This window comes from Enterobacter sp. JBIWA005, assembly GCF_019968805.1.
In the GTDB taxonomy this organism is placed as follows: domain Bacteria; phylum Pseudomonadota; class Gammaproteobacteria; order Enterobacterales; family Enterobacteriaceae; genus Enterobacter; species Enterobacter vonholyi.
In genome coordinates this window covers 57,672-980,417 of sequence record NZ_CP074159.1, presented here as the reverse complement: position 1 = coordinate 980,417, position 922,746 = coordinate 57,672, and the positions used below count along the sequence as shown (strand labels likewise).

The window sequence follows — 922,746 nt, the reverse complement described above, 5'->3', positions numbered from 1 at the left end:
CCTTGTCGGCAGCCTGCGTAAGCTGGTTGATCAGAGACACACACTTTTCGCGCTGATGACGAGGGGTTTCAAATACCCCGTTCTGCATATCGACAACCATAACCACACGCTTCTCAGACATACCGTTCTCCGTAAGATTGAGTGACACTGGTGCTTATCATAAGCCCGATGTCACAAAATGGGAGATGGCTCGTAAGTAAATTGTTCATATTTACCCATGGTTACGTTTTTCTCGCTATCGTTATGCAATTCGGGGCATTGCGCGGTACCGTTTAGTAGTATAAATACCCATTACTTTCCTATTTCACTTCATGGATGCTTTTCGTTGAAACGTTGTCTGCTCTCTTTTGCCGCGCTGTGTGCGGTGAGCTTTTCTACCGCCCAGGCAGCCCAACCGCTGACGGCACCCGTTTTAGCTTCTGATATTGCCGATCGCTACGCGAACCTTATCTATTACGGCAGCGGCGCAACCGGGATGGCGATGGTCGTCATTGACGGCAACCAGCGCGTGTTCCGCAGCTTTGGTGAAACGCGCCCAGGAAATAATGTTCACCCGCAGCTGGATTCCGTTATCCGCATCGCGTCCTTAACCAAGCTGATGACCAGCGAAATGCTGGTGAAACTGCTCGACCAGGGCGTGGTGAAGCTCGACGACCCGCTCAGCAAATACGCGCCTCCAGGCGCCCGGGTTCCAACCTATCAGGGTACGCCGATTCGGCTTGTGAACCTTGCCACCCACACCAGCGCCCTGCCGCGTGAGCAGCCAGGCGGAGCGGCGCATCGTGACGTGTTTGTCTGGCCAACGCGCGACCAGCGCTGGAGCTATCTGAGTACCGCCACGCTGAAGGCGGCACCGGGCTCGCAGGCCTCTTATTCAAACCTGGCGTTCGACCTGCTGGCAGATGCCCTCTCAACGGCGGCTGGCAAACCCTACACGCAGCTGTTTGAAGAGCAGATCACCCGTCCGCTCGGCATGAAAGACACCACGTTTACCCCGTCCCCGGACCAGTGCCGTCGCCTGATGGTGGCGGAGAAAGGCGCAAGCCCCTGTAATAACACGCTCGCGGCCGTGGGCAGCGGCGGGGTCTATTCCACGCCTGGCGACATGATGCGCTGGATGCAGCAGTTCCTTTCCTCGGATTTCTACGCTCGCAGCAGCCAGGCCGATCGTATGCAAACCCTGATTTATCAGCGTACTCAGCTGCACCGCGTCATCGGGATGGACGTGCCGGGTAAAGCCGATGCGCTCGGCATGGGCTGGGTCTATATGGCACCGAAAAATGGCCGTCCGGGTATTATTCAGAAAACGGGCGGCGGCGGTGGATTCATCACCTATATGGCCATGATCCCGCAGTCAAACGTGGGCGCATTTGTGGTGGTCACCCGCTCTCCGCATACGCGTTTCGTCAATATGAGTGACGGGATTAATAACCTGGTGGCTGAGCTGAGTGCCAATAAAGCCCAGGTGCTTACCGCGTCCAACTGATATTAATATTCCGTGGGCAAGCGGTTGATGTTAAACCGTTTGCTCCGAACGACACCGTTCCTGCAGTCTTGCATGATCTATCGGTAAACCGCCCACTTTAATAAACACCTAACAACGCTTTCGGGTACACTAGCCTTCTTTGTTCCACAAACATCAGGCATACCATGACCGATTTAATTGCACGCCCCCGCCGCCTGCGCAAGTCACCTGCACTGCGCGCTATGTTTGAAGAGACAACCCTGACCTTAAACGATCTGGTGTTGCCGATTTTTGTCGAAGAAGAGATCGATGACTACAAAGCCATCGAAGCCATGCCGGGCGTAATGCGCATTCCGGAGAAGTATCTGGCGCGTGAGATTGAACGCATCGCCAACGCGGGTATCCGCTCGGTGATGACCTTCGGCATCTCCCACCATACCGACGCCACCGGCAGCGACGCGTGGAAAGAAGATGGTCTCGTCGCCCGCATGTCCCGCATCTGCAAAGAGACCGTGCCGGAAATGGTGGTGATGTCCGACACCTGCTTCTGCGAATATACCTCTCACGGCCATTGCGGTGTGCTGTGCGATCACGGCGTGGATAACGATGCCACCCTGCTGAACCTTGGCAAACAGGCTGTGGTCGCTGCCGCAGCAGGTGCGGATTTCATCGCGCCATCTGCCGCAATGGACGGACAGGTTCAGGCGATTCGTCAGGCGCTGGACGCGGCCGGTTTCACCGACACCGCCATCATGTCTTACTCCACCAAATTCGCCTCCTCCTTCTACGGCCCGTTCCGCGAAGCGGCGGGAACGGCGCTGAAAGGCGATCGTAAAACCTATCAGATGAACCCGCTGAACCGTCGGGAAGCGATTCGTGAATCCCTGCTCGATGAAGCCCAGGGCGCAGACTGCCTGATGGTGAAACCGGCTGGCGCGTATCTCGATATCCTGCGCGACATCCGCGAGCGCACCGAGCTGCCGCTGGGCGCTTATCAGGTGAGCGGCGAGTACGCGATGATCAAATTCGCCGCCCTGGCGGGTGCCATTGATGAAGAAAAAGTGATCCTGGAAAGCCTCGGCGCGATCAAACGCGCGGGCGCGGATCTGATCTTCAGCTACTTCGCGCTGGATCTGGCCGAGAAAAAAATTCTGCGTTAATCCTTTTTAGCGCCGGGTGGCGGCTTCGCCTGGCCCGGCCTGTTCTCTGCTCAAATCTTCACCCAACTGCAATACAACCGACATCTGCGCCTTCTACTGTCTTCGCAAGACGGCAGGAGGAGTGACCATGTTTAGCCTCGATAGCGTTCTCGACGATCTTTGGCCTCAGGCGAGGCCCGCACCCTGGCAAAAAAGTCTATTAAAAAGACTGTTCTACGAAGACGAATTTCAGCAATTTGCCGCAGCACACCGCCACCTGAAAGGACTGGATATGGTGGAGCAAGTTCTGGAGCACCTTGATATTCTCTGCACCGTTTCCGCCCGCGATCTTGAACAAATCCCCGAACATGGCCCGCTGGTCATTATTGCCAACCACCCGACGGGTACACTGGACGGCCTGGCGCTGATGTACGCCGTCTCCCGCGTGCGGCGCGATGTTAAAGTCGTGACCAACCGGATGCTGACCCACCTTGAGCCCCTCAGCTCGCTGTTTATTCCGGTGGACAATATGGGCGGCAGGACGGCGAAATCGTCCCTGGTGCAGATGGAACAGCATCTGCAAAACGCGGGCGTGCTGATCTTCTTCCCGGCCGGAGAAGTTTCCCGCCCTACGCGCAAGGGCATTCGCGATAAGAAATGGCACTCCGGCTTTATCAAACTCGCCAGCAAGCTGCGCGCCCCGCTGCTGCCGGTGCATATTCAGGCGCATAACAGCCTGCTCTTCTATGCCAGCACGCTGGTCTCCCCGACGCTGTCGATGCTGCTGCTGATGCAGCAGATGTTCCGCCGCCGCCACAGCCAGCTGCCGATTAAGATCGGCCAGCAGATCGCCTGGCATCACTGGCACAGCGCCACCCTTTCGTCGCGTGAGATGGCCGAGCAGTGCCGTCAGCACGTGATGCGTCTTGGCAAGGGAGTGCCCGGCGTCTTTAAAACCCAGTGCGCGATTGCCCGTCCGGAAGACCGGGCCACACTGAAACGCGCGCTGGCGAAGGCCGAGAGTCTGGGAAAAACCAGCGACGGTAAAACCATCTATCTTTGGCAGCGAAACGGCCAGGAAGACGCCCCGCTGCTGCGCGAGCTGGGCCGCCTGCGCGAGATTGCCTTTCGCGCGGTGGAGGAAGGGAGCGGCAAACGTCGGGACACCGACAGCTACGACGATGATTATCTGCACCTAATCCTATGGGATGAGGAGGATCTGGAGATCGTCGGGGCGTATCGCTTTATGCCGACGGCCATGCAGATCGAAAAGCGCGGCGTTGAGGGGTTGTACAGCTATAGCCTGTTTCACTACGACGACAAAATGCAGGACGTACTGGAACACGGTATTGAGCTGGGGCGCAGCTTTATCCAGCCGCGCTACTGGGGACGCCGCGGCCTGGACTATTTATGGTCCGGCATTGGGGCCTATCTGGCGCGTTATCCGCACTACCGCTACCTGTTTGGCCCGGTCTCCATTTCCGGCGGCTTACCGCCTGCCGCGCGGGATCTGCTGGTGGCATTTTATCGCCTGTGGTTCCCGGCGACGCATCCGCTCACCGCCTCACGTCAACCGTATCCCGCATCGCTGCCGGACGTGCTCGCGCAGTTTGGCGGCGTGGATTACGTGGACGATCTAACAAAGCTGAAATCCCTGCTCGGTAATCTTGGGTGCGGTATTCCGCCGCTCTACAAGCAATATTCCGAGCTGTGCGAGCCCGGCGGCGTGCAGTTTATTGATTTTGGCAGCGACCCGGCGTTCAACAACTGTATTGACGGGCTGGTGCTGGTGGATTTGTGTTATCTGAAGGCGAACCGCTATCAGCGGTATATTGAGGCGCATTTACAGCCCTCTCCCTAAAAGGGAGAGGGTTAGGGTAAGGGGATCAAGGCGCACGATAAAACGGCTTATCGCCCAAAATCGTCGCCCGCTGCATAATCCGGCGTTGCGGAAGATAGTCCGCATTGGCGTAGTGCTGCGTCACGCGGTTATCCCAGATCGCCAGGTCATTCTCCTGCCAGCGCCAGCGTACCTGGAACTCCGGTTTGGTGATATGCGCGAACAGGAAACCTAACAGCGCCTCGCTCTCTTTCTCGGACACATCCACAATGCGCGTCGTGAATCCTTCGTTCACAAACAGCGCCTGCTTGCCCGTGACCGGATGGGTCCGCACCACCGGGTGCAGCAGCGGAGGATGTTTCGCAACCGCCTCCTGCCAGCGCTGATGTTCCTCTTCACTCTTGCGATACTTGTATTCCTGGAATGATTTTTTGAAGTCGTGCTCCGCCCGCAGCCCGCTCAGCAGCGTCCGGAACGGCACTGACAGCGCCTCATACGCCGCAATCCCGCTGGCCCACAGCGTATCGCCTCCCGTATCCGGCAGCAGCTTCGCCGCCAGAATCGCCCCCGCAGGCGGCGTCTCGATAAAGGTTACGTCGGTATGCCAGTTGTCGTTGTCCGGCGGATTATCGTTGTGGGTGTCGAGGACGATAATCTCCTCCACCCCTTCCGCATGCGGATAGACGGGGTGAATATGCAGATCGCCAAAGCGCAGGGCCAGCGCGCGCTGCTGCTGCGGAGTGATCGCCTGCTCGCGCAGGAATACTACCTGATGACGCAGCAACGCGTGGTATAGCTGCTCGAACTGGTTATCACTCAGCGGACGGGTCACATCCAGGCCTGATACCTGTGCGCCAATGTACGGCCCCAGCGGGGTAATGGTCAGACGTTCACTCATTGTATTTCTCCATGCCAGGGCGTCAGGCGACGCTGTAACGCGCGCAGCCCCAGTTCTAATCCGAAGGCGATCGCGGCGATCACCGCGATCCCAGCCAGCACCACGTCAGTCGCCAGGAACTCCCCCGCCGACTGCACCATAAAGCCAAGGCCGCGCGTGGCCGCAATAAGCTCTGCGGCCACCAGCGTGGACCAGCCCACGCCAAGGCCGATGCGCAGCCCGGTTAAAATCTCCGGCAGTGCGCCCGGTAAAATCACGAACAGCAGCACCTGCATGCGGCTGGCTCCCAGCGACTGCGCCGCGCGGATCCGCACCTGCTGGGCGCTCTTTACGCCCGCCAGCGCCGACATGGCAACCGGGGCGAAAATCGCCAGATAAATTAGCAGGATTTTTGACGTTTCACCGATGCCGAACCAGATCACCATCAGCGGCAGATAGGCAAGCGGCGGGACCGGGCGGTAAAGCTCAATCAGCGGGTCGAGGATGCCTCGCACCGTCGGGCTCAGCCCCATCGCAATCCCCACGGGAATGCCGATAATCACCGCCGCCAGCAGCGCCACCAGAATGCGCGCCAGGCTGGCACCTAAGTGCTGCCAGAGCGTGGCATCCATAAAGCCCTGCGGCCCGGCGATGGTAATGAGTTTGGCCAGCACCTGTCCCGGCGGCGGCAGAAACAGCGGGCTGACCCACTGCAGGGCAGCAACTGCCCACCACACCGCCAGCAGCACCAGCAGCGTACCGACGCTCAACGTGATTTGACGTGAGAAAGGCCAGCGCAGCGCCAGACGCGTGCGGCGCGTTTTTTCACTGAAGACGATGCTCATGAGAAAGCCTCCCGCTGTTCAAACACGCGGCTTAAAACGTACTCACGCTGTTCGATAAACAGCGGATCGGATTTGATGCTGCGCACGGGTTCCCCGGCGACGTAGCGGCGGGCGAAATCCAGCGGCAAACGCTCCAGCACGCGGCCCGGCCCCGGCGAGAGCAGCACCAGCTCCGTCGCCATAAACACCGCCTCTTCGATATCGTGGGTAATCAACAGCACCTGCTTGCCCGTCTCATGCCACAGGCGCAGCAGCAGGGTTTGCATCTGCTCGCGGGTGAAGGCATCGAGCGCTCCGAACGGCTCGTCCAGCAGCAACAGCTGCGGATTCGCTGCCAGCGCGCGGGCAATACCGACGCGCTGCCGCTGGCCGCCGGAAAGCTGCCAGATGAAGCGTTTTTCCGCCCCTTCCAGCCCCACTTTTTTCAGCATCGCCCGCGCCGTTTCCAGCCGCTGTTCACGATTGATGCCCGCAAGCTGTAGCCCAAACGCCACGTTTTCCTGCACGTTGCGCCACGGGAGCAGACCTTCATTCTGGAAGACCACGCCGCGCTCGGCGCCGGGGCCTTCCACCTTTTTGCCTTCCAGCTGAATGGTGCCATGCTGATAAGGGACAAACCCGGCGATCAGATTGAGCAGCGTGGTTTTTCCGCACCCGGACGGACCCAGCACCACCAGCAGTTCACCGCTGTCCAGCGTCAGGTTGATATCCTCCAGCGCGGGTTTACCACCGTAATCAGCAGACAGATTTGTAATATTCAGCATGGCGGACTCCTTATTTCACAAAACGATCGGTTACGTACTGGCTGTAATCCGTCGCCACCGCGGGCACTTTGCCCTGCTCTTTCAGGAAGGTGGCAGTATCTACAATCGCTTTGTTTACCGGCCCGGTCAGCTGCTGCACCTGCTGCGCGAGGGTCAGATAGGTATTGCCCTTCACCAGCCCCGGCACGTCCGCTTCCGGCACGCCGCTCAGGCGGGAGAGTTTTTCCAGGTTTGCGGGCTGCTTCAGCCATTCATCCGGGTTACTGATATACGGCTGCTGGGCGTCAATCGCGCTTTTCGCGAAGGCTTTCACCACCTCAGGATGTTTCTCGGCGAAGTCTTTACGTACGACCCACACGTCGAGCGTTGGCGCCCCCCACTGGCCCACTTTCTCGGAGTCGGTCAGCACGGTGCCGTCTTTTTCCAGCTCGTTCACTGCTGGTGCCCACACATAGGCCCCGTCAATGTCGCCACGCTGCCAGGCCGCGATAATCGCCGGTGGCTGGAGGTTGATAATTTGTACCTGCCCCGGCTTGATGCCCCAGTGTTTCAGCGCCGCCAGCAGGCTGTAGTGGGTGGTGGAGATAAACGGCACGGCGATGCGTTTGCCGATCAGGTCTTCCGGTTTGGTGATGTTTTTCTTCACCACCAGCGCTTCAGAGTTACCGAGCTGCGAGGCGAGCAGGAACACCTCAATCGGCACCTGCTGGCTGGCCGCAACCGCCAGCGGGCTGGAACCGATATTGCCGATCTGCACGTCGCCGGAGGCTAGCGCACGCACCACGGACGCGCCGCTGTCAAACTTGCGCCAGTCGACTTTCGCGCCGCTCTCTTTGGCAAAGGTGTTGTCCGCCTGCGCGACTTTCGCCGGTTCCGCAGAAGTTTGATACGCGACGGTGACGTCCACCGCCTGCGCCTGAAATGCCCACAGCGCCAGTGCGCCGAGTAGTGTGATTCGCGATGAAATTGCCATAGTGCCTGCTCCCCTTGTTGTTATGAGGGCAGTATTTCCAACGCGGGAATTTTGATAAAGGAATAAAAATGAATCGCTCATAACGATTCGTTTTTAGATAAAAAGCGGGAAAGGATAGTTGGTTTTGTGCGGTTCGTTTTTTCCCCTCTCCCCGTGGGAGAGGGTCAGGGTGAGAGCATCAGCGCTGCGCGTTCAGCTCAGCAATATCCTTCGGCGTGGTGCGACAGCATCCGCCAATCAGCTTCGCGCCGGCTTCCAGCCACTGCGGCAGATACCCCGCCAGCGTCTCGCACGCTTCACCGTGGTGGTGCCAGGTTTTGGTCACTGCGTCATAATGCTCGCCCGAGTTCGGGTAGACCACCAGCGGCAGCGGCGTCAGGCTTTGCAGATGCTTCAGCGCGGCCGTGGTGTTTTCCAGGGCGATACAGTTAATGCCCAGTGCGACAATGTGCGGCGAGTTTGCCAGCACGCTGACCACGTCACGCAGCGGCGTGCCGTCGCTCAGGTGCTCGCTGTCCCGCAGGGTAAAGGAGAACCACGCCCGGGCGCGGGGATACTCGGCCAGAAGCGCCGCCAGCGCCTTAGTCTCGGCAAACGAGGGCAGCGTTTCGCAGGCCAGCAGGTCAGCGCCCGCGTCCAGCAGCGCTTCCACGCGCGGCCGGTGGAAGTCGGTAAATGCTTCCGCACTGCGCACGTAGTCGCCGCGATACTCTGAGCCATCCGCCAGATACGCGCCATACGGCCCAACGGATCCCGCCACCAGCAGCGTGCCCGCATGCGGATTTTCAGCCAGATACGCTTCACGCGCCTTACGCGCCAGCTCCACGCTTCTGCCAATAAGCGCCCGGGACTGCGCCTCGTCGAGGCCGCGTGCCGCAAAGCCCGCAGGCGTGGCCTGATAGCTGGCGGTGATCGCCACCTGCGCGCCCGCGCGGTAGTAATCCAGATGCACTTCGCGGATAAGCTCCGGGTTTTCCATCAGCACTTTGGCAGACCAGAGGCTGTCTGCCAGGTTACAGCCGCGCGCTTCCAGCTCCGTCGCCATCGCGCCATCCAGCACCACAAACGGCTGTTTTTCAAGGATGGCGGTAAGCGGATTATTCTGCGACATGTTCAGGCTCCTGCGATGTCATATTTCGGGTCAGGTAGTAGGCACCATAACACAGGGCGACAAACGGGATCCCGCAATAAAGGGCAATGCGCTGGCTTGGGTCAAACCACAGGCCGACACAGGCCACCACGCAGAGGATAAACCCGAGCACCGGCACAAGCGGATACCACGGCGCGCGGTACTGCAGCGCAGAGAGCGGCTGCCCGGACTGCAGATGGCGACGACGGAAAACGAAGTGCGACGCGCAGATGCTGATCCACACCGCCACCACCGCAAAGCCCGAAATTGCCGAGAGCGCCACGAACACCGTGTCCGGCGCCACCACGCTTGAGAACAGCGCCAGCACACCGCCGAGCATAGAAACCGAGAGCGCCGTCAGCGGCACGCCGTTTTTGTTCACCCGGGCAAAGCAGCGCGGCAGCGTTTTCTCATTAGAGAGCGACCATAGCATGCGCCCGGAGGCATACAGCCCGGAGTTCGCCGCCGAAAGGATCGCCGTAAGGATCACGAAGTTAAAAATATCCGCCGCGTAAGGAATACCGACCTTTTCAAACACCAGCACGAACGGGCTCTTTTCCACACCCGCCTGCTGCATCGGGATCAGCGCCGCCAGCACAAACACGGTACCGATAAAGAAGATAATGAGGCGCGCAATGGTAGTGCGGATCGCGACCGGAATCACCTTGTGCGGATTTTCAGTTTCCCCCGCCGCAATCCCGATGAGCTCGGTCCCGGAGAAGGCAAAGTTCACCGCCACCATGGTCATCAGGATCGGCAGGCCGCCGTGCGGGAACCAGCCTTCGGCGGTAATGTTGCTTAAGCCCGGCGCGGGTGAACCATCCTGCATCGGGATAAAGCCAAAGACCGCCGCGCCACCCAGAATAATAAAGGCGATGATGGTGATGACTTTCACCAGCGAGAACCAGAATTCGCCTTCAGCAAAGAAGCGCGTCGAGATGACGTTCAGGCCAAAAATCACCACGCAGAAGACCACGCACCACGCCCAGACGGGCACATGCGGGAACCAGTACTGCATACAGAAACCCGCGGCGGTGAAGCTCGAGCCGAGCGCTACCGTCCAGGTGAGCCAGTAGAGCCATGCCACGGTGTAGCCCGTCGCCGGGCCAAGATAGCGAGCGGCATAGACGTGGAACGCGCCGGTTTCCGGCATCGCCACGGAAAGTTCGCCCAGACACTGCATCACCAGCCAGACCACCAGCGCGCCTATCAGGTACGCCAGCAGCGTGCCCGCTGCCCCGGTCGTGGAAATGATGTAGCCGGTATTAAAGAATAACCCTGTCCCAATCACGCCACCCAGCGAGAGCATAATCAGGTGGCGTGTTTTCATGGTGCGCTTAAGCTGCCCATTTTCTTGTTGTGTTTGCATATTACCTTCTATACGTATGGACATCTAAACATCCAAAGAAGGTGTGTTATACCGCGATTGTTAATAAAAAGCTAGATGACCAGACGCAAACGGGCGCGCCGCGCGCTGAGTCTGGGGTGGGTTGTGAGGATCACATAGAGAATCGGACGCCAGGCCATAAGCACCTCCGCAAGCAGATACTTACAGCATGGTGCGGGAAAAGGCGAACTTCGGTCAGTCGAAAGTGGTATCCGTGAAGAGCGGAGTCATACCGCAACACTGCCCGGCGCAAGGGTTGGTAATTCTCACAATCAGTTCTATAGTCGACACTGCTTATTCGTTACCAGGAATCACTATGCGCTTTAATGGACTGACTAAAGGTTTCTTTATTTTCATTCTCGCCCTCGTCACCTGGGCCTTCTTCGACGTGCTGTCGCCCTACTTCTCCGCCATTCTGTGGGCCGCCATTCTGACCGTTATTTTTAACCCGGTAAAAAACAGGCTGCGCGCCGCGCTTGGGGATCGCAACGGGCTGGCCTCGCTGTTGACCATTGGCATTATCTGCCTGATCGTCTTTATTCCGCTGATGGTGATCCTCTCTTCGCTCGCCATTGAGCTGAACGTGGTTTACACGAAGCTCCAGGAGAACAACACCCAGTTCCCGGAAGTGGTGGCGAGCATCTTCAACCACCTGCCTGACTGGGCCAGCGGCTTCCTCGCGGATCACAATCTGACCAACGCGGCGCAGATCCAGAAAAAACTCTCCGATGTCGCCCTACAGGGCGGACAGTATCTCGCCGGCAGCGCGTTCCTGATCGGCAAAGGCACGTTTGGCTTTGCGATTAGCTTCGGCATTATGCTTTATCTGCTGTTCTTCCTGCTGAAAGACGGCCCGTATCTGGTGCGCCAGATCCTCGACTCTCTGCCGCTGTCTGATTTCGCCAAGCAGCACCTGTTCGCCAAATTCGTCGGCGTGTCGCGGGCCACGGTAAAAGGTACGGCGGCGGTGGCGGTTGTTCAGGGCATCCTCGGCGGGATTGCGTTTGCTATTGCCGGTATTGACGGCAGCGTGCTCTGGGGCGCTCTGATGGCCTTCCTTTCCCTGGTGCCCGCCATCGGCTCGGCGATTGTCTGGGTGCCCGCCGCAATCTTCCTGTTTGCCACGCACCAGATCTGGCAGGGGCTGTTTATTGTCGGCTTCTTCGTGATCGTCGTCGGGCTGGTGGACAATATCCTGCGCCCGCTGCTGGTCGGAAAAGACACCAAAATGCCGGACTACCTGATTCTGATCTCCACCCTCGGCGGCATGGAGCTGTACGGCATTAACGGCTTTGTGATTGGGCCGCTCATTGCCGCGCTGTTTATCGCCTGCTGGAACCTCTTCTCAGGGCGCGATCACGAAGGTAACGCCGAAGAGCTGGACCCCGACTTCATCGAAGAAGGAAAAAATCCTCCAGATTTGTAAGGACGTGACGATAAAGACCACACCAGGCGGCACTGAGCCGCCTTTTTTTTCGCCTTAAATCAGACGTTTTCTATAATTTGAAGAACGCCATCCTACTCATGTCGTAAAAGGATCATCTGGTGCGAATCGCGACGATAACAAACTGGGCCTATGGGGCCACGGTCTGCCTGACCATCGCCTCCGGCATCATCATGCTGATGGCGTCCAATGCGGATAACCTCGAGCGCCAGGCCGTTGAACAACGGCAGAAATTTGATCAGCTGACGGAAGATATCGAAACCGATATCTGGGCGCAGTCTGATTTAGCACGGCTGTACGTCATCAAAAAAGATCCTCAGGCTCTCAAGGAATATAACCAGGCAGAAAACAGCCTGAAGCGCATCGAGCTTCGGCTGGAAAAGCTGCAGGATAATGGCGCATCGGATGAAGAACTGGCCCTGCTGCATGAAGGAATAAAGATCGTCGATGAGCTGCAGGACGAACAGCAAACCGCCCTCGCCAGCCTTGAACGCGGAGAAGACGCCCAGGCCGTAGCCTTGCTCTATGGTCAGCCCTATGAGCAGGAGCTTGAGCGCGCGCAGAATCAGCTCGATCACTTCCGCCAGATACTCGATAAGCGCGTCATAGCCGCCGTTCAGGAGGCGACAAAAAAATCGAAAGCGCTGCGTACCGCCTCTGAGCTGACGGTCGGCCTGACCGCCCTGCTGTTCCTGTTTGTGCTCGGCTTTATATTAAAACGCCGCGTGCTACGCCCCGTGGTCCGCCTGAGCGACGTGGTGCACCGTCTGGCATCCCAGGATTACGCGGTTGAAACGCCCAATTTCAACCAGATCGATGAGATAGGCGATATGGCCCAGGCCATCAGCATCTTTCGTGAAAACGGCCTGGCGCGGCAGCGTCTGGAAAAAGAGCGCGATGCCGACTGGGCCATCCGCGAGCTGCTGGCGCGCATGACCCAGCGGCTGCAGGGGTGTGAGAACTTTAACGATGTGATTAACGTGGCGGAGCTGTTTGCTCCCAATATCGCGCCGGAGATCGCGGGCCGACTCTACGTCCTTGATCGCGAACCGTGGCAGATGCGCTGCGTCGCGCAATGGCTCTCGCCGGTTGGTGAAGAGACGACGTTCCATCCGGACGAGTGCTGGGCCGTGCGTCGCGGGCAGAGTCACCCGCCGGTGAACGGCGAGCCGGATATCGCCTGCTACCATCTTCCGCCATCCCAGGCGGAAAGCGCCCTTTGCGTGCCGCTTATCGCTCAGGGCGAGGCCATTGGCCTGCTCTCCTTCCAGAATATCACAGCGGACAATGCCCCTTCCCGTGCGTATCTGGAACTGATGGCCGAGGCGCTCGGGCTGGCGCTGGCCAACCAGCGTCTGCGCGACGCGTTGCTGGAAAAAGCGTTGTTTGACCCGCTCACCGGCCTGCGTAACCGTCATCATCTGGAAGATACCCTGCAAACCCAAACGGCGCAGGCGATACGCACTGGCGTACCGTTAAGCTGCATGATGATTGATATCGACCACTTCAAGAGCATTAACGATCGGTTCGGCCATGAAGCGGGCGATCTGGTGATCAAAAGCGTGGCGTCAATTGTTCAGCGGGCCGCACATGACAACGGACTGGCATTCCGCTACGGGGGCGAGGAGTTTCTGGTGCTGCTTTCCGGTGCCGATGAAGCAGAAGCGTACGCCTGCGCGCAGAAGATTTACACCGGCGTGCATGAGCTGTCGATTCGCTACGGGCTGACCGAGATTGGGCCGGTGGACGTGTCGATTGGCATTGCCAGCTACCCACAACATGCCCAGACCGACAACCTGCTGCGCGCCGCGGATGTGGCCTTGTACCGAGCAAAAGAGCTGGGCCGCGCGCGGATTGTGAGTTTTGGGATGCTGGAGGCGGGCTGACGCTGATTCTCGCGCCCTGACTTTCCCCGATTCAGGCGCGCGTGATAGCCCAAAGCACCACAATCCCCAGGGCATTGCTCCGCTTTTCCACATACAGGGTGGTATCGGAATAAACGTTACCTTGCGGGTTACAGATGCGAATCTCCTTCTTTAATTCCGGCTCGTAGACTTCCGCACCCGAGCAGCTGTGGCGGGTACTGGATTCATACCGGTAAGGTTTGCTCCAGCCCGAATAGTTCCCCTCCAGCAGCCAGGCCGTTGTAAAGACCACGAACATGGCAACCGGTAGGCTGCAAATAAAGAAGCCGAGGTAGATTTTTACCGCGTCAGCAAGGCGCTTACCTTTCAGTCTCCCCTTTCTGATGAAATAGACCATCGGCACCAGCGCCAGCAGCAACGCCCCACAGGCAAGGTACTGCTCCCCGCGGATCGAAAGGTATGTCACGCGGTAAATGTTGACTGACCACACCACAAAACCCGATATCAGTGCTATCCCGCCTGCGATGAGTGGGATCCAAAAGGAAAAAAGCGCTTTTTTCATGGTGGACTCGTCCTTGTCATTCTTGTCGGGTCAGATGGTCAATCATTGCCCGGGTCGCTGCTGACTGACGTCGGTGCGGGGCAAACAGCACGGAGAAAGGTCGCGATCGTCCCCGAAGGTGCGGCAGCACCTCAACTAATTGGCCGCCCTGTATTCTGTCGCGAACGATAAATTCATAGCTCTGGCAGATCCCAATCCCCTGCTCCGCCAGCGAAACCACGCCGAGTACATCGTCTGATATTTCGATAGTTGAACCCGGCATCCAGTCAATATCGCGCCCTTCGTCATGAAATACCCAGGGGGCGATACGCCCGGTGCGCGGCATGATAAACGGCAGGCACTGATGGCGCTGCAGCGCTTCCAGCGTCTGAGGCTTTCCTCTCCGATGCAGGTAGCCCGGGGAGGCGACCAGGAGCAATGCCGCGTCTTCCAGCTTACGCGCCACCAGCCCGCTGTCAGGCAACTGCCCCAGACGGATCGCCAGATCGAACCCCTCTGCGATCAGGTCAACGTTGCGATTGGTAATGTTCAGCTCCACCTGAACGCGCGGATATTGTTGGGTAAAGCGAGCCAGCAGCGGCGGCAGGCGGTAGTGGGCATAGGTGGTCGGGACACTCATTCTCACGCGACCGGTCAGATCGCCCTCCTGACCCCGGCCAACGCGTTCGGCGTCATCAAGCAGAGAGAACGCAGAACGCGCCTGCTCAAGATAGACGCGTCCGGCTTCAGTCAGCCCCACCCGGCGGGTCGTGCGCTGTAACAGCTGCCGTCCAAGACGCGCTTCCAGGCGAGTGACCGCGCGGCTCAGTACCGAAGGGGTGGTTGAAAGGGCAACCGCTGCGCCCGTAAATGAGCCGTGTTCAACCACAGCAATGAACACTTCAACGTCGCCTAGGTAATCGAATTTCCGGCCCATTTTGCTCTCTCAGGAACAAATGTTTTTCAATTTGGCTAATTTATCTCCCGTTGGGCGATGAGTAAAGTGTCCAGCATTCATCACCTGAACGCGCTACTGGAGCCTGTCAATGTTCAACCGCCCCCTTATTCTGCCCGCCATCGCAATGGCGGCGCTGTTCTCTTTCCCGAGTGTTGTCAACGCGGCGAACCACGCGCCTCTGGAGCGCTGGCGAAGCTATGCCGGTGTGAGCTGGGATACCGCTCAAGACGGAAAGATACCGGCGGCGTTCTCCGGTTCGGTCAATGCTCCTATTGCGGGTATCCACTTTGATGCAAAGGACCGGGCCTTTGTCAGCACGCCCCGGCTGGTTTCCGCCGCAGCACCCGCCACGTTAAGCATTCTGGATACAACGGTACAGTCCGGCCCTGCCCGCCTGACGGCGTTTCCCTCCCGCGAGGGGAATGCGGTGAACACCGATCCCTCTCAGAGCCTGCGTAACGTGCTCGGTTTTTATATTGACCGTAAAAACGGCTGGCTTTGGGCGCTGGACATGGGGTTTGTTGCAGGGGAAACAGAATCCCCCGTGGGGGCGCAGAAACTACTCGTACTGGATCTCCACTCTGGCCGTACCATCAAACGTATCGCCCTGGACGGCGTAGCGGACCGCAAGGCAAGTTTCCTTAATGATGTGGTTGTCGATGAGAACCGCCGTGTCGCCTATATCTCCGACAGCGGCTCGCGGAGTGCTCCTGAAAACCAGGTGGGACTAATTATCGTTGATTTCGCCGCCGGTATGGCTCGACGCGTGCTCGATCGTCATCCTGCGCTGCAGATTGAGCCAGGCGTTAACGTCGTCTCGCACGGGGCCGAAGTCTGGCCAGGTAAACCATTACTGATTGGAATTAATGGCATCGCACTTTCTCCCGATGCGGGCACGCTGTACTGGACGGTGACAACCGGCACGCGCGCCTATGCGGTACCGACCGCGATACTGAGGCAGCCCGCGTCAACCGATGCGCAAATTGCCGGGCAGATCCGCAATCTGGGGAGCGTGGGGGGCAACACCGACGGAATGGTGACAGATGTTAAAGGTAACCTCTACATTACCGATGTCACACGCAATGGCATCGTCAGATACGATCCTGAGAGCCTTTCCATGTCTCTGATTGCGGCAAGCCAAGACGTCCACTGGCCAGACACGCCAGCAATCCGTCCGAACGGGGATCTGGTATTTACCTCGAGTCGCCTCAATGACCACTTCGCGGGAGCCGTTAAATCTGGAGAGGAACGCTATGACTTATGGCGCTTGCCTCTCAGTGCTTTACAAAAATAAGAGCAAGTAAACCAGGAGCCCAGCATAAATGGGCTCATAATTTCAGATGATTTTATTTCCTTAAAAGCTGCACGTGATGTCTTTCCCCCGCTCAGAAGGAAGTGGTTAAGATTACGTTCCAGGGAATTGTAGTGAGGCGCGTTTTACTTCGCGCTTCACCGAAGTAACGCACGTTTGCACAAAGTAGGCTGGGCCTCCGCTACTCAAAGGATAATAAAATGAAAACCCAGCAGGTCGATTTTGCTTCTTTATATTTTGGTACACCGGTCGCCATTATCTCCAGCCAAAATCCTGACGGTTCAACAAACCTGAGCCCGATCTCGTCGTGGTGGATCCTTGACCGGAATATCGTGTTCGGGCTTGGCACCTCCGGAAAGTGTTATGAAAATATCACGAGTAACCAAGATATTGTTCTGAACATTCCGGACAGCAGGCTCTGGCCGAATATTGAAGCTATCGCAGATAAAACGGGGAAAGCATCGCCACCGGAATGGAAGAAAAAGATGGGATATGTTTTTGAACAGGACAAGTTTAGCTGCGGAAATTTCCACAAAGAAAAGGCGGTAACGATTAACTCGTTGAGAATTAGGGAGTGTCCTGTACAAATAGAGGCTAAAGTTTGTGGAAGATCGCCGCTGACCGGTTCGCAGGGGAGCCTGGTGTCCGTTGATGCCATGATAACCTGCGTCCACATATCTGAAGCATTATTAATTCGTACTCAGAGAGGTGTAAAATTTAATGTGGTGAAATGGAACCCCCTCTATTACATATTTCGCCACTATTTCACGCTGGGTAACCGACTCGGTCAAAATTTCCGACACGATGAGTAATCCGGTCTTATGACAGCGGAAAGATTTAAACTTTTCGTGATATTCTTTCTTTACGCCCCTTAGTTCCTATACTCGAGCCATATTCGCCACTGTATTACCACATGTCACGCGCATTACGTTGTGCATGACAGGTGATGGTATTTTGTTCTGGAAAAACGTCTATGTCGAAACTGGATTTGAGGTCCAAAAAAACCTGGGGTGCGCTGGCAGCTATCGCCGTTGTCGCCGGTACGCTGGCTTCTGCTTTTGCATGGACGGCGGGCTGGCTTGGGTCACGCACGGTCAGCCAGGCACTGGTGGGTGAAACACCGAAACCCTTCCCGCCAGGTTTTCGTCGCGCGCATGGAAAAGGCATCTGCTTTGCTGGTACCTTTACGCCAAACGGCTCGGCTGATTCCCTTTCAACCTCCCGCCTCTTCTCGCAGCAGGAAGTGCCCGTGGTGGGCCGATTCTCTATTGGTACTGGCGATCCCCATGCCCCGGATAGTACGACCAAAACCCTGAGCATGGCGCTGCTGCTGAAGACAGATGACAAGCAACAATGGCGAATGGCGATGAACAACGAGCCTTTCTTCGCCACGCACAGCCCGGAAGGTTTTCTGGCCTTGCGAAAAGCCACTGCTGTTGATGCAGCCACCGGAAAACCGGCCCCGCAGCGTCTCAAAGACTTTTTAAAAGCGTACCCTGAGGCGGAGAAATATCTTAAATGGGCGGCACAAAAACCCGCGCCCGGCAGCTTCGCGGGCGCGACGTTTTACAGCATTAACGCCTTTTACCTTGTGAACGCGCAGGGGGATCGCCAGGCCGTTCGCTGGATGATGCGTCCGCACGAGCCTTTCCTGTCGATAAGCGATGAGCAACGACAGAAAGCCGATGACAACTTCCTGTTTGAAAACCTGCGTCAGCGCCTGGCGCAAAAGCCACTCTACTGGGATTACGTTTTGCAGCTCGCACAGCCGGGCGATCCGGTAAATGATCCTTCCCAGCCATGGCCGGACGATCGCAAAAAGATGGTGGCCGGCACGCTGGAAGTGACGCGCGTCGAAGCACAATCCACAGGCGCGTGCCGCGACGTTAACTTTGATCCTTCTGTCGTTCCAGCAGGCGTTGCGGTGTCTGACGATCCCATCTTAAACGCCCGCTCTGCTGCCTACTCCCACTCTTTCAGCCGCCGCGAGCGGGAAATCGGCTACGGCAAGGCCACCGAAGCCGTGCAAAAGCAGGAGGTAAAATGAGCTCGAATAAAGATATGCGAGAGCACGCGCCGCAGCATTTCAATATCCTGGCGCGAAGCCTGCACTGGCTAATGGCGGTGATGATCCTGGCGATGCTGTTCATCGGTGTCGCGATGATGACGTCGTTGCATCACCGGATTTGGTTAATCGACCTGCACCGGCCGCTGGGTGTCGCCATTTTACTGCTGGCACTGGTGCGTCTGGTCAACCGGCTTCTTAGCCGGACGCCTCCACTTCCTGCCGATTTGCCCGTCTGGCAGGTGCTTGCAGCAAAGGCATCACACTGGATGCTGTATGGGCTAATGCTGGCAATGCCGCTGCTGGGTTGGGCGCAACTGTCGGCAGCCGGCCTGCCGATTGTCATGTTTGATGGCGTCAACCTGCCGGCGATTGTCCCGACCAGTCCAGCACTGTATGCCTGGTGTCACGACGCCCATAGCCTTCTGGCAAAGTTGCTTTTTGCTGTGGTGCTGGTCCATCTCTCTGCGGCACTCGTTCATGCATGGATCTACCGGGACGCAGTGTTTTCCAGCATGGCGAAAGGGGGTAAGTCGGCGGCGGCCACCGAGGATGGCCTCAAGTAAGCAAAGCGGAATGGGACACGCACAATCAGAATGTTCGTGTCCTCGCTTATCAACGTCATCCTGAAACTACGGTCACAACCGGGGCGCGTATTTAGTCTCCAGATTCGCGTCCCAAAAAGCCACGGACATCCAAAAATTGTCGTGGAAGTTAATATCAATCAATTAAAGCGATTGTTTTTTAAACAGAAGAGCATTTATGCCCGCAATTTTAGCTTTTATCAAAAAGTTAAGCGTCGCTCGACTATCAAACACCCTGCCACCTGCAACACCTAACTCATTGATTAAAATGAGTTTATATCAATAAAAACGATAAAACCCCTTACTTCCCAACAAAATATATCAACTCGTGTGATATCTAAATTATAATTCTTATACTTACGTTAAAAAGGTGGAGGTCAAAATGCGATTAACCCTACTGCTGTTATGCTGTCTTGTACAAAGTGTAACCTGGGCTGGCGACCTGCCAAAACCAGTTGGTAAACCCATTTTAACGATTTACGGTAATATAGAAAATACCAACGAAAATGGAAAAGCAGTGTTTGATCTCGCCAGCCTTGAAAAACTCGGAGTAGTGAGTTTCGAGACGACCTCCCCCTGGTATAACGGTCGTACGAAGTTTGAGGGTGTCCCAATGAGCAAGCTCATGGATTATGTGGGTGCAAAAGGTACAAACGTTAATGTTATTGCGCTCAATGATTACTCAACCGTCATCCCTCTCAGCGACTTTAAAAAATACAACGCCATACTTGCCTTAAAGGTCAATGGCGAATATATGCGCATCCGCGATAAAGGCCCATCGTTCATTGTATACCCCTATGACAGTCTTCCTGAGTTGAATAATCAGATTTATTACTCACGATCAGCATGGCAGGTTAGCAAAATGAAGATTGAGTAGTCGTTCAGGAGAACATAATGAACAGGATACTGGTTGGTATCATTTTTTCTCTTTTTATCACGACAGGATATATTGCATTCCTTGTTTACGATCGACAGCAGGAATTGCAAAAACTGACTCAATACACTGAGTCCTGGTCCGTGGCACAACTGGTATCAGAGTATTACCGTTTTGAATCATGGCTTGGTCTATACGCAACCGATACCGATGACGTTACGATAGACCAGGTCCGCATGCGCCTCGAAATTATGCTTAGCCAGGCCGATTTAATGAAGGGGGGAGATTTAGGTCGCTACATTGACAGCGATAAAACGCATCAGGAGCTGGCTTTACGCTTAGAAAAAATACTGACCTATCTCGATAGTCATCTTGAAAAAATGAGCCATCCGGAGTTAAAGGCATACCTGACAAATATGCATGAGCTCGATGCACCGCTCAGCCAGCTGTCTGCAACGGCATTAACAAAAGATATTAACACGGTTAATGAATCCAACAACAAAATACAAATACTGTATTATATTTATTCCGCACTCTCTTTGCTCTTGGTGATTTTAAGCTTTATTCTTGGCTTCCTAATGATCTACCAGAATAAAAACATTCTGAAAGCACACATGCAGGTCAAAAGCCTGGCTGATGAACTTCAAATATCAAAAGAAAAACTGCAAATTCAGAACGCGAAGCTGGAGTATGATGTTTATCATGACTCCCTCACCGGCATGAAAAACCGCCTTTTCTTCTGGGACGATCTCAACAAAATTAATCTTCAGGCAGATAAAAATCACGTCCCCGTCACGGTGATGTTATTTGATTTAGACCGCTTCAAAGAGGTCAACGATACCTATGGCCACGATACGGGAGATTTGCTGTTGAATCAGGTATCCCGACGGCTGACCTCGATGAGCAGCGCAACGGATACGTTTTACCGTTTAGGCGGAGACGAGTTTGCCCTTCTGTCGAGTGGACTCACCGAAACTGCCGCCGTTTCACGCGCCAAAGAAATCAGCGAGCATATTAGCCAGCCCTACACGATAAATAACCAGCTGATAAAAATCGCCACCTGCGTGGGTATCGTTTTATCTGATAATGAACGACGCTCTGATTATCTTTATAAATTTGCCGATCTGGCGCTATACGAAGCCAAAAAAGAGGGTTCACAGCAGATAAAAGTTTTCCGTCAATGGATGCTGCAAAAGTTGCAGGAAAGCAGAACTCTTGAACATGATATGGCACTGGCGATCGATAACCGTGAATTCGTTGTTTATTATCAGCCTATTGTCGATTCATTCAGCAATGAGATTTACGGCTATGAAGCGCTGATTCGCTGGATACACCCGGTGAAGGGGATGCTTGCACCAGATTATTTTATTTCCGTCGCTGAAAAAACGGGGATGATCAATCAGATCGGCAAAACCGTGCTTGAGCTTGCCTGCCGGGAAGCAGTTTCCTGGGCCGTTCCGGCAAGGATCTCTGTAAACGTTTCGCCTATTCAGTTAGGTAATAAATCTTTTACAACGATGGTGCAGTCCATCCTGAAAGAGACTGGGTTACCGGCTAGCCGACTTGAGTTAGAGGTAACGGAGTCTTCACTCTTCAGTGACAGCAACATGCCGATCACTATTCTCAAAAAGCTCAGAGCGCTGGGTGTAAAAATTTCTATCGATGATTTCGGAACGGGTTATTCGTCACTCTCACGACTGAGCGAACTCAATTTTGATAAAATCAAAATCGACAAATCCTTTGTGAGTCCGATATCCACGCAGGATGATGCCCTTAATATCGTTAAGTTAATTACCGGCATGGCGAAAAGCCTCAACATGCGGGTCATTGCAGAAGGTGTTGAAACCGAAGCGCAGCTTGAACGTCTTCAGGCGCTTGGCTGCGATCTCGTGCAGGGATACCTGTTCGGAAAACCCCAGGCTGAGATTGACAGGAAGATTAGATACGGTTGAAATGGTTGTCCGGTTGTTTATGGCCCAAAATCATTTAGACGATTGATAATCAAAGGTTAAGCAATGAAAAAAACAGCCCCGGCCTATACGCCTGTTGATTTATCTCGTTGGCCAAGGAAGGAGCATTTTGAAGTCTTCCAGTCATTTGCTGAATGCACAATTAACCAAACCGTTCTGATCGACATTACCGCGCTGAGAAAACACATCAAAGAGGTTGGCTGGAAGTTTTACCCGACGATTATTTTTCTCCTGTCTAAAATTATGAACAGGCATCCTGAGTTCCGCATGGCTATGAAGGACAATGAGCTTGTCATATGGAATGAAGTTCATCCCAGCTACACCATTTTCCACCCTGAAACGGAGACGTTTTCGTCATTGTGGAGCCACTATGACGGCAATATTCATCACTTCCAGAACACGTATACTGAAGATACGGCCCGCTATGGAAATATCCTTTCGTACTGGCCTAAGGAAGAATCCCGGGAAAATGTCTTTTTCGTCTCGTCTATTCCGTGGGTAACGTTTACCAACTTTAATATGAACATTGCGCACATGAAGAACTTCTTTTCGCCTATGTTCACGTTTGGAAAATACTACGAACAGGATGGAAAAGTGTTGTTGCCTATGGCAGTGCAGGTCCATCATTCGGTGTGCGATGGTTTCCATGTGGCAAGGATGTTTAATGAGTTGCAAGAGATGTGTGATGGTTTGTCGGAGCTGTCAGAGGAACCTGGCGCATGATGCGTAAGAAGTGTTGATGGTTTCCATCTGGCAGGAGTGGGTGTGAGAAGCCTACCGGCCTTTCATTATTTTATGCGCTTCCCATGTGAGGCCACACCGTATCCAGCAGAGGACCATAGAAATCTGCGTTCCTGCACGTTATGGAGACGGCACACTGCGCCACTATCGATGAGAATGTCTGCCGGGAACGCTGCCCAAAGGGCAGGTTCTTTTCGGGGGCATCGATGCTGACGAGACGAACACACATGAGCCTGTTTTAAGGTTCTGCGCTTCCCCTGTCAGGCTGGAGGCGTACCCAATAATTTACTGGCGGCGCTGGAAACTAACGCTATGGTAAATCACCTGCCTTTAACAAAACGATTGCATGGTCAAGCTGCTTGTAGAGTTTGTGTCTCAAATCGTCTAACTCGTCATTTTCCCGAATTAGAGGTATTCCATTTTTATGAAGAACAATATCGTTAAATGATCCCATCCCGCCGTAGAGTTTTTTCAACGAGTAAATGGATGACTCACAATCAACATCGAGCTCGATGGCTAGTTTTTCGAATGTTTTTGCCCATGAATCCTCATCATTTGAGGAGAGGATTTTGATGATATCAGTTACCGTTTTCTTTATTTCATTTTTCATTTCAAACCACCACTTCCAAGTATCTTAACGCCAGGTATTTTCCACGGGGTAGGTATCACAACTTGCTTAGAGCCACCGGAAAAAAGGTCTTTTTGATAGCCAACTTCTCCAACATATGAATCGCCACGGATAATCTAGACACTTCTGAGCCGTTGATAATATAGGTTTTCATATTCAGCCGGTGGCATCTGCTCGCTCGAACCATGCCGACGCTTACTGTTATAAAACATTTCGATATAATCAAAAATATCGCTTCTGGCTTCGTCTCTCGTTCCGTAGATCCTTTTCTTAATCCGTTCGCGTTTCAGTAGCTGGAAAAAGCTTTCCGCAACCGCGTTGTCGTGGCAGTTACCGCGACGACTCATGCTGCCTTCCAGACCGTGTGATTTCAGGAACGACTGCCACTCATGGCTCGTGTACTGACTACCCTGATCAGAGTGAACCAGTACCTGCTTTTGAGGATTACGCCTCCACACCGCCATAAGTAATGCGTTCAGGACAATCTCTTTTGTCATGCGGGGTTGCATTGACCAGCCGATAACTTTTCGGGAGAACAGGTCAACCACCACGGCCAGATACAGCCAGCCTTCGTGGGTTCGGATGTAGGTTATGTCCGTCACCCAACGCTCATCCGTTGAGTCCGGATTGAACTGCCGCTGGAGCCTGTTGGGTGTCACGATACTGGCTTCGCCTTTACGTGCTCGTGGGCTACGGTACCCAACCTGAGCTTTTATTCCGGCACGCTTCATCAGCCGCCAGACCCGGTTCACTCCGCACTGCTGTCCGGTATCACGCAGATCGAGATGGATCTTGCGATAACCATAGACGCAGCCAGACTCAAGCCAGAACTGTTTGATTTGCCCGGTCAGCATCTGATCTGTCTGGTGACGCTGCGAATGTGGCTGCTGAAGTCAGAAATAAAATCCACTCGGATGGACATCCAGAACCCGACAGAGCAAACGAACAGGCCAGCAACGGCTGTTGTCGCGGATAAAGGCGTACCTCAGTCGGACAGCTTTGCGAAGTACGCCGCGGCTTTTTTTAATATGTCCCGTTCGTCCGTAACCCGCTTCAACTCTTTCTGAAGACGGCGGATCTCGGCCTGAGCATCTGACTGTTCATTATGAGTGGAAGAATCCGGGCCGTACTTCTTTATCCAGGCGTAAAGACTGTGAGTGGTGATATCGAGACGTGTTGCAACACTGGAAACAGAATGACCACGATCAACAACCTGTTTGACTGCTTCAATTTTAAACTCTTCAGGATAACGCTTACCGCTCATGGGCACCTCTCTTTAAGTCATCTTAAATGACTCTGAGGTGTCTGTTAAACCCGTGGCGATTCAGCCTTGAGGGGCTCAACTTGTTATCAATGAGTTATATTGATAAGCTCGTTTCTAGCACAAAGCGGACATTCATTACCTTTCAGCACTGGGTTTCTGTTTAACCCAGTCTTCCAGAACCAGGCCCGGCACCCGCTTAAACTCCCGCACATCGTTCGTCAGCAGAACGGTACCAGGTGCAAGCGTGCCCGGCGATCGCCTTGTCGTTTGGGACTATCGGCGTTCCGGCGAGGCACAGGGGCACCTTAATTTAAGACGCATTCAGTAATATATTCACTGCCCGCGAAAAAGGACGAAGTTTATGACCATTAGCCTGACGGCAGGGACAGCAGCTGTCATAGCAGTATCATTTGATTCGTGTTTGCCGCCCGGGCTGACAGACCGCTCAGTTTATTCTGCCTCAGTCCTGTGCTGATGTACCGCCCCTCTTGATTACGACTGGGAATTGCAGGACAGTAACCTTGTATCAACACATCACGGGCGGATTAATCATGTGGGATGAAAAATATATTTGTCATAAGTGTGTGGAGGACAAGTATGTCAGCCAGCAAATAAAGCAAAACGGTAATAACGAACAGAGGTGTTCTTACTGCAAACTGAAGCGTAAAAATATCCATCTGGCAGATATTGTCACGCGGATGAATGATGTTTTTGAATATTATTATGATGCTTATGTAGATATCTATGACTCAGGCCGCGGAAATCCTGCACAGGATGTCATCTGCGAAGAACTGGGGGTGGAATTTGAAGTGGCTGAAGATATTTATTCCGGTCTTTGCAATGAATACAACCCTTATAATGATTATGACGCTGAGCAATATAATGATGATTTGGTATACCGTTCAAGGAACTACTCTTCCGGTGAGCTGGATTATACCTGGGGAACAGTCACCAAATCACTTCTGAAGGAAACGCGATATTTCAACCGTGAAGTTAACGCGTTTCTGGATTCGCTTTTCAGTGATATCGATAAGCTGAAAACCAGGAACCGTGATTCACCGGTAAAAACGCTGTCTGAAGATGTGCATCTTCATCGCGCCAGGGTCTTTGAGGATCCGGAAGAAGTGAAGCAGGCCCTGACGCAGCCCGAGAAAAACTTCGGGCCTCCCCCGTCATTACTGGCACGTTCGGGCCGCATGAATGCACAGGGGATCTCCGTGTTTTACGGTGCCACCTCAGTGGATGTGGCCATTGCTGAAGTAAGGCCCCCCGTCGGCAGCATTGTGGTGACTGTGCCCTTTGTCCCGCTGCGAGAGCTCAAGGTGCTGGACATCTCTGCCCTTGACTCGCTCAGTTTCGGCTCCGGCAGTAAGTTTGATCCCCTGACACGCAAAACCCGCGAGCGTGCAGTGTTCTTCAGGACGCTTTCCCGCAAACTGACGCTCCCCGCGTTTGGAAAAAGACAGGACAGTGATTACCTGATCACTCAGGTGGTTGCCGATTATCTCAGTGACCGGAATAAATTTAAGCTTGATGGTGTCAGTTTTAAATCTACACAGGACTACGCTGACGGCATGGTTGCCAAAATAGGGTATAATGTCGTTCTGTTTAATAATTCATCCGGCGTCATGCATGCCAATGATAACAACCGGCGTTATCAGGTTGAGCTGTTTGAAAACGTCGAAGATGACATATATCTTTTCAGGCCGAATATTCAGCTGATCGCTGAGGAAACCAAAAAATCACGCTATCTGGGTTTATTCGTGTCCGCCAATGAAAAAAAAGACACACTGATGATGAAAACCGACGGTATGACGTACCATAACATTACCGGCGTAAAATTCAGAACCAGTAAGACTGCGATCCGGCAGGGGGAAACTATAATAAAACCTGCCCCTGACGAGCCCTTTGATAACCTTACAGACTTTTAAAAAAAAAGCTCCCGGAGGGAGCTTTGTAGCAGGACGATCGGCAGTGACGCGGTTACAGGCAGCTTTCGATGCTGCTGATCAGTTCTGATACCACCTTTCTGAGCGGAACCGGATTTTCTTCCTCCGGGCGACGCAAAGTCCGTATGCTGAGCTGAAAGCATTACGTGACCGAATCCTTTCATTCCTCTTTTTCTGTTCCCGCGCCCTGAAGAATTTTACGGAGAAGGCTGTCCATCTTCTCGCAGACAGCCTCAGCAAGCATTTCACGGGTGACGACATCCGTCCCGGCTTCTTTCTGCGGCCAGAAATGAATCCGGGTTTCTCCCTGGATGAAAAGCAGGCCGCAGATACCCATTGCCCCGCCAGCGGCCGCAGCAGCAAACGCGGACGTAGGGTTCACGGGGGCAGAGTCTGCCGGCGCCGGAATAAAGGTGTTATAGCCACTGTTGATGTCCACACCTAGCGTCCAGCCAGCCAGCTGGGGACAGGGGATCGCCGCTTTCAGACGTGGCGTCAGCAGACGCAGCAGATCCGGGCGTATCATCACAATCGCATCAGTATGTCCCGGGAAAGTGGCCGCAGCTGTGATAACAGAGCAGTATTCGCCCTCTGCACGCTGCTCTTCCTCTACCACCGGTATCTGCCGTTGAAGTAATCCTGCTTTCTGACACAGAGTGATGACCAGCTCATCCAGCGCAGCAAGGGCGGTGTTCAGGGAACGGATACTTTCACCGGAAGGCTGCAGGGCAGTGCGTCTTCCCCCGCCCAGCGTGATATCACATTCTGCGACCAGCGCCTGAGCCTGAGCCAGGGGCAACAGCAACCGTTCTACGCTGAAGGGGAGTGCCGGCGCGCTGTGCAGCCAGCAGAGGCCATCGGCTAGCGCCAGACGGGCGCGAGTTAACAGCTGATAAAAGGCGGTTATTTCCTCCACACCTCTCTGGCGTTCAGCATGAGCGCGGATAAGTAGCAGTGCATCGCGAATGTTCATGAGATCGGAGCAGCACTTTACAACAACATCGCCGGCCGTGTGCGGCCGGGGAGCAGGTAAAAAGGGTGACTGCTCATGCTGATCAATATAACGGTAGAGATCCGTCATATTCTGGGTGACCGTTATATTCCTGCGCTGAAGTACTACATCGACCCGGGCTTTCAGATCATCATCGATGCGGGCATTGACCATAGCCATACGGAAACTCCTCTACTGACTGGTAATGTAAAGCCTCATGGCTTTACTAAGGTATGTAAATCTTATTTGCTTTACATAACCATGTAAAGCTTTATTGCTTTACTTTTAATGTAAAGATTACCGTCTTACATTTGTGCAAAATATGCACCAATAAGAATAATTATTGCCATATTGTCAATTATGTTCTTTCTGTTTCCGGAGATCCGAAAAAAGGTAAAGTCGAAACAGACGAAGCTAATGCTCATTACCACTCATTACCACCGGTGGTGTCATCCCGTTATAATATGAAAAAACAGGAGGCAGGCGTAAAAATGAAAATGCAGGATCTGAGGCTTTTAACCTCATTTTTGAAAGCGATCCGGGCTGGATACTCGATTTTTCCAACCTTACGCTAACGGTTTTTTTTGATGAAGAGCTAAACATCGATATTGATGATGAACGTTATCAGGAAGAAGGAACCTCAAAAGCCAGGCGGATAAGATGTTTGCTGAAACAGATGGATCGAGAGACCGCCCTGCGCGTTCTTAATACTCTGTGGCGGGATTTGAGAGCCAACCGTACGAAAACATACGTTAAGCGAAAAATAAACGTCTGAAAAATCGATTAGTAGACAACACTGTCCGTTAAATGACGTTTTTCGATTAAAAAGACTCCATTTAAAATGGCATTTTTCTATGTCCATTATGTTTTGATATATAAGACAGTTACTTCACTAGCGTACGTTTTCGTTCCATTGGACTTCAGCCCCCGTAAAGAACGCGCCATTCTGGCTAAATACATTCAGTTCAACCAACCTCATGCTATGTTCTGGCTGGGATTTGATGTTGATCGCGCCGGAGCTGCTATCGACTGGAGCGACCGCAATGCACCTGCGCCCACGCTAACCATCACAAACCTCAGATACGGACACGCGCATCTGTTAAATGCGCTGAAAACCTCGATACGTACCGCTCCAGACGTAAAGATTAAGCCACTGCGCTACGCCGCAGCCGTGGAGAGCGCGGTACGTAAGAAATTGGACGCTGATGCGGGGTATTCGGGGCTCATCTGCAAAAATCCTAACAATAGCCACTGGAGAATTGCCGTGTGGCAGCCTGAACTTTATACACTGGAATGGTTGGCTGATTTTCTCAACTTAGATTATGGGAATAATAAATAGGTAGTTGAGAACTATGGTTTGGGCCGCAACTGCACTTTGTTCGAAAAAACAAGAAAGTGGACTTATCGCGCTATCAGGCAGGGTTGGCCTGAATATGAACAATGGTTGCAAGCTTGCTATGAACGTGCTTGCGCCTACAATTTGCAATTCAACACGCCCTTAGACGAAAATGAAGTTATGGGTATTTCTAAAAGAATTTCTAAATGGACAAATAAAAGATTCTCTGAAAAAAGTTTCAATGATTACGTTAAGGCAACTCATTCCTCTAAAGTTCAGGTTGCTAGGGGAGTGTTGGTGGCAAAGCTAGTCGTGGTGGTGGGCGTCCGACACAAGACAATAGTGAGAATCAAAGTAAGCCATGGGCCAAATTAAGTATTAGTAGATCAACATATTACTCGAGGAAGAAAAAGAATTAATCCTTTTTTTCCTCTTGGTTATTCAAACCTTGCTTACCAAATAAATATCCAAGTGCGAGAGTTAATATTGGTGTGAAAACGCCCCATATATCTTTAATCGAATCTAAAAGTGTTTTAATTTCATAGCCATATATAGACATGACTACTAGTGCAGAACATATGCACGAAAAAACAACGAAAGTTGCTGAAACTATATACCATATAATGTTGGTTTGAGCATGTCTCCCTGTTCCAACATTGTCAGCCATCTTACCTTTTTCGTGTTTTTCTTCTTTCCTGTCAACGTTTATGCTTGGAATGCTATTGCGAAGCTTATTGTTGTCAGATGGCAAGTCTGGATTGCTGATGCTATTACTGATTTCAACTGTTTTATCGCTCACGACATAGCCTTACTTAAAATAACAATTTTTAATAATTTCCCATTGCCAGATATGGTGTCTACAGCAAAGTTAATGAATACTTTTTCTTTAAAATCCTCATTATCAATCTTCCCTGTTCGTGTAAAAATATGAAGTGGGTAATTCGTAACACCAAACGAAGAGCTTGCGTTGCTATATATGATATTGAATGCCATCGATTCGCCATCAACTGTTTTCTCATTGTCAATAGATACCCGACCTCCGTTGCCATCATCAATGTTTTTAAAGTTAAATATAATTTTATATTTAATATTAAAAATGAGTTCGACGTTGTTTTCGCCATCGTCGTTTTTATGCAAAAAAATATCATTTGAGTATAGGACACTCATTCCGTCTAACTTTGTTTCTGTTATTTTGGCTTTTGGTAATCCCATGATTTGTTTTTTCTCCATTAACTGTCGCTTCAGTATTTAGTGTGATGTTGTTAATAAGTATGCACTCTGAACTACTAACTTCTTTTTCTGTTTTTCTGTTGTCGAAATTTATTGCTTTCTGATGTTCTTCATATCTGTTTGCATTATGACACAAAAAGCCTATTAAGGCAGTAATCCAAAAAACCAAAAGCCCATGACTAAAAATTATTCTGCAAAATGTATTACCAATCTTATGAAGGGTAAACCAACCTACACTCCGACGGAGCAATTCGTATTCAACGCTGACACCTTCACCATCCTTGTCGCTACCGCTCACTTTTATTCTCCTGCCTTGGACTAAAACAAGCCTACATCAGATAAAAGCCATTATGCACGTACTTTGCTTCTTTCTCTACCTCTCACATGCTACGCTTTACATGTTCCTGAAATTGATGGAGGTCAGCCAGTACCTGTCTGAAGTCGGATGACCCTGCGTTAGCAACGCTCAGACCACAGAAATATGACATCCTCCACACAGGAAATTTTCGCTGCCGTCGTCTGATACTGGCGCTTTTTGATAGCTTCAATGACCTGTGTTGTTGCCATGGCCAGCTGTTCGTAGCTGAGTGAAAACGTCACTTCGTTATCCATCCTGCACGCTCCGTTTGATGATGCCGTGTTATATGTAAAATCATACTGTGGATGATTTACATTAAGCTTATTAATCATCATATTAGATATGATTTTATTCATGTCACTTGATAATCATTTCCATTGCGGGTTTCCCGCCGCGCAGATCCGAAAAGATGCAAAGTCGGAAATAACATGCTCGGTTACCAGCGAGAGAACTGGAGTGCAGGACGACCATTAACAGCATGAGTTCTGGCTTTCCTTAGATTTGGTTATAAAAGGCTGGATGCGCATCGCTGTTAGTTCCGAAAACGGGATCTCTGCTTTTCCCTCTTTCAAATGTGGAAATTATTTACCTCAAACCATAACGGTGTTTATAATCAGCAGTCGTCACCTCGGGTGTTCCCCTCTGCGCTTTTTACCGCCTGTAAATGGTTACAGGGACTTCTGGCAGTAGCCGGACTGTAAAAGGAAACCCGCCATGAAACCGAAAATTGTATCCGTTGTACGGTATACTCGTTTTCGTTTCGGGCGCGTAGAGCATGTGCGTAATCACATGCGCTCGCTCCCGACGCGTTAAGTGAAAGGTACCCGCAGGTGACGATACTCTCTGTTTACGCCTCTGTTTCCGGCTGTTCTTCGGATTCCCCCATCATGGCAAGATAGTGTTCAAGGTCATCAGTGTGAATAAACACTTTTCTGAACATGTGCAGATAGCGATCCTTATCGATGACGCCGGTGGAGAAAAGATTTCTGCCGTCCGAATGCGAGTGACGGTTGATGGCCCGGTAAAATGAATCATATTCTCCGGCATCGCTGTGTTCCGTAGCCAGAGACTCCAGGGCCTCTTTAAGCTTTTCATTCTTACAGGCAAAGCTGAAATAATACTCAAGAATATTCCTCATCGTATTGAACAGCACAACGGGCTGTGTTTTTTCATCCCTGACATCTTTAAGGGTCTGCCATAGCGCCTGATATTCATTGAGCATTTCGTGCATGGAAAGCGTTTCACAGGAGCTGTAATCCGACTTGATAATGCGAAACAGCGACCAGTTTGCTGGTGCTTTCCTGCCATCCTGCAGACGGCCGCTGTTTAGCAACATCTCCTGGAAGAAAAACATATTGTGCGTCAGTATCACCACATGTCTCGCTGCAGCGGCCTTAATTATCTTCCGCTTAATGAGCGCTGCGACTTCATAGATATAGTTATGTGACAGGCTGGAAATCGGGTCATCAATCACAATAAGTTTATTTTCCGGATGGATGGTTTCTGGTGTAAGACTGCCCGAACACGATTCAATGAAATAGAGGAAAGCAACCATTGTTTTCTCACCCTCACTGAGGGATTTGAAAACTTCTGCCTTTTCTGGCTCGCTGCCCCGGCGCAGACGGTACAGTTTCATCTCAGCATCATGGCAGATTATTTCAAAGCCGGTGATCCCCAGCAGCCTGAGATTCGCATTGATACTGTTAATAGTTGGCTGGATGTCGGAGAGCTGTCCGGTCAGTCTGTTCGTCTCTTCATCCAGTATTTTCTTACCAGCAGCCAGGGCGCCAGCTTCACGCAATCTGGTGTCGATTTCGTTCTGCAATTCGCCAAGCTGTCTGTCACGCCCGACAAAGAACTCCTCACAAATTCCCCGGAGGTGTGCCATGACATCCACATACAGGTTCTGTTTTTCCTGACTGAAGTTTTCAGCAAGACGGTTGTTTTCCCGTACCCAGGTATTGAAAACGTCCACTTCCTTCCGGAGCTGCACCAGGGGAGCCTGAGCGTTCTCAGGTTGTATCTGCAGAGAAGGCTCTTTAATTTTAGTGAGGAGTTGTTGTAACAGGATCTGGAACCCTTTATTTACCGCTTTCACCAGGGTTAAAATCTGACTCTCCTCATCAACGAAAGTATGGGTCGCAACACGGCGTTCAAATTCGGCCAGGGCATCACAGTCCTGAGCCAGTCGTTCTGCGGCCTGGCTCAGTGCCCCAAGAGACGTCTGGTATGACTTATCAAACATCTGAATGAGTTCGCGCGAAAAGGCCGTGACATCCAGGGACTGCTGGCAGAACGGGCAGATATCGTCGTGTATATACTGCTGTCCCTGGCGCAACCAGTCCGCATTACCTATCTTCTGAATGAGGGCAGAGAATTGCGTGCTGCTTGCAGGCATCACGGGTTCCTGCATCAGTGTTAAGGTGTCTTCAGTTAAAACAGTTGTCGGGGGAATATGAATTTCGGCGACAAGCGTTCCTTCGCTCTGACTTAACATCCGCCATTTTTCCGCCAGCGCCTCAGTCGTGGTGCAAATATCTGACAGTGGTGTTGCCACCATACGTTCGTAAAACGATCGTTTAATTTTAGCGCCATCAAGAAAATCGCTGAGGATTTTCCTGTCATTAACGGTCCTGTTGAAAATATCTCTGGCACAGCGGTCAACGACCGTATCCTTCATCCCTTCTTTCTCGGCGATCTCCTCATTCAGCTTATCTGTCCGGGCACTCAGTTTTGCGCTTTCTTTATTATTACTGTTTATCTTGTCCTGGCTTTCCTGATTAGACTCGCTGAGGGTGAAGATCCCGGGCTGATAGTCCGAACGGGCGAATTTGCTGTCAATGTATTCCTGATTAAAGACCTGAAAGTGGCTGATGTGCGGACTCTCAAATGCACAGTGCCGGTATTTATCCGCCTGCCGGTCATAAAAATAGCCTGATACAGTGGATTTCCCCGAGCCGTTCTGGCCATAGATGAGTGTCACCTTACTGCTGAGATCAAAGCAGATATCCCGGTCAGGCGCGTAGCTTCTTACGCCCCGGATCCTGAGTTGAGCCATGTTCTCTCCTTATCCCTGTATTTGCCCAGTCTTTCCATCGTAGCCCATTTTGCATTCGGGTTATGCCATTCTGATCAGATTTATCTGAAGTACTCCTACGTGCCAAACCTGACATGCCAGGATGGGATAGCCCACGGAATTTGTTTCGGTGTATTAATGCAGAACTGGCAACAAAAATAATGTTTTTAAGCGCTTGGGTTATTAATACCTTAATATCAATAATCTCATCAAATTATTGCTTTATATACATTAGTATCTTTCCTTCTCCATGAAGATCCGAAAACACTGAGTTCCGGATCTGCTGATCGTCAGCACCCGCCCGGCGCCCATGAAACACAACATGCGCCACGCTGTCAGCTGATTATTCTCACATATGTTGTGTTTCAGGCTCTGGTCCTTATCCCGCGCCCTGCGGCCGATAAAGGCGCTTTGCTTATCTCTCCGCCGTGGTACACTTCCGGAAAGTTGAAATAAGCAAGAAAGTCGGTTCTAAACGAAACGGCCATCCGGTAATTTAACCGTGTGGCTATATGGCTGCTTATTATCAGCTTGCAAATGATGCCGAAAAGGAAACTCTGCGGCGTGGCCGCTAGGTGCGTGAAAAGATAATGGTTTTGTACTGTGATTATTTTTCGCCCACAGGACTAACCCTACAGATGATAAATCCTAGAAGAAGATTGGTATTAGCCAATTGAAAGGTTTCAGTGTACTTCTGAAAGAAACTTTGGCGATTGAACTGAGTGGCGCATACAAAATGATTCGTTCTAATTATGACAGAATCAGCTGGTCGCCCTCAAAAAAATGGAAAAGCCGCACTTTTTTTGCTGATGCTTCAGCAAGGAAAAAAATTTTAAAAACCATAAGTAGCGGGATTTTCCATCAGCAACAAAAAAAATAGAATTTTTGATCTGGAGCGCTTCCCTGAGTAAGCGCTCTACGGATAATTTTTCCCTTGTTCATAAAAGAACAATCCCCTCATTAATAAATATTATTAAGAGGCATGTATTAGTTTCGATTTTTCGAATTGGCTTATATAATCCGCATACCACTGCATCATATCTCTTCTACCTTCAAGATACTTAGCATGGTTATACGTCCCGCGAATAGAATTCTTATCAACGTGAGCAAGCTGGGTTTCAATCCATGTCGTATTGAATCCTTCCTCATGCAAAATCGTACTCATCGTGTGGCGAAAACCATGTCCCGTTACCTTCCTCGTGTATCCAATCCGCTTGAACACCTGATTAATACTCGCTTCACTCATCGTCTTGCGGGGATCATTTCGCCCTGGGAATACCAGTAGATATTGCCCAGTCATCACTTTGAGCTGCTGTACGATCTCCATCGCTTGGGTAGAGAGGGGGACAAGATGAGGCCGTTTCATCTTCATTCGCTCGGCAGGAATCTCCCACACCGCTTTCTCAAGATCAAACTCATTCCAGAAAGCACCTCGAAGCTCACCGGTACGAACTCCCGTAAGGATCAGCAAACGTGCGGCAAGCACAACCAGCGGGCTTCCGGTATAGCAGGATAGGGCTTTAAAGAAGTCTGGTAACTCCTCAACGGTAAGGAAGGGGTAATGCTTCGATTCATGCCCTGACATCGCGCTGGTTAGATCTGCTGCCGGATTGTATTCCGCACGGCCGGTAACGATGGCGTAACGAAAAACTTCGCTGCAGCGCTGGCGAACCTTCTTAGCCTTCTCTGTCGCGCCACGGCTTTCCATTCGACGCAGTACATTAAGCAGAACCAGCGGTTTGATTTCATTCACCGGTTGTTGGCCGATATAGGGAAAAATATCTTTATTAAAGGCTTCGATAATGTCCGAGGCATAACCTTCTGACCATCGGCTCACCTTCGTTCCATGCCATTCAAGTGCCACAGCCTGAAACGTATTATTGAGCTGCACATTTCGAACCAGCTTTTCTTCTTTCTTGGCAAACGATGGATCGATACCCTCGGCCAGTTTTTTCTTGGCTTCATCACGTAGCGCCCTCGCTTGTGCGAGAGACACTGCTGGATAAACACCAAAAGCCATACGCTTCTCTTTTCCATTGAAGCGATATTTCATTCGCCAGTATCGAGAACCAGAGGGCACAACCTCAAGATACAAACCAGCACCATCTGCCAGCTTGTAGGCTTTCTCTCTGGGTTTAGCAGCGTCTACCTGTCGTGCATTTAGCTTCATTGGGGGCATCTCCCTGGACCGAACATAGAATGCCCCCACTTATGCCCCCAACTGCAACTTGATTTCGGTTGAGTCCAGTTGATAACAGGAGATAAGATACGAGCCAGAAACCGCAGTATACGGGCTTTTAGTTGATTTCGGTAGACTTGGGAAGAGTTTGAAATGGTGCCGATAATAGGAGTAAAACACAGCAAATAACACCATGTATTTACTGTGTTTTATTTTATTATAATGACAACATACCCGAATTGATACCCGTTTTGATTTTGCTCCCGATTGAGGAACAAAATAAGCTATTTCCGTTCCCTTTCTATCTGCCGTATGCCAGCAAAATTATTGTTGCCCTTCTCAATGACAGCCAGCAGTGGCTTGATCCAGAGAACGGCCTGACAGTACGTCATTGAGCTGGCGGCAACGGCACTATCATTGGTTGCGTCAGGTCTGCTGGGATCGGTGTGCATTGCGCTGGCACGTAAACGGTACGTGTATTCGAGCAGCCCACGAGCGATATCAAGAGGAACAGGCAAATCACAGGTTTTTTCACGGCGGAGGATCTCCCGGTATTCGATTACAGTTTCTTCGGTGCTGGTATCAATAAGTGAGTTCAGCCTGTTAGTGTGTTCAGCAACCTGATTGAATCGGTTGAAGTTAAAAGCCTGGGTGGAAATGACCTGGCCCTGCAAAGCATTGTCACTTCGCAGAACGCTGTTATCAGCCTGGATAGTTTTGACATCGGCACAACTTTTAACAAGAGCGACAGAGAGCCCAGCGATTATCACAACGCCAATTACAGTAGGGTTAATTGTCACTGGTCTATCCCCCAGCACGCTAACGCGCTTTCCTGATCCCGACGCTCGACCTGACCATAGCAGCCATTCTTCTGCCCTTTGGTCAATCTGCAGTCGCGGCCACCGTCTTTAATCCACCAACGAATCGCATCGCACGCACCTTTTCGGTCACCAGCGTTAAGTCGCTTATAGAACGTTGAAGGTAAGCATTTCCCCGGGCCGATGTTGTAAGGGCAGAACGATGCGATCCCTGCCTTTTGCGGCTCGGTCAGTGGCACTTTTATATTGCGGTCAACCCATGCCAGAGCCTTATCCCGTTCAATGGCGTTTACCTGGTCGCATTTCGCCTTCGTCAGCTTCATGCCCTGCACCACCGGTTTGCCGTCGACCATCGTGGCGCCACGGCAAATAGTCCAGATGCCACCGCCGTCTTTATACGCAGTAAGGCTGTTTCCCTCTTTCTCGTTCAGGAACTGATCGAGAATGACTGATGCGGGGGCGCCAGCGAGTACAAGCCCTAAAACAGCGGCACTTAATTTTGTCCTGCTATTCACGATTGGATCTCCGTATCCGCCAAGACACGCTGTACCCTGGCGACAACCTCGTCTGCCTGATCGATATTATGGGTATCCGAGCGGCTGAGAAACTCAATGACTGCACGCGTGCGTTGACGGTCTAACGCAAGGCGCTCTGCCGAAGCATGGCGATCTGCTTTAATCTTCGCCCGGCGATCAAGCCAGCCCAAAAGGGATAGCAGGAAGCCGAGAACGGCCAGAACGAGATAGGTCAGGTCTAACGTAGTAATTCCCAGGTACGCAGCAATTGTCGTGATACCGTTGCCGAACCATGACAACCAGTTGTTTTGTAGGTTCATCCTCATGCCTTACCCCCGTGGGGTCCACTGTAGGTAGTGGTGAGGGTAAGGCTGGTTTTTGGTCGGAATCCCGACTATTGAAGATAGAAGGGTAGATATCAGTCTCAGGATGTTTGGTACTGCTTGGCGGGCAAAGGATGCTTATGAGACGTAAGTCTTTTCTCCATTAGATGCCAGCTTGCGTATGCCAATGCTAAAACTGTAATTACGGTTGAGATGAACCCTATATAGAAGTTTTGGTACACCCCAAACTGATACATAAACTGAATGACTGGATAATGGAAGATATATACACCGTAGGACAAATCACCAATCTTGTCATGAATTGCTATAGGCTTTGTCTTGAATGCAATTATATAAACAAATGCAGCAACAACAAAAGGATAGATAATCTTACCTAAGATATGACTGTCGCAGAAGTATAGCGCTACCAAAAGCAATGGCAGATATTTAACATTTAAGAATGATGGTGTGAAAAAGTTCAAAGCCGCACCGGCCATGAAGAATATCATAAGGGATGGCAGTTGATTTTTTAAAGACTCGCTCAATCCGTACTTATCAACGATGATCTCGATGGAGATTGCTGATATCAGGGACAGCAATGCAATAGCTGCAACCGTTATTCTTCTTCCAAATGATTTGGCAAATATTCCGTAAATTATTGGGACCGAGATATAAAACATAACCTCAATCTTTATCGTCCATAAAGAACCATTAACAGCGCTATTCTTAAGATTGTCAGCGAAAAGTCCCGGAAGGTCTGGTTGTATGAAGTTAAGGAATGCGAGGTTTGCCACAAGATATTTTGCCGCTCCATTCTGGAGATACGCCATTGCTCCATTGGAATACATAAGCATTCCAATGAAAAAGCAAGAAGTTACGCACACAAAATATAAAGGATATATTCTCAGAAAACGAGACTTGGTATAATCATAAATATTATTATTTTTGAGGTAGCTTTTACTTATTAAATAACCACTTATTACGAAGAAGCATTTAACAGCAAGATCTCCTGGCGCGAGCTTAAGAAACTCATTGCCAGTTAGCCCACCAATATGGAAAAACATAACAGTCAAAGCAAGCGCAAGCCTAAGTATATCGAAGTTATTTTTACGCACGTAATTGGCCCCAAAGATAGTGTTTGCACAGACTCTACATCCAAACAAAATCACAAACAACACTTTGGGACCATTCTCTATTGCTTATGGCTTCCTTACGTTATACAGGCCTCGCGTCGACACATAGCATGTTGCCAGTGGAGACGATGCCGCTGCAGTGGTGGCACTTACTGCACCAAACAAAATGCTCACAGTTCTGTTTGTGTTTAGCGTCAACCTGACATTGTACATACCTGTTTGCACGCCTGTTGCTACAGTCAGCGTAGCGCCTCCATTCATCCCAAGCGTTATCGTTCCAGCGCCATTATTCAATGTTAGCCAGGCCGTGGTTGTGTTAAGCGTTTCAGTAAGAACAAAAAGGTTTTCGTTAACACCGGCGCCAGCATTGACATAACAGCTGAATGTTATTTCATCGCCAACCATTATAGGCCTGCTTTGGGTGTTTCCGGATCCATCAACATACCCAGAACTTACATCCCGCCGGCTAAACAGAATAATACCTGAGAATGACGAGCTGATGCCTCCTGATGCTGAGTGGTTAAGAATATTTATCAGCTGAAGGCCAGGGAGTAGCTTACAAATTGGAGGGACATAAAATGCGTTCTCGTCGGTGCCGCCAGTCCTTAGCTGGTCTAAAGTGCCGCTAAGTCTTAGATCAGAGAGAGAATCATTGTACCCAATAATCGTTTTCCCACCACCGCCCCACTGAAAACCGCCAATTCCGATAACTGTATCATCAGTTGGGTTGTCAAGGATAAACGGGTAATAGATTCCTGTTTGCGATGCCACTGCATCCCATGACAGCTGCTTAGTGAACAAGCTGTCAGCGTTTCTGAAATTCCTGCCAGACGTAATATTATCACGATATGTGACGTTACTCAGACCGCTGATGTCCCCAGGCTTCTTAAGGATTCGTGCAGATATCAGTGGAATTGCTAGGTTTCTTCCACACATTGCGTATACGTCAGTGCCTGGGTGGACACCATCAGGGACGATGTCATAACCTCTCACATACCGGGTTGTTTTAAAGGTGTAATAGTGGTTATCAACTAAATCAACCCCCATTACTTTAGCCACCGATCGCATTGCATCAACAAATGCAGGAAGTCGCTTTGCCATCGCCTCGGTAATGCCATCAAGAACAATGGTTATATTTGGCGTGACCAACACGGGTGTTTTGCCGTACTTTCTAACGATATTAACGAAAGTAATCAGGTCGTCTTTATACTGGTCTACCGTTCTCAGGAATGAATTGCAGTCATTCTGCGCGTGATTGCAGTATATTAAGCTTGCTGTAGTTGCCTGCATCTTTGCTTCGAACGTACTGCCACTACCATCTGTACCGGCTAACATTGAGAAAAGCGCAGTTCCACGTATTGCTTTGTTTGTGACTCTGACCTTTCCGGTGCCTAACAACAGGTCCATTGTCCGCTGAAACACTGCCGGTGGGTTTACGGGGTTCTGCACAGTAGAGTTAAGTGATGTACTTCCCCACATGGTGCTGTCGCCGTAGCACTCAATTGAAACAGTTCCACCATCAGCAAGGGAATTTTTATAAAAAGAAGCGTCATTATATGTTACGTAATTTATTACATCGATATCGCTATCTAATTTACCAATTTCCTGCTTAGCGGCATCAATTTCTTGTTGGACAGTCTTACCCGATGTCGTACCGACAAGACCCGCGCCTGTTGGTTTTGCCAGCTCGATCAAAACGTCAGATGCTGAGCCAGACTCAGGTAAAACCACTATCGGGTTACCCGCATCATTGAAAGCAAGTATTTTATTAGCACGCTGAGCGAGAGGTGGAACCAAAGAAATTGAGCTTTCAGGTACACGTAAAACACGACCCAGCGCAATGTTATCGACATAGTTCCTGGTCGCTGCATCCTGCAGATTTACCGGATCTCCAATATTCGCAATCCGGTACCCCTCGGCATCGAATGGGCCACCAAATAACGGGCGGCGAAGAGCGAGCCCAAGATAAATAAAGGAGCGCTGAATTGCCATCCAGAGACGGTCGAAATCTTTGTTCAACGTGCCGGCCAGCAGGTCACCGTTGTCCTGATAATCAGTAAGCCGGTATGTCGGTACCACGCGCTCCAGCATTACAACAGAACCGTTGGCGGGTGGTGTGATAAAAATGACATCTCCACCGCCAACATTACCTGCGCCAGAAACACTATAGCCGCTGGTAACCATTGTCCCGTTTATGGATACCTGTATATCGTTGACGTTGATAATATAAAATTCGAAAGGAAATACAGTCGTCAGACCGTTTGCGTTATAGATGATATATGGCGTTTGGTTGGGTACCGACATGATTTGAACCTCTGGCGGGTTAATAATAGACGTCGACCAGATGATCTCCGTCACTTAACTGCCAATCTTCGCGCGCATGCCCGGTCGGAATCCCGACCACTTTCCCGATACGTACCGGGGTCTGACTTATGGCTCCCGCGCCGGAATCGATAAAGTCGTCCGGCTGGTTGGTCACCACCGGATTAAAGTCACGCATCTGGTCGTATACCGGACCGTCGAGCACATCGGTATGAGCCCACAGGAATCGTGAAGAAAGCGGCGCTTCGAACGCATCGAGGATGCGTTTTTGTTTATTGGCAACACTGAATTCCTCACGAACCCCGCATCCAGTCCCCTTTAGCGCCTGACGCAATAACTTACCTGCGAAGCTGCCGGGGCCGTTTACCTCAACGCATACAACCGGGATCTGGTATTTAAGAACCAGTTCTTTGATCTGCGCCACCTGCCCGCCAGTAATTTTGTCGTTATCGTCGAATTCCGCCAACTCTCCCGTAAGCTCCTGGCAGACATGCCAGTACAGGTGGCCGCGTGCGTCGGTAAGTACCAGAGAAAACGCCGAGGCGTCGGCCTTAACTTTACCGGTTGCCACATCCCACCAGGCGACCGCACCAACGATTTGCACGTTACCCAGCCACAGCGAAGCTGTACGGTTCGCATAGCGAATTTGAGGATGAATGTTGTATTCCCGGATGCGGTCAGGGTCGAGGCGAACGTCTCCGACAGGTTTACTGTGCAGCTGATACTGGCTATCCCACTCGTTAATCGTGCGGGTTTCTTTGCGGCGGTTCTCCATTTCTTCACGGGTGAACCGTTCAGGCCAGGCGCAATCTGCATAAAAATCGATAACCGTGTCCGGTGCGGCCGCAAACTCAACGCCGTCGGCGGTCAGCTTATAATCCACGTTTTCGACCAACAGCCGCGCCGCCTTGTGGATGCCAGCAAAAACATAATCCGGGCGAAAAGGCACGGCGTAGCACAGCTGCGAGGCCTCTTTCGCTTCAATACGCTTTTCTTTATCAAACAGCCGGATGGTAAGACAGTCAGCGCCCATAGACTCCACCTCATCATAAAGGCTGTCGTGCGTGTGTGGTGTGCCGATGTAGAGCTTACGGCCGCCGGGGATCAGGATGTGGGTTTGCTCTCCCAGGCGATAGCGCAGCTTTTCGCGCGCCTCCGGCGTCTGGATATTACGTGGTACCTCCACGTCGTCGTTCTGGCATTCGTTAGCTCGGGCGGAGGTAACGTTAGAAAGAATGCCTTTTGCGTACATGCTGCCGTTACGTAAATCCAGCGCGCCATTGACCCACCACTGCTCTACCGTGCCCTGCCCGTCCGGTAACATGCCTTTGGTCAAAGGATGGTTGCGCAGAACGTTCTGCGTATCTCGGCTGGTTTTGTACGCGGTACCGTCGGATTCAGACTGGTGCAAAATACGGTACTGACGATCGCAGTAGTATCGCCAGGCGTTATAGACCGCAAGGATGGTTGATTTACCGAAACCACGGAAACAGCGAAGCACCGCGAGGTTGCCGCGATGCTCCAGCCAGTGGCAGGCTTGGTAGTGGCAGTCCGGAACGTCCCAGTTCATTCGCTCCGCCCACATTAGAAAGAAGGCGAGGAACGAAATCATTTTTTCCCTTTCTGCAGACGCTCAATAATTGCGGCCGCTTCACGCTCAGCCTTCGATACCTGCTGACCCAGCGCAAAAGCTTCATCATCCTGCCCGGGGTTATCAGAAGGCGTACCGCCGCGCGTCTGCATACCGATAAGAGAATGCACTTTAATCAGCAGCGTCAGCGATGCCGCTGCGTTTTTCTTGTCCCAGTAGCGGTCGCCGCGTTCGTCTTTGGTCAGCTCGCTCGGTCTCTTCCCCGCCCCCGGCCAGTTATCCGGATCGGCTTCTTCGAGCACCGCGTCGGTGAGTTTATCGCTAAGCGCACTAAGGCGTGTTTTGTAATCCTGATGCATAAAAAAGCCCCGTTGTTATCCCAGAGCTATGGTGTATTCTTTTCAAGGTCGGAATCCTGACTTTAACAAGGAGAAAATTAATGAAAAAAGCAATACTTTATGGGGTCCTGATGCTCACTGGATGTGCAACATTCGGGCAAATGGATGAAGGCTTAAATGCTCTTAAAGGAAAAGACAAAAGCGTTGCTTTCGAGGCTCTCGGCTACCCGACACAAGAACAACAGTTTGACGACACCAAAGTTTATACATGGGCTAATAAAACCAATGGGGTAGCGATGTATTCCACACCGCAAACCACATTCGGCACTGTTGGAAATACTTCTTTTTATGGCACAACAACAGAAACGGGATACGTCCCTGTTGAGTATGCGTGCAAAATCCAGATAGCGACAGATATGAAAGGCACCATCAAGAACTACAATTACGATGGTAATATGGGTGGCTGTGAAGGTTATATCAGACGTTTAAACAATTATTTTAAAAAGTAAAGGTAAGGCTATATTACACGTAGCCTTACCCTTGCCATTAACGCATGCCGGGGTCGACCTGATTTATCAGTGGAGCGATCCAGAACAGATTGTTACCCGGCAGCAGCGTACGCACGTTATGCAGTACCCGATCGCCAGCATCACCGTTGAGCACGCCAGCGGTCACATCGGTAACGGTATCGAGCAGGCCGAACGTTGGCCCAAGCGCAGAGCCGATAAAACCACGGCTGGCATAACGTGACTGCGTTCCGGTACCGAGCAGTGCACCCAGTCCCACCATACCGCCGGAGGCTTTTTCTGCCATGTTGTTATATTCCATCAGCGGGCCGAGAATACCGGAACGGTCGATACCCTCAATGGCCAGTTTCTGAGGCGACCAGTCAACCTCTTTACCATTTGCAGACTGTTTCAGCGCGTATGTCAGTGCGCCGAGACCAATCTGGAAAGCGGTACCGTAATAAAACTGACCCGTTCCCTCCTGTAGGCCGCCCAGTGTAGCGCGGTTGTAGGATGCGGTAGCGAAAGATTTAAACTGGAAGATGGTCTTACCCAGTGGCGTACTGGCCCATAATGGCGTATCGCCGATCCCCGGCGTGATAACGGTGTTATTAACGTCCTTGAGTACAGCAGACTGAAATACCCCCGCCACGTGCTGATCGTCCCATTTTTCAAAATTACCGATATGCCAGCCATCGATAACCTCACCGTGCTTTTCGAATTCGCTGCGGATACGCGCGGCCATATTGTCGTTAATGCCGAGTTTGGCAAGGCGGCGGCCAGCGAACGCGCCGGACAGAATTCCGTCGGAGGTGATCATGCCGTTTACCGATTTGTTCATATCGTCGAAGTGGCCCATCAGCGTGAGCTTGCCGAACGCATCAGTGACGCGCTCCATTCCCGCCTCTACCGCTGTAGTGCGGGCGGAACTGTCTACCAGGTCACCCATCGTACGCGCACGGGTATGCAGGATAGTTTCCAGCCCGACGGCCATTTTTAACTGTTCGGCCCGGCTGGCCTTGAATGCCGGCGACCGGGTTATCAGCGCAGAGTAGCCGCGCATGGTATTGCCAAACCCGTTAACCATCACACCGCGGGCGAGATCAGGAATAGCGGAAACGGTCATACCACCCAGCTTGGTGACAAAGTTAGCGCTGCGAAGGAACGCGCCAGCACGTACGAAAAATGATGATGGATCGTCCGGCATGCCGTAGGTACCCGCCAGACGGTCGCGCAGCGCAGTGATATCACGAATATCGTTATCGCGGGCTTTCGCCAGCTTCGCCTGGTCTTTGGGGTTCTGGCGCATCAGCGCATCGTATTCATCCTGAATATCCTTGAGCTGCTTTTCCAGCGATTTGTTACCGAATGCGCGCGTCAGCTCAACCTCTGCTGACGCCTCGCGGATATGACGCTGCAGTACATAATTGGCGTCGCTCTCCAGATAATCTTTCATCAGGCGATCGGGAACGCTGAGCGTACGCGACCGGGTGCTGCCTGCCGCTTTCACCATAAAGACGTTCGCAAAATCCTGAGGAATTTTTGCGCCGACGATTTTGTTGATCGTGGCATCAGCAGTAATTTCCGCCTCTTCGCGGGACATGGTTTTTTCGCCGCGCGACCACCAGTCGACCAGCATCTCGCGGAATTTATCACGCTCGTTGACGATCTTGCCGACTTTGTACACGCGGGGGAAATAGCTTTCCTGGCCGATGGCTTTCAGTTCCTCGTCGGGCGGCAGCAGGCCAAGCTTTTGCTGCGCCACTTTCACCCGGTTAACCACGGTGCGCATTGCCTGCGCCGCTTCCTGCACAACCGGATTAGCATGCACATCGCCACTGCGCATGGCGTTACCGACTTCCTCTCGGAACTGGGAAAAACTCAGGTCACCGCCAGCGGCTTTATACTGGCTGTAGGCCTGCTTGTTCGTCACCACGACGGCGGCCTCTTCACGACGCCACCCGCGAACGCGGGTTTCTGCCGCGACAGGTGTCTCAATACCCCGGGCGTTACCCTACAGTGTGTAGTTATTTTCTGCCAGCTCCAGCGCCGTACGGCGGGAGGTTTTGGACGGTGACTCCATAAGACGGGTGAACGGCGTCAGATAACTGCCCGCCTTGCGTGCCAGTTTACCAACCGGACCGCCAGCTGCAGGAGTGAGATCCTCGAGCGTTGCCTCACTGATTCTCGCCGCGCCGACGCTGCCCCCTTCGGGGAGCGAGGCAGCAGCTGTGTCCGTCGCTGACGTGATGCTCATATTATCGAGCGCGTCAGCCACTTCGCGCGTGGCCGCAGTGCGAACAGATGGCGATAACGCAGCCCCGGCAGCAGCGAATACGCCGCTCATCAACGCACCCGCTGCGACGTGGGAAGCGCTTTCCCCCCATGTGCGGGTGATCTGCTGGTTATTTAGTGCAACCTCGCTCGCTGCTGTTGCAGCTGCACCGATTGCAGCCTGCGACGCGATACGGGCAACCGCGCCGCCCTGCGCACCGGGGATAAACATGGAAGCTACGGTGACAGGGTCTACCACTCCGGCTGCAATGCTGGCGAGGACACCTTCGCCGCCAGCCTCGGAAAGTACCCTGCGGTCCTCGTTTTCGTCGTCAATCTGTTGTTTCAGCCAGGCGGTCTCCTCCGGCGATCGGGAATCAGCAAACGCCGAGCCCCACTGTTCGTACCCGTGCAGCTCGGTTTTATCCGCATAAGGGTTATAACCCTCTACCGGCTCAAACTGTTTGGCCGGGCGGAACATTTCGCCAAGCAGGTTATTTTGGCGAAATGCTGCCCCCCAGACAGAGGGCTCATCCTGTTGAGGCTCAGGGTTGGTACCTTCGGGTAAAGGCACATCAAATCCTGTAGGTGCCGCCAGGACATTACCCGTCGGAGTGAATCCGTTATTCAGTTCTTCAGGAGTGGCGTATACCGGCATTATTCAGTGCTCCACGAAAAGTAATTTTTAACCCTGTCCATACGCTCGTTGTGCAGGCGCTTATATTGTTCGTCGAGCGCGCGGTGCTTATCTTTGAATCCGCGAATATCCTGACCGCGTTGCAGCTCATTGCGATCATGCTCTTCACGCTCTTCCTGCATTTTTTTGTATGGCGCCCACTCTTCTAAGGACGGCTTCCAGCGCATCGGCCTGCCAAATTTGTCGTAGAACGGCTGCACCGCTTCAATACCGTCCTTGTCTTTTGTCCGCACCATGATGGCGTAATCGCCATTGCGGGCCGTCAGCACATCAGGGGTAATCTCCAGTTCGCCGCCAATTCGTGACTCTGGCGTTTTGCTGGTAACCGGCACTGCGCTACCGGAAGTGATACCCAACTGGGCCGGACTGGTAATGATGTCGCCCTTGCGTTCGCCGTACATCAGGCTTTCTTTTTCTTCTTTCCACTGCGCCGCATGCCAGCCTGACGGACCGTAGTTATAAAGTGCCTCAGGCGCGTATTTCATGAACTTAGCGCCGCCGTTTACCTCGCTTATGCTCCATGTACGGGCGATCTGCTGGTTTGTCATTTTCTTCGCTGCATCTGCATTACCGCCGGTTGTGCGGTAGTTGATGTCATACAGAGACTGGTAATCGTTGCGGAACCGCGCAGCCTCGGGTGTCTGATCGTCTGCAGAGGGATCGAACCGGAACCATTGCGACATACTGCTCACCGCAGAATCCATCGCCTTACCGCGGTCTTTTTTATACTCCTTGGTGCTCTGGGTCGACGCCAGCTGCGCCTTGAGCGCATCGGTCTGGTTGTAGGTCAGATTCTGCGCCTGTTCAATAGCGGTTTCGGATGCCATGCCAGAATCGGTAAGCTGCTTAACAGTAAGATAAAATCCCTGCATATCCTTTGGCATGTCGCCAACGGACGCGGGATCTGTGTCATAGAGACGATTAAATAACTCGGCCCCCTGACGGACCGCCTCAGGACTGCGCGCGCGGGAAATCGCCGATAACTGGGTGGTTACCTGCGAAGGGATGATCCCGGTCTGGGCCACCTGCTGTACGATCCCGTCGTGGGTAGTGGCGTCGTTAATACGGAAATTTTGCGCCGTCGGCGTCGCGTCGGCGGCTTTTTGCATGGATTTATTGGTAGGGTCAAGTTTCTCGCCCATAGACAACGCTTCGTTAAAACGACGGATATCACGCTGCGCCTGTATCACCTCATTACTTTTTAGCACCAGCGAGCCGAGTTTGCCGTAAGCATCAAGTTTCAGCGCATAATCCGGATCGTTTGCCTCGGGCTTTAACTTCGCAATTTCAGCCTGCTGCTGTTCTGGGGAAACGTACTGTATCGCCTGGAAGGTTTTGGCGTTGTTGATCGCGATGTCGAGTTGCTTAACAGCCTTTGCCCCCTGCTCACCATACGCAAACATGATAGAGGCTTTATCGGGCATCGCATCAGGCACTTCGCCGTTATACAGCTGCACCATCGTATTATTCAGGATGGGGTCTATTTGCTCGCGCAGAGCCGTACGTTGCTCACGGATTTTTGACTCAGCAATGTTATCGATTTTGTTAACAGAAACAGGATCGAGGCCTGTTTTGTTTTTACGGTATCGGGCCAGCCATCCGCGAGTTTCAGAGGGAAGCTTCCTGATAAAATCAGACTCGGAAATTTCACCCTTGCGCGGGTCGCCCACTTTGTCGATCAGTTTGTCAACGTTACCCATGCCCCAGTTATAAGCGGCACCAGCCAGAGTCTCAGAACCATATTTGCCGTAAAGCTGGTTTGCGTAATCGCTCGCCAGTAGGGCATTTTGCTCTTCGTCTGCCGGGTTATATTCTACACCGCGCTTCGCCGCCAGCTCTTTACCCGTGTCCGGCATAAGCTGGTATTTCCCCTGTGCACCTGCGGGAGAAGTAATAATACTGCCGTCAGCATTGAAATGCTTACCGCCAGATTCAACAATCCCGATGGCGCGCATATCTAGCGCACCGGCATCTTTCACGGGAAAATCGCCATTTAACCAGCCCTGAGGATTGGTTACCGCATAGTTTTGGGCTCGCTGGTCCATAGCCCGCAAATTGGCCTCAGAAACCGCCTGATCGATTTGCTCCTGTGACCATCCCTGTGCCTGGCCATACAATGAAATTGAGTGCTGCCGTGCACCACGAATTAACGCAGCAGCCTGCGGATCGTCAAATGCCCCCGCTTCCTGCTCAACGGATGATTTAACCGTTGCGTCAAGCTGCTGGCGCTGGGCCTGTTCTGTCTGGCTGCGCTCAAAGCTGTTGTAGGTGCTGGCGCGACGAATCTGTCCGGCTTTCCACTGGGCGTCAAAATACTGCAGCTGGCTTTGCGGTACGCGCTTTCTGGCTTCTTCATAGTCTGAGGAATCCAGCTTATCCATATCGAGTCCTACCCCGGAGGACTTGAACCCCTGCCGGGTGACTAACGCGCCCGTCTCTGGGTTTTCCCATCGGTCGCTGGATTTCGCATCAAGATCGGTGAGTATTGCCTGTGTGGCCGCCACATCTGCTTTATCTTGCGTACGCTGGAAATCCTCTGCAGTCTGCCCCAGCACGGCCCCCAGACCAGCAACAGCATTACCGATCTGGCCGACATTACTGACACCGATGCGAGTCTGGTTAGCCTGTGGCGTAACGTTGCCAAAATTACCCGTTGGAATTCTCACGGTTATTTACTCCCTGCTTTTTTCCAGCCGTTATACGCCGTACCACCAGCGCTCAGTAGAGAACTGCCTGCGCTGATGTAGCCCGATGTTGAAGCATTACGGCCGCTAATGCGGTCTGCGGACGCCTGCGCATTCAGCCTGGCGCCCTGGTTAGTACCATTCAAAATGGTCTGGTAAGCATCCTGCTCGGCATCACCGACGATCTCAGACTGAATACGCAGCGCCGTACCTTCCCCCGTGTCCACCCCAGACCCTGCAAGAGAAGCGCGCGCTGCGGCGGCCTGTGCCCGCCCCGCTTTACGGATGCGATCGGCCTCTACCCGCGCTGCTGCCTGCGCAGCTTCGGCGTCGGCTTCCGCCTGTGCGGCCTGATAGTTGGACATTTTCTTCTGTTGCTGTCCGCTATAAACCGCTCCGCCGGCAGCAAGAACAGATGCGCCGATAGCCGCAATTTCCACGCCAGTACACATTTTTAAACCTCCATTGAATACAGCAAGCCAGAGCGTTTCAGGCCAAGACGGGAATACATTTCTCCGGTACGTTCTTCATGTACGCCCGTAGTGATACCCATATTTATGAGCGCTGCGCCGTGTTCTTTCGCCCAGTTGATAAATGCTTTAGCGAGACGCGGGCCAGCAGTGCCGCCGCGATGCTCTGGGGCGACAAAGAGCCCATACTCAAAGGCCATTAACTGGCGGCTGAACCACTGCTCAGCAATCCCGCCAGCCATCCAGCCGATGACAACACCGTCTTTTTCGGCAACCAACACGCACCCTGCGGGTGACGCGATAATGCTGCGTGCCAGGTCTGCACACTTTTCCTCATCAAAGGGGGAATTCTGCGAATAGCGGGATTCGATATACATCCGCGCACCCAGTTCAATCAGCGCCGGAATATCCCCGGCCGTTGCGTTACGTACCATGTCAGCCCCCGTTACTGGTGAACGTGAAAATGATTGCGAGAAGATGGAATGGCAGCGGCTGGCGCTGCTGAATTGTCAAGGTGTCTTCCCCGCGCTCCCAGCCGAGTTTTCCCCAGAAATGATCGCCGGTGAAAAGTGGCGCGGGCTGGTTGAGGATTTTCGGCCCGAACCGACGGAACGGAATAACCTGGCCGTTGCACTCTGCACCTGTAGTATCGAGAAAACGCATCGTCACTTCGCTGGTGCGCTTCTTCGCGTTCTGCGTGGTACCCTCCGTCGTCTGAACCTCAGGGGAAAGCGTTTCGATCGTGCTTTCGAAGTGCAGGCCGATTTCTACGTTTTTAGCCTTGCGCGAGAGGGTGATTTGGCCTGAGGAAACTGTGTACTGAGGCATAACAGCACCGTCGGCAACTACGTCAACCGTCTGGCCCTCAAGGTGGGAAAGGCCGGTCCATATATCGGAACCTGCGCTACTTGTCCCGGTAACAGCTGCATCGGTATAAAGCTTGCTGTCGAACACCTCAACATAACGAACAACCTGACCGTTTATCTCGCGGCGAATGATCGCATAAACCACATCGTCGGAATCGGACGGGATGGTAGCCACTGACTCAAATGCGCCGTCGGTGACCTGTCTGGACCAGGCAATAACATCCTGACCACGGTCAATAGCCATCGTAACTGCAACGCCATCAGCCCGAACCATCCAGATAAACGCGTCTGGTTGTTGCTGATAGGCCATATCCAGCACACCACCCGCGGTGATGTGTTCGGCCAGCACCGTCATATCGTTTGCTGAATATGAAACAAAGCTGTCGGGGTCGTACGCTACTGCGTAGAGTTTGCGGCCAGCGCGCTGCACAAACATGATTTCGGTACCAACGCGCACCGGGCGGATCCCGTTGCAGCCGTACGGGCTCGGATTTTTTACCGAGATATTGGTCGGTGTAATAGCTGCATCGTTGCCGGAGGTGATCGTAAACTCGCCGCCGTAGGTCAGTGCAATCAGGGTATTCATCTGTGCCAGATGCACAATCGGGTTGAGCTGGTCAGAAGAAAGCGTGAAGCTGATCGCGTCATCATCTTCGGTACCAATCTCAAAGGACAGATAAACGCCTGTTTCGCTCCACCAGATTGTTTGCGGATATTTTGGCGAACCAGCCAGTACAAGGCGCTGCTGGTAAAGTGTCACCGCACCGGGGTACCCAAATTCATTGGTCCAGACCGTGTCCTCACGCGTCCATGATCCCGGTGATGCAGCCTGCGTTGCCGTTAAGTCACTGCGGATGGTACCGACGGCAATCTGCGCGCTGGTGATGCTTTTAATCAGAACCAGACCACCATTAAGACGAACGTAAGAGCCAACGTCCTGAGCGACCCAGCCTGCACCAGTAAAAGGCGGTGTAGCGCTGCTCCCCGGGTCAGCATCGCTCAGGGTCAACGTAATGTCAGAGCCTACGAATTCTTTGACGGATGGCTTACACCATTTCTGCGGTGTATCGCGCACCTCGTCAAACGGCTCTACGATGAACGGTGCAGGTTCGAGCACCCAGTCTTTTTGACCACGGCGCTGCAGGCGGTGAGGTTTCACGGACTGATGCACCAGGAACATAGTGTCAGCACCCTGCACATAATTCACAGCAGACAACATATCGGCGGTGTATGGGCTGGCGATTTCATAAGGCGTATTGTCGCCGTTAACCAGCTGCTTACCGTTCTGATAGATACGCATGTAGCCGTCGCCAAATTCAAGCATGTAGGCCTGGGAACGGTTGAACACGTAGGGAATAAGGCGGGATTTTTTATTTCCAAATTTTGTGGCTGCCGCAAAACGGGTGCCAGGTCTGCGGACAACACCACCCTGCACGACCACCACCGCGTTTTCGATAACCTTCGCGCCATTGGCGTAGCGGGCAATGTCAACGCGCCCCATCAGGCGAGGGGAAACTTCGCCAGCTGTAAAATTGGTTTTTATAAGGTTCGCGCGCATGTCAGAACCTCGACTCATAAGTTGGGTAACCGCCCAGCTCTTCCGGCGGGTCTTCCTGCCCATCGACGGCTTTTGCCTGTTTAAGAAGGAATGCAGCCTCCTGTGCCAGACTATCGCGCAGGCTGGCTGACCCGGTCACCGCGTATGCCAGTTTGGACTGCATCATCATTTCAGCAACATCCACCAATGCGGCATCCCATGTAGACTCATCCTCGTTACGGTAGATATAACGCAGACGAATCGCATCGACGTTAGCCAGCAGCCGGCCCCCCTCAATACGGTAATCAGCATCATCCCGTGGCTCTCCCACGGAGAGGACGCGAATCAGATCACCCGGCAGCGAAAACTGATAACCGTACCCGAAGACAGGCGCGGCACTGACAGGCGAGAGCACAACGCGTTTTATCGCACAGTTCCACGGGTGAGCACGCAGTAATTTATTGCGGACAGTAGGGTAAAGGTTGGCGCAAAGACGGGCATGATCCGTGTCTTCGTCGAAATCATTTATCGGGTGTGCACCCAGCGCCAGAAGTGCGTTTGAGCAGATAGAAACACTCGAAGTCATGGCAGAACCTCAGATGAAAAAAGGCCGGGGGTGTACCCCGGCAAAAACACCAGCGGCATTAAGCAACAAAATCGATGGCGACGACTTTTTTCTCGTCAGCACGGCCAGCACCGTAAGACGCATCAACAGAGATCTGAATGGTGTTATTTTTATCGCGACGCGGACCAATATCGACGTTGTACTCAGCGCCGGTACCGAAATGCACAGCAGATTTACACCATGCAACGGCGGTTTTTGTGGTCACGGCCGGAGAGCCTGCGGTCACAGAATCCAGTTTTTCGTAAGCCAGCCACTTAAAGCCGAGCCAATTGCCGGACACAGCACCTTCCTGCAGCATTTTCACCGCCATGAAGTCGGCAGAAGTCAGCGTGGTATCGCTGAGGATTTGCGTCAGCATGTCGGCGTTGTAGGTGATATACAGCTCTTCACCGTTCTGTTCGTCGCATTCGTTACGGCGGAACATCGCTTTCGCCGCGATCAGCTTGGCTTTGGTCATGCCCGTGCCGCCAGCTACGATTTTCTGCGATGCTGGCAGTGCCACAGGGGTGTACGCACCAGTGCTGGACGTTTTACGCAGCACCGAACCAAGCAGAGCGCGATAGACTATATCGTCTTTTTTGCGGTTGGAGGCCGCCAGGGTCAGCTGCAGATATGGCCCCTGAGGGTCGGCCAGCAGTTTACGCAGGTCACGTTTTTCAACGGGTACGAATACACCGTAGTCCGCCATCAACGCATTACGGGTGCCAGCTTCTGGCAGGTCCCATACGGTGTCACCGAAACGCGTGGTGATCTGCGTCATTTCGATGGTGCCCATATCGTTGATGGTGAACGCCTCGCCGGTGATCATCCCCCGGTCGTTTACCGCAGCCTGCAGGCGGGAATCCTTCTGCTGCGCGGCGATTTCGAAAGAATCATGAAACTGAGTAATAAACGCAGCGGTGATCATGTTCTTATTGGCATCAAATGGCATAACAATCACTTCAGAAAATATCGCCTGCTGGGTTGTCGGTTGCCCGGCCCGATTAACACAATGCGCGTGGCGCTTACGCACTGCGGGAAAATTCAGTTATCCGGCGTCCCCGCCGGGCTGGTTGTGGGGAGATTGTTAGCGAGGTGTGCGGTCGGAATCCCGACCAAATGAAAAAGCCAGCCTGACCCGCTGGCTTTTGGTGTTGGCTCTGTGACATGTCACGCTACAGTTTGATCGCCGTAACGTTTCTGGTAATACGCTTTGACCTTCGCAGAAACGCGTTCGTGGTCTGGGTTTTTGGGGTCCATGTACGCCGGGGATTTCATCAGGTCGCGAATGGTCTGCTGCTCTTCGAGGTTCACATCGCCGCCCGCTGGCGCATCTTCCTGCATTTCAGCACCGACTTTAGCCAGCATGCGGATAACCATCGGGTTATTGCCGATCTCGTCAATGCGGCCTTTGTCGGCGTCGTCAACCAGCGAATTAAACGCACGGAAAGCCAGACCGATATTTTGCTTGAACTCTGCGTCAGTCTTCCACACTTCACGCAGCTGCGTGGTTGCAGATTCTGCATCCAGAGCCGCGGCACCGCCCACCAGCTCGGGAGCGCGCTGCGCGTATTCGCCCAGGATAAAACTCATCTGATCGTTGGTGATGCCTTTGGCGTGGGCTGTTTTCATGAAGCCCTGCATGCGCGGATCGGCTTTGAATTCTTCCCAGTTGAACCCCTCAACCTCTACCTTAGGTGCATACTCATCTGCCGTTTTCGGCGGTGCGTCGCCGCTCCCCATGCGTTTTTCAAGGTGAGTGTAATTTTCCGCCAGTTTGCGGGCAGAGCTTTCAATACTGAGCTTTCCGTCTTCGCCCATAACGCGGAATTTCTCAGGTAGCCAGTCATTAGCACCCGGCTCGCCCGCGCCGGTGCTGAGCAGAGAATTACCAGAAGGTTCACCAGCACCCGGATTATTGCCGCCATCTTCACCACCTCCGTTACCACCGCCAGGCTGTTCTGCGCCAGGCTCAGCATTCATGAATAAGTGTTTAAGCTTCCACATCGTCTTCTACTCCATCGGCCTTGTTGATTTCGCGCAGGATGTAATCCAGTACGGATCGCTGCCCTGCCCTGTAACACGTTTCGCGGTCGCCCTCGGTACCGCCGGGGACGTACGCCGCACGCCCGAAGCGGCGCGTTAATTCTTCCAGCACCTGAGAGCCACCAGGCATTTCTTCGAAAATGCGCTTAAAGTCCTGAGGTGTGGCCTGTTTTATTCTCATTGGTTACCTGCCAGTCGTTGCCCGATTGCCGCGCCAGCGGTCTGCCCTGCGGCTCCTGCCGCCTCAGTGCCAGCCTGCATCATGAGCTGCTGCTGAGCCGCCTGCTGCTGTGCTTTCTGGCGCTGGTTGCGGAGGTCCGCCACAGCATCGGATGATCGAATAACTTTGGCCGGGACGCCGAGCGCATCAGCCACTACGCGCGTGGCCTCGTCGGTGTCAATCAGATCAACAACGTCCTGGCTGATACCAGCGAGATTCGCAACGTTAGCGCCGAGGCGCTCGATTGCCGTTACGTCTTCCAGCTTCTGGGCGCGTGCCAGAGGCGAGATGTAACGCACGTTGAAATTGGCGTTCTGCAGGCTCTCCGGCGGCGGGGAGAAGATGCCAGCGCGGAAAGCGATGCCAAAGCAGCGCACCACCAGCAACTGGAGATATTCAGCCTGGAACCGTCCATAGACCGGGCCGAGCAGCTGGCGAATCAGCGCGACGCGCACGTGCACCTCGGTGGCGGTCATGGCCGGGCCGTCCTGAGGCTGCAGCTGGTCGGCCATCATGATTTTGCGGATTGATGCCTGCAGGCGATCTTCTGCGGTGAACGCTACCTGGAAATCTGCACCTGTCAGCAACGGTTTCATGCTGTCGGTACTGTTCGCCACGATGATGCGACGCGGGCCTACCTTGACCGTACGCGGGTTGAGTACACCGTCGTCCTCGGCAATCCACATGCCGGAGATAGCCAGATCCTGCGCGGCTTTCTCCATGCGTTTGGTTTCGTTCAGCTCTTTGCAGTCCGGCAGCGCGTCGTACACCGGGCCGATGCCGTAGGAGCCGCCGGGGATTTTCATCCAGCGCGGCACGCAGCACGGGAATTCGTGATAACCAGATTCACGCACAATCTGCTTGTTGCTCACGTCGACGTTGTACGACGCAAAGCGCATGTTCTTCGCCAGGCGGGCATCGACCATGTAGGTTTCGCGCGGGAAAATGCAGTGCAGGAAATCGAATTTATCGTCGGGCTTTTTCTTCGCCGCGTCGCGGATCTTTTCGCTGACCTTGTCCGCGCCGAATTCTTTGATGGCCTGCTCAGCGGTAAGCTGGTAGCGGCGGTAGATCGTGTCCACGATGCCATCCTTGCGGGTGGACGTGACATAACACTGTGCCAGCGGCCATTGCTGGAAGGTGTAGCCACCCTCTTCGCGGTCCTCGTCGATGTACAGGACGAACCAGCCAGCGCATACCACGTCGAGATTGGCCTCGTAGCCCTCGGCGTCGAAGTTGGCGGCGTGGATATTTTCCCATACCAGCGTGGCGCACTCGGACAGCCAGGCTTTGGCATCGTCCGGCAGCGATTCGCTGTCTAGATTCAGCCACTGCGCGTTTGCCGGGGTCATGCCGGACATGAGCGCAGAGGCCAGCATGCGTGCGCTGTCGGTGGCGGTGCCATCCAGTAGCTTCGCCACCTTGTGTTTTGCGCTCTGAGCGTCGAGCACTTCGTCAGAGAATCCCGCGCCGCGCAGCGGATAGGTGTAGTCATAGCACTCGCGCCAGACGCTTTCATGCTGCTGACGGTTGGCTTTCAGCGTGTCGGAACGCTTAATCAGCTTAACGGCGAGTTCATCCATCAGTTACGCCCCCAGAGTGTTTTTCTGTTGCGCTGCCTGCGCGCCAGATGACAGCAGAGAGCTGCCAGAATCAGCTGCACCCTCTGCGCCACTGGCGAGAAGGGACGAGCCTTTCTTGCGCTTCTTGCGCGCTGCAGCATCTGCGTTTGCCGCTTTTGCCGCTGCGTCGGCAGCTGCATCCGCTTCGGCCTGCGGGTCGGTCTGTACGACCTTTGGTGCTCCACCTCCACACATAACGCTTCCCCTTTTAGCCCGGAACGTGCCAGCCGTGCTCAGTCAGAACGGGCTTACCCGTCACAGGCTGAGGTTTACCCTCGTCGTTCGTCACGTAGCCCAGTGGCGCGGCTGGCTCCGCCGTGGTGGCTTTTTTGACGAGCTGGAGGAATTCAAGATTGTCGGTCAGCTGCTGGTCAGCCAGGTCGGTGAAGGCCAGCTCTTCAAAGCGGGCGATGATGGCTGCGCCCTGCTCGTTGATGGTACCCAGCAGAGTATTGCGCTCAGCAAGTGCGGTATCGTCCAGCAGGCTGGCAACGCGCTGCTGGATAACCTCCTGCTCTGCGCGCTGGCCGTCAGCGTTAAGGGTCAGGATCCCAGTCGCGGTAAGGCGGTTCTCTGCGTCTGTCTGCTGCTCTGCGCCCGTTTCAGGTTCCTGCCCCGGTACTTCGATAGGTTTCTTTGGTCGGCCCATTGTGGTGGCTCCTGTGATGATTGAGCCGTAAGTGTGAAATGGGGTCGCGGTCGGGATCCCGACCAAATGGAAGATTTGTTAAAAACAGGGCCGATTTAACATAATGGACGTTGCGCGCACCAGCAAAAGTGGACTCATTACGTTAAATGCGTGAAGGGTTTATTTGTTGCGGTTTACTTGCTGGAAGTGGTGAAAATGGACTGCATAAATCGTGCATAAAACAGGGCGGTTTTTGCATAGCGTTTTTTATCGGTGAACGCCCTGTTTTTGCAAGTTTTCATGGTGCCAGACGCTTCGATCGCCAGGCGTAAACAAAACGCCGTGATGTGACCTGCGCTGGCAGTTCGGAGCGTGGGCGCTGTGTCACGTAGCACCAGAAATCTATCAGCGCTTCGCCCGTATGGTGGTTCGGTGCTGCGCCCTGCTTCCAGCCGATGATAGCAGACTTCGACACGTCGAGCTCTCTGGCAATCTCCTGCAGGGGAATACCGCTGCGCGTGATGTCGTTAATCACCCGGAACCAGTCTGTTTTGAACGTTGCAACAACTGGCATGGGTCACCTCGCAAAACGCGCGCACGCGCGAGCATAGAGAGCGATTTTATTGAGCTTCTGGCGCTCGTTAATCGCCGTGGTGGGATCAAATCGTGTTTGCATATCGCTACCCGCAAAAAATTACATGTTCGACGTGTTACCACCTGTTACCACTGTTACCGCCTTTCTATAACCTTTTCCCAAATCGACTTATATATATATATGGGGTTTCTAGTAAATAGGTGGTAACAGTGGTAACAGTGGTAACATTCATTAAATTTCAATTAGTTAAATTGTTACCGCCTCAACTTTAAGGTGGTAACAGGTGGTTACGCCCGCTGCCAAATCTTCATTAATTTGCCTTCAACGCGTCGAGTAACTCGCGAATAACCGCAATTTTGCAAAACATTGCTAATTCGCATTTCTTCACGTTTTCCGATGTGGCTGGGGTTTAAGCCAATCGCATCGCGCAGAACGTCGCTAGCGCGTAAAAATTCGCAATTTCGAGGAATGTCGTTAGTCATCAGGTCGGGCGTGTCGAGCCATTTCTCGACCGTTTCGAGCCACGCGTCCTTAATGGTGTACTGCTCATGGACACTCGCACCGAGCCGCTCAGCATCGCGGAACTGGATGCCGCCAAGGCGCTTAAACGTCTCGCGGGCCTCAGCCCACAGCAAAAGGAGGTCGGTTTTTATCGCTTTCACGTCGACTTTCGACACCTCAACGGGCAACCACCGGCGGTTACCGGTCTTGTCAGCGAGGAATTCGTCCTCGTTGGTGGTACCGACGAACACCAGGCGACGCGGGAACTGCGTGGCGAACTCCCGGTATTTAGGGATCCAGTTCTCATGCGTGCGCGTCACGAATGCCTTGATGCTTTCCAGCTCTTTGGTATTGAGTCCGCGCAGCTCGCCAATCTCCGCCACCAGGCGCCCGCGCATCTTGCGTGCGAGGTCGTCGTCTTTCTCAGCGAATGAGATCTCAGTGAAGAATGCCGGGTCGGGGCTAAGCGCCTCCACGCCGGAGGATTTACCGCAGCCCTGGGGACCGACAAGGATCGGCACCATATCGGCTTTGACGCCGGGTTCCAGCACCCTGCCCGCCAGCGCCGTCCACATGTACATGGACACCGCGCGAGTGTATGGCGTGTCGGCGGTACCGAAGTGCGTATGGTAGAAAGTTTCGATACGCGGCACGCCGTCCCACTCCAGCCCGTTCAGCCAGGTAGTCGCCGAGTCGAAAGGCTGTTCGTCAGCGGCCAGCAGGACAACGTCGCGTATCAGCTCACGCCCAACAGGCTTAAAGCCTCGCTTTTCCATCGTGATGCGCAGGCGCGCATAGTCCGCATCGGTGAATGCCTGCCACTGGCCGGAGCCCGCCTGGGCGAACATGATTTCGTCGCGGAACTGGTCGAAGCGAATATCGATGTCCACAAAGTCAGGACGCACAACGGCTTTGGCCGCGTTGCTGATGGTGGCCTCGATGCGACCCCATTTGTCGCGCTCGAACGCAGGCAGCGGTAATGGCTCGGCCACTTCGGTGCTGGTCAGGTCTTCGAAATCGTCGTTGCGGATCCCGATGGCGTTAAGGAAATCGCCGTCGTCACGGTGAGCGCAACTGGCATGCAGGCACTTAAAATGGCCCTGCTCAAAGCCCGCGGTACCGCCCGGGAAGTAAACCGTACTGGTCGGGTCGCCGCCGGTGCTGTGGCCATCCTCGAACGGGCAGCGGATATATCGCTCGCCGTTCGCGCCGTCCAGCAGCGTCCAGCCATAGGCATCGAGGTATTCGGCTGTATCGTCCGTGGCACCGGGCGTGAACGTTGAGCGGTCGCGCATCTTCGTGCTGCCCGCTTCGGTGGTGACCGACACAGGCAGCTGTTCAGCAAGGCGCTGCCAGAGGGTTTCGAGCTGGTCAGCAGTAATGGCTGGCGGCTCGTCCGGCAGACCGCCGTCCCACTCAATACGCGCGCCGCTGCTGTGCGTACCACAGGCAACGAATTGTTGGCCGTTGGCCAGCAGCTCGATAATCCCCATATCGCCCGCCAGACGGTGGATACGCTTACGGAAATCGCCGTCAACGGCCAGCAGGTACAGGCATTTGTTGCTGTTGGCGCGCCAGCGACGCGGCGGCAGCTCGCCCAGCAGTTGCACCAGCGTTTTGCGAATATCGGCCTGGATATCTTCGTCTTCGCTGTCACAGTCCAGCGCCAGCCAGCCATGACCTGTACGCACGCAGATACCGTAATCCGGTTCGTTCGACCAGCGGGCAAAATCGTGCTCGGTTACGACGTGCTCTGTCCACTGAGCAATGCCGGTGACCAGACGGTCACGGTTATAGCGGCTCGGCGTTTTGCCCAGCGCTTTCAGTTTACTGTCGGGGGAAATGGCCGCGCCCGGTTTGCACACGACCGGCAGCAGCTGGTCAGTACGCCCCAGCACCAGATCGAAGTGGAACCATTCGTCAGGCGTCGCCCCCCAGATCTTTTTCTCTGGCATGGGTTACGCCTTTTGTCTGGCTTGAGTTTTTTTATTAGCGCTCAGTAACTTTTCAAGCTGCAGAGCTCTCAACTCTGGGATTTCGTCACCCCACTGAGATACTGCACCTTTAGAAACCTTCAATAATCGGGCGAGTTTCGCTTTGCTGCCCGCTAGCTCAATGGCTCTGGTCTTTTTCATATCCGTTTTCCTGGGCATGTATAGATTTACTGAGGTTAAGAAAACTAAACATATAAGTCAAGAAAACGATACCCTAACTAGGTTAAGCTAACTAAACCATATGAGGGGTAACACCATGATTAACGAACGTATTCGCGAAGCACGCCGCAATGTAAAAATGACTCAAGACGCGCTCGCTAAACGAATTAAGGTCACAAAAGCTACTATTTCCCAGTGGGAATCAGGCTCTACAGCGCCTAATGGTAAAAACCTGGTCAACCTGGCTGATGCTTTGGGTACATCCCCAGAGTGGCTACTCACTGGCAAACCTTCTGACGATAAAAAGATCACATCAAACGCTAGAGCAGAGGGTGTTTTTTCAACATGGGACTCAACCACGCCATTAGAGGATGATGAAGTGGAAATACCTTTCTACCACGAGATTGAACTATCCGCAGGGGATGGCACTTACGTAGAACTGGATCGCTCTGGATGTAAATTGCGATTTGCAAAATCCACTCTACGTAAAGCTGGTGTGGACGCAGGCTGTGCCGCTTGCGTTAGCGTACACGGTAATAGCATGGAGCCGGTTTTACCTGACGGGGCGGTAGTCGGTGTCGATACATCAAAGACCGGGATAAAAGATGGTCAGATGTATGCGATAGACCAAGATGGACTGTTACGTGTAAAGCTATTGTACCGCCTACCAAACGGTATCAGAGTTCGCTCGTTTAACCGGGATGAATACGCAGATGAAGATTATTTTTACCATGAGGCAAATAAGATAAACATCATAGGCCAAGTATTCTGGTATTCCGTTCTCCTGTAAAACAGCTTTCCCCTCTTCTGCGGCCCGCTTAATAGCGGGCTTTTCTTTACCAATTTGCAAAAAAGTACACTTTTCTTAACTCCAACTCTTGACTTTAAAGGTTTAGAGGTCTTAACTATGCATCAAAGGTTAAGATATCTATACAGAAATCTTAACGAGCTCTTTAACAAACAGAACCGCGTGACAGGTAAGCCGCTGTGCTCCTGGCAAAACGAAATGGCACCCGATGGGATCGAGGTAAGCGCCGAGTCCGTATGCGTACGGTAAGCGTAGAGGACCACACCGCGACGAGCTGATAAGTCACGCAAGTTGAAACGACCCGAAGATGGGGCGTGCAGTGAATTTATAAAGCGTCTGTCAGGCGCTTCATTAAGTCCATTGCATTGCTGTGTGTAGTCTTTGCCCCTCACAAGAGGGGCTCTTTTTTGGAGCACTACCGATGAAACCTGAACACCTCCACCGGCTGACGGGGCGCGACGTGCTCCGCTGGCGCCGCAAACATTTCGACATTATTACCGGTCTGGCCCTCGCTACTGCGTTCGGCCTGGCTATTACCTTCATTCTCCTTGTAGCGAGGAACGCAGTATGAGCTTAGAAACAAATCTGGAACTTAATAACCAGCTGGTAACCCGTAACAACGAATTGCTGGAACGTCTTATCACCGCGCTGGCCTCTGGCGTACCTCTCCGCGCGGACACCGTGGCAGAGGTGCAGGAATACCGCGAAACGGTACCGGAAACCAAAGCGGAAAATACCGTTATCCGCAAAGTTACGCTGGACGATCTGGAGTTCAGCGACATTATCGCCCTGGCTGCATTTTACCCGGACGCGCAGGAGCTCAGCGAAACGATGGTTCAGCGCGTGGTTGATTATCGCGACGCCGAAGGCGAGAAGCGCGTTGTGCAGATCGACGCGCTGGACAGCGCCCTGCAGGCTGTTAAACGCGCCGGCCATCTTAACAAGCCAGCATTACTTGACCTGTCACGTAACATCCTGCGCTTCTGGGATGATTTACCGACCATCGCGGCACGCCGTGAGTTTGCCGAGCGTTTACTGGACGCGCCAGCAGATGGGCGACATGAAGTTAAGCCAAAAACCAGCGGTAAGGATGAAGAACGCACGGGGCCGTTCTACTGCAAGAACGTTGATGGCTCCGCCGCCAGCGAGCTTCATACCCTACGAAAGCTGAACGAACTGCTTAAAAAGGGCCATATCGAGATCACTAAAGTTGAGTACCTCCAGCTGCAGGAAGATTTCGCGCGTAAAAACGCGGCAAAAGGTGGTACCGAAGCGGGTGGTGATGCCGGGGATAATGCTGGCGCACAGACCGATTTTGCGGCGCTGCGTAAACAGGCAGAAGGAATGATCCTCCAGCTGGCGAAAGGTGGTTACCGTGCCGAAGCGGTGGCGATTCTGGAAAAACAGGGTGCCAAAAAACTTGGCGAAGTTGCTGACGAGAACCTCGCAGATGTGATCGCTCAGGCTGAAAAAGCGCTGGAGGGTTAATCATGCCAGACGTTCATGCACGACTTTCCCCGTCTTCAGCGCATCGGTGGATGCGCTGCCCCGGTAGTCTGGCGCTGGAGGCCACTCAGCCAGACAAAGAAACGTCCTTCGCTTTAGAAGGTACTGCAGCGCATGCACTTGCCGAAAAGGTGCTGCGCAACCGCCAGAGTCACCCGGAGCACTATGCAGGTTGCAACGTCGCGATGTTCCTCGGCTCCTATCCTCTTGCTGAGCACCCGGATGATACTTCCGGCCCACAGGTAGATGAGGAAATGGTCGAAGCCGTTGGCCGTTACGTCGACACCGTCTGGGCGCTGTCGCAGGGCAATGAGCTGCTGGTCGAGCAGCGTGTCGACTTCTCCCATATCGTGGGCGTAGACGAGTCATTCGGCACCGCCGACGGTGTCATCATCGCGGGCAACGAGCTGCAGATCCACGACCTGAAATACGGTAAGGGTGTGCGCGTCGATGCTGAGCAGAACGAGCAGCTGCAGCTGTATGCCCTGGGCGCGCTCGAGCAGTTCAGCATGCTGTATGACTTCGAGACGGTGCGCCTGTTCATCCACCAGCCGCGGCTTAACCACGTTTCAGAGTGGGCTCTGACGGTGGAAGAGCTCCAGGCGTTCGGCGAGCGAGCGCAGGAGGCGGCGGCCAGTGTGATCGTGATGTTCAACATCGCCGATTGCGAAGGCGTCGAAACCCTGCCGCTGGAAAACTTCACACCCGGTGAGAAACAATGCCGGTTCTGCAAAGCCAGCGCTATCTGTACCGCGCGGCAGCAGTTGCACTTCGACACTATCGCTGGCGATTTCGTCGACCTGACGCAACCTACTGGCGAGCAGTTGGCGGAAGCAGTTAAGCATGTGCCACTGCTCACCGCCGAACAACTGGCGGAGGCATACAGCCAGGCCGATTTTATCGAATCGTGGCTAAAAGCTGTGCGCGACCGGGTGAACAGTGAGCTGAACGCCGGGCATCCGGTACCGGGCTTTAAGCTGGTTACTGGCAAACAGGGTAACCGCGCCTGGAGCGATGAAGAAGCCGCCCGCGCGCTGCTGAAAGACCAGTTCCGATATAAAACTGAGGAGGTTTTCGACCTTAAGCTGATTAGCCCGACCAAAGCAGAGAAGCTTATCAAAAAGGCCAGCCCTCGCCGCTGGACGAAAGTCGAAGCGCTGATCACCCGCGCTGACGGTAAGCCTACCGTCGCCCCCGAATCCGACCCGCGCCCAGCGCTCAATATCAACCCTGTTAACGATTTCGACGACGTGTCCGACGACGCGCTCGCCGCAGACCTCATCTGATTAAGGAACGACTCCATGAAAATTAAACTGAACAACGTCCGTCTGGCTTTCCCTGCTTTGTTCGAAGCAAAAACCGTGAACGGCGAAGGCGACCCGCGCTTCTCTGCTGTTTTCCTGATGGATCCGAAACATCCGCAGCTGGACGAAGTCCGCAAAGCGCTGAAGCAGGTAGCGAAGGAAAAATGGGGTGAGAAGTGGGAAACCATTTACAGCCAGCTGGAGAAAAAGCTCAACCTATGCCTGCATGATGGTGACGAGAAAGCCGAATACGAAGGCTTCCCGGGCAACTTCTTCCTGAACGCTGCCAACAAAGCACGCCCGGCAGTTATCGATCGCGACCGTTCCCCGCTAATCCAGGCTGATGGCCGTCCTTACGCCGGTTGCTACGTCAATGCCGTAATCGACATCTGGGCGCAGGACAACAACTTCGGCAAACGCGTTAACGCATCGCTGGGTGGCGTCCAGTTCCTGCGCGACGGTGACGCGTTCGCTGGCGGCGGTGTGGCCGCGCCGGATGACTTCGACGATATCAGCGAAGGTGCAGACGCCTCCGATCTGGTTTAACGCTCACTCACCCGGCCAAGCGCCGGGTGTTTCACTGGATACCCCCAATGAACAGGATCTACTGGCGGCTGGTCATCACGCTGACCATAGCAGCTCTCGTTTATGGCTTTCTTGTACCCGCGCTGATTTCAATGAAAGACACCACCGCGGTACTCGCGGGTGTTTTTGTCGCGCTGACAACCCCACCCTGCCTGGTAGCTATCTTCAAAGGCATTTTTACTATCAAGGACAAAAAATGAAGAAAATTATTTTTGCCGCCTTACTCGCACTTACCGCGGTTGGCCTCACTGGTTGCGATCGCGTCGAACCGGGTAACGTAGGCATTAAAGTCAATAAGCTCGGTGATGATAAAGGCGTTGGTGAGGTGGTCGGAGTGGGCCGTTACTGGACCGGCTGGAACACCTCCATCTACATTTTCCCGACGTTTAAACAGATGAAAACTTATGACGACGCTTTTAACTTCCAGATGAGTGATGGCACAACAATTGGCTATCACATCGGCGTTGCGTACAAGGTGGACCCGACAAAAGTAACTTCTGTATTCCAGACTTACCGAAAAGGTGTGGATGACATCACTGATACCGATCTACGACAGAAGATTGCCGATGCGCTGAACCGACTCGCCAGCAAGATGAGCACGGATAAATTTATTGATGGTGGAAAATCGGAGCTACTGGATGCAGCGCTACGCGACATACAGGGGGAAATGGGGCCGATTGGCATTCAGGTAATCAGCCTTTCTTATGTAGGAAAACCAGAGTATCCGGATACGGTCGTCGCCTCCATTAACGCAAAAGTCACCGCCAACCAAAAAACGTTGCAACGCCAGCAAGAGGTTCAGCAGCGTGAGGCGGAAGCCAATATGCTCCGCGCAGAAGCTGATGGCCAGGCAGATGCAAAATTAAAACTTGCGAATGCAGAGGCGAAATCCATCGCTATTCGCGGACAGGCACTACGTGAAAACCCCGAAGTACTGCAACTCGAAGCTATCAACAAATGGAACGGCACTCTGCCACAGTACATGACAAACGGTGCAGCAACGCCGTTTGTCTCAGTGAAATAACCCCTCCCCACCCGGCCAAGCGCCGGGTGTTTTGCAAAGAGCGTCCCTTTTCGCAAAGCACCCGCGAGGATTGAGTATGGAAAAATTATGGATTGACCTCGAAACCTTCAGCGAGGTGCCTATTAACAACGGCACCCATGCCTATGCTGAAAAGGTTGAGGTAATGCTGATGGCCTGGGCCATTGACGATGGTCCTGTCAGCGTATGGGATTTAACGACGGGCATTGTAATGCCACCAATGTTGTATCAGGCTCTGGCCGATCCGTCGATTGAGGTGTGGGCGCACAACTCACATTTCGACCGTACGGTTATGCGGCATGACCATCCGGAGCTGGTCCCTGATGTAACACGCTGGCGCGACACGATGGTGCAGGCGCTGGCGCACGGCCTCCCCGGCGCGCTGGGTGCGCTCTGCGAGGTTCTGGGCGTCCCGCAGGACAAGGCGAAGGACAAAGAAGGTAAAGCGCTTATCCAGCTGTTCTGTAAGCCACGCCCAAAGAACAGCAAACTACGCCGGGCCACCAGCAAAACCCACCCGGAAGAATGGCGACGCTTTGTCGCTTACGCTGGTCTTGATATCGAGGCCATGCGCGAAGTGCATAAGCGCCTGCCGAAGTGGAATTATAAGGGTACAGAGCTGGCGCTCTGGCATCGCGACCAGCAGATCAACGACCGAGGCGTCTGCATGGATGTGCAGCTGGCGCAGGCGGCGATCGAGGCGGTTGACCTCGAGCAAAAACGCCTGGCGAAACGCACGCAGGTGATGACCGACGGCGAAGTGCAGGCTGCCACGCAGCGCGATGCGCTGATTAAACACATTGTTGAATCGTACGGTGTGGAGCTGCCGGACATGCAGCGCAGTACGCTGGAACGCCGTATGGCGGATCCTGATCTGCCGTCTGCGGTGAAAGAGTTGCTGGCTATCCGCCTGCAGGCCAGCACCACCAGCACCAGTAAGTACAAATCGCTGATGAAGGGCGTGAGCAGTGACGGTCGCCTGCGCGGCACGCTGCAGTTCTGTGGCGCATCGCGAACCGGGCGCTGGGCCGGGCGATTGTTCCAGCCCCAGAACCTGCCCCGCCCTTCACTTGAGCAGGACCAGATAGACGAGGGCATCGAGGCGCTGAAAGCCGGATGCGCCGATCTGCTGTTCGATAACATCATGGAGCTAACCAGCTCAGCGCTGCGCGGCTGCATCATGGCACCGGAAGGCAAAAAGCTGGTGGTTAGCGACCTGTCGAATATCGAGGGGCGAAAAATGGCCTGGCTTGCCGGCGAGCAGTGGAAACTGGACGCGTTCCGGGAGTACGACGAGGGAACCGGGCCGGACCTGTATAAACTGGCCTACGCCCGCGCCTTCAATATCTCGCCGGACGATGTTGATAAATACCAGCGTCAGATTGGCAAGGTGATGGAACTGGGCCTCGGCTTCGGCGGTGGCGTTGCGGCGTTTCTTACCTTCGCCCTGGTCTACGGCCTCGACCTCGACGAGCTGGCGAACGCTGCACTGCCGAACATTCCCCGAGATGTCATCCGCGAGGCGAAAAGCTGGTATGACGAATCCGTTAAACGTAAGGCGACCTTTGGCCTGTCCGAGCGTGTATTCATCGCGTGTGACTCGCTTAAGCGGCTATGGCGCAGAGCTCACCCGGCAACATGCGATTTCTGGTACGAGCTCGAGCGCACCGTCCGCTCCGCAATAGCCACACCGCAAAAAACGCTGTACTGCGGTTATCTGAAAGTCCGCCGCGATGGCGCATGGCTGCGCATACAGCTTCCGTCCGGGCGCGCACTCTGTTACCCCTCCCCATCTATCGAGAAGGGAAACATCACTTATCAGGGCGTTAACTCCTACTCGCGCAAATGGCAGCGGCTCAAAACCTACGGCGGAAAGCTGGTGGAAAACGTCACTCAGGCGGCCGCCCGTGACGTTCTGGCCGGAAACATGCCGCTGATCGAGGATGCCGGTTACAGCATTGTGCTGACGGTACACGATGAGGTAATCACCGAGGCGCCGGACACAGAAGATTTTAACGATACGGCGCTTTCCGCGCTGCTCTCCACTAACCCCGAATGGGCGCCCGATATCCCGCTGAACGCTGGCGGTTTTGAGGCGTACCACTACCGTAAGGACTAATATGAAATCACTTAAAATCCCGAGATAGCATTTGCGAAGCAGCTGAAGCCGTATAAACTCCAGCATGTTTTATTTCAGCTGCTATTTTGTAACCATCATCCCTAAATTGCGCTAGCATTGAGCTTAAAGAACCAAGTTTTTTAGTATTTAGTACCATCCTGACAACTGTTCCTTCATGATAATGGCCTAACGCGATGTGCTTCTTTCCTTGCTCATCCAGATGTATAGCATGGTCACCGCTACAAATAAGAAAACTACCGCCAAGCTTACATATACGACTGATCATGTAAAGTCCAAACCCTGAATTATGCCAAGGGTTTCTAGTATTAATCCTTGCACCTTTGAAGTTTTTACTAGAAATAGACGGCATTAACGCTAGCTGAATGGCTTCAGAATCATTTTCAGCATCTATATAGGGATTTTTAGATAGGGAGTTTCTCAACCCCATACCATTATCGGAAATTGTTATTTCGACACTACCATAAGAAGGCCAATACTGGGCACAATATTCAATCATCTTTGAATCACTATGCTCCACAACATTGCGCATTACTTCTCTAATGGAATATGTCAAAGCGTCAATAAGATCGCCTTCTTCTTGGCGAGCAAGTATCCTTGCTAGTCTGCCAGAACGCTCCTCAACAACCTCTTGTACTTCAGTGTATTTATCATTAGCTTCATCAATAACGGTTTGAACACGAAGAATGGTGAAGGGGACAAAATTATTATTTCCTTCTGTACATCCTGGTTCACGACCGTGCTTTAATCCGAAAGCCCTAAAAAAAGCCATATTTGCAGCATAATCTTTATTTTCATGTCCACTACAGAAAATTTTAAAACCATCGATATTTTTTTTCTGTTTTCTATAAAAGTCTCTAATATGCTTGGCCACATAAACCATTGCAAAGGGTTCAACCCTCCCCATATTTGAAAAATCTATTGTTATATCTTGCTGCTTTGAATGCTTTTCAATTTCATTACAGAATTCAAATATTTTTTCTGGAGCACATGAAGATGGAAATAGAATACGAGACATATGATTTCCTCAGGGCAATTTTTTAAATGCTACTTAATAAGTGTTAGTAAGGCAAGTTTATGAACTATGAACGTGAAAATATCATCGAAAAACACCTCATCACCGAAGTGAAAAAGGCTGGCGGGGTCGCCTTTAAGTTCGTGTCGCCAGGTCGCCGCTCGGTACCGGATCGCATTGTCCTGCTACCCGGCGGCCGCCTCGTCTTTGTCGAATGCAAAGCGCCAGGCAAACCACCACGCGCCGACCAGCTGCGCGAGCACAAACGGCTCCGCGCGCTGGGCTTTACCGTGGTGGTACTGGATAGCAAAAATCTGGAGGGGATTATTTAGATCCATTCACTCCGGGCATGGTAGCGGCCAGAAGGCAACTGCTTATACACAACTGAGCCCCCCATAGCGTACGTATATGCATGCAACTTTGTCCAAAAATCTCCATGAACAAGTATTTGAGCTAAAAATTTAGGATCAGCAACCATAGATGTCGCAGGAAGTTCAAAGCCCGTAGAAAGTATGTTTACCAGTGAAGGAAACTTTTCAAAATCCGTGCTATTGCCGCCAACTTCTAAAGCATCCAGTTCAAATTCAAGTACCCCGCCGATTTTGTAGTAATCCTGAACTGTTAATCCATTTGTTAACAGAGTAGCCATTAAACAATCCTCCTGAAATTTATAGGGTTACATTATGCCCAAAATATTTACACCTCGCCCCTACCAAGATCTCATCATCAACCATGAAATCGACATTCCGCGCTGCAACGTATGGGCCGGCATGGGCATGGGTAAAACCGTGGCGACGCTCACCACGATGGAAGATCTCTTCATGGCAGGCGCAGAGACTCAGCCCGCGCTGGTGCTGGCACCGCTGCGCGTGGCTGCCAGCACTTGGCCGGATGAAGCGGTGAAATGGGGGCACCTGCGCAATATCGAGGTGCAGCCGATTGTCGGTAACGCCAAAGCGCGCGCTGCGGCACTGGCGAACAGCAACGCCAGCGTGTTTACCATCAACTACGACAACCTGGTCTGGCTGGTGGAAGAGCTGGGCGGTCGCTGGCCGTACGGTACCGTCATTCCCGATGAAAGCACCCGGCTGAAATCCTTCCGGCTGCGCGGCGGCGGTAAGCGCGCGGCGTCGCTGGGTAAAGTGGCGCATAAGCATGTGCGGCGCTGGATGAATCTCACCGGTACGCCAGCGCCGAACGGCCTGGTTGATTTGTGGGGACAGGCGTGGTTTGTGGATCAGGGGCAGCGCCTCGGGCGAACTTACGGCGCGTTTACTTCCCGCTGGTTCAACTCAATACAGTTTCCGGGACAGAGCTGGACGAAGCTGGAGCCGTTCGCCCATTCTCAGGACGAAATACAGCGCGCACTGGCCGACGTGACTATCTCACTGGACGCCGCCGACTGGTTCGATATCAAAGAACCTGTCCACAACGTGATCCGCGTGGAAATGCCTCCGAAAGCCCGCCAGCAGTATCGCGAGATGGAAAAGGAAATGTTCCTCGAGCTGAACGGCGAAGGCATCGAAGCGCCGAACGCGGCGGCAAAGACGGTGAAGTGTCTGCAAATTGCCAGCGGTGCGGTGTACACCGACGACGCCGGAAGCTGGTCAGAACTGCACGACGCGAAGCTGCAGGCGCTGGACAGTATTCTCACCGAAGCAGCTGGCGCTCCGGTACTTGTGGCCTACCACTGGAAACACGACCTCGAGCGTTTGCTTAAAGCATTCCCTCGCGGTCGCCACCTCGACCAAGATCCGCTGACGCTGCGGGACTGGAACGCCGGAAAAATACCTGTCCTGTTCGCGCACCCGGCCAGCGCAGGCCACGGCCTGAACATGCAGGACGGCGGCAACATACTGGTGTTTTTCTCGCACTGGTGGGATCTGGAACAGTACCAGCAAATTATCGAACGCATCGGGCCCACCCGGCAGATTCAGGCCGGACACAACCGCCCGGTGTTCATTCACCACATTATCGCCGCCGACACTATGGACGAAATGGTCATGGAACGGCGCAACTCAAAACGAACAGTGCAGGACATCCTGCTTGATGCCATGAAAAAGAGAGGTATAGCATGACACCGGTTATCTCTGACACTGACCTGATAAACATCAAAGAAGTTGAGCGCTCTGTTGGTTTGAAAAAATCCAGCATTTACGAGCGCATCAGTAATAACGAGTTTCCGAAGCCTAAGAAGCTCGGGAGCCGAACCTCCCGCTGGGTACGCGGCGAGGTCGAAGAGTGGAAAAAACAGTTTCTTTAAATCAAACGCAGTTGGTCAATATAATCCGCATACCACTGCATCATTTCCCGACGCCCTTCCATATACAGGGCATGGTTATAAACCCCGCGTATATTGTTCTTGTCCACGTGAGCGATCTGGAGTTCAACCCAGTCAGAGTTGAATCCTTTATCGTTCAGGATGGTGCTGAATGTATGCCGGAAGCCATGCCCTACTACCCTCCCCTTATATCCCAGCGTGTGGATCATCCGGTTTATAGTGTTCTCACTCATGACCTTTGACGGGTCATTCCTGCCGGGGAACATATTCACGTATCGACCTGTCAGACCGTGCAACTCCTTCAGCAAGACAACAAGCTGATCGGAAAGCGGCACCAGGTGCGGGCGGTCCATCTTCATAAATTCGGCGGGTATCTCCCAAAGCCGATTATCGAAATCTATCCATTCCCATTTTGAATGCCGCAGTTCGTAAGTACGCAGCCCTGCCAGCATCATGATCTGCAAACCCAGCCGGGGAAGCGGGCTCCCCTTGTAACTTTCAAGCGCCGCGAGAAAATCGGGCAACTCTTCAGCCGTCAGGAACGGGAAGGACTCTCCTTTATGCCCGGTCATTGCGCTGTTCAGTTCGCTGACGGGGTTATATTTCGCGCGCCCTGTCGCAACGGCATAGCTGAATACTTCACCGCACCATCGGCGCGTTTTGGCTGCTTTCTCGGTTGCGCCGCGATTCTCAATTTTGCGCAGTGCGGTCAACATCTGGACAGGTTCGATCTCAGCAACCGGCAGCTTACCGACTGCAGGGAAAATATCTTTGTTGAACGCTTCGAGAATGTCAGAGGCATAACCTGGTGACCAGCGCGGTTTCTTGAATTCGTGCCATTCTGCGGCAATCTCTTTAAACGTGATCGTCTTCGCTGCGGCAGCTGCAACGTGGCTTTTGACTTTGACCGGGTCAATACCCGCCGCAACGTTACGCCTGGCCTCGTCGCGTTTTTCGCGTGCGGCCGCCAGCGAAACAGCCGGGTACACACCGAGCGCCAGCATCTTTTCTTTTCCAGCGAAGGTATAGCGGTATCGCCAGTATTTCGCCCCGCTGGTTTTCACCAGCAGAATAAGCCCGTTGCCGTCTGGTAGCTTATAGTCTTTCTCGGCAGGCTTTGCCGTCTCGACCTGTCGCGCGTTTAGTTTCATAGGTACCCGCCTCAAACTCAGATACCCGATTATGTACCCGTTTTAAATTTGGATTGCAACGGTAAAAGGTGGATAACGGCGGACAAACAAAACAGCCAACACCGCAAAAAACAAGGAAAAATGGACGATTGAGGATGGTACTGGATGAAATGATGGTGCCGATAATAGGAGTCGAACCTACGACCTTCGCATTACGAATGCGCTGCTCTACCAACTGAGCTATATCGGCCCTGAGAGGCCGGTTACGAGTGTAACCACGGGGCAAAAGGTTAGTTCTAACCGAGTGATGCGTCAATGCCCTTTTGAATCAAACGGCTACTTTTGCATCACCCGTGATTATTTACGCACGAATCGTATCGTCACCGAAGCCGATCCACTTATACGTGGTCAGCGCTTCGAGGCCCATCGGACCGCGCGCGTGCAGTTTCTGCGTGCTGACCGCTACCTCAGCGCCGAGGCCGAACTGACCGCCGTCGGTGAAGCGGGTGGAGGCATTCACATACACCGCAGAGGAATCCACTTCGTTCACGAAGCGATCGGCATTGCGCAGCGTACGCGTCAGGATGGCGTCAGAATGCTGCGTGCCATGCTCACGAATGTGCGCAATGGCGTCGTCGAGATCTCTCACGATTTTCACGTTCAGATCCAGTGACAGGAACTCGTCGTCGTACTGCTCCGCGTTGACGGGAACGACGTTAGCCGGGCCATCCTGAAGCAGCGCGAGCGCATTGGCGTCAGCATGCAGCGTCACGCCGCTCTCGGCCATCTGTTTGCTCAGGGCCGGCAGGAAGGCGTTTGCAATGTCCTGATGCACCAGCAGCGTTTCCACGGTGTTACAGGTGCTCGGACGCTGGGTCTTCGCGTTAACGATAATCTTCAGCGCCGGTGCAATCTCAGCGCTGTCGTCTACCACGATGTGACACACGCCGATACCGCCGGTGATCACCGGAATCGTCGACTGCTCGCGGCACAGCTTGTGCAGGCCCGCGCCACCGCGTGGGATCAGCATGTCGATGTATTTGTCCATGCGAAGCATTTCGTTGACCAGCGCGCGGTCCGGGCTCTCAATTGCCTGCACGGCACCCGCCGGTAAGCCACACTCTTCCAGCGCCTGCTGAATGACTTTCACCGTCGCGGCGTTGGTGCGCCAGGTCTCTTTCCCACCGCGCAGAATGGCGGCGTTGCCGGTTTTCAGGCACAGGGAGGCGACATCCACCGTCACGTTTGGTCTGGCTTCATAAATAACGCCGATAACGCCGAGCGGCACGCGACGGCGCTCCAGGCGTAAACCGCTGTCCAGCAGCCCACCGTCAATCACCTGCCCTACCGGGTCGGCCAGATTGCATACCTGACGAACATCGTCGGCGATGCCTTTCAGGCGGGCCGGGGTCAACGCCAGACGGTCGAGCATCGCTTCGCTCAGACCGTTGCGGCGCGCTTCCAGTAAATCCTGCTCGTTGGCGAGCAAAATCTCCTGAGACTGTGATTCGAGATAATCAGCGATTTTTTCCAGCACGCGGTTTTTCTCGCGGCTGGAAAGGAGCGCCAGTGTATAAGAGGCGGCCTTCGCGGCGGCGCCCATTTGTTCCAGCATGTTCTGGCTCCTTAACGAATAATCATGTCATCGCGATGCACGGCAACCGGGCCATATTCATAGCCCAGAATGGCGTCGATCTGCTGCGAATGGTGACCCGCGATGCGGCGCAGGGCATCGCTGTTATAGCGGCTTACGCCGTGGGCGATGTCGCGGCCTTCGAGGTTACGAATACGGATCACTTCACCACGGGAGAAGTTGCCTGTCACGCTTTTAATTCCTTTAGGAAGTAATGAACTTCCTCGTTCCAGAATCGCGGCGGTTGCCCCTTCATCAACGACGAGTTCGCCCGCAGGCGGCGCGCCAAATATCCAGCGTTTACGGTTTTCCAGCGGGGATTCCTGAGCGTGGAAGCGGGTGCCGACGGAGATGCCTTCCATCACGTCGCCAATCACGCCAGGGCGGCTGCCCGCGGCAATGATGGTGTCGATACCGGCGCGGCACGCCACGTCAGCGGCCTGCAGCTTGGTCCCCATACCGCCCGTTCCGAGGCCTGAAACGCTGTCACCGGCGATAGCGCGCAGCGCATCGTCGATGCCGTGAACGTCGGTAATCAGCTCGGCTTCCGGGTTAGCGCGCGGATCGGCGGTGAACAGCCCCTGCTGATCGGTCAGCAACAGTAATTTATCGGCTCCGGCCAGAATGGCGGCCAGAGCCGAAAGGTTATCGTTATCACCCACTTTGATTTCAGCGGTAGCAACGGCATCGTTCTCGTTAATGACCGGAACAATATTGTTGTCCAGCAGCGCGCGCAGGGTATCGCGGGCGTTCAGGAAGCGCTCTCTGTCTTCCATATCCGCACGCGTCAGCAGCATCTGCCCGACGTGAATGCCATAGATAGAGAACAGCTGTTCCCAGAGTTGAATGAGTCGGCTTTGTCCCACGGCGGCCAGGAGCTGTTTGGAGGCGATCGTCGCGGGGAGTTCGGGGTAACCCAGGTGCTCACGCCCGGCGGCAATCGCCCCGGAGGTCACAATCACAATACGATGCCCTGCGGCATGTAACTGAGCGCACTGACGTACAAGCTCAACAATGTGGGCGCGATTTAGGCGGCGCGATCCGCCTGTTAAAACACTGGTACCGAGTTTTACCACCAGCGTCTGGCTGTCACTCATGATTCTCTGCCGTTCAACGATAAGGGAAAGTAATGTCAAACGAACGTTTTAACAGGAGTCAGCCCCGTTGCCAACTGCCTTAGCACATCGCGAAACACTTTGTTGCGCGGGATCAGGAAGCGTAGCGGGAGAATTTGACAGTTTTATTACCGAAATAATAAATCACAGTTTTTTAAAATTATTCTTAGTTTGTCATAAAAGTTTCATTCCAGAACGATAAAACCCTTCCTGTTTTTTCACGGGACTTAAGCATGAGCTTATCGTCCAGCGAATTTTTTAGCGCGTTTATAAGACAGGATCGAAAATGAAAAAGAGCACTCTGGCATTAATGGTTATGGGCGTAGTGGCTTCTGCATCCGTTCACGCAGCTGAAGTTTATAATAAAAATGGTAATAAGCTGGACGTGTACGGCAAAGTGAAAGCCATGCACTACATCAGCGATGATGCTACCAAAGATGGCGATCAGACTTACGTTCGTTTCGGTTTTAAAGGCGAAACGCAGATTAACGATCAGCTGACGGGCTATGGCCGTTGGGAATCTGAATTTTCAGGTAACAAAGCCGAGAGCGACTCTACTCAGAAAACGCGTCTGGCGTTCGCGGGCCTGAAGCTGAAAAACTTTGGTTCACTGGATTACGGTCGTAACCTGGGTGCCCTGTATGACGTCGAAGCATGGACCGATATGTTCCCTGAGTTCGGCGGCGACTCTTCCGCGCAGACCGATAACTTCATGACCAAGCGTGCGACCGGTCTTGCCACTTACCGCAATACCGACTTCTTCGGCGCGGTTGACGGCCTGGACATGACCCTGCAGTACCAGGGCAAAAACGAAAACCGTGACGCCAAGAAACAGAACGGTGACGGTTTTGGTACCTCTCTGACCTATGACTTCGGCGGCAGCGATTTCGCCGTCAGCGGCGCCTACACCAACTCTGACCGCACCAACGCTCAGAACCTGCTGGCGCGTGGCCAGGGCCAGAAAGCAGAAGCCTGGGCAACCGGTCTGAAATATGATGCGAACGATATTTATCTGGCTGCAATGTATTCTGAAACGCGCAATATGACGCCAATTTCCGGTGGGTTTGCAAATAAAGCGCAGAACTTTGAAGTGGTCGCACAATATCAGTTCGACTTCGGTCTGCGCCCGTCCCTGGGTTATGTCCAGTCTAAAGGCAAAGATATCGAAGGTATTGGCGACGAAGATCTGGTCAAATATATTGACGTTGGCGCGACCTATTACTTCAACAAAAATATGTCCGCCTTTGTTGATTATAAAATCAACCAGATTGACGACAAAAATAAACTGGGCGTGAGCAGCGATGACATCGTTGCACTGGGTATGACCTACCAGTTCTAAGATTATCCGAATAAGAAAATCCCGGCAGTTGAGCCGGGATTTTTTTTGCCCGGTGGCGCTGCGCTTACCGGGCCTACGGGATAGTGCATTTTGTAGGCCGGGTAAGGCGAAGCCGCCACCCGGCGCTGTGACGCTATCAGGCAGTCAGCTTCACCGCTTCGCTGGAAAAGTCATCTGCGGGTTCGAACTTGAGATCCAGAGTCGCCAGCAGTGCGCTCGCTTTGTCGTGAAACTCTTTCAGGGTGTATTCCAGGCGGTCAATGACTTCCTGATCTTTAATGGTGGTCGCCTGCCAGTTGCCGTCTTTATTAAACAGGCCAAACTGGTAGCTATACGTAAAACGTTTTTCCTCTGCTTCCATTTCCATCCACCAGCCCCAGAATTCACGTTTTTCGGGTGCAGGCTTCACGTTGACGCATACAGCCAGGCAGTCGAAAAAAAAGCGATTCTCTTCACACTGCTCTTCTCGAATATACGGGCCAAGAGCCATGAACTTCTTAATCAATCTACTTTTCGGGTGTCCACTCGGTAACGTCATTGCGATCTCCTTTTGTGAAGCCACTGTTTTACCAAACCAGCGAAATTTAGCAATCTATTAACACAATCTCTGAGCGATCCAGCGCGTAATCTCTTTCAGTGCTTTGTCGAAATTCTGATAGACCGGGCTGAACGGCACCTCAAGCAATTTGCCATCCGCAGATGACGAAGTGATTAAGCGCGACTCTTCTTCCGGACTAAATGGATCGTTTTTCCAGAACCCCGACAGCATCGGCGTCGGGCAGCGACGTCCCAGCAAGCCTTGCGTTTTTAAAGAGTAGCGATTGAGCTCAACGCGCAGCGCTTCGTCTGATGCATCATGCATGCCAAGACGGCTGGCCAGCACATCAAGGTACATTTCAGGTACGTTGCCCTGACGGGCAGGATCGCTGAGCAGGGCGTGTACGACCGGGCCGAGGCAGGCGACGGCTTTAAGGCGAGAAGATTCAAGATACGCCAGACGCACCGCGACGTTCGCGCCGAAACGGAAGCCGAATGCCGCCACGCGGGTGTGGTCAACCCAAGGAATGTTTTCCAGTGCTTTTAGCGCATGCTGGTGCAGCAGGCTGGAATCCTGAGTCAGTTTCCATTTGGAGGAGAAGCCGATTGAGGGCATATCCAGCGTCAGCATCGCGATCCCTTTTGGTGCGAAGTAGCGCTCATACAGGCTGTAATAATCGATTTGCAGCGAATCCAGCCCGCCGCACATGAGGACGGTCGGGAACGGGCCTTCACCTTCAGGCATATGCAGGAACCCGGTAATGGATGACCCACCCGGAATGGTAAACTCGAGTTCGCGCATCTGGCCCGGCAGGCGTTGAGCCGCCTCTTCGTAGGCGCGATTCGCCAGCGCCTGTGCCTGCTCAGCAAGCTCATCACCTTTCAGATGTGGATAAGCGGCAATGGCGTAGAGATTGGACGCATGCAGCCAGTGCTTGCCGCTGCGCGTGGCATCCTCTTCCTGGCTGGCTTTTTGCTGCCAGACCATCGCCTGTTTAGACCACTCATAGATCCAGTTTCCGCCACGGTAGCCCACCACGGTATCATAGAGTTCGCTGTCGGTACGCTCGGCTTCACTCATCACGATACGTGCCTGCACATCGAGGATTTCACGGGGGTCGATACCGCGCCAGATCCACATCAGGCGGTTAATCATGCGATACCAGTGAGGCACGTTTTTACCGTCTAACGCGGACTGGACGGCAGGCTGGGTACCCGGATTAAAGCGACGCACCAGCGTCGACGTTTCAGGGTGTTTGAAACGGGGCTTGAAGAGTGTCTCGGTGAGATTCGCCTGCGTCATTGCGTTGCCTCCATGAATACGTCATATGAAGACTATTGTAACGCGTGGCAGGCCAAAAAGAACAACGCCCGACATAGCCGGGCGTGTAAAGTTACGTACTGGTATTAACGGCCTGAAATAGGCGGTACAAAGACCACGCCCATATCCCATGGCTGTTCAATCCAGGTATCCTGCGGGATATCAATCACGTAATCGTCAACCAGCGGGCGGCCAGCCGGTTTAGCGAAGATAGTGACGAAGTGCGCTTTAGGATACATTTCGCGGATAGCGACCGCAGTACCGCCGGTATCCACCAGGTCATCAATAACGATGAAGCCTTCACCGTCACCTTCCGCACGTTTCAGCACGGTCAGCTCACGCTGATTGTCATGGTCATAGCTGGAGATGCAAACGGTATCGACATGACGAATACCCAGCTCACGTGCCAGCAGCGCCCCCGGTACCAGACCGCCACGGCTGACGGCAATAATGCCTTTCCACTGTTCGGAAGGCATCAGACGCGCAGCCAGTTTGCGTGCGTGAATCTGCAACATGTCCCAGGTGACGACGTATTTTTCGCTCATGTGAAGTGTCCCAGCCTGTTTTTATACGGCTTAAAAAGTGTTCGAGGGGGAAATAGGTTGCGCGAGATTATAGAGATCTGACGCACTAAAAACCAGTGTTTAGCGCCCTCTGCCTGAGTTTTTACATGCTTTATGCTACCAGCCAGCAGAGAAAGTGGTATTCTCAGTTTCATCTCGCAAGCCTGACTTGTGGTAACTATTAACCTGCTAACCCTGTGACCTGCAACCCTGTTTGCAGCGCCTCGACAAGGAGACTTATCGTGTCTGAACTGTCTCAACTATCTCCGCAGCCGCTGTGGGATATTTTTGCCAAAATCTGCTCTATTCCACACCCTTCCTACCATGAAGAACAGCTTGCCGAACATATTATGGGCTGGGCGAAGGAAAAAGGTCTGCATGCTGAACGCGACCAGGTTGGCAATATTCTGATCCGCAAACCTGCAACCGCAGGCATGGAAAACCGCAAACCGGTTGTGCTGCAGGCGCACCTGGACATGGTGCCACAGAAGAACAACGACACCGTTCACGACTTCACCAAAGACCCGATTCAACCGTACATCGACGGCGACTGGGTGAAAGCACGCGGCACCACGCTGGGCGCGGATAACGGCATCGGTATGGCCTCTGCGCTGGCGGTGCTGGCCGACGACAGCGTTGAGCACGGTCCACTGGAAGTGCTGCTGACCATGACCGAAGAAGCGGGCATGGACGGCGCGTTCGGTCTGCAGGCGAACTGGCTGCAGGCGGACATCCTGATCAACACCGACTCAGAAGAAGAAGGCGAGATCTACATGGGCTGCGCGGGCGGGATTGATTTCATCTCTACCCTGCCGCTGTCGCGCGAAGCGATTCCTGCGGGCTTCCAGACCTTCAAGCTGACGCTGAAAGGTCTGAAAGGCGGCCACTCCGGCGGCGATATTCACCTGGGTCTGGGTAACGCCAACAAGCTGCTGGCACGCTTCCTGGCAGGCCATGCGGCCGAGCTGGACCTGCGTCTGGTAGACTTCAACGGCGGTACCCTGCGTAACGCGATCCCACGCGAAGCGTTCGCCACCGTAGCAGTTCCAGCAGCAAAAGCGGACGAGCTGAAAAAACTCTCCACCGTATACCTGGAAATCCTGAAAAACGAACTGTCGGCGAAAGAGAAAAACCTGACCGTAGTGCTGGAATCTGTTTCTACAGATAAAGCCGCGCTGACCGTACAGTCTCGTGACACCTTCGTTCAGCTGCTGAACGCAACGCCAAACGGTGTGATCCGCAACTCTGACGTGGCGAAAGGCGTCGTGGAAACCTCACTGAACGTGGGCGTGGTGACCATGAGCGACGACAGCGCGGAAATCATCTGCCTGATCCGTTCACTGATCGACAGCGGTAAAGAGTACGTGGTGAGCATGCTGGAATCTCTGGGCACGCTGGCGGGCGCGAAAACGTCTGCAAAAGGCAGCTACCCGGGCTGGCAGCCGGATGCAAGCTCTCCGGTGATGGCGCTGGTGCGTGAAACTTACCAGCGTCTGTTCAACAGCACCCCGAACATTCAGGTGATCCACGCCGGTCTGGAATGTGGTCTGTTCAAGAAACCGTATCCGGATATGGATATGGTGTCCATCGGGCCAACCATTACCGGTCCACACTCGCCGGATGAGCAGGTTCATATCGAAAGCGTCGGTCACTACTGGACGCTGCTGACTGAACTGCTGAAAGCGATCCCTGCGAAATAACATCTTCATCCCAACCCTCTTCCTGTGGAAGAGGGTGAAAAATCCAGGCCCGGTAAGCGTAGCGCCACCGGGCTTTTTTACAATCCCAGAACCAGCTGTCGCTCTAGCTGCGGATCCAGCAGCGTGACGTGCAATCCCACCAGCCTTACCCCTCGACCGCCCCGGCGCTCTTCCCATGCCTTTTTTGCCGTCGCGATAAGATCGTCTTTATTCAGTCGCGGCCAGACGTGTTCCTGCGTGGTCTGCTGGAAGTCGTTGAATTTTAATTTGATACCCTGACGGGCAATCAGCAGGTCCGGCTTCACCTTGATTAAACGCCGTTCCAGCTCCGGATAAAGCTGTTCCGTGATGATCGTTTCGCATTCGGACCAGTCATGTATATCTTCAATGAGGGTGCGCTCAACGCCGACGGATTTACGGAGCCGCTCGCTGTTCACATCGCGATCGTCAATTCCCTGGCTACGCTCCCACAGCACGCGGCCAAACTTCCCGAAACGCTTGAGCAGCATGGCGAGATCGCTTTGCTGCACGTCTTCACAGGTCCGTAGCCCCATGCTTTCCAGCTTTGCGGCAGAAACTTTTCCTACCCCGGGGATTTTGCCGAGCGGCAGCGTTTTTAAAAATGCAGGCACCTCTTCCGGTGTGATGACGTACTGACCGTTGGGCTTATTTAAATCGGAGGCGATTTTGGCAAGGAATTTAACGGGCGCGACGCCCGCCGACGCCGTCAAATTCAGCTCGTTGAAAATCGTCTGGCGGATCTCCTTCGCCATCAGCGTGGCGGAGCCGTGGCAGTGAACGCTGTCGGTCACGTCCAGATAGGCTTCGTCGAGCGACAGCGGCTCTATGAGAGAGGTATAGCGGGAGAAGATTTCCCGGATGTGAAGGGAAGCCTCTTTATAGGCTTCAAACCGGCCGGGCAAAAGCGTGAGATGAGGACAAAGCTTTAAGGCCATCGCCGTCGGCATGGCGCTGCGCACGCCAAATTTGCGCGCAGGATAGTTGGCGGTGCTGATGACGCCACGCTGAACGCGGCTGCCGCCAATGGCGATGGGAATATCCCGCAGCGCCGGGTTGTCTCGCATCTCCACTGCGGCAAAAAAGCAGTCCATATCAACATGGATTATTTTGCGCATAGTATGCCCTCACTTATCACTGGATAAGTATACAGTAAACAAATGAGGGTTGAGAAGCGTGCGTGGAAATTGTCGGGTGACGGCTTCGCCTTACCCGACAGACAAGACTAAATAATGCGCTGCTGTTCGCGGGCCATCCTTTTCTTCCGCGCATCGCACGGTTCCGGGCAGTCGCAAACCTTTTCCATCCCAATAGAGGAGATACCGCCGCAGCTGCCCTGAATGCTTTTCCGCTTAACGATCCAGCCTAACGACATGCCGAAGATGACAAGCACAAAAACCACAAAGGTTGCCAGAAACGTCAGCATCATCAACCTCCAAAGTCGTCGAGCAAGATGCTCTCATCTTCGACACCGAGATCTTTCAGCATCTTAATCACGGCGGCGTTCATCATCGGCGGACCACACATATAGAACTCGCAGTCCTCGGGTGCCGGGTGCTGTTTGAGGTAGTTTTCATACAGCACGTTGTGGATGAACCCCGTATAGCCCGTCCAGTTATCTTCCGGCTGCGGATCGGAAAGCGCAACGTGGAAGGTAAAGTTCGGGTTTTCACGCGCCAGCTGTTCAAACTCGTCGTCGTAGAACATCTCGCGCAGCGAGCGCGCCCCGTACCAGAAGCTGATTTTACGCTTGCTGCCGAGCCGCTTGAGCTGGTCAAAAATGTGCGAGCGCATCGGGGCCATACCGGCACCGCCTCCGATAAAGACCATTTCCGCGTCGGTATCTTTCGCGAAAAACTCCCCGAACGGACCGGAGATAGTCACCTTATCTCCCGGCTTCAGGGACCAGATGTATGACGACATCACGCCCGGCGGTGCATCCGGCACATTCGGTGGCGGCGTGGCGATACGCACGTTGAGCATGATGATGCCTTTCTCTTCCGGGTAGTTAGCCATCGAGTAGGCGCGCAGCGTCGGCTCTTTTACCTCCGATACAAAACGGAAGAGATTGAATTTGTCCCAGTCGGCGCGGTACTCATCCGGCACGTCGAAGTCCGCATACGCCACGGTATGTTCAGGACACTCAATCTGAATGTATCCTCCGGCGCGAAACGGAACATCTTCCCCTTCCGGTACCCGCAGCTTCAGCTCTTTAATAAAGGTGGCTTTGTTATCATTAGAGATAACCTCGCACTCCCATTTTTTGACGCCGAAGATCTCTTCCGGCAGCTCAATCTTCATGTTCTGACGCACCGCGACCTGGCAGGCCAGACGGCAGCCCTCTTTTGCCTCACGCTTTGTGATATGCGCCAGCTCTGTTGGCAGAATATCGCCACCGCCCTCTTTTACCGTCACGCGGCACTGCCCGCAGGAGCCGCCACCGCCGCAAGCTGACGAGACAAAGATCCCATTGCCCGAGAGCGTATTGAGCAGTTTGTCACCCGCTGGCGTGCGGATCTGATTCTGCGGCTCGTCGTTAATATCAATCACCACGTCACCGGAATTCACCAGCTTCGCGCGCGCCGCCAGAATTAACCCTGACAGCACCAGTACGATCAGCGTGAACATCACCACGCCAAGGATAATTTCCATCTGTTAGCCCTTATAGCTGCACACCGGAGAAGGACATAAAGCCCAGCGCCATCAGCCCGGTGGTGATAAAGGTGATCCCTAAGCCACGCAGACCCGCAGGCACGTTGGCATATTTCATTTTCTCGCGGATCCCCGCCATGGTGACAATCGCCAGCATCCAGCCGATGCCGGAACCAAAACCGTACACCACGGATTCACTGAAGTTGTAATCACGCTGAACCATAAACGAGACGCCACCAAAGATGGCGCAGTTCACCGCGATCAGCGGGAGGAAGATCCCCAGCGCGTTGTACAGCGACGGGAAGTACTTATCGAGGATCATCTCGAGGATTTGCACCAGCGCCGCGATCACCCCGATAAAGGTGATGAAATTCAGGAAGCTGAGATCAACCCCCTCCACCAGTGCGCCGTCACGCAGCACAAAGTTGTAGACCAGATTGTTAATCGGAACCGAAAGCCCCAACACAACGGTGACCGCCACGCCCAGCCCAAATGCCGTGGAGACCTTTTTAGACACGGCAAGGAACGTACACATGCCCAGGAAAAACGCGAGCGCCATGTTTTCAACAAACACCGCCCGCACAAACAAACTCAGGTAATGAGCCATCGTCGGTTACTCCTTTTCCTGCTGTTCTGGTCTCAACGTACGAATCAGCCAGATCAACAAACCGATAATGAAAAATGCGCTAGGGGCCAGCAGGAACAGGCCGTTTGGCAGATACCAGCCGCCGTTCTGCACCGTGTCCAGCACCGTGATGCCAAACAGCTTGCCGCTGCCAATCAGCTCGCGCAGAAACCCAACCGTAAGCAGGATCACGCCGTAGCCGAGGCCGTTGCCGATGCCGTCCATAAAGCTCGCCAGCGGCGGCATTTTCATGGCGTAGGCTTCCGCACGCCCCATGACGATACAGTTAGTGATAATCAGCCCGACAAACACCGAGAGCTGTTTGGAGGTTTCATAGGCAAAGGCGCGCAGCAGCTGATCGACCACGATCACCAGCGAGGCGATGATCGCCATCTGGACGATGATCCTCACGCTGTTGGGGATGTGGTGGCGGATCATCGAGATAAACATGCTGGAGAACGCCGTGACCAGCGTAACCGCCAGCGTCATCACTACCGCCGTTTCCAGTTTGGTCGTCACCGCCAGGGCTGAACAGACGCCCAGCACCTGCAGCGTGATCGGGTTATTGGCGAGCAGTGGGCCAATGAGTACTTTTTTGACTTCTTTCAGTTCACCGGTATCAGCCATTGTTCAGCGCTCCTTCACGTACGTTTTTCAGGAAAGGACCAAAGCCCAGCTCGCCCATCCAGAAATCAAAACTGTGCTGCACGCCTTTTGATGTGAGCGTGGCGCCGGAAAGCCCGTCAACGGCGTAGTCGTCACCGGGACGAGCCGCCCCTTTCATCACCTTCAGCGCAGGCAGGCCGTTATCGTCGAGCACTTTCTTGCCGACAAACTGTGCCCGCCAGTTAGGGTTCTCAACTTCACCACCCAGCCCCGGGGTTTCGCCCTGGTCGTAATACGTAATGCCTTTGACCGTGCGGCCATCGGTATCAAGAGCGACAAAGGCATACATCATTGACCACAGACCATTACCGTAAATAGGAAGTACCACTTCCTGAATGCGTTTTTGGGGATCGCGAACCAGATAAACTTCGGCAAGGTTGCTGCGACGCTTAATCCCCGCGGGATCTTGGGATGCCTCCAGCGTCAGGCTCATCTGCGGATCTTTGAGCGCCAGCGCCTGGTTGAATTTTGCCGGGTCTTTATCGAGCAGTTCACCCGTTTTTAAATCCACCAGACGCGCCGAAATACGTTCAGCAAAGACGGCAGAAACGTCGTCTGCGCTCATTCCTTCCTGCATCAGCCCGGCGACGGCCAGAATGTTGCGCTGTTTATCCAGCGCACGTTGCTCCTGCTGCAGGGGTTTTAACCCTACGGCAGAGCCGGCTACGACAATGGAGCAGACCAGGCAGAGCACCAGTACCACCAGCAGCGTTTTGCTGATGCTGTCGTTATTTTTTACTTCAGCCACGCGCCTTCCTCCGCTTGATGTTGGCCCGCACCACCAGGTAATCGAAGAGTGGCGCAAACAGATTGGCAAACAGAATGGCCAACATCATCCCTTCCGGGTACGCCGGGTTGACCACGCGGATCAGGACACACATTGCGCCAATGAGCACGCCATAGCTCCATTTACCTTTGTCAGTGAAGGAGGCAGACACGGGGTCGGTTGCCATGAACATCATGCCGAACGCGAAGCCACCCAGCACCAGATGCCAGTACCACGGCATGGAGAACATCGGATTGGTGGTCGAACCGATAACGTTGAACAGGGTGGCGGTCAGCACCATGCCGATCATCACGCCCGCAACAATTCGCCAGGAGGCCACGCGGCCAAAAAGAATGATCGCGCCGCCGAGCAAAATCATCAGCGTAGAGACTTCTCCGATGGAGCCCGGAATGTTGCCAATAAAGGCATCAAACCAGGTCACGGGCTGACCCGTCGCGTTGTTCACCAGAGTTTCGCCGCCGTGTGCGGCCCACTGTGAAAGCGGCGTCGCGCCGGAAAAGCCGTCTGCCGCCGTCCAGACCAGATCGCCTGAGATTTGCGCCGGATAGGCAAAGAAGAGGAACGCACGTCCCGCCAGCGCCGGGTTGAGGAAGTTCCGCCCGGTGCCGCCGAAAATTTCTTTAGCAATGACCACGCCGAAACTGATGCCCAGCGCCGCCTGCCAGAGCGGTAAGGTTGGCGGGACAATCAGGGCAAACAGAATAGAGGTCACGAAGAAGCCTTCGTTGATCTCATGTTTACGGATGATGGCGAACAGCACTTCCCAGAAGCCACCCACGATAAATACCGTGATATAAATCGGCAGGAAGAACACCGCGCCCAGCGTCATCATGCTCAGCCAGCCCGCGTCTGCAGCAAAGCTTACCCCTAGCGACTGCGCCAGGCGGTAGTGCCAGTCAGACTGGATCACCTGCGCCAGCTGCTGGGCATCGTACATGTGGTGCAGCGCCGGAATGGTCTGCAAGCCAACGTTGTACATGCCCCAGAACATCGCCGGGAAGACCGCAAACCATACCAGGATCATCATGCGCTTAAGGTCGATGGCATCGCGAACGTGCGCCGCCCCTTTCGTCACCAGCCCCGGCGTGTAGAAAATAGTCGTCGTGGCTTCATACAACGGGTAGTACTTTTTGAGCTTCCCTTCGGTAAAGTGCGGCTCAATTTTTTCAAAGAGGTGTTTTAAGCCCATCGGTTATCCTTCCTGCTCAATGCGGGTTAACACCTCGCGCAATACCGGTCCATATTCGTATTTGCCTGGACAGACATAGGTACAGAGCGCCAGATCTTCCTCGTCCAGTTCCAGACAGCCCAGCGCCTGCGCGCTATCGGTATCCCCAGCGAGCAGATCGCGCAGCAGCATGGTAGGCAGAATATCCAGCGGCATGACGCGCTCGTAGTTGCCAATCGGGACCATGGCGCGCTCGCCGCCGTGCGTGCTGGTCGAGAAGCTAAACAGCTTATTACGCAAGAAGTGGCCCAGCGTAGTCCGGGTGACGGAGTATTTTTCCGCACCGGGCAGCACCCAGCCGAACAGCTCTTTTTCGCGCCCTTCCTGCACAATGCTGACCTGCAGATGGAAACGTCCCAGATACGCGTGCGTATTGACAGCATGGCGTCCGCTGAGGACCGAACCGGAAATCAGGCGGTTTTCACCCTCTTTCATTTCTCCCACCAGCAGTTCATTTATGTCTGCCCCCAGCAACGTCTTCACCAGGCGCGGGTTTGCAGCCTGCGGTCCACCGATGGCGATTATCCGTTCAGCGCAGAGTTCACCAGTGGTGAAAAGCTTACCGATGGCGATGACGTCCTGATAATTAAGGTGCCAGACCTGTTTCGTCAGGCTTACTGGCTCAAGGAAATGGATGTGCGTCCCGACCAGCCCCGCCGGATGCGGGCCAGCAAACTCATTAAACGTGACCTGCCCTTGCGGATGCCCACCAAGCTTGCCGCCGCCGGCCTGGCAAACGTGGACTTTCCCCGAAGTCAGGCGGGTTAAAACGGTCAGTCCGGCATCAAAGGCTTTGCGCTGCGCCAGAATAACCGGCTGCGGATCCACGCTGAGCGGGTTGGTGTCGATTGCCGTGACGAAAATCGCGGCCGGTTCCGTGCCCGGAACAGGGGATTTGCTGAAGGGACGCGTACGAAGCGCGGTCCATAAACCGGACGCCAGAAGCTGAGCCTGAACGGCGTCACGGTTCAGCGCAGCGAGTTCTGCGGCGTCATAATGGGGAAACTCACGCTTTTCATCGCCTTCAATGCGGATAACTACCGACTGCAGAACGCGCCGTTCGCCACGGTTGATGGCCACAACGGTGCCGCTCGCGGGAGTCGTGAACATCACGCCGGGATTTTTTTTGTCCTCGAAGAGCGCCTGTCCTTTGATCACGCGATCGCCCTCCTGTACCAGCATTGAAGGGCGCATTCCCAGATAGTCGTCGCCCAAAATGGCGACATGACGGACGCTTGCGCCTGTCGAAACGTGCTGCGCGGGCACGCCTGCAATCGGCAGATCAAGTCCTTTTTTTATTTTAAACATGTGGTTAGCAGGTTTCCATGAACAACAATCCAGTGGGCGCAAAGTGTAACATTTTCCCCTTTCCGCGGGCAGGGTATCCGCCATTGCGCGCGCCAAATTGCGAGCTAATGCGCAAAGTTTCTGGAACCATCGCAATTTTGATGGTTTATTAAGTAAAACTAATTTGTAAACTCACCGCCCGGCTCTTGCGAAAATCTATAGCGGTGCTAATGTGAGCGCTCCTAACAGAATAATCTGATTTCGGGTCTCTTTTGCCGTCCTGGCAAGTTGGTCATGGTTTTATCAAGGAACTAGTAGTATGCGTAAAATCGCATTGTTCATTGCGATGCTTCTGATTCCGTGCATGTCGTTTGCCGGACTGCTCAGCAGTAATAGCTCAACGACGCCGGTCAGCAAGGAATATAAACAGCAGTTAATGGGATCGCCGGTTTATATTCAAATCTTCAAGGAAGAGCGCACTCTCGATCTGTTTGTGAAGATGGGCGAGACATATCAGCTGCTTGATAGTTACAAAATTTGTAACTACTCCGGCGGACTGGGGCCAAAACAGCGTCAGGGCGATTTCAAAAGTCCGGAAGGGTTCTACAACGTTCAGCGCAGCCAGCTCAAGCCTGACAGCCGCTTCTATAAAGCCATTAACATCGGCTTCCCGAATGCCTATGACCGTGCACACGGTTATGAAGGTAAATATCTGATGATCCACGGTGCCTGCGTGTCTATCGGCTGTTATGCGATGACCGACTCCGGCATTGATGAGATTTTCCAGTTCGTGACGGGCGCGCTGGTCTTTGGGCAGCCTAACGTTCAGGTCAGCATCTATCCGTTCCGCATGACGGACGCCAACATGGCGCGTCACAAATATTCTTACTACGCGGATTTCTGGAAACAGCTGAAGCCAGGGTACGACTATTTTGAGCAGACCCACAAGCCGCCGGTGGTCTCTATCGTAGATGGCCGTTACGTGGTCAGCAAACCGCTGAGCCACGAAGTCGTCCATCCACAGCTGGCGTCAAATTACACGGTCCCCGAGACAAAATAGCACCCACTCGCCTGGCATAATCTTTTGCCAGGTTTCGTTGCCCGTCAGCGGCTGCGTTGCGATAACAGTGACCACATCGTTCGGTGTGGTCTCCTTCTGAAAATCTATCTCCACATCCTGATCGAGAAGCGTCGCAACGCCAAACGGCGCACGGCGGGTGATCCAGAACAGATTCGTCGAGCAGAACGCCATCACATAGCGCCCGTCAGAGAGCAGCATGTTGAACACGCCTTTTTCACGCAGTTCAGTTGCCAGCGTCGCGATGTATTTGAACACGGCGGCCATGTTGCCGGGCGTGCGGGGATAGCGCTCCGTCAGCTTGTGCAGCAGCCAGCAGAAGGCTTTTTCGCTGTCCGTCTCGCCGACCGGGCGGAAATTGCCCGTCTCCAACGACTTATAGCCCGTGAGTTGCCCGTTGTGCGCATAGGTCCAGTTACGGCCCCACAGCTCGCGTGTAAACGGATGGGTATTTTCCAGCGCCACTTCGCCGCGGTTAGCCTGACGGATGTGGGCGATCACCGAGCGGGACTTGATGGGGTAGTCCTGCACCAGTTTGGCAATCGGTGAATTAAAGCTGGGCTGTGGATCTTTGAACGTGCGACACCCTTTTCCTTCGTAGAAGGTGATGCCCCAGCCGTCTTTATGCGGCCCGGTTCCTCCACCGCGCTGCACCAGCCCGGTGAAACTAAAGCAGATATCGGTTGGCACATTCGCGCTCATCCCGAGCAGTTCGCACATACATCACCTCCACAACAGCGGGGGCAAGAATGCCCCCAGCGAAGTCTTACTTAGCCATCTCTTTTTCGATCAGCTGGATCAGGATGTGGATCACTTTGATGTGAATTTCCTGAATGCGGTCAGCATAACCGAAGTGCGGAACGCGAATTTCGACATCCGCCGTACCGTCCATCTTACCGCCATCTTTACCTGTCAGGGTGATGACTTTCATCCCTTTTTCACGCGCGGCGGCGATCGCTTTGATCACGTTGCCGGAGTTACCGGAGGTCGAAATCCCCAGCAGCACGTCGCCTTCACGGCCTACCGCTTCGACATAGCGGGAGAAGATGTGATCGTAACCGAAGTCGTTGCCCACGCAGGAGATATGGCTCACGTCGGAAATCGCAATCGCCGGGTAGCCTGGACGGTTTTCGCGATAGCGTCCGGTCAGCTCTTCTGCGAAGTGCATCGCGTCACAGTGAGAGCCGCCGTTACCGCAGGAGAGCACTTTGCCACCCGCTTTGAAGCTGTCGGCCAGCAGGACCGCTGCGCGCTGAATAGCGTGAATATTGGCATCATCTTTCAGAAAGTTAGCCAGCGTTTCCGCCGCTTCGTTCAGTTCGTTACGAATAAGATCCTGGTACATGAGGATAATCCTTCAGTATTGATGAAATAACACAGTGGAGTGTACCGGATAGCGGGAAAAGCGAGAAGCTAAAGCCATGCGATTCGTCCGGCGTTTTGATTTTTTGTGCCGGCTAAAACACGAACAATGTGAACCAGGTTGTAATTATTTTGTAAACACATTGCTAAAGGAATTCACATCAACTACAACCATATCATCACAAGTGGTCAGACCTCCTACAAGCAAGGGAGCTTTTCTTTATGATGATTTTGAGCATTCTCGCAACCGTTGTTCTGCTCGGTGTGTTGTTCTATCACCGTGTGAGTTTATTCCTGAGCAGCCTGATTCTTCTGGCCTGGACTGCTGCGCTTGGCGTCTCAGGCCTCTGGAATATCTGGCTTTTAGTCCCTCTTGCCATCATTCTTCTGCCGTTTAACTTTGCCCCGATGCGTAAATCAATGATCTCTGCGCCGGTGTTCAAAGGCTTCCGCAAAGTGATGCCGCCAATGTCGCGTACCGAGAAAGAAGCGATTGACGCAGGCACCACCTGGTGGGAAGGCGATCTGTTCCAGGGCAACCCGGACTGGAAAAAGCTGCATAACTATCCGCAGCCGCGCCTGACCGCTGAAGAACAGGCCTTTATTGACGGCCCGGTGGAAGAAGCGTGCCGTATGGCGAACGACTTTGCCATCACCCATGAAATGGCCGACCTGCCGCCGGAACTGTGGGCGTACCTGAAAGAGCATCGCTTCTTCGCGATGATCATCAAGAAAGAGTACGGCGGCCTGGAGTTCTCCGCCTACGCTCAGGCCCGCGTCCTGCAAAAGCTGGCGGGCGTCTCCGGGATCCTGGCGATTACCGTTGGCGTGCCTAACTCCTTAGGCCCGGGCGAACTGCTGCAGCATTACGGTACTGAAGAGCAGAAAGATCACTACCTGCCGCGTCTGGCACGCGGTCAGGAAATCCCTTGCTTCGCGCTGACCAGCCCGGAAGCGGGCTCCGATGCGGGCGCGATCCCGGATACCGGCGTGGTCTGCATGGGCGAGTGGCAGGGCGAGCAGGTACTCGGCATGCGCCTGACCTGGAACAAACGTTATATCACCCTGGCGCCTATCGCCACCGTGCTGGGTCTGGCCTTTAAGCTCTCTGATCCGGAAAGACTGCTGGGCGGCGAAGAAGATCTGGGCATTACCTGTGCGCTGATCCCAACCTCTACCCCAGGCGTTGAAATTGGTCGTCGTCACTTCCCGCTGAACGTACCGTTCCAGAACGGTCCGACACGCGGCCAGGATATCTTTGTACCGATTGACTACATCATCGGTGGTCCGAAAATGGCCGGTCAGGGCTGGCGTATGCTGGTAGAATGTCTGTCTGTGGGTCGCGGCATTACCCTGCCGTCGAACTCAACCGGCGGTCTGAAGTCTGTGGCGATGGGGATTGGTGCCTACGCCCACATCCGCCGTCAGTTCAAAATTTCCATCGGCAAGATGGAAGGTATCGAAGAGCCGCTGGCGCGTATCGCGGGCAACGCCTACGTGATGGACGCCGCCGCCACGCTGATTACCTACGGCATTATGCTGGGCGAGAAACCGGCCGTGCTGTCCGCCATTGTGAAGTACCACTGTACCCACCGCGCGCAGCAGTCAATTATTGACGCGATGGATATCGCGGGCGGTAAAGGCATTATGCTCGGCGAAGGCAACTTCCTGGCGCGCGGCTATCAGGGCGCACCGATTGCCATCACCGTGGAAGGGGCAAACATCCTGACCCGCAGCATGATGATCTTCGGTCAGGGCGCAATTCGCTGCCATCCGTACGTGCTGGAAGAGATGGCCGCTGCGCAGAACAACGACGTGGATGCCTTCGATAAGCTGCTGTTCAAACATATCGGTCACGTGGGCAGCAACAAGGCACGTAGCTTCTGGCTGGGCCTGACGCGCGGTCTTACCAGCGCCACGCCAACCGGCGATGCAACCAAACGTTATTACCAGCATCTGAACCGTCTGAGCGCCAACCTGGCCCTGCTGTCTGACGTCTCCATGGCGGTGCTGGGCGGCAGCCTGAAGCGTCGCGAGCGTATCTCTGCCCGTCTGGGCGATGTGTTGAGCCAGATCTTCCTGGCCTCGGCGGTCCTGAAGCGCTACGACGATGAAGGCCGTCAGGAAGCGGATCTGCCGCTGGTACACTGGGGCGTTCAGGATGCGATGTATCAGGCTGAACAGGCGATTGACGATCTGCTGGCAAACTTCCCGAACCGCTTCGTGGCGGGTGCCCTGCGCGCGGTGATCTTCCCGACCGGTCGTCACCATCTGGCGCCGTCCGACAAGCTGGACCACAAGGTTGCGAAGATCCTACAGGTTCCGAGCGCAACCCGCTCCCGCATCGGTCGCGGTCAGTATCTGGCACCGACGCAGCATAACCCGGTGGGTCTGCTGGAAGAGGCGCTGCTGGACGTGATGGCTGCCGACCCGATTCATCAGAAGATCTGTAAACAGTTGGGCAAAAACCTGCCGTTTACTCGTCTGGACGAACTGGCAAAACAGGCACTCGCAGGCGGTATTATCAATAAAGATGAAGCCGCTCTGCTGGTGAAAGCCGAAGAGAGCCGTCTGCGCAGCATTAACGTGGATGATTTCGAACCGGACGAACTGGCGACGCAGCCGGTAAAGCTGCCGGAGAAGCACCGCAAACCTGAAGCGGCATAACGCGTTTCGCTTATACAAACCCCGCCTCGCGCGGGGTTTTTTATTGCCACATTTTCTCGTTATGTCGTGCTACAGTGTCAAAAAGTGGTCGTTTGAGGAGTCTGAATTGTGCCTGGTCTGAAGATTTCTATTTTGCAGCAACCTTTAGTGTGGATGGATGGCCCCGCCAACCTGCGCCACTTTGATCGTCAACTGGAAGGCATTACCGGGCGTGATGTGATTGTCCTGCCGGAAATGTTCACCACCGGCTTCGCCATGGAAGCGGCAAAACAGTCAATGCCTCAGGATGAGGTGGTCGCCTGGATGCATGCCAAAGCGCAGCAGACCAACGCGCTGATTGCCGGAAGCGCCGCTCTGCAGACCGAACGCGGGCCGGTGAACCGCTTCCTGCTGGTGGAGCCGGAAGGGAAAGTGCATTTCTACGATAAACGCCACCTGTTCCGCATGGCGGATGAGCATCATCACTATGAAGCCGGTAACGAGCGCGTGGTGTTTGAATGGCGCGGCTGGCGTATTTTGCCGCTGGTCTGCTACGACCTGCGTTTCCCGGTGTGGTCGCGTAACCGCAACGATTACGACCTGGCGCTGTATGTTGCCAACTGGCCTGCACCGCGCTCCCTGCACTGGCAGTCGCTTCTGGTGGCGCGCGCGATTGAGAACCAGGCGTACGTGGTGGGCTGCAACCGCGTGGGGACGGACGGCAACGGGCATCACTATCGCGGCGACAGCCGGGTGGTGAACCCGCAGGGCGAGATCATCGCCACCGCCGAGCCGCACCAGGCAACGCGCATTGATGCCGAACTGTCGTTGACGGCGCTGAAGGAGTATCGGGAGAAGTTCCCGGCGTGGCAGGATGCGGATCCGTTTAGCATTGAGTGAAATTATCCCCTCACCCCGCCCCTCTCCCAAAGGGAGAGGTAGGATAAAATATTAACTCACCAGCGCCTGCCCGTCCTTGCGGCTTTCCGTCGCGGCCACGTAGTGTCCTTCCGGCAGGCGGTAAATTACCTGCGCGCCACCGAAGTTGTAATCCTGAAGCGGATCTTCCACCACGATCTGATGTCCGCGCTCGCGCAGGGCGGCAATCGTATTGCGATCGAACGTCGATTCAACGATCACCTCCCTGCCCTGCACCACGCGCCAGCGCGGGGCGTCGATTGCCGCCTGCGGGTTTTGCCCGTGCAGCATAATGCGCAGCGCCATCTGCATGTGCCCCTGCGCCTGCATCGGGCCGCCCATCACGCCGAAGGACATCAGCGGCTGGCCGTTGCCGTCCATCGCAAAGCCCGGAATGATGGTGTGGAACGGGCGCTTGCTGCCCGCCAGCGCGTTCGGGTGACTGGGATCAAGCGAAAAACCACAGCCCCGGTTTTGCAGGCTGATGCCGGTGTCAGGCACCACGATGCCTGCTCCAAAGCCCATATAGTTGGACTGAATAAACGAGACCATCATTCCGCTGGCGTCCGCGCTGCTGATGTAGACCGTGCCGCTCTGGGTCGGGGAACCGTAGACAAAATCGGACGCCTTGTCATGATCGATAAGCGCCGCGCGTGACTTCAGATAATGGTCGCTCAGCAGCTCTTTCGCCGCGAACGCCATATGGTCTTCATCCGCCACGTAGCGGTCGAGATCCGCCAGCGCCAGCTTCATCGCCTCAATGGACAGGTGCAGGGACTGCACGGAATCCGGATGATGCTTCTCAATGCCGCACTGCTCAAGAATGCCGAGCGCAATCAGCGTGGCGATCCCCTGGCCGTTTGGCGGCAGCTCCTGCACCGAACCGCCCGCGAAGTCGCGCGACAGCAGCTCTACCCAGTCCACGCGATGGCTCGCCAGATCCTCGGCCGTCAGGTGCGCGCCATGTTCTTTGGCGAAGGCAGCAATTTTCTGCGCCAGCTCGCCGCGGTAAAATGCTTCGCCGTTGGTGCGGGCGATCAGCTCCAGCGAGTTCGCCTGCGCCGGGTTACGGAAGATTTCCCCCACGCGCGGGGCGCGGCCTTCCGGCGCGAAGCAGGCGCTGAAGCCCGGCTGATCTTTCAGCTTGCTATAGCCGCGCTGCCAGAGATGGCCAATCAGCGGGGAAACCGGGAAACCGTTGCGCGCGTAGTCAATGGCGGGCTGCGCCAGCGTGGTCAGCGGCAGCGTGCCGAAGCGTTCCGCCAGCGCGACCCAGCCGGATACCGCCCCCGGCACGGTCACCGCGTCCCAGCCGATTTCCGGCACCGCGGTTTTACCGGCAAACAGATCCGCATGCCAGCTCGCAGGCGAACGACCGGACGCGTTCAGGCCGTGCAGCTTTTCGCCGTCCCAGACGATGGCAAAGGCGTCGCTGCCGATCCCGTTACCAGTCGGCTCTACCACAGTCAGCGCCATCGCGGTGGCAATGGCCGCATCAACGGCGTTGCCGCCCAGCTGCAGCATCTTCATCCCCGCCTGCGCCGCCAGGGGTTGCGACGTGGCAACAGCATTATGGCCCATCATCGGCGGGCGGCGTGAAGCGTAACCGGACGTAAAATCAAGCGCTTTGGTCATCATGACTCCTTAGTCGTGGCGCGGATCGAGCGCATCGCGCAGCCCGTCGCCAAGTAAATTAAAGCCCTGCACGGCAAGGAAAATCGCCACGCCGGGGAAAACGGACATCCACGGCGCCTGCTCAAGGAAACCTTTCGCGGTATTGAGCATGGACCCCCAGGACGGATTGGGTGGCTGCTGCCCCAGCCCTAAAAACGACAGGCTGGCTTCGGCGATAATCGCTGAGGCAATCGCCAGCGTGGCCTGCACCAGGATCGGCGACATCACGTTGGGCAGGACGTATTTGATGATGATCCAGCGATCCGGCAGGCCAATCGCCCGCGCGCCGTCGATATACTCTTCGTTGCGAATAGCGATCACCTGACCGCGCGTAAGGCGGGCGAAGATCGGCATCGCCGAAAGACCGATGGCGATCATGGCGTTCGTCAGGCTCGGGCCCAAAAACGCCCCCAGCGCGATCGCCATGATCAGGAACGGACACGCCAGCAGCGCCTCGATAAACCGCGAGATCACGCCGTCCCACATCTTCTGGAAGTAGCCCGCCACCAACCCCAGCGGCACGCCGATAACCACCGCGATAACGACCGACATACAGCCCGCCATCAGCGAGGTGCGAGCCCCCCAGATAATGCGGGATAGAATGTCGCGCCCCAGCTCGTCGGTGCCGAACCAGTACATCGCCGACGGCGCTTTGCGCACCGCCAGGAAGTTAGCTTTAACCGGATCGAACGGGGCGATCCACGGCGCCAGCAGCGCCACCAGCACAAAGAAACCCACCACCACCGCACCGATCACCGCGCTTTTATTGCCGAGGAATTTCTTCAGCACCCGGTTTTGCGCCCGCGGCAGCGCGGGCACAACGGTTTGCGTCGTCAGTTCCGCCATGGTTACCCTCGCATTTTCGGATTGATAAGGACGTAGAGCACGTCCGCCAGCAGGTTGAGCATCAGGAAGCCGATTGCCACAATCAGCACCACGCCCTGCACCACCGCGTAGTCACGGTTGAAAACCGAGTCAACGATCATCTTGCCGAAGCCCGGAATGGTGAAAACCTGCTCGGTCAGCACCGCGCCGCCCAGCAGCTCGCCGAACAGCAGCGTGGTGAGGGTGATTACCGGCACCAGCGCGTTGCGAAAGGCGTGCTTCAGGATCACCGCTTTCGGCAGTAGCCCTTTCGCCCGCGCGGTGCGGATATAGTCCGCCTTCAGCACGGCAATCATCGAGGCGCGGGTGTGGCGCATCAGCGTTGCCGCGAGACCCGTTCCGAGCACGGATGCGGGGAGCAGCAGCGTGCGCAGGTTCTGGAGCGGATCTTCACTGAACGGCACATAGCCGGACGCGGGGAGCCACTGCAGGTTTACCGAAAAGACCAGAATCAGCAGGATCCCCAGCCAGAAGTGCGGGATCGAGATCCCCGAGATCGCCACGAAGTTCGCCCCGTGATCGACCCAGCTGTTTTTGTTCACCGCCGCGAGGATCCCCATGCTGATGCCAAACACCAGCGCAATAATCATCGCCAGCAGCGACAGCTCCAGCGTAACCGGCAGCTTGCTGGCGATAAGCTCGGTCACCGGCTCGTGCGTGCGCAAGGAAACGCCCAGATCGCCCTGCAGCGCCCGCGTCAGCCAGTGGAAATACTGAACCGGGATCGGCGCATCCAGGTTCAGCTCCGCGCGCAGCTGGGCGATCACCGCCGGATCGCGTTCCTCACCGGCCATTGCAATCAGCGGGTCGCCGGGCAGCAGCTTTTGCAGCCCGAACACCATCATGCTCACCAGCAATAGCGTCGGGACGGCCAGCAGCAGACGTTTGCAAATCAGTTCCAGCATGGGTTCTCCTCAGGACCTTTATTTCGCCAGCGTCAAACCCGCCAGACGCACGATGCCGTCCGGGTATGGCTTAAAGCCCTGCACACTTTTGTTCAGGCCAAAAATACGCGGCTCGAAATAGAGATAGGCAATCGGCATATCCGTTTGCAGCTGCTTCACCACCTTGTCGTACAGCGGCTGGCGCGCGGCCTGGTCGGTGCTCTGGCGCGCCTGGATCAGCCACTCATCGACCTGCGCGTTGCTGTAGCGACCGTCGTTAAGCGTGCCTTTGCTGTTGATAAAGCCGTAGATGCTGCCGTCCGGATCCGGGCGTCCCGACCAGCCGGAGAAGCTCAGCTGATAATCCCCGCTCTGCTGGCGGTCCAGCAGCGTGGCGAATTCGGTCATCTGCAGGTTCAGGTTAAAGCCCGCCTCGGCGACCATCGCCTGCAACACCTGCCCCACCTGCTGCGAGGTTGGGTTGTTCGGCACCAGCAGGTTGACGGTCAGCGGCGCGGTGACGCCTGCCGCTTTGAGCAGGGCTTTGGCCTTGTCGACGTCACGCGGCGGGACCGGCAGGTTGACGTGATACGGACTCACCGGTGAAAACGCCTGGTTGGCTGGCGTATACAGCCCTTCAAAGACCACCTGGTTTAACGCATCACGGTCGATGGCCTGAGAAAACGCCTCGCGCACGCGGGCGTCCTTGAACGGATCGTTGGCCGGCACCTTGCCGTTGTTGATGTTGAAGGTAATGCCCTGATAGCCCAGGCCAGTTACCTTCGCCAGCGCCAGCTTGCTGTCGGCTTCGACGGTTTTCACGTCGCTGGCGGCGATGCCTTCGGTCAGATCGAGATCCCCCGCGCGCAGGTTCGCCAGACGCACGGAGGCATCAGGGATCGGCAGATAGATAATTTTGTCGAAGTGGTAGGCGTCTTTGTTCCAGTAGTTGTCGAAGCGGCTCAAAACGATGCGGTCCTGGGACACGCGGCTGTCGAATTTATACGGGCCAGAACAGACAGGATGGGCGGCAAAGTCAGGCTTTTTCGCCGCCTCAGGGGCCATCATCGCGCCCGCGCGGTCGGTGAGCTGCATCAGCAGCGCGGCATCAGGCGTTTTCAGGTGCAGCGCAATCTGCATCGGGCCGGTGACCTCTAACGATTCAACGGAGGAGATCTCGCTTTTACGCAGAGAGCCTTTTAAGGTCAGGGCGCGGTCGAGGTTGTATTTTGCCGCGGCAGCATCGAATTTCTCACCGTCGTGGAAGGTGACGCCTTCGCGCAGATTGAGCGTCAGGGTTTTACCATCGTCACTCCACGCCCAGTCTTTGGCCAGGCCGGGGACGACCTTCAGGTTTTCATCCACGTCCACCAGCCTGTCGCACAGGGAGGCAAAGACGAAGCGGCCATAGTAGGTACGCGCCAGATGCGGGTCGAGCATGTCCGGGTCTGCCCCGAGGCCAATACGAAGCACGCTTTCAGAATGGGCGGGCAGCGCCGCGCCAAGCAACATAACGCTTCCCAGTACGGTCAAAAGAGAATTACGGATTGTCATTATCATGAGTTCCTTGAAGGAAGGGACGAGTGGGTAACCGCGTGTTCAAACAGCGCGCGGCGGCGCAGAAAAGCGGCGGATGGCGGTGCGATCTGAATAACGCTGCGATCGCGGTTGATCTCCTGCCAGCGATGGCAGGCAACCTGACGTCCACCGTCGAGCACCTGATTGATCGGCTCAACCTGGCGGCATTCGTCGGTGACGTACGGGCAGCGGGTGTGGAAACGACAGCCGGACGGCGGGCTGGCCGGGTTGGGCAGATCCCCCTGCAGCAGCGGTGCGTCGCGTTCAGTGCCCGGCTGCATCTGCGGCGCCGAGGCGATCAGCGCCTGAGTATAGGGGTGCAGCGGCGCGTCAAAAATCTCGTCAACGGTGGCAAGCTCGACGATTTGCCCGAGATACATGACTGCCACGCGATCGCTCATGTGGCGGATCACCGCCAGACCGTGGGCGACAATCACCATCGTCAGCCCCAGCTGGTTCTTCAGGCTCTCCAGCAGGTTAACCACCTGCGCCTGGACGGAGACGTCCAGCGCGGAAACCGGCTCATCCCCCAGCAGCAGCTTCGGTCCCGAGGCCAGCGCGCGCGCAATGCCGATACGCTGGCGTTGCCCGCCGGAAAACTCGTGCGGATAGCGCCCGGCCCAGGCGGCAGGCAAGCCTACGGTCTTAAGCAGTTCGGCGACGCGGTACTGACGGTCCGCTTTCTTCATATTCTGGTGCAGCCACAGCGGCTCACCGACGATCTGCTCCACCGTCATGCGTGGGTTCAGGGACGCGAAGGGATCCTGAAAGATGATCTGCAGCTCGCGGCGGAGCTGATTGAGGCGCGCGCCCGAGGCGTGGGTGATCTCTTCCCCCTGATAAAACACGCGCCCTTCGCTGGCGGCCAGCAGGCGCAGCAGCAGACGGCCAAGCGTGGATTTTCCGGAGCCGGACTCGCCGACAATCGCCAGCGTTTCGCCCGGCATGACGGCAAGCGACACGCGATCGACCGCCGTGACAAACCGTGCCGGATTAAAGAGCTTTTTGGGGCCAGGGAAAAGCTTGCTGAGGTCACGGGCTTCAAGTATGGGCGTGGTCATGCGGTCTCTCCCAGGGCAATGTGATGTTCGAGCGGCACGCGGAAGCAGGCGACCCGATGGCCCGCGCCGAGCGTGGTGAGCTGCGGTTTTTCATCATGGCAGCGCGACTGCGCAAACGGACAGCGCGTCGCAAAACGGCAGCCTTGCGGCATGGATTCCGGGAGCGGGACCGCGCCGGGAATGGTGGAGAGCTGGCCCTTGCGTGCGCCAAGGGAGGGAATCGAGCCCATCAGGCCGATGGTGTACGGATGCTGCGGATCGGCAAATATCGCCTCCACGCTCCCCTGCTCCACTACCTGTCCGGCATACATCACCGCTACCTGCTGGGCGACTTCTGCCACCACGCCCAAATCGTGGGTGATCATCAGTACCGCCGTGCCGGTTTCCTCTTTTAAGGTGTTGAGCAAGGCGAGGATTTGCGCCTGGATGGTGACGTCGAGCGCAGTGGTCGGTTCGTCGGCAATCAGCAGTTTGGGGTGGTTAATCAGCGCCATTGCAATCATCACCCGCTGGCGCATGCCGCCGGAAAGCTGGTGAGGATAAGCCTTGAGACGCATCTCTGCCGCCGGGATCTGCACTTTCTCGAGGATCTGCAGCGCGACCTTCATCGCCTCTGCGCGCGAGACGTTCTGGTGTCGCATAACCGCTTCGCTCAGCTGATCCCCCAGCGTAAATGTCGGATTGAGCGAGGTCATCGGCTCCTGAAAAACCATCGCCAGCTCGCTGCCGCGCAGGTCGGCATATTCCCGCGGCGAGAGCTTGCGCAGATCGTGGCGGCGAAACAGCATCTCCCCGCTGACGATCCGTGCGCTGGCAGGCAATAACCCCATCAGCGCCAGTGAGGTGATACTTTTCCCGCAGCCGGATTCTCCCACCAGCGCCAGCGTTTCGCCCGCCCTGACGGTCAGCGAGATACCGTCAAGCACGCTAACCGGCGAGCCAGCAAACGTAACGTTGAGGTTTTGCACTCGCAATACGGGCGTTGCGTCCTTAAAGGGGATTGTCGTCATGGCGTGAAGTCGTCCTCAAGGTGGATCGCCTGAATCAGGGCGGTTTGCAGGTTGAGCAGGTGTTCGCGCATGGCGGCCGCGGCTTCATTAGGCTGGCGATGGATAATCGCAGACATGATCTTATGGTGGTGGTCGTTATAGCTGTCGACACGTTCGGGCGTGCGGGCTAATTCACGCAGATGCTGCCAGCCCGGTTCGCGCCGAACGGCATCAATGGCATCAAACAGGCCGAGCATCAGACGGTTGCCCGCAGCCTCGGCAATCGCCCGGTGAAAAGCGCTGTCCCAGAGTTCGTTGAGATCGCGGTCGTCCGGGCTGACCTTGTCGATGCGTTCCAGCATGCGCTGCATGAGCGCGAGGTTTTCCCTGGTGGCACGCAGTGCCGCAAGCCGGGCTAAGCCGGGTTCGAGCTGTAGACGAGCTTCCATCACTTCCAGAAGGTTGGTCTGCTGCACCAGTCCCTGAAGGGCCAGCGGTTCAACAGGTGCCGCCGGGCCAATAAAGGTCCCTTTGCCCTGCTTACGCCAGATGCGCCCCTCTTCTTCCAGCACATCCAGCGCACGACGCACTTCACGTCGTCCTACGCCGAGTGTGTCCGACAGCTCACGTTCCGTGGGCAGCGGTATGCCTGGTGTTGACTCGTGCTGGTTGATAAGCCCGCGCAACTGCTCAAGCGCGGTGCTGGAATTGGCCAGAAACCGTGACGGTTTTTCCATATTGGTTCGCTCGCTTTCATCATGATTTTATTTTTATTAACGATAAGTTATTGATATGGAATGACGCTTATCGTGCTAATGATTAAGCAATAAACAAACCAATACTGAATTGGTTCGGTCTTTTTTTGGGGCGCGGGAGATAACCAAATGATTCTGCGTGAATTATTTTTACAGAAAGACACATTCTGAATGAGGTCTGAAGAGAGGCATGGTGGCAAAATGCACAACAACAGTGCGAATAATGCACTACATTCGTGCAATTGTTAATTAATTGCACTATAGATATTAACTTATTGTTAACAGCGAGAGAGATGATAAGATTACAGAACGCTGAAACGACGAAGGCCTGAATCATTTCTGATTCAGGCCTTCTGAATATTGGCGGAACGGACGGGACTCGAACCCGCGACCCCCTGCGTGACAGGCAGGTATTCTAACCGACTGAACTACCGCTCCACTGTTCCCGTTTGGGGAACGAGGCGCATATTACGGTGCGCCTCCGATCTCGTCAACGCTTTTTCTCACGTTTTGAATCGTTTGCTGCAAAAATCGCCCAACCGATGATTTTACAGGCATTCCGGCGCTTTTTCAGGCACGCCACAGACAGCTGCCGCCCTTCTTCTGCACCAGATCAAGACGGGATTCGTGGTTAAGCAGCTCTTCATCACTGGCTAAAACAACCCGCAACCGACTGGCCTGACGAACAACACGCTGAATGCCCGCTTCACCCTGCGTCTGCTGCGACTCATTTTCCATACTGAACTTCATTGACGTCTGCCCGCCTGTCATCGTCAGATAGACATCGGCCAGGATCTGGGCATCGAGCAACGCCCCGTGGAGCGTTCGCTTGGTATTGTCTATCTCGTAGCGCGAGCAGAGTGCATCCAGGCTGTTACGCTTGCCGGGGAACATCTTCCTTGCCAGCGCCAGACTGTCTGTTACCTTACAGAAGGTGTTCGTCTTCGGGATATCACGATTAAGCTTGCTGAATTCATAGTCCATAAAGCCGATATCGAACGAGGCGTTATGGATGACAAGCTCAGCGCCCCTGATGTATTCCAGGAACTCATCAGCGACATCAGCAAACGTCGGCTTATCCAGCAAGAACTCATCGGCAATCCCGTGAACGCCGAACGCTTCGGGGTCCACCAGCCGATCGGGCTTGAGGTAAACGTGGAAGTTGTTCCCCGTTAGACGACGGTTCACCACTTCAACGGCGCCGATCTCGATGATCTTATGCCCTTCGTAGTGCGCGCCGATCTGGTTCATACCGGTGGTTTCGGTATCGAGGACGATCTGGCGAGTAATTGCAGTGCTCATAGCGGTCATTTATGTCAGACTTATCGTTTAACTGAACGTTTCGAATACAGGAAGTCTACCAGAGATGCGTAAACAGGTAGAAATTTTCACCGATGGATCTTGTCTCGGTAACCCAGGGCCCGGCGGCTACGGCGCGATTATGCGCTATCGCCAGCACGAAAAAACCTTTAGTGAAGGCTATTTTCTGACCACCAACAACCGGATGGAGTTGATGGCGGCCATCGTGGCGCTGGAGGCATTAAAAGAACATTGTGACGTGGTGTTAAGTACCGACAGTCAGTACGTGCGTCAGGGGATCACCCAGTGGATCCATAACTGGAAAAAACGCGGCTGGAAAACCGCCGATAAGAAACCGGTCAAGAACGTCGATCTCTGGAAACGTCTTGATGCTGCGCTGGGTCAGCACCAGATTAAATGGGAGTGGGTTAAAGGCCACGCAGGCCACCCGGAAAACGAACGCTGCGACGAACTGGCGCGTGCTGCGGCATCCAATCCTGCACATGAAGATGCAGGCTATCAGCCCGAATCCTGATCACGGCTTTTTGTATTGCCGCGTGGCGCCGACGGTCTGGCGGATGGGCGTTTTCGATTTGCTCTGCTTCATGGGGTTAAGCGTAAGGGGAATGGTTCGCTTACGCGCGACGATAAACTGCAAACAGCCCAGGGCGGGGAGATGGGTGCTCAGCACCACGCCACCCTGCCGCGCCCAGGGCAGCACCTGAAAACCACCGTAGCAGAGCACTTCAAAGTTCAGCAGTGACAGCCAGTCGAGCTGGCGCATCATGGTGAACATCCGGCTGTTGTAAGGTGGATTCCTGCGTAGCACCGGCACCAGCTTACGCAGACCCATCAGGCTTAACGGATTGAATCCGCTAAGTACCAGCCAGCCGTCATCAATAAGCACGCGATCGGCTTCACGAAGCAGACGATGCGGATCGCTGCACCAGGGCAGCGTGTGAGCGAGTAAACACGCATCAACGGATTTTTCCGCAAACGGCAGATGCAACGGATCTGCTTTTACCTGAACCGGCGATCCGCCGAGAGAGACGTTGACCTGATGCGAGATAGCGCAGCTTTCGGTATTGATTTCCGCGCTGAGATTGCCAATCTTAAGCAGGTGAAAGCCATACATTTTCGCGAGCCAGGGCTTCAGCTGTTGTTCTAACGCTTCGCGATAATATTCACCCCAGGGCAATTCCGCCCAACGTTCCGGTGCTGCGACAGTCTGAGGTATCCTTGCCGGTTTCATCAAAACACCCGCCACGCTATAAGAGGTAATGTATGAATCTTATCAGTATTCCAGCGTTTCAGGACAATTACATCTGGGTTTTGGTTGACGACGATCGTCGATGCGTCATTGTGGATCCCGGAGAATCGGCCCCTGTTCTGCGCGCAATAAAAGAGAACGACTGGCAGCCAGAAGCCATTCTGTTGACGCATCATCATAACGATCACACTGGCGGCGTGCCTGAACTGCGCGCTCATTTTCCGCATCTTGTGGTTTACGGACCGGCAGAAGCACAAGATAAGGGAATCACGCATGTAGTCGAAGAAGGCGAAAATATCCTCATACGTGAGTGGGAGTTTTCCGTATTTGCTACCCCGGGTCACACTTTGGGACATCTGTGTTTCTACAGTAAGCCTTATCTTTTTTGCGGCGATACCCTGTTCTCCGGAGGCTGCGGAAGACTGTTTGAAGGCACGCCAGCGCAAATGTACCAGTCTTTACAGAAGATTAACGCATTGCCCGATGACACCGTTATTTGTTGCGCTCATGAGTATACATTAGGAAATATGAAGTTTGCCGTCAGCCTGTTGCCTGAGGATCGGGCGATTCAGGATTATTATCACAAAGTGAAGGAGTTACGTGCAAAAAACCAAAAAACACTCCCCGTAATTCTGAAAAACGAGCGCCAAATTAATTTATTTTTACGAACAGATGATACTGATTTAATTAATAAAATTAACCAAGAAACAAATTTGCAACAACCAGAACAGCGATTTGCATGGTTAAGGTCAAAGAAAGATAACTTCAGATAATTGCGGGTTGCCTTTTCAAAATTTCGCCGTTATCATCGCTCGTCTTTTAAGCAACTATTGACACACACATGAAGGCAAAAGCGATATTACTCGCCTCTGTCCTGCTTGTAGGTTGCCAGTCACAGAATGGCAGCAACGTACAACAGCACGCACAGAGCCTTTCTGCAGCTGGTCAAGGGGAAGCAGGGAAGTTTGCAAGTTCGGCGCGCTGGATGGACGATGGAACATCTTTCGCGCAGGATCAAGACTTGTGGACCTCTATTGGCGACGAGCTAAAGATGGGAATTCCGGAAAATACCCGGATTCGCGAACAGAAACAGAAGTATTTAAGAAATAAGAGCTATCTCCACGATGTAACGTTACGGGCAGAGCCGTATATGTACTGGATAGCCGGGCAAGTTAAGAAACGTAACATGCCTATGGAGCTGGTACTCCTACCCATAGTGGAGAGCGCTTTTGACCCACACGCGACGTCTGGCGCCAATGCCGCAGGCATTTGGCAGATCATTCCGAGCACAGGGCGAAACTATGGTCTGAAACAGACCCGCAACTATGATGCGCGTCGCGATGTTGTCGCTTCAACGACAGCCGCTCTCGACATGATGCAACGTCTGAACAAGATGTTTGACGGCGACTGGCTGTTAACGGTCGCAGCGTATAATAGTGGCGAAGGTCGTGTACTGAAGGCAATGAAAGCGAATAAAGCACGGGGTAAATCCACCGATTTTTGGTCGCTCTCACTGCCACAGGAAACAAAAATTTACGTACCGAAAATGCTGGCATTGAGCGATATTCTCAAGAACAGCAAGCGTTATGGTGTACAACTGCCAACACCAGACGAAAGTCGTGCACTGGCGCGTGTTCGCCTCAGCAATCCAGTTGATATTAAACAGGTTGCTGATATGACGGGTATGTCGGTAAGTAAATTGAAAACCTTTAATGCTGGCGTTAAAGGCTCAACCCTGGGGGCAAGTGGCCCGCAGTATGTAATGGTTCCGCAGAAACATGCTGACCAGTTACGTGAGTCTTTAGCTTCTGGTGAAATCGCCGCCGTTCAGTCAACGCTGATCGCGGATGCTTCATCAGTCAACACCCGTAGCTATAAGGTTCGTTCAGGTGATACGCTTTCGGGCATTGCGTCACGTCTTGGCGTGAATGCGAAAGATCTGCAGCAGTGGAATAATCTGCGCAGCTCCGGCCTGAAAGTGGGTCAGACTCTGACGGTAGGTGCAGGTAGCAGCGCGCAGCGTCTCGCCAGCAACAGCGATAGTATTACCTATCGCGTGCGCAAGGGCGATTCACTGTCCAGTATCGCAAAACGACACGGCGTAAACATCAAGGATGTGATGCGTTGGAACAATGATACTGACAATCTGAAACCTGGCGACCAACTGACGCTGTTTGTGAAGAACAGCGCTACGCCAGACTCCTGATAGCACGATCGAAAGATAAAAAGGCACCGATTCCCCTCGGTGCCTTTTTTGTTTATCCCGCTTTTTGCGCTTCACCCATGATGGTATCGCTGGTGAATGAACCATCGTTCTGCAGTTCAAAGTACGCCTTTACCTCCGCGGATGCACTCTCCTGATACAGCCTGATCGCCTGGCTTAATGCTTCCGGAGTGCGCATACGAGCGATCCAGGAACTGAACTCCAGCGGTAAGCGATCGGTAATCAACGCGCGCGCGATCAGCCCCGCTTCAGTTATAAGCGACAACCACTCTCCGCTGGAGTAATTTTGCACGTGCGAAGTATCGCGCAGCGCTTCTACCGTTTGCAGCCAGATATTGCGCACCGGATGTCCAGGTGACATCACATCCATAATGATGAATGTTCCGCCCGGCTTCAGAACGCGTTTGACCTCGCGTAATGCCTGGCCGACATCATGCCAGTGGTGCGCGGAATAACGGCTGATAACCACCTCAAACGACGCATCATCAAACGGTAAGGATTCGGCATAGCCCTGGCGCGTATTGATGTTGTTCAGCCCCTTCGCTTTCGCCGCCTCGGCAACAACGTCCAGCATCTGGCTGGATAAGTCATACGCGGTAACGTGCGCCACCTGCTGCGCAGCCGTAAAGCTGGCATGCCCAGCCCCGCAGCCTAAATCCAGAACGTGCGCCTGCGGGAACGCAGACAGACGTTCACCGAGACGCACCAGATCGCGACCTGAAGCGTGCACGGCGCTGCTCAGATAGGCATTTGCCTGAGAACCAAACTGTTTTTCTACGTTGTCATGATGGGAGTGTGTTGTTGTCATCGTACTGTCCTTTGTGAGTGAAAAATAAAGGGCAGCACCCGCGCAGGCCTGCCCCACGGCAGACCTGACACACCATTATTTATCAGGTTTGCCGGGACTGAATTCGACTAGTAGAGGATTATGATCCGAGGCGCGAGTCACCAGAACAGAGGCATCGTGCACGCTCAAACCACGATAGAAGACAAAATCGAGAGGACGACCAAAGGCTTTTTTGCGCTGGTCATCGCTAAAACGAACTTCACGCAACGACATTTCGCGCGCAAAGCGATAGAGCGCATTCATGCGCGGACGGCTCCAGGCATTGAAATCACCGGCCATAATGATGGGCCCGCTGTGATGGGCAATCTGATCGCCGATCGGAAGTAACTGCTTACTGTAGACATCCACGCCCAGGCTGAAATTTACCGCATGGATATTCACAACCATCAGCATTCGGGTATCCGGCAGCGGATAGACCGTCACCAGCGCCGATTTCGCCAGACGCAGGATAGGCTCGCGTTCCCGCAGAGGACAGCAATAGACCGGATGTGCTGCTGAAAGCGTCATCACACCTGAGGGATGTTGCGGCAGGACAAACGCAGGCACCTGGTCGGCGGCAAGATAGTTCGTGGTGGCAAACCGTACCAGCTCCGGGGTGGTTTGCGCCTCCTGGAGCAGAACCAGGTGGGCATCTTTTCCAAAATTCTTGAGTACCGATAACCATTCGGCACGCTGCTGCTTAAAAATATTCCACACCAGTACGCGGATTTTCTCATCGCTACTTAACGGTGTACCGGCGGGTAATACCTGGCTTATGCTCGCAAATGACCCCGGAGGCAAGATCCTCTCCGCGGGCATTCCGGCAACATAACGCATGGCATAGGTATTTTTTCGCACTTTTGGAAACAGCCTCTGTAACATGAACCAGCCCGGAAAACGGACTGGTTCTAATGTTATAGGGACTTTAGGTCATACTTTCAACGCAATTTCTGAGAAACCGCTTTCCAGTTTTGTAAGCAAGCGCTTACTTATATTAACCCAGCGCGACGCGAGCAGGTTTATCAAGGCGCCCACTCAGGCCAATCAGCAGGAAGGCCACCAGAACAATCACCGCTCCAATCCACGGGGTCTGGGTTAATCCGAAGTGTTCGACGGTTTGCCCACCAACGATGGAGCCCAGCGCGATACCAATATTAAAAGCGGCAATATTCAGGCCGGAAGCCACATCCACTGCATTAGGCGTATAAAGCTCGGCTTTCTGTACAACGTAGACCTGAAGCCCGGGCACGTTGCCAAAGGCGAAGATCCCCATGACCAGAACCGTGACCAGCGCGGCGTAGTGTATCGAAGCGGTGAACTGGAAAATTATCAACAGAACAACCAGCGCGGCGAAGATAAATTTCAGCGCAGGTACCGCGCCATGCTTATCCGCAAGCTTGCCGCCCCAGATATTGCCAATGGCAACGGAAATACCGTATCCCAGCAAAATCCAGCTTACGGCATTGGGGGAGAAGCCAGCCAGATCCTGCATCATCGGCGCCAGGAAGGTGAAAGCGGTGAATACGCCGCCATAACCCAATGCAGTTACCGCGTAGATGATCAGCAAACGCGGATGCGTAAGCACCTTCAGCTGATCGCGCAGGCTGGCGCTCGCCCGGCCTGGAATATTCGACGGCACCAGCAGCAGGCTGGCCACCAGGGCGATGACCCCCAGTAAGGAGACGGCCAGAAACGTTTCACGCCAGCCGAAGTGTTGTCCGATGAACGTTCCCAGCGGTACGCCCGTAACGAGTGCAACGGTCAGTCCACCAAACATGATCGCAATGGCAAAGGCCGCTTTCTCTTTGGGTACCAGGCTGGTTGCAATAGTGGAACCAATCGAGAAGAACACCCCGTGCGCAAGGCCGGTCAACAGACGGGCAATCACCAGCGTGGTGTAGTCCGGTGCCTGCCAGGCCAGAATGTTGCCGGCGGTGAACAGCACCATCAGCGCGACTAACAGCTGCTTACGCGGAAAACGCCCGGTCAGTGCCGTCAGCACTGGTGCTCCGACGGCGACGCCCAGAGCGTAGATAGACACCAACAGCCCGGCAGAGGGTAACGAGATCGCAAGCTGGTTAGCAATAGTGGGAACCAGTCCCACGATAACAAATTCGGTCGTGCCAATTGCAAAGGCACTGATCGTCAGGGCAAGTAGCGCCAGTGGCATAAAATACTCCGTATCATCAGGATTAAGATGACAGGCAGTATGCGCCAGTGCTTAAATAACAATAATGGTCAAAATCTCAATAGAATTTTGCAGGTGGTGCAACAATGAAAGCTACATCGGAAGAGCTGACAATCTTTGTCGCCGTCGTTGAAAGCGGCAGCTTTAGCCGCGCGGCCGAACAGCTGGGACAGGCTAACTCAGCCATCAGCCGTTCGGTAAAAAAACTGGAGATGAAGCTTGGAGTGAGTTTGCTCAACCGAACGACGCGACAGCTGAGCCTGACGGAAGAAGGAGAGCGTTATTTTCGCCGCGTGCAGTCGGTACTGCAGGAGATGGCCGCAGCGGAGACCGAGATAATGGAGACCCGCAGCACGCCGCGCGGATTGCTGCGCATTGATGCAGCCACGCCGGTAGTGCTTCACTTTCTGATGCCGCTGATCAAACCTTTCCGCGAACGCTATCCGGAGATGACGCTTTCTCTCGTCTCCTCAGAGACGTTTATTAACCTCATCGAGCGTAAAGTGGATGTGGCTATTCGGGCGGGAACGCTGACCGATTCAAGCTTGCGTGCCCGCCCTCTGTTTGCCAGCTACCGTAAAATTATCGCGTCGCCACAGTATATTGCTGAACATGGTAAACCGGAGACGGTTGAAGAACTGAAGCAGCATCTGTGCCTGGGCTTTACGGAGCCGGTATCGCTGAACACCTGGCCTGTCGCCTGTCATGATGGTCAACTTCATGAAATTACGAGCGGATTGTCATCTAACAGCGGGGAAACGCTGAAGCAGCTGTGCCTTGAAGGCAATGGTATCGCCTGCTTGTCAGACTATATGATTGATAAGGAGATTGCCCGAGGTGAGCTGGTGGAATTGATGGCCGATAAACGCCTGCCGGTCGAAATGCCTTTTAGCGCGGTGTATTACAGTGACAGAGCGGTGAGTACGCGCATTCGTGCCTTTATTGATTTTCTGAGTGAACATATAAAAACAGCTCCCGGAGGAGCTGTGTGAGGGTTCAGGTTACAGAGGGCGGGTCAAACTTAATCCCAGTCAGGAGCTAAACCTTCCGGGCTGACCAGACGATCGTTGCACTCCAGCGCGGCAATCGCTTTTTTATCGTCAGCATCCAGATGAAGATCCATTGCTAACAGGTTGCTGGCCAGGTTTTCACGCTTAGTTGATGATGGGATCACGGCATAACCTTCACCCATTGCCCATGCCAGAATGACCTGCGCGGCAGTCGCGTTATGTTTCTCAGCGATACGCGTAATCACTTCATCTTTCAGCGCCTTACCGTAGGCCAGCGTCATGTATGAGGTGATATGGATCCCGTGCTGTTTTGCCCAGTCCACGACTTTACGATTTTGCAGGTACGGAGACAGCTCAATCTGGTTGGTCGCAATATTTTCAGCGCCAACAGCAGCAATAGCTTTTTCCATCAGCGGGATCGTGAAGTTGGAGATCCCAATTTCGCGGGTTAATCCCTGCTTTTTCGCTTCCAGCAGCGCCTGCATGAAATCTTCCACGGAGACGGCATCGTTCGGCGATGGCCAGTGGATCAGCGTCAAATCCACGTAGTCAGTACGCAGTTTTTTCAGGCTCTCTTTCAGGCTTGGGATCAGCGTGTCTTTGCTGAGATTCTCAATCCAGATTTTCGTGGTAATGAACAGCTCATTACGCGGTACACCACTCTCTTCGAGAGCTTGTCCAACGGCAGCTTCGTTTTCATAGATCTGTGCCGTATCAATTGCGCGATAGCCAAGTTCAAGAGCGGTTTTAACTGATGCGATAACTACGTCGTCTTTCAGGCGGAAGGTGCCCAGACCAAATGCAGGGAGAGTCATACTATTCCTCAATGGTTATGTTCGTAAACTGAGGACGATTATCGCTGGCGGTTTTATGGAGAAAAAGATCGTAAAACGCAGAGGATTTTTGCTGATTTCGCAATAATTAAATATCAGATAAGAAAAAAGCCCTGAGCGTTAGCTCAGGGCTTTTAATAAGTGGCGGAACGGACGGGACTCGAACCCGCGACCCCCTGCGTGACAGGCAGGTATTCTAACCGACTGAACTACCGCTCCACCGAAGACTGCTGTAATCACCGGATTTATGCACCGGCTTACTACTTAATTTGATGCCTGGCAGTTCCCTACTCTCACATGGGGAGACCCCACACTACCATCGGCGCTACGGCGTTTCACTTCTGAGTTCGGCATGGGGTCAGGTGGGACCACCGCGCTAAAGCCGCCAGGCAAATTCTGTTAAATCTGTATCAAAGCTGAAAATATCGTGTCTCTTCGCCAAAACACCTTCGGCGTTGTAAGGTTAAGCCTCACGGTTCATTAGTATCGGTTAGCTCAACGCATCGCTGCGCTTACACACCCGACCTATCAACGTCGTCGTCTTCAACGTTCCTTCAGGACCCTTAAAGGGTCAGGGAGAACTCATCTCGGGGCAAGTTTCGTGCTTAGATGCTTTCAGCACTTATCTTTTCCGCATTTAGCTACCGGGCAGTGCCATTGGCATGACAACCCGAACACCAGTGATGCGTCCACTCCGGTCCTCTCGTACTAGGAGCAGCCCCCCTCAATTCTCCAGCGCCCACGGCAGATAGGGACCGAACTGTCTCACGACGTTCTAAACCCAGCTCGCGTACCACTTTAAATGGCGAACAGCCATACCCTTGGGACCTACTTCAGCCCCAGGATGTGATGAGCCGACATCGAGGTGCCAAACACCGCCGTCGATATGAACTCTTGGGCGGTATCAGCCTGTTATCCCCGGAGTACCTTTTATCCGTTGAGCGATGGCCCTTCCATTCAGAACCACCGGATCACTATGACCTGCTTTCGCACCTGCTCGAGCCGTCACTCTCGCAGTCAAGCTAGCTTATGCCATTGCACTAACCTCCTGATGTCCGACCAGGATTAGCTAACCTTCGTGCTCCTCCGTTACTCTTTGGGAGGAGACCGCCCCAGTCAAACTACCCACCAGACACTGTCCGCAACCCGGATCACGGGTCTACGTTAGAACACCAGCCATTAAAGGGTGGTATTTCAAGGACGGCTCCACGCAGACTGGCGTCCACGCTTCAAAGCCTCCCACCTATCCTACACATCAAGGACCAGTGTTCAGTGTCAAGCTATAGTAAAGGTTCACGGGGTCTTTCCGTCTTGCCGCGGGTACACTGCATCTTCACAGCGAGTTCAATTTCACTGAGTCTCGGGTGGAGACAGCCTGGCCATCATTACGCCATTCGTGCAGGTCGGAACTTACCCGACAAGGAATTTCGCTACCTTAGGACCGTTATAGTTACGGCCGCCGTTTACCGGGGCTTCGATCAAGAGCTTCGCGTTACCGCTAACCCCATCAATTAACCTTCCGGCACCGGGCAGGCGTCACACCGTATACGTCCACTTTCGTGTTTGCACAGTGCTGTGTTTTTAATAAACAGTTGCAGCCAGCTGGTATCTTCGACTGATTTCAGCTCCACCCGCAGGGGCTTCACCTACATATCAGCGTGCCTTCTCCCGAAGTTACGGCACCATTTTGCCTAGTTCCTTCACCCGAGTTCTCTCAAGCGCCTTGGTATTCTCTACCTGACCACCTGTGTCGGTTTGGGGTACGATTTGATGTTACCTGATGCTTAGAGGCTTTTCCTGGAAGCAGGGCATTTGTTACTTCAGCACCGTAGTGCCTCGTCATCACACCTCAGCGTTAAAAAACGACCGGATTTACCTAATCGTTCCGCCTACATGCTTAAACCGGGACAACCGTCGCCCGGCTAACATAGCCTTCTCCGTCCCCCCTTCGCAGTAACACCAAGTACAGGAATATTAACCTGTTTCCCATCGACTACGCCTTTCGGCCTCGCCTTAGGGGTCGACTCACCCTGCCCCGATTAACGTTGGACAGGAACCCTTGGTCTTCCGGCGAGCGGGCTTTTCACCCGCTTTATCGTTACTTATGTCAGCATTCGCACTTCTGATACCTCCAGCATGCCTCACAGCACACCTTCAACGGCTTACAGAACGCTCCCCTACCCAACAACGCATAAGCGTCGCTGCCGCAGCTTCGGTGCATGGTTTAGCCCCGTTACATCTTCCGCGCAGGCCGACTCGACCAGTGAGCTATTACGCTTTCTTTAAATGATGGCTGCTTCTAAGCCAACATCCTGGCTGTCTGTGCCTTCCCACATCGTTTCCCACTTAACCATGACTTTGGGACCTTAGCTGGCGGTCTGGGTTGTTTCCCTCTTCACGACGGACGTTAGCACCCGCCGTGTGTCTCCCGTGATAACATTCTTCGGTATTCGTAGTTTGCATCGGGTTGGTAAGCCGGGATGGCCCCCTAGCCGAAACAGTGCTCTACCCCCGAAGATGAGTTCACGAGGCGCTACCTAAATAGCTTTCGGGGAGAACCAGCTATCTCCCGGTTTGATTGGCCTTTCACCCCCAGCCACAAGTCATCCGCTAATTTTTCAACATTAGTCGGTTCGGTCCTCCAGTTAGTGTTACCCAACCTTCAACCTGCCCATGGCTAGATCACCGGGTTTCGGGTCTATACCCTGCAACTTAACGCCCAGTTAAGACTCGGTTTCCCTTCGGCTCCCCTATACGGTTAACCTTGCTACAGAATATAAGTCGCTGACCCATTATACAAAAGGTACGCAGTCACACCACGAAGGTGCTCCCACTGCTTGTACGTACACGGTTTCAGGTTCTTTTTCACTCCCCTCGCCGGGGTTCTTTTCGCCTTTCCCTCACGGTACTGGTTCACTATCGGTCAGTCAGGAGTATTTAGCCTTGGAGGATGGTCCCCCCATATTCAGACAGGATACCACGTGTCCCGCCCTACTCTTCGAGTTCACAGCCTGTGTGCTTTCGTGTACGGGACTGTCACCCTGTACCGTGCGACTTTCCAGACGCTTCCACTAACACACAAGCTGATTCAGACTCTGGGCTGCTCCCCGTTCGCTCGCCGCTACTGGGGGAATCTCGGTTGATTTCTTTTCCTCGGGGTACTTAGATGTTTCAGTTCCCCCGGTTCGCCTCGTTAACCTATGTATTCAGTTAACGATAGTGCAACGAATTGCACTGGGTTTCCCCATTCGGACATCGCCGGGTCAAAGGTTCATATCACCTCGCCGGCGCTTTTCGCAGATTAGCACGTCCTTCATCGCCTCTGACTGCCAGGGCATCCACCGTGTACGCTTAGTCGCTTAACCTCACAACCCGAAGATGTTTCACTTCTGATTGCGAAAATTTGAGAGACTCGAACACACCATTAAGATGTGTCGTTTCAATTTTCAGCTTGATCCAGATTTTTAAAGAGCAAAACTTCGCAGTGCACCTTTTCAGGTTCACTCTGAAGTTTTCTTGTGTTTGCAGTAAAAGATGGTGGAGCTATGCGGGATCGAACCGCAGACCTCCTGCGTGCAAAGCAGGCGCTCTCCCAGCTGAGCTATAGCCCCATCGTTTTGCAATCTCTGTACCGCTCATCCTTTAAAAGGAGTTTGGTAGGCCTGAGTGGACTTGAACCACCGACCTCACCCTTATCAGGGGTGCGCTCTAACCACCTGAGCTACAAGCCTGCAGAGATTTTTACTGCTGTTTTTCATCAGACAATCTGTGTGAGCACTGCAAAGGCAGGTTCTTTAAGGTAAGGAGGTGATCCAACCGCAGGTTCCCCTACGGTTACCTTGTTACGACTTCACCCCAGTCATGAATCACAAAGTGGTAAGCGCCCTCCCGAAGGTTAAGCTACCTACTTCTTTTGCAACCCACTCCCATGGTGTGACGGGCGGTGTGTACAAGGCCCGGGAACGTATTCACCGTAGCATTCTGATCTACGATTACTAGCGATTCCGACTTCATGGAGTCGAGTTGCAGACTCCAATCCGGACTACGACGCACTTTATGAGGTCCGCTTGCTCTCGCGAGGTCGCTTCTCTTTGTATGCGCCATTGTAGCACGTGTGTAGCCCTACTCGTAAGGGCCATGATGACTTGACGTCATCCCCACCTTCCTCCAGTTTATCACTGGCAGTCTCCTTTGAGTTCCCGGCCTAACCGCTGGCAACAAAGGATAAGGGTTGCGCTCGTTGCGGGACTTAACCCAACATTTCACAACACGAGCTGACGACAGCCATGCAGCACCTGTCTCAGAGTTCCCGAAGGCACCAATCCATCTCTGGAAAGTTCTCTGGATGTCAAGAGTAGGTAAGGTTCTTCGCGTTGCATCGAATTAAACCACATGCTCCACCGCTTGTGCGGGCCCCCGTCAATTCATTTGAGTTTTAACCTTGCGGCCGTACTCCCCAGGCGGTCGACTTAACGCGTTAGCTCCGGAAGCCACGCCTCAAGGGCACAACCTCCAAGTCGACATCGTTTACGGCGTGGACTACCAGGGTATCTAATCCTGTTTGCTCCCCACGCTTTCGCACCTGAGCGTCAGTCTTTGTCCAGGGGGCCGCCTTCGCCACCGGTATTCCTCCAGATCTCTACGCATTTCACCGCTACACCTGGAATTCTACCCCCCTCTACAAGACTCTAGCCTGCCAGTTTCGAATGCAGTTCCCAGGTTGAGCCCGGGGATTTCACATCCGACTTGACAGACCGCCTGCGTGCGCTTTACGCCCAGTAATTCCGATTAACGCTTGCACCCTCCGTATTACCGCGGCTGCTGGCACGGAGTTAGCCGGTGCTTCTTCTGCGGGTAACGTCAATCGCTGTGGTTATTAACCACAACGCCTTCCTCCCCGCTGAAAGTACTTTACAACCCGAAGGCCTTCTTCATACACGCGGCATGGCTGCATCAGGCTTGCGCCCATTGTGCAATATTCCCCACTGCTGCCTCCCGTAGGAGTCTGGACCGTGTCTCAGTTCCAGTGTGGCTGGTCATCCTCTCAGACCAGCTAGGGATCGTCGCCTAGGTGAGCCGTTACCCCACCTACTAGCTAATCCCATCTGGGCACATCTGATGGCAAGAGGCCCGAAGGTCCCCCTCTTTGGTCTTGCGACGTTATGCGGTATTAGCTACCGTTTCCAGTAGTTATCCCCCTCCATCAGGCAGTTTCCCAGACATTACTCACCCGTCCGCCGCTCGTCACCCAGGAGCAAGCTCCCTGTGCTACCGCTCGACTTGCATGTGTTAGGCCTGCCGCCAGCGTTCAATCTGAGCCATGATCAAACTCTTCAATTTAAGTTTGATGCTCGTGAATTAAACTTCGTAATGAATTACGTATGTTCACTCAGAGACTTGGTATTCATTTTTCGTCTTGCGACGTTAAGAATCCATGTCACTTTGAGTGCCCACACAGATTGTCTGATAAATTGTTAAAGAGCAGTGCAACGCGGCTTTCGCTCATCGTTGCGAGGTGGCGTATATTACGCTTTCCTCTTTCAGAGTCAACCCGTTATTTCAGAATTTTTTCTCTTCAACCGACCGGGCTGTTTGTGAAGTGATTCACATCCGCCGTGTCGATGGAGGCGCATTATAGGGGGCCGCCGAGGAATGACAAGCGGAAAAATGCATTTTTATTTCAACCGCTCACCTTTTCACCAAAAAGGCTATTTTTGGTGCTTTTTAATCTCTTTTGGCAGATCGGCCAGACTATTAATTACCCAATCCGCAGCATTCTCAGCTTCTGGCGTCACTGGCTTGCCGGTGCGTACTAATATTTTGGTCCCTACACCCGCTGCTGTGGCTGCCTGCATATCTTCCAGTTTATCGCCCACCATATAAGAAGCCGCCATATCAATGTGCAGGAACTCCTGCGCAGAGATGAACATCCCCGGATGCGGCTTACGGCAATCACAGGTCTGACGATACTCTTCTACGGTTCCTTGTGGGTGGTGCGGACAATAATAGATGCCATCGAGATCCACACCGCGGTCGGCCAGCGACCAGTCCATCCATTCCGTCAGCGTTTCGAACTGCGCTTCGGTGAATTTACCCCGTGCAATACCGGACTGGTTCGTCACGACCACCAGCGCATACCCCATCTCTTTCAGCTGGCGCATGGCATCTATTGCGCCCTCGATAAACTCGAACTCATCAATCTCATGGACATAACCGTGATCCACATTAATAGTTCCATCACGATCGAGAAAAATTGCGGGTACTGATTTTGCCACCGGTTTGCTCCTGAAAAAGGCATGTTCAACTAGTATCTCATGAATCGCAGCGCAATAAAGTGCTCATCGTGCATAGTTGGATTGATTTAGACGTCTGGATGCCTTAACATCCGTTTTGTTTACGGTCATCACCCGTATCTGGCAGAAGAAAATGCCACGGCTAACTTACATACGATAAAAATAATCTAATGATTAAACTTTCCAATATCACCAAAGTGTTCCAGCAGGGGAACCGAACCATTCAGGCGCTGAACAATGTCAGCCTGCATGTTCCTGCTGGTCAAATTTATGGCGTCATTGGCGCATCGGGTGCAGGAAAAAGCACGCTGATCCGTTGTGTTAACCTGCTTGAGCGTCCAACCCAGGGCAGCGTAGAAGTTGGCGGTCAGGAACTCACCGCCCTTTCAGAGAAAGAACTCACCAAAGCGCGTCGTCAGATTGGCATGATTTTCCAGCACTTTAACCTGCTGGCTTCCCGCACCGTGTTCGGCAACGTTGCCTTACCGCTTGAGCTGGATAACACGTCAAAAGAAGAAGTGAAGCGTCGCGTCACCGAACTGCTCGACCTCGTGGGTCTGGGCGATAAACATGATAGCTACCCGGCAAATCTGTCCGGCGGGCAAAAACAACGTGTGGCCATCGCCCGCGCGCTGGCCAGCAATCCTAAGGTACTGCTGTGCGATGAGGCCACCAGCGCACTGGATCCCGCAACCACGCGTTCTATTCTGGAACTGCTGAAGGACATTAATCGTCGTCTGGGCCTGACGATCCTCCTTATTACGCACGAGATGGATGTGGTGAAACGCATCTGCGACTGCGTGGCGGTCATTAGCAACGGTGAACTGATCGAGCAGGACACGGTAAGTGAAGTGTTCTCGCATCCGAAAACCCCGCTGGCGCAGCAGTTCATCCAGTCCACCCTGCATCTGGATATCCCGGAAGACTATCTGGAGCGTTTGAAGACTGAACCCGCTGCTGACAGCGTCCCGATGCTGCGCATGGAGTTCACCGGTCAGTCCGTTGATGCTCCCCTGCTTTCCGAAACCGCGCGTCGCTTTAACGTGAACAACAACATCATCAGCGCGCAGATGGATTACGCCGGTGGCGTGAAGTTCGGCATCATGCTGACAGAAATGCACGGCACACAAGAAGAAACCCAGGCAGCCATTGCCTGGCTGCAAGAACATCACGTAAAAGTAGAGGTACTGGGTTATGTCTGAGCCGATGATGTGGCTGCTGGTTCGCGGCGTTTGGGAAACGCTGGCAATGACCTTTGTCTCTGGCTTCTTTGGTTTTGTGATTGGCCTGCCGGTCGGCGTGTTGCTGTACGTGACGCGTCCGGGTCAAATCATTGAGAACGCGAAGCTGTACCGTACGCTCTCTGCGCTGGTGAACATCTTCCGTTCTATCCCGTTCATTATTTTACTGGTGTGGATGATTCCGTTTACCCGAGTGATCGTCGGAACGTCTATCGGTCTGCAGGCGGCGATCGTTCCGCTGACCGTTGGCGCTGCGCCGTTTATCGCCCGTATGGTGGAGAACGCCTTGCTGGAGATCCCAACCGGTTTGATCGAAGCTTCCCGTGCGATGGGTGCCACGCCGATGCAGATCGTCCGCAAGGTTCTGCTGCCTGAGGCGCTGCCAGGGCTGGTGAATGCGGCAACTATAACGCTTATCACCCTGGTCGGTTATTCCGCGATGGGCGGTGCCGTTGGTGCCGGCGGTTTAGGTCAGATTGGTTACCAGTACGGCTATATTGGATATAACGCGACCGTGATGAATACCGTTCTGGTATTGCTGGTTATTTTGGTTTACTTAATCCAGTTCTCTGGCGATCGCATCGTCCGGGCTGTTACGCATAAATAACGTTACACACAACACAAACTCTACGAGTTAAGGATAAAACATGGCGTTTAAATTAAAGACCTTCGCAGCAGTAGGCGCGCTGATCGGCTCTCTGGCACTGGTGGGTTGCGGTCAAGACGAAAAGGATCCAAACCACATTAAAGTGGGCGTTATCGTAGGTGCAGAACAGCAGGTTGCGGAAGTTGCTCAGAAAGTGGCAAAAGAGAAGTATGGCCTGGACGTGGAGCTGGTGACCTTCAACGATTACGTTCTGCCGAACGAAGCGCTGAGCAAAGGCGATATCGACGCGAATGCCTTCCAGCATAAGCCATACCTGGATCAGCAGATTAAAGATCGCGGCTATAAACTGGTGGGCGTGGGTAACACCTTCGTTTATCCGATTGCCGGTTACTCTAAGAAAATTAAATCACTGGACGAACTGCAGCCAGGCTCTCAGGTTGCCGTGCCTAACGACCCGACTAACCTTGGTCGTTCCCTGCTGCTGCTGCAGAAAGTGGGCCTGATCAAACTGAAAGACGGTGTTGGCCTACTGCCAACCGTTCTGGACGTCACCGAGAACCCGAAAAATCTGAAAATTGTTGAACTGGAAGCACCGCAGCTGCCACGTTCCCTGGACGATGCACAGATTGCCCTGGCCGTTATCAACACCACTTACGCCAGCCAGATTGGCCTGACGCCAGCTAAAGACGGTATCTTTGTTGAAGATAAAGACTCCCCGTACGTTAACCTGATCGTGACTCGCGAAGACAACAAGGACGCGGAAAACGTGAAGAAATTCGTTCAGGCCTATCAGTCAGATGAAGTTTACCAGGAAGCCAACAAAGTGTTTAACGGCGGCGCTGTTAAAGGCTGGTAATCTCACCTCAGTGTAATATCATCAGGACGGGCTTATGCCCGTCTTGTCATTTGTGCAGTCAACTGATTCAATATCTGACGTTTTGATTATCCATTGAGGAAATATTATGCGTGCTTTACCGATCTGTCTTTTAGCACTCATGCTGAGCGGCTGTTCTATGCTAAGCAGATCTCCCGTTGAACCTGTTCAAAGCACGGCAACCCCGCCAAAGACCGAGCCTGCGAAACCGAAAGTGGTTCGCCCTGCGCCGGTTCGTATTATCACGAAAGCGGACGAACTCGTCGGTAAACCGTTCCGTGAACTGGGCGAAGTGAGCGGCGAATCCTGTCAGGCGACCAATCAGGACTCACCACCAAATATTCCGACAGCGCGTAAACGCATGCAGATTAATGCCGCAAAAATGAAAGCTAACGCGGTTCTGCTGCACAGCTGTGAAGTCACCAGCGGCACGCCGGGCTGCTACCGTCAGGCGGTTTGCATCGGTTCTGCGCTGAACATCACGGCGAAATGAGTGCATTTCAGTTCGAGCAGATAGGCGTTATCCACTCTCCTTATAAAGAGAAGTTCGCCGTCCCTCGCCAGCCCGGTCTGGTCACCAGCGGAAGCGGTGAGCTTCACCTGATTGCGCCTTACAATCAGGCCGATGCGGTACGCGGGCTCGAGGCTTTCAGCCATTTATGGGTGGTGTTCGTGTTTCACCAGACGATGGAAGGCGGCTGGCGACCTACCGTGCGTCCTCCTCGTCTTGGCGGTAATGCGAGAATGGGCGTGTTTGCAACGCGCTCGACCTTCCGTCCAAACCCGGTTGGCATGTCGCTGGTTGAACTGAAAGGCATACGCTGCCAGAAAGATCGGGTGATACTGGAGTTAGGTAGCCTGGACCTGGTCGACGGCACGCCGGTTATCGACATCAAGCCCTATTTGCCCTTCGCCGAAGCGCTCCCGAACGCGCGTGCAAGTTATGCTCAGGACGCACCACAGGCGGACATGCCGGTGTATTTTACGCCTGAGATAACCGCACAGCTCGGTCAGCTGGAGAAACGCTATCCTCGCTTACGGGATTTCATCACCGAAGTTCTGGCACAGGACCCGCGCCCGGCCTACCGTAAAGAAGAGGAAGCAGGAAAAACGTACGCCGTCTGGCTGATGGATTTTAACGTTCGCTGGCGCGTCACCGGGGCAGGTTTTGAAGTGTTTGCCCTTGAACCCAGGTAATTTTGTTCTCCTCTCTTTTGGCATCTTTACCACACTGGTAAACTAAACCACTTTTTTTGTGTCAGGCTGGTGTTTCAGCCTGTTCCAATCGTCGAAATGGAACCGTAACAACATGCGTACTAGCCAATATCTGCTCTCCACTCTGAAGGAGACGCCTGCCGACGCCGAAGTGATCAGCCATCAGCTGATGCTGCGCGCCGGGATGATCCGCAAGCTGGCCTCCGGGTTATATACCTGGCTGCCGACCGGCGTGCGCGTCCTGAAAAAAGTCGAAAACATCGTGCGTGAAGAGATGAACAACGCCGGTGCTATCGAGGTGTCCATGCCTGTGGTTCAGCCCGCTGACCTGTGGCAGGAGAGTGGCCGTTGGGAACAATATGGTCCTGAACTGCTGCGCTTCGTCGATCGCGGCGAGCGTCCGTTCGTTCTCGGCCCAACGCATGAAGAAGTTATTACCGACCTGATTCGTAATGAGCTGAGCTCTTACAAACAGCTGCCGCTGAACTTCTTCCAGATCCAGACCAAGTTCCGTGACGAAGTTCGCCCGCGTTTCGGCGTCATGCGCTCTCGCGAATTCCTGATGAAAGATGCCTACTCTTTCCATACCTCTCAGGAATCACTGCAAGAGACTTACGACGCAATGTACGCGGCATACAGCAAAATCTTCTCCCGCATGGGTCTGGATTTCCGTGCTGTGCAGGCTGATACCGGCTCCATCGGCGGTAGCGCATCCCATGAGTTCCAGGTACTGGCGCAGAGCGGTGAAGACGATGTGATCTTCTCTGACTCTTCAGACTACGCGGCGAACATCGAATTTGCAGAAGCGCTGGCACCAAAAGAACCGCGTGCTGCGGCAACGCAAGAGATGACGCTGGTTGATACGCCAAACGCGAAAACCATCGCTGAGCTGGTTGAGCAGTTCAATCTGCCGATCGAAAAAACCGTGAAAACGCTGCTGGTGAAATCCACCGAAGGCAGCGCTTACCCGCTGGTTGCCCTGCTGGTGCGTGGCGATCATGAGCTGAACGAAGTGAAAGCCGAGAAGCTGCCGCAGGTAGCCAGCCCGCTGACGTTCGCCACGGAAGCGGAAATCCGCGCCGTGGTCAATGCGGGTCCAGGTTCACTGGGTCCAGTCAATCTGCCGGTGCCTGTTGTTATTGACCGCACGGTAGCCGCGATGAGCGACTTCTCCGCTGGTGCGAACATCGACGGTAAACACTACTTCGGCATCAACTGGGATCGCGACGTGGCGACGCCGGAAGTGGCTGACATCCGTAACGTGGTCGCAGGCGATCCAAGCCCGGACGGTCAGGGTACCCTGATGATTAAGCGCGGCATCGAGGTCGGTCACATCTTCCAGCTGGGCGATAAATACTCTCGTGCGCTGAACGCCGCCGTTCAGGGCGAAGATGGCCGTAACCAGATCCTGACCATGGGTTGCTACGGTATCGGGGTGACGCGCGTGGTGGCTGCGGCGATTGAGCAGAACTACGACGAGCGCGGCATCGTCTGGTCGGACAATATCGCGCCGTTCCAGGTCGCCATTCTGCCAATGAACATGCACAAGTCTTACCGCGTGCAGGAGCTGGCCGAGAAGCTGTATGCCGAGCTGCGCGCTCAGGGCATCGAAGTGCTGATGGATGACCGTAAAGAGCGTCCGGGCGTGATGTTCGCCGATATGGAACTGATCGGCATCCCACATACCGTCGTTATCGGCGACCGTAACCTCGACAGCGATGAGATTGAATACAAATACCGTCGCAGCGGCGAAAAACAGATGATCAAGACCGGCGACATCCTTGATTACCTGGTGAAAGCCATTAAAGGCTAAACAAAAAACCCCGCTCAGGCGGGGTTTTTTAATGGTGCTACGTCAGCTTATTTACTGTTACAGTCTTTGCCCGCAATAAATTTCGCGCCTTTATCCGCCACCAGCGTTTTCACCATCTCTCCGCTATCCGGGTTTGCTTCAAGCGTAAAGTGACCGTCAACCGTCAGCAATACCGGCTTGCTGTCATTACCGCGTGCCACGGCGTAATCACGTTCAAGCTGCGCATTGTTTGCCACGCTAACCTTCCTGCCGGTTGCGCAGTCGGTAAAGATCGCCGCATCCGCCATATAGAAGTACATCCCCCGCATTGCCATAGGCGTGGCAGGCAGAGCCGCTTTTACCGGCGCAAGCGTGTAGTTGAACTGGGATTCAATCGGGTTGCCTTCGCGGTCAAGCATCTCCATCCCCTCGCCTTTGGCTCGGAAAAAGGTTTTCTCACCGGAGGTATCCGTCAGAACCAGCTTCTCAGCCGTACGCGCCCATGTTCCGTAAGTTGCAAATGACGAGGGTTCTTTAGCGCCCTGATAGCGCTGGTTCATTACCCAGGTGCCGTCTTTTTGCAGGAACAGAGACGTTTCAATGCCTTCGCAGTCTGCGCAAGGCAATACGCCGCGCCAGCTCTGCTGCATTGGTTTTAACTCTTCCGTTTGCGTGGGTTGTAACATCTGCGTTTCGGAGCGGTTGTTACACCCGAAAAGCGCAAACAGCGTGCTCACTGCCATCGCTGACCATAATGCTTTTTTCACAATGAATTCCTTATGAAAATTGTGTTCCCTTTCGTCACTCTGTTGGGCGACGAACTTTACCGCGTAGTGCTTTCACTGTGGATTTTTGGGCCTTCGAGGACAGCCGACGCTCTTTCGATGCGCGGGTTGGCCGCGTTGCCCGGCGGCTTTTTTGTACTGCCGTTAATTCTTTGATGACCGCCACCAGCCTGGCTATCGCCGCTTCCCGGTTGAGCTCCTGGCTGCGGTACTCCTGGGCTTTGATCACAATCACACCATCGCTGGTGATCAGGTGATGGCTGGCAGCAAGCAGGCTTTCTTTATAATACTCTGGCAGGCTCGAGGCCCGAATGTCAAAACGCAAATGGATAGCCGTCGACGCCTTGTTGACGTGCTGCCCACCGGCCCCCTGAGCACGGATGGCGGTAATCTCCAGCTCGTTGTCAGGAATGCTGACGTTACGGGACAAGACGATCATGACGCGGGCTGCCACGCCGTCAAATGAATTTCCAGATTATTCTGAGAATCAGAGAGCCAGATGGCGCCATCCTGAATCGTCGCCTGCAACACCATGGTCCGGCTGGCAAACTCGCTCAGCTGAGCCAGCTGCTCATCATCCAGATACCAAACCGTGAGATTTTTAAACTGTCCGCACTTGCTCTTGTTTTGCTGCCACCAAATCTCCGCAGCACGCTGATTATACGCGAATAAGGCCACTTCAGCGGACTGGGTGCAGGCCTTCTTAATTCTGCGCTCGTCAGGCAGGCCGAGTTCGATCCACAAGTCGATACCCAGATGATCGTTGCGCAGCCAGGCTTCAGGCTCGTCTTCTGCGCTTAACCCACGGGTAAACTGCAGACGCTCGTCGGCGTACTTAATCCACGCCAGCAGGCGCAGCATCATGCGCTCCTGGGTTTCGGAGGGATGGCGTGCCAGCGTAAGCGACGCGTCGAGGAACTGGTTGCGACCAAGATCGGCCACATTGACCACTGCTTTATAAATTGTCGCTTTCAGCGCCATGAGAGAACTCCATTCGAATCAGGCACTCATTGTAGCGAAAACCGCGGCAAAAGGCTGTTATGGGATGATAAATACACCGCTATCAAGGCGCTGATATTGCTTAAATGAGTATGGTATAGTCACCTTGCTAAACCGAGTTTATCTTCGTAGGCTTAATGATATCTCACAGTAAGTCAGTGCGCTGGCGGGAGGGGATGTGAATAATTATTGTGAGTTAATTCGCAAACGGTATGCGGAAATCGCCAGCGGAGATCTGGGGTATGTCCCGGACGCGTTGGGCTGTGTATTGAAAGTGCTTAATGAAGTGGCCTCTGATGAGAGCCTTTCAGAGTCAGTCAGGGAAAAAGCAGCATATGCTGCGGCGAATTTACTGGTGAGCGATTATGTCGATGAATGATACTTATCAACCCATCAATTGTGATGACTATGACAACCTCGAACTCGCCTGCCAGCATCATTTATTACTGACGCTGGAGCTAAAAGATGGCGAAGTGTTGAAGGCAAAAGCCAGCGATCTGGTTTCACGCAAGAATGTGGAATACCTGATAGTGGAAGATGCCGGTGCGACGCGTGAGCTGCGTCTGGACAAAATAGCCAGCTTCAGCCACCCGCAAATCGGCACCGTCGTGGTGAGCGAATCCTGATGACACTAACGGGCAGCCTGGCTGCCCGTTACGCTTTCTGCCACTCAAAACGGACACCCTCTTCTGTCCAACCCTCTTCCGTAATGAAAACCCCTGCCGCAGCAATCAACGTTTCACCATAGAACAGCAGCGGCGTGGTGTCGCGCAGCCACGGCGGCACGTTGCACTCCTGCCAGATTTTCTTCAGCTTGCGTCCCCCGTTGCGCCCGACAATATGCAGCACGCCGCCAGCCTTGAAGCGCACGGTGACCGGTTCACCGGGCTTCGGCAGCCGCACATGACCAGACGACAGGAGAGAAACGCGTCCTGCCTCACCGGGCAATACCAGCGGTGCGTCAGGAGAAAGCCAGTCGAGCACTACATCAGTCAGCGAGGGCATGGACTTTATCCACCAGAGTTCCCCTTTATAGCGTCTAACGTCAAAACCATTCAGGTGGACGCACGGGGAAGCATCATCCCGCGCCATGGCAACTTCGTCCCAGATACGGCTCAGCATCGCCCGCGATGGCATTGCCGCATGATGAGAGGCCAGCCAGCGGCGTAACAGCGCGGCGCGACGTACCGGGCTCATCGCTTGCATCGGGGCGATCGCCAGCCCTCCGTCGGCAGAAATCAGCCCAGCCAGCTCGCCGCTCAACAGCTCGTCCAGCAACGACTCCTGTTCGGCGCACAGCATGGCGCTTCTTGCCGTCGCGTCGGCGAAATGCGGCCAGCGCTCGCTTAAAAGCGGAAGGACGCGCAGACGAAGGAAGTTGCGGTCATAGCCGTCATCCCGGTTGCTCTCATCTTCAATCCAGTTCAGCTGATATTCTCGCGCCCAGGCTTCAAGCGAGGCGCGCGTCTCGCCAAGCAGCGGACGCAGTAACGTTGTGCCGGCAAATTCAGAACGCGCCGGCATGGCAGAAAGCCCCGCCGGCCCGCTGCCCCGCTTAAGCGCCAGCAGAAAGGTTTCACACTGATCGTCCAGGTGCTGGGCCGTGACCAGCGCTTCTCCAGCACGTAATGCCCCGGCAAACGCGGCATAGCGGGCTTTACGCGCCTGCGCCTCGATGCCCAGCCCTTCCTCTACCAGCGTGATGCGCTCGACGAGGAGCGGGATCGCCCATGCCGCACACAAGGCTTCGCAGTGCGCCACCCACTCCTCTGCGTGAGGACTTAATCCGTGATGAATATGCATCGCCCGGAGCTGGACGTCAGGTTCCCGATCGCGCCAGCGCTTAAGGCGATGGAGCAGAACGGTGGAATCCAGGCCACCGCTAAACCCCACCAGCAGCTGGCGGTACGGTGAAACGGCTTGTGCGATAGCGGGTAAGGTCATAGGGAATTACACATAAAAAATGCCCGAGCTGAGCGGGCATTATCACACAGGACGAACATTACTGCTGATAAAGCTCCAGCGGCAGGCCGTCCGGGTCGTTGAAAAAGGTAAAGCGCTTGTCGGTGAACGGATCGACGCGAATCGCTTCGCACGTCACGCCGTGTGCTTCCAGATGCTTAACTGCGCTATCCAGGTCATCGACGCTGAAGGCGAGATGGCGCAGGCCGCAGGCTTCCGGGCGGGACGGACGAGCAGGAGGAAAAGGAAAAGAGAACAGTTCAATCACATACTGCCCGTTTAACGCCAGGTCACCCTTCCAGGAGTCGCGCTCCTCGCGGTAGGCCTCACTCATAAGCGTGAAGCCAAGGATGTCGCAGTAGAAGGCCTTACTTTTCGCGTAATCGGTCGCAATGATCGCAATATGATGAACAGCTTTTAAACCCAGCATAGCTTCTCCTTTTTATGATCCCTGAACGTTACAACCGAAAACCCGCACCATGCAAGCGGTCACCCTTATTTTAGGACTCGCACCCAGTAAACGCCGTTTTCGTCGCGCTTCGCACCGTGGATATCCGTCTCAAAACCGGGATAGTGACGCCCTACCGAACAAAGCATCAGCAGGAAATCGAGCACGGCCCGACTCTCTTCGGTAATCATCTCTCCCGGCATCAGGAGCGGTACGCCCGGTGGGTAGGGCAGGATCATGTTCGCCGATACGCGCCCGACCAGGTTTTCCAGCTCAACGGTTTCGACCTCCCCTTTCACCTGGCGCTGCCATGCCTTGTGCGGGGTAAACTTCATCTCCGGTAAGACATCGAACGCCTGAAGCATCAGACGCGGCAGATCGTGCTGACGGATCAGCCTGTGGATCCCCTGGGCCAGATCCTGAATGCGCATATTACGGTAGAAGTCAGGATCCTCCGCATAGAGATCCGGCAGCATGTTCTTCACCCGCAGGTTGAGATCGTAGGCTCGCTTAAACTCCATCAGCCCGCGCAGCAATCCCATCGCCCGGGTTTTGTCGATCCCGATGCTGAACAGGAACAGCAGGTTATAGGGACCGGTTTTCTCCACCACCACGCCACGTTCATCAAGGAATTTCGCGACCAGCGCGGCCGGAATACCTTCATCGCTCATCCTGCCCTGCTCGTCCATGCCCGGCGTCAGGATCGTCACTTTTACCGGGTCGAGGAACATATGGTCGCTATCGGCATCCCGGAAGCCATGCCAGTCTTCGCCGGGCGAGACGGGCCAGCATTCTGCCTCATCAATCTCTTCCGGCTGCCAGATATCAAAGAACCAGCCGTCGGCTTCATCTTTCAGCCGCTGCACCTCTTTACGGAAATGCAGCGCGCGCTCCACCGAACGGTTGATGAGACGTTTACCCGGGTTGCCGCGCAGCATCGCCGCGGCCGTTTCGATAGACGCCACCAGCGGATAGCTCGGCGAGGTGGTGGTATGCATCATAAAGGCTTCGTTAAAGGTCTCTTCGTCGTACTCGCCTTTAATGTGAATAAGCGAAGCCTGGGAAAACGCGGCCAGCATTTTGTGCGTCGACTGCGTTTCGAAGAATACTTTGCCCGGCACGCGCTCGCCGCTCATGCCGCTTTTACCCGCGTAAATCGGGTGGAAATTGGTGTACGGTACCCACGCGGAATCGAAGTGGATCGACGGCACATCCAGCGTCTTTTTGATCCAGTTCGTGTTGTACAGCAGACCGTCGTAGGTCGAGTTGGTGATGACCGCATGGACAGGCCAGCCTGCGCCGGGCACTGCCGCGACCTTGCTTTCAATGACTTCATGCGTGAACTCCCGTCGCGGAATGCCGCCAAGAATACCGAGCGCGTTACGCGTGGGCGACAGCCAGAGCGGTACAACGTCGCTCATCATCAGCAGGTGCGCCAGCGACTTATGGCAGTTACGGTCAATCAGCAGGGTACTCCCCGCAGGCGCGGCATACATTCCGACGATTTTGTTCGAGGTTGAGGTGCCGTTGGTCACCATATAGCTCTGCTCGGCCCCAAAGGTGCGGGCGATATACTCTTCGGCTTCCAGATGAGGGCCGGTGTGATCCAGCAGAGAGCCTAATTCGGTGACCGAAATTGACACGTCCGCTTTCAGCGTGTTGCCACCAAAGAAATCATAGAACAGGCAGCCCACCGGGCTTTTTTGGTAGGCCGTCCCCGCCATATGGCCTGGCGTACAGAAGGTATATTTCCCCTCCTTCACGTAGGTGAAGAGCGCGCGGGTAAACGGCGGAGTGATGTTATCAAGATATTCATTCGTGTATTGCTGAATTCGGGTCGCAATATCATCCGCCACGCCGAGGGAATATTCAAAAAACCACAGCGCCATACGCATATCATTGGCGCTGACGTCCATGGTTGAGTGAGTATTAATAAATGCGTACAGCGGGAGGTATTCGTTCAGCTTGTTGATGTCGCTGCACAGTTCGAGATCATATTCGTCCCAGTCGAAGATCACGCCGCAGATACGCGGGTTGTGCTCGATGAACTTCAGCAGGTCGGCGCTGTTGTGCGGCCAGATTAGCTGATACCCGCGCGACTGCAGGGCTTGCTCCAGCTCCTTAATCGGCTCATCTTTATAAAAGACGCCGTGTGGCCCCATAATGGCAATGATATTCATGGGCTTCCTCCCTTAAAAACATTAGCTAAGCATAGCCCGGCTAAACCGCAGGTATAAAAAAAGCCGCAACAGTGTGCGGCTTTTCAGATAATTGTGAAGCTTACGCGTAACCGTAGGTCATCAGACGCTGGTAACGGCGGTTGAGCAGATCTTCTGTACTCAGCACGTCCAGGTCCGCCAGGTCTGCCAGCAGTTGCGCTTTCAGAGACGCTGCCATCACTTCCGGCTTACGATGTGCGCCACCCAGCGGTTCCGGGATGATGGAATCGATCAGCTTCAGCTCTTTCAGGCGTGGCGCAATGATGCCCATTGCTTCTGCAGCCAGCGGCGCTTTGTCGGCGCTTTTCCACAGAATGGATGCACAGCCTTCCGGGGAGATAACGGAATAGGTACTATACTGCAGCATATTCACTTTATCGCCCACGCCAATTGCCAGCGCACCGCCGGAGCCACCTTCACCGATAACTGTACAGATGACCGGCACCTTCAGACGAGACATCTCGCGCAGGTTGCGCGCGATGGCTTCAGACTGACCGCGCTCTTCCGCGCCCACGCCAGGGTATGCACCCGGTGTGTCGATGAAGGTGATGATTGGCATGTTGAAACGCTCAGCCATCTCCATGAGACGCAGGGCTTTACGGTAGCCTTCTGGTGCTGGCATACCGAAGTTACGACGGATTTTCTCTTTGGTTTCACGACCCTTCTGATGACCAATGATCATCACCGGGCGTCCGTCCAGACGCGCGATACCGCCAACGATAGCTTTGTCGTCAGCGTATGCGCGATCGCCTGCCAGTTCGTCAAATTCGTCAAACGCCAGGCGGACATAATCCAGGGTGTACGGACGCTGTGGATGGCGAGCCAGCTGGGCCACCTGCCATGCGCCAAGATCGGCAAAGATTTTGCGCGTCAGCTCTACGCTTTTCTCGCGCAGACGATGCACTTCTTCGTCGATGTTAATATCCAGTTTTTCATCCTGACGGCTTACCGCTGTCAGAGAATCGATTTTCGCTTCCAGCTCAGCAATCGGCTGTTCGAAATCAAGGAAATTCAGACTCATAGTATTCCTGTATTAGTCAAACTCCAGTTCCACCTGCTCCGAACCAATGAGGCCACGGAGATCGTTCAGTAAACGATCGCTCGGAGAGACACGCCACGTTGCACCAAAGCGCAACCGCGCACGTGCATCCGCCCTCTGATAGTAGAGATGTACTGGAATTGTCCCCGAGCGGTGGGGTTCCAGAGACTGACGGAGTCGGTTTAAAAGCTGGTCATCAATTTGCCTGTCCGTCAGCGAGATAGCAAGCCCGCGAGCATATTTTTCCCGGGCTTCGTCAATGTCCATCACTTCGCGGGCGGTCATTTTAAGCCCCCCACTGAAGTCATCAAAGCTGACCTGTCCGCTGACGATAAGTATGCGGTCTTTTTCCAGCAATTGCTGGTATTTATCCAACGCGTCGGTGAACAGCATCACCTCCAGACGCCCGGAACGGTCATCCAACGTACAGATGCCGATACGATTGCCGCGCTTGGTGACCATAACCCTTGCAGCAATCACGAGCCCCGCAGCCGTAGTGATTTTACCACGTTCTGTCGGATGCATGTCTTTAAGCCTGTGGCCGCCGACATAGCGCTCAATTTCTTTAATGTACTGGTTGATCGGGTGTCCCGTCAGGTACAAGCCTAACGTTTCACGCTCCCCATCCAGTACCACCTGTTCTGGCCACGGCTGGCAGTTGGAATAGGATTGCTCGATCTGCTCTGGCTCTTCCGCCAGCACACCGAACATATCTGCCTGACCAATGGCTTCCGCTTTTGCGTGCTGATCCGCCGCTTTCAGGGCGTCGCCGAGGGAATTCATCAGCGCGGCGCGGTGCGGCCCCAGCCTGTCAAACGCGCCGGACATGATCAGTTTTTCCAGCACGCGACGGTTCAGTTTTTTGGTATCGGTACGGGCGCAAAGATCGAACAGTTCGCGGAAATACCCGCCGTTGTTGCGCGCTTCGATGATCGCCTCGATCGGACCTTCGCCTACGCCTTTGATCGCGCCGATCCCGTAAACGATCTCTCCGTCATCGTTGACGTGGAAGTGGTAGAGCCCTGAGTTAATATCCGGCGGCAGGATCTTGAGTCCCATGCGCCAGCACTCGTCCACCAGGCCAACCACCTTCTCGGTGTTATCCATATCCGCGGTCATTACCGCCGCCATAAATTCAGCAGGATAGTGCGCCTTCAGCCACAGCGTTTGATACGACACCAAAGCATAGGCGGCGGAGTGAGATTTGTTAAATCCGTACCCGGCGAATTTCTCCACCAGGTCGAAGATTTTCATCGCCAGCTCGCCGTCAACGCCGTTTTTCTTCGCCCCGTCTTCAAAAATGGAGCGCTGCTTGGCCATCTCTTCCGGCTTTTTCTTACCCATCGCACGACGCAGCATGTCCGCGCCGCCGAGCGTATAGCCGGAAAGCACCTGGGCAATCTGCATGACCTGTTCCTGATACAGGATTATGCCGTATGTTGGTTCCAGTACCGGCTTCAGGCTTTCGTGCTGCCACTGAACGTCCGGGTAAGAAATCTCTTCGCGACCGTGCTTACGGTCGATAAAGTTATCTACCATCCCTGATTGCAGTGGGCCCGGACGGAACAGGGCTACCAGTGCGATCATATCTTCGAAGCAGTCAGGCTGCAGACGTTTAATCAGATCTTTCATGCCGCGGGATTCAAGCTGGAAGACGGCTGTCGTCTCCGAGCGCTGCAGCATGTCGAAACTTTTCTTGTCATCCAGCGGGATGGCGGCAATGTCTATCGGCTCAAGACCCTGCTTTTCCCGGCGCGGGTTGATCATCTTCAGTGCCCAGTCGATGATCGTCAGCGTACGCAGGCCGAGGAAGTCAAACTTCACCAGCCCGGCGTATTCCACGTCGTTCTTGTCAAACTGAGTAACCGGATGCTCACCGGCTTCATCGCAGTAGAGCGGCGCGAAGTCGGTAATTTTGGTCGGCGCAATAACCACGCCCCCCGCATGCTTACCGGCGTTACGCGTGACGCCTTCAAGCTTGCGCGCCATGTCGATCAGCGCTTTGACCTCTTCGTCCGCCTCGTAGATTTCCGGCAGCTGCGGCTCGGCTTCAAACGCTTTTGCCAGCGTCATGCCCGGATCGGGCGGCACCAGCTTAGAAATGCGATCGACAAACCCGTACGGGTGACCCAGCACGCGGCCCACGTCGCGGATAACCGCTTTCGCCGCCATCGTACCGAAGGTAATGATCTGCGATACCGCGTCACGGCCGTACATATCGGCCACGTGCTCAATCACCTGGTCGCGTTTCTCCATGCAGAAGTCGACGTCGAAGTCGGGCATCGAAACACGTTCCGGGTTGAGGAAACGTTCGAACAGCAGGTCGAATTCCAGCGGATCGAGGTCGGTAATTTTCAGCGCATACGCCACCAGCGAGCCCGCACCGGAGCCACGGCCCGGACCTACCGGCACGCCGTTATCTTTCGACCACTGGATAAACTCCATAACGATCAGGAAGTAGCCCGGGAAGCCCATCTGGTTGATCACCTGGAGTTCAATGTCCAGGCGTTCGTCATACTCAGGACGACGCTTTTTACGCTCTTCTTCATCCGGGAACAGGAATTCCAGACGCTCTTCCAGACCTTCTTTTGATTTCGCGACCAGGAAATCTTCCGTGGTCATGTCACCCGTCGGGAACTGCGGCAGGAAGTATTCGCCGAGGCGGACGGTAACGTTGCAGCGCTTGGCGATCTCTACGCTGTTTTCCAGCGCTTCGGGAATATCGGAGAAGAGTTCACACATCTCCTCCTCGCTGCGCATGTACTGTTGAGCGGAGTAATTACGCGGCCGCTTCGGATCGTCGAGCGTAAAGCCATCGTGGATCGCCACGCGAATTTCGTGCGCGTCAAAATCTCCCGGTTCGAGAAAGCGTACATCGTTTGTCGCGACGACGGGCAGACCGCGTTCTTCCGCAAGTGCGACCGCCGCATGAAGATAGCTCTCTTCGTCCTGGCGACCGGTGCGGATCAACTCCAGATAATAACGATCCGGGAAATACTCTTCGTAGAACGAGACGCATTGATCCACCAGCGCGCTGTTACCGCGCAGCAGTGATTTGCCGACGTCACCCATACGGCCACCGGAGATCAGCAGCAGCCCTTCGTTGAGCTCGGCCAGCCAGTCGCGGTCGATCCACGGGCCCAGCGCACCATATCCGCGCTGATAGGCTTTTGAGATAAGCAGCGTGAGGTTTTGGTAACCCGTGTTGTTCATCGCCAGCACGGAGATTTGCGTCAGTTCATCCCCGATGAGGTCGCTCTGCACGTGGAAATCCGCGCCGACGATGGGCTTTATCCCCGCGCCGTGCGCTGTTCCGTAGAACTTCACCAGGCCACACAGGTTGGTAAAATCGGTGATCGCCAGCGCAGGCATGCCAAGGGAGGCCGCCTTTTTTACCAGCGGCCCGGTCTTCGCCAGCCCATCGATCATGGAGTAGTCGCTATGCACCCGCAGGTGTACGAAACGTGGTTCAGCCATCTTCAGATTCCGCGTTACTTAATTGCTTGCGTATTGATTCAGGACACCCGTCCCAGCGCGCGTTTCACCGGGCCGAAACTGCGCCGGTGGTGTTCGGTTGCGCCATGTTCAGCCAGCCTCTCCAGGTGGAAAGGTGTGGGATACCCCTTGTGCTGGGCGAAACCGTACTGAGGGTAAGTGAGGTCCAGCGCGGCCATTTCAGCGTCGCGCGTCACTTTGGCAATAATAGAAGCTGCGCTAATTTCTGCGACCCGGCTATCGCCTTTGACTACCGCCATTGAAGGCATGGGCAATGCCGGACAGCGGTTGCCGTCAATCAGGACATATTCCGGGGAAATTTTCAGGCCCGCTACCGCACGCTGCATCGCCAGCATCGTGGCGTGCAAAATATTCAGTTCATCTATTTCATGCGGTTCAGCGCGCCCCAGGCTCCAGGCCAGCGCCTTCTCCTGAATCTCACTAAACAGCGCCAGCCGGCGCTTTTCAGACAATTTTTTAGAGTCGTTCAGCCCGACGATCGGCCGAGCCGGATCGAGGATCACCGCAGCGGTCACCACTGCCCCGACTAACGGACCACGACCCACTTCGTCCACGCCCGCCACAAGGTGGGTGTGAGGATAAACAAATTCCATCATTTCGCTAGCTCCAGCACCGCATCGGCCGCTTGCTCATCAGCATTACAGCGGATCAGTTGATGCAGTTCGCGGAAGGTATCGTGCATCTGGTGGCTGGTCTTGCCGTTGGCGAGCAGCGGCAGCAGCGCATCGGCAAGCGCCTGCGGCTGGCACTCATCCTGCAGCAGTTCTTTCACCAGCTCGCGCCCGGCAAGCAGGTTCGGCAGGGAGACATAATCCGTTTTCACCAGACGTTTTGCCAGCCAGAAAGTGAACGGCTTCATGCGATAACCGACCACCATCGGACATTTCGCCAGCATGCATTCCAGCGCCGCCGTGCCGGAGGCCAGCAGTGCGGCATCGCTCGCATACATCGCTTCCCGCCCTTTGCCGTCCAGAAGACGGACGTGGAGATCCGGGGCGACGTCAGCTTTGATGCGCTCAAACTGCTCGCGGCGTTTGGCATTCACCAGCGGCACGACAACTTCGAGATCGGGGTACGTCTGGCGAAGAATTTGCGCTGTCTTGAGGAAATCGGCGCTCAGCATCTCAACCTCTGCGCCACGGCTGCCCGGCAGCAAGGCCAGACAGTGCACATCATGGGGAATGCCCAGCACGTCGCGCGCCGCGTTTTTATCCGGATCCAAGGGCATCGCATCCGCCATGGTATGACCGATAAAACGGCACGGAACATTAAATCTGTCGTAAAACGCTTTTTCGAAAGGCAGAAAAGCCAGCACCAGGTTGGTGGACCGTCCGATTTTGAAAACGCGTTTCTGTCGCCACGCCCAGACGGACGGACTGACGTAGTGAATCGTTTTGATACCCTGCTTTTTCAGATTCCCTTCGAGGGTAATGTTGAAATCAGGTGCATCGATACCGACAAACACATCGGGTTTGAGTTCGGTAAAACGACGGGTGAGATCGGCGCGGATGTGCAGCAAACGGCGTAGCCGCCCCAGCACCTCAACGATGCCCATCACGGCGAGCTCTTCCATTTCATACCAGGCTTCACAGCCTTCGGCCTGCATTAGCGGGCCAGCAACGCCGATAAAGCGAGCATTGGGTACACGCGCCTTAAGCGCGCGGATGAGACCTGCACCAAGAATATCGCCGGAGGTTTCTCCGGCGACCAGGGCTATCGTAAGCGGACGACTGTCGACCATTAACGAATCAGACCCCTAGTAGAACGGTCAAAGAATTCCATGAACGCGTTCACTTCCGGGTGCTTATTCGCCAGCTCGGCAATTTCCGGCTTCGCCTCTTCCAGCGTTTTACCGCTACGGTACAGCAGTTTGTACGCGTTGCGGATGGCAGTAATCGCTTCGCGACTAAAACCACGACGCTTGAGGCCTTCGATGTTCACGCCAAACGGCGTGGCATGGTTGCCCTGCGCAATCACATACGGTGGGACGTCCTGCGCCACACCGGAGCATCCGCCAACCATCACGTGCGCACCAATGATGCAGAACTGATGGACTGCGGTCATGCCGCCAATAATTGCGAAGTCATCAACCGATACGTGTCCTGCCAGCGTTGCGTTGTTGGCAAGAATACAGCGGTCACCTACGGTACAGTCGTGCGCGATATGCGCATTAACCATAAACAGGTTATCGCTGCCCACCTTCGTCAACCCACCACCCTGTACTGTTCCACGATGAATGGTGACGCTTTCGCGAATACGGTTACGATCGCCAATTTCCAGACGGGTCGACTCACCAGCATATTTCAGATCCTGGTTAACTTCGCCGATGGAAGCGAACTGATAGATCTCGTTATTGCAGCCAATGGTCGTGTGACCGTTCACGACAACGTGAGATTTCAGTACTGTACCCTCACCAATTTCGACATGGGGTCCAACAATACAAAACGGGCCAATATGGACGTTAGCGCCAATGATGGCACCGGTTTCCACAATAGCGGTAGGATGAATAAAGGCGGATTTATCAATCACGTATCAGGACTCCCGGCTACGAGCACACATCATCGTCGCTTCGCAAACAACTTTGCCGTCAACCAGCGCTACGCCTTTGAAGCGAGTCAGGCCACGACGCGTTTTTTCAAAAGTGACTTCCATGATCATCTGATCACCAGGCACGACAGGGCGCTTAAAGCGCGCTTCATCAATACCCGCGAAGTAATACAGCTCACCTGGCTCCAGTTTACCGACGCTTTTAAACGCCAGAATACCGGTAGCCTGAGCCATCGCTTCCAGAATCAACACACCCGGGAAGATAGGCTTACCAGGGAAGTGCCCCTGGAAGAACGGCTCGTTCACGGAAACATTTTTCACTGCGCGCAGAAAACGACCTTCTTCAAAATCCAGCACACGGTCTACCAGCAGAAACGGGTAGCGGTGCGGCAGAAGTTCTAAAATCTCTTCAATATGCAGAGTATGAGTGTCAGTAGTCAAAATACTCTTCCTGTCAAAATGTACTGATAACAATAATAACACGGCCTGCCGGTTTATTAGAAAGCCGACAGGCCGGGAAAAATAGCGTTAAACGGATGACGCTTAATCTTGTTGATCGATCTTACGCTCAAGAGACTTGAGGCGCTTGTTCATATCATCAATGTTCATCACCAGAGCTGCTGTTTTACGCCATACCTTGTTGGGCTGAAGCGGAATGCCGGAGGAATAGACGCCAGGTTCAGTGATAGGACGCATTACCATGCCCATTCCCGTCACGGTGACCTTGTCGCATATTTCCATATGGCCATTAATCACGCTCGCGCCGCCAATCATGCAATAACGGCCAATTTTCAGGCTGCCTGCCATGATGACGCCACCCGCAACCGCGGTATTGTCGCCAATCACAACGTTATGCGCAATCTGGCACTGGTTATCGATGATAACACCATTGCCAATGATCGTGTCGTCAAGCGCGCCACGGTCAATGGTGGTACAGGCGCCGATCTCTACGCGATCGCCAATAATAACGCGACCAAGCTGCGGGATCTTAACCCAGTTACCGCGATCGTTAGCGTAACCAAAGCCATCGGAACCAATCACGGTGCTGGACTGGACGAGGCAATTTTCGCCAATTTCAACGTCATGATAAACGGACACGTTGGCCCATAAACGGGTCCCGGCGCCGATTTTCGTATTTTTCCCAACGAAGCAACCTGGGCCAATGACGACGTTATCGCCCAGCACAACGCCGGATTCGATAACCGCATTCGCGCCAACGGCGACGTTGTTACCCAGCCTGGCCGTCGCATCAATCGCTGCACTGGCAGCAATGTTCTGGGCCGGCTGCGGCGTGGTATCGAGAATTTGAGCCATGCGAGCATACGTCAGGTAGGGGTTTTTCACTACCAGCGCACTTACAGTGGCAAATGGAAGATCGTCCTGCGTCAGTACAACAGCTGACGCCTGGCATTGAGCCAGTTGCTCACGGTACTTAGGGCTTACCATGAAGGTAATCGTGCCAGCTTTAGCAGATTGCATGGACGCAACAGCGGTGATGACGATATCGCCATCACCGTGTAATTCTGCATCCAACTGCTGAGCTAAATCAGCCAGTCGAATTGAAGGCATTACTTATTTAACCTGTTTCAGAACATCAGCAGTGATGTCTTTAACATCTTTGCTGTTGAAAGCAACGGCGTTCGCATCAACAACCAGATCGATGCTCTGATCGGCAGCCACTGCTTTAACAGCGCTCTGAATGCGAGTCACCAGCTTGCCGCGTTCTTCGTTAGAACGACGCTGACGATCCTGCTCGAAAGCCTGCGCTTTCTGGGAGAACGTCTGGCGCTGAGCCATTACGTCTTTTTCCAGCTTGCTGCGGTCGCTTGCCTTCATGGTAGAACCATCACGCTGCAGACGCTGCATTTTGGACTGAAGATCGTTTTCCATACCCTGCAGTTCGCTTGCACGGCCTTTGAATTCGTTTTCCAGAGTCGCAGAAACACCTGTTTTCTGTGCAACCTGCTGGAACAAATTACCCATGTTGACGATTGCAATTTTGTCTGCTGCCTGAGCAGAAGTTGCCATCGCTAAACCGAGACCTGCAGCTAATAACCACTTTTTCACAATTAACTCCTTACCATCCCATTGGCACCAGAAGGTACCGTTCTTTGCGTGGCAAGGCGACCGTGTTACCGATCGCCAGTTGTCAGCGCTACACTGCCAACGCATTCCTTTGCAGCGGATTATTACCAGGTTTTACCAATGTTAAACTGGAATTGCTCCGCTTTGTCTCCATCGTATTTCTTAAACGGCTGGGCGTAAGAGAAGACCAACGGCCCCAGCGGTGACATCCATTGTAATGCGATACCGGCAGACATGCGAATATTGCTCGGATCGCTGTAGTCTGGAACGCCCTCTGCGCGCATCTGGGCAGTATTCTGCCAGTTGGTATCCCACACGGTACCTGCATCCCAGAAGAAGGACGTACGGACCGAGTTCGCGTATTTATCACTAATAAACGGCGTTGGCGTGATGAACTCCAGGCTGGCAACAGCCATGGCGTTACCGCCCACCGCGTCATCAGAGCTACAGACTTCGGAAGAGGAAGACTTATTACAGTTATCTTTGTCGTTCCCGCCGTAGTAAACCGCTTTCGGACCAATGTTGTTGGACTGGAAACCACGAACGGTGCTGGAGCCACCCGCATAGAAGTTTTCATAGAACGGCAGTTCTTTGCCACCCAGACCATCGCCATAGCCCCAACGGGTACGACCCAGAACCACCCACTTATGATCGTCATCGATCGGGAAGTAGGATGCGGTATCAAGCGTGACCTTATAGAACTCGTTATCGGAACCCGGAACTGTAACTTTACCGTTCAGGTTGACGCGAGAACCTTCCGTTGGGAAGTAGCCGCGGTCGAGACGGTTATAGGTCCAACCGTAGTTAAAGGTGAAGTCATCCGCCGCGAAGCCATTGTCATGACCAGTTTTGCTGGTTGACTGGCCGATAGAGTCCAGATAACGCCACATCGCCACCTGAGGTTGCATGTTGGACAGGTCGTTATGCACGTAACCTAAGCCCGCACGCAGGGTGTTGTATTCGTTAACCGGGAAGCCAAGCGTACCGTCTACACCGTAACTCTTGTTGGTGTAAGAAGACAGATCCGCGTCGTCTGCTTTAAAGTCGTTATAGAAAATACGACCGCCCAGGCTCACACCGTCAACGGTGAAGTATGGGTTAGTTACAGAGAACTCGGAGTAGGTCTGGTAGTCGTTTTTGGTGCCGTTAATACCGACAGAGTAACCTGTACCCAGCCAGTTATCCTGCTGCACGCCGACCTGGAAGCTGACGCCGCTTTCAGTACCGTAGCCCACACCGAAGTTGAAGCTACCGGTGTTGCGCTCTTTCACTTTATAAACGACATCAACCTGATCCGGGCTGCCCGGTACGCGCTGGGTATCGGTATCCACCGTTTCAAAATAACCCAGACGGTTCAGACGCTCTTTACCCTGATCAACGAGGTCGCTACCCAACCATGCGCCTTCCATCTGACGCATTTCGCGACGCAGAACGGAATCTTTGGAGGTGTCGTTACCGACGAAGCGGATCTTACGCACGTAGAAACGGTTGCCCGCATCAACATTCACATGCAGCTTAACGGTTTTATCCGCGTCATTGATTTCAGGCTGAGTCTGTACGCGCGGATAGGCATAACCATAGCGGCCGAGCAGCTTCTTAATGCTGTCTTCCATTTTGGTTACTTTGGAACCGCTATACAGGTCGCCTGGCTGAATTTTGGTCAGCGATTCGATTTCGGCAGAATGCCCCGCCAGATTACCACTCACTTCAACACCAGAAAGCTTGTACTGCTCGCCTTCAGTGATGTTAACCGTGATGTAGATACCTTTCTTGTCCGGAGTCAGACTGACCTGAGTCGAGTCGATGTTGAAACGCGCATAGCCACGATCGAGATAGTAGCTGCGCAGGGTTTCAAGGTCGCCCGCCAGTTTCTGTTTCTGGTATTTGCGATCGCCTACCACGTTCCACCATGGCACTTCATCGCGCAGCTGGAAGGTGGAGATCAGTTCGTCGGTGCTGAACGCATGGTTGCCGACAATGTTGATCTGCTGGATCTTCGCAGAAACACCTTCCTGGAAGACCAGCTTCAGGTCAACACGGTTACGTGGCAGCGGAGTAACAACCGCTTTCACGCTGGCGCTGTATTTACCGACGCTGTAGTAGAAGTCTTCCAGACCTTTTTCAATGTCTGAAAGGGTTGTGCGGTCCAGAGATTCACCCACACGAACACCCGATGCTTCAAGGTTTTGCTTGAGCATGTCATCTTTCACCGACTTGTTACCGGAGAAAGTGATACTGGCGATCGTTGGACGTTCTTTTACCTGTACCAGCAGCGTATCACCATCGCGCAGGACGCGAACGTCCTCAAAGTTGCCGGTGGCAAACAGAGCACGGATGGTGTTACTGATATCATCATCATTAACCGTATCGCCGGGGCGTACAGGCATACTGAGGAGGGCCGCACCAACGGCGACACGCTGGAGGCCTTCGAAATGAATGTCTTTCACTACGAACCCGTCAGCACCGTATACGGTGGCGCTGCTAAACAGCAGCGACGCTATGAGCAACTTTTTCATCGCCATCGTTATTATGCGTTCTTCCTAACACTCTCTTACAACCGAGAGAAATCATTGAAAAGTGCAAGCCCCATTAACAGCACCAGCAGAATCGAGCCAATGCGATAACTAAAGTCTTGAACTCGCTCGGATACCGGTCCGCCTTTTAGCTTTTCAATCGCTAAAAACAGCAGATGACCCCCGTCTAAAACGGGAAGCGGGAACAGGTTGATTATCCCAAGGTTCACGCTAATGAGCGCGAGGAACATGAGATAGTAAATCACCCCGAACTCCGCTGACATCCCAGCCCCCTGAGCAATCGAAATTGGCCCACTGAGGTTGTTCAGTTTCACATCACCGGTTATCAATTTCCCCAACATGTTGACCGTCAGCTTCATCAGTTGCCATGTTTTATCCGTGGCTTCAAGGATGGCGCTGAACGGCCCATACTGGCGTATTGTCTTGTACTCATCTGGCAGCGGGATCACTTTTGGCACAACGCCTGCAAACCCTTCTGCCTTTTTGCCGACCGACTTCGTATCCGGAATCAGCGTCAGCGAAAGCGGACTACCCTGCCTTTCAACTTCCAGCGCGAGAGACGTTCCCGGATTATCGCGCACCAGAGTAACAAAGGTCATCCACTCTGTTAATGGTTGACCATCGACTTTAACGATCCTGTCGCCCGCTTGCAAACCCGCTTTGCTCGCTGCCGAATTTGCCTGTACTTCGGCTAATACCGGCTCGATCTGCGGGCCGCGCGGACGAATGCCCAGCGCAGCGACGGGATCCTCTTTGTCTGGCTCGAAACGCCAGTGGCGTAAATCAAGTACTTTGTCCTGACGCGTATCAGAACCAAACGGCGATACGCTGATGGTGGTCTGCGGATCGCCAATTTTGGCTACCAGCTGCAGTCGCACGGCATCCCAATCAGGGGTTTCGATGCCATCAATCGCTTTAAGTTCCATCCCGGATGTAATTTGCGCACTCGCCGCAATGGAGTTGGGGGCAATTTCACCCACCACAGGACGTACGCCAGGAACGCCGATGATAAACACCAGCCAGTACGCAAAAATCGCAAAGATAAAGTTGGCTACCGGTCCGGCAGCAATGATGGCAGCGCGTTGTCCAACGGTTTTATTGTTGAATGCGCTGTGTCGCAGCTCGGGAGCGACAGGCTCGACGCGTTCGTCGAGCATTTTGACGTAGCCGCCCAGCGGAATAAGGGCGATGACAAACTCTGTGCCATGACGGTCTGTGCGCGTCCAGAGTGATTTACCAAAACCGATGGAAAACCGCTCTACGCGCACGCCACAGCGGCGAGCAACCCAGAAATGGCCAAATTCATGCACGGTAATCAGTACACCCAGTGCAACAATGAACGCCGCCAGATTCCAGAGAATGCTCAGCATAAAACCTTCCGTTAAATCGTCCCGAATACCAGTAAAAGCAAACACGCAAACACTGGAACAGCCGCTGTCAGGCTATCAATGCGATCCAGTATACCGCCATGCCCTGGAATCAGGTGTCCGCTATCCTTAATCCCTGCTTCGCGCTTAAACATACTTTCGGTCAAATCACCGAGCACGGAGGCAAGGGCAGCAAAAATCGAGCACACCAGCAGTATTGACGGTGCCACTTCAAGATTCGCCCAGACGCCGTAGCCCCAAGAGATGATCGCTGCCGTAAACAGGCCGCCGATGAATCCTTGCCAGGTTTTGCCCGGAGAAACCTTCGGTGCCAGCTTATGTTTACCAAACAGTTTACCAAACATATAGGCCCCGGAGTCAGCACCCCAGACCAGAATCATTACATAAAGCAGCCAGATCGCACCGCTATAGTGGTTTTCGTCGTAGTGCCAGGCTCGCAGCGCAACCATACCCCAGAAAAAAGGAATAATTGTGAGCAAACCAAAAATCAGTCGCAGCACTTTTGAATTACGCCATAATGCCGCAGAACCTGGATAAAAAAGAACCAGCAACAGCGCGGCAACCCACCAGGCCAACGATATCCACAAGGAACCGGCAACCAGTGGCTGATGAATATCATGGTGATATTCAGGCAACGTAAACAGCATTATGGCCAGGATAAAACCACAAAGTACCGCAAGCCATACTCGCTGAGTGCGCGAGGTAAAGCCGCTAAACTGTCCCCATTCCCACGCAGCGAGCATACACACCACCAGCGTGACAATAGCGAATCCCACCGGGGGCAGTAAAAACAGCGCCGCAATGACAATGGGTATTAATACAAAAGCGGAAATCAGGCGATACTTCAGCAAAAGCTACCCCCATCAGGCTTTGTCGCCACCAGGCTCGGTGCCGCCGAAACGACGCTCTCGATTGGCAAAGGCATGCAGCGCACCTTCAAAGTCTTGTTCATCAAAATCGGGCCAAAGAACATCCGTAAAGTAAAGTTCGGCATAGGCAATTTGCCATATCAAAAAGTTACTTATGCGATGTTCCCCCCCTGTCCTAATTACCAAATCCACGGGAGCCTGTTCATTCATGCAGATTTGCTTGCTCAGCGCCTCTTCATCAATTTGGTCGGGTCTCAACAGCCCTTCCTGAACCTGTTCGGCTAGATGCCGAACGCCCTGGATAATATCCCAGCGTCCGCCGTAATTCGCCGCAATATTCAGCGTAAGACCGGTATTATTTTCCGTCAGCGCTTCTGCTTTACGAATCCGTTCCTGCAAACGTGAGTTAAAACGACTGGTATCGCCAATGATACGCAGGCGGACGTTGTGGCGGTGCAGGCTTTTTACTTCGCTGTCTAGCGCCCACACAAACAATTCCATCAACGCAGTCACTTCCTGCAGAGGCCGATTCCAGTTTTCACTGCTAAAAGCATAGAGCGTTAACGCATCAATGCCGTTGTTGGCGGCAAAAGAAACGGCGCGGCGAACGGATTTCGCCCCCGCTTTATGCCCAAAGGCTCGTATCTTCCCTTGTCTTTTCGCCCAGCGGCCATTGCCATCCATAATGATTGCTACATGACGGCAGCCATGAGCTGGCAAATTTTCGCTTATTGGTTGATTCGCAGACAACATAACGCGTTTTTTGTCCCTGAAAAGGATTTAACGGTACTCAGGAATACTGAAGCCTATACATAAAAAAGCCGTGTCAAACCACGGCTCACCTGACCACATTAAGTCAAATACCTGCGATCAGGTGGCGCAGACTATATCACTGAAGCCCAACGCTAACAAATAGCACGACGACTAGTGCTTGCTTTATCACCAGCTTGCGAGACGTGTCACCTGTTGGCGCGCAATATTACGCGCAGCTGCATCCACCGCCAGCACCTCTTCCACGCTTTGTGGTTCGCGCAAATCCATCATCTCCAGTACCGATAAATTTAACGACGCGATATCGGTAAAACGAATTTGCTGATTCAGAAATGCCTCAACGGTAATTTCATTGGCTGCATTAAGTGCCGTTGTCGCCGCCTGCCCCTGGTCAAAGGCAGTCATCGCAAGCTTCAGACAAGGATAGCGATCGTAATCTGGTTCACTGAACGTCAGGGAACTTAGCTTGCAGAAATCAAGCGGCTTCACGCCGGATTTCACTCGATTTGGCCACGCCATTGAATGGGCAATCGGCGTACGCATGTCCGGCTCGCCCAGCTGCGCCAGCACGCTGCCATCCTGATAACGCACCATCGAATGAATGACCGATTGTGGGTGAATCAGTACTTCCATCTGTTTCGCTGACGCATTAAACAACCAGCGCGCTTCAATGTATTCCAGACCTTTGTTCATCATGGTGGCAGAGTCAACGGAGATTTTACGCCCCATCGACCAGTTCGGATGACGGCACGCCTGATCCGGCGTCATGGCGCGCAGTTCAGACAGTGGCGTTTCACGGAACGGGCCACCAGACCCGGTAAGCAGAATCGACACGACGCCATTCTGCTCCAGGTCAGCGTACCCCAGGTTCTGTTGAAAAGGTTGCGGTAAACTCTGAAAAATCGCGTTGTGCTCGCTGTCGACCGGTAGAAGACGCGCGCCGCGCTGCTTCACCGCGTCCATAAACAGGCGTCCGCAGGTGACTAGCGACTCTTTATTGGCCAGCAGAACGTCCTTACCGGCATCAATCGCGGCAAGCGTCGGCAATAATCCTGCCGCCCCGACAATGGCCGCCATCACCTGATCCACCTCATCCAGCGCCGCCATCTCGCAGGCCGCCTGTTGGCCACTCAGCACCTCGGTTCGGCTGCCCTGTGCAATCAGCCGTGCTCTGAGCAGACGCGCGCTCTCTTCGTCATCCATCACCGCATAGCGGGGCGTAAACTCCAGGCACTGCTCAACCATTCGCTGCACATTCTTACCGGCCACCAGCGCTGTCACGGTGTAAAGTTCAGGATTATGGCGAACAACGTCGAGAGTGCTGCAACCGATGGAACCAGTTGAGCCGAGGAGTGTTAAATGCTTCATGGGATGCCCGAAAAGTTAGACCAGATAAAAGCAAAACGCCGCCAGCAAGACCCGAAGTCCCTCTGAACGGCGTTTATCAGTGTACGACAGAAATCAGAACTGCATCAGTTCCGCTTCTTTATCTGCCAGCGCCGCATCAATTTTCTTGATGGCAGCGTCGGTCATTTTCTGAATGTCGTCCTGAGAACGACGATCGTCATCTTCACTGATCTCTTTTTCTTTCAGCAGCGCTTTTACTTTATCGTTCGCGTCGCGACGGACGTTACGCACGGATACACGCCCCTGCTCAGCTTCGCCACGAACCACTTTGATCAGATCTTTACGACGCTCTTCGGTCAGCGGTGGCAGTGGAACGCGGATGTCAGCACCCGCAGAGCTTGGGTTCAGACCAAGGTCAGACGCCATGATCGCTTTCTCAACCGCCGGGCCCATAGAACGATCGAACACGTTGATTTTCAGCGTACGGGTATCTTCTACCGTTACGCTCGCCAGCTGACGCAGAGGAGTTGGCGTACCGTAGTACTCAACAATGATGCCATCCAGCAGGCTTGGAGAAGCACGGCCAGTACGGATTTTGCTGATTTGGGTTTTGAACGCTTCTACGCATTTTTCCATGCGTACTTCAGCATCTTTTCTGATGTCGTTAATCACGTTACGAATCCTTGAAAACTTGTCTCAGGCAGACTATCCGCCAGCACAGCGCTACAGGTGTGCTAAGTATAGTCGCGTTTAATTCATGACAACGCCAAAGGCGTGCCCGGGTAAGATACCACTACAAAATAAAGCGGAATCTTACCTGTATTTATCGTCGACGGAAATTATTCCGTGATCAAAGTGCCTTCTTTTTCGCCCATGACCACGCGACGCAGTGCGCCTGGTTTGTTCATGTTGAAGACACGGATCGGCAGTTTGTGGTCGCGAGCCAGCGTGAAGGCGGCAAGATCCATCACTTTCAGCTCTTTATCCAGCACTTCGCTGTAGCTCAGCTGATCGTACATGGTGGCAGAAGGATCTTTTGCCGGGTCGGCAGTAAACACGCCGTCAACTTTGGTCGCTTTCAGTACCACATCGGCTTCGATCTCGATACCGCGCAGGCAGGCAGCGGAATCGGTCGTAAAGAACGGGTTACCCGTACCGGCGGAGAGGATCACCACGCGGTTGTTGCGCAGCAGGCTGATGGCTTCTGCCCAGCTGTAATTATCGCATACGCCATTCAGTGGAATAGCGGACATCAGGCGGGCGTTCACATAGGCGCGATGGAGCGCATCACGCATCGCCAGGCCATTCATCACGGTTGCCAGCATACCCATGTGGTCGCCCACAACGCGGTTCATCCCCGCTTTCGCCAGACCAGCACCACGGAAAAGGTTGCCACCGCCAATGACCACGCCAACCTGGATACCCAGTTCGACCAGTTCTTTGATTTCCTGTGCCATGCGATCAAGGATGCTTGCGTCAATACCGAAGCCTTCCGATCCCTGCAGCGCTTCGCCACTCAGCTTAAGCAGAATGCGTTTGTACACGGGTTTTGCATTGGTAGCCATGTTTCTTTCCTGAGACTGTCAACGATTAAGATGGGGGTTAATTCTGGCGACATGATATGCCGCAAATCAGTACAGCGATACTGGAGCCTGTCTGATTTCCTGTGACGGGTGACAAAAAGAAGCCGCCCTCAGGCGGCTCCTTTTCAATCATTAAGACTGCTTGGACATTGCAGCAACTTCTGCTGCGAAGTCAGTCTCAACTTTCTCGATGCCTTCGCCCACTTCGAAGCGGATGAAGCCAGTTACGTCAGCGTTGTGCTCTTTCAGCAGCTGAGCAACAGACTTGCTTGGGTCCATTACGAATGGCTGGCCAGTCAGAGAAACTTCGCCGGTGAATTTCTTCATGCGGCCTTCAACCATTTTCTCTGCGATTTCTTTTGGTTTACCAGACTGCATCGCGATGTCCAGCTGAACCTGGTACTCTTTCTCAACCACTTCAGCAGACACGTCTTCTGGCTTAACGAATTCTGGCTTGCTTGCAGCGATGTGCATTGCCAGCTGTTTAACCAGCTCTTCGTCAGCGCCTTTAGCCGCAACCAGAACACCGATACGTGCACCGTGCTGGTAAGAGCCCAGAACGTCACCTTCCAGAGAAGATACGCGACGGATGTTGATGTTCTCACCGATTTTAGCAACCAGCGCAACACGTTCTTCTTCGAACTGTGCTTTCAGAACTTCAACGTCAGTGATTTTACCAGCAACAGCTGCGTCCAGAACTTTGTTAGCAAATGCCTGGAAACCGCCATCTTTAGCAACGAAGTCAGTCTGGCAGTTAACTTCCAGAATGATGCCGTAGTTGCCGTCGATCTTAGTGATGATCACGCCGTCAGCAGCAACGTTGCCTGCTTTTTTAGCTGCTTTGATCGCACCGGATTTACGCATGTTTTCGATTGCCAGCTCGATGTCGCCGTTCGCTTCAGTCAGCGCTTTTTTGCAATCCATCATGCCTGCGCCAGTACGCTCGCGCAGCTCTTTTACCAGGGATGCGGTAATTTCAGCCATTCTTAAATCCTCGGGAGATGTGAACTGCCCGGCCGGGGGCCAAACAGTGTAAATTGAAAAAAGGGGCCGGTAATGGGCCCCTATTCATACACGGTACTAATAAGGGGTAAAACCTTATTATTCAGCTTCTACGAAGCTTTCTTCCGCCTGAGAAGCCAGATCCTGGGAACGGCCTTCACGAACGGTAGCAGCTACAGCGCTCAGGTACAGGCTAACAGCACGGATTGCGTCGTCGTTACCCGGGATAACGAAGTCAACACCGTCCGGATCGGAGTTGGTATCAACGATAGCGAATACCGGGATACCCAGGTTGTTAGCTTCTTTGATAGCGATGTGCTCGTGGTCTGCATCGATTACGAACAGCGCGTCTGGCAGGCCGCCCATATCTTTGATACCGCCCAGGCTGTTTTCCAGCTTGTCCAGTTCACGAGTGCGCATCAGCGCTTCTTTCTTAGTCAGCTTGTCGAAAGTACCGTCCTGAGACTGGGTTTCCAGATCTTTCAGGCGCTTGATGGACTGACGAACAGTTTTCCAGTTGGTCAGCATGCCGCCCAACCAGCGATGGTTCACGAAGAACTGGTCGCAGCTGTTAGCAGCATCTTTCACAGCTTCGCTTGCAGCGCGCTTAGTACCAACGAACAGAATCTTACCTTTACGGGAAGAGATCTTGTTCAGCTCAGCCAGGGCTTCGTTGAACATTGGTACAGTTTTCTCAAGGTTGATGATGTGAACTTTGTTACGTGCGCCGAAGATGAAAGGCTTCATTTTCGGGTTCCAGTAACGGGTCTGGTGACCAAAGTGAACACCAGCCTTGAGCATGTCGCGCATGGAAACAGTTGCCATGTTTAAAACCTCTATATTGAAAGTTGGGGTTATGCCTCCACGTATCCCATATTACCGACCCCAAAGGGCACCCCGGAATATGTGCCGATACGTGTGTGTTGTTACACAAAGTGAGATTTGTCGCTTCCGTCCAGCCTGTGTATCTGAGATGGATCGGAAGTCCGGCGCGCTTTATACCACAAAACACGACCAGAAACCAACAGTTGTTGGCGGAGTGTGCTGTTAATGATTCTCAATTTGGCACGGAGCGTGCCTGACTGATACCATTGACGACACTTAGACTAGTATTGTCGAAAAAATCGACACCGATGGACAGATTACATGGCTATCTCTATTAAGACACCTGAAGAAATTGAAAAGATGCGCGTCGCCGGTCGTCTGGCCGCGGAAGTGCTGGAAATGATCGAGCCGTTCGTGAAGCCGGGCGTCAGCACCGGTGAACTGGACCGTATCTGTAACGACTATATCGTGAACGAGCAGCACGCGGTTTCCGCCTGCCTCGGCTACCACGGTTTCCCGAAATCCGTCTGCATCTCTATTAATGAAGTGGTGTGTCACGGTATTCCGGACGATGAAAAACTGCTGAAAGACGGCGACATCGTTAACATCGACGTGACCGTCATTAAAGACGAGTACCACGGTGACACCTCAAAAATGTTCATCGTTGGCAAGCCGACTATTCTTGGCGAGCGTCTGTGCAAAGTGACGCAAGAGAGCCTCTATCTGGCGCTGAAAATGGTTAAACCGGGTATTCGCCTGCGTACCATCGGTGCGGCAATCCAGAAGTTTGTGGAAGCAGAAGGTTTCTCCGTGGTTCGCGAGTACTGCGGTCACGGCATTGGTCGCGTCTTCCATGAAGAGCCGCAGGTTCTGCACTATGATGCAGACGACGGCGGCGTGGTGCTGCAAAAAGGCATGACCTTTACCATTGAGCCGATGGTCAACGCGGGTGATTACCGCATCCGTACCATGAAAGACGGCTGGACGGTGAAAACCAAAGACAGAAGCTTGTCTGCACAGTACGAGCATACTATTGTGGTAACAGACAACGGCTGCGAAATTATGACGTTGCGCAAGGATGACACCATCCCGGCGATACTGACGCACGACGAATGATAAAAAAGCCGGCAAATGCCGGCTTTTTTAATGGCTATAGCTTTTTCTTATGGGTGGCGCACGATGAGTAATCTTTTACCCGAACAGTATGCTAACACAGCACTTCCCACCCTCCCCGACCAGCCCGATAACCCGGGCGTCTGGCCGTCGCACGAGCTGACCTGCGCGCATATTAAAGCCCATATGGATGTTTTCCATCGCTGGCTGGGCAGCGCGTTCGACGCAGGCGTGTCGGCCGAGCAGCTCATTGAAGCGCGCACCGAATTTATCGACCAGCTGCTGCAGCGCCTGTGGATCGATTACGGGTTTGGGCAAATCAGTGATGTTGCGCTGGTTGCCGTCGGGGGCTATGGCCGCGGTGAGCTGCATCCGCTTTCCGATATCGATCTGCTGATCTTAAGCCGCAAAAAGCTGCCGGACGAACAGGCGCAAAAAATTGGCGAACTGCTGACGCTGCTCTGGGACGTGAAGCTGGAAGTGGGCCACAGCGTGCGCACCCTGGAAGAGTGTCTGCTGGAAGGGTTATCGGACCTGACCGTCGCCACCAACCTGATTGAAACCCGCCTGCTGATTGGTGATGTCGCCCTGTTCCTGGAGCTGCAAAAACACATCTTCAGCGACGGCTTCTGGCCGTCAGAAAAGTTCTTCGCCGCGAAGGTCGAGGAGCAAAACCAGCGCCACCAGCGCTATCACGGCACCAGCTATAATCTTGAACCGGATATAAAAAGCAGCCCCGGCGGCCTGCGCGACATCCACACTTTACAGTGGGTCGCCCGCCGCCATTTTGGCGCCACCTCGATGGATGAGATGGTCGGCTTCGGCTTCTTAACCGAGGCCGAGCGTAACGAGCTAAACGAGTGTCTGCACCTGCTCTGGCGCATCCGCTTTGCCCTGCATCTGGAAGTTACGCGCTACGATAACCGTCTGCTGTTTGACCGCCAGCTCAGCGTGGCTCAGCGCCTGAATTACCAGGGCGAAGGTAACGAGCCGGTTGAGCACATGATGAAGGATTTCTTCCGCGTCACCCGTCGGGTGACCGAGCTAAACCAGATGCTGTTGCAGCTGTTCGACGAGGCCATTTTGGCCCTGACGGCCGACGAAAAGCCGCGCCCGATTGATGACGAATTCCAGCTGCGCGGCACGCTTATCGATCTGCGCGACGAAACGCTGTTCATTCGCGAGCCGGAAGCGATTCTGCGGATGTTCTATACCATGGTGCGCAACAGCACCATCACAGGCATCTACTCTACCACCCTGCGCCATCTGCGCCATGCGCGTCGTCATCTGACGCAGCCGCTGTGCTTTATCCCGGAAGCGCGTTCGCTGTTCCTGAGCATGCTCCGCCACCCGGGTGCCGTCAGTCGTGGGCTGCTGCCGATGCACCGTCACAGCGTGCTGTGGGCCTATATGCCGCAGTGGTCGCACATCGTCGGGCAGATGCAGTTCGATCTGTTCCACGCCTACACGGTGGATGAACACACGATCCGCGTGATGCTCAAGCTGGAGAGCTTTGCGAAAGAAGAGACGCGCTCCCGCCACCCGCTGTGCGTGGAGCTGTGGCCGCGCCTGACCCATCCGGAACTGATCCTGATTGCCGCCCTGTTCCACGATATCGCCAAAGGTCGCGGCGGTGACCATTCGGTGCTGGGCGCGCAGGACGTACTGAAATTTGCCGAACTGCACGGCCTGAACTCGCGTGAAACGCAGCTGGTGGCCTGGCTGGTTCGCCATCACCTGCTGATGTCGGTCACCGCCCAGCGTCGGGACATTCAGGACCCAGAAGTCATTAAGCAGTTCGCCGAAGAGGTTCAGACTGAAAACCGTCTGCGCTATCTGGTCTGCCTGACGGTGGCCGATATCTGCGCCACCAACGAGACCCTGTGGAACAGCTGGAAGCAGAGCCTGCTGCGCGAGCTGTACTTCGCCACAGAAAAACAGCTGCGCCGCGGGATGCAAAACACCCCGGATATGCGCGAACGCGTACGCCATCATCAGCTGCAGGCGCTGGCGCTGCTGCGGATGGATAACATTGATGAAGAGGCGCTGCATCAGATTTGGGCCCGCTGTCGCGCCAACTATTTTGTCCGCCACAGCCCAAACCAGCTGGCGTGGCACGCGCGGCATCTGCTAAAGCACGATCTGTCCCAGCCGATGATCCTGCTGAGCCCGCAGGCCACCCGCGGCGGGACGGAGATTTTCATCTGGAGCCCGGACCGCCCTTATCTGTTTGCTGCGGTCTGCGCCGAGCTGGACAGGCGTAATCTGAGCGTTCACGACGCGCAGATCTTCACCACCCGCGACGGTATGGCGATGGACACCTTTATCGTGCTTGAGCCGGACGGCAGCCCGCTCTCGGCGGACAGGCATGAAGGGATACGTTTTGGTCTGGAGCAGGCGATTACCCAGCGCAGCTGGCAGCCTCCGCAGCCGCGTCGCCAGCCTGCGAAATTGCGCCACTTTACCGTCGATACCGAGGTCAATTTCCTGCCGACCCACACCGACCGAAAATCGTTCCTGGAGCTGATCGCGCTCGACCAGCCAGGGCTGCTTGCCCGCGTCGGCCAGGTTTTTGCCGATCTGGGAATTTCGCTTCATGGGGCCCGAATTACAACCATTGGCGAGCGAGTAGAAGATTTATTTATAATCGCCACCGCCGACCGGCGTGCCCTTAATAATGACCTGCAGCTTGAAGTGCAACAACGGTTGACAGCAGCCCTCAATCCAAACGATAAAGGGTGATATGTTTTTTAGTGAAATGGAAAGAGTAAACAATGCAGCAGTTACAGAACGTTATTGAGTCCGCTTTTGAGCGTCGCGCCGAGATTACCCCGGCAAATGTGGATACCGTGACCCGTGAAGCGGTAAACCAGGTGATTTCCCTTCTGGATTCCGGCGCGCTGCGCGTGGCAGAAAAAATCGACGGTCAGTGGGTCACTCATCAATGGCTGAAGAAAGCCGTGCTGCTCTCTTTCCGCATCAACGATAACCAGGTTATCGACGGAGCAGAAAGCCGCTACTTCGATAAAGTGCCAATGAAATTCGCTGACTACGACGAAGCGCGTTTCCAGAAAGAAGGTTTCCGCGTGGTACCGCCTGCGGCTGTGCGTCAGGGCGCCTTCATCGCACGCAATACCGTGCTGATGCCATCCTACGTGAACATCGGTGCCTACGTTGACGAAGGCACGATGGTTGACACCTGGGCGACCGTCGGTTCCTGCGCGCAGATCGGTAAAAACGTTCACCTGTCCGGCGGCGTGGGCATCGGTGGTGTTCTGGAGCCACTGCAGGCTAACCCGACCATCATCGAAGACAACTGCTTCATCGGCGCGCGCTCTGAAGTGGTAGAAGGCGTGATCGTTGAAGAAGGCTCCGTGATCTCCATGGGCGTTTACATCGGTCAGAGCACCCGTATTTATGACCGTGAAACCGGCGAAGTTCACTACGGTCGCGTTCCGGCGGGCTCCGTAGTGGTTTCCGGTAACCTGCCGTCAAAAGATGGCAAATACAGCCTCTACTGTGCGGTTATCGTGAAGAAAGTGGATGCGAAAACGCGCGGTAAAGTGGGCATCAATGAATTGCTGCGCACCATCGATTAATCGGGTATAACAAAAAGCGGGGGCAACCCCGCTTTTTTTATATCTGAGGGTGGCGAAAATAGATTTTTTCGTTAATTATTCAAAGGTTATGTTGAGATCAAGGGTACCGCTATGTACGATAATCTGAAAAGTCTGGGCATTACCAATCCTGATGAAATTGATCGTTACAGCCTCCGCCAGGAAGCCAACAACGATATTTTGAAAATCTATTTTCACAAGGACAAAGGAGAGTTTTTCGCCAAAAGCGTGAAGTTTAAATACCCACGCCAGCGTAAAACCGTTGTTGCTGACGGCGTAGGTCAGGGATACAAAGAAGTACAGGAAATCAGCCCTAACCTGCGCTATGTGATCGATGAACTCGATCAGATCTGCCAGCGCGACCGCACCGAAGTCGATCTCAAGCGTAAGATCCTTGACGATCTGCGTCATCTTGAAAGCGTTGTGACTAACAAGATCAGCGAGATTGAAGCGGATCTTGAGAAATTAACCCGGAAATAAAAGCAAAACGGCAATCCTTGATTGCCGTTTTTAGTGTTTGCGCCCTCTCCCCGTGGGAGAGGGATGGGGTGAGGCCACCAGACCGCACTCAGTCATCTCTGCTCGTCCAGCTGCAGCGCCACATACAGCAGCAGCCTGTCGTCGAAATTCCCCAGGTCCAGCCCCGTCAGCTCCGAAATCCGGTTTAACCGATACTCCAGGGTATTGCGGTGAATAAACAGCGCCTTCGAGGTCGCCAGCGGCTGCACGTTATGGCGGAACCATGCCTGCAACGTCCGGCGCAGCAGGCCGTTGTTATCCATGGCTTTCAGACGCGCTAATGGCCGCGCCAGCTCATTGGCCTGCCAGCCCCCGCGCAGGCTGTCGAGCAGCACCGGCAGCATCAGATCCTGATAGAAATAACTGCGGCTCTCCGGCATCCGCTGCTTGCCCACCATCATGGTGGTTCGCGCGGTACGCCAGGAGCGGGCGATACTGCCCGGCCCGGTAAAGTAGTTGCCCAGCGCAACGCGAAAACGCAGCTGACCATTCTCCTTCATCCGGGAGATCAGCAGCTCCACGCGACGACGATGATCGTCCGCATCCCAGCGGCCAAACGCATTGAGCGCCGGTTTGAGCACCACCATTTCCGTCAGAGAAACGATCGCCACCAGGTTATCGCGTTCCGGCGTTGCCAGCGCATTTTGCAGCTGCTGCAGCTCGGCCATCGCGCTATCTACGCCCAGCTGGCCGCTATCGACCTCAATGACCGCCACCACGCGCGGCTGGTTCAGATCGATCCCCAGACGCTGGGCCCATTCACTCAGTGCAGGCGTATGCTCTTCCGCCTGAATAAGGTTCATCACCAGCTCTTCGCGCAGGCGGCTGTCCTGAGCGAGCAGGTGCATCAGGCGCGACTGCTCGAGCATCATCTCCGCCGTCATGCAGACCAGCTCACCGTATTTTCGCAGCGACTCGGGCTCGCCGGTGAGGCCGATGACCCCCACAATCTCACCTTCAAGGCGCAGCGGTAAATTGATGCCCTGACGGACGCCGTGCAGGTGTTTCGCTACCGCATCGTCGATATCCACTACCCGCCCCTGAGAAAGCACGAGCAGCGCACCTTCGTGCAATTCCCCAATACGCTCGCGATCGCCGCTGCCGATAATGCGCCCGCGAGCATCCATCACGTTGATATTGGTATCGATGATGCGCATGGTGCGCGCCACGATATCCTGCGCCATTTTGGTATCAAGATGCCAGCCAGCCATAGAACCCTCCCGTGAGCAGAGCTCAAGCATAGGGAAGTTCAGCGACGGCTGCATTGTGCGAATGCACAAAGAGAGAGGGAGAAGTATGGAGTTGTGGTTACAGTCACAGAAACGAGAAAGCCCCTGCGAACAGGGGCTTCAGAGGATTACTGCATCAGCAGATAAAGAGAGGTATCGCCACGCTGGATATTCAGCGCCAGCACGGAAGGCTTGCTGTCGAGAATTTTGCGCAGTTCAGCGATGTTTTTAACCGGCTGCTGGTTAGCGCCCATGATCACATCGCCTTTTTTCAGGCCGATACGGGCTGCCGGTGAATTCGCTTTCACGTTATTCACCACCACGCCTTTGTCTGCGCCTTTATTGCTCATCTCGGCACCTTCAATCCCGCTGAAGATGGTGCTGGAATCCACCTGATTCTGGCTGCTCTGCTGCAGCTCCAGGCTCACGTTAACCGGCTTACCGTCGCGCAGCAGGCCGAGGGTGATTTTACTGCCAACCGGCATGGAGCCCACTTCGGCACGCAGGGCGGCAAAGCTGCTGATCGGTTTACCGTTCAGGGAGGTGATCACATCCCCCGCTTTAATGCCCGCTTTCGCCGCGGAGGAGTTCGGCATCACCTGGCTGACGAATGCCCCGCGCTGGGCGTCAACTTTCATCGCCTTCGCCAGTTCGGAGTTCAGTTCCGTACCCAGGATACCCAGCTCGCCGCGTTTCACCTGGCCATACTGCACCATCTGCGCGGTCAGGTTTTTCACCATGTTACTTGGGATAGCAAAGCCAATCCCGATGTTGCCGCCGTCCGGTGCCAGGATAGCGGTGTTGATACCGATCAGCTCACCGTTGAGGTTCACCAGCGCACCGCCGGAGTTACCGCGGTTAATCGCCGCATCCGTCTGGATGAAGTTTTCATAGTTTTCGGCATTGAGGCCGCTACGGCCCAGTGCAGAGACGATACCGGATGTCACGGTTTCACCCAGACCAAACGGGTTACCGATCGCCACGGTGTAGTCACCCACGCGCAGCGCGTCGGAGTCGGCAATTTTAATCGCCGTCAGGTTTTTCGGATCCTGGATCTGGATCAGCGCGATGTCGGAGCGCGGGTCTTTACCCACCACTTTGGCATCGAACTTGCGGCCATCGCTCAGCTGAACCTTAATGCTGTTAGCGTTATCGACAACGTGGTTGTTGGTAACGACGTAACCTTTCGCCGCATCAATAATTACCCCCGAGCCAAGCGCCATGAACTTCTGCTGCTGGCCGCCGCCCTGGCTGTCATCCCCGGCACCTCCGCCCTGACAGAACGGAGAGCTCTGGAATGGCGAACCGTCCTGGCAGAACGGCGAGTTGTCGCCGAAGAACTGCTGGAAGTTACGCGGCATACGCGGCGTATTGACGGTCGTACTGCCCTCAACGTTAATACTCACCACCGATGGCATCACTTTTTCGAGCATCGGTGCCAGGCTTGGCATCTGCTGCGCGGTTGCTGCCGACGACGCGGTCTCGGCTGCAGTAGCAGTCAGAGGAGACAGCGCTAAACCTAAACTCAGAGCCAGTGCACTCATTGCTAATGTGGTTTTTTTCATGTTTCTCAATCTCGATTTACAGGTAACGCAAAATTGCTGTGTAACTCAGATTCGTTTTATACCGCTTAGTTCCGGCGATAAGTTTATGGAAAAGGTAAAAATTTATTGGCCGTCTTTACAAAACTCCGGGATTATTCCACCGCCATCAGCTTGCGGTATTCATCCCAGGCATACAAATCCGTCATTCCGCTGATATAGTCCTGGATAAGACGGCAGCGATAATAATATTCCATCACTGGCCATTCGGGAGAGTTGCGTTCCACCTTGCCAATCGCTTCGACATACGCCAGACGATGCCGGGTAGAGAGTTTTTGATAAAGCCGCGATTCGATGGGTATTCTGCGCACGCGCTCGTGTTCCACCAGCTCGCTGAATTCGTCGACCGAAAGCTGGAGCAATGGGGAATAAATTTCCAGCAACCCACTGATTACCCGATAGCCCTGCAGCTCTAGCTGCTCGACATCCGGATGGCTGAATACATGCCGCATCGCAACATGTTTATAAAGCTCAAGGAGCTGGCTGAAACTGCTGTCATCTTCCAGCAGCGCGTGGTTGAATTCCCCGCTGAAAATGAGCGGCAAATTATCAATAAAGCGCGACGCCGCGTATGGCACCAGTTTATTTAATGTATTGACCCGCAAATACATAAAGAACTGGTCTTCCGTACTGCGGCTTAATGTATTTGACCGCGATTTTTCCCAGGCATTTTCTACAACCTGCGCAAACAGCGAGCCTTTTTCGTGAGTACCCCAGGCCGCATAAAGATGCTGATAAAGCTCCTCGACGCTGAAAATTCTTTTCTCAACGGCATCTTCCAGATCGGCCACGCAATAGGAGATATCATCGGCGGCTTCCATAATCCAGGTCAATGGAAAACGACCGTTTGGCGTCAATGAAAGTTCTTTACGCAGCCGCTCAATATAGGCCTCTTCGGAAAGGTAATAGCCCGGTTTTTTCATTAGATAACTGTGGGACGCGGGAGGATCCCCCATCCACCACGCGGGGCGCGTATATTTTAGAATGCAGCCGACCTGTGCCCAGGTCAGGTTCATGCGCATCAGGGAGTGGACCAGACGGATCCCCTGCGCGTTGCCTTCAAAATGACAGAGATCCTGACGTACCTTGCGGCGCAGATCGTTCAGCCCCTCTTCGCCTTCACGCAGGCGTAAATCGCGTACGATGCAGCGATCGTCGCTCAGCGGCTGGCTCACCGCATCCGAAGGGTAAAGCCGTTGTTTAAACCAGTCATTGATTGCCGCCTCACCAAAGTGACCGAAAGGCGGGTTGCCGATGTCATGCATCAGGCAGGCCATCTCAACGATGCTCTCAAAAGGCCCCGTCAGCTCGTCCAGACCATAGGTTTCCAGTAAACGCTGCTCTTTAAGACGGCTCAAAACCTCCTTCGCAATGTAGCGCCCGACCTGCTGCACCTCCATGGAGTGGGTTAAACGCGTGCGCACCGCGGCGTTACGTTCCAGCGGAAAGACCTGGGTCTTTTGCTGCAGACGGCGGATGGCGGGCGAGTTAACGATCCGCCCGCGATCGCTTTCAAAGATACGCAGGATCTCATGTTCGCTCTTGTCGCCCTGCGGCGAACGGAAACGTCGGTGCCAGTTAATTTTGGTGCGAAAATCGATTGGTGACATGTGCTCCCCCGCATGAGAATGCGTTTCCCCTTAACCGCATGATAGACTATGCATCTTAACAAGGCACATCGCGAGTAAATCTATGAAAATCGGCATTATTGGTGCAATGGAAGAAGAAGTTACGCTCCTGCGTGACAAAATTGAGAACCGTCAGACCCTCTCTCTGGGTGGTTGTGAGATCTATACCGGTCAGCTAAACGGTGTTGACGTGGCTCTGCTGAAATCAGGCATCGGTAAAGTCGCTGCGGCGCTGGGTGCCACCCTGCTGCTTGAGCGCTGCAAGCCGGACGTAATCATTAATACCGGCTCTGCGGGCGGCCTGGCGCCGACGCTGAAGGTGGGTGATATCGTTGTTTCCGACGAAGCGCGCTATCACGATGCGGACGTCACCGCGTTCGGTTACGAGTACGGCCAGCTTCCTGGCTGCCCGGCAGGATTTAAGGCTGACGACAAACTGATTGCGGCGGCAGAGACCTGCATTACAGAGCTCAACCTCAACGCGGTACGCGGTCTGATTGTCAGCGGTGATGCGTTCATCAATGGTTCCGTGGGTCTGGCGAAAATCCGTCATAACTTCCCTCAGGCGGTAGCCGTTGAGATGGAAGCGACCGCGATTGCTCACGTTTGCCATAACTTCAGCGTACCGTTTGTGGTGGTTCGCGCCATCTCTGACGTGGCAGACCAGCAGTCCCACATCAGCTTCGACGAGTTCCTGACCGTTGCGGCAAAACAGTCCACCGTGATGGTGGAACGCCTGGTGCAGAATCTGGCACGTGGCTAAACATACCCTCAGGGCGCTTGCCGCCCTGCTTCTTTTCGCACCGCTGTGGCTCTATGCGCTACCGCGCGTAATTACCCTCTCTCCCGCGAATACGGAACTGGCATTTGCCGCCGGGATCACCCCCGTTGGCGTGAGCAGCTTTTCGGATTACCCACCGCAGGCCGCGGGTATTGAACAAGTAGCAACCTGGCAGGGGATGAACCTTGAGCGCATCGTGGCGCTTAAACCGGATCTCGTGCTGGCCTGGCGTGGCGGCAACGCCGAGCGGCAGGTCAACCAGCTCACTTCCCTCGGCATAAAAGTGATGTGGATAGATGCCGTCAGCATTGAGCAGGTCGCTCAGGCGCTCCGCGCCCTGGCACCCTATAGCCCTACGCCCAAAAAAGCAGAGGCCGCGGCAAAACAGATGCTGAGCGACTATGCGGCGCTGAAATCCCGATACGATACCCCTGTTAAAAAGCGCATCTTCCTTCAGTTTGGCAGCCAGCCGCTGTTTACCACCGGGAAAGGGTCGATTCAGAACCAGGTGCTGGAAGTCTGTGGCGGTGAAAACATCTTTGCAGCCAGCCGGGTGCCGTGGCCTCAGGTAAGCCGTGAGCAGGTTCTGGCGCGCCAGCCACAGGCCATCGTCGTGGTCGGAAATGCGAGCGAAATTCCCAAAATTGAGCAATTCTGGCAAAGACAGCTAAAAATACCGGTGATCCCCCTCAACAGCGACTGGTTTGAACGCGCCAGCCCGCGTATTATCCTCGCCGCAAAACAGCTCTGTGCCGCGCTGGCAGAGAGCCACTAACATAAGACCCTTTTCGAGGATTTAACGATGCTCGTTTATTGGCTGGATATTCTTGGCACAGCCGTTTTTGCTATCTCCGGCGTCCTGCTCGCCGGAAAACTACGCATGGATCCGTTTGGCGTGCTGGTGCTGGGCGTCGTGACCGCCGTCGGCGGCGGGACTATCCGCGATATGGCGCTGGCGAATGGGCCGGTGTTCTGGGTGAAAGATCCGACCGATCTGGTGGTCGCAATGGTCACCTGCCTGTTCACCATTGTGCTGGTTCGCCAGCCCCGCCGATTACCAAAATGGATATTGCCGGTACTGGATGCCGTCGGTCTGGCCGTGTTTGTCGGTATTGGCGTCAATAAGGCGTTTAATGCGGGCACCGGTCCGATGGTGGCAATCTGCATGGGCGTATTAACCGGCGTGGGCGGCGGCATCATTCGCGACATTCTGGCGCGTGAAGTGCCGATGATCCTGCGTACTGAAATTTACGCGACGGCCTGTATTGCGGGCGGCATTGTCCACGCGACCGCGTACTACACCTTTGCAATTCCGCTGGAAAACGCCGCAATGCTGGGGATGGTCGTGACGCTGGTGATACGTTTAGCGGCGATACGCTGGCACCTGAAGCTGCCGACGTTTGCGCTGGATGATAATGCAAGATAAAAGCAAAACGGTAACCGTCAGGTTACCGTTTTTAGTATTTCTCCCTCTCCCTGTGAGAGAGGGCCGGAGTGAGGGCATCAGCCCGCACTCTCTTAGATACTGAACGAAGATCCACACCCACAGGTGCTTGTCGCATTCGGGTTAGTGACCACAAAGCGCGAACCTTCCAGACCCTCGGTGTAATCCACCGAACCGCCCACCAGATATTGCAGGCTCATCGGGTCAACCACCAGCGCGACGCCCTGTTTCTCGATAGTCATATCGCCATCGTTAACCTGGTCGTCAAAGGTAAAACCATACTGGAAGCCGCTGCAGCCACCACCGGTAATATAAACACGCAGTTTCAGATCCGGATTGTCTTCGTCGGCAATCAGGGTTTTCACTTTATTGGCTGCTGCTTCGGTAAATTCCAGCGGCACAGCTACGTCATCACTCATCTTATGCTCCCATGAATACTGCTATTGGGTAAAATTCACCCAATTCTTTTCGTCATTATCTAATACCCTGGTAATTCATTCAAGTATTCTGCGCGGCGGCCCGCTCCGCCTCTTGTTTCGCCAGGGTACGCGCAAGGATGGTGGAGTATAACGGTTTTCCACCCAGGAACTGGGCTAATAGTGTCGCGCCGAGACAGGTAATGATCATTGGCAAAATGAGCTGGTAATTGTCCGTCATCTCCAGTACCAGCACGATCCCGGTCAACGGCGCACGAAGGGACGCGGCCAGCAGCGCCCCCATTCCGGCGATGGCAAACGTCCCGGCGTCAAGATGATAGGCGGGAAACCCCGCTTCAGCCGCCATACCAAACGCGGTCCCGAGCAGCGTACCCAGCGCCAGCATCGGGGCGAAAATCCCGCCGGGCGCGCCGGAGGAGAAGCACAGCACCGTCGTGATGACTCTTGAAATAAACATAAACAGCAGCAGGCCCACGCTGAAATTCCCCGCAGCCGCAATGGGAATCAGCCCGAACCCGCCGCCCGCGGCATTCGGCTCGATGAACCCAAGCACGCCGCACATGCCGCCCAGCAGCCCCCCCATCAGCACCCATTTCGTCGTGTTGCCGCCGTGAATGAGCTGGAACATATCCTGAGCGCGCAGGATAAAGGTGTTAAACAGCGGACCCACCACGCCAAAAATCATGCCGAGGATCAGATAAAGCCACAGGGTGTTGACCGGCGCGTTGGTCAGTTTACCCACCTCAATAACCGCGCCCTCGCCATTAAAAATGCGAAACACGATGCTCGACATAATGACGCCGGTAAACACCGCTTTAATCGAGATCAGGTTGTAGCGAAACTGCGCGCGCATCTCTTCGATGATGAACAAAATGCCCGCCAGCGGCGCGTTAAACGCCGCCGACAGCCCCGCCGCCGCGCCGGTCGCCAGCAGCGTATGGCGCGCTTCGGCGCTGCGCATCCGAAAGAGATCGCCCACCATGCGGCCGAGGTTCCCGCCCAGCTGAACCGTGGGTCCTTCCCGTCCGAGTACCATTCCCGCGCCCAGAGTTCCCATGCCGCCGATGAATTTAACCGGAATCACCCGCCACCAGCGCACCGGACGCAGCTCCTCCAGCGCGCCTTCAATTTCCGGGATGCCCGATCCCCCCGCTTCCGGCGCGAATTTACGCACCAGAAAATACCCCACCATGGCAAACAGCGCAGACAGCCCGAATGCCCACACCCAGACCAGCCATTCGCTATTGGCGAAACCGGCCACGGTGCCCACTCGCCAGTTGAGCACGGCATTAACCGCTTTTTCAAACGCCACGCCCACCAGCCCGGCGAGTGTTCCCACCACGGCAGCAGCCAGAAGGATCGCCAGCGGCGTTTTATCGCGGTTAAGCAGCCGCCGAATGCTGATTCGGTGCTGAGCGCGCGTAAACTGTTGTTCTTCAAAAGACGGAGAATCTGATTTCATGTCCTGCTCTTATTCGTCATACAAAAAGCCGCGAGGATTTTACCAGAGACCGCCCTACCGTCTCCTGAAAATTACTTAACAAATCTTAAAGCATTACCCGGCTAAAAATTTCATAACCATCCCCGAATCACTTAGAATAGTGGGCTTAACCATTTTATACGAACCAGGAACGACGCCATGAGCAAGTCTGAAAACCTCTACAGTGCAGCCCGCGAGCTTATTCCGGGTGGCGTGAACTCACCTGTGCGCGCCTTCACCGGCGTGGGCGGTACGCCGCTGTTTATCGAACGTGCTGACGGCGCGTATCTGTATGATGTCGATGGCAAAGCCTATATCGATTACGTCGGCTCCTGGGGCCCGATGGTGCTGGGTCACAACCACCCGGCAATTCGTAACGCGGTAATTGAAGCCGCCCAGCGCGGCCTGAGCTTCGGCGCGCCAACCGAAATGGAAGTGAAAATGGCGGAGCTGGTGACTGAACTGGTGCCTACCATGGACATGGTGCGTATGGTGAACTCCGGTACCGAAGCCACCATGAGCGCCATCCGCCTGGCGCGCGGTTTTACCGGCCGCGATAAAATCATCAAGTTTGAAGGCTGTTACCACGGTCATGCGGACTGCCTGCTGGTGAAAGCGGGTTCCGGCGCGCTGACGCTCGGCCAGCCGAACTCCCCGGGCGTACCGGCTGACTTCGCGAAGCATACCCTGACCTGCACCTACAACGATCTGGACACCGTTCGCGCGGCGTTCGAGCAGTATCCGCAGGAGATCGCCTGCATCATCGTTGAGCCAGTTGCGGGCAACATGAACTGCATCCCACCGCAGCCTGACTTCCTCCCGGGCCTGCGTGCCCTGTGCGATGAGTTCGGCGCGCTGCTAATCATCGATGAAGTCATGACCGGCTTCCGCGTGGCGCTGGCGGGTGCCCAGTCTTACTACGACGTCGAGCCGGACCTGACCTGCCTCGGCAAAATCATCGGCGGCGGCATGCCGGTCGGCGCATTCGGTGGGCGTAAGGACGTGATGGAAGCTCTGGCGCCAACCGGCCCGGTTTACCAGGCGGGCACGCTCTCCGGTAACCCAATCGCCATGGCGGCGGGCTTTGCCTGCCTGACCGAAGTGGCTCAGCCAGGCATTCACGAAACCCTGACCGACCGTACCACGCAGCTGGCAAACGGCCTGCTGGAAGCGGCAGAAGAGGCCGGAATTCCGCTGGTGGTTAACCACGTAGGCGGGATGTTCGGGATTTTCTTCACCGACGCGAAAACCGTGACCTGCTATCAGGACGTGGTGAAGTGCGACGTTGAGCGCTTCAAGCGCTTCTTCCACCTGATGCTGGAAGAAGGCGTGTATCTGGCACCGTCAGCGTTCGAAGCGGGCTTTATGTCCGTGGCGCACAGCGAAGATGATATCAATAACACCATTGACGCGGCGCGCAAGGTGTTTGCGAAGCTGTAAGATGTGCGGCTTGATGCCCTCACCCCCCCTCTCCCACAGGGAGAGGGAGCAAACACTAAAACGGCAATCTAAGGATTGCCGTTTGCTTTTATTACCGACTCTGCTTTCTCAACAGATAAATAAAGTACGGCGCACCGATAAAGGTCGACAGCAGACCCGCCGGGATCTGATATGGGAACAGCACCATTCTTCCGCCCCAGTCCGCAAACACCAGCATCACCCCGCCCGTCAGGGCCGACATAACAATATGCGGCATCGTCCGGCGGAATCCCATCATTCTGGCAATGTGCGGCGCCATTAACCCGACAAAGCTCAGCGGTCCAATCGTCAGGGTTGCCGTCGCCGTCAGGCACGCCGCCAGCAGCAGCAAGGCCACACGCGCTGGCGTCAGCGCCATTCCCACCGCACGCGCGCTTTCGCCGCCGAGCGGCAGAATAGTCAGCCAGCGTCGGCACAGCGGCACCATCGCCAGCAGCACGACCATCACCATCCCGGACCAGATCACCTGGCTGCCGGTGGCGCCATACGTTGAGCCGGAAATCCAGGTCAGAATCTTCGCCATACGCGGATCGCCGCTCGCCTGCAGCATCATCAGCAGCATCGTGAACGCGGTGCTGAGCGCCATTCCCGCCAGCAGCATGCGGTGCGGTGAAAACCCGCCGCGACCGGCGGCAATCAGGATAATCAGCAGCGTAACTGCCGCACCGAGACTGCCGGCAGGCATCAGCCAGCCAAACGCATTGCCCGGCACAAAGAACAGCATCAGCACCACGCCAAAGGCGGCGCCAGAGCTGATCCCAAGCACTTCCGGGCTCGCCATCGGGTTGCCGGTAAGACGCTGAATAATGCATCCTGCCACCGCCAGCATCACGCCTGCGATCAGCGCAGCGAGGATACGCGGCCAGCGCCACTGCAGCAGGTCGTTGAGTAAATCGCCCGTTGCCCAGTGCCAGCCCGAGGCATCGCGTCCGAATGAAAGCGCCGCGAACGAGGCGACAATCAGCACCGCCAGACCGGCAAGGCTAAACCACAGCACCGACTGACGTTCAGCGTAGACTTTATCGCCCGCGTCCATCGCCGGTGCGCTCATGCTGCGCAGGCGCGGGAGCAGCCACAGCAGCAGCGGCGCCCCGATAAGCGCGGTCACAGAGCCAGTAGACACTTCCCTCCATACCTGCGCCAGCCAGAGAATGAGCTGATCGGAAAGCCAGAGTATCAGCGCCCCAATGAGCGGCGCCAGCATCAGACGCGCCAGCAGGCGACGCGCGCCGAGCATTTTCGCCAGCAGCGGCGCAAACAGGCCGATAAACCCGATAATGCCGACCGCGTTCACCAGCAGGGCGCTCAATACGATCGCCAGCGTCAGCGCCGCCAGACGAGCCAGCGACAGGGCCAGACCGAGATTGCGCGCCACGCCATCGTCCAGCCCCATGAGCGTCAGAGGGCGCAGGAGCAGCAGCGTCAGCACGACACCGCCAGCCAGCTGCGGCCACAGGCGCAGCACAATGCTCCAGTCGGTCTGGGTGAGCGTGCCGGTACTCCACAGGAACATGCTTTGCAGCCGATCGTGATGGAACAACACCAGCAGCTGGTTAATCGCCCCACAGTACAGGCTCACCACCAGCCCGGCCAGGATAAGCGTCACGGGAGAAAGGCGTTTGCCCCAGGCCACGCCAAAGACCAGCGCGCCCACCACGCACGCACCCGCGAGTGCCGCAAACTGCGAGGTTAACGCTCCCGGCAGCGTCCACAGGGTGGTGATGGTGATCCCAAGCTGTGCGCCGGTCGCAACGCCGAGCGTGGTTGGCTCTGCCAGCGGGTTACGTAAAACCTGCTGGAACAGCACGCCCACCAGCCCTAAACCGGCACCGACTAACAGGGAGATTGCCAGACGCGGCAGCAGGCTGTAGTGGAACAGCATCTGCTGAATATTGTCGATATCCGGCGAGGCCAGAGCGGCCCCCCACTGCGCGCGTGGTAACGCTGTAGAGAGGTTGAACCCGGTTGATACCAGCGCAACCAGAAAAAGCAGGGATAACAGCAGCGCCGGGAAGCGGGCGATACGCGTACTCATGCTTTACCTCCCAGCGCGTTATCCAGCACGCGGGCAAAATGCATGGCCGACAGCGTCGCGCCGTAGAACCAGACCGCCGGAGCGCGCTGGAAGCGCTTCTCGCGCACAAACGGCATCGCCTGCCAGAGCGGAGTCGCCATCAGGGTTTGCATGTCGCGTTCGTTGCCGTGGTCGAAACACAGCACGTCCACGTCGCGAAACGCCGCCAGACGGTCGATACCCACGGCGGTACTGCCCCAGAACGTCATCTCCCCTTCCCAGGCATTACGAATGCCGAAGCTGTCCAGCACCTCCTGGAACAGACAGTTTTTACCGAAGACCAGCATATGGCGGGCATCCAGCAGCGTCACCATCAGCAGCGGACGATCGCCCCGGTGAGCAAAGCGCGGCTTCAGGGAGTCGATCAGGGCATCAAATTCGTCGAGGTGTTTTTTGGCCTCCGCCTCGCGGTTGAGGAAATGCGCCATCTCGTTAATCGAATTTTTCGCTACGGCCAGCGGTTTTTTACCGTCGCTGAAAGCGAATCCGCGCCCGGGCGCAATGCGCGCCATGACCTCCTCTGAGGGACCGTAGCCCGCAGACCAGAACAGGAACGAGGGTTTCATCTGGGTGAGCAGTTCGAGATTTGGCTCAGTTCGCAGGCCGACGTCGATCACCGAGTCCGGCAGCTTCGGCTCGTTCACCCAGAGGTTATAGTTGGGAATGTCCGCGACGCCGTAGGGCGTGACGCCGAGCGCCATCATCAGTTCGACCGGCAGCCATTCCAGGGCCACAATACGGTGCGGATCGACGGTGGCAGCACGCGCCGTATTCATTTTTAACAGCAGCGGTGAAAGGGCCATCGCCGTCAGCAGGCGACGGCGGCTAATGCGTGTGTTATTCAGCATCAGTAGACAAAGCTCACCGGTGCAGCCCCGGCCGGGTGAGGCAGAATACCCATCGGAATAGCGTAAATATGTTCCAGCGTTTCGCTGCGCATCAGATCGGATGGTGTACCCTGCGCAATCATTTCGCCACCGCGCAGCGCGACAAGGTAGTCACAGTAGCGCGCCGCCATGTTGATATCGTGCAGGACCGCAATGACCGTCAGACCACGCTCCTGGCTTAAGCGGTGCACCAGCGCCAGCACGTCGACCTGATGTGCGATATCCAGCGCCGAGGTTGGCTCATCCAGCAGCAGGCAGCGGCTGTCCTGCGCCACCAGCATCGCAATCCACGCGCGCTGACGTTCGCCGCCGGACAGGCTATCCACCAGACGGTGCGCCAGTGGTTTCAGCCCGACCAGCGCAATCGCCTCTTCCACTTTCTCTCTGTCAGCAACGCCAAAGCGCCCAAGCGCCCCGTGCCAGGGATAACGCCCAATTGCCACCAGCTCACGCACCGTCATCCCTTCCGCCTGCGGCAGCTGCTGCGGCAGATAGGCCACTTTGCGGGCAAACGCTTTGCTGCTCCAGCTCTCCAGCGGCTGGTCATCCAGCAGAATATCGCCTTCAGAAGGCGGCTGATGGCGCCCCAGCATCTTGAGCAGCGTAGATTTACCGGAACCGTTATGACCAATCAGGCCAGTGACTTTACCTGCGGGAAACGTCAAAGAGAGCGGATGCAGCAAGGTGCGCCCGGGTACGCGAAAGGAGAGATGGTTAAGCGTAAAGGTGGTGTCGGGTTGCGTTTGATTATCCTGCATATCAGCCAACTTAAATAAAAAGGGCACGGCGAACCGTGCCCGAAGAGAGATTAGAAGCGGAAGGTCGCGGTGGCAACAACCTGACGTTCAGCACCCCAGAAGCAGCCGTAAGTATTAAAGCAGCTGGCAACGTACTCACGATCGAACAGGTTGTTCACGTGTAGCGCGACGTTTGAGCCAGCCATGCCAACGCGTGCCAGATCGTATCTGACCAGCGCATCGACAACGGTGTAGCTGCCTACTTTGAAGGAGTTCGCCGGATCGCCATAGCTTGAACCCGTGTAACGGACGCCGGTACCCAGCGTCAGGCCAGACAGCGCACCGTCAAACAGCGTGTAATCACCCCACAGCGATGCCATGTGTTTTGGAACCTGAGCAGGCGTGTTGCCTTTATAAGTGGTGTCTGTGGTGTATTCGGCATCGGTATAGGTATAAGAACCTACCAGGTTAACGCTCGCAGACAGGGCCGCTTTCGCTTCCACCTCTACGCCACGCGCGCGGATTTCACCGCCCTGTACCGAGAAGAAGGAGCCCGCCGGGTCCGCCATCAGGTTGTTGGTTTTGGTCAACTGGTACAACGCACCGGTGACGACGATCGGACGATCGTTCGGCACGTATTTCACGCCCGCTTCGTACTGTTTGCCTTTAGACGGTGCAAAGACGTTACCGTTCGCTCCGGTCTGAGAAGCCGGTTCAAACGACTCGCTATAGCTAAAGTACGGGGTTACACCGTTATCAAACAGGTAGTTAACGCCACCGCGCCAGGTGAACTGGGTATCATCACGTTTGGAGGTGGTGTTCGTCACGCGGTTGTAGGATTCCTGATCGGCCCAGTCATAACGACCGCCCAGGGTTACCAGGACTTTGTCCCACTCAATTTGATCCTGAGCGTAAACGCCGGTCTGTTTTTGCTTGTTCAACACCTGATAGGCACCTGACGGTCCAGGATGTGAACCGAAATCGAAATCGCTACGATCGAGGTTATAGATATCAGATGGCGCAACGGAACCGGCATAGCCGAACCACGAGTCGATGTCATTACGCATGCGCATGAAATCCACCCCAGTCAGCAGAGTATGATCGAGTGAACCTGTCGCGAACTTGCTCTGCAACTGCGTATCAACAGTGAAGTTTTCCAGCTTCTCATTATCGATCACATACTGGCGAGTCAGCGTATGACCCCACTGCGACTGAGGAACGCTCGCGCAAGGGCTGGATGCCGGATTACTCGAGTAGAGCGGATCGGAACACATGCCGTAGCCGTAGACGCTGTTTTGGGAAGTTTTATTCTGCGCATAGCGCAGGTTCTGACGCACGGTAAAGGTATCGTTGAACTCGTGGTCGAAGCTGTATCCCACCATTTTCTGGTTACGGGAATAGGTATTGTTCTTCGCGCCTTCGTTGAAGTTCGTCGGCAGACGATCGCCGTTCGGCAGCGGATCAACCGTTCCCTCTTTTGGCAGCCAGCCGTAGTAGCCCGTTTCAGGCTCGTTCTGGAAATAGGAGAGGAACGTGAAGGTGGTTTTATCATCCGGACGCCAGGAGAACGATGGCGCGATGGCGTAACGCTGCTCGCCCTTACCTTCCTGCTGGGAATTATTAGAACGCGCAACGCCCGTTAAACGGTAAGAGTAAACGCCGTCATCGTCGATTGCATCGCTAAAGTCGAACCCGGTCTGGAACAGGCTGTCCGTGCCGACTTTGAACTGGATCTCTTTCAGGGACTCGGTTGTTGGGCGCTTACTGACCATGTTCAGCAACCCGCCAGGGCTGCTTTTGCCGTACAGAACGGAAACCGGACCGCGCATGATCTCGGCGCGCTCCAGCATATACGGATCAATCACCGCGTCGTTATAGAAGTTCCCCTGCATTTTCATGCCGTCGAGGTAGTTATTCTGCGTCTGACCATCGGCTGCGAAGCCGCGAATAATCAGATAGTCATAGGTGTTAGACGCACCGCGCGTGCCTACCGCAACGCCCGGCGTATAGCTCAGGGCTTCTTTCACCGAGCGCGGCTGATGCAGCGCCATCTCTTCGGCAGTGACGACAGAAATAGACTGCGGAACCTTTTGAATAGGGGTATCCGTTTTGGTTCCGGTCGCGGATTGCCTTGCGGCGATGGTAGCAGCAGGACCCCAGGCACTTTCCTGTGCCGCAGGAGCTGCTGTTACCGTAATGGTTTCTTCTTTTTTCGGGGTTTCGGCAGCATGTGCATAAGTTGACATGCCGGCAACCGCTGTGGCGACGACGACCGCGAGTTTACGCAGCGACGTGTTCATTGGCTGAGCAGTATTGGAAAGCGCCATGTTGAATCTCTGATGTGAAAGTGAATGATAACGTAAACGAGAATTATTATTATGAGCGCCAGAATAATATGCGAAACGCTGGTTGCATAGCAAGCAGTAAGCGGCCCTATGAGAATTAAGGGTTTAAGAAATCATCAAGAGAAAACGAAGGGTTAATCAGAGTTAAAACGAGGGTTAACGAAATGAGGTCTACGGGTAAAAAAAGCCCCCTTCCGGGGAAGAGGGCTTTACAAGGTTAGTTACCGCCGAACATGTCTTTAATCCAGCCCGCAACACCGTCGCTGTCTTTCTTCTCATTCTGCTGCTGCGGCTGTTGCTGCTGCGGCTGCTGTGGCTGAGAAGACTGGTCGAACGGGTTACCGGTCGGCTGTTCAGGCTGGCTCTGCTGGCACAGGGAATCCGGGTTGGTTGTCCAGACCGGGAGCGTACGCATCCCGCCGCCGCAGACGAAGTTACCGGAGCTGTCCACGCCCATATCGACGATATCTTCCGGCGCGACAAGGTTCAGCGGCACCGGAGACTGATTTGCCAGATAGCGCTGGTAAATCGACATCGCCCCGCTCGCCCCGTACAGCTTGGTCGGCTGGTTGTTATCGCGGCCTACCCAGGTGATCACCACTTCACGGCCATCAATCCCGGCAAACCAGGTATCGACGTTATTGTTGGTGGTCCCGGTCTTACCTGCCAGATGCAGGCCCGGATACTTCGCACCCAGCTGACGCCCGGTACCGCGCTGCACTACCTGCTGCATCGTCCACAGCGTCATATAGGCGGCCTGAGCAGGAACTGCACGCTCCGCCTGAGGGAAGCTCTGATACAGTACGGAGCCATCTTCGGCAATCACCGAACGCAGGGCAGACAGCGGCGCGCGGTTACCCCCGCTGGCAATGGTCTGGAACGCCTGCGCCACTTCGATCGGCGTCAGGTTAAGCGCGCCCAGGATCATCGCCGGTACCGGGTGCAGCTGATCTTTCGCCACGCCAAGTTTTTGCCAGGTATCGACAATCGCTGGCAGTCCCAGCGACATGCCCAGGTTCACCGTTGGCACGTTCATGGAACGGGTCAACGCATCCACCAGCATGACCTGCCCGCTGAACTGTTTATCATCGTTCTGCGGTGACCAGACCTGGCCGTTGGGCTGGCGCAGGGAGATCGGCGCATCCGCAATCCAGGTATTCAGGCGATACTGATTTGGCTGACTCAGGGCAGTGAGATAGGTTGCTGGTTTTGCCAGAGAACCGATTGAGCGACGCGCCTGCATGGCGCGGTTATAGCCAGCAAACTGCGGCTCGGCACCGCCCACCATCGCGCGAACTTCGCCAGTGTTACGGTCAACCACCACCATCGCGGTTTCCAGATCGGAGAGCTTACGCTGTTTCTTCAGCGCCGGAATGCCTTCTACCGCTGCTTTTTCTGCCGCATCCTGCGCCACGGAGTCAAAGGTGGTGAAGATCTTCACGCCGGAGAGATCTTTGACCTTATCGCCAAGCTTGCTTTGCAGCTCCTGACGCACCAGCTGCATAAACGCAGGCTGAGGCGAGATCACCCCACCGCGCGGCTGAACCCCGAGTGGACGCGCGCTCAGCATGTCGTACAGCTCCTGGTCGATCACCTGCTGTTGTTGCAGCAGACGCAGCACCAGGTTACGACGCTCCAGCGCAAGTTTCGGGTTACGCCACGGGTTATAAATGGACGCCCCTTTCACCATGCCCACCAGCAGCGCCTGCTGGTCCAGGCTCAGCTCTTCCACCGGGCGACCAAAGTAGTACAGGCTCGCCAGCGGGAAGCCGCGGATTTCGTTATCGCCGCTCTGACCGAGGTAGACCTCGTTCATGTACAGCTCAAGGATACGATCCTTGCTGTAGCGCGCATCCATCAGCACGGCCATGTAGGCTTCGTTCGCTTTGCGCCAGTAAGAGCGTTCGCTGGAGAGGAACAGGTTCTTCACCAGCTGCTGGGTCAGCGTACTCGCCCCCTGCACGGTCCGACCGGCAGTCAGGTTAGCCAGCACCGCACGACCAATCGAGTAGAGGCTGATGCCATCGTGCTCGTAGAAGTGACGGTCTTCGGTTGCCAGCAGGGTATCGACCAGCAGATCCGGGAAGCCATTACGCGCCACGAACAGACGCTGCTCGCCGTTTGCTGACGAAAGCATGGTGATCAGACGCGGATCGAGACGGAAGAAACCGAACTGACGGTTGTTATCCATGTTCTCGATGGTATCCAGACGATCGCCGTCAAAGGTCAGACGCGCGCGCACCTGACCCTCTTTGCTGTCCGGGAAATCAAACGGACGACGGATCATCTCGATGCTGTTCGCCTGCACGGTAAATTCGCCAGGGCGCGTCATTTTTGACACCTGACGATACTGGGTGGCTTCCAGCAGTTTAACCATCTCGTTCTTAGTGATGGACATATCTGGCTCAAGGTTCACCATACGGCCATACACTGCCGCAGGTAGCTGCCAGACTTTACCGTCGATACGGCTGCGGATCTTCTGATCGAGATACACGCCGTAAATCGCCATCAGCACGACAAAAACAATAAACAGCTTCAGCAGCAGCCAGAACCAGCCGCGCTTGCCCCGAGGCTTACGCCCTTTGCCTTTTCCATTACGCGGCATCGGTTCTTCATCCTCATAATCGTCTTCATAGTCATCGTCATAGTCCTCATCTCTGAGGCGACGACGGCTTACCTTTTCTTTCGCCGGACGCGCTGGTTTTCCCTTACGTCCTATTGGCTCGCGGTCATTCCCCGCCATGCTTTTTCTCCGCAACTTTCAGGCGCAAAGGCCAGATTTTCTTTTCTTTCACAGGCCTGTGAAAGAAGAAATCTCTCAAAATGTGTTTTCTCCCTCTCCCCGCAGGAGAGGGGCGGGGTGAGGGCATCAGGCCGCACTCCCCTTTCACGAATATTTCTTTGTTCGCCGCGTCGGCGCCGTATTCGCCGGATCGTCCGGCCAGACATGTTTGGGGTATCGCCCCTTCATCTCTTTCTGCACTTCACGGTAGCTTCCCGCCCAGAACGCCCCCAAATCTCGGGTGATTTGCAATGGACGATGCGCAGGGGACAGCAGCTCAAGCACTAACGGCATGCGCCCTTCCGCAATGGACGGCGTGGTGGCTTCACCAAACATTTCCTGCATCCGAACCGCCAGCGCCGGCGGATTATCCTCATGATAACGGATGGCAATCCGGCTTCCGGTCGGCACAGTGTAATGCCCTGGCAGTTCACTATCCAGACGTTGACGTAATGACCAGTCCAGTAAATTCTGTAACGCGGTCTTAACATCAAGCGCCTTAAGGGCTCGCAGGGAGTGCACGCCGCTCATTTGCGGCAGTAGCCAGCGCTCAAGCGTAGCGAGCAGCGTCTCGTCATCCACCGCAGGCCAACTATATTCCGGTAGCCACTTCGCGGCGCAGTGCAGACGAATGCGGTACTGATCCGCTTCCGGCGTCCAGTTCAGGGCACTCAACCCTTTTTCCCGAATGCCATTCAGCATCGCCTGATGCAGCTCTTCTTCCGACGGCTTCGCCAGCGGCTTCGTTCCTAAAGTCAATTTCCCAATCTGGCTGCGACGAAACGCCTTCAGCGTGCCCTGGGCGTCATCCCATTCCACGGTATCAGATTGCTGAAGCAGCTGCGGACAGGTACGCGTCAGGGCGTCAATATCTACGGCTATCGCCTGCAGGATACGCGCATCCGGAGAATGGCTGCCCTGCAGCAGGAGCGGCGCAATCAGCCACTCATGACGCGTCAGGGCGTCATCGCTGTCCAGCATCGCACCCATGCCGTTTGCCAGCTGGTAGCGACCGTCCAGCCCGCGCCGACGCGCAATCCTGTCAGGGAAGCCCTGGGCCAGCAGGAAGGCAATCTTATCGCTGTCAGGCGCTCCTCCCCGGCTATTCAGGCGTTTGCACAACTGCTGCGCCCGCTGCTGCCAGTTTCCCTGATTGCGCGAAAAAGCCTGCCCCAGATCGCTGTTGCCTCCACGCGGCGGCTCCTCAAGAATAGCCGCCAGTTTTGCCGCCGTGGCAATTTCATCTTCCCCTTGCGCAGCCACCAGCATCGCGGCCAGACGCGGATCGTTGCCCAGCGCTGCCATTTTCTGGCCGCGCGCCGTCAGACGCTCGCCTTCCAGCGCGCCAAGCTGGGTCAGCAACGTGCGCGCAGCGGTGAGGTTTACGACAGGGGGAGGATTGAGCCAGGTGAGCTGCTCAGGGTTCGGGCAGCCCCACTGGAGTAGATCCATCACCAGACCAGACAAATCACTTTGTAAAATTTCTGGCGTGCTTTGCTGTGCAGCACGTTCAGCCTGTTCCGCGCTGGTCAAATGCAGGCAGATACCCGGCTCAAGACGCCCCGCTCGGCCAGCGCGCTGCACCATCGACGCCTGGCTGATGCGCTGCGTCAGGAGTTTAGTCAGCCCGGTACGCGGGTCAAAGCTTGCTACCCGCTCCTGCGCGCTATCCACCACCAGGCGAATACCTTCAATGGTCAAACTGGTTTCAGCAATGTTGGTTGCCAGCACCACCTTGCGCTGCCCAACCGGAGCAGGAAGGATAGCTTTACGCTGATCCTGCAGCGACAGCGCGCCGTAAAGCGGGCAAAGCAGCACATCGCCGCCTACGCGGGTAGATAGGTGCTCCTGCACGCGCTGGATCTCACCGACACCCGGCAAAAACAGAAGCAGCGAGCCGGGTTCCTGACGCAGCAGTTCTGCGGTTGCGATGGCGACCGCTTCGTCAAAACGCTGGTGGGTCGGAAGCGGTTGATAGCGGCGTTCAACTGGATACGCCCGCCCTTCAGAGCTGATAACAGGCGCATCGGGTAGCGCCTGCCGTAGCCGCTCATTGTCCAGCGTGGCCGACATTATCAAAAGCCGGAGATCGTCGCGCAGCCCCTGCTGAACGTCCAGCAACAGCGAGAGGGCCAGATCCGCCTGCAGGCTGCGCTCGTGGAATTCATCCAGGATCACCAGCCCAACGCCGTTCAGCTCCGGATCGTTTTGCAGCATACGGGTAAGAATGCCCTCGGTGACCACTTCAAGACGCGTGGTCGGGCCAACGCAGGTCTCGGCACGCATCCTGTAACCTACCGTTTCGCCCGGTTTTTCATTCAGCAGCTCCGCCAGACGCTGCGCCACGTTGCGCGCGGCCAGCCTGCGCGGCTCCAGCAGGATAATTTTCCCGCTGATGTTCCCGTCTTTCAGAATCTGCAGCGGAAGCCAGGTGGACTTACCCGCCCCCGTCGGGGCACTGAGCAAAACCTGCGGGGAGTGGCGTAAGGCAGCGAGAAGGTCAGGAAGAACGACGGCGACCGGCAATGAGGACACTAACAGCTCCAGAGGGTTAACATTAGTCGGCGTACATTGTAGCATCGGCGCATATCATTACCGAGTCCTCCGTATGCCTGAGTCGAAACGGCTGTTTTTTGCCATTGAATTGCCCACCACGATACAGCGTCAAATTGTTCGCTGGCGTGCCGACAACTTCGCGCCGGAAGCAGGCCGTCCTGTTGCGGCGGCTAACCTGCACCTGACGCTGGCCTTTTTGGGCGACGTCAGCGCCGAAAAACAGCGGGCATTAGCCGCAATGGCCGGGCGTATTGCCCAGCCGGAATTTACGCTGCAACTTGACGACGCGGGTCAGTGGCTACGTTCGCGCGTGGTCTGGCTGGGAACGCGCCAGCCGCCGCGCGGATTATTGCAGCTGGCGAACATGCTGCGCGCGCAGGCGGCGCGCAGCGGCTGTTATCAGAGCCCACAGCCGTTTCATCCGCATATCACGCTGCTGCGCGATGCCGGTCAGGCCGTTGCCATCCCGCCGCCGGGTTTTCACTGGGCGTTTCCGGTCAACACATTCGCGCTTTATGAATCCGTCTTTGCACAGGGACGCACCCGCTATACGCCACTACAGCGCTGGACGCTGGGCAACACCGAAAGGAATTCTGATGAAGTTTAGTCCTCCTCTGCAGCACGCCACGTTAATCCAACGCTACAAACGCTTCCTCGCCGACGTGATTACCCCCGAAGGGGTTCAGCTCACCCTGCACTGCCCCAATACCGGTGCCATGACGGGATGTGCGACGCCGGGTGACAGGGTCTGGTATTCCACATCAGAAAATAGTAAACGGAAATATGCCCATACCTGGGAAATGACCGAAACCCAAAACGGGGCATTTATTTGCGTTAATACCCAGCGCGCCAATCAGCTGGTTAAGGAAGCGCTGACCCTTGGCACAATTCCCGAACTGGTGGGATATGGCACGCATAAAAGTGAAGTGAAATATGGCGATGAGGGCAGCAGAATTGACTTCATGTTACAGGCGGAAGACAGGCCGGAGTGCTATATTGAAGTGAAATCAGTGACGTTAGCGGAACAGGAAAATGGCTACTTCCCGGATGCGGTAACGCTACGTGGCCAGAAGCATCTGCGAGAGCTAATGAGTGTTGCGGCGGCGGGCAAACGCGCCGTATTGCTGTTTGCGGTGTTGCATTCAGCCATTGAACGTTTCTCCCCTGCCCGCCATATTGACCCTAAATACGCGCAATTGTTGAATGAGGCACAAAAGCAGGGGGTAGAGGTTTTCGCTTATAAAGCGGAACTTTCTGCCGATAATATGACTCTGAGATCCTCTCTTCCCATTGTCTTATAAGGGATTAGACGATTGACGAATAAGTGTTCTGGCCGCGTGCGCAAATACGCTTTTCCTCACAGGCTTGTCAAGTGTTACGTTTAGATAATTGCCATACGGAAAAGCATCTGCTATTTATAGCGACCTGATTTTTCCCCCAACACGGGGATCGATAGTGCGTGTTAAGGAGAAGCAACATGCAAGAAGGGCAAAACCGTAAAACATCGTCCCTGAGTATTCTCGCCATCGCTGGGGTGGAGCCGTATCAAGAGAAGCCGGGCGAAGAGTATATGAACGAAGCCCAGCTGTCGCACTTCAAGCGTATTCTTGAAGCATGGCGTAATCAACTCAGGGATGAAGTCGATCGCACCGTTACTCATATGCAGGATGAAGCTGCCAACTTCCCGGATCCGGTAGACCGTGCCGCTCAGGAAGAAGAGTTCAGCCTCGAACTGCGTAACCGTGACCGCGAACGCAAACTGATCAAAAAGATCGAGAAAACGCTGAAAAAAGTCGAAGACGAAGATTTTGGCTACTGCGAATCCTGCGGTGTTGAAATCGGTATTCGTCGCCTGGAAGCGCGTCCAACCGCCGATTTGTGCATCGACTGTAAAACGCTGGCCGAAATCCGCGAAAAACAGATGGCCGGTTAACACCAGCGCTGTTTACACACTCCAAAGGCGGGAGTCTCTCCCGCCTTGTTACTGTTGATATGTCTGAATCACACTATATTGGGCGCTTCGCGCCATCTCCTTCCGGTGAATTACACTTCGGCTCATTAATTGCCGCGCTCGGCAGCTACCTGCAGGCTCGCGCCCGCCTGGGAAAATGGCTTGTCCGCATTGAAGATATTGACCCTCCACGTGAAGTTCCCGGTGCAGCAGAGACCATTCTGCGTCAGCTGGAACATTACGGTCTTCACTGGGATGACGAGGTTCTCTGGCAGTCAAAACGTCACGATGCTTATCGGGAACGTCTGGCCTGGCTTCGAGATCGGGGGCTTTCCTATAACTGCACCTGCACCCGCGCCCGTATCCAGAGCGTAGGAGGGGTCTATGATGGCCACTGTCGTACGCTCAATCTCCCCCCGGAAAATGCCGCCGTGCGCATCAAGCAGCGCTCCCCGGTGACGCGCTTTAACGATCTCCTCTCCGGTGAGATTCATGCCGATGAACGTCTGGCGCGTGAGGATTTTATTATTCACCGTCGTGACGGCCTTTTCGCCTACAACCTGGCCGTGGTCGTCGACGATCGTTTTCAGGGCGTGACGGAGATTGTGCGCGGGGCGGATCTGGTCGAGCCCACCGTGCGACAAATTTCGCTTTATCACCAGTTTGGCTGGACGGCGCCGGATTACATTCATCTGCCGCTGGCGGTTAATGCGCAGGGCTTAAAATTGTCAAAGCAGAACCACGCCCCGGCCCTGCCAGAGGGCGATCCGCGCCCTGTTTTGATCGACGCGCTGCGGTTTCTCAACCAGAATGTAACCAACGAATGGCAGGATCTGCGTATTGACGAACTGCTGAAAATGGCCGTTGCCAACTGGACGCTCGCGGCAGTGCCAAAAATCCAGCATTCTCAAATGCGTTGCGCTGAGCTATGATTAGCCGCTTTTTTCATAACAAAACACACTACGAGGTGTACCATTTTTACCCGAGTCGCTAATTTTTGCCGTAAAGTGCTAAGCCGCGAAGAGAGCATGGCGAACGATGCTATTGCACAGCCACACATGTCGGTTATTCCGCGTGAGCAGCACACAATTTCCCGCAAAGATATCAGTGAAAATGCCCTCAAGGTGCTCTATCGTCTGAATAAAGCGGGCTACGAGGCCTATCTCGTAGGCGGTGGAGTGCGTGATTTACTGCTGGGCAAAAAACCGAAAGATTTCGACGTGACGACAAGCGCCACGCCTGAGCAGGTGCGCAAACTATTCCGTAACTGCCGTCTCGTTGGCCGCCGTTTCCGTCTGGCTCACGTGATGTTTGGCCCGGAAATTATCGAAGTGGCAACCTTCCGCGGCCACCACGAAGCCGGCGCGTCCGATCGCACCACGTCACAGCGCGGCCAGAACGGTATGCTACTGCGTGACAATATCTTCGGCTCTATCGAAGAAGATGCCCAGCGTCGCGACTTCACCATCAACAGCCTTTATTACAGCGTGGCGGATTTCACCGTGCGCGATTACGTCGGCGGCATGCAGGACCTGAAAGAAGGTCTGATCCGTCTGATCGGCACGCCGGAAACGCGCTATCGTGAAGATCCCGTGCGTATGCTGCGCGCCGTGCGTTTCGCCGCCAAGCTGAACATGCGCATCAGTCCGGAAACGGCAGAGCCTATTCCGCGTCTGGCGACGTTGATTAACGACGTGCCCCCTGCCCGCCTGTTCGAAGAGGCCCTGAAGCTGCTGCAGGCCGGCCACGGCTTTGAAACCTACAATCTGCTGCGCGAATACAACCTGTTCCAGCCGCTGTTCCCGACCATTACCCGCTACTTCACCGAAAACGGTGATAGCCCAATGGAGCGGATGATTGCGCAGGTGCTGAAAAATACCGATACCCGCATTCGCAACGACATGCGCGTGAACCCGGCGTTCCTGTTTGCCGCGATGTTCTGGTATCCGCTACTGGAAACGGCCCAGCGCATTACCCAGGAGAGCGGGCTCGCCTATTACGATGCTTTCGCGCTGGCCGCCAACGACGTGCTGGACGAAGGCTGCCGCACGCTCGCCATTCCGAAACGTATTACCACTCTGGTGCGCGATATCTGGCAGCTTCAGCTGCGCATGTCCCGTCGTCAGGGCAAACGCGCCTGGAAGCTGATGGAGCATCCTAAATTCCGCGCAGCCTTCGATCTCCTGTCGCTGCGCGCGGAAATTGAACGCAACCAGGAGCTGCAGCGTCTGGCACAGTGGTGGGCAGAATTCCAGGTTTCCGCCCCGCCAGAACAAAAAGATATGCTCACCGGGCTGGATGAAGAGCCGGAACCGCGTCGCCGTCATCGTCGTCCGCGCAAACGCGCGCCGCGTCGTGAAGGGACAGCATGACCCTCGCCTGTATCGCCATCGGCAGTAATTTAGCCTCTCCGCTGGAGCAGGTGAATGCTGCCGTAAAGGCGTTGGGTGAGATCCCGCAAAGCAAGATTGTGGCTGTCTCCTCGTTCTACCGTACTCCGCCGCTGGGTCCGCAGGATCAGCCTGATTATCTGAACGCCGCCGTGATCCTTGAGACTGAACTGGGCCCAGAAGAGCTGCTGGACAATACCCAGCGCATCGAACTGCAGCAGGGCCGCGTTCGCAAAGCCGAGCGCTGGGGACCGCGCACGCTGGACCTCGACATTATGCTGTTTGGTCACGAGACCATTAACACTGAACGTCTCACCGTTCCGCATTACGACATGAAAAATCGCGGGTTTATGCTCTGGCCGCTGTTTGAAGTCGCCCCCGATCTTATCTTCCCGGATGGCACCCCACTCAAGTCCATTCTGAACAGCCTCAACGCGGAAAGACCCGCTCGCTGGTGATCGGGTTCCCTTGCTGATTAGCCTCAAAATAATTGTGGCTAATCGGTTACCTAAAATCATTGTTCCCTCGAATGTTACTGTTAGAATGCGCAAAGATTCGCTTTGGGCTATCAGGAAACAGTATGAAACCAACCACCATCTCCTTACTGCAGAAATGCAAACAGGAAAAAAAACGCTTCGCCACCATCACCGCGTATGACTACAGCTTCGCCAAACTGTTTGCCGAAGAGGGGATCAACGTCATGCTGGTCGGAGATTCGTTAGGGATGACGGTACAAGGACATGATTCCACCCTGCCGGTGACGGTTGAGGATATCGCTTACCATACCCGCGCCGTGCGCCGTGGCGCCCCAGCCTGCCTGCTGCTTTCCGATCTGCCGTTTATGGCCTACGCCACGCCGGAGCAGGCATTTGAAAACGCGGCAGCGGTGATGCGTGCGGGCGCTAATATGGTCAAAGTTGAAGGCGGCGCATGGCTGGTGGATACGGTGAAGATGCTTACCGAGCGTGCCGTGCCGGTGTGCGGCCATTTGGGTTTGACGCCGCAATCCGTCAACATCTTTGGTGGATATAAAGTGCAGGGCCGTGGTGATGCAGCCCAGACGCTGCTGGATGATGCCCTGGCGCTGGAAGCCGCAGGTGCCCAACTGCTGGTGCTGGAGTGCGTGCCGGTTGAGCTGGCGAAGCGCATTACTGAAGCTCTGTCGATTCCGGTGATTGGTATTGGTGCGGGCAACGTGACTGACGGTCAGATTCTGGTGATGCACGACGCCTTTGGCATCACTGGCGGACATATTCCAAAATTTGCCAAAAATTTCCTCACCGAAGCGGGCGACATGCGCGCTGCGGTCAGGCAGTATATTGCCGACGTTGAATCCGGTGTTTACCCGGGTGAAGAACACAGTTTCCATTAAGGAGTCTCGTTGTGCTAATCATTGAAACCCTGCCGCTGCTTCGCCAGCATATCCGTCGTGCGCGTCAGGAAGGTAAACGTATCGCACTGGTCCCGACCATGGGCAACCTGCATGACGGTCATATGAAGCTGGTTGACGAAGCAAGAGCCCGTGCAGATATCGTGGTGGTCAGTATCTTCGTTAACCCAATGCAGTTTGACCGCGCCGACGATCTGGCACGCTATCCGCGTACCCTGCAGGAAGATTGCGAGAAGCTAAAAAAACGCCATGCGGATATCGTCTTCTCACCTGCACCGGCGGATGTTTACCCGCAGGGTACTGAAGAGGCAACCTACGTTGACGTCCCGGGCATTTCCACAATGCTCGAAGGCGCGAGCCGCCCGGGTCATTTCCGCGGCGTTTCCACTATCGTCAGCAAGCTGTTCAACCTTGTGCAGCCGGACGTTGCCTGCTTCGGTGAGAAAGATTTCCAACAGCTGGCGCTGATCCGCAAGATGGTTGCGGATATGGGTTACGATATCGAGATTGTCGGCGTACCGATTGTACGCGCCAAAGACGGTCTGGCGCTCAGCTCGCGAAATGGCTACCTGACCGCCGACCAGCGTAAAATCGCGCCTGGCTTAAGCAAGGTCATGAATACCATGGCAGAACAGCTTCTGGCGAAAGAGTTAACTGCCGAAGAGATTATTGCTCTGGCTGAACAGGCGCTGAACGATAAAGGCTTCCGCGCTGATGATATTCAAATTCGCGATGCCGACACGCTTCTGGAGCTTACACAGACCAGCAAACGTGCAGTCATTCTGGTGGCGGCATGGCTTGGTCAGGCCCGCCTAATCGACAACAAAGTGGTTGAACTGGCGTAGGTTTCTCTACCCGGAAGATGAAAGGTAAACATAATGATTCGCAAAATGCTGCAAGGTAAGCTTCACCGTGTGAAAGTCACCCAGGCCGACCTGCACTATGAAGGCTCCTGCGCCATCGACCAGGATTTCCTTGATGCCGCGGGCATCCTTGAAAACGAAGCGATTGATATCTGGAACGTTAACAACGGCAAACGTTTCTCAACCTATGCCATCGCCGCCGAGCGCGGGTCTAAAATCATCTCCGTTAACGGCGCGGCAGCGCACTGCGCGGACGTGGGCGATATTGTGATTATCGCCAGCTTCGTGATGATGTCTGATGAAGAGGCACGCCGCTGGCAGCCGAAAGTCGCCTATTTTGAAGGCGACAACGACATGAAACGTACCGCGAAGGCGATTCCGGTTCAGGTTGCTTAAGCATTATCCCTGCGGCTGATTGCTGATCAGCCGCGACATTGTTTCCAGCGAATCCGTTCTTAAGATGTACAGGCGTTTCAGTAAGAACGGATTATCCCCCGGCTTCACCTTCCCTTTCACCGTCGTCACTGCCAGATGGAAACCGGCATCATTTGCCGCCTTTATCGCTTTATTGTCGTAGCCGCCAAACGGATAGGAAAGATAGAGCACGCGCGGGTTAAACTGCGCCAGCGCGCGACGCGAGCGTTCAAAATCAAACAAAATCACGTGATAGCTGCGGCTCAGTAAAATCGGGTGCTTATACCCATCCACGCGGTGCAGGAAGTGGGTATGAGACTGAATATCAAACACATCCTGAATGCCCTTAATCTCCTGCACGCTCATAAACTGCAGCGATTTAGGATCCCATTTCTGCGGGTGGCCTTTAATGCGGGAAGAGATAATAAATGCGGTAGCGTTGAAGCCGTACTCTTTCAGCACAGGATAGGCATAGCGGCTGACAGATTTCAGGCCGTCGTCAAAGGTTATTACCACCGATTTTGCAGGCAGGTTCATTTTGTTACGCACGTACCCTTCCAACTGGTACATCGTCAGGGTGGTATAGCCTTGATCGCGTAACCAGGCCATCTGGTTGTTAAACGCACGTACGCTGGTGGTCGTGGACGTATGTCGAAAGCGCGTGTTTTCTTCATCACGCAAAATATGATGGTAGGTCAGAACCGGAAGTCCATTATCTTCCTGCGCATCCAGGCTGCTGATCCACGCCAGACGATTGCCGATGCGGATCTGAAACCAGGTCTGATTCAGGCGGTCTTTCAGTTTGTTTAATATGGGATAGCGAAGATTGGCGCTTAATGTGCCGAACGGCGCGCTACCGCTCGACGGCGCGTTATACACCGGCGTGTCTTTCCAGGTAATGAGATTCTGATTGCTCAGGGGTTTATTGAGATCCCCGAGGCTGTCCTCGACGCGCTGTTTCCCCTGAACCGGCTCCAGGTGCCCTTTATCGATAAAACCCGTGCCAAAACCGAAGCGAAATTCATAGTAGTCCGCCGCCGCGGGCACAACGGCGAGGATCTGCCCGGCGCGCACGTTACCGACGTTGATCACGCTGTTTCCCACCTGCGCCCAGATCGCCGCGTCTTCGGTGGTTTGCATGTACTGGGCAGGCAGCGTTTGCTGACTGAGTAAACTGGCTGAGCTGACGCCGGAAATGAGCATCAATAGCAGGAAAAGAATGCGCGGTAGCATGGTGTCTTAATCGGTGCGGAAAACTGCCGCTATTGTAACAAATGAGACATCAATACCAACGTTTAATTCTTATACAAATCGTGGAGCAGGACGAAAGGAGGATTTTTTTGCTGCTGATGCCACAAGCTGCTGACGCCCGGAACGCCCTGTGCCACGATAGCCTGGCGAAACTCAGCGCTGCTTAAGGATCCACGCTGCGGATACATTAACGCCAGCAGGGAGAGGTTAATACCCGAGATCACTTCACAGCACGCGTGCTTATGGCTGAGCAAAGCGGCTGCGCGGTAAGGCGCCGCGCCCGATTTATCGGTAAGGAAAATCACCCCATCACCGGTGTCCGTTTCATGCAGGGCATCGCACATCATGCGGCTAAGCATGTTGGTGCTCAATCCGCGCCAGTAGTTTACCGCCCGGCATTGCACCAGCGGGCCAAATCTGGCTTCGAGCTTATCCAGCATTTCCTGCGCCTGTTCATCGTGGCAGGTGATAACCCATCCCAGCATAACTCTCTCCTTAGCAGGCAAGTAGTTTAGCGAAGTGAAGGTTAGCTTTCGGTGATAACTGTCAAAGAAAGTGCCCGGCAAACTAAACGTCGCCGGGCAAAAGATTAGCTGCGCAGACCGCGTCCGCGCTGGATCAGATACCAGCAGAGCAGGTAAAAGGCGATGATAAACACCACCAGCACCGCAACCGTGGTAAACAGCGGCACATCGGTAATGCCGAGGAAGCCAAAGCGAAAACCGCTGATCATGTAGACAATCGGGTTCAGGTGCGACAGCGCCTGCCAGAACGGTGGCAGCAGCGTCAGGGAGTAGAACACCCCGCCGAGATAGGTCAGCGGCGTCAGCACGAAGGTCGGAATCAGGCTGATATCGTCAAACGTCTTAGCGAACACAGCGTTCAGTAATCCGGCCAGCGAGAAGAGGATTGCCGTCAGGAGCAGCGTCAGCGCGACGAACAGCCACGAGTGGACCTGGAACGGCACGAAGAACAGTGAAATCGCCGTGACCAGGATCCCCACGCACAGCCCGCGCGCTACGCCGCCGCCAACATAGCCCGCGATAATGACGTGCGTCGGCACAGGCGCAACCAGCAGCTCTTCAATATTGCGCTGGAACTTAGCGCTGAAGAATGACGACGCTACGTTGGCGTAGGCGTTAGTAATCACCGCCATCATGATCAGACCCGGCACGATAAACTGCATATAGGTAAAGCCGTGCATTTCACCAATCCGGGAACCAATCAGGTTACCGAAGATGATGAAATAGAGCGTCATCGTGATGACCGGTGGCACCAGGGTTTGCACCCAGATACGCATAAAGCGGTTAATCTCTTTCGCCCAGATACTTTTCAGCGCGACCCAGTAAAGATGCGTCATGCCTTGTCTCCTTGTTTGTCCTGTACCAGAGAGACAAACAGCTCTTCCAGTCGGTTCGCTTTGTTACGCATACTTAAGACCTGAATCCCCTGCGCGCTCAGCTGCGAGAACACGCTGTTAATCCCCTGCTCGCGCAGCACTTCCACTTCCAGCGTCGAGGTATCCACCAGACGATACTGATACCCTTCAAGCTTCGGCAGCGGGCTTTTAGCCGCCAGATCGAGAATGAAGGTTTCTGATTTCAGCTTGGAGAGCAGATTCTTCATCGAGGTGTTCTCCACCAGCTCACCGTGCTGGATGATGCCGATGTTGCGGCAGAGCATTTCAGCCTCTTCAAGGTAGTGGGTGGTCAGAATAATGGTGGTGCCTTTGTCGTTGAGATCCTTCAGGAAGCCCCACATGGAGCGTCGCAGCTCGATGTCTACGCCCGCCGTTGGCTCATCAAGAATCAGCAGTTTTGGCTCGTGCATAAGCGCACGGGCAATCATCAGCCGGCGCTTCATCCCGCCGGATAACATCCGTGCGCGTTCGTTACGCTTTTCCCACAGGTCGAGCTGCTTGAGGTATTTTTCGCTCCGTTCAAGGGCTTCTTTACGCTCGACGCCGTAATAACCCGCCTGGTTAACGACGATCTGCTGCACCGTCTCGAACGGGTTGAAGTTGAACTCCTGCGGTACCAGACCCAGTTGGCGCTTGGCGTTCACCACATCTTTTTGCAGGTCGTAACCAAAGACGCTCACCCGGCCGGACGTTTTGTTGACCAGCGAGCTGATAATCCCAATGGTGGTCGATTTCCCCGCGCCGTTCGGCCCCAGAAGCGCGTAAAAATCACCGGCCTCTACTTTAAGATCTATTCCGCGTAGCGCCTGAACGCCGCCCGGATAGGTTTTTTTAAGCTGTTCAAGCTCCAGTGCAATTGCCATGAAATTAACTTACCTTCAGTTCTGACACACGTTGTGTGGTTTCATTAAAAGTCGGGTTACCCTATAGTAGCGCAACGCAATTACTCGGTTACAGGTCGCTAACCTCCATGAACAACATAGATACACTCATCAGCAACAATGCACTATGGTCAAAAATGCTGGTGGAGGAAGACCCCGGATTTTTTGGAAAACTCGCGCAGGCGCAAAACCCACGCTTTCTCTGGATTGGATGCTCCGACAGCCGCGTACCGGCGGAGCGCCTGACAGGCCTTGAGTCCGGCGAACTGTTCGTTCACCGCAACGTTGCCAATCTGGTGATTCACACCGATCTCAACTGTCTTTCTGTTGTTCAGTATGCCGTTGACGTTCTGCAAGTCGAGCACATCATCATTTGCGGCCATTACGGCTGCGGCGGCGTGCAGGCGGCGGTTGAAAACACGGAACTGGGGCTCATTGATAACTGGCTACTGCACATCCGCGATATCTGGTTCAAACATAGCTCACTGCTGGGTGAAATGCCGCAGGAGCGTCGCATGGATACCCTTTGCGAACTCAACGTGATGGAGCAGGTGTATAACCTGGGCCACTCAACGATCATGCAATCAGCGTGGAAACGCGGGCAGAAGGTCTCTATCCACGGCTGGGCGTACGGAATTCACGATGGTCTGCTGCGCAATCTGGAAGTGACTGCCACCAACCGCGAAACGCTGGAGCAGCGTTACCGTTCTGGGATTGCCAACCTTCAGCTTAAGCATGTGAATCATAAATAAAGCCGGGGATGTTCTCCCTCTCCCTGCGGGAGAGGGCCGGGGTGAGGGCATCAGCCCGCAATTACTCGTCCAGCAATACCACTTTCCCAACATACGGCAGATGGCGATAACGCTGCGCGTAGTCAATGCCGTAACCGACGACGAATTCGTCAGGAATTGAGAAACCCACGAACTCTACCGGCACCTGCACTTCACGGCGGTCAGGCTTATCCAGCAGGGTGCAAATCGCCAGCGATTTTGGCTCACGCAGGCTCAGGATCTCGCGCACTTTTGACAGCGTGTTGCCGGAGTCGATAATGTCTTCAACGATCAACACATCTTTGCCACGAATATCTTCATCCAGGTCTTTCAGGATTTTCACATCACGGGTGGTGGACATGCCGCTGCCGTAGCTGGAGGCGGTCATAAAATCGACTTCGTGGGGCACATGCACTTCACGGCACAGGTCTGCCATGAACATGAAAGAGCCACGCAACAGACCGACCAGCACCATTTCGCTGCCGCTGTCCTTGTAATGTTCGGTGATTTGACGACCCAGTTCGGCGATACGCGCTTTGATCTCGGCTTCCGGGATCATCACTTCAACAGTATGTTTCATATTACTAACCAAATGATTTTAATGAAAATCTCTCAATACGGATGAGTTAATATCCAGCACTGATACGCAAGCCCCTCATTATATCAGCAAATGGATAAGCCTGGCGTATGAGTTATAAAAAGCAAATATTGTGATTCCGATCACACTTGTTAATACCTATAATTAGTTGCTAGCAAATTATTAACAAAAACTGACGAGTACACTTTCTATGGCTGAAACAAACTCTAAACAGCCGCGTCTACTGGTGACATTAACAGCAGCGTTCGCAGCCTTCTGCGCGCTGTATCTGTTAATCGGTGGCGTCTGGCTGGTCGCTTTAGGCGGCTCCTGGTACTACCCGATTGCGGGCCTGGTGATGGTTGCCGTAACCGTCCTGCTGTTGCGTAGAAAACAATCCGCACTGTGGCTGTATGCCGCATTCCTTCTTGCCACCATGATCTGGGGCGTCTGGGAAGTCGGCTTTGACTTCTGGGCGCTGACGCCGCGCAGCGATATTCTGGTCTTCTTCGGTATATGGCTGATCCTGCCGTTTGTCTGGCGTCGCCTGATCGTGCCGTCCAGCGGTGCCGTTGCGGCGCTGGTAGTAGCCCTGCTGATCAGCGGCGGTATCCTGACCTGGGCCGGCTTTAACGACCCGCAAGAGATCAACGGTACGCTGAACGCAGAATCGACGCCTGCGGCGGCGATCTCTCAGGTCGCTGACGGCGACTGGCCTGCCTATGGTCGTAACCAGGAAGGCCAGCGTTACTCCCCGCTGAAGCAGATCAACGCGGACAACGTTAAAAACCTGAAAGAAGCCTGGGTATTCCGTACCGGCGACCTGAAGATGCCGAACGATCCGGGTGAACTGACCAACGAAGTGACGCCAATTAAAGTCGGCGATATGCTTTATCTGTGTACGGCGCACCAGCGTCTGTTCGCGCTCGACGCGGCCACCGGTAAAGAGAAATGGCACTTCGATCCGCAGCTGAACTCCAACCCGTCCTTCCAGCACGTGACCTGCCGTGGCGTCTCTTACCACGAAGCGCGCCCGGATAATGCGAGCCCGGAAGTCATTGCCGACTGTCCTCGCCGCATCATGCTGCCGGTCAACGATGGTCGCCTGTTCGCCATCAATGCCGAAACGGGCAAGCTGTGCGAAACCTTTGCCAACAAAGGTATCCTGAATCTGCAGACCAACATGCCTGACACCACGCCGGGTCTGTATGAGCCAACCTCACCGCCAATCATCACCGATAAAACCATCGTGATTGCCGGTTCGGTAACGGATAACTTCTCCACGCGTGAAACCTCCGGCGTTATCCGTGGTTTCGACGTGAATACCGGTAAACTGCTGTGGGCCTTCGACCCGGGCGCGAAAGATCCGAACGCGATCCCGTCGGACGAACACACCTTTACCTTTAACTCGCCAAACTCCTGGGCACCAGCGGCGTATGACGCGAAGCTGGACCTGGTCTACCTGCCAATGGGCGTTACTACGCCAGATATCTGGGGCGGTAACCGCACGCCGGAGCAGGAACGTTATGCCAGCGCTATCGTGGCGTTGAACGCGACCACCGGTAAGCTGGCCTGGAGCTATCAGACCGTACACCACGATCTGTGGGATATGGATATGCCGTCCCAGCCAACGCTGGCGGACATTACCGTTAACGGCAAAACCGTGCCGGTGATTTACGCCCCGGCCAAAACCGGCAACATCTTCGTGCTGGATCGCAGCAACGGCAAGCTGGTTGTGCCTGCCCCGGAAAAACCGGTACCGCAGGGTGCGGCGAAAGGCGACTACGTCAGCAAAACCCAGCCGTTCTCCGATCTGAGCTTCCGTCCGAAGAAAGACCTCAGCGGGGCAGACATGTGGGGCGCCACGATGTTTGACCAGCTGGTGTGCCGCGTGATGTTCCATCAGCTGCGCTATGAAGGCATCTTCACGCCGCCTTCTGAGCAGGGCACGCTGGTCTTCCCGGGTAACCTGGGGATGTTCGAGTGGGGCGGGATCTCCGTTGATCCTAACCGTCAGGTGGCAATTGCCAACCCGATGGCGCTGCCGTTCGTTTCCCGTCTGATCCCACGCGGTCCGGGCAACCCAATGGAACAGCCGAAAGACGCGAAAGGCAGCGGTACCGAAGCCGGCATTCAGCCGCAGTACGGCGTACCGTTCGGCGTAACGCTGAACCCGTTCCTGTCTCCGTTTGGTCTGCCGTGTAAACAGCCTGCCTGGGGTTACATCTCCGGTCTGGATCTGAAAACTAACCAGATCGTGTGGAAAAAACGTATTGGTACGCCACAGGACAGCATGCCGTTCCCGATGCCGGTTCCGGTGCCGTTCAATATGGGTATGCCAATGCTGGGTGGCCCAATTTCCACCGCCGGTAACGTGCTGTTCATCGCGGCAACCGCAGATAACTACCTGCGCGCGTACAACATGACCAACGGTGAGAAACTGTGGCAAGGCCGTCTGCCAGCGGGTGGACAAGCCACGCCGATGACCTATGAAGTGAATGGCAAGCAGTACGTTGTCATCTCTGCGGGCGGTCACGGTTCGTTTGGCACGAAGATGGGCGACTATATTGTCGCGTATGCGCTGCCTGACGAAAACAAGTAACTGAAAAGCCCGGTGGCGCTTACGCTTACCGGGCCTATGGATACGCTATGTAGGCCGGGTAAGGCGAAGCCGCCACCCGGCTTTTTTTATACGGTAAAGCCCAGCATCATCCCCGTATCTTCATGTTCCAGCAGATGGCAGTGCGCCATGTAGGCAAACTCCCTCGGCGCGTCGTGGTCAAACTTCACCAGCACCTCGCTGACGCCGCCCTCCACCTTCACCGTATCCTTCCAGCCCGCGCGATGCGCGTCCGGCGCTTTACCGTTCTCAGAGAGAATGCGGAACTGGGTGCCGTGGATATGGAACGGATGCAGCATCATGTCCCCTTCGCCTGAAATCACCCAGCGCTCAAACTGGCCCTTTGTCGCAGCAAACATCGGCGTATTCATATCGAACGCCTTGCCGTTGATCATATTGGCGTTGTGGAAATCAAAGCCATGGTCGCCGTGATTCATGTTCCCCATGCCGCCCATTTTTCCATGGTCCATATTCATATGGCCCATCATCTGCCCGTGATGCATTCCCGCCATCGCCTTATCGCCATATTTCGCCATCAGCGCCTGCATGCCCATCATATCGAGCATCGGGTTCATAGAGAGCTGCAGCTTGCGTTGCGTAAGCCCATCAAGCGACGGAAGTGCTGGCATAGTGGTTAACGTATCAGGGAGCGTGCCGGAAGCGGTCACCGGTAAAGGCTGGATACGCAGCACCGGGTGCGGCTTGTCAAACGGCGCGACCGCCATCCCCATCTGGCTAACCGGCAGCGTCACGAGGTCAAACGCCTTGCCGTCGCTGATGTCCACCAGCACCTCAAAGCGTTCGCCCATCAGCATCGGCAGCTCACTCAATTTCACCGGCTCCGGTAGCAGGCCGCCGTCACTGGCGACCACGTACAGCGGACGCTTATCGCTGGTGGCGAAGTTGAGGGAACGCGCGTTACAGCCGTTAAGCAGACGCAGGCGCAGCCAGCCCTTCGGCGCGGCGTGCTGAGGATAAATGGCGCCGTTGGTCAGCAGCGTGTCGCCAAACCAGCCTACCGCCGCGCTCATCACGTCCAGCTGGTAGTCAATTTGCCCGTCAGCGGTGAATTTCTTGTCCTGCACAATCACCGGCACATCGTCGATGCCCCACTGCTTCGGCAAGCGCAGCAGGCGGCTTTCGTCGTCTTCAATCAGCACCAGCCCCGCCAGCCCCATCGCCACCTGATGGCCCGTTTTACCATGCTGATGCGGATGGAACCAGCAGGTCGCCGCGCGCTGGTCGGGCGTAAAGGTGACGCTGCGCGAACCGCCCGCTTTGATGATGCCCTGCGGCCCGCCGTCCACCTCTCCCGGCACTTCCAGCCCGTGCCAGTGCAGCGTCGTCTCTTCAGCGAGCGTGTTGTGGATATCCACCGTCACCGCTTTCCCTTTACGCAGCTGAAGCGCCGGACCGAGCAAATTACCGTTATAGCCCCACGTCGTAGCGTTGTGCTCGCCGAACGTCGTGTTACCGGCCTGAACCACAAGCTGGATACGGCTTCGCGCATCAGCGGTCACTAAATCAGGAATGGGTAAGGCTGGCCTGTCGGCCGCGAAAACCGCGCGGCTCCAGAGAGGTAATGCGCTGGCAGCCCCCAGCACAGCGGAATATTTTAAAAAATCACGACGTTGCATGTTCATTTCCTTATTTCCAGCAGGCGATCTTTTGAGCATAAACCCTCCCCTTACCGGAAGGTCAAGTAAAGCGGCAATAATAAAGATCGTCGCACTGGCATCAAGTATGCTAACGTTAATTTTCCGTGAAGAAGTGGTAGAAGCAATGAAGACGTTTTTCAGGACAATTTTGTTCGGTAGCCTGATGGCAATGTGTGCGAACAGCTATGCGCTAAGTGAAAATGAAGCGGAAGATATGGCCGATTTAACGGCGGTTTTTGTATTCCTGAAAAATGATTGTGGCTACCAGAATTTACCCAACGGGCAGATTCGCCGCGCGCTGGTCTTTTTTGCCCAGCAGAACCAGTGGGATCTCAGCAACTACGACAGCTTCGACATGAAGGCGCTCGGCGAAGACAGCTACCGTGACTTAAGCGGTATTGGCATTCCCACTGCTAAAAAATGCAAAGCGCTGGCTCGCGACTCACTCAGCCTGCTCGCCTACGTTAAATAACCTTCCCGACGCCTCCTGTTGAACCTCTGGCCGTGCAACCACGGTTAGAGTTAGCTATCATGTTTCGCTCATTTTTTGCGAGCGTAACGGATGTTTACACAGGAGGAGTTCGCTATGGCCGACCACACGTTGTGGCATGAAACATTGCATGACCAGTTTGGTCAGTACTTTGCCGTTGATAACGTGCTCTATCATGAGAAAACCGATCACCAGGATCTGATCATCTTCGAAAATGCTGCCTTTGGCCGCGTGATGGCGCTGGACGGCGTGGTGCAAACCACCGAGCGCGACGAGTTTATTTATCATGAAATGATGACCCACGTCCCGCTCCTGGCGCACGGTCACGCGAAGCATGTTCTGATTATCGGCGGCGGCGACGGCGCAATGCTGCGTGAAGTGTCCCGCCATCGTTCCATTGAAACCATCACCATGGTGGAAATCGATGCGGGCGTCGTCTCTTTCTGCCGCCAGTACCTGCCCAACCACAATGCCGGCAGCTATGACGATCCCCGCTTTAGCCTGGTGATTGACGACGGCGTTAACTTTGTTAACCAGACCTCGCAGACCTTTGACGTGATTATCTCCGACTGCACCGACCCTATTGGCCCAGGCGCGTCGCTGTTCACTTCCTCGTTCTACGAAGGCTGCAAGCGCTGCCTGAACCCGGGCGGGATCTTCGTCGCACAAAACGGCGTCTGCTTCCTGCAGCAGGATGAAGCGCTGGACAGCCATCGCAAGCTCAGCACCTATTTCGAGGATGTCAGCTTCTATCAGGCGGCCATTCCGACGTACTACGGCGGGATCATGACCTTTGCCTGGGCAACGGATAACGACGTATTACGCCATCTCTCCACCGAAATTATTCAGGCCCGCTTCCATCAGGCAGGTCTTCAGTGCCGATACTACAATCCGGCTATTCATACCGCAGCGTTTGCTCTGCCGCAGTACCTGCAAGACGCATTATCCACTAAGGGGGTGAGCTAATTGAAAAAGCTTAAACTGCATGGCTTTAACAATCTGACCAAAAGCCTGAGTTTTTGTATTTACGATATCTGCTATGCCAAAACAGCGGAAGAACGCGATGGTTACATCGCCTATATCGACGAACTCTACAACGCCAACCGTCTGACCGAGATCCTGTCAGAAACCTGTTCCATTATCGGCGCAAATATCCTGAATATCGCCCGACAGGATTATGAACCCCAGGGCGCGAGCGTGACCATTCTGGTCAGCGAAGAGCCGGTTGACCCGAAGCTTATCGACAAAACGGAACATCCGGGCCCGCTGCCGGAAGTGGTTGTTGCCCACCTGGATAAAAGCCATATCTGCGTCCATACCTACCCGGAGAGTCACCCGGAAGGTGGGCTGTGTACGTTCCGCGCCGATATTGAAGTGTCGACCTGCGGCGTGATTTCCCCGCTGAACGCGCTGAACTATCTCATCCACCAGCTGGAATCGGATATCGTCACGATTGATTATCGCGTGCGCGGTTTTACTCGTGACGTCAACGGCATGAAGCACTTCATCGACCACGAGATCAACTCCATACAGAACTTTATGTCCGAGGACATGAAATCGCTGTACGACATGATGGACGTCAACGTGTATCAGGAAAACATCTTCCATACCAAAATGTTACTTAAGGAGTTCGACCTTAAGCACTATATGTTCCACACGAAGCCGGAAGATTTGAGCGAAGAAGAGCGTAAGGCGATTACTGACCTGCTCTGGAAAGAGATGCGCGAGATTTACTATGGCCGCAATATTCCGGCCGTGTAAGAACAAGCCGGAGCAGGGATGCTCCGGGCTGTTATTTCTGTTTCATGAAATCACGGTATGCGTTCACCACCTGAAGGAAGTCTTCTACGCCACACATCGACAGGCTCTCTTCGTCATAGTAGCTCATCCCCACTTCCATCTCGTCACCTGAAAACTCGAGCTGGTTGGCACGCACCATGACCTCTTCACCATCCATCCACAGCGTATATTCATGCCCGGCGCGCTGCCAGGATCGTTCACTGCCTTTTACCGTATTTGCCGCCTGTTCAACCTCATCAAGAAGTGCGAGGTTTTCTTTCACCTCTTCGTTAAACCAGTGTCCAACGGCTTCGTGGCCCATCGACATACGCACTTTCACCACTCCGGTGATGTCGCGCAGAAATTCGTAATCCATAGTGTTTTCCTCTGCAAAGCCATTAAGGTAATTATCGCAGCAGCGAGGAAGAAAAAAAGCGTGAGAGGTGGGAGGAATGAAAATAAAAAGGTGAGAGCAAGACCCTGCGGCCTGATGCCCTCACCCCGTCCCTCTCCCACAGGAGAGGGTGCAAACACTAAAAACCGTCTCGTGGAGACGGTTTTGCTGTTTATACTGCCGTCTGGAAGATAACCCCGTCAGCCTTCTCGGTGTACTGAGAGAGCTGGTCGAAGTTCAGATAGCGGTAGGTATCAACCGCAGTCTTATCCACCTGAGCCACGAAGGTCTGGTACTCTTCCGGCGTTGGCAGTTTGCCAATCAGCGCCGCAACCGCCGCCAGCTCAGCAGAAGCCAGGAATACGTTCGCACCGGTACCTAAACGGTTCGGGAAGTTACGGGTCGAGGTGGAGACCACCGTCGCGCCGTCGGCTACGCGCGCCTGGTTACCCATACACAGGGAACAGCCAGGAATTTCGATACGTGCACCGCTCTTACCAAACACGCTGTAGTATCCCTCTTCGGTCAGCTGAGCCGCGTCCATACGGGTCGGCGGCGCCACCCACAGACGGGTTGGCAGCTGTCCTTTGTGGGTATCCAGCAGCTTACCGGCTGCGCGGAAGTGACCGATGTTGGTCATGCAGGATCCGATGAATACTTCGTCGATCTTCTCGCCCTGAACTTCAGACAGCGGACGCGCGTCGTCCGGATCGTTCGGTGCACACAGGATTGGCTCTTTGATATCCGCCAGATCGATGTCGATCACCGCCGCGTACTCTGCGTCGGCATCGGCTTCCAGCAGTTGCGGATCGGCCAGCCATTTTTCCATGCCCTGGATACGACGCTCTAGCGTACGACGGTCGCCGTAGCCTTCTGCAATCATCCACTTCAGCAGCACGATGTTAGAGTTCAGGTACTCAATGATCGGCTCTTTGTTCAGCTTGATGGTACAGCCCGCGGCTGAACGCTCGGCGGAGGCATCGGTCAGCTCGAACGCCTGCTCTACTTTCAGATCCGGCAGACCTTCAATTTCCAGGATACGGCCAGAGAAGATGTTTTTCTTCCCTTTCTTCTCAACGGTCAGCAGACCCTGTTTAATCGCATACAGCGGGATCGCGTGAACCAGGTCGCGCAGGGTGATACCCGGCTGCATTTTACCTTTGAAGCGCACCAGCACTGATTCCGGCATATCCAGCGGCATTACGCCGGTCGCCGCAGCAAACGCCACCAGACCGGAACCCGCCGGGAAGGAGATACCGATTGGGAAACGGGTATGGGAGTCACCGCCGGTACCCACGGTATCCGGCAGCAGCATACGGTTCAGCCAGGAGTGGATTACGCCGTCACCAGGACGCAGGGAAACACCGCCGCGGTTCATGATGAAGTCTGGCAGCGTGTGGTGCGTGGTCACGTCAACCGGCTTCGGATACGCCGCAGTGTGGCAGAAGGACTGCATCACCAGATCGGAAGAGAAGCCCAGGCACGCCAGGTCTTTCAGTTCGTCGCGGGTCATTGGGCCAGTGGTGTCCTGAGAACCTACGGAGGTCATCTTCGGCTCGCAGTATGCGCCAGGACGAACGCCGGCGACGCCGCAGGCGCGACCGACCATTTTCTGTGCCAGAGAGTAACCGCGATTGCTTTCCGCCACGTCTTTCGCGTGACGGAATACATCACTGTGCGGCAGACCCAGCGCTTCACGCGCTTTGGTGGTCAGGCCACGGCCGATGATCAGCGGAATACGACCACCAGCACGCACTTCGTCGATCAGCACGTCGGTTTTCAGCTCAAAGCTTGCCAGCAGTTCGTTGGTTTCGTGGTTACGCACTTCACCTTTGTACGGGTAAACGTCAATCACGTCGCCCATGTTCAGGTTAGAGACGTCCACTTCGATCGGCAGTGCGCCCGCATCTTCCATGGTGTTGAAGAAGATTGGCGCAATTTTACCGCCGAGGCACAGACCGCCGCCGCGCTTGTTTGGCACGTGCGGAATATCGTCGCCCATGAACCACAGCACGGAGTTGGTCGCGGACTTACGGGAAGAACCGGTACCCACAACGTCACCCACGTAGGCCAGCGGGAACCCTTTTTTCTGCAGGGCTTCGATCTGTTTGATCGGGCCAACGCTGCCCGGCTGATCCGGCTCAATGCCTTCACGGGCGTTTTTCAGCATCGCCAGGGCGTGCAGAGGGATATCCGGGCGAGACCACGCGTCCGGTGCCGGAGAGAGGTCATCGGTGTTGGTTTCACCGGTTACTTTGAAGACGGTAACGGTGATTTTTTCAGCCAGCGCTGGACGGTTCAGGAACCATTCGGCATCAGCCCAGGACTGCATCACCTGTTTCGCATAGACGTTGCCAGCTTTGGCTTTTTCTTCCACATCGTAGAAGTTATCGAACATCAGCAGCGTAGAAGAGAGCGCTTTAGCGGCAATCGGTGCCAGCTTGTCGTTATCCAGCGCGTCAATCAGCGGATGAATGTTGTAACCACCCTGCATGGTGCCGAGCAGTTCAATGGCTTTTTCAGGAGTAACCAGTGGGGAGGTGGCTTCGCCTTTGGCGATAGCAGCAAGGAATCCGGCTTTTACGTAGGCAGCTTCATCTACGCCAGGCGGTACGCGGTTGATCAACAGATCTAACAGGAATTCTTCTTCGCCCTTAGGCGGGTTCTTCAGCAGCTCGACGAGCGCGGCCATTTGGGTTGCATCTAAAGGTTTGGGTACAATTCCCTCGGCGGCACGTTCTGCTACGTGCTTACGGTATTCTTCTAGCACGACGGTTCTCCTCGCTCTCATTGTCATATGCGGCGGGCGTTCTCTTCACGCTCCTGTGAGACAGCAGTTTGTAGGGTAAATGCCCGATACCGCGTCGGGCAGCATAGCAGGATTTCTGCACAGTGTTAATCCGTTTACAAAAAAGCAACATTAAATAATTTGCTGAATCGTTAAGCATGGTGTAGCGGGGATTTAGGCAATCATTTGCGGTTTCTTCTGCACCGTGACGCTTCAGGTTTTCCTTCATCAGATATAATTGTGTAATAAATACTCACACTCTTTATCCGGACGTACCGGACGCTTCCCAATAAAAGTCAAAACGGTAAAAGGCGGGTGAATAATACTCACGCCAACCGTAACGCCTCACGGCACAGCGCTTGTCTCGTTGGAGTCATTTATGAAGTTGCCCTTTAAGCCACATCTGCTCGTCCTTCTGTGCAGTGCCGGGCTGTTTGCCGCCTCGGGCGTCATGTTTGTCAAAAGCCGCGCAACGGAACCCGCTGCGACAGCCCCCGTCGCACAACAGCCGGCTGCATCGGACGCGCCTGCCGCAGCGCAGCCCGCCCCTGCTGTCGCGCCAACCTACACAGCCGCACAAATCGATCAGTGGGTTGCCCCCATTGCGCTCTACCCTGACGCCCTGCTGTCGCAAATTTTGATGGCGTCGACCTATCCGGCCAACGTGATTCAGGCGGCGCAGTGGTCAAAAGACAACCCTAAAATAGAAGGGGACGCCGCGATTCAGGCCGTTGCCAGCCAGCCCTGGGATCCCAGCGTAAAATCGCTGGTCGCGTTTCCTCAGCTCATGTCCCTGATGGGTGAAAACCCGCCGTGGGTACAAAATCTGGGCGATGCGTTTCTCGCGCAGCCTAAAGACGTAATGGATTCCGTTCAGCGCCTGCGCGCGCTGGCACAGAAGACCGGTGCTTTACAATCCACGCCTCAGCAGACGGTCACCACCGTGACAAAGCCATCACCAGCGAAAACCAGTGCCACCGAGGCAACAACAACCACGTCTGCGCCCGCCCCTACGGTTATCAAAATTGAATCTGCGGATCCGCAGGTCGTTTACGTCCCCACCTATAACCCCAATACGGTTTACGGTACCTGGCCAAATACCGCCTATCCGCCCACCTATCTCCCGCCCACGCCCGGAGAGCAGTTTGGCAACAGCTTCGTTAACGGCTTAGGTTTCAGCCTGGGCGTTGCCACAACCTATGCCATTTTCAGCAATATCGACTGGGATGACGACGATGACTGGGACCACCATCATGACGGTGACTGGGATAATCACGGCGGCTATAACCGCAACGGTGATAACAACATCAATATCAACGTTGAGAACTTCAATAAAATCAGCGGACAGCGTCTGACGGACGCCAACCGTACCTGGCAGCACAACCCGGCCTATCGGGAAGGCGTGCCCTATCCGACTAACCAGCTCAACAGTCGCTTCCACTCCACCAGCACGGCGACAGGGCTCAGTTCAACGCAGCAAAAACCGGTTAACCGGGACAGCCAGCGTCAGGCGGCCCTGAGCCAGATGGAGAAATCCACGGGTAAAACCTTCCCCCAAACGGCGCGCACCGGCACGAAAGATGTTCAGCGTCAGGCCTCAAGTGAACAGCTGAAGCAGATTTCCCAACGCAATAACTACCGTGGCTACGACACCAAACCGCAGACGACGAGGCGGAGCACCACGCAGCAGCGAGAAAATCGCCAGACCACCGCGCAGAGACAAGAGAAACGGGTGGTTTCGCAGCCCGCGCAGCAACGCACTCTGCAGCAGCGAAACAGCCAGCCCCGGGCCAATGCGCTGAGCGGCAACGACAGCCGCTCCGCGAACTGGCAGGCGCAGCAGCAGCGTGGTGCGCAAAGCAGGCAGCTTGCCGCTCGCCAGCAGCAGCGTCAGGCGTCTGGTGGACGCGCTGAACGCCGTGAAATTCGACATCGCTAAGGGAACCGACATGAAAAGTAAACTACTCAGCGGAATGGTGTTGTTCATGCTTTCGGCCCCTGTGATGGCGCAGCAGTCCTTCAGCACGCCCGATCGGGCGACCGATGCGCTGGCCAACGCCATCAGTGAGCAAAATGAGAGCGCGATGAGCAATCTGCTTGGAGAGAACTGGCGCGATTTTCTGCCCCCTGAAGGCGTTGATCCTGATGCCGTCGATCGCTTCCTGCGCGACTGGAAAGTCCGTCATAAGACCGTTATCGAAGGGGATACGGCGCATCTGGTTGTCGGAGAGAGCGGCTGGCAGCTTCCCATCCCGGTGATCAAAACCACTGCAGGCTGGCAGTTCGATATTAAAGAAGGGGCTGAAGAAATCCTGACCCGCGAAATTGGGCGTAACGAACTCGCCGCCATTGAAGCCTTACATGCCTATGTTGATGCGCAGCAAAGCTACTTTGCGATGAACCAGAAATACGCGCAGAAGATTGTCAGCTCGAAGGGGAAAAAAGACGGTTTGTACTGGCCCGCCTCCCCCGGCGAAGCGCCCAGTCCGCTCGGACCGGCATTTAGCCCAAAAGAGCCAGGTACCGGCTATCACGGCTATCGCTTCCGCATCCTGCCGGATAATAACGGTTTCGCGATGGTGGCCTGGCCGGTCAGCTACGGCCAGACGGGCGTCATGAGCTTTTTGATAAACCAGGACGACAAGGTGTACCAGTCCGATCTCGGCAGCAATTCAGAGCAGAAAGCCCGTGCGCTAGCCGCCTATAGTCCTGATAAAACCTGGCAGCCTGTAGCCCCCTGAACGCAGCGCATAAAAAAAGCGGCCATTGGCCGCTTTTTTCATCTGAAGAAACTTATTTCTTCTTCGCTTTCGCGTTTGGCAGGTCGGTGATGCTGCCTTCAAACACTTCTGCCGCCAGGCCCACGGACTCGTGCAGAGTCGGGTGAGCGTGGATGGTCAGCGCGATGTCTTCAGCGTCACAGCCCATTTCGATAGCCAGACCGATTTCACCCAGCAGCTCGCCGCCGTTGGTACCGACAATCGCACCACCGATCACACGGTGAGTCTCTTTGTCGAAGATCAGTTTGGTCATACCGTCTGCGCAGTCGGATGCGATAGCACGGCCAGAAGCAGCCCACGGGAAGGTGGCGGTTTCGTAGCTGATGCCTTTCTCTTTCGCTTCTTTCTCAGTCAGACCAACCCATGCCACTTCTGGCTCGGTGTACGCGATAGATGGGATCACTTTCGGATCGAAGTAGTGCTTCATGCCGGCGATAACTTCAGCGGCAACGTGACCTTCGTGAACACCTTTGTGCGCCAGCATTGGCTGACCGACGATATCGCCGATAGCAAAGATGTGCGGCACGTTAGTGCGCAGCTGCTTGTCAACGCGGATGAAGCCACGGTCGTCCACTTCCACGCCAGCTTTGCCCGCATCGAGGTTTTTACCGTTCGGTACACGACCGATAGCCACCAGCACGGCGTCGTAACGCTGTGGTTCGGATGGGGCTTTTTTGCCTTCCATGGAAACGTAAATACCGTCTTCTTTCGCTTCAACGGCAGTCACTTTGGTTTCCAGCATCAGGTTGAATTTCTTGCTGATGCGTTTGGTGAAGACTTTAACGATGTCTTTGTCGGCAGCCGGGATAACCTGGTCGAACATTTCAACCACGTCGATCTCTGAACCCAGCGCATGGTACACGGTACCCATTTCCAGACCGATGATACCGCCGCCCATAACCAGCAGACGCTTAGGAACGGTTTTCAGCTCCAGCGCATCGGTGGAATCCCACACGCGTGGATCTTCATGTGGGATGAATGGCAGTTCGATTGGGCGAGAGCCTGCCGCGATGATCGCGTTGTCGAAGTTGATCACGGTTTTGCCGTTTTCGCCTTCCACTTCCAGGGTGTTCGCACCGGTGAATTTACCCAGACCGTTTACCACTTTCACTTTACGGCCTTTGGCCATACCCGCCAGACCGCCGGTCAGTTGAGTGATAACTTTCTCTTTCCAGGTACGAATTTTGTCGATATCGGTTTTCGGCTCGCCGAAGACGATACCGTGTTCAGCCAGCGCTTTGGCTTCTTCGATAACTTTCGCTACGTGCAGCAGCGCTTTAGAAGGGATACAGCCGACGTTCAGACAAACACCGCCGAGGGTGCTGTAACGCTCTACGATGACGGTTTCCAGACCTAAATCCGCTGCGCGGAATGCTGCGGAGTAACCTGCCGGGCCTGCCCCAAGTACTACGACCTGAGTTTTGATTTCTGTGCTCATCATGACCTCTTAATTTATACCCGTCGTCCACCGGGTCGTTCTATCCGCCCGCAGTTTACAAAATTGTTAACAATTTTGAAACAACAAACGGCTCACGAATTGTCGCTTTCGCCAATAACCTCACAAACGCCATGAGATTATCAGAAAAAAGCCGGCCGACTGGCCGGCTTTTCGATTACATAACCAGGCGGCGAATGTCGCTCAGCATGTTGTTGATGATGGTGATGAAGCGCGCACCATCAGCACCGTCGATCACGCGGTGGTCGAAGGACAGAGAGATTGGCATCATCAGACGCGGTACGAACTCTTTGCCATTCCACACCGGCTCCATCGCGGACTTAGACACACCGAGGATAGCCACTTCCGGCGCGTTCACAATCGGCGCGAAGTGGGTGGTACCCAGGCCGCCGATGCTGGAGATAGTGAAGCAGCCGCCCTGCATTTCGCCGGCAGTCAGCTTACCGTCACGCGCTTTCTTGGAGATCACGGTCAGTTCACGGGACAGCTCAGTGATGCTCTTCTTGTTCACGTCTTTGAAGACCGGAACAACCAGACCATTTGGCGTATCAACCGCAACACCGATATTGATGTATTTCTTCAGCGTCAGCTTCTGGCCGTCTTCGGACAGAGAGCTGTTGAAGCGTGGCATTTGTTCCAGAGCCGCAGCAACCGCTTTCATGATGAAGACCACTGGGGTGAATTTCACGTCCAGTTTACGCTTCTCAGCTTCAGCGTTCTGCTGTTTACGGAACGCTTCCAGATCGGTGATATCGGTTTTGTCGAAGTGCGTAACGTGCGGGATCATCACCCAGTTACGGCTCAGGTTCGCACCAGAGATTTTCTGGATACGGCCCAGCTCCACTTCTTCGATTTCGCCGAACTTGCTGAAGTCCACTTTCGGCCATGGCAGCATGCCCGGGATACCGCCGCCAGCGGCTGCAGCTGGTGCAGCTTCGGCGCGTTTCACCGCGTCTTTCACGTAGGTCTGAACGTCTTCGCGCAGGATACGACCCTTACGGCCGGTCCCTTTCACTTTCGCCAGGTTAACACCGAATTCGCGCGCCAGGCGACGAATCAGCGGCGTCGCGTGGACGTAAGCGTCGTTTTCAGCGAACTCTGATTTTTCTGCTTTTGCAGCAGGGGCAGCGGCTGGTTTAGCAGCCTGAGCCGGTGCAGCAGCCGGTGCTGGAGCAGCCGCGGCAGCCGGAGCTGCGGCAGGCGCAGCGCCTTCCACTTCGAAGACCATGATCAGAGAGCCGGTAGACACTTTGTCGCCGGTGCTGATTTTGATCTCTTTAACGGTACCCGCGAATGGCGCAGGGACTTCCATAGAAGCCTTGTCGCCTTCAACGGTGATCAGTGACTGTTCAGCGGCAACTTTGTCGCCCACTTTCACCATCACTTCGGTGACTTCAACTTCGTCACCGCCGATGTCCGGTACGTTAACGTCTTTCGCGCCGCCAGCAGCGGCTGGTGCTGCGGCAGGAGCCGGAGCAGCGGCCTGTGCAGGCGCGGCAGCAGGGGCAGCACCCGCCACTTCGAAGATCATGATCAGGGAGCCGGTAGACACTTTGTCGCCGGTGTTGATCTTGATCTCTTTAACGGTACCCGCGAACGGAGCCGGCACTTCCATAGAGGCTTTGTCGCCTTCTACAGTGATCAGTGACTGCTCGGCAGCAACGGTATCGCCCACTTTCACCAGGATCTCAGTGACTTCAACTTCGTCACCACCGATATCCGGCACGTTCACTTCTTTTGCAGCTGCGGCAGCTGCTGGAGCAGCGGCGGCCGGAGCGGCTTTCTTCTCTTCCTGCGCAGGTGCAGCAGCTGCTGCACCGTCGGCGGAATCGAAAATCATGATCAGTTTGCCAGTCTCGGTTTTATCGCCAACAGAGACTTTGATCTCTTTAACGATGCCAGCCTGAGGAGACGGGACTTCCATAGAGGCTTTGTCGCCTTCTACGGTGATCAGCGACTGTTCAGCTTCAACTTTGTCGCCTACTTTGACCAGGATCTCGGTGATTTCAACTTCATCAGCCCCGATGTCCGGTACATTGATTTCGATAGCCATTATTCTTTTACCTCTTACGCCAGACGCGGGTTAACTTTTTCTGCATCGATGTTGAATTTGGTGATTGCGTCTGCAACCACTTTCTTATCGATTTCGCCACGTTTAGCCAGTTCGCCCAGTGCTGCTACAACCACGTAAGAAGCATCAACTTCGAAGTGGTGACGCAGGTTTTCGCGGCTGTCAGAACGACCGAAGCCGTCAGTACCCAGTACGCGATAATCATCAGCTGGAACGTAAGTACGAACCTGCTCAGCGAACAGTTTCATATAGTCAGTAGACGCCACCGCTGGCGCGTCGTTCATCACCTGAGCGATGTAAGGAACGCGTGGGGTTTCCATTGGGTGCAGCATGTTCCAGCGCTCACAATCCTGGCCATCACGCGCCAGTTCAGTGAAGGAGGTAACAGAGTACACATCGGAACCGACACCGTAGTCTTTCGCCAGGATCTGCGCTGCTTCACGAACGTGACGCAGGATAGAACCGGAGCCCAGCAGCTGAACTTTACCTTTGCTACCTTCGATGGTTTCGAGTTTGTAGATACCTTTACGGATACCTTCCTCGGCGCCTGCTGGCATTGCCGGCATGTGGTAGTTTTCGTTCAGGGTGGTGATGTAGTAGTAAATGTTCTCCTGCGCTTCACCGTACATGCGCTGCAGACCGTCATGCATGATGACAGCCACTTCGTACGCGTAAGACGGGTCGTAAGAGATACAGTTAGGGATAGTCAGAGACTGAATGTGGCTGTGACCATCTTCGTGCTGCAGACCTTCACCGTTCAGGGTCGTACGACCGGAAGTACCACCGATCAGGAAGCCGCGAGCCTGCTGGTCGCCTGCCTGCCAGCACAGGTCACCGATACGCTGGAACCCGAACATGGAGTAGTAAATGTAGAACGGGATCATCGGCAGGTTGTTGGTGCTGTAAGAGGTCGCAGCAGCCAGCCAGGATGCGCCTGCGCCCAGCTCGTTGATACCTTCCTGCAGGATCTGACCTTTCTCGTCTTCTTTGTAGTATGCAACCTGCTCACGGTCCTGCGGGGTGTACTGCTGGCCGTTCGGGCTGTAGATACCGATCTGACGGAACAGACCTTCCATACCGAAAGTACGCGCTTCGTCGGCGATGATTGGCACCAGGCGATCTTTGATCGACTTGTTCTTCAGCATCACGTTCAGGGCACGAACGAAAGCGATAGTGGTAGAGATCTCTTTGTTCTGCTCTTCCAGCAGCTGAGAGAAGTCTTCCAGCGCTGGCAGTTCCAGTTTCTCGGTGAAGTTTGGCTGACGAGCTGGCAGGTAGCCTTTCAGCGCCTGACGACGTTCGTGCAGGTACTTGTGCTCTTCAGAACCTTCCGGGAAGGTGATGTAAGACAGGTTTTCTACCTGCTCATCGGTGACTGGAACGTTGAAACGGTCGCGGATATAACGCACGCCGTCCATGTTCATTTTCTTAACCTGGTGAGCGATGTTTTTACCTTCTGCGGTATCACCCATGCCGTAACCTTTGATGGTGTGGGCCAGGATTACAGTCGCTTTACCTTTGGTTTCACGCGCTTTTTTCAGTGCAGCGTAGATTTTCTTCGGATCGTGACCACCGCGGTTCAGGGCCCAGATCTGCTCATCAGTCCAGTCTGCAACCAGGGCTGCGGTTTCTGGATATTTGCCGAAGAAGTGCTCACGCACGTAGGCACCGTCTTTGGATTTGAAGGTCTGGTAGTCACCGTCAACGGTTTCGTTCATCAGCTGGATCAGTTTACCGCTGGTGTCTTTACGCAGCAGTTCGTCCCAACGGGAACCCCACATCACTTTGATCACGTTCCAGCCAGCACCTGCGAAGATGCCTTCCAGTTCGTTGATGATCTTGCCGTTACCGGTTACCGGACCATCCAGACGCTGCAGGTTACAGTTGATGATGAAGCACAGGTTGTCCAGCTTTTCACGGGTTGCGATGGTGATCGCACCTTTGGATTCTGGCTCATCCATTTCGCCGTCGCCCAGGAAGGCGTATACGGTCTGCTCAGAGGTGTCTTTCAGACCACGGTGTTCCAGATACTTCAGGAATTTCGCCTGGTAGATCGCACCGATTGGGCCCAGACCCATAGATACGGTTGGGAACTGCCAGAATTCAGGCATCAGTTTAGGGTGCGGGTAAGAAGACAGACCTTTACCGTGAACTTCCTGACGGAAGTTGTTCATCTGCTCTTCAGTCAGACGACCTTCCAGGAATGCACGTGCATAGATGCCCGGAGAGATGTGGCCCTGGAAGTACACCAGATCGCCGCCGTCTTTCTCGTTCGCTGCACGGAAGAAGTGGTTGAAGCACACTTCGTAAACGGTCGCAGAAGACTGGAAGGACGCCATGTGGCCACCCAGTTCCAGGTCTTTCTTGGATGCGCGCAGAACGGTCATAATGGCGTTCCAGCGAATTGCAGAACGGATACGACGTTCCAGATCCAGATTGCCCGGGTATTCCGGTTCGTCTTCGACGGCAATCGTGTTTACGTAGTTGCTAGCCCCTGCACCTGAAGCAACCTTCACACCGCCTTTGCGGGCTTCAGAAAGCAGCTGATCAATCAGATACTGAGCGCGCTCAACACCTTCTTCACGGATGACCGATTCGATCGCCTGTAGCCAGTCGCGAGTTTCGATCGGATCCACGTCATTTTGGAGACGTTCTGACATGGGGGTATTCCTTATCTATCTAATACGTTGATTTGTCTGGAACCTGTCCCATTGTGCTCTTGGGCAAGAACACAATAAGACAGGTTCTGCGTTTAGTTGCCGCGCTCTAAAAGTACCTGGCGCTTAATCCTTTCGTTGCTGTATGCGGCGTAATGAACGTTCGCGACGCGATTGTTCACGGCTGCGGTCCAGCAAGATTTCCTCAATGAAAGCCAGATGGCGGTGCGACGCTTCGCGCGCCTGCTCCGGTTCCCCGGCCATTATCGCCTCGAATACTCGGGTGCGATGGTTGCTTACCAGTGGGAGCATGTCCCGACGGGCATACAACAATTCAAAATTTTGACGAACGTTCTGGGCCAGCATCGGCTCCATGCAGCGTAGCAGATGGAGGAGCACCACGTTGTGGGCCGCTTCGGTGACGGCGATTTGATACTGGACGACGGCGCTGGACTCGGCGTCTAAATCGCCGGACTGCTGTGCCCGTTCAATGGCCTGATGCAGTTCGCGGATACGCACGCGATCTTCATCAGTGCTGCGAAGGGCGGCGTAATAGGCCGCAATACCTTCCAGCGCGTGACGGGTCTCAAGCAGGTCAAACTGGGATTCTGGGTGGTCAGAGAGAAGTTCTACCAGCGGATCGCTGAAGCTCTGCCACAGGCTGTTTTGCACAAAGGTTCCGCCGCCCTGACGACGAAGCAGCAAGCCCTTTGCTTCGAGACGTTGAATCGCCTCACGCAGAGAAGGACGTGAAACGTCGAACTGTTTTGCCAGCTCGCGTTCTGGCGGAAGTTTCTCACCCGGGCGCAGAGTCCCTTCGAGGATTAAAAACTCCAGCTGCTGCTCAATCACATCAGATAGTTTTGGTTGGCGAATTTTGCTGTAGGCCATATTCCCTGTCTTACGCCTTTTTGCCCGGAGTCAATTGGTCTTACCAATTTCTATTTCGTATCGCTAAAGTAACAAAGTATTCACCTTCTGTCCATATTGGTTTTGATTGAAATCAGTAAACCCTGCACATTTTAACAACCTTACAGAAATAACGTTTCAGAAATGTAACTTTGCACAAATGAGTTGATTACTCCCAAAGAGGGAGTTTTAACCATAATGAAACGAGGGTTTTTGCAATCTGAAGCGATTCAACAAGGCAAATAATGAAAATTCGCCCACTTACGGCGCATTTCTATTCTATAGGTTGGGAGAGGAACAACGAGCGGGCCGATTTACAAATGCTTTCTTTTTATTCAAGTCGTCATCACCCCTTCATAAAGCAGGTGCATTCGCAGGCACTTACCACTATTCTGGCGCTTACGGAAGTCATCTCCGCTTTTTTCGGTCTCGTTAACCGTAAAGAAATAAATACAGAATATGGATTTTCATAATTACACACGCTCAGCGTGAACATAACAACCACACACGAGGTTTCAAATGGAAGCTCAACAGCACGGCGATCAGCTAAAGCGCGGGCTTAAAAACCGCCATATTCAGCTCATCGCACTGGGCGGTGCGATTGGTACCGGCCTGTTTCTGGGCAGCGCATCCGTTATCCAGTCTGCCGGTCCGGGCATTATTTTGGGTTACGCGATTGCGGGTTTCATTGCTTTTCTGATCATGCGCCAGCTGGGCGAAATGGTAGTGGAAGAGCCGGTCGCCGGCTCCTTCAGCCACTTTGCCTATAAATACTGGGGCAGCTTTGCCGGTTTCGCCTCGGGCTGGAACTACTGGGTGCTGTACGTTCTGGTTGCCATGGCCGAACTGACCGCCGTTGGGAAATACATTCAGTTCTGGTATCCCGAAATCCCAACCTGGGCTTCTGCTGCGGCCTTCTTCGTCATTATCAACGCCATTAACCTGACCAACGTTAAAGTGTTCGGGGAGATGGAGTTCTGGTTTGCCATCATCAAGGTCATTGCCGTGGTGGCGATGATTATCTTCGGCGGCTGGCTGCTGTTCAGCGGCAACGGCGGCCCTCAGGCCACGGTGCGCAACCTCTGGGAACAGGGTGGATTCCTGCCTCACGGCATGACCGGCCTGGTGATGATGATGGCGATCATTATGTTCTCCTTTGGCGGCCTGGAACTGGTGGGCATCACCGCTGCTGAAGCCGACAACCCTGAGCAGAGCATCCCGAAAGCCACTAACCAGGTTATCTACCGCATTCTGATCTTCTATGTGGGCTCATTGGCCGTGCTGCTCTCCCTGCTGCCGTGGACGCGCGTCACCGCCGACACTAGCCCGTTTGTGCTGATCTTCCACGAGCTGGGCGACACCTTTGTCGCCAACGCCCTGAACATCGTTGTACTCACCGCCGCGCTCTCCGTATACAACAGCTGCGTATACTGCAACAGCCGCATGCTGTTCGGCCTGGCCCAGCAGGGTAACGCGCCAAAAGCGCTGCTCAACGTCGATAAGCGCGGCGTGCCGGTAAACACGATTCTTGTTTCGGCGGTCGTAACCGCGCTGTGCGTGCTCATTAACTACATGGCACCGGAATCGGCGTTTGGCCTGCTGATGGCGCTGGTGGTCTCTGCCCTGGTCATCAACTGGGCGATGATCAGCCTGGCGCACATGAAGTTCCGCCGCGCAAAACAGCAGCAGGGCGTCACCACGCGCTTCCCTGCCCTGCTCTATCCGCTGGGTAACTGGATCTGCCTGCTGTTTATGGCAGCCGTGCTGGTGATTATGCTGATCACCCCGGGTATGGCGATTTCCGTCTACCTGATCCCGGTCTGGATTGCGATCCTTGGCGTGGGCTATCTCTTCAGTCAGAAAAGCCGTAATGCCATGAAGGCACACTAAGCCTCTCTTCGCGGCACCTGCTTTTGCGGGTGCCGCGCGTTGTTACCTCTCTCACACTTTCACGTCCACAGCGCATTTATCCATATCACCGCCCTGATACTGCAACGCATATATTCCTTTGCCAGCAAATAATTCTCTCCATACCGTAAACCGGAGAGCTGTCGATGGATAACAACAAACTGTCAGTAAAAGAAAAGATCGGCTATGGGATGGGCGACGCGGGATGCAACATCATCTTCGGCGCCATCATGCTGTTTGTTAACTATTTTTATACGGATATTTTTGGCCTCGCCCCTGCGCTGGTCGGCGTGCTTCTGCTTTCCGTGCGCGTGATTGACGCCGTAACGGACCCGATCATGGGCGCGATTGCTGACCGTACCCGCAGCAAATATGGCCGGTTTCGTCCATGGTTGCTGTGGATCGCCTTCCCCTACGCGCTGTTCAGCATCCTGATGTTCACCACGCCTGAGTGGAGCTATAACAGCAAAGTTATCTATGCGTTTGTCACCTATTTCCTGCTGTCGCTTACCTACACCGCCATCAATATCCCCTATTGCTCGCTGGGCGGGGTGATCACCAACGATCCAAAAGAACGTGTGGCCTGCCAGTCGTATCGCTTTGTGCTTGTCGGCATCGCCACGCTGCTGCTCTCATTAACGCTGCTACCGATGGCCGACTGGTTTGGCGGGAACAACAAAGCCAAAGGCTACCAGATGGCGATGACCGTTCTGGCGCTGATTGGCACATGCATGTTCCTGTTCTGCTTCGCCACCGTGCGCGAGCGCGTGCGTCCGGCGGTGCAGACCAATGACCAGCTGAAAAATGACCTGAAAGACGTGTGGAAGAATGACCAGTGGGTGCGCATTCTGCTGCTGACGCTCTGCAACGTCTGCCCGGGCTTTATCCGCATGGCGGCCACCATGTATTACGTTACCTGGGTGATGGGTCAGAGCACTCATTTCGCCACGCTGTTTATCAGCCTGGGCGTCGTCGGCATGATGCTCGGCAGCGTGCTGGCAAAAGTGCTGACCGACCGCTGGTGCAAACTAAAGGTCTTCTTCTGGACCAATATCGTGCTGGCGATTTTCTCCTGCGCCTTTTATTTCTTCGACCCGAAAGCCACCGTCACCATCGTGGTGCTCTACTTCCTGCTGAACATCCTGCACCAGATCCCGTCTCCGCTGCACTGGTCGCTGATGGCCGACGTGGACGACTACGGCGAGTGGAAGACCGGTAAGCGCATCACCGGGATCAGCTTCTCCGGCAACATCTTCTTCCTGAAGCTGGGGCTGGCGATTGCCGGGGCGATGGTCGGCTTCCTGCTCTCCTGGTACGGTTATGATGCGGGAGCAAAAGCGCAGAGCGCGGACGCCATTAACGGGATCGTGCTGCTCTTTACCGTCATTCCCGGCATTGGATACTTAATTACCGCGGGTGTAGTACGACTGCTGAAGGTGGATCGTGAAACCATGAAGCAGATCCAGTCCGATCTGGAAAAACGCCGCAACAACTATCAAGAGCTGAACGATTATCAGGAACTGAAAGCTGCTGAGACTAAATAAGGAAAGCCGAATGCAAACCTGGCCAAACCCGTTTATCGAACAACGCGCCGATCCGTACATTTTACATCACGAGGGGCAGTACTATTTTATCGCCTCCGTGCCGGAGTACGACAGGCTGGCGATCCGCCGCGCAGCGTCGCTGGAAGGCTTACGTCATGCCGAAGAAGTGGTGGTCTGGCGTAAACCCGAGACCGGACCAATGAGCCAGCTGATTTGGGCGCCGGAACTGCACCACATTGACGGGAAGTGGTACATCTATTTTGCTGCGGCGCACACCCAGGCGCTCGACGCGCTCGGGATGTTCCAGCACCGCATGTTTGCTATTGAATGTGCCGACAGCGATCCGCTTACCGGCACGTGGGTGGAAAAAGGGCAGATCAAAACGCCTTTCGATACCTTCGCCCTGGACGCCACCACCTTTTTGCATCAGGGGAAACGCTGGTATCTGTGGGCGCAAAAAGCGCCGGATATCACCGGGAACTCCAACCTTTATCTGTGTGAAATGGCGAACCCGTGGACGCTGAAAGGCGAGCCGGTGATGCTCAGCAAGCCGGAATACGACTGGGAGTGTCGCGGGTTTTGGGTCAACGAAGGCCCGGCGGTACTGGTTCACGGCGATAAGCTGTTTATCAGCTATTCCGCCAGCGCTACCGACGAGAACTACTGCATGGGGCTGCTGTGGATAGACCTGAACGCGGATCCGCAAAACCCATTGAACTGGCAAAAATCTCCGCATCCCGTATTCGTTACCAGCTACGAAAATCGCCAGTACGGCCCGGGCCATAACAGCTTTACGCAAACGCCGGAAGGGGACGATGTGCTGGTGTATCACGCGCGGAATTACACCGAAATTGAGGGCGATCCGCTGTACGATCCGAATCGCCATACCCGCCTGAAGCTTGTCCGCTGGAATGAAAACGGGATGCCTGATTTCGGCATCCCGCCCGCGGATACGCTTTAAACTTTGCGGCGCGCTGGATTACACCAGCGTGCCGTAGATAGTCAGCAGCGCCACGATAACCACCACCACAAACGACGTCTTCTTCGCCATGGAGACAGCGGCTTTCGGCGTTTCAATCTTGTCGGTATGCGGCTCACGTGCCAGCGAGAACTGCGCAAGACGCGTTAGCACCTGATACTGCGACGTATGGCGATCGGCAAGAGAAGCGAACCATGCGGGCAACGCTTTTTCACCGTGGCCAATTAACGCGTAAACCACGCCCACCAGACGCACCGGGAGCCAGTCTAGCACGTGCAGGATGGCATCGATGCCGGACAGCAGGCGTTCATGCGGCGTCAGATAGCGGGCAAGCCAGGTCTGCCAGGCGCGCAGGAACGCATACCCCATCAGCAGTACCGGCCCCCACGGGCCGCCCACTACGAACCAGAACAGCGGCGCCAGGTAGTAACGGAAGTTAATCCACAGCAGCGCGTTTTGCAGCTCGCGCAGAAACTCGCGCTCGTCGCAGTCAGGCGGCACGCCGTGGATCATGGTCAGCTCGCTCGCCATGGCACTGCGCGCATGGGCATCGTCACGGGAGGCGGCTTTCAGGTAGGCGTGATAGTGCAAACGCACCTTGCCCGCACCAATGCACAGCACGCCGAGCAGGATCCACACCACCAGCAGCGGCACGTTGAAAAAGAGTCCATACAGCGAGCGCAGCAGCAGGAACGTAATCACCATCACACCCGCCATCATCAGCAGCGTACGCAGCATGGAAAAGTGCTTGATACGGCGGAATAACACGTCCAGCCGGTGATCCAGATGCCAGTGCTCACCGAGCTTGAACAGGCGTTCAGCGATGATGACCAGCAGCATGGTAAACAACGTCATGGTATCTCCTTATTCTGACGACGCGGTAAGCATGGCGCGAAAGCGGGGCCAGTCGAATGCCGGGCCGGGATCGGTTTTTCTCGCCGGGGCAATATCGCTGTGTCCCGTAATATTGTCGGCAATGGTCGGGTAGAGTCCGATAAGCGTGCGGGTCACAGCCGCTAGCTGTTGATACTGTGAATCGGTGTAGGGCGTGGTATCCGTGCCTTCCAGTTCGATCCCGATAGAAAAATCATTGCACCGCTCGCGCCCGTGATACACCGACACCCCGGCATGCCAGGCGCGCTTATCAAAAGGAACATACTGAACCACTTCACCATCGCGACGAATCAGGCAGTGAGCCGATACGCGCAGATGTGCAATTTCAGCAAAGAAGGGATGAGCATCGGGATCAATCGTTCCCGTGAATAACGCATCAATCCACGGGCCGCCAAATTCACCCGGCGGGAGACTAATATTATGAACCACCAGCAGTGTGGGCTTTTCATCCTCCGGGCGGCAATCGTGGTGCGGCGAAGGTACACGCCGCGCATCCACCAGCCATCCGTTTTCTAACAACATGCTGGAACTCCTTCTGTATGGTGCAATGACTCGGTTCAGAGTAGCATGTTTCAATATTATGATTCGTTACCAATTTGGAGTTTTATCATGCCGCCTCGCCGCTACAACCCCGACCACCGACGTGAAGCGCTTCTGGAACGTATTAATATGGATATTCCGGCAAGCGTCTCCCATGCTTTGAAAGAAGATCTGGGCGGTGATGTTAATGCCGAAAAGGATATTACCGCACAATTGTTGCCGAAAGAGACGCGCTCCCACGCGGTCATTATCACCCGCGAAGAGGGTGTTTTTTGCGGCAAGCGCTGGGTTGAAGAGGTCTTTACTCAACTGGCGGGTGATGATGTGCAGATTATCTGGCACGTTGAAGACGGCGATGCAGTTACGGCCAACCAGCCGCTGTTTGAACTGGACGGTCCTTCCCGCGTCTTGCTGACTGGCGAACGTACCGCGCTCAACTTTGTACAAACGCTCTCTGGTGTCGCCAGTGAAGTACGTCGCTACGTTGACCTGCTGGCAGGCACCCGCACCCAGCTGCTGGATACCCGCAAAACGCTGCCGGGCCTGCGCACGGCGCTGAAGTATGCGGTGCTCTGCGGCGGTGGCGCAAACCATCGTCTGGGCCTGTCCGACGCCTTCCTGATTAAAGAAAACCATATTATTGCCTCTGGCTCCGTGCGTCAGGCGGTGGAGAAGGCCTTCTGGCTGCACCCTGATGTGCCGGTTGAAGTGGAAGTGGAAAACCTGGACGAGCTGGAGCAGGCGATTAAGGCCGGGGCCGATATCATCATGCTCGATAACTTCGAAACCGAGCAGATGCGCGAGGCGGTAAAATTGACTAACGGCCGGGCCCAGCTTGAAGTGTCCGGGAACGTCACCTTCGAAACGATCCGTGAATTCGCCGAAACCGGCGTGGATTACATCTCCGTCGGCGCGCTGACCAAACACGTTCGCGCCCTCGACCTCTCAATGCGCTTCAAATAATGCATTCTCCCCTCTCCGTGCGGAGAGGGGAATTTCAGCCCCGCTCGCATATCCGCTGTTCTTCCCTGCAACGCGGCATAAATTCTCTGAATGTGCTTTCCCGTTCACTTTTTTGCCCCTCGTATCTGCCCTTTCGCGCTGACAGAGTAGCGCCACTAAACGTAAGGAGCAGATATGAACAGACAACACGGATTCACTCTCATTGAGCTGATGGTGGTCATCGGCATTATCGCGATTCTGAGCGCCATCGGCGTACCAGCCTATCAGAACTACCTGCGCAAAGCGGCGCTGACCGATATGCTGCAAACCTTCGTTCCTTACCGCACGGCCATTGAGCTTTGCGCACTGGATCACGGAGGCGTGGAGAGCTGCGATGCCGGCAGTAACGGTATTCCTTCCCCCACCACGACACGCTACGTTTCAGGAATGAGCGTGGCAAAAGGGACCGTGACCTTAACAGGACAGGAGAGTCTCAACGGGCTGACGGTAACCATGACGCCACGGTGGAACGACGGCAACGGTATGACGGGCTGGACGCGCGACTGTAAGATCGGTGCTGATAGCGCCCTGAAACAGGCCTGCGAAGACGTTTTCCGCTTCGACAACAACTGAGGAGCGGATAATGAATACCGAGCAACTCGTGGCGCTTTGTCTGCGCCACCGCGCGCTGCTGCTCACCAGCGACAGTGACATGGTCAGCATTGCCGTCGTGGGAAGCCCCGCGGCTGAACTCATGGAGGCGCTGCGCTTCGCGACCCAGAAACGAATTGATATTGAGTGCTGGAGCGCTGAGCGCATGGAAAAACACCGGCAGCTAACGTCCCAATCGCATCTGCCCGGCATTTCGCAAACATACTCAACAGTAGATGTCCTCAACCACACGCTGCTGCAGGCAATCAACCGGCGCGCCTCTGATATTCATATCGAACCGATGGAGCACGCGTGCCAGATTCGTTTACGTATCGACGGCGTACTTTGCCCTCAGCCTCCCCTTGCCGCTGAACTGGCAAGCCTGTTCAGCGCACGTTTAAAGGTGCTGGGTAACCTGGATATTGCAGAACGTCGTTTGCCCCAGGACGGTCAATTTACGATTGAGCTGGCAAACGAGCCGGTCTCATTTCGGATCGCGACGCTTCCCTGCAGCGGTGGTGAGAAAATTGTGCTGCGTCTCTTGCATCAGGTTCAGCAGGCCCTTGAGCCTGAAGCGCTTGGTATGAGTGCTGAACAACTGGCCCGTTTCAACGAGGTGCTCCACCAGCCGCAGGGGCTGATTCTGGTCACCGGCCCTACCGGCAGCGGCAAAACCGTGACCCTGTACAGCGCGCTGCAGGCGCGTAACACCCCTGACGTCAACATATGCAGCGTGGAGGATCCCATTGAGATCCCCCTTACGGGTTTAAACCAGACGCAGATTAATCCCCGGTCGGGTTTAACATTCCAGAGCGTGTTGAGGGCGCTGCTACGTCAGGATCCCGACATCATTATGGTCGGCGAAATCCGTGACGGTGAAACGGCAGCAATTGCCATTAATGCCGCCCAGACCGGTCATCTGGTACTGTCAACGCTTCACACCAACTCGACGACAGAAACCCTGATTCGCCTTGAGCAGATGGGCGTCGCGCGCTGGATGATATCTTCCGCGCTGTCGATGGTGATTGCCCAGCGACTGGTCAGGCGCCTGTGCCCACATTGTCGTCGGGAAGCCAGCGAGCATGCTGAATTACCGCGCGCCGTATGGCCCAGACCGCTTCCACGCTGGCAGCCCACCGGCTGCGAACGGTGTTATCACGGTTTTTATGGTCGCGTGGCCATTTTTGAAGTCCTGACGATCGACAATGCCCTGCGGCAGGCCATTGCCAGTGGAGCGGGAACAGAAGTGATAGAAGCGAGCGCCCGGCAGGCGGGAATGATTTCTCTTTACGAGCACGGTTGCATGGCCGTTGAACAAGGGTTGACCACGGTCGAAGAACTGGTGCGCGTGCTGGGAATGCCGGATGGCGGCTAATCAACTCTGGCGCTGGCGAGCGCTCACCAAAGAAGGAGAACCCCGAAGCGGGACACTCTGGGCCACAGACCGCAATGCCGCCTTCACCAGGCTAATGCGGAGCGATCTCCATCCTTTGACGCTGACCCGATGCACTCAGCGACACCGCTGGCGGCCACATCACTGCTACGAGATGTTTCGCCAGCTTGCAACGCTTTTGCAGGCCGGGCTGACGTTGTCCCACAGCCTGCAGATGCTGGCAGAGCAACATCCGTTAAAACCGTGGCAGGCACTGCTGCAAAGTATTGCCGATGAGCTCAGTGAGGGAGCCCCCTTTTCTGAGTCGCTAAAAAAGTGGCCAGCCGTTTTTAGCCCACTGCATGTCTCGATGGTGAAAACCGGTGAGCTCACAGGGAAACTGGAGGAGTGTTGTCGCCAGCTCGCGCAGCAGCAAAAAGCGCAGCAGGAGCTCAGAGCAAAGGTAAAAAAAGCCCTGCGCTATCCGGCGATTGTCCTGACGCTGGCCGTGCTCGTGGTGCTGGCGATGGTCATCCTGGTCTTGCCGGAGTTTGCCGCGATCTATAAAACGTTTAACGCTCCGCTTCCGCTGCTGACTCAGATGGTCATGGGGATGGCCGCCTTTATCCAGTCCTATGCCCTCGCGTTGTTCGCCGCGTTATTAGCGCCCTTAGCCGCTGCCTGGGCTCTGCGGCAGAACCCTCGGTGGCAGCGCATGCTGATGTATACGCCCGTGATGGGCGCGCTGGCAAAAGGACAAAAACTGGGGCACATCTTTACCGTGCTGTCACTCACGCAGCAGTCCGGAATCCCCTTTCTACAGGGCCTGGAGAGTGCAGAGGAGACCGTTGAAAGTCGGTACTGGCAGGGAATACTCCGTGGCGTTCGGGAGGACATTGAAAAAGGTCTCCCCGTCTGGTCATCCTTTAATAAAGCGGACATCTTTACCCCGCTGTGTATTCAGCTTTTACGAACCGCCGAAATGTCAGGTGCGCTGGATATCATGCTGGCAAACCTCGCCCGGCATCACACGGAACAGACCTTTCAACGAGCAGATAATCTGGCGGCACTTCTCGAGCCAGTGCTTCTGATTGTGACAGGGGTCATCATCGGCACGCTGGTGGTGGCAATGTACCTGCCAATTTTCCATCTGGGGGATGCGTTGAGTGCGGGATAGTACAGTAGGGCTGGCGCACGGGCATGCGCCAGCGAAAGCCATTACAGGCTATTGAATACGCGGTTTTCTTGTTCCTGAACGCGAATAAACGTCGTACGCTTTGTCAGCTCTTTCAGACGGGATGCCCCAACGTAGGTGCAGGCAGAGCGCAGGCCGCCGAGGATATCGCGTGCAGTGTTTTCAACCGGGCCGCGCAAAGGCAGCTTCACGGTTTTGCCTTCTGCCGCACGGTATTTTGCCACGCCACCGACGTGACGGGTCATCGCAGACTCAGAGCTCATGCCGTAGAACAGCATGAATTTCTCGCCGTTCTCTTCAACTACGGTACCACCGCTCTCTTCGTGACCTGCCAGCATACCGCCGAGCATCACGAAGTCCGCGCCGCCGCCGAAAGCCTTTGCGACATCACCCGGCATGGTGCAACCGCCGTCGCTGATGATCTGTCCGCCCAGCCCGTGCGCCGCATCGGCACATTCAATGACGGCGGAGAGCTGCGGATAACCGACGCCGGTTTTGACGCGTGTCGTGCATACAGAGCCCGGACCAATGCCCACTTTCACGATATCGGCACCGGAGAGGATCAGCTCTTCACACATTTCACCGGTCACCACGTTGCCCGCGATGATGGTTTTCGTCGGCCAGGCCTCACGCGCCTTGCTGACGAACTGCACGAAGTGCTCGGAGTAACCGTTCGCCACGTCAATACAAACGAAGTTGAGCGCCGGGTTAGCGTTCAGGATCTGTTTGGTCTTCTCGAAATCCGCATCGGAGGTGCCGGTAGAAACCATCACATGCTTCACTACGTCAGCAGATGTGGACGCGACAAACGCATTCCACTCTTCAGGGCTGTAATGTTTGTGCACGGCGGTGAGAATATCAAACTGTGCCAGGGCGGTTGCCATCTCAAAGGTACCCACAGTATCCATATTGGCAGCAATGATCGGCACGCCAGACCAGGTCTGACCGGAATGCTTAAAGGTGAATTGACGTTCGAGTTCAACGTCTGAGCGACTTTTCAGTGTAGAGCGTTTAGGGCGGATAAGAACGTCTTTGAAACCTAACTTCAGATCTTCTTCGATACGCATGTGCGGATTCCTGGGGTTAGAGGCAAATATGTTAAAAGCACAACTCCAGTGACGCTATCATACGCACTAATACCTGCTCCGCAAGACTGCGAAATTCTCTTTTTTTACGCTACAATCCTATAAATTTACCTGGTCAAAAGCCGGTAAACAGGGCTAAACAGTTGCTGGCGCACCTGAGAGTTTTAATCCACTGATTTTAATAATGAATAATTCCCAGGATTTGATTTAATGGGGTATATCGTCGCATTAACCGGCGGCATCGGTAGTGGCAAAAGTACCGTTGCGGACGCGTTTTCTCGTTTGGGTATCACGATTATTGATGCCGATATCATTGCCCGCCAGGTGGTAGAGCCCAATACACCCGCGCTAAAGGCCATAGCAGAACATTTTGGTCAGGCAATCATCAATGCCGACGGCACACTGAATCGCCGTCAGCTTCGCGAATGGATTTTTTCTGATTCTGCGGAAAAAGCCTGGCTTAATGCCCTGCTCCACCCCATCATCCACCAGGAAACTCAGCGTCAGATAGCCGCAGCCCGCTCGCCCTATGTCCTGTGGGTGGTCCCGCTGCTGGTGGAAAATCAGCTGCATCAGAAAGCCGATCGGGTGCTGGTGATTGATGTTGAACCCGAAACGCAAATCCAGAGAACCATGACGCGCGATCGCGTTTCGCGGGAGCATGCTGAACAAATTCTTGCCGCTCAGGCTACGCGCGCTCAGCGTCTTGCCGTGGCGGATGATGTTATTGATAATAACGGCGCACCAGATGCCATTGCATCGGATGTTGCCCGTCTGCACGCGCAGTATCTGACGTTCGCCGCGCAGGCCGTTGCACAGGAAAAACCATAATGTCGACACACATCCTTTTTGAGCATCCGCTCAACGAAAAAATGCGCACCTGGCTGCGTATCGAATTTCTTATTCAACAACTTTCACAACATCTGCCGGTTAACGATCATGCCACCGCATTGCACTTCTTCCGCAACGTAGGCGATCTGCTGGATGTGATTGAACGCGGTGATGTCCGCACAGAATTACTCAAAGAGCTGGAGCGCCAGCAGCGTAAATTGCAGGCATGGACAGAAGTCCCCGGCGTAGATCAGAGCCGTATCGACGCGCTCCGCCAGCAGTTGAAAAGCAGTAGCGCCGTCCTGATGGCCGCGCCACGCGTCGGGCAGTTTTTGCGCGAAGACCGCCTGATTGGTCTGGTGCGCCAGCGCCTGAGCATCCCTGGCGGCTGCTGTAGCTTCGACCTGCCGACGCTGCATATGTGGCTACATATGCCACAGGCTCAGCGTGACGCGCAGGTGAACAGCTGGCTGGCAAGCCTGGAGCCTATGCACCAGACGCTGTCGCTGATCCTCGACCTGATACGTAACTCTGCGCCGTTCCGCAAGCAAACCAGCCTGAATGGTTTCTACCAGGATAACGGTGATGATGCCGATCTTCTGCGCCTGAATTTATCGCTTGGCGAACAGCTTTACCCGCAGATTTCCGGGCATAAGAGCCGTTTTGCGATTCGCTTTATGCCGCTGGACAGTGAAAATGGCACCGTGCCGGAACGTCTCGATTTTGAACTGGCCTGTTGTTAAGGAGTGCCGATGTCTGATGTCACCACCGTAAGCTGCCCGACCTGCGGCAAAACCGTTGTATGGGGCGAAGTGAGTCCGTTCCGCCCATTCTGCAGCAAGCGCTGCCAGCTCATTGATCTGGGCGAATGGGCGGCGGAAGAGAAACGCATTCCAAGTGAAGGCGGTCTCTCGGACAGCGACGACTGGAGCGAAACCCAGCAGTAATCAGTAACGCCTGCTGGCCTTCGCTTAGCAGGCCTACGATTGTGCGGCTAACCGGAGGATCACAGGCTCATTGGCTGGCGGGAATTTTTCGGCATCACTTGCCTGAAGTTCCACCCAGTTACCCGGCTGTCCCTCTTTTCCCCAGGGTTCACCCTCCCAGTTTTCCACCAGCCAAAACCACAGCGTGATGTGCCTGTCCGGAAACTGGTATTCAAGCTTATCAAACAGCGTTGCGCCATGCGGGGTGATCCCCACCTCTTCCTGAAGCTCGCGAACCAGCGCCTCTTCCGGCGTTTCACCTGACTCGATTTTACCGCCCGGAAACTCCCACTTGTTTGCCATGTGGGCGTCGGCAGCGCGCTGGGTGATGAAGATTTGGTTTTGCGGGTTGCGGATAATCCCGACGGCAATTTGCAGTATTTTCATAGTGTCGCTTCCATAAAAAAGGCGCAGAAATCTGCGCCTTTTTGTTTTTTTATGAACTTAGCTCAGACGGCCGTGGCACGCCTTGTACTTTTTACCGGAACCACACGGGCACGGATCGTTACGACCCACTTTACGATCGCCGGTCTGCGCGGCGATCGCCGCTGCAGCTTCGCTGTCGTCGGTTTGGTGGCTCAGCTGTTGCATTTGTGCCAGACGCTCGGCTTCTTCACGACGCTGCTGCTCCATCGCTTCTACCTCTTCCGGCATGCGCACCTGAACCTTGCTCAGGGTGCTAATCACTTCATACTTCAGTGACTCCAGCATAGACGCAAACATGGAGAAGGATTCACGCTTGTATTCCTGCTTCGGATCTTTCTGCGCATAGCCACGCAGGTGGATACCCTGACGCAGGTAGTCCATCGCCGCCAGGTGCTCTTTCCACAGGGAGTCCAGAGTCTGCAGCATCACGCCTTTTTCAAAGTGACGCATCATCTCAGCGCCAACAACCTCTTCCTTACGCTTGTATACGTCCAGCGCGGTTTCAAAGATACGTTCACGCAAGGTCTCTTCGTGCAGCTCAGGCTCTTTATCCAGCCACTCTTTGATTGGCAGATCGAGGTCAAAGTCGTTTTTCAGGCGTTCCTGCAGGCCTTCGATATCCCACATTTCTTCCAGAGACTGCGGTGGAATATGCGCGTCGATGGTGGCTTTAAACACATCTTCACGAATGCTATTGATGGTTTCGCTCACGTCGGAGACGTCCAGCAGTTCGTTACGCTGGGTGTAGATCGCACGACGCTGATCGTTAGCCACGTCATCATATTCCAGCAGTTGCTTACGAATATCAAAGTTGCGGCTTTCCACTTTACGCTGTGCGTTCGCGATCGCTTTGGTCACCCACGGGTGCTCAATGGCTTCGCCAGGTTTCATCCCCAGCTTACGCATCATGCCGGATACGCGGTCGGAAGCAAAAATACGCATCAGCGCATCTTCCATAGACAGGTAGAAGCGGGATGAACCGGCATCACCCTGACGACCCGCACGACCACGCAGCTGGTTATCAATACGACGCGATTCGTGACGCTCCGTACCGATGATGTGCAGACCGCCGGAAGCCAGAACGGCGTCATGACGAACCTGCCAGTCGGCTTTGATCTGCGCAATCTGTTCTGGCGTTGGGTTTTCCAGCTCAGCCACTTCAGCCTGCCAGCTACCGCCCAGCATAATATCGGTACCACGACCCGCCATGTTGGTGGCGATGGTGACGGCAGCCGGATAACCCGCCTGCGCAACAATGTCTGCCTCTTTAGCGTGGAACTTGGCGTTCAGAACGTTGTGCTTGATGCCTGCTTTGGTCAGCTCGTTGGAAACCACTTCGGATTTCTCGATGGAGATGGTCCCCACCAGAACCGGCTGGCCTTTTGCGGTACGTTCGCGAATGTCTTCAATGATTGCCTGGATTTTTTCCGCTTCGGTCATGTACACCAGATCCGGCATATCCTTACGGATCATCGGACGGTTGGTTGGAACAACCACGGTATCCAGCTTGTAGATGGAGCTGAATTCAAACGCTTCGGTATCGGCGGTACCGGTCATCCCTGCCAGCTTCTCATACAGACGGAAGTAGTTCTGGAAGGTGATAGACGCCAGCGTCTGGTTTTCGTTTTGAATATCCACGCCTTCTTTGGCTTCTACAGCCTGGTGCAGACCGTCAGACCAGCGACGCCCCTGCATGGTACGGCCGGTGTGTTCATCGACGATGATCACTTCACCGTCTTTCACGATGTAGTCGACGTCGCGGGTGAACAACGCGTGGGCACGCAGCGCAGCGGTCACGTGGTGCATCAACATAATGTTGCTTGGGGAGTACAGGGACTCACCCTCTTCCATGATGCCTTCAGCGACCAGCAGCTCTTCAATTTTCACCAGACCGCGTTCGGTCAGGTTAACCTGGCGCGCTTTTTCATCAACGGAGAAGTGGCCTTCACCCTGGAAGGTGTCGGAGTCCTCTTTCTCCTGACGCAGCAGGTGTGGAATGATTTTGTCGACTTTACGGTACATCTCGGAGCTGTCTTCAGCCGGGCCGGAGATGATAAGCGGAGTACGCGCTTCATCGATCAGGATGGAGTCCACCTCATCCACCAGCGCGTAGTGCAGCTTACGCTGGACGCGCTCTTCAGGGCTGAACGCCATGTTGTCACGCAGGTAGTCGAAGCCGTATTCGTTGTTGGTACCGTAGGTAATATCCGCGTTATACGCTTCACGCTTGGCTGGCGCAGGCAGGCCGGACATGTTGATGCCGACAGTCATACCGAGGAATTCGAAAAGTGGACGGTTGTTTTCGGCGTCACGCTGCGCCAGATAGTCGTTGACGGTAACGACGTGAACGCCTTTACCGGTCAGCGCGTTCAGGTAAGCCGGCAGCGTTGCGGTCAGGGTTTTACCTTCACCGGTACGCATTTCCGCGATGCAGCGCTCGTTGAGCACCATACCACCCAGCAGCTGAACGTCGAAGTGACGCATGCCGAACACGCGCTTACTCGCTTCGCGCACGACAGCAAACGCTTCCGGGATCAGGCTTTCTAAGGTTTCACCTTTTTCCAGACGCGCACGAAATTCCGCTGTTTTCGCTTTAAGCTCGTCATCAGAGAGCTTCTCCATCGCCGGTTCCATACCGTTGATGACGGCAACTGCTTTGCGCATACGGCGCAGGGTACGATCGTTACGACTACCAAAAACTTTAGTTAACAATTTGATTAGCATAATAAATTCTCAAACGCCCCATTGTGGGCAGATAAATTAAGGTATTGAAAAAGTTAATTTAGCTGAGGCGTTGCGGCCCGGCGCGAATGCCGTGAGCCTGGCTAATCCAGGTTGAAACAGAGAATGAAACAGGTGAAACAAACTCACGTTGCGTCGACTGACGAACTATGACCGGCGGCTGGCTGTCCTGCGTGAGAAGCGCGTTGAGCGTGTCCAGCAGGGCAAGATGCTGAGCCTGCACCGGCAGCGCCTCTTGCGCAACAGGCATGGCCTGCGGTGCCATCGCAAACGACAGATGGCGGATAACCGTGCGGATAGCGTGCTGGTGCCAGTAATCGACGGTGAAGTTTGGACGGCGGCTGGCTTCAAGCCACGCAAGATTAGTGAAGTTAACCCGCGTGTTGAAATCGTGTTTAGTCGTGGAGGTTTTTGCGGGCGTCGCCGCTTCGGCACTGTTGCTGAGCGCAGGCAAGCCAAAGCTCGCCGCGACCATCCCTAATAAGAGATGCGGCCAGAAGTAACGTCTGCCAAATTGTCGCCAGCGCGTCAGTATTCCGCTCACCTGCTCCACCCAATAAGCCAGCCTTGCAGAGGCTGAGTTCAGTTATTCTTTTAGCGCCCAGATAGTATCACTAAAGCCAATGCACATCAGCAGGAATGAGGTGCCGCCGCGGGGAAAAACGGTCAAGAATGCAGCTAACGCACACATTTTCTGCGAAAGACAAACAAGAGATAACGCTGGGGCAAACTAAGAAGGGTAAAAATAAAAACGACTGGTCTTCCTGGTCGGAGAGAGTACCAGGTTAACCAGTCGATTTTTTTACGAAACGGCGTGAACCGTTACGCCAGAACCATGCTCGGTGCTTTGAAAGCCAGCGGCAGCTCAGCTTCGTCTTCGAAGGTCACATATTCCCAGGCTTCCTGTTTTGCCAGGACGGCCTGCAACAGTTTGTTGTTCAGCGCATGACCGGATTTGAACGCGGTAAATGCACCAATGATGTTGTGACCACACATGAACAGGTCGCCGATAGCATCCAGCATTTTGTGACGAACGAATTCATCTTCGAAACGCAGGCCGTCTTCGTTCAGTACGCGATAATCGTCAACAACGATGGCACAATCGAAGCTGCCGCCCAGGCACAGGCCGCGGGACTGCAGATATTCGATATCACGCATGAAGCCAAACGTACGGGCTCGGCTTATCTGGCGCATAAACGCATCGGCAGAGAAGTTCATCGCATAGCGTTGGGTGCTGGAGTCAATCGCCGGATGGTTAAAGTCGATGGTAAAGTCCAACGAGAAACCATTGTACGGTTTGAATTCAGCCCATTTGTCGCCATCTTCGACGCGAACGGTCTCTTTGATGCGAACAAATTTCTTCGCGCAGTTCAGTTCTTCGATGCCAGCATCCAGCAACAGATAGACGAACGGTGCAGCACTGCCATCCATAATCGGGATTTCTGGCGCATCGACTTCAACAATAATGTTGTCGATACCCAGTCCCGCCAGGGCGGCGTTCAGGTGCTCAACGGTAGAAATCCGCACGTCATGCTCGTTAACCAGACAAGTACAGAGCATAGTATCACGCACAGATTTGGCATCGGCCGGAAAATCTACCGGTGGATTCAAGTCGGTGCGACGATAGATGACCCCGGTATTGGCCGGCGCAGGGCGTAACGTCAGCGTGACTTTCTTGCCGGTATGTAAACCGACACCCGTCGCCTGAACGATACGTTTAAGTGTCCTTTGTTTGATCATCGTATAATCTCGCCAAATTAACTATCCAACCGAGAGTGTATATCACTAACGGTGGGCCAGTTTAGCACAAAGAGCGCAAATCCCCAAATTCCAGCCAATTCTTAGTCAGCTTGCTTACGCAGGAACGCCGGGATATCCAGATAATCTGGCTCTTTCGCCGTTTGCGGCGTTGGGTCGTTCACCACTTTCGCGGCCGGTTTCTGCTCCTGAGTCAGAGGAGACATACCGTGCTGCTGGTAACGATCCATTACCGGTTGCTGAGTCTGCTTGTTAGTCACTAAGGTGATCTCAGGACGTTTGTCCATGCCGATACCGGTAGCAACAACGGTAACACGCAGCTCGTCGTTCATTTCAGGGTCAAGAGAAGTACCGATTACCACGGTAGCGTTGTCAGAGGCGAACGCACGGATAGTGTTACCCACGGTTTCGAACTCATCCAGACGCAGGTCAAAGCCAGCGGTAATGTTGACCAGCACACCGCGCGCACCAGACAGATCGATATCTTCCAGCAGTGGAGAAGAAATGGCCATTTCAGCTGCTTCTTCTGCACGATCTTCACCGCTCGCCACGCCAGAGCCCATCATCGCGTAGCCCATTTCGGACATCACGGTGCGAACGTCTGCAAAGTCAACGTTCATCAGGCCAGGACGGGTAATCAGTTCAGCGATACCCTGGACCGCGCCTTTCAGCACGTCGTTTGCTGCACCGAATGCGTCAAGCAGGGAGATACCGCGCCCCAGAACCTTCAACAGCTTGTCGTTAGGGATGGTGATCAGCGAGTCCACATGCTTGGACAGCTCGGTGATACCCTGCTCCGCGAACGCCATACGCTTCTTGCCTTCAAAGTTGAAAGGCTTGGTCACGACAGCAACGGTCAGGATACCTAAATCTTTAGCTACTTCAGCCACAACAGGTGCTGCGCCGGTACCCGTACCGCCACCCATACCTGCTGCGATGAAGACCATGTCCGCACCTTCCAGTGCAGCGCGCAGCGCTTCACGATCTTCTTCAGCCGCATTGCGACCAACTTCCGGGTTAGCCCCTGCTCCCAGCCCTTTGGTGATACCACCGCCGATCTGGATAGTCTGGCCTACAGCCGTCTTACGCAGTGCCTGCGCATCGGTGTTAACTGCGAAGAATTCAACACCTTCAATGCGTTCACGCACCATATGCTCTACGGCGTTACCGCCGCCGCCACCGACGCCGATGACTTTAATCACCGCGTCGTTGGTCAGTTCCATAGGTTCAAACATAATTTCTCTCTCCGTTGTGCCTGTCGCCCGAGACCGCTAATTCTCTCCGGTCTCTTAAAAAAATTAAAACTCTTTTCGCAACCAGTTGTTCAGTCGTTTGACCCACGACCCCACTGAGACGCGTTTTTCCACTTCTGCTTCACCACTGAGATGAGATTCCTTCCCGTAGTGAAGCAGGCCCACAGCCGTTGAATAATACGGCTCCTGAGCATAATCCGTTAAACCGGTGATATTCAGCGGCGCACCAATACGCACCTGCGTATGGAACACGCGCTGAGCACAGGCCGCAAGACCTTCAATTTGCGCTGCACCGCCGGTTAATACAATCCCCGCCGCAAGATGATGCTTAACACCCTGCTGACGAAGCTGTTCCTGTAACTGTAAAATCTCTTCGTTGACCAGGTTGAGCAGCTCGGTATAGCGCGGCTCAATCACCTCTGCCAACGTCTGGCGCTGCAGGCTACGCGGTGGACGACCACCGACGCTCGGCACTTCAACGCTCTCATCTTTGCCAACGATAGACCCCAGCGCACAGCCGTGGCGCACTTTAATTGCTTCTGCATCGCTCGGCGGCGTACCAAAAGCGTAAGCAATATCGCTGGTCACAACGTTCCCGGCATAAGGGATCACTTTAGTGTGGCGCAACGCACCGCCGGTATAGACGGCGATATCCATTGTACCACCACCAATATCGACCACACAGACACCCAGTTCACGTTCATCTTCGGTCAGCACGGAATAACTTGCCGCCAGACCCGCGAAAATAAGTTGGTCAACTTTCAGGCCACAACGTTCAACGGCTTTTACAATGTTCTTCGCCATATCGTTGTGACATGTGATCAGGTGCACTTTTGCCTGCATACGTACGCCAGAAAGACCGACCGGGTTCTTGATCCCTTCCTGGTAGTCAATCGCATATTCCTGCGGAATGACATGCAGCACGCGATGTTCGTCGCGGACACGCACGGATTTCGCCGTGTGCACTACGTTTTCAACGTCTTCCTGCGTCACTTCTTCTTCGGAAATCGGCACCATACCAATTTCGTTCTGGCAGCTAATGTGCTTACCAGAAAGGGCCAGATAGACAGACGAAATCTGGCAATCTGCCATCAGTTCAGCCTGATCGATGGCGCGCTGAACGCATTTCACCACCGATTCAAGATCGTTTACCCCACCTTTATCCATACCACGGGACGGGCAACTGCCTACGCCAATGATATTGACCATACCGTCGGGCAGAACTTCCCCTACTAAAGCGGCAACCTTCGCGGTGCCAATCTCCAGTCCAACTACCAGTTTTCTGTCCGTCGCCTTGATCATTGTTGTTCTGCCTGTACCTGTGCCTGATTCTGTTGCTGATTAGGTTCCTCGACCGGAGCCGGTACCCAACCGACTGCTGCGCCTGAGTCATAGCGCAAATCAACGTAGCTTATCCGTTTGCCGTCAGTCTGTGCCTGCTGCTGTAAAACCGGGTAAAGTTCGACAAAACGCGCCAGACGCTTCATGGTGTCCCCGCGTCCCAGGTTGAGCTTAATGCCGTTCGTTAACGTCAGCTGCCAGGAACGGCGCGCCGTCATGGCAGCATCTTTTAACGTAAACCTGTCCTTCGCCAGCACCTGACCCATTTCGCGAAAACCCTGTAACACTTCGTTTTCGCTGCCTTCAGGGCCATACAACATCGGTAAATTTTGCTTGTTGACACGATCGGCCGGGACGCTGAAGGAATTTCCGTCTGCGTCAACCATGTGCTGATCATTCCAACGCGCAATCGGCACATATTCAACCAGATGAATCTTCAATTCATCAGGCCATTGCTTTCTTACGCTCGCCTGTTTTATCCATGGCAGACGTTCTATCTGACTCTGAATAATATTGACGTCCTGCGTCATAAAGGTGCCAGGCGAACCCAGCGCCAGTATTGACTGGCGAATATCGTCGTTACGCGTGTAGTGACGCTCACCGGTGACCACCAGCTTAGAGAGCGGCAACCGCTGCGCATCTTCCATCCAGCCCAGGACCATCCAGCCGCTGATAAACACGGTGCACAGCACCCCGAGCAGGAAAATGATGCCTGCAAGACGCGTTCCATTGCTGCGGCGTGAAGAGGTGTATTCGTCCTCGTCATCGCGGTTGCGCGTGTTCAATGCAGCCTGAGACATATCAGCCCGCCTGGTCCAGAATGCGTACGACTAACTGCGAGAAACTCATCCCCGCCTGACGCGCGGCCATCGGCACAAGGCTGTGGCTCGTCATACCCGGAGAGGTGTTGGCTTCCAGCAGATAAAATTGTCCATCTTTGTCCTGCATCACATCGATGCGTCCCCAGCCCTGGCAACCCAGAACATGCCAGGCTTTAAGCACCAGGGACTGTAAATCGGCTTCACGCTCAGCTTCAAGACCACTTGGGCAGAAATATTGCGTCTCATCAGAGAGATACTTCGCCTCATAATCATAGAAGACTCCAGCGGGTTGGATACGGATTGACGGTAAAATTTCTTCGCCAAGCATCGCGACGGTAAATTCCGGCCCGCTGAGCCATTTCTCTACCAAAACTTCATCATCATGTTGAAATGCCAGTGCAAAAGCGGACGCTAAATCGTCAGCTTTGTCGACTTTGGACATTCCCACGCTGGAGCCTTCCCGGCTGGGCTTTACAATAACCGGTAAGCCCAGTTCAGCAATGCGTGCATTAACGCTATCCGGCAGGCCCAATTCAAATTCGCGACGCGTCAGTGCCACCCATGGCGCAACAGGTAAACCTGCGCCCTGCCACAGCAGCTTGCTGCGCAGTTTATCCATTGAGATAGCGGAAGCCATCACGCCGCTGCCGGTGTACGGCAGGCCGAGCAGATCCAGAAGCCCCTGCAGGGTTCCGTCTTCACCACCACGGCCATGCAAAGCGATAAAGACTTTATCGAAGCCCATGGCTTTTAATTGCGTCACGTCAACCTCTTTTGGATCGACCAGGTGCGCATTGACGCCACCCTCCCGCAGGCCCGCCAGCACAGCCGCGCCGGAATTCAGGGAAACCTCGCGTTCAGCAGAGGTGCCGCCAGACAGGACAGCAATCTTATCAGCCATGATGCTCATCCTCCTGGGTTTGCGGCTTCAGTTTGATTTCAGCTAAGGTACGGGCGATTTTGCCGATATTTCCCGCGCCCTGAATCAGAATCAAATCGTTACCCGTCAGGACCGGTGCCAGAATTTCCGCTACCTGTGCAGGGTCAGAAACCAGAATAGGGTCAACCTTACCGCGTCCACGGATTGTACGGCACAGGGAGCGGCTGTCGGCCCCTGGAATCGGCGTCTCGCCTGCGGCGTATACGTCCAGCATTAACAGGGTGTCTACCTGTGACAGGACGCTGGCGAAATCGTCATACAGATCGCGCGTACGCGTGAAGCGGTGCGGCTGGAAGATCATAACCAGATTTTTGTCAGGCCAGCCCGCGCGTGCGGCTTTAATGGTGGCGTCCACTTCGGTCGGATGGTGGCCGTAGTCGTCCACCAGCATCGCAGTGCCGGCTTTACCGTTTACGGCGTCCAGCGGGAATTCACCGAGGAAGTCGAAGCGACGACCGGTGCCCTGGAAGCTTTCCAGCGCGCGCAGAATCGCATCATCATCAATGCCTTCTTCCGTCGCGACGGCCACTGCCGCTGCGGCATTGAGGGCATTATGGCGACCTGGTGCATTCAGCGTGACGTGCAGCAGTTCTTTGTCCTGACGCGCCAGCGTGAAGTGTCCCTGCGCACCAATCTGTTTGTACTCCTCCACGCGAACGTCAGCGTCTTCGCTGAAGCCGTAGGTGGTGATTTGACGACCCACGCGCGGCAGCAGCTCGCGGATCACCGGATCGTCTACGCACATTACCGCACGTCCATAGAACGGCAGGTTGTGCAGGAAGTTGATGAAGGTCTGCTTTAAGTTCTCGAAGTCGCCCTGGTAGGTATCCATATGGTCAGCTTCGATGTTAGTGACAATCGCCACCATCGGCTGCAGGTGCAGGAACGACGCGTCGCTCTCATCCGCTTCAGCTATCAGATAACGACTGTGGCCCAGACGTGCATGCACGCCCGCGGCTTTTACCAGACCGCCGTTGACGAACGTCGGATCGAGCCCCGCTTCCGCATAAATACTGGAAACCATCGCCGTGGTCGTGGTTTTACCGTGGGTCCCGGCAATGGCGATGCCGTGACGAAAACGCATCAGTTCCGCCAGCATTTCTGCACGGCGGATCACCGGAATGCGCGCTTCGTGCGCAGCAACGATTTCAGGGTTGTCAGAGGAGATGGCGCTTGAGACCACCACCACGCTCGCATCGCGCACGTTTTCCGGACGATGGTTGAAATAGATAGTCGCCCCAAGCGACGCCAGCTGCTGCGTAACAGGGTTTGGCGCCAGGTCAGACCCGCTGATCTGATAGCCTTCGTTAGCTAACACTTCGGCAATACCGCCCATGCCAGCACCACCGATGCCAACAAAGTGAATGTGCCGGACGCGACGCATCTCGGGCACGATTGAACGCAGTTTTGCCAGTTGTTGTGTATTCATTCTCTAAACGCCATCGACTACTTAAAATTCGTGCAGCGCAACACGCGCTGCGAGGGTTAAGCCTGGGCTGCCAGGCTCACTTCTTTTGCCACCCGTTCCGTCGCATCAGGGATAGCGGCCGCGCGCGCGCGTTGTGCCATCTCCAGCAGTGCGTCTCTGTCCCAGCCCGCCAGGGTGGTGGCGACCGCGTCGGCGGTAAATTGTGGCTGCTCAAATATCTTCGCCGCACCGGCTTTCTCAAGCGGCAGCGCATTCCAGTACTGCTGTCTGTCTTTGTGCTGGAACGGCACAAACAGGGCCGGCAGACCGGCGGCGGCGATCTCGCTCACCGTCAGCGCGCCTGAACGACAGACCACGACATCGGCCCAGGCATACGCTGCCGCCATGTCGTCGATAAACTCAGTGACTTTATGCTGCGGCTGACCTTCGTCTGCATAAGCTTGCTCAACGGTCTGCTGAGCGCCTTTCCCGCTCTGGTGCCAGATGGTCACGGTATCGCCCAGCTTTGCGGCAACTTGCGGCATCGTCTGGTTTAAAATGCGTGCGCCCTGAGAGCCCCCGACGACTAGCACACGAACCGGCCCTTCACGGCCCGTCAGGCGAGCATCCGGCAGCGGTAGCGCCAGCACGTCGACACGCACCGGATTACCCACCACGTCCGCTTTCGGGAACGCGCCGGGAAACGCCTGCATAACTTTGGTAGCGATTTTCGCCAGCCACTTGTTGGTCAGACCGGCAATACCGTTCTGCTCATGCAGCACGACGGGAATACCTAACGACCACGCCGCCAGCCCGCCAGGGCCCGAGACATACCCGCCCATGCCCAGCACCACATCAGGCTTAAAGCGCTTCATGATGGTGCGCGCCTGACGCCAGGCGTTAAAAATACGCACCGGAGCCAGCAGCATTGCCTTGAGGCCTTTGCCCCGAAGGCCGGAAATACGAATAAAGTCGATCTCGATACCGTGCTTCGGTACCAGATCGGCTTCCATGCGGTCTGCGGTTCCCAGCCAGCGTACCTGCCAGCCCTGTTCCATTAAATGGTGCGCAACCGCCAGTCCCGGGAACACGTGTCCACCGGTACCGCCTGCCATCACCATTAACCGCTTCGGTTGATTCATCGTGAACCTCGTGTAAACGCCTGGGCTTTTTCCAGACGCGTTTCATAATCTATGCGCAACAACAGCATGATGGCCGTCGACATAATCAACAGACTGGAACCACCATAACTGATCAACGGCAACGTCAGACCTTTGGTCGGCAGCATACCCGCTGCGGCCCCGACGTTAACCAATGCCTGGAAGCTAAACCAGATACCAATTGAGCAGGCCAGGAAGCCTGAGAAGCGGTGATCGATCTCCAGCGCTTTCCGGCCGATGGACATGGCGCGGAAAGCGACGAAGAATACCATTAATAGCGCTAATACCACACCGATATAACCCAGTTCTTCCGCAATAATGGAGAAGATGAAGTCAGTATGCGCTTCCGGTAAATACTCGAGTTTCTGTACCGAGTTCCCCAGCCCCTGTCCCCAGACTTCACCGCGACCAAAGGCCATCAGCGACTGCGTCAGCTGATAACCGCTGCCGAACGGATCTTCCCACGGGTTCCAGAACGAGGTCACACGGCGAATACGGTAAGGCTCGGCGAGGATCAGCAGCACAACCGCCGAAATCCCCATCCCGATAATAGCGATGAACTGCCACAGCTTCGCGCCCGCCAGGAACAGCATGGCCAGGGTGGTAACGAACAGCACGACAACGGTACCGAGGTCAGGCTGCGCCAGCAGTAATACCGCCAGCACCAGAATCACGCCCATCGGTTTTAAGAAGCCGCGCAGGTTGTTACGCACCTCATCTACCTTACGCACCAGGTAGTTAGCCAGGTAGCAGAACAGGGAGAGCTTGGTAAATTCCGCAGGCTGAATACGCAGCGGGCCGAAGGCGATCCAGCGGGATGCCCCGTTAACGGAGCTGCCCACCACCAGTACGATCAGCAGCATAATAATCGACGCGATCAGCATCGCCGTACTGTGCCGCTGCCAGAACTCCATCGGCAGACGCAAGGTCACCAGCGCCAGACAGAACGCCAGGATAATGTAAAGACCATCACGCTTGGCAAACAGGAAAGGATCGTTCGCCAGACGCTGCCCGACAGGCATTGATGCCGACGTCACCATAATAAAGCCTACCGCCGCCAGCCCCATCGTGAGCCAGAACAGCGTGCGGTCGTACATGATCAGGCTGTCGTTATCTTTTTGACGAGAGCCCATTACCCAGCCTTTGAGCGCCGCAAACAGCCATGCCAGGATCCCAAATCCTGGCATGCGCGGCATTTTCAGGCGAGGGAGAGATAAACGCATCAGCCTAACTCCTTCGCCAGGCGGGTAAAGACATCACCACGCTGTTCGAAATTCTTGAATTGATCGAGGCTGGCACAGGCCGGAGAGAGCAGCACCATATCGCCTGGCTTCACGCGAGGGGCAATCAACCGCATCGCCTGTTCCATGGTTTCGGTTTGCTCGGCAACTTCAGGGCGCAGTTCAGCCAGTTCGCTGCCGTCACGGCCAAAGCAGTAAAGACGAATGTTATCGCCGGAGAGATAGGGCTTCAGCGAGGAAAAATCAGCTGATTTACCGTCGCCGCCCAGCAGTAAATGCAGGGTGCCGTCAACGTGCAGCCCGTTCAGCGCGGCCTCCGTGCTACCCACGTTGGTGGCTTTGGAGTCGTTAATCCAGCGCACGCCGTTGTGCTCCAGCGCCAGCTGGAAACGGTGTGCCAGACCAGAAAAGGTGGTTAACGCTTTCAGGCTGGAGGAGCGCGGCAGCCCTACAGCATCAGCAAGCGCCAGCGCCGCCAGGGCATTGGTGTAGTTGTGCTGACCTGTGAGCTTCATCTCTTTCACGTTCAGCACTTTCTCACCCTTCACGCGCAGCCAGGTTTCGCCCAGTTGGCGGTTCAGGTGGTAGTCCCCCATCGTAATACCAAAGCTAATACAGCGATCGTCTGCGCCACGCACCGGCATCGTCAGAGCGTCATCGGCATTAACAACGCAGACTTTTGCATTTTCATAAACGCGCAGCTTAGCGGCACGGTATTGCTGCAGGCCAAATGGATACCTGTCCATATGATCTTCAGTTACGTTGAGGATCGTCGCAGCCGCAGCATGCAGGCTGGAAGTCGTTTCCAGCTGGAAGCTGGAGAGTTCCAGCACGAACAGCTCGCAGCCTTTGTCCAGCAGCATCAGAGCAGGTAAACCAATGTTACCGCCAACGCCGACGTTCATGCCTGCCGCTTTCGCCATTTCACCCACTAGAGTGGTGACGGTGCTTTTACCGTTAGAACCGGTAATAGCGATAACGGGCGCCTGCACTTCACGGCAGAACAGCTCGATATCGCCGACAATTTCCACACCCGCATCCGCGGCAGCGCTCAGCGAAGGGTGCGCCAGCGCCATACCCGGGCTGGCGACAATCAAATCGGCTGCCAGCAGCCAGTCATCATTCAGACCACCAAGGTGGCGTTCAACCTGTTCCGGCAGTTTGTCCAGACCCGGTGGAGAGACACGCGTATCCATCACGCGCGGCGTCACGCCGCGCGCGAGGAAAAAGTCCACGCAGGAGAGCCCCGTGAGGCCCAACCCGATGATAACGACTTTTTTGCCCTGGTAATCTGCCATGATTAACGTACCTTCAGCGTTGCCAGGCCAATCAGCACCAGCATCAGCGAAATAATCCAGAAGCGCACAATCACGCGCGGCTCCGGCCAGCCTTTCAGTTCATAGTGGTGGTGAATCGGCGCCATACGGAAGATGCGCTGACCGCGCAGCTTGAAGGAACCTACCTGCAAAATCACCGACAGGGTTTCAACCACAAACACGCCGCCCATAATCACCAGCAGGAACTCCTGACGCAGCAGCACGGCGATAATGCCGAGCGCACCGCCCAAAGCCAGAGAACCGACGTCACCCATAAAGACCTGCGCCGGATAGGTGTTGAACCACAGGAAGCCCAGCCCCGCCCCGACAATTGCCGTACAGACGATCACCAACTCACCCGCATGGCGCAGATAAGGGATGTGCAGGTAGCTCGCAAAGTTCATGTTACCGGTCGCCCACGCCACCAGCGCAAAACCGGCGGCCACAAAGACGGTTGGCATAATGGCCAGGCCATCCAGACCGTCCGTCAGGTTAACGGCGTTGCCCGTGCCGACAATCACAAAGTAGGCCAGCAGGATGTAGAACAGCCCCAGCTGTGGCATCACGTCCTTAAAGAACGGCACGACCAGCTCGGTGGCCGGTGTGTCTTTGCCTGCCAGATACAGAGCGAAGGCTACACCAAGCGCGATCACCGACATCCAGAAATATTTCCAGCGCGCGATCAGGCCCTTAGTATCTTTACGAACGACTTTGCGGTAATCATCAACAAAACCGATGATCCCATAACCCACCAGTACCGTCAGAACGCACCAGACGTACGGGTTGGAGGGATACGCCCACAGCAGCACGGAAACGACGATGGCGGTCAGGATCATGATCCCGCCCATGGTCGGGGTACCGCGTTTGCTGAAGTGCGACTCCGGACCGTCGTTACGCACAACCTGGCCGAAAGAGAGTTTTTGCAGACGGGCAATCATGCGCGGGCCCATCCACAACGAGATGAACAGCGCAGTCAGCAGGCTGACGATGGCGCGAAACGTCAGATACGAAAAGACGTTAAAGCCTGAATAATATTTGACCAAATGTTCGGCCAGCCAAACTAACATGTCCCGTTCTCCTGTAATGCGTGCACAACCTGTTCCATGGCGGCACTACGTGAACCTTTCACTAACACTGTCACAATTTGTTTTTCTGTAATTAATGCCTTAAGGCGCTCAATCAACGCGGTTTTATCGGCAAAATGCTCGCCAACGCCGCTGGCCTGGCTAATCGCCTGGCTTAGTTTTCCTGCGCTCAGGACACAGTCCAGCCCCGCAGCTTTCGCCGCTTCGCCAACCTGGGTATGACAGGCTTCGCTTTCGTCGCCCAGCTCTGCCATGTCGCCAACCACCATGATGCGGTAGCCCGGCATTTCGGATAACACCTGCACCGCCGCAGTCATTGAACCAACGTTCGCGTTGTAGGAGTCATCCAGCAGCAGTTTGTTTTCCGAAAGCTGAATCGGGAACAGACGACCCGGCACGGCTTTCAGGTTCGCCAGCCCGGCTTTGATCGCCTCATGTGAAGCGCCCACCGCCGTTGACAGCGCCGCCGCCGCAAGGGCATTAGCGATGTTATGGCGACCCGGCAGCGGCAGCAGAACCTCTACGCCTCCCGTTGGGGTCGTGAGGGTGAACTCGGTGCCGTGGGACGTCACATGGATATTAGTCGCCGTAAAATCACTGTTGGCCGCATTTGGCGAGAAGCGCCAGGTTTTACGCGAGCCAATGATGCTCTGCCAGTTCAGCCAGTCGTTGTTATCGGCGTTCAGAATAGCGATACCGTTATCCGGCAGGCCGGTATAAATCTCACCTTTCGCTTTCGCCACGCCTTCCAGCGAGCCAAAGCCTTCCAGGTGCGCAGCCGCGAGGTTATTCACCAGCGCAGCTTCCGGGCGAGTCAGGCTCACGGTCCAGGCGATTTCGCCCTGGTGGTTTGCTCCTAACTCGATCACCGCATAGTCATGTTCTTTGGTCAGGCGAAGCAATGTCATCGGCACGCCGATGTCATTATTGAGGTTGCCCGCGGTATAAAGCGTATTGCCGCACTGGCCAAGGATCGCCGCCGTCATCTCTTTCACCGACGTTTTGCCGGATGACCCGGTCAGCGCGACGACGCGAGCAGGCACTTGCTGACGCACCCAGGCGGCCAGCTCACCGAACGCGAGGCGCGTATCTTTCACCACAATTTGCGGCAGATCGATATCGAGCTTGCGGCTGACCAGCAGCGCACCGGCGCCGTTCTCTTTGGCCTGTTCAGCAAAATCATGCGCGTCAAAACGTTCGCCTTTCAGCGCCACAAACAGACACCCCGCGGTGATTTTGCGGGTGTCCGTCGTTACGGCATCAATGGTCAGGTCTTGCCCGTGCAGGTCGCCCTTCAGGATTGCAGCGGCCTGACGTAACGTGATGCTAATCATGCCACGACTCCCAGCAGACGAGCTGCCGTTACGCGGTCCGAGTAGTCCAGACGGCGATTGCCAACGATCTGATAATCTTCATGCCCTTTGCCCGCTAAGAGGACAACATCATTCTCCTGCGCCTGCATAATGGTATTGGTCACGGCTTCCACACGGCCTTCCACCACGCGAGCACGGCCCGCGTCCAGCATGCCCGCCAGAATGTCATTGATGATGGCGCGCGGCTCTTCCGTACGCGGGTTGTCATCGGTTACTACCGGAATATCTGCGAACTGCTCGGCAATAGCCCCCATCAGCGGGCGTTTGCCTTTATCGCGATCGCCGCCGCAGCCAAACACGCACCAGAGTTTTCCGGCGCAGTGCAGGCGCGCCGCTTCCAGCGCTTTTTCCAGCGCATCCGGCGTGTGGGCATAATCAACCACAACGGTCGGTTTGCCCGGCGCGTTGAACACTTCCATACGGCCACAAACCGGCTGCAGACGCGCTGAGGTTTTCAGCAGTTCAGCCATCGGATAACCCAGCGCCAGCAGCGTCACCAGCGCCAGCAGCAGGTTGCTGACGTTGAACGCGCCCATCAGGCGGCTTTCAATTTCGCCTTCACCCCAGGAAGAGGCAAAGCGGATTGTCGCCCCACTGTCGTGGTAATTCACCTCAACCGCCTTCAGCCAGCGTCCGTGGCAGTTCGGATTGATATGGTCTTCCATCGACACCGCAACCGCATCCGGCAGCTTCGCCAGCCAGCGGCGGCCCACTTCGTCGTCGGCGTTGATGATGGCTTGTCCGTAATGGTGAGTGGAGAACAGCAGCCATTTCGCGGCTTCGTAATGCTCCATATCACCATGATAATCAAGATGATCGCGGCTCAGGTTAGTAAACACTGAAGCGGCAAATTTCAGCGCCGCAACCCGATGCTGTACCAGACCGTGCGAAGAGACTTCCATTGCAGCAAAGGTTGCCCCCTGCCCAGCCAGACCTGCAAGCACATGCTGTACGTCTACCGCCGAGCCGGTGGTGTTTTCCGTCGGGCTCACTTTGCCCAGCAGGCCGTTACCTACGGTACCCATCACTGCACCGGTTTCACCCAACAGCTGGGCCCACTGCGCCATCAGCTGCGTGGTGGTGGTTTTACCGTTCGTGCCCGTCACGCCGACCAGACGCAGCTGGTCGGAAGGTTCGTGATAAAAACGTCCCGCCAGCGCGGAGAGACGCTCGTTTAACTGGCTGAGATAGATAACCGGCACCCCGTGCATTTCACGGATCTCACCGTCGGTTGCCTCATCTTTGGCCTCAGCAATAATGGCAGCCACACCTTGCGCAATCGCCTGCGGGATATAACGACGCCCGTCCGCCTGATGACCGACCACCGCCACAAAAAGATCGCCAGAAGCAGCCACGCGGCTGTCCAGTACCATCTCTCGCAGTGCTCGCTCCGGTGCATTTGGCACCCACGGAGCGAGAAGGTCGCGCAAATTACGATCTGCCACCTGTACCCTCGCCTTGATTAATTACAAATTCACTTTTTTCGCCCGTCGCCAGCGCATCCGGTTCAATGTTCATGGTGCGTAACACGCCGCCCATGATAGCCCCGAACACAGGCGCGGAGACGGCGCCGCCGTAGTATTTACCCGCCTGTGGATCGTTTATTACGACCACCAGCGCAAAACGCGGATTGCTTGCAGGCGCAACGCCTGCGGTATAGGCAATATATTTGTTGATGTAGCGGCCGTCTGGCCCCACCTTTTTCGCTGTACCGGTCTTGATGGCAATGCGATAACCTTTGATCGCCGCCTTCACGCCGCCGCCGCCAGGCAGCGCCACGCTTTCCATCATGTGCACCACGGTACGAACGACAGATTCCGGGAAGATACGCTCGCCCGGAACCGGTGGATCAACTTTAGTAATCGACAGCGGACGATAGACGCCATAGCTGCCAATCGTTGCATAGACTCGCGCTAGCTGTAACGGAGTTACCATTAGCCCGTAGCCGAAAGAGAAGGTGGCCCTCTCTATGTCAGACCACCGTTGTTTTTGAGGATATAAGCCACTGCGTTCTCCGACCAACCCCAAATTGGTCGCCTTTCCAAGTCCAAAACGTGAGTAAGTCTCTACTAACGCTGAGGACGGCATCGCTAACGCCAGCTTTGAAACGCCGACGTTACTCGACTTCTGTAATACCCCGGTCAGGGTCAATTCGCTGTAGCGCGCCACGTCTTTGATTTCGTGACCGTTAATTCGGTATGGAATGGTATTCAGTACGGTGTTTTCGTTGACGATACCGCGCTGAAGTGCAGTCATGACCACCATCGGCTTAACCGTCGAACCCGGTTCGAACACGTCGGTGATGGTACGGTTACGCATAACATCCTTCTGCGTGCCGGTAAGATTATTAGGGTTGTAGGACGGGCTATTGGCCATCGCCAGCACTTCACCCGTGCTGACATCAACTAACACAGCACTGCCCGATTCCGCTTTGTTGAAGGCCACGGCATTGTTCAGTTCGCGGTAAACCAGCGCCTGTAATCGCTCATCAATACTCAGCGCAAGGTTGTGTGCGGCCTGGCTGTCCGTTGAGGAAATATCCTCGATCACGCGACCATAGCGGTCTTTACGCACAATGCGCTCGCCGGGCTGGCCGGTAAGCCATTTATCAAAGCTTTTTTCAACGCCTTCAATCCCCTGGCTATCGACGTTAGTAAAGCCAATGAGGTGAGCAGTCACTTCGCCGGATGGATAGTAACGACGGGATTCTTCACGCAGATGGATCCCCGGCAGCTTCAATTTTTTGATGTAGTCCGCCATGTCAGGGTTCACCTGACGTGCCAGATAGATAAAGCGCCCTCTCGGGTTCGTATTCACGCGTGAAGCTAACTGGTCCAACGGCATCTTCAGCGCATCCGCAAGGGCCTTCCAGCGGTTATCAAGCGTGATACCGCCAGCATCATGCAGTTCTTTAGGATCGGCCCAAATCGCCTTCACCGGCACGCTCACCGCTAGCGGACGACCCGAGCGATCGGTAATCATCCCACGGGATGTCGACACTTCCTGAACGCGCAGGGAACGCATGTCACCCTGGCGTACCAGCATGTCAGGAGCGATGATTTGTAGCCAGGCCACGCGTCCAAGCAGAAAACCCAGAGCGAGTAAAATGCAGCCGCAAAGCAACGCAAAACGCCAACTGATAAAGTTGGCCTGTTCTTCCTGACGTTTTGGTTTTAGCGTTTTTGCCGCTGCTTTCATGCGTCGCGTTTTCCCTTATTTTTGTACTACGATATTTTCCTGCGAAGGATCAACATGCTGCAATTGCAGCTTTTCCGTTGCGATCCGTTCAACCCGGCTGTGATCGCCGAGCGCGTTTTCTTCAAGGATCAGATTTCGCCATTCAATATCCAGCGCATCGCGTTCCAGTACCATCTGCTCGCGTTGCGCAGTCAATAAACGTGTATGGTGGGCGGTGGTCACCACCGTAACTGCCGTGACAATGATGCAAATGAACAGACAGAGTGGCAGTTTCCCAAACCGCAAAAGATCGTCGCCGATCACGCCAGGCAAGGCATGGCGCTCGTTGCTTCCTAACGAATCCTTAACTTTGCTTAGGGTCTCTGTCACTCTGCCGATCATGCGTTCGTCCTCTCTGCAACACGCAGCACTGAACTACGGGCGCGTGGATTCTCTGCCACTTCTTCTTCGCCCGGCATCAACTTGCCTAATGCTCGCAACTGACGGCCACCCAGCTTCCTGAGTTGTTCTTCCGTCATCGGCAGCCCCGCTGGCACCTGTGGACCGCGGCTTTGTTCACGCATAAAGCGTTTCACAATACGGTCTTCCAGCGAATGGAAGCTGATGATGGATAACCGCCCCCCCGGGGCCAGCACGTCGAGCGAGCTTTTTAGCGCCAGCTCTATTTCCTCCAGTTCACTGTTTACCCAGATGCGAACCGCCTGGAAGGTACGGGTCGCGGGATGTTTGTGCTTATCCTTCACCGGTGTCGCCGCCGCGATCACTTCGGCCAACTCTTTGGTGCGGGTCATTGGCTCAATGCGATTACGCTCAACGATGGCGCGCGCGATTCGTTTGCCAAAGCGCTCTTCGCCAAACGTTTTGATGACCCATGCAATATCGGCTTCGTCAGCGGTCTGTAACCACTCAGCGGCAGACTGACCGCGCGTTGGATCCATCCGCATATCCAGCGGACCATCACGCATAAAGGAGAAACCACGTTCGGCATCATCAAGTTGGGGTGAAGAGACGCCAAGATCGAGAAGAATCCCGTCGATCTTACCCGTCAGGCCGCGCTCAGCAACATAATCTGCAAGCGCAGAAAAAGGTCCATGCACGATGGAAAAGCGTGGGTCATTGATGGTCTGAGCAACCGCAATTGCCTGCGGATCGCGATCGATTGCCAGCAGGCGGCCTTCCTCTCCGAGCTGGGAGAGAATCAAACGCGAGTGACCACCGCGACCAAACGTGCCATCAATGTAGATGCCATCCGGACGAATATTCAGACCGTTTACGGCCTCGTCCAGTAACACCGTTTTGTGTTTATAATTTTCCATCATATTTATAGAGACAAGTCCTGCAGCCGTTCCGATAATGTCGCGGAATCAGACTGCTCAGCGTCGATATCTTCCTTGACCTGTTGATACCAGGTCGTTTCATCCCACAGTTCAAATTTGTTGAACTGCCCGACCAGCATCACTTCTTTGGTCAGACCGGCATGTTGCCGTAACACAGGGGCAATCAGTAACCGCCCTGCGTTATCCATCTGACATTCACTGGCATGTCCCAATAACAGCCGCTGCACGCGGCGTTCCTGCGGGTTCATGCTCGACAGTCGCGACAGCTTTTGCTCAATAATTTCCCATTCAGGCAAGGGGTAAAGCAGCAGGCAGGGGGAGTTAATGTCAATGGTGCAAACCATTTGACCCGCAGCGTTCTCGATCAGCTGGTCGCGATATCGGGTTGGTACCGATAAACGCCCTTTGCTGTCGAGATTGACTAACGTTGCTCCACGGAACATGCCAGTCTCACCCCTCCTCACCACTTTAACCCACAAATTCCCACCTAAAGGAGTTTACGGAGCGAGGGAAAAGCTTGTCAAGCCAGGACTCTCCCTGTAAGGACTCGAACGCCCTCTATTTACAGAGATAAACAGTCCTGGTTAATAACTGCACAACTGGCGAGGCAAAATTAACGTTATGAATATTTGTAAGAAAAAAACCGAATATGCACACTAGCGTTAAAGCTCACTCAATATCATCGCAGATAAATATAAAGTGTCAGTTTGCGACGCGGGCAGCATTTTATGACAGATTCTCAGGGGATAACAGCGCCAGATTCACTCTGGCACCGGGTAAGCGCGGCAGTTGCCACGTAAGCAGCTACAGGAGGAGGAAAAACGTCTGAATATTCATCGGCCGAATAGGGTTTGTAACAAAATAATACAAAGATAGCTGTTTAAAATCGCTGAGATGTTCTTTAAAGGACAATTTAAAAGCCAAAATGAATTAAGAAAAATTGGCGATTATCATCTCACAAGAATTATCCTAATTTCTCTCCGGGAATTATCCGGACGATTTATCGCAGCAAAATGGGGCAGACTTTCCCGCCCCGGTCATTTCATTTTTGGCGGCTTAAAATTCCGCGATGATAGAGATTACGTTTGATACGCGTCAGGCCCGGCTTCGGTTTGCGCGGCTCATCCAGGCTTGCCAGCACAATCTCCAGCACGCGTTCAGCCACATCACGGTGACGCTGTGCTACCGCCAGCACCGGACACTGAAGGAAGTCGAGCAGCTCGTTATCCCCAAAAGTGGCAATCGCCAGGTCAGAGGGAAGTTTACCTTCACGGCGTAAGGTTACATCCATGACACCCTGCAACAGCGCAAACGACGTGGTGAATAGCGCCTGCGGCATCGGGTGTGTCTCTAGCCATTTTTCGAACAGCTGCGCTGCGGCTTCACGTTCGTAACTGTTGGCATAGAGATAGTTAACCTCGCGCTGATCGTCTTTCCACGCGGTTCTGAACCCCTGCTCACGCAGGAAGCTAACGGAAAGCTCGGGCAGCGCGCCAAGATACAGCACAGTTTCTGCGGGGAAAGTTCGCAGCTCTGCGGCCAGCATTTCTGCATCATCCTGATCCGCACCCACGACGCTGGTGAAATGCTCGCGATCGAGCGCGCGATCCAGCGCAACGATTGGGAACGGGTCGTTCGCCCAGCGCTGGTAGAACGGATGTTCTGGCGGTAGGGAGGTCGAAACAATAATGGCATCCACCTGGCGCTGGAGAAGATGTTCAATGCAGCGCATCTCGTTGTCGGGCTGATCTTCAGAGCAGGCAATCAGCAGTTGATAGCCGCGCTGGCGCGCCTGACGTTCGAGATAGTTGGCGATACGGGTATAGCTGGTATTTTCCAGGTCAGGGATCACCAGACCAATAGAGCGGGTACGCCCGGCACGCAGACCGGCTGCGACAGCATTCGGATGGTAGTTATGCTCACGAACCACCGCCATAACTTTTTCAACGGTCTTGTCGCTGACACGGTACTGCTTTGCTTTACCGTTAATCACATAGCTGGCCGTTGTTCGTGACACGCCGGCTAGCCGGGCGATTTCATCCAGTTTCACAATTGCCCCTTAAAAAAAGAAAAGAATCCATGGCCCTGTCAAGGTTATGGTTAAATCTTTTAACATCTAAACGCAGAAAAGCCTTCGCGGCAACCGCTTTTATCTGCGTTGTCGGCTGATTACGCAAAAAAAAGCCCGGCTTTGGTGACCGGGCAGAAAGAGGCGAACCTTTTTGATAACTAACGCATGATTTTCTCGCCGCGTGACAGACCCACTACACCCGATCTCGCGACCTCGACAATTTTTGCAACATCCCGCACGGACGCGAGAAAAGCATCCAGCTTGTCGCTTGTCCCGACCAGCTGAACCGTATAAAGAGAAGGCGTGACGTCGATAATTTGTCCGCGGAAAATATCCGCATTGCGTTTAACTTCTTCACGCCCGTAGCCGCTGGCCTGGATTTTCACCAGCATGACCTCACGTTCAACGTAGGCCCCCTGCCCCAGCTCGCTCACGCGCAGCACATCAACCAGCTTATGCAGCTGTTTTTCAATTTGCTCAAGCACTTTCTCATCGCCAACGGTTTGAATCGTCATGCGCGACAGCGTTGGGTCTTCCGTCGGGGCAACGGTCAGGCTTTCAATGTTATAGCCGCGCTGGGCAAAAAGGCCAATGACGCGCGACAGTGCGCCAGACTCATTTTCCAGTAAAACCGATAATATCCGGCGCATATCAGGTTCTCTCCGTTTTGCTTAACCACATTTCATCCATACCACCTCCACGAATATGCATCGGATAAACGTGCTCGGTCCCATCAACAATCACATCCATAAAGACGAGGCGGTTGTTTTTAACGTGCTCAAGCGCTTGCGCGAGCTTTGTTTCCAGCTCTGCCGGATCGGTCACCCGCATGCCAACATGGCCGTAAGCTTCAGCAAGGCGAACAAAATCCGGCAGCGATTTCATGTAGGATTGAGAGTGACGGCCAGAGTAGATCATATCCTGCCACTGCTTCACCATACCGAGATAACCGTTATTCAGGTTCAGCACCAGTACCGGCAATTCATATTGCAGCGCAGTAGACAGCTCCTGAATGTTCATCTGAATACTGCCGTCCCCCGTTACGCAGACGACGGTTTCATTCGGCAACGCCAGCTTCACGCCCAACGCGGCAGGCAGACCAAAGCCCATTGTTCCTAAACCACCGGAGTTGATCCAGTGTCGCGGCTTATCAAACGGGTAATACAGGGCGGCAAACATCTGATGCTGCCCCACATCTGAGGTTACGTACGCCTCACCTTTCGTCAGTCGCCACACCGCTTCAATGACCGCCTGCGGCTTAATATTTTCACTTTGTGTGTCATATTTCAGGCACTGACGCGCGCGCCACTGTTCAATCTGCTGCCACCAGTCGCGGATCTCATCCAGCGGCTGGGTTGCACTCTCATGGGCCAGCAGATCCAGCATTTGCTCCAGAACCTGCCGGGCATCACCGACGATAGGAACATCAGCCGATACCGTTTTTGAAATTGACGTTGGATCGATATCAATATGCAGTACGGTGGCGTTAGGGCAGTACTTCGCCAGGTTATTGGTGGTGCGATCGTCAAACCGCACGCCGACGGCAAAAATCACATCGGAATGGTGCATCGTCATGTTGGCTTCATAGGTACCGTGCATGCCCAGCATACCCAGCGCCTGACGATGGGTTGCGGGGAACGCCCCCAGCCCCATCAGCGACGATGCAACGGGAAGGTTGAGTTTTTCAATCAGTTCACGAAGCTGGACTTCACAGGCAGCGTTGATCGCCCCGCCACCGACATAGACCACCGGTTTTTTGGCTGCCAGAAGCGTTTGCAACGCTCGCTTGATCTGACCTTTGTGCCCCTGCGTTGTGGGGTTATAAGAGCGCATGCTGACAGCTTCCGGCCAGACATAAGGCAGCTTGTTTGCCGGGTTGAGGATATCTTTAGGCAGATCGACCACCACTGGTCCCGGGCGTCCGCTCGCCGCCAGCCAGAAAGCTTTCTTCAGTACGCCAGGAATGTCTTCCGTTTGCTTGACCAGGAAGCTGTGCTTCACAACGGGACGCGAAATCCCGACCATGTCGCACTCCTGAAACGCATCGTAACCGATCAGTGAGGTTGCTACCTGCCCGGAGAGGATCACCAGCGGGATAGAGTCCATATACGCTGTCGCAATGCCGGTAATGGCGTTTGTCGCGCCGGGGCCGGAAGTGACTAACACCACGCCCACTTCACCCGTCGCCCGCGCCAGACCGTCAGCCATGTGTACCGCCGCCTGCTCGTGACGTACCAGAACATGGTCAATGCCCCCTACCGTGTGCAGCGCATCATAAATATCGAGAACTGCACCACCAGGGTAGCCGAACACTTGCTTTACGCCCTGATCGATCAGTGACCGAACGACCATTTCCGCGCCAGACAACATCTCCATGGTTTGCCTCCAGGCATATTGTTATAGACGGAATGCCGAATTCATTTCCGCACCGTCTTACGATTGGGAGAAACCAATCTTATATTTTGCAGAGTGTTCTTTACCTTAACCGCTCGTTATGAGGCAGGCAATTAGCAAACCCGGAGAGATAAACGGTGCGTAAAGCAGAAAAAGCAGCTGTTAGCAGAGGATATGGTTAAATACTCTGGGAATAGAGGATGGGGTGATAAATCATCACTGAAAAGCGCGGCAATGCAGGAAATCATCTATTTTTGCGAGCCGGAGAGCAGCTCCAAAAAAAGAACAACAGAACAAAATATCAATTATCTAAAAAAAACCAGGATAAATCACACAATCCGATGCGATTTATCCTGATGCGTTTTACCGGCGGCAGATGCCCACCAGCAACTCTTCCATCCACTGATGTCCTTTATCTCGCCCCGCCGCTTCATGCCAGGAAAGATAACAGGTACGGCTATTTAGCTTGAGTGGCAGAGGCAAAATTTGCAGATTTAAAGGGTCAGAAAACTCTTCTGCCAGCCAGCGCGGCGCAATCGCCACCAGCTGGGTCTGGGACACCACGTTTAATACGCTGACCATAGCCATGCCCTGATAAGCCACGCTCGCCTGTTTATCCGCAGTGTCATACCACGGCAGGCTAAAAGAAGCATATCTGTCGAGTGCAACAACGGCATGCTGCTCGTTATAAACATCGTTTTCTCGCATCGGAGAATTCAGACGTGGGTGTTTTTTGCTGGCGACCAGAACCATTTCATCTTTAAACAGCGGCACACAGGAAAATTCCGGGCGACGGAACTCTTCATACCCCAGAACAAATTCGATCTCCTGATAGCGTAACTGATGTTCCGTGTTTTGATTCAAGGATGATTTAAAAACAAGATTGATATTTGGTGCGATTTCTTCAACTTTATTATAAATAATTGACGTTAAATAATTATCTAATGGGCTACAGACACAAAGATGGAATACGCGCTCGCTGCTTAAGGGTTCAAACCCCGATCCCGGCAGCTCATTTTGGACCAGTTGCAACGCCTGACGAATGGAGCCGAATAGCTGGAATGCGCGCGCCGTAGGCTGGATCCCCCTCCCGTAGCGGACAAATAATTCGTCGTTAAACATGAGCTTAAGCCTGGCAACGGCATTACTCACAGCAGGTTGTGACATCCCCAACGATTGGGCTGCACGGGTGATATTCTGTTCCTGCATGACCGCATCAAAAACCGTCAGAAGATTAAGATCCACCGTGCGTAACTGCGGTTTAATCCCATCAGCAACTTGAGGTTTTTTAATATTATTTTCTGCCACTTCTGACTCCACTGTCACGCTACACTCCTTTGCCAACGCACGATAATAACCTTAAAGGTGCATTATCATGCAAATACGATCAGCGAAAGAGAATTATTTAAAATTCAGAATATATAAAGACTTTATATTAACAAACATTAATCAGCGAAAATGATATGTTTGACTTCAGGAACTGAATGAAACCATAAACCAAACAAATATACAATTGCCGACAGGTTAATGATGACTTAAGTATGATTAAACTATTATTGCTATCACCCTACAGTTAGTTAACAATCTGTTATCTCAGCTCGTTTTTCAGTGTTCTGGAATAGATCCACTTCATTTATAACTTTATGATATTAAAAATCTTTAAGCTCTAAGCATCCTCTTCAACACATTTCACTCATTTTTAAAAAAATTAATTTATTTGTTTCTGCAACTCTTTTCTTAAGTCCAAAATTAGACAATTAGTCGGTTCGAAAAAGCTAAAACCAGCACAATTAGCTAAAGTGAATAGCCTATTGATTCAGTCTGTCGGGCCCGTTTTCATCATCAGGGGTTGACATGAACAGCCGTATCCAGTACCACTAAAAGTATATTGAATTTAACGGAGCACGATTCATGACACGCACCATTCGTTTCACCGGTCTACTACTACTAAACGCATCCACTGTGCGCGGTAGACTGGCGGGCGAAATTCAGCGTTGAATCGTCACCAGTAAGACTAAAAACCCGCGCCACTGCGCGGGTTTTTTTATGCTCGTAGCAAGGCGCCCTAAGACTGACAAGGACCTAACCCATGAGCCAGCAAGTCATTATTTTCGATACTACTTTACGTGACGGTGAACAGGCATTACAGGCAAGCCTGAGTGTTAAAGAGAAACTGCAGATCGCGCTGGCTCTCGAACGTATGGGTGTCGACGTGATGGAGGTCGGTTTCCCTGTCTCGTCTCCCGGTGATTTCGAATCCGTCCAGACTATCGCCCGCACCATTAAAAACAGCCGCGTGTGTGCCCTGGCGCGCTGCGTAGAGAAAGATATCGACGTTGCCGCTGAGTCATTGAAGGTGGCTGAAGCGTTCCGTATTCACACCTTCATTGCGACCTCTCCTATGCACATCGCAACCAAGCTGCGCAGCACGCTGGATGAGGTGATTGAGCGTGCGGTCTATATGGTTAAGCGCGCACGCAACTATACCGATGACGTTGAATTCTCCTGTGAAGATGCGGGTCGTACGCCAATCGAAGACCTGGCGCGCGTCGTCGAAGCCGCGATCAACGCGGGCGCGAAAACCATCAACATTCCGGACACCGTCGGCTACACCATGCCGTTTGAGTTCTCCAACATCATCACCGGCCTGTATGACCGCGTACCAAATATTGATAAGGCAATTATCTCCGTCCACACCCACGATGATTTGGGTCTGGCCGTGGGCAATGCCATCGCCGCCGTCCACGCCGGGGCACGTCAGGTTGAAGGCGCGATGAACGGCATCGGCGAACGTGCGGGCAACTGTTCTCTGGAAGAAGTGATCATGGCGATCAAAGTGCGCAAAGACATCATGGACGTGCACACCCGCATCAATCACAACGAAATCTGGCGCACCAGCCAGACCGTCAGCCAGATTTGCAACATGCCCATTCCGGCTAACAAAGCGATTGTCGGCACTGGCGCCTTCGCACACTCTTCCGGTATTCACCAGGATGGCGTGCTGAAGAACCGTGAAAACTACGAAATCATGACCCCGGAATCCATCGGTCTGAACCAGGTCCAGTTGAACCTGACCTCCCGTTCCGGCCGTGCGGCGGTTAAGCACCGTATGGAAGAGATGGGTTATAAGGACAGCGATTACAACATGGATCAGCTGTATGACGCGTTCCTGAAGCTGGCCGACAAAAAAGGCCAGGTCTTCGACTACGACCTGGAAGCACTGGCCTTTATCAACAAACAGCAGGAAGAGCCGGAGCACTTCCGTCTGGATTACTTTAACGTGCAGTCCGGCTCCAGCGACATCGCTACCGCCTCGGTCAAGCTGGCCTGCGGAGATGAAATTAAAGCAGAGGCAGCTAACGGTAACGGCCCTGTCGATGCGATTTACCAGGCGATTAATCGCGTCACCGAGTACGACGTTGAGCTGGTCAAATATGACCTGACGGCCAAGGGCCACGGCAAAGATGCGCTGGGTCAGGTAGATATCGTGGTTAATTACAACGGCCGCCGCTTCCATGGCGTGGGCCTGGCGACAGATATCGTTGAATCCTCCGCGAAGGCGATGGTGCATGTTCTGAACAACATCTGGCGCGCCGCCGAAGTCGAAAAAGAGTTGCAACGCAAAGCTCAGAATAAAGAGAACAACAAGGAAACCGTGTAATGTCGAAGAATTACCATATTGCTGTGTTGCCGGGTGACGGTATTGGCCCGGAAGTGATGGCACAGGCGCTGAAAGTACTGGAAGCCGTTCGCGCGCGTTTTGCGATGAAAATCACCACCAGCCACTACGATGTGGGCGGTATTGCGATTGATAACCACGGTACGCCACTGCCAAAAGCGACCGTGGAAGGCTGTGAAAATGCCGATGCCGTGCTGTTTGGTTCCGTCGGTGGTCCAAAATGGGAACACCTGCCGCCAGCAGAGCAGCCAGAGCGCGGCGCGCTGCTGCCGCTGCGTAAACACTTCAAGCTGTTCAGCAACCTGCGTCCGGCGAAGCTGTATCAGGGTCTGGAAGAGTTCTGCCCGCTGCGCGCGGATATCGCCGCCAACGGATTCGACATTCTGTGCGTGCGTGAACTGACCGGCGGAATCTATTTCGGTCAGCCAAAAGGACGCGAAGGCAGCGGACAACACGAAAAAGCGTTCGACACCGAGGTGTATCACCGTTTCGAAATTGAACGTATCGCCCATATCGCCTTTGAGTCTGCGCGTAAACGTCGCCATAAAGTGACCTCCATTGACAAAGCGAACGTGCTGCAATCTTCCATTCTGTGGCGCGAGATCGTCAGTGAAGTCGCTAAGCAGTACCCGGACGTCACGCTGTCGCACATGTACATCGATAACGCGACCATGCAGCTGATTAAGGATCCGTCCCAGTTTGACGTGCTGCTGTGCTCCAACCTGTTCGGCGATATTCTCTCTGACGAGTGCGCAATGATCACCGGCTCCATGGGGATGCTGCCATCCGCAAGCCTGAATGAAGAAGGCTTTGGTCTGTATGAACCGGCAGGCGGTTCTGCACCGGATATCGCGGGTAAAAACATCGCTAACCCGATTGCGCAGATCCTCTCCCTGGCCCTGCTGCTGCGCTACAGCCTGGATGCAGACGATGCAGCAACCGCAATTGAACACGCCATTAACCGGGCGTTAGAAGAAGGCGTCCGTACCGGCGATTTAGCACGCGGCACGGCGGCAGTCAGTACCGATGAAATGGGCGACATCATTGCCCGCTATGTCGCTGAAGGGGTGTAATCATGGCTAAAACGTTATATGAAAAGTTGTTTGATGCGCACGTTGTTTACGAGGCACCAAACGAAACCCCGCTGCTGTACATTGACCGTCATCTGGTACACGAAGTGACCTCTCCTCAGGCATTTGACGGCCTGCGCGCGCACAAGCGTCCGGTACGTCAGCCGGGTAAAACCTTCGCGACGATGGATCACAACGTTTCCACCCAGACCAAAGACATTAATGCCTCGGGTGAGATGGCGCGTATCCAGATGCAGGAGCTGATTAAGAACTGTAAAGAATTTGGCGTTGAGCTGTACGACCTGAACCATCCTTATCAGGGCATCGTCCACGTGATGGGGCCTGAGCAAGGGATCACCCTGCCGGGCATGACCATCGTCTGCGGTGACTCCCATACCGCGACACACGGCGCGTTTGGCGCTCTGGCGTTCGGGATTGGCACTTCTGAGGTTGAACACGTTCTGGCGACGCAGACCCTGAAGCAGGGCCGCGCCAAAACGATGAAGATTGAAGTGAAGGGCAAAGCGGCTCCTGGCATTACCGCGAAAGATATCGTGCTGGCGATTATCGGTAAAACCGGCAGCGCAGGCGGTACAGGCCACGTCGTTGAGTTCTGCGGAGACGCTATCCAGGCGCTGAGCATGGAGGGCCGCATGACCCTGTGCAACATGGCCATTGAGATGGGCGCCAAAGCCGGTCTGGTCGCGCCAGATGAAACGACCTTCAACTATGTGAAGGGCCGTCTGCACGCGCCGAAAGGTCAGGATTTTGACGACGCGGTAGCATACTGGAAAACCCTGAAAACCGACGATGGGGCGACGTTTGATACCGTTGTCACGCTGCAGGCAGAAGAGATTGCGCCGCAGGTGACCTGGGGGACCAACCCGGGTCAGGTGATTTCCGTCAACGACTCCATTCCAGATCCTGCTTCCTTTGCCGATCCGGTCGAGCGCGCCAGTGCGGAAAAAGCGCTGGCCTATATGGGGCTGAAGCCCGGCGTGCCGTTGACCGACGTGACCATTGATAAAGTCTTTATCGGTTCTTGCACTAACTCCCGTATCGAAGATTTGCGCGCGGCGGCAGAGATTGCCAAAGGCCGTAAAGTCGCGCCGGGCGTGCAGGCGCTGGTGGTTCCAGGCTCTGGTCCGGTGAAAGCCCAGGCGGAAGCCGAAGGTCTGGATAAGATCTTTATCGAAGCGGGCTTCGAGTGGCGCCTGCCTGGCTGCTCCATGTGTCTGGCCATGAATAACGATCGTCTGAACCCGGGTGAGCGCTGCGCCTCCACCAGCAACCGTAACTTTGAAGGCCGTCAGGGCCGCGGTGGGCGTACCCATCTGGTCAGCCCGGCAATGGCCGCCGCTGCGGCAGTCACCGGCCATTTCGCCGATATTCGCAGCCTGAAATAAGGAGACAATCATGGCAGAGAAATTTACCCAACATACGGGCCGGGTTGTCCCGCTGGACGCCGCTAACGTCGATACTGACGCTATTATTCCCAAACAGTTTCTGCAGAAGGTGACGCGTACCGGCTTTGGCGCGCACCTGTTCAACGACTGGCGTTTCCTGGACGACAAAGGCGAAGTGCCTAATCCGGAATTCGTTCTGAACTTCCCGGAGTACAAAGGCGCATCCATTTTACTGGCCCGAGAAAACTTTGGCTGCGGCTCATCCCGCGAACACGCTCCGTGGGCGCTCACCGATTACGGCTTCAAAGTGGTCATCGCCCCAAGCTTCGCGGATATTTTTTACGGTAACAGCTTCAACAACCAGCTGCTGCCGGTGACGTTGAGTGATGAACAGGTCGATGAGTTGTTCGCGCTGGTTAAGGCGAATCCGGGTATTTCGTTTGAAGTGGATCTGGAAGCGGAAGTGGTGAAAGCCGGGGATAAAACCTACAGCTTCAGCATTGATGCGTTCCGCCGTCACTGCATGCTGAACGGTCTGGACAGCATAGGTTTAACTCTCCAGCACGAAGCGGCGATTGCCACTTACGAAAACAAACAACCTGCATTTATGAAGTAATCCTCCGGCCTGCAGTGCACTCTGCAGGCCGAGTTTTATCCCAATACCCGCCCTCCTTGTGTAAATATTCCCAAACCCAGCCAATAATGACGTTATATTTAACGTCAATTTAATGTTCCCTGCGCAGAATAATCGCTCAATCAGTTGGTAGCGGAAATTATCATGAAAAAGAAAAATGGCAATGAGTCTCATATCCGTTCTCGGGAAATACACAAATGCACATTAGTAAGCGTGATAATAAATATTTTACTCACCTGCTTTCAGATAGTTGCAGGAATATTCTCCGGTTCACAGGGATTAATTGCTGATGGGATTCATTCTCTTTCCGATTTATCTTCTGACTTTGTCGTTCTGATTGCGAATAAAAAGAGTCAGAAAGCCTCTGATATCGATCATCATTACGGTCATCTGCGTTTCGAAAACGGTGCAAAGCTTATTATTGGCGCTATTCTGCTGCTCGTGGGGGTCGGGATGCTCTGGTCCGCTGGCAATAAACTGCTTAATCCCGAGACGCATCAGATAGTAAAAGGGGCCGCTTTGTGGGTGGCGATACTGGCGCTGGTGGTGAAGGAGAGTCTGTTCAGATACATGTTTGCCACGGGAAAACGTATTCAGTCCTCGCTGCTGATAGCCAATGCCTGGCATGCCCGTTCTGACGCAGCGTCGTCAGTGGTTGTCGCCATCGGTATTGCCGGGAATTTAGTGGGTTTTCACGCAATGGACCTGATTGCGGCCCTGATTGTCGGAGTGTTCATCGTCCATATGGGTTACAAATTCTCTGCCGATGCCCTGCACGACCTGATGGACCGTTCGCTTGAACCCGGGCTGGAGCACGATATCAAAACGTGTCTTCTCTCAACCGAAGGCGTCACCGGACTCCATGATTTAAAAACCCGCAAGATGGGCGATTTAGCCCTTGTCGATGTCCATCTGGAAGTGAACGGCAAATTAAGCGTAAAAGAAGGGCATCAGATTGCCGTCAATGCCAGAAACAACGTGATGCAAAAATTCAATGTGCTGAACGTGATGACGCATATTGATCCTGCCCACTAATCGGAACGCATAAATACAGTGTGACGCTACTCATCGTTAAGGTTTCGTTAATTAATCTGCGTCACACTGCATCGCATCAGCTCTCTCATTATTGAGGTAAAAAGCGATGAACCCAACGCTACGTAATACGCTTCCCCATAAAGAAACGCCTTTTCTTCGCGTACTGCACATTCTTGTAGCCATACTGGTGCTGGCCCAAATTATCAATTCTAATTTCACCGAAAGCGAGGCCCTCCACGAATCCGGACTGAACGGAATTGTCACCTGGATCCATGTTATCTCAGGGTTTGGTTTAATTTTTTGTGGTATTGCCATGATGGCATGGATGTTAACCCAGCGCGGATTTAAGTATTACTACGCCTGGCTGGCGCTGGATTTTCGTGGAATCGTTGAAGATATTCGCACCCTCGCGCAGCGTCAATTACCTGACGCGCATGCTGGCGGTATGGCGGCAACGGTGCAAGGTCTGGGTGTGCTGGCGCTGCTGGGCGTTGCACTCTGCGGCGCGGCCTGGTTCGTGCTGAACGCCACGCTTGGGCCGGTTTCGTCCGTCACGGAATCCGTCTTAGATTTGCATAAATTCCTGACAGTTTTTATTGAGACATATTTCTGGGCACACGGTTTCATGGGCCTCGTTCATATGTACCTGACGCTACGCGCGCAGCGTAAATATCAGTATTCCGAATAAAACGGTTCGCAGAGCCCGGTGCTCCCGGGCTCCGTTTCACTCATCCGATCACACGTCTTTTACGCGGCAGGTCAGCAGGAGCGTCACGACGGATAGCGCCGCAATCATCCAGTAGACCGACGCATGGCCATAGCTTTGCGCCAGCGCCCCCTGAATCACGCCCGCCAGGATCACGCCGGTTGAAATACTGTTGGTAAAAAGCGTCGTTGCCGAGCCTGCACGGCCGGGCATCAGATCCTGGAACCAGAGCATGCCGATCCCGGCAACAATTCCAATAAACACGGCGTTAAACAGCTGCAGCGCCAGCAACGCTTCACGCGAATGGAAAAGGATCAACCCCGCGTAGAACAGTACCCCGGCCGCCACGGCGACGATCATCATCCGACGCTTTCCAAAGCGCTTAACGTAATAGCCCGCCAGAATCATCGCCGGAATTTCCAGCCCGGCGGCGGTTCCCATTAAGATCCCTGCGAGCTTGTCCGGTAAGCCCAGATCGCTGCTGATCCACAGCGGCATATCAATAATGTACATGGTGTTGCAGGTCCACATCAGCGTCGAGGCAATAAACAACATGCGGACGTTCTTGTCCTGCCAGCCGCTCACCTGGGTAACAGGTTTATCCGTCGCCTGTTCGACGCGGGCCACGGACGGCAGTGCGAAGGCTATCAGCACCAGGCTGATGACAAAAATCCCTGCCGCAATGGAGAACATGGTGGTAAAGCCATAGTTCAACGCCAGCATAAAGGCCAGCGGCGGACCAATGACCCACGCCAGCGAGAGCTGGGCACGCATCACCGAGCTGAACATCACCACTTCCCGCGCGGAGTTATCCGCATATTCACGGGCCAGGGCAAACAGCTGCGGCATAGCGGTGTTCGCCAGCGACGCCAGCAGCACGCCGCAGGTAATGAGCGTCAGATAATGACGATTGAAGGCAAAGAGCAGCGCGTTACCCACGGCCATGGCGCAGCAAAAGAGGATCAGCTTGCGGCGATCGCCCTGGCTGTCCGATCGTTTCGCCAGCGCGAGGCTGACCAGGATCCCGGCAATGGCATTGACGGTATAAAACAGGCCGACCCAAAACGGCTGAGCCCCCACCTCGCGGCTGAGAAACAGGCTCAGCGTCGGCGCCTGAAGCGCCCCCGCCACGCCCATCATAAAGGCCACCAGCATAAAAGCGGCATACACGCCGTTCAGGCGTCGCCCCATCGTCATCAACCACAGCATGCGCAAGTCCTTGTTAAAGCGAATCGAAATTGGGTGAATAGTAAACGAAAAAAGCCAGCAAAAACATTTTGCTGGCGGGTGATAAGCACCAATACTCAGTCACACATGATCGAGGCGAGTTAGCGGGAAGAGGTCGGTGTCGTAACGTCCCACTGCATCAATTCTTCTAACGTTTTCAGCCGTTGCTCTGCACACCGGCGGGCCAGCCAGGACGATCCTTTTGTCGCTGAAAAGTACTGCTGATAAAACTGACGTGCGGTAGACCTCTTCATAATTTACCTCCTCGCTTCATCGAGGAGAATTATTGGCCTAATATAGGGATAAATAAATTGCTGGTTTTTTGTCAGGAGTTCCCCTTTTATGCCTTCCGGTCGTCTGCAACAACAGTTTATCCGCCTCTGGCAGTGCTGCGAGGGACAATCGCAGGAGACCACGCTCAACGAGCTGGCGGACCTGCTTAGCTGTTCCCGCCGTCATATGCGCACGCTACTCAACACCATGCAGCAGCAGGGGTGGTTAAGCTGGGAAGCGGAAGCGGGACGCGGCAAACGTTCGCGGCTGACCTTCCTGTATACCGGACTGGCGTTGCAGCAGCAGCGCGCAGAAGATCTGCTCGAACAGGACCGCATCGATCAGCTGGTCCAGCTGGTGGGCGACAAGGCCGCCGTGCGCCAGATGCTGGTCTCCCATCTCGGACGCAGCTTTCGTCAGGGCCGACACATTCTTCGGGTGCTCTACTACCGTCCGATGAAAAATCTGTTGCCCGGCACGGCGTTACGCCGCTCGGAAACCCACATGGCCCGACAAATCTTCAGCGGCCTGACGCGCATAAATGAGGAAAACGGGGAACTGGAGGCGGATATTGCGCACCACTGGCAGCAGCTTTCCCCGCGCCACTGGCGCTTCTTCTTACGCCCCGGCATCCACTTTCACCACGGTCGCGAGCTGGAGATGCACGACGTCATCGCCTCTCTGGAACGCGCCCGCAGGCTGCCGCTCTACTCGCATATTTCGCGCATCCACTCCCCCACGGCCTGGACGCTGGACATTGAGCTGTCGCAGCAGGACAAGTGGCTTCCCTGGCTGCTGGGCTATGTACCGTCGATGATTTTGCCCGGCGAGTGGGAATCATTGAACAATTTTGCCAGCCTGCCGATTGGCACCGGGCCCTACTCCGTGTCCCGCAATAACAGCAACCAGCTGAAAATCCGTGCGTTCGATGACTACTTTGGCTATCGGGCGCTGATCGACGAAGTGAACGTGTGGGTATTGCCTGATCTCAATGAAGACCTGAGCTGCGGTCTGACGCTTGAAGGCCCCACCACCGGAGAAAAGGCCGTGGAGAGCCGCCTGGAGGAAGGATGCTACTATCTCCTGTTTGACCGCCGTACCCACCGCGGGGCAAACCAGGGCGTCCGCAAGTGGATCAGCCACGTGCTGTCCCCTTCCAATCTGATCTACCATGCGGAAGAGCAGTACCAGACATACTGGTTTCCGGCCTACGGCCTGCTTCCGCGCTGGCACCACGCCCGGCCGTCGCACTGCGACAAACCCGCAGGGCTGGAGTCCATCACCCTGACCTACTACCGCGAGCACGTGGAGCATCGTTTTATCGCGAGGATCATGACCCGCCTGCTGGCAGCCGAGGGGGTCAAGTTAGAGGTAAGAGAAGTGGACTATGACGAATGGCATCAGGGAGAGATCGCCAGCGATATCTGGCTCAACAGCGCTAATTTTACCCTGCCGCTCGATTTTTCATTATTTTCACATCTGTATGAAGTACCGCTGATCCAGCACTGCATCGATCGGGACTGGCAGCAGGACGCCGCCCTGTGGCGATCGGGCGAGATGAACCTTGCCGTTTGGTGCCAGCAGCTGCTGGCCGAGCAGGCGATCGTCCCGCTGATCCACCACTGGCTGATGATTCAGGGCCAGCGCAGCATGCGCGGCCTGCGGATGAACACTCTGGGCTGGTTTGATTTTAAATCCGCCTGGTTTGCGCCCCCGGAGCCATAACGCTTTCGTAATATTCACCAAATCATTACAATAGCGCCGTTCTCAACGGGGTGCTGCATCACAGATGTGCGCTGAGATAATACCCGTCGAACCTGATCCGGATAACGCCGGCGAAGGGATTTGAGGCTGTCGCTCAAAATCCTTTGCCACTCAACCCTGAGGTGCAAAGTGTTAAAAAAAGTTCTCCCCCTGCTGGCGCTGTTCGCGCTGCCTGCTTTTGCCAAGCCCGTCCTGACGGTCTACACCTACGACTCCTTCTCTGCCGACTGGGGTCCTGGCCCGGTTGTCAAAAAAGCCTTTGAAGCGGACTGCAACTGCGAGCTAAAGTTCGTGGCGCTTGAAGATGGCGTGTCGCTGCTCAACCGTCTGCGCATGGAAGGTAAAAACAGTAAAGCCGACGTGGTGCTCGGGCTGGATAACAACCTGCTGGAAGCCGCCTCGCAAACCAAACTGTTTGCCAAAAGCGGCGTCGCGGCAGATGCCGTTAACGTGCCGGGCGGCTGGAAGAACGACACCTTTGTGCCGTTCGACTATGGCTACTTTGCTTTTGTTTACGACAAAAATAAGCTGAAAAACCCGCCGAAGAGCCTGAAAGAGCTGGTCGAAAGCGATCAGAAGTGGCGCGTAATTTACGAAGATCCGCGGACCAGCACGCCGGGCCTGGGCCTGCTGCTATGGATGCAAAAGGTCTACGGGGATAAAGCACCGGAAGCATGGCAGAAGCTGGCCGCTAAAACCGTCACCGTGACCAAAGGCTGGAGCGAAGCCTACGGCCTGTTCCTCAAAGGCGAAAGCGACCTGGTGCTGAGCTACACCACCTCCCCGGCCTACCACATTATCGCCGAGAAGAAAGACAACTATGCAGCCGCAGATTTTGCAGAAGGGCACTATCTGCAGGTGGAAGTGGCCGCGCGTACCGCTGCCAGCAAACAGCCGGAGCTGGCCGAGAAGTTCCTGAAGTTTATGGTTTCACCGGCGTTCCAGAACGCCATTCCAGCGGGCAACTGGATGTATCCGGTTACTAACGTTGCGCTGCCTGCAGGTTTCGAGCAGTTGACCAAACCGAAAACCTCGCTGGAGTTTACGCCTCAGCAGGTCGCCGCGCAGCGTGCCGCATGGGTAAGCGAATGGCAACGCGCCGTCAGCCGTTGATTCCCGGCTGGTTACTTCCCGGGCTGCTCGCCGCCGCCGTGATGGTAGCGGTCAGCCTGGGGGCTTTTCTTGCATTGTGGTTTAACGCGCCAGGGAGCGACCTGCTCGCCCTCTGGCACGACAGCTACCTCTGGCACGTTATCCGGTTCTCCTTCTGGCAGGCGTCTCTTTCTGCCCTGCTGTCGGTGATCCCGGCTATTTTTCTGGCACGCGCTCTGTATCGACGGCGATTTCCCGGCAGGCAGGCCCTGCTGCGCCTGTGCGCCATGACGCTGATCCTGCCCGTGCTGGTGGCGGTATTTGGTATTCTAAGCGTTTACGGTCGCCAGGGCTGGCTGTCTTCACTGTTCGGTCAGCTTGGCCTGGAATGGTCATTCTCGCCTTACGGACTGCAGGGCATTCTGCTGGCGCACGTATTTTTCAATATGCCGATGGCAACGCGCCTCTTTTTGCAGGCGCTGGAAAATATTCCCGGCGAACAGCGTCAGATTGCCGCCCAGCTCGGCATGCGCGGCGTGTCGTTCTTCCGCTTTGTCGAATGGCCGTGGCTTCGCCGCCAGCTCCCGCCCGTGGCGGCGTTAATCTTTATGCTCTGCTTTGCCAGCTTTGCCACCGTGCTGTCACTCGGCGGCGGGCCGCAGGCCACCACCATTGAGCTGGCGATTTACCAGGCGCTGAGTTACGACTACGATCCCGGTCGCGCCGCGCTGCTGGCGATGGTGCAGATGGCGTGCTGTCTTGCGCTGGTGCTGTTGAGCCAGCGGCTGAGTAAAGCCATTCCCGCTGGCAGTCATCAAATAACCGGCTGGCGCGATCCGCAGGACAGCCTGCACAGCCGCGTCAGTGATTTTATCCTGATCGCGCTGGCGCTTCTGCTACTGCTGCCGCCGCTGATGGCCGTTATTGTTGACGGATTGAACCTCAATCTCGGGTCCGTCCTGCAACAGCCCGTTCTCTGGCAAGCCACCTGGACCTCGCTGCGTATCGCCCTCGCTGCCGGATTACTGTGCGTCCTCCTGACCATGATGCTGCTGTGGAGCAGCCGTGAGCTCTACGCCCGCCAGGCGCAAAAAGCCGGACAAATGCTGGAGCTGACGGGCATGCTGATCCTGGCGATGCCGGGCATCGTGCTGGCAACGGGCTTCTTTTTACTGTTTAACAGCACCTTCGGCCTGCCGGAAAGGGCAGATGGCATTGTGATTTTCACCAACGCCTTAATGGCCATCCCCTACGCGCTCAAGGTGCTGGAAAACCCGATGCGCGACGTCAACAGCCGCTACGGTTTGCTGTGCCAGTCGCTGGGGATGCAGGGCTGGCAGCGGCTGAAGGTAGTCGAACTGCGCGCGCTAAAACGCCCGCTGGCGCAGGCGCTGGCGTTTGCCTGCGTGCTCTCTATTGGAGACTTTGGCGTCGTGGCGCTGTTCGGCAATGACGATTTCCGCACGCTTCCGTACTGGCTTTATCAGCAAATCGGCTCTTACCGCAGTCAGGATGGCGCGGTTACCGCGCTGTTACTGCTGCTGCTGTGCTTTGCCTTATTTACCGTTATCGAAAAACTCCCGGGGCGTGATGTTAAAACTGACTGATGTAACCTGGCTCTATCAGCATCTGCCGATGCGCTTCACACTCTCCGTTCAGCAGGGCGAGCGGATTGCGGTGCTTGGCCCAAGCGGTGCCGGGAAAAGCACCTTGCTCAATTTGATCGCCGGCTTTCTGCAACCTGCCAGCGGGTCGATAGCCATCGATAATCGTGATTTCACCAACGCCCCTCCGGCTAAACGTCCTGTGTCGATGCTGTTTCAGGAAAACAACCTGTTTACCCATCTGACGGTGCGGCAAAACATCGCGCTGGGAATGCATCCGGGGCTCAGGCTGAACGATGCCCAACGCGAAAAACTTGAAGTGATTGCCGCACAGATGGGGATCGCTGAATTCATCGACAGGCTGCCGGGCGAGCTCTCCGGCGGCCAGCGTCAGCGCGTGGCGCTGGCGCGTTGTCTGGTGCGCGAGCAGCCGCTTCTGCTGCTGGATGAGCCCTTCTCGGCGCTCGATCCCGCGCTGCGTCAGGAGATGCTCGCCCTGGTGCAGGAGGTCTGCCAGCGTCAGCAGCTGACGATGCTGATGGTTTCGCACAGTATTGAGGATGCAGCACGGATTGCGCCGCGATCGGTGGTGGTTGCCGAAGGGCGAATTGCGTGGGATGGGAAGACGGAAGAGCTGCTGAGTGGTAAAGCGGGGGCGTCTTCACTGTTGGGCATTCGTGCCGTCTGATGCCCTCACCCTGACCCTTTCCCACAGGGAGAGGGAATAAACATTAACGGCTCACCACCTTCAGCAGAATTTCGCCGTACACCGGCATCAGCGGGTGACGAATCAGCGCGACCAGGGCTACCGCAGCCACACCCAGCGTCAGCGGAGCCAGCCAGAGCAGGCGAGTACGCGGGAGGTAGCGCGTCAGGCGATCGACACTGGCTTTAGCGCTGCGCCACAGTCGCCAGCAGAGCCAGACCGCCAGCCACAGCAGCAGCGCCGTGCCCAGCAGCAGCCACTTAAACTCACCGCTTTGCATCCCGTCCGGAATATCAATGGCAGCACCCGCGAGGATCCCCGGCAGGAAGTAGAACGGCGGCCAGAAGACGCAGCCGATAATGTTCGGCACCACGAATTTCGCGACGGGCAGATCCAGCATCCCGGCCACCATTGGCACCAGCGGACGCGTTGGCCCGACAAAGCGCCCGACGAGGATGGTAAACATGCTGTGCTGATGCAGCGCATGCTCGGTTTTATCCAGCAAGGCTTTGTTCTTTTTCATGAACGACCAGCGGTGCAGCGGCTTCTTAAAGCGCCAGCCCAGCCAGAAGGAGATCCAGTCGCCGAGCAGGCAGCCGATAATCCCGGCGAGCCACGCCTGCCAGAAATTAACCTCGCCGCTGCCAATCAGCGCACCAAGCCCTGCCATCATTACGGTGCCGGGCAGGATTAACCCGACGAGCGCCAGCGACTCCAGAAACGCCACCAGCGCCACGGCGATGAGCGAGTACATAACGGACTGGGTAATAAAGTGTTCCAGCAATGCCTGCATAACTATTCCGGTCAGAAAACGAATCAGCGATTCTGCTTAGCGCCCCGCACCGCGTCAAGGCAACAATTGTCTGAATAGTTTACAGGTTGCTTTCCGCATTCACCTGTTTGTTTATCTTTTTTTACCGATTATTCACATCCCGCGCGGAATTCACTCGGACTGGCACCGGTACATTTTTTAAATACGCGGGAGAAATAGAGCTGATCCTCAAAGCCTACGTTGCGTCCCACGGTGGCGATGGGCATCCGGGTGGTGCTGAGCAACAGTTTCGCCTGGCTGATGCGCTGATCTTCACGCCAGCTCAATACGCTGACGCCCAGCTGCTGGCGGAACAGATGCGACAGCCGCGACGGCGACAGGCAGACGTGCTGAGCAACGCTGGCGATATCAAACTGGCTATCGGCCAGGTGGTCGCTGATGTACTGGCAGGCGTCGCGCACGCGGTTATCCAGCGGCGGGTTAAGCGACTCGTTAATCGCCTCCATCCGTCGCAGCAGCAGCTGTTCAAGGAGGTTTATCGCCAGCAGTTCGGCATAGCGACCACCGGCCTGCCCCGCCTCGATAATCTGGGCAAAAAGCTCGCGAAACTGCGCAAGATGAACCTCGTCCGGGCGATAAAAACCGGTGTGCGCAAAAATTGCTGGCCAGGAAAGCCACTCCTGCCAGTAGGCGCGCGGACGGAAGTAAACCCACTGGTGATACCACTCTTTGGCCTCAGGATGACGGCCATAGTGGTGGATCTCACCCGGCGGGAACAGCAGGATATCCCCTGGGCGGCAGACAAACTGCTGGTCACCGTTCTTGATGATTCCTTCCCCTCGCACGGTGAGGTTGAGGATATACCCTTTCATCCCAAGCGGTCGGTCGACGTAAAAATCGAGATATCCCTCAGCCTCGATAGGGGTCAGTCCCGCCACAAGGTGCGCGTTAAACGAGTATCCCGGCAGCAGGGGATCGTTTTGCGTTTCGGCCATAGATTCAGTTCTCCCAAGGGTCCTGAAGGAAACCAATTGTCCATATCACTAAAAGCAGCTTAAAAATGGCCCGCGTAAAGATCTAAAAAGCATCACGCCGCTTTTACGTCCGCCATGTTTCAGCCTTTCCCCCTGATTTCTTCGCCAGAGCAAGCAGATAACCAGTAACAAAAGTGTCTATAAGTGCGGCAGAAATGTCCACATTGAATATTTGCACGGCGTCACACTTTCCGTTGTAACAGCAATTTAGTCCATAAGATTAGCGGATCCTGCCTGACGACTTTTTCCCCCAGTCTCTAATGTTCTTCCATACCTGTTTTTTCGATGGAGCAACACCATGGCAATTGCGATTGGCCTCGATTTTGGCAGCGATTCGGTTCGCGCGCTGGCAGTGGACTGTACGTCCGGCCAGGAGATAGCAACCAGCGTTGAGTGGTACCCGCGCTGGCAAGAGGGGCGCTACTGTGATGCGCCGAACAACCAGTTCCGCCACCACCCGCGTGACTATATCGAGTCGATGGAAGCGGCGATCAAAACCGTCCTGGCCGAACTGACTGACGCCCAGCGAGCTGAGATTGTGGGGATTGGCGTCGACAGCACCGGCTCCACGCCAGCCCCTGTGGATGCCGAAGGACGCGTGCTGGCGCTGCGCCCGGAGTTTGCCGACAACCCGAACGCCATGTTCGTGCTGTGGAAAGACCACACCGCCGTGGAAGAGGCCGAAGCCATTACGCGCTTATGCCATCAGCCCGGCAAAACAGACTACTCGCGCTACATCGGCGGGATTTACTCCAGCGAATGGTTCTGGGCCAAGATCCTCCACGTCACCCGTGCCGACGACTCCGTTGCGCAGGCTGCCGCGTCATGGGTTGAACTGTGCGACTGGGTGCCTGCCCTGCTCTCCGGCACCACCCGCCCGCAGGATATCCGCCGCGGTCGCTGCAGCGCCGGGCATAAATCCCTGTGGCATGAAAGCTGGGGCGGCCTGCCGCCTGCCGCGTTCTTTGATGAACTCGACCCGATTATCAACAAGAGGCTGACATACCCGCTGTTTACCGACACCTTCACCGCCGATGTTCCCGTCGGCACCCTCTGCGAAGAGTGGGCGACGCGCCTCGGTCTGCCGCAGAACGTGGCGATCTCCGGCGGCGCCTTTGACTGCCATATGGGCGCCGTGGGCGCGGGCGCACAGCCAAACACGCTGGTCAAAGTCATCGGGACTTCCACCTGCGACATCCTGACGGCGGATAAAGCCACCGTCGGCGACCGCGCGGTGAAAGGCATCTGCGGACAGGTTGACGGCAGCGTGGTGCCGGACTTCATCGGCCTGGAAGCCGGTCAGTCCGCGTTTGGCGATATCTACGCCTGGTTTGGCCGCGTGCTGGGCTGGCCGTTGGACCAGCTGGCGGCGGCGCATCCTGAACTGAAAACACGGATAGCCGAGAGCAAAAAGCAGCTCCTGCCGCAGCTCACCGAAGCCTGGGCAAAAAATCCTTCTCTCGATCACCTCCCGGTGGTGCTGGACTGGTTTAACGGCCGTCGTACGCCGTTCGCCAACCAGCGTCTGAAAGGGGTGATTACCGATCTCAACCTGGCGACCGACGCGCCTGCGCTGTTCGGCGGCCTGATTGCCGCAACGGCCTTCGGCGCCCGCGCGATTATGGAGTGCTTCACCGGGCAGGGTATCGGCGTGAATAACGTGATGGCGCTGGGTGGTATTGCCCGTAAAAACTCGGTGATCATGCAGGCCTGCTGCGACGTGCTGAACCGTCCGCTGCAGATTGTGGCCTCCGATCAGTGCTGCGCGCTGGGCGCGGCGATTTTCGCCGCCGTGGCCGCAGGCGTCCATGCGGATATCCCGACCGCTCAGCAGCATATGGCGAGCGCCGTCGAAAATACGCTCCAGCCGCGTGCCGAGCAGGCACAACGCTTTGAACAGCTTTATCAGCGCTACCAGCAATGGGCAAAAAGCGCCGAACTTCACTATCTCCCTGTCGCCGCCCCGGCCAAAAGCACCGCGGACACTACGGCAACCCTGACCCATTAAGGACACGATGATGACCATTTTTAATAACTATGAAGTGTGGTTTGTGATTGGCAGCCAGCATCTGTACGGACCGGAAGCGCTGCAGCAGGTGACAAAACACGCGGAGCACGTCGTTAACGCGCTGAATGCGGAAGCCAAGCTGCCGTGCAAACTGGTGCTGAAACCGCTGGGCACAACGCCGGACGAAATCACTCACATCTGCCGCGACGCCAACTACGACGATAAATGCGCCGGTCTGGTGGTGTGGCTGCACACCTTCTCCCCCGCAAAAATGTGGATCAACGGCCTGTCTATCCTCAACAAACCGCTGCTGCAGTTCCACACCCAGTTCAACGCCTCCCTGCCGTGGGACAGCATCGACATGGACTTTATGAACCTGAACCAGACCGCGCACGGCGGCCGCGAGTTTGGCTTCATCGGCGCGCGTATGCGTCAGCAGCATGCGGTCGTGACTGGCCACTGGCAGGATGGCAAAGCGCAACAACGTATCGGCTCCTGGATGCGCCAGGCAGTCTCTAAGCAGGATACCCGCCACCTGAAAGTGGTGCGTTTCGGCGACAACATGCGTGAAGTGGCGGTCACCGACGGCGACAAAGTGGCCGCGCAGATCAAGTTCGGCTTCTCCGTGAATACCTGGGCCGTGGGCGACCTGGTGCAGGTGGTGAATGAAATCAGCGATGGCGACGTGAGCGCGCTGGTGGACGAATACGAAAGCAGCTACCGCCTGACGCCTGCGGCACAAATCAACGGCGACAAGCGCCAGAACGTGCTGGACGCGGCGCGCATCGAGCTGGGCATGAAGCGCTTCCTGGAACAGGGCGGCTTCCACGCCTTTACCACCACCTTTGAAGACCTCCACGGCCTGAAACAGCTTCCGGGCCTGGCGGTACAACGTCTGATGCAGCAGGGCTACGGCTTTGCGGGCGAGGGCGACTGGAAAACTGCCGCTCTGCTTCGCATCATGAAGGTGATGTCGACCGGTCTGCAGGGCGGCACCTCCTTTATGGAGGACTACACCTACCACTTCGAAAACGGCAACGACCTGGTGCTCGGCTCGCACATGCTGGAAGTCTGCCCTTCCATCGCGGTAGAGGAAAAACCAATCCTGGACGTGCAGTACCTCGGTATTGGCGGTAAAGCCGATCCGGCGCGTCTGATCTTCAACACCCGCACGGGCCCGGCCATCAACGCCAGCCTGATCGATCTCGGCGATCGTTTCCGCCTGCTGGTGAACTGCGTCGATGCGGTTGAAACCCCACATTCTCTACCGAAACTGCCGGTCGCCAACGCCCTGTGGAAAGCACAGCCGGATCTGCCGACCGCGTCAGAAGCCTGGATCCTCGCAGGTGGCGCGCACCACACCGTCTTCAGCCACGCGCTGGATCTGAACGACATGCGTCAGTTTGCCGAGCTGCACGATATCGAACTGACCGTCATTGATAATGATACCCGCCTGCCCGCCTTCAAGGACGCGCTGCGCTGGAACGAAGTCTATTACGGTTCAAAACGCTAAAGCACGTAATGCCCGGTGGCGCTGCGCTCGCCGGGCAGGGAGACAACCATGTTAGAAGATCTCAAACGTCAGGTACTTGAAGCCAACCTGGCGCTGCCAAAGCATAACCTGGTGACACTCACCTGGGGCAACGTCAGCGCCGTTGACCGGGAAAAAGGGGTATTCGTGATCAAGCCTTCGGGCGTGGATTACACGGTGATGACCGCAGAGGATATGGTCGTGGTCAGCATCGAAACAGGTGAAGTGGTGGAAGGAAACAAAAAACCGTCCTCCGATACGCCGACCCACCGCCTGCTGTACCGCTCATTCCCGCCCATCGGCGGTATCGTGCATACCCATTCGCGCCACGCCACCATCTGGGCGCAGGCGGGTCAGCCCATCCCGGCGACCGGCACCACCCACGCGGATTACTTTTACGGCACCATTCCCTGCACGCGTCTGATGACCGATGCAGAAATCAACGGCGAGTATGAGTGGGAAACCGGCAACGTGATCGTTGAAACCTTCGAAAAACGGGGAATCGACGCGGCGCAAATGCCCGGCGTGCTGGTGCACTCCCACGGCCCGTTTGCCTGGGGGAAAAACGCAGAAGACGCGGTGCATAACGCCATCGTGCTTGAAGAGATCGCCTATATGGGGATCTTCTGTCGACAGCTGGCGCCGCAGCTGCCGGATATGCAGCAAACCCTGCTGGATAAGCATTACCTGCGCAAGCACGGCGCGAAGGCCTACTACGGGCAGTAAACTGTATATAAACCCAGCATTAAAATCTTAACCAGGCTATAATCAGGCCTGGTTTTGTTTTCTGGGATAACGGCGTGGCGCAGGTGCAAGAAGGCTTTTTACTGACCCGACACTGGCGGGATACCCCTCAGGGCACTGAGGTCGCGTTCTGGCTGGCGACGGAAAACGGTCCGCTGCACGTTACGCTCCCCCCGCAGGAATCCGTGGCTTTTATTCCGGAAGCGCACGTCGAAAAAGTGAAAGAGCTGCTGCGCGGCGAAAACGGCTGGCGTATCACTCCGCTTGAGCTGAAAGATTTCCACCGTCAGCCGGTTTATGGCCTCTACTGTCGCGCCCATCGTCAGCTGATGCGCTATGAAAAACTGCTGCGCGAAGCAGACGTGACGCTCTACGAAGCGGATATCCGCCCACCGGAACGCTTTCTGATGGAGCGGTTTATTACCGCGCCCGTCTGGGTGGACGGCATCGCGCATAACGGCAGCCTCGTTAACGCGCGGCTGAAGCCGAACCCGCACTACCGCCCGCCGCTGAAGTGGGTATCACTGGATATCGAAACCACCCGCCACGGCGAACTGTACTGCATTGGTCTGGAAGGCTGCGGCGATCGGGTTGTCTATATGCTCGGGCCGCCGAATGGTAATGCCTCCGCGCTGGATTTCCGGCTTGAGTACGTCAACAGCCGCCCGCAGCTGCTGGAGAAGCTTAACCAGTGGTTTGCCGACTACGATCCCGACGTCCTGATCGGCTGGAACGTGGTGCAGTTCGATCTGCGCGTGCTGCAAAAGCACGCCGAGCGTTACCGCATTCCGCTGATGCTCGGGCGCGGCAACAGCGAGCTGGAATGGCGCGAGCACGGTTTTAAGAACGGCGTCTTCTTCGCACAGGCGAACGGTCGCCTGATTATCGACGGCATTGAGGCGCTGAAATCCGCCTTCTGGAACTTCTCTTCATTCTCCCTCGAAGCGGTGGCGCAGGAGCTGCTTGGCGAAGGTAAATCCATCGACAACCCCTGGGACAGAATGGACGAGATTGACCGGCGCTTTAACGAAGACAAGCCCGCGCTCGCCACCTATAACCTGAAAGACTGCGAGCTGGTCACGCAGATATTCCACAAAACCGAGATTATGCCGTTCCTGCTGGAGCGCGCGACGGTGAACGGCCTTGCGGTCGACAGGCATGGTGGATCGGTTGCCGCCTTTAGCCACCTCTATTTTCCCCGAATGCACCGGGCAGGATACGTCGCTCCCAACCTTGGGGACGTGCCGCCGCAGGCCAGCCCCGGCGGATATGTCATGGACTCCCGACCAGGATTGTATGACTCCGTTCTGGTGCTGGACTACAAAAGCCTCTACCCGTCGATAATTCGCACCTTCCTGATCGACCCCGTCGGGCTGGTGGAAGGCCTGGCCCAGCCGGATGATGAACACAGCACCGAAGGCTTCCTCGGCGCACGCTTCTCGCGGGAAAAGCACTGTCTGCCTGAGATAGTGGGAAACATCTGGCACGGCCGAGATGAGGCCAAGCGCCACGGCAACAAGCCGCTATCGCAGGCGCTGAAAATCATCATGAACGCCTTTTACGGCGTGCTGGGCACCAGCGCCTGCCGCTTCTTTGACCCGCGTCTGGCGTCGTCGATCACCATGCGCGGACACGAGATCATGCGCCAGACCAAAGCGCTGATTGAGTCCCGGGGCTATGACGTCATCTACGGCGACACGGACTCCACCTTTGTATGGCTTAAGGGTGCGCATTCCGAAGACGATGCCGCGCAAATCTGCAAAGCGCTGGTTACCTTCGTGAACGACTGGTGGCAGGAACATCTGCAGAAAGCGCGCTTAACCAGCGCGCTGGAGCTTGAATTTGAAACCCATTTTGCCCGCTTTTTAATGCCCACCATTCGCGGTACCGATCAGGGCAGCAAGAAGCGCTACGCCGGGCTAATTCAGGAAGGCGACGCGCAGCGGATGGTCTTTAAAGGGCTGGAGACGGTACGTACCGACTGGACGCCGCTGGCGCAGCAGTTCCAGCAGACGCTTTATCTGCGGGTGTTCCGCAATGAGCCGTATCAGGACTACGTGCGCGAGACGATAGCCAGCCTGATGGCGGGCGAACTTGACGCGCAGCTGGTGTACCGCAAGCGCCTGCGCCGTCCGCTGGCGGAGTACCAGCGTAACGTTCCTCCGCACGTCCGCGCCGCGCGTCTGGCAGATGAAGAAAACGTCCGCCGCGGCCGCGCGCCGCAGTATCAGAACCGGGGGACCATCAAATACGTCTGGACGATTAACGGCCCGGAACCGGTGGATTATCAGCACTCGCCTCTGGATTATGAACACTATCTGACGCGTCAGCTTCAGCCGGTTGCCGACGGAATTTTGCCCTTCATCGACGATGATTTTGCTACACTGGTTACAGGGCAACTTGGCCTATTTTGACGCGTGACGAAATGGCTGCCATCCAGTACCATAGCGCCCTTTCCATTCCCGGACCCATTTTTCGATGACCGTTTTTTCTGACGGTAGTCGAACTATTGCCTGCAATTAAAGATTAGAGCCGAACAACTATGCCTTTTACACTTGGTCAACGCTGGATCAGCGATACAGAAAGCGAACTTGGATTAGGAACCGTCGTAGCAATCGATACGCGTATGGTTACCCTCCTCTTCCCTGCCACCGGTGAAAACCGTCTGTACGCTCGCAATGACTCCCCTGTAACCCGCGTGATGTTTAATCCGGGTGACACCGTGACCAGCCATGACGGCTGGCAGCTCAAGATTGAAGACGTAAAAGAAGAGAATGGACTGCTCGCCTACATCGGGACTCGCCTGGACACCGACGAGTCAAATGTCATCCTGCGTGAAGTGTTGCTCGACAGCAAGCTGGTGTTCAGCAAGCCGCAGGACCGCCTGTTTGCCGGGCAAATCGACCGTATGGATCGCTTCTCCCTGCGCTATCGCGCGCGTAAGTTCCAGAGTGAACAGTACCGCATGCCGTGGAGCGGCCTGCGCGGCCAGCGCACCAGCCTGATCCCCCACCAGCTGAACATCGCCCATGACGTGGGCCGTCGCCACGCGCCGCGCGTGCTGCTGGCAGATGAGGTGGGCCTGGGTAAAACCATTGAAGCGGGCATGATCCTGCATCAACAGCTGCTTTCCGGCGCTGCCGAACGCGTGCTGATTGTGGTGCCAGAAACCCTGCAGCACCAGTGGCTGGTTGAAATGCTGCGCCGCTTTAACCTGCGTTTCTCCCTGTTCGACGACGAACGCTATGCCGAAGCGCAGCATGATGCGGACAACCCTTTTGAAACCGAACAGCTGGTGATCTGTTCCCTGGACTTCGTGCGCCGCAGCAAGCAGCGTCTAGAGCACCTGTGCGATGCCGAGTGGGATTTGATGGTGGTCGACGAAGCGCACCACCTGGTCTGGAGTGAAGACGCGCCGAGCCGCGAATATATGGCTATCGAGCAGCTTGCCGAGCGCGTGCCTGGCGTCCTGCTGCTGACCGCAACGCCGGAACAGCTGGGTCTGGAAAGCCACTTCGCCCGTCTGCGCCTGCTCGATCCAAACCGTTTCCACGACTTCGGGCAGTTTGTGGAAGAACAGAATAACTACCGTCCGGTTGCGGATGCCGTCGCGCTGCTGCTGGCGGGCAAGCGTCTTTCTGATGATGAACTCAACACCCTGAGCGATCTGATTGGCGAGCAGGATATCGAGCCGCTGCTGCAGGCCGCTAACAGCGACAGCGAGAACGCGGAATCCGCGCGTAAAGAACTTATCGACATGCTGATGGATCGCCACGGCACCAGTCGCGTGCTGTTCCGTAACACCCGTAACGGCGTCAAAGGCTTCCCGAAACGCGAGCTGCACACCATCAAGCTGCCGCTGCCGACGCAATATCAGACGGCCATTAAAGTTTCCGGCATTATGGGCGCGCGCAAAACGCAGGAAGAGCGCGCTCGCGACATGCTCTACCCGGAACAAATCTACCAGGAATTTGAAGGCGATACCGGCACCTGGTGGAACTTCGATCCGCGCGTAGAGTGGCTGATGGGCTACCTGACCGCGCACCGTTCCCAGAAGGTGCTGGTGATCTGCGCCAAGGCGGCCACCGCGCTGCAGCTGGAGCAGGTCCTGCGCGAGCGCGAAGGCATTCGCGCCGCCGTGTTCCACGAAGGCATGTCCATCGTTGAACGCGACCGCGCCGCGGCGTGGTTTGCCGAAGAGGACAGCGGCGCTCAGGTTATGCTGTGCTCTGAAATCGGTTCTGAAGGCCGTAACTTCCAGTTCGCCAGCAACCTGGTGATGTTCGATCTGCCGTTCAACCCCGATCTGCTGGAGCAGCGTATCGGCCGTCTGGACCGTATCGGTCAGGCCCATGATATTCAGATCCACGTGCCATATCTGGAAAAAACGGCCCAGTCCGTGCTGGTGCGCTGGTTCCACGAAGGTCTGGACGCGTTTGAACATACCTGCCCGACGGGCCGCACCATTTACGATCAGGTGCATGGCGATCTGATCGGCTACCTGGCCGCGCCGGAAAACACCGACGGCTTTGACGATCTGATTAAGTCCTGTCGTGAGAAGCACGACGCGCTAAAAGCGCAGCTGGAACAGGGCCGCGACCGCCTGCTTGAGATCCACTCCAACGGCGGTGAAAAAGCGCAGGCGCTTGCCGAAAGTATTGAAGAACAAGATGATGACACCAGTCTGATCAGCTTCTCCATGAACCTGTTCGACATCGTCGGCATCAACCAGGACGACCGCGGCGAGAACCTGATTGTCCTGACCCCGTCCGATCACATGCTGGTTCCGGATTTCCCGGGCCTGCCGGAAGATGGCTGTACCATCACCTTCGAGCGTGATGTGGCGCTGTCCCGCGAAGACGCCCAGTTTATCACCTGGGAGCACCCGCTGATCCGCAACGGTCTGGACCTGATCCTCTCCGGCGATACCGGCAGCAGCACCATCTCCCTGTTGAAGAACAAGGCGCTGCCGGTGGGTACCCTGCTGCTGGAGCTGATCTACGTTGTGGAAGCGCAGGCGCCGAAACAGCTGCAGCTCAACCGCTTCCTGCCGCCAACGCCTGTCCGCCTGCTGCTGGACAAAAACGGTACGAACCTGGCGGGACAGGTTGAATTCGAGAGCTTCAACCGACAGCTGAGCGCGGTGAACCGCCATACCGGCAGCAAGCTGGTTAACGCGGTCCAGCAGGACGTGCACGCTATTCTGCAACAGGGCGAAACCCAGATCGAGAAAGCGGCCAGAGCGCTGATTGATGCCGCGCGCGCGGAAGCCGACGAGAAACTGTCTGCTGAGCTGTCGCGTCTGGAAGCGTTGAAGGCCGTGAACCCTAACATCCGTGACGACGAACTGGCAGCGATTGAAAGCAACCGTCAGCAGGTGCTGGAAAGCCTCAATCAGGCTAGCTGGCGCCTGGATGCCCTGCGTCTTATCGTTGTGACGCATCAGTAACCGGAGCGCAAGATGGTGATGGAGCCGTACAATCCGCCGCAGGATCCCTGGCTGGTCATTCTGTATCAGGATGAACACATTATGGTGGTCAACAAGCCCAGCGGGCTGTTGTCCGTGCCGGGTCGTCTGGACGAGCACAAAGACAGCGTGATGACGCGCATTCAGCGCGATTATCCTCAGGCGGAGTCTGTCCATCGCCTGGACATGGCGACCAGCGGCGTGATTGTGGTGGCGCTGAACAAAGCGGCGGAACGCGAGCTGAAGCGCCAGTTCCGCGAGCGCGAGCCGAAGAAGCAGTATGTCGCCCGCATCTGGGGTCACCCGGCGCAGGCCGAAGGGCTGGTGGATTTACCGCTGATCTGCGACTGGCCGAACCGGCCAAAGCAGAAGGTGTGTTATGAAACCGACAAGGCCGCGCAGACCGAGTATGAAGTGCTTGAGTACGCGCCGGATAATACCGCGCGCGTCCTGCTAAAGCCGATTACCGGACGCTCGCATCAGCTGCGCGTGCATATGCTTGCGCTGGGTCATCCGATTCTGGGCGACAGGTTTTACGCGCCGCCTGAAGCGCTGGCCTTAGCGCCACGTCTGCAGCTGCACGCGCAGACGCTCACCATCACCCATCCGGCCTTCGGTAACGCGATGACGTTTAAAGCCCCGGTGGACTTCTAAAAAAAAACCCGACATCGTCGGGCTTTTTCTATTTGAAACCTTTCTTCTCTTTAATCAGTTCGTACGCTTTCTGAATTTCCTGCGCTTTTTGCTTCGCCATCTCCATCATTTCTGGCGGTAAGCCTTTCGCGACCAGTTTATCCGGATGATGTTCGCTCATGAGCTTACGATAGGCACGTTTAATTGTGGTCTGATCGTCAGAGGGCTTAACGCCAAGCACATTGCAGGCATCTTCCAGCGTCGGACCACGCTGCGCCTGCTGCCAGGCACCGCCGGACGACTGCTGGTGATAGCCACCGCCAAACTGTGCCCCGCCCTGCATCATGCGCAGGAACTGGTCGAACTGCATACGGGAGATGCCCAGCTCTTCCGCAATGACGTACAGCACGTCACGTTCATTAGGGTGTAGTGAACCGTCCGCGAAGGCCGCCTGGATTTGAATTTCCAGAAACATCCGAATTAAATCAAAACGTCCAAAACAGATGCTGCGGAACTGACGCATTTTTTCGCGAAGCGGATAGTTATCGGATTTCCCGATGCGAAACGCATTTTGCGCTTCCAGACGGGAGTCGCCGTGCAGGTTCATGCGATCCATAAAAACGCTGGCAATCTGAATATCGGCTTCTGTGACACGCCCTTTGGATTTGGTTAAGTGCCCCATGACCTCAAAGGTGGTGGAGAAAAAGAGTGACTGACGCTCGCGCTGATTGGCAAACCAGGCCATTTTGCGGCTGCGCGCCTTATCAAACATATGGCCAATAATAAGCCCCAGCACAATTCCCCAGAACCCGGCACCCATGATGATGGCGAACGCAACGCCGATTATTTTACCCCAATACTGCATATACTCCCCGGATAGTCATATTCCTTGCCGACGCAACGTCATCATCACTGTGTTCAAGTCACGGTCAATTGAAGGACATCGCCTATAATTTGCTTTATCATACTCGTCATTCGATAGCGAGCCTAACACTCTGGCACGCAAACGGGCAGGATTAACGCTGGTACTGCGCAGATGAGTAAGATAGTCTCTGAGCGTTTATAAGCCGTAGCCACTGATGACGGAACAATAAAATACAACGTATGAAAAAACGTATCCCCACCCTCCTGGCCACAATGATTGGCTCCGCCCTGTACAGTCAACAGGGTCTGGCGGCCGATCTTGCCTCGCAGTGTATGCTTGGCGTCCCAAGTTATAATCGCCCACTGGTGAGTGGCGATACAAATAGCTTGCCGGTAACTATTACTGCCGACAGTTCAAAAGGGACTTACCCTGACAATGCCACGTTTACGGGCAATGTCGATATTAACCAGGGCAATAGCCGCCTGCAGGCAGATGAAGTGCAGCTGCACCAGAAACAACCGGAAGGTGCGGCCGAGCCGGTACGAACGGTGGATGCGCTGGGTAATGTGCACTATGACGACAATCAGGTCATCCTGAAAGGTCCGAAAGCCTGGTCAAACCTGAATACGAAAGATACTAACGTCTGGAAAGGTGATTACCAGATGGTGGGTCGCCAGGGGCGCGGTGACGCAGACCTGATGAAACAGCGCGGTGAAAACCGCTATACGATCCTGGAAAACGGTACGTTCACGTCATGTCTGCCGGGTTCAAATACCTGGAGCGTGGTCGGGAGCGAGGTTATCCATGACCGCGAAGAACAGGTCGCAGAGATCTGGAACGCCCGCTTCAAGCTGGGTCCGGTGCCCATATTCTATAGCCCTTATCTGCAGCTTCCCGTGGGTGACAAACGTCGCTCCGGTTTCCTGATCCCGAATGCCAAATACAGCACGTCGAACTACTTTGAGTTCTACCTGCCGTATTACTGGAACATCGCGCCAAACATGGATGCGACGATCACGCCGCACTATATCCACAAGCGCGGTAACATCATGTGGGAGAACGAGTTCCGCTATCTGACCCAGGCTGGTGCGGGTCTGATGGAGCTGGATTATCTGCCGTCGGATAAAGTTTTCCAGGACGAGCATCCAACCGAAGGCGATAAGCACCGCTGGATGTATTTCTGGCAGCATTCCGGGGTGATGGACAAGGTCTGGCGTTTCAACGTCAACTACACCAAAGTCAGTGACCCGAACTACTTCAATGATTTCTCATCCAAATACGGTTCGAGTACTGATGGCTATGCCACACAGATTTTCAGCGTTGGCTACGCGGTTCAGAACTTCGATGCGACGGTAACCAACAAACAGTTCCAGGTATTCTCCAGCCAGACGGCAAGTACCTATGGCGCCGAGCCTCAGCTGGACGTTAACTGGTACCAGAATGACGTGGGTCCGTTCGACACTCGTATTTATGGCCAGGCCGTGCATTTTGTGAACACCAATTCCAATATGCCGGAAGCCACCCGTGTTCACCTGGAGCCCGTTATCAACTTGCCATGGTCGAATGACTGGGCAAGCCTGAATACGGAAGCCAAGCTGATGGCGACCCATTATCAGCAAAAAAATATTGATGATTACAATACCAGCAACAACGCCCATCTTGAGGAATCCGTAAACCGTACGCTTCCGCAGTTCAAAATGGACGGTAAGCTGATCTTCGAACGCAATATGGCACTTCTGGCGGATGGCTATACCCAGACGCTGGAGCCACGTATGCAGTACCTGTACGTGCCTTATCGCGACCAGAGCAACATCAATAACTACGACTCCTCTTTACTGCAATCTGACTATAGCGGCCTGTTCCGCGATCGTACCTACGGCGGCCTTGACCGCATCGCCTCAGCGAACCAGTTAACGACCGGGGTCACATCGCGCGTTTATGATGACGCTGCCGTTGAACGTTTTAACGTTTCTGTTGGTCAAATCTACTATTTCACCGAGTCTCGCACGGGCGATGACAATATCAAGTGGGAGAAAGATAACAAGACAGGTTCGCTGATTTGGGCTGGTGACACCTACTGGCGTATGACCGATCGTTGGGGTCTGCGCGGCGGCGTCCAATATGACACCCGTCTCGACAATATCGCCAACAGTACGGCGGCGATTGAGTATCGCCGGGATGAAGATCGTATGGTGCAGTTGACCTATCGTTATGCCAGCCCGCGTTATGCCAGCCCGGAATATATTCAGGCGACGCTACCGAACTATGGTACTGCCGAGCAGTATAAAGACGGTATTTCGCAGGTGGGTGGCGCAGCGAGTTGGCCAATCGCCGACCGCTGGTCAATCGTAGGCGCTTACTACTTCGATACTAACGCCAATAAAGCTGCTGACCAGATGGTTGGTCTGCAATATAACTCCTGCTGTTACGCGCTGCGTCTCGGCTACGAACGTAAGCTTAACGGCTGGAACAGTGAAAACAATCAGAGCAAATACGATAACGTGATTGGCTTTAACTTCGAGTTACGCGGCCTGAGTTCCAACTACGGTCTGGGTACGCAGAAAATGCTGCGCTCGAATATTCTGCCGTACAGTAGCGCCTTGTAATGTGCTTGATTTGCAACGTAATCCGCTTTGCGGTTAATTGAAATGGAAAAAGTATGAAGAACTGGAAAACGCTGCTGCTCGGTGTCGCTATGGTTGCGAATACCAGCTTCGCCGCCCCCCAGGTTGTTGATAAAGTCGCTGCTGTGGTTAACAACGGCGTTGTGCTTGAAAGTGACGTTGACGGTCTGATGAAATCGGTGAAGCTCAATTCGGGTGAAGCCGGTCAACAGCTTCCGGATGACGCCACGCTGCGCCACCAGATCCTGGAGCGTCTGATCATGGATCAGATCGTTCTGCAGATGGGGCAGAAAATGGGTGTGAAGATCACTGACGAGCAGCTCGATCAGGCGATCGCTAACATCGCGAAGCAGAACAATATGTCTTTAGACCAGATGCGCAGCCGTCTGGCCTATGACGGCATCAGCTACGCCACCTACCGTAATCAGATCCGTAAAGAGATGCTGATTTCGGAAGTGCGTAACAACGAAGTGCGTCGCCGCGTGACTATCCTGCCTCAGGAAGTGGACGCGCTGGCAAAACAGGTGGGTAACCAGAACGATGCGAGCACAGAGCTGAACCTGAGCCACATCCTGATCCCACTGCCAGAGAACCCAACTTCCGATCAGGCTGCGGAAGCTGAAAGCCAGGCGCGTTCTATTGTCGAACAGGCGCGTAACGGCGGAGACTTTGGCAAGCTGGCTATCACCTACTCCGCTGACCAACAGGCGCTGAAAGGCGGCCAGATGGGCTGGGGACGTATTCAGGAGCTGCCATCCATCTTTGCTCAGGCGCTGAGCACGGCGAAGAAAGGGGATATCGTGGGTCCAATCCGTTCAGGCGTGGGCTTCCACATTCTGAAGGTGAACGATCTGCGTGGCCAGAGCCAAAATATCTCCGTCACCGAAGTTCACGCTCGCCATATTCTTCTGAAACCGTCACCGATCATGACTGACGATCAGGCGCGTGCGAAGCTGGAACAGATTGCAGCAGACATTAAGAGCGGTAAAACCTCTTTTGCGAAGGCAGCAAAAGAGTTCTCGCAGGATCCAGGCTCTGCTAACCAGGGCGGCGATCTGGGCTGGGCGGCTGCGGATATTTACGATCCAGCCTTCCGCGATGCGTTGATGAAGCTGAACAAAGGCCAGATCAGCGCGCCGGTCCACTCTTCGTTTGGCTGGCATCTGATCGAGCTGATGGACACCCGTAACGTTGATAAAACGGATGCGGCACAGAAAGACAGAGCCTACCGTATGCTGTTTAACCGTAAGTTCTCTGAAGAAGCAGCCACCTGGATGCAGGAACAACGCGCCAGCGCATACGTGAAAATTCTGAGCAACTAATGAAACAGCATCGTGTTGTGATCACGCCCGGCGAACCCGCCGGGATTGGGCCTGACCTCGTTGTCCAGCTCGCCCAGCGCAGCTGGCCTGTAGAACTTGTTGTCTGCGCCGATGCAACACTGTTACAAGACCGGGCAACGCTGCTCGGTCTGCCTTTAACGCTTATCCCTTACGTTGAAGGCCAACAGCCTGCACCGCAGCAAGCCGGTACACTCACCCTTCTTTCTGTTCCGCTTCGTACACCGGTTATTCCGGGACAACTCAGCACGGAAAACGGCCACTATGTCGTGGAAACCCTGGCGCGCGCCTGCGACGGTTGCCTGAAGGGCGAATTTGCCGCCCTGATTACCGGTCCCGTCCATAAAGGCGTCATCAACGAAGCGGGTATACCGTTTACCGGGCATACGGAGTTCTTCGAAGAGCGCTCACGTAGCCCGAAAGTGGTGATGATGCTGGCGACGGAGGAAATGCGCGTTGCGCTGGTGACCACCCATCTGCCGATCAAAGCCATTCCGGATGCGATCACCCCTGAACTCCTGCGCGAGATCATCGGGATTTTGCACCACGATCTGCAGACAAAGTTTGGGATACCGCAGCCGCATGTGCTGGTCTGTGGCCTGAATCCGCACGCCGGCGAAGGCGGGCACATGGGCACCGAAGAGATCGACACCATTATTCCGGTGCTCAACGAAATGCGGGCGAAGGGGATGAACCTCAGCGGGCCGCTGCCTGCAGATACTCTTTTCCAGCCGAAATACCTGGATAATGCCGACGCCGTGCTCGCGATGTACCACGATCAGGGCCTGCCCGTGCTAAAATACCAGGGCTTTGGCCGTGGGGTGAATATCACCCTCGGTTTACCCTTTATTCGAACGTCCGTTGACCACGGTACTGCGCTGGATCTGGCAGGCCAGGGAAAAGCGGATGTCGGCAGTTTTATTACGGCGCTTAATCTCGCCATCAAAATGATTGTTAATACTCAATGACTAATCGAGTCCATCAGGGCCACTTAGCCCGTAAACGTTTCGGGCAAAACTTCCTTAACGATCAGTTCGTGATCGAAAGCATTGTCTCGGCTATTAATCCGCAAAAAGGTCAGGCGATGGTCGAAATCGGCCCGGGTCTTGCCGCGCTGACCGAGCCGGTAGGCGAACGCCTTGACGAGCTGACCGTCATCGAACTGGACCGCGATCTGGCCGCTCGCCTGCAAACGCACCCGTTCCTCGGGCCGAAGCTGACCATCTATCAGCAGGACGCCATGACCATGAACTTTGGCGAACTGTCGGAAAAAATGGGCCAGCCGCTGCGCGTCTTCGGCAACCTGCCGTACAACATCTCCACGCCGCTCATGTTCCACCTCTTTAGCTATACTGATGCCATTGCCGACATGCACTTCATGTTGCAAAAAGAGGTTGTTAACCGTCTGGTTGCAGGCCCGAACAGTAAAGCGTATGGTCGTTTAAGCGTGATGGCACAATATTACTGCAACGTGATCCCGGTACTCGAAGTACCGCCGTCAGCGTTCACACCACCACCGAAAGTGGATTCAGCGGTTGTGCGCCTTGTACCGCACAAAACGAAACCGTATCCGGTTAAAGATCTGCGTGTACTGAGCCGCATTACCACTGAAGCCTTTAACCAGCGTCGTAAAACGATCCGTAACAGCCTCAGCAATTCCTTTACCGTTGAGGTGTTAGCCGAACTGGGAATCGACCCGGCAATGCGTGCGGAGAACATTTCCGTAGAGCAATACTGCAAGCTGGCTAATTACATCAGCGATAATGCGCCGCCGAAGGAGAGTTAAGCCATGATTGATTCGCCCCGCGTATGTGTCCATGTACAAAGCGTCTATGTTGAATCACAGTCATCGCCGGACGAAGAACGTTTTGTCTTTGCTTACACCGTGACCATTCGCAATCTGGGGCGGACGCCCGTGCAGCTGCGCGGACGCTACTGGCTTATCACCAACGGCAATGGCCGCGAAATCGAAGTTCAGGGTGAAGGTGTGGTCGGTGAACAGCCCCACATCGCCCCTGGCGAAGAGTACCAGTACACCAGCGGCGCGGTGATTGAAACGCCGATGGGTACGATGCAGGGCCATTATGAAATGGTCGATGTCGATGGCAATGATTTCCGCGTTGCCATTCCCGTGTTCCGTCTCGCCGTAACCACACTTATTCATTAATCTAATGTCTACATATCTGATTGGCGACGTTCACGGTTGCTACGATGAACTGATCGCATTATTAAAACAGGTCGACTTTACGCCAGGACAGGACACGCTCTGGCTGACGGGCGATTTAGTCGCGCGTGGCCCCGGCTCTCTTGAAGTATTACGTTTTGTCAAATCGCTGGGCGACAGCGTCCGCATGGTGCTGGGCAATCACGATCTTCACCTGCTGGCGGTATTCGCCGGGATCAGCCGCAACAAACCTAAAGATCGCCTCACTCCGCTGCTGGATGCCCCGGACGCGGACGATCTGATTAACTGGCTTCGCCGTCAGCCGCTGCTGCAGGTCGACGAGGAGAAAAAGCTGGTCATGGCGCATGCCGGGATCACCCCGCAATGGGATCTTGAGACGGCGAAGACCTGCGCGCGCGACGTTGAGGCGGTGCTGGCGAGCGACTCGTATCCTTTCTTCCTCGATGCCATGTACGGCGATATGCCGAACCACTGGAGCGAGGATCTCAGCGGTTTGGCCCGTCTACGCTTTATCACCAACGCCTTTACCCGCATGCGCTTCTGCTTCCCGAACGGACAGCTGGACATGTACTCCAAAGAGACGCCGGAAAGTGCGCCCGCTCCGCTGAAACCGTGGTTTGCCATTCCGGGGCCGGTGACAAGCGAGTACAGCGTGGTATTTGGTCACTGGGCGGCACTGGAAGGAAAAGGAACGCCGGAAGGGATTTACGGTCTGGATACCGGATGCTGCTGGGGCGGAGAGTTAACCTGCTTGCGCTGGGAAGATAAAGCTTACTTTGTGCAGCCGTCCAACCGACAGCTGGACTTAGGAGAAGGCGAGGCCGTCGCCTCCTGATACGCTATTCCCTCTCCCGGCCGGGAGAGGGAAAATCACTTAACGACGTTCCAGAATCTCGAAGCAGTAGCTATGGGAGTTCTGTGCATCGGCGTCGTGGAATTCACTGAATACCGATTCCCACTCGTCCGGATCGTAGTCCGGGAAATGAGTATCCCCTTCCACTTCTGCATCAATGTGGGTCAGATACAGCTTCTGCGCTTTTGGCAGGAACTGCTCGTACACGCGCCCACCGCCGATCACCATGATCTCTTCGGCATTGCCGCATGCAGCAATCGCCTCGTCGACTGATTTAACCCATTCGACGCGATCGTCAGTGCCCGGCTGGCTGCTGATAACGATATTCTTACGGCCCGGCAATGGACGACCAATCGACTCCCAGGTCAGGCGGCCCATCACTACCGGCTTGTTTAACGTAGTACGTTTAAACCATGCGAGATCGGCAGGCAGGTTCCACGGCATGGCATTTTCCATACCGATAACGCGGTCCACCGCCAGCGCTGCAATCAGACTGATCATTGAAAATTTCCCGGATGCAAAAAATTGCCGCCACTATACGGAAAGCTTAATCTTTCGTCGACTGGCGGCAGAGTAAAGATAAAGAAATTTTTTAATATTGCTGGCAACTCCACTTCACGCGGAAGGTTTACTCTCCGGTTCGTCAGACGGATCGCCGGTATGCTTGCCCTCTTCCGTGCCCTGCCAGCCGTGACGCTGGATCAGCGACAGGTGATTACGGTCCTCGTTAATGATTTCCGTCAGCATGGCGCTGGTGCGTTTAAACACCGCCGCGCGCTCGGTGGCCGTACTCCCGGCCATCGCCGCCATCTCTTCGACCATCTCGGTGTTAAAGCGGCGGAACAGGTCCGCCCGCTCGCGCGCTTCATACGCGCCGAGCCCCAGATTTTCCAGCGCCATACGGCCAGATTTCAGCGCGCCTTCGAAGGTTTCACGCTCAGGGGCTTCTACGCCCGCTTGCCTGAGACGGATATAATGATCCACATCGCGGGCACGGGAAATAATGGTCAGATCCGGGAAATGTTCTTTCGCCATTTCCACCATCTGCATGCTGGTCTCCGGATCGTCAATCGCGTTAATCAATACCTCCGCTTTGGCCGCACCGGCGGATTCCAATAGATCGACGCGGGTCGCATCGCCGTAAAATACCTTCATATCAAATTTACGCAGAGTATCGACATGGTCGGGGTCGTGATCGAGGATAACCATCTTCACCCCGCTGGACAGCAGCAGACGGCCAACGATCTGCCCGTAGCGGCCAAATCCGGCAATGATGACGCGCGGCTGTTCTTCGTCAATTTCATCGGCTTCGCGCTCCTGCTCGCTACCCGATTTTTCCAGACGCGTCAGCACCACCAGCAGAACGGGCGTTGCGGCCATCGACAGCGCGACTGCCAGCGTCAGCGCTTTCGCCCACTCGGGATCGAGCACGTTTGCCATCTGCGCGGCGCCAAAGACCACGAACGCAAATTCACTCCCCTGCCCCAGCAGCACTGCAAACCAGCTGCGCTGCTTATTTGGAACCTTCAGCGGACGCGCAATCAGCCACAGCATTACCATTTTAATGATCAGGAAGCCGACGAGCAGGATGACGATCCGCAGCGGGTGCGTCACCAGCGTGCCGAAGTCGACGGACATCCCGACGCCGATGAAAAACAGCCCCAGCAGCAAGCCTTTAAACGGCTCGATATCGCTTTCCAGCGCGTGACGGTATTCCGAGCTCGCAAGCAGGACGCCTGCGAGGAACGCCCCCATCGCCATCGACAGCCCGGCTTCTTCCAGCAGCAGACCAAAGCCAAACACCAGGAATAGCGCCACGGCGCTGAACACTTCGCGCAGGCCTGAACGGGCAACAAACCGCAGCAGCGGGCGGGTCACGTAACGGCCAAGCAGCACTACCAGCGCCAGCGCGCCCGCCACCTTCAGTGCCGACAGCGCGAAGGCGCCCAGCGTGGTAGAGGAACCGCTGGCTGCCAGCAGCGGGATCATCGCCACCAGCGGAATAGCGGCAATATCCTGGAACAGCAGCACCGAGAACGCGCTTCGTCCCATCTGGGATACCGTCAGATTTCGCTCGTTCATCGCCTGCATGGCAATAGCCGTTGAGGAGAGCGCCAGCGTCATGCCGATGAGCTCTGCCACTTTCCAGTCCATGCCCAGCAGGATGCAGAACCCACCCAGCAGCAGGCCGCAGGCCACCATCTGCAGTGCCCCTCCGCCAAATACCGAGGCGCGAAGCTTCCACAACCTCTGGGGATCGAGCTCCAGGCCAATCACAAACAGCATCAGCACAACGCCGATTTCAGCAAAATGGAGAATCGCCTCGGCATCCGTGACCAGACGAAAGCCCCACGGCCCAATGACGCAGCCCGCAATCAGATAGCCGAGAACAGAGCCCAGCCCCAGGCGTACCGCCACGGGCACAATCAGCGCCGCCGCGCCGAGGTAAATCAGCGCCTGTATCAGCGTATGGCTATCCATGGTGCGTCTCCTGCCACTCAAGTAAGCGTTGTTTATAATGGCGAGCCTGCGCCTGCAGCGTTTCATCGTCGCAAACAAACGTGCAGTGCATCGCAAAAGGCGGGAGCCAGTTCAAACCGCAATAGAGCGCTGTCGCCTGCAGCGGCTGCGCCAGGACGTCAAAACCCGGGAAGGAACCGATATCAAAATGGCTTTCCCCACCGCCGGTGGTGACCGCCCACATCAGGCTTTTCCCTTTTAGCGCATGGCCGTTGTGTCCATACGCCCAGCCGTGGGAGAAGACTTTATCAATCCACAGTTTCAGCAGCGGGGGCGTGCTGTACCACTGCATGGGGTGCTGCCAGATAATCAGATCGGCACGGGAGAGCGCCTCCTGTTCGGCGGCGATATCGATATTAAAATCGGGATAGAGTTGATAGAGGGAACGTATCTCTACGTTATCAAGCGTCCTTACCTGCTCAAGCATCCGCTTATTCGCATGCGAGTGCTGCGGATAAGGATGGGCATAAATTATCAGAATCATTGATTAGCCTGTTGTTACTACTTTCTTTTAACAAAAGAGTGTAGTCAGTAATTCAACAGGCTAATAGTGAATATTATTGACGGGCTTACGTCAGAATTCTGAATTAGTTATCCAGCTCGCCCATGGATTTCACCTGGTCACGGTTAATCTGCTCGGTTTGACCGGTTTCGGCATTTTTGTACGACACCAGACCGGTATCGTCATCCACCTGCGGTTTGCCGTCGGTGACAATGGTTTTGCCATCGGTGGTTTTTACGGCCTGATTAGACGAACAGCCCGCAACGGTAAACATTGCCGTAGCAGCCAGAACGGAAGCGATCAGTAATTTATTTTGCATGGTGTTTTCCCCTGCTCTCAGTTGAATTTCGTTATCGACCTAACCATTTTAGGCTAACTGACTGAAACCGGATGAAAAACCAGAAGGTTCTGAAGATGGGGAGAATGCCCGGCAACCGAACGGCACCGGGCATTTTTACTTACTTGCTAATCTGCGCGTGCATTTCCTGCACTGAAATCACCTTCTCGGTGGCATCCGCGTTCAGCGCCATAGCCGTTGCGAAACCGCCGTTCAGGGTGGTGTCGTAGTGCACCTTGTACTGCAGCGCGCTGCGGCGAATCAGCTTGGAGTCTTCAATCGCCTGGCGGCCTGCGGTGGTGTTGATGATGTAGGTGTATTCGCCATTCTTGATACGGTCCTGAATGTGCGGACGACCTTCATGCACCTTGTTCACCAGACGCGGGTTAATACCGGCTTCACCCAGCACAATCGCCGTACCGTGGGTTGCGTCCAGCTCGAAGCCCTGTTTCAGCAGCTTGGCGGCCAGGTCAACCACGCGCTCTTTGTCGCCTTCGCGAACGGAGAGCAGCGCACGGCCTGATTTTCTCATGGTGGAGCTACTGCCCAGCTGCGCCTTCGCGAACGCTTCGGCGAAGGTGCGGCCCACGCCCATCACTTCCCCGGTAGAGCGCATTTCTGGCCCTAACAGCGGGTCAACCCCCGGGAATTTGTTGAACGGCAGCACGACTTCTTTCACCGAGTAGTACGGTGGAATGATCTCTTTGGTCACACCCTGCTGCGCCAGCGTCTGGCCCGCCATCACGCGCGCCGCCACTTTCGCCAGCGGTACGCCGGTGGCTTTCGAGACGAACGGTACGGTACGTGCCGCACGCGGGTTGACTTCAATCAGGTAGACTTCGTTGTCTTTCACCGCGAACTGGACGTTCATCAGGCCGCGAACCTGCAGCTCGAAGGCCAGCTTCTGCACCTGCTGGCGCATCACGTCCTGAATCTCCTGGCTCAGGGTGTACGCTGGCAGAGAACAGGCGGAGTCGCCGGAGTGCACGCCTGCCTGCTCGATATGCTCCATGATGCCGCCAATCAGCACCATTTCGCCATCGCAGATGGCGTCAACGTCCACTTCTACCGCATCGTCGAGGAAGCGGTCAAGCAGCACTGGCGCATCGTTGGAAACGCTCACTGCGGTCTGGAAGTAGCGACGCAGGTCGGCTTCGTCATAAACGATTTCCATCGCGCGGCCGCCCAGCACGTAGGAAGGACGCACCACCAGCGGGTAGCCAATCTCTTTCGCCTTCTCAACGGCCTGTTCGATAGCGGTCACGGTGGCGTTCACCGGCTGTTTCAGCTTCAGACGGTCAACCGCCTGCTGGAAACGCTCGCGGTCTTCCGCGCGGTCAATCGCATCCGGGCTGGTGCCGATAACCGGTACGCCCGCCGCTTCCAGCGCGCGCGCCAGCTTCAGCGGGGTCTGGCCGCCGTACTGCACGATAACGCCTTTTGGCTTCTCGATGCGCACGATTTCCAGCACGTCTTCCAGGGTAACCGGCTCGAAGTAGAGGCGGTCGGAGGTATCGTAGTCGGTAGAAACCGTTTCAGGGTTACAGTTGACCATGATGGTCTCGTAACCGTCTTCGCGCAGCGCCAGCGAGGCGTGTACGCAGCAGTAGTCGAACTCGATGCCCTGGCCGATACGGTTTGGACCGCCGCCCAGCACCATAATCTTGTCGCGGTCGACTGACGGGTTCGCTTCGCACTCGTCTTCATAGGTGGAGTACATGTACGCGGTGTCGGTCGAGAATTCAGCCGCACAGGTGTCCACGCGCTTGTAGACCGGGTGCAGATTGTACTGGTCGCGCAGCTTGCGGATTTCTGCTTCACGCACGCCCGCCAGCTTAGCCAGACGCGCGTCGGCGAAGCCTTTACGCTTCAGCACGCGCAGGAAGTCAGCGTCAAGGCCGGTGATGCCCAGCTCGGCAACCTGTTCTTCCAGACGGACCAGCTCTTCAATCTGCACCAGGAACCAGCGGTCGATGTTGGTCAGGTTGAACACGCCGTCCACGGACAGGCCCGCACGGAAGGCATCGGCGATGTACCAGATACGCTCTGCGCCCGCGTCTTTCAGCTCGCGGCGAATTTTAGTCAGCGCTTCCGGGTCGTCCAGACTCACTTTCGGGTCAAAGCCGGTCGCGCCCACTTCCAGGCCGCGCAGCGCTTTCTGCAGGGATTCCTGCTGGGTGCGGCCAATCGCCATCACTTCACCGACAGATTTCATCTGGGTGGTCAGACGGTCGTTCGCGCCCGCGAATTTCTCGAAGTTGAAGCGAGGAATTTTGGTCACAACGTAGTCGATGGACGGCTCGAAGGACGCAGGCGTGCGGCCACCGGTGATGTCGTTCATCAGCTCGTCGAGGGTGTAACCCACCGCCAGTTTCGCCGCCACTTTCGCAATCGGGAAGCCGGTCGCTTTAGAGGCCAGCGCTGAGGAACGGGACACGCGCGGGTTCATTTCGATAACAATCAGGCGGCCTGTTTTCGGGTTAACCGAGAACTGCACGTTAGAACCGCCGGTTTCCACGCCGATTTCACGCAGTACCGCCATCGAGGCGTTACGCATGATTTGATACTCTTTGTCGGTCAGGGTCTGGGCTGGCGCAACGGTGATGGAGTCACCGGTGTGGATACCCATCGCATCGAAGTTTTCGATGGAGCAGACGATGATGCAGTTGTCGTTTTTATCACGCACCACTTCCATCTCGTACTCTTTCCAGCCAATCAGCGACTCGTCAATCAGCAGCTCTTTGGTTGGGGAGAGATCAAGACCGCGCTCACAAATCTCTTCGAACTCTTCACGGTTGTAGGCGATACCGCCGCCGGTGCCGCCCATGGTGAACGATGGACGGATGATGCACGGATAACCCACTTCAGCGGCAACGGCCAGCGCTTCTTCCATGTTATGTGCGATACCGGAACGCGCGGTGTCGAGGCCGATTTTCTTCATTGCCACGTCGAAGCGGCGACGGTCTTCTGCTTTATCAATGGCGTCGGCGGTCGCACCGATCATGGTCACGCCGAACTCTTCCAGCACGCCCTGACGCTCCAGCTCCAGCGCACAGTTCAGCGCCGTCTGGCCGCCCATGGTTGGCAGCACCGCGTCCGGACGCTCTTTCTCGATGATTTTACGCACCACTTCCCAGTGAATCGGCTCGATGTAGGTTGCATCTGCCATTTCCGGGTCGGTCATGATGGTTGCCGGGTTGGAGTTCACCAGGATAACGCGGTAACCCTCTTCGCGCAGGGCTTTACACGCCTGAGCGCCGGAGTAGTCGAATTCGCAGGCCTGGCCGATCACGATCGGGCCAGCGCCAAGGATCAGGATGCTTTTTATGTCTGTACGTTTTGGCATTGTCTTCTCGGCTCCTGATTATTTAGCTGTCTTACGGTATTGCTCGATAAGTTCGATGAAGTGATCGAACAGCGGCGCGGCGTCGTGTGGGCCCGGGCTGGCTTCAGGGTGGCCCTGGAAGCTGAATGCTGGCTTATCAGTACGGTGGATACCCTGCAGGGTGCCATCGAACAGCGACTTATGGGTCACGCGCAGGTTAGCCGGCATTGAGGCTTCGTCGACGGCAAAACCGTGGTTCTGCGCGGTGATCATCACCGTGTTGTTATCGATGTCTTTCACCGGGTGGTTACCACCGTGGTGGCCGAACTTCATCTTAACGGTGTTCGCACCGCTCGCCAGCGCCAGCAGCTGATGGCCGAGGCAGATGCCGAATACCGGGATGTCGGTTTCCAGGAAGGACTTGATGGCGGCGATGGCGTAATCGCACGGCGCCGGGTCGCCAGGACCGTTGGACAGGAAAATACCGTCCGGATTCATCTTCAGCACGTCTTCGGCAGACGTTTGTGCCGGAACCACCGTCAGGCGGCAGCCGCGGTCAACCAGCATGCGCAGGATGTTGCGCTTGGCGCCGAAATCGTAGGCCACCACGTGGAACGGCAGCTCGCTCTCTTTTTTCGCTTCCGGCAGGTCGCCTTCCAGCGTCCAGCTACCCTGAGTCCAGCTGTAGGCTTCAGCAGTAGTCACTTCTTTCGCCAGGTCCATGCCGTTCAGGCCAGGGAAGGCTTTCGCTTTTTCCAGCGCCAGCGCCGCATCGAGGTTATCACCCGCGATGATGCAGCCGTTCTGTGCACCCTTCTCGCGCAGCAGACGCGTTAGCTTACGGGTATCGATATCGGCAATCGCCACGATGTTATGGCGCTTCAGGTAAGAAGAAAGATCTTCGGTATTGCGGAAGTTGCTGGCTATCAGCGGCAGGTCGCGGATGACCAGGCCTTGCGCATGTACCTGAGAGGATTCTTCGTCAGCCGCATTGGTGCCGACATTGCCGATATGAGGATAAGTAAGAGTAACGATTTGGCGAGAATAGGAAGGATCAGTGAGGATTTCTTGATAACCGGTCATTGAAGTATTGAAAACGACTTCCCCAACCGCCGAACCCGTTGCCCCTATGGCCCGACCGATAAACTGGGTTCCGTCTTCCAGAACCAATAGCGCTGACTTAATCAAAACACCCTCCAGAGAATATTCACTCACTTTATTTGCATATTAATTCATAACCGTGTCATGAATCAATGCAAATGTGTTGCCAGCGGATTTTTGGCAAACGGCGGCATTCTGGAGATTTGGTGGGTAAAAGTCAACTTAAAACGGATATTTTGTTTAGTGTTTTGCAGACCTGGTGAGAGTAATGCGGCTTAAGCGACAAAAAGATCAGGTAAATCACCGCAGAAAACGCTTGCGCGCCTTGTTTAATAAAAAATGTCTTGTTGGAGCATGAAAAAGTGGACCGTATGGTCAAAATTTACATTTCAGTAACGTTAAAACGGTACAAGATATAGTTATTTGGAGACTTCATTAAAAATAATGAATGAAAAAGATAAAATAAAAGGGCAATAAAATATTGCCCTATGCAATCAAACAATTACGACTGCAATAACCACATCACGATGGGTAATAATGCTTACAAATTGTTGAGATCGAGCACATCTCGCATATCAAAAAGACCGCTTTTCTTGCTTTTAAGCCACAAAGCGGAACGTACGGCGCCGTTGGCGAACGTCATTCGGCTTGAGGCTTTATGCGTAATTTCGACACGTTCGCCAATATCGGCGAACAACGCCGTATGTTCGCCGACGATGTCACCCGCTCGCACGGTTGCGAAACCAATGGTGCCAGGTACGCGTTCGCCGGTGTAACCTTCGCGGGTATAGACCGCGCAGTCTTTTAAATCTTTATCAAGTGCATGAGCAATCGCTTCGCCCATCGCCAGCGCCGTGCCAGATGGCGCATCAACCTTGTAACGGTGGTGAGCTTCTACAATCTCGATATCGGTATAATTGCCCATCACCTTCGCGGCCTTCTCCAGCAGCTTCAGCATGACGTTAACGCCCACGCTGAAGTTTGCCGCGAAGACAATCGCAATCTCTTTTGATGCATCCTGGATAGCCTGCTTGCCCGCATCGTCAAAACCGGTGGTGCCGATCACCATCCCCTTGCCGTGCTGACGACAAAACGCCAGATGCGTGAGCGTCCCTTCCGGGCGGGTAAAATCGATGAATACATCGAAGTCCTCTTTTACCGCTTCCAGACTGCTTTGCACGGTAACGCCCGTGTGGCCAGCGCCCGCCAGCTCACCGGCATCGGTCCCCAGAAGCGAAGAACCTTCTCGCTCCAGTGCCGCGCCAAGCGCTACGCCATCCATCTGAAGTGCCGCCTGAATAAGCTGACGGCCCATACGTCCACCCGCGCCCGCAATGGCGACACGGATCTGTGCATCATGCATAGTTATTCTCTTACGTTAAAATGATGTAAACCGTTTTCAGATTAACCAGCCTTGAGAAGCACTGCCAACTGAAAACACCGATAATTAGAATTTAACGTGAAACCGACTTAAATATCAGTAAAAGACATGATTTTGTCGTCACGATAAAGTAACGGGTAAAAAAAAGGCCAGCACAGGAGGTGCTGGCCTTTCATCAGAAAAAGGACTATTCAACTTCGCGGGCGTCGATGCGCAGTTCTTTCGGGACTTCGAAAACGATGTTCTCTTCACGACCTTCCAGCGGCACCGCTTCGCCACCGCCTAGCTCCTGCAGACGGGAAATGACGTTCTGAACCAGAATATCTGGCGCAGACGCCCCGGCCGTCACGCCGACACAGGCCGCGTCTTTAACCCACGCTTCCTGAATATCCGACGCGTCATCAATCAGGAAAGCCATTTTCCCCATGCGTTGCGCCAGTTCGGCCAGACGGTTGGAGTTAGATGAGTTTTTGGAGCCGACCACGAGCACCACATCCGCCTTTTCAGCCAGCGCGCGCACCGCTTCCTGACGGTTAGTGGTTGCGTAGCAGATATCATCCTTACGCGGGCCGACGATTTTCGGGAAGCGCTGACGCAGGGCGTCAATCACGTCTGAGGTATCGTCTACGGAGAGCGTCGTCTGGGTCATAAACGACAGACGCGCTTCGTTTTTCACGTTCAGCGTAAGGACATCTTCAGGCGACTCAACCAGATACATCCCCCCTTCCGGGTTGCTGTACTGGCCCATGGTGCCTTCGACTTCCGGATGACCGGCATGGCCAATCAAAATCGACTCTTCACCACGACGGCTGGCGCGCGCCACTTCCATATGCACTTTTGTCACCAGCGGACAGGTAGCATCGAATACGGTCAGATCGCGGCTTTTTGCTTCGTTACGGACCGCCTGCGAGACACCGTGCGCGGAGAAGATCAGAATCGCACCGTCCGGTACTTCGCTGATCTGCTCAATAAAAATTGCGCCGCGCTCGCGCAGGCTGTCGACAACATAGCGGTTATGCACCACTTCGTGACGCACATAAATCGGCGCGCCGTAAATCTCCAGCGCGTTTTCAACAATGCTGATAGCGCGGTCTACACCGGCGCAGAAGCCGCGCGGGTTAGCCAACAGGATCTGCATTTCAGGCCTCCAGCGCAGGATCGATTTCCAGCACTTCAACATCAAAATGAACGGTACGCCCGGCAAGCGGATGGTTGAAGTCAACGGTAATAGAGTCGCCGTTGATTTCGCGGATCACGCCAGGCATTTCGCTGCCGTCCATAGCGGTAAAAAGCATAATCGCGCCGATTTCCGGTTCACCTGCGTCCATAAACTCGCGGCGCGAGAAATACTGGATCAGATCCGGGCTCGGCACGCCAAACGCGGCATCCGGCTCCAGCGAAAAGGCCTTTTTCTCACCCTCTTTCAGACCGAGAAGCTGCTGCTCAAGACCTTCAGACAGGGAGGTATCACCAAGACGAAACAGGGCCGGTTTGCCGTTGTTGCGGGTGGATTCGGCCGTAGAGCCGTCATCCAGCTTCAGCGTGAAGTGAACGAGAACCGCGCTGTTGCTCTGTACGGATTTAGACATGCAAATTGCTCGCTTGTTTTGCCCGGTGGCATTACACCACCGGGCGAGTGTGTTACGCCTGCTCTTTCGCAGCCGGTTTAGGCAAGAAGCCTTCCAGCACGATTAACGCCGCACCGATACAAATTGCCGTATCGGCCAGGTTAAAGGTCGCGAAATGCCAGTCGCCGACGTAGAAGTCAATCATATCGACCACAAAGCCGTGCCACAGGCGGTCAAACAGGTTGCCCAGCGCGCCGCCAATGATCAGCGCGTAGGCGATGTTATTCAGCTTTTGCGTGGCCTTCGAGCGGTACATCAGCACCGCCAGGATCACGCAGATACCGAGAGCGATACCTGCAAAGAACCAGCGCTGCCAGCCACCGCTGTCGGCAAGGAAACTAAACGCTGCGCCGTAGTTACGCGCGTAGTGCAGGTTAAGCGACGGGAACAGCGGGACCGTCTCCCCCAGAGCAAAATTCTGGAGGATCAGGAATTTGCTGCCCAGATCGATAATCAGCACCACCACAACCAGCCACAGCCAGCGCAGTCCTGTTGAACAGAGAGTTTTACTCATCAGGCAAACTTACGTTTTTCGCCGTCACCGGCGACGTTGCTTACACAGCGTCCGCAGATGTCTGCGTGTTCCGCCACCTGACCGACATCGGTGGTGTAATGCCAGCAACGCGGGCATTTCTCACCGTCGGCTTTGCTCAGCGCGACTTTCAGTCCTTTGAGCAGTTCGCTCTGCTGAGCATCAGCAGAAGCCTCGGCATAATCCGCAACTTTCGCACCGGAGGTCAACAGGACAAATCGTAATTCATCGCCCAGCGCGATCAGCTTCGCCGCCAGCTCCGGTTCGGCGTACAGCGTGACTGCCGCTTCCAGAGAGCCGCCGACTTTCTTGTCTGCGCGCGCCTGCTCGATAACCTTGTTCACTTCGCCACGCACTTTCAGCAGCTCGTCCCAGAAGGCATCGTTCATCGCTTCGGTGCTGGAGAGATCGAACAGACCTTCGTACCACTCACCCGTGAAGACATACTTCTCACGGTCACCCGGCAGATAGCCCCAGATTTCATCCGCGGTGAAGGACATGATCGGCGCCATCCAGCGTACCAGCGCTTCTGCGATGTGGAACAGCGCGGTCTGGCAGCTACGACGCGCCACGCTGTCCGCTTTCGCGGTGTACTGGCGGTCTTTGATGATGTCGAGGTAGAACGAGCCCATCTCGATGGAGCAGAAGCGCATCAGGCGCTGCACCACTTCGTGGAAGTCGTAAGACTCATAGGCTTTCAGGATATCGTCCTGCGCCGCTTTCGCGCAGCCTACCGCCCAGCGGTCCAGCACCACCATCTCTTCCGGTTTCACCATGTCTTTTGCCGGATCGAACCCGTTCAGGTTCGCCAGCAGGAAGCGCGCGGTGTTACGGATACGACGATAGCTGTCGGCAGCACGCTTCAGGATCTCGTCAGACACCGCCATTTCGCCGGTGTAGTCGGTCGAAGCCACCCACAGACGCAGGATGTCTGCGCCCAGCTTGTTCATCACATCCTGCGGAGAAACGGTGTTACCGATGGACTTGGACATCTTACGGCCCTGTCCATCCACGGTGAAGCCGTGAGTCAGTACCTGACGGTAAGGTGCTTTACCCTTCATGGCGGTGGAGATCATCAGAGATGACATGAACCAGCCGCGGTGTTGGTCCGACCCTTCCAGATACATATCGGCAGCGTGACCAGCGAATTCCGGACGCACGTCAACCACGGAGGAGTGGGTAGACCCGGAGTCGAACCACACGTCCAGGGTATCCGGCACTTTCTCGTAGTTATCTGCATCAGCGCCCAGGATGTCGCGGGCGTCGAGATCCCACCACGCCTGAATGCCGTCAACTTCGACGCGCTTCGCCACTTCTTCCATCAGTTCCAGGGTGTTCGGGTGCAGTTCCTGCGTCTCTTTGTGCACGAACAGAGACATCGGTACACCCCAGGTACGCTGACGGGAGATACACCAGTCAGGACGGTTAGCTACCATGGATTCGATACGCGCCTGGCCCCAGTCAGGGATCCACTGCACGCCTTTGATCTCTTTCAGAGACTGCTCGCGCAGGCCTTTCTGATCCATGCTGACGAACCACTGCGGGGTCGCACGGAAGATGATCGGGGTCTTGTGACGCCAGCAGCACGGATAGCTGTGCTGCATTTTCTCAACGTGCAGCAGCGCGCCGCTGGTGCGCAGCATGTCAACGATAATGTCGTTCGCTTTGAAGACGTTGATACCATCCAGCGCCGGGTAGGTGCCAGGCAGATAAGAACCGTCCGGGCCGACCGGGTTAGCGATTTCCAGACCGTACTTCAGGCTGATGTTGTAGTCGTCAGGACCGTGGCCACCGGCGGTATGCACCGCACCGGTACCCGCTTCCAGCGTCACGTGATCGCCCAGGATCGCCGGAACGTCGAAGTCCAGGAACGGGTGCTTGAAGCGCATCAGTTCCAGGGCGTCGCCTTTCACGGTGCTCAGCACGGTGTAGTCACTGATATGCGCGCGCTTCAGCACGCTCTCAACCAGATCTTTCGCCAGGATAACCGCCTGACCGTCAATCTGCACCAGCGCGTATTCGAACTCACCGGACAGGGAGATCGCACGGTTGGCAGGTAGAGTCCACGGGGTGGTGGTCCAGATCACCAGAGAGATCGGGCCGTTTACCGAGGAGACGCCAAATTTAGCCTTCACCGCATCCTGATCGACGGCATGGAACGCCACGTCGATAGATGGGGAAGTTTTGTCGTAATACTCCACTTCCGCTTCTGCCAGCGCAGAGCGGCAGTCCACGCACCAGTGCACCGGCTTAGCGCCTTTGTGCAGGTGACCGTTACCGATGATTTTGCCCAGCGCACGGATGATGTTGGCTTCAGTTTTGAAATCCATGGTCAGGTACGGGTGCGACCAGTCGCCCAGCACGCCCAGACGGATGAAGTCAGCGCGCTGACCGTCGACCTGCGTGGCTGCATATTCGCGGCACTTCGCACGGAACTCGGCGGCGGTGAACTTCTCACCCGGCTTGCCGAACTCTTGCTCCACTTTCAGCTCGATTGGCAGACCGTGGCAGTCCCAGCCTGGAACGTAAGGCGAGTCATAGCCCGTGAGCCCTTTGGACTTCACGATAATGTCTTTCAGAATCTTGTTAACCGAGTGACCAATATGAATGCTGCCATTCGCATATGGAGGGCCATCATGCAGAATGAAGGTTTTTTTGCCTTTTTTGGCTGCACGAATGATGCCGTACAGGTCATCATCGGTCCAACGCGCCAGCATTCCCGGTTCGCGCTTGGCGAGATCGCCGCGCATCGGGAACCCTGTTTCCGGCAAATTCAGGGTTGATTTATAGTCACTCATCAGATTCTCGGTTCCGTATTTATCACGTAGGCAGTTAAGCCGGGTTCAAAGCCCAAAAAACTCGCGGGCCGTCAATTCATCTCGCGCAATTTGCGCTTTTAGTTCATCCAGCGAACCAAATCGCTGCTCGTTGCGTATTTTTTTACGCAGTATCACATCTATATGGCGACCATACAGGTCCATTACAACGTCCAGCAGGTGCACTTCTAGCTGTTGACGCACACCCGCGACGGTCGGACGCGTGCCAATGTTGGCGACGCCGTAGAACGGCTTATCGCCCAGTCCTGCCACTTCCACCGCATAAACCCCTTTAACCGGGGAAACCTGACGACGCAGCGGTATATTCGCCGTCGGGAAGCCTATCGTGCGGCCCAGCGCATCGCCATGGACCACGCGGCCAGAGATAGTAAACGGATGCCCCAGCAGGGTTTCAGCCGTATCCAGTTCATCATCGGCCAATGCCCGGCGAACCGCCGTGCTGCTGACGCGCACGCCGCCTTCGCAGAAGGTCATCGCGCTGGTGACGTCAAATCCGTACTCCAGACCAGCCTTCTGTAATAGCAAGAAATCGCCCTGACGACCAGCGCCAAAGCGGAAATCATCGCCCACGGCGAGAAACTGCACGCCAAGGCGCTTAACCAGCAGGTCGCTGACGAAATTTTGTGCTGTCAGCGCGGCAAAGCGGCGATCGAAACGTACACACAATACATAGTCCACGCCGGACTCTGCCAGATAGCGCAACTTCTCACGCAGGCGAGTGAGGCGGGCGGGAGATTTATCGCCCGCGAACAGCTCCAGCGGCTGCGGCTCGAAAATCATCACTACAACAGGCAGGCCGCGGGCCTCCCCTTCTTTACGCAATCCCTGCAACAGCGCCTGATGACCACGATGCACGCCGTCGAAATTACCAATAGTCAGCACGCACCCGTGCGGTGCGCTGCTGAGATTATGTATGCCGCGTATCAGCTTCATGTCTGGCTCAAAACAGTGAAAATCGCCAAAGTATACCTTGTACAGCGGTTAAGGTTAACCGGCGATTGTTCGCGCAAAACAGAAAGCCGTAATGATTTCATCAGGCTGACCTTTCGCAGCGAAAAAATCTGCTCGTGAACTGCGATTTTTATGCCGAAAGGCTGTATTCAGGGAAGACAAGCTGGTAGAATCCTGCGCCATCACTACGTAACGTAGCGTCGCTAATTAACGGCGCTTATTTGCACAAATCCATTGACAAAAGAAGGCAAAGAGGGCATATTCCTCGGCCTTTGAATTGTCCACATAGAACATATTTGGGAGTTGGACTTGGCTAATATCAAATCAGCTAAGAAACGTGCCGTTCAGTCTGAAAAGGCTCGTAAGCACAACGCAAGCCGTCGCTCTATGATGCGTACTTTCATCAAGAAAGTATACGCAGCAATCGAAGCAGGCGACAAAGCTGCAGCGCAGAACGCATTTAACGAAATGCAACCAATCGTGGATCGTCAGGCTGCTAAAGGTCTGATCCACAAAAACAAAGCAGCGCGTCATAAAGCAAACCTGACTGCGCAGATCAACAAACTGGCTTAATCGCTACTTGTTGTTGCTTGTTTAAAGAACCCGCTTAACGCGGGTTTTTTTATGCCTTCAGATTGCCGGTGGCGTAAACAGCGCCGAGTAGTCACGGTTACAGATTCGCTGCACCGCCGGGTGCTGAATCATCCTTTCGGCAAATATGGCGTGATACTCCTCCATCACGTTATCCACTCTGCCTATCTCCGTAATCTTATCGTCCGAATAGAGATCGTGCGCGTACAGCGTCGGCGCAACGAAGATGGCGTTATGGGCTTCGCCAAAGGCTTTCATCAGCGCCGCATCGTCAAACTCTCCGAGGATTTCTACCTTTAGCCCCTGCGAGTTAAACCAGTTCAGCAGCTTGCGTCCGAGCATGGAACGCCTTCCCGGCACCAGCAGGCGGCGCTCTTCAAGGCACGCGGGGAACGGTTTTTCCGGCGGCGGATTAATGCACCAGAAGCTCACGCCGCATTCGCCAATTTTTACTGAGAACAGCCCTTCCTGCTGGGTGGAATCAATCGGACAATCCGAGATAATCATATCCAGCTTGTGCTGGCTCAGCTGTTCGAGCAGCATCTCGTGGGTGGATTCAAAGCAGCGCAGATGGATTTGCTCATCTTCCACCACCGCCGCATCCAGCACGCCGCTCACCAGCCGTTTGGACAGCGCATCCGCCACGCCCACGTCAAAGAGCAGGTTCGACTCTTTGCGGTAGTTGACAATATCCAGCATCTCCTGGCTCAGGGTGAACATCTTGTCCGCGTAGCGAAACACCAGCTCGCCCAGTTCGCTGGGTTCAATCCCACGCCCTTTACGCTTGAACAGCTTGCCCTGCAAACGCTCTTCCAGCGCCTTGATTTGCCCGGTGATGGTTTGCGGCGTCAGATAGAGCGCCTCTGCCGCTCCTACCACCGAGCCCTGCTTATAGACGTGCCAGAAGTAGTACAGATGGTTGTAATTTAAATGAGACATCGCGTCTTCTCTCCCTGAGTGTAGATCGGGAGAAGGATCGCCTCCTCCCGGTGTTCCGTTATGCCCGGACGGCCTGTCCGGACAATTTTATCTTCAGCAAGGTATAACCGATTACCGCAGCCAGTAATGACCCGATGAGGATGCCGAGTTTAGCCCAGACGATAAGCTCAGGCGCATGCGCACCAAACGCAAGGGTCGAGATAAAGATCGACATCGTAAACCCGATTCCACACAGCACGCCGACGGCCATAATTTGACCAAAGGATGTGCCGTGCGGCAATGACGCCAGCTTCAGCTTCGTCGCCAGCCAGCAGAAGAGGCTAATGCCCAGCGGCTTACCGATAAACAGCCCGGCAATGATGCCCAGCGGCAGTACGGACGTCAGCCCGTCCAGCGTCACGCCGCCCAGCGAAACCCCCGCGTTGGCAAACGCAAACAGCGGCAGGATCATAAAGGCGACCCACGGATGCAGCACATGCTCCAGCTGTTTGGCAGGCGACTTGCCGTCCTGCGGCTTGAGCGGCACGAGGAAGCCGACGATCACACCTGCCAGCGTAGCGTGCACGCCCGATTTCAGCACCGCCGTCCACAGCACCATCCCCACCAGGATATAGATTCCAATACGGCGCACATTAAAGATGTTCAGCAGCGCCAGCACCGCAATTGCCCCAGCGGCCACGCTCAGGGACAGGATCGACAGATCGCTGGTGTAGAACAGCGCGATAATCACAATGGCGCCCAGGTCATCAATGATCGCCAGCGCCATCAGGAAGATTTTCAGGGCCACCGGCACGCGGCTTCCCAGCAATGCCAGCACCCCGAGGGCAAAGGCGATATCCGTCGCAGCCGGGATCGCCCAGCCGTGACGTGCAATCGGATCCTGCCAGGTGAATGCCAGGAAGAGCAGCGCTGGCACCACCATCCCACCGAGCGCGGCAATCACCGGAAACGCCGCGCGCTGGCGGCTGGCAAGCGAGCCCAGTACCAGCTCACGCTTGACCTCAAGCCCCACCAGCAGGAAGAACACCGCCATTAGCGCATCGTTGATCCACAGCAGCATGTTCTTGTTAATTTCCAGCGCCCCGACCTTCAGCTCAACGGGCGTTTCCAGAAATGCATGGTAGAGATCCTGCGTGATGCCAAGGTTAGCCAGCACCATCGCGGCCGCTGCGGCAATAATCAGGATCACGCCACCGGACGCCTCACTGCTAAAGAAACGGTGTAGTAATTTCATTTAAGTTCTCTCTTTTACAACAATACCTCGATAAAACCATAATACCAAGCCAAATAGCTCGGCAAAAACAGATTAATATTGAGTATAGATTCAGTTTAACCGAGCAATACCTACAAAAAGAAAAAGCCCGGAATCGCTTCCGGGCTTTTGCGGATGAAAACCAGCTGATCGATTAGCGGGTCAAATCATCGAAGAATTTTTTGACGCCATCGAAGAAGCTTTTGGAGCGCGGGCTGTTTTTCTCACCCGTCGGGCCACCGAAGCTCTCCTGCAACTCTTTCAGCAGCTGTTTCTGCTTGTCGTTCAGGCCAACCGGCGTTTCCACGACGACGCGGCAAAGCAGGTCGCCCTGCGCACCACCACGAACGGATTTAACGCCTTTCCCGCGCATGCGGAACAGCTTACCGGTCTGGGTCTCGCCCGGGATCTTCAGATTGACGCGACCATCCAGCGTCGGTACTTCGATTTCACCGCCCAGTGCCGCCATCGCAAAGTTGATCGGCACTTCGCAGTACAGGTTGTTCCCTTCACGCTCAAAGATAGCGTGCTGTTTCACCTGCACCTGGACGTACAGATCGCCTGCCGGTGCGCCGTGCTCGCCTGCTTCGCCCTCACCTGCCAGACGGATGCGGTCGCCCGTATCCACGCCGGCCGGGATCTTAACGGACAGGGTCTTGGTTTTCTCAACGCGACCGTGGCCGTGGCATTTGGTGCACGGATCTTTGATCAGCGTACCGCGACCGTGACAGTGCGGACAGGCCTGCTGCACCGCAAAGAAGCCCTGACGCATCTGTACCTGACCCGAACCGTGACAGGTTGGACAGGTTTGTGGCTGCGTACCCGCTTTCGCACCGCTGCCGTGGCAAACGTCACACTCTTCCAGCGTTGGAATACGGATCTCTTTGGTTACGCCGCGAACGGCCTCTTCCAGCGTCAGCTCCATGTTGTAGCGCAGGTCCGCGCCGCGCGCCGCGCGCTGACGACCGCGGCCGCCGCCAAAGATATCGCCGAACACATCGCCAAAGATATCGCTGAAGTCAGCGCCGCCGCCAAAGCCGCCACCGCCGAATCCACCGCCGCCCATGCCGCCCTGTTCAAAGGCTGCGTGACCGTACTGGTCATAGGCCGCACGTTTTTGTGCATCGGTCAGGACTTCGTAGGCTTCTTTGATCTCTTTAAATTTGGCTTCAGCCTCTTTGTCACCCTGGTTACGGTCCGGGTGGAATTTCATGGCCAGGCGCTTATACGCCTTTTTGATTTCACGCTCTTCCGCAGTTTTCGGAACGCCTAAAATCTCGTAATAGTCTTGCTTTGCCATTGGTTTTTTTAAGCCCCTTAACATGCGAGCACGGGCGTGGAGAGTTCTCCTACGCCCGTGCCGATTAATTACCCTGCATCAGGGCGATTATTTTTTATCTTTAACTTCTTCGAACTCAGCGTCGACAACATCGTCGTCTTTCGCGTTGTTCGCCGAAGCGTCAGCGCCCGCCTGCTGTTGAGCGTGCTGCTGCTGAGCGATTTCCATCAGCTTCTGAGAAGCCTGTGCCAGTTCCTGCATCTTCGCTTCAATGTCCGCTTTATCTTCACCTTTCAGTGAGGATTCCAGCGCACTCAGTGCAGCTTCGATAGCAGTCTTGTCTTCCGCTGGCAGTTTATCGCCTGCTTCTTCAACCTGCTTACGGGTGCTGTGCAGCAGATGGTCACCCTGGTTACGGGTCTGAACCAGCTCTTCGAACTTACGGTCGGATTCCGCGTTAGCTTCGGCATCGCGAACCATTTTTTCGATTTCAGCTTCGTTCAGGCCAGAAGATGCCTTGATGGTGATCTTCTGCTCTTTACCGCTGTTTTTGTCTTTCGCAGACACGTGCAGGATACCGTCAGCATCGATGTCGAAGGTGACTTCGATCTGCGGCATGCCGCGCGGTGCCGGGTTAATACCGTCCAGGTTGAACTGACCCAGAGATTTGTTATCCGCCGCACGCTTACGCTCACCCTGCAGCACATGGATGGTTACCGCAGACTGGTTGTCTTCAGCGGTAGAGAACACCTGGCTGTGCTTGGTTGGGATGGTGGTGTTTTTGTTGATGAGCGCAGTCATCACACCGCCCATGGTTTCGATACCCAGAGACAGCGGGGTAACGTCCAGCAGCAGTACGTCTTTAACTTCACCGGTCAGTACGCCACCCTGAACCGCAGCACCGATAGCCACTGCTTCGTCCGGGTTAACGTCTTTACGTGGCTCTTTACCAAAGAACTCAGCCACTTTCTTCTGCACCATTGGCATACGGGTCTGGCCACCAACGAGGATAACGTCGTTGATATCAGACACGGACAGGCCAGCGTCCTGCAGAGCAACTTTCAGCGGCTCGATAGAACGGTTCACCAGGTCTTCTACCAGGCTTTCCAGTTTCGCACGGGTCACTTTGATATTCATGTGTTTAGGACCGGTCGCGTCTGCAGTGATGTACGGCAGGTTAACGTCGGTCTGCTGAGCAGAAGAAAGCTCGATCTTCGCTTTCTCGGCGGCTTCTTTCAGGCGCTGCATAGCCAGCGGGTCGTTACGCAGGTCAATGCCCTGATCTTTCTTGAACTCGTCAACGAGGTAGTTGATCAGACGGGTATCGAAGTCTTCACCACCCAGGTGGGTATCACCGTTGGTTGCCAGAACTTCGAAGGTTTTTTCGCCGTCAACTTCGTCGATTTCGATAATAGAGATATCGAAGGTACCACCACCCAGGTCGTAAACCGCGATAGTACGGTTGCCGACTTCTTTATCCAGACCGTAAGCCAGTGCAGCCGCGGTTGGTTCGTTGATGATACGTTTTACTTCCAGACCTGCGATACGGCCAGCATCTTTGGTTGCCTGACGCTGAGCATCGTTGAAGTAGGCAGGTACGGTGATAACAGCTTCAGTTACCGGCTCACCCAGGTAATCTTCAGCGGTTTTCTTCATTTTTTTCAGCACTTCAGCAGAAATCTGCGGTGGTGCAGTTTTGGTGCCTTTCACATCAAGCCATGCATCGCCGTTATCTGCCGCGATGATTTTGTAAGGCATGATGGAAACGTCACGCTGAACTTCTTCGTCCTGGAAGCGGCGACCGATCAGGCGTTTAATCGCAAACAGGGTGTTTTGCGGGTTTGTCACTGCCTGACGTTTAGCCGGCTGACCAACCAGAGTTTCACCATCCTGGGTATAAGCAATGATAGAAGGCGTGGTGCGATCGCCCTCGGCGTTCTCCAGCACGCGTGCAGTAGTGCCATCCATAATCGCTACACAAGAGTTGGTAGTACCCAGGTCGATACCAATAATTTTACCCATCTAAACGTCTCCACTAAAAATTCAGTCAACATGTGGTTGTGTACCTGTAATAAGGGCAGAACGTGCTTTTTCAACTGCCCAGATTTGATTTTTTTCAGGTCCACACACTGCGGTTGACTACAAGATGGGGTCGCGACGGCATCCATCAAGGGGCAAGCATAAAAAAAATTTTAATTTCACCCTGATGAGATCATAGACGCCATTGATTGCGCCCATTATGATGCCGCGCCCAGTCAGGGAGAACTGACGCGGGTTTAACCATTTCACCATATTAATGATGATTTTTTTGAGGACTTATGGGCAACACTAAGTTGGCTAATCCGGCTCCGCTGGGCCTGATGGGTTTTGGCATGACCACTATTCTGCTGAACCTGCACAATATCGGGATGTTCCCGATGGATGGCATCATCCTGGCGATGGGCATTTTTTACGGCGGTATCGCACAAATCTTCGCGGGCCTGCTGGAATATAAGAAAGGCAATACCTTCGGCTTAACCGCATTCACCTCTTACGGTTCTTTCTGGCTGACCCTGGTTGCCATTCTGCTGCTGCCTAAAATGGGCATGGCAGACGCCGCAAACGCCCACTTCCTGGGCGTTTACCTGGGTCTGTGGGGCGTTTTCACCCTGTTTATGTTCTTCGGTACCCTGAAAGGTAACCGCATGCTGCAGTTCGTTTTCCTGAGCCTGACCGTCCTGTTCGCCCTGCTGGCGATCGGTCACCTGGTGGATAACGAAGGCATCGTTCATGTTGCAGGCTGGATTGGTCTGGTTTGCGGCGCAAGCGCTATCTACCTTGCAATGGGTGAAGTGCTGAACGAGCAGTTTGACCGCACCGTTTTACCGATTGGTGAAAAACACTGATCCTTCTGTCGTGTCCGCCTCGCGGGCACGACATCCCCGCTTCTGCCCCAGCCAAATCCCTAATCCCAGCCCCATCACCGACAGCGACAGCACGTACCAGGCCGGAGCCATGGGAGACACGCCCATCAACACCGTCACCGCAATCGGCGTCAGCCCACCGAAAATGGCATACGACACGTTGTAGGAAAAAGAAATCCCGGTGAAGCGTACCTCTGGCGGGAACGCGCGCACCATCACGTACGGTACAGCCCCGACAACGCCTACGAACAGGCCTACCACGCCGTACAGCAGGAACAGCTGTTCAGGATGGCTGCCAGCCAGATGGTAAAACGCCCAGCTTGATGCGGCCAGTAACAGGCTCCCGACAACAAAGGTAACGCTGGCACCGAAACGATCCGCCGCCAGCCCGGCGGCAAGACAGCCAAAGCAGAGCATGATTGTCGCGATACTGTTCGCCTGTAACGTCACGGCAGGAGCGAAACCATACTGCTTTTGCAGCCACACCGGGGACATCAATATCACCACCACGATGCCCGCCGAGAGCAGCCAGGTAAGCAGCATCGACACCACTACCGCTTTTTTATGGCGTACCACGACCGCCTTCACCGGCAGCTCCTGCGCCAGCGCCTTGCGCTGCTGCATTTCGAGGAAAATCGGGGTCTCCTGCAGCCAGCGACGCAGGTACATCGCGACCAGGCCAAACGCTCCGCCCAGCAGGAATGGAATACGCCAGCCCCAGTCGTGCACGGCCTGCTGCGTCATACTGGTATTGACAATCGTTGCGACGACGGACCCGAGCAAAATCCCTACCGTTAAGCCCGCGGTTAAGGTTCCGCAGGCGATACCAATGCGGCGCGCCGGAACATGTTCCGCGACAAACACCCACGCGCCCGGCACTTCACCGCCAATCGCCGCGCCCTGAAGAACGCGCATCAGCAACAGCAGCAACGGCGCAAGGATACCCATCGAGGCATAGGTGGGCAGCAGACCAATGGCCAGCGTCGGCACGGCCATCAGCAGGATGCTAAGGGTAAACATCTTCTTACGCCCGACCAGATCGCCAAAGTGGGCCATGATGATGCCGCCCAGCGGACGCGCCAGATACCCGGCGGCAAAAATGCCGAAGGTTTGCACCTGACGCAGCCATTCCGGAATATCCGCCGGGAAGAAGAGCTCTCCCACCACGGCGGCGAAGAAGACGAAGATAATGAAGTCGTAAAACTCCAGCGCGCCGCCTAAGGCCGCAAGCGTGAGGGTTTTGTAATCCTGTCGATTCAGAGGTCGGGTGTTATGTGACATAGCGAACCATTATGCTTGTATTGTGGATTTATTTTTACAGTAATCGTAAAGAAAAAATTACTATACCGTAAAACCTTGCCCACGCTATCGCCGCTTCAGCTTATGTCACATATTGATTAATTTCAGGAGATTGTTTCGCGACGCGCGTTTTTAGGACGAAAAGCTGCTACCACTTTCTCATCGGTTTCGACATACGGGCCGTCAAGAAGCTGTATACAATACGGTACACTTGCAAAGATACCGTGAACGATGACGCTGCCGTCTTCCGCTTTAAGCCCTTCCAGGGTCTCTTTGATCGACTTCGGCTGACCCGGCAGGTTCAGAATCAACGCCTGCTTGCGGATCACCCCCACCTGGCGGGAAAGAATGGCCGTCGGAACAAAGTGTAGACCGATCTGGCGCATCTGTTCACCGAAGCCCGGCATTTCGCGATCGGCGATAGCCAGCGTCGCGTCCGGCGTCACGTCACGGCGCGCGGGGCCGGTTCCGCCCGTCGTCAGAACAAGATGGCAGCTCATCTCATCCACCAGCTCGCAGAGCGTCTGCTCGATGATCGGCTGTTCGTCAGGAATCAGGCGGGTTTGAATCTCAAAGGGGGTGGTCAGCGCGCTGCTCAACCATTCTTCCAGAGCGGGGATGCCTTTATCCTGGTAAACACCGCTGGAGGCGCGGTCAGAAATCGACACTAAGCCGATGCGTAAGGTATTCATATCCATTCCATTCAAAGAGTACTGATGAAAGGGAATGATACACGCAGAGAGGAGATTCAGACAGGGGACGAAAGAAGTCGCGTGACCGGGAGCCCGGTCACGCAGAATGATTACAGCAGGTCGCCGATCATTTTTTCCAGTTTGCCCTGGTCAACAGCAAACTTACGGATACCGTCCGCCAGCTTGTCTACCGCCATTGGATCCTGGTTGTGCTGCCACAGGAACTCGGATTCAGTGATGCGCTCTGGACGTGCTTTCACTTCACCGGTGTAAGACAGTTTACGCTCAATGGTACCTTCGCTTTCTGCCAGCTCTTTCAGCAGTGCAGGAGCGATGGTCAGGCGGTCACAGCCAGCCAGCTCGATGATTTCACCGACGTTACGGAAGCTTGCGCCCATAACCACAGTCTCATAACCGTGCTGTTTGTAGTATTCGTAGATTTCAGTAACAGAAACCACGCCTGGATCCTCAGCCGGTGCGTACTCTTTCTTATCAGTGTTGGCTTTGTACCAGTCCAGAATACGGCCCACGAACGGAGAAATCAGGTATACGCCCGCTTCTGCACAAGCACGCGCCTGCGCGAAGGAGAACAGCAGGGTCAGGTTACAGTTGATGCCGTCTTTTTCCAGCTGCTCTGCCGCGCGGATACCCTGCCAGGTAGAAGCCAGTTTGATCAGGATACGGTCGTTGCTGATGCCCGCATCGTTGTACATTTTGATCAGACGTTTCGCTTTCGCGATAGACGCTTCGGTGTCGTAGGAGAGACGCGCATCCACTTCGGTAGAGATACGGCCAGGAACCAGTTTCAGGATTTCCAGACCGATGTTCACTGCCAGTTTGTCGGTGGCATCCACAACCTGCTGCGCGCGGTCGTTGCTCTGTGCTTTCGCCCAGGTCACTGCGTCGTCAATCAGTTTGCGATACTCAGGGATCTGTGCGGCGTTAAGGATCAGAGAAGGGTTAGTTGTGGCATCCTGCGGCTGGTACAGCTTCATTGCCGCGATATCTCCGGTGTCAGCTACGACAGTGGTGAACTGACGAAGGGAGGTCAATTTATCCGTCATGATAGTGTTTCTCTTTTAACGTGCCCTGGATAATTCACGCTACCGACAGCATGCCTGCAGCGGAAAAATGACAGGTTTACTTGTTAGGGGGATGTAACCGGTCTGCCCTGATGATAACACGACGGAGGGGTAGCGCAACCGCAGACAGTGCGCTTAGGTAGAGTATGGTAAACTCGGAATATTAACAGGCTGCTAAGCAACAGCATGCCCAATCAGTGGTAGCGCTTACATATTCACTTTGGCATCAACAAGAGGGACGTTAATGCCTGATTTCTTTTTCTTTATTAACGAAGTCCTGTGGGGTTCGATAATGATTTACCTGCTTCTGGGAGCAGGTATTTGGTTTACGCTACGCAGTGGGTTCATCCAGTTTCGTTATATTCGCAAGTTTGGCAGAAGTCTGAAAAACAGCGTCACGCCTCAGCCAGGCGGATTAACGTCGTTTCAGGCACTCTGTACCAGCCTAGCGGCACGCCTCGGCAGCGGGAATATGGCGGGCGTTGCGCTGGCCATCAGCGCCGGTGGGCCAGGCGCTATCTTCTGGATGTGGGTGACGGCGCTTCTCGGGATGGCCACCTCCTTTGCCGAAAGTTCGCTCGCCCAGCTATATAAAGAGAAAGATAAAAACGGCCAGTTTCGCGGTGGTCCAGCCTGGTACATGGCGCGTGGCTTAGGGATGCGCTGGATGGGTGTCCTGTTCTCGCTTTTTTTACTGCTCGCGTACGGCCTTATTTTTAATACCGTCCAGGCTAACTCGGTCGCCAACGCCCTGCGCTATGCCTTCTCCTGCCCCGAGTGGCTCGCGGGTCTCGCTTTAGCCATCGTCGTTCTGCTTACCATCTCGGTCGGTCTCAAGGGCATCGCCCGTCTGATGCAGTGGCTGGTGCCCATTATGGCGCTGCTCTGGGTTGCCGCGAGCCTGTTCGTTGCCGCCCTGCATCTCGACCAGGTGCCGGGCGTGATTGCGACCATCGTCAAAAGCGCCTTTGGCTGGCGCGAAGTGGCCTCCGGGGCGCTGGGCTATACCTTCAGCCAGGCGCTGATGGCGGGTTTTCAGCGGGGCATGTTCTCCAATGAAGCCGGTATGGGGTCAACCCCCAACGCGGCAGCCGCCGCCTCTTCCTGGCCGCCGCACCCGGCCGCGCAAGGCATTGTGCAGATGATTGGCGTCTTTACCGATACCATTATGATCTGTTCCGCCAGCGCCATGATTTTGCTGCTGGCAGGCCCCGTACCGCACGCGTCGGGCACCGTCGGAATACAGCTTCTCCAGCAGGCGCTGGTGAACCTGACCGGCGGCTGGGGTGCAGGGTTTGTCTCGCTAATCCTGGTTTTGTTTGCCTTCAGCTCGATAGTGGTGAATTACCTTTACGCCGAAAATAACCTTATTTTCCTGAAGCTCGACTCCCGCGCCGCAATCGGAACCCTGCGTCTGGGGGTCATCCTGATGGTGATCGCTGGCTCCCTGCTCAGTATGCCGCTGGTCTGGCAGCTGGCCGATATCATTATGGCGCTGATGGCGATCACTAACCTCACGGCGATCCTGCTGCTCTCGCCCGTTGTGACCCTGATTGCCAGAGACTATCTGCGCCAGCGCAAACTCGGCGTTCCGCCGGTATTTGATCCCGCCCGCTATCCCGATATTAAGGCGCAGCTTGCCCCCGGCACGTGGGATGATTTGCCGCGGCAATAACAGCTATCGATCAATTCAGGGCGATTTTTTGCTAAAGTCGCTCTAAATTTCCTGCAAGGACTGGATATGCTGATTCTGATTTCACCTGCAAAGACGCTCGACTACCAGAGCCCGCTCGCTACAGAGCGCTATACTCAGCCTGAACTGCTGGACTACTCGCAACAGCTGATCCGCGAAGCGCGTAAGCTCTCTGCGCCGCAGATCGCCTCGCTGATGAGCATTAGCGACAAGCTGGCCGATCTTAACGCGACCCGCTTTCACGAGTGGCACCCGGATTTCACCCCGGCTAACGCTCGCCAGGCGATTCTGGCATTTAAAGGCGATGTCTATACTGGCCTGCAGGCGGAAGATTTTAGCGAAGCCGATTTCGATTTTGCCCAGCAGCATCTGCGCATGCTGTCGGGTCTGTACGGCGTATTGAGACCGCTGGACCTCATGCAGCCGTATCGTCTGGAGATGGGGATTCGTCTGGAGAATGCCAAAGGCAAAGACCTGTACCATTTCTGGGGTGATATCATCACCGATAAGCTGAATGCGGCGCTGCGCGCGCAGGGCGATAACGTGGTGATTAACCTGGCATCCGATGAATACTATAAGTCGGTGAAGCCGAAAAAGCTGGATGCCAACATCATCAAGCCAGTATTCCTCGACGAGAAGAACGGCAAGTTCAAAGTGATCAGCTTCTACGCCAAGAAAGCGCGCGGTCTGATGAGCCGCTACATTATCCAGAACCGCCTGACGAAGCCGGAGCAGCTAACCGCCTTCAACAGCGAAGGCTATTTCTTTGACGAAGAAGCGTCAGGGAAAGGCGAGCTGGTGTTTAAGCGCCACGAGCAGTAAAAACAACCCCCGCCGGCTGGCGGGGTTTTGCATTAGTGGTGTTTCCAGTCCGGGCCCGGACGATGATCGTCATGGCGACGGTCGTCATGATGGTGGTCACGCTCGCGATGCTCATCATGTGGACGCCAGTGGTTATCGCGCCAGTCATAATGCGCCTTCCACCACTCGTGGTCGCGCCAGCGGCCACCGTCCCAGTAGTGCCCGTTATTATCCCGATCGCCAATCTGCAGTTTGACCGCAGGTACGAGGGTGATTTCGGATGCCTGTACCGCCATGGGAGCGACCAGCATCAGTGAAAGCGCAATCAGCACAGGTTTCAGTGTAGACATCGGTGACTCCTTATTATCTTTGCCCAACGTGGGCCGATGTAAGGAGATTACGCGAGGGAAACGGGGGATGTTATTCTCTGCAATCCTAATCGCTAAGTGACCGCATTTATTGGGAATTTCTGCTTTTTCCCTGCTATTTTCCTCCTTAATTTCTCCATAAAAAAAGCCGGGTAGTGGCTACACCTTACCCGGCCTACGTTCTGAGCTGTTGTAGGTCGGGTAAGGCGAAGCCGCACCCGACAAAAATTATGCTCGGGACATCATCAGCTTACGCAGCGCGGCAAAGTCTGCCGGCAGTTCATGGGACAGCAGCGGCAGGTCGGCACGCTCGGCCAGCTCTTTCGGCAGCGGCAGCGTTTCGCCCAGGATTGCCTCCACGCTCTCTTTGAACTTCGCCGGATGCGCGGTGCCCAGGAACAGGCCATATTCACCCGGGTTAAGCTGGTCGCGCAGCGCGCGGTAGGCAATCGCCGCGTGCGGTTCAGAGGTATACCCGACCGCCTTCAGCTCGCGCATGGTGGATTTGGTAGTTTCATCCGTCACCGCGGCATAGCCCAGGTCGCCCAGACGCCAGATCTTACGGCGGAACAGCTCTTCCACGCGCGGCCAGTTGTTCGGCTGAGACACATCCATCGCATTGGAGAGGGTCGCCTGCGTGGCGTTCGGCGCCCACTTCCCGTCTTTCAGGAAGCGCGGCACGGTGTCGTTGGCGTTGGTCGCGGCGATAAAGCGTTTCACCGGCAGACCCAGGGATTTTGCCAGCAGGCCCGCCGTCAGGTCACCGAAGTTACCGCTCGGCACGGAGATCACCAGCTGGTTGCGCGCTTCCTGCGGCAGCTGCGCCACCGCTTCGAAGTAGTAGCAGATCTGCGCCAGCAGACGGCTGATGTTGATGGAGTTCGCAGAGTTAAGACCCAGAGCTACCTTCAGCTCTTCGTCGTCGAAGGCCTGCTTGACCAGCGCCTGGCAGGCATCGAAATCACCGTCAATTGCCACGGTTTCAATGTTGCCGCCGAGGGTGCAGAACAGTTTCTCCTGCAGCGGGCTGATTTTGCCTTTCGGATAGAGGATCACCACGCGGACGTTTTTCAGGCCGTAAAACGCGTGTGCCACCGCCGCGCCGGTATCGCCGGAGGTTGCGGTCAGGATGGTCACCGGTTTGTCACCGCTGATGTGCGTCAGCATCTGCGCCATAAAGCGGCCGCCGAAGTCTTTAAACGCCAGGGTTGGGCCGTGGAACAGCTCCAGACAGCCCACGTCAGGCTCAACCTGCTGAACCGGCGCCGGGAACGCGAATGCCGCACGCACGCGCTCTTCCAGCAGCTCCTGCGGAATTTCATCGCCGATAAACGCGGACAGAATTTTGGTGCTGCGGGTGACAAAATCCTGCTTCAGCAGGTCATCAATCTCGGTCAGCTGGAATTCCGGCAGGTCATGCGGGAAAAACAGCCCCTGATTTTTGCCCAGTCCCTGAGTCACCGCCTGCGCGAAGCTGACCTGCTCGTTATGATCTTTAAGGTTGTAGAGTTTCATTAATTATCCCAGTACTCGTGCGCCAGCCGTGTCCAGACGGCAAATATGAACAAAGCCTTCCTGATTTTGCAGGTAGTGTTTAGAGAGCCAGTCCGCCACGCGCTGCGCAGTGTCTGCCTTGTCGCACAGGGCGAACAGCGTCGGGCCGGAGCCGGAGATGCCGCACGCCTGCGCGCCGATATCCATTGATGCCTGTCGCGCCTCGTTAAAGCCGGGTAGCAGCTTCGTGCGGTACGGCTCGGCAATGACGTCCTTCATCAGTTTTGCCGCCAGCTGCGGCTGACGGGTGTAGCAGGCGTGGATAAAGCCCGCCAGATGACGCCCGTGGGCGATACAGTCCTGACGACGATATTGCGCGGGCAGGATCGCACGCGCTTCCGCGGTAGAGACCTTAATGCCCGGATAGGCCAGCACCCACAGCCACTCATCAAACCCTGGCACCTGCTGGCTGATGATGCCATTTTCTTCGATCATCAGCTGCATGCCGCCGAGGAAGCACGGCGCCACGTTGTCATAGTGAATGCTGCCGGAGATACGCCCTTCCAGCTCGCCCATTAAGCCCAGCAGGCGGTTGTTGTTCAGCGGCTTGCCGCAGTGCTCATTCATTGCCACCAGAGCAGCGACCACCGAACAGGCGCTGGAACCCAGCCCCGAGCCAATCGGCATACTTTTTTCCAGCGTCATAGCGACCGGCACGTTTTTACCGATCTCCTGACAGAAGCGTTCCCAGCACTGATAGACGATGTTCTCGCGCGGGTCGGACGGTAGCTTGCTGGCGAAGCGGCCCACGTTATTCAGGCTGAAGCTGTCTGCCGCTTCCACCGTAACCGTATCGCCCAGCAGCGAACCATCCACCGGCGTCACCGCCGCACCCAGCACGTCAAATCCGACGCTCATATTCGCGCTGGAAGCCGGGGCATAAACTTTGACCATGTTAAACTCCTAACTTCCATGACAGGGTACGCAGCAGATCGGCAAACACACCCGCCGCCGTAACATCGTTCCCTGCGCCATAGCCGCGAAGCACCAGCGGCAGTGGCTGATAATAGTGGCTGTAAAACGCGAGAGCGTTTTCGCCGTTTTTGACTTTGTACAGCGGGTCGTTGCCATCCACTTCGGCAATCTTCACCCGGCACACGCCATCTTCTTCAATGTTGCCAACATAGCGCAATACCTTACCTTCATCACGGGCTTTCGCAACGCGCGCGGCAAACGCGTCGTCAAGCTGCGGCAGTCTGGCCATAAAGGCGCTGACGTCACCGCTGCTGTCAAATTCTTCCGGCAGGACCGGTTCAATCACGATATCAGAAAGCTCAAGCTCCCGGCCCGTTTCACGGGCGAGGATCAGCAGCTTACGCGCCACATCCATACCGGAGAGATCGTCACGCGGATCCGGCTCGGTGTAGCCCAGCTCGCGCGCGGCGCGGGTGGCTTCGGAGAGGCTCATCCCTTCATCCAGCTTGCCGAAGATAAACGACAGCGAGCCGGAGAGAATGCCGGAGAAACGCTGCAGTTCATCACCCGCGTTAAGCAGGTTCTGCAGGTTTTCGATAACCGGCAGACCAGCCCCAACGTTGGTGTCGTAAAGGAACTTGCGGCGCGACTTGCTCGCCGCCAGACGCAGCTGGTGATAGTAATCCATCGACGAAGTGTTGGCCTTTTTGTTCGGCGTCACCACGTGGAAACCTTCGCGCAGGAAGTCGGCGTACTGGTCGGCGACCGCCTGGTTCGAGGTACAGTCGACGATGACCGGGTTAAGCAGATGGTACTCTTTCACCAGACGGATCAGGCGGCCCAGGTTGAACGGCTCTTTCGCCTCGTTCATCTCTGCCTGCCAGTTTTCCAGGTTAAGGCCGTGGACGTTGGTAAGCAGCGCTTTGGAATTCGCAATCCCGCAGACGCGCAGGTCGATGTGTTTCTTCTTAAGCCACGCCTGCTGACGCTTCACCTGCTCCAGCAGCGCGCCGCCTACGCCACCCACGCCAATCAGGAACAGCTCGATGACCTGATCGGTGTTGAACAGCATCTGGTGAACCACGCGAACGCCGGTGGTGGCGTCATCATTGTCCACGACAACAGAAATTGAACGCTCCGACGAGCCCTGGGCAATTGCCACGATGTTGATATTGGCGCGCGCCAGCGCGGCAAAGAACTTGGCTGAGATACCGCGCAGCGTGCGCATGCCGTCGCCTACCACGGAGATAATCGCCAGACGCTCCTGAATGGAGAGCGGCTCGAGCAATTCTTCTTTAAGCTCCAGATAGAACTCTTCCTCCAGCGCGCGGCGGGCGCGCAGGCAGTCAGCCTGCGGCACGCAGAAGCTGATGCTGTACTCGGAAGAGGATTGGGTGATCAGCACCACCGAAATACCGTTGCGGGACATGGCCGCAAATACGCGCGCTGCCATGCCGACCATCCCTTTCATCCCAGGGCCGGAGACGCTGAACATCGCCATATTGTTGAGGTTGGAGATGCCTTTCACCGGCAGACCGTCTTCATCGGTACTCGCGCCAATCAGCGTACCCGGCGCCTGCGGGTTACCGGTGTTTTTAATCAGGCAAGGGATCTGGAACTGGGCAATCGGGGAGATGGTACGCGGGTGAAGCACTTTGGCGCCGAAGTAGGAAAGCTCCATCGCTTCCTGGTACGACATCGACTTCAGCAGCCTGGCGTCCGGAACCTGGCGCGGGTCGCAGGTATAGACGCCGTCGACGTCAGTCCAGATCTCACAACAGTCCGCGCGTAAGCAGGCGGCCAGCACGGCGGCGGAGTAGTCGGAACCGTTACGGCCCAGCACCACCAGCTCGCCCTTCTCGTTACCGGCGGTAAAGCCTGCCATCAGGATCATGTGGTCAGCGGGAATTTTGCTGGCGGCGATACGGCGGGTTGATTCGGCAATATCAACGGTGGATTCGAGGTAGTGGCCCACCGCAAGCAGTTTTTCAACGGGATCGATCACGGTCACGCTATGGCCGCGCGCTTCCAGCACGCCGGCCATAATGGCGATAGAGAGTTTTTCACCGCGACAAATCAGCGCCGCGTTGATGCTGTCCGGACACTGGCCGAGGAGGCTGATGCCGTGCAGAACGTGTTTGATTTGCGCAAATTCCTGCTCAACGAAGGACTTCAGCTGAGCGTGCGGGAAGCCAGGCAGCGCCTCTGCCAGCCCTTGCAATAAGTCAGCGAAGATACGCTCTGCGTCGCTGATGTTCGGGAGTGCGTCCTGGCCACCGATGGTTTTTTCGATCATCGCCACCAGATGGTTCGTGATTTTTGCCGGGGCAGAGAGCACGGTCGCAACCTGCCCCTGCCTGGCGTTGCTTTCCAGGATATCGGCAACACGCAGAAAACGTTCTGCATTTGCCACTGATGTACCGCCGAACTTCAACACTCGCATGGTTCTACCTCGTTTCCTTTAGCCGAAAAAAAAGCCCGCACTGTCTAGGTGCGGGCTTTTTTTTGTTTTTCCTGTACGCGTCAGCCCGCATCGTTACCAGTGGTAATGATGATGGTTGTGGTAATGGTGGTGATGCTGATGCGTTTCATGGATGTTGTGTACTCTGTCATTATTATCTGTCTGTGCTGTATTCTTTTAGGGTTAAAGGATCGGGCTCGTTAAGTCAACGAATTTTTAATTTGATCACAATTCGGAAGACTCTCACGTCCCGCTGCGTGCAGATTTATTTTCATCCGATTCCCCCAGATGCAACCCATACAGACAGACTTATTCGCCATAGTAAAAACTTATGGCAGTATTTTACTCGGCCAATTTTTTTTCAATATCATGCAGCAAACGGTGCAGCATTGCGGTGTCCCGCTGCTCAAGACGTCCCAAACGCTGCTGCAGCCAGTCAGCCATTTTTTGATCGTCAGCTACTTCCAACTGCGTTAACAGTTGCTCAACGCGTGCGCGCAGCGCAGCCAGCTGATTTTCATCTGCCCTTTCAGCCTGAGGCTGGGGAATTTGTATTAGGGAGGCTAATTGATAGCAGTACACCATGACCGCCTGGCCCAAATTCAGGGAAGGATAATCGGCCACCATCGGCGCACCGGTGAGCACGTCCGCCAGTTCCAGCTCCTCGTTGGTTAATCCGGAATCTTCACGACCAAATACCAGCGCCGCTTTCTCCAGCCACTGGCTTTTCTCTTCCAGCATCGGCACCAGCTCCGCTGGCGTCGCATAGTAGTGGAACTTAGCCCGACTGCGCGCCGTGGTTGCAACGGTAAACGAAATGTCGTGCAACGCGTCGGCAAGCGTCGCGTAAGTAGTTATATTATCGAGAATATCTCCCGATCCGTGCGCCACCCAACGCGCGGCTGGCTCCAGATGGGCCGTGCTGTCCACAATGCGCAAATCGGTAAAACCCATGGTCTTCATGGCACGCGCCGCTGCGCCTATATTTTCTGCTCTGGCTGGGGCAACCAGTACAATCGACAGATGCATTTATGCTCTCTTTTTAATCAGTTAGCCGGTAAAAATGTGATGCACTTCAACATATTACGCAGCGCGAATTTACAAAATTGCAACACAAATCACCGAAATAGCGTTTCATAACAAATTAAAAACGCTAAACTATTCTGTGTCTGAACAATCAGTTAGAATGTTAATAGAACACCATTATCCCCATGTTTTATAATGATAATGGCAGCATGAATACCCTATTCTGATTGGATTCGCTTCGTTTATAAATCAATGTCCGCAACTAGTTGGTTTATTGAAAAATTGTGACAAAGGCTAGCATTCAGCTACGATGATTTCATCAAACTGTTAACGTGCTACAATTGAACTTGATATATGTCAACGAAGCGTAGTTTTATTGGGTGTCTGGTGTCACTTAGCCTGTTATGTTGCTGTTAAAATGGTTAGGATGACAGCCGTTTTTGACACTGTCGGGTCCAAAGGGAAAGTACCCAAGACCAAGCTAATGATGTTGTTGACGTTGATGGAAAGTGCATCAAGAACGCAATTACGTACTTTAGTCACGTTAAGCCGATCATGTTAATTTGCGACATGCATCAGGCAGGTCAGGGACTTTTGTACTTCCTGTTTCGATTTAGTTGGCAATTTAGGTAGCAAACATGCAGACCCCGCACATTCTTATCGTTGAAGACGAGTTGGTAACACGCAACACGTTAAAGAGCATTTTCGAAGCAGAAGGCTACGATGTCTTTGAAGCGACCGATGGCGCAGAGATGCATCAGATCCTTTCTGAAAATGATATCAACCTGGTGATCATGGATATTAACCTGCCGGGCAAAAACGGTCTTCTTCTGGCGCGCGAACTGCGCGAGCAGGCGAACGTCGCGTTAATGTTCCTGACGGGCCGTGATAACGAAGTTGATAAAATTCTTGGCCTGGAAATCGGTGCGGATGACTACATCACCAAGCCGTTCAACCCTCGCGAGTTAACCATTCGTGCACGCAACCTGCTGTCCCGCACCATGAACCTGGGTACTGTCAGCGAAGAGCGTCGTAGCGTAGATAGCTACAAATTCAACGGCTGGGAACTTGATATCAATAGCCGCTCGCTGATTAGCCCTAACGGTGAGCAGTATAAACTGCCGCGCAGTGAATTCCGCGCGATGCTGCACTTCTGCGAAAACCCGGGAAAAATTCAGTCCCGTGCAGAACTGCTGAAGAAAATGACCGGCCGTGAGCTGAAGCCGCACGACCGTACCGTAGACGTCACCATCCGTCGTATTCGTAAACATTTCGAATCTACGCCAGATACGCCGGAAATCATCGCCACCATTCACGGCGAAGGGTACCGTTTCTGCGGCGATTTGCAGGAATAATCCCGCAGTTAATGCATTAAAAAACGGCGCTTATGCGCCGTTTTTTTTATTCCCGCCAGGGCATAATCGGAACCGCGCTGATCGCGTTTTTCGGTGAACCTTCCACCACTTTGTCAGAATAGGCCAGGTAGGCCAGCGTATTGCGTTTGGCATCGTAGAAACGCACAACCTGCAGCTTTTTGAACACCAGCGAGGTCCGTTTCTGGAATACCACGTCGCCCTGCGCTTTGCCGTTTTTAATTTTGTCGCTCAATTCAACCGGGCCCACCTGCTGACATGAGATCGCCGCATCGGAGGTATCTTCCGCCAGCCCCAGTCCGCCTTTGATGCCGCCCGTTTTCGCGCGGCTGACATAGCAGGTGACGTTTTTCACGTCCGGATCGTCAAACGCCTCCACCACGATTTTGTGGTCCGGGCCAAACATTTTGAACACGGTATCGACGGAACCAATCTGTTCTGCCTGCGCGACGCGTCCAACCATCAACATCAGCGCGGTGAAGATCAAAGTCTTGTATTTCATATTGTTACCATTCTTTAAAATTACACTGAGCAATTATTCAACACTTTAGACAAAAATGTAGCAAGATCACAGGATTAGAATATATCTGCCTGTAATGTGCTCGAAAAAGCATGAATGCGCAAAAAAAACACTGAATGCTAAAACATCAAAAAATGCTATTATCCGCTAACCTGTTATCAGGCACCTGCTGTTTTAAGGATGAGGATAGTATATGGATCAGGCTGGAATTATTCGCGACCTGCTCACCTGGCTGGAAGGTCATCTCGACCAGCCTTTGTCACTGGATCATGTGGCGGCTAAAGCAGGCTATTCCAAGTGGCATCTGCAAAGGATGTTCAAGGATGTCACCGGTCATGCTATCGGGGCCTATATTCGCGCACGTCGTTTATCAAAATCTGCTGTAGCATTGCGCCTCACCGCGCGGCCGATTCTGGATATTGCCCTGCAATATCGTTTCGATTCACAGCAGACATTCACCCGCGCCTTTAAAAAACAGTTCTTGTTGACGCCAGCGCTTTATCGTCGCTCGCCTGACTGGAGCTCGTTTGGCATGCGTCCGCCGCTGCGTCTGGGCGAGTTCGCAATGCCGAAGTACGACATTATTACACTGCCGGAAACCCATCTGATCGGCACGACTCAGAGCTACTCCTGTTCACTGGAGCAGATTTCTGAGTTCCGACATCAGATGCGCGTCCAGTTCTGGCGCGACTTCCTGAGCCACGCGCCGGCGATCCCGCCTATCCTGTATGGCCTCAACGAAACGCACCCAAGCCAGGAAAAAGACGACGAGCAGGAGGTGTTCTACACCACCGCGCTGACGCCAGAGATGGCCAACGGGTATATTCAGGGTTCGAAGCCTGTCGTGCTGGAAGGCGGCGAGTATGTGATGTTCGCCTATGAAGGACTGGGAACGGGGGTACAGGAGTTTATCCTGACCGTTTACGGTACCTGCATGCCAATGCTGAATCTGAATCGCCGTAAAGGTCAGGACATTGAGCGCTACTACCCGGCGCAGGATGCCAAACCGGAAGAAGGCCCAATTAATCTGCGTATGGAATTTTTGATTCCAATACGTCGTTAACGCTGCAGTTCGTCAAGCGCAGGGGCATCGAGATGCGAAATGTCCCCTGCCATCTCCACGACCCAACCTGACGCCAGCCACGCACTTTCCTGATAATCAATTCGGGAAATGGAGCAGTTACGCAGACGCAAACGGCGCTCAGCGTAAGCCGGTAATCCCAGAATGGTGCTCACCAGGCATCCCAACGCAATCCCATGACTCACCAGCAGCGGACGGCTTCCCGCCGGAAGCTTCAGGCATTCCGCCAGTGCGGCATGCATACGGACGCTGAGCTCCTGCATGGATTCGCCCTCAGGAATACGGCCATCTTCGGTACCGTTCACCAGCGTGCGGCGCCAGCCCTCTTCCGTTTCCGTCAGCGTATCGATATGGCGTTTTTCCAGCACGCCCATATCCAGCTCGCGCAGGCGCGGCTCCAACATGACGTCACAGCCGCAGGCGTCTGCAATGATGCGCGCCGTCTGCTGTGTGCGACCTAAATCGCTGGTAATGACGTGGGTAATGCCCAGCGTTCGGGCGCGTTCTGCCACCTGCCACGCTTGCTGCACGCCCTTCTCTGTAAGAGGACTGTCTGACTGGCCTTGAATACGTCGCTCGGCGTTCCACTGCGTTTCACCGTGGCGAACAAGGTATACCTGTAACATGCTTTTTTTCCGTTATACTGCGATGAGTTTTTTTGAATCGAGCTTAATTATGCACCATGTTGTCTCTGCTACCACTAATCCTGCCAAAATTCAGGCAATTCTAAGGGCATTTGAAGAGATCTTCGGCGCAGGATCCTGCCATATTGAAGCCATCGGCGTCGAGAGTGGCGTTCCTGAACAGCCGTTTGGCAGCGAGGAAACGCGCGCTGGCGCACGAAACCGCATAGCAAATGCCAGGACTGCGGCACCGGATGCGGACTTTTGGGTGGCAATTGAAGCCGGTATCGACGAAGGCGCAACCTTTAGCTGGGTGGTGATCGAAAGCCGTGAACAGCGCGGTGAAGCGCGTTCGGCCACCCTGCCGCTGCCGGAGATTATTCTGGAAAAAGTCCGCGCGGGTGAAGCGCTTGGGCCGGTGATGTCGCAGTACACCGGCATTGATGAGATTGGCCGTAAAGAAGGGGCGATTGGCGTCTTTACCGCAGGCGCGCTGACGCGTTCAGGCGTTTATCATCAGGCGGTGATCCTGGCGTTAAGCCCGTTCCATAACGCGATTTATCGTTAGGTATTTTTCAGCAATACCGCTTCCAGCCACTGGCGCAGCTCAACGGGCGCCGACTTCAGGCTGTTCGATCCGCGGGTAATCGTTGCGATGCCCGCGCCGAGCTCATTTTTCAGCTCGCGCTGGCTCATCTCGCCGCGCAGCAACTCTTCAATGATGCGCACGCGCGTGCCCAGCGCCTCGCGCTCGTCCGGCGTGAGCATCAGCTGCATAAGGGGTAAGTGCAAATCCTGCTCGTAAGACTGGCGAAGCAGCTCCACAAAACGAAGCCACTCCTGATAACGTTGTTCGGCCATTGCCGAGGAATACGGGGAATGCTGGGTCATGTTATGCTGCCTCTTGTACTCATTAGCGAGTACAGCATAACACAACCCGCGCCGATCAGTAACGTCTCTGCCACTCGTCATCGCTCATCAGGGTATCTTTCTGCCCCATGAAGTAGCGATAGTAGGCGTCATAGGCCAGCACGTTCTTCACATAGCCGCGCGTTTCCGAGAACGGGATACTCTCGACAAACGCCACGGCGTCAATGCGTCCGGCGCTGTTGCCGAGCCAGGTACGCACGCGACCCGGCCCCGCGTTATACGCCGCCGACGCGAAGATGCGGTTATTGCCGAACTGCTGATACACGTACTGCAGGTAGCTGGTACCGATGTTGATGTTGGTATCCGGATCCAGAAGCTGTGACGGGCTGCTGTAGCCAGGAATATTAAACATCTTCACCGTGTGCGTCGCCGTGCCCGGCATAATCTGCATCAGGCCGCTGGCGCCCACCGGGGAACGGACTTTCGGGTTCCATGCGCTCTCCTGACGGGCAATTGCCATCGCGTAGCTTTGCGGGATATCTTTGCCGCTGGTGTAGCGATCGAACAGATCCTTGTAAGCCAGCGGGAAACGCTCTTCGAGATGATCCCAAAGCTTACCGGCGATCGTCGCCTGCACGCTCAGATCCCACCAGTGGTTATCAAAAGCATAGCGGGCAAGCTGGGCTTTCTCGTCGGTGCTGCGGCTGGTCACCAGATTCGCCCACTCGCTGCGCGCGGTATTATCCATATTCCAGTACATCAGCTCGCGCACGCGCGCCATTTCTGGCCCCTGCGTCAGCGCCGGGTTCGCGTTAGCGGGCGCTTTATCAATGCGGAAGGTGTACTCCTCGCCCAGGCGCTGCGCGGCTGCCATCGGGTAGAACCCGCGCTGCTGCATCAGCGTATGGAGAATTTCTTTGGCCTCGTCATCACGACCGCGCTCCATCAGCAGATCGGCCTGCCAGTAGCGCCATTCGTCCTTCTCTTTGGCCTCCATAGGCAACCGCGCAAGCCAGGTATTCAGCCCACGGCGATCGCCCGTACCTAGCGCCATGCGCACGCGACGTTCCACCAGAGACGTGGAGTTCGAACGCATAATGGCATCGTCACGCCAGCGCGCCTGTTCATCGGTCACATCCGTGCCCATCAGTCGCCACGCCACGATATCGCGCAGCTCCTGGGTTTGTTCCTCATTAAGCTGCTGCGCCTGCACCAGCTGCGGGATCATCAGCCGCGCGTTTTCCACATCGTCACGCGCCACGCTGGCAAAGGCCACCGCCGCCATCTGGCGGGTAAAATCGGTCGCGCCCGTACTGCGGGCAAAGGTCAGCACGCTGTTGGGATCGTTAGCCAGCGAGATAACCGCGGTGGAGATCGTCTGGTAATCGGACGGCATCTGCCCCGCCAGCGTGGTCACCAGACGCGTATTGCCGGCTTTCATCGCCAGACGGATGCGCTCAAGGTAGGACAGCGGATCCTGATTGCCGGATGCGCGCCACGCGCCGAACAGGGAATCACAGGCGTTCGGCTGGTTTTTCCCGGTCAGCCAGAGCTCTTTCGCCCCGGCCCAGGCCTCTTCCTGCTGGCCGGTCGCCCATTTCGCGTAGTAGTAGTTACACTGCGCTTCGGTGGTATTCGGCTTTTCAGGGCTAAACGCCAGCAGTCCGCGCCAGTCTTCGCGTCGCGCCAGTTCGTTCACAAATCGAGACTGGAGATTTCGGGCAGGCGGCAGGGTCGGGTTCGCCTGAATGAAGTTATTCACGGTAACGGTGGGTTGATTCATGAGATCGTCCGTAATTTGACGATACTCCAGATACGGATACAGCGGATAATCCTTTAGCGTCGGCATCAGCGCCTGCACGGTATCCATCTGCTTGTTGTCCCACGCCTGTTTAATCTGGGCGTAGCGGTTGCGTTGTTCATCCAGTGAATCGGCATGCACCGCCTGGCTTACCGCCATTACGCATACGCTGGCAGCCAGCAGACGCCAGACCACCCGTTTGGCTTTTTCCACAAGCTCTTCCTCATTGTTTTTTCGTCAATTGCAGCGTCTTGCCACGTCAAAGTCTAATTAACTTATGCTAACCAGGCATCCTTCAACGCGCCACGTCATGGACACTTTTTTACCTTTCTTGCGCGTTTTAACACTCACGACGTTCCTGGCTGGGATTAGGACGTGAAAAAGGCTACACTTCGAGGCTGAAATTCCTTCTCATTACGATAAAAGAGGCGAAGTCCAACGTGGCTCAATTCGTTTATACCATGCATCGTGTCGGCAAAGTTGTCCCGCCGAAACGTCATATTCTTAAAAATATCTCGCTGAGCTTCTTCCCGGGCGCAAAAATCGGTGTTCTGGGTCTCAACGGTGCCGGTAAGTCCACCCTGCTGCGCATCATGGCCGGCATTGATACAGACATCGAAGGTGAAGCCCGTCCGCAGCCTGGCATCAAGATTGGCTACCTGCCGCAGGAACCTCAGCTGAACCCGGAACACACCGTGCGCGAATCCGTTGAAGAAGCGGTATCCGAAGTGGTTAACGCCCTGAAAGGTCTCGATGAAGTGTATGCCAAATACGCCGAGCCGGATGCGGACTTCGACAAGCTGGCCGCACAGCAGGGCAAGTATGAAGAGATTATCCAGGCGCACGACGGTCATAACCTGAACGTGCAGCTGGAGCGCGCGGCTGACGCCCTGCGTCTGCCGGACTGGGATGCGAAAATCGCTAACCTCTCCGGTGGTGAACGCCGTCGCGTGGCGCTGTGCCGCCTGCTGCTGGAAAAACCAGATATGCTGTTGCTCGACGAACCAACCAACCACCTGGATGCGGAATCCGTGGCGTGGCTGGAGCGCTTCCTGCACGACTTCGAAGGCACCGTTGTGGCGATTACCCACGACCGTTACTTCCTCGACAACGTCGCTGGCTGGATCCTGGAGCTGGACCGCGGTGAAGGTATTCCGTGGGAAGGCAACTACTCCTCCTGGCTGGAGCAAAAAGATCAGCGTCTGGCGCAGGAAGCTTCTCAGGAAGCGGCGCGTCGTAAGTCTATCGAGAAAGAGCTGGAGTGGGTTCGTCAGGGCGCGAAAGGCCGTCAGTCTAAGGGCAAAGCCCGTCTGGCACGCTTTGAAGAGCTGAACAACACCGAATACCAGAAACGTAACGAAACCAACGAACTGTTTATTCCACCTGGAGCACGTCTGGGGGATAAAGTGGTTGAAGTGACCAACCTGCGTAAGTCTTACGGCGACCGCGTGCTGATCGACGACCTGACCTTCTCCGTACCGAAAGGCGCTATCGTGGGCATCATCGGTCCGAACGGCGCGGGTAAATCGACCCTGTTCCGCATGATGTCCGGTCAGGAACAGCCAGACAGCGGCTCAATCACCCTGGGTGAGACCGTGAAGCTGGCCTCCGTCGACCAGTTCCGTGATGCGATGGACAACAGCAAAACCGTGTGGGAAGAAGTCTCCGGCGGCCTGGATATTATGCGCATCGGCAACACCGAGATGCCAAGCCGCGCCTACGTTGGTCGCTTTAACTTTAAAGGCACCGATCAGGGCAAACGCGTGGGCGAGCTGTCCGGCGGTGAGCGCGGTCGTCTGCACCTGGCGAAGCTGCTGCAGGTGGGCGGTAACGTTCTGCTGCTCGATGAACCAACAAACGACCTGGATATCGAAACCCTGCGCGCGCTGGAAAACGCCCTGCTGGAGTTCCCGGGCTGCGCGATGGTTATCTCGCACGACCGCTGGTTCCTCGACCGTATCGCGACCCACATTCTGGACTACCAGGACGAAGGTAAGGTGGAGTTCTTCGAAGGTAACTTCACCGAATACGAAGAGTACAAGAAACGCACGCTGGGCGCCGACGCGCTGGAGCCGAAGCGTATTAAGTACAAGCGTATTGCGAAATAAAAGCAAAACGGCAACTTCGGTTGCCGTTTTTTATGTTATACCCTCTCACCGTGAGAGAGGGCCAGGGTGAGGGCATCAGGCCGCACGGTTTCACCGCCCCACGTAATACCGCTTCACCTCGTCAAACTGCATCGCAAACTCGATATAGCTCATCAGCGCGGGCGAATTCAGCTTGCGGCTCGGATAGGCCAGCCAGAGGTCGTTGCCTTCAACGTTCCACTCCGGCAGTACCTGCACCAGCGCGCCCTTTTCAACCTTATCTCCCAGCAGAAATGCAGGAAGCAGCGTGATCCCCGCCCCGGCCATCGCGCACTCGCGGGCGTACACCAGATTATCGGTCATGTGCGCGTTATCCGGCAGGTAGCGGTAATCCTCATTCTCGCTTCGCAGAAGCCACTCCGACCAGGCTCTGTGCGTAATGCTGCGGTGCTCCACCAGCTGACGGGGATGCGTTAGCGGCGCCCGGCGCGCCAGATAGTCCGGCGAGGCCAGCATGTAGCGCGGACAGTGCCCGATCATTCGGCCAATCAGGGAGGAGTCCTGCGGCTTGCCGGTACGCAGCGCCACGTCAAAGCCGGACTCGACCAGATCCACCACATCATCAGAGATCGACACGTCCAGCGAAACCTCAGGATAGCGAAGCTGGAACTCGGCATTCATATGCGCCAGCAGCGTCGCGCCAATCCCAGCCGGACAGGTGATGCGCAGCCGCCCGCTCGGGTTTTCGCGCAGGCGCTGAATGGCATACTCCGCCCGCTCGCTGGCCGCCAGCATTTCGCGGCAGTGCACCAGATAATGCTCGCCCGCAAACGTCAGGTTCAGCCTGCGCGTGGTGCGGTTCAGCAGGCGGATACCCACCTGCTGCTCCAGCTGGCTAATTCGCTGGCTGACGCTGGATTTTGGCAGTTCGGCTTTCTGGGCTGCCGCGGTAAAGCTGCCCATCTCCGCCACCAGCGCGAAAAGCGCCATATCCTGCAGCTGTTTAAACATGATTGTTCATCCTGTACGAACGCTGAGTTCTTGATTGTCCATCTTATCATGCGGCTGGCCACTTAATAGACTAGCCTCAACAAAACGCATGCCATTGAGGAGCACACCATGTCAGTTAAAGCGATTGCCGTTAACCCAGAAAATCCCGCCTCGTTCATTGAAATCACCCCGCCGATGCCGCATCCCGGCGAGCACGATCTGCTGGTGGAGGTGAAAGCCGTCTCCGTTAACCCGGTCGATACCAAAGTCCATGCGGGCATTGCCAAAAACGGACTGAACGAGCCGCGCATTCTCGGGTGGGATGCAAGCGGGATCGTCAAAGCCGTTGGGGCGGGCGTCACCGGATTCAAACCGGGAGATGAAGTGTGGTACGCGGGCGACATCACCCGCCCGGGCAGCAACACCACGCATCAGCTGATTGATGCGCGCATTGTCGGGCGCAAGCCTGCAAGCCTCGGCTGGGCCGCTGCCGCTGCACTGCCGTTGACCGCGCTCACCGCGTGGGAAGGCCTGTTTGAACGGCTGAACATTCAGGATGCCGGCGCGGACAAAACCCTGCTGATCATTGGCGGCGCGGGCGGGGTGGGATCGCTGGCGATCCCGTTTGCGAAGCACAACAGCAAGGTGAAGGTCGTCGCAACCGCGTCTCGCGAAGATTCCGCCCGGTGGTGCCGCGATCGCGGTGCAGATGTGGTGGTGAACTACCGCGATCTGAAAGGCGAACTGGCGAAACACGGGCTCACCTTTGTGGATTACATTTTCATCCTCAACGACACCGACGGGCACTGGGATGCGGTCAGCGAACTGATTGCCCCACAGGGGCATATCTGTTCCATCGTCGAGAATGAACGTCCGCTGAATCAGGACAAGCTGAAATCCAAATCCGCCGCCCTGCACTGGGAATTTATGTACACCCGCAGCATGTTCCAGACCGCGGATATGGCGCGTCAGGGTGAGATCCTCAATGAGGTGGCGAAGCTGGTAGATAATGGCGTGGTGGAAAGCTCACTGAGTGAAACGCTGCACGATCTGAGCGTGGAGAGCATTACCGAGGCGCACCGTAAGGTGCTGGACGGGCATATGCGCGGGAAAGTGGTGGTTGAGTATTGAGTGGCCTGATGCCCTCACCCCGGCCCTCTCCCACAGGGAGAGGGAGGTTAACGCTTATCCCTGCTCCCCCATCATCTCCTTCACCAGCTCGACGCAGCGCAGGAAGCGGGAGTCGTAGTCCGACTCTTCCACGTGCACAAACTCAACGTTGTTTTCGTTGAGCATCTCCACCAGCATGGACTGGAATTCACGCCTGTCAACGGAGCTGCCGAGGCTGCGCATGCCGTCGGCCACCCACGGGGTGTTGTTTTCCAGCAGGATCACCAGGTCAAAGCGATATTCGTCAATCAGCGCCTGCACGAACGGGTGCTCGCGCCCTTCGTATTTTTTACAGAACGCCTGAGTGGTGACGAAATCGGTATCGATAAACGCCACCTTGTTGGCATATTTCACTGCGAAATCAATGTACTGAGCGTGACCGAGCGCGATTTTGTCATAGTCGGAATACTGCAGCGCCATCTCGTCGCCGCCCAGGTGCGAGAAGACATAATCGCGGCCGTACTCCCATGCGCTGGTGGTATTGAAGATATTCGCCAGCTTGTTGACCAGCGTTGATTTACCGCTCGACTCGCCGCCCAGGATCGCGACGGTGCGCACAAAGAACGGCTTCACCTCGGTTGGGATGTAGTCCCAGTAGCGGAACGGGTTTTCGCGGATCTGCGCCCCGCTGATGTTCATGAAGGTGCGTTTCGGATCGATCAGCACCGTCTCAATGCCCAGATGCTCGCGGAACTGCGGCGCATCGGACTCTTCAGAGGTGTAGATCCAGTTAGGCGCAATGCCCTTCTCTTCCATAAACGCTTTGATGCCGTTGCTCCACACGTCCCAGCCGTGCGGATACGGCTCCATGCCCTCTTCGTTAAAGGCATGAATACGAATGTTTTTCTGGTATTTGAAGGTCTGAAGCAGCCAGCGCAGGCGGTCAGGCACGGTCGGCTGCTGCGACATGGCGCTGTCCTCAAACAGCTGGCGATCGCGGGTTTCATCGTAGCCCATGATGATGTGCAGCTCGTCAACCTGGCTACAGGCTCGCTGGATCAGATAGATATGCCCGGTATGCAGCGGGTAAAACTTGCCGAACACCACGCCGATGTTCTTTTGCATACGCGGGAATTCCAGCCCCAGAAAGCGGTGCAGCGCTTCCAGCTTCTGCGCGCTGGGGCTTTTGATTTTGGCGTTCAGCAGCTGGCTCAGGTAGCCCTTAGTCATGCCGCTGGCGTCTGCCACCTGCTGCAGCGTGCAGCCCTTCTGGCGGATAGCGGTCTTGATGTAGTCAAATGATGACATAAATTACGGTGCCTCCTGCAAAATCGAATACGTAATTATAAGTCGTCAAAGACATTTAACGCATCTGCGAGTTTCTTCACGCCGAACACCTGCATTCCTTCCGGGATTTTTTTCGGCACGTTAGCAGCGGGAACGATAGCCCGGCGGAAACCGTGTTTTGCCGCCTCGGAGATACGCTCCTGGCCGCTGGGCACCGGACGGATTTCCCCGGCGAGGCCCACTTCACCAAAGACGACCAGATCCTGCGGCAACGGTCTGTCGCGCAGGCTTGAGACCATCGCCAGCAGCAGCGCCAGGTCTGCGCTGGTCTCAGTGACTTTGACGCCACCCACCACGTTAACGAATACGTCCTGATCCGCCATCTGCAGCCCACCGTGACGGTGCAGCACCGCCAGCAGGATCGCCAGACGGTTCTGTTCCAGACCGACCGCCACGCGCCGCGGGTTGCCCATCATCGACACGTCCACCAGCGCCTGAATTTCGACGAGCAGCGGGCGCGTGCCTTCCCACAGCACCATCACTGAACTTCCGGAGGTGATCTCATCTCCCCGGCTCAGGAAGATCGCAGACGGGTTGCTGACTTCGCGCAGCCCCTGCTCGGTCATGGCAAACACGCCCAGTTCGTTCACCGCCCCAAAGCGGTTTTTATGGCTGCGCAGGGTACGGAAACGGGAGTCCGCGTCGCCGTCGAGCATGACGGAGCAGTCGATACAGTGTTCAAGCACTTTAGGTCCGGCCAGCGAGCCGTCTTTGGTCACGTGGCCGACCATCACAATCGCCACGCCGCGCGTTTTGGCAAAGCGCGTCAGGTAGGCCGCCGTTTCACGCACCTGCGCCACGCTGCCCGGCGAGGACTGAATGTCCGCCATGTGCATCACCTGGATGGAGTCGATCACCATCAGCTTCGGCTGCTCTTCTTCGGCGATCATGCAGATCTGCTCGATGCTGGTTTCGGAGAGCATGTTCAGATTGCCGGTCGGCAGGCCCAGACGGTGCGCGCGCATTGCCACCTGCTGAAGAGACTCTTCCCCCGTGACGTACAAGGTTTTCATCTGTTCGGCGAGCTTGCAGAGCGTTTGCAGCAGCAGGGTCGATTTACCCGCGCCCGGGTTACCGCCGATCAATATGGCGCTCCCCGGCACCACGCCGCCGCCGAGCACGCGGTCAAACTCTTTGAACCCGGTGGAGAAGCGCGGCAGCTCTTCGAGGCTGATGTCCGAAAGTTTTTGCACCTTCGCCACGCCCGCATTGCCCGCGTAGCCGCTCAGGCGTTCATTGCGCGCCACGCTCGGCGAAGCCGCCACACCACGCACTTCGGTGATGGTGTTCCAGGCATGACAGGCGCTGCATTGCCCCTGCCAGCGCGGATAATCCGCACCACATTCATTACAGACAAATGCGCGTTTTGGAGCTTTCGCCACGGTTTACCTCGTTATTTCTGATTAAGGCTGCCGGAGAGAATGCAGAACACCCCCATCAGGTCAGCGTGACGGATAGTGACTTCCGTCTTTTCATTCACTTTTGGCTTGGCATGGTAGGCAATGCCCAGGCCGGCCGCTTTGATCATCGGCAGATCGTTCGCGCCGTCCCCGATAGCGACGGTCTGGATAACCGGAATTTCATATTTTTCCGCCAGACGCGTCAGCGTATTGGCTTTGTACTGGGCATCAACAATATCGCCGATCACCTGGCCGGTCAGCTTGCCGTCCATGATCTCCAGCTCATTGGCCACCACGGTGGTCAGATGCAGTTTTTCCCGCAGGTAATCCGCGAAGAAGGTGAAGCCACCTGAGGCGATCGCCACCTTCCAGCCGAGGGACTGCAGCTTCAGCACCAGCTGCGTCAGCCCAGGCATCAGCGGCAGTACGTCGCGCACCTGACGCAGAATGTTGGCATCGGCCCCTTTCAGGGTCGCCACGCGCTGGCGCAGGCTGGCGGTGAAGTCCAGCTCGCCGCGCATCGCACGCTCGGTGACTTCCGCCACCAGCTCGCCGCTGCCCGCCAGCTTCGCAATTTCGTCGATACACTCGATCTGAATGGCGGTAGAGTCCATGTCCATGACCAGCAGGCCCGGCGTTTTCAGGTGCGGAATTTTACCCAGCGGCGCGACGTCCAGCCCGGCGTCATGCGCCAGACGCGTGGCGCGCTGCGTCAAAGAGCCTGCCAGGCGAATGACCTGATAGTCTTCCACGCACCAGGCGGCGACGATGACCATCGCCGCACCCAGTTTGGTTTGATACTGGGTCAGGCGTTGCTTATCCAGACCGCGTCCGTAGAGGAGCCAGCCGCTACGACCGGCATGGTAATCCAGAGGCATCACCTCATCGCCACTTAAAGAGAGCGGCAATCCTGGCCATAAAGAGACATCCGTTGGCAGGTCACACCAGGTAATGTTCGGCATTAAAGCTCCTGTAATTTCGTTCGCGCCGGAAGGTTGCAGAGGGAAAATAACGCATGAGGCTACCCTGTAACCATCACTTCTGGCAACATTAAGCCGTAAATTTTCAGCAGGTGGAATATGGCTCGCGCAAAACTGAAATTCCGGCTCCATCGCGCCGTGATCGTCCTTTCCTGTCTCGCACTCTTAGTGGTGCTGATGCAGGGGGCATCGTGGTTTAGCCAGAATCATCAACGGCAACGCAACCCGCAGTTTGAGGAGCTGGCCCGCACGCTGGCGCGCCAGGTGACGCTCAACGTCGCACCGTCCATGCGTACCGAAACGCCGGACGATAAGCGGATAGGCCAGGTTTTACGCCTGCTCACGGAGAATAGCCGCATTCTTGATGCTGGCGTCTATGATGAGCAAGGCAACCTGATTGCCCGCGCGGGCGAGCACGTCGACGTGCGCGACAGGCTGGCGCTGGACGGGAAAAAAGCCGGGGGCTACTTTAACCAGCAGATTGTCGAACCTATTCAGGGGAAGAATGGCCCGCTGGGCTATCTGCGCCTGACCCTCGATACCCACACCCTGCCTACTGAAGCCAAACAGGTCGATAATACCACCAATATTCTGCGCCTGATGCTGCTGCTTTCACTCGCCATCGGCGTTGTGCTGGCGCGCACCCTGCTTCGCGGCAAGCGCTCGCGATGGCAGCAATCACCGTTCCTGCTGACCGCCAGCAGATCCGTTCCCGAAGACGAAGAGAGCGAGAAGAAAGAATAGTGATAAAGTAGGTGAACGATTCGGAAAAGGAACTTTGCCATGACGACGTTACGCCTGCTTATCTCTGACTCTTACGATCCCTGGTTTAATCTCGCGGTAGAAGAGTGCATTTTCCGCCAGATGCCTGCCACCCAGCGCGTACTGTTTCTCTGGCGTAACGCCGATACGGTGGTCATTGGCCGCGCACAAAATCCGTGGAAAGAGTGTAATACGCGGCGTATGGAAGAGGATAACGTCCGCCTCGCGCGCCGGAGCAGCGGCGGTGGCGCGGTCTTTCACGATCTGGGCAATACCTGCTTTACCTTTATGGCGGGAAAACCGGAATACGACAAAACCATCTCAACTTCGATTGTCCTCAATGCGCTGAATTCACTCGGCGTGACGGCTGAAGCCTCCGGACGTAACGATCTGGTGGTGAAAACCCCCGACGGGGATCGCAAGGTGTCCGGCTCCGCCTACCGCGAAACGATGGATCGCGGGTTCCACCACGGCACCCTGTTGCTGAATGCCGATCTCAGCCGTCTGGCTAACTACCTGAACCCTGACAAGAAAAAGCTCCAGGCCAAAGGGATTACTTCCGTGCGCGGCCGCGTGGCGAATCTGGTGGAGCTGCTGCCGGGGATTACGCACGAGCAGATTTGCGACGCGATTCGTGAAGCGTTCTTTGAACATTACGGCGAGCGCGTGGAAGCAGAAGTGATCTCCCCAGACAAAACCCCGGATCTGCCCAACTTCGCCGAAACCTTCGCCCGCCAGAGCAGCTGGGAGTGGAACTTCGGTCAGGCTCCTGCGTTTTCCCATCTGCTGGACGAGCGTTTTACCTGGGGCGGCGTGGAATTGCACTTTGACGTGGAGAAGGGCCATATCACCCGCACGCAGGTGTTTACCGATAGCCTGAACCCGGCACCATTAGAGGCGCTGGCGGCACGTTTGCAGGGCTGTTTGTACAGGGCGGATATGCTGCAGCAGGAATGCGACGCGTTGATCGGAGATTTCCCTGAGCAGGAAAAAGAGCTGCGGGAGCTGTCGGCGTGGATTGCACAGGCCGTGCGCTAGGTGCGGTCTGGTGCCCTCACCCCGGCCCTCTCCCGCAGGGAGAGGGAGGGAAGAGAAAGAATTACGCTTTATCGCCCAGCAGAACGGATTCCAGCGCGATTTTGATCATGTCGTTGAAGGTAGTTTGACGCTCGGCAGCGGTGGTCTGCTCGTGGGTACGGATGTGGTCAGACACGGTACAGATGGTCAGCGCTTTCGCACCAAACTCAGCCGCGATGCCGTAGATACCCGCCGCTTCCATTTCCACGCCCAGAATGCCGTATTTTTCCATCACGTCGAACATCTCGCCGCCGTCCGGGGCATAGAACAGGTCAGCAGAGAAGATGTTACCCACGCGCGCTTCAACGCCCAGTGCTTTTGCCGCGTCAACCGCGTCGCGCACCATGCCGAAGTCAGCAATCGCTGCGAAGTCATGGTCTTTGAAACGCATACGGTTAACTTTGGAATCGGTGCAGGCACCCATACCGATAACGATGTCGCGCAGTTTAACGTCCATGCGCACCGCGCCGCAGGAGCCAACGCGGATAATTTTCTTCACGCCGAAATCGGTGATCAGCTCTTTAGTGTAGATAGAGCAGGATGGGATACCCATACCGTGGCCCATAACGGAAATTTTGCGGCCTTTATAGGTACCGGTGAAGCCCAGCATGCCGCGAACGTTGTTCACTTCACGCACGTCTTCCAGGAAGGTTTCTGCAATGTGCTTCGCGCGCAGCGGGTCGCCCGGCATCAATACGACGTCAGCGAAATCACCCATTTCTGCATTAATGTGAGGAGTTGCCATCTTCAGTTCCTTTAACATTGTTTATTCTTTTCACCCTCTCCCGCAGGGAGAGGGCCGGGGTGAGGGCATCAGACCTCACCCTACATGATTCAGAACATGGCCTTGCCATATTCCATGTCAGACGTACCAAAGTATTTGGCGATAGTCTGGCCGATGTCCGCGAAGGTTTCACGGTGCCCCAGCGAGCCCGGCTTCACTTTCGGGCCGTACACCAGCACCGGAATGTGCTCGCGGGTGTGGTCGGTACCGGTCCAGGTTGGGTCACAGCCGTGGTCCGCGGTCAGGATCAGAATGTCATCTTCACCCACCAGCTCCATCAGCTCCGGCAGACGGCGGTCGAACAGCTCAAGACCCGCAGCATAACCCGCGACGTCGCGACGGTGACCCCAGGAGGAGTCGAAGTCCACGAAGTTGGTGAAGACAATGGTGTTGTCGCCCGCTTCTTTCATCTCTTTGATGGTGGCATCGAACAGCGCATCCAGACCGGTCGCTTTGACCTTTTTGGTGATGCCGCAGTTAGCGTAGATATCCGCGATTTTACCCACGGACACCACGTGACCGTCCTTCTCTTCAACCAGCTTCTGCAGCACGGTTGGCGCCGGCGGCTCAACGGCCAGATCGTGACGGTTACCGGTACGCTGGAAGTTACCCGCTTTGTCGCCGATAAACGGACGCGCGATCACGCGCCCAATGTTGTAGCCGCCTTCGGTCAGCTCTTCACGGGCGATTTCGCACAGCTCGTAGAGTTTATCCAGGCCAAACGTCTCTTCGTGGCAGGCAATCTGGAACACGGAGTCAGCAGAAGTGTAGAAAATCGGCTTGCCGGTTTTCATGTGCTCTTCGCCGAGCTGGTCCAGAATCACGGTACCGGAAGAGTGGCAGTTGCCGAGGTAACCCGGCAGGTTGGCACGCTTCACCAGCTTATCGAGCAGCTCCTGCGGGAAGCTGTTCTCGTGATCGGAGAAGTAACCCCAGTCGAACAGCACCGGCACACCTGCGATTTCCCAATGGCCAGACGGGGTGTCTTTACCGGAGGAGAGCTCGTGAGCCCAGGCGTAGGCGCCCACGACTTCCGCGTTGCCGTCCATTCCGGCTGCGATTTTACCGGTAGAGCCTTCATGCGCTTTCACCAGCCCGAGGCGGGTCAGGTTAGGTAGAGTCAGAGGGCCTTTACGACCGTTGTCCGCTTCGCCTTTTGCACAGGCTTCCGCGATGTGACCCATGGTATCGGAACCCACGTCACCAAAACGTTCTGCATCTTCGGTTGCGCCGATGCCGAATGAGTCCAGCACCATAATAAATGCACGTTTCATAATTGTTCTCCGTACGTAGTGCTTCAAAAATTATCGATCAGATCAGTATACCGCTATTCGGTGATACGGCGATAGACAGTCGGTGTGGTTTCCGGTGCTTTATTGTCAAGCGAGATGGCCGCCTTCACCGCTTTCGCCGCTTCCTGCCAGCTGGCTTCGTCTTTGGCGTGGATCACCGCCAGCGGACGTTGGCCGTCAACGCTGTCGCCCAGACGGGCCATATCGGTAAAGCCGACGCTGTAATCAATGGTGTCTGAGGCCTGACGGCGGCCGCCACCCATCGAGACCACCGCCATGCCGAGGGCACGGGTGTCCATGGCGGAGACAAACCCTTCGCTATCGGCATACACCGCTTTGCTGAGCGTCGCGGTTGGCAGGTACTTCGCGTAATTTTCGACGAAGTCTGTCGGGCCTTTTTGCGCCGCGACCATGCGGCCGAAGATCTCCGCCGCTTTGCCGTTATCCAGCACCGCCTGCAGTTTCGCGCGCGCTTCCGCATCGTCTTTGGCCAGCTTGCCGGAGATTAACATCTCAACGCACAGCGCCATGGTCACGTCAAACAGACGCGGGTTGCGGTATTCACCGGTCAGGAACTGCACCGCTTCACGCACTTCGACTGCGTTACCGGCGCTGGACGCCAGCACCTGGTTCATGTCGGTGAGCAGCGCGGTGGTGCGCACGCCCGCGCCATTGGAGACGCCAACGATCGCTTCGGCAAGCGCAGCAGAAAGTTCATAGGTCGGCATAAACGCGCCGCTGCCGACCTTCACGTCCATCACCAGCGCATCCAGCCCTTCCGCCAGCTTCTTCGCCAGGATAGAGGCGGTGATCAGCGGGATGGAGTCAACGGTCGCGGTGATGTCGCGGGTCGCGTAGAAACGCTTGTCTGCCGGAGCAAGAGAGCTGGTCTGGCCGATAATCGCCACACCAACGTCTTTAATTATGTCGCGGAAGCGGTTGTCATCCGGGAAGATATCGAAGCCCGGAATGGCTTCCAGTTTGTCGAGCGTACCGCCGGTGTGGCCCAGGCCGCGTCCGGAGATCATCGGGATGTAACCGCCACAGGCTGCCACCATAGGGCCGAGCATCAGGGAGGTCACGTCGCCCACGCCGCCGGTGGAGTGTTTATCCACAATCGGGCCATTAAGATTGAGGCTTTTCCAGTCCAGAACGGTTCCTGAATCTCGCATCGCCATGGTCAGCGACACGCGCTCAGGCATCGACATATCGTGGAAGAAAATGGTCATCGCCAGAGCCGCAATCTGCCCTTCTGAGACGGTGTTATCACGAATGCCGTTGATGAAGAAGCGGATCTCTTCGTCGCTTAATGCATGACCATCACGTTTTTTACGAATAATTTCTTGTGCGAGAAACACGGTAACCCCCATGAGGAATCGGGTGAATGGTGGCGGGTACGGTTTACCCGACCACGATCCGGGTAGGCCGGGTAAGCGTAGCGCCACCCGGCAATTCAAACTTAGTAGCTGCTTGCGCTCTTACCGTCGCCGTGACCCAGCGCTTTCAGCAGGCTGGCCAGCAGGCTGGAGGCGCCGAAGCGGTAGTGACGGGAATCGGCCCAGTCGGCACCAAACAGCTCGTCGGCAATCGCCAGGAACTGCTGCGCGTCTTCCGCGGTACGCACGCCGCCCGCAGGTTTGAAACCAACGGTTTTGGACACGCCCATGTCGCGGATCACTTCCATCATGATGCGCGCGCTTTCCGGGGTCGCATTCACCGGTACTTTACCGGTAGAGGTTTTAATGAAATCCGCACCGGCTTTGATGGAGATTTCAGATGCCTTACGAATCAGCGCCTCTTCTTTAAGCTCGCCGGTTTCGATGATCACTTTCAGCAGCACGTTTGCCGCCGCACACGCGTCTTTACAGGCTTTCACCAGGTCAAAACCGACCTGCTCGTTACCGGCGATCAGCGCGCGGTACGGGAACACTACGTCAACTTCGTCTGCGCCGTAGGCAATTGCCGCGCGGGTTTCTGCCAGCGCAATGTCGATATCGTCGTTGCCGTGCGGGAAGTTAGTTACGGTTGCAATGCGCACGTCCGGGGTGCCCTGCTCTTTCAGCGTCTTACGGGCAATCGGGATAAAGCGCGGGTAAATACAAACGGCTGCGGTATTACCCACTGGCGTTTTCGCCTGATGGCACAGGGCGATGACTTTCTCATTAGTGTCGTCATCGTTCAGGGTGGTCAGGTCCATCAGTTTCAACGCGCGCAGGCTGCTTGCAGTTAAATCGGTCATAACTTTCTCCAACGGCAGTGCCGTATAAATTTTACCTTGCGGGTCTGTGAGTATTCTAACATTCACCCGCATCCACACTTCGACATTCATCACAGTTAATGAAAACTGCATACAAATTTGCATTACTGTAATGAGATCTTCTTCAAACTTTAGTAGGGAGATTGCCGACTAAAGCAGCAATACCCCCTGTGGGATCAAAAGCGCCAACAGGCAGGCTTTCTACAATCCGTTCATCATCCGCAGAACATTCAAGGAAGCGAATATGCCCCACTCCAGCCCCGACGCCCTGCAGCAACGTTGCCAGCAGATTGTGACAAGCCCGGTGTTAACCCCGGAACAAAAACGTCATTTTCTGGCGCTGGAAGCGGAAAACAACCTGCCGTATCCGGCACTCCCTGAAGCTGCGCGCGCCGCGCTGGACGAGGGGTTTATCTGCGACATGTTCGAAGGCCATGCGCCTTACAAACCCCGTTACGTTCTGCCGGATTACGCAAAATTTCTGGCTAATGGTTCAGAATGGCTTGAGCTGGAAGGGGCAAAAGATCTCGACGATGCCCTCTCGCTGTTAACCATCCTCTACCATCATGTTCCGTCCGTCACATCGATGCCGGTCTATCTCGGTCAGCTTGATGCGTTGCTGCAACCTTATGTTAGAATTCTAACACAAGAAGAGTTCGATAGCCGAATAAAACGTTTCTGGCGCTATCTCGACCGTACGCTGCCCGATGCGTTTATGCACGCAAACATCGGGCCTGCTGACGGCCCCATCACCCGTGCCATTTTGCGGGCCGATGCAGAGCTGAAGCAGGTCGCGCCAAACCTGACCTTTATCTACGATCCGGATATCACCCCGGATGATTTGCTGCTTGAGGTAGCAAAAAACATATGTGAATGCAGCAAACCGCATATTTCTTATGGCCCGGTGAATGATAAAATTTTCACAAAAGGCCGTTACGGCGTGGTGAGCTGTTACAACTCCCTGCCGCTTGCAGGCGGTGGCAGCACCCTGGTGCGCCTTAACCTCAAAGCCATTGCTGAACGTAGCACATCCATTGAAGACTTCTTCACCCGCACGCTCCCGCACTACTGCCAGCAGCAAATGGCCATCATCGATGCACGCTGCGGTTTCCTGTACGAGCAATCTGGCTTCTTTGAGAATAGCTTCCTGGTGAAAGAGGGGCTGATTGATGCCGATCGGTTTGTGCCGATGTTTGGCATGTACGGCCTGGCGGAAGCGGTAAACGCGCTCTGTGAGAAAGCAGGAATAGCGGGACGCTACGGAAAAGATGAGCAGGCCAATGCGCTGGGCTATCGCATCAGCGAACAGCTTGCGGCGTTTGTCGAAAACACGCCGGTGAAGCACGCCTGGAAGCAGCGCGCGATGCTTCATGCCCAGTCGGGGATCAGCTCCGATTCGGGTACCACGCCAGGCGCGCGCCTGCCCTACGGCGACGAGCCGGATCCCATCAGCCACCTGCTGGCGGTGGCTCCCCATCACAAGCACTACTCTTCCGGGATAAGCGATATTATGACGCTGGATGAAACGGTAAAACGCAACCCTCAGGCGGTGGTTCAGCTTTGCCTGGGCGCGTTCAGGGCCGGTATGCGTGAATTTACCGCCAACGTAGCGGGTAACGATCTGGTCCGCGTGACCGGCTATATGGTTCGCTTGTCGGATCTGGAGAAATACCGGGAAGCCGGATCGCGCACCAATACCACGTGGCTGGGGGAAGAAGCCGCACGCAATACCCGTATTCTGGAACGTCAGCCTCGCGTGATTAGCCATGAACAGCAGATGCGCTTTAGTTAGTCAGGTCATTCCTTTTTCCTGCGTAGACGGGCCGGGCAGCCGCCTGGCACTGTTCCTGCAGGGCTGCAACCTGCGCTGTAAAACCTGCCACAACCCGTGGACGATCGGCCGCTGCAACGACTGCGGGGACTGCGTGCCCCACTGCCCGCACGACGCGCTGATTATGCATGCGGGACGCGTCTGGTGGCAGGAGAGCGACTGCCACCAGTGCGACACCTGCCTGCGCCTGTGCCAGCAGCAGGCAACGCCTATGGCGCACCGCCTGAGCGTGGAGGAGATCCTCGCTCAGGTCCGCAAATCTGCAACGTTTATAGAGGGGATCACCGTAAGCGGTGGAGAAGCCACAACGCAACTGCCGTTTTTAGTAACGCTGTTCACCGCGATCAAAGCCGATCCCGCCCTGCATCATCTGACCTGCCTGGTAGACAGCAACGGCTTGTTAAGCGAAACCGGCTGGCAAAAGCTGCTGCCGGTACTGGATGGCGCGATGCTGGATCTCAAGGCGTGGGGTAACGCGCACCATCGCTTCCTGACCGGGCGCGACAATCCGCAGATCAAGCAGAGCATCCGCTGGCTGGCAGATCGTCGCCGTTTGACGGAGCTCCGCCTGCTGGTGATTCCGGGGCAGTGTGACTATCTGGAACACCTCAAGCCACTGACGACGTTTATCCACGGGCTGGGAAACGTGCCGGTACGCCTCAATGCGTTTCATGCGCACGGCGTGTACGGTGAGGCGGCGTCATGGCACAGCGCCACGCCCGAGGACGTTGAACCGCTGGCGCGGGCGCTGGAAAAACAGAAGATAACGGTGATCCGCCCGGCGCTTTATCTATAGCGTGATGCTAAATACCAAACGGGTATTTTCCAGCAGCGCGTCGGCAATCACCTCTTCTGGCTCCTTTCGCAGTTCACACAGGGTGGTAAACACGCGTGCCGCTTGCTCCGGACGATTTGGCTGGCCCTGAAAACCATTCAATGGCATGTCAGGCGCGTCGGTTTCCAGCAGAAGCGCCGACAGCGGCAACTGTGCCATTACGTCCCGGGTTTTACTGGCCCGGGGATAGGTGATGGTGCCACCTACACCAATTTTGTAGCCCAGTTCGATAAAGCGCTGCGCCTGCTGCAGGCTGCCGGAGAAACCGTGCACGACGCCCCTGCGCGGCAGATCGATGCGTTTCAGGTGCATCGCCAGCTTATCGTGCGTGCGTCTTGAGTGGAGGATCACCGGCAGATCGTGGCGCTTCGCCAGCCTGAGCTGCGCGTCGAGGATCGTCTGCTGGCGCTCAAACTGCGGATCCTCGCGATAAAGATCGAGGCCGATCTCACCGATGGCGACAAGCTTGTCGCCTGCGGTCTGCAGTACCTCATCAAGCCTCTCAATGTGCTCATCCCGATGCCGCTCAATCACAATCGGATGCAGGCCGAGCGCGGCATAGAGCGCGGAATGCCGCATGGAAAGATCCAGCACGCGGGAAAAGTAAGCCGCTTCCACTGAAGGCACAATGATGGCCTGAACGCCTGCCTCGGCCGCTTTCGCAATACTGTGTTCTTCATCTCCCGTAAACGGCGGGAAATCGAAGTGGCAGTGGGTATCAATAAAGCGGTGCGTCACGCCAGATCCTCGTTATCCAGTAAAGCGTCATTCGCCTGCGGAATATCCACAAGCGGCACCGTCAGAGCGTCGTTAGCGACAATCGCAGGCGGCGTAATAATGCGTTTATGGCGATGAAGCGGCGGTTGCTCCGCCAGCATTTTCCCCACCGTCGCCAGGAAGTAGCGTCCGCACAGCCGCCCCGTTTTGTAATCCATGCGCAGCGCAGGGACGCGGCTGCCCAGCGCCATGCTCAGCAGCGGCTTAGGCGGATAAATTTCAAAAATACGCAGCTTACCCGGCGGCTTTTCAATGAATCGCTGCATCGCGCCGTAGGTGGTTTCATGCTGCTTCGCGATGTTCACCAGCGGCTGGAGGCTGCTGTCGCCAAGCCAGCGCTCCATCCGCTTAAACCACTGTGGGGTGTAATACATTTGCGACGGCACGGTACGGATCACCACGATGGTTTTCGCCCCGCGCCGTGCGGCTTCCTGCACCGGCACCGCGTCACTGATCCCGCCGTCAAGATAGCTAATACCGTCCAGCAGGGCGCCGGTACGATAAAAACCGGGGATCGCGCTGGAGGCGCGGATGATGTCCAGCCAGTTCTCTTTCTGAGGCGAAAAATAGCCCGGCGAATAGTCATCGCCCCGGCTGGCGCACATCCAGAACTCTTTGCCGCGATCAAACAGACGCGCGGCGGTGTCCATGGCCAGCGGCATCTGGCTGGAGGTCGACTCCAGCAGCCAGTCGAGATCGATCAGGTTGCCGCCGCGCACAAAGCGCACCGGGTTAAAAAATTCTTTCGCCGTGGTGTAGCGCATAATGACCTTTCGCGCGTAGCCGGGCTGGTTACAGACATAGGCAGAGAGGTTCTGCGCCCCGGCAGACGTGCCGAAATAGAGATCAAACGGGTTGAACTGCGCGCGCATAAATTCATCCAGCACGCCAGCGGTGAAAATGCCGCGCTGTCCGCCACCCTCGCAGACCAGCGCGAGTTGACCTGCGCGAAACGGCTTTAACGTCAGCGGCGCAATATTGCCGAGCGTAACGGGAATTCGTTGCCCCACCTCTGCTTTCCTGTTTTGATTATTTTATAACACCACAGTAACGCACCCGACCTGTTCCGCAAATAAGAAAAAGCCAGTCACAGTGACTGGCTTTATTTTGTTGAAGGAATATTGCGTTTGCTATGGACGTCGACGTCCCGTAAAAAGGCTGACCAGGAACAGAATAATACCCACAACGAAGACAATTTTAGCTGCCCATGCCGCTGTACCTGCCAGTCCACCAAAGCCCAATGCGGCGGCAATTAACGCGATAACCAGAAATATAATGCCCCAACGAAACATAAGCTTCTCCTTTACCATAGTTAATGTCGGCCGCTAAACGTGAGCGCTCAGGTCACTCACCGGCGTTTTTCCAGAGTCGTTCTTATTTCGCCCGCTGGTGTTAGCCAGACGGGCGAATGGTCAAGATTTACTTCGTTTTCAGATCGTTTTTAACGCTTTTCACACCGTCAATCGCTTTCGCGATGGACTCGGCACGTTCACTTTGCGCCTGCGAATCTACCGTACCGGAAAGCTGAACCACGCCATCGGTGGTTTCTACTTTCACCTTACGGGACGGCACGATGTCATCCGCTAAAAGTTTAGCTTTGATTTCGCTAGTGGTGGCAGCATCACCGGCATAACCTTTCACCGACGCGTTTTTGCCGTCACGGACGTGCAGCTTATCGCTGACGGAGGCGACACCTTCGACGCCCTTCGCCACTTTTACCGCCTGTTCAGCCTGAGCCTGGCTTTCGACAAAGCCGCTCAGCGTGACCACTTTTTTGTCGGTCTTAACGGAAATGTCGGTGCTCTTAATGGCTTCATCATCCACCAGTGCGGCTTTCACTTTTGCTGTGATTGAGCTGTCATCCATGAAATTGCCGACTTTATTCATAGAGCTATCGATTTTTTGCCCTGCGCTATCGGCCGTGGATTGTGCTTTATCCATGGTGCTGCTTTCCGCCAGGGCGGAGCCGCTCACCAGAACGCTACCCAGAGTTACAGCCAGCAGAGTTTTAGAAATCTTCAGTCTTGTCATATTCATCGATCTATTCCTGTGTTGACCCGTTATTCGGGCTGCATACTTCCTTAGTAGTTTTATATATTGCGAATAAACACGCGGGCAAAATGGATAACCTAAAGTCATGCATTGAACAGTTAATTTATCCACGCCCGGTGTTAAACACTGAGTTAAATATAGATCACTCTCACAGAGCCGCTTTCAGAATTGGGCAAAAAACGCGCGAATAGCGTGAAATTGCGTTGAATTAAGAACATTCCGCAAGGGATTAATAAGACAGGAATTAAAGAAGAGCACGGCGGGAGCCGTGCTCAGAGAGGGGATTAGTGCTCGCGGGTTTTACGGAACTGAACGTCAGGGTAACGTTCCTGCGTCAGGTTCAGGTTCACCATCGTTGGCGCGATATAGGTCAGGTTATCGCCGCCATCCAGCGCCAGCTGGACTTCATTCTTACGCTTAAATTCTTCGAATTTCTTCACGTCAGAACACTCAACCCAGCGCGCGGTCGCGACGTTCACCGATTCGTAAATCGCCTCCACGTTGTACTCGCTCTTCAGACGCGCAACGACCACGTCAAACTGCAGCACGCCGACCGCGCCAACAATCAGATCGTTATTCGCGATTGGGCGGAACACCTGCACGGCACCCTCTTCGGAGAGCTGAACCAGGCCTTTCAGCAGCTGTTTCTGCTTAAGCGGATCGCGCAGACGAATACGACGGAACAGTTCTGGCGCGAAGTTCGGAATACCGGTGAACTTCATCATTTCGCCCTGGGTGAAGGTATCACCGATCTGGATGATGCCGTGGTTGTGCAGCCCAATGATGTCGCCCGGATAGGCCTCTTCAACGTGCGAACGGTCACCCGCCATAAAGGTCAGCGCGTCGGAGATTACAACGTCTTTCCCGATACGCACCTGGCGCAGCTTCATGCCCTTTTCATATTTACCGGACACCACGCGCATAAAGGCCACGCGGTCACGGTGTTTCGGATCCATGTTGGCCTGAATCTTAAACACGAAGCCGGTGAACTTCTCTTCTTTCGCTTCCACTTCACGGGTGTCGGTTTTGCGCGGCATCGGCTGCGGCGCCCACTCCACCAGGCCGTCGAGCATGTGGTCAACGCCGAAGTTACCCAGTGCGGTACCGAAGAAGACCGGGGTAATTTCGCCGCTCAGGAACAGCTCTTTGTCGAATTCGTGAGACGCGCCCTTGACCAGCTCCAGCTCGTCACGCAGCTGCGCGGCCAGCTCTTCGCCAACCGCCGCGTCCAGATCCGGGTTGTCCAGACCTTTAACAATGCGCACTTCCTGAATGGTGTGGCCTTTACCGGTCTGATACAGGTAAGTTTCGTCTTTATAGAGGTGATACACCCCTTTGAACAGCTTACCGCAGCCAATTGGCCAGGTGATTGGCGCACAGGCGATCTTCAGCTCGTTTTCTACTTCATCCATCAGCTCCATCGGATCGCGGATGTCACGGTCAAGCTTGTTCATAAAGGTGAGGATCGGCGTATCGCGCAGACGGGTGACTTCCATCAGCTTACGGGTCCTGTCTTCTACACCTTTCGCGGCGTCGATCACCATCAGACAGCAGTCCACCGCAGTCAGGGTACGGTAGGTATCTTCGGAGAAGTCTTCGTGGCCCGGGGTGTCCAGCAGGTTCACCAGGCAGTCGTGATACGGGAACTGCATCACGGAGGTGGTAATCGAAATACCACGCTGTTTTTCCATCTCCATCCAGTCGGATTTTGCATGCTGGCTGGAACCACGGCCTTTAACGGTACCCGCAGTCTGGATCGCCTGTCCGAACAGCAACACCTTCTCGGTGATGGTCGTTTTACCGGCATCCGGGTGAGAGATAATGGCAAAAGTGCGGCGCTTGGCCACCTCTTGCAGATAAGGAGACAACGTCATAATTAAATCTTCTTTTATAAGCGCGGCAGCACGCCACGCATCATGGAATACAAAATTGCGGCTATTTTACCCATCAACGGGGGGCAGGCAATCATTGTTTACACAGGAGTTGCTCCAGTTCGTTCAACGACGTGACGGTCCAGGTCGGCTCGATGCCTTCAGGCTTCACGCGGCCATGCGCGTTGAGCCACACGGTCGACAGACCTGACTTCATGCCGCCCAGGATATCTGACTCTGCCGTATCACCCACCATCAGGACGCGATCGCGGTCGGGATTTCCGGCCTGCGCCAGCGCATAATCGAAAATACGCGGATCCGGCTTCGGCACGCCAACCTCTTCCGAGATCACCAGCGCGTCGAAATGATCGCGCAGGCCGGTGCGCTCAAGGCGGATCTGCTGCAGGGCGGTAAAACCGTTGGTGATGATCCCCAGTTTCACCTTGCCTTTCAACGCATTCAGCAGGGAAACCGCGCCCGGCAGCGGCGCACAGATATCGGCCATCGCGTTCAGGAACGCATCGTTCAGCGTCCCCGGACTGACCTTTAAGCGTTCCGCCCAGACGTCAAAGCGCTGGTGCTGAAGTTGTAACGCGGTGATGGCACCGTTCTGGTAATCCACCCACAGCGGCTTATTTACCGCCTGATAGTCCTGAAAATCTTCAGCGGTGAAGGTCACGCTATAGTCGAGAAACATCCGCTGCAGGCCGCCGAACGAATCAAACGTAAACAGCGTTTCGTCGGCATCAAAGAAAATCCAGTCCCATTTCATCGTTACAACCTTATATTCGTTATCCAATCGGCAGAGCCATGATAATGGCGTCTTCACGTCCCTCTGCGGTGGGGTAGTAGTTACGGCGGATTGTCGCCTCGTTAAAGCCTAAGCTTTGATAGAGCGCGATGGCGGCGACATTCGACGCGCGCACCTCCAGCCACAGGGTGAAAACGTCACGGGTTTCGAGCTCACGGATGAGGTGCTCAAGCAGTTCTCTTCCCAGCCCACGGCGCTGAAACGCGGGATCAACCGCGATATTAAACAGCGTCGCTTCATCAAGAACAACCTGCGTGATCGCGAAAGCGGCCATGGTGCCGTCAACGTCCAGGCGGTAGTTCAGATACCGTTCGCCCTGATTACTGGCGAAGGTTTTTTCGCTCCATGGAAACGCATGGGCGCGTGTTTCAATCGCGAACGCTGTGGACAGGTCAGGCGTCGTGAGGGAAGAAATCGTGTTCATATTCGCAGATTTGTTGCCATAGCGCGCTGCGCGCTTTTGGGTTGGCTTTCAGTTCGTCCAGCGCTGGCGAGCAGATCTGGCTCCCCTGAAGAGAGATCTCATTTGCCTCTCCGATACGCCAGATGTTACAGCGGCTATCAGGAGGCAGCATCGCGACACGCTCTGGCGTCAGCGGTAAAACCTGGTCGGCCGTCAGCTTCAGGCAGCGAAGGACATCACCGATCAGGGGGTCATTCAGGGCAGGCAGTTCTTCTGCCACCATCACCAGACGAACGTGCGCCGGGATGGAGATGGCGATTTCGCCCTGCAACGCCGTCGGGCGACGCAAAGCCCACTGGGTAATGCCCAGCTGCTGCAACTGCCAGTCTCGTCGGGATGTCATAGGGAAAACTCCTGTCTCTCAGGCGCGCAAATATAGCAAATGTGTCGAAAGTGCGCCATCTACCTACTATAATCCCCGCCTGAGTTTATTGAGGAACAATTCATGTCTGCATTTACCCCGGCAAGTGAAGTCTTGCTGCGTCACAGTGATGATTTCGAAGAAAGCCGTATTCTGTTTGCCGGAGATATGCAGGATGACCTGCCTGCGCGTTTCGACTGTGCTGAAAGCCGTGCCCATACCCAATACTACCACCACTGGCAGGTGCTGAGCCGCCAGATGGGCGAGCGCGCGCGCTTTAGCCTGGTGGCAGAGCAGAGCGATATTGCCGACTGCGATACGCTGATCTACTACTGGCCGAAGAATAAACCTGAAGCCCAGTTCCAGTTGATGAACCTGCTCTCCCTGCTGCCGGTCGGCTGCGATATTTTCGTGGTCGGTGAAAACCGCAGCGGCGTGCGTAGCGCTGAACAGATGCTGGAAGGCTACGCGCCGTTGAATAAAGTCGACAGCGCTCGCCGCTGTGGTCTGTACCATGGCCGTCTGGAAAAACAGACAACGTTTGATCCCCAGGCTTACTGGGACGAGTACCAGCTTGACGGCCTGACCATCAAAACCCTGCCGGGCGTGTTCAGCCGCGACGCGCTGGATACGGGCAGCAAGCTGTTGCTCTCCACCCTGACGCCGCACACCAAAGGCAAAGTGCTGGACGTGGGATGCGGCGCGGGCGTGCTCTCTACCGTGCTCGCCAGCCATTCACCAAAAGTGCGCTTAACCCTGTGTGACGTGAGCGCTCCGGCGGTAGAAGCCAGCCGCGCAACGCTTGCCGCAAACGGTATTGAAGGCGAGGTGATTGCCAGCAACGTCTTCTCCGACGTCACCGGTCGCTTCGACATGATCATCTCTAACCCGCCGTTCCACGACGGCATGGAGACCAGCCTGGAAGCCGCGCAAACGCTGATCCGTGGCGCGGTCCGTCACCTCAACAGCGGCGGTGAGCTGCGTATTGTCGCGAACGCCTTCCTGGCGTACCCGAAAGTGCTGGACGAAACCTTCGGTTTCCACGAAGTGATCGCCCAGACCGGCCGCTTTAAGGTCTACCGTACCGTGATGACGCGTCAGGCCAAAAAGTAATCTCCACTCATGCAGGCCGGATAAGTGCAAGCACCATCCGGCTCCGCATGGCGTCTGCATCGGCCATTTTTGCAGCAATCAAGGCGTCGCGCGCACTTTTCTGTTGACGTAAAGCTGAAAACATCTAGAATGCGCCTCCGTGGTTACGATACTTTTACAGTATCGATGGTATGCGAAGGTGGCGGAATTGGTAGACGCGCTAGCTTCAGGTGTTAGTGTCCTTACGGATGTGGGGGTTCGAGTCCCCCCCCTCGCACCATAAATCACAATGATATTGCTCGCACTGGGCGAAGGTGGCGGAATTGGTAGACGCGCTAGCTTCAGGTGTTAGTGTCCTTACGGATGTGGGGGTTCGAGTCCCCCCCCTCGCACCAACGAGGCGATATCAACAATAGTAAGATGACTGTGCGAAGGTGGCGGAATTGGTAGACGCGCTAGCTTCAGGTGTTAGTGTCCTTAGGATGTGGGGGTTCGAGTCCCCCCCCTCGCACCAATTATCTTACATCCCTTCTGTAGTTCCTCTTCTTTTCCCTGTTATTTCAAGCTCATCAGTATCACCAGAATTCCACTGACCAGTGCTACACATGATGGTAGTAAAACAAAGTGCCGCAGTTGCTTATGCCAGATCATGCCTGACGTGACTAACAGTCCTGACACAATGATCGCTTTCCATGTATCAAGGGAGAGATCGGCAAACATCAACCCGCCGAGAATGGCTCCCGGTAGCAATACCCCCCAACCACTGCCAAGCGCCCTGTTCAACATGCTCTGCCCTCTCAAAACGATAATGATAACCAATATCATATGACACGGATTATCATTTGTCAGCTGAATGAATCAAAATCCATCGTCCTTTACCTTTCCCGTAATGACAGGAATTGCCTAAGGTGATAAATTGCACACCTGTTAACAACATCTAAAGATTTTCTGATAATTACTCTTTGAGTTTTTTTCATATTTTATTGCGATACAGCACCTACTTATTTGTTTTAATTAAATTTTAATAAAAACGCACGACTATGACATCACAATCCTGGCGGTCTTTGGTTCACAGAAAATATCAATTGTCGTTACGTTTATTTTTATTTCTGAACGCAACCTCGGCAGTGTTCTCGGTAACAAATCCGCTCAATTCTGTACGCCTGTTATCAGCCCCACTTATTGCTATTTTCTCCATCAGCACCGGTCTGTTCGTCTGGCACTGGAGAAAGCGCGCGCGGAAGATAAATATTCCTGTTGTTTCAGGGATATTCGGTATTTTGTGGGCCTGGCAAATTGTGTCTAAATTCGCCTTAATTACCCACGATCACGCGACGTATTTGTTAATCGCCCTATTAACGGTGCTTTTTATCGGAACGCTGGCATTCGCCAGTAATATCAAAGCCTTTACGCTGCATTCACTGCCTACGTTTATTGTCTGCCTGTGGTTAAGCGATCATGATATATGGCTGAGAATGACCTATTCTTTCGCACTTCCTGTGGTGGCAATTGCTATTCATAACATTTTGCAAACACGTAACGACCGTTTTGCTCAGGAGCTGCTCTCACGTCTTTTGGAAGAGCGAGAAACCCTTACCGATCTCAGCATGATGGACCCGCTTACCGGGCTTTATAATCGTCGCGGTCTGCAAAGCCGTCTGGAGAATCTGCCGACGGTTGAAAATGGCGAGCATTTTGTCCTGCTGATGGATATCGATCACTTCAAAGCCTATAACGACCATTATGGCCATATGATGGGCGACCAGGCGCTGAAGCGTGTCTCTGCGGCAATCCGCGATGCCGTGCGTTCCCGCGATATTGTGGCGCGTTTTGGCGGGGAAGAGTTTATGGTGCTGTTGACTAATATTTCTCTCGAACATGCTCGCCAGACGGCCGAGCGGATCCGTCAGAAAGTCTACGATTTGAAAATCCCGCATCTGTTTAACGAGAGCGTCGCGACAAACGTCACCATCAGCATTGGTATTGCCATTTTCGAGGATGAAGACGTAGAAGGCGCGCTGGAAAAAGCGGACAAAGCCCTCTATGAAGCCAAGCATATGGGGCGCAATAACATTCTGCTGAGTGAAGAGCTGCAGACGGCTTAAACATCACGACGATGTCACCCGGACAAAAGTCTTGCCATTGGTATAAGCAATAGTTAGGATTGGCAATCATTATCATTTAGATTTCTATCTATACTATGGCTACGCATACCGCACACATCGTCGAACCACTCCTCTGGCGAGCGCCCCTCACCAGCGGGAATGTTTCGCTTGCGGATGCCATACGGGATAAGATTGCGGAGACGCGCGCCCACCTACTGGACTTCATCAGGCTTGATGAAGCGCACCCGAATCACGCCATGACGCTCTCAGAGTGGCGTCACCCGACAAAACTGCAGTCTCTGCTGGCTACCTATTCCGACCATATCTATCGCAATCAGCCCACCCTTACGCGGGAAAATAAACCCCTGCTATCTCTCTGGGCGCAGTGGTATATCGGGCTGATGGTGCCACCGCTGATGCTGGCGCTGTTAACACAGAAGAGCATGCTGGAACTCTCGCCGGATAATTTCCACGTCGAGTTCCACGAAACCGGACGTGCGGCCTGTTTCTGGATTGATCTCCACGAAGACCAGAACGCTGAACGCCTGACGGCTCAGGAACGTATGGAGCAGCTTATCATCCAGGCCCTGATCCCGGTGGTGGAAGTGCTTGAAGCGACGGGAGAGATTAACGCAAAGCTTATCTGGAGCAATACGGGCTATTTAATCCACTGGTATTTAACGGAAATGAAGCCTCTGCTTGGTGATGAGAACGTTGATGCCCTGCGTCAGTCCTGTTTCTTTGCAAAACAGCTTTCCGATGGCCGTGACAACCCGCTATTCCGCACCGTCGTGCTCCGTGATGGGCTTATGGTTCGCCGCACCTGCTGCCAGCGCTATCGCCTGCCGGACGTTAAGCAGTGCGGGGACTGTACGCTGAAGTAGAGCAGTGAATTGCCCGGTGGCGGTTCGCTTACCGGACCTAAAAACGGGCCCGGCCTGATGCCCTCACCCTGACCCTCTCCCACGGGAAGAAGGAACAAACACTAAAAACGGCAACGTGCGTTGCCGTTTTGCTTTTACCTATGCCACCTGCTGATTGTCCTCTTCCGCGTTACGCTGCGCTTCTTCCGCTTCCTGCTCCAGCAGCTGTTTCTCGTATACTTTGAAGAACGGGAAGTAGATGATTGCCGATACGCAGGCAAGAACAACAACCAGAATAGCCGCGCGGAAATCCCAGCCCAGAGCCCACGCTGCACCTATTGGCGCCGGTGCTGTCCAGGGGACTACTGAGATGACGCGGCCAATCAGATCAAACGTCATCGCCGCCCAGGCCAGCACGGCATTTACCATCGGTGCCAGCAGGAACGGAATAAAGAACACCGGGTTCATCACAATCGGCGTACCGAAAATGACAGGTTCATTGATGTTAAAGAAGCTGGGTACCACGCTCAAACGCCCGATAGAGCGTAAATGCGCTGAACGGCTACGCAGATAGCAAATCACCAGCCCCATCGTGGCGCCCGAGCCGCCAATCACGATAAAGAACGTCCAGAACGCCTCCATAAAAATATGTGGCAGAGGCTGGCTGGCGGCCAGAGCGGTCTGGTTCGCGCCGAGGTTCGTGAGCCAGAACATCTGCAGCATCCCGGAGACGATGGCGGCTCCGTGGATCCCGGCGAACCACAACAGATGACCAATCAACACGGCCAGCAGGATCGCAGGCAGGGAATCCGCTGCGGAAACAAGAGGTTTAAAGACCGACATAATGGCCTGCGGGATCAGCATGCCGAACTGAGACTGAATGACCAGGCTCAGAGGGTAAAGCGTCAAGACCACCACCAGCACAGGGATGAGCAGATCAAAAGAGTTTTTGATCATCGGAGGTACCTGGTCTGGCAGGCGAATACCAATGTTGTGCGCCTTGAGGAAACGCATCATCTCAACGCAGTAGATCGCCACCAGAATCGCGGTAAAAATCCCCGTTCCACCCAGGCTGTCGACAGGCAGCGTGCCTTTGGTTTTCGGTGCCGCGACCAGCAGAAATGCCATCAGCGACAGCATGGCGCACATAAACGGGTCTAACTGGTGCGATTTGACATAGTGTTTGCCAAGGTTATAGGCAATGGCCGCACAGATATAAATGGACATAATGCCCATCGTCATATCAAACGGCGTCAGGATCTGACCTTCAAACTGCTTCGCCATATCCAGCCAGGCGCGGGCGAAACTCCAGGTGGTATCAGGCGAAAACGGCGGGTATGCGAACACTAACAAAAATGAACCCACAATCATGAATGGCATCGCGGAGATGAACCCATCACGAATGGCCATCACATGACGCTGGGAAGAAATCCGCCCGGCAATCGGGCTGACGTAATTTTCAACAAAACGGAATATCAGGTTAAACGCAGCATGGTTGGCAGACATGGCAGATCTCCTGTCAGACGTTTGTTACGGGCACATTTGCGCCGCACGTTGTTCCATAAATCACCTTCACAACCTTGCTGGCTTGTGTACCAGTAGTACTGCTAAGACGGAATGGTTTCATAATTTGCTCTTATTATTAGATACAGGGGACGTTACGTACTCAGTATTAATCGACGCATCACGCTCTGCAACCGGTTACTGTAACCGGTTTCCGTGATTGTGAAGATGATCCAGAAATCAGCCGTTCGGTATATTTGTTACTGAAGAGATATTTACAGAGCATAAATTCTTATGACAGATTACGCAGGATATTTGTCAGGAGGAAACAATGAGTTTGCAGTCTGTACAGCAGTTTTTTGCCGACAACGCGCCGGATATAGACGTCATTGAACTTAACCAGAGTACCGCTACCGTTGCGTTGGCTGCTGCCGCCCACCGTGTGGAACCGGGGCAAATCGCCAAGACCTTGTCACTTAAGGTGAAAAATGAGGTGATTCTGGTGGTAGCGAAAGGCGATGCGCGCCTGGATAACAAAAAGCTAAAAGACACCTTTGGTGCAAAAGCGCGCATGCTCAGCAGTGATGAAGTGGTGACCATAACCGGTCATCCCGTTGGGGGCGTGTGCCCGTTCGGCCTGGAAAACCCGCTCGCGGTTTACTGCGATGTCTCGTTAAAGCAGTACGCCGAAGTGCTGCCCGCCGCAGGCGCAATTCACAGCGCTGTGCGTATCTCACCTGACAGAATGGCAGAGCTGACTTCCGCAAAATGGGTGGATGTTTGCATCTGATTGATGCGCCAGAGCCTGTCTGGCGCGCAACAGGCAGGTTATAAAAAGGTCGGCTTGCTAAGTGTCGAACTTCGCGGTTCTCTTGCCGAAAGGTGGGTAATAATATCTGCCGCATCAAGCAACCCTACGTCAGAGTTCACCCCCAGCTTCACCATCGCATTAAACTTATGCGCCCGGATGGTCTTAATATTGCGTTCAAGCCGTGCCGCGATTTGAGGAATGGAGTATCCGCAAGACATATACCGCAGTATTGCCCTTTCCGTTGGGCTTAACATTCTGCTTTGACTCCGGTACCAGTGATTCATCATATTGTCATTGATGCGCAAGGTTTCACTCAACAACACCATGAGTTCCTTCTGCAGGTGCTCAAGCGTCAGCGATTTACTAACCACACCGTGAAGGCGTGACGGGGAAAGATGGCTAATTAATCTTGCTTCCATCTCGTCTGCAACCAGGATGATGCGCTGGATATGACCATGCGTAAACGCAAAATCCCGCAGGTGCGCCAGGCAGCTACGACGCTCTTCCCGAGCATCGGAATATGAATAGATCAGCGAGAAAAAATTGACGTGCTGAAGTGCTTTCTTAAAGCTGTCAAATTCACTAAACAGATGCAGTTGGTAATGATTCAGGCCGGGCATCGCAAAAAGATGCTTTAGCCCAACAGCACTCATCGTGCAATTTTCGACGATGGCAATATGGCTTGTTGAATCGGTTTTTTCCATTCTTCGAACTCTCCATAGGCTGACATCAAACTCAGCTCTCGCATTCCCTGTGAACTGTTTATCCAGGCGTACATATCTGCATTACTACGTAATGAAAGTCGTCGCATCGCACTGTTTTTCTGCGCACTGATGGTTTTATTGCTCTTCTTGAGCAATGTAGCGATTTGGTTGATCCCCCATCCTTTACCTAAAAGTCTCAGTACCTTGCGTTCGGAGTGCGTGAGAGCGATAAGATGTTCGTTTTCCTCCTCTGAACTTAGAGGTTCCGGGGTTAACAACATCTGGCTTACCCGCTCTGCGCGTTCTCGTCCTGCCCGTACAGCGTTAACTAAGCCTTCAATAGGTTCCATATCAGAAAGCAACGTACTTTCAGGGCGCACAAGTAACTCAACGGCAATAGGGTTAAGTGGTCGCGAAACTAAAAAGATCCAGTGAATATCCCGGTATTGATTCATTAAACTGAAATACTCTTCGAGCGCGCCCCGAGGATTCCAGTATTCGCCTGAAATGTCTGCAATGATGACGTCAGCGCGGCGTAACTGGAGCAGAGTTAACTCCTGCAATGAGCTGCAATAGGTCAATTCAAAATCGGGGAAATTGCGAGTCATCACGCCCCCTAACCCGTTTTGCATCACAGGTATCCGGCTAATGATAACGCTATGCTTACCGTGCAATGACAACATAGACCCTCCGTGTCCATTCTTCATTTGATGAGTAACGTTAAAACGCATCAACGTATGAGTATTTTTGTCCCTGAGTGTAATGCAGGTTAATACAAGTAGAAGATGAGATGTATTGTTAGTATAAGAAATGCCTAAACAGCACTAATATCTCACAAAGTGAAACAAAATTTAATTGCAGTGCCATTAAAATAACTACAATATAAAATTAGAATAACTAAATATAAATAACTTATCTTTCAATATTAATTATTCATGAAAATGATAAATTAATCCCAACCTCTTCCGCACTAAGGGGCGGCAACTGTTTGCATAAACCTTGATCTGGCCCACAGCAAGAGACACTGCACTTTGTGTTAAAAATAATCGCTATGGGCCAACCGGCAACTTTCACCCTTTTTCAGGACAATACATGCAGGCAGATCGGTCAACGCAGCGTGCTATCACGCGGCTATGTATCCAGTGCGGTCTTTTTCTGCTCCAGCACGGCGCGGAAAGCGCGCTGGTTGAGGAGCTTTCCACCCGACTGGGACTGGCGCTGGGTATGGATAGCGTTGAAAGCGCTATTTCATCCAACGCCATTGTGCTGACCACGATCAAAGACGGTCAGTGCCTGACCTCCACCCGCAAAAACCATGACCGTGGCATTAACATGCACGTCGTGACCGAAGTGCAGCACATCGTCATCCTTGCTGAACATAAGCTTCTCGAACTTCGGGAGATTGAAAAAAGGTTCAGCCAAATTAAGCCATTACGTTATCCGCGCTGGCTTGTCGTGTTGATGGTAGGGCTGTCGTGCGCCTGCTTTTGTAAGCTCAATAAAGGCGGCTGGGACGGTGCGATCGTCACCTTTTTCGCCAGCAGCATCGCCATGTATGTTCGCCAGCTGCTGACGCACCGACAGCTGCATCCGCAAATTAACTTCTGTATTACCGCGTTTGTCGCCACCACGGTTTCCGGTCTGCTGCTGCGCCTGCCGCAGTTTGCCAGCACCCCGACGATTGCTATGGCCGCCAGCGTGCTTCTGTTGGTCCCGGGCTTTCCGTTGATAAACGCCGTCGCCGACATGTTTAAAGGGCACATCAATACAGGTCTGGCACGCTGGGCTATTGCCAGCCTGCTGACGCTGGCGACCTGCATCGGCGTGGTCATGGCCATGACACTCTGGGGGTTACGCGGATGGGCGTGATAGATTTTCTGCTGGCGCTGGCACAGGACATGCTTCTGGCCGCCATTCCTGCCGTCGGCTTTGCGATGGTATTTAACGTTCCGCAACGCGCGTTGCCATGGTGTGCACTGCTGGGCGCGATTGGTCATGGCTCGCGAATGGTGATGATGACGGCGGGTTTTAACATCGAATGGTCAACATTTATGGCTTCCATGCTGGTTGGCAGTATCGGCATCCAGTGGTCGCGCTGGTATCTGGCGCATCCCAAAGTGTTCACCGTCGCCGCCGTTATCCCGATGTTCCCGGGCATATCTGCGTACACAGCGATGATTTCCGCGGTGAAAATCAGCCATTTTGGCTACACCGAACCTCAGATGATCCTTCTTCTGAGCAACTTTCTTAAGGCGTCGTCCATCGTTGGCGCGCTCTCTATCGGGCTGTCGATCCCCGGGCTGTGGCTGTACCGCAAACGCCCACGCGTTTGATATTTGTGTTATTTCGCTGCCGTGGAGATAATCCTTCTGGTCCGTTTGGTGAAAATAAGGAAAGGATGTGGCTAACCCTGACAGCGAACACCCCGAGCACAGCGAAGAATCTAGCCTGAAAGAGAAAATCTTTCAGAGCGCCATCGCGCTTTTTGCCGAGTATGGATTGAACGGTGCCCGCATGGAGCAGATCGCGGAGAAAGCGGGTACGACCAAACGCATGGTGGTTTACCATTTTAAGAATAAAGAGAACCTCTATCTCCTGGTTCTGGAACATGTTTACACTCAGATTCGCGCCAGTGAAAAAGCACTTAGCCTGGCGGGAATGCCTCCCGTCGAAGCGCTGGTCAATCTGGTTGAAGCTACGTTTGACTATCATGCCGACCATCCGGATTACATCCGGATTATCTGCATGGAAAACATGCAGCGCGGCCGCTTTATGCAGCAGTCGAACTATCTTCGCCAAGTCAACCGTAGCGCGCTCGACCTGCTGGAGGGCATCCTGCTCCGGGGCAAAGAAAAACAGCTATTCAGCCAGACCGTTGACGCCCGAGATCTTCACCGCCTGATAAGCAGCTTCAGCTTTCACTACGTTGCCAACAGCTACACCTTTACGCTGTTGTTTGAAGATGGCGCAGACGAACAGGCTCAGCGCGAGCACTACCGTAAAATGGCCGTTCAGGTAGCGCTCCGTTACACCTGCCCATAAAATTGCTTGCAATTAAATTGCACACTATCTATATTCATCTCATGAACGCGAAAACGAACGACGCAACCGCTGCGCTCAAGCTGGATAACCAGCTCTGCTTTGCTCTCTATTCGGCAAATCTGGCGCTTAATAAGCTGTACCGGCAGCTGCTGGCACCGCTGAACCTGACTTACCCGCAATATCTGGTGATGCTGGTGCTATGGGAGCAGGATGACATAACGGTGTCGGACATCGGCGAACGGCTGTTTCTGGACTCTGCGACGCTGACGCCGCTGTTGAAGCGGCTGGAAAGTGCCGGCCTAATCAACCGTCACCGTTCGCGTAAAGACGAACGTCAGGTCGCCGTCACCCTGAGTGAAGCGGGACGCGAGCTCCAGCAGCAGGCATTGGGTATTCCCGATGCGGTTGGTTGCGCAGCGCAGTGTGATACTGACACCCTGCTGGCGCTCAAACAGCAGCTCGAACTTTTGCGACAACAGCTACACCGCGCGTAACGCTATACTTTACGCGTTATTATTTACCCACATATATCGCACGCTATTTAATAGCACATATCAAAACAAGATGAGGAACCTGCCATGTCTTTAGAAAAAGTTGTTTATACCGCCAAAGCAAAAGCCACCGGTGGCCGTGACGGCCGTGCCACCTCCTCCGATGGCGTACTGGACGTCAAACTGGGTGTGCCAAAAGAGATGGGCGGCATGGGCGGAGAAGTGACTAACCCTGAGCAGCTGTTTGCTGCGGGCTACTCTGCCTGCTTCCTGGGCGCGATGAAGTTCGTGGCCGCACGCGACAAATTCACCCTGCCAAAAGATGCCTATATTGAAGGCGAAGTGGGGATTGGCCCGCTGCCAACCGGTTTTGGTATCGAAGCAAAGCTGAACATCCATGTTGAAGGTATGGATCCTGCGGAAGCTAAAAAGCTGGTCGATGCGGCACACATTGTTTGCCCGTACTCTAACGCGACCCGCGGCAACATCGACGTCACGCTGAACATCATTGCGTGATAACTGCCTGATAGCGCTGCGCTTATTCTGCCTACGACTGTAGCCCCGGTAAGCGCAGCGCTACCGGGGAAATCCCCTCCTTCCCTTTCCCCTCTCTGTGCTACCATAAGCCCATATCACGCCCGTAGTAATCAGTAGAGTAAGCGTTATGTCCTCCAGAATTCTGACCACCAGCATTGCTGGCATTGATGCCTTTATGCGCGACCCACGCGGTGTGTTGACCCACGCCGAAGGCGGCACGGTAGCCGTTTTTGCCGACAACGCGCCGGCGTTCTACGCAATCACGCCGGAACGCCTGGCACAGCTTCTGGAGATTGAAGCGCAACTGTCACGCCCGGCGAGCGATGTCACGCTGGACAACCAGTTCTTTGATGAACCGGTCAACGTTCCCGTGACCGTTCCAATGGGAAAATTTGCCCTGTACGCGGGCTGGCAGCCGGATGCGGATTTTCAGCGGCAGGCCGCGCTGTGGGGGATTGCGTTAACCCAACCGGCCACCGCGGAAGAGCTTGCCGCGTTTACTGCCTGGTGGCAGGCGGAAGGTAAAGTCTTCACCCATATTCAGTGGCAGCAAAAGCTCGCGCGTCATCTTCAAATCACCCGCGCTGGTAATGGTGGAAAGGCAAAATCTGACATTAACGAAATAGCCAAACCTAACTATACCGTTCCAAAAGGTTTTAGAGGTTGAAATGAAAAACGTTAGCAGTCTGATGAACAGGTTGAAAAAAATCATACCTGAAGGCATTGAGCCTCGCTTTAAAAACAGTGAGGAGTTGATGGCCTGGCAGCAAGAAGAAGGGCGAAAGCGTTCTGAATTTATTGCTCGCGAAAATATTGCCAAAAGCATGGAACGATCCTTTGGTCGTTCAGGAATAAGAACCTTACACCAGGGGTGTTCGTTCGAAAATTACAAGGCCAATACGACAAATCAAAAAATTGTCAGAGAAAAAGCGCGCTTGTATGCCGTTGATTTTGATAAATCGATGGGCGGGTTCATTTTTTGTGGTAATCCTGGTACTGGTAAAAACCATTTGGCCGCCGCCATATGTAACGATCTCCTGCGGCGAGGTAAAACGGTTCTTATAATTACCGTGGCAGATATCATGTCTTCCATGCGCGAAACCTTCAATGGCACATCAGCAGATTCAGAAGAAAAGCTGATTGATAAATTAAGCTCTGTTGACTTGCTTGTGATTGATGAAATTGGTGTTCAGAATGAATCGCGTTATGAGAAGGTTATCATCAACCAAATTATCGACAGAAGAACATCTTCTCGCCGGCCTACTGGGCTCCTGAGCAATCTTGATGAAGCAGGTTTGAACAAACAACTCGGAGAGAGGGTAATGGACAGAATGAAATTAGGCGGTACGCTTTGGTTGAACTTTGATTGGGAAAGTTACCGAGAGAATGTGAGATAACGTAATGAAAAAAAGTCTTTTTGCAGTTTTAGTCTTCGCCCCACTCATACTGACATGTATGGCGCAAGCGGCGTCCTGGCAGGAGTCCCTGTCAAGCGCAGCAAATGAGCTGACCAAAGAGAGCAGCAGCTCTCAGGGTGGACTCTCCGCCTCTTCTCTTACCAGCCTGCTGGGCAACAGCTCCCAGAGTCTGAGTGCGGGCACGATGAACAACGCGGCGGGGATTCTGGAATATTGCGCGAAGCAAAAGCTGGCCTCCGTGACCGATGCGCAAAACGTGAAAAACCAGGTGTTGGGTAAACTGGGTCTGGATACCCAGGAGCAAAAAGCGGACACCAACTATATGGACGGCATTCAGGGCCTGCTTAACGCACAAAATGGGCAGCAGCTGAATCTGAGCACCCTCGGCAACTCTTCTCTGGCAAAACAGGTGAAAACCAAAGCCTGCGATCTGGTGCTGAAACAAGGCGTTAATTTCATCTCCTGATCCACCCCATTTTCTGCCACAACACGCCGCGTTTAATGCGATAGTCTTGCAGCGCGGCGCTAAATGAGCGTTTTCCCCACCTGCCACCGCCTCAGCGTCCGTTTGTCAGGATGTGCACGTCTTCATAAAAACGATTTTCTAAACCAAATCCTAACAACAGCACACTTTCGTGACACTAAAATTGCAGCTTAACGACATCGCAATTACATTGTATGACCCAAAAAATAAACAGTTAGCCAGCGAATTATCTGGCGTCACGAGGATATGCTGTTGTCTGAATTCATGTCTCTTATCCTTTTTCTGGCTTCTGTCGGCGTTTACGCGTGGAAAGCCGGCCGTAACACCTGGTGGTTTATCGCCACGCTGGTGGTGCTCGGCATTTTTATTATTTTAAACATTACCTTATACGCCAGCGATTACTTTACCGGTGACGGTATTAACGATGCGGTACTCTACACGCTGACGAACAGCCTGACGGGCGCGGGTGTGGGCAAGTACATTCTGCCGGGGCTGGGCCTTATCGTCGCGCTGGTGACGATATTTGGCGCACTGGCCTGGGTGCTGCGTCGACGTCGCCATCATCCGCACCATCATGGCTACAGCCTGCTGGCGTTATTCCTGGCGCTGGCCTCCGTCGACGCCAGCCCGGCATTCCATCAGATCACCGAGCTGGTGAAATCGCAGTCGCGCGACGGCGATCCGGATTTCGTGGCTTACTACAAAGAACCGTCGAAAACGATCGCCAACCCGAAGCTCAACCTGGTCTATATCTACGGTGAAAGCCTGGAACGCACGTACTTTGATAACGATGCATTCCCGGAGCTGACGCCGGACCTGGGTGCGCTGAAAAATGAAGGGCTCGATTTCAGCCACACCATGCAGCTGCCCGGTACGGATTATACGATTGCCGGGATGGTTGCATCCCAGTGCGGTATTCCGCTGTTCGCGCCTTTCGAAGGTAACGCCTCAGCCTCCATGTCGACCTTCTTCCCGCAGAATATTTGCCTCGGCGATATCCTGAAAAATTCCGGCTACGAAAACTATTTTGTGCAGGGGGCAAACCTGCGCTTTGCCGGAAAAGATGTGTTCCTGAAATCCCACGGTTTTGACCACCTGTATGGCTCAGAAGAGTTAAAAACGACGGTTGCCGATCCGAGTTACCGCAACGACTGGGGCTTCTATGACGATACGGTACTCGACGAAACCTGGAAGAAATTCGAGGAGCTGTCCCGTGCGGGCAAGCGTTTCTCTCTCTTCGCGCTGACGGTGGACACACATCATCCGGACGGATTTGTCTCGCGCAGCTGCAAACGCAAAAGCTATGACGTGAACGGCAAAAGCAACAAATCTTTCAGCGCCGTCACCTGCAGTCAGGAACACATTGCCGCGCTGGTCGAGAAAATCAAAGCCTCGCCCTGGTTTAAAAACACCGTCATCGTCGTTTCGTCTGACCATCTGGCGATGAAAAACAGCGCGTGGGATCAGCTCAATAAGCAGGATCGCAGCAACCTGTTCTTCGTGCTGCGCGGTGACCAGCCGCAGCAGGAGGTGATCGCCACCAAACGCAATTCCATGGATAACGGCGCAACCGTGCTGGACATTCTGGGCGGCGACAACTTTATTGGCCTTGGTCGCAGCACGCTGTCGGGGCAGTCCCTGTCGGAAGTGTTCCTCAACATGAAGGATAAAATCCTCGCCTGGAAGCCAGACATTATCCGCCTGTGGAACTTCCCGAAAGAGATGAAGGACTTCACCGTCGATCGGGATAAAAACACGATTGCCTTCTCGGGCAGCAGCTTCCGTCTGCCGCTGCTGGTGCGCGTGTCGGAAGGGCGCGTTGAGCCGCTGCCGGAAAGCGAATATTCCGCGCCGCTGCGCTATCAGCTGGCCGATTTCGCGCCACGCGATAATTTTGTCTGGGTCGACCGATGCTACAAAATGGGCCAGCTCTGGTCGCAGCCGCTGGCGCTTTCTACCGACTGGTGCGTCTCTCAGGGTCAGCTCGGCGGGGAGCAAACCGTGCAGCACGTGGATAAGGCGCAGTGGAAGGGCAAAACCGCGTTCAACGATACGGTGATTGATACCGCGCGCTATCAGCACAACATCGACATGCTGAAAATTAGCGATAACGATATTCGCTACAAAGCGGATAGCTTTATCTTTAACGTGGCCGGCGCACCGGAAGAAGTGAAGCAGTTTAGCGGCATCTCGCGTCCGGAGTCCTGGGGGCGCTGGTCCAACGCGCAGCTGGGCAATGAGGTGAAAATTGAATACGCCCATCCGCTGCCGGAACAGTTCGACCTGGTGATCACCGCCAGAGCGTATGGCCCCAATGCTAACAAGCCCGTACCCGTGCGCGTGGGGGATCGGGAGCAGACGTTAACGCTTGGATACGACGTGAGCACGCACACGCTACATTTTGAGAATCCTTCGCGCAGCGATACCCTGGTGATCGTGCCACCGGACCCGCAGTCCACGAATGAGGGAAATATCCTTGGGCATTCACCGCGCGAGATCGGAATTGGCATGGTCGAAATCAAAATCATCAGCAAAGCGGGTTAATGCGCGTTGCGCCCGGCATTCTGTCGGGCGCTTATGAAAATAAATAATCCTTTATAATCCTTATAAATTAGATAAAAACACTTTATATAAGCCATTTTTATCTATAAATATCCCGCCAAAAACCAAATCAATAAAATGTGCAGCTCCTGAAATCACCACGGAGCGTTACGCACTTTTATCATGCTAACCGGCTATAAGTTCGAATCCATCCGGGCCCTGCGCAGCGAAAATGTGATTGCCTGGGAGGTATTGTCCACGGCAAAGCCACACGTCGATCTTGAAGATTACTTTGGCTCGATGTCCTCGACGCAGCGTAAGGCGCACTTCTTTGCGCAGCTTCGTCATGCCATGTTTTGCGAAGAGGGCGACAAGTATTACCTCAATGCGACATCGGATTTACTGCTGGAAACGGACTTCCTCGACAGGCTCAAAGAAGAAACACCCTGCCCGGAGAGACTTGCTATCGAGGTCACCGATCTCCATACGATGGTACAACTCGACGATACGCAAAGCCGGGCGCTGCGGAAATGCATCGCAACGCTACATCAGTGGGGAATAGAAGTGTGGGCAGACGATGTTTGCGAAGACCTTCTTCCCGAACTTTTGACCAGCCAGATCCGCTTCTGCGGCATCAAAATTGACAAACATACCTTCTGGAACGGACGGACCGAGCAGGCAAAGTTTCTGCATCTCACCCGCCAGTGCAAGCGCGTCGCCAGCAAGGTACTGATCGAAGGCATCGAAACCGCGGGTGATTTCGCGCTGGCCCGCGCCAGCGCGGCCGATTACGGCCAGGGCTATCTGTGGGGTAGAAAATGACCCCTTTCATTCTGAATGCTGGTTATCAGGTTATCGTTCTGAGCGGGAATACGTTTTTATGGCTTGGCCTCACTTCGCTGATCTCGACGGCCGTTACCCCTCGCCCGGAGATGTATTGGATCCATGACGTTAATCCGGAAGGGCTTTTGCGCCTGCAGGAACGGCTACTCAATACACACGTTGGAGAGAACTGGCTGGTATTTACGGATGCAGCGCGGGTCTGCGACGTTCACGCCTTCCTGCGCAACGAGCGGGTCCGAGTGGTCGCGGACAACCTCTCTTTTGCGCAGCTAAGCCACTGTTTTAGCGACACGACATTCGCCTTCGAAAACGCCGCCATGCTCTCGTATCAGGAGAGACGGGTTTGCATGTTGCTCCATAAAGGATTCAGTCCGGTTCGCATCGCAAAAATCATGAATAAGTCCCCTAAAACGATCTACACCCACAAGCGTAACGCGATGAACAAATTTTGCTGCCACAGCCTGGCGGAATTCCATCGAAAACTCTGCCTGCTGAACGCTCAGTCATTCGCTTTGTAATTCCACTGTTACTCACGTCAGGAAATAAAATCATGAAAATTTTTCCCACCGTTGCATGTTGTTCCGTTCTCCTGCTTCCTGCTGCTGCGATCGCCGCAGACAGTAGCGCAAGCGCGACGATGCACGTATCACTTGAGGTCGTAAAGTCATGCACCCTAAAAGCCAACGACCTCAACTTCTCACGTCACGGCTCCGATGAGTCGAGCGAAATCCAGGCCAAAACGCAGGTCGATATCGTCTGTACCAACGGTACGCCTTTCACCCTCACCGCCACCAGCAACGACGGGGAAAATGGAACCTTCTGGCTGAAGCCGGAGAACGGCGAAACGGGCGCACAGAAGATTGCGTGGAAACTCTTTGCCGACGAAGGCAAACAGACGCAAATCACCGGCACGAATGGCCTGGACGATACCGGCAACGGTGCGGAACAGGAGGAAACCCTGTATGGCGTCATTGAAGCCGGGGCGCTGACAACCGCCCAGGCAGGTACCTACAGCGACGATATCACGTTAAAACTGGAGTACTGATCGTGCGTCGCTACCTTCCCTGCTTCATTCTGTGGCTCATGATGCTGGCGCTGCTGTCACGCTACGCGCTGGCCGCCACGCTTCAGGTGGCCCCGGTAACGCTCGATCTGCAGAGCGACCAGCGGGCAGCGGCGGTCTATCTCACTAACAGTGGGAAAGCGGCCATCCATGCGCAGATTCGGGTGTACGAATGGACGCAAAAAAACGGTAAAGATGTTCTGGTGAACACCGGGGAGGTGGTCACCAGCCCGGCGATGACATCACTGGCGCCGGGCCAGCAGCAGCTGGTGCGCATTATCGTCATGCAGCCAGGCAACCGTGCAAAGGAGCAAAGTTACCGGCTGGTCATCGACGAACTGCCGGACGCCACGTCCCGCGCCGCCAATCCCACCGCGGTGCACTTCCTGCTGCGCTACTCGATTCCGGTGTTTATTGCCGGGAACCAGAGCGCGCCAGCCAGCCACGATGCCCTGAGCTGTGAGCAGGCAGACATACCGGCCACTCTCCGCTGCTTTAACGCCGGAAACCGCCATATCCGCCTGAGCCACCTTGAGGCCCTGACGGCCGATGGGCAGGTTGTAGGGTCGATTAAAGGCCTGGCGGGCTATGTGCTCCCGGGACAAATCGCCCTTTTATCGCTCAAGCAGCCCTCACGACACGCGCTCAGCTCGCTGCGCGTCTATCTCAATGATGACCATCATGCCAGCCAGATACCCCTGCGCCCGCTCGCTTCTCGCGCTCCTGTTTTGGCTACCGCTCATGCTGTCAGCCCGGACTGAACCCGCCGACACCGTACAATGGCTGGCCATTACCGTGAACCACGCCCCGCGAGGCGAGCTGTGGGCCTGCCGGGTGGTGGATAATGCGCTATGGATAAGCCGCAGCGACATGAAAAAGCTGGGGCTTCACGCCCCGGACGATCGCGCAGAGTGGGTTGAGCTGACCTCCCTGCCGGGCCTGAAGGTCAATCTCGACGCGCTGTCCCAGCAGGTGTCGATTACCGCAGAGGCAGAGGCGCTCGAGGGCCAGCAGCATCTGACCGTCTCAAGGCCCACGCCGATGTACCGCTATCCTGATGCGCAGCCCGTCAGCGCCTATACGCTCGGATACGCGCTCTACGCCAGCGACGCGCAGGGGAAGCGCCAGCTTAACGCCCAGACCATGCTGACCGCCTCCGGAGGGCTGCCCGGAACGTTCAGCAGCAGTTTTTCAAGCCATGCCGGGGAGGAAAACAGCGCCGGTCGGCCTACCCACACCCGTCTCGAAACCCGCTGGCAGTGGGACAACACCGACTCGCTGACCACGCTGGCGCTCGGCGACAGCATCACCACCGGCACCCGCTGGAGCCGGCAGGTACACTTTGGCGGGCTGCACTGGGCACGTAACTTTGAGCTTAATCCCCAGCTCAATACCGAACCGCGTAGCCGCTACAGCGACACGGCCGTGCTGCCTTCCACGGTCGATCTATATATCGACGGACTTAAGCAGAGCAGCCAGCGCGTCACGCCGGGAGACTTTCTGCTGGATACCCTGCCCTCCTTCACCGGCAGCGGGCAGGCGGAGGTGGTCATTACCGATATCAACGGCCAGCGTCGCGCCGTACAGCTCGATCTCTACGGCGCGCCAGGCATGCTGGCGGAAGGGCTCAGCAGCGGTTCGCTGGACATCGGCTGGATGCGGGAAAACTACGCCCTGCACTCCGACGACTATGCCGCCTCGCCGCTGCTGGACGCGGGCTGGCGCTATGGGGTGAATAATCACCTGACGCTGGCGCTGCATACGGAGCAGCAGCGCAGGCTGCACAACGTGGGTACGGGCGCTGACTGGCTGGTCTCCCCCGCCGTAGGGGTGGTCAGCCAGCACGTTGCCGTGAGCGACAGCCCTTACGGTCAGGGCGTTCAGTGGGGCCTCGGCTGGCAGTGGAACGGCAGAGGAACGGGCATTTCTGCCAGCACCGTCCATACCGGGGCGGATTTCGCCGACAACGCCCGCATGAGCGGTGCCGCGCCCGTCAGACGCAGCGACAGCGTGTGGGTAAGCCAGTCCATCCCCCACTTTGGCACCGTGGGCGCGGGCTGGGTACAGCAGAACATTCAGGGCAGCACAGAGCGCTACCTCAACGCCTCCTGGTCGGTGTCGCTGCCGGCACACATCTCCACCACGCTGAGCTATACCCGCTCGTTTACGGACGCGTCGAGCCACGTTCAGCTGCTGCTTTCCGTCCCATTGGGTCGCGAGGACACGCTCTCAGCTCAGGCCAGCCGGGATACGCCGCGCATGGATTACCGCCACCAGCCGGACGATGAGGCCGGCGGCTGGTCATGGGAGCTGGGCCAGGGCTTTGGCGAACGACGTGAAAGATATGCGGACGTAGGCTATCTGGGCCGAGCGGGCGAATGGCACGTTGGGCTGCAGCAGGGTGCCAGCCAGGGCAACCAGTACGCCTCAGCCGAAGGTAGCCTGACGCTGCTGGACGGCAGCCTGCACGCGCTGCGCTACATCCAGCAGGGCATGGCGCTGGTGTCCACGCACGGCATTGGGCACGTACCGGTGATGCTGGAAAACCGCCCGGCCGGTGAAACGGATGAGGACGGTTATCTTCTGCTGACCGACCTGCCGCGCTACCACAACAGCAAAGTCAGCATTAACCCGCTCGATCTGCCCGCCGATGTGATCGCCCCCGTCACCGACATGCATGCCAGACCGGGCAACAGCAGCGCGGTCAAAGTCGATTTTAACGTCCATCACGCCGTCACGGTTCAGGCCCGGCTGGTCGACAGCCGCCGCAGGCCGCTCCCGCTGGGCAGCGTCGTGTCAACGCCGCAGGGTGCCACCATCGTGGGACGCGATGGCTTTATCTGGCTTGAAGATCCGCCCCTGCCGGGTGAACTGGTGGTGAAAACCGGTGAGGGAGAGTGCCGGGTCACGCTTCCGGCGCCCCGTACCGCGTCATCTATACAGAATATCGGAGAACAACTGTGTCATTAAGAGCACCGTTATTATTGCTGCTCGTCCTGTCCGTGAAGGCGATGGCGGCGGCCTGCTGGATAACCTCCATGCCCGCCATTAACTTTGGCAACGTCGTGGCGGGCAATACCACCTCCGTCAACACCGAGGTCAAATTTAGCTGCCAGGCCGACAATGAGGGCAGGACAGAATATCTCAACGTCTGCCTGAGCAGCGTAGACGCCCCGCCCTTTGAGATGATCTCGCCGGGGGATCAGGAGGGGAAACAGTACACCCTCCTCTTCCGCCTGCTGAACGGCGCAGCGCACTCTCAGGAGCTGGGGCCTGCCAGCAGCGGGAACCTGATTCAGCAGACTCTGGCCGCGCAAAGCAATGCCAACGTCAGCGGTACCTTTCCCCTTATCGCTACCATTCCGGCAGGGCAAAGCCAGCTTCCGGCCTACCACTATTACAACTACAACATGAATCTGCGTATCGCCTGGCACAGCGCCCTGCGTCAGGATGCCCTGCAAAACTGCTCGGACGGTTCCGCAGAGGGGGAGCAGGTGCAGGGCGGCACCAGCGCGCAGGCCGAGATCAGCCAGGGATGCTACATCGAGCGCGTGACGCCCCTTAACTTCGGCACCCTGACCAGCACCGCGACCCTGCGTCCGACGCGTTCCACCGCCACCCTCACCACGCGCTGTCCGGCCGGAACCGCGTTCACCCTTGCCATGGGCAAAGGCAACCATGCCAGCGGTAACCAGCGGCAGCTCTGCAACAGCGAGGGCCAGTGCCTGCGCTACGGGCTCTGGCAGGATGAGGCGGCCACGCAACGCTGGGGAGATCAAAGCAGCGGCGATGCGCTGCAGGTCACTAATCCCGCTGGCGGCACCCAGAACTACACCGTTTATGGCGAGGTCCCGGCACAGCCGCTAACCGGTACCGGGGAATTTATTGATGACGTGATTATCACGCTGACTTATTAAACCACCCAAAATCCTGTCTGGATCAATGTTATCGGTAACAATGGCGTTAAAATAGCCAGCAATGCAGCCCGGAAGGCGTAGACCTTCTCTTTTTATTTTTTATCTCTGTTTTTATTACAACAACTTATGAAATACCTGCTTGCTGACGCCATCGTCTATAACGACGAGGACGGTTCTGTTTCTCTTATCAATGCGCCGGATGAGGATGCGCAGCTCCTCACCTGTACGGCCAATACCATCATGAAGCTGCTGGTTCAGCATCATGGGAACGTGGTTGAACGGGAAACCTTTCTCCAGGAAGTCTGGGATCGGCGAGGGCTCCAGGGATCTAACAACTCCTTAAACCAGTACATCAGCATTCTGCGCAAGATGCTGGCGACCCTGCTTCCCGACGCGCTGCTTATCGTTACCGTACCGAAAACGGGCTTTATGCTCAGCGCAGACGTCAAGGTCACCCCGCTGGAGGAGGCCCCGCCGACCGCCGAAACGGCAAAACCTGCATGGCGCGTTCGCCCGGAATGGCTGTTCTGCGGCGCGCTCACGCTGGTCGTCGTTGCGCTATGCCTCTGGATCGCGCTGATCAAGCCAGAAAATTCACAGCGGGAGATCCATCTGCTGACGCATATCGGCACCTGCCCGGTCTACACCTTTACGCCGCTGGCGGATGTATTTCACGGGAAGGCAATAACGCTGGCGCAAACGCTTCAGAAGGACGGCCATCTTCCGTGCCTGAAAAATTCGATTTTCTACATGCACATTCAGAGAACGCTTTTCTACGGCCACGAAGGGCGGCTGGTGCTCTCCCAATGTTCCCTCACGCGGGGTAAAGCCAGCGCCTGTCGTACGCTTTACTATTACGAGTGGTGATATGAGACACAAAAAAGTTTGGCTAATCCTGTTCCTCAACCTGCTGCTGCTGGGCGCCGTGACGGCGTGGTACTTTCACACGCCCCCGCTGTCGGTGGCCTGCGATGGAAACCTGACCTTCTCCGACCGGCGCGACAGCCACGATTTCACCTTTGACGGTGAGATCATTATGCGTTTTCATCCCGACAAAACGGGGTATATCACGGTTAACGGCAGCGTGGTGAATGCCCCGCGCAGCTGGGAGGTTTCCCGCCAGGAGATGTTTAAATGGCGTCACGTGGAGGGCGAACTGTATGAGATTGCTATTCAAAAAGTCGAGCGTTTTAGCCATGACGCCATGCCGCCCGGGGTCTTTGAAAAATACGTTGCCGGCCTGACGCTGGGCAATAAAAGGCTCCTGACAATAGAGCGCACGCCAGAAGACGCGCTGGTGATCAGCAATTTCTATTCGCCGGTGCTGATCTGCTCGGAATAATGTCTCCGGGTCAGGCTATACTTGCCGCCATGACCATTCGCATTCGCTCCACCACCCTCAACGACGTTGTCGTCCTGCCCGCCATTGAACGCGCGGCGGGGGAGCGCTTTCGGGAAGACCCGGAACTCGCCTGGCTTGCCGATGGCGAGGTCATTTCTACTGACCAACACCTCGGCTATGTCGAACGCGGGCTAAGCTGGCTGGCGCTGGCAAACGACCACCCCGTCGGGTTTATCCTCGCCGAAGCCCATTCGTCATCACTGTTTATTGTCGAACTCTCGGTCGATCTGCACTGGCAGGGAAAAGGGATCGGCAGGCAGCTCATCGCCTGCGTGGCAGACCATGCCCGTAAAAGTGGGCTGACAGCGCTGACGCTGACGACGTTCAGGAACGTACCGTGGAATGCGCCGTTCTATGCTCGGCTGGGGTTTGAAAAAATGACGACGCTGACGCCTGAACTGCGTCGGAAAAGGGAAGAAGAGACAGCGCACGGCTTCGCGTATGAAACGCGTTGCGCCATGCGCCTGCCTCTGTAATATCGCCCGGTAGCGCTGCGCTTACCGGGCCTACAAAACCCTGAATCGTAGGCCGGGTAAGGCGCAGCCGCCACCCTGCACAACAAACGGCGTTAGAAGGTTTCCCAGTTATCACCTGCATCAGCGGTAACCGCTTTACGCGCCATCGCCGGTGCTGCAACGGTTTTCGCAGAAGCGAATTCGCGCGCTTTCATCTGCTCCTGCTGAATGCGGAATACCGCTACGGCCTGAGTCAGACGGCTCGCCTGCTCTTCCAGTGCGGCCGCCGCTGCGGCAGATTCCTCAACCAGCGAGGCGTTCTGCTGGGTCACGCGATCCATCTCGGCTACCGCCAGACCCACCTGGTCGATACCGCGGCTCTGCTCGTCAGACGCAGAGGCGATTTCACCCATGATGTCCGTGACGCGTGTTACCGCATTCACGATCTCACCCATGGTTTCACCGGCGCTTTCGACAAGCGTTGAGCCTACTTCCACGCGGCCCACGGAGTCTTCAATCAGGCTCTTGATCTCGCGTGCCGCCTGGGCGCTGCGCTGGGCCAGGTTACGTACTTCACCTGCCACCACGGCAAAACCACGGCCCTGCTCGCCCGCACGCGCCGCTTCTACCGCCGCGTTCAGTGCCAGAATGTTGGTCTGGAAGGCAATGCCGTCGATCACGCTGATAATGTCGGCAATTTTCTGCGAACTGCCCGCGATATCGCGCATGGTCTGCACCACGTTATCCACCACTTTGCCGCCTTTCTGCGCGGTTTCGGAGGCGCTCAGCGCAAGATGGCTTGCCTGACGAGCGTTCTCGGCGTTCTGCTTAACGGTCGCCGTCAGCTGCTCCATGCTGGCAGCGGTCTCTTCCAGGGAAGCGGCCTGCTGTTCAGTACGGGAGGAGAGGTCGTTGTTGCCCATCGCGATTTCACTCGCGCCGCTGTAAATCGCATTCGCGCCGTTACGCACGTCGCCAACGGTACGCACCAGCTCGCCCTGCATATGACGCAGCGAGTCGGCCAGTTCACCCATCTCGTTGGTGCCCTGAACCTCAATGCGCTTCACCAGGTCGCCGCTGGCGATATGGCGAATGTTGTCGATCAGACGATTCAGCGGGGAGATCAGCGTCTGCTTGATGTTCAGCCAGACGGCCACGATCACCACCAGCACGGCAATCAGGACGCTAATCAGCACCCAGATAGCCTGGCTGTAGGAGCTGTTGCTGTCTTCGACCGCCGCCTGATACAGCTTGTCGTTCTGCTGCAGGTAGCTCACGTACTGCTTCTCAAAACCGTCCTGATAGCTCTGGGTCGGCTGGTCGAAGAAGGCGTTGATTTTGCCCGCGCCCAGCAGCTGAATCAGCTCAGCCAGCGCGCCGTGGTAAATATCATAGTTACGCTTGATCTCCATAGCATCCGCATCGCCTTGACGCGGATCGCGCGGCAGGGCTTCATAGGCAGCCCAGTTTTTTTCCGCCTGTTTCAGAGACGAAGACGCAATTTGCATCAAATCGTTAACGGTCGCGCCGCTGCCGATATTGCTCTGATCCATCATGTAGCGGATACCCGCACGGTTCAGGGTATTACGGGTTTGCAGCAACGCGACCCAGCTGGCGTTCAGCGTGGATTGTTGCTGGCGAATGGTTTGCAGGACGGTGAAATTCTCTTTGTCATTCTTAAGGGCATTAAAGAAAAGACCACCGGACGTGAGTTGTAAAAGGCCAAATATCGCTAAAACCAGCATTAAGCTGGTGACAATCTTGATACGGTTTAACATGTTTTCTCTTTCCTCAGACAGATACAGAATTTTCGGCCTGGAAAGGGAAAACTTTACGAAAATCATCCTGGAATTTGTGGTTTTTACTCTTCTTCCCGCGCTGCGTTATGCCGGTTTCCGAGTTCAATAAACTCTTCCAGCAGCGCCGTCAGCTGTTTCATCTTCTCCGGCGTGTATTCCGCCTCGATCTGCTGATACGCCTCTTCGACCTGCGCCTGGGCGTGTTCATACAGCGCATTTCCCTCTTTGGTCAGCGATACGTACAGCTTGCGCTGGTCGTTCACCGGCTTTAAGCGCAGCACCAGGCCGTCGCGCTCCATCCGCGTCAGGATGCCGGTCAGGCTGGGACGCAGGATGCAGGTGCGAAACGCCAGATCGTGAAAATCCATCGACGGATGTTCAGCCAGCACGCGCACAATGCGCCACTGCTGCTCGGTCAGGTTATGGCGCTTCACGATGGGGCGGAAATAGGACATCGCCGCTTCCCGCGCCTGCAGCAGCGCGATGGTTAATGAATCATGCATAGCGTCTCCCCTTCACATCATTAACAAGTAAACAATCACTAAAAGATGTTTTTATAAACAACGCGTTTTCCGTCAAAAAGTCTAACAGAAACCCGTCAATTTTATTAACTCTATGATTTAAATATTAATAAAGTCCAACATGTAAATTTATTGTTATTCATATCACAAATTTTTCACTTCTGATTGCGAAATAAACAGCAAAAGCATAAAACCAGATCATTAACATATTAATGAAATCCAAACCGGACATCCGGCCTGAGGAGTATGTGAATGAAAGGTACCGTTTTTGCCGTCGCCCTCAACCATCAAAGCCAGCGTGAAGCCTGGCGTGAGGCCTTTGAAAAATCCCCCTACAACACGCCGCCGAAAACAGCGGTGTGGTTTATCAAACCGCATAACACGGTGATCCGCGCGGGCGAGCCGATCCCCTTCCCGCAGGGTGAAACGGTGCTGAGCGGCGCCACGGTGGCGCTGGTCGTGGGCAAAACCGCCAGCAAGGTGCGCGTGGAGGACGCCGCGGAATACATTGCGGGATACGCGCTCGCCAACGAGGTGAGCCTGCCGGAAGAGAGCTTCTACCGCCCTGCCATCAAGGCGAAATGCCGTGACGGATTTTGCCCGCTCGGTGAGATGGTCGCCGTTGGTAACGTGGATAACCTGACCATCATCACCGAGATCAACGGCCGCGAAGCGGACCACTGGAACACGGCCGACCTTCAGCGTAACGCAGCCGAACTGCTGAGCGCCCTGAGCGAGTTCGCCACCCTCAATCCCGGCGATGCGATCCTGCTCGGCACCCCGCAAAGCCGCGTTGAGATCCGCCCGGGCGATCGCGTGCGTATTCTGGCGGAAGGTTTTCCCCCGCTGGAAAACCCGGTGGTGGATGAGCGTAGCGTCACTATTGCGCACAGCACGCCGCCGCACGCCACGCTGTTTGCCCTCGGTCTGAACTATGCCGATCACGCCAGCGAGCTGGACTTTAAGCCGCCAACCGAGCCGCTGGTATTTATCAAAGCGCCAAACACCTTCAACGGCGACGGCCAGACGTCGGTGCGCCCGAACAATATCGAATACATGCATTACGAAGCGGAGCTGGTGGTGGTCATCGGTAAAACCGCGCGTAAGGTCAACGAAGCCGAGGCGATGGACTATGTTGCGGGCTATACGGTCTGCAACGACTACGCCATCCGCGACTACCTGGAAAACTACTACCGCCCGAACCTGCGGGTAAAAAGCCGCGACGGGCTAACGCCCATTTCCCCCCACATCGTGCCGAAAGCAGCGATTCCCGACCCGCACAATCTCGCCCTGCGCACCTTCGTCAACGGCGAGCTGCGCCAGGAAGGCACCACGGCGGATCTGATCTTCAGCATCCCGTACCTGATTGCGTACCTGAGCGATTTTATGACCCTGCAGCCTGGCGACATGATCGCCACCGGCACGCCGAAGGGGCTGTCCGACGTGGTGCCGGGCGATGAGGTGGTGGTGGAAGTGGAGGGCGTGGGACGCCTGGTGAACCGAATTGTCAGCGAGGAGACTGCAAAATGAAAAAGATTAACCACTGGATCAACGGTAAAAACGTTGCCGGAAGCGAGTACTTCCACACCACCAACCCGGCTTCCGGCGAGGTGCTGGCAGAAGTCGCCTCCGGCGGTGAAGCTGAAATTCACCAGGCCGTCGCCGCCGCCAAAGAGGCGTTTCCAAAGTGGGCTAACCTGCCGATGAAGGAGCGCGCGCGCCTGATGCGTCGTCTGGGCGACCTGATCGACCAGAACGTGCCCGAGATCGCCGCCATGGAAACCGCCGACACCGGCCTGCCGATCCACCAGACCAAAAACGTGCTCATTCCGCGCGCCTCGCACAACTTCGAATTTTTCGCCGAGGTGTGCCAGCAGATGAACGGCAAAACCTACCCGGTCGACGACAAGATGCTCAACTACACCCTGGTGCAGCCGGTGGGCGTCTGCGCGCTGGTGTCGCCGTGGAACGTGCCGTTTATGACCGCCACCTGGAAGGTCGCGCCCTGTCTGGCCTTAGGTAATACCGCGGTGTTGAAGATGTCTGAACTCTCCCCGCTGACCGCCGACCGTCTGGGCGAACTGGCCCTCGAAGCGGGTATTCCGGCGGGCGTGCTGAACGTCGTTCAGGGCTACGGCGCGACGGCAGGCGACGCGCTGGTGCGGCATCACGACGTGCGCGCCGTCTCTTTCACCGGCGGCACCGCCACCGGGCGCAACATCATGAAAAACGCCGGGCTGAAGAAGTACTCCATGGAGCTGGGCGGCAAATCCCCGGTGCTGATTTTTGAAGACGCGGATATCGAGCGCGCGCTGGACGCCGCCCTGTTCACCATTTTCTCCATCAACGGCGAGCGCTGCACCGCGGGCTCGCGCATCTTTATCCAACAGAGCATCTACCCGGAATTCGTCAAGCGCTTTGCCGAGCGCGCCAACCGCCTGCGCGTGGGCGACCCGACCGATCCGAACACCCAGATTGGCGCGCTCATCAGCAAGCAGCACTGGGAAAAAGTCTCCGGCTATATCCGCCTCGGAATTGAAGAGGGCGCAACCCTGCTGGCGGGCGGCCCGGACAAACCGACCGACCTGCCTGCGCACCTGAAGGGCGGCAATTTCCTGCGCCCGACCGTGCTGGCGGACGTCGACAACCGCATGCGCGTGGCGCAGGAGGAGATCTTCGGACCGGTGGCCTGCCTGCTGCCGTTCAAGGACGAAGCGGAAGGGCTGCGCCTGGCGAACGACGTGGAGTACGGCCTGGCGTCGTACATCTGGACCCAGGACGTCAGCAAGGTGCTGCGTCTGGCGCGCAGCATTGAAGCGGGCATGGTGTTCGTCAACACCCAGAACGTGCGCGACCTGCGCCAGCCGTTTGGCGGCGTGAAGGCCTCCGGCACCGGCCGCGAGGGGGGCGAGTACAGCTTCGAGGTGTTCGCGGAGATGAAGAACGTCTGCATCTCCATGGGCGACCATCCGATTCCAAAGTGGGGGATCTGAGCATGGGTAAACTAGCGCTAGCGGCGAAAATCACCCACGTACCGTCGATGTATCTCTCCGAGCTGCCGGGCAAAAACCACGGCTGCCGTCAGGGCGCCATCGACGGGCATAAAGAAATTAGCAAGCGCTGCCGGGAGCTGGGCGTCGATACCATTATCGTCTTCGACACCCACTGGCTGGTGAACAGTGCGTATCACATCAACTGTGCGGACCATTTTTCGGGCGTCTACACCAGCAACGAGCTGCCGCACTTTATCCGCGACATGACCTACGACTACGACGGCAATCCGGAACTCGGCCAGCTCATCGCCGACGAGGCGGTGAAGCTTGGAGTGCGCGCCAAAGCGCACAACATTCCAAGCCTGAAGCTGGAGTACGGCACGCTGGTGCCGATGCGCTACATGAACGCGGATAAGCACTTCAAAGTGATCTCCATCTCGGCGTTTTGCACGGTTCACGACTTCGCCGACAGCCGCAGGCTGGGCGAGGCCATCGTCAGCGCCATCGAAAAATATGACGGCACCGTGGCGGTGCTCGCCAGCGGCTCGCTGTCGCACCGCTTTATCGACGACCAGCGCGCCGAGGAAGGGATGAACAGCTACACCCGCGAGTTCGACCGCCAGATGGACGAACGCGTGGTGAAGCTGTGGCGCGAGGGTCAGTTCAAAGAATTCTGCAGCATGCTGCCGGAGTACGCCGACTACTGCTACGGCGAGGGCAACATGCACGACACGGTGATGCTGCTGGGCATGCTCGGCTGGGACAAATACGACGGCAAGGTGGAGTTTCTCACCGAGCTGTTCGCCAGCTCCGGAACCGGCCAGGTCAACGCCGTTTTCCCGCTGCCCGCCTAAGGAGCCACCATGCCGCACTTTATTGCTGAATGTACCGACAACATCCGCGAGCAGGCCGACCTGCCGGGGCTGTTCGCCAAAGTGAACGAGGCGCTCGCCGCCACGGGCATCTTCCCCATCGGCGGTATCCGCAGCCGCGCCCACTGGCTGGACACCTGGCAGATGGCCGACGGCAGGCACGATTACGCCTTTGTGCATATGACGCTGAAAATCGGCGCCGGGCGCAGCCTGGAGAGCCGGGAAGCCGTGGGGGAGATGCTGTTTGGGCTTATCAAAGCGCACTTCGCGGAGCTGATGGCGAGCCGCTACCTGGCGCTGTCGTTTGAGCTCGACGAACTGCACCCGACGCTTAATTACAAACAGAACAACGTGCACGCGTTGTTTAAGTAATACCGGCACGGCCAGTCTCCTCGCCCCTTTAGGGAGAGGGAGAAAACAAACATAAAACAGGATATCGCCATGCTCGACAAACATACCCATACTCTGATCGCCCATCGTCTGCATCAGGCGGAACTGTCCCGGGAGCAGATCCGCGCGATCTCGCTGGACTATCCGGAGATTACGATTGAAGACGCCTACGCCGTCCAGCGCGAATGGGTCAGCCTGAAGATTGCCGAAGGTCGCGTGCTGAAGGGCCACAAGATCGGCCTGACGTCCAAAGCGATGCAGGCCAGCTCGCAGATTAGCGAGCCGGACTACGGCGCGCTGCTGGACGACATGTTCTTCCACGACGGCAGCGACATCCCGGTCGACCGCTTCATCGTCCCGCGCATTGAAGTGGAGCTGGCCTTCGTGCTGGCAAAACCGCTGCGCGGCCCGAACTGCACTATCTTCGACGTCTACAACGCCACGGATTACGTCATCCCCGCGCTGGAGCTGATCGACGCCCGCTGCCACAACGTCGACCCGGAGACCCAGCGCCCGCGCAAGGTGTTCGACACCATCTCGGATAACGCCGCCAACGCGGGCGTCATCCTCGGCGGCCGTCCGATTAAGCCCGACGAGCTGGACCTGCGCTGGATCTCCGCCCTGCTCTACCGCAACGGCGTGATCGAAGAGACCGGCGTGGCCGCAGGTGTCCTTAACCACCCGGCCAACGGCGTGGCGTGGCTGGCCAACAAGCTTGCGCCGTACGACGTGCAGCTTGAGCCGGGGCAAATCATCCTCGGCGGCTCGTTTACCCGCCCGGTGCCCGCCAGCAGGGGCGATACCTTCCACGTCGACTACGGCAGCATGGGCTCCATCAGCTGCCGCTTTGTGTAGGAGAGGACCATGCAAAACGCATTCAAGGCGGCGCTACAGGCTGGTCGCCCGCAAATCGGTTTATGGCTGGGGCTGACCAGCAGCTACAGCGCCGAGCTGCTGGCCGGAGCAGGATTCGACTGGCTGCTGATCGACGGCGAGCACGCGCCGAACAGCGTGCAGACCGTCTTAACCCAGCTGCAGGCTATCGCCCCTTATCCCAGCCAGCCGGTCGTCCGCCCGTCGTGGAACGACCCGGTGCAGATCAAACAGCTGCTGGACGTGGGTGCGCAGACCCTGCTGGTGCCGATGGTGCAAAACGCCGACGAAGCGCGGCTGGCGGTACGTGCCACCCGCTACCCGCCTGCGGGCATTCGCGGGGTGGGCAGCGCACTGGCGCGCGCCTCGCGCTGGAACCGAATCCCGGATTATCTGCAGCAGGCCAACGACGCCATGTGCGTGCTGGTGCAGATTGAAACCCGCGAGGCACTGAAAAACCTGCCGCAAATCCTGGACGTGGAAGGCGTCGACGGCGTGTTTATCGGCCCGGCGGATCTTAGCGCAGACATGGGCTTTACCGGCAATCCGCAGCACCCGGAGGTGCAGGCCGCCATCGAGCAGGCGATCGCACAGATACGCGCTGCCGGTAAAGCCCCCGGCATCCTGATGGCGAACGAGCAGCTGGCAAAACGCTATCTTGAACTCGGCGCGCTGTTTGTTGCCGTCGGCGTCGACACCACTCTGCTCGCCCGCGGCGCGGAAGCGCTGGCGGCACGTTTTATCGAAAAACCGGTTACGTCAGTTAATAACAATAAATCCGTCTACTAAACGTAAGATCTGGAGCGCACCATGACGACCTCTACCCTGCAAACCCATGATAATAAAGCTGTTGAACATCGCGTCATTCACAAGCTGTTCCGTCGCCTGATCGTTTTTCTTTTTATCCTGTTTGTCTTCTCGTTTCTCGATCGCATCAACATCGGCTTCGCCGGGCTAACGATGGGTAAAGATCTTGGCCTCACGTCAACCATGTTTGGCCTGGCCGCGACGCTGTTTTACGTCACCTACGTGCTGTGCGGCATTCCGAGCAACATCATGCTGGCGAAGATCGGCGCACGCCGCTGGATCGCCGGGATCATGGTGGTGTGGGGTATTGCCTCCACCTGCACCATGTTCGCCACCAGCCCCGAAACCCTCTACGTCCTGCGCATGCTGGTGGGCATTGCCGAAGCGGGTTTCCTGCCGGGGATTCTGGTCTATCTCACCTGGTGGTTCCCGGCCTATCACCGCGCCCGCGCCAACGCGCTGTTTATGATCGCCATGCCGGTAACCATGATGCTCGGCTCGATCCTCTCCGGGTACATTCTGGCGATGGACGGGCTGTGGAACCTCAAGGGCTGGCAGTGGCTGTTCCTGCTGGAGGGGCTGCCATCGGTGGTGCTCGGCGTGGTGACCTGGTTTTACCTCAACGACACGCCGGACCAGGCCACCTGGCTGGATGAGGACGAAAAGCAGGCGCTGAAAACGATGATCGCCCGCGAGCAGGAGGTCGCGATTGCCCAATCCGTCACGCCGCGTTCCACGCTGCGCGAGGTGCTCACGCCCGCCGTGCTGCTCTACACGCTGGCCTACTTCTGCCTGACCAATACGCTGAGTGCGATCAACATCTGGACGCCGCAGATCCTGCAGAGCTTCAACACGGGAAGCAGCAATATCGTCATCGGCCTGCTGGCGGCGATCCCGCAGTTTTGCACCATCCTCGGGATGATCTGGTGGAGCCGCCGCTCCGACAGGCTGAAAGAGCGAAAAAAGCACACCATCCTGCCGTACCTGTTCGCCGCGGCGGGATGGATGCTGGCCTCCGCGACGGATCACAGCCTGATCCAGCTGCTTGGCATCATCATGGCCTCAACCGGATCTTTTACCGCCATGGCGATATTCTGGACCACGCCGGATCGGGTTATTAGCCTGCAGTCCCGCGCGGTGGCGCTGGCGGTAATCAACGCCATCGGCAACGTCGGCTCCGCCGTCAGCCCGCTGCTGATTGGGATCCTGCGCGACGCGACCGGCAGCTTCAGCTCGGGGCTGTGGTTTGTGGCCGGGCTGCTGGTGGTCGGCGCGCTGGTGCTGACGCGCATTCCGATGACACAGCGGGATCAACAGAGGAACGATCATGTGCCAGAGCCCTATCGCCAACATTGATATCAGCAAGGAGTACGATGAAAGTCTGGGCACCGACGATGTGCACTACCAGTCGTTCGCCCGCATGGCGGCCTTTTTTGGCCGCGACATGCAGGCGCACCGTCACGACCAGTACTTTCAGATGCACTTTCTCGATACCGGACAGATTGAGCTCCAGCTCGACGATCACCGCTACTCGGTGCAGGCCCCGCTGTTCGTCCTCACGCCGCCGTCGGTGCCGCACGCGTTTATCACCGAATCCGATAGCGACGGTCACGTGCTGACGGTGCGTGAGGATCTGATCTGGCCGCTGCTGGAGGTGCTCTACCCCGGCACGCGGGAGGCGTTTGGCCTGCCGGGGATCTGCCTCTCGCTGGCGGATAAGCCGGACGAGCTGGCGGCGCTGAAGCACTACTGGCAGCTGATCGCCCGCGAATCCACGGAGCAGCTGCCCGGGCGCGAGCATACCCTGGTCCTGCTGGCGCAGGCGGTGTTTACCCTGCTGCTGCGCAACGCGAAGCTCGACGACCACGCCTCGGGCGGCATGCGCGGCGAGCTGAAGCTGTTCCAGCGCTTTACCCAGCTGATCGACACCCACTACCACCAGCACTGGACGGTGCCGGAATACGCCAGCGAGCTGCACCTGACCGAATCCCGCCTGACCGATATCTGCCGCCGCTTCGCCAACCGTCCGCCAAAACGGCTGATCTTCGACCGCCAGCTGCGGGAGGCCAGGCGCCTGCTGCTCTTCTCCGACAGCACCGTCAGTGAGATTGCCTGGCAACTGGGGTTCAAAGATCCGGCCTATTTCGCCCGCTTTTTTAACCGCTTAGTGGGATGCTCGCCCAGCGCGTATCGGGCTCAGAAAGTACCGGTTTCCCCTCACCCCGGCCCTCTCTCCAAAGGGGAGAGGGTGTAATTGTTCCCTCTCCCCTTTGGAGAGAGGGTTAGGGTGAGGGGACAACGATCACAAATCCCAATCCCACCCGAAAAGTACCCGTCGTTGTCCCAATCGTCCCTTCACGTTACGCCCCTCTCAGGCTTCAATTAAACAACAAAAACAAAACATAAATTTAACAACACAATTCCGATACGAGGTTCCCTATGAAGCCTGAAGAGTTCCGCGCAGACGCCAAACGCCCGTTAACCGGTGAAGAGTATTTAAAAAGCCTGCAGGACGGTCGTGAGATTTATATCTACGGCGAGCGCGTCAAAGACGTCACCACCCATCCGGCGTTTCGCAATGCGGCGGCCTCCATCGCGCAGATGTACGACGCGCTGCACAAGCCGGACATGCAGGACACGCTGTGCTGGGGCACCGACACCGGCAGCGGCGGCTATACCCACAAGTTCTTCCGCGTGGCGAAAAGCGCCGACGACCTGCGCCAGCAGCGCGACGCCATCGCCGAGTGGTCGCGCCTTAGCTACGGCTGGATGGGCCGCACGCCGGACTACAAGGCCGCGTTCGGCTGCGCGCTCGGCGCCAACCCGGCCTTCTACGGCCAGTTCGAGCAGAACGCCCGCAGCTGGTACACCCGCATTCAGGAAACCGGCCTGTACTTCAACCACGCCATCGTTAACCCGCCGATCGACCGCCACAAGCCGGCGGACGAGGTGAAAGACGTCTACATCAAGCTGGAGAAAGAGACCGACGCCGGGATTATCGTCAGCGGCGCGAAAGTGGTAGCCACCAACTCGGCGCTGACCCACTACAACATGATCGGCTTCGGCTCCGCGCAGGTGATGGGCGAAAACCCTGACTTCGCGCTGATGTTCGTCGCGCCGATGGATGCCGAGGGCGTGAAGCTGATCTCCCGCGCCTCCTACGAGATGGTGGCAGGCGCGACCGGCTCCCCTTTCGACTACCCGCTCTCCAGCCGCTTTGACGAGAACGACGCGATCCTGGTGATGGATCACGTGCTGATCCCGTGGGAAAACGTGCTGATCTACCGCGATTTCGACCGCTGCCGTCGCTGGACGATGGAAGGCGGTTTCGCCCGCATGTACCCGCTGCAGGCCTGCGTGCGTCTGGCGGTAAAACTCGACTTCATCACCGCCCTGCTGAAGAAATCCCTGGAATGTACCGGTACCCTGGAGTTCCGCGGCGTGCAGGCAGATCTCGGCGAAGTGGTGGCCTGGCGCAACATGTTCTGGGCGCTGAGCGACTCCATGTGTTCCGAAGCCACCCCGTGGGTTAACGGCGCGTATCTGCCGGATCATGCCGCGCTGCAAACCTACCGCGTGATGGCGCCGATGGCCTACGCCAAAATCAAGAACATCATCGAGCGTAACGTGACGTCCGGCCTGATTTACCTGCCGTCCAGCACCCGGGATCTGAACAATCCGCAGATCGACCAGTATCTGGCGAAATACGTGCGCGGCTCCAACGGCATGGATCACGTCGAACGCATCAAGATTTTGAAACTGATGTGGGACGCCATCGGCAGCGAGTTCGGCGGTCGTCACGAGCTTTACGAAATTAACTACTCCGGCAGCCAGGATGAAATTCGCCTGCAGTGTCTGCGCCAGGCGCAGAGCTCCGGCAACATGGACAAGATGATGGCGATGGTCGACCGCTGCATGTCCGAATACGACCAGCACGGCTGGACCGTACCGCACCTGCACAACAACAGCGATATCAACATGCTCGACAAGCTGCTGAAATAGCGCAGCGGGAGGTTGCAATGCATTCAGATGAACAACGCCTGCGTTTTCGCGACGCAATGAGTAGCCTGTCGGCGGCGGTAAATGTGGTCACCACCGAGGGCGAGGCGGGCCGCTGCGGCATTACCGCCACCGCCGTCTGTTCGGTCACAGATACCCCGCCGTCGGTCATGGTGTGCATCAACGCCAACAGCGCTATGAACCCGGTATTCCAGGGCAACGGCAGGCTGTGCGTTAACGTGCTGAACCACGAGCAGGAGATCATGGCTCGCCATTTCGCCGGGATGACCGGTATGACGATGGAAGAGCGCTTTGCACTCTCCTGCTGGCAGAAAGGGCCGCTGGCGCAGCCTGTGCTCAAGGGCGCGCTGGCCAGCCTTGAAGGTGAGATTAGCCAGGTGCAAACCATCGGCACGCATCTTGTCTACCTTGTTGAAGTTAAAAACATTATCCTGAGTGACGCGGGACACGGCCTGATCTACTTCAGGCGCCGTTTCCACCCGGTCATGCTGGAGGCAGAAGCCGCCTTGTGATGCCCCTTCGCGCTGGCCTTTTTTTCCGGCCAGCGCCGCTTTCTACAAAAACTCCTAAGGTTTCCCCTAAAACACGCCGTTATATAGCCATAAGAGAAATTTTCTGTGACTGAATACTGACACTACCTGTCAGTGCATCCGCATCATTCAGCGCATACCTAAATATACAGGATGACCTTATGGCTAAAACGACGCGTAGCCGCTCGGCTGAACGTCTGGTCGATATTCTGGTTGAGCTACATTTAAACGGTGTGGTAAACCGCAGTGCGCTAATGGAGAAATTTAAAATTACCGAGCGTACCGTCTACCGGGATTTAAATGCCCTCTCTCCCATTGTTGAACATTTCGGTAACGGGCTATATCGGCTGATCCATTCTGCACAATCGCCCGGCGGACAAGGCTTACATCACACCCTTGCTAACTTCCTGAATGCTGACAGCTTTTTCCCTGAAAGAAATACGGAATTCTGGCAGAAGCTTGAAGCGCGCGTTGACGAAAACCATATTCTTATTCTTGGCAATGAAGCAGAACACACGGTAGAACGTGATATTCGCCGTCATTTAACGAAAATCGAGAAATCGATTAAAAACCATAATGTTTGCCAGATCGTTTATAAGGGTAAAACCCGTCTGATTAATCCCTATAAACTCATTAACAAAAAAAATATATGGTATTTACAAGCCACCGAAAATAGCCGCCTGAAATCCTTCTCCTTGAGCCAGATTAGCTGGTTTGATATTCAGAAAACGACCTTCACCCCTGAAGAAAATGTCCTTGAGCTGCTGGAGAAAAGCCTCGACCCTTGGGTATCTGAAGATACTTTCGCAGTGAAAATATTTATTAAAGATAATATTTCACATTACTTCCTGCGCCGCGATCTTCTGCCGGAACAGGAGCTGCTGGAGGAGCAACAGGGCGGCGTCACGCTGCGCTGCCAGGCGGCCCACGAGAACCAGATCCTGCCGCTGCTGTTCTACTGGCTCCCCCATATTCAGATACTGGAACCGAGCTGGCTGAAGGAGAAGCTCATCAGGACGCTGGAAAGCTATCTGGCCGTGGAGCGTACCCCGAATAATCAAGTGATCTCAATCACATAATTTCGCCCACTGGCGGCGAGCCGAAACCGCTCGTCGCCTCCTTTGACCGCTCACCCGGCACTTTCAACCACTCATTCACTTACCGTCCTTTACGCGCGCGTTGATCTGGCACGATCGCTCCAGCATTAATCAATACCTCCTCACAACGAACCCTGACCCTTTTTTCTTTACATAAAAAACCAGGTCTTACTATGGATACTAAAAAACTACTGAAGCACGTGCCCTGGGCCTTACTCGGGATCCTCGGCGCTTTTTGTCTGGCGGTTGTCGCATTACGCCGGGGCGAACACGTAAGCGCCCTGTGGATCGTGGTCGCGTCCGTTTCCGTCTATCTTGTGGCTTATCGCTACTACAGCTTATACATCGCGCAGAAGGTCATGAAGCTCGACCCGACGCGCGCCACGCCGGCGGTCATTAACAATGACGGCCTGAACTACGTGCCAACCAACCGCTACGTGCTGTTTGGTCACCACTTTGCCGCTATCGCCGGGGCAGGCCCGCTGGTCGGCCCGGTACTGGCCGCGCAGATGGGCTACCTGCCGGGTACGCTCTGGCTGCTGGCGGGCGTGGTGCTGGCCGGTGCGGTGCAGGACTTTATGGTGCTGTTTATCTCTTCTCGCCGTAACGGCGCCTCTCTGGGTGAGATGGTCAAAGAGGAGATGGGCCGCGTGCCGGGGACTATCGCCCTGTTCGGCTGCTTCCTGATCATGATCATCATCCTCGCGGTGCTGGCCCTGATCGTGGTGAAAGCGCTGGCCGAAAGCCCGTGGGGCGTCTTCACCGTCTGCTCTACCGTACCGATTGCGCTGTTCATGGGGATCTACATGCGATTCCTGCGTCCGGGCCGCGTGGGTGAGGTGTCGGTGATTGGTATCGTGCTGCTGGTCGCCTCCATCTACTTCGGCGGCGTCATCGCGCACGACCCGTACTGGGGCCCGGCGCTGACCTTCAAGGACACCACCATCACCTTCGCGCTGATTGGCTATGCGTTTATCTCCGCGCTGCTGCCGGTCTGGCTGATTCTGGCCCCGCGCGACTACCTGGCGACCTTCCTGAAAATCGGCGTGATCGTCGGGCTGGCAATCGGGATTGTGATCATCAACCCTGAACTGAAAATGCCGGCGGTGACCCAGTACATCGACGGTACCGGTCCGCTGTGGAAAGGCGCCCTGTTCCCGTTCCTGTTTATCACCATCGCCTGCGGTGCGGTCTCCGGCTTCCACGCCCTGATCTCCTCCGGTACCACGCCTAAGCTGCTGGCAAACGAGAAAGACGCACGCCTGATCGGCTACGGCGCCATGCTGATGGAGTCCTTCGTGGCGATCATGGCGCTGGTTGCCGCGTCCATCATCGAACCGGGTCTGTACTTCGCAATGAACACCCCTCCGGCGGGTCTCGGTATTACCATGCCGAACCTGCACGAGATGGGCGGCGACAACGCGGCGCTGATTATGGCGCAGCTGAAAGACGCCAGCGCACACGCGGCGGCGACCGTCAGCTCCTGGGGCTTCGTGATTTCGCCTGAGCAGATCATGCAGACGGCGAAAGACATCGGCGAACCGTCCGTGCTGAACCGCGCCGGTGGCGCACCGACGCTGGCTGTCGGTATCGCACACGTGTTCCACAAAGTGCTGCCGTGGGCGGACATGGGCTTCTGGTACCACTTCGGTATTCTGTTCGAAGCGTTGTTCATCCTCACCGCGCTGGATGCAGGTACCCGTGCGGGTCGCTTCATGCTGCAGGATCTGCTGGGTAACTTCGTGCCGTTCCTGAAGAAAACCGACTCTCTGGTAGCGGGCATTCTGGGTACGGCGGGCTGCGTCGGCCTGTGGGGCTACCTGCTGTATCAGGGCGTTGTCGACCCGCTCGGCGGCGTGAAGAGCCTGTGGCCGCTGTTCGGTATCTCTAACCAGATGCTGGCGGCTGTAGCTCTGGTGCTCGGTACCGTTGTCCTCGTGAAGATGAAACGCACCAAATACATCTGGGTCACCGTGGTGCCTGCGCTGTGGCTGCTGCTCTGCACCACATGGGCGCTTGGCCTGAAGCTGTTCAGCGTCAACCCGCAGCTGGAAGGCTTCTTCTTCATGGCTAACCAGTACAAAGAGAAGATTGCCGCAGGCGGCGCGGATCTGACCGCGCAGCAGATTGCCAACATGAACCATATCGTGGTGAACAACTACACCAACGCGGGTCTGAGCATTCTGTTCCTGGTGGTGGTGTACAGCATCATCTTCTACGGCATCAAAACCTGGCTGAAAGTGCGTAACGCCGACGGCCGTACGGACAAAGAAACCCCGTACGTGCCGGTGCCTGAAGGCGGCGTGAAGACCTCTTCACACCATTAATCCGCAATCCTCACCCTCTCCCTTGGGAGAGGGCTGGGGTGAGGGAAACACAAGCCCAGCGGACTCACATCGCCGGGCTTTTTCTGTCTGGAACCCACAATGTTTGGTAACTTAGGCGAAGCAAAAAAATACCTCGGTCAGGCGGCGAAAATGCTGATTGGCATTCCGGACTATGACAACTACGTTGAGCATATGAAGACCAACCATCCTGATAAGCCGTACATGACCTACACTGAATTCTTCCGCGAGCGTCAGGAAGCGCGCTACGGCGGAAGTGGAGAAGGCGGCGTCCGCTGCTGCTAAAGGAGAGACCATGACCCCGATTGCCGTTACCCTGCTGACCGGTTTCCTCGGCGCCGGTAAAACCACCCTGCTGCGCCACATTCTGAACGAGCAGCACGGCTTCAAAATCGCCGTCATCGAAAACGAATTTGGCGAAGTCTCCGTAGACGACCAGCTGATTGGCGATCGCGCCACGCAGATCAAAACCCTGACCAACGGCTGCATCTGCTGCACCCGCTCTAACGAGCTGGAAGACGCTCTGCTGGACCTGCTCGACAGCCGCGATCGCGGGAAAATCGACTTTGACCGCCTGGTGATCGAGTGCACCGGCATGGCCGATCCCGGCCCGATTATTCAGACCTTTTTCTCCCATGAGATCCTTTGTCAGCGCTATCTGCTGGACGGCGTGATTGCCCTGGTTGATGCGGTCCACGCCGACGAACAGATGAACCAGTTCACCATCGCCCAGTCTCAGGTGGGCTACGCCGACCGCATCCTGCTGACCAAAACCGACGTGGCGGGCGAAAGCGAAAAGCTGCGCGAGCGCCTGACCCGCATTAACTCCCGCGCGCCGATTTTCACGGTGACGCACGGCGATATCGACCTGTCCCAGCTATTCAACACCAACGGCTTTATGCTGGAGGAGAACGTCACCGCGAAACCGCGCTTCCACTTTATGGGAGACAAGCAAAACGACGTGGCGTCGATTGTGGTGGAGCTGGATTATCCGGTGGATATCAGCGAGGTCTCCCGCGTAATGGAGAACCTGCTGCTGTCGTTTGCCGACAGGCTGCTGCGCTACAAAGGAATGCTGTGGATTGACGGCGAACCCAACCGCCTGCTGTTCCAGGGCGTGCAGCGCCTGTACAGCGCCGACTGGGACCGACCGTGGGGCGATAAAGCGCCGCACAGCGTGATGGTGTTTATTGGCATCCAGCTGCCGGAGGAAGAAATTCGGGCGGCGTTTGCGGGGCTGAAAAAATAGCCTCCCCGCTTAACTATGCGCAGCGAACAATCCCCTCTCCCCTGAGGGGAGAGGGTTAGGGTGAGGGGTGAAGGGTAAGCCCTGGTATTATTTCACCGCCTCCGGCAGCGTCACAATCCACAGCTCGCTGTCGGACTCCGGCTTCTTCAGCGGCTTCACGCTGAGCGTGGTTTCCACCGGTTTATCATCCAGCGTCAGCTTGCCTTCCGCATTTACCCGGTAATCCTTGAGCTTCTTGCCCTCAACCGGATTTTGCATCGCTACCTTTACGCCAAAGTCGTTATCGTTCGCCACCGCAAGCGTTTTGCTGTCGATCAGCGCCAGCCCTTCGGCCTTCTCCTGCTGCCAGCCCAACGCGCGCAGATCGACGACCTGCGTTTTTGCCGCAAGGATAATGCCGCGCTGCGCCAGGGTTTTCTCATCATCAAACTCAGGGTACTCGCCCGGCTTGTCAAAGGTAGTCAGGTCGCTCGCCTTGCTGAGGTCTACCTTGTAAATCAGGTTACGCATCCCGTCGTTTTTATCGCTTCCCTGCTCAATCAGCAGGATGTGCTGGTCATCAAGCGCCACGATGTCGCCGATTTTGGCATCGCTGTTTTTGTCGTAGGCCGCGCTGTCGATGGGGTAACCGTACATTGCGGTTTTGCCGGTTGCCGGATCGAAGCTCACCAGACGCGTAAACAGCGCCTGCTTTTTACTCTTACCGTCGATGTCCAGCGTGCTTTGCACGGCGGCGATAATACGCCCGTCCGGCATCCGGGTCAGGCCTTCGAAGCCCCGGTTCGGCTGGCGCCATTTGATGATGTTTGGCAGACCGCCCGCGATGGATTTTTCCCCTTCCGCCGCCTGCGGCCCGTGGATCGCAAGGATTTTGCCTTTGCTGTCGACGTTAATCAGGAACGGGCCGTACTCGTCGCACAGCCAGTAGCCGCCTTTGCCGTCCGGCGTGATGCCTTCCGTGTCCAGCCCGCGGTTGTCACCCTTCAGGATCTTGAGGGTGTCGCTGAACGCCACTTCATTGGTGGAGCCAATCACGCCGTTTTGCAGCGGCAGACCGTTAATCTCGCCTTTATCGTCATGCAGCGGGCGGGCATCAACCGCCTCCGCTTTGCCATTCTGGACGCGGATGGTCATCAGCAGCGGCGCGAAATCCGGCGTGACAAATATTTTGGCTTCGTTTTTACCCCTTTTGGGCGCATCGGCGTTGGGACCGCGATCGGTCACGGTCGCAAACGTCAGGGCATCGCCCTGCTTGCCCGTAAACAGCAGGCCGGAGCCAATACCCACCGGGAGCCCATTCGGAAACGCATCGGCAAACGCGCCGCTGTATTTCACATGTGAGCCGTCAGGGAAGCTGACGACATAGCGCTCAGCAGTGGGCTGCGCCGCCAGGCCAGAGAAAGAGAGCGCACAGCCGATTAGCACAGGAATAATTTTTCTTTTCATATTGTTAGCATCCAGTAAGTGAAGCCAACAACGTAAAGAATAAACGTGTCAGAAAAATGACATGGAAGGGAAACCGGCCTGCGCGATTGAACGTATATTCATCGCTCGAAATGTAAGGCTTTGTTGTTTTGTGTGACAGGCGAAACATTTTTGGAAATTATTAGAAACCCAATTAATTCATCTCAAATCACTATCCCCGCCTCGTTCAGTTTATGTTTAGTCAAAAAACTAAACGGTTCCTAAACGCTAAAAACATCCCCTGTTGACACCCCGACAATCAAACATCATTGCAACAACTTCAATAAAAAAGTTAACAATATCAGTATAAAACCTCGATTTATATCACATTTGCAGTCATTAACATCGCTTGTTAAGGTGCGCCCAGATGAATTTAATGACGAGGCATAAAACATGAAAAAACTGAATATCCTTCTTCTTTCTGCTCTGGCTGCCGTATCGGGTTCCGCACTGGCGATGGGCGGCACCGTTGAGCAGGGTAAAAACTTTACCAACCTCAATCTGGAAATGGGGAAATCCTCATCCGGTGTTTATCTGGAAAGTAACTGGCTGAAAAACACCGATGACGGTACCCAGACCGGCGGTGTGGGCGCAGGCTACAACCTGGATCTTGGCCCGGTCATGCTGAACGCGGGCGCAAAAGCCATCTACCTCGGCCCGAAAAAAGGCGATAACGGCGTGGCGTTCCCGATTGGCGGCGGCGTAAACGTTGCCCTGACCGACAGCATCCACGTGTACGGTGAAGGCTATGTGGCGCCAGAAGGGCTGAACAACAGTGTGAAAAACTACGTCGAAGCCAACGGCGGCGTAAGCTGGACGCCAATTACGCCAGTGACCCTGAAAGTGGGCTACCGCCACGTGAGCGTGGACGGTAAAGACGGTCGTCCTGGCCACACGCTGATTGACGGCGCATATGTAGGCGGTGGAGTCACCTTCTGATGAAACACCGCATGACCGCGCTTTGCGTTCTGAGCCTAACGCTGATGCTCACCGGCTGCGTCCAGTACAAATGGGTGAAACCGGGCGTCAGCGATACGGAAATGAATAAAAAGCTCACGGAATGCGAAGCGCAGGCGCTGATCGATCTTCCCCCGGATAACGTCGTGACCGGTTCCAGCTCGGAAAAAACGGACAAAAAGAACAAGAAAAAGGATATTTCCACGAGCTACACGGTTGAAGACGCGAACGAATATCGCCGGGATACGCTGGTTGACAGCTGCATGTTTAAAAGCGGCTGGGACAAGATCGAAGTGCAATAATCCCCTTAAAAAAACCTGCCGGCCGGCAGGTTTTTTATTACCTCTTACTGACGCACCACCACCAGCTTCTGGTTCACAAACTCTTTGATCCCCAGATCCGACAGCTCGCGTCCGTAGCCGGAGCGCTTCACGCCGCCGAACGGCAGCTCTGGCGCGGTATCGGTAAGCCAGTTGATGTACACCATCCCGGTCTCGATCCGCGACGCCATCTTCTTCGCGCGCTCGATATCCTGGCTGAATACCGCCCCGCCCAGGCCGTAGTGGGAGTCGTTCGCCAGCGCGACCGCCTCGTCGTCGTTTTTCACCACGTACATCTGCGCTACCGGGCCGAAGAACTCTTCGAAATACGCCGGGTTGTCGCGCGAGATATTCGTCAGGATAGTCGGCTCGAAGAAGCTCCCGTCGCGCTGCACCGGCTTGCCGCCGTAGTGCAGCGTCGCGCCGTTTTTCACCGCCTCGTTAACCTGTTTGGTCAACGTTTCCAGAGCATCTTTCGACGACAGCGGCCCCAGCGTGGTGCTTTCGTCCAGCGGATCGCCAATCTTCACCTGCTTAAACGCCTCGGTGAATTTGCTCAGGAAGGCGTCGGCGATCTTTTCATGCAGGATAAAGCGCTTCGCCGCGGTACAGACCTGCCCGGCGTTGTTGAGCCGCGCATTCACGCCAGTCTTGACGGCTTTGTCCAGGTCCGCATCGTCCAGCACCACGAATACGTCGTTACCGCCCAGCTCAAGCGTGGATTTCTTGATGTGCTTCGCCGCCTGCGCGGCCACCACGCTGCCGGCTTTTTCAGAGCCGGTTAATGCGGCGCCCTGCACGCGATCGTCGGCAATGATGTTCGCCACCTGCTCGGACGAAATAAACAGGTTAGTCCATGCGCCTTCCGGCGCGCCCGCCTCGCGAACCAGATGGGCAAAGGCTTCGGCGCAGTGCGGCACGATGCTGGCATGTTTGGCGATGACGGGGTTACCCGCCGCCAGGTTTGGCGCCAGAACGCGCATCAGCTGGTAATACGGGAAGTTCCACGGCTCAACGGCCATCAGCACGCCGATGGGATGATGCTCCACCCATGCTTCCCCGAGTTCGGATTGATACTTCACCGGGGCCAGAAACTGCTTCGCGTTGTCGGCGTAGTAGCGGGCGATTTGCGCGCACAGCTTCACTTCGCCGCGGCTCTGTTCGATGAGCTTACCCATCTCCTGGCTGGCGATTTTCGCCAGTTCCTCGGTACGCTCGTCGATCAGGTCGGCAAGCTTATGCAGCACCGGCAGGCGCTGGCTGATGTCGCCTTTCGCCCAGTCCGAATGATAAAGCGCATCGGCCGCCTTCAGCGCCGCTTCGATATCCGCGTCGGTATGTGAGGGGTATTCTTTGATGAGCTGGTTAGTGGCAGGGTTTACTGTCTGATAAGCCATGTCGAATCTCCTTGTTTTACCGCTTAGGGTATTAAGGGTAGTCAACATGACTGGCCGTGGGCGTAAAGTTGGGTATATCCGGAAGGTTCTTAATGAAGCGCTGCCAGACGGTTCGCTGACGTGGTATAAAAAACGTCCAGAAGGAGTGCTTATGACCGATACCCGACACATCCGGCAGACTTTTCACCGCGCCTCAGGCCTTGAGCTGCGCAGCACGTGGCGGAGCACGCAGGCGTATAAACACCATAGTCACCCTCAGCTCTCTATCGGCGCGATTATGGAAGGCCAGACCTGCTGCGTGTGCCATGACAGAGAATACATCCTTAACCCCGGGGACCTCATTGTGATCCCGGCCTCTGCGCCGCACAGCTGCAACCCCGTCGCCGGGCAACCGCGCAGCTACCATATGCTCTATATCGACACCGATCTTCCTCTGGCGCTCCAGGTGATTCGCGACCCTACGCTCTTTAAGCGCTACCTTGATATTGTTGAGACGATGTCGCCTGCATCCGTGGATACGCTGCTTTCAGCCCTTCCCCGATGCGAGGAAAACGCAGATGCGCTTCGCTCAACCAGCCAGCACGTGCGGCAGGCGTTTCTTGCCGACCTGGCCGCACCGCCTTCCCTCGATGAACTTGCCCAGCGATTCTCGCTGCGCAAGGAGACGCTGATCCGCACCTTCCGGCAGGATACAGGCCTGACGCCGGGCAGCTTCCTCAACATCTCCCGCGTGGAGTTCGCCAAAGCGCGGCTACGTGCCGGGGACGACATCGCCGACGTTGGCTACCAGAGCGGCTTTGCCGATCAGAGCCATTTTCATAAGATCTTCGTCAGCTATACCGCCGCCACGCCGCGCCAGTACGCTACGGGCCGATCAATATCCGACAATAAATAGCGTTTGCAGCGCCGTAGTCTGACCGCAGATTTTTAAACTGAGGTTGCTATGGAACTGTTCTTCCCTTCCGCTTTTCTCGCCCTGGCGCTGGCGCACTTTGTCGCCCTGCTAAGCCCGGGCCCGGATTTCTTCCTGCTGGTGGGCTACGCCGCGCGCTATCGGCTGCGCGGCAGCGCCGGAGTGTGCGTCGGTATCGCCGCGGGCAACGGGCTGTATATCTTACTGGTGATTATCGGCTGGAGCGCGCTGCGCCAGTTTACGTGGCTGTTTACGCTTATCGAGCTTTGCGGGGCGCTGTACCTGCTGTGGATAGGCTCGCATCTGGTGCGCAGCCAACCGCAGGCACTGGCGCTGAATGAAACCCGACAGCATCGCCCCTCGCTGCGTAAGCAGATCCTGCTGGGGCTCGGCTCGGCGCTGCTTAATCCCAAGAACGCGCTGTTCTATCTGGCCCTGATGACGGCGCTACTGGGGCCGGACGTCACGCTGCTTCAGCAGGCGACCTGCGGCATCTGGATGGTAATGGTGGTGCTGGCGTGGGATCTGGCGCTGGTGTCGCTGATGGGGCTATCGGCGATTCAGCAGAAGCTTAGCCGTTCGCTGTGGTGGATTGAGCGCACGGCGGGGGCAGTGCTGATGGGGTTTGGCGGGTGGGTGCTGTGGCGGTTTTTGCACTTTCCCCCCGCTTACCTCTATCCTTAACCCATGGAAAAAATAGCTGAACTCAAACGCGCCAAGCTGTTGGCGCTGTCGCTGCTGCTGGTTGCCGCCGCGGCCTTTATCACCACCCTGTTCCTGCCGCAGACCTTCTGGGTGCGCGGCGTCAAGGCCATTGCCGAGGCGGCAATGGTCGGTGCGCTGGCTGACTGGTTTGCAGTCGTCGCGCTGTTCCGCCGGGTGCCGATTCCCTTTATCTCCCGCCATACGGCGATCATCCCGCGCAATAAGGACCGAATCGGCGACAATCTCGGCCAGTTTGTGCAGGAGAAGTTTCTGGATACCCAGTCGCTGGTGGCGTTGATTCGCCGCTATGAACCTGCCAAGATGATTGGAGCCTGGTTCAGCAAGGCTGACAACGCCCAGCGCGTCGGGCTGCACTTGATGCAGGTGATGAGCGGTTTTCTCGAGCTGACCGACGACGGGCGCATTCAGCGCCTGCTTAAACGCGCGGTACATAAGGCCATCGACAAGGTCGATTTCACCGAAACCAGCGCCGTGATGCTGGAGAGCATGACCAAAAACAACCGCCACCAGGTGCTGCTCGACGCCATCATCAACCGTCTGATTACCCTGATTCAGCGGGAAAGCACGCGGGACTTTATTGCCGACCAGATTGTCCACTGGCTGAAGACCGAGCACCCGCGAAAGGCGATGGTGCTACCCACCGAGTGGCTGGGCGATCAGAGCGCGGAGATGGTGTCGAACGCGGTGAACACGCTGCTGGACGATATCAGCCACGACCGCACGCACCAGATCCGTCAGGCGTTCGACCGCGCCACGCTGAAGCTTATCGACAACCTGAAAAACGATCCGGAGATGGCGGCAAAAGCCGACAACATCAAGCACTACCTGAAAAACGACGAGGCGTTTAACCGCTATCTGGGCGAGATGTGGGCCGATCTGCGCCAGTGGCTGAAGGCAGATATGCAGAGTGAAGATTCGCGCGTGAAGCAGCGCATCGCCAACGCCGGGCTGTGGTTTGGCGAAACGCTGTCTAACGACGCGAGCCTGCGGGCATCGCTGAACGAGCATCTGGAGCAGGCCGCGCACCGCCTCGCGCCGGACTTCGCGGCGTTTCTGACCCGCCACATCAGCGACACGGTGAAAAGCTGGGACGCCAAAGACATGTCACGCCAGATTGAGCTGAACATTGACAAGGATCTGCAGTTTATCCGCGTCAACGGAACCCTGGTGGGCGGGACGATTGGCCTGATCCTGTTTTTACTCTCGCAGCTGCCTGCCGTGCTGGGGCATTAATCCGTTTTTGGCGGCGCGATGACGTAGCGGGTCGCCTCGAAGCGGTTCAGGATCAGGTGCACCAGAAAGACCATCGTCAGCGTCGCCACCAGCGAAAAGGTGACAGAGGTGATGCGGTACAGATCGCTGAACACCAGGTCAGTGTCGGGGTGCATGTTCTGCCCGAACATAATGCCGATGGTGGTGATGCTGGAAAAGCCCACGCCCGCCCCCACCTTTTCCATCACGTGGAGTCGCGCGCCAAACGCCAGGCCGAGGCCAATCAGCGGCATCATCAGCAGCATATGGCTGCTGTGATCGTAGAGTATTAGCTGCACCACCAGAATGTAGAGACAGCCCAGCACCACGCCGACCACGCGCCAGATCGAGCTCATCACCGAACCTCGGTAGTGCATCGGGAACAGGATCAAAATCCCCGCCATCAGCGCCGAAAGCGAATCGCTTAAGTCGCTAATCTGAAAAACCACAAAAATCAGCGTCGCGACGGTACCGGAGAGCAGCGACTCGTGGCGCACGCGGGCGTCGTCTTTCTCAATCAGCGGCGGCGGCTTGCGGGGCTCCACGTCCGGCAGCAGATAGTTCATCAGCGCGCTCAGGCACACCGCCATCACGCTGGCTTCGATGTTGGAGAACAAAAGCGTGTGCCAGTTGGTGGTGGGGTAGCTCATAAAGTTGAGCATCACGCTCTGGCACACCACGCCCATTGAGCCAAACAGGAACAGCGGCCCCTTGCTCATAAAGCGAAAACGCATCACGTACAGGGCAAAGACCACCAGCGTCATGATGACCGGCCATTGCGACAGGTAGCCGATGATAATCACCATTTCGACGCAGTTGAGCGATGCGCTGAAGATAAACTGCTTTGCCACGTGGCGATTAAACACCGGTACCAGCGACAGCAGCATGATCGGATAGACCACGAAAAACACGCCGTAGCTGGTGTTGTAAAAGCTGGAGATGCTGAGCGCAATCATCCCGGCAAAAACGATGCGCAGTGTCTGCCGGAAATCGTTTGCCGTATAGACGATGTTGCCGTGCGGGGTAAATACCCGCGCCAGGGTACTAATAGACATAGTGAAGCAGGCTCACCAGGTGGATCTGCATCCCGGAGAAAAAGCGCGCAAACGGCCCTTCGCTATTGTAGAGCTGCACGGTCGCGCGGGCGCCGGTCGGCAGATGCTTCGGCAGCGGCTCGTCCAGCGTCACGTGAATGCGCATGCGCTGGGCGTCGCGCACCCAGCGGTTGGAGGTTTCCGGCTCGGAAAGCTGGCCGTTAACGGCCTCCTGCCCCGCCAGGATCCCCGCGTCGCTGCTGGTGACGTGGGCGCGGAAAACGTGTCCCGGGAAGGCGTCAAACACCACGGCCGCATCGGTGCCCTGATGGGTATGGCGCAGGCTTTTTTCACGGAAATCGGCCACGATATCGGTCTGGTTGTTCACCAGCGCCAGCGCGGCGGAACCGGATGAGGCGTAGAAGCCAGGGCTCAGTTGCAAATTACTGACCGTGCCGTCCGCCAGGGCATAGACCTTCGTCCAGCCGAGGTTCAGCTCAGCTTCATCCAGCGCGTTGCGGTATTTTTGCAGCGTCACGTTGCGGTGTTCTTCGCGCTCACCACGCTGGATGCGCAGGTTGCGGATGTTGGCCTGAATCGTGCTGACGGACTGCTCGCTGCTCTGCCAGGTCGTGCGAACCTTATCCAGATCCGCCTGCGAGACGTTCTGCAGCGTGCTCAGCTTCTGGTAGCGGTCAAAGGTCACTTTGTCGTTACGCGCGGTCAGCACGGCGGTTTTCAGGCTGGCCTGCGCGGCGGCGATCTGCGCGTCCAACTGTTCATTGGACAGGCGTGCCTGCTCAAGCGCGATTTGCGTCGCTTCCACCTTATTGCGAAACGGCGTGTCGTCGAGCTCAAACAGCAGATCGCCTTTCTTCACCTGGCTGTTGTTGTGGACATGTACCGCCGCCACGTAGCCGGAGACGCGCGGAGACACCGGCGTCACCACGCGCATCACGGTGGAGTCCGGCGTCAGCGGGATCCAGATATCCGCGACGATAAAGTAGACAAACATCAGCAGGAAAGAGGCAATACTCACCCTTACCCAGCGGGCAAACTTTTGTTCAGGGGTCATTATTTTTCGGTCTTGTTATCTTCTTCGCGGATTGTCCGCAAATTGCAGGCGATTTGATTCAACGTGGCGCTGAAAATGTCGAGATGTTCCGGCGCGATGTTTTGCGATACGCGCGCCTGATACGTCTCAATCACCTGAGTGAGCCTTTGTAACAGGGCTTTTCCCTCAGGCGTCAGCGTCAGAAGCCGGATGCGCTTGTCATAAGGCGATGTGGCGCGCAGCAGGTAACCCTGCTTTTCCAGCTGTGTCAGGGTGCGCATCAGCGGCGGCAGTTCAATGCCCTGCACCTCCGCCAGCTCACTCATTGAGACGTTATCCCCGAGCTGATGAAGCTGCATCATCACCGTCCAGCTCGACTGGGTTAACCCGGTATCGAGAATGGCGTCGTCGATCACCGCACGCCACTGGCGCACGATCATCGCCATCCGCATGCCCATCGGCCTGCGGCAGAACAGTTCTTCTTCACTCATGGGGAAACCTCTCGTCACACGCGGTCAAGATAATAGTTATCAGGGTAACTATCAAGAAACGAGAGGCGAAAGCGCAGGAATTGCGAAAGGTGTTACTGGAGGCGATGTACGCGTAGGCCCGGTAAGCGCAGCGCCACCGGGCGTTTTTAGCGGCTAAAAAGCCTCTTTACAGCGGCCTTCCCCGACGCCGTCACAACCACCTCCCGATACCCCGCTACCCGCTGGATCCAGCCTTTATTTTCCAGATGGTCGAGCAGCAACGCGCCGGCTTCTCCGCCCAGGTGAAACCGCCGCTCGCTCCAGTCCAGGCAGGCGCAGCAGGCCTTCCGGCGCGGATGCGCGCTTAACGAAATGCCGAGCGTCAGGAACTGCTCCCGGCCATAGAGGGTCAATGCGGAACCGTCAGCCTCCAGCCAGCCTTCCGCCTGCATGAAATCATAAATCTGCACCGCCACCGCGCCTGCGAGATGGTCGTAGCAGGTCCTGGCTTCACGCATGGCTTTCGGCGCGGTGGTTTCCGGCGGGGTAATGCGGCTCCACGAAAGCCCCATCATCTGCTCCACCAGCGCCGCCACGTCGTGCCCCGCTAGGCGATAATAGCGGTGCCGCCCTTGCGACAGGCAGGTAATCAGCTTTCCCTCCAACAGACGGGCGAGATGCCCGCTGGCGGTCGACGGGGCGACGTCTGCCGCCGCACTCAGTTCAGTGGCCGTCCACGCACGCCCGTCCATTAGCGCACAGAGCATCTTCACGCGCGACGGATCGGCCATTGCAGCCGCCACCGCGGTAATCGCCTTTTCCAGCATCGCGCTGTTGTCAGGAGGTAAACTCGTCTTAAGCATGGGCCGCCCAGGGTTCGGTAATCTCAGCGGCCAGCTTATCATCATCCGTCAGCAGAATAAGGTGATTCGCATGGTCGCTGTACTGAGTCAGGATAGACACGCCGCGTGCCGCCAGCGCCGCTGCGATCTCGCCCAGCTCGCCAGGGCGTTCCTGCTTAAGCTTTCTGATCACCGGCTGTCGCACCGCCTGTACGGTAAACCCGGCGTCGAGCAACACGCGTCGCGCTTTTTCCCCGTCTTCCACCAGGAAATGGGCATGTGTACCAAATACGCCACCGCCCTCCAGCCCCACGCCGTTGCGGCCCAGCAGCTGTCCAAACCGCGCCAGTTCACCGGGGGTATCGCGAAAAATGACATGAACGTCATACATCGGCATGCCCTCCGGTTTCGGAACTGTATTCCCGCACCAGCTGCGCCACCCGGATGCGGTAGTACGCAAAAATCGACTCCCGCCCTACGGCCTGCGCCGCCTGATGAAAGACGTTCTGCTTCCAGCGGCGGACGGCCTCTTCATCCCGCCACCAGGAAAGGGACAGGATTTTGCCGTCGGTGGTCAGGCTCTGGAACCGTTCGATATCAATAAAGCCGTCGATGTCCGCCAGCAGCGGCTTAAGCTCTGCGGCAAGCTGAAGATAGCGCGCCTGATGGGCAGGCGCGGCTTTAGCTTCAAAAATGACTGCGATCATGGGGGTCTCTCCGTGGTGATGTTGAGGAGAGCATGCGGGATGGAAAAGCACAATGCTTCGGTAAATAGCGAAGTTTTAGCCCACAATCGACCTCGGCTCCATAAACGCCCGAATTCCCCACTCGCCCATCTCGCGCCCCAAACCGGAGTGCTTAAACCCGCCGAACGGCGCTTTCGGTTCATGAGCCAGGGTGTTCACCAGCACGCGACCGGAAACAATCTGCTGCGCCACGCGTCGCGCGCGGTTTACATCACCACCCAGCACCATCGCGCTCAGGCCGTAGTCGGTGTCGTTGGCAATGGCGATCGCTTCCGCCTCGTCACGATAGGGGATCACGCACAGCACCGGACCGAAAATCTCGTCGCGGGCAATCGTCATCCGGTTGTTCACGTCGGCAAACAGCGTCGGACGCACGAACCAGCCGTCCCGCGTGCCTTCCGGCCGTCCTTCACCGCCCGCCAGCAGGCGTGCCCCCTCTTCGATACCTTTACGGATATAGCCCTGCACCCTCTGCCACTGCTTTTCGCTTACCATGGGGCCGACGTCCGTCGCGCTATCGCGCGGGTCGCCGGATTTCACCGCCGCCACGGCCTGCGCCAGCGCGGTTTCGATCTCCTCCTTGCGCGCCTGCGGCACCAGAATGCGCGTTCCGGCCACGCACGCCTGCCCGCTGTTCATAAACCCGGCCTGGATCACCAGCGGGATCGCCTGCGCGAGATCCACATCATCCAGCAGGATCGTCGGCGATTTACCGCCTAACTCCAGCGTCACGCGCTTAAAGCTTTCCGCCGCGTTACGCAGGATCGCCTTGCCGGTATTCGTGGAGCCGGTAAACGAGATTTTCGCGACGTCCGGATGGCGGCTGAAGGTTTCGCCCACCGTCTCGCCGCGTCCGGTGACGATATTAAATACCCCTGGCGGTAATTCAGCATCGCGCAGCGCTTCAGTGACAATCTGCGTTTGCAGGGCGCTCATTTCGCTCGGCTTGATCACCGCCGTGCAGCCCGCAGCCAGCGCGGCCGCCAGCTTGCCGCAGATAAAGCCCGCGTCGCTGTTCCACGGCGTGATAAGCCCGGCCACCCCAAGCGGCGTCATCTGCACCGTCGCTGCACCTGCGGGGGTGACAAACTCAAACGCCTCCAGCGCCTCGATGGCCTGAGCAATCACCTCCGCCGGATAGCTGGCCATCCACGCCGATCGCGAGGCGGGCGCGCCGTACTCTTCAATGACCGCTTCCAGCAGATCGTCGTGGCGAGCGGCCACGGCGGCGTGCATACGTTTTAGGGCTGCGATGCGTTCCTGCTTTGTGGTTTGCGACCACGCCGGAAACGCCGCTTTTGCCGCCGCAATGGCGCGCTCAGCGTCAATCTCATCCGCCAGGCGAACCTGACCCATAACCTGCGCCGTCGCCGGGTTGTACAAGTTAAAACGTTCGCTACCGTGCGGGGTAACAAACTCGCCGTTAATAAAGATCTGTTCGATGGTGTGCATATAAACCTCCTCAGGCTTTGTGAGCCCAGTCTGTCACGACTTCTCCGTTGCGATAATCCACGCTATGCTGCAAGGGTTGTTTCGATTTTCAGGATAATCTATGCATCGTTCAGGTCTGACAGAGCTGGAAGTAGTGATGGCGGTGGTGCGGCGCGGCAGTTTTCGCGGTGCGGCGCAGGAGCTGGGGATGTCCGCCACGGCGGTAAGTAATGCCGTCGCCGGGCTGGAGAGCCGCCTTGAGACGCGACTTTTCAACCGCACCACCCGCAGCGTGGCGCTTACCGACGCCGGACAGCGCTACGTGGCGCGTATCGGCCCCGCCCTGCAGGAGATCCGTCTCGCCAGCGAGGAGATCCACAGCGAAACAGGGGAACCCGCCGGAACGTTACGGCTGAACGTGCCGAACCATATCGGCACGCTTTTTCTGGACCAGCTGCTGATCGACTTCATGATCCGCTACCCGAAGATGCGCGTAGAGACCGTCAGCGAAGCGCGAATGATCGACATCGTCGCGGAAGGCTATGATGCGGGGATCCGCCTCGAAGAGTCCGTCCCGCAGGACATGATCGTCGTGCCGCTGACCGGTGAGATCCGCCAGCTCGTCACCGCCACGCCGGCCTATTTCGCCCGTCACGGCATACCCGAAACGCCGGACGATCTGCTTTCACATCAGGGGATCGGCATGCGCATGGCCCACGGCGGGATCTACCGCTGGGAGCTGGCGCGTCGGGGTGAAACGTACGCCCTTGCCGTGCCGCCGCGCTTTGCGACGTCCGATCTTTTTGCCTCGATCCGCGCCGTGAAAGCAGGATTAGGGGTGGGATTTTTGCCGGAACTCTATATTCAGGACGAGCTGAAAAGCGGGGAACTGGTGAGCGTCCTGAACGACTGGGCGCAGCCGTTTGCCGGGCTGCGCCTGTACTACCCCGGCCATCGCCACGTCCCGCCGGGACTGCGGGCGCTGGTGGCGATGATCCGCGAGCGCGGAATTATTCCAGGTTAGCCTTGTTCAGCCCGTACGCCGCGTCCAGCGCGCCGGGCGCCATGCGGGAGGTGATCCCCAGACGGTTCCAGGCGTTGATCGCCACGATGGCGAAGTTCAGCTCTGAAATCTCGACGTCCGAGAAGTGCTCCGCCACGCTGCGGTACAGCGCATCGCTTACGCCGTGAACGCCAATCTGGGTCAGCGCTTCGGTGAACGCCAGCGCCGCTTTCTCGCGGGCGCTGAACAGCGGGGACTCGCGCCAGGCCGCCAGATGGTACAGGCGCAGCTCGCGCTCGCCGGCGATTTTGGCCTCTTTTGAGTGCATATCCAGACAGAACGTACAGCCGTTCAGCTGCGACACGCGAATGTCAATCAGGTGCTTCAGCGCCGGGTCGATGGAGGTTTTTGCCACCTCCATGCTCAGGGCAGACAGCGCGTTGGCGAGGGCAGGTGTAACTTTATGGTGGTTAACGCGAGTGCTCATGGTCTTTCCTCTTTTTGTGCGGCATGTGCCGTGCGATGAGGCAAATCTACGCCGTTCATGACATAGTAAAAAGATACAAAAAGCGTGAAATGAGGTAGGACATGAAGCCGGGCTATCACGAGATTTATTCCCGCTATCGCGACAACATCATGCGCGGCGTGCTGAAGCCGGGCGATAAGGTGCCTGCCATCCGCGTGCTAGCCGAAGAGCTGAAGGTGGCGCGTAAAACCGTCGAAACGGCGTATGCCATTCTGACGGGCGAAGGGTATCTGGTGAGCCAGGGGGCGCGCGGCACGCGGGTTAACCCGGACTTACTGTTGCCGGACAAGACAGCCCCCGCGGAACAGCCCACCGGCACGCTTCCGGCATCGCTCATCAGCCAGCGCGAGCGGGCGGGGTTTCTGCGCCCCGGCATCCCGGCCCTCGACAGCTTCCCGTATAAAAAGTGGCTGCTGCTGGCGGGCCAGGCGACGCGGGCTATGCGTCAGGAGGAGATGCTCAACCCGCCCGTTCTGGGCTGGTATCCGCTGCGTCAGGCCATCGCCAGCTATCTCAACATCTCGCGCGGGCTGTCCTGCAGCGCCGAACAGGTGCTGATCACCAGCGGCTACAGCGGTAGCCTGCGGCTGATCCTCGACACCCTCGCCAGCCGCAGCGACAAGGTATTGTTTGAAGATCCGGGCTATTTTATGGGCCAGCAGCTGCTCAAGCGGATCGTGCCGCGCCTGCACACCGTGCCGGTCGATCGCTGCGGCATCGATACGGACTACCTGCTCCGCTACCATCGCGACGCACGTTTTGCCATCGTCACCCCGTCGCACCAGAGCCCGCTGGCGGTAACGCTCTCCCTGCCGCGCAAGCAGCAGCTGCTCGACTGGGCCAGCCAGAACGAGGCGTGGATTATCGAAGACGATTACGACGGGGAATTCCACTATACCCGCAAGGTGCTGCCGTCGCTGAAAAGCCTCGACCAGCACGACCGGGTGATTTTTATGGGCACCTTCAGTAAAACAATCATGCCGTCGCTGCGCATGGGCTACGTGGTGATGCCCGCCAGCACCGTCGGAGCCTTTACCGACTGCGCGGACATCACCACCAGCGGCCAGCCGGTGCTGACGCAAAAGATCCTCACCGCGTTTCTCAACGAAGGGCACTTTTTCCGTCACCTGAAAAAGATGCGCGCGCTGTATCAGACCCGCCGCGACTGGATGATTGCCGCCCTGCAGGAGGTGTATGGCGATCTGTTTTTCACCGAGCAAAACGACGGCGGGATGCATATCGTGGCGTTCCTGACCAAAGGAAGCCTTGACCAGGAAGTGGCGCACTGCTGGCAGGAACAGCAGCTGCAGGTCAATGCGCTCTCGGAGTGGTATCGCGGGTCGGGCAAACGCTACGGGCTGGTGATGGGCTATAACAACGTGCGCTCGTATGAAGAGGCGGTTGAGCTGCTGGAAAGGCCGAAGCGGCAGACGCTTGAGCTGTTGCGCTAAACATCGCCGGGTGCGGCTGCGCCTTACCCGGCCTGGGGTTTAAATATCATTGCGGGATAAACCAACGTCCTTCAGCTGCTCGTCGCTCATCTGGCTCAGGATGCGGCGGGTACGGTTGATGCGATACCAGTTGCAGATCGTTTTTCCGATCCACACAAACACGACGAACGAACGTTTTGAACGATTCTCGTAGAATTCCATGATGCTCTCCTCACTGTGCCAGTGGGGTTATCATCCCTGAAATCCACCCGTGCAATACAGATGCAAAAACAGCTTTTGTTTAACATACAGATCCGCTAAAACAGTATCTGCATGCCAATTTTCGCAGCAATCTGTACTGGTTTTATAATCTGTATGGTGAAAACAAAGGATACAGCATGACGCGCTATCAACATCTCGCCAACCTTCTGGCAGAACGCATTCAACAAGGTCTGTATCGCAGCGGTGAACGTTTGCCGTCGGTGCGTGCGCTGAGCCAGGAGCACGGCGTGAGCATCAGCACCATACAGCAGGCCTACCAGATCCTCGAAAACCTCCAGTTGATAACCCCTCAGCCGCGCTCCGGCTATTTTGTCTCACCGCGAAAAGCCCAGCCGCCCGTCCCGGCGATGACGCGCCCGGTGCAGCGCCCCGTGGACGTTACCCAGTGGGATGAGGTGATGATGCTGCTGGACGCCCGCGCCGACAAAGAGATGATCTCCTTTGGCGGCGGTTCGCCGGACATTAACCAGCCGAGCCTGAAGCCCCTGTGGCGCGAGATGAGCCGCATCGCACAGCATAACCCCGGCGAGATGCTGAGCTATGACGTGCTCGACGGGCGCCTGGAGCTGCGCGAGCAGATCGCGCGCCTGATGCTGGACGGCGGCTCCACCGTCTCGGCAAGCGACATTGTGATTACCAACGGCTGCCACGGTGCGCTATCCATCGCCCTGCTCTCGGTATGCAAACCTGGAGATATCGTGGCGGTGGAATCGCCATCGTTTCACGGCACCATGCAGATGCTGCGCGGGTTTGATATCAAGGCGATTGAAATTCCTACCGACTCTGAAACCGGGATTAGCATCGAAGCGTTAGAGCTGGCGCTGGAGCAGTGGCCGATCAAAGCAGTGATTCTGGTGCCCAACTGCAATAACCCGCTCGGGTTTATCATGCCGGAGGCACGGAAAAAGCAGGTGCTGGCCCTCGCCCAGCGGCACGATATCGTGATTGTTGAGGATGACATTTACGGCGAGCTGGCGGCGGAGTACCCGCGCCCGCGCACCATTCATTCGATGGATATCGACGGCCGCGTGATCCTCTGCAGCTCGTTTACCAAAACCGTGGCGCCGGGCCTGCGCGTCGGCTGGATTGTACCGGGACGCTACTACGACCGGGTGATGCACATGAAATACGCCGCCGGCGGGTTTAACGTGCCGGGCACGCAGATGGCGGTGGCGGCGTTTATTCGCGACGGTCATTACCATCGCCACGTGCGCCGCATGCGCCAGATTTATCAGCAGAATATGGAAACTTACACCTGCTGGGTACGGCAGTACTTTCCAGCAGAGATTTGCGTCACGCGCCCACAGGGCAGCTTCCTGCTGTGGATTGAGCTGCCGGAGAAGGTCGACATGGTGTGCGTCAGCAAGCAGCTCTGTCGGCTGAAGATCCAGGCCGCGGCCGGGTCGCTGTTTTCCGCATCAGGGAAGTACCGCAACTGCCTGCGGATCAACGTGGCGCTGCCGCCGACGGAGAAAAATCGCGAGGCGTTGAAGAAGATGGGCGAGGCGATTGTGATTGCGATGGAGGAGGGCTAGTGCGGCCTGGTGCCCTCACTCCGACCCTCTCCCACAGGGAGAGGGAGAAAACCGTCCGCACTACTCGTCGAAGTACCAGTACCCCTGGTTAATCAGCCCGGTGAGCTCTTCGACAAACGCCGGGTTATTCAGCGCATCGCCCAGCTCGGCCTGGCCGAGTTCGGTGTAGCGGCACAGCGCATCCGCCGCCTTCGTGTCTACCGTCTCCAGCTGTTCGCTGTTGATAAAGAAGCTGCCGTTGACGTTCAGCACGCGCAGGCCGCTCAGGCGAGACAGCGTTTCGCCGCCCTGCAGCGCGTCCAGCACCTCTTCCGGCGAGTAAGGCGGCTCGGCGGCGGCGATATCCAGCTCGTGACGCGGCGTGGAGACAAAGCTGCCGAACCATTTTGTGAAATCATCAGGCTTGCCGATCATGTCGATCATCATCTGACGAATGCGATCGAGCTCGTACTGCTCCACGCGGCCCGGGTGTTCGCGGCAGGTCAGATCCGGATCGCTGTAGTGCTCGCCGCCCAGATCGTTTTCCAGCGCGTAGTCGGCGAAGCTGCTGATCAGATCGCGGCCGTTCGGCCCGCGGAAGCCGACGGAGTAGTTGAGCGCCGTTTCATGGGTAAAGCCGTCGTGCGGGAATCCTGGCGGGATGTAGAGGATATCGCCCGGGGCCAGATCTTCGTCGATAATCGGCTCGAACGGATCGACATGCAGCAGCGCCGGATGCGGGCAGAACTGGCGCATCGGAAGCTTGTCGCCCACGCGCCAGCGGCGGCTGCCCATCCCCTGAATGATGAACACGTCGTACTGATCGATATGCGGACCCACGCCGCCGCCGGGCACGGAGAAGGAGATCATCAGGTCGTCCAGACGCCAGTCCGGCAGAACGCGGAACGGACGCACCAGCTCCGCGGCGGGCATATGCCAGTGGTTCACCGCCTGCGCCAGCAGCGACCAGCCGGTTTCGCCCAGATCGTCGAAGTGCTCAAACGGACCGTTGCTGGCCTGCCATTTACCGTTGAAATGGCTTACCAGACGGCTATCGACTTCCGGCTCCATCGCCAGCCCTGCCAGCTCATCCGGGGTGATCGGGTCGACAAAATTCGGGAAGGCATTTTTCAGCACAACGGGTTGTTTTTGCCAGTATCTCTCAAGAAATTCCGGCCAGTTCAGGTTCAGTTGATACGCCATGGGTAGCACCAGTGAGAAGGGAAACAGGCGCGATTATGGTGGAGAGCGTGGAGGGCTGCTTTGTCGTGGGTCAAGCGAGGGTAAAAAGCGTGTAGGTCGGGTAAGGCGAGGCCGTCACCCGACACAAACACGCCGCGAAAACTTAATCCAGCTTCAGCTCGTCATAATGGGTGATCAGCTTGCCCACGATGCCGTAGTCCAGCGCTTCTGCCGGAGACATCCAGAAGTTGCGGTCGGTGTCTTTTTTCACTTTTTCCAGCGGCTGGCCGGTGGCGTCAGCGATCAGCTTGTTCACGCGATCCAGCATGCGGATAATCTCGCGCGCTTCGATCTCAATATCCGTTGCCTGACCGCGCACGCCGCCCAGCGGCTGGTGGATCATAAAGCGGGTATTCGGCAGCGAGTAGCGGTGCTCTTTTTTCGCTGCCAGGAAGATGGTTATCCCGGCGCTCGCCACCCAGCCGGTGCCGATAACGTGCACTTCCGGGCGAATGAATTTGATGAAGTCGTGAATGGTGTCGCCCGCTTCCACGTGGCCGCCCTGGCTGTTGATGTACAGCTTGATCGGATCGTTGCTGACGCTTTGCAGCAGGATCATCTGGGTGATCACTTTCTGCGCCAGCTCCTGATTGATCTCACCGGAGATCACAATCGAACGAGACTCCAGCAGTTTTTGCTGCAGAGCGCCCGCGCCGTTTGACCCTTCAGCTTTATCCTTGTCGCTCTCTTTCAGTGTGTAGTGCATTGTTATGTCCTCAGCATTTAGCGCTCAAAACCAGAGTGTAGCCTGTTTTACCGATCAAAGTCCTCACCGACAAATAACGAGGGCGCTGGGGCATACTGCCCATGTTGCACGCGTTTCGTTCCTTCACCACTCCCGCCCCGGCTCGCTATACTTCATACGGTTATCATATTGTTAAATGATAATGATAGTTAATGTGTTAAGATGAAAGTCAGCATAAACAGTCTCTTACGTCGCCGTAGTGACTGTTTGCATCCTCGACATGTCAATCAGCACCGGGGCGGTGAATGGAACACATTGTGTATGTTGTAGATGACGATGACGCAGTCAGGCAGTCCGTGATTGGGCTGCTGGAATCGGCAGGCCTAAACGCCGTCGGCTTTTCATCGGCAGAAGCGTTTCTTCAGTACCGCTTTGAAGAGCTCCCGTCGTGCGTGGTTCTTGATATGCAAATGCCCACCATCTCGGGTTTTGAGGTGGCTGACGCCCTTAAGGACAGCGGGCGCGAGATCCCGATTATTTTTCTCACCGGCCACGGCACCATCCCGATGTCGGTGCGCGCCATTAAAGGCGGCGCGTACGAATTCCTCACCAAGCCCGTCGAATCTAACGCGCTTATCGACGCCATTGAATCCGCGCTTCAGCTGGCGGAACACAACGCCGTGCGCAATAAAGAGCACTACGCCCTGAAGCAGCGCCATATGTCCCTCACCCCGCGCGAACACGAGGTGCTGACGCTGGCGATAAGCGGCATGCTGAACAAGCAAATTGCCGCCGAGCTGGGCGTTAGCGAGATCACGGTGAAGGTGCACCGCCGCCGCGTGATGGAGAAAATGCAGGTGCGTTCCGTGGCCGAGCTGGTCAGGGCCGTTGAGCGCCTGACCAAAAGCCAGCCGGCGGAGTAACGTTTACCCTTCCTGCGCCGCCAGCGGCAGCGCAAACGCAAACACAGTGCCGTACGGCTCCCGGCGGCGCGCGCTCAGCTTCCCGCAGTGGCGCTCGATGATGCTGGCGCTGATGGTCAGCCCCATCCCCATTCCCTGTGGCTTGGTGGAATAGAACGAGTCAAAAATCTGCTCCAGCCGCTCGGGCTCAATGCCGCTGCCGGTATCGGCAATCTCGACGATCGCTTTCCCGTCCGCGTTGGCGGTGCTGAGGGTAATGGTGCAGGCGCGATCCTTCACCTCGGCCATCGCCTCTACCGCGTTCATCACCAGATTCAACAGCACCTGCTGGATCTGCACGCTATCGCCGGTGATAAAGCTGTCGCTGGCGTTCAACAGATAATCAACGCTTATGTGTCGCTGCTCCAGCTCGCTGCGCGAAAGCGCGATGATATGGTGGATTAGATAGTGCAGATCGATGCGCGAGAAGGTGGGATCCTGCTTGCGCGTCAGGGACTGAATGCTGCGAATGATCTCCCCCGCCCGCGCACCTTCCGCGGCGATCTCCTCCAGCCCTTCCCGCACTTTATCCAGCCGGGCGGGCTCGCGGCTGAGCCAGCGCAGGCTCGCTCCGGCGTTCGAGACGATCGACATCAGCGGCTGGTTGATCTCATGGGCGATGGAGGAGGTCAGCTGTCCGACGGTGGTGGCCCGGGACACCCGCGCCAGATCCGCCTGCGCCACCCGCATGGCATCCTCCGCGGCGCGCTGGCTGGTGATATCGGTGATAATGCCGTAGTACTCGTTCACCTCGCTGCCCACGCCCACCGGATCGCCAATTCCGAGGATGTAGCGCGTCGAGCCATCGGGACGCTTGACGCGAAACTCCGCGCGCATGGAGAGACCTTCGCGCACGCTTTGGGTGACGATGGCGCTGATGCGGGCGTAATCGTCCTCATGGACGAAGGTCAAAAACTCTGCCATGGAGATCATCTTTTGCTGCTCGGGCAGGCCGAGAATGCGGGCGTACTCTTCCGAGACATACATCAGATCCTGCTCCAGTTCCCAGCGCCAGCTGCCGGTGTGGCTGATCTGCTCGCCCAGCATCAGCGAGGTCTGGCTGGATCGCAGCTCTTTCTCCACCCGGCGGCGCTGGATGTTCTCCGCCAGCAGCTCGGCGTACAGCCGCGCCGTCTCCAGGGATACCGCTGCCTGCGCGCCCAGCAGGCTCACCACGCGCGAGTGCTCGGCGGTGAAGACCTCCGGCATCAGGCGGTTTTCGAGATAGAGCACGCCCACCAGCCGCGCCTGTTTGAACATCGGAACGCACATGACCGCCGCCCCCGAGGTCACAAGATAAGGGTCCTGGCTGAAGGGATGGAACTCCTCCGGCCTGCCAGTGCGGATCTCCTGCCCGGTGCGGATCACCGCCGCCAGCACCGACAGCGGCAGGTCGGTCGCCGTCGGCACGTCTTTCAGGATCCGCACCCGCACGCCCTCGGTGCTGGTCCAGGCGCTGGCCTCGATCTCAGGGATAAGGTTATCGCTCACGCGCAGCAGCAGGCCACGCTGCGCCCCGGCGCGTTCGAGCAGGATGGTCATCAGGTTTTCGATCAGGCGCTCAAGATTAATCTCTTCCGACAGCGCGCGGGAGGCTTTGATAACGCTTTGCAGATCGCGGATGGTCTCGTTCTGGGCGAACGCCACCGTGTCGTAGGCGCTGGCCTGCCCGGAGGCCAGCAGGTGCGGGAAATCCTGCTCCAGCTGGCGCACCTTGGCCTGCGCGCCCGCGCGCCCCCAGGCGGCAATAGAGCCGCGGAAGTGGGCGTCCGAGGCGGTCGGGTAGCCGCAGGCCAGCGCAAAGCGCCCCGCCAGCTCGTGGGCCAGGGCGTTGATCGGGTTAAACCCGCCCTCGCGGGAGAGCCGGACCGCCTTCTCATACTGCTCAAGCGCAATGCTGTTCATCCCGTCCAGACGCACGATTTCGGCGTAGATCAGCGCCTCTTTATCCGCGAACGTGCCGGGATTAACGCGCGCCCAGAGGGCGATTTTGTCATAGTGGGCGTGAATGCTGCGACGGTGGTTCGCCGAGAAGGTCTCCGGCGTCAGCTGACGGGAAAGCGCCAGCGCGCTGTAAAGATGGTAATCCAGCAGATGGATGTGCCCCGGCGCAGACCACGCGTACCACCCCGCCATCTCCAGATCCGCCTGCGCGTCGGCATACTCCCCGCAGGTAAAGTGGGCCATACCGCGGTAGAGCCAGTACCAGAACAGCATGGTGGAGGTCTGCTCCGGCGCCTGCTCCGGCGACGCGGGCAGCAGCGCCTCCGGCAATACCTGCGACGCGGTCCAGGTGCCGATGACCGGCGTGCGCAGGAACTCAACGTAGCCGCGCTGCACCATCAAAATGGTCTCCACGTCCTGGAAGTGGGTTTTACGCACAAACGCCAGGCCGCGATCGATGCTGGTCAGCACCCCGTCCAGGTGATCGCCCCGCGAGAGGAAGTTAATCACCTGGTGGCAGGCCGCAAAGCAGGCCATCGTCATATCCCCGTGGGTCACCGCTGAGGTAAAACAGGCTTTCGCGCACTCGATGGTGAACGACAAAGGCTGGGTCCAGACGCTGAGCTGGTCGAGCGGCAGCAGGGTTTTGGCTTCGAACGCATCGTAGCCGTGGCGATTCACCAGCTCGCGGGCCAGCGTGCCGTACTGGAACCCGAGGCGATATTCGGCGTAGCGGTGGCCAATCAGCACGCCAAACCAGGCCATCGCCGTGGTGGAGGCGCCGGTAATACCGTGGTCGAGGGTCAGGTGCATCATGCGGCAGAGCAGTAAAAAGTGCAGGCGCGGGCAGATGAAGCTGGCGCAAATGCTGGCGCTGTAGAGCAGGTTCATCACCGCTTCGGTTTCAGGGTTATCCATCCGCGACAGCTGGGCAAACAGGTTTTGTGGCGCGTCATTCGCGCGGTTGCAGAAGTGTTCCCAGGCCTCGTCGCAGTCGGCATCCTCCGGATAGCGGCCGATCTGAATACCAAAGACCCCCAGCCAGCAGAGCGCCGCCTCCAGCGCCAGACGGCTGTCCGACTGGCGAATGTACACCTCCACCAGCAGGTTGGCCGCCAGCGCCTTTTCGGTCAGCGCGCCGGGGCAGCCGAGAATTGCGTCACACAGCTCGCGGGTCCGCTCCAGGTGCCCCAGCGCAAACTCGCAGCTAGCCTCTTCGATATCGAGCATAAAGTCCGACACCGTCCCGGCGTTACCCAGCGCTCTGGCGGTCTGAATATAGCTGAGTGCCGACGGGTAATCTCCCGAGCGCTTCGCGCGCCGCGCGGCCAGCAGGCTCAGCTCGCGGAACATCTGGCGCTGCGGCGCGGGCTGAATGCTGTCCAGCGCGGCCGTGACGTGGTGAACGGCGCGGAACAGCAGTTCGTTCCCGGCCGCCTGGCGCGCGGCGTCGGCCAGCAGGCTGGCAGTCGTCAGGTGAATATGGCTTTTCTCATGCCGATCCAGCAGCGCGAAGGCGGCCTCCTGTACCCGGTCGTGGGTGAAGGAATACGCTTTTTCCGTCAGCACGATGAGCTGGGCCATCACCGCCGGGTGCAGCGCATAGCGCATTTCCGCCATCGACATGCCGACAACGCGGCAGACCATCTCCATCTCGCCCGTGCCGCCAAGGCAGGCGATGCTGCCCAGCAGGTGACGCGTCTCGTCGGGCAGTTCTTCGAGCTGCTCCAGCACCAGGGTGACCACGTTTTCGGTGTAATGCCGGGCGCGGATCGCCTGCAGATCGTAATGCCACTTGTCCTGATATTTGTTGTGTACTACCAGCCCGTCATCAACGATACGGCGGAAAAACTCGTGCACAAAGAGCGGGTTACCCCCGGTCTTCTCGTGGATCAGCGTGGCGAGATCGGCCGTCGCCGTGCTGCGGGTGCGAAATACCGTCCCCAGCCAGCGGGACACGGCTTTGACAGAGAGCGCCTGCGGGACAATCTCGCTCGCGTTTTGCGCCGCTTCCGGCAGGCTTGCCAGCTGCTGTTGCAGTGCGGGGTCGGACAACGAACCGATGTCGCGGTGCGCCACAACCACCAGCAGCGGGATAGAGCCGCAGTTCATCAGCAGATATTTGAGCGTGTGCAGGCTGGCAGCGTCGCTCCACTGGAGATCGTCGAGCACCAGCACCAGCGGGCAGCCCTGCGAGGCAAAGGTCTTCACCAGCGCCAGCACCATATGGCTGAAGCGCGCCCGGGCATCAATGGTAAACGTATCCGTCGAGAAGCGCGGCTTGCTCTCAAGCAGCAGTCCCAGCTCGGGCACCAGGCTGACGGCCAGCGCCTCGTGTCCCTCCAGGGCGCGAGACAGGCGGATTTTCCACTTCGCCACGTCGTTTGCGGGCAGCCCCAGCAGGTGCAGCGTCAGGGCGCGGAACGCAGAGCTTAATACGCCGTAAGGCAACGACGGTGAAAACTGATCGACTTTGCCCACCGCCAGCAGCACCGTACGCTGCTGCAGCGTTTTAAGCGCCGTCGCGATAATGGAGGATTTGCCGATCCCGGACGGCCCGCCGATCGTCACCAGCTCCGGTACCAGGCTCTGCCCCACCCGCTCAAACGCGGCAATAACGTCATTCGCCTGCGGATGCGTCGCAAACAGGGAGTCCGCCAGATGGATCGCCGGAGTGCGATCCTGCTGACCGGGGGTAAAGGCGACGATCTCGCCCTCGCAGGTTAACGTCGCCTGACAGCGGCGGAGGTCGGCAATCAGCCCGTCGACCGTCTGGTAGCGGTTATCAGGGTTCTTTTCCAGCAGCTTCAGGATGATGGTCGACAGCATTCCCGGCACGTCCGGGCGGATCGCATCCGGGGCCAGCGGCGCCGAGGCAATATGATAGTGCGCCCAGTTGATCTGCTCGTCCTCTCCCAGCTCAAACGGCAGGCGTCCGGTCAGGAGTTCATACAGCACCATGCCGAGGCTGTAGAGATCGCTGCGGCTGTCGACGGGGCGCTGGGTGCGGGTGGTGTGCTCTGGAGACATATAGGCGGGAGTGCCGCCGGACACGGCAAGCCGGGTCTGGGTGAAGGCTCCGGAGAGGCTACAGGAGAGGCCAAAGCTGCCCAGACGGCAGGTGGCATCGTGATGAACAAAAATCGTGCCGGGCTTGATATCGCCGTGGATCAGGTTTTGCAGATGCATCTGGCGCAGGGGAACGCAGATCTGGATCGCCATCTCGATAAAGCGCGTGATACCCGAGATCGCCCTGCCCGCGCGCCGCGCCAGCAGCTCAAACGCAAACGGCGCATACACCAGCGCGAAGCGCCCCCGGTACTGGGTGGATGCGACGGCGCGAATGGCCCAGCTGTCCTGCAGCGCGTCACGCAGCGCAAACTCGTTTTTCAGCAGCCGGGTGGCCCGCTCTTCCTCTTCATCGCTGACCGCGGTGGCGATAATAAATGAGCCGCCGGAATGAGGATGTCGCGCGTGCATCCAGGCGATTCCGCCCTCCTGCGCCAGCACGGTAAAAATCACATCCTCTTTAAGGACAAAAACCCGCCCCTGGTGAAGATTCCCCTGGGCGGGCCAGAATGCAGGCTGCTCGTGTTCGTTCATCCGCGATCCTTATTGTCGGCGGGCCAGCTCCCGCTGAATATGATCCAGCAGAATATCGATGTTAATGGGCTTACGCAAAAATGCAGCGGCGCCCAGACCGAGAGCGTACCGCTGCATATTTTCATCAGCATGACCGGAGATAAAGAGCACGGGCGGAGGCGGTACGGCCAGCAGGCGCAGCTTTTCAAACAGCTCCAGGCCGCTCATGCCCCGCAGCTTGATGTCGGTGATCACCAACGCCGCGCCGGACAGGGCAAGCGGATGGCTCAGAAATACCTCTGCCGAATCAAACGTATCGGTCGAATACCCTTCCGACTCCAGGAGATTACTCAGCCCGCTGCGGACGGAACGTTCGTCATCAATGATGGCAATGCGCCACGGCAGCGTCATGCTGTCTTTCCTCTAAAAAATCATTATACGTCGCGATCGTCCTTCGCGGGCGCAGGGGGCGCCGAGCCGCTGATTTTCGGTACGCATTCGTGACGAAACCAGGCGAGGGTGAGCGGTTCGCGACTCAGTAAACGTCGTCCCACCGGGATGAGCTGTTCGCCCACCAGCATGCCGAACAGGCCAAGCAGGGCGACAACCGGCGGTGCCGGGGAATGAACGTCGAGCAGGGCGTAAATTACCCCAGCAACCACGCCGCACACCAGCGAAATTATCCATGCCTTCATGAGGACGCTCCCGTCTGCGATTTAGCCTGCGGCACGGTCACCTGAGGAGGAGGCACGCCGTCCCGGGATAACAGATGACGCGTCGCCTGTTCACCCGCCAGCATCCCCAGCAGGCCAATCAACGCCAGCGCGGGCGGCGCGGGGGAGCGCACCTTCAGCACGGCATACATCAGGCCAATCAACACGCCTGCCGCAAGGGATATCAGCCCAGTACTCATTGTGAACTCCAGAGAAAGAGGCAGCGGCGAGCCGGATGAGGGACCAGCCCGCCAGCGGAACTTAGCGAGCCGGGACCGGCGCTAAGGTGCGGTGCTCGCTCTTCTGGCGAGACGGCGCTTTGTGCACCATGGTGTAGGCGTAATCGACGCCCATGCCGTACGCGCCGGAGTGCTCGCGCACGATGTCCATCACCGCGGTATAGGTCTCTTTACGCGCCCAGTCGCGCTGCCACTCCAGCATCACCTGCTGCCAGGTCACCGGGATCACGCCCGCCTGGATCATGCGCTGCATCGCGTAGTCGTGGGCTTCTTTGGAGGTGCCGCCGGACGCGTCCGCCACCATATAAATTTCGTAGTCGCCTTCGAGCATCGCGCAGAGGGCGAAGCTGTTATTGCACACTTCGGTCCACAGACCGGCAACCACCACCTTCTTCTTGCCGTTGGCCTTCAGCGCGTCGCGCACCTTCTGGTCGTCCCAGGAGTTCATGGAGGTACGCTCCAGAATGTCCTGACCCGGGAACACGTCCAGCAGCTCAGGATAGGTATTGCCGGAGAAGCTTTCGGTCTCAACGGTGGTGATGATGGTTGGAATGTTGAACACCTTAGCCGCTTTCGCCAGCGCCACGGTGTTGTTTTTCAGCACCTGACGGTCAATAGACTGCACGCCAAACGCCATCTGAGGCTGGTGATCGATAAAGATTACCTGACAGTTAGCAGGGGTTAACACTTCGAGCTTTGAAGAGGTCATAGCATTTTCCAGTGGTTAAGGGTAGAAATCGCCGCGAGCGCCGCGACGATAAAGTCACTCTCATCCTGCGGTTTTCCCTCTCCGCGCGTAATTATCTCTTCGTATAGTTAACCTTAGGTATAGTTATACTTTGGTATACCTATCCTATTGTATAACTGGATCTTTGCCGAAACCGGTTCCCATAATCCTGACCATTCCCCTCTCAGTCAGGAGCAGTTATGGTTACCCTCGGTAAAGCCGATCTCATTCTGGTTAACGGCCAGTTTCACACCGTCGATCGCGAGAATCCTGTCGCGGAAGCGGTTGCCGTGCGCGACGGAAAATTTCTGGAAGTAGGTACCGTCGCCGAGGTGATGCAACACCACTGCGACGGTACCAAAGTGGTGGATTTGAAAGGCCACACCGCCATCCCCGGCCTGAACGACTCGCACCTGCACCTGATCCGTGGCGGGCTGAACTACAACCTTGAGCTGCGCTGGGAAGGCGTGCCCTCGCTGGCCGACGCCCTGCGGATGCTAAAAGAGCAGGCCCTGCGCACGCCGTCACCCCAGTGGGTGCGCGTGGTGGGCGGCTGGACCGAGTTCCAGTTTGCCGAGCGCCGCATGCCGACGCTGGACGAGATCAACGACGCCGCGCCGGATACCCCGGTCTTCATCCTGCACCTGTACGACCGCGCCCTGCTCAACCGCGCCGCGCTGAAGGTGGTCGGCTACACCAAAGACACGCCAAACCCGCCGGGCGGCGAGATCCAGCGCGACGCCAACGGCAACCCGACCGGGATGCTGATTGCCCGTCCGAACGCTATGATCCTCTACGCCACGCTGGCCAAAGGGCCGAAGCTGCCGCTGGAGCAGCAGGTCAACTCCACCCGCCAGTTCATGCGCGAGCTGAACCGTCTGGGGCTGACCAGCGCCATCGACGCGGGCGGCGGCTTCCAGAACTACCCGGAAGATTACGAGGTGATTGCCGAGCTGCACGAGAAAAAGCAGATGACCATCCGCATCGCCTACAACCTGTTTACCCAGCGTCCGGGCCACGAGCTGGAAGACTTTGAAAAATGGACCGACATGCTCACGCCGGGCCAGGGCAGCGACTTCTTCCGCCACAACGGCGCGGGCGAGATGCTGGTCTTCTCCGCCGCCGATTTTGAAGACTTCCTCGAGCCGCGCCCGGACCTCGCGCCGGGCATGGAGGACGAGCTGGAGCGCGTGGTGCGCCATCTGGTGGAGCACCGCTGGCCGTTCCGCCTGCACGCTACCTATAACGAATCCATCAGCCGCATGCTGGACGTATTCGAGAAGGTGAACCGCGACATTCCGTTCAACGGCCTGCACTGGTTCTTCGACCACGCGGAAACCGTTACCCAGGCCAACATCGACCGCATCAAAGCGCTGGGCGGCGGCATTGCCGTGCAGCACCGCATGGCCTTCCAGGGGGAGTACTTTGCCGAGCGTTACGGCATTGAAGCCACCCGCCACACGCCGCCGGTAGCGAAAATGCTTGAGACCGGCGTGCCGGTGGGCTTAGGAACGGACGCCACCCGCGTGGCGAGCTACAACCCGTGGACCGCGCTCTACTGGCTGGTCTCCGGTCGCACCGTTGGCGGGATGCAGATGTACGATCACAGCGCCCGTCTGGATCGCGATACCGCCCTGATGCTCTGGACCCAGGGCAGCGCGTGGTTCTCCAGCGAGCAGAACCAGAAGGGGCAGATCAAGGTCGGCCAGCTCGCCGATCTGGCCGTTCTCAGCAAAGACTACTTCCGCGTGCCGGAAGAGGAGATCAAGGGCATCGAGTCCGTCCTGACGGTGGTGAACGGCGGCATCGTCTACGCCGCAGGCAGCTTTGGCCCGCTCGCGCCGCCTGCTATTCCGGTTCTGCCCGAGTGGTCCCCGGTGGTGAAGGTGCCGGGCCACTACCGCAGCGCGCCGCCGCAGGCCGCACGCGTGGGCATGAGCGCCGTCCACCACTGCAGCGGCCCGTGCGGGGTTCACAGCCACCAGCATGATTTCGCCCGCACCTCAGAGATGCCGGTGTCAGACGATAACGCTTTCTGGGGGGCGCTGGGCTGCAGCTGCTTTGCATTCTGATGAAAAACACCACTATGCCGCCCCGAATCGACCTGGGGCTGTTCTTCCTGCGCCTGACCGGCAGCCTGCTGCTGCTGTACGTGCACGGCCTGCCGAAGGTGCTGCACTTCAGCGAAGAGCTGACGCGCATTGAAGATCCGTTCGGCTTCGGGCCTTACGCCAGCCTGATCCCGGCGATTGTCGCCGAGGTGATCTGCCCGCTGTTGATCATTGCGGGCGTCTACACCCGCCTGGCGTGCCTGCCGATTATCGCCGTGCTGCTGGTGGCGATGCTGGCGGTCCACCCGAACTGGTCAATTGCTGAAGGGCAGTTTGGCTGGCTGCTGCTGATTATCTTCACCACCCTTGCCCTCACCGGGCCGGGCCAGTGGCGACTGCAGCGTAAGGCAGCGGAGAGGTTCGCATGACCCAGGTTAACGACGTTCGCGACGCACACGTCGAGACGACGCCCGCATCGACGGTTTCTCCCTGGCAGCCGCTGAGCCAGCCGGTGTTCCGCATGCTGTGGATCGCCACGGTGGTCTCTAACGTCGGCTCATGGATGAGCGACGTCGGCATCAACTGGAGCATGCTGACCCTGAGCGCCGACCCGCTGGATATCGCGCTGGTGCAGGCGGCCAGCAGCCTGCCGATGTTCCTCTTCGCCCTGCCGTCCGGGGTGATGGCGGACATCGTTGACCGGCGTAAATACCTGCTCTTCTCCCAGCTGTGGGTGTTCATCGCCGCCGCCGGGCTGACGGTGCTTTCCTTCACCGGACACGTCACCCCCGCCGTTCTGCTGGTGGCGACGTTTCTGCTGAGCGTGGGGGCGGCGATGAGCTCGCCGCCGTTCCAGGCCGTGGTGCCCGATCTGGTGAGCAAGCCGGAGCTGGGCGCCGCCGTGGCGCTGAACTCGCTCGGGGTGAACATCAGCCGGGCGATTGGCCCCGCGCTGGGCGGTTTCCTGCTGTCGCTCGCCGGGCCGTGGATGGTGTTCGCCCTGAACGCGCTGTCCGTGATTGGCGTGGCGTGGGTGCTGTGGCGCTGGCGTCCGGCCCCGTCCATTCAGCGTCTGCCGCCGGAGCACTTCTTCTCTGCGGTGCGCACCGGCATCCGCTACGTGCACGCCGCACCGGTGCTGCGCAACGTGCTGGTGCGTACCGTGGCCTTCTTCGTTTTCGGAAGCGCGGGCTGGGCACTGCTGCCGCTGGTGGCGCGCCGCGAGCTGGGCTTAGGCCCGGCGGGTTACGGCGTGATGCTGGCGTGCATTGGCCTGGGCGCCATTGCCGGGGCCATTCTGCTGCCGCGCCTGCGCCAGCGGCTGAACGCCGACCGGCTGATGGTGGCCGCGAGCCTGGTCTTTGCCCTCACCATGCTGGCGCTGGCGTTTGTGCGCCACGTCTGGCTGCTCAACCTGTTTGAGTTCTTCACCGGCTTCGCGTGGATTGCGGTGCTCTCGACGCTGAACCTCGGCGCGCAGCGCAGCGCCGCCCGCTGGGTGAAGGCCCGGGCGCTGGCGGTTTACCTGACGGTGTTCTTCGGCTCAATGACCACGGGCAGCGCCATCTGGGGGCAGATTGCCTCCCGGTTCGGCACCCCGACCGCGCTGGTTGTCGCCACGCTTGGTATGGTGCTGGCAAGCGCCACCGTGTTCCGCTGGAAGCTGGAGAAAGACCCGGAATTAAACCTCGACCTGAGCGGACAGCCGCTGGACGGCGTGGAGATCGACCTGCCGAACGAGCGCGGCCCGGTGCTGGTCTCGCACGAGTACATCATCGACCCGCACAACGCGAAAGCCTTCCTGGAGGCGGTCCACGAGCTGCGCAGGGTGCGACGCCGCGCAGGAGCGATGAGCTGGGCGGTATATGAGGATATTGAGCGCCCCGGCCTGTTTATTGAAACCTTCCTGATGGGCTCGTGGATTGAGCATCTGCGCCAGCAGGAGCGCCACACCATGAATGACCTCCTGCTGCAAAGCCGCGTTCTGGCTTTTCATCAGGGCACAACATCACCGGCAATTCGTTATCTGGTCGCGCCGGTATAACCATAACCATCACCTGCACAGGAACACACTATGGCAACGTTTAAGGCAAAAGACGGCACGCAGATTTACTACAAAGAAGGCGGCGCGGGCAAACCGATTCTCTTCAGCCACGGCTGGCCGCTGGACGGCGACATGTGGGACAGCCAGTTGAACTACCTGGCCGAGCGCGGTTTCCGCGCCATCGCCTTTGACCGTCGCGGGTTTGGCCGCTCGGATCAGCCGTGGAACGGCTACGACTACGACACCTTTGCGTCCGACATCAACGACCTGATCACCACCCTGGACCTGCGCGAAGTGACGCTGGTGGGCTTCTCCATGGGCGGCGGCGACGTGACGCGCTACATCAACAACTACGGCAGCGCGCGCGTCGCCGGTCTGGCGCTGCTGGGCGCGGTCACGCCAATCTTCGGCAAATCGGATACCTTCCCGCAGGGTGTGGATCAGAGCGTGTTCGACGGCATTCGCGACGGGCTGCGTAAAGATCGCGCCCAGTTCATCAGCGACTTCGCCACCCCGTTCTACGGCACCAACGCCGGGCAGACCGTCTCTGCCGGAGCCCTGACCCAGACGCTGAACATCGCCCTGCTGGCGTCCCTGAAGGGCACCATCGACTGCGTGACCGCGTTCGGCGAAACCGACTTCCGCCCGGATATGGCGAAAATCGACGTGCCGACGCTGGTGATCCACGGCAGCAACGACCAGATCGTGCCGTTTGAAAGCACCGGCAAGCTGGCGGCAGAGATGATCAAAAACGCCACGCTGAAGGTGTACGACAACGCGCCGCACGGCTTCGCGCTGACCCACCAGGACCAGCTCAACGAAGATCTGCTGGCGTTTGTGAAGTCGCTGTAATTTTCTGTAGGCCGGGTAAGGCGCAGTCGCCACCCGGCGCTTTCGCAGACGCGTTCCGCTCCGCCAGCAGCCGACAAATCTCCGCGTGCTTCTCCTCGGTAAAGGTAAAGCGCGACATAAAGCCCATGCGGATCAGCGAGCCTATCGCCGGCAGCAGGCAGATCCCGAAGAACAGCCCCGACAGCACGCTCTCGCTCTGAATTTGCGCCTGCGGCACGTAGCCGATCATCGTCAGAAACACGCCGATCAACCCGCCGCCCACCGCCACCGACATCTTGCCGGTGAAGGTCTGCCCGGAGAAGGTGATCGCCGCGCAGCGCTTGTGAGTGTGGTACTCCGCGTACTCAATGGTGTCGGCAATCATCGATGAGGTGAGGATGTTGGTCATCATCACGAACAGCGTGCTCAGGCCGAGCAGAATAAACAGCATCGTCACCTGCTGATAGCCGACAAACCACATCACCACGCGCACCGCCACGTCCAGCCCGCAGAGGATCATAAACAGCTTCCGCTTCTGCATCCGGCGCGTCAGCATTGGGGCGACCAGGCACAGCACCGCCGCGACTATCCCCATCACGCCAATCGCCATTTGCAGGCTGCCGTCGCCCAGGTTGTTGATAAAGAAGTAGATATAGAGCCCGCCCGCCACGTTGTGGAACACGCAGAAAAAGAACGACAGCAGGACGATAAACAGCGGCTTGTTCTGGCGCAGGTTGTGGAAGGTGTCGCGGATGGTCACCTTCTCCGGGCTCGGCGGCACGCGCTCTTTGATCTGCATAAAGCCGTTGAGCATCAGCGGCAGGCCCACCAGCATCATCACCAGCGCCGCCATAAAATAGCCTTTGTCATTGCTGTACTGGGCGAAGTAGGCCGCCAGCTTCGGGAAGAAGATGTTGGCGCAGGCAATCCCGGCGTTCACCCCGAGCATCGCCGCCGTCACCGCGCGGGTGCGCTGCCCGGAGTCGTTGGTCATCACCGACGACATCGACCAGAACGGGATATCGGAGATGGCGTACAGCGTCCCCCACAGGATATAGGTCACCCCGGCGTAGAGGATTTTGGTGGTCATGTCCGCTTCGATTTTATAGAACGACAGCAGCGTGACGCCGGTGATCAGCAGCGGGGCGATCAGCAAAAAGTGGCGAAATTTGCCGAACCGGCTGTTAATGGTGTCCATGATGCTGGCAAACAGCGGATCGTGTACCGCGTCCCACGCGCGGGCAATCAGGAAGATGGTGCTCGCCGCCAGCGCCGAAATCCCCAGCACGTCGGTGTAAAAATAGTTAATAAACGAACCCACTAAACCAAAGCTAAAACACTGACCTAAACCATAACCAAAATAAGACCACAGCTCGCGAGACGGTATTTTCATTGTCGTTGCCATTGTTATATGCCTGCCTGGTTGCCCGGCGGTGGACCGCCGGGTCGATATTATTTGTCCTGCGCCTGAGGGGCGATCTTGCGCAGCTGCTGCATCAGGGCGATTTCACGGCGCGAGAACGGAATACCGTTTTCCTCAAACACGTCGTGGAACCAGAGGCGGCAGTAGTCCGTGGACTCTTTCATCACCACCGGCCACGGTAGCCAGGTCTGGGTTTTGCCGCGCACCAGCCCCCACTGGTACGGCGCGACCTTCGCCGCGTACATCAGCGGGAGCTGCTCTTCGATGGTGCTGCCCACGTGGCGCGCCAGCCATTCGGTGCAGAACAGCGGGCGACCGAGCGCCTGCAGCTGCTGGATAATTGCCGTCATGCGTCCCGTGTGGGTGTAGGCGTGGAAGCTCACCACGTCCGAGAGCGCCAGCGCGGTCTGGTCCAGCGGATGCCGGAAGAACGTCTCGCCCTCCTCTTCCGGCGGCAGACGCCAGGCGCAGACGGTGAGCGGCTGGGTCGGGTCTTCTTCTCGCACCCACTGGAACGCAAGCTTCATCAGCGCGTGGGCGCAGGTCTCCAGCTTCGCGTCGTATTGCACCTCCTGCGTGCCGGTCGCGAAAATGCCGCGGTTGCCCGGCTCGTTGTAGAGATCCCACAGCAGCACGCGCTTATCCTCGCGGAACTGGCGGACAACGTCGCGGATATAGCGTTCAATGTCTGCCCAACAGTCCGGATCGCACACCTTGTCGCGCCCCGGGCTCGCCGCCGCCTGGCTGTTGTGCTTGCCCGGCACCGGCGGCTTTTGCGGGCCGAGGTAAGGCTCGTCGCCGGAGAAGCCGCAGTCGTCCATCAGGGTCAGCATGGTGCTGAACCCGTGACCGTCGGCAATCGTCAAAAACCGGTCAATGCGCGCCATCAGCCCGTCGCGGTCGTGCTCCCAGACGATAAACGGCAGGTTGATGCGCAGGGTGTTGTAGCCCGCCTCCGCCGCCCAGCCCAGCTCGCGGTCAATCGTCCCGACATCGAAGGTCTCTGCCTGCCAGATATCGGTCCAGTTCACCGCCGTCGACGGCAGATAGTTAAACCCGCACAGCCAGCCCTTCTGCTGATACCACGCCTGTGCCTGCTCCCTGCTCCACTGCTCTTTCATTACGCGTCCTCTTACTGATAATATTTAGCTAATAAATATTAGTTGCGGGATAAATGCGCAATTTGCCGCACGAAGAAAAGCGATGCCTCTCACAAAGTTCACGCTTCGATGAATGAGAAACGTGATCGACGGCGCTAAAGCGTGCGGTTAGGGTATGATGCGAAATCGCGAAAGGGAGAGGACGGATGAAGCGAAAAACGAAAGTGACGATGAACGATATTGCGCGGGCGGCGGGCGTGTCGCAGGCGACGGTATCGCTGGTGCTTAACCAGTCCCGCAACATCAAGCTCAGCGATGACACCCGCCAGCGGGTGATTGGCGTCGCTACCGAGCTCGGCTACGACCGCCTCCCCGCCGTTCACGCCCCGCGCAACCAGGAAGAGATCGCCCTGCTGGTCAGCTCGCTGCAGAGCTTTGACCCGTTTATCGACGCCATCAGCCAGGCGCGGGAAGCGGCGTGGCGCAACGAGACCCTGCTCACCGTCTACGACTACGGCGACGACATCGAGCTAGCGCTGAACATCATCCGCCAGCTGGAGAAGCGCAACTGCATCGGGATTATCCTCGCCTCCCCGATCACCACGCTGGTGGACATGACGGCATTCCAGGACTGCACCCGCATCCCGCTGGTGCTGCTCAACCAGCGCGATCCCGGCTCGCCGCTGCTGCCGTCGTTTATCCCGGACGACTACGCCAACGCCTTTCAGGTCACTAAACACCTCATCGCCTGCGGGGCCACGCGCATCGCCCACATCACCGGCGAGAGCTGGATGGAGGCCTCACGCCAGCGTCTGGCAGGCTACCAGGCGGCATTGCAGCAGGCCGGACTCGCGTGCGACGACGGCCTGGTGCGCCAGACCAACTGGCAGTTCAGCGAGTCCTTTACCGCGACAGCTTCCCTACTGGAACTGGCCGAGCGCCCGGACGCCATCTTCTGCGCCAGCGACTGGCTGGCGATTGGCTGCTATCAGGCGCTGGCGGTGAATGGCGTGCGCATCCCGCAGGACATGCTGCTGGCGGGCTACGACGACCAGAAGATTTCCGAGCAGCTCACCCCGCCGCTGACCAGTATCCAGCTGCCCTACAGCGAGCTGGGACGGCTGGCGGTGGAGTACCTGTGCAATCAGGAAGATGCCGCCACGCACGTGACGCTGGCGGGCAGGCTGAAGGTGCGCGCCTCAAGCCTCGTCTGAGGTAAACACCATGCCCACATAGGGCTTCTCGCGGCACGCCGCCAGCCGCGCGGCGAGGCTGCCCACGTGCAGCTCCAGCTTGTGCCCGTCCGGGTCGAGAAAATAGAACGACGCCCCCTCGCTTTTGTTCTGCTTCCAGACGGTGACGCCCGCCTGCTCCAGCTTGTTCGAGAACGGTTCAAAATCAGCCTCCGCCACGGTAAACGCGTAGTGGGTATAGTCGCTCTCCTGCGGCGGCACGTAATAGCGCATCTCGTCGTACGACAGACAGACCCAAAGATCGCCGCAGGTGAGATAAGCACCGGTATTCCAGCGGGCGTGCAGCGTCAGGCCCAGCAGCTCGTGCCAGAAGGTGAGGCTTTTTTGCAGGTCGCTGACCGCGAGGGTCAGATGGTTGAGTGATTGCAGCATGACGTGCCCTTTTGTTTTTCGCGCCGGACGTGGTACGGTAAAGAGATGAACATAAACCACGCCGTGCTCACCGTAAACCGCTGGTGGCTGCCTTCTTAAAGGCGGCACGGAGTAGTTTTCCCCATTTTCAGATAGCCGCCGAAAGGCGGCTTTCTCACATCTAAGACCCCTTTCGGCAACTGCCCATTAAGGAGTCTTTATGAACACGCAAACCATCCTCACCGGCGACCGCCCAACCGGCCCGCTGCACCTCGGCCACTTCGTCGGATCGCTGCGCCAGCGCGTGGCGCTCCAGCAGACGCACAGCCAGTTTGTACTGATTGCCGACCTGCAGGGGCTGACCGACAACGGCAGCAACCCGCAGAAGATACGCGACAACATCCCCGAAGTGCTGGCCGACTACCTCGCCGCGGGCATCGACCCGAACCTGACCACGATCTGCCTGCAATCTGCCCTGCCCGCCCTCGCCGAGCTGACGATGCTGTATATGAATATCGTCACCGTCGCCCGCGTGGAGCGTAACCCGACGGTGAAAAACGAGATTGCGCAGAAGGGCTTCGCCCGCTCGCTGCCGGTCGGGTTTATGGCCTACCCCATCAGCCAGGCGGCGGACATCACCGCGTTTAAGGCCGAGTGCGTGCCCGTCGGCGACGACCAGTTGCCGATGATTGAGCAGACCAACGAGATTGTGCACAAGATGAATAGCCTGCTGCCCGCCCCGGTGCTGCGCCACTGCAGGGCGATGCTGAGCGACACAAGCCGCCTGCCCGGCATCGACGGCAGCGCCAAGATGTCGAAATCGCTGGGCAACACGCTGCACCTTTCGGCCAGCGAAGAGACGATTCATCGCGCGGTGAGCGCCATGTACACCGACCCGAACCACCTGAAGGTGAGCGACCCGGGGCAGATTGAGGGGAACGTGGTGTTTACGTATCTCGACGCGTTTCATCCGGACAAGGAGAAAGTGGCGGCGATGAAGGCGCACTATCAGGCGGGCGGGCTGGGCGACCGGGCGTGCAAGAACGAGCTGGAGGCGTGTTTGCAGGAGCTGATTGCGCCGATGCGGGAGCGGAGGGCGATGTATATGCAGGATAAGGGCGAGCTGATGACGATGCTGAAGCGCGGGACGGAGCGGGCGCAGGGAGTGACGCAGGAGACGTTGAAGGAGGTGAAGGTTGGGCTGGGGGTGCCGGTGTTTTGATTAGGTGAATTAATTGAGGTTGGGCGGTGGAGTGTGTAGGAATGGCACCGACAAAATGTTTGTAAGGGTTAATAGACATGATTTTATTAAACCTCCTGAGCACCCTGTGATTTATAAGGGTGCTCAGGCACTGTATATCTTTTTATAACTGACGCTGCTCAAGGCTGGAATAAATCGTATTGATCTCTGCTCTTAAGCTATCGCCGCGATAGACCATCGACGTATCGTATCGCTGATATCTTTCCTCTCGCGAGGCGCTAAACCAGTTAAAGGAACCGACGCAAAGCAGCCCCTCATCACCAATCACAATCTTACTGTGAACACGGTTAACCAGCTTCGTTGTGATGCCCATTTCATTCAACCTTTCCAGGGCTTCATTTAGACGCTGATATTTCTCTTTTCGCTTTTCGAAATTGGCATGGTCTGTATTCAACGTTTTATCCGTTACTACAGTGATATCAATGCCGCGGGCGCGCGCCTGAGACATCGACGCCAGAAAACCGGTCTGTTCCAGCTTTTGCCAGGTGAGCCACGGGGAAACGATAGTAATTCTCTGATTAATCTCGTCAAAAGTCTGATTCAAAAACGCATCATGTTGATCCACCCCGTGCAGGGTTGAAATCTGTGTTTGTGAGGTATTTAAATCCTGGCGCTCCTGAAACTCGAACTGCAATGCATTATCGGTGGAAGCAAACAGGTATTTCGCCAGCAGCCCACGAGGTGACGTTCCGGGTTGGATCTCAAACAGGTCCATATCGCCAAAGACCAGGAAACTATCTTTAGCACGCGAAACGGCAACGTTCAGCATGCTGCTGTCGCTGTCGATAAATCCGCCATCTTCATGTTTCGAATACACGGGAGAGAACAGCACAATTGCTCGTTCGGCTCCCTGCAATGAGTGGACCGTACCTACTGTCAGTGAGCTTTCGTCACCATTGCAATTGATATCCAGCTTACGCAATGACGACTTAATCGCGCTGACCTGCGCCGAAAATGGGGTCACAACGCCGACTAATTCATGCAGAGGTTTATTGTAGTGCCGCTCAATCTCTTCTTTATGCGCGGCAAGCCAGGCTGCTATCGTCTTCGCTTCAAAGTCGTTATAGCGACTTCCACCACTTGCCTGCATACCTTTACCATCTATATGCAGATAACCCATTGCAGGAAATATTGTTTCTTTATCTTCCCCTCGTTTGGGCTGCAACTTACCGTGATAGCAGAGCGTGTTACAGTAGCCAATGATGTTATCGAAGCAACGACGGTGTTCATAAAGGTACATCCCTCTCGCCAAATCCGGATCGTACTGGTAGCGCGAGTTGAACTGCGCAACCTTCATAACGCTGCCAGAGGCAGCACTTTTTCCAGATTCACACACCAGGGTATACGCTTCAGTAAGTTCTTCCTGCGTACCTCCCGGAAGAATGTTTTCCTCAACCATGTTGCCGATATCAATACCAGGCAGGCTATTCCAGATAGGCGCAATCTGTTCTGTGTCTCCAATCACCAGGGCTTTCTTCGCCAGTGCGAAGGATGCAGCGGCAACCTCAGGAAGTACCTGCCCCGCTTCATCGACAATCAGCAAATCGGCGAAGTTATATAAATAACCATCATCAAACTTTTTACCGCCAATGTGTTCCCTGACGAGCATATGGTGAGGAAGCATAAAGCAGGTCATCACGACGCAAGGGGTGAGCTTCATTCTACGCAGCCAGCGGGCTTTAATGGTCTTCGCCCCTTTGAGACCTTTCTCTTTTTGAAGGTTATCGATAGCAGCCATATCCATCAGCCAACGACCTTCCCAGTAATGCGTCGCCACCAGAAACGCGGGGAAACGGAGCTGTGTATCGGCAAGTTCATCGGCTTCGCGCAGACTCAACTCTGCTTCGTCCTGATTTCCCAGTGAGCGAGTAATCTCGCGCCAGCGCAGTGCCGCTTCGCTTTCACGTCGGGAAATGTCCTCAGCAATAGCGATCTGCTGCTGATACCCGGTCTGTTCATTATGCGATTGTGCAATCAGGCCATCGATAAAAGCATCAATTCCATCAGGCAGAGTTCCCTGGAATGCAGACATTCTTTCGCCAAACGTAGCCTCCAAAAACAGCTTCATTTGATAGTGACGCTTAGTACGAACGGCGGGAAGCCAGGAGAAGAGAGCAAACATGATCGACTCACCGGCTCGATATTGTTCCCACTGTTTTTTGCCCTGCGTTAATAGCGAGATTTCATTTGTGCTATTAAGCAGTGATGTTCTCTTATCCTCAATATACTGCTCGAGATCGTCGCTGACGGCGTTCCGCTCTTCGCGTATGGCGTTCAGGGCGTCCCACGCAGGCTCGATTTGCTCAAGCTCTGCAGAGAGTTCAACTAATCGCTGATGCAAGAGCTCCACAACCTGTTCAGGTGAATGACATGACACAGTCGGAAAAGCTGCGCTTGCCTTTTCAAGGAAAAAGAATCGGGCATCTTCTACGTATTCAAGTGATTCAACACGGTTAAAAAAGTCTTCCGTCTGGTATTTTTTTGCTGCCTCGGCTTTTCGGCTTGAAGACGGGAAGTAGGCACCAAAGCTTTTTACATCAGGTAACCAACGGCCGGCCATAGGCCCGCTGCCGGTAGCAAAATCTTTACCGAAGGCCTCGATTATGTTGGTAACGGCCTGATTGTTTGTCGATGTCGCAATCACCATTGGCGGTTCAGTTTTGTTAAGCGCCGCCCTCGCCCACTCCGTGGCAATGATAGAGAGTACCAGCGTAGTTTTTCCGGTTCCCGGAGGACCGTTGACGGCAAGAATATCGCCTGGCTGCTGAGTTAGATAATGGCTAAGCGCATCGCGCTGTGCGACCGCCAGCGGAAACTTATCGCCGGAATGTCCCAGACGCTCACTGAACATGGCATGACTGGCAAGAAGCGGCTCAACAGGTGATTTATCCTTTGAAGCAAAGCGTGCCAGCAATGGCACCTCTTTTTTGCACGACAGTAGATGATCGTACATAGGCAGGATATGAATGCTTGCCCCTCCAGACTGGTTGGCTTTAATAATGTAGCCATGTCCAGCCTGCTCATATTGCTCTGGAGAATCAAGCCATTTCCCGGCCACACTTTTTAAAAGTTCATTTGTGTCTTTCAGGTACTTTTGCCACAACTGCTTATAGCGAGCATATCGTTCCGCCCGCTGTTCGTCTGTTTCCTCACGCTGCTGGTCATCGACATCAGGACCAAAAGTGAATGAATCATGCGTGGTTTTGTATTTGTCATATTCCGCCATCTCACCAATAGAAAAGGTACCTTTGGGGAGTGGTTCAAGCAGGTCGCGGGGAATGGTGGCAGGAGATGCGGGGAACAAAAAGCCTTCACGGTTCAACAGAGCAGAAGTCACCAATGGTGTAACGATACCAGGTGCCCCTGCCGTACGTTCCTTGCCATGCTTTAACAGGCGGATCCATACCTGCGGCCGTAACATTACCTCGACGGTTTTAACCTGCTCGTCTTCGCCCTCGAAGAACGACTGCACGATCTCTTCATCCAACCTGCCCCGATCGACATTCACCCACTGAGTAAATGAAGCTTCATCTTTACGCTCAAATGCCCCTTTTCCAGACTCGGCATCAGCTAAGGTATTACGCCAGTATGAAGTGAATCCCTGAGTGTTACTGTCCATTCCCCATCCCGTGACTTAAATGAAATTATTGATTTCGCTGCTATAAGTTCTCCGCATAATTAAGTATTGTCCACGTTGCGAGCGCGATCGCAATAAATTGTTCGTAACAAACATGTATTAAATTCCCGTGGTGGACGAATGCTAATAATTGGAATTGTCCTCCTGAATTTGCCCGTGGTTCCCCAAAACACCTTTTCAGCTCATTACCTGATACATTAATCCAGTAAAACCGGAGCTAATCCAATTTCGTTGAATGCTCTGCCATGGTTGGCGAAAACAAAACTCATCTGACGGAAAAAAACATTATCCCCAAATCTATCCTGCCCGCCGTCAAGACCGCAGGCTGGGATGTCACGTCACATGCCCGTCAGAAAGTAAAACTTCGGAATGGTAAAATTGTAGCCTTGGCAAACTGGCCTCACTTATCAATGTTGAATCTGCCGAAATCTTGCAGTACCGCATACCTAACTTGCCGCTGGCGGTTATCGAAACCAGGACCAATAAGCCCGCCATCAGCACGCGATTCCAACCCTTTCGGTACGGCAATGGCCAACCTAACCGGACGAACCATAGAATCGGCTAGCTATGTTCACCTTAGGTTATATAAAGCTATTACCAGGCAGGAAGATCATCAGAAAACCTAAAAATAGGTAGAACCGAATTTCTTAGACCTGACGTCGATTGAGGAATGCTACTGGCCGGCTGGATAAAACGACGAAGAGATTGAAGACCGAATCTATAGCCTGAAAGAATTTGATAGCATACTGGTATTTGATCAATGCAACATGTATCACCCAGGGCAAGTAAACCTATGCGATGTTTTTCTAAAAAGCATGCTCGTTCAATAAACATTCTCGCGAAATAACACTTGAATAATTATGAACCTCGTTTCAAACCCAAGATCACACAATTATACAAATATCACCCTTTATATTGCCAGGAATAAGCACCGCATATATAAATTTTAAATAGAACCCTATGGTTATTCTATTTAAAATTTATGACGATTAGTCTTTAAAGATAAAGTTGCAAACCACCTAATTCAGTTTTAATGCAAACCAACATGTAATTGATGTAAAGAACATGGAATTAGATGGTTAAAAAGAATAAAATTTCGCGCCACATACCTCACCGATTTACGTTGTTAAGGGTAAGTAACTGTGAACTGAGCGGTTGCATTTGCAACACCAGGAGTTATCTGAGGGCGCGATACGAGAGCCTGATATTGCGCATTAAAACTTAATAGATTATCCCCGCCAATGAGAGCTATGGCCTCTGAAGGATTATCAAGTTTCAATTCATTGGTAGTGTCACCCTGGTTAATTCTAACCGCCACGCCAGTTGCCGCACCGGTAACACTATCTAATTCTAGTAGTGATGGGTCGGATGCTGCAGTACCGGTAAAGGTTACAACTGCTTTTTTTGGCCCACCATCAGGGCAGGTGACAGTAATCGAAAATGGTATCGCACGAGATACATCGCCCGCCTCAGCAAGATCAATTGTACTCACATCGCCAAGGGTTACTGTTTGATCTGCAATGCCTTTAATATCACATGTGGCAGCAAAAACTTCACCATGAAATTTAATTGGCACCGACTCGAGTGCAGTTAAAGCATAGACTAATTGCGGAATAAATAAAATTATCGCAATAAAACTATTTTTATTAACAATGCTCGGCTTACAGATATGTAAGTAATTAGAGAAGATCTTAAAGAATTGATTCATTTTAGCGATTCACTCCAGATTCATCATAACGGTGGCTGTCGCCGTAAATTTACCCGGAACTGGCATATTTCCTGACACATTAACCGGATAACTTTTAAACAAAGCATTCCCTGTTTGTGTACTTGCATCAAATTGCGTGAGCAAGTCTCCACTATTGGGACTGACAATCGCCCCATTACGATCTTCAATTCGCACACCAATATCACTATTAGTGGTTAAAAGTGAACTGGAATCCCCAGGCGCGGCCTGACCATTAAAGCTAAACTTAACCTTAATACCTTCTGCTATATTAGTACAACTATAGTTTACCGATGCAGTTTTTTCTTCATACCCGTCGGGTTTCGCTCCCTTAGTTTTTAGCGAGGTATCTACCAGCCGGCCTAAATCTATATCTATAATCTGCCCATCATTAATTTTACATGACTGTGGGACGCTTATAGTCCCACTGATATATACTTGAGATATAGGAGTAGAAGAATAACTCCCCGTCGCTTTTGTTGAATACATAGATGCTACTAAAGTTGATGGGATATCAATTGAACCAACAAAGCCTTTTTTAATATATAAGGAAACATTTCCTTTTGAGCCGGAGTTAGCAGTGTTAATCGGGGTATTACAGGCTTTATCCGGTGAATTATTACTGATATTTTCGAATGGAACCGTATAATAACCATTCCCTCCGACAAAAATAGTCGTCGCAATAGCCATATTATCATTTAAATTATAATATGTCTTACTATTAAAAACTCCATACTGCGTAAGAGTTGAGCGCCCCGAAAACATTCTTGCTCTGTTTGTACCATCACAATCACATGTAATACTATACGTTGTTCCTAAATCCCACGAATCTACAGGATCTATAATCTTGCCTGGACTATCGAGAGAAGGATCGGTAATTGTAGATGTAAAATCGATATCGAAATGATATGGAGTGCCGCCTGTAGGAGTACACCAACCCGTAACAGCACTCGCATGATGTGAATATCCGAAAAATATTACAAGAAAAATAAATAACGGATAAGCATTGTACTTTATTTTAAAAAATGCCATAACGTTTCTCATTTACAGATAACATTGATTTGTTGCAAGCCGATATCTTTTCTTTTATTTTTACCAGTACTAGCTGGTAATACAAAATCAGCGTGACATTTCATTTCGTTATTTAAACCCCACTTTGCGGTTATGCTTCCACGCTCTGGAAGACCGCTCAGGTATACTTCGCCATTCTCATTCACAATACCGACATCCGGGTTTTCACTACCATCGACAGAAACCATTGCACCAAATGGCACTGCAAATTTATCCTGTTGAAATGTTATTAACACTCGATGCCCTACATTAGTCTTGAAGGCAGCAGCAACTACGGCACCTGCTGTTGGTACAACAGTTGTAACGTTATTTTTAATATCAACATCATCTTTCAATGTTGATGGTTCAAGGGCTATACGAGAACGTCTATAGGAATTTAAATAAGGTACAATAGTATAGCCACGCCAGTCAGTACTCAGCCCAGTGCCATTATTTACTTTAGCATTGTCCGCCCCTGGAGCTTCAACAAGTGCCAGCGCTGAAATATCGCCAACCAAAGGCTGACCAAAAGTGATACCATGTTGATGGAGCACTACAGATCCTTGTGCACCATAATTTACCTGCCTGGAGTTATCACTATAGTTGTAACCTACATTTAATTCCCCATAGCTTCCCTTATAATCCATCCCCACCTGACCATTATAATTTTGATTGTTATTTCCAGTACCCTGAGACATATAATAAGAAAGATTATTATCTTTAAGTGCAGTACCACTAATTCCAGCCTGACTATACATGCCACCATGAAGATCGCTATTCATACTAGTGGTAGCATAAGCACCTGGAAGCCATTTTCCTAATGGGATACTGACATTGATCGAAACTTGTTTGTTATTATTAGCATGCGTATTTGAACTTGTATTTGCACTTTTATTTGTATATTGCGTATACATATACATTAATGACCACGCAATGCCATTTACAAAAGAGTTGTTATAGCTTACCGAAAGATTACGCTCATAACCCTCTTCATTCCAATAATCTTGCTGGTACCCTGATATTGCTAAGGACCCCCAATCGAGTCCCACAAGATTTTGGGAGAAGGTTAATTGGAGCTTACTACGCTTGTTACCATGCCAGTTATTATTATATGTATCATCAGGCTGGTCGTAGTCCAGCGACTCCTGCAGAGTGTAAAACCCTTTAGTGGAATAACGATAACCAGCTAAGGTAATTGTCGAGTCAGTAGCGGCAATACTTTTAGAATACTGAAAGCGATATGATTGACCTTTTTTATTTATGTCTCCTTCATTTGTCGTTAACGATGTATTGGCCTGAGTTGCATCCACCGAGAAGGCACCCCAATCACCTAAACCGACACCTAAACCTAATGCGGCTGATCGATAATTTGGCGAATGTTGAACCCCTCCATAGACCGTCATGTCATGAGGTAATCCATAAATTAATGTTGACTGTTCTATTAAAGAGGTATCATCGTGAGAACTAACAGGACGATACTTCCCTACCATTGCAGCATACTTGAGATTCCCTTCACGTTGCATTACAGCAACATTAGAAAAGGGTTGTATAAATGTATGCTCTGAACCGTCAGATTCTTTAACTATTATTTGTAACTCACCACTTGATGATGTCGGATACAAATCTTTAATCGAAAATGCTCCAGGAGAAACATAAGTTTGATAAATCACGTTTCCGTCTTGCTTTACCGTTACCTGAGCATTACTATTAGCAATGCCACGTATAGTTGGAGCAAATCCCCGTAGGCTGTCGGGCATCATATTGTCATCAGAGCCAATCTGCACACCACGAAAGGGGATACTATCGAAAACATCAGAAGGTGTATAGCTTTCACCCGCGATGAATTGCCCCTTTATTGAAGGGATATCATGTTGTATGTAGGTATCAATTGAATCCCAATTAAGGTGATTATTTTCATTCGATGCCTCGTTATTATTTCCAGTATTATCGCTGTTTTTATTAAGCATAGCAGTGCTGTAGTTACGCAGACGCCAACCACCGATGTTAAAACCGCTATGCAAATTAAGAAAATAATTGTCATTAACCCCCTGACTATGCCACTCTCTTGATCCACTCAAACCGTAACTCAGCAACAACGCAGTAACGCCTTCATCCCAATATTGGGGATCAATTGTTCCCTGAGCAGTTGTTCTCATCAACGCCTGTGGAACAGAAATTTTTAATATCTGATGTTGAAAATCGAATATTATTTTTGCCGAGGGAATATAGCTACTCAGATCTGTAATTACTTTATCCTCAGCCACATCTTTTAGCTCAGCAGCGGAGTCTATGGCAACACCCCATCGTCTATATTGCCCTAACGTGAGCTTTGGCATCAGTTTACCTGTCGTTCCCTCAACAAACTCTACATCACGGGTTTCTTGAAGCTCGCTATTAATATAAATATCAACGCGATAAGTACCTGGAGCTTGGCCGCCCTTAGTTGAAAAGCGAGATAAATCGATCGGAGTTGTATTGGGATTATCAATTTCCAGAGCATTAGGATTGAAAAAAATCTCTTCCGCTAAACTTTGTTTCGCGAATAGAAATAAAGTTAATGTGACACCAACGTGTATTAAGCTTACTTTTGGATGAAATAGCAAAGGACGTTGGCAAACAAAACCAGAGAGACGATTTAATTTTCTTTTAAAGATTAAAGAAATCATACTTTATTTGCTCTAGAAAATTATAAATATTACCAAGATAATCTTCTAAAAACTTATCTCAGCTGGGACCAAATGACTTTACTATTTCCACCATAATCATTAATAAACTGCCAGGCGACCTTATCGCTTGAACTTTTGCCACCAGCATAGTTGTAAGTCGCACTAGCCTTTGGGGGAACCATTACATTAGTTGTGTCTAATAAAACCCCACCTACTTTTAAAGTATAAAAGCTTATGTAATAGGGTGTAGGGTTGATAACCTCAACCTTGCCCTGGCTTCGCTTAAATGATACTTTATTAAAATCATCTTCGGTTGGTGATTGTATTCCATCTGGACGATAAAATAGCTTAATCCGTGTTTTTACGGATATTTGCAATACATTCTTATCGTTATTACGTGCTACTGAAGGGATAGACTTTATGTTCATCCAATATACTGACTCGCGATCTTGAGGGAAATCTCCCCCAGTCCTGATTATACGAATCAAATTCTCTGTCCCTTCGTCAAGACGGAAAAGAGGTGGTGTTGCAACAAAAGGAGGTTTATTTGCTGATTTAACTTTACCATCAGCGCCATTGTCGTCAGCCCATGCCTGAATAAGGTAAGGGGATTTATCAGCGTTTTTTACCGATAGTGAAACTTCTCTTGCACTACCATTGTAGACAATGCGCGTTCCCCCAACGATTACCCCAGCTTGAACGCTAGCAGTAAAGAGGCCTAACGAAAATAATAGAGTAGTAATTCTCATATTCATAAAAGTGAGCCTCCTAAAAAACACTTTATTATCAAAAAACATTTATAAACTATATGGGTATTTATTAGTAATAAATACCCATATCCTCATATCAGTTATAAATAACCGTAAACTGACTTGTCGCATTAGCAGTACCAGAGCCAACAGTCGCGCTGGTAGCCTGATAACGTGCAATAAAGTTCATGGTCGCTGTTTTATCCGTTGCAACTGTAACGGCTGAAAGTGAATTCGATTCGTGTAATTTAATCAGGTGTCAATACCGATCGAATAGTGACCCACCCTGCCAAAGTAAAACAGACCCACCCCTGTTAGCGGTTAGCCAGAAATGTCGGCGGTTGCAGACTTCTTCAACTGACCACTTTTTAACTTATCCTTCAGCCTGTAACTTTGCCCGCTAATCTGAACAATGTGGGCATGATGTAGCAAACGATCCAACATCGCTGCTGTGAGCGTCTCGTCATCCCCAAAGGTTCCTGACCACTGTGTAAATGGCAGATTACTGGTCAATATCAGACTGCCTGACTCGTAGCGTCTGGCAACAACCTGGAAGAACAGGTTGGCTTCCTCCTTACCGAACGGCAGGTAGCCAATCTCGTCAATTACCAGCAGTCGTGGCTTGTGAATGATGCGGTTCAGATAGCCTTTAAGTTCACCCTGACGATGGGCGGCAACCAACTGCAACATCATGTCCGCGGCGGTGATAAACCGGGTACTCAGCCCGGCCATGGCACACCGGTACGCGAGAGCAGCGGCAAGATGGCTTTTACCTACACCAGAGGGCCCCAGGAACACGATGTTCTCCTGCCGTTCGATGAATGCCAGACTTGTCAGTTCTTGTATCTGCGCCCGGGGAGCACCGCTGGCGAACTTGAAGTCAAACTGTTCCAGCGTCTTGATCGCTGGCAAACCAGAAAGGCGTAACAGCGTCTGGCGCCGACGCTCATCACGGCTGTCCGCCTCCAGCTTCAGAAGTTGCTCAAGAAAATCCCCGAATGACGCGGTGTCATCTATCGCCTTCTGGGCCAGAGCAGGCCACTCGGATGCAATACGATCGAGGCGAAACTGCTGGCATAGCTCATCAATGCGTTGATGCTGAAGATCACTCATGAACGCTCCTCCAGTAAGGACTGATAAACCGACAGAGGGTGCTGAATACTCTCTACTGGCAGAGCCCGTCGGGGAGCATCGGCCAGTCGGGGAACGGAGAACGGCCCTGGTGCCGGCAATGGCAGCAATGCTGCGAGCTCCTTCTGTAATCGCTGGTCAGGAGGAACCCCGGTCGTACCGTGCTTCCGGGCGTTAGCCGTATGAACAAGCCATGCCCCAACACGGGCGTTGGCGGAGTCAACATCCAGGAGAAGGCCCGACTGCTTGAACGTTGTCGCCAGCGGTACGACAAAACTCTCCTTGAGATAGCGGTTAAAGCGTTCAACTTTACCCTTAGTCTTCGCGCGATAAGGCCGACAAACTCTGGGCGTAAAGCCGTACTTCTCGGCTAAAGCCAGTAGCGTAGGGTTCCAGCGATGAAGCCCCTCGCCATAGACGTCCCGCTCCAGAATAATGGCCTTAGCATTATCAAACAGCAGATGCCGTGGCGTGCCGCCGAAGAAGGCCAGTGCATGTTCAATCCCGTCGCACCATGCAGCGGTATCCTGGTTCGCGTAAAAGCGGACGTAAGTAGCCCGGCTCCAGCCCAGAGTGGCGACTATCGCCAGGAGAGGGCTCGAACCCTGACGAATGATGGTGAAGTCAACCTGCATCTGCTCGCCCGGTTCTGTCTCAAACCGAACCACCGGCTCAGCGGGTTGTTGCTTCAACGGAAATAAATAAGCGGTCAGCATGCTGTAGCCGCCGGAATAGCCTCGTGCGCGGATCTCCTGAAGCATAACGCTGGCGGGTATCCAGTGTGGTCGGGCAGCCTCGACACGTTCGTTGATATAAGCCTTGAACGGATCAAGCTTGCCCGGGCGTGGAGCTCTGGTGGAATAACGGGATGAGGACGCAGCATCTCCCATGCGGATATAACGCCGGATAGTCTGGCGGGAACACCTCAAATGACGGGCAATAGCACGGATAGACATGCCTTGCCGACGAAGAACAGCAATCTCCACTCTTAACTCCAATGTTAGCATCGGCAGCTCGCTTAAAACTGCCAGTTTTACCCATGGTGGGTCCGTTTTACATTGGCATGTGGGTCATTTTTACATCGGTACTAACAATCAGGTTGTTCTGTGCATCTGTAATTTGGATTGCGACACCAGTAGCAGTTTGTCCTGTATCAAGTTTAAGCAAATCTAGATTCGCGGGATCGCTGACTCCATCAAATTTCACATTGACAGTACCAGTTGGACACGCAGTCAGCTTAATACTAAACTTAGTTGGTGCAGCAGTATCATCTTTTGCTTTAAAAGCTGCTTTCGCTACATCACCTAATGTTACTGTTTGATCTGCGCTTCCAGAATCAACTGTACATGCTGTATCAAGTATATTACCTTTAAACTTCACTGTTCCATCAGCCGCTAGAGCTGTATGTGTGATACCAGAAAAAGCTACCAGTAAAGTCAAAAGTTTCATGCCGCCATTAAATCTTGTTTTCATACAAAAATCCTTACTCGTGAAGACCAAAAAGTTAATCAATATAAGAACATTGATTAATCAATTCCTTTAACCGAGCATAATTATAATTTCGGTGAATGAAAAACAATACAAAACATATGTCCTTTTTTGTACAACATTCATATAGTGAAAAAATATAGAAAAATGTATAATTATTGAATTGTTAATTTTTTGAAAATATAAAATTACAATAGTTAGTTCATTTTTTGATAGCGACGCTGACAATATCCTGACGCTCTTCAATTAAGCGCACACGCTGGATAAGAAAGGTAAGACCGAGGGTGTCATCCCTGTTAATAAAGCGAAAAAAAAGTAACAAGAACATTAGACCTGTTAACTGAATTGTAACTTAAACGCTTGAGAAATTGGTAACGCTGTTGCGGCGAAGGGAATGGAACAAACAGTTTAATTATCTAAAAATAATTCACTTTCTAAGCTATAAGTTAATTTACCCCATAAACTGGACTGTTCCCACGCGGTAGACGAATACAGTCCTCACGACGAGGCGCGTTCAAAGTCCTCCGAACGATGACCTCGCCGTCCGGTTTTCGACTCCAGACGGCCATCATCAGCTCGCCGAGAACCAGTTAGCATCAGAGAGTGTGCTTCATCGACCAGCCGACAACGTTACGGTCGAAGAAAACGATAACCACTGCCAGTAGCAACCAGTCCTGTCAGGTGCAGATATAAGTGATGTCGGTGACCTGACATCACTCAAACCGCAGTTTTTCCCGACTACCTTAAACCTGCAATGGAACAACTTGAGACAGTCAGAGAAGCGCCTCTCTCTAATGCCCGACGCATAGATGAATCCGCGGCGGATATTAGCCAGATGAAAGCGTGGATTGATCAGGCCGTAAAGGGCTGCGATATCCGTCTGACCGATGAATCGGTGCTGTTCAGAACAAGGCTGTCGGCCTCCACGCTGCCGCATAGGAAGCATGACGTTGCGGCCACGCCCGTTCAGCGGAAAGTCTGGCAGGAAAAAATGCGGGAATGTGAAGCTGACCTGAAAGCACGGGGGCTATTGTCATAATGCGATGCCCTTTCTGCCGCACGGCGGCCCACGTTCGCACCAGCCGCTATATGTCTGAGAGCGTCAAAGAAAGTTACCTGCAGTGTCAGAATATACACTGCTCAGCGACATTTAAAACGCATGAGTCGATTTTTGAAGTGATACGTTCTCCGGTCATCTATGAGAAACCCGCGCCGTTGCCGACAGCCCCCGTGGCACCCCGTCGGGTAAAAGGCTGCTACAGCTCGCCGTTCCGCCATTAATCAGGAGAGACAACCCGTGACCACCCTGACCTTACAGCAGGCCTATGACGCCTGTCAGACGAACAAAGCGGCACCTTAAGCAGGCAGGCTTGGCGGGAAGAGCATTGCGCGCCATTAAAGAAGACATATTTTTTGCGAGGCGATCTTTTTTTTTGAGAGGAGCGTCTGAACTTCATGCGCCTGTATTTAGAACTCTTGCCCGAAACTTCGAGATAAAAACAGCTACCATCGGCCAATTTGTAGGTTTTCTCTTTTGGCTTAGCGGCCTCGATCTGTCTGACGTTAAGCTTCATTTGGGGCACATTTCTAATCGAAGTTAAGATGCCCCCAATGACATCCGGATTTCATTGGACTATCTTGGACGACTCAGGGCGTAAAAACGACAAATGCATTGACTTTTAAAGGATAATTGAAATTTCTAGAATGATCCTAGAAGTACTGATGGTGCGAAGGCCGCACCGCGATTTAATCCATAACCAATTGAAATAAGTAACTTTATAAAAACAATGAATCACGATGTATACTCACATGTATACTCAACGAGATTCCCTGTGAATACAGCTAGCTAAAAACTACTCTTCATCTTCTTCCACAGGCTCCAGCGCGTCAAGTACGACTCGTACCATGGCAATAGAACCAATACGGATAAAAGCATCTTCTCCATCTTCGTCGGTTAACATATAACGATCTGTGGTTTCAGGCTCACAGTCCAGTTTGTCAAAGAACGCATTCAACTGACCGATATCATGCGCCTCTTCATTTTGCGGCACATCAGGCTCAACGCTCAGCGGAATCACAGGGCCACCGTTCACCAAGGTGATATGGACATTAAAATAATCGTCTTCGTAATCATCATCTTCTTTAGCAACGATTGGCGGTAGACTATCAGACAAGAACTGGTGAAATACCACTTCACGCATATTTAACGCATAACGATACTGGTCCGAGTCAAAGACAAAGAACCGCTCTACATTCGGGCTAGCTGTTTCCTGAAAATAATAATAAAACCTCCGCTTATCAGCAGCAGAAATGGGCAACAATAAATAATCCTGCAGCCCCTGTAGCCAAAGTTTTACGGTCCAGAGACCGCTATCCATTTCAATGCCACTTGTAGCTATTACCTCAAGATCTTCATCGGTTTTACGACGCTTCTTACGGAAGTCGTCTATCAACCGATCGCTTTCCGGGAACACGACGTTTAGAGGTTTATCCAGGGCATTGCATATTGCCTGAGCAAGGCCCAACTTTGCTGCAACCTTCCCGGTTTCGATGCGCTGGATTTGCTGCTGGCTGGTGCCGACCATAAACGCCAGTTCGCGCTGAGTGATCGACAATTGGGTACGAAGCTGTTTGATGTTGTTCTGTAACATGGCATCGCTCTTCTCATGAGGTTGATGGCTGACACTAAAACATAAAAACGCGTAAAAACACATATATGTGTTTTCAGATAGAAACTTGTCATAAGTGTGGAAGATTTAAAAAGCCCTCACCCAAAAGAGAAGACCTTTTACACTTACTTAGCAGCCAGCATCCCCGGATAATGCCTGGCAACAATGTCATTCATCTTCTCAACCAAATCAGGGCGTTTGAAAGTAATGTGCCCTGAGCCCTTCTGGAAGTAGCGTATCGACACGTACTCATCTTCGTATACGTTACTGTGTTGCTTGCTTATGTGATCATCTAATCTGATGCTAAGATCATGACGGTTTTCGGGAACAGGTTTACCATCGAGCAGATTCAGCATGCGATCCAGATCCGCCAACTGAGCCCGTCGTTTCCCGTGAAGTAATCTAAATCCCCAACGGCCATAATTCACCAGTCCATCGACGATAATCTTTTTGCCAAACCGGCACGGTGAGTTCGACTTGTAATCCCAGCTCAGGCTCTTAAATACGTTGATGATCCCACGCTCAAACACATCGTCTTTGCTGTGGTGCAGTTGCTTAAAGGTACTGATAATGTTCTCTTCGCTGATGGCGGGGATATCATCCTGCTCAAGATTACGATTCCATTCGTCGCGAGCGGCGGCATCCATCAGCGCAATCATGCCGGATTTCTTCATCAAATCGCGCCAGATGCTACGGTCGAGATTGCAGGTGATCACTTTCATGGCGGTGTGTTCTTTCTCAAGTAACCAGCAACCACGGCGAAATTCCTGACGCATTGCCCAGTCAATGGCTGTTTTACCCCCAATACTCTCGGTTAGCGCAGAGATATCAGCGAGCTGATGGATAATCGCTTTGATTTGTTCCAGTGCGGCATTGCGCCCGACAACGATACGTTCAATGCTGGTGGAGCTGATAAGCTCGGTATGGCCTGTCAGAACATCGGATTCAGTGTGGGTGTATTGTTCGGACATTTGCTTTCCTTTATATAAACGCAAAACGCCAGCCGGGTCAGGGCTGGCGTTTATGCTGTTTGATGAGAGGCTACGGTTTATTGACGTTGTGCAGGAGCTGAAGATGGCAGAGATCCCGGACATCGTTCCTTGCCTGCTGGATGCAGGGTAATAGCGTGGCGGAATCGGTTCTGTCTTCGTCGTTATCGAAAATTAGCGTGGATTCACAGTCGATATTGTCCTGCAGCCAGTCGATCAGAATATCCAGCGCCGCTTCGGTAGTGAGTGTCAACATGGGGTTGCCTGTGATAATGAAGAGAAGATTTACCAGTCAAAGATATCAAAGCCTGGTAGCAGTTCACCAAAGGCATCGAGGTTAATGATGCTCAATGGGTAGCGACGCATCAGAGTGATAATCAACCGGCGACCGGCTTTCGACAGTCCGCATCGTTTCAGTTGCAGAACCGGAAAAGCCCACGCATTCAGACGGATGAGATAGCCTGATCCGGTATAGCAAATCCACTCCGCATCCTCGTGAGCTTCCCGTTGTTGCGAGAGCCGATACAGTAGATCGTTGTCATCGCAGGTGATATGCGCCGTGCTGCACTGAATGCCATGGTAGCGGGCGCTGGCAGGAAGCGGATCTTCAATCAGCAGTTTTCCGGGCTCGTCTGCAATGCGAAGCGAATAGCCATTATCACAGACCACATCGATCAGATCGGCCAGTTCAATACCATCGATATCCACGGAGATCCGGCCCATGTTGAGGGCCAGGACGCTGACAGTATCAGCTTCCACTGTGAGGGAGAGTTTCATCGTGTCCCCCCGCTGTATTTGCCGGTGGTGATGTCGGTGACCACTTTGTAATCGTTGCGGGTCATCAGCCCGGTCGCTTTTCGTGCACGAAGGATATCGATGCTGCCAATAAGCGGTGACTGTGTTTCTGTGCTGAAACCGTGACGATCGATACGGACCAGTTCGTACTTTTCGACGATAAAATTGACGCCATCGCACAGTGAGATACCAGCCTCAATATGCTCCTGGATCACCCTGTCGTTGCCAAACGGGGTGTCGTTAAGTGTGAGCCCGTAATGTTGCTCCAGGAGGTACGTCAACAGGGTTTGCCAGATATCGACAGGAGATGGGCGTGACGCCGTCGCCCGTACAGGGTGTATAGATTGGGTTTGCATGATGTTCTCTTTCTGAGGTGAAACGAGGAAGGTGGTGCCGGATGCTGTTGCAGGTCTGGTGATTACGCTGCTGGCGGTTCCCCCGGATAAATCGCGAGGTAGATATAACCACAACTGCCCAGTGTGTCCGCTTCGCAGATGAGACCATTGTAATACAACGTGACGCAGTGCTGGTGGCGTGGGTTGAGCTCACCGGATACCAACATCAACTCAAGCTGTTTGAGCATCAGCGGAAAAACCTGATCCAGATGGCGCAAATCCGCCTCGCTGAATTGACCGGTGATGCTGGCGCGGTCAGCCAGGTAATGCAGGCAGTTGCCTTCCTGCACCAGTCGTGCGCCAAAACACGGTGTGATATCGCGATGCAGGCCCCAGCTCGGTGCATCCATATTGTCATTTTGGGTGGTGTTGATGTCTGGCATGGTTAAGCCTCACTAAAAAATGGATTAAGGAATGCTTAAAAATTATGAGGTCAGCCGAAGCGCTGGCCGGATCTGGTGAAGGTATATTCACCGGCGATGATGGACTGGTCTGTTACGACATCAGAAGTCTGCCATTCGTAATCGCTTTCCAGCCAACCGCATAGCCAGCGGGCCAGATCCCGAAGGGCTTCGGTGGCAGTCGCTTCACTGCCTTCGGACATCCCCAGCCCGGACAGGTTGTGGCGTTCGACCGCGATTGCCATGCAGGATTCATGGATATGCTGGCCGTGATGACGGATCGTGGCGCAAAGCTCGCCGCTGTTGTGCAACTGGATAGCCTGCAGTGAATCGGCTATCCGGTGAAGGTCAGTGTCTTCAGGAAAGTGTTCCCTGATCCGGCATACCGTCTGCGGCTGGTAAGCATAATCTCCCTCAAAAACAGCGCCGCTTCCCTGATGGCAAAAACCGCTGAACCAGATGCAGGGCTGCTGACGATTGCCGCCTGACAGGTGAGGAACTCGGTACAGCTTAATATCCACGCCCAGGATGTTGCAGATGTCGCGGAACTCGTCAAACACGTTCTGATACCCGTCATCATTCAGCGCATGTTCACGATACCAGCTACGGGCGTTCTCCCAGGCGGATTCAGATAGTTCATCCAGCGTATAAACTGTGGTGGAGATAATTCTGCTCATCTGTTTTCCTCAGTTCAGCGTAACACTGCGCAGGACGACATACGGACCGTGACGGTCATGACGGCGCTCCGCGAAGACCGCCAGCACACCGCTGACATCCTGTACCTCCCGCCCTGCGTAGTGGCAGATACTGCCGGACCATGCGTATTTGCCGGTACAGAAGCGAAACAACCGGGATTGCGGATGCTGACGATAAATCGCCATGGCCTGACGCTTGCTGATAATTTTCATCACAGGTCCCCTTACAGCCAGCCGCGTTCAGCTAGCGAGACGATCTCCATCCCGCCAACAACCAGGTGATCCAGAAGACGGATGTCCACCAAATCCAGCGCCTGCTTAAGACGTTCTGTGATCCGTCTGTCTGCCTCGCTGGGCTCTGCGTGCCCTGAAGGGTGGCTGTGTGCAACGAGCATGGCAGCAGCGTTATGTTTCAGTGCAGCCTTCACTACTTCCCGTGGATGGACCTGCGTATGGTTGATGGTGCCGGTGAAGAGGGTTTCATGCGCAATCAGCCGGTGCTGGTTATCCAAGAAGAGCGCAATAAATTCTTCACGCTCCTGCGTGGCAAGCTGCAGGCGTAACCAGTCCCGGACGGCGTGGCTGGAGGTAAATGACGCACCGGGTTCACGTAACTGACGCTCCAGCAGGGTTAGAGCCTCACGGATGGTGTGCTGTGCGGATGCCGGTAATTTGGCGGCAAACAGCGGTAACTGTGTTTCCATTGTGGGGTCCTCAGTCGATGATATGCATGATGGCGCTGCATTCTGCGTGGTTGAGCGCGTAGTCCCGCAGACGGTAATAGTGCTCCGTCATGGTGTCGCATTCGGTGCGCATGGCGTGGTGGCTGTAAGTCATCAGACAGACGGCTATTCCGGCGGCTTCGGCGCTGAGTTCACCACCGTTGCCGTTCATCGGATTGAACAGCGTCCATTTTTCATCGATATCCTCATTCGCTTCCGGGGCCATAAAAGCACCGCCGTTGCTCAGCGTGTAAAACTGCCAGATGCCGCCACTGTAGCTGGCGCAGAAGCGGTCCATCCAGGCGAAGGCTGTCGGTTCAAGGATTATCCACTGTGGTATGTTGCCGAAGTGCAGTGGCCAGAAGCCAACACGCTGTTCGTCCGGTACGAGCGTGGCGGCCAGTGCGGAGACTTCATCGGCAGATTTCTGGTGTAACAGGTTGTTATCGTTAAGGTTGATAATGTCGGTCATGTCAGTTGTTCCTTTTGTAGAGGTCATAAGCGCACTCCCGCTGAGCGGGAACGTGTAAGTCGTGTGATTTTTGGCGTAACAGGCGTGCCGTGTTACCGGCAGGTAAGTTCAGCAGGTGATGTGGTCAGGAGTTGCCGTGGGCAGGATTGTGCATAGCCATCGATATCGCACCGTGAGGGCCAGATACCATTCGCATCAGCCTGCTGACAAAGGCTAAGTTCACCAGGCCGGTAGCAGAGATGCCTGCACCAGGCGCAGAGGTCATCGTCGGATACAGAACGGCAGCCGGGCTGGTTTTGCAGAGAGACGGGCCAGACTGCTGATAAGCATTCGCAGGAACGTGCTGCATCAGCTCAGTGCCTGTTGTAATTCTTCGGCCATCACCCACAGCGCGCGGTTCAGCTTGATATCGCCGTCGATACCGTTAACCGCGCGTGTACGGCTGCGTTTACCCTGTGCGGAGCGGCCATTTAAGCCTCCCTTACTCAAATTTTCCTGAAGCGTATTGAAAGTCGTCCACAAATCACTTTTTTCGTCCTGCCAGCGACGTGGCGTCAGTACCTGGGATTCGGTGATGGGCTGATGCTCTTCGCCAAAACGGTAGGCCAGCGCTGCTTTCGCAAACGCCTGCTGAGCGGGTGGCGGCACCAGCAGTGACTGCATGGCCTCGCGTTTCTCCTCCACCCGGTCAAACACGCCGAGGACTTCGTAAGCGCCTTCAATCACTTTTTCAACGACATCACCGCGATGCGGTACGCGGATCTCGCCAAACGACTGACCGCAGACGAGCGAGTTTGTACAAACACTTCTGAAGATCCCTGGTAATAACTGAAAGCTGGATGCGCCATCGTGCGAATTAAGAATGATGATTTCCGGCACCTGCTGACCGTTTATCTGCCCGGCACGGCGCAGACGGAGCATGTGCTTCGTATGCTCACGCTTGCTCTGATCACGCACTTTAGTCTGACAGGCAAAGAAAGGCTCAAATCCTTCGCGATGAAGATTCTCCAGCAGAGTGATAGTCGGGATATAGCAGTAGCGCTCCGAGCGGGATTCGTGCTTGTCTTCGCCAAAAACGCTGGGAACATGCTGGTGTAATTCGTCGTGGGTTAGTGGACGATCACGGCGTATCTGGTTGGTTCGGCCAAAGCGGCTGGCTAATCGCATAATGAAAACTCCTTGTGGCTAACGGCATAAAAGCAAAAGACCATGCTCCGAAGAACATGGCCTGATGCAGGGGGTGGCGGTTGTGATAAAGAACGACGATGGACGCTGACTGTGGTTAGTTGTCGTCAGAGAGTGAAGGAACAGGGATACCATCACTGACGATATAGCGATTGAGCATCACCCCGGCATCCGGGGCAAAGTTCCAGTCGCGCCAGATAAGCATGTCGTCGGTATCGCGGATAACCAGACGAAAATGGATGCCCTGGTCATCTTCTATAGAAATATTGATGTATGCGGCGGCTATAGCTTCAGCCTGAGCGCGGGTGAACGTCCCTTGTGGCAACGAGGGAACCTGATGATTTCTCATGATTTCCGTTGCCCCGGATAAGGTGGCAGAAACGTGGTGCAGGCAATGCGGCCAATTGTGCGGGTGGTGGTGACATCCACCGCCCCGCTGACCACACCACCGGCCAGGGGCACCAGACGAATAAACTGACCGCCGGTGCGTATGCCTGTCCGGGTAGCCATCAGCACCAGGGTTTTCTCCACAATCCTCCGTGTGAAGGGCCGGGTCCAGTTCTCCATCGCCTGTAACGCCACTTCCTGCAACAGCGCTTTGGCAGCGTTACCACACAGACACAGCCCGGCAAGTGCCCGGATACGTTCATCAGCCAGATTGCGTTTACCAAGGCAGGCGATGGCTGCCACCAGTCGGGTCTGGAGAAACAGTACGCTGGTGATGTTCAGGGGCAGCGTGACGGGCATCGCCACCACCCCGCCCACTCCGGATAAAAAGCCGGTACTGCCCGCCTTAACGCTCTCCCAGCGGATCATCGCATGAGCGGCCTTTGTCACATCCCCCTCCGCATCCGTGAGATAGCGTTCTGCCAGGGTTTCAGCCGACTCGATCCCGGCAATCCCACTGACGGCTTTGTCATAGAGCCAGCCCATCATCGCCTGAATGCTGCGGGGGTTGTGTTCTTCTGCTGGCATCTCATCGTCATACTCAACGTCAATATCATCGTTATTTTCCATTCGTTCTCCTGCTTAAACAGTGGATAAAAGAAAGGCCAGGGACATTGCTGTAATGAGCCTGGCGGGGGGTTTGCTGTCAGAGGACATAAAAGCAACAGGCCACGCCCTCCTGAGAGGGTGTGGCCTGCTGGCAAGGGTTATCCCTGTGGTTAATGATTTTTACTGTCAGTTCAGGGTGAAGTGTTCACCCATTTTTTCGTTGTCAACGTGACTGTCCTGGGGAAGCTCGCGGGTATCGAGCGTCAGACGGGTTTTACATTCATGAGCCGAAATCAGATCCCCGTTTTTGTACACCCGGATGCCCTGAAACTCTTCATGTCCGGTGTCTTTATTCAGCAGAATGTAGTCGTATACCCCTTTGTTAAAGCGGATGTAACTGGCCGACCCCATTCCCAGCGGTGCGTGGTAGTGGAAGGCTTTCACACCGAACAGCCCTTCCGTTAACTCCAGCTCGGGTTTATCGTTCTTATCCGTGTAGGTGTAGCGATAATCCTTCCCTGCGGCGGCATAGACCCCCACATTTTTCCCGTTATCCAGGGTACAGAACGCATTCACCGGGAGATCCGCAGGCTGCTGAGCTGTCTGCTTCTCTGGTTCTGTTATTTTTGGGGTAGTTTTCGACACACGATTTTGTGCCGCGAGGCGGCGGGCTTCGTTTGCCGCTTCTGCATCCTTTTGCGCCAGGCTACCCGGGTCATAAAGATTTTTACTGGCTCCCTCACCATGGAACCCACCTTTTCCAGAGCCTTCAGCAACGCCCGCTTTTGGATTGTAACTGGCAGCTATTTCCGGGTCAGCCTCGCGTGAAAATGCCTGCTTTGACTGTTTATGCCATTGGCCGTTTTCATCCTGTTTGTAACCCATCTTTGCCATGCCCTGTTTGTATTCTGACTGAGGATCGAATCCAGCCACCTTCTGATTAATCACCGAGCTACACGCGCTGGCAAAATCAGCGGTATTGACAGTAAAAGAGGTCCCAAAGGTATTGAAGGTCACCTGTTTACTGTCAGTCATGGTATTGATAACTGAACGAATATCTTTCGTGGTGGGCGTGAACTGGATGGTGTGGTACTGCGTCTGAGCGTTACACATCGCACTGGATGGATAACTGGTACCCCCGACGCCAAAGTTGCTGCCTGTCAAATCAAATGAGCCACGACCATTACACTGGGCCTGCATTTCAATCAAGCCGATATTATCGGGCTTCACCCGGACAATGATTCCACCGTCATCACTGTACGTCTGGCAATAGCTACCGTTAACAGTCCATGCGGCAGAGGCATTAAACGCTGCCATGCAGAGCACAACAGCCAGCATGGTTTTCTGATGTGGACGGTATTTTTTCATTCAATTTTCTCCTTTTTTATGACTGAACGAGAAACGGGCTTGTTTCTCTGAATGGTTTTACTTCCTGAAACTGCTCATCACCTCGCTAACCAGCGGGAAACCTTCATCCTGTCCTCTTCGTTGTCGATCCCCTTTCCGGGCCGTGGAATTGACCCGCCAAAAACCCACGCCCAAGTGCGTGTAATCGACAACATCATGATCGTTTTTATCGATCGATTTAATAGAATTGATCTGTATAATCAATTAATTTTTTTGTAAAGACAACACATGAACGATGGTGAAATATTTTTAATGGTCTGTTTTATAAGAATTTACCTAACCAGGACTGAAAGTGGCAGGCTCAAAGGGATACAGGTGTCGGAATGAAAAGATGTGCAAGATGTAACAAGAGAAGGGGCGTCATCAGCCGCCTGTTTGGGCTTGATAAGGAATACTGCGACGAGTGCTTGTTTGATACTGAGCAGGAAATCAGGGAAAAACGCATTCTCCCCGTCAGGCGTCAGAAAGATGACAGTGAAGGGAAAGCGTAGCCCGATATGCAGCCTAAAATTGATGTCAGTGTCATTATCCCGGTCTTCAATGCGCAGGCCAGCATCGGCCATCTGGTGCATGTACTCCTCAGTGAACAAACACTCAGCATTGAGGTGATTGTCGTTGATGACGGCTCTACCGACGAAACGTCGACCATACTTAACGCCATCACCGATGAGCGGCTGATTCTTGTTCATCAGGAAAATCAGGGGGTATATGCTGCACGTAACACCGCGCTGGCGGTTCACGGCGGTGAGTGGGTGGTCTTTCTGGATGCGGATGACCGGATTGAAGAGGGGTTTCTCCGGGAGCGTCTGAAGAGCGCACGGGAGAACCAGGCCGATGTTGCCCTTTTCAATGGCTGGCACACAGACAGCAGTTGCCTGCAGCGGCGACCTGTTCATCGCAAACAGCCCTGCGGTCACGCGCTCAACGGGCATGCCTGGATACAACATTGCGTGGCGCAGAAAGAGTGGCCGCACTACCTGTGGCTGCAGATGGTACGCTCGTCTTACATCAGGAAGAATAATCTGCGCTTTCAGGAAGGAAAAAGCCACAAGGACATTCTCTGGACGATTAACCTGGCCGCTGCAAACGGTCTGTTTTATTTCGCTGACAGGAAAGACTATTGCTACATCACGAATCCGGCATCCATTACTCACCGACAGGACTATTACGATATCCGGGCGCACAGCTACATTGACGTTATTAGCGGCATTCTCGCGCTCTCATCTCTACCACAGCACCACGAAATCAGAACCCCTCTGAGAAGGCATGCGCTGGTTGAGTGCCGCCATTTTCTCGGACTGTACCGGCGTAAGATTGCCAACCGGCAGGCAGCCAGGATGCGGTTCAGGCAGCGAATCGCGTTGCATCAGTTGATTGCCGGGGTCAACAGCCTGAGCGATGTCTTTTTTCTGCTGAAATTCATGAGAAAGATTTATCTGTAGCCAGAGAGATGACGCAGCGGTGAATCTCGCGAGATAGCTGCTGCTGGGAACTGCCGCATAAAACTAAAAAACCCGGAACGCTACATCAGTAACGAACCGGGTAAGTCGCGCAGAAAATGGCTTATAGACTGTTGGATGAAAGATTCCTTGCTTCTTCAGATAAGTAATATAGCCGCAAAAATATCTGGAATATCCTTTATTCAAAAGTAAGATCTTCCCCCAAAAGAAGCCATAAATCGACAGGTGCCTTCTTCTGTGATGGTACATAGAAAAAGGTGGTGGCAGAACTCTTGATGCCTGTACAATAGCGATAACACACAACTTCATCGTCGGCATCACCAGGCGCAATTATCTCCTGTGAGTAAAAACCATTGTAGAACGCCACCACGGCTTCCCTGTCGTCTACCTCAACGCTGAAGTAGCGACGAAGATACTTACTCAGTAAGCGATACATCAGGTCGATACACTGCTTGTGTGGCTCACGTAACAACGAGGTGGCGTCGAAGCATTTATTAAAAACACGGCATAAAAGCGCCATGACGCGATCGGGATCGCCAGATAACACCGCATGAAAACCAACGATTGCCAGTAACTCCAGATACAAGGGATATTCGGGGAACAGCTGCCGGATCTCCCCCAGGCATTCTGAGATTTTGTTATGCCCAAGACGCCACAACTCCCCATGAAGTAAAGTGAACAAGGGAAGCTGTTGCTCAATACCCCCAAACTCAATCTCTCTGGGAACATTGCCATAAAAACGTTTAGCAGGTGTAATTTCTCTTAATGCCGCATTCACCTCCTCTGAACCAAATCGCGCAGTTAAACTGTCATACAGACTGCCGTTAAAAGGGATCAACTCCCCCGTTGACTGAATCCCCCCGAACCCCTGTCCCTGATACGGGATAGCATCATTATTCCTGCGATTAATAAATGAAGGCGCTATAATCAGATTTTCAGCCGTATTTGCTCCGCCCTTTGCGTTCGGATATAAATGGCTGATATCCAGACAAAACAGTGGAACAAGCGTTGTTTTTCCATCACATCCCTTCTGTGGAGAGGTATAACTTCGTTGGTGTCGAGACTTGCGTATATACAGATGATAATAATTAACGATATCTCCCATATTCGAAACTGATCCTAACAAATAAAGATTCCGTTTGATTGCATTTTCCATATGTGTCCAGTACGATGAACTCAGAACACTTTCAGCGTTGAAGTTATCGAATTTCCTGGAATCACGTTGTCGACAGACTGCACTGCAATATATTCTATTCCTTGTTCCTGATAACGTATTCTGACAAAGTGAATATCCGCATCGGGTATTTTCTCTCCGTTCACGTCTGTTGACCCCGGATAAAAAGATCTGATAATGGTTATCACATAATCGTTCCTGTCGTGCTAGCCAGAATCTGGAAACAAGGTTATCGCAATCTCTCCTGCATTTAGTCATGATGTGTATGTACTTTAATTCATTGAATGTTATCACTAATGATTGCTATAGCTGGTAAAGAATAGTGATGTGATATTTAGTTAGTATATATTACGTATAATTACCTTATTGCGTTACGAACACCTGGTACGTGAATACAGTCATACAGCACTATTTTCCACTACCAAATCGAAAGTGACGATCTGCTTCATGGGGTGTTCCGGGCATCATGCACTCCAGACATCATGAGCGAATTTTGAACAAACACCCGTCACCATCACGCTCTGAAAAGCTGATATATCTGCTAAATTAGCAATACTAGCAACTGTTTTAAGACGAGCAAGTGCATATCTGGTCATTTATTCATCAACCTCAGCATGATCGCTGCGATGATTGCCTTCATTTCAAATGAAACAACACTGGCATTCGAAAGTAATAAATACTGTTTTGTTTGACAATTGCCTGTATGGTCGTAAATATCTTACAAATCAACATGCCAGAAACCTTCATCCTTCAGGTTTTGCATTTGTACGATGCTGTAGTTGTGGGGAAAACCGCCTGTACATATAGAGCCGTTTGAATAATAACCTGCAATATGTAACATGCTGGAACCGTTGTATCGTATAATGCAACACAATCTCTGATTGATAAGTTGATTTAACGCAGGCGTTAATTTATCTATGTGCCTGAGACGACCCGGACCAGACTGAAGCAATTCACATTTAGGAAATGGTATACCTTGACTTTTGTTCAGTCTTTTAACAATAAAGCTCCAGAGGCTTCGAACTTCGCATTCAAACTGGTATCGCTCTGACAGTGGATAAAATAAGTCGCTCGCCTGCTGCAAATACCAATCCACTATTGTCATGGCATTTCTTATCTGACGAGCATCGATAATCTTAGTATAAATAAGGTCAGCGGCCGAACTGCCTCCTGTAGGTTTAGTTAAATAAAAAGTCATTATTGTAGCCAGTCGCAGTGCCTGCTCTATAGCTTTTGACGCAAAATCCCGGATATGTGAATACTTCCCGCCTGGTAAAATAGCCTGCTCAATTTCTCTCTGTTTTTCCTGAAGAAACATTTTTGCATCATCTGACAGTCTCAGTTGATCTTTCGGTATACTGTCATCATAAAACCGGGCTTCAAGAAGGCTTAACAGCCCCTGAATGTGGTCATAAAACGGAGCTAATACTGCATTCAGCCCTTCTTCATCAATACGGCTATTACGTTGCCCTATTGAGCTTTTTACCTTCATAACAAGGAATCGGGCAAGTAAACCACTGCTTTTAGCCATCTCTCCATGTTTTTCTAAATAATTACTAAATACGCCAGGCTGAATCATTAGTGAAAGCATCAGACATAATGGGAGTTCGTAGTTCTCACCATCTGTTCTGTCAAATGAATATTTCCCTCCATCCCAGCCTTTATTCAACAGTCCGAGATGATTTTTCAACCCGCTTCTGAAAAAAGAGATCGCTTCATCCATAATGATGCCAGCTTCAGCATGTAGGCTTAAGCCCTGGATAAGAGCTTTAAATGTCACATCCTGATAGCTGAATTTTGGCTCAACAGGACGTTTTGGTTCACCTTTATAATGTTCATCCAGCTGAACCTGAGCATCCTCGACACCCTTTCCATTTTTTATAGCCTGACGTTGATTGGCATCGAATCCCTGTAAGCTAGTTTTCCAGATACGATGTTGTCTTTTATAGATGGTAAGCCGATCTCTGTATTCAAGCTGCATTTTCTCAATCTGGCTGTAAAAGGGCCTCATTAACAGTCGTGACAGAAACGTCTTACCTTCACCAGACTCGGCAAGCGTAAGTAGGTATAAAGAGCATGGGCCAGGTATACCCGAGTAAGGTGATACAACACCAACAAGGTACTGGCAGATAATTGAAAGCATGGTAAAAATAATGTTTATCGTAAGTTCCATTGACATTCCTGTAAACATATTCACACGCTCAACTGTATCTTTTAGTTGCTCAGGTAAACAGTGCAAAGGGAAGGTTGTCCTGTGTTCTTTTTCTGTTTTTTTATTTAAAGACATCAATGCATTTCCTGTTTGTTGGTTATTTTATTATGTTTTCTATTTTCGTTATTTTCGCTATTGCTGCTTGGGTATTATCTGGCAGCAGCACGCTCATTTAACCATGCTTCATAATCACTTCTCCGCCAGCGACTGGATCGACCTATTTTCAGGGGGCGAGGGAATAATCCTCGATTAATGAGGGAATAATAATGCTTGTCGCTAAGACCACTGTGAGCGGTGATGTCTTTCATACTGAGCAGAATGTCATCACCCATTGCAAAGCGGGTACGTTTTTCAACATCTGGTGAAAGTCGTTGCCCGGTCTGTTCGTTGTTATGCCAGTTTGCGTAAACCGGATATTCTGTTTGTGGCGGGTTTGTCATTGTGGGTTCCTCTTGATTGATTACCGGAGCTCGCTGCTCCCTACGAAAGAGAAATCTACAGACTGTCTGAATGCACCACGACACCATCAGCAAAAAAATTATTTAAATTTTACTTGATGTCTTGACTTTTTCTATTTGTCACTTTTAAAGTGCAGGGGCAAAGTGTTACGTTTCAATTTTTTCAAGCCTGTCTTAATGTGATCAATCACATAGAAACGTATGATGATTTCAACAGAATACTGGTTAGGCTGGTAAGTTTAACTATGACAATGAGGAGGGTATTTGGTGGGAAGAGCAAGGAAGGCAAAACTTTTTGTGGATGAGCATGGCGATACACCGGGGAATCATTACTGGCATCGGTTTATGTCACTGTACTATGTAGAACATCCATCAACATTGGGTAAGTATGCTTACAGTAGATTCAGTTCCCTTGAACCGCTTGAGCAGGTGTATATAGGCGAATTAAAAAATGCTTTTGAGATATGGTTTGATGTGCTTCATGCCAACCCCCCCTCAGAACCTACAGCCTTTCAGAAGAGGTTCCTTGATGAACCTATGTCAAGTTTGATGATAATAGATGAAACGCTGGTGTACGATATCTTCTTCCGTTTTATCTATGAAATGGATATCAAGCGGGAAGATGTCTCAGAACGTCTGGATGCACTTCTTGTCGATGATAAAATACCGTATCCCTATCTTTTTGAAGTTTCATGCTATTTTTACATCATTGCTACACGAATTTTTGCCGACGAAAATTTTGATAATAAAGAGATTCAGTTTTTTAGAGCAATGTTTGAGGCTATCAATAGCTTAAAAGAGTTCACAAGCAAGCATGATGCGTACCTGCAAGAGAAAAACAAGGAACTGCATAAAAAAATATCAGGTAAAGGAGGTGAGAACAAATGGTCAAAGATCCGTGCAGAAGTCATCCGATTACTGAGAGAAGAAATTAGCTCAGGCCAATATTTAGGACGGTTTAACAGTAATGCTGATTTGACTGAATACTTACTTCCTATGGTAGAAAAGTATATTCGTATTTGCGATATAAAATCGCCCGATGATTTGTTTTATACGCTCGAAAGCTGGTCAACAAGCCCTAAATCAGATATCTCGGCACTGTATGGGCTGTTGGTCATCTAATCAGCCAACATAAGGCACTGTAATAAACGATTCAACAATACATTAAGATATGGAAGACTGGGGAAGGTGCGAATAAGCAGGTCATGTCTTCCCAAGCTGACTCGTTGATTAAAATTTCGCGGATCTGGGCCGATTTTTTTCCCGCAAACACATCGAATCAGCCTATTTAGGCTATTTTTTCCACCATTTCTGGCGTTATTTCCGGTTTTTACTGAGATCTCTCCCACTGACGTATCATTTGGTCCACCCGAAACAGGTTGGCCAGGGTGAATAACATCGCCAGTTGGTTATCGTTTTTCAGCAGCCCCTTGTATCTGGCTTTCACGAAGCCGAACTGCCGCTTGATGATGCGAAACGGGTGCTCCACCCTGGCACGGATGCTGGCTTTCATGTATTCGATGTTGATGGCCGTTTTGTTCTTGCGCGGATGCTGCTTCAAGGTTTTTACCTTGCCGGGACGCTCGGCGATCAGCCAGTCCACATCCACCTCGGCCAGCTCCTCGCGCTGTGGCGCTCCTTGGTAGCCGGCATCGGCTGAGACAAATTGCTCCTCTCCATGAAGCAGATTACCCAGCTGATTGAGGTCATGCTCGTTGGCCGCGGTGGTGACTAGGCTGTGGGTCAGGCCACTCTTGGCATCGACACCAATGTGGGCCTTCATGCCAAAGTGCCACTGATTGCCTTTCTTGGTCTGATGCATCTCCGGATGTAAGCGTACAGCGTGAACCGTCTGGTCATAATCTGAAGCATCCGACAAAGTGGTGTCCACCAAATAAGTAGTGGGAACCAAAGTGTCAGATATGCAGAAAAATATGACTCCCGGCAGGCGTAAAGGCTGCCCTAATTATTCTCCTGAGTTTAAACAGCAGCTCGTTGCTGCCTCCTGCGAACCCGGGATATCCATCTCAAAGCTGGCGCTTCAAAATGGCATTAACGCCAATCTGTTGTTCAAATGGCGTCAACAATGGCGTGAGGGAAAGCTGCTATTACCTTCTTCAGAGAGTCCTCAGCTACTTCCTGTGACTCTCGATGCAGCTGCCGTACAGTCAGAGCCACTCGCAGAGGACCCGGAAACCCTCAGTATCAGCTGTGAGGTAACGTTCCGGCACGGAACGCTCCGCCTCAACGGTACTGTCAGCGAAAAGCTCCTGACCGTGCTGATACAGGAGCTCAAACGGTGATCCCGTTACCAACAGGCACCAAAATCTGGCTGGTTGCCGGTATCACCGACATGCGTAACGGCTTCAATGGCCTCGCCGCAAAGGTGCAGATGACGCTGAAAGACGATCCGATGTCCGGGCATGTCTTCATCTTCCGGGGCCGAAGCGGCAGTCAGATCAAACTGCTGTGGTCTACCGGTGACGGGCTGTGCCTGCTGACCAAACGGCTGGAGCGCGGGCGCTTCGCCTGGCCGTCAGCTCGCGATGGCAAAGTGTTCCTGACACCGGCGCAGCTGGCAATGCTGATGGAAGGTATCGACTGGAGACAGCCAAAGCGGCTGCTGACATCCCTGACCATGCTGTAGGCCTCTTTATCCTGGTTGTCGCAGAATAAGCCTGGTAAAATACGGGCCTATGAATGACACCTCTTCTGACGATATCCTTCTGCTAAAACAGCGCCTGGCCGAACAGGAAGCGTTGATCCACGCCCTTCAGGAAAAGCTGAGCAACCGGGAGCGTGAAATAGACCATCTGCAGGCGCAGCTGGATAAACTCCGCCGAATGAACTTCGGCAGTCGTTCCGAAAAGGTATCCCGCCGTATCGCACAGATGGAAGCTGACTTGAACCGGCTTCAGAAAGAAAGCGATACGCTGACGGGGCGGGTGGATGATCCGGCCGTGCAGCGCCCGCTGCGTCAGACCCGCACCCGCAGACCGTTCCCCGAATCACTTCCCCGCGATGAAAAACGGCTATTACCCGCAGAACCCTGCTGCCCGGAGTGTGGTGGCTTGCTGAGTTATCTGGGTGAGGATGCCGCCGAACAGCTGGAGATGATGCGCAGTGCCTTCCGGGTTATCCGGACTGTACGCGAAAAACACGCCTGTACTCAGTGCGATGCCATTGTGCAGGCCCCCGCGCCTTCGCGGCCCATCGAACGGGGTATAGCAGGACCGGGGTTGCTGGCCCGCGTACTAACCTCTAAGTATGCAGAGCACACCCCGCTGTATCGCCAGTCTGAAATATACGGCCGCCAGGGTGTGGAGCTGAGTCGCTCACTGCTGTCGGGCTGGGTGGATGCATGTTGCCGGCTGCTGTCACCGCTGGAAGAGGCACTTCGGAACTATGTGCTGACTGACGGCAAGCTCCACGCCGATGACACGCCCGTCCCGGTGCTGTTGCCGGGCAATAAGAAGACGAAGACCGGGCGGTTGTGGACGTATGTTCGTGATGACCGCAATGCCGGGTCAGAGCTGGCACCTGCCGCGTGGTTCGCTTACAGCCCGGACAGAAAAGGCATCCATCCGCAGACCCATCTTGCCGGCTTCAGCGGTGTGTTGCAGGCAGATGCGTACGCCGGGTTCAACGAGCTGTACCGCAATGGCCGGATAACGGAAGCCGCCTGCTGGGCTCATGCCCGCCGAAAGATCCACGATGTGCACATCCGCACCCCGTCAGCCCTGACGGAAGAAGCCCTGAGGCAGATCGGTCAGTTGTACGCCATAGAGGCGGATATAAGGGGAATGCCGTCAGAGCAGCGGCTTGCTGAACGTCAGCGAAAAACGAAACCGCTGTTGAGATCCCTGGAAAGCTGGTTGCGTGAAAAGATGAAGACTCTGTCGCGACACTCAGAACTGACAAAAGCGTTCGCGTACGCACTTAACCAGTGGCCGGCACTGACGTACTATGCGGACGATGGCTGGGCCGAAGCAGACAACAACATCGCTGAAAATGCCCTGCGGACGGTCAGTCTGGGTCGTAAAAACTTCCTGTTCTTCGGCTCTGACCATGGTGGTGAGCGGGGAGCGCTGCTGTACAGCCTGATCGGAACGTGCAAACTGAACGGCGTGGAGCCAGAAAGCTACCTCCGTTATGTCCTTGACGTCATTGCTGACTGGCCGATAAACCGGGTCAGCGAACTACTCCCCTGGCGCGTCGCACTGCCAACTGAATAACACATCCCCGTCAATACGGTTCTCGCTGGACGCTTACCTCCGGATCGCGTTGCTGCTCTTTGTTCTTGGTAGAGCTGGGTGCCTCAATGATGGTGGCATCCACCAAAGTGCCTTGGGTCATCATGACGCCTGCTTCGGCCAGCCAGCGATTGATGGTCTTGAACAATTGACGGGCCAGTTGATGCTGCTCGAGCAGGTGGCGGAAATTCATGATGGTGGTGCGATCCGGCAGGGCGCTATCCAGGGATAATCGGGCAAACAGGCGCATGGAGGCGATTTCGTACAGGGCATCTTCCATGGCACCGTCGCTCAGGTTGTACCAATGCTGCATGCAGTGAATACGCAGCATGGTCTCCAGCGGATAGGGCCGTCGGCCATTGCCCGCCTTGGGATAAAACGGCTCGATGACAGCGGTCATATTCTGCCATGGCAGAATCTGCTCCATGCGGGAGAGGAAAATCTCTTTTCGGGTCTGACGGCGCTTAGTGCTGAATTCACTATCGGCGAAGGTGAGTTGATGGCTCATGATGTCCCTCTGGGATGCGCTCCGGATGAATATGATGATCTCATATCAGGAACTTGTTCGCACCTTCCCTAAGCGAGGTTCTGGTTTTCAACTGTTCCGGGCTGAGACCGCCACAGGCACTGTGACGAGGCCAGCTCTTGTAATCACAATAGATATAATTAAACACAGCCATTCGCATCAGTTCACGGCTGACAAAGCGCTATCCGTGCACGCATTCCATCTTCAGTGAATGAAAGAAGCTTTCCTTCTGCACAGGCATTATCGTAGCTGTTGCCTTTAGCAGTCATGATGCCCCACAGAAGACAGGCACTGAAAGCGAATCCACGATTGCTGGTGGTCAGAATGGCGCTTTGGCCTGACATTGATTCGCTGGTTAACCGACGTCGAAACCTGTCCAACTGTTTCATCAAAACACTGGGATAACCAGCTGTCCCCAAAGTTTGAACATGGCAGAGGTCGAACACCACCATTACCCGAATGTGTATCCAGAACCAAAGGCCCCCCCCCCCGAAACTCTCGGTTTTGGGATCGCCGAATTCATTGCATAGTGTTAATATTACCGCCAATTTTTCAGCGTTCTGATTCCTTCTGTGAATCAACGTATTGGGCTTTCCTGAGAGCCGAACGTTAAGAACCTACAATGCTTAAAATTGATAAGAAACAAGGAATATATGTCCAGGCTGACTGATTTAATAGCTAAAGCGAAGGCCAAAGACCCGCAACTGGGCGCTGATCTTGATCGAGAAATCAAGATCCTGTCGTCACGTCTTCCCTTCGGGCTGAATTTCGAGCGACATAGCCCTGAAGTCGTAGAGTTACCATTGCGACCAGTGCGCAAGGGAGATAAAGTGCGCATTTTGCCAGAACGTGGCTCCACCAAGAAAGGTGACCAGCGATTGTGGCAAGTGAAAGCAATCCATAAAGCGAAGAAGACAGCCGATCTAGAATTGCTGGGCGCAGCTGATGTCGAGACTCAGACAGTAACGCTAAGTGACCTAGTGGTTATAGCTGAATTTCGTGACACGATCTGGCCGGGTCTGGTCAGTACAGGAAAAGTACAGCGTGGTGGTGACAAACCTTACCATTCAGTAATCAATGGCGAGAACTACCATGTGTTGAAAGCGTTGACCTACACGCACAGGGGCAAGGTAGACGTCATCTATATTGACCCACCATATAACACGGGAGCAAAAGACTGGAAATACAATAACGATTATGTCGAAGGTGACGATATTTATCGACATAGTAAGTGGCTGGCTTTTATGGAACGTCGTTTGCTTATTGCGCAAGAATTATTGAACCCAGATAATTCAGTGCTAATCGTGACTATTGATGAGAAAGAATATTTACGGCTAGGGCTGTTGCTTGAACAAACGTTTCAAAATGCAAAAATTCAAATGGTCAGTAGCGTTATATCCCCTCAAGGTAGCACTCGGGGAACTCAGTTCAAACGCTCAGATGAATACATTTATTTTGTCTATTTTGGTAATTCAAGTGTGACGCCCCTGCGGCTTCCTGAAGAATGGTCAAATGGGCAAGAAACAAGTACTGTGCGAGGGTCTATTCATTGGGCTAGTTTAAAAAGAACGGGCACTGAAGCTACCCGCCAAGCTAGACCTCAAATGTTTTACCCGATATTTTTGACATCAGATTGCTCGAAATTCCACTCCGTTGGTGATCCAATAGCTATAAATGTTGAAAGATCATCTATCAGTATTCCTGATGGTTGTGTAGCCATATGGCCTCTGCGAAGAGATTCTTCAGAAGGTCGCTGGCAAGTAGGACCAGAGGCATTACGTAATCTAATTCTTGAAGGCCATGCACGATTAGGCAAGCCAAATGGTACAGAAACTGCTATTGCATATCTTAAGGCTGGTGAAAGAGCAAAAGTTGCGAGTGGAGAATATAAAGTAATAGGTCATAATTATGATGGTTCTATCATAACTGAAAATGAAAATGGGGAAACTACTCAAGCAGAATACCGGCCAACAACTATTTGGAATGTCTCTAGTCATAGCGCAGGGCATCATGGTTCAAATCTACTTCGGTCTTTGCTCCCGGGCCGTACCTTTCCATTCCCAAAATCACTCTACGCCGTTGAAGATGCGCTCAGATTTTTTGTAATAAATAATCCTAATGCAGTAGTGCTTGACTTTTTCAGTGGTTCTGGAACCACTGCCCACGCAGTCATGCGTCTGAACAAGCAAGACGGAGGTTGCCGTCAGTGCATATCTGTCACTAACAACGAAGTAGCGGCCGATGAACAAAAACTGTTGCGTGAACAGGGCCTTCGACCAGGTGATCCCGAATGGGAAAAATGGGGTATATGTGACTATATAACCAAGCCACGTGTGCTTGCTGCCATCACAGGCAAGACTCCCGATGGTAAACCGATTAAAGGTGATTATAAATTTACCGATTTATTCCCAATCTCTGAAGGTATTGAGGAAAATGCTGAGTTTTTTACCCTAACCTACGAAGCTGAGAAATCAGTTAGTCACAACTTGGCTTATACCCGAATTGCGCCGTTACTCTGGCTACGCGCAGGGGCACGCGGCAAACGTATTGACACACTGCCTCTTGAAGGATGGGCGGTGGCAGATACCTATGGCCTGCTGTCAGTCGTAGATCAGGCTACGCCTTTCATTGAAGCCATTAGCCAAACCAGTGACATACGAGTAGCCTTTATCGTCACTGACGATGACCGCCACTTCCAAGCTGTCACCAGACGTCTGCCAAAAGGTGTTGAGCCGGTACGTTTGTATGAATCGTACCTGACCAATTTCAGCTTCACCAGTGGGGAATTAACAGAATGAAGTTCACTCTCAAAGACTACCAGCGTGATGCTGTACGTGATTCGCTGGTGAATCTCAGAAAAGCTCGCCGTTTCTGGCATAACGAAAATGACAAGAGCGCCTTCTCCTTAACGGCTGTGACCGGTGCGGGTAAGACCGTCATGGCTGCCGCTGCGTTTGAAGCATTGTTTCATGGCGACGACGAGTTTAATTTCGATGCCGATCCTGGCGCGGTAGTAATCTGGTTCAGTGACGATCCTGCACTGAACGAGCAAACCCGCTTTCGCTTGATGGAAGCCAGTGACCGTATCAACTACAACGATATGGTTGTGGTTGAACATCCTTTCAGTCGGCGCAAATTTCAGGCTGGAAAAATCTATTTCCTTAACACGCAGAAGTTTGGCAAAAAAAGCCTGCTGGTACGCGGGTTCGATGATAAAGGCGGGCTCTTCGAAGCAGCTCCTGATGCACAGGCTTATACGCTATGGGATACCATCCAGAACACCATTGAAGACCCGGATCTAACCCTCTATCTGGTGCTTGACGAAGCGCACAGAGGTATGGGTTCGTCAACGGCTTCCAGTGAAGCTGCTAAGAGTACTATTGTGCAACGTCTAATCAATGGTTCGGCTGGAGTGAAAGGTATTCCAGTAGTGTGGGGTATTTCTGCCACAGTTGAACGTTTCGACAATGCTATTGCCAATGCCGGTCATCATGTCAAACTGCCGAACGTGGTGGTTGACTCAGCTAAAGTGCAGGAATCGGGACTTATCAAGGACGATATCATTCTTGGTGTACCGGATGAAGCCGGAGACTTCGATACTGTATGGGTACGCCGTGCTGCCGACAGACTCAGGGAAGTGACCGATGCCTGGGCAGAGTATGCAAAACAGCAGGAAACTGCGCGCGAAGTAGTGCCGCTGATGGTATTCCAGGTACCCAATACGCCTGACCCGAACGAAGTGGGGCGTTGGCTGGATACGCTATTCTCTCGCTACCCCGAATTGCCCATTGACAGTGTTGCTCATGTTTTCGGTGAACATACCACACAGCGTTTCGGCCAACACCAGGTACATTATATTGAACCGCAGCGGGTGCAGGAATCAACTTGGGTGCGAGTACTGATTGCTAAAGATGCAATCAGCACTGGCTGGGATTGCCCGCGTGCCGAAGTAATGGTTTCCTTCCGCGCTGCCAGCGACAAAACGCATATTACGCAATTACTGGGGCGTATGGTACGAACTCCACTGGCCAGACGTATTCCGGGTAATGAGCGCTTAAACTCTGTCGAATGCCTGTTGCCCAAGTTTAATACCAATACAGTGAGAGATGTCGTCAATACCCTGTTTAAGGGCGATGATACATCCCCTCCGAGCGGACGTATCTTGGTTAACCCTGTGGAGATGAAACCTAACCCGGCGGCTTCAGCTGCCGTATGGGAAGTATTTGAAGCGCTACCTTCACAAACCCGACCACAGAAAGGAGCCAGACCAGCCAGACGTCTGACCGCGCTGGCACAGGAACTGGTTGATGACGGCATTCTTGATGGGGCAGTCAGGAAAGCCCATGCTGCTTTGCACGCTGTCCTGGACAAATTCCAAACAGAAAATGCTGAAAAAATCAAAAACAAGCGCAATGCAGTGCTCGTAGTGGATGGTAAAGCTGTAGTTGCCAGCCTGAAGAATAAAGCAATGACCTTCAACGAATTCTGGGAGGAGGCGGACGTAGCGGTGATTGATGACGCCTACCGGCGCGCAGCCCGAATCTTCAGCCCAGATGTTTCACGTACCTATGTCGAATATCTGGCCGATAAGGTCGCGGATCGAGAAGAGGATGCTGAGGAGTATTTGGAAGCAATCATGGAAGCTCGTGTGACCGTTGCTGGTTTGGGGCTAGTGATGGAGGTGCAGGATTACTTCGATGCCGAGGCTGATAAACTGGCGAAGGCGTGGCTGGCTGAGTACACGCAGCAGATTAAGACCTTGAAAGATGAGCGTAGAGAGGCTTATCGTCAAATCGCCGAAATGAGTACCGAACCGCAGGACGTGGATCTGGTCAAGCCGGAGAACAAGTTTGAAATGACCAGGGCGCGTGAAGGTGAGAAGGAAACCGACCTTCCTGTCTGGAAACACCATTTGTTGTGTGACGAAAACGGGAATTATCCGGCTCAGTTGAACCATTGGGAAACCACGGTTTTTGAGATCGAAACCAAACGTGAAGGATTTGCTTTCTGGTATCGAAATCCACAATACACAGGGCAGTCGTCACTAGGAATCGCTTATGTTGAAGCCGAACAATACAAAATTGTTCGTCCCGATTTCCTATTCTTTGCCGAACAGGATGGCGAAATGATTGTGGACCTGGTAGATCCACATGGCCTTCATCTGGCTGATGCCTTGCCTAAACTGAAAGGACTGGCGCTATATGCCGAACACCATCCTGATGCTTATAGGCGAATCGAATCCGTCGCCGAAGTAAAAGGTAAATTACGGGTGTTAGATTTGAAACAGCAAGATGTACGAAATGCTATAGCTGTAGCTGAAAATGCAGAATTATTATTCAGCAGCAATTTTGCTGGCTATTATCAGTAACCTATTGGTAATCTGGGATCGGAATGGCCTTTTATAAGTAAAAGGCCATTTTATAAAAATACTATCCACGGCCCCCTCATCAAGTTATTTTTCATAAAATTCAGACATATAATCCAATTAATTACGATTACGGAAGCATACCATTCAGCCTGCATCTACATATCCTGCTCAGCTCAACGAAAGGCCGAGAAAAACGCTAGACTATGAATCACCCGCAGAACGGTTCAATAAGTGTATTGCGTGCATCATTTGAACTCACAGCCATAAGAGGACATTTGGCTGAAAGAATAATTAACACAATGAACTGAGCCTGCCTATTAATATATTCAATATTGATAGCTTCCAGATTTATTTAGGATAGCAATCCTTACCCGATGAATATAAATAAAGCCACCTATTGTAGTGGCTTCACTTGTCAATTATATTGGAGTGTCCCCACTGTACCAAAACAGAACTTGCCATAAATCTATATGCCTGATTTTTTAAATTGACCGGTACCCAATCGCGGTATTCTGCTCCTTTGGAAAGTCATCCTCATTATCCTTCACCATACATGGCCCCGTTCACATATGCATAATTTCTTCCTTTACGAACCAACCTGACTCAATTACGGTCCGTTCAACTAAATAGGGCGCTTTAGTGTATGCAACGACAGCGAGGCTCTCCTGTGCCCTGCTGCAGATAACATAAAAAAGGCGGCGCGATCTTTTAGGCGAAGAGTCACCCCCCGCACTTTCGTTTTCCTGATCCGTTTTAGAGTGCGGTATGACGCCCAGTAGCTTATCGTAACTAAACATGAATCCACGGGCCTCTTCATCATCCAGAATAGCCATGACTCGAGGAAACTGCAGTCCCTTCACTCCCTGATGAGTATCGTAGGAAGATGTAGATGAAATATAGCTAATATAATTTTCCAGTTCACGGACGGATGCGCTCAAAGATCTGCTCCATGCTTCATGCTCTTTGTTGACGTCCACTTCCTCCGTGGATTCATCATCCTTATGTGGCACCAGCGCTAGGTGAAGCTGGAAAGCCTCAGGCAAGATCAGCAATTCCCCTTCATGAATCAGTTTGCACACTTCTAGAATGGGGAACGCCAAGTTCTCGCCAAGAAGCACTTTTATCTTGTCTATTTGGCATTGTGCTTCACGGAAGAGCAATAGTGGATCGTCTGCATATTCGAGGCGCGAACTCGAAAAAACAGGGGAGTACTTACGCATGATTGTAGCAATTTTAAAATCATCATCACTGCGAATTGCGTCAATAAGTGGCCATAGTTGTGAGGATAAGAATGTTATCTCTTGACTATCCCCATTGATTGCTGCATCACCCAATCTTTCGACCTCTAGAAGGGGCAGAAAGAAGTTTTCGAACTCACCACGTCTGGCAGCCATATGGTGTTCAAGCGTCAGTACCATGACTGATTGTTTGTTATTCCATTCAGTATCAGCCGCCTGTTCAGCCATATATTCAGCGACCTGACGCTCAATATCGGCTCTTTCCTTGTGGGTGTTCATGTCAACCACAAACAAGCGCGCAGTTCCAGGCTGGGCGTCAGGGCGCGGCTCCTGAATATATGCATCATTGAATTGCCTGATGGAGTTAATCAAAGTGACAATTCTCACTGGTGAACGGTGATTAATTATTATCTCTGGTGACTCCCATCCAGGGGGTAGAGGAGAGGCTAAGTCGGATTTTCCCCCGCTGAATATCTGCTGCATCATATCGCCGAACAATCCAATGCAGAATTTGGTGGGATGCTCCTGCTGTGTCATAATTAACGATTCGATAAGATATTTATTCGTGTCTTGGCTTTCATCAATCAAAAGCACTGGGAATCTGCTAAATAAAATCTCTCTGAGTAGAGCTTCATTTTGGAGGAGATAAGCGGTGACGTTGATCACTTCACTATGATTTAACGCCCCTTTTTCAGGCCTGTTGCTTGTAGGGGAATAGCTGAATTTTTGAATTTTATCGAGGTATTGCAGCCGTTTCGTTTTGCTGGCTAAACTCCGTCTGTTTCTTTGCGCCGTAATACCATCAGGTTTTCTGCTTTTTTCAATGTCGCGGGTGAGTTGTTCAATACTCTTCTCGAGTTCATTTTTAAGCCATAACTTTATATCTGATGTAAATGGGTTGATCAAGTCCCAGCAAAAACTGTGTATGGTTGAAACCATGAAATTGGCATCAAAAAATAATCGCCGTTGTACTTCCTCGCAGGCTGCATTTGTAAACGTAATAATGCCTATTCTTTTTCCGCATCTAGACAGCTCCGAAGAATACCTTTGTTTCATTTTCTCCAGCACACTGACCAACGTACGGGTTTTTCCAGATCCCGCACCGGCAAAAAGCAGAAAACTTCTGGGATTCTCCAGATCAAGATAACTGAAAAGCTCTTCTACCACAGGTTCGTTCGTGGATGGTGTCTCCATGATTATTCCCCCTCCCAAACGTCAGTGACTTTCGGCACTTCCGGCGTAAGGTCTCTACTCGCCACTTCCAGCTCTTTTTTAAGCCAGTCCAGCCCCTCTTGAATATATTTAGGCGCGGCGAGTTCGGCGGGGTCAGCACAGTACAATAAATCGAGTGCCATCTCGGCTTTGTCATCTTTGAGTGCCAAATAGAGTTTTTCACAGCACTGTTCAAGCGTATCGAGGTTAAGAGCATCCTGCATTTTTTTCATCATCCCGGTAGGTTTTTCTACTTTTTTGAACAACTCGGGATTCGTCAATGCAATAGCATCTTCAAATGTGTAAGGGAAAGCCTCGGCCTCCTCCTCTTTTCCAAATTTAATGGGAATACCATATTGAAATGCAATCCTGACCTTACCACGAATTTTCTCATGCTCCGGCATTCTAAGGACCGTATCCAGCCCTCCCTCAACATCGAGCCAAATTTTTATGGTATGGCTGCCAGTAATATATCCCTTGCCAAATTCAGGCCTGATAGCTTTGGGTTTATTTCCTGAGCTAACTTTTTGAACATCTGCCGGTAGTTTGAGTGGAGGCTTTTGAGCATCCGTATCAGTGACGACAAGGGTGGGAATCCCAAGTATGTCAATCAATGCCCTCAGCCGGTGAGCATGGGCTCCTCCTACCTCCAGAATCGAAATGTAGCTGTTGTCCAAACTTGTATTAGCGTTGGGATTATTACGGATAAAATGCGGCATCAGGATACGTTCTGCCGCCCCCTCGACTAGAATAATCCCGTTCGCAAAAAAGAGATCGCAGTGTGTGGTTTTGAGATAGCGAGCCACGAACTGAGCCGTTTGTAAGACATCATCCGAGCGGATTTTACCGTTGCCAAAAGTACAGGACAGATCAATAACGTCCGCAGTCGGCACGTCATGCGGACCTGTAGCGGGTTTACGTTTGAAGTACCTGAGCTTTTCAAAGCCCACTTCATGCGCAAGGTAGCTTGAATGTGTGCTGACCACCAGTTGGCTCGAGAACCTCTTGGAAGTCCGCAAATCATCATGATTGCGCAGCACCGAATAAGCTTTTTTGATAAACACCTGCTGAACCTGCGCGTGCAGGTGAGCTTCCGGCTCTTCAATCAGAATAAGGTGAAGAGGCTCAACAAAGACATCTTCCTCTGGTTTTCTTAGGCCGGCTTTACCGACGCGCATCCATTGATCCCTAAAGCTCATCATTGTAAAAACCATGGATATCAGATTTTTGTAGCCAAGCCCGTTATATTTCTCTGACAGACTCATCAGAGGCACCCCTGCGGCGTGGCTAGTTTTCTGGATCTCAAAAAGAATGGCCGCTTCGTGGTCCAAATTATCGATCGGATTAACCCTGCTAGATAATCTGATATGGGGATCGCTGAACCCCGGATACCCCAGCGTCTCTATCTCTTTCAAGGGTTTGTTAAACACCTTGTTAAGTCTTCCATCAAAGGAGTGTTGAGCATAGGCGATGGCTTCGAGGGCATCCAAATCTTCGTCACAAGGAAGATCGGTAGGATTTAAATGCCGATTGTAGTACTGGTTAATCTGGCTAGCCAGATTAGAGGCACCATGCTGAGAACCTGTTGCCACATAGGGATCTGAAAACCCACGAGTAGCATCAATGATATCTACTTTGAACAGTCCATTGAAAGGATAAAAATCTAGCGGAAGTTGCCCCTCGACAAGAACCTGAGGGAGGAATTTGCTTCCTTGGTCCGTGATAAGTTTTGCGGGATCTAGGATGTAAGATTTTATCTCAAAAGCTTTAGACACCTCTCTTTCAAGGTATTCACGCAACGATCCCGGCCAGACTGAAAATTTGAAATCACTGAGCTCAGATGCTGAACCACCTTGAGCTTTTTCGGCATTTTTTTCTGCCGAGATTTTAAGCTGCTCAGCGGCCTTGAAGTGGGCAATAAAGTCTGCTTTTAGGGCATCAAGATCTTTGGGTTGATAAATCATCCGAATGCCTAACAGTCCGCCATCCCATTTTAATGTCGGTATTAGGTGCCGTACCCGATGGACTTCATTTTTCTCGACTTTTAACCAGACATCCAGCGTTGGGCATAAGGGCTGCCAGTCACTGATTTTTTCGCCAACCTCTTCGGCGTTCGCCCATGCTTGACCAAATTGATTAAGCTGATGCCAATTTGATAGGGTGAAATCGGCTGCGCCTAATTTTCGTGAAGATGGAGATTTACCCGATGCGATGCTCGCAGCCGTTCTTCCTCGTTGATCCAGAAAGAAAATAAGCGCATCCATTGCTGACGTCTTGCCGCTGTTATTTGCCCCAACGAGCAGTGTTTCTTCGTCAGTCAGACGAATTCTGCAAGTTTTAAGCTTTCTGTAGTTCTGGATATCAATATATTCAATTTTCATCTGGCTTCCTTTCCTAAGTAATGCCGAGATGCATCCTAAATGTCATGATCGGCATATTTGATAAGGTGATGATTTTAGGGCTGCGCAGAGAACAACAGCAGCGATTACTTTAATGTTGTATTTATTTTAAATGTTGCTGTCTAGCGGATTATCCGTTCTTCCTAGCATAGTTTTATCCAGATCAGTATTCTTGGCGTCAAGACAATGTTTGCCCCTAGCCTTTCAGCTCCCTGGAAAGCAGTGTTGTCAACTCAACTCCGTTAACCGGCAAGCAGGTAAGCCCTGCCAAACTGACGCATTTCGGGCCTTACGGTTTGGGTTTAATAGCGAACATAAATCTACAACTGGTTTACCGCCAGCGCATCAATTGCGCCTACCGCGATTGATCTTTGCATAGTCAAACGGCGGAATCCCATTATCCCGGTTAGCATCCAGAAAATCAGCCCACCATTGCAGCATCAGCCTACGTTCATCGATAAATTCCGCCTTATGAATATATGCCGCGCGCACTGAATTACGTTCCATATGGCTCATTTGGCGCTCCACCGCATCCTTCGACCATAGCCCTGACTCAATCAACGAACTACAAGCCATTGTACGGAAGCCGTGGCCGCAAATTTCAACTTTAGTGTCATAACCCATAACCCGCAGAGCACTGTTGACCGTGTTTTCACTCATGGGCTTGCGCGGATCGTGATCGCCAATGAAAATCAACTCATGTTCTCCGCAAAACTGTTTTATCTGCTTCAGGATTGCCAGCGCCTGCCTTGAAAGCGGCACCAGATGAGGTGTACGCATCTTTGATCCTCGCTGAGAATGTTTCACGCCGGGAATAGGTTCTCGCTCAGGCGGGATGGTCCACATTGACGTTTCAAAATCGATCTCTGACCAGCGAGCAAAACGCAGCTCACTGGATCGAATAAAGATAAGCAAAGTGAGTTCCGTTGCCCAACGGGTTAACGGCCTGCCGGTATAGCCGTCTATTTTCTGAAGTAATTCAGGGATGCGCTTTAATTCCAGCGCCGGGCGATGTTGTCGATTGCCAGATGCGACGGCTCCAGCCATCTCCTGCGCCGGGTTGTAATCAATCAACCCGCTTTGAACCGCATAACGCATGATGGCCGTGGTGCGCTGTTGAAGACGGGAGGCCACTTCAAGACGGCCTGATGTCTCGACGGCTTTAATGGGAATTAACAGATCGCGGGTACCCAGTTCAGCAATATTGCGAGCACCAATTGCCGGGAAGATATTGTCCTCCAGGCTCTTTTTTACGCGATTAGCATGATCTTCAGACCATTTTTGGTTAGTCGCAAGCCACTCTCTGGCAACCTTCTCGAAAGTAATAATCTCTTTCGCCTGCTCTTCTTTCGCAGCACGTTTATGCTCACGAGGATCGATACCAGCAGCTACCAGCTTTCTGGCTTCTTCCCTTTTCTTCCTGGCATCCGCCAGTGAAATTTCAGGATAGACACCGAACGCCATCAAATGCTGTTTACCGCCAAAACGGAAACGAAATCGCCAATACTTGGAACCGTTAGGTTTTACAAGTAAAAACATGCCGTCACCGTCAACAAGTGAATACTCTTTCTCCTCAGGTTTCGCAGAACGAACTTTAGTATCCGTTAGGGCCATAATGGTCCTCCTTCCATTGGTATTTCGTGAGTATACAAGCAATATCGAATCGGCAAATATACTCATTAGTATACTCACAGGCTTATTGATGTGGGTTGAGTTAGGTTGACTTCAGTTGAGGAGAAAATCGTGGAAAGCCTTGTATGGCGCGGATTTCAGACATAAAAAAAGACCTCAGTTGAGGTCTATTTACATGCTTTTGGTGCCGAAGGCCGGACTCGAACCGGCACGTATTTCTACGGTTGATTTTGAATCAACTGCGTCTACCGATTTCGCCACTTCGGCACTGAAGGGGATGCGGAAACGTTGTGGATTATACCTGTCGCGCGCCGCCATGCAAGCGACGACGCGCTAAACCCGCGCTAAGTGCCCAAAAAACCAGCGCCCTTTTTCACTCCAGCTCGGACACCGCCAGCCGAATCACCCTCGCGGCCTTCTGCTCCGGCAGCGCCAGCACCTTCGCCCACATCTCCTGCACCATATCGCAGGAGAGCTTCTCTTTGCCCGCCGCCTTCTCCGGCATCTGCAGCAGCTGGATGTCCTCGCCGTACTTATCGGCAAGTTGCTTCATAATCGGTCGCACATCCTCGACGGCCGCCTCGCGTTCGGCCGGGGTCACGGTGTGGCGGTTTTTGCCGTAGGCCGCGCGCATCATGTCAGCATCGGCCTGCATGCGCCGAGCCATCAGGTCTTTATCCAGCATACGCATCGGGTTGATGCCGCCCTTCACCATCGGGTAGAGGAAGCGGAAGCAGGCGTCGTCGCTCACCTTCTGGATGGCGGCGGTCTGCTCCATATTGATGGTCATGTAGTTCACCACGTTGGCATCCGGGGCGTTTTGCAGGCGCGACATCTGCAGATGCAGGATCTGCGGCTGGATGGTGTCGATAATCTGCTGCTCCGGCTCGCCCGCTTTTTGGAGGGCGGCCATCTGGTCGAGGATGCGCTGATGCAGCGCGGGCTCCTGCTCCTTAATCACCTGCCAGGCGGGCATCGCGTTGAGGGCGTTATCCATCTGCCGTTCCGGAGCACGCTGCTTATCGAAAAATACCCAGAACGCCACGGCGGCGGCCGCGACGACGACAATCACAATACGGGTCCACGTTTTATTCATCTCGCATCCTTATCCTTGAGTTGTGCCGGTTTACACCGGCACGCCGCTGTGGAAGCGAAACTCGTGGTCCGGTGTCGAGATAAGTGTGGCTTCAATTTCGCCAAAAAGCTGTATGCGCGGTGAGATATCGTCTTCACTCACCTGCTGGGCCAGCATCAGGTAGTCCTGATAGTGGCGCGCTTCCGAGCGCAGCAGCGAGAGATAGAACTTCTGCAGGTCGTCGTCGAGGAACGGAGCCAGCGCGGCGAAGCGTTCGCAGGAGCGGGCTTCGATGTACGCGCCGCAGATGAGCTTGTCGATCAGCGTCAGCGGTTCGTGGGTACGCACTTCCTTCAGCATCCCTTTGGCGTAGCGGCTGGCGGTGATTTTGACGTACGGAATGTCGCGGGCCAGCATCGCCTCGCGCACCTGCCAGAAATGGTGCAGCTCCTCTTTAATCAGCAGCACCATGCTGTCGATGAGCGCCTGGCCCCACGGGTCGTCGGTTTTGGGCATCACGCTTTTACCAATCTGCTTGTGCAGGGCAATGAAGTCCGGCTCCGGGCCGTCGCGGAAGGTGAACTGTTCGTAGGGCTTGAGCCAATCGAGCAGCGCGTCAGCACCGCTTTCGTCGGCGACGTATTTACGCACCAGCAGCAGCGCGGTCTGGGCGGCCTTGAGCTCGCACACCATGTGGTCGGTGAGCAGCAGCGGCAGGTTCGCCGGGTCGCGGGCTTTATCAATCCATGCTTGCGGGGTCGGGCACTGGAGGAAGTTGAGTACGGGGGCGAGTATCTGCGGGTAATCCATGGTTCTGCCTTGAAAAAGCGGTGGCGTGCGCCACCGCCTGAATCACTTAGTGACGCACGCCGTCGTCGTCTTCGTCGACGTAATCTTCGTCGTCGCCTTCTTCGCCGTCTTCACCGTTAGGATCTTCAAAGTAGGTTCCCCAGCCGTCGTATTCCACGTCAAACTTCTCGGCCAGGTTCATCAGCTGTTCTACCTGCGCGTCGATAAGCTCCGCCTTCAGCGCGCCTTCGCTCAGGATGTCACAGCAGATAACGGTGTCGCCCTCTTCCACTTCCAGCTCTTCCGGCTCGGTCACTTCGTAACCCAGCTTGAAGGCTTCTACGGCCATTTTTTCCAGCGCGTCGAAATCATCCGCAGAGAAATGGTGCTCGATGGTGTACAGCGCGTCCGGATCGCTACCGTCTTCCAGCAGTTCTTCAATAATCAGACGCGTCTCTTCGCGTTGCTCTTCCAGGTGTTCCGGGTTTGCCATGGCTCAATCCTCTTTAAAGTGCGGCAGATACTTCTATTTTCACACACGGACGGGTTTGCCTCCACCTTTGTAAGAAAGAATTGTGAAACGGGGTTGCAAATGAATAATTACACATATAAAGTGAATTTTAATTCAATAAGTGGCGTTCGCCATGCGAGGATAAAATGTCCGATTTATACAAGAAACACTTTCTGAAACTGCTCGACTTTACCCCTGCACAGTTCACTTCTCTGCTGACCCTTGCCGCACAGCTCAAAGCCGATAAAAAAAAGGGCAAGGAAGTACAAAAGCTTACCGGTAAAAACATCGCGCTCATCTTCGAAAAAGATTCGACCCGTACACGTTGCTCTTTCGAAGTTGCCGCATTTGACCAGGGCGCGCGCGTCACCTATTTGGGGCCAAGCGGCAGCCAGATTGGGCATAAAGAGTCAATAAAGGACACCGCGCGCGTACTCGGGCGGATGTACGACGGCATTCAGTATCGCGGTCACGGCCAGGAAGTGGTCGAAACGCTGGCGCAGTATGCGGGCGTGCCGGTGTGGAACGGGCTGACCAACGAGTTCCACCCGACGCAGCTGCTGGCTGACCTGCTGACCATGCAGGAGCACCTGCCGGGCAAGGCGTTTAACGAGATGACGCTGGTCTACGCGGGCGACGCGCGCAACAACATGGGCAACTCGATGCTGGAGGCGGCGGCGCTGACCGGGCTGGATCTGCGCCTGGTAGCCCCGAAAGCCTGCTGGCCAGAAGAGAGCCTGGTGGCGGAGTGCAGTGCGCTGGCGGAAAAACACGGCGGGAAGATCACCCTGACGGAAGACGTGGCGGCGGGCGTGAAGGGCGCGGACTTTATCTATACCGACGTGTGGGTGTCGATGGGCGAAGCCAAAGAGAAGTGGGCGGAGCGTATTGCGCTGCTGCGCGGGTATCAGGTGAACGCGCAGATGATGGCGCTGACCGGCAACCCGGACGTGAAGTTCCTGCACTGTCTGCCGGCGTTCCATGACGACCAGACCACGCTCGGCAAGCAGATGGCGAAGGAGTTCGATCTGCACGGCGGGATGGAAGTGACGGACGAGGTGTTTGAGTCGGCAGCGAGCATCGTGTTTGACCAGGCGGAAAACCGGATGCATACGATTAAGGCGGTGATGGTGGCAACGCTTGGGGAGTAATTGACTCCTCTGCGGCCTGATGCCCTCACCCCGGCCCTCTCCCACAGGGAGAGGGAGAAAACCCTAAAAACGACAACAGCGTTATCGTCTGACAGAAAAATACATTTTACCGACGCTTTCTCAGATAGGCATTAACCATAATAAGAATTTATGTTTTTATTAACCATTATTTACTGAGTAGATAATGGTTAATATCAGGTCATTATCAATTACAAAACACCGTATATTATCGGCGTAATATTTCCTTATTGCTGCATTTCGTTAATAAGGATTATTTATGTCATGAAATAAGCATGAAGCTGTGTCATACGCCCGTAGCCACGCACTAACCCATACTGGACACTATTGCGCTCGCGCAATCGCCGCCGCCATTCGAACCGGAGGGCTTAAAATCGAAGGGGCAAACGCTAAGGATTTCTGGCGTTCTCTTGAAAAGCAGGGTTCAGAAAAGTCTATGGCACTCCTATAGAGGGGGATATCGCGGTGATTGATGCCTTGCCCGGCCCGAATCAGTACGGGCATGTCTGTATTTACGATGGCGCTGGAACCTGGTATTCAGATTTTAAACAGAGAACAATGTACCCGGGGCCAACGTATCGCCAACTCCAGCCAGCCGTCACCTTATACAGGCATTATTAATATGAATAAGCTCATCTTAATTGTATTATTCAGCACAGCAGCATTGGGGGCCGAAGATTTTCAGATACCGATGCAGCGCGCCCTTGAATTCAATCGCTGGTACGTCAAACAGGTGAACAACGATCGCTATCCTATTCAACAGGGAAATGAAATCGATAAGTTCGTTACGGCCAGCACCATGAAAAAATTACGTCATGCAGCCGATCCCCGTTATGCCGACGCTGAATTTTACGAGGCTGATTTTTTTATGAAATCGCAATATATCGGCGAGGACTGGGCTGAGAATGTGGCTATTGATTCGTATGATTCAGACCCGGTCTGTGTAAACGTGAATATCACGTTTGGCAAAAAGACCCATCACACAGTCATTGATTGCATGGTTAAAGAAGATGGGGTCTGGAAAATCCAGTCTGTCGCAGCTCGGGATAATAATTGATGTCCCCGCTAACAATAATGTAGCCGCCTTTGTTGCCGGGTGGCGCTGCGGCCTGATGCCCTTTCTCCCACAACCCGCTCTACTCAATTGATTTTTCACCCTGAAAAAGGTACGTTTTCGCCTTAATTCCAGCGTGGACATACCAGCATTATGCCGATTATTCAGTCTGTTGAACGTGCGTTGCAGATCCTCGACCTGTTCAACGAGCAGGCCACCGAGCTTAAGATCACCGACATCAGCAAACTGATGGGGCTGAGCAAGAGTACCCTCCACTCGCTGCTGAAAACCCTGCAGCTTCACGGCTATATCGATCAGAACCCGGAGAACGGCAAATATCGCCTCGGCATGAAGCTGGTCGAGCGCGGTCATTTTGTCGTGGGCTCCATCGATATTCGTCAGAAGGCGAAAGGCTGGCTGACGGAGCTGTCCCAACGTACCGGGCAGACCACCCATCTGGGGATTCTGGACGGGCGTGAAGGAGTCTATATCGAGAAGATTGAAGGCAAGCTGGCCGCCATCGCCTATTCGCGCATTGGCCGCCGCCTGCCGGTTCACGCCACCGCCATCGGCAAGGTGTTGATTGCCTGGCTGGGCGAGACCGAGCTGAACGCCCTGCTGGAGGGCTATCAGTACACCACCTTTACTCCCGCTACCCTCGCTTCTCGCGAAGCATTAATGGCCGCCCTGGCGCAGACCCGCGAGCAGGGCTACGCCCTGGACCGCGAAGAGAACGAGCAGGGCGTGCGCTGCGTGGCGGTGCCGGTGTGGAACCACGAATCCCGCGTCATCGCCGCCCTGAGCCTGTCGACGCTGACCTCCCGCGTGGACGACTCCGAGCTGGCCCGCTTCCGCGAGCAGCTTCAGCAGGCCGGGCTCGAGCTGTCACGCGCGCTGGGCTACCCGACCTGAGCCGTTATGCCGGCTCGTAGGTAAAGTAGTCGAAGTCCGCGTGGCAGCCGTCGCCGCTGATGTCCTCGCAGTGCAGCCCCACAAACGCGCCGGTAAAGAAGCCGCGCCCGCCGATGTAGTCGTCCGACAGCTTCCACGCCTCATACGTCACCGGCACGGCGTGCCACGTCTCGCCGTCAAACGAGTAGCTGTAGCGGTAGACCAGCGTATCCACGTCCACGCGCAGCCATACGCTCTCCGCATGTTCCGGCACCGGAATCGACTGCTCGTGCAGCGGCCACGACGGCACGTTGTGGTCGAGCTGGATCACCTTAATCGTTCTGCCTTGCCCCTCCTCGTAGTCAACAAAGCAGTAGCTCCAGTTTTTGCTGTTGTAGTAGCAGGTCAGCCCCGCGCTCTGCTGGAAGTGGACCGGCGAGAACTGCATCCGCGTTTCTGAGCGGAAAGCGAAGTGCTGCCAGCGGCGCGCCACGGTCGACTGGGTAAAGGTCGAGTTGAGCGAGTCGTTGCCGTAGAGCCGTAAATAGCCGGGGCGTGCGGTGAGCGAGCCGAGGGTATCATCGAACGGAACGCGCAGGGTCTGCAGTTCAGGGTCCAGCGTACTGCCATCGAAATCGTCCCGCCAGCCGTTCTGAACGGCAGCGGGCTGCTCGGCAATCTGCGGGCCTTTCACAGTCAGCTGCGCGTGCTTGCCGCCTTCCACGTACGGCCAGCCGTCGCGCCATTCAATGCGGGCGATGCCGGTCTCGCGCCCCAGCGGGCAGTAGCCGCGCCCGCCGGAGGCCAGCAGCGGCACGCCGGGCAGGCGCAGCGGGCGGCTGGTGAGGTAGGCCATGTACCATTCCCCGGTGTGGGTCTGCAGCAGCGAGCCGTGCCCGCTCTTCTGCAGCAGGTTCTCCGGCAGGTGCCAGCTGGTCATCATCGTCACGTCCGGGTGCAGCTCGTACGGCCCGTCGATGGTTTTTGAACGCAGCACCACAACCGCGTGCTCGTAGCTGGTGCCGCCTTCGGCCACCATCAGGTAGTACCATCCCGCGTGGCGGTACAGGTGCGCCCCTTCGGTGTAGCAGAGCGGCGTGCCGGTAAACAGGGTTTTACGCTCGGGCGAGAGCGTGCCGGTCTGCGGATCAAACTCCTGCATCACGATGGTGTTGTGCGGGTTGCTGTGGTGGCGCGGCCCCCACGGGCGGTAGAGGTAATATTTGCGGCCATCGTCGTCATGGAACAGGGACGGGTCAAACCCGCCGTTGCCCATCGGGATCGGCTCGCTCCATGGCCCCTCAATGGAGGGCGCGGTAACCAGGAAGTTGCGGCCGTTTTTCCACGGCGAGTCGACAATCTTCACGTCGGTGTAGAGCAGCCAGAACCTGCCGTCGGCGTAGCTCAGGCACGGCGCCCAGATGCCGCCGGAGTCCGGGTTGCCCTTCATGTCCAGCATCGACACGCGATCCAGCGGGGTGCTGACCAGCGACCAGTTTTTCAGGTCGCGGGAGTGGTAGATGCGCACGCCCGGGAACCACTCGAAGGTGGAGGTGGCGATGTAGTAGTCCTCGCCCTGGCGGCACAGGGACGGGTCCGGGTTGAAGCCGGTCAGGATTGGGTTAGTGATTTCCATATTGCCTCCGGTTAATGGGATGCGGCTGTCGCAGCGTCGGGAACGGCATCGCCCTGCGCCGCGCGGTGCTTGATCAGCTGCTGGCTGATGGCCTCCACGCGGGCGTCGGTGAGCTTGTAGAACGACAGCATGATGAACATGCCCGCGTAGAGCACCACCGGCACCACGCAGAACAGAATTTTTATGGTGGTAAGAACCTCGACCGGCTGCACGCTGCTGCTGGCGGAATAGTTGACGTACGCCAGGATCCAGCCCACCACCGCCCCGCCAATCGCCAGGCCAATCTTCAGGCTGAACAGGTAGGTGGAGAACACCAGCCCGTCGAGGCGGCGACCGCTGCGGCTCTCCTCGTAATCCACCACGTCAGAGGCCATCAGCCACTGCAGCGGCGTGGTGGTGTTAAAGACGAACAGGAACAGGATGTTGAGGGCAAAAATCAGGGCGATATGCTCCGCCGGGGTGACGAAAATCAGCAGGCTGATGAGCGAGTAGGCGACGATGATCCACTTGAAGGCGGTGACGCGGTCGAAGCGTCCCAGCAGACGGGACGAACAGAGCGAGCCAAACATGGTGGCGAGGCTGCCGTAGAGTAAGAACTGGGTCGCCATCTCCGGGTGATCCATCACGTATTTGACGAAGTAGAGCGTCGCCCCGCCGCGCACCACGTTGGAACAGGTGGCCATCATCTTGAACGCGCACATGATGCGCCACTGGCTATTGCCGAGCAGCAGCTTGAGATCTTTGGATACCGACGAGCCCGGCTGCACGTCAAAGGTGTAGCGTTCTTTGGTGGTAAAGAAGCAGACGTAGAGCAGCACCACGCCGATCAGGCCCAGCACGCACATGGCGCCGAAATAGCCCACCTGCTCGTTCCCTTTGCCGATGATGCTCACCAGCGGCAGGGCGATGCCGCTGATGGCGAGCGATCCCGCCGCCGCCAGGAAGAAGCGCCAGGACTGCAGGGCGTGGCGCTCTTTCGGGTCGGCGGTGATGACGCCCGGCATGGCACAGTACGGCACGTTAACGAAGGTGTAGACCAGGGTCAGGAGAATGTAGGTCACGCAGGCGTAGATGATTTTACCCTGCGCGGAGAAGTCCGGCGTGTAGAAGGTCAGCACGCAGACGATGCCGAACGGGATGGCACCCCACAGCAGGAACGGGCGGAACTGGCCGTGCCGCGTGCGGGTACGGTCGACCAGTAGCCCCATCAGCGGGTCGGTCACGGCGTCGAGCACGCGGGAGATTAAAAACAGCGTGCCCATAATGCCCGCCGACAGGCCGAAGACGTCGGTGTAGAAATAGGCCAGCAGGAACATCGTGGCCTGCCAGACGAAGCCGCAGGCGGTGTCACCCAGCCCGTAGCCAATTTTGTCTTTCATGGTTAATTGCGTCATCAGAATTACACCCTTATATAGTGTGCTGAATTACAACATCGTGTTAATGGAGTGTAATGAGCTGCTCAATTAACCAGCAATGGTCATATCTTATTTCTGAATTACGTTATTTTGCTTTTGTGACGCCAACGATATATCTCAACTTATTGTTTAGATTGATAAAATAAAGACAAGCAAAAGCCGTCCACGGAATATATTCCGTAGACGACAATCGCGTGAAAAATAATTAAATACCGAGCGCTTTTTTACCGGCGTTAATTACCTCGATAATTTTATCGGTGTCATAAATACAGCCTTTCCAGGTACCGCCGCTGACCGACTGTAATGCTGCCCACAGCCGGGTGTCGTCCGGCAAAAAGTCGTGGGCGTGCAGGTCCGGGTGCGTCTGCCGCATTGCCAGCTCGCGCGCGCCCTCCTCCGGCGTCAGCGGGTTGTCCGCGGTGCCGATAAAATTCACGCTGCCCGTTAATGTCAGTCGGTCGACGGCTATCTCGATAATGTCATTATCGCGCAGCTTGCCAATCGGCCCGCCCGCCAGCGCCTCCGGCGACACGTGGCCGAAGCAGGCGCCTGTCGACACGCCCGAGAAGCGCGCATCGGTGATTAACGATACCGTCTTGCCCCACGAGATATGCTTCAGCGCGGAGGTAAGCTGGTAGGTCTCTTCCATGCCGGTGCCGGACGGCCCGCCGCCGATCACCACCATGATATCGCCCTGCTTGATCTCTTCCCGCTTGATGGCCTTGATTGCCTGCGCTTCCGAGACAAACACCCTCGCCCGGCCGGTGTGGCGGTAAACGCCATCTTCACCGACGACCGACGGATCGATCGCCGTGGCCTTGATCACCGAACCTTCCGGCGCGATGTTGCCCGTCGGGAAGCAAACCGTTGAGGTCAGCCCTTTCGCTTTTGCCTTCTCCGGCGGCAGGATCACGTTATCCGGCTCCACGCCGTCCTGCTCACGCAGGCACTGGCGGAAGCGCGCCCGGCGTTCGGACGCCTGCCACCAGTCGAGGTTCTCGCCGACCGTCTGGCCGGTCACGGTCATGGCATCGAGGTGCAGCAGGCCGAGATCGCGCAGATGGAGCATCACCTCCGGCACGCCGCCCGCCAGGAAGGCGCGCACGGTCGGATGATAGTCCGGGCCGTTGGGCAGCACGCTGACCAGGCGCGGCACCCTGCGGTTAACGCGCGTCCAGTGTTCAACATCCGGGATCGTGCAGCCCGCCGCGTGGGCGATGGCCGGAATGTGCAGCAGTAAATTGGTGGAGCCGCCGAACGCCGCGTGGATCACCATCGCGTTTTCGATGGCTTTGTCGGTAAGGATATCGCGCGTGGTGATGCCGCGGTTATCCAGCTCACTGACCGCCCGCGCCGACTGGCGGGCGATCTCCAGCCACACCGCCTGCCCGGACGGAGCCAGCGCGGAGTGCGGCAGCGCCAGCGCCAGCGCTTCCGCGACCACCTGCGAGGTACCCGCCGTGCCGAGGAACTGACACCCACCGCCCGGCGACGCGCAGGCGCGACAGCCCAGCTCGGCGGCCTCCTGCAGGGAGAGTTCGTGGTTGGCAAAGCGCGCGCCGATGGTCTGCACCTTGCCCGCGTCTTCCCCCACGGTCGGCGGCAGCGTCGCCCCGCCCGGCACCAGAATGGTCGGCAGGTCGTGCATCGAGGCCAGGGCAATCATGGTGGCGGGCAGCCCTTTATCACAGGTGGCGACGCCGATCACCGCCCGCCGCGTGGGCAGAGAGCGGATCAGACGGCGAAACACGATCGCCGCATCGTTACGGTACGGCAGGGAGTCGAACATGCCGTGTGTGCCCTGAGAACGCCCGTCGCACGGATCGCTGACGAAGGCAGCAAACGGGATCCCGCCGTTGCGCGTGATCTCCTTCGCCGCCGCCTGCATCTGCATACCGATTTCCCAGTGCCCGGTGTGGTAGCCCAGCGCAACCGGGCGTCCGTCCCCGGCGCGGATGCCGCCCTGGGTGCCGATAATCAGCACCTCTTTGCCGGTCAGCTTATTGGCGTCCCAGCCCATCCCGGCGTTCTGCGTCATGCCGAACAGGTTGCCGCTGGGGGATTCCATCAGCATCTGCGGGGTCAGCGGCAGCGCGCCCTGCGGCCCCGCGGCATGGGTGATCACCGCATAAAACGCATCGTCCTGTGGGGTGAAAATTTTCTCGATGGCCATGGTTATCGTCCGGCTCAGCAGAGCTTGAGCTGTTGCAGCAGGGTTTTCAGCTGCGCCTTGCGCGGCTCGTCCAGCGGCGAGGCGGGCGGCAGCACGTGCGTGGAGATCGGGCGACCGCAGAGCGCTATCGCCTCTTTAATGACGTTCACAAACGGCGTATCCAGCTGATACATCTGCGGGATTTGCAGCAGGGTCTGATGATACTCAGCCGCTTTCGCCACGTCTTTATCCCGCCAGGCTTTCAGAAGATTCACCGACACCTGTGGGGCAAAGTTGCCGCTGGCCGAGATCGCCCCGTCGCCGCCGAGCAGCAGGGTATTAAACAGATGATCGTCGTAGCCGCACAGCACGGTGAAGTGCGGATGGGCGGCTTTAACGGTGTGGATCATGCTGCGCAGGTGGGCGACGGAGTCGATGGTGTCTTTGATGCCGATAATGTTGCTGCGCGAGTCGGCGAGGGTTTTCACCAGCGCCGGGGTCAGATCCTGCCCGGTCAGCGCCGGGAAGTTATAGAGCATTACCGGCAGCGTGACGCTGTCGGCCACCTGCTCGAAATAGCAGATCAGGTTCGCTTCCGACACTTTCCAGTAGTAGGGGTTGATCACCACGATGCCGTCCGCCCCCGCCTGCTGCGCGTGCTGGCTGAGCTCAATGGTTTCCCGGGCGTTGGTGCCGCCGGTGCCGATCAGCACCGGTACGCGACGATCGACGCGATCGATAGCAAATTGGGCAATGGTTTTACGCTCTTCGGCGCTGAGCTGGGAGAACTCGCCGCCGCTGCCCAGGAAGAACAGGCCGTCAACGCCTGCCGCGATCAGATCGTCGATCAGCGCGGCGGTGCCCTGCTTATCGAGCTGGCCATCGGCGGAAAAAATGGTGGAGACAGGGGGAATGATTCCCGTAAACAACGCGGACTGCGGCATGAGATCTCCTTGCTGAATCATTTTGTTCTACATTATAGAACGGCGTTCATTAAATTAACGATCATACTATGACGCAGGAAAAGTGCAGGTAAATGAGAGATGAAGAGGGAGTGCGGAAAATTTAAGCTGGATCACATATTAAGGGTGCGGTCTGGTGCCCTCACCCTAACCCTCTGCCACATGGAGAGGGAACTTTTACACCCTCTCCCCTTGGGAGAGGGCTGGGGTGAGGGGAAACTACTCAACTCGCATCTTCACCACAACTTTTCGCACCTTCGCCGGCGCGCCCACCGCGCACAGCGGCTTGTGCACCTCACCCGGCCAGAACACCACAAAATCCCCTTCGCTCAGCACCACGGTTTTCTCCTGCTCGCCTTCCGGCAGGAACGCGATGTCTTTGTCCGCCAGCCAGTCGGTATCAGGCGCGCCGGGCGGCAGGGTGCTGAAGGTCATCCCCTCCTGACCCTTCATCACGATCTGAATATCCAGATAGCGCGCGTGGTACTCGGCGCGGCGCTCGGCGAACGGCTGGGTCATGTCTTCTGACACAAGATAAAACAGGCTGTTGCCGTTGACGTCGTGCTTGCCGAGCGGCGTCGCGTCGGTGACGTGGACTTTAATATGCTCGATGGCCTGTCGCAGTTCGTCAGGTAGCCAGGACTGCAGATGGTGGATGTTGCCGATAATCATCAGAAAACCCTCGATATAAAACAACGTTTCATTTTTACCTTTTATACGAGAATCCCGTCTGCCATACCAGCCCTTTTTGGACGAGGTTTGCGCGAGCGCATGTTTATCGGGAATGGTGTTAATTTGCTGTTAATCCTGCCCAGGCAATTATGCAGGGGTTATGCATAACCTCGATCGGCGCTTATCGCGCGGCTGTTCTAACCTCTTGATCATGCTCTTTAATTAACAAAACCCGTTGCCGCCTCACACTTTACTGTTTTGATAATTTGCTCTAAAAAACCATAATTATTTATTGATTTTTCTTAAGTCAAAAATAGTTAATTACGTTAATTGCATAGCCATTCTTTCCTATGAAACTTATTGTTTAAAATCAGCCACATAACAATACATGTCAAAATATTAAAGTCTACAAAATAATAACAACCTCAAATAATGCCACCGGATCATGCTTAGCTATTCACCCTTCAATAATATGAAATTAATCATTATCTGATGCGAATCATGCAAATGAAAACAAACCCCTTAATATCCATTTTCACGTGAGCAATATCACAATACAGATTATTTAACTGCCTAGTATGAATCACGAAATCAATTGAGCTTAGCCGCCATGAAATTAAATTCATCACATGGCGCATGCCCTTTTTATTCTGAAAAACAGTTAAAGGAATAATTATGGAAAAGCATTACGTCGGTTCTGAAATTGGTCAATTGCGTAGCGTTATGCTGCACCGCCCAAATTTAAGTCTGAAACGCTTAACGCCATCGAATTGCCAGGAGCTGCTTTTCGATGACGTGCTCTCGGTTGAGCGTGCGGGTGAAGAGCATGACATTTTCGCAAACACGCTGCGCGAGCAGGGTGTGGAAGTCCTGCTGTTGACCGACCTTCTGACACAAACCCTTGATATTGCAGAGGCGAAGGCTTGGCTGCTGGATACGCAAATCTCCGACTACCGCCTCGGCCCCACCTTTGCCGGCGATGTCCGCGGCTGGCTGGCGGATATGCCGCACCGCGAACTGGCGCGCAGGCTGAGCGGCGGATTAACCTACGGTGAAATTCCGGCAGCCATTAAAAATATGGTGGTGGATACCCACACGGCGAATGATTTTATTATGAAGCCGCTGCCGAACCATTTATTTACCCGCGATACCTCCTGCTGGATCTATAACGGCGTCTCTATTAACCCAATGGCCAAACCGGCCCGTCAGCGTGAAACCAATAACCTGCGGGCAATATATCGCTGGCACCCGGCGTTCGCCGACGGCGATTTTATTAAGTATTTCGGCGACGAGAATATTAATTACGACCACGCCACTTTAGAAGGCGGCGACGTATTAGTCATTGGCCGCGGCGCGGTCCTGATCGGCATGTCTGAACGCACCACCCCGCAGGGCGTGGAGTTCCTCGCCAACAGCCTGTTCAAACACCGCCAGGCCGAGCGCGTGATCGCCGTTGAGCTGCCAAAACACCGCTCCTGCATGCACCTCGACACCGTCATGACCCACATCGACGTGGACACCTTCTCCGTCTACCCGGAAGTGGTGCGCAAGGACGCCCAGTGCTGGACGCTCACCCCGGACGGACGCGGCGGCCTGCTGCGCACCCAGGAAACCGACCTGCTCCACGCCATCGAGAAAGCGCTCGGCATTAGCCAGGTGCGCCTGATCACCACCGGCGGCGACGCTTTTGAAGCGGAACGCGAGCAGTGGAACGACGCCAACAACGTCCTGACCATCCGCCCCGGCGTGGTGATCGGCTACGAGCGCAACGTCTGGACCAACGAGAAGTACGACAAAGCGGGCATCACCGTGCTGCCCATTCCGGGCGACGAACTCGGACGCGGCCGCGGCGGCGCGCGCTGCATGAGCTGCCCGCTGGAACGCGACGGAATTTAAAGGAGCCATCATGGAACGAAAACCCACTCTGGTTGTGGCCCTGGGCGGCAACGCGCTGCTCAAGCGCGGCGAGCCGCTGGAAGCGGAGATCCAGCGCCAGAACATCGAGCAGGCCGCCCGCACCATCGCCGGGCTGACGGCGCAGTGGCGCGTGGTGCTGGTGCACGGCAACGGGCCGCAGGTCGGGCTTCTGGCGCTGCAGAACAGCGCCTACGACAAAGTCACGCCCTACCCGCTGGACGTTCTCGGCGCCGAAAGCCAGGGAATGATCGGCTACATGCTCCAGCAGGCGCTGAAAAACAATCTGCCGCAGCGCGAGGTGAGCGTTCTGCTCACCCAGGTAGAAGTGGACGCCGCCGACACGGCCTTCAGCAACCCGACCAAATACATCGGCCCGGTCTACAGCGAAGCCCAGGCAAAAGCGCTGGCCGCGGAAAAAGGCTGGGTGTTCAGGGCCGACGGCAGCTACGTCCGCCGCGTGGTGCCCTCTCCGCAGCCGAAGCGGATCGTCGAGAGCGACGCCATCACGGCGCTGATCCAGCGTGACCACCTGGTGATCTGCAACGGCGGCGGCGGCGTGCCGGTGGTGGAGAACGCCAACGGCTATCGCGGCATTGAGGCAGTGATCGACAAAGACCTCTCCGCCGCCCTGCTGGCGCGCCAGATCGAGGCCGACGCCCTGCTGATCCTGACCGATGCCAACGCGGTGTACCTCGACTGGGGCAAACCGACCCAGCGCCCGCTGGCGCAGGTCACGCCGGAGCTGCTCAGAGGCATGCAATTCGACGCCGGATCGATGGGGCCAAAAGTGGCCGCCTGCCGCGAGTTCGTTGAAGCCTGCAATGGGATAGCCGGGATCGGCGCGCTGGCCGACGGCGCGGAGATCCTCGCGGGCGAGAAAGGCACGTTGATTCGTAACTGAACACTCATTTTAAAAAGGATTTACCCATGACCATCAACCTGAAAAACCGTAACTTCCTCAAACTGCTGGACTACACCCCTGCGGAGATCCAGTACCTGATCGACCTCGCCATCGAGCTCAAGGCCGCCAAAAAAGCCGGGCGCGAGAAGCAAACCCTTGTCGGGAAAAACATCGCCCTGATCTTTGAAAAAACCTCCACCCGCACCCGCTGCGCCTTCGAAGTGGGCGCGTTCGACCAGGGCGCGCAGGTCACCTATCTCGGCCCAAGCGGATCGCAGATTGGCCATAAAGAGTCGATGAAAGACACCGCCCGCGTGCTGGGCCGCATGTACGACGGCATCGAATACCGCGGCTATGGTCAGGCCATCGTCGAAGAGCTGGGCGAGTACGCGGGCGTGCCGGTGTGGAACGGCCTGACCGACGAGTTCCACCCAACGCAAATTCTCGCCGACCTGATGACCATGCTGGAGCACTCCCCGGGCAAAACCCTGCCGGAGCTGAGCTTTGCCTATCTCGGCGACGCGCGCAACAACATGGGCAATTCCCTGATGGTAGGCGCGGCCAAGATGGGGATGGATATCCGCCTCGTCGCGCCGAAATCCTTCTGGCCGGAAGCGGGGCTGGTTGAACAGTGCCGCGCCATCGCGAAAGAGACGGGCGCGCGCATCACCCTCACCGACGACGTGGAAGAAGGCGTGCAGGGGACCGATTTCCTCTACACCGACGTGTGGGTCTCCATGGGCGAGCCGAAGGAAGCCTGGGCCGAGCGCGTCAGCCTGATGAAGCCATATCAAATTAACGCCCAGGTGATGAAGGCCACCGGCAACCCGAACGTCAAATTCATGCACTGCCTGCCGTCGTTCCACAACGAACACACCAAAGTGGGCCGCGAGATCGAGATGGCGTACGGCCTGAAGGGGCTGGAAGTGACGGAAGAGGTCTTCGAATCGCCGAATTCCATCGTCTTTGACGAAGCAGAGAACCGCATGCACACCATCAAAGCGGTCATGGTGGCGACACTCGGCGACTAATCACCGCCCGGCGCGCCGCGGGTGCGCCGGGTTTAAGGAGAACATCATGGGCAAGTTCAAGTTTCCCTCCGCTTACACCATTCTCTTTTTCCTGATTGCCGTTGTGGCGGCGCTGAGCTGGGTCGTCCCCGCCGGTCAGTACCAGATGGCGATGAACGAAACCCTCGGTAAAGAAGTCCCGATTGCCGGCACCTACGCGCACGTGGCGGCACATCCGCAGGGGCTGGTTTCCGTCCTGATGGCGCCCATCGCCGGGCTGTACGATCCGGTTTCCGGCCAGGCCGGGGCGATCGACGTGGCGCTGTTTATTCTGATCATCGGGGGATTTCTCGGGATCGTCACCAAAACCGGGGCGATCGACGCCGGGATCGAGCGCGTCACCACCCGGTTACGCGGGCGGGAGGAGTGGATGATCCCGATCCTGATGGCGCTGTTTGCCGCGGGCGGCACGATTTACGGCATGGCCGAAGAGTCACTGCCTTTCTACACCCTGCTGGTGCCGGTGATGCTGGCCGCCCGGTTCGATCCGGTTGTCGCCGCCTCCACCGTGCTGCTCGGGGCGGGGATCGGCACGCTGGGTTCCACCATCAACCCGTTTGCCACGGTGATCGCCGCCAACGCCGCCGGGATCCCCTTTACCAACGGTATTGCCCTGCGCGTGGCGCTGCTGGTCATCGGCTGGGTCATTTGCGTGGCGTGGGTGATGCGCTATGCCCGCAAAGTCCGCCAGGATCCGTCGCTGTCGATCGTCGCGGATAAACAGGAAGAGAACCGCGCCCATTTCCTTGGCAACAAGGGCGAACAGTCGCTGGAATTCACCCCGGTGCGCAAAATCATCCTGGTGATTTTTGCCCTCGCCTTCGCGGTAATGATTTACGGCGTGGCGGTACTGGGCTGGTGGATGGCGGAGATCTCCGCGGTGTTTCTCGCCAGCGCGATTATTGTCGGCCTGATTGCCCGCATGAGCGAAGAGGAGCTGACGTCGACGTTTATCAACGGCGCGCGAGATTTGCTGGGCGTCGCGCTGATTATCGGCATCGCGCGCGGTATCGTAGTCATCATGGATAAGGGCATGATTACCCACACCATTTTGCACAGCGCGGAAGGGCTGGTCAGCGGGTTGTCCACGGTGGCGTTCATCAACGTGATGTACTGGCTGGAGGTCGTGCTGTCGTTTCTTGTGCCTTCTTCATCCGGCCTGGCCGTTCTGACGATGCCGATCATGGCGCCCCTTGCCGATTTCGCTAACGTCAACCGCGACCTGGTGGTGACGGCTTACCAGTCGGCCTCCGGTATCGTTAACCTCGTCACGCCCACTTCTGCCGTCGTGATGGGCGGGCTGGCTATCGCCCGGGTGCCCTACGTGCGCTATCTGAAATGGGTGGCGCCGCTGCTGGCGATCCTGACGGTGGTGATTATGGTGGCGTTAAGTCTGGGGGCGTTGTTGTAATTTGCCGGATGGCGCTGCGCTTATCCGGCCTACGGATCGGTGCGGTGCCACCGGTTATTTCGGGAACTGATATGGGAACTATGATGGATTACGAAGAGTACTCTCCCAAAGAGCAACTACAGCTGACGGTCTGCCAGCGCCTGATCGCAGAAAAGAGTTACCTCTCTCAGGAGGAGATCCGCCGGGATTTACAGGAGCGTGGTTTTGAGACCATCAGCCAGTCCACCGTTTCACGTCTGCTTAAATTGCTCGGTGTCATAAAAATTCGAAATGCCAAAGGGCTAAAGATTTATTCGCTGAATCCCCAGCTGCGCCCTGCCCCCGACGCCGCGCGTACCGTGTCCGAAATGGTGGTCAGCGTCGAGCATAATAGCGAGTTTATCCTTGTTCATACCGTCGCCGGATATGGCCGCGCGGTGGCGCGTATTCTGGATTATCACCAGCTTCCGGAAATTTTAGGCGTGGTGGCCGGCAGCAGTATCGTCTGGGTCGCTCCCCGGCTCGTGAAGCGCACCGCACTGGTGCATAAGCAAATTAATTATTTACTCAGAACGCATTAATATTCACAAAGAACCGTTTGCATTGAGTAAAGCGTGCATTAAATCGCTTGATCCGAAAAGCGAGCTGCGTATAATGCCCGACAATTTGCCGGGAGGAAGCATGGTCAAGCGTGTACGACATAACGTCTTACCGCGTCTGAAATCAGACGCTGGCCTGCCGTTTTTCTTCCCGTTGCTAAACCTATTCCCAGAGCCCCTCATTTGAGGGGCTTTTTTTTGCCCGGCGTCAGGAGATAAACATGAATCCGCTTTATCAAAAACACATCATTTCCATAAACGACCTCAGCCGTGAAGAGCTGGAACTGGTTCTGGAAACCGCGGCAAAACTGAAGGCCAATCCGCAACCGGAGCTGCTGAAGCACAAGGTGATTGCGAGCTGCTTCTTTGAAGCCTCAACCCGCACCCGCCTCTCCTTTGAGACCTCCATGCACCGCCTGGGCGCGAGCGTGGTGGGCTTCTCGGACAGCAGCAACACGTCGCTGGGTAAAAAAGGCGAGACCCTGGCGGATACCATTTCAGTGATTAGCACCTACGTCGACGCAATTGTGATGCGTCATCCACAGGAGGGCGCGGCGCGCCTCGCGACCGAGTTCTCCGGCGGCATTCCGGTGCTGAACGCCGGTGACGGTGCCAACCAGCACCCAACGCAGACGCTGCTGGACCTGTTCACCATTCAGGAGACGCAGGGCAAACTTGAGAACCTGAACATCGCCATGGTTGGCGACCTTAAATACGGCCGCACCGTTCACTCCCTGACCCAGGCGCTGGCGAAATTTAACGGCAACCGCTTCTTCTTCATCGCCCCGGACGCACTGGCGATGCCGCAGTACATTCTCGACATGCTGGACGAGAAAGGCATTCAGTGGAGCCAGCATGCCAGCATCGAAGAGGTGATGAGCCACGTGGATATTCTCTACATGACCCGCGTGCAGAAAGAGCGTCTGGACCCGTCCGAATACGCCAACGTGAAGGCGCAGTTCGTGCTGCGCGCCAGCGACCTCGAGGGCGCGCGCGACAACATGAAGGTCCTGCATCCGCTGCCGCGCATCGATGAGATCACCACAGACGTGGATAAAACGCCGCACGCCTGGTACTTCCAGCAGGCCGGGAACGGCATCTTCGCCCGCCAGGCGTTACTGGCACTGGTTCTGAATCGCGAATTGGCACTGTAAGGGGAAACGACCATGACACACGATAACAAACTCCAGGTTGAAGCCATCAAGCGCGGCACCGTGATTGACCACATCCCTGCGCAGGTGGGCTTTAAGCTGCTGACGCTGTTCAAACTGACGGAAACCGACCAGCGCATCACCATCGGCCTGAACCTACCGTCGGGCGAGATGGGCCGCAAAGACCTGATTAAAATCGAGAATACCTTCCTGACCGACGAGCAGGTCAACCAGCTGTCGCTGTACGCACCGGACGCCACCGTCAACCGCATCGACGAGTATGAAGTGGTCGGTAAATCCCGCCCGAGCCTGCCGGATCGCATTGAAAGCGTGCTGGTCTGCCCGAACAGCAACTGCATCAGTCACGCTGAGCCGGTTTCCTCCAGCTTTGCAGTGAAAAAAACGCGCCGATGACATCGCACTCAAATGCAAATACTGCGAAAAAGAGTTTTCTCATTATGTGGTGCTGGCCAACTAATTGAGGTTGGTAATGAAATCCCGGCTGTTATAATGGCCGGGAACATTCTTAACGCTGTAATTCTGGAGAAAACATGAGCAAAGTACTCGCGACGGAAAATGCACCAGCGGCTATCGGCCCTTACGTTCAGGGCGTTGATCTGGGTAACATGATCATCACTTCCGGGCAGATCCCGGTGAACCCAAAAACCGGCGCGGTGCCGGAAGATGTCGCGGCACAGGCGCGTCAGTCGCTGGAAAACGTGCAGGCTATCGTTGAATCTGCCGGTCTGAAAGTAGGTGATATCGTGAAAACTACCGTTTTCGTGAAAGATCTGAACGATTTCGCGACCGTTAACGCCACCTACGAAGCGTTCTTCACCGAGCACAACGCCACCTTCCCGGCGCGCTCCTGCGTGGAAGTGGCCCGTCTGCCAAAAGACGTGAAAATTGAAATCGAAGCGATCGCCGTACGTCGCTAATTCGCTTTGGCGATAAAAAAGGCAGCCGAGGCTGCCTTTTTTGTTGCTTGCTACTGATTCCGCGTCGCCCTGAGCAGCGTCTCCAGCGGATATACCGCCGCAATCACCACCTCGTCCTGAACCTTCGCCGCGTTATCCAGCTCGCTCTGAATCGACGCGATCTCTTTATCATCCAGCGTCCCCTGGCGCGCCACCAGATCCGTCAGCCTCAGGCCAATCGTGGCCAGCTTATCCACCTCCTGGATCACCGGCTTCATCGCCTTGAGCTGATAGCTGTTTTCGCTTAACGCCAGCGCGTCGCTGGTGTTGCTCTGCCAGCGGTTAAACACGTGGCGCAGGGCGTCGGCGCTTTCCGTATCTTCCGCATCGCTCACCAGACGGTCCGCCCATTTGTGCATCTGGCGCACGGTGGCGCTTTCGGCGTTCAGCGCATCGGCGAAGCGGTTGAGCGGCTCGAACTGATGATAATTTCCCGCCTGGAACTTCAGGTGCTGGCGGGTGTAATACTGCGCGGGCTCTACCGCCTGAGCGAGGATCTGCAGCGGCAGCGTGTCGGCATTACCGGCAAGGCGCGTGAACTGCACCTGCTGCTGGGTATGCTGCTGCAGCCCAACCGACACCGTCGACCAGCTGTCCATCGCCTGCAGGCGGGTGTACATGTTATCGACGTCGTTGACGTCCTGCGCGGACCACAGCCGCTCTGCCACCGCGAAGGTGCGCGGCCACAGGCGAATATCCAGCACTGGCGCCACCACGTTTTCCGCCCACAGCGCGGCTTCACCGCCGAGCAGGTTGGCCTGGTTCACCGCGTCCGGCACGACCGGCGGAATGCCTTTCGGCACCTCGTCCAGACGCGTGCCGCTGATTGGGTAGCGCGTATTCCCGACAAGGAAATAACCGGCGAGTTTGTCGTTATCGACGGTGACGACAGGGCGCGTTTCGCCCATCCACGTATCAACGGTAAATGTGACCTGGCTATCATCGCGCCATTCGATGTTCTGCACCGCGCGGCGGGATTTCCCGGCAAAATCAATAAACCCGCGCCAGCCGGCATCCCCTTTCACCAGCGTGAAGCTCCCCTCCACCGGCTTGCCCTTCAGGCGCGGCATGGAAAAGGCCCAGCTCTGGACGCTGTCGGTGTCGGCAATCACATCCACGCCGTTCAGCCCCTGCGGGACAATTTCGTTGCGGTAGTGATAGGCGGTGGACTGGGGCTGGTCGAGATAGAAACCGGTGGAGAGAATGCCCTTGTAGCCGTTCTGCGCCACCTGCCCCAGCGCGTCCTGACCCTGCCAGGACTGGATCAGAATGCTTTTCGGCAGATCGGGATGGTAGATCTCATCCCAGCCGACCATCTGGCGGCGATGCTTCTCGAGGATCGTTTCCAGCCTGCGGTTGAAGTAAGCCTGCAGCGCGTGGCTGTCCGCCAGCCTGTTGTCGCGCATAAACTGCTGGATGGCCGGGTTCGCTTTCCACTGGCTATCGTCCACCTCATCACCGCCGATGTGCAGATACGGATCGGGGAAGATCGCCGCCAGTTCGCTGACCATCGCGTCGGCAAAAGCGTAAGTTGCGTCTTTTGTGGGATCCAGCACCGGCTTCAGCACGCCCCAGTGGCGCTCCATGGCGTACGGCCCCGGGGCGCTCATCAGCTCCGGGTAGGCCACGGCAATCGCCGAGGCGTGGCCCGGCATATCGATCTCCGGCACCACGCGAATGCCGCGCTCGGCGGCGTAACGCACCACCTCACGCATCAGCTCAGGCGTGTAGAACAGCCCGTCGCTGGCAAGCTGCGTCAGCTTAGGGTAGCGCTTCGAGCTGAAGCGCCAGCCCTGGTCGTCGGTTAAGTGCCAGTGCAGCACGTTGAGCTTCGCCGCAGCCATGCCGTCGATCTGGCGTTTGATATCCGGCAGCGGGATAAAGTGACGTGCCGAATCGAGCAGCAGCCCGCGCCACGGGAAGCGCGGCGAATCTTCAATGGTAACCCACGGGATCGAGGTGTTTTCCGCCCCGTTCTGCATCAGCTGGAGCAGGGTTTCCATGGCGCGCAGCGCGCCGAAGCGGGTGTTGGCGGAGATATTCACCCCGTTGGCGTCCACCGTGAGCTTATAGGTTTCATCGCTGTCCGGCAGCGGCTGCGGCTTGACCTTTTTGGCAATCGCGATGCGGATAGTTGGTTTGTCTGGCTTTTCAGCCTGAGGCTGCAGCGTCCAGCCGGTTTGCAGGGCGATGCGCTGGCGCAGGCGGTTGACGGCGTCACCGAGATCGTCCCCGCTGACGCTAATGGATACGTTGTTGCTGAGCACCAGCGCGCCCTGAGTCGTCGGGCGTTCGACCTTGGCAGGCCAGGGCATTAAAGGGAGATCCCCTGCCGGGGCGGCAAAGGCAGAGGCGCCGAGCATCAGCCCGGCGGTTAAGAGACTGTACCGTAACATGAATGTTCCTTATCTGACGGGCCAAATAAAGGCAAAACATTCTGTTAACATGCGCTCAATTTGTCGTCAAGCGAATGCGCCGACGGAGATCACAGGTTATTGAATTTGGGAGGAAAGCTATTGCCCGGTGGCGCTGCGCTTACCGGGCCTACGTTTCGGGAGTAGGCCGGGTAAGGCGAAGCCGCCACCCGGCAAACATAACTTACTGCCACCCATACCGACGCGCATAGAACCCTTTCACCATCTGCGTCAGCACCATATAACCGGCGAGGATCGCCACCAGCCAAGGGAAGTAGCTCAGCGGCAGCGCCTGCAGCTGCAGGTAGCTTGCCAGCGGTGAGAACGGCAGCGCGATGCCGAGCGCCATCACAATGACCGTCATCACAATCAGCGGCCACGCGGCACGGCTCTGGATGAACGGAATGCGGCGGGTGCGGATCATATGCACAATTAGCGTCTGCGACAGCAGGCCTACCACGAACCAGCCGGACTGGAACAGCGTCTGATGTTCCGGGGTGTTGGCATGGAACACAAACCACATCAGGCAGAAGGTCAGGATGTCGAAGATGGAGCTGATCGGGCCAAAGAACAGCATGAAGCGCCCAAGATCTGCCGGGTTCCAGTGCTGCGGCTTCTGGATCTGCTCGTCGTCCACGTTATCAAACGGGATCGCTACCTGAGACACGTCGTACATCAGGTTCTGGATCAGCAGGTGCAGCGGCAGCATCGGCAGGAACGGCAGAAACGCGCTCGCCACCAGCACGCTGAAGACGTTACCGAAGTTAGAGCTGGCGGTCATTTTGATGTACTTGAGCATGTTGGCAAAGGTACGGCGACCTTCAATAACGCCCTCCTCCAGCACCATCAGGCTCTTTTCCAGCAGAATGATATCCGCCGCTTCGCGGGCGATGTCCACCGCCCCGTCGACGGAAATACCGATATCCGCCGCACGCAGCGCGGGCGCGTCGTTAATGCCATCGCCCATAAAGCCCACCACGTGCCCTTCGCGCTTGAGCAGGGTGACGATGCGCTCTTTGTGCATCGGCGTCAGTCGGGCAAACAGCGTGGTACGCTGGGCAAGCTTCGCCAGCTCGTCATCAGAGAGATGTTCAATATCGCTCCCCACCACCACGTCGCCCGCGTCCAGCCCCACTTCATGGCACACTTTAGCCGCCACCAGCTCGCTGTCGCCGGTGAGAATTTTGACGGTAATACCGCTCGCCTTCAGCGCCTTCAGCGCCGGTGCGGTGGTCTCTTTCGGCGGGTCGAGGAAGGCGATGTAACCCTCGAGGATCAGATCGGATTCGTCAATACGCTGGTAATCACCCTCGCGCGCGGGCAGGAACTTGCTCGCGACCGCCACCACGCGCAGCCCCTGACGGTTCAGGTTATCGGTGACGCGTTTGATGCGGCGCAGCATGGTGTCGTCCAGCGGCACGATGTCGCCGTTATAGCGAACCTGCGTCGATACGTTGAGGATCTCCTGCAGCGCCCCTTTGCAGATCAGCTGGTGGACGTCCTGCTGCTCGCTCACCACCACCGACATGCGGCGGCGCTCGAAGTCGAACGGGATCTCATCCACCTTCTGCCAGCGGCCGGAGAGCGTGCGGGCGGATTCCTCATCCACCCCTTCCAGCACAGCGACGTCGAGCAGGTTTTTCAGCCCGGTCTGGTAATGGCTGTTCAGCCACGCGCTGTGCAGGACGCGCTCGCTGGTTTTGCCGGAGATATCGGTGTGGTTCTCCAGCACGATTTTGTCCTGCGTCAGGGTGCCGGTTTTATCGGTACAAAGGATGTCCATCGCGCCAAAGTTCTGAATGGCATCGAGGTGTTTAACGATCACCTTCTGTTTAGAGAGCTTCACCGCACCGCGCGCCAGCGTGGAGGTGACGATCATCGGCAGCATTTCCGGCGTTAAGCCGACGGCCACGGAGAGCGCAAACAGCGCCGCTTCCCACCAGTCGCCTTTGGTGTAGCCGTTGATCAGCAGCACGATTGGCGTCATCACCATCATAAAGCGGATCAGCAGCATGCTGACGCGGCCAATCCCTTTCTGGAAGGCATTCGGCTCGCTCTCCTGCTCGCTGACGCGCCCGGCAAGCTGACCAAACCAGGTGTTGCCCCCGGTGGCGGTGACAATAGCCTGCGCGGTGCCGCTGACCACCGTGGTCCCCATAAAGCACAGGGTGTCGCACTCGAGCGGATTCATCTGCTGCGGGTCGCGGCTGCGCGCCACCTTTTCAACGGGCAGGGATTCCCCGGTAAGGGAGGCCTGCGCGACGAAAAGATCGCGCGCCTGGATGATGCGTAAATCCGCCGGGATCATGTCTCCCGCCGCCAGCTTCACCAGATCCCCCGGCACCAGCTGGTCGATAGGCAGCTCCACCCAGGCGTTTTCGCCGAGATCGTTAATCACCCGCGAGACGGTCGCGGTGTTGCTGACCATCGCCTTCAGGGCGTCAGCCGCTTTGGTGGAGCGGGCTTCCTGAATAAAGTTCAGCAGCGTGGAGATACCGACCATCAGGGCAATGACGCCTGCGGCAAACAGATCTTCCGTCGCGTAGGAGATGAGGCCGAGCACGGTCAGCAGCAGGTTGAACGGGTTGCGGTAGCAGAGCCACAGGTGCACCCACCACGGAGACGGCTTTTGCGCCGGGATCTGGTTATCGCCGTGCACGGCGCGGATTTTTTCCACTTCGGCCGCGTTTAGCCCTTCCGGGTGTCCGCCAAAGGCCCGCCAGACTTCGTTTTCATCCATCGCCGCCACGTTCAGGCAGCGTTCGGTCAGGGACGCGGGGATCGCCGCCCCCGCCATGTTTTTGGCATTAGGAAGCGGGTCGCGCTGAACAAGACGGTGTGGCAGGTGGCGGCTCATCAGGGCCTGCAGCTGCCGGGTGATATTTTTAAACATAGTCATTCCTCCGCATCCGCCAGGGCGGATGCAGCAATTCCTTCAGGCGTGGCAAAGCCGTACCTGAGAGGCACTTAATTTTTCAAGCAGGAACGTTTAAGACGTTGCTGCCTCACGCCGGTGAGACAGCAAAAGCTGGCTTACCGGAAAGAACGCATTCTCCCGTTCAGGAGAGGTGTGGGATCGGGATCCATGAAGCCTCCGGTAAGTAAAAAACAGGGTGTCGCCGCGCAGTCCAGGGATTTAGGCATACCCTTTATGACGATTCGGGCGGTATTATACCCCCCTGCAAATAAACCGAACGTAAACCAGACTTTGCCCATAGCGAAATCGCGCTATAGCATTAGGCTCAATTCACTACATCGTCGTTGTTACAGGGAATACAGCATGCAGAACCGTCTTACGATTAAAGACATCGCGCGTTTAAGCGGCGTGGGGAAATCGACCGTCTCACGCGTGCTGAACAACGAAAGCGGCGTCAGCGAACGCACCCGCGAGCGCGTCGAAGCGGTTATGAATCAGCACGGCTTTTCCCCTTCCCGCTCCGCGCGCGCCATGCGCGGGCAGAGTGACAAAGTCGTCGCCATCATTGTCTCGCGTCTGGACTCTCTGTCTGAAAACCTCGCCGTGCAGACGATGCTGCCCGCCTTCTACGAGCAGGGATATGATCCGATCATGATGGAGAGCCAGTTCTCGCCACAGCTGGTGGAAGAGCATCTGGGCATGCTCCAGCGGCGCAACATTGACGGCGTGGTGCTGTTCGGCTTTACCGGCATCAAAGACGAGATGCTAAAACCCTGGCAGCCGTCGCTGGTGCTGCTGGCGCGCGATGCCCACGGGTTTGCCTCCGTCTGCTATGACGACGAGGGCGCGATTATCACCCTGATGCAGCGCCTGTTTGACGAAGGCCATCGCCACATCAGCTTCCTCGGCGTCCCGCACGCGGACGTCACCACCGGCAAGCGTCGTCATGAGGCCTACCTGGCCTTTTGCAAAAAGCACAATCTTTCCGCCGTGGCCTCCCTGCCTGGTCTGGGCATGAAGCAGGGCTACGAGCAGGTCGCCAGCGTACTGACGCCGCAGACCACCGCGCTGGTGTGCGCCACGGATACCCTTGCACTGGGTGCCAGCAAATATCTGCAGGAGCAGCGTATCGATAACCTGCAGGTGGCGAGCGTCGGCAGCACGCCGCTGATGAAGTTCCTGCACCCGGAGATCATCACCGTCGACCCGGGCTACGCCGAATCCGGCAGACAGGCCGCCGCGCAGCTGATCGAGCAGATAAACGGGCGCGCTGAGCCGCGTCAGATCGTCATTCCCGCTCACCTTTCGTAATCGCCATAAAACAGATTATTGTGATCTTCGCCCGATTTCGGGAACGTTCCCATTTTCGCCGTCACGCTGAAGGAGTAGGCTTGCGCTCAGGTCATTCCCCCCCTCACCATCTGTCATGAGGTTTCATGATGAGTAAAGTCAAACAAGCAGATATCGATCGGCTGATCGTCCTGGTCGGCGGCCGCGAAAACATCGCCACCGTCAGCCATTGCATTACCCGCCTGCGCTTCGTGCTGAACGATCCGGCCAAAGCCAACCCGAAGGCCATTGAAGAACTTTCCATGGTCAAAGGCTGCTTCACCAACGCCGGTCAGTTCCAGGTCGTGATTGGTACCGAAGTGGGCGATTACTATCAGGCTCTGCTGGCGACAACCGGGCACTCCTCCGCCGATAAAGAGCAGGCGAAGAAGGCCGCGCGCCAGAACATGAAGTGGCACGAGCAGCTGATTTCCCACTTCGCGGAAATTTTCTTCCCGCTGCTGCCCGCGCTGATCAGCGGAGGCTTGATCTTAGGCTTCCGTAACGTCATCGGCGATGTGCCGATGAGCGACGGTAAAACCCTGGCGCAGATGTATCCGGCGCTGAAAACCGTTTACGATTTCCTGTGGCTGATTGGCGAGGCGATCTTCTTCTATCTGCCGGTCGGGATTTGCTGGTCCGCGGTGCGTAAAATGGGCGGCACGCCGATCCTTGGTATCGTACTCGGCGTCACGCTGGTCTCTCCGCAGTTAATGAACGCTTACTTACTTGGTCAGCAGGTGCCTGAGGTGTGGAACTTCGGCCTGTTTACCATCGCCAAAGTGGGCTATCAGGCGCAGGTCATTCCGGCCCTGCTGGCGGGGCTGGCGCTGGGCTTTATTGAAACCCGACTGAAGCGCATCGTGCCGGATTACCTTTATCTGGTGGTGGTGCCGGTGTGCTCGCTGATTCTGGCGGTGTTCCTGGCGCATGCCTTTATCGGTCCGTTTGGCCGCATGATTGGCGACGGCGTGGCCTTCGCGGTGCGTCACCTGATGACCGGCAGCTTCGCCCCGATTGGCGCCGCGCTGTTTGGCTTCCTGTACGCCCCGCTGGTGATCACCGGCGTGCACCAGACCACGCTGGCCATTGATATGCAGATGATCCAGAGCCTCGGCGGCACGCCGGTCTGGCCGATTATCGCCCTGTCTAACATTGCTCAGGCGTCCGCGGTGACCGGCATCATTATCGTCAGCCGCAAGCACAACGAACGCGAGATCTCCGTTCCGGCGGCCATCTCCGCCTACCTCGGCGTCACCGAACCGGCGATGTACGGTATCAACCTGAAATACCGCTTCCCGATGCTCTGCGCGATGATCGGTTCCGGTCTGGCTGGCCTGGTATGCGGACTGAACGGCGTAATGGCAAACGGGATTGGCGTCGGCGGCCTGCCGGGCATCCTCTCCATCCAGCCCGCTTACTGGCAGGTGTTTGCCCTGGCGATGGCCATCGCCATTATCGTCCCAATGGCGCTCACCACCGTGGTTTACCAGCGTAAGTTCCGTCAGGGCTCGCTGCAGATTGTTTAACTCTCTCTTTCGGGGCGCAGTTGCGCCCCTTCGCATTTGCAGGAACACACTATGAATACCCTTCCTCACTGGTGGCAAAACGGCGTTATCTACCAGATTTACCCCAAGAGTTTCCAGGACACCACCGGCAGCGGCACCGGCGATCTGCGCGGCGTGACGCAGCGTCTGGACTACCTGAAAACCCTCGGCATCGACGCCATCTGGCTGACGCCGTTTTATATCTCCCCGCAGGTGGACAACGGCTACGACGTGGCAAACTACACCGCCATCGACCCGGCCTACGGCACGCTGGATGATTTCGACGAGCTGGTCGCTGAGGCGCACGCGCGCGGCATTCGCATCGTGCTGGACATGGTGTTTAACCACACCTCCACGCAGCACGCCTGGTTCCGCGAATCGCTGAACAAAGCGAGCCCGTACCGCCAGTTCTACATCTGGCGAGACGGCACGCCGGAGCAGTTGCCCAATAACTGGCGCTCCAAGTTTGGCGGCAACGCCTGGCGCTGGCACGCGGAGAGCGAGCAGTATTACCTGCACCTTTTCGCGCCGGAGCAGGCCGATCTCAACTGGGAAAACCCGGCGGTGCGCGCCGAGCTGAAAAAGGTGTGCGAGTTCTGGGCCGACCGCGGCGTCGACGGCTTGCGCCTCGACGTCATTAACCTGATTTCGAAAGATCAGGATTTCCCGAATGACGAGACGGGCGACGGTCGCCGCTTCTACACAGACGGGCCGCGCATCCACGAATATCTGCAGGAAATGAGCCGCGACGTCTTCACCCCGCGCAACCTGATGACGGTGGGCGAGATGTCCTCGACCTCGCTGGAAAACTGCCAGCAGTACGCGTCGCTCGACGGGCGCGAGCTGTCGATGACCTTTAACTTCCACCACCTGAAGGTGGACTACCCGGGCGGCGAAAAGTGGACGCTGGCGAAGCCGGACTTCGTGGCGCTCAAAACCCTCTTCCGCCACTGGCAGCAGGGGATGCACAACAAAGCCTGGAACGCGCTGTTCTGGTGTAACCACGATCAGCCGCGCATCGTGTCGCGCTTCGGTGACGAAGGAGAATACCGGGTTTACGCCGCGAAGATGCTCGGCATGGTGCTGCACGGCATGCAGGGCACGCCGTATATCTATCAGGGTGAAGAGCTTGGCATGACCAACCCGCACTTCAGCCGCATCACCGATTACCGCGACGTAGAAAGCCTGAACATATTCGCGGAACTGCGCGCCAGCGGCCGCGAGCCGGATGAATTACTGGCGATTCTGGCGAGTAAGTCTCGCGACAACGGGCGAACCCCAATGCAGTGGGACGCGTCGCACAACGCGGGCTTTACCGAGGGCGAACCGTGGATTGGTGTCTGCGATAATTACGAAACCGTGAACGCCCGCTCGGCGCTCGACGATGCGGATTCCGTCTTCTATACCTATCAGTCGCTGATTAGCCTGCGCAAAACCCTGCCGGTGCTGACGTGGGGAGATTATGAAGATCTCCTGCCGGAGCATCCTTCTCTGTGGTGCTATCGCCGCCAGTGGCAGGGACAGACCCTGATTGTTGCGGCAAACCTGAGTAATACGCCTCAGGAATGGCAGACAGACCTTCTCAGCGGTAAGTTGCAGGTGCTGATGAGTAACTACCCGACACCGCAAACGACGTCGCTGCGTCCGTTTGAAGCCGTCTGGTGGTTACAGCAGTAGCATTCCCTGCCGGGTGTGGCTCAGCACCCGGCTTACTTAACTGTTTTTGTTGAGTAATTAATCAGATTTTTCTCTCGCGCCTTTACAATCGCTGAAGCGCCCGTCGTTTGTACTCTCGTTTTTTTACTTTGTTCTGCATCAAATAAATCGCAAACATGTTTGATGCAAATCACTATATGTAGCACTTAAAATGCACGCCAACCCAACATCTTGTATTTATCGTCTACTATTCCAACAACAAGACGGCGCTTACGCTGGCCGGAATTGTGGATAACACGAGCTGGGAACGCGGGAAGTCTTTGGCCTGGCGGGGAATACGCCCGGAGAAGACTTCTCCACCTCTGTGGATAACCTGTTTTCAAAAAATGGAGTGATCATGACACCGCATGTGATGAAACGTGATGGCTGTAAAGTGCCGTTTAAATCAGAGCGCATCCAGGAAGCCATTCTGCGTGCAGCTAAAGCAGCGGGAGTCGATGACGCAGATTACTGCGCCACCGTCGCAGAAGTCGTTAGCAGCCAGATGAATGAACGCAGCCAGGTCGATATCAACGAGATCCAGACCGCGGTTGAGAACCAGCTGATGGCGGGGCCTTACAAGCAGCTGGCGCGCGCCTACATTGAGTATCGCCACGATCGTGACGTGCAGCGTGAGAAGCGCGGGCGTCTGAACCAGGAGATCCGTGGTCTGGTAGAGCAGACCAACTCTGCCCTGCTCAATGAAAACGCCAACAAAGACAGTAAAGTGATCCCGACCCAGCGCGACCTGCTGGCCGGCATCGTCGCCAAACACTATGCCCGTCAGCATCTGCTGCCGCGCGACGTAGTCTCGGCGCACGAGCGCGGCGAAATTCACTACCACGATCTCGACTATTCGCCGTTCTTCCCGATGTTCAACTGCATGCTGATCGACCTGAAAGGGATGCTGACCCACGGTTTTAAAATGGGTAACGCAGAGATTGAACCGCCAAAATCCATCTCCACCGCCACCGCGGTCACGGCGCAGATCATCGCCCAGGTCGCCAGCCATATTTATGGCGGCACCACCATTAACCGCATTGATGAAGTGCTGGCCCCGTTCGTGACGGCAAGCTTCAACAAGCATCGTAAAACGGCCGAAGAGTGGCAGATCCCGGACGCTGACGGCTACGCCCATTCCCGCACCGAGAAAGAGTGCTACGATGCCTTCCAGTCGCTGGAATATGAGGTGAACACGCTGCACACCGCCAACGGCCAGACGCCGTTTGTGACCTTCGGTTTTGGCCTGGGCACCAGCTGGGAATCACGCCTGATCCAGCAGTCGATCCTTCGCAACCGTATTTCTGGCCTCGGCAAAAACCGCAAAACGGCGGTGTTCCCGAAACTGGTGTTCGCTATCCGCGACGGCCTGAACCACAAGTTTGGCGATCCGAACTACGACATAAAACAGCTGGCGCTGGAGTGCGCGAGCAAGCGCATGTATCCGGACATCCTGAACTACGACCAGGTTGTGAAAGTTACCGGTTCGTTTAAAACGCCAATGGGCTGCCGCAGCTTCCTCGGCGTGTATGAAGATGAAAACGGCGAGCAGATCCATGACGGGCGCAATAACCTGGGCGTCATCAGCCTGAACCTGCCGCGCATCGCGCTGGAAGCGAAAGGCAACGAAGACGCCTTCTGGGCGCTGCTGGACGAGCGCCTGCAGCTGGCGCGTAAGGCGCTGATGACCCGTATCGCCCGTCTGGAAGGGGTGAAAGCCCGCGTCGCGCCGATCCTCTATATGGAAGGGGCCTGCGGCGTGCGCCTGAAGGCGGACGATGACGTGTCTGAGATCTTCAAAAACGGTCGCGCGTCCATTTCGCTGGGCTATATCGGTATTCACGAAACCATCAACGCGCTGTTTGGCGACACGCACATGTACGACAGCGAAGCCCTGCGCGAAAAAGGGATCGCCATCGTTCAGCGCCTGCGCGACGCGGTAGACCAGTGGAAAGAGGAAACTGGCTACGGATTTAGCCTCTACAGCACGCCGAGTGAGAACCTGTGCGACCGCTTCTGCCGTCTGGACACCGCTGAGTTCGGGATTGTGGAAGGCGTGACCGACAAAGGGTATTACACCAACAGCTTCCACCTCGACGTGGAGAAAAAGGTGAACCCGTACGACAAGATCGACTTCGAAGCGGCCTATCCGCCGATCGCCAGCGGCGGCTTCATCTGCTACGGCGAATACCCGAACATTCAGCACAACCTAAAGGCACTGGAAGACGTTTGGGACTACAGCTATCAGCACGTGCCGTATTACGGGACCAACACGCCAATTGATGAGTGTTACGAGTGCGGCTTCACCGGTGAGTTTGAATGTACCAGTAAAGGCTTTACCTGCCCGAAATGCGGCAACCACGATGCTGCTCGCGTCTCCGTGACCCGTCGCGTATGCGGCTATCTCGGTAGCCCGGACGCGCGTCCGTTTAACGCCGGCAAGCAGGAAGAGGTTAAGCGCCGCGTGAAGCATTTGGGGAATGGGCAGATCGGTTAATCCTCAGCCACGTTAATGCCCGGTGGCGCTGCGCTTACCGGGCCTACGGACCGCTCTCTTTTGTAGGCCGGGTAAGCGCAGCGCCACCCGGCGTGGTTATTCGCTATGAACTATCACCAGTACTACCCTGTCGACATCGTCAACGGCCCCGGCACCCGCTGCACCCTGTTTGTTTCAGGCTGCGTCCATGAATGCCCCGGCTGCTACAACAAAAGCACCTGGCGACTCAATTCTGGCATGCCGTTCACCGCGGAGATTGAAGATAAAATCATCAGCGACCTGAATGACACGCGTATTCACCGCCAGGGGATTTCACTCTCCGGCGGCGATCCGCTGCACCCGCAAAACGTGCCGGATATCCTGAAGCTGGTGAAGCGCATTCGTGCAGAGTGTGCGGGAAAAGATATCTGGGTCTGGACAGGCTACAGGCTGGATGAACTGAATACGCAGCAGATGGAAGTGGTGGATCTGATTAACGTGCTGGTCGACGGCAAGTTCGTGCAGGATTTAAAAGATCCTTCTTTGATCTGGCGCGGCAGCAGTAACCAGGTAGTGCATCATCTGCGATGATCAAAGGCGGATGTTATCCGTCCGCCCTTACCTCAAAACCGACTCAAACTCTCCATCGCCACCGCCTTAAACCCGGCAAAATCTCCGCAGCTAGAGAGCCGCGACATCGCCCGCTCGCGCAGGAAGGTGACGAAGATATCGTAAATCGCCATCGCCTCTTCGTACTCGCTTTTGCTGATGGCGAGCAGGAAGATAACGTGCGCGGTTTCGTCGCCCCACTGAACGCCTTGCGGGGCGAGCACGGTGTAGACCACCGTTTTCTGCGCCAGCAGGCCGAGGGAGTGCGGGAGCGCAATGCCGTCGCCGAGCATGGTGCTGACGATGGCTTCACGCTCAACAACCGAATCCAGAAACTCCGCGCCGACAAAGCCTTCTGCCTCAAGCTGTTCACACAGCTCGCGGAAGAGCGTCTGCTGATCGATTGGCTTGTCGATAATGCGGAAATGGGCCGCGTCGAAGTATTTATCCAGCATCCACGGGCGGGTGCGGTCCACGAGCACCAGTTTGCCAATCTGTTCTAACTGATAGTCGGTCGGGAACGGGGCGATCGTTACTACCGGTTTCGACTTTTCGCTGACGCGTGCGGTGGCTATCACAAAGTCTTCGCCAATGGTTTCCGCAACCTCGTACTCGCGAAGGGTGAGCGTGCGCGTCACCTCAATCTGCGGATATTTACGCTGCAGCACCGCCTCAATCATGCGGACCATCGCGTTACCGGCGTCGCATACCAGCAGCACGCGCGGCTGGCGCTGGTAGCCGATGTTGTAGTGGCGCTCCAGCCCGACGCCAATGTGCAGCACCAGGAAGCCAATCTCGTTTTCGCTGATCGCATACGGCGTGTATTTGCCCCAGCTCGACACCGCCGCCAGCGTCATATCCCACGCCATCGGGTAGTGCTGCTTGATGTTATCCAGCAGCGGATTGGGGATCATGATTTGATACCGCACGCGGGTGATCATGGTTTTGATGTGCGTGAGCAGATCCGCGTGCAGCTGCGCGTCGCTGAGCAGGTTGTAGTTATAGTGAGTGTTAATATAGCGCAGGATGTAGTTGACCAGCGCCTCGTCGTCGTCAGCGTTAATGGCGCTAGGCGCGATCTCCTGAATCTGCCGCGCCGCAATGTGCACGCACAGCCAGCTCTCCTCTGATGGCGAGAGCGCCTTGCCCGCCAGCTGCTGGATGGTGACGGCGATATCCTTAGCCGCCTCGCGCACGTTCTCTTCCACATCTTCGGCGTGGAATTCCGGCAGCGGATAGCCCTCGCTGATGCGCCGTACCGACACCGCGCAGTACAGGCGCAGGAACAGCTCGCCTTCATCGGTCAGGCGAATGTGGTGACGCGTCAGGGCGTCGTGCAGCACCGGCACCATCTGCTCCGCCACACCCGCATTTAGCGCCACGTCGGTCACCAGCGGGTTCAGGCTGTCCTGCTGCGCCAGCTCCCAGAGCAGATCGGTCAGGCACGCGCGGGTCGACATCTCGCTGCCAAACAGCTTCATGCCGTGGCGCGGACGCGTTTCCAGCGTCAGGTTATAGCGATGGAACCACTCGCGGACTTCGGCCATGTCGCTTTGCAGCGTGGCGCGGCTGACAAACCACTCGTCCGCCAGATCCTCCAGCTTAAGAGAAAATGCCGAGGTCAAAAAACGCACCACCAGATAATGCACGCGCTCCGGACCGGTCCGCGGGATACGCAGCGCGCGCGGGTGGGATGCCTGTAGCTGCTGGTAGCGCTGGGCATCCTCAATTTTGAGCTGGTAGCCGTTGCCCCGGCTCAGGATAAACTGCGCGCCGTGGCTGGCCAGCAGCGCGTTCAGGGCGGTGATATCCGCACGGACGGTTCGCGTGGAGACCGACAGCCGCTGCGCCAGCTCGTCCTGCGGCAGCGTCTCGTTTTGCAACAGTTCGAAAAGTTGCGCTAAACGTTGGTTCGGAAATCGCACGTCGTTGTCCTCTTACGGCTTAAGGTGAAATGACCATCTGGGATGGGCTGCCGACCGGGGTATAGTCCGGTTCGAAGCTCAATTTCCCGTCCTGCGCCACGCGGAAACGGGTAATGTTGTCGCTGCGCTGGTTCATGACGTACAGCCAGCGTCCCTGCTTATCGAGCGTCAGGGTGCGCGGGTAATCACCACGCGTCCACACGTCATCCTGATGCGTCAGCGTGCCCTCCGCCGTTACGGTAAAGTGCCCGATGCTGTTATGCAAACGGTTAGCCACATACAGCTGTTTGCCGTCAGCGCTTAACGCCAGACCGGCAGCAAAGCTGGTGCCTTTGTAACCTTCAGGCAGGGCTGAAAGCGTTTTGCCCTCTTTTAAGGTGCCGTTGGCGTTCACGGTATACCGGGTGAGCGTAGACGCCTCTTCGTTAATCAACCACAGGGCATCGCCCTTCGGCGTAAAGACAAAGTGGCGCGGCCCGGCCCCTTTTGAGGAGGCGCTGATAAACGGCGGATCGTTCGGCGTCAGCTTTCCTGTCCGATCGTCAAAGCGGTACTGATAGATGCGATCCAGCCCAAGATCGGTCGAAAACACGTATTTCCCGCTCGGATCGGCGGCGATCATGTGCGCATGCGGGCCGTTATGATCGCTGATCGCGAAACTGCCCTCGACGGCAGCTTCCGGCTTCGCCGCGCCCGGTTCGCCTTGATCCTGACGTTTGTCCGTGGCTTCACCCAGGCTGCCGTCTGCGTTGACGGGTAAAATGGCAATCGATCCGCTGACGTAGTTCGCCACCAGAAGATGCTTGCCGTTCGGCGTCAGCGAAAGGTAAACCGGCCCCGCACCGCCGGAGGCCACCTGATTAAGCTCGCTCAGCTCACCGTTATCGCCGACGCGCAGCGCCTGCACCACGCCCTGCTCTACTTCACTTGCCAGATACAGCGTTTTGCCGTCTTGTGAAAGGGTCAACTGCGCCGCATTCGGCAGTTTGCTCACCAGCGTTTTATCTTTCAGCGCGCCGGTTTGCGGGTTAACAGTAAAACGGTACAGCCCTTCACCGTTCGGATTATAGGTGCCCACCCAGGCGTATTGCGTCTGGGCGACAGCGGCAGTGGCGAACATTGAGAGTGAAGCGACAAGCAGGGTACGGGTGTGCATGGTGGCTCCTTCAGGTATGTGCGGTTTAGTTTTGTTTTATTTAACCAGCTTCTTCGTCATTGCCAGCAGCGTACGCACGTCTTCCGGACGCGTATCGCCGCTGGCTTTATCGATAATCGAGCTGTAGATATGCGGGATGATCTTGCTCACGCCCGCGTCGAGAGCGATCTGCAGGATCTCCTCATAGTTTTCCAGATCGATACCCCCGGTCGGCTCCAGCCAGAAGTCGTGGCGGGCGCAGGCTTCCGCCACCGCGTTGTACTCGTCACGGCACTTCAGGCCGCCCATCGGGAAGTATTTGATGGAGCTGCCGCCGAAATCTTTCAGCAGGGCAATCGCGGTTTCAACCGGCACGATACCGTCCGGCGCTTTGCTGCTCAGCGGGCCGGTGGAGATTTTTACCATGCCAACGGTGCCGGTCGGAGAAACCAGACCATTGACCACGGACTCATTCTGCCCCAGCAGCGCGCGGCTGGTGGCCACGCCGGTGAAAACCTGGTTAACGTGCTGCGGCTGCACCTGACGGGAGATTTCACTCACCATCGCCGACTGGTTCGGGTCGCCCGCGCCCAGCCCAACAGACAGCGCGTTATCAATCAGCTTCGCGTATTCGCGCATATCGGCAACGGCGCTCGCCACGTCCGGGTAATTTTTGGAGAGCACGCCCACCAGCACGTGACCTTCCGCCGCCTCGTAGATGGCGCTGGCGTTGCCTTTCGACCCTGCCAGCACGTTCAGGCAGACGCGGTCACGGTAAAAGTTGGGGGTCAGTTTCATGCGTTTTTCTCCTGTCCTAACACTTCGCTAATGCGGCGGTACACGATGTTCAGCTGGTCAGCATTCACGCTGCGCACGTCCGCTTCGATTATCCCTTCGTTGGCCTTGTAGCCACGGAAGTAAATGGCGTATTCGCCCTGCTTCAGCTTCGCCACCAGATCGCCCGTGCCGACGCCGGTCGTGACTTCGTCGAACTTAATCTCGGTGCGGGCAATATCGCGTCCGGCGCTGTCCCAGACCACGCGCGCGGTCACACCGTTCAGGGTGTTGAGCGCCTCGATAAACGGCGTCATTTTCGCCACCATCTCGGCGCCGCTCTCTTTAGTGGCCGTCAGGTAGTGTTCGATGGCGCAGGTCAGGCCGAGAATGCCCTCTTTGCCGACCTTCATCGCGCGGCCAATGCCCGCCGTCTGGCGCTTAACCCACTCAACGTACTGGGTTTTGCCGATCACCAGACCGCTGGTTGGGCCTTCGATCGCCTTCGCGCCGCTGTAGATCACCAGGTCCGCCCCGGAACGGTAGTACGCGTGCAGATCCTCTTCCGCCGCGGCATCCACGATGAGCGGCAAGTCGTGTTTACGTGCGACAACCGCCGCCTGCTCGACGCTGAGCATGCTTTTCTGCACGCAGTGGTGAGATTTGATGTACATGATCGCCGCCGTACGCGGCGTGATTGCCGCCGCCAGCTGATCGGCGGAACATTCGTTGGCGTAGCCCGCTTCCACCAGCTTGCCGCCGCCCAACGCCACCATGGTGCCCACCGGCGCGCCAAAGTTCACGTTGTGGCCTTTCGGCAGGACGATTTCGTTATTTTCAATCGGTGTGACGTGCAGGTTTTCCAGCAGCCAGTCGCTGTCTTTTACCAGCACCGCCGCCACGGACTGGGCAATGCCCGCCGACGCGCAGGAAACCACCGTCGCCCCTTCCACGTCCAGCAGCTTCGCGATGTATTCCCCGGTTTTGTTGACCAGATCCTTCATCTCGAAATAGTGATTCATGCCGTCCATCGCCGCCTGCACGACTTCCGGGCGCGGCGTGGAAACGCCGAGCGCCGTCATGCGGCCAGAGGTGTTGATAACCTGCTTTAAATGGTACTTCTCATAAATCGAAGGCATGTTCCGTGCTCCCTTGTTCGGTCATGTAGCCCTTGCCCGCGCGGATCGCGGCAAGCGGCACCAGAATGTATTCAGCCTGCAGGCTGTCGTTTTCGGCATCCGTCAGCACCGTTGGCTGATGTTTGAGGGTGAATAGCGTCAGATCGGCGTCGAGACCCGGCTGAATGCGGCCTTTGCGCACCAGGCGCAGGCCGTCGGCGGCGTTCGCTGTGACGCAGTCAATCACCTGCGGTAAGGACATGCCGATGGCGAGAAACTTCGACATCACGCTTGCCAGCGAGCCCACCGGGCCGTTGATGCGGTTGCGGCAGTAGATATCCGAGCTGATGGTGTGCGGCAGAATGCCCATCGCGATGGCGCGTTTCGCCACCTCAAAGCTAAAGCTCGCCGTACCGTGCCCGACGTCCAGACGCACGCCGCGCTTCAGGGCTGAGGTGATGGAGGCGCGCAGCTCGCCGGACGGCGTCAGAATGCGGTTAGGCTTGCCGTTATAGCAGTGGGTGATAATGTCGCCGGAGCTCAGCAGCTCGGCAATCTCGTCGAGGTTCGGCGGGTTGTTGCCAATATGAACCATCAGCGGCAGGTCGCCGTTCTCTTTCTGAATGGCTTTGGCACGCTCCAGCGGCGTGATGCCGTTTTCACCGACCACGCTGCTGCTCATGCGCGCCTTCAGGCCGACGATAAAATCAGGGTGGCGCGTCACCGCCTGCTTCACCGCGTCGGCGTCAATATTGGCCATGTTGGCCAGCTCGTTCTGGGCAATCAGCCCCACGCGGGAGATGTTCAGCAGGGCAAAGACCTCAGTGGAGGCCCTGCGGGTGATCGCATAGAAATCGTCCACGTCGTCGGCCCCGGTACTGCCCGCATCCACTACGGTGGTGACGCCGGTGGCAATGCCCACGCTGTCCGGCTCGTCGTGGTAAATCGGGGAATTCGGATAGCAGTGTACATGGGAGTCAATCCAGCCTGCGCTGACGAACACGTCACCGTTAAGATCAACCGTCTTGCGAGCGGGAGCGTCAATGTCGCCCGTCGCGGCAATCTTCCCGTCCTGAATCGCGATATCGGTCAGGGTATCGTCGGCGAGGCGCGCGCGGCGCAGGAGTAAATCAAACATGAGGATCTCCTGAAAAGGCGGGCGCCGGAGCGCCCGCGGGTATTAAAGGGCGACCGGGAACAGCCAGCCCAGAATCATCGCGCCGAGGATAGCGCCACCGGTAATCGGCTTCTGCCAGATGTAGAACAGCAGCGCACCTACCAGCGAACCGACGCCGATTGGAATGGAGGCGGTCATGGCGCTGAGAATAATCAGCGGCCCGAGGAAGCGGCCGGAGGCGTTGCCCGCGCCCATCATCACGTCTGCGCCGTAGGTGGAGTTGCTCTGGTTGATAGTGAACTTACGCGCCAGGATGATGACGTAGCCAATCGCCAGGCCAATCACCAGGCCGGTGATCAGCGAAGCAATAAAGTTGGTCACCGGGAACATGATCCCCGCGCCCAGCAGCAGCGCCGGAACGCCAAGGCCCACGCCGGTCTGGATCGCGCCGCCGATGTCGAGAATACCAACCAGCGACCCTTCGATAATACGGGCGAACAGGAAGCTCGCGCCAAACGCCGCCACCGCGCCGTAAACGCCGGTATCAATGCCCGCTTTCAGCATCGCCACGAAGGCCACTTCGTTAAACGCGCCGATGCCGTAGAGGTAGTACATGTGCGTCCCGGCAAACACGCCGGAGGAGAGCAGGCCAACGAAGATCGGGAACGACCAGTCGGCATACCAAAAACCTTTATTCTGTTCCATTTAGAGGCTCCTGTTATTTACCGCTGAGCGAGTTGTGGATCATGTCGAGCCAGTTCGGCACGGTCAGATGGAAGGATTCAATCATCTTCATGTCGAAGCCGCGGAAGAAGCCGCTCAGCACGAAGAGCAGGACGATAGCCGCCATCATCACTTTGGTGACGTGGTTCCAGCCGCTCTCTTCTACGCCTTTACCGATCAGGATCCCCAGCACCAGGCCCGGTACGGCGTTCCCCATAATCAGCTGCGCCGCGCCGCCAAAAATGGTGGCCCAGAAGCCCGATTTTTTACCCGCATCGATAGCCGCCAGCCAGAAGATCACCGGCATCACGGTGTTCACCAGCAGGTTTGCCGCCGGCACCAGCACCTTCACGGCGGTGACCTGAAGGGCAGCCGGCACGGAGGAGGCGGTAAGGTTAAGGAAGGTCACGACAATCATGCCGATCAGGCCGCAGGCAATCGCCATTTTGCGCGGGTCGTGCAGCGTTTCGCCGACGTTACGGTTTTTGATCATCAGTGCAGCAGCACCCCAGTTCGGGATGATGCGGTGGTCAACGTCCTGTGTGAAGGCACCTGCGGCCACGGAAGAGGCCCAGGCGTTAAAGAAGAAACCTAACCCAAAGGAGAAGTGGGACGCCGGATCCCCTTCACAGGAGTTAAGTTCCCCCAACGTACGAAACGCGCCCATACCCTGAGTGGTAGGCGCATGAAACATGCGTGCAGCCCCGGCTCCGACACCGACGCCAACCAGGCCGCCAATGATGAGCGATTTTATTAATATAATTAAGAACATCAGTCTGCCCTTTTATGAATAATCAGCGTTGCGTGACGAAATCCACCTGGTCAAGATTGATAGCGGTCACGTTGACGGTCACATCCAGCTCCACGCTGTAGGTGCGTCTTTCCCGGCGCAGAAAGAAGCACAGAAACGCTTCTTTACGCACCGCTTCTTGCGCCTGAACGACCTGCACATCCTGTGGCTCAATACGCAGTAAGATATGCGGTGAGGCTTTCATCACCGCGGCCTGAACGTGGTTGAGCGCGTCGGCAAAGGCGCGCGCTTTGGCGTCGCCCTTCCCCTTCACTCTCACCGTGGTTGTGAACTGTTCTTTCATGCTTATGCGCCGTATTTTTTCTGCCACGCCTGCACCAGACGCTCGCCCAGCTCTTCTTTATCCATAAAGCCAAAGCCCAGCACGTTGCAGCCTTCGTTGATGGCGGTCACGCCCTCTTCCACGGAACGCATGCCGTATTTGGCCTTGTAGCCATATTTGGTCTGAGCGGTGATGGCACCCGCGCCGCCGCTGCCGCAGAAAGAGATGCCGAAGGTGGCGTTTTCCGCTTTCATCACGTCGCCCAGCTTCATGTCTGCCGCCATGCCCGGTACGACAACCGCGCGTCCACCTGCTTTTTCCACACCGGCTGCCACTTTCTGACCTTTACCCAGGCGATCGCCAATCACGACTGTAATCTGTTCCATGTGTTGCTCCTTAAAGGTTGTCTTTCGCGACTTCAAAGTGAACGGAGAGCAGCCAGGCTTCTTCATCAGGAAGATTGCCAAACTGCGCGACCACTTCACGGGCGAGCCGCATTGAATCCGGTGAAATTTCGTCAAACAGCTCTGCTTCAACCTCCGGCAGCGGCTCGCCGGTCACGGACCGGTGCGCCATGGCGCGCACGTGGGAGGTGAGCATCTGCTCCTGTACCGCATTGGGGATGATGTTGTTCCGGGACAGCAGGGCATAAACCTGCTGCAGCATGGTGTTCGCGAGCTGTTCTGTTTGCTCCGCCTGTTCCCCAACGTCGTTCATTACCGCTCCGTTAATCACTGGTCTTACCCCGTTAATGGCTCTGGAATAAAACTAACGTTGGGGGGGAATTGTTTGTAGCGAGTTGTTTTCCACTTCGAAGTGGAAAGGCGAGCCGCGGCAGTGATCTGTGCCACATAAATGCGGTGAATCTGAATTAATGACGGTATTTGCGTGATGAATATCACGTATTCCAGCGGCAAAACGCGCGCCGGGGAAACGAAACGTTCAGGCGTGGTGACGCAAAAATGTGATGGCGATAGGGTTTACTTATTACCGCGTAAAAAAAACGGGGGCCGCTGGCCCCCGCTGGTTGTTTGTCAGATGCGCGATCGGTTAACGGTATTTCTTGTGATACGTATTACGGGTCGTCACAAACTGCTCGGCTGCCGCCTGGGCTTCCTTCACTTTGCCTTCGTTAGCCAGCTTCAGCGCGCCGTCGATCTGGCCGACCAGCACGTCAAAGCCGTGGCGGTAGTCTTTCATCTCTGCGCTGTCTGCCGCTTTGCTTTCCAGCTTTGGAGGCGTCGCTTTTTGTGCGTCCAGCGCCGCTTCACGCATTTTGGTCAGCGCGTCTTTCATTTCCGCCGCATTGTCGGTTTTCTGCACCACCTTCAGGTTTTGCCCGAGGATGCCCATGTCGTCTTCAAGATCGGCAGCAAACGCAGAAGAGCCAAGAACCAGCGTTGAAGCCGCGACGATCGCTAACAGATGTTTACGCATTGCTCACTTCCTTTTTTATTATTAAAACGCCATTACGGGTATTACTGACCGGCGATTTTCATTTCCGGCAGAAGTACAGAACCACACTGTATATTGCTACGTGTTTCAATATCGTTACCGACCGTAACGATATTGCGCCACATGTCCTTCAGGTTGCCGGCGATAGTAATTTCGCTCACCGGATACTGGATTTCGCCGTTTTCCACCCAGAAGCCCGCCGCGCCGCGCGAGTAGTCTCCGGTGATGCCGCTTACGCCCTGGCCCATCAGCTCGGTGACCACCAGACCGGTGCCCATCTCTTTCAGCATCTGCTCAAAGTTCAGGCCCTGTCCGGCAATACGCCAGTTGTGAATGCCGCCCGCGTGCCCGGTGCTTTTCAGCCCCAGCTTGCGCGCGGAGTAGTTGGTCAGCAGCCACTGGGTCAGAATGCCGTCTTTAACGATATCGCGACGTTCGGTGCGCACGCCTTCGCTGTCGAACGGCGTGGAGGCAAGCCCCTTCAGCAGATGCGGATGCTCTTCGATGGTCAGCCATTCCGGCAGGATCTGCTTGCCCAGCGAGTCGAGCAGGAAGGTCGATTTACGGTAAACGGAGCCGCCCGCAATCGCGCCCACCAGATGGCCAAACAGACCGGTCGCCACTTCGTTGGCAAAGATAACCGGCGCTTTCATGGTGGAGAGTTTACGCGGCGACAGGCGAGACAGCGTACGTTCAGCACACTCTTTACCCACCCACTCAGGAGACTGCAAATCCCCCAGCGCGCGGCCAATGGTGTAGGCGTAGTCACGCTCCATGTCACCGTTCTCTTCGGCGATGACGCAGCTGGAGAGCGAGTGGCGGGTAGAGCAGTAGCCCTGCAGCATGCCGTGACTGTTGCCGAAGACTTTGATGCCGTAGTGGCTGTTAAAGCTGCCGCCTTCGGTATTGGTGATGCGCTTGTCGGCCTGCAGGGAAGCCTGCTCGGCGCGCGCGGCAAGCTCGATCGCTTCGTCCGGGCTCACTTCCGCAGGGTGGAACAGATCGAGATCCGGCGCGTCAAACGCCAGCAGATCTTTATCCGCCACGCCTGCGTAAGGATCCGGAGAGGTATAACGGGCAATATCCAGCGCCGCCTGCACCGTACGGGCAATGGCATCCGGGCTGAGATCGGTGGATGACGCGCTGCCTTTGCGATTCTGGTGATACACCGTGATCCCAAGCGCGCCATCGCTGTTGAATTCTACGTTCTCCACTTCACCATAGCGGGTACTCACGCTGATGCCGGTGGTTTTGCTGACCGCCACTTCGGCGCCATCTGATTTTTCTGAAGCAAGCATCAGCGCGGTGGAGACGGCTTCTTCAAGAATCTTACGCTGCGCTTCAACTTGTGAGGTTACTTTCATCGCAAATGCCATACTGTAAGAGAGAGTTATCTGAAGTCTAACAGAGAACCGTTTTTCAGTGCGCGTCTTAACTGGTAACATTAGCCTCTTTTTTTAAGGAGCCTGACATGACTAAGCAGCCCGAAGACTGGCTCGACGACGTTCCCGGTGATGACATCGAAGACGAAGATGATGAGATCATCTGGGTCAGTAAAAGTGAAATTAAACGTGACGCCGAAGAGTTAAAACAGCTTGGCGCGGAAATGGTAGAGCTGGGCAAAAACGCGCTGGACAAGATCCCGCTCGACCAGGATCTGCGCGATGCCATTGAACTGGCACAGAAAATCAAAAAAGAAGGCCGTCGTCGCCAGCTTCAGCTTATCGGGAAAATGCTGCGTCAGCGCGACGTCGATCCGATCCGCCAGGCGCTGGACAAGCTGAAAAACCGCCACAACCAGCAGGTTGCGCTGTTTCATAAGCTGGAGCAGATCCGCGATCGTCTGATTGAACAGGGTGATGATGCCGTGCCGGAAGTGCTGAACCTGTGGCCGGATGCCGACCGCCAGCAGCTGCGTTCCTTGATCCGCAACGCGAAGAAAGAGAAAGAAGGGAATAAGCCGCCGAAGTCCGCGCGCCTGATTTTCCAGTATCTGCGCGAGCTGTCTGAGAACGAAGAGTAATTCGTTCCCCTCACCCCTGTGGGGCGAGGGAGAAAAGAGCGTAGGCCCGGTAAGCGCGAGCGCCACCGGGCTTTTTTTTTACGCGTCGGCTGCCGCTTCCGCTTTCTTCGCCAGACCGTCCAGCAGCTTCTGATGGATCCCACCGAACCCACCGTTGCTCATCACCAGAATATGGTCGCCGGGCTGAGCGGCTTTCACCACCATATCCGCGAGCGCATCCACGTCCGCACTCCAGTGCGCAGGCTGAATGCAGGCATCGGCTACTTCAGCCACCTGCCACGGAATATGCTGCGGCTGCAGCAGGAAGACTTCATCGGCACGCCCTAACGACGGCGCCAGATCGTCTTTGCAGATGCCCATCTTCATGGTATTCGAACGCGGTTCCAGCACCGCCAGAATGCGCGCGGTACCGCCGACCTTGCCACGCAGGGCGGCAAGCGTTGCCAGAATGGCCGTTGGGTGGTGCGCGAAATCGTCATACACGGTAACGCCGTGGGCTTCACCGCGCAGTTCCAGACGGCGGCGGGCATTGATAAACGAGCCCAGCGCGTTGGCTGCATCCGCAGGCAGAACGCCGACGTGACGCGCCGCAGCAATGGCCATCAGGCCGTTGTGCATGTTGTGCTCGCCCACAAGGCCCCACTTCACCTCACCCACTTTTTCACCGTCGAGCAGCACTTCCCACTCGGAGGCATCGGCGTTGAGTTTCTTCGCCTGCCAGTGGCCCTGCTCGCCCACCAGCTCCTGCTCGCTCCAGCAGCCCATCGCCAGAGTCTGCTTCAGGTTGATATCGTTCTCCGGCAGGATGATGCGCCCCTGACCCGGAACAATGCGCACCAGATGGTGGAACTGTTTCTGAATCGCTTTCAGATCGTCAAAAATATCCGCGTGGTCGAACTCAAGGTTGTTGAGGATCAGGGTGCGCGGGCAGTAATGCACGAACTTGGAGCGCTTGTCGAAGAACGCGCAGTCGTATTCGTCGGCTTCGATCACGAAGAACAGGCTGTCACCCAGACGCGCAGAAACGTCGAAATTACCCGGTACGCCGCCGATCACGAAGCCCGGCTTATAGCCGCAGGCTTCGAGGATCCAGGTTGCCATGCCCGCGGTCGTGGTTTTGCCATGAGTACCGGCAACGGCAACCACCCAGCGGTCGCGCAGGACGAAGTCATGCAGCCACTGCGGGCCGGACATGAACGGAATATTGCGTTCCAGTACCGCCTCGACGCACGGATTGCCGCGGGTCATCGCGTTACCAACGATCACCAGGTCCGGCTCGGGATCCAGCTGGCTGGCATCGTAGCCCTGAATTAAAGAGATGCCCTGTTTTTCCAGAAGTGTGCTCATTGGCGGATACACATTGGCGTCCGAACCTGTCACTTCATGGCCCAGCGAGCGCGCCAGCATTGCCAGTCCGCCCATGAAAGTGCCACAAATCCCCAATATATGAATGCGCATACGTCACTATCCTTCTTCAATGTGGCGCACATTTTACTCACATGTTAGCGGCTGTGAAACGCATTTCAGGTAAATCCGTATGTTGCTGGCGCGATTCACCTCTGCGCTACTATTTGAATATTTGTTAAGATTGTTGGGCTTTAGTCGTTTTAGTGAACATACAATCGCTCTACTCACAAAGATGCAGGGAAAGTGTTATGAAAACGTTAGGTGAATTTATTGTCGAAAAGCAGCACGAGTTCTCTCATGCTACCGGTGAACTCACTGCTTTGCTGTCGGCAATAAAGCTGGGCGCTAAGATCATCCACCGTGATATCAACAAGGCCGGTCTGGTCGATATCCTGGGTGCCAGCGGTGCCGAGAACGTTCAGGGCGAGGTTCAACAGAAACTCGATCTGTTCGCAAATGAAAAACTGAAAGCTGCACTGCGCGCGCGCGACATCGTTGCGGGTATCGCCTCTGAAGAAGAAGATGAAATTGTTGTTTTCGAAGGGTGTGAACACGCTAAATACGTTGTTCTGATGGATCCGCTCGACGGTTCCTCAAACATCGACGTTAACGTTTCTGTCGGTACCATTTTCTCCATCTATCGCCGCGTCACGCCTGTTGGCACGCCGGTGACCGAAGAAGATTTCCTGCAGCCTGGCATTAATCAGGTTGCTGCCGGTTACGTCGTTTATGGCTCCTCCACCATGCTGGTGTATACCACCGGATGCGGGGTTCACGCCTTTACGTACGATCCTTCACTGGGCGTTTTCTGTCTGAGCCAGGAACGCATGCGCTTCCCGGAAAAGGGCAACACCTACTCCATCAACGAAGGCAACTACATCCGATTCCCGAACGGCGTGAAGAAGTACATTAAATTCTGCCAGGAAGAAGATAAAGCGACCCAGCGCCCTTACACGTCCCGCTATATCGGCTCTCTGGTCGCGGATTTCCACCGTAACCTGCTGAAGGGCGGTATCTACCTCTACCCAAGCACCGCCAGCCATCCGGACGGGAAACTGCGTCTGCTGTACGAGTGCAACCCGATGGCATTCCTCGCCGAACAGGCGGGCGGCAAGGCGAGCGACGGTAAAGAGCGTATTCTGGATATCGTGCCGGAAAGTCTTCACCAGCGCCGTTCATTCTTCGTCGGTAACAACCACATGGTTGAAGACGTTGAACGTTTTATCCGTGAGTACCCGGACGCGTAATATCTCTCTTCAGGGGAACCGTTCTGGCTCCCCTGTCATTTATATATTTTACCGTATAAGTGTTTATAAAAAACATGCTTTAATATTCACCACTGCTCCTGCATTATTTCCATAACAGTTTGACAGATATTTCGTGGAGCAAAATCGCAATGAACAATTATTCCCGTGCTAATACCGGCATTGATTTAAATCTTATCCCTGTATTTATTGAAATCGTCCGCTGCGGCAGCATGGCAAAAGCCTCTTTGCGTCTGGAGATGTCACGCCCCGCGGTAAGTCTGGCCTTAAAGCGTTTTAATCAACTCTTTGATGAACCATTATTTTTCCGAAAAGGTTTATATCTTGAACCGACGGAAAAAGCGTTAGCCTTAACCAGCTCGCTGGAAATATTAATGGGTGAAATTCACGATAATATTGCGGCAATTAATTCCGGGAAAAATAAAACCCCGGCACAGAACGTACCGGGGTTGAGTAATATTATGCAGCGGTCTGAGTCGTCACTTTGAATGATGACATCGCTTCCATCAGCTGACGCGACTGCTCCTCAAGGGAGCGGGTCGCAGCGGAGGATTGCTGCACCAGCGCCGCATTCTGCTGCGCGGTTTCGTCCATCTGATTCACCGCAATATTCACCTGCTCAATGCCGCGGCTCTGCTCCTGGGACGCGGTCGCAATCTCGCGCATCAGTTTGGTCATGCGCAGCACTTCTGTTGCGATCTCATCCATCGTTTCGCCAGCCTGCTGAGCCAGCTCGCTGCCCTCGTTAACGTGGGTCTGCGAATCACTGATAAGCGATCGGATCTCTTTCGCCGCGTCGGCGCTGCGGCTGGCAAGGTTTCGCACTTCGCCCGCGACGACGGCAAAACCACGCCCTTGCTCGCCCGCGCGCGCCGCTTCCACGGAGGCGTTAAGCGCCAGAATATTGGTCTGGAAGGCAATACCGTCGATCACGCTCAGGATGTCGGCGATGCGCGCCGAGCTGCCGGAGATATCGCGCATTTTTTCAATCACGTAGCAGACCATTTCGCTGCCGTGATCGGCCGTATCGGACACCGACTTCGCCAGCTGGTGCGCCTGCTCGGCGTTATCCGCGTTGAGTTTCACCGTCGCGGTGATTTGTTCCATGCTGGCCGCCGTCTGCTCCAGCGACGTGGCAGTGGATTCCGTACGCTCGGCAAGATCGCGGTTTCCCAGGGTCAGTTCGCGGCTGCCGGTGTCAATTTGCGAGCTGGCATCGCGTACCCGCATTACCGAGTTCATCAGCGACTGTCGCATCTCCTCTATCACCGCGTTGAGGCGGTTAAACTCCTGACTCGCGGGCGCGGCAAGCGTATGGGTTAAATCCCCCGCCGCCACGTTCTCCAGCTGAGCAATGGAGGCCGAGAGCGGCTGGAGCAGCATATGGCGCAGCACCAGCCACGCGAGCACGATAATGCCCGCCGTCAGCAGCGCTGCGACGATAATCAGGATCAGCACGCGGGTTTTACTCGACTGTACGGCACTCACTTCCGCCTGACCACGCGCTTCGCTCCATTTCTGAAACGCCTGCATATCGTTATCAAACTGTTTTGCCACCGGGATCAGCGTCTTCTCCAGCAGATCGTAATACCCGTCCGCGCTCTGGTCGTTCAGGGTTTTCAACATCGGGTTGATCCCCTGCTGGTTATACGTCGCCAGGCTGGCTGACACTTTGTCGAGCAGCTGTTGCCCCTGCTCGTCAGCCACGCCGCCGTCAATCACGCCTTTCAGCGTTTTCTGGGCCAGGGCAACTTCCTGATTGATGTTTTTTACCGCTTTGGCCGCATCGTCCAGCATGCCGATTTCCATCATGCGGACGGCCTGACCCGCTTCATTGCGGGCGCGCAGGATCAGCGTATAGCCTGAATTTAGCTGCACCATCTGCTCACCCAGAAGGTGATTAATGCGCTGAAGCGAAGAAGAACTCTGTGTGAGGGCATAAATGCCAATGCCGCTGACAATCAGCAGCAGAAGGGTCATAACGGCCAGTAAAGAGAGCAAGCCGGTACGAATCGATAGCGTTTTAAGCATGATATTATTTCCGGTAGCGAGATATTTCTGGGCATAAAAAAAGAGTATCGGCCGCTACCGGAAAATGTTTAGACTTTAAGCAAATTCAGCGTGTTATCGCTCTGTTACCGATGTGTTTACGCGGGTAACAGGTGAGCTTTGGCGGTTCTCCCAGAGCACCGTAAGACCGCGCTGCAGGGCAATAAAGATAAACAGCAGAATGCCGATGGCGATCTTCGTCCACCAGGAGCTGAGCGTGCCGTCAAAGTTGATATAGGTTTGTATCAGCCCCTGAATCGCCACGCCGAACAGCGTCCCCAGCACCGTACCCACGCCGCCGCTAAGCAGCGTACCGCCGATGACCACAGAAGCAATCGCATCCAGCTCAACGCCAACGCCTGCAAGGGCATAGCCCGCCTGGGTATACACCGAGAAGACGATACCCGCCAGCGTCGCCAGGCCTGTCGAGAGCATATAGATGCGGATGGTAGTGCTGCGGGTCGAGATCCCCATCAGGTTTGCCGACGTAGCGTTACCGCCGATGGCGTAAACCTGATTGCCAAACCGGGTACGGTGGGCGAGGAAGATGCCGATCACCACAACGCCCAGCATCAGCAGCCCCATCGCGCTCAGGCGACCGCCGCCGGGAATTTTCCACGCCAGGCTGGAGAGCGTGTCGTACACCGGATGGTTAATGGGAATCGACTCTTCCGACACCAGATAGCTCACGCCGCGCAGGAAGAACATCCCGGCGAGGGTGATGATAAAGGCAGGAATTTTCAGCGCGTCGATCAGCAGCCCCATAAAGGCGCCGAACGCACAGCCCATCGCCAGCACCAGCGGAAACGCCACCAGCGGAGAGATCCCCCAGAAGCCGATCGCCTTCGCGAGGAACACGCCCGTAAACGCGATCACCGAGCCGACGGAGAGATCGATCCCGCCGGAGAGGATCACAAAGGTCATCCCGACGGCGATAATGCCTAAAAAAGCGTTATCGGTCAGTATATTGCAGATCACACGCGTGGAGGCGAAACCGGGAAACTGGGTGAGGCAGTAGAGATACCCCAGCACAAACACGCCCAGCGTGATCATCAACGGCAAATTACGTTTTATCATGGCCACGGATCCCCTTAATGATGCTGACAAAGCGCGGCGACTGGACGATCAGCACGCAGAGTACGACCACCGCTTTCACAACCTGGTTGAGTTCCGGCTGAAAACCGGAGAGCAGGATCCCGGTGTTCATGCCCTGAATGATCAGCGCGCCGATCACCGAGAGCAGCAGGTTAAAGCGCCCGCCCATCAGAGACCCGCCGCCGATGACCACAGCCAGGATTGCGTCCAGCTCCAGCCAAAGCCCGGCGTTGTTGGCATCGGCTCCGCGGATATCCGCCGCGACGATCACCCCTGCGATGGCGGCGCAGATACCGCTCAGCACGTAGGTCAGCATCACCATCAGCCGCGTGTTGACCCCGGCGTTGCGCGCGGCGCGAATGTTGATCCCAACCGCTTCAATGAACATGCCGAGCGCCGTTTTACGGGTGAAGAGCCAAAAGACAACGAGCGTGGCCAGGGCAATAATCACCGGCGTCGGGAAGAACAGAAGGTTGCCGCTACCAAGCCACGCCAGGCTCGGGGAGTTAAAGGTGACAATCTGGCCGGAGGTAATCAGCTGCGCCACGCCGCGCCCGGCCACCATTAAGATAAGGGTGGCGACAAAGGGCTGAATTTTCAGCACCGCCACCAGAATGCCGTTCCATAATCCGGCCAGCACGCCGGTGCCTAAGGCCGCCAGCAGTACCACCGGCAGGCTGTGTCCGGCCACGGTCATGGAGGCTGCAGTGGCCCCGGCGATAGCCATCACCGCGCCGACGGAGAGATCAATCCCGCCGGTGGCAATGACCAGCGTCATCCCGATGGCCAGCAGCGCCACGGGCGCAGCGCGGTTTAAAATATCTATCGGGCTGCCAAACAGGCGACCATCCTGCACGATAATCTGGAAGAAATGCGGTGCGACAAGGCTGTCAACCAGCAGTACCACCAGCAGCGCCGCGATTTGCGGCGTGCCGGTTGGCCAGCTGAAGCGGCGCTTTGACTCACCGGTTTGCGAAAGCGAACGGGACATCACGATTCACTCCTTATGCCGCAATGGCATTCATGATCGCCGGAACGGACAGCTTATCCAACGGGATCTCTGCCACCTGCTTGCGATCGCGCATGATAATGACGCGATCGGCATAACCTACCAGCTCCTCCAGCTCGGACGAAATGACGAGCAGGGCCAGACCGTCTGCACACAGGGTTTCGATAAGTCGGATAATTTCGGCGTGCGCCCCCACGTCAATGCCGCGGGTCGGTTCGTCGAGGATCAGGAACTGCGGTTTGGTCAGCAGCCAGCGCGACAGCAGCACCTTCTGCTGGTTGCCGCCGGAGAGGAACTCGATCGGCTGTTCCGCGCTCGGGGTGCGGATCCCGAGCTGGCGAATAAAGCGTTCGGCTATGGCATTTTGCTCTTTACGGGGGATCGGGCGCAGCCAGCCGCGCTGGGCCTGCAGCGCCAGAATGATATTCTCCCGCACCGAGGCTGCGGCAATGATACCGTCCGTTTTCCGATCTTCCGGGCAGAAGCCGACGCCCAGACAGGAGGCCTGATGCGGCGATCGCAGGGTTTGCGGTTTGCCCTTGATCAGCGCGCTGCCGCTGTCCGCGGGCTTGATCCCGAAGATCACCTCGGCGGTTTCGGTTCGGCCCGAGCCTAGCAGGCCCGCCAGCCCGACAATTTCGCCCGGCCGCACCTCAAGGTTAAACGGCGATATCACTCCTTTTTTGCCGTAATCGCTGAACGCGGCGACCGGTTTCTCGCTCAGCAGCGTGCGCCCTGCGCGCTGGAGGGCGTTGGTTTCCAGCTCACGACCCAGCATCATTTTCACCAGCTCGATCTGCGGCAGCTCGCGGGTTTCGCGGCAGCCAACAAAGCTGCCGTTGCGCAGCACCGTAATGCGATCGCTCACCTCATATACCTGATCGAGGAAGTGGGTAACGAAGATCAGGCTTACGCCCTGATCGCGCAGCTGGCGCATCAGGGTAAAGAGCATCTCCACTTCCTGGGTATCGAGGCTGGCGGTGGGTTCGTCCAGGATGAGTACCTTCGCGGAGAGATCGATCGCGCGACAAATGGCGACGATCTGCTGCATCGCCACGGAAAAGCGGTTCAGCGGCTCGCGGACGTCGAGGGAGAAGCCGTAGGATTCCATCAGCTTTGTCGCCCGCGCCTCCATCTCTTTGCGGCGCAGCAGGCCAAAGCGTCGCGGCTCACGGCCAATAAACAAATTATCCGCCACCGACATATTCGGCAGCAGGTTCACTTCCTGATAGACCGTCCCGATCCCCAGCTGTTGGGCATGGGCGGTATTTTTTGGCGAAATGGCGTTGCCTTCCAGCCAGATGGTGCCGCGGTCGGCGTGATAAACGCCGGTCAGGGATTTAATCAGCGTCGATTTTCCCGCGCCGTTCTCGCCCAGCAGCGCCATGATCTCCCCACGCCGCAGGCTAAAATCAACGTTATCCAGCGCTTTTACGCCGGGGAAGAATTTGCTCAAGCCCTCTGTGCGGAGGATTTCCTGGTGTTGTTCAGTGGTCATGGTTTCCCCCTGCATCAAGCCGGATGGCGCAGCGCCACCCGGCATGTTCAGACAGGCTTAGTAGCCCATATTTTTCTTCTTCTCTAACTCTTCTTTCGCCGTGTCAGGCAGGTAGAGCGTGGATTTGGTAACCGTCACTTTCTCCGGCATCGTGCCGTCTTTCTTGAATTTCTCCAGCGCGTCGAATGCCGGGCCCGCCATGTTTGGCGTCAGCTCCACGCTGGCGTTGGCTTCGCCGTCAATCATCGCTTTGTAGATATCCGGCACGCCGTCGATAGAGCCGGTGAGGATATCTTTGCCCGGCTTCAGGCCTGCTTCTTTAATTGCCTGAATCGCGCCGATTACCATGTCATCGTTGTGGGCGTAAACCATGCAGATATTCTTGCCGTTGTTTTCAGCCTTAATGAAGCTCTCCATGACCTCTTTACCTTTACTACGGGTAAAGTCGCCGGACTGAGAGCGGATGATCTTGATGTTTGGCGCTTTCGCGATGGCTTCAGCAAAGCCTTTTTTACGGTCGATGGCCACGCTCGCGCCGACGGTGCCCTGCAGCTCAACGACGTTACACGGCTTGCCGTCGACCTGTTTCACCAGCCAGTCGCCAATCAACTGCCCTTCAAGCACGTTGTTAGCGGTGACGGTTGTCATATAAAGGGATTTGTCTTTGACGTCGATGGAACGGTCGAGCAGGAAGACCGGGATCTCAGCGTCTTTCGCTTCCTTCAGGACGGGTTCCCAGCCGGTTGCCACGACGGGTGCAATAAAGATGGCATCCACGCCCTGGGCGATAAAGGAGCGCACGGCTTTGATCTGATTCTCTTGTTTTTGCTGACCATCGGCGATTTTCAGGGTAATGCCGCGTTTCTGAGCCTCGCTTTTCGCCACGTTGGTTTCTGCCGCTCGCCAGCCAGATTCAGAGCCGACCTGCGAAAAACCTACGGTTAAGGGAGCGGCCATCGCCATAGACGACATGGCTGCCGAAACTGCTGTGACCAGGAGTAAGCGCTTCCACATATGAACGTCCTCGTAGGGTGAGTTATTGTTGGTTAAAAGATGTTCTGCGGAATGACTATAGCCCATGAAATATGTAACGAATTGCGTTACATCACACTTCAGAAAAGTGAATAAAACGTTAATCACAAGTTTGTAATCGCTTTCATTTCTCCATGAAAAATGCGGCTGAGTTTATGGATTTTTCTGTCATGGAATCGGTCTGAAAAGTGGGAAGAACGTGGAGAGAAGGCGAAAACAGGCGGAGACATTCAGCGCGAGTTGGCTATAATACCTGCCACTTGTTTACCATCCATTTTAAAGGACACCGACATGAGCTTACTCAACGTCCCAGCGGGTAAAGAACTGCCAGAAGACATCTACGTAGTTATCGAAATCCCGGCTAACGCAGATCCGATCAAATACGAAGTGGACAAAGAGAGCGGCGCCCTGTTCGTAGACCGTTTCATGTCTACCGCGATGTTCTATCCGTGCAACTACGGTTACATCAACCATACCCTGTCTCTGGACGGTGACCCGGTTGACGTGCTGGTCCCAACGCCATACCCACTGGAGCCAGGCTCCGTCATTCGCTGCCGTCCAGTTGGCGTGCTGAAAATGACCGACGAATCCGGTGAAGATGCGAAGCTGGTTGCGGTACCGCACACCAAGCTGAGCAAAGAGTACGATCACATCAAAGATGTGAACGACCTGCCAGAGCTGCTGAAAGCGCAGATCACTCACTTCTTCGAGCACTACAAAGACCTCGAAAAAGGCAAGTGGGTTAAAGTTGACGGCTGGGACAACGCAGAAGCAGCGAAAGCGGAAATCATCTCCTCTTTCGAACGCGCTGCTAAGAAGTAATTCTTACTGCCGATTGATGAAAGCCCCGCACGTCGGGGCTTTTTTTGTGGCGGGCGCGCAGCTGGGCCTACAGTGAACATGTAGGCCGGGTAAGCGCAGCGCCACCCGGCAAGAGACGCAAAAAAACAACGCCACCTCACGGTGGCGCTGTTTTTTTTCAGTACTGGTCTCTGTCTAACCAGTTACCGCTTACAATCCGCGTTAACCCTTCGACCGGACGCTGGTAGACATACATCCACGCGCTTCCGTACGGCGTCTGGATCAACTGGCGTGCGTATTCACCGCCCCTGGTGCGCAAGGCATCAAGTTCGGCAAGTGTCGCGTTATCAATACGATAAACTTCACCCTGTACTGTTCCTTCGCCCGGAACCGCGCCTGGATAGTGGCCCAGGCTGTACAACTGGTAGTTCTCGATATCGTAATTCCCCAGTAGCTGGGCATTGGTCATCCAGTGACTGTTGCCTTGCCTGGTTCGTAAACTGCCGTAGACAAATATTCGCATTGCTAAAACTCAAACTGATAGAGCAGATCAAGTGCCTGGTCTACGCCGGACACTGCTTCCAGATATAGCTTAGGCATCAGGCGATAGCGTAACGTGAGTGTTGCCAGTGAGTCAAAGATCCCCACACCATATTTTACCTGCAGACCCGGCAGTACATAGCCGCTGACCACCACCTGCGAGGAGTCACCCACGCCCTGGGTGTCCAGCGCCAGATTGCTTACGCCGAACGTCTCGCCGATTTTACCCACAACCTGCCCACTTTGTGCAACCCCCAGACCCACTAACATCGAGGTCATCGCCGCGCTGTCGCTCTGACCGCTGTCCAGACCTTGTCCACGCAGCAGATAAGAGAGGGCTTCCTGCTGCGACATCGCCGGGTCAGAGAAGATCTCCGCCTTCGGTTCGTCGGCGGAACCGGTAACGCGTACGCCAGCAATAACGTCGTTTTCCGTCGCTTCAGGGTTACGAATCGCTTCGATGTTCAACAGAGGCTGATCCGGTGGACCGGAGAATAGCAGCTCGCCTTTACGGACGATCAGATCCTGACCATACGCATGGAAACGCCCTTCAGGAATATTAATTTGCCCGTTCAGGCCAAGCCCTTGTTTATCCTGCGCCACCTTCAGGTCGCCCGTGAGCCTCGCCTTCAGCCCAAACGCATTCAACCGCACGTTATTCCCCACGTGCACGATAAGATTACTATTAATCGGTATGCCCGCGCTCTTCTGTTCGACAGGTTTCAGATTTTCATTGAGCATAACTTCATCACTTGAGACGCCGACCGCGCTTTCCGGCACGTCGTGAACCACGATGCGCGCCCACGGCACGTCGACGCGTCCGTCAAGCGTGAAGAGGCTTGGCGTGGCTTCAAAGACCACATCAGGCGAGACGTCCAGGCGTACCATTGGCGGTACGGTGATGCGCACCTTGCTGCCTTTCGCGGCAATACGCGCGCGCCAGTTATCGAGCTGGCTCCAGTCCGCGTCGCCGCTCAGGTTGATTTGCCCTTGCTGCGTCAGTACCGAGCCGCTCAGCGTCGAGCTCATGCCGTTGAAATTCATCGCGATCTGGCTGGGCTGCATGTCAAACGGCATAAAGTTGCCGTCAATATCCACGCCGCTAAGCCGCATCTGACCGAACAGCTGTGGGCTTTGCGCGTTGCCGGCCAGGCGCAGGTTAGCGTTCAGCATGCCCTCGGCTTTTTCCCCGCGGGCGAAAATCGGGTTCACCATCGCCAGGTTGAAGTTACGGATGTTGACGTTACCGCCCAGATTACGCCGTCCCTGCGGATCGGTAATCTGGACCTGCCCGTCCAACTGGCCGTTGTTGGTCAGGCGGATTGTCCACCCCAGCTGTGCGCGATTGTTATGCAGATCGGCACTCAGGTTCAGAGTATCGAACGCCACTGGAAGGGGCGCGTTGTTGACCTCCTGCGTCACCTTCACGTTACGCCCGGACAGCGTGACGCTACCCTGCGGCAGCCCCTCTTTGGTGGTATCCCAGGCGACATCGGCTTTTCCGCTGAAGACGCCGCTCACCTGAGTTGTATCCGGCATAAACGGCTTCAGCATCGCCAGATCGAAGCGGTTGAGGTTGATCTGCGCCCGCCCTTCCGCGCCCGCATCGATGGTCTGCGGCACGCACAGCTCCGCATTCGGGTTGGTCCAGCAGTGTGGTCCAATGCTGATCTTCTGCTCAGCGTTGCGGTAGTCCAGGGCGATGGAGCGCGAGAGCGCAAGCGGCCCGACCGGCGTATTGAAACGGGTGTTATCCAGCGTACCTTTCCAGCGCTCCTCTTTGCGGTCAAAGCTGCCGGTGAGGTGAAGCTGGCCGGAGACCGGCTCGCCCTGCACGCGCAGCTGGAGATCGTGCTGCTTCTCGTTCCCTTTGGCATCCAGGGTGACCAGGCTGATGTTCACGTCCGGCTGAGAAATGCGCTCCACGCGCAGGTTCAGGTTACCGCCGATCTGATCGGTGGATTTCACATCCCCTTCCACACGTACCCGGGCAACGCTCAGCTCCTGCCAGCGCAGGTTATTGGCGGTAATGTCCGCCAGCAGCTGCGGCGCGTCTACCGTGCCGCGCACCTTCACGAGTCCTTTCGCCGTGCCGCCAAGCCCCGGCAGGGCGTTATCCAGATTCGGCGCGTCGATGGTGGCGTCCAGATTGAGATCTTTCACCCCCAGCTCGCCTTTGATATCCGCCGTGTTGCGGCCCAGCGCCACGTGCAGCCCTGGGATAACCCACTGCAGATAGCTGTTGCCTTTCACCGAGCCTTCAACGTTAACCTTGTTCTGCTTCACGTTCCCGATGAGCTTAATTTCCGGCACGTCCATCTGCCACGTACCGCCGTACAGGCTGCCGCGGGTTTTGATCAGGCCATCCAGTTTTGACGGCCAGTCCGGCACCTCTTTGGCGGTATTAATGCCCGTCAGCTTCAGCTCGCCGCGCCAGCTGATCGCCTGCTGCCAGTCGAGCAGCGCGGTCAGCTCGGTTTTGCCTTCAAGCGCCGCGACGGTCAGCTTGTCGAGGTTGACCTGCTGTTCGTTGCCCTTCGCATCCAGCGTAATGTTCGCGGGCGGCACGCCCTGCCCCTTCACCGCGGTGCGGAACGAAAGCGTGTAGTCGGTCATCTTGCCGCTCAGCTTCAGCTTAAGATCATCGGCCTGGAACTGTTTTTCGCCGGTGAACGGCCAGGAAAGCTGCTTGCTGACCACCTCAAGATTGAGCGGCAGCCCGGCTTCCGCCAGCTGGGTTTGCGCGCGCAGGACCATGTCCACCGGGCCGGAGAGATTCACGCCAACATCGAGCTTATCGCGCAGCGCCCCGCCCACCTTGACCTTCACCTTTTCGCCTTTCAGCGGATCGATGTTGAGGGCACTGTTAAGCGTGATGTCCACCGGCCAGTTATCGCGCAGCAGGGCATTGCCTGACGCATTCACCGAGCCCTGGTTGGTGTCGATATCCAGCGCGTCGAGCTTCATGTTGCCGTCAATGCTGCTGACTTTCAGCAGCATATTGTAGACCGTCAGATCGGTATCGCCGGTCAGGCGCAGCTGCTCGCCTTTGAACTCTTCAATATTGAGGTTCAGCGGCAGGTGAACGTCGGTCATTTCCGGCAGGACAGGCTTCGAGAAGAGATCTTTCAGCGTTTCGCCCAGCGGCTTCTCTTCCGGCTTCGGGTTCTGGATCTTCGGCTCGACGATCTCTTCCTGCGCCACGTCGGCCACTTTCGGCAGCGCGATCAATAAGCCCTGCAGGGACGTTGGCGTCAGGGTGAGGTTTTTCTCCTGCCAGCGCAGGCCGGAGGTGAAATCCATCACGGACACGGTGGTGTCGTCGATTTTGATATTGACGTTATCGAGCGCCACCCGATAGAGCGCGATCGGGTACGGCGTGGAGAGATTCAGCGGGCCGCTGTCCTCTTCCTCGACCGGCGCAGAGTTCGGCATTTTTTTCGAATCTATCGCCACGTTGACGTCTTTAAGCGACAGATCGTTGACGCAGAGCTTGCTGTCACGCAGACAGCCCAGCTTCACCGCGAGATGAAACTCCCCGGCGTTCACCGCCACGCCCGGCTGCTCGTAGCGGATATTCTTCAGACGCAGATCGCGCCAGCCGCCCGTCACCTGACCAATCTCCAGCCCCGGCACCCAGCGGTTCGCGGCGTTAAACAGCAGATGCAGCCCGGTCGTCGTTCCAACCAGAAACGCCACCGTACCGAGCAGCAGCACGATAAAAATCAGCACCCCGAGGCTTATTTTCTTCCATAAACTCATAATTCAGGCCCCAGACCGATGTAAAACTGTAATCCGTGTTCATCTTTGTCGCCGACAGGCACGGCGAAGTCGAGCTTGATGGGTCCGACTGGCGACTGCCAGCGTACGCCCACGCCCGCGCCGGTTTTAAAGTCGCTGCGGCGGATATCGTTCACCGCTTCACCGCCGTCAACAAACATGGCGCCCCACCACTTTCCGCTGACGTTGTACTGATACTCCAGCGATCCCGTCGCCAGTTTTGACGCACCGGTTAGCTGGCCCTTTTCGTTCTCAGGTGAGATCGATTTGTACTTATATCCACGAATGCTGCGGTCGCCCCCGGCGAAGAAGCGCAGATCCGGCGGAACGCGCTCGAAGTCTCCGGTTTCAATCCAGCCGAGATTGCCGCGCATCACAAAGCGGTGTTTGTCATACAGCGTGCGGATCCAGACGTTTTGCGCCTGCAGGACGGAGAAGTCCACGTCGGAGCCCCAGGCGGAGTTGGAATAATCGATCGAGTAGCGCTGTGAGTCGCCCCAGGTCGGCATCAGGCCCCCACGCGAGCGGGTGCGGCTGATCATCACGCCCGGATAAAGCAGCATGGTGGTATTGGTGACGTTGGCCTGGGTAAAGTGGTCCAGGCTCCAGCGCAGGTTAATGGCTCGCTGCCAGCCGCTGGAGAGATCCCAGAAGCGGGAGACCGCAAGCGTCGTAGAGTCCTGCTTTGTGTCGTTTAAATCGGTGCGCTTAAAACCGCCCTGCAGAAGGTAATATTGCTCAAGCGGATTTTTCAGCAGCGGCATTTTGTAGCTGAAATCCAGCTGCTGCTCGGGCGCAGAGAGGCTCAGGCTGGTGGTCAGGCTGTGACCGTACGAGTTCATCCACGGTTTTTTCCACGAGGTTTTCACGCGTGGTCCGACATCCGTCGAGTAGCCAACACCGGTCTCAATGGTGTTCTCGGTGCGCGGCGAGACTACGCCATGCAGCGGCAACACCTTGGTTTTGCGAGACTTCTCAAATTCCGGTGCGACAACTACGGAGTTAAACCAGCCGGTAGCGGAGAGGCGTCGGTTCAGCTCTCCGAGATCGCTCGACTGGTAGTAATCCCCTTTTTTGAAAGGCACAAGGTTTTGCAGGTACTCTTCGCGAATTTGCGAACCTTCAAACGTCACGTCGCCAAAGCGGTAGCGCTCTCCACTGTCGTAGTCGATATCCCAGAAGGCCTGACGTCTCTCCAGCGCAATGCCCAGCTGGCTTTTATTGAACTGGCTGTCAAAGTAGCCCTTACGCAGGGAAACATTCGTCAGCTCTTTTTTGAAATGGTCGTAGTCACCGTGGTTAAGCACGGTACCGATTTTCGGCCGCGTGCTGAGCAGGTCCAGATAATCCCGGTCGGTACGCGCCCCGCCGCGCAGGATGACGTTCGTACCGCCAATCAGTACCGGCTCACCCGGCGAAACGCGGGCAATAAGGACCTGGCGCCCCTTCTTTGGCGGCGGACGGAGGTCAAAATCAATGGTGGGTTCGTAATACCCCAGCGCTTTCAGCCCTTCACGGATCGCATCATCTACGCGCGCGCGAAAACGCCGGTCCGGCGTCACCTCATCACTCTGGATGGTCGACAACTGCGCACGCACGTTTTTTTGTAGCGCCCCGGATAACCCCTCAACCTGCAAACGGACATTCGCCGCGCTGGCAATCCCGCTTGTCAGCAACACACTGACTAAACATAACTGGCGGATTTTTGTCACGTTTTCTCCTGAATATCCCTGTTTCCACCCTGGAAGCAAATGAAGTGCCGCTCCGCGGCAAAATACGGCCTGTGGCCAAAAACCCGAATCGCGGGTTGAAAATGGGTGTAACACCCAAATATTTCTTATGATTAAATCTAGACTGATTCAGCGCATTTATTGTGTTCAATTAAACGCTTCGTGACAACCTTAACTGAAACATCGCACCCCGGGAGGCCCTATCGTGAGTTTATTCGACAAAAAGCATCTGGTTTCACAAGCTGATGCATTACCGGGACGCAACACCCCTATGCCTGTGGCGACCTTACACGCCGTCAATAACCACTCCATGACCAACGTGCCGGAGGGAATGGAAATCGCCCTGTTCGCCATGGGCTGTTTCTGGGGCGTTGAGCGCCTCTTCTGGCAACTCCCCGGCGTTTACAGCACGGCGGCTGGCTACACGGGCGGTTACACGCCGAATCCTACCTATCGCGAAGTCTGCTCCGGCGAAACCGGGCATGCGGAAGCGGTGCGCGTGGTCTATGACCCTGCGGTAATCAGCTACGAGCAGCTGCTGCAGGTCTTCTGGGAGAACCACGACCCGGCACAGGGCATGCGTCAGGGCAACGACCACGGCACACAGTATCGCTCGGCCATTTATCCGCTCACGCCGGAGCAGGATGCCGCAGCGCGCGCCAGCCTTGAGCGTTTCCAGCAGGCCATGCGTGAAGCGGGCGACACGCGCGAGGTGACGACGGAAATCACAACCGCGAAACCATTCTACTATGCGGAAGACGATCACCAGCAGTATCTGCATAAAAACCCGTACGGCTATTGCGGTATCGGGGGCATCGGCGTCTGCCTGCCGCCACAGCTTGCCTGATTTCCGATCCAGCGCCACGCGAGCAGCGTGGCGCACACGGCAGCGAAAGCGTTGTCTCATAACCTAACCACCACGCGTTGGCCGCCCCCTCCGGCTATCTTCGCCAAAATGTGACCTCTGGCAGATTTACATCTCTTTACGCTATACTACCCGCTGAAATAATCGGCTCAACGCTACGAGCTGGTGTTCAATGTGTTTTCACACAAATGGTATCAACTCCCCTTCTGAGGATCTGGCGAGAAGCCGGATAAACTATGTTAAACAGTATTTTAGTAATACTTTGTCTGATTGCCGTCAGCGCATTTTTCTCGATATCTGAGATCTCGCTGGCCGCGTCCCGTAAAATCAAACTGAAGCTGCTTGCCGATGAAGGCAACATCAATGCCACCCGCATCCTGAAAATGCAGGAAAACCCTGGCATGTTCTTCACCGTGGTGCAGATTGGCCTCAACGCGGTCGCTATACTCGGCGGTATCGTGGGTGATGCGGCGTTTTCTCCGGCGTTTTACAGCCTGTTTGTTAAGTACATGTCCGTTGAACTGGCCGAACAGCTCAGCTTTATCCTCTCCTTCTCGCTGGTAACCGGCCTGTTCATACTCTTTGCAGACCTGACCCCGAAACGCATCGGTATGATTGCGCCAGAAGCTGTGGCTTTGCGTATCATCAACCCGATGCGCTTCTGTCTGTACGTGTTTCGTCCACTGGTGTGGTTCTTCAACGGCCTGGCGAACGTGATTTTCCGCATCTTTAAGCTGCCTATGGTGCGTAAAGACGACATCACGTCTGACGACATCTATGCGGTAGTGGAAGCCGGCGCGCTGGCCGGGGTGCTGCGCAAGCAGGAACACGAGCTGATTGAGAACGTGTTCGAACTGGAATCCCGTACCGTACCGTCTTCCATGACGGGCCGTGAAAGCATTATCTGGTTCGATTTACATGAAGATGAGCAGAGCCTGAAGAACAAAGTGGCGCAGCATCCACACTCTAAGTTCCTTGTCTGTAATGAAGATATCGACCACATCATCGGTTACGTCGACTCCAAAGACCTGCTGAACCGCGTACTGGCAAACCAGAGCCTGGCGCTCAACAGCGGCGTGCAGATCCGCAACACCCTGATTGTGCCGGACACTCTGACGCTCTCAGAAGCGCTGGAAAGTTTCAAAACCGCCGGGGAAGACTTCGCGGTTATCATGAACGAATACGCCCTGGTGGTGGGTATTATCACCCTGAACGACGTGATGACCACGCTGATGGGCGACCTGGTTGGCCAGGGGCTGGAAGAGCAGATTGTTCAGCGTGACGATAATTCATGGCTGATTGATGGCGGCACGCCGATTGAAGACGTGATGCGCGTGCTGGATATCGACGAGTTCCCGCAGTCCGGTAACTACGAGACCATCGGCGGCTTTATGATGTTTATGCTGCGTAAAATCCCGAAACGTACCGACTCGGTGAAGTTCTCCGGCTACAAGTTTGAGGTGGTGGATATTGATAACTACCGCATCGACCAGCTGTTGGTGACGCGCATCGACAACAAACCGACCGTACTGGTTCCGAAGCTGCCGGATGCGGAAGAGAAGGTGTCGGCGTAAGGTTCCAGCCTCCACAAACATCAACGGCTCCCATTGGGAGCCGTTTTTTTAACTACTGCATAGCACGTTGGTTAAGCCATCTCAGTTTGCAGACGCATAACCTGACGGTTGACTTCGGACATCACAGACAGGTGCTGTTTGTCCTTCACTTTTGGGACAAGGATCTTGCCCTTATCAAACTCAAAAGCGCCAACATCCTTGATATACAACCGTCCACGGAACAGGATCTTCACGTACTTCGCCACCTGAAGCGGGTTGTAGCGTTGGAAAATTTTCATTCTTGTATCTCCTGCGAATCATACGCTCTTGCGGTGCCACAATCGGCCCGACTGTCCTGAGCGCAAATTTTAATGCCCAATGACTATAGACCAGAACTACGGTGTTACCCAGTGTGCATAAGTTTATTTACCGTTTGATTACAATTATTCAGAATAATCTTTGCAAAGCGTGACCGGGCGCAGTATAAGCCGTCGTTTTTTCATGGATATGTGCGTTCACCCGCAAACTGGCATCGGGATTGCGGGAAAACCACATTGATCGCACTTATGATTAAAGCGCAAGACCAAGTGGTCGGATCACCTGCAAACAATAAGGAAACGCCATGACCCTACGTAATATCCTTGCAGCAGCCTGCCTGCTGCTGCCTCTGTGGGCTTCCGCTCACAACATTGAAAAAGGACAACGTGTACCGCCAGTCGGCATTGCTGACCGGGGAGAATTGATTCTCGACAATGATAAGTTTAGCTACAAACCCTGGAATAGCGCGCAGCTCGCGGGCAAAGTGAGAGTTGTACAACATATTGCCGGTCGTACATCCGCAAAAGAGAAAAATGCCAACCTGGTGGAAGCGATCAAGGCCGCGAAATTCCCGCACGACCGCTACCAGACGACCACTATTGTTAATACCGATGACGCCATTCCGGGCTCCGGGATGTTTGTGCGCTCAAGCCTTGAGAGCAATAAAAAGCTCTACCCGTGGTCGCAGTTTATCGTCGACAGCAACGGCGTCACCCGTAAGGCCTGGCAGCTGGAGGAAGAAAGCTCAGCGATTATTGTGTTGGATAAGGAAGGTCGCGTGCAGTGGGCGAAAGACGGGGCGCTGACCCAGGAAGAGGTGCAGCAGGTTGTTGACCTGCTGCATAAGCTGCTGGCTCAATAAATAGAGACGCGGAAGCCGGGGTTAAGGAAGGATTCGCGCGGGGTGTAGTCCAGCGGTTTGCCCTGCCAGTCATGAACATGCGCCCCGGCGGCCGCAGCAACAGCATGCCCGGCGGCGGTATCCCAGATATTGGTTGGCCCAAAGCGAGGGTACAGCTGCGCATGGCCTTCCGCCACCAGGCAGAATTTCAGCGACGAGCCGATCGAGGTGGTCTGGTGTTCACCCAGCTGCTGCAGGTACTCCTGCAGTTCGCTGTCGCTGTGCGAGCGGCTAATTACCACCAGCGGCGGACGCGCATCGCGCACCTGGATCTGCTTGCGCACGCCGCACTCTTCCTTCCACGCCTTCCCTTCTGCGGCGCTGTACATTACCTTCATTACCGGCGCGTAAACCACACCCAGCACCGCTTTCCCTTTCTCAATCAGGGCGATATTGACGGTGAATTCACCGTTGCGCTTGATGAACTCTTTTGTCCCGTCCAGCGGATCGACCAGCCAGTAGCGCTGCCAGTGCTGGCGCTCGTCCCAGCTTTGCGGCGCTTCTTCTGACAGGACGGGGATGTCCGGCGTTAAGGCCTGTAACCCTTTGAGGATCACCTTATGCGCGGCAATATCCGCCGCCGTGACCGGAGAATCGTCGGCTTTGCTGACAACCTCCATAGGTTTAATACCGTCATACACCTGCATGATGGCATCTCCCGCATCCCGTGCGAGCTGACAAATTTTTTCTAGCATTTTCCACCTCTTTGTTAACGCAGTGAGGTTAACTCTTTGTTTTAGTTATATCGTAATGTGAACAATTCCGCTATCTGTGAAGCAATTCCGGTTTCAGGTTACTTTTTTCTGTCAGGATTCACATTTCTGTAAGCAACAAGCTATAGATACATACTCTTTTGTGGTCTGCATCGAAAAAAGGACTCCTCTGATGATTAAGTTTAGTGCAACGCTTCTGGCGACGCTGATTGCAGCGAGCGTGCAGGCGGAGACGATAGATCTGCGTATTCTGGAAACGACCGATCTGCACAGCAACATGATGGACTTCGATTACTACAAAGATACCCCGACGGAAAAATTCGGCCTGGTACGCACGGCAAGCCTGATCGATGCAGCACGCGGCGAAGTGAAAAACAGCGTGCTGGTCGACAATGGCGATCTCATTCAGGGCAGCCCGCTTGGGGACTACATGGCGACCAGGGGGTTGAAAAAAGGCGAGATCCATCCTGTTTATAAAGCGATGAACACCCTGGATTACACCGTCGGCAACCTCGGCAACCACGAATTCAACTACGGTTTGAAATACCTTCACGATGCCCTGGCCGGCGCGAAATTCCCGTACGTTAACGCCAATATCATCGACGTTAAAACGCAAAAGCCGCTCTTTACCCCATACCTGATTAAAAATACCGAGGTTGTCGATCGGGACGGGAAAAAACAAACGCTCAAAATCGGCTATATCGGTTTTGTCCCGCCGCAGATCATGACGTGGGATAAGGCCAACCTCGACGGTAAGGTGACCGTCAACGACATCACCGAAACCGCGCGCAAATACGTGCCGAAAATGCGCGAAAAAGGCGCCGATCTGGTCGTCGTTGTCGCCCACTCGGGCCTCTCCGCCGATCCGTATCAAGCCATGGCAGAAAACTCCGTTTACTATCTGAGTGAAGTTCCGGGCGTCGACGCGATCCTGTTCGGCCACGCCCACGCGGTCTTCCCGGGCAAAGATTTCGCCAGCATCAAAGGCGCGGACATTGAGAAAGGGACGCTTAACGGCGTGCCGTCGGTGATGCCGGGCATGTGGGGCGACCATCTTGGCGTGGTGGATCTGGTGCTGAATAACGACGGCGGCAGCTGGAAGGTGACGCAGTCAAAAGCCGAAGCGCGCCCGATTTACGACGCTGCAGCGAAAAAATCTCTGGCGTCTGAAGATAAAAAACTGGTCAACGTGCTGAAGCACGATCACGACGCCACGCGCGAATTCGTCAGCAAGCCGATCGGCAAATCCGCCGATAACATGTACAGCTTCCTGGCGCTGGTTCAGGACGACCCGACCGTTCAGGTCGTCAACATGGCGCAGAAAGCCTATGCCGAACACTTTGTGCAGGGCGATCCGGATCTGGCAAAACTGCCGGTCCTGTCAGCCGCTGCGCCATTCAAAGTGGGCGGGCGTAAGAATGACCCGGCCAGCTATGTTGAAGTCGAAAAGGGCCAGCTGACCTTCCGTAACGCCGCCGACCTCTACCTCTACCCGAACACGCTGGTGGTGGTTAAAGCCACCGGGAAAGAGGTAAAAGAGTGGCTTGAGTGTTCTGCCGGACAGTTTAACCAGATTGATCCCCACAGCAGCAAGCCGCAGTCGCTGATTAACTGGGACGGCTTCCGTACCTATAACTTCGACGTGATCGACGGCGTGAACTACCAGATTGACGTCACCCAGCCGGCGAAATATGACGGCGAGTGCCAGATGATTAACCCGCAGGCGGAGCGCATCAAAAACCTGACCTTCAACGGCAAGGCGATCGACCCGAATGCCACCTTCCTGGTGGCGACCAATAACTACCGTGCCTACGGCGGTAAGTTTGCCGGTACGGGAGATAGCCATATCGCCTTTGCCTCGCCGGACGAGAACCGCTCGGTGCTTGCGGCGTGGATCAGCGCGGAGTCGAAGAAGGCGGGCGAAATTCATCCTGCGGTGGATAACAACTGGCGTCTGGCACCGATCCACAGCGATACGAAACTGGATATTCGCTTTGAAACGTCGCCATCCGACAAGGCAGCCACGTTTATCAAGGAGAAGGCGCAGTATCCAATGAAACAGGTCGCGACGGATGATATTGGGTTCGCGATTTATCAGGTGGATTTAAGCAAGTAGCGGCGATTGTGCCGGGTGGCGCTTCGCTTACCCGGCCTACGGGATGAAAGAGTACGGGTAGGCCGGGTAAGGCGAAGCCGCCACCCGGCTTTTACGCCGCGCGATCGTCCCGATTCGCCATCACCTTCGGCGTATTCACCTCAATCCAGTCAGCAAGCGCGGCAACTTTCTCGCTGACCTCAATACCCATCGGCGTCAGGCTATACTCTACGTGCGGCGGCACGACCGGATACGATACGCGATCGACAAACCCGTCCTGCTCCAGCGCCTGAAGCGACTGGGACAGCATCTTTTCGCTCACCCCGCCCATTTTGCGGCGCAGATCGCTAAAGCGATGCGTTCCCTGGCGCAGCGCCAGCAGAATCAGTACCCCCCAGCGGCTGGTTACGTGTTTGAGCACCTCTCGTGAAGGGCACTGCTCCGCGAAAAGATTGCCATCGCGCATTTGTTCGCTGAGCGTCGGTATCGTTGTTTTCATACTTACCTTTTTGTACGTACTTACTAAAAGTTAGCTATGGTGCTAGTGTGCCACAACATCAGACAAACACGAAGGAGATTCATCATGATCGCGATTACCGGCGCTACCGGCCAGCTTGGCCATCTCGTTATCGAACAGCTGCTGAAAACCGTACCGGCCAAGCAGATTGTGGCCATCGTACGTAACCCGGCGAAAGCGCAAGCCTTAAGCCAGCAGGGGATTGTGGTTCGTCAGGCTGACTACACGGATGAAGCCGCCTTCGCCGCCGCGCTGAGCGGCGTGGATAAGCTTCTGCTGATCTCTTCCAGCGAAGTCGGCCAGCGCGCGACCCAGCACCAGAACGTGATTAACGCCGCCAAAACGGCAGGGGTGAAATTTATCGCCTACACCAGCCTGCTGCATGCGGATACATCGCCGCTCGGTCTGCACGTTGAACACGTTGCGACTGAAAAAGCCCTGGCGGCGTCCGGCATTCCTTATGCCCTGCTGCGCAACGGCTGGTATACCGAAAACTACCTGGCGAGCGCGCCGCCTGCGCTTGAACACGGCGTGTTTATCGGTGCGGCAGACGATGGCAAAATTGCCTCTGCTACCCGCGCAGACTATGCCGCGGCAGCAGCCAAAGTGATCGCTGAAGAGGGCCATGCGGGCAAGGTGTATGAACTGGCGGGCGACCACGGCTGGACGCTGAGCGAACTGGCGGCTGAACTCAGCAAACAGAGCGGGAAACCGGTAACCTATCAGAATCTCAGTGAAGCAGATTTTGCCGCCGCGCTTAAAAGCGTCGGTCTGCCTGCCGGGCTGGCTGATATGCTGGCGGACTCCGATGTGGGCGCGTCCAAAGGGGGACTGTTTGACGATAGCCATACGCTGAGCAAACTGATCGGTCGCGCAACGACGCCGCTGGCGCAAAGCATTAAAGCTATTCTTTAACGGTGTCACCGTTCTTTCCTGCGGCCGGGTGATTTCCCTTACCCGGCCCACACATATTGATTAATAATAAAAACAGATATAACGATTAAAAGTCCGGGTATTCTTTTTCCGTCGCGTACATTATCGGTTTTTCAAATCCGGGAATGGTGATGCCATCCCTGGCAATCTCAATATCTTCCTCATTTATCCCCTGCTGGCCAAACAGATAAATAACATTGAGTTCACCCTTCGAAGCCGACTCGTCGTACGCGTTCGCCTGATGTAGCACCTCTCGGTTACGCTGCTGATAATCCGCAAATACCGCGTCCCCGTAGCGTTTGCGCAACCATTGATGGGTAAGCTTTGGCGAGTAAACCACCCCCGTGGCATTATTACCGCCAAAGCCTTTTGAATTAATAAAGGCAATTTGTCCCTGGCCTTCCTCTAATTTGTAGTCCTGAAGAGGAATGGATAAGCGTGCGTTATTCACCTGCGGCGCGATCTGGGTTACGCTTTTAATTCCCGGCAAAATGCCATAGCGGAAGACGCCGAGGCAGCTGATGAGCTGGTCGCCGCTGGCGGGTCCCAGGGAGTGACCGAGATACGATTTCACCGCCGTCACCGGCCAGTCGCGGATCGCAAAGGCTTGCGCAACGCGGTCAAAAATATCCGCTTCGGAGACGCAATTCTTCGGCGTGCTTGAACCGTGCGCCTGAATAAACGATCCCTTTTGCACCGCCTCCATTCCGACCATCGACACTGCCGAAGCCACGGCTTTCGCCATGGTGATGTAGTTCCCCGGCCCTGGTGACGCAATAGAACGCTTAAAGCCGTCAGCGTTGATGAAGACATTCCCCACCGAACCATGGATCTCTGCCCCAAGCTGCAGCGCCAGCTCGTCGTCCATTAACACGACATACTGGCTGGATTCTGCGATCACAAAACCACAGCTGTCGCCAAAAGGACGGCTGCTGCTGCGCCAGTCGGGCGTTTCCGTTTCATCAATATGCTTAAGCTTGCTCTCCGTTGCCAGGGCGCCCATGGCGTCGAATCCTTCAATCACTTCGGAGGTGACCGGCGCTTCGGCGCTGCCCACAACGGCCACGCGAATGCGTCCCGCTTTTATATCTTCGACTGCCGCATTGAGGTTATACAGAAACGTGGCGCACGCCCCCAGCGTGGCGCTGGTATGGCCAACGCTACCCAGCACATACGCATTGAGGAAATCAGCGCACATGCTGTTCAGGCCCAGCGGACACTGTTTGGCGCTGACGCGCTGGCCTTTCAGGCGCGACTGGAGCATACCGCCAAAGCCATAATCGTCGAGCTGTCCCATGATATTGCCCGAATAGACCCCGAGCTGATCCGGCGCGATCGCTGCCTGTATCTCGCGCCACGGGATCCCCAGAGCGTTGATGGCGTCCGATGCCCCGACAATCGCCATTTGTAACGCCCGCGGATGGAACTGCGAATTGTAATGGTCACCCGGCCGGAATCCCTGCGGCAGCAAACCTGCAGCCTGAACCTCCGTGCGCAACAACGCCTCAATTTTACAGTTCATCTCTCCCTGAACGGTAATACGCACGCGCCGATCCGGTAATTCCTCAACCTGCCATCCCGCCGGTAAGGGATGCGGTAATTGTCTGGCTGAGATATTAAAGCTGAATCCTTCTTCGCCAGAAACCATATTCAATTTTGCATGGCTGGTGATAGCATCGACATCAAAATAGTCGCGCGTAATTATTCTGATAAGGGTTCCTTCCAGCGTCTCGTCTTTTATCTGCGCGGCAGCCTGAGCGGGCGTAAATCTTTTACCTGAAATGTCGCAATACCCACCTTCATCATATTTAAGCACGCCCATCAGAATAGCTAACGATAATAACGTCTCCTGCCTTTCCTCTTCCGATAATGAATCAATAATCATTCGGCGAAATGCATGATGAAAAGAACTACGACCAGCTGGACTATAGCCGCCAAAAGCCGTTATTACGGGTAATTTCACCATAATTCATCCTGTAGTGGTCGTAGACTTATTTTGTGCAAGTGCGATAATTTCAGATATTAGTTTACAAATTACCGACAAAAGCTAATATGAAAATCCAGCCAAAATGCTTACTTTTTTGGCCAGGGCAACGATGAGTCACCAAAAATAATAGTCAAAACAGGTATGAATCGAAAATGACAAATACACAAATTGGATTTGTGTTATGTGAACGCATGCTAAGTTCCGGTCTCAGTCTGCCGATTGAAATGTGGAAAGCCGCAGCCAGCAGCTATTTAGCCGAGCAAAAAACAACATCCCACGCAGACACGCACAAAACGGAGACATCTACGTTCAGGCTCTGTCGTCCGGAGAATATACTGAAAGTTCATACTATTGGCATAAATAACGAGCCTATCCTGACGCAAAGTGGGTTTAGCATTACCGCCGATACCACGCTTGCCGCAGACAGGCACTATGACGTTATCTATCTTCCTGCCCTGTGGCGCAACCCTCGAGCAGTGGTCAGACAACAGCCTGAACTTCTGAAATGGTTGACCGAGCAGGCTGCGCGAGGAACTCGTATCGCCGCTGTCGGAACGGGCTGCTGTTTTCTGGCGGAGTCGGGATTGCTCAACGGAAAGCCCGCCACCACCCACTGGCACTACTTCAAACAATTCTCGCGCGACTACCCCAGCGTAAAATTACAAACCAAACATTTTCTCACGCAGGCCGATAATATTTACTGTGCCGCCAGCGTTAAGGCCCTGTCAGATCTGACTATTCATTTTATCGAAACGATATACGGGAAACGTGTAGCCACGCATACACAACGAACATTTTTCCATGAAATTCGTAGTCAGTTTGATCGCCAGTGTTACAGTGAAGAAAACAAACCCCACCCGGATGAAGATATTGTTCAAATTCAAACCTGGATAAAAGCCAACTGCGCCTCGGATATATCCATGCAGAATCTTGCCGCTATGGCTGGCATGAGTTTGCGCAACTTCAACCGTCGCTTTAAAAATGCCACCGACATGTCCCCGCTGCAGTATTTATTAACCGCCAGAATTGAATCCGCCATGACAATGCTGCAATCCACCAATCTGTGCATTCAGGAGATCGCGAATGCGGTGGGATATCAGGATATTGCGCACTTTAATCGCCAGTTTAAGCATAAAACCACGGTTTCACCGGGGGATTACCGTAAGACCGTCCGGGCAAAGATGTTTAGTGCATAAACTCCGGTCATCTCTGATAATGAAAAGATGACCACGAGGAGGCTCAACGTGCAAGGCGTACCGGAACAGTTTAATGATGAAAGAGACAGCGCGCGCTTTCGCCATCTGGCGCAGCTGCCGGGACTGGAACTGTATCACGCGCACATTTCTGACTACGCCTTTGAGCCTCACACCCATGAAGCCTTCGGGATCGGCACGATTGAAACCGGTGCCGAACGCTTTCGCTATCGCGGTACCCAGCATCTCGCGGCGGAAAAATCCGTCGTCACCATGAACCCGGACGAGATCCACACCGGTGAATCCGCCACCGAGGGCGGCTGGCGCTACCGGATGGTCTATATCGAACCCGATCTGCTTGAAGAGGTGACCGGCCTCAGGCACTGGTGGTTTAGCGACGTGACTCGCCATGACCCGTTGCGCTCACACCAAATCGGCAAGCTGATTTACGGCCTGTGGCACACGGACGATCCGCTTGCGCAAAAAGGATTACTGCTGGATCTGATTGAGACCTTCCAGCCTCTGGCCCATCACGCGCCGGTGATTCAGGAGGGCGCGCACCGCTTCGAACGCGTACGCGAGTACCTGCACGACAACTACATGCACCCCCTGACGCTTGACGAGCTGGCCAGCGTCGTTTCACTCAGCCCGTATCATTTTCAGCGCCAGTTCAAAGCCCATTTTCACGTGACGCCGCATCAGATGCTGATGGCCATTCGCCTCTGGCGCGCCAAAGCATTCCTCACGCACGGCATGCCCGCCGCAGAGGTCGCCGCCGCAACCGGGCTGACCGATCAGTCGCATCTGACCCGCGCGTTTACCCGCCGCTACGGCATTACGCCCGTGCGCTACCAGAAGCAAGTCATCCGGCGCTAATGCGCAATCTCATACAATACGCGCGTATTTTCCCCTCCTACACTGCATACAGCGTAAATACCTGTGGATGGAAAAATGATTAGTGGAGTGTTGTATGCCCTGCTGGCCGGGATGATGTGGGGTCTGATTTTCGTCGGCCCTCTGATCGTGCCCGAGTATCCGGCAATATTGCAGTCGACCGGACGTTATCTGGCGCTGGGGCTGATTGCCCTGCCTCTGGCGTGGCTGGGACGCGCGCGCTTGCGTCAGCTCAGCCGTCAGGACTGGGCCACCGCGCTGGCGCTGACCATGATGGGCAATCTTATCTATTACGTTTGCCTGGCGAGCGCCATTCAGCGTACCGGTGCGCCGGTATCGACCATGATTATCGGCACGCTGCCGGTCGTCATCCCCGTCTTTGCTAACCTGCTCTACAGCCAGCGCGATGGCAAACTGGCGTGGTCTAAAATGGCGCCGGCGCTGATATGCACCGCCCTGGGGCTGGTATGCGTCAATATTGCCGAGCTGCGTCATGGGCAGGCGGATGTTGACCTGTGGCGTTACGGTTCTGGCATTGTGCTGGCGTTCATTTCCGTGGCGTGCTGGGCATGGTATGCCCTGCGCAACGCGCGCTGGCTGCGGGAGAATCCGGACAAACATCCGATGATGTGGGCGACGGCGCAGGCGCTGGTCACGCTGCCCGTATCCGTCGTAGGATATCTCGGCGCATGCCTCTGGCTGGGCCATCAGCAGCCGGACTTCGCCCAGCCTTTCGGACCAAGACCGTGGGTGTTTATCGGCCTGATGGTGGCGATTGCGGTGCTGTGTTCATGGGTGGGCGCGCTGTGCTGGAACATTGCCAGCCAGAAGCTGCCGACGGTGATCTTAGGACCGCTGATAGTCTTTGAAACCCTGGCCGGGCTGCTTTATACCTTTCTGATGCGCCAGAGCGTACCGCCGCTGTTCACGACCTGTGGGATCGTGCTGTTGGTGGTGGGGGTAGTGATGGCGGTGAGAGCGAAGCCGGAAAAACCGAGGGTTGTTCCGGCATCGGAGATGTGAGTATTGCCCGGCGGCGCTGCGCTTGCAGGGCCTACAAAACCGTAGGCCCGGTAAGGCGTAGCCGCCACCGGGCAAGCCCTTAAAACGTTTCCCAGTTCCCTTCAGACGCCGCGGCTACGGGCTGCGCTTTTGGCACATAGGTTTTTACCGGCGCCGCTTTTACCGCCTGGTTGCGGGTAATTTTGAACACCGCCACCGCTTCGTTCAGGCGTGCAGCCTGATCTTCCAGCGCCGCCGCCGCGGCCGCAGACTCCTCCACCAGCGAGGCGTTCTGCTGGGTCACGCGGTCCATCTCGGCTACCGCCTGGCCCACCTGGTCGATACCACGGCTCTGCTCGTCAGAGGCCGATGCAATTTCGCCCATGATGTCGGTGACGCGGGTGACCGCATTGACGATTTCTGCCATCGTCTCCCCGGCTTCGATAACCAGCTGAGAGCCCGCGTTCACGCGTTCACCAGAATCGTCGATCAGCGCTTTAATCTCTTTCGCCGCCTGGGCGCTACGCTGGGCAAGAGTACGCACTTCGCCTGCAACAACCGCAAAACCACGGCCCTGCTCGCCCGCACGCGCGGCTTCCACCGCCGCGTTTAACGCCAGGATATTCGTCTGGAAGGCAATGCCGTCGATCACGTTAGTAATTTGCGCAATTTTGCTGGAGCTGGTGGCGATTTCGTCCATCGTCCGCACGACGCCTTCAACCACGTTACCGCCCTTCTTCGCCGTTGAGGAGGCATCCAGTGCCAGACGGGAAGCCTGACGCGCGTTATCGGCGTTCTGCTTCACGGTCGCCGTCAGCTGTTCCATGCTGGCTGCCGTCTCTTCCAGAGACGCGGCCTGCTGCTCGGTACGGGAAGAGAGGTCGTTACTGCCAGCGGAGATTTCGCCTGCACCGGTGTAAATGGTATCTGCGCCTTCACGCACCACGCCCACGGTGTTTGCCAGCGAAGTTTGCATCTCCTGCACGTTGCGCGCCAGGATGGCCATTTCATTATTACCGTCTGCCTGAATCGGCTGGGTGAGATCGCCTGCCGCAATAGAGCGAATATGGTTAATCACCTCTTCAAGAGGCAGCAGCAGCACGCGGCGCATGGCGATCCAGCTGGAGATAATCACCACAATCACCAGCAGCATAACCGCAGAAAGGATCCACAGGATGCGCTTGTAGTCGCTTTCATTGTCCTGGATGCCTTTATCGGTAAGCATTGCCTGCGCTTCGCGCCATTCACGATATACCGTCTGCATCGCGTTTTGTTTCTGTTCGGCATTCTGCTTGAACATATCTTCCAGATTGCCCTGGCTCAGCAGAACGTTCATTTGCGTCAGCGTTGCAGAGTAAATGCGGTACTGCTCTTCGAGTTGGTTGGTCAGGTTCTCATCCAGGCCTGGCGTGTTCGGCAGGGCATAGTATTTATCGTAATGAACCTGCGCTTCAGTCAGCAGATTTTTCGCCGTGGTCACCAGCTCATTCAGCTGACCGCCGTTAATTTGTGAGGCCATGCTGCTTTGCAGGCGCAGCATCCCGCGGTTCAGGGTGACGCGAGCCTGGTTCAGACTGATCCACGCATCGGTAAACTCCGCCACGTTCTTGCTGGAGAGCTGCGACACGGTGAAGTTGTCTTTATCGTTATTCAGGGCGTTGATAAAGATACCGGCGGAAATCACTTGCATGATGCCGAGCACAAGCAGCACCGAAATCAGAAGGGTAATGACTTTTATACGTTTAAACATGCGTTGCCTTTGTTTTATGCAGGTTTGTCTGACGTGGATATATCGGCAGGCGCGGCGGGTTGTTTACTGTTCCTCCACCTTTAAAAAGTTTCGAAACCACTTTCCTGAGCCCATTCAGAGAGTTAAAAGTGGGATTTTTTTGTGATCCACATCTCACTTTCCCCCTTCCCTCTAAAGGGTTATAGCGCTGGCCTAAAGATGCATTTAATATGCACTTTATATTATTGATGACGAGGTAACTGCTATGGCCTTTCGCGACCACCCCCTTGGCGAGCTGGCGCTCTCCATTCCTCGCGCTTCTGCGCTGTTCCGTAAATACGATATGGACTACTGCTGCGGCGGTAAGCAAACACTGGAGCGTGCGGCCTCACGCAAAGAGCTGGACGTTGAGGTTATTGAAGCAGAGCTGGCGCAGCTGGCCGAGCAGCCCGTCGATAAAGACTGGCGAACCGCCCCGCTCGCGGAAATCATCGACCATATCATCGTGCGTTATCATGATCGTCACCGTGAACAGCTGCCGGAACTGATTCTTCAGGCGACCAAAGTCGAGCGCGTCCATGCCGACAAACCTTCCGTACCGCGCGGTCTGGCAAAGTACCTGACCCTGCTGCACGAAGAGCTTTCAAGCCACATGATGAAGGAAGAGCAGATCCTCTTCCCGATGATTAAACAGGGTATGGGAAGCCAGGCGATGGGGCCCATCAGCGTGATGGAAAGCGAGCATGATGACGCGGGCGAACTGCTGGAAGTGATCAAACACACCACCCACAACGTTACGCCACCGCCAGAAGCGTGCACAACGTGGAAAGCGATGTACAACGGCATTAACGAGATGATTGACGACCTGATGGAACACATCAGTCTCGAGAACAACGTTCTGTTCCCGCGGGCATTAGCGGGGGAATAAAAAAGGCCGCTGCGGCCTGATGCCCCCACCCCGCCCCTCTGCCACGGGAGAGGGTGCAAAAACTAAAAACGGCAACCGAAGTTGCCGTTTTGCTTTTACCGTACGCCTGCCATACGTTTCTTACCGATAAACACCCAGCCCAGCCCCAGTGCGATAAACCACAGCGGCGTGACGATGAGTGCCTGACGGGTATCATCTTCCAGCGTCAGCAGAACCAGCACGAAGACGAAGAACGCCATGCACACCCAGCACATCAGCTTGCCCAGCGGCATCTTGTAGATCGATTTCTCATGCAGATGTGGGCGCTGCTTGCGGTACACCAGATATGAACAGAGGATGATGGTCCAGACGAACATAAACAGGATCGCTGAGACCGTGGTGATCATGGTGAACGCGCCAATCACGCTTGGGTTCACGTAGAGCATCACCACGCCGCCCAGCAGGCACATGCAGGAGAAGGTCAGCCCTTTTGCCGGTACGGCACGCTTAGAGAGCTTGGCGAACGCGCTCGGCGCCACGCCTTCCTGCGCCAGGCCAAACAGCATACGGCTGGTGGAGAACACGCCGCTGTTCGCGGAAGATGCCGCAGAGGTCAGCACCACGAAGTTAATCAGGCTCGCGGCAGCAGGCAGGCCTACCAGCACGAACAGCTCAACGAACGGGCTCTTGGTTGGCACCACGGAGCTCCACGGCGTCACGGACATAATGACGATCAGCGCAAAGACGTAGAACATGATGATACGCAGCGGAATAGAGTTTATCGCGCGCGGCAGGGACTTCTCGGGGTCTTTGGTCTCCGCTGCCGTCGTGCCCACCAGCTCAATGCCCACGAACGCAAATACCGCGATCTGGAAGCCGGCAAAGAAGCCGCTAATACCTTTCGGGAACCAGCCGCCGTCATTCCACAGATGGGTAAACGACGCCTGAACGCCCGTTGGTGACTGGAAGTGGGTGAGCACCATCACCAAACCCACAACGATAAGCCCGACAATCGCCACGATTTTGATCATCGCGAACCAGAACTCCATCTCACCGAACATTTTAACGGTGGCGAGGTTCAGGCTCAGCAGCAGAACAATAACCGCCAGCGAGGCGACCCAGTCCGACAGACCCGGGAACCAGAACTGCGCGTAGGCGGTAATCGCCACGACGTCCGCCATACCGGTGACAACCCAGCAGAACCAGTAGGTCCAGCCGGTGAAATAGCCCGCCCACGGCCCGAGCAGGTCAGAAGCGAAGTCGCTAAAGGATTTGTATTCGAGGTTCGAGAGCAGCAGTTCACCCATTGCACGCATCACGAAGAACAGCATAAAACCGATAATCATATAAACGAATATGATTGACGGCCCGGCGAGACTAATAGTTTTGCCTGACCCCATAAACAGCCCGGTACCGATGGCACCCCCGATGGCAATGAGCTGAATATGACGGTTTGTGAGATTGCGCCGTAGCGACTGTTCAGACGACGCCCCTTCGTCGGCGACGACTTTAACCTGATCTACCATGTGATATTTTCCTGTTTATGCCTGTCTGTGTTGTTAAGGCTCTTCTGGCCTTTAAATACGTCAAAAGATGACGTTCCCTTGTAAGGGCTAATCGATATTAGGTAAGAATCGGCGGGATGAATACTATGATTTAGATATTATGTTAATAATATGTTGAAAGTGAGTGTCATATCACTCATGCAGCGCGAAACAGCTCACAAAAATACACGCAACAGTTTCGTTTGCAAGATAAAATGTTGATTGCACCATAACTATAGGTTTTAACACTATTTTCCTCTCCCCAACCGGAGAGAGGAAATAAGAAAAGTCGATTACAGAATTTCCAGCAGCTCGACTTCAAAGACCAGGGTGCTGAATGGAGGGATGGACGCGCCAGCGCCGCGCTCGCCGTAGGCCAGGTTATGCGGAATAGTCAGTTCCCATTTGGAACCGACTGGCATCAGGGTCAGCGCTTCAATCCAGCCTGCGATAACGCCGTTCACCGGGAACTCAGCCGGTTCGCCGCGCGCCACGGAGCTGTCGAACACGGTACCGTCGATCAGCTTACCGGTGTAGTGTACGCGAACGTGGTCGGTACGCGCCGGGATTGCGCCGTCACCCTGATTGATCACGCGGAACTGCAGACCAGACTCGGTGCTGTTCACGCCTTCACGCTCACGGTTCTCTTCCAGATATTTCACACCTTCGGCGGCCATCTCTTCGAAGCGCGCACGACGCACGGCGTCAGCACGCTCGTGGATTTCACGCAGCGCACGGTGCACAACGTCAACCGGAACGGCAGGCTGTTTGCCTTCCAGTGCGTCAGCGATACCCGCCACCAGCGCTTCTGGTAACAGACCTTCCAGGCCGGATTCGCTCAGCTGCTGTCCTACCTGCAAGCCGATACCGTAACTTGCCTGCGCTTCGATAGTGTCAAAAGTCGGGGTGGTCATGGGTTTTCCTTCCATCACATTTAAAGTAGCGGGCAGCATATCAGCCATGCCCTTATGGGTAAAACTTTGTCTGAAGTTAAGGTGACAAACCGCGACGAAACAGAAACAATAGAGATAACCAGGATTAATCCCGAACTGATGTCACGGATGTCGGGTTTGCTACGCCGTTCAGGCAGTTAGCAAACTATACTTCGGAACACAGGATAAAAAAGACGCGGAGCAGGAGGAGTGCCATGCCCGGGCGATTTGAACTGAAACCTACCCTGGCGAAAATCTGGCAGGCGCCGGACAATTTTCGCATCATGGACCCGCTGCCTCCTCTGCATCGCAGAGGGATCATCATTGGCGCGCTGATGGTGATCGTGGGCTTCCTGCTTCCTTCCGGGAGCGATGATGTCGATACCGCACCCGTTACCCGCAATGCTCAACTGGACATTCAGTCGCAGACGCGACCGCAGCCTGATGCACAGCCGATGCAAACGCAGCTTGTCACCCCGTCTAACGATCCGGGTCAGGTTGCACCGGTTGAGCCAGAGCCCATTCAGGATGAACAGCCACAGGATCAAGCCGCCGCCCCGTCTCAGCCTCAGACGCAACAGCCTACCGGCATCGAGCAACAGTGGCGTTCCTATCGCGTGGAGCCGGGCAAAACCCTGGCACAGCTGTTCCGCGACCATAACCTGCCGCCAACCGACGTGTATGCCATGGCGAAGGTGGAAGGTGCAGGTAAGCCGCTCAGTAACCTGCAGAATGGACAGATGGTGCAGGTTCGTCAGAATGCAAGCGGTGTGGTGACAGGATTAACGATTGATACAGGAAACGGACAACAGGTGCTGTTTACCCGCCAGCCAGACGGCAGTTTTATCAGGGCGCGTTAAGGGCCCGGAGCTGTAAAAAGCAAAACGCCGGCACAAGGCCGGCGTTTCAACGTGAGCAGAGTAAAAAATTACTCAGCTACAACGTTAACAACCAGTTTAGCGAACACTTCGCTGTGAACCTGGAAGTCAACTTCGTGCTCACCAGTGGTACGCAGAACGCCGTTCGGCAGACGAACTTCGCTCTTAGCCACTTTAACGCCTGCAGCAGTTACTGCATCAGCGATATCGCGGGTACCGATGGAACCGAACAGTTTACCTTCGTCGCCTGATTTAGACGCGATGGTAACGGTGCCCAGTGCGTTGATTGCTTCAGCGCGAGCGTTAGCAGCCGCCAGAACGTCAGCCAGTTTGGCTTCCAGTTCAGCGCGACGTGCTTCGAAAAACTCTACGTTTTTCTTGGTAGCTGGAACAGCTTTACCCTGTGGAACCAGGAAGTTACGTGCGTAACCCGCTTTAACGTTAACCTGATCACCCAGGCTGCCCAGGTTTGCTACTTTATCAAGCAGAATAACTTGCATTACCTTATCCTCTTAAAGTCGTATTAATGGACCGTGCCCGATTACTGATGACGATCAGTGTACGGCAGCAGGGACAGGTAGCGAGCGCGTTTGATAGCGCGAGCCAGCTGACGCTGGTATTTTGCACGAGTACCGGTGATACGGCTTGGGACAATCTTACCGCTTTCGGTGATGTAGTTTTTCAGCGTTGCGATATCTTTATAGTCGATCTCTTGAACGCCTTCCGCGGTGAAACGGCAGAACTTGCGACGACGGAAATAACGTGCCATATGGCTAGTCTCCAGAATCTATCAAATCAATCTGCTCGGCATGCAGAACCATTTTGCTCAGGCCGTTCTTTGCCTTGTGGCAAGAGATGAACCCCTGAACGATTACTGCGCTACCGACCGTTAAACTGTGAGTAATGGCCTGGTTTTCGTGTCCGCTAATAATAACGGGCATTTGGCACCACGCCTGCCGGTGAAACCCGGCTTCCTCTTGCACAGAACGATGCTCAAGCACGAACTGGCAATGCGGAATTCCTGATGGACTGACCTTTCGAAGGGGAGCCCTGCATACGATGCCGGACAACGCCAGACGGTTGGTCATCAGAAATTACTCTTCAGAATCCCCAGCATCAGAATCATCTGCGGTTTCGTTTGCGAAATCATCGCGACGCTCACGGCGCTCGTCTTTCGCTTTAACCATCGGAGATGCTTCGGTAACTGCGTTTTTGGTACGCATAACCATGCTGCGGATAACGGCATCGTTGAAGCGGAAGGTAGTTTCCAGCTCATCGATAACTTCCTGCGGCGCTTCAACGTTCATCAGAACGTAGTGTGCTTTGTGCAGTTTGTTGATCGGGTAAGCCAGCTGACGGCGGCCCCAGTCTTCCAGACGGTGGATCGTACCTTCTGCACCAGTGATGGCAGCAGAGTAACGCTCGATCATACCCGGAACCTGTTCGCTCTGGTCAGGATGGACCATAAAAACGATTTCGTAATGACGCATCGAATTGCTCCTTACGGATTATTCAGCCTCCTGTCTGGGTCAGCCGAGGCCCGGGGAGGCAAGGAACGTGTTAAAGGTCGGCTGAAAAATTGACGCGTCATAATACTTGCGCGCCCCTGGAAACTCAAGCTGATTGCACAAATAATTCGCACAAAGCGCGAAGCGGGTCTAAGTGGGTGATTTAAAATTGGTCACACCCGGAAGCGTTGTTTTTTTGAACAACTGCATCAGAAATGGTCACGCATCCCCGCTGGATGAGTGATTACACTTTAATCAGAGATCACCTGAATTAAAGAAGGAGCATCCCCCCTCTCGCAGCACGTAGTCGTGGAGCGCATATCATGAAAAAAATCGCATTAGCCATAATGGCGGCGCTTTTGCTCAGTGCAAACGCGATGGCAGCCATCAAGATAGACAGCCGACAGGCCAGAAACATGGATGATGTGCAAAGCTTGGGCGTAATTTACATCAATCATAATTTCGCCACGGAAAGTGAAGCAGATCAGGCCCTAAACGAAGAAACCGATGCGCAGGGCGCAACCTATTACCACGTGATGTTAACCCGTGAGCCCGGCAGCAACGGCAACATGCACGCCAGTGCAGATATTTACCGATAACGCTTTAACGCTAGCACCAGGAAAGCCAACAACGAGAACATAGCCATAGTTGACGTTGCCCCCTGCCCGGGGGCTTTTTTTTGAGAAAGGCTCCGGAATACCATCGGTAAAAGACCCCCTGAGATCCTCCAGAAACTGGAAGATCGGGAGTTAAGGTGCTGCGCATTTAAAGGTGCTGGCGGAAAAATGCCACCGTGGCGTCCAGCGCCGTTGGCGTGATGCGGTGGCGGACGCCAGGTTCCCACAGGCAGGTCAGATTACCGTCCAGTCCTTCATTTATTAACGCCTGCTGCAGACGGAAGGTTCCCTCGGGCGGGACCACATCATCCGCATCACCGTGCCATAGCAGCAGTGGGCGATCGGCCACGCGCGGCAATGACTGGGTCACATCCCACTCTTCGAGCGTCGCGGTGATTTCCGCTAATTCCTGAGGGGGAAAGAGCGTCTTCGCCAGCGACGCAAAATAACCCGAGCCCATCAGGCAGGCGACCGACTTCACTTCCGGATGATGCGTCATAATCCCCAGCGCCGTCATACCGCCCATCGACGCGCCGGCGACAGCCAGACGATTGTCGGCAACCAGGCCGGACTCATAAAGCGCATCGCGCACCCCGGCAAACTCGGTCAGACTCCCGTGCAGAATGTGCCAGAACTGCCCAAGCCGCGCCTGTTCATTGCCCGTAAAGCGGGCGCCGTGGTCAGGCGCATCCGGCATCACCACGCGAAAACCCGCCTGCGCCAGCGCAACCGCAAAATAACTGTAAACCAGCTTCGATGAGGTAAACCCGTGATAAAAAACCACAACAGGCAGCGGTTTATCACGTTTACCCGCAGGCATCGCGTGTAAAATTTCATGGTCGCCGAGGTGGCGTATTTCAATTTCAATCATTGTCGACCCTGTGCGAATGTATGATTCATAATGTTGAGAACTGGGTTACGCTTTCACGTCATTTTCATTCGAAATATACGTCCCAGATAACACTTCGGGAACATTCCCCCAAAACTAAATTCACAGACAACTACACTATGGCTATCAGGAAACGAGATATGGTTATGCGCAGGTTTGCTGCTTTAGTGCTGGTGTTTCTGCTCAGTGGCTGTAGCGCGCTGCAGGGAACGCCGCAACCCGCTCCACCGGTCGCCGATCATCCACAGGAGATTCGTCGTAATCAGACGGAAGGATTACAACGAATGGGCACGATTTCCGCGCTGGTACGCGGCTCCCCCGATGACGCAGAAGCGGCAATAAAAGCACAGGCCGTCGCCGCCAAAGCAGATTATTACGTCATCATTATGATCGATGAAACCATCATAACGGGACGGTGGTATTCACAGGCCATTTTGTACCGTAAATAATGGTTTTCCTTTGAACGAGATTTACACTGCTTTGCGTCCATAGACATTTTCCTGTCCACAATAAACTCCATGCCCGCGTCAATGGAAGGGAGTTTATTCGCGAAGGATTGCCCGGCGGATACCGGAGATATGTGAAATGGAGCTGACGATGAAACGAACTCTTGCTTTGACCTCTCTGTTGCTCTCAGCAGGCCTGGTGAGCACCACCGCGCAGTCAGCAGAATTCGCCAGTGCTGACTGTGTGACTGGCCTGAATGAAATTGGCCAGATATCCGTGAATAATATCTCGGGGAGCCCGCAGGACGTTGAACGCGTTGTGGCATTAAAGGCCGATGAGCAGGGTGCTTCATGGTATCGCATCATCCAGATGCAGGAAGATCACCACATCGACCACTGGCGAGTACAGGCCATTCTTTACGTGTAATATCCCTCCTGATAAAAGCCACTTATTTTTAGTGGCTTTTCGTTTTTGCAAATTTTTTATCTTATGAAAAACCAATCAATAACAATAAAATAACATTTTGTTACATTAATTCAGTAAACTTAATCCCCGCTCTGCCGTTGAAGAACCATACCTTTTCAATGATGAGCAATTTATGATCAACGTTTTTCGCCGTGCAGGCCTGGGGGCAAAGCTGTCGCTGCTTACGGGCATCAGTGTCGCCACGCTGTTTCTGCTTTTCACTTTTCTGCTCAGTCAAAAAGCCAGCCAGCAGCTTGAAGCCCTCGCCGTCGAAGACCTGCATAATCAGTCCACAGGCATGGTCGACATGGTGCAGATGTTTAATACCAGCCTGAGCGAAGAAGTCGAAAGTTACACCAAACTGTTTACGACATTTCTGCCCCAGCCTTTTAGCGTCGATACTCAGCAGCCCCGGACCATTAACGGGCTCACCGTTCCCCTACTGAAAGGGGGAGACGCTGAACTCCATGAAAATACCTCTTTTTCCGATGACTTTCTGAGCCGTACGGGAGCAATCTCCACGCTTTTTGTACGCAGCGGTAACGACTTTGTTCGCGTCGCCACCTCCCTGCGCAAAGAGAACGGCGAGCGGGCGATGGGCACCGTGCTGGATACCGCCAGCCCGGCCTTTGCCGCCGTCAACAGAGGGGAAGTCTACCGTGGCCTGGCGCTGCTGTTTGGCAAACGCTATATCACCCAGTATCAGCCGGTTAAAAACGCCGATGGCCAGGTCATTGCGATCGTCTTTGTTGGCGTGGACATTACGCATTCCTGGAACGTCATGCGCGAGAAAATCCTCACCCGCCGCCTGGGCGAGAGCGGTCACTTCTTCGTGCTGGATCGCAGCAACGGCAAAACGCGCGGGCAATACCTGTTCCATGCCGGTGAAGAGGGACAGCTGCCGAAGTGGGACGGCGCGACGCAGCAACAGCTTTTGAGTGACAAGCCCGGCACGCTGGAACGCGTAAGCGACGACGGCCGCACGCTGAAAATGGCCTATACCCCGCTGCCAGGCTGGAACTGGACTATCGTCGGCGAAGTGGATAAATCGGTGCTGCTCTCAAGCGTTACCGCCATGCGCGATCGCTTCCTGCTGGCCGGCGTGGTCTTATCCATCCTGTTTGCTGGCCTGTTCGTGATTCTTATTCGCCGCGTGCTGACCCGACCGCTGCGCAATGTGATCCATCTTGCCCGGCAATATGCCGCAGGGGATCTCCGTTCCTGCCTGCCCGTGACGCGCCAGGACGAAGTCGGCCAGCTGATCGATGCTATCAACGGCATCGGCGGCGGCCTGCAAAAAATTGTCCTGCAGGTCCGCGAGGCCGCTGGCGAGATCCATTTGGGCACCAACGCGCTGGCCGCCGACACCGGCGAGATTTCAGAGCAGATCAACAAGCAGGCGAGCAGCGTGGAAGAGACCTCCGCCAGCATGGAGCAGCTGGCCGCCACCGTGCAGCAAAATGCCGCCAACATGGAGCAAACGCAGCAGCTGGTCGGTGAAACCTCGCTCGCGGTCCATCAGGGCGGTGAGACGGTCACCCACGCGGTGTCGACCATGGACGATATTCGCGAAGCGTCAAAACGCATAGAAGACATCACGCGCGTGATCGAATCCATCGCTTTCCAGACCAATATTCTGGCGCTGAATGCGGCAGTGGAAGCGGCCCGCGCCGGTGAGCACGGAAAAGGGTTTGCGGTAGTCGCGCAGGAAGTTCGCGCCCTAGCGGGACGCAGCGCTAACGCGGTGAAGGAGATTGAACAGCTGATTGGCGATACGCTCAGAAAAGTGAGTGAGGGCCATGCGCTGTCTGAAAAAACCCGCCTGGCGATGGATGACATCATCATTCATATCGATAACATCAGCCAGCTGGTCACCGAGATTAACCATGCCTCACGCGAGCAGTCCGCAGGGATTGGCCAGGTTAACCTCGCCATGACCCACATTGGCGAAGCGTCGCATATTAATGCCGATCGTATCTCACGCAGCGAACAAACGGCTCAAACGCTGCGCGAGAAGGGATCACATCTGGCTCAGTTGGTGAGCCTGTTCCAGCTAAAAGGCTAACCGACTCTGCCCGTCGCACGCAGCAGCAGGTCACTTTGCACCTGCTCGCTCATCAGCGTGCCGCCACGGGTATCCAGCATCATGCGGCACCACGCCTGCGCCACCGGAGGCGACGCGTGCCGCAGCATTTCGCTCCCGGCACCCAGCAGGAAAAGCTGCTGCGCAATTTCCCGTCCCTGCGCCTCCTGCGGTTTACGCAGTTTTTGCTGAAGCTGTCGCCAGCTGCGGTCGAAGTGTCTGTCCTGCCCTTTTACCTGTGCAAACTCATCGGCAAGCAGATCGTGAATACCCGGCTGCTTCGCCAGCACGCGCAGCACGTCCAGGCACATGATGTTACCGGCCCCTTCCCAGATGCTGTTCACCGGCATCTCTCGGTACAGGCGGGGAAGTTCGCTCTCCTCGCAGTACCCGACTCCGCCCAGCACCTCCATCGCTTCAGCCACAAACGGGATGCCCGCTTTGCACACGCTAAATTTCGCTGCCGGGGTAAACAGCCGTGCCCAGGCAGCCTCGTGCGGATCGGTGCGTTTATCCCACGCCCGCGCCAGGCGGAACAGCAGCGCCGTTTGCCCCTCCAGCACCAGCGCCATCCGGCTTAGCACTTCGCGCATGAGCGGCTGATCGATAAGATTTTTGCCGAAGGTCTGGCGCTGATGCGCATGGTACAGAGCCACGGACAGCGCCCGACGCATGAGTCCGTGGCTGCCCAGCGCGCAGTCAAAGCGCGTCAGACCGCCCATTTTGAGGATCTGCCGTACCCCTTCGCCCTCTTCCCCCAGCAGCCAGCCGGAGGCATCAAGAAACTCCACCTCGCTGCTGGCGTTGGAGCGATTCCCGAGCTTGTCCTTAAGGCGCTCCAGCCGGACGGCGTTGCGCTGTCCATCAGGCAAAAAGCGCGGCACAAAAAAGCAGGACAACCCGCCCTTCGCCTGCGCCAGCACGAGATGCGCATCGCTTTGCGGGACGGAGAAAAACCATTTGTGTCCCACCAGCCGGTAGCTGCCATCACCGCATTTTTCCGCTTTGGTGGTGTTGCTCAGCACGTCCGAGCCGCCCTGCTTTTCCGTCATCCCCATACCAATCAGCAGGCCGCGCTTTTGTGCGCCAGGCGCAAGATGCGGATCGTAGCGATCGCTGAGCAGCGGCGTCAGCCAGTCGTGAAAGAGTCTGGGGAGCGCCTGCTGCAGGAGCGGTGTCGCGGCAAACGTCATGGTGACCGGACAAAGCGTGCCCGCTTCCACCTGAGCATGAAGCACAAAGCGTGCGGCCCGCGCGACAAACGACCCTTTACGCGCCTCCTCTTCCCATGCCAGGTTATGTACCCGATTGGCACACAGCCCCTGCATCAGCAGGTGCCATGCCGGGTGAAAGCGGACGTCATCCAGTCGCTCTCCGGTGGCGTCATAGCGAAGCAACTCCGGCGGATTCACGTTCGCCAGCCTGCCCAGCTCCAGCGACTCTGCGGTACCTAACTGCTGCCCGATGCTGGCGAGCAGCTCAACATCCCACTCGGCCCCCTCGCGCGAAACTGCGTCACGCAGCGCGCAGTCCGAAAGGAAAAGGTTGCTGTTGGAAAGCGGTGCGGGTTGATTGAAAACGGTATGGGTCTGCCAGTGCATACTGTCTCCCTCCTTCAGTGGCAATGACGATAAGTATGGACAGACCGCGCACACGCTGCATGGGAGGGGAGTCACACGTTCACGATCCCGCTGATATCATTCGTGAAATAGCTCACAGAACATAAGAATAAACTATTTCATGACTTCGCTTTTGTTGAATAATTTATTCTTACCCTTTTCAATGAGGATCGTTATGCAACCGGATGCGCACAAGCGAGCATTAATTGCCGGCTCCATTGGTAACTTTATCGAGTGGTATGAGTTTGCGGTCTACGGTTTTCTGGCGACCGTCATTGCGAAGAACTTCTTCCAGCTTGAAGGGGAAGCTGGGCTTACCAGCCTGATCCTCACCTACGCCTCGTTTGCCATCGCCTTCTTCTTCCGCCCGCTGGGTGCGGTGGTGTTTGGCCGCATCGGCGACCGGATTGGCCGTAAGCCGACGCTAATCATCGTGCTGGTGCTGATGACGCTCGCTACCGCCGCCATCGGCGTTGTGCCGGTCTATGCCAGCATCGGGATTGCCGCGCCGCTCATTATTACGCTGCTGCGCATCCTGCAGGGGCTGTTCGCGGGCGGCGAGTACGGCGGTGCGGTCTCGCTGATGACGGAGTTCGCCCCGCGCGGCAGGCGCGGCCTCTACGGCGCGTGGCAGTCCTTTACCGTGGCGCTGGGCTTGTTAGCGGGCGCAGGCATCGTGGCGCTGCTCTCCGCCCTCCTCACGCCTGAAGCCCTGCACGACTGGGGCTGGCGCATTCCTTTCTTCCTGGCGCTGCCCATGGGCGCTGTTGCGCTGTGGCTTCGCGTCAGCATGGAGGAGACGCCCAGCTTTGTGCAGCAGCAGGACAAACCGGCTGTCGCTAAGGCGGATACTGCCGCCACGCTCCGGGCCATCGTGATGGGGATTGGCCGCGTAATGGTCTGGTCTGCGGCGGGTTACACTTACCTGGTGATTATGCCGACCTATCTCCAGTCGGCGCTACACACCGGGTTTAACCAGGCGCTGCTGATCGCGGTGATTTCGAACGTTGGGTTTGCGCTAACCATTATTCCGTCGGGGATCCTGAGCGATAGGATCGGGCGTCGCATGGTAATGATTATCGCCACCGCGCTGCTGCTGATCCTCGCCCTGCCGCTGCTGAAACTTCTGCAGGCGGAGTCCAGCACGCTGGCGGTGAAAGCGATAGTGGTATTGATTGCGGGCGGTCTGGTGGGCATGCTGGCGGGGCCAGGCCCGGCGATGCTCTCTGAGATGTTCCCGACGCGCGTACGCTATACCGGGCTGGGGCTGGCCTACTCGTTATCGAACGCGATTTTCTCGGGATGCGCAGGGTTAATCATTACCGGGCTGATTAAGCAGACGGGTAACCTGGATATTCCGGCGTATTACGTGATGGCAACGGCGGTGGTGAGTATTTTCGCGCTGATGACCCTGAGGAAGGATGACCATCTGCGGTCGTTAGAGGAGTGAGGTTGTCACCGTCTGATGCCCTCACCCCGGCCCTCTCCCACGGGGAGAGGGAGAAAACACTAAAGGCCGTCCTGTGGACGGCCTTGCTGTTTATTCTCCCCGCTGACGCACCGCTTCAAACAGGCAAATACCCGTCGCAACAGACACGTTCAGGGAGGACACGCTGCCCGCCATCGGGATACTGATCAGCTCGTCGCAGTGATCGCGGGTCAAACGACGCATGCCTTCGCCTTCCGCCCCCATCACCAGCGCCAGACGGCCGGTCATTTTGCTCTGGTACAGATTATGATCCGCTTCACCGGCAGTCCCGACGATCCAGATGTTCTCTTCCTGCAGCAGACGCATGGTGCGCGCCAGGTTGGTCACGCGGATCAGCGGAACGTTTTCCGCCGCGCCGCAGGCTACCTTCTTCGCCGTCGCGTTCAGCTGCGCGGAGCGATCTTTCGGCACAATCACCGCATGCACGCCCGCCGCATCCGCGCTGCGCAGACACGCGCCGAGGTTGTGCGGATCGGTTACGCCATCGAGGATCAGGAAGAACGGATTCTCCAGCTCGGCAATCAGGTCCGGCAGATCGTTTTCCTGATACTGACGGCCCGGCTTCACGCGGGCAATGATCCCCTGGTGAACCGCGCCTTCACTTTTTTCATCCAGGAACTGGCGATTCGCCAGCTGGATCACCACACCCTGCGCTTCCAGGGCATGGATCAGCGGCATCAGACGCTTATCTTCACGCCCTTTCAGAATAAACACTTCCTGAAAACGCTCCGGTGCGCGCTCGAGAAGGGCCTGCACCGCGTGGATGCCGTAAATCATTTCACTCATTGATGGTTCTCGTAATAAGTATTTCCCCTCCCCCCGTTGGGGAGAGGGTCAGGATGAGGGGAGATTTTACTCCGCCTGCTTTTTCTTGGCCGCGCGCTTCGCTTTGGTGGCAGCCGCTATTTTCTGTGTCTTCGCGGAAGGTTTCTTCGCTGAACGGGCTTCTTTCTTCGCCGCCTTCGGCTTCTGCTTCTTCTCACCGCGGAACGCGCTGTCCGGCTCGAAGTTCACCTTCTTACCGGCCTGACGGCGCTTGCCGCTCGTTTTGCCGTTTCCGCCTTTTTTCGCTCTTTCGCGTTCGGTTTTACCGACGTTACGCGGGGCGCGCTCGCTGGAGATCAGGCTGAAGTCGATTTTACGGTCGTCCATATTCACGGCCTCAACCTTCACTTCCACACGGTCGCCCAGACGATAGGTCTGGCCGCCAGATTCGCCAATCAGACGCTGGCCGACCTGGTCGAAGCGGTAGTAGTCATTATCCAGGCTGGAGACGTGCACCAGACCGTCGATAAACAGCTCGTCCAGACGAACGAAGAAGCCAAAGCCGGTCACGCTGGCAATCACACCTTTGAAGACGTTACCGACCTGGTCCAGCATAAAGTCACACTTCAGCCAGTCCGCCACGTCGCGGGTAGCTTCATCGGCACGGCGTTCGGTCATGGAGCAGTGCTGACCCAGCTGCAGCATTTCTTCCATCGAATAGTGGTAGCCACCGGTTTCGGTGGTGTTCCCTTTATGTCCCTGCTCCTGCGCCAGCAGATACTTGATCGCACGGTGCAGAGAGAGGTCAGGGTAACGACGGATCGGCGACGTAAAGTGGGCGTAAGACTGCAGCGCCAGGCCGAAGTGACCGCGGTTTTCCGGATCGTAAATCGCCTGCTTCATCGAGCGCAGCAGCATTGTCTGCAGCATTTCTGCATCAGGACGATCGCTAATGGATTCCAGCAGCTCGGCGTAATCGCGCGGCTCTGGCTTGTTGCCGCCCGGCAGCTCCAGGCCCAGTTCAGCCAGCACGGAGCGGAACGCGGTGATGGCTTCCGTCGACGGTTTATCGTGGATACGGAACAGCGCAGGCTCTTTGGCTTTCTCAACGAAGCGTGCCGCCGAGATATTCGCCAGAATCATACATTCTTCGATCAGCTTGTGCGCATCATTACGCTGGGTCTGTTCGATACGCTCAATGCGGCGCTCGGCATTGAAGATAAATTTCGCTTCTTCACTCTCAAACGAGATCCCGCCGCGCTCTTCGCGCGCCTGATCCAGCGTTTTGTAGAGGTTATGCAGCTCTTCGATGTGTTTGACCAGCGGCGCGTACTGTTCGCGCAGATCCTGGTCGCCCTGCAGCATATGCCAGACCTTGGTATAGGTCAGACGCGCGTGTGAGCTCATCACCGCTTCGTAGAATTTGTAGCCGGTTAAGCGCCCTTTGGTGGAGATGGTCATCTCGCAAACCATACAGAGGCGGTCAACCTGCGGGTTCAGGGAGCACAGGCCGTTAGAGAGCACTTCCGGCAGCATCGGTACAACCTGCGACGGGAAGTAGACCGAGGTACCGCGGCTGCGCGCTTCGTTATCCAGCGGAGTGTGCGGACGAACATAGTAGCTTACGTCTGCAATAGCGACCCACAGACGCCAGCCGCCACCGCGTTTTTTCTCGCAGTAGACGGCGTCATCGAAGTCACGGGCGTCTTCACCGTCGATCGTGACCAGCGGCAGGGAGCGGAGATCCACGCGGCCCACTTTGGATTCTTCCGGCACTTCTTCACGCAGGCTTTCAATCTGCTCTTCAACCGCTTTCGGCCAGATGTACGGAATTTCGTGGGTGCGCAGCGCCATATCAACGGCCATGCCGGTGCCCATATTATCGCCCAGCACTTCGACGATTTTACCTACCGCTTTGGTGCGACGGGTTGGGCGCTGGGTGAGTTCCACCACCACCACAAAGCCCATGCGGGCACCCATCACCTCTTCAGGTGGGATCAGGATGTCGAAGCTCAGACGGCTGTCGTCCGGCACCACGAACCCAACGCCCGCGTCGGTAAAGTAGCGGCCGACAATCTGGCTGGTTTTTGGCACCAGAACGCGCACGACGCGCGCCTCTCGGCGACCTTTACGGTCGGCGCCCAGCGGCTGCGCCAGGATCTGGTCGCCGTGGATGCACATTTTCATCTGTTCAGATGAGAGATACAGATCGTCTTTACGGCCTTCCACGCGCAGGAAGCCGAAGCCATCGCGGTGACCAATGACGGTCCCTTTCAGCAGATCGAGGCGTTCCGGCAGCGCGTAGCACTGGCGGCGGGTAAAGACCAGTTGCCCGTCGCGCTCCATCGCGCGCAGGCGGCGGCGAAGGGCTTCAATCTGCTCTTCACCTTCAATATTTAATTCAACGGCAAGTTCTTCACGATTGGCGGGTTTTTCGCGTTTTGTTAAGTGTTCAATGATGAACTCGCGGCTGGGGATAGGATTCGCGTATTTTTCGGCTTCGCGTTCCTGGAAAGGATCGTGTGACATGTCGGTTCCTCCGTTGTCAGCTCCGGTGGAAATTTTCTTCATTCCACCAGCAATAATTTATAAAGCGGTTGATTCTCTTCAACCAAATCGGCCAGCGTGTAGTTATCCAGTTCCATGAGAAAACTTTGCACGGCCTTAGAAAGCGCCTGTTTCAGGCGGCAAGCGGGCGTGATGTGGCAGAACTCGCTGCTGCAGTTCACCAGAGACAGCGGCTCCAGTTCACGTACCACATCGCCAACACGAATACTCTGTGCCGGTTTACCGAGACGGATCCCACCATTCTTCCCGCGGACGGCAGCAACGTATCCGGCACGACTAAGTTGATTGATTATTTTGACCATATGATTACGGGATACGCCGTAGACCTCTGTCACTTCAGAGATACTGGTCATCTTCCCCTCGGGTAACGACGCCATGTAAATCAGCGCACGTAAGCCGTAATCGGTGAAACTTGTTAACTGCACATCAACCTCAGGAAAAAGGGAAATCGCGGACAAACCGCAGAGATATTCATTAATGATGATAAACCAGCCAGATAGTTAGCGGCTAATTTATTTGACAGACGGGGCGAAAAAGCGGAGATCCAGGAGCGGTCGCCGGATGGCGCTACGCTTATCCGGCCTACGGGTCTCCCCGCAGGCCAGCAGTCACGAAGATTATGCGTCGAACGGATCGCGCAGAATCATCGTTTCAGTACGGTCCGGGCCGGTAGAAATAATATCGATCGGCACTTCGGTCAGTTCTTCAATGCGCTTGATGTAATCCAGCGCCGCCTGCGGCAGGCCGCTACGCTCTTTCACACCGAAGGTGGTCTCAGACCAGCCCGGCATGGTTTCGTAGATTGGCTCAATGCCTTCCCAGTCGTCAGCAGCCAGCGGAGTGGTGGTCACTTCGCGGCCATCTGGCATACGGTAGCCTACGCAGATTTTCACTTCTTTCAGGCCGTCCAGTACGTCCAGCTTGGTCAGGCAGAAGCCAGACAGGGAGTTGATCTGCACTGCGCGACGCACGGCAACCGCATCCAGCCAGCCGGTACGACGACGGCGACCGGTGGTCGCGCCAAACTCGTTACCCTGCTTGCACAGGAACTCGCCGGTTTCATCAAACAGTTCGGTCGGGAATGGACCCGCACCCACGCGAGTGGAGTACGCTTTGATGATGCCCAGTACGTAATCCACATAACGTGGACCCAGGCCAGAGCCGGTCGCCACGCCACCCGCGGTGGTGTTAGAGGAGGTGACGTACGGATAGGTACCGTGGTCGATGTCCAGCAGCGTACCCTGCGCACCTTCGAACATGACGAAATCGCCACGCTTGCGCGCCTGGTCGAGCAGATCGGACACATCAACAACCATACCGGTCAGAATGTCTGCAATCGCCATGACGTCATCCAGCACTTTCTGGTAGTCAACAGCGTCAGCTTTATAGAAGTTCACCAACTGGAAGTTGTGATATTCCATCACTTCTTTCAGTTTTTCAGCGAAGGTCGCTTTGTCGAAGAGGTCGCCCACGCGCAGACCGCGGCGTGCAACTTTATCTTCGTAAGCCGGGCCGATACCACGACCGGTGGTGCCGATCGCTTTCGCGCCACGCGCTTTCTCACGCGCTACGTCCAGCGCCACGTGATAATCCAGGATCAGCGGGCAGGCTTCGGAGAGCAGCAGACGCTCACGAACAGGGATACCACGGTCTTCCAGACCTTTCATCTCTTTCATCAGCGCCGCTGGAGACAGCACAACGCCGTTACCGATGATGCTGGTGACGTTTTCGCGAAGAATGCCTGATGGAATAAGATGGAGGACGGTTTTTTCACCGTTGATTACGAGAGTATGGCCTGCGTTGTGACCGCCCTGGTAGCGCACAACATATTTAGCCCGTTCAGTCAGAAGATCAACAATCTTCCCTTTACCTTCGTCACCCCATTGGGTGCCCAGTACGACGACGTTGTTACCCATTTTTTTCAAAATCACCGTTTGCTTAAAAATGGATTCTACCATCGCTTTTTCAGATATACAGCACTTTTTGACCTCAAAATACGCCGATTGCGCCTACTTTTTGATCAGCCAATCGTTTTCCTCAACATGTAGTAGATCACGATGCCCGCAACCACAAGACCGCCGCCAAAACGACGTAAAATATTATCCGGCAGTTGGCTCATGGTGGCGATCATTCGACGCCAGGCGCGTGGATAGAGCATCGGTCCCAGGCCTTCAAGCACCAGGACCAGGGCCAGCGCGAGCCAGATCGTTGAATTCATTTTTGTTCCTTATAAAAGAAAACCACCGCTCCGTTGAGAGCGGTGGTTTGAATACTCAAACGAGCCTGAGTTTATCGCGTTGCGTTAGTCGGCGTCTTCATATAACGGAAGAAATCGCTGTCCGGGCTAAGCACCATCACATCCTGGCTGCTCTGGAAGCTATTCTCGTAGGCACGCAGGCTACGGATAAAGGCATAGAAGTCAGGATCCTGGCTGAAGGCATCAGCAAACAATTTCGCGGCTTCCGCATCACCTTCACCGCGCAGGATACGACCCTGGCGCTCAGATTCCGCCAGCGTCTTGGTGACTTCGTAGTCTGCTGCAGCACGCAGCTTCTCAGCCTCTTCCTGGCCCTGTGAACGGTGACGACGGGCTACCGCTTCACGCTCGGCGCGCATACGGTTGTAAATCGCCTCGGACACTTCCACCGGCAGGTTGATCTGCTTGATACGCACGTCAACGACTTCGATACCCAGTGCAGCCATACTGTTCGGATTGATCACCGGCACTTTACCGTTGGTTTCCGCCTGAACACGTTCAGCCGCTTTGGCAATCGCATCGTCTGCTGCCGGCGTTGAAACTTCATCTTCAGTGCCCGCTGTGCCGGAGTTCAGCGCATCGCGAACTTCCAGGGTCAGACGACCACGGGAGTCGGTCACAATGTCTTTCACATCCAGACGACCAATCTCAGAACGCAGACGGTCAGAGAACTTACGTTTCAGCAGCACTTCTGCCTGAGAAACGTCACCGCCGCCCGTTGCCAGGAAGTAACGGCTGAAATCACTGATGCGCCATTTGATATAGGAATCAACGATCAGGTCTTTCTTCTCTTTGGTCACAAAACGATCTGCCTGGTTATCCATGGTCTGGATACGCGCATCAAGCGTTTTTACGGACTGAATGAACGGCACCTTGAAGTGCAGACCCGGCTCGTAAATCACCGGGCGTTTGTCGCCATCACGCACGACGCTGCTGAACTGGAACTTGATCCCACGCTCGCCCTCTTTCACCACAAAGATCGAGGTATAAAGCACGACCAGTACGATGACGATGATCGCAATAACTGACTTACGCATCCTTATTCCCCCTGACGCTGGTAGTCGTTACGCTGCGCGTTAGCACGGCGTTGGTCCATAATGTCACCATCGTTCGAAGAAGGCGTTGTGTTCGAGCTGGCGCTGCCTGTTGAGGCTGGCGGCAGACGCAGCAGGTTGTTCGCTCCGCTGGTGTCTTTTGCTGCCGGTGCAGAACTGCCCTTCAGCATCTGATCCAGCGGCAGCACCATCAGGTTTCCGCCTTTACTGTCGTTAACCAACACTTTGCGGGTGTGGCTCAGCACTTTTTCCATGGTCTCGATATAGAGACGCTCACGGGTAATTTCCGGCGCTGCTTTGTATTCAGGCAGGATCTTCGCAAAGCGAGCCACTTCACCCTGAGCTTCCAGGATGGTCTGGGTCTTATACGCGCGCGCTTCTTCCAGAATACGCTGCGCCTGACCGTTAGCGCGTGGCTGAACTTCGTTGGTGTACGCTTCTGCTTCACGGATGTATTGCTGTTCGTTTTCACGGGCAGCAATCGCATCGTCAAATGCGGCTTTCACCTCTTCCGGCGGACGCGCAGCCTGGAAGTTGACGTCCAGCAGGGTGATACCCATGTTGTACGGACGAATGGTCTCTTCCAGCTCGCGCTGGGTATCGCTACGAATAACGGTACGACCTTCGGTCAGAATACGGTCCATGGTGTATTTACCGATGACACCACGCAGGGCGCTGTCAGTCGCCTGACGCAGGCTGTCATCGGCGCTGGTCACGCTAAACAGATAACGCTCAGGATCGGTCACGCGGTACTGCACGTTCATCTCAACGCGCACCACGTTTTCGTCAGAGGTCAGCATCACGCCGGAGGCGGCCAGTTCACGGACGGATTCCACGTTTACCGCGGTCACGTCGTCAATGAAGGTTGGCTTCCAGTTCAGACCCGGCTCAACCAGATGGCTAAACTTACCGAAACGGGTGACTACGCCGCGTTCTGCTTCTTTAATGGTGTAGAACCCGCTGGCTGCCCAGATGATGACTACCGCAGCGGCCACGATGCCCACTACGCGGCCACCCATTGGCGGGCGCGTACTCTGAGTGGAATTGCCACCCGAGCCAGAACTTTTTCCTCCGCCAAGGCCACCAAGCTTCTTGCTCAGTTTGCGGAAGATATCATCCAGATCCGGCGGCCCCTGCTCGCGACCACCTTTGTTGCCATTTCCCTCAGAGTTGCCGCCAGGTTTGCTGCTTCCCCACGGGTCGCGGTCTTGTCCGTTATTACCGGGCTGATTCCACGCCATGTATATGCTCCATATTTGTTATGCAAGGGCGAATTATTCAGGCATCCCCTTTCTGATCAGACGATATAGTCGACCAGCGCAGGTTCTTGTTTACAGAGGCGACGCCAGTCAACGATCGGCATACGCACCTGCATCCCCACGCTGCCGTCATCCTCCATCCACTCTTTTTCTATCGCCTGAAGCTGATAAAACCGGCTGCGCAGCCTGCCTTCCTGTGGCGGCAGTCGCAGCGTGTGCTGAGCTACCTCACCGGAAAGACGTTCTGTCAAAGCCTGGAAAAGCAGTGGCACACCAATACCGGTCTGGGCAGAAAGCCAGACCCGAATTGGTTTGTTTTCTTCATCTCTGTCGATACGCGGTTCGAAATCGTCCAGCATATCGATCTTGTTCATGACCAACAGCGTTGGGATCTCGTGAGCATCGATCTCTTCGAGCACCACATTCACCGCGTCAATGTTCTCCTGCACGCGCACGTCTGCTGCATCAATCACGTGCAGTAACAGAGTCGCCTGTCGCGTCTCCTGCAGGGTGGCTTTAAACGCCGCCACCAGGTCATGCGGCAAGTGGCGAATAAACCCTACGGTATCCGCCAGCACCGTTTCACCGACGTCTGCAACGTCAATACGGCGCAGCGTAGGGTCCAGGGTCGCAAACAGCTGGTCTGCAGCATACACCTGGGCCTCGGTTATCTGGTTAAACAGGGTGGATTTACCGGCGTTGGTATAGCCCACCAGCGACACCGTCGGGATGTCGGCTTTGGTGCGCGCCCGACGCCCCTGTTCACGCTGTTTCTCTACACGTTCCAGACGTGAGAGGATCTGAGTAATTCGGCCACGCAGTAAACGACGGTCGGTTTCGAGCTGGGTTTCACCCGGACCGCGCAAACCAATCCCGCCTTTTTGTCTTTCAAGGTGTGTCCAGCCACGCACCAGACGCGTTGCCAGATGGCGCAGCTGCGCCAGCTCAACCTGCAGTTTCCCTTCATGGGTACGTGCACGCTGAGCAAAAATATCTAAAATCAAACCCGTGCGATCGATAACACGGCATTCGCAAAGGGCTTCCAGGTTGCGCTCCTGGGCTGGAGACAGCGCATGATCAAACAACACGACTGACGCGCCGGTTGCTTTTACGGCATCCGCAATTTCGACTGCTTTACCTTCACCAACAAAATACTTTGGGTGCGGCGCTTTACGGCTACCGGTAATCACCTGCATTGCTTCGACACCGGCGGAAGAGACCAGAGATTCAAACTCCTGGAGGTCTTCCATATCTTTGTCTTGCGAAAAATAGATGTGTACCAGCACCGCCTGCTCACCGGCATCATAACGGTCAAACAAGCGTAAACCTCTCTAAAAAGATCAGCGGGGAACGCAGGATCCCTGGCTCCCCGTGTGGATAACAGTGCGAAACCTTATTCGGTCTCGTCGCTGTCCTGCGCCGGCGTTGAAGAACCCTGCGCGCTGCTGCCATGATGGTAGTTACTACCAGTGCCGCCGCCAGCGTTATTGCTGTGATGAGATACCGGACGGGACGGAACAACAGTAGAAATAGCGTGCTTGTAGACCATCTGACTGACCGTGTTTTTCAACAGAATCACAAACTGATCGAAAGACTCAATCTGACCTTGCAGCTTAATACCATTCACCAAATAAATAGAAACTGGAACACGTTCCCGACGCAATGCGTTCAGGAACGGATCTTGTAAAGATTGCCCCTTAGCCATTCTATCTTTTCCTTATATGCTTGTTTTGTACTTAGAACCTTGCGATTCTGAAAAATTGCGCACGATACGCCTCAATTGTACACATTCAGTGAGCGATATCACCAACAACCTCAATCACTTCGTTTAACGCCTGTTGCGGTTTTTCACTGTCTAACCAGTGAACACCCTCCCAACCGCGTAACCAGGTGATCTGGCGCTTCGCTAACTGTCTCGTGGCGCAAACACCTCTATAAACCATTTCATCGTATGAAATCTCACCTTCAAGATACGACCACATCTGGCGGTATCCCACACAACGAATGGAAGGCATGTCCGTATGCAAATCTCCACGGGCAAAAAGCGCCCGCACTTCTGCTTCAAAATCTGAAGCTAACATCTGATGAAAACGCTGCTCAATCCGCTGATGGAGCAGTTCACGGCTCGCCGGGGCGATGGCGAACTGATGCACCTGATACGGCAGAGCGTCTCCTGACGTTTGCGTCAGTTCCGTTAAAGTTTTACCCGAAATGAAAAAAACTTCCAGTGCCCGGGAAAGCCTTTGCGGATCATTTGGATGGATCCGCGCTGCAGCAACCGGGTCAATCTCCGCCAGTTGCTGATGCAAAACGTCCCAACCCTGCTCTGCCGCCTGCTGCTCAATTTTCGCTCTTACTTCCGGATCCGCGGATGGCAGAGGTGACAACCCCTCCAGCAGCGCCTTGAAATAGAGCATGGTTCCGCCAACCAACAGCGGTATACGTCCCGCCGCCGTTATCTCTGCCATCTCGGCTAAGGCATCCCGGCGAAAATCCGCTGCGGAGTAAGCCTGAGCCGGGTCGAGTATATCCAGCAAACGGTGCGGTGCCGCGCGCAGTTCTTCTGCGTCAGGCTTCGCCGTGCCGATGTCCATCCCTCGGTAGATGAGGGCGGAGTCGACGCTAATCAACTCTACAGGCAAAACTTTACGCAACTCAATGGCTAGCGCCGTTTTGCCGGAGGCCGTTGGGCCCATTAAAAAAATTGCCTTAGGCAGGCTCGCCTTACTTACGTCAATCATGTTTCAGGGCGTTCATCGCCGTTTGTAAATCAACAGGTTGTAATAACCCACCCGGCGGCGCTTTCACCAGATGCGGACAGAGGCGTTCAACCTCAGCCAGCACGCTGATGGCCTGTGCCATGCTCCACGGCGCGTGTTCGCTTGCCAGATGGCGGGCGATCCACTGCGCGGTGTTGGCGGCATCAAACGATGTTTGCTGCGCCAGGTAGCCTATCAGTTCAGGAATCAAGTTTTGTAAATTTTGTTGGCGTAAGGGTAAAGGCACTGCACGAATTGTCACATGTTGTGGTTCGAGCACAGTTTCAATACCCATCTGCGCCAGCTGCGGCTCTGCACGCTGCAATACCCTTGTTTCATCAGGGGATATTTTCAGGCGAACCGGAATCAAGAGCGGCTGCGCACAGGCTGCATTTTCGCCGGGCGTGAGCTGCACCTGCTTAAGCCAGCGTTCGGCGACCGGCAGTGCCATAAGCATCAGTTTGCCGTCACGCTCAAGCAATGCCATGTCGGGCGCGATAATCGTCAGCACCCGGCCAAAACTTTGGCTATGCCCGTCCAGAGAAGGCTGAGCGGCAGGAATGTGCTCTTTACGCTCCACGGCTGGTGTTTCCAGCAATTTGCGGTACAACGCTCCCTGCTGCTTCTGATAACCAGGCTGGGCATTCGGGTAGTTCGCGCCCGTTGAACGCGGTGCGCTCCCTGCCGGGGAGAAACGCAGGGTCTCCGGTTCACGCGCGGCGGCAGGCTCCGCAAAATGGTTGCGCCCTGCCGCCACTCGGTTTTCCAGCAGCGTACGCGGCGCTGGAGCGTCGTTTTCCAGCGGCAGCGTTGGTGCTGCCTGCTGCTGTAACACAGCGGCCACGCCCTGATAAATGAAGTCGTGAACCAGACGCGACTGGTGGAACCGCACCTCATGCTTGGCAGGATGAACGTTCACATCCACCTGATGCGGGTCGATGTCCAGATAAAGGACGAAAGCAGGCTGCTGATCGGCCCCGAGCTTGTCTTCGCAGGCCTGGCGAATCGCGTGATTGATAAGACGATCGCGCATCATGCGGCCGTTGACGTAGCAATACTGGATCTCGGCAAACGCAGCACTGCTCGCGTTTGGATCGGCAACCCAGCCGCGTAAAGCCAGATCGCCGTGCTGCCACTCAATGGCCAGCGCCTGTTCCAGAAACGGCGTACCGCAGATAGCGCCCAGGCGGCGCTCTTTCTGTCCGCCTTCCGCCACCGCGCGGTACTGACGCATCACCTTACCGTTATGGCTGAGGTTGATGGTGACATCGAAACGGGCCAGCGCGATACGGCGAATAATCTCGTCGATATGGCCGAACTCGGTCTTCTCGGTACGCATAAACTTGCGTCGGGCGGGGGTGTTGTAGAAGAGATCTAATACTTCAAGCGTTGTCCCGACAGGATGCGCCGCCGGTTTGACCGTCACATCCATATCGCGCCCTTCGGCGTAAGCCTGCCAGGCTTCCTGCTGTTCAGCGGTACGGGAGGTCAGCGTTAAACGCGAAACCGAGCTGATACTGGCCAGCGCTTCACCGCGAAAACCGAGGCTAATAATCGCTTCCAGATCGTCCAGAGAGGCAATTTTACTGGTAGCATGACGAGCCAGCGCCAGCGACAGCTCCTCTTTTTTAATGCCACAGCCATTGTCCCGAATGCGGATAAGCTTCGCGCCACCGCGTTCGATATCAATATCGATGCGGGTTGCGCCCGCATCGAGGCTGTTTTCCACCAGCTCCTTCACCACCGACGCAGGGCGTTCCACCACCTCACCGGCGGCGATTTGGTTCGCGAGCTGCGGCGGTAGAACCTGAATCGGCATGAATTCTCCTTAGTTGGTCGCGGTCATCTCACCCGGCAGCGCTGCGCTGGCCGTCTGGGCAGCGCCGCTCTGCGGCGCAGACTGCAGAGGATGCGCCTCAAAATATTTGCGTAAACCGTTATAAATCGCTTCGGCAATTTGCTGCTGGTAACTGTCGCTTCCCAACAGACGCTCTTCACCGTTGTTACTGATAAAGCCCGTCTCTACAAGGATGGACGGAATATCTGGCGAGCGTAGAACGCCGAGGCTGGCATGTTCCGGACGACGCTTATGCAGCACGCCAACACTTTGCAGCTGGTTCAATACGTTAGTGGCGACATCATACCCGACGCGCTGAGAATGACCGAACTGTAAATCCAGCACCGCCTGGCTGAGGTACGGATCGGACTGGCTGTTCGCCAGCACGTCGCCCGCACCGCCTAGCAGTTCAGACTGCTTTTCATGCTCTTCCAGCCAGTTGGCCATTTCGCTGTTAGCGCGACGGTTCGACAGCACCCAAACCGAGGCGCCGGTGGCGCTACGATTCGGTGCGGCGTCCGCATGAATGGAGACTAGGAAGTTTGCGTTTTGCTTACGCGCCACATCCGAGCGCCCCATTACGGAGATAAAGTAATCCCCGTCGCGGGTCAACACGCCTTTAAACATAGGGTCGTCATTGAGTAGCGAACGCAGTTTACGCGCGATAGCGATAGTTACGTTTTTCTCTCGCGTGCCGCCAGGACCAATCGCCCCGGGATCTTCCCCGCCGTGACCCGCATCAATGGCGATAATCACTTTGTCACCGCTGACCGTCGCGCGTCGCGCGCTGGCCGCCGGACGCGTCACCGTATTGCTGCTGGTTGCCGCAGTAATGCGGTCGTTTTGCGATTTAAACGGATTACGCGCAGGTTCAGCAGGACGCGGCGTATACACCGGTTCTTCGACGCGTTTCGCAACGACCGGCGGCGGTGGAGGCGGTGGCGGGACATCGGCATTGATGGTAAAGACCACCGTATAGTTCGCCCCGTTTTGCTGCTTCACCGCCTTCGTTTTGCCCTTTTCGGTCAGATCGACCACCAGGCGTAACGACTGGCTATCCTGCGGCGTTCCCGAACGGATACTTTTCACCAGGTTGTTACCGCTGAACCGCAGCGGTAGCCCCTGGATCACGCCTGTCTGCTTGATATCCAGCGCCACGCTGTGGCTGTCTGGCTGTGAAAACGCATATTCAGGATCGCCCATAAAGCTGAACGTGATTCGAGCCTGGCTTTCGCCGTTTGATACCTGAATATCTGAGAGGTTTGCCGCCCCGGCCTGCGCGCACAGCAGCACGGTGGCAGCCAACACCCAACCTTTAACGCGATTTATCATCCCGTCATCCCTACGCTTAACCGGCCAGACGTGCCAGTAAGGAACTGCCTGATGAGGAAACAGCACTGATGCGTGCCTCACGCCCTTGAGCCTGGTAATCTAAGTGAATTTCGACATCCGGGTCAGGCAGCACACCCGCACCTTGTTGCGGCCACTCCACCAGGCAAATGGCGTCGTTGGCAAAATAATCACGGATCCCCATAAATTCCAGCTCCTCAGGATCCGCAAGGCGGTATAAATCGAAGTGGTACACCATGAGATTTTCAAGGGTGTACGGTTCTACCAGCGTGTAGGTTGGGCTTTTCACATTCCCGTTATGCCCTAACGCCTGCAAAAAACCCCGGCTGAAGGTGGTTTTACCCGCACCTAAATCACCATACAGATAAATGACGGTTGCCCCCTGACAGGCCTGCGCCACGCGCTTGCCGAGTTCTAAAGTGGCTTGTTCATCAGGTAAAAGAATCGCTCGATTAGTCATTTTCTACGTCAATCACATCCGGGTTAACAACACGCCGCAGCGTGCAAAAAAGATCCGTGGCCAGCATACCGCGTGTACCGTAACGCGCAGCCAGTTTATCCGCCGCGACACCGTGGGCCACGCAGCCCGCACAGGCTGCATCATAAAGGGGAAGTTTCTGTCCAAGCAATGCGCCAATGATGCCGGAAAGCACATCGCCCATTCCGCCGCTCGCCATGCCAGCATTTCCGGCATCAATAATGCCCAGCGTCTCATCACTGGCGACAATGGTTCCTGCCCCTTTTAAAACAGCAACACCTCCGTAACGTTTTACCAGACGCTGAGCAGAAAGTAAGCGATCGCTTTCAATTTCTGCCACGCTGCAGTTAAGCAGGCGCGCGGCTTCGCCGGGGTGTGGTGTCAGAATGCGATTGTGACGCTTATCCGGGTTTATTGCCAGAAGGTTAAGCGCGTCGGCATCCCACAGCATCGGTTTACGAAAATTCTCGACCTTTTGCAGGGCCTGTTTACCCCATGACTGCTGCCCAAGCCCGGGGCCAATCACCACCACATCCGCCCATTCCAGGCTTTCTTCAAGCGCCTGGGGCGTAAGCTCATGGACCATCAGTTCCGGTCGGGCGGTGATTATGGGCGCAATATTCTCAATGCGAGTGAGCACTCGCACTAATCCGGCACCACTGCGCAGAGCCGCTTCACCCGTCATACGAATCGCACCAGCCGTACCGTGGTCTCCTCCCACAATCACCAGCCTGCCGTGATCGCCCTTATGGGACGTTGGTCGGCGCGGCGGGAGCCACGCTGCAAGCTGCGACGCATCAAAACGCGCGAGGCGCATTTCCTGCCCGGCCAGCCAGCCCTCCAGCCCCAGCGCATTGTGGTGCAGCACGCCAACCACGTCTCGCGCTTTACCGGTCAGTAACCCCGGCTTGAGGGCGATAAAGGTCACCGTATGGGCTGCCTGAATGACCGCCCCCGGCGTTGCGCCGGTTTGTGCAATCAGGCCAGAGGGAATATCCAGGGCGACTACCGGCGCGGAATGTCTGTTAGCGTGTTCAATAAGCGCGGCAATATTTTCGCGCGGTGCGCTGTGCAGCCCGGTGCCCAGAAGACCATCAACAATCAGATCCACCTCTTCCGGCCAGACAATATCAGGCGCATGAATCACACCGCCTGCGTTAAGCCATGCCTCCCGCGCCGCGCCGGCCTCTTCCGGCAGCGGTTTATCACTTTCGAGAGCCAGCAAGGTCACGCGGATACCGGCCGCAACCGCCAAACGGGCGACGACGTAGCCGTCACCGCCGTTATTGCCGTGCCCGCACAGAATCAGCCAGTGAGCGGCCTGCGGGTACGCGCTGCGGGCAACGTTAAACGCCGCCTCACCCGCACGCAGCATCAGTTCATAGAGGGTAATCCCGAGGCTGTCTGCGGCCTCTTTTTCGGCACGCCGGAGGTCATCCGCATGCCAGATGGAATGTGGTATACTTGCGGGGTTTTTCTTCACCGTATGGTCCGTCATGTCACAGCCCCTCGATCTCAATGAATTAGCGCAAAAAATAAAACAGTGGGGTGCTGAGCTTGGCTTCCAGAAGGTGGGCATTACCGATACCGACCTTTCCGCCAGCGAGCCGAAACTGCAGGCCTGGCTGGATAAACAATACCACGGCGAAATGGAATGGATGGCGCGTCATGGCATGATGCGCGCCCGTCCTCACGAGCTTTTGCCGGGCACATTACGCGTCATCAGCGTGCGCATGAACTATCTACCCGCCAACGCGGCCTTTGCGCGCACGCTAAAAAATCCCTCTTTGGGTTACGTCAGCCGGTACGCTTTGGGTCGTGATTACCATAAGCTCTTGCGTAACCGCTTAAAAAAACTCGGGGAAACCATTCAGCAGCACTGTGTTTCGCTGAATTTTAGACCCTTTGTCGATTCTGCGCCTATTCTTGAGCGTCCGATCGCCGAAAAAGCCGGGCTTGGATGGACAGGTAAGCACTCACTTATCCTCAGCCGTGACGCCGGATCGTTCTTCTTCCTGGGCGAACTGCTGATTGATTTACCGCTGCCGGTAGACGGCCCGGTCGAAGAAGGCTGCGGGCGCTGCGTGGCCTGCATGACCATCTGCCCGACGGGTGCTATCGTCGAGCCTTACACTGTTGATGCACGCCGCTGCATCTCCTACCTCACTATCGAGCTGGAAGGGGCCATTCCAGAGGAATTCCGACCACTTATTGGCAACCGCATCTACGGTTGCGACGACTGCCAGCTGATCTGCCCGTGGAACCGCTATTCGCAGCTCACGGACGAAGAGGATTTCAGCCCGCGTAAGGCGCTGCATGCGCCGCAGCTCATTGAGCTGTTCGCCTGGAGCGAGGCCTGGTTCCTGAAAGTGACGGAGGGTTCGGCCATTCGCCGTATTGGTCATTTGCGCTGGCTGCGTAATGTTGCCGTCGCGCTGGGGAATACCCCGTGGGATGAAGCGAATATTCAGGCGCTTGAAAGCCGTCGAGGTGAGCACCCACTTCTTGACGAGCACATCGAGTGGGCGATTGCGCAGCAAATTGAGAAACGTAATGCCTGCGTTGTCGAGGTGCAGCTGCCGAAGAAACAGCGTCTGGTGAGGGTGATTGAAAAAGGGCTTCCGCGGGATGCCTGAACTATTCACAGCCTGTGAATAAAATTACAAACTCAAGCGCCATCTGGGCTGGAGAAGAGGTCAAGTGATCTCAATAACATTTTGAAATCAAATTTTATCCTTTAAATACAGTGAGTTATGAGGATATTATTCACCCTGCTAAGTTTTAACCCTGTTTCGGTTAAGCGCAGTTTCTGTGGATAACTCTGTTCACAAGAGTATTTCAGAGACAATAGAAAACGTCCCCAGCGACGCTTTTCGCTGTGGATATTTTAGAGATGAAGAAGAATTTGGAGCGGGAAACGAGACTCGAACTCGCGACCCCGACCTTGGCAAGGTCGTGCTCTACCAACTGAGCTATTCCCGCTTGGGTGGTCCGTGCTGTGGAAGCACTTTCAAATTTTGGAGCGGGAAACGAGACTCGAACTCGCGACCCCGACCTTGGCAAGGTCGTGCTCTACCAACTGAGCTATTCCCGCTTGGGCAGTCTGTGCTGTGAAAGCACTTTCAAATTTTGGAGCGGGAAACGAGACTCGAACTCGCGACCCCGACCTTGGCAAGGTCGTGCTCTACCAACTGAGCTATTCCCGCAAATCTGCACTGCTTTTGTTGCTGTCGTAACGTGTAATTCTCTGTCGTTACGGGAGGCGCATTATACGAGAAATCCTTTTAGCTGCAACCCCCCTTAAAGCGATTTTTTCGAAATTAAGTTCAAATGCTTATTAAATCGGCAAGCTGAACAATTTAACGACAAAAACCCGGCCACGCAAGGCGCCGGATCGCAAAATCACAGCTTAATAAAGTTTTCGCGGTAGTAAGAAAGCTCCGCCACGGACTCTCGGATATCGTCCATTGCCTGGTGCGTCCCCTGCTTTTTAAAGCCGTCGAGGATTTCAGGCTTCCAGCGACGCGCCAGCTCTTTCAGGGTGCTGACATCCAGATAGCGGTAGTGGAAGTAAGACTCCAGCTCCGGCATGTACTTAAACAGGAAACGGCGATCCTGGCCGATGCTATTGCCGCAGATAGGGGATTTGCCTGCCGGAACCCACTGTTTCAGGAACTCAAGCGTCGCCAGCTCCGCCTCACGGTCGCCGAACGTGCTCGCCTTCACGCGCTCCACCAGGCCACTGCCGGTGTGGGTACGCACGTTCCATTCATCCATCAAAGCCAGCTGTTCGTCGGACTGATGCACCGCAATCGTTGGCCCTTCAGCCAGGATATTCAGGTTGGCGTCCGTCACCAGAGTTGCAATTTCAATGATGCGATCGCGCTCGGGATCCAGCCCGGTCATTTCGAGATCGATCCAAATCAGGTTGTTTTCATCCGCGCTCATGTTATTTTCCACCCTTCTCGCATAACCGGCAGTAGCAGGTTAACTAGTATTAATTAGAGTGTATCATAGAGGTTTTGCCCCTTACGGGCGACCAGGAGCCAGCGCGATTGAGTAAAAATAAACTCTCCAAAGGGCAGCAGCGCCGCGTAAACGCCAACCACCAGCGCCGTCTTAAAACCACTTCGGAGAAGCCGGATTATGACGACAACCTGTTTGGTGAAGCGACAGAAGGCGTAGTCATCAGCCGTTTCGGTATGCATGCCGATGTCGAATCCGCCGACGGTGACATTCACCGCTGCAATATCCGTCGCACCATCCGTTCACTGGTTACCGGCGATCGCGTAGTCTGGCGTCCGGGTAAAGAGGCCGCTGAAGGCGTGACGGTAAAAGGTATCGTTGAAGCGGTCCATGAGCGCACGTCCGTGTTAACCCGTCCCGACTTCTACGACGGGGTCAAACCGATTGCCGCTAACATTAACCAGATTGTTATCGTATCGGCGATTTTGCCTGAACTTTCGCTCAATATTATCGATCGATACCTCGTCGCCTGCGAAACGCTGCAGGTTGAACCGATTATCGTATTGAACAAAATCGATCTGCTGGATGACGACGGCATGGCCTTCGTGAATGAGCAGATGGATATCTACCGCAAAATTGGTTATCGCGTGCTGATGGTCTCCAGCCACACCAAAGATGGTCTTAAACCGCTGGAAGAGGCGCTTACCGACCGCATCAGTATCTTTGCGGGCCAGTCCGGCGTAGGTAAATCAAGCCTGCTGAACAACCTGCTTGGCCTCAAGCAAGAGATCCTGACCAACGATGTCTCTGATGTCTCGGGTCTGGGCCAGCACACCACCACCGCGTCACGCCTGTACCACTTCCCGCACGGCGGCGACGTGATCGACTCCCCAGGGGTGCGTGAGTTCGGTTTGTGGCACCTTGAGCCGGAACAAATCTTTAACGGATTTGTCGAATTCCATGATTATTTAGGCGCTTGTAAATACCGCGACTGTAAACACGATAACGACCCAGGCTGCGCTATCCGTGAAGCGGTTGAGAAAGGCGAGATCGCGGAAACCCGCTTCGAGAATTACCACCGTATTCTTGAGAGCATGGAAGACGTAAAAACGCGTAAAAACTTTTCTGATTCTGATAACTGACAACTAAGCTAAGCATCGCTAAAATCGTCCCCCTTTTTCAGGTTCCGGCGGCTTAACGCCGGATCAGGAACGACAAAACAATGGCCTGGAGGCTACCTTGTTAAACGCATTTAAACTTTCGCTTCAATACATTCTGCCAAAACTGTGGCTCACTCGCCTGGCGGGCTGGGGCGCGAGCAAACGCGCAGGCTGGCTGACCAAACTGGTCATCGATCTTTTCGTAAAATATTACAAGGTCGACATGAAAGAGGCGCAGAAGCCGGATACCGCCAGCTACCGCACCTTCAACGAGTTCTTCGTGCGCCCGCTGCGCGACGAAGTGCGCCCGCTGAACACCGATCCTAACGTCCTGGTGATGCCAGCAGACGGCGTGATCAGCCAGTTGGGTAACATCGAAGACGACAAAATCCTGCAGGCGAAGGGCCATAACTACAGTCTGGAAGCGCTGCTGGCAGGTAACTACCTGATGGCGGATCTGTTCCGCAACGGTACGTTTGCCACCACCTATCTGTCACCGCGCGACTATCACCGCGTGCACATGCCGTGTAACGGTATCCTGCGTGAAATGATTTATGTCCCGGGCGATCTGTTCTCCGTAAACCACCTGACCGCGCAGAACGTGCCGAACCTGTTTGCCCGTAACGAGCGCGTCATCTGTCTGTTCGATACTGAATTTGGCCCTATGGCACAGATTCTGGTGGGTGCAACCATCGTAGGCAGCATTGAAACCGTCTGGGCCGGCACCATCACCCCACCGCGCGAAGGCGTGATCAAACGCTGGACCTGGCCTGCCGGTGAAGCGGAAGGCTCTGTGGCCCTGCTCAAAGGTCAGGAGATGGGTCGCTTTAAGCTGGGCTCCACCGTGATCAACCTGTTTGCACCTGGCAAAGTGAAGCTGGCTGAACAGCTCGAAAGCCTGTCGGTCACCAAGCTGGGCCAGCCGCTGGCGGTCTCAACCGAAACCTTCGTGACGCCGGATGCAGAACCAGCACCGCTGTCACAGGAAGAGATTAGCGCCGAGCACGACGCCAGCCCGCTGGTTGACGACAAAAAAGACGAAGGCTAACAACAGAAGGATCGCTGACGTGCGCCCGATTATCGTTCTACTGATGGCCTGGTGCCTCAGCATGGGGGCGTACGCAGCGACAGCCCCCGACGCCAAACAGATAACCCAGGAACTGGAGCAGGCAAAAGCGGCCAAACCCGCTCAGCCGGAGACCGTCGAGTCGCTCCAGGCTGCCCTGAACGCGCTTGAGGAGCGGAAAGGCTCTCTTGAGCGCGCTCAGCAGTATCAGCAGGTTATCGACAACTTCCCAAAACTCTCGCAGACGCTACGCTCGCAGCTCAATAATTTGCGTGACGAACCGCGCGATGTGCCCGCAGGAATGACCTCCGACGCGCTGAACCAGGAGATCCTGCAGGTCAGCAGCCAGCTTCTGGAAAAGAGCCGCCTTGCTCAGCAGGAGCAGGAGCGCGCGCGCGAAATTGCCGACTCCCTTAGCCAGCTTCCGCAGCAGCAAACCGACGCCCGTCGCCAGCTTAATGAAGTTGAGCGCCGCGTGGGCACGCAAAGCGGCAATACGCCACAGGCTCAGGCCCAAAATCTGGGCCTGCAGGCAGAATCGGCTCGCCTGAAGGCCCTTGTCGATGAGCTTGAGCTGGCGCAGCTTTCCGCCAATAACCGCCAGGAGCTGTCGCGGATGCGCTCTGAACTCGCTCAGAAGCAGAGCGAGCAACTGGATGCGTATCTCCAGGCCCTGCGCAATCAGCTCAACAGTCAGCGTCAACGCGAGGCGGAGCGCGCGCTGGAAAGTACCGAACTGCTGGCAGAAAACAGCGATAACTTGCCTGCCGGCATCGTCGAACAGTTTAAGGTCAACCGCGAGCTTTCTGCCGCGCTGAATCAGCAGGCGCAGCGTATGGATCTGGTTGCCTCGCAGCAACGTCAGGCCACCAATCAAACCCTTCAGGTTCGCCAGGCGCTCAACACCCTGCGCGAGCAGTCCCAGTGGCTCGGGTCATCAAACCTGCTGGGCGAAGCGCTACGTGCCCAGGTCGCGCGCCTGCCGGAAATGCCGAAGCCGCAACAGCTGGATACCGAGATGGCCCAGCTGCGCGTTCAGCGACTGCACTTTGAAGATCTCCTTAATAAACAGCCGCAAATCCGCCAGATCCGTCAGGCTGACGGACAGCCCCTGACCAGCGAGCAAAACCGTATTCTGGAAGCCCAGCTGCGTACCCAGCGTGAACTGCTGAACTCTTTGCTCCAGGGCGGGGATACGCTGATTCTGGAGCTGACCAAGCTAAAAGTCTCCAATAGCCAGCTGGAAGATGCGCTGAAAGAGGTGAACGAGGCGACGCACCGTTATCTCTTCTGGACGTCCGACGTGCGTCCGATGACCTTCTCGTGGCCGATTGAGATCGTCCAGGACCTGCGCCGCCTGATTTCGCTGGACACCTTCAGCCAGCTGGGACAGGCCAGCGTGATGATGTTCACCAGCAAAGAGACCATTTTCCCACTGCTGGGGGCGTTGATTCTGGTGGGCTTCAGCATTTACTCGCGCAGACATTTCACTCGCTTCCTGGAGCGTTCCAGCTCCAGGGTCGGGAAAGTCACCCAGGATCACTTCTGGCTAACGTTGCGCACCGTATTCTGGTCGATTCTTGTCGCCTCCCCGCTGCCGGTGCTGTGGATGACGCTGGGGTATGGCCTGCGGGAAGCCTGGCCCTATCCGCTCGCGGTCGCGATTGGCGATGGCGTCACCGCCACGGTGCCGCTGCTGTGGGTAGTCATGATTTGCGCCACCTTCGCGCGCCCCAATGGCCTGTTTATCACCCACTTTGGCTGGCCGCGTAATCGCGTTGCGCGCGCCATGCGTTACTACCTGATGAGCATCGGGCTGATTGTGCCGCTGATTATGGCGCTGATCATGTTCGACAATCTCAACGACCGGGAATTCTCAGGCTCGCTGGGCCGTCTCTGCTTTATGCTGATATGCGGGGCGCTGGCCATCGTCACGCTCAGCCTGAAACGCGCGGGTATTCCGCTCTATCTCGATAAATCTGGCAGCGGCGAAAACATGTTCAACCGGCTGCTCTGGAACCTGCTGCTTAGCGCGCCGCTGTTTGCGATGCTGGCAGCCGCGGTGGGCTATCTGGCAACCGCGCAGGCGCTGCTGGCAAGGCTGGAAACCTCGGTGGCCATCTGGTTCCTGCTGCTGGTGGTGTACCACGTGATCCGCCGCTGGATGCTGATCCAGCGCCGCCGTCTGGCCTTTGACCGAGCCAAGCATCGCCGGGCGGAGATCCTCGCCCAGCGCGCGCGGGGTGAGGAAGAGCCAAACCACGTCAACAGTACGGAAGGCACGACGGAGGCGGACGAGGTCGAACTGGATCTGGATGCCATCAGCACCCAGTCCCTGCGCCTGGTTCGTTCCATACTGATGCTGATTGCCCTCCTGTCGGTCATATTCCTGTGGTCAGAGATCCACTCCGCATTTGGTTTCCTGGAGAACATCTCTCTGTGGGACGTGACGTCCACGGTGCAGGGTGTTGAAAGCCTGGAGCCGATCACCTTAGGGGCGGTGCTGATTGCCATTCTGGTACTGATCATTACCACGCAGCTGGTGCGCAACTTCCCGGCGCTGCTGGAGCTGGCGCTGCTGCAGCATCTGGATTTAACGCCGGGGACGGGTTATGCGATTACGACCATAACCAAATATCTGATCATGCTGTTTGGCGGACTGGTTGGCTTCTCAATGATCGGTATTGAGTGGTCGAAGCTGCAGTGGCTGGTGGCGGCCCTTGGTGTAGGGTTAGGTTTTGGTTTACAGGAGATTTTCGCCAACTTCATCTCTGGCCTGATCATTCTGTTCGAAAAACCGATCCGTATTGGCGATACCGTCACGATCCGCGATCTGACCGGCAGCATCACCAAGATCAACACCCGCGCGACAACGATCAGCGACTGGGATCGCAAAGAGATCATCGTACCGAACAAGGCGTTTATTACCGAGCAGTTCATCAACTGGTCGCTGTCAGACTCCGTTACCCGTGTAGTGCTGACGGTACCGGCACCGTCGGACGCCAACAGCGAAGAGGTCACCCAGATCCTCTACACAGCCGCAGAGCGCTGCTCGCTGGTGATCGATAACCCGGCACCGGAAGTGTTCCTGGTGGATTTACAGCAGGGGATCCAGATTTTCGAGCTGCGTATCTACGCTGCCGAAATGGGCCACCGTATGCCGCTGCGCCATGAGATCCACCAGCTGATTCTGGCAGGATTCCGCGAGCACGGTATTGATATGCCGTTCCCACCGTTCCAGATGCGTCTGGAAAGCCTGGACGGGCGTAAAACGGGAAGAACGTTGACGTCAGCGGCGCGTACGCGCCCGGCGGGGAGTTTGTAAGATAAGCAGGGCGACCCTCTCCCACGGGAGAGGGTTAACTGCCGTCAGGCGCGATCTACGGTAAACGCAATCACATCGCCAAGCTGCTCTGCGCCCAGGGCCAGCATCACCAGACGATCCACACCCAGCGCCACGCCGGAGCAATCCGGCAGACCCGCTTTTAAGGCTTCAAGCAAATTAACATCAATAGGCTGCTGCGGCAGACCGCGCGCGGCGCGCTTGCGGTTATCCTGCTCGAAGCGCTGCTGCTGCTCGCGGGCATCAGTCAGTTCGTGGAAGCCGTTCGCCAGTTCGATGCCTTTGTAATAGACCTCAAAACGCTCTGCGACACGATGATCTTCGGTACTGATCTGCGCGAGTGAAGCCTGGCTTGCCGGGAAGTGATAGACAAACGTCGGACGGTCTTTGCCAATCTGCGGTTCTACGCCGAAGGTGAACAACAGCTGCAGCAGCGTGTCGCGATCCTCTTCGGTATCCGCCACGTTGCTCAGATCCAGCTTTGCCGCTACTTCACGCAGCTGGGTTTTATCCGCCGACAGCGGATCGATTTCCAGATGGCGTTGGAAAGCCTGCTGATAGGAGAGCGTTTCGGCTTCTGAACAGTCCAGCACCTGCTGGAGCAGATCGTCCACCTCATTCATCAGGCGGTACATATCATAATGCGGGCGGTACCACTCCAGCATGGTGAATTCCGGGTTGTGGTGACGACCCATCTCTTCATTACGGAAACTGCGGCACAGCTGATACACCGGGCCACATCCCGCTGCCAGCAGGCGTTTCATGTGATATTCCGGGCTGGTCATCAGGTACAAATTCATCCCCTGAGAGTGGCCGGGGCCAACAAAACGGGTTTCAAACGGGACCAGATGAATATCCGTTACCGTTGCCTGACTCATGCACGGCGTTTCCACCTCAAGGACTCCGCGGTCGGCAAAGAAACGGCGGATCTCCGCCATAATTGCAGCGCGTTTTAACAGATTAGGGATGGATGCGCTCGGCTGCCAGGTGGCCGTTTCACTCATGAGTTGTTCTCCGATTTCAGACAAGGGCACGAAGTCTACTCGTTAGCAGGGGCAGAGACAAATTTTGCGCAGTAAAAAAGCGCATTTCATTTAGGTGAACTTTTTCGTGACGTATTTCATCAATCTTCATGATAAATCGCCGTACAGAACAGCAAAAAAATCGAACACGTCAAATTTCCCTGACATCTACACGGTTATACTGTTTTACCCATAAAGGAGCAGTGGAAACGCTTTCGCAATCGTCCTTTTGGACGGGTGAACTACCTTTAGTTTGTCGCGTTGCGAAATAACAAAAATCTGGAGGAATGTCGTGCAAACTTTTCAAGCCGATCTTGCCGTAATAGGCGCTGGCGGGGCTGGATTACGTGCTGCGATTGCTGCAGCACAAGCTAATCCTAACGCTAAAATCGCATTGATTTCAAAAGTCTATCCAATGCGTAGTCACACTGTGGCAGCAGAAGGAGGATCCGCCGCCGTTGCGCAGGATCATGACAGCTTTGAATACCATTTCCACGACACGGTTGCAGGGGGCGACTGGCTTTGCGAACAGGATGTCGTTGACTACTTTGTGCATCATTGTCCAACGGAAATGACCCAGCTTGAACAGTGGGGATGTCCGTGGAGCCGCCGTCCGGACGGCAGCGTCAACGTTCGTCGCTTTGGCGGAATGAAGATTGAACGCACCTGGTTCGCCGCCGATAAAACCGGCTTCCACATGCTGCACACCCTGTTCCAGACCTCCCTTCAGTTCCCACAAATTCAGCGCTTCGATGAACATTTCGTCCTCGACATTCTGGTTGATGACGGACACGCGCGCGGCCTGGTGGCGATGAATATGATGGAAGGCACGCTTGTCCAGATCCGCGCCAACGCGGTAGTGATGGCGACGGGCGGTGCGGGTCGCGTTTATCGTTATAACACCAACGGCGGCATCGTCACCGGTGACGGCATGGGCATGGCGCTCAGCCATGGCGTACCCCTGCGCGATATGGAGTTCGTCCAGTATCACCCAACCGGCCTGCCAGGCTCCGGCATTCTGATGACGGAAGGCTGCCGCGGTGAAGGCGGTATTCTGGTCAACAAAAACGGCTACCGTTATCTGCAGGATTACGGCATGGGCCCGGAAACCCCGCTCGGCGAGCCGAAGAACAAATACATGGAACTCGGCCCGCGCGACAAAGTCTCCCAGGCCTTCTGGCACGAGTGGCGCAAAGGCAACACTATCTCCACGCCGCGCGGCGACGTCGTTCACCTCGACCTGCGTCATCTGGGCGAGAAGAAGCTGCTGGAACGTCTTCCGTTCATCTGCGAACTGGCAAAAGCCTACGTTGGCGTCGACCCGGTGAAAGAGCCGATTCCGGTGCGTCCAACGGCGCACTACACCATGGGCGGGATCGAAACCGACCAGCAGTGTGAAACCCGAATTAAAGGTCTGTTCGCCGTCGGCGAGTGTTCCTCAGTGGGCCTGCACGGCGCCAACCGTCTGGGGTCTAACTCGCTGGCAGAGCTGGTGGTCTTTGGCCGCATGGCGGGCGAGCGCGCGATGGAGCGGGCGGCTACAGCAGGCGAAGCCAACGGTGCCGCACTGGATGCGCAGGTTACAGACGTTGAAAAACGCCTGAAAGATCTGGTGAACCAGGAGGGTAACGAGAACTGGTCTAAGATCCGCGACGAGATGGGCCTGTCGATGGAAGAAGGCTGCGGTATCTACCGTACGCCAGAGCTGATGCAAAAAACCGTCGACAAGCTGGCGGAGCTGCAGGAGCGCTTCAAGCGCGTGCGCATCACCGATACCTCCAGCGTATTCAACACCGACCTGCTCTACACTATCGAGCTGGGCCACGGTCTGAACGTAGCGGAATGTATGGCGCACTCTGCGCTGGCGCGTAAAGAGTCGCGTGGAGCCCACCAGCGTCTGGACGAAGGCTGCACCGAACGTGACGACGTCAATTTCCTGAAACACACTCTCGCCTGGCGCGATGCGGATGGCACCACACGTCTGGACTACAGCGACGTGAAAATCACTACGCTGCCGCCGGCTAAGCGCGTGTACGGTGCAGAAGCAGAAGCCGCCGAGAAGAAGGAGAAGGCGAATGGCTGAGATGCAAAAAATGAAGGTTGAAGTGGTGCGCTACAACCCGGAAGTGGACGCCGCACCGCACAGCGCGTTCTATGAAGTCCCTTACGACGAGCAAACCTCCCTGCTGGACGCGCTCGGCTATATCAAAGACAACCTGGCGCCAGACCTGAGCTACCGCTGGTCCTGCCGCATGGCAATCTGCGGATCCTGCGGCATGATGGTCAACAAAGTGCCGAAGCTGGCCTGTAAGACCTTCCTGCGCGAATACACCAAGGGCATTAAGGTCGAAGCGCTGGGCAACTTCCCGATTGAACGCGATCTGGTGGTCGATATGACCCACTTTATCGAAAGCCTGGAAGCGATTAAGCCGTACATCATTGGTAACCCGCGCACGCCGGATCAGGGGCCAAACACCCAGACGCCAGCTCAGATGGCGAAATACCATCAGTTCTCCGGATGCATCAACTGCGGCCTGTGCTACGCCGCCTGTCCACAGTTTGGCCTGAACAAGGAGTTCATCGGCCCGGCCGCCATTACCCTGGCGCACCGCTATAACGAGGACAGCCGCGATCACGGCAAAAAAGAACGCATGGCGCAGCTTAACAGCCAGAACGGCGTCTGGAGCTGTACCTTTGTGGGTTATTGCTCCGAAGTCTGTCCGAAGCACGTCGACCCGGCCGCCGCAATTCAGCAGGGTAAAGTGGAAAGCTCGAAAGACTTTCTTATCGCTACCCTGAAACCACGCTAAGGAGTGCATGATGACGACTAAACGCAAAGCCTACGTGCGGCCTGTGCCGTCAACCTGGTGGAAAAATCTGCCGTTTTATCGCTTCTACATGCTGCGTGAAGGCACGGCGGTACCGGCGGTCTGGTTCAGCCTTGAGCTGATGTACGGCGTTTTTGCCCTCAAGCATGGCCCGGAAGCCTGGGCCAGCTTCGTCGGTTTCCTGCAAAACCCGATCATTGTTGTTCTGAACCTGATCGTGCTCGCGGCCGCGCTGCTTCATACCAAAACCTGGTTTGAGCTGGCGCCAAAAGCGGCGAACATCATCGTAAAAGACGAGAAAATGGGGCCAGAGCCGGTGATTAAAGGGCTCTGGGCAGTGACGATTCTGGTCACTGTGGTCATTCTGTTTGTCGCACTGTTCTGGTAAGGAGACTACTGTGATCAATCCAAATCCAAAACGTTCTGACGAGCCGGTCTTCTGGGGTCTGTTTGGCGCAGGCGGCATGTGGGGTGCCATCATCGCCCCCGTCATTATACTGCTGGTCGGCATTATGCTGCCGCTGGGGCTCTTCCCGGGAGATGCGCTGAGCTACGAACGCGTACTGGCGTTCGCGAGCAGCTTTATCGGCCGCGTGTTCATCTTCCTGATGATCGTCCTGCCGCTGTGGTGTGGCCTGCACCGTATTCACCATGCGATGCATGACCTGAAAATCCATGTCCCGAGCGGGAAATGGGTGTTCTACGGTCTGGCGACCATCCTGACCGTGGTAACGCTGATTGCCGTGGTCACCATCTGACGCTTCAGGCCCGCCATCCGGCGGGCCTTTATTTCTGCATCTTCCCCACCAGCCACTGGGCAAACTCGCGCATTGCGGGGGTTTCTGCCCGTGACTGTAGTCTTGTCAGCCAGTAGCTGCCGAGGTCAATCTGCGTTGCAAACGGCTGCACGATGCGCTCGCTGCTGAGTAACTGGGTAAACATATCGACAGGCGCAATGGCAATCCCTGTGCCTGCCTGCGCGGCTTCCAGCATGGTGACGGACGAATCAAATACCATTACCCGGTGCGTCGGTGAAGGCGGGTTTTCTCCCGCAGCCCGCATCCAGGCGGTCCACTCGTCGCGCCGGTAAGAGCGCAGGAGGGTAAACTTCAGGACATCTGCAGGGGTGTGCAACGCGGCAGCAATGTCAGGCGTGCAAAGCGGCGCAAGCGGTGCGGGGCAAAGAAACGTCGCTTCCGTGCCGTGCCACGCCCCGCCGCCATAACGAATGGCGTAATCAAGTCCTTCAGCCGCCGGATCGACACGGTTGTTATGGGTGGAAAGCTGAAGATCAATATGCGGATAGCAGCGGCGGAAGTCCGCGAGCTGCGAGAATAACACCCCCGTCGCAAATGTCCCGACCACGCCAATTTTGAGCTTCTCCTGCGCGCGCTGGCTGGCAAAGCGATCCAGCATTCCGGCGATACGATCGAACGAGTCATTCAGCACCGGCAGCAAATTCTCGCCTTCGGTAGTCAACATCAGCCCTCGCGAAACGCGAACGAAAAGCTGGCAGTTAAGGTGCTGCTCCAGCGCCTTTACGTGCTGGCTAATCGCGGAATGGGTGACATTCAGCTCAATAGCGGCATGCGTAAAACTGAGGTGCCTGGCGGCTGCTTCAAACGCCCGCAGGGAGTTCAGAGGAAGATAGCTGCGCGTCATGGTCTCGTCCGTTAGAAAAATTAACAGCTCATGCTAAATTTAACCGTTTGTCAGCCATAGTCAAATCCAACAGACTACAGCGGTCTGACGGGCCCGGACACTCCCTTGAACTGCTATTACGGAAGATAACTGATGATGACAAAATCCCTAAGCTGTGCCCTGCTGCTCAGCGTTGCCAGCTCTGCATTCGCCGCACCGATGTCCGAAAAACAGCTGGCTGAGGTGGTGGAACGTACCGTTACGCCGCTGATGAAAGCGCAGGCCATCCCGGGCATGGCGGTGGCGGTGATTTATCAGGGTCAGCCGCACTACTTTACCTTCGGTAAAGCCGATGTTGCGGCAAACAAAGCTGTCACCCCACAAACCTTGTTCGAACTGGGTTCTATAAGTAAAACCTTCACCGGCGTATTGGGTGGCGATGCCATTGCTCGCGGTGAAATATCGCTGGGCGATCCGGTGACAAAATACTGGCCTGAGCTGACAGGCAAGCAGTGGCAGGGGATCCGCATGCTGGATCTGGCAACCTATACCGCAGGCGGTCTGCCGTTACAGGTACCGGATGAGGTCATGGATAACGCCTCTCTGCTGCGCTTTTATCAAAACTGGCAGCCGCAGTGGAAGCCGGGCACCACGCGTCTTTACGCCAATGCCAGCATCGGTCTTTTTGGCGCGCTGGCGGTCAAACCTTCCGGCATGAGCTATGAGCAGGCCATAACGACGCGGGTCTTTAAGCCGCTCAAGCTGGACCATACCTGGATTAACGTTCCGAAAACGGAAGAGGCGCATTACGCCTGGGGATACCGCGACGGTAAAGCGGTCCACGTTTCGCCAGGAATGCTGGATGCAGAAGCCTATGGCGTAAAAACCAACGTGCAGGATATGGCAAGCTGGGTGATGGTTAATATGAAGCCAGACTCCCTCCCGGATACTTCACTCAGGCAAGGCATTGCCCTGGCGCAGTCTCGCTACTGGCGCGTGGGGGCCATGTATCAAGGGTTAGGTTGGGAAATGCTTAACTGGCCGGTCGATGCCAAAACCGTGGTTAAAGGTAGCGACAATAAGGTAGCGCTGGCACCGCTGACCGCGAGAGAAGTGAATCCGCCGGCACCGCCGGTCAACGCGTCCTGGGTCCATAAAACAGGCTCAACCGGCGGGTTTGGCAGCTACGTGGCATTTATTCCTGAAAAACAGCTCGGCATTGTGATGCTGGCGAATAAAAGCTATCCGAACCCTGCCCGCGTTGAGGCGGCATACCGTATCCTCGACGCGCTGCAGTAAAACATTGCCGGGTGGCGCTGCGCTTACCCGGCGAAACACACCGCACAAAAACCACATTTTCCTTGCCGTCATCTACACTTAACAAAAAACAGTAAGGAAACTCCTATGCGCATTCTGCCTGTTATCGCCGCGGTGACAGCCGCGTTTTTAGTGGTTGCCTGCAGTTCCCCTACCCCACCGCCTGGCGTTACCGTCGTCACGCCTTTTGATGCACAACGCTTCCTTGGTACATGGTATGAAATCGCGCGCCTCGACCACCGGTTTGAGCAGGGCTTAGAGAAGGTCACTGCAAATTATAGCCCGATGGATGATGGTGGTATTCAGGTGATCAACCGGGGCTATAATCCCGATCGGGAGATGTGGCAGCAGTCGATTGGGAAAGCATACTTCACGGGCGACCCGCGACGGGCCGCGCTAAAAGTCTCTTTCTTTGGCCCGTTTTATGGTGGCTATAACGTGATCGCGCTCGACAGAGAGTACCGTCACGCGCTGGTCTGCGGGCCGGATCGCGACTATCTGTGGATACTTTCCCGCACGCCAACTATTTCGTCAGAAATGAAACAGCAGATGCTGGACGTCGCGACCCGGCAAGGGTTTGATGTGTCAAAACTGATCTGGGTAAAACAACCCCATTAATGGGTGCTGAGCTTAAGCCCAATGATCCCCGCTACAATCAAGGCGAGGCTGGCGATACGCGCCAGACTCGCTGACTCTCCCAGTAGCAGAATGCCGGTGATGGCGGCCCCCACCGCACCAATGCCCGTCCAGACGGCATAAGCCGTTCCCACAGGCAGCGAGCGCATCGCCCAGGATAACAGGACAATACTCACGATCATCGCGGTTACGGTAATAACGCTGGGCGTCAGACGGGTAAATCCATGGGTGTACTTGAGACCAATCGCCCACACCACTTCGAGCAGACCGGCAATAAAAAGAATGATCCAGGACATTTCAGGCTCCTTAACTTAATAGAAGTTGGGGCCGTCCCCGGTGAAAGAAACGCTTACGGGTCGTCCCGTAAGGCAGAGATTACGCCCCATATTTTGGTTAGCGTGCTATTTTTTTTCAATCTTTTTTTGCTGAACACGTTAAGGCAAGAAATAGCCGCAGTATGGCGCGTAGTTCCGGCATTTAGCACTCATCCGACTTCTCTATGATGATGTGCTTTCTGATGGCAGGAAGCCAAACCACTAGCCGACTGCGAATATAATATGTTCAAAATTCTCTTGATTGACCGTTGTCACTTCACCCGCACGGGGTTTGAAGCATGGCTCAATCATTCCGGTTTGTTCCCGGGACACTACGTTGTGACCGGGCTGAATAATCTGTTCCTTGCCAGGGAGCACATTCTGCAATGGAAACCCACACTGGTTATCGCCGATCTGTACGGCTTCAGGCAGGATATTCATCATTTTCAGCAGCTCTCGTCCTTGCTCAACGCCAGTGAACGCTTACCGTTTATTTTGCTGCAGTCGGGAGAGGACAACGGCATGGCAGACTGGCTCGGACAGTTCCCGGTCTGGTCGTCGCTGTTGAAAAACGCCAGTCTCGAAGAAGTGGCAACGACTATAAACGACGCATTAACCTCGCGCTCATGCGCTGAAAGGCCCACGGCAGCCGCCCCGTTGCTGACCCGGCAGGAAGAGAAAGTGCTGACATTGTGGATGGACGGCGCGAGCAATCAAAAGATTGCTGCTCACCTGAGTATCAACGGAAAAACGGTCTATACCTATAAACGTAATATCCGCATGAAATTGCATATGGATACGCGTTTTTCTCCGTTCTTATCCCTGCAGGAATCAAAAAGCTGACGGTACGAAACGGCTGGTCTCGTACCGTGTGTTAATTACTGCTGAGCTTTAGTTGCCGCACCAGAGATTGCGCTACCACCTTCAGAAATATCCTGACCAACGCCACGCGTGGTATTACAGGCTGTTAATACTGAAGAAAGTACCAGGACTGAAAAGATCGCTGCAATTGTCTTCTTAACCATAATATCTTCCTTTTATAGCCAAAGTTGTTTTGTGTATAGCAACTTAAGGATAGACAAGATCCCGCCGGATGACGGAAAAGGAAGCATTTTTAGGAAAATTAGACGAACTTAGCTGGCGGCGTGAGAAATGATATGACCGAGATCCTGGATATCTTGTCCCATTCCACGCGTGGTGTTACAGCCGGAAAGCAATGCACTGGAAAGCGCTAACAGAAGCAGAATTTTAACGGTACGTTTCATCATCCCTGCCTGCAAAAATCAGGCGCAGCGGGCGCTGCGCCTTCAATCATGACGTAAATTACTTCACGCGGGACACGTATTCGCCGGAGCGGGTATCCACTTTGATCACTTCGCCAGTCTGTACGAACAGTGGAACTTTAACCACTGCGCCGGTAGACAGTTTGGCTGGTTTACCGCCGGTACCTGCGGTATCACCTTTCAGACCTGGATCGGTTTCAACGATTTCCAGTTCTACGAAGTTTGGTGGGGTCACAGCGATAGGCTGACCGTTCCACAGGGTTACGATGCACTCAGCCTGGTCCAGCAGCCATTTAGCGCTATCACCTACCGCTTTCTCATCAGCAGACAGCTGTTCGAAAGTGGAGTTGTTCATGAAATGCCAGAACTCGCCATCGTTGTACAGATAGGTCAGGTTCATATCAACAACATCAGCGCCTTCAGCGGAGTCAGTAGACTTGAAGGTTTTCTCAACACGGGTACCGGTCAGCAGACGGCGCAGCTTAACGCGTGCGAATGCCTGGCCTTTACCTGGTTTAACGAATTCGCTGGCTTCAACCGCGTACGGTTCGCCGTCCATCATGATTTTAAGACCAGCACGAAAATCGTTGCTATAGTACGTTGCCATAAGGCCCTCTAAATTTGTTAACTGGTAGCTAAGCCACAAAATGGCGCATATTGTAACCCTAAACACCCCGTCCAGAGAAGATTGGTTATCGCAACTTGCCGATGTAATCACCAGTCCTGATGAATTGCTGCGTCTTTTAGACCTCGATCAGCACCCAGAGTTGCTTGCCGGCCGCGAGGCAAAGCGCCTTTTCGCCCTGCGCGTTCCCCGTGCGTTTGTGGCGCGGATGGAGAAAGGCAACCCCGACGATCCGCTATTAAAACAAACGCTTACTTCGCAGGATGAGTTTATCACCGCGCCGGGATACAGCACCGATCCGCTGGAAGAGCAGAACAGCGTGGTGCCTGGTTTACTGCACAAATATCTCAACCGTGCCCTGCTGCTGGTAAAGGGCGGCTGCGCGGTAAATTGTCGTTATTGCTTCCGTCGGCACTTCCCGTATGCCGAAAACCAGGGCAATAAACGCAACTGGCAGGTCGCGCTGGACTATATTGCCGCCCATTCAGAGCTGGATGAGATTATTTTTTCCGGAGGCGATCCGCTGATGGCAAAAGATCACGAGCTGGACTGGCTGCTGACACAGCTGGAAGCCATCCCGCACATTAAACGTCTGCGCATTCATAGCCGTTTGCCGATTGTTATTCCCGCGCGGATCACCGACGGACTGGTGTCACGCCTGGAGCAGTCAAGATTGCAGGTGCTGCTGGTGAACCATATCAACCACGGGAACGAAATTGACGATGATTTTCGCGCGGCGATGGCGCGTCTGCGTAAAGCGGGCGTAACGCTGCTGAACCAGAGCGTGCTGCTGCGCGGCGTGAATGACAGCGCCCGCGTGCTGGCTGACCTGAGTAACGCCCTGTTTGATGCGGGCGTGATGCCCTATTACCTGCACGTGCTGGATCGCGTTCAGGGCGCGGCCCATTTCATGGTGACGGATGAAGAAGCCCGGCAGATTATGCGCGAACTGTTAACGCTGGTTTCAGGCTATATGGTGCCGAAGCTGGCACGGGAGATTGGCGGAGAGCCGAGCAAGACGCCGCTGGACTTGCAGCTGCGACAGCACTAGTTTCCCCTCACCCTAACCCTCTCCCACAGGGAGAGGGAAAAAGGCAATCAGTTCGGGCACTTGTAGACCTGGCCGTTCATCTGGCTGGCGGTCGGCACGAAGCTGGACAGCATACTCTGCGTTGGGCTGCTCACGCCGTAAATCACGTTCCCGCCCATTGCCGCAGCCTGGTTACGCAGGGCATTCGCCGCACCGCGCATCGAGCCACCTTCTTCGCCATGCTGACCTGACATCCAGTTGCTTTGCTCACCGGTTGCCGTGCCTAACAGCTGGCATTCACTGCCAGGCTTATCTTCCACAAAGCGAACGCCCTGGCCCGCTGCCGACAGCTCATTGCTGGAGCTACAACCCGCCAGCAGCAATGCTGCCCCTACAATCCCTGCACAGACTTTTACGCGCATGTTATTCCTCGTTTTCAATAAGCTGGACAGTAGTTGTCCGTGTGTAAATCTTATACCTAAAAGATGACCAAAAGAAAAACCCCCGAGCATTTCTGCTCGGGGGTTTTTCACATTCTACGACGTAGAGCGCACGATTACATCATGCCGCCCATACCGCCCATGCCACCCATACCAGCAGCACCTAAGTCAGGCGCATCGCCTTTAGGCAGGTCGGTCACCATGCACTCGGTGGTAATCATCAGACCAGCAACAGAGGCCGCATACTGCAGAGCAGAACGGGTCACTTTAGTTGGATCCAGGATACCGAAGTCGATCATGTTGCCGTATTCTTCAGTTGCTGCGTTGTAACCGTAGTTACCTTCGCCCGCTTTCACGTTGTTCGCAACCACAGATGGCTCTTCACCGGCGTTAGAAACGATCTGACGCAGAGGGGCTTCCATTGCGCGCAGCGCAACTTTGATACCTACGTTCTGGTCTTCGTTCTGAGCGGTCAGGCCAGCCAGTTTAGCGGCAACACGCACCAGCGCGACACCACCACCAGCAACCACGCCTTCTTCTACCGCAGCACGGGTCGCGTGCAGAGCATCGTCAACGCGTGCTTTTTTCTCTTTCATTTCAACTTCGGTAGCAGCACCGACTTTGATTACCGCAACGCCGCCTGCCAGTTTCGCTACGCGCTCCTGCAGTTTTTCACGGTCGTAATCGGAAGTCGCTTCTTCGATCTGCTTACGGATCTGACCAACGCGGCCCTGAATAGCGGCTTCTTCACCCACGCCATCGATGATGGTGGTGGTGTCTTTGTTGATCACAACGCGTTTCGCCTGGCCCAGGTCTTCCAGGGTCGCTTTTTCCAGCTCCATACCGATCTCTTCAGAGATCACGGTACCGCCAGTCAGGGTAGCGATATCCTGCAGCATCGCTTTACGGCGATCGCCGAAGCCAGGTGCTTTAACCGCAGCCACTTTCACGATGCCGCGCATGGTGTTAACCACCAGGGTCGCCAGCGCTTCGCCTTCAACGTCTTCAGCGATGATAACCAGAGGCTTGCCTGCTTTCGCAACGGCTTCCAGTACTGGCAGCATTTCGCGGATGTTAGAGATTTTCTTATCAGCCAGCAGGATGAACGGGCTTTCCAGCTCAACAGCGCCAGTTTCTGGCTTGTTGATGAAGTATGGGGACAGGTAACCGCGGTCGAACTGCATACCTTCTACCACGTCCAGTTCGTCTTCCAGACCGGTACCGTCTTCAACGGTGATTACGCCTTCTTTACCGACTTTGTCCATCGCTTCAGCGATCAGTTTACCTACGGTTTCGTCGGAGTTAGCGGAGATAGTACCAACCTGAGCAATGGCTTTAGAGTCAGAGCACGGTACGGACAGCGCTTTCAGTTCTTCAACAGCGGAGGCGACAGCTTTGTCGATACCACGTTTCAGATCCATTGGGTTCATGCCCGCAGCAACGGCTTTCAGACCTTCGGTGATGATCGCCTGCGCCAGAACGGTCGCGGTGGTGGTACCGTCACCTGCAGCGTCGTTCGCTTTAGAGGCAACTTCTTTCACCATCTGAGCACCCATGTTTTCGAACTTGTCTTCCAGCTCGATTTCACGTGCTACAGAAACACCATCTTTGGTGATGGTTGGCGCGCCGAAGGATTTATCCAGCACTACGTTGCGGCCTTTCGGGCCCAGGGTCACTTTAACTGCATCTGCCAGTACGTTTACGCCGCGGAGCATTTTTACACGAGCGTCGTTACCGAATTTTACGTCTTTAGCTGCCATGTTCTTATTTCCTCAAATTCTCGTGCGTAAATTACGCTTCAACAATTGCCAGAATGTCGCTCTCGGACATGATCAACACTTCTTCATTGTCGATCTTCTCGGATTTCACGCCGTAGCCATCGTTGAAAATTACGATGTCACCAACTTTAACGTCCAGTGGCTGCACAGTTCCGTTTTCCAGGATGCGGCCCTTACCGACAGCGATGATTTCGCCACGCGTTGATTTGGCTGCTGCAGAACCGGTCAGAACGATGCCGCCAGCAGACTTGGTTTCAACTTCTTTACGTTTGACGATCACACGATCATGTAACGGACGAATACTCATTGATAGCTCTCCTTTGAGAAAGTCATTATCAGTTATGGATGACGCCGGCCCGCATGCGGTTTTCCGACTAGTGCCCTGAGAGATGGGGATAGCTTTTTACCCCTTCAAGGGGGAGTTGAAAAAAAAATTTGCGAAAGTGTTACCATCGCCTCTCTTTTGGTACTGGCAGGGCGATGTCAATGAGTGGACTCAAGCAGGAGTTGGGACTGGCGCAGGGCGTCGGACTGCTCTCAACCTCCTTGTTAGGTACAGGCGTGTTTGCCGTACCCGCACTGGCGGCGCTGGTGGCTGGAAATAACAGCCTGTGGGCGTGGCCGGCGCTGATTGTATTGGTTTTCCCGATAGCCATTGTGTTTGCCATCCTGGGGCGGCATTTCCCCAGCGCGGGCGGCGTGGCGCACTTTGTCGGACTGGCCTTTGGCCCGCGGCTGCAGCGTGTAACCGGCTGGCTGTTTCTCTCCGTGATTCCGGTTGGCCTTCCTGCGGCGTTGCATATTGCGACCGGATTTGGTCAGGCGCTGTTTGGCTGGCATAACGAGCAGTTATTGCTGGCCGAGCTGGGTACGCTGGCAATCGTATGGTGGGTGGGCTCTCGCGGCGCCAGCTCGAGCGCCAACCTGCAGACGCTGGTTGCGGTGCTGATTGTCGCGCTCGTTGTCGCTATCTGGTGGGCGGGCGATATCACCGTAAAGGAGATTCCCTTCCCGGCGGTAACAGACGTCGACCACGCGCAGCTTTTTGCCGCACTCTCCGTCATGTTCTGGTGTTTTGTCGGCCTGGAAGCCTTTGCCCATCTGGCGTCTGAATTTAAGCAGCCTGAACGTGATTTCCCCCGCGCCCTGATGATAGGCCTGCTGCTGGCTGGCACGGTCTATTGGGCGTGTACCGTGCTGGTCTTACACTTCCACGCGTTCGGAGCGGATCTCGCCGCCGCGGCATCGCTACCGGGTATCGTGGTTGATCTGTTTGGTGTGAAGGCGCTGTGGATAGCCTGCGTCATCGGCTATCTGGCCTGTTTCGCCAGCCTCAACATTTATATCCAGAGCTTTGCCCGTCTGGTATGGTCGCAGGCGCTCTACAAACCCGAGAATCGTCTCGCGCGCCTGTCTAAACGCCAGCTTCCGCTGAATGCCCTGAATGCCGTACTGGGCTGCTGCGTGGTGAGCACGCTCTGTATTTACGCACTGAAAATCAATCTGGACGCGCTCATCGTCTACGCCAACGGCATTTTCATCATGATCTACCTGCTGTGCATGCTGGCGGGATGCCGTTTGCTAAAAGGTCGCTATAAAGCTCTGGCGGTCGTCGGGGGTGTGCTCTGCCTGCTGCTGCTGGCGATGGTGGGCTGGAAGAGTTTGTACGCAATTGTCATGCTGGCAGGGCTGTGGGTGTTTTTGCCGAGGCGCGGTGCGCTCCCGGAGGCCCGGTAAGCGAAGCGCCACCGGGCAAAAACATTACCGATCGTCTTTATGGTCTAAACGGTCGTGCTGTTCATCCTTACGCTGATACTCCCCTTCGAAGGTATCGCCCGGTCCGGTGCTAAATCCGCCCCCCGGCATTCGGCTAAAGCGCAGATGCGGCAGCAGCTTCATGGTCAGGTGTTTTTGCACCGGCGGCAGAAGCAGCAGAAGGCCGAGGAAGTCGGTAAAGAACCCCGGAAGGATCAGCAGCAGCCCCGCAATAATCAATGACACGCTTTTGATCATCTCTTCCGCGGGGCTTTCCCCTGCGGCCATCTTCTGCTGCATTATCAGGAAATTTTTGAAACCTTGGTTACGCACCAGCGACATGCCGATGACGGAGGTGAAAATCACGAGAATCAGCGTCAGCAGGACGCCCAGCACATGGGCAACCTGGATAAAAATGGAAATCTCAATGTAAACATAGAGGAAGAAAGCAATAAACGGTATCCAGCGCACTGGCATCTCCTGTATGGCAAGGGCCGTCGGCCCCTGTCTGAATGTGTTCGCGACGCGCGTTTGTATGAAATGGTGACGGTTAGCGAAAATTCAATCAGTTTGCACGGATATTTTTTTGGAAATTTTAAAGCGGTGACCCATTTCACAGATTAATAATTATCATGGAATCGGCTCGATAATAAGTGATCCAGCTTACGGCAATTCGCTATCATCAGCATATGATCTCGAGCATCTGGCTGATTGAGGGAATAATCGTCGGCCAGAAAATATTCAAAACCACATAAATACTGTGTGTTTAGTACAATCCATCGGCAGCTTGAAAAGAAGGTTCACATGTTAAACAACATTCGTATCGAAGAAGACTTGTTGGGTACCAGGGAAGTTCCAGCGGATGCCTACTACGGTGTCCACACTCTGAGAGCGATTGAAAACTTCTACATCAGCAACAGTAAAATCAGCGACATCCCTGAGTTTGTCCGTGGCATGGTGATGGTGAAGAAAGCCGCAGCCCTGGCCAACAAAGAGCTGCAAACCATTCCTAAAAGCGCGGCAAATGCGATTATCGCAGCCTGCGATGAAGTGCTGAACAACGGCAAATGCATGGACCAGTTCCCGGTTGACGTCTATCAGGGCGGTGCGGGCACCTCCGTCAACATGAACACCAACGAAGTACTGGCAAACATTGGCCTGGAGCTGATGGGTCACCAGAAAGGTGAATACCAGTACCTGAACCCGAACGACCACGTCAACAAATGCCAGTCTACCAACGACGCCTACCCTACCGGCTTCCGTATCGCGGTGTATGCCTCCGTGGTGAAACTGGTGGATGCAATCAACCAACTGGGTGATGGCTTCCAGCGTAAAGCGGTTGAGTTCCAGGACATTCTGAAAATGGGTCGAACCCAGTTACAGGATGCGGTGCCGATGACCCTCGGCCAGGAATTCCACGCGTTTAACGTACTGCTGAACGAAGAGACCAAAAACCTGCTGCGCACCTCCGAGCTGCTTCTGGAAGTGAACCTGGGCGCCACCGCCATCGGTACGCGTCTGAACACCCCGGATGGCTATCAGCAGCTGGCGGTACAGAAACTGGCTGAAGTGTCTAACCTGCCGGTTGTGCCTGCAGAAGACCTGATTGAAGCCACCTCCGACTGCGGCGCCTACGTCATGGTACACAGCGCGCTGAAACGTCTGGCAGTGAAACTGTCCAAAATCTGTAACGACCTGCGCCTGCTCTCTTCCGGTCCGCGCGCTGGCCTGAATGAAATCAACCTGCCAGAGCTGCAGGCCGGTTCATCCATCATGCCGGCCAAGGTGAACCCGGTGGTGCCAGAAGTGGTGAACCAGGTTTGCTTCAAAGTCATCGGTAACGATACGACCGTGACCATGGCCTCTGAAGCGGGTCAGCTGCAGCTGAACGTGATGGAGCCGGTGATTGGCCAGGCGATGTTTGAATCTATCCACATCCTGACGAACGCCTGCTACAACCTGCTGGAAAAATGCATTAACGGCATCACGGCCAATAAAGAAGTCTGTGAAGGTTATGTCTACAACTCCATCGGGATCGTCACCTACCTCAACCCGTTCATCGGTCACCACAACGGCGACATCGTCGGTAAGATTTGTGCCGAAACCGGTAAGAGTGTACGTGAAGTAGTACTGGAGCGCGGGCTGTTGACCGAAGCCGAGCTGGACGATATCTTCTCGGCCCAAAACCTGATGCACCCGGCATATAAAGCGAAACGATATACCGATGAAAGCGAACAGTAACCGTTCAGGCTAGGCTTCTTAAGGCACGTCACTTGTGACGTGCCTTTTTTCTTTTTAGGCGTTACCAAAATACAACAATTCAATATCAACTTGTTAATAAGCAAGGCAGGTCCTTATGTTTGGAGCAGAACTCGTCATCGTCTTGTTGGCGATTTATTTGGGAGCACGACTCGGGGGTATCGGCATCGGTTTTGCCGGCGGTCTTGGAGTGCTCGTTCTTACCCTTATCTTTCAGATTAAACCCGGCGCTATACCGTTCGACGTTATCGAAATCATCATGGCTGTTATTGCCGCTATTGCCGCCATGCAGGTGGCAGGCGGTATGGACTACCTGGTAAGCCTGGCGGAGCGTATGCTGCGCCGCCATCCAAAATACATTACCTTCCTTGCTCCGCTGGTGACATGGTTTATGACCATTCTCGCCGGTACTGGCCACACCGCTTTCTCTACGTTACCGGTGATTACCGAAGTGGCGAAAGAACAGGGTATCCGTCCGTCGCGTCCGCTCTCCATTGCGGTCGTCGCGTCCCAGATCGCCATTACCGCTTCACCGATTTCCGCGGCGGTGGTCTTCTTCGCCGGTATCCTTGAGCCGATGGGCGTGAGCTACCTGACGCTGCTGGCGATCTGTATCCCGGTGACGCTGATCGCGGTGATGATTACCGCCGTGCTGTGTAACTTCCTCGGCGCTGAACTGAAAGACGATCCGGTTTATCAGGAGCGTCTGGCAAAAGGTGAAGTGAGCCTGCGCGGCAGTCAGGTCTTCGAACTGAAGCCACACGCGAAACGCTCCGTGCTGCTGTTCCTGATTGGTATCGTTGCCGTCATGTTCTACGCGACCGCCATCAGCGATACCGTAGGTCTGATCCAGAACCCGGTTCTGCCGCGTAACGAAGCGATTGTCGTGTTTATGCTGACCATCGCCACGCTGATTAGCATCACCTGTAAAATTGATACCAGCGAAGTGCTGAACGCCAGCACCTTTAAATCCGGTATGAGCGCCTGCGTGTGCGTGCTGGGTGTGGCGTGGCTCGGTGATACTTTCGTGAAAGCGCACATCAGCGACATTCAGACCGTGGCCGGGGACCTGCTGCACAACTATCCATGGCTGCTGGCGGTCGTGCTGTTCTTTGCTGCGACCCTGCTTTACTCTCAGGCCGCGACCACCAAAGCGCTGATGCCTGCGGCACTGATGCTGGGCGTAACGCCGTTGACCGCCATCGCCTCGTTTGCTGCCGTCTCCGCCCTGTTCGTGCTGCCTACCTACCCAACCCTGCTGGCGGCGGTAGAGATGGATGACACCGGCTCAACCCGTATCGGTAAGTATGTGTTTAACCATGCGTTCCTGATCCCGGGCGTGGTCGCCATTTCACTTTGCGTGATCCTCGGCTTTATCATCGGTGGCGTGGTGCTGTAAACCGCTCCCGGTTGTAAAAATAGTTAAAAACGGGCCGCTCTGCGGCCCGTTTCATTAATGACCAACCGCCTTGCGTGATATAGTTAAACCTTTCGTGATGAGGAGGTCGACTTGTGAACACGCCTGATGCTGTTGTCGTACTTTGTACCGCCCCTGATGAAGCCTCTGCCCAGGATCTCGCCGCCAAAGTGCTGGCCGAAAAACTGGCAGCCTGCGTTACGCTCCTCCCCGGTGCCACCTCTCTTTACTATTGGGAAGGTAAGCTGGAGCAAGAGTACGAGGTCCAGATGTTGCTCAAAACCAATCTGGCAAATCAGCAGGCACTCCTGGACTGCCTCAAATCTCATCATCCTTACCAAACCCCGGAGCTGCTGGTTGTGCCAGTGGTTCATGGCGATAACGACTATCTCTCATGGCTCAACGCTTCCTTACGCTGATTCTGCTGCTGTGCAGCACATCAGTAATTGCCGGGTTATTTGACGCGCCCGGCCGTTCGAACTTCATCCCTGCCGACCAGGCGTTTGTTTTCGATTTTCAGCAAAACCAGCATGACCTTACGCTCAACTGGCAGGTGAAAGAGGGCTATTACCTCTATCGCAAGCAGGTGAGCATTACGCCTGCTCAGGCCAGCGTAGGCGCATTACAGATGCCCGCTGGCGAGTGGCATGAAGATGAGTTTTACGGCAAAAGCGAGATCTATCGCCAGCGCCTGAACGTGCCTGTTACGGTGAATCAGGCGGATAAAGGCGCGACGCTGACGGTGACCTATCAGGGGTGCGCAGATGCCGGATTCTGCTATCCGCCGGAAACGAAGGTTGTTCCGCTCAGCGAAGTGAAAGCGGCTGCTGCAGTTTCTCCTCTCCCCTCGGACGAGAAGAGCGAAGACCGCGCAGACCTTCCATTCTCGGCGCTCTGGGCCTTCCTGATTGGGATTGGCATTGCCTTTACACCCTGCGTGCTGCCCATGTATCCGCTCATCTCTGGCATTGTGCTGGGCGGCAAACAGCGCCTTTCCACAGCCCGCGCGCTGCTGCTGGCCTTAATTTACGTGCAGGGTATGGCATTGACCTACACGGCCCTTGGACTTGTGGTTGCCGCTGCCGGGTTACAGTTCCAGGCCGCACTGCAGCACCCTTATGTGCTGATTGGCCTGTCGGCGATATTTATCCTGCTGGCGCTGTCGATGTTTGGCCTGTTCACGCTGCAGTTGCCCTCCTCGCTGCAAACCCGCTTAACGCTGATGAGTAATCGCCAGCAGGGTGGTTCGGCAGGCGGCGTGTTCGCAATGGGTGCCATTGCCGGGCTGATTTGTTCCCCTTGCACCACCGCGCCGCTTAGCGCCATCCTGCTCTATATCGCCCAGAGCGGAAACATGTGGCTCGGCGGCGGAACGTTGTACCTGTATGCCCTGGGCATGGGTCTGCCGCTGATTCTGGTCACGGTTTTCGGCAATCGACTGCTGCCGAAGAGCGGCCCGTGGATGGAAACGGTGAAAACCGCATTTGGCTTTGTCATTCTGGCACTGCCGGTGTTCCTGCTGGAGCGTATCATCGGTGACGTCTGGGGTATGCGCCTGTGGGCAATGCTCGGGGTAGCGTTCTTTACCTGGGCGTTTATCGTCAGCCTGGGGGCGAAAAAAGCGTGGATGCGTCTGGTACAAATCCTGCTGCTGGCTGCCGCGCTGGTAAGCGTGCGTCCTCTTCAGGACTGGGCGTTCGGCTCGCCGGTCGGCCAGACGCAGGCGCATTTGAACTTCATCCAGATTAAGAACGTTGATGAGCTCAGCAGCGCGCTCGTACAGGCAAAAGGCAAACCGGTGATGCTCGATCTCTATGCCGACTGGTGCGTCGCCTGCAAAGAGTTTGAAAAATACACCTTTAGCGATCCACAGGTGCAAAATGCCCTGAAAGAGACTGTTCTGCTCCAGGCAAACGTGACAGCCAACAATGCACAGGATAAGGCTCTGCTGAAGCAGCTTAACGTCCTCGGACTGCCAACCATTCTTTTCTTCAATCAACAGGGCCAGGAGCAGCCAGAAAAGCGTGTAACCGGGTTTATGGATGCAGCGGCATTTAGCGCGCATTTGCGCAATCGCCAACCGTAAACAACACTTTAAACGGGACAAACCGTTGGGAATAGCGGAGGAGATAACCGTGCAACGTGAAGACGTACTGGGACAAGCCCTGCAATTACTTGAGATTCAAGGGATCGCCAGCACCACGCTTGAGATGGTAGCCGACCGTATCGATTACCCCCTGGATGAACTTAAGCGCTTCTGGCCGGATAAAGAGGCGCTACTCTATGATGCCCTGCGCTATCTCAGCCAGCAGGTTGATATCTGGCGCAGGCAGCTGATGCTGAATGAAGAACTGACTGCGGAGCAGAAGCTGCTGGCGCGCTATACCGCCCTGACGGAATGTGTCAGCAACAACCGGTACCCGGGTTGTCTGTTTATCGCCGCCTGCACTTATTTTCCCGACCCTGGGCATCCTATCCACCAGTTAGCAGATCAGCAAAAGCGGGCGGCTCATGACTTCACCCATGAGCTGTTGACCACCCTGGAAGTCGACGATCCGGCGATGGTGGCGAAGCAGATGGAACTGGTGCTGGAAGGTTGCCTCAGCCGCATGCTGGTAAACCGTAGCCAGGCCGATGTGGATACAGCGCACCGCCTGGCGGAAGATATTTTGCGATTTGCTCAGTGCCGTATGGGCGGGGCGCTGACCTAAGCCAGCATGCCAGCCCAGGCAGAGACGAGAAGACACAGCGCCATCAGGCGTTGAAACCGCACCATCGCTACGGTGGTGCGAAAAATTCGGTTAACCGCTTTACCCAGCCACGCCCAGCACATCAAACAGGCTATTGAGATCAGCAGAAACCATAGCGCCATTAGCGCAATATCCCGCAATGCCTGATCGCCAGCAGGAGCAAACAGACTGACGACGGCCAGCGCCATCATCCAGGTTTTAGGGTTCACGATCTGCAGCAGTGCAGCCGCCTGAGCGGTAAATCGGATATGGTTCTCAGCGCAGAGACGAGCGGCTGGGGCGCGAAACAGCTGCCAGCTCATCCAGCTTAGCCACAGCACGCCTGTCCAGTTCATGAGCTGACGTATTAGAGGATACTGACTCAGCACTTCCCCTGCGCCGGCGCCTGATATCAGCACAATCGCACTGGCCGCGATACACCCGCCCAGAATAGCTGGTACGGTATTTTTAACGCCAAAGTGCTGGCTGTTCGTCAGCACCAGAATATTAGTAGGCCCCGGCGTAATGGAGGCGACAAACGCGAACAACAGAAAGGGTATCAAACTCACAGGTGGCTCCTTTTTATTAGAGCCATGAATGTGCCGCTATTTTTTGGAAACGTCTGGAAGGTTTGTGCACAACCTGCGGTAGTGTGCAGGAGAGATACGGTAAGCCCGCTGAAACCAGCGCCCCAGATGGCTTTGATCGGCAAATCCCACTGCGGCAGCCACATCAACAGGCTGGTCGCCACACGCAAGCAACTGTCGGGCCTTTGCCAGACGCAGTTGAATAAGCCATGCGTGAGGCGCCAGGTTGAACTCGCGCTTAAAACAGCGCGTCAGGGTGAAGCGATCGGTGCCCGTCTCGCGCGCAAGGTCTGATAGCCCTACGTTCTCGCCGATATGAGCATAGAGATAGTCGCGCGCACGGTACGCCACGGCAGCACTTTGTAACTGCGACGGCAGCTTTTTACGCCAGTGGCAATGGGCGGTGATGCGGGAGAGCAGATTATCCATTGCGCTCTGCTGAACGATCTTCAACTCATTATTATGCAGGGTGGAAAATGTCTCGCCGATAGCGCGCACCAGCTGCGGCTCCCGCGTCAACGTTTGGGCAAAGTGGAGTGAATAACTCCCGGGAGTAGATTCGTAAAGCCCCTGTAGCGCACGGATAAGCCAGCGCTCATCAAGATAGAAGGTCAGATAGGTAAAACCACCCTCTACAGGCGCATCTCCGTCGTGGATTTCACCAGGCTCGAGGAGGAAAGCGTCGCCCGGCTGGCTGCGATGACGCTCACGGCGGCAGTGAAACTGCTGCGTGCCGGAGAGGGTTATCCCTACCAGGTAGCTATCGTGCCAGTGCGGATCAAATGCATGCCCTTCGAAATGCGCTTTAATCGTCTCAATACCCGTATCTGCATGCTGACGCAGTTCAAGCCAGTCATTCACCATACTGCCCTCCTCTTACTATCAGCATTGCCGTATTACACTGGTTCTGTCTGGAAGATTTGTGCATTTTCGCGGCGAAAGCGGACAGATTGCCGTAAACTTAAGCAGTTGAACAGCTTTTCCCGAAATAATGTTGACGATAGAGCGTGATTGCGGTTTAATGCGCTCCGTTGCCCGGATAGCTCAGTCGGTAGAGCAGGGGATTGAAAATCCCCGTGTCCTTGGTTCGATTCCGAGTCCGGGCACCACTATTTAAAGAACCCAGCCTATGGCTGGGTTTTTGCTTTTCTGCGTTTATAAATCTCTTCTTTGTATTCTTGTTTCTCTTTGTCGTGGGATCGTGCGGTCTGTATTGCCAATTTGCAGCTTTACCTTATCGGGCCTACTAAACCCGTAGATCCGGCAAGTGCAGCGACACCGGTTTTTTCTGAGCACAAAGCAAAAAACCCCGCACCTTTCGGTACGGGGTTCTTATGTTTGATGCCTGGCAGTTCCCTACTCTAACATGGGGAGACCCCACACTACCATCGGCGCTACGGCGTTTCACTTCTGAGTTCGGCATGGGGTCAGGTGGGACCACCGCGCTAAAGCCGCCAGGCAAATTCTGTTAAATCTGTATCAGGCTGAAATTGATTGTTTTGTCTCTTCGCCAAAACATCTTCGGCGTTGTAAGGTTAAGCCTCACGGTTCATTAGTATCGGTTAGCTCAACGCATCGCTGCGCTTACACACCCGACCTATCAACGTCGTCGTCTTCAACGTTCCTTCAGGACCCTTAAAGGGTCAGGGAGAACTCATCTCGGGGCAAGTTTCGTGCTTAGATGCTTTCAGCACTTATCTTTTCCGCATTTAGCTACCGGGCAGTGCCATTGGCATGACAACCCGAACACCAGTGATGCGTCCACTCCGGTCCTCTCGTACTAGGAGCAGCCCCCCTCAATTCTCCAGCGCCCACGGCAGATAGGGACCGAACTGTCTCACGACGTTCTAAACCCAGCTCGCGTACCACTTTAAATGGCGAACAGCCATACCCTTGGGACCTACTTCAGCCCCAGGATGTGATGAGCCGACATCGAGGTGCCAAACACCGCCGTCGATATGAACTCTTGGGCGGTATCAGCCTGTTATCCCCGGAGTACCTTTTATCCGTTGAGCGATGGCCCTTCCATTCAGAACCACCGGATCACTATGACCTGCTTTCGCACCTGCTCGAGCCGTCACTCTCGCAGTCAAGCTAGCTTATGCCATTGCACTAACCTCCTGATGTCCGACCAGGATTAGCTAACCTTCGTGCTCCTCCGTTACTCTTTGGGAGGAGACCGCCCCAGTCAAACTACCCACCAGACACTGTCCGCAACCCGGATCACGGGTCTACGTTAGAACACCAGCCATTAAAGGGTGGTATTTCAAGGACGGCTCCACGCAGACTGGCGTCCACGCTTCAAAGCCTCCCACCTATCCTACACATCAAGGACCAGTGTTCAGTGTCAAGCTATAGTAAAGGTTCACGGGGTCTTTCCGTCTTGCCGCGGGTACACTGCATCTTCACAGCGAGTTCAATTTCACTGAGTCTCGGGTGGAGACAGCCTGGCCATCATTACGCCATTCGTGCAGGTCGGAACTTACCCGACAAGGAATTTCGCTACCTTAGGACCGTTATAGTTACGGCCGCCGTTTACCGGGGCTTCGATCAAGAGCTTCGCGTTACCGCTAACCCCATCAATTAACCTTCCGGCACCGGGCAGGCGTCACACCGTATACGTCCACTTTCGTGTTTGCACAGTGCTGTGTTTTTAATAAACAGTTGCAGCCAGCTGGTATCTTCGACTGATTTCAGCTCCACCCGCAGGGGCTTCACCTACATATCAGCGTGCCTTCTCCCGAAGTTACGGCACCATTTTGCCTAGTTCCTTCACCCGAGTTCTCTCAAGCGCCTTGGTATTCTCTACCTGACCACCTGTGTCGGTTTGGGGTACGATTTGATGTTACCTGATGCTTAGAGGCTTTTCCTGGAAGCAGGGCATTTGTTACTTCAGCACCGTAGTGCCTCGTCATCACACCTCAGCGTTAAAAAACGACCGGATTTACCTAATCGTTCCGCCTACATGCTTAAACCGGGACAACCGTCGCCCGGCTAACATAGCCTTCTCCGTCCCCCCTTCGCAGTAACACCAAGTACAGGAATATTAACCTGTTTCCCATCGACTACGCCTTTCGGCCTCGCCTTAGGGGTCGACTCACCCTGCCCCGATTAACGTTGGACAGGAACCCTTGGTCTTCCGGCGAGCGGGCTTTTCACCCGCTTTATCGTTACTTATGTCAGCATTCGCACTTCTGATACCTCCAGCATGCCTCACAGCACACCTTCAACGGCTTACAGAACGCTCCCCTACCCAACAACGCATAAGCGTCGCTGCCGCAGCTTCGGTGCATGGTTTAGCCCCGTTACATCTTCCGCGCAGGCCGACTCGACCAGTGAGCTATTACGCTTTCTTTAAATGATGGCTGCTTCTAAGCCAACATCCTGGCTGTCTGTGCCTTCCCACATCGTTTCCCACTTAACCATGACTTTGGGACCTTAGCTGGCGGTCTGGGTTGTTTCCCTCTTCACGACGGACGTTAGCACCCGCCGTGTGTCTCCCGTGATAACATTCTTCGGTATTCGTAGTTTGCATCGGGTTGGTAAGCCGGGATGGCCCCCTAGCCGAAACAGTGCTCTACCCCCGAAGATGAGTTCACGAGGCGCTACCTAAATAGCTTTCGGGGAGAACCAGCTATCTCCCGGTTTGATTGGCCTTTCACCCCCAGCCACAAGTCATCCGCTAATTTTTCAACATTAGTCGGTTCGGTCCTCCAGTTAGTGTTACCCAACCTTCAACCTGCCCATGGCTAGATCACCGGGTTTCGGGTCTATACCCTGCAACTTAACGCCCAGTTAAGACTCGGTTTCCCTTCGGCTCCCCTATACGGTTAACCTTGCTACAGAATATAAGTCGCTGACCCATTATACAAAAGGTACGCAGTCACACCACGAAGGTGCTCCCACTGCTTGTACGTACACGGTTTCAGGTTCTTTTTCACTCCCCTCGCCGGGGTTCTTTTCGCCTTTCCCTCACGGTACTGGTTCACTATCGGTCAGTCAGGAGTATTTAGCCTTGGAGGATGGTCCCCCCATATTCAGACAGGATACCACGTGTCCCGCCCTACTCTTCGAGTTCACAGCCTGTGTGCTTTCGTGTACGGGACTGTCACCCTGTACCGTGCGACTTTCCAGACGCTTCCACTAACACACAAGCTGATTCAGACTCTGGGCTGCTCCCCGTTCGCTCGCCGCTACTGGGGGAATCTCGGTTGATTTCTTTTCCTCGGGGTACTTAGATGTTTCAGTTCCCCCGGTTCGCCTCGTTAACCTATGTATTCAGTTAACGATAGTGCAACGAATTGCACTGGGTTTCCCCATTCGGACATCGCCGGGTCAAAGGTTCATATCACCTCGCCGGCGCTTTTCGCAGATTAGCACGTCCTTCATCGCCTCTGACTGCCAGGGCATCCACCGTGTACGCTTAGTCGCTTAACCTCACAACCCGAAGATGTTTCACTTCTGATTGCGAAAATTTGAGAGACTCGAACACACCATTAAGATGTGTCGTTTCAATTTTCAGCTTGATCCAGATTTTTAAAGAGCAAAACTTCGCAGTGCACCTTTTCAGGTTCACTCTGAAGTTTTCTTGTGTTTGCAGTAAAAGATGGTGGAGCTATGCGGGATCGAACCGCAGACCTCCTGCGTGCAAAGCAGGCGCTCTCCCAGCTGAGCTATAGCCCCATCGTTTTGCAATCTCTGTACCGCTCATCCTTTAAAAGGAGTTTGGTAGGCCTGAGTGGACTTGAACCACCGACCTCACCCTTATCAGGGGTGCGCTCTAACCACCTGAGCTACAAGCCTGCAGAGATTTTTACTGCTGTTTTTCATCAGACAATCTGTGTGAGCACTGCAAAGGCAGGTTCTTTAAGGTAAGGAGGTGATCCAACCGCAGGTTCCCCTACGGTTACCTTGTTACGACTTCACCCCAGTCATGAATCACAAAGTGGTAAGCGCCCTCCCGAAGGTTAAGCTACCTACTTCTTTTGCAACCCACTCCCATGGTGTGACGGGCGGTGTGTACAAGGCCCGGGAACGTATTCACCGTAGCATTCTGATCTACGATTACTAGCGATTCCGACTTCATGGAGTCGAGTTGCAGACTCCAATCCGGACTACGACGCACTTTATGAGGTCCGCTTGCTCTCGCGAGGTCGCTTCTCTTTGTATGCGCCATTGTAGCACGTGTGTAGCCCTACTCGTAAGGGCCATGATGACTTGACGTCATCCCCACCTTCCTCCAGTTTATCACTGGCAGTCTCCTTTGAGTTCCCGGCCTAACCGCTGGCAACAAAGGATAAGGGTTGCGCTCGTTGCGGGACTTAACCCAACATTTCACAACACGAGCTGACGACAGCCATGCAGCACCTGTCTCAGAGTTCCCGAAGGCACCAATCCATCTCTGGAAAGTTCTCTGGATGTCAAGAGTAGGTAAGGTTCTTCGCGTTGCATCGAATTAAACCACATGCTCCACCGCTTGTGCGGGCCCCCGTCAATTCATTTGAGTTTTAACCTTGCGGCCGTACTCCCCAGGCGGTCGACTTAACGCGTTAGCTCCGGAAGCCACGCCTCAAGGGCACAACCTCCAAGTCGACATCGTTTACGGCGTGGACTACCAGGGTATCTAATCCTGTTTGCTCCCCACGCTTTCGCACCTGAGCGTCAGTCTTTGTCCAGGGGGCCGCCTTCGCCACCGGTATTCCTCCAGATCTCTACGCATTTCACCGCTACACCTGGAATTCTACCCCCCTCTACAAGACTCTAGCCTGCCAGTTTCGAATGCAGTTCCCAGGTTGAGCCCGGGGATTTCACATCCGACTTGACAGACCGCCTGCGTGCGCTTTACGCCCAGTAATTCCGATTAACGCTTGCACCCTCCGTATTACCGCGGCTGCTGGCACGGAGTTAGCCGGTGCTTCTTCTGCGGGTAACGTCAATCGCTGTGGTTATTAACCACAACGCCTTCCTCCCCGCTGAAAGTACTTTACAACCCGAAGGCCTTCTTCATACACGCGGCATGGCTGCATCAGGCTTGCGCCCATTGTGCAATATTCCCCACTGCTGCCTCCCGTAGGAGTCTGGACCGTGTCTCAGTTCCAGTGTGGCTGGTCATCCTCTCAGACCAGCTAGGGATCGTCGCCTAGGTGAGCCGTTACCCCACCTACTAGCTAATCCCATCTGGGCACATCTGATGGCAAGAGGCCCGAAGGTCCCCCTCTTTGGTCTTGCGACGTTATGCGGTATTAGCTACCGTTTCCAGTAGTTATCCCCCTCCATCAGGCAGTTTCCCAGACATTACTCACCCGTCCGCCGCTCGTCACCCGGGAGCAAGCTCCCTGTGTTACCGCTCGACTTGCATGTGTTAGGCCTGCCGCCAGCGTTCAATCTGAGCCATGATCAAACTCTTCAATTTAAGTTTGATGCTCGTGAATTAAACTTCGTAATGAATTACGCATGTTCACTCAGAGACTTGGTATTCATTTTTCGTCTTGCGACGTTAAGAATCCATGTCACTTTGAGTGCCCACACAGATTGTCTGATAAATTGTTAAAGAGCAGTGCAACGCGGCTTTCGCTCACCGTTGCGAGGTGGCGTATATTACGCTTTCCTCTTTCAGAGTCAACCCGTTATTTCAGAATTTTTTCTCTTCAACCGACCGGGCTGTTTGTGAAGTGATTCACATCCGCCGTGTCGATGGAGGCGCATTATAGGGAGTTCCCGAACGACCGCAACCGAAAAGTTGCAAAAAAATGACTGACTGCTGCATTCCCCAGCAAAACCCCGCCTTATACCCTTTTATGCACAAAGTTATCCACAATCATGCACGGTTCCCGACGCGATCCCACGAATTGAGCGAGAAGATCAACTATACTAGCGGCAAATATTCTCCTCTGTTCAGGCCCACCCTCATGACCATACAACGCCTCACCCGCGACTGGCGTCTCCCTACAGCAGGGGTGATGCTGCTGGCACTTCTCTTTGCGGGTTTTACCCTGCATGCGCACTGGAACGCCTTTATCCAGTGGTGTCTCGCCACGCAAATTACGCTGCACCGCTATCTGGTGATGTATCTGCTGCAGCTTAATAACCACCAGTACAGCGGCGGATTATGGCTGTTAACGGGGGCTTTCCTTTATGGTGTCCTTCACGCCATCGGACCCGGGCACGGAAAGTTCATCGTGACGACCTATCTGACCACCAATAAGGAAAGCGAGCTGGCCGCCCGGGTCGTCCCCTTCTTGGGTAGCCTGATGCAGGGCGTCAGCGCCATTCTGTTTGTCTTTATTCTGGCGGTAGGATTTAACCTCGCCTCAGGGGATATTAGTACCAGCCGCTGGTATGTGGAGAAGATCAGCGCAGTGCTTATTGGCGCATTCGGCGCATTTGTCATTTACCAGGCGCTGAAAAGTCTGCGTCCGCGCAGAATGTCTGTCTCTGCCATTAAGCCACTTCATCAGCACGACGAACACTGTGGCTGCGGCCATCACGGCGTAGGTACAGACCTGACGCAGGGCGACTGGAAAACCCGTCTGGGCGTGATTCTGGCGATTGGCGCACGCCCGTGCAGCGGGGCGATCATGATTCTGATGTTTTCGAACGCGCTGGGCATTGTCACCTGGGGGGTGGCCGCAGTCATGACCATGTCTCTGGGAACCGCCCTCTCTATTGTGGGGCTGTCCCTTGCTGTAAGGTACGCCCGCGAACGCACGGTGACCTGGTTCGGAGAAAGCGCCTCATTAAGATGGCTGGTACCGGCAGTCAAAATAGCCGGAGGGATAGTCCTGATCCTATTCGCGACAGTGCTGTTCCTGACGGTGATCCCCATCAGTGCCAATGGCGACTACATCGCTGCCGGATGCTAATAAAAGAAAACCCGCCGTTGGCGGGTTTATTTATTACTCGTTGATGCGTGGATGCTGATCCACCAGTCGGGAGCGTTTTTTCTGCAGCTCTTCAATCTCGGCGTCAATATCCTCAATCTTCTGCTCTACATTATCGTAGTGCTCACGCAGGATCTCTTTCGCTTCCTGGATATCCGATGCCGCAGGCGTTGCGCCTTTCAGAGGACGATTTGCCGTCTCCTTCATGGTAATACCGGTAATCAAACCAATCACCGCGATCACCATCAGGTAATAAGCAGGCATCATCAGGTTCTGTGTGCTCTCCACCAGCGAGGCGGCAAGCGTTGGGGTCAGACCGGCAATCAGCACCGAGATGTTAAAGGCTGCGGCCAGCGCGCTGTAGCGAATGTGGGTCGGGAACATTGCGGGCAGCGTTGAGGCCATCACCCCGATAAAGCAGTTAAGGATCACCGCCAGCATCAGCAGACCGGCAAAAATCAGCCCCAGCACATCACTGTTAATAAGAATAAATGCCGGGATTGCCAGAGCAAACAGCGCAACGCTTCCCAGAATAATGAACGGTCGACGACCAAAACGGTCACTCAACAGACCCATAATCGGCTGCACAAACAGCATACCCACCATGATGGCGATAATAATCAGCACACCGTGATCTTCCGAATAGTGCAGGTTATGCGACAGATAGCTCGGCATGTAGGTCAACAGCATGTAGTAGGTCACGTTGGTCGAAATCACCAGACCAATACAGGTCAGCAGGCTGCGCCAGTGCTTAGTGGCAATCTCTTTGAACGATACCTTAGGACCATCCTGCAGCCCTTCGCGGTCACCCTGCTCCAGTTTATCGACGTGCTGCTGGAAGGCAGGCGTCTCTTCCAGCGCATGACGCAGGTAGAGGCCAATAATCCCCAGCGGCAATGCCAGGAAGAACGGAATACGCCAGCCCCAGTCGAGGAAGTTATCTTCACCCACCACGGTTGAAATCAGCACCACGACGCCCGCCCCCAGGACAAACCCGGCAATCGAGCCGAAGTCCAGCCAGCTTCCCATAAAACCGCGCTTACGGTCCGGGGAATACTCGGCAACGAAGATCGAGGCTCCGGTATATTCACCGCCTACGGAGAAGCCCTGGGCCATCTTACAAATCAGCAGGAGAATGGGTGCCCAAATGCCGATGGTGGCGTAAGAGGGTATAAGGCCGATACAGAATGTACTGATCGACATAATAACGATGGTGATAGCAAGGATCTTCTGGCGACCATATTTATCGCCGAGCATACCGAAGAACAGACCACCCAGCGGGCGAATCAGGAAGGGAACGGAGAACGTACCCAGTGCGGCAATCATCTGCAGGCTGGGATCGGCCCCGGGGAAAAACACTTTACCTAAAGCATAGGCCACAAAACCGTAGACACCAAAATCGAACCATTCCATCGCATTACCGAGCGAGGCTGCGGTAATCGCTTTACGCAGCTTTGCGTCATCAATAATGGTGACGTCGCGAAGCGTGATGGGTTTAATCTTTTTCCTTCTCAGCATAGCTATCCTCGTTGACTCGGCCCTGTCTGTTTCACAGTCCAGTATGCGTTCTGTGAACCATGGGATCCGCTCCATGCGAATCGCCTTATTCAAGCGTAGCAGGTTTACTTACATTGACGTTTTACATCGATACAACCGAACCTGTTGACGCCTGCCTGGGCAGTTAATGACCTTTTTACCCTACCAGCGTTTATATTTGTGATCAACTTCACATATATTTTTGCGTCTGGTCAACTCAGTCCAATTTTTGTCAAGGAATGCCAATAAGCACTTCCTTACCCTCCCCAAAAGAACATCCTCACGCGCGTTTTTATTTCTTTCGTAACAGAAAAACAAACCACGTTAATTCACATCACCTTTACATAAATTTTCATCAACAGGATCCGGCCTCAAGCTTTACATTGAATATGTGACAAAGATAACTAAAACGATGTTTTATTTTCATTGAATCAATATTCCAATGATCGCATGATAAATCCGAATACAACGTTTTATGTGTTTTCAAAAGAGGCTAATCGCGAGCACACATTTAATTATGTTGCTGGGTCATCGAAAAAAGACGGCACGCAATAAGAGCAATCAATTGAATTTATTGACTAATTTTTAACACCTATCCCCCATGCTGCGGGATCCGATGTGAGGTTTGTCTATGAAGATTAAAGCCACGATAGAACGCATTCCTGGCGGTATGATGCTGGTTCCGCTGGTGCTGGGCGCGATCCTGAATACCCTTGCTCCCAATACCGGAGCTTATTTTGGCGGTTTCACTAAAGGCATGATAACGGGCACGGTTCCGATTCTTGCCGTCTGGTTTTTTTGTATCGGCGCGTCCATTAATTTGCGGGCAACGGGTACCGTATTACGGAAATCCGGAACGCTGGTGATAACCAAAATAGCGGTAGCCTGGGCGGCGGCAATGATATGCGCAATGTTCATTCCGGAGAATGGAATTCAGACCGGGTTTTTCGCGGGTTTATCGGTCCTGGCGATTGTCTCGGCGATGGACATGACCAACGGCGGATTATACGCCAGCCTGATGAACCAGTACGGAACGAAAGAAGAGTCCGGCGCATTTGTGTTGATGTCTCTGGAATCTGGCCCGCTGATGACGATGCTGATCCTGGGGTCTGCTGGCCTGGCCTCGTTTGAACCCCACCACTTTGTCGGCGCGATCTTGCCCTTCCTGGTCGGTTTCGCCCTTGGCAATCTCGATCGCGATCTGCGTGATTTCTTCAGCAAAGCCACGCCGGTGCTGATCCCTTTCTTCGGTTTCGCACTGGGGAACACCATCAACCTGAAGGTCATTCTCGATACCGGCCTGCTGGGCATTGTGCTGGGTGTCGCCGTGATCGTCATCACCGGCATTCCGCTGATTATTGCTGACCGCGTAATCGGAGGAGGAAACGGCACGGCGGGCGTCGCCGCCTCTTCAGCCGCAGGTGCTGCTGTCGCAAACCCGGTGATTATTGCTCAGATTAACCCGGCCTTCGAACCGGTCGCTGCTTCAGCGACTGCACTGGTTGCCGCGAGCGTGATTGTCACCGCGATTCTGGTGCCCATCATCACGGCGCTATATGCGAAGCGCTACGGGAATATGCATGAGACCCAGCCTGAACCGAAACCAATAGAAGCGAATCATTAACACACCGCATCAGATCATCCCCTCTCCCCTCGGGGAGAGGAGCGGGGGTGATAAGGGATTCATCCAAAAATTTCTTCCACCATCCCGTCCACCAGCCGTTTTGCCGAACAGAGCCGCGGCATGCCCAGCGCGACGGTCTGCCAGTTTTGCGTCACTGACCAGCTCACCGGATGTTGATCCGCCTGACACCAGTCCCCCAGCCAGCCCAGCATATCTTTATGATCGATTAAGCCCGGAGAGGCCGGCGTTGTAAGCCACTGGTGATAGAAATGGCGGGTCGTGGGTGACGCATTGATACCCTGCGCCAGATAGTTAGCCGCCATGCTGCGCAGGTTATCCTTAAGCATTGCCGCCACATCTTCATTCGCGAGGCGGCATGCGTCACCAAATGCCCCCCAGCGCAGCTCTTCCAGGACGATAAAACAGCGCCCTGCCAGCGACCAGCCATCATAATGTCCGGCCCGCCAGCGGGTAAAAATCTGCTCGCTGTGCTCGCCCGCCTGCACCGTAAGCCCGCGCTGGGTTAGCGCCTTCTCTTTCCAGGCGGCGCGTTGGGTAAAATGAGAAGAGAGTTCAGCGTACTGCTGCATCAATCCGGGGGACTGCTGGGCGCGCGGGTGCGTCTGCTGGCGCAAAGCAATCAGTTTCTCTGCCATCAGCGTCAGCGCGAGATGACCCGGGTCAAGCATGCCGGCCAGTTTTTCCGCCAGCCCCAGGCGCAGCGCCGCATTTTCATTGAGCATACCCGCCATCGCCCAGGGGCGTAGCCGGGTATGCGTCATGATTTCCTGAGTCAAACGCTCACGAAACTGAAGCTGTTGAGGTCCCAGGTGAGGATGACGCGCCGCGTCCACTCCCTGAACCAGATCGACCATAAATTTTGGATTAATACACTCCAGCGTTCGCCCGGGGCCATCCAGTAGTGGTGTTGTCATGGTTGCTCTGCCGCGAATAGAGTTTGAATATCATCGCGTAACAGTCGGGTATCTTCCTGTATCCACGTCGCAGTAGTAATACTTTGCTTCAACAACTGGCAGAGCGCTCGGGTTGAATGCTCATTCTGTTGACGCACTGCGAGGCTATCACGCAAGCTTTCCTGTAACCCGGTCAGGCACAACGAAAATTCTGCAAAGAACGTTGCCATTCCTGCCGTAACAGAGACATCGACCTGCGCGGACAAAGCTTTACGTATTTGTTCACAAAACTGATCAATATGTTGCTTAAATTTGTCATGTAGCTGCGCAATGTCGATAACATAGCGCGTGCGCGTTTCCACATACTCATCCCAGCCCCAGCCCGGATTATTGAGCCAACGAGAGACCGTTTCACGCATGCTGCTCCCGCCGGAGGGAGGGGCGGCCTGGCTGTCGTCCTGTGCAATCGCATCGTTGAACAGCGCTCGCGTATTGAAGTTAAGCTGGCTTGCCTGAAACGCGGGGAAACTGATCCGCGCCCGAAACCCCGCATGGCTCAGATGCTCTTTAATACGCGTTTCGATGGGGCGCATGGCTTCGTTCAGGGAACGCGCCAGCGTAGATTCAAGCTGGTCGAAGCGTAACGCCAGCTCCCGGCAAATCTTCGTCTGTGCATCGAGCATCACCAGCTCGCAGGAGGAGCGGATTTTACTCAGCGCGATCTGCGCCTGCCCTTCATCTTCCAGAACCAGCTGTTTCAGCTCGTGCGCCTCGTCACCGCGAAGGTTCTGCCGATCGATACCTGCCAAATCAAGAATATGCTGAGCGCTGAACACCTCACCAATCGCCTGGTGAAGCGCAGTTTTTTGGGCACCCATAAAGTCCGCAGTGGCGTTCAGCGCCTCTTCAACCTCATGTTTCACCTCATCGCTCACCACGCTCTGACGCGTCTGCAGAAGCGCCATGTCCTCTTCCAGACGTGCGATGTTCAGTTCCAGCGCCTCAAAGGCAACCGTCAGCCCCTGATAGCGGAAGTCGAGGTACTCCCGGGCATTTTGTGCATAGTTGAGCAGTTTATGCGAAGCAGAACGCAGCGCGTAAAGTGAAGCATTGGCATAGGCGGCGTAAATCAGTTTGCGTATCGGTTGTTCGAATAGCGAATCTTCCCAGAGCAAATCGGCAGAATGACGAATATGGTCGATATCGTCCAGGTCCGCCGTACGCCAGCGACGTCCAAGCGCAGCTTCAGCAAAATCCTGCACCCAGGGTTGCTCCTGATGATCCGGCAGTTGTCCGTGGGTACTCATCTCGTAGCGAGCGCGGTTCGCCAGATAGGCCCACATGGACGAAACGGGGTAGATCTGGCCAGGCGAAATATTGCCTTTCATTAAGGTGCCGGAGATCATCGCCCGGATCTGCTCTTCATCGTCGCTATTGCGATCTTTCTGATCGAATTTATTGACCAGCGCATACAGCGGCACTGATTTTCCCGCTGCGGAAATGGCCTGGCGGACTTCTTCATCAGAAATGGATTTAAGCTGGGTATAATCCATCACGGCCAGCACCGCCGACGCGCGGGACAATTGCTCGCTGAGCATTTTTTGCAGGTGCGGCTGTCCGGCCTCATTCGGCCCGGGCGTATCGAGCAGCGTCAGCTGTCCGAGGTGAGCATCCAGACCCGCAAGATGCACGAACTCCACTTCAATTACCGGGATATGTTCGATAGCCGCATACTCAGAGAACGGAAACTCTACACCTAATGCCTGGGAAAGCCTCACCAGGTCGTTGAGACTTTTCAGACAGTGAAATATCGGCTGCGCGCCCAGGTGATGCTTCTCAAACGCTTCCCCTTTTTCAATGCGCTCCAGCAGCGTATTCATGTCTTTATCAATTTCCAGACGCTGAGCCAGCTTCCCGCGGTCGTAATCGCATAGCTTTTTCTGGAGCAGTTGGATCAATTCATCAATGGGCGAGGCATGCGAGAAATGCAGCACCGGCTCCTTCTGACCCGGCGTGTGGCGAATCAGGGTAGGAAGTGCCGTCATCGGACGATTGCGATTCGGCAACACTTCGGTCCCCACAATCGCATTAATGGTGGTTGATTTCCCCGCCTTCATGGTGCCCACAATAGCCAGGACCATTTCCAGCCGGGTTATTTTTCGTAATTCATTATTCAGCATCGCCTGCTGCGCTTCGACGCCGCGCGCGCTAAAATGCAAAGGTAAAACGTTGTTCTTTTCACCCGTAATAGCAGCCGCAGTGCTCTCCAGCATCGCAGTCGGCATTGATTTCAACGTATCAAGGTTTTGCAGGGCAAGCTGTAGCAAACGCTCAGCTTCCTGGCTTAATTCAAAAATGGTCTGTGTGTGCATGATAAAAGCCTTTCCTTAACGCAAATTTATTACTTTTATTAAGCCACTGGTATTAATTATGTTGTTCAGGCTTATATGATTACGTGTGGAAAACATGTTCGCCGAAATATAACTGATTGATGATAATCAGAAATAATTCACTATCCTTGCATGGCGTGTATAGCTTCCCTCCTGGCCTGACAGCCAAAAGAAAAAAAGCGTAGCCCATTTTTAAGAAACTTCAGGATATATCATCATTATTTCCCCCCTAAAAAGAGAGGTAATACCCCACTGCCATAAGATATGTAGAGCAGCGAAGTCCAGAGATAAATAACAATGTGTCGCTTCACCTTATCCGAAATGAAGGAACGTAGCAATTTGCCGCAATAAAATATTCGATATATTTAGCGTCATTTCTTCCCACCGTGTTAATGAGGTCAGCATCGCTTAACTGACTGACAGGAAGTGTCACTCCCAATACGTTTTTTGCATTTTTTTAATTCACAATGTCACCGACAAACGTGTGGATTTGCGCTATACTTGCCGCCTTTTTCGGCACGCTGCCGTCATTTAGCTGGCACTTTCCAGCGCGTTTACACTTTTTGAGGATACCGATATGTCACTCCCACACTGCCCAAAATGCAATTCTGAATACACCTATGAAGATAATGGCATGTTCATCTGCCCGGAATGCGCTCATGAATGGAATGATGCCGAACCATCAAACGATGCTGATGCACTTGTCGTCAAAGATGCGAACGGCAATCTGCTGGCGGACGGCGACAGCGTAACCGTGATTAAAGATCTGAAAGTGAAAGGCAGCTCTTCCATGCTGAAGATCGGCACCAAAGTGAAGAATATCCGTCTGGTTGAAGGCGATCATAATATCGACTGCAAAATTGACGGCTTCGGTCCGATGAAGCTGAAATCAGAGTTTGTGAAAAAGAACTGATTTACCCGCCCGGTGGCGCTTCGCTTACCGGGCTTTCGGGCACTACACTTAACGGGCTTATCTTACGTGAGGTAAAGATTATGCCGTTAAGTCCCTACATCTCTTTTGCCGGCAACTGCGCTGAGGCCACCGCCTTTTACCAGCAAGCCGTCGGCGCAGAACTTCTCTATAAAATCACCTTCGGCGAAATGCCAAAAAGCGATAACAGCGATGAAGGCTGTCCGTCCGGTATGCAATTTCCGGATTCGGCTATCGCCCACTCCAACGTCCGCATTGCGGGCAGCGATATCATGATGAGCGACGGGATGCCGCCCGGCAGCAACGCGCAGTACGCGGGCTTTACCCTGGTTCTCGACACCCAGGACGTCCATGAAGGCAAACGCTGGTTCGACAACCTCGCCGCGGGCGGGAATATCGACATGGCCTGGCAGGAAACCTTCTGGGCACATGGTTTTGGTAGAGTCACCGATAAGTACGGCGTGCCGTGGATGATTAACGTCGTTAAGCAACAAACGTCGTAGGCAGGACACGCGCAGCGCAGCCAGCAAAAGCGCCCGGTGGCGCTGCGCTTACCGGGCCTACAGTAACTGTCATCGCTTTCACTTCAACTCTTCAAACTCCCGCAACCTGCACTTAACCCAAATGTCACATTGATGCGCCAGCATGAGGCCACATTTATCGTGAGGCCCAGCACATGCAAACCGTCATCCGCGTCGAGAAACTGAGCAAGACCTTTAATCACAACAAGGCTCTGCATGCCGTTGATCTGACCGTCCGGCAGGGCAACATGGTGGCGCTTCTCGGGCCTTCTGGCTCGGGTAAATCTACCCTTCTGCGCCATTTGAGCGGGCTTATCACCGGCGATAAAACGCCGGAAAGCCACGTCGAGCTGCTGGGTAATACCGTCCAGCGCGCCGGGCGTCTGGCGAGCGATATCCGCAAGAGCCGCGCCCAGACGGGCTACATCTTCCAGCAGTTCAACCTGGTAAACCGCCTGACTGTACTGGAGAACGTGCTGATTGGCGCGCTCGGCAGCACCCCGTTCTGGCGCACCTGTCTGCGCTGGTTCTCCCCTTCCCAGAAGCAGGAAGCCTTGCAGGCGCTGACCCGAGTCGGCATGGCGCACTTCGCCCACCAGCGCGTCTCTACCCTGTCCGGCGGGCAACAGCAGCGCGTGGCGATTGCGCGCGCGCTGATGCAGAAAGCGCAAATCATTCTTGCTGACGAACCCATCGCCTCGCTGGACCCGGAGTCCGCCCGCATCGTGATGGAGACCCTGCGCGACATTAACCAGAACGACGGCATCACCGTAGTGGTCACGCTGCATCAGGTTGATTACGCCCTGCGCTACTGCGAGCGCATCGTCGCCCTGCGTCAGGGGCACGTGTTCTTTGATGGCGCGAGCCATCAGTTCGATAACGAACGTTTTGACCATCTCTACCGCAGCATTAACCGCGTCGAAGAGAACGCGCAGGCTGCTTAATTAAACCCGATCCGAGGAAAGTACATGAGCTACAAAGCCGTTGCCGCGCTGGCCTTTACCAGCATGTTCAGCATCAGCACCCTGTTAAGCCCAGCGTATGCGGAAGAGCAGGAAAAATCGCTGAACTTCGACATTATTTCGACGGAATCACAGCAGAACCTGAAGCCTCAGTGGGAACCGTTCCTGAAAGATATGGAAACCAAGCTGGGGATCAAAGTGAACGCCTTCTTCGCCCCGGACTATGCGGGCATCATCCAGGGGATGCGCTTTAATAAAGTGGACATCGCCTGGTACGGCAACCTCTCCGCCATGGAAGCGGTGGACCGCGCGAACGGCCAGGTCTTTGCCCAGACCGTCGCGGCCGATGGCTCTCCTGGCTACTGGAGCGTGCTGATCGTCAACAAAGACAGCCCGATCAACAACCTCAATGACATGCTCGCCAAACGCAAAGAGCTGACCTTCGGCAACGGCGACCCGAACTCTACCTCCGGCTACCTTGTCCCTGGCTACTACGTCTTCGCCAAAAACAACGCCTCCGCCAGCGACTTCAAGCGCACCGTAAACGCCAGCCATGAAACCAACGCGCTGGCCGTGGCCAACAAGCAGGTGGACGTTGCCACCAACAACACCGAGAACCTCGACAAGCTGAAAACCTCAGCGCCGGACAAGCTTAAAGAGATCAAGGTTATCTGGAAATCGCCACTGATCCCGGGCGACCCGATCGTGTGGCGTAAAAACCTGTCCGAAAGCACCAAGGACAAGGTGTACGACTTCTTTATGACCTATGGCAAAACGCCGGAAGAGAAAGCGGTTCTCGAACGTCTGGGCTGGGCACCGTTCCGCCCGTCAAGCGACCTGCAGCTGGTTCCGATTCGCCAGCTGGCGCTGTTTAAAGAGATGCAGGGCGTCAAGGACAACAAGGGACTGAAGGACGAGGAAAAGACCAGCAAAGTGGCCGCGATTCAGGCCCAGCTTGAAGACCTCGACCGCCTGACCGCCGCGCTCGGCGCGATGACCAGCGTGAATAAAGCGGTGCAGTAACTTTGTCCCCTCTCCCTTGAGGGAGAGGGAGAACAGATTAAGGAGCCAACATGCAAACCATCACCCTCCCGCCGCCAAAGCGCAGCTGGTTCTCGCTCATAAGCTGGGCCATCCTGCTGGCGGTGCTGGTTATCTCCTGGAAGGGCGCGGAAATGGATCCGCTGCTGCTCTTCAAAGACGCTGGCAACATGGCGACCTTCGCCGCCGACTTCTTCCCGCCGGACTTCAGCCAGTGGCAGGATTACCTCAGCGAAATGGCGGTCACCCTGCAAATCGCCGTCTGGGGCACCGCGCTGGCCGTTATTCTCTCCGTTCCGTTTGGCCTGATGAGCGCCGAAAACATCGTGCCATGGTGGGTATACCAGCCCATGCGCCGCCTGATGGACGCCTGCCGCGCCATCAACGAAATGGTCTTTGCGATGCTGTTCGTGGTCGCCGTCGGCCTGGGTCCGTTCGCGGGCGTCATGGCGCTGTTCATCCACACCACCGGCGTGCTCTCCAAGCTGCTCTCCGAGGCGGTCGAAGCCATTGAACCCGGTCCGGTGGAAGGCATCCGCGCCACGGGTGCCAATAAAATCGAAGAGATCCTCTACGGCGTTCTGCCTCAGGTGATGCCGCTGCTGATCTCCTACTCCCTGTACCGCTTTGAGTCCAACGTCCGCTCCGCCACCGTGGTCGGCATGGTCGGCGCAGGCGGGATTGGCGTCACCCTGTGGGAAGCGATTCGCGGTTTCCAGTTCCAGCAAACCTGCGCCCTGATGGTGCTCATCATCGTCACCGTCAGCCTGCTGGATTTCCTCTCTCAACGTTTGCGCAAGCACTTCATCTGAGAAGCGAGGCTTTGTTTTCTATGCACTTATCCAGACATCCGACCAGTTACCCCACCCGATGGCAAGAGATCGCGGCAAAGCTCGAAGTGGAGCTGCGCACGCACTACCGCTGCGGGGACTACCTCCCTGCCGAGCAGCAGCTTGCTGACCGCTATGAAGTGAACCGCCACACCCTGCGTCGCGCCATTGACCAGCTGGTCGAGCGCGGCTGGGTGCAGCGCCGTCAGGGCGTGGGCGTGCTGGTGCTGATGCGCCCGTTCGACTACCCGCTGAACGCCCAGGCGCGCTTTAGCCAGAACCTGCTGGATCAGGGCAGCCATCCGACCAGCGAAAAGCTGCTCTCGGTGCTGCGTCCGGCCTCCAGCCACGTGGCGGACGCGCTGGGCATTCAGGAGGGCGACAACGTCATCCACCTGCGCACGCTGCGCCGCGTCAACGGCGTGGCGGTGTGCCAGATCGACCACTACTTCGCGGACCTCACCCTCTGGCCGGTGCTGCAGAATTTCTCCAGCGGATCGCTGCATGATTTTCTCCAGAATGCGACAGGCATTGCGCTGAAACGCACCCAGACGCGCATCAGCGCCCGCCGCGCGCAGGCGAAAGAGAGCAAAGTACTCGAAATTCCCAATATGGCCCCGCTGCTCTGCGTGCGCACCCTCAACCACCGTGACGGCGAGATCGACGCGACGGAATACTCCGTCAGCCTGACCCGCGCCGACATGATCGAATTCACCATGGAGCACTGAATGCACTTCGACACCGCCACCCGACAGCGCTGGATGCGCGTGCTGGCCCACAGCCAGCCTGCTGCGCTCTCTGCCCGCATGATCGCCCTTGCCCTGGCCCCCGGGTACGACCTCCTCCGCGCGCCGGAGATCGGCCTCGTTCAGATCCAGGCGCGCATGGGCGGCACCGGCGAGCGCTTCTTCGCCGGAGATGCCACCCTCACCCGCGCAGCGATCCGCCTGCACAGCGGCACGCTGGGCTACGGCTACGTGCTGGGGCGTGATAAAGCGCACGCCGAGCGCTGCGCGGTCATCGACGCGCTTTTACAGGAACAACCGCATTTCCAGACGCTGATGGAAACCCTTATTTCCCCGCTGGAGGCCGACCGCGCCGCACGTATTGCCGCGCGTCAGGCCGAAGTGAATACCAGCCGGGTCGACTTCTTTACGCTCGTTCGCGGAGACAACGCATGACGCTTCAACCCGCTTTTACCCTGGCCGTCCAGGATGCCCAACACAGTTTTCGTCGCCTGCTGAAAGCCATGAGCGAGCCGGGCGTGATTGTCTCGCTGCACCAGCTCTCTCAGGGCTGGCTGCCGCTGAACCTGGCGACCACCAGCGTGCTGCTGACCCTGGCCGACAACGATACCCCGGTATGGCTTTCGGGCGCCCTGTCTAACGATATCGCCAGCCAGAACCTGCGTTTTCACACCGGCGCCCCGCTGGTTGAACAGCCGCAGCAGGCAATCTTTGCCGTGGCCGACGAACAAATCAGCCATGAACAGCTGAATGCCCTGAGCGAAGGCTCCGCCGTCGCCCCGGAAACCAGCGCCACGCTGATTTTGCAGGTCTCCAGCCTGAGCGGCGGCCGCATGCTGCGCCTGACCGGCGCAGGCATCGCCGATGAGCGCATGGTTGCGCCGCAGCTGCCGGAGTGCATCATTCACGAGCTGACCGAGCGCCCGCACCCGTTCCCGCTGGGCATTGACCTGATCCTGACCTGCGGCGAGCGCCTGCTGGCCATCCCGCGGACCACCCACGTGGAGGTGTGCTGATGTACGTTGCCGTCAAAGGGGGCGAGAAGGCTATCGCCGCCGCCCATGCGCTGCAGGCGCACAGACGACGGGGCGATGAACAGCTCCCTGAGCTGAGCGTGGCCCAAATCGAGCAGCAGCTAAACCTTGCCGTCGACCGGGTGATGACCGAAGGCGGCATCGCCGACCGCGAGCTGGCGGCGCTGGCCCTGAAGCAGGCCAGCGGCGATAACGTGGAAGCGATCTTCCTGCTGCGCGCTTACCGCACTACGCTTGCCAAACTGGCGGTGAGCGAGCCGGTCAACACCGCGGAGATGCGCCTGGAGCGCCGCATTTCTGCCGTTTATAAAGACATCCCCGGCGGCCAGCTGCTTGGCCCTACCTGTGACTACACCCATCGCCTGCTCGATTTTACCCTGCTGGCGAACGGCGAGATGCCGCCGCTCAGCTCCTCTGACGCAGAACAGGAACCGTCTCCGCACGTCTTCAGCCTGCTGGCAAAACAGGGCCTGGCGAAGGCGGAAGAAGATTCTGGCGCGCAGCCGGATGACATCACCCGCACGCCGCCGGTTTACCCGTGCTCGCGCTCGTCTCGCCTGCAGCAGCTGATGCGCGGCGACGAAGGCTATCTGCTGGCGCTAGCCTACTCCACCCAGCGCGGCTACGGGCGCAACCACCCGTTTGCCGCCGAAATTCGCAGCGGCTACATCGACCTTGAAATCGTGCCGGAAGAGCTGGGTTTTGCTGTGAACGTCGGCGAACTGCTGATGACCGAATGCGAAATGGTGAACGGTTTTGTCGCGCCTGAAAATGAAGACCCGCACTTTACCCGCGGCTACGGGCTGGTGTTCGGCCTCGGCGAGCGCAAGGCCATGGCCATGGCGCTGGTCGATCGCGCCCTGCAGGCACCCGACTACGGCGAGCACGTTGCAGGCCCGGCGCAGGACGAAGAGTTTGTGCTGGCCCACGCGGATAACGTCGAAGCTGCGGGCTTCGTCTCGCACCTCAAGCTGCCGCACTACGTCGATTTCCAGGCCGAACTGGAACTGCTGAAACGCCTGCAACGGGAGCGCAAACATGGCTAACTTAAGCGGCTACAACTTTGCCTATCTGGATGAGCAAACCAAACGCATGATCCGCCGAGCGATACTTAAAGCGGTGGCGATTCCGGGCTATCAGGTGCCCTTCGGCGGCCGCGAAATGCCGATGCCCTACGGCTGGGGCACAGGCGGTATTCAGATTACCGCCAGCGTGATCGGCGAGGCGGACGTGCTGAAGGTCATCGACCAGGGCGCCGACGACACCACCAACGCCGTGTCGATCCGCAGCTTCTTTCAGCGGGTAACGGGCGTCGCGACCACGGAAAAAACCGAAGACGCGACGCTGATCCAGACCCGCCACCGCATTCCCGAAACCCCGCTCGCTGAAGATCAGATTCTGATTTTCCAGGTGCCGATTCCGGAGCCGCTGCGCTTTATCGAGCCGCGCGAAACCGAAACCCGCACCATGCACGCCCTGGAAGAGTACGGCGTGATGCAGGTGAAGCTGTATGAGGATATCGCCCGCTTCGGCCATATCGCCACCACCTATGCGTACCCGGTGAAGGTCAACGGGCGCTACGTCATGGACCCGTCGCCGATCCCGAAGTTCGATAACCCGAAGATGGACATGATGCCCGCCCTGCAGCTGTTCGGCGCCGGGCGCGAAAAGCGCATCTACGCCGTCCCGCCGTACACGCGTGTCGAAAGCCTGGATTTCGACGATCACCCGTTTACGGTTCAGGAATGGGACGAGCCGTGCGCCATCTGCGGATCCAAACACAGCTATCTGGATGAAGTGGTGCTGGATGACACGGGCAAACGGATGTTTGTCTGCTCCGACACCGATTTTTGCCGCCAACAGAGCGAGGCGAACGGCCAATGAAACCGCTGCTTTCGGTTAATAACCTGACCCACCTGTATGCGCCGGGCAAAGGCTTTAGCGACGTGTCGTTCGAGCTGTGGCCGGGTGAGGTGCTGGGGATCGTCGGCGAGTCCGGCTCCGGCAAAACCACCCTGCTGAAGTCCATCTCCGCGCGCCTTACGCCGCAACACGGCGAGATACTCTATCAGGGACACTCCCTCTATGGCATGAGCGAGACCGAGCGCCGCCGCCTGCTGCGCACCGAGTGGGGCGTGGTGCATCAGCACCCGATGGACGGCCTGCGCCGTCAGGTCTCTGCGGGGGGCAATATTGGCGAACGCCTGATGGCCACCGGCGCGCGCCACTACGGCAATATCCGCGCCACCGCCCAGCACTGGCTTGAAGAGGTGGAAATCCCCGCCTCGCGCATCGACGACCTGCCGACGACCTTCTCCGGTGGGATGCAGCAGCGCCTGCAGATCGCCCGCAACCTGGTAACCCATCCGAAGCTGGTGTTTATGGATGAACCCACCGGCGGGCTGGACGTCTCGGTGCAGGCGCGCCTGCTCGACCTGCTGCGCGGCCTGGTGGTGGAACTGAACCTTGCGGTGGTGATTGTCACCCACGATTTAGGTGTTGCGCGCCTGCTGGCGGACCGTCTGCTGGTGATGAAGCAGGGTCAGGTGGTGGAAAGTGGGTTAACTGACCGCGTGCTCGACGATCCCCACCATCCCTATACCCAGCTGCTGGTGTCGTCCGTGTTGCAGAACTAAGAGGCCAACATGATCCACGTACAAAACGTAAGTAAGACCTTTGTGCTCCACCAGCAAAACGGCGTGCGCCTGTCGGTGCTGCAAAATGCCTCTCTGGAGGTTAATCGCGGCGAATGCATGGTGCTGCACGGCCACTCCGGCAGCGGAAAATCGACCCTGCTGCGCTCCCTGTACGCCAACTATCTGCCCGACGAAGGCCATATTCATATTCGCCACGGCGAAGAATGGGTCGACCTGGTTCAGGCCCCCGCGCGTAAGGTGCTGGAGGTGCGCCGCTCAACGATCGGTTGGGTGAGCCAGTTTCTGCGGGTGATCCCGCGGATCTCCGCCCTGGACGTGGTCATGCAGCCGCTGCTGGATCTTGGCGTGCCGCGCGAAACCTGTGCCGCCAAAGCCGCCAGCCTCCTGACGCGCCTCAACGTGCCCGAGCGCCTGTGGCACCTTGCCCCGTCGACCTTTTCCGGCGGCGAGCAGCAGCGCGTCAATATCGCCCGCGGCTTTATTGTCGACTACCCGATTTTACTTCTGGATGAACCCACCGCCTCGCTCGACGCTAAAAACAGCGCGGCCGTGGTGGAACTGATCGAGCAGGCCAAAGCGCGCGGGGCGGCGATCGTCGGGATCTTCCACGATGAGAGCGTTCGCACCCGCGTCGCGGACAGACTGCACCCGATGGGGACAAACGTATGATTATCAATAACGTCAAGCTGGTGCTGGATAATGAGGTGGTTGACGGCTCGATTGAGATCCAGGACGGAACAATCCGCGCGTTTGCTGAAACCCAGAGCCGCTCGCCCGAGGCGATGGACGGTGAAGGCGGCTGGCTGCTGCCGGGGCTGATTGAACTGCATACCGATAATCTGGATAAATTCTTCACCCCGCGCCCGAAGGTCGACTGGCCCGCTCATTCTGCGATGAGCAGCCACGACGCGCTGATGGTCGCCAGCGGCATCACCACCGTACTGGACGCGGTGGCGATTGGCGACGTGCGCGACGGCGGGGACCGTCTGGAGAACCTGGAGAAGATGATCAACGCCGTGGAAGAGACGCAAAAGCGGGGCCTCAACCGCGCCGAGCACCGCCTGCACCTGCGCTGCGAGCTGCCGCACCACACCACCCTGCCGCTGTTTGAAAAGCTGGTCGGCCGCGAGCCGGTGTCGCTGGTCTCCCTGATGGACCACTCGCCGGGGCAGCGTCAGTTCGCCAACATTGAAAAGTATCGTGAATACTATCAGGGCAAATATTCTCTCAGCGACGCGGAGATGGCGCGTTACGAAGAAGAGCAGCTGGCGCTTGCGGCACGGTGGTCGCAGCCTAACCGTGTCCGAATTGCGGCGATGTGCCGGGACCGCAATATCGCGCTGGCCAGCCATGACGATGCCACGCACGATCATGTCCTTGAATCCCACCAGCTTGGCAGCGTGATCGCCGAATTCCCCACCACGTTCGAGGCGGCTGAAGCCTCCCGCAGGCACGGCATGAACGTCCTGATGGGCGCACCGAATATCGTGCGCGGCGGCTCGCACTCCGGCAACGTCGCGGCAAGCAGGCTCGCGTCCCTCGGCCTGCTGGATATCCTCTCGTCCGACTACTACCCCGCCAGCCTGCTCGACGCGGCGTTCCGGGTGGCCGAAGACGAGGGCAACCGCTTTACGCTGCCGCAGGCGATTCGCCTGGTGACGAAAAACCCGGCCTCGGCGCTTAATCTGCATGATCGCGGCGAGATAGCTGAAGGCAAGCGGGCGGATCTGGTCCTGGCCCACCGCAGGGGCGAGCACATCCATATCGGCCACGTCTGGCGTCAGGGAAAGAGGGTGTTCTGATGGGAAAACTTATCTGGCTAATGGGGCCGTCCGGCTCCGGTAAGGACAGCCTGCTGTCCGCCTTACGGCAGCAGGAGCATCCGCAGCTGCTGGTGGCGCACCGGTACATTACCCGCGCGGCCAATGCGGGGAGTGAAAACCATATTGCCCTGAGCGAGCAGGAGTTTTTCACCCGCGCCGGGCAAAATCTGCTGGCGCTGAGCTGGCACGCCAATGGCTATTACTACGGAATCGGCATCGAGACCGATCTGTGGCTGCATGCGGGGTTCGACGTGCTGGTCAACGGCTCGCGGGCGCATCTTTCGCAAGCGCGCGCCCGCTATGGGGCAGCCCTGCTGCCGGTCTGCCTGCAGGTTTCACCGGAGGTTCTGCGCAGCCGGTTGCAGAGACGGGGTCGTGAATCCGCCCGCGAGATCGACCAGCGGCTGGAGCGTGCGGCGCGCTACACCCCGTCCGACTGCCATATCCTTAATAACGACGGAAGTTTGCTACAGTCAGTCGATACCTTTTTATCGCTTATCCGTCAGAAGGAGAAACAGCATGCCTGACTGCAGGCTTCGTCCCGCCACCGCCGACGATACGCAAATCGTCTATGCGTTAATCTGCGAATTGAAACAGGCCGAATTCGATCGCCAGGCGTTTCACGCGGGCTATCTTGCCAATCTGCAGGATCACAACATGCGCTACCAGCTTGCCGAACTGGACGGGCAGGTCATCGGCATGATCGGCCTGCACCTGCAGTTTCACCTCCATCACGCGCGCTGGATCGGCGAGATCCAGGAGCTGGTGGTGATGCCGCAGGCGCGCGGGCTAAAAGTGGGCAGCCATCTGCTCGCCTGGGCAGAGGACGTCGCGAGACAGGCCGGCGCTGAGCTGACCGAGCTCTCCACCAGCGTGAAGCGCACCGATGCCCATCGTTTTTACGTCCGTGAAGGATATACGCAGAGCCATTTTCGATTCACTAAACCGCTGTAGAGGTGTGTTATGAGTCTGACGATCGCGTTAACAGGAACCGGAAGCGCGCAACTCGTGCCGGTCTTTGGCTGCGACTGCGCGGCGTGTCGCCGGGCGCGTCTGCAGGAGACCTATCGCCGTCGCCCCTGTAGCGCGGTGGTCAAATTCAACGATGCGGTGACCCTGCTGGACGCGGGTATTCCGCACCTGATGGACGACTGGCCCGCAGGCAGCTTTCAGCAGTTTTTGCTGACCCATTATCATATGGATCACGTTCAGGGGCTGTTCCCCCTGCGCTGGGGCGTGGGCGCGACGATCCCCGTTTACGGTCCGCCGGATGAAGCGGGCTGTGACGACCTGTTTAAACATCCGGGGATTCTGGATTTCAGCCATACGGTCGAACCGTTTGTGATGTTTGAACTTCAGGGAATGCGGGTTACGCCGCTGCCGCTCAACCATTCGAAACTGACCTTCGGGTATTTGCTGGAGTCGGCCCACAGCCGCGTAGCCTGGCTTTCCGATACCGCCGGGCTGCCGGAAAAAACGGTGAAGTTCCTGCTCAACAATCAGCCGCAGGCGATGATTATCGACTGCAGCCATGCACCGCGCGACGAAACGCCGCGAAACCATTGCGATTTAAATACCGTAATTGCGCTAAACGAGGTGATTGGCTGTCCGCAGGTGATCCTGACCCACATCAGCCATCAGTTTGACGTGTGGATGATGGATAACCCGCTGCCCGACGGCATTGAAGCAGGGTATGACGGGATGGTGCTGGTCCTGGATTAGTTTTCTCCCTCTCCCGTGGGAGAGGGTTGGGGTGAGGGCAAGAGGCCGCACTTAGCCTCGATCGTAATCGTCTTCCAACCTGCGCTCGTCCTCTTCCAGACGACGTCTGTCGTCATCCAGCTGGCGCTGGCGCTCGTCTAAACGGCGGCGCCTGTCTTCGAGCTGCCGACGACGATCGTCGTACTGTCGACTGTCGATTTGACGGCTGCGGTCATAACGATCGTCGTCGTCATTGCTGCGGCTGCTGCTGGGGTTGTAGGCATCGTTGATCGCCTGCTGAATGTTGCCAATAGCATCATCAACAATGTCGGCATGAGCCAGTTGGCTGGTGAGAGACAGCAGACCAAATAACAGAGCAGTTGAGTAACGTTTCATAAGGCCAGACTCGCAGGTGAACTGGCTTTACGATAATCAACGGCAGGAAACGGGGGTAGCGGAGGAATCTCAAATTCAGTTGTGTCCTGGGACTTCCATCAGTTGATTCGCACGCTGTTTATTTTCTGCAACCAGGACGATGCCATAGCATTTTTGATCCGGCGAATGGCTCCAGATACGATCTTCGGGGATACACCCTCCGTCATAGATAACCTTGCTACCATCATACGGCCAAAATGCGCCCTGCTCGGTATCGAGAACAAATACAGCGATTTGGTCAGACTCGCGGGCAATTTTTTGCCAGAGCATCTTCCCACCCTCATATTGTTCAAAGTCGCTGACAAGCGTCACGCCACACTGTAATACCAGGGCTTCATACAGGCGAGTTGCCAGTCCCTTGTCACGCTCGGCGGGATCAACGCAGATACCTTCTACCTGAATAACACTGGTATCTTCCCAACAGCGCTCGACGGCAATAATATCTTCACCCAAATGCGTTTTACGTTGTAAATCCAGGGCAGCAACAACCCGATGCCGGGGCACTCCATCGAAGGTTTCGATATCCGCTTCAATAATCGCAGCTCTTGGCGTCTGGCTATCAAAAATAACATGTAGCACTCGCCCGGAAAGCTCAAACTCATCAACGAGTTTAAACGACCTGGCAATTGTGCTCGGGCTGTATGTTGTAGGCATCACGATCATTTGTGAGTCCCCCTTTGTGAGTACCGGCATAATTCCTTTTATATCCCAATCTGCTAAATTTTGCGCAGATTAACATCACCGGCGTTAACGATGCTCTTGATGAAATCCTAAACAGGGGCATTTAAAAACATATTTTCCGCAGAGCCTGCGCCAGCTGCGCCCGCGTAAACGGCTTACGCAGTAACGGAACGTCCGGCAGCTGAGGATTATGCGCGGGCCGTAAATCCTGGCCGCTGATCAGCAGCACCGGAAGCTGCGGATAATGATTACGCACATGACTAATCACCTCGGCTCCGCTCAGGCTTCCCGGCAACATCAGGTCGCTGATAAACATGCCAATATCCGGCGACGCCGCCAGCATGCTCAGCGCCTGCTCGCCGTTGTCCGCTTCGAGCGTCAGATAGCCAAGCTGGTGCAGCTGCTCGCACAGGGTCTGACGGACATCCGCCTCATCTTCCAGCACCAGCACCAGCCGCTCGCTATCGACGGAGGCGGTGGCAGATAATGCTTCATCAACTGCAGCAGCGGGCAGCGTCGAGCGCGGGAGGTGTAGCCGGACGGTTGTCCCCTGCCCCGGCGCGCTCTCGATCTCCACACGACCGCCGGACTGGCGGACAAAGCCATAGACCATCGACAGGCCTAGCCCGCTCCCGCTCCCGGTCTGCTTGGTGGTGAAGAACGGTTCAAAGACCCGGGATTTCACCTCCTGCGACATGCCGCTGCCGCGGTCAATGACCTCCAGTGCCACCATATCCTGCCTGCGCCCGTCGCTGCGGGTGACGCGCTGATTCCAGGTGCGAATTTTAATCACCCCGCTTTGCCCTTCCATCGCATCGCGCGCGTTCATCACCAGGTTGATGATGGCATTTTCCAGCTGGCTGACGTCTATCCAGGCGGGCCATGCAGGGGATTGCGCTTCAATCTCCAGGGTCAGGGTAGCAGGCAGGGAGTGGCGCAGCAGTTCCCGGAGGTTCTCCAGTAGCGGCAGCATCTCTACAGCATGCGGGGTCAGGGATTGCTTGCGGGAAAACGCCAGCAGTCGCTGGGTCAGTAAGGCGCCACGCTCGGCCGCCTTTAGCGCCCGGGTAATGCGCGGCACGTCTTTTGATTCAGGGTCGGTGAGCTCAAGACTGCCGATGATCACCGCCAGCAGGTTGTTAAAATCATGCGCCAGCCCGCCCGTCAGTTGTCCGACCGCCTTCATCTTCTGGCTGTGCAGGAGCGCCTCTTCCAGCCCCTGACGCTCAATGCGGTCGATCTCCATCTGCGTTGTTTTTTCTTTCAGCAGACGCGTGGTGTGTTCAAGCGAGGCGGTGTTGCGGGCAAAAACGTTGAACGCGCGCGCCAGCTCGCCAAGCTCATCGCGCCGCTGGAGGGCGGGAACGGAAACATCCTGTTCGCCGTGAGCAAGGCGCGACATCGCCCGGGAAATGGCCGTCAGGTTTGAGGCCAGATTGCGGTAGATATACCAGCAGGCGCACCCGGTGATGATCAGCGCCAGCACGGCGAAGATGCTGATAAACACGCTGATGGATTGTAGCTCGTGATGACTCTGGGCAGTGCGAAGCCGGGAGGCCTGCGCCACCTGCTCGACGTACTGATTAATGTCGCTGTTGAGGATCGCCCCCAGCGCCTTGATGTGGAACATATACCAGCTTATCGCCAGGTCGCTCTCTTCCAGCCGCTTCGAGAGCGGGCCGAGCTTACCTAACTCGGCATTAAAATCAGGCAGAACATCCTTCACGACCGGCTGTGCGGCACTCCGGGGCAGCGTTGCGGCAACTGCGTCCAGTTGCTGAACGGTCGCGCGCGGCGAAGGGGTGTTAATGGCGGCGGCGATCAGCCGGTCCATCTCCATCAGTTGCTGCGCATTCGGTACGTTGCTGTCATAACGGCGGTTGATGTCCTGCAGATGGCGCAGGTAGCTCTGGCTTTGATACAGCGAGCTCAGCAGCGCGTTACGCTCCAGATGGCGTCGCTGTCCGCGCTCCAGCATCTCCGTCACGCTCTGCTGTAATTCATTACTTCTTTGAATAATACGCGCCACCAGGGCCGGCTCCTGCTGTGCCAGCGGTGCCTCCGCAAGCTGCTCCAGGGAGCGGCGCAGCGCCATTTGCGTCTGCTTCAGGCGCTCGGCTTCGCCTTTGTACTCGAGTGCCCCCACCACCTGCGAGAGCCGCACCGCCGCCGTCGCCACGTTGGCGGTATCGCGGGCCAGGTTCATGCTGCCGGTCATATCGTCCAGCGTTTGCTGCTGCACCTGCTCCTGGATTTGGCTGGCGTGACGAAAGCCGAGCACCGCCACGCCGCTCGCCATTAGCGTTACGGCAACCACCAGCAGATTAAAAATCAGCAGGCGACCGCGGGCGCTGGCGAAAAAGGGCGGGCGGCGTGATGGCATGGATTGAGGCTCCTTTGCGGTTTGCTGCCCTCACCCTGCCCCTCTCCCACAGGGAGAGGGAAAAGGAAAATGTGATGGCGATTAGCTATTCATAACTATGACAAATATGAACAGCTTCTGACATTTTGCATTTACGCACCTGTGATGAAGTGCAGAAATCGGTATTCACAGGAGATCCGCCATGAGCAGAACCCCGGTATTAGAGATGCGCAGCATTGCCAAAACGTTTGGCAGTTTCCACGCGCTCAAGGGTGTGGATTTGACGGTTTTTCCCGGTGAGATCCACGCGCTGATGGGCGAAAACGGCGCGGGAAAAAGCACGCTGATGAAAATCCTCGCAGGGGCCTATACTGCCACCAGCGGCGAGATCCTGATCGACGGTCAGCCATTTCACATTAAAGGGCCGAAGGATGCGCTGGCCGCAGGCATCACGCTGATTTATCAGGAGATGCAGCTCGCGCCCAATCTCACCGTAGCCGAAAATATCTTCCTCGGCAGCGAACTGTCGCGCGGCGGGCTGGTCCAGCGCAAGGAGATGGCAGCCCAGGCGCAGGCGGTGATTGACCGCCTCGGCGCGCAGTTCAGCGCCACCGATCTGGTGATGAAGCTGACCATCGCCGAACAGCAGCAGGTGGAAATTGCCCGCGCGCTGCACCGCAACAGCCGCATTCTGGTGATGGATGAACCCACCGCCGCCCTCTCCTCCCGCGAAACCCATCGCCTGTTTGAACTGATTTTGCGCCTCCGCGATGAAGGGATGGCGATCATCTATATCAGCCACCGCATGGCGGAGGTCTATGAACTCTCTGACCGCGTCAGCGTTCTGCGCGACGGGCAGTACGTCGGGAGCCTGACGCGCGACAAGCTGAACGCGTCGGAACTGGTGAAGATGATGGTGGGCCGCCCGCTAAGCGACCTGTTCAACAAGGAGCGTGATATTCCCCTCGGCAGCCCGCGTCTCAACGTCCACCACCTCACCGACGGTAAAAAAGTACAGCCGTGCAGCCTGCAGGTGCGTTCCGGCGAAATCGTCGGGCTGGCGGGACTGGTCGGGGCCGGACGTTCCGAGCTGGCGCAGCTTATCTTCGGCGTGCGTAAAGCCACGGGCGGCATGATTGAGGTCGACGGCGAGCCGGTGGTGATCCATTCGCCGCGCGCGGCCATCGAAAACGGCATCGGTTTTCTCACCGAAAACCGCAAGGAGCAGGGGCTGTTTCTGGAGCTGGCGGCGCAGGAGAACATCACCATGGCGACGCTGGAGCGCGACGCGACCTTCGGTATGTTAAACCGCAAAAAAGCCCAGTCGATTTCCGATGACGCCATCGCCCTGCTCAACATCCGCGTGCCCCATTCGCAGGTGCGCGCGGGCGGGCTGTCCGGCGGAAATCAGCAGAAGCTGCTCATCTCCCGCTGGGTCGCCATCGGCCCACGCATTCTGATTCTGGACGAACCCACGCGCGGCGTGGACGTCGGCGCGAAAAGCGAGATCTACCGCATCATGAACCAAATGGCCCGCAAAGGGGTGGCAATTTTAATGATCTCCAGCGAGCTGCCGGAAGTGGTGGGGATGAGCGACCGGGTGTACGTGATGCGGGAAGGCAGCATTGCGGGTGAACTTCACGGGCGCGACATCTCTCAGGAAAACATCATGACGCTGGCAACCGGCGTAAACGACACTCATCATCAGGCGGTGTAACCATGACACATTCAACCAGTCCGCAGCAGGTGGCGAAATCCGCCTCCGCAAAAAAAATGCTGATGAGCGATCTGATGCAAACGGTCGGCATCCTGCCGATTCTTATCCTGATTGTGGCGGTATTTGGCTTTATCGCCCCCAACTTCTTTACCGAGAGCAACCTGCTCAACATCACCCGTCAGGCGTCGATCAATATCGTGCTGGCGGCGGGAATGACCTTCATTATCCTGACCGGCGGGATTGACCTCTCCGTGGGTTCGATTCTCGGCACCACGGCGGTGGCGGCGATGGTGGTGTCACTGATTCCTGAGTTCGCCATGCTCTCCATTCCCGCCGCGCTGATGCTCGGCATGGTGCTGGGCCTGTTTAACGGCGCGCTGGTGGCCTTTGCCGGGCTGCCGCCCTTTATCGTCACGCTCGGCACCTACACGGCGCTGCGCGGCGCGGCCTATCTGCTGGCCGACGGTACGACGGTCATTAACTCCAACATCAACTTCGAGTGGATCGGCAATAACTACCTCGGCCCGATCCCCTGGCTGGTGGTGATCGCCCTGGCGGTCATTGCGGTGTGCTGGTTCATCCTGCGACGCACCACGCTCGGCGTTCACATCTACGCCGTGGGCGGCAACATGCAGGCGGCGCGCTTAACGGGCATCAAGGTCTGGCTGGTGCTGCTGTTTGTCTACGGCATGAGCGGCCTGCTCTCCGGCCTCGGCGGCGTCATGAGCGCCTCACGCCTCTACAGCGCTAACGGTAACCTCGGCACGGGTTACGAGCTGGATGCAATTGCGGCGGTGATCCTCGGCGGCACCAGCTTCGTCGGCGGGATCGGCACGATCACCGGCACGCTGGTCGGTGCATTGATCATCGCCACCCTCAACAACGGCATGACGCTGATGGGCGTCTCCTATTTCTGGCAGCTGGTGATCAAAGGGGCGGTGATCATCATTGCGGTGCTGATCGACAAATACCGTACCCGACACCATCAAAGTGCATAACAACAATACCCTACGAGTGAGGAAGACAAGATGCGTTTGAAACCGTTAGTAACCGCGCTCTGTGCTGGCGCGCTGCTTGCCGCAACGCCGTTTGCGCAGGCGAAAGATCTGAAGTCCATTGGCGTGACGGTGGGTGACCTGGCCAACCCGTTCTTCGTGCAGATCACCAAAGGTGCCGAGCTGGAAGCGCGCAAGCTGGCGGGGGATAACGTCAAGGTGACGCTGGTCTCCAGCGGTTACGATCTGGGCCAGCAGGTGGCGCAGATCGACAACTTCATCGCCGCGAAGGTGGACATGATCATCCTCAACGCCGCGGATTCCAAAGGGATCGGCCCGGCGGTGAAGCGCGCGAAGGACGCCGGGATCGTGGTCGTGGCGGTTGACGTAGCGGCTGAAGGGGCGGATGCCACCATCACCTCCGATAACACCCAGGCGGGTGAGATGGCCTGTAAGTACATTACCGACCGCCTGAAAGGGAAAGGCAACGTGGTGATCATCAACGGGCCGCCGGTCTCTGCGGTGCAAAACCGCGTGGAAGGGTGCCAGACGGAGTTCAAAAAACATCCGGATATCAAGGTGCTCTCGGATAACCAGAACGCTAAGGGCAGTCGTGAAGGCGGTCTGGAAGTCATGACCTCCCTGCTGGCGGCCAATCCGAAGATCGACGGCGTGTTTGCGATTAACGATCCGACCGCGATCGGCGCCGATCTGGCCGCGAAGCAGGCGCAGCGCAATGAGTTCTTTATTGTCGGCGTGGATGGCAGCCCGGACGGTGAGGAAGCGCTGAAGCGCGAAAACTCCCTGTTTGTCGCGACCCCGGCGCAAGATCCGCAGGTTATGGCGGCAAAAGCGGTGGAGATCGGCTATGACATTCTTCAGGGCAAACCTGCGCCGAAAGAGCCTGTGCTGATCCCGGTGACGATGATCGATAAAAAGAACGTCGGCACGTATAAGGGGTGGACGGTTAAATGATCCTTTTCCCTCTCCCGCAGGGAGAGGGAACTGTTTTCAAGGAGTCCCCATGAAACGCTCCGACATCAATGAAATTCTCGGCCACACGCGACAATTCTTTTCCATGCACGACGTGCATCTCCCGCCTTTTGCCAGCTTTCCGCCAACAAAATGGCAGCAGCTTGACCAGGCCGTGTGGCAGGAAGTGTTCGATCTCAAGCTCGGCTGGGACGTGACGGCGTTCGGCGGCAACAGCTTTGCCGCAGAGGGCCTGACGCTGTTTACCCTGCGCAACGGCTCGCCCAACGGCGTACCTTATGAAAAATGCTATGCCGAAAAAATCATGCACGTTCGAGACGGCCAGGTCACGCCAATGCATTTTCACTGGCGCAAGCGCGAAGACATCATCAACCGGGGCGGCGGTAATCTGATTATTGAGTTATGGAATGCCGGGGCGCATGAAGAGACGGAAAACACCGACGTGACGGTCACCGTCGACGGCTGCCGTCAGACCCACGCTCCCGGCAGCCAGCTGCGCCTGCTGCCCGGGGAAAGCATCTGCCTGACGCCCGGTCTTTACCACAGTTTCTGGGGCGAACGCGGCTTCGGTGACGTGCTGGTCGGGGAAGTGTCCTCGGTTAATGACGATGAACACGACAACCACTTTTTGCAGCCCGTTGCCCGCTATAACAACATAGAAGAAGACGAACCGGCGCTGCTGGTGCTGTGCAACGAGTACAACCTGTTTCGGATATAAGGGGTAAATAATGCCATTAATTTCTCTTGCCGACGGTCTTGCGCACGCCAGACAGCACCGCTACGCGCTGGGCGCGTTTAACGTGCTCGACTCCCACTTCCTGCGCGCGCTGTTCGCCGCCGCAAAGCAGGAACGCTCGCCGTTTATCATCAACATCGCCGAAGTGCATTTTAAGTACGTGTCGCTGGATTCCCTTGTCGAAGCGGTTAAGTTCGAAGCCGCCCGTCACGATATTCCCGTGGTGCTCAACCTCGACCACGGCCTGCATTTTGACGCCGTCGTGCGCGCCCTGCGCTTAGGGTTCAGCTCGGTAATGTTCGACGGCTCTACGCTGAGCTACGAGGAAAACATCCGCCAGACGCGGGAAGTGGTGAAAATGTGCCACGCGGTCGGCGTGTCGGTGGAGGCGGAGCTGGGCGCGGTCGGTGGCGATGAAGGCGGCGCGCTTTACGGACATGCGGATGAAGCCTTCTTCACCGATCCGCAGCTGGCGCGCGAATTTGTTGATTCAACCGGCATCGATGCGCTGGCCGTCGCCATCGGCAACGCGCACGGCAAGTATAAAGGCGAGCCGAAGCTCGATTTCCCGCGCCTGGACGCCATTCGCCAGCAGACGGGGCTGCCGCTGGTTTTACACGGCGGCTCCGGGATTAGCGATGCTGACTTCCGCCGCGCCATCGAGCTGGGCATTCATAAAATCAATTTCTATACCGGGATGTCGCAGGCCGCGCTTGCCGCCGTTGAGCAGCGCATGGCTAACCGCCAGCCGCTGTACGACGAGTTTGCCGAGCTGCTGCTGGGGATAGAAGAGGCGATTACGGATACGGTCGCCGAACAGATGCGCATCTTCGGCAGCGCGGGGCAGGCATAATGGAACGTAAAGGCATCATCGCCGCAGGCAATATGCTGGTGGACCACGTCCACCAGATCGTGCAGTGGCCGGAGCGCGGCTGGCTGGCGGAAATCACCCACAGCGAACGCTCAACCGGCGGCGCGCCGCTCAACGTCCTGCTGACGCTGGCGAAAATGCACGTTGGCCTGCCGCTGCAGGCGGTGGGGCTGATTGGCGAAGATGGCGACGGGGACTACATTCTGGCAATGCTCGACCAGTACCACGTCAACCGCCAGCGCGTTCAGCGCACCACATTTGCGCCAACCTCCATGTCGCAGGTGATGACCGATCCCAGCGGACAGCGCACCTTTTTCCACTCGCCGGGGGCCAACCGCCTGCTGGATCTACCCGCCTTCGATCGCTTAGACGGATCGATGAAGATCTTCCATCTCGGCTATCTCCTGCTGCTCGACAGCCTGGATATGCCAGATGACGAATTTGGCACCCGCAGCGCGCGGCTGCTGGCGCAGATGCGTGACCAGGGGTATGAAACGTCGCTCGATCTGGTTTCCCGCAAGGGCGACCCGCGCTATCAGCCGCTGGTGCTCCCTGCCCTGCGACATCTCGACTATCTGGTAATTAACGAGCTGGAGGCCGGGGAGTTTAGCGGCCTGACAATGCGTGACGAAAACGACGCCCCGCACGTTGCCCATATCGCCGACGCCGCGGCGCAGCTGCTGGCGGCCGGGGTACGCCAGCGGGTGGTGATCCACTGTCCGGAAGGAGCATGGGGAGAAGCACATGGTGAAGAGGGTCGCTGGATCCCGTCATGGATGCTGGAGCAGGAAGAGATTATCGGCAGCGTCGGCGCGGGCGATGCCTTTTGCGCAGGCTTTTTATACGGCTGCCATGAATCGCTGCCGCTAACAGAGAGTATTTATCTGGCACACGCCTGCGCGCGAGCAAGCCTGCTGGCCGCCAATGCGATTGATGGCGCAAAAACGCTGGCCGAGCTGCAGGCGTTTATTCGCGAGAGTGTTTAATTTAACAATAATTGCGATTTTTCATTACAGATCTATGAATTTTACATCTCCGAACTACACTCTCTCCATCTGGCATATTCGGCGTGGGCAGCACTCTGTCCGCACGCTTTTCCGAAATGAGATAGAAAGAGGACAAGGGAAAAATGTTCGCAGCCATCATCATCGGTATTTTCATTATCAGCGTTATTTATGCGCATTCACGCGGCAAAGAAAAACAGACGCTTTCCCGTCAGCTCTTCGACCATTCGACGTTCATGGCGCCCATCAATATGTTTATGACGGCTTTTTCTTCCCTGCCCGCCAGGCAGCCTTTCTTTGAAACAGAACGTTTTCCTGAATTAAATAAGCTGACGGAAAACTGGCTGATTATTCGCGAAGAGGCGCTGCGTTTGCAGCACCATATTAAGGCGGCGGAAAATAATAACGACGCTGGCTTTAACACCTTTTTTAAACGCGGCTGGAAACGGTTTTACCTGAAATGGTATGCCGATGCCCATCCCTCCGCGCAGTCTTTATGCCCGGTGACGACCCGGCTGGTGAGTGAAATCCCCTCGGTGAAGGCGGCCATGTTTGCCGAGCTTCCGGCGGGTGCAAAGCTTGGCAAGCACCGGGACCCGTACGCGGGCTCGGTTCGTTACCATCTGGGCTTATTCACACCGAATGACGACCGCTGCTTTATTGAAGTCGACGGGCAGCGCCACAGCTGGCGGGATGGTGAAGCCGTTATTTTTGATGAGACCTACGTCCACTGGGCAGAGAATAAATCGGATCAAACGCGCATTATTCTCTTCTGCGATATTGAGCGTCCGATGAAATGGCGCTGGGCGCAGGCGGTTAACCATTGGGTGGGGACCACGCTGATGTCTGCAGCCAGCTCACCGAATGACGAGAATGACAGCACCGGCGGCATAAACCGCATTTTTAAATACGTTCATGCGGGCCGCGAGCGGGGGCAGCGTCTGAAAAAAAGAAACCGTAAGGCCTATTACGCCCTCAAGTATCTGTGCATCATCGCAATTTTTGCCGCCATCATTGTTCCGGCAATAACGTAAGCCTTATGCCGCCTGCTCGGGCCGGCTCACGTCGGTGGCAAACACGTAACCCAGCCCGCGGATCGTTTTGATGAGCGCAGGCTGATGCGGGTTAGCCTCTATTTTCCGGCGCAGGCGCATGATTAGCACGTCAATCGTGCGGTCGAACACGTCGGCGCTTTCGCTGTGGGTCAGCTCAAGCAGCCTGTCACGGCTTAGCACCCGACGGGCATTCTGCGTGAGCGCCAGCAGCAGGCCGTACTCTCCCTGGGTTAAGGGCACGGGATTACGCTGCGGATCGCTCAGCTCGCAGCGGGTGGTATCTAGCGTCCATCCGTTAAACGCAATGCCCGCGGCGGGTGCTGCGGGAGCTTCCGCCGCCAGCACACCCGTACGGCGCAGCACCGCTTTCACGCGGGCAACCACCACGCGCGGGTTGAACGGTTTGGCAATATAATCGTCGGCCCCCATCTCCAGCCCCACCACCACGTCTGACTCACTCCCCAGCCCGGTTAGCATCACAACCGGTAGCGCCGGGCGCTGCTTTTGCAGCTGCAGCAGAACCTGCAGGCCGTTGATATCCGGCAGCATCATATCCAGCAGCACCAGCGCGATATTCGGCTCCTGTTGTACCCGGCGAAGTGCATCCTGGCCGTTATGGCAGACAAGCACGCTAAAGACGTGCTCGCTCAGCACGTCCTGAAGCAGTTCGCAGACTGCCGTATCGTCATCAACCACCAGAATCGCCGGTTTCATCGTATGCTTCCGTCAGGAGATTATGTTAAGTCTGAACTATTCTGCCGTCGGCTCCAGTCAAAAGGTTTTTTCAGTGACGGAAATTCAACCCATGTCACATCCGCCGCCCTGTCGACACGTCAATTTTGACGATTGGCTGCTTTTTGTCAGGGTTTTCACCGCGAAGGGACCGTAAAGTCAGGGTATACCCATACGAAAAATATGGCATAGAAGCTGCATAGTGGGTGCGAATGATTCGATTAACTGGAGCAGACTGATGAAAAAAGTCGTCACGGTTTGCCCTTATTGTGCCTCAGGTTGCAAGATCCACCTGGTGGTCGATAACGGTAAAATCGTCCGGGCGGAGGCCGCACAGGGGAAAACCAACCAGGGCACGCTGTGCCTGAAAGGTTACTACGGCTGGGATTTTATTAACGATACCCAAATCCTCACCCCGCGCCTGAAAACCCCTATGATCCGCCGCGAGCGCGGCGGCAAGCTGGAAGCCGTCTCCTGGAACGAGGCGCTGGATTACGTCGCCACGCGCCTGAGCGCCATCAAGGCCAAGTATGGCCCGGATGCCATCCAGACTACCGGCTCTTCCCGCGGGACGGGAAATGAAACCAACTATGTGATGCAAAAATTCGCGCGCGCCGTTATTGGTACTAATAACGTCGACTGCTGCGCTCGCGTCTGACACGGCCCATCGGTTGCAGGTCTGCACCAGTCGGTCGGTAACGGCGCAATGAGTAATGCCATCAACGAGATAGATAATACCGATCTCGTCTTCATCTTTGGTTATAACCCGGCGGATTCTCACCCTATCGTCGCGAACCACGTTATTCGCGCTAAACAGAATGGGGCGAAAATCATCGTCTGCGATCCGCGCAAAATTGAAACCGCGCGCATTGCGGATATGCACATTGCATTGAAAAACGGCTCAAACATCGCGCTGTTGAACGCAATGGGGCACGTCATTATTGAGGAAAACCTGTACGACCAGGCGTTTGTCGCGACCCGTACAGAAGGCTTTGAAGAGTATAAGAAAATAGTCGAGGGCTATACGCCTGAATCCGTCGAAGCGATAACCGGCGTCAGCGCGCAGGAGATTCGTCAGGCGGCCAGAATGTATGCAGGGGCAAAAACCGCCGCCATTCTCTGGGGTATGGGCGTAACCCAGTTCTACCAGGGCGTGGAAACCGTGCGCTCGCTCACCAGCCTCGCGATGCTGACCGGTAATCTGGGTAAAGCCCACGTTGGCGTGAACCCGGTGCGCGGTCAGAATAACGTGCAGGGCGCCTGCGATATGGGCGCGCTGCCGGATACTTATCCGGGCTACCAGTACGTGAAGTTCCCGGAAAACCGCGCCAAGTTCGCGAAGGCCTGGGGCGTGGAAAGCCTGCCGGAACACACCGGGTATCGCATCAGCGAGCTGCCGCACCGCGCGGCGCATGGCGAAGTGCGTGCGGCCTACATCATGGGTGAAGATCCGCTTCAGACCGACGCCGAGCTTTCTGCAGTGCGTAAAGGGTTTGAGGATCTGGAGCTGGTGATTGTCCAGGATATCTTCATGACCAAAACCGCGGCGGCGGCGGATGTGATTTTACCGTCGACCTCCTGGGGCGAGCATGAAGGCGTCTATACGGCGGCGGACCGCGGCTTCCAGCGCTTCTTTAAGGCGGTCGAGCCGAAGTGGGATCTGAAAACGGACTGGCAGATCATCAGCGAAATCGCCACCCGCATGGGCTACCCGATGCACTACAACAACACCCAGGAGATCTGGGACGAGTTGCGCAGCCTGTGTCCGGACTTCTACGGCGCCACCTATGAAAAAATGGGTGAGCTGGGGTACATCCAGTGGCCGTGCAGGGATGAGTCAGAGGCCGATCAAGGCACGTCCTATCTCTTTAAGGAGAAATTCGACACCCCGAACGGGCTGGCGCAGTTCTTCACCTGCGACTGGGTCGCGCCGATCGATAAACTCACCGACGAGTATCCGATGGTGCTCTCCACCGTACGTGAAGTGGGCCACTACTCCTGCCGCTCGATGACCGGAAACTGCGCCGCGCTGGCGGCGCTGGCGGATGAACCGGGCTACGCGCAGATCAACACCGCCGATGCGGAACGGCTCGGTATTGAGGATGAAGCGCTGGTGTGGGTGAACTCGCGCAAAGGGCGGATCATCACCCGTGCGCAGGTCAGCGATCGTCCAAACAAAGGGGCGGTCTATATGACCTACCAGTGGTGGATTGGTGCCTGCAACGAGCTGGTAACAGAGAACTTAAGCCCGATAACCAAAACGCCGGAGTATAAATACTGCGCCGTTAACGTTGAGCCGATTGCGGATCAGCACGCGGCGGAACAGTACGTGATCGATGAATATAACAAGCTGAAAGCCCGACTGCGCGAAAGCGCAATGGGTTGAAGCCGTTAATTCATCGCTGAATAAAGGGAGTGATATATTCACTCCCTTTTTATTTTCGATTAATTCATAAGAAATATAAATTATTATTCTGGAAAGCGGCTCGCAGAAATAATGTAATTTACGCAGAATAGAATTACATCTTTGCATTTTAATTCAGGGGGATAAGATGTTCGGCGGATGCTTAAGACTTTCTGTCTTGAGCATTGTTGAGGGACAGAAAGTGGAAAGCCCCGGGAAATTTTCATTCACCCGAGGCTACCCCTCAACAACCAACAGGTTGAGAGTAGCCTCTTATTCTTTTTTTGACAAGGAGTAAAAGGCATGACGCCATTAAAAACTGCGTTAGGCATCGTCTTTATTGTTTGCCTGACGATAGTGATTTTTACCTTTATTACTCGCGGTAAGCTCTGCGAGTTCTCAATAAAGAGTAAGCATCAGGAGGTGGCGGCAAAATTAGCCTGCAACGCAGGCTAATCTCTACGTGCGGAACAACGGTTCCGCCCGGCTTGTAGGATGCTGAGGTTTTAATGCACCCGTTTTTTTCTTTTGCGCCCGCGATTATACTGCGCGGCGTGTACCCAGATGATAAGAATCCATGAAAGCCATTTTTCTGTTGTTATTGTTTTTTACGTCCTTCGCCCGCGCGGATGAGATAGGCAGCCAGTATCGACAACAGGCCGAAGCCGGTGATGCGCGTGCCCAGTATTATCTTGCCGATACGTACTTCAGCTCCGGCGACAGCAAGCAGGCCGCGCAGTGGGCCGAGAAAGCCGCGAAAGGCGGCGATGTCGACGCCATGGGGTTGCTCTCGCAAATCCTCTTTACGCAAGGTGATTACGCACAGGCCAAAGCCCTGGCCCAACAGGCAAACATTGCTGGCAGCAAACGCGGTGCGATCATGCTGGCGCGCATTCTGGTGAATACTCAGGCGGGGAAAACTGACTATCCCCAGGCCATCAGACTGCTGCAAACGGCGACCGAAGATATCGACAGCGACTCTGCGGTCGATGCCCAACTGCTCCTGGGGCTGATTTATGCCAACGGCGTCGAGGTAGCGCAGGATGACGTGCAGGCTGCCTCGTGGTTCAAGCGGAGTTCAGCCCTTTCGCGTACCGGCTATGCCGAGTATTGGGCTGGGATGCTGTTCAGGCAGGGTGAGAAAGGCTTTATCACGCCCAATAAACAGAAAGCACTGTACTGGTTGAACCTGAGCTGTACGGAAGGGTTTGATACGGGATGCGAAGAGTTTGATGCGTTGAGCGGGGAATAAAATCCCCTCACCCTAACCCTCTCCCCAAAGGGGAGAGGGAGACAACGTTACATTACTGGTCAGCAGTCTTATCAAAACGACCCAGCACCTCGCGTTCATACGCCAGCGCCTTTTTACGATCGAATTTGTGTTCCCACTTGGCGATAACCAGCACCGCCAGCGCATTACCCACCACGTTCAGCGCCGTACGCGCCATGTCGAGGATACGGTCCACACCGGCGATAAAGGCCAGACCTTCCAGCGGAATGCCTACGCTGCCCAGCGTCGCCAGCAGCACCACGAACGAAACGCCCGGTACGCCTGCGATACCTTTAGACGTCACCATCAGCGTCAGTACCAGGACGATCTCCTGCCACAGCGACAGGTCAATGCCGTACAGCTGGGCAATAAAGATAGCGGCGATACTCTGGTATAGCGTCGAACCATCCAGGTTAAAGGAGTAACCGGTCGGCACCACGAAGCTGGTAATAGAGGCAGGCGCGCCGTAGGCTTCCATCTTCTCAATAATACGCGGCAGCACGCTCTCAGAGCTTGCCGTGGAGTAGGCCAGAATCAGCTCATCTTTCAGGATACGAATCAGGATCCAGATGCTCAGCCCGCACAGACGCGCCACGATGCCCAGCACCACCAGTGCGAAGAACAGGATGGCGAAGTGCACCAGGATCACCAGCTTCGCCAGCGGCCACAGGGAGGCAAAACCGAAGTTCGCCACGGTGACGGCGATAAGCGCAAACACCCCTACCGGCGCGTAACGCATCACCATGTGGGTCACTTTAAACATGGTCTCGGAGATAGAGCGGAACACGGTCACCAGCGGTTCACGGTGCGTCGCGGGCAGAGAAGAGAGCCCCAGACCAAACAGTACCGAGAAGAAGATGATCGGCAGCATTTCGCCCTTCGCCATCGACGCCACGATGTTGGTCGGCACCAGCGACAGGATTGTGCCCATCAGGCCATGCGCATGGCTCTGCACGTCAGCGGTCGTACTTTGGTATTTCGAAATATCCACCGTTGCCAGCTGCGACATATCGATCCCGGAACCCGGCTGGAACACGTTCGCCAGGGTGATACCAAGAATGATCGCAACCGTAGTGATCACTTCGAAATAGATAATGGTTTTTGCACCAATACGACCTAACTGCTTCGCATCGCCGACGCCCGCAATACCGACCACCAGCGTCGAGATCACAATCGGAACCACAATCATCTTGATCAGATGAATGAAGATATCCCCTGCCGGTGAGAGCAGGTTTGCAATCAGCCATTCGCGGCTGTCGCTGTGATAGTGAAGGTAACTGCCCAGCAAGATGCCCAGCACAAGGGCGATTAAGATCTGCCAGGCAAGGCTGACTTTAACGTTTTTCATAGAAACTGACTTCCTCAATGAAGCGCCTTATTCACTCAAACTGCATGAATATGGAGACATACTGAAAGGGTATGAATTGTGTTGCGTTGGTTTATGGGATTTTTTAACGCGGCGTATGAGTATCATTTGCGCGACCTGTTGCGCAAGCCTTAAAGAACGACGCGTTTCACTCACAAAAGCGACGATGACGGCAGTTTGTTCTAATTCTGATAAATAACCTTTTGTTATAAAAACGCTTTTTTAAACATAAATGTGAATAATCGTCAGCATAAATTATTTTCCTTCAAAGATTCATTCGCTCAATTTTCATACTCTTCAAACAATGCGTGATCTGCAGCCCAAATAATAAACAAAGCTTGTAAAGCCCCTACAATTAACGTTTTTGCGACATATTATTAACATCTTACAAGGAGAAAAAAAGCCATGAGCCAAATACACAAACATGACATTCCCGCAAATATTGCGGACCGTTGCCTGATCACCCCGGAGCAGTACCACGAGAAATATCAGCAATCTATCACCGCCCCGGACACCTTCTGGGGTGAGCAGGGTCATATCCTTGACTGGATCAAACCTTACCAGAAGGTGAAGAACACCTCCTTTGCGCCCGGCAATGTCTCCATTAAATGGTATGAAGATGGCACCCTGAACCTGGCGGCGAACTGCCTTGATCGTCACCTTGCCGAGCGCGGAAACGAGACGGCGATTATCTGGGAAGGCGATGATGCCTCCCAGAGCAAACACATTACCTATAAAGAACTGCACCGCGACGTGTGCCGCTTCGCCAACGTCCTGCTGGAAAAAGGCATTAAAAAAGGCGATGTGGTCGCTATCTATATGCCGATGGTGCCGGAAGCGGCTGTAGCCATGCTGGCCTGCGCGCGTATTGGTGCGATCCACTCCGTTATCTTTGGCGGTTTCTCACCAGAAGCGGTTGCGGGCCGTATTGTCGATTCCAGTTCAAAACTGGTGATCACCGCCGATGAAGGCGTGCGCGCCGGACGCGGAATCCCCCTGAAGAAAAACGTCGACGAAGCGCTGAAAAACCCGAACGTCAAAACGGTCAGCAACGTCATCGTCCTTAAGCGTACCGGCGGCAAAATCGACTGGAACGAGGGGCGTGACCTGTGGTGGAGCGACCTGATTGAAAAAGCGAGCGACCAGCATCAGCCTGAAGAGATGAACGCAGAAGATCCGCTCTTCATTCTTTACACCTCCGGCTCGACCGGTAAGCCGAAAGGCGTGCTGCACACCACCGGCGGCTATCTGGTCTACGCGGCCACCACCTTCAAATACGTCTTTGACTACCATCCGGGCGACATCTACTGGTGTACCGCCGACGTGGGCTGGGTTACCGGACACAGCTACCTGCTGTACGGCCCGCTGGCCTGTGGCGCAACGACGCTGATGTTTGAGGGCGTACCGAACTGGCCGACTCCGGCGCGGATGTGTCAGGTGGTCGACAAGCACCAGGTCAATATTCTCTACACCGCACCAACGGCGATCCGCGCATTAATGGCGGAAGGTGATAAAGCCATCGAAGGCACTGACCGCTCTTCATTGCGCATCCTCGGTTCCGTGGGTGAGCCCATTAACCCGGAAGCCTGGGAGTGGTACTGGAAGAAAATCGGCAACGAGAAATGCCCGGTCATGGACACCTGGTGGCAGACCGAAACCGGCGGCTTTATGATCACCCCGATGCCGGGCGCCACGCAGCTGAAAGCGGGCTCGGCAACGCGTCCGTTCTTCGGCGTACAGCCTGCGCTGGTGGATAACGAAGGCAACCCGCTGGAAGGGGCCACCGAAGGCAACCTGGTGATCACGGACTCGTGGCCGGGTCAGGCGCGTACCCTGTTCGGCGATCACGATCGCTTCGAGCAGACCTACTTCTCGACCTTTAAAAACATGTACTTCAGCGGCGACGGCGCGCGTCGTGATGAAGATGGCTATTACTGGATCACCGGACGCGTGGACGACGTGCTGAACGTCTCCGGCCACCGTCTGGGCACCGCTGAGATTGAATCGGCGCTGGTGTCGCATCCGAAGATTGCCGAAGCCGCCGTTGTCGGCATTCCGCACAACATCAAGGGCCAGGCAATTTACGCTTACGTCACCCTGAACCACGGGGAAGAGCCGTCGCCAGAACTCTATGCTGAGGTGCGCAACTGGGTGCGTAAAGAGATTGGCCCGCTGGCGACGCCGGACGTGCTGCACTGGACCGACTCGCTGCCGAAAACCCGCTCCGGCAAAATCATGCGCCGTATCTTGCGCAAAATCGCGGCAGGGGACACCAGCAACCTCGGTGATACCTCAACGCTCGCGGATCCTGGCGTGGTGGAAAAACTGCTCGAAGAGAAGCAGGCCATCGCAATGCCTTCCTAGTGTTTTCTCCCTCTCCCCTCACCCTCTCCCCATAGGGGAGAGGGGATAAAAACAAACCTTACCTTTGGAGACTCTGTGATGAATGACCATATTTGTCAGCAGATAGAGAATAGTGCGCACTACAGGGAGCTCGTCGATAAGCGGCAACGGTTTGCCTTCACCCTTTCCATCATCATGCTGATTATCTATGTCGGCTTTATTCTGCTGATCGCCTTTGCGCCGCACTGGCTGGGTACCCCGCTGCACGAGGGCACCAGCGTGACGCGCGGTATTCCGATTGGCATTGGCGTCATCGTGATTTCATTTGTGCTGACCGGCGTTTACGTCTGGCGCGCGAACGGTGAATTCGATCGCCTTAATAAAGCGGTACTGCAAGAGGTAAAAGCATCATGAAGAGAATTCTGACGGCGCTCGCCGCCACGCTTCCCTTTGCCGCCCACGCGGCAGATGCGATTACCGGCGAGGTACAGCGCCAGCCAACCAACTGGCAGGCGATTGTGATGTTCCTGATTTTCGTGGTGCTGACGCTGTATATCACTTACTGGGCGTCGAAACGCGTGCGCTCCCGTAACGATTACTACACCGCAGGCGGCAATATTACCGGCTTCCAGAACGGGCTGGCGATTGCGGGTGACTTTATGTCCGCCGCCTCGTTCCTCGGGATCTCCGCGCTGGTGTACACCTCCGGCTATGATGGCCTGATCTACTCCCTCGGCTTCCTCGTCGGCTGGCCGATCATTCTGTTCCTTATTGCCGAGCGCCTGCGCAATCTGGGCCGCTATACCTTCGCCGACGTGGCCTCGTATCGTCTGAAGCAGGGGCCGATTCGCACCCTCTCCGCCTGCGGCTCGCTGGTGGTGGTGGCGCTGTACCTGATTGCGCAGATGGTCGGCGCGGGTAAATTGATCGAACTGCTGTTCGGCCTGAACTACCACATCGCGGTAGTGCTGGTGGGCGTGCTGATGGTGATGTACGTTCTGTTCGGCGGCATGCTCGCCACCACCTGGGTGCAGATCATCAAAGCCGTTCTGCTGCTGTTCGGCGCCAGCTTTATGGCCTTTATGGTGATGAAGCACGTTGGCTTCAGCTTCAATAACCTGTTCACCGAAGCCATGGCGGTCCACCCGAAAGGGGAAGCCATCATGAGCCCGGGCGGGCTGGTGAAAGACCCGATATCGGCCCTGTCGCTCGGTCTGGGCCTGATGTTTGGTACCGCAGGCTTACCGCATATCCTGATGCGCTTCTTCACCGTGAGCGATGCGCGTGAAGCGCGCAAGAGCGTCTTCTACGCTACCGGCTTCATGGGCTACTTCTATATCCTGACCTTTATCATCGGCTTTGGCGCGATCATGCTGGTGGGGGCGAACCCGGCGTTTAAAGACACGGCGGGCGCGCTGATTGGCGGTAACAACATGGCGGCGGTGCATCTGGCGGACGCCGTGGGCGGTAACCTGTTCCTCGGCTTTATCTCTGCCGTAGCCTTCGCCACCATTCTTGCGGTGGTTGCGGGTTTAACGCTGGCCGGGGCGTCTGCGGTGTCGCACGACCTCTACGCCAACGTCTTCCGCAAAGGCGCGAGCGAGCGCGATGAGCTGAAGGTCTCGAAAATCACCGTGCTGGTGCTGGGCGTCGTGGCGATTCTGTTGGGCATTCTGTTCGAGAAGCAAAACATCGCCTTTATGGTGGGGCTGGCCTTCTCGATTGCGGCAAGCTGTAACTTCCCAATCATTCTGCTTTCCATGTACTGGTCGAAACTGACCACCCGTGGGGCGATGATTGGCGGCTGGCTGGGGCTGCTGACGGCGGTGATCCTGATGATTCTGGGACCAACCATTTGGGTGCAGATCCTCGGTCACGCAAGCGCCATCTTCCCGTATGAATACCCGGCGCTGTTCTCTATTGCCGTGGCGTTTATCGGTATCTGGGTCTTCTCGGCAACCGACAATTCGCCGGAGGGTAACCTGGAGCGTGAGAAATTCCGCGCCCAGTTTATCCGTTCACAAACCGGTCTCGGCGTTGAGCAGGGCCGCGCGCACTAAGCCTTTCTCCCCGGTCATTCTGGCCGGGGAGCTTAAAACATCACCCACGCCACCAGCGGCGCAACCAGCACCATCACCACGCCCGACAGCATCATGACCAGGCTCGCGACAACGCCCTCCTGCTGGCCCAGCTCATAGGAACGTGCCGTGCCCGCGCCGTGCGACGCCGCGCCAAATCCCGCGCCTTTGGCCATTCCTTCCCGAATAGAAAGCCGCAGAAAGAGCATATCGCCCACCGCCATCCCAAAGACGCCCGTCACCACCACAAACAGCGCCACCAGGTCCGGCTGTCCGCCGAGGGGTTTAGCCGCCGCCAGGGCGAACGGCGTGGTCACGGAGCGTACGGCCAGGCTGCGCTGAATTTCGTCGGGCAGCGTAAACAGCCGCGCCAGCCAGACGGAGCTACAGACCGCGACCACCGTGGCGGTAATCACGCCTGCGCTTAGCGACATCCAGTGGCGTTTGATAATCGCCAGGTTGTCGTAAACGGGCACGGCAAAGGCGATGGTCGCCGGGCCGAGCAGCCACAGCAGCCAGTGGGATTCACCAATATAGTTTTGCCAGGAGATATGGCCGAAGACCAGCATCAGCACCAGCAGGATCGGCGTAAAGACCAGCGGCATCAGCGGCAGGGCATGAAAACGGCGATACAGCCGCTTGTTGGCAAAGTAGATCCCGAGCGTCGCAATCAGGCACAGGACGCTGATCTGAAAGTTAGTCATGTTTGTGCCTGCTGATTTCAAACCGGTACACTTTATCCACGACCCAGGCGGTCGCTCCCAGCACCATCAGCGTACTCAGCGCGATCACCGCGAAGATGCGCCAGCCGTCCACCATCAGCAGCTGCGCATAGTTCACCACCGCCACCACGGCAGGGACAAAGAACAGCAGCATCTCCGCCAGCAGCCAGCGCGCCCCGGCGCGCACCCAGTTGAGGGGGATTACGCGACAGAGGATGAGCGTCAGCATCAGCAGCATCCCCACCAGGTTGGCAGGCAGCGGCAGGTGGAGCCAGCCGACAAGATATTCGGCGAAAACAAACAGTCCCGCGTAGAGCAGTACCTGAACCGGGACCTGGAGTCGTTGTACAACGGCAGGCGTAACACGGCTTAACGCCACGGCCATGGGGGTTTTCCTCAAAAATGAGACGAGGCGCCAGTATAGTGAGCGCACGGTGTGGACTGAAATGAATTAAAATCATCAAAGGTATAGTTTCGAGGAATAATCATGGACATAAGAACGCTGCGCTATTTTGTCGAAGTGGTTCGTCAGCAAAGTTTTACCCGCGCAGCGGAGAAGTTGTTTGTTACCCAGCCCACCATCAGCAAAATGCTGAAAAACCTCGAAGATGAACTGAACTGTACCCTGCTGATCCGCGACGGGCGCAAGCTGCTGCTGACCGACACCGGACGCGTGGTGTTCGAACGCGGGCTGGCGATTCTGGCGGAGTTCCGCCAGCTGGAAGCAGAGCTGGACGATATTAATCATCTGACCAAAGGGGTGCTTCGCCTCGGCATTCCCCCGATGGTCGGCATGATGATGGCCGGACCGATTAGCCTGTTTCGCCAGCGTTATCCCGGCGTAGAGCTGAAGATTTCGGAGTTTGGTGGGTTAACCGTCCAGCAGGCGGTCACTAACGGCGAGCTCGACGTGGCAATGACCGCCCTCCCCGTTGAGGAAGAGAGCGGCCTGGCGACGCTTCCGCTCTTTAGCCACCCGCTGTGCGTGCTGGTGCCCCGCTCCGGCGACTGGCTAAAGAGGGAGTCGGTGAAGCCTGAACTGCTCGGCGAGCACCCTCTGCTGATCTACAACGAAGACTTCGCCCTCAGCCGCCAGCTTATGACGCTGTTTAACCAGCATAACGTCAAGCCACGCATTGCGGTACGCAGCGGACAGTGGGATTTCCTGGCGGCGATGGTGCAGGCCGGCGTGGGAATTGCCATTCTGCCGCAGCCGATTTGCGAGCGTCTGGATAAAAACACGCTGCGCTGGATCCCACTGGAGAGCGATCTGCACTGGCAGTTAGGGATGATCTGGCGTGAAGGGGTCTATTTGTCGCAGAGCGCGCAGGCGTGGCTGCAGTGTTGTGAGGGGTTTTGGGTGCGGTCTGAATAGTGCCCGGTGGCGCTTACCGGCCTACGTTCGAACCGTAGGCCGGGTAAGGCGAAGCCGCCACCCGGCAAAACAGCGCTACTGATTCTCTATCAACAGCGCTTCCAGCAGGTCCAGATCGTGCAGCAGCTTTTGCAGCGTCTCGTTACTGATCTGGCGCGTGGCGCGCAGGTGATACAGTTCGGCGCGCTCTGAGCGCAGCGCCGCCAGGCGGAACCGGCGTTCCAGGTTCTCCTCCTGCAGCGAGCTTTCCACATCGTTACGCCCGTCCGCGCGGCGACGAAGGTTACCAATCACCCGGGAACTCACTTCCGTCAGCAGCTGATTGTCGATGTTCTCCTCCGCATCTGCGGCCAGACGCTCTTCCATTTTCTGGATGGCGACAATGGCCACTTCGGCGGTGGCTGCGCGCGCAATGCGCTCTTCCTTGTGCTGCTGGGTCGAATCGCCGACATCAATATGCTGCAGCAGGATCGGCAGCATAATCACGCCGACAAACAGTGAGAAGAGAATCACGCCCGCCGCCAGGAAGACCAGCTCGTAGCGCGCCGGGAAGACATCGCCTGTCGGCAGCAGCAGCGGAATGGAGAGCACACCGGCAAGGGTAATCGCCCCGCGTACGCCCGCAAAAGAGGCAATCAGCAGTTCACGCGTTGTCCACGAGCCGAACTCCATCGGTTTTTTCTTCAGGAAGCGGACGCTGAAGTTTTTCATCGTCCACAGCCAGCCGAAGCGCACCAGCATCAGCGCCATGTAAATCAGCACGATGTCGGTAAACAGCATCCAGACCTCAACGTTCGGGTCGGCCTCCGCCGCCACCAGCGAGGACTCCATAATGCCAGGCAGCTGCAGGCCCAGGAGCAGGAACACCATGCCGTTAAAGACAAACTCCAGCATGGCCCAGGTGCTGTTTGCACGCAGGCGCATGGCCAGCGGCGCGCGGCGCATTACGCCGGAACGGGTAATGGTCATCCCTGCCGCAACCGCTGCCAGAATGCCCGACACGCCGATATGTTCGGCAATCAGATAAGAGGCAAACGGCAGCAGGAACAGCAGTACGATCTGCGTAGCGGGTTCATCGCCGCCCCAGCGGCTGAGGAAGCGCAGCGAGCGGCCGTACAGCCAGCTCACCACGAAGCCTGCGAGAATACCGCCAATCGCCACCTTGAAGAATTCCAGCGTTGCGCCGCCGACGGTAAAGACCATCGTACCCATCGCTACGGCCACGGCAAACTTCAGGGCGACCAGGCCGGAGGCGTCGTTCATCAGCGCCTCACCCTGTAAAATCCCCATGATTTTCTTCGGAATACGGCCTTCACCCACAATGCCGGACAGCGCCACGGCATCGGTTGGCGACAGCACGGCGGCCAGCGCAAAAGCCGGTATTAACGGAATGCCCGGCACCGTCCAGTAGATCAGGCAACCAATCCCGACGACGGTGACCACCACCAGCGCAAGCGCCAGGCCGAAGATCTCTCGCCCGTGCTCAAGGAATTCGCGCGTGGGCGTTTTCCAGCCATCGGCAAAAAGCAGTGGCGGAATAAACAGCACGAGGAACAGTTCGGGGTCAAATTCCACGTGCAGGCCAAACGTCGGCCACGCCAGCAGCGCGCCGATGGCAATTTGCATTAATGGTAGGGGGACCTGAAAGGGCAGTACGCGTGTAACCACCCCGGATAGCGAGACCACAAGGGTCATGATGAGTATTGTGAAGAAGATTTCCATGCGTTCCCTGTTTGCTGTGTTGCTTATGTACTCCGGAAGGCGTCGTGCCTTTTATTCTATCTTCCCCAGAGTAACGCAAAAGGCAACAGGATGAGTCCTGAAAATAAAAACGGGCGGCCTGAGCCACCCGTTTTCGCATCAAAGGACAACTTAGATTGCCCAGCCGCCTGCGTAGAACGCCACCAGCGCAACGGCGATAACAACGGTGCCAACGTTCAGCTTGCGCCATTCACCGGAAACCAGACGACCGATCACCAGCGACGCGAAGCCGATCATAATGCCGGTCACGATGTTACAGGTCAGTACGATGAAGACCGCGGTAATCAGGCCAGACATCGCGTCCACAAAATCCGCAAAGTCGATTTTCGCCACGTTGCTCAGCATCAGCAGGCCAACGTACATCAGCGCTGGCGCGGTCGCGTACGCCGGAACCAGGTACGAGAGCGGAGAGAGGAACAAGATCAGCATGAACAGCACGCCGACGGTGATCGCCGTCAGGCCGGTTTTACCGCCTGCCGCCGTACCCGCCGCGGACTCGATGTACACCGCCGCAGGCGCCGCACCCACCAGACCAGAGAAGACGCTGCTCAGGGAGTCAGTGGTCAGCGCTTTGCCGCCGTCAATAATCTGACCGTCTTTATCCAGCAGGTTCGCCTGACCGGCCACCGCACGAATAGTACCGGTCGCGTCAAACACGGCGGTCATCACCAGCGCCAGCACGCTTGGGAGGATCACCGGGTTCAGCGCGCCAACGATATCCAGGCTGCCAATCAGAGAGTTGCCTTTGTCATCGCTCAGCGACGGCATGGCGAAAATGCCGGAGAAATGGACGTTCGGATCGAAAATCAGGCCCACAATCGACACGCCGATAATGGTCAGCAGAATGCCGCCCGGGACTTTTAGTTTTTCCAGACCGATAATCACCGCCAGTCCGATCAGCGACATGATCACCGGGAAGCTGGCGAAATGGCCGAGCGCCACCGGCAGGCCGTCCAGCGGGTTCTTGATGACCAGACCGACGCCGTTGGCGGCGATCAGCAGCAGGAACAGGCCGATGCCGATGCCGGTACCGTGCGCTACGCCCTGCGGCAGGTTGCGCAAGATCCAGCTACGGATGCCGGTCGCTGAAATAACGGTAAACAGCACACCCATCAGGAACACGGCGCCCAGCGCAACCGGTACGCTGATGTGCTGACCCAGCACCAGGCTGAACGCGGTAAACGCGGTCAGGGAGATGGCGCAACCAATCGCCAGCGGCAGGTTCGCCCACAGGCCCATCACGATAGAGCCCACGCCGGCCACAAGGCAGGTCGCTACAAAGACAGCCGCTGGCGGGAAGCCCGCTTTGCCCAGCATGCCCGGCACAACGATGACGGAATAAACCATCGCCAGAAACGTTGTCAAACCGGCAACGATTTCCTGACGCACGGTGCTGCCGCGGGCCGAAATTTTAAACATGGCGTCAAGTGAACCGCCAGTACGCGCAGATGGCGTAGACATAGAAAACATCCCCTGAGAGTTTTTTAGGAAGTCCGTAAGCGAGGTGGAGACGCCACTGCCAGCTAAACGTCAAATCCTTGTGTTGCGTTTGCGACGAAAGGGCGTCACAGAAAAAGCAAACGTTTAGCTCCGCGCTTACAAACGGGTGGTCAAATTAAGGCAAACGATTATCTAGCCTAATCCCCGCCCTTTTCAACTGAACTTTATCGTTTTTCGCTAAAATTCACTTATGACGCTGAAGAAATAAACAGAGGATGCGCAAACGTTATCGTCAATGCGCAATTTGTTTACATTTAATCCTCACCCGGGATGGATAACGGCCCCCCTTGTTCCAGGGTTCTTTGCCAGCCAGGGCTGTTCTCAACCTTACTTTTCCACGCCTGAATATGCGGCAGGTTGTTAATACCGCCGCGCGCCAGCAGGGCAAAAATCGGAAAGCTCATCTGGATGTCGGCCATGCTGAACGTATCCCCGGCAAACCAGCTGTTTTTAGCCAGATGTGATTCAATAAAGCGCGCATGGGTTTCCAGCTGGCGGTTGAGGTACGCTTTCTGCACCCCCTGCCCCAGCGCTTTCCCCAGGGTTCTGATACCAAACGGCACCGGCGGTTTGCCGAGGCTGCTGAAGACCAGCTTCATTAACAACAGCGGCATCAGCGATCCTTCCGCATAGTGCAGCCAGAAGCGGTACTGCACCTTATGCGCCGGATCTAAAGGCTTAAGCCGCGACTCGGGATCGTAAGTTTCCTGCAGGTACTCCAGAATGGCGCCAGACTCCGCAAGGATCAGCCCGTTATCTTCGATAACCGGTGATTTACCCAACGGATGTACCTTTTTGAGAGCCTCCGGCGCCAGCATGTTTTTTTGGCGCTGATAGTGAACGATCTCATAAGGCAGGCCGAGTTCTTCCAGCGCCCAGATGGCGCGGTGTGAGCGCGACTGGTTAAGGTGGTGTACCGTGAGCATGGCTTTCTCCTGTTATTCATACTTTTTAACTATAGAAAATTGAACAACACCGCGAAAAAAATTCGGCTAAAAACCGGTCAGCGACGCTGGCGAAAAAACGGGGCTTGCATAGAATTAAAGTGTCAGCACAATCCGGAACCTCCCCAACCAGCTCGACACTGAGGGGTGCTGACGTCGGGGGAAACCCTCCCGTGAACCAGCGGGATAGAGTGAAAGACAAAGACCGGGAAAAACTAAAGCGCCCTTATGTGGCGCTTTAGTTCTTTATGTGCTTTTTGCCGCGCAATCTCAATCCTCTTCCAGCAGCCGCGCCCCCGTCCCCTGCTCGCCCAGTTTGTCGCCGGGGTTACGCAGCGGGCAGTCGCTGCGCGACAGGCAGCCGCAGCCGATGCAGCCATCCAGCTCGTCACGCAGAGCGACCAGCGTGTGAATACGCCTGTCCAGCTCTTCACGCCACTGGGACGACAGCTCTTTCCACTCTTTCGGACTCAGCGTGTGCCCTTCCGGCAGTACCCCAAAGGCCTCACCGATCGTGGCCAGGGGAATTCCGATTCGTTGCGCAATTTTGATTATCGCCACGTAGCGGAGCACGTCGCGAGTATAGCGACGCTGGTTACCCCCGTTACGGATGCTCTTGATTAACCCTTTGCTTTCATAGAAGTGGAGCGCCGATACCGCAACGCCGCTTCGTTTCGCCACTTCACCGGGAGTTAAAAGCGCTTTAATTCGCGGCAATCTCTTTTCCATAAAACCTCTTTACCTCAAGTTAACTTGAGGAATTATACTCACCCGCAGAGAAAACGACGAATTAACCGAGATAGTTGTATCTACAGAGGGGCAACCTTATGTCGCATCAGCAGATTATTCAGACGCTTATTGAATGGATTGATGACCATATCGACCAACCGTTGAACATTGATGTGGTCGCGAAAAAGTCGGGCTATTCGAAATGGTATTTACAGAGAATGTTCCGCACGGTCATGCATCAGACGCTGGGTGAGTACATTCGCCAGCGCAGACTTCTGCTGGCAGCGCAGGCGCTACGCTCAACGCAGCGGCCCATTTTTGATATCGCGATGGATCTTGGCTATGTGTCGCAACAAACCTTTTCCCGCGTGTTTCGCCGCGAGTTTGACCGTACGCCGAGCGACTATCGCCACCAGTTGAATTAATCACTCTCAGTGCAAAGGCTGCTGCTGCCAGGTCATAAATTCCTGGGGCGGCATCGCTTTCGCGAAGTGCCATCCCTGACAAAACTGGACGCCGCGCTTCAACAGCCAGCTCACCTGCTCTGCCGTCTCTACCCCTTCCGCAATGGTTTTCAGGCGCAGGCTCTGCGCCATCTCGATAATATGCTCGGCGATCAGGTGGCTGGTACTGTTGGTCGTTAAGGTATCGATAAACGATTTATCGATCTTCAGGATATCCACGTTCAGCGAGTAGAGATTGTGCAGGTTCGAGTAGCCGGTACCGAAGTCATCGATCGCGACTTCATAACCCGCCTGACGGAAAGCCTGAATCACCGGCGTGGTTTTTGGCACATCGATAAAACCACGTTCCGTCACTTCAATTTTGATTTGCTGCGCGCGGACGGCGTAGTGGCGAGCCTTGTCGGAAATCATGGCGATCAGCCGCGAGGAGTGGAAATCCGTGGCCGACAGGTTAATCGAAATATAGAGATGCGGATGCTCCGCCAGGAAATGGCCCAGATCGTTGAACACCTCCTCAACGACATAGTCCGTAATCCGCTCGCTCATTCCCTCATTTTCCGCCAGCGGAATAAACTCAGCCGGGCTCATCACCTGCCCGTTAAAACCCGGCCAGCGTAACAACGCTTCCGCACCCACACACTGGTTGTTCTTGATATCAATAATCGGCTGATAGTGGACGCAAAGCTGTCGCTTGTTCAGCGCCCGGTGCAGTAAGCGCCCCGGCGAATTAAGCTCACGATGGGTACGGGACCATACCAGCAAAATAATAATGCTGCAGATCATGCCCAGCGGTAACGTCAACGTCGCCTGGTGATAAAGCGTTTCATAAAAGCGTTTATTCGATGTCGACACAATGGCCGCAATAGGTCTTTTGGGAGACGTTACTATCGTATAAAAGCGGTTATCTTTTTGAAATACCGATTCCTTATCTCGAATCATCGAATTTAATAAAGAAACATTGGCTTTCTGGCTAACCGAAAAGAAAGCATTGGTTACCGTGTCGTACACCCCCCACGAGAGAGAATGATCCGCGGACATGACTTCGCTGTATGAAAGCGGATTGACGACCACCACATAATTTCCGCGCTGCATATATGTCATTTTATAGCCAGTATAAAATGGGGTATCGCGATAATAATAGATAGCGACGTCAGGTTTACGCGTGTAATTAGCGACAGGAATAGCGTAGGGATGATCCGGTGTAAAAACGGTCGAACAAAGAAAATTCTGACCTTCAGCGTAAATTAAATCGGCGACAAACAGGCGGCCACGAACAACGTTCAGCATATATTGACGGTGTCCCGGCGTGCAAAGCTCACCCTGATATTTTTCAGCCTCGTCCCGGGCCAGCTCAACCTGTTGAATAACCAGCTCTGTTTTGTCCAAAGCCAGTTCAGCAAATGTGCGTAGCTGTGCGCTTGTTTCAGACACGGCGCGTAGCTGGGCAAACCATAGCGCAAGCATCACCGGCAGCATAACTACCATGATGATCCCTACCACCCTGAGCATTTTGCGCCGCGCGCTACGATTCATTTCCCGCCCTATATCCCTGCATGTTGTACGCCTGTAGTAATGAAGGCCGGATGCTTTGTTAAACAGGTGATTACGTTGCATGAATCATGCAAAGTTAGCAACTGACTTTTAGTATTAAAAATCTTAAATTTCGTTATGACGATAATATTTTCCCGTAAGTTAAACTGTAAGTATTCGTTCCGTTTCAATTAAGGGAAATAATTATCCAGCCCGCCGGGGCCGACGGAAAGATAACACAACAGGCGATCGTTGATTAAGCCAAACGTCTGACAGCATGAAAAAAGTACAACATCGTCATGACGTTTTATGCTATTTGCGCCGGGTACTGTGTTTGTTGATTTATAAATAATCAGTCTTGACCACAGTATTTTCAGTAATGGCGGAGAATAACGCCCCTGTTATAAAAACCGAATTTGCGGTATCCCCACTTACCCGACGGTCGTTTCCGGCACGTTGTGGGTTCACTTCCTCATGCGCCGAGGCTGGTCCTGCCTACAGAATCGCTTTTCCTGAGGAATAAAATCCTCTTTTTTGATCGCACTGGCACTGGCGAATAAATCATCAATTGTGATATAGTTCACACATATTTTGTAACGAGAAACACTGTTTCATTCAGTTCGTCTGTTTTGTAGAGGATGGGTTTTATGGCAACCATTACTACCAGCATGGTTCTTCTGCGCTGGCCTTTGTTGAGTGCGGTACTGATGTTTTTAGCCAGCACGCTGAACATTCAGTTTCGTAAATCTGACTATGCGGGTCTTGCTGTCATCAGCACCCTGCTGGGGCTGGGCGCTGCCTGCTGGTTTGCAACGGGTCTGCTTGGTATCACCCTGTTGGATATCGCTGCCGTCTGGGAAAATATTAAAGTGGTGATGGTTGAGGCGATGAGCCACACGCCGCCAGACTGGCCGATGGTGATTACCTGATCCCTTACGGAATAAAAAAACCCAGACGATGGTCTGGGTTTTTTTGTTTAGCACGCGGAAATCAGAACGGAATGTCGTCGTCGAAATCCATTGGCGGTTCGTTAGACGGCGCCGGAGCAGACTGCTGCTGCGGACGAGACTGTGCTCCGCCGCTGAACTGGTTGCCACCCTGCGGCTGCTGAGGCTGACCCCAACCGCCCTGCTGCTGGCTCTGACCGCCACCTGCAGGTGCGCCGCCGCCCTGACGGCCACCCAGCATCTGCATGGTGCCGCCCACGTTGACCACTACTTCAGTCGTATACTTCTCAGCTCCGGACTGATCGGTCCATTTGCGGGTACGCAGCTGGCCTTCGATATAGACCTGAGAACCTTTGCGCAGATATTCTCCGGCCACTTCGGCCAGTTTGCCAAACAGCACAACGCGGTGCCATTCGGTCTGCTCTTTCATCTCACCGGTCGCTTTATCACGCCAGGATTCGGAAGTAGCCAGCGTAATGTTGGCAACTGCGCCACCACTCGGCATGTAGCGTACTTCCGGGTCCTGGCCCAGATTACCGACGAGAATCACCTTGTTTACGCCTCTGCTGGCCATGTTCGTGTCTCCTGAATACGTTTCTTAATAGTGTAAACGCGCGAGTGTACCATTTCCATGCTGCACTTTGATAGTTGCGTAGCACGTTCCAGAGTTCTCCCGCAACTCAACATTGTTACACAGCGAATCAGAAAATGCATTCCAATACTGTATATTCAAACAGGTCAAATTGTGTCATAATTAGCCGTTTCTGACAGCCGTTTGTCCTTCAAACAAACCAGGCAATCCGTGTTCCAACCGGGAAAGGTGAATGGATAAGATCGAAGTTCGGGGCGCCCGCACCCACAATCTCAAGAATATCAACCTCATAATCCCTCGCGACAAACTCATTGTCGTGACCGGGCTTTCGGGGTCTGGCAAATCCTCACTGGCTTTCGACACTCTGTATGCCGAAGGACAGCGTCGTTACGTTGAATCGCTCTCGGCGTACGCTCGTCAGTTCCTGTCACTGATGGAAAAACCGGATGTCGACCATATTGAAGGGTTGTCACCTGCTATCTCTATTGAGCAGAAGTCCACGTCGCATAACCCGCGCTCAACGGTCGGTACCATTACCGAAATTCATGACTACCTGCGTCTGCTGTATGCCCGCGTGGGCGAGCCGCGCTGCCCGGACCACGACGTCCCGCTGGCGGCGCAAACCGTGAGCCAGATGGTCGATAACGTGCTGTCGCAGCCGGAAGGCAAGCGCCTGATGCTCCTTGCGCCAATCATCAAAGAGCGTAAGGGCGAACACACCAAAACGCTGGAAAACCTGGCAAGCCAGGGCTATATCCGCGCCCGTATCGACGGCGAAGTGTGTGACCTGTCCGATCCACCAAAGCTGGAGCTGCAGAAGAAGCACACCATCGAAGTGGTGATTGACCGCTTTAAGGTGCGCGACGATCTCGCCACGCGCCTGGCGGAATCCTTTGAAACGGCGCTGGAACTCTCTGGCGGCATGGCCGTGGTCTCCGACATGGACGATCCAAAAGCGGAAGAGCTGCTCTTCTCCGCCAACTTTGCCTGCCCGATTTGCGGCTACAGCATGCGCGAGCTGGAACCGCGCCTGTTCTCCTTTAACAACCCGGCGGGCGCGTGCCCGACGTGTGACGGCCTGGGCGTGCAGCAGTATTTCGATCCGGATCGCGTGATCCAGAACCCGGAGCTGTCGCTGGCGGGCGGGGCCATTCGCGGCTGGGACAAGCGTAACTTCTACTACTTCCAGATGCTGAAATCGCTGGCAGAACACTACAAGTTCGACGTTGAAGCGCCGTGGGCCAGCCTGAGCCCGAACGTGCACAAAGTGATCCTGTTCGGTTCCGGTAAAGAGAACATCGAGTTCAAATACATGAACGATCGCGGCGATACCTCCGTGCGTCGCCACCCGTTCGAAGGGGTGCTGCACAACATGGAGCGCCGCTACAAAGAGACTGAATCCAGCGCGGTGCGCGAGGAGCTGGCGAAGTTCATCAGCAACCGCTCCTGTGCCACCTGTGAAGGAACGCGCCTGCGCCGCGAAGCGCGCCACGTGTTTGTGGAAAACACGGCGCTGCCGACCATCTCAGACATGAGCATCGGCCACGCGATGGACTTCTTCAATAACCTGAAGCTCTCCGGCCAGCGCGCGAAAATAGCCGAAAAAGTGCTGAAAGAGATTGGCGATCGCCTGAAATTCCTGGTGAACGTCGGCCTGAACTACCTGACGTTATCCCGCTCGGCAGAAACGCTCTCCGGCGGTGAAGCGCAGCGTATACGTCTGGCGAGCCAGATTGGCGCGGGTCTGGTAGGCGTGATGTACGTACTGGATGAGCCGTCCATCGGCTTGCACCAGCGCGACAACGAGCGTCTGCTCGGCACGCTGGTCCACCTGCGCAACCTCGGCAACACGGTAATCGTGGTCGAGCACGATGAAGATGCGATCCGCGCGGCTGATCACGTGATCGATATTGGTCCGGGCGCAGGCGTACACGGCGGGCAGGTGGTTGCAGAAGGGACGCTGAAGGACATCATGGCGGTGCCCGAATCGCTGACCGGCCAGTACATGAGCGGCAAGCGTAAGATTGAGGTGCCAAAACAGCGCGTAGCGGCAGATCCAGAAAAAGTGCTGAAGCTGACCGGCGCGCGCGGCAACAACCTCAAAGACGTCACCCTGACGCTGCCTGTTGGCCTGTTTACCTGTATCACCGGCGTATCCGGTTCCGGTAAATCGACGCTGATCAACGATACGCTGTTCCCGATTGCGCAGACGGCGCTGAACGGCGCGACGCTGGCCGAGCCGGCGCCGTACCGTGACATCCAGGGGCTGGAGCATTTCGACAAAGTTATCGATATTGACCAGAGCCCGATTGGCCGTACCCCGCGCTCTAACCCGGCAACCTATACCGGCGTCTTCACGCCCGTACGTGAACTGTTTGCCGGTGTGCCGGAAGCACGCTCCCGCGGCTATACGCCAGGACGTTTCAGCTTTAACGTACGCGGTGGCCGCTGCGAAGCGTGCCAGGGCGATGGCGTGATCAAGGTTGAGATGCACTTCCTGCCGGATATCTACGTGCCGTGCGACCAGTGCAAAGGCAAGCGCTATAACCGAGAAACGCTGGAGATTAAGTACAAAGGCAAGACCATCCACGAAGTGCTGGACATGACCATCGAAGAGGCGCGCGAATTCTTTGATGCCGTTCCTGCGCTGGCGCGTAAGCTGCAGACGCTGATGGACGTGGGCCTGACCTACATTCGTCTGGGGCAGTCGGCAACCACGCTGTCCGGCGGCGAAGCGCAGCGCGTGAAGCTGGCGCGCGAGCTGTCAAAACGCGGCACCGGTCAGACGCTCTACATTCTGGACGAGCCGACCACCGGCCTGCACTTTGCCGATATCCAGCAGCTGCTCGACGTGCTGCATCAGTTGCGCGATCAGGGCAACACTATCGTGGTCATCGAACATAACCTGGACGTGATTAAAACCGCGGACTGGATTGTCGATCTCGGCCCGGAAGGCGGCAGCGGCGGCGGTGAAATTCTCGTCTCCGGTACGCCAGAGACGGTTGCAGAGTGCGAAGCCTCGCACACTGCGCGCTTCCTTAAACCGTTGCTGTAATTGTCACACGGAGAGCTGCTGTCGGGTCGTTTCCGGCAGCAGCTCAACCGCCTGCTGATAGGACGCGTCCACCAGGTAGTAAATTTGCGAGCCTGGAATCGATCCATCCAGATAGACGGTGCTCCAGTGCGCCTTATTCAGGTGCTTGCTCGGCCTCACGTCATCATGCTGTTGACGTAGCAAATCAGCCAGTTCAGGGCTGGTTTTCAGCGACGCCGCAGGACGGCCTTCCACCTCTTTCACCATCGCAAACAGCACATCCCCCACCTTAACCTGCGTGGCTTTCCAGTCGCTATGGACGCTCTGCTCCGCGCCGGGCTTGCTCATGCAGTACTGAAGTATCTCCGAAATTGTCATCTTTATTCCCCTTGTAGCGTGGCGATAATTTTACGCGAACCACCGTGAATGCGATGCTCTCCCAGCCAGATCCCCTGCCACGTTCCCAACAGCAGCCGCCCGTTGTGAACCGGCAGCATAAGCGATACGCCCAACAGGGAGGATTTAATATGCGAAGGCATATCGTCTGCCCCCTCATAGTCATGCTCATAAGGAGCGTTGTCCGGGACGCTCTTCAGAAAATGGTGCTCCATGTCTGACCGGACGGTGGGATCGCAATTTTCATTAAGCGTGAGAGAGGCAGACGTGTGCTGAAGGAGCAGATGCAGCAAACCCGTTTTGACCCGCGGCAGGTCGCGGATTTGCCCGATGACTTCGTCCGTCACCAGATGAAATCCGCGTGGTTTCGCGCTTAAGGTCAGGGTCTGTTGATACCACATGTGCTGCTCCGTAATGAAAGATGAATCTTTCTAAGTGTGCAGCAAGAAGGCAAAAGGTAAAACCCGCAGCGACGAGATTTGCTTAAAAAAGAGTCAAACTCGTCGCCTGCGGTTTAATACTCAGAGTTCACAATGACCTCTTCGCCAAACTTTCCGGCCATCGGCAGCGGTCGATAGGTGGAGTTAGAGGCACGCAATACCCTGATTCCTCTGGCACCCACGTCATGCGCGGCGGTGATGTCGTTATCCGAATCGCCGTAGAATACTTTGATATTTTTCTTTTCCAGCCACTGGGTTTTGGTGTTTTGCCCTTCTTTGTCACCAGCAAAAATCACCGGATTCATGCTGGTCGCCGGGATCTGGAAATCATCCTGCAGCGTTTTCGAGACGGTTTCCGTTTTGGTCTGACTGCGGCCGGTCACAAAATAAATGCTGTCACCGCGCTTCACGTGCATGGCAATAAGTGCACGGGCAACCTCTTTCGGGATGCTGAATTCGTCCCAGCCGTTATTCATTTTTTCCCAGAATTCCGGGTTCTTCAGATACGCTTCGCTGTCGGGTGAATACGTTTTCTTCCCGCGCCAGAAGCCAGGGCTTGAGAACAGCACGGTATCGTCAATGTCAAAGCCCACGGCCATTGGCGCGCGGCCCATCAGGCTGTTTTCGATTTGGGCCACGGAAACCCAGTGAATAGGTGCCTGCTCGGCAAGAATGGCGGCGGTGGTGCCGGTGTAAAGCGGCGTCGGGGCAGAAGCTCGCGCGACGACGGCGCTATTAAGCGAGAACAATAAGCAGGCGGCGCTGAGCGCCAGTGTGATCTTGCGCATATTTTCCCCTGAAAATTCAGTTTGTTATCGTTTTAATTTGAGCGAACGGTCAAAAAACTATCCGACCATAACCCCAGCGGGAGGTGAAGGGAAGGAGTTTTTACTTATGAAGATGAATAAAAAGAAGATGATCACAAAGCGCAGATGTGACGTGTAGGCCCGGTAACCGGGCAAGATTCTTGTGCGGCCTGATGCCCTCACCCCAACCCTCTCCCACAGGGAGAGGGGAAAATGAATAGTGAGTACTTACATTACAGCAGCAAACGCCTGCGCCACGCGATGAACGTTGCTGGAATTCAGACCCGCCACGCACATACGGCCGCTGCCGATGAGATAAACGCCGAACTCTTCGCGAAGGCGATCGACCTGCGCCGCGCTCAGTCCGGTATAGCTGAACATCCCGCGCTGCTTGAGCAGATAGTCGAAGTTATGTCCCGGCACCGCCTCTTTCAGGACGTTAACCAGTTCCTGACGCATCGAAAGAATGCGCTTACGCATCGCTTCCACTTCGCCAAGCCAGGACGCTTTCAGCTGCTCGTCACCGAGAACCGTCGCCACCACCTGCGCACCAAAGTTTGGCGGGCTGGAGTAGATACGGCGTACCGTCGCTTTCAGCTGGCCGAGCACGCGGCTGGCTGCTTCGGCATCCTCACACACTACGGACAGACCGCCAACGCGTTCACCGTACAGGGAGAAGATTTTAGAGAAGGAGTTACTAACCAGAGCAGGCAGCCCGGCGCTGGCTACGGCGCGGATGGCGTAAGCATCTTCTTCCATGCCCGCGCCAAATCCCTGGTAGGCAATGTCGAGGAACGGGATCAGGTCACGGGCCTTCAGTACCTCAATCACCGCATCCCACTGGGCGTTAGTGAGATCTGCACCGGTCGGGTTATGGCAGCATGGGTGCAGCAGCACAATACTGCGCGCCGGCAGCGTGTTCAGTTTTTCCAACAGCGCTTCAACGCGCACGCCGTTAGTTTTGCTGTCGAACCATGGATAGGTCTCGACCTTAAAGCCTGCGCCCTCGAAGATCGCAACGTGGTTTTCCCACGTCGGGTCACTGACCCACACGCCTGAATCCGGGAAGTATTTTTTCAGGAAGTCTGCACCCACTTTCAGCGCACCCGAGCCGCCCAGCGTCTGGATGGTCGCCACGCGTTTTTGCGCGAGCACCGCGTGATCGGCGCCGAACAGCAGCGGTGCAATGGTGTTGCGATAAGCGTTTAGCCCTTCCATTGGCAGATAAAGAGAAGCGCCGTGTGGAACAGCGTTCAGACGCGCTTCGGCTTCGGCAACGGCTTTTAATTGAGGAATGATGCCATCCTCGTTGTAATACAGACCGATGCTGAGGTTCACTTTGTCGCTACGAGGATCTTCTTTGAAACGCTCCATTAAGGAGAGGATAGGGTCGCCGGCATAGGCGTCAACTTTCTGAAACACGCGATGGTTCTCCGGAATTCGATGAGGCAGGGATTTCAACAATAAACCGGAAGCAGGTGAAGGTCGAGAGGATGTTAATAAAGTTGGAGCGAGGATAAAAACCTCACTCCATTGGCGGTTCAATCAATGTACTTCATCGCCACCCGCGACGTCAGGCGGGTGATGAGTTCGTAAGCACTTACTTTTGTTATTTCAGCAATACGCTCAACGGGTAAACCTTCACCCCACATCACCACATCGTCGCCGGGCTTATCCTGGGCTTCAGGCCCCAGATCGACACAAATCATGTCCATCGCCACGCGGCCAACGATCTTCACCTCTCGACCGTTGACCAGAACCGGCGTACCCGACGGCGCGGCACGGGGATAGCCGTCGCCATAGCCCATCGCCACCACGCCAAGACGGGTATCACGCTCGCTGGTCCAGGTACCGCCGTAGCCCACCGGCTCACCCGCTTTATGGTCACGCACGGCAATCAGGTTAGAGACCAGCGACATGACCGGCTGGAAGCCAAAATCCGGCCCCCAGGGCTTGTTCTCCAGCGGTGATACGCCGTAAAGGATGATACCCGGTCGCGCCCAGTCGAAGTGCGACTGCGGCCACAGCAGGATCCCGCCGGAAGCTGCGATCGAGCGCATCCCCGGCTTGCCTTCGCAGAAGGTATTAAAGATATCCAGCTGCCGCTCGGTTGCACCGCACTCGGGCTCATCGGCACGGGCGAAGTGGCTAACAATATTCACCGGCTGGCGCACGTTTTTGCACCGGCATAAACGCTGGTAAAACGCTTCCGCGCTTTCAGGACGCACGCCCAGACGGTGCATGCCCGTGTCGAGCTTCATCCAGACGGTCACCGGCTCGCTCAGCTCGGCGGTTTCAAGTGCGGCCAGCTGTTCTTCATTGTGTACCGCCGTGTGCAGATGCTGGTCAGCAATGGTTGGCAGATCGCTGGCTTCGAAAAAGCCTTCGAGGAGGAGAATCGGTTGGGTAATCCCCCCCGCGCGCAAGCGGAGGGCTTCTTCAAGACGGGCGACGCCAAAGGCATCGGCATCGGGGAGCGTTCGCGCGGTCTCAAGAAGACCGTGTCCGTAAGCGTTCGCTTTCACGACTGCAACGAGCTTGCTGGCAGGCGCCAGTTCACGCAGACGTTGCAGGTTGTGTCGCAGAGCGCGGCGGTTAATAACAACAGTTGCCGCTTGCATTTGAATTCCTTAGAAATTACTCATCATCATATTGAGGACCGGCATAGTTGTCGAAACGCGACCACTGTCCGTTAAAGGTCAGACGCACCGTCCCGATTGGGCCGTTACGTTGTTTACCAATAATAATTTCGGCGATCCCTTTCAGGTCGCTGTTCTCGTGATAAACCTCATCACGGTAGATGAACATGATTAAGTCGGCATCCTGCTCGATGGAGCCGGATTCACGCAGGTCGGAGTTGACCGGGCGCTTGTCGGCGCGTTGTTCCAGGGAGCGGTTCAGCTGCGACAGCGCGACCACCGGCACGTGCAGCTCTTTGGCTAACGCCTTGAGCGAGCGGGAAATCTCCGCAATTTCCAGCGTACGGTTGTCTGAAAGCGACGGGACGCGCATCAGCTGAAGGTAGTCGATCATGATGAGGCCGATGCCACCGTGTTCACGGGCGATACGACGCGCGCGGGAGCGCACTTCCGTCGGCGTCAGGCCGGAAGAGTCATCGATATAGATGTTACGTTTTTCCAGCAGAATGCCCATGGTGCCGGAGATGCGCGCCCAGTCTTCATCATCAAGCTGGCCGGTACGGATGCGGGTCTGATCCACGCGAGACAGCGATGCCAGAGAACGCATCATAATCTGCTCGGAGGGCATCTCAAGGCTGAAGATCAGCACCGGCTTATCCTGCAACATCGCCGCGTTTTCGACGAGGTTCATCGCAAATGTCGTTTTACCCATCGACGGACGCGCGGCGACGATGATCAAATCCGACGGCTGCAGACCGGCGGTTTTCTTGTTGAGATCGTCATAGCCGGTGTTCACCCCGGTCACACCGTCGTGAGGCTGCTGGAACAGCTGTTCGATACGGGCGACGGTGGCGTCGAGCACATCGGCGATATTTTTTGGGCCTTCGTCTTTGTTGGCGCGGCTTTCGGCGATTTTAAAAACGCGGGACTCGGCAAGGTCAAGCAGGTCTTCGCTGGTGCGCCCCTGCGGATCAAAACCGGCTTCGGCGATCTCGTTCGCCACCGAGATCATCTCGCGGACGACGGCACGTTCGCGCACGATATCGGCATAAGCGCTGATGTTCGCCGCACTAGGCGTGTTTTTTGACAGTTCCGCCAGATAGGCAAACCCACCGCAGCTGTCAAGCTGACCAAGACGCTCCAGTGATTCCGCGAGCGTGATCAGGTCGATCGGGCTGCCCGACTCCTGCAGACGCGCCATTTCGGTAAAGATGTGGCGGTGCGGGCGGGTGTAGAAATCTTCCGCCACGATGCGCTCGGCGACGTCGTCCCAGCGCTCGTTATCCAGCATTAAACCGCCCAACACCGACTGTTCCGCTTCAATCGAGTGCGGCGGGACCTTTAACCCTGCGACCTGGAAATCACGCTCGCGAGGTTCAGTCTGTTTGTTGAAGGGTTTGTTTCCTGCCATAGTGAATGGAGTTACCGAGATAAAGAGTGGGTCGAAAGATTACCATATTTTTCTTACGGAGGGAGCATGGCAACGCGCATTGAATTCCAGAAACACGGTGGGCCAGACGTACTCAAAGCGGTGGAGTTCACCCCCACCGCGCCTGGCGAAAACGAAGTGCAGGTTGAAAACAAAGCCATAGGCATAAACTACATCGACACCTATATTCGCGGCGGGCTCTACCCGCCTCCATCGATGCCGAGCGGACTGGGCACCGAGGCAGCCGGTGTCGTCATCAAAGTGGGCAGCGCGGTTAAGCATATTAAAGAGGGCGACCGCGTGGTATATGCGCAGTCAGCGCTGGGCGCTTACAGCTCCGTCCACAACGTCCCGGCGGATAAAGCCGCCCTGCTGCCCAACGCCATCTCCTTTGAGCAGGCGGCGGCCTCGTTCCTGAAAGGCTTAACCGTTTACTACCTGCTGCGTAAAACCTATGAAATTAAACCCGACGAGCAGTTCCTGTTTCATGCCGCGGCGGGCGGCGTCGGGCTCATCGCCTGTCAGTGGGCAAAAGCCCTGGGCGCAAAACTGATCGGCACCGTGGGCAATGCCCAAAAAGCGCAGCGCGCGCTGCAGGCGGGCGCCTGGCAGGTGATTAACTACCGTGAAGAGAGCATTGTCGAACGGCTGAAGGAGATCACCAGCGGCAAAAAGGTGCGCGTCGTGTATGACTCGGTTGGGAAAGACACCTGGGAAGCGTCGCTGGACTGTCTGCAGCGTCGTGGGCTGATGGTGAGCTTCGGCAATGCGTCAGGCGCTGTCACCGGCGTGAATCTCGGTATTCTGAATCAGAAAGGTTCGCTGTACGTCACGCGCCCTTCCCTGCAGGGCTACATCACCAACCGGGAAGAACTTGAGGAAGCCAGCAACGAGCTGTTCTCGCTGATCGCCAGCGGTGTCATCAAAGTGGACGTGGCAGATGCGCAGAAATTCGCGCTGACCGATGCGCAGCGCGCGCATGAGGTGCTGGAGAGCCGGGCGACGCAGGGGTCGAGCCTGTTGATTCCCTGAGCCCCAAAAAGAAATTGGGCTTCCCGTGGGAAGCCCTTTCTTTTTTTAGTTCGGCTGTATGTAGGGTACAGCACGATGAATTCTTTAACGGCAGTCATAGTGACAGATTCGATAAGTAAATCCTATTCTGTTCTAAGCCATGCTGCCGGAAAAGTTACAACTATGTGACGAACCCCTCAATACCTTAGTAACGAAAGCGGTTATTGCGCTGATAACCGGGCACTTTTGGCGATTTAATCGACCGAATCACCCACACCACCGCAATGGCCAGCAGTAACCACGGCAGCAGTTTGATCGTCAGCGCAAACAGTCCGCCAACAACCATGACCACCGTCGCCACCACGATAGCCGCCAGAATGCCGAGCAGCGAAACGCCTGTCGCTAACAGCATGACAAAAAAGCCAATCACAAAAAGTAGTTCCAGCATGGTGCTCTCCCACGAGTTCCCGAGTAATGCATTAAGCATTACAAGATCCATGCCAAAGCTAACGTTTTGTTCTTAAAGCAAAACACCTCGCGAGAACTCGCAGGGCGTGGTCAATTAGACGAACTTTTAGCGAAAGTTATCGCTTGTCTGCCACCAGTCGCAGCGCATGTTCCAGCACCTCAATATCGGCCCCGGCTTTATGCGCATTCTCACTCAGGTAGCGGCGCCACTGACGCGCGCCCGGTATACCCTGGAACAGACCCAGCATATGGCGGGTGATGTGGCCGAGATACGTACCGTTACTCAACTCTCGCTCAATATAAGGGTACATCGCACGCACGACGCCAACCGGATCGGTGTCTGAACCTTCGATACCAAAGATTTCGCGATCGACCGTCGCCAGAATGCCCGGGTTCTGGTACGCCTCGCGGCCAACCATCACGCCATCCATATGCGCCAGATGCGCTTTGGCCTCTTCCAGCGACTTAATGCCGCCGTTGATCGACATCGTCAGGTGCGGGAAGTCACGCTTCAGTTGATACACGCGCGGGTAGTCCAGCGGCGGGATCTCACGGTTCTCTTTCGGGCTCAGGCCGGAGAGCCAGGCTTTTCGCGCGTGGATGATGAACATCTCGCATTCGCCCTTTCCGGAGACCGTATCGATGAAGTCGCACAGGAATTCGTAGCTGTCCTGGTCGTCAATCCCGATACGGGTTTTGACCGTGACCGGAATGGAGACCGCATCGCGCATCGCCTTGATACAGTCCGCCACCAGCTGCGCGTTCCCCATCAGGCAAGCGCCGAACATACCGTTTTGCACACGGTCGGACGGGCAGCCAACGTTCAGGTTGATCTCGTCGTAGCCGCGCGCTTCCGCCAGCTTCGCGCACTGCGCCAGCGCGGCCGGATCGCTGCCGCCCAGCTGCAGGGCAACCGGATGCTCTTCTTCGCTATAGGCCAGATAGTCGCCCTTCCCGTGAATGATTGCGCCTGTGGTCACCATTTCGGTGTACAGCAGCGTATGGCGGGAGAGCTGGCGCAGGAAATAGCGGCAGTGTCTGTCCGTCCAGTCGAGCATCGGCGCAATGGAGAAACGGTGTGCGGGGAAAGCGGTCTGTGATTCTGACGACATGGCGAAGTTTTAAGCATCTGGTGGAAAAGGGGCGCTACTATAGCACAAAGAAAAGCCGGAGGCGCAGCGCCTCCGGTGGACTTTAGAACGTCATGCTCAGCTGAGCCCCTGCGCCCCAGGTTTCGTCTTCACCGTACAGGCCCATCAGATCAACATGCACGGTGCTAAACGGCGCGAAACCGACACCGCCGGTAAAGACATTGCTGTCGTTACCCTTCACGTCTGCACGATAACCCGCACGGACCGCCAGCCAGCTCAGCGGCGTCACCTCGGCACCGACACCCACGTACTGCGACGTATCTTCGCTCTTGAAGCCTTTGGTTTCGGTCAGATCGCCATCGGCGGTCAGCGTCACAAGGTCGTTGTGCCAGGCGGCACCGGCGGTTACCAGCGGGCGGATCTGATAGGTGTCTTTGTAGCTCACCACTTCTCCCGTACGGCCATTGCGGATACGGATATCTTTGGTGTCGATATCACGCGACATCAGGTTTTGTCCGCTCACGCCAACGGTCCAGTGTTCGCCGAAATCAGCCGCAATACCGGCATCCACGTTAAAGCCCGTATCGTCAGTGCGGTAGCGGCTATCGTTCCACTTGTTACTGTCGTAATCGTAGATTGACGTGGTGTAGTTATAGACCCAGGTTTTTTGCAGCTTTGGCGTCACGCCCACGGAAACAGGGACGCCGCCGAGGTCAAACTGACGGGCAACGGCAACACCATAGTCGGAGACAATCGCCGCCCGGCCGGATGCCGTTGAGTTGAGATTTTTGGTGATCTGATCCGTGCCGTTCAGCGCAGCGTCCAGTGCAACACCGGCAGCCACCACATTACTGCGTTGAATACCGCGAAGGTAATCAATATCCTGCTGATCGATAGACGAGCTCACCCGGCCATGGGCATAGCCTTTCGCCATGAAGGCTACCGAAAGGACATCGTTAGGGATACTCACCGCAAGCCCTGCCCCTGCCGTTGCGCGTGCGGTTTTGCCTTTGAGATAGTCCAGCTCATCGGCCAGATCTTTGGCCGCGCCCTGGAATTGATTAATGGAACCTAATGGATTGGTGATAATTTCTCTTGGCGTGAGATTATCAACCACATCCTTGTAGTGATTGATTTTGTCGTTGATGGTATCAATCTCGTCCTGAAGATTGTCTTCATCCGTGATTTGCGCGCCAACCGAAGGCAATATGACCGTCACATCATCGTCCGGCTTTGCCTTTGCCAGCAGCGCGGGGTTGATTAACGCCCCACTACCATAGCTTCCCGAAGCCACGCCGGTGCCACCCATTGCGTCGCTGCGTGATTCTGTCCAGGTATTGGCTGCTCCCGCCTGATTTGCCATAAACAAGGAGACAGCAATGCTAACCACCGAAAATTTAAAATTTTTTTTCACAGTATGCCCGTTATAGTCTGTTATGAAATAACCCCTGTCTGTTATCACCCAAACAGGAACGAACTATTGCTGTGAATAAGTAGTAAAAGACCCGCTATTTCTTTCCCTAAGTAAAACTCCCTTACGGCCTGTTATATTTTGTGACGGCCCTCAATATTTATAGAAGAGGAAATTATTTTTTCCCAGGTTTTCCATCATGCGGTCCAAAAAACTGCGGGGGATGATCTACCCAGCGATCTTCCCGCGTGGCGGCATACACGGGGTTGAGCGGGTAGTAGATGCGGTTGTGCTTCTTGTTGGCCTCGCCAACGACCAGGAGCCGAACCTCATCGTCCGTGTTGTTGATAAAGGTATGACAGATGCCGGTACCGGCGGGAAAACCTACGCTGTCGCCAGGCTCCAGCTTCCACAAGTAGCCATTAATCCAGGCGTCAGGGTGGCCTTCAAGCACGTAAATAAACTCTTCTTCGTCGCTCTCCGCGTGCGGATAGGACGTCCTGCGCCCAGGCGGCAGGCGCTCATGATGGATGCCAATACGCCCGAGCCCAAGCTTTCGAGCCAACGGGGCGCCGATAGAAAAAAGCTCATCGCTGTCGGGATAGGTCGAATCATCCGCGCCTTCAAGGTCGCGCCAGTGTCGAATACAGTCAGGTTTTTTCATTGTTTATTTCCCGGTTTGTAATGGGTCAGGTATAGCACAGACTGGCGGATCTCGGCGTTTTTACCAGAACATGATAAAGTGAGGGTTTTCCGTCCTATAACATCCGGGGTGCTACATGGATAAGTCCACAAAAGAGCTGTTAGCGCAGGCCGAAAAGCTGTGTGCGCAACGCAATGTGCGCCTGACTCCGCAGCGCCTTGAAGTATTACGCCTGATGAGCCTGCAGCAGGGTGCTATCAGCGCCTACGATCTGCTCGACCTGCTCCGCGAAAGCGAGCCGCAGGCAAAGCCGCCGACGGTTTATCGCGCATTGGATTTCCTGCTGGAACAAGGGTTCGTGCACAAGGTGGAATCCACAAACAGCTATGTGCTGTGCCATCTGTTCGATCAGCCCACCCACACATCGGCGATGTTTATCTGTGACCGCTGCGGCGTGGTGAAAGAAGAGGCTGCGGAAGGCGTGGAAGACATTATGCATACGCTGGCAGCGAAAATGGGGTTTGCCCTGCGTCATAACGTGATTGAGGCGCACGGGCTCTGTTCCGCGTGCGTGGAGGTGGAAGCCTGTCGCCATCAGGACGCGTGTCAGCACGACCACTCTATTCTGGTGAAGAAAAAGCCGCGTTAACGGCAAAAGAAAAGGCGGCTTAGAGCCGCCCTGTGGGTTATTCAGCGTTACCAGCGGTAGTCGTTACGGGTTTCCCAGTCTTTGACTTCATTTTCCGCCTGATCTTTCGCGTAGCCGTAACGTTCCTGAATTTTACCGACAAGCTGATCGCGTTTACCTTCAATGACGGTCATATCGTCATCAGTCAGCTTACCCCACTTTTCTTTCGCTTTACCTTTGAACTGCTTCCAGTTGCCGCCGATTTCGTCTTTATTCATCATCGTGTCCTCTTAGTTAAGCGTCGGGTCGTAACGTCCGTTACGTTCTTTTCTGCTGGACGTGATAATTATTGTAGTTAAGGATTCCGTACTTAATTTCATATTCGGAATCTTTAACCGTCACGATATATCGTGGCGCGAAGAGAACCAGGTATCGTTTTGCCAGTGGCGGTGCCAGATAAACGCCAGCGATAACCCGCGCAGCGAGAGGAAGACGGCCAGGGCCAGCCACAAACCGTGATTACCCAGCCAGGGAAGCGTTAGCAGCGTCAGACCAAACCCTGCCGCCGCGACCGCCATGCTGTTGCGCATTTCCGCTCCGCGCGTCGCACCAATAAACATGCCGTCCAGCAGATAACACCAGACGCCGACCACCGGTAAGATGACTTGCCAGAGGAGATAGTGACTCGCCAGCTCGCGCAGAGCAGGTATAGACGTCAGCAATGCAACGATCTGCTCACCAAAGCAGGCGTAAACCAGACCAAAGGCCAGCGCCACCAGTCCCGACTGACGGCAGGCTGCCCGCCAGACATCCTGAAGCTGCCCGCTTTCTCGCGCACCGTACGCCTGCCCGGAATGCGCTTCAACCGCGTAGGCAAAACCGTCCAGCGCATAGGCGGTAAAGGTCAGAAACGTCATCAATATCGCGTTGACCGCCACGATTTCTGGCCCCAGTCGAGCCCCGAAAACCGTCAGCGCGCCGAAGCAGAGCTGAAGAAGCAGCGAGCGCAGCATGATGTCACGGTTGAGGGCCAGCAGCTTACGGATATTGCCGCGCCATGCGGTTTTGAGCAGCGCCAGAGAGATCCCGCGCATCGACAGCACGCGCCAGACCATCCACAAGCCAATGATAAAGGTCCCGTATTCGGCAATCGCCGTCGCCAGCGCCGCGCCCCGCACGTTCATATGCAGGCCCATCACCAGCCAGATATCCAGCACAATGTTGAGAAGGTTGCCCACCACCAGCAAAATCACTGGCGCCCGGGCATACTGAACGCCCAGTAGCCACCCCAGCAGAACCAGGTTAGCCAGCGACGCTGGCGCGCTGAGCCACCGGATTTCAAGGAAACGTCGCGCCTGATCCAGTACCGCCTCGCTGCCGCCAACGATATGAAGCGCAAGATCGATCAGGGGTGTCCGCAATACAACGATTAATGCACCCGCGCCAAGCGCGAGTATCAGCGGCTGCACCAGCGCGCGCGCCAGACGCAGCGGATCTTTCGCACCATAAGCCTGTGCGGTAAGACCGGTGGTGCTCATGCGTAAAAAGAGCAACAGCATAAACAGGAAGCTGGTTGCCGTCGCGCCAATCGCCACGCCGCCAAGATAAACCGGTGAATCAAGATGGCCTATAACGGCAGTATCAACCAGTCCCAGCAAAGGCACGGTAATATTGGAGAAAATCATCGGCAGGGCAAGACGCCACAATGCCTTATCTGATGCCGTCAGTAGTGACATGCGAAATACCGGGAAAGGTAGATGAACAGGCTACAGCGGAAGCGTAGCCTGTCAGGAAGAGATTACAGCCATTCACCGTTACGAATCACGCCTACTGCCAGACCTTCGATAGAGAAGTTCTGTTCGCGGAGATCGACCACAATTGGGGTGAACTCGTTGTTTTCAGGCAGCAACTGAACGGTGTTACCCTGTTTTTTCAGACGTTTGACGGTGACTTCATCGTCAATGCGCGCGACAACCACCTGGCCGTTACGCACATCCTGCGTTTTATGTACCGCAAGCAGATCGCCGTCAAGAATACCGATGTCTTTCATCGACATGCCGCTAACGCGCAGCAGAAAATCAGCGCTCGGCTTGAACATGGCTGGATCGACCTGATAATGACCTTCAATATGCTGCTGTGCCAGTAAAGGCTCACCGGCAGCTACACGACCTACCAGCGGAATGCCCGTCTCTTCTTCTACCAGCAGTCGGATACCGCGTGACGCGCCTGATACAATCTCAATCACGCCTTTACGCGCCAGCGCTTTCAGGTGTTCTTCGGCAGCATTCGGAGAACGGAAACCCAGACGCTGCGCGATTTCCGCACGCGTAGGTGGCATACCCGTCTGGCCGATATGATCCCGGATGAGATCAAACACCTCTTGCTGCCTGGTCGTTAACGCTTTCATTCCGCCCCCTGGGTGTATATACAGTTATGCTGTGAGTATATACAGTCAAAGGCGATTTTGGAACCAAAAACTGCACAAAAAACCAGGGACTTAATTATTCCTCGAGGCTCATCGGAAATGTGACCAAAGCAGCGTGACCCAGGTAATAACGGCAGTGATAATCGCCAGTAACACGGCAGCAGATCCCATGTCTTTTGCGCGGCCAGAAAGCTCATGGAAATCTGAACCGATGCGATCCACAACGGCCTCAATAGCGCTATTAAGAATTTCCACTATCATCACCAGAAGTACGGAACCGATAAGAAGTACGCGGGTAATAGCATCAACATCAAGGAAACAGGCGACGATCACCGCGATGATAGCGGCGACGCCCTCCTGGCGAAACGCGGCCTCGTTGGCCCATGCGGCACGGAAACCTTTCCATGAATAGCCGGCGGCTTTGATGATACGTGTTAACCCAGTGGTATTATTGGCCATTAAAAGAACCTTTTTTAAAAAAGAGCGTCAGTAACAGGGGCCGTAGCGCGTTTCGCTACAGCCTGAAGTATGACGGGTAACAACAGAAATTTTGCGCGCTTTCTGTTATCCTTGCGCCGCAATTGCATTATTAACCAGAGGCTTTACATCGTTTATGTCCGGCTGGCCACGAATTTACTACAAATTACTTAATTTACCATTAAGCATCCTGGTAAAAAGCAAGTCTATCCCAGCAGAACCCGCGCTGGAACTGGGGCTCGATACGTCGCGTCCCATTATGTACGTTTTGCCTTATAACTCGAAGGCTGACTTACTGACGCTTCGCGCCCAGTGTCTGGCGCATGACTTACCAGATCCGCTTGAACCGCTGGAAGTTGACGGCACGCTGCTGCCGCGCTACGTGTTCATCCACGGCGGGCCGCGCGTGTTTACCTATTACACGCCGAAAGAAGAGTCCATCAAGCTGTTCCATGACTATCTCGACCTGCACCGCAGCAATCCCGATCTGGATGTGCAGATGGTGCCGGTATCGGTGATGTTTGGTCGTCGTCCGGGCCGCGAAAAAGGTGAAGAGAACCCGCCGCTGCGCATGCTTAACGGCATCCAGAAGTTCTTCGCGGTCTCCTGGCTGGGACGCGACAGCTTTGTGCGTTTCTCCCCTTCTGTTTCGCTGCGTCGCATGGCGGACGAGCACGGCACCGACAAGATCATCGCGCAAAAACTGGCGCGCGTGGCGCGTATGCACTTCGCCCGTCAGCGCCTGGCTGCCGTAGGGCCACGCCTCCCGGCGCGTCAGGATCTGTTCAACAAGCTGCTGGCTTCCAAAGCGATTGCCCGCGCCGTTGAAGATGAAGCGCGCAGCAAGAAAATTTCGCATGAGAAAGCTCAGCAGAACGCCATTGCGCTGATGGAGGAGATCGCAGCGAACTTCTCTTACGAGATGATTCGCCTGTCCGATCGTATTCTCGGCTTTACCTGGAACCGCCTGTACCAGGGCATCAACGTTCATAACGCAGAACGTGTACGCCAACTGGCGCATGATGGCCATGAGATTGTTTATGTCCCCTGCCACCGCAGCCACATGGACTATCTGCTTCTCTCCTACGTGCTCTATCACCAGGGGCTGGTACCACCGCACATTGCTGCCGGTATCAACCTGAACTTCTGGCCGGCGGGCCCAATCTTCCGTCGCCTGGGCGCGTTCTTTATTCGTCGTACCTTCAAGGGCAACAAGCTCTACTCTACCGTGTTCCGCGAGTATCTGGGCGAGCTGTTCAGCCGCGGCTATTCCGTGGAGTACTTCGTTGAAGGCGGGCGTTCCCGTACCGGTCGTCTGCTCGATCCGAAGACCGGCACGCTGTCGATGACCATCCAGGCCATGCTGCGCGGAGGTACCCGTCCGATCACGCTGGTGCCTATCTACATTGGCTACGAGCACGTGATGGAAGTGGGCACGTACGCGAAAGAGCTGCGTGGCGCGACCAAAGAGAAAGAGAGCCTGCCGCAGATGCTGCGCGGCTTGAGCAAGTTGCGCAATCTTGGTCAGGGCTACGTTAACTTCGGCGAGCCGATGCCGCTGATGACGTACCTGAACCATCACGTTCCGGAGTGGCGCGAGTCCATCGATCCTATCGAAGCGGTGCGTCCGGCCTGGCTGACGCCAACGGTTAACGGCATCGCGTCCGAGCTGATGGTGCGCATTAACAACGCCGGTGCGGCTAACGCCATGAACCTGTGCTGTACGGCGCTTCTGGCTTCGCGCCAGCGCTCGCTGACCCGTGAACAGCTCACAGAGCAGCTGGATTGCTATCTGGATATGATGCGGAACGTACCGTATTCGGTTGATTCGACCGTACCTTCTGCGACCGCCAGTGAGCTTATCGATCACGCGCTTCAGATGAATAAGTTTGAAGTCGAAAAGGACACGATCGGCGACATCATCATTCTGCCGCGCGAGCAGGCGGTGCTGATGACCTACTACCGCAACAACATCACGCATATGCTGATGCTGCCGTCGCTAATGGCCGCCATTATTACCCAGCATCGACATATTTCCCGTCAGGAGCTACTGCGCCATCTTGAGACCATCTATCCGATGCTGAAAGCGGAGCTGTTCCTGCGCTGGAGTAGGGATGAGCTGGCGACAGAACTGGACAAGATGACGGAAGAGATGCGTCGCCAGGGGCTGATCACCGTTTCAAACGACGAGCTGCACATCAATCCGTCACGCTCCCGTACCCTGCAGCTGCTGGCGGCCGGTGCGCGTGAAACGCTGCAGCGCTACGCCATTACGTTCTGGCTGCTGAGTGCGAACCCGTCCATCAACCGCGGTACGCTGGAGAAAGAAAGCCGGACGCTGGCCCAGCGCCTGTCCGTTCTGCACGGCATTAACGCCCCTGAATTCTTCGACAAAGCAGTCTTCAGTTCTCTGGTGCTGACGCTGCGTGATGAAGGCTTCATCAGCGATACAGGCGATGCCGAGCCGGAAGAGACGCTGAAGGTTTACCAGATGCTCGCAGAGCTGATTACCTCGGACGTGCGCTTGACGATTGAGAGCGCCACACAGGGCGAGTGATGTTAAAAAGCCGGGTGATGGTTTCACCTGACCCGGCCTGACGTTCTGCATAATAAAAGGCCCGGTAAGCGTTAACGCTACCGGGCCTTTTTTTCTGCCTTGTTAAATCATTGCATTTAGCTGAGCAGCGTAAAGGCAATCATCCCGACAATCGCACCCGTCGTGCCGAGTATGGTTTCCATCAGCGTCCAGGTTTTCAGGGTTTGCGCTTCGGTGGCGCCGGTAAACTTACCGAACAGCCAGAAGCCGGCGTCGTTAACGTGAGAGACCACAATCGAACCGCCCGCGATACAGATAGAGAGCGCGGCCATCTGGGCACCGGAGTAGTTCAGCTGTTCAATCACCGGCATCACCAGACCCACGGCGGTTAAACACGCCACGGTGGCGGAACCCTGAATGATACGAACCGCCGCCGCCAGGACAAAGCAGGTTACCGCAATCGGCAGGCCCATCCCGGTCAGCGCTTCGCCCAGAGCCGGCCCCACGCCGGAATCCACCAGTACCTGCTTGAACACGCCGCCGGCACCAATCACCAGCAGGATAATACCCGCAGGCTGCAGCGCGGCACCGCAGATCTCCATCACCCGGTCTTTTGGCATCCCCTGACGCATCGCCAGGCCGTAAATCGCCACCAGGCACGCCACCAGGATCGCCGTGAACGGGTGACCGATGAACTCAAACCATTCGTACGCGGTAGAACCCACCGGCACAAAGCGCGCGGCGATGGTTTTCAGACCCACGAGAACCAGCGGGAGCAGGATCAGCGACAGGCTGAAGCCGAAGGACGGCATTTTGCCCTCGCCCAGGTGCGGCTCGGTGACGTCATCCGGAATATGCAGCTCAACGTAACGGCTGATGAAGTTACCCCAGAGCGGGCCGGCGATAATCATTCCCGGAATTGCCGCGCACAGGCCTATCAGGATCATCCAGCCAAAGTCGGCGTGCATCTGGGAGGCCAGCAGCATCGGCGCAGGCCCCGGCAGCAGAAACGCCGCAGCCGCCGCCACCCCCGCAAACAGCGGAATGACCAGCTTCACGAGGTTAGTACCAGTATGGCGCGCCATGGAGAATGCGACGCTTATCAGCAGCACAACGGCCACTTCGAAGAACAGCGGCAGCGCGCAAATCAGCCCTGCCAGGCCAATCGCGTAGTGCGCACGGCTGTGGCCAAAGGATTTCAGCATCTTGACGGCAATCTGGTCGACCGCGCCCGTCTCGTGCAAAATCTTGCCAAACATCGCGCCCAGCGCGACCACAATCGCCAGGAAGCCCAGCGTACCGCCCATCCCTTTTTCCATTGTCGCGGCGATCTTGTCGAGCGGCATACCGGAAAAGAGACCAGCACCAATAGAAACCACCATCAAAGCAACAAAGGCGTGCATGCGCGCCTTCATCACTAAAAACAGCAGCAGCAATACCGAACCCACTGCTGTCAAAACTAGCGTTAATGTACTCAAAACTTACTGCCTTTTATTAATGACCTCGATGGTGCTGGCAACAACACCCTCCAGTGACTGATCGATATCAACCACTAAGACGTCTTTTTCGTCTTCACCCGGCTCCTGCAGCGCTTCAAACTGCGTCACCAGCATCTGGGTTTTGAAGAAGTGACCTTTACGCGCCTTCAGGCGGCTTTCAATCACCTCGAAATCCCCTTTCAGGTAGATGAAAGAGAGGTTTGGGTTGCCGTCACGCAGCAGGTCGCGGTAGGTTTTTTTCAGCGCGGAGCAGACGATCAGGGAGACTTTATTGGTACGCTGCATCGCGAACGCGGCGTCATTCAGCGCCTGCAACCACGGTTTGCGGTCGTCATCGTTCAGCGGCTCGCCGGAGGCCATTTTCATGATGTTGCTGCGCGGATGGAGGAAGTCGCCATCAAGAAACGCAGCCTGGAGTTGATGCGCCACTTCGCTGGCCACGGCTGATTTCCCGCTACCGGAAACGCCCATCAGGACGTAGACGTGGTGATCGTGATTAGTCGTGCTCAAAGGGTGTCCCTCAGTCAATTGTTACGGGTAACAGTTATCGGTAACATTGTCCTGCCGGGGCAAAAGAGAAGCAATATCCAAACGTGCGCGAAGTGAATAAGTGTGAGCTACTTCAAATTTGTCAGTTCAAATAGATCCACCCGGTGACAAGGTGAAACCTAAATCTAACATTTTCGGGGTCACCGTCTCGCCACGAATGCGCGCCAGCAGGCGTTCTGCGCCAATGCGGCCCATACGCTCACGCGGGGTCAGGACGCTCGCCAGACGCGGCTCCATCACTTGGCCAATGTCGTGGCCGTGGAAACCGGCGATCGCCATATCATCAGGGATCTTCAGCCCCAGACGCTGACACTCAAATGCTGCGCCGACCGCAAGGTCATCGTTGGTACAGAAAATACCGTCCAGTTGCGGATACTCACGTCGTGCCTGACGCATCAGCTCAATACCCGACGTATAGGAAGAGGACTGCTCCACCATCACGCTGTAGGGGGTTAAGTTCGCGTCAAGCATCGCCTGCTCGTATCCCTTCTGTTTGATGATAGTACGTTCATCAAGACGCGCACCCAGATAGGCGATATGACGGTGCCCGCGGGCGATAATGGCCGCCGTCATCTGACGCGCCGCTTCGAAGTTATCAAACCCCACGGCGATGTCGAGGCACGGCGACTGGCTGTCCATCAGCTCCACGACTGGGATACCGGCCACTTCAATCATTTTGAGCGTGCGGGCAGTGTGGGTTCGTTCGGTTAAAATCAGGCCGTCAATGTTCCAGGAAAGCATCGACTCAAGACGTTCCTCTTCGAGTTCCGGCTTGTACCCGTAGTGGGCGAGCATGGTCTGGTAGCCAAACGCATCGGTGACGCTTTCGATTCCACGTAATACTTCGGCGAAAACCTGGTTGGTCAGAGAAGGAAGCAGAACGCCCACCGCGCGGCTGGTCGCATTGGAGAGAATATCGGGTGCACGGTTGGGGATGTAACCCAGTTCATCAAGGGCAGGGGCAATCTTGCCACGTAACGCCACGGAAACCTGTTCCGGGTTACGTAAAAAACGGCTGACCGTCATTTTGGTCACACCGACGCGATCGGCGACATCCTGAAGTACGGGGCGTTTCTTTTTCATCGTCCTGAGAAATCTTGAAGTGAGAGATTTGCTCAGTTTACCACGGACAAAGCCCATCCTTCCCCTGTGAAAGGGAAGGATGGGGATTTATTTATGTTTTATTACACCGGCGGCAGGTCAAACAGCAGAATTTCGCTTTCGCTGTCGGCATGCACGGAGATCGCCTGCTCGTCCCAGATGGCCAGACCATCGGCGGTTGTCGCTTTGGTCCCGTTGATGGACACGTCACCTTTCACCACCTGGATCCAGACGCGGCGGTTAGCGGCAATCTGATGCACGGACTGTTCGTCTTTCGCCAGCGCCCAGCGGTACAGCTCCATATCCTGATGCACTTTCAGGGAACCTTCACGCGCATCCGGGGACAGCACCAGCTGTTTGCCCTGTTTGGCGTCGAAGCGGCGCTGCTCGTAGCGCGGCGTGATGCCGGTCTCTTCTGGAATGATCCAGATTTGATACAGGTGCAGTTTTTCCGTTTTGCTCGGGTTGTACTCGGAGTGACGCACCCCGGTACCCGCGCTCATAATCTGGAACTCGCCCGCCGGAACCTGCTCTTTGTTGCCCATGCTGTCCTGGTGCTCAACCGCGCCTTCCAGCACATAGGTCAGGATTTCCATGTCTTTGTGCGGGTGGGTACCGAAGCCCTGGCCTGCATCAATCACGTCGTCGTTAATAACGCGCAGCGCGGAGAAGCCCATGAAGTTCGGGTCGTAGTAGTCGGCAAACGAGAATGAATGCCATGAGTCCAGCCAGCCATGATTCGCGTGACCACGTTCGTTTGCTTTGCGTAAGTAGATCATTGTTTTCACCCTCAGTTCGTTTCGATGGAGTAAGTGTGGACGCAAACCGCCTGGGATCATAGAGGGTGAAAATTGACTCCTCTGTTCAAAAATTATGAACAAGCGCAGAGGAGCCGTTTTTGCTTATTTAACGAGGGTTATCGTGGCAGGAGAAGCCTGCTCGAAGGCCCGTTCAAGGATTTCCAGGTTGGTCAGAACGTCAGATTCCTTGACGTAATTCGCCGTGCCGTTTGTGAGGGTCTCAAACAGCGCATCGTAGACGCGGCCATAGTCGCCAGTTTCCGGCTTCAGCGTTTCTTTGACCGTCACGCCCTCATCGTTCACATACTCCAGCACGCCCACGGAATCGTCCGCCGCAAAGCCAGGTTGACCGGGCATGATATTGGCCTTCAGGCTGGTCTCCTGCTGGTCGATACCGTATTTGATAAACGAACCTTTAGTGCCGTGAACGATAAATTTCGGGTAGTCGATCTTCACCAGGTGGCTGGTTTTGACGATAGCTTTAAGGTCGCCGTAGAACAGCTGCGCTTCAAAGGTATCGTCCGGATTGGCTTTGTTGCGCAGGCTGCGAATGTCATACGCCACGTGGTCCGGTCGGCCAAACAGGGAGATGATCTGGTCCATGGTGTGCACGCCCAGACCATAGAACGAACCATCCTGCGGCAGTCCGGGTTGCGTTTCCGCCACAGGACGGTAGTAATCGAAGTGGCTTTCGATTTCCACGATGTCGCCCAGCTTGCCGCTTTCAATCGCCTTTTTCGCCGTCAGGAAGCAGCTGTCAAAGCGCCGGTTCTGATACGGCGTGACGGTCAGGCCTTTACTTTTCGCCAGCGCGAACAGCTCTTTCGCTTCGGCGATGGTCGGGGTAAACGGCTTTTCTACCAGCACGTTTTTGCCCGCATTGAGCGCGCGTTTGGCATAGTCAAAATGGCTGTCAGCGTGGGTGCAAACAACCACCAGATTGACCAGCGGATCGTTAAGCACCTCATCGAGATCGCTGGTGAAGTGGATGTGGGAGTACTGCGGAGATTGCTCTTCCGGCTTCGCGTGGCGGCGGTAGATATGGGCCACATGCCAGCTGTCTTTACGGTTGAGGACATACGGCAGGTGATAGCGGGTGGTGCTTTTACCAAATCCAATAAATGCGCAATGTAGTGTCATGGCTCAGTCCTTTTGGAAGGTTACTGAGTCTAACCATAACAAAAAAAAAGCCAGCTAAAAGCTGGCTAAAGTAATACTGGAAGCAATGTGAGCAATGTCGTGCTTTCAGGTTCCCGTAGCGGTCTTCCTGAATGCAGAGCAATAATAATCATTCTCATTCGCACTTGTCCAATACTTTTTGCAAAAAATAGCGGTTGACTCAAATTTTAAAGTCATTGATGTTGGAAGGGACTTTTAACTGACTGAGGAACAAGGAATGAGTGAGATAGTGATACGCCATGCGGAACCGAAAGATTATGACGCCATTCGTCAGATCCACGCCCAGCCGGAGGTGTACCACAACACACTACAGGTTCCTCATCCGTCTGAGCAAATGTGGCAAGAACGACTCACCGACCAGCCCGGCATTAAGCAACTGGTCGCCTGTATAGATGGTCATGTCGCTGGGCATCTGTGCATCGCCGTCGCGCAACGCCCACGCCGCAGCCATGTGGCTGATTTTGGGATTTGTGTCGGCGCGCAGTGGCAAAACCGGGGCGTTGCCAGCGCGCTGATGCGCACCATGATTGATATGTGCGATAACTGGCTGCGCGTTGACCGCATTGAGCTGACGGTGTTTGTCGATAACGAACCGGCGATTGCGGTGTACAAAAAACACGGGTTCGAAATTGAAGGCACCGGCAAGCGCTATGCCCTGCGCAACGGCGAGTATGTGGATGCGTATTATATGGCGAGAGTAAAGTGACACACTGCCCTCTCCCCTATGGGGAGAGGGTTAGGGTGAGGGGAATAATCAATACCCCGCCGACAAATCATCCACCGACCGCGGATCTGATGCGCCAAACAGCGCTCCGTCCGGCCCCACCATAATGCTCTGGGTGCTGCCCATCGCCTCTTTCACCGCCACCTTCTGCCCACGCTGCTCAAGCAGTTTAATGGTGTCCGGGCTAAAGCCCTTCTCGACGCGCAGCTCGTCCGGCAGCCACTGGTGGTGGAAACGCGGGGCGTTAGTGGCTTCGGCGACGTTCATCCCAAAGTCAATGCTGTTCACCACCATCTGCAATACTGTGGTGATAATTCGGCTGCCGCCCGGGCTGCCGGTTACCAGCCAGGTTTTGCCTTCTTTCACAACAATGGTGGGCGACATGGACGACAGCGGACGTTTCTTCGGCCCTACCGCATTCGCATCGCCGCCGACCAGCCCGTAGACGTTCGGCACGCCCGGCTTGGCGGAGAAGTCATCCATCTCGTTGTTCAGCAGAATGCCACTGTTGCCCGCCACAATCCCGGTTCCGAAGGTGGTGTTGAGCGTATAGGTCACCGCCACCGCGTTACCGTCTTTATCCACCACCGAGAAGTGGGTGGTCTGGTTGCTTTCATACGGCGCCAGCTTGCCGGGGCGGATCTCGCTCGACGGTTTGGCCTTGTTGATGTCGATCTGATCGGCAATGGATTTGGCATACGCCTTGTTGGTCAGCGCCTGCCACGGCACCTTCACGAAGTCCGGATCGCCGAGATATTCTGAGCGGTCGGCATAGGCGCGTTTTTCCGCTTCCGCCATTATTTGCATGGCATCCGCGCTGCCAAAGCCGAACTTGTGCATATCGAAGTTTTCAAGAATGTTGAGGATCTGCACGATGTGAATGCCCCCGGAAGACGGCGGCGGCATGGAGAACACCTCGTAGCCGCGGTAGGTGCCGCTAATCGGCTCGCGCTCCACCGCCCTGTAGTCCGCCAGATCCGCTTTGGTGATGAGCCCGCCGTTCTTCTGCATCTCTTCCGCAATCTGGTCGGCAATCGCCCCTTTGTAGAAGGCGTCCGGACCGTGCTCCGCAATCAGCTCCAGGCTTTTAGCGAGGTTTTTTTGCACCAGCTTATCGCCCTTCTTCAGCGGTTCACCGTCTTTCCAGAAGATGGCCTTGCTGTTTTCGTGATTCGGAATGACTTCGCTACCGTAGGTTTTGAGGTCGTCTGCCAGCGCGTCATTCACCATAAAGCCCTCCCGCGCCAGCTTGATGGCAGGCTGAACAACCTTGTTCAGCGGCATCGTGCCGTATTTTTCCAGCGCCAGCGAGAAGCCCGCAACGGTGCCCGGCGTGCCGGACGCGAGATGCGAGGTCAGGGATTTTTTACTGTCAGGGTTGCCCTGGTCATCAAGGAACATGTCCCGTGACGCCTGAGAAGGCGCCATTTCACGGAAGTCGATGGCGGTGGTTTTCCCGTCTTTGGTGCGCAGCATCATAAAGCCGCCGCCGCCCAGGTTCCCCGCCTGCGGATGCGTTACCGCCAGCGCGTAGCCGACGGCGACCGCGGCATCCACCGCGTTACCGCCCTGTCTGAGAATATCGACGCCCACGCGGGTCGCCAGCGCATCCACGGATGCCACCATGCCGTGGGTTGCCCGCACGGGATGAAAAACATCTTCCTCCACGCCGTAAGAGACCGGAGGCGCCGCGGGCGGGTTCGCCGCCACGCTAAATGTACCGCCAGCCATCAGCGCGGCGAGGGCGACCCAGCGCAAAAACGTTGGTTTCATCATTATTGTTCTCCAGGTGAAGGGATCCATATTCCCCGCTTAAGCCTGGTTCACAACTCCTAAAAAATCATCGTCATGGTGAAATCAGGGTAAACTTAAGAGAGACCTCAAGAGGAGGAAATGACAATGAAACGCTTATTGATTCTTACGGCGCTGATCCCCTATGCCGCGCTCGCACAGCCCCTCAACACCATGAATAACCCGAATCAGCAGGGTTACGTCATCCCGAGCCAGCAGCGTATGCAGACCGAGATGATGAGCCAGCAGCAGCAGCAAAAAGGGATGCTGAATCAGCAGCTGAGAACGCAGACCCAGGTGCAGCAGCAAAGCCTGCAAAATCAGATGAACGCCAACACCCAGCGCGTGCAGCAGGGCCAGGTGCGCGAGCAACCGTTGCCAAATAAAAACGGCGGGATGTTAGGGGGAATGACGTCGTCAGGTAGCGGACAGCAGCATATGCTGCCGCCGCAGTCGAATGGCAGTATGCTTAATCCGCAGAACTAAAGTCCGGGCCGATCAGGTCGATTGCATCGGTGCAGATGCTGTCCACCCCCCAGCGCAGCAGTTCGGCCGCGCGCTGGGGTTTATTGACGGTGTAAACCAGAATATGCAGACCCGCGTCCTTCAGCATCTTCACCCGCGCCTCATCCAGCAGCTTGTGGTTGAGATGAATAGAGACGCACGCTAAGCGCGTCGTCAGCTCGCGCCAGTCCTCGCGCCACTCGTCAAGCAGCAGCCCGCGCGGCAGCTCCGGTACGGCCGCCTGTGCCGCTTCCAGTGCGTCAATTTCAAACGAGGAGAGCAGCGGCGCGGTCATCCCTTCCCACAGCTCGCGCGCGGCAAGGGCAATCACTTTGCCGGTCAGCGGCCCGGTGCCGGTGGTCGGTTTGATTTCGATATTGGCCATCATGCCGTGCTGGCGACAGCGATCGGCTACTTCCGTCAGCAGCGGCAGTGGTTCGCCTTTGAATTCGCCGCTGTACCAGCTTCCGGCGTCGACTTTCAGCAGATCGCGCCACGGCAGCTCGCCCGCCACGCCCCAGCCGTTGCTGGTGCGTTCGAGGTTATCGTCATGCAGCAGGAAAATTTCGCCGTCTTTCGACAGCTTGGCGTCGAACTCGATCATCGTGTGACCGTAGCGCGCGCCGACGTCAATCGCCGCCAGCGTGTTTTCCGGCGCCAGCTTACCGCCGCCCCGGTGGGCGACGACATGGGGATAAGGCCAGTTGCTCATACTCGTTGTCCTGTTTCACCGTCAAACAGGTGCAGATGATTTTCCGGCAGGTGCAGCCACAGCGTGCTGCCTGCTTTAGGGCGCTCCTGATGCGCCAGACGCACCACCATCTTTTGCTCGCCCCAGCGCCCGTGCGCCAGGTTATCTGCACCCAACATCTCCAGCGTGTCCATCACCAGCGGCACGCCGCCTTCCGCCTGAGAGGTTAAACCGATATGTTCCGGGCGGATACCGAGCGTCATCTTACGCCCGGCGTAGCCACGATAGTACCAGTTGATTGGCAATGCCATCCCGCTTTCCAGCTCAAAGTGCGAGCCCGCGCTGCTGATACGCCCTTCCAGCAGGTTCATCGCCGGGCTGCCGATAAAGCTCGCCACAAAGCGGGTAGTCGGTTTCTCATACACTTCCACCGGGGTACCAATCTGCTCGGCAACGCCTTTGTTCATCACCATCACGCGCTGGGCGAGGGTCATGGCTTCGACCTGATCGTGGGTAACGTACAGCGAGGTGGTTTTCAGACGACGGTGCAATTGCTGCAGCTCAAGACGCATCTGCACGCGCAGCTTGGCGTCGAGGTTAGAGAGCGGCTCGTCGAACAGGAATACCGCCGGATCGCGCACGATGGCGCGCCCCATCGCTACGCGCTGGCGCTGGCCGCCTGAGAGCTCGCGCGGGCGGCGCTTGAGCAGGCCGTCCAGCTCCAGAATGCGGGCGGCTTCTTTCACGCGCTCCTCGATATGGCCTTTGCCCATGCCGCGGATTTTCAGCCCCCAGGCCATGTTCTCCTCCACGCTCATGTGCGGGTAGAGAGCGTAGTTCTGGAAGACCATCGCGATACCTCTGTCTTTCGGCTCCATCTCGGTGACGCGCTGGCGGTCAATCCAGATGTCCCCGGAGGTCACGCGCTCCAGCCCCGCCACCATGCGCAGCAGGGTGGATTTGCCGCAGCCGGACGGGCCGACCATCACGATAAACTCCCCGTCCGCCACGTCGAGCGTCAGCGGCTGGATCACCTGGGTTTTGCCGTCCCAGCTTTTGGTTACTGCCTGAAGTTTTAAACCTGCCATCTTATTTCTCGCTATCGACCAGGCCGCGGACAAACGCGCGCTGCATGGCTAAAACAATGACTACGGGTGGGATAAGGGTGAGCAGCATCGCCGCCATCACCTGGTTCCAGAGGGTGGTGCCTTCGCCGGTGGCAATCATGCCTTTGATGCCCGCCACGGCGGTGCCAAGATTGACGTCCTGAATAATCAGCAGCGGCCACAGGTACTGGTTCCAGCCGTAGATAAAGGTGATCACAAACAGCGCCGCAAGGTTGGTTTTCGACAGCGGCAGCACGATGTCGCGGAAGAAGCGCATCGGTGAGGCGCCGTCGATGCGCGCCGCTTCAATCAGCTCGTCCGGCAGGGTCATAAAGAACTGGCGGAACAGGAAGGTGGCGGTCGCCGAGGCCATCAGCGGCAGGGTTAAGCCCGCGTAGCTGTCGAGCATCTTCAGGTTGGCGATCACCTCCACCGTCGGGAAGATACGCACCTCAACCGGCAGCATCAGCGTGATGAAGATCATCCAGAAGAAGAGGTTACGCAGCGGAAAGCGGAACCAGACGATGGCGAACGCCGAAAGCATCGACACCGTAATTTTGCCGACCGTAATGCCAAACGCCATGATGAAGCTGTTGAGCATCATCAGCCAGAACGGCGCGCTGTTGGCGCCCACGCCCTGGGTCCAGATGGTCTTCATGTTCTCGAAAAGATGCGTGCCTGGGATCAGCGTCATCGGCGTATCGAACACCGCTTTGGTGTCCAGCGTGGCGGCGACAAAGGCCACGTACAGCGGGAAGAGGATGACGATGATCCCTAAAATCAGCATGGTATGGCTGAAAATCGTCAGCCCGCGACGGTTCTCAATCATTGGTAGCGCACCTTACTTTCGACATAGCGGAACTGCACCACCGTGAGGATGATGACGAGGAACATCAGCACGACGGACTGCGCGGCAGAGGCCGAGAGATCCAGCCCGGCGAAGCCTTCGCGATAGATTTTGTAAATCAGCGTGGTGGTCGCCTGCACCGGGCCGCCTGCGGTGGCCGCATCGATTACCGGGAAGGTGTCGAAGAAGGCGTAAACGAGGTTAACCACCAGCAGGAAGAAGCTCACCGGGGCGATCAGCGGCAGCGACAGCCTGAAGAAGCGACGAATCGGTCCTGCGCCGTCAATCGCGGCGGCTTCCACCAGCGAACGCGGAATGGACTGCAGCGCGGCAAAGAAGAACAGGAAGTTATAGCTAATCTGCTTCCACACCGAGGCGAACACCACCAGGAACATGGCCTGGCCGCTGTTCTGGGCGTGGTTCCAGTCGTAGCCGAACTCAGCCAGGAAGTGGGTAATCAGCCCGCGACCGGGGTTAAACAGGAAAATCCACAGCACGGCGGCGACGGCGGGCGCCACGGCGTAAGGCAGCAGCATCAGGGTCTGATACAGGCGGCTGCCGCGCACCACGTAATCGACCAGCGCGGCGAAAAACAGCGAGGCAACAAGGCCGCTGACGGTGACCAGCGCGCTGAACTTAATTGTCGTCCAGAAGGAGTCCAGGTAGTAGCTGTCATGAAATAGCGCGGTAAAGTTGTCCAGGCCAACAAACTGGCTGGAAAGCCCAAACGGATCGACGCTTTGTACCGAGTACCACAGCGCTTCGCCCGCAGGCCAGATAAAGAAGATAACGGTGATGACCAGCTGCGGCGCGACCAACAGGTACGGCAGCCAGCGGGAACGGAACACCGGACGGGATGATGACATAGGTTAGCTCTGTAGGTATTCCCCCCTCACCCTAACCCTCTCCCCAGAGGGGAGAGGGGACTGCACGGAGCCGTCTTTTCTCCCTCGCCCCTATGGGGAGAGGGCCGGGGTGAGGGGCAGGTTTGAATTACGATTTGGTCGACTGCTCAAAGCGACGCAGCAGCTGATTCCCGCGCTCTACCGCGGAATCCAGCGCCTGCTGTGGCGTTTTCTTACCGGTCCAGACGCTTTCCAGCTCCTCATCCACAATGGTGCGGATCTGCGGCATGTTGCCCAGGCGCAGGCCTTTGGTGAACGGCAACGGCGGCTTGTTCAGCATCTGACGCGTCGCGATGTCTGCACCCGGGTTCTTGCTGTAGAAGCCCTGCTCGCGGGTCAGGTCGTACGCGGCTTTGGTGATCGGCAGGTAGCCGGTTTTCTGGTGCCATTCGGCGGCGTTTTCCGGCTTCGCCAGGAAGTCGAGGAACTCGGCTACGCCTTTATAGGTGCCCTTGTCTTTACCCTGCATCACCCACAGGCTCGCCCCGCCGATGATGGCGTTCTGCGGCGCGCCCTTCACGTCGGCGTCGTACGGCATCATGCCCACGCCGTAGTTGAATTTGGCGTAGTGACGGATGTCCGCCAGAGAGCCGGACGAGGCGGTGGTAATGGCACAGTCGCCGTTGTAGAACTTCTCGGTGGATTCGTCTTTACGCCCGAAGTAGCTGAAGTCGCCCTTCTTGTTCAGATCGGCAAGCAGCGCAATGTGCTTCACCTGCTCCGGCTTGTTGAACTCCAGTACCGCATCGGTGCCGTCGAAGCCGTTGTTTTTGGTCGCAACCGGCAGGCCGTGCCAGGCGCTGAAGTTTTCAATCTGGATCCAGCCCTGCCAGCCGCTAGCGTAGCCGCACTTCATTCCCGCCGCTTTCAGCTTCGCGGTGTATTCGGCCAGGTCCTGCCAGGTTTTTGGCGGCTGCTCCGGGTCTAAGCCGGCTTTTTTGAATGCGTCTTTGTTGTAGTACAGCACCGGCGTAGAGCTGTTAAACGGCTGGGACAGCAGATGGCCGGTTTTGGAATCGGTGTAGTAACCCGCTACGGTCGGTACAAACTGGGATTCATCGAAGTTGATACCCGCTTCTTTGAATACTTCATAGACCGGCTTGATGGCTTTGGAGGCCATCATGGTGGCAGTGCCCACTTCATAAACCTGTAACAGTGCAGGCGCGTTGCCGGTACGGAAGGCAGCGATGCCCGCGCTCAGGCTCTGCTCGTAGTTGCCTTTGTACACCGGCACAATTTTGTAATCCGGGTGGGTGTCGTTGAAACGCTGCGCCAGGGAGTCAACTTCTTTACCCAACTCCCCTTCCATGGAATGCCAGAACGGAATGGTCGTCACAGCCATTGCATTCGTCGCAAAAGCCAGACCCAGTGCCAGACCCAAAGCTGTGTGTCGTAACGATGTCATTGTCATCTCTCTTATTGTGCCGGATGCGCGATATCACGCGTTTTATGCTCGCGAGGTAACATGACATGTTCGAATGACAGAAAAATAACTTTTTGTTTACAGATAAGTGACAGCCAGGCGTCAGGGGGATGATGGTTGTGTGAAGGGGTTTAGGTGAAAAAGCCGGGTGGCGGCTTCGCCTTACCCGGCCTGGTTGATACCGTAGGCCCGATAAGCGTAAGCGCCACCGGGCGATACAGACGACTCAGCCGCCCAGATACGCGCTCCGCACCGCTTCGTTCGCCAGCAGCGCGTCGCCGGTGTCTTCCAGCACTACGCGGCCGTTCTCCAGCACGTAGCCACGGTCAGCCAGCTTCAGCGCCTGGTTGGCGTTCTGCTCGACGAGGAAGATGGTCATCCCCTCTTTGCGCAGCTGCTCAATGGTGTCGAAAATCTGCTGGATGATGATCGGCGCCAGACCGAGCGACGGCTCGTCCAGCAGCAGGAGACGCGGCTGGCTCATCAGCGCGCGGCCTATCGCCAGCATCTGCTGTTCACCGCCGGACATGGTGCCCGCACGCTGAATGCGACGCTCCCACAGGCGCGGGAAGAGTTCGTACACCCACTTGATGCGGGTCTGGTATTCATCGCGGTGGGCGAAGAACCCACCCATCGCCAGGTTCTCTTCCACCGTCATACGCGAGAACACGCGGCGCCCTTCCGGAACAATCGCCACCGCCTCGCGCATGATTCTGGCCGTCTGCCAGTCGGTAATGTCCTTACCATCGAACACAATCCGCCCGCTGGTGGCGCGCGGGTCGCCGCACAGGGTGCCGAGCAGCGTGGTTTTACCGGCGCCGTTGGCGCCAATCAGGGTCACGATTTCACCCTGATTGATATGCAGGCTGACGTCGTGCAGCGCCTGGATCTTGCCGTAGTGCGCGTTGACCTTGTCGAACGTTAACATCGCTTTTTCCATCTTATGCCTCACCCAGGTATGCGCGGATCACGTCCGGGTTGTTGCGGATCTCTTCCGGCGTGCCGTTTGCCAGCGGCGTACCCTGGTTAACCACGTAGATACGGTCGGAAATGCCCATTACCAGCTTCATGTCGTGCTCAATCAGCAGAATGGTGGTGTCGTGGTGATCGCGCAGCTCGGCAATCAGCTCGTCCAGCTCTTTGGTCTCTTTCGGGTTGAGGCCCGCCGCCGGTTCGTCGAGCATCAGGATTTCCGGCTGGGTGACCATGCAGCGCACAATCTCCAGACGACGCTGGTCGCCGTAGGCCAGATTGCTCGCCTGGCGGTTAGCGTGCTGCAGCAGGCCAATTCGGTCGAGCCAGGTGGCGGCGCGATCGAGCGCTTCATCCTGGGCGCGGCGGAAGGCCGGGGTTTTCAGCAGGCCGGAGAACAGCCCGGTTTTCAGCTGCTGATGCTGTGCCACCAGCAGGTTCTCAATCACCGTCATCTCGCGGAACAGACGCACGTGCTGGAAGGTACGCACCACGCCCATGCGGGCAATCTGCTGGCCCGGCAGCCCTTCAAGGTGCTTGTCGCGCAGCATGATGGTGCCGCCCGTCGGCTTGTAGAAGCCGGTCAGGCAGTTAAAGACCGTGGTTTTCCCCGCGCCGTTCGGGCCAATCAGGGAGACAATCTCTTTCTTGTGAAGATCCAGTGACACATTGTTGACCGCCAGCAGGCCGCCAAAACGCATCATCAGACCGTTAACGGATAATAATGGCTGACTCATGCCTGCTCTCCTTTCGCTTGCCCGTTCTTCAGCTTCAGCTGTGGACGGGTCATCGGCAGCAAGCCCTGCGGACGCCAGATCATCATCAGCACCATCAAACCACCCAGCATTAACATGCTGTATTCGTTAAAGTCGCGCATCAGCTCGCGCGAAACCACCAGCAGGATGGCCGCGAGGATAACGGCGAACTGCGAGCCCATCCCGCCGAGCACCACAATCGCCAGCACAAAAGCGGATTCGGCAAAGGTGAACGATTCCGGGCTGACGAAGCCCTGACGCGCGGCAAACAGCGTCCCGGCGAAACCGGCAAACGCGGCGCTGATGGTGAACGCGGTCAGCTTGATGCGTGTCGGGTTCAGGCCCAGGGAACGGCAGGCGATCTCATCCTCGCGCAGTGCTTCCCACGCGCGGCCCAGCGGCATGCGCAGCAGGCGGTTAATCACGAACAGGGTGATCACCACCAGCAGCAGCGCTACCAGATAGAGCCAGATCACGCGGTCGGACGGGTCATACTTCACGCCGAAGAAGTTACTGAAGGTATCCCAGCCGCCTTCGCGGGCGGTACGGCTGAACTCCAGACCGAAGAAGGTCGGTTTCGGGATCTGGCTGATGCCGTTCGGGCCGCCGGTCACTTCGGTGTTGTTCAGCAGCAGGATACGGACGATTTCACCGAAGCCTAAGGTCACGATCGCCAGGTAGTCACCGCGCAGGCGCAGCACCGGGAAGCCAAGCAGGAAACCGGCTGCGGCGGAGACCAGCCCCGCCAGCGGCAGACAGGTCCAGAAGCCGAGGCCGTAATAGTGGTTCAGCAGCGCGAAGGTGTAGGCGCCGATGGCGTAGAAGCCGCCGTAGCCAAGCACCAGCAGGCCAGATAGCCCCACCACCACGTTCAGACCAAGACCAAGAATCACGTAGATCATGGTCAGGGTAGCGATATCTACGGTTCCACGAGACACCACGAACGGCCACGCCACGGCGGCCACCAGCAGCGCCACGAGGAACAGCTTCTGCTTAACGGTTGACCCGTCGATGGCCGGCAGGACGAATTTCGGCCCGGAGACGTTTTTCAGCGACTTCTGGAACAGCGGACGCAGCAGCTGGAACAGGAATACCACGGCAGTGCCGATAAACACCCACTGCCAGCGGATATCGGGGGCGGTATCCACCACCAGCTTCGTCCCGTCCAGACCTAACTGGACGCCCATAAAAACGCCCGCCAGCACGAAGAACATGGCGGCAGAGAGCAGCGCCATTGCAAAATGCATCGGTTTCATACTTTCTCTACCTCCGGACGGCCCAGAATGCCGGTAGGCATGACCAGCAGAACCAGAATCAGCAGGGCAAACGACACCACGTCTTTATATTCCGTGCTCAGATACGCCGAGGAGAGCGCTTCCGCCACGCCCAGGATCAGGCCGCCGATCATCGCCCCCGGAATACTGCCGATACCGCCCAGAACCGCCGCGGTGAAGGCTTTCATCCCGGCCATAAAGCCGATGTACGGGTTGATCACGCCGTAGAACTGGCCGAGCAGCACGCCTGCGACGGCCGCCATCGCGGCGCCAATCACGAAGGTCAGGGCAATCACGCGGTCGGTGTTGATGCCGAGCAGGCTCGCCATCTTCAGGTCTTCTGCGCAGGCGCGGCAGGCGCGTCCCATCCGCGAGTAGCGGATGAACAGCGTCAGGGCAAGCATCGCAATAAAGGTCACGACCCAGATAACCAGCTGCATGGTGGTGATAGAAGCCGAGAAGTTTTCACTGGCCCCCACAATCCACTGGCCGTTAAACAGGCTTGGCAGCGCCACGTCGCGCGAGCCTTCGGTCAGGCCGACGTAGTTTTGCAGGAAGATCGACATCCCGATCGCGGAAATCAACGCAATCAGACGCTTGGAGCTGCGTACCGGCCGGTAGGCCACGCGCTCGATGCTCCAGCCGTAGGCGCTGGCAATCACAATCGCGCCAACAAACCCGGCGGCGACCAGCAGCCAGCTGCTGTCGATGCCCATCATCATAAGGGCAGCAATAATCATAAAGGAGACATAGCTACCGATCATGTAGACCTCGCCGTGGGCGAAGTTGATCATGCCGATAATGCCGTAAACCATCGTATAGCCGATGGCGATCAGCGCGTAGGTGCTTCCCAGCGTAACGCCGTTAAACATCTGCTGCAGGAAATAGAGAAACTGCTCGGACATATGCAAACCTTTTTATACCCGCCCGTCAGTCCGGGCGGTGGGATAATTATTTGGCGGCCGAGGATGAACCGTCGGCGTGCCACTTAAAGACACCAAACTCAAATCCCTTCAGATCGCCTTTCTCATCCCAGTTCAGCGGCCCAATCACGGTGTTCGCCCCGTGTGCTTTTAAATCTTTCACCAGATCCAGCGGTTCTTTGCTGCCGGAGCGTTCCAGCGCGGTGGCCAGAGACTGTACGGCGGCGTAGGTGATCCAGACGTACGGACCACTCGGATCTTTCTTCTGCGCCTTGAGCGCATCCACGATAGCCTTGTTGGCCGGATCCTGGTCATAGCGTTTTGGCATCGTCACCAGCATGCCTTCAGCAGAATCCCCGGCGATGTTTGACAGAGAGGCATTGCCCACCCATAAACTGGGTTTTCAGACCGGTGGCGCGCGCCTGACGCAGCATCTGCCCCATCTCCGGGTAGTAGCCGCCGTAGTAAACAAAGTCGATATTCTCTTTTTGCAGGCGGGCGATCAGCGCGGAGAAGTCTTTCTCACCGGCGGTAATCCCGTCGAAAAAGACGATGTTTGCGCCGCCTTTTTTCAGGCCGTCCTGAACGGAGCGCGCCAGGCCTTCGCCGTACTGCTGCTTGTCATGAATAATGGCGATACGCTGCGGCTTGACGGTTTCAAGGATGTATTTGGCGGCGGTTGGCCCCTGAGAGGAGTCCAGCCCCGCGGTACGCATGATGTGCTGGTATCCGCGCTGGGTCAGCTCAGGGTTAGTGGCGCCAGGGGTGATCATCAGAATGCCTTCGTCTTCGTAGATATCAGACGCGGGCTGGGTGGACGACGAGCACAGGTGGCCGATCACATACTGGATGCCGTCGTTAACGATTTTGTTGGCGACCGCGACGGCCTGTTTCGGATCGCAGGCGTCGTCATATTCTACGCCCACCAGCTTGTCGCCTTTGATGCCGCCCTTAGCGTTGATGTCTTTGATGGCCTGGCGCGCACCGTTGAACTCCATATCACCCCACTGGGCAACAGGGCCGGACATCGCGCCCACTACCGCAACTTTAATGTCCTCCGCCATGGCGGCATGCGAGATCGACAGTGCGACCATCCCCGCGATTAACGTCTTCGCGTTCCTTTTCATCTCTGAATCCCCATTCGTGATGTCGTGTTTATATTTTGTTTTATTATGGTTAAAAAGCATTCTGTACTTTTAATGAACAACGCTATTTTTACCAGTGCCTTTAATGGTTTAGCGCATGCTTTTGTCAAAAACCAGACTAAAATCTCTATTTTTCAGGCGATTAAGCAAAGATAATATTCTGAAATCAGGCAGAGATAAACAAATAAAAGTGCAGTTTGCAGCATAAAATAACGGTACAAAGCGCCGAATAAATCACTACCATTCAGGTTAAAATTCTGCTTATTTTTCGATCCATGTGTTTTCAAACTGCCCATCGCGTTGCCAAAAAACTAATCACCTGGTTAATGAGAATAAAAAGAGGAAGCCGCTGAGTGAATAAATTGAGTACACTGCCTCTACTCAATTTGATTTGGACAAGTAGCTAATGAAACTGACTATCGTGCGTCTGGTGACCTTTAGCGACCAGGATCATATCGACCTGGGCAAGATCTGGCCGGAATATTCCCCTTCGTCGCTGCGCGTTGATGAGACCCACCGCATTTATGCCGCGCGTTTTAACGAGCGCCTGCTGGCTGCGGTTCGCGTCACCCTGAGCGGTACAGAAGGAGCGCTGGACTCACTGCGCGTTCGTGACGTCACCCGTCGTCGCGGCGTGGGACAGTATTTAATTGAAGAAGTGATCCGCGAAAACCCAAGCGTGACCTCATGGTGGATGGCCGACGTGGGCGTAGAAGACCGCGGCGTGATGGCAGCGTTTATGCAGGCGTTAGGCTTTACGGCACAGGAAAGCGGGTGGGAGAAGCGCTAAAAGAAAGCCGGGTGGCGGCTGCGCCTTACCCGGCCTACATTCTCCACTGTATTTTCCCAAGCATTTCGTGTTGCAGGAAGGCGGCAAGTTATGAAATCCCCGGGAGCTTACATAAGTAAGTGACCGGGGTTGAATAACGCAGCCAACGCACCTGCGGCGCGAAAGGAGACGGGAAAATTATTTTGCGTCTGTCGCCGTGCCATTGGCATGCCAGTCAAACACGCCGAACTCGAAGCCCTTCAGGTCGCCCTTCGCGTCCCAGGAGAGTGGCCCCATAACGGTCTGAACCGTATTCGCTTTAAGCCAGGTGGCAATTTCAGCCGGATCGGCTGACTGGTTCAGGCCTGCCTGCAGAGACTGCAGCGCCGCGTAGGTGGTCCAGACGAAAGCGCCGCTTGGATCCTGTTTCTTCGCCTTGATGGCATCTACGATAGGTTTGTTCGCAGGTACCTGGTCGTAGTTCTTCGGTTTGGTCACCAGCAGGCCTTCGGCTGATTCACCCGCGATGTTAGACAGAGAAACGTTCGCCACGCCTTCCGGGCCCATAAACTGGGTTTTCAGGCCCGCAGCGCGCGCCTGACGCAGGATCTGGCCCATTTCCGGATGGTAGCCGCCGTAGTATACGAAGTCGATATTCTCTTTCTTCAGACGCGCCACTAGGGTGGAGAAGTCTTTCTCACCGGCGGTGATACCGTCGAAGAACACCACGTCGGCATTGGCTTTCTTGAGGTTGTCCTGCACTGAACGCGCCAGACCTTCACCGTACTGCTGCTTGTCATGAACGATAGCAATGCGCTTCGGCTTCACTTTTTCAACGATGTATTTCGCCGCGGTTGGGCCCTGGTCAGAGTCCAGACCGGTGGTGCGCAGGGTCAGCTTGTATCCACGCGCAGTCAGCTCCGGTGCGGTCGCTGCCGGGGTGATCATCAGAATACCTTCGTCTTCGTAGATGTCAGACGCGGGCTGAGTAGAGGAAGAGCACAGGTGACCGATAACGTATTTGATCCCGTCGTTCACCACTTTGTTCGCGACCGCGACCGCTTGTTTCGGGTCACAGGCATCATCATATTTTACGATCTGCAGTTTTTCGCCTTTGATACCGCCCTTAGCATTAATGTCTGCAACCGCCTGTTCAGCGCCGGTAAATTCCTGGTCGCCGTACTGTGCTACCGGACCGGACATCGCGCCAACCACAGCCACCTTGATGTCTGCCTGTGCCATGGTGCTGAATGCCAACGCGATACATCCTGCCAGTAACGCTTTACCCTTCATGTTCATCCTGAGATTCCCCATTATTATGGTTATTACGATTGTTGTGATGTTGTTGTGCAGCGCTTTATGTCAGTTATAGGTGTGCTGTCCGCGCTTTTTCAGCATACTCTGCTAAAACATACCCGATTTTTATGATTTTGGAATAGCTAATTTGAAATGAATATATGATAAGCCCGGCAGGATTTACCGCCGGGCATGTGGCTTTAACGTGTCAGCGACGCGGAGATAATGTCCAGCGCTTTACGGAACTGCGCTTCAGGGATAGTCAGCGGATAGAGGAAACGAATGACGTTGCCGTAGACGCCGCAGCTCAGCAGAAGCAGCCCTTCCTGCAACGCGCGCTCCTGCACCTCACGGGTAAATTCCGGCGAAGGCTGGCCCGTTTGCGGGTCGTTAAACTCTACCGCCACCATCGAGCCCTGCCCGCGAATGTCAGCGATATACGGGCAGTGTTCCTTGGCTTTGTTGAGCACTTCCACCAGGTGATGGCCGAGATGCGCCGAGCGCGTGCAGAGATCTTCCTCGTCAATCACGTCCAGCACCGCGTGCGCTGCGGCAATCGCCAGCGGATTGCCCGCGTAGGTGCCGCCCAGCCCGCCCGGCGCAGGCGCGTCCATCACGTCGGCACGGCCCGATACCGCCGAGAGCGGCATCCCGCCCGCCAGGCTTTTTGCCATGGTGATCAGGTCCGGCTTCACGCAGTGGTGTTCCATCGAGAAAAGCTTGCCGGTGCGGGCGAAGCCGCTTTGCACCTCGTCAGCAATCAGCAAAATACCGTGGGTATCGCACAGGGCGCGAAGAGCCTGCATAAAATCAGCAGGCGCAATGTTGAAACCGCCCTCTCCCTGAACCGGTTCGAGAATAATCGCCGCGACCTGGTCAGGAGCAATATCCGCTTTAAAGATACGTTCCAGGCTTTTTAACGCCTCAGCGGTGCTGACGCCGTGCAGGTCATTCGGATACTGCGCGTGGTAAACCGAGCCGGGGAAGGGTCCGAAGCCGAGCTTGTACGGCGCAACTTTGCCGGTCAGCGCCATGGTCATAAAGGTGCGGCCGTGGAACGCGCCGCCGAAGGTGATAAGGCCAGGACGTTTGGTATAGGCGCGCGCAATTTTGACCGCGTTTTCGACCGCCTCAGCCCCCGTGGAGAAGAACGCCGTTTTGGCAGGACCTTCTACGGGCACGCGTTCGTTGATACGCTCGGCAAGCGCCACGTAGCCTTCGTACGGCACAATCTGGTAGGCCGTGTGGGTAAACGCGTGGAGTTGTTTTTCGATGGCGGAAATGACTTTGGGATGGCGATGGCCGGTATTCAGCACCGCGATCCCAGCGGCGAAGTCGATATACTCATTGCCTTCCACGTCCCACACCGTGGCGTTTTCGGCTTTATCGGCATAGAATTTACACATCACGCCGATGCCGCGCGGCGTCGCCTGTAAACGCCGGTCGTTCAGTTCGTTATTTTTCACCCTGTCCCCCTGAGAAAGTCGCCTGCTTAGCGCATCAGTAAGTGTTTGCCAGGGGGAGGAAATTAGCCAGAGCGGGCGCTAAAAAAACAAAACCCCCGAATTTGCATTCGAGGGTTCTCGGTGTACTTCGCGAAAATTACGCTTCGATAGCGGCGCGAAGTTTTTTCATGGCGTTCTTTTCAAGCTGACGCACACGTTCTGCAGAGACGCCGTAGCGGTCGGCCAGCTCCTGCAGCGTGGACTTGTTGTCTTCGTCCAGCCAGCGGGCGCGGATAATATCCTGGCTACGTTCGTCGAGGCCTTCCATCGCATGGGTCAGCTTGTTCGCGGCCTGATCTTCCCAGTTGTCCTCTTCGATGCCGTCAGCAAAATTAGAGGTTTTATCCTGCAGATACAGAACCGGCGCCATTGGCTGGCTGTCGGAGGCGTCATCGTCGGAGGACATATCAAAGGTCATGTCCTGCGCGGCCATACGGGATTCCATCTCACGCACGTCTTTGCTGGATACGCCCAGCTCGCGCGCCACCATTTCCACTTCGTCCTGATTGAACCAGCCCAGACGCTGCTTGGTTTTACGCAGGTTGAAGAACAGTTTACGTTGCGCTTTTGTCGTGGCGACTTTCACGATACGCCAGTTGCGCAGCACGTATTCATGAATTTCTGCCTTGATCCAGTGTACGGCGAAGGAGACGAGTCGCACACCCACTTCCGGGTTGAAGCGACGCACAGCCTTCATCAGGCCGATGTTGCCTTCCTGAATCAAGTCCGCCTGCGGCAGGCCATAGCCCGCATAATTACGAGCAATGTGAACAACAAAGCGCAGGTGAGACAGGATCAGCTTTTTCGCTGCTTCCAGATCGCCCTGGTAATGCAGCTTTTCAGCAAGCTCCTTTTCTTCCTCGGCCGTTAACATCGGCCAGGTGTTCGCAGCCCGGATATAAGATTCCAGGTTACCAACAGGGGCTAAAGCTAAAGTTTGCATTTCTTTGGTCATTCATTCCTCTCAGTATTTCTTCTGGTCCAGGCTGTCCCCGTCAGGCAACAACCATGCCAAAGCGTTTGAGCAACGAGATTAGCATTCACTCTTTTATCAGACAGTGATTTTATCCACAAGTTCCAGGTGCAACGGTGAATAAACTACGCACAAAATGTGACATGGAGATGATAACAGGGGAAGAGACAACAGGGACGCTTTCCCTGCAGAGCGAACATCTCGGTGCAGGGAAAGATTATATCACGCTTTTATTAGTCGGGAGTAAAGTGACGTAAATGTTGAACGGTTGCCAGCCACGCTGCCACCCACCCAATCATCGAACACACCAGCAGCAGTAACAGGCACTCATCGAACCCTAAGCCACTGATATCAAACTTCGTTCCGAAAACCTGCGCCACTTCAGTCACGGCAGAGGAAAGCCGCATCACCAAAATTTCTGACAATATCAGTGAAAGAAATGCGCCGGAAAAACCGAGCAGTGCGCCACCGTAAAGGAACGGACGGAGGATGAAACCATCCGTCGCACCAATCAGTTTCTGCACGTTGATGGTATCGCGACGGGCGAAAATGCTCAGGCGCACGCTGTTGCCGATGACGAGGAAGACCGCCGCCACCATCAGCACGCCAATCATCGCCGCGACGCGGCCTACCAGCCCGGTGAGAGCAGAAAGGCGCGCAAACCAGCTGTCATCCATGCGCACTTCATCAATGCCCTTAATGCGCGTGATGCGATCGCGCAGGGTGTTAAGCGACTCGGTCCCCTGGAAATCCAGCTTCGGGATTACCACCGCCACGGCGGGCAGCGGGTTCTCTTCGAGCATATCCAGCGCGCCGCCAAAGCCAGACCAGTTACGGAACTCGCCCAGCGCGTCTTCACGTGAGAGATAGTTGACCTTCTCTACGCCCTGCTCGGCCTGAATTTGCCCAACCACCTGCGCAGCCGCGTTATCGTCGAGCGCTTTATCCAGATAGACCGTGATCTGCGGGGACGGATAATACTGTGAGGCCGCCTGGGTGACGTTTTTATAGACCATATAGCAGACGCTCGGCAGCGTGAGGGAGATGGCAATCACCATCACCGTCAGGAACGTCGCCAGCGGTTTGCTTTTCAGGTCCTGCAGCGCGCCGTGGAACGCGTAGCGCACCTGCTCGTTAAACACGTTGGTTTTACGGGAGGCCGGTTTTGGCGCGGCCTTCTGGCGCTTCGGCGCATTACGATTGCCGTCCCCCCCGCCCTGCGGCTTACGGAAACGGTCAAACCGGTTCCCGAACTGCCGAATCTGGTTTATTGCATCACGCTTATTCACCGTGGCCTCCGTGCAAATGACCGTCGCTCAGGGTCAGCATGCGGTACGAACGACGGGAAATCAGCCCGATGTCGTGCGTTGCCATCAATACGGTGACCCCTACGCGGTTAAATTCCTCAAACAGACGCAAAATCCCTTCTGACAGAGCATCGTCCAGGTTACCGGTCGGTTCATCCGCCAGCAGCACCGCAGGCTTGTTCACCACCGCGCGGGCGATACCCACACGCTGCTGTTCACCGCCGGAGAGCTGGATCGGGAAGTTCTTCGCTTTGTCCAGTAGCCCGACCTTATCCAGCGCCGCAGAGACGCGGCGGCGGATATCGTCATAGCTGGCGCCGGCAATAATCAGCGGAATGGCCACGTTATCGAAAACGGTGCGATCCATCAGCAGATGGTGATCCTGGAAAATCATGCCGATCTGGCGACGCAGGAACGGCACCTCACGGTTTTTCAGGCGGCTGATCTCATGGCCGCTGAAAAAGATCTTCCCGGCGCTTGGTCGCTCGATCCCACAGATAAGCTTGAGCAGGGTACTTTTCCCCGCGCCGGAATGGCCGGTCAGGAATGCCATCTCGCCCGGCTGCAGGTGGAATGTGACCCCCTGCAGCGCTTGTCTCCCACCGAGATAGGCCTTGCTGACGTGTTCAAAGCGAATCATTGTTAGTCCTCTCGGGCAAATAATGCCTCAATAAAGTCGTCCGCCTTAAACGGACGTAAATCCTCAATACGCTCGCCCACACCGATGTAACGGATAGGAATGCCGAACTGGTCAGCCACGGAGAAAATCACCCCGCCTTTCGCGGTGCCGTCCAGTTTGGTCAGCGTGATCCCCGTCAGTCCTACCGCTTCATGGAACAGCTTCGCCTGGCTGATGGCGTTCTGTCCGGTGCTGGCATCAATGGTCAGCATAATTTCATGCGGTGCGTCTTCGTCCAGCTTCTTCATGACGCGAACGATTTTCTTCAATTCTTCCATCAGGTGCGATTTGTTCTGCAAACGCCCTGCGGTATCGGCAATCAGCACGTCCACGTTGCGCGCCTTCGCCGCCTGGATGGCGTCAAAGATCACGGACGCGGAATCCGCGCCGGTATGCTGGGCAATCACCGGAATGTTGTTGCGCTGGCCCCACACCTGCAGCTGCTCAACCGCCGCTGCACGGAAGGTATCGCCCGCCGCCAGCATCACCGATTTGCCCTGCTGCTCGAACTGGCGCGCCAGCTTGCCGATGGTGGTGGTTTTACCCACGCCGTTCACGCCGACCATCAGAATAACAAATGGCGTTTTGCCTTCAATATTAAGCGGTTCGTCAACTTTTGCGAGAATTTCACCCATCTCGTCTTTCAGCAGACCATACAGCGCTTCGGCGTCGCGCAGCTGTTTGCGGCTCGCCCCTTCGGTCAGATTGGCGATGATCTTACGGGTAGTTTCTACCCCAACGTCAGCAATCAGCAGTTGTTCTTCCAGCTCTTCAAACAGATCGTCGTCGATCTTCTTGCCGCGGAACAGACTGATAAATCCGGAACCTAAGTTTTCTTTGGTTTTAAGCAGGCTGCGCTTCAGGCGCGCGAAGAAACCTTCTTTGGTCGGTTTTTCCTGCTCCTGAACGATCTCGTCTTCGGCCTGCTCTTCTACCGGCACAACGATGACCGCTTCTTCAGCTGCCTCCGCCGCCAGCGCCTGGGCTTCCAGCTCGTCGTCGGTCAGCTCTGGCTCAAGCGCCGCTTCTTCTTCCACCGCCTCAACGATTTCAACGGTTTCAACGGTTTCCGCTTCGGCCTGCCACTCTTCGGCAGACACCGCTTCGTCTTTGACCTCTTCCGGCAGCGGAAGCTCTTCGTGTTCGATAGCGGCCTGTGGCGCTTCGGTAACGGCTTCGACGACAACCGGTTCTGGCTTCTCGTTCTCCTGAACCTGTTCAGTGACTTCAATCACCTCTTGTGCAAAGGATTCAATTTCTTCTTTGCTGTGCGCCGTTTCTTCCGCTTCGACAACCGCGGCGGTTTCTACAGGCGTTTCAGGCTGCGACTGCTCTTCAACGGCTTGTTGCTCTTCGGTTTTCTGTTCTGTTTCTTGCTCTTTTTCACCGAAGCCCAGCCAGGAAAAGAAGCCACGTTTTTTTTGTTTTGCCATCTGCGACTACACTCCTCGCGGCGCTATATACATGGAAGCTAAAAAAATGATGAAATAGTCTAACACTTTACTTAATTGACATCACCGCCCGCAATCGCAGGCCAATTGTTAACAGAGCTTTCCTGAGATGAAGAAACCCAACCGCGCCCCGGCCGGTCAAATTCGTATTATCGGCGGTCAGTGGCGAGGCCGGAAATTACCGGTGCCGGACAGCCCCGGTTTACGCCCAACTACCGACCGCGTGCGCGAGACGCTGTTTAACTGGCTGGCTCCGTCTATGGTAGACGCCCACTGTCTGGACTGCTTCGCAGGAAGTGGCGCCCTCGGGCTGGAAGCGCTGTCGCGCTATGCCGCCAGCGCCACGCTGCTGGAGATGGAGCGCGGCGTTGCGCAGACGCTGCAGCAAAATCTGGCGACGCTGAAGGCGAGCAACGCCAAAGTGGTGAACACCAACACGCTGAGCTTCCTCACGCAAAAGGGCACGCCGCATAACGTGGTGTTTGTCGACCCGCCGTTCCGCAAGGGGCTGCTTGAAGAGACGTTATCCCTGCTGGAGCAAAACGGCTGGCTGGCGGATGACGCGCTAATTTATGTTGAAAGCGAAGTGGAAAACGGTTTACCGCCGGTTCCCGCCCACTGGGATCTGCACCGTGAAAAAGTGGCAGGTCAGGTTGCTTATCGTCTTTATCACCGTCAGGCACAAGGAGGATCCGATGCCGGTACTGATTAACCTGGGACGCTTGCTGATGCTGGGCGTCTGGGCGTTCTTGATTCTGAATCTGGTGCACCCGTTCCCGCGCCCGATGAACATTTTCGTTAACGTGGCGCTGATTTTCACGTCGTTTATGCACGCCCTTCAGATGGTGATGCTGAAAAACGGCCTGCCGAAAGACGGCCCGCAGATGACGGGCTGGCAGCAGCTGCGCGTCTTTATTTTCGGCGTGTTTGAGCTGCTGGTGTGGATGAAGAAGTTTAAGGCGCAGGTGAAGAAGTAAGGTGCGGCCTGATGCCTCACCTTTACCCTCTCCCACAGGGAGAGGGAACCGATCGCGCCTTATTCAGGCGTAAAACCTTCGAATCGCGACCCTTTGTAGCTCAGCGTTCCTTTCTCTCCCACCGTCAGCTGATGGTACTGTTGCGCCTCCAGGCGGAAGGTCATCTCAAGGCCGCCCGTTTCCGGCTTAAAGCTCGCTTCATAGCGCATTGTTGTGCCCGCAGGCGTCACCTGCTGCTGGCGCGAGCGGCGGTCGTTGAGCGGTTTTTCGCGTTTGTTCGTCACCACCACGCGCTTTTGCATCAGCGGTGCGGCATCGTTATCCGCCTTCTCGCGGCGCTGCTGCACGAAACGAAACGAGGCGGCAATGACGATAATCGCCACCACGATAATGAAAAAAAGCGGCATCTTGCTCATTGAAAAATCCCATCAGATTATGCGGAATTCAGGATACCTTGCCTTCCCCACCATTGCCAAACGCCCGCCCGCGTCACTACACTGGATCAGAAACTGATTATTCAGGCTTAACAGATACAGGGAGTTAATATGCTTTGGTCATTTATCGCTGTCTGTTTTTCCGCATGGCTTTATGTCGATGCGTCGTACCGTGGTCCCACCTGGCAGCGCTGGTTGTTTAAACCGGTCACGCTGTTGCTCCTGCTGCTGCTGGCCTGGCAAGCGCCAATGTTTAACGCCGTCAGCTATCTGGTGCTCGCCGGGCTTTGCGCCTCTCTGATTGGCGATGCCCTGACCCTGCTGCCGCGCCAGCGCCTGCTGTATGCCGTAGGGGCATTTTTCCTGTCGCATCTGCTGTATACCATCTACTTCGCCAGCCAGATGACGCTCTCTTTCTTCTGGCCGCTGCCGCTGGTCCTGCTGGTGATTGGCGCCCTGCTGATCGCGGTGATCTGGTCGCGTCTGGAAGAGATGCGTTTGCCGGTTTGTACGTTTATCGCCATGACGCTGGTAATGGTATGGCTGGCTGGTGAACTGTGGTTCTTCCGTCCGACCGCTCCGGCGATGTCAGCGTTCTTCGGCGCCGCACTGCTGCTGATCGGTAACGTCGTCTGGCTGGGCAGCCACTATCGCCGCCGCTTCCGGGCGGATAACGCGATTGCCGCCGCCTGTTACTTTGCCGGGCATTTCCTGATTGTGCGTTCGCTGTATATCTAAATAGCGCTTGACTCTGGAGTCGACTCCAGAGTGTATGCTGCGGTTAATGAGAAAATTATCATTGCCGGAGACTGCCATGTCGACTCCAGAAATACCTAAAAAAGTTCCTCAATTCTCGGCACTTAAGCTCAGCCCGGTTCCGTCGAAAGACGACTGCTGCTGCGAAGGCGCGTGCGAAACGCAAACTCAACCCCTTCCTGAAAGCGGCAACCGCTACAGCTGGGTCGTCAACGACATGGACTGCGCCGCCTGCGCGCGCAAAGTGGAAAACGCCGTCAAACAGGTGCCGGGCGTGAGTCACGTTCAGGTGCTGTTCGCCACCGAAAAGCTGCTGGTTAGCGCCGATAACGACGTCAGCAAGCAGGTTGAAGCCGCCGTCAGCAAGGCAGGTTATACCCTGCGCAGCGAAACGGCGCCCGTTGAAAAAGTCTCCTCCCTGAAAGAAAACCTGCCGCTCATTACCCTCATCATCATGATGTCCCTGAGCTGGGGTCTGGAGCAGATTAACCACCCGTTCGGCAATCTGGCGTTTATCGCCACCACCCTGGTCGGTCTGTTCCCGATTGCCCGTCAGGCGCTGCGCCTGATGAAAAGCGGCAGCTGGTTTGCCATCGAAACGCTGATGAGCGTGGCGGCCATCGGCGCGCTGTTCATTGGCGCGACGGCAGAAGCGGCGATGGTGCTGCTGCTGTTCTTAATCGGCGAACGTCTTGAGGGCTGGGCGGCGAGCCGGGCGCGTAAAGGGGTCAGCGCGCTGATGGCGCTGAAGCCGGAAACCGCCATTCGCGTGGTAAACGGTACGCGTGAAACGGTCGCCATCACTACGCTGCGTCCGGGCGACGTGATAGAAGTCGCGGCAGGCGGACGCCTGCCTGCAGACGGCGCGCTGCTTACCGCCACCGCAAGCTTTGATGAAAGCGCCCTGACCGGCGAGTCCATTCCGGTTGAACGTGAGGCGGGTGAAAAAGTGCCTGCAGGCGCCACCAGCGTCGATCGTCTGGTACAGCTCACCGTGCTTTCCGAGCCGGGTGACAGCGCCATCGACCGTATCCTGAAGCTGATTGAAGAGGCTGAGGAGCGCCGCGCGCCGGTCGAACGCTTTATCGATCGCTTCAGCCGGATCTACACGCCCGCCATTATGCTGGTTGCCCTGCTGGTCACCGTCGTCCCACCGCTGTTCTTTGGCGCGCCGTGGGAGGGCTGGATTTATAAAGGGCTGACGCTGCTTCTGATCGGCTGCCCATGCGCGCTGGTGATTTCCACCCCGGCGGCGATTACGTCCGGTCTGGCGGCTGCGGCACGTCGCGGGGCGCTGATTAAGGGCGGCGCGGCGCTGGAGCAGCTCAGCCAGGTCCAGCATATCGCTTTTGATAAAACCGGTACGCTGACCGTGGGCAAGCCGCAGGTGACCGGCGTGTATCCGCAGGATATCAGTGAGGATGAACTGCTGACCCTGGCCGCCGCCGTTGAACAGGGCTCCACCCATCCGCTGGCGCAGGCGATTGTGCGTGAAGCGCAGTCGCGCGGACTAAACATACCTCCGGCAACCGCCCAGCGGGCGCTGGTAGGGTCAGGGATTGAGGCCACCGTTGACGGTAAAAAGGTGCTGATTGTCGCGGCTGGCAAGTCTTCTACTCCAGAGGTGGAGACGTTAGAACAGACCGGACAGACGGTCGTGACCGTCATGCAGGACGGTACCGCAAAAGGGATGCTGGCGCTACGCGACACCCTGCGCGATGACGCAAAAGAAGCCGTGGCGGCGCTGCATCAGCTGGGCGTGAAGGGCGTGATTCTCACCGGTGATAACCCTCGCGCGGCGGCAGCGATTGCCGGTGAGCTAGGGCTGGCGTTTAAAGCCGGATTGCTGCCTGCGGATAAGGTCAGCGCGGTGACGGAGCTGAACGATCAGGCGCCGCTGGCGATGGTCGGTGACGGGATTAACGATGCCCCGGCGATGAAAGCGTCCACCATTGGTATTGCGATGGGTAGCGGTACCGACGTGGCGCTGGAGACCGCCGACGCGGCGCTGACCCACAACCGCCTGACCGGACTGGCCCAGATGATCGATCTTGCGCGCGCAACGCGAGCCAATATCCTTCAGAACATCGGCATCGCGCTCGGGCTGAAGGGAATTTTCCTAGTGACGACCCTGCTCGGCATGACCGGACTGTGGCTGGCGGTGCTGGCGGATACCGGGGCAACGGTGCTGGTGACGGCGAACGCGCTCCGGCTGCTGCGCCGCCGGTAAAAAAACGCCCGGTGGCGCTAACGCTTACCGGGCCTATATGTCCTGCCAGATCGTAGGTCGGGTAAGGCGAAGCCGCCACCCGACTTTTTTATAAGAAATAGCTCATCGCCAGGCCTAAAAACAGCACCAGACCGACGTAGTTATTGTTCATAAACGCCTTGAAGCAGGCATCACGTTCACGCTTAGCGATCAGCTTCTGCTGATAAGCAAACAGCAGCCCCGCCACCAGCACGGACCAGTAAAACTCCCAGTTCAGCCCGTTCAGGCGGCCAATCGCCACCATCAGCGCCAATACCGCGACCTGCAGGATACCGATAATCAGCTTGTCGTGACGACCAAAGAGGATGGCGGTGGATTTGATGCCGATTTTCAGGTCATCGTCGCGGTCTACCATTGCATATTGCGTGTCGTAAGCCACCGCCCAGAGAATGTTCGCCAGGAACATCAGCCAGCAGCTGAGCGGTAAGGACTCACTAACCGCCGCAAACGCCATCGGAATCGACCAGCCAAACGCCGCGCCCAACACCACCTGAGGCAGGTGGGTATAGCGCTTCATAAACGGATAAACCCAGGCCAGGGCCAGCGCCGCAACGGAAAGCAAAATGGTCATGGTGTTCAGGGTTAACACCAGCAGGAAAGAGAGCAGAACCAGAACAATAAACAGCACGCGGGCTTCTTTCCCGGTGACCTGCCCGCTGGGTAACGGACGACCGGCAGTACGCTTAACATGACCGTCGAATTTACGATCGGCATAGTCATTCACCACGCAGCCCGCCGCGCGCATCAGCCAGACGCCGGCAACGAACACGCCCAGGATCCACAGCGGCGGCACGCCCGGCGTGGCAAGCCACAGCGCCCAGAGGGTCGGCCACAGCAGCAGCAACGCGCCAATGGGTTTATCGGTACGCATTAAGCGGTGATACGCCAACAGCTTATTCTGCGTCAGGCTCCACTCCATTTTTTCTTCCTCTTAGTACAACGGTGATGCCGGTAAAAAAAGCTCCGTCAGTATTAACGGTTTACCGCTCAGGCGAAGGCGGGAACGACGCCCCCACAGTTCAGCATCACGACCAATCTCAATAAAATCCCGGGTAAGCTCAGACGAGGTGAAAAGGTAACGCCCCAGAGGCGTTTTCCCCAGACGTTGCAGCGCCAGCTCTGGCCCGGAAAGGGTGGACTCGGGCACTACCGTCCGTCCGGCAAGCCACGGCTCGCCATCGGCACAGAGCAAAATTTCGCGCAGCCAGTAACGTGGCTCGTGCGGCAGCAGCGGCAGCTCGTTGGCGATCTCATCGCCAGAGACAAACCCTTCCTGAATCAGGGTCACCGTGACCGTTTTACCCTGCTGCTCAAAACGTTTCGTCATGGAATCTTCCAGCAGCAACCAGTCCAGCTGCTGCGGATCAAGCGCAGGTATTTGGTCGAAATAGCGCAGCGCACGCAGTTGCGTTAGCGCAGGGTGTGACATGCCAGACTCTCCGATACATAACGTAATGGCATTGTATCGCAGAAAAACGGATTGAGGGGGGCCAAACGTTATTTAACGATCACGATCGCAACATGGGCGCAACAGCCTGGCCGATACGAAAAAAAGTGCGCCCACTCAGGCGCACCAAACTACTAACAAATCAGCACTGTGGGGAAACGGTTACCCCTTGCCTTTTACACTGCTGATAAAGGTGGAACGGGCAGTGGTTGAACCTAAACGTTCGGCTTCATCAAGCAGCTTCAGCGCTTTATCGACATCGCCGCGCTTCACCGCCTGCTTAATGGCGTTGTTGAAGTACTCTTCGGTGTCATTCAGTACCGGCTCGGCTTTCTTCGCCGGTGCAGGCGCTGCAGTCGCTACCGGTGCGGCTGCCGTGGCAGCGGGTGCGGTATAGGCAGGTGCAGGTGCCGCAGTGTTGCCAACGGTGACAGCAGCAGGGCCAGAGGATCCGAATAACGGACCGACCAGAATACTGGAGCTGGTGTTTGTTTGAACTTTGAGTTTTAGCGTACCGTTCGTCACGTGGCGTGCGACCGGATCAGGAATATCAGGAATAGCGTTACCCGCCCCCTGAGCATAGGATTTTGCCGGATCAATCATTTTGGTGGTGCGCTGCAGATCTTCGGGCGTAGTAAACGCGAGGATATAAATCTTTTGCTGGCCTAAAGCGGGTGTCAGTTTCAGGATGCCCTCAAGGCGGTCAGCCGACATGACGCCGGGTTTCTGATAGGTAAAATAACTGCTTGGGAAAAAAGCTGAAGGCGACATGTTTTGATCAAGCACTAACACGTTTGGTGCAAATACAGAGGGTTTTTTGTCGGCTTCACTGACAAGCGTTAACGTTAACTCACCCACATTTGCAGGGACACTCCATGCAGCAACCGGTCCTGAAATTCCCGGTACATTCAGGGTCTGTCCTGTATTCCCCAGCTCGATGGTCTGGGTTTGTGACACATTCACGGGCACCCAGTTCAGACTTTGCAGTGTGGCAGAGGGGATCGCAGGCGCAGCAGTCGTGTTCTGCGGAACGATATTGACATCAGCCAAGCTCACTGCTGGTAATGCAGCAAACATGCCCGCCGTCAGACAGAGTGCTAAGAGACTTTTTTTCATCGTTATGACCTCATTATTCGAAAGCATGGTAGCCAGGCAATAGCGCATACTTTCCGAGAAATGCGTTATGAGTTAGAGGGGCCTAAGCCCCTCTTTTAAATACATTAACGTCTAAAATTACCACCAGATTTCCATCTGAGCACCGAAGGTCCACTCGTCGCTGTCACCACGGCTGGTCGTACCGAACGGAGTTACAGTGCTGTTGCTTGCAGCAGTGGAAGAGAAGTTACCCTCAGAGTCGGTCTTCACGTAACCCCATTTCTCATCCCACTTGGCGTAGGTAGCAAACACGCGAATCGCTGGACGGGACCAGATGCTGTCACCCGCCTGCCACTGTTGTGCCAGAGTGATTTTGTATTGGTCGTTACGATCGCCGGTTTGCTGAGATTTGACGTTGTCATATCCCACTTCCAGCAAGGTGCTCATGATAGGCGTCCATTTATACATTGGACGTACGCCCACGGTGTACCAGGTGGTACCTTGATTGTTGTCACGATCGATATCCTGATACATACCGACGTACATCAGGTCCCATTTATCCGCCAGCGTGATCGCACCGTGGTCGAGGATACGGATCAGGCTGCCGTCATTATCAACAGCACCCCCACGCGCCTGACCTTTACCCTGAGAAATCATGGAGTCGGTGGCGTACTGCACCACAAACTTGTTGAAGCCTTTCATCATGCTCTGGGTGTGTTCTGCAGTGAACATCCAGCCATCTTTCGATGCACCAGGCTGCAGGTAGTAATCGTCAGGAATGTTGGTATGGCCGTAGTCAACACCCAGTTCCAGAGTACCGCCCGGGTTAATTTCCATACCGGCTAAACGCGCATCAAACACGTCGTTTGGCACTTTGTTGTTATAGGTACGCAGACCGGTATTCGGATCGCGATCGCCAAAAGCCGAGGAGCCGCCGGATTCAGAAGAACGAGTTGCTGCGAGAGAGAGTTTACCTATACCGACATCAACGTTTTCCAGACCTGCACCAGGACCAGAAATATCCCAGTAGTAGAAGTCGATCATGTGAACGTCATGACGTTGATAGAAACGCTTACCTGCCCAAATATTTGCCCCTGGCAGTGAATCAATCAGGTTTTTACCTACGACGTTAAACTCACGCACTGCTGGCGTGTTACTGTCTTCCCAGTCGTTAAGCTGAGCAGTTTTATAGGCGATGTTGGAATCGAAATAGAAGCTCTTGTCCGCTTCTTTCCACACTTCCTGGCCTAATTTAACTTCCGCATAGGTTTCACACTCGTTACCAAGACGATATTTAGAATCCGCACCGGTGGTCTGGAAACATTGTTGTTCACCACCACTCCCGGTCCAGCCGATGCCAGAACGAGCATAACCTTTAAAATCTACAGCACCCGCCTGGGCAGACACGATGCCTGCCGCAATGGCGATTGCCAGAGGGACTTGTTTGCGCAGAGTAATCATCATTCTATCTCCTGAGATCATTGCTTTTCTTTGAACACTTCACCTGTCGGTTTCGTGTCTTCTTTTGGGATTGCTTAAACGCCTGGCTCTTTATGCAACCGACGACATGCAGTGCCATCCTCACGGAACAGATGGCAACGCTCTGGCGGCAAGCCGATAGCGAATGTGGCACCCTCTTCTACCAACACCACGTCGTTCTGGCGGTAGACCAGGTTCTGACGGATGGCGGGGATCTGGATATGAATCTGTGTTTCGTGACCAAGCTGTTCGACGACCTGAACGTCACCTTCCAGGGTCACATCAGCGATGTGGCTCGGCAGCAGATGCTCAGGACGAATACCGAGGGACATGTTTGCCCCGACCTGTACGTTGGCGCTGTCGACCGGCAGCCAGACCTGCTGTCGGTTTGGCAGCTCCACCTGTACCTGTTCAATGGCTGTCGCGGTCACTTTGACGGGCAGGAAGTTCATCTTTGGCGAGCCAATGAAGCCCGCAACAAAGCGGTCTGCCGGGTAGTGATACAGCTCCAGCGGTTTACCCACCTGCGCCACGCGACCGGCATCCAGCACCACGATTTTGTCGGCGAGGGTCATCGCTTCGACCTGATCGTGGGTGACGTAAATCATCGTGCGGCCAAGACGCTTGTGCAGACGGGAGATTTCGATACGCATCTGGACGCGCAGGGCGGCATCCAGGTTGGAAAGCGGTTCGTCGAGCAGGAAGACGCGCGGCTCGGCGACCAGGGTACGGCCAATCGCCACGCGCTGACGCTGACCGCCGGAAAGCGCTTTCGGCTTACGCTCCAACAGGTGCGCCAGCTGTAATACTTCAGCTACCTGCGTCACGCGCTGGTTAATGACCTTTTTCTTCGCGCCGGCCAGCTTCAGGCCAAAGGACATGTTCTCGGCAACGGAAAGATGGGGATAGAGTGCATAAGACTGGAACACCATGCCTACGCCACGTTCGGCAGGCGGGATGTCATTCATTCGGGTATCACCAATCAGCAGGTCGCCGCTGGTGATGGTTTCAAGACCGGCAATCATACGCAGCAGAGTAGATTTACCACAGCCTGATGGGCCAACAAACACCACGAATTCGCCTTCGTTGATGTCCAGATTGATGTCTTTCGACACCACAACGTCACCCCAGGCTTTCGTTACATTACGCAGCTGTACGCTCGCCATGCCCTTCTCCCTTCGTTACAACCTGTCACCGACAGAAACATTCAAGATAAGTTCACTATGGGGTATCCATTACTTTCCCGAATCCTCCACCCCCCGCCTTTTTTATGGGGGAGGAGGCGGGAGGATGAGAGAGCAGGCTCTGCGACCGCCGTGGGAGGGCTGAGGCAAAATTCGTGAAGCCGCCTGCAAAATTCGGTGGGTTTTTATGTGCGCCAGCACTCATAACTTAAATTTATGCAACGGAGATCACACAAACGGGGGGTGGGGCGTAGGGGTTGGGAGGATGGAAAGAGGATGTCAAATAAGGAGACTGAGACACGTTGAACCACTGAAGTCATACCATGAGACATCACCAAAAAGGATGGCAGCTATGAATATCAAGACTGGCGCACGCGTTTTCGCATTGTCCGCCCTCGCAGCAATGATGATTTCCGCACCGGCGCTCGCCAAAATTGAAGAAGGCAAACTGGTTATCTGGATTAACGGCGACAAAGGCTATAACGGCCTGGCCGAAGTGGGCAAAAAATTCGAGAAAGACACCGGCATCAAAGTTACCGTAGAACACCCGGACAAACTGGAAGAGAAATTCCCGCAGGTTGCGGCAACCGGCGACGGCCCGGACATCATCTTCTGGGCGCATGACCGTTTCGGTGGTTACGCGCAGTCTGGCCTGCTGGCTGAAGTCACCCCGGACAAAGCTTTCCAGGACAAACTGTTCCCGTTCACCTGGGACGCTGTTCGCTATAACGGCAAGCTGATCGCTTATCCTGTCGCGGTTGAAGCCCTGTCTCTGATTTATAACAAAGACCTGGTACCTAACCCACCGAAAACCTGGGAAGAGATCCCGAAACTGGATAAAGAGCTGAAGGCGAAAGGTAAATCTGCCCTGATGTTCAACCTGCAAGAGCCGTACTTCACATGGCCGCTGATTGCTGCCGACGGCGGTTACGCGTTCAAGTTTGAAAACGGCAAGTATGACGTGAAAGACGTGGGCGTCGACAGTGCGGGCGCGAAAGCGGGCCTGACCTTCCTGGTTGACCTGATCAAGAACAAACACATGAACGCGGATACCGATTACTCCATCGCGGAAGCGGCGTTCAACAAAGGCGAAACCGCGATGACCATCAACGGTCCGTGGGCCTGGACCAACATCGACAAGAGCAAAATCAACTACGGCGTGACGCTGCTGCCAACCTTCAAAGGCAAGCCGTCTAAACCGTTCGTTGGCGTGCTGAGCGCGGGCATCAACGCCGCCAGCCCGAATAAAGAACTGGCGAAAGAGTTCCTGGAAAACTACCTGCTGACCGATCAGGGTCTGGATGAAGTGAACAAGGACAAACCGCTGGGCGCCGTTGCGCTGAAATCCTTCCAGGATCAGCTGGCGAAAGACCCACGTATCGCGGCTACCATGGATAACGCCCAGAAAGGCGAAATCATGCCGAACATCCCACAGATGGCTGCGTTCTGGTACGCCACCCGTACCGCGGTCATCAACGCTGCAAGCGGTCGCCAGACCGTTGATGCCGCGCTGAAAGATGCTCAGGGTCGTATTACTAAGTAATGACGTAGTCCCCTCTCCCTTTGGGAGAGGGTTAGGGTGAGGGTTGTCGCTATTCGCACGCCCTCACCCCGGCCCTCTCCCCCAGGAGAGGGAGAAAAGATCAAACGTTGTAGAGGAAAAACCCCATGGATGTCATTAAAAAGAAACGCTGGTGGCAAAGCGACGCGCTGAAGTGGTCAGCGATAGGTCTGCTGTGTCTGCTGGTGGGTTACCTTGTTGTTTTAATGTACGTACAAGGGGAATATCTGTTCGCCATCATGACGCTGATTTTAAGCTCTGCTGGCCTGTATATTTTCGCCAACCGTAAAGCCTATGCCTGGCGCTATGTCTACCCGGGCGTGGCCGGGATGGGGCTGTTTGTCCTGTTCCCGCTGATTTGTACCATCGCCATTGCGTTTACCAACTACAGCAGCACCAACCAGCTTGCGCAGGAACGCGCCCAGCAGGTCCTGCTGGATCGCTCATATCAGGCAGGCAAGACCTTTAACTTCGGCCTCTATCCTGCTGGGAACGAGTGGAAGTTAGCGCTTACTGACGAAGCAAGCGGCAAATACTACGTTTCCGACGCGTTCAAATTTGGCGGCGAGCAGAAGCTGGCCTTAAAAGAGGCCCAAGCCCTGCCGGAAGGTGAACGTGCCAACCTGCGCGTCATTACCCAGAACCGCCAGGCGCTGACCCAGCTCACCGCCGTGCTGCCAGATGAAAGCAAGGTGACCATGAGCTCGCTGCGCCAGTTCTCCGGCACGCAGCCGCTGTATACCCTGGCGGACGACGGCACGCTGACCAACAACCAGAGCGGCGTGAAGTACCGTCCGAATAACGACATTGGTTTCTATCAGTCCATTACTGCCGACGGCAAATGGGGTGATGACAAGCTCAGCCCGGGCTACACAGTCACCATCGGCTGGGACAACTTTACCCGCGTGTTTACCGACGAAGGCATTCAGAAACCCTTCTTCGCCATCTTTGTCTGGACGGTGGTCTTCTCGGTGCTGACGGTGATACTGACCGTTGCCGTGGGCATGGTTCTGGCCTGTCTGGTCCAGTGGGAATCCCTGAAGGGCAAAGCAATCTACCGCGTGCTGCTGATTCTGCCGTATGCCGTGCCGTCGTTTATCTCGATTCTGATTTTCAAAGGGCTGTTTAACCAGAGCTTCGGTGAAATCAACATGATGCTGAGCGCCCTGTTCGGCATCAAACCGGCCTGGTTCAGCGACCCAACCACCGCCCGCTCGATGATCATCATCGTGAATACCTGGCTGGGTTATCCGTACATGATGATCCTGTGCATGGGGCTGCTGAAGGCCATCCCGGATGACCTGTACGAAGCTTCGGCGATGGACGGCGCGGGCCCGTTCCAGAACTTCTTTAAGATTACGCTGCCGCTGCTCATCAAGCCGCTCACCCCGCTGATGATTGCCAGCTTCGCCTTTAACTTTAACAACTTCGTGCTGATTCAGCTGTTGACCAACGGCGGCCCGGACCGCCTCGGCACTACGACGCCGGCAGGCTATACCGACCTGCTCGTGAGCTACACCTACCGTATCGCCTTCGAAGGCGGCGGCGGCCAGGACTTCGGTCTGGCGGCAGCGATTGCCACCCTGATCTTCCTGCTGGTAGGCGCACTGGCGATTGTGAACCTGAAAGCCACACGTATGAAATTCGACTAAGGAGGGCATCGATCATGGCAATGGTACAACCCAAATCTCAGAAACTGCGCCTCCTGGCGACGCACTTAGGCCTGCTGATTTTCATCGCGGCGATCATGTTCCCGCTGCTGATGGTTATCGCCATCTCCCTGCGTTCGGGTAACTTCGCGACAGGAAGCCTGATCCCGGACGAAATCTCCTGGGAGCACTGGAAGCTCGCGCTGGGCTTTAGCGTGGAACACGCGGATGGCCGCGTCACGCCGCCGCCGTTCCCGGTGCTGCTGTGGCTGTGGAACTCGGTGAAAATCGCAGGCATTACCGCCATTGGTATCGTGGCACTTTCCACCACCTGCGCCTACGCCTTTGCCCGTATGCGTTTCCCGGGCAAAGCGACGCTGCTGAAAGGGATGCTGATTTTCCAGATGTTCCCGGCGGTGCTGTCGCTGGTGGCGCTGTATGCCCTGTTTGACCGCCTGGGCCAGTACGTCCCGTTTATCGGCCTGAACACCCACGGCGGCGTGATCTTCGCCTACCTTGGAGGTATCGCACTGCATGTGTGGACCATTAAAGGCTATTTCGAAACTATCGACGGCTCGCTGGAAGAAGCCGCCGCGCTGGATGGGGCTACCCCGTGGCAGGCGTTCCGCCTGGTGCTGCTGCCGCTGTCGGTGCCGATTCTGGCGGTGGTGTTTATCCTGTCGTTTATCGCTGCGATCACTGAAGTACCGGTTGCCTCACTGTTACTGCGTGATGTGAACAGCTACACCCTGGCCGTGGGTATGCAGCAATACCTCAACCCACAAAACTACCTGTGGGGCGACTTTGCCGCGGCGGCCGTACTTTCCGCCATCCCGATTACCGTGGTGTTCCTGCTGGCGCAGCGCTGGCTGGTGAACGGCCTGACGGCGGGCGGTGTGAAAGGTTAAGTTTCATTTTGTTATGCCACTGCAACCCTCAACTTTAGACGTATTGTATTGACCCAACTTGTGACTGTTGTTAGGCGCTCTTCGGAGCGCCATTTTTTTATTCCCGTTTCAGCCGCTTCGAATTGCACAGCCAGAGGGTGATCACCAGCAGCAGGATCGCCGCCGAGTAGATCAGCACGTCGAGCGGGGATTTATGATCGACGATGATCAGCCGCACAATGGCGGTGATCCCAATGTAGACAAAATAACGTAGCGGGAAGTGAAAGCCGGACTGAAAATACTTCACAATCAGGGCGATAAATTCAAAGTAGAGAAAGTAGACCACCAGTCCTTCCACCAGCGCATATTTGCTGGTTTGTTCAGGGGCAAACAGCACATCCGCCAGATGCACCGTCTCTTTACCCAAAAAGACGACCAGTATCAGGCCAAGGCTCAAAAGACCGAGGTTCAGCACGGTCTGGAGGATAGTTGAGATAAACTCAACGCGCGGGCGAGTCAGGGATGTCATACAGCACCTCATTCTCCAGGGCGAGGTTTCTGTATAACGCAAAAATGTGACGGAGATCTATATTTTTTAATTATGTTTTATGTACGGAGGTAACCGATGGATCGTAAACCAACCGGGGTTCGCAACGTGACCTGCGGCGACAATGTGACCGTATATGAACCTACTAATCTTTACGACTGCGTGCTGGGCAACGGCGTATTCGTCGGCCCGTTTGTTGAAATCCAGGGCAATACGTACATAGGCGACGACAGCAAAATTCAGTCGCACACCTTCATTTGCGAGTACGTCACCGTAGGCGAACGCTGTTTTATTGGCCATGGGGTGATGTTTGCCAACGATATGTTCCGCGAAGGCAAACCCAATGCTGACCGGAACAGCTGGGGACGCATTACCGTGGGGAATGACGTATCAATAGGCAGCGGTGCCACCATCCTGGCGGTCTCCATCTGCGACGGGGCGGTGATTGGAGCAGGAAGCGTGGTAACAAAATCGATCGTCGAGAAAGGTGTCTATGCCGGTAACCCTGCGAGGCTGCTGCGCCGCTTGTGACTTCCCGGTGGCGCTGCGCTTACCGGGCCTACGAAATCGTAGGCCGGGAAAACGCAGCGCCGCGCGGCGTGAAGCATCAGCGGAAGTTAATGTTCTTATCGCTGGTCATGTCGTACAGCTGGAACTTACGTCCAAGCTGCTGGCCGCCGTCGCGCGTCAGCGGCGTCCAGCCAACCGCTGCACGGCTGCGGGTTGGGCCTGACGAGAAGAGATCCAGCGGAATCGACACATAGACTCCCTTGGTGAAGTCCCCTTCCCCGTATTCGTCCGGCGAGACGTTGGTAATGGTGGCGTAGCCGCCCACCACGACGCCGCTATCGAAGTGTTTGGAGATGTCCAGCGTACCGCCCTTATCGCCCGCCAGGTACTGGCCTACGCTGGCTTTCACCAGCACGTCAGGCGCGAACGACGGCGTCCAGTAGGCGGTCAGGTGTCCGGTTTTGACGCTGTAGTCGGTGAACTTCATCATGTCCTGCGCGCTGCGCCAGTCACGCTGTTTAACATAGTTAGCATCAATCCCGAACGCCCAGTTGCTGTCGACAGGACGATAAAGCACTTCCGCCCCCGCGCCGCCGTACATGGTTTCCAGATATCCACCGTACACCTGGCCGTAGAAGCCGTTGCCGAAGTACTGGAAGTAGTTGGCCTGCAGGTTGTTCACGTAAGCATCGTTCTGCACGTACTCACGCACGCGGGTACGCACGCGCGGCAGCGACGAGTCTTTTGGCGGGTTGGTGTAGTTGAACTTGTCGTAGTTGTTGGCGATGTTGCCGAACAGGCTGCCGGTGGTCAGCAGATGGTCGGTCAGCCACAGATCCGCCGTCGCCATGACGCCCAGCTGATACATGTAGAAGTTTTCCGGCCCGCCGACGGACTGGTTCAGCACCGGATCGATATGGAAATCGAAGCGCGACTTGTCGATATACCAGCCCTGCTCTGTGGTTTCTGGCACGATCGGCTCAACGCGTTTTTGCACCAGCTCGGTTTCATGTCCGAGCGGCTCGCCTTCCAGGTGGCGCTTAAGGCTGGCAACATCCGTTTCCGTCGTCACCTGCGGCAGGTTGAGACGATTCTCCGTCACGCGGATCGTGCGGATCCCCTCTGGCAGATCGTTCATGATGATCCGGTTGGCGCGCTCGATCCCTTCCCGCGAGTCGCGGTATTTCACCTGCTCGCCGGTGACGTAAAGCGTATCGCCTTTCACCTGAATTTTCGGATCCGCCAGGCCGGCATTGTATTTCAGCAGCGTAAGCTGGTTTGCCACCACCGAGTGCTGCAGGATCGCATCCTGCGGTTCCGGCTGGTATGCAGGCCGCGCGTTATCATTGTAGTGTGGCCGCATGTCGTTAAAGTTAGTGCGCAGCGTGAAGCCGAACATCACCGTATTGCCGCGCTCGTAGCTGAGGTTAACGTCGGCCCAGTCGGTGACGCGATAAATTGCGCCGACGTTAAACTTGCTCTTCTGCTCAATCTTCCCGGCGAAGTCCTGCGAGTAATCATTCCCCTCGTACTCCAGCTTCAGGCGTAACGGCTGCCATGGGGTTTGATACTCCACACCGCCAAACAGCGATGCCGGACCGTGGAACATCTGATCCCCGTTGATGGAGCCCGCTTTCTTATAGCTGTTATCGCGGTAGCAGTATTTATCGCTGTAGGAGCAAAACGGGTTTTTCACGTTTCCGCTGGTGCCGAGATAACCCCATCCCAGGCCAAGCGAGAAGTCGAACGGCCCCCAGGCCTTGCTGGCTACGATGTATTCCGCATCAAACAGGCCGGTACCGCCGATATCTTTGGCGCCCACGGAGACCTGCGGCATCCAGTAGCTCTCTTCCCACAGGCGCAGCTTGACGTCGAAGGCTTTATCTTTGTAGGTCTGATCGCCTGAGAACGCCTCGACGCTGCTGTATTGTTTCGTCCGTACGTCGGTATAGCGCAGCGTGGTTTCAAGCCACGGGAACAGCTGCACTGACCCCGAGTAGTAGCGATACTGGTCGTTATCACGGTAGTTAAGGCTAATTTCCCCTTCGCGCGCCATACGCGCGGTGGGCGTTTGCAGTAAACCGACGCCGCCGAAGTCTGACTGAGACGGGCCAATGGGTGCCGGATACGTTTCTGCATGGCAGGCGGCACTCACGCAGAGCGCCAGCATGCTGTAGAGATAGGTTCTTTTCATTATTCCGGTATCCGCTGAATCAGGGAGTGAAGGATATCGGCGTTAAGCCCGTCATACGCCTTCGTCCAGAAATGGTCGGCAAAACCGACAAAAATAATGCTGCCCGGCATGGGTTCGATATGACGTTTATTCCAGTAAGCAACGGGGGCTTTTTGCGTGTGGCCGTCGGGGTAAATCACCCAGGCGTAGCTGTTATCCGCGCCGCTCAGCCGACTCTGCTCGTCGAGGTAGCTCGCCACGTCACGACCGGGGGTAAAGGGCTTGTTACCCGGGCTGCTGATAAGCCCCATCACGGTCACCGTCGTCGGCTTCGCCGGAAGCCAGAGCGTGTAGTCCCCTTCCAGCGCCGGGTTGCCGTTTTCCGTGACCCGCACGTCATCCGGGTCAAGATTGACGTTCTGTCGGCCCGTCACCTTCAGCGCCTGCAGCTGCTGGCGAACGCTATTAATCGCCGCCGCGTCGTCGCCGTCTTCCTGCTCCGCTAATCCCGTTAGCCTGGCAAGGAGCGCCTTGTGCTGCTGTTCCGCTTCAGCGCTCTTCTGCCGTTCAGCGATGACCGCGCCTGGCCACCAGCTGTTGGCGAGCCTTGGCTGTCCGACGAGATCGAGAAGATGCTCGGCGTGGGTTAAGGTTTTGGGTTTTTCACTGTCCGGCGTGTAGACCTTCACAGTCCCGGCGGACCATGCCAGCGGCGCGGCAAAACTGGCGATAAGCGCAACGTGGATGAGCTTTTTCATGATTTCGCCGCCTTGATCAGGGTGGTTTTGACCGGGAAGAATCCGGCACCAAGATACTGTAATGACTGGCGGATCTGCCCTTCCTCGTCAATCCAGAAGCGGTTGTGCCAGGTGGCCCGATCGGTAGTGACCTCTTCATCCAGCACGCGAACCTGCGTTTCGTCGCTGCCGACCTTCACGCTGTCGGTGCCGTCCCAGCGGAAGGTCGAGCGTGCCGTGGCGTAACGCACCTGCTTGTGTTCAGTCCAGCCCATCGTGCGCGTCCAGCCTGCGCCGTCGACGATCTGGTTCGGCTTGATCAGCGGGTCGTCGGCGAGATTATTCACCTCCAGCAGGTTGTCGCCGCCCAGCAGGGTTTTCACGATACGGCCATGCTGCGTCACGATGGTGGCCTGATCCTGCGTCACCCATTTCTGCTGCCCGTTTTCATCGAAAGCGAGCACCACAAACAGCTGCGGGCCATCGTTAAGCTGCATGTACTGACTGGCATAAGGCATGTTCTGAAGTTCGTCATCGGTCAGATGCACGCCCGGCGTGCCGAACATGCTTTCCCACAGTGAATTTCCCAGCCCTTTAGTGGTGGCCGAGCACGCCTGCAGCAGCAGGCAAATCAGAATGATTGCAGGTCGCTTCACGACTCTTCTCCGAAGGGGCGAAATAACCACACCGAAGTGTGGTTATGATTAAAACACCCGCTATTACTGGGTGCTGGTTGTCGTGGTGGTCGTGGTTCCGGTGTTGGAGCCATCACCGCCACCGGTTGCCGCCAGCGCGACACCCACGGCTGAACTTACGGTGCTGGCGCTGGCTGCGGTAGAACTTCCCGCAGACGCAGACGTCGCAGCCGACCCTGCCGCTTCCCCGACCTGAACCGGAGCTGCATAAACAGATGTCGCCGCAAGCGCAGATATGGCAAAAATGCCATACAGTACTTTCTTCATAACAATTTCCCTTCAATGAATGAATGGAGATTTGCCCGAAAAGAATTTCAGGCGGAATCGAGTATACACAACTCATGCCGTGGGTTTGCCGTAAGGGGAAATAGGGGACGGGTTTTCGGAATAATGGTTAAAATGGAAATGAAGGACAAACACAAAGAATATAAAACAAATACAAATCAAATACTTATAATATGTTTACATTATCTTATTTCTGCGTATTTTCTTAAAATAAACCGCAGCAATTAACGGGTTAAGCGTCTTTTTCGGATTAAACTCAGATCCAGAATTTGAGTTAACTAACAGACATCAGGAATTATCCGGTAAAAAAATGCCGGCATTAAGCCGGCACGTTTTCATGTCGTTTTAATTACGCTCGCCATGCTTTATAACGGTTGATCAAACCATTTGTCGAGCTGTCATGGCTGGTAATCGCTTTATCGTCACCCAGCTCTGGCAGAATACGGTTTGCCAGCTGTTTGCCCAGCTCAACGCCCCACTGGTCAAAGGTGAAGATGTTCAGGATCGCGCCCTGCGTGAAGATTTTGTGCTCGTACAGGGCAATCAGCGCGCCCAGGCTGAACGGCGTGATTTCGCGCAGCAGGATGGAGTTGGTTGGACGGTTGCCTTCAAACACTTTGAACGGTACCACGTGTTCCAGCGTAGCAGGATCTTTACCCTGGTCACGGTATTCCTGCTCAACCACCTCGCGGGATTTACCGAACGCCAGCGCTTCGGTCTGGGCGAAGAAGTTGGACAGCAGCTTCGGATGGTGGTCGGACAGCGGGTTATGGGTGATAGCCGGAGCGATGAAATCGCACGGTACCATTTTGGTGCCCTGGTGAATGAGCTGGTAGAAAGCATGCTGACCGTTAGTGCCCGGCTCGCCCCAGATAATTGGACCAGTCTGGTAGTCCACCGCGTTGCCGTTACGGTCAACGTACTTACCGTTGGATTCCATGTTGCCCTGCTGGAAGTAAGCCGCAAAGCGGTGCATGTACTGGTCGTACGGCAGGATCGCTTCGGTTTCAGCGCCGAAGAAGTTGTTGTACCAGATCCCGATCAGCGCCAGCAGCACCGGCAGGTTTTTCTCAGGCGCGGTGGTGGAGAAGTGTTTGTCCATCGCGTGCGCGCCGGAGAGCAGCTCGACGAAGTTGTCGAAGCCCACGGACAGGATGATGGACAGGCCAATCGCAGACCACAGGGAGTAGCGGCCGCCAACCCAGTCCCAGAACTCGAACATGTTCGCGGTGTCGATACCGAACTCGCTGACGGCTTTACCGTTGGTAGAAAGCGCCGCGAAGTGTTTCGCCACGTGCTTGTTGTCGCCAGCGGTTTTCAGGAACCAGTCGCGCGCGCTGTGGGCGTTGGTCATGGTTTCCTGAGTGGTAAAGGTTTTAGACGCAACCAGGAACAGGGTAGTTTCCGGGTTCACGTTCTTCAGCACTTCGGCGATGTGGGTACCATCGACGTTAGACACAAAGTGCATGTTGAGGTGGTTTTTATACGGACGCAGCGCTTCGGTCACCATGAACGGGCCGAGGTCAGAACCGCCGATACCGATGTTAACCACGTCGGTGATCGGTTTGCCGGTGTAGCCTTTCCAGCTACCGGAGATAATCGCTTCGGAGAACGCTTTCATCTTTTCCAGCACCGCGTTCACTTCCGGCATGACGTCTTTGCCGTCAACGATGATTGGCGTATTGCTACGGTTACGCAGGGCCACGTGCAGCACGGCACGGTCTTCGGTGCGGTTGATCTTCTCGCCGGAGAACATGGATTTGATGGCGTCTGCAAGCTCAGTCTCTTTTGCCAGATCCTGCAGTTTTGCCAGCGTCTCTTCGGTAATGCGGTTTTTAGAAAAATCCACCAGCATCAGGTCGTCGAAGGTCGCGGAGAACTTGTTGAAACGATCGGCATCTTTCGCGAAAAGATCCGCGATGGTGACGTCTTTCATTTCATCATAATGTTTCTGGAGTGCCTGCCAGGCAGCGGTCTGCGTTGGGTTGATGTTTTTCATTAGCAATACTCTTCTGATTTGAGAATTGTGACTGCGGTCGATTGTAGCGCCTGCAAATAAAAATTGTGATGGTTTTTATGCCATTGCCCTGGCCTGCATCAAACACAGGTGAAAAGACCCGAAAAGTATAGCTGCTGAAGCGCCCTCCCGGAGCGGATAAATGTCGGTCAAAATGCCCTAAAACGGAGCATAAAATCTGGCCCTGTTATAAGTCCTGTTTCTCAGGGGTACCCCCCCATAAAAAATCCGCATAATCCCAGCATTGACAGGACCTCCCCCGCATTTTATTTATAGGGCCGTATTTTGCGCCTGCACCTGTTTTCGTTTCACTCTTGTGCCAAGGTCGCTTATTCATTCCCTGACACGAGGTTGTTATGACGAGTTTTGTGGTCGCCAAATTTGGCGGCACCAGTGTGGCCGATTACGATGCCATGAACCGCAGCGCCGATGTGGTGCTGGCCGATCCGAATACCCGCCTGGTGGTGCTGTCTGCCTCCGCCGGCGTGACGAACCTGCTGGTTTCTCTGTCTGAAGGACTGGAAGCGACAGAACGTTTCGTGAAGCTGGATGCACTGCGCAAAATTCAGTTCGACATTCTTGAACGTCTGCAGAACCCTAACGTCATCCGCGAGGAAGTGGAACGTTTGCTGGAAAATATCACTACCCTGGCAGAAGCGGCTTCTCTGGCAACCTCCACCGCCCTGACCGACGAGCTGGTCAGCCACGGTGAGCTGATGTCCACCCTGCTGTTTGTTGAAATCATGCGCGAGCGTAACGTTCAGGCGCAGTGGTTTGACGTGCGCAAAATCATGCGTACCAGCGACCGCTTTGGCCGCGCCGAGCCGGACGTTGAGGCGCTGGCGGAACTGACCAATCAGCAGCTGGCCCCGCGTCTGGCAGACGGCATCGTGGTCACACAGGGCTTTATCGGCAGCGAAGCGAAGGGCCGCACCACCACGCTTGGCCGTGGCGGCAGCGACTACACCGCAGCGCTACTGGGCGAGGCCCTGCATGCCACGCGCGTGGATATCTGGACTGACGTTCCGGGCATTTACACCACCGACCCGCGCGTCGTTTCCGCGGCGAAACGTATTGATGTGATCGCCTTTGAAGAAGCGGCGGAAATGGCCACCTTCGGCGCGAAAGTGCTTCACCCGGCCACGCTGCTGCCTGCCGTACGCAGCGATATCCCGGTCTTCGTCGGCTCCAGTAAAGATCCAAAAGCCGGCGGGACGCTGGTCTGCAAGAAAACGGAAAACCCACCGCTGTTCCGCGCCCTGGCCCTGCGCCGTCGCCAGACGCTGGTGACGCTCCACAGTCACAATATGCTGCACTCCCGCGGTTTCCTGGCGGAAGTGTTTGGCATTCTGGCACGCCACAACATCTCCGTGGATCTGATCACCACCTCGGAAGTGAGCATTGCGCTGACGCTGGACACCACCGGTTCAACCTCAACCGGTGATACCCTGCTGACGCAGTCGCTGCTGATTGAGCTGTCTGAGCTGTGCCGCGTGGAAGTGGAAGAAGACCTGGCGCTGGTTGCCATCATCGGCAACAAGCTGTCGCGCGCCTGCGGCGTGGGCAAAGAGGTATTTGGCGTGCTCGACCCGTTCAACATCCGCATGATTTGCTACGGTGCGTCCAGCTATAACCTCTGCTTCCTGGTGCCAGCCGATCAGGCCGAGCAGGTCGTGCAGAAACTTCATCAGAATTTGTTTGAATAAAATTCGTTAGCACGATAAACAATACCTATAAGCCGGGCACAGACCCGGCTTTTTTATAACTAAACAACACGACAATACTGCAAGGAATCCACTATGTTATCCGCCATTACGCGGCTGTTCCCGTTATGGGCGCTGCTGCTCTCCGTACTCGCGTATTACACTCCCACCACGTTCACCGGTATCGGTCCATGGGTCACCACGCTGCTGATGCTGATCATGTTCGGTATGGGCGTGCATCTGAAAATCGACGACTTTAAACGCGTGCTCTCTCGCCCTGCGCCCGTCGCGGCAGGAATATTTCTGCACTATCTGGTGATGCCGCTCGCGGCGTGGCTGCTGGCGATGGCTTTTAAGATGCCGCCCGATCTCTCCGCCGGGATGGTGCTGGTGGGCAGCGTGGCCAGCGGCACGGCGTCCAACGTCATGATCTACCTCGCGAAAGGGGATGTGGCGCTCTCCGTCACTATCTCATCCGTCTCCACGCTGGTTGGCGTCGTTGCCACACCGCTGTTAACCCGCCTGTACGTGGATGCGCATATTCAGGTGGACGTGATGGGAATGCTGCTGAGCATTCTGCAAATCGTGGTGATTCCGATTGCGCTGGGGCTGGTCATTCACCACCTGTTCCCTCGCGTGGTGAAGGCCGTTGAGCCGTACCTGCCCGCATTTTCGATGGTCTGTATTCTGGCCATCATCAGCGCCGTGGTGGCGGGCTCCGCCTCACACATTGCTTCCGTAGGCTTTGTGGTGATCGTCGCGGTGGTGCTGCATAACACCATTGGTCTGCTGGGCGGCTACTGGGGCGGGAAGCTGTTTGGTTTTGACGAATCGACCTGCCGCACGCTGGCAATTGAGGTAGGCATGCAGAACTCCGGCCTGGCGGCGGCGCTCGGTAAAATTTACTTCTCGCCGCTGGCGGCCCTGCCGGGTGCGCTGTTCTCCGTCTGGCACAATCTCTCCGGCTCGCTGCTGGCGGGCTACTGGTCCGGCAAACCGATTGATGAACAAACGAAAAAAGATGCGGTGAAGCAGGGTTAATTTACGCTGCTTGCTTTACACTGAAGCCTCCCCATCAGGAGGCTTCAGCAATGGCTACACCACGTTTGACCCAGAAAGACATGACGGAAGCCGAGCAGCGCGAGCTGAAAACGCTTCTCGACCGCGCTCGTATCGCACATGGCCGCACGCTGACGAACGCCGAAACCAATCAGGTAAAAAAAGAGTACATCGATAAGCTGATGGCGCAACGTGACGCCGCGGCGAAAAAGGCCCGCAAGCTGAAAAAAGAGCAGGCTTATAAACCCGATGCAGAAGCGACCTTTTCCTGGTCCGCCACCACATCAACCCGTGGAAGGCGCTAATCAGCGCCCTTTCTTTTTACGCCCCGGCTGGGTAAAGCGTTTTCCGTTGCCCGGCTTGCCTCGCCCTTTCTCTTCCGCCTGCGGCGCCTTCACGACCGGGCGCTTAATCGCCTGAGCTTTCGGTCTTGCTTTGGCCTTCGGCTTCGCTTCGGACGAGGAGTTCTCGATAAGCTTGAACAGCTCGATCAGCTCGTCATCCGTTAAATCGCGCCACTCACCCAGCGGGATGCCGGACAGGCTGACGTTCATGATGCGCGTGCGCTCAAGCTTCGTCACTTCATAACCGAAATACTCGCACATGCGGCGGATCTGGCGGTTTAAGCCCTGCACCAGGGTAATGCGGAACGCGAACGGCGCTTCTTTCTTCACCTTACACTTTTTCGTGACGGTACCGAGGATCGGCACACCGGCGCCCATGCCGCGAATAAAGTCGTCCGTGACCGGTTTATTCACCGTCACAATGTACTCTTTTTCGTGATCGTTACCGGCACGCAGGATCTTGTTGACCAGATCGCCGTGGTTGGTGAGGAAAATCAGCCCCTGAGAGTCTTTATCCAGACGGCCAATCGGGAAGATACGGCTGCTGTGGTTCACGAAATCAACGATGTTGTCCCGCTCGCCGTCTTCTGTGGTGCTGACAATCCCAACCGGTTTGTTCAACGCGATAAACACCAGGTCTTCGGCATCACGCGGTTCGATGAGCTGACCATTCACTTTAACCACATCGCCAGGGACCACCTGGTCGCCGATGGTGGCGCGTTTGCCGTTAAGAAACACGTTACCTTGTTCAATGTAACGGTCAGCCTCGCGACGTGAGCAGATTCCGCTCTCGCTAATGTATTTGTTTAATCGGGTTGATTGAGTTGGCAGCATAGTTTCTCCTGTGAAGGGCGAAATATACCTTACCTTGCGGCTGACAAAAAAGTGTTAGTAACCGTTGATCAAAAAATCGAGTGCATCCCGCAATGAAGCACTGTTTTGCGTAAGATCGGCGACACGCTCGCCTAACTCTTTTGGCGATATGCCTGCCTATTGATCCATCAGAACGACCTCTGAGAGTCGCTAAAGGAGCCGTTTTCATCAACCCACTGGTTAATGGCCTCGATAGAAACTTTATTTTCTGCTAACCACTCTGCGCGCTGATGCGCACGAAACTGCTCCTGCAGTGCAGCCATGAGTAGTGCGCATGAGCCCCCCATCGGAATGCGCATGAATTGGCGAAGTGTAGTGTGTAAATGCGCTTGATAAGGTGTCACGCCTCGCAAAAAGGTTTTGCGAGGCGCTTTCAGAAATTAATACTCATCCCGCTCGTCATCTTCATCCGGCTGTTCCATCACGCTGTAGGCCACCGCGCAGAACAACGAGTTGAGACGCTTCATATCGCCCAGCAGCCCCAGGTGGAGTGAGCTGGTCTCAATACTCTGCACGTTCTGCTGATGCAGACGCTCGACGTGGGCGTGCGAATAGCGGCGGTTCAGGATACGGAAACGATGCTTGTTGCGGCGCAGGCGGCGCGCGCTCGGCACGTCGCTGGAAAAGAAGACCAGCATCGCCAGCTTGAGGTTGCTGACCAGCTGTTCGTGAAGCGCTTCAAGCTCTTTTAAGCCTTCAACGGAGAACGCCCGGCGTGCGGCCAGCGATTTATCGGCTATCTCGCTGCCCATGCGCTCAACAATATCGGAGGCCTGCTCAAGGTTAAGCGACATCTCAATGATCTCCGCCCAGCGGCGGGACTCCTCTTCCGCCAGTTCGTCCTGCGGCATGCGCGCCAGGTAAAGCTTAATGGCGGTATAGAGCACGTTGATATCGTCCGCCAGTCTGCGCAGCTCTTTCTCCTCTCGCGGCTCGCCGTGCATCACCTTTTGCAGGCCTTCGAGCATGGTTTCCATTGCGTCGCCCATGCGCAGCGTCTCGCGCGCGGCATTCGCCAGCGCCAGTGCCGGGGTATCCAGCGCGGACGTATCCAGGTGCTTCGGCTTCAGGCGCGCATCCAGCTCCGGTTCGTCCTGAATGAGACGTTCGCAGAAGCGGGCCATCGGCCCGGCAAAAGGCACCATCGCCAGGCAGCGCACCAGGTTGTAGAACACGTGGAAGTAGATCACCAGCTCCGCCTTCGGCAGCGGGAGGTTATCCATCAGGTTCGCCAGCGGGTGGATAAAGGGCAGGATAATCAGGCTGCCCACCAGCTTAAACAGCAGGCTACCGAGCGCCACGCGGCGGGCGGCAGCGTTGGCGGCGCTGTTATTGAGCATCGCCAGCAGGCCAGAGCCGAGGTTGGCACCTATCACCAGACACAGCGCCACCGGGAAGGAGATCGCCCCGGCGGCGGTAAGCGTGGCCGTCAGCAGCACGGCGGCCAAGCTGGAGTAGCTGACGATGGCAAACACCGCGCCAATCAGCGCGTCGAGCATGATGTCCCCGGTCAGGGAAGCGAAGATGACCTGAACGCCGTTGGCCTCGGTAATAGGGGTGACCGCCTGTACAATCAGCTCCAGCGCCAGCAGGATCAGCCCCAGGCCAATCCCTACGCGCCCTAGCTGCCCGGCGCGCGTCTGTTTGCGACCGAGGAAGAAGATAACGCCGACAAAAATCAGCAGCGGCGACAGCCAGGAGAGATCGAAGGTCAGGATACGCGCCATCAGCGCGGTCCCCACGTCGGCCCCCAGCACAATGACCAGTGCCGGAGCCAGCGCAACCAGATCCTGCGCCACAAAGGAGGTGACAAGCAGGGTTGTGGCGTTACTGCTCTGCACCAGTGCCGTTACGCCAATACCCGCGCAGAAGGCGAGCGGCTTCTTCTCAACGCTGCTGCTGAGAACGGTACGCAAGCGCGCCCCAAAAACGCGCATCACGCCGGTACGAACGATATGGGTGCCCCATACGAGCAGTGCGACTGCGGAAAGCAGGTGTAACAAGGTCAGCACGAAAGGTTTTCCTCCTTATCGTTATTCGTTTTCCATAGGTTCAGTATAAGGGTTTAAGCGTAAGAAAGAGACAAGGCACCCTTGAGGTGCCCTGTTTGTTGTAAGGAAAAGTGACGTTAGTCTGCGTCGTAGCCTAAATTCGGTGCCAGCCAGCGCTCGACTTCTGATACGCTCATGCCTTTGCGCAGGGCGTAATCTTCAATCTGATCGCGCTGCAGCTGCGCCACGGCAAAGTACTTGCTGTCCGGGTGGCTGAAGTACCAGCCGGAGACGGACGCACCCGGCCACATGGCGAACGACTCGGTGAGCTTCATTCCGGTATGGGCTTCGACGTCCAGCAGTTGCCAGATAGTGCCCTTTTCGGTGTGTTCCGGACAGGCCGGATATCCCGGTGCCGGACGAATACCCTGGTAGTTTTCGCGGATCAGTTCCTCGTTGCTGAGGTTTTCATTCGCCGCGTAGCCCCAGTGCACCTTGCGCACGCGCTCGTGCAGGTACTCGGCGAAGGCTTCCGCCAGGCGGTCGGCTATCGCTTTCACCATGATTTTATTGTAATCGTCGTGCTGCGCTTCGTACGCGTCCGCCAGCGCATCTTCTTCCAGACCGCCGGTTACCGCAAAGGCGCCGATATAGTCGGCTTTTCCGCTCAGCTTCGGCGCGACAAAATCGGCCAGGCAGTAGTTGGCAAAGCCCACTTTCTCGGTTTGCTGACGCAGATGGCGGCTGACCGCCAGCACGTGGGTGCGGGTTTCATCGCGATAAATTTCGATGTCGTCTCCCACGCGGTTGGCCGGGAACAGCCCCACCACGCCGCGCGGATTGAGGGTTTTCTCAGCACTCAGCGTGTCGAGCATATCGTTGGCATCTTTAAACAGGCGTTTCGCCTCTTCGCCCACGACCTCATCTTCCAGGATGCGCGGATATTTGCCCGCCAGCGACCAGGTCATAAAGAACGGCGTCCAGTCGATGTAGTTGCGCAGCGTTTCGATGCTGGCGCTGACCTCCTGAACGCCCAGGCGATGCGCGACCGGCGGCGTATAGCTCGACCAGTCAAACGCCAGATCGTTATCGCGCGCCGCCTGGAGTGAAACTGGCGGGGTGCGCGGTTTCTTGCGCCCGTGCTGGATGCGAACGGTTTCGTACTCTTTGCGGGTGCGCTCAACAAACTCGTCGCGCTGGGTGTCAGAGAGCAGTGCGGAGACCACGCCCACCGTGCGCGAGGCGTTTTGCACGTACACCGTCGGGCCGCTGTAGTTCTGCTCGATTTTCACCGCCGTGTGCGCTTTGGAGGTGGTCGCCCCACCAATCAGCAGAGGAATGGTGAAGCCCTGGCGCTCCATCTCCTTCGCCACGTTAACCATCTCGTCCAGCGACGGGGTGATCAGCCCGGAGAGGCCAATCAGGTCGGCATTCACTTCGCGCGCGGTCTTGAGGATTTTATCCGCCGGGACCATGACGCCAAGGTCGATAATCTCGTAGTTATTGCACTGCAGCACCACACCGACAATGTTCTTGCCGATGTCGTGCACGTCGCCCTTGACGGTGGCAATGACCATTTTGCCGTTGCTGGAGCCTTTCTCTTTGCTGGCCTCGATAAACGGCTCCAGGTACGCCACGGCCTGCTTCATCACGCGGGCAGATTTCACCACCTGCGGCAGGAACATTTTGCCCTCACCGAACAGATCGCCTACCACGTTCATGCCGTCCATCAGCGGCCCTTCGATCACCTCGATCGGGCGGGCTGACTGCTGACGCGCCTCTTCGGTATCCTGCTCGATAAACTCGGTGATGCCTTTTACCAGCGAATATTCCAGACGCTTTTTCACGTTCCAGGCGCGCCACTCGGCCTGCTGAACGTTGGTCGATTCATCCGATTTGCTGCCGCGATATTTTTCCGCCAGGTCCAGCATGCGCTCGGTGGCGTCGTCGCGACGGTTAAGGATCACGTCTTCTACCGCGTCGCGCAGCTCGGCTGGCAGGTCGTCGTAAATCGCCAGCTGGCCGGCGTTGACGATCCCCATGTCCATCCCGTTGCGGATGGCGTAGTAGAGGAACACGGCGTGGATCGCTTCGCGCACCGGGTCGTTACCGCGGAACGAGAACGACACGTTCGACACGCCGCCGGAGATCAGCGCATGCGGCAGCTCGCGCTTAATGTCCTCGCACGCGCCGATAAAGTCCTGGGCGTAGTTATTGTGCTCTTCGATACCGGTCGCCACGGCGAAGATGTTCGGGTCAAAGATGATGTCTTCCGGCGGGAAGCCCACCTCTTCGGTCAGTATTTTGTACGCGCGGCGGCAAATCTCAATTTTACGCGCGCGGGTATCGGCCTGGCCCACTTCGTCAAAGGCCATCACCACCACGGCGGCACCGTAGCGGCGCACCATCTTCGCGTGGTGGATAAAGATCTCCACGCCCTCTTTCATCGAGATGGAGTTGACGATGCCTTTACCCTGAATGCACTTCAGCCCCTTCTCGATCACGTCCCACTTGGAGGAGTCGATCATGATCGGCACGCGGGCGATGTCCGGCTCACCGGCAATCAGGTTAAGGAAACGCACCATCGCCGCTTCGGCGTCGAGCATCCCCTCATCCATGTTGATATCGATAATCTGCGCGCCGTTCTCTACCTGCTGACGCGCGACGTCCAGCGCTTCGCTGTACTTCTCTTCTTTGATCAGACGTTTGAACTTAGCGGAACCGGTAACGTTCGTACGCTCGCCCACGTTCACAAACAGGCTGTCTTCGCCGATGGTCAACGGCTCAAGGCCGGAGAGACGACAGGCAACCGGAAGCTCGGGCAGCTTGCGCGGCGGCAGCCCGGCCACGGCGTTGCTCATAGCAGCGATATGTTTAGGCGTGGTGCCGCAGCAGCCGCCGACGATGTTCAGAAATCCAGACTCGGCCCACTCGCGGATTTGCGCCGCCATGGTATCGGCATCAAGATCGTATTCGCCGAAGGCGTTCGGCAGACCGGCGTTCGGGTGCGCTGTGACGTAGCATTCCGCGATGCGCGACAGCTCCTGCACGTACTGGCGCAGTTCATCTGGACCCAGCGCGCAGTTCAGGCCGAAGGAGAGCGCGTCGGCGTGGCGCAGGGAGTTATAAAACGCTTCGGTGGTCTGGCCGGACAGGGTACGGCCGGAGGCATCGGTGATGGTGCCGGAAATCATGATCGGCAGGTCAACGCCCAGCGCCTCGAACTCCTCTTTCACCGCGTAAATCGCGGCCTTGGCGTTGAGGGTGTCGAATACCGTTTCAATCAGGATCAGATCGGAACCGCCTTCCACCAGTGCTTTGGTCGATTCACGGTAGGCAGCAACCAGCTGGTCAAAGGTGATATTACGAAACGCCGGGTCGTTGACGTCCGGTGAAATCGACGCGGTGCGGTTCGTCGGGCCAAGCACCCCGGCAACGTAGCGCGGTTTATCCGGCGTGCGGGCCGTCCACTCGTCGGCGCAGGCGCGCGCCAGCTTCGCGGCTTCCAGGTTGATTTCCGCCGACAGGGATTCCATCTGGTAATCCGCCATGGCGATGGTTGTCGAGTTAAAGGTGTTGGTTTCAACGATATCCGCACCCGCTTCGAAGTAGGCGTTGTGGATATCTTTAATCACGGACGGCTTGCTGAGCACCAGCAGGTCGTTGTTCCCTTTCAGGTCGCAGGGCCAGTCGGCAAAGCGTTCGCCGCGGAAATCATCTTCACTCAGACGATACCCCTGGATCATGGTGCCCATGCCGCCGTCCAGCACCAGAATTCGTTCATTTAACTGCGCACGCAGTTGCTCTACTTTGCTGCTCACACTTGCTCCCGACAACGCTCAACAAGGCCAAAAGGCTGCGTTCCATACTGGCACAATCTCGCAGGGTGGAAAAGCCGCTCAGCGGTAACATGAGACATGTTCACCATCACTCCTCCGATCAGTCAGGATAACGGTTGCAAATTCACCAAATAAAACGAAAATGATTTCCACGATACAGAAAAAGGAGATCGTCATGGTCGCGACCGTTCCCGCTAAACGCGGCAGAAAACCTGCTGCTGCCACCACCGCACAACAGGGCGGACAGGTTCAATCGCTCACGCGCGGTTTGAAGCTGCTGGAGTGGATAGCCGAGTCGCACAGCAGCGTGGCCCTGACGGAGCTTGCCCAGCAGGCTGGCCTGCCGAACTCCACGACGCACCGTCTTCTGACCACCATGCAGCAGCTGGGCTTTGTCCGCCAGGTGGGCGAGCTGGGGCACTGGGCGGTGGGCGCGCATGCATTTATCGTTGGCAGCAGCTTCCTGCAGAGCCGCAACCTGCTGGCGATTGTTCACCCGATTCTGCGCAAGCTGATGGAGGACTCCGGTGAGACCGTAAACCTGGCGGTGCTGGACCAGAGCGACCATCAGGCGATTATCATCGACCAGGTGCAGTGCACGCAGCTGATGCGCATGTCCGCGCCGATTGGCGGCAAGCTGCCGATGCACGCTTCCGGCGCGGGAAAGGCATTTCTGTCACAGCTGAGCGAAGAGCAGGTGACGGGCCTGCTGCACCGTAAAGGGCTACACGCCTATACCCACGCCACCCTGGTCTCGCCCGTGCATTTAAAAGAAGATCTTGCTCTGACCCGCAAGCGCGGCTATTCGTTTGATGATGAAGAACATGCTCTGGGCCTGCGCTGTATCGCAGCCTGTATTTTTGACGAGCACCGCGAGCCGTTTGCCGCCATCTCCATCTCCGGACCGATTTCGCGCATGACCGATGACCGCGTGACCGAACTGGGTGCGCTGGTGATTAAGGCGGCGAAAGAGGTGACGCTGGCGTACGGTGGGATTCGTTAAGATTGAGTGCGGCCTGACACCCTCACCCCGGCCCTCTCCCACAGGGAGAGGGAGAAAACATAACGCCCTTACCCTGCGAGCGAGGGAGAAAACCGGATGCAAAACCGCTGCTTACGCCGATATGCATACACATCTTCCACGTGCCCATTTTTGATCCGCGTTTGCAGCCCGCGCCAGTAGCTGGCACGGAACAGATCCTCATGCATTTCTTCGAATAGCGGCCCGATGCGCGGGTCGGCGCACAGCCAGTGGCGAAACTCTTCGGGAAAAACATCGCCCGGCGAGACGCTGTACCACGGCTCACCGGAAAGCTCATCTTCCGGGTAGCGGGGCGGTGGGATATCGCGGAAATTCACTTCAGTCATGTAGCAAATTTCGTCGTAATCGTAGAACACCACCCGCCCGTGACGGGTAACGCCGAAGTTTTTGAACAGCATATCGCCCGGGAAGATATTGGCGGCGGCAAGCTGGCGAATCGCGTTGCCGTACTCTTCAATCGCATCTCTTAAAGCCTGACCTTCGGACTGCTCCAGCCAGATATTCAGCGGCACCATGCGGCGTTCAATATAGAGATGGCTAATCACGATTTTATCACCCAAATCGGTGATTTTCGCGGGAGCTTCCTGCATTAACAGCGCCATGAGCGCCGGGTCGATCTGCTGCTTATCCAGCACAAAGTTTTCGAATTCCTGGGTATCCGCCATGCGACCGACGCGGTCGTGTTCCTTAACCAGCTGGTAGCAGGCGCGGACGTGCGCGGCGGTCATCTCTTTCTGCGGCGCGAATCTGTCTTTGATCACCTTAAATACCCGGTCGAAACCCGGCAGCGTAAACACCAGCATCACCATGCCGCGAATGCCGGGCGCTTCGATGAACTGCTCATCGGCCGTGGTGACATAGCGCAAGTATTCCCGGTAGCTTTCCGTTTTGGCGTGCTTCTGGCAACCGATGGCCATATACAGCTCTGCCGTGGTTTTACCCGGCAGGATCTCGCGCAGCCACTCCACCAGCGCGGCAGGTAACGGTGCATAGACCATAAAATAGGAGCGTGCGAAGCCAAACACGATGCTGGCCTCGGCGCCGGTGGTCAGGCAGGTATCGACAAACAGTTCCCCGTCGTCTGTACGGTGGATCGGTAACAGAAACGGCACGATGGCCGTAGGGGTAACCAGTTTACCCACCATCCAGGCAGCTTTATTGCGGTAGAAAAGCTCGTTGGCAACCTGCAAATGGCTGCGGCTGAGCACCTCCGCGCCGAAGGTTTCGTTGAGATGGGCGTGGATATACCCGATATCCCGAGTTTTATTCTCCCAGGGCAGGCGCAGCGGCAAATCCGTTAGCACGCGGTGCAGGAGCTTTTCCCATCCGCGATCGGGAAAGAAATCTTTCGCCAGCGGACGCGGAATGGTACGAAAGCGCCGCTCGGGCTGGGAGCTGAAGATAAATAACCGCTCAGGAGATAATGAGCGGTGGTCAAATAACCGGCAATAGACGGAGTTGAAAAAGCTCTCCGCAATCTCGAAGCGCGGGTAGTCGGGTAACAGATGGGTGTAGTGCTCCTTCACGCGCAGTAAAAATTCCGCGTCCGGACTTTTACCGTCGGTAATACAGCGCAGCTGCTCCACCACCAGACCCACGTGGTGATCGTAGAGATGGATACGCTGCTTCATGGCCTGCTGAACCGCATGCCAGTCTGCATGTTCGAAGCGCTGCTGCGCGCCGGAGGTCACTTCAAGAAAACGACCATACTGGGCATCGAAGCCCTGCAAAATAGTTTGGGCAATCAGTAATTCCAGGCCACGCGACATATATTCCCCCTCACCACCAGCCCTCTCCCCAAGGGGGAGAGGGGGAAAGATTAGAACTGTGCTTCTTCCGTTGAACCCGTCAAGGCGGTGACGGAGGAGGTGCCGCCCTGAATGATCGTGGTCACGTTATCGAAGTAGCCGGTTCCCACTTCCTGCTGGTGAGAGACGAAGGTATAACCATCTTTGCCCGCCGCAAATTCCGGCTGCTGCACCTTCTCAACGTAGTGCTTCATGCCCTCACCCTGCGCGTAGGCGTGCGCCAGGTCGAACATGTTGAACCACATGCTGTGGATACCGGCCAGGGTAATGAACTGGTATTTGTAGCCCATGTCGGACAGCTGCTGCTGGAAGCTGGCGATGGTTTTGTCATCCAACTTTTTCTGCCAGTTGAAGGACGGCGAGCAGTTGTAGGCCAGCAGTTTGCCCGGGTACTTCGCATGAATAGCATCAGCGAAGCGTTTCGCCAGCGCCAGATCCGGCGTGGACGTTTCACACCAGACCAGATCCGCGTAAGGCGCGTACGCCAGACCACGGCTGATAGCCTGCTCGATACCCGCGTGGGTACGATAGAAGCCTTCACTGGTGCGCTCGCCGGTGATGAACTCGCTGTCGTACGGATCGCAGTCAGAGGTGATCAGGTCAGCCGCGTCCGCATCGGTACGGGCAATGACCAGCGTCGGCACGCCGAGCACGTCAGCAGCCAGACGTGCGGCAACCAGCTTCTGAACCGCTTCCTGTGTAGGAACCAGCACTTTACCGCCCATATGTCCGCACTTCTTCACTGACGCCAGCTGGTCTTCGAAGTGAACGGCCGCTGCACCGGCCTCAATCATCGATTTCATCAGCTCGAAGGCGTTCAGCACGCCGCCGAAGCCCGCTTCCGCATCCGCAACGATCGGCAGGAAGTAATCAATAAAGCGCGGATCGCCAGGTTCGATACCGGCAGCCCACTGGATCTGATCCGCACGGCGGAAGGTGTTGTTGATCCGATCCACGACCGACGGCACGGAGTTAGCCGGATAGAGCGACTGATCCGGATACATGCTGGAGGCCAGGTTGGCGTCCGCCGCGACCTGCCAGCCGGAGAGGTAAATAGCCTCAATACCCGCCTTCGCCTGCTGCAGAGCCTGACCGCCGGTCAGCGCACCGAGGCTGTTGATGTAGCCTTTTTTGGAACCACCGTGCAGCAGCTTCCACATTTTCGCCGCGCCATTTTGCGCCAGCGTGCATTCCGGATTGACCGAGCCGCGTAATTTCACCACTTCCTCAGCGCTGTAAGGACGGCGGATGCCTTCCCAGCGAGGTTGTGTCCACTCTTTCTTCAATTCTTCGATTTGTTGGGTACGGGTTTTCATGTGCAGATGCTCCATATTGTTATGTGGTGGATTACGCCAGGAAGCGGTAGCCCGGCAGGGTCAGGAAGTCGATTAAGTCATCTGATGTGGTGATTTGCTCCATCAGGCGCGCGGCGTCATCAAAGCGTCCGCTGCTGAAGCGGTGTTCGCCCAGCTCGTCCTGGATCACCCGCATCTCTTCGACGAGCATCTGGCGGAACAGGGTCTTGGTTACCGGTTTGCCGTTGCTGAGCGTTTTTTGATGGTGGATCCACTGCCAGATAGAGGTTCGTGAGATCTCCGCCGTCGCGGCATCTTCCATCAGGCCGTAGATCGGCACGCAGCCGTTGCCGGAGATCCACGCTTCGATGTACTGTACCGCAACGCGGATATTGGCCCGCATCCCCTCTTCCGTCCGTTCGCCCGCGCACGGGGCCAGCAGCTGTTCTTCAGCCGTTGGGGCATCGTCTTCACGTGTGACAAACAGCTGGTTTTTGTTGTCACCGAGGACGCGGTTGAAGACCTCCATTGCCGTATCGGCCAGGCCGGGATGCGCAATCCACGTGCCGTCGTGACCGTTACGGGCTTCAAGCTCTTTATCGGCTTTCACCTTGTTGAGCACCTGATTGTTGCGCTCTGCGTCTTTGCTTGGGATAAAAGCCGCCATGCCGCCCATCGCAAAGGCGCCGCGCTTGTGGCAGGTTTTGATCAGCAGACGCGAGTAGGCGCTCAGGAACGGTTTATCCATGGTCACGACCTGGCGATCCGGAAGCACGCGATCGGGATAGTTTTTCAGGGTTTTGATGTAGCTGAAAATATAGTCCCAGCGTCCGCAGTTCAGACCGACAATGTGGTCACGCAGGGCGTGCAGAATTTCATTCATCTGGAATACGGCAGGCAGCGTTTCAATCAGTAGGGTAGCTTTGATGGTGCCGCGCGGCAGATTGAAACGATCTTCCGCGTAGCTGAAGACCTCGCTCCACCAGGCTGCTTCCTGCCAGGCCTGCGTTTTAGGCAGATAGAAATACGGGCCGCTGCCCTTCGCCAGCAGGGCTTTATAGTTGTGGAAGAAATAGAGCGCGAAATCAAACAGGCTGCCCGGAATGGCTTCCCCACGCCAGGTGACATGTTTTTCAGGCAGGTGCAGGCCGCGCACGCGGCAGATCAGCACCGCCGGGTTCGGTTTGAGCTGGTAAATTTTACCGGCTTCGTTGGTATAGCTGATGGTGCCGTTCACGGCGTCGCGCAGGTTGATCTGCCCCTCGATGACCTTACGCCAGTCCGGCGCCAGGGAATCTTCAAAATCGGCCATGAAGACCTTAACGTTCGCGTTCATGGCGTTGATCACCATTTTTCGCTCTACCGGACCGGTGATCTCAACGCGACGATCCTGTAAATCTTCAGGGATGCCGCGGATTTTCCACTCGCCACGGCGAATGGAAGCGGTTTCCGAAATAAAACCAGGCAACTTGCCGTTATCAATTTCCTGCTGCTGATGAATGCGTGCCGCCAGCAGCTTATTACGCTGCGGCGTAAAGCGGGTCACCAGTTCAGTCAGAAATTCTACCGCTTCTGCCGTCAATACCTGCTGTTCTTGCTCACCATACGGCTGGGTAAAGGCCAGTTCATCGACCGTCGTTGCCTGTTGAGTCATTACTCTGCTCCTCATCAAAGATCCAAAATCACGCTCCCGATGCGAACGAAAGATCGTTGGGTAGTTTTCGCTCAGCAGAATTAAGACTATCTCCATTTTTTCTAAAATCAAAAACAATTTCCATTTTAATTATAAATATCAATTAATTTATTGATTTTATTAAGATTAAAGTTTTACAGAATGGTGAGTTATATTTCGGAAATAAAAAAGGCACCCGAAGGTGCCTGATTTGAATAGCTGAAACGCTTTAGGATCGTTTAGTGCAGACGATTACTCCAGCGTTGGATTCATGTGACGCAGATCGTATGGTGTTATCTGGTAGACGTAATAGTTGAGCCAGTTAGTAAAAAGCAAATTCCCGTGGCTGCGCCAGGTAGCTCTCGGTTTGTTTTGTGGATCGTCTTTCGGGAAATAGTTGTACGGGACATCCGGGTTAAGACCCGCTTCGACATCACGGAAATACTCTGATGCAAGGGTGTGCGGATCGTACTCAGGATGTCCGGTCACAAAGGCAATGCGCTTATCTTTACTGGCAAACAGGTAAGCGTCGCCATCTTCCGTTTCGGCCAGGATCTCCAGATCGGTGTAATCACGAATTAGCTGGGCCGGAAAATCGGCGTAGCGAGAATGCGGGGCCAGGAAAGAATCATCGAAACCACGCGTCAGCAACGCATGTGGATGGAGAATGTGGTGTTCGTATACGCCGGAGAGCTTTTCAGTGCGGGTTTGCTTCGGGATGCCATAAAGAATATTCAGTGCGGCCTGTACCGCCCAACAGACAAACAGCGTGGACGTGACGTGATCTTTTGCCCACTCCAGAACCTGTTTGATCTGCGGCCAGTAGGCGACATCGTTAAATTCAACCAGACCGAGCGGCGCGCCGGTCACAATCAGTCCGTCGAAATTTTCACCCTGAATGTCATCGAAGTTACAGTAGAAATTGTTCAGATGCTCAGAAGGCGTGTTGCGTGACTCACGGGCATCGATTCGCAGCAGCTGAATATCGACCTGCAGCGGGGAGTTCGACAGAAGACGCAGGAACTGGTTTTCTGTTTCGATCTTTTTTGGCATCAGATTGAGAATAAGCACCTTCAGCGGGCGAATTTCCTGACCTGTCGCACGTGAAGTCGTCATGACAAAGACATTTTCTTCACGCAAGAAATTGACGGCTGGTAGCTCGTCCTGCACCCGAATCGGCATAGCTTTATATCCTCACAGCATACGTATAAACGTTTAGACATCCAGATAGCTAACGATACCCAGAAACGGTTTGAATGTCGAGTCTGCAAGCGGAAGGTGAGAAAGTTTCAAGGAGAGAATGGTACGGTTTGATGCCCTCACCCCGTCTATCTCCCACAGGGAGAGGGCGGAAAACAAAAGCAAAAAACCCCGCACCTTTCGGTACGGGGTTCTTATGTTTGATGCCTGGCAGTTCCCTACTCTAACATGGGGAGACCCCACACTACCATCGGCGCTACGGCGTTTCACTTCTGAGTTCGGCATGGGGTCAGGTGGGACCACCGCGCTAAAGCCGCCAGGCAAATTCTGTTAAATCTGTATCAGGCTGAAATTGATTGTTTTGTCTCTTCGCCAAAACATCTTCGGCGTTGTAAGGTTAAGCCTCACGGTTCATTAGTATCGGTTAGCTCAACGCATCGCTGCGCTTACACACCCGACCTATCAACGTCGTCGTCTTCAACGTTCCTTCAGGACCCTTAAAGGGTCAGGGAGAACTCATCTCGGGGCAAGTTTCGTGCTTAGATGCTTTCAGCACTTATCTTTTCCGCATTTAGCTACCGGGCAGTGCCATTGGCATGACAACCCGAACACCAGTGATGCGTCCACTCCGGTCCTCTCGTACTAGGAGCAGCCCCCCTCAATTCTCCAGCGCCCACGGCAGATAGGGACCGAACTGTCTCACGACGTTCTAAACCCAGCTCGCGTACCACTTTAAATGGCGAACAGCCATACCCTTGGGACCTACTTCAGCCCCAGGATGTGATGAGCCGACATCGAGGTGCCAAACACCGCCGTCGATATGAACTCTTGGGCGGTATCAGCCTGTTATCCCCGGAGTACCTTTTATCCGTTGAGCGATGGCCCTTCCATTCAGAACCACCGGATCACTATGACCTGCTTTCGCACCTGCTCGAGCCGTCACTCTCGCAGTCAAGCTAGCTTATGCCATTGCACTAACCTCCTGATGTCCGACCAGGATTAGCTAACCTTCGTGCTCCTCCGTTACTCTTTGGGAGGAGACCGCCCCAGTCAAACTACCCACCAGACACTGTCCGCAACCCGGATCACGGGTCTACGTTAGAACACCAGCCATTAAAGGGTGGTATTTCAAGGACGGCTCCACGCAGACTGGCGTCCACGCTTCAAAGCCTCCCACCTATCCTACACATCAAGGACCAGTGTTCAGTGTCAAGCTATAGTAAAGGTTCACGGGGTCTTTCCGTCTTGCCGCGGGTACACTGCATCTTCACAGCGAGTTCAATTTCACTGAGTCTCGGGTGGAGACAGCCTGGCCATCATTACGCCATTCGTGCAGGTCGGAACTTACCCGACAAGGAATTTCGCTACCTTAGGACCGTTATAGTTACGGCCGCCGTTTACCGGGGCTTCGATCAAGAGCTTCGCGTTACCGCTAACCCCATCAATTAACCTTCCGGCACCGGGCAGGCGTCACACCGTATACGTCCACTTTCGTGTTTGCACAGTGCTGTGTTTTTAATAAACAGTTGCAGCCAGCTGGTATCTTCGACTGATTTCAGCTCCACCCGCAGGGGCTTCACCTACATATCAGCGTGCCTTCTCCCGAAGTTACGGCACCATTTTGCCTAGTTCCTTCACCCGAGTTCTCTCAAGCGCCTTGGTATTCTCTACCTGACCACCTGTGTCGGTTTGGGGTACGATTTGATGTTACCTGATGCTTAGAGGCTTTTCCTGGAAGCAGGGCATTTGTTACTTCAGCACCGTAGTGCCTCGTCATCACACCTCAGCGTTAAAAAACGACCGGATTTACCTAATCGTTCCGCCTACATGCTTAAACCGGGACAACCGTCGCCCGGCTAACATAGCCTTCTCCGTCCCCCCTTCGCAGTAACACCAAGTACAGGAATATTAACCTGTTTCCCATCGACTACGCCTTTCGGCCTCGCCTTAGGGGTCGACTCACCCTGCCCCGATTAACGTTGGACAGGAACCCTTGGTCTTCCGGCGAGCGGGCTTTTCACCCGCTTTATCGTTACTTATGTCAGCATTCGCACTTCTGATACCTCCAGCATGCCTCACAGCACACCTTCAACGGCTTACAGAACGCTCCCCTACCCAACAACGCATAAGCGTCGCTGCCGCAGCTTCGGTGCATGGTTTAGCCCCGTTACATCTTCCGCGCAGGCCGACTCGACCAGTGAGCTATTACGCTTTCTTTAAATGATGGCTGCTTCTAAGCCAACATCCTGGCTGTCTGTGCCTTCCCACATCGTTTCCCACTTAACCATGACTTTGGGACCTTAGCTGGCGGTCTGGGTTGTTTCCCTCTTCACGACGGACGTTAGCACCCGCCGTGTGTCTCCCGTGATAACATTCTTCGGTATTCGTAGTTTGCATCGGGTTGGTAAGCCGGGATGGCCCCCTAGCCGAAACAGTGCTCTACCCCCGAAGATGAGTTCACGAGGCGCTACCTAAATAGCTTTCGGGGAGAACCAGCTATCTCCCGGTTTGATTGGCCTTTCACCCCCAGCCACAAGTCATCCGCTAATTTTTCAACATTAGTCGGTTCGGTCCTCCAGTTAGTGTTACCCAACCTTCAACCTGCCCATGGCTAGATCACCGGGTTTCGGGTCTATACCCTGCAACTTAACGCCCAGTTAAGACTCGGTTTCCCTTCGGCTCCCCTATACGGTTAACCTTGCTACAGAATATAAGTCGCTGACCCATTATACAAAAGGTACGCAGTCACACCACGAAGGTGCTCCCACTGCTTGTACGTACACGGTTTCAGGTTCTTTTTCACTCCCCTCGCCGGGGTTCTTTTCGCCTTTCCCTCACGGTACTGGTTCACTATCGGTCAGTCAGGAGTATTTAGCCTTGGAGGATGGTCCCCCCATATTCAGACAGGATACCACGTGTCCCGCCCTACTCTTCGAGTTCACAGCCTGTGTGCTTTCGTGTACGGGACTGTCACCCTGTACCGTGCGACTTTCCAGACGCTTCCACTAACACACAAGCTGATTCAGACTCTGGGCTGCTCCCCGTTCGCTCGCCGCTACTGGGGGAATCTCGGTTGATTTCTTTTCCTCGGGGTACTTAGATGTTTCAGTTCCCCCGGTTCGCCTCGTTAACCTATGTATTCAGTTAACGATAGTGCAACGAATTGCACTGGGTTTCCCCATTCGGACATCGCCGGGTCAAAGGTTCATATCACCTCGCCGGCGCTTTTCGCAGATTAGCACGTCCTTCATCGCCTCTGACTGCCAGGGCATCCACCGTGTACGCTTAGTCGCTTAACCTCACAACCCGAAGATGTTTCACTTCTGATTGCGAAAATTTGAGAGACTCGAACACACCATTAAGATGTGTCGTTTCAATTTTCAGCTTGATCCAGATTTTTAAAGAGCAAATATCTCAAACGTGACTCGCAAGTCAGTTTTGAGATATGACGGCAGGTGACTTTCACTCACGAACCAGCAAGTGGCGTCCCCTAGGGGATTCGAACCCCTGTTACCGCCGTGAAAGGGCGGTGTCCTGGGCCTCTAGACGAAGGGGACACTGAAGTCTCAATCGCAAGACGCCTTGCTATTTACTTTTCATCAGACAATCTGTGTGAGCACTGCAAAGGCAGGTTCTTTAAGGTAAGGAGGTGATCCAACCGCAGGTTCCCCTACGGTTACCTTGTTACGACTTCACCCCAGTCATGAATCACAAAGTGGTAAGCGCCCTCCCGAAGGTTAAGCTACCTACTTCTTTTGCAACCCACTCCCATGGTGTGACGGGCGGTGTGTACAAGGCCCGGGAACGTATTCACCGTAGCATTCTGATCTACGATTACTAGCGATTCCGACTTCATGGAGTCGAGTTGCAGACTCCAATCCGGACTACGACGCACTTTATGAGGTCCGCTTGCTCTCGCGAGGTCGCTTCTCTTTGTATGCGCCATTGTAGCACGTGTGTAGCCCTACTCGTAAGGGCCATGATGACTTGACGTCATCCCCACCTTCCTCCAGTTTATCACTGGCAGTCTCCTTTGAGTTCCCGGCCTAACCGCTGGCAACAAAGGATAAGGGTTGCGCTCGTTGCGGGACTTAACCCAACATTTCACAACACGAGCTGACGACAGCCATGCAGCACCTGTCTCAGAGTTCCCGAAGGCACCAATCCATCTCTGGAAAGTTCTCTGGATGTCAAGAGTAGGTAAGGTTCTTCGCGTTGCATCGAATTAAACCACATGCTCCACCGCTTGTGCGGGCCCCCGTCAATTCATTTGAGTTTTAACCTTGCGGCCGTACTCCCCAGGCGGTCGACTTAACGCGTTAGCTCCGGAAGCCACGCCTCAAGGGCACAACCTCCAAGTCGACATCGTTTACGGCGTGGACTACCAGGGTATCTAATCCTGTTTGCTCCCCACGCTTTCGCACCTGAGCGTCAGTCTTTGTCCAGGGGGCCGCCTTCGCCACCGGTATTCCTCCAGATCTCTACGCATTTCACCGCTACACCTGGAATTCTACCCCCCTCTACAAGACTCTAGCCTGCCAGTTTCGAATGCAGTTCCCAGGTTGAGCCCGGGGATTTCACATCCGACTTGACAGACCGCCTGCGTGCGCTTTACGCCCAGTAATTCCGATTAACGCTTGCACCCTCCGTATTACCGCGGCTGCTGGCACGGAGTTAGCCGGTGCTTCTTCTGCGGGTAACGTCAATCGCTGTGGTTATTAACCACAACGCCTTCCTCCCCGCTGAAAGTACTTTACAACCCGAAGGCCTTCTTCATACACGCGGCATGGCTGCATCAGGCTTGCGCCCATTGTGCAATATTCCCCACTGCTGCCTCCCGTAGGAGTCTGGACCGTGTCTCAGTTCCAGTGTGGCTGGTCATCCTCTCAGACCAGCTAGGGATCGTCGCCTAGGTGAGCCGTTACCCCACCTACTAGCTAATCCCATCTGGGCACATCTGATGGCAAGAGGCCCGAAGGTCCCCCTCTTTGGTCTTGCGACGTTATGCGGTATTAGCTACCGTTTCCAGTAGTTATCCCCCTCCATCAGGCAGTTTCCCAGACATTACTCACCCGTCCGCCGCTCGTCACCCAGGAGCAAGCTCCCTGTGCTACCGCTCGACTTGCATGTGTTAGGCCTGCCGCCAGCGTTCAATCTGAGCCATGATCAAACTCTTCAATTTAAGTTTGATGCTCGTGAATTAAACTTCGTAATGAATTACGTATGTTCACTCAGAGACTTGGTATTCATTTTTCGTCCGAGGACGTTAAGAATCCATGTCACTTTGAGTGCCCACACAGATTGTCTGATAAATTGTTAAAGAGCAGTGCAACGCGGCTTTCGCTCGCCGTTGCGAGGTGGCGTATATTACGCTTTCCTCTTTCAGAGTCAACCCGTTATTGCAGGATTTTTTCTCTTCAACCGACCGGGCTGTTTGTGAAGTGATTCACATCCGCCGTGTCGATGGAGGCGCATTATAGGGAGTTCCCGAACGACCGCAACCGAAAAGTTGCAAAAAAATGGCTGACTGCTGCATTCCCCAGCAAAACCCCGCCTTATACCATTTTATGCACAAAGTTATCCACAGTGATGCGAAAAAGTGAAAATGTGCGAGCGTTGCGCAAACGTTTTCGTTAAAATGCTCGCGCTTAACAAGGATGCCTCGTCAGGTGTGTTAGATGAGTTTTTCGCAGGAAAATTCATCTAACGCTCTCTGTAATCGTGAAATCCAGGGGATTTACCATGCAACAACGTCGTCCAGTCCGCCGCGCTCTGCTCAGTGTTTCTGATAAAGCCGGTATCGTCGAATTCGCTCAGGCACTTTCTGCACGCGGTGTAGAACTGCTTTCTACAGGCGGTACCGCTCGCTTGTTAGCAGATAAAGGTCTGCCGGTAACCGAAGTGTCCGATTACACCGGTTTCCCGGAAATGATGGATGGACGCGTCAAAACCCTGCATCCGAAAGTCCACGGCGGTATTCTTGGCCGTCGCGGCCAGGACGACGCCATTATGGAACAGCACGACATCGCGCCGATCGACATGGTTGTCGTTAACCTCTACCCGTTTGCCCAGACCGTTGCCCGCGAAGGCTGTTCTCTGGAGGATGCCGTAGAGAATATTGATATCGGCGGCCCAACCATGGTGCGCTCAGCAGCCAAGAACCATAAAGATGTGGCTATCGTGGTGAAGAGCAGCGATTACGAGACCATTATTAATGAGATGGATGCCAACGAAGGGTCACTGACTCTGGATACCCGTTTCGACCTCGCCATTAAAGCTTTCGAGCACACCGCAGCGTATGACAGCATGATCGCCAACTACTTCGGTAGCCTGGTGCCGGCTTACCACGGTGAAAGCAAAGATCCTTCAGGCCGCTTCCCGCGCACCCTGAACCTGAACTTCATTAAGAAGCAGGATATGCGTTACGGTGAGAACAGCCACCAGCAGGCGGCCTTCTATATAGAAGAAGAGGTAAAAGAAGCCTCTGTTGCGACCGCTCAGCAGGTTCAGGGCAAAGCGCTCTCCTATAACAACATTGCTGACACCGACGCCGCGCTGGAATGCGTGAAAGAGTTCAGCGAGCCTGCCTGCGTTATCGTCAAGCACGCGAACCCATGCGGCGTTGCCGTGAGCACCTCTATTCTGGATGCCTACGATCGCGCCTACAAAACCGACCCGACCTCCGCGTTCGGCGGCATTATCGCCTTCAACCGCGAGCTGGATGCTGAAACCGCACAGGCCATCATCTCCCGCCAGTTTGTCGAAGTGATTATCGCGCCATCCGCATCTGAAGCAGCGCTGAAAATCACCGCGGCAAAACAGAACGTGCGCGTACTGATTTGCGGCCAGTGGGCAGAACGCGTGCCGGGCCTGGACTTCAAACGCGTAAACGGCGGCCTGCTGGTTCAGGACCGCGATCTGGGCATGGTGACAGAAGCCGACCTGCGCGTGGTGACCAAACGCCAGCCGACCGAACAGGAACTGCGTGACGCGCTGTTCTGCTGGAAAGTGGCGAAGTTCGTGAAATCCAACGCCATCGTCTACGCGAAAGAGAACATGACCATCGGGATAGGCGCAGGCCAGATGAGCCGCGTTTACTCTGCGAAAATCGCAGGTATTAAAGCAGGTGACGAAGGTCTGGAAGTCAAAGGCTCCGCCATGGCCTCTGACGCCTTCTTCCCGTTCCGTGACGGCATCGACGCCGCAGCCGCTGTCGGCATCACCTGCGTGATCCAGCCAGGCGGTTCAATCCGCGACGACGAAGTGATTGCCGCTGCCGATGAACACGGCATCGCGATGATCTTCACCGACATGCGCCACTTCCGCCATTAATTCCCGGAGCTGAAAATGAAAGTATTAGTGATTGGTAACGGCGGACGCGAGCACGCGCTGGCGTGGAAAGCGGCGCAGTCTCCGCTGGTGACAACGGTCTTCGTGGCACCGGGCAACGCCGGTACCGCACTGGAACCCGCGCTGCAGAACGTGGCTATCGGCGTGACCGACATTCCGGCGCTGCTGAGTTTTGCCCAGAGCGAGAAAATCGACCTGACCATCGTCGGCCCGGAAGCGCCGCTGGTGATTGGCGTGGTGGATGCGTTCCGCGCAGCGGGCCTGAAAATTTTCGGCCCAACGGAAGGCGCCGCGCAGCTGGAAGGCTCCAAAGCCTTCACCAAAGATTTCCTCGCGCGTCATAACATCCCGACGGCGGAATATCAGAATTTCACTGAAGTGGAGCCTGCTCTGGCCTACTTACGTGAGAAGGGCGCGCCGATTGTTATCAAGGCCGACGGTCTGGCCGCCGGTAAAGGCGTGATCGTCGCGATGACGCTCGACGAAGCCGAAGCCGCAGTTCAGGACATGCTGGCGGGCAATGCTTTCGGTGATGCGGGCCACCGCATCGTGATCGAAGAGTTCCTCGACGGTGAAGAAGCAAGCTTCATCGTGATGGTAGACGGCGAGCACGTTCTGCCGATGGCCACCAGCCAGGACCACAAGCGTGTGGGCAATGGCGATACCGGCCCGAATACCGGTGGAATGGGCGCTTACTCCCCCGCTCCGGTAGTGACTGACGAAGTTCACCAGCGCACCATGGATCGCATCATCTGGCCGACCGTGAAGGGAATGGCGGCAGAAGGGAATACCTACACCGGTTTCCTTTACGCAGGTCTGATGATCGACAAGCAGGGTAACCCTAAGGTCATCGAATTCAACTGCCGCTTTGGCGATCCGGAAACGCAGCCAATCATGCTGCGCATGAAATCCGATCTGGTGGATCTGTGTCTGGCAGCCTGCGATGGCAAGCTGGACGAGAAAACCTCCGAGTGGGACGAGCGTGCGTCTCTCGGCGTGGTGATTGCTGCGGGTGGTTATCCGGGCAACTACAGCACCGGTGATGAAATCCACGGCCTGCCGCTGGAAGAGATTGAAGGTGCGAAGGTGTTCCACGCCGGTACGAAGCTGGCTGAGGACGATCGCGTTCTGACCAACGGTGGCCGCGTGCTGTGTGCAACCGCGCTGGGCCATACCGTGGCAGAAGCGCAGAAGCGCGCCTATGCGCTGATGGCGGATATTCACTGGAACGGTAGCTTTAGCCGTCAGGATATCGGCTATCGCGCGATTGCGCGCGAGCAGGGGGAGTAACGGAACCGTCTGTTCCCCCTCATCCTAACCCTCTCCCTCAAGGGAGAGGGAATTTACCTCAGAAACTCTTCTCTGTCGGCTGCCAGGTGCAGAAGTCTTCGTTCGCCACCAGCAGCAGCTGAGAGCCTTCCGGCGCCTCAAGCCACGCCACACTCACTTCCATTGATGAATGACGCTGACGGCGTTGAATGTGTTCGGTTGCCCAGGATTCGAGCTCAGGCTTGACCGTCTGCCCTTCGCAGGTTGTCACCGTACCATCGCTATGCCAGCGTCCCTGGCGCAGCACAACGCGGCCCAGACGAAGCGCATCGCTGGTCTGGCGGATTTGTTCGGCACGATAACGGTAGAGGGCGATTTGATCGCTGGAAAGCTGCTGTTTTTGACCGCTGACTTCGCGCTGCATAAAGCTCAGCTCGCCATGGTCGTCAAAACGCACTTTCACATGTTCGGGGGTTTTGCTGTAGACGTTCAGTTCAATCAGCGACAGGTCATCTCCCTGCCAGCGATATTCCGCAGTCGACGTATTGCCGTTATGCCACGGGCTGAAGGCAGAAAGCAGATGAACTTCGCCGCCGGAATCTTTGCGCCAGATCCTGACCGCGCCCTGGTTGTCCGCGTAACCGCTGGCGGTAAACGGCGGCAGGGAGGTGTCGTGGCTACAGGCTGACAGCAGCAGCATGCCTGCCAGCGCGAGCGTTCCACGCCAGAAAGACAAAAGGGGCGTTACCGCCCCTTCGCTAAAACTGTTCACTGCCACGCGTCTTACTTAACAGCGTCTTTCAGTGCTTTACCAGAAACAAATGCCGGCACGTTAGCTGCGGCGATTTTGATTTCTTTACCGGTCTGCGGGTTGCGGCCAGTACGCTCAGCGCGGTGGTTCACTTTGAAGGTACCGAAACCAACCAGTTGTACAGCATCACCTTCTTTCAGAGACTCAGTAATAGCAGCCAGGGTAGATTCCAGAGCAGCTTTAGCCTGCACTTTAGACAGATCAGCCTTGTCCGCAATTACATCAATCAGTTGAGTCTTGTTCATAAGTTATCCTTTCAATGTGTTTATCGCTTGCTAAGCATCGAGTGCGACGAAAATGCCAAAAAAGCACTCTCCTGCATACACGCACCGATAGCCACTTTTTTTCGCCCCCCAAATGTAGACCAGACAAGGGGCGAAAGGGAAGAGTCGAGGAGCGACAAAACGGGCGTTATCTCAAGATTTATTGTCTCATTGGTTAAAAATTATACCAATATTGCTCTCGCCAGCCTCTCGTAAGTCAGCGCGCAGCCCTTTTATCAGCTCAATATCGCGTTCTTCACACTCTGCTAACAGGCGGAAAATTTCCCACTGAATGTCCCATTCTTGCTCAACCGCCGGGTTCGCACGCAGCTCTTCGTCGGTCATTTCCCGACCTTCCTGGGTCATTTCCAGCATCGCGACGGTCGTAATAGATGCCTTACTGACTTCAATAGCGTGCTCCAGCGTTTCTCCGCTCAGACGGGAGTGAAGCAGTTCGCTTAACGCCACGCAGGCATCAATTGCCGGGTAGACGCCGTACAGGTCAAAATCATCCGCCACCGGGATCGCCTCTTCCAGCTTTTCGAGCTGAGAGTCGAAATTCACCTTCGCGTCTTTCACCGTCAGCGTTTCCCAGATCAGATCCAGAATGCGGCGGTAGATATGGCCATCACCAAAGCCGGTCTGCTTGCAGAACGCGGCATAGTTGGGATACATGCGCTCGCACAGGCAAGCCATGAAGGTGACGTGCTGCCAGCTTTCCAGCTTTTCAAGGCGCAGGTGAATCGGGTTTTGTAGCATGATGATCTCTCGAATCGAAAATTAGGCGCAGTTTACCTGAATCATCGCTGAATTTCCTGCCAACGAACAAAAGCCGGACGTGAAGACGCCACGGCGTCTGCCCAGCGCGTCGGCTCCGGCAAGCGGTAGCCCTTCATGCAGCGCTGCACCCACGCGAGGGCGCTGTCCATGCTCACACGGTGCCCGGTAGCGATAAAGAGCGGGTTACAGCGTGCCTTGCTGCGCCAGACCCACGCCAGCTGCTCGCCTTTATGGATGAGCGGCGCCAGCGCACCCGGCTCGGATGAAAGTGGTTCAAACGCGCCGCACAGGCGTTTCTTGGCGACGCCAATGGTCGGCACATCCACCAGCAGCCCAAAATGACTGGCAACGCCTAAACGACGCGGATGTGAGATCCCGTGTCCATCGACAAACAGCAGGTCAGGTTTTTGCGAAAGCTGCTCCCACGCTGCCAGCAGCGCGGGATATTCGCGGAAGGAGAGAAAGCCCGGAATGTACGGCATGGTGGTCGCGATACGCGCGACCTTGTACTCCACCAGCTCAAGCGAAGGGTATTTCAGTACCACCATCGCCGCTCGCGTCACGTCCCCACCCTGCTCGAATCCGACGTCTGCTCCGCCAATGTACTGCGGAGGGTCCTTATCCAGACAATCCTCGCGGATCACCGATGAGGCCAGTTCGATTTGTTGAGCGCGTAGCGACGCGAGATCCATAACGACTCCTTACTTGTGATACTGGGCAGAAAGCCGATGCACCGCCTCCACAAAAACGCCTGCGTGTTCTGGCGGCACATCCTGATGAATGCCGTGGCCGAGGTTAAAGACGTGGCCTTCCCCCTGGCCGAAACCAGACAGTATAGTCGACACTTCTTCTTCAATGCGGGCTGGCGGCGCATAGAGCATGGACGGGTCCATATTGCCCTGCAGCGCTACTTTGTCACCCACGCGACGACGCGCATCGGCGATATCGGTGGTCCAGTCGAGACCCAGCGCGTCGCAGCCGGTTGCCGCCATCGCTTCCAGCCACTGGCCGCCACCTTTGGTGAACAGCGTCACCGGCACGCGGCGACCTTCGTTTTCACGCAGCAGGCCGTCGACGATTTTATGCATGTAATACAGGGAGAACTGCTGATAATCGCGCCCGGTCAGCACGCCGCCCCAGGTATCGAAAATCATCACCGACTGCGCGCCCGCCTTAATCTGCGCGTTCAGATAGAGCGTAACGCTCTTCGCCAGCTTGTCGAGCAGCGCATGCAGGGCCAGCGGCTCGGCGTACATCATCTTTTTAATCATGGTGAAGGCTTTGCTGCTGCCCCCTTCCACCATATAGGTCGCCAGCGTCCACGGGCTGCCTGAGAAGCCAATCAGCGGCACTTCCCCTTTCAGCTCGCGGCGAATGGTGCGCACGGCGTTCATCACGTAGCCCAGCTCGCCTTCCGGATCGGGAATCGGCAGCTTGTCCACGTCGGCTTTGCTTTTGATCGGAGAGGTGAAACGCGGACCTTCACCGGTTTCGAAGTACAGGCCAAGGCCCATTGCATCCGGAATGGTCAGAATATCCGAGAAGAGGATCGCCGCATCCAGCGGGAAGCGGCGCAGCGGCTGGAGCGTCACTTCACAGGCCAGCTCGGCGTTTTTGCAAAGCGACATAAAATCGCCCGCCTGCGCGCGCGTGGCTTTGTACTCTGGCAGATAGCGTCCCGCCTGGCGCATCATCCACACCGGGGTGACATCAACGGGCTGGCGCAGCAGCGCACGCAGATAACGATCGTTCTTCAGTTCGGTCATTTTTGCAGTTCCTTAAGCGTCATGGCCTCAGTGTAACACTACTCATACTCGGCCCGACACATCGCCACGGTATCTTCTATCAGCCGACGCGCCACGGTACCCGCTGGGGGGAGCAGCGGTAGATCTTCATAGCGATACCAGTTCGCGTCCAGCAGCTCTTTCCGATCGATAACGATCTCGCCGCTGTCATATTCGGCCATAAAGGCCGTCATCAGCGACTGCGGGAACGGCCACGGCTGGGAGGTGACGTAGCGCAGGTTCTTCACTTTGATGCCGCTCTCCTCCATTACCTCGCGCGCCACCGCCTGCTCCAGCGTTTCGCCCACCTCGACGAAGCCGGCCAGCACGGTGTGTACGCCGTTGCGATGACGGGTATGCTGCGCCAGCAAAATAGAATCATCCCGGCGGATAGCGACGATAATGCACGGCGCAATTTGCGGATAGTAGCGCTCGCGGCAGTGGCTGCAGAGCATCGCCCACTCGGTTTTGCTCGGATGCATGGTATGACCGCAGTAGCCGCAGTATTTGTGCGAGCGATAAAACTCCGCCAGCTGCACGCCGCGCCCCGCCAGCTGGAACAGGCCCACGTCCAGATCCAACACCTGGCGAACGGATCCCATATCCTGACGACGCGCTTGCTGGATCAACCACACGGGCTCACCCTGCCACTCGCCGATCTCTAGCGCAGGCTGGCCCACGAGATCGAACGTTTCCGCCGCACCGTAGGGCAGTTCTCCACCGGGCAACCATAATTTTTGTTCGTGGCTGACGATCCACCAACCCAGATCTGATTTTTCAATAATACGATCCATATCTATTGCACTACCTTCGCTTCACTGACATGTTGTTAGCATTGTGGTTACATTCTGGATGAGCAGATTCAATCCTACACTTTGCGGAGTCGACCATGTTAAACCAGCTAGAAAGCCTGACTGAGCGCGTTAGAGGAAGTAACAAACTGGTGGATCGCTGGCTGCATGTGCGCAAGCATCTACTCGTGGCTTATTACAATCTGGTCGGCATTAAGCCTGGCAAAGAATCGTTTATGCGACTGAACGAAAAAGCGCTGGATGATTTTTGTCAGGGCCTGGTCGACTATCTGTCCGACGGCCATTTCAATATTTATGAACGCATTATCCGCGAAATGGAAGGGACAACGCCGTATTTAGCGGCCAGCAAGCTCTATCCGCTGCTGGAAGCCAATACCCAGCAGATCATGGATTACTATGATTCCACGCTCGAGAATGCCATCGATCACGATAACTATCTTGAGTTCCAGAAAGCGCTATCCGACCTCGGCGAAGCGCTGGAGGAGCGATTCACGCTGGAAGACAAGCTGATCTCTCTCGCCCTGGACAATGATTTGAACATCAGTAACGAAGAGAACGTCACGCGCCCTGCTTGAGTTCTTAATCGTTAACGAGTAATTTACAACCATTCGCCCCTCTCACGAGGGGGATTTTTCTTGTCGGAGTGCCCAGAGCGAAAGCCGGGCTGAGACCGTTAATTCGGGATCCGCGGAACCTGATCAGGCTAATACCTGCGAAGGGAACAAGAGTCACACTGCTGTTGTATCGCCCCCCCGGGCGATCCTCTCTTGCTTCATCCGTCGTCTGACAAGCCATGTCCTTCACTTTTGGAATGAGCTATGTCTACTGTAAAACTGACCCGCCGCGAACAGCGCGCACAGGCCCAACACTTCATCGACACGCTGGAAGGCACCGCTTTCCCCAACTCGAAACGCATCTACATTTCCGGCTCGCAGGCCGATATCCGCGTCCCGATGCGCGAAATCCAGCTCAGCCCGACGCTTATCGGCGGCAGCAAACAGAATCCGCAGTATGAAGACAACGAAGCCGTGCCGGTGTATGACACCTCCGGCCCATACGGCGATCCTGATGTTGCCATCAACGTCCAGCAGGGGCTGGCAAAGCTGCGCCAGCCGTGGATTGACGCGCGTAACGACTGCGAAGAGCTGAGCGTGCTCAGCTCTGCGTACACCAAAGAGCGCCTGGCCGACGACGGCCTGGACGAGTTGCGCTTTACCGGCCTGCTGACGCCAAAACGTGCTAAAGCAGGTAAATGCGTGACCCAGCTGCACTACGCCCGCCAGGGTATCGTCACGCCGGAGATGGAGTTCATCGCCATCCGTGAAAACATGGGTCGCGAGCGTATCCGCAGCGAAGTGCTGCGCTATCAGCATCCTGGTGAAGGCTTTGGCGCGCGCCTGCCGGAGAACATCACGCCGGAATTTGTACGTGACGAAGTGGCCGCCGGCCGCGCGATTATCCCCGCCAACATTAACCACCCGGAATCCGAGCCGATGATTATCGGCCGCAACTTCCTGGTGAAGGTCAACGCTAACATCGGTAACTCGGCCGTCACCTCCTCCATCGAAGAAGAGGTGGAAAAGCTGGTCTGGTCCACGCGCTGGGGTGCGGACACGGTAATGGATCTTTCCACCGGCCGCTATATCCATGAAACCCGCGAATGGATCCTGCGTAACAGCCCGGTGCCGATTGGCACCGTCCCGATTTATCAGGCGCTGGAGAAGGTCAACGGCATTGCCGAAGACCTCACCTGGGAAGCGTTCCGCGACACCCTGCTGGAGCAGGCCGAGCAGGGCGTGGACTACTTCACCATTCACGCGGGCGTGCTGCTGCGCTACGTGCCGATGACCGCGAAGCGTCTGACCGGCATCGTCTCGCGCGGCGGCTCCATCATGGCGAAGTGGTGCCTCTCCCATCACCGGGAAAACTTCCTCTACGAACACTTCCGCGAAATTTGCGAGATCTGCGCCGCCTATGACGTCTCTCTGTCACTGGGCGACGGCCTGCGCCCGGGTTCCATCCGTGACGCCAACGACGAAGCGCAGTTTGCCGAGCTTCATACGCTGGGCGAACTGACCAAAATCGCCTGGGAGTATGACGTGCAGGTGATGATTGAAGGTCCGGGACACGTGCCGATGCAGATGATCCGCCGCAACATGACCGAGGAGCTGGAGCACTGCCACGAAGCGCCGTTCTACACCCTGGGACCGTTGACCACCGATATTGCGCCAGGCTATGACCACTTCACGTCAGGCATTGGCGCGGCGATGATCGGCTGGTTCGGCTGCGCCATGCTCTGCTACGTGACGCCGAAAGAGCACCTCGGCCTGCCAAACAAAGAGGACGTGAAGCAAGGGCTGATTACCTACAAAATTGCCGCCCACGCGGCGGATCTGGCCAAGGGCCATCCGGGCGCGCAAATCCGCGATAACGCCATGTCGAAGGCGCGCTTTGAATTCCGCTGGGAAGACCAGTTCAACCTGGCGCTGGACCCGTTCACCGCCCGCGCCTACCACGACGAAACCCTGCCGCAGGAATCGGGCAAAGTCGCGCATTTCTGCTCCATGTGCGGACCAAAATTCTGCTCGATGAAAATCAGCCAGGAGGTGCGCGACTACGCCGCCACGCAAACCATCGAAGTCGGTATGGCGGACATGTCTGAAACCTTCCGCGCCAAAGGCGGCGAAATCTACCTCAAAAAAGAGGAGGCGTAATGTACCAGCCCGATTTCCCGCCCGTCCCCTACCGTTTAGGGCTCTATCCGGTGGTGGACAGCGTGGCGTGGATAGAGCGCCTGCTGGAGACAGGCGTTCGAACGATCCAGCTGCGCATCAAGGATAAACGCGATGACGAGGTGGAAGCCGATGTGGTTGCCGCCATCGCGCTGGGGCGCCGGTATAACGCCCGCCTGTTTATCAACGACTACTGGCGGCTGGCCGTTAAGCACCGGGCGTACGGCGTGCATCTGGGCCAGGAGGACCTGGAAACAACGGATCTGAGCGCAATCCGTGAAGCCGGGTTGCGTCTGGGCGTGTCAACGCACGATGACATGGAGATTGACGTGGCCCTGGCGGCCCGTCCCTCTTACATCGCGCTCGGTCACGTCTTCCCGACGCAAACCAAGCAGATGCCCTCCGCTCCGCAGGGTCTGACGCAGCTGGCAAGTCACGTTAAACGCCTTGCCGATTACCCCACCGTCGCCATCGGCGGAATCAGCCTTGAACGTGCCCCGGCGGTGCTGGAGACCGGCGTCGGCAGCATCGCCGTCGTCAGTGCCATCACCCAGGCCGCAGACTGGCGGTCCGCCACCGAACAGCTGTTACAGCTGGCAGGAGCAGGCGATGAACGATCGTGACTTTATGCGCTACAGCCGTCAGATCCTGCTGGAGGATATCGCCATCGACGGCCAGCAAAAACTGCTCGCCAGCCGGGTGCTGATTGTTGGACTCGGGGGATTAGGCGCACCCGCCGCGCTTTATCTGGCAGGCGCAGGTATCGGTACGCTGGTGCTGGCCGATGACGATGAGGTCCACCTCAGCAATCTGCAGCGACAAATCCTCTTTACCACCGCGGATATCAGCCAGCCGAAAGCGCAAATCACCCGGCAGCGCCTGAACCAGCTCAACCCGGATATCGCGCTGATTGCCCTGCAGGATCGGCTCAGCGGTGAAAGCCTGCGCCGTGAGGTCGCCCTGGCCGACGTGGTGCTGGACTGCACGGACAACATGGCGACGCGCCAGGCGATTAACGCCGCCTGCGTGGCAAATAATACGCCGCTTATCACGGCCAGCGCGGTGGGTTTCGGCGGGCAGATGATGGTCCTGACCCCGCCGTGGTCGCAGGGCTGCTATCGCTGCCTGTGGCCGGACGATGCCGAGCCGACGCGCAACTGCCGGACGGCGGGTATTCTGGGTCCGGTGGTCGGCGTAATGGGCACCATGCAGGCGCTGGAAGCCATCAAGCTGCTCAGCGGCATGGAGACGGAACGCAATACGCTGCGGCTGTTTGATGCTCGCTCCAGCAGCTGGCGCCAGCTGGCGTTACGCCGCGCCAGCCGCTGCCCGGTATGTGGAGGCCGCGATGCGCATTCTGTTTAACGATGAGCCAATGAGCTGCGAAGCCGGTCTTACCGTTGCCGCACTGCTCGACAAGCTGCGTCAGCTCAAGCCGGGAACGGCGCTGGCGCTCAATCAACAGATCCTGCCGCGCGAGCAGTGGGAACATCAGCAGGTCAATGAAGGCGACCAGGTCCTGCTGTTTCAGGTTATCGCAGGGGGCTGAGATGTTACGTATTGCCGATAAGGTTTTTGATTCGCATCTGTTTACCGGAACCGGAAAATTCGCCTCGCCGCAGCTGATGGTGGATGCCATTCGCGAAAGCGGCAGCCAGCTGGTGACGCTGGCGCTCAAGCGCGTGGATCTGCGCCACCACAGCGATGCCATTCTGGCTCCGTTGCTGGAAGCAGGCGTCACGCTGTTGCCCAACACCTCCGGCGCCAAAACGGCCGAAGAGGCGATTTTTGCCGCGCAGCTGGCCCGCGAGGCGCTCGGCACCCGCTGGCTAAAGCTGGAAATCCATCCGGATGCCCGCTGGCTGCTGCCCGACCCGATTGAAACGCTAAAAGCGGCTGAAAAGCTGGTGCAGCAAGGGTTTACCGTCCTGCCCTACTGCGGCGCTGACCCTGTTCTGTGCAAACGTCTCGAAGAGGTCGGCTGCGCTGCCGTCATGCCGCTGGGGGCCCCCATTGGCTCCAACCAGGGGCTGGAAACTCGCGCGATGCTGGAGATCATCATCGAGCAGGCCACCGTGCCGGTGGTCGTTGATGCGGGCATTGGCGTGCCCAGCCATGCCGCGCAGGCGCTGGAGATGGGCGCTGACGCGGTACTGGTGAATACGGCCATCGCGGTTGCCGACGACCCGGTCATGATGGCGCGTGCATTCCGCATGGCCGTAGAGGCTGGCCTGCTGGCAAGGGGAGCCGGCCCCGGTTCGCGCAGTTTCCAGGCGCAGGCCACCAGCCCGCTAACCGGTTTTCTGGAGGCGATCTCATGAGCACGTTTACCGAGCGCTGGCGGCAGCTTAACTGGGACGACATTGTCCTGCGCATCAACAGCAAAACGGCGGCTGACGTGGAGCGCGCGCTGCATGCCCGCCATCTGACCCGCGAGGATCTGATGGCCCTGCTCTCTCCCGCGGCGATCGCGTACCTCGAACCGATGGCCCAACGAGCACAGCGGCTCACCCGCCAGCGTTTTGGCAACACGGTGAGCTTCTACGTGCCGCTCTATCTCTCCAACCTTTGCGCCAATGACTGCACCTACTGCGGTTTTTCCATGAGCAACCGCATCAAGCGTAAAACGCTCGATGAAGATGAGATTTCCCGGGAGTGTGCGGCCATTCGTGAAATGGGCTTTGAACATCTTCTGCTGGTCACGGGCGAACATCAGGGAAAAGTGGGAATGGACTATTTTCGTCAGCACCTTCCCGCCATTCGTCGTCAGTTTGCGTCGTTGCAGATGGAAGTGCAGCCCCTGTCGCAGGAGGAGTACGCAGAGCTCAAAAACCTCGGGCTGGACGGGGTCATGGTCTACCAGGAAACCTATCATGAGGCGACGTACGCCCGGCACCACCTGAAGGGTAAGAAACAGGATTTCTTTTTCCGGCTGGAAACGCCGGACAGGCTCGGCCGCGCGGGTATCGACAAAATCGGTCTGGGTGCGCTGATCGGGCTCTCCGACAGCTGGCGGGTGGATTGTTATATGGTGGCGGAACATTTGCTGTGGCTCCAGCAGCACTACTGGCAGAGCCGTTATTCCATCTCCTTCCCGCGCCTGCGCCCCTGTGCGGGAGGGATCGAACCGGCTTCGCTAATGGATGAACGCCAGCTGGTGCAGACGATCTGCGCGTTTCGCCTGCTCGCCCCGGAAGTTGAATTATCGCTCTCAACGCGTGAGTCCCCGGCGTTTCGCGATCGCGTTATCCCGCTTGCAATTAACAACGTCAGCGCGTTTTCCAAAACGCAGCCTGGCGGCTACGCCGACGATCGTCCGGAGCTGGAGCAGTTTGTGCCGCATGACGGGCGACGTCCGGAAGCGGTCGCCGCAGCCCTGACGGCGCAGGGCCTTCAGCCTGTCTGGAAAGACTGGGACAGCTGGCTGGGAAGGGCCTCGCAATGACGTTGAAACGCACAGCAACATCATAGAAATTTGTCGAGACGTTACGAAAAGGCAAAACCGGATGATTGTCATCGATCGTCCGGTTTTTTATTGTCGCAAGGTCAGCAACGGATGCTGACCGGGGCGAAAAGCGTCTTCCTCGTTTCGCCCTGCTTCTGATTCATTTCACAAACTGCCCCCGGCAAATGAATAAGTATTTTCTTAATGATTCTTAAGATAAATCATCTCGTCAGAAATCGTGCGCCGTATAATTCACCGCTAACCGCAGGACAGCGACTATGCTGAGAGGATATCGGCAGACGAAAAATATTCACCATCAGGAACGATGTACAGCTCATGGCACTTCACAGCAAAAAGCTCTCTTTTACACGGCCAATCATGCTCAGCTTTGCGGGGATCCTCTGCAGTTTTGCGGTGATCGCGATCGCGGTAACGCTTTCGCAACGAAAGGATTTTCTTGAGGATTATCATAAGATCAATAGCAACTTCACGCATAACCTGGCGGTGAACTACACCGAATCTATCCTGCGTGAAAACGACTATATCCTGGGCCGTTCCGCGATGTACTTTGCCCGCGACGACAGGCTAAACGAGACGCTCAACGTCAACCCGACGCAAGGGCTGCAGATGATGATGCATTTGCAGAACCTGATGCCGACCGTCTCCTCCATCTCGCTGGCGGACACGCAGGGGCATTATCTTCGCGCACCAGAGGTGCTCCCCACGGAGACGAGTAAAACCTTCGATCCCCGGACACGCCCGTGGTTCGTCGCTCAGGCGGAAGCCAGTATCTTCAGTCACTATACCCGTCCCTACATGGACTACTTCACTGGCCATCCGACGGTAACACTCTATAAGCCTTTGATTTCGCCTGAAGGGAGACTGAAGGGAACGCTCGCTTTCCATCTCGATTTGACGTCTATGGGCTTCACCCTGCGCCAGATGGTGGCGCCCGTTCAGGGGGAATTCTTCGTCGTCGAACGCGATGGTGCCGTGGTGCTGCATCCGGATACCGGCGCGCTGTTCAAACAGTACGTGAGCGAAGCGCTGATGGACAAAATGACCAGCGGCGAAGGTCATCTTTACGACAAGAAAAGCAACGCCTGGTATTACTACTACTCGTTTACCAACCCGGACTGGTTTGTCATCTACCGGGTCTCTGGCGAGACGCTCACCGATATTACCCGTCACGAAACAACTATCGTTGGTTGGGGGTTTGCGCTGGCCGCCATCATCATCATCCTCTTCGGCTTATACCTCCGCCACGCCTCGCGTTCAGTGCTGATGCACATTATCAATGCCATCAAAACTGGCGATGTTAGCGAGGCGCCGCGCCTGGAAGCGATGCTGAGCCACACGATTCAGTCCAACAAAGAGCGTGAAATGGCGTATGTTCGCCAGGCCACTCACGATGCGCTGACGGGCTGTAAAAACCGCCGCGCGTTCGACAGCGATGTCGCGGAGCTGCTGAATGCCCAACAGCCTTTCGCGATGGCGCTGGTAGACATTGATAACTTCAAGTCAATTAACGACACGCTGGGCCACCTGACCGGTGATATTGTTCTGCGTAACGTGGCTCGCGAAGGGATTCAGATCATGCAGCCACATCACGTCTCAATTTACCGTTATGGTGGAGAAGAGTTCGCGGTAATCTTCCAGGCTGAGCAGATGTCTTCCGCGCTCTCATTGCTGGAAGCGTGGCGTACCGCCGTTGAAAAGCGCGTCTGGCGGGAAGAAAACCTGCGGGTTACGTTCAGCGGCGGTCTTGGAGAGTGGCATTTTGAACCGCTGGAGCAATTTGTCGGGAGCGTTGATAACGCCCTCTACAGCGCCAAACAGCAGGGCAAAAACCGCATTAACCGAACGTCCATCAGCTAATCCTGCCTCTTTCACCCTGCCCGTTTCCACGGGCCGGGTGCCTGACAATGCAAAATTGTAACCGGTTTCAGAAAATCACCGGTTTCTTTGTGATGCCTGACACACAATCGCGGTAAAGCGGTTGTTGAAGCGGTCTGCACGGGATAATTATCAATAAACACATGTAGATCGAGGCTGATTATGAAGAACATCGTTTTATGCTGTGCAGCGGGAATGTCAACCAGCATGCTGGTTCAACGTATGAAAGACGCCGCGCAGAAAAAAGGAGTTGAAGTCACCATTAAAGCCGTTCCGGTTGCGGAGTTTAAAGACAACATCGCGACGGCCGACATCGTATTGCTGGGGCCACAGGTTAAATACGAGCAGGCTAAACTCCAGGCGCAGGCCGACCCGTTGGGTAAAAAGGTCGCGGTGATCGACATGATGGATTACGGCATGATGAAAGGTGATGCCGTACTGGAAAAAGCGCTCAAACTTCTGGAGTCATAATGGAAGACTTAGAAACCACGATTATGGAACTGCTGGTCAACGCGGGCGCGGCGCGCAGTGCAGCCCTGACGGCGTTACAGATGGCGCGTAAAGGTGATTTTGACGAAGCTGAAAAAGCGATGGAAGAGTCGCGTGAATATGTGAAGCATGCGCACACTATACAGACGCAGCTTATCGGTCTTGATGAGGGGACCGGGAAGCTTCCGGTTAACCTGATCACCGTCCACTCGCAGGATCACCTGATGAACGCCATGGTCATTCAGGATCTGGCGGGCGATATGATTGAGCTTTATCGTCGGATCCCGTTGGTGAATTGAATACATGCAGATGTAAAAAAACCCGCCGAGGCGGGTTTTTTATTTACGGCATCAACGATTACTCGTTGTCGGAACCGCCCAGACCTGCGTTCAGCAGTTCTGCCAGGCTCGCGGATGCATCTTCAGCAGTCACCTGCGGTGCAGCTGGCAGTTCGCCCGCAGCACGACGACGCATACGATCCTGATGGTACGCATAACCGGTACCAGCCGGGATCAGACGACCCACGATGACGTTCTCTTTCAGACCGCGCAGTTCATCACGTTTACCTGCAACAGCGGCTTCGGTCAGGACACGAGTCGTTTCCTGGAACGATGCTGCAGAGATGAAGGACTCGGTTGCCAGAGACGCTTTGGTGATACCCAGCAGATCGCGCGAGAAGGTCGCACCGATTTTGCCGTTCGCTTCCAGTTCGCGGTTAGCGATCTTGACGCGTGAGTATTCAACCTGCTCGCCTTCCAGGAACTCGGAGCTGCCTGCGTTTTCGATGGTTGCTTTACGCAGCATCTGACGAACGATAACTTCGATGTGCTTATCGTTAATCTTAACGCCCTGCAGACGGTAAACGTCCTGTACTTCGTTGGTGATGTAACGCGTTACTGCGTGTACGCCACGAAGACGCAGAATGTCGTGCGGAGCTTCTGGACCATCGGAAACCACGTCACCACGTTCTACACGTTCACCTTCGAACACGTTGAGCTGACGCCACTTAGGAATCATCTCTTCGTACGGTTCGCTGCCATCTACTGGAGTGATAACCAGACGGCGCTTCCCTTTGGTCTCTTTACCGAAGGAGATGATACCGCTGATTTCAGCCAGGATTGCAGGCTCTTTCGGACGACGTGCTTCGAACAGGTCCGCAACGCGTGGCAGACCACCGGTGATGTCCTTGGTACCGCTGGATTCCTGTGGAATACGCGCCAGAGCATCACCCGCACCGATCTGAATGCCATCTTCCAGCTGAACGATCGCTTTACCCGGCAGGAAGTACTGCGCAGGCATGTCGGTACCCGGGATCAGAACGTCGTTACCCTGAGCATCAACGATTTTCAGTGCAGGACGCAGATCTTTACCACCGGTAGTACGTTCAGCAGAATCCAGAACCACCAGAGAAGACAGACCAGTCAGCTCGTCCGTCTGACGAGTAATGGTCTGGCCGTCGATCATGTCAGTGAAGCGGATGAAACCACTTACTTCGGTGATAACCGGCATGGTGTGTGGATCCCAGTTTGCAACGGTTTCACCGCCGGCAACCTGCTCGCCATCACCTTTCGCCATAACCGCACCGTAAGGCACTTTATAGCTCTCTTTGGTACGACCGAATTCGTCGATCAGCTTCAGCTCGGTGTTACGAGAGGTCACAACCAGCTTGCCTGCGGAGTTAACAACAGACTTCGCGTTGCTGAGCTTGATGCTACCTTTGTTTTTCACCTGGATGCTGGATTCAGCAGCCGCACGAGATGCCGCACCACCGATGTGGAACGTACGCATCGTCAGCTGTGTACCCGGCTCACCGATGGACTGTGCCGCGATAACGCCGATTGCTTCACCTTTGTTGATGATGTGGCCACGCGCCAGGTCACGACCATAGCAGTGCGCACATACACCAAAGTCGGTATCACAGGATACAACGGAACGTACTTTCACGGAGTCAACAGAGTTCGCTTCCAGCAGGTCACACCAGTGCTCGTGCAGCAGCGTGTTGCGTGGAACCAGAATGTCTGCAGTACCCGGCTTCAGAATGTCTTCCGCGGTTACACGACCCAGAACGCGATCGCGCAGTGGCTCTTTAACATCACCGCCCTCGATAACCGGGGTCATGGTGATACCTTCGAGGGTGCCACAATCGTCTTCGGTCACAACCAGATCCTGCGCAACGTCAACCAGACGACGCGTCAGATAACCGGAGTTCGCAGTTTTCAGTGCGGTATCCGCCAGACCCTTACGAGCACCGTGCGTGGAGATGAAGTACTGGAGTACGTTCAGACCTTCACGGAAGTTCGCGGTGATTGGCGTTTCGATGATGGAGCCATCTGGCTTCGCCATCAGACCACGCATACCTGCCAGCTGACGAATCTGTGCTGCGGAACCACGCGCACCGGAGTCGGCCATCATGTAGATGCTGTTGAAGGAAACCTGCTGCTCTTCTACGCCGTCACGGTTAATCACGGTTTCGGTCTGCAGGTTATCCATCATCGCTTTGGATACACGATCGTTCGCCGCTGCCCAGATATCGATAACTTTGTTATAGCGTTCGCCCGCGGTAACCAGACCAGACTGGAACTGCTCCTGGATCTCAGCAACTTCGGCTTCCGCTTCAGAGATGATCTCGTGTTTCTTCTCTGGGATGACCATGTCATCGATACCAACAGATGCACCTGAACGCGCTGCGTAAGCAAAGCCGGTATACATTGTCTGGTCAGCGAAGATAACGGTCGGCTTCAGACCCAGAATGCGGTAACAGGTGTTCAGCATTTTGGAGATCGCTTTCTTGCCCAGCGCCTGGTTGACGATGGAGAAAGGCAGACCCTTCGGTACGATCATCCACAGAATGGCACGGCCAACGGTCGTGTCTTTCAGGCTGGTTTTCGCAACGAATTCGCCGTTTTCATCTTTTTCGTATTCGGTGATACGCACTTTAACGCGCGCATGCAGAGAGGCCAGGCCAGCGCGATAAATACGCTCAGCTTCTTTCGGGCCAGTCAGCACCATGCCTTCGCCTTTGGCGTTAACACAGTCACGGGTCATGTAGTACAGACCCAGTACAACGTCCTGAGAAGGAACGATAATTGGTTCACCGTTCGCTGGGGACAGGATGTTGTTGGTAGACATCATCAGCGCACGCGCTTCGAGCTGGGCTTCCAGCGTCAGCGGTACGTGAACAGCCATCTGGTCACCATCGAAGTCGGCGTTATAGGCCGCACAAACCAGCGGGTGCAGCTGGATAGCTTTACCTTCGATCAGGACTGGCTCAAATGCCTGGATACCCAAACGGTGCAGAGTTGGTGCACGGTTCAGCAGTACCGGGTGTTCGCGGATCACTTCGTCCAGGATATCCCAAACGACAGCTTCTTCACGCTCAACCATTTTCTTAGCGGCTTTGATGGTGGTGGCGAGGCCACGCAGTTCCAGCTTGCCGTAGATGAACGGTTTGAACAGCTCCAGTGCCATTTTCTTCGGCAGACCGCACTGATGCAGACGCAGGTATGGACCTACGGTGATTACAGAACGACCGGAGTAGTCAACACGCTTACCGAGCAGGTTCTGACGGAAACGACCCTGTTTACCTTTGATCATGTCGGCCAAAGATTTCAGAGGACGTTTGTTAGAACCGGTGATCGCACGACCGCGACGACCGTTATCCAGCAGGGCATCTACCGCTTCCTGCAGCATACGTTTTTCGTTGCGTACGATGATGTCCGGCGCAGCCAGATCCAGCAGACGTTTCAGACGGTTGTTACGGTTGATAACGCGACGATACAGATCGTTCAGATCGGACGTTGCGAAACGACCACCATCCAGCGGAACCAGTGGACGCAGATCTGGCGGCAGAACCGGCAGAACGGTCAGGATCATCCACTCTGGTTTGTTACCAGACTGAACGAACGCTTCCAGCAGTTTGATACGCTTGGTCAGCTTTTTACGTTTGGTTTCGGAGTTGGTTTCGTTCAGCTCTTCACGCAGCTGCTCGCACTCTTGCTCCAGATCCATGCTCTTCAGCAGGGCCTGAATAGCTTCCGCACCCATCTTCGCGTCGAATTCGTCACCGAACTCTTCCAGCGCGTCCAGATACTGCTCTTCAGTCAGGATCTGATGACGTTCCAGGTTCGTCATCCCGCCTTCGATAACCACATAAGATTCGAAGTACAGAACACGTTCGATATCGCGCAGCGGCATATCCAGCAGCAGACCGATACGGGACGGCAGAGATTTCAGGAACCAGATGTGAGCGGTCGGAGACGCCAGCTCGATGTGGCCCATGCGCTCACGACGCACTTTGGTCTGGGTCACTTCAACGCCGCACTTCTCACAGATCACACCACGGTGTTTCAGGCGCTTGTACTTACCGCACAGGCACTCGTAATCTTTTACTGGCCCGAAAATACGCGCACAGAAAAGGCCGTCACGCTCAGGTTTGAACGTACGGTAGTTGATGGTTTCCGGCTTTTTAACTTCACCGAAAGACCATGAACGGATCATGTCTGGCGAAGCCAGAGCAATTTTGATCGCATCAAACTCTTCGGTTTTAGTCTGCGCTTTCAGAAACTTTAATAAATCTTTCACGGATTTGCTCCCGTCGGAGTTAGCACAATCTGGTGCCGGGGGTTAACCCGGCACCAGTGACCTGTTTGAGCGAGAATTACTCGTCTTCCAGTTCGATGTTGATACCCAGCGAACGAATCTCTTTCAACAGTACGTTGAAGGATTCTGGCATGCCCGGCTCCATCTGATGGTTGCCGTCCACGATGTTTTTATACATCTTGGTACGACCGTTCACGTCATCAGACTTAACGGTGAGCATTTCCTGCAGGGTGTATGCCGCGCCGTATGCTTCCAGCGCCCACACTTCCATCTCCCCGAAGCGCTGACCACCGAACTGTGCCTTACCACCCAGCGGCTGCTGAGTAACCAGGCTGTAAGAACCGGTAGAACGAGCGTGCATCTTGTCGTCGACCAGGTGGTTCAGTTTCAGCATGTACATGTAACCTACGGTTACCGGACGTTCGAACTGTTCACCAGTACGGCCGTCAAACAGCGTAATCTGACCAGACGTTGGCAGACCACCCAGTTGCAGCAGCTCTTTAATTTCAGCTTCTTTTGCACCGTCGAATACCGGCGTTGCAATTGGCATACCTTTGCGCAGGTTCTCTGCCAGACGCAGCACTTCTTCATCGCTGAAGGTGTTCAGGTCGACTTTCTGACGCACGTCGGTACCCAGATCGTAGGCACGCTGGATGAATTCGCGCAGTTTCGCGACTTCCTGCTGCTGTTTCAGCATGGCGTTAATCTTATCGCCGATGCCTTTCGCAGCCATACCCAGGTGAGTTTCCAGGATCTGACCAATGTTCATACGAGACGGTACGCCCAGCGGGTTCAGTACGATATCTACCGGCGTACCGTTAGCATCGTGCGGCATATCTTCGATCGGGTTGATCTTAGAGATAACACCCTTGTTACCGTGACGACCTGCCATCTTATCACCAGGCTGGATCTGACGTTTAACAGCCAGATACACCTTAACAATCTTCAGCACGCCTGGTGCCAGATCGTCGCCCTGAGTGATTTTGCGGCGTTTCGCTTCGAGTTTTTTCTCGAACTCGTGTTTCAGTTCGTCATACTGCTCAGCCAGCTGTTCCAGCTGATTCTGTTTCTCTTCGTCGGTCAGGCCCAGTTCCAGCCAGCGATCGCGTGGCAGTTTGTCGAGCTTCTCAGCTTCAACGCCACCGGCAACCAGCACCGCATAGATACGGCTGAACAGACCCGCTTCGAGGATCTGCAGTTCTTCAGACAGGTCTTTCTTAGCCTGTTTGAGCTGCATCTCTTCGATTTCCAGCGCACGCTTATCTTTCTCAACGCCGTCACGGGTGAAGACCTGAACATCGATAACCGTACCGGAAACACCGTTTGGTACGCGCAGAGAAGAGTCTTTAACGTCAGACGCTTTCTCACCGAAAATTGCACGCAGCAGTTTCTCTTCTGGCGTCAGCTGGGTTTCACCTTTAGGCGTAACCTTACCAACCAGAATGTCGCCGCCGGTCACTTCCGCACCGATGTAAACGATACCGGATTCATCCAGTTTGGAGAGCGCAGCTTCACCCACGTTAGGGATGTCAGCGGTGATCTCTTCTGGCCCCAGCTTGGTGTCACGGGACACACATGCCAGTTCCTGAATATGGATGGTGGTGAAACGATCTTCCTGAACCACACGCTCGGAGACGAGGATGGAGTCTTCGAAGTTGTAACCGTTCCACGGCATGAACGCTACGCGCATGTTCTGACCGAGCGCCAGTTCACCGAGGTCGGTGGACGGACCGTCTGCCAGCACGTCGCCGCGCTCAACTGGCTCACCCAGAGACACGCAAGGCATCTGGTTGATACAGGTGTTCTGGTTAGAACGGGTGTATTTGGTCAGGTTATAAATGTCGATACCTGCTTCGCCCGGATACATCTCGTCTTCGTTAACTTTGATAACGATACGGGATGCATCGACGTACTGAACAGTACCGCCACGTTTAGCAACTGCAGTAACACCTGAGTCAACGGCAACAGCACGCTCCATACCGGTACCAACCAGCGGCTTATCAGCGCGCAGAGTTGGAACGGCCTGACGTTGCATGTTCGCACCCATCAATGCACGGTTGGCGTCATCGTGTTCCAGGAACGGGATCAGGGACGCACCGACGGATACCACCTGCTGGGTGGATACGTCCATGTAGTCAACCTGGTCGCGGCTGAACAAGCTGGATTCGCCTTTGCTACGGCAGGTAACCAGATCTTCTACAAAGTGGCCTTCGTCATCCAGGTTGGAGTTCGCCTGAGCGATAACGTAGTTACCTTCTTCAATAGCAGACAGGTAATGAATTTCATCGGTTACAACACCGTCGGTCACTTTACGGTACGGGGTCTCAAGGAAACCGTATTCGTTAGTCTGTGCGTACACGGACAGGGAGTTGATCAGACCGATGTTTGGACCTTCAGGCGTTTCGATTGGACATACGCGACCATAGTGCGTCGGGTGTACGTCTCGAACTTCAAAGCCTGCACGTTCACGGGTCAGACCGCCTGGGCCGAGTGCAGAGATACGACGTTTGTGCGTAATCTCAGACAGCGGGTTGTTCTGGTCCATGAACTGAGACAGCTGGCTTGAACCGAAGAACTCTTTCACTGCTGCAGAAATCGGCTTGGCGTTAATCATATCCTGAGGCATCAGGGTATCCAGATCGCCCAGAGACAGACGCTCTTTCACCGCACGCTCTACACGTACCAGGCCAACGCGGAACTGGTTTTCCGCCATTTCGCCTACGGAACGGATACGACGGTTGCCGAGGTGGTCGATATCGTCCACTTCGCCTTTACCGTTACGGATATCGATGAGCTTCTTCATCACTTCGATGATGTCGTCTTTGCTCAGGATACCGGAACCTTCGATTTCGTCGCGCAGCAGAGAACGGTTGAACTTCATACGACCAACCGCAGACAGATCGTAGCGGTCTTCGGAGAAGAACAGGTTCTCGAACAGGCTTTCCGCCGCTTCGCGAGTTGGTGGCTCACCAGGACGCATCATGCGGTAGATTTCTACCAGCGCGCTCAGACGATCGGTGGTTGGGTCGACGCGAATAGTCTCAGAGATATACGCACCGTGGTCCAGATCGTTGGTGAACAGCGTTTCGATACGTTTGTGGCCAGACTGGCTCAGCTTAGCCAGCAGATCCAGGCTCAGCTCCATGTTCGCCGGGCAGATCAGCTCGCCAGTTGATTCATCAACGTAATCTTTCGCGGCTACTTTTCCTGCAATGTATTCAACCGGAACTTCGATGTGTTTGATATCATCTTTTTCCAGCTGGCGGATGTGGCGCGCGGTGATACGGCGACCTTTTTCCACATACACTTTGCCGTCGGCTTCGATGTCGAACGACGCGGTCTCACCACGCAGACGTTCCGGCACCAGCTCCATCTGCAGCTTGTTGTCGCGGATTTCAAAGATCACTTTCTCAAAGAACAGGTCCAGGATCTGCTCAGTGGTATAGTTCAGTGCACGCAGAATGATGGTTGCAGGCAGCTTACGACGACGGTCGATACGGACAAACAGGTTGTCTTTCGGATCGAACTCAAAGTCCAGCCATGAACCACGGTAAGGAATGATGCGTGCGTTATACAGTACTTTACCGGAAGAGTGTGTTTTACCTTTATCGCTGTCGAAGAAGACGCCCGGGCTACGATGCAGCTGGGAAACGATAACACGCTCAGTACCGTTGATTACGAAAGTACCGTTGTCTGTCATGAGTGGAATTTCACCCATGTAGACTTCTTGTTCTTTAATGTCTTTTACGGTGCCTTCCGGAGCTTCGCGCTCGTAGATCACCAGACGCAGTTTTACGCGCAGCGGTGCGGAATAGGTCACGCCACGGATCTGACATTCCTGAACGTCAAACACCGGTTCGCCAAGGCGGTAGCTGACGTACTGCAGCTCGGAGTTACCGCTATAGCTCTGAATCGGGAACACGGAGCGGAAGGCTGCTTCCAGACCGTACTGCCCTTCAGGATCTTGCTCGATAAACTTCTGGAACGAGTCAAGCTGGATAGAAAGGAGATATGGAATGTCCAGAACTTGTGGACGTTTACCAAAATCCTTACGAATACGTTTTTTCTCGGTATAGGAGTAAACCATAGGGTTCCTCAGCTCGCTGACAAGTCGACCCATCTGTCCGACGAAGGGACAGTTTGTGCAACACCATTTTGTGGATCGGAAAATTGAATACTTTCCGCAATACCTGTTGCTATCACGCTTAAATCATTTCGTCGCGATTTACACAGAGCGAGCACCCTGTCGCAATATATTAAGTCGTCGATAGAAACATGCATTGTCAGGACTATCAGCAGTCAAACAGTGTGAAATGCTACTGATGCCTTACAGCGCAAAAAGGCTGGTGACTAAAAAGTCACCAGCCATCAGCCTAATTACTCAGGCTGCAACCAGAAAAGTTGGCTTATTTAACTTCAACTTCAGCGCCAGCTTCTTCCAGAGATTTTTTCAGTGCTTCTGCGTCGTCTTTGCTCACGCCTTCTTTCAGCGCAGCTGGAGCAGATTCTACCAGATCTTTAGCTTCTTTCAGACCCAGGCCAGTTGCGCCACGTACTGCTTTGATAACAGCAACTTTGTTAGCGCCAGCAGCTTTCAGAATTACGTCGAATTCAGTTTTTTCTTCAGCAGCTTCAGCCGGGCCCGCAGCTACAGCTACAGCAGCAGCAGCAGAAACACCGAATTTTTCTTCCATTGCAGAAACCAGCTCTACAACGTCCATTACGGACATAGCTGCTACTGCTTCAATGATTTGATCTTTAGTGATAGACATTTAAATTGTTCCTGAAAATCAGAATAAGTTTATACGTAAGCAAATGCTTTATAAAGATAACTGCGATTAAGCAGCTTCTTTCGCATCGCGTACAGCAGCCAGAGTGCGAACCAGTTTGCCAGCCGCAGCTTCTTTCATGGTTGCCATCAGGCGTGCAATTGCTTCTTCGTAGGTCGGCAGGGTTGCCAGGCGATCGATTTGCGATGCCGGGATCAACTCACCTTCAAAGGCTGCAGCTTTGACCTCAAATTTTGCATTCGCTTTCGCGAACTCTTTGAACAGACGAGCAGCAGCGCCCGGGTGTTCCATAGAGTATGCAATCAGGGTCGGACCAACAAACGTGTCTTTCAGGCACTCGAACTGAGTACCTTCAACTACGCGGCGCAGCAGGGTGTTACGAACAACACGCATGTATACGCCAGCTTCACGACCTGCTTTACGCAGTTCAGTCATTTTGTCTACAGTAACGCCACGGGAATCCGCAACTACTGCAGACAGCGCGCCTTTGGCTACTTCGCTGACTTCAGCAACAATCGCTTGTTTGTCTTGAAGATTTAAAGCCATTAGCTTTGCTCCTGGATGTTTGCCGGAACTCATGTTCCGGAACTCACTTCACTCTCCCCAACGGAAAGAGCGTCTTAATACGGTGAGCAGAAACAAGCCAGAGTATCCAAAAATAATCTTAGCGTTCTGTCACCGTCTACGCAGGGGATTAAGTCTCTTGCGAAACACCTGCGGTCTTCGACGGAGGCCTGGATTAGGCCAGGCTCCAACGAACAAATCTTTTAGCCGCTAACTTTTGTTAGCAAACGTGGGGGTAAGATTGTAGACAAAATCACCGCCCACGTAAAGGCATTAGTTTGCAGCAGCGCTCAGGCCAGCCTGGTCAACTGCAACACCTGCACCCATAGTGGTGGAGATGCTAACTTTCTTGATGTACACGCCTTTCGCCTGAGTTGGTTTAGCTTTTTTCAGCGCAACCAGCAGAGCTTCCAGGTTTTCTTTCAGTTTGTCAGCGTCAAAGTCCACTTTACCGATGGTGGTGTGGATGATGCCGTTTTTGTCGTTACGATAACGAACCTGACCTGCTTTCGCGTTCTTAACCGCTTCAGCAACGTTAGGGGTTACAGTACCAACTTTCGGGTTTGGCATCAGGCCGCGTGGACCCAGAACCTGGCCCAGCTGGCCAACAACGCGCATTGCATCTGGAGAAGCAATAACAACGTCAAAGTTCATTTCGCCTTTCTTGATCTGATCAGCCAGATCTTCCATACCTACCAGTTCAGCGCCGGCAGCTTTAGCAGCTTCAGCGTTTGCACCCTGAGCAAATACAGCTACGCGAACGGAACGGCCAGTACCGTGTGGCAGTACAGTTGCGCCACGAACGTTCTGATCGGATTTACGCGCGTCGATGCCGAGGTTAACGGCAACGTCAACGCTTTCAACGAACTTAGCAGTTGCCAGTTCTTTCAGCAGAGCGATAGCTTCGTTGATGTCGTACTGTTTGGTCGCATCAACTTTGTCACGGATCACGGACATGCGCTTGGTCAGTTTAGCCATTTCTTAGTCCTCCACTACCAGGCCCATGGAACGTGCAGTACCTTCGATTGAGCGAGTCATCGCTTCAATGTCGGCACCAGTCATGTCGGCAGCTTTGGTCTGCGCGATTTCCTGCAGCTGAGCGCGGGAAATTTTACCCACTTTGTCTTTGTTCGGTTTACCGGAACCAGACTTGATACCAGCCGCTTTCTTCAGCAGAACAGCTGCTGGAGGGGTTTTGGTAACGAAAGTGAAAGAACGGTCAGCGTAAACAGTGATTACGACTGGGATTGGCAGACCTTTTTCCAGGGATTCAGTTTTTGCGTTGAACGCTTTACAGAATTCCATGATGTTCACACCCTGCTGACCCAGAGCTGGACCAACTGGTGGACTTGGGTTCGCCATACCAGCTGCAACCTGCAGCTTGACGTAGGCTTGTACTTTCTTAGCCATTCTAAAATCCTCTGATTGGGTGATAGCGCCTCAGGGAGGCTCCCCGTGAATAAAATTCGTTTTACGGGCCGGGGCCCATAAAAACAAAAGGCGCGAAATTGTATTCCAATCTCGCGCCCTGTGCAACGATTAAATCGCCGCTTTTTTGATCGCTGCTTAGGCTTTTTCGACCTGCGCAAAGTCCAGTTCTACCGGGGTCGCACGACCGAAAATAGAAACAGAAACTTTCAGGCGGGACTTCTCGTAGTCCACTTCTTCAACGACGCCATTAAAGTCAGCAAACGGACCGTCGCTAACACGAACCATTTCACCCGGTTCAAACAGCGTTTTCGGACGCGGCTTATCACCCACCTGCTGCAGGCGGTTCATAATCGCATCAACTTCTTTATCGCTGATTGGCGCCGGACGGTCAGACGTGCCGCCGATAAAGCCCATCACGCGCGGTACGCTGCGCACCAGGTGCCAGCTCGCATCGTTCATCACCATCTGAACCAGCACGTAACCCGGGAAGAATTTACGCTCGCTTTTGCGACGTTGGCCGCCACGGATCTCAACCACTTCTTCGGTCGGAACCATCACTTCGCCAAATAACTCTTCCATGTTGTGTAATTTGATATGCTCACGCAGCGACGTTGCTACGCGGCCTTCAAAACCGGAAAACGCCTGAACGACGTACCAACGCTTTTTAGGGGCTTCAGACATCTTAGAACCTCAGGCCAGTAATAAAGGAAACCAGGCGAACCAGAATACCATCCAGTCCCCACAGGATCAGTGACATTACCGCAGTCACTGCAGCCACGATCAGCGTGGTGTGCAATGTTTCCTGGCGAGTCGGCCAAATGACCTTGCGGACTTCGGTACGTGCTTCACGAGCGAAAGCAATGGTCGCTTTACCCTTAGTCGTCAACAGCGCGACACCGCCCGCTGCAGCAATCAGAATCACCACTGCCAGCGCGCGGAGCGGCAGCATCATGTCACGATAAAGATAGTTGCCAACGATTGCCACAATCAGCAGCACGGCAACAGCGACCCACTTCATCGCTTCCAGGCCGCGCCCGCTCCCTTGAGCTTCGGTATTCGCACTCATAAACCAACCTGTCAGAAGAATTCTACAAATAATTTCACCCCGCGATTGCGAGGCGAGCCAAATCGAAACGCTAATCCCTTTATGGATTATACGCTCTCTGCAGAGCCTGTCTCAGCAATGATTATGACAAAAATAATCACTGATGAGCCAGGTTCTGATGTGAAAGCGTGCAAAAAGGGCATCAAATGATGCCCTTTTCATGCGCATTGCGTCAAATGTTATCAGCGATTAGCCGAGAACTTTAGCAACCACGCCCGCGCCAACGGTACGGCCACCTTCACGGATTGCGAAACGCAGACCGTCGTCCATCGCGATTGGGTGGATCAGAGTCACAACCATCTTGATGTTGTCGCCTGGCATTACCATCTCAACGCCTTCAGGCAGTTCGATGGTACCGGTCACGTCAGTTGTACGGAAGTAGAACTGTGGACGGTAGCCTTTGAAGAACGGAGTATGACGGCCGCCTTCGTCTTTGGACAGAATGTACACTTCAGATTCGAACTTGGTGTGTGGCTTGATTGAGCCTGGCTTCGCCAGAACCTGACCACGTTCGATTTCTTCACGTTTGATACCACGCAGCAGAACACCAACGTTCTCACCAGCACGGCCTTCGTCCAGCAGTTTGCGGAACATTTCAACGCCAGTACAGGTAGACTTCGCAGTCTCTTTGATACCAACGATTTCAACTTCTTCACCAACTTTGATGATACCGCGCTCTACACGACCGGTAACAACGGTACCACGACCGGAGATGGAGAATACGTCTTCGATTGGCAGCAGGAATGGCTTGTCAATCGCACGCTCTGGTTCTGGAATGTAAGAATCCAGGAAGCCAGCCAGTTCGATGATTTTCGCTTCCCACTCAGCGTCGCCTTCCAGCGCTTTCAGAGCAGAACCACGAACGATTGGAGTATCGTCGCCTGGGAAATCGTACTGAGACAGCAGTTCACGAACTTCCATCTCAACCAGTTCCAGCAGCTCTTCGTCATCAACCATGTCGCACTTGTTCAGGAACACGATGATGAAAGGAACGCCTACCTGACGACCCAGCAGGATGTGCTCACGAGTCTGAGGCATTGGGCCGTCAGTCGCAGCAACAACCAGGATCGCGCCGTCCATCTGCGCAGCACCGGTGATCATGTTTTTAACATAGTCGGCGTGGCCTGGGCAGTCTACGTGTGCGTAGTGACGAGTCGGGGTGTCGTACTCAACGTGAGAGGTGTTGATGGTGATACCACGAGCTTTTTCTTCTGGTGCGTTATCGATCTGGTCGAATGCACGAGCAGAACCACCGTAGGTTTTTGCCAGAACGGTAGTGATTGCAGCGGTCAGCGTTGTTTTACCATGGTCAACGTGGCCGATAGTACCGACGTTAACGTGCGGTTTTGTACGTTCAAACTTTTCTTTAGACATCGATTGTCCCTCTAAGACACGGATAAATCGGTGATATCACCACATCAACCAGGCGAAATGCCTGAATTGTTGAATACAGTAAAATTGAAACAGAGAGAAACGGGAAGGAGAAGTGAAGTGGTGCTGATACCCAGAGTCGAACTGGGGACCTCACCCTTACCAAGGGTGCGCTCTACCAACTGAGCCATATCAGCACGTATTGGAGCGGGCAGCGGGAATCGAACCCGCATCATCAGCTTGGAAGGCTGAGGTAATAGCCATTATACGATGCCCGCATCCTGAAACTCGGCTACCCAGTTCTTTCTGTAACAAAAAAAGAGATTTCTCTCTTTTTCAGTTTGAGCTGGCTAATTTTTCCAACCAGCTCCGGCGGCATTTACGCTGCCAGAAAGTGGTGGTGGGGGAAGGATTCGAACCTTCGAAGTCTGTGACGGCAGATTTACAGTCTGCTCCCTTTGGCCGCTCGGGAACCCCACCGGACTTGATGGTGCCGACTACCGGAATCGAACTGGTGACCTACTGATTACAAGTCAGTTGCTCTACCTACTGAGCTAAGTCGGCATCAAGTAGCGCGCATTCTATGGATACCTGCGCGGTCATGCAACTAAAAATTTGCATAAAACGTTCTTTCGCTCACATTTTATGCGAACAGCGTATCGGACGCTGTAAAAGTAGCCATTTGAGGTCAAATATTCAACATATCATCGTGATTTGCACCGTATTCACCGTAGCGTGACGGCTTCCGCGTAACGCAGCGCTTTCCATCTTTTTTCTTATTATTCCCGTCATCTGGTGTTAACCTCCTGCCCATTGTCCAAAATTAACTGTGTGATGAGCCACGATCCGGCAGTGTGGTGCTGGCTCGCTGAAGCATGCTTATGAGCAAAAAAGAGCAAACGTTAATGACGCCTTATCTTCACTTTAACCGCAGCCAGTGGGCTGCCCTGCGTGATTCCGTCCCTATGACGCTGACGGAAGGTGAAATCGCACGGTTAAAAGGGATAAACGAAGATCTGTCCCTGGAAGAGGTGGCAGAAATTTATCTCCCCCTCTCTCGCTTGCTTAACTTCTATATCAGCTCGAACCTGCGCCGTCAGGCCGTGCTGGAGCAGTTTCTCGGGACGAACGGTCAACGTATTCCTTATATCATTAGTATCGCAGGCAGCGTGGCCGTGGGTAAAAGTACCACCGCGCGCGTCCTGCAGGCGCTGTTGAGCCGCTGGCCGGAACACCGCAGCGTGGAGCTGATCACCACCGACGGTTTTCTGCACCCGAACGAGGTATTAAAAGAACGTGGGCTGATGAAGAAGAAGGGCTTCCCGCTCTCTTACGATATGCACCGTCTGGTGAAATTTGTCTCTGACCTGAAATCCGGCGTGCCGCACGTGACTGCGCCAGTCTATTCGCACCTGATCTACGATCGCATCCCGGGTGGGGATAAAACGGTGGTTCAGCCGGATATTCTCATTCTGGAAGGTCTGAACGTGCTGCAAAGCGGCATGGACTATCCTCACGACCCGCATCACGTATTCGTCTCGGATTTCGTCGATTTCTCTATCTATGTCGATGCGCCGGAAGACCTGCTGCAAAACTGGTACATCAATCGCTTCCTGAAGTTCCGTGAAGGGGCGTTCACCGATCCGGATTCCTATTTCCACCACTATGCTCAGCTTTCTGAAGAAGAAGCGATCAATGTGGCGACGGGGCTATGGAATGAGATCAACTACGTGAACCTCAAAGAGAACATCCTGCCGACGCGCGAGCGTGCGAGCCTGATCCTCACCAAGAGCGAGAAGCACGCCGTCGACCAGATTCGCCTGCGGAAATAATCAATCAGACATAAAAAAAACCGGCTTAGCGCCGGTTTTTTTCGTTATGCGTGTGGCTTCTCGCCATTTTCATCCTGATCGACCGCAAAGCATGCAACCAGCTGGCCGCCATAATCCTTCAGCTGCGGCTGGAGCTGGGTGCACGGGCCGAAGCGGCGGCTGCAGCGGGCGTTGAATGCACATCCCGGAGGCGGATTCAGCGGACTTGGCAGTTCACCCGTCAACTTAATACGCTCACGACGATCGTCCGGGTTCAGACGCGGTGTCGCAGACAGCAGCGCCTGGGTATACGGGTGACGAGGATTATTAAAGATCTGGTCTTTGGTCCCCTTCTCTACGCAGCGCCCCAGGTACATCACCATCACTTCATCAGCAATGTGCTCCACTACCGACAGGTCATGGGAGATGAATACGTAAGACAGCCCCAGCTCCTGCTGCAGATCCATCATCAGGTTCAGCACCTGCGCACGTACGGATACGTCGAGCGCGGAGACCGGCTCATCGGCAATCACCACGTCCGGATCGAGCATCAGCCCGCGCGCGATAGCAATACGCTGACGCTGGCCACCGGAGAACATGTGCGGATAGCGATCGTAATGCTCGGTTTTGAGGCCGACCTTCGCCATCATCGCCAGCGCTTTTTCACGGCGCTGCTCTTTGCTAAGATTGCTGTTAATCAGCAGCGGCTCTTCCAGAATCTGTCCCACTTTTTTACGCGGGTTCAGCGAACCATACGGGTTCTGGAACACAATCTGGATTTTCTGGCGACGCAGCTTCTGCGCCTGCGGATCGTGCTTGAGTAGATCTTGCCCCTGATAATAGAGCTCACCGCCGGTCGGCACTTCAATCATCGTCAGCAGACGGCCCAGCGTGGATTTCCCGCAGCCTGACTCTCCCACCACCGCCAGCGTTTTACCGCGTTCGAGGTTAAAGGAGACGCCGTCCAGCGCTTTCACCAGGCGTTCAGGGGCAAACAGTCCCTTCTTCACCGGGTAGTATTTTTTCAGGTCGATGGCCTGCAACAGCGGCTGTTGCGTGGTGGCCTGTTGCGTACTCATAGTGTTGGCCTCCCGGCATCATCGAGTGGGTAGTGGCATTTCGACTGACGACCATCAGCCAGCTGGTTCAGATCTGGCTCCTCCGCCCGGCATTTGTCCGTCGCATATGGACAGCGCGGATTGAGCAGACAGCCCTGCGGACGGTCATATTTACCCGGCACCACACCCGGCAGCGACGCCAGACGCGCTTTGTCCTGAGCAAACTCCGGCAGCGCGCGTAAAAGCGCCTGGGTATACGGGTGACGCGGCGCGCGGAAAATATCGTGAGAATTTCCGGTCTCAACCACCTGGCCCGCATACATCACGATGATTTTGTGCGCGGCTTCGGCCACCAGCGCCAGATCGTGCGTAATCAGCACCAGCGCCATATTCTCTTTCTGCTGCAGCTCCAGCAGCAGTTCGATGATTTGTGCCTGAATAGTCACATCCAGCGCCGTCGTCGGTTCATCCGCAATCAGCAGCTTTGGCCGACAGGCAATCGCCATCGCGATCATCACGCGCTGGCTCATCCCACCGGAGAGCTGATGCGGGTAAACGTCCAGGCGCGATGCCGGGTCAGGAATACCTACCTGGTTCAGCAGATCGATCGCGCGCTGGCGACGGGTTTTCTTATTCCCACCCTGATGCACCTTAATCGCTTCCATAATCTGGAAACCAACGGTGTAGCAGGGGTTAAGGCTGGTCATCGGATCCTGGAAAATCATCGCCACTTCGGCGCCCACCAGCTGGCGGCGCTGTTTTTCAGAAATGCGCTTCAGATCCTGACCGTTGAACTGTAGGTTTTCCGCCATCACGCGGCCCGGGTAATCAATCAGCCCCATGATCGCCAGTGAACTCACCGACTTACCGGAACCGGACTCACCGACAATGCCTACCACTTCGCCCTGATTTACGCTGTAGCTGATGCGGTCCACGGCGCGAAACGGGGTGCCTTCATCGCCGAAGTGCACCGATAATTTATCTACATTTAATAACGCCATCTCGTGCCTCTTACTGCTTCAGTTTGGGATCAAGCGCATCACGCAGGCCATCACCCATCAGGTTAAATGCCAGCACCGTCAGCAGGATTGCCAGACCCGGGAAGGTGACAACCCACCAGGCGCTTTGTGCGAACTGCAACACGTCGGAGAGCATGGTGCCCCACTCCGGTGTTGGCGGCTGCGCACCCATGCCCAGGAAGCCAAGAGCGGCCATATCAAGAATGGCGTTAGAGAAACCGAGCGACGCCTGAACGATCAGCGGCGCAAGGCAGTTAGGGAAGATATTCACGAACATCTGGCGCATCGCACCGGCCCCCGCCACACGAGAGGCGGTAACGTAATCGCGGTTCACTTCCACCAGCACCGCCGCACGGGTTAAACGTACATAGTGAGGAAGCGCCACGAACGTCAGCGCCAGGGCGGCATTACCGATCGACGGACCAAAGATCGCCACCAGCACCAGGGCCAGCAGCAGGCTTGGCAGCGCCAGCATAATGTCGACGATACGCATGATGATGTTATCAACGATACCGCCGAAGTAACCGGCAACCAGGCCGAGAACGATCCCCATAATCAGGGAGAGCACCACCACCAGGCAGCCGACCAGCAGCGACAGGCGCGCGCCGTACATCAGACGCGACAGCACATCGCGGCCCACGTCATCGGTACCGAGCAGGTGCGCCAGGCTACCGCCGTCCTGCCACGCAGGTGGCGCGAGCAGCGCATCGCGGAACTGGTCCGCCGGGTTATACGGTGCGAGGAAGTTCGCAAACACCGCAATCAGGATCATGATAGCGACATACACCAGCCCTACTACCGCACCTTTATTGCGCTTGAAGTAGTGCCAGAATTCCTGCAGCGGCGTCATAGGAACCGGTGCAGCGACCACTTTATTTTGAGTGACTTGTGACATGATGGTCCCTTACTTCTTATGACGAATACGCGGGTTCACCACGCCGTACAGCAAATCGACCAGCAGGTTGACGAGGATAATCATCGTCGCGACCAGCAGTACACCGCCCTGCACAACCGGATAGTCACGGCGTTGCAGCGCGTCAATCAGCCAGCGGCCCAGGCCCGGCCAGGAGAAGATGGTTTCGGTCAGAATCGCCCCCGCCAGCAACGTCCCCACCTGGAGACCGATAACGGTCACCACCGGCAGCATGGCGTTACGCAGCGCATGGACGATAATGACGCGCATGCGCGTCAGGCCCTTGGCGCGCGCGGTGCGGATGTAATCCTCACCCAGCACTTCCAGCATCGATGAACGGGTCATACGCACGATCACCGCCAGAGGAATGGTCCCCAGCACCATGGCAGGCAGGATCATGTGCGCGACGGCATCCATGAAGTTGCCCTCCTCGCCCCAGATAGCCGTATCAATCAGCATAAAGCCGGTGAGCGGGTTGGAGTCATCCAGGAAGACCATATCGCTAACGCGCCCGGAGACCGGGGTCAGGTTAAGCTGCACCGAGACCAGCATGATCAGCATCATGCCCCACCAGAAGATAGGCATGGAGTAGCCGGTCAGCGCCAGGCCCACGGCGGTATGGTCAAAAATAGAGCCACGCTTAACGGCTGCCAGTACCCCAACCGGGATACCTACCGCAGTGGCGAAAATCATGGCGCAGACGCCAAGCTCCAGCGTCGCTTTAAAACGCGGCACGAACTCGTCCCACACCGGAAGACGGCTTTTCAGCGAAATCCCTAAATCACCGTGCAGCACGCCCCAGATATAGTGGAGATACTGCTGCCACATCGGCTTATCGAGACCGAGTTCAGCCAGCAGCTGTGCATGGCGCTCAGGGGAAATACCACGCTCGCCCGCCATAATCATTACCGGGTCGCCGGGGATCATATGGACGAAGGCAAAAGTGAGAAGGGTGATACCGATAAACGTGGGGATAACAAGTCCCAGACGTCGGAGGATGAACTGCAACATAACCCGGATTCTCTCTGATGACGCACGACCAGTGGCGTGACGTCTGTATTGCTCACAAATGTAAATTTCTTCTCCCTTGAGAGAAGATGAGGGTGAGGGGATGCATGCACGCCCCTCACCCCTGCCCTCTCCCGGAGGGAGAGGGAAAACACCCTACTTATTATTCAACAGATACGTTCTCGAAGTGGTGTTTGCCCAGTGGGTCAACCACGTAGCTCTTCACTTCTTTACGCACTGGCTCGTACACGGTGGAGTGAGCAACAATCAGCGCCGGAGCCTGATCGTGCATAACAACCTGAGCCTGCTTGTACAGTTCAATACGTTTGTTGTGATCGTCGGTCGCACGCGCCGGCTGGATCAGGTCTTCAAACGGCTTGTAGCACCAGCGTGAGTAGTTAGAACCGTCTTTCGCCGCCGCGCAGCTGAACAGGGTAGCGAAGAAGTTGTCCGGATCCCCGTTATCACCGGTCCAGCCCATCATTACCGCCTGGTGCTCACCCGCTTTGGCGCGCTTCAGATACTCGCCCCACTCGTAGGTCACAATCTTGGCCTGAACGCCAATCTTAGCCCAGTCAGCCTGAACCATTTCTGCCATACGGCGTGCGTTCGGGTTGTACGGACGCTGTACCGGCATCGCCCACAGCTCGACGGTGAAGCCTTTATCCTGGCCCGCTTCTTTCAGCAGCGCTTTCGCTTTCTCAGGATCGTAGCTGTAGTCTTTAACGTCGTCGTTATAGCCCCACATGGTTGGTGGGATCAGGTTTTTGGCTGCAACGCCAGCGCCCTGGTAAACCGCCTTGATGATCGCTTCTTTGTTCACCGCGTAGGTCAGCGCCTGACGCACTTTCACGTCATCAAACGGTTTCTTCTCGGTGTTGAAGGAGAGATAGCCCACGTTCAGGCCAGCCTGCTCCAGCAGGTTGATGTTCTTGTCCTGCTTCATGCGGGCAATGTCAGCCGGGTTCGGGTATGGCATAACCTGGCATTCGTTTTTCTGCAGTTTTGCATAACGCACGGAAGCGTCAGGCGTAATGGAGAAGACCAGACGGTCGATCTGCGGCTTGGTGCCCCAGTAGCCTTCGAACGCTTTGTACAGAATGCGGGAGTCTTTCTGGTACTGCAGCAGCTGGAATGGACCGGTACCGATTGGGTTCAGGTCGACTTTTTCCGGCGTACCGGCTTTCAGCATGTTGTCCGCGTACTCTTTGGACAGAATTGAAGCAAAGTCCATGGCCAGGTCAGCCAGGAACGGCGCTTCCGGACGCGTCAGCACGAACTGAACGGTATTGTCGTCCACTTTCTTCACTTCAGAAATCAGATCCGGCAGGCCCATCCCTTCGAAGTATTCATAGCTGCCGCCAGACACTTTGTGGTACGGGTTCTGCGCGTTTTTCTGACGATCGAAGGAGAACACAACGTCGTCGGCGTTAAAGTCGCGCGTTGGTTTGAATTCTTTGCTGTCCTGCCACTTCACGCCTTTGCGCAGGTGGAAGGTATAGGTTTTGCCGTCTTCGCTGACGTCCCACTTCTCTGCCAGCCCCGGAATCACTTCCGTGGTACCGGTTTTGAATTCAACCAGACGGTTATAGATCGGTACAGAGCTTGCGTCGTAAGTCGTACCAGAGGTAAAGAGCTGTGGGTTAAAGCCTTCCGGCGAGCCTTCAGAACAGTAAACCAGGGTTTTTGCCTGTACGCTTGCTGCCACGGTCATAGCCACCAGGCTCAGACCAAGCTTCAGCATCCCTGACTTCTTCAAGGAAATACTCATTATTCTGCTCCAATGTGATGTTTTGCTTTGTTGTGTTACGCCGCCAGACCTTTATTTATTTTTTACCCGGTCCGGTCGGTGATGCCCGAAGGCTTTAAAGGGATGGAGAATCCTTTCAGAAGAGCGTTTGAGTTGCAGCGCAGATCGTCCCTGAAATGCCCCTCATGCCCTACAATCTGTCAACAGAATGTGAAAACGTCAATACAGGTGACGGGGATTTACGCTGAGTGTGAGAAACCGCAAACAAAGATTAAAAAAACTATGTATGCCAGTTTTCAGCAGGGAAATTTATGCTACTCGCTATCCTGCAGCACAAGTCTCTTCATATTTCGCAACAATCAGTGATTAACTTTTATTCAGAATGGGTAAATTTTCTTGCAGAATGGTGATTATCTGAGCACTAAATTCCATGAACGCTAAAACGCACAGCGAAAAATGCTGAGGTTATCCATAAGCAACGCGAAAAAAGATCAATCTATATATAAAAAAATACAATGGATTATGTCACAAAATCGTTAACAGGCAGGAAGAAGCGGACCTAAGGGGCGTTTTGGATACTCTGACGGGATAAGGTCATAATGCAAAAAGGGCTAACCTTGCGGTTAGCCCTTTTCAGAATGTGGTCGGCGAGAGAGGATTCGAACCTCCGACCCACTGGTCCCAAACCAGTTGCGCTACCAAGCTGCGCTACTCGCCGAATGCGGAGCGCATCTTACTGCTGAGGTGCGCCCCCGTCAATCCCTTATTTTCAAAAAGCCATTCAACTGGCGATATTCTCGCCAGAGCAGCTACTGCGCGGCTTTTACGCTGTTAGCAGGGAGTTTACACCAGTTGTTGTTTTCGTTAATCCCACCGTTCGGTGAGGTATAGCCGAGACAACCCATAATGGTGTCGTACAGCTCAACGTGACGACGCGGCACCTTCATCTCCGCCTCTTTCTTCAGCTGAGCAAACATCTTCGCCTTCTCCGGGTTTTCCAGGTACTTATCCGACATCCACATGATCATCGGCACGCGGAACTGTTCAGGCGGTGCCAGCTTGCGCGGCGTACCGTGCAGATGCTCTTTCTCGTTGATAGATTCACCGTGGTCTGCCGCATAAATCACAATCGCTTTCTTATCGCGCAGCTGGTCGATCACCCGGCTCAGGAAGGTATCCACATACAGCACCGAGTTATCATAGGCATTGATCAGCTCCTGCTTGCTGCAGTCTTTATTAATGCCCACGCACTCAGGCTGCCACTTCGCGAAATCACGCGTGTAGCGCTGGTAATAGCTGTAATGCGACCCTTTGGTATGCAGAATAACCAGATGCTTACCCTGCGGATGGTTCTTGAGGGATTGCGACATTTCTTCCAGCAGCAGCATGTCGTCGACGTTTTTACCGCGGTTACGCGGTTCGGCGCCAATCTGCTCACGGTACGCGATATTATCTGCCAGGGTATTGGTGTAGAACCACATCTCACTTTGCATGGCGAACAGGTCTGAGCTAAATCCAAGCTGCTTCAGCACGGCAAAGACGTTTTGCTCTTTCAGCGTACGCTGCGGGTTATCGCTTGCACCGCCTTCGCGAACAAACATACAGCGCAGCGAAAGCTTGGTCGCGGTATCGCAGGAGTAACCCCGGTACGCCAACAGGTTCTTCTCCTGCGCCAGCTTTGGCGTGGTATCCCGGTTATAGCCGAGAATGCCCATATGATCCCAGCGCGTCGTTTCGCCAATGACAAAAACGACGTACGTATCATCAAGCCCGTCGGCTGGTGGCTGGTAGGTGAATTTTTTCAGTGGATTGATCAGCGACTTCACATCACCGGATTCATCCGCCTGCGCCCAGGCATACAGACCTAACGCTGACAGCCAGTTAGACGGCAAATAGGAGTTTGCCACCACGCCGCCATAGCTTGGCATATCCACGCCCGTCGCTTTTTCGACGCGTTTTTGCTGCGTTTCCATCAGGCGGATAGGTGCCCATACCAGCAGACCGGCCAGCAGGACGACAACGATATTGCGGATCCGCTGTCCACGCGTGCGCAGCTGGCGTAACAGCGTATAGCGGCACGTATTGTTCCAGATAAAGAACAGCGGGATCAGACAGGTTAAAACCGTCCAGACAATAAAGCCTTTCCCTACCACCTCTTTCGAGAGATCGATATCCGTGGTCATCACCGAGGCAACTATACCGTACCCAATGACCACGTTCATAAAGGTCATGTAATAGCTTGCGGCGGCAGAAATAATCACCACCAGCGAGGCCAAAATTTGCCATGTACGTCGGCCAAACAGGGACAGCAGGCGTAAGAGGAAGAAGGTAGCGAGGACGGAGCCGAACACTTCAATTGCGGCAAAAATACAATTACTTACGGTAAGGTTTTCGAAATAACCTTCCACTCTTCTGAACAGTACCGCGCCATTCAGAAATAATCCGATATAGACAGCCAGCATCAGACACAATCTTTGCTGGGTAAGAGACCTAATGTATTTCATGCAAACAACCCTGGGGGAAGGGGTATAAAAACCCGTCGAATCTCAAAGAGAAAGCGGACAGAGTAAGTAAATGCGTAAGGAAGCGTTATGAGAAACGTCTACAAGCGCGGTAAGTAGACCACAGCGGGAGAGAAAAGTGGCAGCAGAGAGTGTGATCGGTGTAAATTTTTACAAAATATCGAGACGGGAAGCGTCTCGCATAAAGACAAAAGAGGCCACAGAGGCCTCTTTCATACCGCTTACGCATGCGCTTCTTTGAATACTTCGCGCTGCGGCTGGCGAATCGTGGTTGAGAGCGCCAGCGAGATAATCAGCAAGGCAAATATTACGCAGAAGGTCACGTAGAACCCGCCGAACAGGGAGGCAATCAGCGAGCCGCAGATACTGCCGATCCCGAAGCCCAGATAGATAACGCCGTAGTTTTTCGCCAGATTGTTCAAGCCAAAGAACTCGCTCACCAGTGACGGGAAGACGGTAATGGTGCCACCGAAGTTAAAGGCCACGCAGGCAATCGCCGCAAAGAAGGTGGCTTCATTCAGCGGAGCGAACAGCAGCGCCGCCATACCGACCAGCGAGACCACCTGCCCAATCGTAATCACGCGGATGCGGGCAATTTTGTCAGACAGAATACCGAGCACCAGACGACCGGAGAGGTTGGCAATGGAGATGACCGTCACCGCGTTCGCCGCCGTGGCAGCATCCAGCTTCACCATGCCCTGCGCGATATCCTTCGCCACGCCGATAACATACAGACCGCTCATGCAGGCAGTCAGGAACATTACCGCCAGCATCCAGTACTGTGGCTTACGCATAGACTGCGCGAGGGTGAAGTCGTTCTCCACCACGCCGTTCACGGATTTAACCTCCTGCTGCGGCGCATCTTTCATCAGCGTGGCGCCGAACAGAATCATCACCAGCACGATTGCGCCCCAGATCATAAAGGTATTTTCGAGGCCAACGGACGCCAGCAGGTGGGAGTCGATAAATTTGAACCCGAGGCTGCCCAGGCCATAAGAGCCGATGGCAAACGCGGAGATTAAACCTTTACGCTCCGGGAACCACTTCACGCAGTTCGACAGAGTCAGCAGGTAACCTGCGCCATCGACCAGACCCACCAGCACGCCGGCGCTTAGCCACAGCATCATCAGGTTGCTGGAGTGCGTCGTCAGGAAAAAGCCCAGACCCAGCAGGATGCCGGACGCCATGGTCACGCGCTTCACGCCAAAACGCTCCTGCAGCTTACCCGCGACGGAAGACGAAATCGCCAGACCCAGGCTCAGCAAACCAAAGGAGAACGCGACCTGGCTGACCGGTGCGCCGAGTTTGTCGGAAAGCGCGCTGTTGAACAGGCTCCAGGTATAGACCGATCCCAGCGCAAACTGGGTGACGATGGTGCCAAAGAGCGTGAGCCAGCGCGTGCGGTTATAGGTTGATGTGTTCATGGCAGTTGTCCTGCAAGAGAAATTAAGGAAGTTCGCTGAGGACAACGATAAACAAAACCTTAAAACACCTGGGGTAAAACGGCATGAAATGCAGGCGGAACGGAATGAAATGCCTGGAATCGGGAATGAATGACCTGGCACAGGAATAAAGCGATAGCATGTTAGTATCTGCTATCGCTGTAAAGCCCGTGGCTATTGTATTCGAGATGTTATCGTAACGTTTAAAAAAGTAACAACTCTAGAAATTTGCGCTGACGCCGAGGGTGTATAAAAACTCCTCACCGGTGGTGGTGTGCTCCCCCTGAGCCAGCGACGCATAGGCCGCCATGTGCGTGTTAAAGGGAATATCCGTTCCCACGGTGACATCCATCCAGCTACCGTTTTGGGCAGGGGCTGGCGTTTGCGGCATGCCAAACTGCGATTTCCACTGGTTTTCACCAAACTGCTGGTTATAGCTAATCTGCGCCCACGGACGGAGATCGCCATACTGGGTATTCACGCGCCACCCCAGCGTGCTGACGCTGGCATGCCAGAGCGGGTCGGTGATTGCTTGCGTCGACGCGCTATCACCAAACTCGTTGATCATCATGGGAGTCGTGCCGTCGTACCGCCATGCCACCACCGGGCCGGTGGTGATGCGTGCTGAAACGGGAAAATTCCAGCCCACGCTCATTGCCCCCTCCGTCGTTCTGCCAGACGGTATATTCAGGGCAAGTCCCGGCGCGTTCTGCGAAGACTGAATACGCTCAGCCAGAATATCCTCATAACGCGGTTGGTGATCCGCGTCCCATGTATAGCGTTCCGCCGTATTATTCTGGGCGTCTGAAACGATATATTCCTGTTGCCAGGCAGACGCTGTATTACAAAAGAACAGGCAGGCTGAAATTCCCACCAGGCCAGAAGCAGCATGGCGACCACTGATTTTTTTTATCATCATCAACGCGACCCCAGAGAGAGCCGAATTCGGCGATATTTGTCGTTATTCAGGAAGAGCTTAGAGAGCATATGGCCCTGTATTAACTATTGTCTTTATAGTAAACACGTCAAGCCAGTCAGAACGAAATTTTTGCGAAATCAGTATCAATAAGGGAGATGACGGATGGAACGTTGCGGTTGGGTAAGCCAGGATCAGCTTTATATCGACTATCACGATCGGGAATGGGGCGTGCCGGAAACGGATGGCAAAAAGCTCTTCGAGATGATCTGCCTGGAGGGCCAGCAGGCGGGGTTATCATGGATTACGGTACTGAAAAAACGTGAAAATTACCGCAACGCTTTCCACCAGTTCGATCCCGTCGCCGTTGCTGCGATGACCGATGAGGACGTGGAGCGGCTGGTGCAGGATGCCGGCATCATCCGCCATCGCGGTAAGATCCAGGCCATCATCGGCAACGCACGCGCTTACCTGGCGATGGAGCAAAACGGCGAATCATTTTCAGATTTTGTCTGGACGTTTGTGAACAACAAACCGCAACTCACCCAGGCCGCCACGCTCGCGGAAATCCCGGCCTCCACCCCGGCCTCGGATGCGCTCTCGAAAGCACTGAAAAAACGCGGCTTTAAGTTTGTCGGCTCCACCATCTGCTACGCCTTTATGCAGGCCTGTGGCCTGGTCAATGACCACGTTACCGGCTGCTTCTGTCATCCGGGAGGCCATCATGATCCGCAAATGGCAAAATGAGAATACCGCGCCGCTTTTGAGCCTATGGCTTGAAAGCACCACGGAAGCGCATCCGTTTATCGAGCCGGGTTACTGGAAAGAGAACGAGGCTATGGTGCGGGACGTTTACCTGCCGTCTGCAGAAACCTGGGTCTGGGAACAGGACGGCGAACCTTGCGGATTTATCAGCGTGATGCAGTCTCAGTTTGTCGGCGCCCTGTTTGTGGCGCCGTCATGCATCGGGAAAGGCATCGGGCGCGCGCTGCTGAACCATGTTCAACAGCGCTTCTCGCACTTAACCCTGGAGGTGTACCAGAAAAATGTCCGGGCGGTGAATTTCTACCATGCTCAGGGCTTTCGCATTGAAGACAGCGCCTGGCAGGATGATACTCAGCACCCGACATGGATCATGAGCTGGCAGGCGGATCAAACGCCGTTAAGGTAAGCTCGGGCCCCTCATATTTCTCGACCCAGGCCAGCGCCGTGTTCCCTGCGCAACCATTCCCCAGCTTCGAGCTGGGGAGATCTTTGGTCAGCACGTTAACCGCCCCGTTTTTACAGATACCGCCCTCGGCGGGCTCAAGGTCGGGCCATGCGCCCTGATGAATACAGATCACGCCCGGTTTAATCCCGTCGCTCACCACCGCCCCTGCCAGCACCTGCCCGCGCGAGTTCCAGACGCGCACCACGTCGCCGTCCGCAATCCCGCGCGCTTTCGCATCGAGGGTATTCAGCGCGATCGGCTCTCGTCCGGCGACCGCATACTGCTCGCGCAGGGACGTATAGTTAAGCTGGCTGTGCAGACGGTGCGCGGGATGCGCAGACAACACCTGCAGCTGTTCCGGCTGGGCGTTGCCGTGCCACTCATCCGGCTCGAGCCAGGTAGGGTGCGGCGGGCAGTCGGCATAGCCAAAGCTGGCGATGCGCTCACTGTAAATCACGATCTTTCCGCTCTCTGTTTTCAGCGGGTGGTTCTCGGGGTCGCGGCGGAAATCGGCAAAACGGACAAACTTCGCGTTCTGCTCGCTCTCCGGCATCTCGACAATCTGGTTCGCCTCCCAAAACTCAGCGAATGGCGGAAGCGTTACGCCCTGCGCCGCACCGCGCTGTCCGGCAATCTGGTAGAAGGTCTCCAGCCATTGCAGATCGCTTTTCCCTTCGGTGAAACGCTCGCGGCCGCCCGTTTCCCACAGTTCGCTCAGTTCAGCAAACACCTCAAAATCATCACGTGCTTCATCTCGCGGGGCCACTACGCGCTTCATCGGAACCATATGCTGGTTACTGTAGTCACCGGTCATGGTGAGATCGTTACGCTCAAACGAGGTGGTCGCCGGCAGCACGATATCTGCATGCTTAGCCGAACCGGTCCAGAAGCACTCGGAAATCACCACCAGCTCCGGCTTTTGCCAGGCGCGGATCAGGCGGTTGGTATCCTGATGGTGCGTGAAGTTCGACCCGCCCGCCCACCAGACAAATTTAATGTCCGGGAAATGGCGGTCCAGACCGTTGTGCTGATAAAAACCGCCGGGGTTTTCAAGGGCTTCAACAATACGCGCCACCGGGATTTTATCCACGGCATCCACGCCGCCCTGCACCGAGCCCTGCAGAGACGCCAGCACCGCCGCTTTACGCGTGGGGTTGCCGCCGTTAGCAAAGTGATAGGAGAGACCAAAACCACCGCCCGGCGTGCCGATCTGCCCAAGCATCGCGGCAAGGGTCACCAGCATCCAGTGTTTTTGCTCGCCAAACTGCTGGCGCTGCATTCCCCAGCCGGACATTAACATCGTAGTATTTTTATGGAACAACGCCGTCAGTTCGCGGATTTTCTCCGCATGAACACCACAAATATTTGCCGCCCACTCTGCCGTTTTCGCAATCCCATCGGATTGACCCGTCAGGTAGTCGGCGAATTTATCGAAACCGGTGGTACAGCGCGTCAGGAATTCGACATCGTGCCAGCCGTTCTCCACCAGCGTATGGGCGATACCCAGCATCATTGCCACGTCGGTGCCCATATGCGGGGCAACCCACTCGGCGCTGTCGCCAAAGAAATCCATGGTTTCAGAACGCATCGGGTCAATGCAGATGATGCGCTTGCCGCTTTTGCGCAGCGCGTCGAAATACCCAATGCCCTGCTCGTCGCTGGCATTCCAGGCAATTTTCAGCGTGTTAAGGGGGTTAGCGCTCCACAGCACGACCACATCGGTATGCTCCAGCACCAGCGGCCAGCTGGTCTGCTGCTGGTACACTTCGTTCCCGCCCACGACGTACGGCATGATCGCCTGCGCCGCGCCGGTGGAGTAATCCCCCAGATGACCGGTATAGCCTCCCGCCAGGCTCATGTAGCGCTGCAGCAGCGTCGAGGCTTTGTGCAGCACGCCGTTTGAACGCCAGCCGTAGGACCCGGCGAAAATGGACGACGGACCGTAGCTGTTGCGGATACGCTTGTGCTGGGCGTGGATCAGCGCCAGCGCGTCATCCCAGCTCAGGCGAACAAACTCATCCTGACCGCGAATACCCTGCGGCTTGTCCGGCGAGGCCAGAAAACCTTTACGCACAATCGGCCAGCGCACGCGCGTTTTGCTGTGCACCTGATCGCGAACGACGGTCTGTAACGAGTTGGGATGTTGGGTTGGCAGTGCCCCGCGGGACGACAGAACATTTTCGCCATCGGTTTCGACCAGCATCGGACCCCAGTGGGCGGCGGTCAGAATGGTTTTCGTTGAGGTGCTCAAGCGTGCGCTCCTGGTTGCGTGCAGGTTTTACGGCCTTCTTTGCTGAGGCAGTTTATGGTTTGTCACAAATTTCAGAGTTATACCCGGAATTTTCTCCGTATCTGGACGTCATAATCAACTGCCACGCTCGCCGTGGCAAAGAATAAAAAGGATTAAGGAAAGAAGATGAAAAAACGCGTACTCGTTATTGCCGCTCTGGTGAGCGGTGCCCTGGCTGTTTCTGGCTGCACAACCAACCCTTACACCGGTGAACGCGAAGCGGGTAAATCCGGCATTGGCGCGGGTATCGGCTCGCTGGTCGGCGCAGGCGTTGGGGCGCTCTCCTCCTCCAAGAAAGACCGCGGCAAAGGCGCTCTGATTGGCGCAGCGGCGGGCGCGGCGCTGGGCGGCGGCGTTGGTTATTACATGGATGTGCAGGAAGCGAAGCTGCGCGACAAAATGAAGGGAACCGGCGTGAGCGTGACGCGCAGCGGCGATAGCATCATCCTGAACATGCCGAACAACGTGACCTTCGACAGCAGCAGCGCAACGCTGAAACCAGCAGGTGCGAACACGCTCACCGGCGTGGCAATGGTGCTGAAAGAGTACAACAAGACTGCCGTGAACGTGATGGGCTATACCGATAGCACCGGCAGCCAGGATCTGAACATGCGTCTGTCCCAGCAGCGCGCCGACGCCGTGGCCAGCTCGCTCATCACTCAGGGCGTTGAAGCAAACCGCATCCGCACCAGCGGCATGGGCCCTGCCAACCCTATCGCCAGCAACAGCACGGCGGAAGGCAAAGCGCAGAACCGCCGCGTTGAGATTACGTTGAGCCCAATTCAGTAGGTAAAAGCAAAACGGCAACCCCGTTGCCGTTTTTAGTGTTTGCGCCCTCTCCCGTGGGAGAGGGTTGGGGGGAGGGCATCAGGCCACAACCTCCGGTAAGCGCAGCGCCACCGGGCAAATTACTTGATTCGTCCGATTTTCCCGCTAAGGTATTCTCACTAAATTCAGGGAAATCAGCGATGAGCAAACCAGCCCGGGCCACCATCAGCGACGTGGCGAAAGCCGCCAAAACCGGTAAAACCAGCATTTCGCGCTACCTTAACGGTGAGAAACACCTGCTGTCCGATGCGTTGCTGGCGCGAATTGAACAGGCCATTGCCGATCTCGACTACCGTCCCAGCCTCATGGCGCGCGGGCTAAAACGCGGTCGCACCCGTCTTATCGGACTTATCATCGCCGATATCACTAATCCCTACTCCGTTAACGTGCTCAGCGGTATCGAAGCCGCCTGTCGCGAGAAAGGCTTTACGCCGCTGGTCTGTAATACCAACAACGAAGTCGACCAGGAGCTGCATTATCTCGACCTGCTGCGCAGCTATCAGGTGGAAGGGATTGTGGTCAACGCGGTAGGCATGCGTGAAGAAGGCTTAAATCGCCTGCAGCAATCCTCCCTGCCCATGGTCCTCATCGACCGTAAAATCCCGGAATTTGCCTGCGACGTGGTCGGGCTGGATAACACCCAGGCCGCCACGACCGCCACCGAACATCTGATTGAACAGGGCTTCGAGGCCATTCTGTTTCTGAGTGAACCGCTGGGGATGGTCAACACCCGACGCGAGCGCCTGAGCGCATTTCGCGCCACGCTGGAGCGTTATCCCGGCGTGATCGCCGAAAATGCCGAAACGCCGCTTCACGAAGCCGGGCAGCTCGACAACACCCTGCGTCAGTTCCACACGCGCCATCGCGGGATGCGCAAAGCCGTTATCTCGGCCAACGGAGCGCTGACGCTTCAGGTCGCCCGCTCGCTCAAGCGCATTGGCCTTCACTGGGGCAGCGACATCGGTCTGCTGGGGTTTGATGAACTGGAGTGGGCGGAACTGGCTGGCGTAGGCATTACCACCCTCAAGCAGCCCACCTGGCAAATTGGTTATGCTGCTGTTGAACAAGTGGTTCGTCGTATTGAAGGCACCAGCGATGCCGTTCGCGAGCAGGTCTTCTCCGGCGAGCTGATCGTTCGTGGCTCCACCGCGCGTTAAATTTCCCTTGTGATAGCGATCATAGATTCAACATCCTGACCTTTTCTTTGGAACCGGTTCCATCTAGCGTAATAGTATTGATATGTTGCGATGGAGTCCGAAGATGGGCAGGAAAATTATGGTGGTCACCGCCGCGTACGGTGCGGAACCGGTGCGACAGGCAGGCGGTCAGCGGGCGATGCTTCCCGTTATTGCAGGCGCAGGGGCAGACGGCGTGGAGATCCGCCGGGAACTGTTCAACAGCGAAGAGCTGTTGGCACTGCCTGCGCTGGGTGAATCCATTGAGCTGCTGGGCCTGCTGGCGTGCTACTCCGCACCCGCCGCCCTGTTTATGCCCGACGGCAACCTCAACCCGGACCTGCCCCGCTATCTTTCTGAAGCCAACACCCTGAACGCCCTGTGGCTGAAGGTTTCCCTGGGCCATTTCCGCGACGCGCAGCCTCTTGACGACTTGCGTAGCCTGCTTAATGCAAGCGGTATGGCGCTGGTCGTGGAGAACGATCAGACCGACTGCGGGCAGCTCGCCCCCATGCAGCGCTTCCAGGCCGCCTGTCGGGAAATGGCTTTACCCGTCACGCTAACCTTCGACATGGGCAACTGGCTATGGGTTGGCGATTCCCCCGAAGAGGCCGCCCGTCATCTGGCCCCTGCGGTGAGCTATATCCACGTGAAAGCCGCCGTGCCGCACAAAGATAACTTCCGCGCAGTGGCGCCGGATCGCGCCGATGCGCGCTGGCTGGATCTGCTCGGCCAGCTGCCTGCCGATGCCCCGCGCGGTATCGAGTTCCCGCTGGAAGGGGCGGATTTAACCGCCGTTACCCGCCATTACGTCAACCTGCTGCGCGAGGAGTAAACCATGCACAAGACGCTGGATGTCATCACGATCGGCGAGGCCATGGCGATGTTTGTCGCCACCGAAACGGGCGAGCTGAGCGCGGTAGAGCACTTTATCAAACGCGTCGCAGGCGCTGAACTCAACGTCGCAACCGGCCTGGCGCGTCTTGGCCTGAACGTGGGCTGGGTCAGCCGCGTGGGGGATGACAGCTTTGGTCATTTCGTTCTCGATTCGCTGAAAAAAGAGGGGATTGATGCCGCAGGCGTCACCCTCGACGGACGCTTCCCTACCGGCTTTCAGCTTAAATCTAAGGTCGAAAATGGAACCGATCCCATCGTGGAGTATTTCCGTAAAGGATCGGCCGCAAGCCACCTGTCTGTCGCGGATTACCACACAGATTACTTTGCCGCCGCGCGCCATCTGCACCTGAGCGGCGTGGCGGCCGCGCTGTCTGCCAGCTCGTATGAGCTGCTGGATCATGCGGCAGCCACCCTGAAAGCCCAGGGGAAAACCATATCGTTCGACCCCAACCTGCGCCCGGTGCTGTGGAAAAGCGAAGCGGAAATGGTGGAGAAACTGAACCGTCTGGCGTTCAGGGCGGACTGGGTTCTGCCAGGCCTGAAAGAAGGGATGATCCTCACAGGCGAAAGCACGCCGGAAGGCATTGCCGATTTCTATTTGAATAAAGGGGTAAAAGCGGTGGTGCTGAAAACCGGTGCTGATGGCGCATGGTTTAAAACGGCCGACGGCGAACAGGGCGCGGTCGCGGCGGTGAAGGTCGAGAACGTAGTCGACACCGTCGGCGCGGGCGACGGCTTTGCCGTGGGCGTGATTAGCGCCCTGCTGGAAGGCAAAACGCTGCCGCAGGCCGTCGCGCGAGGCAACAAGATTGGCTCGCTGGCCATTCAGGTGCAGGGCGACAGCGAAGGATTACCAACGCGAGCACAGCTCGGCGTTTAAATTCCCTCTCCCTGTGGGAGAGGGCCAGGGTGAGGGCAGCAAGCCGCACCAAATAATTAAGCCACCGTGTACCCTACAGACAACGGCGGTAACAACCTCAACAACAGAGGCAAGCCTATGAACAGTTCGACCAATGCAGTAAAACGCTGGTGGTACATCATGCCAATCGTGTTTATCACGTACAGCCTGGCGTACCTTGACCGTGCCAACTTCAGCTTCGCGTCTGCGGCAGGGATCACAGAGGACCTTGGCATCACCAAAGGTATCTCCTCCCTGCTGGGTGCCCTTTTCTTCCTGGGCTACTTCTTCTTCCAGATCCCCGGCGCGATTTATGCGGAACGCCGCAGCGTGCGTAAGCTGATCTTCATCTGTCTGATCCTGTGGGGCGCCTGCGCGTCACTGACCGGCATGGTGAACAATATTCCTGCCCTGGCCGCCATTCGCTTTATCCTCGGCGTCGTTGAGGCGGCGGTTATGCCGGCGATGCTGATCTACATCAGCAACTGGTTTACCAAATCTGAACGCTCGCGCGCGAATACCTTCCTTATCCTCGGTAACCCGGTAACGGTACTGTGGATGTCGGTGGTGTCCGGCTACCTGATCCAGTCCTTCGGCTGGCGCGAAATGTTTATCATTGAAGGGGTGCCGGCGATTATCTGGGCCTTCTGCTGGTGGGTGCTGGTGAAAGATAAACCAGCCCAGGCGAAATGGCTTTCTGAAGATGAAAAAGCGGCGCTGCAGGCGCAACTGGACAAAGAACAGCAGGGCCTGAAGGCGGTACGTAACTACGGCGAAGCCTTCCGCTCGCGTAACGTGATCCTGCTCTGCGCGCAGTATTTTACCTGGAGCATTGGCGTGTACGGCTTTGTGCTGTGGCTGCCGTCCATTATCCGCAGCGGCGGCGAGAACCTCGGCATGGTCGAAGTAGGCTGGCTGTCATCCGTACCATATCTGGCGGCAACCATCGCCATGATCGTCGTCTCCTGGGCATCGGACAAGCTGCAGAACCGTAAATTGTTTGTCTGGCCGCTGCTGCTGATTGCTGCCTTCGCCTTTATTGGCTCCTGGGCCGTGGGCGCAAACCATTTCTGGGCCTCTTACACCCTGCTGGTGATTGCCGGTGCGGCCATGTACGCCCCTTACGGACCGTTCTTTGCCATCATCCCGGAGATGCTCCCGCGTAACGTTGCGGGTGGCGCAATGGCGTTAATTAACAGCATGGGTGCGCTGGGCTCGTTCTGCGGCTCCTGGTTCGTCGGCTACCTGAACGGTGCCACCGGCAGCCCGTCCGCATCGTACATCTTTATGGGGGTGGCGCTTTTCGCCTCCGTGTGGCTTACTCTGATTGTTAAGCCTGCTAATAATCAACAACACCCTATCGGCGCTCGCCACGCCTGAATCCTTAAAAATCAACGGAGATTAGCATGAAGCCGTCCGTCATTTTGTATAAAGCACTGCCGGAAGATCTGCAGAAACGCCTTGAAGAACACTTCACCGTCACGCAGGTGAAGAACCTGAGCCCGGAAACCGTGGCACAGCACGCCGACGCGTTCGCCAGCGCCGAAGGCCTGCTGGGTTCAAGCGAGAAAGTGGATGTCGCCCTGCTGGAAAAAATGCCGAAGCTTCGTGCTACCTCAACCGTTTCCGTGGGTTACGACAACTTCGACGTGGATGCCCTTAACGCCCGCAAGATCCTGCTGATGCATACCCCACATGCCCTGACGGAAACCGTGGCCGATACGCTGATGGCGCTGATGCTCACCACGGCCCGTCGCGTGGTGGAAGTGGCTGAGCGCGTCAAAGCGGGCGAATGGACAAAAAGCATTGGTCCGGACTGGTTCGGCGTGGACGTTCACGGCAAGACGCTGGGCATTGTCGGTATGGGTCGTATCGGGCTGGCGCTGGCGCAGCGCGCGCATTTTGGTTTTAACATGCCGATTCTGTATAACGCGCGTCGCCATCACGGTGAAGCCGAAGAACGCTTCAACGCCCGTTACTGCGAGCTGGATACCCTGCTGCAGGAAGCCGATTTTGTCTGCCTGGTTCTGCCGCTCACGAACGAAACCCGTCATCTGATTGGCAAAGAGGCGTTTGAAAAAATGAAGACGTCAGCCATTTTCATCAACGCGGGTCGTGGCCCGGTGGTGGATGAGAAGGCGCTGATTGAGGCCCTTAAAAACGGTCAGATCCATGCAGCAGGTCTGGACGTGTTTGAGCAGGAGCCGCTGCCGGTGGATTCGCCGCTGCTTTCGCTGCCTAACGTGGTTGCCCTGCCCCACATCGGTTCAGCCACCCATGAGACGCGCTACAATATGGCGGCCACGGCGGTCGATAATCTAATTGCCGCCCTTAGCGGAAAGGTGGAGATAAACTGCGTGAACCCGCAGGTGCAACGGTAGAAACGAAAAAACCCGCCAGAAGGCGGGTTTTTAAATTTTTTGCTACTGGGTTGGAAGCTTACAGGCTTACAACGTTACCAGCTGCTGGGCCTTTAGCGCCGCTTTCGATGGTGAAGGACACTTTCTGACCTTCGTCCAGAGATTTGTAGCCATCGTTCTGGATAGCAGAGAAGTGTACGAACACGTCTTTAGAGCCATCGTCAGGAGTGATGAAGCCGAAACCTTTATCAGCGTTGAACCATTTTACCAGACCAGTCATTTTAGCAGACATAGAAATTACCTTATTAACAAATATATTGTGCCTTCCGGCTTGATGGATTGCGTTACAGATTTTTAAGCGATGAAGGAAGGGTCACTACGAAGGGTATCTATGGATAACAATCTGGACTGCTTTACTAAACTGCTTTAGGTCTGTGTAACAAACCGACGGGAATAGTTATACCGATGTGGTAGAGGAATGACAAGCGTTATTTTCGACAGGCATAAAAAAACCCCGCCAGAAGCGGGGGTTTTTGGGTTTATTCTGTGGCAGTGACTGCCGCACTCCAGGCCTGGCTAAAGGCCTGATGCTGGGAGGCCAGCGGCCCAATCAGCGTATTATACTGGCTTGCCTGCTGCGAGGTCGGGAACTGAATACCGTTGGCAACAAAGCTCACCTGCGTATCCTGCTGCGCGATAAAGTCACCTACCTGAACCAGTTGCTGCGTGAAGATTTGCGCAGCCGGGATCAGCGGTTGCAGCGCTTCAGAAGGCTTGGTCACCACTTTCTCATACACTTTGTCGAAGACCGGTTTAAGATCGTCACCTTGCTTGAGCGCAGAACGTGACGCGTCAGCCTGCATTTTCGCATTTTGCAACTGCTGGCTCAGCACGCCAAGTGCACCGTTGGACTGGCGCAGCGGTTCACGCTGCGTCACATAATCCTGTGGAACGCGGATGGCGTTCACGCTATCCACTACCGGGCGGATACCGGAATCCATCGCCTGGCTCACCTGCTGTGAATAACCATAAAGAATGGCGTAATCGGACACGAAGGGACCAAACTGTTTTTTCTGATCCGCAGTCAGCGTCGGCAACCGCTCGCCGCTGCGCATCACTGTATTCTGCAGAAAATCGATAAACGCTTTGCGCTGATCGCCTTCTTTATCAAAACACCCACTCAGGCTAACAACCATCAACAACGCCGCAATAGGCGCAAACCAGCGAGAGCAGGACTTTCCTGTCGCCATTTTATTACTCCTTTCACCCAAAAAAGCGCACACCGGCACACGCGTGCCCGACGCTGACAAGGATAGTCCAGGTCAGCCTTGCAAGATACTCTTTTCATGCAAAACGGCTATTGCCGATTTATTTCTTATCATTTACAAAAAAATACCTGGCGAAGCTGACCTATGACTAATCAGGGAATTAGCATAACTATCCATATTGCTGAATCGGATACAGCGATCGTTACCGCACAATTAATCACACCCGTGACGATCCTGGGTTGGTATTAGGGACTATTCTTAACTGGCTCTCTGATGTTCTTGATCACGATGTGAGATTTAAGAGGAGTCCTCAATGGAATATAAAGATCCTGAGTTTGAACTGCTGAGCAGTCTGGAACAGATCATTTTTAAAGATGTACCGCAGATGATTACCCTGCAACAAAAATCCAATCCCTTTACAGAATATGAGCAATTGCGCAAAGGGACAGGACTGAAAACCGAAGAATTCGCCAGAGCGATGGGTGTCAGCGTGGCTATGGTGCAGGAGTGGGAGTCAAAACGTGAGAAACCCACCCCAACCGAGTTACGGCTGATGCGCCTGATTCAGGCCAACCCTGCACTCAGCAAACAGATAGCGTAATGAAGATTGAATGCCCCCGCCTTTGCGGGGGCTTGTGTTTTACAGGCTATCACAACGCCAACCCGCCTCTTCCCATACCAGCTCATGCGTTAACGCCAGGCCTCTTAAAAAAGCCTCATCGTGTGATACCACCAGCAGAGCCCCGGGGAAACCGGCCAGCGCCGCTTCAATGGCCTGGACTGAAGCCAGATCCAGATGGTTGGTCGGTTCATCCAGCAGAAGAAGCTGCGTGGCCTCCGCACGCCACAGCGCGCAGGCCAGGGCAGCCTTAAGACGCTCGCCGCCGCTGAGCTCCGCCAATGGGAGCTTCACTTTGTCGGCCCCCAGTTGAAGCTGTGCTAAACGGGTTCGCAATACTCCCTCTTCCAGAGGGGTATGACTCAAATTGAGATGCGTCATGACCGACTGCGTGAGATCGAGTTGCGACAGATGCTGGTCGAGATAAGCACAGCTGACGGATACCTTACAGGCACCCGAAGAGGGAGTAACCTCGCCGAGGATGGTTTTTAACAACGTCGATTTCCCACAGCCATTCGGTCCCTTTAACGCCACGCGCATCGGTCCGTCCATACGCCAGGTAAGCGGTGGAACAGGCACATGCGGCAGCACCAGATCCTCCAGCACCAGTACCTGTTTGCCCTCCGGGACCTGACTTCCCGGCAGGGTGAACATCACCGGGTTATCGTCTTCAACCCGCTCACGCGCCTTGTTTACCGCGGCGTTCAGGGCTTCATTTTGCTCGCTGTGCTGTTTTTTCCATGAGCCGATCCGCTCCTTTGCCGCTCCTTTATATTTGACCCGCTCGAACGATGCGATATTCAGGGTATCGACGGTGCGTAACGTCTTTGCCGACCGCCGCTGGCTGTCATCATGCTCTTTTTGCATGCGCGCGCGGGTGCGTTTGCGCTCGGTTGCCGCATGTTCCAGCGCCGCGCGGGCAGCCTGCTGTTCGGCATCGCGCTGGGCTTGATAATCCGCATAATTTCCGCCGTAGCTGCACAGACCCGAGGCGCTCAGCTCAAGAATACGCGGCACCTGCTCCAGAAGTTCGCGGTCATGAGAGGCCACCAGCACGCCGCCCTGATAGCGACTCAACTGGTCGTAGAACCACGCCCGACCTTGTCGATCCAGATGGTTAGTCGGTTCGTCAAGCAGCATGAAATCCGCTTCAGCCGTAAACGCCCCGCACAGCAGGGCGCGGATGCACTCGCCGCCGCTGAGTTCCTGGGCAGGCTTATCCGGATCAAACGCCGGGAGCTTCGCATTGATAAACGCCTCGCTCAGTCGCTCGGCTACATCCCAGTAGCCGTCGAGCAACGCCAGATCGTCAGGCTGGTAATCACCGCTGTCGATGCGCTTACGCGCAGTAAAAATCGCATCATATCCGAGAAGTTCAGCCAGCGTCGTCTGCGAAGAAATAACATGCTGCTGCGCCACAAATACATGCGAGCCAAAGCGTTCAATATGACCGGTAGCCGGTTCGTCCAGCCCCGCCAGCAGACGCAGCAGACGCGTTTTTCCGCTGCCGTTGCGGCCAACCAGCGCGCACAGGGAGGGTTCCAGCGTGAGATTCAGCGGGCCAAAAAGGGTATCGCCCGTCGGAAACTGACAGGTGACCTGATGCAGAATAAAAGAAGGGGACTGCGCAAAATGAGCCATAAGCACTCCTGAATGAAATCAAAACATCCCCTGCCGACGCGGTGGCGTTTAGCAAGGATCGAAATTCATCAGTCGTGTTTGTTCATTTTTGGGGGGCACTCCAGCGCGAGAAAGTTAACGTGGATAAGGATAGCGGTAATGTGTTGACGGTTTCAAGGTTAAATTTTCAGCAAAACACCATAAAAAAACCCGCCGAAGCGGGTTTTTAGCATTTGTCACAACGGGCACATTACTGCAGCAGCGAAATATCCGCCACGCGCAGGAACAGCTCACGCAGTTTTTCGAGCATAGAGAGACGGTTAATACGCAGCTCTTTATCTTCTACGTTTACCATCACTTTCTCGAAGAAGGCGTCGATGACGTCACGCAACTCGGCCAGCTCCACCAGCGCTTCCTGGTAGCGACCTTCCGCGAAGACCGGCTCGAGCTTGTCGCGCAGCACCACAACCTGCATCGCCAGGGCGATCTCTTCCGGCTCTTTCAGCGTCGCGGCGTTCACGCGCTCGTTCAGCGTCTCGTCGGATTTCGCCAGAATGTTGGATACACGCTTGTTGGCCGCCGCCAGAGCAGATGCCGCTTCCAGCGTACGGAAGTGGGAAACCGCCTTCATACGCGCATCGAAATCAGCCGGACGGGTCGGACGACGCGCCAGCACCGCCTGAATGGTGTCGACGGTGTAACCTTCATCCTGATACCAGGCGCGGAAACGACCGAGCATAAAGTCGATCACGTCATCCACCACGTTCGCGTTGGTCAGCTTGTCGCCGTACAGACGCACCGCTTCTTCGGTCAGGGTCTGCAGATCCAGGTTCAGGTTCTTCTCAACGATGATACGCAGCACGCCGAGCGCGGCACGACGCAGCGCAAACGGGTCTTTGTCGCCTTTTGGATGCTGACCGATACCGAAGATACCCGCCAGGGTGTCCATCTTATCGGCGATCGCCACGGCACAGGCAACCGGGTTGGACGGCAGCTCGTCACCCGCAAAGCGCGGCTGATACTGCTCGTTCAGGGCAACAGCCACGTCTTCCGCTTCGCCATCGTGACGCGCGTAGTGCATGCCCATCACGCCCTGGGTGTCGGTAAATTCGAACACCATGTTGGTCATCAGGTCGCATTTAGACAGCAGGCCAGCACGGGTTGCGTGGTTGACGTCCGCACCGATTTCACGGGCAATCCAGCCGGACAGTTCCGCAATACGGTCGGTCTTGTCGCGCAGCGTTCCCAGCTGCTGCTGGAACAGTACGGTCTGCAGGCGCGGCAGGTTATCTTCCAGACGCTTTTTGCGGTCGGTATTGAAGAAGAACTCGGCATCCGCCAGACGCGGACGCACTACTTTTTCGTTACCGGATATAATCTGGCTCGGATCTTTCGATTCGATGTTTGCCACGAAGATAAAGTTTGGCAGCAGCTTGCCGTCGTTGGCATAGACCGGGAAGTACTTCTGGTCACCCTTCATGGTGTACACCAGCGCTTCAGCCGGAACGGCCAGGAATTTCTCTTCAAACTTCGCGGTCAGCACAACCGGCCATTCAACCAGAGAGGTCACTTCTTCCAGCAGGCTGTCGCTCAGGTCGGCGTTACCGCCAATCTTGCGTGCCGCTTCTTCCGCGTCCGCTTTGATTTTGGCTTTACGCTGTTCGTAGTCAGCAATGACCTTGCCGCGCTCCAGCAGGATCTGCGGGTACTGGTCGGCATTGTCGATGGTGAACTCTGGCTCGCCCATAAAGCGGTGGCCGCGGATCACGCGATCGGACGCCACGCCCAGAATGGTGGCCGAAATAACGGTATCGCCCAGCAGCAGGGTCACGGTGTGAACCGGACGCACAAAGTGCACATCAGACGCGCCCCAGCGCATCAGCTTAGGAATAGGCAGCTTCGCCAGAGACGTGGCAATCATGTCCGGCAGCAGCGCTTCCGCGCTTTCGCCCTTCACGTGCGCACGGTACAGCAGCCACTCGCCTTTATCCGTGGTCAGACGCTCGGCCTGATCGACGGTGATGCCGCAGCCGCGCGCCCAGCCTTCCGCCGCTTTGCTCGGCTTGCCTTCAGCGTCAAACGCCTGGGCAATCGCCGGGCCACGTTTTTCGACTTCGCGATCTGGCTGGGACGCCGCCAGATTTGCCACTTTCAGCGCCAGACGGCGCGGTGCAGCAAACCACTCAATTTTACCGTGCGCCAGGCCAGCGTTATCCAGCTCGGCGGTCACGTTCGCAGCAAAAGATTCAGCCAGGCTGCGCAGGGCTTTTGGTGGCAGCTCTTCGGTGCCGATTTCCACCAGGAAAGTTTTCTCAGACATGGCCGCCTCTTATTTGTTTCGGTTGCACATCGGGAAGCCAAGGGCTTCACGGGACGCATAGTAAGCTTCTGCAACGGCTTTGGTCAGGGTACGAATACGCAGAATGTAGCGCTGACGTTCAGTCACGGAGATGGCTTTGCGGGCATCCAGCAGGTTGAAACTGTGGGCGGCCTTCAGAATACGCTCGTAAGCAGGCAGCGGCAGTGGAGTCTCCAGCGCCAGCAGCTGCTGTGCCTCTTTCTCGTACTGCTCGAAGCAGGTGAACAGGAAGTCCACGTTAGCGTATTCGAAGTTATAGGTGGATTGCTCCACTTCGTTCTGATGAAACACGTCGCCGTAGGTGGTTTTACCCAGCGGGCCGTCGCTCCAGACCAGGTCGTAAACGCTGTCTACGCCCTGAATGTACATCGCCAGACGTTCCAGACCGTAGGTGATTTCACCGGTGATCGGCTTACATTCCAGACCACCCACCTGCTGGAAGTAAGTGAACTGGGTCACTTCCATACCGTTAAGCCACACTTCCCAACCCAGACCCCAGGCACCCAGCGTTGGGTTCTCCCAGTTATCTTCCACGAAACGGATGTCGTGGATGGTTGGATCCATACCCAGCTCTTTCAGCGACCCGAGGTACAGTTCCTGAATGTTGTCGGGTGATGGCTTAATCACCACCTGGAACTGATAGTAATGCTGCAGACGGTTCGGGTTCTCACCGTAACGACCATCGGTCGGACGACGGGAAGGCTGCACATACGCGGTCGCCATTGGCTCTGGCCCCAACGCACGCAGACTGGTCATCGGGTGTGAAGTGCCGGCGCCGACTTCCATGTCCAAAGGTTGAACAATGGTACAGCCCTGACGAGCCCAGTAATCCTGTAAGGTCAGGATCAGGCCCTGGAAGGTCTTGGTATCAAACTTTTGCATAGTATTTCGTGCTGGATACGTGTGGTTTTAAATGGAAGGGACCAGTATACCCGCTGGCTGCAAGATATACAGTACGAAACGGGGTTGTTTAGGGAAAATTGGGAAATAAGCCTTCCGGCCAGAACGCTGACGGCGTCTGGCTGCTGATTATACGAGCAGGCTAGCGCATGGAGAGGTGTAAAAACTGACCGTCCGCATCAAACGAGCAGACAAAGCCCTCTTTGCGCGACGTATGGCCCCGTAGCTCGTAGCTTCCCTGAAAACGCTCGAACCCGGTGACATCAATTTTTTGAACGTCCGAGTTATAGCGCCGAGCGGCCCGATCTTTACAGAGCGCTTCCATATTCAGCGAACGTTCCGGGCTCATTTTACCCTGCTGCGCTTTTTGCACGGGTGCTTCTTGCGGCGCACTGCATCCCGCCAGGATCAACAGCAGAAAGAGTGACGCCACACGCTTCATCATCATTTTTATTACCGTCCTGGTCAGCGGCTGTTATTTTTAGTATCAACACTTTTATAGATTAAGGACTGCCATTCTGCGAATCTCGCGGTCTCCCGGCAAGCCTGCGCATAAAACTCAGAATTTTCCAAACGAAGACTTTTGGACAATGGGAGTCACACTCAATTTACAGGGAATACGAGGAACTGATGCCGTCAAAAATTAACTGGATTGATAACCTGCGAGGAATAGCGTGTCTGATGGTGGTCATGATCCACACAACGACCTGGTACGTTACGAATGCCCACAGCATCAGCCCCGTTAACTGGGATATCGCCAATATTCTCAACTCTGCGTCACGCGTCAGCGTGCCGCTGTTCTTTATGATTTCCGGCTTTCTCTTTTTTGGCGAGCGCAGCGCGCAGCCAAGGCACTTCATCCGCATCGCGGCCTGCCTGGGGTTTTACAGCGCCGTTGCCCTGCTCTATATCACCCTGTTTACCTCAATAAACGCCGGACTATCGCTGAAATACGTGCTGCAAAAACCGGTGTTCTACCACCTGTGGTTCTTCTTCGCCATTATCGTTATCTATCTGGTCTCCCCGCTCATTCAGGTGAAAAACGTTAGCGGGAAAATGCTTCTGGCCCTGATGGTGGTCATTGGCATTGTCGCCAACCCGAATACGGTCTCGCAGAAAATCGACGGCGTTGAGTGGCTGCCGGTGAACCTCTATATCAACGGCGATACCTTTTACTACGTGCTTTACGGCATGCTGGGGCGCGCCATCGGGATGATGGAGACGCAAAAACGCGGTCTGAGCTGGCTCTGCGGGGCGCTGTTTATCGCTGGCGTGGCGGTGATTTCACGCGGGACGCTGCATGAGCTGCAGTGGCGCGGTAATTTTGCCGATACCTGGTATCTCTACTGCGGGCCGATGGTCTTTATCTGTGCCGTATCGCTGCTCACGCTCGTTAAAAACACCCTGAATGCGCGTCCCCTTCCCGTACTGAGCGTCATTTCACGACACTCTCTCGGGATTTACGGTTTTCACGCGCTGGTTATCCACGCGCTTAGGACAAGAGGCGTTGAGCTAAAAAGCTGGCCGGTGCTGGATATCATCTGGATTTTTGCCGCTACGCTGGCGATCAGCCTGCTGCTGTCGATGCTGCTGCAAAAAATAGACGTTCGCCGCTTCGTCAGCTAACGCTGCGCTGCCGGGCACGATGGTACTGGCGCGGGGAGGAAAACCCTGCCGCCAGCGAAGCCTGCTCCACGCCGCGCCCCTGCAATAGCCACTGCTCCGCCACCGCCAGACGCAGCTGCTCCAGATAATCGCGAACGCTAATGCCTAAATGAGTCTGGAAAAGCCGGGTAAGATGGCGCGGGCTGACGTGCGCCAGCGCGGCGATATCAGGCAAGCTCCACGTTTTTTGCGGCTCGGCGGTGAGCGCATCCTGCGCCCGATGGATCGCCGGATGAAGATGATTGCGGTAGCGCAGCCACGGGGAGAGCTGGGGATCGTCACCAGAACGGCGGAACCAGACCACCATCTCGCGCGCCACACTCAGCGCCTTTTCGGGGCCGCACAGGCGGTTAATCATATGCAGCGCCAGATCGATGCCAGACGTGATGCCTGCGCTGGTCCAGATGTTCTCATCCTGCACAAAGATGCGGTTTTCTTTAATCATCGCCGTGGGAGCCGCAGTGCGTAAACGGCCGATAACGTCATGGTGGGTTGTACACTGACGGTTGTTCAACAGGCCCGATTTCGCCGCCAGTAGAGCGCCTGAACAGACGCACATTACCATGATATCCCGGTGCAAAATGACCGGCTGCAGGCGCATCAGCCAGTGCTGTATCTGTAACGCCTGTGGCGTCGAAAACTGAGAGCGGGAGTCACTCACGCCGGGCAATACCAGCAGACTTCCCTCTGGAAGACGCTCCGGCAATGGCTGAACACCGTTCATCGTCAGGCCAATCGACGTCGTAACCTCCGGTTGCGGGCCAATGTAATGCAGACGAAACGCGTCGCCAGCCAGCACAAAGGTCTCCGCCGGGCCCGTCATATCTAATGACAGGACTCCAGGTAACATGACGAACCAGACGTCGATGGGCATTACAGTGACTCCAGCGTCTCCGCTACCGTTTTAATTTCGGCAAAACGCCCGGACAGTACCGTTTCGGTACGGTGGCGAATTTCCGCTGCGCTAAGGGTTATCCCTTTGTACGTCATGGGAAACGTCAGCGTCGCCTCGCTTACAAAGGTCACAGCATAACCCAGATCGGATGCCACCCGGGCGGTGGTTTCACAGCATTGTTCAGTGCGAATGCCGCAGATAATCAGCTGGTTGATATCACGCTCGCGCAGCCAGCGGTCAAGCCCGGTATCCGTGAAGGCATTATGGACGTGTTTCTGAAAAACCACATCCGGCTGATGACGTAAAAAGGCCATCGGTTTGACATAGCCGCTTTCCAGGGTGAAAGGACCGTCTTCATCCACATGAAAAATATCAACGACCGGGATATTGCGTGCCTGGCAGCCATCAATCAGCCCCAGAATCGCCTGCTGAAAGGCAGGGATCTCGCTTTCCTGCCAGTAATTGCGGTGATGGAAGGACTGCTGAGTATCAATATTGATGAGTGCAATACGTGACATGATGGATCTCCTCGCCAGTGGGTGTGACACCATACTGGCAAGGAAAGGAAGGCACGAACAGACCAAAAAAGGACATCCTCGTGCCTCTCCCGGACAAGCGTATTTACGACATTAGCGGCAGCAGCTGCTGGTAGATTTTACGGAATACCGCGCGCCTTTCCGCGTACCGCGCATGGTTTACCGAGTTCGGGAAATGCGCCTGCTCAAGGGTAAGCTGCGGCAGCAGTTGTGAAAGCGGTTTTTCCGGGTTCATAGCAATCTGCGCCAGACGCGCGGCGCCGAGCGCGGGGCCAACATCCCCTCCCGTGCGGAAATCTAGCTGCAACCCGCTGATATCCGAAAGCATTTGTCGCCAGTAAGGGCTTCGCGCACCTCCGCCAATCAGGGTGACGCTCGTCGGTTTCAGGCCGCAGTCGTGCACCACGTCCATCCCGTCGGCAAGCGCATAGCCCACCCCTTCCAGAACTGCACGCGCCAGTTCTGCCGGACCATGCTGATGGGTTAAACCAAAAAACACCCCTTTCGCTTCCGGGTTGTTGTGCGGCGTACGTTCGCCGGAAAGATACGGTAAAAACCAGACGGTACCGGCATTTTCATCCGCCTGCTGTGCTGCGGCAATCAACGCAGGAACATCGGTCATCCCGGTCAGCTTCGCCGCCCAGTCCAGGCACGACGCTGCACTCAGCATCACCGACATCAAATGCCATTTTCCAGGAAGCGCATGACAGAAACTGTGCACCGCGCTTTCGGGATTGCTGCGATAGCCGTCACTGACGGCAAAATAGACGCCAGACGTTCCCAGCGACAGCATCGCCTGACCTGCCTCAACCATGCCGACGCCCACGGCACCCGCGGCATTGTCACCGCCCCCGGCAACCACCGGTACGGCAGGCATATTCCAGCGTTCCGCAACGTACGGCAGCAACGTGCCTGTTACCTCGCTACCTTCGAACAGCGCGGGCATGTGTTCCCGGGTTAGATGGCAAGCATCCAGCATCGCCTCGCTCCAGTCGCGTTTCGCCACGTCGAGCCACATCGTGCCTGCGGCATCGGACATGTCGGAAGCAAAATCGCCCGTCATACGAAAGCGCAGATAGTCTTTCGGCAGCAGAACTTTCGCCACCTGACGGAAAATCTCCGGCTCGTGTCGCTGCACCCACAGCAGTTTGGGCGCCGTAAAGCCGGGCATCATCAGGTTGCCGGTAATTTCACGAGACGTGGGTACATGCGCCTCAAGAAGCGCGCACTCTTCCGCACAGCGGCCATCGTTCCAGAGAATGGCGGGTCGCAACACGCGATGCTCGCTGTCCAGCAGCGTAGCGCCGTGCATTTGCCCGGCAATCCCCAGCGCTTTAACGTCGCGCAGGCTATGCTGCTCGCCTAAAGCTTTGATTGCACGATCCGTTGCCTGCCACCACTGCTCCGGGTCCTGTTCCGACCACAGCGGATGCGGACGTGAAACCTGCAGCTTTTCTGTCTGCGTTGCTAACACCTCGCCCTGCTCGCTTAACAGGATGGCTTTCACACCCGATGTGCCCAGATCGATCCCGATATACATTGCGGTGACTCCTTTGACAGAAATGCCCGGTGGCGCTTCCGCGTACCGGGCCTGAATGCTGTTATTTATCGAACAGGTAGTGATTAACCAGATTTTCCAGCAGTTCCTGGTGCCCGCTCTGGTGCTGCGGCGCCAGCTGATGTTGTTCAGCGTACTTCGCGATGTCCGCAAGCGATAACTGCCCTTTCAATATTTGCTGGCCCAGTTCACTGTTCCAGCCGCTGTAACGCTTCGCCACGCGTTTATCCAGCTCGCCGTCTTCAATCATACGTGCCGCCACTTTCAGCGCCAGCGCCATGGTGTCCATCGCGCCAATGTGGCCGTAGAACAGATCGTATTTGTCGGTGCTCTGGCGACGCACTTTGGCGTCAAAGTTCAGGCCGCCGGTAGTGAAACCACCCGCTTTGATGATTTCGTACATCACCAGCGCGTTCTCTTCCACGCTGTTCGGGAACTGATCGGTGTCCCAGCCCAGCTGCGCATCGCCACGGTTCGCATCGACCGAGCCGAAGATGCCCAGCGCAATCGCAGACGCGATCTCGTGGTGGAAAGAGTGGCCCGCCAGCGTGGCGTGGTTGGCCTCAATGTTCACTTTGATCTCTTTTTCCAGACCGAACTGCTTCAGGAAGCCATACACCGTCGCCACGTCGTAGTCATACTGATGCTTCGTTGGTTCCTGCGGCTTCGGCTCAATCAACAGCGTGCCGCGGAAGCCAATTTTGTGCTTGTGGTCGACAACCATCTGCATAAAGCGGCCAATCTGCTCGCGCTCCTGACGCAGATCGGTGTTGAGCAGGGTTTCATAGCCTTCACGTCCGCCCCACAGGACATAGTTTTCGCCGCCCAACTGATGCGTGGCGTTCATTGCCGTCACCACCTGCGTGGCCGCCCAGATAAACACTTCCGGATCCGGGTTGGTTGCCGCACCCGCGCCGTAGCGTGGGTTAGTGAAGCAGTTTGCCGTGCCCCAGAGCAGCTTTACGCCGCTTTGCTGCTGTTTTGCTGCCAGTACATCCACCATCTGTGCAAAGTTGTTCAGATACTCTTTCAGCGATGCGCCTTCCGGCGACACGTCGACGTCATGGAAGCAGTAGTACGGCACGTTCAGCTTGTGGAAGAACTCAAACGCAACGTCGGCTTTGCGCTTTGCCAGTTCGATGGCCTCACCCGGCTGCTGCCATGGGCGATCAAAGGAGCCCACGCCGAACATATCGGCGCCATTCCAGCAGAAGGTATGCCAGTAACAGGCGGCAAAGCGCAGATGATCTTCCATGCGCTTACCCAGCACCAGCTCATCCGGGTTGTAGTGACGAAATGCTAAAGGATTGGTCGTTTTCGGGCCTTCGTAACGAACACGATCGAGTTGGTCGAAATAAGCTTGCATATTGAGCTCCATAATCAGGGTATGCGGCGAGTCGTTGATACAGGAGTAATAGTGAATAGACATTTTGGGTTGCTCAATTACGTTATTTCACACTGCTATTGAGAGAATGCACAACTGTGCGCTGGCTCGCAAAATAATGCGCAGACAAACTATTTTTCGGCGCATATTCCAGAATCAAATGTAATTAAGACGTTACGTATTTTAAAATCCGATCGCGGTCATAAATTCAGAAATAAACCAAATATCATAATGCGAAGATAAAAATCTGTAATTGCCAGCCCGCCTTTCCGCGTTAAAAATTTGCTGCGTCCCAGCAGTGAATGTTTCTTTTATCTCAGCAACATATACCCCTACAAAAAGGCCTAATAATTATGAAGATAAAGAACCTGACTCTAACGCTCTGCACTACGCTCCTCCTTGCAAGCTTTGCAGGACATGCCAAAGAGGTCAAAATTGGCATGGCGATTGACGACCTGCGCCTGGAGCGCTGGCAAAAAGATCGCGATATTTTTGTTAAAAAAGCAGAATCCCTCGGCGCCAGCGTGTTTGTTCAGTCGGCTAACGGCAACGAAGAAACACAAATGTCGCAGATTGAGAATATGATTAACCGTGGCGTCGATGTGCTGGTCATTATCCCCTATAACGGCCAGGTATTAAGTAACGTGGTGAAAGAAGCCAAACAGGAAGGCATTAAAGTCCTGGCCTATGACCGCATGATTAATAATGCGGACATTGATTATTATATTTCGTTCGACAATGAAAAAGTCGGGGAATTACAGGCGCAAAGCCTGATCGACAAAGTGCCTCAGGGCAATTATTTCCTGATGGGCGGCTCTCCGGTGGATAACAACGCCAAGCTGTTCCGCGAAGGGCAAATGAAAGTCCTTAAGCCGTACATCGACAACGGGAAAATTAAAGTGGTCGGCGATCAGTGGGCCGACGGCTGGCTGCCAGAAAACGCGCTGAAGATTATGGAAAACGCGCTGACGGCCAACAACAACAAAATTGATGCGGTTGTGGCCTCCAACGATGCCACCGCAGGCGGTGCTATCCAGGCCCTGAGTGCACAGGGGCTGGCCGGTAAAGTCGCCATTTCAGGACAGGATGCCGATCTGGCTGGCGTAAAACGCATCATCGCAGGCACCCAAACCATGACGGTCTACAAACCGATTACCGAGCTTGCCAATACGGCGGCGGAAATCGCCGTGGAACTGGGTAATGGCAAGCAACCTAAAGCAGACGCCACGCTGAATAACGGGCTGAAAGACGTTCCGGCTCGCCTGCTCACCCCTATTGAAGTCAATAAAGAGAACATTGACGCCACCGTCATTAAAGACGGCTTCCACAAGAAGAGCGAACTGTAATCCGGCGCGTCCCCTGCTTTGCGGGGGCGCATCACGTTGTACTGTTCTTCCCTCGGGTTATGTGGAGCAGTTATGCCTTATTTACTTGAAATGAAAAGCATCACCAAGCGCTTCGGCACGGTGAAAGCCGTCGATAACGTCAGCCTCCGGTTGAACCCCGGCGAAGTGGTTTCGCTGTGTGGCGAGAACGGCTCGGGCAAGTCGACGCTGATGAAAGTGCTGTGCGGGATCTACCCGCACGGCAGCTACGAAGGCGAAATCGTCTTTGCCGGTGAAGTTATCCAGGCGACACACATTCGTGATACCGAACGTAAAGGCATCGCCATCATCCACCAGGAGCTGGCGCTGGTGAAGCATCTCACCGTGCTGGAGAACATTTTCCTCGGGGCCGAAATTTCCCGCCACGGCGTGCTGGATTACGACACCATGACGCTCCGCTGTGAAAAGCTGCTGGCGCAGGTGAGCCTCAGCATTTCACCAGATACCCGCGTGGGTGACCTGGGCCTTGGGCAACAGCAGTTGGTCGAAATAGCGAAAGCGCTCAATAAGCAGGTCAGGCTGCTGATCCTCGATGAGCCTACAGCCTCGCTCACCGAACAGGAAACCGTGGTTCTGCTCAATATCATCCGCGATCTGCAAAACCACGGCATCGCCTGCATCTACATTTCACATAAGCTGAACGAGGTTAAAGCCATTTCGGACACCATCTGCGTGATCCGCGACGGGCAGCACATCGGCACGCGTGAAGCCGCCGGGATGAGCGAAGATGACATCATCACCATGATGGTAGGGCGCGAGCTGACGGCGCTCTACCCGAATGAACCTCATACCAAAGGAGATGAAGTGCTGCGCGTGGAAAACCTGACCGCGTGGCACCCCGTTAACCGCCACATCAGGCGCGTCAATAACGTCTCGTTTTCTCTGCACAGCGGCGAAATTCTCGGTATTGCCGGGTTAGTCGGTGCCGGGCGCACGGAGGCCGTACAGTGTCTGTTTGGCGTGTGGCCGGGGCGCTGGGAGGGCACGATTTATATCGACGGCCAGCCGGTGAAAATCGACAACTGCCAGCAGGCGATCGCCCGCGGCATTGCCATGGTGCCGGAAGACCGCAAAAAAGACGGCATCGTGCCGGTCATGGCGGTAGGGAAAAACATTACGCTTGCGGCGCTCGATCGCTTCTCCGGTGCGCTGAGCAGCCTGGACGATGCCGCAGAGCAGCAGTGCATCCTCCAGTCACTCGCCCGTCTGAAGGTCAAAACATCCTCTCCGGAACTGGCGATTGGTCGCCTGAGCGGCGGCAACCAGCAAAAAGCCATTCTGGCGCGCTGCCTGCTGCTTAATCCACGCATATTAATCCTTGATGAACCGACGCGCGGGATTGATATCGGTGCCAAATATGAAATCTACAAACTGATTAATCAGCTTGTACAGCAAGGGATTGCCGTCATTGTCATTTCGTCGGAGTTACCCGAAGTGCTCGGCCTGAGCGACCGCGTGCTGGTCATGCATGAGGGGAAACTGAAAGCCAACCTGATTAACCAGAACCTGACGCAGGAGCAGGTGATGGAAGCCGCTTTAAGGAGCGAACGTCATGTCGAAAAGCAATCCGTCTGATATCAAAGTCGCCGTTCCGACGCCCGGTGCGTTCGCAGGGCTAAAAGCGCTGAACCTGCAGGTCTTCGTGATGATCGCGGCCATTATCGTCATCATGCTGTTCTTTACCTGGATGACCGATGGCTCGTACTTAAGCGCGCGAAACGTCTCCAACCTGCTTCGCCAGACCGCCATCACCGGCATCCTGGCCGTGGGCATGGTGTTCGTGATTATCTCCGCGGAGATCGATCTGTCGGTCGGGTCGATGATGGGACTTCTCGGCGGCGTGGCGGCGATTTTTGACGTATGGCTCGGCTGGCCGCTGCCGCTGACCGTGGCGGTCACGCTGGTGCTGGGTCTGGTTCTGGGGGCCTGGAACGGCTGGTGGGTAGCCTATCGTAAAGTGCCGTCGTTCATTGTCACCCTGGCAGGGATGCTGGCCTTCCGCGGGATCTTAATCGGCATCACTAACGGCACCACCGTCTCCCCGACCAGTGCAGCCATGTCGCAGATTGGTCAGAGTTACCTCTCAGACAGCATAGGCTTTACTATCGGCGTGGTGGGATTGCTGGCGTTTGTCGCATGGCAGTGGCGTGGACGCATGCGCCGTCAGGCGCTGGGGCTCGCTTCTCCGGCGTCAACGTCGGTGGTGGGGCGTCAGGCGCTCACGGCGGTCATTGTGCTGGGCGCCATCTGGCTTTTAAACGACTATCGCGGAGTCCCGACCCCCGTCCTGCTGCTGGCACTTTTACTGTTGGGCGGTATGTTTATGGCGACGCGCACCGCGTTTGGCCGCCGTATTTATGCCATTGGCGGCAACCTTGAGGCTGCTCGGCTTTCGGGTATTAACGTCGAACGCACCAAACTCGCGGTCTTCGCCATTAACGGCCTGATGGTCGCTATCGCCGGGCTGATCCTCAGCTCAAGACTGGGCGCCGGCTCTCCCTCCGCCGGTAACATCGCCGAGCTGGATGCTATCGCCGCCTGCGTCATTGGCGGTACCAGCCTCGCAGGGGGTATCGGTAGCGTGGCGGGCGCGGTCATGGGGGCATTTATTATGGCGTCGTTGGATAACGGGATGAGTATGATGGACGTCCCGACGTTTTGGCAGTATATCGTCAAGGGAGCAATTCTTTTACTGGCAGTCTGGATGGATTCGGCCACCAAGCGACGGGCCTGATAACGGTATTGTGACTTAATTAGGAAGTGAGCCATGTTTGAAAAGCGTCACCGCATTACGTTGTTATTCAATGCCAACAAAGCCTACGACCGTCAGGTGGTGGAAGGCGTGGGTGAATATTTGCAGGCGTCGCAATCCGAATGGGATATTTTTATTGAAGAAGATTTCCGCACCCGTCTGGAGAACATCAAAGACTGGCTGGGCGATGGCGTCATCGCCGACTATGACGACCCCGTCATCGAACAGTTGCTGACCGACGTCGACGTTCCGATTGTGGGCGTCGGCGGCTCCTACCATTCGCCCGAACACTATCCTCCGGTTCACTATATTGCCACCGATAACCATGCCCTGGTCGAGGCCGCGTTTCTCCATTTAAAAGAGAAAGGCGTCCACCGCTTTGCGTTTTACGGCCTACCCGCCACCAGCGGCAAGCGCTGGGCCGTTGAGCGTGAACACGCGTTTTGCCAGCTGGTCGCGCAGGAGAAGTATCGCGGCGTGGTCTATCAGGGGCTGGAAACCGCGCCGGAAAACTGGCAGCACGCGCAAAACCGCCTCGCTGACTGGCTGCAAACGCTGCCACCACAAACCGGTATCATTGCCGTGACGGACGCGCGTGCGCGCCACGTGCTGCAGGTCTGCGAACACTTACATATTCCGGTGCCCGAAAAGCTGTGCGTGATTGGCATTGATAATGAAGAACTGACCCGCTATCTGTCCCGCGTGGCGCTTTCCTCCGTTGCTCAGGGCACGCGTCAGATGGGCTATCAGGCGGCGAAGCTGCTGCATCGCCTGCTCGATAAAGAATCACTGCCACTTCAGCGCCTGCTGGTGCCTCCTGTTCGCGTCGTAGAACGTCGTTCAACCGATTATCGCTCCTTAAGCGACCCGGCCGTTATTCAGGCCATGCACTATATTCGCAACCACGCCTGCAAAGGGATTAAGGTCGATCAGGTGCTGGATTCGGTGGGTATTTCGCGTTCGAATCTGGAGAAGCGTTTTAAAGAAGAGGTGGGCGAAACTATTCATGCCGTCATCCATGCTGAAAAGCTGGAGAAAGCACGCAGCCTGCTCATCTCCACATCGCTGTCGATCAACGAAATCTCGCAGATGTGCGGTTACCCGTCGCTGCAATATTTTTATTCGGTGTTTCGCAAAGAGTATGACACCACGCCGAAAGAGTATCGGGATCGCCACAGCGAGGTGCTGATCTAGAAAAGAAAACGCCTTCCAGTGGAAGGCGTTTTTTTGCGATTACATATGAGCGGCGATTAAGCGCTGGTTATCCTGGTACATAGCAAACAGATAGTTGTTATAGCTCTGTCCCTTCGTCGAATACCCTTTCAGCTTGTGGATCATCGTACTGGCCGTCACTTCCTGGTCCGCTTTACGCAGCTGAGCGCGTGATTTCCGGAACGATGAGTAGGCCGGGTGCGTGTTCAGATTCACCACATAGGCGCTAACGGAATCTTTCACGGATTCAAACTGCGAATAGCCTTTCACCTTGCCCGGCGCATTAGTACAACGGCCTTTCACGCATTTCATGCCGAAAAGGTTGTTGTTGCTACGTGCAAGCTTAGAAGTCCCCCAGCCGCTTTCGGCTGCAGCCATGGTCGCAACCATACTGCCTGGGATGATATCCACACGCTCAAGGAGAGCGTTCCACGGCACACGACGCGTGTTACCGTTCCAGCTCAGCTTGTAGCGCTTCGTGATATCCTTCAGACGCGCGCGCTCGGATGGCGACCAGCGGCTATCGTACTGTTTGGAAATCAGCCAGTTACGATCCGCAGTAATCGCGGCATTTTGACTCGTGATGTAAGGCATTACCGTCCGGAGAAACGCTTTTTTCCTTGGTGTTCCGGAAGGGTATTTTCGCAAATCAGGAAGTGAACTACTCTTTGCACTATTGCGAGAATACTCTTGTTTACTGCTAACCTTACTACTTGTCGTCTTTATTACGTGGGCTTTCTTACTCGTTGTATCCGTGTGCGTCTTCGCAAGCACCTCACCCGAAAATGCCGTGGTGAGTAACATGAGTATCGCAGCCCCATATCGTCGAATGGGAGTCGATATCATTAGGTCTCCTGGTCGGATGTAATCATCCTAACACCTTATTTTTTTCACAAATTTGAGAGCGGAATCTCAAATCATATCAAAAATAGACTTCAAGAGCACGTATAGAAATAGTCCAATTCCGAAACTATGTCACCTGAAACTTGCTCATAAAAACATCATTCCACAAAAACTGTGTGCGCTATCGCAGATAACTGCCTAATTTTGCGCGAGATCACTCATCCTCACGCATCCTCCTGGCGGAAAGCGACAGGGGATGAGTTTTTGCCCCTTGTCTGATGGCACACTGGTCAAAAATGCCGCGACAGGAAAAAGGAATGAAACGTACCGCATTAGCCTTTCTGATGTTACCCGCACTGGCGCATGCCGACTGGTCATCGCCAAGGTTTAGCGCATTTAGCGCCGAAGGCACCGGGGTCTTCACCAGCCAGGCAAAGCTTGCGAAGGGTACGCGTCCTCTTACGCTGAGTTTTGACAAGACGTGCTGGCAGCCTACAGGCGCGATAAAACTCAATGAGATGCTGTCGCTCAAGCCCTGTGACGGCACGCCGCCGCAGTGGCGCCTTTTCCGCGACGGTGAATACCAGATGCGGATTGATACCCGCTCCGGCACGCCCACCCTGCTGCTGACGATTCAGAGCGCCGCAGAACAGCCGGTTGCAAACGTCATCCGTCAGTGTCCGAAGTGGGACGGTAAGCCGCTGACGCTGGACGTCAGCCATACCTTCCCGGAAGGCTCCGTCGTGCGCGACTACTACAGTAAACAGACGGCGACGGTGCAGAATGGAAACATCACTCTGCAGCCAGCCGTCAACAGTAACGGCCTGCTGCTGCTTGAGCGCGCCGAAACCGACAGGCCTGCGCCGTTTAGCTGGCAAAATGCCACCGTCTATTTTGTGCTGACCGACCGCTATGCGAATGGTGACCCGGGTAACGACAACAGCTACGGTCGCCATAAAGACGGTATGCAGGAGATAGGCACCTTCCACGGTGGTGACCTCAAGGGACTCGCCGGCAAGCTCGACTACCTGCAGCAGCTGGGAGTGAACGCGCTCTGGATAAGCTCCCCGCTTGAGCAGATCCACGGCTGGGTCGGCGGTGGCACCAAAGGAGATTTTCCTCACTACGCCTATCACGGCTACTACACCCAGGACTGGACAAAACTCGACGCCAACATGGGCACCGAAGATGATTTACGCCATCTTGTCGACGAAGCGCACAAGCGCGGGATCCGCATTCTGTTCGATATCGTTATGAACCACGCTGGCTATGCCACGCTTGCAGACATGCAGGAGTATCAGTTTGGAGCCCTGTACCTGCAGGGTGACGAGCTGAAAAAGACGCTGGGAGAACGCTGGACGGACTGGAAGCCGGGCGCGGGACAAAGCTGGCACAGCTTTAACGACTACATCAACTTCGGCGATAAAGCCGCATGGGAAAAATGGTGGGGTAAAAAGTGGATCCGCACCGACATCGGTGATTACGATAATCCCGGCTTCGACGATTTAACGATGTCGCTGGCGTTCCTGCCCGACCTGAAAACGGAATCCACCGTCTCTTCCGGGTTACCCAATTTCTATCAACACAAGCCCGATACCCACGCGAAAGCGATTCCGGGCTATACCCCGCGCGACTACCTGACCCACTGGCTCAGCCAGTGGGTACGTGACTACGGCATCGACGGTTTCCGGGTGGATACGGCGAAACACGTTGAGCTTGCGGCCTGGAAACAGCTGAAAGACCAGGCAAGCCAGGCGCTGGCTGCCTGGAAAGGCGCTCACCCGGATAAAAAGCTCGACAACGCACCGTTCTGGATGACCGGGGAATCCTGGGGCCACGGCGTCATGCAGAGCGATTATTACCGCCACGGCTTCGATGCGATGATCAACTTTGATTATCAGGAACAGGCGGCAAAAGCGGTGGATTGTCTGGCCGATATGGATCTCACCTGGCAGCAGATGGCGGAGAAGCTGCAAAGCTTCAACGTGCTGAGCTATCTCTCATCCCACGATACGCGCCTGTTCCGCGAAGGGGGCCCGCGCGCGGCGGAGCTGCTTCTGCTGGCACCGGGCAGCGTGCAAATCTATTACGGGGATGAGTCCGAGCGCCCATTCGGGCCGACAGGCTCCGACCCGCTGCAGGGCACCCGCTCGGATATGAACTGGCAGGACGTCACGGGCAAGCAGGCCTTAACCGTCGCCCACTGGCAAACGCTGGGTCAGTTCCGCGCCCGCCACCCGGCGATTGGTGAAGGCAAACAAACCACGCTGTCGCTGAAAGAGGGGTATGGCTTCGTACGTGAACATGATGGCGATAAGGTGATGGTCGTCTGGGCGGGGAATCAGTAGATCATACCCCTCACCCTAACCCTCTCCCCATGGGGAGAGGGGAGGAGCTCCAGAACTATTCACTACACAAACCCACTCCCGCCCTATAAAACAACAAATCCGACCACACCACCCGATTTGCACCAACACGGTGCTAGCGTTATGGTTACCCACTTTCAAAATAAGCTCGACAGATCACCTGCTATGACGTTTTCACTTTTCGGCGACAAATTTACCCGCCATTCAGGCATTACTCGCCTGATGGAGGACCTCAACGACGGGCTGCGCACACCGGGCGCAATCATGCTCGGCGGCGGAAACCCGGCTCAAATTCCGGAGATGACGACCTATTTCCAGACGCTGCTCGCTCAGATGCTGGAAAGCGGCAAAGCAACCGATGCGCTTTGCAATTACGACGGCCCGCAGGGTAAAACCGAACTGCTGGCACTCCTCGCCGAAATGCTGCGTGACGAGCTGGGCTGGGATATCGAACCACAGAATATTGCACTAACAAACGGCAGCCAGAGCGCATTTTTCTACTTGTTTAACCTGTTCGCAGGGCGTCGCGCCGACGGCACCACCAAAAAAGTGCTGTTCCCGCTGGCGCCGGAGTATATCGGCTATGCCGATTCCGGCCTGGAAGAGGATCTGTTCGTCTCCGCGCGCCCGAACATCGAGCTGCTGCCGGAAGGCCAGTTCAAATATCACGTCGATTTTGAACACCTGCATATTGGTGAAGAGACGGGCATGATCTGCGTATCGCGCCCGACTAACCCAACGGGCAATGTGATCACCGATGACGAACTGATGAAGCTGGATGCACTGGCAAATCAGCACGGCATTCCGCTGGTAATCGATAACGCCTACGGCGTACCGTTCCCGGGCATTATCTTCAGCGAAGCACGTCCGCTGTGGAACCCGAACATTGTCCTGTGCATGAGCCTCTCTAAGCTGGGCCTGCCGGGCAGCCGCTGCGGCATCATCATCGCCAATGAGAAAATCATCACCGCCATTACCAATATGAACGGTATTATCAGCCTTTCACCGGGCGGCATTGGCCCGGCGATGATGTGCGAGATGATCAAACGCAAGGATCTGCTTCGTCTGTCGAATGACGTGATTAAGCCTTTCTATTACCAGCGAGTTCAGGAAACAATCGCGACAATTCGCCGCTATTTGCCGGAAGAACGCTGCCTGATCCACAAGCCTGAAGGAGCGATTTTCCTTTGGCTGTGGTTTAAGGATTTGCCTATCACTACCGAACTGCTCTACCAGCGCCTTAAAAAGCGCGGCGTACTGATGGTTCCGGGCGATTATTTCTTCCCGGGACTGGATAAGCCATGGCCGCATACCCATCAGTGCATGCGCATGAACTACGTCCCCGACCTGGAAAAAATCGAAGCGGGGGTTAAAATTCTCGCCGAAGAAATCGAAAAAGCCTGGCTCGAAGGGAATTGTTAAATAATAAGGCTCTTCAAATGAAGAGCCTTATTTTTCCGTGATCTGAATCTTACAATAAGGATATATCCTGTAGCGTTTCATTTATCATCCCCATTGAGTTTTCTTAGGAATATTCCTTTAATTTACACCCACTAACTACTCTCTCAATAATTAAGCACCGATTAAACACCCTAACTTATTGTTATTTTAAATAACCACCTACACCGAATAAAAATACCTTCTTCAGCCACTTTCATGCATATTTAAAAATACTGCATATACTCACTAATACGCCGCTCGGCGTTCTTTTGCGTGGAGTATTCATATGCTACCTAATAATGTTAGTCGCATCAGCGCTATTGCTGTTGCGGTACTGCTCGCGTTCTCTCTTTCTGCCTGTAGTGGAAGCGGTGGCGGATCTCACTCAACAGCCAAAAATAACCCTGCGACGGGAAGCAGCAGCGGCTCAGATGATGGAAGTGGCACAACCGCGAGCAATGGCGGTTCGGGCAGCAACGGATCGGGCACCGGAACGGGTTCAGGTACCGGGACAGGCGCTGGCGGCGGAACGGGTTCAGGGTCGGGATCAGGTTCAGGCTCAGGCTCAGGCTCAGGGGGCAGTGGAGGAACAACTACCGCAGGCGTAAATACGATACTGGGTGATGCTGGTAAAACCGTGACCAGCGTCGGATCCACTGTGGATGGCCTCGGAAGCCAGCTTCCAACAAATAATCCCGTCACGTCAACCGTTTCAACCACCGTCAGCGGTGTTGGCAGTGCCGTGTCCACCGTGGGGACAGGCGTCACGACTGGCGTTGGCGATCCAAACAACCCGAACGGTGTGGGTACAACGGTTAAAGGCGTGACCACGTCGGTCACCTCCCTCGGCAATACCGTTTCAACGGTAGGCACGGGTCTGGCGAGTTCCACTTCCGGAACACCGGTCAGCGGCGTAACCGGCCTGACGGGCAGCGTGGTAAACAGTACCGGGCAACTGGTCAGTAACACCGGCACGGGTCTCACCAACACGGTAAGCAGCCCCGCAGTCACTCAGGTAACAACCGATACCACGACCCTGGCTAACAAGACGCTGGGCGGAGTACAAGGCGTGACGCAAACCGTAGGCACCACAACGGGTCTCGGCACACCGGTCAACGGTCTGCTGACCCAGGTGGGTGGCACCGTCAGCGGCGTAGGGACCAACATTAGCAGCAGCAATAGCGGGCTTAGCGGTGTCGGTCAGGTCGTTCAAAATGTCGGCCAGACGGTCACGGATAGCGGTACGCTAGTGAAACCCACATCAACCACCGGAGGCAGCGGCACAGGATCTCTGACGGCCGATGCCAATGTGACAGCCACAAACAATAGCCTGAGCACAACGGTCAATACCACCCTCAATACGCTGACTGCGGGTGTAACGGCCAATGCAGGCACAACCCAAAATACATCTACGACAAACCCGATTAATGGGCTCAACACGTTAACCTCGAGCCTACTGACGCCAAAACAGTAATCCTTTTATTGCCTGTCTGCGCCCCTGGTTCAGGGGCGCTTTATTCAGCGACACTTACCCCAACCGGGGATGACGAACAGGGATTGCGCGATGAAACACCACTTCCTTTTTTCGCTGACGGGGCTGGTTGTGCTGAGCATGGCCCGCGCCGATACTCTGCCCTCTATTATTAACCCCGATAACCCGGCGCAAGTTTCTCGTAACGTTGCCCCCGAACAGACTGAAGCCGTTCAACAGCCGAACGTCAAAATAGAAAAACCGAAGTCAACGCTGACGCCTGAAACGCCCATTACCATTAATCACATTCAGTTTATTGGCGGCACGCGTTATCCCTTGAAGGAATTACTTCAGCCCTTCAGGCCTTACGCCGGAAAAACCGTGCCGCTAAAAACGCTCACGGGGCTGATAAACGATATTACGGAACGCTATAAGGCCGACGGTTTTCCACTCTCCTATGCCTGGCTGCCCGATAATAATTTCCAGCAGGGCAATATTAAAATTGTTCTGGTTGAAGGCTATGTCGCTCATAGCGACATCACCAGTAATAACCCGCACATCGCCGAACGTCTTAAACGTTTGTCCGAAAAAATCATGGCGGAAAAACCGCTGTCTCAGGATACGTTCGATCGCTACAGCCAGCTGATGACGCGCACCCCGAACGTTCCGGTTACGGCTAACGCGCAGTTGCCAACCAATATCTATGGCGCGGCGGCGATGCAAATAACCGGCAACCAAGAGCGGAGCTGGAATATCGCCTCGACGATCGATACCCGTAAAGGGCAAGATTTAATGATGCTGAATGGCACGCTCAGCAACATGACAAGCTATGGCGATCAGCTTGGCGTGGCCACGCTTGTGCCGTTAGATAGCAACACGCGAAAAAACTATGTCGGGCTCAACTGGCAGCAGTTTTTAAACGATGAAGGGCTGACGATGCAGCTCAAAGGCAGCTATTACCATGAAGAGCCGCGAGATTTTTCTCCCCTGCTCTCTTTGCCGAATAATATCAGCGTCGATTCGAAGCAAAAAACAACGCAATACAACGGCGGCGTGACGTTTGGCTATCCCCTGCTGCTGACGCAAAAATCACAAATTAATCTGACCAGCGGTTTTGATTACACCGACCGCCAGGATGATTATGCCCTGCAGGCCAGACTGCAGGGCAAAACCTATAGCCTTGACTCCGTCAATCAGCACGCGCGTTATCCCGCCCTGGAAGTCGGCATCAACGGTGCACATCAATTCACAACCGCCAGCATCAGCGGCCGACTCAACGTTCGTCAGGGTATTGATGCGATGGGTGCCGATATCGTCTCGGCCCCCAGGCCCGATATTAATTTTACACTCACGAAAAGCTATCTGGACGCAGCCTGGCTGTTTGCCGATAAGTGGCGGCTATCAACGTCCTTGGAGGGGGACTGGTCAAATAACACGTTGCCAGAACCCGAACGCGTTAGCTTCGGTGCCCAGCGGTTTGGCCGTGGATACCAGGACAGTGAAGCAAGCGGTGATTACGGCTATGGCGGGCAGGTAGAACTGCGCTATATCCAGATGCGAAAAGAGAGCACCTGGCTTGCCACCATCCAGCCCTATATCCTGGCCGATACCGCGCAAACCTGGTTTAACACGCCCGGTTTGCCCCACCAACGGCTCGGGTCAGTAGCTACCGGCGTGATGGTAGGCGATACGCGCCACTATAGCATCACGCTTGAGGCGGCAAGACCCGTCGGGGATGTTCCGACAGACAGTCGCAACAGAGACTGGCGCTACAGCCTGACGTTTACCTGGAATTTCAATAAAATGCAGTAAGCTTTTCAGCCCGAAGACTGGCAGGATCAACACAGCGCAGCGCGTGGGTTGGACAGGCCTCCACGCAGGCCGGTCCGCCTTCCCGATGCAGGCACAAATCACATTTCAGCGCTTGTGGCCTGTTTCCCTCCAGCCGTACCTGCATCGCCCCAAACGGACAGGCGACCATGCAGCTTTTACAGCCAATACAGCGCGTCTGCTCAACAAGCCAGGCGCCTGCCGTACGTCTGATGGCATGGGTTGGGCAGACATTGGCACAGGGGGCGTCCTCGCACTGATGGCAACCCACAGCCGTAGTGTAGGCGTCCCCCTTCACCACCCGCAGGCGAGAGGTAAAAGCCTCTGCGGTGAAGTCATCCTGATGCGCGACCGCACAGGCCGCTTCACAGGTGCGGCACCCGATGCATTTTTCCGCATCAGCCATGATAAATCGGTTCATCTGTTACGCCTCTCGTACGTTAAAACCCAGCCCTTTTGAGATCGCATACGGAACGCGGCCGTGGATATCAAACACCAGCTCATCATACATGGCGCTCAGTTCAGTGATGGTGTTCCGCGTCAAAGGTTGGATCTCAACGCCATGTAGATCTTGCCCATTGCGGAGCAGTAGAGAGGCATATGCTGGCCGATTCAGATCCCGGATATGCAGCAGGAACTGCTCGACAGGCACGATCGTAGGCCGGGTAAGGCGAACCTGCCCCCCGGCTTTACCGCATCAGAAACGCCAGGTCAGGCCGGTCATCAGCGCGAAGCTGTCATCGCGGTCGATCATCGGGCTGTTCTTCACGTCGTCAGGCAACACGGTGTAAATCGCGCTGGCGTTGAGGTACAGATTCTGGGTTAACTGATATTTAGCCGCGAGGCCAACGTATGGCGTCCAACTGTCGCCAGCGGTGTATTGATCCAGTCCGGAGCGGCGAGACTCGCTGCCGGATACGCCGTAGTAGTAGTCGTTATAGCTTTCGTCGCTATAGAAAACACCAACAGTAGGTGTCAGGGTCAGGCGCTCCATTTTGATCGGACGGAAGTACGATACCTCGCCCACCACGCCGCCGCTTTCATCCATCGCATCGCCAGAAACGGCCACTTTCAGCGACCCCCAGCTTTCGTGGCGGTAGTACGCCCCGCCGAGGAATGCAGATGCTTTACGCTCATCAAGCTGCTTCATCTGATGGTCGTCGTTGTCATCAGGATCGAAATGCAGTGGCATCCAGGTTGCGGTCAGGCTGAGTTCATTTTTTGCGTCTTTCCACAGGATCCATCCACCCGTGGTCTGGCGAACATAAAAGCGATCGCCTTCGTAGCTAATTAACGGTACTGCGGTAGTATTTTCGTTATAGCCTTTGTAAGGAGACTCATTAAATACAGCCCCCGCTCCAAGTGAAAAATCACCAGCCATGGCAGACGTTGATGCAAATAACGTGGCAGCGATGAGTAAATTGTATTTAATAGTCATTCTATGTAATCCATTTAAATGCCAAACAAGCGAGGCGCATAATAATGGTTACAAAATTGCCAATGCAACGCTGCGGTTTATATAATATTATATATAAAATCATATAGATGGGTGTGCATGATGAGTACATTACAGCTAAAACCACGCGAATTAAAAATTATCTCCGTCATTGCAGCCACCCACAGCATTGGTGATGCCGCCGCCCTGCTGGGCATGGCGCAGGCCAACGTCAGTAAATATCTGTCTGATTTTGAAACGCGGGTTGGACTCAAGGTTTTTGAGCGCACCACGCGCCAGCTTGCCCTGACCCAGTTTGGTGAAGCGTTGCTCCCTTACGTTAATGCAACACTGGATAAGAACAGCCAGCTTGTGAATTTCATTGCGGATTATAAGCACGAAAAGCGCGGAAAAGTGACGATCTATGCCCCAACCGGCATCGTGACCTACCTGGCGCGACACGTGATCCATCAGATAGAAGACATCGGTGACATTCGCATCTCTTTGAAAACCTACAACCTGGACCGGAATGAATTTTCAGAAGGCGTTTCCTTTCCGGATGACTGCGACATTTTAATTACTTATGCGCAGCCAAAAGACGAAAGTCTGGTTGCCAGCGTTCTGACACAATATTCCGTTACGGCCTTCGCAACCGTGGAATATTTAAATAAACACCCGTTAACGGGACCGGAAGATTTAATTAATCACTCCTGTATTCTCATTGATTCCATGCTGGTTGATGATGCCAACATCTGGCGTTTCCGAGTGCATGGCAGTGATGACGTGCATGACTATCGGGTGACCGGTAATTATATTTGCGACAATACGCAGACGGCTCTGGAGCTGGCAAGAAATAATCTTGGGATTGTTTTTGCACCAAAAGAAAGTCTGAAAAAAGAATTAACGCAGGGGATGCTGGTCCCCTGCTTCCCGCATCAGGAAGAGTGGTGGCTCGATCTGACGGCCATCTTCCGCAAACGCGAATACCAGCCCTGGCGCGTGCAATACGTACTGGATGGGGTTCTGAACTGCCTGCGCCAGCAAATTGCTCAGGCCGTGCATGGACGGCCTGAGCTGGGTGATTAGAACAGCCCCAACGGCTTATCGGAGTAGCTGACCAGCAAACATTTCGTCTGCTGATAATGCTCCAGCATCATCTTGTGGGTTTCACGCCCGATGCCCGATTGCTTATAACCGCCAAATGCCGCGTGCGCAGGATAGGCGTGGTAGCAGTTGGTCCATACGCGCCCGGCCTGAATGCCTCTGCCCATTTTATAGGCCAGATTACCGTTGCGGCTCCAGACGCCTGCTCCCAGGCCATACGGCGTGTCGTTGGCAATCTCCAGCGCCTCCTCCATCGTTTTGAAGGTGGTCACGGCCAGTACCGGTCCGAAAATTTCTTCCTGGAAGACGCGCATGTTGTTTTGACCGAACAGGATCGTCGGCTCCAGATAATACCCGTCCTGCAGATCCCCACCGAGTACCTTACGACGCCCGCCGGTGAGAATATCCGCCCCCTCTTTCTTGCCGATGTCGATGTAGTTGAGGATAGTTTCCAGCTGTCCATGCGAGACCTGCGCCCCCATCTGCGTGGCGTTATCGAGCGGGTTACCGCTGCGGATAGACTCGACGCGGCGAATGGCCCGCTCCATAAAGCGCTCATAGATGGACTCCTGCACCAGCGCGCGGCTTGGGCAAGTGCAGACTTCGCCCTGGTTAAACGCAAACAGCGCAAACCCTTCCAGGGCTTTATCGAAGAAGGCATCCTCTTCCTCCATTACGTCTGCGAAGAAGATGTTCGGGGATTTCCCGCCCAGCTCGAGGGTCACCGGGATAATGTTCTGCGTGGCGTACTGCATGATCTGCTGGCCCACCTCCGTCGACCCGGTAAACGCCACTTTGGCGATCCGTTTTGAGGTAGCCAGATATTCCCCTATCTCCCCGCCCGCGCCGTTAACCACGTTAATCACGCCCGGCGGCAAAAGATCGCCAACGATTTCCATCAGCAGCAGCACCGAGAGAGGGGTCAGACGCGCCGGTTTCAGCACAATGCAGTTTCCCGCCGCCAGCGCGGGCGCCATTTTCCAGCTCGCCATCAGCAGCGGGAAGTTCCACGGAATGATTTGCCCGACGACGCCCAGCGGTTCGTGGAAGTGATACGCCACGGTATCGCTGTCAACTTCGCTGATCCCGCCCTCCTGAGCGCGAATGCAGGAAGCAAAATAGCGGAAGTGGTCAATGGCCAGCGGCACGTCTGCCGCCATCGTTTCCCGTATCGGCTTGCCGTTATCCCAGGTTTCCGCCGTCGCCAGCAGCTCCAGATTCTGCTCCATCCGGTCGGCGATTTTGAACAGGATCGCCGCCCGGTCCTGCACAGAGGTGTGAGCCCATTTTTCTTTCGCTTTGTGCGCCGCATCCAGCGCCAGGTCTATATCACGCTTGCCGGAGCTGGCAATTTCGCACAGCGGCTGGCCGGTAACGGGAGTCAGGTTGGAATAGTATTCGCCGTCGACGGGAGCGACCCAGTCGCCGCCAGTAAAGTTGTCATAACGAGGCTTCAGCTTGAGTGGAAAACCATAATCGCCGGGCTGGATACGCGATGAGGGAGGATTGTTTGTCATGTCCGTCTCCTTGCTGTTGGTGTACAACAAGGGTAGTTCCGGCTGGCGATTTTCTCGCCAACCGGTAACGGTGTTTACGACGGAGGTCACGGAGTTTCAGGAAATAATAACGAATCGCGCAACAGGTGATCGTTACCGCGACGGCGGGTAAAGCCGATGCGGTTGAAATATTCCAGGATCTGGATCGCCAGCTTGCGGCCCACGTTCAGCCGATCGCGGAAATCCGCTGCGCAGGTCGAGCCGCGCGCCTGATCCAGCTCGCGGATCAGGTTGGCAAACGCCACAATACGATCGTTACGGTAATAACGATCTTTCACGATCGCGACTATTAGCCCCTGCTGCGCCGCATGGCGCAATACCTGGCGCATCACCTGCTCGTCGGTGTTGGTTTCGCGAGCCAGATCGCGAACCCACCACGGCTCATCGCCAAACAGCGGGGCGGCTTTTTGCCATATGGCCTCTTGCTCGGCGGTGAACCCGGCCTTGTGATCCGGCAGATGCAGCCAGCCGTGGTGGCTTTTGATCGCCCCGCTTTCGCGCATGTTTTCAATCAGCAGCAGCACCAGCGCATCGTCTTCCATCGGCAGCGCCATGCGCCGCAGACGCTCACGGCCCGGGCCAGGCTCGTCCTGATGCTGTTCGTGGTAAGTCGCAAGCGTGTTCAGTATCTTACGCTGCCATTGCGCAGCAACCGGGGCATTGAGCAGGCTGTCTCCAGCCTGAATAAAGCCCGGCTCCTGAGTCAGCTGCCGTAAGCCTTCCCCGCTCAGCTGGCGTGCCCATGCAAAATCACGCAGGCTCACCGCTCCGCGATCGAGGTGTACCCGCAGCGCGGCGTTATTCTCTCTGGCCTGCGCCAGCGCGGCCAGCCACTGCAGATATTCCGGCTTACGCTTGCCGCGTCGGGGTGGGTTAAGCGCCACCACGCGCGCCCCGGCCAGCGTTTCCCTTGCAGAAATGTCACGCAGAACCAGACGATCGTTGTCTGCCAGCCAGAGCGGTGAATCGAATACCAGCTCGGCGAGATCGTTTTCCAGCAGCGACACGCGCCCGGTGATATGGCTGGCCGCGTGGTGAATATGCAGCGGCTGCCATTGGGTCAGAGGCACGTTTGCCTGCAGGGAGACGATGACGCGTTCAGACGGTTCCGGCGGGGCATCGGCCAGCAGCCAGTCGCCGCGGTTAAGCTGCTCTTTTTCCGCATCCCCGGCAATGTTCAGCGCGATCCGCTGCCCGGCGTGAGCCTGCTCTGTGGGCTGGTTTTGAGCATGCAGGCCGCGCACGCGCATCGGTTTATTCACGCCCGTCAGCCATAAGCTATCGCCTACTTTCACCTCGCCGCTGAGCGCCGTCCCGGTGACCACCAGACCCGCCCCTTTCACGCTAAACGCCCGGTCAATCGCCAGACGGAAACGGTGATGGCTGGCGTGGTCACGTGATGAAAGGTGCTGCAAGTGGTGGCGAAGTTCGTCGATACCTCGCCCTTCGGTCGCCACGGTGACAAAAAGCGCTGCATCGGCAAAGCCATATTCACGTAAGGTCGCCTGCACCGCTTCGCGCACCTCGCTGACGCGTGCGTCATCCACGCGATCGGCTTTGGTCAGCGCCACGGTCAGCTGCGGATTGCCGGTCAGTTGCAGGATCGCCAGATGCTCGCGGGTTTGCGCCATAACGCCATCATCACAGGCCACCACCAGCAGGGCATGATCGATGCCGCCTACCCCCGCCAGCATGTTAGACAGAAACTTTTCATGCCCCGGCACATCAATAAAACCCAGCACGCGGCCATCAGGCTGGGGCCAGTAGGCATACCCCAGATCGATGGTCATGCCGCGCTTTTTCTCTTCCGGCAGGCGATCGGCGTTTACGCCGGTAATGGCCTGCAGTAACGTGGTTTTTCCGTGGTCAACGTGACCGGCGGTGGCAATAATCATTTCAACAACATCTCCAGAAATCGCTCTTCATCTTCAAGGCAGCGCAGATCCAGCCACATTCGGCCATCGTAAATCCGCCCGATAACCGGCGTCGAGAGACCCCGCCAGCGCGACGACAGGGCTTCCAGATGGCCGCCGCGCCCGTCACGCGGCGTGAACGTCAGCGCCTCACTCGGCAACCTGTCCACCGGCAGCGAACCGCTGCCAATCTGCGACTGGCAGGGCTCAATGCGAACGTCAAAATCAGAGTAGTGCGGGGCTATGCGCGGCAGCAGCAGTTCGGCCTGGGCGCGAATCGAGGCGGCATCACGGGTTAACAGACGCAGTATGGGCAGGCGGTCGGCCAGTTTCTTCGGGTGGAGATAGAGCCGCAGCGTCGCGTCCAGCGCGGCAAGCGTCATTTTATCGGCGCGCAAGGCGCGCTTGAGCGGATGCTGCTGCAGCTGCGCAATCAGCTCGCGCTTGCCGACGATAATCCCGGCCTGCGGCCCGCCCAGCAGTTTGTCGCCGGAAAAACTGACCAGGCTAACGCCCGCCGCAATCATCTCCTGCGGCATCGGCTCTTTTGGCAGCCCGTACAGGCTCAGATCCACCAGCGAGCCGCTGCCGAGATCGGCAATCACCGGTATGTTCAGTTCGCGCCCAATCGCCGCCAGCTCCGCCTCTTCAACCGTTTTGGTGAAGCCTTCAATATGATAATTGCTGGTGTGGACCTTCATCAGCAGGGCAGTATTTTCATTTACCGCCGCGCGATAGTCTTTCGCATGGGTACGGTTGGTGGTGCCCACTTCATGCAGCGTACAGCCCGCCTGGCGCATCACGTCCGGAATACGAAATGCCCCGCCAATCTCCACCAGCTCGCCGCGGGACACCACTACCTCTTTGCCGCTGGCGGTGGCCGCCAGCATCAGCAGCACCGCTGCGGCGTTGTTATTCACAATGCAGGCATCTTCCGCACCGGTCAGCTGGCACAGCAGCTCCGCCAGCGCGTGGTCGCGATGCCCGCGTCCGGCGCCGTCCAGATCGTACTCCAGCGTTACAGGCGCTTGCATGGCCTGCACGACGGCGGCAACGGCCTCTTCCGCCTGCTGGGCTCGCCCGAGGTTGGTATGCAGTACGGTACCGGTCAGGTTAATCACCGGGCGTAACGCGCTTTGCGCCTTCTCATCCAGCCGCTGTTCAACTTCCTGCTCCCACGCACTGCACCAGTCGGGCAAGGCGTTTTCTGCCTGAATCGCGCAGCGGGCTTCGTCCTGAAGCAGGCGTAACATTTCCACCGTCGCGGTATGGCCGAAGCGCTCAACAACAGCATGAATGCGGGGCTCGCGAAGGAGACGGTCGGTAGCGGGGATCTGGCTGTACAGCGAACGATGAGTAGTCATGAAAGCGCCTGGCGAATAAATATCTTCCCCCCTCCCGACGGGAGAGGGAGTTAACATGTAGAGGGATTGTACCGCCTCCGACGCCGAAGTGTTATAACCCGCGTCAAGCCTTTGGCGGTTCTGTACGGGCAAAGCTCTCGCGGCTAAACAGCGTGTCTGCAAGCTTCACCAGCAGCGGACGGTCGACGCACCAGCCAGGGGAAACCCGGCGGAAGTTGAGATAGCCGATGGCGCAGGCGATGGCGATAGTTGCCAGGTTCAGGTCGTCGGTCTGAATCTTTCCCTCCCGGATAAGCTGTTCGCACCTGTCCAGGCTGCGGCTGATTTTTTCCCGCTGGCGTAACAGTTCCGTTTCCGACTGCTGGGCTGCGGGCCTTGCCTGTTCACGCACGGAAGTTAACGCCGCATCCATAATGCCGTCGGCCAGGGCTTCAATTTGCTTCACCGCCAGCGCCGCTTTTGGGTCAGCCGGCAGCATTGCGGGGGCAACGCCCAGCAGCTCGATATACTCCGCAATAATCGGGGAATCAAACCAGTATTCGCCCTCGTCCGTGACCAGCGCTGGCACTTTTCCCAGCGGGTTGTACTGCGCGACGCCGTTTTCCGCGTTGTAGGGCTGTTCATTCACGAATTCAAATTCAATCCCCTTCTCCAGCAGGAGAATCGAGATTTTTCGCACGAAGGGACTGGTATAGCTGCCGATGAGTTTCATTGCCTGATCCTTGATGCCGGAAAAAAGTCAGTATGGATCAAGCGATGAAAAAAGGGCAGGTCTGCATGTCGCATTCCTGCCCTGGAAGGATTAGTGATCGAGGTAGAGGTAGTGCATCCAGCTGGTCATACGCAGCAGTACTTTACGCATAACCGAGACGTGGGCGAAGTGGTCCGAATAGACCGCCACCTGGGCATAGATACCGTCCGGCAGGGCATCGACTTCGGCGTTGGGTTCCAGCTCAATAAGTGCCTGAACGCCGTCCGTTCCCGGCACCACCGTCAGCGACTGCAGCGCGCCCTGCGCCTGATAGGTTCCCCCCGGCACCACCGGCAGAATACTGGTGAGCTTCCCGGAGAACACCTGGCCCGGCAGCGCGTTAAACACCACTTCCGCTTCATCGCCCGGCTTCAGACGCAGCAGCGAGTTCTGGCGGAACTGGGCCACAATCTGACGCTTCTGTTCTGGGATAAAGACCATCACCGGACGCAGAGGCAGCGCGGCGGCATAGGTCCCCGGACGTATCAGCACCTGGGTGATGTAACCATCACTCGGCGCACGCACCACGGTCTGATCCAGGTTGTATTTGGCTTCGGCAAGCTGGGCGCGTAACGAAGCAATCTGCGACTGCTCGCCGTTCACCATGCTGTCTAACTGGCTTTGGATCTGCACCTGTTCAGCCACGGAGCCTTTCACCATGGCGTCCTGCGCCAGATAGTTTTGCCGCGCGTTATCAATATCGCTTTCAGAGAACGGATTGACCTTCGCCTGGCTGCCTTTCAGGTAGCGCTGATAATCTTTATAGAGGCGATCGCGCTCAGCGGAGACGCGCGTGGTATTGGCAACCGCTTCCGACAGCTGCGCTTTCAGATTGTCGATATTGTGCGTCGCGGTTACAAGGTCGGCCTGGAGTCTGTCGACGCGCGCCTGATAGCGGCCCGGATCAAGTTTAAATAACACTTCGCCTTTTTTAATTAGCTGGTTATTTTTATCTGTCACTTCGCTGACCACCCCGGTAACCTGCGGCGTAATCGGAATAGAAATAACCGCTTTTTGCGCCGTAAAGGTATACGGGTGGTTATAGTTCATTAACAGAATAAGTCCGGCAACAATAAATACGCCGCCTAATGTTGCGGTGGCAAGCGTCCACTGGTTGACCGGAATTCGGAATATTTTAAAGATGGCCCAGGCAAATGCCACGTAGGTCAAAATAATCAACAGATCCATGATTAGCGCTCCAGCGTGTTCTTATCAGCAGCAGGCTTTACCGCGGCCAGCTTTTGTTCTAATTCGGCCACGCGTTTGGCCAGCGCATCCATGCCCGGAACCTCATCAGGCTTTGTGATGTGGTTTTGCATACCCCAGCCGCGATCTTCACGGTACAGCGTGGCCCAAATCCACAGGAATGGCCAGATGGCATGAAGCGTAAACAGGCTAATCCAGCCTGCCGTATGAATGGCATCGGCATGCGGGTGGTTACGCTTTTTGGCCATATTATAAGGGATGTCATGGATAGCGATGATTCCATAAAAGAGAACCAGAAATACAAAAATCAATACGCCCAGCGCAAAATAGTTGAGAAACATATTCTCCTCACTTAAACAACGTCAACTCATTAAATTAATAAAACGGTACGCAACCTAATTAATTTTTTATAAACACGGGGTTGTGCTTATTATTTCCGAGCCGGGGAGTATGGGTTTTTATAATATCTCCATGCAAGTTTATAAGCGTGTCAAAATATATCCTGAATAATAATAGACTTAACCTTACAATATGAGCGTAATCCACCTTTTAACTTTTCGCCATACCACACATAAAAAGTGGTTTTTTAGCTTATCGTGTCGTGCCATATCATCCTGGCGCTGAATCGCTATGCAGAGTTTGCCGTCGATCACAGCCGGAGAAATCTGCATAAAAATATTTTGTGAAATCAGTCACAATCCAGAAACAAACACGCCATAACAAAACGTGACAACAATCACACAAAAGGATGTGTTTTGCTTTTTTTCTCGCCATCGTATTTTTTTTGCCCATCGTTTTTGTGATTCAGATCACCTCATAGATATCCTCACCCCCTACATTTACGTGACATGAATCACATAAATTTTCACTGTCTGGACAGTTGAACGATTCAGTGCCAGATTTCACAGCATCAGAACAGGGCCCGGCTACCTCTGCCGCCTCATTAACAATAAACCTCGGGCCATAAGCCTTAGCGTAAACAGAAGAAGGGGTGTTTTATGTCATCCGATTTCAAGATCAAAGTTCAAAGCTTTGGTCGTTTCCTCAGCAACATGGTGATGCCAAATATCGGCGCGTTTATCGCGTGGGGTATCATCACCGCATTGTTCATTCCGACAGGGTGGTTGCCTAACGAGACGCTGGCGAAACTTGTTGGCCCAATGATTACCTATCTCCTGCCGCTGCTCATCGGTTTCACCGGGGGTCGTCTGGTGGGCGGTGACCGTGGTGGCGTAGTGGGTGCCATCACAACCATGGGCGTTATCGTCGGTGCAGATATGCCGATGTTCCTCGGTGCGATGATTGCCGGTCCTCTGGGCGGCTGGGCGATTAAGAAATTCGACGTCTGGGTTGATGGTAAGATCAAATCCGGCTTCGAAATGCTGGTGAATAACTTCTCTGCGGGCATCATCGGGATGATCCTCGCCATTCTGGCGTTCCTCGGCATTGGCCCTGCGGTTGAAGTGCTGTCTAAAATTCTGGCGGCAGGCGTTAACTTCATGGTGGCGCACGAGATGCTGCCGCTGGCGTCTATCTTCGTTGAACCGGCGAAAATCCTGTTCCTTAACAACGCCATCAACCACGGCATCTTCTCGCCGCTGGGTATCCAGCAGTCTCACGATCTCGGCAAGTCTATCTTCTTCCTGATTGAAGCTAACCCGGGTCCAGGTATGGGCGTTCTGCTGGCGTACATCTTCTTCGGCCGTGGCAGCGCTAAACAGTCTGCTGGCGGCGCGGCGATAATTCACTTCCTGGGCGGTATCCACGAAATTTACTTCCCGTACGTGCTGATGAACCCGCGTCTGATCCTGGCCGTTATCCTCGGCGGTATGACCGGCGTGTTCACCCTGAGCGTGCTGGGCGGCGGTCTGGTTTCTCCGGCCTCTCCGGGTTCTATCCTGGCGGTACTGGCGATGACGCCAAAAGGCGCTTACTTCGCGAACCTCGCGGCTATTTTTGCGGCAATGGCCGTCTCCTTCGTGGTCTCTTCTATCCTGCTGAAAACCAGCAAAGTGAAAGAAGATGATGACATCGAAGCGGCGACCCGTCGTATGCACGACATGAAAGCCGAATCCAAAGGCGCGACCCCACTGGCAGCAGGTGATGTCTCTAACGACCTGAGCCACGTGCGTAAAATCATCGTTGCCTGTGATGCCGGTATGGGTTCCAGCGCGATGGGAGCAGGCGTGCTGCGTAAGAAAGTGCAGGATGCGGGCCTGACCAACATCTCCGTGACCAACAGCGCCATTAACAGCCTGCCGCCGGATGTTGACCTGGTCATCACGCACCGCGATCTGACCGAACGCGCCATGCGCCAGGTGCCGCAGGCACAGCACATTTCGCTGACCAACTTCCTCGACAGCGGCCTGTACACCAGCCTGACCGAACGTCTGGTGGCCGCGCAGCGTCACGAAGACAACGAAGTGAAAGTGCGCTCCAGCCTGCAGGACAGCTTTGACGAGAGCAATGCTCATCTGTTTAAGCTGGGTGCGGAGAATATTTTCCTCGGTCGTACCGCGGCCACCAAAGAAGAAGCGATTCGCTTTGCCGGTGAGCAGCTGGTGAAAGGCGGCTACGTTCAGCCTGAATATGTCGACGCGATGCTGGAACGCGAAAAACTGACGCCAACCTACCTGGGCGAATCCATCGCGGTGCCGCACGGAACGGTTGAAGCGAAAGATCGCGTCCTGAAAACCGGCGTCGTATTCTGTCAGTACCCGCAGGGCGTGCGCTTCGGTGAAGAAGAAGACGACATCGCCCGTCTGGTGATTGGTATCGCCGCTCGCAACAACGAGCACATTCAGGTGATTACCAGCCTGACCAACGCCCTGGATGATGAATCCGTCATTGAGCGTCTGGCCAATACCACCAGCGTGGAAGAAGTGCTGGCTCTGCTGAACAAATAAGTTCTCTTCCCTCTCCCTCCGGGGAGAGGGCTAGGGTGAGGGGGAAAACGTTCCTCACCCCAGCCCTCTCGGGTAAAAACATTGATGAAGGTTAACACTATGAAAGCATTACATTTTGGCGCAGGTAATATCGGTCGTGGTTTTATCGGTAAACTGCTTGCTGACGCGGGCATTACTCTGACATTCGCCGATGTGAATCAGGTTGTCCTGGATGCCCTGAATGCCCGTCATAGCTATCAGGTCCATGTGGTGGGCGAAAACGAGCAGGTTGAGACGGTATCCGGCGTCAACGCGGTCAGCAGCATCGGTGAAGACGTTATTGACCTGATCGCCAGCGTCGATCTGGTCACCACCGCCGTGGGTCCGGTCGTCCTTGAGCGCATCGCCCCTGCGGTTGCAAAAGGCCTGGCAAAACGTAAAGCGCAGGGCATCGACACCCCGCTGAACATCATCGCCTGTGAAAACATGGTGCGCGGGACTACGCAGCTGAAAGGCCACGTTCTTAACGCGGTGGCAGACGAAGACAAAGCCTGGGTTGAAGCGCACGTGGGTTTTGTGGATTCCGCCGTGGATCGCATCGTTCCGCCTTCCGAATCCGCGACCAACGACCCGCTGGAAGTGACCGTGGAAACCTTCAGCGAGTGGATCGTCGATAAAACCCAGTTTAAAGGTGACCTGCCGACTATTCCGGGAATGGAATTAACCGATAACCTGATGGCATTTGTCGAACGCAAGCTCTTCACGCTGAACACCGGGCATGCTATAACCGCGTACCTCGGAAAATTGGCCGGTCATCAGACCATTCGTGACGCGATCCTCGATGAGAAGATCCGCGCGGTGGTAAAAGGGGCAATGGAAGAGAGCGGCGCGGTGCTGATCAAACGCTACGGTTTTGATGCTGAGAAACACGCAGCATACATCCAGAAAATCCTCGGTCGCTTTGAAAACCCGTATCTGAAAGATGACGTTGAGCGCGTGGGCCGCCAGCCGCTGCGCAAGCTGAGCGCGGGCGATCGCCTGATTAAGCCGCTGCTGGGCACGCTGGAATACGGCCTGCCGCATGCCAACCTGGTGAAAGGGATTGCCGCAGCGATGCACTACCGCAGCGAGCAGGACCCACAGGCGATTGAGCTGGCTCAGCTGATTGATGATAAAGGCGCGCAGGCTGCGCTGGCGCAGATTTCCGGTCTGGACGCCAACAGCGACGTGGTTGCGGAGGCGGTTAACGCATACAACGCAACCAAATGATGCAGAATGCGGCGCAGGTAATCCTGCGCCCTGATTACAGATTGTCAGATATGCAGGCAATAATGGAACAAACCCAGGCCTTTGAAAATCGCGTGCTTGAGCGTCTGAATGCTGGCAAAACCGTACGAAGTTTCCTGATTGCCGCCGTCGAGCTGTTAACCGAGGCGGTGAATATCCTGGTGCTTCAGGTGTTTCGCAAAGACGACTACGCGGTAAAATATGCTGTAGAACCGTTACTGGACGGAGACGGACCGCTGGGCGATCTATCCGTGCGTCTGAAGCTGATTTATGGTCTTGGCGTGCTGAACCGACAAGAGTATGAAGATGCGGAGCTGTTAATGGCGCTGCGAGAAGAGCTCAATCATGACGGTAACGAGTACACCTTTACCGACGATGAGATTCTGGGGCCCTTCGGCGAGCTGCACTGCGTTACCGCGCTGCCCCCTGCTCCCCATTTTGATAACAGCGATCCTGAGCTTTACGCGATGCAAAAGCTGCGTTATCAACAGGTTGTCCGATCCACGATGGTTCTCTCCCTGACTGAGCTGATTTCCCGAATCAGCTTAAAAAAAGCGTTTCAGAAGTAAGCCTGCTCACATTGGTGTATCCTTCCCTGTAAATTCCCCGTTTTCAGAGTTATTTGTCATGAAAGAAGTCGAAAAGAACGAAATTAAACGCCTGAGCGACCGCCTGGATCTGATCCGCCACCAGATGGCGGGTCTGTCGCTGGTCGACTCCGCCGAGAAATACGCCGAGCTTGAGAAAGAGGCCGCGAAGCTGGAAGCGGAAATCGAGCGCCTGCGCGAAGTCAAGGGCCAGAAGCTGAGCAAAGAAGCGCAGAAGCTGATGAACATGCCGCACCGCCGCGCGATCACCAAAAAAGAACAGGCCGACATGGGCAAGCTGAAGAAAAGCGTCCGCGGTCTGGTGGTGGTACACCCGATGACCGAGCTTGGCCGCGAAATGGGCCTGAAAGAGATGACGGGCTTTTGTAAGACCGCGTTCTAACCATTCTTCCCCTCCCCCTCTCCCGTGGGAGAGGGCCGGGGTGGGGCCTGATGCCCTCACCCCGCTTCAAATTGGCCCAACCAATCCCCCTTTTCTTTCTTCCCAGGTTCACAATTCCATTATTTCCTCTCACAAAAGCATTGCTAGCTCATAACATCTAGTTAACCATTCATTGTCATTAACCCTACAACACAACATTGGCAGGACCACTTTTACACAACCTGTGACGCAGAGTTGAGCGGAGACTCACCCGCAGCGCAGGCTGTCTGGTCCCCAGGAGACCTGCATGAGCCTCTGGCAACAAAACTACGACCCGGCTGGAAATATCTGGCTGTCGAGCCTGATCGCATCGCTTCCGATCATGTTCTTCTTCTTTGCGCTGATTAAGCTCAAGCTGAAGGGCTACCTCGCCGCGACGTATACCGTTGCCATCGCCCTGATGGTGGCGCTGTTCTTCTACAAAATGCCGGTCGATCGCGCGCTGGCCTCCGTCGTCTACGGTTTCTTCTACGGCCTGTGGCCGATTGCATGGATAATCATCGCGGCGGTCTTTGTCTATAAAATCTCGGTGAAAACCGGGCAGTTCGACATTATCCGCTCGTCGATTCTCTCCATCACGCCGGACCAGCGCCTGCAGATGCTGATTGTTGGCTTCTCCTTCGGGGCGTTTCTGGAAGGCGCGGCAGGTTTTGGCGCTCCGGTGGCGATTACCGCTGCGCTGCTGGTGGGTCTGGGCTTTAACCCGCTCTATGCCGCAGGTCTGTGCCTGATTGTGAACACCGCTCCGGTTGCGTTTGGCGCGATGGGTATTCCGATTCTGGTAGCCGGGCAGGTCACCGGGCTGGACAGCTTCGAGATCGGCCAGATGGTTGGCCGCCAGCTGCCCTTCCTGACCATTATCGTCCTGTTCTGGATCATGGCGATTATGGACGGCTGGCGCGGCGTGAAGGAGACCTGGCCTGCGGTGATGGTGGCGGGCGGTTCGTTCGCTATCGCCCAGTACCTCAGCTCGAACTTCCTTGGCCCGGAGCTGCCGGACATCATCTCTTCGCTGGTTTCTCTGGTCTGCCTGACGCTGTTCCTGAAACGCTGGCAGCCGGTCCGTATTTTCCGCTTCGCCGACATGGGCGCCTCGCAGGTCGATCAAACGCTGGCCCGCACCGGCTACACCGCAGGACAGGTGATCCGCGCCTGGTCGCCATTCCTGTTCCTGACCGCCACGGTCACGCTGTGGAGCATCCCGCCGTTTAAAGCCCTGTTCGCCCCTGGCGGCGCGCTGTACGACATGGTGATTAATATCTCCGTGCCGTTCCTCGACAAGATGGTCGCCCGTATGCCGCCGGTAGTGCACGCCGCCACGCCGTATGCCGCGGTCTATAAATTCGACTGGTTCTCCGCCACCGGGACCGCCATCCTGTTTGCCGCTATTCTTTCCGTGGTGTGGCTGCGCATGAAGCCTGCGGCTGCGGTACAGACCTTTGCGGCGACAGTTAAAGAGCTGATGCTGCCGATTTACTCCATCGGCATGGTGCTGGCGTTCGCGTTTATCTCGAACTACTCCGGCCTGTCATCAACGCTGGCACTGGCGCTGGCCCATACCAGCCACGCCTTCACCTTCTTCTCGCCGTTCCTCGGCTGGCTGGGGGTGTTCCTGACCGGTTCCGATACCTCGTCTAACGCCCTGTTTGCCGCACTGCAGGCCACGGCGGCCCAGCAGATTGGCGTGTCGGACGTCCTACTGGTGGCCGCGAACACGACGGGCGGCGTGACCGGGAAAATGATCTCCCCGCAGTCTATTGCCATTGCCTGTGCGGCGGTGGGACTGGTCGGTAAAGAGTCGGATCTGTTCCGCTTTACCGTGAAACACAGCCTGATATTCACCTGCATGGTCGGGGTGATCACCACCCTGCAGGCCTATGTCTTAACCTGGATGATCCCATGATAGTGATGCCCAGACGCCTGTCCGACGAGATTGCCTCTCGCGTGCGGGCGCTGATTGAAGAACAACAGCTGGAAGCGGGCATGAAGTTGCCCGCCGAACGCCAGCTCGCCGCCCAGCTTGGCGTGTCGCGTAATTCACTGCGCGAGGCGCTGGCGACGCTGGTCAGCGAAGGGGTACTGGTAAGCCGTCGCGGCGGCGGCACCTTTGTGCGCTGGCAGCATGACGACTGGTCCGAGCAAAACATCGTTCAGCCGCTGAAAACGCTGATGGAGAACGACCCGGACTACAGCTTCGACATCCTTGAAGCGCGCCACGCCATCGAAACCAGTACCGCCTGGCACGCGGCCATGCGGGCAACCGACGCCGACAAAGAGAAACTCATCGCCTGCTTTGAGGCCACGCAAAGCAGCGACCCGGATATCGCCTCCCAGGCGGACGTCCGTTTTCACCTTGCGATTGCCGAGGCGTCGCACAATGTGGTGCTGCTCCAGACCATGCGCGGGTTTTTCGACCTGCTGCAATCCTCCGTGAAGCAGAGCCGCCAGCGCATGTATCTGGTTCCGCCGGTGTTTGCCCAGCTGACCGAACAGCACGAGGCGGTGCTCAACGCCATTCTGGCCGGTGACGCCGAAGCCGCGCGCAAAGCAATGATGGCGCATCTCGGCTTCGTGCATACCACCATCAAACGATTCGATGAAGACCAGGCCCGACAGGCGCGTATTACCCGTCTGCCTGGCGACAGTGATATTTCCAGGGAGAACAAAGCATGATTATTTCAGCAGCCAGTGACTATCGCGCCGCGGCGCAGCGCATTTTGCCCCCGTTCCTGTTCCACTACATCGACGGCGGGGCGTATGCCGAATACACCCTGCGCCGCAACGTGGAGGATCTGTCGGAGGTGGCTCTGCGCCAGCGCGTGCTGAAGAATATGTCTGACCTGAGCCTTGAGACGAAACTGTTTAACGAAACGCTTTCCATGCCCGTCGCGCTCGCGCCCGTAGGCCTGTGCGGTATGTATGCCCGCCGTGGCGAAGTGCAGGCCGCCGCTGCAGCGGATGCCAAAGGTATTCCGTTTACCCTCTCTACCGTCTCGGTTTGTCCGATTGAAGAGGTCGCCCCAACCATCAAACGCCCGATGTGGTTCCAGCTGTACGTCCTGCGCGATCGCGGCTTTATGCGTAACGCGCTCGAGCGCGCCAAAGCGGCGGGCTGCTCCACGCTGGTCTTTACCGTTGATATGCCGACCCCCGGCGCGCGCTACCGCGATGCGCACTCCGGCATGAGCGGCCCAAATGCGGCGCTCCGCCGCTACTGGCAGGCGGTAACGCATCCGCAGTGGGCGTGGGACGTTGGCCTGAACGGTCGTCCACACGATCTGGGGAATATCTCGGCGTATCTGGGTAAACCCACCGGGCTGGAGGATTACATCGGCTGGCTGGCGAACAACTTCGATCCGTCCATCTCCTGGAAAGACCTGGAGTGGATCCGCGAATTCTGGGATGGCCCGATGGTGATCAAGGGGATCCTCGACCCGGAAGATGCCCGCGATGCGGTCCGCTTTGGCGCAGACGGTATTGTGGTCTCTAATCATGGGGGACGCCAGCTTGACGGGGTGCTCTCCTCCGCACGCGCCCTGCCAGCGATAGCCGATGCGGTGAAGGGCGATATTGCCATCCTGGCCGACAGCGGGATCCGCAACGGGCTGGACGTAGTGCGCATGATTGCGCTGGGTGCCGACAGCGTGCTGCTTGGACGCGCGTATCTGTACGCCCTGGCGACGGCCGGTCAGGCAGGCGTGGCGAATCTGCTCAACCTGATCGAAAAAGAGATGAAGGTGGCGATGACGCTGACCGGTGCGAAAACGATCGGCGAAATCAGCAGAGACTCCCTGGTGCAGGAGTTAAGCAAGTTACCGGCGGCGCTGGCTCCCCTTGCTCAGGGAAACGCGGCTTAAATTCTTCCCCTCGTTAACACCCCTTTCTCACGCGTCCGATCTTCCTCTCGGGCGCTTTTTTTATGCCGAAAATAACATCCAGATAACATATTTAATAAGAAAATTTGACATACACCTGCCGCCCGCAATTGTATAGACAAGCAAATACAAGAACACAAAAACAACATCACATCAGAGGGGAGCGTATGAACTATTCAGGTAAAGTGGATATTCAGCAGGTGATCGATGAAAGTCGCTTTTCAGGATTTCACTGGCTGCTCATTGTGCTGGGCTTTCTGGTTCTGGCGATCGATGGCTTTGATACGGCGGCGATGGGCTACATCGCGCCTACGCTGTCGGCAGAATGGGGGATTCATAAACAGGATCTGGGGCCGGTGCTGAGCGCGGCGCTGCTGGGGCTGTCGCTGGGTGCGCTGATCGCCGGTCCGGTATCGGACCGGATGGGGCGCAAGCGCGTGCTGGTCTTTTCGTGCCTGTTCTTCGGCCTGGCGAGCCTGGGGACGGCCTGGGCGCAAAGTCTGAATACCCTGACGCTGTGGCGCTTCCTGACGGGGCTCGGGCTCGGAGCTGCGATGCCCAACGCCATTACGCTTATCTCCGAGTTTGCCCCCCAGCGCTGTCGCGCCATGGCGATTAACACCATGTACTGCGGCTTCCCTCTGGGTGCGGCGGGCGGCGGCGCGATCTCGTCCTGGCTTATCCCCCATCACGGCTGGCGAAGCGTACTGCTGACCGGCGCGATTGCGCCGCTGGTTTTAACGCTGCTGCTGGCGCTGCTGTTGCCGGAGTCGGTGAAGTTTCTGGTGCAGCGCGGAAGAGATGTCATGCAGGTCCGCCGCATCGCCAACCGGTTCGCCCGCAGCACGCTGGATAGCGTCACGGGCTTTTTCCTGGCGGAGGAGAAAGTCGCGTCTAAAAAAGGAAGCGTGTCGCAGCTGTTTTCGATGCCCTGGCTGCCCGGCACCCTGATGCTGTGGGTGACCTATTTTATGGGGCTGGTGATTTACTACGTCCTGCTGAGCTGGATGCCGACGCTAATGCAGGGGATGGGTTATGCGCTGGCGGAGTCAGCCTGGCTCACCTCGCTGTTCACCTTCGGCGGCACGGCCGGGATCCTGCTCGCGGGCTGGATGATGGACCGCTGGGAAGCGCACAAGGTGGTCGCGGGCGGGTTTATCCTGACGATGGGGCTGATCCTGCTACTCGGCATGGAGCATAATCATATCGCCCTGTTTGGCGGGCTGATCTTCCTGATGGGGATCGCGATGAACGGCGCGCAGTCGGGCATGCAAACCCTGGCCGCCACCTTTTACCCTACCGAGTGCCGCGCGACGGGCATCGCCTGGATGCAGGGGATCGGCCGCTTTGGCGGCGTGGCGGGAACCATGACCAGCGCCCAGCTTCTTTCGATGCAGTGGCAGGCGGACAGTATTTTAATGATCCTCAGCGTACCCGCTCTGGTGGCCGCCGCGGCAACCGTCTACAAAATGCTGTATAGCCGCTCGCAGGAACCCGGCGTCGCGTAGTTGCTCTCTTTTCTGCTATCCTGCCCCCGCAATTAAGGGGGCTGCATGCTTAACATCGTTTTATTCGAACCAGAAATTCCGCCGAATACCGGCAATATCATCCGCCTGTGTGCAAACACCGGTTTTCGTCTGCACATCATTGAGCCAATGGGCTTTACGTGGGACGACAAACGTCTGCGTCGCGCAGGGCTGGATTACCATGAATTTACCGCCGTTATTCGCCACCACGATTACGCCGCGTTTCTGGAAGCCGAGCAGCCGCAGCGCATGTTCGCCCTGACCACCAAAGGCACGCCGGCGCACAGCGCCGTGAGCTATCAGGCAGGTGACTATCTGATGTTTGGCCCGGAAACCCGCGGCCTGCCGGCCACGATTCTGGATGCCCTGCCCGCTGAGCAGAAAATCCGTATTCCGATGATGCCGGACAGCCGCAGCATGAACCTGTCGAACGCGGTGTCGGTGGTGGTGTATGAAGCATGGCGCCAGCTGGGATATCCGGGCGCCATTCTCAGAAGTTAAATGCCGTCGCCATACTCGAAGGTATGGTGAATGCCGTTGAAGTGCTGATCCATGTCCATGGACGGCTTGTCGCTGTCTGGTTTACCGACGATGCGCGCCGGTACGCCAGCGGCGGTAGTATGCGGTGGCACAGGCTGGAGCACCACGGAACCTGCGCCGATCTTCGCGCCGCGGCCGACTTCGATATTGCCGAGGATTTTGGCACCCGCGCCTATCATCACCCCTTCACGAATTTTCGGATGGCGATCGCCGCTGGTTTTGCCGGTACCGCCCAGGGTAACCGACTGCAGGATCGAGACGTCGTCTTCAATCACTGCCGTTTCCCCGACAACAATCCCGGTGGCGTGGTCGAGCATGATCCCACGGCCAATCTTCGCCGCCGGGTGAATATCAACCTGAAACGTCACGGAAACCTGGTTTTGCAGGAAGATCGCCAGCGCGCGGCGGCCTTCATTCCACAGCCAGTGGCCAATGCGGTACGCCTGCAGAGCGTGGAAGCCTTTCAGGTACAGCAGCGGCGTAGAATATTTATCGACCGCCGGGTCACGGGTGCGCACGGCCTGGATATCACAGGCGGCAGAGGCGATCATTTCCGGGTCAGCGGCGTAAGCCTCTTCCACCACTTCACGGATAGCGATAGCAGGCATTATTGAGGATGCCAGCTTGTTGGCGAGCATATAGCTGAGCGCGCTGCCGAGGTTTTCGTGCTTGAGTAGCGTTGCGTGGTAGAAACTGGCCAGCATAGGCTCACAGTCGGCCAGCGCCCGGGCTTCGGCTTTAATGTTGTTCCAGACGATATCCAGTTCTTCACACGGCATTGCTTACTCCAGACGATAGTTAATGACCAGCCAGTTCTGCGCTGGCTGGGTCATTCAGGTGACAACGGTTCCGACTAGTTACTGCTGCGCTCGTCCTTGCGCGCACGACCTAATAAGGTCAATGCTGCCTCGCGCGCATTTTTTCCGCAATACAATACCTGATAAATTTCCTCGGTTATTGGCATTTCGACACCAAAACGGTGCGCCAACTCGCGGACTTCTTTGGTATTGCGGTAGCCTTCCACCACCTGACCAATCTTCTCCTGCGCGTCTTTCACATTGCTGCCCTGTCCGAGCATCATGCCAAAACGGCGGTTACGAGACTGATTGTCGGTACAGGTCAGCACCAGGTCGCCCAGGCCAGCCATTCCCATAAAGGTGGCCGGATCGGCACCCAGCGCTTCGCCCAGGCGGGACATCTCGGTCAGACCGCGGGTGATCAGCGCCGTACGCGCGTTGGCGCCAAAACCAATGCCGTCGGACATCCCGGCACCAATCGCAATCACGTTCTTCACCGCTCCGCCCAACTGCACACCGATAAAATCGGGGTTGCTGTAGACGCGGAAGCTCTTGCCGCAGTGCAGCAGCTGTTGAAGATCGTCGGAGAAGGCCCGATCGGTTGAGGCCAGCGAAATCGCCGTCGGCAGGCCAGCGGCCAGCTCTTTGGCAAAGGTCGGGCCGGAGATGACCGCCAGCGGGATCTCATCACCCAGCGCTTCACGGGCAACGTCCTGCAGCAGGCGTCCGGTTTCGGCTTCCAGTCCTTTAGTCGCCCAGACAATGCGCGCATCCGGGCGCATCAACGGCTTAATCTGACGCAGCACGTCGCCAAAGACATGGCTCGGAACCACAATCAGAATGTTGCGGCTGGCCGCCAGCGCGGTCGCAAGGTCGCTTTCAAGGTGCAGGGAGTCAGGGAACGGAACGTCCGGGAGAAACGCCACGTTACAGCGGTCGCGCTGCAGCGTTGCGATATGTTTTGGGTCGTGGCCCCAGAGGACCACATCGTGACCATTTCTTGCCAGCGTGATGGCAAGAGCGGTGCCGTATGAGCCGGCACCGATCACAGTCATTGACGCATTAACAGTGCTCATCAGGCATCCTGATGTTGTTCAGCACCTTCGCCAGCCTGCTGCTGCAGATAGTTCATGAACAGCGCATCAAAGTTAACTGGCGCAAGGTTCAGTTGCGGGAATGTACCGCGAGAAACCAGGCTGGTGATGCATTCACGCGCATACGGGAACAGAATGTTCGGGCAGTACGCACCCAGGCAATGTGCCATCTGGTTGCCTTCGATACCGCCGATAGAGAAGATGCCGCCCTGCTGTACTTCACACAGGAATGCAGTTTCTTCGCCCAGGGATGCGGTAACGGTCACACGCAGCACGACTTCATACACGTCATCTGCCAGTTGGGTAGATGCGGTATCCAGATCAAGTTTAACCTCTGGCTGCCAATCTTTCTGGAAAACGTGTGGCGCATTTGGCGCTTCGAAAGAGACGTCCTTGGTGTAGATACGCTGGATCTGGAAAGTCATTTCGGTGTTGTTTTGTTCTGACATGGAAATACCCTTTTTAATTGTCCTAAAGTCTCTTAGCTCAGCAGCGGATCGAGTCCACCACGGGCGTCGAGCGCATACAAGTCATCACAGCCGCCAATGTGCTGCGCATCAATAAAAATCTGCGGAACCGTCGTGCGACCACTACGTTTGATCATCTCTTCGCGTTTAATCGCGTCACCGTCGATCGGCAGTTCCTGGAACGTGACGCCCTTGCTGTTCAGCAGCGCTTTCGCACGATGGCAGAACGGACACGTCGCTTTGGTATAGATCTCAATATTGGCCATGACTGAACTCCTTATTTACCGCGCACCAAAGGAAGATTTTCCCCGCTCCAGCCGGAAATGCCTTCTTTCAGCACAGTTACGTTTTCGAAGCCTGCTTTATGAAGCGCGCTGGCAGATTCTTGTGCCTGCATGCCGGTCGCATCGACAACGATAATCGGCTGGGCTTTGTGTTTTTCAAGCTCACCGACGTTGTTCGCTTTGATTTCAGCTGGCAACAGGTTGATTGCGCCCGCAATGTGACCTTTACGGAAATCGTCACGCTGACGCAGATCGACAACGACGGCATCTTCTTTGTTAATCAGACGCGTCGCTTCACCACGGGTGATAACCTTAATCTTAGACGTCAGGCTCTTAAATGTGGTGAACAGCACAGCAGCCAGCAGGCCAATCCACGCGATGCTCAGAACCGGATGGCGGCTAACGAATTGCATAATTTCTTGCATGGAGGGTAACTACTCCCGACTAATTGATAAAAAAACCAGGACAGGAGTATACCTGTGCGTTCTGGCAAATACAGCCAGCGACCATAACCTAATCCATTTTCTGCGGCATGCCACCTAAAAAAATGCCTCAAAATGGTCTGGAGGGCACCTTGCCACTGCGCTTTCTTTGATCTTCTGCGGCTATTTGATCGATTCAGCTGTAGTAAAATTACGCAAATTTTGACTCTTGAGCATGAGGTTGTCGCAATGTCGGTTTCTAAAAAACCTATGGTACTGGTGATTCTGGATGGTTATGGCTACCGTGAAGATAGCCAGGATAACGCTATTTTCAACGCCAAAACCCCGGTCATGGATGCCCTGTGGGCAAAACGTCCACATACGCTGATTGACGCGTCTGGCCTGGAAGTGGGCCTGCCGGACCGCCAGATGGGCAACTCCGAAGTCGGTCACGTAAACCTGGGCGCCGGGCGTATTGTGTATCAGGACCTGACGCGTCTGGACGTTGAAATCAAAGAACGCACCTTCTTCTCCAACCCAACGCTGTCTGGCGCGGTCGATAAAGCCGTTGCCGCTGGCAAGGCTGTACACATTATGGGCCTGCTCTCTGCTGGCGGCGTGCACAGCCACGAAGATCACATCATGGCGATGGTTGAACTGGCCGCTGAACGCGGTGCAAAAAAAATCTATCTGCACGCCTTCCTGGACGGTCGCGATACGCCACCACGCAGCGCAAAAGGCTCTCTGCAAGCCTTCGAAGACAAATTCGCCGCGTTGGGTAAAGGCCGCGTAGCATCCATTATTGGCCGTTACTACGCCATGGACCGCGACAACCGCTGGGATCGCGTTGAACAGGCCTATGACCTGTTGACCCTGGCAAAAGGTGAATTCCAGTTCGCGACCGCCGTTGAAGCGCTGGAAGCAGCTTATGCTCGTGATGAAAACGACGAATTCGTCAAAGCGTCCGTCATTCGCGCTGAAGGCCAGACCGACGCCGCCATGGAAGATGGCGACGCGCTGATCTTCATGAACTTCCGCGCTGACCGCGCGCGCGAAATCACCCGTGCTTTCGTCAACAGCGACTTCGACGGTTTTGCCCGCAAGAAAGTGGTAAACATCGACTTCATCCAACTGACCGAATACGCGGCAGACATCAAAGCGCCGTGCGCGTACCCACCAGCCTCGCTGGCAAACACCTTCGGTGAGTGGATGGCGAAGAACGACAAAACGCAGCTGCGTATTTCCGAAACGGAAAAATACGCGCACGTGACCTTCTTCTTTAACGGCGGCGTTGAAGAGCCGTTCAAAGGCGAAGACCGCATTCTGATCAACTCACCGAAAGTCGCGACCTACGATCTGCAGCCAGAAATGAGCTCTGCAGAATTGACGGAAAAACTGGTTGCGGCCATCGAGAGCGGTAAATATGACACCATCATTTGTAACTACCCGAACGGCGACATGGTGGGTCATACCGGGGTGATGGAAGCGGCAGTGAAAGCGGTTGAAGCACTGGATCACTGCGTTGATCAGGTTGCGAAAGCTGTTGAATCCGTTGGCGGCCAGCTGCTGATCACCGCAGATCACGGTAACGCTGAACAGATGCGCGACCCAGCGACCGGCCAGGCGCATACCGCCCACACCAACCTGCCCGTTCCGCTGATTTATGTGGGTGATAAATCACTGAAAGCAGTGGAGGGTGGCAAGCTTTCTGACATCGCGCCAACCATGCTGTCGCTGATGGGGATGCCGATCCCTGAAGAGATGACTGGTAAGCCGCTGTTCATCGTGGAATAATCGCTCCCCATGAGGGGAAAGGCGATTTTTTCAATCACATGGGTCGTGAAGCCGCTTAGGTTATCAGTCAGACCTCTGTTTTACGCCAGCGCACTCAGCGCTGGCGTATTGCTGTGCGCCGCATCCGCCCACGCGGATGACCGCGACCAGCTGAAATCCATTCAGGCGGATATCGCCGCCAAAGAGCGTGCGGTACGCCAGCAGCAACAGCAGCGATCCGCACTTCTTGCCCAGCTAAAGCAACAGGAAGAGGCGATTTCCGCCGCCGCGCGTAAACTCCGTGAAACGCAAAACACCCTTGCCCAGTTGAACAAGCAGATCGACGAGATGAACGCGTCGATTGCCAAACTGGAACGCCAGCGCGATGCGCAGGAACGCAACCTTGCCGCACAGCTTGATGCCGCATTCCGCCAGGGTGAACATACCGGACTCCAGCTGATCCTCAGCGGCGAAGAGAGCCAGCGCGGCCAGCGCCTGCAGGCCTACTTTGGCTATCTCAACCAGGCGCGTCAGGAGACTATCGCGCAACTGAAGCAGACGCGCGAAGAGGTCACCACGCAAAAAGCCGAGCTGGAAGAGAAGCAGAGCCAGCAGCAGACGCTGCTCTACGATCAGCAGGCCCAGCAGGCGAAGCTCGAGCAGGCGCGCAACGAGCGTAAGAAAACCCTTTCCGGCCTTGAATCCTCTATTCAGGAAGGACAGAGCCAGCTCAGCGAAATGCGCGCCAACGAATCAAAACTGCGTAACAGCATCGCCCGTGCGGAAGCCGCGGCGAAAGCGCGTGCCGAAAAAGAAGCGCGCGAGGCGCAGGCCGTTCGCGACAAGCAGCAGGAAGCGTCCCGCAAAGGCACCACCTACAAGCCAAGCGAGAGCGAACGTTCCCTGATGTCGCGTACCGGCGGTTTGGGTTCTCCTCGCGGCCAGGCTTTCTGGCCCGTTCGTGGTTCAATTCTGCATCGCTATGGCGAACAGCTGCAGGGTGAGCTACGTTGGAAAGGGATCGTTATCGGTGCGTCTGAAGGTAGCGAAGTGAAAGCCATCGCCGATGGCCGCGTGATTCTGGCCGACTGGCTGCAGGGTTACGGGCTTGTGGTAGTGGTCGAGCACGGTAAAGGCGACATGAGTCTTTACGGCTACAACCAGAGCGCGCTGGTCAGCGTCGGCACGCAGGTGCGCGCTGGCCAACCCATCGCCCTTGTGGGCAGCAGTGGCGGTCAGGGCCGCCCGTCACTCTATTTCGAAATTCGTCGTCAGGGTCAGGCGGTCAATCCACAGCCGTGGTTGGGAAGATAAGTTTTGCTTCAATTTCGTCGAATCGTTTTCTCCGTCGTCAGCGCGCTGGCGCTGGCTGCACCGGTATACGCCGGTAAGCTCGCTATCGTGATTGATGACTTCGGTTATCGCCCACATTATGAAAACCAGGTGCTGGCGATGCCGTCGGCCATCTCCGTTGCCGTCCTGCCGAATGCCCCCCACGCGCGTGAGATGGCGACCAAAGCCCACAGCAGCGGGCATCAGGTTCTCATCCACCTGCCTATGGCCCCGCTCAGCAAGCAGCCGCTGGAAAAAGATACCCTGCGCCCGGATATGAGCAGCGAGGAGATCGAGCGCATCATCCGCGACGCCTACAACAAGGTGCCGTATGCCGTAGGGCTGAACAACCATATGGGCAGCGCGATGACCTCCAGCCTGTACGGGATGCTCAAAGTGATGCAGGCGCTGGAGCGTTACAATCTCTACTTCCTCGACAGCATGACCATCGGCAACAGCCAGGCGATGCGCGCCGCTCAGGGAACGGGCGTAAAGGTGATTAAGCGCAAGGTGTTCCTGGATGATACCCAGAACGAAGCCGATATTCGCGTGCAGTTTAATCGCGCGGTACAGCTGGCCCGCCGCAATGGTTCGGCCATTGCCATCGGTCACCCCCACCCGTCTACCGTCCGCGTCCTGCAGCAAATGCTGCCGACCTTACCTTCCGATATCACGCTGGTGCGCCCGAGCGATCTGCTGAATGAGCCGCAGGTGGATACCTCTACGCTGAATTCTGCGCAGCCCACCCCGACGGCGCCGCGTAATCCGTTCCGCGGCGTGAAGCGCTGCGTACCGAAGCAGCCGCTAGAACCGGTCTACGCGACCCGCTTCTTCTCCGTCATCGGAGACAGCATCAGTAACAGTACGCTGGTGAAATACGTCCAGCAGCAGTGGCAGGGATGGGGTAAGAAAGCCTGACGCTTATTTCGCAATCTGAGAGTCCGTCTGCTCATTCGCAACGGGCTCTTTTTTCTCCTGATGCTGATACCAGGATTTGAAATATTTCAAAAAGCTGTAGGCTGTGGCATACAGACCCGTTGCCACCCCCACTTTGCCCTGACGCCAGGCGCCGCTAAAAAGATACCATTTGAAAAAAGCACCGATGGCGCTGATTAAGCCGCGCCCAACAGAGGGCCGTATTTTTTGATGTTGAACCAGGCGGGTTGTATAACAATTTAATTTATTAAAAAGCTCGTGCAACGTGGGAAACGTATCATGTTTTACATAACCCTGAATACGTTCACAACGGAGAAAACCTTCAACCTGATCGTCTACCGGTCGGTTATTAAACCGGGACTGTTTACGGTTAAAAAGACGCACAGGATAATCAGGGGATGAAACAGGATAAATCGTCCGGACTTCTTCACCCAGAACAAACCAGTGGCGGCATATTCGCCATGCCGTTCCGGGCTCAGGCTCATCACCTGCTTTTAACCTTAAAATGGCATTAACCGTTTCCTGGTCAAGAATTTCGTCGCTATCGATGCACAGGACCCAGTCATTGCTGGCTAAGGATATGGCATGGTTCATCTGCTCGCCATGCCAGCCAAATTTTTTATAGACCGGGAGCAGTCCAAAGCTTTCACAAATATATCGTGTTTTGTCCGTACTCCCTGAATCAACCACGACGACTTCATCCGCTATTTTTAAAAGAGGCGGAATAACATCATGCAACAATCTCTCAGAATTAAACGTTAATAAGCAGACCGTTATTTTAAACATTTTCCCACTCTCAATAGCAGCCTAAATTAATATTATTAATACTATATAAATGAGTAGAGATGATTAAAGTCCTGAATCACACTTTTAAAATAAACGCGCTTGAAATTTTCTCTAATCCTGAAGCGCAATAAAATAGAAAAATCTATTTTATTTCAACAGATTCTTTATAATGCTGTCAGATGAAGGGTAGCACACGGATTCAGACATGCCGCACAAAAGTAAAATTCTCCTCCTGGATACGGGTAAAGAATGGGGGGGAGGCACCAACAGTATGCTTGAGCTCCTGAAGCGAATCAATCGCGATAAATTCGATATTACCTGTTGTTTTTACAGTGATTATAGTCGTGCCGAAGGTGAGACGATTGGCCAGGTGCTCAACGGCATCGGGATCCCGCTCATCGTGATCCCTCAACGTCCGCAGCCGGTCTGGGCCAAATTGTTGAAGGAAGCTGGGCGTAGCCTGCTGTTTTTCTCACGCAGCGCCCGCAAGGCATTAACGCGTCACGTGGATATTATGTGGCGCATCAGGCCTAACGTCAGCAAGATCGAAACTCTTTTCTCGCAGGGCGGTTTCGATACGCTCTATATGAATAACCAACCTGGCTCAAATGAAGAAGGCTATCTGGCGGCGGCGAACCTGCAGGCGCGGGTGATCCAACACTGCCGCATTGAACCTGTTTTGACCCCACCTCTGGTAAAGCTGGTTAATGCCCATGCCACAAAAATCATCGCCGTCTCGCACGGCGTTGAACGCGTGTTACTTCAGCATGGCGTCCGGCCCGAACTGTGTACGACGGTCAATAATGCCATCGACATCCACCAGCCTTTGCCTGACCGAAGTGCGATGCGCCAGCGCCTGAATATCGATGACGACACGTTTGTGTTCGGCAGTATTGGCTCCTTAATCCCTCGCAAAGCCAATCACCACACGCTGGAGGCGCTGGCACAGTTCAGCCAGAAGCATCCGCAGGCGAAATGGAAAATGGTGCTGGTCGGCGAAGGTGCCGAACGCCGCGCTTTAGCGGAACAGGCCCGAGCGCTGGGAATTGAACATCACGTCATCTTCACCGGTTTTCAGAACACCCCGTTTGATTACCTCGCTACGTTTGACGCCTTTATCCTCGCCTCAAAAAGCGAAGGGCTACCGCGCGTGGTGCTGGAAGCGATGCTTCTCAATATCCCCGTGATTGGCTCTCAGGTGACCGGCACGGCAGAATTGATTGACCATGATTCGACAGGTCTGCTCTTCCCCTGGAGCGATGTTTCACAACTTGCACAACATCTGGACAATATCTGGGCAGACGCGGAACTGCGGGCTCGACTGGCGGCAGCTGCTTACCAGAACGTCTGTCATAACTACGCCATTGAAAACTACGTCAGCGGTGTCGAAGCCGTGCTTGGCGCGCGCTGACCAAACGAGATAACTATGTTTAAATTTCTTAATGCTCGCTATCGTCATATCACCGGGCGACACAACATTCCTTACAGCTCTCTTCCCGTGACGGGCGCGCTTGCTGCGGTGGACTCTATTGTGATTCCGTGTACCGGCGCAGATTTCGTCGAAGAAGCATTACTCTCTGCCACCTTCGCGGAACGTTATGCCACCGGGGTGAGCGAAATCGTCATCGTCAGCGATCAACCCGAATCCGCTTTTGGGATACTGCCGCCTAAAACCCGCGTAGTGACGCTTAACCTTCCCGTTCGTGAGGAAAGTTACCGCTATAAGCAGATCTACCTCAGCCGTCTGGTGAAGCTTAACGCCCCGCTACAGGCTCGCGGTGAAGGGATATTGATGATCGATTCCGATCTCAATCTGCTGAAGATGCCAGAGATCAACATGGCCGATATGCACATCTACTCCAGCTTCCGTCAGGGTAAAATGATTGCCAAGCTGGACGGTGCGCCTGCGGAGAAAGTGCCGGCGTATTACAAGGAGACGGTGCGCCCTTATCTGGTCGATCACGTTAACGGCGCGTTTCTTGCGGCAACTAAAAAAACCTGGCGCCGTATCTGCCCGCTGTGGCTGACGCTGTTCCAGGATACCTGGGAACTGATGGACGACACGCAGCCGCCGACCGATCAGCTGCCGCTCGCCGCGCTGCTGGACATGCTGGATTTAAAAACGGTTAACCTGGGTGACTGGATGAACTGGCCGGTCTCCAAGAAGATCGGCGGGCAGGAAGCCGTAGTTCCGAAAGAGGTGATTGGCGCGCATGGCGGTTTCCCTCTCTCAGAATGGCAAAAATATCTTGAATCACCGGATAACAAACTGCTGTTCAAAGGTCAGGACTACACCCGCAAGGTGCGCTACCTGACGGACGAAGAGAAAAAGAATCAATAAAAAAAGGGGCCTCAGGCCCCTTTTTGATTACTTATCCCAGCTCAGGATCACTTTCCCTGACTGGCCGGAACGCATCGCGTCAAAGCCCTGCTGGAACTCATCGATGGAGAAACGGTGAGTGATAATCGGGGACAGATCCAGACCGGACTGGATCAGCGCCGCCATCTTGTACCAGGTCTCGAACATTTCGCGGCCATAGATGCCCTTAATGAACAGCCCCTTGAAGATGACCTTGTTCCAGTCGATAGACATATCCGATGGCGGAATACCCAGCATCGCAATACGGCCACCGTGGTTCATGGTGTCGAGCATGGTGCGAAACGCCGGTGGCGCGCCGGACATCTCCAGACCCACGTCAAAGCCTTCGGTCATGCCCAGCTCTTCCATCACGTCGCTCAGGCTCTCTTTCGAGACATCCACCGCACGGGTGACGCCCATTTTGCGTGCCAGCGACAGACGGTATTCGTTCACATCGGTGATCACAACGTTGCGCGCACCCACGTGCTTCGCCACGGCTGCCGCCATAATGCCAATTGGGCCCGCGCCGGAGACCAGCACGTCTTCACCAACCAGGTCGAAGGAGAGCGCCGTGTGCACCGCATTGCCGAACGGGTCGAAAATGGAGGCCAGATCGTCAGAAATATTGTCCGGGATTTTGAACGCGTTAAAGGCCGGGATCACCAGATATTCCGCGAAGCAGCCCGGACGGTTCACGCCCACGCCGATGGTATTACGGCACAGGTGAGTACGCCCGCCGCGGCAGTTACGGCAGTGGCCGCAGGTAATATGGCCTTCACCGGAGACGCGGTCGCCAATTTTGAAGCCTTTTACTTCCTGGCCGATACCCACCACTTCGCCGACATATTCGTGACCGACAACCATCGGTACCGGGATGGTTTTCTGCGACCACTGGTCCCAGTTATAGATGTGAACGTCAGTACCGCAGATAGCCGTTTTACGAATTTTGATCAGCAGATCGTTATGACCGACTTCCGGCTCCGGCACGTCGGTCATCCAAATCCCTTCTTCCGCTTTCAGTTTGGATAACGCTTTCATCACACGTCCTCAGGCAATTACGCCCAGCTGTTTACCAATGCGGGTAAAGGCTTCTACCGCACGTTCAATTTGTTCAGGCGTATGCGCCGCAGACATCTGGGTGCGGATACGCGCCTGACCTTTTGGCACCACCGGGAAGAAGAACCCGGTGACGTAAATCCCTTCTTTCTGCAGTTCGCGGGCAAATTGCTGCGCGACGACCGCATCGCCGAGCATCACCGGAATGATCGCATGGTCGGCACCGGCCAGGGTAAACCCTGCGGCGCTCATTTTTTCACGGAACAGACGGGCGTTGGACCACAGGCGGTCGCGCAGCTCAGCGCCGGACTCCACCATCTCCAGCACTTTAATGGAGGCGGCAACAATCGCCGGCGCCAGGGAGTTGGAGAACAGATACGGACGGGAGCGCTGACGCAGCCACTCGACCACCTCTTTACGCGCGGCGGTATAGCCGCCGGACGCGCCGCCGAGCGCTTTGCCCAGCGTGCCGGTGATGATGTCCACGCGGCCCATCACGTCACAGTATTCGTGGGAACCGCGGCCGTTTTTGCCGACAAAACCGACCGCGTGAGAGTCATCGACCATCACCAGCGCGTCGTATTTATCCGCCAGGTCGCACACGCCCTTCAGGTTGGCGATCACGCCGTCCATGGAGAACACGCCGTCGGTGGCGATCAGCACGTGGCGAGCACCCGCTTCACGAGCCTCTTTCAGGCGCGCTTCCAGCTCAACCATATCGTTGTTGGCGTAGCGGAAACGCTTCGCTTTACACAGGCGTACGCCGTCGATGATGGAAGCGTGGTTCAGGGCGTCGGAGATAATCGCATCTTCTGCACCGAGCAGGGTCTCAAACAGACCGCCGTTGGCGTCAAAGCAGGAGGAGTAAAGAATCGCGTCTTCCATTCCGAGGAAGCTCGCCAGCTTTTGCTCAAGCTGCTTGTGGCTGTCCTGCGTACCGCAGATAAAGCGTACGGAGGCCATGCCGAAACCGTGGGTGTCCATGCCGTTTTTTGCAGCGGCAATCAGCTCAGGGTGATTTGCGAGACCTAAGTAGTTGTTCGCACAAAAGTTGATCACATGGCTGCCGTCGGCAACGGTGATGTCCGCCTGCTGGGCAGACGTGATAATACGCTCTTCCTTGAACAACCCTTCCGCACGTGCGGTGTCGAGGTCGCTGTTTAACTGTTTGTAAAAATCACCACGCATTGCAATTCTCCAGACTCGGCAAATTTCGGGACATATTACCCAAACCTATAGTTCATGACGAGATGACACGTCATCTCTTGTCGTTTTTGCAGCATAAATCACGCGTACCCCTGCGCTGTGAAGGTGAATGGCTGAAGGGCAGCCATACTAATGATATGATAGAGACATTAGCGTCCGGGATTGTCCCCGGGCTCCACACTTCAAAGGTTACAGTTATGATCATCGTTACCGGCGGCGCGGGCTTTATCGGCAGCAATATTGTTAAGGCTCTCAATGACAAAGGCATCACCGACATCCTGGTGGTTGACAACCTGAAAGACGGCACCAAGTTCGTCAACCTGGTGGATCTGAACATCGCTGACTACATGGATAAAGAAGACTTCCTTATCCAGATTATGGCAGGCGAAGAGTTCGGCGAGATCGAAGCCATCTTCCACGAAGGTGCGTGTTCTTCCACCACCGAGTGGGACGGTAAGTACATGATGGACAACAACTATCAGTACTCCAAAGAGATCCTGCACTACTGCCTGGAGCGTGAAATTCCGTTCCTGTATGCCTCTTCCGCGGCAACCTACGGCGGCCGCACCTCGGACTTCATCGAGTCCCGCGAGTATGAACAGCCGCTGAACGTCTACGGTTATTCTAAGTTTCTGTTCGACGAGTACGTGCGTCAGGTTCTGCCGGAAGCGAACTCGCAGATCGTCGGCTTCCGTTACTTCAACGTCTACGGACCGCGCGAAGGCCACAAAGGCAGTATGGCAAGCGTAGCGTTCCACCTGAACACCCAGCTGAATAACGGTGAAAGTCCGAAACTGTTCGAAGGCAGTGACGGCTTTAAGCGTGATTTCGTCTACGTAGGCGACGTTGCCGCAGTGAACCTGTGGTTCTGGGAAAACGGCGTATCCGGCATCTTCAACCTGGGGACCGGCCGCGCGGAGTCCTTCCAGGCAGTGGCTGACGCCACGCTGGCGTATCACAAAAAAGGCAGCATTGAGTACATTCCGTTCCCTGACAAGCTGAAAGGCCGTTATCAGGCGTTCACGCAGGCCGATCTGACTAACCTGCGCGCAGCGGGTTATGACAAGCCGTTCAAGACCGTTGCCGAAGGCGTAACGGAATATATGGCCTGGCTGAACCGCGACGCGTAAGTATGAAGATTCTGGTGATCGGCCCGTCATGGGTGGGCGACATGATGATGTCGCAAAGTCTCTATCGCACGCTCAAGGCGCGCTATCCCCAGGCGATAATCGACGTGATGGCACCTGCATGGTGCCGTCCGCTGTTGTCGCGTATGCCGGAAGTGAATGAAGCCATCCCGATGCCGCTTGGCCACGGAGCGCTGGAAATCGGCGAACGCCGCAAACTCGGTCATAGCCTGCGCGAGAAGCGCTACGATCGGGCGTATGTCCTGCCAAACTCCTTTAAATCCGCCCTGGTGCCCTTTTTTGCGGGGATACCGCACCGTACCGGCTGGCGCGGTGAAATGCGCTACGGCCTGCTGAACGATGCACGGGTGCTGGATAAAGAGGCCTGGCCGCTGATGGTGGAACGCTACGTGGCTTTGGCCTATGACAAAGGCGTGATGCGCAGTGCGAAAGACCTGCCGCAGCCGCTGCTCTGGCCGCAGCTTCAGGTTAACGACGGTGAAAAATCCCAGACCTGTAACGCGTTTGGTCTTTCGTCTGAACGCCCGATGATTGGCTTTTGCCCTGGCGCCGAGTTCGGCCCGGCAAAACGCTGGCCGCACTATCATTATGCGGAGCTGGCGAAACAGCTGATTGACGAAGGCTACCAGATTGTCCTGTTCGGCTCGGCAAAGGACCACGAGGCAGGCAACGAAATTCTCGCGACGCTGAGTAATGAACAGCAGGCCTGGTGCCGCAACCTGGCGGGAGAAACGCAGCTTGAACAGGCGGTTATTCTGATTGCCGCCTGTAAGGCTGTAGTAAGTAACGATTCTGGCCTGATGCACGTCGCTGCCGCGCTCAACCGCCCGCTTGTGGCGCTGTATGGCCCAAGTAGCCCGGACTTCACGCCCCCGCTTTCTCATAAAGCGCGCGTCATTCGCCTGATCACCGGCTACCACAAAGTGCGCAAAGGCGATGCCGCAGAAGGCTATCATCAGAGCCTGATCGACATTACCCCAGAGCGCGTTCTCGAAGAACTTAACGAACTGCTGCTGAGCGAAGAAGGATAACGAATGCGGGTACTGATCGTTAAAACCTCTTCGATGGGCGATGTTCTGCATACGCTGCCGTCACTGACGGACGCCATGCGGGCCATTCCCGGCATTCGTTTTGACTGGGTAGTGGAAGAAGGTTTCGCACAGATCCCCACCTGGCATGAAGCGGTTGATCGCGTGATCCCGGTGGCGATTCGCCGCTGGCGCAAAGCGTGGTTCTCCGCGCCAATTAAAGCCGAACGCAAAGCCTTCCGTGAGGCGGTGCAGGCACAACATTACGACGCTATCATCGACGCCCAGGGGCTGGTGAAAAGCGCTGCGCTGGTGACGCGTCTGGCACGCGGCATAAAGCACGGCATGGACTGGCACACCGCCCGCGAACCGCTGGCGAGCCTGTTCTATAACCGCCGCCACTACATCGCAAAGCAACAGCATGCCGTCGAACGTACACGCGAGCTGTTTGCAAAAAGTCTGGGCTATGCCAAACCGGAAACCCAGGGCGACTACGCCATTGCACAGCACTTTTTGCGCAATACAGATCCCTGTGCTCAGCCTTATCTTGTGTTCCTGCATGCCACAACTCGCGACGATAAACACTGGCCGGAAACGCACTGGCGAAGCCTGATTGAACTAATGCAACCTACCGGCATCCATATTAAACTGCCCTGGGGCGCTGAACATGAGCGGCAGCGTGCAGAGCGTCTGGCTGCAGGATTTTCGCACGTCGAGGTATTGCCGAAACTCACGCTGGCGCAGGTTGCTGCACAGCTGGCGGGAGCGAATGCTGTTGTTTCCGTTGATACCGGTTTAAGCCATTTAACCGCGGCGCTGGATCGTCCGAATATTACGATTTTTGGTCCGACCGATCCCGGATTGATCGGGGGTTACGGTAAGAACCAGCATCAGATGGTCAGCCCGACCCAGCAAACGAAGGATATCAGCGCAGATGCTATTTTTTCATTTTTACAGGGCAGCCGTTGGCTTTCCAACAGGGATATCTAACGCATGAGTTACGTATTTCTGCTGATTTTACTTTTTCCGGTGAAGCTTATCCGGAAGCTGTTCCGCAAAGAGACAGGTAAAAACCTGGTCATTCAGACAGCTAAAATCGGCGATTTTGTTAATGCAACGCCCCTTCTGGCATACCTTCAAAAAAGCGACGTACTCATCAGTCGTAGCGTGGGTGCGCTGGCGAAGCATGATGAGACGATCGATGAAATTTTTTTCATCGAGCAGCATAAGCGTAACCTGTGGCGAAAACTGGTCTTTGCCTGCCGGATCATGAATCGCTATGACAATGTCTATCTCCTGCAACCTAACAGCGTAAATCTCTTTTTCGCCTCCGTGTGTAATGCTAAAAACAAACAGTTTTTAAGCACCTACACGCGCAGATGGTATCACGGTATTTTCTATGCCACGGCAGACGGTATTGTTGAACATGGTAAGAAGACTCTTTCGGTCACGAATTATCTCAAACTGGCCGATCGCACCTTAACCTGGCAAGACTCGCCAAAGCACGCCACAAAGCCACTTTTCAAACCCGCAACCTATCCGGCAATCCTTGATAAACCCGGCGTGATCCGCATTGGCATCAGCGTAGCCGCCGGGAATAAAGCGAAAACCGTTCCGCCGGTCATCTGGAAGCAAATTGCCGATCGTCTCGCTGACCTGCCTTGCGAATTTTATGTTTTTGGCGCCCCAAATGAACAATCTTGGATGGACGATATCACCCGCGCTTATGGTGAAGTGCCCAACTTTATTAATCTGATTGGCAAAATCTCGCTTGAAGAGCTGCCGTGGGCCATTTCTAAAATGGATTGTTATATTGCCTCTGACTCGGGGAATGTTTACATCGCCGATGCCGTCGGAGTGCCAGTTATCCTATTGTTCGGGCCTTGTTGCCACTATGAACAGCGTCCGCTGGGCAACGTGTTGCTAATTGGAAATGATGACAACATTTGCTCATACGTTTTTGAAACACGGTATTACTTCTCACAGAGCAGAGAAGAACTCTTCGCTGTAACTGAAGAATCGCTACGTGACCTCAAACATTTTATTTGCGAGTTATCAACAACTAACGCAACCGCATACTCCTTTGATGCTCAGGGAAAATAATTACTATGGCTTTTCTAAGCATCATTATTACCGCGCATAACGCTAAAGATACGCTTCACGCAACCCTGGAAAGCCTGCAAAACGCAATTGATGGTGCGGGCAACGATGTAGAGATCATTATCTTTAACGACAGCTCCAATGACTCAACGCAGGATATTATTGAAGCCTGGCTGCCAGCGTTTCCAAATGTCCAATCGCGATACGTTGAATACCGTAACGTAGGTCATGTTCGAAACAGTGCCCTCTCGCTGGCCTCAGGTGAATATATTACTATGCTGGATAGCGATGACCGATTGAAACCGGGCAGCATCAGGGACGCCGTGGAGTTTCTCAAAAAAGAACGCCCTGATATGTTACTGACGCGCCTGCTGGAAATTCGCGACACTAAGAAAATCACCGCCGACTGGCAGGGTTTCTCTCCTGTTGCGTTGTCACAGCATGAAGCAATAAAGCGGTTCCTGCAGCACAAAGATTTTCAGGCACATCTCATCGGGCAATTCATGCATCGAAAATTGTATGCAAGCAACCCGATTCCTTCGATGATCTGCTATGAAGATTTCGCCGTATTTCCCGGCATGCTGATGCAATCGAGTAAAATAGTTTATCAGCGTCAGGGGCACTATTATTACATTAAACGTAGCGACAGTTTGTCGAGTCGACTCGACGCCAGTAAAATCGCTATGCTGGTTGAATGCACACTACAGATGGAAAAAACATTTCCGCCATCATTTAGACACCTTGTGAATTGTCACTGGTTTGATATTTACAGTAACCACCGCCAGCATCTGACTGACCAGCAACTCAAACTGGTTAAGCAGCGGGTAAACGCTCTTTATTCTTTCTCTTTTTTCTTCTCCAGAGATGTACGTTTCAGCTACAAAAAAAGGGTCATTGAGGCATTATGGAAAAAGTAAAACTGCGGCTTTATCAGCTTACGCTGATTTTGAGCCTTATTTCGCTTGCGCTGGCGCTGCTGAGTTCAGGGAAGCAGCGCGAGTTTTTCTATATTGCAATTTATGCCAGCATCATCGGTTTAGCTTGCGAATATAAAAAGATCACAGTGCGCCCTTTTACTATCGCATTGCCGATTTTATTAATCGGGTTGCTTAATCTTAGCTGGTATATGGTGTATGAGTATCATAGTGAGGGTTTGAACGTTTATAGCGACTATCTCGGTGCAAGTAAAAAATTGATTCTGGCGAGTATCCTTATATTCTATCTTGACCGGTTTAAGTCTTACATTGATCAAGCATCCTTCCAGAAATATTTCTTATACGCTTCTGGTGCTGGGTTTATTCTTGCTACTGGCTATGGCTTATGGCAAGCATCACAGGGTATGGGGCGTATCGAGATGGCCATAAACCGTGCAACCGTGTCGGCCTATGTTTACTCTGTACTGTCACTGGCGTTTGTATATAGCCTTTATCTACAGAAAAATATAAAACTGTATGTAGCCGCAGGACTCATCATCTTAATCTCTTACTTTGTCATTCTTCTAACGGGCACGCGTGCCGCAATGGGATTATATTTACTCCTGGCGATTATACTCACGCTCTACCACTTCAGAAGAATACACCTTAAATCAACGTTGATTTTCTTATGCATTGTGGCAGGTATTGTTATCGTTAGCTACAAGCCTTTAATTTTACCAAAGATACAACAAACTCAAGCTGAGGTTGAAAGTTATCAACAAGGATATGATTCAACCTCACTCGGCGCTCGTTTCTCTATGTGGAGTGTGGGTATTCAAAACGGACTTGCCCATCCTTTAGGGCAATCAGTTGAAGACCGCGAAGTATGGACACAGCAATATGTGAAAAATGGGCATCCACATCTTGCGGCCGCACTCGAGTTTATCAAAGTGCATCTGCACAATGAGTTTATTGAAAAATATTCACTGCAAGGGATCCCCGGGCTAGCGATATTACTCTTTTCCTATATATCGATGTTCGCTTACGCACTAAAAAACAAAAATGGTCTGCTGCTGACGACCCTGCTTCTTTTATTACTCTACGGCATGACGGACGTCATACTATTGAGTTCAGAGGCCTTAATTTTCTTTGTCACCGTGTTTGCGCTGAGTACACCTTTTTCGCAAACCAGGCAACGTTAATGATAGTGCCCGCCTCGCGGGCATTATTTTTTCTTGTATTGATAAAACTCCGCCAGCGTCATCCCTACCGTCTTATCGGATAACCAGCCAAAGAGCGTTTCTAAATCCTGATACAACCCTTCTATCGCTGCCTCATCTTTAAAAGTAGGACTTCCGCCTGGCATAAATTCCGACGAATGAAGCATAAACTCCACGTACTCACTTCCTCGAGAAAGGCATTGCTGTGCGACCTGAATCATTTGCGCCGCATTCCCACCGGACGGTCTTAGCCAGTTGACGGACGGGGAACGGTATTTACCCCGAAGCCGATCGTAACCCTGTTTGAACGTGTTCAACCACGCCGGGTGCTTATACTGAATGCTCATCGGCACTTCGAGTAATGGACTATTACCTGCCCGGGAAATATTGTCTAAGTCCATGAAATAGGCGTGGTCGGGGAAATGCTGATAATCCGTTCCGCCATTACCCTGCGGGGAGCCTTTCGCATTGCGCCAGTTCACGCGTGGCGTCACGGAGCAATCAACCTGGTAACCCAGTTCAACGAGCAATTTTGCATAGCGACTGTCAAATGCCCAACGTCCGGCACGGTGGCTTAACATTTTGGTCTGGAAGGTCTCTTCCAGCAGTCGGGTCATGAACAGCACTTTCTCGCGCATCATCTCATCGGAAAATTCAATCAGATAAGGCTGCCAGCGCCAGTCATCTCCCGTGAGATCGTGTTCCGGCGGGCTATTCCATGCGTGGAGGTGCATTCCCACCTCCCCCTGACCGCGGGCGATCGCGTCCCTTGCGAATTCGATGAAAACGGGCTCGATCGCCATCTCATAATTGGTCAGCCACACGGGCTTAAAGCCGAAACGCTCGCAAAGCGTCTGGAAACGCGCCAGATAGCGCGCATTTTCCGTTTTAATGACGCGGTGATTTTGCCAGAGATTATCGCCCTCAGTATCAATTGTGATGATAAACGCTGGTTTGTTCATAATGAGTCCGCAAGACAGGAAAGTTAGCGCTATGTTACGCACTCTCCAAAGCATGAGTAAACCCTTCCAGGGAAATTACTGAGATTATGGAGAAAGAGTGCAAGTCGCTAACAGGTCTATTAGAATTGCCATCAGTACAACGCCGATAAGATGATGATGAATAACTTACCTGACACACCTGATTTGCGCATTTTACTTATCAAACTCCGCCATCATGGCGACATGTTGCTGACCACTCCCGTCATTGATTCGTTACGTCAAAAATGGCCGCAGGCGCAGATTGATGTCCTACTGTATGAAGAAACGCGCGATATGCTCGCCGCGCATCCAGCGATCGGTACAATTTATGGAATCGATCGCAAATGGAAACAGCTGGGCACGCTGAAGCATCTTCAAAAAGAGTGGCAGTTGTTGTGTGCGTTAAGAAATCAGCATTATCATCTGGTAATTAACCTTGCCGATCAATGGCGTAGCGCGATCGTTACCCGTTTCACCGGTGCCCCCGTTCGCCTCGGATTCGCGTTTAACAAACGCAACAGTGCGTTCTGGCGTTTTTGTCATACCGATCTGGTCTCTGTCGACGGCCATAAATCCCTGCATACGGTCGAACAGAATCTCTCCATTTTGGCACCATTGCCGATCGCGCCACAGCCTGCCGTAACCATGGCCTATACCGAAGAAGACTGGGATCATGCCCGTCAAAGATTGACGCAGAAGGGTGTGGGCGACAGCTATATTGTGATCCAGCCGACGTCCCGCTGGTTCTTTAAATGCTGGAGCGAAGACAAGATGGCGCAAACCATGACTGCACTGCAACAGGATGGTCATACGATTGTGCTCACCGCGGGGCCGGATAAAAAAGAGCTGGCGATGATCGATCGCATTCTCGCTGCCGCACCCAAAACCGGCGTGGTTTCGCTGGCAGGCCAGTTGACGCTGCGTCAACTGGCTTCGCTTATCGATCATGCCTCTCTGTTTATTGGCGTTGACTCCGTTCCAATGCATATGGCCGCCGCGCTGCAAACGCCCTGCGTGGCATTGTTTGGTCCATCAAAACTGACATTCTGGTCACCGTGGCAGGTTAAAGGGGAAGTGATTTGGGCCGGCGATTACGGCCCGCTGCCCGATCCGGATGCCATTGATACTAAAACGAAAGAACGCTATCTCGATGCCATTCCTGTTGATGCAGTCGTCTCCGCTGCAAGGAGATATCTGTCATGAAAAACCATCGTCTGGCCATTGTTCGCCAAAAATATCGCCCTGATGGCGGGGCAGAGCGCTTCGTTTCGCGAGCTCTCACCGCATTGAGCAATCAGAACCTTGAACTCAACGTCATCACGCGTGAGTGGCAGGGAGAGAAGCAAGACGACTGGCATATCCACATTTGCAACCCTCAAAAATGGGGCCGCATCAGTCGAGAACGCGGGTTTGCACAAGCCGCGCGCGCGCTGTGGCAGCAACAGCAGTTTGATATTGTTCAAAGCCATGAGCGCATCCCGGGTTGTGATATCTATCGCGCGGGTGATGGGGTGCATCGTCGCTGGCTGCTTCAGCGCGCGCGCATTTTACCTGCCTGGCGTGCGCAAATGCTGATGTATGACCGCTATCACCGCTACGTGATGCGTGCGGAACGGGACATGTATCAGGCACCTGAGTTAAAAGCCGTAATTTGTAATGCGGAGATGATCAAACGCGAAATCGTTGAAGACTTTGATATTGACGCAAATAAAATCCATGTGATTTATAATTCTATTGATTCCAGCCGATTCGTTCCGGCCCAGGAGGCGCAACGTGCGATTTTGCGCCAACAATTTGGTTTGCCGGTCAATGCGGTTGTGTTCTGTTTTGTAGGATCAGGGTTTGAACGAAAAGGCTTGGCGAGCGCCATACGCGCTATTGCTGGAACATCAGCCTGGCTGATTGTGGTTGGACAAGATAAAGCAGAAAATCGTTATCGCGACCTCGCCCGTTCGTTAGGCTGCGAGGGGCAAATCCGTTTCCTGGGGGTGCAAAAAGAAACTCTGCCTTTTTATCAGCTATCCGATGGTTTACTGTTACCAACGCTGTATGATCCCTTTCCTAACGTTATTCTTGAAGCGATGGCCTGCGGCTTGCCCGTCATTACTTCAGAGAGTTGCGGTGGTGCAGAGTTTATTCAACAAGGCCAGAACGGATTTTATTGTGACGCGCTTGATATCAGTACATTGAAGGAAGCGGTAGCCGCTATCCCTTCACTGGAAAAAAATAACAATATGGGACGAGCAGCACGTGAACGTGTAAAAGACGCCACTCCCGAAAAACTGTCAAGTCAGCTTATTACGCTTTATCAAAAATTACTGGATTAAAAATGCGCATCCTAATGATTATTGATGGTTTACCCGGTGGAGGAGCTGAAAAAACGGTTCTTACACTCTCCCGCGGATTAATAGATATGGGGCATCAGGTCTCTCTATTCTCTCTGCGGAAAGTGTGCGACTACGCCATCCCGGAGGGCATCGATTATCAGGTTGTTCAGGACACATGTAAAAAACCGTGGCGAAAGCTGACGGAAATTCCACGCCGCGCCCAATTGCTGGATCAAGCTATTGAGCGGGCTGAACGCAGCGGCAAATTTGATGTGGTGTTCTCTCATCTGCACAAAACAGACCGGATTGTGGCGCACTGCCGCGCCCTTGAACGTAACAAAGTTTGGTTCTGCGTGCATGGCATGTTCTCGTTCTCCTATCTTCGCCATCGCAGCGGGCTTTCGCGCTGGTTTAAACATCTTAAAATTCGTCATACCTACGAAAACCGCAACGTCGTCGCCGTCTCAGGCGCCGTGTTGAACGATCTTTCCGAGACGCTGGCACTCAATCTTCGACGCAAAGCGGTTATCCATAATCCTTTCGATATTCCTGAAATTCAGCGTCTGGCGGATGCGCCCTTCGAGATGCAGGGAAAGGATTACATCATTCATGTTGGCCGCTTCCATGAGCACAAACGCCACGACCGTCTCTTACGTGCGTTCGCCCTGAGTAAAATTGACACAACGCTGGTCATGATGGGCAATGGATCTGACGCTCAAATTCAAAAACTCAAGCAGCTTGCCCGCGATTTGGGCATTGAAAACAAAACGGTTTTCCGCCCGTTCGAGTCCAATCCCTATCCCTGGATTAAAGGGGCACGCCTTTTAGTGTTAAGTTCTGACTGCGAAGGTTTTGGTAATGTGCTGGTCGAAGCCATTATCTGCCAGACGCCACCGGTCAGTACAAATTGCCCAGGAGGCCCTGCCGAAATCCTTACCGGGGCTTTAGCGCGCGGGCTGGCAGAGTTAAATGACGAGTCACTTGCAAAAACGCTGGCGGATATTTATACCGCCCCGCCGGTCGTTGGCGATGCAACCATCGCGTCGTTCGGTATCAGTGCCATTTGCCAGCAATATATTGCTCTGGTCGACAATCAAAAATAATCAGGTTTTTTATGCAAAATTCTGCCCCATTGTTAAGCGTGGTGGTTGCCGTTTATAACGGTGAAGCTTTCCTGGATCAGTTCTTTACCTGCCTTGTCAATCAACGCATCGACAGCATGGAAGTCATCATTGTCAATGACGGCTCTACTGACCGCTCGATGGAGATCGTCGAGAAATGGCGAGAAGAACTGCCGCAGATGCAGGTCATAGAACAGCAAAACCAGGGTGTATCCATCGCGCGTAATACCGGTCTGGCCGTTGCGACGGGTCAATATCTCTCTTTCCCGGATATTGATGATGTCTTTAAACCAGGCATGTACCAGCGCCTGCTGGATATGGCCGTCACGCAGGATCTGGATGTCGCCACCTGTAACGGGAACTACGTCTGGGAGAATAACAAGAAGCCCTCGCGCCCGATTTTTCCTGAAGACAAACTGGCTTCGACAGGGGTCATGGCTGGCCCTGCGTGGTTAAAAATGGCGTTGGATTCTCGCAAATTCCTTCACGTCACCTGGCTGAACATCTATCGCCACGACTTTATCCGTAAACACAGCTTCCATTTTGAACCCGGCCTGCGCCATCAGGATATTCCGTGGACCACCGAAGTGCTGCTCGCGGCAGAGCGGGTTCAGTACACCAGTGAACGTTATTACGACTACTACATTCACTCTGCATCGGTATCCCATATGCCGGACAATGACGACACGCTGATTCGTTCCGCGCGTCACTACATGAAAATCCTGCAGATGCTCGACGCCATTAATCAGCGTTACCCGGATAAGGTAAAAGGGATCCCTGCCTGCCACTGGCAAATTGCCAAAGAGGGGCTGGGAATTATTCACACCTTCGACAACATGAAGGATGAGAAGAAGAAATCAATGATTATTAAAGAATTCTTCGAAACAGGCATCTGGAAACTCATCTGGAAAAGTGCAAAAAGTCCGCGTCTGCGCTGGCGGCTGGGTAGACGTTATTTCCGTTTGAAACGGTATCTGGCATAAGAGATAGCTTTACCTGGCCTAAATGCTTAGAATTTGCCCGCCGAAACTAAAAAAAACGGATAATCGCTTGGAATTGTTGTATACCGCTCTGCTCTACATCATTCAGCCACTGGTGTGGCTGAGACTGTTGCTTCGTAGCCGGAAAGCGCCTGCGTACCGCAAACGCTGGGCTGAACGCTATGGCTTCTGCCGCAATAAAGTCGTACCGGACGGTATTTTGCTGCATTCTGTTTCTGTTGGTGAAACGCTGGCGGCGATCCCGCTGGTTCGCGCCCTGCGTCACCGCTACCCTTCACTGCCAATCACCGTCACGACGATGACGCCAACCGGCTCGGAGCGCGCGTTATCCGCTTTCGGTAAAGACGTGCAGCATGTTTATCTGCCTTACGATCTGCCCTGCGCCATGAATCGGTTCCTCAACACCGTGCGCCCGAAGCTGGTGATCGTGATGGAAACCGAACTATGGCCGAACATGATTTCCGCCCTGCATGCCCGTAAAATCCCGCTGGTCATTGCCAACGCGCGCCTCTCAGAGCGCTCGGCGAAAGGTTACGGCAAGCTGGGTAAATTTATGCGCCGCCTGCTCAGTAAGATCACGCTGATTGCCGCGCAGAATGAAGAAGATGCAGCACGCTTTATCTCTCTGGGCCTGAAACGCAACCAGCTTGCGGTAACGGGAAGCCTGAAATTTGATATTTCTGTAACCCCTGAACTCGCCGCTCGCGCCATCACGCTGCGTCGCCAGTGGGCTCCACGTCGTCAGGTCTGGATTGCAACCAGTACCCATGATGGCGAAGAAGAGATCATCCTGCAGGCTCACCGCAAGCTGCTGGAAAAATTCCCTGATTTACTGCTGATCCTCGTGCCTCGCCATCCGGAGCGTTTTAAAGATGCCCGTGAAATGGTCCAGAAAGGCGGCTTCAGCTTCACGCTGCGCAGCAGCGGTGAAATCCCTTCCGGCAGCACCCAGGTGGTGATTGGCGATACGATGGGCGAGCTGATGCTGCTGTACGGCATTGCTGACCTCGCGTTTGTCGGTGGTAGCCTGGTCGAGCGCGGAGGCCATAATCCGCTGGAGCCGGCAGCCCACGCCATTCCGGTGCTGATGGGACCGCACACGTTTAACTTCAAAGATATCTGTGCGAAATTACAGCAGGCCGATGGTTTAATTACCGTGACCGATGCAGATTCGGTGGTCAAAGAGGTATCGACCCTTCTCACTGACGAAGATTATCGCCTGTGGTACGGGCGTCATGCCGTCGAAGTGCTGCACCAGAACCAGGGCGCACTGACCCGTCTGCTGCAGCTTCTGCAACCTTATCTGCCTCAGCGGAGCCACTAATGTCAACGCGTCTGTCGGTCGTGATGATCGTCAAAAACGCCGCGGACCTGCTTCCGGACTGCCTGGCGTCGGTTGCCTGGGCTGACGAGATTGTCGTGCTCGACTCCGGAAGTACGGATGATACGGTAGACGTTGCCCGGGCTGCGGGCGCAAAAGTCATAACCAATACCGACTGGCAAGGCTATGGCATCCAGCGCCAGCGCGCGCAGGGGTATGCCACCGGTGATTATGTATTGATGCTCGACACCGACGAACGCATCACGCCGGAGCTTCAGCAGGCCATTCAGGCGGTGCTTTCTTCGCCCCAGCCTGGCGCCGTATACAGCATTGCCCGCCGCAACTACTTCCTTGGTCGTTTTATGCGCCACAGCGGCTGGTATCCCGATCGCGTCATGCGCCTCTACGAGCGCGAGCGATATCAGTACAATGACAATCTGGTTCATGAATCCCTGAGCTGCGATAGCGCCCAGGTCATCCCCCTGAGGGGCGATTTGCTGCATCTGACCTGCCGTGATTTCGCGAGCTTCCAGCGTAAACAGCTCAACTATGCCACCGCATGGGCGCAGGAGCGTCACCAGCGCGGCAAGAAAGCCTCGCTGACGGGTATCTTCACCCATACGCTGGGCGCGTTTCTGAAAACGCTGCTGCTGCGTGGTGGCGTGCTGGACGGTAAGCAGGGCTGGTTACTCGCGGTAGTAAATGCCCAGTATACTTTCAACAAATACACCGAGCTGTGGGCGCTCTGCCGCGGCTACTCAGAGAAAACGTGAGCCATGAGCACAAAAGCGATTTATCCGGGTACCTTCGATCCGATCACCAACGGTCATCTTGATATCATCACCCGTGCGGCGAGCATGTTCGATAAGGTGATCCTGGCCATTGCCGCCAGCCCCAGCAAAAAGCCGATGTTTGATCTCAACGAGCGCGTGCAGCTCGCCACCGATGCCATTTCGCACCTACCGAATGTTGAGGTGGTCGGGTTTAGCGATCTGATGGCTAACTTCGCCCGCGCTCAGCAGGCCAATATTCTGATCCGCGGCTTACGCGCGGTGGCAGACTTCGAGTATGAGATGCAGCTGGCGCACATGAATCGCCACCTGATGCCGGAGCTGGAAAGCGTGTTTCTGATGCCCTCCAAAGAGTGGTCGTTTATCTCGTCCACGCTGGTAAAAGAGGTGGCGCGCCATCATGGGGACGTTACCCATTTCCTGCCGGTTAACGTCCACCAGGCGTTGATGGAAAAGCTCAAGTAGCCCTATTTCTGGCACTGACGGCAGTAGAACGTGGCGCGCTGGGCGTGCTTCGTGGCAATCACTGGCGTGCCGCAGACTCTGCACGGTTCGCCTTTACGGCCATAGACCTGCAGCTCCTGGGCAAAATAGCCCGGCTTGCCGTCACTTTGCAGGAAGTCCTTCAGCGTTGTTCCCCCCTGTTCAATCGAGCGCAGCAATACGGCTTTAATCACCCGGACCAGTAGCTCGCACTCCTCCGCCGACAGCGAAGAGGCCAGCCGATCGGGATGGATCCCGGCTGCAAACAGCGATTCGCTGGCATAGATATTCCCCACGCCGACCACCAGCTTGTTATCCATCAGCCAGGGCTTAATCGGGCTTTTCTTCTTCGCACACTTTGCCTTGAGGTATTCCGCGTTAAACGCGTCTGAGAGCGGCTCGGGGCCCAGATGCGCAAGCACGTTATGCCCTTCAAGCTCCTTCGTCCACAGCCACGCGCCAAAGCGCCGTGGGTCGGTGTAACGGAGCACTTTGCCGTTACTCATCACCAGATCGACGTGGTCGTGCTTTTCCGCCGGCAGTTCTTCGGTAAGAATACGCAGGCTCCCGGACATCCCCAGGTGGATAATAATCCAGCCGTCGGGCAGCTCCAGCAGCAGGTATTTCGCGCGACGCTGTACGCTCAGGACGGGTTTGTCACTTAACGCGTGGATCTCATCGGACACCGGCCAGCGCAGACGTCCATTGCGGACCACCGCGTGAAGAATCGTCGCGCCGACCAGATGGGGCTCAATACCGCGGCGGCTGGTTTCTACCTCAGGTAATTCAGGCATGGTTCCTCCGTTGAGATACAGAATGCAAAAAACCCCGCAGTTGCGGGGTTTTTCGTTACAAGGAGACTAAAATTATTTGATTTTAGCTTCTTTGTACAGTACGTGCTGGCGTACAACTGGATCGAATTTTTTCAGTTCCAGTTTTTCCGGCTTAGTACGTTTGTTCTTCGTGGTGGTGTAGAAGTGACCTGTACCAGCAGAAGAAACCAGCTTGATTTTCTCGCGAATACCTTTAGCCATGATTTATTTCCTCTTTAAGTACTTAGTACTTTTCGCCACGGGCACGCAGTTCGGACAGAACTGTATCGATGCCTTTCTTATCGATTACACGCATACCTTTAGCAGATACGCGCAGGGTGACAAAACGCTTCTCGCTCTCAACCCAGAAACGGTGAGAGTGCAGGTTCGGCAGGAAACGGCGTTTAGTCGCGTTCAGTGCGTGGGAACGGTTGTTACCGGTCACCGGACGCTTGCCAGTAACTTGGCAGACTCGGGACATGTCTATTCTCCAAAAATCAAATTAGCTCGAGCTTCGTATGGGGTATCGGCGCCTCGTCAGGCTTTACAGCCCGGTCATCGCATAGTTCTAAGTGAACTCTCGATTGCCAGGCCCAAATGCCAAACCCGAGATTCTCAAAGGTGGCGTAGTATACGCTGACTCGGCGGTGTGCTCAAGTCCCGAACAGACAAAGATCCCGATGGATCGCGAGAAATAGCCTAAATCCAGCCATGTTCTGCGAAAGAAATGTACTCACCGCGGCCAATTATCAGATGGTCCAGCACACGAATGTCCATGAATTGACAGCATTTGATAATGCGTTCGGTGATTTCTTTGTCAGCTCTGCTCGGTTCTGCACAGCCAGAGGGGTGATTATGCGCGAGGATCACGCCCGCTGCATTCACTTTTATCGCTTCCCGCACAATTTCACGCGGATGCACCTCAACGTGGCTCAATGTGCCCGCAAAGAGACAGCTATGTTTAAGCACTCGATTTCTGTTATCGACAAAGATCACCATAAAGATCTAGCGTTCAATATCGGTTAACTGACTTTGCAGGAATTCACGCGTCATTTCTGGCGTCAGGATCGGATCTTCCCTCTCCATGCGGACATTATAAAAACGGCGGGCAAGTTCAGCTATTCCCCTCAACTGGGCATATTTCGCCACGCCGATCCCCTCTACGTGCTTAAACTGCGCCAGATCGGCGGTCAGTAAACCGTACAGCGAACCGAAATGTGCTATCAGCTCTTTTGCCAGCGTAAATACCGTTTTTCCGGGCGTTCCGGTACGTAAAAAGAGCGCCAGCAGTTCATCGTCTTTTAACAGGGTGACGCCATAGCGCAGCAGTTTTTCGCGCGGCAGCAGCTCCTCATCCTTTTCTTCCATGCCCTTTCTCCCTTTTTTAACCTCATGCTGCCACAGGCCAATCCGTCGCTCGACGACCACATTGCGTTCTTGCGTAGCGGCTCGCAAAGTGGCCGAAGGACAAAATCACCCCGCTTTGGGGATTGTGATAAAATGCCTGCTCTCTGGTGAAACCCAACAGGAAAGAATCATGATGAGCCTGGCCGGTAAAAAAATCGTTCTTGGCGTGAGCGGCGGCATTGCTGCTTATAAAGCGCCGGACCTCGTGCGTCGCCTGCGCGAGCGAGGGGCTGACGTGCGGGTCGCGATAACCGAAGGCGGTAAAGCCTTTATCACTCCCCTGAGCCTGCAGGCCGTTTCAGGATACCCGGTTTCTGACAGCCTGCTCGATCCGGCCGCCGAAGCCGCGATGGGCCATATTGAACTGGGTAAATGGGCAGACCTGGTTATCCTCGCCCCCGCCACGGCCGATTTAATCGCTCGGGTGGCAGCCGGTATGGCAAACGACCTGGTTTCCACCATTTGTTTGGCCACGCCTGCGCCTGTTGCCGTCGTTCCTGCTATGAACCAGCAGATGTACCGTAATGTGGCCACCCAGCACAATCTTGAGACGCTGGCCTCACGCGGACTGCTTATCTGGGGACCGGACAGCGGCAGCCAGGCCTGCGGCGACGTTGGCCCGGGTCGCATGCTTGATCCGCTGACGATTGTTGATATGGCCGCCGCCCATTTTTCGCCTGTCAACGATCTGCAACATCTCAACATCATGATTACCGCGGGCCCTACGCGCGAACCGCTGGACCCGGTGCGCTATATCACCAATCACAGCTCCGGTAAGATGGGTTTTGCCATTGCCGCCGCAGCGGCGAAGCGCGGCGCGAACGTCACGCTGGTGAGCGGCCCGGTATCGCTGCCTACCCCTGCGTTTGTGAAGCGAATTGACGTTACCACCGCGCTGGAGATGGAAGCCGCCGTGCAGGCACATGCTCAAAGCCAGCAGATTTTTATCGGCTGTGCAGCCGTTGCAGACTATCGTGCCGAGACGATCGCCGAGGCTAAAATTAAAAAGCAAGGCGATGAATTAACAATAAAAATGGTGAAAAACCCGGACATCGTTGCCGGTGTCGCCGCACTAAAAAGCCATCGTCCATACGTTGTTGGGTTTGCCGCAGAAACGAATAATGTGGAAGAATATGCCCGGCAAAAACGTACCCGCAAAAACCTCGATTTGATTTGCGCGAACGACGTATCGCTGGCCACACAGGGATTTAACAGCGACAGCAACGCACTGCACCTTTTCTGGCAGGATGGAGATAAAGTCTTACCGCTTGAGCGCAAGGAACTCCTGGGCCAACAATTACTGGACGAGATCGTTACCCGTTATGATGAAAAAAATCGACGTTAAGATTCTGGACCCGCGTGTTGGCGAGCAATTCCCGCTGCCAACCTATGCCACCTCCGGCTCTGCCGGTCTTGACCTGCGCGCCTGTCTCGATGACGCCGTAGAACTGGCTCCGGGTGCCACTACCCTGGTTCCAACGGGCCTGGCGATTCACATTGCTGACCCGTCTCTGGCAGCGGTGATCCTGCCGCGTTCTGGTCTGGGCCATAAGCACGGCGTTGTGCTGGGTAACCTGGTGGGTCTGATTGACTCCGACTATCAGGGTCAACTGATGGTCTCCGTCTGGAACCGTGGTCAGGACAGCTTCACCATTGAACCAGGCGAGCGTATCGCACAGATGGTCTTTGTACCGGTGGTACAGGCAGAATTTAACCTGGTGGCAGACTTTGACGCCACCGACCGTGGCGAAGGCGGCTTCGGCCATTCCGGGCGCAAATAACGGCCCGAAAGACACGTATCTCACAGCGTCATAATGCAATAACAAACCGCAAACGCCAGTTTGCGGTCGCTGTGTGGATGCCAGCCTGGCAAGTGCTTATTTTCAGGGGTATTTTGTAACATGGCAGAAAAACAAACCGCGAAAAGGAATCGTCGCGAAGAAATACTTCAATCTCTGGCTCTGATGCTTGAATCCAGCGATGGCAGTCAACGCATCACCACCGCTAAACTGGCCGCCTCTGTGGGCGTGTCTGAGGCGGCGCTGTACCGTCATTTTCCGAGCAAAACCCGGATGTTCGACAGCCTGATCGAATTCATTGAAGACAGCCTGATCACGCGCATCAACCTGATTCTGAAAGATGAAAAAGACACGACCGCGCGTCTGCGTCTGATTGTGCTGTTAATCCTGGGCTTCGGTGAACGCAATCCGGGCTTAACCCGTATCCTCACCGGCCACGCGCTGATGTTTGAACAGGACAGACTGCAAGGCCGCATTAACCAGCTTTTCGAGCGAATTGAAGCGCAGCTGCGCCAGGTACTGCGCGAAAAGAAAATGCGTGAGGGCGAAGGTTACAGCATTGATGAAACGCTGCTGGCGAGCCAGATTCTGGCGTTTTGTGAAGGCATGCTCTCCCGGTTTGTGCGTAGCGAATTCAAATACCGTCCAACGGACGATTTTGATGCCCGCTGGCCGTTAGTGGCAGCACAATTACAGTAACGCTATCGCCGGATGGCGGCTTCGCCTTATCCGGCTTACAAACTGGTAGGCCCGGTAAGCGTTGCGCCTCCGGGCAATGCAATTAAACCCCGAACTCTTCGCGATACGCTTTTACCGCTGCCAGATGGTCCGCCATCTCAGGCTTCTCTTCCAGATACGCAATCAGCTCTTTTAGGGTGATAATCGACGTCACTTTACAGCTGTAATCGCGCTCAACTTCCTGAATAGCGGAAATTTCACCGCGACCACGCTCCTGACGATCCAGAGAAATCAGCACGCCAGCAAGCGTCGCACCGTTGGCCTGGATAATCTCCATCGATTCGCGGATCGCCGTACCCGCGGTGATCACGTCATCGACCAGCATGACGCGGCCCTGCAGTGTGCTGCCGACCAGATTTCCGCCTTCACCGTGGGTTTTAGCCTCTTTGCGGTTAAAGCAGTACGGCACGTCGCGGTCATGGTGTTCCGCCAGCGCCACCGCAGTGGTGGTCGCAATCGGAATGCCTTTATAGGCCGGGCCAAACAGCAGGTCAAAATCAATCCCGGAATCCACCAGCGCTTCGGCATAGAAACGGCCTAACAGTGCCAGATCGCGCCCGGTATTAAACAGCCCGGCGTTGAAGAAATAGGGACTCTTACGCCCGGATTTCAGCGTAAACTCGCCAAACTTAAGTACCTGCTTGTTAAGCGCAAACTCAATAAACTGGCGCTGATACGATTTCATGGATTTGCTCCTTTGGTTTTTCTGTCTTACAGGCAAAAAAAAGGCGACTCATTGGTCGCCTTTAAAATCAATTTTCTAACGCCGCTTTCTGCGTCGTTACAATGGATTCGATTCCCCCTCGGGCCAACGCCAGCAGGGAGAGAAGCTCGTCGTGGGTGAACGGCTCGCCTTCCGCCGTGCCCTGTACTTCAATGATGCGACCGTCTTCGGTCATCACCACGTTCATGTCGGTCTCGGCGGCAGAATCTTCAACGTATTCCAGATCGCAAAGCGCTTCACCGTTAACGATACCCACGGACACCGCCGCAACCATACCTTTCATTGGGTTGGTTTTCAGCTTACCGGCCGCAACCAGCTTGTTAAGGGCGTCAGCCAGCGCCACGCATGCGCCAGTAATGGACGCCGTACGCGTACCGCCGTCTGCCTGAATAACGTCGCAGTCCAGCGTGATGGTGAATTCGCCGAGGATTTTCAGATCAACGGCTGCACGCAGCGCACGCGCGATCAGACGCTGAATTTCCATGGTACGACCGCCCTGCTTGCCCTTTGCCGCTTCACGGGCATTACGGGTGTGGGTCGCACGCGGCAGCATGCCGTACTCTGCGGTGATCCAGCCCTGGCCCTGACCTTTCAGGAAACGCGGAACGCCTTCTTCAATGGACGCGGTGCACAGAACCTTCGTGTCACCAAACTCAACCAGCACGGAGCCTTCAGCGTGTTTTGTATAGTTACGGGTCAGGGTGACGGGACGCACCTGATTGGCGCTACGACCTGATGGACGCATGATGGATTCTCCGGCTTGAAACGAATGTGGCTGCGCATTATACGGATAAAGGACGCTTATTCCTATCCTGAGAAGCCCCCGAAAGCTATAATCCCCCCATCTCTCCTTTAAAAACGGGAATGTCTATGATCCGCAGTATGACCGCCTACGCCCGGCGTGAAATCAAGGGTAGCTGGGGTAGCGCCACATGGGAAATGCGCTCGGTAAACCAGCGTTACCTGGAAACGTATTTCCGCATGCCGGAGCAGTTCCGCAGCCTTGAGCCTGTCGTACGTGAACGTATCCGTACGCGTCTGACGCGCGGGAAAGTGGAATGTAACCTGCGCTTTGAGCCTGATGCCAGCGCACAGGGCGAACTGATCCTCAACGAAAAACTGGCGAAACAGCTCGTGAATGCGGCGAACTGGGTCAAAATGCAGAGCGATGAAGGCGAAATCAACCCGGTTGATATTCTGCGCTGGCCTGGCGTCATGGCCGCCGGTGAACAGGATCTGGATGCCATTGCCGCTGAAATCCTGGCAGCCCTCGACGGCACGCTGGACGACTTTATCGTTGCCCGTGAAACCGAAGGCCAGGCGCTGAAAGCGATGATTGAGCAGCGCCTTGAAGGCGTGAGCACCGAAGTAGCCAAAGTCCGCGCCCATATGCCAGAAGTGCTGCAATGGCAGCGCGAGCGTCTTGTCGCCAAACTGGAAGAAGCGGAAGTTCAGCTGGAAAACACCCGTCTGGAACAAGAGCTGGTGCTGATGGCGCAGCGTATCGATGTCGCTGAAGAGCTGGACCGTCTGGAAGCGCACGTTAAAGAAACCTACAACATTCTGAAGAAGAAAGAAGCTGTGGGCCGCCGTCTGGACTTTATGATGCAGGAGTTTAACCGCGAGTCGAACACCCTGGCGTCTAAGTCGATCAATGCAGAAGTGACGAATTCAGCGATTGAGCTGAAAGTGCTGATTGAGCAGATGCGCGAGCAGATCCAGAATATCGAGTAATGCATTTCGGGTGGTGTCGATGGTGCCACCCATTACTATTTCTAATCCATCTCAGCGCCTATTTTTGTTTTTTACCGCGGCTCATAAAGCCCATCCAACCTATCCTGATAAAAATTTTTAGGGCAAACCTGGTCGCCTTAGAAAATCTCAATCGTGATCTTGCGCACAAATCGCTAACCTCCCACGCGTTCACACCGGAGGGTATATGCTGCTTCACATCCTTTATCTCATTGGCATCACCGCAGAAGCCATGACCGGCGCACTTGCCGCCGGACGTCGCCGTATGGACACCTTCGGCGTAATCATTATTGCTACAGCGACCGCACTGGGCGGCGGTTCCGTGCGCGATATTCTGCTTGGCCATTACCCGCTCGGCTGGGTTAAACACCCTGAGTATGTGATTATCGTGGCAACGGCCGCCGTGTTAACCACCATCGTGGCGCCCGTTATGCCCCATCTTCGCCGCCTGTTCCTGGTGCTTGATGCGCTGGGGCTGATCGTCTTTTCGATCATCGGTGCGCAAATCGCACTCGATATGGGTGAAGGCCCGGTAATCGCCACCATTGCTGCCGTGGTCACGGGCGTATTCGGCGGCGTGCTGCGCGATATGTTCTGCAAACGTATTCCTCTGGTCTTTCAAAAAGAGCTGTATGCTGGCATCTCCTTTGCGGCAGCGGTGCTCTATATTGCCCTGCAGCATTACGTTTCAAACCATGATGTCGTGGTCATCTCGACGCTACTGTTTGGCTTTACGGCCCGCATGCTGGCGCTGCGTCTTAAGCTTGGACTACCCGTTTTTCATTACAAACACAGCGCACACTAGCTTCAGAACCCGTTGATGTGCTGTTCAGCGAGCCATTTCGCCAGCACATCAATTTGAGGCGCGTGCAGCCAGTTAATGATTTGTCGCGCTTTCTCCTCTCCCGTTCCCGGCAGGGTCTGCCAGTCCTTTGCGTTGCGCCCCCTCATCTTCTGCCACGATATGTCTCCCATTGCCTTCAGCGAAGACTGCGGCATTGGCACACCCAATGCCATGAGCCAGCGGATAAAAGGCTTCTCGCGCACCAGATTAAATCGGTGCCAGAGCGCCAGCCCGCGCGCAGAGGAAAATCCCGGTACAGCCTGCAGCTGCGCCTGCGTTAATAACAGCCACGAAAAGAGATGTTCAAAATGATGCGCCTGCCAGAGGGTTCGCCAGCCTGACTCGCCTAATCCATCAATATCAAGTACCTGCTTTGAACTAAGCCAGGTCAGCCGGGCAAAGAACTGTTCCATACACTCCGGTGAAGCATAGAAACAGCTAAGAGAATGATAACGTGGGGCCGGAGGCTCTGGTTTATGTCTGTCCGTTCCACGCCAGAGCACCTTATCAAACCGGGGGATACCTTGCCCGGCCAGGCTGATCTGGATCTGATCCCCCGGGGCAATATCCAGCCCCTGCCAGCGCGCAACCGAGCCCAGACTCACCCTCTGCACCTGTTTATCATCCAGTTGCACGGGTTCCAGCGCTGCTACAACGGAAATTTTGCCCGTTCGCCCCACGGAAAAATGAATATCACTCACCTCGGCGACCTGGGCTGCAGGAGGATATTTCCACGCGACGACCCAGCTACCTTCTCCCGGTAACCAATCTTCGCCCGCGGGTTCATCCTCCGAACGCACCACAATGCCATCCGTGGCAAAGGGTAATGCGCTTACGTGCCAGGCCGCGCGCTGTTTCTCAACGGCATCAACAGAATCGGTGGGTAACGTATACCGTGCCGACAGCGTAAAACCGGCCTGAGACAGTTCAGCTAGAGATGTATGCATGTCTTTCGGTCCGTCAGGCCAGGCCCAGATGAATACGCCGAGCTTATTCGATAGCGCGTTATCCTTTTGCCGCATCATCGCACCCGCAACTTTTGCGCGAGCATTCACCCCGCCCATCTGCCGCTGGACGTGCTTGTCGCTTAACCAGAAAAGCTCGCCCTGTAAGACGCTATTTGCCAACTTGCCGGTGAGCTTTTGCGGAACAGACGGGATTAAACGTACCTTATCGGTCCAGTCTTCCCCTTTCAGGCCATCACCTCGACTAATGGCCTGGGTTAACTTTCCGTCACGATAGACCAGCGTTACCGCCACACCGTCAACTTTGGGCTGCATCCACAGATGTTGCCGCGCGAGCATCCACTGACTCAGCGCCTCTTTGCTGGCCACTTTATGTACGCCCGTATGGGCGACAGGATGTTTTACGCTCCCCGTCAGGGTAGGGAGTTTCTCTCCTGAAGGTTCACTGCCGAAACAGTACTGCCACTTCGTTAACCGCCCGTGAAGCTGGTCGTAAACTTCGTCGTTGACCTCGCTCACACCCTCCTTCCAGTAAGCGTTATCCCAGCGTTTGATTTGCGCGCTTAACGACGCCATCTCTTTCTCTGCTTTTGCCTGCGACCACACTGGGCAAACCGCCGCGCCATAGCCACACCACAACAACATTACCCCGCTTATCCATCGCCACATCGCTACCCCTCCTTTGCATTGCAGGAGGTATACCCTGATGCCTGAAACAACGCTAACGGCAACGTTTCACAATGCGAGACGCTATCCGGTATTTCTTTTGGTGGCTGAAAACCACAGATAAAACCTGAAAACGGCACGCAAAATTCAATAATCCGATGGAAAAAGTGTGACAAAGACTACGTCACACGGCGGTGACGTGTATAATAAGCCCGTATGTAGGACTTCTTCGTTAACACATACAAAAGACTCTCATGGCTCAAGGCACGCTTTATATTGTTTCTGCCCCTAGCGGCGCGGGTAAATCCAGCCTTATTCAGGCACTGTTAAAAACCCAACCGTTGTACGACACACAGGTTTCTGTTTCTCATACCACGCGAGCGCCGCGTCCGGGTGAAGTGCACGGTGAACACTATTTCTTTGTGGATCACGACGAATTCAGAGCGATGATCGGCAGAGACGCGTTTCTTGAACACGCTGAAGTATTTGGTAATTACTACGGTACCTCGCGTGAAACCATTGAGCAGGTTCTGGCCACGGGCGTGAATGTGTTCCTGGATATCGACTGGCAGGGTGCGCAGCAAATTCGCAAGAAAATGCCTGACTCGCGCAGTATCTTTATTTTACCGCCATCGAAAGATGAGCTGGATCGCCGCCTGCGTGGGCGCGGCCAGGACAGCGAAGAAGTGATCGCAAAGCGTATGGAACAGGCTGTTGCAGAAATGAGCCATTACGCGGAATATGATTACCTAATTGTGAATGATGATTTTGATGCCGCGCTGAGCGATCTCAAAACCATTCTTCGTGCAGAACGTCTGCGTATGAGCCGCCAGAAGCAGCGACATGACGCATTAATCACCAAACTGTTGGCAGACTGAACCCACTTTCAGTATCATGCCCAGTCATTTCTTCACCTGTGGAGCATTTTAAGTATGGCACGCGTAACTGTTCAGGACGCTGTAGAGAAAATTGGTAACCGTTTTGACCTGGTACTGGTCGCCGCGCGTCGCGCTCGTCAGATGCAGGTAGGCGGTAAAGATCCGCTGGTACCGGAAGAAAACGATAAAACCACCGTTATTGCACTTCGCGAAATCGAAGAAGGTCTGATCAACAACCAGATCCTCGACGTGCGTGAGCGCCAGGAGCAGCAAGAGCAGGAAGCCGCAGAACTGCAGGCCGTAACCGCTATTGCTGAAGGTCGTCGTTAATTAAACCTGCGGGTCGCCCTTGTATCTGTTTGAAAGCCTGAATCAACTGATTCAAACCTACCTGCCTGAAGACCAGATTAAGCGTCTTCAGCAGGCGTATCTCGTTGCACGTGACGCTCACGAGGGCCAGACACGTTCAAGCGGTGAACCCTATATCACGCACCCGGTAGCGGTGGCCTGTATTCTGGCCGAGATGAAACTCGACTACGAAACGCTCATGGCCGCTCTGCTGCACGACGTGATCGAAGATACCCCTGCCACTTACCAGGACATGGAACAGCTGTTTGGCAAAAGCGTTGCCGAACTGGTGGAAGGGGTCTCTAAGCTTGATAAGCTGAATTTCCGCGACAAGAAAGAGGCGCAAGCCGAAAACTTCCGCAAGATGATTATGGCGATGGTGCAGGATATCCGCGTCATTCTCATCAAACTCGCTGACCGTACCCACAACATGCGCACGCTGGGCTCACTTCGTCCGGATAAACGTCGCCGTATTGCCCGTGAAACCCTCGAAATTTACAGCCCGCTGGCGCACCGTTTAGGTATTCACCACATTAAAACCGAGCTGGAAGAGCTGGGTTTTGAAGCGTTGTACCCGAACCGTTATCGCGTCATTAAAGAGGTGGTGAAAGCCGCACGCGGTAACCGTAAAGAGATGATTCAAAAAATCCTCTCTGAAATCGAAGGGCGCTTGCAGGAAGCGGGAATTCCGTGCCGCGTGAGCGGTCGCGAGAAACACCTGTACTCCATCTACTGCAAAATGGTGCTCAAAGAGCAACGTTTTCACTCGATCATGGATATCTACGCCTTCCGCGTGATCGTCCATGACTCGGACACCTGTTATCGCGTGCTGGGGCAGATGCACAGCCTCTACAAGCCGCGTCCGGGGCGCATGAAAGATTATATCGCCATTCCAAAAGCGAACGGCTATCAATCTTTGCACACCTCGATGATCGGGCCGCACGGCGTGCCTGTTGAGGTGCAAATTCGCACCGAAGACATGGACCAGATGGCAGAGATGGGTGTAGCCGCACACTGGGCCTATAAAGAGCACGGCGGCGAAAGCAGTACGACCGCACAAATCCGCGCCCAGCGCTGGATGCAGAGCCTGCTGGAACTTCAGCAGAGTGCGGGCAGCTCGTTTGAATTTATCGAGAGCGTTAAATCCGATCTCTTCCCGGATGAGATTTACGTTTTCACCCCAGAAGGTCGCATTGTCGAACTGCCTGCGGGCGCAACGCCGGTCGACTTCGCTTACGCCGTGCATACCGATATCGGGCATGCCTGCGTCGGCGCGCGCGTCGACAGGCAGCCTTATCCGCTGTCTCAGCCGCTCTCCAGCGGCCAGACGGTAGAAATTATTACCGCGCCGGGCGCACGTCCGAACGCGGCCTGGTTGAACTTTGTCGTAAGCTCCAAAGCACGCGCCAAAATTCGCCAGCTGCTGAAAAACCTCAAGCGTGATGATTCCGTCAGTCTGGGACGTCGGCTGCTCAACCACGCGTTGGGCGGTAGCCGTAAGCTGGCTGAGATCCCACCGGAGCATATCCAGCGCGAACTCGACCGAATGAAGCTCACGTCTCTGGACGATCTGCTGGCGGAAATTGGTCTGGGCAACGCTATGAGCGTCGTAGTAGCGAAAAACTTGCAGCAGGGCGAAGCGACACCTTCTGCTCCAGGCGCATCTGGCCATGCTCATTTGCCGATTAAAGGCGCGGACGGGGTGCTGATCACCTTCGCAAAATGTTGCCGCCCAATTCCTGGCGACCCGATTATTGCGCACGTCAGCCCGGGCAAAGGGCTGGTTATCCACCATGAATCCTGTCGTAACATTCGCGGCTACCAGAAAGAAGCCGAGAAGTTTATGGCGGTCGAGTGGGATAAAGAGACCGCGCAGGAATTTATCACCGAAATTAAGGTGGATATGTTCAACCACCAGGGTGCCCTGGCGAACCTGACGGCAGCGATCAACACGGCCTCTTCCAACATTCAGAGTCTGAATACGGAAGAAAAAGATGGCCGCGTTTATAGCGCCTTTATTCGTCTGACCGCCCGCGACCGCGTACATCTGGCGAATATTATGCGCAAGATCCGCGTCATGCCGGACGTGATTAAAGTCACCCGAAACCGAAACTAGGTTTATGAATTCACAACGTTATGCACGTATCTGCGAAATGCTCGCCAGACGTCAGCCTGACCTGACGGTCTGCATGGAGCAGGTGCATAAACCTCATAACGTCTCTGCCATCGTCCGTACCGCAGATGCTGTTGGTGTGCATGAAGTGCACGCCGTCTGGCCGGACGGCCGTATGCGAAATACGGTCTCAGCGGCGGCAGGCAGCAACAGCTGGGTGTCCGTCAAAAATCATCACACCATTGGCGAAGCCGTATCGCACCTGAAAGGGCGCGGGATGCAGATCCTTGCCACTAACCTGTCCGCTAAAGCCGTAGATTTCCGCGAGATCGACTACACCCGCCCGACCTGCATTTTAATGGGTCAGGAGAAAACCGGGATCTCCCAGGAAGCGCTGGATCTGGCGGATCGGGACATCATCATTCCGATGATCGGCATGGTCCAGTCTCTCAACGTCTCCGTGGCGTCCGCGCTCATTCTTTATGAAGCGCAGCGCCAGCGTCAGAACGCGGGGATGTACGAGCGCAGCAACAGCATGCTGCCGGAAGATGAACAGCAGCGCCTGCTGTTTGAAGGTGGTTATCCGGTGCTGGCTCGCGTTGCGAAGCAGAAAAAATTGCCTTACCCCCACGTCAACGCGCAGGGCGAAATTGAAGCCGATGCCGAGTGGTGGGCCACCATGCAGTACGCCGGGTAAGCGATGAAAGGCCGCCTGCTGGATGCCATCCCGCTTAACAGCCTGACGGGCGTGGGCGCGGCGCAAAGCAATAAGCTGGCGAAAATTGGCCTGCACACCGTGCAGGATCTCCTGCTTCACCTCCCCCTGCGTTACGAAGACCGCACCCAGCTCTATAAGATTGGCGATCTCCTTCCCGCCATTTACGCCACCGTTGAAGGCGAAGTACTGAACTGCAATATCACCTTCGGCGGACGCCGGATGATGACCTGCCAGATTAGCGACGGCACCGGCATCCTTACCATGCGTTTTTTCAACTTCAGCGCGGCGATGAAAAACAGCCTGGCGACGGGCCGCAGGGTGCTGGCCTATGGTGAAGCCAAACGCGGGAAATACGGCGCAGAGATGATCCACCCGGAGTACCGCGTGCAGGGCGATCTCAGCACGCCGGAGCTGCAGGAGACGCTCACCCCGGTTTACCCGACGACCGAAGGCATCAAGCAGGCGACGCTGCGTAAGCTCACCGATCAGGCGCTGGAGCTACTGGATACCTGCGCCATTACCGAGCTGCTGCCGCCCGAGCTGGCGCAGGGCATGATGAGCCTGCCCGAGGCGCTGCGAACCCTGCACCGTCCGCCGCCAACGCTGCAGCTCAGCGATTTAGAAAGCGGCAAACACCCCGCCCAACAGCGTCTTATCCTTGAGGAATTACTGGCGCATAACCTGAGCATGCTGGCGCTTCGTGCGGGCGCGCAGCGCTTCCACGCTCAGCCCTTAAGCCAGAATGATGCGCTCAAAGATAAGCTGCTGGCCTCTCTGCCGTTTAAACCCACCGGCGCGCAGGCGCGCGTCACCGCTGAGATTGAACGCGATATGGCGCTCGAGGTGCCGATGATGCGCCTGGTGCAGGGCGATGTAGGGTCCGGTAAAACGCTGGTTGCCGCGCTGGCAGCCCTGCGCGCGATTTCCCACGGTAAACAGGTCGCGCTTATGGCGCCGACCGAGCTGCTGGCTGAACAGCACGCCAACAATTTCCGCGCCTGGTTCGCGCCGCTGGGGATTGAAGTGGGCTGGCTTGCCGGGAAGCAAAAAGGCAAAGCGCGACTTGCGCAGCAGGAAGCCATCGCCAGCGGGCAGGTGCAAATGATTGTCGGCACGCACGCTATCTTCCAGGAGCAGGTGCAGTTCAGCGGCCTTGCGCTGGTGATTATCGATGAACAACACCGCTTTGGCGTCCATCAGCGTCTTGCGCTGTGGGAAAAAGGCCTTCAACAGGGCTTCCACCCGCATCAGCTGATCATGACCGCCACGCCGATCCCGCGCACCCTGGCAATGACCGCCTACGCCGATCTGGATACCTCCACCATCGACGAACTCCCCCCGGGCCGTACGCCGGTCACGACGGTTGCCATTCCTGACACACGTCGCAGCGATATTATTGACCGCGTGCGTAACGCCTGCACCCACGAAGGACGTCAGGCCTACTGGGTCTGTACGCTGATCGAGGAGTCTGAACTGCTGGAAGCGCAGGCTGCCGAAGCCACGTGGGAAGAACTCAAGCTGGCGCTGCCGGAGCTGAACGTGGGTCTGGTTCACGGACGTATGAAGCCCGCTGAAAAACAGTCGGTGATGCAGTCGTTTAAGCAGGGCGAGCTGCATTTGCTGGTCGCCACGACGGTCATTGAAGTGGGCGTGGACGTCCCCAACTCCAGCCTGATGATTATCGAAAACCCGGAGCGCCTGGGCCTTGCCCAGCTCCACCAGCTGCGCGGGCGTGTTGGCCGCGGCGCGGTAGCCTCCCACTGCGTCCTGCTCTACAAAGCCCCGCTCTCGAAAACCGCCCAGATGCGGTTGCAGGTGCTGCGCGACAGCAACGACGGTTTTGTGATTGCGCAAAAAGACCTGGAGATCCGCGGCCCGGGTGAACTGCTGGGCACGCGCCAGACGGGGAACGCGGAATTCAAAGTGGCGGATTTGCTGCGCGATCAGGCTATGATCCCGGAAGTTCAGCGCCTTGCGCGCCACATTCATGAACGCTACCCCGAACAGGCGGCAGCGTTAATTGAGCGCTGGATGCCGGAAACCGAGCGGTATTCCAACGCCTGATTTCAGGCAAACATTGGCAGCATCAGGTATAGCTTGATCACCAGCGCGTTGACGATATCAATAAAGAACGCCCCGACCATCGGGACCACCAGAAACGCCATGTGCGATGGCCCGAACCGTTCTGTGATCGCCTGCATGTTAGCGATAGCCGTTGGGGTTGCCCCCAGACCAAACCCGCAGTGACCCGCCGCCAGCACCGCCGCATCGTAGTTTTTGCCCATCATGCGCCAGGTGACGAACATAGCGTACAGCGCCATAAACAGGGTTTGCACTGCCAGAATCGCCACCATCGGCAGCGCCAGCGAGGCCAGCTCCCACAGCTTGAGGCTCATCAGCGCCATCGCCAGGAACAGTGACAGACAGACGTTGCCGAGCACCGACACCGCCCTTTCAAACACGCGGTAGAAGCCCATCAGCGCCAGACCGTTGCTCAGGATCACCCCGATAAACAGCACGCAAACAAACGTCGGCAGCTCAAACGCTGAGCCCGCCAGCCATTGCGCAACCACTTTGCCCACGGTCAGGCAGATGGCGATCATCGCGATGGTTTCAATCAGCACCAGCGAGGTGATACTGCGCCCAACGTCCGGCTTTTCAAAGGCGGTAGGCACCAGCTCATCGTCCGGCCTGCCGTCCGGCGTGGTAGAGTGCTTCACAAGATAACGCGCCACCGGGCCGCCAATCAGGCCACCCAGCACCAGGCCAAAGGTGGCACAGGCCATCGCTACTTCCGTCGCGTTTTCAAAGCCGTAGCGTTCGATGAATAGCTTGCTCCACGCGGCCCCGGTTCCGTGACCGCCAGAAAGGGTAATCGACCCCGCCAGCAGCCCCATCAGCGGATCCAGCCCCAGCAGCGTCGCCATGCCGATGCCAATGGCGTTTTGCATCAGCAGCAGCCCCACCACCACAATCAGGAATACGCCGAGCACCTTACCGCCCGAGCGCAGGCTCGCCAGGTTGGCATTCAGGCCAATGGTGGCAAAGAAGGCCAGCATCAGCGGGTCTTTCAGGGACATATCAAAATCTATTTCCCAGCCCAGGCTTTTTTTCAGCACCAGCAGGGCCAGCGCTACCAGCAGGCCGCCGGCGACGGGTTCAGGAATGGTGTACTTTTTCAGAAGGGAAACGCTATGTACCAGCTTACGACCAAGCAGTAAGACCAGCGTTGCGGCAACAAGGGTCGACAACGTATCGAGATGAATCATAGAAGGCTCCTTTTTTGCGCGTGTTCCATACACACGCGGCGTTATCCTGGGCCGGTTTGCGCTCTTCATGAGCCCCCGGCGCAAAAAGTGTAATTTTTTTTTCCGATGCGTTGTAGAAAACCTGCTCACAGCGGCAGAATTTCTTCCCTTTTTTTGCTGGCAATCGTTTGCTTTTACCAGGTGGTCAGATAAAATGCCCGCTTTTCCACCGTGGGATTGCCGCCGATGTCCGTTAACACCATAGAGTCGCCTGATGCGCAACCGATTGCGCAGAAGCAAAATAGCGAACTGATTTACCGCCTTGAAGACCGCCCGCCGCTGCCGCAGACGCTTTTCGCCGCCTGCCAGCATCTTCTGGCGATGTTTGTTGCGGTGATCACTCCGGCGCTGCTGATTTGCCAGGCGCTCGGCTTACCGGCGCAGGACACGCAGCACATTATCAGCATGTCTCTTTTCGCCTCCGGCGTGGCCTCGATTATTCAAATTAAAGCGTGGGGTCCGGTGGGGTCGGGTTTGTTGTCGATTCAGGGCACCAGCTTTAACTTCGTGGCACCGCTGATCATGGGCGGTACGGCGCTGAAAACCGGCGGTGCGGATGTTCCGACCATGATGGCGGCGCTGTTCGGCACGCTGATGCTGGCCAGCTGTACGGAGATGGTGATCTCCCGCGTTCTGCATCTGGCTCGCCGCGTTATCACCCCGCTGGTTTCCGGCGTGGTCGTCATGATTATCGGACTGTCGCTGATTCAGGTGGGCCTGACGTCCATCGGCGGCGGTTATGCGGCAATGAGCGACCACACCTTCGGCGCACCGAAAAACCTGCTGCTGGCAGGCGTGGTGCTGGCCATCATTATTCTGCTTAACCGTCAGCGTAACCCTTACCTGCGCGTCGCCTCGCTGGTGATTGCCATGGCGGCAGGCTATCTGCTGGCGTGGGCGCTGGGCATGCTGCCGGAGAACACCGCGCCGACCAACAGCGCACTGATCGTCGTCCCCACGCCTTTGTACTACGGCCTGGGCATTGACTGGGGCCTGCTCCTGCCGCTGATGCTGGTCTTTATGATCACCTCTCTGGAGACCATCGGCGATATCACCGCTACCTCGGACGTCTCCGAGCAGCCGGTATCCGGCCCGCTGTATATGAAGCGACTGAAAGGCGGCGTGCTGGCGAATGGTCTGAACTCGTTTGTCTCTGCGGTATTCAACACCTTCCCGAACTCTTGCTTCGGTCAAAACAACGGCGTCATCCAGCTGACCGGCGTGGCCAGCCGCTACGTCGGTTTTGTAGTAGCGCTGATGCTGATCGTTCTCGGCCTGTTCCCGGCGGTAAGCGGCTTTGTGCAGCACATCCCAGAGCCGGTGCTGGGCGGCGCGACGCTGGTGATGTTCGGGACTATCGCAGCTTCCGGCGTGCGTATCGTCTCCCGCGAACCACTGAACCGCCGCGCGATCATGATTATCGCGCTGTCGCTGGCCGTTGGTCTGGGCGTTTCCCAGCAGCCGCTGATCCTGCAGTTTGCCCCTGACTGGGTGAAAAACCTGCTCTCTTCCGGCATTGCTGCGGGCGGTATCACCGCTATCGTGCTAAACCTCGTTTTCCCGCCTGAGAAAAATTGATTTCTCTCACGGCAGGCAGTCAATGCCTGCCGTGACATCGAATTACACCATTCCCGCCTTGAGGATTGCGCATAAATCGTGCATAACTCCCTTATGTGCGTTTTGCGGGATGGAAGACCATGAAATTTATTGGAAAGCTCCTCATCTATCTTCTGGTAGCCCTGCTCATTGTGATGCTGGCGCTCTATATTCTGCTCCAGACCCGCTGGGGCGCGTCTCAGGTCAGCAGCTGGGTAACGGTGAATACCGACTACGAACTCAGTTTCGACAAGATGAATCACCGCTTTTCGTCGCCTTCCCACATCATTCTGGAAAATGTCACCTTTGGTCGGGACGGTAAACCCGCCACGCTGGTAGCCAAAAAAGTCGATATTGGCCTGAGCAGCCGTCAGATAACCGATCCGCTGCACATGGACACCATCACCCTCTTCGACGGCACGCTGAATCTCTCGCCGCAGACGGCGCCGCTGCCTTTCCAGGCGGATCGCCTGCAGTTGAACAACATGGCGTTTAACAGCCCGAATACCGAATGGGATTTGAGCGCGCAGAAGGTCACGGGCGGCGTCAGCCCGTGGCAGCCGGAAGCGGGCAACGTGCTGGGGAACAACGCGCAGATTCAGATGAGCGCGGGCTCGCTGACCCTGAACGGCGTACCGGCCACCAACGTGCTGATCGAGGGCCAGCTTAACGGCAAGGAGGTGGTGCTGAAAACGATTGGCGCCGACATGGCTCGTGGCTCACTCACCGGCTCCGCCCTGCGCAACGCCGACGGGAGCTGGATTATCGACACCATGCGCCTCAACGAGATCCGCCTGCAGAGCGATAAAACGCTGACGGCGTTCTTCGCACCGCTGGGCACCATTCCCTCTTTGCAGATTGGTCGTCTGGACGTGACCGACGCCCGGCTTCAGGGCCCGGACTGGGCGGTGACCGATCTCGATTTAAGCCTGCGCAACCTGACTCTAAGCAAAGGTGACTGGCAGAGCCAGGAAGGTCGTCTGTCCATGAACGCCAGCGAGTTTATCTACGGCTCGCTGCATCTTTTCGACCCGATCCTGAATGCGGAGTTTTCCCCGCAGGGCATGGCGCTGCGTCAGTTCACCTCCCGCTGGGAGGGCGGCATGGTACGCACCTCGGGCAACTGGCTACGCGACGGTAAAGCGCTGGTGCTGGACGATGTCGCCATCGCCGGACTGGAGTACACCCTACCGCAGAACTGGAAAGCATTGTGGATGGAGCCTCTGCCGGAATGGCTGAACAGCGTCACGCTGCAAAAATTCGGCCTGAGCCGTAACCTGGTGATCGACATCGATCCCGCCTTCCCCTGGCAGATCACCTCTCTGGACGGTTATGGCGCAAACCTGCATCTGGTGAAAGATCGCCAGTGGGGCGTCTGGGGCGGGAGCGCAACCCTGAACGGCGCGGCGGCGACCTTTAACCGCGTCGACGTGCGCCGCCCGTCGCTGGCGCTGAATGCCAACGCCGCCACGGTGAACATTACCGACCTGAGCGCATTTACCGAAAAAGGCATTCTGGAAGCCACGGCGACCGTTTCACAACTCCCGCAGCGGCAGACTACGGTAAGCCTGAACGGGCGCGGCGTACCGCTCAACGTGCTGCAGCAGTGGGGCTGGCCTGCTCTGCCGATTACGGGCGACGGCAATATTCAGCTCACCGCCAGCGGCAGCGTGCAGGCGAATGCCCCGCTGAAGCCGACGGTGAATGGGAAGCTGAGCGCGGTGAATATGGATAAACAGCAGGTGCAGCAGACGATGACGGGCGGGGTGGTTTCAACACCACCCTCACCCCAGCCCTCTCCCTGAAAGGGAGAGGGAGCAAACCATTCCCTCGCCCCTTTGGGGAGAGGGTTAGGGTGAGGGGAATTAAAGGTGAACAACCACCTCATCGCCCTCCGCTTTCACCACCACACCCCACTCGCTGCCCGCGTGCGAACCGCCCTTCACGCCGCTCACCTTCTGCACGTTGCGCAAGCACACCGACCAGTTTTGCGCGTCTCCCGCGCCGGTAAAGGTCACGATGTCGCCCCGACGTGACGCCTTCAGCGTAAACGCCACGGAGCCGTCCGCCACAGGCACTTCGCTCACCGCCGTTGCGCCGTCGTCCAGGTTAAACAGCTGGAAGGCCGTCCCCTCATTCCACGCGTAGTCCGGCTTCTGGTTATTGTTGCCCAGCGCCAGCAACGTGTTGTCGCGCACGTAGACCGGCAGGCTCATGAAACCGTGCTGCTGCTTCTGCCAGCGGCTGCCCTGGATTTCGTCGTTGTGCCACAGGTGCGTCCAGCGCCCTTCCGGCAGGTAGAACTGCACGTCGCCCGCCTCGGAGAATACCGGTGCCACCATTAACGAATCTCCCAGCATGTACTGACGGTCGAGATAATCGCACGCCGGATCGTCCGGGAACTCCAGCATCATCGCCCGCAGCATCGGCGTGCCGAACTCGCGGGCCAGCGCCGCCTGACGGTACAGGTACGGCATCAGCTGACATTTCAACTGCGTGAAGTGGCGCACCACGTCGCAGGACTCGTCATCGTACGCCCACGGCACGCGGTAGGATTTGCTGCCGTGCAGGCGGCTGTGGCTGGAGAACAGCCCGAACGCGCACCAGCGCTTATAGACGTGCGCCGGGGCGGTGTTTTCGAACCCGCCGATATCGTGGCTCCAGAACCCGAAGCCGGACAGACCAATCGACAGCCCGCCGCGCAGGCTTTCGGCCATCGACTCATAGTTGGCGTAGCAGTCGCCGCCCCAGTGAACCGGGAACTGTTGCGCACCCACGGACGCGGAGCGGGCAAACAGCACCGCCTCTTCTTCACCCACCGTCTCTTTCAGCACGCTCCACACCAGTTCGTTGTAGATGTAGGCGTAGTGGTTGTGCATTTTCTGCGGATCGGATCCGTCAAACCACTGAACGTCGGTCGGGATACGCTCGCCAAAGTCAGTCTTGAAGCAGTCGACGCCGATATCCACCAGGCCTTTCAGCTTGTCGGCATACCACCGGCACGCGTCCGGATTGGTGAAGTCATAAATCGCCAGCCCCGGCTGCCATTTGTCCCACTGCCACAGGGAGCCGTCCGGGCGCCTGAGCAGGTAGCCCTTCTCTTTCAGCTCCCGGAAGATGGGGGATTTCTGGCCGATGTACGGGTTGATCCACACACAGACCTTCAGCCCTTTCTCTTTCAGGCGGCGGATCATCCCTTCCGGATCCGGGAAGGCCACCGGGTCCCACTCGAAGTCGCACCACTGGAAGGCCTTCATCCAGAAGCAGTCGAAGTGGAACACGTGCAGCGGCAGGTCGCGCTCGGCCATGCCGTCGATAAAGCTGTTCACCGTCGCTTCGTCGTAGTTGGTGGTGAACGAGGTGGTCAGCCACAGGCCGAATGACCACGCAGGCGGCAGCGCCGGACGCCCGGTGAATTGCGTATAGCGGTTTAATACCTCTTTTGGCGTCGGGCCGTCGATCACGAAGTATTCCAGATATTCCCCTTCCACGCTGAACTGCACCTTGGAGACCTTCTCGGAGCCGACTTCAAACGAGACGTTCTCCGGATGATTCACCAGCACGCCGTAGCCGCGGTTGGTCAGGTAGAACGGGATATTTTTGTAGGACTGCTCGGTGCTGGTGCCGCCGTCGCGGTTCCAGGTTTCGACCGTCTGGCCGTTGCGCACCAGCGCGGTGAAGCGCTCGCCCAGGCCGTAGACCGTTTCCCCCACGCCCAGATCCAGACGCTCGAACACGTAATTGCGGTCGGTGTTGCTGTCCTGCACGTAGCCGTTGTTTTTCAGCTGGCTGCCGGTAATGCGCTGGCCATTACGCAGGAAATCCAGCGCCCAGAACTCGCCTTTGGTGACGCGCACGCTGATACTGCCGCTTTTCAGCTCGGCAAAATCGGCGTTGTTTTCAATCTCTACCTTCACGTCTTTCAGAACGTTCAGCGGATAGTGTGGGCCGTTATTCAGTGCGCCCTGGAAATGATCGATACGCACCCCGATAATCCCTTCCTGTGGGGCAAACAGGCGCACCGTGAACATCAACGTGTCGAGCTGCCAGGTACGCTCGCGCACGTCGCGCGGCGCAACAAATACCACCAGGTCATTGCCCTGCTGCTCCACGTCGAACACCTGAACCGGATACGTCACGTTCAGGCCCGGTTGAATGAGCCAGTTTCCATCACTGATTTTCATGCTCTCGTCCTCTTAGTTCTGTAATTCTTTGCTGACCGGCAGGTTTTCAAACTCCTGCTGGTTGCGGCGCGCGCCCTGCGCCAGCTCGCCCAGGATTTTGGTCAGGAAGGGGGTTTTCAGCGTGTAGTAGCGTTTGGCGATAATGGCGCTCAGCACGTAGCAGACAGCCGGGGCCAGGGTAAACAGGCCGATAATGATGCTGATGGTCGCGCTGTTCTGGGTTTTGGCTGCCGCATCGTAGCCGCCGCCTGCCAGCATCCAGCCGATCATCGCCCCGCCCAGCGCCAGGCCGAGCTTCAGCACGAACAGGGTGCCCGCAAAGCTGATGCCGGTCAGGCGTTTGCCGTTGGTCCACTCGCCGTAGTCGACGGTATCGGACATCATCACCCACTGGATCGGCGTCACCAGCTGGTGCAATACACCAATGACGAAGATGAAACCGAACATCAGCACGGTGGCATGCATTGGCACAAAGAACATCGCCACGCTGACCACCGCCAGCGCGGCGTTGGTCCACCAGAAGATGCTGACCTTGCACTTCCAGTCGGTGAGCGGTTTCGCCAGCGCGGAGCCAATGAGGTTGCCGACGCAGTAGGTGGTGAGGAACGCGACGAACACCTCCGGCGAGCCCATGATCCAGGTGCAGTAGTACATCATCGCACCACCGCGCACGCAGACGGCGAGGATATTGAGGATGGTGAGCACGCCAACGATGCGCCACTGGTCGTTGTGCCAGATGTCGCGCAGGTCTTCCCGCATAGAGGTGGTGCTCGGCGGCACCTGGATGCGCTCTTTGGTGGTGAAGAAGCAGAACGCCAGCATCAGGAACGCGACCACCGACAGCACGGCGATGCCGCCCTGGAAGCCGAACGCCTTATCGTCGCCGCCAATGAGGTTAACCAGCGGCATCATCAGCACCGTGGAGAGCATGCCGCCCGCGGTCGCCAGCACAAAGCGCCAGGACTGAAGGGAGATACGCTGCGTCGGGTCGTTGGTGATCACGCCGCCCAGCGCGCAGTAGGGGATGTTGACCACGGTATAGAGCAGGGTCAGCAGGGTGTAAGTCACTGCAGCGTAAACCAGTTTACCGTTGAGGCTGAGGTCCGGCGTGGTGTAGGCCAGCACGCAGACGATGCCGAACGGGATCGCGCCGAACAAAATCCACGGTCGGAACTTGCCCCAGCGGCTGCGGGTGCGGTCGGCAATCAGCCCCATGCACGGGTCGGAGATCGCATCCAGCGCGCGCGCCAGCAGGAACATGGTGCCGACAAACCCGGCGGGAATGCCGAAAATATCGGTGTAGAAAAACATCATGTACAACATGACGTTATCAAAAATGATGTGGCTGGCGGCGTCTCCCATGCCGTAGCCAATCTTCTCTTTTACTGACAATACTTCGCTCATTTTTTTATCCTTCACGCTGTAGGGGGCGCTGAGACCGGTTACAGAGTTTTAAACCATTGTTTCAGGGGTGGGTATTGCGTTTTCTGGTTAGCAGATTACGTTTCTTGTTTTTTGTGATCGCGGTAAATGTCGAAGAGCACAAAAGGCTAACCTGAGGATTTTCTTAGGAATTAACTGAAACAGGGGTGTACAGGTCAAAAGAGAGGTGAAAAAAGTGTGTCGGGGTATGTGGTAAATGCCTGAAAGTAGCTATAATGCGCCCCGCCTCCATGTAGCAATCGAGGCGCGGAAGATCGTCATCTCCGGTGAGGTGGCTGGACTTCAAATCCAGTTGGGGACGCCAGCGTTCCCGGGCAGGTTCGACTCCTGTGATCTTCCGCCAAAAATGCCATCCGCTTTAATAAAAAACTTTATTAATAAATAGATTCACCCATTCCAGTCATCTTATGTGAACATAATCACTTATTGATTTAAATATTGTTTTTTATTCTCTTTCCCATTTCAAAAATATCAAAAAGTGAAGCTGCAATGGAATGGATTATAGGTGCTGTAATTTTAATGGCCATTATTGGTGCTATATTTAAGCCCAGACAGTGTGATATCTGTCATAATCCCTTTAAGAAGGAATACTACACATGGGAAATTGAAGGGAAGAAACAACATTTTTGTCCCAATTGCAATGGTAAAATGCAACGAACGAATCAGTTCGCAGAAATTTAAAAGCAGACTCGGTTAAAAAAGACTGATTAATTTTTAAGTATATAATTGATAATTATAAAATCATCATCAATGATACTTTTGGAAAATATATTCCGAACTTATCATCTATTTCATTGTTAACACTACCTATAAAGCTTTGATTACTACTCACTTAAAAGCCTAAGCCTACAAGCCTCTTTCACCCACTTACTAAAAATCCCCTTCCCGCAGCCTTCTCATTCTGTTCCAAAAGCTCATCCTCGAACCGGATGTTCTTCATCGTGCTCTTAGTGCGGCCAAAATTTGGTTTCTTTTTCTTAACACGTAATCCAATCTCCTGCAGCCATGGCCGATCTGTAAGGTAAACATGTTCGAACTAAAATTCGTTGGTGGTAAAGTGGATTAACATTCAACTATCCGGTTATTCCGGATAATTCATCAGTTAGGAAAACGCCATTTTTTTGAGAGAAAGATCACTATAACCTCAAAGTAATACTCGCCAGCATGAATAGAAAAAACGCTGGAAAGCGCCTCGCAATTTCGTAATGACACAATCATTATGAAATTCCCTCTTTGTCATACTCTTGCCACTAATAGCCTGGCTATCGATGACAGCCATTGCATTTATTAACTAAAGCTTATCACGGACGAAAGCATCTGGACGGTTCTGTTTTGAAAGGTTTTCGAGCAATGGTTGCTTGAGCAGGATGAAGGTTTACAGGGTAAGGTACTGGCAGACCTGTTAAATCTGCAAAATTATGGGCCTCGTCTTTCTCGCCCCTATGCAGATACGGTTAAAGGTTCACGATATAACTCTATGAAAGGATTACGTATTCAATATGCTGGTCGTCCGATACGTGCTTTCTTCGCATTTGACCCTGTCCGTCAGGCCATTGTGCTTTGCGTGGGCGATAAGAGTAACGACAAAGCCTTTTGTGAAAAAATGATTAGCATCGCAGATGCCAAATTTGCCTTTCATCTTACAAGCCTGGAGGCAACCAAGTGAAAACCTTAAATGTTGCCGATCTGATGGGGGTTAACCAACCCGCAGTAACGCAGCTTGAGCAACGTGGAAATGAACTTAAAATCGCCACGCTTAAGCGCTACATCGAGGCAATGGGTGGGAAACTTCATATCGACGTTGAACCTCCCACAGGAAAACGCGTTGCATTTTATATCTAACAAGTATGATTTCTGCGATAAGTTAATATTCACTCGCTCAACCGCATATGCAGCAACGGAAACGGATTCCCCTGCCCGTCCAGTTCCGAGCGCCCGACCTGCTCAAACCCCATATGGCGATAAAATCCCACGCCCTGCGGGTTCTGCTCATTCACATCCACCTCGTTCGCGCCAAACTCTGCGATGGCATATTGCAGCAGCAATTTCCCGACGCCCTTCCCCCGGCTAGCATCATCCACAAACAGCATTTCAATGCGGTTTTCATCCACGCCTAAAAAGCCGTGGATAATGCCTGCGTCATCGCGGGCCATCACGACGCTGAGGCCAGGCAAATACGCGTTGAGCAATAGCGGGCGCAGCGCCGCAATATCGCTTTCCTGTAAAAAGTGGTGGGTGGCGCGGACGGAGGATTCCCAGATCGCGACCAGACGTTCGAAGTGTGTGGGGAGTGCGGTTTCTATTTTCATGGGGGGATCATGATTGGAAAATCGAACTATTTCAACCCACGCTTTGCGCTCTGACCCCCCACACCGATCGCGCTAACCCCTAATCTCCATCACTGCGTACACTCCGTCCTTCGGCACTACTACGGTGACGTTTTCCACCGGCACGCCCGCCGCGAGGTGGATATCCTGCAGCTGCTGTAACGACCTCGGGTAAATATCCTCCCAGCCGATACCCCGCAGCACAAAGTCAATGTGCGGACTGCTGGTGAGCATGTTCGACACAATCACCGCCCCGCCGGGCTTGACCAGCCGCAGCGCGCGCTGGAGGAAAGTCACCGCATCGACGTCGTTGAAGTATTCAAATATCCCCAGCGCGTCGACCAGTTCGGCCTGATGCTCGCCCAGCTCCAGCAGCAGGTCCTCGTTACGCACCAGCGTATGGAGCAGGTTGCGCCTGAGCAGCGTCAGCTGTTCGCCCACCACAATGCCTTCCTGCGCCGCCATGGTTTCCGCCCAGCTCAGCGCCACCGGGTCTTTGTCCACCAGCGTGAGATAGACCTGCTGGCCATCAAGCTTTGCTTCGCGCAGCGCCTCCAGCACCGGGATGGCGGCGCCGCTCGCGAGGCTGACCCAGTTGTTCTCGCTTTCATTATGAATGTACTTATCCACCAGAGCGGCCAGCACCCGGGCGCGAGAACGCACGCCAACCGCATCGTTAGCGTGGATAAACCACTGGCGGCTGTCGCTGTCCATTTTCGTGCCGTCGGGCAGGCGGTCCTCCAGCGGGTTTTGCACCACAAACAGCGCCAGCGCGGAGGGCACCAGCCGGGTGCGCCACGCGGTGAGCGCCGGGCGGTTGCGAAAGGCCTGTTCGGAATAGCGATTCTGCGGGACAAGCACGGCCAGCCCCCCTTCGTCGTATTCCACCCGCGGCGGCCGAAGCGCCGGCTCCGCTTTCAAGGCGCGGTCAAGGGAGGCGATCTCCCGGGCAGCATCGTCTTTCATCGGCCACTGGTCGCTGACGTCGGGAAATGACGCGCTGAAAATCGTCATATTTTCCGGTGCATCGCCGCGAAAAGGCTGCCAGTTCATGTCGTCTTCCCTCCGTTAGGCTTTTAACGGAAGTCTATCCAGGCGAGCCAGTAATACCCTACGAAGAAAGCACGAAATAGGTGCATCAGTTCTGCGACGTGCGCCATACCCCCGGCGTGCAGCCGTACTCGGTCTGAAAATGACGAATAAAGTGGGCGCAGTCGCTAAACCGCATCCGTCGCGCAATGTCCGTAACGCTTTGCTGAGAGTTTTTCAGCAGCCAGCAGGCATAGCGCAGCCTGGCGCTGCGAATAAATTCCCGCGCCGTTTTGCCAAACTCGGCGTGAAACAAGCGATTAAGCTGACGTTCGCTCAGCTTAACGTCCTGCGCGAGCCTGGCGGCGCTGAGCGGGTGAGTCAGATACTGTTCGACGATCGTCACCGCCCTGCGCAGGCGCGAATCAGGGATCATGGCGATATTAGCGGGCCGCGGCGTGGCGGCATCATGCGGAGGAAGAGACAGACGCCGGGAGGTGGTGGCCGCAATGTCGTCTCCCCCGTGGGCGCGGATCAGCGCCGTTACCAGGGTGAGCGTTGAGATCCCACCCGGGCAGGTCAGTACATCGCCTTCGTCGATAAAATCGAGGCCTTGCTCAGCATAAACCTGCGGAAAGCGCTGCGTGAAAACGTCATGGTGATGAGGATGGATCGAGGCTCGGCGCTCGTTCAGTAAGCCTTCCTCCGCCAGAATAAAGCTGCCGGTACCAATACCAATCAGGGGAACGTTGTTGTGATGAGCATCCGTGAGAAACGCTCTGTCGCCACGGTGTCCCTGGTGAAGATGATCAAGACCTCCACCGATCGCCGCAATATAGTCGAAGTCGCCGGGCGGCGCATGGGCGGCCTCGGGCCGCACGCTGAGTCCTGAGCTGCTCACTACCGGTAAGTCGGGATAAGTGCTTATCAGGCTGAGTTTAAAGCGTATTTTCTGGCTACGCTTCTGGACGCTGGAAGCAATACGTAACGCCTCTATCAATCCTGAATATGCGAAAAGCGAGAAATGAGGCCACAGGAGTAACCCCATATGCAGGGATTTTTTCCGCGCAGGCGTCATTCTGACGCTATCATCAATTAAAGTTTTCATTAACTTGCCGAAGAATAATTACATTATCGCAACATTATTGTTGCTGTTATATTTTCCTAAGATAGGTCCTGGCTATTAAATCAAGCATAAATGATGGTCGCAAAAACTTAAAAATATTTTTCCCTGTCGCTATCCGTTTTTTGACGTGTGGCACACATAGGTCGGGAGCGTTCCCAGAATAAATAAATAATTCTCATTCTGCTGTTTCTTAATTCGCATATAAATATTCTTATTCGGATAGATAAAAAATAAGGGTTCGTACTTCTCCAGCCAGCTGTCGCTGACGTTGTCGTCCGGAAATTTCATATTGCGTATAGACGTCAGATTATAGACGCTGTCTTTGCGCTCAATCTGAAAGAAAACTTTGCGATTCAGGGTCTTCGCGGGATCGCTTTTCAGCCGACCATTCATACTGAGTATTCCGTTGTTGCCTTCCACGGTGTAATTCAGCCACAGAGAAAGCGTTTCATCACGGTGATGCTGAATAAAGTTCGCCTGGCAGGAAAAGGGCTGGATGTAATGGCGATGCCAGAGGTAATACGCCGCCACGACAGCCCCCATCAACAGGCACAGGCAGAGCGCAACAAGCGTTTGACGGTAGCGAACCATACTAGCGATCCTCTATAAAATAATCGGACATACAGCGGTTGGGTTCCGTCATCGGTCTGTCACAGCGAATGACCGACGCGCGAGGCAGCAGGATGTATCCGCTGACATACACCCAGGGATAGTTCGCGCACTGGTCTTTAAACGGGGTGGCATAGGCCAGGGCTTTATCCCTATCGCGTTGCGTTTCAATATCGCGAGAAAAATAGAGCTGACACTCGCCCATCTTCATCGCGAAGCGGTACCCGTCTACGAAATAGCTGTCATGCAGCAGGTTATGGCTGATAACGCTCATGCCAGCCAGCATCAGCAATAGCACCAGCGCGCCCGACAGCCAGAAGCGGTTTCTCAAGACCGTCGGGGCGACAGTCTCTTCGCAGACATCCGGAGCAGCACATTCTTCCTCTTCAGCCTGCGGCTGCGTCTCTTTAATGGTGATTTGCGTATCGCTTGCGAGCGTGAGTCCAATGCGCGGGATAGTGACAATTGGATCGGTTTCGAAACCCACCTTCTTCAGACCTTTGCGCAGAATAGAAATGTTCTGGTAATAGGTATTAGGCGAAACCAGCATCCCCCGGCGCTGCCAGACAATATCCATGCACTCCTGTTGAGTCACAATACTTCCGACCCTTTCTATTAATAACAACAAACAGCGGCCCGCCGGGGAATTTAATACCACCACCCGGTCAGGATTGTTGAGATCGCGTAATGTGCTGGCGGCTGGGTGAAACTCTACCAGGCCATTAATAATGTAATGCTTATGCATAGAATGGGCTAAATACCTCCGGTCAACGCCTGTTGCTCCAGTAGATTCCCTTCACGGTTAACCTGCGTATCCCTCGCCTGTGTAAGGATTAATGTGACGGATAATTGCGCAACTGTATATCCTGGCGCCTGGCGAAAAATCTTATTTTTCCTTTCTCTTTATCTGACCGGTCTGAAGTTTTCTTAACCGCCATTTAAAGCCGTCTTGACACTGACAAAACTCGACAAAGGCGCCCGTTGAACGCTTTAGCCATCGTTGTCTGAATTATTCAGCGTGCTTAATTTGTTTTTTTGATAAAAAGCAGAGGGGACGCGCTCTGCCAGCGGGTTTCGAAATTAAAACAAGTTCGAAAGCTGTCGTCTTAATTAACAATTTCGGCGCAAAATTGTTAGCCACCGTCAGTAACTACCCGCATCACATGACGTCCGCAGACTATTTCCTTACAAAACATTTATTAAAGCCAACTTTTCAATAAAAACTACCAGTATGATTATTTACAGGCAGATAAGCAAAAGCCGGTTTAGCGAGGAGAAATTGACGCTACACCTAAAACGTACTTAAAACAAATTAAGATTAATTCAGGTTACCTATTTAACGCCCTGAGTATAGTGGGCTCACACCGTGCAATGCTTAATTGCTTCGAAAATACAGGCATCGTTCTGCCCGACAGAAGAGTCTCATTACAATTATAAATCGAGGGAATGACATGGCGAATAAGCTCAACAACACACGTCATTTAAATATCGCGCTATTGGGTGGAGATCACTTTGCGCGTCAGGGGATCGCCGCGTTATTAAAAAATATTGTCCCGACCATGCAGATAACAGCATCGATCGATAATTATGCGGAGATCGAAACAATACTCGCGGCCGCACCTGTAGACGTAGTTTTTTTATCCGGCACGGAGAAATATCACGCGGGATATGATTGCCTGAAATATATCAGGAAGATGAAAGTCCTCTATCCCGACGTACTTATTTGCATGTATTCCGCACCGGCAAATTCCTGGCTGTGGATACGCGGTGAAATAGACGCCTATATCTCGCTACAGGACCCGCTTTATCACTGGCGAGCCAGCGTATTAAAAATGGTCGATAGCCGTTATCGCCCAATAAAAAAACCCACGGCGTTATCGCTGACGCCGGGTGAATGGAGGGTATTGAAGGAACTGCGAAAGGGTCTGGATATGCGTTACATCGCCGAAACAGAGCAGCTTTCTTACCGTCGTGTCAGCGCGTTAAAAAGCTCAGCGATAAGAAAACTCGGGCTCAGGAACAAGACAGATTTGCTGGTCTTTTTAACCAGTTAGACCTGCTGCTTTCAGAGCAAATCTCGACATAACACCATAATGGAATCAGGACAATGAAAGCTCAATTCAATAATAAAGCGCTGCTTGCGATCGCTATTGCGTCAGTACTGCCAGTGGGCTCGGCGCTGGCTGCCGGCACCAGCGGCGGCACGGTGAACTTTAGCGGCAAAGTGGTGACCTCCGCCTGCGCCATCAGCGCAGGAAGCGCCAATATTGACGTGGATATGGGTGAAGTGCGGACCGCAACGCTGAAGACGGCAGGCAGTGAAGCCAGCACGGCAAAAGCGTTTGCCATCACCCTGGAAGATTGTGAAATCGCCGATACCTCAGCCTCAACGGCAGAGAACCCGATTGCTGCGACCACAGTGGCCGTCACCTTCACCGGTACGCCGGACGGTTCCGATATCAATAGCTTGTCCGTCGGTGCAAACGGCAGCGCCAACTCTGCGCAAAACGTGGCTATTCGCCTTTATGACGAGCAAGGCAATGTGGTGAAGCTGGGTGAACCGGCATCGGCCATCCCTCTGCGTAAGGGTGCCAACACACTGAACTTCAGCGCGAAATATTACTCGCCGAAGGGCGGCGCCACCGCAGGCGATGCCAGCGCCGTCGCGACTTACACCGTGACCTATTCGTAATCTTCAGGCCCGGTCTGCGAGCCGGGCCTGTCTTAGCTTTCAGGAGAAACACTATGCGCGTAAACACATGGATTTGCCTGACGGGCGCGTTATGTTCCTCCGCCGTCTATGCCGGCGGCGTTGGATTGGGCGCAACGCGAATGGTCTACTCCAGCGCCACCAGCCAGGCCATGATGCAGGTGAGAAACACCCATCCCGACGCCACGTTCCTCATCCAGTCCTGGATGGAGAATGAGAAAGGCGAACGCACCAACGACTTCGTGATCACGCCACCGCTGTACGTCATGAAACCGGCCAGCGAAAGCGCGGTAAAAATCATGTTTAACGGCAAAGCCCTGCCAGAGGATCGGGAGACGCTCTACTGGATGACGGTCAAAGCCATCCCCCAGCAGGCTAAAAGCGGCTCCGGGAACACGCTGCAGTTTGCGTCGGCTAACCGCATCAAGGTCTTTTATCGCCCGGAAGGACTCAGTGAGAACCCGGCAGAGGCGTGGAAAAAACTGGCCGGTGTCTACCGTGCCGGAAAGGTTACGCTCAGCAACCCCACGCCGTACTACCTCACCACCATCAACGTGAAAATTGACGGTATGCCGGTGCAGCCGGTGATGGTGCCCCCGAAAGGCAGCGTGACGCTGGCCGAAACCTTCAGCCATGCGGGCAGCATGAGCTATCAGACCATTAACGATTACGGGGCATGGACTCCCGCCACGCGCGCGTCGTTATCCCAATAATAAAAGTAAGGCGTGACCACGTGAAAATAAAAATCCTGTGCGCCACGGTGATCTCCCTGGTGATTCGGCAAGCCGTGGCTGCTGAAAGCGAGCTGCAATTTAACCCCGCATTCCTCAACGGCGAGAGCGCGAACAGCGCCGATCTCGCCTGGGTCAACGCCGGGAGCGCGTTGCCGCCGGGTGATTACAACCTCAACGTGTATATCAATACCAACTACGCGTTCACAGGTAACGTCACGTTCCGCCTTGCTGAAGACAGTTCGGGTGAAGCGCTGCCCTGCCTCACGCCCGAGCAATTCGACGCGCTGGGCATCGATAGTCATCAGGCGAAGGGCGGAGTGCTGCCGCTGGCGCAACGCTGCATCCTCTTAACGAAGGCGTTTGCGGATACGCAGTTTGATCTGGACCAAAAGACGCTCACCCTGAGCTTCACCGTACCGCAAAGTGCGATGCGCAATTTGCCGCGCGGATATGTCAGCCCGGAAAGCTGGGAGGCGGGCATTCCTGCCGCGTGGCTGAATTACGTGGTCAATGGCTCGAATAATGAATATCGCGGCGAGACGCGCACGCGGGAACAGCAGCTGTTTGCAAGCCTCAACAGCGGCGTCAACCTGGGCGCGTGGCGGCTGCGTGATTTCACCACGTGGACCAAAGATAGCAATGAACTTACCCACGTGCAGACCTGGCTGCAGCGCGATATTCACGCCCTGCGCGCGCAGGTGTACGCCGGGGAAACGTACACCTCGGCGCAGGTTTTCGACTCCGTGGGCCTGCGCGGTCTCGCCCTGAAAACCGATGACAACATGCTGCCCGCCAGCCTCAGCGGCTATGCTCCTGAAGTCCGGGGCATTGCGCGCAGCAACGCCACGGTCACGGTTCGCCAGAACGGCAACATCATCTATCAAACCTCCGTTCCGCCGGGGGCGTTCGTGCTGAAAGATCTCTACCCGACCTCCTCGGGAGGCGATCTGGCGGTCACCATTCAGGAGAACGACGGCAGCAAAACGCAATACACGCTTCCCTTTGCCAGCGTGCCGAACCTGGTGCGTAACGGACAGGTGAAATATGCCCTGGGTGCCGGGAAATACCGTCCGACTGGCAATCAGGATGCGCCCTCTTTCGCGCAGGGCGAGCTGTTCTACGGCTGGCGATACGGCCTGACGTTTTACGGTGGGGCGCAGTTTGCCGATCGCTATAACGGCCTGGCCTTCGGGTTTGGGCAGAACCTCGGCCGCTTTGGCGCCTATTCTATTGACCTGACCCACGCCCGCAGCCAGCTGGCGGACGATCGGCACTATACCGGTGATTCGGTGCGCCTGCGCTACAGCAAGCTGCTGAATGATATTGGCACGCGGGTTAACTTCTTCTCGCTGCGCTACTCCACGAAAGGGTTTTATACCCTCAGCGACACCACGTACAAACGCATGTCGGGCGGATCGCCAAAGCAGACGGTGGAAGACGATGGCACCGTCACCACCCAATACGACACCATGTACAACCTGCGCATGTCGCGTAAGGCAAAAAACCAGCTGCTGCTGTCGCAGCCGATGGGACAATACGGCTCGCTGTCACTGTCGTGGGATCAGCAGACCTACTGGAACACGTCAGACACCACGCAAAGCCTGCAGTTTGCGTGGAACGCCACGTTTCGTAATGTGTCTCTTGGCGTCAGCGTCCAGCGAAGCTCGAGCCTGTACCATGACAAGAAAGATAACATCCTGTCGATGTCGATTTCGGTCCCGCTGGGCAACCCGACGCTGTCGACCCGTGCGCGCTTTACCACGACCCATGCGGACTCCACCGGCACAACCGCCAGCACGGGCGTGAGCGGCTACCTGCCGGGCCAGGAAAACCTGTTCTATAGCGTCAACCAGCGCTACAGCGCGCAGCAGCACTACGGCGGCGATGCCACTCTGCAATACGAAGGCGCGTGGGGAGATTACAACCTGGGCTACAGCTACGCCAGCGACTCCCGCAACCTCAGCTACGGCATCAGCGGCGGCGCGGTAGTGCATGAAGATGGCCTGACGCTGAGCCAGCCGCTCGGGAACACCAACATTCTGGTGAAAGCCCCGGGGGCCAGCAACGTTGCCGTGCTTAACCATAAGGGCATCAAAACGGACAGCCGTGGCTACGCGGTGATCCCGTACGCCACGCCTTACCGCGTTAACCAGGTCGCGCTGGACGTGACGACCGCTGGCAACGACGTGGAGCTGGAAAACGCCATCGCCAACAAAACGCCTACCGATGGCGCCCTGGTTCGCGCCACCTTCGCTACGCACCAGGGGGCAAAAGCGATGTTTATCGTGCGTCACGGCAACGACGTACTCCCCTTCGGCACGCTGGTCTCGCTCGATGATGACAAAACCAGCGGCATCGTCGGCGATGGCGGCAGCCTGTATCTCTCCGGTTTGTCAGAGAAGGGCACGCTGAACGCCGTGTGGGGTCGCGGCAACCGCCAGCGCTGCGCCGTTACCTATGCCTTAAACAAGCAGAACTATAGCGCCCGCACCGGTCTTTATTCTCAGGAGGTGGTATGTCAGTAACGCTTCGGATCGGCTGCATTGCGCTGCTGCTGGTTTTCACGCTCCCCGTTCGCGGCTACGACGTGCTGGTCTCCGTCACCGGCAATTTGATCGGCAACACCTGCGTGGTGGCGCAGGATTCCGGGGAGCAGAACGTGCCGCTGGGCACTATTGGTATTAAACAGTTCAGCCGTGCCGGGGCCGTCAGCAATATCAAAACGCCCTTCACGCTCAGGCTTGAAGCGTGCGGGCCAACCTTTGCTGGCGTAAAAATTCGCTTCAGCGGAACGCCGGATGATGCCAACCCGCAGCTGCTGAAAATTGCCGACGGTGGCGCTACCGGCGTGGCGGTGCAAATCCTCGATAAAGAGAGCGTACTCATTCCCCTGAATACAAAGACCACCGCATACGGAACCGCGGGGGATGACAGCGTACAGATGACCTTCTACGCGCAGTTGGTTGCCACTGCTACACCCGTGAGCGCCGGTGATGTGTCAGCCCTCGCCACCTGGACAACGGAGTATCTATGATGCGTTTAGCGTTTCTTCTCAGCGGATTACTTTTCTGCACCAGCGTGCAGGCTTTGGACTGGAAATCGGACATTACGCTCTCCCCTCAGCCGATGACCTACAGCGGGCCAGCGGACTCCGTGGTGCCGGGCAGCATTATCGGCTCAACCTGGAGCGCCACCGCCAGCGTGCAGCAGGTGTTCTGGTGCGGGCTTATTTTTACCTGCAACAAAGGCACGCTGCAGCCCAGCAGCAGCGCCATCTCAAGCGGTGCGACGGTCACCGTCGACGGCGCGAATTACACCATTTTTGAGACCGGCGTACCGGGCGTGGGATATATCATCGGGCTGAAGGATTTTAAGAGTACACAATATATTCCCCTGCAGACCGGTATCACGCAAAGCTACCCGGCAGAGGGCACCAGTGGGTTTGCCCAGGATCTGGGATGGTCAGCAAAGGTCACCTTTATTAAAACCGGTGCCGCCCTTAAATCCGGCGTCTATCAGATCCCGACCATCAACGCCGCGGTGCTCACCGCCTATAACAACGAGACAAAAACGGCGCAGGTGATTATCAGCCCGACCACCATCACGGTGACCGCCAGCGGGTGTACGGTCGGCAGCAAAAACGCCAGCGTGGCGCTGGGCACCATTGATATTCGCACCCTGCCCACGGTGGGAAGCACGTCGCCATCGGGGACGTTTAACGTCGGCCTGACCTGCGACGCGAACGTGGCGGTTCACGCGGTGATGACCGATCAGACCACGCCGTCGAACACCTCGTCGGTGGTGACGCTAACCGGAGACTCCACGGCGTCCGGCGTTGGGGTGCAGTTTTTCTACAACGGCAGCGGGCCGCTGATTATGGGGCCGGACAGCTCGGCCGCGGGTGCGACTGGCCAGTTCTTTATCCAGAGTACCACGGCGGCACAAACGCTCACGTTACCGTTCCAGGCGCAGTACATCCGAACCGGCGAATTGGTCCCCGGCTCGGCCAACGCGCTGGCCAGCATTACGTTTTCCTACCAGTAGGGGCTACTGCTTCACCCACACCAGCTGATCAACCCGGAAGCCCAGACTGCGCGCGGTGTTCAGGTAATCCTGCTTCACCGCATCCGGGATGGTTGGCGTGCGCGACAGGATCCACAGGTAATCGCGGTTCGGGCCGCTCACCAGCGCGTACTGGTACTTATCGTCCAGCCTGATCACGTTATACCCGCCGTAGAACGGGCCGAAGAACGACACCTTCAGCGCGGCCGTGGTCGGCTCGCCGGTGAAGTACGCTTTGCCTTCGCTCTCATTCCACTTGTTCTTCACCGGATCGTACCCCCGGTTAAGCACGCTGATACCGCCGTCGCTACGCTTGCCGTAGGTCGCCGTCACCTGCTCCAGCCCGCGTTCGAAGCGGTTTTCCAGACGGGCGACTTCGTACCATTTGCCGAGATAGCGGCTGGCTTCGAAGTTGGTAATAGGCTGCACGCCTTTCGGCGGCGTGGGGGATTTACAGGCGACCAGCGTCAAAGCAATCGCAACACCGGTCACAACGGGCCATAGCTTCATGAGAATTCCTTTCATTTGCACGGTTGGATGTTAAGTGTAGTGCACCGTTTCGGCGCTTCATCCCCTTCGGGAAAATTCGTAGTATATTGAGAGTATTCCTCCACTCTGGACACGGACATGGCTTACTCCATCGGCGAATTCGCCAGACTCAGCGGCATCACCGCCACCACCCTGCGGGCGTGGCAGCGTCGCTACGGTTTACTCAAGCCACAGCGCACGGAAGGCGGCCACCGACAGTACAGCGATGAGGACGTCCAGCAGGCGCTCAAAATCCTCGACTGGGTAAAAAAAGGCGTCCCGATCGGCCAAGTCAAACCGCTGCTGGAACGCCCGACGCCCGGGCGGACCAACAACTGGCAAACCCTCCAGCAGAACATGCTGCAACGCCTGCAGGACGGCAAAGTCGAGTCTCTGCGCCAGATGATTTACGACGCCGGACGCGAGTACCCAAGGCCAGAGCTGGTCGCGAACGTGCTGCGCCCGCTGCGCAGCCAGGTCTCGGCCAACGTCGCCGCCGCCATGACCCTGCGCGCGATCCTCGACGGCATCATCATGGCCTACACCTCGTTTTGCCTCGAAGGCGATAAAAAAGCGCCGGGCGATAATATTCTGCTCAGCGGCTGGCACCTGAACGACCCGTGCGAGATCTGGCTCGAAGCCCTAACGCGCACCGGCCAGGGCCACCGCATCGACATCCTGCCGGTTCCGCCTGACGCGCTGGCACCGGAAATTTTCCCGGAGCGTAAATGGCTTCTGGTCACCAGCGGCAAGCTCACCGCCGCGCGGAAAAAGCAGGTGGAGCAGTGGCAGCAGCAGGTATCGCTTGAAGTAATTATCCTCTGATAATTTTCTCCTGCGGGAATCTTCACGAAAAGTTGAATATTTTCCCGCGCCGCAGATGCTAACGTTTTCCTGTGACATATAACTCCACAGGAAAACACCATGAAAAAAACTGCCCCTCTGCTGATGCTGGCCGCGATGGCCTTTACCCCTGCCGCCTTTAGCGCCGCCCCGGCCGGCACCCTGAGCGTACACATCCTCGACCAGCAAACCGGCACGCCTCCACCGGGCGTCACCGTAACGCTGGAAAAGCAGCAGCAGGACAAATGGACCCCGATCGCCAGCGGTAAAACTGACCAGGACGGACGCATCAAATCACTCTATCCGCAGGACCAGGACATGCAGCCTGGCGTGTATAAAGTGACCTTCAAAACCGCAGAGTACTTCCACGGCAAAAAGCTGGACACCTTCTTCCCGGAGATCCCGGTGCTATTTACCGTGACACGCACCAACGAGAAGCTGCACATCCCGCTTCTGCTGAGCCAGTACGGTTACTCGACCTATAAGGGCAGCTAAGGCGCATTGATTCTAAAGGAATAAAAAAAATAGTTCCGCGAATACTTGGACAAATTAGTCATGTTGTGTAAGTTTTAATTATATGAACGGGAGGACCACACCATGACGACGAAACCAGTGCTGGGTATTAGCGGATGTTTGACCGGATCCGCCGTTCGCTTTGACGGCGGACACAAGCGTATGGGCTTCGTCATGGATGAGCTGGCCCAGTGGGTGAATTTCAGACCCGTCTGCCCGGAGATGGCCATCGGCCTGCCGACGCCTCGCCCGGCCATACGCCTGACGCTGACGGAAAGCGGCGAAACGCAGCTCCGTTTTAGCAAGCCGCCTCATGATGACCTCACGCAGAAAATGGCCGACTTTACGGCGGACTATCTGCCAAAAATCGGCGATCTGTCGGGATTTATCGTCTGTGCAAAATCCCCAAGCTGCGGCCTGGAACGCGTGCGGCTGTACGATGAAAACGGCAACCGGGGCCGCAAGGAGGGGGTCGGGCTGTTCACCGCAGCCCTCCTTGAAACCTGGCCGTGGCTGCCCGTGGAAGAGGACGGACGCCTGCACGACCCGGTGCTGCGGGAAAACTTTGTCGAACGAGTTTTTGCCCTGCACGAACTGAACACACTGCGTAAAAATGGCCTCACGCGCCGCGCGCTGCTGGACTTCCACAGCCGTTATAAGCTCCAGCTGCTGGCGCACCATCAGGCGGGTTACCGTGAAATCGGCCCGTTCGTTGCCTCGCTGCACGAGTGGGAAGACCTGGACGCCTTCTTCGTGGCGTACCGGGAAAAGCTGATGACCATCCTGAAAAAACCCGCCTCGCGGAAGAATCACACCAACGTGCTGATGCATATTCAGGGCTATTTTCGTAATCAGCTTAACACCCGCCAGCGCGGCGAGCTGCGCGACGTGATTCTGCACTATCGCAACGGACAGTTGCCAATCCTCGCCCCGATCACGCTGCTGAAGCACTACCTGGCCGAATACCCCGACCGGTATCTGATGACGCAAAACTACTTTGATCCCTATCCTGATGATTTGGGTCTGCGTCTGGCAGTCAAGTGATGAAAAAAATGCGAAGGCCCCATTGACCCATAGAGGCCCAAAGCAGTACCCCGTTTAGACGACATCCTCACTGTCGTCTCTTTTTTGCATTTCATCTCAAAGACTGTGATTATATACAGGCCTATTCTGCAAAAAGGGGCCTGCCTGTGATCAACACCCTGCACATTCAAAACTACCGCTCCATCCGCGACATGTCGCTGGAGCTGGAGCAGCTCAACATCGTCTTCGGCCCGAACGGCACCGGGAAATCCAATATCTACAAGGCGATACATCTAATGCACAGCGCCGCTCAGGGGCAGTTTTCCCAGGCGCTGGCGAACGAGGGCGGCATTCTGAAGGTGTTCTGGGCAGGCAAAACCCGCAGCGACCAGCTGCGGCGGATGAACCTCGCGGTGGAAACAGAGACCTACGAATACGAGCTGCAGGTCGGGTTTGTGGAGAAGCTGCCCTATCCCTCGCAGTTTCAGCTCGACCCGGTGATCAAAGAGGAGTCCATCTGGCTGAGCGGCCAGCACCGTCGTCCTTCGTCACAGCTGATGAAGCGTAAGAACCAGGCGGTGTTTCTGAACAACGTGCATCACGAGAAGGTGACCCACAGCGGCACGCTGTACGAGAACGAATCGGTATTCGGACAGCTCGGCGAACCACACCTTTACCCGGAAGTGTCGCAGATGCGGGAGTCCCTGCGTAACTGGCGATTTTATCATGAGTTTTCTGTATCAATCGGCTCGGCAATGCGGGCTCCGCAGGTCGGCTTCCGCTCTCCGGTGCTGGCCAGCGACGGCGCTAACCTGGCGGCCGCGTTTCAGACCATTGTCGAGATTGGCGACGAGCTGCTGCTGATGCGCATCCTCGATCAGGCCTTCCCCGGCTGCGTGTTTTACAGCGACAACACTGGCGGACGTTTTCGCATGATGATGCAGCGCGAGGGGCTGAGCAGACCGCTGGAACCGGCGGAGTTCTCCGACGGCACCCTGCGCTTTCTGTGCCTTGCGGTAGCGCTGCTCAGCCCGCGCCCACCGGCGTTTATCGCGTTGAACGAACCGGAAAACAGCCTGCACCCACAGATGCTGCCCGCCCTGGCGAGCTTAATTGCCGAGGCCAGCCGCTACTCGCAGATCTGGCTCACCAGCCACTCGCCGGAGCTGGCGCAGTTGATTGAGAAACAGCGATCGTTTTCGCTGTATCAGCTGTCTATGGCGGAGGGGGAGACGAGGGTGGAGAGGCTGGGGTAAGCCGCATTCTCCTCCTTAGAAGCCCAACAAAAAGAAACATAGTCCCAAACTCGACATTACTCCGGGGGCTTCCTTCGTATCTTGCGTTCATCGAGTAATGCATATAACCACGATCTGACGGCTGCCGCGATTGCTGCAATAGCGCTTACAACGACCACCCGCTTGATCTCTGGCCGGTCAAAAACCACTTCATGGCTGATGATGAATTTAACGACAATCAGGGCCAGAGAGAAAAACACCAGGCAGCAAACAAACAGGTAGGCAATGCTGAACAGTAACCTGGCGATAGTAGGTTTATTTTTTGTCATTTTTGTTCACCTCATCTTTAACAGCATTGCCGATAAACTCTCCCCCCAGAGAACCAATAATATCGCTAACTGGCGCACTTCCCGGGCCTAGCACAGGACTAAGCAACGGTGGAGCAACCACGTTGACTAGCGAACCAAATATCCATCCAGACGTCGTTCCTGCAAAAGCACCGGGATCCGCGCCATCTGTGAACAAAGTACCGCCGTAAGAAATCCCCAGACCAGCCAGTGGTCCGCGCCCTGCCACTAATGCCGCGGAGACGCCTACCGATAAACTCGATTTATAATCCCATGTTTTTTGCTGGCTAACCGGGAGACTAAGATTCTTTTCGCTGTTAATATCAAACCATTGATATGTCCCATTCGCAATTTCCGCTATTACTATCCCCCCGACCACTTTCCCAGCGGTTGCAACCGGAGCCAAATACGCCGCGCCCGCTATCATCACACCATCTTTGTAACCATTTACAATCACCTTCGTAATATTTGTACTGTCTGGCATATCGCCTACGACCATGTGTTGAGAGGCTTTAACTTTCTCTTCATCACTCATCGGATTCATGATATTTCCATTTTCATCAATCAAATTAGTGTTAAACATCAGCGAGCCCTGAGACTGCAAGTAACTGCCCATTCCAGGTAGGCCAAACTCATTATTCTCAACACTATTCTTCCCGGCACTAGCCCCAGCCGCCGCACCAGCCGTATTCCCCCCAGCAATCCCGCCAGCTATGCCCGCTGAAACAGACGCCAGCGTGCTCACGGTCTGCCTCTGATCTTCCGTCAGCGTCGACGGGTCTGTGACCGAATAGAGCTGTTTGGCAATCGCTGTCGCAATCAGTTCGCCGGATGCAGCCCCCACAGCGCCCGCTGCGGCACTGTTACCCTGAAGGGCGGCGGTTACGCCGCCGAGGATGGCATGGGCAATCGCTTTTGCCGCCGTGTCGTCATTAATGCCTGCACGGTGACCGATAATGTACGCCAGCTCCGGTGCTGACGCGCCCGCCAGCGCCCCTCCGATATTGCCGCCCGCCAGTCCCTGCAGCGCTGCAGTGGCCGCCTGGATACCGCGCTGCATGGCGCTGCCGGTTCCGTACGTCACCATCACTTCTTTGTATGCCTGGGTATCTCGCAGTTTCGCCAGATAATCCTGGCGCTGTTTCTCTGTCGCGTTTGCGGGGAGTGTTGCGCCGGTTTCTTTCTGTGCCGCCTTCAGCCCGTTCAGGTCACCCTGCGTCCTGGCAATATCCGCCACCTGGCTGCCAATTTCGCTGATCATTCCAACTGCGTTCAGGCGGTTCTGCTCTTTCTCCTTGTCGAAGATCGGGCTGATGCTGTCGTTGGCATGTTCGGTGTCGCGACTCAGATCGGCTACGTCCTGCTTCTGGTTTGCCTTGTCGCGGATAGTGAGGGAGCCTTCTGCTAAGGCTGCCTGCGTGGTGCCTTCCTTATGGCCTTTATTACCCGCAGCGGAAATCATGCCCCCCGGCAGGTTGCCCTGGAATTTATCTCCAAAGCTGCCGCCGCCGCTCAGGCTGATACCGGAGTGCGAGGTTTTAAAGTCCGCTTCGTTGTGGATATCGCTGAAGCCCAGCGTCCCGGTGTCGAGGCTGTTTTTATCCGGCGTGGCGGTAGAGGCGATAACCGCGCCATCAAGCTGGGTGTGATGCCCGACGGTGATGTCGAAGCCGCCGTCCCCGGCATACAGCCCGGTTTGTTCGGCCACCGAATCAAAGCGGCTCTTCATCTTGTCCTGGCTGGCGTTGATATAGCCTGAACCGGACATGGTGCCGAAGGTGAAGCTGCCCCCCGCCGCAACGCTGGTCTGCTTGCTGTCGTAGTCGCTGTTGCCCTGCTGGCTGCGCATCAGCAGATCGTGACCAACATCTGCCACGATTTTATCGCCGTTAACCTGGGCCCCGTTGAGCACGGTGTCGTGCCCGCTTTTAAGGGTGACGGTTTTGCCGCTGTCGATGGTGGTTTCGGTCCAGTCGGTACCGTTGCCTTTATCCTTGCCGTGCGCGGCGTTGACGTTGGCAAACACGCTGATACCCGCGCCGCTGCCTCCGGCACCGATGCTCACGCCAATACCGCCACCGCTGCTGCTGTTCTTGCCGCTGGTTTTTTGGGTATTCGCCGCGCCGGACAGCAGAATGTCGTTCTGCGCATCCAGCGTGGTGTCGCCCCCGGCTTTCAGCTGGCTACCCGCAATCACGATGTCGCCGCTGTTCACGCCGTTGTTTTTGCCGTTCGCGGCGATGGAGAGATTGTTGCCTGCGTTCAGCGTGCTGCCTGCCACCGCATAACTCTCAGCATGCTGCTGTGATTTCGACTTCTGGGTCGTCAGCGAGAGGCTCACACCCATTGCGTTCGGGTCGCCGGTGGTTGCCGCCATATCCGCAGCCTGCCCGGCCTGCACGCCGGACAGCACCGTTTTGGTGGCCTGAAGGGCTTTCAGACGTCCATCACTTTGCTCTTTGGTCTCTTGCGCCGCGCTCACGGCATTGTTAATAGCGCTACCGACGGTGCCGGAGAGCGCCACGGTGAGCCCGCTTTTCTTCTGCTCGAAGGTTTCATCCCGGGTGCGCTTGTCGTGCCCCGGCTCGATGATGACGCTGTCGCCGCTGAGGCTTAAATCTTTCCCGGCGATAAGATCCGCACCGCCGATATGGGCCTGGTTTCCGGCAGAAATCGCGACGTTACCCCCCGTCGAACCCACCGTACTGAAGCTCTGGCTCTGAGTGGTGCCCTTCTCACGGAGATCGTGCGTGCTTTTGCTGCTGCCGATGGTGAAGCCAATCCCGCCCGAGCCCATCAGGCCGGATTTTTTCTCTTCCTTAAAGCGCCAGGAGGTATCGCTGTTCGTGGCCGCCACGATATCGACGTTGTTGCCCGCCTTCAGCTTCACGTCGCCATCGCCCGCGACGGCGGAGCCTGACACCAACAGGTTATTGCCCGCAACCACCTGCACGTTGTCGCCGCTCAGCAATGAGCCGGATTCACGCGTCGCGCTGTTCTCCTCGATGGTGTGGGTGCTTTTCTTGCTCAGGAACCCTTTTTTGGTTTTGGTCTGCTCTTTGTAGTGATAGTCGCTTTCGGTTGCGGTATTGAGATTGACGTCGCGGCCTGCCGCCACGCCGATATCGCCCTTCGCCGTCACCTGCGCGGCTTCGGTGGTGACATCGCGCCCGGCGAGGATTTGGGTATTCGCCCCGCTGGCGATCTCGGTTCCCTGCTGACGCACCGATTCGTTGATGACGGTTTTCTTGCCTGACCTGTAGCTGTCGCCCTGCGTGGTCTCTTCTGCAGCCAGATTCACGTCGCGACCCGCCTGCAGTCCGACGCTTTTCTCCGCCGCCAGCGCGGCGGCCTGGGCGTTGATATCCTGTCCGGCCTTCAGGACCAGGTTATCGCCTGCGGAAATCGTGGTGCGGTCAAGCCCGGTGCTGTGGGACTCGCTTTTCCCTTTCCGGCTGCTTTCGCTGGTTTGCTCTGCGTTCAGGTTCAGGTCGTTGCCCGCGCTCAGCCCCGCGCTGCCGCCCGCCTTCAGGTCGCTGGCGGTCACGTCAAGGTTGTGCCCGGCATTCACCAGCAGGTTACCGCCCGCGGTGACGTTACTGCCCTGATACGTGACGGACGAACGGCTGGTTTTCGCCCGGCTTGAGCTGAATGCGTCGTTGATCTGATTCGCGTTGACGGCAATATCGCCCCACGCGTTCAGCAGCATATCGCCGCCGGAGGCCAGGTTCGCGCCGGTGACGGTGATGTTTTTCCCCGCCTCAAGGGACAGACCATCCTGTGCGGTAATGGACGCCGTGTTGCCCAGCAGGGTGTCTTTCAGGCCGATGTTGCCGTACTTCCCGCCGGCGTTGATATCAATCTGCTCAACCTGGGTCAGGTTATTGATGCTGCCGTCCAGGCTTTCCAGCGCGACCGTTTTGCCGCTGATGGTGGAGCTGATGTTATTGATATCGCCGATGGCGCTCAGGTTCAGGTCGCCGCCCGCTTTCATCAGGCCGTTGCTGAGGTTGCTGATGCTGTTCTGGCTGTCGAGCGTCAGGCTGTTTTGCGCCAGCAGCGTGCTGCCGCCGTTGGTGATGCTGCCGCCCTTCAGGGTGACGTTGTTGCCCGCGATCACGCTGCCGTTGTTGACGGTGACGTCCTTCGGCGACAGGTAGAGTTTCGGTACCATCACCGTTTCGCCGTTGATAGTGGCTTTCTCCCACCACAGCAGGCTGTGGTCGAGCGCGGCAATCTGATCGGCGGTCAGCGAGACGCCAAACTGCAGGCCCAGCGACTGCTGCGCCGCCGCGGCGTTGTCCATCAGATAGCGCATCTGATCCAGATCGGAGCCGATGCCGTTCAGGTAACGGTTACCGGTCTGGTTGAGCACCACGTTGGAAACGTAGCGGGTATCGAACGCCGCATCGCCGAGGAAGCGGTAATCGTAGTCCGGGTTCAGGTTGAGGCGGCCCAGCATGTAGGACGAGCCGAGGAATTGCTTCTCGTCCGTAAACGCCAGCCGCGTCTCCTGCGGCGCCGTGGACGACGGTTTGATCCCGAGCATTGCGTTCAGGTCGGCAAACAGGGCGGGATCAAGCTGTCCGAGACCGTTCAGTTTCGGGTTGATGCCGATCAGGTACGGGCTTTTCGGGTTGTCGGAGAAGACAAAATAGCCGTTGTTGCCCGACGGCAGCGGGTAAGCGCTGGTATCGACGCGCTGGCCCTGATAATGCCCGACGGCTCCGCCCTGAGCGGTTCGGAGATCGGCGGTGGTGACCCCGGCGTTCGCCAGCGCGCCCAGCTGGCCGAGGTTCGCGTTGCCTTTCTGCGTCGTGGCAATGTTGCTGAGAGGCGTGCCGGACGCGCCGCCGTTTTCCAGCGCGCCGCCGCCGTTAAGCTGCTGCAGCGCACCCTGGAGCCGATCGTTCCACTGCGGCGAGTTCACCGCCACGGTGCCGGTAGCGTTCAGCCCCTGTTTTTGCACGCCGCTGCCGACACTCTGATTGCTGAGGGCGTTCAGCGACGGCGTGGAGATGACGTTGCTGACGCCGCCCGCGTTCGCAGTGGTACTGGTGTTGCTGATGTTACTGGTGAAGTTTGCGGTGACGTTGCCGCCCGCCTGGATGACGGCGCGTAAGGTTTCGCCCTCCACAGATTCAGTCGTCAGACCTTGTAACTCATAAATAAAGGTCGAGTTAGCTTTTGGTCCAGGATATCCCGATTCCGAAGATGAACCCCCAGTAGAACTGAGATACTTATAATTATAAAAAGTCCCCGTTGTTCCCGATTGATAGCTCTCATTGTTCAGCTGCGAGCCTGAAAGAGATGCGTTACGTTCACTCAGTATTTGACTTGATTTATTTTCCAGAGTACCAGCATTGATAACCAAATCGCGCCCGGAAGCGATGCGCCCCGCGCCACCGCTCGCACTTACATCAAGATGTACCACTGAGCCAGCAAAGCGCATTTGGCTGCTCTCTGCGGTAGGAACAAAAGATGAACTGTAAATATCGTACTCAATTGCACAAGTACAGTTGCGATATCCTTTGGTTTTCGTATTGCTGATTCTGTAAGACGTTGAAGGGAGACTCAGGACAAGCAGTTCAATCGTTGCATCACCGACGTTTTCAGCCAGTTGTGAAGTCTCCGTCCAGCTATTTACCGAAAGTCCATCACGGGTATTCAGCAAATGCCCCGTTCTGATCGCAATATCCCCATTCTGCGTCTCAATATTCCCCGACGTGTTCACCACCTGGCTGTTCGCATTCCCCGCTGCATCCCGCTGCATCCACAGGTTATTCCCCGCCATGATGTCGCCGCGCTGGTTGGTGATGCTGTCGGCAAACAGCGCCAGGTTATTCGCCGCGTACAGCAGCGCGGTGTTGACGATGGACCCCGGCGCGCTCAGGGTCAGCGAGCCGCGCGTGCCGGTGAAGCCGTCCACGGTAATATTGCTCCGGCTGGCAACGGTGATGTCGCCTCCGCCCTGCACCGAGCCCGCGGCGTTCAGCGCCACGCTGCTGCCGGAGAGCGTGCTCGCGCCGCCGCCGGTGGTGATTTGTCCGTTGTTGCTGAGCTGCCCGCCCGCGCTGAGGTTAACCGCCTGCCCCTGCAGCACGCTGCGGTTATCGATGTCGCCGCCGCTGCTGATGGTCAGGGTTCTGCCTGCCGCCACGGCGGTCCGGCTGGTAAACGCGTTCGTCAGCTGCAGCGTTAAGTCCCCCAGGGAGACCAGCTGGCCGGTCAGGTCCAGCCCCCGGCTCTGCAGCCACAGGTTGCCGCCGCTCAGCAGCCTGCCGCCCGCGCTCTGGGTTACCTGGTCGGC

Annotated in this window: 820 protein-coding genes, 22 tRNA genes, 9 rRNA genes, 22 pseudogenes, 2 riboswitches and 1 other annotated feature (2 of these 876 running past the window's edge); of the genes and pseudogenes, 371 read left to right on the top strand and 502 right to left on the bottom strand. The window is 55.5% G+C overall.

Annotated elements, in window-relative coordinates:
- A protein-coding gene (locus KGP22_RS04610) for an isochorismatase family protein (protein ID WP_223581410.1) crosses the window boundary here: on the bottom strand, positions 1-121 show its 5' portion. The gene continues 413 nt to the left of window position 1, outside the view; 121 of the gene's 534 nt are visible here — the first part of the coding sequence; it begins with the start codon at positions 119-121; its stop codon lies off the left edge, out of view.
- A gap of 204 nt (positions 122-325) precedes the next feature.
- Here KGP22_RS04610 and ampH point away from each other — a divergent pair, with 204 nt between their 5' ends.
- From ampH to KGP22_RS04595, 3 genes are all read left to right on the top strand, one after another.
- Positions 326-1,486 (top strand): D-alanyl-D-alanine-carboxypeptidase/endopeptidase AmpH, encoded by a 1,161-nt coding sequence (ampH, locus tag KGP22_RS04605; RefSeq protein ID WP_029739742.1) that lies wholly within the window; start codon positions 326-328, stop codon positions 1,484-1,486.
- 164 nt (positions 1,487-1,650) lie between these two features.
- Positions 1,651-2,625 carry a porphobilinogen synthase gene (gene hemB, locus KGP22_RS04600; protein ID WP_021241687.1) on the top strand — a complete coding sequence of 325 codons (975 nt, stop codon included), beginning with the start codon at positions 1,651-1,653 and terminating at the stop codon, positions 2,623-2,625.
- A 127-nt stretch (positions 2,626-2,752) separates the two neighbouring features.
- Entirely contained in the window at positions 2,753-4,465 is a 1,713-nt protein-coding gene (locus tag KGP22_RS04595) for a lysophospholipid acyltransferase family protein (RefSeq protein WP_223581409.1), read from the top strand.
- A gap of 25 nt (positions 4,466-4,490) precedes the next feature.
- On the opposite strand, the gene tauD is transcribed toward KGP22_RS04595, so the two are convergent.
- From tauD to mmuP, 6 genes are all read right to left on the bottom strand, one after another.
- A complete protein-coding gene (gene tauD / locus KGP22_RS04590) occupies positions 4,491-5,342 on the bottom strand; it encodes a taurine dioxygenase (RefSeq protein ID WP_223581408.1) in 852 nt (283 codons plus the stop codon).
- Positions 5,339-6,166, bottom strand: a complete 828-nt coding sequence (gene tauC, locus KGP22_RS04585; protein WP_111963459.1) for a taurine ABC transporter permease TauC — start codon at positions 6,164-6,166, stop codon at positions 5,339-5,341. Before tauC ends, tauD begins: the two co-directional genes overlap by 4 nt.
- Positions 6,163-6,930: a taurine ABC transporter ATP-binding subunit gene (gene tauB / locus KGP22_RS04580; RefSeq protein ID WP_111963460.1), complete on the bottom strand. Its 768-nt coding sequence runs from the start codon at positions 6,928-6,930 to the stop codon at positions 6,163-6,165. The genes tauC and tauB overlap by 4 nt, the downstream gene beginning before the upstream one ends.
- A 10-nt stretch (positions 6,931-6,940) precedes the next feature.
- The gene (tauA, locus tag KGP22_RS04575) at positions 6,941-7,903 is read right to left on the bottom strand and encodes a taurine ABC transporter substrate-binding protein (protein WP_223581407.1); all 963 of its coding nucleotides are present in this window, start codon (positions 7,901-7,903) and stop codon (positions 6,941-6,943) included.
- A 178-nt stretch (positions 7,904-8,081) separates the two neighbouring features.
- Entirely contained in the window at positions 8,082-9,014 is a 933-nt protein-coding gene (gene mmuM / locus KGP22_RS04570; protein WP_111963462.1) for a homocysteine S-methyltransferase, read from the bottom strand.
- Positions 9,001-10,401 carry an S-methylmethionine permease gene (gene mmuP / locus KGP22_RS04565; RefSeq protein WP_133293858.1) on the bottom strand — a complete coding sequence of 467 codons (1,401 nt, stop codon included), beginning with the start codon at positions 10,399-10,401 and terminating at the stop codon, positions 9,001-9,003. Before mmuP ends, mmuM begins: the two co-directional genes overlap by 14 nt.
- A gap of 334 nt (positions 10,402-10,735) precedes the next feature.
- On the opposite strand from mmuP, the gene KGP22_RS04560 reads away from it, so the two are divergent.
- Positions 10,736-11,845 (top strand): AI-2E family transporter, encoded by a 1,110-nt coding sequence (locus KGP22_RS04560; protein ID WP_111963463.1) that lies wholly within the window; start codon positions 10,736-10,738, stop codon positions 11,843-11,845.
- A gap of 119 nt (positions 11,846-11,964) precedes the next feature.
- The gene (locus KGP22_RS04555; RefSeq protein ID WP_223581405.1) at positions 11,965-13,749 is read left to right on the top strand and encodes a diguanylate cyclase; all 1,785 of its coding nucleotides are present in this window, start codon (positions 11,965-11,967) and stop codon (positions 13,747-13,749) included.
- A 31-nt stretch (positions 13,750-13,780) separates the two neighbouring features.
- Here the strand turns inward: KGP22_RS04555 and KGP22_RS04550 are convergent, their stop codons facing one another.
- Complete coding sequence (locus KGP22_RS04550) at positions 13,781-14,290, bottom strand: hypothetical protein (protein WP_149366140.1); 510 nt, start codon at positions 14,288-14,290, stop codon at positions 13,781-13,783.
- Positions 14,291-14,306: 16 nt separating this feature from the next.
- Entirely contained in the window at positions 14,307-15,206 is a 900-nt protein-coding gene (locus tag KGP22_RS04545; RefSeq protein WP_149366141.1) for a LysR family transcriptional regulator, read from the bottom strand.
- Positions 15,207-15,315: 109 nt separating this feature from the next.
- Here KGP22_RS04545 and KGP22_RS04540 point away from each other — a divergent pair, with 109 nt between their 5' ends.
- The 7 genes from KGP22_RS04540 to catA all read left to right on the top strand — a co-directional run bounded on the left by KGP22_RS04540 (position 15,316) and on the right by catA (position 22,755).
- Positions 15,316-16,521: an L-dopachrome tautomerase-related protein gene (locus tag KGP22_RS04540; RefSeq protein WP_149366142.1), complete on the top strand. Its 1,206-nt coding sequence runs from the start codon at positions 15,316-15,318 to the stop codon at positions 16,519-16,521.
- Between the two features lie 218 nt (positions 16,522-16,739).
- Entirely contained in the window at positions 16,740-17,351 is a 612-nt protein-coding gene (locus KGP22_RS04535) for a flavin reductase (protein WP_149366143.1), read from the top strand.
- Positions 17,352-17,512: 161 nt separating this feature from the next.
- Positions 17,513-18,586: a catalase family peroxidase gene (locus KGP22_RS04530; protein WP_223581403.1), complete on the top strand. Its 1,074-nt coding sequence runs from the start codon at positions 17,513-17,515 to the stop codon at positions 18,584-18,586.
- Positions 18,583-19,170, top strand: coding sequence for a cytochrome b (locus tag KGP22_RS04525; RefSeq protein WP_149366145.1), 588 nt, complete (start codon positions 18,583-18,585; stop codon positions 19,168-19,170). Before KGP22_RS04530 ends, KGP22_RS04525 begins: the two co-directional genes overlap by 4 nt.
- Before the next feature lie 400 nt (positions 19,171-19,570).
- The gene (locus KGP22_RS04520; protein ID WP_024909477.1) at positions 19,571-20,065 is read left to right on the top strand and encodes a molybdopterin-dependent oxidoreductase; all 495 of its coding nucleotides are present in this window, start codon (positions 19,571-19,573) and stop codon (positions 20,063-20,065) included.
- Between the two features lie 17 nt (positions 20,066-20,082).
- On the top strand, positions 20,083-22,014 hold the full coding sequence (locus tag KGP22_RS04515) for a GGDEF domain-containing phosphodiesterase (protein WP_149366146.1): 1,932 nt from the start codon (positions 20,083-20,085) through the stop codon (positions 22,012-22,014).
- A gap of 63 nt (positions 22,015-22,077) precedes the next feature.
- Positions 22,078-22,755 carry a type A chloramphenicol O-acetyltransferase gene (gene catA / locus KGP22_RS04510; protein WP_223581400.1) on the top strand — a complete coding sequence of 226 codons (678 nt, stop codon included), beginning with the start codon at positions 22,078-22,080 and terminating at the stop codon, positions 22,753-22,755.
- A gap of 328 nt (positions 22,756-23,083) precedes the next feature.
- On the opposite strand, the gene KGP22_RS04500 is transcribed toward catA, so the two are convergent.
- From KGP22_RS04500 to KGP22_RS04490, 3 genes and pseudogenes are all read right to left on the bottom strand, one after another.
- On the bottom strand, positions 23,084-23,383 hold the full coding sequence (locus KGP22_RS04500; protein WP_025912594.1) for a hypothetical protein: 300 nt from the start codon (positions 23,381-23,383) through the stop codon (positions 23,084-23,086).
- 134 nt (positions 23,384-23,517) lie between these two features.
- Positions 23,518-24,665 (bottom strand): annotated as a pseudogene (locus tag KGP22_RS04495) (IS3 family transposase).
- Positions 24,666-24,800: 135 nt separating this feature from the next.
- Positions 24,801-24,981 (bottom strand): annotated as a pseudogene (locus tag KGP22_RS04490) (hypothetical protein); the annotation flags it as partial.
- Between the two features lie 235 nt (positions 24,982-25,216).
- Here KGP22_RS04490 and KGP22_RS04485 point away from each other — a divergent pair.
- Positions 25,217-26,596 carry an RES domain-containing protein gene (locus KGP22_RS04485; RefSeq protein ID WP_223581396.1) on the top strand — a complete coding sequence of 460 codons (1,380 nt, stop codon included), beginning with the start codon at positions 25,217-25,219 and terminating at the stop codon, positions 26,594-26,596.
- Between the two features lie 178 nt (positions 26,597-26,774).
- On the opposite strand, the gene KGP22_RS04480 is transcribed toward KGP22_RS04485, so the two are convergent.
- Entirely contained in the window at positions 26,775-27,785 is a 1,011-nt protein-coding gene (locus KGP22_RS04480; protein ID WP_223581394.1) for a hypothetical protein, read from the bottom strand.
- Between the two features lie 317 nt (positions 27,786-28,102).
- Between KGP22_RS04480 and KGP22_RS24280 the strand changes: the two are divergent.
- A pseudogene (locus tag KGP22_RS24280) lies at positions 28,103-28,311 on the top strand (DUF3644 domain-containing protein); the annotation flags it as partial.
- 165 nt (positions 28,312-28,476) lie between these two features.
- A pseudogene (locus KGP22_RS04475) lies at positions 28,477-29,360 on the top strand (replication initiation protein).
- Here the strand turns inward: KGP22_RS04475 and KGP22_RS04470 are convergent.
- The 13 genes from KGP22_RS04470 to KGP22_RS04410 all read right to left on the bottom strand — a co-directional run bounded on the left by KGP22_RS04470 (position 29,357) and on the right by KGP22_RS04410 (position 42,845).
- Entirely contained in the window at positions 29,357-29,740 is a 384-nt protein-coding gene (locus tag KGP22_RS04470; protein WP_223581393.1) for a hypothetical protein, read from the bottom strand. The pseudogene KGP22_RS04475 and the gene KGP22_RS04470 sit on opposite strands and share 4 nt — an antisense overlap.
- A complete protein-coding gene (locus tag KGP22_RS04465; RefSeq protein WP_223581392.1) occupies positions 29,737-30,153 on the bottom strand; it encodes a hypothetical protein in 417 nt (138 codons plus the stop codon). Before KGP22_RS04465 ends, KGP22_RS04470 begins: the two co-directional genes overlap by 4 nt.
- Entirely contained in the window at positions 30,086-30,469 is a 384-nt protein-coding gene (locus tag KGP22_RS04460) for a hypothetical protein (RefSeq protein ID WP_223581391.1), read from the bottom strand. Before KGP22_RS04460 ends, KGP22_RS04465 begins: the two co-directional genes overlap by 68 nt.
- 158 nt (positions 30,470-30,627) lie before the next feature.
- Positions 30,628-30,783 carry a hypothetical protein gene (locus KGP22_RS04455; protein ID WP_223581390.1) on the bottom strand — a complete coding sequence of 52 codons (156 nt, stop codon included), beginning with the start codon at positions 30,781-30,783 and terminating at the stop codon, positions 30,628-30,630.
- A gap of 593 nt (positions 30,784-31,376) precedes the next feature.
- Positions 31,377-33,587, bottom strand: coding sequence for an AAA family ATPase (locus KGP22_RS04450; RefSeq protein ID WP_223581389.1), 2,211 nt, complete (start codon positions 33,585-33,587; stop codon positions 31,377-31,379).
- Positions 33,588-34,578: 991 nt separating this feature from the next.
- The gene (locus KGP22_RS04445) at positions 34,579-35,775 is read right to left on the bottom strand and encodes an integrase arm-type DNA-binding domain-containing protein (RefSeq protein WP_223581382.1); all 1,197 of its coding nucleotides are present in this window, start codon (positions 35,773-35,775) and stop codon (positions 34,579-34,581) included.
- 293 nt (positions 35,776-36,068) lie between these two features.
- Positions 36,069-36,584 carry a hypothetical protein gene (locus KGP22_RS04440; RefSeq protein WP_223581380.1) on the bottom strand — a complete coding sequence of 172 codons (516 nt, stop codon included), beginning with the start codon at positions 36,582-36,584 and terminating at the stop codon, positions 36,069-36,071.
- Entirely contained in the window at positions 36,581-37,120 is a 540-nt protein-coding gene (locus tag KGP22_RS04435) for a lysozyme (protein WP_223582388.1), read from the bottom strand. The genes KGP22_RS04440 and KGP22_RS04435 overlap by 4 nt, the downstream gene beginning before the upstream one ends.
- The gene (locus KGP22_RS04430; RefSeq protein WP_223581378.1) at positions 37,114-37,437 is read right to left on the bottom strand and encodes a hypothetical protein; all 324 of its coding nucleotides are present in this window, start codon (positions 37,435-37,437) and stop codon (positions 37,114-37,116) included. The genes KGP22_RS04435 and KGP22_RS04430 overlap by 7 nt, the downstream gene beginning before the upstream one ends.
- 104 nt (positions 37,438-37,541) lie before the next feature.
- Entirely contained in the window at positions 37,542-38,555 is a 1,014-nt protein-coding gene (locus tag KGP22_RS04425; protein WP_223581376.1) for an acyltransferase, read from the bottom strand.
- A gap of 84 nt (positions 38,556-38,639) precedes the next feature.
- On the bottom strand, positions 38,640-40,877 hold the full coding sequence (locus KGP22_RS04420; RefSeq protein ID WP_223581374.1) for a phage tail fiber protein: 2,238 nt from the start codon (positions 40,875-40,877) through the stop codon (positions 38,640-38,642).
- Positions 40,878-40,896: 19 nt separating this feature from the next.
- Positions 40,897-42,507 (bottom strand): phage terminase large subunit, encoded by a 1,611-nt coding sequence (gene terL / locus KGP22_RS04415; RefSeq protein ID WP_223581372.1) that lies wholly within the window; start codon positions 42,505-42,507, stop codon positions 40,897-40,899.
- Complete coding sequence (locus KGP22_RS04410; RefSeq protein ID WP_223581371.1) at positions 42,504-42,845, bottom strand: hypothetical protein; 342 nt, start codon at positions 42,843-42,845, stop codon at positions 42,504-42,506. Before KGP22_RS04410 ends, terL begins: the two co-directional genes overlap by 4 nt.
- Before the next feature lie 80 nt (positions 42,846-42,925).
- Here KGP22_RS04410 and KGP22_RS04405 point away from each other — a divergent pair, with 80 nt between their 5' ends.
- Positions 42,926-43,333, top strand: a complete 408-nt coding sequence (locus KGP22_RS04405; protein ID WP_223581368.1) for a hypothetical protein — start codon at positions 42,926-42,928, stop codon at positions 43,331-43,333.
- A 37-nt stretch (positions 43,334-43,370) separates the two neighbouring features.
- Here KGP22_RS04405 and KGP22_RS04400 read toward each other — a convergent pair.
- The 15 genes and pseudogenes from KGP22_RS04400 to KGP22_RS04330 form a co-directional block, all read right to left on the bottom strand.
- Positions 43,371-46,262 (bottom strand): annotated as a pseudogene (locus KGP22_RS04400) (hypothetical protein).
- Positions 46,262-48,967: a transglycosylase SLT domain-containing protein gene (locus KGP22_RS04395; RefSeq protein ID WP_223581366.1), complete on the bottom strand. Its 2,706-nt coding sequence runs from the start codon at positions 48,965-48,967 to the stop codon at positions 46,262-46,264. The pseudogene KGP22_RS04400 and the gene KGP22_RS04395 overlap by 1 nt, the downstream one beginning before the upstream one ends.
- Before the next feature lie 2 nt (positions 48,968-48,969).
- Positions 48,970-49,437, bottom strand: coding sequence for a hypothetical protein (locus KGP22_RS04390; protein ID WP_219377389.1), 468 nt, complete (start codon positions 49,435-49,437; stop codon positions 48,970-48,972).
- A 2-nt stretch (positions 49,438-49,439) separates the two neighbouring features.
- The gene (locus KGP22_RS04385) at positions 49,440-49,889 is read right to left on the bottom strand and encodes a GNAT family N-acetyltransferase (RefSeq protein ID WP_223581364.1); all 450 of its coding nucleotides are present in this window, start codon (positions 49,887-49,889) and stop codon (positions 49,440-49,442) included.
- 1 nt (position 49,890) lies between these two features.
- Positions 49,891-51,879, bottom strand: coding sequence for a hypothetical protein (locus KGP22_RS04380; protein ID WP_223581362.1), 1,989 nt, complete (start codon positions 51,877-51,879; stop codon positions 49,891-49,893).
- Position 51,880: 1 nt separating this feature from the next.
- A complete protein-coding gene (locus KGP22_RS04375; protein ID WP_223581360.1) occupies positions 51,881-52,444 on the bottom strand; it encodes a hypothetical protein in 564 nt (187 codons plus the stop codon).
- Positions 52,445-52,502: 58 nt separating this feature from the next.
- The gene (locus tag KGP22_RS04370; RefSeq protein ID WP_223581358.1) at positions 52,503-53,414 is read right to left on the bottom strand and encodes a phage capsid protein; all 912 of its coding nucleotides are present in this window, start codon (positions 53,412-53,414) and stop codon (positions 52,503-52,505) included.
- A gap of 218 nt (positions 53,415-53,632) precedes the next feature.
- Positions 53,633-54,469, bottom strand: a complete 837-nt coding sequence (locus tag KGP22_RS04365; RefSeq protein ID WP_223581356.1) for a hypothetical protein — start codon at positions 54,467-54,469, stop codon at positions 53,633-53,635.
- A complete protein-coding gene (locus KGP22_RS04360) occupies positions 54,456-54,689 on the bottom strand; it encodes a hypothetical protein (RefSeq protein WP_001619031.1) in 234 nt (77 codons plus the stop codon). The genes KGP22_RS04365 and KGP22_RS04360 overlap by 14 nt, the downstream gene beginning before the upstream one ends.
- On the bottom strand, positions 54,686-56,311 hold the full coding sequence (locus KGP22_RS04355; protein WP_223581354.1) for a portal protein: 1,626 nt from the start codon (positions 56,309-56,311) through the stop codon (positions 54,686-54,688). Before KGP22_RS04355 ends, KGP22_RS04360 begins: the two co-directional genes overlap by 4 nt.
- A gap of 3 nt (positions 56,312-56,314) precedes the next feature.
- Positions 56,315-56,545 (bottom strand): hypothetical protein, encoded by a 231-nt coding sequence (locus KGP22_RS04350; RefSeq protein WP_015571350.1) that lies wholly within the window; start codon positions 56,543-56,545, stop codon positions 56,315-56,317.
- 13 nt (positions 56,546-56,558) lie between these two features.
- A complete protein-coding gene (locus tag KGP22_RS04345) occupies positions 56,559-56,999 on the bottom strand; it encodes a hypothetical protein (protein ID WP_223581352.1) in 441 nt (146 codons plus the stop codon).
- Between the two features lie 277 nt (positions 57,000-57,276).
- Positions 57,277-57,552: a hypothetical protein gene (locus KGP22_RS04340; protein WP_015571352.1), complete on the bottom strand. Its 276-nt coding sequence runs from the start codon at positions 57,550-57,552 to the stop codon at positions 57,277-57,279.
- 308 nt (positions 57,553-57,860) lie between these two features.
- The gene (locus tag KGP22_RS04335) at positions 57,861-60,029 is read right to left on the bottom strand and encodes a VapE domain-containing protein (RefSeq protein ID WP_223581349.1); all 2,169 of its coding nucleotides are present in this window, start codon (positions 60,027-60,029) and stop codon (positions 57,861-57,863) included.
- Between the two features lie 3 nt (positions 60,030-60,032).
- Positions 60,033-60,209, bottom strand: a complete 177-nt coding sequence (locus tag KGP22_RS04330; RefSeq protein ID WP_023332177.1) for a Cro/CI family transcriptional regulator — start codon at positions 60,207-60,209, stop codon at positions 60,033-60,035.
- A 115-nt stretch (positions 60,210-60,324) separates the two neighbouring features.
- Here KGP22_RS04330 and KGP22_RS04325 point away from each other — a divergent pair, with 115 nt between their 5' ends.
- The 7 genes from KGP22_RS04325 (at position 60,325) to KGP22_RS04295 (ending at position 67,591) form a co-directional block, all read left to right on the top strand.
- Positions 60,325-61,017: a helix-turn-helix transcriptional regulator gene (locus tag KGP22_RS04325; protein WP_223581347.1), complete on the top strand. Its 693-nt coding sequence runs from the start codon at positions 60,325-60,327 to the stop codon at positions 61,015-61,017.
- Between the two features lie 585 nt (positions 61,018-61,602).
- Positions 61,603-62,523 (top strand): hypothetical protein, encoded by a 921-nt coding sequence (locus tag KGP22_RS04320; protein ID WP_223581345.1) that lies wholly within the window; start codon positions 61,603-61,605, stop codon positions 62,521-62,523.
- A gap of 2 nt (positions 62,524-62,525) precedes the next feature.
- Positions 62,526-63,827 (top strand): DUF2800 domain-containing protein, encoded by a 1,302-nt coding sequence (locus KGP22_RS04315; protein ID WP_223581343.1) that lies wholly within the window; start codon positions 62,526-62,528, stop codon positions 63,825-63,827.
- Between the two features lie 15 nt (positions 63,828-63,842).
- A complete protein-coding gene (locus KGP22_RS04310) occupies positions 63,843-64,391 on the top strand; it encodes a DUF2815 family protein (protein WP_047747087.1) in 549 nt (182 codons plus the stop codon).
- 47 nt (positions 64,392-64,438) lie between these two features.
- Positions 64,439-64,630 carry a hypothetical protein gene (locus KGP22_RS04305; RefSeq protein WP_060816174.1) on the top strand — a complete coding sequence of 64 codons (192 nt, stop codon included), beginning with the start codon at positions 64,439-64,441 and terminating at the stop codon, positions 64,628-64,630.
- On the top strand, positions 64,627-65,454 hold the full coding sequence (locus KGP22_RS04300; protein ID WP_060816175.1) for an SPFH domain-containing protein: 828 nt from the start codon (positions 64,627-64,629) through the stop codon (positions 65,452-65,454). Before KGP22_RS04305 ends, KGP22_RS04300 begins: the two co-directional genes overlap by 4 nt.
- A 76-nt stretch (positions 65,455-65,530) precedes the next feature.
- Positions 65,531-67,591 (top strand): DNA polymerase, encoded by a 2,061-nt coding sequence (locus KGP22_RS04295; RefSeq protein WP_223581341.1) that lies wholly within the window; start codon positions 65,531-65,533, stop codon positions 67,589-67,591.
- 7 nt (positions 67,592-67,598) lie between these two features.
- Here the strand turns inward: KGP22_RS04295 and KGP22_RS04290 are convergent, their stop codons facing one another.
- Positions 67,599-68,627 (bottom strand): hypothetical protein, encoded by a 1,029-nt coding sequence (locus KGP22_RS04290; protein WP_223581339.1) that lies wholly within the window; start codon positions 68,625-68,627, stop codon positions 67,599-67,601.
- Positions 68,628-68,686: 59 nt separating this feature from the next.
- On the opposite strand from KGP22_RS04290, the gene KGP22_RS04285 reads away from it, so the two are divergent.
- Positions 68,687-68,956: a VRR-NUC domain-containing protein gene (locus KGP22_RS04285; RefSeq protein WP_223581337.1), complete on the top strand. Its 270-nt coding sequence runs from the start codon at positions 68,687-68,689 to the stop codon at positions 68,954-68,956.
- Here the strand turns inward: KGP22_RS04285 and KGP22_RS04280 are convergent.
- Positions 68,953-69,273 (bottom strand): hypothetical protein, encoded by a 321-nt coding sequence (locus tag KGP22_RS04280; RefSeq protein ID WP_223581335.1) that lies wholly within the window; start codon positions 69,271-69,273, stop codon positions 68,953-68,955. The genes KGP22_RS04285 and KGP22_RS04280 overlap by 4 nt on opposite strands.
- A 34-nt stretch (positions 69,274-69,307) precedes the next feature.
- Between KGP22_RS04280 and KGP22_RS04275 the strand changes: the two genes are divergently transcribed.
- Both KGP22_RS04275 and KGP22_RS04270 read left to right on the top strand, forming a co-directional pair.
- Positions 69,308-70,702, top strand: a complete 1,395-nt coding sequence (locus tag KGP22_RS04275; protein ID WP_223581333.1) for a DEAD/DEAH box helicase — start codon at positions 69,308-69,310, stop codon at positions 70,700-70,702.
- The gene (locus tag KGP22_RS04270) at positions 70,699-70,887 is read left to right on the top strand and encodes an AlpA family phage regulatory protein (RefSeq protein ID WP_000189281.1); all 189 of its coding nucleotides are present in this window, start codon (positions 70,699-70,701) and stop codon (positions 70,885-70,887) included. Before KGP22_RS04275 ends, KGP22_RS04270 begins: the two co-directional genes overlap by 4 nt.
- On the opposite strand, the gene KGP22_RS04265 is transcribed toward KGP22_RS04270, so the two are convergent.
- The 4 genes from KGP22_RS04265 to proB all read right to left on the bottom strand — a co-directional run bounded on the left by KGP22_RS04265 (position 70,884) and on the right by proB (position 74,765).
- Complete coding sequence (locus KGP22_RS04265; RefSeq protein ID WP_223581331.1) at positions 70,884-72,056, bottom strand: integrase arm-type DNA-binding domain-containing protein; 1,173 nt, start codon at positions 72,054-72,056, stop codon at positions 70,884-70,886. The genes KGP22_RS04270 and KGP22_RS04265 overlap by 4 nt on opposite strands.
- Positions 72,057-72,209: 153 nt before the next feature.
- Positions 72,210-72,285, bottom strand: a tRNA-Thr gene (locus KGP22_RS04260).
- 111 nt (positions 72,286-72,396) lie between these two features.
- Entirely contained in the window at positions 72,397-73,650 is a 1,254-nt protein-coding gene (proA, locus tag KGP22_RS04255; protein ID WP_223581329.1) for a glutamate-5-semialdehyde dehydrogenase, read from the bottom strand.
- Positions 73,651-73,661: 11 nt separating this feature from the next.
- Complete coding sequence (proB, locus tag KGP22_RS04250; protein ID WP_021242883.1) at positions 73,662-74,765, bottom strand: glutamate 5-kinase; 1,104 nt, start codon at positions 74,763-74,765, stop codon at positions 73,662-73,664.
- Positions 74,766-75,069: 304 nt separating this feature from the next.
- On the opposite strand from proB, the gene phoE reads away from it, so the two are divergent.
- Positions 75,070-76,122, top strand: coding sequence for a phosphoporin PhoE (phoE, locus tag KGP22_RS04245; RefSeq protein ID WP_223581327.1), 1,053 nt, complete (start codon positions 75,070-75,072; stop codon positions 76,120-76,122).
- 136 nt (positions 76,123-76,258) lie between these two features.
- On the opposite strand, the gene crl is transcribed toward phoE, so the two are convergent.
- The 3 genes from crl to gpt form a co-directional block, all read right to left on the bottom strand.
- The gene (gene crl / locus KGP22_RS04240) at positions 76,259-76,660 is read right to left on the bottom strand and encodes a sigma factor-binding protein Crl (RefSeq protein ID WP_008500249.1); all 402 of its coding nucleotides are present in this window, start codon (positions 76,658-76,660) and stop codon (positions 76,259-76,261) included.
- Between the two features lie 57 nt (positions 76,661-76,717).
- Entirely contained in the window at positions 76,718-77,962 is a 1,245-nt protein-coding gene (frsA, locus tag KGP22_RS04235; RefSeq protein ID WP_223581320.1) for an esterase FrsA, read from the bottom strand.
- A gap of 104 nt (positions 77,963-78,066) precedes the next feature.
- Complete coding sequence (gene gpt / locus KGP22_RS04230) at positions 78,067-78,525, bottom strand: xanthine phosphoribosyltransferase (protein ID WP_010427903.1); 459 nt, start codon at positions 78,523-78,525, stop codon at positions 78,067-78,069.
- 260 nt (positions 78,526-78,785) lie between these two features.
- Here gpt and pepD point away from each other — a divergent pair, with 260 nt between their 5' ends.
- Entirely contained in the window at positions 78,786-80,243 is a 1,458-nt protein-coding gene (gene pepD, locus KGP22_RS04225) for a cytosol nonspecific dipeptidase (protein WP_149366158.1), read from the top strand.
- A 77-nt stretch (positions 80,244-80,320) separates the two neighbouring features.
- Here pepD and dinB read toward each other — a convergent pair whose 3' ends face one another.
- The 8 genes from dinB to KGP22_RS04185 form a co-directional block, all read right to left on the bottom strand.
- Entirely contained in the window at positions 80,321-81,379 is a 1,059-nt protein-coding gene (gene dinB, locus KGP22_RS04220; protein WP_223581319.1) for a DNA polymerase IV, read from the bottom strand.
- 107 nt (positions 81,380-81,486) lie between these two features.
- Positions 81,487-81,690 (bottom strand): (Na+)-NQR maturation NqrM, encoded by a 204-nt coding sequence (nqrM, locus tag KGP22_RS04215; protein WP_023615899.1) that lies wholly within the window; start codon positions 81,688-81,690, stop codon positions 81,487-81,489.
- The gene (gene nqrF / locus KGP22_RS04210) at positions 81,690-82,913 is read right to left on the bottom strand and encodes an NADH:ubiquinone reductase (Na(+)-transporting) subunit F (RefSeq protein ID WP_223581313.1); all 1,224 of its coding nucleotides are present in this window, start codon (positions 82,911-82,913) and stop codon (positions 81,690-81,692) included. Before nqrF ends, nqrM begins: the two co-directional genes overlap by 1 nt.
- Positions 82,914-82,923: 10 nt before the next feature.
- A complete protein-coding gene (nqrE, locus tag KGP22_RS04205; protein WP_023334613.1) occupies positions 82,924-83,520 on the bottom strand; it encodes an NADH:ubiquinone reductase (Na(+)-transporting) subunit E in 597 nt (198 codons plus the stop codon).
- Between the two features lie 6 nt (positions 83,521-83,526).
- The gene (locus KGP22_RS04200; RefSeq protein ID WP_008500256.1) at positions 83,527-84,165 is read right to left on the bottom strand and encodes an NADH:ubiquinone reductase (Na(+)-transporting) subunit D; all 639 of its coding nucleotides are present in this window, start codon (positions 84,163-84,165) and stop codon (positions 83,527-83,529) included.
- Positions 84,158-84,952 carry a Na(+)-translocating NADH-quinone reductase subunit C gene (locus KGP22_RS04195; protein ID WP_111965859.1) on the bottom strand — a complete coding sequence of 265 codons (795 nt, stop codon included), beginning with the start codon at positions 84,950-84,952 and terminating at the stop codon, positions 84,158-84,160. Before KGP22_RS04195 ends, KGP22_RS04200 begins: the two co-directional genes overlap by 8 nt.
- Positions 84,945-86,180, bottom strand: a complete 1,236-nt coding sequence (locus KGP22_RS04190; RefSeq protein ID WP_047653269.1) for an NADH:ubiquinone reductase (Na(+)-transporting) subunit B — start codon at positions 86,178-86,180, stop codon at positions 84,945-84,947. The genes KGP22_RS04195 and KGP22_RS04190 overlap by 8 nt, the downstream gene beginning before the upstream one ends.
- Before the next feature lie 3 nt (positions 86,181-86,183).
- Positions 86,184-87,527, bottom strand: coding sequence for a Na(+)-translocating NADH-quinone reductase subunit A (locus KGP22_RS04185; protein WP_223581311.1), 1,344 nt, complete (start codon positions 87,525-87,527; stop codon positions 86,184-86,186).
- 298 nt (positions 87,528-87,825) lie between these two features.
- On the opposite strand from KGP22_RS04185, the gene dpaA reads away from it, so the two are divergent.
- Complete coding sequence (gene dpaA, locus KGP22_RS04180) at positions 87,826-88,566, top strand: peptidoglycan meso-diaminopimelic acid protein amidase (protein ID WP_111965861.1); 741 nt, start codon at positions 87,826-87,828, stop codon at positions 88,564-88,566.
- Here dpaA and KGP22_RS04175 read toward each other — a convergent pair.
- Positions 88,537-89,304, bottom strand: a complete 768-nt coding sequence (locus tag KGP22_RS04175) for a class II glutamine amidotransferase (protein WP_008500262.1) — start codon at positions 89,302-89,304, stop codon at positions 88,537-88,539. The genes dpaA and KGP22_RS04175 overlap by 30 nt on opposite strands.
- Before the next feature lie 46 nt (positions 89,305-89,350).
- Positions 89,351-89,929: a D-sedoheptulose 7-phosphate isomerase gene (lpcA, locus tag KGP22_RS04170; RefSeq protein ID WP_021242877.1), complete on the bottom strand. Its 579-nt coding sequence runs from the start codon at positions 89,927-89,929 to the stop codon at positions 89,351-89,353.
- 239 nt (positions 89,930-90,168) lie between these two features.
- On the opposite strand from lpcA, the gene fadE reads away from it, so the two are divergent.
- Positions 90,169-92,613, top strand: coding sequence for an acyl-CoA dehydrogenase FadE (gene fadE / locus KGP22_RS04165; RefSeq protein ID WP_223581309.1), 2,445 nt, complete (start codon positions 90,169-90,171; stop codon positions 92,611-92,613).
- Positions 92,614-92,721: 108 nt separating this feature from the next.
- Positions 92,722-93,492, top strand: a complete 771-nt coding sequence (locus KGP22_RS04160; protein WP_111965864.1) for an amidohydrolase — start codon at positions 92,722-92,724, stop codon at positions 93,490-93,492.
- A 51-nt stretch (positions 93,493-93,543) separates the two neighbouring features.
- Here the strand turns inward: KGP22_RS04160 and KGP22_RS04155 are convergent, their stop codons facing one another.
- The 9 genes from KGP22_RS04155 to dnaQ form a co-directional block, all read right to left on the bottom strand.
- Positions 93,544-95,145 carry a gamma-glutamyltransferase family protein gene (locus KGP22_RS04155; protein ID WP_223582378.1) on the bottom strand — a complete coding sequence of 534 codons (1,602 nt, stop codon included), beginning with the start codon at positions 95,143-95,145 and terminating at the stop codon, positions 93,544-93,546.
- Positions 95,146-95,154: 9 nt separating this feature from the next.
- The gene (locus tag KGP22_RS04150) at positions 95,155-96,030 is read right to left on the bottom strand and encodes an ABC transporter permease (protein WP_111965866.1); all 876 of its coding nucleotides are present in this window, start codon (positions 96,028-96,030) and stop codon (positions 95,155-95,157) included.
- Between the two features lie 2 nt (positions 96,031-96,032).
- Positions 96,033-96,974, bottom strand: a complete 942-nt coding sequence (locus tag KGP22_RS04145) for an ABC transporter permease (RefSeq protein WP_223581306.1) — start codon at positions 96,972-96,974, stop codon at positions 96,033-96,035.
- 18 nt (positions 96,975-96,992) lie between these two features.
- Positions 96,993-98,507, bottom strand: coding sequence for an ABC transporter substrate-binding protein (locus tag KGP22_RS04140; protein WP_223581304.1), 1,515 nt, complete (start codon positions 98,505-98,507; stop codon positions 96,993-96,995).
- 2 nt (positions 98,508-98,509) lie between these two features.
- Positions 98,510-99,592 (bottom strand): oligopeptide/dipeptide ABC transporter ATP-binding protein, encoded by a 1,083-nt coding sequence (locus tag KGP22_RS04135; protein ID WP_223581302.1) that lies wholly within the window; start codon positions 99,590-99,592, stop codon positions 98,510-98,512.
- Positions 99,589-100,602 carry an ABC transporter ATP-binding protein gene (locus tag KGP22_RS04130; RefSeq protein WP_223581300.1) on the bottom strand — a complete coding sequence of 338 codons (1,014 nt, stop codon included), beginning with the start codon at positions 100,600-100,602 and terminating at the stop codon, positions 99,589-99,591. Before KGP22_RS04130 ends, KGP22_RS04135 begins: the two co-directional genes overlap by 4 nt.
- Positions 100,599-101,318 (bottom strand): FCD domain-containing protein, encoded by a 720-nt coding sequence (locus KGP22_RS04125; protein ID WP_111965869.1) that lies wholly within the window; start codon positions 101,316-101,318, stop codon positions 100,599-100,601. The genes KGP22_RS04130 and KGP22_RS04125 overlap by 4 nt, the downstream gene beginning before the upstream one ends.
- A gap of 379 nt (positions 101,319-101,697) precedes the next feature.
- A tRNA-Asp gene (locus KGP22_RS04120) sits at positions 101,698-101,774 on the bottom strand.
- Between the two features lie 132 nt (positions 101,775-101,906).
- The gene (gene dnaQ, locus KGP22_RS04115) at positions 101,907-102,638 is read right to left on the bottom strand and encodes a DNA polymerase III subunit epsilon (protein WP_025912581.1); all 732 of its coding nucleotides are present in this window, start codon (positions 102,636-102,638) and stop codon (positions 101,907-101,909) included.
- 64 nt (positions 102,639-102,702) lie between these two features.
- Between dnaQ and rnhA the strand changes: the two genes are divergently transcribed.
- The gene (rnhA, locus tag KGP22_RS04110) at positions 102,703-103,170 is read left to right on the top strand and encodes a ribonuclease HI (RefSeq protein WP_010426635.1); all 468 of its coding nucleotides are present in this window, start codon (positions 102,703-102,705) and stop codon (positions 103,168-103,170) included.
- Here the strand turns inward: rnhA and KGP22_RS04105 are convergent, their stop codons facing one another.
- A complete protein-coding gene (locus KGP22_RS04105; protein WP_115874289.1) occupies positions 103,171-103,887 on the bottom strand; it encodes a class I SAM-dependent methyltransferase in 717 nt (238 codons plus the stop codon).
- A 32-nt stretch (positions 103,888-103,919) separates the two neighbouring features.
- On the opposite strand from KGP22_RS04105, the gene gloB reads away from it, so the two are divergent.
- On the top strand, positions 103,920-104,678 hold the full coding sequence (gloB, locus tag KGP22_RS04100; RefSeq protein ID WP_149366167.1) for a hydroxyacylglutathione hydrolase: 759 nt from the start codon (positions 103,920-103,922) through the stop codon (positions 104,676-104,678).
- A 68-nt stretch (positions 104,679-104,746) separates the two neighbouring features.
- Positions 104,747-106,111: a murein transglycosylase D gene (gene mltD / locus KGP22_RS04095; RefSeq protein ID WP_223581298.1), complete on the top strand. Its 1,365-nt coding sequence runs from the start codon at positions 104,747-104,749 to the stop codon at positions 106,109-106,111.
- Positions 106,112-106,163: 52 nt separating this feature from the next.
- Here mltD and KGP22_RS04090 read toward each other — a convergent pair whose 3' ends face one another.
- The 3 genes from KGP22_RS04090 to KGP22_RS04080 form a co-directional block, all read right to left on the bottom strand.
- Complete coding sequence (locus tag KGP22_RS04090; RefSeq protein WP_111965873.1) at positions 106,164-106,937, bottom strand: class I SAM-dependent methyltransferase; 774 nt, start codon at positions 106,935-106,937, stop codon at positions 106,164-106,166.
- A 75-nt stretch (positions 106,938-107,012) separates the two neighbouring features.
- On the bottom strand, positions 107,013-107,813 hold the full coding sequence (locus KGP22_RS04085; RefSeq protein WP_223581296.1) for an endonuclease/exonuclease/phosphatase family protein: 801 nt from the start codon (positions 107,811-107,813) through the stop codon (positions 107,013-107,015).
- A gap of 136 nt (positions 107,814-107,949) precedes the next feature.
- Positions 107,950-109,125, bottom strand: coding sequence for an MFS transporter (locus tag KGP22_RS04080; RefSeq protein ID WP_223581295.1), 1,176 nt, complete (start codon positions 109,123-109,125; stop codon positions 107,950-107,952).
- A 104-nt stretch (positions 109,126-109,229) separates the two neighbouring features.
- Between KGP22_RS04080 and yafC the strand changes: the two genes are divergently transcribed.
- The gene (yafC, locus tag KGP22_RS04075) at positions 109,230-110,135 is read left to right on the top strand and encodes a DNA-binding transcriptional regulator YafC (RefSeq protein WP_045909864.1); all 906 of its coding nucleotides are present in this window, start codon (positions 109,230-109,232) and stop codon (positions 110,133-110,135) included.
- Positions 110,136-110,164: 29 nt separating this feature from the next.
- Here the strand turns inward: yafC and dkgB are convergent, their stop codons facing one another.
- The 8 genes from dkgB to gmhB all read right to left on the bottom strand — a co-directional run bounded on the left by dkgB (position 110,165) and on the right by gmhB (position 117,261).
- Positions 110,165-110,968, bottom strand: a complete 804-nt coding sequence (dkgB, locus tag KGP22_RS04070; protein ID WP_111965875.1) for a 2,5-didehydrogluconate reductase DkgB — start codon at positions 110,966-110,968, stop codon at positions 110,165-110,167.
- Between the two features lie 160 nt (positions 110,969-111,128).
- Positions 111,129-111,205, bottom strand: a tRNA-Asp gene (locus tag KGP22_RS04065).
- Between the two features lie 55 nt (positions 111,206-111,260).
- A 5S ribosomal RNA gene (rrf, locus tag KGP22_RS04060) occupies positions 111,261-111,376 on the bottom strand.
- Between the two features lie 69 nt (positions 111,377-111,445).
- A 23S ribosomal RNA gene (locus KGP22_RS04055) occupies positions 111,446-114,351 on the bottom strand.
- A 170-nt stretch (positions 114,352-114,521) separates the two neighbouring features.
- Positions 114,522-114,597, bottom strand: a tRNA-Ala gene (locus KGP22_RS04050).
- Between the two features lie 43 nt (positions 114,598-114,640).
- Positions 114,641-114,717, bottom strand: a tRNA-Ile gene (locus KGP22_RS04045).
- 69 nt (positions 114,718-114,786) lie between these two features.
- Positions 114,787-116,326, bottom strand: a 16S ribosomal RNA gene (locus KGP22_RS04040).
- The 16S, 23S and 5S rRNA genes sit together here with 3 tRNA genes alongside, the layout of an rRNA operon.
- 368 nt (positions 116,327-116,694) lie before the next feature.
- A complete protein-coding gene (gene gmhB, locus KGP22_RS04035; protein ID WP_223581294.1) occupies positions 116,695-117,261 on the bottom strand; it encodes a D-glycero-beta-D-manno-heptose 1,7-bisphosphate 7-phosphatase in 567 nt (188 codons plus the stop codon).
- Between the two features lie 188 nt (positions 117,262-117,449).
- Between gmhB and metN the strand changes: the two genes are divergently transcribed.
- From metN to proS, 6 genes are all read left to right on the top strand, one after another.
- Entirely contained in the window at positions 117,450-118,481 is a 1,032-nt protein-coding gene (gene metN, locus KGP22_RS04030; protein ID WP_223581293.1) for a methionine ABC transporter ATP-binding protein MetN, read from the top strand.
- A complete protein-coding gene (locus KGP22_RS04025; protein ID WP_045285886.1) occupies positions 118,474-119,127 on the top strand; it encodes a methionine ABC transporter permease MetI in 654 nt (217 codons plus the stop codon). The genes metN and KGP22_RS04025 overlap by 8 nt, the downstream gene beginning before the upstream one ends.
- A gap of 40 nt (positions 119,128-119,167) precedes the next feature.
- Positions 119,168-119,983 carry a methionine ABC transporter substrate-binding lipoprotein MetQ gene (gene metQ / locus KGP22_RS04020; RefSeq protein ID WP_014168729.1) on the top strand — a complete coding sequence of 272 codons (816 nt, stop codon included), beginning with the start codon at positions 119,168-119,170 and terminating at the stop codon, positions 119,981-119,983.
- Positions 119,984-120,089: 106 nt separating this feature from the next.
- Complete coding sequence (rcsF, locus tag KGP22_RS04015; protein WP_008501883.1) at positions 120,090-120,494, top strand: Rcs stress response system protein RcsF; 405 nt, start codon at positions 120,090-120,092, stop codon at positions 120,492-120,494.
- Positions 120,491-121,198, top strand: a complete 708-nt coding sequence (gene tsaA, locus KGP22_RS04010) for a tRNA (N6-threonylcarbamoyladenosine(37)-N6)-methyltransferase TrmO (protein WP_115876395.1) — start codon at positions 120,491-120,493, stop codon at positions 121,196-121,198. Before rcsF ends, tsaA begins: the two co-directional genes overlap by 4 nt.
- Positions 121,199-121,310: 112 nt before the next feature.
- Entirely contained in the window at positions 121,311-123,029 is a 1,719-nt protein-coding gene (gene proS / locus KGP22_RS04005; RefSeq protein ID WP_223581291.1) for a proline--tRNA ligase, read from the top strand.
- A 47-nt stretch (positions 123,030-123,076) separates the two neighbouring features.
- On the opposite strand, the gene nlpE is transcribed toward proS, so the two are convergent.
- The 3 genes from nlpE to KGP22_RS03990 are packed head-to-tail and all read right to left on the bottom strand — an operon-like array spanning position 123,077 to position 124,774.
- Positions 123,077-123,775 carry an envelope stress response activation lipoprotein NlpE gene (gene nlpE / locus KGP22_RS04000; RefSeq protein WP_223581289.1) on the bottom strand — a complete coding sequence of 233 codons (699 nt, stop codon included), beginning with the start codon at positions 123,773-123,775 and terminating at the stop codon, positions 123,077-123,079.
- A 34-nt stretch (positions 123,776-123,809) separates the two neighbouring features.
- Complete coding sequence (arfB, locus tag KGP22_RS03995; protein WP_032649720.1) at positions 123,810-124,232, bottom strand: alternative ribosome rescue aminoacyl-tRNA hydrolase ArfB; 423 nt, start codon at positions 124,230-124,232, stop codon at positions 123,810-123,812.
- On the bottom strand, positions 124,229-124,774 hold the full coding sequence (locus tag KGP22_RS03990) for a YaeQ family protein (protein WP_223581286.1): 546 nt from the start codon (positions 124,772-124,774) through the stop codon (positions 124,229-124,231). Before KGP22_RS03990 ends, arfB begins: the two co-directional genes overlap by 4 nt.
- Positions 124,775-124,970: 196 nt before the next feature.
- Here KGP22_RS03990 and KGP22_RS03985 point away from each other — a divergent pair, with 196 nt between their 5' ends.
- Both KGP22_RS03985 and rof read left to right on the top strand, forming a co-directional pair.
- A complete protein-coding gene (locus KGP22_RS03985) occupies positions 124,971-125,171 on the top strand; it encodes a YaeP family protein (RefSeq protein ID WP_008501889.1) in 201 nt (66 codons plus the stop codon).
- On the top strand, positions 125,158-125,418 hold the full coding sequence (gene rof / locus KGP22_RS03980) for a Rho-binding antiterminator (protein ID WP_008501890.1): 261 nt from the start codon (positions 125,158-125,160) through the stop codon (positions 125,416-125,418). Before KGP22_RS03985 ends, rof begins: the two co-directional genes overlap by 14 nt.
- A gap of 28 nt (positions 125,419-125,446) precedes the next feature.
- Here rof and tilS read toward each other — a convergent pair whose 3' ends face one another.
- From tilS to rpsB, 20 genes are all read right to left on the bottom strand, one after another.
- A complete protein-coding gene (gene tilS, locus KGP22_RS03975; protein ID WP_223581284.1) occupies positions 125,447-126,736 on the bottom strand; it encodes a tRNA lysidine(34) synthetase TilS in 1,290 nt (429 codons plus the stop codon).
- 58 nt (positions 126,737-126,794) lie between these two features.
- The gene (locus KGP22_RS03970) at positions 126,795-127,184 is read right to left on the bottom strand and encodes a VOC family protein (protein ID WP_023334583.1); all 390 of its coding nucleotides are present in this window, start codon (positions 127,182-127,184) and stop codon (positions 126,795-126,797) included.
- A gap of 65 nt (positions 127,185-127,249) precedes the next feature.
- Entirely contained in the window at positions 127,250-129,382 is a 2,133-nt protein-coding gene (locus tag KGP22_RS03965) for a lysine decarboxylase LdcC (protein WP_223581282.1), read from the bottom strand.
- Positions 129,383-129,482: 100 nt separating this feature from the next.
- A complete protein-coding gene (accA, locus tag KGP22_RS03960; protein WP_111963988.1) occupies positions 129,483-130,442 on the bottom strand; it encodes an acetyl-CoA carboxylase carboxyl transferase subunit alpha in 960 nt (319 codons plus the stop codon).
- A gap of 12 nt (positions 130,443-130,454) precedes the next feature.
- On the bottom strand, positions 130,455-133,937 hold the full coding sequence (gene dnaE, locus KGP22_RS03955; protein ID WP_111963989.1) for a DNA polymerase III subunit alpha: 3,483 nt from the start codon (positions 133,935-133,937) through the stop codon (positions 130,455-130,457).
- Positions 133,938-133,975: 38 nt separating this feature from the next.
- The gene (gene rnhB, locus KGP22_RS03950) at positions 133,976-134,572 is read right to left on the bottom strand and encodes a ribonuclease HII (RefSeq protein WP_008501897.1); all 597 of its coding nucleotides are present in this window, start codon (positions 134,570-134,572) and stop codon (positions 133,976-133,978) included.
- Positions 134,569-135,717: a lipid-A-disaccharide synthase gene (gene lpxB, locus KGP22_RS03945; RefSeq protein ID WP_111963990.1), complete on the bottom strand. Its 1,149-nt coding sequence runs from the start codon at positions 135,715-135,717 to the stop codon at positions 134,569-134,571. Before lpxB ends, rnhB begins: the two co-directional genes overlap by 4 nt.
- A complete protein-coding gene (gene lpxA / locus KGP22_RS03940) occupies positions 135,717-136,505 on the bottom strand; it encodes an acyl-ACP--UDP-N-acetylglucosamine O-acyltransferase (protein WP_023310462.1) in 789 nt (262 codons plus the stop codon). Before lpxA ends, lpxB begins: the two co-directional genes overlap by 1 nt.
- Positions 136,506-136,508: 3 nt before the next feature.
- The gene (gene fabZ, locus KGP22_RS03935; RefSeq protein WP_010426706.1) at positions 136,509-136,964 is read right to left on the bottom strand and encodes a 3-hydroxyacyl-ACP dehydratase FabZ; all 456 of its coding nucleotides are present in this window, start codon (positions 136,962-136,964) and stop codon (positions 136,509-136,511) included.
- Between the two features lie 102 nt (positions 136,965-137,066).
- The gene (lpxD, locus tag KGP22_RS03930) at positions 137,067-138,092 is read right to left on the bottom strand and encodes a UDP-3-O-(3-hydroxymyristoyl)glucosamine N-acyltransferase (RefSeq protein ID WP_111963991.1); all 1,026 of its coding nucleotides are present in this window, start codon (positions 138,090-138,092) and stop codon (positions 137,067-137,069) included.
- 3 nt (positions 138,093-138,095) lie between these two features.
- The gene (gene skp, locus KGP22_RS03925; RefSeq protein ID WP_111963992.1) at positions 138,096-138,590 is read right to left on the bottom strand and encodes a molecular chaperone Skp; all 495 of its coding nucleotides are present in this window, start codon (positions 138,588-138,590) and stop codon (positions 138,096-138,098) included.
- 122 nt (positions 138,591-138,712) lie between these two features.
- Complete coding sequence (bamA, locus tag KGP22_RS03920; protein ID WP_111963993.1) at positions 138,713-141,130, bottom strand: outer membrane protein assembly factor BamA; 2,418 nt, start codon at positions 141,128-141,130, stop codon at positions 138,713-138,715.
- 29 nt (positions 141,131-141,159) lie between these two features.
- Complete coding sequence (gene rseP, locus KGP22_RS03915) at positions 141,160-142,512, bottom strand: sigma E protease regulator RseP (RefSeq protein WP_111963994.1); 1,353 nt, start codon at positions 142,510-142,512, stop codon at positions 141,160-141,162.
- Between the two features lie 11 nt (positions 142,513-142,523).
- On the bottom strand, positions 142,524-143,381 hold the full coding sequence (gene cdsA, locus KGP22_RS03910) for a phosphatidate cytidylyltransferase (protein ID WP_023310457.1): 858 nt from the start codon (positions 143,379-143,381) through the stop codon (positions 142,524-142,526).
- Between the two features lie 12 nt (positions 143,382-143,393).
- Positions 143,394-144,152 carry a (2E,6E)-farnesyl-diphosphate-specific ditrans,polycis-undecaprenyl-diphosphate synthase gene (gene ispU / locus KGP22_RS03905; RefSeq protein WP_024907522.1) on the bottom strand — a complete coding sequence of 253 codons (759 nt, stop codon included), beginning with the start codon at positions 144,150-144,152 and terminating at the stop codon, positions 143,394-143,396.
- 186 nt (positions 144,153-144,338) lie between these two features.
- Positions 144,339-145,538, bottom strand: coding sequence for a 1-deoxy-D-xylulose-5-phosphate reductoisomerase (gene ispC / locus KGP22_RS03900; protein WP_223581279.1), 1,200 nt, complete (start codon positions 145,536-145,538; stop codon positions 144,339-144,341).
- A gap of 93 nt (positions 145,539-145,631) precedes the next feature.
- Entirely contained in the window at positions 145,632-146,189 is a 558-nt protein-coding gene (gene frr / locus KGP22_RS03895; RefSeq protein WP_008501909.1) for a ribosome recycling factor, read from the bottom strand.
- A 167-nt stretch (positions 146,190-146,356) separates the two neighbouring features.
- Positions 146,357-147,082, bottom strand: coding sequence for a UMP kinase (gene pyrH / locus KGP22_RS03890; RefSeq protein WP_008501910.1), 726 nt, complete (start codon positions 147,080-147,082; stop codon positions 146,357-146,359).
- A gap of 150 nt (positions 147,083-147,232) precedes the next feature.
- Positions 147,233-148,084 (bottom strand): translation elongation factor Ts, encoded by an 852-nt coding sequence (gene tsf, locus KGP22_RS03885; RefSeq protein WP_014882627.1) that lies wholly within the window; start codon positions 148,082-148,084, stop codon positions 147,233-147,235.
- A 117-nt stretch (positions 148,085-148,201) separates the two neighbouring features.
- Positions 148,202-148,927 carry a 30S ribosomal protein S2 gene (rpsB, locus tag KGP22_RS03880; protein WP_003856207.1) on the bottom strand — a complete coding sequence of 242 codons (726 nt, stop codon included), beginning with the start codon at positions 148,925-148,927 and terminating at the stop codon, positions 148,202-148,204.
- Between the two features lie 321 nt (positions 148,928-149,248).
- On the opposite strand from rpsB, the gene map reads away from it, so the two are divergent.
- From map to KGP22_RS03860, 4 genes are all read left to right on the top strand, one after another.
- Positions 149,249-150,043 carry a type I methionyl aminopeptidase gene (gene map / locus KGP22_RS03875; protein ID WP_023310454.1) on the top strand — a complete coding sequence of 265 codons (795 nt, stop codon included), beginning with the start codon at positions 149,249-149,251 and terminating at the stop codon, positions 150,041-150,043.
- 63 nt (positions 150,044-150,106) lie between these two features.
- Positions 150,107-152,782: a bifunctional uridylyltransferase/uridylyl-removing protein GlnD gene (glnD, locus tag KGP22_RS03870; RefSeq protein ID WP_149367691.1), complete on the top strand. Its 2,676-nt coding sequence runs from the start codon at positions 150,107-150,109 to the stop codon at positions 152,780-152,782.
- A gap of 32 nt (positions 152,783-152,814) precedes the next feature.
- Entirely contained in the window at positions 152,815-153,639 is an 825-nt protein-coding gene (gene dapD, locus KGP22_RS03865) for a 2,3,4,5-tetrahydropyridine-2,6-dicarboxylate N-succinyltransferase (protein WP_008501915.1), read from the top strand.
- 111 nt (positions 153,640-153,750) lie between these two features.
- Entirely contained in the window at positions 153,751-154,137 is a 387-nt protein-coding gene (locus KGP22_RS03860; protein ID WP_014168696.1) for a DUF3461 family protein, read from the top strand.
- Between the two features lie 92 nt (positions 154,138-154,229).
- Here the strand turns inward: KGP22_RS03860 and cdaR are convergent, their stop codons facing one another.
- The 3 genes from cdaR to dgt form a co-directional block, all read right to left on the bottom strand.
- Positions 154,230-155,387: a DNA-binding transcriptional regulator CdaR gene (gene cdaR, locus KGP22_RS03855; protein WP_045327810.1), complete on the bottom strand. Its 1,158-nt coding sequence runs from the start codon at positions 155,385-155,387 to the stop codon at positions 154,230-154,232.
- 146 nt (positions 155,388-155,533) lie between these two features.
- Positions 155,534-156,970: a serine endoprotease DegP gene (gene degP / locus KGP22_RS03850; RefSeq protein WP_111963996.1), complete on the bottom strand. Its 1,437-nt coding sequence runs from the start codon at positions 156,968-156,970 to the stop codon at positions 155,534-155,536.
- Between the two features lie 131 nt (positions 156,971-157,101).
- Positions 157,102-158,616 carry a dGTPase gene (dgt, locus tag KGP22_RS03845; RefSeq protein ID WP_111963997.1) on the bottom strand — a complete coding sequence of 505 codons (1,515 nt, stop codon included), beginning with the start codon at positions 158,614-158,616 and terminating at the stop codon, positions 157,102-157,104.
- Positions 158,617-158,698: 82 nt separating this feature from the next.
- Between dgt and mtnN the strand changes: the two genes are divergently transcribed.
- From mtnN to KGP22_RS03830, 3 genes are read left to right on the top strand one after another with little or no spacing between them, the layout of a single operon-like run.
- Complete coding sequence (gene mtnN, locus KGP22_RS03840; RefSeq protein ID WP_111963998.1) at positions 158,699-159,397, top strand: 5'-methylthioadenosine/S-adenosylhomocysteine nucleosidase; 699 nt, start codon at positions 158,699-158,701, stop codon at positions 159,395-159,397.
- On the top strand, positions 159,390-160,190 hold the full coding sequence (gene btuF / locus KGP22_RS03835; RefSeq protein WP_111963999.1) for a vitamin B12 ABC transporter substrate-binding protein BtuF: 801 nt from the start codon (positions 159,390-159,392) through the stop codon (positions 160,188-160,190). The genes mtnN and btuF overlap by 8 nt, the downstream gene beginning before the upstream one ends.
- Before the next feature lie 27 nt (positions 160,191-160,217).
- Positions 160,218-160,841 carry a TRIC cation channel family protein gene (locus KGP22_RS03830; RefSeq protein ID WP_111964000.1) on the top strand — a complete coding sequence of 208 codons (624 nt, stop codon included), beginning with the start codon at positions 160,218-160,220 and terminating at the stop codon, positions 160,839-160,841.
- Positions 160,842-160,933: 92 nt separating this feature from the next.
- Here KGP22_RS03830 and erpA read toward each other — a convergent pair whose 3' ends face one another.
- A complete protein-coding gene (gene erpA / locus KGP22_RS03825) occupies positions 160,934-161,278 on the bottom strand; it encodes an iron-sulfur cluster insertion protein ErpA (protein WP_008501923.1) in 345 nt (114 codons plus the stop codon).
- A gap of 79 nt (positions 161,279-161,357) precedes the next feature.
- On the bottom strand, positions 161,358-162,758 hold the full coding sequence (gene clcA, locus KGP22_RS03820; RefSeq protein WP_223581277.1) for a H(+)/Cl(-) exchange transporter ClcA: 1,401 nt from the start codon (positions 162,756-162,758) through the stop codon (positions 161,358-161,360).
- Between the two features lie 177 nt (positions 162,759-162,935).
- Between clcA and hemL the strand changes: the two genes are divergently transcribed.
- Complete coding sequence (hemL, locus tag KGP22_RS03815) at positions 162,936-164,216, top strand: glutamate-1-semialdehyde 2,1-aminomutase (protein ID WP_223581275.1); 1,281 nt, start codon at positions 162,936-162,938, stop codon at positions 164,214-164,216.
- Positions 164,217-164,307: 91 nt separating this feature from the next.
- Here the strand turns inward: hemL and fhuB are convergent, their stop codons facing one another.
- The 6 genes from fhuB to hrpB form a co-directional block, all read right to left on the bottom strand.
- Complete coding sequence (gene fhuB, locus KGP22_RS03810; RefSeq protein WP_223581273.1) at positions 164,308-166,290, bottom strand: Fe(3+)-hydroxamate ABC transporter permease FhuB; 1,983 nt, start codon at positions 166,288-166,290, stop codon at positions 164,308-164,310.
- A complete protein-coding gene (gene fhuD / locus KGP22_RS03805) occupies positions 166,287-167,177 on the bottom strand; it encodes a Fe(3+)-hydroxamate ABC transporter substrate-binding protein FhuD (RefSeq protein WP_115876413.1) in 891 nt (296 codons plus the stop codon). Before fhuD ends, fhuB begins: the two co-directional genes overlap by 4 nt.
- Entirely contained in the window at positions 167,177-167,974 is a 798-nt protein-coding gene (gene fhuC / locus KGP22_RS03800) for a Fe3+-hydroxamate ABC transporter ATP-binding protein FhuC (protein ID WP_223581271.1), read from the bottom strand. The genes fhuD and fhuC overlap by 1 nt, the downstream gene beginning before the upstream one ends.
- A gap of 50 nt (positions 167,975-168,024) precedes the next feature.
- On the bottom strand, positions 168,025-170,280 hold the full coding sequence (gene fhuA, locus KGP22_RS03795; protein WP_149367696.1) for a ferrichrome porin FhuA: 2,256 nt from the start codon (positions 170,278-170,280) through the stop codon (positions 168,025-168,027).
- Positions 170,281-170,515: 235 nt separating this feature from the next.
- Positions 170,516-173,041 carry a bifunctional glycosyl transferase/transpeptidase gene (gene mrcB, locus KGP22_RS03790; protein WP_127729648.1) on the bottom strand — a complete coding sequence of 842 codons (2,526 nt, stop codon included), beginning with the start codon at positions 173,039-173,041 and terminating at the stop codon, positions 170,516-170,518.
- Positions 173,042-173,185: 144 nt separating this feature from the next.
- A complete protein-coding gene (gene hrpB / locus KGP22_RS03785) occupies positions 173,186-175,615 on the bottom strand; it encodes an ATP-dependent helicase HrpB (RefSeq protein ID WP_223581269.1) in 2,430 nt (809 codons plus the stop codon).
- Positions 175,616-175,688: 73 nt separating this feature from the next.
- Between hrpB and thpR the strand changes: the two genes are divergently transcribed.
- The 9 genes from thpR (at position 175,689) to panD (ending at position 182,626) form a co-directional block, all read left to right on the top strand.
- Complete coding sequence (thpR, locus tag KGP22_RS03780; protein ID WP_115876418.1) at positions 175,689-176,243, top strand: RNA 2',3'-cyclic phosphodiesterase; 555 nt, start codon at positions 175,689-175,691, stop codon at positions 176,241-176,243.
- Positions 176,233-176,937 (top strand): DNA/RNA nuclease SfsA, encoded by a 705-nt coding sequence (gene sfsA, locus KGP22_RS03775; protein WP_023310436.1) that lies wholly within the window; start codon positions 176,233-176,235, stop codon positions 176,935-176,937. The genes thpR and sfsA overlap by 11 nt, the downstream gene beginning before the upstream one ends.
- Before the next feature lie 176 nt (positions 176,938-177,113).
- On the top strand, positions 177,114-177,569 hold the full coding sequence (dksA, locus tag KGP22_RS03770) for an RNA polymerase-binding protein DksA (protein WP_001155232.1): 456 nt from the start codon (positions 177,114-177,116) through the stop codon (positions 177,567-177,569).
- 59 nt (positions 177,570-177,628) lie between these two features.
- Entirely contained in the window at positions 177,629-178,519 is an 891-nt protein-coding gene (gene gluQRS, locus KGP22_RS03765; RefSeq protein WP_149367699.1) for a tRNA glutamyl-Q(34) synthetase GluQRS, read from the top strand.
- A gap of 42 nt (positions 178,520-178,561) precedes the next feature.
- Positions 178,562-179,959 carry a polynucleotide adenylyltransferase PcnB gene (gene pcnB, locus KGP22_RS03760; RefSeq protein ID WP_072254544.1) on the top strand — a complete coding sequence of 466 codons (1,398 nt, stop codon included), beginning with the start codon at positions 178,562-178,564 and terminating at the stop codon, positions 179,957-179,959.
- Entirely contained in the window at positions 179,956-180,435 is a 480-nt protein-coding gene (folK, locus tag KGP22_RS03755; RefSeq protein WP_223581268.1) for a 2-amino-4-hydroxy-6-hydroxymethyldihydropteridine diphosphokinase, read from the top strand. Before pcnB ends, folK begins: the two co-directional genes overlap by 4 nt.
- Positions 180,436-180,557: 122 nt before the next feature.
- The gene (panB, locus tag KGP22_RS03750; RefSeq protein ID WP_045401071.1) at positions 180,558-181,349 is read left to right on the top strand and encodes a 3-methyl-2-oxobutanoate hydroxymethyltransferase; all 792 of its coding nucleotides are present in this window, start codon (positions 180,558-180,560) and stop codon (positions 181,347-181,349) included.
- Positions 181,350-181,360: 11 nt separating this feature from the next.
- Positions 181,361-182,212 (top strand): pantoate--beta-alanine ligase, encoded by an 852-nt coding sequence (panC, locus tag KGP22_RS03745; protein WP_111964013.1) that lies wholly within the window; start codon positions 181,361-181,363, stop codon positions 182,210-182,212.
- 33 nt (positions 182,213-182,245) lie between these two features.
- Complete coding sequence (gene panD / locus KGP22_RS03740) at positions 182,246-182,626, top strand: aspartate 1-decarboxylase (protein WP_006810068.1); 381 nt, start codon at positions 182,246-182,248, stop codon at positions 182,624-182,626.
- Between the two features lie 3 nt (positions 182,627-182,629).
- On the opposite strand, the gene KGP22_RS03735 is transcribed toward panD, so the two are convergent.
- From KGP22_RS03735 to KGP22_RS03720, 4 genes are all read right to left on the bottom strand, one after another.
- On the bottom strand, positions 182,630-183,877 hold the full coding sequence (locus KGP22_RS03735) for a polysaccharide deacetylase family protein (RefSeq protein WP_133293796.1): 1,248 nt from the start codon (positions 183,875-183,877) through the stop codon (positions 182,630-182,632).
- 62 nt (positions 183,878-183,939) lie between these two features.
- Positions 183,940-184,380: a PTS sugar transporter subunit IIA gene (locus KGP22_RS03730; RefSeq protein ID WP_023310429.1), complete on the bottom strand. Its 441-nt coding sequence runs from the start codon at positions 184,378-184,380 to the stop codon at positions 183,940-183,942.
- 104 nt (positions 184,381-184,484) lie between these two features.
- The gene (locus tag KGP22_RS03725; RefSeq protein WP_023334536.1) at positions 184,485-185,255 is read right to left on the bottom strand and encodes an ABC transporter permease; all 771 of its coding nucleotides are present in this window, start codon (positions 185,253-185,255) and stop codon (positions 184,485-184,487) included.
- Positions 185,252-186,178, bottom strand: a complete 927-nt coding sequence (locus tag KGP22_RS03720; RefSeq protein ID WP_008501946.1) for an ABC transporter ATP-binding protein — start codon at positions 186,176-186,178, stop codon at positions 185,252-185,254. Before KGP22_RS03720 ends, KGP22_RS03725 begins: the two co-directional genes overlap by 4 nt.
- Positions 186,179-186,285: 107 nt before the next feature.
- Here KGP22_RS03720 and can point away from each other — a divergent pair, with 107 nt between their 5' ends.
- Positions 186,286-186,948, top strand: coding sequence for a carbonate dehydratase (gene can, locus KGP22_RS03715; protein WP_223581267.1), 663 nt, complete (start codon positions 186,286-186,288; stop codon positions 186,946-186,948).
- A 61-nt stretch (positions 186,949-187,009) separates the two neighbouring features.
- Here can and hpt read toward each other — a convergent pair whose 3' ends face one another.
- Positions 187,010-187,546 (bottom strand): hypoxanthine phosphoribosyltransferase, encoded by a 537-nt coding sequence (gene hpt, locus KGP22_RS03710; protein ID WP_008501948.1) that lies wholly within the window; start codon positions 187,544-187,546, stop codon positions 187,010-187,012.
- Between the two features lie 208 nt (positions 187,547-187,754).
- Between hpt and KGP22_RS03705 the strand changes: the two genes are divergently transcribed.
- On the top strand, positions 187,755-190,145 hold the full coding sequence (locus tag KGP22_RS03705; RefSeq protein ID WP_115876424.1) for a glucose/quinate/shikimate family membrane-bound PQQ-dependent dehydrogenase: 2,391 nt from the start codon (positions 187,755-187,757) through the stop codon (positions 190,143-190,145).
- An 86-nt stretch (positions 190,146-190,231) separates the two neighbouring features.
- Here KGP22_RS03705 and cueO read toward each other — a convergent pair whose 3' ends face one another.
- Positions 190,232-191,800: a multicopper oxidase CueO gene (gene cueO, locus KGP22_RS03700; RefSeq protein ID WP_223581266.1), complete on the bottom strand. Its 1,569-nt coding sequence runs from the start codon at positions 191,798-191,800 to the stop codon at positions 190,232-190,234.
- A 145-nt stretch (positions 191,801-191,945) separates the two neighbouring features.
- On the opposite strand from cueO, the gene KGP22_RS03695 reads away from it, so the two are divergent.
- The 3 genes from KGP22_RS03695 (at position 191,946) to speD (ending at position 194,072) form a co-directional block, all read left to right on the top strand.
- Complete coding sequence (locus tag KGP22_RS03695; RefSeq protein ID WP_014882582.1) at positions 191,946-192,293, top strand: YacC family pilotin-like protein; 348 nt, start codon at positions 191,946-191,948, stop codon at positions 192,291-192,293.
- A 114-nt stretch (positions 192,294-192,407) separates the two neighbouring features.
- Positions 192,408-193,277: a polyamine aminopropyltransferase gene (gene speE, locus KGP22_RS03690; protein ID WP_039265690.1), complete on the top strand. Its 870-nt coding sequence runs from the start codon at positions 192,408-192,410 to the stop codon at positions 193,275-193,277.
- Entirely contained in the window at positions 193,278-194,072 is a 795-nt protein-coding gene (speD, locus tag KGP22_RS03685) for an adenosylmethionine decarboxylase (RefSeq protein WP_008501953.1), read from the top strand. It begins immediately after the preceding gene.
- Positions 194,073-194,103: 31 nt separating this feature from the next.
- Here the strand turns inward: speD and yacL are convergent, their stop codons facing one another.
- Both yacL and acnB read right to left on the bottom strand, forming a co-directional pair.
- Positions 194,104-194,466 (bottom strand): protein YacL, encoded by a 363-nt coding sequence (gene yacL, locus KGP22_RS03680; RefSeq protein ID WP_223581265.1) that lies wholly within the window; start codon positions 194,464-194,466, stop codon positions 194,104-194,106.
- A gap of 190 nt (positions 194,467-194,656) precedes the next feature.
- Positions 194,657-197,254, bottom strand: coding sequence for a bifunctional aconitate hydratase 2/2-methylisocitrate dehydratase (gene acnB, locus KGP22_RS03675; RefSeq protein WP_032645211.1), 2,598 nt, complete (start codon positions 197,252-197,254; stop codon positions 194,657-194,659).
- A gap of 397 nt (positions 197,255-197,651) precedes the next feature.
- On the opposite strand from acnB, the gene KGP22_RS03670 reads away from it, so the two are divergent.
- Both KGP22_RS03670 and KGP22_RS03665 read left to right on the top strand, forming a co-directional pair.
- The gene (locus KGP22_RS03670) at positions 197,652-199,211 is read left to right on the top strand and encodes a DUF3300 domain-containing protein (protein WP_223581264.1); all 1,560 of its coding nucleotides are present in this window, start codon (positions 197,652-197,654) and stop codon (positions 199,209-199,211) included.
- A 10-nt stretch (positions 199,212-199,221) separates the two neighbouring features.
- Positions 199,222-200,013, top strand: coding sequence for a DUF2950 family protein (locus KGP22_RS03665; RefSeq protein ID WP_223581258.1), 792 nt, complete (start codon positions 199,222-199,224; stop codon positions 200,011-200,013).
- Between the two features lie 52 nt (positions 200,014-200,065).
- Here KGP22_RS03665 and lpdA read toward each other — a convergent pair whose 3' ends face one another.
- From lpdA to pdhR, 4 genes are all read right to left on the bottom strand, one after another.
- A complete protein-coding gene (gene lpdA, locus KGP22_RS03660; protein WP_003856313.1) occupies positions 200,066-201,490 on the bottom strand; it encodes a dihydrolipoyl dehydrogenase in 1,425 nt (474 codons plus the stop codon).
- 175 nt (positions 201,491-201,665) lie between these two features.
- Positions 201,666-203,561, bottom strand: a complete 1,896-nt coding sequence (gene aceF / locus KGP22_RS03655) for a pyruvate dehydrogenase complex dihydrolipoyllysine-residue acetyltransferase (RefSeq protein ID WP_111964021.1) — start codon at positions 203,559-203,561, stop codon at positions 201,666-201,668.
- Between the two features lie 14 nt (positions 203,562-203,575).
- Positions 203,576-206,239 carry a pyruvate dehydrogenase (acetyl-transferring), homodimeric type gene (gene aceE, locus KGP22_RS03650; RefSeq protein ID WP_028015529.1) on the bottom strand — a complete coding sequence of 888 codons (2,664 nt, stop codon included), beginning with the start codon at positions 206,237-206,239 and terminating at the stop codon, positions 203,576-203,578.
- Between the two features lie 123 nt (positions 206,240-206,362).
- A complete protein-coding gene (gene pdhR, locus KGP22_RS03645; RefSeq protein ID WP_008501960.1) occupies positions 206,363-207,127 on the bottom strand; it encodes a pyruvate dehydrogenase complex transcriptional repressor PdhR in 765 nt (254 codons plus the stop codon).
- A gap of 263 nt (positions 207,128-207,390) precedes the next feature.
- Here pdhR and KGP22_RS03640 point away from each other — a divergent pair, with 263 nt between their 5' ends.
- The 4 genes from KGP22_RS03640 to KGP22_RS03625 all read left to right on the top strand — a co-directional run bounded on the left by KGP22_RS03640 (position 207,391) and on the right by KGP22_RS03625 (position 211,558).
- A complete protein-coding gene (locus KGP22_RS03640) occupies positions 207,391-207,618 on the top strand; it encodes a hypothetical protein (RefSeq protein WP_111964022.1) in 228 nt (75 codons plus the stop codon).
- A 46-nt stretch (positions 207,619-207,664) separates the two neighbouring features.
- Positions 207,665-209,035 carry an aromatic amino acid transporter AroP gene (gene aroP, locus KGP22_RS03635; RefSeq protein WP_045355157.1) on the top strand — a complete coding sequence of 457 codons (1,371 nt, stop codon included), beginning with the start codon at positions 207,665-207,667 and terminating at the stop codon, positions 209,033-209,035.
- Positions 209,036-209,199: 164 nt separating this feature from the next.
- Entirely contained in the window at positions 209,200-210,597 is a 1,398-nt protein-coding gene (locus tag KGP22_RS03630; RefSeq protein WP_111964023.1) for an MFS transporter, read from the top strand.
- Positions 210,598-210,607: 10 nt separating this feature from the next.
- Positions 210,608-211,558, top strand: a complete 951-nt coding sequence (locus KGP22_RS03625; protein WP_223581256.1) for a family 43 glycosylhydrolase — start codon at positions 210,608-210,610, stop codon at positions 211,556-211,558.
- 18 nt (positions 211,559-211,576) lie between these two features.
- Here the strand turns inward: KGP22_RS03625 and ampE are convergent, their stop codons facing one another.
- Positions 211,577-212,431, bottom strand: coding sequence for a beta-lactamase regulator AmpE (gene ampE / locus KGP22_RS03620; RefSeq protein ID WP_223581247.1), 855 nt, complete (start codon positions 212,429-212,431; stop codon positions 211,577-211,579).
- A 9-nt stretch (positions 212,432-212,440) separates the two neighbouring features.
- Positions 212,441-212,992, bottom strand: a complete 552-nt coding sequence (gene ampD / locus KGP22_RS03615) for a 1,6-anhydro-N-acetylmuramyl-L-alanine amidase AmpD (protein ID WP_111964026.1) — start codon at positions 212,990-212,992, stop codon at positions 212,441-212,443.
- An 87-nt stretch (positions 212,993-213,079) separates the two neighbouring features.
- On the opposite strand from ampD, the gene nadC reads away from it, so the two are divergent.
- The 4 genes from nadC to hofC all read left to right on the top strand — a co-directional run bounded on the left by nadC (position 213,080) and on the right by hofC (position 217,152).
- Positions 213,080-213,973, top strand: coding sequence for a carboxylating nicotinate-nucleotide diphosphorylase (nadC, locus tag KGP22_RS03610; protein WP_111964027.1), 894 nt, complete (start codon positions 213,080-213,082; stop codon positions 213,971-213,973).
- A gap of 174 nt (positions 213,974-214,147) precedes the next feature.
- Positions 214,148-214,585: a prepilin peptidase-dependent pilin gene (gene ppdD / locus KGP22_RS03605; RefSeq protein WP_111964028.1), complete on the top strand. Its 438-nt coding sequence runs from the start codon at positions 214,148-214,150 to the stop codon at positions 214,583-214,585.
- A 10-nt stretch (positions 214,586-214,595) separates the two neighbouring features.
- Positions 214,596-215,978 (top strand): type II secretion system protein GspE, encoded by a 1,383-nt coding sequence (gspE, locus tag KGP22_RS03600; protein ID WP_149367708.1) that lies wholly within the window; start codon positions 214,596-214,598, stop codon positions 215,976-215,978.
- The gene (gene hofC / locus KGP22_RS03595; protein WP_111964030.1) at positions 215,968-217,152 is read left to right on the top strand and encodes a protein transport protein HofC; all 1,185 of its coding nucleotides are present in this window, start codon (positions 215,968-215,970) and stop codon (positions 217,150-217,152) included. Before gspE ends, hofC begins: the two co-directional genes overlap by 11 nt.
- Positions 217,153-217,193: 41 nt before the next feature.
- On the opposite strand, the gene KGP22_RS03590 is transcribed toward hofC, so the two are convergent.
- Positions 217,194-218,237, bottom strand: a complete 1,044-nt coding sequence (locus KGP22_RS03590) for a GMP reductase (protein ID WP_127729618.1) — start codon at positions 218,235-218,237, stop codon at positions 217,194-217,196.
- A gap of 228 nt (positions 218,238-218,465) precedes the next feature.
- On the opposite strand from KGP22_RS03590, the gene coaE reads away from it, so the two are divergent.
- The 3 genes from coaE to yacG are packed head-to-tail and all read left to right on the top strand — an operon-like array spanning position 218,466 to position 220,033.
- Positions 218,466-219,086, top strand: coding sequence for a dephospho-CoA kinase (gene coaE / locus KGP22_RS03585; protein ID WP_149367710.1), 621 nt, complete (start codon positions 218,466-218,468; stop codon positions 219,084-219,086).
- On the top strand, positions 219,086-219,829 hold the full coding sequence (gene zapD, locus KGP22_RS03580; protein ID WP_047173318.1) for a cell division protein ZapD: 744 nt from the start codon (positions 219,086-219,088) through the stop codon (positions 219,827-219,829). The genes coaE and zapD overlap by 1 nt, the downstream gene beginning before the upstream one ends.
- 9 nt (positions 219,830-219,838) lie before the next feature.
- Positions 219,839-220,033 (top strand): DNA gyrase inhibitor YacG, encoded by a 195-nt coding sequence (yacG, locus tag KGP22_RS03575; RefSeq protein ID WP_111964032.1) that lies wholly within the window; start codon positions 219,839-219,841, stop codon positions 220,031-220,033.
- A 33-nt stretch (positions 220,034-220,066) separates the two neighbouring features.
- Here yacG and mutT read toward each other — a convergent pair whose 3' ends face one another.
- From mutT to leuO, 23 genes are all read right to left on the bottom strand, one after another.
- Positions 220,067-220,459: an 8-oxo-dGTP diphosphatase MutT gene (gene mutT, locus KGP22_RS03570; protein ID WP_111964033.1), complete on the bottom strand. Its 393-nt coding sequence runs from the start codon at positions 220,457-220,459 to the stop codon at positions 220,067-220,069.
- Between the two features lie 57 nt (positions 220,460-220,516).
- Positions 220,517-223,222 carry a preprotein translocase subunit SecA gene (gene secA, locus KGP22_RS03565; RefSeq protein WP_111964034.1) on the bottom strand — a complete coding sequence of 902 codons (2,706 nt, stop codon included), beginning with the start codon at positions 223,220-223,222 and terminating at the stop codon, positions 220,517-220,519.
- A gap of 58 nt (positions 223,223-223,280) precedes the next feature.
- Positions 223,281-223,784, bottom strand: a complete 504-nt coding sequence (secM, locus tag KGP22_RS03560; protein ID WP_223581245.1) for a secA translation cis-regulator SecM — start codon at positions 223,782-223,784, stop codon at positions 223,281-223,283.
- A 278-nt stretch (positions 223,785-224,062) separates the two neighbouring features.
- A complete protein-coding gene (lpxC, locus tag KGP22_RS03555; protein ID WP_008501977.1) occupies positions 224,063-224,980 on the bottom strand; it encodes a UDP-3-O-acyl-N-acetylglucosamine deacetylase in 918 nt (305 codons plus the stop codon).
- Positions 224,981-225,081: 101 nt separating this feature from the next.
- The gene (gene ftsZ, locus KGP22_RS03550; protein ID WP_008501978.1) at positions 225,082-226,233 is read right to left on the bottom strand and encodes a cell division protein FtsZ; all 1,152 of its coding nucleotides are present in this window, start codon (positions 226,231-226,233) and stop codon (positions 225,082-225,084) included.
- Between the two features lie 63 nt (positions 226,234-226,296).
- Positions 226,297-227,553, bottom strand: coding sequence for a cell division protein FtsA (ftsA, locus tag KGP22_RS03545; RefSeq protein WP_023334508.1), 1,257 nt, complete (start codon positions 227,551-227,553; stop codon positions 226,297-226,299).
- Positions 227,550-228,392 (bottom strand): cell division protein FtsQ, encoded by an 843-nt coding sequence (ftsQ, locus tag KGP22_RS03540; protein ID WP_111964036.1) that lies wholly within the window; start codon positions 228,390-228,392, stop codon positions 227,550-227,552. The genes ftsA and ftsQ overlap by 4 nt, the downstream gene beginning before the upstream one ends.
- Before the next feature lies 1 nt (position 228,393).
- Complete coding sequence (locus KGP22_RS03535; protein ID WP_223581243.1) at positions 228,394-229,314, bottom strand: D-alanine--D-alanine ligase; 921 nt, start codon at positions 229,312-229,314, stop codon at positions 228,394-228,396.
- A complete protein-coding gene (murC, locus tag KGP22_RS03530) occupies positions 229,307-230,782 on the bottom strand; it encodes a UDP-N-acetylmuramate--L-alanine ligase (RefSeq protein WP_023310397.1) in 1,476 nt (491 codons plus the stop codon). The genes KGP22_RS03535 and murC overlap by 8 nt, the downstream gene beginning before the upstream one ends.
- Before the next feature lie 56 nt (positions 230,783-230,838).
- Positions 230,839-231,903, bottom strand: a complete 1,065-nt coding sequence (murG, locus tag KGP22_RS03525; RefSeq protein WP_223581241.1) for an undecaprenyldiphospho-muramoylpentapeptide beta-N-acetylglucosaminyltransferase — start codon at positions 231,901-231,903, stop codon at positions 230,839-230,841.
- Complete coding sequence (gene ftsW / locus KGP22_RS03520; protein WP_111964038.1) at positions 231,900-233,144, bottom strand: cell division protein FtsW; 1,245 nt, start codon at positions 233,142-233,144, stop codon at positions 231,900-231,902. Before ftsW ends, murG begins: the two co-directional genes overlap by 4 nt.
- Positions 233,144-234,460 (bottom strand): UDP-N-acetylmuramoyl-L-alanine--D-glutamate ligase, encoded by a 1,317-nt coding sequence (murD, locus tag KGP22_RS03515; protein ID WP_111964039.1) that lies wholly within the window; start codon positions 234,458-234,460, stop codon positions 233,144-233,146. The genes ftsW and murD overlap by 1 nt, the downstream gene beginning before the upstream one ends.
- Positions 234,461-234,462: 2 nt before the next feature.
- Positions 234,463-235,545 carry a phospho-N-acetylmuramoyl-pentapeptide-transferase gene (mraY, locus tag KGP22_RS03510; protein WP_223581239.1) on the bottom strand — a complete coding sequence of 361 codons (1,083 nt, stop codon included), beginning with the start codon at positions 235,543-235,545 and terminating at the stop codon, positions 234,463-234,465.
- The gene (gene murF, locus KGP22_RS03505; RefSeq protein WP_223581237.1) at positions 235,539-236,897 is read right to left on the bottom strand and encodes a UDP-N-acetylmuramoyl-tripeptide--D-alanyl-D-alanine ligase; all 1,359 of its coding nucleotides are present in this window, start codon (positions 236,895-236,897) and stop codon (positions 235,539-235,541) included. The genes mraY and murF overlap by 7 nt, the downstream gene beginning before the upstream one ends.
- Positions 236,894-238,381, bottom strand: a complete 1,488-nt coding sequence (gene murE, locus KGP22_RS03500; RefSeq protein ID WP_223581235.1) for a UDP-N-acetylmuramoyl-L-alanyl-D-glutamate--2,6-diaminopimelate ligase — start codon at positions 238,379-238,381, stop codon at positions 236,894-236,896. The genes murF and murE overlap by 4 nt, the downstream gene beginning before the upstream one ends.
- Entirely contained in the window at positions 238,368-240,134 is a 1,767-nt protein-coding gene (locus KGP22_RS03495; RefSeq protein WP_111964042.1) for a peptidoglycan glycosyltransferase FtsI, read from the bottom strand. Before KGP22_RS03495 ends, murE begins: the two co-directional genes overlap by 14 nt.
- A gap of 15 nt (positions 240,135-240,149) precedes the next feature.
- A complete protein-coding gene (ftsL, locus tag KGP22_RS03490; protein ID WP_008501989.1) occupies positions 240,150-240,515 on the bottom strand; it encodes a cell division protein FtsL in 366 nt (121 codons plus the stop codon).
- Positions 240,512-241,453: a 16S rRNA (cytosine(1402)-N(4))-methyltransferase RsmH gene (gene rsmH / locus KGP22_RS03485; protein WP_021240527.1), complete on the bottom strand. Its 942-nt coding sequence runs from the start codon at positions 241,451-241,453 to the stop codon at positions 240,512-240,514. Before rsmH ends, ftsL begins: the two co-directional genes overlap by 4 nt.
- 2 nt (positions 241,454-241,455) lie before the next feature.
- The gene (gene mraZ, locus KGP22_RS03480) at positions 241,456-241,914 is read right to left on the bottom strand and encodes a division/cell wall cluster transcriptional repressor MraZ (protein ID WP_021240528.1); all 459 of its coding nucleotides are present in this window, start codon (positions 241,912-241,914) and stop codon (positions 241,456-241,458) included.
- A 599-nt stretch (positions 241,915-242,513) separates the two neighbouring features.
- Positions 242,514-243,521, bottom strand: a complete 1,008-nt coding sequence (cra, locus tag KGP22_RS03475; protein WP_223581233.1) for a catabolite repressor/activator — start codon at positions 243,519-243,521, stop codon at positions 242,514-242,516.
- A 179-nt stretch (positions 243,522-243,700) separates the two neighbouring features.
- Complete coding sequence (gene ilvN, locus KGP22_RS03470) at positions 243,701-244,192, bottom strand: acetolactate synthase small subunit (RefSeq protein WP_223581231.1); 492 nt, start codon at positions 244,190-244,192, stop codon at positions 243,701-243,703.
- 1 nt (position 244,193) lies between these two features.
- Positions 244,194-245,918, bottom strand: coding sequence for an acetolactate synthase 3 large subunit (gene ilvI, locus KGP22_RS03465; RefSeq protein ID WP_223581226.1), 1,725 nt, complete (start codon positions 245,916-245,918; stop codon positions 244,194-244,196).
- A 381-nt stretch (positions 245,919-246,299) separates the two neighbouring features.
- Positions 246,300-247,244 carry a transcriptional regulator LeuO gene (gene leuO / locus KGP22_RS03460; protein WP_223582376.1) on the bottom strand — a complete coding sequence of 315 codons (945 nt, stop codon included), beginning with the start codon at positions 247,242-247,244 and terminating at the stop codon, positions 246,300-246,302.
- Between the two features lie 781 nt (positions 247,245-248,025).
- Between leuO and leuA the strand changes: the two genes are divergently transcribed.
- The 6 genes from leuA to KGP22_RS03425 all read left to right on the top strand — a co-directional run bounded on the left by leuA (position 248,026) and on the right by KGP22_RS03425 (position 254,448).
- Positions 248,026-249,597 carry a 2-isopropylmalate synthase gene (gene leuA, locus KGP22_RS03450; protein WP_023334495.1) on the top strand — a complete coding sequence of 524 codons (1,572 nt, stop codon included), beginning with the start codon at positions 248,026-248,028 and terminating at the stop codon, positions 249,595-249,597.
- The gene (gene leuB / locus KGP22_RS03445; RefSeq protein WP_115876446.1) at positions 249,597-250,688 is read left to right on the top strand and encodes a 3-isopropylmalate dehydrogenase; all 1,092 of its coding nucleotides are present in this window, start codon (positions 249,597-249,599) and stop codon (positions 250,686-250,688) included. Before leuA ends, leuB begins: the two co-directional genes overlap by 1 nt.
- 2 nt (positions 250,689-250,690) lie before the next feature.
- Complete coding sequence (leuC, locus tag KGP22_RS03440) at positions 250,691-252,091, top strand: 3-isopropylmalate dehydratase large subunit (RefSeq protein ID WP_111964048.1); 1,401 nt, start codon at positions 250,691-250,693, stop codon at positions 252,089-252,091.
- 10 nt (positions 252,092-252,101) lie between these two features.
- A complete protein-coding gene (leuD, locus tag KGP22_RS03435; RefSeq protein ID WP_029741219.1) occupies positions 252,102-252,707 on the top strand; it encodes a 3-isopropylmalate dehydratase small subunit in 606 nt (201 codons plus the stop codon).
- A gap of 162 nt (positions 252,708-252,869) precedes the next feature.
- Positions 252,870-253,760, top strand: coding sequence for a cation diffusion facilitator family transporter (locus tag KGP22_RS03430; RefSeq protein WP_223581225.1), 891 nt, complete (start codon positions 252,870-252,872; stop codon positions 253,758-253,760).
- A 106-nt stretch (positions 253,761-253,866) separates the two neighbouring features.
- Positions 253,867-254,448 carry a cytochrome b/b6 domain-containing protein gene (locus KGP22_RS03425; RefSeq protein WP_111964050.1) on the top strand — a complete coding sequence of 194 codons (582 nt, stop codon included), beginning with the start codon at positions 253,867-253,869 and terminating at the stop codon, positions 254,446-254,448.
- A 48-nt stretch (positions 254,449-254,496) separates the two neighbouring features.
- Here the strand turns inward: KGP22_RS03425 and KGP22_RS03420 are convergent, their stop codons facing one another.
- Positions 254,497-255,675, bottom strand: a complete 1,179-nt coding sequence (locus KGP22_RS03420) for a sugar efflux transporter (RefSeq protein WP_023334489.1) — start codon at positions 255,673-255,675, stop codon at positions 254,497-254,499.
- Between the two features lie 119 nt (positions 255,676-255,794).
- Positions 255,795-255,947 carry a glucose uptake inhibitor SgrT gene (sgrT, locus tag KGP22_RS03415; protein ID WP_023334488.1) on the bottom strand — a complete coding sequence of 51 codons (153 nt, stop codon included), beginning with the start codon at positions 255,945-255,947 and terminating at the stop codon, positions 255,795-255,797.
- Between the two features lie 88 nt (positions 255,948-256,035).
- On the opposite strand from sgrT, the gene sgrR reads away from it, so the two are divergent.
- From sgrR to thiQ, 4 genes are all read left to right on the top strand, one after another.
- Entirely contained in the window at positions 256,036-257,691 is a 1,656-nt protein-coding gene (sgrR, locus tag KGP22_RS03410; RefSeq protein ID WP_111964052.1) for an HTH-type transcriptional regulator SgrR, read from the top strand.
- Between the two features lie 36 nt (positions 257,692-257,727).
- Positions 257,728-257,828: riboswitch (TPP riboswitch) on the top strand.
- Between the two features lie 31 nt (positions 257,829-257,859).
- Positions 257,860-258,843 carry a thiamine ABC transporter substrate binding subunit gene (thiB, locus tag KGP22_RS03405; RefSeq protein WP_069303662.1) on the top strand — a complete coding sequence of 328 codons (984 nt, stop codon included), beginning with the start codon at positions 257,860-257,862 and terminating at the stop codon, positions 258,841-258,843.
- On the top strand, positions 258,819-260,429 hold the full coding sequence (thiP, locus tag KGP22_RS03400; protein WP_149367723.1) for a thiamine/thiamine pyrophosphate ABC transporter permease ThiP: 1,611 nt from the start codon (positions 258,819-258,821) through the stop codon (positions 260,427-260,429). Before thiB ends, thiP begins: the two co-directional genes overlap by 25 nt.
- Complete coding sequence (gene thiQ / locus KGP22_RS03395) at positions 260,413-261,114, top strand: thiamine ABC transporter ATP-binding protein ThiQ (protein ID WP_149367724.1); 702 nt, start codon at positions 260,413-260,415, stop codon at positions 261,112-261,114. The genes thiP and thiQ overlap by 17 nt, the downstream gene beginning before the upstream one ends.
- Before the next feature lie 43 nt (positions 261,115-261,157).
- Here thiQ and KGP22_RS03390 read toward each other — a convergent pair whose 3' ends face one another.
- Positions 261,158-261,925, bottom strand: coding sequence for a DedA family protein (locus KGP22_RS03390; protein WP_111964056.1), 768 nt, complete (start codon positions 261,923-261,925; stop codon positions 261,158-261,160).
- A gap of 128 nt (positions 261,926-262,053) precedes the next feature.
- Positions 262,054-262,899: an arabinose operon transcriptional regulator AraC gene (gene araC, locus KGP22_RS03385; protein WP_149367725.1), complete on the bottom strand. Its 846-nt coding sequence runs from the start codon at positions 262,897-262,899 to the stop codon at positions 262,054-262,056.
- Positions 262,900-263,236: 337 nt separating this feature from the next.
- Here araC and araB point away from each other — a divergent pair, with 337 nt between their 5' ends.
- The 6 genes from araB (at position 263,237) to rluA (ending at position 273,342) form a co-directional block, all read left to right on the top strand.
- On the top strand, positions 263,237-264,946 hold the full coding sequence (gene araB, locus KGP22_RS03380) for a ribulokinase (protein ID WP_223581224.1): 1,710 nt from the start codon (positions 263,237-263,239) through the stop codon (positions 264,944-264,946).
- Between the two features lie 10 nt (positions 264,947-264,956).
- Positions 264,957-266,459 carry an L-arabinose isomerase gene (araA, locus tag KGP22_RS03375; RefSeq protein WP_032649842.1) on the top strand — a complete coding sequence of 501 codons (1,503 nt, stop codon included), beginning with the start codon at positions 264,957-264,959 and terminating at the stop codon, positions 266,457-266,459.
- A 48-nt stretch (positions 266,460-266,507) separates the two neighbouring features.
- Positions 266,508-267,203 carry an L-ribulose-5-phosphate 4-epimerase gene (gene araD / locus KGP22_RS03370; RefSeq protein WP_223581223.1) on the top strand — a complete coding sequence of 232 codons (696 nt, stop codon included), beginning with the start codon at positions 266,508-266,510 and terminating at the stop codon, positions 267,201-267,203.
- A gap of 74 nt (positions 267,204-267,277) precedes the next feature.
- Complete coding sequence (polB, locus tag KGP22_RS03365) at positions 267,278-269,635, top strand: DNA polymerase II (RefSeq protein WP_223581221.1); 2,358 nt, start codon at positions 267,278-267,280, stop codon at positions 269,633-269,635.
- 128 nt (positions 269,636-269,763) lie between these two features.
- Positions 269,764-272,670 (top strand): RNA polymerase-associated protein RapA, encoded by a 2,907-nt coding sequence (rapA, locus tag KGP22_RS03360; protein WP_133293761.1) that lies wholly within the window; start codon positions 269,764-269,766, stop codon positions 272,668-272,670.
- Between the two features lie 12 nt (positions 272,671-272,682).
- Complete coding sequence (gene rluA, locus KGP22_RS03355; protein WP_223581219.1) at positions 272,683-273,342, top strand: bifunctional tRNA pseudouridine(32) synthase/23S rRNA pseudouridine(746) synthase RluA; 660 nt, start codon at positions 272,683-272,685, stop codon at positions 273,340-273,342.
- Between the two features lie 28 nt (positions 273,343-273,370).
- Here the strand turns inward: rluA and djlA are convergent, their stop codons facing one another.
- Positions 273,371-274,186 carry a co-chaperone DjlA gene (gene djlA, locus KGP22_RS03350; RefSeq protein WP_008502016.1) on the bottom strand — a complete coding sequence of 272 codons (816 nt, stop codon included), beginning with the start codon at positions 274,184-274,186 and terminating at the stop codon, positions 273,371-273,373.
- Between the two features lie 239 nt (positions 274,187-274,425).
- Between djlA and lptD the strand changes: the two genes are divergently transcribed.
- The 6 genes from lptD to apaH are packed head-to-tail and all read left to right on the top strand — an operon-like array spanning position 274,426 to position 281,170.
- On the top strand, positions 274,426-276,792 hold the full coding sequence (lptD, locus tag KGP22_RS03345) for an LPS assembly protein LptD (protein WP_223581217.1): 2,367 nt from the start codon (positions 274,426-274,428) through the stop codon (positions 276,790-276,792).
- Positions 276,793-276,845: 53 nt separating this feature from the next.
- Positions 276,846-278,132: a peptidylprolyl isomerase SurA gene (gene surA / locus KGP22_RS03340; RefSeq protein WP_223581215.1), complete on the top strand. Its 1,287-nt coding sequence runs from the start codon at positions 276,846-276,848 to the stop codon at positions 278,130-278,132.
- Positions 278,132-279,118, top strand: a complete 987-nt coding sequence (gene pdxA / locus KGP22_RS03335; RefSeq protein ID WP_032660737.1) for a 4-hydroxythreonine-4-phosphate dehydrogenase PdxA — start codon at positions 278,132-278,134, stop codon at positions 279,116-279,118. Before surA ends, pdxA begins: the two co-directional genes overlap by 1 nt.
- Positions 279,115-279,936 (top strand): 16S rRNA (adenine(1518)-N(6)/adenine(1519)-N(6))-dimethyltransferase RsmA, encoded by an 822-nt coding sequence (rsmA, locus tag KGP22_RS03330; RefSeq protein WP_023310362.1) that lies wholly within the window; start codon positions 279,115-279,117, stop codon positions 279,934-279,936. The genes pdxA and rsmA overlap by 4 nt, the downstream gene beginning before the upstream one ends.
- A gap of 3 nt (positions 279,937-279,939) precedes the next feature.
- Entirely contained in the window at positions 279,940-280,317 is a 378-nt protein-coding gene (gene apaG, locus KGP22_RS03325) for a Co2+/Mg2+ efflux protein ApaG (RefSeq protein WP_008502021.1), read from the top strand.
- A 4-nt stretch (positions 280,318-280,321) separates the two neighbouring features.
- Positions 280,322-281,170, top strand: a complete 849-nt coding sequence (gene apaH, locus KGP22_RS03320; protein WP_115876460.1) for a bis(5'-nucleosyl)-tetraphosphatase (symmetrical) ApaH — start codon at positions 280,322-280,324, stop codon at positions 281,168-281,170.
- 39 nt (positions 281,171-281,209) lie between these two features.
- Here apaH and folA read toward each other — a convergent pair whose 3' ends face one another.
- From folA to KGP22_RS03255, 13 genes and pseudogenes are all read right to left on the bottom strand, one after another.
- Entirely contained in the window at positions 281,210-281,689 is a 480-nt protein-coding gene (folA, locus tag KGP22_RS03315) for a type 3 dihydrofolate reductase (RefSeq protein ID WP_008502023.1), read from the bottom strand.
- A 114-nt stretch (positions 281,690-281,803) separates the two neighbouring features.
- A complete protein-coding gene (gene kefC, locus KGP22_RS03310; RefSeq protein WP_115876461.1) occupies positions 281,804-283,669 on the bottom strand; it encodes a glutathione-regulated potassium-efflux system protein KefC in 1,866 nt (621 codons plus the stop codon).
- Entirely contained in the window at positions 283,662-284,192 is a 531-nt protein-coding gene (gene kefF / locus KGP22_RS03305) for a glutathione-regulated potassium-efflux system oxidoreductase KefF (RefSeq protein WP_047173708.1), read from the bottom strand. The genes kefC and kefF overlap by 8 nt, the downstream gene beginning before the upstream one ends.
- A 103-nt stretch (positions 284,193-284,295) precedes the next feature.
- Entirely contained in the window at positions 284,296-284,529 is a 234-nt protein-coding gene (locus KGP22_RS03300; protein ID WP_003856439.1) for a YgdI/YgdR family lipoprotein, read from the bottom strand.
- A gap of 139 nt (positions 284,530-284,668) precedes the next feature.
- Complete coding sequence (gene carB / locus KGP22_RS03295) at positions 284,669-287,893, bottom strand: carbamoyl-phosphate synthase large subunit (RefSeq protein ID WP_223581213.1); 3,225 nt, start codon at positions 287,891-287,893, stop codon at positions 284,669-284,671.
- 18 nt (positions 287,894-287,911) lie between these two features.
- A complete protein-coding gene (gene carA / locus KGP22_RS03290) occupies positions 287,912-289,060 on the bottom strand; it encodes a glutamine-hydrolyzing carbamoyl-phosphate synthase small subunit (RefSeq protein ID WP_032642612.1) in 1,149 nt (382 codons plus the stop codon).
- A 454-nt stretch (positions 289,061-289,514) separates the two neighbouring features.
- Complete coding sequence (gene dapB, locus KGP22_RS03285) at positions 289,515-290,336, bottom strand: 4-hydroxy-tetrahydrodipicolinate reductase (RefSeq protein WP_111964068.1); 822 nt, start codon at positions 290,334-290,336, stop codon at positions 289,515-289,517.
- 205 nt (positions 290,337-290,541) lie between these two features.
- A complete protein-coding gene (gene ispH / locus KGP22_RS03280; RefSeq protein WP_111964069.1) occupies positions 290,542-291,492 on the bottom strand; it encodes a 4-hydroxy-3-methylbut-2-enyl diphosphate reductase in 951 nt (316 codons plus the stop codon).
- A gap of 1 nt (position 291,493) precedes the next feature.
- Complete coding sequence (fkpB, locus tag KGP22_RS03275) at positions 291,494-291,943, bottom strand: FKBP-type peptidyl-prolyl cis-trans isomerase (protein ID WP_003856450.1); 450 nt, start codon at positions 291,941-291,943, stop codon at positions 291,494-291,496.
- A 52-nt stretch (positions 291,944-291,995) separates the two neighbouring features.
- A complete protein-coding gene (lspA, locus tag KGP22_RS03270; protein WP_033144602.1) occupies positions 291,996-292,496 on the bottom strand; it encodes a signal peptidase II in 501 nt (166 codons plus the stop codon).
- On the bottom strand, positions 292,496-295,312 hold the full coding sequence (ileS, locus tag KGP22_RS03265; RefSeq protein WP_223581207.1) for an isoleucine--tRNA ligase: 2,817 nt from the start codon (positions 295,310-295,312) through the stop codon (positions 292,496-292,498). The genes lspA and ileS overlap by 1 nt, the downstream gene beginning before the upstream one ends.
- Before the next feature lie 45 nt (positions 295,313-295,357).
- Complete coding sequence (gene ribF / locus KGP22_RS03260) at positions 295,358-296,284, bottom strand: bifunctional riboflavin kinase/FAD synthetase (RefSeq protein ID WP_032644021.1); 927 nt, start codon at positions 296,282-296,284, stop codon at positions 295,358-295,360.
- A 7-nt stretch (positions 296,285-296,291) separates the two neighbouring features.
- Positions 296,292-296,510: pseudogene (locus KGP22_RS03255) on the bottom strand (DUF2575 domain-containing protein).
- 101 nt (positions 296,511-296,611) lie between these two features.
- Here KGP22_RS03255 and rpsT point away from each other — a divergent pair.
- A complete protein-coding gene (gene rpsT / locus KGP22_RS03250) occupies positions 296,612-296,875 on the top strand; it encodes a 30S ribosomal protein S20 (protein WP_003856458.1) in 264 nt (87 codons plus the stop codon).
- Positions 296,876-296,932: 57 nt separating this feature from the next.
- On the opposite strand, the gene nhaR is transcribed toward rpsT, so the two are convergent.
- The 4 genes from nhaR to dnaK form a co-directional block, all read right to left on the bottom strand.
- The gene (gene nhaR / locus KGP22_RS03245; protein ID WP_032660752.1) at positions 296,933-297,832 is read right to left on the bottom strand and encodes a transcriptional activator NhaR; all 900 of its coding nucleotides are present in this window, start codon (positions 297,830-297,832) and stop codon (positions 296,933-296,935) included.
- Positions 297,833-297,890: 58 nt separating this feature from the next.
- Complete coding sequence (gene nhaA / locus KGP22_RS03240) at positions 297,891-299,066, bottom strand: Na+/H+ antiporter NhaA (RefSeq protein WP_149367734.1); 1,176 nt, start codon at positions 299,064-299,066, stop codon at positions 297,891-297,893.
- A 172-nt stretch (positions 299,067-299,238) separates the two neighbouring features.
- A complete protein-coding gene (gene dnaJ / locus KGP22_RS03235; RefSeq protein ID WP_014830600.1) occupies positions 299,239-300,384 on the bottom strand; it encodes a molecular chaperone DnaJ in 1,146 nt (381 codons plus the stop codon).
- Positions 300,385-300,471: 87 nt separating this feature from the next.
- Complete coding sequence (gene dnaK, locus KGP22_RS03230) at positions 300,472-302,385, bottom strand: molecular chaperone DnaK (protein ID WP_008502041.1); 1,914 nt, start codon at positions 302,383-302,385, stop codon at positions 300,472-300,474.
- A 296-nt stretch (positions 302,386-302,681) separates the two neighbouring features.
- Here dnaK and satP point away from each other — a divergent pair, with 296 nt between their 5' ends.
- Complete coding sequence (gene satP, locus KGP22_RS03225; RefSeq protein WP_008502042.1) at positions 302,682-303,248, top strand: acetate uptake transporter; 567 nt, start codon at positions 302,682-302,684, stop codon at positions 303,246-303,248.
- On the opposite strand, the gene KGP22_RS03220 is transcribed toward satP, so the two are convergent.
- The 3 genes from KGP22_RS03220 to tal form a co-directional block, all read right to left on the bottom strand.
- Positions 303,225-304,547 (bottom strand): MFS transporter, encoded by a 1,323-nt coding sequence (locus KGP22_RS03220; protein ID WP_223581206.1) that lies wholly within the window; start codon positions 304,545-304,547, stop codon positions 303,225-303,227. The two genes, satP and KGP22_RS03220, sit on opposite strands and share 24 nt — an antisense overlap.
- Positions 304,548-304,669: 122 nt before the next feature.
- The gene (gene mog, locus KGP22_RS03215; protein ID WP_111964074.1) at positions 304,670-305,257 is read right to left on the bottom strand and encodes a molybdopterin adenylyltransferase; all 588 of its coding nucleotides are present in this window, start codon (positions 305,255-305,257) and stop codon (positions 304,670-304,672) included.
- A gap of 110 nt (positions 305,258-305,367) precedes the next feature.
- Complete coding sequence (gene tal, locus KGP22_RS03210) at positions 305,368-306,321, bottom strand: transaldolase (RefSeq protein ID WP_023310342.1); 954 nt, start codon at positions 306,319-306,321, stop codon at positions 305,368-305,370.
- A 262-nt stretch (positions 306,322-306,583) separates the two neighbouring features.
- On the opposite strand from tal, the gene KGP22_RS03205 reads away from it, so the two are divergent.
- The gene (locus KGP22_RS03205) at positions 306,584-308,014 is read left to right on the top strand and encodes a sodium:alanine symporter family protein (protein ID WP_223581205.1); all 1,431 of its coding nucleotides are present in this window, start codon (positions 306,584-306,586) and stop codon (positions 308,012-308,014) included.
- Positions 308,015-308,080: 66 nt separating this feature from the next.
- Entirely contained in the window at positions 308,081-308,854 is a 774-nt protein-coding gene (yaaA, locus tag KGP22_RS03200) for a peroxide stress protein YaaA (RefSeq protein WP_223581204.1), read from the top strand.
- Positions 308,855-308,886: 32 nt separating this feature from the next.
- On the opposite strand, the gene KGP22_RS03195 is transcribed toward yaaA, so the two are convergent.
- From KGP22_RS03195 to yjjY, 7 genes are all read right to left on the bottom strand, one after another.
- Complete coding sequence (locus KGP22_RS03195) at positions 308,887-309,183, bottom strand: DUF2502 domain-containing protein (protein ID WP_149367738.1); 297 nt, start codon at positions 309,181-309,183, stop codon at positions 308,887-308,889.
- A 246-nt stretch (positions 309,184-309,429) separates the two neighbouring features.
- The gene (gene thrC / locus KGP22_RS03190; protein ID WP_069720140.1) at positions 309,430-310,716 is read right to left on the bottom strand and encodes a threonine synthase; all 1,287 of its coding nucleotides are present in this window, start codon (positions 310,714-310,716) and stop codon (positions 309,430-309,432) included.
- A 3-nt stretch (positions 310,717-310,719) separates the two neighbouring features.
- Positions 310,720-311,649 (bottom strand): homoserine kinase, encoded by a 930-nt coding sequence (gene thrB, locus KGP22_RS03185; protein ID WP_048225593.1) that lies wholly within the window; start codon positions 311,647-311,649, stop codon positions 310,720-310,722.
- Position 311,650: 1 nt separating this feature from the next.
- Positions 311,651-314,113, bottom strand: coding sequence for a bifunctional aspartate kinase/homoserine dehydrogenase I (gene thrA / locus KGP22_RS03180; protein WP_149367739.1), 2,463 nt, complete (start codon positions 314,111-314,113; stop codon positions 311,651-311,653).
- A 24-nt stretch (positions 314,114-314,137) separates the two neighbouring features.
- Positions 314,138-314,255, bottom strand: a sequence feature (Thr leader region).
- Positions 314,194-314,262 carry a thr operon leader peptide gene (gene thrL / locus KGP22_RS03175; protein WP_015572623.1) on the bottom strand — a complete coding sequence of 23 codons (69 nt, stop codon included), beginning with the start codon at positions 314,260-314,262 and terminating at the stop codon, positions 314,194-314,196. (Overlaps the previous feature by 62 nt.)
- 211 nt (positions 314,263-314,473) lie before the next feature.
- The gene (locus KGP22_RS03170) at positions 314,474-315,160 is read right to left on the bottom strand and encodes a tRNA/rRNA methyltransferase (protein WP_111964081.1); all 687 of its coding nucleotides are present in this window, start codon (positions 315,158-315,160) and stop codon (positions 314,474-314,476) included.
- A 399-nt stretch (positions 315,161-315,559) separates the two neighbouring features.
- The gene (gene yjjY, locus KGP22_RS03165; protein WP_085928893.1) at positions 315,560-315,700 is read right to left on the bottom strand and encodes a protein YjjY; all 141 of its coding nucleotides are present in this window, start codon (positions 315,698-315,700) and stop codon (positions 315,560-315,562) included.
- Positions 315,701-315,795: 95 nt separating this feature from the next.
- On the opposite strand from yjjY, the gene arcA (KGP22_RS03160) reads away from it, so the two are divergent.
- Positions 315,796-316,512: a two-component system response regulator ArcA gene (gene arcA, locus KGP22_RS03160; RefSeq protein WP_003856501.1), complete on the top strand. Its 717-nt coding sequence runs from the start codon at positions 315,796-315,798 to the stop codon at positions 316,510-316,512.
- 46 nt (positions 316,513-316,558) lie between these two features.
- On the opposite strand, the gene creA is transcribed toward arcA (KGP22_RS03160), so the two are convergent.
- Complete coding sequence (creA, locus tag KGP22_RS03155; RefSeq protein ID WP_032660778.1) at positions 316,559-317,032, bottom strand: protein CreA; 474 nt, start codon at positions 317,030-317,032, stop codon at positions 316,559-316,561.
- A 211-nt stretch (positions 317,033-317,243) separates the two neighbouring features.
- Between creA and robA the strand changes: the two genes are divergently transcribed.
- Entirely contained in the window at positions 317,244-318,113 is an 870-nt protein-coding gene (robA, locus tag KGP22_RS03150) for an MDR efflux pump AcrAB transcriptional activator RobA (RefSeq protein WP_111964082.1), read from the top strand.
- Here robA and gpmB read toward each other — a convergent pair.
- On the bottom strand, positions 318,110-318,757 hold the full coding sequence (gene gpmB, locus KGP22_RS03145; RefSeq protein ID WP_008502057.1) for a 2,3-diphosphoglycerate-dependent phosphoglycerate mutase GpmB: 648 nt from the start codon (positions 318,755-318,757) through the stop codon (positions 318,110-318,112). The two genes, robA and gpmB, sit on opposite strands and share 4 nt — an antisense overlap.
- 49 nt (positions 318,758-318,806) lie before the next feature.
- Here gpmB and yjjX point away from each other — a divergent pair, with 49 nt between their 5' ends.
- The gene (gene yjjX, locus KGP22_RS03140) at positions 318,807-319,322 is read left to right on the top strand and encodes an inosine/xanthosine triphosphatase (RefSeq protein ID WP_223581203.1); all 516 of its coding nucleotides are present in this window, start codon (positions 318,807-318,809) and stop codon (positions 319,320-319,322) included.
- Here yjjX and trpR read toward each other — a convergent pair.
- Together trpR and sltY are read right to left on the bottom strand one after the other, a co-directional pair.
- The gene (gene trpR, locus KGP22_RS03135; protein ID WP_223581200.1) at positions 319,319-319,645 is read right to left on the bottom strand and encodes a trp operon repressor; all 327 of its coding nucleotides are present in this window, start codon (positions 319,643-319,645) and stop codon (positions 319,319-319,321) included. The genes yjjX and trpR overlap by 4 nt on opposite strands.
- 55 nt (positions 319,646-319,700) lie before the next feature.
- Positions 319,701-321,638 carry a murein transglycosylase gene (gene sltY, locus KGP22_RS03130; RefSeq protein ID WP_223581198.1) on the bottom strand — a complete coding sequence of 646 codons (1,938 nt, stop codon included), beginning with the start codon at positions 321,636-321,638 and terminating at the stop codon, positions 319,701-319,703.
- A 227-nt stretch (positions 321,639-321,865) separates the two neighbouring features.
- Here sltY and ettA point away from each other — a divergent pair, with 227 nt between their 5' ends.
- Complete coding sequence (gene ettA / locus KGP22_RS03125) at positions 321,866-323,533, top strand: energy-dependent translational throttle protein EttA (protein ID WP_003856515.1); 1,668 nt, start codon at positions 321,866-321,868, stop codon at positions 323,531-323,533.
- A 90-nt stretch (positions 323,534-323,623) separates the two neighbouring features.
- Here ettA and KGP22_RS03120 read toward each other — a convergent pair whose 3' ends face one another.
- Positions 323,624-324,523, bottom strand: a complete 900-nt coding sequence (locus KGP22_RS03120) for a LysR family transcriptional regulator (protein WP_223581196.1) — start codon at positions 324,521-324,523, stop codon at positions 323,624-323,626.
- 108 nt (positions 324,524-324,631) lie between these two features.
- Here KGP22_RS03120 and KGP22_RS03115 point away from each other — a divergent pair, with 108 nt between their 5' ends.
- Entirely contained in the window at positions 324,632-325,633 is a 1,002-nt protein-coding gene (locus KGP22_RS03115) for a zinc-binding alcohol dehydrogenase family protein (protein WP_223581194.1), read from the top strand.
- A 54-nt stretch (positions 325,634-325,687) separates the two neighbouring features.
- On the opposite strand, the gene nadR is transcribed toward KGP22_RS03115, so the two are convergent.
- Genes nadR through serB form a run of 3 tightly spaced genes read right to left on the bottom strand, consistent with a single transcriptional unit; the run spans position 325,688 to position 329,321 of the window.
- Positions 325,688-326,920, bottom strand: a complete 1,233-nt coding sequence (gene nadR / locus KGP22_RS03110; RefSeq protein WP_006810194.1) for a multifunctional transcriptional regulator/nicotinamide-nucleotide adenylyltransferase/ribosylnicotinamide kinase NadR — start codon at positions 326,918-326,920, stop codon at positions 325,688-325,690.
- Between the two features lie 35 nt (positions 326,921-326,955).
- Positions 326,956-328,341 (bottom strand): DNA repair protein RadA, encoded by a 1,386-nt coding sequence (radA, locus tag KGP22_RS03105; RefSeq protein WP_014068810.1) that lies wholly within the window; start codon positions 328,339-328,341, stop codon positions 326,956-326,958.
- A gap of 11 nt (positions 328,342-328,352) precedes the next feature.
- The gene (serB, locus tag KGP22_RS03100; protein WP_136195634.1) at positions 328,353-329,321 is read right to left on the bottom strand and encodes a phosphoserine phosphatase; all 969 of its coding nucleotides are present in this window, start codon (positions 329,319-329,321) and stop codon (positions 328,353-328,355) included.
- 117 nt (positions 329,322-329,438) lie between these two features.
- Here serB and KGP22_RS03095 point away from each other — a divergent pair, with 117 nt between their 5' ends.
- Both KGP22_RS03095 and lplA read left to right on the top strand, forming a co-directional pair.
- Entirely contained in the window at positions 329,439-330,083 is a 645-nt protein-coding gene (locus tag KGP22_RS03095) for a YtjB family periplasmic protein (RefSeq protein ID WP_032643995.1), read from the top strand.
- Positions 330,084-330,122: 39 nt separating this feature from the next.
- Complete coding sequence (gene lplA, locus KGP22_RS03090) at positions 330,123-331,139, top strand: lipoate--protein ligase LplA (protein ID WP_223581192.1); 1,017 nt, start codon at positions 330,123-330,125, stop codon at positions 331,137-331,139.
- A 61-nt stretch (positions 331,140-331,200) separates the two neighbouring features.
- On the opposite strand, the gene deoD is transcribed toward lplA, so the two are convergent.
- The 4 genes from deoD to deoC form a co-directional block, all read right to left on the bottom strand.
- A complete protein-coding gene (gene deoD, locus KGP22_RS03085) occupies positions 331,201-331,923 on the bottom strand; it encodes a purine-nucleoside phosphorylase (protein WP_223581190.1) in 723 nt (240 codons plus the stop codon).
- Positions 331,924-332,012: 89 nt separating this feature from the next.
- The gene (deoB, locus tag KGP22_RS03080) at positions 332,013-333,236 is read right to left on the bottom strand and encodes a phosphopentomutase (RefSeq protein ID WP_223581188.1); all 1,224 of its coding nucleotides are present in this window, start codon (positions 333,234-333,236) and stop codon (positions 332,013-332,015) included.
- A gap of 53 nt (positions 333,237-333,289) precedes the next feature.
- Positions 333,290-334,612, bottom strand: a complete 1,323-nt coding sequence (gene deoA / locus KGP22_RS03075) for a thymidine phosphorylase (protein ID WP_149367742.1) — start codon at positions 334,610-334,612, stop codon at positions 333,290-333,292.
- Between the two features lie 101 nt (positions 334,613-334,713).
- Positions 334,714-335,493 carry a deoxyribose-phosphate aldolase gene (deoC, locus tag KGP22_RS03070; RefSeq protein WP_023303054.1) on the bottom strand — a complete coding sequence of 260 codons (780 nt, stop codon included), beginning with the start codon at positions 335,491-335,493 and terminating at the stop codon, positions 334,714-334,716.
- A gap of 262 nt (positions 335,494-335,755) precedes the next feature.
- Here deoC and KGP22_RS03065 point away from each other — a divergent pair, with 262 nt between their 5' ends.
- Positions 335,756-337,303: a YjjI family glycine radical enzyme gene (locus KGP22_RS03065; RefSeq protein WP_223581186.1), complete on the top strand. Its 1,548-nt coding sequence runs from the start codon at positions 335,756-335,758 to the stop codon at positions 337,301-337,303.
- On the top strand, positions 337,278-338,138 hold the full coding sequence (locus KGP22_RS03060; protein ID WP_223581184.1) for a YjjW family glycine radical enzyme activase: 861 nt from the start codon (positions 337,278-337,280) through the stop codon (positions 338,136-338,138). The genes KGP22_RS03065 and KGP22_RS03060 overlap by 26 nt, the downstream gene beginning before the upstream one ends.
- On the opposite strand, the gene KGP22_RS03055 is transcribed toward KGP22_RS03060, so the two are convergent.
- The 8 genes from KGP22_RS03055 to KGP22_RS03020 form a co-directional block, all read right to left on the bottom strand.
- On the bottom strand, positions 338,133-338,915 hold the full coding sequence (locus KGP22_RS03055) for a TatD family hydrolase (protein ID WP_223581182.1): 783 nt from the start codon (positions 338,913-338,915) through the stop codon (positions 338,133-338,135). The genes KGP22_RS03060 and KGP22_RS03055 overlap by 6 nt on opposite strands.
- Positions 338,912-339,964, bottom strand: coding sequence for a patatin family protein (locus KGP22_RS03050; RefSeq protein WP_223581180.1), 1,053 nt, complete (start codon positions 339,962-339,964; stop codon positions 338,912-338,914). The genes KGP22_RS03055 and KGP22_RS03050 overlap by 4 nt, the downstream gene beginning before the upstream one ends.
- Before the next feature lie 120 nt (positions 339,965-340,084).
- Positions 340,085-340,246 carry a DUF1328 domain-containing protein gene (locus KGP22_RS03045; protein ID WP_003856556.1) on the bottom strand — a complete coding sequence of 54 codons (162 nt, stop codon included), beginning with the start codon at positions 340,244-340,246 and terminating at the stop codon, positions 340,085-340,087.
- Between the two features lie 127 nt (positions 340,247-340,373).
- Positions 340,374-340,991: a molecular chaperone OsmY gene (gene osmY, locus KGP22_RS03040; protein WP_008502075.1), complete on the bottom strand. Its 618-nt coding sequence runs from the start codon at positions 340,989-340,991 to the stop codon at positions 340,374-340,376.
- A 299-nt stretch (positions 340,992-341,290) separates the two neighbouring features.
- A complete protein-coding gene (gene prfC / locus KGP22_RS03035) occupies positions 341,291-342,880 on the bottom strand; it encodes a peptide chain release factor 3 (protein ID WP_223581178.1) in 1,590 nt (529 codons plus the stop codon).
- Between the two features lie 91 nt (positions 342,881-342,971).
- Complete coding sequence (gene yjjG, locus KGP22_RS03030) at positions 342,972-343,649, bottom strand: pyrimidine 5'-nucleotidase (protein ID WP_023310313.1); 678 nt, start codon at positions 343,647-343,649, stop codon at positions 342,972-342,974.
- A 19-nt stretch (positions 343,650-343,668) separates the two neighbouring features.
- Positions 343,669-344,112 carry a ribosomal protein S18-alanine N-acetyltransferase gene (gene rimI, locus KGP22_RS03025; protein WP_111964094.1) on the bottom strand — a complete coding sequence of 148 codons (444 nt, stop codon included), beginning with the start codon at positions 344,110-344,112 and terminating at the stop codon, positions 343,669-343,671.
- On the bottom strand, positions 344,081-344,494 hold the full coding sequence (locus KGP22_RS03020; protein WP_149367747.1) for a DNA polymerase III subunit psi: 414 nt from the start codon (positions 344,492-344,494) through the stop codon (positions 344,081-344,083). The genes rimI and KGP22_RS03020 overlap by 32 nt, the downstream gene beginning before the upstream one ends.
- Before the next feature lie 102 nt (positions 344,495-344,596).
- On the opposite strand from KGP22_RS03020, the gene rsmC reads away from it, so the two are divergent.
- The 4 genes from rsmC (at position 344,597) to KGP22_RS03000 (ending at position 346,118) form a co-directional block, all read left to right on the top strand.
- Complete coding sequence (gene rsmC / locus KGP22_RS03015; RefSeq protein WP_111964095.1) at positions 344,597-345,625, top strand: 16S rRNA (guanine(1207)-N(2))-methyltransferase RsmC; 1,029 nt, start codon at positions 344,597-344,599, stop codon at positions 345,623-345,625.
- 172 nt (positions 345,626-345,797) lie between these two features.
- Positions 345,798-345,884, top strand: a tRNA-Leu gene (locus KGP22_RS03010).
- 28 nt (positions 345,885-345,912) lie between these two features.
- A tRNA-Leu gene (locus KGP22_RS03005) sits at positions 345,913-345,999 on the top strand.
- Between the two features lie 33 nt (positions 346,000-346,032).
- Positions 346,033-346,118 (top strand) — tRNA-Leu (locus tag KGP22_RS03000).
- Between the two features lie 41 nt (positions 346,119-346,159).
- Here KGP22_RS03000 and KGP22_RS02995 read toward each other — a convergent pair.
- Positions 346,160-346,429 carry a DUF1435 domain-containing protein gene (locus tag KGP22_RS02995; protein WP_223581161.1) on the bottom strand — a complete coding sequence of 90 codons (270 nt, stop codon included), beginning with the start codon at positions 346,427-346,429 and terminating at the stop codon, positions 346,160-346,162.
- 215 nt (positions 346,430-346,644) lie between these two features.
- Between KGP22_RS02995 and KGP22_RS02990 the strand changes: the two genes are divergently transcribed.
- On the top strand, positions 346,645-347,709 hold the full coding sequence (locus KGP22_RS02990) for a diguanylate cyclase (RefSeq protein WP_029740020.1): 1,065 nt from the start codon (positions 346,645-346,647) through the stop codon (positions 347,707-347,709).
- A 95-nt stretch (positions 347,710-347,804) separates the two neighbouring features.
- Positions 347,805-348,593, top strand: a complete 789-nt coding sequence (fhuF, locus tag KGP22_RS02985; protein ID WP_223581158.1) for a siderophore-iron reductase FhuF — start codon at positions 347,805-347,807, stop codon at positions 348,591-348,593.
- 138 nt (positions 348,594-348,731) lie between these two features.
- Here fhuF and KGP22_RS02980 read toward each other — a convergent pair whose 3' ends face one another.
- Positions 348,732-350,078: a PTS sugar transporter subunit IIC gene (locus tag KGP22_RS02980; RefSeq protein WP_115876505.1), complete on the bottom strand. Its 1,347-nt coding sequence runs from the start codon at positions 350,076-350,078 to the stop codon at positions 348,732-348,734.
- Positions 350,079-350,406: 328 nt separating this feature from the next.
- Between KGP22_RS02980 and KGP22_RS02975 the strand changes: the two genes are divergently transcribed.
- A complete protein-coding gene (locus KGP22_RS02975) occupies positions 350,407-350,865 on the top strand; it encodes a YbaK/EbsC family protein (protein WP_149367749.1) in 459 nt (152 codons plus the stop codon).
- Positions 350,866-350,903: 38 nt separating this feature from the next.
- Here the strand turns inward: KGP22_RS02975 and bglJ are convergent, their stop codons facing one another.
- Positions 350,904-351,539 (bottom strand): DNA-binding transcriptional activator BglJ, encoded by a 636-nt coding sequence (gene bglJ, locus KGP22_RS02970; protein WP_223582374.1) that lies wholly within the window; start codon positions 351,537-351,539, stop codon positions 350,904-350,906.
- Complete coding sequence (locus tag KGP22_RS02965) at positions 351,536-352,273, bottom strand: LuxR C-terminal-related transcriptional regulator (protein ID WP_111964101.1); 738 nt, start codon at positions 352,271-352,273, stop codon at positions 351,536-351,538. The genes bglJ and KGP22_RS02965 overlap by 4 nt, the downstream gene beginning before the upstream one ends.
- Positions 352,274-352,682: 409 nt before the next feature.
- Here KGP22_RS02965 and KGP22_RS02960 point away from each other — a divergent pair, with 409 nt between their 5' ends.
- From KGP22_RS02960 to KGP22_RS02875, 18 genes are all read left to right on the top strand, one after another.
- Positions 352,683-353,459, top strand: coding sequence for a threonine/serine exporter ThrE family protein (locus tag KGP22_RS02960; RefSeq protein ID WP_115876516.1), 777 nt, complete (start codon positions 352,683-352,685; stop codon positions 353,457-353,459).
- Positions 353,450-353,923 carry a threonine/serine exporter gene (locus tag KGP22_RS02955; protein WP_020885295.1) on the top strand — a complete coding sequence of 158 codons (474 nt, stop codon included), beginning with the start codon at positions 353,450-353,452 and terminating at the stop codon, positions 353,921-353,923. The genes KGP22_RS02960 and KGP22_RS02955 overlap by 10 nt, the downstream gene beginning before the upstream one ends.
- Positions 353,924-353,990: 67 nt before the next feature.
- Positions 353,991-354,632, top strand: coding sequence for a TetR family transcriptional regulator (locus KGP22_RS02950; protein ID WP_223581156.1), 642 nt, complete (start codon positions 353,991-353,993; stop codon positions 354,630-354,632).
- A 41-nt stretch (positions 354,633-354,673) separates the two neighbouring features.
- The gene (locus KGP22_RS02945; RefSeq protein WP_111964164.1) at positions 354,674-355,126 is read left to right on the top strand and encodes a MarR family transcriptional regulator; all 453 of its coding nucleotides are present in this window, start codon (positions 354,674-354,676) and stop codon (positions 355,124-355,126) included.
- Between the two features lie 84 nt (positions 355,127-355,210).
- Positions 355,211-355,639 (top strand): organic hydroperoxide resistance protein, encoded by a 429-nt coding sequence (locus KGP22_RS02940; RefSeq protein WP_111964104.1) that lies wholly within the window; start codon positions 355,211-355,213, stop codon positions 355,637-355,639.
- Between the two features lie 148 nt (positions 355,640-355,787).
- The gene (gene dnaT, locus KGP22_RS02935; RefSeq protein WP_149367750.1) at positions 355,788-356,327 is read left to right on the top strand and encodes a primosomal protein DnaT; all 540 of its coding nucleotides are present in this window, start codon (positions 355,788-355,790) and stop codon (positions 356,325-356,327) included.
- Between the two features lies 1 nt (position 356,328).
- Positions 356,329-357,057, top strand: coding sequence for a DNA replication protein DnaC (gene dnaC, locus KGP22_RS02930; protein ID WP_115876521.1), 729 nt, complete (start codon positions 356,329-356,331; stop codon positions 357,055-357,057).
- Positions 357,058-357,115: 58 nt separating this feature from the next.
- Positions 357,116-357,544: a DUF2501 domain-containing protein gene (locus KGP22_RS02925; protein ID WP_245405364.1), complete on the top strand. Its 429-nt coding sequence runs from the start codon at positions 357,116-357,118 to the stop codon at positions 357,542-357,544.
- A 270-nt stretch (positions 357,545-357,814) separates the two neighbouring features.
- Complete coding sequence (opgB, locus tag KGP22_RS02920; RefSeq protein WP_223581154.1) at positions 357,815-360,106, top strand: phosphatidylglycerol--membrane-oligosaccharide glycerophosphotransferase; 2,292 nt, start codon at positions 357,815-357,817, stop codon at positions 360,104-360,106.
- A 180-nt stretch (positions 360,107-360,286) separates the two neighbouring features.
- Entirely contained in the window at positions 360,287-360,925 is a 639-nt protein-coding gene (locus tag KGP22_RS02915) for an EAL domain-containing protein (RefSeq protein ID WP_149367753.1), read from the top strand.
- The gene (locus KGP22_RS02910; protein ID WP_149367754.1) at positions 360,922-361,464 is read left to right on the top strand and encodes a helix-turn-helix transcriptional regulator; all 543 of its coding nucleotides are present in this window, start codon (positions 360,922-360,924) and stop codon (positions 361,462-361,464) included. The genes KGP22_RS02915 and KGP22_RS02910 overlap by 4 nt, the downstream gene beginning before the upstream one ends.
- A 32-nt stretch (positions 361,465-361,496) precedes the next feature.
- Positions 361,497-361,991: a spore coat protein U domain-containing protein gene (locus KGP22_RS02905; protein ID WP_149367755.1), complete on the top strand. Its 495-nt coding sequence runs from the start codon at positions 361,497-361,499 to the stop codon at positions 361,989-361,991.
- Positions 361,992-361,993: 2 nt separating this feature from the next.
- A complete protein-coding gene (locus tag KGP22_RS02900; RefSeq protein ID WP_223581152.1) occupies positions 361,994-362,770 on the top strand; it encodes a molecular chaperone in 777 nt (258 codons plus the stop codon).
- Positions 362,691-364,979, top strand: coding sequence for a fimbria/pilus outer membrane usher protein (locus KGP22_RS02895; RefSeq protein ID WP_223581150.1), 2,289 nt, complete (start codon positions 362,691-362,693; stop codon positions 364,977-364,979). Before KGP22_RS02900 ends, KGP22_RS02895 begins: the two co-directional genes overlap by 80 nt.
- Positions 364,970-365,926 carry a spore coat U domain-containing protein gene (locus tag KGP22_RS02890; protein ID WP_223581149.1) on the top strand — a complete coding sequence of 319 codons (957 nt, stop codon included), beginning with the start codon at positions 364,970-364,972 and terminating at the stop codon, positions 365,924-365,926. Before KGP22_RS02895 ends, KGP22_RS02890 begins: the two co-directional genes overlap by 10 nt.
- Positions 365,927-366,052: 126 nt before the next feature.
- Positions 366,053-366,793 (top strand): winged helix-turn-helix domain-containing protein, encoded by a 741-nt coding sequence (locus KGP22_RS02885; RefSeq protein ID WP_223581148.1) that lies wholly within the window; start codon positions 366,053-366,055, stop codon positions 366,791-366,793.
- 1 nt (position 366,794) lies between these two features.
- The gene (locus KGP22_RS02880; RefSeq protein ID WP_023615762.1) at positions 366,795-367,268 is read left to right on the top strand and encodes a hypothetical protein; all 474 of its coding nucleotides are present in this window, start codon (positions 366,795-366,797) and stop codon (positions 367,266-367,268) included.
- 29 nt (positions 367,269-367,297) lie between these two features.
- A complete protein-coding gene (locus KGP22_RS02875) occupies positions 367,298-367,804 on the top strand; it encodes a GNAT family N-acetyltransferase (protein ID WP_223581147.1) in 507 nt (168 codons plus the stop codon).
- Between the two features lie 92 nt (positions 367,805-367,896).
- Here KGP22_RS02875 and tsr read toward each other — a convergent pair whose 3' ends face one another.
- Together tsr and hpaR are read right to left on the bottom strand one after the other, a co-directional pair.
- Complete coding sequence (tsr, locus tag KGP22_RS02870; RefSeq protein ID WP_223581146.1) at positions 367,897-369,561, bottom strand: methyl-accepting chemotaxis protein; 1,665 nt, start codon at positions 369,559-369,561, stop codon at positions 367,897-367,899.
- Positions 369,562-369,644: 83 nt separating this feature from the next.
- Positions 369,645-370,085: a homoprotocatechuate degradation operon regulator HpaR gene (gene hpaR, locus KGP22_RS02865; protein ID WP_023334396.1), complete on the bottom strand. Its 441-nt coding sequence runs from the start codon at positions 370,083-370,085 to the stop codon at positions 369,645-369,647.
- Between the two features lie 270 nt (positions 370,086-370,355).
- Here hpaR and hpaG point away from each other — a divergent pair, with 270 nt between their 5' ends.
- The 14 genes from hpaG (at position 370,356) to yjiA (ending at position 385,279) form a co-directional block, all read left to right on the top strand.
- On the top strand, positions 370,356-371,633 hold the full coding sequence (hpaG, locus tag KGP22_RS02860; RefSeq protein WP_223581145.1) for a 4-hydroxyphenylacetate degradation bifunctional isomerase/decarboxylase: 1,278 nt from the start codon (positions 370,356-370,358) through the stop codon (positions 371,631-371,633).
- Positions 371,630-373,096: a 5-carboxymethyl-2-hydroxymuconate semialdehyde dehydrogenase gene (hpaE, locus tag KGP22_RS02855; protein ID WP_149367762.1), complete on the top strand. Its 1,467-nt coding sequence runs from the start codon at positions 371,630-371,632 to the stop codon at positions 373,094-373,096. Before hpaG ends, hpaE begins: the two co-directional genes overlap by 4 nt.
- Positions 373,097-373,098: 2 nt before the next feature.
- Positions 373,099-373,950 carry a 3,4-dihydroxyphenylacetate 2,3-dioxygenase gene (gene hpaD, locus KGP22_RS02850; protein WP_149367763.1) on the top strand — a complete coding sequence of 284 codons (852 nt, stop codon included), beginning with the start codon at positions 373,099-373,101 and terminating at the stop codon, positions 373,948-373,950.
- A gap of 9 nt (positions 373,951-373,959) precedes the next feature.
- Complete coding sequence (locus KGP22_RS02845; RefSeq protein WP_115876536.1) at positions 373,960-374,340, top strand: 5-carboxymethyl-2-hydroxymuconate Delta-isomerase; 381 nt, start codon at positions 373,960-373,962, stop codon at positions 374,338-374,340.
- A 69-nt stretch (positions 374,341-374,409) separates the two neighbouring features.
- Entirely contained in the window at positions 374,410-375,213 is an 804-nt protein-coding gene (gene hpaH / locus KGP22_RS02840; RefSeq protein ID WP_223581144.1) for a 2-oxo-hept-4-ene-1,7-dioate hydratase, read from the top strand.
- A 9-nt stretch (positions 375,214-375,222) separates the two neighbouring features.
- Positions 375,223-376,020, top strand: a complete 798-nt coding sequence (gene hpaI, locus KGP22_RS02835; protein ID WP_223581142.1) for a 4-hydroxy-2-oxoheptanedioate aldolase — start codon at positions 375,223-375,225, stop codon at positions 376,018-376,020.
- Between the two features lie 21 nt (positions 376,021-376,041).
- On the top strand, positions 376,042-377,394 hold the full coding sequence (hpaX, locus tag KGP22_RS02830; protein ID WP_063622611.1) for a 4-hydroxyphenylacetate permease: 1,353 nt from the start codon (positions 376,042-376,044) through the stop codon (positions 377,392-377,394).
- A complete protein-coding gene (gene hpaA, locus KGP22_RS02825) occupies positions 377,366-378,292 on the top strand; it encodes a 4-hydroxyphenylacetate catabolism regulatory protein HpaA (RefSeq protein WP_149367765.1) in 927 nt (308 codons plus the stop codon). The genes hpaX and hpaA overlap by 29 nt, the downstream gene beginning before the upstream one ends.
- Positions 378,293-378,477: 185 nt before the next feature.
- Complete coding sequence (gene hpaB, locus KGP22_RS02820) at positions 378,478-380,040, top strand: 4-hydroxyphenylacetate 3-monooxygenase, oxygenase component (protein ID WP_149367766.1); 1,563 nt, start codon at positions 378,478-378,480, stop codon at positions 380,038-380,040.
- Positions 380,041-380,057: 17 nt separating this feature from the next.
- Entirely contained in the window at positions 380,058-380,570 is a 513-nt protein-coding gene (locus KGP22_RS02815; RefSeq protein ID WP_111964122.1) for a 4-hydroxyphenylacetate 3-monooxygenase reductase subunit, read from the top strand.
- 179 nt (positions 380,571-380,749) lie between these two features.
- Complete coding sequence (locus KGP22_RS02810) at positions 380,750-381,667, top strand: WYL domain-containing protein (protein ID WP_149367767.1); 918 nt, start codon at positions 380,750-380,752, stop codon at positions 381,665-381,667.
- Positions 381,668-381,858: 191 nt separating this feature from the next.
- Positions 381,859-384,012: a carbon starvation CstA family protein gene (locus KGP22_RS02805; RefSeq protein ID WP_223581140.1), complete on the top strand. Its 2,154-nt coding sequence runs from the start codon at positions 381,859-381,861 to the stop codon at positions 384,010-384,012.
- Between the two features lie 99 nt (positions 384,013-384,111).
- On the top strand, positions 384,112-384,315 hold the full coding sequence (locus KGP22_RS02800; RefSeq protein ID WP_003856610.1) for a YbdD/YjiX family protein: 204 nt from the start codon (positions 384,112-384,114) through the stop codon (positions 384,313-384,315).
- A 10-nt stretch (positions 384,316-384,325) separates the two neighbouring features.
- Entirely contained in the window at positions 384,326-385,279 is a 954-nt protein-coding gene (gene yjiA / locus KGP22_RS02795) for a GTPase (protein ID WP_223581138.1), read from the top strand.
- Between the two features lie 87 nt (positions 385,280-385,366).
- Here the strand turns inward: yjiA and KGP22_RS02790 are convergent, their stop codons facing one another.
- A complete protein-coding gene (locus tag KGP22_RS02790; protein ID WP_223581136.1) occupies positions 385,367-386,725 on the bottom strand; it encodes an esterase-like activity of phytase family protein in 1,359 nt (452 codons plus the stop codon).
- Positions 386,726-387,136: 411 nt separating this feature from the next.
- Between KGP22_RS02790 and KGP22_RS02785 the strand changes: the two genes are divergently transcribed.
- Together KGP22_RS02785 and KGP22_RS02780 are read left to right on the top strand one after the other, a co-directional pair.
- Positions 387,137-387,682 (top strand): YfaZ family outer membrane protein, encoded by a 546-nt coding sequence (locus KGP22_RS02785; RefSeq protein ID WP_047742922.1) that lies wholly within the window; start codon positions 387,137-387,139, stop codon positions 387,680-387,682.
- On the top strand, positions 387,682-388,002 hold the full coding sequence (locus tag KGP22_RS02780; RefSeq protein WP_111964128.1) for a hypothetical protein: 321 nt from the start codon (positions 387,682-387,684) through the stop codon (positions 388,000-388,002). The genes KGP22_RS02785 and KGP22_RS02780 overlap by 1 nt, the downstream gene beginning before the upstream one ends.
- Before the next feature lie 44 nt (positions 388,003-388,046).
- Here KGP22_RS02780 and KGP22_RS02775 read toward each other — a convergent pair whose 3' ends face one another.
- Positions 388,047-389,417: an NAD-dependent succinate-semialdehyde dehydrogenase gene (locus tag KGP22_RS02775; RefSeq protein WP_111964129.1), complete on the bottom strand. Its 1,371-nt coding sequence runs from the start codon at positions 389,415-389,417 to the stop codon at positions 388,047-388,049.
- Between the two features lie 151 nt (positions 389,418-389,568).
- On the opposite strand from KGP22_RS02775, the gene KGP22_RS02770 reads away from it, so the two are divergent.
- The 3 genes from KGP22_RS02770 to KGP22_RS02760 are packed head-to-tail and all read left to right on the top strand — an operon-like array spanning position 389,569 to position 392,289.
- Positions 389,569-390,312: an AraC family transcriptional regulator gene (locus KGP22_RS02770; RefSeq protein ID WP_223581134.1), complete on the top strand. Its 744-nt coding sequence runs from the start codon at positions 389,569-389,571 to the stop codon at positions 390,310-390,312.
- Between the two features lie 48 nt (positions 390,313-390,360).
- A complete protein-coding gene (locus tag KGP22_RS02765) occupies positions 390,361-391,014 on the top strand; it encodes a LysE family translocator (protein ID WP_223581132.1) in 654 nt (217 codons plus the stop codon).
- Between the two features lie 3 nt (positions 391,015-391,017).
- On the top strand, positions 391,018-392,289 hold the full coding sequence (locus KGP22_RS02760; protein ID WP_223581130.1) for a DUF445 domain-containing protein: 1,272 nt from the start codon (positions 391,018-391,020) through the stop codon (positions 392,287-392,289).
- On the opposite strand, the gene KGP22_RS02755 is transcribed toward KGP22_RS02760, so the two are convergent.
- From KGP22_RS02755 to KGP22_RS02725, 7 genes are all read right to left on the bottom strand, one after another.
- A complete protein-coding gene (locus KGP22_RS02755) occupies positions 392,286-393,362 on the bottom strand; it encodes a DUF2955 domain-containing protein (RefSeq protein ID WP_149367773.1) in 1,077 nt (358 codons plus the stop codon). The two genes, KGP22_RS02760 and KGP22_RS02755, sit on opposite strands and share 4 nt — an antisense overlap.
- A complete protein-coding gene (locus tag KGP22_RS02750; protein WP_223582372.1) occupies positions 393,352-394,419 on the bottom strand; it encodes an HlyD family secretion protein in 1,068 nt (355 codons plus the stop codon). The genes KGP22_RS02755 and KGP22_RS02750 overlap by 11 nt, the downstream gene beginning before the upstream one ends.
- Positions 394,416-394,886, bottom strand: coding sequence for a MarR family transcriptional regulator (locus KGP22_RS02745; RefSeq protein ID WP_223581128.1), 471 nt, complete (start codon positions 394,884-394,886; stop codon positions 394,416-394,418). The genes KGP22_RS02750 and KGP22_RS02745 overlap by 4 nt, the downstream gene beginning before the upstream one ends.
- Positions 394,887-395,032: 146 nt before the next feature.
- Entirely contained in the window at positions 395,033-395,728 is a 696-nt protein-coding gene (locus KGP22_RS02740; protein WP_223581127.1) for a winged helix-turn-helix domain-containing protein, read from the bottom strand.
- Positions 395,721-396,098, bottom strand: a complete 378-nt coding sequence (locus KGP22_RS02735; protein WP_111964136.1) for an amino acid-binding protein — start codon at positions 396,096-396,098, stop codon at positions 395,721-395,723. The genes KGP22_RS02740 and KGP22_RS02735 overlap by 8 nt, the downstream gene beginning before the upstream one ends.
- The gene (locus tag KGP22_RS02730; protein ID WP_223581126.1) at positions 396,091-396,414 is read right to left on the bottom strand and encodes an antibiotic biosynthesis monooxygenase; all 324 of its coding nucleotides are present in this window, start codon (positions 396,412-396,414) and stop codon (positions 396,091-396,093) included. Before KGP22_RS02730 ends, KGP22_RS02735 begins: the two co-directional genes overlap by 8 nt.
- Positions 396,415-396,489: 75 nt before the next feature.
- Positions 396,490-397,905: an aldehyde dehydrogenase family protein gene (locus KGP22_RS02725; RefSeq protein ID WP_223581125.1), complete on the bottom strand. Its 1,416-nt coding sequence runs from the start codon at positions 397,903-397,905 to the stop codon at positions 396,490-396,492.
- Between the two features lie 100 nt (positions 397,906-398,005).
- Between KGP22_RS02725 and KGP22_RS02720 the strand changes: the two genes are divergently transcribed.
- A complete protein-coding gene (locus KGP22_RS02720; protein ID WP_223581124.1) occupies positions 398,006-398,908 on the top strand; it encodes a LysR family transcriptional regulator in 903 nt (300 codons plus the stop codon).
- Here KGP22_RS02720 and KGP22_RS02715 read toward each other — a convergent pair.
- Entirely contained in the window at positions 398,895-399,374 is a 480-nt protein-coding gene (locus KGP22_RS02715; protein ID WP_023310248.1) for a carboxymuconolactone decarboxylase family protein, read from the bottom strand. The two genes, KGP22_RS02720 and KGP22_RS02715, sit on opposite strands and share 14 nt — an antisense overlap.
- Before the next feature lie 101 nt (positions 399,375-399,475).
- On the opposite strand from KGP22_RS02715, the gene KGP22_RS02710 reads away from it, so the two are divergent.
- Complete coding sequence (locus tag KGP22_RS02710) at positions 399,476-400,864, top strand: PLP-dependent aminotransferase family protein (RefSeq protein ID WP_223581123.1); 1,389 nt, start codon at positions 399,476-399,478, stop codon at positions 400,862-400,864.
- A 39-nt stretch (positions 400,865-400,903) separates the two neighbouring features.
- On the opposite strand, the gene KGP22_RS02705 is transcribed toward KGP22_RS02710, so the two are convergent.
- Complete coding sequence (locus KGP22_RS02705) at positions 400,904-401,065, bottom strand: DUF1127 domain-containing protein (RefSeq protein ID WP_149367780.1); 162 nt, start codon at positions 401,063-401,065, stop codon at positions 400,904-400,906.
- A 176-nt stretch (positions 401,066-401,241) separates the two neighbouring features.
- Here KGP22_RS02705 and KGP22_RS02700 point away from each other — a divergent pair, with 176 nt between their 5' ends.
- Positions 401,242-402,660 (top strand): PLP-dependent aminotransferase family protein, encoded by a 1,419-nt coding sequence (locus KGP22_RS02700; RefSeq protein WP_223581122.1) that lies wholly within the window; start codon positions 401,242-401,244, stop codon positions 402,658-402,660.
- A gap of 60 nt (positions 402,661-402,720) precedes the next feature.
- Here the strand turns inward: KGP22_RS02700 and KGP22_RS02695 are convergent, their stop codons facing one another.
- Both KGP22_RS02695 and KGP22_RS02690 read right to left on the bottom strand, forming a co-directional pair.
- Positions 402,721-403,842 (bottom strand): cupin domain-containing protein, encoded by a 1,122-nt coding sequence (locus KGP22_RS02695; protein ID WP_223581120.1) that lies wholly within the window; start codon positions 403,840-403,842, stop codon positions 402,721-402,723.
- A gap of 142 nt (positions 403,843-403,984) precedes the next feature.
- A complete protein-coding gene (locus tag KGP22_RS02690) occupies positions 403,985-404,587 on the bottom strand; it encodes an ATP-dependent Clp protease proteolytic subunit (RefSeq protein ID WP_008501342.1) in 603 nt (200 codons plus the stop codon).
- Between the two features lie 284 nt (positions 404,588-404,871).
- On the opposite strand from KGP22_RS02690, the gene KGP22_RS02685 reads away from it, so the two are divergent.
- Positions 404,872-405,489 (top strand): response regulator, encoded by a 618-nt coding sequence (locus KGP22_RS02685; RefSeq protein ID WP_111964143.1) that lies wholly within the window; start codon positions 404,872-404,874, stop codon positions 405,487-405,489.
- 3 nt (positions 405,490-405,492) lie between these two features.
- Here KGP22_RS02685 and KGP22_RS02680 read toward each other — a convergent pair whose 3' ends face one another.
- From KGP22_RS02680 to KGP22_RS02660, 5 genes are all read right to left on the bottom strand, one after another.
- Positions 405,493-411,075, bottom strand: a complete 5,583-nt coding sequence (locus KGP22_RS02680) for an ATP-binding protein (protein WP_223581118.1) — start codon at positions 411,073-411,075, stop codon at positions 405,493-405,495.
- 9 nt (positions 411,076-411,084) lie between these two features.
- Positions 411,085-411,465, bottom strand: a complete 381-nt coding sequence (locus tag KGP22_RS02675) for a response regulator (protein WP_111964145.1) — start codon at positions 411,463-411,465, stop codon at positions 411,085-411,087.
- A 23-nt stretch (positions 411,466-411,488) separates the two neighbouring features.
- Positions 411,489-411,749 carry a XapX domain-containing protein gene (locus tag KGP22_RS02670; protein WP_111964146.1) on the bottom strand — a complete coding sequence of 87 codons (261 nt, stop codon included), beginning with the start codon at positions 411,747-411,749 and terminating at the stop codon, positions 411,489-411,491.
- The gene (locus KGP22_RS02665) at positions 411,746-411,967 is read right to left on the bottom strand and encodes a DUF1427 family protein (protein WP_111964147.1); all 222 of its coding nucleotides are present in this window, start codon (positions 411,965-411,967) and stop codon (positions 411,746-411,748) included. Before KGP22_RS02665 ends, KGP22_RS02670 begins: the two co-directional genes overlap by 4 nt.
- A 61-nt stretch (positions 411,968-412,028) precedes the next feature.
- A complete protein-coding gene (locus KGP22_RS02660) occupies positions 412,029-412,715 on the bottom strand; it encodes a hydrolase (RefSeq protein WP_047059056.1) in 687 nt (228 codons plus the stop codon).
- Positions 412,716-412,933: 218 nt separating this feature from the next.
- Between KGP22_RS02660 and KGP22_RS02655 the strand changes: the two genes are divergently transcribed.
- Genes KGP22_RS02655 through KGP22_RS02640 form a run of 4 tightly spaced genes read left to right on the top strand, consistent with a single transcriptional unit; the run spans position 412,934 to position 417,680 of the window.
- Complete coding sequence (locus tag KGP22_RS02655; RefSeq protein WP_223581115.1) at positions 412,934-414,805, top strand: amidohydrolase; 1,872 nt, start codon at positions 412,934-412,936, stop codon at positions 414,803-414,805.
- Positions 414,805-415,212 carry a DoxX family protein gene (locus KGP22_RS02650; RefSeq protein ID WP_111964149.1) on the top strand — a complete coding sequence of 136 codons (408 nt, stop codon included), beginning with the start codon at positions 414,805-414,807 and terminating at the stop codon, positions 415,210-415,212. Before KGP22_RS02655 ends, KGP22_RS02650 begins: the two co-directional genes overlap by 1 nt.
- On the top strand, positions 415,209-416,828 hold the full coding sequence (locus tag KGP22_RS02645; protein WP_223581113.1) for an MFS transporter: 1,620 nt from the start codon (positions 415,209-415,211) through the stop codon (positions 416,826-416,828). Before KGP22_RS02650 ends, KGP22_RS02645 begins: the two co-directional genes overlap by 4 nt.
- A 30-nt stretch (positions 416,829-416,858) precedes the next feature.
- Entirely contained in the window at positions 416,859-417,680 is an 822-nt protein-coding gene (locus KGP22_RS02640) for an alpha/beta hydrolase (protein ID WP_223581111.1), read from the top strand.
- Here the strand turns inward: KGP22_RS02640 and KGP22_RS02635 are convergent.
- Positions 417,643-419,064 carry an MFS transporter gene (locus tag KGP22_RS02635; RefSeq protein WP_223581109.1) on the bottom strand — a complete coding sequence of 474 codons (1,422 nt, stop codon included), beginning with the start codon at positions 419,062-419,064 and terminating at the stop codon, positions 417,643-417,645. The two genes, KGP22_RS02640 and KGP22_RS02635, sit on opposite strands and share 38 nt — an antisense overlap.
- Before the next feature lie 47 nt (positions 419,065-419,111).
- A complete protein-coding gene (locus KGP22_RS02630) occupies positions 419,112-420,203 on the bottom strand; it encodes a cellulase family glycosylhydrolase (RefSeq protein WP_149367796.1) in 1,092 nt (363 codons plus the stop codon).
- A 185-nt stretch (positions 420,204-420,388) separates the two neighbouring features.
- Between KGP22_RS02630 and KGP22_RS02625 the strand changes: the two genes are divergently transcribed.
- The gene (locus KGP22_RS02625) at positions 420,389-421,396 is read left to right on the top strand and encodes a LacI family DNA-binding transcriptional regulator (RefSeq protein WP_149367797.1); all 1,008 of its coding nucleotides are present in this window, start codon (positions 420,389-420,391) and stop codon (positions 421,394-421,396) included.
- On the opposite strand, the gene fosA is transcribed toward KGP22_RS02625, so the two are convergent.
- A complete protein-coding gene (fosA, locus tag KGP22_RS02620; protein WP_149367798.1) occupies positions 421,382-421,807 on the bottom strand; it encodes a FosA/FosA2 family fosfomycin resistance glutathione transferase in 426 nt (141 codons plus the stop codon). The genes KGP22_RS02625 and fosA overlap by 15 nt on opposite strands.
- A gap of 199 nt (positions 421,808-422,006) precedes the next feature.
- Between fosA and trpS the strand changes: the two genes are divergently transcribed.
- Positions 422,007-423,008, top strand: a complete 1,002-nt coding sequence (gene trpS / locus KGP22_RS02615) for a tryptophan--tRNA ligase (protein ID WP_223581107.1) — start codon at positions 422,007-422,009, stop codon at positions 423,006-423,008.
- A gap of 142 nt (positions 423,009-423,150) precedes the next feature.
- On the opposite strand, the gene KGP22_RS02610 is transcribed toward trpS, so the two are convergent.
- The 9 genes and pseudogenes from KGP22_RS02610 to KGP22_RS02570 form a co-directional block, all read right to left on the bottom strand.
- Complete coding sequence (locus KGP22_RS02610) at positions 423,151-426,666, bottom strand: AAA domain-containing protein (protein WP_223581105.1); 3,516 nt, start codon at positions 426,664-426,666, stop codon at positions 423,151-423,153.
- A gap of 1,144 nt (positions 426,667-427,810) precedes the next feature.
- The gene (locus KGP22_RS02605) at positions 427,811-428,392 is read right to left on the bottom strand and encodes a fimbrial protein (RefSeq protein WP_223581103.1); all 582 of its coding nucleotides are present in this window, start codon (positions 428,390-428,392) and stop codon (positions 427,811-427,813) included.
- 9 nt (positions 428,393-428,401) lie between these two features.
- The gene (locus KGP22_RS02600) at positions 428,402-429,442 is read right to left on the bottom strand and encodes a fimbrial protein (protein WP_223581101.1); all 1,041 of its coding nucleotides are present in this window, start codon (positions 429,440-429,442) and stop codon (positions 428,402-428,404) included.
- An 8-nt stretch (positions 429,443-429,450) separates the two neighbouring features.
- Complete coding sequence (locus tag KGP22_RS02595; protein ID WP_223581099.1) at positions 429,451-432,126, bottom strand: fimbria/pilus outer membrane usher protein; 2,676 nt, start codon at positions 432,124-432,126, stop codon at positions 429,451-429,453.
- Between the two features lie 53 nt (positions 432,127-432,179).
- Positions 432,180-432,881, bottom strand: coding sequence for a molecular chaperone (locus KGP22_RS02590; protein ID WP_111965520.1), 702 nt, complete (start codon positions 432,879-432,881; stop codon positions 432,180-432,182).
- Positions 432,882-433,196: 315 nt separating this feature from the next.
- A complete protein-coding gene (gene istB, locus KGP22_RS02585; protein ID WP_223540741.1) occupies positions 433,197-433,988 on the bottom strand; it encodes an IS21-like element helper ATPase IstB in 792 nt (263 codons plus the stop codon).
- Positions 433,985-435,013 (bottom strand): IS21 family transposase, encoded by a 1,029-nt coding sequence (gene istA, locus KGP22_RS02580; RefSeq protein WP_223579877.1) that lies wholly within the window; start codon positions 435,011-435,013, stop codon positions 433,985-433,987. The genes istB and istA overlap by 4 nt, the downstream gene beginning before the upstream one ends.
- Positions 435,014-435,059: 46 nt before the next feature.
- Entirely contained in the window at positions 435,060-435,479 is a 420-nt protein-coding gene (locus KGP22_RS02575; protein ID WP_223581097.1) for a fimbrial protein, read from the bottom strand.
- Between the two features lie 542 nt (positions 435,480-436,021).
- Positions 436,022-436,201 (bottom strand): annotated as a pseudogene (locus KGP22_RS02570) (IS3 family transposase); the annotation flags it as partial.
- A 5-nt stretch (positions 436,202-436,206) separates the two neighbouring features.
- Between KGP22_RS02570 and KGP22_RS02565 the strand changes: the two are divergent.
- Both KGP22_RS02565 and KGP22_RS02560 read left to right on the top strand, forming a co-directional pair.
- A complete protein-coding gene (locus KGP22_RS02565; protein ID WP_223582370.1) occupies positions 436,207-436,533 on the top strand; it encodes a hypothetical protein in 327 nt (108 codons plus the stop codon).
- Positions 436,530-436,775 carry an ogr/Delta-like zinc finger family protein gene (locus KGP22_RS02560; RefSeq protein WP_223582367.1) on the top strand — a complete coding sequence of 82 codons (246 nt, stop codon included), beginning with the start codon at positions 436,530-436,532 and terminating at the stop codon, positions 436,773-436,775. The genes KGP22_RS02565 and KGP22_RS02560 overlap by 4 nt, the downstream gene beginning before the upstream one ends.
- A 146-nt stretch (positions 436,776-436,921) precedes the next feature.
- Here the strand turns inward: KGP22_RS02560 and KGP22_RS02555 are convergent.
- The 16 genes and pseudogenes from KGP22_RS02555 to KGP22_RS02480 all read right to left on the bottom strand — a co-directional run.
- A pseudogene (locus tag KGP22_RS02555) lies at positions 436,922-437,068 on the bottom strand (integrase); the annotation flags it as partial.
- 279 nt (positions 437,069-437,347) lie between these two features.
- Positions 437,348-438,145, bottom strand: a complete 798-nt coding sequence (locus KGP22_RS02550; protein ID WP_047359029.1) for a helix-turn-helix transcriptional regulator — start codon at positions 438,143-438,145, stop codon at positions 437,348-437,350.
- A 143-nt stretch (positions 438,146-438,288) separates the two neighbouring features.
- On the bottom strand, positions 438,289-439,134 hold the full coding sequence (locus KGP22_RS02545) for a DUF4942 domain-containing protein (RefSeq protein ID WP_045405106.1): 846 nt from the start codon (positions 439,132-439,134) through the stop codon (positions 438,289-438,291).
- A gap of 70 nt (positions 439,135-439,204) precedes the next feature.
- Entirely contained in the window at positions 439,205-439,408 is a 204-nt protein-coding gene (locus tag KGP22_RS02540) for a DUF957 domain-containing protein (RefSeq protein WP_023312607.1), read from the bottom strand.
- Positions 439,409-439,437: 29 nt separating this feature from the next.
- A complete protein-coding gene (locus KGP22_RS02535; protein WP_045405103.1) occupies positions 439,438-439,929 on the bottom strand; it encodes a DUF5983 family protein in 492 nt (163 codons plus the stop codon).
- A complete protein-coding gene (locus tag KGP22_RS02530; RefSeq protein WP_045405101.1) occupies positions 439,926-440,303 on the bottom strand; it encodes a TA system toxin CbtA family protein in 378 nt (125 codons plus the stop codon). Before KGP22_RS02530 ends, KGP22_RS02535 begins: the two co-directional genes overlap by 4 nt.
- A gap of 62 nt (positions 440,304-440,365) precedes the next feature.
- A complete protein-coding gene (locus KGP22_RS02525; protein WP_045405099.1) occupies positions 440,366-440,725 on the bottom strand; it encodes a type IV toxin-antitoxin system YeeU family antitoxin in 360 nt (119 codons plus the stop codon).
- Positions 440,726-440,775: 50 nt separating this feature from the next.
- Positions 440,776-441,420 carry a hypothetical protein gene (locus tag KGP22_RS02520; RefSeq protein WP_045405098.1) on the bottom strand — a complete coding sequence of 215 codons (645 nt, stop codon included), beginning with the start codon at positions 441,418-441,420 and terminating at the stop codon, positions 440,776-440,778.
- A 9-nt stretch (positions 441,421-441,429) separates the two neighbouring features.
- A complete protein-coding gene (locus KGP22_RS02515; RefSeq protein WP_045405097.1) occupies positions 441,430-441,651 on the bottom strand; it encodes a DUF987 domain-containing protein in 222 nt (73 codons plus the stop codon).
- Positions 441,652-441,662: 11 nt separating this feature from the next.
- Positions 441,663-442,142 (bottom strand): DNA repair protein RadC, encoded by a 480-nt coding sequence (gene radC / locus KGP22_RS02510; RefSeq protein WP_045405095.1) that lies wholly within the window; start codon positions 442,140-442,142, stop codon positions 441,663-441,665.
- A 10-nt stretch (positions 442,143-442,152) separates the two neighbouring features.
- Positions 442,153-442,632, bottom strand: coding sequence for an antirestriction protein (locus KGP22_RS02505; protein ID WP_080461205.1), 480 nt, complete (start codon positions 442,630-442,632; stop codon positions 442,153-442,155).
- Positions 442,633-442,756: 124 nt separating this feature from the next.
- Positions 442,757-442,981: a hypothetical protein gene (locus tag KGP22_RS02500; protein WP_045405093.1), complete on the bottom strand. Its 225-nt coding sequence runs from the start codon at positions 442,979-442,981 to the stop codon at positions 442,757-442,759.
- On the bottom strand, positions 442,981-443,799 hold the full coding sequence (locus KGP22_RS02495; RefSeq protein ID WP_045405091.1) for a DUF932 domain-containing protein: 819 nt from the start codon (positions 443,797-443,799) through the stop codon (positions 442,981-442,983). Before KGP22_RS02495 ends, KGP22_RS02500 begins: the two co-directional genes overlap by 1 nt.
- Positions 443,800-443,914: 115 nt before the next feature.
- Positions 443,915-444,166 (bottom strand): DUF905 family protein, encoded by a 252-nt coding sequence (locus KGP22_RS02490; protein WP_023312599.1) that lies wholly within the window; start codon positions 444,164-444,166, stop codon positions 443,915-443,917.
- Entirely contained in the window at positions 444,163-444,834 is a 672-nt protein-coding gene (locus tag KGP22_RS02485) for an EcsC family protein (protein WP_045405089.1), read from the bottom strand. Before KGP22_RS02485 ends, KGP22_RS02490 begins: the two co-directional genes overlap by 4 nt.
- A gap of 165 nt (positions 444,835-444,999) precedes the next feature.
- Positions 445,000-446,181, bottom strand: coding sequence for a hypothetical protein (locus tag KGP22_RS02480; protein WP_052671753.1), 1,182 nt, complete (start codon positions 446,179-446,181; stop codon positions 445,000-445,002).
- Between the two features lie 536 nt (positions 446,182-446,717).
- Here KGP22_RS02480 and KGP22_RS02475 point away from each other — a divergent pair.
- Positions 446,718-447,662 carry a glycosyltransferase gene (locus KGP22_RS02475; RefSeq protein WP_047359030.1) on the top strand — a complete coding sequence of 315 codons (945 nt, stop codon included), beginning with the start codon at positions 446,718-446,720 and terminating at the stop codon, positions 447,660-447,662.
- A 196-nt stretch (positions 447,663-447,858) separates the two neighbouring features.
- Here the strand turns inward: KGP22_RS02475 and KGP22_RS02470 are convergent, their stop codons facing one another.
- The 3 genes from KGP22_RS02470 to KGP22_RS24275 form a co-directional block, all read right to left on the bottom strand.
- A complete protein-coding gene (locus KGP22_RS02470) occupies positions 447,859-448,836 on the bottom strand; it encodes a hypothetical protein (RefSeq protein ID WP_047359031.1) in 978 nt (325 codons plus the stop codon).
- A gap of 736 nt (positions 448,837-449,572) precedes the next feature.
- Complete coding sequence (locus KGP22_RS02465; protein ID WP_052951288.1) at positions 449,573-451,141, bottom strand: YfjI family protein; 1,569 nt, start codon at positions 451,139-451,141, stop codon at positions 449,573-449,575.
- Between the two features lie 74 nt (positions 451,142-451,215).
- Positions 451,216-451,506, bottom strand: a complete 291-nt coding sequence (locus KGP22_RS24275) for an AlpA family phage regulatory protein (RefSeq protein WP_308412129.1) — start codon at positions 451,504-451,506, stop codon at positions 451,216-451,218.
- A gap of 285 nt (positions 451,507-451,791) precedes the next feature.
- Here KGP22_RS24275 and KGP22_RS02455 point away from each other — a divergent pair, with 285 nt between their 5' ends.
- Positions 451,792-452,646 (top strand): hypothetical protein, encoded by an 855-nt coding sequence (locus tag KGP22_RS02455; RefSeq protein ID WP_047359033.1) that lies wholly within the window; start codon positions 451,792-451,794, stop codon positions 452,644-452,646.
- Here the strand turns inward: KGP22_RS02455 and KGP22_RS24270 are convergent.
- Together KGP22_RS24270 and KGP22_RS02450 are read right to left on the bottom strand one after the other, a co-directional pair.
- Positions 452,643-452,873: a hypothetical protein gene (locus KGP22_RS24270; RefSeq protein WP_348984604.1), complete on the bottom strand. Its 231-nt coding sequence runs from the start codon at positions 452,871-452,873 to the stop codon at positions 452,643-452,645. The two genes, KGP22_RS02455 and KGP22_RS24270, sit on opposite strands and share 4 nt — an antisense overlap.
- Positions 452,855-453,352: pseudogene (locus KGP22_RS02450) on the bottom strand (IS5-like element ISKpn26 family transposase); the annotation flags it as partial. The pseudogene KGP22_RS02450 and the gene KGP22_RS24270, both read right to left, overlap by 19 nt.
- Positions 453,353-453,446: 94 nt before the next feature.
- On the opposite strand from KGP22_RS02450, the gene KGP22_RS02445 reads away from it, so the two are divergent.
- The 3 genes from KGP22_RS02445 to KGP22_RS02435 are packed head-to-tail and all read left to right on the top strand — an operon-like array spanning position 453,447 to position 455,759.
- Positions 453,447-453,827 carry a transposase gene (locus KGP22_RS02445; protein ID WP_073001090.1) on the top strand — a complete coding sequence of 127 codons (381 nt, stop codon included), beginning with the start codon at positions 453,447-453,449 and terminating at the stop codon, positions 453,825-453,827.
- The gene (gene tnpB / locus KGP22_RS02440) at positions 453,824-454,171 is read left to right on the top strand and encodes an IS66 family insertion sequence element accessory protein TnpB (RefSeq protein ID WP_073001021.1); all 348 of its coding nucleotides are present in this window, start codon (positions 453,824-453,826) and stop codon (positions 454,169-454,171) included. Before KGP22_RS02445 ends, tnpB begins: the two co-directional genes overlap by 4 nt.
- A gap of 49 nt (positions 454,172-454,220) precedes the next feature.
- Positions 454,221-455,759 (top strand): IS66 family transposase, encoded by a 1,539-nt coding sequence (locus KGP22_RS02435; protein ID WP_223579781.1) that lies wholly within the window; start codon positions 454,221-454,223, stop codon positions 455,757-455,759.
- 34 nt (positions 455,760-455,793) lie between these two features.
- Here the strand turns inward: KGP22_RS02435 and KGP22_RS02430 are convergent.
- Positions 455,794-456,285: pseudogene (locus KGP22_RS02430) on the bottom strand (IS5-like element ISKpn26 family transposase); the annotation flags it as partial.
- Between the two features lie 68 nt (positions 456,286-456,353).
- A pseudogene (locus KGP22_RS02425) lies at positions 456,354-456,584 on the bottom strand (IS3 family transposase); the annotation flags it as partial.
- 372 nt (positions 456,585-456,956) lie between these two features.
- On the opposite strand from KGP22_RS02425, the gene KGP22_RS02420 reads away from it, so the two are divergent.
- On the top strand, positions 456,957-459,101 hold the full coding sequence (locus KGP22_RS02420; protein ID WP_045405079.1) for a DNA methyltransferase: 2,145 nt from the start codon (positions 456,957-456,959) through the stop codon (positions 459,099-459,101).
- A complete protein-coding gene (locus KGP22_RS02415; protein WP_045405077.1) occupies positions 459,098-461,671 on the top strand; it encodes a DEAD/DEAH box helicase family protein in 2,574 nt (857 codons plus the stop codon). The genes KGP22_RS02420 and KGP22_RS02415 overlap by 4 nt, the downstream gene beginning before the upstream one ends.
- A gap of 563 nt (positions 461,672-462,234) precedes the next feature.
- Here the strand turns inward: KGP22_RS02415 and KGP22_RS02410 are convergent.
- From KGP22_RS02410 to rraB, 7 genes are all read right to left on the bottom strand, one after another.
- The gene (locus tag KGP22_RS02410) at positions 462,235-464,103 is read right to left on the bottom strand and encodes a UvrD-helicase domain-containing protein (RefSeq protein WP_045405073.1); all 1,869 of its coding nucleotides are present in this window, start codon (positions 464,101-464,103) and stop codon (positions 462,235-462,237) included.
- Positions 464,104-464,105: 2 nt separating this feature from the next.
- Positions 464,106-466,502 (bottom strand): AAA family ATPase, encoded by a 2,397-nt coding sequence (locus KGP22_RS02405; protein ID WP_045405071.1) that lies wholly within the window; start codon positions 466,500-466,502, stop codon positions 464,106-464,108.
- Positions 466,503-466,865: 363 nt separating this feature from the next.
- On the bottom strand, positions 466,866-468,134 hold the full coding sequence (locus KGP22_RS02400; protein WP_045405068.1) for an integrase arm-type DNA-binding domain-containing protein: 1,269 nt from the start codon (positions 468,132-468,134) through the stop codon (positions 466,866-466,868).
- 200 nt (positions 468,135-468,334) lie between these two features.
- Positions 468,335-468,419, bottom strand: a tRNA-Leu gene (locus KGP22_RS02395).
- A 106-nt stretch (positions 468,420-468,525) separates the two neighbouring features.
- A complete protein-coding gene (locus KGP22_RS02390; RefSeq protein WP_223581095.1) occupies positions 468,526-469,248 on the bottom strand; it encodes a topoisomerase II in 723 nt (240 codons plus the stop codon).
- A gap of 30 nt (positions 469,249-469,278) precedes the next feature.
- Positions 469,279-470,037 carry a tRNA isopentenyl-2-thiomethyl-A-37 hydroxylase MiaE gene (miaE, locus tag KGP22_RS02385; RefSeq protein ID WP_223581093.1) on the bottom strand — a complete coding sequence of 253 codons (759 nt, stop codon included), beginning with the start codon at positions 470,035-470,037 and terminating at the stop codon, positions 469,279-469,281.
- Positions 470,038-470,083: 46 nt separating this feature from the next.
- Positions 470,084-470,509 (bottom strand): ribonuclease E inhibitor RraB, encoded by a 426-nt coding sequence (gene rraB / locus KGP22_RS02380; protein ID WP_006810300.1) that lies wholly within the window; start codon positions 470,507-470,509, stop codon positions 470,084-470,086.
- Positions 470,510-470,608: 99 nt separating this feature from the next.
- Between rraB and argL the strand changes: the two genes are divergently transcribed.
- The 5 genes and pseudogenes from argL to xynR all read left to right on the top strand — a co-directional run bounded on the left by argL (position 470,609) and on the right by xynR (position 473,662).
- The gene (gene argL, locus KGP22_RS02375; protein ID WP_213328991.1) at positions 470,609-470,704 is read left to right on the top strand and encodes a putative translational regulatory protein ArgL; all 96 of its coding nucleotides are present in this window, start codon (positions 470,609-470,611) and stop codon (positions 470,702-470,704) included.
- Positions 470,674-471,678 carry an ornithine carbamoyltransferase gene (argF, locus tag KGP22_RS02370; protein WP_032675854.1) on the top strand — a complete coding sequence of 335 codons (1,005 nt, stop codon included), beginning with the start codon at positions 470,674-470,676 and terminating at the stop codon, positions 471,676-471,678. The genes argL and argF (KGP22_RS02370) overlap by 31 nt, the downstream gene beginning before the upstream one ends.
- A gap of 301 nt (positions 471,679-471,979) precedes the next feature.
- Positions 471,980-472,317, top strand: a pseudogene (locus KGP22_RS02365) (CHAP domain-containing protein).
- Complete coding sequence (locus KGP22_RS02360) at positions 472,199-472,753, top strand: DUF3828 domain-containing protein (RefSeq protein ID WP_223581091.1); 555 nt, start codon at positions 472,199-472,201, stop codon at positions 472,751-472,753. Before KGP22_RS02365 ends, KGP22_RS02360 begins: the two are co-directional and overlap by 119 nt.
- Before the next feature lie 150 nt (positions 472,754-472,903).
- Entirely contained in the window at positions 472,904-473,662 is a 759-nt protein-coding gene (xynR, locus tag KGP22_RS02355) for a DNA-binding transcriptional repressor XynR (RefSeq protein ID WP_223581089.1), read from the top strand.
- Between the two features lie 4 nt (positions 473,663-473,666).
- Here xynR and KGP22_RS02350 read toward each other — a convergent pair whose 3' ends face one another.
- The 5 genes from KGP22_RS02350 to KGP22_RS02330 all read right to left on the bottom strand — a co-directional run bounded on the left by KGP22_RS02350 (position 473,667) and on the right by KGP22_RS02330 (position 480,478).
- The gene (locus KGP22_RS02350; protein ID WP_149367335.1) at positions 473,667-475,277 is read right to left on the bottom strand and encodes a glycoside hydrolase family 43 protein; all 1,611 of its coding nucleotides are present in this window, start codon (positions 475,275-475,277) and stop codon (positions 473,667-473,669) included.
- A gap of 11 nt (positions 475,278-475,288) precedes the next feature.
- Complete coding sequence (locus KGP22_RS02345) at positions 475,289-476,671, bottom strand: MFS transporter (protein WP_111965346.1); 1,383 nt, start codon at positions 476,669-476,671, stop codon at positions 475,289-475,291.
- Between the two features lie 226 nt (positions 476,672-476,897).
- Entirely contained in the window at positions 476,898-478,865 is a 1,968-nt protein-coding gene (yagF, locus tag KGP22_RS02340) for a xylonate dehydratase YagF (RefSeq protein WP_223581087.1), read from the bottom strand.
- 14 nt (positions 478,866-478,879) lie between these two features.
- On the bottom strand, positions 478,880-479,788 hold the full coding sequence (gene yagE / locus KGP22_RS02335; protein WP_149367333.1) for a 2-keto-3-deoxygluconate aldolase: 909 nt from the start codon (positions 479,786-479,788) through the stop codon (positions 478,880-478,882).
- Positions 479,789-480,025: 237 nt separating this feature from the next.
- Entirely contained in the window at positions 480,026-480,478 is a 453-nt protein-coding gene (locus KGP22_RS02330; RefSeq protein ID WP_149367332.1) for a YhcH/YjgK/YiaL family protein, read from the bottom strand.
- Positions 480,479-481,153: 675 nt separating this feature from the next.
- Between KGP22_RS02330 and arcA (KGP22_RS02325) the strand changes: the two genes are divergently transcribed.
- From arcA (KGP22_RS02325) to KGP22_RS02305, 5 genes are all read left to right on the top strand, one after another.
- Complete coding sequence (gene arcA / locus KGP22_RS02325) at positions 481,154-482,374, top strand: arginine deiminase (RefSeq protein WP_042717403.1); 1,221 nt, start codon at positions 481,154-481,156, stop codon at positions 482,372-482,374.
- Positions 482,375-482,384: 10 nt separating this feature from the next.
- Positions 482,385-483,296 carry a carbamate kinase gene (arcC, locus tag KGP22_RS02320; protein WP_223581085.1) on the top strand — a complete coding sequence of 304 codons (912 nt, stop codon included), beginning with the start codon at positions 482,385-482,387 and terminating at the stop codon, positions 483,294-483,296.
- Between the two features lie 26 nt (positions 483,297-483,322).
- Complete coding sequence (gene argF / locus KGP22_RS02315) at positions 483,323-484,327, top strand: ornithine carbamoyltransferase (protein ID WP_223581083.1); 1,005 nt, start codon at positions 483,323-483,325, stop codon at positions 484,325-484,327.
- Positions 484,328-484,373: 46 nt separating this feature from the next.
- Positions 484,374-485,777, top strand: coding sequence for a YfcC family protein (locus KGP22_RS02310; protein WP_149367330.1), 1,404 nt, complete (start codon positions 484,374-484,376; stop codon positions 485,775-485,777).
- 80 nt (positions 485,778-485,857) lie between these two features.
- Positions 485,858-486,337 (top strand): ArgR family transcriptional regulator, encoded by a 480-nt coding sequence (locus KGP22_RS02305; protein ID WP_111965418.1) that lies wholly within the window; start codon positions 485,858-485,860, stop codon positions 486,335-486,337.
- A 3-nt stretch (positions 486,338-486,340) separates the two neighbouring features.
- On the opposite strand, the pseudogene KGP22_RS02300 reads toward KGP22_RS02305, so the two are convergent.
- Positions 486,341-486,458: pseudogene (locus KGP22_RS02300) on the bottom strand (hypothetical protein).
- On the opposite strand from KGP22_RS02300, the gene KGP22_RS02295 reads away from it, so the two are divergent.
- The 4 genes and pseudogenes from KGP22_RS02295 (at position 486,438) to ridA (ending at position 488,444) form a co-directional block, all read left to right on the top strand.
- Positions 486,438-486,542 carry a pyrBI operon leader peptide gene (locus KGP22_RS02295; protein WP_022646880.1) on the top strand — a complete coding sequence of 35 codons (105 nt, stop codon included), beginning with the start codon at positions 486,438-486,440 and terminating at the stop codon, positions 486,540-486,542. The pseudogene KGP22_RS02300 and the gene KGP22_RS02295 overlap by 21 nt on opposite strands.
- 34 nt (positions 486,543-486,576) lie before the next feature.
- Positions 486,577-487,509, top strand: a complete 933-nt coding sequence (pyrB, locus tag KGP22_RS02290) for an aspartate carbamoyltransferase (protein ID WP_223581081.1) — start codon at positions 486,577-486,579, stop codon at positions 487,507-487,509.
- Between the two features lie 12 nt (positions 487,510-487,521).
- Positions 487,522-487,984: pseudogene (pyrI, locus tag KGP22_RS02285) on the top strand (aspartate carbamoyltransferase regulatory subunit).
- Positions 487,985-488,057: 73 nt separating this feature from the next.
- Positions 488,058-488,444 (top strand): 2-iminobutanoate/2-iminopropanoate deaminase, encoded by a 387-nt coding sequence (ridA, locus tag KGP22_RS02280; RefSeq protein WP_111965351.1) that lies wholly within the window; start codon positions 488,058-488,060, stop codon positions 488,442-488,444.
- 50 nt (positions 488,445-488,494) lie between these two features.
- Here ridA and KGP22_RS02275 read toward each other — a convergent pair whose 3' ends face one another.
- A complete protein-coding gene (locus KGP22_RS02275; protein ID WP_223581079.1) occupies positions 488,495-490,879 on the bottom strand; it encodes a family 20 glycosylhydrolase in 2,385 nt (794 codons plus the stop codon).
- 202 nt (positions 490,880-491,081) lie between these two features.
- Entirely contained in the window at positions 491,082-493,790 is a 2,709-nt protein-coding gene (gene mgtA, locus KGP22_RS02270) for a magnesium-translocating P-type ATPase (RefSeq protein WP_223581077.1), read from the bottom strand.
- 387 nt (positions 493,791-494,177) lie between these two features.
- Here mgtA and treR point away from each other — a divergent pair, with 387 nt between their 5' ends.
- The 5 genes from treR to nrdG all read left to right on the top strand — a co-directional run bounded on the left by treR (position 494,178) and on the right by nrdG (position 501,452).
- The gene (treR, locus tag KGP22_RS02265) at positions 494,178-495,125 is read left to right on the top strand and encodes a trehalose operon repressor TreR (protein WP_032651468.1); all 948 of its coding nucleotides are present in this window, start codon (positions 494,178-494,180) and stop codon (positions 495,123-495,125) included.
- A 128-nt stretch (positions 495,126-495,253) separates the two neighbouring features.
- Positions 495,254-496,672: a PTS trehalose transporter subunit IIBC gene (gene treB, locus KGP22_RS02260; RefSeq protein ID WP_029739268.1), complete on the top strand. Its 1,419-nt coding sequence runs from the start codon at positions 495,254-495,256 to the stop codon at positions 496,670-496,672.
- 51 nt (positions 496,673-496,723) lie between these two features.
- Complete coding sequence (gene treC / locus KGP22_RS02255) at positions 496,724-498,367, top strand: alpha,alpha-phosphotrehalase (protein ID WP_223581075.1); 1,644 nt, start codon at positions 496,724-496,726, stop codon at positions 498,365-498,367.
- Between the two features lie 376 nt (positions 498,368-498,743).
- On the top strand, positions 498,744-500,882 hold the full coding sequence (gene nrdD, locus KGP22_RS02250) for an anaerobic ribonucleoside-triphosphate reductase (protein WP_104949532.1): 2,139 nt from the start codon (positions 498,744-498,746) through the stop codon (positions 500,880-500,882).
- A 105-nt stretch (positions 500,883-500,987) separates the two neighbouring features.
- Positions 500,988-501,452, top strand: a complete 465-nt coding sequence (gene nrdG / locus KGP22_RS02245) for an anaerobic ribonucleoside-triphosphate reductase-activating protein (RefSeq protein WP_111965356.1) — start codon at positions 500,988-500,990, stop codon at positions 501,450-501,452.
- Between the two features lie 32 nt (positions 501,453-501,484).
- Here nrdG and KGP22_RS02240 read toward each other — a convergent pair whose 3' ends face one another.
- The 12 genes from KGP22_RS02240 to pmbA all read right to left on the bottom strand — a co-directional run bounded on the left by KGP22_RS02240 (position 501,485) and on the right by pmbA (position 512,166).
- Positions 501,485-503,395: a PRD domain-containing protein gene (locus tag KGP22_RS02240; RefSeq protein ID WP_223581073.1), complete on the bottom strand. Its 1,911-nt coding sequence runs from the start codon at positions 503,393-503,395 to the stop codon at positions 501,485-501,487.
- A 19-nt stretch (positions 503,396-503,414) separates the two neighbouring features.
- Entirely contained in the window at positions 503,415-504,551 is a 1,137-nt protein-coding gene (locus KGP22_RS02235; protein ID WP_223581071.1) for a lactonase family protein, read from the bottom strand.
- 36 nt (positions 504,552-504,587) lie between these two features.
- A complete protein-coding gene (locus KGP22_RS02230; protein WP_223581069.1) occupies positions 504,588-505,328 on the bottom strand; it encodes a KDGP aldolase family protein in 741 nt (246 codons plus the stop codon).
- A complete protein-coding gene (locus KGP22_RS02225; protein WP_223581066.1) occupies positions 505,325-506,443 on the bottom strand; it encodes a DgaE family pyridoxal phosphate-dependent ammonia lyase in 1,119 nt (372 codons plus the stop codon). The genes KGP22_RS02230 and KGP22_RS02225 overlap by 4 nt, the downstream gene beginning before the upstream one ends.
- A complete protein-coding gene (locus KGP22_RS02220; RefSeq protein WP_223581065.1) occupies positions 506,427-507,560 on the bottom strand; it encodes an amidohydrolase/deacetylase family metallohydrolase in 1,134 nt (377 codons plus the stop codon). The genes KGP22_RS02225 and KGP22_RS02220 overlap by 17 nt, the downstream gene beginning before the upstream one ends.
- Positions 507,561-507,602: 42 nt before the next feature.
- On the bottom strand, positions 507,603-508,244 hold the full coding sequence (locus KGP22_RS02215; RefSeq protein WP_003856081.1) for a DUF4310 family protein: 642 nt from the start codon (positions 508,242-508,244) through the stop codon (positions 507,603-507,605).
- 13 nt (positions 508,245-508,257) lie between these two features.
- Positions 508,258-509,034 (bottom strand): DUF4311 domain-containing protein, encoded by a 777-nt coding sequence (locus KGP22_RS02210; RefSeq protein ID WP_024907277.1) that lies wholly within the window; start codon positions 509,032-509,034, stop codon positions 508,258-508,260.
- 22 nt (positions 509,035-509,056) lie between these two features.
- Positions 509,057-509,356: a DUF4312 family protein gene (locus KGP22_RS02205; RefSeq protein WP_223581063.1), complete on the bottom strand. Its 300-nt coding sequence runs from the start codon at positions 509,354-509,356 to the stop codon at positions 509,057-509,059.
- 2 nt (positions 509,357-509,358) lie between these two features.
- Positions 509,359-509,721: an SFCGS family glycine-rich protein gene (locus tag KGP22_RS02200; RefSeq protein WP_023293430.1), complete on the bottom strand. Its 363-nt coding sequence runs from the start codon at positions 509,719-509,721 to the stop codon at positions 509,359-509,361.
- A gap of 10 nt (positions 509,722-509,731) precedes the next feature.
- The gene (locus KGP22_RS02195; RefSeq protein ID WP_115876605.1) at positions 509,732-510,070 is read right to left on the bottom strand and encodes a glycine dehydrogenase; all 339 of its coding nucleotides are present in this window, start codon (positions 510,068-510,070) and stop codon (positions 509,732-509,734) included.
- Positions 510,071-510,385: 315 nt separating this feature from the next.
- Complete coding sequence (cybC, locus tag KGP22_RS02190) at positions 510,386-510,772, bottom strand: cytochrome b562 (RefSeq protein ID WP_008501412.1); 387 nt, start codon at positions 510,770-510,772, stop codon at positions 510,386-510,388.
- A 41-nt stretch (positions 510,773-510,813) separates the two neighbouring features.
- Positions 510,814-512,166, bottom strand: a complete 1,353-nt coding sequence (gene pmbA / locus KGP22_RS02185) for a metalloprotease PmbA (RefSeq protein ID WP_047652092.1) — start codon at positions 512,164-512,166, stop codon at positions 510,814-510,816.
- 95 nt (positions 512,167-512,261) lie between these two features.
- Here pmbA and yjgA point away from each other — a divergent pair, with 95 nt between their 5' ends.
- Complete coding sequence (gene yjgA, locus KGP22_RS02180) at positions 512,262-512,813, top strand: ribosome biogenesis factor YjgA (protein WP_008501414.1); 552 nt, start codon at positions 512,262-512,264, stop codon at positions 512,811-512,813.
- A 78-nt stretch (positions 512,814-512,891) separates the two neighbouring features.
- Here yjgA and mpl read toward each other — a convergent pair whose 3' ends face one another.
- Positions 512,892-514,271: a UDP-N-acetylmuramate:L-alanyl-gamma-D-glutamyl-meso-diaminopimelate ligase gene (gene mpl / locus KGP22_RS02175; RefSeq protein WP_223581061.1), complete on the bottom strand. Its 1,380-nt coding sequence runs from the start codon at positions 514,269-514,271 to the stop codon at positions 512,892-512,894.
- Between the two features lie 197 nt (positions 514,272-514,468).
- On the opposite strand from mpl, the gene fbp reads away from it, so the two are divergent.
- Together fbp and KGP22_RS02165 are read left to right on the top strand one after the other, a co-directional pair.
- Entirely contained in the window at positions 514,469-515,467 is a 999-nt protein-coding gene (fbp, locus tag KGP22_RS02170; RefSeq protein ID WP_023310178.1) for a class 1 fructose-bisphosphatase, read from the top strand.
- 149 nt (positions 515,468-515,616) lie between these two features.
- Positions 515,617-515,973, top strand: a complete 357-nt coding sequence (locus KGP22_RS02165; protein WP_127729386.1) for a LysR family transcriptional regulator — start codon at positions 515,617-515,619, stop codon at positions 515,971-515,973.
- Here the strand turns inward: KGP22_RS02165 and KGP22_RS02160 are convergent.
- The 5 genes from KGP22_RS02160 to ytfQ form a co-directional block, all read right to left on the bottom strand.
- Positions 515,945-517,516, bottom strand: a complete 1,572-nt coding sequence (locus KGP22_RS02160; RefSeq protein WP_223581059.1) for a methyl-accepting chemotaxis protein — start codon at positions 517,514-517,516, stop codon at positions 515,945-515,947. The two genes, KGP22_RS02165 and KGP22_RS02160, sit on opposite strands and share 29 nt — an antisense overlap.
- Positions 517,517-517,609: 93 nt before the next feature.
- The gene (yjfF, locus tag KGP22_RS02155) at positions 517,610-518,611 is read right to left on the bottom strand and encodes a galactofuranose ABC transporter, permease protein YjfF (protein WP_023293434.1); all 1,002 of its coding nucleotides are present in this window, start codon (positions 518,609-518,611) and stop codon (positions 517,610-517,612) included.
- Positions 518,598-519,623 (bottom strand): galactofuranose ABC transporter, ATP-binding protein YtfT, encoded by a 1,026-nt coding sequence (ytfT, locus tag KGP22_RS02150; RefSeq protein ID WP_188035109.1) that lies wholly within the window; start codon positions 519,621-519,623, stop codon positions 518,598-518,600. The genes yjfF and ytfT overlap by 14 nt, the downstream gene beginning before the upstream one ends.
- 10 nt (positions 519,624-519,633) lie before the next feature.
- Complete coding sequence (gene ytfR / locus KGP22_RS02145) at positions 519,634-521,136, bottom strand: galactofuranose ABC transporter, ATP-binding protein YtfR (protein ID WP_008501421.1); 1,503 nt, start codon at positions 521,134-521,136, stop codon at positions 519,634-519,636.
- Positions 521,137-521,193: 57 nt separating this feature from the next.
- The gene (ytfQ, locus tag KGP22_RS02140; protein ID WP_014882271.1) at positions 521,194-522,150 is read right to left on the bottom strand and encodes a galactofuranose ABC transporter substrate-binding protein YtfQ; all 957 of its coding nucleotides are present in this window, start codon (positions 522,148-522,150) and stop codon (positions 521,194-521,196) included.
- A 309-nt stretch (positions 522,151-522,459) separates the two neighbouring features.
- Between ytfQ and ppa the strand changes: the two genes are divergently transcribed.
- Positions 522,460-522,990, top strand: a complete 531-nt coding sequence (gene ppa / locus KGP22_RS02135; RefSeq protein ID WP_111965368.1) for an inorganic diphosphatase — start codon at positions 522,460-522,462, stop codon at positions 522,988-522,990.
- Positions 522,991-523,147: 157 nt separating this feature from the next.
- Here ppa and KGP22_RS02130 read toward each other — a convergent pair whose 3' ends face one another.
- The 3 genes from KGP22_RS02130 to tamA are packed head-to-tail and all read right to left on the bottom strand — an operon-like array spanning position 523,148 to position 529,001.
- On the bottom strand, positions 523,148-523,492 hold the full coding sequence (locus KGP22_RS02130; RefSeq protein ID WP_111965369.1) for a gamma-glutamylcyclotransferase: 345 nt from the start codon (positions 523,490-523,492) through the stop codon (positions 523,148-523,150).
- Between the two features lie 2 nt (positions 523,493-523,494).
- Positions 523,495-527,271 (bottom strand): autotransporter assembly complex protein TamB, encoded by a 3,777-nt coding sequence (gene tamB / locus KGP22_RS02125; RefSeq protein WP_223581057.1) that lies wholly within the window; start codon positions 527,269-527,271, stop codon positions 523,495-523,497.
- Positions 527,268-529,001: an autotransporter assembly complex protein TamA gene (gene tamA / locus KGP22_RS02120; protein ID WP_111965371.1), complete on the bottom strand. Its 1,734-nt coding sequence runs from the start codon at positions 528,999-529,001 to the stop codon at positions 527,268-527,270. The genes tamB and tamA overlap by 4 nt, the downstream gene beginning before the upstream one ends.
- 223 nt (positions 529,002-529,224) lie before the next feature.
- Here tamA and msrA point away from each other — a divergent pair, with 223 nt between their 5' ends.
- Positions 529,225-529,866: a peptide-methionine (S)-S-oxide reductase MsrA gene (gene msrA, locus KGP22_RS02115; protein ID WP_023310171.1), complete on the top strand. Its 642-nt coding sequence runs from the start codon at positions 529,225-529,227 to the stop codon at positions 529,864-529,866.
- A 254-nt stretch (positions 529,867-530,120) separates the two neighbouring features.
- Positions 530,121-531,458: a hemolysin family protein gene (locus KGP22_RS02110; protein WP_023310162.1), complete on the top strand. Its 1,338-nt coding sequence runs from the start codon at positions 530,121-530,123 to the stop codon at positions 531,456-531,458.
- A gap of 71 nt (positions 531,459-531,529) precedes the next feature.
- On the opposite strand, the gene KGP22_RS02105 is transcribed toward KGP22_RS02110, so the two are convergent.
- Positions 531,530-531,736 (bottom strand): DUF1107 domain-containing protein, encoded by a 207-nt coding sequence (locus tag KGP22_RS02105; RefSeq protein ID WP_008501430.1) that lies wholly within the window; start codon positions 531,734-531,736, stop codon positions 531,530-531,532.
- A 323-nt stretch (positions 531,737-532,059) separates the two neighbouring features.
- Between KGP22_RS02105 and KGP22_RS02100 the strand changes: the two genes are divergently transcribed.
- Positions 532,060-532,617, top strand: a complete 558-nt coding sequence (locus tag KGP22_RS02100) for a YtfJ family protein (RefSeq protein WP_023310161.1) — start codon at positions 532,060-532,062, stop codon at positions 532,615-532,617.
- On the opposite strand, the gene cysQ is transcribed toward KGP22_RS02100, so the two are convergent.
- Entirely contained in the window at positions 532,611-533,351 is a 741-nt protein-coding gene (gene cysQ / locus KGP22_RS02095) for a 3'(2'),5'-bisphosphate nucleotidase CysQ (protein WP_111965373.1), read from the bottom strand. The genes KGP22_RS02100 and cysQ overlap by 7 nt on opposite strands.
- Before the next feature lie 190 nt (positions 533,352-533,541).
- Here cysQ and KGP22_RS02090 point away from each other — a divergent pair, with 190 nt between their 5' ends.
- Positions 533,542-535,485 carry a bifunctional 2',3'-cyclic-nucleotide 2'-phosphodiesterase/3'-nucleotidase gene (locus tag KGP22_RS02090; protein ID WP_223581055.1) on the top strand — a complete coding sequence of 648 codons (1,944 nt, stop codon included), beginning with the start codon at positions 533,542-533,544 and terminating at the stop codon, positions 535,483-535,485.
- 91 nt (positions 535,486-535,576) lie between these two features.
- Here KGP22_RS02090 and KGP22_RS02085 read toward each other — a convergent pair whose 3' ends face one another.
- Entirely contained in the window at positions 535,577-535,963 is a 387-nt protein-coding gene (locus KGP22_RS02085) for a helix-turn-helix domain-containing protein (RefSeq protein ID WP_023331869.1), read from the bottom strand.
- An 84-nt stretch (positions 535,964-536,047) separates the two neighbouring features.
- Between KGP22_RS02085 and KGP22_RS02080 the strand changes: the two genes are divergently transcribed.
- Positions 536,048-536,896 carry an SDR family oxidoreductase gene (locus tag KGP22_RS02080; RefSeq protein WP_223581053.1) on the top strand — a complete coding sequence of 283 codons (849 nt, stop codon included), beginning with the start codon at positions 536,048-536,050 and terminating at the stop codon, positions 536,894-536,896.
- Positions 536,897-536,981: 85 nt separating this feature from the next.
- Here the strand turns inward: KGP22_RS02080 and KGP22_RS02075 are convergent, their stop codons facing one another.
- Positions 536,982-538,799, bottom strand: coding sequence for a beta-ketoacyl synthase (locus KGP22_RS02075; RefSeq protein ID WP_223581051.1), 1,818 nt, complete (start codon positions 538,797-538,799; stop codon positions 536,982-536,984).
- A 254-nt stretch (positions 538,800-539,053) separates the two neighbouring features.
- On the opposite strand from KGP22_RS02075, the gene KGP22_RS02070 reads away from it, so the two are divergent.
- The 3 genes from KGP22_RS02070 to KGP22_RS02060 all read left to right on the top strand — a co-directional run bounded on the left by KGP22_RS02070 (position 539,054) and on the right by KGP22_RS02060 (position 542,011).
- Entirely contained in the window at positions 539,054-540,097 is a 1,044-nt protein-coding gene (locus KGP22_RS02070; RefSeq protein ID WP_223581049.1) for a helix-turn-helix domain-containing protein, read from the top strand.
- Between the two features lie 48 nt (positions 540,098-540,145).
- Entirely contained in the window at positions 540,146-540,970 is an 825-nt protein-coding gene (locus KGP22_RS02065; protein ID WP_223581047.1) for an AraC family transcriptional regulator, read from the top strand.
- A gap of 75 nt (positions 540,971-541,045) precedes the next feature.
- Complete coding sequence (locus KGP22_RS02060; RefSeq protein WP_223581046.1) at positions 541,046-542,011, top strand: DMT family transporter; 966 nt, start codon at positions 541,046-541,048, stop codon at positions 542,009-542,011.
- A 79-nt stretch (positions 542,012-542,090) separates the two neighbouring features.
- Here the strand turns inward: KGP22_RS02060 and KGP22_RS02055 are convergent, their stop codons facing one another.
- Positions 542,091-543,740, bottom strand: coding sequence for a methyl-accepting chemotaxis protein (locus tag KGP22_RS02055; protein WP_223581045.1), 1,650 nt, complete (start codon positions 543,738-543,740; stop codon positions 542,091-542,093).
- A gap of 244 nt (positions 543,741-543,984) precedes the next feature.
- On the opposite strand from KGP22_RS02055, the gene ytfE reads away from it, so the two are divergent.
- Positions 543,985-544,647, top strand: a complete 663-nt coding sequence (ytfE, locus tag KGP22_RS02050; RefSeq protein WP_223581044.1) for an iron-sulfur cluster repair protein YtfE — start codon at positions 543,985-543,987, stop codon at positions 544,645-544,647.
- Positions 544,648-544,742: 95 nt separating this feature from the next.
- Here the strand turns inward: ytfE and cycA are convergent, their stop codons facing one another.
- Both cycA and fklB read right to left on the bottom strand, forming a co-directional pair.
- A complete protein-coding gene (cycA, locus tag KGP22_RS02045; protein WP_115876619.1) occupies positions 544,743-546,152 on the bottom strand; it encodes a D-serine/D-alanine/glycine transporter in 1,410 nt (469 codons plus the stop codon).
- A 311-nt stretch (positions 546,153-546,463) separates the two neighbouring features.
- Positions 546,464-547,084 carry an FKBP-type peptidyl-prolyl cis-trans isomerase gene (gene fklB, locus KGP22_RS02040; RefSeq protein ID WP_008502892.1) on the bottom strand — a complete coding sequence of 207 codons (621 nt, stop codon included), beginning with the start codon at positions 547,082-547,084 and terminating at the stop codon, positions 546,464-546,466.
- Between the two features lie 233 nt (positions 547,085-547,317).
- Here fklB and KGP22_RS02035 point away from each other — a divergent pair, with 233 nt between their 5' ends.
- Complete coding sequence (locus KGP22_RS02035) at positions 547,318-547,962, top strand: OapA family protein (RefSeq protein ID WP_133293634.1); 645 nt, start codon at positions 547,318-547,320, stop codon at positions 547,960-547,962.
- Positions 547,963-548,030: 68 nt separating this feature from the next.
- On the opposite strand, the gene rplI is transcribed toward KGP22_RS02035, so the two are convergent.
- Genes rplI through rpsF form a run of 4 tightly spaced genes read right to left on the bottom strand, consistent with a single transcriptional unit; the run spans position 548,031 to position 549,470 of the window.
- Positions 548,031-548,480 (bottom strand): 50S ribosomal protein L9, encoded by a 450-nt coding sequence (gene rplI / locus KGP22_RS02030; RefSeq protein WP_024907318.1) that lies wholly within the window; start codon positions 548,478-548,480, stop codon positions 548,031-548,033.
- Positions 548,481-548,521: 41 nt separating this feature from the next.
- Positions 548,522-548,749 (bottom strand): 30S ribosomal protein S18, encoded by a 228-nt coding sequence (gene rpsR / locus KGP22_RS02025; protein WP_000135199.1) that lies wholly within the window; start codon positions 548,747-548,749, stop codon positions 548,522-548,524.
- A gap of 4 nt (positions 548,750-548,753) precedes the next feature.
- A complete protein-coding gene (gene priB, locus KGP22_RS02020; protein ID WP_008502895.1) occupies positions 548,754-549,068 on the bottom strand; it encodes a primosomal replication protein N in 315 nt (104 codons plus the stop codon).
- Positions 549,069-549,074: 6 nt separating this feature from the next.
- Positions 549,075-549,470 carry a 30S ribosomal protein S6 gene (gene rpsF, locus KGP22_RS02015; protein ID WP_014068637.1) on the bottom strand — a complete coding sequence of 132 codons (396 nt, stop codon included), beginning with the start codon at positions 549,468-549,470 and terminating at the stop codon, positions 549,075-549,077.
- A 341-nt stretch (positions 549,471-549,811) separates the two neighbouring features.
- Here rpsF and yjfY point away from each other — a divergent pair, with 341 nt between their 5' ends.
- Positions 549,812-550,087 carry a DUF1471 family protein YjfY gene (yjfY, locus tag KGP22_RS02010; RefSeq protein WP_010427445.1) on the top strand — a complete coding sequence of 92 codons (276 nt, stop codon included), beginning with the start codon at positions 549,812-549,814 and terminating at the stop codon, positions 550,085-550,087.
- A 166-nt stretch (positions 550,088-550,253) separates the two neighbouring features.
- Here yjfY and yjfP read toward each other — a convergent pair whose 3' ends face one another.
- Positions 550,254-550,976 carry an esterase gene (gene yjfP / locus KGP22_RS02005; RefSeq protein ID WP_223581043.1) on the bottom strand — a complete coding sequence of 241 codons (723 nt, stop codon included), beginning with the start codon at positions 550,974-550,976 and terminating at the stop codon, positions 550,254-550,256.
- Positions 550,977-551,113: 137 nt separating this feature from the next.
- Here yjfP and bsmA point away from each other — a divergent pair, with 137 nt between their 5' ends.
- The 3 genes from bsmA to KGP22_RS01990 all read left to right on the top strand — a co-directional run bounded on the left by bsmA (position 551,114) and on the right by KGP22_RS01990 (position 553,971).
- Positions 551,114-551,443 carry a biofilm peroxide resistance protein BsmA gene (gene bsmA / locus KGP22_RS02000; RefSeq protein ID WP_223581035.1) on the top strand — a complete coding sequence of 110 codons (330 nt, stop codon included), beginning with the start codon at positions 551,114-551,116 and terminating at the stop codon, positions 551,441-551,443.
- Between the two features lie 148 nt (positions 551,444-551,591).
- On the top strand, positions 551,592-551,867 hold the full coding sequence (gene yjfN, locus KGP22_RS01995; RefSeq protein WP_143344565.1) for a DUF1471 family protease activator YjfN: 276 nt from the start codon (positions 551,592-551,594) through the stop codon (positions 551,865-551,867).
- A gap of 172 nt (positions 551,868-552,039) precedes the next feature.
- Complete coding sequence (locus tag KGP22_RS01990) at positions 552,040-553,971, top strand: methyl-accepting chemotaxis protein (protein ID WP_223581033.1); 1,932 nt, start codon at positions 552,040-552,042, stop codon at positions 553,969-553,971.
- Here the strand turns inward: KGP22_RS01990 and KGP22_RS01985 are convergent.
- A complete protein-coding gene (locus KGP22_RS01985; protein WP_223581032.1) occupies positions 553,968-555,590 on the bottom strand; it encodes an isovaleryl-CoA dehydrogenase in 1,623 nt (540 codons plus the stop codon). The genes KGP22_RS01990 and KGP22_RS01985 overlap by 4 nt on opposite strands.
- 193 nt (positions 555,591-555,783) lie before the next feature.
- On the opposite strand from KGP22_RS01985, the gene KGP22_RS01980 reads away from it, so the two are divergent.
- Positions 555,784-557,058: an MFS transporter gene (locus KGP22_RS01980; RefSeq protein ID WP_223581031.1), complete on the top strand. Its 1,275-nt coding sequence runs from the start codon at positions 555,784-555,786 to the stop codon at positions 557,056-557,058.
- A gap of 90 nt (positions 557,059-557,148) precedes the next feature.
- On the opposite strand, the gene rlmB is transcribed toward KGP22_RS01980, so the two are convergent.
- The 14 genes from rlmB to nnr all read right to left on the bottom strand — a co-directional run bounded on the left by rlmB (position 557,149) and on the right by nnr (position 572,923).
- Entirely contained in the window at positions 557,149-557,883 is a 735-nt protein-coding gene (rlmB, locus tag KGP22_RS01975) for a 23S rRNA (guanosine(2251)-2'-O)-methyltransferase RlmB (RefSeq protein WP_223581030.1), read from the bottom strand.
- A 66-nt stretch (positions 557,884-557,949) separates the two neighbouring features.
- Positions 557,950-560,391 (bottom strand): ribonuclease R, encoded by a 2,442-nt coding sequence (rnr, locus tag KGP22_RS01970; protein ID WP_115876625.1) that lies wholly within the window; start codon positions 560,389-560,391, stop codon positions 557,950-557,952.
- Between the two features lie 38 nt (positions 560,392-560,429).
- Positions 560,430-560,855, bottom strand: coding sequence for a nitric oxide-sensing transcriptional repressor NsrR (nsrR, locus tag KGP22_RS01965; RefSeq protein ID WP_111965420.1), 426 nt, complete (start codon positions 560,853-560,855; stop codon positions 560,430-560,432).
- Positions 560,856-561,047: 192 nt separating this feature from the next.
- Complete coding sequence (locus KGP22_RS01960; RefSeq protein WP_006178975.1) at positions 561,048-562,346, bottom strand: adenylosuccinate synthase; 1,299 nt, start codon at positions 562,344-562,346, stop codon at positions 561,048-561,050.
- 104 nt (positions 562,347-562,450) lie between these two features.
- The gene (locus KGP22_RS01955) at positions 562,451-562,648 is read right to left on the bottom strand and encodes a DUF2065 domain-containing protein (protein ID WP_003855996.1); all 198 of its coding nucleotides are present in this window, start codon (positions 562,646-562,648) and stop codon (positions 562,451-562,453) included.
- A 71-nt stretch (positions 562,649-562,719) separates the two neighbouring features.
- On the bottom strand, positions 562,720-563,724 hold the full coding sequence (hflC, locus tag KGP22_RS01950) for a protease modulator HflC (RefSeq protein WP_111965392.1): 1,005 nt from the start codon (positions 563,722-563,724) through the stop codon (positions 562,720-562,722).
- A 2-nt stretch (positions 563,725-563,726) separates the two neighbouring features.
- Positions 563,727-564,983, bottom strand: a complete 1,257-nt coding sequence (gene hflK / locus KGP22_RS01945) for an FtsH protease activity modulator HflK (protein ID WP_111965393.1) — start codon at positions 564,981-564,983, stop codon at positions 563,727-563,729.
- A 56-nt stretch (positions 564,984-565,039) separates the two neighbouring features.
- The gene (gene hflX / locus KGP22_RS01940; RefSeq protein WP_023310136.1) at positions 565,040-566,320 is read right to left on the bottom strand and encodes a ribosome rescue GTPase HflX; all 1,281 of its coding nucleotides are present in this window, start codon (positions 566,318-566,320) and stop codon (positions 565,040-565,042) included.
- A 74-nt stretch (positions 566,321-566,394) separates the two neighbouring features.
- Positions 566,395-566,706 (bottom strand): RNA chaperone Hfq, encoded by a 312-nt coding sequence (gene hfq / locus KGP22_RS01935; RefSeq protein ID WP_023334248.1) that lies wholly within the window; start codon positions 566,704-566,706, stop codon positions 566,395-566,397.
- Between the two features lie 85 nt (positions 566,707-566,791).
- Positions 566,792-567,742, bottom strand: a complete 951-nt coding sequence (gene miaA, locus KGP22_RS01930) for a tRNA (adenosine(37)-N6)-dimethylallyltransferase MiaA (protein ID WP_223581029.1) — start codon at positions 567,740-567,742, stop codon at positions 566,792-566,794.
- The gene (gene mutL, locus KGP22_RS01925) at positions 567,735-569,579 is read right to left on the bottom strand and encodes a DNA mismatch repair endonuclease MutL (protein WP_223581028.1); all 1,845 of its coding nucleotides are present in this window, start codon (positions 569,577-569,579) and stop codon (positions 567,735-567,737) included. The genes miaA and mutL overlap by 8 nt, the downstream gene beginning before the upstream one ends.
- A 9-nt stretch (positions 569,580-569,588) precedes the next feature.
- Positions 569,589-570,929 carry an N-acetylmuramoyl-L-alanine amidase AmiB gene (gene amiB, locus KGP22_RS01920; protein WP_223581027.1) on the bottom strand — a complete coding sequence of 447 codons (1,341 nt, stop codon included), beginning with the start codon at positions 570,927-570,929 and terminating at the stop codon, positions 569,589-569,591.
- 16 nt (positions 570,930-570,945) lie between these two features.
- Positions 570,946-571,407 carry a tRNA (adenosine(37)-N6)-threonylcarbamoyltransferase complex ATPase subunit type 1 TsaE gene (gene tsaE, locus KGP22_RS01915; RefSeq protein WP_047346117.1) on the bottom strand — a complete coding sequence of 154 codons (462 nt, stop codon included), beginning with the start codon at positions 571,405-571,407 and terminating at the stop codon, positions 570,946-570,948.
- Positions 571,400-572,923 (bottom strand): bifunctional ADP-dependent NAD(P)H-hydrate dehydratase/NAD(P)H-hydrate epimerase, encoded by a 1,524-nt coding sequence (gene nnr / locus KGP22_RS01910; RefSeq protein ID WP_223581026.1) that lies wholly within the window; start codon positions 572,921-572,923, stop codon positions 571,400-571,402. Before nnr ends, tsaE begins: the two co-directional genes overlap by 8 nt.
- On the opposite strand from nnr, the gene queG reads away from it, so the two are divergent.
- Entirely contained in the window at positions 572,922-574,061 is a 1,140-nt protein-coding gene (queG, locus tag KGP22_RS01905) for a tRNA epoxyqueuosine(34) reductase QueG (RefSeq protein ID WP_223581024.1), read from the top strand. The genes nnr and queG overlap by 2 nt on opposite strands.
- A 270-nt stretch (positions 574,062-574,331) precedes the next feature.
- On the opposite strand, the gene KGP22_RS01900 is transcribed toward queG, so the two are convergent.
- The 4 genes from KGP22_RS01900 to orn all read right to left on the bottom strand — a co-directional run bounded on the left by KGP22_RS01900 (position 574,332) and on the right by orn (position 575,373).
- Positions 574,332-574,407 (bottom strand) — tRNA-Gly (locus tag KGP22_RS01900).
- 36 nt (positions 574,408-574,443) lie between these two features.
- Positions 574,444-574,519: transfer RNA gene (locus KGP22_RS01895), tRNA-Gly, on the bottom strand.
- Between the two features lie 36 nt (positions 574,520-574,555).
- Positions 574,556-574,631: transfer RNA gene (locus tag KGP22_RS01890), tRNA-Gly, on the bottom strand.
- Positions 574,632-574,827: 196 nt separating this feature from the next.
- The gene (orn, locus tag KGP22_RS01885) at positions 574,828-575,373 is read right to left on the bottom strand and encodes an oligoribonuclease (RefSeq protein ID WP_143347629.1); all 546 of its coding nucleotides are present in this window, start codon (positions 575,371-575,373) and stop codon (positions 574,828-574,830) included.
- 107 nt (positions 575,374-575,480) lie between these two features.
- Between orn and rsgA the strand changes: the two genes are divergently transcribed.
- The 3 genes from rsgA to mscM all read left to right on the top strand — a co-directional run bounded on the left by rsgA (position 575,481) and on the right by mscM (position 580,942).
- A complete protein-coding gene (gene rsgA / locus KGP22_RS01880; RefSeq protein WP_181574042.1) occupies positions 575,481-576,533 on the top strand; it encodes a small ribosomal subunit biogenesis GTPase RsgA in 1,053 nt (350 codons plus the stop codon).
- Between the two features lie 97 nt (positions 576,534-576,630).
- Positions 576,631-577,599 (top strand): archaetidylserine decarboxylase, encoded by a 969-nt coding sequence (gene asd / locus KGP22_RS01875; RefSeq protein WP_149367303.1) that lies wholly within the window; start codon positions 576,631-576,633, stop codon positions 577,597-577,599.
- A 19-nt stretch (positions 577,600-577,618) separates the two neighbouring features.
- Positions 577,619-580,942: a miniconductance mechanosensitive channel MscM gene (gene mscM, locus KGP22_RS01870; protein WP_111965400.1), complete on the top strand. Its 3,324-nt coding sequence runs from the start codon at positions 577,619-577,621 to the stop codon at positions 580,940-580,942.
- 44 nt (positions 580,943-580,986) lie between these two features.
- Here mscM and epmA read toward each other — a convergent pair whose 3' ends face one another.
- Positions 580,987-581,964: an elongation factor P--(R)-beta-lysine ligase gene (epmA, locus tag KGP22_RS01865; protein ID WP_024907345.1), complete on the bottom strand. Its 978-nt coding sequence runs from the start codon at positions 581,962-581,964 to the stop codon at positions 580,987-580,989.
- A 310-nt stretch (positions 581,965-582,274) separates the two neighbouring features.
- Here epmA and frdA point away from each other — a divergent pair, with 310 nt between their 5' ends.
- The 4 genes from frdA to frdD are packed head-to-tail and all read left to right on the top strand — an operon-like array spanning position 582,275 to position 585,568.
- Positions 582,275-584,065, top strand: a complete 1,791-nt coding sequence (gene frdA, locus KGP22_RS01860) for a fumarate reductase (quinol) flavoprotein subunit (protein ID WP_133293620.1) — start codon at positions 582,275-582,277, stop codon at positions 584,063-584,065.
- Positions 584,058-584,792 carry a succinate dehydrogenase/fumarate reductase iron-sulfur subunit gene (locus tag KGP22_RS01855; protein WP_023310124.1) on the top strand — a complete coding sequence of 245 codons (735 nt, stop codon included), beginning with the start codon at positions 584,058-584,060 and terminating at the stop codon, positions 584,790-584,792. The genes frdA and KGP22_RS01855 overlap by 8 nt, the downstream gene beginning before the upstream one ends.
- 10 nt (positions 584,793-584,802) lie before the next feature.
- On the top strand, positions 584,803-585,198 hold the full coding sequence (gene frdC / locus KGP22_RS01850) for a fumarate reductase subunit FrdC (protein ID WP_111965403.1): 396 nt from the start codon (positions 584,803-584,805) through the stop codon (positions 585,196-585,198).
- A 10-nt stretch (positions 585,199-585,208) separates the two neighbouring features.
- Entirely contained in the window at positions 585,209-585,568 is a 360-nt protein-coding gene (gene frdD, locus KGP22_RS01845; RefSeq protein WP_149367301.1) for a fumarate reductase subunit FrdD, read from the top strand.
- A 28-nt stretch (positions 585,569-585,596) separates the two neighbouring features.
- On the opposite strand, the gene ampR is transcribed toward frdD, so the two are convergent.
- Positions 585,597-586,472 (bottom strand): LysR family transcriptional regulator AmpR, encoded by an 876-nt coding sequence (gene ampR / locus KGP22_RS01840; protein ID WP_111965405.1) that lies wholly within the window; start codon positions 586,470-586,472, stop codon positions 585,597-585,599.
- 132 nt (positions 586,473-586,604) lie between these two features.
- On the opposite strand from ampR, the gene blaACT reads away from it, so the two are divergent.
- Positions 586,605-587,750 carry an ACT family cephalosporin-hydrolyzing class C beta-lactamase gene (gene blaACT / locus KGP22_RS01835; protein WP_223581022.1) on the top strand — a complete coding sequence of 382 codons (1,146 nt, stop codon included), beginning with the start codon at positions 586,605-586,607 and terminating at the stop codon, positions 587,748-587,750.
- Between the two features lie 105 nt (positions 587,751-587,855).
- Complete coding sequence (locus KGP22_RS01830; RefSeq protein WP_045888999.1) at positions 587,856-588,386, top strand: lipocalin family protein; 531 nt, start codon at positions 587,856-587,858, stop codon at positions 588,384-588,386.
- Here the strand turns inward: KGP22_RS01830 and sugE are convergent.
- Entirely contained in the window at positions 588,383-588,700 is a 318-nt protein-coding gene (gene sugE / locus KGP22_RS01825; RefSeq protein WP_006178944.1) for a quaternary ammonium compound efflux SMR transporter SugE, read from the bottom strand. The genes KGP22_RS01830 and sugE overlap by 4 nt on opposite strands.
- Before the next feature lie 261 nt (positions 588,701-588,961).
- Between sugE and KGP22_RS01820 the strand changes: the two genes are divergently transcribed.
- Positions 588,962-589,561, top strand: a complete 600-nt coding sequence (locus KGP22_RS01820) for a LuxR C-terminal-related transcriptional regulator (protein ID WP_111965408.1) — start codon at positions 588,962-588,964, stop codon at positions 589,559-589,561.
- Between the two features lie 35 nt (positions 589,562-589,596).
- Here KGP22_RS01820 and ecnB read toward each other — a convergent pair whose 3' ends face one another.
- The 3 genes from ecnB to efp form a co-directional block, all read right to left on the bottom strand.
- Positions 589,597-589,743, bottom strand: coding sequence for a lipoprotein toxin entericidin B (ecnB, locus tag KGP22_RS01815; protein WP_003025482.1), 147 nt, complete (start codon positions 589,741-589,743; stop codon positions 589,597-589,599).
- 108 nt (positions 589,744-589,851) lie between these two features.
- Positions 589,852-589,983, bottom strand: coding sequence for an entericidin A/B family lipoprotein (locus tag KGP22_RS01810; RefSeq protein ID WP_024907352.1), 132 nt, complete (start codon positions 589,981-589,983; stop codon positions 589,852-589,854).
- A gap of 58 nt (positions 589,984-590,041) precedes the next feature.
- Entirely contained in the window at positions 590,042-590,608 is a 567-nt protein-coding gene (efp, locus tag KGP22_RS01805; protein WP_008502940.1) for an elongation factor P, read from the bottom strand.
- Between the two features lie 40 nt (positions 590,609-590,648).
- On the opposite strand from efp, the gene epmB reads away from it, so the two are divergent.
- Positions 590,649-591,677 (top strand): EF-P beta-lysylation protein EpmB, encoded by a 1,029-nt coding sequence (epmB, locus tag KGP22_RS01800; RefSeq protein ID WP_111965409.1) that lies wholly within the window; start codon positions 590,649-590,651, stop codon positions 591,675-591,677.
- Positions 591,678-591,724: 47 nt separating this feature from the next.
- Here the strand turns inward: epmB and KGP22_RS01795 are convergent, their stop codons facing one another.
- The 3 genes from KGP22_RS01795 to KGP22_RS01785 all read right to left on the bottom strand — a co-directional run bounded on the left by KGP22_RS01795 (position 591,725) and on the right by KGP22_RS01785 (position 594,181).
- Positions 591,725-592,078: a DUF4156 domain-containing protein gene (locus tag KGP22_RS01795; protein ID WP_023310115.1), complete on the bottom strand. Its 354-nt coding sequence runs from the start codon at positions 592,076-592,078 to the stop codon at positions 591,725-591,727.
- 134 nt (positions 592,079-592,212) lie between these two features.
- On the bottom strand, positions 592,213-593,856 hold the full coding sequence (groL, locus tag KGP22_RS01790) for a chaperonin GroEL (RefSeq protein WP_023310114.1): 1,644 nt from the start codon (positions 593,854-593,856) through the stop codon (positions 592,213-592,215).
- Positions 593,857-593,887: 31 nt separating this feature from the next.
- Positions 593,888-594,181 (bottom strand): co-chaperone GroES, encoded by a 294-nt coding sequence (locus tag KGP22_RS01785; RefSeq protein ID WP_003855929.1) that lies wholly within the window; start codon positions 594,179-594,181, stop codon positions 593,888-593,890.
- 179 nt (positions 594,182-594,360) lie between these two features.
- Here KGP22_RS01785 and yjeH point away from each other — a divergent pair, with 179 nt between their 5' ends.
- Positions 594,361-595,611 (top strand): L-methionine/branched-chain amino acid transporter, encoded by a 1,251-nt coding sequence (yjeH, locus tag KGP22_RS01780; RefSeq protein ID WP_223581020.1) that lies wholly within the window; start codon positions 594,361-594,363, stop codon positions 595,609-595,611.
- Positions 595,612-595,635: 24 nt separating this feature from the next.
- On the opposite strand, the gene KGP22_RS01775 is transcribed toward yjeH, so the two are convergent.
- Positions 595,636-596,100, bottom strand: coding sequence for an FxsA family protein (locus tag KGP22_RS01775; RefSeq protein WP_023616652.1), 465 nt, complete (start codon positions 596,098-596,100; stop codon positions 595,636-595,638).
- Positions 596,101-596,433: 333 nt separating this feature from the next.
- Here KGP22_RS01775 and aspA point away from each other — a divergent pair, with 333 nt between their 5' ends.
- From aspA to KGP22_RS01750, 5 genes are all read left to right on the top strand, one after another.
- The gene (aspA, locus tag KGP22_RS01770) at positions 596,434-597,870 is read left to right on the top strand and encodes an aspartate ammonia-lyase (protein ID WP_003855923.1); all 1,437 of its coding nucleotides are present in this window, start codon (positions 596,434-596,436) and stop codon (positions 597,868-597,870) included.
- A gap of 115 nt (positions 597,871-597,985) precedes the next feature.
- Positions 597,986-599,287: an anaerobic C4-dicarboxylate transporter gene (locus KGP22_RS01765; RefSeq protein WP_024907357.1), complete on the top strand. Its 1,302-nt coding sequence runs from the start codon at positions 597,986-597,988 to the stop codon at positions 599,285-599,287.
- A gap of 113 nt (positions 599,288-599,400) precedes the next feature.
- Complete coding sequence (gene cutA, locus KGP22_RS01760; RefSeq protein ID WP_111965412.1) at positions 599,401-599,724, top strand: divalent cation tolerance protein CutA; 324 nt, start codon at positions 599,401-599,403, stop codon at positions 599,722-599,724.
- Positions 599,700-601,391 (top strand): protein-disulfide reductase DsbD, encoded by a 1,692-nt coding sequence (locus KGP22_RS01755; protein WP_149367296.1) that lies wholly within the window; start codon positions 599,700-599,702, stop codon positions 601,389-601,391. Before cutA ends, KGP22_RS01755 begins: the two co-directional genes overlap by 25 nt.
- Before the next feature lie 49 nt (positions 601,392-601,440).
- Positions 601,441-602,016, top strand: a complete 576-nt coding sequence (locus tag KGP22_RS01750) for a transcriptional regulator (RefSeq protein ID WP_032643754.1) — start codon at positions 601,441-601,443, stop codon at positions 602,014-602,016.
- Here the strand turns inward: KGP22_RS01750 and KGP22_RS01745 are convergent.
- Entirely contained in the window at positions 602,013-602,603 is a 591-nt protein-coding gene (locus KGP22_RS01745) for a LysE family translocator (protein ID WP_149367295.1), read from the bottom strand. The genes KGP22_RS01750 and KGP22_RS01745 overlap by 4 nt on opposite strands.
- 36 nt (positions 602,604-602,639) lie before the next feature.
- On the bottom strand, positions 602,640-603,485 hold the full coding sequence (locus tag KGP22_RS01740) for an AraC family transcriptional regulator (RefSeq protein ID WP_133293614.1): 846 nt from the start codon (positions 603,483-603,485) through the stop codon (positions 602,640-602,642).
- Positions 603,486-603,654: 169 nt separating this feature from the next.
- On the opposite strand from KGP22_RS01740, the gene KGP22_RS01735 reads away from it, so the two are divergent.
- A tRNA-Phe gene (locus KGP22_RS01735) sits at positions 603,655-603,730 on the top strand.
- Between the two features lie 234 nt (positions 603,731-603,964).
- On the opposite strand, the gene rrf (KGP22_RS01730) is transcribed toward KGP22_RS01735, so the two are convergent.
- The 5 genes from rrf (KGP22_RS01730) to KGP22_RS01710 form a co-directional block, all read right to left on the bottom strand.
- Positions 603,965-604,080: ribosomal RNA gene (gene rrf / locus KGP22_RS01730) — 5S ribosomal RNA — on the bottom strand.
- Between the two features lie 72 nt (positions 604,081-604,152).
- Positions 604,153-607,058: ribosomal RNA gene (locus KGP22_RS01725) — 23S ribosomal RNA — on the bottom strand.
- A gap of 170 nt (positions 607,059-607,228) precedes the next feature.
- Positions 607,229-607,304, bottom strand: a tRNA-Ala gene (locus tag KGP22_RS01720).
- 43 nt (positions 607,305-607,347) lie between these two features.
- Positions 607,348-607,424: transfer RNA gene (locus KGP22_RS01715), tRNA-Ile, on the bottom strand.
- A 69-nt stretch (positions 607,425-607,493) separates the two neighbouring features.
- Positions 607,494-609,033 (bottom strand): 16S ribosomal RNA (locus KGP22_RS01710).
- A 496-nt stretch (positions 609,034-609,529) separates the two neighbouring features.
- Between KGP22_RS01710 and KGP22_RS01705 the strand changes: the two genes are divergently transcribed.
- Entirely contained in the window at positions 609,530-610,483 is a 954-nt protein-coding gene (locus KGP22_RS01705; protein ID WP_223581018.1) for a nickel/cobalt transporter, read from the top strand.
- A gap of 33 nt (positions 610,484-610,516) precedes the next feature.
- Here the strand turns inward: KGP22_RS01705 and proP are convergent, their stop codons facing one another.
- Positions 610,517-612,019, bottom strand: coding sequence for a glycine betaine/L-proline transporter ProP (gene proP, locus KGP22_RS01700; RefSeq protein ID WP_023334221.1), 1,503 nt, complete (start codon positions 612,017-612,019; stop codon positions 610,517-610,519).
- Between the two features lie 649 nt (positions 612,020-612,668).
- Between proP and kdgT the strand changes: the two genes are divergently transcribed.
- Positions 612,669-613,661: a 2-keto-3-deoxygluconate transporter gene (kdgT, locus tag KGP22_RS01695; protein WP_149367239.1), complete on the top strand. Its 993-nt coding sequence runs from the start codon at positions 612,669-612,671 to the stop codon at positions 613,659-613,661.
- Between the two features lie 59 nt (positions 613,662-613,720).
- Here kdgT and KGP22_RS01690 read toward each other — a convergent pair whose 3' ends face one another.
- Together KGP22_RS01690 and crfC are read right to left on the bottom strand one after the other, a co-directional pair.
- Positions 613,721-614,596: a diguanylate cyclase regulator RdcB family protein gene (locus KGP22_RS01690; RefSeq protein ID WP_111964169.1), complete on the bottom strand. Its 876-nt coding sequence runs from the start codon at positions 614,594-614,596 to the stop codon at positions 613,721-613,723.
- Entirely contained in the window at positions 614,593-616,947 is a 2,355-nt protein-coding gene (gene crfC, locus KGP22_RS01685; RefSeq protein WP_223581016.1) for a clamp-binding protein CrfC, read from the bottom strand. The genes KGP22_RS01690 and crfC overlap by 4 nt, the downstream gene beginning before the upstream one ends.
- A 595-nt stretch (positions 616,948-617,542) precedes the next feature.
- On the opposite strand from crfC, the gene KGP22_RS01680 reads away from it, so the two are divergent.
- From KGP22_RS01680 to phnP, 16 genes are all read left to right on the top strand, one after another.
- Positions 617,543-617,878, top strand: a complete 336-nt coding sequence (locus KGP22_RS01680) for a zinc ribbon domain-containing protein YjdM (protein WP_111964171.1) — start codon at positions 617,543-617,545, stop codon at positions 617,876-617,878.
- A gap of 80 nt (positions 617,879-617,958) precedes the next feature.
- On the top strand, positions 617,959-618,399 hold the full coding sequence (gene yjdN, locus KGP22_RS01675) for a VOC family metalloprotein YjdN (protein ID WP_111964172.1): 441 nt from the start codon (positions 617,959-617,961) through the stop codon (positions 618,397-618,399).
- Between the two features lie 173 nt (positions 618,400-618,572).
- A complete protein-coding gene (gene phnC, locus KGP22_RS01670; protein WP_111964173.1) occupies positions 618,573-619,361 on the top strand; it encodes a phosphonate ABC transporter ATP-binding protein in 789 nt (262 codons plus the stop codon).
- Positions 619,362-619,385: 24 nt separating this feature from the next.
- Positions 619,386-620,402, top strand: coding sequence for a phosphonate ABC transporter substrate-binding protein (gene phnD / locus KGP22_RS01665; protein ID WP_223581014.1), 1,017 nt, complete (start codon positions 619,386-619,388; stop codon positions 620,400-620,402).
- A gap of 50 nt (positions 620,403-620,452) precedes the next feature.
- Positions 620,453-621,232: a phosphonate ABC transporter, permease protein PhnE gene (gene phnE, locus KGP22_RS01660; protein WP_048226491.1), complete on the top strand. Its 780-nt coding sequence runs from the start codon at positions 620,453-620,455 to the stop codon at positions 621,230-621,232.
- 20 nt (positions 621,233-621,252) lie between these two features.
- Positions 621,253-621,978 (top strand): phosphonate metabolism transcriptional regulator PhnF, encoded by a 726-nt coding sequence (gene phnF / locus KGP22_RS01655; protein WP_023326523.1) that lies wholly within the window; start codon positions 621,253-621,255, stop codon positions 621,976-621,978.
- A complete protein-coding gene (gene phnG, locus KGP22_RS01650) occupies positions 621,979-622,431 on the top strand; it encodes a phosphonate C-P lyase system protein PhnG (protein ID WP_111964175.1) in 453 nt (150 codons plus the stop codon). It begins immediately after the preceding gene.
- Entirely contained in the window at positions 622,428-623,012 is a 585-nt protein-coding gene (gene phnH / locus KGP22_RS01645; RefSeq protein WP_111964176.1) for a phosphonate C-P lyase system protein PhnH, read from the top strand. The genes phnG and phnH overlap by 4 nt, the downstream gene beginning before the upstream one ends.
- Positions 623,012-624,076, top strand: coding sequence for a carbon-phosphorus lyase complex subunit PhnI (locus KGP22_RS01640; protein WP_111964177.1), 1,065 nt, complete (start codon positions 623,012-623,014; stop codon positions 624,074-624,076). The genes phnH and KGP22_RS01640 overlap by 1 nt, the downstream gene beginning before the upstream one ends.
- Complete coding sequence (locus KGP22_RS01635; protein ID WP_048990321.1) at positions 624,069-624,914, top strand: alpha-D-ribose 1-methylphosphonate 5-phosphate C-P-lyase PhnJ; 846 nt, start codon at positions 624,069-624,071, stop codon at positions 624,912-624,914. Before KGP22_RS01640 ends, KGP22_RS01635 begins: the two co-directional genes overlap by 8 nt.
- Positions 624,911-625,666, top strand: coding sequence for a phosphonate C-P lyase system protein PhnK (phnK, locus tag KGP22_RS01630; RefSeq protein WP_111964178.1), 756 nt, complete (start codon positions 624,911-624,913; stop codon positions 625,664-625,666). The genes KGP22_RS01635 and phnK overlap by 4 nt, the downstream gene beginning before the upstream one ends.
- Before the next feature lie 9 nt (positions 625,667-625,675).
- Positions 625,676-626,356 (top strand): phosphonate C-P lyase system protein PhnL, encoded by a 681-nt coding sequence (gene phnL / locus KGP22_RS01625; protein WP_111964179.1) that lies wholly within the window; start codon positions 625,676-625,678, stop codon positions 626,354-626,356.
- Entirely contained in the window at positions 626,353-627,489 is a 1,137-nt protein-coding gene (phnM, locus tag KGP22_RS01620; RefSeq protein WP_223581012.1) for an alpha-D-ribose 1-methylphosphonate 5-triphosphate diphosphatase, read from the top strand. The genes phnL and phnM overlap by 4 nt, the downstream gene beginning before the upstream one ends.
- The gene (gene phnN, locus KGP22_RS01615; protein ID WP_111964181.1) at positions 627,486-628,037 is read left to right on the top strand and encodes a ribose 1,5-bisphosphokinase; all 552 of its coding nucleotides are present in this window, start codon (positions 627,486-627,488) and stop codon (positions 628,035-628,037) included. Before phnM ends, phnN begins: the two co-directional genes overlap by 4 nt.
- Entirely contained in the window at positions 628,030-628,464 is a 435-nt protein-coding gene (gene phnO, locus KGP22_RS01610) for an aminoalkylphosphonate N-acetyltransferase (protein ID WP_111964182.1), read from the top strand. Before phnN ends, phnO begins: the two co-directional genes overlap by 8 nt.
- Positions 628,465-628,473: 9 nt before the next feature.
- Positions 628,474-629,232, top strand: coding sequence for a phosphonate metabolism protein PhnP (phnP, locus tag KGP22_RS01605; RefSeq protein WP_111964183.1), 759 nt, complete (start codon positions 628,474-628,476; stop codon positions 629,230-629,232).
- A 51-nt stretch (positions 629,233-629,283) separates the two neighbouring features.
- Here the strand turns inward: phnP and yjdP are convergent, their stop codons facing one another.
- From yjdP to KGP22_RS01590, 3 genes are all read right to left on the bottom strand, one after another.
- Positions 629,284-629,607, bottom strand: a complete 324-nt coding sequence (yjdP, locus tag KGP22_RS01600; protein ID WP_033144428.1) for a DDRRRQL repeat protein YjdP — start codon at positions 629,605-629,607, stop codon at positions 629,284-629,286.
- Between the two features lie 75 nt (positions 629,608-629,682).
- Positions 629,683-630,309 (bottom strand): GNAT family N-acetyltransferase, encoded by a 627-nt coding sequence (locus tag KGP22_RS01595; RefSeq protein WP_223581010.1) that lies wholly within the window; start codon positions 630,307-630,309, stop codon positions 629,683-629,685.
- 121 nt (positions 630,310-630,430) lie between these two features.
- Positions 630,431-632,710, bottom strand: coding sequence for an ATP-binding protein (locus tag KGP22_RS01590; RefSeq protein ID WP_223581008.1), 2,280 nt, complete (start codon positions 632,708-632,710; stop codon positions 630,431-630,433).
- Between the two features lie 181 nt (positions 632,711-632,891).
- Between KGP22_RS01590 and KGP22_RS01585 the strand changes: the two genes are divergently transcribed.
- From KGP22_RS01585 to lpxO, 7 genes are all read left to right on the top strand, one after another.
- Positions 632,892-634,406, top strand: a complete 1,515-nt coding sequence (locus KGP22_RS01585; protein ID WP_111964185.1) for a sugar ABC transporter ATP-binding protein — start codon at positions 632,892-632,894, stop codon at positions 634,404-634,406.
- A 2-nt stretch (positions 634,407-634,408) separates the two neighbouring features.
- The gene (locus KGP22_RS01580) at positions 634,409-635,404 is read left to right on the top strand and encodes a ribose ABC transporter permease (protein ID WP_149367227.1); all 996 of its coding nucleotides are present in this window, start codon (positions 634,409-634,411) and stop codon (positions 635,402-635,404) included.
- Between the two features lie 30 nt (positions 635,405-635,434).
- Entirely contained in the window at positions 635,435-636,376 is a 942-nt protein-coding gene (locus KGP22_RS01575; protein WP_126817613.1) for an ABC transporter substrate-binding protein, read from the top strand.
- Positions 636,377-636,425: 49 nt separating this feature from the next.
- Positions 636,426-637,112, top strand: a complete 687-nt coding sequence (locus KGP22_RS01570) for a D-lyxose/D-mannose family sugar isomerase (RefSeq protein WP_223581006.1) — start codon at positions 636,426-636,428, stop codon at positions 637,110-637,112.
- Between the two features lie 10 nt (positions 637,113-637,122).
- Positions 637,123-637,983: a ketose 1,6-bisphosphate aldolase gene (locus KGP22_RS01565; protein WP_111964189.1), complete on the top strand. Its 861-nt coding sequence runs from the start codon at positions 637,123-637,125 to the stop codon at positions 637,981-637,983.
- Positions 637,983-638,987 carry a carbohydrate kinase family protein gene (locus tag KGP22_RS01560; protein ID WP_111964190.1) on the top strand — a complete coding sequence of 335 codons (1,005 nt, stop codon included), beginning with the start codon at positions 637,983-637,985 and terminating at the stop codon, positions 638,985-638,987. Before KGP22_RS01565 ends, KGP22_RS01560 begins: the two co-directional genes overlap by 1 nt.
- Before the next feature lie 143 nt (positions 638,988-639,130).
- Positions 639,131-640,039 carry a lipid A hydroxylase LpxO gene (lpxO, locus tag KGP22_RS01555; RefSeq protein WP_115876902.1) on the top strand — a complete coding sequence of 303 codons (909 nt, stop codon included), beginning with the start codon at positions 639,131-639,133 and terminating at the stop codon, positions 640,037-640,039.
- A 3-nt stretch (positions 640,040-640,042) separates the two neighbouring features.
- Here lpxO and KGP22_RS01550 read toward each other — a convergent pair whose 3' ends face one another.
- Positions 640,043-640,774: a response regulator transcription factor gene (locus tag KGP22_RS01550; RefSeq protein WP_149367226.1), complete on the bottom strand. Its 732-nt coding sequence runs from the start codon at positions 640,772-640,774 to the stop codon at positions 640,043-640,045.
- A 256-nt stretch (positions 640,775-641,030) separates the two neighbouring features.
- Here KGP22_RS01550 and fdhF point away from each other — a divergent pair, with 256 nt between their 5' ends.
- From fdhF to KGP22_RS01535, 3 genes are all read left to right on the top strand, one after another.
- Positions 641,031-643,178 carry a formate dehydrogenase subunit alpha gene (gene fdhF / locus KGP22_RS01545; RefSeq protein WP_084831941.1) on the top strand — a complete coding sequence of 716 codons (2,148 nt, stop codon included), beginning with the start codon at positions 641,031-641,033 and terminating at the stop codon, positions 643,176-643,178.
- A 321-nt stretch (positions 643,179-643,499) separates the two neighbouring features.
- Positions 643,500-643,652 (top strand): Hok/Gef family protein, encoded by a 153-nt coding sequence (locus KGP22_RS01540; protein ID WP_111964193.1) that lies wholly within the window; start codon positions 643,500-643,502, stop codon positions 643,650-643,652.
- 121 nt (positions 643,653-643,773) lie between these two features.
- Entirely contained in the window at positions 643,774-644,448 is a 675-nt protein-coding gene (locus KGP22_RS01535) for a tetratricopeptide repeat protein (protein ID WP_111964194.1), read from the top strand.
- Between the two features lie 52 nt (positions 644,449-644,500).
- Here the strand turns inward: KGP22_RS01535 and gltP are convergent, their stop codons facing one another.
- A complete protein-coding gene (gene gltP / locus KGP22_RS01530) occupies positions 644,501-645,814 on the bottom strand; it encodes a glutamate/aspartate:proton symporter GltP (RefSeq protein WP_024906735.1) in 1,314 nt (437 codons plus the stop codon).
- Positions 645,815-646,237: 423 nt separating this feature from the next.
- On the opposite strand from gltP, the gene acs reads away from it, so the two are divergent.
- From acs to actP, 3 genes are all read left to right on the top strand, one after another.
- Complete coding sequence (acs, locus tag KGP22_RS01525) at positions 646,238-648,196, top strand: acetate--CoA ligase (RefSeq protein ID WP_115876906.1); 1,959 nt, start codon at positions 646,238-646,240, stop codon at positions 648,194-648,196.
- A gap of 78 nt (positions 648,197-648,274) precedes the next feature.
- Complete coding sequence (locus tag KGP22_RS01520) at positions 648,275-648,589, top strand: DUF485 domain-containing protein (protein ID WP_008503396.1); 315 nt, start codon at positions 648,275-648,277, stop codon at positions 648,587-648,589.
- A complete protein-coding gene (gene actP / locus KGP22_RS01515) occupies positions 648,586-650,235 on the top strand; it encodes a cation/acetate symporter ActP (RefSeq protein WP_149367225.1) in 1,650 nt (549 codons plus the stop codon). Before KGP22_RS01520 ends, actP begins: the two co-directional genes overlap by 4 nt.
- Before the next feature lie 32 nt (positions 650,236-650,267).
- Here actP and KGP22_RS01510 read toward each other — a convergent pair whose 3' ends face one another.
- Both KGP22_RS01510 and KGP22_RS01505 read right to left on the bottom strand, forming a co-directional pair.
- The gene (locus tag KGP22_RS01510; RefSeq protein WP_024906731.1) at positions 650,268-650,957 is read right to left on the bottom strand and encodes an LrgB family protein; all 690 of its coding nucleotides are present in this window, start codon (positions 650,955-650,957) and stop codon (positions 650,268-650,270) included.
- Positions 650,950-651,360 carry a CidA/LrgA family protein gene (locus KGP22_RS01505; protein ID WP_021242769.1) on the bottom strand — a complete coding sequence of 137 codons (411 nt, stop codon included), beginning with the start codon at positions 651,358-651,360 and terminating at the stop codon, positions 650,950-650,952. The genes KGP22_RS01510 and KGP22_RS01505 overlap by 8 nt, the downstream gene beginning before the upstream one ends.
- Before the next feature lie 102 nt (positions 651,361-651,462).
- On the opposite strand from KGP22_RS01505, the gene KGP22_RS01500 reads away from it, so the two are divergent.
- Complete coding sequence (locus KGP22_RS01500) at positions 651,463-652,350, top strand: LysR family transcriptional regulator (protein ID WP_024906729.1); 888 nt, start codon at positions 651,463-651,465, stop codon at positions 652,348-652,350.
- Positions 652,351-652,425: 75 nt separating this feature from the next.
- On the opposite strand, the gene KGP22_RS01495 is transcribed toward KGP22_RS01500, so the two are convergent.
- The 4 genes from KGP22_RS01495 to soxR form a co-directional block, all read right to left on the bottom strand.
- A complete protein-coding gene (locus KGP22_RS01495) occupies positions 652,426-654,072 on the bottom strand; it encodes a Na+/H+ antiporter (protein ID WP_223581003.1) in 1,647 nt (548 codons plus the stop codon).
- Positions 654,073-654,222: 150 nt separating this feature from the next.
- Positions 654,223-655,572 (bottom strand): guanine/hypoxanthine transporter GhxP, encoded by a 1,350-nt coding sequence (gene ghxP, locus KGP22_RS01490; RefSeq protein ID WP_008503390.1) that lies wholly within the window; start codon positions 655,570-655,572, stop codon positions 654,223-654,225.
- Between the two features lie 293 nt (positions 655,573-655,865).
- On the bottom strand, positions 655,866-656,537 hold the full coding sequence (locus tag KGP22_RS01485) for a glutathione S-transferase (RefSeq protein WP_149367224.1): 672 nt from the start codon (positions 656,535-656,537) through the stop codon (positions 655,866-655,868).
- A gap of 288 nt (positions 656,538-656,825) precedes the next feature.
- Complete coding sequence (gene soxR / locus KGP22_RS01480) at positions 656,826-657,284, bottom strand: redox-sensitive transcriptional activator SoxR (protein ID WP_008503388.1); 459 nt, start codon at positions 657,282-657,284, stop codon at positions 656,826-656,828.
- 98 nt (positions 657,285-657,382) lie between these two features.
- Between soxR and soxS the strand changes: the two genes are divergently transcribed.
- Positions 657,383-657,709 (top strand): superoxide response transcriptional regulator SoxS, encoded by a 327-nt coding sequence (soxS, locus tag KGP22_RS01475; RefSeq protein ID WP_008503387.1) that lies wholly within the window; start codon positions 657,383-657,385, stop codon positions 657,707-657,709.
- Between the two features lie 6 nt (positions 657,710-657,715).
- Here the strand turns inward: soxS and KGP22_RS01470 are convergent, their stop codons facing one another.
- Positions 657,716-659,281: an EAL domain-containing protein gene (locus KGP22_RS01470; RefSeq protein WP_111964200.1), complete on the bottom strand. Its 1,566-nt coding sequence runs from the start codon at positions 659,279-659,281 to the stop codon at positions 657,716-657,718.
- Positions 659,282-659,925: 644 nt separating this feature from the next.
- Here KGP22_RS01470 and KGP22_RS01465 point away from each other — a divergent pair.
- Positions 659,926-660,207 carry a YjcB family protein gene (locus tag KGP22_RS01465; RefSeq protein WP_008503385.1) on the top strand — a complete coding sequence of 94 codons (282 nt, stop codon included), beginning with the start codon at positions 659,926-659,928 and terminating at the stop codon, positions 660,205-660,207.
- Positions 660,208-660,268: 61 nt separating this feature from the next.
- On the opposite strand, the gene ssb1 is transcribed toward KGP22_RS01465, so the two are convergent.
- Entirely contained in the window at positions 660,269-660,799 is a 531-nt protein-coding gene (ssb1, locus tag KGP22_RS01460; protein WP_023310055.1) for a single-stranded DNA-binding protein SSB1, read from the bottom strand.
- 250 nt (positions 660,800-661,049) lie between these two features.
- On the opposite strand from ssb1, the gene uvrA reads away from it, so the two are divergent.
- Positions 661,050-663,872 carry an excinuclease ABC subunit UvrA gene (gene uvrA, locus KGP22_RS01455; RefSeq protein ID WP_223581001.1) on the top strand — a complete coding sequence of 941 codons (2,823 nt, stop codon included), beginning with the start codon at positions 661,050-661,052 and terminating at the stop codon, positions 663,870-663,872.
- Between the two features lie 3 nt (positions 663,873-663,875).
- On the opposite strand, the gene KGP22_RS01450 is transcribed toward uvrA, so the two are convergent.
- The 6 genes from KGP22_RS01450 to dnaB all read right to left on the bottom strand — a co-directional run bounded on the left by KGP22_RS01450 (position 663,876) and on the right by dnaB (position 669,543).
- Positions 663,876-664,229, bottom strand: a complete 354-nt coding sequence (locus tag KGP22_RS01450) for an MmcQ/YjbR family DNA-binding protein (protein ID WP_111964201.1) — start codon at positions 664,227-664,229, stop codon at positions 663,876-663,878.
- A gap of 2 nt (positions 664,230-664,231) precedes the next feature.
- Complete coding sequence (locus KGP22_RS01445) at positions 664,232-664,648, bottom strand: secondary thiamine-phosphate synthase enzyme YjbQ (RefSeq protein ID WP_111964202.1); 417 nt, start codon at positions 664,646-664,648, stop codon at positions 664,232-664,234.
- Positions 664,649-664,761: 113 nt separating this feature from the next.
- Positions 664,762-665,475: an acid phosphatase AphA gene (gene aphA, locus KGP22_RS01440; protein ID WP_059347291.1), complete on the bottom strand. Its 714-nt coding sequence runs from the start codon at positions 665,473-665,475 to the stop codon at positions 664,762-664,764.
- A gap of 246 nt (positions 665,476-665,721) precedes the next feature.
- Positions 665,722-666,915 carry an aromatic amino acid transaminase gene (gene tyrB, locus KGP22_RS01435; protein WP_223580997.1) on the bottom strand — a complete coding sequence of 398 codons (1,194 nt, stop codon included), beginning with the start codon at positions 666,913-666,915 and terminating at the stop codon, positions 665,722-665,724.
- Between the two features lie 119 nt (positions 666,916-667,034).
- The gene (alr, locus tag KGP22_RS01430; RefSeq protein WP_032662599.1) at positions 667,035-668,114 is read right to left on the bottom strand and encodes an alanine racemase; all 1,080 of its coding nucleotides are present in this window, start codon (positions 668,112-668,114) and stop codon (positions 667,035-667,037) included.
- Positions 668,115-668,130: 16 nt separating this feature from the next.
- A complete protein-coding gene (gene dnaB, locus KGP22_RS01425; RefSeq protein WP_223580994.1) occupies positions 668,131-669,543 on the bottom strand; it encodes a replicative DNA helicase in 1,413 nt (470 codons plus the stop codon).
- Between the two features lie 66 nt (positions 669,544-669,609).
- Here dnaB and KGP22_RS01420 point away from each other — a divergent pair, with 66 nt between their 5' ends.
- On the top strand, positions 669,610-670,593 hold the full coding sequence (locus KGP22_RS01420) for a quinone oxidoreductase (protein ID WP_111964205.1): 984 nt from the start codon (positions 669,610-669,612) through the stop codon (positions 670,591-670,593).
- 184 nt (positions 670,594-670,777) lie between these two features.
- Here the strand turns inward: KGP22_RS01420 and pspG are convergent, their stop codons facing one another.
- The 4 genes from pspG to KGP22_RS01400 all read right to left on the bottom strand — a co-directional run bounded on the left by pspG (position 670,778) and on the right by KGP22_RS01400 (position 674,206).
- On the bottom strand, positions 670,778-671,020 hold the full coding sequence (pspG, locus tag KGP22_RS01415; protein ID WP_223582365.1) for an envelope stress response protein PspG: 243 nt from the start codon (positions 671,018-671,020) through the stop codon (positions 670,778-670,780).
- A gap of 136 nt (positions 671,021-671,156) precedes the next feature.
- Entirely contained in the window at positions 671,157-672,152 is a 996-nt protein-coding gene (gene dusA, locus KGP22_RS01410) for a tRNA dihydrouridine(20/20a) synthase DusA (RefSeq protein WP_223580992.1), read from the bottom strand.
- Positions 672,153-672,234: 82 nt separating this feature from the next.
- On the bottom strand, positions 672,235-673,545 hold the full coding sequence (locus KGP22_RS01405) for a conjugal transfer protein TraF (RefSeq protein ID WP_111964207.1): 1,311 nt from the start codon (positions 673,543-673,545) through the stop codon (positions 672,235-672,237).
- Positions 673,546-673,717: 172 nt separating this feature from the next.
- Entirely contained in the window at positions 673,718-674,206 is a 489-nt protein-coding gene (locus KGP22_RS01400) for a cupin domain-containing protein (protein ID WP_111964208.1), read from the bottom strand.
- Positions 674,207-674,321: 115 nt separating this feature from the next.
- Here KGP22_RS01400 and zur point away from each other — a divergent pair, with 115 nt between their 5' ends.
- The gene (zur, locus tag KGP22_RS01395; RefSeq protein WP_008503369.1) at positions 674,322-674,834 is read left to right on the top strand and encodes a zinc uptake transcriptional repressor Zur; all 513 of its coding nucleotides are present in this window, start codon (positions 674,322-674,324) and stop codon (positions 674,832-674,834) included.
- A gap of 47 nt (positions 674,835-674,881) precedes the next feature.
- On the opposite strand, the gene KGP22_RS01390 is transcribed toward zur, so the two are convergent.
- The 4 genes from KGP22_RS01390 to KGP22_RS01375 form a co-directional block, all read right to left on the bottom strand.
- The gene (locus tag KGP22_RS01390; protein WP_024906712.1) at positions 674,882-675,091 is read right to left on the bottom strand and encodes a CsbD family protein; all 210 of its coding nucleotides are present in this window, start codon (positions 675,089-675,091) and stop codon (positions 674,882-674,884) included.
- A 120-nt stretch (positions 675,092-675,211) separates the two neighbouring features.
- Positions 675,212-676,549, bottom strand: a complete 1,338-nt coding sequence (gene dinF, locus KGP22_RS01385; RefSeq protein WP_223580990.1) for an MATE family efflux transporter DinF — start codon at positions 676,547-676,549, stop codon at positions 675,212-675,214.
- Positions 676,550-676,611: 62 nt separating this feature from the next.
- Entirely contained in the window at positions 676,612-677,220 is a 609-nt protein-coding gene (lexA, locus tag KGP22_RS01380; protein WP_111964211.1) for a transcriptional repressor LexA, read from the bottom strand.
- Positions 677,221-677,328: 108 nt separating this feature from the next.
- Complete coding sequence (locus KGP22_RS01375) at positions 677,329-677,697, bottom strand: diacylglycerol kinase (RefSeq protein WP_111964212.1); 369 nt, start codon at positions 677,695-677,697, stop codon at positions 677,329-677,331.
- Positions 677,698-677,851: 154 nt separating this feature from the next.
- Between KGP22_RS01375 and plsB the strand changes: the two genes are divergently transcribed.
- Positions 677,852-680,272 (top strand): glycerol-3-phosphate 1-O-acyltransferase PlsB, encoded by a 2,421-nt coding sequence (gene plsB, locus KGP22_RS01370; protein WP_223580988.1) that lies wholly within the window; start codon positions 677,852-677,854, stop codon positions 680,270-680,272.
- Between the two features lie 116 nt (positions 680,273-680,388).
- On the opposite strand, the gene gntU is transcribed toward plsB, so the two are convergent.
- The 5 genes from gntU to KGP22_RS01345 form a co-directional block, all read right to left on the bottom strand.
- Positions 680,389-681,729 carry a gluconate transporter gene (gene gntU, locus KGP22_RS01365; protein WP_127729256.1) on the bottom strand — a complete coding sequence of 447 codons (1,341 nt, stop codon included), beginning with the start codon at positions 681,727-681,729 and terminating at the stop codon, positions 680,389-680,391.
- Between the two features lie 3 nt (positions 681,730-681,732).
- Positions 681,733-682,260, bottom strand: coding sequence for a gluconokinase (gene gntK, locus KGP22_RS01360; RefSeq protein WP_008503362.1), 528 nt, complete (start codon positions 682,258-682,260; stop codon positions 681,733-681,735).
- 126 nt (positions 682,261-682,386) lie between these two features.
- A complete protein-coding gene (gntR, locus tag KGP22_RS01355; protein ID WP_223580985.1) occupies positions 682,387-683,382 on the bottom strand; it encodes a gluconate operon transcriptional repressor GntR in 996 nt (331 codons plus the stop codon).
- A gap of 101 nt (positions 683,383-683,483) precedes the next feature.
- Complete coding sequence (locus tag KGP22_RS01350) at positions 683,484-684,179, bottom strand: pirin family protein (RefSeq protein ID WP_021242746.1); 696 nt, start codon at positions 684,177-684,179, stop codon at positions 683,484-683,486.
- A 123-nt stretch (positions 684,180-684,302) separates the two neighbouring features.
- Complete coding sequence (locus tag KGP22_RS01345; RefSeq protein WP_223580983.1) at positions 684,303-685,340, bottom strand: oxidoreductase; 1,038 nt, start codon at positions 685,338-685,340, stop codon at positions 684,303-684,305.
- Between the two features lie 256 nt (positions 685,341-685,596).
- On the opposite strand from KGP22_RS01345, the gene yhhY reads away from it, so the two are divergent.
- Positions 685,597-686,085, top strand: coding sequence for an N-acetyltransferase (yhhY, locus tag KGP22_RS01340; RefSeq protein WP_223580981.1), 489 nt, complete (start codon positions 685,597-685,599; stop codon positions 686,083-686,085).
- Between the two features lie 48 nt (positions 686,086-686,133).
- Here the strand turns inward: yhhY and ggt are convergent, their stop codons facing one another.
- A complete protein-coding gene (gene ggt / locus KGP22_RS01335) occupies positions 686,134-687,879 on the bottom strand; it encodes a gamma-glutamyltransferase (RefSeq protein ID WP_223580980.1) in 1,746 nt (581 codons plus the stop codon).
- Between the two features lie 123 nt (positions 687,880-688,002).
- On the opposite strand from ggt, the gene KGP22_RS01330 reads away from it, so the two are divergent.
- The gene (locus tag KGP22_RS01330) at positions 688,003-688,380 is read left to right on the top strand and encodes a DUF2756 family protein (RefSeq protein ID WP_223580979.1); all 378 of its coding nucleotides are present in this window, start codon (positions 688,003-688,005) and stop codon (positions 688,378-688,380) included.
- On the opposite strand, the gene ugpQ is transcribed toward KGP22_RS01330, so the two are convergent.
- From ugpQ to livK, 10 genes and pseudogenes are all read right to left on the bottom strand, one after another.
- Positions 688,364-689,110 carry a glycerophosphodiester phosphodiesterase gene (gene ugpQ, locus KGP22_RS01325; protein ID WP_104949664.1) on the bottom strand — a complete coding sequence of 249 codons (747 nt, stop codon included), beginning with the start codon at positions 689,108-689,110 and terminating at the stop codon, positions 688,364-688,366. The genes KGP22_RS01330 and ugpQ overlap by 17 nt on opposite strands.
- Positions 689,107-690,177 (bottom strand): sn-glycerol-3-phosphate import ATP-binding protein UgpC, encoded by a 1,071-nt coding sequence (locus KGP22_RS01320; RefSeq protein ID WP_223580978.1) that lies wholly within the window; start codon positions 690,175-690,177, stop codon positions 689,107-689,109. The genes ugpQ and KGP22_RS01320 overlap by 4 nt, the downstream gene beginning before the upstream one ends.
- Before the next feature lies 1 nt (position 690,178).
- Positions 690,179-691,024, bottom strand: a complete 846-nt coding sequence (gene ugpE, locus KGP22_RS01315; protein ID WP_013099125.1) for a sn-glycerol-3-phosphate ABC transporter permease UgpE — start codon at positions 691,022-691,024, stop codon at positions 690,179-690,181.
- On the bottom strand, positions 691,021-691,908 hold the full coding sequence (gene ugpA / locus KGP22_RS01310; protein ID WP_013099126.1) for a sn-glycerol-3-phosphate ABC transporter permease UgpA: 888 nt from the start codon (positions 691,906-691,908) through the stop codon (positions 691,021-691,023). Before ugpA ends, ugpE begins: the two co-directional genes overlap by 4 nt.
- Before the next feature lie 127 nt (positions 691,909-692,035).
- On the bottom strand, positions 692,036-693,352 hold the full coding sequence (gene ugpB / locus KGP22_RS01305; RefSeq protein WP_023310025.1) for a sn-glycerol-3-phosphate ABC transporter substrate-binding protein UgpB: 1,317 nt from the start codon (positions 693,350-693,352) through the stop codon (positions 692,036-692,038).
- Positions 693,353-693,596: 244 nt separating this feature from the next.
- On the bottom strand, positions 693,597-694,310 hold the full coding sequence (gene livF, locus KGP22_RS01300) for a high-affinity branched-chain amino acid ABC transporter ATP-binding protein LivF (RefSeq protein WP_008500102.1): 714 nt from the start codon (positions 694,308-694,310) through the stop codon (positions 693,597-693,599).
- Position 694,311: 1 nt separating this feature from the next.
- Positions 694,312-695,079 carry a high-affinity branched-chain amino acid ABC transporter ATP-binding protein LivG gene (livG, locus tag KGP22_RS01295; protein ID WP_024906698.1) on the bottom strand — a complete coding sequence of 256 codons (768 nt, stop codon included), beginning with the start codon at positions 695,077-695,079 and terminating at the stop codon, positions 694,312-694,314.
- Positions 695,076-696,353 (bottom strand): branched chain amino acid ABC transporter permease LivM, encoded by a 1,278-nt coding sequence (livM, locus tag KGP22_RS01290; RefSeq protein WP_045909161.1) that lies wholly within the window; start codon positions 696,351-696,353, stop codon positions 695,076-695,078. Before livM ends, livG begins: the two co-directional genes overlap by 4 nt.
- A complete protein-coding gene (livH, locus tag KGP22_RS01285; protein ID WP_223580974.1) occupies positions 696,350-697,276 on the bottom strand; it encodes a high-affinity branched-chain amino acid ABC transporter permease LivH in 927 nt (308 codons plus the stop codon). The genes livM and livH overlap by 4 nt, the downstream gene beginning before the upstream one ends.
- A gap of 46 nt (positions 697,277-697,322) precedes the next feature.
- Positions 697,323-698,421, bottom strand: a pseudogene (livK, locus tag KGP22_RS01280) (high-affinity branched-chain amino acid ABC transporter substrate-binding protein LivK).
- 424 nt (positions 698,422-698,845) lie between these two features.
- Here livK and panM point away from each other — a divergent pair.
- Positions 698,846-699,229, top strand: a complete 384-nt coding sequence (gene panM, locus KGP22_RS01275) for an aspartate 1-decarboxylase autocleavage activator PanM (RefSeq protein WP_023334145.1) — start codon at positions 698,846-698,848, stop codon at positions 699,227-699,229.
- A gap of 177 nt (positions 699,230-699,406) precedes the next feature.
- On the opposite strand, the gene livJ is transcribed toward panM, so the two are convergent.
- The 6 genes from livJ to ftsY all read right to left on the bottom strand — a co-directional run bounded on the left by livJ (position 699,407) and on the right by ftsY (position 706,401).
- Complete coding sequence (gene livJ / locus KGP22_RS01270) at positions 699,407-700,507, bottom strand: branched chain amino acid ABC transporter substrate-binding protein LivJ (RefSeq protein ID WP_074147346.1); 1,101 nt, start codon at positions 700,505-700,507, stop codon at positions 699,407-699,409.
- A gap of 197 nt (positions 700,508-700,704) precedes the next feature.
- Positions 700,705-701,970, bottom strand: a complete 1,266-nt coding sequence (locus tag KGP22_RS01265) for a 4-aminobutyrate--2-oxoglutarate transaminase (protein WP_223580973.1) — start codon at positions 701,968-701,970, stop codon at positions 700,705-700,707.
- A gap of 136 nt (positions 701,971-702,106) precedes the next feature.
- Positions 702,107-702,964, bottom strand: coding sequence for an RNA polymerase sigma factor RpoH (rpoH, locus tag KGP22_RS01260; protein WP_028015143.1), 858 nt, complete (start codon positions 702,962-702,964; stop codon positions 702,107-702,109).
- Positions 702,965-703,215: 251 nt separating this feature from the next.
- Positions 703,216-704,271, bottom strand: a complete 1,056-nt coding sequence (gene ftsX / locus KGP22_RS01255; RefSeq protein ID WP_223580972.1) for a permease-like cell division protein FtsX — start codon at positions 704,269-704,271, stop codon at positions 703,216-703,218.
- Complete coding sequence (gene ftsE / locus KGP22_RS01250) at positions 704,264-704,929, bottom strand: cell division ATP-binding protein FtsE (RefSeq protein WP_045402529.1); 666 nt, start codon at positions 704,927-704,929, stop codon at positions 704,264-704,266. Before ftsE ends, ftsX begins: the two co-directional genes overlap by 8 nt.
- Positions 704,930-704,931: 2 nt before the next feature.
- On the bottom strand, positions 704,932-706,401 hold the full coding sequence (ftsY, locus tag KGP22_RS01245; RefSeq protein WP_223580971.1) for a signal recognition particle-docking protein FtsY: 1,470 nt from the start codon (positions 706,399-706,401) through the stop codon (positions 704,932-704,934).
- A 127-nt stretch (positions 706,402-706,528) separates the two neighbouring features.
- Between ftsY and rsmD the strand changes: the two genes are divergently transcribed.
- Positions 706,529-707,131: a 16S rRNA (guanine(966)-N(2))-methyltransferase gene (gene rsmD / locus KGP22_RS01240; RefSeq protein ID WP_223580970.1), complete on the top strand. Its 603-nt coding sequence runs from the start codon at positions 706,529-706,531 to the stop codon at positions 707,129-707,131.
- Positions 707,115-707,396, top strand: coding sequence for a DUF1145 family protein (locus KGP22_RS01235; RefSeq protein WP_010436509.1), 282 nt, complete (start codon positions 707,115-707,117; stop codon positions 707,394-707,396). Before rsmD ends, KGP22_RS01235 begins: the two co-directional genes overlap by 17 nt.
- Before the next feature lie 59 nt (positions 707,397-707,455).
- Here KGP22_RS01235 and KGP22_RS01230 read toward each other — a convergent pair whose 3' ends face one another.
- Positions 707,456-707,812 carry a DUF2500 domain-containing protein gene (locus KGP22_RS01230; protein WP_149367209.1) on the bottom strand — a complete coding sequence of 119 codons (357 nt, stop codon included), beginning with the start codon at positions 707,810-707,812 and terminating at the stop codon, positions 707,456-707,458.
- Between the two features lie 129 nt (positions 707,813-707,941).
- On the opposite strand from KGP22_RS01230, the gene KGP22_RS01225 reads away from it, so the two are divergent.
- Complete coding sequence (locus KGP22_RS01225; protein ID WP_024906687.1) at positions 707,942-708,568, top strand: lysoplasmalogenase; 627 nt, start codon at positions 707,942-707,944, stop codon at positions 708,566-708,568.
- Positions 708,569-708,644: 76 nt separating this feature from the next.
- A complete protein-coding gene (zntA, locus tag KGP22_RS01220; RefSeq protein ID WP_223580969.1) occupies positions 708,645-710,816 on the top strand; it encodes a Zn(II)/Cd(II)/Pb(II) translocating P-type ATPase ZntA in 2,172 nt (723 codons plus the stop codon).
- Between the two features lie 88 nt (positions 710,817-710,904).
- On the opposite strand, the gene ubiA is transcribed toward zntA, so the two are convergent.
- The 5 genes from ubiA to malK form a co-directional block, all read right to left on the bottom strand.
- Positions 710,905-711,774 (bottom strand): 4-hydroxybenzoate octaprenyltransferase, encoded by an 870-nt coding sequence (ubiA, locus tag KGP22_RS01215; protein ID WP_111965826.1) that lies wholly within the window; start codon positions 711,772-711,774, stop codon positions 710,905-710,907.
- 12 nt (positions 711,775-711,786) lie between these two features.
- Positions 711,787-712,284, bottom strand: coding sequence for a chorismate lyase (ubiC, locus tag KGP22_RS01210; RefSeq protein ID WP_021242729.1), 498 nt, complete (start codon positions 712,282-712,284; stop codon positions 711,787-711,789).
- A 180-nt stretch (positions 712,285-712,464) separates the two neighbouring features.
- Positions 712,465-713,424, bottom strand: coding sequence for a maltose operon protein MalM (gene malM / locus KGP22_RS01205; protein ID WP_223582363.1), 960 nt, complete (start codon positions 713,422-713,424; stop codon positions 712,465-712,467).
- A 111-nt stretch (positions 713,425-713,535) separates the two neighbouring features.
- The gene (locus KGP22_RS01200; protein WP_223580968.1) at positions 713,536-714,861 is read right to left on the bottom strand and encodes a maltoporin; all 1,326 of its coding nucleotides are present in this window, start codon (positions 714,859-714,861) and stop codon (positions 713,536-713,538) included.
- A 71-nt stretch (positions 714,862-714,932) separates the two neighbouring features.
- Entirely contained in the window at positions 714,933-716,042 is a 1,110-nt protein-coding gene (gene malK, locus KGP22_RS01195) for a maltose/maltodextrin ABC transporter ATP-binding protein MalK (RefSeq protein WP_223580966.1), read from the bottom strand.
- A 370-nt stretch (positions 716,043-716,412) separates the two neighbouring features.
- On the opposite strand from malK, the gene malE reads away from it, so the two are divergent.
- The 3 genes from malE to malG all read left to right on the top strand — a co-directional run bounded on the left by malE (position 716,413) and on the right by malG (position 720,178).
- The gene (gene malE, locus KGP22_RS01190; protein WP_045909150.1) at positions 716,413-717,603 is read left to right on the top strand and encodes a maltose/maltodextrin ABC transporter substrate-binding protein MalE; all 1,191 of its coding nucleotides are present in this window, start codon (positions 716,413-716,415) and stop codon (positions 717,601-717,603) included.
- Positions 717,604-717,728: 125 nt separating this feature from the next.
- Positions 717,729-719,273 carry a maltose ABC transporter permease MalF gene (malF, locus tag KGP22_RS01185; RefSeq protein ID WP_111965822.1) on the top strand — a complete coding sequence of 515 codons (1,545 nt, stop codon included), beginning with the start codon at positions 717,729-717,731 and terminating at the stop codon, positions 719,271-719,273.
- A gap of 14 nt (positions 719,274-719,287) precedes the next feature.
- Positions 719,288-720,178: a maltose ABC transporter permease MalG gene (gene malG, locus KGP22_RS01180; protein WP_023310002.1), complete on the top strand. Its 891-nt coding sequence runs from the start codon at positions 719,288-719,290 to the stop codon at positions 720,176-720,178.
- Between the two features lie 97 nt (positions 720,179-720,275).
- Here the strand turns inward: malG and psiE are convergent, their stop codons facing one another.
- Positions 720,276-720,686 carry a phosphate-starvation-inducible protein PsiE gene (gene psiE, locus KGP22_RS01175; RefSeq protein ID WP_000202963.1) on the bottom strand — a complete coding sequence of 137 codons (411 nt, stop codon included), beginning with the start codon at positions 720,684-720,686 and terminating at the stop codon, positions 720,276-720,278.
- 96 nt (positions 720,687-720,782) lie between these two features.
- Between psiE and KGP22_RS01170 the strand changes: the two genes are divergently transcribed.
- A complete protein-coding gene (locus KGP22_RS01170) occupies positions 720,783-721,235 on the top strand; it encodes an acyltransferase (RefSeq protein WP_149367206.1) in 453 nt (150 codons plus the stop codon).
- 76 nt (positions 721,236-721,311) lie between these two features.
- On the opposite strand, the gene KGP22_RS01165 is transcribed toward KGP22_RS01170, so the two are convergent.
- From KGP22_RS01165 to pgi, 5 genes are all read right to left on the bottom strand, one after another.
- Positions 721,312-723,408, bottom strand: a complete 2,097-nt coding sequence (locus KGP22_RS01165; RefSeq protein WP_115876946.1) for a YjbH domain-containing protein — start codon at positions 723,406-723,408, stop codon at positions 721,312-721,314.
- A complete protein-coding gene (locus KGP22_RS01160; protein WP_223580964.1) occupies positions 723,408-724,145 on the bottom strand; it encodes a capsule biosynthesis GfcC D2 domain-containing protein in 738 nt (245 codons plus the stop codon). The genes KGP22_RS01165 and KGP22_RS01160 overlap by 1 nt, the downstream gene beginning before the upstream one ends.
- Positions 724,142-724,780, bottom strand: coding sequence for a YjbF family lipoprotein (locus KGP22_RS01155; RefSeq protein WP_115876948.1), 639 nt, complete (start codon positions 724,778-724,780; stop codon positions 724,142-724,144). Before KGP22_RS01155 ends, KGP22_RS01160 begins: the two co-directional genes overlap by 4 nt.
- 63 nt (positions 724,781-724,843) lie before the next feature.
- The gene (gene yjbE / locus KGP22_RS01150) at positions 724,844-725,086 is read right to left on the bottom strand and encodes an exopolysaccharide production protein YjbE (protein WP_008503423.1); all 243 of its coding nucleotides are present in this window, start codon (positions 725,084-725,086) and stop codon (positions 724,844-724,846) included.
- 367 nt (positions 725,087-725,453) lie between these two features.
- The gene (pgi, locus tag KGP22_RS01145) at positions 725,454-727,103 is read right to left on the bottom strand and encodes a glucose-6-phosphate isomerase (RefSeq protein ID WP_115876949.1); all 1,650 of its coding nucleotides are present in this window, start codon (positions 727,101-727,103) and stop codon (positions 725,454-725,456) included.
- Positions 727,104-727,477: 374 nt separating this feature from the next.
- Here pgi and lysC point away from each other — a divergent pair, with 374 nt between their 5' ends.
- The 3 genes from lysC to KGP22_RS01130 all read left to right on the top strand — a co-directional run bounded on the left by lysC (position 727,478) and on the right by KGP22_RS01130 (position 730,188).
- Positions 727,478-728,827 (top strand): lysine-sensitive aspartokinase 3, encoded by a 1,350-nt coding sequence (gene lysC / locus KGP22_RS01140; protein WP_111965816.1) that lies wholly within the window; start codon positions 727,478-727,480, stop codon positions 728,825-728,827.
- Positions 728,828-728,920: 93 nt separating this feature from the next.
- Positions 728,921-729,865 (top strand): ketopantoate/pantoate/pantothenate transporter PanS, encoded by a 945-nt coding sequence (gene panS / locus KGP22_RS01135; protein ID WP_149367200.1) that lies wholly within the window; start codon positions 728,921-728,923, stop codon positions 729,863-729,865.
- A 50-nt stretch (positions 729,866-729,915) separates the two neighbouring features.
- Entirely contained in the window at positions 729,916-730,188 is a 273-nt protein-coding gene (locus KGP22_RS01130) for a DUF3811 domain-containing protein (RefSeq protein WP_023309994.1), read from the top strand.
- On the opposite strand, the gene rluF is transcribed toward KGP22_RS01130, so the two are convergent.
- The 5 genes and pseudogenes from rluF to metH all read right to left on the bottom strand — a co-directional run bounded on the left by rluF (position 730,189) and on the right by metH (position 736,912).
- Positions 730,189-731,061: a 23S rRNA pseudouridine(2604) synthase RluF gene (gene rluF, locus KGP22_RS01125; protein ID WP_223580961.1), complete on the bottom strand. Its 873-nt coding sequence runs from the start codon at positions 731,059-731,061 to the stop codon at positions 730,189-730,191. It lies immediately after the preceding gene.
- Between the two features lie 54 nt (positions 731,062-731,115).
- A pseudogene (locus KGP22_RS24265) lies at positions 731,116-731,238 on the bottom strand (taxon MazF); the annotation flags it as partial.
- Positions 731,229-731,372 (bottom strand): annotated as a pseudogene (locus tag KGP22_RS01120) (type II toxin-antitoxin system CcdA family antitoxin); the annotation flags it as partial. The pseudogenes KGP22_RS24265 and KGP22_RS01120, both read right to left, overlap by 10 nt.
- Before the next feature lie 108 nt (positions 731,373-731,480).
- The gene (locus tag KGP22_RS01115; protein WP_111965810.1) at positions 731,481-733,112 is read right to left on the bottom strand and encodes a Na/Pi cotransporter family protein; all 1,632 of its coding nucleotides are present in this window, start codon (positions 733,110-733,112) and stop codon (positions 731,481-731,483) included.
- A 116-nt stretch (positions 733,113-733,228) separates the two neighbouring features.
- Positions 733,229-736,912, bottom strand: coding sequence for a methionine synthase (gene metH, locus KGP22_RS01110; RefSeq protein ID WP_223580959.1), 3,684 nt, complete (start codon positions 736,910-736,912; stop codon positions 733,229-733,231).
- Between the two features lie 193 nt (positions 736,913-737,105).
- On the opposite strand from metH, the gene iclR reads away from it, so the two are divergent.
- Entirely contained in the window at positions 737,106-737,933 is an 828-nt protein-coding gene (iclR, locus tag KGP22_RS01105; protein ID WP_127729219.1) for a glyoxylate bypass operon transcriptional repressor IclR, read from the top strand.
- Between the two features lie 68 nt (positions 737,934-738,001).
- Here the strand turns inward: iclR and aceK are convergent, their stop codons facing one another.
- The 8 genes from aceK to KGP22_RS01065 form a co-directional block, all read right to left on the bottom strand.
- Positions 738,002-739,741 (bottom strand): bifunctional isocitrate dehydrogenase kinase/phosphatase, encoded by a 1,740-nt coding sequence (gene aceK / locus KGP22_RS01100; protein ID WP_223580957.1) that lies wholly within the window; start codon positions 739,739-739,741, stop codon positions 738,002-738,004.
- A 50-nt stretch (positions 739,742-739,791) separates the two neighbouring features.
- The gene (gene aceA, locus KGP22_RS01095; RefSeq protein ID WP_024906665.1) at positions 739,792-741,096 is read right to left on the bottom strand and encodes an isocitrate lyase; all 1,305 of its coding nucleotides are present in this window, start codon (positions 741,094-741,096) and stop codon (positions 739,792-739,794) included.
- 31 nt (positions 741,097-741,127) lie between these two features.
- The gene (gene aceB, locus KGP22_RS01090; protein ID WP_223580955.1) at positions 741,128-742,729 is read right to left on the bottom strand and encodes a malate synthase A; all 1,602 of its coding nucleotides are present in this window, start codon (positions 742,727-742,729) and stop codon (positions 741,128-741,130) included.
- 270 nt (positions 742,730-742,999) lie between these two features.
- Positions 743,000-743,929 (bottom strand): homoserine O-succinyltransferase, encoded by a 930-nt coding sequence (gene metA, locus KGP22_RS01085; RefSeq protein WP_008503405.1) that lies wholly within the window; start codon positions 743,927-743,929, stop codon positions 743,000-743,002.
- A gap of 223 nt (positions 743,930-744,152) precedes the next feature.
- Positions 744,153-744,268: ribosomal RNA gene (gene rrf / locus KGP22_RS01080) — 5S ribosomal RNA — on the bottom strand.
- A gap of 72 nt (positions 744,269-744,340) precedes the next feature.
- Positions 744,341-747,246 (bottom strand): 23S ribosomal RNA (locus KGP22_RS01075).
- Between the two features lie 182 nt (positions 747,247-747,428).
- A tRNA-Glu gene (locus KGP22_RS01070) sits at positions 747,429-747,504 on the bottom strand.
- Between the two features lie 85 nt (positions 747,505-747,589).
- Positions 747,590-749,129, bottom strand: a 16S ribosomal RNA gene (locus KGP22_RS01065).
- Positions 749,130-749,689: 560 nt separating this feature from the next.
- Between KGP22_RS01065 and purH the strand changes: the two genes are divergently transcribed.
- The gene (gene purH / locus KGP22_RS01060; protein ID WP_223580953.1) at positions 749,690-751,279 is read left to right on the top strand and encodes a bifunctional phosphoribosylaminoimidazolecarboxamide formyltransferase/IMP cyclohydrolase; all 1,590 of its coding nucleotides are present in this window, start codon (positions 749,690-749,692) and stop codon (positions 751,277-751,279) included.
- A gap of 15 nt (positions 751,280-751,294) precedes the next feature.
- Complete coding sequence (purD, locus tag KGP22_RS01055) at positions 751,295-752,587, top strand: phosphoribosylamine--glycine ligase (protein WP_223580951.1); 1,293 nt, start codon at positions 751,295-751,297, stop codon at positions 752,585-752,587.
- 58 nt (positions 752,588-752,645) lie between these two features.
- Here purD and KGP22_RS01050 read toward each other — a convergent pair whose 3' ends face one another.
- From KGP22_RS01050 to nudC, 6 genes are all read right to left on the bottom strand, one after another.
- Positions 752,646-753,338 (bottom strand): DUF1481 domain-containing protein, encoded by a 693-nt coding sequence (locus KGP22_RS01050; RefSeq protein ID WP_223582360.1) that lies wholly within the window; start codon positions 753,336-753,338, stop codon positions 752,646-752,648.
- Positions 753,339-753,349: 11 nt separating this feature from the next.
- Complete coding sequence (hupA, locus tag KGP22_RS01045) at positions 753,350-753,622, bottom strand: nucleoid-associated protein HU-alpha (RefSeq protein WP_002445246.1); 273 nt, start codon at positions 753,620-753,622, stop codon at positions 753,350-753,352.
- A 186-nt stretch (positions 753,623-753,808) separates the two neighbouring features.
- Positions 753,809-754,399, bottom strand: coding sequence for a YjaG family protein (locus tag KGP22_RS01040; protein ID WP_008503468.1), 591 nt, complete (start codon positions 754,397-754,399; stop codon positions 753,809-753,811).
- A gap of 41 nt (positions 754,400-754,440) precedes the next feature.
- Positions 754,441-755,112: a deoxyribonuclease V gene (gene nfi / locus KGP22_RS01035; RefSeq protein ID WP_223580949.1), complete on the bottom strand. Its 672-nt coding sequence runs from the start codon at positions 755,110-755,112 to the stop codon at positions 754,441-754,443.
- Positions 755,113-755,121: 9 nt separating this feature from the next.
- The gene (gene hemE, locus KGP22_RS01030; RefSeq protein WP_029742041.1) at positions 755,122-756,186 is read right to left on the bottom strand and encodes a uroporphyrinogen decarboxylase; all 1,065 of its coding nucleotides are present in this window, start codon (positions 756,184-756,186) and stop codon (positions 755,122-755,124) included.
- A 38-nt stretch (positions 756,187-756,224) separates the two neighbouring features.
- Complete coding sequence (gene nudC, locus KGP22_RS01025; protein ID WP_223580947.1) at positions 756,225-756,998, bottom strand: NAD(+) diphosphatase; 774 nt, start codon at positions 756,996-756,998, stop codon at positions 756,225-756,227.
- Positions 756,999-757,093: 95 nt separating this feature from the next.
- Here nudC and rsd point away from each other — a divergent pair, with 95 nt between their 5' ends.
- The 10 genes from rsd to KGP22_RS00975 all read left to right on the top strand — a co-directional run bounded on the left by rsd (position 757,094) and on the right by KGP22_RS00975 (position 765,877).
- Positions 757,094-757,591 (top strand): sigma D regulator, encoded by a 498-nt coding sequence (gene rsd, locus KGP22_RS01020; RefSeq protein WP_223580945.1) that lies wholly within the window; start codon positions 757,094-757,096, stop codon positions 757,589-757,591.
- A 54-nt stretch (positions 757,592-757,645) separates the two neighbouring features.
- Positions 757,646-757,754: riboswitch (TPP riboswitch) on the top strand.
- A gap of 80 nt (positions 757,755-757,834) precedes the next feature.
- The gene (gene thiC / locus KGP22_RS01015) at positions 757,835-759,730 is read left to right on the top strand and encodes a phosphomethylpyrimidine synthase ThiC (protein ID WP_223580943.1); all 1,896 of its coding nucleotides are present in this window, start codon (positions 757,835-757,837) and stop codon (positions 759,728-759,730) included.
- Positions 759,730-760,371, top strand: a complete 642-nt coding sequence (gene thiE / locus KGP22_RS01010; RefSeq protein WP_127729204.1) for a thiamine phosphate synthase — start codon at positions 759,730-759,732, stop codon at positions 760,369-760,371. The genes thiC and thiE overlap by 1 nt, the downstream gene beginning before the upstream one ends.
- Positions 760,358-761,113 (top strand): HesA/MoeB/ThiF family protein, encoded by a 756-nt coding sequence (locus KGP22_RS01005; protein ID WP_223580941.1) that lies wholly within the window; start codon positions 760,358-760,360, stop codon positions 761,111-761,113. The genes thiE and KGP22_RS01005 overlap by 14 nt, the downstream gene beginning before the upstream one ends.
- Entirely contained in the window at positions 761,097-761,297 is a 201-nt protein-coding gene (gene thiS / locus KGP22_RS01000; RefSeq protein WP_223580939.1) for a sulfur carrier protein ThiS, read from the top strand. The genes KGP22_RS01005 and thiS overlap by 17 nt, the downstream gene beginning before the upstream one ends.
- 1 nt (position 761,298) lies before the next feature.
- Positions 761,299-762,069 (top strand): thiazole synthase, encoded by a 771-nt coding sequence (gene thiG, locus KGP22_RS00995; RefSeq protein ID WP_111966108.1) that lies wholly within the window; start codon positions 761,299-761,301, stop codon positions 762,067-762,069.
- Positions 762,066-763,193, top strand: a complete 1,128-nt coding sequence (thiH, locus tag KGP22_RS00990) for a 2-iminoacetate synthase ThiH (RefSeq protein WP_223580938.1) — start codon at positions 762,066-762,068, stop codon at positions 763,191-763,193. Before thiG ends, thiH begins: the two co-directional genes overlap by 4 nt.
- A gap of 336 nt (positions 763,194-763,529) precedes the next feature.
- Positions 763,530-765,071, top strand: a complete 1,542-nt coding sequence (locus tag KGP22_RS00985) for a sensor domain-containing diguanylate cyclase (RefSeq protein WP_115877033.1) — start codon at positions 763,530-763,532, stop codon at positions 765,069-765,071.
- 180 nt (positions 765,072-765,251) lie between these two features.
- Positions 765,252-765,560, top strand: coding sequence for a PTS sugar transporter subunit IIB (locus tag KGP22_RS00980; RefSeq protein ID WP_010425948.1), 309 nt, complete (start codon positions 765,252-765,254; stop codon positions 765,558-765,560).
- Positions 765,560-765,877, top strand: coding sequence for a PTS lactose/cellobiose transporter subunit IIA (locus KGP22_RS00975; protein ID WP_003862327.1), 318 nt, complete (start codon positions 765,560-765,562; stop codon positions 765,875-765,877). Before KGP22_RS00980 ends, KGP22_RS00975 begins: the two co-directional genes overlap by 1 nt.
- Before the next feature lie 58 nt (positions 765,878-765,935).
- Here the strand turns inward: KGP22_RS00975 and rpoC are convergent, their stop codons facing one another.
- The 13 genes from rpoC to KGP22_RS00910 all read right to left on the bottom strand — a co-directional run bounded on the left by rpoC (position 765,936) and on the right by KGP22_RS00910 (position 780,002).
- The gene (rpoC, locus tag KGP22_RS00970; protein WP_023309968.1) at positions 765,936-770,159 is read right to left on the bottom strand and encodes a DNA-directed RNA polymerase subunit beta'; all 4,224 of its coding nucleotides are present in this window, start codon (positions 770,157-770,159) and stop codon (positions 765,936-765,938) included.
- A 76-nt stretch (positions 770,160-770,235) separates the two neighbouring features.
- Entirely contained in the window at positions 770,236-774,264 is a 4,029-nt protein-coding gene (gene rpoB / locus KGP22_RS00965) for a DNA-directed RNA polymerase subunit beta (protein ID WP_032644498.1), read from the bottom strand.
- Positions 774,265-774,583: 319 nt separating this feature from the next.
- Positions 774,584-774,949 (bottom strand): 50S ribosomal protein L7/L12, encoded by a 366-nt coding sequence (gene rplL / locus KGP22_RS00960; protein WP_002445276.1) that lies wholly within the window; start codon positions 774,947-774,949, stop codon positions 774,584-774,586.
- Positions 774,950-775,015: 66 nt separating this feature from the next.
- Complete coding sequence (gene rplJ, locus KGP22_RS00955; RefSeq protein ID WP_003862338.1) at positions 775,016-775,513, bottom strand: 50S ribosomal protein L10; 498 nt, start codon at positions 775,511-775,513, stop codon at positions 775,016-775,018.
- Between the two features lie 291 nt (positions 775,514-775,804).
- The gene (gene rplA / locus KGP22_RS00950; protein ID WP_006810530.1) at positions 775,805-776,509 is read right to left on the bottom strand and encodes a 50S ribosomal protein L1; all 705 of its coding nucleotides are present in this window, start codon (positions 776,507-776,509) and stop codon (positions 775,805-775,807) included.
- 3 nt (positions 776,510-776,512) lie between these two features.
- The gene (gene rplK / locus KGP22_RS00945) at positions 776,513-776,941 is read right to left on the bottom strand and encodes a 50S ribosomal protein L11 (RefSeq protein ID WP_008503452.1); all 429 of its coding nucleotides are present in this window, start codon (positions 776,939-776,941) and stop codon (positions 776,513-776,515) included.
- Positions 776,942-777,097: 156 nt separating this feature from the next.
- Complete coding sequence (gene nusG, locus KGP22_RS00940; RefSeq protein WP_002438628.1) at positions 777,098-777,643, bottom strand: transcription termination/antitermination protein NusG; 546 nt, start codon at positions 777,641-777,643, stop codon at positions 777,098-777,100.
- A gap of 1 nt (position 777,644) precedes the next feature.
- Entirely contained in the window at positions 777,645-778,028 is a 384-nt protein-coding gene (gene secE, locus KGP22_RS00935; RefSeq protein WP_223580937.1) for a preprotein translocase subunit SecE, read from the bottom strand.
- 228 nt (positions 778,029-778,256) lie between these two features.
- Positions 778,257-779,441 carry an elongation factor Tu gene (gene tuf, locus KGP22_RS00930; RefSeq protein WP_023309456.1) on the bottom strand — a complete coding sequence of 395 codons (1,185 nt, stop codon included), beginning with the start codon at positions 779,439-779,441 and terminating at the stop codon, positions 778,257-778,259.
- A 118-nt stretch (positions 779,442-779,559) separates the two neighbouring features.
- A tRNA-Thr gene (locus KGP22_RS00925) sits at positions 779,560-779,635 on the bottom strand.
- A gap of 6 nt (positions 779,636-779,641) precedes the next feature.
- Positions 779,642-779,716, bottom strand: a tRNA-Gly gene (locus KGP22_RS00920).
- A gap of 117 nt (positions 779,717-779,833) precedes the next feature.
- Positions 779,834-779,918: transfer RNA gene (locus KGP22_RS00915), tRNA-Tyr, on the bottom strand.
- An 8-nt stretch (positions 779,919-779,926) separates the two neighbouring features.
- A tRNA-Thr gene (locus KGP22_RS00910) sits at positions 779,927-780,002 on the bottom strand.
- A 317-nt stretch (positions 780,003-780,319) separates the two neighbouring features.
- On the opposite strand from KGP22_RS00910, the gene coaA reads away from it, so the two are divergent.
- Positions 780,320-781,270: a type I pantothenate kinase gene (gene coaA / locus KGP22_RS00905; RefSeq protein ID WP_021242480.1), complete on the top strand. Its 951-nt coding sequence runs from the start codon at positions 780,320-780,322 to the stop codon at positions 781,268-781,270.
- Positions 781,271-781,314: 44 nt separating this feature from the next.
- Here coaA and dppF read toward each other — a convergent pair whose 3' ends face one another.
- The 9 genes from dppF to KGP22_RS00860 all read right to left on the bottom strand — a co-directional run bounded on the left by dppF (position 781,315) and on the right by KGP22_RS00860 (position 791,880).
- Entirely contained in the window at positions 781,315-782,328 is a 1,014-nt protein-coding gene (dppF, locus tag KGP22_RS00900) for a dipeptide ABC transporter ATP-binding subunit DppF (protein ID WP_032644494.1), read from the bottom strand.
- Positions 782,325-783,308 carry a dipeptide ABC transporter ATP-binding protein gene (gene dppD, locus KGP22_RS00895; RefSeq protein WP_133293554.1) on the bottom strand — a complete coding sequence of 328 codons (984 nt, stop codon included), beginning with the start codon at positions 783,306-783,308 and terminating at the stop codon, positions 782,325-782,327. Before dppD ends, dppF begins: the two co-directional genes overlap by 4 nt.
- Positions 783,309-783,318: 10 nt before the next feature.
- Entirely contained in the window at positions 783,319-784,221 is a 903-nt protein-coding gene (gene dppC / locus KGP22_RS00890; RefSeq protein WP_111964354.1) for a dipeptide ABC transporter permease DppC, read from the bottom strand.
- Positions 784,222-784,230: 9 nt separating this feature from the next.
- Positions 784,231-785,250, bottom strand: a complete 1,020-nt coding sequence (gene dppB, locus KGP22_RS00885; RefSeq protein ID WP_008502770.1) for a dipeptide ABC transporter permease DppB — start codon at positions 785,248-785,250, stop codon at positions 784,231-784,233.
- Between the two features lie 160 nt (positions 785,251-785,410).
- The gene (dppA, locus tag KGP22_RS00880) at positions 785,411-787,018 is read right to left on the bottom strand and encodes a dipeptide ABC transporter periplasmic-binding protein DppA (RefSeq protein ID WP_223580936.1); all 1,608 of its coding nucleotides are present in this window, start codon (positions 787,016-787,018) and stop codon (positions 785,411-785,413) included.
- A 620-nt stretch (positions 787,019-787,638) separates the two neighbouring features.
- Positions 787,639-787,715, bottom strand: a tRNA-Pro gene (locus tag KGP22_RS00875).
- Positions 787,716-787,806: 91 nt separating this feature from the next.
- Complete coding sequence (eptB, locus tag KGP22_RS00870) at positions 787,807-789,501, bottom strand: kdo(2)-lipid A phosphoethanolamine 7''-transferase (RefSeq protein WP_111964352.1); 1,695 nt, start codon at positions 789,499-789,501, stop codon at positions 787,807-787,809.
- Positions 789,502-789,740: 239 nt separating this feature from the next.
- Entirely contained in the window at positions 789,741-790,943 is a 1,203-nt protein-coding gene (locus tag KGP22_RS00865; RefSeq protein ID WP_223580935.1) for an MFS transporter, read from the bottom strand.
- Between the two features lie 238 nt (positions 790,944-791,181).
- The gene (locus KGP22_RS00860) at positions 791,182-791,880 is read right to left on the bottom strand and encodes an autotransporter domain-containing protein (protein WP_111964350.1); all 699 of its coding nucleotides are present in this window, start codon (positions 791,878-791,880) and stop codon (positions 791,182-791,184) included.
- A gap of 162 nt (positions 791,881-792,042) precedes the next feature.
- On the opposite strand from KGP22_RS00860, the gene tag reads away from it, so the two are divergent.
- Positions 792,043-792,624 carry a DNA-3-methyladenine glycosylase I gene (gene tag, locus KGP22_RS00855; protein ID WP_133293552.1) on the top strand — a complete coding sequence of 194 codons (582 nt, stop codon included), beginning with the start codon at positions 792,043-792,045 and terminating at the stop codon, positions 792,622-792,624.
- A complete protein-coding gene (locus KGP22_RS00850) occupies positions 792,602-793,048 on the top strand; it encodes an N-acetyltransferase (RefSeq protein WP_149367243.1) in 447 nt (148 codons plus the stop codon). The genes tag and KGP22_RS00850 overlap by 23 nt, the downstream gene beginning before the upstream one ends.
- On the opposite strand, the gene KGP22_RS00845 is transcribed toward KGP22_RS00850, so the two are convergent.
- Entirely contained in the window at positions 793,011-795,290 is a 2,280-nt protein-coding gene (locus tag KGP22_RS00845) for a molybdopterin guanine dinucleotide-containing S/N-oxide reductase (protein WP_245405368.1), read from the bottom strand. The genes KGP22_RS00850 and KGP22_RS00845 overlap by 38 nt on opposite strands.
- Positions 795,291-795,503: 213 nt before the next feature.
- Between KGP22_RS00845 and KGP22_RS00840 the strand changes: the two genes are divergently transcribed.
- From KGP22_RS00840 to ghrB, 6 genes are all read left to right on the top strand, one after another.
- Complete coding sequence (locus KGP22_RS00840; RefSeq protein WP_149367245.1) at positions 795,504-796,166, top strand: OmpA family lipoprotein; 663 nt, start codon at positions 795,504-795,506, stop codon at positions 796,164-796,166.
- A 179-nt stretch (positions 796,167-796,345) separates the two neighbouring features.
- On the top strand, positions 796,346-797,362 hold the full coding sequence (locus KGP22_RS00835) for a LacI family DNA-binding transcriptional regulator (RefSeq protein ID WP_008502761.1): 1,017 nt from the start codon (positions 796,346-796,348) through the stop codon (positions 797,360-797,362).
- A gap of 103 nt (positions 797,363-797,465) precedes the next feature.
- Positions 797,466-798,215 (top strand): sugar phosphate isomerase/epimerase, encoded by a 750-nt coding sequence (locus KGP22_RS00830; RefSeq protein ID WP_223580932.1) that lies wholly within the window; start codon positions 797,466-797,468, stop codon positions 798,213-798,215.
- A 3-nt stretch (positions 798,216-798,218) separates the two neighbouring features.
- On the top strand, positions 798,219-799,157 hold the full coding sequence (locus KGP22_RS00825) for a sugar kinase (RefSeq protein WP_223580930.1): 939 nt from the start codon (positions 798,219-798,221) through the stop codon (positions 799,155-799,157).
- Between the two features lie 117 nt (positions 799,158-799,274).
- On the top strand, positions 799,275-800,555 hold the full coding sequence (locus KGP22_RS00820; RefSeq protein WP_223580928.1) for an MFS transporter: 1,281 nt from the start codon (positions 799,275-799,277) through the stop codon (positions 800,553-800,555).
- A 26-nt stretch (positions 800,556-800,581) separates the two neighbouring features.
- A complete protein-coding gene (gene ghrB, locus KGP22_RS00815) occupies positions 800,582-801,556 on the top strand; it encodes a glyoxylate/hydroxypyruvate reductase GhrB (protein ID WP_115876665.1) in 975 nt (324 codons plus the stop codon).
- 58 nt (positions 801,557-801,614) lie between these two features.
- On the opposite strand, the gene cspA is transcribed toward ghrB, so the two are convergent.
- Both cspA and KGP22_RS00805 read right to left on the bottom strand, forming a co-directional pair.
- Positions 801,615-801,827 carry an RNA chaperone/antiterminator CspA gene (gene cspA / locus KGP22_RS00810; RefSeq protein WP_003860775.1) on the bottom strand — a complete coding sequence of 71 codons (213 nt, stop codon included), beginning with the start codon at positions 801,825-801,827 and terminating at the stop codon, positions 801,615-801,617.
- A 247-nt stretch (positions 801,828-802,074) separates the two neighbouring features.
- Positions 802,075-802,785, bottom strand: a complete 711-nt coding sequence (locus KGP22_RS00805) for a DUF3053 domain-containing protein (protein WP_014882044.1) — start codon at positions 802,783-802,785, stop codon at positions 802,075-802,077.
- Between the two features lie 331 nt (positions 802,786-803,116).
- Between KGP22_RS00805 and KGP22_RS00800 the strand changes: the two genes are divergently transcribed.
- Positions 803,117-803,404 (top strand): HTH-type transcriptional regulator, encoded by a 288-nt coding sequence (locus KGP22_RS00800; RefSeq protein ID WP_111964342.1) that lies wholly within the window; start codon positions 803,117-803,119, stop codon positions 803,402-803,404.
- Between the two features lie 39 nt (positions 803,405-803,443).
- Here KGP22_RS00800 and KGP22_RS00795 read toward each other — a convergent pair whose 3' ends face one another.
- From KGP22_RS00795 to KGP22_RS00780, 4 genes are all read right to left on the bottom strand, one after another.
- The gene (locus KGP22_RS00795) at positions 803,444-805,063 is read right to left on the bottom strand and encodes an ABC-F family ATP-binding cassette domain-containing protein (protein ID WP_149367249.1); all 1,620 of its coding nucleotides are present in this window, start codon (positions 805,061-805,063) and stop codon (positions 803,444-803,446) included.
- A gap of 229 nt (positions 805,064-805,292) precedes the next feature.
- The gene (gene glyS / locus KGP22_RS00790) at positions 805,293-807,362 is read right to left on the bottom strand and encodes a glycine--tRNA ligase subunit beta (RefSeq protein WP_223580926.1); all 2,070 of its coding nucleotides are present in this window, start codon (positions 807,360-807,362) and stop codon (positions 805,293-805,295) included.
- 9 nt (positions 807,363-807,371) lie between these two features.
- Positions 807,372-808,283, bottom strand: coding sequence for a glycine--tRNA ligase subunit alpha (gene glyQ / locus KGP22_RS00785; protein WP_223580924.1), 912 nt, complete (start codon positions 808,281-808,283; stop codon positions 807,372-807,374).
- Between the two features lie 160 nt (positions 808,284-808,443).
- Complete coding sequence (locus KGP22_RS00780; protein WP_024909071.1) at positions 808,444-808,749, bottom strand: YsaB family lipoprotein; 306 nt, start codon at positions 808,747-808,749, stop codon at positions 808,444-808,446.
- 182 nt (positions 808,750-808,931) lie between these two features.
- Between KGP22_RS00780 and KGP22_RS00775 the strand changes: the two genes are divergently transcribed.
- On the top strand, positions 808,932-809,927 hold the full coding sequence (locus KGP22_RS00775; RefSeq protein ID WP_111964339.1) for an acyltransferase: 996 nt from the start codon (positions 808,932-808,934) through the stop codon (positions 809,925-809,927).
- On the opposite strand, the gene KGP22_RS00770 is transcribed toward KGP22_RS00775, so the two are convergent.
- From KGP22_RS00770 to xylA, 4 genes are all read right to left on the bottom strand, one after another.
- Positions 809,920-810,840: a helix-turn-helix domain-containing protein gene (locus KGP22_RS00770; RefSeq protein ID WP_223580922.1), complete on the bottom strand. Its 921-nt coding sequence runs from the start codon at positions 810,838-810,840 to the stop codon at positions 809,920-809,922. The two genes, KGP22_RS00775 and KGP22_RS00770, sit on opposite strands and share 8 nt — an antisense overlap.
- On the bottom strand, positions 810,840-811,379 hold the full coding sequence (locus KGP22_RS00765) for a cysteine hydrolase family protein (RefSeq protein WP_111964337.1): 540 nt from the start codon (positions 811,377-811,379) through the stop codon (positions 810,840-810,842). Before KGP22_RS00765 ends, KGP22_RS00770 begins: the two co-directional genes overlap by 1 nt.
- Before the next feature lie 103 nt (positions 811,380-811,482).
- Positions 811,483-812,937 (bottom strand): xylulokinase, encoded by a 1,455-nt coding sequence (gene xylB / locus KGP22_RS00760; protein WP_149367253.1) that lies wholly within the window; start codon positions 812,935-812,937, stop codon positions 811,483-811,485.
- A 61-nt stretch (positions 812,938-812,998) separates the two neighbouring features.
- A complete protein-coding gene (gene xylA / locus KGP22_RS00755; RefSeq protein WP_223582513.1) occupies positions 812,999-814,321 on the bottom strand; it encodes a xylose isomerase in 1,323 nt (440 codons plus the stop codon).
- A 371-nt stretch (positions 814,322-814,692) separates the two neighbouring features.
- Here xylA and xylF point away from each other — a divergent pair, with 371 nt between their 5' ends.
- The 4 genes from xylF (at position 814,693) to xylR (ending at position 819,670) form a co-directional block, all read left to right on the top strand.
- Entirely contained in the window at positions 814,693-815,685 is a 993-nt protein-coding gene (xylF, locus tag KGP22_RS00750; RefSeq protein ID WP_111964335.1) for a D-xylose ABC transporter substrate-binding protein, read from the top strand.
- Between the two features lie 72 nt (positions 815,686-815,757).
- Positions 815,758-817,299 carry a xylose ABC transporter ATP-binding protein gene (locus tag KGP22_RS00745; protein ID WP_223580920.1) on the top strand — a complete coding sequence of 514 codons (1,542 nt, stop codon included), beginning with the start codon at positions 815,758-815,760 and terminating at the stop codon, positions 817,297-817,299.
- Positions 817,277-818,458: a xylose ABC transporter permease XylH gene (gene xylH, locus KGP22_RS00740; protein WP_041911621.1), complete on the top strand. Its 1,182-nt coding sequence runs from the start codon at positions 817,277-817,279 to the stop codon at positions 818,456-818,458. The genes KGP22_RS00745 and xylH overlap by 23 nt, the downstream gene beginning before the upstream one ends.
- A gap of 33 nt (positions 818,459-818,491) precedes the next feature.
- Positions 818,492-819,670 (top strand): D-xylose utilization transcriptional activator XylR, encoded by a 1,179-nt coding sequence (gene xylR, locus KGP22_RS00735; protein ID WP_021242460.1) that lies wholly within the window; start codon positions 818,492-818,494, stop codon positions 819,668-819,670.
- Positions 819,671-819,709: 39 nt separating this feature from the next.
- On the opposite strand, the gene KGP22_RS00730 is transcribed toward xylR, so the two are convergent.
- Positions 819,710-820,534, bottom strand: a complete 825-nt coding sequence (locus KGP22_RS00730; RefSeq protein ID WP_111964332.1) for a protein bax — start codon at positions 820,532-820,534, stop codon at positions 819,710-819,712.
- A 314-nt stretch (positions 820,535-820,848) separates the two neighbouring features.
- Between KGP22_RS00730 and KGP22_RS00725 the strand changes: the two genes are divergently transcribed.
- From KGP22_RS00725 to KGP22_RS00705, 5 genes are all read left to right on the top strand, one after another.
- The gene (locus KGP22_RS00725; protein WP_223580918.1) at positions 820,849-822,879 is read left to right on the top strand and encodes an alpha-amylase; all 2,031 of its coding nucleotides are present in this window, start codon (positions 820,849-820,851) and stop codon (positions 822,877-822,879) included.
- 183 nt (positions 822,880-823,062) lie between these two features.
- A complete protein-coding gene (avtA, locus tag KGP22_RS00720) occupies positions 823,063-824,319 on the top strand; it encodes a valine--pyruvate transaminase (RefSeq protein WP_223580916.1) in 1,257 nt (418 codons plus the stop codon).
- 317 nt (positions 824,320-824,636) lie between these two features.
- Positions 824,637-824,945, top strand: a complete 309-nt coding sequence (locus tag KGP22_RS00715) for a hypothetical protein (protein ID WP_223580914.1) — start codon at positions 824,637-824,639, stop codon at positions 824,943-824,945.
- A 29-nt stretch (positions 824,946-824,974) separates the two neighbouring features.
- Positions 824,975-825,811, top strand: coding sequence for a collagen-like triple helix repeat-containing protein (locus tag KGP22_RS00710; protein ID WP_223580912.1), 837 nt, complete (start codon positions 824,975-824,977; stop codon positions 825,809-825,811).
- A 90-nt stretch (positions 825,812-825,901) separates the two neighbouring features.
- On the top strand, positions 825,902-827,620 hold the full coding sequence (locus KGP22_RS00705) for a POTRA domain-containing protein (protein ID WP_223580910.1): 1,719 nt from the start codon (positions 825,902-825,904) through the stop codon (positions 827,618-827,620).
- Here the strand turns inward: KGP22_RS00705 and KGP22_RS00700 are convergent.
- The 3 genes and pseudogenes from KGP22_RS00700 to KGP22_RS00690 all read right to left on the bottom strand — a co-directional run bounded on the left by KGP22_RS00700 (position 827,604) and on the right by KGP22_RS00690 (position 829,076).
- On the bottom strand, positions 827,604-828,059 hold the full coding sequence (locus KGP22_RS00700; protein WP_223580908.1) for a 4Fe-4S dicluster domain-containing protein: 456 nt from the start codon (positions 828,057-828,059) through the stop codon (positions 827,604-827,606). The genes KGP22_RS00705 and KGP22_RS00700 overlap by 17 nt on opposite strands.
- A 27-nt stretch (positions 828,060-828,086) precedes the next feature.
- Positions 828,087-828,250 (bottom strand): annotated as a pseudogene (locus KGP22_RS00695) (IclR family transcriptional regulator C-terminal domain-containing protein); the annotation flags it as partial.
- Between the two features lie 85 nt (positions 828,251-828,335).
- Positions 828,336-829,076, bottom strand: a complete 741-nt coding sequence (locus KGP22_RS00690) for a MipA/OmpV family protein (RefSeq protein WP_223580907.1) — start codon at positions 829,074-829,076, stop codon at positions 828,336-828,338.
- Between the two features lie 117 nt (positions 829,077-829,193).
- Here KGP22_RS00690 and KGP22_RS00685 point away from each other — a divergent pair, with 117 nt between their 5' ends.
- Positions 829,194-830,159 carry a LysR family transcriptional regulator gene (locus tag KGP22_RS00685; RefSeq protein WP_111964325.1) on the top strand — a complete coding sequence of 322 codons (966 nt, stop codon included), beginning with the start codon at positions 829,194-829,196 and terminating at the stop codon, positions 830,157-830,159.
- Here the strand turns inward: KGP22_RS00685 and aldB are convergent.
- From aldB to KGP22_RS00655, 6 genes are all read right to left on the bottom strand, one after another.
- Positions 830,156-831,694 (bottom strand): aldehyde dehydrogenase AldB, encoded by a 1,539-nt coding sequence (aldB, locus tag KGP22_RS00680; protein ID WP_223580906.1) that lies wholly within the window; start codon positions 831,692-831,694, stop codon positions 830,156-830,158. The two genes, KGP22_RS00685 and aldB, sit on opposite strands and share 4 nt — an antisense overlap.
- Positions 831,695-831,780: 86 nt before the next feature.
- Positions 831,781-833,628 (bottom strand): selenocysteine-specific translation elongation factor, encoded by a 1,848-nt coding sequence (gene selB / locus KGP22_RS00675; RefSeq protein ID WP_111964323.1) that lies wholly within the window; start codon positions 833,626-833,628, stop codon positions 831,781-831,783.
- A complete protein-coding gene (gene selA / locus KGP22_RS00670) occupies positions 833,625-835,010 on the bottom strand; it encodes an L-seryl-tRNA(Sec) selenium transferase (RefSeq protein WP_223580905.1) in 1,386 nt (461 codons plus the stop codon). The genes selB and selA overlap by 4 nt, the downstream gene beginning before the upstream one ends.
- Positions 835,011-835,113: 103 nt before the next feature.
- The gene (locus KGP22_RS00665) at positions 835,114-835,722 is read right to left on the bottom strand and encodes a glutathione S-transferase (RefSeq protein ID WP_115876686.1); all 609 of its coding nucleotides are present in this window, start codon (positions 835,720-835,722) and stop codon (positions 835,114-835,116) included.
- A gap of 90 nt (positions 835,723-835,812) precedes the next feature.
- On the bottom strand, positions 835,813-836,949 hold the full coding sequence (locus KGP22_RS00660) for an HlyD family secretion protein (protein ID WP_223580904.1): 1,137 nt from the start codon (positions 836,947-836,949) through the stop codon (positions 835,813-835,815).
- Positions 836,950-836,951: 2 nt separating this feature from the next.
- Entirely contained in the window at positions 836,952-837,308 is a 357-nt protein-coding gene (locus KGP22_RS00655) for a DUF3302 domain-containing protein (protein ID WP_024906600.1), read from the bottom strand.
- A gap of 657 nt (positions 837,309-837,965) precedes the next feature.
- Here KGP22_RS00655 and KGP22_RS00650 point away from each other — a divergent pair.
- From KGP22_RS00650 to trmL, 9 genes are all read left to right on the top strand, one after another.
- Positions 837,966-839,873, top strand: coding sequence for a PTS mannitol transporter subunit IICBA (locus KGP22_RS00650; RefSeq protein ID WP_045907896.1), 1,908 nt, complete (start codon positions 837,966-837,968; stop codon positions 839,871-839,873).
- A gap of 84 nt (positions 839,874-839,957) precedes the next feature.
- The gene (gene mtlD / locus KGP22_RS00645) at positions 839,958-841,121 is read left to right on the top strand and encodes a mannitol-1-phosphate 5-dehydrogenase (RefSeq protein ID WP_111964318.1); all 1,164 of its coding nucleotides are present in this window, start codon (positions 839,958-839,960) and stop codon (positions 841,119-841,121) included.
- The gene (gene mtlR / locus KGP22_RS00640) at positions 841,118-841,708 is read left to right on the top strand and encodes a mannitol operon repressor MtlR (protein WP_115876689.1); all 591 of its coding nucleotides are present in this window, start codon (positions 841,118-841,120) and stop codon (positions 841,706-841,708) included. The genes mtlD and mtlR overlap by 4 nt, the downstream gene beginning before the upstream one ends.
- A 58-nt stretch (positions 841,709-841,766) precedes the next feature.
- The gene (locus tag KGP22_RS00635; protein ID WP_095441432.1) at positions 841,767-842,129 is read left to right on the top strand and encodes a YibL family ribosome-associated protein; all 363 of its coding nucleotides are present in this window, start codon (positions 841,767-841,769) and stop codon (positions 842,127-842,129) included.
- Positions 842,130-842,415: 286 nt separating this feature from the next.
- Positions 842,416-844,071 (top strand): L-lactate permease, encoded by a 1,656-nt coding sequence (gene lldP / locus KGP22_RS00630; protein WP_223580903.1) that lies wholly within the window; start codon positions 842,416-842,418, stop codon positions 844,069-844,071.
- A complete protein-coding gene (gene lldR, locus KGP22_RS00625; protein WP_023294814.1) occupies positions 844,068-844,841 on the top strand; it encodes a transcriptional regulator LldR in 774 nt (257 codons plus the stop codon). Before lldP ends, lldR begins: the two co-directional genes overlap by 4 nt.
- On the top strand, positions 844,838-846,025 hold the full coding sequence (lldD, locus tag KGP22_RS00620; protein ID WP_023309918.1) for a quinone-dependent L-lactate dehydrogenase: 1,188 nt from the start codon (positions 844,838-844,840) through the stop codon (positions 846,023-846,025). The genes lldR and lldD overlap by 4 nt, the downstream gene beginning before the upstream one ends.
- A 185-nt stretch (positions 846,026-846,210) precedes the next feature.
- Complete coding sequence (locus KGP22_RS00615) at positions 846,211-847,551, top strand: aromatic acid/H+ symport family MFS transporter (RefSeq protein WP_223580902.1); 1,341 nt, start codon at positions 846,211-846,213, stop codon at positions 847,549-847,551.
- 45 nt (positions 847,552-847,596) lie between these two features.
- The gene (gene trmL, locus KGP22_RS00610; RefSeq protein ID WP_021242431.1) at positions 847,597-848,070 is read left to right on the top strand and encodes a tRNA (uridine(34)/cytosine(34)/5-carboxymethylaminomethyluridine(34)-2'-O)-methyltransferase TrmL; all 474 of its coding nucleotides are present in this window, start codon (positions 847,597-847,599) and stop codon (positions 848,068-848,070) included.
- On the opposite strand, the gene cysE is transcribed toward trmL, so the two are convergent.
- The 5 genes from cysE to KGP22_RS00585 all read right to left on the bottom strand — a co-directional run bounded on the left by cysE (position 848,067) and on the right by KGP22_RS00585 (position 851,176).
- A complete protein-coding gene (gene cysE, locus KGP22_RS00605; protein WP_008502718.1) occupies positions 848,067-848,888 on the bottom strand; it encodes a serine O-acetyltransferase in 822 nt (273 codons plus the stop codon). The genes trmL and cysE overlap by 4 nt on opposite strands.
- A gap of 74 nt (positions 848,889-848,962) precedes the next feature.
- Positions 848,963-849,982: an NAD(P)H-dependent glycerol-3-phosphate dehydrogenase gene (gene gpsA / locus KGP22_RS00600; RefSeq protein WP_115876693.1), complete on the bottom strand. Its 1,020-nt coding sequence runs from the start codon at positions 849,980-849,982 to the stop codon at positions 848,963-848,965.
- Positions 849,982-850,449 (bottom strand): protein-export chaperone SecB, encoded by a 468-nt coding sequence (secB, locus tag KGP22_RS00595; RefSeq protein WP_003860835.1) that lies wholly within the window; start codon positions 850,447-850,449, stop codon positions 849,982-849,984. The genes gpsA and secB overlap by 1 nt, the downstream gene beginning before the upstream one ends.
- Positions 850,450-850,481: 32 nt before the next feature.
- Positions 850,482-850,733 (bottom strand): glutaredoxin 3, encoded by a 252-nt coding sequence (gene grxC, locus KGP22_RS00590; RefSeq protein WP_023309914.1) that lies wholly within the window; start codon positions 850,731-850,733, stop codon positions 850,482-850,484.
- 11 nt (positions 850,734-850,744) lie between these two features.
- A complete protein-coding gene (locus tag KGP22_RS00585; protein WP_023309913.1) occupies positions 850,745-851,176 on the bottom strand; it encodes a rhodanese-like domain-containing protein in 432 nt (143 codons plus the stop codon).
- A 246-nt stretch (positions 851,177-851,422) separates the two neighbouring features.
- Between KGP22_RS00585 and gpmM the strand changes: the two genes are divergently transcribed.
- From gpmM to KGP22_RS00570, 3 genes are read left to right on the top strand one after another with little or no spacing between them, the layout of a single operon-like run.
- Entirely contained in the window at positions 851,423-852,967 is a 1,545-nt protein-coding gene (gene gpmM / locus KGP22_RS00580; RefSeq protein WP_223580900.1) for a 2,3-bisphosphoglycerate-independent phosphoglycerate mutase, read from the top strand.
- Between the two features lie 33 nt (positions 852,968-853,000).
- Complete coding sequence (gene envC / locus KGP22_RS00575; RefSeq protein ID WP_245405367.1) at positions 853,001-854,260, top strand: murein hydrolase activator EnvC; 1,260 nt, start codon at positions 853,001-853,003, stop codon at positions 854,258-854,260.
- Between the two features lie 3 nt (positions 854,261-854,263).
- Complete coding sequence (locus KGP22_RS00570) at positions 854,264-855,196, top strand: divergent polysaccharide deacetylase family protein (protein WP_223580896.1); 933 nt, start codon at positions 854,264-854,266, stop codon at positions 855,194-855,196.
- 3 nt (positions 855,197-855,199) lie between these two features.
- On the opposite strand, the gene KGP22_RS00565 is transcribed toward KGP22_RS00570, so the two are convergent.
- Positions 855,200-856,000, bottom strand: a complete 801-nt coding sequence (locus KGP22_RS00565; protein WP_223580894.1) for a glycosyltransferase family 2 protein — start codon at positions 855,998-856,000, stop codon at positions 855,200-855,202.
- 205 nt (positions 856,001-856,205) lie between these two features.
- Here KGP22_RS00565 and KGP22_RS00560 point away from each other — a divergent pair, with 205 nt between their 5' ends.
- Complete coding sequence (locus KGP22_RS00560) at positions 856,206-857,411, top strand: glycosyltransferase (protein WP_223580892.1); 1,206 nt, start codon at positions 856,206-856,208, stop codon at positions 857,409-857,411.
- A gap of 15 nt (positions 857,412-857,426) precedes the next feature.
- A complete protein-coding gene (locus KGP22_RS00555) occupies positions 857,427-858,341 on the top strand; it encodes a hypothetical protein (RefSeq protein ID WP_111964309.1) in 915 nt (304 codons plus the stop codon).
- Positions 858,342-858,368: 27 nt separating this feature from the next.
- Here KGP22_RS00555 and tdh read toward each other — a convergent pair whose 3' ends face one another.
- Together tdh and kbl are read right to left on the bottom strand one after the other, a co-directional pair.
- Entirely contained in the window at positions 858,369-859,397 is a 1,029-nt protein-coding gene (gene tdh, locus KGP22_RS00550) for an L-threonine 3-dehydrogenase (RefSeq protein WP_111964308.1), read from the bottom strand.
- Between the two features lie 9 nt (positions 859,398-859,406).
- Entirely contained in the window at positions 859,407-860,603 is a 1,197-nt protein-coding gene (gene kbl / locus KGP22_RS00545) for a glycine C-acetyltransferase (RefSeq protein WP_115876700.1), read from the bottom strand.
- A 215-nt stretch (positions 860,604-860,818) separates the two neighbouring features.
- Here kbl and rfaD point away from each other — a divergent pair, with 215 nt between their 5' ends.
- The 6 genes from rfaD to KGP22_RS00515 are packed head-to-tail and all read left to right on the top strand — an operon-like array spanning position 860,819 to position 867,013.
- Entirely contained in the window at positions 860,819-861,751 is a 933-nt protein-coding gene (rfaD, locus tag KGP22_RS00540) for an ADP-glyceromanno-heptose 6-epimerase (RefSeq protein ID WP_008502707.1), read from the top strand.
- A gap of 2 nt (positions 861,752-861,753) precedes the next feature.
- Entirely contained in the window at positions 861,754-862,800 is a 1,047-nt protein-coding gene (gene rfaF / locus KGP22_RS00535; protein ID WP_032661897.1) for an ADP-heptose--LPS heptosyltransferase RfaF, read from the top strand.
- A gap of 3 nt (positions 862,801-862,803) precedes the next feature.
- Positions 862,804-863,787, top strand: a complete 984-nt coding sequence (rfaC, locus tag KGP22_RS00530; RefSeq protein ID WP_115876702.1) for a lipopolysaccharide heptosyltransferase RfaC — start codon at positions 862,804-862,806, stop codon at positions 863,785-863,787.
- A gap of 3 nt (positions 863,788-863,790) precedes the next feature.
- Positions 863,791-864,900, top strand: a complete 1,110-nt coding sequence (locus KGP22_RS00525) for a glycosyltransferase family 9 protein (RefSeq protein ID WP_223580890.1) — start codon at positions 863,791-863,793, stop codon at positions 864,898-864,900.
- A 5-nt stretch (positions 864,901-864,905) separates the two neighbouring features.
- Positions 864,906-865,814, top strand: coding sequence for a glycosyltransferase family 2 protein (locus KGP22_RS00520; protein WP_111964305.1), 909 nt, complete (start codon positions 864,906-864,908; stop codon positions 865,812-865,814).
- Entirely contained in the window at positions 865,802-867,013 is a 1,212-nt protein-coding gene (locus KGP22_RS00515) for an O-antigen ligase family protein (protein WP_149367270.1), read from the top strand. Before KGP22_RS00520 ends, KGP22_RS00515 begins: the two co-directional genes overlap by 13 nt.
- Before the next feature lie 23 nt (positions 867,014-867,036).
- Here KGP22_RS00515 and KGP22_RS00510 read toward each other — a convergent pair whose 3' ends face one another.
- Positions 867,037-867,993 (bottom strand): polysaccharide deacetylase family protein, encoded by a 957-nt coding sequence (locus tag KGP22_RS00510; RefSeq protein ID WP_115876706.1) that lies wholly within the window; start codon positions 867,991-867,993, stop codon positions 867,037-867,039.
- Between the two features lie 150 nt (positions 867,994-868,143).
- On the opposite strand from KGP22_RS00510, the gene rfaQ reads away from it, so the two are divergent.
- The 7 genes from rfaQ (at position 868,144) to coaD (ending at position 875,037) form a co-directional block, all read left to right on the top strand.
- Positions 868,144-869,214 (top strand): putative lipopolysaccharide heptosyltransferase III, encoded by a 1,071-nt coding sequence (rfaQ, locus tag KGP22_RS00505; RefSeq protein WP_115876707.1) that lies wholly within the window; start codon positions 868,144-868,146, stop codon positions 869,212-869,214.
- Positions 869,211-870,338 carry a glycosyltransferase family 4 protein gene (locus KGP22_RS00500; RefSeq protein WP_223580888.1) on the top strand — a complete coding sequence of 376 codons (1,128 nt, stop codon included), beginning with the start codon at positions 869,211-869,213 and terminating at the stop codon, positions 870,336-870,338. Before rfaQ ends, KGP22_RS00500 begins: the two co-directional genes overlap by 4 nt.
- A 2-nt stretch (positions 870,339-870,340) precedes the next feature.
- A complete protein-coding gene (locus KGP22_RS00495; RefSeq protein WP_223580886.1) occupies positions 870,341-871,441 on the top strand; it encodes a glycosyltransferase in 1,101 nt (366 codons plus the stop codon).
- Between the two features lie 11 nt (positions 871,442-871,452).
- Positions 871,453-872,442 carry a glycosyltransferase gene (locus tag KGP22_RS00490; protein WP_223580879.1) on the top strand — a complete coding sequence of 330 codons (990 nt, stop codon included), beginning with the start codon at positions 871,453-871,455 and terminating at the stop codon, positions 872,440-872,442.
- A 67-nt stretch (positions 872,443-872,509) separates the two neighbouring features.
- The gene (gene waaA / locus KGP22_RS00485) at positions 872,510-873,784 is read left to right on the top strand and encodes a lipid IV(A) 3-deoxy-D-manno-octulosonic acid transferase (protein WP_029740803.1); all 1,275 of its coding nucleotides are present in this window, start codon (positions 872,510-872,512) and stop codon (positions 873,782-873,784) included.
- Positions 873,784-874,554, top strand: a complete 771-nt coding sequence (locus tag KGP22_RS00480) for a glycosyltransferase family 2 protein (RefSeq protein ID WP_223580877.1) — start codon at positions 873,784-873,786, stop codon at positions 874,552-874,554. The genes waaA and KGP22_RS00480 overlap by 1 nt, the downstream gene beginning before the upstream one ends.
- A gap of 3 nt (positions 874,555-874,557) precedes the next feature.
- On the top strand, positions 874,558-875,037 hold the full coding sequence (gene coaD, locus KGP22_RS00475) for a pantetheine-phosphate adenylyltransferase (protein WP_111964298.1): 480 nt from the start codon (positions 874,558-874,560) through the stop codon (positions 875,035-875,037).
- Positions 875,038-875,039: 2 nt separating this feature from the next.
- On the opposite strand, the gene mutM is transcribed toward coaD, so the two are convergent.
- The 4 genes and pseudogenes from mutM to radC (KGP22_RS00455) form a co-directional block, all read right to left on the bottom strand.
- On the bottom strand, positions 875,040-875,849 hold the full coding sequence (mutM, locus tag KGP22_RS00470; protein ID WP_223580875.1) for a bifunctional DNA-formamidopyrimidine glycosylase/DNA-(apurinic or apyrimidinic site) lyase: 810 nt from the start codon (positions 875,847-875,849) through the stop codon (positions 875,040-875,042).
- Positions 875,850-875,921: 72 nt separating this feature from the next.
- Positions 875,922-876,089 (bottom strand): 50S ribosomal protein L33, encoded by a 168-nt coding sequence (gene rpmG, locus KGP22_RS00465; RefSeq protein ID WP_003024094.1) that lies wholly within the window; start codon positions 876,087-876,089, stop codon positions 875,922-875,924.
- A gap of 22 nt (positions 876,090-876,111) precedes the next feature.
- Positions 876,112-876,348 (bottom strand): 50S ribosomal protein L28, encoded by a 237-nt coding sequence (gene rpmB / locus KGP22_RS00460; protein ID WP_002436699.1) that lies wholly within the window; start codon positions 876,346-876,348, stop codon positions 876,112-876,114.
- A 218-nt stretch (positions 876,349-876,566) separates the two neighbouring features.
- A pseudogene (gene radC / locus KGP22_RS00455) lies at positions 876,567-877,235 on the bottom strand (DNA repair protein RadC).
- Positions 877,236-877,407: 172 nt separating this feature from the next.
- Between radC (KGP22_RS00455) and coaBC the strand changes: the two are divergent.
- From coaBC to slmA, 3 genes are all read left to right on the top strand, one after another.
- Positions 877,408-878,619, top strand: coding sequence for a bifunctional phosphopantothenoylcysteine decarboxylase/phosphopantothenate--cysteine ligase CoaBC (gene coaBC, locus KGP22_RS00450; RefSeq protein WP_223582511.1), 1,212 nt, complete (start codon positions 877,408-877,410; stop codon positions 878,617-878,619).
- The gene (gene dut / locus KGP22_RS00445; RefSeq protein WP_008502691.1) at positions 878,597-879,055 is read left to right on the top strand and encodes a dUTP diphosphatase; all 459 of its coding nucleotides are present in this window, start codon (positions 878,597-878,599) and stop codon (positions 879,053-879,055) included. The genes coaBC and dut overlap by 23 nt, the downstream gene beginning before the upstream one ends.
- A 120-nt stretch (positions 879,056-879,175) precedes the next feature.
- The gene (gene slmA, locus KGP22_RS00440; RefSeq protein ID WP_008502690.1) at positions 879,176-879,772 is read left to right on the top strand and encodes a nucleoid occlusion factor SlmA; all 597 of its coding nucleotides are present in this window, start codon (positions 879,176-879,178) and stop codon (positions 879,770-879,772) included.
- Between the two features lie 82 nt (positions 879,773-879,854).
- Here the strand turns inward: slmA and pyrE are convergent, their stop codons facing one another.
- Both pyrE and rph read right to left on the bottom strand, forming a co-directional pair.
- A complete protein-coding gene (pyrE, locus tag KGP22_RS00435; RefSeq protein WP_115876714.1) occupies positions 879,855-880,496 on the bottom strand; it encodes an orotate phosphoribosyltransferase in 642 nt (213 codons plus the stop codon).
- Between the two features lie 67 nt (positions 880,497-880,563).
- The gene (gene rph / locus KGP22_RS00430; RefSeq protein WP_048975619.1) at positions 880,564-881,280 is read right to left on the bottom strand and encodes a ribonuclease PH; all 717 of its coding nucleotides are present in this window, start codon (positions 881,278-881,280) and stop codon (positions 880,564-880,566) included.
- A 125-nt stretch (positions 881,281-881,405) separates the two neighbouring features.
- On the opposite strand from rph, the gene KGP22_RS00425 reads away from it, so the two are divergent.
- Positions 881,406-882,269: a YicC/YloC family endoribonuclease gene (locus tag KGP22_RS00425; protein WP_090420358.1), complete on the top strand. Its 864-nt coding sequence runs from the start codon at positions 881,406-881,408 to the stop codon at positions 882,267-882,269.
- Positions 882,270-882,474: 205 nt separating this feature from the next.
- The gene (locus KGP22_RS00420) at positions 882,475-883,092 is read left to right on the top strand and encodes a trimeric intracellular cation channel family protein (RefSeq protein ID WP_023334014.1); all 618 of its coding nucleotides are present in this window, start codon (positions 882,475-882,477) and stop codon (positions 883,090-883,092) included.
- Between the two features lie 2 nt (positions 883,093-883,094).
- Here the strand turns inward: KGP22_RS00420 and ligB are convergent, their stop codons facing one another.
- Positions 883,095-884,765 carry an NAD-dependent DNA ligase LigB gene (gene ligB / locus KGP22_RS00415; protein WP_223580873.1) on the bottom strand — a complete coding sequence of 557 codons (1,671 nt, stop codon included), beginning with the start codon at positions 884,763-884,765 and terminating at the stop codon, positions 883,095-883,097.
- Positions 884,766-885,016: 251 nt separating this feature from the next.
- On the opposite strand from ligB, the gene gmk reads away from it, so the two are divergent.
- Genes gmk through recG form a run of 5 tightly spaced genes read left to right on the top strand, consistent with a single transcriptional unit; the run spans position 885,017 to position 890,883 of the window.
- Positions 885,017-885,640, top strand: a complete 624-nt coding sequence (gmk, locus tag KGP22_RS00410; RefSeq protein ID WP_010426438.1) for a guanylate kinase — start codon at positions 885,017-885,019, stop codon at positions 885,638-885,640.
- A gap of 54 nt (positions 885,641-885,694) precedes the next feature.
- The gene (rpoZ, locus tag KGP22_RS00405; protein ID WP_000135058.1) at positions 885,695-885,970 is read left to right on the top strand and encodes a DNA-directed RNA polymerase subunit omega; all 276 of its coding nucleotides are present in this window, start codon (positions 885,695-885,697) and stop codon (positions 885,968-885,970) included.
- Positions 885,971-885,989: 19 nt separating this feature from the next.
- Positions 885,990-888,104, top strand: coding sequence for a bifunctional GTP diphosphokinase/guanosine-3',5'-bis pyrophosphate 3'-pyrophosphohydrolase (spoT, locus tag KGP22_RS00400; RefSeq protein WP_111964293.1), 2,115 nt, complete (start codon positions 885,990-885,992; stop codon positions 888,102-888,104).
- 4 nt (positions 888,105-888,108) lie between these two features.
- Entirely contained in the window at positions 888,109-888,798 is a 690-nt protein-coding gene (trmH, locus tag KGP22_RS00395) for a tRNA (guanosine(18)-2'-O)-methyltransferase TrmH (RefSeq protein WP_047059694.1), read from the top strand.
- Between the two features lie 3 nt (positions 888,799-888,801).
- The gene (recG, locus tag KGP22_RS00390) at positions 888,802-890,883 is read left to right on the top strand and encodes an ATP-dependent DNA helicase RecG (protein ID WP_223580871.1); all 2,082 of its coding nucleotides are present in this window, start codon (positions 888,802-888,804) and stop codon (positions 890,881-890,883) included.
- A 2-nt stretch (positions 890,884-890,885) separates the two neighbouring features.
- Here recG and gltS read toward each other — a convergent pair whose 3' ends face one another.
- Entirely contained in the window at positions 890,886-892,088 is a 1,203-nt protein-coding gene (gene gltS / locus KGP22_RS00385) for a sodium/glutamate symporter (protein ID WP_223580869.1), read from the bottom strand.
- Positions 892,089-892,313: 225 nt separating this feature from the next.
- Here gltS and xanP point away from each other — a divergent pair, with 225 nt between their 5' ends.
- Together xanP and KGP22_RS00375 are read left to right on the top strand one after the other, a co-directional pair.
- Positions 892,314-893,705, top strand: a complete 1,392-nt coding sequence (gene xanP, locus KGP22_RS00380) for a xanthine/proton symporter XanP (RefSeq protein WP_023309879.1) — start codon at positions 892,314-892,316, stop codon at positions 893,703-893,705.
- A gap of 119 nt (positions 893,706-893,824) precedes the next feature.
- A complete protein-coding gene (locus KGP22_RS00375) occupies positions 893,825-895,528 on the top strand; it encodes an AsmA family protein (RefSeq protein ID WP_223580867.1) in 1,704 nt (567 codons plus the stop codon).
- A 60-nt stretch (positions 895,529-895,588) separates the two neighbouring features.
- Here KGP22_RS00375 and yicI read toward each other — a convergent pair whose 3' ends face one another.
- Positions 895,589-897,907: an alpha-xylosidase gene (gene yicI / locus KGP22_RS00370; protein WP_223580865.1), complete on the bottom strand. Its 2,319-nt coding sequence runs from the start codon at positions 897,905-897,907 to the stop codon at positions 895,589-895,591.
- Positions 897,908-897,919: 12 nt separating this feature from the next.
- Positions 897,920-899,311: a glycoside-pentoside-hexuronide family transporter gene (locus KGP22_RS00365; protein ID WP_149367280.1), complete on the bottom strand. Its 1,392-nt coding sequence runs from the start codon at positions 899,309-899,311 to the stop codon at positions 897,920-897,922.
- A gap of 287 nt (positions 899,312-899,598) precedes the next feature.
- On the opposite strand from KGP22_RS00365, the gene KGP22_RS00360 reads away from it, so the two are divergent.
- Positions 899,599-899,693 (top strand) — tRNA-Sec (locus tag KGP22_RS00360).
- Positions 899,694-900,174: 481 nt separating this feature from the next.
- On the opposite strand, the pseudogene KGP22_RS00355 reads toward KGP22_RS00360, so the two are convergent.
- Positions 900,175-900,290, bottom strand: a pseudogene (locus tag KGP22_RS00355) (hypothetical protein).
- Positions 900,291-900,704: 414 nt separating this feature from the next.
- Here KGP22_RS00355 and KGP22_RS00350 point away from each other — a divergent pair.
- Together KGP22_RS00350 and KGP22_RS00345 are read left to right on the top strand one after the other, a co-directional pair.
- Positions 900,705-901,016: a type II toxin-antitoxin system RelE/ParE family toxin gene (locus KGP22_RS00350; protein WP_223580862.1), complete on the top strand. Its 312-nt coding sequence runs from the start codon at positions 900,705-900,707 to the stop codon at positions 901,014-901,016.
- Positions 901,017-901,027: 11 nt separating this feature from the next.
- Positions 901,028-901,192, top strand: a pseudogene (locus KGP22_RS00345) (transcriptional regulator); the annotation flags it as partial.
- Positions 901,193-901,221: 29 nt separating this feature from the next.
- Here KGP22_RS00345 and KGP22_RS00340 read toward each other — a convergent pair.
- The 5 genes from KGP22_RS00340 to KGP22_RS00320 all read right to left on the bottom strand — a co-directional run bounded on the left by KGP22_RS00340 (position 901,222) and on the right by KGP22_RS00320 (position 905,186).
- Positions 901,222-901,659 (bottom strand): acetyltransferase, encoded by a 438-nt coding sequence (locus KGP22_RS00340; RefSeq protein WP_111964287.1) that lies wholly within the window; start codon positions 901,657-901,659, stop codon positions 901,222-901,224.
- Between the two features lie 72 nt (positions 901,660-901,731).
- On the bottom strand, positions 901,732-902,730 hold the full coding sequence (locus KGP22_RS00335) for a class I SAM-dependent methyltransferase (RefSeq protein WP_111964286.1): 999 nt from the start codon (positions 902,728-902,730) through the stop codon (positions 901,732-901,734).
- 85 nt (positions 902,731-902,815) lie between these two features.
- Positions 902,816-903,754 (bottom strand): helix-turn-helix domain-containing protein, encoded by a 939-nt coding sequence (locus KGP22_RS00330; RefSeq protein ID WP_149367294.1) that lies wholly within the window; start codon positions 903,752-903,754, stop codon positions 902,816-902,818.
- A gap of 189 nt (positions 903,755-903,943) precedes the next feature.
- Positions 903,944-904,423 (bottom strand): hypothetical protein, encoded by a 480-nt coding sequence (locus tag KGP22_RS00325; RefSeq protein WP_223580860.1) that lies wholly within the window; start codon positions 904,421-904,423, stop codon positions 903,944-903,946.
- A 1-nt stretch (position 904,424) separates the two neighbouring features.
- Complete coding sequence (locus KGP22_RS00320; protein ID WP_223580851.1) at positions 904,425-905,186, bottom strand: winged helix-turn-helix domain-containing protein; 762 nt, start codon at positions 905,184-905,186, stop codon at positions 904,425-904,427.
- A 706-nt stretch (positions 905,187-905,892) separates the two neighbouring features.
- Between KGP22_RS00320 and KGP22_RS00315 the strand changes: the two genes are divergently transcribed.
- Genes KGP22_RS00315 through KGP22_RS00290 form a run of 6 tightly spaced genes read left to right on the top strand, consistent with a single transcriptional unit; the run spans position 905,893 to position 911,929 of the window.
- A complete protein-coding gene (locus tag KGP22_RS00315) occupies positions 905,893-906,495 on the top strand; it encodes a LuxR C-terminal-related transcriptional regulator (protein WP_111964283.1) in 603 nt (200 codons plus the stop codon).
- Positions 906,496-906,548: 53 nt separating this feature from the next.
- The gene (locus KGP22_RS00310) at positions 906,549-907,133 is read left to right on the top strand and encodes a fimbrial protein (protein WP_223580849.1); all 585 of its coding nucleotides are present in this window, start codon (positions 906,549-906,551) and stop codon (positions 907,131-907,133) included.
- Between the two features lie 53 nt (positions 907,134-907,186).
- Entirely contained in the window at positions 907,187-907,864 is a 678-nt protein-coding gene (locus KGP22_RS00305; RefSeq protein ID WP_223580847.1) for a fimbria/pilus periplasmic chaperone, read from the top strand.
- Positions 907,865-907,884: 20 nt separating this feature from the next.
- Positions 907,885-910,410: a fimbria/pilus outer membrane usher protein gene (locus tag KGP22_RS00300; RefSeq protein WP_223580845.1), complete on the top strand. Its 2,526-nt coding sequence runs from the start codon at positions 907,885-907,887 to the stop codon at positions 910,408-910,410.
- Positions 910,401-910,919 carry a fimbrial protein gene (locus KGP22_RS00295; RefSeq protein ID WP_111964279.1) on the top strand — a complete coding sequence of 173 codons (519 nt, stop codon included), beginning with the start codon at positions 910,401-910,403 and terminating at the stop codon, positions 910,917-910,919. Before KGP22_RS00300 ends, KGP22_RS00295 begins: the two co-directional genes overlap by 10 nt.
- Entirely contained in the window at positions 910,919-911,929 is a 1,011-nt protein-coding gene (locus KGP22_RS00290) for a fimbrial protein (protein ID WP_223582509.1), read from the top strand. The genes KGP22_RS00295 and KGP22_RS00290 overlap by 1 nt, the downstream gene beginning before the upstream one ends.
- Before the next feature lie 3 nt (positions 911,930-911,932).
- Here KGP22_RS00290 and KGP22_RS00285 read toward each other — a convergent pair whose 3' ends face one another.
- Positions 911,933-912,457: a lipocalin family protein gene (locus KGP22_RS00285; protein ID WP_008500115.1), complete on the bottom strand. Its 525-nt coding sequence runs from the start codon at positions 912,455-912,457 to the stop codon at positions 911,933-911,935.
- A gap of 117 nt (positions 912,458-912,574) precedes the next feature.
- Between KGP22_RS00285 and KGP22_RS00280 the strand changes: the two genes are divergently transcribed.
- The 4 genes from KGP22_RS00280 to KGP22_RS00265 all read left to right on the top strand — a co-directional run bounded on the left by KGP22_RS00280 (position 912,575) and on the right by KGP22_RS00265 (position 916,110).
- Positions 912,575-913,300, top strand: coding sequence for a MerR family transcriptional regulator (locus tag KGP22_RS00280; RefSeq protein ID WP_111964278.1), 726 nt, complete (start codon positions 912,575-912,577; stop codon positions 913,298-913,300).
- Between the two features lie 99 nt (positions 913,301-913,399).
- Entirely contained in the window at positions 913,400-913,813 is a 414-nt protein-coding gene (uraH, locus tag KGP22_RS00275; protein ID WP_111964277.1) for a hydroxyisourate hydrolase, read from the top strand.
- A 102-nt stretch (positions 913,814-913,915) separates the two neighbouring features.
- Entirely contained in the window at positions 913,916-914,875 is a 960-nt protein-coding gene (locus tag KGP22_RS00270; protein ID WP_111964276.1) for a DUF523 and DUF1722 domain-containing protein, read from the top strand.
- 146 nt (positions 914,876-915,021) lie between these two features.
- Positions 915,022-916,110, top strand: coding sequence for an AAA family ATPase (locus tag KGP22_RS00265; RefSeq protein WP_223580843.1), 1,089 nt, complete (start codon positions 915,022-915,024; stop codon positions 916,108-916,110).
- Positions 916,111-916,166: 56 nt separating this feature from the next.
- On the opposite strand, the gene KGP22_RS00260 is transcribed toward KGP22_RS00265, so the two are convergent.
- Together KGP22_RS00260 and KGP22_RS00255 are read right to left on the bottom strand one after the other, a co-directional pair.
- A complete protein-coding gene (locus KGP22_RS00260) occupies positions 916,167-916,418 on the bottom strand; it encodes a hypothetical protein (protein ID WP_127729056.1) in 252 nt (83 codons plus the stop codon).
- 652 nt (positions 916,419-917,070) lie between these two features.
- Positions 917,071-922,746, bottom strand: a pseudogene (locus KGP22_RS00255) (hemagglutinin repeat-containing protein); its annotated part runs 5,838 nt beyond the window's last position; the annotation flags it as partial.

What these genes read in the sequence shown, in the direction of transcription:
- hemB (WP_021241687.1), top strand. Translation starts at nt 1,651, where the DNA reads ATGACCGATTTAATTGCACGCCCCCGCCGCCTGCGCAAGTCACCTGCA.
- KGP22_RS04595 (WP_223581409.1), top strand. Translation starts at nt 2,753, where the DNA reads ATGTTTAGCCTCGATAGCGTTCTCGACGATCTTTGGCCTCAGGCGAGG.
- tauD (WP_223581408.1), bottom strand. Translation starts at nt 5,342, where the DNA reads ATGAGTGAACGTCTGACCATTACCCCGCTGGGGCCGTACATTGGCGCA.
- tauC (WP_111963459.1), bottom strand. Translation starts at nt 6,166, where the DNA reads ATGAGCATCGTCTTCAGTGAAAAAACGCGCCGCACGCGTCTGGCGCTG.
- tauB (WP_111963460.1), bottom strand. Translation starts at nt 6,930, where the DNA reads ATGCTGAATATTACAAATCTGTCTGCTGATTACGGTGGTAAACCCGCG.
- tauA (WP_223581407.1), bottom strand. Translation starts at nt 7,903, where the DNA reads ATGGCAATTTCATCGCGAATCACACTACTCGGCGCACTGGCGCTGTGG.
- mmuM (WP_111963462.1), bottom strand. Translation starts at nt 9,014, where the DNA reads ATGTCGCAGAATAATCCGCTTACCGCCATCCTTGAAAAACAGCCGTTT.
- mmuP (WP_133293858.1), bottom strand. Translation starts at nt 10,401, where the DNA reads ATGCAAACACAACAAGAAAATGGGCAGCTTAAGCGCACCATGAAAACA.
- KGP22_RS04560 (WP_111963463.1), top strand. Translation starts at nt 10,736, where the DNA reads ATGCGCTTTAATGGACTGACTAAAGGTTTCTTTATTTTCATTCTCGCC.
- KGP22_RS04550 (WP_149366140.1), bottom strand. Translation starts at nt 14,290, where the DNA reads ATGAAAAAAGCGCTTTTTTCCTTTTGGATCCCACTCATCGCAGGCGGG.
- KGP22_RS04545 (WP_149366141.1), bottom strand. Translation starts at nt 15,206, where the DNA reads ATGGGCCGGAAATTCGATTACCTAGGCGACGTTGAAGTGTTCATTGCT.
- KGP22_RS04540 (WP_149366142.1), top strand. Translation starts at nt 15,316, where the DNA reads ATGTTCAACCGCCCCCTTATTCTGCCCGCCATCGCAATGGCGGCGCTG.
- KGP22_RS04535 (WP_149366143.1), top strand. Translation starts at nt 16,740, where the DNA reads ATGAAAACCCAGCAGGTCGATTTTGCTTCTTTATATTTTGGTACACCG.
- KGP22_RS04530 (WP_223581403.1), top strand. Translation starts at nt 17,513, where the DNA reads ATGTCGAAACTGGATTTGAGGTCCAAAAAAACCTGGGGTGCGCTGGCA.
- KGP22_RS04525 (WP_149366145.1), top strand. Translation starts at nt 18,583, where the DNA reads ATGAGCTCGAATAAAGATATGCGAGAGCACGCGCCGCAGCATTTCAAT.
- KGP22_RS04520 (WP_024909477.1), top strand. Translation starts at nt 19,571, where the DNA reads ATGCGATTAACCCTACTGCTGTTATGCTGTCTTGTACAAAGTGTAACC.
- KGP22_RS04515 (WP_149366146.1), top strand. Translation starts at nt 20,083, where the DNA reads ATGAACAGGATACTGGTTGGTATCATTTTTTCTCTTTTTATCACGACA.
- catA (WP_223581400.1), top strand. Translation starts at nt 22,078, where the DNA reads ATGAAAAAAACAGCCCCGGCCTATACGCCTGTTGATTTATCTCGTTGG.
- KGP22_RS04500 (WP_025912594.1), bottom strand. Translation starts at nt 23,383, where the DNA reads ATGAAAAATGAAATAAAGAAAACGGTAACTGATATCATCAAAATCCTC.
- KGP22_RS04485 (WP_223581396.1), top strand. Translation starts at nt 25,217, where the DNA reads ATGTGGGATGAAAAATATATTTGTCATAAGTGTGTGGAGGACAAGTAT.
- KGP22_RS04480 (WP_223581394.1), bottom strand. Translation starts at nt 27,785, where the DNA reads ATGGCTATGGTCAATGCCCGCATCGATGATGATCTGAAAGCCCGGGTC.
- KGP22_RS04465 (WP_223581392.1), bottom strand. Translation starts at nt 30,153, where the DNA reads ATGGGATTACCAAAAGCCAAAATAACAGAAACAAAGTTAGACGGAATG.
- KGP22_RS04455 (WP_223581390.1), bottom strand. Translation starts at nt 30,783, where the DNA reads ATGGATAACGAAGTGACGTTTTCACTCAGCTACGAACAGCTGGCCATG.
- KGP22_RS04450 (WP_223581389.1), bottom strand. Translation starts at nt 33,587, where the DNA reads ATGGCTCAACTCAGGATCCGGGGCGTAAGAAGCTACGCGCCTGACCGG.
- KGP22_RS04445 (WP_223581382.1), bottom strand. Translation starts at nt 35,775, where the DNA reads ATGAAGCTAAATGCACGACAGGTAGACGCTGCTAAACCCAGAGAGAAA.
- KGP22_RS04430 (WP_223581378.1), bottom strand. Translation starts at nt 37,437, where the DNA reads ATGAACCTACAAAACAACTGGTTGTCATGGTTCGGCAACGGTATCACG.
- KGP22_RS04420 (WP_223581374.1), bottom strand. Translation starts at nt 40,877, where the DNA reads ATGTCGGTACCCAACCAAACGCCATATATCATCTATAACGCAAACGGT.
- terL (WP_223581372.1), bottom strand. Translation starts at nt 42,507, where the DNA reads ATGATTTCGTTCCTCGCCTTCTTTCTAATGTGGGCGGAGCGAATGAAC.
- KGP22_RS04410 (WP_223581371.1), bottom strand. Translation starts at nt 42,845, where the DNA reads ATGCATCAGGATTACAAAACACGCCTTAGTGCGCTTAGCGATAAACTC.
- KGP22_RS04405 (WP_223581368.1), top strand. Translation starts at nt 42,926, where the DNA reads ATGAAAAAAGCAATACTTTATGGGGTCCTGATGCTCACTGGATGTGCA.
- KGP22_RS04390 (WP_219377389.1), bottom strand. Translation starts at nt 49,437, where the DNA reads ATGTGTACTGGCGTGGAAATTGCGGCTATCGGCGCATCTGTTCTTGCT.
- KGP22_RS04385 (WP_223581364.1), bottom strand. Translation starts at nt 49,889, where the DNA reads ATGGTACGTAACGCAACGGCCGGGGATATTCCGGCGCTGATTGAACTG.
- KGP22_RS04380 (WP_223581362.1), bottom strand. Translation starts at nt 51,879, where the DNA reads ATGCGCGCGAACCTTATAAAAACCAATTTTACAGCTGGCGAAGTTTCC.
- KGP22_RS04375 (WP_223581360.1), bottom strand. Translation starts at nt 52,444, where the DNA reads ATGACTTCGAGTGTTTCTATCTGCTCAAACGCACTTCTGGCGCTGGGT.
- KGP22_RS04370 (WP_223581358.1), bottom strand. Translation starts at nt 53,414, where the DNA reads ATGCCATTTGATGCCAATAAGAACATGATCACCGCTGCGTTTATTACT.
- KGP22_RS04365 (WP_223581356.1), bottom strand. Translation starts at nt 54,469, where the DNA reads ATGTGGAAGCTTAAACACTTATTCATGAATGCTGAGCCTGGCGCAGAA.
- KGP22_RS04360 (WP_001619031.1), bottom strand. Translation starts at nt 54,689, where the DNA reads ATGAGAATAAAACAGGCCACACCTCAGGACTTTAAGCGCATTTTCGAA.
- KGP22_RS04355 (WP_223581354.1), bottom strand. Translation starts at nt 56,311, where the DNA reads ATGGATGAACTCGCCGTTAAGCTGATTAAGCGTTCCGACACGCTGAAA.
- KGP22_RS04350 (WP_015571350.1), bottom strand. Translation starts at nt 56,545, where the DNA reads ATGTGTGGAGGTGGAGCACCAAAGGTCGTACAGACCGACCCGCAGGCC.
- KGP22_RS04345 (WP_223581352.1), bottom strand. Translation starts at nt 56,999, where the DNA reads ATGGGCCGACCAAAGAAACCTATCGAAGTACCGGGGCAGGAACCTGAA.
- KGP22_RS04340 (WP_015571352.1), bottom strand. Translation starts at nt 57,552, where the DNA reads ATGCCAGTTGTTGCAACGTTCAAAACAGACTGGTTCCGGGTGATTAAC.
- KGP22_RS04335 (WP_223581349.1), bottom strand. Translation starts at nt 60,029, where the DNA reads ATGCCAGAGAAAAAGATCTGGGGGGCGACGCCTGACGAATGGTTCCAC.
- KGP22_RS04330 (WP_023332177.1), bottom strand. Translation starts at nt 60,209, where the DNA reads ATGAAAAAGACCAGAGCCATTGAGCTAGCGGGCAGCAAAGCGAAACTC.
- KGP22_RS04325 (WP_223581347.1), top strand. Translation starts at nt 60,325, where the DNA reads ATGATTAACGAACGTATTCGCGAAGCACGCCGCAATGTAAAAATGACT.
- KGP22_RS04320 (WP_223581345.1), top strand. Translation starts at nt 61,603, where the DNA reads ATGAGCTTAGAAACAAATCTGGAACTTAATAACCAGCTGGTAACCCGT.
- KGP22_RS04315 (WP_223581343.1), top strand. Translation starts at nt 62,526, where the DNA reads ATGCCAGACGTTCATGCACGACTTTCCCCGTCTTCAGCGCATCGGTGG.
- KGP22_RS04310 (WP_047747087.1), top strand. Translation starts at nt 63,843, where the DNA reads ATGAAAATTAAACTGAACAACGTCCGTCTGGCTTTCCCTGCTTTGTTC.
- KGP22_RS04305 (WP_060816174.1), top strand. Translation starts at nt 64,439, where the DNA reads ATGAACAGGATCTACTGGCGGCTGGTCATCACGCTGACCATAGCAGCT.
- KGP22_RS04300 (WP_060816175.1), top strand. Translation starts at nt 64,627, where the DNA reads ATGAAGAAAATTATTTTTGCCGCCTTACTCGCACTTACCGCGGTTGGC.
- KGP22_RS04295 (WP_223581341.1), top strand. Translation starts at nt 65,531, where the DNA reads ATGGAAAAATTATGGATTGACCTCGAAACCTTCAGCGAGGTGCCTATT.
- KGP22_RS04290 (WP_223581339.1), bottom strand. Translation starts at nt 68,627, where the DNA reads ATGTCTCGTATTCTATTTCCATCTTCATGTGCTCCAGAAAAAATATTT.
- KGP22_RS04285 (WP_223581337.1), top strand. Translation starts at nt 68,687, where the DNA reads ATGAACTATGAACGTGAAAATATCATCGAAAAACACCTCATCACCGAA.
- KGP22_RS04280 (WP_223581335.1), bottom strand. Translation starts at nt 69,273, where the DNA reads ATGGCTACTCTGTTAACAAATGGATTAACAGTTCAGGATTACTACAAA.
- KGP22_RS04275 (WP_223581333.1), top strand. Translation starts at nt 69,308, where the DNA reads ATGCCCAAAATATTTACACCTCGCCCCTACCAAGATCTCATCATCAAC.
- KGP22_RS04270 (WP_000189281.1), top strand. Translation starts at nt 70,699, where the DNA reads ATGACACCGGTTATCTCTGACACTGACCTGATAAACATCAAAGAAGTT.
- KGP22_RS04265 (WP_223581331.1), bottom strand. Translation starts at nt 72,056, where the DNA reads ATGAAACTAAACGCGCGACAGGTCGAGACGGCAAAGCCTGCCGAGAAA.
- proA (WP_223581329.1), bottom strand. Translation starts at nt 73,650, where the DNA reads ATGCTGGAACAAATGGGCGCCGCCGCGAAGGCCGCCTCTTATACACTG.
- proB (WP_021242883.1), bottom strand. Translation starts at nt 74,765, where the DNA reads ATGAGTGACAGCCAGACGCTGGTGGTAAAACTCGGTACCAGTGTTTTA.
- phoE (WP_223581327.1), top strand. Translation starts at nt 75,070, where the DNA reads ATGAAAAAGAGCACTCTGGCATTAATGGTTATGGGCGTAGTGGCTTCT.
- crl (WP_008500249.1), bottom strand. Translation starts at nt 76,660, where the DNA reads ATGACGTTACCGAGTGGACACCCGAAAAGTAGATTGATTAAGAAGTTC.
- frsA (WP_223581320.1), bottom strand. Translation starts at nt 77,962, where the DNA reads ATGACGCAGGCGAATCTCACCGAGACACTCTTCAAGCCCCGTTTCAAA.
- gpt (WP_010427903.1), bottom strand. Translation starts at nt 78,525, where the DNA reads ATGAGCGAAAAATACGTCGTCACCTGGGACATGTTGCAGATTCACGCA.
- dinB (WP_223581319.1), bottom strand. Translation starts at nt 81,379, where the DNA reads ATGCGCAAAATAATCCATGTTGATATGGACTGCTTTTTTGCCGCAGTG.
- nqrM (WP_023615899.1), bottom strand. Translation starts at nt 81,690, where the DNA reads ATGATGCTGACGTTTCTGGCAACCTTTGTGGTTTTTGTGCTTGTCATC.
- nqrF (WP_223581313.1), bottom strand. Translation starts at nt 82,913, where the DNA reads ATGGAAATTATCCTTGGCGTGGTGATGTTCACGCTGATCGTACTGGTG.
- nqrE (WP_023334613.1), bottom strand. Translation starts at nt 83,520, where the DNA reads ATGGCTCATTACCTGAGTTTGTTTGTGCGGGCGGTGTTTGTTGAAAAC.
- KGP22_RS04200 (WP_008500256.1), bottom strand. Translation starts at nt 84,165, where the DNA reads ATGGCTGATACCGGTGAACTGAAAGAAGTCAAAAAAGTACTCATTGGC.
- KGP22_RS04190 (WP_047653269.1), bottom strand. Translation starts at nt 86,180, where the DNA reads ATGGGCTTAAAACACCTCTTTGAAAAAATTGAGCCGCACTTTACCGAA.
- KGP22_RS04185 (WP_223581311.1), bottom strand. Translation starts at nt 87,527, where the DNA reads ATGTTTAAAATAAAAAAAGGACTTGATCTGCCGATTGCAGGCGTGCCC.
- dpaA (WP_111965861.1), top strand. Translation starts at nt 87,826, where the DNA reads ATGCGTAAAATCGCATTGTTCATTGCGATGCTTCTGATTCCGTGCATG.
- KGP22_RS04175 (WP_008500262.1), bottom strand. Translation starts at nt 89,304, where the DNA reads ATGTGCGAACTGCTCGGGATGAGCGCGAATGTGCCAACCGATATCTGC.
- lpcA (WP_021242877.1), bottom strand. Translation starts at nt 89,929, where the DNA reads ATGTACCAGGATCTTATTCGTAACGAACTGAACGAAGCGGCGGAAACG.
- fadE (WP_223581309.1), top strand. Translation starts at nt 90,169, where the DNA reads ATGATGATTTTGAGCATTCTCGCAACCGTTGTTCTGCTCGGTGTGTTG.
- KGP22_RS04155 (WP_223582378.1), bottom strand. Translation starts at nt 95,145, where the DNA reads ATGACCAAAGCGCTTGATTTTACGTCCGGTTACGCTTCACGCCGCCCG.
- KGP22_RS04150 (WP_111965866.1), bottom strand. Translation starts at nt 96,030, where the DNA reads ATGGCGGAACTGACGACGCAAACCGTTGTGCCCGCGCTGCCGCGGGCG.
- KGP22_RS04145 (WP_223581306.1), bottom strand. Translation starts at nt 96,974, where the DNA reads ATGCTGGAACTGATTTGCAAACGTCTGCTGCTGGCCGTCCCGACGCTA.
- KGP22_RS04140 (WP_223581304.1), bottom strand. Translation starts at nt 98,507, where the DNA reads ATGACAATCCGTAATTCTCTTTTGACCGTACTGGGAAGCGTTATGTTG.
- KGP22_RS04135 (WP_223581302.1), bottom strand. Translation starts at nt 99,592, where the DNA reads ATGACCACGCCCATACTTGAAGCCCGTGACCTCAGCAAGCTTTTCCCT.
- KGP22_RS04130 (WP_223581300.1), bottom strand. Translation starts at nt 100,602, where the DNA reads ATGACGACAATCCCCTTTAAGGACGCAACGCCCGTATTGCGAGTGCAA.
- KGP22_RS04125 (WP_111965869.1), bottom strand. Translation starts at nt 101,318, where the DNA reads ATGGAAAAACCGTCACGGTTTCTGGCCAATTCCAGCACCGCGCTTGAG.
- dnaQ (WP_025912581.1), bottom strand. Translation starts at nt 102,638, where the DNA reads ATGAGCACTGCAATTACTCGCCAGATCGTCCTCGATACCGAAACCACC.
- rnhA (WP_010426635.1), top strand. Translation starts at nt 102,703, where the DNA reads ATGCGTAAACAGGTAGAAATTTTCACCGATGGATCTTGTCTCGGTAAC.
- KGP22_RS04105 (WP_115874289.1), bottom strand. Translation starts at nt 103,887, where the DNA reads ATGAAACCGGCAAGGATACCTCAGACTGTCGCAGCACCGGAACGTTGG.
- gloB (WP_149366167.1), top strand. Translation starts at nt 103,920, where the DNA reads ATGAATCTTATCAGTATTCCAGCGTTTCAGGACAATTACATCTGGGTT.
- mltD (WP_223581298.1), top strand. Translation starts at nt 104,747, where the DNA reads ATGAAGGCAAAAGCGATATTACTCGCCTCTGTCCTGCTTGTAGGTTGC.
- KGP22_RS04090 (WP_111965873.1), bottom strand. Translation starts at nt 106,937, where the DNA reads ATGACAACAACACACTCCCATCATGACAACGTAGAAAAACAGTTTGGT.
- KGP22_RS04080 (WP_223581295.1), bottom strand. Translation starts at nt 109,125, where the DNA reads ATGCCACTGGCGCTACTTGCCCTGACGATCAGTGCCTTTGCAATTGGC.
- yafC (WP_045909864.1), top strand. Translation starts at nt 109,230, where the DNA reads ATGAAAGCTACATCGGAAGAGCTGACAATCTTTGTCGCCGTCGTTGAA.
- dkgB (WP_111965875.1), bottom strand. Translation starts at nt 110,968, where the DNA reads ATGACTCTCCCTGCATTTGGTCTGGGCACCTTCCGCCTGAAAGACGAC.
- metN (WP_223581293.1), top strand. Translation starts at nt 117,450, where the DNA reads ATGATTAAACTTTCCAATATCACCAAAGTGTTCCAGCAGGGGAACCGA.
- KGP22_RS04025 (WP_045285886.1), top strand. Translation starts at nt 118,474, where the DNA reads ATGTCTGAGCCGATGATGTGGCTGCTGGTTCGCGGCGTTTGGGAAACG.
- metQ (WP_014168729.1), top strand. Translation starts at nt 119,168, where the DNA reads ATGGCGTTTAAATTAAAGACCTTCGCAGCAGTAGGCGCGCTGATCGGC.
- rcsF (WP_008501883.1), top strand. Translation starts at nt 120,090, where the DNA reads ATGCGTGCTTTACCGATCTGTCTTTTAGCACTCATGCTGAGCGGCTGT.
- tsaA (WP_115876395.1), top strand. Translation starts at nt 120,491, where the DNA reads ATGAGTGCATTTCAGTTCGAGCAGATAGGCGTTATCCACTCTCCTTAT.
- proS (WP_223581291.1), top strand. Translation starts at nt 121,311, where the DNA reads ATGCGTACTAGCCAATATCTGCTCTCCACTCTGAAGGAGACGCCTGCC.
- arfB (WP_032649720.1), bottom strand. Translation starts at nt 124,232, where the DNA reads ATGATCGTCTTGTCCCGTAACGTCAGCATTCCTGACAACGAGCTGGAG.
- KGP22_RS03990 (WP_223581286.1), bottom strand. Translation starts at nt 124,774, where the DNA reads ATGGCGCTGAAAGCGACAATTTATAAAGCAGTGGTCAATGTGGCCGAT.
- rof (WP_008501890.1), top strand. Translation starts at nt 125,158, where the DNA reads ATGTCGATGAATGATACTTATCAACCCATCAATTGTGATGACTATGAC.
- tilS (WP_223581284.1), bottom strand. Translation starts at nt 126,736, where the DNA reads ATGACCTTACCCGCTATCGCACAAGCCGTTTCACCGTACCGCCAGCTG.
- KGP22_RS03970 (WP_023334583.1), bottom strand. Translation starts at nt 127,184, where the DNA reads ATGCTGGGTTTAAAAGCTGTTCATCATATTGCGATCATTGCGACCGAT.
- KGP22_RS03965 (WP_223581282.1), bottom strand. Translation starts at nt 129,382, where the DNA reads ATGAATATCATTGCCATTATGGGGCCACACGGCGTCTTTTATAAAGAT.
- accA (WP_111963988.1), bottom strand. Translation starts at nt 130,442, where the DNA reads ATGAGTCTGAATTTCCTTGATTTCGAACAGCCGATTGCTGAGCTGGAA.
- dnaE (WP_111963989.1), bottom strand. Translation starts at nt 133,937, where the DNA reads ATGGCTGAACCACGTTTCGTACACCTGCGGGTGCATAGCGACTACTCC.
- rnhB (WP_008501897.1), bottom strand. Translation starts at nt 134,572, where the DNA reads ATGATGGAATTTGTTTATCCTCACACCCACCTTGTGGCGGGCGTGGAC.
- lpxB (WP_111963990.1), bottom strand. Translation starts at nt 135,717, where the DNA reads ATGGTCGACAGTCGTCCGCTTACGATAGCCCTGGTCGCCGGAGAAACC.
- lpxD (WP_111963991.1), bottom strand. Translation starts at nt 138,092, where the DNA reads ATGCCTTCAATTCGACTGGCTGATTTAGCTCAGCAGTTGGATGCAGAA.
- bamA (WP_111963993.1), bottom strand. Translation starts at nt 141,130, where the DNA reads ATGGCGATGAAAAAGTTGCTCATAGCGTCGCTGCTGTTTAGCAGCGCC.
- rseP (WP_111963994.1), bottom strand. Translation starts at nt 142,512, where the DNA reads ATGCTGAGCATTCTCTGGAATCTGGCGGCGTTCATTGTTGCACTGGGT.
- ispU (WP_024907522.1), bottom strand. Translation starts at nt 144,152, where the DNA reads ATGTTGTCTGCGAATCAACCAATAAGCGAAAATTTGCCAGCTCATGGC.
- ispC (WP_223581279.1), bottom strand. Translation starts at nt 145,538, where the DNA reads ATGAAGCATTTAACACTCCTCGGCTCAACTGGTTCCATCGGTTGCAGC.
- pyrH (WP_008501910.1), bottom strand. Translation starts at nt 147,082, where the DNA reads ATGGCTACCAATGCAAAACCCGTGTACAAACGCATTCTGCTTAAGCTG.
- tsf (WP_014882627.1), bottom strand. Translation starts at nt 148,084, where the DNA reads ATGGCTGAAATTACCGCATCCCTGGTAAAAGAGCTGCGCGAGCGTACT.
- rpsB (WP_003856207.1), bottom strand. Translation starts at nt 148,927, where the DNA reads ATGGCAACTGTTTCCATGCGCGACATGCTCAAGGCTGGTGTTCACTTT.
- map (WP_023310454.1), top strand. Translation starts at nt 149,249, where the DNA reads ATGGCTATCTCTATTAAGACACCTGAAGAAATTGAAAAGATGCGCGTC.
- glnD (WP_149367691.1), top strand. Translation starts at nt 150,107, where the DNA reads ATGAGTAATCTTTTACCCGAACAGTATGCTAACACAGCACTTCCCACC.
- dapD (WP_008501915.1), top strand. Translation starts at nt 152,815, where the DNA reads ATGCAGCAGTTACAGAACGTTATTGAGTCCGCTTTTGAGCGTCGCGCC.
- KGP22_RS03860 (WP_014168696.1), top strand. Translation starts at nt 153,751, where the DNA reads ATGTACGATAATCTGAAAAGTCTGGGCATTACCAATCCTGATGAAATT.
- cdaR (WP_045327810.1), bottom strand. Translation starts at nt 155,387, where the DNA reads ATGGCTGGCTGGCATCTTGATACCAAAATGGCGCAGGATATCGTGGCG.
- degP (WP_111963996.1), bottom strand. Translation starts at nt 156,970, where the DNA reads ATGAAAAAAACCACATTAGCAATGAGTGCACTGGCTCTGAGTTTAGGT.
- dgt (WP_111963997.1), bottom strand. Translation starts at nt 158,616, where the DNA reads ATGTCACCAATCGATTTTCGCACCAAAATTAACTGGCACCGACGTTTC.
- mtnN (WP_111963998.1), top strand. Translation starts at nt 158,699, where the DNA reads ATGAAAATCGGCATTATTGGTGCAATGGAAGAAGAAGTTACGCTCCTG.
- KGP22_RS03830 (WP_111964000.1), top strand. Translation starts at nt 160,218, where the DNA reads ATGCTCGTTTATTGGCTGGATATTCTTGGCACAGCCGTTTTTGCTATC.
- erpA (WP_008501923.1), bottom strand. Translation starts at nt 161,278, where the DNA reads ATGAGTGATGACGTAGCTGTGCCGCTGGAATTTACCGAAGCAGCAGCC.
- clcA (WP_223581277.1), bottom strand. Translation starts at nt 162,758, where the DNA reads ATGAAATCAGATTCTCCGTCTTTTGAAGAACAACAGTTTACGCGCGCT.
- hemL (WP_223581275.1), top strand. Translation starts at nt 162,936, where the DNA reads ATGAGCAAGTCTGAAAACCTCTACAGTGCAGCCCGCGAGCTTATTCCG.
- fhuB (WP_223581273.1), bottom strand. Translation starts at nt 166,290, where the DNA reads ATGAGTACGCGTATCGCCCGCTTCCCGGCGCTGCTGTTATCCCTGCTT.
- fhuD (WP_115876413.1), bottom strand. Translation starts at nt 167,177, where the DNA reads ATGCTGAATAACACACGCATTAGCCGCCGTCGCCTGCTGACGGCGATG.
- fhuC (WP_223581271.1), bottom strand. Translation starts at nt 167,974, where the DNA reads ATGCAGGATAATCAAACGCAACCCGACACCACCTTTACGCTTAACCAT.
- fhuA (WP_149367696.1), bottom strand. Translation starts at nt 170,280, where the DNA reads ATGGCGCTTTCCAATACTGCTCAGCCAATGAACACGTCGCTGCGTAAA.
- mrcB (WP_127729648.1), bottom strand. Translation starts at nt 173,041, where the DNA reads ATGGCGGGGAATGACCGCGAGCCAATAGGACGTAAGGGAAAACCAGCG.
- thpR (WP_115876418.1), top strand. Translation starts at nt 175,689, where the DNA reads ATGCCTGAGTCGAAACGGCTGTTTTTTGCCATTGAATTGCCCACCACG.
- sfsA (WP_023310436.1), top strand. Translation starts at nt 176,233, where the DNA reads ATGAAGTTTAGTCCTCCTCTGCAGCACGCCACGTTAATCCAACGCTAC.
- dksA (WP_001155232.1), top strand. Translation starts at nt 177,114, where the DNA reads ATGCAAGAAGGGCAAAACCGTAAAACATCGTCCCTGAGTATTCTCGCC.
- gluQRS (WP_149367699.1), top strand. Translation starts at nt 177,629, where the DNA reads ATGTCTGAATCACACTATATTGGGCGCTTCGCGCCATCTCCTTCCGGT.
- folK (WP_223581268.1), top strand. Translation starts at nt 179,956, where the DNA reads ATGACCCTCGCCTGTATCGCCATCGGCAGTAATTTAGCCTCTCCGCTG.
- panB (WP_045401071.1), top strand. Translation starts at nt 180,558, where the DNA reads ATGAAACCAACCACCATCTCCTTACTGCAGAAATGCAAACAGGAAAAA.
- panD (WP_006810068.1), top strand. Translation starts at nt 182,246, where the DNA reads ATGATTCGCAAAATGCTGCAAGGTAAGCTTCACCGTGTGAAAGTCACC.
- KGP22_RS03735 (WP_133293796.1), bottom strand. Translation starts at nt 183,877, where the DNA reads ATGCTACCGCGCATTCTTTTCCTGCTATTGATGCTCATTTCCGGCGTC.
- KGP22_RS03730 (WP_023310429.1), bottom strand. Translation starts at nt 184,380, where the DNA reads ATGCTGGGATGGGTTATCACCTGCCACGATGAACAGGCGCAGGAAATG.
- KGP22_RS03725 (WP_023334536.1), bottom strand. Translation starts at nt 185,255, where the DNA reads ATGACGCATCTTTACTGGGTCGCGCTGAAAAGTATCTGGGCGAAAGAG.
- KGP22_RS03720 (WP_008501946.1), bottom strand. Translation starts at nt 186,178, where the DNA reads ATGGCAATTGCACTGGAGCTTGAACAGCTTAAAAAAACCTATCCGGGC.
- can (WP_223581267.1), top strand. Translation starts at nt 186,286, where the DNA reads ATGAACAACATAGATACACTCATCAGCAACAATGCACTATGGTCAAAA.
- hpt (WP_008501948.1), bottom strand. Translation starts at nt 187,546, where the DNA reads ATGAAACATACTGTTGAAGTGATGATCCCGGAAGCCGAGATCAAAGCG.
- KGP22_RS03705 (WP_115876424.1), top strand. Translation starts at nt 187,755, where the DNA reads ATGGCTGAAACAAACTCTAAACAGCCGCGTCTACTGGTGACATTAACA.
- cueO (WP_223581266.1), bottom strand. Translation starts at nt 191,800, where the DNA reads ATGCAACGTCGTGATTTTTTAAAATATTCCGCTGTGCTGGGGGCTGCC.
- KGP22_RS03695 (WP_014882582.1), top strand. Translation starts at nt 191,946, where the DNA reads ATGAAGACGTTTTTCAGGACAATTTTGTTCGGTAGCCTGATGGCAATG.
- speE (WP_039265690.1), top strand. Translation starts at nt 192,408, where the DNA reads ATGGCCGACCACACGTTGTGGCATGAAACATTGCATGACCAGTTTGGT.
- yacL (WP_223581265.1), bottom strand. Translation starts at nt 194,466, where the DNA reads ATGGATTACGAATTTCTGCGCGACATCACCGGAGTGGTGAAAGTGCGT.
- KGP22_RS03670 (WP_223581264.1), top strand. Translation starts at nt 197,652, where the DNA reads ATGAAGTTGCCCTTTAAGCCACATCTGCTCGTCCTTCTGTGCAGTGCC.
- KGP22_RS03665 (WP_223581258.1), top strand. Translation starts at nt 199,222, where the DNA reads ATGAAAAGTAAACTACTCAGCGGAATGGTGTTGTTCATGCTTTCGGCC.
- lpdA (WP_003856313.1), bottom strand. Translation starts at nt 201,490, where the DNA reads ATGAGCACAGAAATCAAAACTCAGGTCGTAGTACTTGGGGCAGGCCCG.
- aceF (WP_111964021.1), bottom strand. Translation starts at nt 203,561, where the DNA reads ATGGCTATCGAAATCAATGTACCGGACATCGGGGCTGATGAAGTTGAA.
- aceE (WP_028015529.1), bottom strand. Translation starts at nt 206,239, where the DNA reads ATGTCAGAACGTCTCCAAAATGACGTGGATCCGATCGAAACTCGCGAC.
- pdhR (WP_008501960.1), bottom strand. Translation starts at nt 207,127, where the DNA reads ATGGCCTACAGCAAAATTCGCCAACCAAAACTATCTGATGTGATTGAG.
- KGP22_RS03640 (WP_111964022.1), top strand. Translation starts at nt 207,391, where the DNA reads ATGAAAATTCGCCCACTTACGGCGCATTTCTATTCTATAGGTTGGGAG.
- aroP (WP_045355157.1), top strand. Translation starts at nt 207,665, where the DNA reads ATGGAAGCTCAACAGCACGGCGATCAGCTAAAGCGCGGGCTTAAAAAC.
- KGP22_RS03630 (WP_111964023.1), top strand. Translation starts at nt 209,200, where the DNA reads ATGGATAACAACAAACTGTCAGTAAAAGAAAAGATCGGCTATGGGATG.
- KGP22_RS03625 (WP_223581256.1), top strand. Translation starts at nt 210,608, where the DNA reads ATGCAAACCTGGCCAAACCCGTTTATCGAACAACGCGCCGATCCGTAC.
- ampE (WP_223581247.1), bottom strand. Translation starts at nt 212,431, where the DNA reads ATGACGTTGTTTACCATGCTGCTGGTCATCATCGCTGAACGCCTGTTC.
- ampD (WP_111964026.1), bottom strand. Translation starts at nt 212,992, where the DNA reads ATGTTGTTAGAAAACGGATGGCTGGTGGATGCGCGGCGTGTACCTTCG.
- nadC (WP_111964027.1), top strand. Translation starts at nt 213,080, where the DNA reads ATGCCGCCTCGCCGCTACAACCCCGACCACCGACGTGAAGCGCTTCTG.
- ppdD (WP_111964028.1), top strand. Translation starts at nt 214,148, where the DNA reads ATGAACAGACAACACGGATTCACTCTCATTGAGCTGATGGTGGTCATC.
- gspE (WP_149367708.1), top strand. Translation starts at nt 214,596, where the DNA reads ATGAATACCGAGCAACTCGTGGCGCTTTGTCTGCGCCACCGCGCGCTG.
- hofC (WP_111964030.1), top strand. Translation starts at nt 215,968, where the DNA reads ATGGCGGCTAATCAACTCTGGCGCTGGCGAGCGCTCACCAAAGAAGGA.
- KGP22_RS03590 (WP_127729618.1), bottom strand. Translation starts at nt 218,237, where the DNA reads ATGCGTATCGAAGAAGATCTGAAGTTAGGTTTCAAAGACGTTCTTATC.
- coaE (WP_149367710.1), top strand. Translation starts at nt 218,466, where the DNA reads ATGGGGTATATCGTCGCATTAACCGGCGGCATCGGTAGTGGCAAAAGT.
- zapD (WP_047173318.1), top strand. Translation starts at nt 219,086, where the DNA reads ATGTCGACACACATCCTTTTTGAGCATCCGCTCAACGAAAAAATGCGC.
- yacG (WP_111964032.1), top strand. Translation starts at nt 219,839, where the DNA reads ATGTCTGATGTCACCACCGTAAGCTGCCCGACCTGCGGCAAAACCGTT.
- mutT (WP_111964033.1), bottom strand. Translation starts at nt 220,459, where the DNA reads ATGAAAATACTGCAAATTGCCGTCGGGATTATCCGCAACCCGCAAAAC.
- secA (WP_111964034.1), bottom strand. Translation starts at nt 223,222, where the DNA reads ATGCTAATCAAATTGTTAACTAAAGTTTTTGGTAGTCGTAACGATCGT.
- lpxC (WP_008501977.1), bottom strand. Translation starts at nt 224,980, where the DNA reads ATGATCAAACAAAGGACACTTAAACGTATCGTTCAGGCGACGGGTGTC.
- ftsZ (WP_008501978.1), bottom strand. Translation starts at nt 226,233, where the DNA reads ATGTTTGAACCTATGGAACTGACCAACGACGCGGTGATTAAAGTCATC.
- ftsA (WP_023334508.1), bottom strand. Translation starts at nt 227,553, where the DNA reads ATGATCAAGGCGACGGACAGAAAACTGGTAGTTGGACTGGAGATTGGC.
- ftsQ (WP_111964036.1), bottom strand. Translation starts at nt 228,392, where the DNA reads ATGTCTCAGGCTGCATTGAACACGCGCAACCGCGATGACGAGGACGAA.
- KGP22_RS03535 (WP_223581243.1), bottom strand. Translation starts at nt 229,314, where the DNA reads ATGGCTGATAAGATTGCTGTCCTGTCTGGCGGCACCTCTGCTGAACGC.
- murC (WP_023310397.1), bottom strand. Translation starts at nt 230,782, where the DNA reads ATGAATACACAACAACTGGCAAAACTGCGTTCAATCGTGCCCGAGATG.
- murG (WP_223581241.1), bottom strand. Translation starts at nt 231,903, where the DNA reads ATGAATCAACCGAAGCGGTTAATGGTGATGGCAGGCGGTACCGGTGGA.
- ftsW (WP_111964038.1), bottom strand. Translation starts at nt 233,144, where the DNA reads ATGCGTTTATCTCTCCCTCGCCTGAAAATGCCGCGCATGCCAGGATTT.
- murD (WP_111964039.1), bottom strand. Translation starts at nt 234,460, where the DNA reads ATGGCAGATTACCAGGGCAAAAAAGTCGTTATCATCGGGTTGGGCCTC.
- mraY (WP_223581239.1), bottom strand. Translation starts at nt 235,545, where the DNA reads ATGTTAGTTTGGCTGGCCGAACATTTGGTCAAATATTATTCAGGCTTT.
- murF (WP_223581237.1), bottom strand. Translation starts at nt 236,897, where the DNA reads ATGATTAGCATCACGTTACGTCAGGCCGCTGCAATCCTGAAGGGCGAC.
- KGP22_RS03495 (WP_111964042.1), bottom strand. Translation starts at nt 240,134, where the DNA reads ATGAAAGCAGCGGCAAAAACGCTAAAACCAAAACGTCAGGAAGAACAG.
- ftsL (WP_008501989.1), bottom strand. Translation starts at nt 240,515, where the DNA reads ATGATCGGCAGAGTGACAGAGACCCTAAGCAAAGTTAAGGATTCGTTA.
- rsmH (WP_021240527.1), bottom strand. Translation starts at nt 241,453, where the DNA reads ATGATGGAAAATTATAAACACAAAACGGTGTTACTGGACGAGGCCGTA.
- mraZ (WP_021240528.1), bottom strand. Translation starts at nt 241,914, where the DNA reads ATGTTCCGTGGAGCAACGTTAGTCAATCTCGACAGCAAAGGGCGTTTA.
- ilvN (WP_223581231.1), bottom strand. Translation starts at nt 244,192, where the DNA reads ATGCGCCGGATATTATCGGTTTTACTGGAAAATGAGTCTGGCGCACTG.
- ilvI (WP_223581226.1), bottom strand. Translation starts at nt 245,918, where the DNA reads ATGGAGATGTTGTCTGGCGCGGAAATGGTCGTTCGGTCACTGATCGAT.
- leuA (WP_023334495.1), top strand. Translation starts at nt 248,026, where the DNA reads ATGAGCCAGCAAGTCATTATTTTCGATACTACTTTACGTGACGGTGAA.
- leuB (WP_115876446.1), top strand. Translation starts at nt 249,597, where the DNA reads ATGTCGAAGAATTACCATATTGCTGTGTTGCCGGGTGACGGTATTGGC.
- leuC (WP_111964048.1), top strand. Translation starts at nt 250,691, where the DNA reads ATGGCTAAAACGTTATATGAAAAGTTGTTTGATGCGCACGTTGTTTAC.
- leuD (WP_029741219.1), top strand. Translation starts at nt 252,102, where the DNA reads ATGGCAGAGAAATTTACCCAACATACGGGCCGGGTTGTCCCGCTGGAC.
- KGP22_RS03430 (WP_223581225.1), top strand. Translation starts at nt 252,870, where the DNA reads ATGAAAAAGAAAAATGGCAATGAGTCTCATATCCGTTCTCGGGAAATA.
- KGP22_RS03425 (WP_111964050.1), top strand. Translation starts at nt 253,867, where the DNA reads ATGAACCCAACGCTACGTAATACGCTTCCCCATAAAGAAACGCCTTTT.
- KGP22_RS03420 (WP_023334489.1), bottom strand. Translation starts at nt 255,675, where the DNA reads ATGCTGTGGTTGATGACGATGGGGCGACGCCTGAACGGCGTGTATGCC.
- sgrT (WP_023334488.1), bottom strand. Translation starts at nt 255,947, where the DNA reads ATGAAGAGGTCTACCGCACGTCAGTTTTATCAGCAGTACTTTTCAGCG.
- sgrR (WP_111964052.1), top strand. Translation starts at nt 256,036, where the DNA reads ATGCCTTCCGGTCGTCTGCAACAACAGTTTATCCGCCTCTGGCAGTGC.
- thiP (WP_149367723.1), top strand. Translation starts at nt 258,819, where the DNA reads ATGGCAACGCGCCGTCAGCCGTTGATTCCCGGCTGGTTACTTCCCGGG.
- thiQ (WP_149367724.1), top strand. Translation starts at nt 260,413, where the DNA reads ATGTTAAAACTGACTGATGTAACCTGGCTCTATCAGCATCTGCCGATG.
- KGP22_RS03390 (WP_111964056.1), bottom strand. Translation starts at nt 261,925, where the DNA reads ATGCAGGCATTGCTGGAACACTTTATTACCCAGTCCGTTATGTACTCG.
- araC (WP_149367725.1), bottom strand. Translation starts at nt 262,899, where the DNA reads ATGGCCGAAACGCAAAACGATCCCCTGCTGCCGGGATACTCGTTTAAC.
- araB (WP_223581224.1), top strand. Translation starts at nt 263,237, where the DNA reads ATGGCAATTGCGATTGGCCTCGATTTTGGCAGCGATTCGGTTCGCGCG.
- araA (WP_032649842.1), top strand. Translation starts at nt 264,957, where the DNA reads ATGACCATTTTTAATAACTATGAAGTGTGGTTTGTGATTGGCAGCCAG.
- araD (WP_223581223.1), top strand. Translation starts at nt 266,508, where the DNA reads ATGTTAGAAGATCTCAAACGTCAGGTACTTGAAGCCAACCTGGCGCTG.
- rapA (WP_133293761.1), top strand. Translation starts at nt 269,764, where the DNA reads ATGCCTTTTACACTTGGTCAACGCTGGATCAGCGATACAGAAAGCGAA.
- rluA (WP_223581219.1), top strand. Translation starts at nt 272,683, where the DNA reads ATGGTGATGGAGCCGTACAATCCGCCGCAGGATCCCTGGCTGGTCATT.
- djlA (WP_008502016.1), bottom strand. Translation starts at nt 274,186, where the DNA reads ATGCAGTATTGGGGTAAAATAATCGGCGTTGCGTTCGCCATCATCATG.
- lptD (WP_223581217.1), top strand. Translation starts at nt 274,426, where the DNA reads ATGAAAAAACGTATCCCCACCCTCCTGGCCACAATGATTGGCTCCGCC.
- surA (WP_223581215.1), top strand. Translation starts at nt 276,846, where the DNA reads ATGAAGAACTGGAAAACGCTGCTGCTCGGTGTCGCTATGGTTGCGAAT.
- pdxA (WP_032660737.1), top strand. Translation starts at nt 278,132, where the DNA reads ATGAAACAGCATCGTGTTGTGATCACGCCCGGCGAACCCGCCGGGATT.
- rsmA (WP_023310362.1), top strand. Translation starts at nt 279,115, where the DNA reads ATGACTAATCGAGTCCATCAGGGCCACTTAGCCCGTAAACGTTTCGGG.
- apaG (WP_008502021.1), top strand. Translation starts at nt 279,940, where the DNA reads ATGATTGATTCGCCCCGCGTATGTGTCCATGTACAAAGCGTCTATGTT.
- apaH (WP_115876460.1), top strand. Translation starts at nt 280,322, where the DNA reads ATGTCTACATATCTGATTGGCGACGTTCACGGTTGCTACGATGAACTG.
- folA (WP_008502023.1), bottom strand. Translation starts at nt 281,689, where the DNA reads ATGATCAGTCTGATTGCAGCGCTGGCGGTGGACCGCGTTATCGGTATG.
- kefC (WP_115876461.1), bottom strand. Translation starts at nt 283,669, where the DNA reads ATGGATAGCCATACGCTGATACAGGCGCTGATTTACCTCGGCGCGGCG.
- kefF (WP_047173708.1), bottom strand. Translation starts at nt 284,192, where the DNA reads ATGATTCTGATAATTTATGCCCATCCTTATCCGCAGCACTCGCATGCG.
- KGP22_RS03300 (WP_003856439.1), bottom strand. Translation starts at nt 284,529, where the DNA reads ATGCAAAATAAATTACTGATCGCTTCCGTTCTGGCTGCTACGGCAATG.
- carB (WP_223581213.1), bottom strand. Translation starts at nt 287,893, where the DNA reads ATGCCAAAACGTACAGACATAAAAAGCATCCTGATCCTTGGCGCTGGC.
- dapB (WP_111964068.1), bottom strand. Translation starts at nt 290,336, where the DNA reads ATGCATGATGCACAGATCCGTGTCGCCATTGCGGGCGCGGGTGGACGT.
- ispH (WP_111964069.1), bottom strand. Translation starts at nt 291,492, where the DNA reads ATGCAGATCCTGTTGGCTAACCCGCGCGGCTTCTGCGCCGGTGTAGAC.
- fkpB (WP_003856450.1), bottom strand. Translation starts at nt 291,943, where the DNA reads ATGTCTAAATCCGTACAGAGCAACAGCGCGGTTCTCGTTCACTTCACG.
- lspA (WP_033144602.1), bottom strand. Translation starts at nt 292,496, where the DNA reads ATGAGTAAAACTCTCTGTTCAACAGGACTGCGCTGGCTGTGGCTGGTT.
- ileS (WP_223581207.1), bottom strand. Translation starts at nt 295,312, where the DNA reads ATGAGTGACTATAAATCAACCCTGAATTTGCCGGAAACAGGGTTCCCG.
- ribF (WP_032644021.1), bottom strand. Translation starts at nt 296,284, where the DNA reads ATGAAGCTGATACGCGGCATACATAATCTCAGCAGCGCACCGCACGGG.
- nhaR (WP_032660752.1), bottom strand. Translation starts at nt 297,832, where the DNA reads ATGTCTCATTTAAATTACAACCATCTGTACTACTTCTGGCACGTCTAT.
- nhaA (WP_149367734.1), bottom strand. Translation starts at nt 299,066, where the DNA reads ATGAAATTACTACACCGTTTCTTTAGCAGTGAGGCGTCCGGTGGCGTG.
- dnaJ (WP_014830600.1), bottom strand. Translation starts at nt 300,384, where the DNA reads ATGGCAAAGCAAGACTATTACGAGATTTTAGGCGTTCCGAAAACTGCG.
- dnaK (WP_008502041.1), bottom strand. Translation starts at nt 302,385, where the DNA reads ATGGGTAAAATTATTGGTATCGACCTGGGTACTACCAACTCTTGTGTA.
- satP (WP_008502042.1), top strand. Translation starts at nt 302,682, where the DNA reads ATGGGCAACACTAAGTTGGCTAATCCGGCTCCGCTGGGCCTGATGGGT.
- KGP22_RS03220 (WP_223581206.1), bottom strand. Translation starts at nt 304,547, where the DNA reads ATGTCACATAACACCCGACCTCTGAATCGACAGGATTACAAAACCCTC.
- mog (WP_111964074.1), bottom strand. Translation starts at nt 305,257, where the DNA reads ATGAATACCTTACGCATCGGCTTAGTGTCGATTTCTGACCGCGCCTCC.
- tal (WP_023310342.1), bottom strand. Translation starts at nt 306,321, where the DNA reads ATGACGGATAAATTGACCTCCCTTCGTCAGTTCACCACTGTCGTAGCT.
- KGP22_RS03205 (WP_223581205.1), top strand. Translation starts at nt 306,584, where the DNA reads ATGCCTGATTTCTTTTTCTTTATTAACGAAGTCCTGTGGGGTTCGATA.
- yaaA (WP_223581204.1), top strand. Translation starts at nt 308,081, where the DNA reads ATGCTGATTCTGATTTCACCTGCAAAGACGCTCGACTACCAGAGCCCG.
- KGP22_RS03195 (WP_149367738.1), bottom strand. Translation starts at nt 309,183, where the DNA reads ATGTCTACACTGAAACCTGTGCTGATTGCGCTTTCACTGATGCTGGTC.
- thrC (WP_069720140.1), bottom strand. Translation starts at nt 310,716, where the DNA reads ATGAAACTCTACAACCTTAAAGATCATAACGAGCAGGTCAGCTTCGCG.
- thrB (WP_048225593.1), bottom strand. Translation starts at nt 311,649, where the DNA reads ATGGTCAAAGTTTATGCCCCGGCTTCCAGCGCGAATATGAGCGTCGGA.
- thrA (WP_149367739.1), bottom strand. Translation starts at nt 314,113, where the DNA reads ATGCGAGTGTTGAAGTTCGGCGGTACATCAGTGGCAAATGCAGAACGT.
- KGP22_RS03170 (WP_111964081.1), bottom strand. Translation starts at nt 315,160, where the DNA reads ATGCATCTGTCGATTGTACTGGTTGCCCCAGCCAGAGCAGAAAATATA.
- arcA (WP_003856501.1), top strand. Translation starts at nt 315,796, where the DNA reads ATGCAGACCCCGCACATTCTTATCGTTGAAGACGAGTTGGTAACACGC.
- creA (WP_032660778.1), bottom strand. Translation starts at nt 317,032, where the DNA reads ATGAAATACAAGACTTTGATCTTCACCGCGCTGATGTTGATGGTTGGA.
- robA (WP_111964082.1), top strand. Translation starts at nt 317,244, where the DNA reads ATGGATCAGGCTGGAATTATTCGCGACCTGCTCACCTGGCTGGAAGGT.
- gpmB (WP_008502057.1), bottom strand. Translation starts at nt 318,757, where the DNA reads ATGTTACAGGTATACCTTGTTCGCCACGGTGAAACGCAGTGGAACGCC.
- yjjX (WP_223581203.1), top strand. Translation starts at nt 318,807, where the DNA reads ATGCACCATGTTGTCTCTGCTACCACTAATCCTGCCAAAATTCAGGCA.
- trpR (WP_223581200.1), bottom strand. Translation starts at nt 319,645, where the DNA reads ATGACCCAGCATTCCCCGTATTCCTCGGCAATGGCCGAACAACGTTAT.
- KGP22_RS03120 (WP_223581196.1), bottom strand. Translation starts at nt 324,523, where the DNA reads ATGTTTAAACAGCTGCAGGATATGGCGCTTTTCGCGCTGGTGGCGGAG.
- KGP22_RS03115 (WP_223581194.1), top strand. Translation starts at nt 324,632, where the DNA reads ATGTCAGTTAAAGCGATTGCCGTTAACCCAGAAAATCCCGCCTCGTTC.
- nadR (WP_006810194.1), bottom strand. Translation starts at nt 326,920, where the DNA reads ATGTCATCATTTGACTACATCAAGACCGCTATCCGCCAGAAGGGCTGC.
- serB (WP_136195634.1), bottom strand. Translation starts at nt 329,321, where the DNA reads ATGCCGAACATTACCTGGTGTGACCTGCCAACGGATGTCTCTTTATGG.
- KGP22_RS03095 (WP_032643995.1), top strand. Translation starts at nt 329,439, where the DNA reads ATGGCTCGCGCAAAACTGAAATTCCGGCTCCATCGCGCCGTGATCGTC.
- lplA (WP_223581192.1), top strand. Translation starts at nt 330,123, where the DNA reads ATGACGACGTTACGCCTGCTTATCTCTGACTCTTACGATCCCTGGTTT.
- deoD (WP_223581190.1), bottom strand. Translation starts at nt 331,923, where the DNA reads ATGGCAACTCCTCACATTAATGCAGAAATGGGTGATTTCGCTGACGTC.
- deoB (WP_223581188.1), bottom strand. Translation starts at nt 333,236, where the DNA reads ATGAAACGTGCATTTATTATGGTGCTGGACTCATTCGGCATCGGCGCA.
- deoC (WP_023303054.1), bottom strand. Translation starts at nt 335,493, where the DNA reads ATGACCGATTTAACTGCAAGCAGCCTGCGCGCGTTGAAACTGATGGAC.
- KGP22_RS03065 (WP_223581186.1), top strand. Translation starts at nt 335,756, where the DNA reads ATGCCCCACTCCAGCCCCGACGCCCTGCAGCAACGTTGCCAGCAGATT.
- KGP22_RS03060 (WP_223581184.1), top strand. Translation starts at nt 337,278, where the DNA reads ATGAACAGCAGATGCGCTTTAGTTAGTCAGGTCATTCCTTTTTCCTGC.
- KGP22_RS03045 (WP_003856556.1), bottom strand. Translation starts at nt 340,246, where the DNA reads ATGTTTCGTTGGGGCATTATATTTCTGGTTATCGCGTTAATTGCCGCC.
- osmY (WP_008502075.1), bottom strand. Translation starts at nt 340,991, where the DNA reads ATGAATATGACAAGACTGAAGATTTCTAAAACTCTGCTGGCTGTAACT.
- prfC (WP_223581178.1), bottom strand. Translation starts at nt 342,880, where the DNA reads ATGACGTTGTCTCCTTATCTGCAAGAGGTGGCCAAGCGCCGCACTTTT.
- yjjG (WP_023310313.1), bottom strand. Translation starts at nt 343,649, where the DNA reads ATGAAATGGGACTGGATTTTCTTTGATGCCGACGAAACGCTGTTTACG.
- rimI (WP_111964094.1), bottom strand. Translation starts at nt 344,112, where the DNA reads ATGAACACGATTTCTTCCCTCACGACGCCTGACCTGTCCACAGCGTTC.
- KGP22_RS03020 (WP_149367747.1), bottom strand. Translation starts at nt 344,494, where the DNA reads ATGACATCCCGACGAGACTGGCAGTTGCAGCAGCTGGGCATTACCCAG.
- rsmC (WP_111964095.1), top strand. Translation starts at nt 344,597, where the DNA reads ATGTCTGCATTTACCCCGGCAAGTGAAGTCTTGCTGCGTCACAGTGAT.
- KGP22_RS02995 (WP_223581161.1), bottom strand. Translation starts at nt 346,429, where the DNA reads ATGATATTGGTTATCATTATCGTTTTGAGAGGGCAGAGCATGTTGAAC.
- KGP22_RS02990 (WP_029740020.1), top strand. Translation starts at nt 346,645, where the DNA reads ATGACATCACAATCCTGGCGGTCTTTGGTTCACAGAAAATATCAATTG.
- fhuF (WP_223581158.1), top strand. Translation starts at nt 347,805, where the DNA reads ATGGCTACGCATACCGCACACATCGTCGAACCACTCCTCTGGCGAGCG.
- KGP22_RS02980 (WP_115876505.1), bottom strand. Translation starts at nt 350,078, where the DNA reads ATGTCTGCCAACCATGCTGCGTTTAACCTGATATTCCGTTTTGTTGAA.
- KGP22_RS02975 (WP_149367749.1), top strand. Translation starts at nt 350,407, where the DNA reads ATGAGTTTGCAGTCTGTACAGCAGTTTTTTGCCGACAACGCGCCGGAT.
- bglJ (WP_223582374.1), bottom strand. Translation starts at nt 351,539, where the DNA reads ATGAGTGCTGTTGGGCTAAAGCATCTTTTTGCGATGCCCGGCCTGAAT.
- KGP22_RS02965 (WP_111964101.1), bottom strand. Translation starts at nt 352,273, where the DNA reads ATGTTGTCATTGCACGGTAAGCATAGCGTTATCATTAGCCGGATACCT.
- KGP22_RS02960 (WP_115876516.1), top strand. Translation starts at nt 352,683, where the DNA reads ATGCAGGCAGATCGGTCAACGCAGCGTGCTATCACGCGGCTATGTATC.
- KGP22_RS02955 (WP_020885295.1), top strand. Translation starts at nt 353,450, where the DNA reads ATGGGCGTGATAGATTTTCTGCTGGCGCTGGCACAGGACATGCTTCTG.
- KGP22_RS02945 (WP_111964164.1), top strand. Translation starts at nt 354,674, where the DNA reads ATGAACGCGAAAACGAACGACGCAACCGCTGCGCTCAAGCTGGATAAC.
- KGP22_RS02940 (WP_111964104.1), top strand. Translation starts at nt 355,211, where the DNA reads ATGTCTTTAGAAAAAGTTGTTTATACCGCCAAAGCAAAAGCCACCGGT.
- dnaT (WP_149367750.1), top strand. Translation starts at nt 355,788, where the DNA reads ATGTCCTCCAGAATTCTGACCACCAGCATTGCTGGCATTGATGCCTTT.
- dnaC (WP_115876521.1), top strand. Translation starts at nt 356,329, where the DNA reads ATGAAAAACGTTAGCAGTCTGATGAACAGGTTGAAAAAAATCATACCT.
- KGP22_RS02925 (WP_245405364.1), top strand. Translation starts at nt 357,116, where the DNA reads ATGGCGCAAGCGGCGTCCTGGCAGGAGTCCCTGTCAAGCGCAGCAAAT.
- KGP22_RS02915 (WP_149367753.1), top strand. Translation starts at nt 360,287, where the DNA reads ATGCTAACCGGCTATAAGTTCGAATCCATCCGGGCCCTGCGCAGCGAA.
- KGP22_RS02910 (WP_149367754.1), top strand. Translation starts at nt 360,922, where the DNA reads ATGACCCCTTTCATTCTGAATGCTGGTTATCAGGTTATCGTTCTGAGC.
- KGP22_RS02905 (WP_149367755.1), top strand. Translation starts at nt 361,497, where the DNA reads ATGAAAATTTTTCCCACCGTTGCATGTTGTTCCGTTCTCCTGCTTCCT.
- KGP22_RS02895 (WP_223581150.1), top strand. Translation starts at nt 362,691, where the DNA reads ATGCCAGCCAGATACCCCTGCGCCCGCTCGCTTCTCGCGCTCCTGTTT.
- KGP22_RS02885 (WP_223581148.1), top strand. Translation starts at nt 366,053, where the DNA reads ATGAAATACCTGCTTGCTGACGCCATCGTCTATAACGACGAGGACGGT.
- KGP22_RS02880 (WP_023615762.1), top strand. Translation starts at nt 366,795, where the DNA reads ATGAGACACAAAAAAGTTTGGCTAATCCTGTTCCTCAACCTGCTGCTG.
- KGP22_RS02875 (WP_223581147.1), top strand. Translation starts at nt 367,298, where the DNA reads ATGACCATTCGCATTCGCTCCACCACCCTCAACGACGTTGTCGTCCTG.
- tsr (WP_223581146.1), bottom strand. Translation starts at nt 369,561, where the DNA reads ATGTTAAACCGTATCAAGATTGTCACCAGCTTAATGCTGGTTTTAGCG.
- hpaR (WP_023334396.1), bottom strand. Translation starts at nt 370,085, where the DNA reads ATGCATGATTCATTAACCATCGCGCTGCTGCAGGCGCGGGAAGCGGCG.
- hpaG (WP_223581145.1), top strand. Translation starts at nt 370,356, where the DNA reads ATGAAAGGTACCGTTTTTGCCGTCGCCCTCAACCATCAAAGCCAGCGT.
- hpaE (WP_149367762.1), top strand. Translation starts at nt 371,630, where the DNA reads ATGAAAAAGATTAACCACTGGATCAACGGTAAAAACGTTGCCGGAAGC.
- hpaD (WP_149367763.1), top strand. Translation starts at nt 373,099, where the DNA reads ATGGGTAAACTAGCGCTAGCGGCGAAAATCACCCACGTACCGTCGATG.
- KGP22_RS02845 (WP_115876536.1), top strand. Translation starts at nt 373,960, where the DNA reads ATGCCGCACTTTATTGCTGAATGTACCGACAACATCCGCGAGCAGGCC.
- hpaH (WP_223581144.1), top strand. Translation starts at nt 374,410, where the DNA reads ATGCTCGACAAACATACCCATACTCTGATCGCCCATCGTCTGCATCAG.
- hpaI (WP_223581142.1), top strand. Translation starts at nt 375,223, where the DNA reads ATGCAAAACGCATTCAAGGCGGCGCTACAGGCTGGTCGCCCGCAAATC.
- hpaX (WP_063622611.1), top strand. Translation starts at nt 376,042, where the DNA reads ATGACGACCTCTACCCTGCAAACCCATGATAATAAAGCTGTTGAACAT.
- hpaA (WP_149367765.1), top strand. Translation starts at nt 377,366, where the DNA reads ATGTGCCAGAGCCCTATCGCCAACATTGATATCAGCAAGGAGTACGAT.
- hpaB (WP_149367766.1), top strand. Translation starts at nt 378,478, where the DNA reads ATGAAGCCTGAAGAGTTCCGCGCAGACGCCAAACGCCCGTTAACCGGT.
- KGP22_RS02815 (WP_111964122.1), top strand. Translation starts at nt 380,058, where the DNA reads ATGCATTCAGATGAACAACGCCTGCGTTTTCGCGACGCAATGAGTAGC.
- KGP22_RS02810 (WP_149367767.1), top strand. Translation starts at nt 380,750, where the DNA reads ATGGCTAAAACGACGCGTAGCCGCTCGGCTGAACGTCTGGTCGATATT.
- KGP22_RS02805 (WP_223581140.1), top strand. Translation starts at nt 381,859, where the DNA reads ATGGATACTAAAAAACTACTGAAGCACGTGCCCTGGGCCTTACTCGGG.
- KGP22_RS02800 (WP_003856610.1), top strand. Translation starts at nt 384,112, where the DNA reads ATGTTTGGTAACTTAGGCGAAGCAAAAAAATACCTCGGTCAGGCGGCG.
- yjiA (WP_223581138.1), top strand. Translation starts at nt 384,326, where the DNA reads ATGACCCCGATTGCCGTTACCCTGCTGACCGGTTTCCTCGGCGCCGGT.
- KGP22_RS02790 (WP_223581136.1), bottom strand. Translation starts at nt 386,725, where the DNA reads ATGAAAAGAAAAATTATTCCTGTGCTAATCGGCTGTGCGCTCTCTTTC.
- KGP22_RS02785 (WP_047742922.1), top strand. Translation starts at nt 387,137, where the DNA reads ATGAAAAAACTGAATATCCTTCTTCTTTCTGCTCTGGCTGCCGTATCG.
- KGP22_RS02780 (WP_111964128.1), top strand. Translation starts at nt 387,682, where the DNA reads ATGAAACACCGCATGACCGCGCTTTGCGTTCTGAGCCTAACGCTGATG.
- KGP22_RS02775 (WP_111964129.1), bottom strand. Translation starts at nt 389,417, where the DNA reads ATGGCTTATCAGACAGTAAACCCTGCCACTAACCAGCTCATCAAAGAA.
- KGP22_RS02770 (WP_223581134.1), top strand. Translation starts at nt 389,569, where the DNA reads ATGACCGATACCCGACACATCCGGCAGACTTTTCACCGCGCCTCAGGC.
- KGP22_RS02765 (WP_223581132.1), top strand. Translation starts at nt 390,361, where the DNA reads ATGGAACTGTTCTTCCCTTCCGCTTTTCTCGCCCTGGCGCTGGCGCAC.
- KGP22_RS02760 (WP_223581130.1), top strand. Translation starts at nt 391,018, where the DNA reads ATGGAAAAAATAGCTGAACTCAAACGCGCCAAGCTGTTGGCGCTGTCG.
- KGP22_RS02755 (WP_149367773.1), bottom strand. Translation starts at nt 393,362, where the DNA reads ATGTCTATTAGTACCCTGGCGCGGGTATTTACCCCGCACGGCAACATC.
- KGP22_RS02745 (WP_223581128.1), bottom strand. Translation starts at nt 394,886, where the DNA reads ATGAGTGAAGAAGAACTGTTCTGCCGCAGGCCGATGGGCATGCGGATG.
- KGP22_RS02740 (WP_223581127.1), bottom strand. Translation starts at nt 395,728, where the DNA reads ATGCTTAAGACGAGTTTACCTCCTGACAACAGCGCGATGCTGGAAAAG.
- KGP22_RS02735 (WP_111964136.1), bottom strand. Translation starts at nt 396,098, where the DNA reads ATGTATGACGTTCATGTCATTTTTCGCGATACCCCCGGTGAACTGGCG.
- KGP22_RS02730 (WP_223581126.1), bottom strand. Translation starts at nt 396,414, where the DNA reads ATGATCGCAGTCATTTTTGAAGCTAAAGCCGCGCCTGCCCATCAGGCG.
- KGP22_RS02725 (WP_223581125.1), bottom strand. Translation starts at nt 397,905, where the DNA reads ATGCACACCATCGAACAGATCTTTATTAACGGCGAGTTTGTTACCCCG.
- KGP22_RS02720 (WP_223581124.1), top strand. Translation starts at nt 398,006, where the DNA reads ATGCATCGTTCAGGTCTGACAGAGCTGGAAGTAGTGATGGCGGTGGTG.
- KGP22_RS02715 (WP_023310248.1), bottom strand. Translation starts at nt 399,374, where the DNA reads ATGAGCACTCGCGTTAACCACCATAAAGTTACACCTGCCCTCGCCAAC.
- KGP22_RS02710 (WP_223581123.1), top strand. Translation starts at nt 399,476, where the DNA reads ATGAAGCCGGGCTATCACGAGATTTATTCCCGCTATCGCGACAACATC.
- KGP22_RS02705 (WP_149367780.1), bottom strand. Translation starts at nt 401,065, where the DNA reads ATGGAATTCTACGAGAATCGTTCAAAACGTTCGTTCGTCGTGTTTGTG.
- KGP22_RS02700 (WP_223581122.1), top strand. Translation starts at nt 401,242, where the DNA reads ATGACGCGCTATCAACATCTCGCCAACCTTCTGGCAGAACGCATTCAA.
- KGP22_RS02695 (WP_223581120.1), bottom strand. Translation starts at nt 403,842, where the DNA reads ATGGCGTATCAACTGAACCTGAACTGGCCGGAATTTCTTGAGAGATAC.
- KGP22_RS02690 (WP_008501342.1), bottom strand. Translation starts at nt 404,587, where the DNA reads ATGCACTACACACTGAAAGAGAGCGACAAGGATAAAGCTGAAGGGTCA.
- KGP22_RS02685 (WP_111964143.1), top strand. Translation starts at nt 404,872, where the DNA reads ATGGAACACATTGTGTATGTTGTAGATGACGATGACGCAGTCAGGCAG.
- KGP22_RS02680 (WP_223581118.1), bottom strand. Translation starts at nt 411,075, where the DNA reads ATGAACGAACACGAGCAGCCTGCATTCTGGCCCGCCCAGGGGAATCTT.
- KGP22_RS02675 (WP_111964145.1), bottom strand. Translation starts at nt 411,465, where the DNA reads ATGACGCTGCCGTGGCGCATTGCCATCATTGATGACGAACGTTCCGTC.
- KGP22_RS02670 (WP_111964146.1), bottom strand. Translation starts at nt 411,749, where the DNA reads ATGAAGGCATGGATAATTTCGCTGGTGTGCGGCGTGGTTGCTGGGGTA.
- KGP22_RS02665 (WP_111964147.1), bottom strand. Translation starts at nt 411,967, where the DNA reads ATGAGTACTGGGCTGATATCCCTTGCGGCAGGCGTGTTGATTGGCCTG.
- KGP22_RS02660 (WP_047059056.1), bottom strand. Translation starts at nt 412,715, where the DNA reads ATGACCTCTTCAAAGCTCGAAGTGTTAACCCCTGCTAACTGTCAGGTA.
- KGP22_RS02655 (WP_223581115.1), top strand. Translation starts at nt 412,934, where the DNA reads ATGGTTACCCTCGGTAAAGCCGATCTCATTCTGGTTAACGGCCAGTTT.
- KGP22_RS02650 (WP_111964149.1), top strand. Translation starts at nt 414,805, where the DNA reads ATGAAAAACACCACTATGCCGCCCCGAATCGACCTGGGGCTGTTCTTC.
- KGP22_RS02645 (WP_223581113.1), top strand. Translation starts at nt 415,209, where the DNA reads ATGACCCAGGTTAACGACGTTCGCGACGCACACGTCGAGACGACGCCC.
- KGP22_RS02640 (WP_223581111.1), top strand. Translation starts at nt 416,859, where the DNA reads ATGGCAACGTTTAAGGCAAAAGACGGCACGCAGATTTACTACAAAGAA.
- KGP22_RS02635 (WP_223581109.1), bottom strand. Translation starts at nt 419,064, where the DNA reads ATGGCAACGACAATGAAAATACCGTCTCGCGAGCTGTGGTCTTATTTT.
- KGP22_RS02630 (WP_149367796.1), bottom strand. Translation starts at nt 420,203, where the DNA reads ATGAAAGAGCAGTGGAGCAGGGAGCAGGCACAGGCGTGGTATCAGCAG.
- KGP22_RS02625 (WP_149367797.1), top strand. Translation starts at nt 420,389, where the DNA reads ATGAAGCGAAAAACGAAAGTGACGATGAACGATATTGCGCGGGCGGCG.
- fosA (WP_149367798.1), bottom strand. Translation starts at nt 421,807, where the DNA reads ATGCTGCAATCACTCAACCATCTGACCCTCGCGGTCAGCGACCTGCAA.
- trpS (WP_223581107.1), top strand. Translation starts at nt 422,007, where the DNA reads ATGAACACGCAAACCATCCTCACCGGCGACCGCCCAACCGGCCCGCTG.
- KGP22_RS02610 (WP_223581105.1), bottom strand. Translation starts at nt 426,666, where the DNA reads ATGGACAGTAACACTCAGGGATTCACTTCATACTGGCGTAATACCTTA.
- KGP22_RS02605 (WP_223581103.1), bottom strand. Translation starts at nt 428,392, where the DNA reads ATGAATCAATTCTTTAAGATCTTCTCTAATTACTTACATATCTGTAAG.
- KGP22_RS02600 (WP_223581101.1), bottom strand. Translation starts at nt 429,442, where the DNA reads ATGGCATTTTTTAAAATAAAGTACAATGCTTATCCGTTATTTATTTTT.
- KGP22_RS02595 (WP_223581099.1), bottom strand. Translation starts at nt 432,126, where the DNA reads ATGATTTCTTTAATCTTTAAAAGAAAATTAAATCGTCTCTCTGGTTTT.
- KGP22_RS02590 (WP_111965520.1), bottom strand. Translation starts at nt 432,881, where the DNA reads ATGAATATGAGAATTACTACTCTATTATTTTCGTTAGGCCTCTTTACT.
- istB (WP_223540741.1), bottom strand. Translation starts at nt 433,988, where the DNA reads ATGAGTGATCTTCAGCATCAACGCATTGATGAGCTATGCCAGCAGTTT.
- istA (WP_223579877.1), bottom strand. Translation starts at nt 435,013, where the DNA reads ATGCTAACATTGGAGTTAAGAGTGGAGATTGCTGTTCTTCGTCGGCAA.
- KGP22_RS02575 (WP_223581097.1), bottom strand. Translation starts at nt 435,479, where the DNA reads ATGAAAACAAGATTTAATGGCGGCATGAAACTTTTGACTTTACTGGTA.
- KGP22_RS02550 (WP_047359029.1), bottom strand. Translation starts at nt 438,145, where the DNA reads ATGTTACAGAACAACATCAAACAGCTTCGTACCCAATTGTCGATCACT.
- KGP22_RS02545 (WP_045405106.1), bottom strand. Translation starts at nt 439,134, where the DNA reads ATGTCCGAACAATACACCCACACTGAATCCGATGTTCTGACAGGCCAT.
- KGP22_RS02540 (WP_023312607.1), bottom strand. Translation starts at nt 439,408, where the DNA reads ATGTTGACACTCACTACCGAAGCGGCGCTGGATATTCTGATCGACTGG.
- KGP22_RS02535 (WP_045405103.1), bottom strand. Translation starts at nt 439,929, where the DNA reads ATGAAACTCTCCCTCACAGTGGAAGCTGATACTGTCAGCGTCCTGGCC.
- KGP22_RS02530 (WP_045405101.1), bottom strand. Translation starts at nt 440,303, where the DNA reads ATGCAAACCCAATCTATACACCCTGTACGGGCGACGGCGTCACGCCCA.
- KGP22_RS02525 (WP_045405099.1), bottom strand. Translation starts at nt 440,725, where the DNA reads ATGCCAGACATCAACACCACCCAAAATGACAATATGGATGCACCGAGC.
- KGP22_RS02520 (WP_045405098.1), bottom strand. Translation starts at nt 441,420, where the DNA reads ATGAGCAGAATTATCTCCACCACAGTTTATACGCTGGATGAACTATCT.
- KGP22_RS02515 (WP_045405097.1), bottom strand. Translation starts at nt 441,651, where the DNA reads ATGAAAATTATCAGCAAGCGTCAGGCCATGGCGATTTATCGTCAGCAT.
- radC (WP_045405095.1), bottom strand. Translation starts at nt 442,142, where the DNA reads ATGGAAACACAGTTACCGCTGTTTGCCGCCAAATTACCGGCATCCGCA.
- KGP22_RS02505 (WP_080461205.1), bottom strand. Translation starts at nt 442,632, where the DNA reads ATGACCGACATTATCAACCTTAACGATAACAACCTGTTACACCAGAAA.
- KGP22_RS02500 (WP_045405093.1), bottom strand. Translation starts at nt 442,981, where the DNA reads ATGCAGCACGTTCCTGCGAATGCTTATCAGCAGTCTGGCCCGTCTCTC.
- KGP22_RS02495 (WP_045405091.1), bottom strand. Translation starts at nt 443,799, where the DNA reads ATGCGATTAGCCAGCCGCTTTGGCCGAACCAACCAGATACGCCGTGAT.
- KGP22_RS02490 (WP_023312599.1), bottom strand. Translation starts at nt 444,166, where the DNA reads ATGAGAAATCATCAGGTTCCCTCGTTGCCACAAGGGACGTTCACCCGC.
- KGP22_RS02485 (WP_045405089.1), bottom strand. Translation starts at nt 444,834, where the DNA reads ATGGAAAATAACGATGATATTGACGTTGAGTATGACGATGAGATGCCA.
- KGP22_RS02480 (WP_052671753.1), bottom strand. Translation starts at nt 446,181, where the DNA reads ATGAAAAAATACCGTCCACATCAGAAAACCATGCTGGCTGTTGTGCTC.
- KGP22_RS02475 (WP_047359030.1), top strand. Translation starts at nt 446,718, where the DNA reads ATGCAGCCTAAAATTGATGTCAGTGTCATTATCCCGGTCTTCAATGCG.
- KGP22_RS02470 (WP_047359031.1), bottom strand. Translation starts at nt 448,836, where the DNA reads ATGGAAAATGCAATCAAACGGAATCTTTATTTGTTAGGATCAGTTTCG.
- KGP22_RS02465 (WP_052951288.1), bottom strand. Translation starts at nt 451,141, where the DNA reads ATGTCTTTAAATAAAAAAACAGAAAAAGAACACAGGACAACCTTCCCT.
- KGP22_RS24275 (WP_308412129.1), bottom strand. Translation starts at nt 451,506, where the DNA reads ATGACAAACCCGCCACAAACAGAATATCCGGTTTACGCAAACTGGCAT.
- KGP22_RS02445 (WP_073001090.1), top strand. Translation starts at nt 453,447, where the DNA reads ATGCAGAAAAATATGACTCCCGGCAGGCGTAAAGGCTGCCCTAATTAT.
- KGP22_RS02435 (WP_223579781.1), top strand. Translation starts at nt 454,221, where the DNA reads ATGAATGACACCTCTTCTGACGATATCCTTCTGCTAAAACAGCGCCTG.
- KGP22_RS02420 (WP_045405079.1), top strand. Translation starts at nt 456,957, where the DNA reads ATGTCCAGGCTGACTGATTTAATAGCTAAAGCGAAGGCCAAAGACCCG.
- KGP22_RS02415 (WP_045405077.1), top strand. Translation starts at nt 459,098, where the DNA reads ATGAAGTTCACTCTCAAAGACTACCAGCGTGATGCTGTACGTGATTCG.
- KGP22_RS02410 (WP_045405073.1), bottom strand. Translation starts at nt 464,103, where the DNA reads ATGGAGACACCATCCACGAACGAACCTGTGGTAGAAGAGCTTTTCAGT.
- KGP22_RS02405 (WP_045405071.1), bottom strand. Translation starts at nt 466,502, where the DNA reads ATGAAAATTGAATATATTGATATCCAGAACTACAGAAAGCTTAAAACT.
- KGP22_RS02400 (WP_045405068.1), bottom strand. Translation starts at nt 468,134, where the DNA reads ATGGCCCTAACGGATACTAAAGTTCGTTCTGCGAAACCTGAGGAGAAA.
- KGP22_RS02390 (WP_223581095.1), bottom strand. Translation starts at nt 469,248, where the DNA reads ATGAATAAAACGTGGACCCGTATTGTGATTGTCGTCGTCGCGGCCGCC.
- miaE (WP_223581093.1), bottom strand. Translation starts at nt 470,037, where the DNA reads ATGGATTACCCGCAGATACTCGCCCCCGTACTCAACTTCCTCCAGTGC.
- rraB (WP_006810300.1), bottom strand. Translation starts at nt 470,509, where the DNA reads ATGGCAAACCCGGAACACCTGGAAGAGCAACGCGAAGAGACGCGTCTG.
- argL (WP_213328991.1), top strand. Translation starts at nt 470,609, where the DNA reads ATGAATAATTACACATATAAAGTGAATTTTAATTCAATAAGTGGCGTT.
- argF (WP_032675854.1), top strand. Translation starts at nt 470,674, where the DNA reads ATGTCCGATTTATACAAGAAACACTTTCTGAAACTGCTCGACTTTACC.
- KGP22_RS02360 (WP_223581091.1), top strand. Translation starts at nt 472,199, where the DNA reads ATGTCTGTATTTACGATGGCGCTGGAACCTGGTATTCAGATTTTAAAC.
- xynR (WP_223581089.1), top strand. Translation starts at nt 472,904, where the DNA reads ATGCCGATTATTCAGTCTGTTGAACGTGCGTTGCAGATCCTCGACCTG.
- KGP22_RS02350 (WP_149367335.1), bottom strand. Translation starts at nt 475,277, where the DNA reads ATGGAAATCACTAACCCAATCCTGACCGGCTTCAACCCGGACCCGTCC.
- KGP22_RS02345 (WP_111965346.1), bottom strand. Translation starts at nt 476,671, where the DNA reads ATGACGCAATTAACCATGAAAGACAAAATTGGCTACGGGCTGGGTGAC.
- yagF (WP_223581087.1), bottom strand. Translation starts at nt 478,865, where the DNA reads ATGGCCATCGAGAAAATTTTCACCCCACAGGACGATGCGTTTTATGCG.
- yagE (WP_149367333.1), bottom strand. Translation starts at nt 479,788, where the DNA reads ATGCCGCAGTCCGCGTTGTTTACGGGAATCATTCCCCCTGTCTCCACC.
- KGP22_RS02330 (WP_149367332.1), bottom strand. Translation starts at nt 480,478, where the DNA reads ATGATTATCGGCAACATCCACCATCTGCAGTCCTGGCTACCTGACGAA.
- arcA (WP_042717403.1), top strand. Translation starts at nt 481,154, where the DNA reads ATGGAAAAGCATTACGTCGGTTCTGAAATTGGTCAATTGCGTAGCGTT.
- arcC (WP_223581085.1), top strand. Translation starts at nt 482,385, where the DNA reads ATGGAACGAAAACCCACTCTGGTTGTGGCCCTGGGCGGCAACGCGCTG.
- argF (WP_223581083.1), top strand. Translation starts at nt 483,323, where the DNA reads ATGACCATCAACCTGAAAAACCGTAACTTCCTCAAACTGCTGGACTAC.
- KGP22_RS02310 (WP_149367330.1), top strand. Translation starts at nt 484,374, where the DNA reads ATGGGCAAGTTCAAGTTTCCCTCCGCTTACACCATTCTCTTTTTCCTG.
- KGP22_RS02305 (WP_111965418.1), top strand. Translation starts at nt 485,858, where the DNA reads ATGATGGATTACGAAGAGTACTCTCCCAAAGAGCAACTACAGCTGACG.
- KGP22_RS02295 (WP_022646880.1), top strand. Translation starts at nt 486,438, where the DNA reads ATGGTCAAGCGTGTACGACATAACGTCTTACCGCGTCTGAAATCAGAC.
- pyrB (WP_223581081.1), top strand. Translation starts at nt 486,577, where the DNA reads ATGAATCCGCTTTATCAAAAACACATCATTTCCATAAACGACCTCAGC.
- ridA (WP_111965351.1), top strand. Translation starts at nt 488,058, where the DNA reads ATGAGCAAAGTACTCGCGACGGAAAATGCACCAGCGGCTATCGGCCCT.
- KGP22_RS02275 (WP_223581079.1), bottom strand. Translation starts at nt 490,879, where the DNA reads ATGTTACGGTACAGTCTCTTAACCGCCGGGCTGATGCTCGGCGCCTCT.
- mgtA (WP_223581077.1), bottom strand. Translation starts at nt 493,790, where the DNA reads ATGTTTAAAAATATCACCCGGCAGCTGCAGGCCCTGATGAGCCGCCAC.
- treR (WP_032651468.1), top strand. Translation starts at nt 494,178, where the DNA reads ATGCAGAACCGTCTTACGATTAAAGACATCGCGCGTTTAAGCGGCGTG.
- treB (WP_029739268.1), top strand. Translation starts at nt 495,254, where the DNA reads ATGAGTAAAGTCAAACAAGCAGATATCGATCGGCTGATCGTCCTGGTC.
- treC (WP_223581075.1), top strand. Translation starts at nt 496,724, where the DNA reads ATGAATACCCTTCCTCACTGGTGGCAAAACGGCGTTATCTACCAGATT.
- nrdD (WP_104949532.1), top strand. Translation starts at nt 498,744, where the DNA reads ATGACACCGCATGTGATGAAACGTGATGGCTGTAAAGTGCCGTTTAAA.
- nrdG (WP_111965356.1), top strand. Translation starts at nt 500,988, where the DNA reads ATGAACTATCACCAGTACTACCCTGTCGACATCGTCAACGGCCCCGGC.
- KGP22_RS02235 (WP_223581071.1), bottom strand. Translation starts at nt 504,551, where the DNA reads ATGCACACCCGTACCCTGCTTGTCGCTTCACTCTCAATGTTCGCCACT.
- KGP22_RS02230 (WP_223581069.1), bottom strand. Translation starts at nt 505,328, where the DNA reads ATGAAACTGACCCCCAACTTTTACCGTGACCGCGTCTGCCTGAACGTG.
- KGP22_RS02225 (WP_223581066.1), bottom strand. Translation starts at nt 506,443, where the DNA reads ATGCCTTCGATTTATGAGAAGTACCATTTAAAGCAGGTTATCAACACC.
- KGP22_RS02220 (WP_223581065.1), bottom strand. Translation starts at nt 507,560, where the DNA reads ATGTTTGATTTACTCCTGCGCCGCGCGCGCCTCGCCGACGATACCCTG.
- KGP22_RS02215 (WP_003856081.1), bottom strand. Translation starts at nt 508,244, where the DNA reads ATGGAACAGAATAAAGGTTTTTGGTATGCCGACTGGTCGTTCCCGATC.
- KGP22_RS02210 (WP_024907277.1), bottom strand. Translation starts at nt 509,034, where the DNA reads ATGTTCTTAATTATATTAATAAAATCGCTCATCATTGGCGGCCTGGTT.
- KGP22_RS02205 (WP_223581063.1), bottom strand. Translation starts at nt 509,356, where the DNA reads ATGAAAGAACAGTTCACAACCACGGTGAGAGTGAAGGGGAAGGGCGAC.
- KGP22_RS02200 (WP_023293430.1), bottom strand. Translation starts at nt 509,721, where the DNA reads ATGGAACAGATTACAGTCGTGATTGGCGATCGCCTGGGTAAAGGTCAG.
- cybC (WP_008501412.1), bottom strand. Translation starts at nt 510,772, where the DNA reads ATGCGTAAACATCTGTTAGCGATCGTCGCGGCTTCAACGCTGGTTCTT.
- pmbA (WP_047652092.1), bottom strand. Translation starts at nt 512,166, where the DNA reads ATGGCATTTGCGATGAAAGTAACCTCACAAGTTGAAGCGCAGCGTAAG.
- yjgA (WP_008501414.1), top strand. Translation starts at nt 512,262, where the DNA reads ATGACTAAGCAGCCCGAAGACTGGCTCGACGACGTTCCCGGTGATGAC.
- mpl (WP_223581061.1), bottom strand. Translation starts at nt 514,271, where the DNA reads ATGCGCATTCATATATTGGGGATTTGTGGCACTTTCATGGGCGGACTG.
- fbp (WP_023310178.1), top strand. Translation starts at nt 514,469, where the DNA reads ATGAAAACGTTAGGTGAATTTATTGTCGAAAAGCAGCACGAGTTCTCT.
- KGP22_RS02165 (WP_127729386.1), top strand. Translation starts at nt 515,617, where the DNA reads ATGAACAATTATTCCCGTGCTAATACCGGCATTGATTTAAATCTTATC.
- KGP22_RS02160 (WP_223581059.1), bottom strand. Translation starts at nt 517,516, where the DNA reads ATGCTTAAAACGCTATCGATTCGTACCGGCTTGCTCTCTTTACTGGCC.
- yjfF (WP_023293434.1), bottom strand. Translation starts at nt 518,611, where the DNA reads ATGATAAAACGTAATTTGCCGTTGATGATCACGCTGGGCGTGTTTGTG.
- ytfR (WP_008501421.1), bottom strand. Translation starts at nt 521,136, where the DNA reads ATGACCACTGAACAACACCAGGAAATCCTCCGCACAGAGGGCTTGAGC.
- ytfQ (WP_014882271.1), bottom strand. Translation starts at nt 522,150, where the DNA reads ATGTGGAAGCGCTTACTCCTGGTCACAGCAGTTTCGGCAGCCATGTCG.
- ppa (WP_111965368.1), top strand. Translation starts at nt 522,460, where the DNA reads ATGAGCTTACTCAACGTCCCAGCGGGTAAAGAACTGCCAGAAGACATC.
- KGP22_RS02130 (WP_111965369.1), bottom strand. Translation starts at nt 523,492, where the DNA reads ATGCGAATATTTGTCTACGGCAGTTTACGAACCAGGCAAGGCAACAGT.
- tamB (WP_223581057.1), bottom strand. Translation starts at nt 527,271, where the DNA reads ATGAGTTTATGGAAGAAAATAAGCCTCGGGGTGCTGATTTTTATCGTG.
- KGP22_RS02110 (WP_023310162.1), top strand. Translation starts at nt 530,121, where the DNA reads ATGTTAAACAGTATTTTAGTAATACTTTGTCTGATTGCCGTCAGCGCA.
- KGP22_RS02105 (WP_008501430.1), bottom strand. Translation starts at nt 531,736, where the DNA reads ATGAAAATTTTCCAACGCTACAACCCGCTTCAGGTGGCGAAGTACGTG.
- KGP22_RS02100 (WP_023310161.1), top strand. Translation starts at nt 532,060, where the DNA reads ATGACCCTACGTAATATCCTTGCAGCAGCCTGCCTGCTGCTGCCTCTG.
- cysQ (WP_111965373.1), bottom strand. Translation starts at nt 533,351, where the DNA reads ATGCTAGAAAAAATTTGTCAGCTCGCACGGGATGCGGGAGATGCCATC.
- KGP22_RS02090 (WP_223581055.1), top strand. Translation starts at nt 533,542, where the DNA reads ATGATTAAGTTTAGTGCAACGCTTCTGGCGACGCTGATTGCAGCGAGC.
- KGP22_RS02085 (WP_023331869.1), bottom strand. Translation starts at nt 535,963, where the DNA reads ATGAAAACAACGATACCGACGCTCAGCGAACAAATGCGCGATGGCAAT.
- KGP22_RS02080 (WP_223581053.1), top strand. Translation starts at nt 536,048, where the DNA reads ATGATCGCGATTACCGGCGCTACCGGCCAGCTTGGCCATCTCGTTATC.
- KGP22_RS02075 (WP_223581051.1), bottom strand. Translation starts at nt 538,799, where the DNA reads ATGATTATTGATTCATTATCGGAAGAGGAAAGGCAGGAGACGTTATTA.
- KGP22_RS02070 (WP_223581049.1), top strand. Translation starts at nt 539,054, where the DNA reads ATGACAAATACACAAATTGGATTTGTGTTATGTGAACGCATGCTAAGT.
- KGP22_RS02060 (WP_223581046.1), top strand. Translation starts at nt 541,046, where the DNA reads ATGATTAGTGGAGTGTTGTATGCCCTGCTGGCCGGGATGATGTGGGGT.
- KGP22_RS02055 (WP_223581045.1), bottom strand. Translation starts at nt 543,740, where the DNA reads ATGTTTAAACGTATAAAAGTCATTACCCTTCTGATTTCGGTGCTGCTT.
- ytfE (WP_223581044.1), top strand. Translation starts at nt 543,985, where the DNA reads ATGGCCTTTCGCGACCACCCCCTTGGCGAGCTGGCGCTCTCCATTCCT.
- cycA (WP_115876619.1), bottom strand. Translation starts at nt 546,152, where the DNA reads ATGGTAGATCAGGTTAAAGTCGTCGCCGACGAAGGGGCGTCGTCTGAA.
- fklB (WP_008502892.1), bottom strand. Translation starts at nt 547,084, where the DNA reads ATGACCACCCCGACTTTTGACACTATCGAAGCGCAGGCAAGTTACGGT.
- KGP22_RS02035 (WP_133293634.1), top strand. Translation starts at nt 547,318, where the DNA reads ATGCCCGGGCGATTTGAACTGAAACCTACCCTGGCGAAAATCTGGCAG.
- rplI (WP_024907318.1), bottom strand. Translation starts at nt 548,480, where the DNA reads ATGCAAGTTATTCTGCTTGATAAAGTAGCAAACCTGGGCAGCCTGGGT.
- rpsR (WP_000135199.1), bottom strand. Translation starts at nt 548,749, where the DNA reads ATGGCACGTTATTTCCGTCGTCGCAAGTTCTGCCGTTTCACCGCGGAA.
- priB (WP_008502895.1), bottom strand. Translation starts at nt 549,068, where the DNA reads ATGACCAACCGTCTGGCGTTGTCCGGCATCGTATGCAGGGCTCCCCTT.
- rpsF (WP_014068637.1), bottom strand. Translation starts at nt 549,470, where the DNA reads ATGCGTCATTACGAAATCGTTTTTATGGTCCATCCTGACCAGAGCGAA.
- yjfY (WP_010427445.1), top strand. Translation starts at nt 549,812, where the DNA reads ATGAAAAAAATCGCATTAGCCATAATGGCGGCGCTTTTGCTCAGTGCA.
- yjfP (WP_223581043.1), bottom strand. Translation starts at nt 550,976, where the DNA reads ATGATTGAAATTGAAATACGCCACCTCGGCGACCATGAAATTTTACAC.
- bsmA (WP_223581035.1), top strand. Translation starts at nt 551,114, where the DNA reads ATGGCTATCAGGAAACGAGATATGGTTATGCGCAGGTTTGCTGCTTTA.
- yjfN (WP_143344565.1), top strand. Translation starts at nt 551,592, where the DNA reads ATGAAACGAACTCTTGCTTTGACCTCTCTGTTGCTCTCAGCAGGCCTG.
- KGP22_RS01990 (WP_223581033.1), top strand. Translation starts at nt 552,040, where the DNA reads ATGATCAACGTTTTTCGCCGTGCAGGCCTGGGGGCAAAGCTGTCGCTG.
- KGP22_RS01985 (WP_223581032.1), bottom strand. Translation starts at nt 555,590, where the DNA reads ATGCACTGGCAGACCCATACCGTTTTCAATCAACCCGCACCGCTTTCC.
- KGP22_RS01980 (WP_223581031.1), top strand. Translation starts at nt 555,784, where the DNA reads ATGCAACCGGATGCGCACAAGCGAGCATTAATTGCCGGCTCCATTGGT.
- rlmB (WP_223581030.1), bottom strand. Translation starts at nt 557,883, where the DNA reads ATGAGTGAAATGATTTACGGCATCCACGCGGTGCAGGCCCTTCTCGAG.
- rnr (WP_115876625.1), bottom strand. Translation starts at nt 560,391, where the DNA reads ATGTCACACGATCCTTTCCAGGAACGCGAAGCCGAAAAATACGCGAAT.
- KGP22_RS01960 (WP_006178975.1), bottom strand. Translation starts at nt 562,346, where the DNA reads ATGGGTAACAACGTCGTCGTACTGGGCACCCAATGGGGTGACGAAGGT.
- KGP22_RS01955 (WP_003855996.1), bottom strand. Translation starts at nt 562,648, where the DNA reads ATGAATTCAACGATCTGGCTCGCGCTGGCCCTGGTCCTGGTGCTTGAA.
- hflC (WP_111965392.1), bottom strand. Translation starts at nt 563,724, where the DNA reads ATGCGTAAGTCAGTTATTGCGATCATCGTCATCGTACTGGTCGTGCTT.
- hflK (WP_111965393.1), bottom strand. Translation starts at nt 564,983, where the DNA reads ATGGCGTGGAATCAGCCCGGTAATAACGGACAAGACCGCGACCCGTGG.
- hfq (WP_023334248.1), bottom strand. Translation starts at nt 566,706, where the DNA reads ATGGCTAAGGGGCAATCTTTACAAGATCCGTTCCTGAACGCATTGCGT.
- miaA (WP_223581029.1), bottom strand. Translation starts at nt 567,742, where the DNA reads ATGATTGACGTAAGTAAGGCGAGCCTGCCTAAGGCAATTTTTTTAATG.
- mutL (WP_223581028.1), bottom strand. Translation starts at nt 569,579, where the DNA reads ATGCCGATTCAGGTTCTACCGCCGCAGCTCGCGAACCAAATCGCCGCC.
- amiB (WP_223581027.1), bottom strand. Translation starts at nt 570,929, where the DNA reads ATGATAAATCGCGTTAAAGGTTGGGTGTTGGCTGCCACCGTGCTGCTG.
- tsaE (WP_047346117.1), bottom strand. Translation starts at nt 571,407, where the DNA reads ATGACTAATCGAGCGATTCTTTTACCTGATGAACAAGCCACTTTAGAA.
- queG (WP_223581024.1), top strand. Translation starts at nt 572,922, where the DNA reads ATGTCACAGCCCCTCGATCTCAATGAATTAGCGCAAAAAATAAAACAG.
- nnr (WP_223581026.1), bottom strand. Translation starts at nt 572,923, where the DNA reads ATGACGGACCATACGGTGAAGAAAAACCCCGCAAGTATACCACATTCC.
- orn (WP_143347629.1), bottom strand. Translation starts at nt 575,373, where the DNA reads ATGAGCGCGGATGAAAACAACCTGATTTGGATCGATCTCGAAATGACC.
- epmA (WP_024907345.1), bottom strand. Translation starts at nt 581,964, where the DNA reads ATGAGTGAAACGGCCACCTGGCAGCCGAGCGCATCCATCCCTAATCTG.
- KGP22_RS01855 (WP_023310124.1), top strand. Translation starts at nt 584,058, where the DNA reads ATGGCTGAGATGCAAAAAATGAAGGTTGAAGTGGTGCGCTACAACCCG.
- frdC (WP_111965403.1), top strand. Translation starts at nt 584,803, where the DNA reads ATGACGACTAAACGCAAAGCCTACGTGCGGCCTGTGCCGTCAACCTGG.
- ampR (WP_111965405.1), bottom strand. Translation starts at nt 586,472, where the DNA reads ATGACGCGCAGCTATCTTCCTCTGAACTCCCTGCGGGCGTTTGAAGCA.
- blaACT (WP_223581022.1), top strand. Translation starts at nt 586,605, where the DNA reads ATGATGACAAAATCCCTAAGCTGTGCCCTGCTGCTCAGCGTTGCCAGC.
- KGP22_RS01830 (WP_045888999.1), top strand. Translation starts at nt 587,856, where the DNA reads ATGCGCATTCTGCCTGTTATCGCCGCGGTGACAGCCGCGTTTTTAGTG.
- sugE (WP_006178944.1), bottom strand. Translation starts at nt 588,700, where the DNA reads ATGTCCTGGATCATTCTTTTTATTGCCGGTCTGCTCGAAGTGGTGTGG.
- KGP22_RS01820 (WP_111965408.1), top strand. Translation starts at nt 588,962, where the DNA reads ATGTTCAAAATTCTCTTGATTGACCGTTGTCACTTCACCCGCACGGGG.
- ecnB (WP_003025482.1), bottom strand. Translation starts at nt 589,743, where the DNA reads ATGGTTAAGAAGACAATTGCAGCGATCTTTTCAGTCCTGGTACTTTCT.
- KGP22_RS01810 (WP_024907352.1), bottom strand. Translation starts at nt 589,983, where the DNA reads ATGAAACGTACCGTTAAAATTCTGCTTCTGTTAGCGCTTTCCAGTGCA.
- efp (WP_008502940.1), bottom strand. Translation starts at nt 590,608, where the DNA reads ATGGCAACGTACTATAGCAACGATTTTCGTGCTGGTCTTAAAATCATG.
- epmB (WP_111965409.1), top strand. Translation starts at nt 590,649, where the DNA reads ATGGCGCATATTGTAACCCTAAACACCCCGTCCAGAGAAGATTGGTTA.
- KGP22_RS01795 (WP_023310115.1), bottom strand. Translation starts at nt 592,078, where the DNA reads ATGCGCGTAAAAGTCTGTGCAGGGATTGTAGGGGCAGCATTGCTGCTG.
- groL (WP_023310114.1), bottom strand. Translation starts at nt 593,856, where the DNA reads ATGGCAGCTAAAGACGTAAAATTCGGTAACGACGCTCGTGTAAAAATG.
- KGP22_RS01785 (WP_003855929.1), bottom strand. Translation starts at nt 594,181, where the DNA reads ATGAGTATTCGTCCGTTACATGATCGTGTGATCGTCAAACGTAAAGAA.
- yjeH (WP_223581020.1), top strand. Translation starts at nt 594,361, where the DNA reads ATGAGTGGACTCAAGCAGGAGTTGGGACTGGCGCAGGGCGTCGGACTG.
- aspA (WP_003855923.1), top strand. Translation starts at nt 596,434, where the DNA reads ATGTTAAACAACATTCGTATCGAAGAAGACTTGTTGGGTACCAGGGAA.
- KGP22_RS01765 (WP_024907357.1), top strand. Translation starts at nt 597,986, where the DNA reads ATGTTTGGAGCAGAACTCGTCATCGTCTTGTTGGCGATTTATTTGGGA.
- KGP22_RS01755 (WP_149367296.1), top strand. Translation starts at nt 599,700, where the DNA reads ATGGCTCAACGCTTCCTTACGCTGATTCTGCTGCTGTGCAGCACATCA.
- KGP22_RS01740 (WP_133293614.1), bottom strand. Translation starts at nt 603,485, where the DNA reads ATGGTGAATGACTGGCTTGAACTGCGTCAGCATGCAGATACGGGTATT.
- KGP22_RS01705 (WP_223581018.1), top strand. Translation starts at nt 609,530, where the DNA reads ATGACCATACAACGCCTCACCCGCGACTGGCGTCTCCCTACAGCAGGG.
- proP (WP_023334221.1), bottom strand. Translation starts at nt 612,019, where the DNA reads ATGCTGAGAAGGAAAAAGATTAAACCCATCACGCTTCGCGACGTCACC.
- kdgT (WP_149367239.1), top strand. Translation starts at nt 612,669, where the DNA reads ATGAAGATTAAAGCCACGATAGAACGCATTCCTGGCGGTATGATGCTG.
- KGP22_RS01690 (WP_111964169.1), bottom strand. Translation starts at nt 614,596, where the DNA reads ATGACAACACCACTACTGGATGGCCCCGGGCGAACGCTGGAGTGTATT.
- crfC (WP_223581016.1), bottom strand. Translation starts at nt 616,947, where the DNA reads ATGCACACACAGACCATTTTTGAATTAAGCCAGGAAGCTGAGCGTTTG.
- KGP22_RS01680 (WP_111964171.1), top strand. Translation starts at nt 617,543, where the DNA reads ATGTCACTCCCACACTGCCCAAAATGCAATTCTGAATACACCTATGAA.
- yjdN (WP_111964172.1), top strand. Translation starts at nt 617,959, where the DNA reads ATGCCGTTAAGTCCCTACATCTCTTTTGCCGGCAACTGCGCTGAGGCC.
- phnC (WP_111964173.1), top strand. Translation starts at nt 618,573, where the DNA reads ATGCAAACCGTCATCCGCGTCGAGAAACTGAGCAAGACCTTTAATCAC.
- phnD (WP_223581014.1), top strand. Translation starts at nt 619,386, where the DNA reads ATGAGCTACAAAGCCGTTGCCGCGCTGGCCTTTACCAGCATGTTCAGC.
- phnE (WP_048226491.1), top strand. Translation starts at nt 620,453, where the DNA reads ATGCAAACCATCACCCTCCCGCCGCCAAAGCGCAGCTGGTTCTCGCTC.
- phnF (WP_023326523.1), top strand. Translation starts at nt 621,253, where the DNA reads ATGCACTTATCCAGACATCCGACCAGTTACCCCACCCGATGGCAAGAG.
- phnG (WP_111964175.1), top strand. Translation starts at nt 621,979, where the DNA reads ATGCACTTCGACACCGCCACCCGACAGCGCTGGATGCGCGTGCTGGCC.
- phnH (WP_111964176.1), top strand. Translation starts at nt 622,428, where the DNA reads ATGACGCTTCAACCCGCTTTTACCCTGGCCGTCCAGGATGCCCAACAC.
- KGP22_RS01640 (WP_111964177.1), top strand. Translation starts at nt 623,012, where the DNA reads ATGTACGTTGCCGTCAAAGGGGGCGAGAAGGCTATCGCCGCCGCCCAT.
- KGP22_RS01635 (WP_048990321.1), top strand. Translation starts at nt 624,069, where the DNA reads ATGGCTAACTTAAGCGGCTACAACTTTGCCTATCTGGATGAGCAAACC.
- phnK (WP_111964178.1), top strand. Translation starts at nt 624,911, where the DNA reads ATGAAACCGCTGCTTTCGGTTAATAACCTGACCCACCTGTATGCGCCG.
- phnL (WP_111964179.1), top strand. Translation starts at nt 625,676, where the DNA reads ATGATCCACGTACAAAACGTAAGTAAGACCTTTGTGCTCCACCAGCAA.
- phnM (WP_223581012.1), top strand. Translation starts at nt 626,353, where the DNA reads ATGATTATCAATAACGTCAAGCTGGTGCTGGATAATGAGGTGGTTGAC.
- phnO (WP_111964182.1), top strand. Translation starts at nt 628,030, where the DNA reads ATGCCTGACTGCAGGCTTCGTCCCGCCACCGCCGACGATACGCAAATC.
- phnP (WP_111964183.1), top strand. Translation starts at nt 628,474, where the DNA reads ATGAGTCTGACGATCGCGTTAACAGGAACCGGAAGCGCGCAACTCGTG.
- yjdP (WP_033144428.1), bottom strand. Translation starts at nt 629,607, where the DNA reads ATGAAACGTTACTCAACTGCTCTGTTATTTGGTCTGCTGTCTCTCACC.
- KGP22_RS01595 (WP_223581010.1), bottom strand. Translation starts at nt 630,309, where the DNA reads ATGATCGTGATGCCTACAACATACAGCCCGAGCACAATTGCCAGGTCG.
- KGP22_RS01590 (WP_223581008.1), bottom strand. Translation starts at nt 632,710, where the DNA reads ATGCCATCACGCCGCCCGCCCTTTTTCGCCAGCGCCCGCGGTCGCCTG.
- KGP22_RS01585 (WP_111964185.1), top strand. Translation starts at nt 632,892, where the DNA reads ATGAGCAGAACCCCGGTATTAGAGATGCGCAGCATTGCCAAAACGTTT.
- KGP22_RS01580 (WP_149367227.1), top strand. Translation starts at nt 634,409, where the DNA reads ATGACACATTCAACCAGTCCGCAGCAGGTGGCGAAATCCGCCTCCGCA.
- KGP22_RS01575 (WP_126817613.1), top strand. Translation starts at nt 635,435, where the DNA reads ATGCGTTTGAAACCGTTAGTAACCGCGCTCTGTGCTGGCGCGCTGCTT.
- KGP22_RS01570 (WP_223581006.1), top strand. Translation starts at nt 636,426, where the DNA reads ATGAAACGCTCCGACATCAATGAAATTCTCGGCCACACGCGACAATTC.
- KGP22_RS01565 (WP_111964189.1), top strand. Translation starts at nt 637,123, where the DNA reads ATGCCATTAATTTCTCTTGCCGACGGTCTTGCGCACGCCAGACAGCAC.
- KGP22_RS01560 (WP_111964190.1), top strand. Translation starts at nt 637,983, where the DNA reads ATGGAACGTAAAGGCATCATCGCCGCAGGCAATATGCTGGTGGACCAC.
- lpxO (WP_115876902.1), top strand. Translation starts at nt 639,131, where the DNA reads ATGTTCGCAGCCATCATCATCGGTATTTTCATTATCAGCGTTATTTAT.
- KGP22_RS01550 (WP_149367226.1), bottom strand. Translation starts at nt 640,774, where the DNA reads ATGAAACCGGCGATTCTGGTGGTTGATGACGATACGGCAGTCTGCGAA.
- KGP22_RS01540 (WP_111964193.1), top strand. Translation starts at nt 643,500, where the DNA reads ATGACGCCATTAAAAACTGCGTTAGGCATCGTCTTTATTGTTTGCCTG.
- KGP22_RS01535 (WP_111964194.1), top strand. Translation starts at nt 643,774, where the DNA reads ATGAAAGCCATTTTTCTGTTGTTATTGTTTTTTACGTCCTTCGCCCGC.
- gltP (WP_024906735.1), bottom strand. Translation starts at nt 645,814, where the DNA reads ATGAAAAACGTTAAAGTCAGCCTTGCCTGGCAGATCTTAATCGCCCTT.
- acs (WP_115876906.1), top strand. Translation starts at nt 646,238, where the DNA reads ATGAGCCAAATACACAAACATGACATTCCCGCAAATATTGCGGACCGT.
- KGP22_RS01520 (WP_008503396.1), top strand. Translation starts at nt 648,275, where the DNA reads ATGAATGACCATATTTGTCAGCAGATAGAGAATAGTGCGCACTACAGG.
- actP (WP_149367225.1), top strand. Translation starts at nt 648,586, where the DNA reads ATGAAGAGAATTCTGACGGCGCTCGCCGCCACGCTTCCCTTTGCCGCC.
- KGP22_RS01510 (WP_024906731.1), bottom strand. Translation starts at nt 650,957, where the DNA reads ATGACTAACTTTCAGATCAGCGTCCTGTGCCTGATTGCGACGCTCGGG.
- KGP22_RS01505 (WP_021242769.1), bottom strand. Translation starts at nt 651,360, where the DNA reads ATGGCCGTGGCGTTAAGCCGTGTTACGCCTGCCGTTGTACAACGACTC.
- KGP22_RS01500 (WP_024906729.1), top strand. Translation starts at nt 651,463, where the DNA reads ATGGACATAAGAACGCTGCGCTATTTTGTCGAAGTGGTTCGTCAGCAA.
- KGP22_RS01495 (WP_223581003.1), bottom strand. Translation starts at nt 654,072, where the DNA reads ATGGAAATCTTCTTCACAATACTCATCATGACCCTTGTGGTCTCGCTA.
- ghxP (WP_008503390.1), bottom strand. Translation starts at nt 655,572, where the DNA reads ATGTCTACGCCATCTGCGCGTACTGGCGGTTCACTTGACGCCATGTTT.
- KGP22_RS01485 (WP_149367224.1), bottom strand. Translation starts at nt 656,537, where the DNA reads ATGCTCACGGTACACCACCTTAACCAGTCGCGCTCACACCGCGCCATC.
- soxR (WP_008503388.1), bottom strand. Translation starts at nt 657,284, where the DNA reads ATGGAAAAGAGATTGCCGCGAATTAAAGCGCTTTTAACTCCCGGTGAA.
- soxS (WP_008503387.1), top strand. Translation starts at nt 657,383, where the DNA reads ATGTCGCATCAGCAGATTATTCAGACGCTTATTGAATGGATTGATGAC.
- KGP22_RS01470 (WP_111964200.1), bottom strand. Translation starts at nt 659,281, where the DNA reads ATGAATCGTAGCGCGCGGCGCAAAATGCTCAGGGTGGTAGGGATCATC.
- KGP22_RS01465 (WP_008503385.1), top strand. Translation starts at nt 659,926, where the DNA reads ATGGCAACCATTACTACCAGCATGGTTCTTCTGCGCTGGCCTTTGTTG.
- ssb1 (WP_023310055.1), bottom strand. Translation starts at nt 660,799, where the DNA reads ATGGCCAGCAGAGGCGTAAACAAGGTGATTCTCGTCGGTAATCTGGGC.
- uvrA (WP_223581001.1), top strand. Translation starts at nt 661,050, where the DNA reads ATGGATAAGATCGAAGTTCGGGGCGCCCGCACCCACAATCTCAAGAAT.
- KGP22_RS01450 (WP_111964201.1), bottom strand. Translation starts at nt 664,229, where the DNA reads ATGACAATTTCGGAGATACTTCAGTACTGCATGAGCAAGCCCGGCGCG.
- KGP22_RS01445 (WP_111964202.1), bottom strand. Translation starts at nt 664,648, where the DNA reads ATGTGGTATCAACAGACCCTGACCTTAAGCGCGAAACCACGCGGATTT.
- aphA (WP_059347291.1), bottom strand. Translation starts at nt 665,475, where the DNA reads ATGCGCAAGATCACACTGGCGCTCAGCGCCGCCTGCTTATTGTTCTCG.
- alr (WP_032662599.1), bottom strand. Translation starts at nt 668,114, where the DNA reads ATGCAAGCGGCAACTGTTGTTATTAACCGCCGCGCTCTGCGACACAAC.
- dnaB (WP_223580994.1), bottom strand. Translation starts at nt 669,543, where the DNA reads ATGGCAGGAAACAAACCCTTCAACAAACAGACTGAACCTCGCGAGCGT.
- KGP22_RS01420 (WP_111964205.1), top strand. Translation starts at nt 669,610, where the DNA reads ATGGCAACGCGCATTGAATTCCAGAAACACGGTGGGCCAGACGTACTC.
- pspG (WP_223582365.1), bottom strand. Translation starts at nt 671,020, where the DNA reads ATGCTGGAACTACTTTTTGTGATTGGCTTTTTTGTCATGCTGTTAGCG.
- dusA (WP_223580992.1), bottom strand. Translation starts at nt 672,152, where the DNA reads ATGTCGTCAGAATCACAGACCGCTTTCCCCGCACACCGTTTCTCCATT.
- KGP22_RS01400 (WP_111964208.1), bottom strand. Translation starts at nt 674,206, where the DNA reads ATGAAAAAACCTGACTGTATTCGACACTGGCGCGACCTTGAAGGCGCG.
- zur (WP_008503369.1), top strand. Translation starts at nt 674,322, where the DNA reads ATGGATAAGTCCACAAAAGAGCTGTTAGCGCAGGCCGAAAAGCTGTGT.
- KGP22_RS01390 (WP_024906712.1), bottom strand. Translation starts at nt 675,091, where the DNA reads ATGAATAAAGACGAAATCGGCGGCAACTGGAAGCAGTTCAAAGGTAAA.
- dinF (WP_223580990.1), bottom strand. Translation starts at nt 676,549, where the DNA reads ATGTCACTACTGACGGCATCAGATAAGGCATTGTGGCGTCTTGCCCTG.
- lexA (WP_111964211.1), bottom strand. Translation starts at nt 677,220, where the DNA reads ATGAAAGCGTTAACGACCAGGCAGCAAGAGGTGTTTGATCTCATCCGG.
- KGP22_RS01375 (WP_111964212.1), bottom strand. Translation starts at nt 677,697, where the DNA reads ATGGCCAATAATACCACTGGGTTAACACGTATCATCAAAGCCGCCGGC.
- plsB (WP_223580988.1), top strand. Translation starts at nt 677,852, where the DNA reads ATGTCCGGCTGGCCACGAATTTACTACAAATTACTTAATTTACCATTA.
- gntR (WP_223580985.1), bottom strand. Translation starts at nt 683,382, where the DNA reads ATGAAAAAGAAACGCCCCGTACTTCAGGATGTCGCCGATCGCGTCGGT.
- KGP22_RS01350 (WP_021242746.1), bottom strand. Translation starts at nt 684,179, where the DNA reads ATGATCTACTTACGCAAAGCAAACGAACGTGGTCACGCGAATCATGGC.
- KGP22_RS01345 (WP_223580983.1), bottom strand. Translation starts at nt 685,340, where the DNA reads ATGACACTACATTGCGCATTTATTGGATTTGGTAAAAGCACCACCCGC.
- yhhY (WP_223580981.1), top strand. Translation starts at nt 685,597, where the DNA reads ATGAGTGAGATAGTGATACGCCATGCGGAACCGAAAGATTATGACGCC.
- ggt (WP_223580980.1), bottom strand. Translation starts at nt 687,879, where the DNA reads ATGATGAAACCAACGTTTTTGCGCTGGGTCGCCCTCGCCGCGCTGATG.
- KGP22_RS01330 (WP_223580979.1), top strand. Translation starts at nt 688,003, where the DNA reads ATGAAACGCTTATTGATTCTTACGGCGCTGATCCCCTATGCCGCGCTC.
- ugpQ (WP_104949664.1), bottom strand. Translation starts at nt 689,110, where the DNA reads ATGAGCAACTGGCCTTATCCCCATGTCGTCGCCCACCGGGGCGGCGGT.
- KGP22_RS01320 (WP_223580978.1), bottom strand. Translation starts at nt 690,177, where the DNA reads ATGGCAGGTTTAAAACTTCAGGCAGTAACCAAAAGCTGGGACGGCAAA.
- ugpE (WP_013099125.1), bottom strand. Translation starts at nt 691,024, where the DNA reads ATGATTGAGAACCGTCGCGGGCTGACGATTTTCAGCCATACCATGCTG.
- ugpA (WP_013099126.1), bottom strand. Translation starts at nt 691,908, where the DNA reads ATGTCATCATCCCGTCCGGTGTTCCGTTCCCGCTGGCTGCCGTACCTG.
- ugpB (WP_023310025.1), bottom strand. Translation starts at nt 693,352, where the DNA reads ATGACATCGTTACGACACACAGCTTTGGGTCTGGCACTGGGTCTGGCT.
- livF (WP_008500102.1), bottom strand. Translation starts at nt 694,310, where the DNA reads ATGGAAAAAGCGATGTTAACGTTCGACAAGGTCAACGCGCACTACGGC.
- livG (WP_024906698.1), bottom strand. Translation starts at nt 695,079, where the DNA reads ATGAGTCAGCCATTATTATCCGTTAACGGTCTGATGATGCGTTTTGGC.
- livM (WP_045909161.1), bottom strand. Translation starts at nt 696,353, where the DNA reads ATGAAACCGATGCATTTTGCAATGGCGCTGCTCTCTGCCGCCATGTTC.
- livH (WP_223580974.1), bottom strand. Translation starts at nt 697,276, where the DNA reads ATGTCCGAGCAGTTTCTCTATTTCCTGCAGCAGATGTTTAACGGCGTT.
- panM (WP_023334145.1), top strand. Translation starts at nt 698,846, where the DNA reads ATGAAACTGACTATCGTGCGTCTGGTGACCTTTAGCGACCAGGATCAT.
- livJ (WP_074147346.1), bottom strand. Translation starts at nt 700,507, where the DNA reads ATGAACATGAAGGGTAAAGCGTTACTGGCAGGATGTATCGCGTTGGCA.
- rpoH (WP_028015143.1), bottom strand. Translation starts at nt 702,964, where the DNA reads ATGACCAAAGAAATGCAAACTTTAGCTTTAGCCCCTGTTGGTAACCTG.
- ftsE (WP_045402529.1), bottom strand. Translation starts at nt 704,929, where the DNA reads ATGATTCGCTTTGAACACGTCAGCAAGGCCTATCTCGGTGGGAGACAA.
- ftsY (WP_223580971.1), bottom strand. Translation starts at nt 706,401, where the DNA reads ATGGCAAAACAAAAAAAACGTGGCTTCTTTTCCTGGCTGGGCTTCGGT.
- rsmD (WP_223580970.1), top strand. Translation starts at nt 706,529, where the DNA reads ATGAAGAAACCCAACCGCGCCCCGGCCGGTCAAATTCGTATTATCGGC.
- KGP22_RS01235 (WP_010436509.1), top strand. Translation starts at nt 707,115, where the DNA reads ATGCCGGTACTGATTAACCTGGGACGCTTGCTGATGCTGGGCGTCTGG.
- KGP22_RS01230 (WP_149367209.1), bottom strand. Translation starts at nt 707,812, where the DNA reads ATGAGCAAGATGCCGCTTTTTTTCATTATCGTGGTGGCGATTATCGTC.
- KGP22_RS01225 (WP_024906687.1), top strand. Translation starts at nt 707,942, where the DNA reads ATGCTTTGGTCATTTATCGCTGTCTGTTTTTCCGCATGGCTTTATGTC.
- zntA (WP_223580969.1), top strand. Translation starts at nt 708,645, where the DNA reads ATGTCGACTCCAGAAATACCTAAAAAAGTTCCTCAATTCTCGGCACTT.
- ubiA (WP_111965826.1), bottom strand. Translation starts at nt 711,774, where the DNA reads ATGGAGTGGAGCCTGACGCAGAATAAGCTGTTGGCGTATCACCGCTTA.
- ubiC (WP_021242729.1), bottom strand. Translation starts at nt 712,284, where the DNA reads ATGTCACACCCTGCGCTAACGCAACTGCGTGCGCTGCGCTATTTCGAC.
- KGP22_RS01200 (WP_223580968.1), bottom strand. Translation starts at nt 714,861, where the DNA reads ATGATGATTACTCTGCGCAAACAAGTCCCTCTGGCAATCGCCATTGCG.
- malK (WP_223580966.1), bottom strand. Translation starts at nt 716,042, where the DNA reads ATGGCGAGCGTACAGCTGCGTAATGTAACGAAAGCCTGGGGTGACGTT.
- malE (WP_045909150.1), top strand. Translation starts at nt 716,413, where the DNA reads ATGAATATCAAGACTGGCGCACGCGTTTTCGCATTGTCCGCCCTCGCA.
- malF (WP_111965822.1), top strand. Translation starts at nt 717,729, where the DNA reads ATGGATGTCATTAAAAAGAAACGCTGGTGGCAAAGCGACGCGCTGAAG.
- malG (WP_023310002.1), top strand. Translation starts at nt 719,288, where the DNA reads ATGGCAATGGTACAACCCAAATCTCAGAAACTGCGCCTCCTGGCGACG.
- psiE (WP_000202963.1), bottom strand. Translation starts at nt 720,686, where the DNA reads ATGACATCCCTGACTCGCCCGCGCGTTGAGTTTATCTCAACTATCCTC.
- KGP22_RS01170 (WP_149367206.1), top strand. Translation starts at nt 720,783, where the DNA reads ATGGATCGTAAACCAACCGGGGTTCGCAACGTGACCTGCGGCGACAAT.
- KGP22_RS01165 (WP_115876946.1), bottom strand. Translation starts at nt 723,408, where the DNA reads ATGAAAAGAACCTATCTCTACAGCATGCTGGCGCTCTGCGTGAGTGCC.
- KGP22_RS01160 (WP_223580964.1), bottom strand. Translation starts at nt 724,145, where the DNA reads ATGAAAAAGCTCATCCACGTTGCGCTTATCGCCAGTTTTGCCGCGCCG.
- yjbE (WP_008503423.1), bottom strand. Translation starts at nt 725,086, where the DNA reads ATGAAGAAAGTACTGTATGGCATTTTTGCCATATCTGCGCTTGCGGCG.
- pgi (WP_115876949.1), bottom strand. Translation starts at nt 727,103, where the DNA reads ATGAAAAACATCAACCCAACGCAGACCGCTGCCTGGCAGGCACTCCAG.
- lysC (WP_111965816.1), top strand. Translation starts at nt 727,478, where the DNA reads ATGACGAGTTTTGTGGTCGCCAAATTTGGCGGCACCAGTGTGGCCGAT.
- panS (WP_149367200.1), top strand. Translation starts at nt 728,921, where the DNA reads ATGTTATCCGCCATTACGCGGCTGTTCCCGTTATGGGCGCTGCTGCTC.
- KGP22_RS01130 (WP_023309994.1), top strand. Translation starts at nt 729,916, where the DNA reads ATGGCTACACCACGTTTGACCCAGAAAGACATGACGGAAGCCGAGCAG.
- rluF (WP_223580961.1), bottom strand. Translation starts at nt 731,061, where the DNA reads ATGCTGCCAACTCAATCAACCCGATTAAACAAATACATTAGCGAGAGC.
- iclR (WP_127729219.1), top strand. Translation starts at nt 737,106, where the DNA reads ATGGTCGCGACCGTTCCCGCTAAACGCGGCAGAAAACCTGCTGCTGCC.
- aceK (WP_223580957.1), bottom strand. Translation starts at nt 739,741, where the DNA reads ATGTCGCGTGGCCTGGAATTACTGATTGCCCAAACTATTTTGCAGGGC.
- aceA (WP_024906665.1), bottom strand. Translation starts at nt 741,096, where the DNA reads ATGAAAACCCGTACCCAACAAATCGAAGAATTGAAGAAAGAGTGGACA.
- aceB (WP_223580955.1), bottom strand. Translation starts at nt 742,729, where the DNA reads ATGACTCAACAGGCAACGACGGTCGATGAACTGGCCTTTACCCAGCCG.
- metA (WP_008503405.1), bottom strand. Translation starts at nt 743,929, where the DNA reads ATGCCGATTCGGGTGCAGGACGAGCTACCAGCCGTCAATTTCTTGCGT.
- purH (WP_223580953.1), top strand. Translation starts at nt 749,690, where the DNA reads ATGCAACAACGTCGTCCAGTCCGCCGCGCTCTGCTCAGTGTTTCTGAT.
- purD (WP_223580951.1), top strand. Translation starts at nt 751,295, where the DNA reads ATGAAAGTATTAGTGATTGGTAACGGCGGACGCGAGCACGCGCTGGCG.
- hupA (WP_002445246.1), bottom strand. Translation starts at nt 753,622, where the DNA reads ATGAACAAGACTCAACTGATTGATGTAATTGCGGACAAGGCTGATCTG.
- KGP22_RS01040 (WP_008503468.1), bottom strand. Translation starts at nt 754,399, where the DNA reads ATGCTACAAAACCCGATTCACCTGCGCCTTGAAAAGCTGGAAAGCTGG.
- nfi (WP_223580949.1), bottom strand. Translation starts at nt 755,112, where the DNA reads ATGGATCTCGCGTCGCTACGCGCTCAACAAATCGAACTGGCCTCATCG.
- hemE (WP_029742041.1), bottom strand. Translation starts at nt 756,186, where the DNA reads ATGACCGAACTGAAGAACGATCGTTATCTGCGTGCGCTGCTGCGCCAG.
- nudC (WP_223580947.1), bottom strand. Translation starts at nt 756,998, where the DNA reads ATGGATCGTATTATTGAAAAATCAGATCTGGGTTGGTGGATCGTCAGC.
- rsd (WP_223580945.1), top strand. Translation starts at nt 757,094, where the DNA reads ATGTTAAACCAGCTAGAAAGCCTGACTGAGCGCGTTAGAGGAAGTAAC.
- thiC (WP_223580943.1), top strand. Translation starts at nt 757,835, where the DNA reads ATGTCTACTGTAAAACTGACCCGCCGCGAACAGCGCGCACAGGCCCAA.
- thiE (WP_127729204.1), top strand. Translation starts at nt 759,730, where the DNA reads ATGTACCAGCCCGATTTCCCGCCCGTCCCCTACCGTTTAGGGCTCTAT.
- KGP22_RS01005 (WP_223580941.1), top strand. Translation starts at nt 760,358, where the DNA reads ATGAACGATCGTGACTTTATGCGCTACAGCCGTCAGATCCTGCTGGAG.
- thiS (WP_223580939.1), top strand. Translation starts at nt 761,097, where the DNA reads ATGCGCATTCTGTTTAACGATGAGCCAATGAGCTGCGAAGCCGGTCTT.
- thiG (WP_111966108.1), top strand. Translation starts at nt 761,299, where the DNA reads ATGTTACGTATTGCCGATAAGGTTTTTGATTCGCATCTGTTTACCGGA.
- thiH (WP_223580938.1), top strand. Translation starts at nt 762,066, where the DNA reads ATGAGCACGTTTACCGAGCGCTGGCGGCAGCTTAACTGGGACGACATT.
- KGP22_RS00985 (WP_115877033.1), top strand. Translation starts at nt 763,530, where the DNA reads ATGGCACTTCACAGCAAAAAGCTCTCTTTTACACGGCCAATCATGCTC.
- KGP22_RS00980 (WP_010425948.1), top strand. Translation starts at nt 765,252, where the DNA reads ATGAAGAACATCGTTTTATGCTGTGCAGCGGGAATGTCAACCAGCATG.
- KGP22_RS00975 (WP_003862327.1), top strand. Translation starts at nt 765,560, where the DNA reads ATGGAAGACTTAGAAACCACGATTATGGAACTGCTGGTCAACGCGGGC.
- rpoB (WP_032644498.1), bottom strand. Translation starts at nt 774,264, where the DNA reads ATGGTTTACTCCTATACCGAGAAAAAACGTATTCGTAAGGATTTTGGT.
- rplL (WP_002445276.1), bottom strand. Translation starts at nt 774,949, where the DNA reads ATGTCTATCACTAAAGATCAAATCATTGAAGCAGTAGCAGCTATGTCC.
- rplJ (WP_003862338.1), bottom strand. Translation starts at nt 775,513, where the DNA reads ATGGCTTTAAATCTTCAAGACAAACAAGCGATTGTTGCTGAAGTCAGC.
- rplA (WP_006810530.1), bottom strand. Translation starts at nt 776,509, where the DNA reads ATGGCTAAACTGACCAAGCGCATGTCCGTGATCCGTGACAAAGTTGAT.
- rplK (WP_008503452.1), bottom strand. Translation starts at nt 776,941, where the DNA reads ATGGCTAAGAAAGTACAAGCCTACGTCAAGCTGCAGGTTGCAGCTGGT.
- nusG (WP_002438628.1), bottom strand. Translation starts at nt 777,643, where the DNA reads ATGTCTGAAGCCCCTAAAAAGCGTTGGTACGTCGTTCAGGCGTTTTCC.
- secE (WP_223580937.1), bottom strand. Translation starts at nt 778,028, where the DNA reads ATGAGTGCGAATACCGAAGCTCAAGGGAGCGGGCGCGGCCTGGAAGCG.
- tuf (WP_023309456.1), bottom strand. Translation starts at nt 779,441, where the DNA reads ATGTCTAAAGAAAAGTTTGAACGTACAAAACCGCACGTTAACGTCGGT.
- coaA (WP_021242480.1), top strand. Translation starts at nt 780,320, where the DNA reads ATGAGCAAAAAAGAGCAAACGTTAATGACGCCTTATCTTCACTTTAAC.
- dppF (WP_032644494.1), bottom strand. Translation starts at nt 782,328, where the DNA reads ATGAGTACGCAACAGGCCACCACGCAACAGCCGCTGTTGCAGGCCATC.
- dppD (WP_133293554.1), bottom strand. Translation starts at nt 783,308, where the DNA reads ATGGCGTTATTAAATGTAGATAAATTATCGGTGCACTTCGGCGATGAA.
- dppC (WP_111964354.1), bottom strand. Translation starts at nt 784,221, where the DNA reads ATGTCACAAGTCACTCAAAATAAAGTGGTCGCTGCACCGGTTCCTATG.
- dppB (WP_008502770.1), bottom strand. Translation starts at nt 785,250, where the DNA reads ATGTTGCAGTTCATCCTCCGACGTCTGGGACTTGTTATCCCCACGTTT.
- dppA (WP_223580936.1), bottom strand. Translation starts at nt 787,018, where the DNA reads ATGAGTATTTCCTTGAAGAAGTCAGGGATGCTGAAGCTTGGTCTGAGC.
- eptB (WP_111964352.1), bottom strand. Translation starts at nt 789,501, where the DNA reads ATGAAATACATTAGGTCTCTTACCCAGCAAAGATTGTGTCTGATGCTG.
- KGP22_RS00865 (WP_223580935.1), bottom strand. Translation starts at nt 790,943, where the DNA reads ATGAACACATCAACCTATAACCGCACGCGCTGGCTCACGCTCTTTGGC.
- KGP22_RS00860 (WP_111964350.1), bottom strand. Translation starts at nt 791,880, where the DNA reads ATGATGATAAAAAAAATCAGTGGTCGCCATGCTGCTTCTGGCCTGGTG.
- tag (WP_133293552.1), top strand. Translation starts at nt 792,043, where the DNA reads ATGGAACGTTGCGGTTGGGTAAGCCAGGATCAGCTTTATATCGACTAT.
- KGP22_RS00850 (WP_149367243.1), top strand. Translation starts at nt 792,602, where the DNA reads ATGATCCGCAAATGGCAAAATGAGAATACCGCGCCGCTTTTGAGCCTA.
- KGP22_RS00845 (WP_245405368.1), bottom strand. Translation starts at nt 795,290, where the DNA reads ATGCTGGTCGAAACCGATGGCGAAAATGTTCTGTCGTCCCGCGGGGCA.
- KGP22_RS00840 (WP_149367245.1), top strand. Translation starts at nt 795,504, where the DNA reads ATGAAAAAACGCGTACTCGTTATTGCCGCTCTGGTGAGCGGTGCCCTG.
- KGP22_RS00835 (WP_008502761.1), top strand. Translation starts at nt 796,346, where the DNA reads ATGAGCAAACCAGCCCGGGCCACCATCAGCGACGTGGCGAAAGCCGCC.
- KGP22_RS00830 (WP_223580932.1), top strand. Translation starts at nt 797,466, where the DNA reads ATGGGCAGGAAAATTATGGTGGTCACCGCCGCGTACGGTGCGGAACCG.
- KGP22_RS00825 (WP_223580930.1), top strand. Translation starts at nt 798,219, where the DNA reads ATGCACAAGACGCTGGATGTCATCACGATCGGCGAGGCCATGGCGATG.
- KGP22_RS00820 (WP_223580928.1), top strand. Translation starts at nt 799,275, where the DNA reads ATGAACAGTTCGACCAATGCAGTAAAACGCTGGTGGTACATCATGCCA.
- ghrB (WP_115876665.1), top strand. Translation starts at nt 800,582, where the DNA reads ATGAAGCCGTCCGTCATTTTGTATAAAGCACTGCCGGAAGATCTGCAG.
- cspA (WP_003860775.1), bottom strand. Translation starts at nt 801,827, where the DNA reads ATGTCTGCTAAAATGACTGGTCTGGTAAAATGGTTCAACGCTGATAAA.
- KGP22_RS00805 (WP_014882044.1), bottom strand. Translation starts at nt 802,785, where the DNA reads ATGGCGACAGGAAAGTCCTGCTCTCGCTGGTTTGCGCCTATTGCGGCG.
- KGP22_RS00800 (WP_111964342.1), top strand. Translation starts at nt 803,117, where the DNA reads ATGGAATATAAAGATCCTGAGTTTGAACTGCTGAGCAGTCTGGAACAG.
- KGP22_RS00795 (WP_149367249.1), bottom strand. Translation starts at nt 805,063, where the DNA reads ATGGCTCATTTTGCGCAGTCCCCTTCTTTTATTCTGCATCAGGTCACC.
- glyS (WP_223580926.1), bottom strand. Translation starts at nt 807,362, where the DNA reads ATGTCTGAGAAAACTTTCCTGGTGGAAATCGGCACCGAAGAGCTGCCA.
- glyQ (WP_223580924.1), bottom strand. Translation starts at nt 808,283, where the DNA reads ATGCAAAAGTTTGATACCAAGACCTTCCAGGGCCTGATCCTGACCTTA.
- KGP22_RS00780 (WP_024909071.1), bottom strand. Translation starts at nt 808,749, where the DNA reads ATGATGATGAAGCGTGTGGCGTCACTCTTTCTGCTGTTGATCCTGGCG.
- KGP22_RS00775 (WP_111964339.1), top strand. Translation starts at nt 808,932, where the DNA reads ATGCCGTCAAAAATTAACTGGATTGATAACCTGCGAGGAATAGCGTGT.
- KGP22_RS00770 (WP_223580922.1), bottom strand. Translation starts at nt 810,840, where the DNA reads ATGCCCATCGACGTCTGGTTCGTCATGTTACCTGGAGTCCTGTCATTA.
- KGP22_RS00765 (WP_111964337.1), bottom strand. Translation starts at nt 811,379, where the DNA reads ATGTCACGTATTGCACTCATCAATATTGATACTCAGCAGTCCTTCCAT.
- xylB (WP_149367253.1), bottom strand. Translation starts at nt 812,937, where the DNA reads ATGTATATCGGGATCGATCTGGGCACATCGGGTGTGAAAGCCATCCTG.
- xylA (WP_223582513.1), bottom strand. Translation starts at nt 814,321, where the DNA reads ATGCAAGCTTATTTCGACCAACTCGATCGTGTTCGTTACGAAGGCCCG.
- xylF (WP_111964335.1), top strand. Translation starts at nt 814,693, where the DNA reads ATGAAGATAAAGAACCTGACTCTAACGCTCTGCACTACGCTCCTCCTT.
- KGP22_RS00745 (WP_223580920.1), top strand. Translation starts at nt 815,758, where the DNA reads ATGCCTTATTTACTTGAAATGAAAAGCATCACCAAGCGCTTCGGCACG.
- xylH (WP_041911621.1), top strand. Translation starts at nt 817,277, where the DNA reads ATGTCGAAAAGCAATCCGTCTGATATCAAAGTCGCCGTTCCGACGCCC.
- xylR (WP_021242460.1), top strand. Translation starts at nt 818,492, where the DNA reads ATGTTTGAAAAGCGTCACCGCATTACGTTGTTATTCAATGCCAACAAA.
- KGP22_RS00730 (WP_111964332.1), bottom strand. Translation starts at nt 820,534, where the DNA reads ATGATATCGACTCCCATTCGACGATATGGGGCTGCGATACTCATGTTA.
- KGP22_RS00725 (WP_223580918.1), top strand. Translation starts at nt 820,849, where the DNA reads ATGAAACGTACCGCATTAGCCTTTCTGATGTTACCCGCACTGGCGCAT.
- avtA (WP_223580916.1), top strand. Translation starts at nt 823,063, where the DNA reads ATGACGTTTTCACTTTTCGGCGACAAATTTACCCGCCATTCAGGCATT.
- KGP22_RS00715 (WP_223580914.1), top strand. Translation starts at nt 824,637, where the DNA reads ATGTTAGTCGCATCAGCGCTATTGCTGTTGCGGTACTGCTCGCGTTCT.
- KGP22_RS00705 (WP_223580910.1), top strand. Translation starts at nt 825,902, where the DNA reads ATGAAACACCACTTCCTTTTTTCGCTGACGGGGCTGGTTGTGCTGAGC.
- KGP22_RS00700 (WP_223580908.1), bottom strand. Translation starts at nt 828,059, where the DNA reads ATGAACCGATTTATCATGGCTGATGCGGAAAAATGCATCGGGTGCCGC.
- KGP22_RS00690 (WP_223580907.1), bottom strand. Translation starts at nt 829,076, where the DNA reads ATGACTATTAAATACAATTTACTCATCGCTGCCACGTTATTTGCATCA.
- KGP22_RS00685 (WP_111964325.1), top strand. Translation starts at nt 829,194, where the DNA reads ATGATGAGTACATTACAGCTAAAACCACGCGAATTAAAAATTATCTCC.
- aldB (WP_223580906.1), bottom strand. Translation starts at nt 831,694, where the DNA reads ATGACAAACAATCCTCCCTCATCGCGTATCCAGCCCGGCGATTATGGT.
- selB (WP_111964323.1), bottom strand. Translation starts at nt 833,628, where the DNA reads ATGATTATTGCCACCGCCGGTCACGTTGACCACGGAAAAACCACGTTA.
- selA (WP_223580905.1), bottom strand. Translation starts at nt 835,010, where the DNA reads ATGACTACTCATCGTTCGCTGTACAGCCAGATCCCCGCTACCGACCGT.
- KGP22_RS00665 (WP_115876686.1), bottom strand. Translation starts at nt 835,722, where the DNA reads ATGAAACTCATCGGCAGCTATACCAGTCCCTTCGTGCGAAAAATCTCG.
- KGP22_RS00660 (WP_223580904.1), bottom strand. Translation starts at nt 836,949, where the DNA reads ATGGATCTGTTGATTATTTTGACCTACGTGGCATTTGCCTGGGCCATC.
- KGP22_RS00655 (WP_024906600.1), bottom strand. Translation starts at nt 837,308, where the DNA reads ATGTTTCTCAACTATTTTGCGCTGGGCGTATTGATTTTTGTATTTCTG.
- KGP22_RS00650 (WP_045907896.1), top strand. Translation starts at nt 837,966, where the DNA reads ATGTCATCCGATTTCAAGATCAAAGTTCAAAGCTTTGGTCGTTTCCTC.
- mtlD (WP_111964318.1), top strand. Translation starts at nt 839,958, where the DNA reads ATGAAGGTTAACACTATGAAAGCATTACATTTTGGCGCAGGTAATATC.
- mtlR (WP_115876689.1), top strand. Translation starts at nt 841,118, where the DNA reads ATGATGCAGAATGCGGCGCAGGTAATCCTGCGCCCTGATTACAGATTG.
- KGP22_RS00635 (WP_095441432.1), top strand. Translation starts at nt 841,767, where the DNA reads ATGAAAGAAGTCGAAAAGAACGAAATTAAACGCCTGAGCGACCGCCTG.
- lldP (WP_223580903.1), top strand. Translation starts at nt 842,416, where the DNA reads ATGAGCCTCTGGCAACAAAACTACGACCCGGCTGGAAATATCTGGCTG.
- lldR (WP_023294814.1), top strand. Translation starts at nt 844,068, where the DNA reads ATGATAGTGATGCCCAGACGCCTGTCCGACGAGATTGCCTCTCGCGTG.
- lldD (WP_023309918.1), top strand. Translation starts at nt 844,838, where the DNA reads ATGATTATTTCAGCAGCCAGTGACTATCGCGCCGCGGCGCAGCGCATT.
- KGP22_RS00615 (WP_223580902.1), top strand. Translation starts at nt 846,211, where the DNA reads ATGAACTATTCAGGTAAAGTGGATATTCAGCAGGTGATCGATGAAAGT.
- trmL (WP_021242431.1), top strand. Translation starts at nt 847,597, where the DNA reads ATGCTTAACATCGTTTTATTCGAACCAGAAATTCCGCCGAATACCGGC.
- cysE (WP_008502718.1), bottom strand. Translation starts at nt 848,888, where the DNA reads ATGCCGTGTGAAGAACTGGATATCGTCTGGAACAACATTAAAGCCGAA.
- gpsA (WP_115876693.1), bottom strand. Translation starts at nt 849,982, where the DNA reads ATGAGCACTGTTAATGCGTCAATGACTGTGATCGGTGCCGGCTCATAC.
- secB (WP_003860835.1), bottom strand. Translation starts at nt 850,449, where the DNA reads ATGTCAGAACAAAACAACACCGAAATGACTTTCCAGATCCAGCGTATC.
- grxC (WP_023309914.1), bottom strand. Translation starts at nt 850,733, where the DNA reads ATGGCCAATATTGAGATCTATACCAAAGCGACGTGTCCGTTCTGCCAT.
- KGP22_RS00585 (WP_023309913.1), bottom strand. Translation starts at nt 851,176, where the DNA reads ATGCAAGAAATTATGCAATTCGTTAGCCGCCATCCGGTTCTGAGCATC.
- gpmM (WP_223580900.1), top strand. Translation starts at nt 851,423, where the DNA reads ATGTCGGTTTCTAAAAAACCTATGGTACTGGTGATTCTGGATGGTTAT.
- KGP22_RS00565 (WP_223580894.1), bottom strand. Translation starts at nt 856,000, where the DNA reads ATGTTTAAAATAACGGTCTGCTTATTAACGTTTAATTCTGAGAGATTG.
- KGP22_RS00560 (WP_223580892.1), top strand. Translation starts at nt 856,206, where the DNA reads ATGCCGCACAAAAGTAAAATTCTCCTCCTGGATACGGGTAAAGAATGG.
- KGP22_RS00555 (WP_111964309.1), top strand. Translation starts at nt 857,427, where the DNA reads ATGTTTAAATTTCTTAATGCTCGCTATCGTCATATCACCGGGCGACAC.
- tdh (WP_111964308.1), bottom strand. Translation starts at nt 859,397, where the DNA reads ATGAAAGCGTTATCCAAACTGAAAGCGGAAGAAGGGATTTGGATGACC.
- kbl (WP_115876700.1), bottom strand. Translation starts at nt 860,603, where the DNA reads ATGCGTGGTGATTTTTACAAACAGTTAAACAGCGACCTCGACACCGCA.
- rfaD (WP_008502707.1), top strand. Translation starts at nt 860,819, where the DNA reads ATGATCATCGTTACCGGCGGCGCGGGCTTTATCGGCAGCAATATTGTT.
- rfaF (WP_032661897.1), top strand. Translation starts at nt 861,754, where the DNA reads ATGAAGATTCTGGTGATCGGCCCGTCATGGGTGGGCGACATGATGATG.
- rfaC (WP_115876702.1), top strand. Translation starts at nt 862,804, where the DNA reads ATGCGGGTACTGATCGTTAAAACCTCTTCGATGGGCGATGTTCTGCAT.
- KGP22_RS00525 (WP_223580890.1), top strand. Translation starts at nt 863,791, where the DNA reads ATGAGTTACGTATTTCTGCTGATTTTACTTTTTCCGGTGAAGCTTATC.
- KGP22_RS00520 (WP_111964305.1), top strand. Translation starts at nt 864,906, where the DNA reads ATGGCTTTTCTAAGCATCATTATTACCGCGCATAACGCTAAAGATACG.
- KGP22_RS00515 (WP_149367270.1), top strand. Translation starts at nt 865,802, where the DNA reads ATGGAAAAAGTAAAACTGCGGCTTTATCAGCTTACGCTGATTTTGAGC.
- KGP22_RS00510 (WP_115876706.1), bottom strand. Translation starts at nt 867,993, where the DNA reads ATGAACAAACCAGCGTTTATCATCACAATTGATACTGAGGGCGATAAT.
- rfaQ (WP_115876707.1), top strand. Translation starts at nt 868,144, where the DNA reads ATGATGATGAATAACTTACCTGACACACCTGATTTGCGCATTTTACTT.
- KGP22_RS00500 (WP_223580888.1), top strand. Translation starts at nt 869,211, where the DNA reads ATGAAAAACCATCGTCTGGCCATTGTTCGCCAAAAATATCGCCCTGAT.
- KGP22_RS00495 (WP_223580886.1), top strand. Translation starts at nt 870,341, where the DNA reads ATGCGCATCCTAATGATTATTGATGGTTTACCCGGTGGAGGAGCTGAA.
- KGP22_RS00490 (WP_223580879.1), top strand. Translation starts at nt 871,453, where the DNA reads ATGCAAAATTCTGCCCCATTGTTAAGCGTGGTGGTTGCCGTTTATAAC.
- KGP22_RS00480 (WP_223580877.1), top strand. Translation starts at nt 873,784, where the DNA reads ATGTCAACGCGTCTGTCGGTCGTGATGATCGTCAAAAACGCCGCGGAC.
- coaD (WP_111964298.1), top strand. Translation starts at nt 874,558, where the DNA reads ATGAGCACAAAAGCGATTTATCCGGGTACCTTCGATCCGATCACCAAC.
- mutM (WP_223580875.1), bottom strand. Translation starts at nt 875,849, where the DNA reads ATGCCTGAATTACCTGAGGTAGAAACCAGCCGCCGCGGTATTGAGCCC.
- rpmG (WP_003024094.1), bottom strand. Translation starts at nt 876,089, where the DNA reads ATGGCTAAAGGTATTCGCGAGAAAATCAAGCTGGTTTCTTCTGCTGGT.
- rpmB (WP_002436699.1), bottom strand. Translation starts at nt 876,348, where the DNA reads ATGTCCCGAGTCTGCCAAGTTACTGGCAAGCGTCCGGTGACCGGTAAC.
- coaBC (WP_223582511.1), top strand. Translation starts at nt 877,408, where the DNA reads ATGAGCCTGGCCGGTAAAAAAATCGTTCTTGGCGTGAGCGGCGGCATT.
- dut (WP_008502691.1), top strand. Translation starts at nt 878,597, where the DNA reads ATGATGAAAAAAATCGACGTTAAGATTCTGGACCCGCGTGTTGGCGAG.
- slmA (WP_008502690.1), top strand. Translation starts at nt 879,176, where the DNA reads ATGGCAGAAAAACAAACCGCGAAAAGGAATCGTCGCGAAGAAATACTT.
- pyrE (WP_115876714.1), bottom strand. Translation starts at nt 880,496, where the DNA reads ATGAAATCGTATCAGCGCCAGTTTATTGAGTTTGCGCTTAACAAGCAG.
- rph (WP_048975619.1), bottom strand. Translation starts at nt 881,280, where the DNA reads ATGCGTCCATCAGGTCGTAGCGCCAATCAGGTGCGTCCCGTCACCCTG.
- KGP22_RS00425 (WP_090420358.1), top strand. Translation starts at nt 881,406, where the DNA reads ATGATCCGCAGTATGACCGCCTACGCCCGGCGTGAAATCAAGGGTAGC.
- KGP22_RS00420 (WP_023334014.1), top strand. Translation starts at nt 882,475, where the DNA reads ATGCTGCTTCACATCCTTTATCTCATTGGCATCACCGCAGAAGCCATG.
- ligB (WP_223580873.1), bottom strand. Translation starts at nt 884,765, where the DNA reads ATGTGGCGATGGATAAGCGGGGTAATGTTGTTGTGGTGTGGCTATGGC.
- gmk (WP_010426438.1), top strand. Translation starts at nt 885,017, where the DNA reads ATGGCTCAAGGCACGCTTTATATTGTTTCTGCCCCTAGCGGCGCGGGT.
- rpoZ (WP_000135058.1), top strand. Translation starts at nt 885,695, where the DNA reads ATGGCACGCGTAACTGTTCAGGACGCTGTAGAGAAAATTGGTAACCGT.
- trmH (WP_047059694.1), top strand. Translation starts at nt 888,109, where the DNA reads ATGAATTCACAACGTTATGCACGTATCTGCGAAATGCTCGCCAGACGT.
- recG (WP_223580871.1), top strand. Translation starts at nt 888,802, where the DNA reads ATGAAAGGCCGCCTGCTGGATGCCATCCCGCTTAACAGCCTGACGGGC.
- gltS (WP_223580869.1), bottom strand. Translation starts at nt 892,088, where the DNA reads ATGATTCATCTCGATACGTTGTCGACCCTTGTTGCCGCAACGCTGGTC.
- xanP (WP_023309879.1), top strand. Translation starts at nt 892,314, where the DNA reads ATGTCCGTTAACACCATAGAGTCGCCTGATGCGCAACCGATTGCGCAG.
- KGP22_RS00375 (WP_223580867.1), top strand. Translation starts at nt 893,825, where the DNA reads ATGAAATTTATTGGAAAGCTCCTCATCTATCTTCTGGTAGCCCTGCTC.
- yicI (WP_223580865.1), bottom strand. Translation starts at nt 897,907, where the DNA reads ATGAAAATCAGTGATGGAAACTGGCTCATTCAACCGGGCCTGAACGTG.
- KGP22_RS00365 (WP_149367280.1), bottom strand. Translation starts at nt 899,311, where the DNA reads ATGAGCGAAGTATTGTCAGTAAAAGAGAAGATTGGCTACGGCATGGGA.
- KGP22_RS00340 (WP_111964287.1), bottom strand. Translation starts at nt 901,659, where the DNA reads ATGAAAATAGAAACCGCACTCCCCACACACTTCGAACGTCTGGTCGCG.
- KGP22_RS00335 (WP_111964286.1), bottom strand. Translation starts at nt 902,730, where the DNA reads ATGAACTGGCAGCCTTTTCGCGGCGATGCACCGGAAAATATGACGATT.
- KGP22_RS00330 (WP_149367294.1), bottom strand. Translation starts at nt 903,754, where the DNA reads ATGGGGTTACTCCTGTGGCCTCATTTCTCGCTTTTCGCATATTCAGGA.
- KGP22_RS00325 (WP_223580860.1), bottom strand. Translation starts at nt 904,423, where the DNA reads ATGGTTCGCTACCGTCAAACGCTTGTTGCGCTCTGCCTGTGCCTGTTG.
- KGP22_RS00320 (WP_223580851.1), bottom strand. Translation starts at nt 905,186, where the DNA reads ATGCATAAGCATTACATTATTAATGGCCTGGTAGAGTTTCACCCAGCC.
- KGP22_RS00315 (WP_111964283.1), top strand. Translation starts at nt 905,893, where the DNA reads ATGGCGAATAAGCTCAACAACACACGTCATTTAAATATCGCGCTATTG.
- KGP22_RS00310 (WP_223580849.1), top strand. Translation starts at nt 906,549, where the DNA reads ATGAAAGCTCAATTCAATAATAAAGCGCTGCTTGCGATCGCTATTGCG.
- KGP22_RS00305 (WP_223580847.1), top strand. Translation starts at nt 907,187, where the DNA reads ATGCGCGTAAACACATGGATTTGCCTGACGGGCGCGTTATGTTCCTCC.
- KGP22_RS00295 (WP_111964279.1), top strand. Translation starts at nt 910,401, where the DNA reads ATGTCAGTAACGCTTCGGATCGGCTGCATTGCGCTGCTGCTGGTTTTC.
- KGP22_RS00290 (WP_223582509.1), top strand. Translation starts at nt 910,919, where the DNA reads ATGCGTTTAGCGTTTCTTCTCAGCGGATTACTTTTCTGCACCAGCGTG.
- KGP22_RS00285 (WP_008500115.1), bottom strand. Translation starts at nt 912,457, where the DNA reads ATGAAGCTATGGCCCGTTGTGACCGGTGTTGCGATTGCTTTGACGCTG.
- KGP22_RS00280 (WP_111964278.1), top strand. Translation starts at nt 912,575, where the DNA reads ATGGCTTACTCCATCGGCGAATTCGCCAGACTCAGCGGCATCACCGCC.
- uraH (WP_111964277.1), top strand. Translation starts at nt 913,400, where the DNA reads ATGAAAAAAACTGCCCCTCTGCTGATGCTGGCCGCGATGGCCTTTACC.
- KGP22_RS00270 (WP_111964276.1), top strand. Translation starts at nt 913,916, where the DNA reads ATGACGACGAAACCAGTGCTGGGTATTAGCGGATGTTTGACCGGATCC.
- KGP22_RS00260 (WP_127729056.1), bottom strand. Translation starts at nt 916,418, where the DNA reads ATGACAAAAAATAAACCTACTATCGCCAGGTTACTGTTCAGCATTGCC.